This is a genomic window from Leisingera sp. ABM4_103 (genome assembly GCF_056158685.1).
Window position 1 is genome coordinate 1685240 of sequence record NZ_JBSWTU010000005.1, and the last position, 649761, is coordinate 2335000.

The window sequence follows — 649761 nt, forward strand, 5'->3', positions numbered from 1 at the left end:
AGCACGGCGCCAGGCCCACCCCCGGAAGGGTATTCCAAGAATGCGCAATAGGGGGGCGGGAGGGCCGCCGGTTAGTTAGCCTGAATAACCGCCGCCACTTTGCGGCCGATCTCGCCGCTGGCCTTGACAGACGGGTGGATCATGTCGAGCGAGTGATAGGAGCGGTCGCCATAGGGCACCATGTCCTTGTTGGACACGAAATGGATACCCTCGTCCAAAGCAGCCATCCGCCCAATGCGGGTTTCCAGTTCGTTGCCTTCGTCGCGGCAATGCTCGATCAGCGAGCCGACACCGGGGCTGCGCAGGTATCCAACGTAAATCACCTGGGCACCGGTTGCGCGCAATTCGGACAGCATACTGGGGATGGCGCCCTGGCGCCCATCGTCCGAGATAAGCTTGTCCATCTTGCGGTCGCAAGCGAAGCAGCCGCAGCCGAGCCACAGGTCATTGCCGCCGCCATTCACGATCACCCAGTCCCAATTGCCGGGCTTGTACTGCTTACGGATATTCATCCCGGCCGCGCCAGAAATCGGCAGCTTGTAGATGACCCGCGCCGCTGAGACTGAGCGGTCCACCACCGGCTCCTGCAGTTCGCGGGCTACAGTGTCAGCCACAGATTTGCCGGACAGGCTGTGCCAGGCCAAAAGAGAATCCCCCATCGCTAGAATACGGGACGGGTTCTCTGGCTGCACCGAAGCTGTGCAGGCGGAGAGCAGCAGAAAAACAGGTAAAAGGAGGCAGCGGAAGAGTGTCATGGACACTTGTTAACCACAAATTGTTAAGGATCGAATAACCTAGATTGGAAACAGTCCTATTCCTCTCATTGGTTGCGGCGATAACGCATCCAACGCGGCTTCAGTACCGCAGGACGAGAGCCCGGCGCGAACGCCGGGCTTGAGCGGGAGTGCTCCCGGATTACGCTGCTATCAAGCCGTCAGCCCAGCAGCCGGCGGGCAATGACTTGGGCCTGAATTTCTGCGGCACCTTCGAAGATGTTCAAAATCCGGGCATCACACAGCACGCGGGAGATCTTGTATTCCATCGCAAAGCCGTTGCCGCCGTGAATCTGCAGGCCGTTGTCGGCCGCGGCCCAGGCCACCCGTGCGCCCAAAAGCTTGGCCATGCCGGCCTCCAGGTCGCAGCGGTGGCCGTGATCCTTTTCCCAGGCCGAGAAATAGGTGAGCTGGCGGGCGATCATGATCTCCACCGCCATCATCGCCAGCTTGCCGGAGACGCGCGGGAAATTGATCAAAGATTTGCCGAACTGCTTGCGCTCCTGCGCGTATTGCATGGCAATGTCCAGCGCCGACTGCGCCACGCCGACGGCGCGGGCTGCAGTCTGGATGCGGGCCGATTCAAAGGTCTCCATCAGCTGTTTGAAGCCCTTGTTCTCCTCACCGCCCAGCAGGTTCTCCTGCTTTACATGGAAGTTGTCGAAGCCCAGCTCGTATTCCTTCATGCCGCGGTAGCCCAGAACCTCGATCTCGCCGCCGGTCATGCCTTCGGTCGGGAAGGGGTGCTCATCCGTACCGGGCGTCTTCTCTGCCAGGAACATCGACAGCCCGCGGTGGTCAGTGGTGTTGGGATCGGTGCGCGCCAGCAGCGTCATGACATGGGTGCGGGCGGCGTGTGTGATCCACGTTTTGTTGCCGGTGATCTTGTAATCACCGTTCTCGTCCTTCACCGCACGGGTGCGCAAGGAGCCGAGGTCGGAACCGGTGTTCGGCTCGGTGAACACGGCGGTGGGCAGGATCTCGGCGCTGGCCAGCTTGGGCAGCCAGTTGGCCTTCTGCTCGTCGGTGCCGCCGCACAGGATCAGCTCCGCGGCAATCTCCGACCGGGTGCCCAGCGAGCCGACACCGATATAGCCGCGCGACAGTTCTTCAGAGACCACCACCATCGAGGCCTTGGACAGGCCGAACCCGCCGTACTCCTCGGGTATGGTCAGGCCAAAGACTCCCATCTCGGCCAGTTCCTCGATCACCTCCATCGGGATCAGCTCATCCTTCAGGTGCCAGTCGTGGGCATTCGGCTCGACCTTCTCCACCGCATAGCGGCGGAACTGGTCGCGGATCATTTCCAGCTCTTCTTCCAGGCCGGAGCTGCCGAACATGGTGGCGCCGGCCTGTTCTTCCATCAGCTCAACCAGCCGGGAGCGGGCGGCCTGGCTGTTGCCCTGTTCGCACAGCGTCATCACTGCAGGCACCATCAGAGACCGCTGGGCGTCCTGCGACAGGCCCAGATCCTGCAGGCGGACGATCTCGCCCTGGTTCATCTGGATGCCGCCGTAGACCTGCCACAGGTACTCGCCAAAGCCGATTTGGTGGAGCAGCTGCTCCATCTCGCCGAACTTGCCCTCAGCCTGCAGCTTCTCAGCCCATTTCTGCATCTGGCGCAGGGAGTAGACATAGGTTGCCAGCCACGACAGCCCGTGGGCGGCCACCTGGTTTTCCTCGATCAGCTTGCCGGAGACGCGGCCTTCGCTGCTCACCATTTCCTTCACAGAGGCTCGCGCGGCCTCAAGCAGCTGGTCCAGTGGTTCCAGCGCTGCGCCGGTCAGCGCCAGCAGGTCGGGAATGAGAAGTCGGTTTCATATGCAAGTCCTGTCCGTCGTGGGCCATGAATCAGATCCTTCTTCGGTCGCCTGGTGGTAAATCATTTTGCAAGTGCAGCGCAACAAAAATACCCGCATGTGCGTCATTTGGATCAAATATTGCGTCTCCATTTTGCCGGTGCAGCGCCACCTGTTTGTGGTAGAGCGGAGGGATGACGGCATTGTTTTCATTTCTTTCCCCAGCTGAACTGGCAGCGGCTTTTGGCATCGCGCTGCTGGCGGGCACGGTTAAAGGCCTGGTTGGCTTTGCCATGCCGATGATTCTGATCTCGGGCCTCAGCATGTTCCTGGCGCCAGACCTGGCGCTGGCGGGACTGATCCTGCCCACATTGGTCACCAACGGGATGCAAGCTCTGAGGCAGGGGCCGGGCGCAGCTATGGCCTCGATCCGCAAGTTCCGTGTGTTCCTTCTGATCGGCTTGGTCTGCCTGCTTCTAAGCGCCCAAATGGTACGTCTCCTGCCGCAGCAGGTACTGCTGTTGGTGATCGGAGTGCCGGTCACGGTCTTTGCCTGTATCCAGTTAATGGGAAAGGTGTTCTCCATTACAAACCCCACCCGCCGCACTGAGGCGGTTGTCGGTGGCGTGGCCGGGCTGATCGGTGGCGTCTCAGGTGTTTGGGGGCCGCCAACCGTGGCCTATCTCACCGCGTTAAACACGGAAAAGACAGAGCAGATCCGGGTGCAGGGGGTAATCTATGGTCTCGGCGCCATAGCTCTTTTGGTCGCTCATGTCGGCTCTGGCGTGATGCGGGCCGAAACCGCTCCGTTCTCGCTGGCGCTGATTGTACCTGCGGTGGCGGGAATGTGGATCGGCGGGCGGTTGCATGACAGGATCGACCAGATGCTGTTCCGGCGGGTAACGCTGGTGGTGCTGCTGATTGCAGGACTGAACCTGCTGCGCCGCGGGTTGTTGATGTAGGCAAGGCGCAGGCGGGAGGGATAATGTCACAGACATTCAGTGCCCAGCAACTGGCAACGGGCTCCATCCTGATTGCGCTGGCGGTCATGGGGCTGAAAACTGCGGCCTGGATGATGACCGGCTCGGTAGCGCTCTTGTCGGATGCCTTGGAGTCGCTGGTGAACATCGGCGGCGCGGTTATGGCTTGGTTCGCCGTGCGCTATGCCCAGCGGCCGCCGGATGCAGGACACCCCTATGGACATCACAAGGCCGAGTATTTCTCGGCTGTGGCGGAGGGTATCCTGATCGTGATCGCCGCACTTGTGATCGTGCATGAGGCCGTGAACGCCTTGTCCCGCCCTGAGATGGCGGATTGGAGCCCCGCGGGCCTGCTGGTCAATGCGCTGGCGATGGCCGTGAACCTGCTGTGGGCGCAGGTGCTGCTGCGGGCAGGCGCAAGGCTGAGCTCTCCGGCGCTGTCGGCAGGTGGGCGGCACCTGATGAGCGATGTCTGGACCTCTGCCGGGGTGCTGGCGGGGCTGGGGCTGGCGTTGGCGAGCGGCTGGGCAATTCTCGATCCGCTGCTGGCGCTTCTGGTGGCCGTTAATATCCTGCGGGAGGGGTGGCGGGTGATCGCGTCGTCCGTCAACGGGCTGATGGACATGGCCGCGCCTGAAGGTGAACGCGCCCGGATCGAGGAGATCATCCACCGAAGCGCCAATGGCGCGATGCAGGTCCATGGGCTCAAGACCCGCCGCGCCGGCCGCGCCCTGTTCGTAGAGTTTCATATGGTGGTTGATGGTGCCATGTCCGTGCAGGCTGCGCATGACATCTGTGACCGGGTGGAGGCTGCCTTGAAGGGCGCGCTCCCGGATGCGGATGTGGTGATTCACGTGGAGCCGGAGCACAAGCTGGAGCCCGCCGGGATCAAGCCGCGCTGAAGCGTTTGCAATTCCACGCGGCCTCCCGTTTAAGCACTGCCAGACAGGCAAAGGAGCAGGCACATGGCGATGGAGTGGAACAGGCTGCTGAGCCCCGGGCGGCTGTGTCGGCCGGAGTATGGCGAGAAAGCAGGCCGTCCGGCCTATCTGCAGGATTACGACCGGATCCTGTTCTCTGAGCCATTCCGCCGTTTGGCTCAGAAAACCCAGGTGCACCCGCTGCATGACCATGACCACGTGCACCACCGGATGATCCACAGCATGGAAACGGCCAGTGTGGGCCGTTCTTTGGGGGCAGGCGTGGGGGCTGCGCTGGTGGAACGCGGCAGCCTGCAGGCGGAGCAGGTCGCACGGCTGGCAGGCCACGTCGAGGCCGCTTGCCTGGTGCATGATATCGGCAATCCGCCGTTTGGCCATTCAGGCGAGGACAGCATCGGCGACTGGTTCGCAGCCCAGTTCCGGTCCGGCCGCGGTATCGCAGCACAAGTGCCGCAGCACCTGCGCGCCGAGTTCGAGCATTTCGAGGGCAACGCGCAAGGCTTCCGTATCGTCGGGCGCTTGGAATACGCTCAGCAGCAGGGCGGGCTGCGGCTCAGCTATGCGACACTGGGCGCTTTCATGAAGTATCCCTGCACCCGTCTGGTGCGGGATGAAGCTGTGGGAGCCGGCAAGGCGCCCTATGTCGGCCTCAAGAAATTCGGGGTATTCAACTCCGACGCAGAGCTGTTCGAAGAAACCGCCGATGCGCTGGGCCTGCCCGCTGAGTCCGGAGGCTGGAGGCGGCGGCACCCGCTGGCCTTTCTGGTCGAGGCGGCAGATGACATCTGCTATCGCATACTTGATATCGAGGACGCTGCCAGCGTTGGCGACTTGGACCGCGCCGAGGTTGCCGAGGCCCTTGAGGGGATTGTCGGGAAACCGAATGAGGACCGCCGCCTGCCGATGCGCGACCGTATCGGGTTGCTGCGTGCCTTCGCAATTGGCCAGTCCATTGACGCCGCCGTAGAGGCATTTATCGAAAACTATGACGCCATCATGATGGGCGAGTTCAACGAAGGGCTGATGGAAGTGTCCTCCAAGGCGCAGGCCTTTGCCCGGCTGAAAGAGCTTTCGGAGCAGCGGATATTTGTCGCCCGCCGCAAGACTGAACTGGAGATTACCGGGCGCCAAGTACTGCACTCGGTGCTGGACCATTTCCAGGGCCTATATGAGGACCTGTGTGCGTGCGGCTGGGACGCAGAAGAACTGAAAGCCCGTCATGGTTACTGGGCCAAGCTGATCCGCGCTGTGGATCTGGACCTGCGCGGGGTGGAGGACGCCTACACCGCGATGCACTCGCTGGCCGATTTCGTCTCTGGCATGACCGACCGCTATGCGCTCAAGGTGCGGGACATGATCACGGGGGCGGTGGCCCGCTAACCGGCCTCTGCCTCGCTGGCCGCCTCCCGTGCCTCATCGCGCTTGCGCTGGGCCATCGTGTCGGTGATGCGGCTGGCCCAGCGGTTGTTCTCATCCGCTAGCGCCTTGATCTCCCGGGCGAGGTAGGCAAAGCCCAAGCCTGCCTTGCCTGCCCGTGCGGCCTCGATCCCGGCGTTGATCGCCAGGATGGACAGCTTCTGAACGGACCGTAGAATGTTCTCAGCCAAGTTAATGATCTCGGCGTTGGCCTCCTCAGTCCGGTTCAGTGTCTCCTGCAGTTCCATGCGCAGGTTGACCTCAGCTGATGCATCTACCACCAGCCCTTCGAGATAGACCATCTCACCGCTGTCGTCGTAGACCGCGTTGCCGCGCTCGCGCACCCAGGCGTCCGAGCCGTCGGGACGGCTCAGGCGGTAGGCGACATCCCAGTTCTCCTTTGCTTCGATGGCAGCGTCCACATCGGCAAAGACACGGTCGATGTCTTCGGCATGAGTCAAATCAACGTAGGACACCTTGGCATTTCCAAGAATGTCCGATTTAGGGCAGCCGCAAAGTTTTTCGACCTGCCCGGCCATGAACTTCATCGTGAAGGTCTCGTCATTGGCACAGCGGTACACAAAGGCGCTGCCGGTGCTGAAAATGCTGTTGAAAACCTTCAAGGCCTCTTTATCCATCTCGCCCTCCCCGATGTGGCGCAAAAATCAGTAAAACAGCCGCAAAGTCGCGCTTGCGGAAGGTTTGCGCTGGAAGGGTTAAAGAATGGTTTATTGGAAAATAAATTTCCTGAAATGAAAAACCCCGGCGAAAAGGCCGGGGTTTTCTTTACTCAGAGGAATTCGGACGGCATCAGCCGATGGCAGCCGCTTTCACGTCCTCGTCAATGAACGGCAGATACTGCTCGAAATTGTCGGAGAACATCTGCACCAGCTTGGCGGCCTGACGGTCATAGGCTTCCTGGTCGTCCCAGGTGCGGCGCGGATCCAGCAGCACCTCCGGCACACCCGGCACGGTGACCGGCACGTCAAAGCCGAAGTTGCCGTCCTTACGGAATTCGGCCTCGGCCAGCGAGCCGTCGAGAGCTGCGGTCAGCAGCGCGCGGGTCGCTTTGATCGGCATCCGCGAGCCAACGCCATAGGCACCGCCGGTCCAGCCGGTGTTCACCAGCCAGCAGGTCGCGCCGTGCTGGGCGATCTTTTCGCGCAGCAGGTTGCCGTAGACCTCAGGACGGCGCGGCATGAAGGGGGCGCCGAAGCAGGTGGAGAAAGTCGGTTCCGGCTCGGTCACGCCGCGCTCGGTTCCGGCCACCTTGGAGGTGAAACCCGACAGGAAGTGGTACATCGCCTGGGCCGGGGTCAGCCGCGAGATCGGAGGCAGAACGCCGAACGCATCACAGGTCAGCATGATGATGTTCTTGGGGTGGCCGCCGCGTGCGCTGGCCGATGCATTGGAGATGTAATGCAGCGGGTAGGCGCAGCGCATGTTGGCGGTCAGGCTGTCGTCGTTGAAATCCAGCTCTTTGGTTTCCTCGTCGAACACCATGTTCTCGATCACGGTGCCGAACTTGGAGGTGGTGGCATAGATTTCCGGCTCTGCCTCTGGGTTCAGATTGATGGTCTTGGCATAGCAGCCGCCTTCAAAGTTGAAGGTGCCGTTGTCGGCCCAGCCATGTTCGTCGTCGCCGATCAGCACACGGTCCGGGTCAGCAGACAGGGTGGTCTTGCCAGTGCCAGAGAGGCCAAAGAACACGGCAGTGTCGACTGGGTTGCCCTTGGCGTGGTTGGCAGAGCAGTGCATCGGCATGATGCCTTTTTCCGGCAGCAGGTAGTTCAGCAGGGTGAACACCGATTTCTTGTTCTCGCCCGCATATTCGGTGCCGCCGATCAGGATCATCTTCTTGTCGAAGTTCATCGCGATGATTGTTTCGGAACGGCAGTCGTGCCGCTTGGGGTCAGCTTTGAAGCTCGGGCAGTTGATGACGGTGAAGTCTGCGATGAAATCATCCAGGTCTTCGCGGTCCGGACGGCGCAGCATGGTGCGGATGAACAGGTTGTGCCAGGCCAGCTCAGTGACCATGCGGACGTTGATCGCATGCGCCGGGTCGGCACCGCCCACCAGGTCCTGGACGTAGTAGTCCTTGCCTTTCATGTGCTCCAGCATGTCGGCGTACAGCGCGTCAAAGCCTTCGGCGCTCATCGCGGCATTGTTATCCCACCAGATGGTGTCGCGCACGCTGTCGGTTTTCACGACATGTTTATCTTTGGGCGACCGGCCGGTGAATTTGCCGGTGGTGACCAGGAAGGCGCCGCCATTGCCCAGCGTGCCTTCGCCGCGCTTCAGCGCGGCTTCGATCAGCGCCGGCTCCATGAAGTTGTAATAGACATTTCCCAGGCCCTCGATGCCCTGATCTTCGAGGCGGAATTGCGGGTTAACCCGTCCAGATGTCATGCGTTTTTTCTCCTGTGGCGGCGCGGGCGGCACGCAGGCTGCGCGGCTGCGCCATTGGGGCAATAGAAAACGGCATCGCTGCCGGTGGCGCGGTCTTAACATGGCGTTTCAGGCGGTGAACAGACCGGCATCCCCTAGTTAGCGCCACCAAGGCAATGTTTAGCGCAACCATTATTTGCAAAGGGGAAAACCGCCCGCTTGTTCAGCAGACGCTAAGGTATTTTTGCCCCAATGGAACCCAAAGATCGCCGCGATTCTTCAATTGGGATTGATTCGGCGGATCATAACGGCGATGAAAGTGGTAAAAACATAACAGAGAACAGAGCAGATTAGGGGCAATTCCAATGTCAAAGATTGCTTTGGTGGACGATGACAGGAATATCCTGACATCGGTTTCCATGACGCTTGAGGCCGAGGGCTTTGAGGTCGAAACCTATAATGACGGCCAGGCGGCACTGGACGCGTTCAACAAAAAGCTGCCCGATATGGCGGTGCTGGACATCAAGATGCCGCGCATGGATGGTATGGACCTGCTGCAGCGGCTGCGACAGAAAACCCAGATGCCGGTGATCTTCCTCACGTCCAAGGACGATGAGATCGATGAGGTGCTGGGATTGCGGATGGGCGCTGACGACTATGTGAAGAAGCCGTTTTCGCAACGTCTGCTGGTCGAACGGATCCGCGCTCTGCTGCGTCGGCAGGAGGCGATCAGCAGTGATGCTGCCGGCAGCAGCAGTCCTGAGACAAAGGTCATGGAGCGGGGTAATCTGCGGATGGACCCGCTGCGGCATGCAGTCAGCTGGAAAGGCAAGGATGTGTCGCTGACGGTGACCGAATTCCTGTTGCTGCAGGCGCTGGCCCAGCGTCCGGGCTTTGTCAAAAGCCGCGACCAGCTGATGGATGTGGCCTATGATGACCAGGTTTATGTGGACGACCGCACCATCGACAGCCATATCAAGCGCCTGCGGAAGAAAATGCGCAGCGCGGACTCGGAATTTGCGGCAATCGAAACTCTTTATGGAATCGGTTACCGTTATAATGAAGAATAAGCGGCACGTTTGAGAGGGGCGGTTTGCCCCCGGCCGGAGGAGTGGGCGCGTATGCGCGATACCAGCATAGTGCAACGTCAGCAGGACGGCGATGTTGTTCTGGGGGAGGATTGGGTCACCCCGGAGCAATCAGTCACGCGTGAAATGCAGGTCAGCCGCGCGCGCCGCAGCTTGCTGTCGCTTAAGGGTTCACCGCTGACCCGCAAGATCATCACATTCAACCTGATTGCGCTGATCATTCTGGTCACTGGCATCTTGTACCTCAATTCCTCGCGTCAAAGCCTTGTACAGCAGCGCGCGGGCACCCTGGTTTCTGAAGCAATGCTTGCGGCGGATGTGTTCGAGGCGGAAATGCCGGCCGCAGGGGCGGTCAGCTTTGCCGCCGGTGATGGCATCCAGGCCGGGGACACGCTGGCCCGGCTCAGCCTTCGCGGCGGGGTCGAAGCATTTGTTTTCGACACCACCGGCAATCTTATTTCCAGCATCAAGGGGGTCGACCGCAGTGACGCCCTGAATGTGTTGAATGACAGTGGCACGAACAGAACGCTGATCAGCGATGCGCTGTCTGCACTCTGGGGTCTCGCTGATGGCGACGGCACGCCTGCCGCCGCAGCGGGCGGTCACAGCCCGTCGCTTGAAACGCGGCTGGGTGGTCTGGTCGACCGGGCCATGAATGGCGGCACGGGTGTCGAAACCGTGGTGGATACAGGCGGCAGCCGGGTAATCTCCGCCGCTACGCCCATCATGCATAACGGCAAGGCTGTCGGCGTGATTGCCTTGACGTCTCCCACCGGCGAAGTGGACGCGCTGGTGCGCGGAGAGCAGGAGCGGGTGCTGCAGATGTTTGTTGTTGCGCTGCTCGTTTCGGTCGGTCTCAGCCTGGTGCTGGCCTCTACGATCGCCAATCCGCTGGCCGATTTGGCCGAGGCGGCTGAGCTGGGCCGCGAACGCGGCAGCCGCAAGTCCAGTCCGGGAAGGATTCGTATTCCCGACCTCTCCGCCCGCCCGGATGAGATTGGCCGCCTCAGCCGCGCTTTGCGCGGCATGGTCAAGGCGCTCTATTCCCGCATCGACAGCAATGAACAGTTCGCTGCTGATGTAGCGCATGAGATTAAGAACCCCCTTGCCAGCCTGCAGTCAGCCGTCGGCACGCTGCGCATGGTCAAACGCGACGATCAGCGCGAGAAGCTGATGGATGTGATCGAGCATGACGTGCGCCGGCTTGACCGGCTGGTCAGCGACATCTCCAACGCTTCGCGACTGGATGCCGAACTGGTCAAGGAAGAGGAAGAGGATTTCGACCTGCTGGCCATGCTGGGCAACCTGAACCAGTATCTGGGCGAAGACGCGCGTGCCAAAGGGATCGACTACATTACGGACTTGCCCGCCCAGCCCATCCAGCTGCAGGGGCTGGAGGCGCGGCTGGCGCAGGTTTTTGTAAACCTGATTACCAATGCGATTTCCTTCTGCGAGGAAGGCGATGCCATTCGCGTGTGGGCCCGCCGCCGCGCCAACCGGGTGCTGGTGGTGGTCGAGGATACCGGACCCGGCATCCCGGACCAGGCGCTCTCCAAGATCTTCAAACGGTTTTACTCGCAGCGCCCGGTGGAGCATTTCGGCAACAACTCCGGGCTGGGCCTGGCCATCTCCAAGCAGATTGTCGAGGCGCACGGCGGCGTGATCTGGGCCGAGAACATCCGTCCGACTGAGGCCGATGTCACCTCTGAACCACTGGGCGCGCGTTTTGTGGTTGGTCTGCCGGTGTAACCATGTCTGATACGGAAAGCCTTATCCTGCATGCCTCCTGCGTCGCGCTGGAGGGGCGGGGGCTTTTGATTACCGGTACGTCCGGCCAGGGCAAGTCGGCCCTGGCGTTGCAGCTGATGGCTTATGGTGCTCAGTTGGTCGCCGATGACCGGGTACTGCTGCAACCGCTGCACGGACAGGTGGTCGCCAGCGCGCCGGAGCCGATCCGCGGCTTGGTAGAGGCCCGCTGCATGGGCCTCCTTCACGCGCAAATCCGCAGCCCTGTCCCTGTCGTGGCACTGGTGGACCTGGACGAAAAGGAAACCGAACGGTTGCCGGTACGCCAGACCACGCGGCTCCTGGAGCAGGAGGTGGTCCGCCTGAAGCGCGTCGATGCCCCACATTTCGCCCCGGCGCTGATGCAATTCCTCAGATGCGGAGCCTTGGATCCCGATGCCTGATCCCGACAAAAAGGCGGTGCCGGCTGTCTTGGTGACCGGTCCTTCGGGCGCGGGCCGGACCACTGCGATCAACGTTCTGGAGGATCTCGGTTTCGAGGCTATCGACAACCTGCCGCTGCGGCTGCTGCCCGGCTTGATTGATGCTGCTGCGGAGCCGCGGCCGGTGGCGCTGGGACTGGATAGCCGCAACCGGGATTTCTCGCCGCGGGCGCTCCTGGATGTGATCGACATGCTGGCCGGGCGCCGGGAGGTCGAGCTGACCGTGCTCTATCTCGATTCGCAGCCCGACGTGCTGCTGCGCCGCTTTTCCGAGACCCGCCGCCGCCACCCTCTGGCTCCGGCAGAATCACCGGGAGAGGGTGTGCGCCGGGAGCTCGACCTGATGGCGCCGATCCGCGACCGCGCCGACATCCTGCTCGACACTTCAGAGATGAATGTCCACCAGCTGAAGGCGGAGATCGAACGCTGGTTCGCACCGGAGGGCAGGGCACTGGCGCTGTCCGTGCAAAGCTTCTCGTACAAACGCGGGGTGCCGCACGGAATCGACATGGTGTTCGACTGCAGGTTTCTGACGAACCCTTATTGGGAGCCGTCGCTGCGGCAGCTGAGTGGCCAGGACCCGGCCGTTCAGGACTACGTCAGGGAAGACCCATTGTACGAGCCGTTCTTTACCCGGGTGCTGGACCTTACGCGCCTGTTGCTGCCGGCCTACCGGCAAGAGGGAAAATCGCATTTCTCCATCGCCTTCGGCTGCACGGGAGGCCAGCATAGATCGGTCACAATGGCGGAAACCCTGGCCAAGGCCCTTGCAGAAGACGGCCAGCAAGTGTCAATTAGACACCGCGAGCTGCAAGGCCAGCAAAAGAATTGAGAGGCCGGGTTGATCGGGATCGTGATCGTAGCACATGGCGGGCTGGCAAGGGAGTACCTGGCCGCAGTGGAACATGTAGTTGGGCCGCAGCCCAGCCTGGTGGCCATCGCCATCGGCCCTGATGACGACCGGGCGGCCAAGCAGGACGAGATCTGCGCTGCCGCGAATGAGGTCGACACCGGAGGCGGTGTTGTCGTCGTGACAGACCTGTTCGGCGGTTCCCCCTCCAATCTCAGTCTCAAGGCATGCGCACCGCCTGACCGCCGGATTCTCTACGGCGCCAACCTGCCAATGCTCATCAAACTGGCAAAATCCCGCCACTTGCCGGTGGCCGACGCGGTCCGGCAAGCCATGGAGGCCGGGCGCAAGTATATCAACGCGCAAAACGTAAACCCTGACGGGGAGCAGGCATACTAAATGGCTCTGAAGACGCTGAAAATCATCAATGAAAAAGGGCTGCACGCCCGGGCCTCGGCCAAGCTGGTGGAGGTGGTCGAAGGGTTTGACGCCTCGGCTGAGGTGATAAAGGACGGGCTGTCCGCCTCCGGTGACAGCATTATGGGCCTTTTAATGTTGGCAGCTTCGAAAGGAACGACTATTGACGTCGAGACTTCGGGGCCCGATGCTGATGCGCTGGCGCATGCGCTGGAGGCCCTGGTGGCCGATAAGTTCGGCGAGGGCTACTAGGCCCGCGCCGGCAGCGGAACGGGAAGAACACATTGGCGGATACCGCACACGACAGGAACACCGGCATCGCATCGGATACCGCTAATCAGACGGGCGAGGTCTATGACCGCCGCACGCTGACCTATGCCAACTCCTTTGATGACCGCTGGACCTCCTTGGCGATCAAGACCATCGAATGGCTTACCGGCAAGCTGACGATCCTGCGCATGGTCAGCAAGTTCGAGAAGAACAACGCCGAATACCGCGGCCAGAAGTTCTGGCGCGGAGCGCTCAATACCATGGGCATCGACCTGGAGACGCCGCAGGAGCAGATCGATAACATCCCTGCCGACGGGCCGGTGGTGATCGTCGCCAACCACCCGCATGGGATGGTCGACGGCATGATTTTCGCTGACCTGATCGGCCGCCGCCGCCTGGACTACCGGATCCTGACCCGCTCGGTGCTGACAGGACTGGACGAGGCCGCGACCTCCTTCATGATTCCGGTGCCCTTCCCGCATGACCCCGAAGCGCAGCGCAAGATGGTCGATATGCGGGCCAAGACCATGGCCTTCCTCAAGGAGGGAGGCGCCGTTGCCCTGTTTCCGTCCGGCGTGGTGATGTCGTCCGACAGCTGGTTCGGCCCTGCCGTTGAGCGGGAATGGAACGTCTTCACCGCCCAGCTGATCCGCCGCTCTGGCGCACGGGTGGTGCCGATCTATTTCCCGGGATCGAACTCGCGCTGGTACCAGATCGCCTGCCAGATCTCTCCCATCCTGCGCCAGGGCCTCCTGCTGCATGAAATCGTGCGCTCCTGCAACAAACCGCAGGCGCCGGTCGTCGGCAAGCCGCTGACCGATGAGCAGATGGAGAAACTGCACAGCGACCCGCGCGGCTTCATGGCCTGGCTGCGCGAGCACACGCTCAATCTGGGCAAGCAAAGCTGAGTCCGATCCGTCTCTTGATCTGGCTGAAAATATCCCGGGGGTGAATTGGCCGCCAGGCCAAGAGGGGGCTGGCCCCCTCCTGCCGTTCAAGGTCAGCGCGTCGGCACCGGTGTTTCGCCGCGGTAATCATAAAACCCGCGCTGGGTCTTGCGGCCCAGCCAGCCTGCCTCGACGTATTTGGTCAGCAGCGGGCAGGGGCGGTACTTGGTATCTGCCAGCCCGTCATGCAGAACATTCATGATCGCCAGGCAGGTATCCAGGCCGATGAAGTCCGCCAGCTCAAGCGGACCCATCGGGTGGTTGGCACCAAGCTTCATCGATTCGTCGATCGACTTCACCGACCCCACCCCCTCATACAGCGTGTAGACCGCTTCGTTGATCATTGGCATCAGGATGCGGTTGACGATGAAAGCCGGGAAATCCTCGGCGCTGGCCGAGGTCTTGCCCAGCCGGGCAACCACTTCCTGGCAGGCGTTGAACGTCGGCTCGTCGGTGGCGATCCCGCGGATCAGCTCCACCAGCTGCATCACCGGCACCGGGTTCATGAAGTGGAACCCCATGAAACGCTCGGGGCGGTCGGTGCGGCTGGCCAAACGTGTGATCGAGATGGACGAGGTGTTGGAGGTCAGGATCGTGTGCGGCTTCAGATGCGGCTGCAGATCCTCGAAAATCGCCTGCTTGACGGTTTCCCGCTCGGTGGCAGCCTCGATCACCAGATCGGTTGCCCCGACTTCTGCCAGGGTCAGCGACGGCACGATCCGCGCCAGCGCCGCCTTCACGTCGTTCTCGGCGATCTTCCCCTTGCTGGCCTGGCGGGCCATGTTCCTTTGGATCAGGCTCAGCGCGCTGTCGAGCGCCTGCTGGCTGACGTCATTCAGAACGACATCATACCCTGCCAGCGCCATAACATGGGCAATGCCATTGCCCATCTGCCCGGCGCCGATCACACCAACCTTCTGAATTTCCATGCCTCAGGCTCCTGAAATATCTGCCGCAACCTTACTGGCCCGGGAAGGGCAGGCACAAGAGCAGCTTGGGTGGATTTGAGGCAAATTCTCGCTTTAGGGAAATTGCAATGGTTCGCCTCCAGAGTGAGTCTCGGGTGAAAAATTGGTGGTGAAATGAGCTATGAACTCAAAAGCGCGGGGGCGCTTTCGGGGGAACCATGCAGATATGGGAAATCCCGGCTGCTGGTGCGGGGGCCGCACCGGTCCTTGGACGAGCCTTATGTTGCTTTCCTCGGTGGAACCGAAGTTTACGGGCGATTCGTTGAATTTCCCTTTGTCGACTCCTTGCAGGGGCGGCTTGGTGTGAATTGCGTCAATCTGGGCAGTGTGAACGCCGGGCTGGACAGTTTCGTGCAGGATGACACCATGATCGGACTTGCCAGGGACGCGCGGGTCACGGTGTTGCAGATGCTGGGGGCGCAGAACATCTCGAACCCGTATTACCGGGTGCATCCGCGCCGCAATGACCGCTTCCTGCAAGCGCAGCCGGCGCTTAAGACGCTTTATCCGGAAGTGGATTTTACCGAATTCCATTTCAACAAGCACCTTCTTTGCACGCTCCGGGATATCTCTGGACAGCGGTTCGAACAGGTGCGTGAACAACTGCAGCGCAGCTGGGTGGAGCGGATGAGCGGCCTGATCAAGGCGCTGGATGGCCAGGTGCTGTTGCTGTGGCTGCGCTATCATCTGGATGCGGATGCCGGTTTCCCGGAAGAGCCCGTGCTCGTGGACCGTTCGATGGCCGATGCTCTGCGTCCCAAGGTGCAGGGAATCGTGGAGTTCCGGGCGCAATCGGCAGCCGCTGCCAGGGATATCGCCGGTATGGTGTTCGGCCAGATGGAGCTGCCGGCAGCGCGTCACATGATAGGCCCCAACGAGCATCTGCGCATTGCCGAGGCGCTTGCCGCCTATCTGCAGCCAATGCTGCAGGAAGAATAACACCAGTCCCCGGAACGGAAAAAGGCCCGCCGGCTGGCGGGCCTTCCTGTTTAGTCAGCTGTCCAGCCGGGCTTAGCCCAGCTTTTCGGTCAGGGCCGGGACGGCTTCGAACAGATCGGCAACCAGGCCGAAGTCAGCAACCTGGAAGATCGGTGCTTCTTCGTCTTTGTTGATCGCCACGATGACCTTGGAGTCCTTCATGCCGGCCAGGTGCTGGATCGCGCCGGAGATGCCGATGGCGACATACAGGTCTGGGGCAACAACCTTGCCGGTCTGGCCAACCTGCCAGTCGTTCGGGGCGTAGCCCGAGTCGACGGCGGCGCGGGATGCGCCAACAGCGGCGCCCAGCTTGTCGGCCAGGGTCTCGATCAGTTTGAAGTCTTCTTCGGAGCCAACACCGCGGCCGCCGGAGACAACGATGCCGGCAGAGGTCAGCTCGGGACGGTCGCTTGCGGCAACCTTGTCTTCGACCCACTCGGACAGGCCCGGGTTGTCGGCGGCAGAGATGGTCTCAACCGAAGCCGAGCCGCCTTCGCCGGCCGCGTCGAAGGACGCGGTGCGGAAGGAGACGACTTTCTTGGCGTCGCTGGACTTTACGGTCTGGATCGCGTTGCCGGCATAGATCGGGCGCTCGAAGGTGTTGCCGTCGACAACGCTGGAAACGTCCGAGATCACCATCACGTCCAGCAGCGCAGCAACGCGCGGCAGAACGTTTTTGGCGTCAGTGGTGGCCGGAGCAACAATGTGCTCATAGTCGGAGGCCAGGCCAGCGATCAGCGCCGCGGTCGGCTCCGCCAGGCGGTGGCCCAGCGATGCGTCCTCGGCGACCAGCACCTTGGTTACACCAGCGATCTTGGCAGCTTCTTCGCCAGCCGCAGCAGCGGAGGCGCCGGCGGCCAGAACGGTCACGTCGCCCAGCTTGGAGGCTGCAGCCACGGCTTTGGCGGTTGCGTCCAGCGCCAGCGCGCCGTCGGTCACTTCAGCAAGGAGAAGAACAGCCATTACACAGCCCCCGCTTCTTTGAGTTTCTCAACCAGCTCGTCAACCGAACCGACCACGATGCCTGCGGCGCGTGCCGGCGGCTCTTCGGTCTTGACGATTTCCAGGCGCGGGGAGACGTCGACGCCGTAGTCGGCGGCGGTTTTCTCGTCCAGCGGCTTTTTCTTCGCCTTCATGATGTTCGGCAGCGACGCATAGCGCGGCTCGTTCAGGCGCAGGTCCACGGTGATGATGGCGGGCATCTTCACGGAAATGGTCTGCAGGCCGCCGTCGACTTCGCGGGTAACCTTTGCGGTCTCGCCTTCGATGTCCAGTTCAGAGGCGAAGGTGCCCTGGGACCAGCCCAGCAGCGCCGACAGCATCTGGCCGGTTGCGTTCATGTCGTTGTCAATCGCCTGCTTGCCGCAGAGCACGATGCCGGGCTGCTCTTCCTCGACCACTTTGGCCAGGATCTTGGCAACCGCCAGCGGCTCGATGTCGGTGTGCACGTCGTCGGCTGCAACCACCAGGATGGCGCGGTCTGCGCCCATGGCCAGCGCGGTGCGCAGCGTTTCCTGGGCCTGCTTCACGCCGATCGAAACCGCAACGACCTCGTCCGCCTTGCCGGCTTCCTTCAGGCGGATGGCTTCTTCGACGGCGATTTCGTCGAAGGGGTTCATCGACATTTTAACGTTGGCGAGATCGACACCGCTGCCGTCCGCTTTGACGCGGACTTTCACGTTGTAGTCAATCACGCGTTTGACAGGCACAAGTACCTTCATTTTGCGTTCTCTCCTTAACAAACGGCAAGCCGCCTCAGGGCGACTCCCCCTCTATGCTCTCGCAGCGTTGATACCGGCTGGTGTGCGCCTGCAACAGGGCAAAATCGTCACGTTAGCGCACGCCGACGTCGCGTTTGCTCATTTGGAACATCATTTTTGCAAGAATGTTTCCGGTGGGAAATCCGCCTGCCGCGACGGCAAGGTGCCGTTGCCGCGGATGACGCGTTTAGCGCCGGATTCGCAAAAATCCGGCGCTAAACGGCGAATCAGAGCGGGGCAGGGGGCTCAGCGGTTGGCGCCGGGCACCCACAAAACGTCGTCCTTGCCGCCGTTATTGGCGGTGCGGGCGGCCACAAAGAACCAGTCGGACAGGCGGTTCAGGTATTTCACCGCTGCCGGGTTCACGTCCTCGGTTGTGCTCAGGTCCGTGGCCAGCCGCTCAGCGCGGCGGGCGACGGTGCGGCAGACATGCAAATGCGCCGCCAGCTTGGACCCGCCCGGCAGGATGAAGCTGCGCAGCGCCTCAAGATCCTTGTTCATGCCGTCGATCTCGGCCTCCAGCCGCTCGACCTGCGCGGCCGCAACCCGCAGCGGCGGGTATTCTGCCTCGGCGTCCTTCTCCATTTCCGGCCGGCACAGATCGGCTCCCAGATCGAACAAATCGTTCTGAATGCGCGCCAGTGCTGCGTCCATCTCGCCTTCGGCTTCCAACCGGGCAACACCGACAAAGGAGTTCAGCTCATCCGAAGTGCCATATGCATTCACACGGGCCGAGTGTTTGGCCACGCGCTCGCCGTTGCCCAGGGCGGTTTCGCCCTTGTCGCCGGTGCGGGTGTAGATTTTGTTCAGAACGACCATCGTCAATTATCCTCCCTGGCTGCGCAGGTAGACGTAGGACAGCAAGAGCACCACTGCAATGAATTGAAACAGGATGCGCAGGCGCATCATCTTGTTTGCGTTCCGGCGGTTAAACTCGCCGCCTTTGCCAAAGCCGCCAATGCCGATGACCAGTGCCACAACCACAGCCGCCACGGCTGCCAGTGCCAGATAATACAGCGGATCGCTCATTCTGTCCCCCAAGCGTATCAATTCTGTTGGACCCATCTACCCCGCGTGCAAGGCGAAGGCGACCGCGAATCCGCTATCCGAGCCGCACCAGGATGCGGTCAATTGCCCTTGTGCTGAGGATGCGGCGCAGGACCCCGGCGATATGGGTTGGGGTGGTGACATAGTAGCGGGCGCGCGGGCGGCGGGATTTGCAGGCGTGTGCCAGTTTCGCGGTCACGGCGGAGGCCGGCAGCTCAAACCGGTCCGGGCCGCTGTTCTCATACAGCCGCTTCAACAGGCGCGTCTCGTAAAGCTCGCGCAGCGGCGAGGCCTTCCAGTCGATAAAACGCTCAAAATAGGGAATTGACTTTTCCCGGATCTTTGACGTCACCGGCCCCGGCTCGATCAGCACCATGTGGATGCCCGACCCCTTCAGTTCGACCCGCAGCGTGTCAGTCAGACCTTCCAGCGCGTATTTCGTCGCCACATAGGCGCCACGCCACGGAAAGGAGACAAAGCCCAGGATCGAGGAATTCTGCACGATCCGCCCGTGCCCCTGTTTGCGCATCACGGGAATCACTTGCCGGGTCAGCTCGTGCCAGCCGAAGAAATTGGCCTCGAAAATTGTGCGCAGCGCTTCGGTGGGCAGATCCTCGACCGCGCCGGGCAGCCCGTGCGCGCCGTTGTTGAACAGCGCGTCCAGGGTGCCGCCGGTGGCCTCCAGCACCTCTTCCAGGCCGGATTCGATGCTGGCCGGGTCGGTGTAATCAATCCGCGGGCTTTCAAATCCTTCAGCGCGCATCCGGTCGCAATCACGCTGCTGGCGGCAGGAGGCAAACACCCGCCATCCCCGCTCCCGCATTCCCCGCGCCGCATCCAGGCCGATTCCTGAGGAACAGCCGGTAATCAGGATGGTTTTTTTCATGTGGAACGCCTCTTGACCCGGTTTGCCCGGGGCCAGTTATGGGCGTTTCTTGCTCACCAGGGAAGCGGCAATCCAGCCGACGCGGCCCTTCTCTGGCGCGCGCAGGTGCAGCCAGCCAGTGCCGGAATCCTCGATCACGATGACTTCGTCACCTGCCAGAAGCCGGGTGATCACCGGATAGTTAGTGCCTGGCCCCTGCCGCATGTTCACCCGTGATGCGCGGATACTGCGGCGGTCGATAACCGGTTCCGGAGCAGGCTCTGCCGCGGCGGCGGAGGCCGCCTCTGACGTGGAGGCGGGCGTCGCAGTGATCGAGGCTAGGCCGCCATCCAGGGATGCGAGCTGCAAAGTGCCGCCTCCGGAGCCGACCGAGAATGCAGCTTGGGTGGAGGTCAGAACACTGGATGCACTGGCAAGCTGAGCGGCCGCCACGCGCTGACGCAGCGCCGGATCAGCCTTGGGCCGCACCGGCGTTTCTGCCTGTGACCGGCGCGTCAGAACAGGCTGAGCCGTCAGGGAAGCGGCGGTGATTCTGACAGGTTCAGATTTACGGGCATCGGGTTTGGCGGCAGCCACGGGCTCGGGCCGTTGCGGCGGTTCAAAGTCCGCCCCTCCGCTCAGCTCATAAAATCCCCATCCCAGAAAAGCGAAGGACAACATAACAAATCGCGACATAACCCGGTCCCCCCAGACCAAAAATAGACAGGCAAATTCAATGACCCGCAAAAGGCCGCTGCCCTGGTTGCAAGAGTTTGGAAAGTAACGCGCGGCGCGGCTGCCTGGTTCCATTTTATCTAGGGCAAGTTGACGGACAGGAAACAGGGGAGACTCTTCTGTCTTCTCCCCGCGCCTGGCTGGCAGCGGGCGAAGCTGTGCGAAATTCGTGCGCGCCCGCTTTACCAATTCCGGCGCCGGCAGTATCACGATTTCATGACCGACCTGGTAGAAGATCCCGACATGCCCTCCGCCCCCGAACAAGGCGAAATCCTGGAACCGCTGCGCCGCGCCATTGGCGAGCGCTATCTGACCTATGCGCTCAGCACCATCATGCACCGGGCGCTGCCCGATGCCCGCGACGGCCTGAAACCTGTGCACAGGCGGATCCTTTACGCGATGAACCGCCTGCGGCTCAGCTCCAGCGGCGGCTTTCTGAAGTCGGCCAAGATTTCCGGCGACACCATGGGCGACTTCCACCCCCACGGCGATGCCGCGATCTATGACGCGATGGCGCGCCTGGCGCAGGACTTCAACGTCCGCTACCCGCTGGTCGACGGCCAGGGCAACTTCGGCAACATCGACGGCGACAACCCTGCGGCCTCCCGCTACACCGAAGCGCGGATGACCTTCGTCGCCGAGGCGATGCTGGAAGGCCTCAATGAGGATTCGGTCGATTTCCGCGACAACTACGACGGCCGCCTGACCGAACCGGCGGTGCTGCCCGCCACCTTCCCGAACATCCTGGCAAACGGCGCGGCCGGCATTGCGGTGGGCATGGCCACCAACATCCCGCCCCACAACATTGCTGAGCTGATCGACGCCTGCCTGCATCTGATCAAAACCCCGGATGCTCGCGACGACACCCTGCTGAACTATGTGCCGGGGCCCGATTTCCCCACCGGCGGTATCATCGTCGAGCCCAAGGAAAACATCGCCAAGGCTTACAGCACTGGCCGCGGCTCCTTCCGCCTGCGCTGCACGCACGAGGTTGAGGACCTGGGCCGCGGCCAGTGGCAGATCGTCGTCACGGAGATTCCCTACCAGGTTCAGAAATCCAAGCTGATCGAAAAGATCGCCGAGCTGATCCAGACCAAGAAGGTGCCGATCCTCGCCGACGTGCGCGACGAATCGGCGGACGACATCCGTATCATCCTGGAACCCAAGTCCAAGAACGTGGACCCCGAGGTTCTGATGAACATGATGTTCCGCAACTCGGACCTGGAAATCCGCTTCAGCCTCAACATGAACGTGCTGATCGACGGCGTAACCCCCAAGGTCTGCTCGATGAAGGAGGTGCTGCGCGCCTTCCTCGACCACCGCCGCGACGTGCTGCAGCGCCGCTCCCGCCACCGGATGGAAAAGATCGACCACCGGCTGGAGGTCTTGGAGGGCTTTATCATCGCCTTCCTGAACCTCGACCGGGTGATCGACATCATCCGTTATGACGAGGACCCCAAGGCCGCCCTGATCCGCGAGGACTGGAGCAAGGACCACCCGCGCGCCTTCACCGAGGCAGACTACATCACCCCGGCGCAAGGCGCGGGCGAGCTGACAGAGGTGCAGGCCGAGGCGATCCTGAACATGCGCCTGCGGTCTTTGCGTAAGCTCGAGGAAATCGAACTGGTCCGCGAACGTGATGCCCTTCGCGAGGAACGCGCCGGGCTGGTCGAACTATTGGCCTCTGAAGACCTGCAATGGTCCCGCATTTCCGAGCAGCTGAAAGAAACCAAGAAGCAGTTCGGTAAGGACTATGCAGGCGGCGCCCGCCGCACCCGCTTTGCCGAGGCGGGCGAGGTCGAAGACGTGCCGCTGGAGGCCATGATCGACAAGGAACCGATCACCGTGGTCTGCTCGCAGATGGGCTGGATCCGCGCCATGACCGGCCACATCGACCTGAACCGCGAGCTGAAGTTCAAGGATGGCGATGGGCCGCGCTTCATCTTCCACGCGGAAACCACCGACCGGCTGCTGGTGTTCGGCTCCAACGGCCGTTTCTATACCCTGTCTGCGGCGAACCTGCCCGGCGGCCGCGGTATGGGTGAACCCGTCCGCCTGATGGTTGACCTGCCCAATGAGGTGGAAATCGTCGACCTGCTGATCCACAACCCGGAGGGTAAGCTGCTGGTCGCCTCCGACGCGGGCAACGGTTTCATTTGCGCCGAAAAGGACATCGTCGCCCAGACCCGCAGCGGCAAGCAGGTGCTGAACGTCAAGGACGACGAGCGCGCCAAGATATGTATCCCGGTGGAGGGCGATCACGTCGCCGTGGTCTCGGAAAACGGCAAGTTCCTGGTTTTCTCGGTCGAGGAAATGCCCGAGCTGACCCGCGGCAAGGGCGTGCGCCTGCAAAAATACAACATGGCCCGCGGCAAGCAGGGCTCGCTGGAGCTGGACGGCGGCCTCAGCGACATCACCACGTTCAACTGGGACGACGGCCTCAAGTGGGAGATGGGAGGCGGAAAGACCCGACACGCAGCCGACCTCACCGAATGGCTGGGCAAGCGCGCCAGCGTGGGCAAGCGCCCACCGCACGGTTTCCCGCGGAGCTACAAGTTCAAATAAGCGGCATCTTTCTGCGAATTGCCTGTGCCCCCCGCGCCACCCGCGCGGGGGTTGCTGTTTGCGGGTCTTTACCCCCTGCGCCCGGCAGGGCTATCAGGGCAGGACCGAATTCTTACGGGGGACTCCCATGACCCGCATTCTCGCCCTGTTTTCCGCGCTGGTGCTGCTCGCAGCCTGCGGCGAAACCCGCCTCGACGAAGCGCCCGAGGATCTGGGTGCCTTCCAGGCCCGCGTGACGCATGTCTATACGGAAAAGGCGCTGCAATGGCCGCTCTCGCGCGATGCCGACCACAGTGAATGGACCGCCCCGATCGAGAATGCGCTGAACACGCGGCTGCGCCGCTATGCGGGCGCCCAGCAATACGACGTTGCCGTGACGCTCGAGGGCTTCATGCTGGCGCCGCCCGGCGTGCCGGTGCTGTTTTCGCCAAAGAGTGCTGTGGTGGTGAACGTGTTTGTCTACGACGTGGCAAACAAGAAATTCCTCGCCAAAAAGCACCAGATGGAGATCTTCGAAAGCACCACCGGCGAAAGCGCGCTGCTGGGGTCCGGCCATGCGCGCACCAAAGAGCAGCAGATCCAGGGGCTGGCCGTCAATATCGCCGACAAGGTCGAGGAGTGGATGGCAGAAAACCACAAGGAGCAGGGGTGGTTCGCGCCCCGTCCTGGCACGGCCGCTGAAGGTACGGCTGCACCGGATGCTGCGGAGCCGGCGCCGGCCGGCTGAGCCCGGCGATTTCCGCTTCTGTCAAGCAGGAACGGGTTGATTTTTCCGCGCAAACCAAATAATCCGCCCGCGCAGAGGAAACCGGGTCAACGCTGACCCCTCATTTCAAAAGGCGTCCAAGGCATGGCTAAGGAAAAGTTTGAACGTAATAAACCGCACGTCAACATCGGCACCGTCGGCCACGTTGACCACGGCAAAACCACGCTGACCGCAGCGATCACCAAGTACTTCGGCGACTTCAAAGCCTACGACCAGATCGACGGCGCGCCGGAAGAAAAAGCCCGCGGCATCACCATCTCCACCGCCCACGTGGAATATGAAACCGACGCGCGCCACTACGCCCACGTCGACTGCCCCGGCCACGCCGACTACGTCAAGAACATGATCACCGGTGCCGCTCAGATGGACGGCGCGATCCTGGTGGTGAACGCTGCTGACGGCCCGATGCCGCAGACCCGCGAGCACATCCTGCTGGCGCGTCAGGTTGGCGTTCCGGCGCTGGTCGTGTTCATGAACAAAGTGGACCAGGTCGACGACGAAGAGCTGCTGGAGCTGGTGGAAATGGAAATCCGCGAGCTGCTGTCCTCCTACGAGTTCCCGGGCGACGATATTCCGATCATCGCAGGTTCCGCGCTGGCGGCGATGGAAGGCCGTGACCCGGAAATCGGCGAAAACAAGATCAAAGAGCTGATGGCGGCCGTGGACGAATACATCCCGACCCCCGAGCGTGCGGTTGACCAGCCGTTCCTGATGCCGATCGAAGACGTGTTCTCGATCTCCGGCCGCGGCACCGTTGTGACCGGCCGTGTCGAGCGCGGTGTGATCAATGTTGGCGACGAAATCGAAATCGTCGGCATCAAAGACACTTCGAAAACCACCTGCACCGGTGTGGAAATGTTCCGCAAGCTGCTGGACCGCGGTGAAGCCGGCGACAACATCGGCGCCCTGCTGCGCGGTGTGGACCGTGAATCCGTTGAGCGCGGCCAGGTGCTGTGCAAGCCGGGTTCCGTGACCCCGCACACCAAGTTCGAAGCCGAAGCCTACATCCTGACCAAGGAAGAAGGCGGCCGCCACACCCCGTTCTTCGCGAACTACCGTCCGCAGTTCTACTTCCGCACCACCGACGTGACCGGCACCGTGACCCTGCCGGAAGGCACCGAGATGGTGATGCCGGGCGACAACCTGAAGTTCGCGGTTGAGCTGATCGCCCCGATCGCGATGGAAGACGGCCTGCGCTTCGCCATCCGCGAAGGCGGCCGCACCGTCGGCGCCGGCGTTGTGTCCAAAATCATCGAGTAATCAGGTCTCCTGATTGATCGACGGAAAGGCCGCCTCCGGGCGGCCTTTTTGCTGTGCCGCCGCCGGAAACCGGCGCGGTTTCCGGCCATGAAAAACCGGTTTCTCATGACCGCCTTTCGAGAAAAAAACGGTGGGTCAGGTCTGAGGCGTCTTCGGATCTTAGCTGCTGCGCCCGGCAGCCGCGTCCGCTGCATCCGTGACAGCATCTAGCGAGGCTTCCAGGCTCTGCCGTAAGACCTCCACCTCAGCGTCACTCGGTTTTTTCGGCACCTCATCCGTCCATTCCCGGCACATCAGCACCCCGCGGGAAAACGGCAGCGGCAGCATCTGCTGGTCCCAGGTTGGCAGCTTGATCACTTTTCGCTCTGCAAAGGCGACGGTGAACACCCGGCAGCCGGTCATCCGCGCCCAGACCACCGGCACGGTGGAGGACACGCGGGCAGGGCCGCGCGGGCCGTCGGCGGCGATGCCGATGGAACAGCCTTCCCGGGTGCGCCGCAGCACTTCGCGCGACAGCGCCACATGGCGTTTGTGGCTCGACATTGGAATGGTCTCAAACCCCAGCCGCACCAGGATCTGTCCCGCCAGACGCCCGGCGCGGGCGGCGGAGGTCAGCGCGCAGATTCGTCCCAGCGAGGTGTCGAACAGATAGGGCGCCATGATCAGCCGCTGGTGCCAGAGCACAAAGATCACCGGCTCGCCGCGCCGCACGCAATCGTCCATCTCCTCAAAACCGTTGCGGCTCCAGCGGGAGGTGCGGAAGGCGAATCGCACATAGGTGGCAAACAGCCCCTCGATAGCGCGGTTCACCCGGGGGCTGTCGGCGAATTTCTTTCTCAGGCTCACGGTTTCAGGCTCATTTCCAAGGGATTGGCCGGGCGCGCGGCCCGCTTTCCGGCCCCTCTTACCGCATGGGTGGGAGCGGGCAAAGCCCGCGGCCCGCAAACCGCCGCGCGGCGCGCAGAAAATCGGTTTTCCCTCTTGCCACCGCCGCACGGCTGCCGTAGGACATGCCGCACTACAGGGGTATAGCTCAGTTGGTAGAGCGACGGTCTCCAAAACCGTAGGTCGCGGGTTCGAACCCTGCTGCCCCTGCCAGTCTCCAAAAAGTCCGTAGATCATGGCCGCCCACACAGGGTGGCCGGCGGTTCTGTATCAGCCCTGCGGCGTCTCCTTGCCGGAGATGGTCAGATGACCAGCAGGCAATCCTTGCAAAAACCGGTCATAGGCCGCGTCATAGGCGCTCTCAATCTGCCTGCTAAGCTGCGCGGCTGAGAACAGCGGGGCGACCTGGTGCTGCTGGCGCAGCTTACGCTTCAGCACGGCGCACGCCTCCGGATCTGCGGCAACTGCGGCGCCCTTTGCCTCATACGCTTCCGCGCTGTCAGCGATCAGTTCAGGCAGTCCGGCCGCTTGCAGCAGGCTTGCTCCCGTGCGGGCGGCAAGCTGCTGACCGGGCAGGGTGATCATTGGCACTCCCGCGGCCAGTGCATCGCGGGCAGCGGTGGCGGCGTTGACCGTGAAGGTGTCAAGGAACACGCCGGCAAGGGGCAGCCGGGCAAGATGCTCCGCGCGGTCCGCAGGCAGAGCAAAGATCAGCCGGTCCGGGTCGATGCCGCGGGCGGCCGCGGCGCGGCGCAGGTTCGAGACGGCGTGTGCGCCATGATCCAGAAGCCAAAGCACGCTGTCAGGGGCGCCATCCAGCAAGCGCATCCAGATATCGAACTCCTGCGGAGTGATCTGGCTGGCCGCGGCAAAGCTGCAAAAGACAAAACCCTCGTCCGGCAGTCCGCAGTCGGCCCGGACCGGGGCGCTGACAGTGCTGGCGGGCGGCATCGCCAGACAACTGTTCGGCAGGCGCAGCAGGTGTTCGTTGTGATACCGCTCGCTGCCGGGCGGGCAGGTGGTGCCGTCGCTGATCAGGTAGTCGAAAGCAGCGGTTCCCATGGTTCCAGGGTATCCGGGCCAGGCAATGTGCAGGGGCGCCAGCCGGGTGTTGAGCAGGCCGGTCCGGTTGCCGTTGGAATAGCCTGACAGGTCCACCGCAATGTCCAGTTCATCGGCCTTAGCTGCCGCGGCCGCGCCGTCGGTTGAGGTCCCGTCCAGCATCCGCAAACAGGACACAGGGAACGCTGAGGCGGCTTCTTCGCTAAAACCCGGACCCGTGGCATAGGCAAAGACTTCAAACCGGTTGCGGTCGTGAGCGGCAAAAAATGCAGTGTATTGGCTCAGCAGCGCCGAGGCGTCGCAGGCGGAGAAGAAATAGCCGATCCTAAGCCGCTCCGGGCGCTGTTGGGCGGGCGGGGCGGTCTGCGGTTCCACTTCGGGGAAATGCTCGCTGGCGTAGGCTTGCGCGCGCACCCTGAGCAGGTCCGGATTGTCCTCCATCAGCATCAGCGCGCTGGGATCGCAGCCGCTGCCGCGCAGGCCCAGCAGGCGGCGGTATTGTTCGTACTCCTGTATCCAGCGCCAATCGTTGAGCTCTGCCAGCACGTGCAGGCGCTGGGTGCGGGCCCGGTCATCGGATGGGGAGATCTGGAGGATCTTGTCGAAACAGGGGAGTGCATCGGCATGGCGCCCTTCGGCCTTGAGAAGCAGGCCCAGCTGGTACTGCGCCTCGTTCAGACCCGGCCGCAAGCTGACAGCGCGCTTGTAGTGGTCCTTAGCCTCTGCCACCGCGCCGAGATTGTGCAGCAGGCCCGCCAGGCTGAAATGCAGCAGCGCATCATCTGGTGCCAGCGCAACCGCCCGGCGCAGGGCCGACGCGGCCTCTGCGCTGCGGCCCTCAAGCGGCAGCGCCTCGGCCAGGCTGCGCAGCGCAAGCAGGCAATCGGCATCCAGCGCCAGTGACTTGCGGTAGAGCGCCACGGCATTGTCCGCCTGTCCGCGCGCCATGTGAACGCGGCCCATGGCGGCATAGGTTCCGGCTTCTTTGGGGTTGATCCCGCACGCCTTGTTCAGGCAGGTGGCCGCGTTGTCCAGATGGCCGGCAGCGAGGTGGCAGCGGCCCAGGAAATCCCACAGGAAATGCAACTCCCGGAAGGTCTTGAGCAAGGCGCCGCAGCTGTCCGCCGCTTCAAAGGGGCGTCCGGCGGCAAGTGCCGCCTCCAGCTCCCCCTTTGTGTCATCGGAGGGCTCACGCTGCTCCCTCAGACGGCCGCGCAGCGAGTCCAAGGCCTGCAGAGCGCGTGCGTTCTTGGGGTTGCGCGCCAGAATTCCGGAGTAAGCAAGCACTGCATCTTCGAACTTGGCGTCGCGTTCGAGCTGCTCGGCCTGGGAAAGGGTTTGTGCGGGTGTCATGGCATCCTGTCTCACTGAAACACACGGGGGTGCGCCAACACGGCGCGCGTCCTGCGCCGGGGCTGCTGGATTCAGTTTTGCGGGAAGTGGATTAAAATTGGATTGACCGCGGCCGGGAACACCGGCTGTTGCGGGCGCAGGGCTTGAATTCAGCTGCCGCACCGGTTACATCGCCTGCACTGCTAGCAGAGAGACTCCCCCACCATGGCGACTATCAACCCAGTTCAGTTTATCCAGCAGGTTCGTGCCGAAGTGTCCAAGGTCGTTTGGCCGACCCGGCGCGAGGTGCTGCTGACCACGGTCATGGTGTTTATCATGGCGGCTCTGACGGCGCTGTTCTTTGCGCTGGTCGATCTGTTGATCCGCTATGGCCTGCAGGGCCTTCTGGGGATGTTCGGCTGAGCCTGCAGCGGTATGACGGCTCCGGGGCCGCGGTTGCTGCGCAGCACTTGATTCTGGCGGCGATGGGCGGTACCTGAGCAGGAACATTGAGGCGGGCGTGCAGCAATTCGGTTTGCACGCCGCTTTTTGTTGGAGAGCGCAGCTTAAGAGCTGCAACGGAATGATTACGCAGCGGCGCGGCACCGGCCCGCCCTGCAGAACAAGGACAACGGTTCATGGCGAAACGGTGGTACTCGGTCAGCGTTCTTTCGAACTTCGAAAAGAAAATCGCAGAGCAGATCCGCACCGCGGTCGCCGAGCAGGGGCTCGAGGACGAAATTGACGAGGTGCTGGTCCCGACCGAAGAGGTGATCGAGATCCGCCGCGGCAAGAAGGTCTCGACCGAGCGCCGCTTCATGCCCGGTTACGTTCTGGTCCACATGGAAATGTCCGACCGCGGCTATCACCTGATCTCCTCGATCAACCGCGTGACTGGCTTCCTGGGCCCGCAGGGCCGCCCGATGCCGATGCGTGACGCCGAGGTGCAGGGCATCCTGGGCCGCGTCGAGGAAGGCGTCGAGGCGCCGCGCACCCTGATCAACTTCGAGGTGGGCGAGAAGGTCAAGGTCAACGACGGACCGTTCGAGGATTTCGACGGCATGGTCGAAGAGGTCGACGACGACAACCAGAAGCTCAAGGTCACCGTGTCGATCTTCGGCCGCGAAACCCCGGTGGAACTGGACTTTACCCAGGTCACCAAGCAAGGCTGACCGGTCCTGCAATGAAAATCATAGCGCCGCGTTGCACGATGCACCGCGGCGTTTCTTGTTTGTGATCGCCATTCTGAAAGGAGCGGCCATACTCCCCCTTGCCCGTATGCCTCGCCTGATGCAAACTTGTATCGGGAGGAGGGATGTCTGTCTCACCGCTGGGTCTAATCGCAAAAGGACCTGCGCGGTGCCATGCTTTGGGAGGAGTGTGTCTTGGCATCCAAAACCGCAGGTTCCACACCGCCGGACAACCTGACACCGCAGCATCAGGCCGTGCCCGCGGTCAATAAGGTGACGGCGGGTGATATCACCGCGTCTCTGAAGGCAGGGTTCTCCGACTTTCTGGCGCGCCCTTTCCTGAGTGGCTTCTTCGGCCTGTTCTATGCGGTTTTCGGCATCCTGTTCGTCTGGTGCCTGGTCTGGCTCGGCGCGATCTGGATGATCATTCCTGCCGCTGTAGGTTTTCCGCTGGTCGCGCCTTTTGCTGCTGCCGGGCTATATGAAATGTCCCGCCGGATGCAGAAGGGAGAAAGTTTCACCTGGTCCGAGATCCTCACTGTCATGGCCAGCCAGCGTAAGCGCGAAATGGGCTGGATGGCCTTTGTCACACTGTTTATTTTCTGGGTGTGGATCTACCAGGTCCGGCTATGGCTGGCGATAACCCTCAAGAATGCATCCTTCTCGGATTTTGACGGGTTCCTGAACATCGTCTTCTTCACGCCGCAGGGCTGGACCTTCCTGGCAATCGGCACCTGTGTCGGCGCATTTCTGTCGGCAGTCCTGTTCGCGGTGACCGTCGTCGCCATGCCTATGCTGCTCGACCGGGAGACCAATTTCGTTTCTGCCATGCTGACGTCCATTCGCGTCGTTACGGAAAGCCCCATGGTCATGCTCGCCTGGGCGGCGATCATTTCGCTCACCATGCTGGTGTCGCTGGTTCCGGCGTTTCTGGGGTTGATTGTCACCCTGCCTGTCCTTGGCCACACCACATGGCATCTCTACCGGCGGGCCGTGCCGCCAGCGGAGGTGTAACCCGCCTGGCCCTGCCCTTGACCCGCGGCGCGCAGCGTCTGCTTCCGTCGCGGCCCAGCCGCTGCCGATTGAACGGCTGGGCCACTTGCCAACTCCGGCATTCCCCTGTACATGCCGCCTCTATCGTCTTCGGGCGAGATTCTCTCGTGGGAGATGGACGGGTCGCGACCCTGAAATCCGACCACGCAACTTGAATTGGATGGGACGCGTCCCGTCTGTGTTGAAAGGAAAACCAAATGGCTAAGAAGCTTGTTGGTTCGATGAAGCTGCAGGTTCCTGCAGGTCAGGCAAACCCCTCTCCGCCCGTCGGCCCGGCCCTGGGTCAGCGCGGCATCAACATCATGGAATTCTGCAAGGCGTTCAACGCCAAGACCGCAGACATGGAGCCCGGCGCGCCGTGCCCGACCGTGATCACCTACTATCAGGACAAGTCCTTCACCATGGACATCAAGACGCCGCCCGCGTCTTACTACCTGAAGAAGGCGGCCAAGGTGAAATCCGGCGCGAACAACCCGTCGCGTGAAACCGTCGGCACCGTGACTGTGGCCCAGGTGAAAGAGATCGCCGAAGCCAAGATGAAAGATCTGAACGCCAACGACATCGACGCTGCAATGCAGATCATCCTGGGCTCCGCCCGCTCCATGGGCATCGAGGTGAAGTAAGATGGCAAAGCTCGGTAAACGTACCCGCGCCGCGCGCGAAGCTTTCGCTGGCAAAGAAAACCTGTCCGTGGAAGAAGCAGTTGCCCTGGTGAAAGCCAACGCAACCTCGAAGTTCGACGAGACCGTCGAAATCGCCATGAACCTGGGCGTTGACACCCGCCACGCAGACCAGATGGTCCGCGGCGTGGTCGGCCTGCCGAACGGCACCGGCAAAGACATGCGCGTTGCAGTCTTCGCCCGCGGCCCGAAAGCAGACGAAGCCAAGGAAGCCGGCGCAGACATCGTTGGCGCCGAAGACCTGATGGAATCCATCCAGGCCGGCAACATCGACTTTGACCGCTGCATCGCGACCCCGGACATGATGCCCGTCGTCGGCCGCCTGGGTAAGATCCTCGGCCCGCGCAACCTGATGCCGAACCCGAAAGTCGGCACCGTGACCATGGACGTGAAAGCGGCCGTGGAAGCAGCCAAGGGTGGCGAAGTGCAGTTCAAGGCGGAAAAAGGCGGCGTTGTGCACGCAGGCGTCGGCAAAGCGTCCTTCGACGAAGCCAAGCTGGTCGAAAACATCCGCGCCTTCGTGTCGGCCGTGGCCAAAGCCAAGCCGACCGGCGCCAAGGGTGCTTACATGAAAAAGATCAACCTGTCCTCGACCATGGGCCCGGGCATCACGGTTGACGTGGACAACGCTGTCACCGAGTAATCGGGCGCACAGCTGATGTCAGAAGGGGCGGCACCGCAAGGGCCGCCCTTTTTCTGTCCTGGCGGAACCCAGCGAGCAGGTGTATTTTCCAATTTCGCTCTTGGAAATCCCTTCAAATGGGAATAACTACGGCCTTGAGATAAAGCGTGCGATTCGTCGTGCGCTTTATTTCATTTCGTCCAAGATGGTGGGTGGTCTCCGATCGGACCTTAATTTCCCTCCTGAGACGGGTACAGACCAAGAAGATCGGGGGTTTTCAATCCCTCGGGCGGATTTGGCTCATCCCGTAAAACGGACCTGAACGCCGGGCCATCTGGTTCGGCAAATATGAGCCGGGATGCGTAAGCATCCCTAACTTGGAGAGAACTGTGGATAGAGCCCAGAAAGAGAAAGTGGTCGAGGAACTCGGCCAGATCTTCGAAAGCTCTGGCGTCGTGGTGGTTGCTCACTACGCCGGTCTGACAGTTGCTGAGATGCAGGATCTGCGCGCACGTGCCCGTGACGCGAACAGCTCCGTGCGTGTTGCCAAGAACAGGCTCGCCAAAATCGCCCTCGAGGGAAAGCCGTGTGAAAGCATGGCCGACCTGCTGACAGGGATGACCGTTCTGACCTACTCCGAAGATCCCGTGTCCGCTGCAAAAGTGGCTGAGGATTTTGCCAAGGAAAACAAAAAGTTTGAGATCCTTGGCGGTGCAATGGGTGAGAACGCTCTGGACCGTGCCGGTGTCGAAACCGTGTCGAAAATGCCGTCCCGCGACGAGCTCATCGCTCAGATCGCAAGCTGCATTGGCGCACCTGCTTCGAACATCGCCGGCGCGATTGGCGCACCTGCAAGCAACATCGCAAGCATCCTTTCGACCATCGAAGAGAAGGCGGAAGCTGCGTAAGCGGTTGGCACTGAACGGCTGGCGTGGGGCACAAGCCCGCACGTTGGAACACACATACTGTAAACGGAAAGAGCTGATACAATGGCTGATCTGAAAGCACTCGCAGAAAGCATCGTGGGTCTGACCCTGCTGGAAGCACAAGAACTGAAAACCATCCTGAAAGACGAATACGGCATCGAGCCCGCAGCTGGCGGCGCAGTTGTCATGGCAGCTGGCGGCGACGCCGGCGGTGCAGCTGAAGAAGAAAAGACCGAATTCGACGTCGTTCTGAAGAACGCCGGCGCTTCCAAGATCAACGTGATCAAAGAAGTTCGCGGCATCACCGGCCTGGGCCTGAAAGAAGCCAAAGAGCTGGTTGAAGCAGGCGGCAAAATCAAAGAAGGCATCGACAAAGCCGAAGCAGAAGACATCAAAGCCAAGCTGGAAGCAGCTGGCGCCGAAGTCGAGCTGGCCTAAGTCCTGCCTCTGGTGCATCTCCGATGCATCGGAAATTTGGCTGGGTCCGGAGTTCTCCGGGCCCAGCCGAACCTGTCTTAAAAAGGGCCTCACGCAAGAGGCGCTTTTTCAGGCGAGGTTCAAGGGATCGGGAGGCCGCCTTCGGGACGGTGGCCATGAATTGATCCGAACGCGCTGTCTCGTATGGGCAAGGTGCCGGGGCCCGGCGGCAACCTTGACCGGTGAGAACTCGGAAAGGTGACATCTGACATGGCTCAATCGTTCCTTGGCCAGAAACGTCTACGTAAATACTACGGCAAAATCCGCGAAGTGCTGGAAATGCCGAACCTCATCGAGGTGCAGAAATCTTCCTATGATCTGTTCCTGCGCTCCGGCGATGCGAGCGAGCCGCTTGACGGCGAAGGCATCAAAGGTGTGTTCCAGTCGGTCTTCCCGATCAAGGACTTCAACGAAACCTCCGTTCTGGAGTTCGTGAAGTATTCCTTTGAGAAGCCGAAGTACGACGTCGAAGAGTGCATGCAGCGCGACATGACCTATTCGGCGCCGCTGAAGGTCACCCTGCGCCTGATCGTCTTTGATGTCGATGAGGACACCGGTGCGAAGTCCGTCAAGGACATCAAAGAGCAGGACGTCTTCATGGGCGACATGCCCCTGATGACCCCGAACGGCACCTTCATCGTGAACGGCACCGAGCGTGTGATCGTGTCCCAGATGCACCGCTCGCCGGGCGTGTTCTTCGACCACGACAAGGGCAAGACCCACTCCTCGGGCAAGCTGCTGTTCGCCTGCCGCATCATCCCGTACCGCGGCTCTTGGCTGGACTTCGAGTTCGACGCCAAGGACATCGTCTTTGCCCGTATCGACCGCCGCCGCAAGCTGCCGGTGACCACCCTGCTGTATGCCCTGGGCCTGGACCAGGAAGGCATCATGGATGCCTACTACAACACCGTCAACTTCAAGCTTGAGAAGTCCCGCGGCTGGGTCACCCCCTTCTTCCCCGAGCGCGTGCGCGGCACCCGCCCGACCTATGACCTGGTGGACGCCGGCACCGGCGAGATCATCTGCGAGGCGGGCAAGAAAGTCACCCCGCGCGCCGTCAAGAAGATGATCGAGGAAGGCACCATCACCGAGCTGCTGGTTCCCTTCGAGCATATCGTCGGCAAGTTCGTCGCCAAGGACATCATCAACGAAGACAACGGCGCGATCTATGTCGAAGCCGGTGATGAGCTGACCCTGGAATACGACAAGGACGGCGAACTGATCGGCGGCTCCCTGAAAGAGCTGCTGGATGCCGGTATCACCGACATCCCGGTGCTGGACATCGACAACGTCAACGTCGGCCCCTACATGCGCAACACCATGGCGCAGGACAAGAACCGGACCCGCGAAAGCGCGCTCATGGACATCTACCGTGTGATGCGCCCGGGCGAGCCGCCCACCGTCGAGGCCGCGTCGGCTCTGTTCGACACCCTGTTCTTCGATTCCGAGCGTTACGACCTCTCGGCTGTTGGCCGCGTGAAGATGAACATGCGCCTGGCGCTCGACGCCGAAGACACCCAGCGCACCCTGCGCAAGGAAGACATCGTCGCCTGTATCAAGGCGCTGGTCGACCTGCGTGACGGCCGCGGCGATGTCGACGACATCGACCACCTGGGCAACCGCCGCGTGCGGTCCGTCGGCGAACTGATGGAAAACCAGTACCGCGTCGGCCTGCTGCGCATGGAACGTGCGATCAAGGAACGGATGTCCTCCGTCGAGATCGACACGGTGATGCCGCAGGACCTGATCAACGCGAAACCGGCCGCAGCTGCCGTGCGCGAATTCTTCGGCTCCTCGCAGCTGTCGCAGTTCATGGACCAGACCAACCCGCTGTCGGAAGTCACCCACAAACGCCGCCTGTCGGCGCTTGGCCCGGGCGGCCTGACCCGCGAGCGTGCCGGCTTTGAGGTCCGCGACGTGCACCCGACCCACTATGGCCGGATGTGCCCGATTGAGACCCCGGAAGGCCCGAACATCGGTCTGATCAACTCGCTGGCGACCTTTGCGCGCGTCAACAAGTACGGCTTCATTGAGACGCCCTACCGCGTGGTGAAAGAAGGACAGGTGACCGATGAGGTTCACTACATGTCCGCCACCGAGGAAATGCGCCACACCGTGGCGCAGGCGAACGCGACCCTGGACGAGAACGGCAAGTTCATCAACGACCTGGTGTCCACCCGCCAGTCGGGTGACTACACCCTGGCGCCGAATGAAAGCGTCGACCTGATCGACGTGTCGCCGAAACAGCTGGTCTCGGTTGCGGCCTCGCTGATCCCGTTCCTGGAAAACGACGACGCCAACCGCGCTCTGATGGGCTCGAACATGCAGCGTCAGGCGGTTCCGCTGCTGCGCGCAGAGGCGCCGCTGGTCGGCACCGGCATCGAGGAAAAGGTTGCGATCGACTCCGGCGCGGCCATCCAGGCCAAGCGTGCGGGCATCATCGACCAGGTCGATGCGCAGCGTATCGTGATCCGGGCCACCGAAGACCTGGAACTGGGCGACGCGGGTGTGGACATCTACCGCATGCGCAAGTTCCAGCGTTCGAACCAGAACACCTGTATCAACCAGCGTCCGCTGGTGAAAGTGGGCGACACCGTGACCAAGGGCGAAGTCATCGCCGACGGTCCGTCGACCGACATGGGCGAACTGGCTCTGGGCAAGAACGTGGTCGTCGCGTTTATGCCGTGGAACGGCTATAACTATGAAGACTCCATCCTGATCTCTGAGCGCATCGCGCGTGACGACGTCTTCACCTCGGTCCACATCGAGGAATTCGAAGTCGCCGCCCGTGACACCAAGCTTGGGCCGGAAGAAATCACCCGCGACATCCCCAACGTCGGCGAGGAAGCCCTGCGCAACCTCGACGAGGCGGGCATCGTCTACATCGGCGCCGATGTGGAGCCGGGCGACATTCTGGTCGGCAAGATCACTCCGAAGGGCGAAAGCCCGATGACCCCGGAAGAGAAGCTGCTGCGCGCCATCTTCGGTGAAAAGGCATCTGACGTGCGCGACACCTCGCTGCGCGTGAAGCCGGGCGATTACGGTACTGTCGTGGAAGTGCGTGTCTTCAACCGCCACGGTGTGGAAAAAGACGAGCGTGCGCTGCAGATCGAGCGTGAGGAAGTCGAGCGTCTGGCCCGTGACCGGGACGACGAGCTGGCGATCCTGGACCGCAACATCTACGCCCGCCTGCGCGGCATGCTGCTGGGCAAAGTGGCTGTCAAAGGCCCCAAAGGCGTGCGTGCCGGCACCGAAATCACCGAGGATCTGCTGGACTCGCTGTCCCGCGGCCAGTGGTGGATGCTGGCGCTGGAAGACGAGCAGGACGCACAGGTGGTCGAGGCCCTGAACGAGCAGTACGAGGCGCAGAAGCGCGCCCTGGATGCCCGTTTCGAGGACAAGGTCGAGAAGGTCCGCCGCGGCGACGACCTGCCGCCGGGCGTGATGAAGATGGTCAAGGTCTTCATCGCGGTGAAGCGCAAGCTGCAGCCGGGCGACAAGATGGCCGGCCGTCACGGCAACAAAGGTGTGATTTCGAAAGTGGTGCCGATGGAGGACATGCCGTTCCTCGCCGACGGTACCCCGGTCGACTTCTGCCTTAACCCGCTGGGCGTGCCGTCGCGTATGAACGTCGGTCAGATCCTCGAAACCCACATGGGCTGGGCCGCACGCGGCCTCGGCATCAAGGTGGACGAGGCGCTGCAGGAATACCGCCGTTCCGGCGACCTGACCCCAGTGCGTGAAGCGATGCACGGCGCCTATGGCGATGATGTCTACGACGAAGGCATCGCGGGTATGTCCGAGGAGCAGCTGATCGAAGCCGCAGGCAATGTGACCCGCGGTGTGCCGATCGCAACCCCGGTCTTTGATGGCGCCAAGGAAGATGACGTCAACAACGCCCTGGTGCGTGCGGGCTTTGACCAGTCCGGCCAGTCGATCCTGTTCGACGGCCGCACCGGCGAGCAGTTCGCGCGTCCGGTCACCGTTGGCATCAAGTACCTGCTGAAGCTGCACCACCTGGTGGACGACAAGATCCACGCGCGTTCCACCGGCCCGTACTCGCTGGTCACCCAGCAGCCGCTGGGCGGTAAGGCGCAGTTCGGCGGTCAGCGCTTTGGTGAGATGGAAGTCTGGGCTCTGGAAGCCTATGGCGCCGCCTACACCCTGCAGGAGATGCTCACCGTCAAGTCGGATGACGTCGCCGGCCGGACCAAGGTCTACGAGTCGATCGTCAAGGGCGAGGACAACTTTGAAGCGGGTGTTCCGGAATCGTTCAACGTTCTGGTTAAAGAAGTCCGCGGCCTCGGCCTGAATATGGAACTCCTGGATGCGGAGGTTGAGGAGTAAGGGCCCTGCGCCCTTCTCCCGCTCCCCCCTTCCGCAAGATTTGAGGTATCAAAATGAACCAGGAAATCACCAACAACCCGTTCAACCCGCTGACCCCGCCGAAGGTCTTTGATGAAATCAAAGTCTCGCTGGCCAGCCCGGAACGGATCCTGTCTTGGTCCTATGGCGAAATCAAAAAGCCCGAGACCATCAACTACCGGACCTTCAAGCCGGAGCGCGACGGCCTGTTCTGCGCCCGGATCTTTGGACCGATCAAAGACTACGAATGCCTGTGCGGCAAATATAAGCGGATGAAGTACCGCGGCGTCGTCTGTGAAAAATGCGGCGTCGAGGTCACCCTGCAGAAAGTGCGCCGCGAGCGCATGGGCCACATTGAGCTGGCCGCACCGGTTGCGCACATCTGGTTCCTGAAGTCGCTGCCGTCCCGCATCGGCCTGATGCTGGACATGACCCTGCGCGACTTGGAGCGGGTTCTGTACTTCGAAAACTATGTTGTCATCGAGCCGGGCCTGACCGACCTGACCTATGGTCAGATGATGACCGAAGAAGAGTACATGGACGCCCAGGATGCCTATGGCATGGACGCCTTCACCGCCAACATTGGCGCTGAAGCGATCCGGGACATGCTGGCCCAGATCGACCTGGAATTGGAAGCCGAAACGCTGCGCGCCGAACTGGCCGAAGCAACCGGCGAACTGAAGCCCAAGAAGATCATCAAGCGTCTGAAAGTCGTGGAATCCTTCCTGGAGTCGGGCAACCGTCCGGAATGGATGATCATGACCGTGATCCCGGTCATCCCGCCGGAACTGCGTCCGCTGGTTCCGCTGGACGGCGGCCGCTTTGCGACTTCCGACCTGAACGACCTGTACCGCCGCGTCATCAACCGGAACAACCGCCTGAAGCGCCTGATCGAACTGCGTGCGCCGGACATCATCGTCCGCAACGAAAAGCGGATGCTGCAGGAATCCGTGGACGCGCTGTTCGACAACGGCCGCCGCGGCCGCGTCATCACCGGCGCCAACAAGCGCCCGCTGAAGTCGCTGTCCGACATGCTGAAAGGCAAGCAGGGCCGCTTCCGTCAGAACCTTCTGGGTAAGCGCGTCGACTTCTCCGGCCGTTCGGTGATTGTGACCGGTCCGGAACTCAAGCTGCACCAGTGCGGCCTGCCCAAGAAGATGGCGCTGGAGCTGTTCAAGCCCTTCATCTACTCGCGTCTGGAGGCCAAGGGCCTGTCTTCGACCGTGAAGCAGGCGAAGAAGCTGGTCGAAAAAGAGCGTCCCGAAGTGTGGGATATCCTGGACGAGGTGATCCGCGAGCACCCGGTGATGCTGAACCGCGCACCGACGCTGCACCGTCTCGGCATCCAGGCGTTTGAACCCACGCTGATCGAAGGCAAGGCGATCCAGCTGCACCCGCTGGTCTGCTCGGCGTTCAACGCGGACTTCGACGGCGACCAGATGGCTGTGCACGTCCCGCTGAGCCTTGAGGCCCAGCTGGAAGCGCGCGTTCTGATGATGTCCACGAACAACGTTCTGTCGCCCGCCAACGGCGCACCGATCATCGTTCCCTCGCAGGATATGATTCTGGGTCTCTACTACCTGACCCTGGAGCGCGAAGGCATGCCGGGTGAAGGCAAGGTGTTTGGCACCATCGACGAAGTTCAGCACGCGCTGGACGCCGGCGAGGTGCATCTGCACTCCAAGATCACCGCGCGGATCACCCAGATCGACGAAGAAGGCAACGAGGTTCTCCAGCGTTTCGAGACCACCCCGGGCCGTGTCCGTCTGGGCGCGCTGCTGCCGAAAAACGCCAAGGCACCGTTTGAACTGGTCAACCGCCTGCTGCGCAAGAAAGAGGTGCAGCAGGTCATCGACACCGTCTACCGCTATTGCGGCCAGAAGGAGTCGGTCATCTTCTGTGACCAGATCATGACCATGGGCTTCCGCGAAGCGTTCAAGGCCGGCATCTCCTTCGGCAAGGACGACATGGTGATCCCGGACAGCAAGTGGACCATCGTCGACGACACCCGCGAGCAGGTGAAAGACTTCGAACAGCAGTACATGGACGGCCTGATCACTCAGGGCGAAAAGTACAACAAGGTTGTCGATGCCTGGTCGAAGTGTAACGACAAGGTCACCGAAGCGATGATGGGCACCATCTCCGCTGACCGCCGGGACGAGAACGGCGCCGTGATGGAGCCGAACTCGGTCTACATGATGGCCCACTCCGGTGCGCGTGGCTCGGTCACCCAGATGAAGCAGCTGGGCGGGATGCGCGGCCTGATGGCCAAGCCGAACGGCGACATCATCGAAACCCCGATCATCTCGAACTTTAAAGAAGGCCTGACCGTTCTCGAGTACTTCAACTCGACCCACGGTGCCCGTAAGGGTCTGTCCGACACCGCGCTTAAGACGGCGAACTCGGGTTACCTGACCCGCCGTCTGGTCGACGTGGCTCAGGACTGCATCGTGCGTGAGCATGACTGCGGCACCGAGCGCGCGATCACTGCGGAAGCGGCGATCAACGACGGTGAAGTGGTGGCCTCGCTGGGCGAACGCATCCTGGGCCGTGTGGCTGCGGATGACATCAAGCGTCCCGGCACCGATGAGATCATCATCGCGGCTGGCCAGCTGATCGACGAACGCATGGCAGATGCAGTGGAAGAGGCCGGCGTTCAGTCGACCCGCATCCGCTCGCCGCTGACCTGTGAGTTGGAAGAGGGCGTCTGCGCCATGTGCTACGGCCGTGACCTGGCCCGCGGTACTCAGGTGAACACCGGCGAAGCTGTCGGCATCATCGCGGCACAGTCGATCGGTGAACCCGGCACCCAGCTGACCATGCGGACCTTCCACATCGGCGGCGTTGCCCAGGGCGGCCAGCAGTCGTTCCTGGAAGCGTCTCAGGAAGGCAAGATCGTGTTCGAGATGCCGCAGACCCTGGAGAACGCCAACGGCGAGACCCTGGTTGTCGGCCGCAACATGAAGCTGATCATCCAGGACGAGCACGGCGAAGAGCGCGCCAGCCACAAGCTGGGCTACGGCTCCAAGCTGTTCGTCAAGGAAGGCCAGCAGGTCAACCGCGGCGACAAGCTGTTCGAATGGGACCCCTATACCCTGCCGATCATCGCCGAGAAGCCGGGTACCGCCAAGTATGTCGACCTGGTCTCGGGCCTGGCCGTCCGCGACGAGACCGACGAAGCCACCGGCATGACCCAGAAGATCGTGATCGACTGGCGTGCGGCTCCGAAGGGCTCCGACCTGAAGCCGGAAATCATCCTGGTCGATGGCAACGGCGAACCGGTGCGCAACGACAACGGCAACCCGCTGACCTACCCGATGTCCGTGGACGCCATTCTGTCGGTCGAAGACGGCCAGCAGATCATGGCAGGTGACGTTGTCGCGCGTATCCCGCGTGAAGGCGCCAAGACCAAGGACATTACCGGTGGTCTGCCGCGCGTTGCGGAACTGTTCGAAGCCCGCCGTCCGAAAGATCACGCGATCATCGCCGAAATCGATGGTTACGTGCGCTTCGGCCGCGACTACAAGAACAAGCGCCGTATCGCGATCGAGCCGTCGGACGAGTCGATGGAAGCCGTCGAATACATGGTGCCCAAGGGCAAGCACATTCCGGTTCAGGAAGGTGATTTTGTCCAGAAGGGCGACTACATCATGGACGGCAACCCGGCGCCGCATGACATCCTGTCCATCATGGGTGTCGAGGCACTGGCGAACTACATGATCGACGAGGTCCAGGACGTCTACCGTCTGCAGGGTGTGAAGATCAACGACAAGCACATCGAGGTGATCGTTCGCCAGATGCTGCAGAAGTGGGAGATCTCCGACTCCGGCGACACGACGCTGCTGAAAGGCGAGCACGTGGACAAGCAGGAATTCGACGCCGCCAACGAAAAGGCGCTGGCCCGCGGCAAGCGTCCTGCTCAGGGCGAACCGATCCTGCTGGGTATCACCAAGGCATCGCTGCAGACCCGCTCCTTCATCTCGGCGGCCTCCTTCCAGGAGACCACCCGGGTCCTCACCGAGGCTTCGGTGCAGGGCAAGAAGGACAAGCTGGTCGGCCTCAAGGAGAACGTCATCGTGGGCCGCCTGATCCCGGCCGGCACCGGCGGCGCGACCCAGCGGGTGCGCCAGATTGCCCAGGGCCGCGACAACGTGGTGCTGGAAGCCCGCCGCGAGGAAGCCGAAGCCGCTGCAGCCCTGGCCGCACCGGTGATGGACGAGGACGTGATGGGCGGCGACGACGCGGATATTCTGGTCGAAACCCCGGAAAGCCGCGACTAAGCTGCGGCAGCAAGCAAACAGAAAAGCCCCCGCATCTCCGGTGCGGGGGCTTTTTCATTTCTGCGGCTGCGGCTATCTGTTGCCGGACAGGGAGGGCGCAGGGATGAATGCCAGGCTGCAATTGACCACAGCGGGGCAGCGATGACCCCGAACCAGACCGGGGCGCTGCTGATGACGGCGGCGATGGCGGCCTATACCTTCAACGACGCGCTGGTAAAGCTGATCGGCGGGGCGCTGCCGCTGCCGCAGATCCTGACTGTCCGCGGCATTGCCGCCAGTTTCCTGATCTATCTTCTGGCCCTGCGGCTAGGCGGCCTCCGCCTGCGGCTGCCGGGCCGGGCTTGGGGTATGATCGCATTGCGCTGTGCCGCGGAGGTGGCGGCCACCTATCTGTTCCTGACCGCGCTGTTGCTGATGCCGATCGCCAACGTCACCGCGGTGCTTCAGGTGCTGCCGCTGGCGGTGACGCTCAGTGCGGCGCTGTTCCTGCGCGAACCCGTGGGCTGGCGCCGGATGGCGGCGATTGCCGCAGGTTTTGCGGGAATGCTTCTGATTGTGCGGCCGGGGCCGGAGGGCTTCAGCGACGGCGCGCTTTATGCGCTGGCGGCAGTGGCCTGCATCACCGCCCGCGACCTGGTCACCCGCCGGATGCCGCCAGAGGTGCCGTCGATGACCGTGACCCTGATGTCTTCCCTCGCCGTGACGGCGTTCGGGATAGCCACCTCCGCCGCAGTGGACTGGCAGCCGATGCACAGCAGCGGCTATCTGATCCTGACCGGCGCGGCACTGTTCATTTTCGCGGGCTACCTGTGTTCGGTCATGACCATGCGGGTGGGAGAGATCGCCGTGATCGCGCCCTTGCGCTACAGCGGCTTGATCTGGGCGCTGATCCTGGGCTGGCTGGTGTTCGGCGAGTGGCCGGACCTGCTGACGATTGCCGGGGCGGCAATCGTCGCCGGTGCAGGGATGTTCACCTTCTACCGGGAACGCAGGCAGGCCCGAAAGCTGCGGGTCTGAATTTCTCAGCCCCTGCCGAACACTTCCTTCACATGAGCGGACCGGATCGCAAACCGGGCTTCGAACTCGCCTTCCCTTTCCGGTGTCAGCGGCGTCAGGTCAGGCTGCCATCCGCCCTCGGCCCTGGAATTGTTGAACTGGTTATGAGTGCGCACGAACATCGGGTAGTCAGTCAGCGTCACCGTCGGCATGAAGCGGTTGATCTTGTGGTGGCCGAAATTCATGATCGTCTGCTCACAGCCGCGGCGCACGTGCATGCCCAGGGCGGCCACGAAATAGGGGTGAACGCCCTCCGCCGCCGCGATCCCCTTCGGTCCCGCCTGCGCGATGAAGCCCCGGTTGAAATCAATGGCCACGGTCCTGTTCTTCCGCATCAGCGGCCGGCAGTCCTCGGTGACCGCGCGCAGCCGTTCGACAAATTCGACCGACACGGCGTCGTCATCATCATGGCGGAACTGCAGGCAGGGCTGGTCGTGATCCCGGCGGGCCTGGTTGATGATCTCCTTCATAACCTCCCGGTGGCGGCGCGGCGGTTCTGCACGAATCTGCACCTGAGGCATTCCGGCGGTCAGGTCGCGCAGCCGGTCCAGATGCACCCGGGGCAGGCTGTCGCCGGTCACAAGGATCAGGTCGAAATCCTGATCGGTCTGCTCTTTCAGGCAGGGCAGGGAGATGGTCTCGAACAGGCGGAACCGCTCCTCCATCCGCGCTTCGGCATAAAGGTAGGCGATGCGCTCTTTGATCGTCTCATGCTCGACCTGGAACCCGCCAAGCGCCGGATAGGAAAACCGGCACAAACCGATGACTTGCATTCTGAAATCCGTTTCGTGACAAAGGCGGTTGCGCCGACTATGCCGGGCGCGCCAATGTCTGGCAAGCGCCGGCACGGGGCCGGGCAGGGGCCCCGCGCCCGCCCGCTGTTGACAACCAGCGCGACTCCCCATATACGCGCGGCTATCCGGCACCCGGAGTGTATTCTTCGTAAGCCGAATTCAAAATTGCAGTGGCTCAAGGCCTGGGCACTTTTACCACCCGGGCCCTCTGTAAACTCACCGCGTCGTCTCACCTCGGAATGGGAGCGATTGCGGTTTTTGCGCTTGTGGACGCATGAGTGCAGCGAAATCACCCGCACGCGCCGGCGTGCATGACAGTGTTGCAAAACGGGGAATAAACCGGAATGCCAACGATCCAGCAGCTGATCCGCAAGCCGCGGCAGCCGAAAGTTAAACGCTCGAAGTCCATGCACCTGGAACAGTGCCCGCAAAAGCGCGGCGTCTGCACCCGCGTGTACACCACCACCCCGAAGAAGCCGAACTCCGCTATGCGGAAAGTTGCGAAGGTCCGCCTGACCAACGGTTTCGAAGTGATCTCCTACATCCCCGGTGAAAGCCACAACCTTCAGGAGCACTCTGTGGTTCTGATCCGTGGCGGCCGTGTAAAAGACCTTCCGGGTGTCCGTTACCACATCCTGCGCGGTGTTCTGGATACCCAGGGCGTTAAAGACCGTAAGCAGCGCCGCTCGAAGTACGGCGCGAAGCGTCCTAAGTAAGAAGGAGAGAGCGAGATGTCCCGTCGTCACGCCGCAGAGAAGCGCGAAGTCCTGCCCGACGCCAAGTTCGGCGACCGCGTTCTGACCAAATTCATGAACAACCTGATGATCGACGGCAAGAAGTCGGTCGCAGAGCGTATCGTGTACAACGCGCTTGACCGCGTTGAAACCAAGATCAAGCGCGCCCCGGTGGAAGTCTTCCACGAAGCGCTGGACAACGTGAAGCCGTCCGTTGAGGTCCGCTCCCGCCGTGTTGGCGGTGCAACCTACCAGGTTCCGGTCGAAGTCCGTCCCGAGCGCCGCGAAGCTCTGGCAATCCGCTGGCTGATCACCGCCGCACGCAACCGCAACGAAAACACCATGGAAGAGCGCCTCGCCGGCGAGCTGCTGGACGCTGTTCAGTCCCGTGGCACCGCGGTCAAGAAGCGCGAAGACACCCACAAGATGGCCGAGGCGAACAAAGCCTTCAGCCACTATCGCTGGTAAGCTAGAGGACCTAGACCTATGGCACGCGAATATCCCCTCGAACTGTACCGTAACTTCGGTATCATGGCGCACATCGACGCAGGTAAAACCACCTGCTCCGAGCGCATCCTGTATTACACCGGCAAATCCCACAACATCGGTGAGGTGCACGACGGTGCAGCCACCATGGACTGGATGGAGCAGGAACAGGAACGCGGCATCACCATCACCTCGGCTGCGACCACCACCTTCTGGGAACGCACCGAAGACGGCAAGACCGCTGACTCTCCGAAGCACCGCCTGAACATCATCGACACCCCCGGCCACGTTGACTTCACCATTGAAGTTGAGCGTTCGCTGGCGGTTCTCGACGGTGCTGTCTGTGTTCTGGACGCCAACGCCGGTGTTGAGCCGCAGACCGAAACCGTGTGGCGTCAGGCTGACCGCTACAAGGTTCCGCGCATGGTGTTCGTCAACAAGATGGACAAGATCGGCGCCGACTTCTTCAACTGCGTCAACATGATCGAAGACCGTACCGGCGCCCGCGCGGTTCCGGTTGGTGTGCCGATCGGCGCCGAGAACGAGCTGGAAGGCCTGGTTGACCTGGTCAACATGGAAGAATGGCTGTGGCAGGGCGAAGACCTGGGCGCATCCTGGGTCAAAGCTCCGATCCGCGACAGCCTGAAAGACATGGCTGACGAATGGCGCGGCAAGATGATCGAAGCGGCCGTCGAAATGGACGACGACGCGATGGAAGCATACCTGGAAGGCGAAGAGCCCGACGTTCCGACCCTGCGCAAACTGCTGCGCAAGGGCACCCTGGAGCTGGCCTTCGTTCCGGTCTTGGGCGGTTCCGCGTTCAAGAACAAAGGCGTTCAGCCGCTGCTCAACGCTGTGATCGACTACCTGCCCAGCCCGCTGGACGTTGTCGACTACATGGGCTTCAAACCCGGTGACGAAGAAGAAGTCCGTAACATTGCCCGCCGCGCGGACGATGACATGGCGTTCTCCGGCCTGGCGTTCAAGATCATGAACGACCCGTTCGTCGGCTCCCTGACCTTCACCCGGATCTACTCCGGCGTGCTGAACAAGGGCGACACCCTGCTGAACTCGACCAAGGGCAAGAAAGAGCGCGTTGGCCGGATGATGATGATGCACTCGAACAACCGTGAGGAAATCACGGAAGCGTTCGCAGGCGACATCATCGCGCTGGCAGGCCTGAAGGACACCACCACCGGTGACACCCTCTGCGCCGTCAACGACCCGGTCGTTCTGGAAACCATGACCTTCCCCGATCCGGTGATCGAGATCGCGGTCGAGCCGAAAACCAAGGCCGACCAGGAGAAGATGTCCCAGGGTCTGGCCCGTCTGGCCGCCGAAGACCCGTCCTTCCGCGTCGAGACCGACCTCGAGTCCGGTCAGACCATCATGAAGGGCATGGGCGAACTTCACCTGGACATCCTGGTGGACCGCCTCAAGCGCGAGTTCAAGGTTGAGGCGAACATCGGTGCGCCGCAGGTGGCCTACCGCGAGACCATCTCCAAAGAGGTCGAGCACTCCTACACCCACAAGAAACAGTCGGGTGGTTCGGGCCAGTTCGCCGAGGTGAAACTGATCATCTCGCCGACAGAGCCGGGCGAAGGCTACTCCTTCGAATCCCGTATCGTCGGCGGTGCGGTTCCGAAGGAATACATCCCGGGCGTCGAAAAAGGCATCCAGTCCGTCATGGACAGCGGCCCGCTGGCCGGCTTCCCCGTGATCGACTTCAAGGTTGCCCTGATCGACGGTAAGTTCCACGACGTGGACTCCTCGGTTCTGGCCTTTGAAATCGCTGCCCGCATGGGCATGCGTGAAGGCATGCGCAAAGCTGGTGCGAAACTGCTCGAGCCGGTGATGAAGGTTGAGGTGATCACCCCGGAAGAATACACCGGCGGCATCATCGGCGACCTGACATCCCGCCGCGGCCAGGTGTCCGGCCAGGAGAACCGCGGCAACGCAATCGCCATCGACGCGTTTGTGCCGCTGGCGAACATGTTCGGCTACATCAACACCCTGCGTTCGATGAGCTCGGGCCGCGCCCAGTTCACCATGCAGTTCGACCACTACGAGCCGGTGCCGCAGAACATCTCGGAAGAGATCCAGGCGAAATACGCGTAAGCGTCAAGAAATTGAGGGGTTCGCAATCCGCGCGGGCCCCTCTCGAAACAAAAGGAGGCCATCATGGCTAAGGAAAAGTTTGAACGTAATAAACCGCACGTCAACATCGGCACCGTCGGCCACGTTGACCACGGCAAAACCACGCTGACCGCAGCGATCACCAAGTACTTCGGCGACTTCAAAGCCTACGACCAGATCGACGGCGCGCCGGAAGAAAAAGCCCGCGGCATCACCATCTCCACCGCCCACGTGGAATATGAAACCGACGCGCGCCACTACGCCCACGTCGACTGCCCCGGCCACGCCGACTACGTCAAGAACATGATCACCGGTGCCGCTCAGATGGACGGCGCGATCCTGGTGGTGAACGCTGCTGACGGCCCGATGCCGCAGACCCGCGAGCACATCCTGCTGGCGCGTCAGGTTGGCGTTCCGGCGCTGGTCGTGTTCATGAACAAAGTGGACCAGGTCGACGACGAAGAGCTGCTGGAGCTGGTGGAAATGGAAATCCGCGAGCTGCTGTCCTCCTACGAGTTCCCGGGCGACGATATTCCGATCATCGCAGGTTCCGCGCTGGCGGCGATGGAAGGCCGTGACCCGGAAATCGGCGAAAACAAGATCAAAGAGCTGATGGCGGCCGTGGACGAATACATCCCGACCCCCGAGCGTGCGGTTGACCAGCCGTTCCTGATGCCGATCGAAGACGTGTTCTCGATCTCCGGCCGCGGCACCGTTGTGACCGGCCGTGTCGAGCGCGGTGTGATCAATGTTGGCGACGAAATCGAAATCGTCGGCATCAAAGACACTTCGAAAACCACCTGCACCGGTGTGGAAATGTTCCGCAAGCTGCTGGACCGCGGTGAAGCCGGCGACAACATCGGCGCCCTGCTGCGCGGTGTGGACCGTGAATCCGTTGAGCGCGGCCAGGTGCTGTGCAAGCCGGGTTCCGTGACCCCGCACACCAAGTTCGAAGCCGAAGCCTACATCCTGACCAAGGAAGAAGGCGGCCGCCACACCCCGTTCTTCGCGAACTACCGTCCGCAGTTCTACTTCCGCACCACCGACGTGACCGGCACCGTGACCCTGCCGGAAGGCACCGAGATGGTGATGCCGGGCGACAACCTGAAGTTCGCGGTTGAGCTGATCGCGCCGATCGCGATGGAAGACGGCCTGCGCTTCGCCATCCGCGAAGGCGGCCGCACCGTCGGCGCCGGCGTTGTTTCCAAAATCATCGAGTGATTTTGGAAGCAGTGGGCGGCAGGCGGTTTTCCGCAGGAAAATCGCTGAGAGCCACACGGTTCTGATTACAGAAAGGGCCGCTCGATTGAGCGGCCCTTTTTCTATGTGGCGCACGGCCTCCGTAGGGTGGGCAATTTGCCCACCATTTTGGAACACTGGACACGCCCACCTCCCTGCCTCTTCCCGCAACCTCTGAACAGGGCAGGGACCGGCCTGGGGCCGGAGGCCGTCTTGCAAAAGCTCCAGTGGAGCATTTGAGGCCGCAGGGAGCGCCAGCTCCGGGTGCGATGCAATCGCGCCCGCCCGTTTTGCCGGAGGCAAACCTTAGGTCCGGCGCAGGCCGGGCGCGGCCCGAACGCGCTCAGCGCAGAAGAAGTCTTACGGGACAAGCGTGAACTTTAGCGCTTCGATATGTGGGAATACACTGTCAGAAGACAGCCGCACCAGGTTTGGACCTGGTTCTAGCGTAACTTGGCCAGCTTCTTGGTAGCGTTGGTACTCCAAACCCCACCCGCCCGTTGGCTCGCCTGCAACGTTCTCCAGAACCAGTTCACGGTCGTTTACTGAAACATTTACAGGCCGCGAACTGGCAGCAGCCAACCTAATCTGTAAACTATATATCCCCCCAGTCGTTGACGTCACCTTGAATGTAGCGGCATTAGCCTTTTCTTGAAAAGGTGGGGAGTTCATCACGATAAAACGTCCGTAAATTTCAGGAAGTGGACCGACCGCTGTGCCTTCGAGGCCAACTATGTTTCCAACTGTAGCGATGATTTCGGCGTCGGGCTGAACACCTACTTCCTCCTCGGCTTCCTGCTTTGGCAAGAAAACATCTTCGTCTGATTGTCGGTGTAACGAATTCGTGGTGCTGAGAACTGTTGCAACCGCGATGCCCGAGAAGAAGACAGTGGTAGTTACAAAAGCTACCAACCTTATACGGTGAAGGGGCGTATTCCAAAATAAGATTATAGCAAGTGAGCTTAGCAGCACGCACAAAAAGGAGAAAACCAAAAGGTTTTCAGTCACAATTCCTTGTGCTATTTGTTTTGCTATGTCGAGTAGTACCGATATTGGCACGTCTTTGATCGAAATTTCGGACGTTCCCATGTTCCCCACCCATTTCTATATTGAGCGTGTGCAAGCTCGGGTTTGGTCATGAGAGTGTAACACACTTTCTTCCAAAAGCTGCGGTCTGCGTATAAAGAAAACCTAGTTATCGTCGCAGTCGAAACTGCAATCGGTCTGTGTGTCGAAGTTCTTAACGCCCCCCCCCAAACAAACCTCAAACGCACCGTCCTCCGCAAACGCAACTGTTTCGCGGCGAAACCCCTTGCCACAGGGGCCCGCAGGGCGTATAGGGCGCGAGTTCGCTGATGCGAATGGAGGCGGGATGATTCCCGCCTTTTGGGTTCGATGAGGGATTGCGGTGAGCGCAGGCCCTCCTCTCAACCCCAACGCCTAGAATAAGGCTATACGATGCAAAGCCAAAACATCCGTATCCGGCTGAAGGCATTTGACTACCGCGTGCTGGATGCCAGCACCCAGGAAATCGTCAACACTGCCAAGCGGACCGGCGCGCAAGTGCGCGGCCCGATCCCGATGCCGAACAAGATCGAGAAATTCACTGTTCTGCGTGGCCCCCACGTTGACAAGAAATCCCGCGATCAGTTCGAGATCCGCACTCACAAGCGTCTTCTCGACATCGTCGACCCGACCCCGCAGACCGTGGACGCGCTGATGAAGCTCGACCTGGCCGCCGGCGTTGACGTCGAAATCAAGCTGCAGTCGTAAGATCGGAGGGTATAGATTATGCGTTCCGGTATTATCGCAAAGAAAGTCGGCATGACCCGGCTGTTCATGGAAGACGGCAAGCAGATCCCTGTGACCGTTCTGTCGCTGGACGGCCTGCAGGTCGTTGCACAGCGCACCGAGGAAAAAGACGGCTACACCGCCGTTCAGCTGGGTGCAGGCGCGGCCAAGGCAAAGCGTACTTCGCAAGCCATGCGCGGTGTCTTCGCAGCAGCCAAGGTTGAGCCCAAGCGCAAGCTGGTCGAATTCCGCGTTCCCGCGGACGGCCTGATCGAAGTCGGCGCCGAAATCTCGGCCGAACACTTCCTGGCTGGCCAGAAAGTGGACGTGACCGGCACCTCGATCGGTAAAGGCTTCGCCGGTGCCATGAAGCGGCACAACTTCGGCGGCCTGCGCGCCTCGCATGGTGTGTCGATCTCGCACCGTTCGCACGGTTCGACCGGTCAGTGTCAGGACCCGGGCAAGGTCTTCAAAGGCAAGAAGATGGCCGGCCACATGGGCGCAGCCCGCGTGACCACCCAGAACCTGGAAGTGGTGAAAACCGACGCCGAGCGCGGCCTGGTCTTCATCAAGGGCGCCGTTCCGGGCCCGAAATCCGGCTGGGTTACCGTCAAGGATGCCGTGAAGAAGAAAGCTCCCGAGGGTCTGCCGTTCCCGGCCGCTCTGAAAACTGCGGAAGCATCCGCGGAAGGTGGTGAAGCATGAAACTTGACGTGATCAAACTCGACGGCGGCAAGGCTGGCGACATCGAGCTGTCCGAAGACCTGTTCGGCCTGGAGCCGCGTGCGGACATCCTGCACCGCGTGGTCCGCTGGCAGCGCAACAATGCGCAGCAGGGCACCCACAAGGTGAAGACCCGCTCGGAGACCTCCTACTCGACCAAGAAGATCTACCGCCAGAAGGGCACCGGCGGCGCACGCCACGGTGACCGCAACGCGCCGATCTTCCGCAAGGGTGGTATCTACAAGGGTCCCGTTGTCCGGTCGCACGGCCACGAGCTGACCAAGAAGTTCCGCAAGCTGGGCCTGCGCCACGCGCTGTCCGCAAAAGCGAAAGCGGGCGAGCTGGTCATCATCGAGGACGCAGCAGCTGAGGGCAAGACCGCCGCTCTGGCCAAGCAGGTGAAGAACCTGGGCTGGAAACGCGCTCTGGTCATCGACGGCGCTTCGGTCAACGAAGGCTTCCTGCAAGCGTCGCGCAACATCGAAGGTCTGGACATCCTGCCGACCATCGGTGCCAACGTCTATGACATCCTGAAGCGTGACACCCTGGTGATCACCAAGGCAGGTGTCGAAGCACTGGAGGCTCGCCTGAAATGAGCGCGAAAGCAGAACACTACGACGTGATCCGCAAGCCGATCATCACCGAGAAATCCACCATGGCGTCCGAAAACGGCGCAGTGGTGTTCGAAGTGGCAATCGACTCCAACAAGCCGATGATCAAAGAAGCTGTCGAAGCGCTCTTTGGTGTGAAGGTGAAAGCGGTCAACACCACCGTCACCAAGGGTAAGGTGAAGCGTTTCCGCGGCCAGATGGGCCGCCGCAAGGACGTTAAAAAAGCCTATGTGACCCTGGAAGAAGGCAACACCATCGACGTGTCCACTGGACTCTGAGATTTGTGTCTTTGACAAGATTGAGAGGCCCTCGCGCAAGCGGGGGCCTTTTTCGTATGCGCAGGGGGCTTAAGGGGCATGGCGGGGTCCTAAGGGCAGCTTTGCCTCAAGGTATAGCCGCTGCTGGTTAAGATCCGCGAAGCCCTGCGTGCGCACCTCACGCAACAGCCTTCAACGCGCTGAGCTGCGATCTTGCTCCCAGGCGCGGAATCAAGGCCGCAGGCCGCCGCGCCAGCGCCGTCCCGCTCCCATGGGGCGGCGCTTTGGCTGGTGTTCTGCGTGTCGGCGAGGTCGTACGGACTTGGCTGGGATAAACTACCAAACGCCACGTTGAGAGCGCCACCCCGCGGGACGGCGCTGGCTCGGCTTTCCGTTTGCGATCAGCTCAAAGTTGACTAGTGTTTCGTTTGTTGAGGAATTCCAGGTGCAGGTTGGATGGGCAAGAAATATCAGGTCTTTATCAGCTCTACTTACACGGACTTAAAAGAAGAGCGGAAAGCCGTTGAAGAAACAATCATTCGAGCTGGGGACATTCCAGTCGGGATGGAAGCGTTTCCAGCGGCTGATGATGAGCAGTTTGAGTTCATTAAGAGTGTGATTGATCTCTGCGACTACTACGTTCTCATTATTGCTGGCCGCTACGGCTCTATTGCTACGGATGGGCTAAGCTACACAGAGAAGGAATATCACTATGCTGTAGAGCAAGGAATTCCCGTTCTGGTCATGTTGCACGACAACAGGGGGGCGTTACCGCAGGAGAATTGTGAAGCAGACGTAGAAGGACGAAAGCTGCTGGAGGCATTCATTGAAAAAGTTTCCAACGGACGGCTTAGGAAGGGGTGGCGAACTAAAGATGGCTTGAAGCTGGCTGTAAGGGAAGCCTTGGATCACGCGAAAGCTACTAAGTCGCGACCCGGATGGGTGAGGGGCGGTGAGGCGGTACCCGTCGAAGCACTGTCCAAACTCGTAAAACTTCAAGAGGAAAATGTAGCACTTAGAGCTCAGCTTGAAGAATTGAGCGGGTGGCCGCAGCCGTTAGAAGGGCTGGCTGGCCTGGATGCCGAGCTTATCTTGTCTGGTTCGTACACGGTTCCTAACCCTGAGCCCTACGCTATTGGAAGGTTGCCTCAAAATTCCTCTATCGCAACCTCTTACGGTGAGGTTTTCGAACTTCTAGGCCCACACCTTTTAATGCCGGCGACTGACCGTGAAGTGAACGTGTTGGCGTTCAGGAACTTGTGGAAGCGACGTCATGGGGAAGGTGGCAGGGAACGTGATTTTTCCACAAGCGACGAAGTCTTTCAAACTTTGAAAGTACAGCTTATCGCTCTTGGATTAGTAAACGTAGAAGTTGACACAAGCGATAAGGGGCGAGCGTTTTTGACGTGGGCACTGACCGATGCCGGTAAGCAAGAAATGTTGAAAAGGCGTGTTGTTTTGGTTGAAGGCTAACACCCCCTAAACTCCCTCCAGCACCTCTGCTATTGCGCACCAATCCTGCAGACCCCGGATTCGTTCCGGGGTCGTTACGTTTGTCAGGATGTTCGAACCTGGGGACCTTCGGGGCCCTATAACTCAGGCACCTACGGGGGCCTTAAACATAGCGGGTCCAAAGACAAGAACCTAAGGGCCTGCACGCTAAACGGAAGACAGAAAGCATGGCACTCAAGTCGTATAAACCGACGACGCCGGGCCAGCGTGGGCTGGTTCTGATCGACCGTTCGGAGCTTTGGAAAGGGCGTCCGGTCAAATCCCTCACTGAGGGCCTGACCAAATCGGGCGGCCGGAACAACACCGGACGGATCACTGCACGCCGCCGTGGCGGCGGCGCAAAGCGCCTCTACCGGATCGTTGACTTCAAACGGAACAAATTTGATGTAGCGGCCACCGTTGAGCGGATCGAATACGACCCGAACCGGACCGCATTCATCGCGCTGATCAAATACGAAGACGGCGAGCAAGCCTACATCCTGGCGCCGCAGCGTCTGGCAGTCGGCGACAAGGTCATCGCCTCCGCGAAGGCCGACATCAAGCCGGGCAACGCAATGCCGTTCTCGGGCATGCCGATCGGTACCATCGTTCACAACATCGAAATGAAGCCCGGCAAAGGCGGCCAGATCGCCCGTGCAGCCGGTACCTATGCTCAGTTCGTTGGCCGTGACGGCGGTTACGCTCAGATCCGCCTGTCCTCGGGCGAACTGCGCCTGGTCCGTCAGGAATGCATGGCCACCGTCGGTGCCGTGTCGAACCCGGACAACTCGAACCAGAACTTCGGTAAAGCCGGCCGTATGCGCCACAAGGGCAAGCGTCCCTCCGTGCGTGGTGTCGTGATGAACCCGATCGACCACCCCCACGGCGGTGGTGAAGGCCGGACCTCCGGTGGCCGCCACCCGGTGACCCCCTGGGGCAAGCCGACCAAGGGCAAACGGACCCGCAACAAAAACAAGGCGTCGCAGAAGCTTATCGTCCGCTCGCGCCACGCCAAGAAGAAAGGCCGCTAATCCATGGCACGTTCCGTATGGAAGGGCCCCTTCGTTGATGCTTACGTCCTGAAGAAGGCCGAAGCAGCGCGTGAATCGGGCCGCAATGAAGTGATCAAGATCTGGTCGCGCCGTTCCACCATCCTGCCGCAGTTCGTCGGCCTGACCTTTGGTGTGTACAACGGCCAGAAGCATATCCCCGTCAACGTCTCGGAAGACATGATCGGTCAGAAGTTCGGTGAATACTCGCCGACCCGCACCTATTATGGCCACGCCGCAGACAAAAAAGCGAAGCGGAAGTAAGTCATGGGCAAGGAAAAGAACCCCCGCCGCGTGGCAGACAACGAAGCAATGGCAAAACTGCGCATGCTCCGTACCTCCCCGCAGAAACTGAACCTGGTGGCTCAGATGATCCGCGGCAAGAAAGTCGAGAAGGCGCTGACCGACCTGACTTTCTCCAACAAGCGGATTGCGCAGGACGTGAAGAAATGCCTTCAGTCCGCCATCGCGAATGCTGAAAACAACCACAACCTGGATGTCGATGAACTGATCGTCGCCGAGGCATGGGTTGGCAAGAACCTGACCATGAAGCGCGGCCGTCCGCGTGCCCGTGGCCGGTTCGGCAAAATCCTGAAGCCGTTCGCGGAGATCACCATCAAGGTGCGTCAAGTTGAGGAGCAAGCCTAATGGGTCAGAAAGTCAATCCGATCGGCATGCGCCTTCAGGTGAACCGCACCTGGGACAGCCGCTGGTACGCCGACACCAAAGACTATGGTGATCTGCTGCTCGAGGACATCAAAATCCGCGAGTTCATCAAGGAAGAGTGCAAGCAGGCAGGCGTTGCGCGCGTGATCATCGAGCGCCCGCACAAGAAATGCCGCGTCACCATCCACACCGCACGTCCGGGCGTCATCATCGGCAAGAAAGGCGCGGACATCGAAGTCCTGCGCAAGAAGCTGGCCAAGATGACCGACTCCGAGCTGCACCTCAACATCGTTGAAGTGCGCAAGCCGGAACTGGACGCTCAGCTGGTCGGCGAGTCGATCGCTCAGCAGCTGGAGCGCCGTGTGTCCTTCCGCCGCGCCATGAAGCGGGCCGTGCAGAACGCCATGCGCATGGGCGCCCTGGGTATCCGGGTGAACGTCGCTGGCCGTCTGGGCGGTGCGGAAATCGCGCGTACCGAATGGTACCGTGAAGGCCGCGTGCCGCTGCACACCCTGCGTGCCGACATCGATTACGCACACTCCGAAGCGATGACCCCCTACGGGATCATCGGGATCAAGGTCTGGATCTTCAAAGGCGAGATCATGGAGCACGATCCTTCGGCGCGTGACCGTAAAGCACAAGAAATCCAGGACGGCCCTGCACCCCGTGGTGCTGGTGGCGGCCGTCGCTAAGGAGGATTTGAGATGCTTCAGCCAAAGCGCACTAAATTCCGCAAGATGCACAAGGGCCGGATCCACGGCCTGGCAAAAGGCGGCTCGGACCTGAACTTCGGCACCTATGGCCTGAAGGCAACCACCCCTGAGCGTGTGACTGCACGCCAGATCGAGGCTGCCCGCCGTGCCATGACCCGCCACATGAAGCGTCAGGGCCGTGTCTGGATCCGTATCTTCCCGGACACTCCGGTGACCTCGAAGCCGACCGAAGTCCGTATGGGTAAAGGTAAAGGCTCCGTGGACTACTGGGCAGCCAAGGTTAAGCCTGGCCGCGTGATGTTCGAGATCGACGGCGTCAGCGATGAGATCGCCCGCGAGGCCCTGCGCCTGGCGGCGATGAAGCTGCCGGTCAAGACCCGCGTCGTGGTCCGCGAAGACTGGTAAGCCCTGCTGCTTCCGCGAAATGCAAGCCCCCGCCGGGAGACCGGCGGGGGCTTTTCCGTTTGCTGAATGCCGGCCTCTGCACCGGCAGCATGCCGCGGCCGTGCCGCCGGGAGAAGTAGGTCGCATTTTACGAGGTTTTGATTTCTTAAGGACCTGTTCACCAATTGCTTCAATCCTGAGCCCAGAGGTTGTGCTGTCCGGTGCCTGCTCCTTGGAGGAGGGCCGCGGGTCGGAAACCCGCCAGGACAGCGTGTTTGTTTAGTAATGAATGGAGTGCCCAGCGATGCGAATGATGTTTCCTGCCGCCCTGCTTGTTTCTCTGTCCGCTTGCGCAGCGGTAGAGACAGACCCTAACGATCTTTCCAATATGTTCGGCCCCGCAACCAACTACCGCAACCCGGTAGCGCAGCGGGAGATGGTGCAAAGCTTCCTGCCGCAGGAAACCGTGTCGCGCAGCGGCCATTCCGCGCATTGGACCTCGCCGAACGGCTGCACCTATTCACGCACCCAGGCGCCCGGGCGTGCACCGGTCTGGTATCTGGTTCAGAACCCGCATCACGTCGGGATGCCGAATGCGCACCGGGACTGCGCAATTACCGTGGTGGACGGCTACTAAGAAAGCCCGGCACGAGAGCCTGCCTGCCTGGCCTGCGCAGCAGTCCGTCAGGCGCGGCACCCGGGGGCAGGCTCAAAGGCTCCGGTACTGGCCGCGCCCTGAAGGTACTGGCCGCGCCCTGAAGGCGGGCCCTGTGCCATCCCCGACAGGCCAAAATCCCCGATAGGACAAAGCCCCTGCAAGTTTCCTTGCAGGGGCTTTTTCAGTTGGCTTGCCGGATAGGGGGAGGGCGGCATTGCTGCACCGGCCCGTTGCGGCCGGTGCAGGGGCAGCGTTCACGCCGCCTGTGCGGCGTCCGCCCAGCCAGGTTCCGCGGCTGGCGCTGCGGGCGCGGCAGGCTCAAGGCGGAAGCCGGCAATGGCGCGCGCCAGGCTTGCCGCCTCGTCCCGCAGCATCTGGCCGGCCGCCGCGGTTTCCTCAAGCATTGCAGCGCTGCGCTGGGAATCCTTGTCCAGCGCCTCCAGCGCCACATTCACCTCGGATATGCCGTTGGCCTGTTCGGTCGTGTTCTCGGCGATCTCGTTCACCTTCTCCGCAGCCTGGGTAACGGTCTGAAGGATGGCAACCAGCGCCTCGCCGGCCTCATCCACCAGTTCCACCCCGCCGGTGACTTCGCTCTGGCTGCTGCTGATCAGCGTGCTGATCTCCTTGGCCGCGTCCGAAGACCGCTGCGCCAGCGCCCGCACTTCCGAGGCGACAACCGCAAACCCGCGCCCGGCTTCGCCCGCACGGGCGGCCTCCACCCCGGCGTTGAGCGCCAGCAGGTTGGTCTGGAAGGCCACGTCGTCGATCAGGCCGGTGATCTTGGAGATCGCGTCCGAGGATTCCTTGATGCGCTGCATGGCGGAGACGGTCTTGTCGGCAACCTCCCGGGTGGCTTCCGCCTTGGTCTGGGCATCGTTGACGAACTGGCGGGCGTCCTGCGCGCTGCTGGCGGTATCGTGGACCGTGTCGCGGACGATCTGCAACGCGGCGGAGGTCTCCTCCAGCGCTGCGGCGGAGGATTCGCCGCGTTGCGACGCGTCGGCGACGGCAGAGGAAATCTCCTGCGAGGTGTTGTTCAGCATATCGCCGCTGCCTGCCAGCTGCCGGACCACGGTTTCCAGACTGCCGGCCAGGTTGTCGATCGCCCCGGCGATGTCCTTGAAAACGCCCTTCTGGCCCGCAGGCATCCGCTGGGTCAGGTCGCCCTCGGCGATGGCGTCCAGCACCCGCAGCACATCGCCCAGGCCTTTCTCGGCCACTTCGCCGATGGTGTTCACGCCCTGGCCCAGGCCGCTGTCGCTGCCGCCGCCACTGGTTGCGATGCGGCGCGAGAAGTCCCCTTCGCCGCAGGCTGCGATGACTTCGGAAATCTCCCCGTTCAGCTGCTGTTTGGCGGCCTCCGCCTTGCGGAACTCACCGGCTGCATTGGCAATAGCAGCGATTTCACGGATGCTCGTTTTCGGGATTTCCGGGCTGAAGTCGTTCTGCATCATCTTCTTCAGAACGGTGTCGGTCTGTTTGAGCGGCCGGGCGATGCTGCGCGCCAGCAGCAGGGCCACCGCCACAAAGAGGATGGAGCCGCCGATACCGGCCCGCAGCGCATTGGTCTGAGCCTCTGCGCTGACGGTCTTGCCCCGGGTGCGCACCTGGTCAAGCAGGCCGCGAACGTCCGTGTGGACGGCAGCCAGCAGCGGCTCGGCGTTGGCGTAGTGGCCGGAGACCTCTTTGCGCAGCTGTTTTTCCTTCAGCGATTCCTCCACATAGGCGGCAAAGGACTTCTGATAGACATCCATCAGCCCCAGGATCTCTTTCTGCTGGGCCCCGCTGTCGTAGAAGCTGGCCGGGAAGGCGCGGAACTCTTCCACCCGGGCGTTCAGGCGGTCCAGGTACTTTGGCGCCTGCCGCATGATAAAGTCTTTCTCGTGCCGCCGCATCATCAGCATCTTCACCTGCATGACCGGCTGATCCAGTTCCTTGAGCGTTCCTTCGGCATTCTTGACGGCCTTGCGCAGCTGCCCTTCCAGGCCGCTGTTTTCATCCAGCCCCAGCCGCTTGTTGCTGCCGGCCAGCGCGATGAAGCTGGCGTCGTAGGCCTCAATCGAAGCGCCGATCTCTTTCAGCTGCCGTACGGACCCCGACAGTTCCGCGACCTCCGGCATCTGCCGGCTGAGGGCCGCATAGGCCTCCTTGATCCGATCCATCGTTTCCGCGTGGCGGATGGTGTATTTCTCGTCGCGGCGCAGCAGGAAATCCTTTTCTGCGCGGCGGGCCATGAGGAACTCGAGCTCGATTTCATCGAGGCTCAGGTAGATCTCTTCAATTCCGGCGACGCGCTGTTGCATGTCGTCGCGCACACCGTGCGAATAGAGCAGGAGGCTGACCAGGGCGGCCATTAAGCCGCCGGCCAAAACGATGATCGAGAGGATAGCAGTACTGACGGTAAATCTTGGTTTCATGTGACCTGGACCATTTCACTGAGACATCATTCTGGAGTTTTTTGATCCACGATGACGGCCAATCGTTAAATCAGCGTGATATTCGGCGTTCCAATTTTCATTATTCGAACAAATTCGCGGTCCCGGGCTGCGCCAAGGGGGCGCTGCACAACCGGATCCGGACCCGCGGCAGGGTCTCGCGCTTGCCGGCGGTCTGCGGTATGACGCGGACATGGCCCAGATTGAATCGCTCTTTGTGACCCGTCTCTACCGCGCGCAGCTGTCCGAATTCGGACCCAAGGTTGATGCGCAGGAACTGGAAAACTCCTGCCTTGTCATCGCTGGCGATGACGATGCCGGACAGGACTGGTGCGAGGAGAACGGCTATCCCGGTTATACCTCCTATGCCTCGCTGACGGATCTGCCCTGGCGGTTCCCGATCTTTGCCGACCTGGTGAAGTCGCTGGATCAGCACGTCGCTGCCTTTGCCAAGGATCTGGAGTTTAACCTGGACGGGCGCGAGCTGAAGCTGGAGGATCTGTGGATCAACATTCTGCCTGAGGGCGGGACCCACTCCAGCCACTTGCACCCGCATTCGGTGATATCCGGCACCACCTATGTGTCGATGCCGGACGGTGCCAGCGCGCTCAAGCTGGAGGATCCGCGTTCTGCCCGGATGATGGCGGCGCCCACCCGCACCAAGGACGCGCGGCGCGAATTGCAGCCCTTCATCTACATGAAGCCGGACGTGGGCGATGTGCTGCTGTGGGAAAGCTGGCTGCGCCACGAAGTGCCGATGAACATGGCCGAGGACGAGCGGATCTCGGTCAGCTTCAATTACAAGTGGGAGTGAACCCCGTTCGCCGCTTCTGGCAAGGCGATTGTCTGACACCAACTGACTGGAACCCCAAATGCATCCCAAGATCCGACGCGCGCTTCATGCAATCGGCCTCCACGTAAGCAGTGCGTCCAAGTACAAGGCGTTGCAGAACGCGCTGGAGGAAAGCCGCCGCAAGGCTGCTGAGGGCAAAGCCTTCCGGGATTTCCTGCTGGCCAATCTCAACGGCACAAGCGCCGGCTGGGAGTCTCAGGCCAGCCAGGATGTCTTCGCTCTGGTTGCCAACGGGTTCAAGCGGGGCGGGTATTTCGTCGAGTTCGGGGCCACCAACGGCAAATCCATCAGCAACACGTACACGCTGGAAAAGGAGTTCGGCTGGACCGGTATCGTGGCTGAGCCCGCGAAGTGCTGGCACGAGGATCTGCGCCGGAACCGGTCCTGCGAGGTCGAGTTCGACTGCGTCTGGAAGGAAACCGGGGCCGAGCTGGAGTTCAAGGAAACCGGCGCGGCGGAGCTGTCGACGATTTCAGACTTCAGCGAAGCCGACCTGCACTCCCGAAGCCGCCGCAAGGCCATAAGCTATCCGGTCAAGACCGTCTCGCTGCTGGATATGCTCGACCGCCACGGCGCCCCGCGGGAGATTGATTTCATGTCGGTTGATACCGAGGGCAGCGAACTGGACATTCTGCAGGCGTTCGATTTCAGCAAGTACCGGTTCAATGCCATCACGGTGGAGCATAATTACACTGAGCAGAGGGCCGCGATCCGTGCGCTGCTGGAGCAGAACGGCTACAGGAACGTGGCCGCCGGGGCGTCCGGCTATGACGACTGGTTTGTGCAGGCCGGCAGCCCGCTGAAAACCGGCTGAGGGGCCGGGGCCGCAGCCGCCGGCGGGGCGGCCAATCTTTCGCTTGCCCCCGCACCCTGTCTCCTTTATAGGGACCCATCGCTTGTCCCCAATCCGTCTCGGATCCGGGCCAAGTGATTCTTTTTCCGCGCTTTGCGGCGCGGTTTGACATAACCCACCAGGTTGCAAGGTGACCCGTCAGGGGCCTTCTGGTGCTTTGGACAAGGAACAAAGGCGATGAACGCCAATGATCTGCGCGAGAAGACCGTGGATGAACTCCGCGATATGCTCGCATCCCTGAAAAAAGAGAGCTTCAACCTGCGCTTTCAGCAGGCAACCGGTCAGCTGGAAAACACTGCCGGCATCAAAGCGGCCCGCCGCAACGCTGCCAAAGTGAAGACCATCCTGAACGAAAAAGCTGCAGCAGCAGCCGAATAAGGAGCGACACAATGCCCAAACGTATCCTGCAAGGCGTTGTGACCAGCGACGCAAACGCCCAGACCGTCACCGTCTCGGTTGAACGCCGCTTCACGCACCCGGTTCTGAAGAAAACCGTCCGTAAGTCCAAGAAATACCGGGCTCACGACGAAAAGAACGCTTTCAAGGTCGGCGACACTGTCCGCATCATCGAATGCGCGCCGAAATCGAAAACGAAACGCTGGGAAGTTCTGGAAGCCTAAGAGTCTCATCCGAGACTCCTGGCGGCTAGACTTAACAGTCAGTCGAAACCCTGGGGGATACCAGCACGCATCGCTGCCCCATAGGTCGGGAGAAACCACATGATCCAGATGCAAACAAATCTGGATGTTGCTGACAACTCCGGCGCACGCCGAGTTCAGTGCATCAAGGTTCTGGGTGGCTCCAAGCGTAAATACGCATCCGTAGGCGACATCATCGTCGTCTCGGTCAAGGAAGCCATCCCGCGCGGCCGCGTGAAAAAAGGCGACGTCCGTAAGGCCGTTGTCGTGCGCACCGCCAAAGAAGTCCGCCGCGAAGACGGCACCGCGATCCGTTTTGACCGGAACGCAGCCGTTATCCTGAACAACAACAACGAGCCGGTCGGTACCCGTATCTTTGGCCCGGTTGTTCGTGAACTGCGCGCGAAGAACTTCATGAAGATCATCTCGCTTGCTCCGGAGGTGCTGTAATCATGGCTGCTAAACTCCGCAAAGGCGACAAGGTCGTCGTGCTGGCCGGCAAGGACAAGGGCAAGGAAGGCACCATCGCCTCCGTTGACCCGAAAGCCGGCAAAGCCGTTGTCGAAGGCGTGAACATGGCGATCCGCCACACCCGCCAGACCCAGAACAGCCAGGGCGGCCGTCTGCCCAAGGCACTGCCGATCGACCTGTCGAACCTGGCACTGCTGGACAGCAACGGCAAAGCAACCCGCGTCGGCTTCCGCGAGGAAGACGGCAAGAAGGTGCGCTTCGCCAAGACCACCGGGGAGACTGTCTGATGCTTGACGCTGCAACCTACACCCCGCGCCTGAAGACCCTCTACAAAGAGACCATCCGTGGCGCTCTGAAAGAGGAATTCGGCTACAAGAACGACATGATGCTCCCCAAGCTGGAGAAAATCGTTCTGAACATCGGCTGTGGCCGCGCTGCTGTCAAAGACAGCAAGAAAGCCAAATCCGCTCAGGCCGACCTGACCCTCATCGCGGGCCAGAAAGCTCTGACCACCGTGGCCAAGAACTCCATCGCCGGCTTCCGCGTTCGCGAAGGCATGCCGATGGGCGCCAAGGTGACCCTTCGCGGCGACCGGATGTACGAATTCCTGGATCGTCTGATCACCATCGCGATGCCCCGTATCCGCGACTTCCGCGGCGTTTCGGGCACCTCGTTTGACGGCCGCGGCAACTATGCCATGGGCCTGAAAGAGCACATCGTGTTCCCGGAAATCGATTTCGACAAGATCGATGAGCCCTGGGGCATGGACATCGTGATCGCCACCACCGCGAAAACCGACGCGGAAGCAAAGGCGCTGTTGAAAGCTTTCAACATGCCCTTCAACAGCTAAGCGCGGGAAGGAAGAGACCATGGCTAAGAAAAGCATGATCGAACGCGAGAAGAAGCGCGAGCGCCTGGTGGCAAAATACGCCGCAAAGCGTGCCGAGCTGAAAGAAATCGCAAACGACGAATCCCGCCCGATGGAAGAGCGCTTCAAGGCGCGTCTGAAACTGGCGAAACTGCCGCGCAACTCGGCTCCGAGCCGTTTGCACAACCGCTGCCAGCTGACCGGCCGTCCGCACGCTTACTACCGTAAGCTGAAGATCAGCCGTATCGCGCTGCGCGAGCTGGGGTCTGCTGGCCAGATCCCCGGCCTGGTGAAATCGAGCTGGTAAGGGAGAGAGTGGTATGAACGATCCTATCGGCGATATGCTCACCCGTATCCGTAACTCTCAGATGCGCGGCAAATCCACCGTCATGACCCCGGCTTCCAAGCTGCGGGCATGGGTGCTGGACGTGCTGGCGGACGAGGGCTACATCCGCGGTTATGAGAAAACCACTGGTGAAAATGGCCACCCGGCCATCGAAATCAGCCTGAAATACTTCGACGGCGAACCTGTCATTCGCGAGCTCAAGCGGGTCTCCAAGCCCGGCCGCCGCGTTTACATGGGCGTCAATGACATCCCGTCGGTCCGTCAGGGCCTGGGCGTGTCGATTGTCTCCACCCCCAAGGGTGTGATGTCGGACGCAAACGCACGCGCAGCCAACGTTGGCGGCGAAGTGCTTTGCACCGTCTTCTAAGGAGGCCTCGCAATGTCCCGTATTGGTAAGAAACCGGTCGAACTGCCCAGCGGCGTATCCGCCTCTGTGTCCGGCCAGACCATCGAAGTGAAAGGCCCGAAAGGCGCCCGCACCTTCACCGCGACTGACGACGTCACCCTGTCGGTCAACGACAATGTTGTCACCATCGAGCCGCGCGGCAAGTCCAAGCGTGCCCGTCAGCAGTGGGGCATGTCCCGCACTCAGGTGGCCAACCTCGTGACCGGCGTGACCCAGGGCTTCAAGAAAGAACTGGAGATCCAGGGTGTGGGTTACCGGGCTCAGATGCAGGGCAACACCCTGAAGCTGAACCTGGGCTACAGCCACGATGTCGACTTCGTTGCTCCGGAAGGTATCACCATTACCGCGCCGAAGCAGACCGAAATCGTTGTGGAAGGTATCGACCAGCAGCAGGTGGGCGAAGTGGCGGCGAAAATCCGCGACTGGCGCCGTCCGGAGCCCTACAAGGGCAAAGGCATCCGCTACAAGGGCGAGTTCATCTTCCGCAAGGAAGGCAAGAAGAAGTAAGGACCAGCAAAATGGCAAACAGCAAACGTACCCTGTTTCTGAAGCGCCGGCTGCGCGTCCGGAACAAGCTTCGCAAAGTGAACGCAGGCCGTCCGCGTCTGTCCGTGCACCGTTCGAACAAGAACATCTCTGTTCAGCTGATCGACGACCTGCGCGGCGTGACCGTGGCGTCCGCTTCGACCCTGGAAAAAGATCTGGGCGTTGTCGGCAAGAACAACGTCGAAGCAGCGGCCAAGGTTGGTGCAGCGATCGCCGAGCGCGCAAAAGCGGCTGGCGTGACCGAAGCCTACTTCGACCGCGGCGGCTTCCTGTTCCACGGCAAGGTGAAGGCTCTGGCCGACGCTGCGCGTGAAGGCGGCCTGAAGATCTAATCTCATGCGGGCGGCCTCTCGGGGCCGCCCCGATGATCCGGGAACCCGGACCTGTGCCGGGTTCACCAAGGATTGAGAACAAAAGGCGCCTGGCGCCCTATGAAAGGAATGCCTGATGGCAGAACGTGAAAACCGCCGCGGCCCCCGCCGCGACCGTGAAGAAACTCCGGAGTTCGCAGATCGTCTGGTCGCGATCAACCGCGTGTCGAAAACCGTAAAAGGCGGCAAGCGCTTTGGCTTCGCAGCCCTGGTTGTCGTTGGCGACCAGAAAGGCCGCGTGGGCTTTGGCAAGGGCAAGGCGAAAGAAGTGCCTGAGGCGATCCGCAAGGCGACTGAGCAAGCGAAGCGCCAGATGATCCGCGTGCCGCTGAAAGAGGGCCGCACCCTGCACCACGACATGGCCGGCCGTCACGGCGCAGGCAAAGTTGTGATGCGCACCGCGCCTGAAGGTACCGGTATCATCGCAGGTGGTCCGATGCGTGCCGTGTTCGAGATGCTGGGCATCAAGGACGTGGTCTCCAAGTCGATCGGCTCGCAGAACCCCTACAACATGATCCGCGCCACCCTGAACGGCCTGCAGAAAGAGCAGAGCCCGCGTTCGGTGGCTCAGCGCCGCGGCAAAAAGGTTGCTGACATCCTGCCCAAGCGGGACGACGCACCGGCAGCTGCCGAAGCTGAAGCGTAAGGAGTAGAGAGACATGGCAAAAACCATCGTCGTCAAGCAGATCGGCTCGCCGATCCGCCGCCCCGCCAAACAGCGCGCAACCCTGGTTGGCCTGGGCCTGAACAAGATGCACAAGACCCGCGAGCTGGAGGACACCCCCTCCGTGCGCGGCATGGTCAACTCGATCCCGCACCTGGTTCAGATCATCGAAGAGCGCGGCTAAGCCCTTTTCGGTATCAGACTTTGGAAAACGCCCCCGGTTCTGCCGGGGGCGTTTTTCGTTTCGCGGGCGCCGCTTCAGGTCCCGATTGTCCGGACTGAGGAGACGCGGACGTGTTGTGCCGCCGCCTTTGCATGGTATGCCTTTGCAGATGCGTTCTGGCAAAGGCAGCGAACCCGCAATGACCGACCCGACCCGCGATGCCCCGAGGACACCCGCCCGCACCGTCTTTGCCCTGATGGCGGGCCTGCTGTTTCTGCTCATCGGTGTCCTTGGCCTGTCCGGGCGCAGCGATTGGAACCCGCTTACCACTGTCTCAGAGCAGACAGCGGAGACCATCGCGGCCTCAGCGGTGACAGTTTACGTTTCGCTCCGGGCGATCAACGCGGCGCTGTCCACGGCGCAGGAGATCGAGGTGGGCGCATCGGTTGTCGGGCAGGCGAGCCTGCAGCCGCTGAAGGTGCTGGAACCCGTTGATGACACGGTGGAGCGCGTGGCCGATGCCGTGTTCCTCGTTGCGGCCGGCGCCGCGCTTGCCGCCGTTGGTCTGGCGCCGGTGGTGTCGGTTGGCCTCGTCGTTCTCGGCGCCGCGCTGCTGGGCCGGATCGCCCTCGGCCGCAGTCCGGCGTTCGCCCGAACAGTGAAACCGCTTTGCGATAAGGGGATCACCCTTGGCATCGCGGTGGGCTTTGCCATCCCTGCAGTGTTCGTGCTGGCTGTGCGGGTCGGGGAGCAAGCCACTGCAGCGCAGATGAGCACTGCCATTGCAGAACTTGATGCCGTCGCGCAGAAGGCGAATTTCCTCATCGGCGCGGAGGCGGATGAGGCGGCGGCGGTGTCTCCGGCAGAGGAGGGGGATGCAGGGGTGTTTGGCTGGCTGAGCAGCCGGATCAGCGAAGCCGGCGACAGCGTAAGCGGTGTTTTTGAGCAGAGCGGCCGGTATCTGGAGGCCGCCCAGGTCTTCGTGGAGGAAGCCGATACAATTCTTCGCTCCTCCCAGACAATAATCGGTATCTTTACGCTCCGGATGCTCGTGCTGCCGGTCTTCCTGCTTTGGGGGGCGTTGTCGCTGCTGAAGGCCGTCCTGCGTCCCGCGGCCGGCGGGTGACGCCCTCAATGCCTCTCGCGTGACCGGTGCCAGGCCTGCATCCCAGGCCGGCACAGGCTGCGGATACTCCCATCAATGACCAAGGTTTGCGCCGGGGCAGGGCGGCTATCCGGCCCTAACGATCCCTTGCAGCGCGTGCATATCGGCTTGCCGGTTGCGTCAGTTGTTGGAATCGGGCGGTGCGCCTATCTCGGGCCTGTCACAGAAAAGACCAAACAACGGACCGCCGGGAATAGGCCCGGCCCAAGAGACAAGGAACATCAAGATGGCACATGTTATCACCGCCGCCCCGTCGCTCAGCCTGACCGCCCGCATCCGCCGCACTGTCGACGGCGTACTGGAAGCCTGGGCGCTGCACCGCGAATACCAGCGCACCTACAACGAGCTGGACGGCCTGAGCGATCACGAGCTGGCAGATATCGGCGTGCGCCGCAGCGATATCGCCGACATCGTGCAGCAGCACGTATACGGCAAGTAATTCTCCCGCTCCGGGCTTCTCTCCTCCTCCTCCTCCTCCTTCAAGCCCGGGCCAAAGCGCTCCTGCCCTCGCGGGCGGGGGCGTTTTCTTTTGCCGGGTCTTCAAATTCCCTCACGCGATTGTGCTATGCGGGCGCTGCATAGCCGCCAGACCAAAGCAGCCGTTGCGCCGGTTCCGGGCCATCCCTATTTCCCGTCCACCTCAGACGAACAGATAAAGCTACGCGCCGGGAACACGTTCCGGCACCGCAGCGAAGGAACAAGAACAATGGCTTATTCAACTCTCACCGCGCCTGCGTCTGCAGGCATTCCCGCCCGTCTGCGCGGCATCGCCGCTGGCCTGATCCAGAACTGGAAGCTGCGCCGCGAGTACCAGCGCACCGTGCGTGAGCTGCGCGCGCTGTCCAGCCGTGATCTGGCGGACATCGGCCTCAGCCGCTGCGCCATCCCCGGCGCCGCCCGCGAGCACGTCTACGGCAAGTGATCTCCCTGGCCGGCTGCGGATCCTCCTCCCTCTCCAAAACCCGGCCCCAAAGCGCCCCTGCCGACCCGGCGGGGGCGTTTTTGTTTTTCAGGTTCAGCGCCCCGCCCGGCCGCAAGGCCGGTGTGTGCTGGCCGTTGCGCATCCGCCGTACGCACCGCGCACCGGAATTAAACCCGGGTCTGGCAGGATCATCCCCGGTCATGATCACCCGCCGGGCCTGACACCCCCGGCACCTGGAACTGGGCTCCGGCGTGGCACCCGGAGCGCGCAGACGCGTTTTCGCATGGGGGCAACCCCATCCCATCTCCACCCCGGCGGCGCCGCCACCCTTTAACGGACGGCCAGCAGCGGAACGGAAACAGAGACAGACGGCAGGAGCAGCAACCGGCAGGGCAGGGGCCTTGGGGGGGTGCGCACATGCCAATTGCAGTGGCGTTCAAGCAGAGCGATGGCACCGCTAGGCCACCCAGTGCATTGCTCTTCGCATTTTTTCTCCAAACTTCTTGTCCTGAAGCTCTGCCCAATCCTGAATCAGGATCTGCTCGGGCGTTATGTGGCGTTGGTAAGTTGCAGAGTAAGTGATTGTCCTATCCTGCCTGACCGGTGCATGCCTGTGGACACCAGCGTAGCTGAAGCGCAAATAAAGCAGCACGAACCCATATGCTTGCTCGATACCGGCATCGCGCAGCTTGGCTCTGCAATTGCAGGCGTCCCTCGTAACTCTGTCAAAGTCAGACGCTGCCCTGCTTCTTTCTAGTCTGACAAAGCTGAGGAACAGGCGTTTGTCTTGAAGAATTTTTTGCCCTTCGACAGTCTTGGCTGCGCTATGCCGCTTCAGCTTTTCGCGTGTGAACTCATAGATCGAAAGATCGTCGTGCTCAGTTCCTGTAATATCCATAAATCTTTTTCTCATTAACAATGGGGTGATCAAACTGCGCGCTGAAGTGAACGTCAACACTGGCTGCCTCGCCCCCTTGATCCCTTCCCCCAACCCGTCTATAGGCACCCGGTGGCGTTCTGCGCCACGGAATCACCAATCAAGAAACGCCGCGGTCGGGCCATCACGCTTCGGGGCCCGCATCCGGCAAGGAGAAGCGACATGAAACTTCACGAACTGCGCGACAATCCCGGCGCCGCCAAGAAACGCACCCGTGTGGCCCGTGGCCCGGGTTCCGGCAAAGGCAAAATGGGCGGCCGTGGTATCAAAGGCCAGAAATCCCGTTCGGGCGTCTCGATCAATGGCTACGAAGGCGGCCAGATGCCGCTGTACCAGCGTCTGCCCAAGCGCGGCTTCAACAAGCCGAACCGCAAGGCATACGCCGTTGTGAACCTGGGCCTGATCCAGAAGTTCATCGACGCAGGCAAACTGGACGCAGCCTCCATCGACGAGGATTCGCTGGTTGCATCCGGCCTGGTGCGCCGCAAGCTGGACGGCATCCGCGTCCTGGCCAAAGGCGAACTGACCGCCAAAGCCACCATCTCGGTCACCGGCGCGTCGAAGGCCGCTGTTGAGGCCGTTGAAAAAGCTGGCGGCGCTCTGACTGTGGCAACTGCAGCCGCCGCAGAGTAACGGCTTGTGAGCGGCGCCAATGCCGCTTACATAGTCCTAAGTTTTCCTAGAACGCCGCCCGAGCCGGAAAACGGTTCCGGGCGGCGTTTCGCTAAAGAAGAGACCTTTTCATGGTATCAGCAGCAGAACAAATGGCGGCGAACACCAGCTGGGCTGCCCTTGGCAAGGCCACGGATCTGCGCAACCGCATCCTGTTCACCATCGGCCTTTTGATTGTCTACCGCCTGGGCACCTTCATTCCGGTTCCGGGAATCGACGCAGCCGCCCTGCGCCAGTTCATGGAGCAGGCAGGCCAGGGCATCGGCGGCATGGTGTCGATGTTCACCGGCGGCGCGCTTGGCCGGATGGGGATTTTTGCCCTTGGCATCATGCCCTATATCTCCGCCTCCATTATCGTTCAGCTTCTGACCTCGATGGTGCCCTCGCTTGAGCAGCTCAAGAAAGAGGGCGAGCAGGGCCGCAAGAAGATCAACCAGTACACCCGCTATGGCACCGTGGCGCTGGCGACTGCGCAGGCCTATGGCCTGGCCGTGTCGCTGGAGCAGGGCGACCTGGCGACCGATCCGGGCATGTATTTCCGCATGGCCTGCATGATCACCCTGGTCGGCGGCACCATGTTCCTGATGTGGCTGGGCGAGCAGATCACCCAGCGCGGCATCGGCAACGGCATCTCGCTGATCATCTTCGTCGGCATTATTGCCGAGGTTCCGGCTGCGATTGCCCAGTTCTTCGCCTCCGGCCGCTCCGGCGCGATCAGCCCGGCCGTGATCATCGGCGTGATCCTGATGGTCGTCGCGGTGATCATGTTCGTGGTGTTCATGGAACGCGCGCTGCGCAAGATCCACATCCAGTACCCGCGCCGCCAGGTCGGCATGAAGGTCTATGACGGCGGTTCCTCGCATCTGCCGGTCAAGGTGAACCCGGCGGGTGTGATCCCGGCGATCTTCGCCTCCTCGCTGCTGCTGCTGCCGACCACCATCTCGGCGTTCTCCTCGGGTGCGGCGACCGGTCCGGTGATGTCCTGGCTGCTGGCCAACTTCGGCCCCGGCCAGCCGCTGTACCTGCTGTTCTTCGTCGTGATGATCGTGTTCTTCGCCTACTTCTACACCTTCAACGTCTCCTTCAAACCGGAGGACGTGGCGAACAACCTGAAGAACCAGAACGGCTTTGTCCCCGGCATCCGCCCCGGCAAGAAGACCGCTGAATACATCGAGTATGTGGTCAACCGCGTGCTGGTTCTGGGCTCGGCCTATCTGGCGCTGGTCTGCCTCCTGCCGGAGGTCCTCCGCGGCCAATTCGCCATCCCGGTTTATTTTGGCGGCACGTCCGTTCTGATTGTGGTATCCGTCACCATGGACACAATCCAGCAGGTGCAAAGCCACCTCCTCGCGCATCAGTATGAGGGCCTTATCGAGAAGAGCCAGCTGCGCGGGCGCAACAAGAAACGGACAAAACGGGGACCCTCTCGCCGATGACCAACATTATTCTCCTTGGCCCGCCGGGGGCGGGCAAAGGTACGCAGGCGCGCTACCTTGTGGAAAGCCGCGGCATGGTGCAGCTCAGCACTGGTGACATGCTGCGCGAGGCCCAGACCTCGGGCACCGAGATGGGCAAGAAGGTTGCCGCCATCATGGCCGAAGGCAAGCTGGTCACCGACCAGATCGTGATCGGCCTGATCCGCGAGAAGCTGCAGGGCGGCGCCGAGGGCGGTTTCATCTTCGACGGCTTCCCGCGCACCCTGGCCCAGGCTGATGCGCTGGCCAAGCTGCTGGAGGAGATGGATCTCAAGCTCGACGCGGTGATCGAGATGCAGGTCGATGACGAGGCGCTGGTCGCCCGCATCACCGGCCGCTCTACCTGCGGCGGCTGCGGCGAGGTCTACCACGACCAGACCAAGCCCTGGCCCGCCGACGGCAAATGCGCCAACTGCGGCTCCACCGAGGTCAAGCGCCGGGCGGATGACAATGAGGACAGCCTCAAGACCCGCTTGATGGAATACTACAAGAAGACCTCGCCGCTGATCGGCTACTACTATGCCAAGGGCAACCTGCAGCGCATCGACGGCCTCGCCTCGATCGACGAAGTGCGCCAGAACATGGCGTGGATCATGGGCGAGTGAGCCGCCGTCTACCGGATTGAAATGCCCCGTGCCCCGATGGCACGGGGCATTTTCTTTTTTAAAGGCCGAAGGGCCAGGGGCCAGGGGGGGGAGGGCGTTTTCGCGGAACACGGGGTTGACCCCCGCGGCAATTCCACATAGGCAACCCCATCCCTTCTGGGAATGATTCCCGGCGGGCGGATTCGTCTGTCTGCCTTACCACCTCGAAATGCTGGACCCTCTGGCCACACTGCCACGGTCAAGTGTTGTGAAAAAAGGTTCCGGAACTACGGAACCGCAACGAAAAGGAAAGTGACACGTGGCACGTATTGCCGGCGTTAACATCCCGACTGCAAAGCGGGTTCCCATCGCCCTCACCTATATCACCGGTATCGGCAACACCTCGGCGAAAGCGATCTGCGACGCCGTGGGCATCGACCCGACCCGCCGTGTGAACGAACTCTCCGACGCTGAAGTCCTGGCCGTGCGCGAGCACATCGACGCCAACTACACCGTCGAAGGCGACCTGCGCCGTGAAGTTCAGATGAACATCAAGCGCCTGATGGACCTCGGCTGCTACCGTGGCCTGCGCCACCGCCGCAACCTGCCGGTCCGCGGTCAGCGTACCCATACCAACGCCCGCACCCGCAAGGGCCCGGCGAAGCCGATCGCCGGCAAGAAGAAGTAAGGGAGGCTTGATCAATGGCACGCGATAAATCCCGCATTAAGCGTAAAGAGCGCAAGAACATCGCCTCCGGCGTTGCTCACGTGAACTCTTCGTTCAACAACACCAAGATCCTGATCTCCGACGTGCAGGGCAACGCGATCTCCTGGTCGTCCGCCGGCACCATGGGCTTCAAAGGCTCGCGGAAATCGACCCCCTATGCCGCTCAGATGGCTGCAGAAGATGCAGGCAAGAAGGCACAGGAACACGGTGTTAAGACTCTGGAAGTCGAAGTTCAGGGCCCCGGTTCGGGCCGTGAATCGGCACTGCGCGCACTGGCCGCCGTCGGTTTCAACATCACCTCGATCCGTGATGTGACCCCGATCGCGCACAACGGCTGCCGCCCGCCGAAGCGCCGCCGCGTCTAATCGCAAAATTCTGCTGGGGCCCCGCTTGATTCGCAGGGCCCCAGTGCGTCATTTAAACCTCGGGCGTCCTTGGCCTTCCGGACATGGGGCAGGGACAGGAATGGAGGGAACGCATGATCCACAAAAACTGGGCAGAGCTGATCAAGCCGGCACAGCTGGAAGTGAAGCCGGGCAACGATCCTGCACGCCAGGCAACCGTTGTTGCAGAGCCGCTGGAACGCGGTTTCGGCCTGACCCTGGGCAACGCGCTGCGCCGCGTGCTGATGAGCTCGCTGCAAGGCGCCGCCATCACCAGCGTGCAGATCGACAACGTCCTGCACGAGTTTTCCAGCGTCGCCGGTGTGCGTGAAGACGTCACCGACATCATCCTGAACCTCAAGCAGGTTTCCCTGCGCATGGAAGTCGAAGGCCCCAAGCGCCTGTCGATCAATGCCAAGGGCCCGGCAGTCGTCACCGCAGGCGACATTGCTGAGACCGCCGGCATCGAGGTTCTGAACCGCGATCACGTGATCTGCCACCTGGACGATGGCGCCGACCTGTTCATGGAACTGACCGTGAACACCGGCAAAGGCTACGTCTCGGCAGAGAAGAACAAGCCGGAAGACGCACCGATCGGCCTGATCCCGATCGACGCGATCTATTCGCCGGTCAAGAAGGTCTCCTATGACGTTCAGCCGACCCGTGAGGGCCAGGTTCTGGACTACGACAAGCTGACCATGAAGGTGGAAACCGACGGCTCCATCACCCCCGATGACGCCGTGGCCTTTGCCGCCCGCATCCTGCAGGACCAGCTGTCGATCTTCGTCAACTTCGACGAGCCGGAATCGGCCGGCCGCCAGGACGAGGACGACGGTCTCGAGTTCAACCCGCTTCTGCTCAAGAAAGTGGACGAGCTGGAACTGTCGGTGCGTTCGGCAAACTGCCTGAAGAACGACAACATCGTCTATATCGGCGACCTGATCCAGAAGACCGAGGCGGAGATGCTGCGCACCCCGAACTTCGGCCGCAAGTCGCTGAACGAGATCAAAGAAGTGCTGTCGGGCATGGGCCTGCACCTTGGCATGGATGTCGAGGACTGGCCGCCGGACAACATCGAAGATCTGGCCAAGAAGTTCGAAGACAGCTTCTAAGGTTTTCGAGGAGGGCTCCGGCCCTCCTCTTCAATGCCCGGGCCTGCCGGGGACGACATGGGCACCTGCCCCAAGGAGAGCAGCTGACACGCATCAGCCGCCTGACAAAGCAAAACGCAAGATAAGGAACTGAAAAATGCGTCACGCACGTGGTTACCGCCGCCTGAACCGTACTCATGAGCACCGCAAGGCCCTGTTCTCCAACATGGCCGGCTCGCTGATCGAGCACGAGCAGATCAAGACCACCCTGCCCAAGGCAAAAGAACTGCGCCCGATCGTTGAAAAACTGATCACCCTGGCGAAACGCGGCGACCTGCACGCCCGCCGTCAGGCCGCAGCCAAGCTGAAAGAGGACAAGGACGTCGCGAAGCTGTTCGAGGTTCTGGGCCCGCGCTACAAGGACCGTCAGGGCGGCTATGTCCGTGTCCTGAAGGCCGGCTTCCGCTATGGCGACATGGCTCCGATGGCCATCATCGAGTTCGTCGACCGCGACGTTTCCGCCAAGGGTGCTGCCGACAAGGCCCGCCTGGAAGCAGAAGAAGCAGCTGCTGAAGCAGACGAATAAGACGCGCTGACCCTTTAGGGTTCGGCTATCTGGCCCCCGCTCCGCCCGGAGCGGGGGTTTTTCGTTACGCGACGACAATCTCTGGATGTTTAGAATTCACATTCTAATTGAAAGAGTATGGTAATTTTATTCTGATTTCACTGCCGCATCTCTTTAGAACCGGATCGGATGTGATGAAAAAGAATAAGACCTCCGCGGCCAGGCGGTTCTCACTGGCAAATCTCAGTACCAAAGCGAAAATTGTTTCGGTGGCCCTGTTTCCCTTGCTGCTGGTGCTTGGCGTCGGCGTCTTGGCTGTTGTGGACCTGGGCCGCATGGAAAAGACCTCCAAGGCGGTGGACCACACCGGCAAGATCCTGAGCGAGGCGCAGTCGCTGGCCGTGGCCGCCCTGGATATGGAAGCCGGGCTGCGCGGCTACCTGCTGGCCGGACGGGAGGAGTTTCTGGAACCCTATGAGGCTGGCCAGACCGACCTGGCACGTGCGCTGACGGCGCTGAAATCTCTGGCGGCTGATGATCCCCAAATGATGGCGGACCTGCAGGAGGCGGAGCAGATCCTGACCGGCTGGCAGGAGAACGTGGCCGCTGGCGCCATCGAACTGCGCCGGGAAATCGGCGACGCCATGAGCATGAACGACATGGCGGATGCGGTGAAGGAATCCAAGGGCCGGATCCTGTTTGATGAGTTCCGCGCCGAAGTCGGCAAGATCATCGCGGACGAGGAAGTGGAGCTGGCCAACCGCCGCAACATTTTCTCCTCGCTGGTCAATGCGGGGATTGCCGATCCGGACTATCTGAGCGCCTCCCTGGAGGAAGTGGAGAAGGCCCATGAGGTGATCAGCACCGCCAAGGACCTGCTGGCCGCCGCCGTTGACATGGAAACCGGCGTGCGCGGCTTCCTTCTGGCAGGCGACCGGGCGTTTCTGGACCCCTATATGGAAGGCAACGAGCGCTTCAACGAGATCATGGCCGATCTGCGCGTGGCCTTCACGGACAAGCTGATGCAGACCAACCGGCTGAACACGGTGGCAGAGATCATCGGCAACTGGCGCAATGACGTGGTGGTGCCGATGCTGCAGCTGCGCCGGGTGATCGGCAGCGCGGCCACCATGGACGACATGGCCGACCGGGTCGCCGAGGGGCAGGGCAAGGCGTATTTCGACCGGTTCCGCGAAAGCCTGGCCTCGCTGCAGGCCCGCGGCGCTGAGACCATGGCCGCCCGCCGCGCCGCCAGCGATGACATCGCAGCCCAGACCCGGATGATGATTCCCGCCGCTATCGGCGCGGCTATTCTGATTGGCGCGGTTATGGCGCTGGTCACCAGCTCCGGCATCGCCTCCGGCATCCGCCGTATCGTGGTGTCGATGCGCGGCCTGGCCGAGGGCAACAACGCGGTGGAGATCCACGGCCAGCACCGCGGCGACGAAGTTGGCGACATGGCCCGCGCGCTGGAGAAGTTCCGCGACGAGCTGGTGCGGATGCAAGAAGCGGAGAAGCAGAAGGCGGAAAGCAAGGACGCTGAACTGGCGGGCGTGGTGCAGCAGCTGAGCGAGCGCCTGTCGCGCCTGTCGCACGGCGACCTGACCATCCGTATCGAGGAGGCGTTCCCGGAGGAATACGAGCAGCTGCGGGCGGACTTCAACGGCTCCATCGACAACCTCACCGCCACCGTGCAGGAGGTGATCGGCGCTTCGGCCAGCATCCGCAACGGCGCGGCTGAGATCAGCCAGGCCTCCGACGACCTGTCGCACCGCACCGAAAGCCAGGCGGCGACCCTGGAGGAAACGGCCGCCGCAATCGACGAGCTGACCGCCAGCGTGCGCTCGGCAGCCGAAGGCGCGCGCAACGTGGAGACCACCGTGCGGGAGGCCCGCCAGGAGGCCGAAAGCAGCGGCGAGGTGGTGCAGGACGCGGTGACCGCGATGAGCGGTATCGAGGACAGCTCCAACAAGATCTCGCAGATCATCTCGGTGATCGACGACATCGCCTTCCAGACCAACCTGCTGGCGCTGAATGCCGGTGTCGAGGCTGCCCGCGCGGGCGAGGCAGGCCGCGGTTTTGCGGTGGTCGCATCGGAAGTGCGCGCCCTGGCGCAGCGGTCCTCGGATGCGGCGATGGAGATCAAGACCCTGATCGGCGACAGTTCGCGACAGGTGGCGGAAGGTGTCGATCTGGTCGGCCGCGCCGGCCAGGCGCTGCAGTCCATCGTGGGCCAGGTCAGCCATATCTCCAGCCTGGTGTCGGAGATCGCCGAAGGAGCGGAGGAGCAGTCCACCGGCCTGCATGAGATCAACACTGGCGTCACCCAGCTCGATCAGGTGACTCAGCAGAACGCGGCCATGGTCGAAGAGGCGACCGCGGCAGGCCACATGCTGAATACCGACGCCATGAAGCTTGCCGAACTGGTGGCGCGTTTTCAGGTGGACGGCAGCACCGCCGCGCCTGCGGCTCCTGCGGCTCCGGCATCGCCGGCGCCAACCGCCCACGGCGGGGACGACTGGGACATCGAGGTCAGCCCGGCCCCGGCCGCGGTCCCGGCGGGGGAGGGCAACGCTGCCCGCGACCTCTGGCAGGACTTCTGATCCGCTTGCGCTGCCATGCACTGGCCCTCCCGCGCGGAGGGCCATTTGCCATTTCCAGGGGTGACAGGGGGGCGAATCTCCGCTAGCGTCCGGCCCATGACCCGTACCTATGCCGCATTCTGGTATTTCTTTTATCCGCGCCACATGGCGGACGGAGGGGTCAGCGCATTCTGAGTTAGGACATCGGAACGCACCAGGATACCACCAACCGCCCGCAGCCCGCAGGCGGTTTTTTTGTATCCGCCGCAGCGCCCAGGGCCCCCGCCAAGGAAGCTGAAACATGACACCCCAGACCGAAAACCTCCGCATCACCGGCATGCAGGAACTGATCTCGCCCGAGGACCTCGCCGCACAGCTGCCCAGCACGTCAGCAGCCACCGAGACCGTGCTGGCCAGCCGCACCGCGATCCAGGACGTGCTGCACGGCCGCGATGACCGTGTGATTGCCGTTGTCGGCCCCTGCTCCGTTCACGACCCCAAGGCAGCGATGGACTACGCCCGCCGCCTGGCCCCCCTGCGCGACCGGCTGGCCGGAGAGCTGGAAATCGTGATGCGTGTCTACTTCGAGAAACCCCGCACCATCTCGGGCTGGAAAGGGCTGATCAACGACCCCGGCCTCGACGGCTCCTTCCGCATTAACGAGGGCCTGGGGCTGGCCCGCCGCCTGTGCCTGGACATCAACGCCCTGGGCCTGCCGGTCGGGACCGAGTTCCTGGATACAGCGGTGCCGCAGTACATCTCTGATCTGGTGGCCTGGGCCGCCATCGGCGCCCGCACCACCGAAAGCCAGATCCACCGCGAGATGGCGTCGGGCCTCAGCTGCCCGGTGGGGTTCAAGAACGGCACCCGCGGCAATGTGCAGATTGCGGTGGACGCGGTGCGCTCGGCCGCGCATCCGCATCATTTCATGGCGCTGGCCAAATCGGGCCGCGCGGCGATTGCCGCCACCAGCGGTAACCCGGACGGCCACCTGATCCTGCGCGGCGGCGGCGGCACCAACTTTGACGCGGCCTCTGTCGATGCGGCCTGCAAACTGGCGGAGAAGGACGGCATCCGCGGCCATGTGATGATCGACGCCAGCCACGCCAACAGCGGCAAAGACCCGATGCGCCAGCCTGCCGTGCTGCGCGATGTAGCGGGCCAGATTGCCGCGGGCGACGGCCGCATCACCGGCGTGATGGTGGAAAGCCACCTGGTGGCGGGCCGCCAGGATCTGGGCAAGGGGGAGCTGACCTACGGCCAGTCGGTCACCGACGGCTGCCTCGGCTGGGAGGACACCGTGGCAGAGCTGGAGCATCTGGCCGCAGCCGTGGCCAAGCGCCGCGCCGTTGCCGCGCAAGGGGAGCTGGCCGAGGCCTGAGACCTGCCGCAAGGAAACGCGCCTTGCGGCGCGTGCCTCCGGCGGGGAGTATTTGGGGAAAGATGAAAGGCCGGAGCCTTTTTGGCCGCCTGCTTCATCTGGCCCTGAATATCCCGGGGTGAATTGGCCGTCAGGCCAAGAGGGGCAGCGCCCCTGCGCCCCCGCAGCGGCCTGGGGCCTCTCCCGTCTTGCAATCCGCGCGCGCACTCCGCATATCCTTCGGGCAACATCTGCTGGAGCCCCCATGATCCGTCCCGCGCTGACCGCCCTTGCCATCGTTCTTGCCCTGCCTGCCGCCGCCGAAACCCGGGTGCCGCAGAGCCAGGCGGAGATTGCGCTGGGGTTCGCGCCGCTGGTCAAGGAGGCAGCGCCTGCGGTGGTGAACATCTACGCCAAGGTGGTGCGCCAGGTGCAGCAGCGCCGCCGGTCGCCGTTCATGAACGACCCGTTCTTCGATGATTTCTTCCGCGGCTTTGCCGAGCCGCAGCCGCGGGTGGAGAACTCGCTGGGGTCGGGTGTGATCCTGTCCGCGGACGGCATCGTGGTGTCGAACTTCCACGTTGTCGGCAGCGCCACCGAAATCCGCGTGGTGACCGCGGACCGGCGCGAATACAATGCGCGGGTGATCCTGGGCGACAAGGCCAGCGACCTGGCGATCCTGCAGCTGGAAGAGGCCGAGGACCTGCCGTATCTGGAACTGCGCGACAGCGATCAGGTCGAAGTGGGCGAGCTGGCACTGGCGATCGGCAACCCGTTCGGGGTGGGGCAGACCGTCAGCAGCGGCATCATCTCAGGGCTCGCGCGCACCGGCATGGGGGCGGGCGACGGCTTTGGCTACTACATCCAGACCGACGCGCCGATCAACCCGGGCAACTCCGGCGGCGCGCTGATCGACGTCAATGGCGATCTCATTGGCATCAACACCCGCATCCTGTCCCGTTCCGGCGGCTCCAACGGCATCGGCTTTGCCATTCCCGCCAACCTGGTGGCGGAGTTTGTCAACCAGGCCCGCAATGGCGCGGAGGAATTCCAGCGCCCCTGGGCCGGCATGGCCGGGCAGCCGGTGGATGCGGATCTGGCAGCTTCGCTGGGGATGGAGCTGCCGGAGGGCATGGTGGTCTCCGACCTGCACCGCGACAGCCCCTTTGCCAAGGCCGGTTTCCGGGTCGGCGACGTGATCACTCATGTCGATGGCGAGGTGGTGAACTCTCCGTCCGAGATGGTGTTCCGCATGTCGGTTGCGGGGCTTGGGGATATGTCCGTCATCACCCGCCTGCGCGGCGGTGAACGGCAGGAGATCGAGGTGCCGATGATTGTGGCGCCAGACCAGCCGCCCGCCAACCCGGTGCAGCTGGATGAAAAGACTGCGCTGCCCGGGCTGACCGTGGCGCGGATCAATCCGCAGGTTATCGCCCGCCTCGGCCTGCCGTTGTCGGCGGAGGGCGTGGTGGTCACCGATCCCGGCCCCTATGCCGGGCGCGGCGGGGTGCAGACGGGGGACCAGCTGCTCGCCGTGAATGGCCAGCAGGTGGCCAGCACCGACGATGTTTATGCAATCCTTGCGGACAGCGGCCGCTGGATCCAGCTGGATCTGAACCGGCGCGGCCGCCATATGGCGCTGAGGTTCCGGCTCTGATGGCAGATCTATTCGGCAGCCCCGCATCCGCGGACAGCGATCCGCAGCAGCCCGCACCGAACCGGCCGCTGGCCGACCGGCTGCGGCCGCAGTCGCTGGGCGATGTGATCGGCCAGGCCCAAGTGCTGGGGCCGGAGGCGCCCCTGGGCGTGATGCTGGCCTCGGGCTCCTTGTCGTCGCTGATCTTCTGGGGGCCGCCGGGGGTGGGCAAGACCACCATCGCGCGGCTGCTGGCCAAGGAGACCGACCTGCATTTCGTGCAGATCTCGGCGATCTTCACCGGGGTGCCGGAGCTGCGCAAGGTGTTTGAGGCCGCCAGGATCCGCCGCCAGAACGGGCAGGGCACGCTGCTGTTCGTGGATGAGATCCACCGGTTCAACAAGGCCCAGCAGGACGGCTTCCTGCCGCATATGGAGGATGGCACCATCCTCCTGGTCGGGGCGACGACCGAGAACCCTTCGTTTGAGCTCAATGCCGCTGTGCTCAGCCGCAGCCAGGTGCTGGTGCTGGAGCGGCTGTCGCTTGCTGATCTCGAACGCCTGACCCAGCGCGCCGAGAAGGAGCTGGGCCGCGCCCTGCCGCTGAATGGCGATGCCCGCGATGCGCTGCATGAGATGGCGGATGGAGACGGAAGGGCACTGCTCAATCTGATCGAGCAGGTGGCCGCCTGGAAGGTGGAGGCGCCCTTGGGGCGCGAGGCGCTGTCGGCCCGGCTGATGCGCCGGGCGGCCAAGTTCGACAAGTCCGGCGACGAGCATTACAACCTGATCTCCGCCCTGCACAAATCCATCCGCGGATCCGACCCGGATGCGGCGCTTTATTGGCTGGCGCGGATGCTGGAGGGCGGCGAGGACCCGCGGTTTCTGGCCCGGCGGCTGACAATGATGTCGACCGAGGACATCGGCATGGCTGACCCGCAGGCCAACACGGTTTGCCTCAATGCCTGGCAAACCTATGAGCGGCTCGGCAGCCCCGAGGGCGAGCTGGCGCTGGCCAATGCCGCGGTCTATCTGGCGCTGGCACCGAAATCCAACGCAGTTTACGTGGGCATCAAGGCGGCGCGGCGGCTGGCCAAACAGACCGGCAGCGCACCGCCGCCCAAGCATATCCTGAACGCGCCGACCAAGCTGATGGCGGAGCAGGGTTACGGAGACGGCTATGCCTATGACCATGACGCGGAGGACGGCTTCTCCGGCCAGAACTACTTCCCGGACGGGGTGAAGCGGCCGGTGCTGTACCAGCCGGTGGAGCGGGGGTTCGAGCGCGAGCTGAAACGGCGCACGGACTACTTCGCGAACCTCAGGATGAAGCGGAACAAGTAAAGCGGCTTTCCCGCCGGAAAGCCGCTGCCTCCGGCGGGAGTATTTGGAGAAAGATGAAGGGGCTGGCGGCTAGCGCCTCAGATTCGGCAGGACGTGTTCGGTAAGCACCGCGACCGGCACCTGCCAGGCGTCTGGCTGGTTGTAATTGCCCGCCTGGATCACCACCACGGCGCCTGTTTGCCGCCCGATGGTCAGCCGCTGGCCGCCGTTGCCAAAACCCGAAGCCCAGACCGGCGGGTTGCCTTCCGGGGCCAGCCACCACTGGTAGCCATAGCGCAGATCACCGGTATCGGCTTGCGGGGTGAAGCTTTGCTCCAGCCAGGCAGCGGGCACGATTTGCCTGTCCCCGTAGCGGCCGCCGTCAGCGATCATCCCGCCGATCCGGGCCAGGCCCGGGGCCGTCAGCCGCAGGCCGGAGGCGGCGGCGGGTTTGCCGTCCAGCCCGTTTGCCCAGTCCGCCCGGTCAATACCCAGCGGGGCGAACAGGTATTCGGCTGCAAATTCATCCAGCGCCATGCCGCTGCCGCGGGTGATCAGCTCGCCCAGCAGCGCGGTGGCGCCGCCGGAATAGACCCATTGGGTGCCGGGCGCGGCTGCAACCGGGCGCGACAGCACATAGCGGATCCGGTCGCCGGACCGTTCCATCGCAATCTCGGAGTTCCTGGGGTCGCTGTAGGGCAGGCTTTCGTCCCATGCCAGCCCCAGCTGCATGGTCAGCGCATCCTCAACCGTGATCGCATCGCGTTCCGGGCTGGCGAGACCGGCATGTTCCGGGAACTGCGCCAGCAGCGGGGCCTCGGGCGGCGGCACCAGCCCTTGCGCCAGCGCGATGCCGTAGAGCAGGCTGACAATGCTCTTGCTGACCGAACGCAGGTCGTGCAGCTCCTCCGGGCCGAACTGGCGGTTGCCCAGAGGGGTGCCCCAGCGCTCATCCCGGCCAGTGAAATAGATCTCTGCCAGGGTTTCGCCCTGCCGCTGCACCAGGACGCCGTGCAGGCCGGGCAGTTTGCCCGCGTCAAAGGCGGATTGCAGCGAGTCTTCGATGTCTCCGCCGGAGGCGGCGGTGGCAGCCATGGCAGCAGCCAGGGCCAGCGGGCGCAGCAGGGGCATTATAAAATCCTTTCCGAAAATCCCTTTGATGTTCCAAGTGGGGCAGGGGGCGGAGCCTTGCAAGCGCTGCAATACGGGGAAAACTTGACATCCCGGCGCACCCGCGCGACAGGACGGGGATGATTTCTTCGGTTTCCATGGTGGCCCTTGGCGGCGCAATCGGGGCGGTGTGCCGCTATCTGGCCGGACTGGGCATCATCCGGGTCCTGGGGCACCATGACTTTCCGGTGGCGATCCTGACGGTGAACATCCTCGGCTCCTTCCTGATGGGGATGTTCGTGGTGGCGGCGGCCTTGCGGGACCTGACGTGGGCAAGCCCCCTGGTGATGACCGGGCTGATGGGCGGGTTCACCACCTTCTCGGCGTTCTCGCTGGAGACCGCCAACCTGATCGAGCGCGGCGCCTTCGGGCAGGCGGCGCTGTACGTATGTTTGTCCGTGGGCCTGTCGGTCGGCGGTCTGTTTCTGGGCCTGATGGCTGCAAGAGGAGTGTTCGCATGAGCGGCGTTCAGATGATTACCGTCAGCGAAGACGACGGCGGCCAGCGTATTGACCGCTGGCTGCGGCGGCTGTTTCCGCATGTGAACCAGAGCCGCATCGAGAAGATGTGCCGCAAGGGCGAACTGCGGCTGGATGGCGGCCGCGTGAAGGCCAATACCCGCGTCGAGGCGGGGCAGGTGGTGCGGGTGCCGCCGCTTGCGGACAGCGACCTGAAACCGGCCGAGCCGCGCCAGATGCGGGTTTCGGATGCGGACGCCAGGATGATCCAGTCTTGCGTCATCTACCGCGACGATGATGTGATCGTTTTGAACAAGCCCGCCGGGCTGGCGGTGCAGGGCGGCTCCGGCACCACCAAACATGTGGACGGGCTGGCCGAGGCGCTGAAGTTCGGGCTGGAGGAAAAGCCCAAGCTGGTGCACCGGATCGACAAGGACACTTCCGGCGTGCTGGTGCTGGCACGCAACCGAAAGGCGGCGCAGGCGCTGACCGCCGCCTTCCGCCACAAGAACACCCGCAAGATTTACTGGGCCTTGGTGGCCGGTGTGCCGACGCCCTATCTGGGCGAGATCAAGAACGGGCTGGTGAAGGCGCCGGGCCACGGCAAGTCCGGCGAGGGCGAGAAGATGATCAACGTGCATCCGCGCGACATCGACGACACGCCCGGTGCCAAGCGGGCGCATACGCTTTATGCCACGCTCTACCGCGTTGCCAGCCGCGCCGCCTGGGTGGCGATGGAGCCGATCACCGGCCGCACCCACCAGCTGCGCGCGCATATGTCGGGCATGGGCCATCCGATTGCGGGCGACGGCAAATACGGCGGGTCGGGCCAGGAGAACCTGGGCGACGGCTGGGGCGCGCAGATCGGCGGGGTGATCTCCAAGAAGCTGCACCTGCATGCGCGCCGGATGGTGTTTGAGCACCCGGTCACGCATAAGCAGATCTCAGTGGTGGCGCCGCTGCCGGAGCATATGAAGGAAAGCTGGGACACATTCGGCTGGACCGAGGACCTGGCAGCCGACGACCCGTTCGAGGATCTGAAGTGAGCTCACCGCTGCGGCTGATCCTGTTTGACGTTGATGGCACCCTGGCGGATAGCCAGGGGGCGATCACCGGCGCGATGGCTGAGGCGTTTCAGGGCGCCGGCCTGGAGGTGCCGCAGCGCGAGGCGATTCTGTCGATCGTCGGGCTGTCGCTGCCGCTGGCAATGCAGGAACTGGCACCGGAGCAGGACGCCGCCACCGTTGACACGCTGGTGGAGGGCTACAAGTCCTCCTACATGGCCTCCCGCCTGGCGGCAGGCGCGGCGCATTCGCCGCTTTATCCCGGCGCGCGGGAGGCGCTAATGGAGCTGCACGCGGTGCCGGAGTACCTGCTGGGCGTCGCCACCGGCAAATCCCAGCGCGGGGTGGAGGCGCTGATCGCGGCGCACGGGCTTGACTGTTTCGTGACCCGGCAGGTGGCCGATCACCACCCGTCCAAGCCGCACCCCTCGATGGTGCTGACGGCGATGGCGGAAACCGGGGTGGACCGGGCAAGCACCGTGATGATCGGCGACACGCGGTTTGACATTGAGATGGGGCGCGCAGCGGGGGTAACCACCATCGCCGTGCCCTGGGGATACCATCCGGCAGAGACATTGGGCGCCGATTACCTGATCCGCGACTTCGCGGAGCTGCGCCCGCTGCTGGCAGAGATCTGGAAAGGCTAAGAGATGAGCGGCTGGGCGCAGAAACGGTTCTGGAAAGAGGTTTCGGTTGCAGAGACCGGTGACGGGTTCGCGGTGGAGCTGGACGGCCGCCGGGTCAAGACACCGGCCAAGGCACCGCTGGCGGTGCCCACGCGGGAGATGGCCGAGGCCATCGCCGCCGAGTGGGATGCGCAGACCGAATCAGTTGACCCGTCTGCCATGCCCTGCACCCGCTCTGCGAACGCCGCGATTGACAAGGTGACACATCAGCACAGCGAAGTTGCCGCCATGCTGGCCGAATACGGCGATTCCGATCTGCTGTGCTACCGCGCTGACACTCCGGTTGAGTTGACGTCGCGTCAAGCGCAGGAATGGGACCCGGCGCTGGACTGGGCGGCAGAGGCGCTGGGGGTGCGGCTGCAGCCGCGCACCGGCGTGCTGCACCAGCCGCAGGACGCCGCGGCGCTGGCAGCGCTGGCGGACAAGGTTCTTGCCATGAACCCGTTCCAGCTGGCTGCATTCCACGATTTGGTAGGGATTTCCGGCTCTTTGATCCTGGGATTTGCCGCCGCGCACGGCTGGCGCAGCGCCGATGAGATCTGGCTGCTGTCGCGGCTGGACGAGCGCTGGCAGGAAGAGCAGTGGGGCGAGGACGAGGAGGCCGCGGCGGCCGCCGAAGTCAAACGGCAGGAATTTCTGCACGCCAAACGGTTCTTTGATTTTTCCTGAGAGAACAGAAAATTACCATTTCGCCCCGCGAGGAGTAAAATTTTTTACTCCCGGGGCATTTGTGCGCATTGCGCCCATCGAAATTCCTGATCCCGCACTTGACGTTTGTTGATGAATGCGCCCACACTTGGGCGCGAAAAAGGGGTAAACCCTTCTTCGGTCTCATTTCCGGCGGGGGATCGCCGGGTAATAAGAACCGCCGTACAGGCGGACTATCAGGAAGAGGTAAAAATGAAAAAAACCGTATTTTTGGGCGCTCTGACCGTTGCTGGTCTGGCGGCTGGCGCAGCTGCTGCCGGCACGCTGGATGACGTGAAGGCCCGCGGCAAGCTGAACTGCGGCGTCACCACCGGCCTGGTCGGATTTGCGGCCCCGAATGCGAATGGCGAATGGGAAGGTTTTGACGTTGCCGTCTGCCGTGCTGTGGCTGCAGCCGTGCTGGGCGACTCGACCGCTGTTGAATTCGTGCCGACCACCGGCAAGACCCGCTTCACCGCGCTGGCCTCCGGCGAGATCGACATGCTGGCACGCAACACCACCTGGACCTTCTCGCGCGACGTCGACCTGAAGTTCGAATTCGTGGGCGTGAACTACTACGACGGCCAGGGCTTCATGGTCCCGAAAGATCTGGGCGTGTCCTCGGCCAAGGAACTGGACGGCGCCACCGTCTGCATCCAGACCGGCACCACCACCGAGCTGAACCTGGCGGACTTCTTCCGCTCCAACAACATCTCGTATGAGCCGGTTCCGATCGAGACCAACGCCGAAGCGCAGCAGCAGTACCTGGCGGGCGCCTGTGACGTCTACACCACCGACGCGTCGGGCCTGGCCGCAACCCGCGCCACCTTCGACGATCCGTCGGGCCACGTGATCCTGCCGGAAATCATCTCCAAGGAGCCGCTGGGCCCGCTGGTCCGCCATGGCGACCACGAGTGGGGCGACGTTGTCCGCTGGACCCTGATGTCGCTGATCGCAGCTGAAGAGCTGGGCATCACCTCGGCCAACATCAGCGAAATGGCAGCCGGCACCGACAACCCGGAAATCAACCGCCTGCTGGGCAGCGAAGGCACCCTGGGCGAGATGCTGGGCCTGGATGCCACCTGGGCGCAAAAAGCCGTCGCAGCCAACGGCAACTACGGTGAAATCTTTGCCAAGACCATCGGCGAAGACACTCCGGTCGGCCTGGCCCGCGGCCTGAACGCACAGTGGACCGAAGGCGGCCTGCTGTACGCTCCGCCGTTCCGCTAAACATACCACCGGGAGGGGCGCAGGAATTTCCTGCGCCCTTTTCCTATCTGAAAAAAGCTCCGGTCCACTGCGGAGCGGCGATAAACGCCGCCAGGACAAAAAACCGGAGCCAGGGGATCACAATACATGTCAACGCTTACTGACCCGCCGAACGAAGGTTTTCGGCTGTCTATGCTCATTAACGATACGCGCTACCGGTCACTGACCTTCCAGGTGATTGCGGCGATCGTTCTGGCCCTGTGTATCTGGTATCTGGGCAACAACCTGATCCAGAACCTGCGGGCTGCCGGGCTCAATATTTCCTACACCTTCCTTGGCGACTCGGCCGGATACGACATCAACCAGACCCTGGTTGAATACGACAGCCAGTCCAGCCACGCGCGCGCCGCGCTGGTCGGGTTGCTGAACACGCTGCTCGTCGCCTTCCTGGCCTGTATCACTGCAACCGTCTTCGGGGTGATCGCAGGGGTTCTGAGGCTCTCCAACAACTGGCTCGTCTCCAAGCTGATGGCGGTCTACGTGGAGATTTTCCGGAATATCCCGGTGCTGATCTGGATCATCATCATCTTCACCATCATGACGGCAGTGCTGCCGGGGCCGCGGGCTTTCCGGGGCGACGACCCGGCCGCAAGCATGCTGTTCGATGCGTTCGCCTTCACCAACCGCGGGATCTACACGCCGCTGCCCTGGTTCCAGAACGGGATCTTTGCCAGCACCGCGATGAACTGGCTGCTGATCCTGGCCGGTTTTGGCCTGTCCTGGGTGGTGGCGCATCAGATCAACGTCCGGGCCAACCACAAGCAGGAAGCCACCGGTGTCCGCCCCAAGACCCTGCTGCCGATCCTCGCAGCCTGGCTGGTGCCGTTCCTGGCGCTGACACTGATCATGGGGCTGACCTGGGAATACCCTGAGCTGAAGGGCTTCAACTTCAGCGGCGGCATCAAGATTGGCGGCCCGCTGATCGCGCTGTGGTTCGCGCTGTCGATCTACACCGGCGCCTTCATCGCGGAAAACGTCCGCGCGGGCATCCAGGCGGTGTCCAAGGGCCAGACCGAGGCCGCGGCCGCGCTGGGCCTGCGCCCGCGCCGGGTGATGAACCTGGTGGTTCTGCCGCAGGCGCTGCGGGTCATCATCCCGCCGCTGATCTCGCAGTTCCTCAACATCACCAAGAACTCCTCGCTCGCCATCGCCGTGGGCTATGCGGATATCACCGCGACCCTTGGCGGGATCACCCTGAACCAGACCGGCCGCGCCATTGAGTGCGTGCTGCTCCTGATGCTGTTCTACCTGACGGCTTCGCTGGTGATCTCGATGGTGATGAACGTCTACAACGCATCTGTGAAGCTGAAGGAGCGCTGAGACATGAGCGATACACACGCACAAACCGTCGCCTTTGTCCGCGAAACCCAGATCCCGCCGGCCCCGCCGCCGGCGTCGGAAACCGGCGTGGTGAAATGGCTGCGCGAGAACCTGTTCTCCAATGCTGCGAACTCCGCGCTTACCATCGTGGCGCTGGCAGTGATCTACATGGTGCTGCAAAACACCCTGCCGTGGATTCTGAACGGGGTTTGGACCACAAACTCGCTGGCCGAATGCCGTGAAGTTCTGCAAGGCAAGGCCGGGGCCTGTTTTTCGGTGCTGACCGAGCGCTGGAACCAGCTGCTGTACGGCTTCAAGTATCCCACTGACGCATATTGGCGTCCCAACCTCGCCCTGGTTCTGCTGCTGGTCGCGGCGGCGCCGGTGCTGTTTTTCGACCTGCCGCGCAAACTGCTGATCTTTACCGCTGTCTACCCGTTCCTGGCATTCTGGCTGATCTGGGGCGGCACGCTGATGGTGCCGGTGGTGGCGCTGCTGGGCTTTGCCGCGGCCGCGGCCGTGTTCCAGAAGTTCGGCAAGAGCAGCTTTGCAATCGGTTTCTTCGGGGCCATCGCAGCGGCGTTTGCGGTCTGGATCATCGGCGGAATGCTGATCCCGGAAGGCGCCTCGGAGAACGCCTGGCTGTCGCCGGTGCCCTCGCGCGATCTGGGCGGCTTCATGCTGAACCTGATGCTGGGCGTGACCTGTGTGTCGCTGTCGCTGCCGCTGGGCATCGCGCTGGCGCTGGGCCGCCAGTCGGACATGCCGCTGATCAAGTGGATGTGCGTCATCTTCATCGAGTTCGTGCGCGGTGTGCCGCTGATCACCCTGCTGTTCGTGGCATCGGTGATGCTGGCCTACTTCTTCCCGCCGGAAAGCACGGTCGACCTGTTCCTGCGCGTGGTGATCATGATCACCATGTTCTCCGCGGCCTATATCGCCGAGGTGATCCGCGGCGGTCTCGCTGCGCTTCCCAAGGGGCAGTATGAGGCGGCTGACAGCCTTGGCCTGGATTACCCCCAGGCGATGCGGCTGATCATCCTGCCGCAGGCGCTGAAGATCTCCATCCCGGGCATCGTGAACGTGGCCGTGGGCCTGTTCAAGGACACCACCCTGGTCTCGGTCATCTCGATGTTCGACCTGGTCGGCATGATCCGCGGCCCGATCCTCGCCTCCACCGAGTGGAACGGGGTGTACTGGGAGCTTCTGGGCTTTGCCGCGCTTCTCTTCTTTGTCGTCTGCTACGGCATCTCTCAATATTCACAGTGGCTCGAGCGCCGTCTCGCCACCGATCACCGTTAAGGAGTTCAACACATGTCTGAACTTATGTCCGACCGCGCAATCGACCGCTCCAAAATGCAGGTGAGCGACGAGGTCGCCATCGAAATCTCCGGCATGAACAAGTGGTACGGTTCGTTCCACGTGCTGCGCGACATCAATCTGACCGTCAACCAGGGCGAGAGGATCGTCATCGCGGGCCCGTCGGGCTCCGGCAAGTCCACCCTGATCCGTTGCCTGAACGCGCTGGAAGAGCACCAGCAGGGCAAGATCGTGGTGGATGGCACCGAGCTGTCCAATGACCTCAAGAACATCGACAAGATCCGTTCCGAGGTCGGCATGGTGTTCCAGCACTTCAACCTGTTCCCGCATCTGACGATCCTGGAGAACTGCACCCTGGCGCCGATCTGGGTCCGCAAGACCCCCAAGAAAGAGGCAATCGACCGGGCGATGCATTTCCTGGAGAAGGTCAAGATCCCGGATCAGGCCCACAAGTATCCCGGCCAGCTGTCGGGCGGCCAGCAGCAGCGTGTGGCCATCGCGCGCTCGCTTTGCATGATGCCGCGCATCATGCTGTTCGATGAACCGACATCGGCGCTCGACCCGGAGATGATCAAGGAGGTCCTGGACACCATGATCGAGCTCGCGGAAGAAGGCATGACCATGCTCTGCGTGACCCACGAGATGGGCTTTGCCCGTCAGGTGGCGAACCGGGTGATCTTCATGGATGCGGGCCAGATCGTCGAACAGAACGAGCCGGAGGAGTTCTTCAACAACCCGAAGAGCGACCGCACCAAGCTGTTCCTCAGCCAGATCCTGGGTCACTGACAGCCGTACCCGCGGTGGGCGGAATTGCCCGCCCTGCGGGGCTTGGGAAGACAAAAAAGGCCGGGCGCAATGCCCGGCCTTTTTTTGTTCAGGAATGGCTTGCGAAGACTTCGGTGGTGCCGTCCGCCAGGATCAGCAGGGTATCGAACGCCTCGCGCTCATCCCCCATCTCCATCCCGGGCGAGCCGATCGGCATCCCCGGAACGGTCAGCCCGATGGCGGCGGGCTGCTCTGCCAGCAGACGCTTGATATCCCCGGCCGGAACATGGCCCTCAATCACGTAGCCGCCGGCCATGGCGGTGTGGCAGGAGGACAAGTCGCTGGTGATCCCCAGCCGTTCCTTTATGGCCCACAGCTCCTCATCTGCCACATTGCGCACCTCAGTCTGAAAACCGGCGGCGGCCAGGCGGTCGGCCCAAGCAGTGCAGCAGCCGCAGGTTGGCGACTTCATGATGCGGACGGTCTCCGCCGGCGCGGCAAAGCCGGGAAGGGCGGCGAAGGGCAGGGCGGCTGCGGCCAGCAGCAGGGTACGGCGGTGCATGGGTCTTCTCCAGTCCTCGCAAGGCGTGTCTCCGGCCGAAAATATAGGCCTGCCTGCGCAGCTGTGCCAGGGGACTCCCGCGCGGGATGCGCCAGCGTGCCGCAGCCGCTAGTCGCCCAGAAGCTCCCGCGGGACGGCGAAATCTATCGGTTTGCCGGTGCTCCAGCTCAGGTCCTTCCAGCTGCCGATATCGAACTCCGCCACCAGCGTCGCGCCGGTCGGGTAATCGTCAAAGCGGGCATGGTCCGGCGGGGTGGCCACGATGGAATGGGCAAAGGCGGCAATGCCGGGGTTATGGCCGATCAGCATCACGCGGGGATGCTCGGCCTGACTGAGCACCTTGAACAGGATCTCCGAATTGGCGTGGTACAGGCGCTCGGTAAAGGCCGCGGGCACCCCCAGCTCCATCAGCTCATACGTCTCGCGGTTGCGCTGCGCAGAGGAAGCGATCACCTGATCCGGGACGTAGCCGTTGCCGCGCAGCCAGTCGGCAATGGCCGGGGCCGAGCGGCGGCCCCGCTTGTTCAGCGGGCGGGCATGGTCGCTGGGCACATTGGTGTCCCAGGCGGATTTGGCGTGGCGGGTCAGGATCAAAGTGCAGGTCATTGCGGATGAAAATGCCTCATGTGATGTGCGGTTTGGGCGGGATCCCGGCCGGCGGTGCGGCTCAGCGGGCAGGCCCGGCGGGCAAGGCAGCCGCCGGTCATGCAGCCGGCGCCTGCGCTGGTATCGAGATAGTCATGGCAGGCCGCCAGATCGTAGGGTCCCCCGTCCGCCAGTGCGGCGGCCGGGCATGCGGCCAGGCAGGGACGGGAGCGGCAGCTGTGGCAGGGTGACTTTGCCAAAGGCGGAGGGGGGATGTCAAATTCCTGTTCAAAGTGAAGGGCCCCCCGCAAGGAGATCAGCATGCCAGCCTGATCATGCACCATCATCTGTGACGGCGATGTGAAAAACCGCCCCGAAGCCAGCGCCCAGTTGATGAAAGGCGTGTAGGGCGGCCCGCCAAAAGGGTAATACGCGCAGCCGCCCAGGGCGTCTGCCAAGGCGCCGATCACCCGCTGCGACCAGCGGTCCACCGGGTCCGGGGCGCCGTCTCTGTACTCCTGGCTGGCAGTGAAGCGGGGCCAGAACGCCGGGGCCGTGCCGAGCAGCACCAGGGTGCCGCCCTCCAGCGCTTTGACGGGCCGGCGCCGCGGATGCAGCGCGCCCTGAACCATGAGGCCGGAGTGCGCGGCTGCCGCGTCTATCTGCGCGTAATCAGGCCCGCCCCGGGCGGGAGCATCTGGCAAGTCGGTCAGGGTCATCTGCGGCATCCGGTCCGGTGGCATGAGGCGAGCCTAGCAGCGTGCAGCGCCCTTCCAGAGTGCAAAATCGTCCCGTAACCGCCTGCCGGCGTCTTCCTGCCTGTGTTTCAGCGGCGGCGGAACGGCAGCAAGAGGCTCCAGCCCAGCCGCGCGGGCCGCCCGTCCTGCCATTGCAGCCCTATGGTCATGCCATCATGCCCCTGGCCGGGCTGCGCCGTATAGGTGCCAAAGATCCGGTCCCAGACCGACAGGGCAAAGCCGTAGTTGCTGTCATGCTCGTGGCGATGGATCGAGTGATGCACCCGGTGCATGTCCGGCGTCACCAGCAGCAGCCGCAGCAGCCGGTCTGCCCTGGGGGGCAGCCGCAGGTTGGCATGATTGAACAGCGCGGTGCCGTTCAGCAGGATTTCAAACAGCACCACCGCCAGGGCCGAGGGCCCCAACAGATAGACCAGCCCAATCTTCAGCAGCATCGACAGGGCAATCTCTACCGGGTGAAACCGCACTGCGGTGGTCACATCCATGTCGCGGTCGGCGTGATGCACCCGGTGCAGCCGCCACAGCAGCGGCACCTTGTGGGTGATCAGATGCTGCAGCCAGATCGCAAAATCCAGCACCAGCACCGCCAGCAGCACTTCCAGCCAGCCGGGCCAGCGGACCGCATTCAGCAGCCCCCAGCCGTGCTCTGCCGCATCCAGCGCTGCCCCGGCCGCCAGCAGCGGCATCCCGAGCGCCAGCGCCCGCAGCGTCAGGACGTTCAGAACGGATATGGTCAGGTTGGCGGGCCAGCGCCGCTGCCGCGGCAGGCACCGGGCGCGCCGCGGCGCCCAGGCCTCTGCCGCTGCAAACAGCGCAAACAGCCCCAGGAAGGCCGCAAGGCGGATCAGGACTTCATGCTCCATGCCTTCAGCGATGCGCATGCAGCCGCAAAAAGCAACTCCGAACACCGCAGCCCACCGCCTGAACCAGGGATCCCCTGTTCATCTGGCCGAAAATATCCCGGGGGAGCCGCCGCAGGCGGCGGGGGCAGCGCCCCTCAGCCCCCTTGCGGCAGCCGCGTCAGGCGCGGATCATCGAGCCCGCGCCGTGGTCGGTATAAAGCTCCAGCAGCACCGCGTTCTGCACCCGCCCGTCGACGATGGTGCAGGCGCGCACGCCGTTGCGCACCGCATCCAGCGCGGTTTCTGTCTTGGGGATCATTCCGCCCGCGATCACGCCGCTGGCGGTCATGTCTTCGACATCCGCCGCCTTCAGCTCAGTCACCACGTCGCCCTCGGCGTTCTTGACGCCCGCCACATCGGTCAGCAGCAGCAGCCGGTCGGCGGTCAGCGCCTTGGCGATGGCGCCGGCGGCGGTGTCGCCGTTGATGTTGAAGGTCTCGCCATTGCGGCCGCCGCCGATCGGGGCGATCACCGGGATCATGTTCTTCTCAAACAGGCCATAGAGCACCTTGGGGTCCATCTCGGCCGGCGCGCCGACAAAGCCCAGGTCCGGGTCGGCCTGATCACAGGTGATCAGGTTCGCATCCTTGCCCGACAGCCCCACCGCGCGGCCGCCCTGGCGGTTGATCGCCTGCACGATGCGCTTGTTGACGACACCGGACAGCACCATCTCCACCACTTCCATGGTGGCGGCATCGGTGACCCGCTTGCCGTTCACGAAATCGGACTTGATCTGCAGCTTTTCCAGCATCGCGTTGATCATCGGCCCGCCGCCATGCACGATCACCGGGTTCACACCCACCTGCCGCATCAGCACGATGTCGCGGGCGAAGGTGTCCATCGCCTCGTCGCTGCCCATGGCGTGGCCGCCCAGCTTGATGACGACAATCGCCCCGGCAAAGCGCTGGAAATACGGCAGCGCGCTGGAGAGGGTTTCGGCGGTGGCAATCCAATCGCGGTTCATATCTTGTTTCTTCATTGCTGCATCATCCCTTGGCAGAGATGTGTTAAGGGGTTCCGCCGCCGCTGCCAAGGGTTGCGTTTGGCGCACCCCGTTGCGGATGGCTGTGCGGGTGCTAGGCTCAGGCCAGATTCTCACACAAGGAGTGCGCCATGCGCCAGAAGACTTTGCTGCTGACCGGCGCCAGCCGCGGCATCGGCCACGCCACCGTGCGCCGCTTCAATGCCGAGGGCTGGCGGGTGATCACCTGCTCGCGCCAGCCATTCCCGCAGGAATGCCCCTGGGGCGGCGGCCAGGAAAACCATGTGCAGCTGGACCTGTCGGACCCGTCGGACACGATCAACGCGGTGGGGCAGATCCAGGAGCTGCTGGACGGCCGGCTGGACGCCTTGGTCAACAATGCGGGGATTTCGCCCAAGGGCCCGGACGGGGAGCGGCTCAATACCCTGAACACCGACCTGATGGACTGGGGCAAGGTGTTCCACGTGAACTTCTTTGCCTCGGTGGTGCTGGCCCGGGGCCTCAAGGAGGAACTGGCGGCGGCGCAGGGCTCCGTGGTCAATGTGACCTCGATCGCGGGCAGCCGGGTACATCCCTTTGCAGGTGCTGCCTATGCCACCTCCAAGGCGGCGCTGGCGGCGCTGACGCGGGAGATGGCGCATGACTTCGGGCCGATGGGGGTGCGCGTGAACGCGATTGCGCCGGGGGAGGTGGAAACCTCGATCCTGTCGCCCGGCACTGAAAAGATCGTCGCCAAGCTGCCGATGCAGCGGCTCGGCCAGCCCGAGGAAGTGGCGGCGGCGATCTATTTCCTGTGTTCGGAGGGCAGCTCCTACATCTCCGGCGCGGAGATCGAGGTGAACGGCGCACAGCACGTTTAAGAAAGTGATCCCAGCCCGGAATCAAGCGCGTAGCGCGCCGGGCAACGCCCGTCCGCCCCCTCGGGCGGGCGTTTTGGGACGGTTCGGGCTTACGCTGCCGAGGATGTGGTTTGAGGAATAAACTGCCACACGAAAGTTTGGGACGCCCACCCGGCGGACGGGCGTTACCCTTCTCAGAGGTTGCGCCTCAGCACGGTCAAGAGACCGCCCGTTTTAGCACCGGCAGGTTGCCCAGCAGCAGCACGTCGAAAGCCAGCACCGCCAGCAGTGCGAGGCCGGTGAGCGGGAAGGCCAGCGACACCAGCACGGCAATCAGCGCAGCACCCTTCCAAAACGGCATCTCTGCCGGTTCCGGCGGGGCGGCCAGGCGGGCGGCGCCTGCGGGGCGGCGCATGACCCACATCACCAGGCCGGAGACGCAGACAAAGATCACCGCCAGGCAGAACACCACGTTCAGGACAAAGCTCCAGGTACCCATCAGGCCCATGTGGAACGGCACGCTGACCGCCATCGCCTTGCCCGCCCAGGAGTAGTCCTCGTATTTCACATCCGCCAGGATCTTGCCGCTGTACTGGTCCACATGCACCGTGCGGTCGATGAAGGGGCTGTCGCCGTCGCCGCTCATGCTGTCGCGGTTGATGGTCCAAACACCCGTCTCTCCGCCGGGGTAGGCGAGGCGGAAGCGGCCCTCCATCCCCAGGCTCCGGCCCAAAGCGATCAGGCTGGCGGCATCCAAGGGCGCACCTTCGGCCACACCGGTGATCCCTGCGTCAGAGCCGGAGGCGGGCATCGGGGTCTGCTCCAGCGCCCAGGGCACGTCGTTGGTGGACCCGTGGTTCATGCTGGCGTGAATGTCGTCCGACAGGGGCACGTTGTCCCATTTCGCTGCCGGGAAGGTGCTCCAGGCCTGCACCAGCCGGCCGCCCCAGATGCCGGTCCACGACAGGCCGGAGATCAGGAAGATGACCAAGAGCGCCGACATCCAGAAGCCAGTGACCGCGTGCAGGCTCTTCCACAGGGCGCGGCCCTTGGCGCGGAAATTCGGGACAAAGGCGCTGGCGGCATTGCCGCGCGGCCACCACAGGTAGAGACCGGTCAGCACCAGAACGAGGCCCAGGCCCGCGGCGATCTCGATCAGCCGGTCGCCGGTGTCGCCGATCAGCAGGGTGGAGTGGATGTTGTCGGCCAGATCGTACCAGCCCGCGCGGCGGTCCCAGACCTCGATCACCTCGCCGCTGTACTGGTCCAGCGCTACCAAGCGCTGGCCCTCATCGGTTTTCACGCGGAACACGGCGGCCAGATCGGGGGCCTTGGGGCCGATCCATTCGGCGATGGTGCCGGGCTGGGCGGCCAGAACGGCGGCCTCCTGCGCAGGGATGCTCAGCTCGGCAGCGCCTTGGGTGACGGTGACCTTCTCGCCGTCGCGGCCGTCCACCTGGGTGATGAACATCATCATCAGCCCGGTCACTGCAAGCATGATCAGAAAGGGGATCACAAACAGGCCGGCATAGAAGTGCCAGCGCCAGACGGCGAAGTAGAATTTCTCAGAAAGCGGGCGCGATTGGCCCGCGAAATGCGGTTGGCTGGTCGCCATTGGGTCTCTCCATATCGGAACAGGGCCGGGCGCGCGGGGCGCCGGCGTAAATGTCAGGTGTGTTCAGAAAATCAGGAGAGTGCGGGCGGGCCGCGGGCGTCATAACGCCAGTGGAAGCCGGCGGTATGGTGGGTGAAGGCCTCGCGCGACCAGCGGTCACTGAGAGGCGTGTCCAGGTTCAGGTCGATCAGAGTGCCGGGGAGCAGTGCAACCGCGCCAAGACCGGCAAAGGGGCAGCTGCGGTCCTCCATCTGCTCAGCGGGCGCATGGGGTTCGCCGTCATCCAGGTCGACCCAGGTTTCCACCGGGCCATGGCCGGTACAGATCACCAGCAGCACCTTGCCGTCCTGCGCCGTGCCCGGCATCCAGCCGGTCGGAATCAGCCCGGCCACGGCCAGGGCAATCACAACCAGCAGGGAGGGCAGGCGGCTGAGCACGTCGGTTACAGCCCGGCGATGATGGAGCGCAGAGTGGCGATGCCATCGCCCTTCTCGGACGAGGTCAGCACGATCTCGGGGTAGGCGGCGGGGTGTTTGGCCAGCGCGCCCTTGACCTGCTCCAGCACTTTGGCGCGGTCCTTCTCCTTTACCTTGTCGGCCTTGGTCATCACGCATTGGAAGGTGACGGCAGAGCTGTCCAGGAGCTTCATGATCTCGTCATCCACCGCCTTCACGCCGTGGCGGCTGTCGATCAGCACAAAGGCGCGGCGCAGGTTCTGGCGGCCTGACAGATAGCGTTTCAGCAGCTTCTGCCATTGCTCCACCACCTTCAGCGGCGCGTTGGCATAGCCGTAGCCGGGCAGGTCGACCAGATAGAGGTCGGGGCCTTGGGTGAAGAAGTTGATCTCCTGCGTGCGGCCGGGCGTGTTGGAGGCGCGCGCGATGCCTTTGGTGCCCGTGAGCGCGTTAATCAGGCTCGACTTGCCGACGTTGGACCGGCCGGCAAAGCAGACCTCTACCCGGTCGGCATCCGGCAGGCCGTTCATCGCCACCACGCCCTTGAGGAACTCGGTCTCGCCCGCAAACAGCTTGCGGCCCTTCTCGGCGGAAATGTCGTCCGGCGCTTCGGCCAGGGAAAATTGCATTTGCATCACAGCACCTTTACCGCGTCGCCCAGGCGGATTTCTCCGCCGCGCACCACCTCGGCGTAGACTGAGAAATCCTGGTGGCCCCAATTGTCCTTGAGGGTCTTGAGCGTATCGGCGTCGCGTTCGCCGGTTTCGGGATTGGCAGTGGTCGCCAGGCAGCGCACCACGCGCTCGCGCACCGCAAAGACCGCCGCGCCGATCTGTACCTCGCGGCCCAGCCAGTCGTTTTCGGCCCAGGCCTCTCCCAGGTCGAACCAGATGTTGCCGCGCCAGCGCAGCGGCGACAGTTCGTGGCCGATGGCCTGCTCCACCGCGTGGTGGGAGGCCCGGTTGCACAGGGTGATCGACGGGAAATCGCTGTCGGTCAGGCCGCGGCCCGGCACCCGGACGATATGGGAGAAGCAGGCCCGGTTCGCGGGCAGCAGCGGCTTTTCCCAGTCCAGGAAACACGGCAGGTCCTCAGGGTCCTCCGGGTCAAAGGTCAGATCGGGGCGGTCCGGGTGGCTCAGCGTCAGTTGTCCGTTGGCATCGTCCAGCTTTGCGTTGATGGCCATCAGCTGCGGCGCCTTGGAGCCGCGGGTAAAGTTCTGGCACGGCACCCATTCGGAGCCATCTGCCTTGGATGCCTCATGCGCGACCGCCCAAACGCGGTCGCCGGGCATGGTCTGCCCGGCGCTCACGGTTACTGCCTCTAGTGCCTCCCGCCCGTGGGATTTGAGCGGGTGGCGCCAGATTTCTGTGACCTCAAAGGTCATTCCTTCTCAGCCTTCGGCTTCTTCTTGAAGCTCGACTTGATGTTGCCGAACACATCCGGCGAATAGCCGTGGCTGCGCATGATCAGATACTGCTGGGTGAAGGTGATCGTGTTGTTGGCAATCCAGTAGACCACCAGGCCGGAGGCAAAGCCGCCGAGCATGAACATGAACACCCAGGGCATCCAGGCAAAGATCATCTGCTGGGTCGGGTCGGTGGGCGCCGGGTTCAGCTTTTGCTGCAGCCACATCGATACACCCAGCAGGATCGGCAGGATGCCGATGAAGATCAGCGCCAGGATGCTTTCCGGGGCCGGTGCCGCAAACGGCAGCAGGCCGAACAGGTTCATGATCGAGGTCGGATCCGGCGCGCTGAGGTCCTGGAACGGGCCGAAGAACGGTGCGTGGCGCAGTTCCAGGGTGACGAAAATCACCTTGTAGAGCGAGAAGAAGATCGGGATCTGGATCAGGATCGGCAGGCAGCCCGCGGCGGGGTTCACCTTCTCCCGCTTGTAGAGCTCCATCATCTCCTTTTGCATCTTCTGGCGGTCGTCGCCAGCGCGCTCTTTGAGCTTCTCCATCTCCGGCTGAAGCTCTTTCATCTTCGCCATAGAGGCATAGGACTTATAGGCCAGCGGGAATACCAGGACCTTGATCACCACGGTCAGGCCGATGATCGCCCAGCCCATGTTGCCGATCAGGACGTTCAGATTGTGCAGCAGCCAGAACATCGGCTTGGTCAGGAAGAAGAACCAGCCCCAGTCGATCACGTCCAGGAAGCCTTCGATGCCTTCCGACTGGTAGCCGCGGATGGCGTCCCATTCCTTGGCGCCGGCGAACAGCTGGGTGGTCACTTCGGACGACTGGCCGTCGGCGACGGTCACGGTCGGCAGCACGATGTCGGTCTGGTAGATCTCGCGGCGCTCGTCGAATTTGGCGATCGAGCGGAAGGCCTGGCCCGGCTCGGGGATCAGGGTCGACATCCAGTAGTGGTCGGTGAAGCCGATCCATCCGTTCTCCGCGACCTGGCGGACTTCAGCCTTGGAGCCGTCGCGCGGATCGGCCTCGAAATCGGCCATGTCGTCATAGTCGATCTCGGCCAGCTCGCCGTCGGACATGCCGACCAGGCCCTCGTGCAGGATGAAGAAGTTCTTCAGATCCGCAGGCTGGCCGTGACGGGCCAGGGTGCCGTAGGGCGCCAGCGAGACGGTGCCGCCGGAGGCGTTGGCAACCGACTGGGTGACCGAGAACATGTAATCCTCGTCGACCGAGATGGTGCGGCTGAAGGTCAGGCCCTTGCCGTTGTCCCAGGTCAGGGTGACGGGGCTGTCCGGGGTCAGGGTGGCATCTGCCTCGGCGCTCCAGATGGTGTTCGCGCCCGGCACCTCATCCAGCGACAGGCCAGCGCCCGGGGCCCAGCCATAGAGCGCATAATAGGCCTGCTGTTCGCCGACGGGCTTCAGCAGTTTGACGATCGGGGAATTCTCGTCCAGCGTCTCGCGGTAGTCCTTCAGCGACAGATCGTCGATCCGGCCGCCCTGCAGCGAGATGCTGCCGGTCACCCGCGGCGTGTCGATGGCCAGGCGCGCGGCCTGGGGGGCTTCGGCCTGTTCCGGGGCGCTGCCGTCCACGGCTTCAGCCGCGGCGCTGGGCGCCAGTGCGGTATCGCCTGCGGGGGCGGTTTCGCTGATCGCGGTTTCCGGCGCCTGCTCCGGCTCCGGGGGCGGGAAGAACGTGTACCACCCGAGGATCACCAGAAAGCTGAGTACGGTTGCGAGAATTAGATTTTTGTTCTGATCGTCCATTGGGGACTGCCACCTCGAATTGGGAAGGACAGGAGGGGTTCAACAGAGGTGGACCCCAAAGGTCAAGCAGAATCAGGCCGCGCCGGGGCGGCAGAGCGTCCCGGCGCGGCATAAACTGCGAGGAATGCAGCGGGTCAGGGGGTCTGACGGCCGATCACGGGGGTATCCTGCAATTTGGCCTCGTGGGCGGTGATCCAGTCCAGGGTCTGGTCGAACGGCATCGGGCGGCCGATACCAAAGCCCTGCACATGGCCGCAGCCCAGCTGCGCCAGCAGCGCGTGCTCGCCCGCGGTTTCCACCCCCTCCGCCAGGGTTTCCAGATCCAGCCGTTCTGCCATCGTGAGGATGGCCGAGATCAGTTTCTGCTGTTCCGGGTCCTGATCCGCCTTCATCACAAAGGACCGGTCGATCTTGATGCGGGAGATGTTGAACCGGCGCACCGCGGCAATGGAGGCATGGCCGGTGCCGAAGTCATCGAGGTCGATGTGGCAGCCCAGTGCGCTGAGGGCGAGGATGTTGCGGGTGACCACGTCATCGGGCTGATCGGTCATCACGGTTTCCAGGATCTCGACGCACAGGCGGTCGGCGGGCAGTTCAAACCGCTCCAGCTCCCATTTGATGCGGCCGGCTAGCCCGGGGTTGCGCAGCTCCTGGGTGGCGAAGTTGACGCCGACGCAGGGCACATCCACACCGGCCGCGTCCCAGGCCTTGACCGCCACCAGAGCGTTATAGAGCATAACCTGGCTGAGCCGGTCCATCAGCCCGGCCTCCTCCAGCGCAGGCAGGAAGGTGGACGGCGGGATCAGCCCCTGTACCGGGTGCGACCAGCGCGCCAGCGCCTCAAACCCCGAAACCCGGCCGGTGTCGGTGCAGATCTGCGGCTGGAACCATGCCTGGATCTGGCCGGATTCCAGCGCCGCCGCGGCTTCGTCGCGCAGGCTGGTGCGGGACTTGCCGCGGCCCGACATATCCGCCGAAAACGCGCGGACGCCGCCGGGGCCGTTGCTTTGCGCCTCCGCCAGGGCGGCGATGGCGGCACCGGTCCATTCGGTGCTGGTCGTGCCGGGGGCACGGTTGCGCTGGCAGAAGCCGATGGACGAGGTCATGTAGACCGTGGTGCCGTCCAGCGGCACCGGCTCTTCCGTGGCGGATTGCATCCGGCCCGCCAGCTGTATGCACAGTTCCAGGTCCAGCTGCAGGGTCGGCGCCAGGCAGACGGCAAACCGGCTGTCGCCGATCCGGGCGACGGTGTCGTTCTGGCGCAGGGCCGAGGCGATCTGCGCGCCGCAGTGCTGCATGATCCGGTCGCCGGCTTCCTGGCCGTGCCGGTCGGCAAGTTCTTTATAGTCGTCCAGTTCCACGATGAAGACGGCTGAGCGCAAATCGGATTCGGCGCATTCGCCGTAAACCCGGTCAGTCTCGGCTTCGAACCCATCGCGCAGCAGCATGCCGGTGATGCTGTCGCGGGGGAGGCCGCGGCCGCCCAGCTTGCTGAAGCCGCCGGTTGCTGCGATCAGCACCGGCAGGCCAAGCGCCACAGACAGCAGCGCCGCCTCGCCGCCGAGCCAGTAGGTGGCCAGCGTCAGCGCGGGCAGGAAAGCGAGCACGGGCGGCCCGAAAAGTGCGGGGGCAAGGGTTTGCCGGAGCCGTGCCAGGAGACCTGAACCCGTATTTGTCATTCTCAGACCCTTCGTCTGCAGCCAGTCGTTCCGGCCTGAGACTAAGGTGCTGTTCTAACCCGGGAGTTAACGCAGCTTGGGAATTCCAGGTTTTTCCTCGTCAGCACCGGAATTCTTCAGCTCCAGACCGGCGAAATCGAACAGTTTCGGGTCCAGAAGGTGCGACGGGCGCGCATTCATCAGCGCCCGGAACATCACCTGGCGCCGTCCTGGCGAGTTTGATTCCCATTGATCGAGAATCTGTTTCACCTGCTGGCGCTGCAGCCCGTCTTGGCTGCCGCAGAGATCGCAGGGGATGATCGGGTAGTTCATGGACCGGGCGAATTTCTCGCAATCAGCCTCTGCCACATGGGCCAGCGGGCGGAACACGAACAGGTCGCCCTCCTCGTTCACCAGCTTGGGCGGCATTGTCGCAAGGCGGCCGCCGTGGAACAGGTTCATGAAGAAGGTTTCCAGGATGTCGTCGCGGTGGTGGCCCAGCACCACTGCTGAGCAGCCTTCCTCGCGCGCGATGCGGTAGAGGTTGCCGCGGCGCAGGCGCGAACACAGCGCACAATATGTGCGCCCCTGCGGCACCTTGTCGACCACGATGCTGTAGGTGTCCTGATATTCGATCCGGTGCGGCACGCCCATCTTTTCCAGGAATTCCGGCAGCACCGTGGCCGGGAAGCCGGGCTGGCCCTGGTCCAGGTTGCAGGCCAAGAGATCCACCGGCAAGAGGCCGCGCCATTTCAGCTCATACAGAACCGCCAGCAGGGTATAGCTGTCCTTGCCGCCCGACAGGCAGACCAGCCATTTCGGCGTGCTGCCGTCTTCGCGGCGCTCCACCATGCCGTATTGGTCGATGGCTTCACGCGCATAGCGCACGATGCGCTTCCTGAGCTTCTTGAACTCAGTGGTCGCAGGCGCGCCGGCAAACAGCGGATGGATTTCGTCCAGATCATCATCAAGCATGCGCGCGCCCTAGCCGAGGCGGGCGCTTTTGCCAAGGAAAAAAGCTGTGCAGCGCTAGGGGCCGGCGGCAAGGCGCGCTAAGCTGGAGCGGTAAAGCGATTTGATCAGTGAGGGCATTTGATGAGCGAAGACAGCAAGGAGGCACGGATTGTCCGCAAGGCCGTGGGCGAGGCGGAGACCGGCCTGAAAGGGCTGGAGAAAGAGCTGCGCGGTGTGGTCAAGCAGTTCGAGAAGGGGGCAATGACGCCCGCCAAGGGCAAGGCTGCGGCGCAGAAGGTCACTGCCTTCATGAAGAAACAGTCGCAGGTCACCAAGCTTCAGAACGCGCCGTTCTTTGGCGATTTGCCTTTGGACGTGCAGGACGGCGTGACCTGGCTCGACAGCGTGGTGAATGAGCTGAACAACGTGCTGGGGCGGCTCGCCGGTGCGCTGAAGCTGATGCAGAAGAAGCCGGACAAGGATTACGGCATTCTGGTCAAGGCTTCACGCGAGCTGGAGAGCTATATCAGCCAGCCGCCCAAGGGTGTCGGCACCCTGCTGAAGGCGGCCAAGGCCGGGAAGGCGGCGGGCGATCCGATGATGGCCTTCCTGCCGTTCATCATCCTGATGTGGATGATCATCGACACCATCGCGCGCGGGCTGAACCGGAAGAAGTGAGCCTAGTCTTTCCTGTCCGGCACCGGGTCATAGCCGTCGCCGCCAAAGGGGTGGCAGCGGCCGATGCGGCGGATGGTGAGCCAGGCGCCCCTGATGGCGCCGTGTTTTTCCAGCGATTCCAGTGCGTAGGCGGAACAGGTGGGCTGGTAGCGGCAGTTGAAGCCGACCCAGGGGCTGAACAGCAGCCGGTAGGCACGCACGGGCAGGGCGAAGAGATGGGCCAGCGGGGTCATTGCGGATAGATAGGGGTAGTCAGGCAGTAAGGCAATGATGACAGCGCCCGAGCCTGGGAGGGGGCGGAAGCGCCCTCCCGTGGGGAGGGCCGGGCGCTGTCCGGCCTGGCGGCCGGACAAGAATGGCTCAGCAAGGCGAGGGGCCTGCGTGCGTTACTGGCCGTGGATCTTCTTCAGTGCGTAGATCAGATCCTGCTTCAGCTCCTCGAACGGGCGCTGGGCGGTCTCATTCGCGCGGCCGATCAGCACGTAATCCCAGCCGGGGCGGCCGTACGCGGGCAGAATCATCCGCGCGGCCTCGCGCAGGCGGCGCTTGGCGCGGTTGCGGGCGACTGCGTTGCCGACTTTCTTGGAGCAGGTGAAGCCCATGCGGATGCCGCCGTCATCCTGGCGGTTGCGGCCCTGCACCATCATGCCCTTGGTGCCCTGCTTGCGGGCAGGGGGGCGGGCGCAGGCGAGGAAATCACGGCGCTTGGCCATGACCTCAAGCTTGGGCGCATCCGATGCGCAAACGGACACCGCCGGAGGCGAGTCCCCGCGGGCAGCGTTGCCGTCCTTGGGGGCCTCCGGCGGTGTCATGTCCGTCAGAACGTGAACTGAGCTTATGCGCTCAGTTCTTTGCGGCCGCGGGCGCGGCGTGCGTTCAGGATCTTGCGGCCTGCTTTGGTGGCCATGCGCGCACGGAAGCCGTGGCGGCGTTTGCGAACCAGGTTCGAAGGCTGATAGGTGCGTTTCATCGCTCCGGTCTCCACATTATGTCTACGGGTACGGCGCGGAATTGCCCGCCCGGGGTCTATCTCGAAGCCCGGTCTTTAGGAGGGAATGACGGCCAAGTCAAACCCCGCAGGCCGCCTTTTCCGGGCAATATGCAACATTTCTGCCAAAAACTGCCCCGGAACGGCCGGTCCGGACAGGGCGGCTGTAACATGGGGCCGGTGATTCTGCCACAAAGCTCACGGAATCGGGGGGGCGTGTTCAAGCACCTGTGAAGCGGGGCTGCTTACCCTCGCACCGGGGCCATTTAACACGTAGCAACAAACCCTGCAGCAAACACGGACCGATGAGCGATATGACCGAGACCCCGAATACCGAGCCGCAAGCTGGTTCCAAGCCCGGCCTGGCCCGCCATCTGCCGCTGATCGCGGTGGTGGCTGTGGCCCTGATCGGGGCGGTGACGCTGAGGGATTACCTGACGTTCGACACGCTGCGCGACAACCGCGAGGCGCTGATGGCGTTCCGGGATCAGAATTACCTGGGGCTCGCCGCACTGTTCATTGGCATCTACATTCTGATGGTGGTGTTTTCGCTGCCCGGTGCGGCGGTGGCCTCGGTCACCGGCGGGTTCCTGTTCGGGCTGGCCACCGGGACCGCGTTCAACGTGATCGCGGCGACCATCGGCGCGGCGGGCATCTTTCTGGCGGCGCGCTGGGGGCTGGGGACCTGGCTGACCGCCAAGATGGAAGCGGCTGAGGGCCGGGTGCAGATGCTGAAACAGGCCCTGCGGGAGAACGAGATCGAGGTTTTGCTGCTGTTGCGGCTGGTGCCGGCGGTGCCGTTTTTTGTCGCCAACCTGCTGCCCGCGCTGGTGGGTGTGAAGTTTGGCAACTTCCTGTGGACCACCGCGGTGGGCATCATCCCCGGCGCCATCGTCTTTACCTGGATCGGGGTCGGGGTCGGTTCCGTCTTTGACCGCGGCGAGGACCCGGACTTGAGCCTGCTGTGGGAGCCGCATGTGATCGGGCCGATCCTGGGGCTGTGTGTGCTGGCGGCGATGCCGATCCTGGTCAAAGCCGTCCGCGGCAATATCCGCGGCCGCAGAAACAAGGATAGCTGAACATGACCCGTATCGAATGCGACCTGCTGGTGATCGGCGCTGGCTCGGGGGGCTTGTCGGTGGCGGCAGGCGCCAGCCAGATGGGCGCCGATGTGGTGCTGCTGGAAGGCCACAAGATGGGTGGCGACTGCCTGAACTATGGCTGTGTGCCCTCCAAGGCGCTGCTGGCCAGTGCCAAGGCCGCCTATGGCCAGGCGCATACCGCGGATTTCGGCGTGGCGGATCAGCGCCCGCAGCCGGACTATGCCGCTGCCAAGGATCATGTGCATCAGGTCATCGGAACCATCGCGCCGGTGGACAGCCAGGAGCGGTTCGAGGGTCTGGGCGTGCGGGTGATCCGCGAATTCGGCCATTTCGTCTCCCCCTCGGAGGTGGTGGCCGGGCCGTATCGCATCACGGCGCGGCGGATCGTGATCGCCACCGGGTCCTCGCCTCTGGTGCCGCCCATTCCCGGGCTGGACAAGGTGCCTTATGAGACCAATGAGACGCTGTTCGATCTGCGCGAAAAACCGGAGCATCTGCTGATCATCGGCGGCGGGCCGATCGGCATGGAAATGGCGCAGGCGCATGTGCGGCTGGGCTGCAAGGTCACGGTGATTGAAGGGTTCAAGGCGCTGGGCAAGGATGACCCGGAAGCTGCCGCGCTGGTGCTGGACAGCTTGCGCGCCGAGGGGGTGGAGATTGCCGAAGGCGCCATGGTCTCCCGCATCGGCGGCCAGGCGGGTGCGATCGAGGTCGAGACCAGGGACGGCAGCCGCTTCAAGGGCACACATCTGCTGATGGCGGTGGGGCGCAAGGCCAACACCGAGCGGCTGAACCTGGAGGCCGCCGGGATCGAGACCCGGGGCAACGGCATCAAGGTGGACGAGAGCCTGCTGACCACCAACAAGAAGGTTTATGCCATTGGTGACGTGGCCGGAGGGATGCAGTTCACCCATGTGGCGGGCTACCACGCCAGCGTCATCATCCGCTCGGCGCTGTTCGGGCTGCCGTCGAAAGTGAAGACCGGCCATATCCCGTGGGCGACCTATACTGACCCGGAACTGGCACAGGTCGGGCTGACCGAAACCCAGGCGCGCGAGCGCTATGGTGTGAAGCTGGAGGTGGTGCGTTTCGACTATGAGCACAACGACCGCGCCATCGCCGAACGCAAGACCAAGGGCTTTATCAAGGTGATGGTCTTCGGCGGGCGCCCGGTTGGTGCCACCATCGCCGGTCATCAGGCCGGGGAGCTGATCAGCCTGTGGTCCCTGGCACTGGCCAACCGCCTGAAAATGAGCCAAATTGCAGCAATGGTCGCGCCTTATCCCTCCTTTGGCGAGATCAATAAACGGGCGGCGGGTGCGTATTTTTCACCGCGGCTTTTTGAAAGCAATTTGGTGAAACGCGCGGTGCGCCTGGTTCAGCGCTGGATTCCATGAGGTAAGGGCGGCGGGATGCTCAACACGCTTTCGGGCAGATTTCTGGTCCTGACCACGGTCTTCGTGATGCTGGCCGAGGTGCTGATCTTTGTCCCGTCGATCGCCCGGTTCCGCCTGGATTACCTGTCGGACCGGCTGGAGCGGGCGCAGATCGCCTCGCTTGCGCTACTGGCGGATGACATGCTGGAGACCGAGCTGGAAGCGGAACTCTTGGAGAACGCGGGCGTCTACAACGTGGTGCTGCGCCGCGATGAGATCCGCCAGCTGATGCTGGCTTCGCCGATCCCGCAGCAGATCACCGGCACTTATGACCTGCGCATGGCGGGCGCGCTGACGCTGATCAAGGACGCGGTGCTGCGGCTGGCCCGGCCGGAGAATGAGATTATCCGGGTGATCGGCGCGCCGGTGCGCGACGCGGGCCTGCTGATCGAGGTCACCATGGAAACCGCGCCCTTGCGCCAGGCGATGCTGGATTACGGGGTGCGGATCCTGATTCTGTCGGCGGTGATCTCCATTTTCACCGCGCTGCTGCTGTTTGTTGCGGTGCGGATCGTGCTGGTGAAGCCGATCAAGAGCGTGGTGGGCTATATGCAGCGCTATGCGGCAGCGCCTGAAGATGTGCGCGGCATCATCCATCCCAGCTCCGGCGTGGTGGAGCTGCGCGAGGCGGAGGAGGCGCTGATGCAGCTGCAGACCGAGCTGACCCACGCGCTGAAGCAGCGGGAGCGGCTGGCGCAGCTGGGCGGCGCGGTGGCCAAGGTGAGCCATGATCTGCGCAATATCCTGACCTCCGCGCAGCTGTTCACCGACCGGATCGAGCGCAGCGAGGACCCGCTGGTGCGCCGCCTGGCGCCGAAGCTGGTGAATTCGATCACCCGCGCAGTGTCGCTGTGCGAGGGCACACTGGCCTTTGGCCGGGCAGAAGAGCCGTCGCCCACCTTTGCGGTCGTTTGCCTGCATGAAATCGTGGGGGACATCGCCGAAAGCGAGCTGTTGGCGGCCGACAGCGCCAAGGTCGAGATCATCAACACCGTGCCCGCCCCGATGATGCTGCGCGCGGATCCGGAGCAGCTGTTCCGCATTATCATGAACCTGGTGCGCAACGCCCGGCAGGCGATCGCCGCAACCGGGCAGGCGGGCACGATATCGGTGGCCGCCCGCGAGACCGAAGGTGCCTGGTACATCACGGTCGCGGATACCGGCCCCGGCCTGCCGAAGAAGGCGCAGGACAACCTGTTCACCCCGTTCCAGGGCGGCACCCGCAAGGGCGGCACCGGGCTGGGGCTGGCCATCGCCGGCGAGCTGACCCGCGGCCACGGCGGCACTGTGGTGCTCAAGGAAACCGGCCCCGATGGCACAGTCTTTGAGATCTGCCTGCCCAAGGGCGACGGCACGATCTGACGTGCTGCCGGGGGCGGGCGGAAATATGACAGGCGGATGAAACTATTTTTGTTTTGGGGGTTGCGACTCCCCGGTGCTAGGATTAAACCCCGCCGCAGTGGACCGATAGCTCAGCTGGATAGAGTACTTGACTACGAATTAAGGGGTCGGGGGTTCGAATCCTCCTCGGTCCGCCACTTCCTCACCTGCCCGATGAAAATGTTCTGCCATTTGAGGCAGACCCTTTCTTTTTTCCTCTGTCCAGCATTTCCGCTCGCGCCTCCGTTCGGCCAGTGGCAAAGCAGGGTGAGCTCTACCGCATTGAGACTCCGGTTTTTACCTCGTCGGGCTTTGACCTGGCTCTGGAAATCCTTCGCCGGGATCACGGATCGGCCGTCGCGTTTCAGGTGGCGCAGGAACTGGTGGTGTACCTCAAGCGCAGCGGCGGGCAAAACCAGTTTGCCGACATTCCTAAGGCGCAGTTCGCCGAAGACAAAGAACTGTCGCGTCTGATCTCGGCGCTGAACAGCAATCCGGGCAGCGATTGTACGCTTGACCGCCTGGCCGTTGTTTCGGGCAAGCGGAACAGCCCGAATGCCGCGCCGCCCGCTTGACAACCCGCCCCGGATGCGCAGTCAAACCAGCAGCGCGTTATCCGGCAGCGGGGCTGAGACCGCTCCCCAGCTATCGGCCGCCGCGAACCAGTCAAAACCGCCAAGCTCCGCAGCAATGCTGCCGCGGCCGTCAATGGCGCGGATAAACTCGACACCGAAAACGGCGATGCCGAGGCCGGCCAGAACACCGTCCGTATCACCGGACGCGAAGGCCGCATAGTTTGCTTCATCCAGCACAAGGTAGAGCGTGTCCGATCCCGATCCGCCCCGGAAAGTGCCGGCCGAAGGGCCGCCGTCGGCCAGTGCGGCTTCGGTGAAAACGAAGGTGTCGTCGCCCCTGCCGCCAAAGACCAGATCGATGCCCCTGCCGTCCGCGATCACATCATCGCCTGCACCGCCGCGCAGCTCGTCATTGCCGTCTCCGCCGCTGATGATGTCGTCGTCGCGGTTGCCTTTCACGGTGTCGTCGCCGCTGCCGCCAAGAAGAACGTCGCTGCCCCTGTTGCCCTGGATGACATCGTTTCCGGTGCCGCCGATCACGGCATCGCTGCCGCCGCCGGCCTTGATGGTGTCATCACCGCCGAGCGCAAAGATTGCGTTGGCCTTGGCTCCCCACCACTTGTCTGTTGCGCCGCCGTCCAGCAGCGCGGTCCTGCCGCCGCCCATGACAAATTCGCTGTAGGCGCCCCAGAGCTGATGCGCGGTCTCAGCCGGGTGGATCCCGTCCCACGCCAGTACCTGATCGCTGTCAAAGGCGCTGCCGTCGATCAGGAAATCCGTCCGCTCCGCAAGAATCCCGAAGCCTGCCGGGTCCTCGGTAAGGGCCTCCGAGACCGCAAAGAGGTCAACCGCCCGGGCGTCGGTCCCTGCATCGCGCAGATCGGAAATACTGGCGGCAATCATGCCGTTGTAGGTGTCGATGAGGAGATCGGCAAAGCCGGTGTACAGAGGGGAGAGCGTGTCGAATTCCGGGTAAAAACCTGCCCGCGGCTGGGTTGCCAGGAACACTGTCCCGACTCCCGTGGCGCTGAGGGTGTTTGCCGCGGCGGTTATCTGTGCGATCAGGCCTTCCATCACCGGCGTCGCCAAGGCCAGAAATTCGGCCTGGGTGGTGATCTGCTGATCCTGGACCGTGCCCAGCAGGCTGATGAAATCATTTCCCCCGATCAGCAGGAACGCAGCCGATTCCGCCGGCACGCCACCGGAGGCATCTTCCGCGAAATCCGATATCTGGGCTTCGAGGTCTATCATGTCTGCAAGGAAACCGTCACCCAATGCCGTGGCCGTTGCGAAGGCGTAATTCACAGCCTCAAACCCGCCCAGAGCGGCGGCATAGCTGGCATGGGTCAGCGCATTGGTCACGGCGCCCTCGGGGCCGATTTCGTCATAGCTGCCGATCACAGTCTGCCTGGCCTCGATCTTGGCCTGGGCGCGCAGGGCGTCCAGTTCCTCCGGCGACGGGAAACCGCCAAAGTCAAGGATCAGACCGGCCAGAATGACCGGCTCGATCACCGAGGCCAGAAGGTCCACTGCATTGCCTTCGTCAGTCAGACTGTCGCCGAAGTAGTAGACACGTGAAAACGGGGTCATAACCATGCACTCCCGGCGCCGCCGGGGCTGCGCCCGCTATCGTTAACCTGAAACAAGGAAGAGGCGCGGCCGTCCCTGTGACGTGCGAATCCGGTTTCGCTGTCCACGCGCGTTCCGTTTTTTATGCTGCCATTGCGGGCCATTCAAAGCAAGTTTTTCGGATTGGAGAGGCCCGCAGGACCGGCGCGGGCTTAACGTAAAGCACCTTGGCCAAGATGGCAGGCGGCGGCCGTCAGCCAGCCGGGGCTTGGGTGCGCACCGCCTCCCGCACCGTTTGCAGGATACCTTCCAGGTCCGACTTGGACACGCCGCCGAAGGCCAGCCGCAGGGCCTGCGGTGCCGCTGCGGCGGTTGCAAACGGTTCGGCGCCGGAGACGGAGATTTGCTGTTCCTTCAGCCGTGTCACGATGGGCTGGGCGCGCGCGCCCTTTTCAAGCGGCAGCCAGGCAAAGCCCGCGTTGCGGTGCGAAACAAGGGGCAGGTCTGCGAAGACGCGCCGGCAAATGGCTTGGCGCTCTGCCCCGTCGCGCCTGCGGTTTTCTTCGGACTGCTTCAGCGTGCCATCTTCGATCCAGCCGGTCACCAGTGCGGAAATCAGCGCCGGGGCGTTCCAGGTCGTGGCGCGTATCACCTCCAGCAGCGGTGCGGTGTGTGCGGGCGGTGCGATCACATACCCCAGCCGCAGCCCCGTCGCGAGGTTTTTGGAAAACCCGCCGATGTACACGGTCCTGTCCGGTGCAAGCGCCAGAAAGCTTGGCGGCGGGTCAGGCTCCAGAAACGCATAGGCGGCATCTTCGATGATGAGGAGATTGTGGCGCTGGGCAACGGCGAGCAGGCGGTGGCGGGTTGGCTCATCCATGACCGCCCCGAGCGGGCTTTGGACCGTCGGCATCAGATAGACTGCGCGGATCTTGCGCAGGCCGCATTGCCGGTCCAGGTCCTCCGGGTCCATGACACCCTGCGGCGCGCTGACCGGCACCAGCTCAAGGCTGCGAAGGGCTGCGGCGGATTTGAAACCGGGGTAGGTGAGGGCATCGGCGGCAATGGCGTCGCCGTGCCCGAACAGCCCCAGGCAGACGGCGGCCAGGCCGTGCTGGCTGCCTGACGTGACCAGCAGTTGTTCCGGGCTGATTGGGCCGTGAAGCGGAGAAAGATGTCCGGCAATGATACGCCGCTCATGCATCCGTCCGCCGTGGGGCTGGTAGCGCAGCATCGCTTCCAGATCACCCGCCGCTGCCAGACGCCGCAGCCCGGTGCGCAGCATGGCGGCGTCGGCAGCCTCCCCCGGCATGTTGAACACGAGGTCTGTGACGCCTTCGGCCGCGGTCTGGTGAACGCCAAGCGTCATTGGCAGGCCGGGGTCCCGCACAAATGTCCCGCGTCCTGCCTCGCCGGTGACCAGCCCCCTGTGCTCAAGCTCCTTGTAGACGCGCGTCGCGGTGGCCAGGGCGACCCCGGATGCCTCGGCAAAGGCCCGGTGCGTCGGCAGCCTGGAGCCGGGCGCCAGTTTGCCTTCCCGGATAGCTTTGGAAAGCAGGTCGGCAAGCTGCGTGTACCTGGATTTGCTCATCGGATCGCTGTCATTAGTACAATAGAAAAATTGTCATGGGTTGAGCCTCGTGGCATCCCGGTCTCAAGTCAACCTTGAGGTTTGTTCCATGCCCCGTGTCCTCTCCGCGCCCTTACTGGCCCTGTGCCTGTTCACGGTGACCTTTGCCGTCAACCTTCAGGCCCCGCTGTATGAGGTCTACGCGGCCGGCAGTGCGTTCGGAGCGACGGCGGTGACGGTTGCGTTTGCGGCTTACGTTGCAGGGCTGATGCCGGCCTTGCTGCTGCTCGGCGGGCTGTCGGACCGGATCGGGCGCCGTGTTCCCGTGGCGCTGGCGCTGCTTTTCGGATTTACGGCCACTGCGCTGCTGGTCGTGGCCCCGGGCTGGAGCAGCCTGATTGCCGCACGGTTCCTGCTGGGCGCAGGGACCGCCCTGGCGACGACCGCCGGGACCGCCTGGATGACAGAGATCCTTGGCACAGACCGGGCCCGGACTGCGGCTCTGATAGTAACCTCGGCCACGTCACTGGGCTTTGGCGGCGGCGCGCTTGCCACCGGTGTCAGCCTGGCGGTTCAAGGGGCGGTGCTTGTCCCGGTCAGCTATGTTCTCCTGCTGGCCGCCGCGCCGGTCCTGGCCGCGCTGATTGTCGCGCTGCCGCAAGCGGACCGGAAGCAAGCGGTCACTGTGCTGCGCTTGCCGGTGTTTCCGTCCGGCACCTGGGTCTATGGGGCCGCAATGGCGCTGGCGTGGTCCGCGACCGGCATGACCATTGCAGTGGTGCCGCTGCAACTGGCGGCGCATGGGCTGGGAGGCTGGACCGGGCTGGTGATCTTCCTGGCGATTTTCGCGGGTTTCCTGTGCCAGCCCATTGCCCGGCGCATGACCAACAGCCAGGCGCTTGGCGCCGGATTTCTCCTGGTGCCGCTTGGGTTCCTGGTGCTGCTGGCGGGGGTGTGGCTTCAGGCGCTTATCCTTGTGCTGGCCGGAACCTGCATCACGAGCGCGGCAAGCTACGGGTTCACCTACCTGGCGTCCCTGGCAGAGGTGCCGGCGCGCGCGCCGGAGGACCGCGCCCGCGCCACGGCGGGCCTTTTCGTCTACGCCTATTGCGGGTTCTCGCTGCCGGTCATCGCCAGCGGAGCCTTGGCGGACATGCTGGGGCTTTTGCCTGCGCTGGCTATCTTCGCCGCTGCGCTGGTGGCGGCAGCGGTGATGATCGCTGGCGTCTGGAGGCGGCGGTCCGGACCGCGCCACGGCAGCTTGGGCGTTTTCCGATTGAGCCGTATTTTCACTGGTTCCTGAACGGGAACAGGCCGGAATTGCAGAAAGAGGCATTCAGGAGCCGCCGGAGCCTTCGAACAGGACCTCGCGCAGCGGTTCATACGCTGGCGAGCGGGTGAACGCCGGTGTGAACCGGGCGGCGATCCTAGCCTCCAGTTCAAGGGTTGCAGGAAACGGGCGCGCCAGTTCGCCACTGGCAAGCAGCGGCTGCACCAGCGCCTCGTGGGCGATCAGAACGCCGCCGCCGTGGCGGGCTTCTTCGAGGGCGACCGAGAACAGGGAATGCACAACACCGGTCCGGCTGATTGAGCCGCCGCCGGGCTGGGCATTCAGCCACATATTCCAGTCGTTGGCCCAGGCGCCGTCATGCAGAAGCGTCTCATGGTTCAAGTCCGAAAGCGACGTGAGCCGGGCGGCAATCTCCGGCGCGCAGACCGGAAAGATCCGGTCTTTGCAGACTTCGCTTTCGTCATCGCCCAACGGTGCTGAGCTGTAGAACAGGGTCAGATCAAAAGGTTCGCGCGCCAGGTTCGGCGGGGCTTCCATCGCCACCACAGAAACCGAGATTTCAGGCGCTGACTTGCGCAGCTGCCGCAGCCGCGGCGGCAGCCAGAGCTGGGCGATGGAGGGCAGGGCGGCAACCTTGACCTTGCCCGGCGCTGCTTTGGTCCGCAGCGCCTGCACCGCCAGCCCGAGCTGGTCGAACGCCCGCGTGAAGCCGGGCGCCAGCTCCTCCGCCAGCGGTGTCAGCGCCACGCCGCGGGCATGGCGGCGGAACAGCGGCGCCCCGGCCCATTCCTCCAAAGACTTGATGTGCTGGGTGACTGCGCCCGGTGTCACCGACAATTCCTCAGCGGCCGCGGTGAAGCTGCCCAGCCGGGCGGCGGCCTCAAACGCGCGCAGCGCGTTCAGATGCGGGCCCTTGGGGCGGAGCGGGGCAATGGCCATGCGTTTGAGCCTTAGTTTTTCTACGCGAAAATAATAGCAATACTGATTTGCTGTGAACAGGGTCGGCCCCGCATTGTGAAGCCAGTTGAACAGCAGATGCGGAGGAGCCACGATGCTGCAGCATTTCACCCGAACCGTCACCGCTGCGGACCCGCTGGTGGCCGAAGCGCTGGCTGGCGAGAAAGCGCGCCAGCAGGACCAGATCGAGCTGATCGCGTCGGAAAACATCGTCAGCCGGGCAGTGCTGGACGCGCTGGGCCACGAAATGACAAACAAGACGCTGGAAGGCTACCCCGGCAACCGCTTTCACGGCGGCGGGCGTTTTGTCGATGTGGTGGAAGAGGCCGCCATCGAGCGTGCCAAACAACTGTTCAATTGCGGCTACGCTAATGTGCAGCCGCATTCCGGCAGCCAGGCCAATCTGGCGGTGTTCTTCCTGCTGCTCAAACCCGGTGACAAGGTGCTGTCGCTGGATCTCGCTGCAGGCGGCCATCTGAGCCACGGGCTGAAGGCGAACCTGTCGGGACGCTGGTTCGAGCCGCATCACTATGGCGTCGATGCGGAGAGCGAGGTCATCGACTATGACGCGCTTGAGAAACAGGCCGAACAGCTCCGCCCTCGGCTGATCATCGCCGGCGGTTCGGCCTACCCGCGGGTGATTGATTTCGAGCGCATGGGGACAATCGCCAAGAAGGCCGGTGCATGGCTACACGTCGATATGGCGCATATCGCGGGGCTGGTGGCCGCGGGCGGGCACCCGTCGCCCTTTCCCCATGCGGACATCGTGACCTGCACCACGACCAAGACCTTGCGCGGCCCGCGCGGCGGGCTGATCCTGACCAACAACCAGGATTGGTTCCACAAGCTGCAATCTACGGTGTTTCCGGGCGTCCAGGGCTCGATCCACAGCCAAGTGCTGGCGGCCAAGGCGGTGTGCCTGGGCGAGGCACTGACGGATGAGTTCAAAGCCTACGCACGGCAGGTGAAGGCGAACGCAGCCACGCTGGCGGCGGTGCTGCAAACACGCGGGCTGCGGATCGTCTCTGGCGGGACCGATACCCATCTGGTTCTGGTGGACCTCAGCCCCAAGGGGATCACCGGTAAGCGGGCGGAGGCGGTTCTGGAGCAGGCCGGCATCACCGCCAATAAGAACGCCATCCCGAACGACAGCCCGCGGCCGCCGGAATGGGTTGGCCTGCGGCTGGGCTCCGGGGCTGCCACCACGCGCGGCATGAAGGAAGCCGAGTTCGAGGCGCTGGGGCACATGATCGCGGACCTGGTGGACGCGGAAGCGGCCGGGGATGCACAGGCCGCCGTGGGGCGCTGCAAGACCAAGGCGGCCGCGCTTTGCGCCGCGTTCCCGGCAGGCTGCGGCTAAACTTGATGCTCAGAACGGCAGGTCTGGTGATGGCCTGCCGACCCCGGTCTGCGGCGGTTTTGCCCGCGTCAAAGACTTGTGCCAATGGCGGCGCGCCGCGGAAGCTGCGCTGTCCGCCGGCTGGCACGCCGCAGGTAAGCCGTTGCAAAGGTGCGGCTATTCCCTGAGCGCATAGCCCTGATGTGACTCCTGCATACCCTATGCGATATCGGCATTTCACAGCGCCCGCGCCGCAGGTTAGCGTTTGCGCCATAATCACAGGGGAGTATGCCTAATGACGAAATTTGTCAGAAGCCTGGCGGCTGCTGCGGTGGTGGCGATGGCACCGGTTGCCTATGCCGAAACCACCGTGCGCGTAGCCTATGACGCTGACCCGGTCTCGCTGGACCCGCACGAGCAGCTGTCCGGCGGCACGCTGCAGCTGTCGCACATGGTCTTTGATCCGCTGGTGCGCTGGACCCAGGACCTGCAGTTCGAGCCGCGCCTGGCCGAAAGCTGGGAGCAGATCGACGGCACCACCATGCGCTTCAAGCTGCGCAGCGGCGTGACCTTCCACAGCGGCAACCCGCTGACCGCCAAGGACGTCGACTGGACCTTCGACCGTTTGAAGCAGAGTGACGATTTCAAGGGCATCTTTGCTCCCTTCACCGATGTCGAAGTCGTTGACGACATGACCTTCGACCTCAAGACCTCGGAGCCCTATCCGCTGGTTCTGCACACCGCGACCTACATCTTCCCGATGGACAGCGCCTTCTATTCCGGCACCACAGCTGACGGCAAAGACAAGGCCGAAGTGGTCAAGCACGGCGACAGCTTTGCCTCCCGCAATGTCTCCGGCACCGGCCCGTTCATCGTCTCCGAGCGTGAGCAGGGCGTGCGCGTCGTGTTCGACCGCTATGCTGATTACTGGGACAGCGAAAGCGGCGGCAACGTCGACAAGATCGTGCTGACCCCGATCAAGGAAGACCCGACCCGCGTCGCGGCGCTGCTGTCCGGCGACGTGGATTTCATCGCGCCGGTTCCGCCGACCGATCTGAAGCGCGTGGAAGAGGCTGAGGGCGTTGACCTGATCACCATGCCCGGCACCCGGATCATTACCTTCCAGATGAACCAGAACCGCGTCGAAGCGTTCAAGGACGCCCGCGTCCGCCAGGCGATCGACTATGCCGTGAACAACGCAGGCATCGTTGACCGCATCATGCGCGGCTTCGGCACCGTTGGCGCACAGGCCAGCCCGGCAGGCTACCTCGGCTATGACGAGGCGCTGGCACCGCGTTTCGACGTGGAAAAAGCCAAGGCGCTGATGGCTGAAGCAGGCTATGCCGATGGTTTCTCGATCACCATGATGGCGCCGAACAACCGCTATGTGAACGACGACAAGATCGCCCAGGCGGTGGCTTCGATGCTGTCCAAGATCAACATCAAGGTTGACCTGCAGACCATGCCCAAGGCGCAGTACTGGCCGGCGTTCGACGAGCGCGCAGCGGACATGATGATGATCGGCTGGCACGCGGACACCGAAGACTCCGCCAACTTCCATCAGTTCCTGACCGCCTGCCCGGATGAAGCAACCGGCAACGGCCAGTACAACTCCGGCAACTACTGCAACGAAGAAGCCGACAAGCTGATGAACCAGGCCAACGCGGAAACCGATCCGGACAAGCGTGCGGAGCTGCTGCAGAAGCTGGAAGGCATCCTGTACGAAGAAGCGGCGTTCATTCCGCTGCACTGGCAGAACCTGGCATGGGGCGCCAAGTCCGGCATGAACGCGGCAGAGATCGTGAACGCGCTGAACTTCCCCTACTTCGGTGACCTGGTTGTCGAAACCGGCAGCTAAGCCACTGAACAGACCCGGGCCGGTCTCCCCCGGCCGGCCCGGGACACCCCCATAACAAGCGGCTGCCAAGGCCGCGATTGCAGGCGCTGCGGAACCCTTGGGACCTGCGTCCTGTGCTGTAACCGAACTCTACAAAGGTCAGGAAGATGTTTGCCTATCTCGCAAAGCGAGTGATTCAGGCGATTGCGGTGATGTTCGTCATCTCGCTGATTGCTTTTGCCATCCAGGGCAACCTGGGCGACCCGCTGCGCGAGCTGGTCGGCCAGTCGGTCTCAGAAGAAGTGCGCCAGCAGCTGCGCGATGAGCTGGGGCTGAACGACAGCTTCGTGACCCAGTACCTGCGGTTTGCGGGCAATGCCCTGCAGGGCGACCTGGGCACCTCCTATTTCTTCAAGGAGCCGGCGCTGGACGTGATCCTGAAGAAACTGCCCGCGACGCTGGAGCTGGTGTTCGGCGCGACGCTGATCATCGTCGGCTTTTCGGTACCGCTGGGCGTCTATACCGCGATCAAGCCCGACAGTATCCTGAGCCGCATCATTATGGGCCTGTCGATTGTCGGAATCTCGATCCCGGTGTTCCTGACCGCCATCCTGATGATCTTTGTGTTCTCGGTGGAATACGGCTGGTTCCCCTCCTACGGGCGCGGCGACACCGTGCATGTCTGGGGCTACTGGGAGACCAACTTTGCCACCGCCGACGGCTGGATGCACATCATTCTGCCCTCCTTTGCGCTGGCGTCGATCATGCTGCCGCTGTTTGTCCGCCTGATCCGGGCCGAGATGATGGAAGTGCTGCAGTCGGAATACGTGAAATACGCCAAGGCCAAGGGCATCAACCCGTGGCGCATCTACTTTGTCCACGCGCTTAAGAACACTCTGCTGCCGGTGATCACAGTGGGCGGCGTGCAGATCGGCACCATGGTGGCCTATACCATCCTGACCGAGACGGTGTTCCAGTGGCCGGGCATGGGCTTCATGTTCCTTGAGGCGGTGAACCGCGTCGATACCCCGTTGATCGTGGCCTACCTGATCGTCGTCGGCTTCATCTTTGTGGTCACCAACACCATCGTGGACCTGATCTACGGCCTGGTGAACCCGACCGTGAATATTGCGAGGATGGGCGCATGAGCACCGAAACGCTAAATCCTAAATCCGAACCTTCGCGCTGGTCCAAGGCCTGGAACTCCAACATGGGCTACAGCTTCCGCCGCAATCCGGTGGCGGTGGTCAGCATGATCGTCTTCCTGCTGATTGCGGCTGCGTCTTTCCTGGCGCCGGTGATCGCGCCCTATGATCCCTATGACCCGGGGTCCATTGATATCATGAACTCGGAATACCCGCCGGTCTGGATCGACGGCGCGCTGCCGGAATTCATGCTGGGCACCGACGACCAGGGCCGCGACCTGTGGTCCACCATCCTGTACGGCACCCGCCTGTCGCTGCTGATCGGCATCTGTGCCGTGGCGCTGCAGGCGTTCCTGGGCATCTCGATCGGGCTGCTGGCCGGCTATGTCGGCGGCCGTCTGGACAGCCTGCTGATGCGGCTGGCCGATATCCAGCTGTCGTTCTCGACCCTGATGGTGGCGATCATCTTTCTGGCGGTCACGCAGGCGATGTTCGGCTCTGACACCTTTAACCGGTATGCCGTTGTCTTTCTGATTGCGGTGATCGGGGTGGCGGAATGGCCGCAATACGCCCGCACCGTGCGCGCCACCGTGCTGGCCGAGAAGAAGAAGGAATATGTCGACAGCGCCCGCGTTCTGGGCTTTGGCCCGATGCGGATCATGGTGCGGCACATCCTGCCGAACTCGCTGTCGCCGATCTTCGTGATCTCCACCGTGCAGGTCGCCAATGCGATCATCTCGGAGGCCTCGCTCAGCTTCCTGGGGCTGGGCATGCCGCCGAGCCAGCCGTCGCTGGGCTCGCTGATCTCTTCCGGCTTCGACTACATCTTTTCCGGCAGCTGGTGGATCACCGCCATTCCGGGCGTGGTGCTGGTGGTGCTGGTCCTTGTCATCAACCTGCTGGGCGACTGGATGCGCGACGTCCTGAACCCGAAACTCTACAAGGGGTAACGCGATGAGCCTTCTTTCCGTTCGCGACCTCACCGTCAAATTCGCCATGCGCGACCAGACGGTCACCGCCCTCGACGGCATTTCTTTCGACCTCGCCAAGGGCGAGCGTCTGGGCATCGTCGGCGAAAGCGGCGCCGGCAAGTCGATCACCGGCTTTTCGCTGATGAACCTGCTGAGCCGCCCTGGCTACATCGACAGCGGCCAGATCCTGTTTGACGGCGAGGATGTCGTTCAAATGAACGACAAGCGCCTGCGCAACCTGCGCGGCAACCGGATGGCGATGATCTTTCAGGATCCGATGGTGACGCTAAATCCGGTGCTGACCATCGGCCAGCAGATGATCGAGACGCTGATGGCGCACCGCAAGCTGAGCCGCGAGGAAGCGCGCCAGATCGCCATCGTCAAGCTGCGCGAGGTCTATATCCCGTCGCCGGAAGAGCGGCTGGAGCAATACCCGCACGAGCTGTCGGGCGGTATGCGGCAGCGGATCATCATCGCGATTGCACTGCTGCTGGATCCGCAGCTGATCATCGCGGATGAACCCACGACGGCGCTGGACGTGACCATTCAGGCCGACATCATGGAGCTGATGCTGGAGCTGTGCCAGTCCAATCAGGTTGGGCTGATCCTGATCACCCACGATCTGGGCGTGGTCAGCCAGATGACCGAGCGCACGCTTGTGATGTATGCGGGCCGCATCATCGAAGCAGGGCGCACCCGGGAAATCATCAATGATCCGCAGCACCCCTATACCCAAGGTCTGATCAACGCGCTGCCGCAGCAGACGGTGCCAGGCCAGCGGTTGAAGCAGATCCCCGGCAACATGCCGGGACTGGCCAGCATCCCCCAGGGCTGCGCCTTCAATCCGCGCTGCAAATATGCCACCGACCTGTGCCGCAGCCGGGTTCCGGAAGTCGTGCAATACGGCGAGGTTGCGGTGGCCTGCCACGAAGTGCAGCGCCTGCACAGCGATGAAGACCGTCAGGAGGCACGGGCATGAAGGACGTAAACACTGACCGCCCGCTGCTGGAGATCAAGAACCTGGAAAAGCGGTTCGATCTCGATCATGGCTTCCTGGAGACGCTGAAGTTCAAGAAGGGCAAGATCGTGCGGGAGACCCGCTCGGTCCACGCGGTGAACAACATCTCGCTGGAGGTGGGCCGCGGCGAAGCGCTGTGCGTGGTGGGCGAGTCGGGCTGCGGCAAGTCCACCGTCGCGCGCCTGGTTGCGGGCCTGCTGACCCCCACTTCTGGGGAGATTCACTATGACGGGCAGCGTATCGACGATCTGTCGCGCGGCGGTATGCAGCCCTTGCGCAAGAAGATCCAGATGATCTTCCAGAACCCCTATGCCTCGCTCAACCCGCGCATGACCATCCGGCAGGCGCTGGAAGAACCCGTGCGCCACCACAACCCCGGTGCCTCGGCGGCGGAGGTGCGGGACAAGGTGACCGAGGTGATGCTGTCGGTGGGTGTCGACCCCAGCTGGGCCAAGCGCTACCCGCATGAATTCTCCGGCGGCCAGCGCCAGCGGATCGCCATTGCCCGCGCCCTGACCGTCGATCCGGAGTTCATCATCGCGGACGAGCCGATCAGCGCGCTGGACGTGTCGATCCAGGCGCAGGTGCTGAACCTGATGCTGGAGGCCAAGGAAAGCCGCGGTCTCACCTATCTGTTCATCACGCACGATCTGAGTGTTGTGGAGCATTTCGGCACCCGCGTCGCGGTTCTTTACCTCGGGTCGGTCTGCGAAGTTGCGGACACCGCGACATTGTTCTCCAACCCGAAACACCCTTATACTCGGGCCTTGCTGTCCGCGGTGCCGCAGCTGAAGGACGACCGGCCGAACCATATCCGCCTCAAGGGCGAGATCCCGACGCCGATCAACCTGCCGACAGGCTGCCCGTTCCAAAGCCGCTGCGCCTTTGCGGATGCACGATGCAAGAGTGAAAAGCCCAAAGCCATTCACCAGCCCGATGGCAGCGTAGTTGCTTGCCACGCCGTCGAGGAAGACAGGCTGGATGCGGTGGCCGCCGGCTGAGGACGGGACGCTAGTTGGACATTATCTGGCTCAAGGATTTTGAGGCATTGGTCGCGTGCAAGAATTTCTCGCGCGCGGCCGAAGAGCGTAATGTCAGCCAGCCCGCTTTCTCCCGCCGTATCCGGGCGCTGGAGAATGAGATCGGGGTTCGGCTGATCAACCGCGAGACACTGCCGCTGACCCTGACGCCGGCGGGGGAGGTGTTCCTGTCCCAGTCCCGCATCATGCTGCGCACTTACGAGGAAACCATCGAGCGCTGCCAGACCATCGACGCGGCGGGCGAGAACGTGATCCGTTTTGCCGCTTCGCAGTCGCTCTACATGACCCATTACAAAACTCTGATTGCGCCCTTGGCGAGCGAAGGCGGGGTGGATACCGACCTCAACTCCACTTCCTGGGCCGCTGACCAATTCGTCAGCGCGCTGCAGCAGGGCTATTGCGACGTGATCCTGACCTATTGGCATCCGTCGATGGATTTCCTCGGCCCGCTGGAGGTCGCCAATTTCGAATACCTGACACTGTCAACGGACCGCTATGTGCCGGTCTCCCGCAGCACCCCGGACGGGGCGCCGGAGTTCGGTTTTGCGGCGGGCAGCAAGGACGCGGTGCCGCTGCTGTCCTATGGCGCGGTGTCCGCCCTGCGGTCGGTGCAGGAATTCGCCTTGACGCAGCTTTTGCCGACGCAGAAGGTCTTTGTCGTGAACCAGAACGCGCTGGCCAACAGCGTCAAGGCGATGATCCAGGAGGGGTTCGGCATGGGCTGGCTGCCGCTGAGCCTGTGCCGGGAGGAGATCAAGCAGGGACGGTTCGCGGTGGTGGATGAGCGTCTCGCCACCGATCTGGAAATCCGCCTCTACCGCGATCCCCGCAGCACCAAGCAGACACTGGATGTGCTCTGGAAGCAGCTGAAACGCACTGCGACGAAGGCCGCCTGAGCGTCGCTTGTTCGCCAAGCCGGTTAGACGTCTGCCCAAAAAGTACGGTCCCGGCCAATAAAAAAGACGCCCTGAGGCGCCTTGTTTTATTGGTCGGAGTGAGAGGATTCGAACCTCCGACCCCTGCCTCCCGAAGACAGTGCTCTACCAGGCTGAGCTACACTCCGACCGTGGGGGGCGAAATAGCCCAGGGCGCGGGGTTTGACAAGGGCGATTCCACAGAAAGATGCGGTTTTTGAGAATTCTTTTTAGCGGCTCGCGGCGAGGTGCAGGCGGCCATGAAAAAGCCCCGCGCGGACAACCGGGCGGGGCTTTAAGGGTTCCGGAGAATGCTCAGAAAATCAGAGGCTTGCGTCCAGCGCGGCAACAACAGCGTCGCCCATCTGGCTGGTGGAAACCGGCTCCACACCTTCGCTGGCCAGCAGGTCGGCAGTGCGCACGCCGTCGGCCAGCACCTTCTCGACTGCGGCTTCCAGCCGGTCGGCTTCGGCGCCCTGATCAAAGCTGTAGCGCAGCGCCATGGCAAAGCTCAGGATGCAGGCGATCGGGTTGGCCTTGCCCTGGCCCGCGATGTCCGGTGCAGAGCCGTGCACGGGCTCATAGAGCGCCTTGGGGCGGCCGTTTTCCATCGGCGCGCCGAGCGATGCGGAGGGCAGCATGCCCAAGCTGCCGGTCAGCATCGCCGCACAGTCGGACAGGATGTCGCCGAACAGGTTGTCGGTCAGAATGACGTCGAACTGCTTGGGCGCGCGCACCAGCTGCATCGCGCCGTTGTCGGCGTACATGTGGCTGAGCTCGACCTCGGGGTAATCGGCGGCAACGCGGGTCACCACCTCGCGCCACAGGATGCCGGATTCCATCACGTTGGCCTTCTCCATCGAGCAGACCTTTTTGTTGCGGCGCATTGCCAGCTCGAACGCGGAACGGGCGGCGCGCTCGATCTCACTCTCGGTGTAGCGCTGGGTGTTGATGCCAACGCGCTCGTTGCCCTCTTCGAAGATGCCGCGCGGCTCGCCGAAGTAGACGCCGGAGGTCAGCTCGCGCACGATCATGATGTCGAGACCGGCGACGATGTCCTTCTTCAGCGAGGAGAAATCCGCCAGCGCGTCAAAGCACTGTGCCGGGCGCAGGTTGGAATAGAGGTCCATCTCCTTGCGCAGGCGCAGCAGGCCGCGCTCGGGCTTCACGGAGAAGTCCAGGTCGTCATAGGCCGGGCCGCCAACAGCGCCGAGCAGCACCGCGTCGACGTCCTGCGCCTTGGCCATGGTTTCATCCGCCAGCGGTTTGCCGTGCTTGTCATAGGCCGCACCGCCGACCAGATCCTCGCTCACATCGAACTGCAGGCCGCGCTTGTCGCCGAACCAGGTGATGATCTTGCGCACCTCGGTCATGACTTCGGGGCCGATCCCGTCGCCGGGCAGAATCAGAATCGATGGGTTGGGCATGGGGATCCTCCAAAAAAACAGCTGGCATGGGCGTAGCGGGACAGCCGGGCAGGGTCAATAACGGCCCTTGGAAATAAAGGGGTCTGATGAGGATTTGGCCGCGCAATGAAGGGAAGGTCGGCCGGGTCAGTCCAGCAACAAATCCACCCACACCAGGCGGTGGCGGCTGGCGACGGCTGACGCATCCTCCGGGCTGTCCGGCCAGGCAACGCCGCTGCCGGTGACAGCCAGCCCGGCCGAGGGCAGCACATAATCGACCCGCATCTGTCCGACGCCCTGCCAATCCACCGTGGCGGTTCCGCCCCTGGTGCTTTGCGGCTGCGGATCCTGCAGGCGCGGGTCTGCCAGAAGGCTGCGGATCGCCTGTTTGCGGCCCTCGCCTTGCTCAGGGTCGAGATTTGCGTCGCCGGCAATGACAAAGGGGGCTTCGGGCACCGGCCCAAGCTGACCGTCCAGCAGCAGCTGCCACAGGCGGATTTCGTCGTGGTTGCGCCGCCCGTTGCGGTCTTCCGGCCCATCAAAGACTGGCGGGGTGGCATGAAAAGTCATCACGTTCAGCCAGCGTCCATCCGGCAGCTGCACCGGAACCAGCCAATGCGCTGTTGAAGACAGGCGCTGAACCGCTTGCGCCTCAGCTGAGGGGAAGGGCCGTCCGTCCGGGTGCTGCGGCAGCAGCGGTTCCGGCAGGTCGCGCCACAGCAGGGCTGAGAAATCGCGGACCCCTTGGCGGCCAACGGGCAGCCGCGACAGCAGCGCAATCCCGCCCTGGCCGCGGAACCGGCCATAGCCCTGGTTGTCGCGCGGCCCGCCGGTCCTGCTATCGCCATCCAGATCCAGCGGGGCAGGGGGCGGCAGTCCTGCGTTGGGCTGCAAGTGGACGCGGTGCGGGTAGCTCAGGCCCTGGTCCGCCAGCTGTCCGGCCAAGGCCGCGAGCGCCCGGCCTTCGTAATCCCAATCAATTCCCTGCAGCGCCAGAACATCCGGTTGCGCGGCGGTTATGACGGCCGCAACGGCGGCAACCTGAGGGTCTTTACCGCGCTCTATATCGCGCAGCAGCAATCCCGGCCCGTCGCGCGACAGCTCAGTGTTGAAAGTAGCGATGCGGAGCGTTTCTGCCCGGCCCGTCCCGGCGGCAAGGATCAGAAGAAGACCCGCCGCCAGCCGCCTCATGCGGTCTGCATCGCCTCATCTGCGTTGCTGCAGGCGGCGCGGCGCTTTTGTGCAATCAGGCCGGAAATGCGCAGCATCGCCATGCCGCGCATGATCATCGAGGCCGGCACCAGCGCCCACGCGCTGATCACCCAGATCAGCATATGCGGTGCCGCCAGCATTCCCGGATCCACCAGGCCCGACATCATCTTGACCATGGCAGGAAGGGCAAAGGGCAGCAGCACGCCGCCGACGATATTGATCCGCCCGTCCCGCTGCAGCCGCTGCACCACATCGCCGCCGGCTGTCGGATCGAACAGGGGCAGGTTGATCCAGACGTTGAATGCGCCGCTGCCGACCGGCCAATGGCCCACCCGGATCACCAGCGCAAAAACGGCGATTGCCAAGGCTGCGACCGTGCCGGCCAGCCCGGCGGCATCGCGCACCATCAGCACCGTGGCCTCCGGCACCTGCGGCGGCATCATCAGCACCGTCAGCTGCACCGGAGAGTAGGCAAAATCCAGCTGTCCGCCCAGCCAGGAGCCCAGCCGCTGGACCAGCGCTGTCAGCCCGGTCGGGGCCAGCGGATGGGCCGCCAGCAGGCTCAGCGCGCCGAGCGAGGCGGCGCAGGCGCCAAAACGCATACGGTTGATTGGCGGTGCATTGCGGAACTCGATGAAGCTGGGGAAATGGGTGTAATACTCGGTGAAAGCCAGGGCAGAGCCCAGAAGGGCAATGAACAGGACGACCTCCGGCAAATCGGTAGAGGCTGCTGGCAGGATCAGCGTCGGCATTGCGAACAGCATAGCCACCAGTAAGCCGCGGAAAGCCGCGCCTGTTATTCGTGCTAACACGTCTCCGTATCCCTTCAAACCGGACCGGGTGTTTTTGTCCCTGGTTCCGGAATTGAAGCCCCCCGGGACAGCCCGGGGTGCTCTGCCTCATTTTTGATTTACTGTTGCCGGCAGGCGGTATTCCGCTCAAGGCCCGGCAGCAGGGAAAGGGGCACATTGACTGCGAGAGTGGTGCGGTATTGCATCATCGTGGGGGCGAAAAAGACACGTTTTTAGGGCGTTCTACCAGATGCTGTGGTGGCGGGGAGAGCGCGCACAACGCAGCCGCGCCCGATAATGCGCTGCTTAAACGGTGCATAGGCACAGTGCGATTCTCTTGAAGCCGCAAAAGAAAGAGCCGCCCGGGCGGGCGGCTCTGGAAAGCTTCGGCTGATTCAGCCGGGATCAGACCCAGGGGCGCTCCTGCGCGGCCTTGGTCTCGAAGGTCTTGATCGAGCCGGCTTTTTCCAGGGTCAGGCCGATATCGTCCAGCCCGTTCAGCAGGCAGTGCTTCTTGAAGGGATCAACGTCGAACTTGATGACTTCGCCGTCCGAGGTGGTGATCTCCTGTGCTTCCAGATCGACGGTCATGCGGGCGTTTTCGCCCTTCTCCGCGTCGGCCATCAGGATATCAACCTGCTCCTGCGGCAGCACGATCGGCAGGATGCCGTTCTTGAAGCTGTTGTTGTAGAAGATGTCCGCGAACGAGGTCGACACGATGCACTTGATGCCGAAATCGGCAATCGCCCAGGGCGCGTGCTCACGACTGGAGCCGCAGCCGAAGTTGTCGCCCGCCACCAGGATCTCGGCGTTGCGGTACTGCGGCTTGTTCAGCACGAAATCCTCGATCTCGGTGCCGTCGCGGTTGTAACGCATCTCGTCGAACAGGTTCTTGCCGAAACCGGTGCGCTGAATGGACTTCAGGAACACCTTCGGAATGATCATGTCGGTGTCGATGTTAACCAGCGGCATCGGTGCGGCAACGCCTTGGATCTTTGTGAACTTTTCCATGCTTCTGGCTCCTTACATCAGCTCGCGCACGTCGGTCAGCTTGCCGGTCAGGGCAGCGGCGGCAGCCATGGCAGGCGACACCAGGTGGGTGCGGCCCTTATAGCCCTGGCGGCCTTCGAAGTTCCGGTTGGAGGTTGCGGCGCAACGCTCGCCCGGGGCCAGCTGGTCGGGGTTCATCGCCAGGCACATGGAGCAGCCCGCAAGGCGCCACTCGAAACCGGCGGACTCAAAGATCTCTGCCAGGCCTTCTTCCTCGGCCTGCGCCCGCACCAGGCCGGAGCCGGGAACGATCATGGCGCGCATGCCGTCCTTGATCTTCTTGCCCTTCACGACCTCTGCGACGGCGCGCAGGTCTTCGATGCGGCCATTGGTGCAGGAGCCGATGAACACGGTGTCGATCTCGATGTCGGTCAGCTTCTGGCCGGGGGTCAGCCCCATGTACTCGATCGAGCGGCGTGCCGCCTCGACCTTGCCGCCGGTGAAGTCCTCGGGGTTCGGCACAACGCCGGTGATCGGCAGCACGTCCTCGGGCGAGGTGCCCCAGGTCACGACCGGCTGGATGTCCTCACCCTTCAGGGTGATCACCTTGTCGAAATGCGCGCCTTCGTCGGTGTACAGGGTCTTCCACCAGTTCAGCGCCGCTTCCCACTGGGCGCCTTTCGGGGCGTGCGGGCGGCCTTTCACGTATTCAAAGGTGGTCTCGTCCGGCGCGATCAGGCCGGCGCGGGCGCCGCCTTCGATTGCCATGTTGCAGACGGTCATCCGGCCTTCCATCGACAGGTCGCGGATCGCTTCGCCGCAGTATTCGATGACATAGCCGGTGCCGCCGGCGGTGCCGGTCTCGCCGATCACGGCCAGAGTGATATCCTTGGCGGTCACACCCGGCTTCAGCTTGCCGGTGATCTCCACCTTCATGTTCTTGGACTTCTTCTGGATCAGCGTCTGGGTGGCCAGCACGTGCTCCACCTCGGAGGTGCCGATGCCATGCGCCAGCGCGCCGAAGGCACCGTGGGTGGCGGTGTGGCTGTCGCCGCAGACCACGGTCATGCCGGGCAGGGTCCAGCCCTGTTCCGGGCCGACGATGTGCACGATGCCCTGGCGGACGTCATCCACCGGGTAGTAATGCACCCCGAATTCCTTGGCGTTCTTGTCGAGCGCCTCGACCTGGATGCGGCTTTCCTCGTTCTCGATGCCTTTGGCACGGTCCAGCGTGGTGGGCACGTTGTGGTCCGGCACAGCGATGGTCTTTTCAGGCGCGTGCACCTTGCGGCCGGCCATGCGCAGGCCTTCAAACGCCTGCGGGCTGGTCACTTCGTGGACCAGGTGGCGGTCGATATAGAGCAGGCAGGTGCCGTCCTCTGCTTCATGCGCAACATGCGCATCCCAGATCTTGTCATAGAGTGTCTTGGGGGACATGGGTCCTCTCCCGTGATGTATTGGGTATGCTGGCTTTGGGCTGGGCAGGCACCTTATAGGCGCGCCAGGACCGTGCGGGCGGCGCCAAAGAACCGCTCGCGCAGGCGGGCGCGGTCTTGCAGTTCGATCTTTTGGGCCAATACGAGGGTCATGGCTGTCAGATACATCCGCACGGGCCGGCAATCAAAATTCGTTCTCTGCTGCGCGGCTTCCAGGCCCGAAGCTGGGAGATAACCCGGTCACTGCGCCGGCTATCCGTCCAGCGTCTGTTCTTGATCAAATCCCGTCCGGACGGCAGACTGCCTAAAAAAGGGGGCGTGATGGAGCCGGAGGAGCAGACCCAACCCAAGGACGCACTGGCCGAAAGCGCCGCGGAAGCGATTGAGCTCGGCCAGCAGCTGTGGGAATTCGCCGCCGGCGGCATTGAGCTGCTGCTGAGGCCCTGGAACGCCTATCAGGTGGGGATCGCGGCAGCGCTCTTCGTGCTGGCGACCCTGATTGCCCGGCCGGTGGCCCAGGCATTTCACAATTGGCTGCGCGGGCGCGAGGGCTGGCCGCGCTGGCGGATGCGTTTGGGGCTGGTGGTGCACAAGCGGATCCGCGGGGTTCTGTTCGTGGTGCTGATCTGGACGGTTGTCCTGATCATGCAAGAGACCACCTGGCCCAGCCGCTCGCGCCTGCTGGCGGTGATTGCCAACCTGTCGCTGGCCTGGCTGATCGTCTCCTTCGCCACCCGCCTGGTCGGCAACCCGCTGCTGCGAAACCTGGTGAAATACGGCGCCTGGACCTGGATCACCCTGCGTATCCTGGGGATCACACAGGAGGCCACAGCGCTGCTGGACAGCATCGCGATTGATTTCGGCGACCTCAGAATCTCGCTGTTTCTGGTGGTTCAGGCGGCTGTCATCCTCGGGGTGATGCTCACGCTGGCACGGGTGATTTCGCAGGTTGCCGCAAACCGGATCCGTGCCAACTCCGAGATTTCCCCGTCAATGCAGGTGCTGGCAGCCAAGCTGGCGCAGATCCTGCTGTTCGGCGGTGCCTTCTTTATCGGGCTGAGGGCCATCGGTATCGACCTGACCGGCCTTGCGGTGCTGTCGGGCGCCATCGGCGTGGGCCTCGGCTTTGGCTTGCAGAAGGTGGTGTCGAACCTTGTGTCCGGTCTGATCATCCTGCTCGACAAGTCGATCAAGCCGGGCGACGTGATCTCTTTGGGTAACACCTTCGGCTGGATCAACGCGCTGGGCGCGCGCTATGTCTCCGTCGTCACCCGCGACGGGCGCGAATACCTGATCCCGAACGAGGACCTGATCACCACCCAGGTTGTGAACTGGTCGCATTCGGACAAGTTCGTCCGCCTGGATCTGAACTTCGGCACCGCCTATGAGGATGATCCCCACAAGGTCCGCAAGATCGCGATTGAGGCGGCCTCCGGCGTCAGCCGTGTCCTGCAGTACGGCAGCAAGAAACCGGTCTGCCACATCACCGGTTTCGGCGACAGCAGCGTTGATTACGTGCTGCGGTTCTGGATCGACGACCCCACCGGCGGGCTGACCAATATCCGCGGCAACGTCTTTCTGGCGCTGTGGGATGCGTTTCAGGCTCAGGGCATCTCCATCCCCTTCCCGCAGCGCGAGGTGCGGATGCTGAACGACCCGCTGCCGGTCAGGGTTGCACCCGGCGAAGATGACGGATAAAGCACATGGCTTGCATCGTGGAGAGGGGCTTTCATTGAAAGTTTACCCACTGGTTGCTACATTATTAACAGGCCCGGCGCCGGGGCTTGACGGCGCGTTGTAAGGAGGACCATGTCCTGTCACCCGTACCTCAAGCGGCGGATGCCGCTGTTAATGGGGCAGCCGTGATGGCCGCCCAGTCCCAGCCCACCAGCGAACAGCTGCTGGAGCGGATTCTCTCCTCACTCAGCGATGACAAGGCCGAAGATGTTGTGCAGATCGACCTGCGCGGCAAAACGTCGATTGGCGATTACATGGTGATGGCCTCCGGCCGCTCCACCCGCCAGGTCGCGGCAATGTCGGAAAAACTGATGGACCGGCTCAAACAGGAGTTCCGGATCAGCTGCAAGGTCGAAGGCAAGGATACAGGCGACTGGGTTCTGATCGACACCGGTGATGTGATTGTCCATATCTTCCGCCCGGAAGTGCGCGAGTTCTACCAGCTCGAGAAGATGTGGATGCCCGCAGCCACCGCGGCAGACTCCGCCGCCGAGAGCTGAGCCAACGGCTGATTTGATGCAGGCCCGCGCCTGGGTGCGGGCCGGATTGCTTCAGGCCCGGTATTTTCAGGCCGGGTATTTTCAGGACTGTCATGCGTCTGCATATCTGTGCGGCCGGCCGTTTGCGGGCTGGCCCGGAAAAATCCCTCATCGACGACTACCTCACCCGGTTCGACCGGACCGGCCGCGCGCTGGGCCTGGGGCCTGCGCGGGTGGTGGAGATTGAGGACAAGAAGAACGCAGGCATGGCGGCTGAGGCCGCACTCTTGCGCAAAGCGCTGCCCAAGGGCGCGGTGATCTGCACCCTGGACGAGCGCGGCAAGGTGATATCCTCCCCGGATTTCGCGGACAAGCTGGCCGGCTGGCGCGACAGCGGCCGCCAGGATCTTGCGCTGATCATCGGCGGCGCGGACGGGATTGATCCCAGCCTGCGGGCTGAGGCCGATTTCTCGATCTCCTTCGGCAAGATGGTCTGGCCGCACATGCTGGTGCGGGTGATGCTGGCCGAGCAGATCTACCGCGCTGCAACCATTCTGGCGGGCAGCCCGTATCACCGGGTGTGAATGCGCCTTGCGGCGCATGCCTGCGGCGCGAGTATTTTTGGAAAGATGAAAGTCAGGGCAGGGTGAGGACGTATGTTTCTTCGCCCCAGCCATCCGTCAGGCAGCGGGCCTGAATCCGCACCTGATTTGTGCCGTCCGGCACCTGCACGCCGCTTAAGGACCGGGTAAAGGGCTGTTCCTGCTCATGCGGATGCGCCAGCACGCGCAAGCCCAGCTCATTGCCTTCCATGTCCAGCACCCGCCAGCCGTCGGCGTAATGCTCCCATCCGGTGTCGGGGTGGGAGAGGGTGACGCTGAAGGTCCAGCCGCCGCCGGAGTGGCGGGCGGCGGCGTTCTCAATCACCGGTTCATCCGCAAAAGCAGGCGGGCCGGCGGCAGAAAGAATAAGCGGCAGAAGCAGGTGTCTCATGCCAGGACCATATCTTTGCTGGCAGAGGCGTGCAGTCACGAAACCGTGTCCCCGTCGCTTTCCGGCGGGATGCGCATCAGGATAGTGCGCGAGTGCGAGACGAACTCGCGCCGGTAGAGGACGGCGAAGGTGATCACCGCTGCACCGGCCAGCGGCAGCGCACCCGCCAGCCAGGCCACTGCGGCGAGGGCGAAATAGGTTGCCCGCATGCCGCGATTAAAGCTGCGCGCGGCTGTGATGCTGATCTCGGCGGCCTGCGCGGCGCGCGGATAGGCCAGCGGGTCCTCCCGGTCATTAGGCACAGCCGCCATCACCACCGCGCAATAGCCGAACAGCCGGTGGGACCAGACGAATTTCAGAAACGCGTTCGACAGAAACAGCAGCACCACCAGGATCTTGACCTCCCAGACAAAGGCCGGGGCGCTGTCCTGGATGAGGTCCTCGGCAACGCCTGCCAGCTGCTCTGTATTGCCGATCAGCGCCAGCCCGCCGCCAATGGCGATCATCGCGGCGGAGGCAAAGAACGCCGTCGCCTGGCGCAGGTTCCCCGCCAGCTGGGCGTCAAAGATCCGCGGATCGCGCTCCACCATCCGCTTCATCCAGTCGCGCCGGAAATCGGCCATCAGCCAGGACACCGACGGCCGCCCTATTGGCGGGTTCTCGATGCGCCAGCCGATCCACAGCCAGCTGGCGATCAGCAGGGTCAGGGCGGCAAGGTCGAACAGGGAAAACTGCGCAAGGCGGGTGGTCCAGATCATGGCCCGACCCTAGCGCGGCAATCCGCCCCTTGCCAGATGCGATAAATTGGTAATATTATTTTACCAAAGAGGAGAGCCCCATGGAGATGCCATCCCCGAACCCCGCCATTCTGGCCCGCAAGGCGCGGCTTGCCGAGCGGCTCCTGGCCGTGCTGCCGTCCGATGCGGTTATCCAGGATGAGATGGAGACCCGCGCCTATGAGTGCGATGCGCTGACCGCCTACAAGTGCCCGCCCTTGATGGCAGTGCTGCCGCGCACCACGCAGGAGGTCTCAGACATTCTGCGCATCTGCCACGAGGAAGGCGTCCCGGTGGTGCCGCGCGGGGCGGGCACGTCGCTGGCGGGCGGGGCGCTGCCGACCGCAGATTGCGTGATCCTGGGCGTGGCCCGGATGAACGAGGTGCTGGAGACCGATTACGAAAACCGAATCATCCGGGTGCAGACCGGGCGCACCAACCTCAGCGTCTCCGGCGCGGTGGAGGAGGAAGAGTTCTTTTACGCGCCCGACCCGTCCTCGCAGCTGGCCTGTGCGATTGCCGGCAATATTGCGATGAACTCCGGCGGGGCGCATTGCCTGAAATACGGCGTCACCACCAACAACCTGCTTGGCGTGACCATGGTGATGATGGATGGCACCGTGGTGGAGATCGGCGGTGCCCATCTGGATCCGGGCGGGCTGGACCTGCTGGGCGTGATCTGCGGCAGCGAGGGCCAGCTGGGTGTGGTGACCGAAGCCACCCTGCGCATCCTGCGCAAGCCGGAGGGCGCCCGGCCGGTTCTGATCGGCTATGACAGCAACGAGGTGGCCGGCGCCTGTGTGTCGGACATCATCAAGGCAGGCGTGCTGCCGGTGGCCATCGAATTCATGGACCGCCCCTGCATCGAGGCCTGCGAGGCCTTTGCCAAGGCGGGCTACCCGATGTGCGAGGCCCTTCTGATCATCGAGGTTGAGGGCAGCCCGGCGGAAATCGACCACCAGCTTGGACTGATCGTGGAGATTGCCCGTTCCCACAACCCGGTGGAACTGCGCGAGGCCAGCGACGCGGATGAGGCGGCCCGCATCTGGCTGGGCCGCAAATCGGCCTTTGGCGCCATGGGGCAGATCAACGATTACATGTGCCTGGACGGCACCATCCCGGTGTCCTCGCTGCCCTTCGTGCTGCGCCGGATCGGCGAGATGAGCAAGGAATTCGGTCTGGACGTGGCCAACGTCTTTCACGCGGGCGACGGCAACATGCACCCGCTAATCCTGTTCGACGCCAACAAACCGGGCGACCTGGAGACCTGCGAGGCCTTCGGCGCCGAGATCCTGAAGCTGTGTGTCGAGGCAGGCGGCTGCCTGACCGGCGAGCATGGCGTGGGGATCGAGAAGCGCGATCTGATGCTGCATCAGTACACTGAGGCGGACCTGGAGGCGCAGCTGAAGGTCAAGGACGTGTTTGACCCCAAATGGCTGCTCAATCCGGCCAAGGTGTTTCCGCTCTCGGTGACCGAAGGCCGCCGGGCCGTGGCGCTGGCTGCCGAGTAATGGGGGCTTTGCCCCCAAACCCCCAGAGTATTTCCGGAAAGATGAAAATGATGACACCAGGGAGCGAGGCGGAACTGGCCGAAGCCATTGCAGGCGCAAGCGGGCCATTGTGTATCCAGGGCGGCGGCACCCGCGGGCTTGCAGTTGAGGGTGAGGTCCTGAGCATCCGCGGTTTGTCGGGAGTGGAACTCTACGAGCCCGGCGCCCTGACGCTGGTGGTCAAGGCGGGCACGCCGGTTGCCGAAGTGGAGGCGCTATTGGCCACGGAGAACCAGCAGCTGGCGTTTGAGCCGATGGACCACCGCGGGCTGCTGGGAACGGATGGCGAGCCCACCATAGGCGGGGTGATTGCGGCGGGTCTTTCCGGCCCCCGGCGCATCCAGACGGGGGCGGCGCGCGATCACCTGCTGGGGGTGCGGTTCGTGGATGGCAGCGGCCAGGCGGTCAAGAATGGCGGCCGGGTGATGAAGAACGTGACCGGATATGACCTGGTGAAGCTGATGTGCGGTGCCCATGGCACCCTGGGAGTGCTGACTGAGGTGTCTCTCAAGGTGCTGCCGCGGGCCGAGGCCAGTGCCACGGTGACCGTGGCCGGCGTGGATCTGCCCGTTGCGGTGCGGGCGATGTCGGCGGCTTTGGGCTCCCCCTATGATGTTACTGGCGCGGCCTATGATGCGCAGAGCAAACAGGCGCATATCCGGGTGGAGGGGTTCCAGGACTCCGCCGCCTACCGCAGCGGCAGGCTGGCGGAGCTGCTGTCGGCCTGCGGTTCAACCGAAGTGCAAGAGGATGCCCAAGGCCTGTGGCAGAGGATCCGCGATGTGTCTGCCTTTCACGGGCGGGACGGAGACGTCTGGCGGATATCGGTGAAACCGTCAGATGCCGTCGATCTGGCCCCGCGGCTGGAGGCGGAGGCGCTGCAGTTCGACTGGGGCGGCGGGCTGATCTGGGCGCTTGTCCCCGCGGGGACAGAGCTGCGAAACCGGATCAGCGTGCCGGGCCATGCCACGCTCGTTCGTGCCTCGCAGGACACCCGCGCCCGGCTGGGCGTGTTCCAGCCGCAGCCCGCACCGCTGGCGGCCATTTCCGAAGGGCTGCGGCGCCAGTTTGATCCGCGCGGCATCCTCAACCCGGGCCTGATGGGGTAAGACATGCAGACCACTTTCACTGAAGAACAACTGCAGGACCCCGGCACCAAGCGCGCTAATGAAATCCTGCGGACCTGCGTGCATTGCGGTTTCTGCACCGCCACCTGCCCCACCTATCAGGTGCTGGGCGACGAGCTGGACAGCCCGCGCGGCCGGATCTATCTGATCAAGGACATGCTGGAGAACGAGCGGGTGCCGGACGCAAAGACCGTCAAGCATATCGACCGCTGCCTCAGCTGCCTGGCCTGCATGACCACCTGCCCCTCGGGCGTGCACTACATGCACCTGGTGGATCATGCACGCGCCTACATCGAAAAGCACTACGACCGCCCGTGGAGCGACCGCGCCTTGCGCTGGCTTCTGGCACGGATCCTGCCGTATCCGGGCCGGTTCCGGCTGGCGCTGCTGGGGGCCAAGCTGGCGAAACCCTTCAAGGGGCTGCTGCCGGATCCCCGGCTGCGCGCGATGCTGGATATGGCGCCGAAAACCATTCCGCCGGTCAGCCGCAATGACGATCCGCAGAGCTTTGCGCCCGAGGTTCCGCGCAAGAAGCGCGTGGCGCTGATGACCGGCTGCGCGCAGAAGGCGCTGAACACCGATATCAACGACGCCACCATCCGCCTGCTGACCCGGCTGGGCTGCGAGGTGGTGGTAGCCAAGGGCGCGGGCTGCTGCGGCGCGCTGACCCACCACATGGGGCGCGAGGACGAGAGCCACGCCACTGCGGCCAGGAATATCCGCGCCTGGGCGGCGGAGATGGACGAACAAGGGCTGGACGCCATTGTCATCAACACCTCCGGCTGCGGCACCACGGTCAAGGACTACGGCCATATGTTCCGCAACGAACCGCTGGCGGCGGATGCGGCGCGGGTTTCCGCCATCGCGATGGATATCTCGGAACTGCTGATGCAGCTGGAGCTGCCCGAGGGCGCAGACAAAGGGCTGACCGTGGCCTATCACGCCGCTTGCTCGCTGCAGCACGGCCAGCAGATCAAGACCCACCCCAAGACATTGCTGAAACGCGCGGGCTTCACCGTGGTGGAGCCCGCCGACAGCCACCTGTGCTGCGGATCGGCCGGCACCTACAACCTGATGCAGCCGGAAATCTCCGCCGAGCTGAAGGCGCGCAAAGTGAAGACGCTGGAGGCGAAGTCACCCGATCTGATTGCCGCCGGCAATATCGGCTGCATGATGCAGATCGGCTCCGGCACGGAGGTGCCCATCGTGCACACGGTGGAGCTCTTGGACTGGGCCACCGGCGGCCCGCAGCCGCCTGCTATGACTGCGCCGGGCAAACGCGCGCCGGAGGTGCCGATCCTGCGCTGAGGCTGCCGTCAAAAGAATTGGGCTGCATTCACCGCAGGCTTGCCGTAATTTTGCCTGAACAGACAGGTAATCTCCCAGCCGGTGGATAAGAGGAGACGCAGGTGAGGCAGTGGATTCTTGCGGTTGCAGCTTTGTTGCTGCCGGCCGCGGCAATGGCGCAGGACAGCCGGTTGCAGCGGATGGATACGCTGGATGCAGGCCGCAAGTGGGAGGCCGTTGGCCGCCTCGACGTGAATGGCGAGGGGTTCTGCACCGGTGCCTTGATCGCCCCCGACCTGGTGCTGACCGCTGCTCACTGCCTCTATGACAGCCGCACCAAGGCGCCGATTGATCCCGCCACCATCGAATTCCTGGCCGGCTGGCGCAACGGGCGCGCCTCGGCCTACCGCAGCGTGCGCCGGGCGGTGCAGCATCCCTCCTATGTGTATGACGGTGAGCTGTCGACGGACCGGGTGCGCAACGACATTGCCCTGCTGCAATTGCAGCGTCCGATCCGCAACACCACGGTAACGCCGTTTGAAACCGAAGAGCGCCCGCGCAAGGGCGCGAAAATCGGTGTGGTCTCTTATGCCCATGACCGCTCCGAGGCGCCGTCCTTGCAGGAAGTCTGCGCGGTGATGGCGCGCCAGCAAGGGGTGCTGGTGATGTCCTGCGACGTGGATTTCGGCTCCTCCGGGGCGCCGGTGTTTTCCTTTGAAGGCGGCACCCCGCGGATCGTCTCGGTCATTTCCGCCAAGGCCGAGGTGAGCGGCGAGCAAGTCTCGCTCGGTTCTGCCCTGGCCGAAGAGCTGACGCTGTTGGAGGCGCAGCTGACCGGGGTGGCGACAGGCGGCCGTTTGCCGCCCGGAGTCGGGCGTGTGCGGGTTGGCGAGGGGCGCAGCTCTTCCGGCGCCAAGTTCATCAGGCAATGATCTGGCGGGCTTTGATAGCAGCTGTTGCCATGCTGGCGTACGCTGGCAGCGCAACGGCGCAGGGGACTGGCCTGCGGCGCCTGACTGATCGCGATGACCTGCTGGGCTGGGAGGCCGTGGGGCGGCTGGAGCTGAACGGCCAGGGGTTCTGCACCGGCACATTGATCGCACCGGATCTGGTGCTGACCGCGGCGCATTGCGTCTATGGCCGGGACAAGGGCCTGCGTCCGGCGGAGCAGATCACCTTCCGCGCCGGCCTGCGCGACGGGGTGGCAATTGCCGAGCGCCGGGCGCTGCAGATCGCCGCGCATCCGGGCTTTGACCCGCGTACCCCGCTGAGCCTGGAAAACATCCGTCACGACGTGGCGCTGATCCGGCTGGCAGAGCCGGTCCTCAGCGGTCAGGCGGATGCTTTTGCCCTGCATTCGGGCCGTGAGTACGGCAGTGATATCTCGGTCACGTCTTATGGCCAGGGCCGTGCAGAGGCGCTGTCGCGGCAGCGCCAGTGCAACCTGATGGGAGAGCATCAGGACGTGCTGATGATCGACTGCAACGTCACCTTCGGCTCTTCCGGGGCGCCGGTGTTCTCGCAGGTGGGCGGGCGCGGGCGCATTTTGGCGCTGGTCTCCGGCGGTGGCAACTACCGGGGCAAGCAGGTGGCCTTTGGCATGAAACTGCCGCAGCGGGTGGCGGAGCTGAAGGCCCAGCTGCGCCGCAATCCGGCGGCGGCGCCGGACCGGCGGATCAAGCGGATCCGGGTCGGCGGCGGCAGCTCCGCAGGCGGTGCGAAATTTGTGCGCCCGGGCGGCTGACAGCCCCCTTGAAGCCGTATTTTCCCCTTCCTATCTCTGGATCATCCGGGCAGCCGCTGATTGGGGCCCGGAAAATTCCAGCCTGTCCCCGCGGGGAAGGCACCCAGAAATCGCTCATGAATGAGGATGGAAAATGCGTACTTTTGATTTCACACCGCTGCACCGTGCAACCATCGGCTTTGACCAGATCGCCAACCTGATGGACCGCGCCCTGAGCGCCGATGCCGCCCAGTCCAGCTACCCGCCCTACAACATCGAAAAGACCGACGCCGACAGCTATCGCATCTCGATTGCCGTCGCCGGTTTTGCCGAAGAAGACCTGAGCGTCGAAGTGAAGGAAAATGCCCTGGTTGTCGCCGCCAAGAAGGCCGAAGACAGCGAAGAGCGCACCTTCCTGCACCGCGGCATCGCGACCCGCGCCTTTGAACGCCGCTTCACCCTGGCCGACCATGTCCGCGTGACCGGCGCCAGCCTGGAAAACGGCATGCTGCATATCGATCTGCACCGCGAGGTGCCGGAGGCGCTGAAACCGCGCCGGATCGAAATCTCCTCCTCCCGCTCGAGCCGTCCCGAGATCGAGGCCAAAACGGTCAACTGATCCCGCGGATTATCGAGTGTTCCAGCCCCCCGCATTGCGGGGGGCTTTTTTGCGCTCTTTGAAGGGCTTGGCTAGGGGGCCGGTTCCGCGTCGGGGCGCAGGTTGCCCCGGGCCTCAAGGTGCGCATGTCGTTTTTGGACTGTAAGATGCCGCAAACGGCCATATCAAATTCAATCATTGAGATGTAATTTTTTGGTGATTTAATCTTGAAACTTTCAAGTTCAGGGTAGGTGGGTGGAGCCGCGGCATATAGAAATCGTCACCGGAAGCTTTGGCCGTATCTACTCGCAAAAAGCTGTTCTAGCCGAACATTTCTACAGGCACTTGCTTGCAGAGCTTCCCCACGTAAAACCCTACTTCACCGGCGAGGCGCCGAAGCAGAAAGAGATGTTTTCGATTATGCTTGCCGCGGCGGTAGGCGGGCTTACTGACGAGCGTGATCTCTGCGAACTGTGCGAAGGGTTGAAAGTATCCCACTCCGCCTATGGTCTGGGAAGCTATGAAGTTGAGAAGACAGTGGAGTCCCTGCTCAAGGCCCTTCGGCAGGTTCTGGGCAGCGAGTTCGACACAGAGATGGAACAAGCTTGGGGGCAGGCCATCGCCCGGCTGGTCCGGGCGATGGTATAGAGGTCTGATCAGACCGACATGCAGATGTACTTCATCTCCAGGTAATCTTCGATACCGTGGTGGCTGCCTTCGCGGCCCAGGCCGGACTGCTTGACGCCGCCGAACGGGGCGACCTCAGTGGAGATAATGCCGGTGTTCACCCCGACGATCCCGTATTCCAGCGCCTCGGCCACCTTGTACACGCGGCTCAGATCCTTGGCGTAGAAATAGGACGCCAGGCCAAAGATGGTGTCATTGGCCATTGCGATCACTTCGTCCTCGTCCTCGAACTTGAACAGCGGGGCGAGGGGGCCAAAGGTCTCGTCGGTGGCAAAGGCCATGTCCTGGGTCGCGCCCTTGACGATGGTCGGCTGGAAGAAGCTGCCGCCCAGCTCCGACGGGTTGCCGCCCAGGATCACTTCGCCGCCCTTGGAGGTGGCGTCGGAAATATGCTCCTGCACCTTGTCGAGGGCGTCCTTGTTGATCAGCGGGCCGAAGTGGGTGTCTTCCTTGAGGCCATCACCCACGTTCATCTTCTCGACCGCGGCTTTCAGCTTCTCCGCAAAGGCATCGTAGACGCCGGCCTGCACATAGATCCGGTTGGCGCAGACGCAGGTCTGGCCGTTGTTGCGGAATTTGCACATGATGGCACCTTCGACGGCGGCATCCAGATCGGCGTCGTCGAACACGATGAAGGGCGCGTTGCCGCCCAGTTCCATCGAGCATTTCATCACCTGCTCGGAGGCCTGCTTCAGCAGGATGCGGCCCACTTCGGTGGAGCCGGTAAAGGTCAGCTTGCGTACCGCGGGGTTTTCGCAGAACTCCTTGCCCACATCCGAAGAACGCGATGACGTAACCACGTTGAACACGCCCGCAGGGATCCCGGCGCGTTCTGCCAGAACCGCCAGCACGATCGCCGACAGCGGCGTCTCAGCCGCGGGGCGCGCAACGAAGGAGCAGCCCGCCGCCAGCGCCGGGCCGGCCTTGCGGGTGATCATAGCGTTGGGGAAGTTCCACGGCGTGATCGAGGCGGCGACGCCAATGGGCTGCTTGATCACGGTGATGCGCTTGTCGCGCTGGTGGCCGGGGATGGTCTCGCCGTAGACCCGCTTGGCCTCTTCGGCAAAGAACTCGATGAAGGAGGCGCCATAGGCGATCTCGCCGCGCGACTCGCTGAGCGGCTTGCCCATTTCGGCGGTCAGGATCACCGCCAGATCCTCCTGGTTCTCCATCATCAGGTCGAACCACTTGCGCAGCACGTTGGCGCGCTCCTTGCCGGTCCACTTGGCCCAGTCTTTTTGCGCGGCTTCAGCCTGGGCAATGGCTCCGGCCACCTGGGCACGGCTGACATCGGCCACTTGGGCGATCACGTCGCCGCGGGCGGGGTTGGTCACGTCAAAGGTGCCGTCGCCGTCGGCAAACTTGCCGCCGATATAGGCGCGGGTCTCCAGCAGGCTGGGGTCTTTGAGCAGGGATTTCAGGTCAGTGGTTGCGTCAAGCATTGCGTGCCTCCCGGGTGTTCTGTCGCTGAAATGCAAATCAGCTGTGCCTTGATATGTCCAGAAGGATTGATGAGTCCAGAATTTGATCAAATTTTTCGGCAGGGATTGCGGGAGGCGGGATTTTCAGCCGGGCAATTTGACATGTCCTGTGCGAGACTGTCAGGTAGCCGCAAAGAATAATTTCAAGGGGAGATCAGGCATGGAATTGGATGATGCCTATGCCAACGGGGCCTATATTGAGAACGCAGAGGCATACCCGCCGCGCTGGGCGGCCTCGGCCGAGGATTTCCGCAACAGCCTGCATGAGCGCGCCCGCCTGGACATCCCCTATGGCGAAGGCAGCCGGCACCGGTTTGACCTGTTCCTTCCGGAAGGCGCGCCGAAGGGCGTGTTTGTCTTTGTGCACGGCGGCTACTGGCTGGCGTTCGACAAAAGCTCCTGGTCGCATCTGGCGCGCGGGGCGATAGCGCATGGCTGGGCGGTGGCGATGCCGTCCTACGACCTTTGCCCGGACGTGCGGATCGCCGATATCACCCGGCAGATCACCGCGGCGGTGACCCGGATCGCGGCAGAGGTCGAGGGCCCGATTGCGCTGGCGGGCCATTCGGCGGGCGGTCATCTGGTGGCGCGGATGCTGGACAAGGCGCTGCTGCCGGAAGAGGTGGGGGAGCGGATCAAGACGGTGATCCCGATCTCGCCGCTGGCGGATCTGCGGCCGCTTCTGCGGACGTCGATGAACCAGAAGTTCAGGATGGACTTGGCTGCGGCCATTGCCGAAAGCCCGGTGGACATGACGGACCGCTACCCGGCTGAGGTCACGGTCTGGGTCGGCGGCGAGGAGCGCCCGGCGTTTCTGGACCAGGCGATCTGGCTGGTGGAGGCCTGGGAGGCGGATCATGTGATCGCTTTTGGCAAACATCATTTCAACGTGATCGACCCGCTGGCGGATCCCGAAAGTGACATGGTGGCGCTGATTGTGAACTGATCGCGGAGCGGTGGGCGGAATTGCCCACCCTACAGATTCACTGGCCGCAAAAACTTCTTGCCAGAATCCGGTTTCCGCAGCATCTTCCGCGCAAGGGCCAGGCGATGGCGTCGCCGCATGGGATACATGGTGCCCCCACATTCCAAAACTGTCCTGAACGCCGGGACCTTTCTTGTAAGAAGGAAGGGTCTGATATGACTGCACGTCCTGAAATGTACCGTTTTCACAATGGTGAGAAGGCGCCGCTGCAATTTGCTGTCTCCGAGTATGAGGTGCGGATTGCGGGCCTGCGCAAGATCATGGCGGAGACCGGGGTGAGCGCCGCCGTCTTCACCTCAATGCACAACATCTCCTACTACTCGGGCTTCACCTATTGCGCCTTTGGCCGCCCCTACGGGCTGGTGGTGACCGCGACCGAGGCCGTGACCATCTCGGCCGGCATCGACGCAGGCCAGCCCTGGCGCCGCTCGTTCTGCGACAACATCACCTATACCGACTGGCAGCGCGACAATTTCTGGCGTGCAATCAAGTCTGTAAGCGGCGAGGGCGCGGTTGTCGGCTATGAAAGCGACCACCTGACCCTGCTGCAGAAGGGCAAGCTGGAGGCGTTCCTGGCGCCGTCCAAGCTGGTTGATCTTTATGAGCCGACCATGCGCCAGCGGATGGGCAAGTCGGCGGCCGAGATCGAAATGATCCGGGCCGGCGCCGCGGTGGCCGACGTGGGCGGCTTTGCGATCCGCGATGCGGTCAAGGAAGGCGTGCGCGAGATCGACGTGGCGATGGCCGGGCGCGATGCGATGGAGCTGGAGATTGCCAAGCGTTTCCCCGACGCCGAATACCGCGATACTTGGGTGTGGTTCCAGTCCGGCATCAACACGGATGGCGCCCATAACCCCGTGACGGGGCGCACCCTGCAGCGCGGCGATATCCTGTCGCTGAACACTTTCCCGATGATCTCCGGCTATTACACCGCGCTGGAGCGGACCATGTTCGTGAAGGAAGTGGATACCGAGAGCCTGAAGGTCTGGGAGGCCAATGTGGCGGCCCATGAATACGGCATCTCGCTCCTGCAGCCGGGGGCGAGCTGTGCGGAAATCACACATAAGATCAATGCCTTCTTTGAGGAGCGCGATCTGCTGCAGTACCGCACCTTCGGCTATGGGCATTCGTTCGGCGTGCTGTCGCACTACTATGGCCGCGAGGCCGGGCTGGAGCTGCGCGAAGATATCGACACAGTGCTGGAGCCGGGCATGGTGATCTCAATGGAGCCGATGCTGACCATTGCCGAGGGCAATCCCGGCGCGGGCGGCTACCGCGAGCACGACATCCTGGTGATCCACGAGGATGGCAACGAGAACATCACCAAGTACCCCTACGGCCCGGAGTTCAACGTGGTCGGATGAGCCGCGGAGCAGGCGGGGCGCTCCCGCCTGCTCATGGCCTCCCGGAGGGCGGCCTGCGCAGTTGGGCGTGGCACCGTGCGATGCACGGTGCCCTCTCATTTCAGGCGGCACCGCCTGTACACCTTGCGTACACCCCCTGTGCACCCTCTTGGCATCCCCTTTGCACTGGGGCGGCTGCCGGGGCCGCAAATATTGCGCCGCGGCGGCTCTTGGGGCATACGGGCGCAACGGTTACAATAGCCCCCAAGTTTACCCCAAGGTTTGCCTCTGCGCCGCGGCCTCTCCAGCGCCCCGCGAGGAAGAAAGTGCCACCGCCATGTATGACGCCCCGGAAAAGAAGAAATCCGAATTCGCGCTGATCCAGCTGATGCCGAACATGATGACCATCGGCGCCATCTGTGCGGGCCTGTCGGCGATCCGCGCTGCGGTTTACGGCAATTACACGCTGGCGGTGATGCTGATCCTGCTGGCTGCGGTGCTGGACGGTCTTGACGGGCGGCTGGCGCGGGCCTTGCACAGCGAGAGCAAGATGGGCGCGGAACTGGATTCGCTGGCCGATTTCCTGAACTTCGGCGTGGCGACGCCGATGGTGATCTATCTCTGGGCCTTGCAGGATGTGCGCGGCGTGGGCTGGATTTCGGTGCTGGTGTTCTCAGTCTGCTGCGTGGTGCGGCTGGCGCGGTTCAATGTCGGCAGCAAGTCGGAGGAGGAGCCGAAGGGGCGCAGCGGTTACTTCGAAGGCATCCCGTCGCCTGCCGGGGCGTTTCTGGCGATGCTGCCGATGTTTGTCTCCTTTGCCTTTGACGGGGCGATGGTGCTGCCGGAGCTGCTGATCTGTCTGCATATGGTGGTGGTCGGCCTGCTGATGATCAGCCACATCCAGACCTGGTCGCCCAAGGCGATGAAAATCTCCCGCGAGTATGTTAAATACCTGCTGGTGGGCTTTGCCTTCATGGCTGCGGCACTGTTGACCTATGCATGGACGGTGCTGGTTGTGCTATGCGTTGGCTACGTTGCTATGGTTATTTGGGGGCTGGTTTCCAAGCCGAAGGGCTAGCCCAAGACGTCCAAGGGGAGGGACGAATTGGATATCAAGGCAGTAGAGGAATCTTACGCGCGCTGGGCGCCGGTATATGACAGGACCTTCGGAGCGGTGACGCGCTCGGGCCGCCGCCGCGCAACCCGCTTTATCAATTCCCGCCAGGGCAAAGTGCTGGAGGTTGGCGTCGGCACCGGGCTGTCGCTTCAGCATTATGCGCCGCACCTGCAGGTGACCGGCATTGATTTCAGCCATGACATGCTGAAGAAGGCGCAAGCCAAGGTGCGGGAGATGGGGCTGACCCAAGTCGAGGCGCTGCGGCAGATGGATGCGCGGCAGCTGGATTTCCCGGACAATTCTTTTGACACCGTTGCGGCCATGCATGTGCTGTCCGTCGTGCCCGATCCTGAGCAGGTGATGCGCGAGATCGCGCGGGTTCTGAAACCCGGCGGCAAGGTGGTGATCACCAACCACTTCAAGAGCGGCAAGGGGGTCCGTGCCTCGCTGGAGAAGCTCTCGGCGCCCCTTGCCAACGTGATTGGCTGGCACTCCGATTTCGCGCTGGAAACGGTGCTGCAGGAGGACGGGCTGTGCGTGGAGCAGCAGGAGAATATCCCGCCGTTCGGAATGATGACATTCTTGGTGCTGGGCAAGCGGCAGACCATGTGACGCCGCCCCTTTTGCGCGAAACAGCCCCCGGGTTCCCCCGGGGGTTTTCTTTGTGCGGCCTCTCTGCAACAGTGACCTGTAAACGGGCGGAATTGCGCCGTCCGAGGGGATGTAAATTCATTTTACATCCCCATATCCAGATCAGTTATTTGAGCGGGAGGAACGGATACTATGAGTGTTTCCCAATTTGACAGGATGGTGGAGGAGAGCCAGGAGAAGGTCCGGGACTCTCAGGCCAGGATTGAGGCGCTGACCTCGCGCATCGAGACCGCGCGCAGCAAGATCGAGGCGGGCGAGGATGCCAGCATCGACATCGAAAACGCCACCCTGGAGGATGTCCACGCGCACACCGAGGTGATGAATGCCAATATCGCCGAGCTGATCATGGGGCTGGACGATGTGACGGCGGCTTTCTCCAAGGATTTTGACGAGATGCGCTCCAAGACCGGCTGGGAGAGCTTTGTCGGCTTCTTCTCCAAGGGCAAATCGGACTCGATGCGCCAGGAGCGGATGCGCACCGCCAATATCGACGACAAGCTGCAGGACCTGATCGCCAAGTCCGACGTGATCGTGAAGCTGCTGGAGGGCCAGCTGGCCACGCTGGAAGAGCAGCGCGAGAAGGTGCAGGTGAACCTGACCGCCACGCTGGACGACCGTGAATTCACCGTGCAGGAGCTGGAGAGTGTGCGGGCTGAGATTGTGGCGCTGGACCCGCAGATCATCGAGCTGGAGAACAAGATCTCGGTCGAGCAGGACGCCGCCGCGCGCACCAAGCTGGAAACTGAGCTGGCGGAGCTGAACACCAAGTACAATGCGCTGGTGCAGGAGGAGCAGGTGAAGCTTGCCAAGTCCCAGACGCTGGAGCGCTATATCGAGAAGGGCAAGACCTGGGTCGACAGCCTGCAGAACCAGGCGGCGACGCAGATGGTGCTGATCAACAAGCTGCAGACGGACACCCAGCAGCGGGTGGTGCTGTATGATGCGCTGACCAAATCGCTGAAGACGGCGCAGCAGCAGGATGTGGCGCACCGGATCAACGAGATCGGCGTGCAGACCGACAAGGAAGCCCAGACCGCAATGGCGGCGATCGGCACCGCGACCAACCAGAAGATGGCCGACATGCTGGAAGCGCATGAGGGCAACATGGTGTTCGCCCGCGACGTGCTGGAGAAGAAGGCCAAGGCGGATGAACGCTTTGCCCGCCGGTTCGCCGCGATTGTCGAGAAGCACGACAAGAACCTGTATGGTGGGTGATGTTTCGTAACCCCATCACTAGGTTCTTGGTTGTGGCAGCCGCTCTGGCGCTGATTGGGTACCTTGTATTTTGGGCTAGAGAGCAGCCTGCGCTCCGAGGGGAAGGCTTGGTTGAATACCTTTGGTACTTGCCACTGGCCGTGTGGACGGTTGGTTTCGGCTATCTGTTCGTACAGGTCATTTTGGCTGTCGGCTGGATCTATAGAACGGTTGAAACCGGGCTTTCCAAGGCTGCTGCAGGCTGGCCCAAACCTGTTCGTGATCTCATCGGAATACCTGACTACAGGCCCAGAAAATGACAGACCGAATTCTAGAATTCGCAGGTTCCTTTGTCACACACCAGTGGCTGGCTTTGCAAAACAAAGGACGGCTCCCGGCCGCGGGTGGGGACGTGGCGCTCGCCGTTTTGCCGGAGGCAAACCTTCGGTTTGACGCGGGCGGCCGGGCGCTGTCCGCGCCGCAAGCGGCACGTCCGGAAAGGGGAGGGGCATGACCGATCCTTCCCGCGACCACGCAGGCCTCAGCGATACTTTCGCCTCGCGCCGGTATTTCCGGAAGTTCGAGACCATCATCCGGCATTTGACCCGGGTTGCGGCGGCGATGCAGGCGGAGGGGCGGCTGTCGAAATCCGACGTGAAGGTGCTGACCGCCTATCTGATGCGGCTGAACTTCACCTTCCGTGCGCTGTCGATGAAATACCTGATGGCGGGGCGCGATACCGGGCGGTTTTTCGGCAGCCTGGCGATGGACAAGCGCGACAGCGGCTTTCCGGTGGCGGCGGAGCTGATGACCATGGCGAATGACGCCCAGCAGGCGGAGCGGCATCTGGCAAATATGGCCAGCGAGACGCAGCTGAAGGACGATATGGTGCGCACCATCATCTCCGACCGTACGGTGCCCTCGAAACTGCAATTCGCCCTGTCGCAGCGGCTGTATTATCAGGAGCTGCTGAAGGGGCAGCTGTTCTGGACCCAGAACGACCCGGAATGCGAATGGCTGGAAAACATCGGTGAGCGGCGGCGGCGGTTTCTGCTGCATTGGGCGGCCTACGACAGCCAGGTGAACCTGCCGGTGATCTACCTGATGGAGCTGGAGGACAGCGGCAAGGTGGCGCTGCCGAAGGACGAACGCCGCTGGCCCGAGGTTCAGGCGCATCTGATGGCGCAGGCCTTGGCCGGGCTGAAGCTGGTGACCATTGCCAAGGGGTTCGACGAGGATTTCGACGACCTCCACCCCAAGCATTTGCGCCGCTACCACGTCGGGCCGATGTATTCCTCCGCCTATACCGAGCAGTCCGGGCCGCTGCACCGGGTGCTGGAGGAGGCCGAAGCGCCCGAGGGCCAGGACTGGGCCTTAGCCTGGACGCTGGAGGAGCTGGAAAGCGAGGAGGTGCGCGAGGAGCGCGCGGGCTGGTTCGGCACCGTGCAGCGGGAGATCTTTGCGCTCGACCCCTTTGGCGGGCGCGGGGCGGATACCGGGGCGACCCGGACCCGGCGCGCTATCATCCTGCCGCAGCGCCCGTTCCAGGTGCTGGCAGAGCTGGATCCGCCGGGGTTTGCGGACGTGCAGAAGTTTGTGGTGAGCGAGGCGGGGCAGGTTCTGCGCTATTGAGCGGCGTACCTTCCGAGAGCGCGGGAGCCTCCGGCGGGGATATTTTGAGCCAGAAGAAGTGCGGGTGGATTTTTTGCCCGCAAGGTGCGGATTGAGAGGGTGAGATGAGCATTTCAGGCAACCAGATGGAGCTGCGGGAAGAGGACATCCGCAAGCATTACGCCGCTGCGGCGGCGATGCTGGAGGGGTTTGACCACACCCCGCGCATTGCCAAGCCGCAGGCCGTCGCACAGGCGCCGGAACGCTCCCCGGGGATTGCCCGCAGCCGCCGCTTCCGCTCGACCACGCCGGGGCTGGTGACACGCTCCACCGCGCGGCCCGAAGGGGTGCATTTGATTGCCCGGATCGAGGCGGCGGATGGGGAGGATCCGCTGACCTCTCCGTTGCAGGCGACCTTGCAGCACGCCTTGCGCCGGGCGCTGGCGGTCTCCTTGGCGATGGCGGAGGCTTATGCGGATGTCTCCGGCCTCGCGGATCTGAAGCGGGCCAATCTGGCAGGCTCTTTGGACGCGGCGCGCAAGGGGGAGTTCACCGAATTGCTGGCCGCCGAGGCGCTGATTGCGGTGCATGTGTTTGCCAATGCCACCGCCTATCTGCTGGCGCCGCACGGGTCCGAGACGCAGGCCGAGGTGGGCGAGGCGGAGGAGCTGCTGACCGACAACGCGCCGCTGGGGCTGCACGGGGCGCTGTGGGAGCTGGACCAGAAGCTGGCGCTGCATGCGCCAGACGATGCGCATCTGATTGCGGCTGCGGCGGCCTATGCGGAGCAGCTGATGGAGAAGGCCGCTTTGCGGGCGCAAAATGTGCCGCGGCTGGAGGCCTTCACCGCGGCTTCCTGGCGGGTGGAGGCGGATGACCTGACCATCAATGGCTTTGAGCCCGCGGCCAAGGCGAAATCCACCACCCTGACGATGGCGTTCAAGAAGCCGCATGAGGTGGTGGGCAACCATATCGCCAAGTACCAGGCGATGCGGCTGGCCAAGATGCTGATGGCCTATGATTTCGACCGCCGCCTGAACCCGTTTGCCGAGATGGGTGGCTTTATTTTCACTTTCATGGGCGACGGCAAGCCAGGGACCGGCAAGACGACGCTGATCCAGATGATGGCCGGGCTGATCCACGACTATTGCCAGAACGCGGGCTATGCCTTCCGCTATCAGAACTTTGGTATCGACAATATCGACAGTTACCAGGGCAAGTCGGGGCAGAACGCCAAATCCTTCATCCAGAACGTGATCGACCCGGGTGTCATCGGCTTTGGCACCATCGACGACATCGACCAGATCGCAGGGAAACGCGGCGACCGGCAGTCCAGCGCCGGTCAGCAGGAGGTGACGGCGGTGTTCATGGAGGCCTTTGCCGGCGCCAACACCGTGGTGCGCGGCAATTGCACCTTTGGCATGTTCTCCAACTACCCGGAGAATGTGGACGACGCGCTGCGCCAGCGGGCGGGGGCGCGGTTCCTGGTGGACGGGCCGCAGACGCGGGAGGATTACATCGACATCCTGACGCTGCTGATGGGCAAGAACCATGCGATCCCGCTAGGCGAGCACGATCTGTACGGTGCGCAGGAGATCAAGAAGGCCGTCGCGCGGTCATTCGAGGCGCACAACCGGCCGCAGGAGCCGGGGCTGGCAGAGGTCTTTGGCCGGGTGCACGACCAGATCGGCGAACTGGATGATCTGGCCAAGCTCGGCACCTATCTCAAGGCGATCCAGCAGGCGGATGAGCGGTTCACCGGCCGTGCCATCAAGAACATCACCGATGCGGTTAAAGTCCGGGCGATGGATTTCGAGCTGCCGGATGAATGGATGGAGAACCCGGAGCTGTTCCTGTTCAAGGATTACGAGACCAAATCCGCGATGATTGCCGAGCTGCGGGTGCCGATTACGGTCGACATGGTGATCCAGGAGATCAACCGCTACGCCGATAGCGAGTTCCGCTATGCCGACAAGTCGGATGAGGTGGCGATTGAGAACATGGTGCGCGATTTCGGGCGGCAGGAAGAGGCCAAGCGGCGGTATCTGGAGGGGAAGGGGTGAGCAACGAGGAAGTTGTTGTCGAGCTCCCCATTTCTTGGGCGGAGCTATCCAGCCTATCGGACGATGAAAAAGCAGTTGTTGGTGTTCTTAGTTATGCAACAACCGAATCCAACGCACTCCGAAGGATGTTCATTTTTGCCTCTCACGAAATGACAGGTGAAGATGCAATCGACACCGCAATCTCGATACAACGCTTTGTTTTGCTGCGGACTGCTTCTTCAAGGCTGTTCGAAGTTAAGGAATTCTTGGAGTTCGGAGGAAAAAAGAAAATTCTGAAAGACAGGAGCATACTTGCATTCGCCGCTGAGGCTTTAGATGATTTCGAAAAGCTTAGGGGGAGAAATGGGTATGAAATTGCTCGCAATATGCGGCATGAAGCTACCCATCATTATTCGCTTTCAGCTGCGCGAAAAAACCTGCGGCATGTTCCAGATAATGCAAATTGCGGCCTATACCTTCATCAAATGACGGGTAACTCGTACTACCCAATGGGCGAAGAAGTTATGTTCGTTGGTGGTATGAACCGGGTGGGTGCTAATTTCAGTTCAAAGGAAGAAAAACAAGAGCTGATCAACGAGTGGTACGAGTGGAACTTGGCCGCGAGTCAGTGGTTGGAAGGTACTTTTACTAGCTGCCTGAAGCGCTTTCTTCTGCCAAGGTTCTCGCAGAAGAAGGCGCTAAAGAAATCATTCAAGCTTGGTCCGGAGTTAGTCGGCACTCCTGAGGAACGCAAAGTTCCGATATTTCTCGGGGATGAATGTAATGCCACAAACTAAAGTATTTCCCGCGGCAAAGCCGCGACGCGCCCGACCCGCCCCCCAGGGCGGGCGCGTTCCGCACCCACCCTCGGGCCGGGCGCATCGCTTCCATGATGCGGAAAGGAGGACAACATGAAACGCCTCATCCAGCATGGCCTGATGTTCGGCAATCTCTTCCATGTGGCCTCGCCTGCGCTGGTGGAGCGGTATAACCGCGCGCTGAAGCATCTGACCGGCAAGACCACGGCTCTGACGGATTTCCACGTCGATATCTCGGGCTTTTCGCCCGAAATCGGAGATGAGCTGGGGGATGATCACTATCTGAACCATGCGGGCGTGAACCGGCAGTTCATTCTGCTGTCGACCGAGCAGAAGCGCTGCCCGCTGCTTCACGTGAAATTCTCCACCAGCCGGGACATTCTGCGCCGGTTCATCGAGGTGAACGAACGCCAGCTGTTTGCGCTGACGGCGACGGATGCGGTGGCGGGGGAGCTGGTGAATTCGGTGTTTGAGGTGTCCTCGCCCGCGAAGCTGTTCGATATCCGGCAGGTGCGGATCGAGGTGGATACCACCCGCGGCACGCTGCGCCATGCGGACCACCTGGCGGAGCTGGTGGGGCGGTTCAAGACCGGGGAGGATGCCTGGTTTGATGATGCGCTGATCGGGGAGATGATTGCGACGGCGGAGCAGACCGGCGATGTGACCCGCAATCCGGTGCATCTGGAGCATGAGGTCTTTGAGCAGTCGAACTTCTGGACTGCGCATTTCGGCGGGCTGTACCTGTTTCAGGACGTCGAGCATCCGGCGGTGATTGCCAGCGGGGCGAAGCCCGAAGGCGTGCCGCTGCGCCATGTGTTTAGCTTAAGCGAGCGCAATGCGATTGCCCGGTTCCTGGAGCTGAACGGGCTGGCGGAGCCGGTGATCCGGGCACGCGGCGTTGATGGGGCGGCGATCCTGCGGCAGAAGATGGGGTTCCTTGCCGTATCGGTGCTGACGGAGAAGGGCAATGACCTGTCGGGCCTGTCGCGGTCCGACCTGCGGCGGATGGCGGCGCGTCATGCGGATGAGCTGCCGGCGGAGTTCGAGGGGCTGGCGGCGCTGGTGCGCTGGGCCGAGGGGGGCGGCAAGTGGCCGCGGATCCGCTCGGACCATCCGGCCTATTTCTATTCCCTGCGGGCCTCGGACGCGGCCGACCGGGATCTGGTCAACATGCTGCTGGCGGAGCTGTGCCCGCATGACTTCCGGCAGCTGTTCATCTGCCACAAGGAGGAGTTTTACCGCCAGTACCGCGGCTGGCCGGAGACGAAAAAGGCCTATGCGGCGGAATTCCTGGCGCGGGAATATGCAGTGGACAAGGCCGGCGCGCGGGAGGCGCTGTTCGGCCATGAGCCGGATATGGAGGGGCGGATGCCGAAGCTGCCGCGCAACCGGCGCCAGGGGCTGGTAGAGCGGGTTGGCCCTTGGGGTGCGGTGAACCGGGGGAGGGGGCGCTAGAGATGTTCGGCTTTATCCGCCTGCTCTTGATCCTGATGGTGGTGCTGACCGTGGCCTATGGCGCGGTTTCGCTCTATTCGCGCGAGGTACGGCGGGCGAAGCTGAAACGACGCTGGAAAGACAAGGGGTTGACCGGCGACCGTGCGGCCTTCATCCAGCGGGGGCTGAGGCAGTATGACCGCTCGTTCCGGCGCAAGCTGATCCTCCTGGTCTATATCGTTCCGCTGGGAGCCATCGCGCTTCTGGTCTATGTCATTAACTTCATGTGAGGAGCTGCCCCGTGCGTTTCATCAAATGGGCCTTCCTGATCACCTTCTGGGTGCTGTTCGGCGCCTTCCTGCATTACACGCTGCCGCAGTACGATGTGGTGCGCATCGTCAACACCTATGAGGAGCGGCAGGAGCTGAACGACTGGACCCGGATCTTCTGGTCCAAGCCTGACGACCAGTCGGTGCAGCTGATCAACCGGGATGTGCAGTTTATCCAAGGGGTGCGCCCCAGCGGCCGGGCCATCGTCTATCGCAACGAAGACACCGGCTGGAGCTGGCCGCCCTATTTCAAGTTCGACACGGCCAATCTGTACACGGACGCCAATGACAGTATCTCGACCAGGGCCAATCCGGAGTGGGTGGCAGTCATGCATTATGGCTGGCGCAACGAGTTCCTGTCGATCTTCCCGAACGCGGTGTCGATCAAGCCGGTGGCGGGGCCGGAGGACAAGCCGACCAACTGGTTCTCGATCATCTTCCTGGTGTTGCTGGCCGCGGTCATGTGGGCCATCTATGTGCGCTGGCGCCGGTTCCGGCGGGCGCGAATCGACCCGATGATCGAAAGCGCCGAGGACAGTCTTTATGCCGCGGGCGATGCGATTTCCGAGCGGCAGGGCCGGTTCCGCCGCTGGCTGGACAGCTGGAAATCGAAGTGAGGAGAGGCCGCCGTCCGGGCGGCCTTTTCATTGGTCTTGAAGGCCTGCCGGCCGTCAGGCCTGCGGCGGCACCAGAACGAAGTTGCCGAAATGGGTTTTCTCCAGGAACTCATGCTGGGCCCTGGCGATGTCCTTGAGCGGGAAGACCTTGGCGAGCAGCGGCCGGATCTCGCCGCGCTCGATATATGAGATCAGGTTTGGAAATACCGGCTCGTCCCAGGCGGTGCAGCCGATCAGGGTGATGTCCTTGAGGTACATGTCCCGCATGTCCAAGTCGACAACCGGCCCGGCGATGGCGCCGCTGGACACCAGGCGGCCGCCGCGTTTCAGCAGCTTGAGCATCTGCGGGAAGCCGGTCCCCGCGACGTTGTCGACGACCACGTCCACGCTTTCCCCGCCCAGCTCCGCCAGCAGATCGCTGCCGCGGTCCAGAACGATATCCGCACCCAGGCCACGCAGCTGATCCATCTTGCTCTGGCTAGTGACCGCCGCCACCCGGGCGCCGCGGCGTTTGGCCAGCTGCACGGTGGCGGAGCCGACACCGCCGGAGGCGCCGGTCACAAGCACCAATTCGCCTGCGCGGACGTTTGCGCGGTGCAGCATGTTCTCGGACGTGCCGTAGGCGCAGGGGATCGTTGCCAGTTCCTCGTCCGACCAGGGGCAGTCAACGGCGAATACTTCGGAGGCCGGGACTTTGACGTACTGGGCAAAGGCGCCGTCGAAGTCCGAGGCCATCCAGACGTTGTCCATCACATCGTAGCCCTTGGGGCGCATGCAGGGCCGCACCAGAACCCGCTTGCCGGTCAGGGTCTGGCTGGCGCCTGGGCCGGCGGCGACAACCTCGCCGCAGCAGTCGGTGCCCTGGATCAGGGGGAAGGGGGTTGCCTTGTTCCAGCCGCCGTCGGCCTTTTGCTCGGCATGGGTCTCCTGATGGCCGGCGGCCGCGGCGGTGTCCGTTGTCACGCTGGAGGAATACCACCCGAGCCGGGTGTTGATTTCGGTGTTGTTCACCCCAGCTGCGAGGACCCGCAGCAAAAGCTCCCCCTCTGCGGGCTCCGGGATCGGTACGGCTTTGTATTCAAGCTTGTCATAGCCGCCGTTTCCGGTGGTCACGACGGCCATCATGGTTTTAACGCTGCTGTGTGTTTCGGGTCCGGGCATGGGCGGCCTTTTCTGATCACGCGGGGTTGGTGAAAGGTCTTTGAACTTGGCGCAATTATTGCCCGCAGGGCGGGGGCGGCGGCAAGGGCGGAATCCGGCGGCGCAGCCCGGCCTGCCTGCTGGCCACCACCCCGCGAATTGGTCCTTGTGTCTGGTTCGAGGGGAAATACACCAAAGATCAGCGCCTTGCCGCAAACAGGCTGGCGGATGCCGGTTTGAGATTTTGGACATCCCTGTCCCGCCGGCCCCCCCCAAACATGCATGTCTTTTTCCGGTTTCGGCGGGTCGGATTTGTCTCCGCTTGCGGGCCGGGATTAGGGCAATTTCCGCCTCAGCAAGGTGCCGCCCTTTCGGGGCGGAGAATTGGGAAGCTGGTGAAACTCCGGCACTGCCCCCGCAACGGTGACCCCGGGCAAGGCATGGAAAAAAACCACTGAAGCCAATGGCTTCGGGAAGGTGCCAGGCCCCGCCGCCGAATGGCCCCGGGACAGTCCGGAAACCAGCCTTGCCCCAAAAAACGTCAACCGCGGGCGGCGGCGGGGCGGTTGCAGGCGCGTGGCCTGCGATCTCTCCATCCATGCCCGCAGCCAAGCCAACCTGCCGCGGGGATGCGGCAAAGGAGAGAAGCAGATGCTTCAGGACAGCGAGATTCTGGCCAAACTGGTGGCCCGTCAGAAAAACTATTCCCTGGAACAGGCGTTCTATACCGATCCGGGCGTTCTGGATCTGGACATGCGGCAGATCTTCTATCGCGAGTGGCTGTTTGCCATTCCCGCCTGCGAGATCCCGAAGGCGGGCAATTTCGTGACCCATCAGGTCGGCGCCTACAACGTGATCATCGTGCGCGGCACCGATGGCCAGGTGCGCGCCTTCCACAATGCCTGCCGCCACCGCGGCTCGGTCGTCTGCAAGGCGAAGAAAGGCAATTCGCCCAAACTGGTCTGCCCCTACCACCAGTGGACCTATGAGCTGGACGGCTCGCTGTTGTGGGCGCGCGACATGGGGCCGGATTTCGATGCCTCCAAGCACGGGCTGAAGCCGGTGCACTGCCGCGATCTGGCGGGTTTGATTTACATCTGCCTGGCGGATGAAGCGCCGGATTTCGATGCATTTGCCGAGGTGGCGCGTCCCTATCTGGAGCCGCACGACCTGGGCAATGCCAAGGTGGCCTATGAAAGCTCGATCATCGAGAAGGGCAACTGGAAGCTGGTCTGGGAGAACAACCGCGAGTGCTATCACTGCGGCGGCAACCACCCGTCGCTGTGCCGGACCTTCCCGGAGGATCCGTCCGTCACCGGCATCGAAGGCGGCGAGACGCCGGCGCACCTGCAGAAGCATTTCGACCGCATCGAAGGCGCGGGCATCCCGGCACAGTTCAGGATCGACGCGCGCGGCCAGTACCGGGTGGCGCGGATGCCGCTGAACGAGGGCGCCGAGAGCTATACCATGGACGGCAAGGCGGCAGTAGCCAAGAAGCTGGGCCGGGTGCCCTTTGCCGATGCGGGCACGCTCCTGAAATTCCACTATCCGACCACCTGGAACCACTTCCTGCCGGATCATTCCATCGTGTTCCGCGTCACCCCGATCAGCCCGACCGAGACCGAAGTCACCACCAAATGGCTGGTGCACAAGGATGCCGTCGAAGGCCAGGACTATGACCTGAAGCGGCTGACCGAGGTCTGGGTTGCCACCAACGACGAGGACCGCATCGTGGTCGAAGACAACCAGCAGGGCATCAACTCGCCCGCTTATGAGCCCGGCCCGTACTCGGAAGTGCAGGAAAGCGGCGTGATCCAGTTCTCCAACTGGTATGCCGGGCACCTGACCCGCGCGCTGACCGGCCGCCACCTGATCGCGGCGGAGTAAGCGCATGGGACTGCAGGCCAATTTCGAGACGCTGGACGAGACCCTGGCGTGGAAGGACGACGAGATGCTGGAATGCGTCTCCGTGGTGCCGGAGGCGCCGAACACCGCCACCTTCAGCTTCCGCGCGCCGTCCGGCGCGTGGTTCAAATACCAGCCGGGCCAGTTCCTGACGCTGGAGCTGCCGGTGCCGGGCGGAACCGTTTGGCGGACCTATACCATCAGTTCGTCGCCGTCGCGGCCGCTGTCGATCTCGGTGACGGTGAAGGCGCAGGCGGACAGCATCGGCACCCGCTGGATGCTGGACAACCTGCGCCCGGGCATGTTCCTCAAGGCCTCTGGCCCTGCGGGCGTGTTCACCCTGCCCAAGCGTCCGAACGGCAAGTTCCTGTTCATCTCCGCAGGCTCCGGCATCACGCCCAGCCTGTCGATGACACAGTACCTGTTCGACCGCGGCCAGTCGCCCGACGTCTGCTTCATCAACTGCGCCAAGCGCCCCAGCGAGATCATCGCGCGGCGCCAGCTTGAGGGCATGGCGGCGCGGGTGCCCGGCATCAAGCTGCACTTCGTGGTGGAAGAGGACGATCCCTATCAGGTCTGGACCGGCTACCGCGGCCAGCTGAACCAGATCATGCTGGGCCTGATTGCCGGCGACTACCTGGAGCGCGAGGTCTACTGCTGCGGGCCGGATCCGTTCATGCAGGCCGTGCGCGACATGCTGAACGGCCTGGGCTTCGACATGGAGAACTACAACCAGGAAAGCTTTGGCGCGCCGGTGGAGACCGAGGCAGACGCGCCGGAGCTGGACGATGTGGTTCCCGAGGAAACCGCCGCCGCCGAGATCACCTTTGCCGCGTCGGGCGTGACCGCAAACTGCACCGAGACCGACACTGTGCTGGCGGTGGCCAAGGCGTCGGGGCTCAACATCCCGTCGGGCTGCACCTTCGGCATCTGCGGCACTTGCAAGGTCAAGAAGACCGCAGGCGATGTGCATATGGTCCACAACGGCGGCATCTCGGAAGAGGATGTGGAGGCGGGGTACATCCTGGCCTGCTGCTCCAACCCGATTGGCCGGGTTGAGGTCGCGATCTGACCATAAAGAAGGGCGCGCGCCGGCATGGCGCGCGCCCTTTTCCTTTCCAAGCGCCTGATCAGGCTTCCAGTGCCAGCTTGTGCACGTGGATTTCGTTGATCGGGTGGCTTTCGGCGCCGATGATGCCGGGCCGGGCGTGGCGGTAAAGCGAGCGCCAGTAGGGCTGGATGATGGTGCCGTCCTCGCGCATGAATTTTTCGATGCCTTCCATGTGCCCGCGGCGGGTGTCGGCGTCGGCAATGGCTGAGGCGGTTTCCAGCATGGAGTCGAACTCAGCGCTGGCCAGCCCGGTTTCATTCCAGGCAACGCCGGTTTTGTAGGCCAGCGTCAGCACCTGCACCCCCAGCGGGCGGTGGCCCCAGTCGGTGGAGCTGAACGGGTACTTGTCCCAGTCGTTCCAGAAGGTGTTGCCGGGCAGCACGGTGCGTTTGACCTTCAGCCCCGCATCGCGCATCTGCGCCGCCAGCGCGTCCGTGGTGTTGCGGCGCCAGTCGTCGTCGATGGAAATCAGCTCATGCTCGAAGTCGAGCATCCCGGCCTCCTCCATCAGCTGGCGCGCGGCCTCTGCATCGCGCACCGGCGCGCCGATATCGGCGTATTCCGGATGGATCGGGCAGACATGGTGGTTTTCCGCCAGGGTGCCGCGGCCGTCATAGCCGAGCTCCAGCAGCACCGCGTTGTCGCAGGCCAGCGCCAGGGCGCGGCGGACGCGGGCGTCGGCATAAGGTTGCATCCCGTCCACCTCGGCGTCGCGGTTGGTGCGCAGGACCAGGGTGTTGGCCGAGACCGACTCGCTGACGTTCCAGCCGATGGAGGTGAAGATGTCGACATACTCGCCCACGGTCTCGTAGGTCATGTCGATTTCTTCGGATTCTGCTGCCGACAGGTGGGTGGCGCCGTCGGTGCCGAAGTCAATGAACTCGATCCGGTCGAGATGGGCGCCTTCGCCCCACCACTGGTGGTCCGGGTCCTTTTCCAGCACCGCCTTAACACCGACCTCGTATTCGACCAGCCTGTAGGGGCCGGTGCCGATGGGGTCGGCGCCCGGATCGCCGGACCAGCCGTCCGGCACGATGGCGGCGGGGTATTCGGTCACCGCCGGGATGATGGTGATATCGGGGCGGGTGAGCTTCACCTTGAGGGTCAGCTCGTCCACCACCTCCAGCGCGCCTTCGGCGGGGCCGTCGCCGGCCTCGTTCTGCAGCGATCCCATGCGGGCGGCCATCGAGTTGCCTTCCCATTTGCCGTCGCACCAGCGGGCAAAGTTGTAGGCCACGTCCTTGGCCGTCAGGGTGCCGCGGCCATCGTTCCAGTGCACCCCGGGGCGGATGTGCAGCAGGTATTCGGTGGCGTCCTCGTTGACCTCCCAGCTTTCCAGCAGGCGGGGTTCAAAGGTGCCGTCGGCGTTGTACTGCACCAGGTATTCCATGTAGCCGCGCACCAGGTTGCCCAGCTGCGGCCAGTTGAACAGCGGCGGGTCGAGCAGCGCGCGCACCACCTGCTGGATGCGGATGGTGCCGCCTTCCTGGGCATTGGCCGCCGCTTGCACCGGCTGGCTGAGGCCGATCATCCCGTAGGCGGCAGAGGCGGTCACCCCCAGCGCGGTTGCGCGGCTCAGGAACTCGCGCCGGTCCAGCTTGTGTTGCGCAACTTCCTCCGCATGCATCCGCACCGCGGGGTGGAGAGATTCCCTGTTGTAGTATTTGGTCATTTTTATGGTCCTTTGGTTGAAGGCGTCCGCCCCTAGCATGAAGGAGCGGCGGAGCTTGTAAAGTGGCGAATGGCTGCGCTGCCCGTCCGCAGCCATCCGCCTGGGGAGATCCTTATTCCGCCGGCTCCTGGGTGACGGTGGTGGCCAGGCCTGCCTGTTCGCGGCGGCCGTCGTTGTAAATCGCCTTCACCAGGGCGGCGCATTGCAGCACCATCACCAGTGAAAACGGCAGGGCGCCGATCACCATCGCGGTCTGGATCGCCTTGAGGCCGCCGACCAGTAAGAGCGCCGTCACCACCGCGCCAAGCGCCACGCCCCAAAAGACGATGTGGGGGCGGGCCTTGGGGCCTTCGTCGCCTGCGGCGTTGATGGTGTTGACGATCAGCACCGCGCTGTCCGCCGTGGTCACCAGGTAGGTCATCAGCAGGATCACGATCATCACCGACATCGCCCAGCCCAGCCAGGGCGACAGCATGTACTGCACCATGGCAAAGATCTTGTCGCCATCGGGGGCTGAGCTGATCTGGCCGCCTGCGCCGCCGTGCAGCTCCAGGTCGATGGCGGTGCCGCCCGCCCAGGTGAACCAGACAAAGCACATCAGCGACGGCACGATCATCGCGCCCAGCACGAACTCGCGGATGGTGCGGCCCTTGGAGATGCGGGCGAGGAACAGGCCGACGAAGGGCGCAAAGGCAATCCACCAGGCCCAGTAGAACACCGACCAGCCGCCCTGCCAGCCTTCGAGCTTGGAGGCGACGCTGTCCGGGTTGCCGTCGCCGGTCCAAACCCGGAACAGCATGTCGGGCATTGCGATCAGGTAGTCCCACAGGCCGACCAGCAGCGCCTGCAGGCCAAAGAAGGTGGAGCCGAACAGCAGGAAGAAACTCAAAAGCGCAATGCTGAGCACCATGTTGATGTTGGAGAGCCACTTGATGCCCTTGCCCACACCGGACAGTGCCGACGCGGTAGAGGCCGCCATGATTACCAGAATCGCGACGATGACGCCGGTGGTGTTGGCGGTGCCGCCCTCGTTGGTCAGCCCGCCGATACCGATGCGGGTTAGGCCGGAGACAAACTGTTCAACCCCGAACCCCAGCGTTTGTGCGACGCCGAGGATGGTGGCGACCACCGCGACGATGTCGACGGTATGGCCGATGGAGCCGGAGAGGCGGGCGCCGAACAGCGGCGTCAGCGAGGAACGCATGGTCAGCGGCAGGCCGCGGCGGTAGCTGAAGAAGCCAAGCGCCAGCCCGGCAATCGCATAACAGGCCCAGGCGCCCAGTCCCCAGTGCAGGAAGGACCATTTGTAGGCCATGCGGATGTTGTCCACAGTGCCGCCGTTGGTGAGGCCCTGGATGACTTCGGGGTTGTTGTTCCAGTGGTAGATCGGCTCGGCCACGGCCCAGGTCAGCATGCCGACCCCGATGCCTGCGCCGAACATCATCGAAAACCAGGAGAAGTTGGAGAATTCGGGCTGGTCGCCATGCTGCCCCAGCTTGAGCCGCCCGGCAGTGGGCCAGATCGCAAGTGCTGCGCAGCACAGCACAAACAGCGCCACGGTCCAGATGTACCAGGCCCCGAAGGAGGCGAGGATGAAGCCGTTGATCGAATTCAGCACCGCGCCCGACTGTTCCGGGAAGGCGATGGCCCAGACCACCAGCCCGCCGATCATCAGCTTGGAGGAGATGGTGACGATCTGGCTGAAGCCCCGGTAAAAGCCGCGGTCGGATGTGCCGATCGGCAGATCCGTCAAAGGAGGTTTGATTGACATAGAGTATCCCTGTTTCCCTTGCTCTGCCGGTTGACGCCGCCGGGGCTGCGGCTTTAGCAGAACTTACGCAGGGCATTTTCTGTTATAAAAATTTCGCCTTTTGCAGTAGGCAATTATTTATGGATGACATTAGCAGCATTAATAGGAAGCTGAGCTACAACCTGGTCGCGCTGCACACCTTCGACCTAGTGGCGCGGCATGGAAACTTCACCGGCGCGGCAGAGGCGCTGGGGCTGACGCAGTCGGCGGTTTCGCAGAAAATCAAGGGGCTTGAGACTGAATTGGGCATTGCCCTGTTCCGGCGCGGGCACCGCGGGGTATCGCTGACCAACGAGGGGGTGCGGCTGCTCAATGTGGTGCGCCCTGCGATGACGCAAATGGGCAATTCCGTGTCATCGCTGCTGGAACGCAAGTCGCGGCCCAGGGTGCGGATTTCAGCGGATTTTGCGTTTTCCAGCTTCTGGCTCTTGCCGCGGCTGTCGCATCTGCGGGCGGAGCTGGGGGATGAGATCGAGATCCAGATCCTGGCCAGCCAGGTGCCGCCGGATGACTATGGCGAGGATTGCGATATCAAGATCCACGTCGGCCCGCGCAGCAGTATGGGCGATGGCGACGTTATGCTGCTGCAGGAGCGGGTCGGTGCGGTGTGCAGCCCGGCCTATCTGGAGAAGCATGGCCCGGTGCCCTCGGCCGCCGGCCTGCTGGACTGCCAGCTGCTGAGCCTGTCGAAACCGGCCTCGGCCGAGTGGCAGACCTGGCAGGGGTGGTTTGACCGGCTGGGCATCGCGGGGGAGCGGTCGAAGCACTACATCAGCTTCAACAACTACGACATGGTGGTGCAGTCGGCGGTGTCCGGCGACGGCATTGCGCTGGGCTGGCTGGGGCTGATCGACCGGCTGCTGCAGAGCGGCGCGCTGGTGCAGGCGGTGCCCGATGTGGTGGTGAGCGACGCGGGCTATGTGATGTCGCGCGACTACTCCAGCCGCCTGCAGGGGCCGAGTTTGGTGTTCGACTGGATTGCCGAACACTTGGCGGGGCAGGTCAGGCGGTAAAGGCTCTACCAGCCGCGGCGGCCCAGCAGGGCATGCAGCCGGTTCTGCGGCGCAAAAGCATCGACCGGAGCGGGCTGGGTGAGGTCCTGCAGCACCCGGTGCACCAAGAGCGCGCCGAGTGCGGCAAAGATCATCCCGCCGGCGGCCTGGCCCAGCAGCACCCCCGGCGCGCCGGCCAGATAGCCGCCCAGCACCGCCAGCGGCCAGGTGCCCAGGGTGTGGCGGCCCCAGTTGATCCAGGTGGAATAGACCGGACGGCCCAGGTTGTTGAAGCTGGCGTTCTCGACAAAGATTACGCCATTGAAAAAGTAGGCCAGCGCCAGCGGCCCGCAGAACAGGTAGATCAGCGTGCGGGTCTCACCGGTGGCGGAGAACAGATCGGCAATCGGCACCCTGAGGGCAAACAGCACCGCCGCCATCAGCAGCACGTAGACCGCGGTGAAGGTAATGCCGGCCATAAAGGCCTGGCGGACGCGGGCGAACTGCCCGGCGCCGAAGTTCTGCCCGATAATCGGGCCGATGGCGCCCGACAGTGCGAAGATCACCGAGAAGGCCACCGGCATCAGGCGGCCGATTACCGCCATGCCGGCCACAGCCTCAGTGCCGAACTGGGCAATCTCGCGTAAAACAATGGCGTTGCCGACCGGGGTGGCGACGTTGGTCAGAACCGCCGGCAAAGCAATCGCCCGGATCGCCCGCAGATCGCCTGCAACCTGCGCCGGCGCTGGCCGCATAAAGCCCTGGTGCACCCGGATCGCAGGCCAGAACGCGGCCGCGAACATACAGGCGCGTGCCAGCACCGAGGCGATGGCCGCCCCGTTCAGCCCCAGTCCCAGGCCAAAGATCAGCAGCGGATCCAGCACCGCGTTAAGCCCGCCGCCATAGAGCGTCGCGACCATAGAGCGGCGGGCATCGCCATGGGCGCGCAGCACGGCCATGCCGGTCATCGCCAGCGCCATCACCCACATCGTCGGCAGGATGATCCAGACATAGCGCATCGCCAGCCGCAGCACCTCGCCACCCGCGCCTAGCAGCGTCAGGATCTGCTCCAGATAGGCGAGCACAACAACGGGCATCAGCAGCCCGGTCAGGACGCCGATGGCGGCGACGCTGGTGGCGTAATGGCGGGCTTGGTCCGGCCGGCCCGCGCCCAGCTCCCGCGCCACCAGCGAGCCTGCGGCAATCGACAGGCCGATATTGATCGAGTTGGTGAAGAACAGCAGGGTGCCCGCATAGCCCACGGCGGCGGCAAGTGCGTCATTGCCCAGCATGGCGATAAAGGCCATGTCGACAAAATCGACCGCGAACATCGCCATCAGCCCGATGCTGGCTGTCAGCGACATGCGCGTCACATGCCGCATCAGGCTGCCGGTGAGGAAGACCGCCTTGGGTTCCGCCTGGTCTGCCATCCATTGCCCCTTTCAGCGTTCGAGCACCTGCGCCCGTGACGGGCAAACGCCAGGCTGTCCCGGACAGTTCCGCGCATCTGCATATGACGAAGCCACCGGTACCGGGTTGTTAACCTGCGCCGCGGCGTGTCTGGCAGCCGGCTCAGTCAGCAAACAGGTGGCGGGTTGCGGCAAGCTCCATCGCCTTGTCGCCTGACAGAGACAGGAAGCCGCTGAGCTGGCCCGCGTTTTCCTCGGCGCTTGCGCCCTCGCGCACGTGGAACAGCTGGTTGAACCCGGCATCGCGGATGCGGTCGCCTTCGTGCAGGATATCGTTCCGGATTGTCGGCAGCAGCCGGTCCAGGGCGAGCTGCGGTGTGCGCTCGCCCGCGAGGCCGACCCGGTGGGCGTGGCCGACCAGGTAATCATCGCTGAACTCGCATTCGATGTGCAGGAAGCGGGTCGAGGAGCGGTCGGAATGGAAATCATTCATCAGGTCGATGGCGCCGGGGTCCAGGCAGATGATCAGCTGATCCGTCTCGTAGTATTCGAACAGCATCCGCATCAGCGCCCGGCGGTGGCGGGTGCGCTTCATCAGGGCCGTCTGGATGCCGCCCAGGTCCGGCAGCGGGGTGTTTTCCTCGTTGAACAGGTACTCAATGGCGGGGATGTTGGTCACCTGGCGGATCTGCTCCAGCAGCCGCTTGGCCACGTGCCATTTCTTGCAGACCACGATCAGCAGCTCGCGCTCGCGCCCCAGGGTGCTTTCGGTTTCCCAGAACCGCGGCGCAAAGCGGCGCCCGATGCGGCCGCGCTGGGCCAGGAATTGGTACAGGCTTCGCCCCTCGTTGGAGATCTGGAAATCCACGCCCTGCGCCGCATAGAGCCGCCCCAGGCGGGATTTCAGCTCCTTGGCCTCAGGGCTGATCTTGCGGGCAAACAGGAAATCCTGGCTGAGCAGCAGATCATAGTGATCATTGTGGAAGCTCACCGGCATGCCGTAGTCGGTAAACATCAGGAAGGTGAGGGTACGGCTTTCGATCTCCTGTTCGGGAATCAGGTGGCGCACCAGGGTCTGAAAGAAGGTTTCATCCGGGATCCAGGTGGAGCGGAAGAACCGCATCACATCGCGGCGTTCGCGGATGAAGTCCAGGATCCACTCCACCGTGCGCCGCCGCAGGCACCACCACTGACTGCCGATCTGCACCTGAATATCTGACGGTATTTCGCGCTGCAGCCCCAGCCGTTTCTGCAGCTCGTGGCTCCAGTAGAACAGCTGCTTGTGCTTGCGCTCGTTGAAGAAGTGCCGGTAGATCAGCCGGCCTTCCTTCATGCCGGTCTTGATCCAGTCGCTTTCAAAGAAGTCGAAGCTCTCGATAAAGTCCTTGTCGTGCGCGTCCAGGAACCGGTGGGCATATTCCGCCGTCTTCACCGCCATGCAGTCGCCGGACAGCATGTAGAAATGGGTTGCGCGCGGAAACTCCTCCACCGCGCTGTTCAGCGCGTGCAGGGTGGCCTGCACCAGCGACCACTCCCCCCAGCCGCATTTGATCCGCTTTCCCGCGAAGGCCACATTCGGGTTGTCCGCCAGCGCCGTCCGGATCATCCGGTAGTCTTCCGGCGCCGCCCGCCCGTCGAAGTGGATGGACATGTAATCGCCAGCCGCAGTCAGCCGCTCAGCCTGCTGGATGATCGCCTCGGGGTCTTTATGGCAGAGCAGGATATATGCGATTTTCGCCATAGGGTGGACGGAGCGCCTCGACTTGCCTGATTGTTTCCCTTGATAGGCGGGCTGAAGGCACGAATAAACCAGATAGTTTCCGTTTCGGTAAACATATGCGATGAAGCTGGGAATGGCGTGAACAAGATGAGGGCAGCGGATGGGGTTCCCCGGCACCTGGATGACGGAAAGTGAAAGTGTGGTCTACCGGGTGGTGCCGAAATGCGCTTGCTCGACGATCGGGCAGATCCTCTACTACTCCGATCACGGCACATTCTTCGACGGCGACATTCACGACGCCAAGGAGGGGCTGCACAAATGGGCACAGGAGCACAGCCAGGGGCCGATCACCCGCAATGTGCAGGGGCAGCGGTCCTATGCTTTCACATGTGTGAGAAACCCCTATACCCGCATCCTCAGCTCCTTCTTCGACAAGATCTGCGGCATCCAGCGCAACGGCCGCCGCTACCGCGGCAACCTGGTGCCCAAGCTGGCCTATGAGTACGGGATCGAAGTCGGCGGTGAGGACGGCAAGCAGGAGTTCGACCAGATCGCCAGCTTCCGCCGGTTCCTGCTGTTTGCCCGCGACACCATCCGCTGGCGCCGCCCGATGGACCCGGACATCCACTGGTCGGCAATGTCGGGGCATGTCTCGACCTTCATCCTGAACGGCGGGCGTTACAACCAGATCTTCTGGACCGAGGCCTTCAACGACGGCATGCAGCAGGTGCTGGACGCGATCGAGACGCCGCATCCGGTGGACCTGACCGCAATCCCGCGCTTCAACGAAAGCGAAGGCCACGGCCCCAAGCGCGCGCACGCCGTAGAGGATTACTTCGACGATCTGTCGATGCATCTCGTCTACGAGATCTACAAGCGCGATTTCGAGCTGTTCAAATACGATTTCGAGAACCCGGCCAACAAGATGCCGGTGGGCGAGATCGACCTGGACGAGGTGCACGCCAAACTGGGGGAGTAGGCGGACAGGGCCGCAAGCGGGAGCTCCCGCGCCTTTGCCGCTGCATCAAAGATGCAGTTCAAAGCCTTGGGCCCGGCGCCGCTGACGCGGCGCGGGCGGGTGGTGCAATCGGCCATACGGCTTCACCTTTGCCCAAATACTCCCGCCGGAGGCGCGCCGTGCGCCAGCACGGCGCTTGGCCCAACGCGGCTTGGCGTGCTGGCGGCAGCCAGCGGGCCATAGCGGCGGCGGGAGAGCTTTGCGGATGAAAGAAATCTGCTGAGAAGCGGTTCAGGGGCAGGTCTGCCCTGAACGCGCCTGGCCCATTGTTTTGCGCCTGAAACCGCCTCAAGGGCAAGCAGCTGCGCCGCCGCGCCTTGCGCGGCCCCTTGACCCGGCCCCCGGCGCGGAGAGCAGAAGAAAACCCGCCGTTTTGAGGCGGCGGGTTTTGCTTTGCTTCGATATTGAATGGCCTCAATCCTCGTCAGGCAGCGCGCGCACAGCGCCTTTGGCGGCGGAGGTGGCCAGCAGCGCATAGGCCTTCAGTGCCTTGGAGACCTTGCGCTTGCGCGGCTCGGCGGGTTTCCAGCCCTTGGCGTCCTGTTCCTCGCGCCGCACCGCCAGTTCCTCGTCGGATACCGCGAGGTGGATGGTGCGGTTGGGGATGTCGATCTCGATCTTGTCGCCTTGGCGCACCAGGCCGATGGTGCCGCCTTCGGCTGCCTCGGGCGAGACATGGCCGATCGACAGGCCGGAGGTGCCGCCGGAGAAGCGGCCGTCGGTCAGGAGCGCGCAGGCTTTGCCGAGCCCCTTCGACTTGAGGTAGGAGGTGGGGTAGAGCATTTCCTGCATCCCCGGACCGCCGCGCGGGCCCTCGTAGCGGATCACCACCACGTCGCCCTCCTTGACCTTGCCGGTCAGGATGTCGTTCACAGCTGCGTCCTGGCTTTCGCAGACATAGGCCGAGCCGGTGAATTTCAGGATGTGCTCATCGACGCCGGCGGTTTTCACGATGCAGCCGTCCCGCGCGATATTGCCGAACAGCACCGCAAGGCCGCCGTCCTGGCTGAAGGCGTGCTCCTTGGCGCGGATCACGCCGTTTTCGCGGTCGGTGTCCAGCTCCTTGTAGCGGTTGGCCTGGGAGAACGCCTGCGTCGTGCGGACGCCGCCCGGTGCCGCCTTGAACAGCGCCTCAGCCTCAGGGTTGTTGGCAACCTTGATGTCCCACTTGGCAATCGCCTCGCCCATGGTGGCGGTATGCACGGTGTGGCAGTCCTCGTGCAGCAGCCCTGCGCGGCTCAGCTCGCCCAGGATCGAGAAGATGCCGCCGGCGCGGTGCACGTCCTCCATGTGGACGTTGTGGATGTTGGGGGCCACCTTGCAGAGGCAGGGCACCCGGCGGCTGAGGCGGTCCATGTCGGACATGGTGAAGTCCACCTCGCCCTCGTTGGCAATGGCCAGCAGGTGCAGCACGGTGTTGGTCGAGCCGCCCATGGCGATGTCCAGGCTCATCGCGTTTTCAAAGGCTTCAAAGGTCGCGATTTCGCGCGGTAGCAGGCCCTTCTCTTCGTCCTGGTAGTGGCGCTTGGTGATCTCGACGATCTTGCGGCCGGCTTCCAGGAACAGCTCCTTGCGGTCGGCATGGGTGGCGAGCGTCGAGCCGTTGCCCGGCAGCGCCAGACCCAGCGCCTCGGCCAGGCAGTTCATCGAGTTGGCGGTGAACATGCCCGAGCACGACCCGCAGGTCGGGCAGGCGTTTTCCTCGATGTGCTTCACCTGCTCGTCGGTGAACTTGTCATCCGCGGCGGCGACCATGGCGTCCACCAGGTCGATTTTTTTCATGTCGAGATCGGCAATGTCGATCTTGCCCGCTTCCATCGGCCCGCCAGAGACGAAGATTGCCGGGATGTTGAGGCGCATGGCGGCCATCAGCATGCCGGGTGTGATCTTGTCGCAGTTGGAGATGCAGACCATCGCGTCGGCGCAATGGGCATTGACCATGTATTCGACGCTGTCGGCGATCACCTCACGCGAGGGCAGCGAGTAGAGCATGCCGTCATGGCCCATGGCGATGCCATCATCCACCGCGATGGTGTTGAACTCCTTGGCGACGCCGCCTGCCGCCTCGACCTCGCGGGCGACCATCTGGCCCAGGTCCTTGAGGTGCACGTGACCGGGCACGAACTGGGTGAAGGAGTTGACGATGGCGATGATCGGCTTGCCGAAATCATCGTCCTTCATGCCGGTGGCGCGCCACAAACCGCGCGCGCCCGCCATGTTGCGGCCATGGGTGGAGGTTCTGGATCGGTACTTTGGCATCAGGCTGGTTCCCTTAGTCTTTGCCCTCAGGGACACGATTTGCGCAATAAAGGCAACCGGGCGGGGCTCTCTTCGGTAATATTGGCGCAGATTGCGCCGGATTTCAGTGGCGAAATGTCTCTGGTGGTGGTTCTCAGGCGCGTACCGGGGCGGGGTCGGGCGGCTTCAGCCAGTGATTTACCGCCAGCCCCAGCACCAGCGCCCAGAACGGTGCGCCGATTCCCAGGAAACTGATGCCGGAGACCGTAGTCATGAAGGTGATCAGCGCCGCCTCGCGCCCCTGCGGTTCTGCCAGCGCGGCTGACAGGCTGTTGCCGATGGTCGCCAGCAGCGCCAGGCCCGCCACGGTGGCGACCAGCGCCTTGGGTGCGATCAGGAACAGGCTGATGACAGTGGCGCCGCCAAGCCCCACCAGGATGTAGACAAGGCCCGTCATCACGCCCGCCAGATAGCGGGTGTCCGGGTTCTCGTCCGCCTCCGGGCCCGCGCAGATGGCGGCGGTGATGGCGGCGAGGTTGAAGGCAAAGCCGCCGAAGGGGGCAAGCAGCAGCGACGCCAGGCCAGTGACGGTGAGGCTGGCAGACACCGGCGGTTCATAGCCGCAGGCCTTCAGCGCCACCACGCCGGGCATGTTCTGCGAGGACATGGTGACGATATACAAGGGCAGGCCAATGCCGATCAGCACCGGCAGCGAGAAGGCGGGGATGACGAACTCCGGCCGCGCCAGGGTCAGGTCCAGCGCCTCCAGGCTGCCGAATGCGCCGGTGCCTGCGCACCAGGCCACGCCCGCTGCCAGCACCGCGGGGATAGTATAGCGTGGAAACAGCTTGCGGCCCGCGAGGAAGGTGAGGCCCATAACGGCGACCAGCGCGGTGTCGGTCTGCAGCGAGGTGAAGGCGGAAAGCCCGAACTGGAACAGGATGCCCGCCAGCATGGCGCTGGCCAGGCTCTCCGGGATCAGGCGCGAGAGGGCGGCGAACCAGCCGGTAACGCCGGTGAGGGTCAGCAGGACTGCGCACAGGAGGAAGGCGCCCACCGCCTCTGCCAGCGGAACGCCATTGAGGCTGACCGCAAGCAGCGCCGCGCCCGGCGTCGACCAGGCGGCCAGGACCGGCATCCGGTAGATTAGCGACAGCAGCAGGCTGGTGAGCCCCATGCCGAGGCCCAGCACCAGCATCCAACTGTTGGCCTGGGACTGGGTGGCCCCGACGGCCTCGATCGCCTGAAAGATGATGGCGACCGAGCCTGTATAGCCGACCAGCACGGCAACCGCGCCAGAGACGATATGCGACAGCTTCAGATCCTTGAGCATGCGGGTTTTCCTCTGGCGCCGGATCGGGTAGGGGTTTTGTGCGTTATAGCGCACACTACATCCCGTGCGTTATAGCGCACAAGGCTTTTTTGACGGGCGGAGACAATGAGCGACGACGGCATCACCTTGAACCTGCGGGAAATCCGGGCAGCGGCGGGACTTAGCCTGTCAAAGGCGGCAGAGGCCACCGGGGTTAGCAAGGCGATGCTGGGGCAGATCGAGCGCGGCGAATCAAGCCCGACGATTGCGACGCTGTGGAAGATCGCCAAGGGATTCCACCTGCCGCTGACCGCCCTGATCGGCGAAGCAACCCGGCCGGTGGGGGAGGCCGCCGGGGTATATGAGACCGTGCAGTTCCCCGGCAGCATCGGGGTCAAGATCGTGTTTCCCTTTGACCCGCTGTTGGGCGCCGAGACCTTTCAGGTGACGCTGAAGCCGGGCCAAAGCCACCAGTCGCAGCCGCATGACACCGGGGTGACCGAGGAGGTCTATGTGCTGCATGGCTCCATGGAGGTGCTGAAAGACGGGGAATGGGTGCCGCTGGAGGCCGGCCAGGGCCTGCGCTTTGCTGCCGATCAGCCGCACGGCTACCGCAGCCTGGAGACCGGCGCAGCCTTTCTCAACATGCATCACTACCGGCAGGCGGTTCTGACGCAGCGGGATTAAGGTGCTTCACTTGTGTATTTTCCCCGGGGTGCCTACCAATTGCGCAAGTGATTGATGTTGCAGGTATTGGAGCCAGGGATGGACACGCTGCGCGGAAGCCTCCTGATGGTGCTGGCCATGGCGGCCTTTGCGCTGGAGGACATGTTCGTCAAATCCGCGGCCGCCAGCCTGCCGGTGGGGCAGATCCTGATCCTGTTCGGTCTCGGCGGCATGGCGGTTTTTGCAGGCCTGGCGCGTGCGCAAGGTCACGCCCCCTGGCACCCGGGTTTTGGCACGCGCCCGATGCTGTTGCGGTCCGTGTCTGAAGTCGCGGGGCGCTTGTGTTATACCTTGGCGATTGCGCTGACACCGCTGTCTTCGGCCTCGGCCATTCTGCAAGCGACGCCCTTGGTGGTTGCCGCGGGCGCGGTGGTATTCTTTGGAGAGACCGTCGGCTGGCGGCGCTGGCTGGCGATCGGACTGGGCTTTGCCGGGGTGCTGCTGATCCTGCGGCCGGGGCTTAGCGGGTTTGAGCCTGCCTCGCTGTTTGCGGTGGCTGGCACGCTGGGCTTTGCAGGCCGTGACCTGGCCACCCGCGCGGCACCCAAGGACATGAGCAACAACCAGCTGGGGTTCCTGGGCTTTGCGATGCTGGTGGTGGCCGGCGCACTTGCGCTGGGCTGGACCGGCGGCGCGGTCTGGCCGGCTCCGCGCAACTGGCTGGATATCGCGGCAGCCACGGTGATCGGGGTGATTGCCTATAACGCCTTGTCCGGCGCCATGCGGGCGGGCGAGATCTCTGTCATTGCGCCGTTCCGCTATACCCGCCTGGTATTTGCCATGGTGCTGGGGGTGCTGGTCTTTGGCGAACGCCCCGATGCGCTGACCCTGATCGGCAGCGCCGTCATCGTCGGCAGTGGTGTTTTCACGCTGCTGCGCAGCCGCAAGGTGTGAGCGCCATCTTGCGCCCGCCGCCGCGCGGCCTTACATCTGCCGCCCATGGCCAAGAAGAAGCAGACATCAGACCCGAACTACAAGGTGATCGCCGAGAACCGGCGGGCCCGTTTCGATTACGCGATCGAAAGCGATATCGAGTGCGGCATCGTGCTGGAAGGGTCCGAGGTCAAGGCGCTGCGCGGCAACGGCACCAATATTGCCGATTCCTACGCCGCAGTGGAAAACGGCGAGCTGTGGCTGGTGAACTCCTATATCCCGCCCTACGAGCAGGCCAAGGTGTTCAAGCATGAAGAGCGCCGCCGCCGCAAGCTCTTGGTGTCGCGCAAGGAGCTGGCCGACCTTTGGAACCTGACCCAGCGCAAGGGGATGACTCTGGTGCCGCTGGTGATCTATTTCAACCACAAGGGCCGCGCCAAGATCAAACTGGGCATCGCCAAGGGCAAGAAGCTGCATGACAAGCGCGAAACCCAGGCCAAGCGCGACTGGGGCCGCCAGAAGCAGCGGCTGCTGAAGGACGCCCGCTAAGGCCCTTGGCGAGAGCGCGCCGCTCCCTTTCATCTTTCTGAAAATACTTGCGCCGCAGGCCGGCGCCGCAAGGCGCTGTTCTGCAGCCGTCTGCTGTTGCAATATCCGACAAAATAAGTCAGACATGTGGTTCCCAGCAAATCCGCCTAAGGATCCAGCCCGGACGAAGAGGACAGCGCGCCTGCTGTCGGGACCATCGTAAGGGACAAGCGAATGAGTAGAGTTTCGCATGAGGCCGCGCTGGCGGCGCATGGATTTGACGAATTCGAGACCGGGCTGCTGCCGGTGCTGCGGCATTTTCTGATGAGCTATGAGACGCCGGACAGCCAAGCTTGGCAGCGGGCCTATATGGTGGCGGCGGAACGCTGGGGCGAGGCTATCGGGCTGCCCGCGGCGCAGGCGCTGATGAAACTGCTGCGGGCGGTGATGGACTGCCGGGACGGGCAGTTTGCCTACATTGATCCTTTTGACCTGGAACTGCGCGGGACCGTGACGCCGGAAGAGGCCGCGCTGCTGCGGATGCTGCATCACATGCGCCGGGACCAGACGCCGGGCGCGCGTGAAGCCGTCGCCGATGTCACCGGCGGGCAGATGGATCCGCATGTGATCCGGGCCGGCCTTGCCTTTGCGCACCGGTTTTCCGCGGGCCACGCAGCAGCCCGGCCGGAAGCTCCGCGATTGCGGGTGGTGGCCTGAAACCCCTGGGAAGGCAGGCGCGTCCATTTGATACTGACGCAAGCGCAGTGCCGGCAGGCAAGAGCCGCCAGCCTTATTGCACGCTGGTGATGTATTCCGTGATCTTCTCCCGGCCCAGCAGACGCTTGTGGGACTTCAGGGCGGGGCCGGCAAAGACGATCCGCAGGCTGTCGATCTCCAGAAGCGGTTGCAGCGCCGCGGCGGGCACGCCGATCACCCGCAGGATGGAAAGCTTCTTCAATCCGCTGAGCGGCGTCAGGTCGCGAATGCCGGTCCCCGAAATGCTGAGCTCCCAAAGCTCTCCCATCCCCTGAACCCCCTCCAGGTCCGCAACGGCAGTGTTGGTCACCGAGAGCTCCCGCAGGTTCTTGCCTGCGAGCGGTTTCAGGCTGCTAACCGCGGTGCCTTTCAGGGTCAGCTTGCGCAACGCGTTCAGCCCGGCCAGCGGAGAAATATCACTGACATTCGTGCCGTCCAGCGCCAGTTCATTCAGGTTTGCCGCATCCGCAATCGGGGCCAGCTCCGCCACCTGCGTGTCCGACAGGATCAGGGTCTGAAGCGCCGGTTTGTTCTGCAGCCCCTCAAGGCTTAGCAGCCGGGTGCCATCCGCCCGCAGCATCTCCAGCCGGTCCGAGGCGGCCAGCGCGGCAACGCTTTCCACCGGGCAGTTGGAAATCCAGGCCACCCGCAGATTTGCAGCGGCCAGCGGGCTCAGATCGGAAACCTGCGTGTTGAAGGCCAGAAAGACCTCCAGTTCCTTAAGGCCCTCGAGCGGGCTCAGGTCGGTAACGCCGGAATCTGCGATATTCAGGCTCTGCAGCCGGGTCAGGCGGCGCACAAAGGACAGGTCGGTGACGTCCTTGATGCCCCAGACCGACAGGTGCTCAAGCGCGGTCACGCCGGCCAGCGGAGTGAAGTCCGGCGCGCGGACAGAATCAAGGCTCAGCCGCTTCAGTTCCGGCAGGCGGGTGAGGGGGGTTATGTCGGGTGCGGTGATGCCGACCAGCGCCAGCCGTTCCAGCCCCGGCAACGCCGCCAGCGGCGAGAGGTCGACTGGCGCGTCAAAGCGCAAGTCAGCCATCAGTGTCAGTTCTTTCAGATCGCTGAACCGTTCCAGTCCCTGCAAGTCCGGAGTGTGGCGTCCTATCCGGATCTGCGCCTTCAAGTCATTGTCATTAATGCAAGTTTTTCCGATCTCCACGCAGCTTGCACGCAGCGCCTGGGGGCTGGCCAGACAAAGAAAAACGAGGAGGACTGGAATGATGCGTCGAAAAACGGGCATGGCAATAGACCTCTGCAATAATAAGCTCAAATTGTGTCTGCGGTTATTACCGGCACGTTAAAGCGCCGCAAGAAATTTGTAACCGCAGGCAGACGGCCGGGATAGCTTGCGCCGCTGTGCTGCCGGATGTACCCATGGCGCTAAGTGCAGACAGGGAGACGCTTTGATGCAGGACGATCCGAAGACGCTGGTTTCCACGGACTGGCTGGCCGCCCATCTTAAGGACCCGGATCTGCGGGTGCTGGACGCCTCCTGGTATCTGCCGCAGCAGGGACGCGACGCCAAGGCGGAGTATGAGGCCGCCCACATTCCTGGCGCGCGGTTCTTCGATATCGACGATATTTCCGACAACCGGTCTGACCTGCCGCATATGGTGCCGCCGGTCGAGAAATTCATGTCCAAGCTGCGCGCCATGGGCGTCGGCGACGGCCATCAGGTGGTGGTCTATGACGGCGCCGGCCTGTTCTCCGCCGCCCGTGTCTGGTGGCTGTTCCGGCTGATGGGCCAGACCAATGTTGCGGTTCTCGACGGCGGTTTCCCCAAGTGGCAGGCCGAGGGCCATCCGGTCGAGGATCTGCCGCCGGTGATCCGCGACCGCCATATGACCGTGCGGGTGCAGAACCACATGGTGCGCGACGTGACCCAGGTGTCTGCCGCCGCCAAGCTGGGAGACCATGAAATCATCGACGCCCGCTCTGCCGAGCGCTTCCGCGGCGACGCGCCGGAGCCGCGCGAGGGACTTCGTGCGGGCCATATACCGGGCTCCAAAAATGTCCCCTTCGGCCAGGTGCTGAATGACGACGGCACCATGAAGGATGCCGAAGGGCTGCGTGCCGCCTTTGAAGCTGCCGGCGTCGATCTGAGCAAACCTGCGATTACTTCCTGCGGATCGGGCGTCACCGCCGCCATCCTCAGCCTCGCCCTGGAGCGGACCGGCAAAACCGATCACGCGCTTTATGACGGGTCCTGGGTGGAATGGGGTGCCTTCCCGACCCTTCCCGTTGCTACCGGAGAGAACTGATGTTCGAGACCCTGAAACCCCAGCCCGCCGACAAGATCCTGGCGCTGATGCAGATGTACCGCGACGACCCGCGCGCGGATAAAATCGACCTTGGCGTCGGCGTCTACAAGAACCCCGAGGGCGTCACCCCGGTGATGCGCGCTATCAAGGCGGCGGAGCATAAGCTGTGGGAAGAGCAGACCACCAAGGCTTATGTCGGCCTGGCGGGCGATCCGGCCTACTCAGACGCGATGATCAAGCTGATCCTGGGCGATGCCGTTGCCCGCGAAAACATCGCTGCCGCAGCCACACCCGGCGGCACCGGCGCGGTGCGCCAGGCGTTTGAGCTGATCCAGATGGCCAACCCCAAGGCCCGCGTTTTCGTGTCGGATCCGACCTGGCCGAACCACGTGTCGATCCTGAACTACGTCGGCATCGAAACCGTCGTCTACCGCTACTTTGACCGCGACACCCGTGGCGTGAACTTCGACGGGATGATGGAAGACCTGAAGGGCGCTGAGAAGGGCGACGTGGTGCTGCTGCACGGCTGCTGCCACAACCCGACCGGCGCCAACCTGAACGAGGTGCAGTGGAAAGAGGTCATCGCGCTGCTGAACGAACGCGGCCTGATCCCGATGATCGACATCGCCTATCAGGGCTTTGGCGACGGCCTGGAAGAGGATGCGCTGGGCGTGCGCCTGGTCGCCTCCAGCTGCCCCGAGACGCTGATCGCCGCCAGCTGCTCCAAGAACTTCGGCATCTACCGCGAGCGCACCGGCCTGCTGATGGCGGTTTCCAACGATGCCTCTGCGCAGGCGCTGAACCAAGGCACCCTGGCGTTCCTGAACCGGCAGAACTACTCCTTCCCGCCGGATCATGGCGCGCGGCTGGTGACAATGATCCTGAACGACGATGCCCTGCGTGCCGATTGGGCGGCAGAGCTGGAAGAGGTGCGCCTCGGTATGCTGGGCCTGCGTCAGAGCCTCGCGGATGAACTGCAGCGGCTGACCGGCTCTGACCGGTTCAGCTTCATCGCCCAGCACCGCGGCATGTTCTCTCTCCTGGGCACCACGCCGGAGCTGGTCGAGAAGATGCGGGTGGACAATGGCATCTACATGGTGGGCGACAGCCGCCTGAACATCGCGGGCCTCAATGCGCAGACCGTGCCGGTTCTGGCCAAGGCGATCGTCGACGCAGGCGTCTGAGCGTCATTCGTGTTAAGGTGAAAACGCGCCCGCGAAACGGGCGCGTTTTTCTATTGGCTCGAGGCCGCGCAAGACTTGTTGTGAAAGGTCTTGTCAAAAGTTTTCCAAAAACTGTTGCCCGTTTCAATTCTGGTAACGGGCTTGACAAGGGCGGGGCTCCCGCGCCTGTCAGCGTGCCTTGGCTGCGCCAAGACCCTTGCAGGCTTGGGCGTGGCACCGCTGGCGCGGTGCAGAGGAGGAACGAATCCGGGTCCCTCCGGCTGCGCCGAGGCAGCGGCGCTTGGCCCAACAGGGGGGATCATCTGTGATGATCCCGCGCCTGGCGGGAGTGCCCCGCCCAAATCGAAACGCGGCGCCTGAAGCAGGCGCCGCGCATTTCTTTCAAGGGCTGTAATGTCAGCTCGGCGAGAACTCCGGATAGGCCTCCATGCCCAGCTCCGCCATGTCGAGCCCGTTGACCTCGTCCTCTTCCTCGACCCGGATGCCCATGGTGGCACGCAGGATGATCCAGACCACGGCAGAGGCTGCGACAGTGAAGACACCCACCACGGCGATGCCGGTCAGCTGGGTCAGCAGGTTGGCTTCGGGGTTCGACAGAACCACGGCCACGGTGCCCCAGATGCCGCAGATCAGGTGCACCGGAATGGCGCCGACCACGTCGTCGATCTGCAGCTTGTCCAGGAACGGAACCGCAAAGACCACGATCACGCCGCCGATGGCACCGATCAGGGTGGCCAGGCCCAGGCCCGGGGTCAGCGGCTCTGCAGTGATTGCCACCAGGCCCGCCAGCGCGCCGTTCAGGATCATGGTCAGGTCAGGCTTGCGGAACAAAAGCTGGGTCAGCACCAGCGCCGCCACGGCGCCGCCTGCGGCAGCAGCGTTGGTGTTGGCGAAGATGCGCGAGATATCAGCCACGTCGCCAATCGAGCCCATTGCCAGCTGCGAGCCGCCGTTGAAGCCGAACCAGCCCATCCACAGGATGAAGCAGCCAAGAGTTGCCAGCGCCAGGTTGGAGCCGGGCATCGGGATGGTCTTGCCGTCCTTGTACTTGCCGATGCGCGGGCCCAGGATCAGCGCGCCGGTCAGTGCGGCCCAGCCGCCAACAGAGTGCACAACGGTCGAGCCTGCGAAGTCCAGGAAGCCCATCTCTTCCAGGAAACCGCCGCCCCACTTCCAGCTGGCCTGGAACGGGTAGATCACCGAGGTCAGCACGATGGTGAAGATCAGGAAGGGCCACAGCTTGATGCGCTCGGCCAGGGTGCCCGACACGATCGAAGCGGTGGCGGCGCAGAACATCAGCTGGAAGAAGAAGTCGGAGCCGGTGGAGGCATAGGAGTAATCATCCGCGCCTTCTGCGGTGATCCCCACGGCTTCCAGAACGCCGGGGCCAAAGACGCCGGACAGCACACCGTCGACGGCCCAATTGCCCAGCGGATACATAAGGTTATAGCCGATCAGCCAGTAGAACACCGCTGCCAGAGAGAACAGGGCCATGTTCTTGGTCAGCTGCATAGTGACGTTCTTGGAGCGCACCAGGCCCGCTTCCAGCATGGCAAAGCCCGCCGCCATCCAGAACACCAGGCAGCCGCCGATCAGGAACAGGAGCGAGTTCAGGATGAACACGGTGTCGGTTGCAGGGTTCACACCCGGGGCCGGGCCGTCCTGGGCCAGGGCCAGGCCCGGCAGCGCCGTCAGCGCCAGCGCGGCCAAGGGGAGTTTCAATTGCTTCATATGTCTTTCCTCCATGCCGGGCGCGCTCAGAGCGCCTCGAGATTGGTTTCGCCGGTGCGCACCCGCACGGCCTGTTCCACATCCAGAACAAAAATCTTGCCGTCACCGATCTTGCCGGTGCGGGCGGTCTCAGAGATGGCGCTGACGGCGGCCTCGGCCTGATCGGCGGGCACCACCAGCTCCAGTTTCAGCTTCGGCACGAAGTTCACTTCGTACTCGGCGCCCCGGTAGATTTCCGTGTGCCCGGCCTGCGCGCCGAAGCCCTTGATTTCGGTGACCATCAGCCCGCTGACACCCAGCGAGGTCAGCGCTTCGCGGACCTCGTCCAGCTTGAAGGGCTTGATGGCAGCTATGATCAGTTTCATCTCAGCATCCCCTGCATTTGCTTACGCCGGCCCCATGCCGATGCATTTCGCACTTGCAGCAAAACGGGCCGCCCGAGTCGTGCAAAGAAACGGCCAGCAAGTTTCCGCGCGTCTTTCTGCGAGCGCACAATAATTTTGCGCCTTTTGCCCGGTTCGCTTAAAAACCGGCCATCTGGCAAAAGGGGAAAGGTCCGGATTCTGCCCCTCTACAAACCGCGGCAGGCAGAGTATTGTCGCGGCAAACGGGCAAACCGGGCAGGAAATGACGATGGCTCAAGGATCCGGGCGCAAGCCTCTGGTGGCAGAAAAACGCTATTCCGCAGGCGGCAAGGGCAGGGCCTCTGCCGCGAAAAAGCCCGTGCGCAGGAAGCCCGCGCGCAAGGCAAAGAAGGCCGGGTTCTTCGGTCTGTTGTTCCGCAAGAAGACGCGCGCAAGGCCCGCACCGAAGAAGCGCGGCCTTATCGGCCTTTTGCTGGCGCCCTTTGCCTGGGCGTTCCGGCTGGTCTGGGGATTCACCTGGCGTATCGGCATGGTGGTCTGCGGGCTGATCGGCCTGGCGGTGGCTTTCCAGTATGCAAGGCTGCCGGAAGTCTCTGCCTACCTCGACGGACGCGCGCGCGGTTCGGTCACTTTGCTGGACCGCGAGGGCGAGGTCTTTGCCTGGCGTGGCGACCAGTTCGGCGGCGTGGTGACGGCGGATACCGTCTCGCCGCATCTGAAGAATGCGATCGTCGCGACTGAGGACAAGCGGTTCTACCGCCATTTCGGCATCTCGCCGCGCGGCATCGCCAGTGCCGTGCGCATCAACCTCAGCGAGGGCCGCGGGCCGTTGTCGGGCCATGGCGGCTCTACCATTACCCAGCAGACTGCCAAGCTCTTGTGCCTGGGGCGCGTCTATGACCCTGCTGAGTGGAAGAGCGAAAGCGCCTATGAGGCTGACTGCCGCAAGAGCTCGCTGTGGCGCAAGGCGACCGAGGCGGTATTTGCCCTGGCGATGGAGACCAAATACACCAAGGACGAGATCCTCTCGATCTACATGAACCGCGCCTATATGGGCGGAGGCGCCTATGGCGCCGAGGCGGCTGCGCAGCGGTATTTCGGCAAATCCGCCAACCAGCTGTCTCCGGCGGAAGGCGCAATGCTGGCCGGTCTGCTGACTGCGCCGTCCACGCTGGCGCCGACCAACAGCCTGAAGCGTTCGCAGGACCGCGCCGCGACCGTGCTGCGGCTGATGCAGGAACAGGGTTATCTCACCACCGCGGAGATGAAGCGCAACCAGGATAACCCTGCCCTGCTGAGCGAGGCCGCCGCGGCGCGGGCTGGCGGTTATTTTGCCGACTGGGTTATGGATACCATCCCGGACTTCCTGGGCGACCAGACCACCGAGGATGTGGTAATCCGCTCGACCTTGGATCAGCGCCTGCAGACGGCGGCTGAAGAAGCGCTGAAATACGTGTTCGAGAACAAGGTCCGTGAAGGCTCCAAGGCGCAGGCGGCGATTGTGGTGATGAGCGCCGACGGAGCCGTGCGCGCCATGGTCGGCGGCCGCAAGACGAAGGTGTCGGGTGTGTTCAACCGCGCCACACAGGCCAAGCGGCAGACTGGCTCGGCTTTCAAGCCGTTTGTCTACGCCACCGCGCTGGAGCTTGGCTATTCGCCGTATGACCGGGTGCTGGACGCGAAATACTGCCTGAACATTCCCGGTTCCGGCCAATGGTGCCCGGACAACTATACCCGCAAGTTCTATGGCGAGGTGACACTGGCGCGGGCGCTGCGGGATTCGCTCAACGTGCCGGCGGTGAAGATCTCCGAGGCCGTGGGCCGCGACAAGGTGAGCCGGGTGGCCCGGGACTTCGGCATCGACAGCGACCTGGCGGCAGGGCCCGCGCTGGCCTTGGGCGCCTCCGAAAGCAGCCTGCTGGAAATGACCGGGGCCTACGCTGGCATCCTCAACGGCGGCTCCTCAGTGACGCCTTACGGGGTGACCGAGCTGAAGCTGGTCGAGGACAGCAACGCGCTGATGGGCGCCAGCGGCGGTATCGGCGAACGGGTGATCCGCACTGAGGCGGCGCAGCAGCTGGTCTGGATGATGGAGAAGGTGATTGCCGGCGGCACCGGCCAGCGGGCGCAGATCCCGGGCTGGCAGGCGGCGGGCAAGTCCGGCACCACTTCGGCGGCCAAGGATGCCTGGTTCATCGGCTTCACTGCCGATTACGTGGCGGGCGTCTGGATGGGCTATGACGACAACACGCCGCTGTCCGGTGTGACTGGCGGCGGCCTGCCGGCCGAGATCTGGAAGGAAACCATGGTGCGGGTGCATGAAGGGCTGGAGCCCAAGCCGCTGCCGATGCTGGAACCAGCGCCGATAGCGCCGCCGCCGCAGGAACCGCGCCGCGAGCGCCGCCGCCGTCAGGGGCCGAACCTTGGCCAGGAGCTGGGCCGCGCGGTCGACAACATCCTGCGCGATATCCTGGGCAACTGACCGGCGTCGGGGCTGGCGGGAGCTCTCCCGCCTGTCTCAGGCCGCCTTGCGGAGGCCTTCGGCAGTTGGGCCCGGCGCCGCACCCAGAGGGTGCGGCGTGCGCTCTGCCCGCGGGGCAGGGCGCCAGACCCAACGGGAGCAAGGCATCACTGATGCTGCAGCGACGGGCAGGAGTGCACCTCTGAATGCGGGCAAATACCGTCAGCAGAACAAAAAAGGCTCCCCGCGGGGAGCCTATTTCTAGTCCAGTGACGGGGTGCTTCAGCTCAGCCGCTTCAGCTCTGCGATCAGCGCGTCAATGTCGCCCCGCTTGCTGTCCAGGATCGCGCCGATCTCGGTGCGTTCGGTCAGGAGGAGATTGACGCCTTCAATGAACATGTTGAAGAACAGATCCCGGCCGGAGCGGTCCGACACAAGGAACGTCACCTCGAAGGGGGACTGGCCCTTGAGGTAGGCTATGGTGCTCACCTCATACCACTTTTTCACCTTCTTGACGCCGGTCACCTCCAGCTTGCCGCCGATGAACTCGCGGAAGCGCTTGCCATACTTGCGCGAGATATAGCCCTGGAAGGCTTGGGAGAACGCCTGCTTCTGTGCGGAGGACGCCCGGCGTCCGTCAGAACCCAGCGCATAGGCGGCGATATAGGAGGTGTCGCTGTAGCGCTGGAAGATCCGCTCGAAGTCGCGGTACATCGCGCTCTCGCCCTTGCCGGAGGCGATCACACGGTTTACGTCGGTGACCAGGCTGTTGATCAGCGTGCTGGCGCTGGCTTCGTTCAGCGCCCACAGGGCTTGCGGCGCGGTGGCCAGCACGGCGCCGGCACCTATCAGAAATTTGCGGCGGTCCATCGTCAGAATCCTTCGGTGTCCAGTTCGAACGGGTCGATTTCCTTGATCTCTTCGCCATCGCCCAGCTCGAACCGGCGGTTCTGCAGATAGATCAGGCGCGATTGCGCGTAGCTGTCGGCGCTCTCGTAGAGAATCGAATCGATCGTGTCGGAATAGTTGCCACGATCGCCCATGCGGCGCACGATTTCCGCATAGATGCTGATGTTGTCGGCAGTATTCTGCTCGACATATCCCAGCGGGTTGGTGAAGAAATCCACCGCAATCCCCGCGGCATCGCGGGAGGTGGAGGGGCCAAAAAACGGCAGCTCGACGTAGGCGCCTTCGCCAACGCCCCAAACGTGCAGCGTCTCGCCGAAGTCGGTATCGACTGGCGGCACGTTGAACTCGCTGGCGGGGTCAGCCAGGCCCGCAAAGCCCACTGTGGAGTTGATCACGAAGCGCGAAAACGCGTTGCCGGCCATCTTCAGATCGCCCTGCAGCAGCGCGTTGATCATTTGCCCCGGCATCGACAGGTTCTCGGCAAAGTGGGAGAAGCTGGTCACCATCGGCGGGGGAACAATTGCCACATAACCCTTGGAAGCAGGCCGGAACGCCAGCCGGTCGACCCCGCGGTTGAAGGCGTGAACTGTGCGGTTGGTCTTCTCGTAGGGGTCGAACACCTCGCCGGAGGCCCGCGCGACAGGATCCTGGGTGGCACAGCCAGCAGCGAAGGCGGCGAAAATCAGCGCAAACAGAAATTTATGCGGTCGCAACATATAGGGCATTCGGTTAAGTGTCCAAATTGATACTGGCGCCGGCGCGTCGGAGGGCAAATAAGGATTCTCCCGCCGTTTTCCAGTCTGATTGCATTTTTTTACCTGCTTGTGTCACAACTGATACAACCCAGACCATGATGCAACCCAGCCCTGACCCGAAGCCAAGGAACCACTAGTGCAGTCTGCCCATGAATAAAAGTGTTTATAAAAATGGCTATGAGGAACTGCGTGCCGTGCGGCGGCAGAGCCGTGGCCTTTACTGGTTTACCGGGATCTTCAGCTTCTTCGTGAATCTTCTGATGCTGACCGGGCCTTTGTACATGATGCAGGTCTACGACCGGGTGCTGGGCAGCCGCTCTGAGGCGACGCTGCTGGCGTTGTCGCTGCTGGTTGTGTTCCTCTATGGCATGATGGGGCTTTTGGACTATGCCCGCGGCCGGATCATGGCGCGGGTGGGGGCAAGGTTCCAGGCGGCGCTGGACAAACGGGTGTTCGACGCGATGATCCGCCGCTCGGCGGTCGCGCAGGACCCGGCTGCGCAGACCGGCCTCAGCGACCTGGAATCGGTTCAGCGGCTGATCTCCTCGCCGGTACTGACCGCCGCTTTCGACTTGCCGTGGACGCCGGTATTCCTGGCGGGCATCGCCCTGTTCCACCCCTGGCTCGGCCTGCTGGCGCTGGCGGGCGGGGCGGTGCTGGTGGTTATTGCTGTCTTCAACCAGTTGTTCACCCGGCTGCCGATGCAGAAGGCGAACATGACCGGCCACAAGGCCAATCTGATGTCCGAGGAGATCCGCAACGAAGCGGAGATGATCCAGTCCATGGGTATGCGCGGCGCCTCCTTCGAGCGCTGGAAGCAGGCCCGTGACGCGGCGCTGGCCGACAGCGTCACCGCCAATGACACTGGCGGCGGCTTCACCACGCTGACCAAGACGCTGCGGCTGTTCCTGCAGTCGGCGATGCTGGGCCTGGGCGCCTATCTGGTGCTGCAGGGCGAGGTGACACCGGGCGCGATGATTGCAGGCTCCATCCTGATGGGCCGGGCGCTGGCGCCCATTGAACTGGGCCTGGGCCAATGGCCGATGGTGCAGCGGGCGCTGAAGGGCTGGCACAGCCTGGCGGAGCTGCTGGACAAGGTGCCGGAGGAGGCCGCGCGCACCGCGCTGCCCAAGCCCAAGGCGCTTTTGGAGGTGCAGGGGCTGGCGGTGGTGCCGCCGGGCAGCAGCGCGCCGCTGCTGCGCAACGTGAATTTCCGTGTGCAGCCGGGTCAGGCGATCGGGGTGATCGGACCCTCCGGTTCCGGCAAGTCCACCCTTGCGCGGTCGCTCACTGGAGTCTGGCGGCCTGCTGCCGGATCGGTGCGGCTGGATGGCGCCTCGCTGGATCAGTACGCGCCGGACGTGCTGGGCGGGCACATCGGCTATCTGCCGCAGCGGGTGCAGGTGTTTGATGGCACTATCGCCCAGAACATTGCCCGCCTGAACCAGCAGCCCGATGCCGAGAAGGTGGTGGAAGCCGCCCGCAAGGCCGCTGCGCATGAGATGATTCTCAAGCTGCCCGAAGGCTATGACACGCGGGTGACGGCTTCCGGGGGGCGGCTGTCGGGCGGCCAGATGCAGCGGGTCGGCCTGGCCCGGGCGCTGTTCGACGATCCGGTGATCGTGATCCTGGACGAGCCGAACTCAAACCTCGACAACGAAGGCTCGATCGCGCTGAACCAGGCGATCAAGCAGATCAAGGCGGAAGGGCGCTCGGTGCTGATCATGGCGCATCGCCCGGCGGCGATCCAGGAGTGTGATATGCTCCTGGTGATCGACAAGGGAACCCAGACGGCCTTCGGGCCCAAGGACAAGGTGCTGCAGGAAATGGTCGCGAACCATCAGAACATCCGCCAGGCCACAGGCGCAGGAGGCGTGCGATGAGCGGGGATGGCAACTGGTCCGCGCGGCGGCCGCTGGTTATCGGGCTGATCGCGCTTCTGGTGCTGGTGGGCGGCTTCGGCTCCTGGTCGGTGCTGTCGTCGATCTCCGGCGCGGTGGTGGCAACAGGCCGGATCGAGGTCGACCGCAACCGGCAGGTTGTGCAGCATCTGGACGGCGGCATTGTCGCGGAAATCCTGGTGGATGAAGGCGACACCGTGCAAGAGGGCGACACGCTGATCCGGCTGGACGCAAATGAGCTGACGTCACAGCTTGTGATCACCGAAGGCCAGCTGTTCGAGCTGATGGCGCGCCGCGGCCGGCTGGAGGCGGAGCGGGACGAGGCCGAGGAAATCACCTTTGACCCGGAGCTGTTGAAAGCCGCCGAAAGCCAGCCGGAGGTCAAGGATCTGGTGGATGGCCAGCAGCGCCTGTTCCAGGCCCGCAGGGCCACCACCGCCCGCGAGATCGAGCAGCTGGAGAAACGCCGGGTGCAGATCGAGGAGCAGATCCGCGGCGTCCAGGCACAGCAGCAGTCGATGAAAGTTCAGCTGGAGCTGATCAACGAAGAGCTCAGCAACCAGCAATCGCTGCTGGACCGCGGCCTGGCGCAGGCGGCGACGGTGCTGAACCTGCGCCGCACCCAGGCCAACCTGGAAGGGCAGCTGGGTGAGCTGGTCGCCTCAGAGGCACAGGCCGAGGGGCGGATCACCGAGATCGACATCGAGATCCTGAAACTGGCCACCGGCCAGCGCGAGGAGGCGATCACCCGCCTGCGCGACCTGCGCTCGCAGGAGCTGGAGCTGGCCGAAACCCGCCGCTCGCTGCGGCAGCGGCTGGAGCGGCTGGATATTACTGCGCCGGTGTCTGGGATCGTCTACGGGCTGCAGGTGCAGACGCCGCGCTCGGTGATCCGCCCGGCTGACCCGGTGCTGTATCTTGTGCCGCAGGACCGGCCGCTGGTGATTGCGGCGCAGGTGGCGCCGACCGATATCGACCAGCTTTATACAGGGCAGGAGGTGACCCTGCGCTTCTCCGCCTTGGATCAGCGCAGCACCCCGGAGCTGTTCGGCCATGTGACCCAGGTTTCAGCGGATGCGTTTGAGGATCAGGGCAGCGGGGTGTCCTACTACCGTGCCGAGATCGAGCTCAATCCCGGCGAGCGCGAGCGGCTGCCTGAGGGTACCGTGCTGATTCCGGGGATGCCGGTGGAAAGCTACATCCGCACCGCCGACCGCTCGCCCATGGCTTACCTGGTCAAACCGCTGTCCGATTATTTCGTGAAAGCCTTCCGCGAAAGCTGACGGCAGCCGGAAACCGGCGCGGTTTCCGGCCATGAAAAGTCGAATTTTTCATGGCCGGTTTAATTGCATGAAACCGGCGCCGTTCACCTGCCGGACCAACGGGGCGGAAAGGCGCGAAGGGGCTTCGCATTTGCTCTTTCCGAAAGCCGCCGCGGCGGGTAGCGTCCCGGCCAGCAAAGACTCGGAGGAACTCGGCCATGAGCATCGAAGCGAAACTGAAAGAGCTGGGGGTGACCCTGCCCGACGCGCCGGCACCGGCAGCAAACTATGTGCCATATGTCGTCGCGGGCGACATGGTGTATATCTCCGGCCAGATTTCGGCCGATGACAATGGGCTGATAACCGGAACTCTGGGCGAAGACATGGATGTCGAGGCCGGGCAGGCCGCGGCCAAGCGCTGCGCAATCGCTCTGCTGGCGCAGCTCAAGGCGGCTTGCGGCGGCGATCTGGACCGGCTCGTGCGGGTGGTCAAGCTGGGCGCCTTTGTCAACTCGACCGCTGATTTCACCCAGCAGCCGCAGGTCGTGAACGGCGCCTCCGACTTCCTGGTCGAAGCACTCGGCGACATTGGCCGCCACGCGCGCTCCGCCGTCAGCTCGCCCTCTCTGCCGCTGGGCGTTGCAGTTGAAATCGACGGAGTCTTCCAGATCAAATGAGACCTGCCCTGCCTGCTGCCTTCCTGAACGTCCCGCTGGCCCACCGTGCCCTGCACGATGCGGCGGACGGGCGCCCGGAGAACAGCCGCGCTGCGGTGCGGGCAGCGCTGGCCGCAGGCTATGGCATCGAGATCGACCTGCAGCTGTCCGGCGACGGCTGCGCGATGGTGTTTCACGACTATGCGCTGGACCGGCTGGCAGAAGCTGCCGGTCCGGTCCGTGCGCGAAGCCGCGAGGAACTGGCTGCCATCCCGCTGAAGGGCGGCGATGGTGAAGGCATTCCGGATCTGGCCAAAGTGCTGGAGCTGGTGGCCGGCCGGGTGCCGCTGCTGATCGAGCTGAAGGACCAGCACGGCCAGATGGGGGTCACCAATGGGGCGCTGGAACGGGCTGCGGCCAAGGCGCTGGAGGGCTATCGCGGCCCGGTGGCGCTGATGTCCTTCAACCCGCATTCGGTGGCGGAACTGTCCCGCCTGGCACCCGAACTTCCGCGCGGCCTCACCACCAGCGCCTATGATCCGGCGGACTGGCCGGAGCTGTCCCGCGCCATGTGCGATGATCTGCGCGCGATCCCGGATTTTGAGCGTACCGGATCCAGCTTTATCAGCCACGAGGCCGGCGACCTGGCCCGGCCGCGGGTGCAGGCGCTGCGCAACGAAGGCGTGCCGGTTCTGTGCTGGACCGTGACGTCGCCGGCAGAGGAGGCCGCGGCCCGTGCCTTTGCCGACAATGTGACCTTTGAACAGTACCTGTCTCCGCTAACATCTTGATCAGGCTAAGCCGCACCCCACATCTGTGAAGTGGTGCGGAGGAAAGGCATGTCCCAGGCGCAAATCGAAATCCGGGTGCTGTCGTCGCTGTCGCAGGTCGCGGCGGCGGAGTGGGACGCCTGCGCCTGTCCCGAAGCGGCGGACGGAGGCCGTCCGCTCGACCCTTTTACAACCCACCGGTTTCTGAGCGCGCTGGAAGACAGCGGCTCTGTCGGGCCGGGCACCGGCTGGCAGCCGCAGTATCTGACCGCCTATCAGGACGGCCGCCTGATCGCCTGCGCGCCGCTTTATGCCAAGGGGCACAGCCAGGGCGAGTACATCTTTGACCACAACTGGGCACATGCCTATGAACAGGCCGGCGGGCATTATTACCCCAAGCTGCAGATCGCTGTGCCCTTTACGCCGGCCACCGGGCGGCGGTTCCTGGTGCGGCCCGGATTCGACGGCATAGGCCACTCCGCACTGCTGCAGGGCGCAGTGCAGCTGGCGGCGGACAACAACCTGTCGTCGCTGCACGTGACCTTCTGCACCGCGGATGAGGCCCGGCTGGGCGAGGAAATGGGGCTGATGCTCCGCACCACCCAGCAGTTCCACTGGCAGAACCAGGGATATGGCGACTTCGAGGCTTTCATGCGGGCGCTGTCGTCGCGCAAGCGCAAGAACATCCGCAAGGAGCGGATGCAGGCGCAGTGCTTTGGCGGCGAGATCCAGGTCTTCCAGGGCAGCAGCCTGCGGCCCGAACATTGGGATGCGTTCTGGGAATTCTATCAGGATACCGGCGCGCGGAAATGGGGCTCGCCTTATCTGACCCGGCAATTCTTCGATATTGCGCACCGGACGCTGGCGCAGGACTTGGCGCTGATTCTGGCGTGGCGCAACGGGCGCTATGTGGCCGGAGCGCTGAATTTCATAGGCCGGAATACGCTTTATGGCCGCTACTGGGGCTGCGTCGAGCACCATCCGTGCCTGCATTTCGAACTGTGCTATTATCAGGCCATAGAATTGGCCATCGCCCTGGGGCTTGACCGGATCGAAGCCGGCGCGCAGGGTGAGCACAAGCTGGCGCGCGGCTATTTGCCGTGCCAGACCTATAGCTTGCACTGGATCGGCGATCCCGGGTTTGCCGGGGCCGTCGGACGCTACCTCGAGGCTGAGCGGGCCGCCACTGAGGAAGAGATCGAAATCCTGACCGATTACGGCCCGTTCCGCAAAGCGCATGTGGAGGAGCAAGAATGACGGAAAAACTGTCCGACGCCACCCGCGGCCCGCTGCTGGAGCCGCTGTTTGCCACCGGCTGGGAAATGGTGGAAGGCCGCGATGCCATCACCAAGACTTTCAAGTTCAGCAATTTCGCCGATGCCTTCGGCTGGATGACCCGCGCCGCGATCTGGGCTGAAAAGTGGAACCACCATCCGGAATGGAGCAACGTCTACAACAAGGTGACGGTGGTGCTGACCACCCATGACGTGGATGGCATCAGCGCCCAGGATGCCAAGCTGGCGCGCAAGATGGACGGCCTTTACGGCGAGCCGCAGAACTGAGCTGCAGAGACTGCCGTAAAAGGTCAGCAGTCCTGTCCGAATGTTTCGCGCGCGAAACATTGCGGCAGAGCTTTTGACCTGATTTTTCATGTTTTGTTAAGGGTTTGCGCCTGCGGCCGCCCGTACTGGCAGCCGCAGAAAGCCAGGCCTCAGCCCATCGAGTCCAGCAGCCCTTCGCCGGCCGACAGCTCGCACTGGCCGGGGTTTTCTTCCTTGTTCAGGATCTTCACTTCTCCGTCCTCCACCAGCATCGCATAACGCAGCGAGCGGCCGATCAAACCGGCGGGAGGCGCATCGAAACGCATGCCGATCGCCTCGGTAAAGGTGCATTCGGCATCCGACAGCATGGTGATCCCGGCGTCGGTCGCGCCGGTATTGTCGCCCCAGATGGACATGACGAACGGGTCATTGCCGGCCAGGCAAATGATTTCATCCACACCTTTGGCGGCGAACTGATCCTTGGTGCGGATGAAGCTGGGCACATGGGCCGAATGGCAGGTGCTGGTAAAAGCGCCAGGAACCGCAAATATCACCACTTTCCGCCCCTTCAGCTTGCTTGACAGCTGAACTTGCTCCGGCCCGTCGTCTCCGATCCGCGTCAGCACGGCGTCGGGCAGCTGGTCTCCAACAGAAATCATTGCACGTTCCTCTTTCTCGTGATTGCGTTTTGGGGCCCTCGGTATATAGGGTCCGTTGGAAGCGTGACGGGAACTATTGCGGGAGGCAAGCAGAGATGTCCCACATCGTCGTGATTGGAGCGGGGCAGGCGGGGTCCTCGCTGGTGGCAAAGCTGCGCAGAGACGGGTTTGAGGGGGAGATTACCCTGATCGGCGCAGAGACAGCGCTGCCCTATCAGCGCCCGCCGCTGTCCAAGGCTTATCTGCTGGGCGAGATGGAAGTGGAGCGGCTGTTCCTGCGGCCCGAGAGCTTTTATGCTGAAAACAACATCACCCTGAAGCTGGGCCAGCGGGTAACCGCGATCGACCCGGCGGCCAAGACGGTCTCGCTGGACGATGAGGTGATTTCCTACGACCAGCTGGCGCTGACCACCGGCTCCGACCCGCGCCGCCTGCCGGCTGCGATCGGCGGTGATCTGGAGGGCGTCTATGTTGTGCGCGGGCTGACCGACGTCGATGCGATGGCACCGCATGTGACGGAAGGCAAGCGCGCGCTGATCGTCGGCGGCGGTTATATCGGTCTGGAGGCAGCGGCAGTCTGCGCCAAGCGCGGCGTGCAAGTGACTCTGGTCGAAATGGCAGACCGCATTCTGCAGCGTGTCGCGGCGCCGGAAACATCGGATTTCTTCCGCAACCTTCATACTTCCCACGGCGTGGACATCCGCGAAGGCGTCGGCCTGGAGCGGCTCGAAGGCGAGGGCGGCAAGGTGACCCGCGCGGTGCTGAGCGGCGGTGAGGTGCTGGACGTGGATTTTGTCGTGGTGGGTGTTGGCATCACCCCGGCCACGCAGCTGGCGGAGATGGCGGGGCTGGAGCTGGACAACGGCATCAAGACGGATGCTCAGGGCCGCACCTCGGATGCGTCCATCTGGGCCGCGGGCGATTGCGCCTCCTTCCCGTTCCAGGGCAGCCGCATCCGCCTGGAAAGCGTGCCCAATGCAATCGACCAGGCGGAGGTCGTTGCGCAAAACATGCTGGGCGCGGCCAAGGACTATATCGCGACGCCCTGGTTCTGGTCGGATCAGTATGACGTCAAGCTGCAGATCGCGGGTCTCAACACCGGCTATGACGACGTGGTCACCCGTCAGGGCGAAGGCCAGCAAGTCTCGTTCTGGTACTACGCCGGTGATCAGCTGGTGGCAGTTGACGCGATGAACGACCCGCGCGCCTACATGGTGGCCAAGCGGCTGATCGACATGGGCAAGACCGCGGACAAGACCGTGGTTTCCGACCCTTCCGCTGACCTGAAGCCGCTTCTGAAGGCGTGAGGATCATCGCAGGAGAGTTCCGCGGCCGGGCTCTGGCCGCGGTGGGCAAGGGGGATGCGGGCGCCCATCTGCGCCCCACCACCGACCGGGTGCGCGAAAGCCTGTTCAATGTGCTGATGCACACCGGCGCCATCCCCGGCGCCCGGGTGCTGGACCTGTTTGCGGGCACCGGCGCCTTGGGGCTGGAGGCCCTGTCGCGCGGCGCGGCGGAGGTGGTGTTTGTCGATGACGGCCGGGTTTCCACCGGTCTGATCCGAAAAAACATTGGCATCTGCCGGGCCGGGGACCGCTGCACCCTGACACGCCGCGATGCGCTGAAGCTGGGGCAGAACCCGGGCGCGCCCTTTGACCTGATCTTCCTCGATCCGCCTTACGGCAAGGCGCTGGGAGAGAAAGCCTTGGCCGCCGCGATGGCAGGCGGCTGGGTGGCGGATGACGCTCTGGTGGTCTGGGAGGAAAACGCGCCGATGGCCGTGCCGGAAGGGTTCGAACTGCACGACAGCCGCAAGTACGGCGACACCCATATCTCTTTGATGTGGCGGCAGTAAAACAGGTGCCTGCGCGAATGGGCGTTTTCGCCAAATAATTGATTTTCTATTTGCAAATACATCTCAGCATAGGTAACAACCCAGTGATTTTAATCAAATGTCCGTCAATTCAGACGGTTTAAAAAGGTTTCACATGAAAACTGCAAAAATCCTTGGCCTGCTGGCCGCTGGTTCGCTTTTCCTGGCTGGCTGCGTGTCTCCTGACGTTGTCACCACCAACAACATCGACGACAGCTCGCTGACCTGCGAAGAGATCAAGACACAGATGGGCCAGCTGGACGAGATCCGCGCCGAGGCCAAGAAAGGCAAGACCGCATCGGGCGCAAATGTGGCGGCGGCGATCCTGTTCTGGCCGGCGGTCATCGGCAATTACTCCAACGCAAACGAGGCCATGAACGCGGCAAACAAGCGCCATGAAGTGCTGGTCGCACTGGCCAAGAAAAAGCGCTGCAAGTTCTGAGCTTAGCTAGACCGGTGAAAGATATGAAATGCAGGGGCTTCCCCTGCATTTTTTGTTTCGGGCTGTTTCAGGAAAGGGTCTGAATGTGAAGGCTCAGGCGGAAACCCGCAGCGCCGAGTTTGCCGGGGTCCTGATTGCCGAATAGACCTGTGGTTCAAAACAAGTTTTTCAGCAAAGGCGCTTTTTCATGCCCAAGACATATCCGACCCCGAAACTGGTGATTTTCGATTGCGACGGCGTGCTGGTCGACAGCGAGCCAGCCTCCAATCAGGCGCTGACCGGCAACCTGGCCCGGCACGGGCTGGAGCTGACCATGGAGCAGTCGATGGCGTATTTCGTCGGCAGCACCATGGCCGGGGTCATGGACAAGGCCCGCGGCCTGGGGGCAGACCTGCCGGAGGACTGGATCAGCGAAGTCTATGCCGAGACCTATGCCCTTCTGGAACAGGGCGTTCCGCTGTCTCCGGGCATTCCGGATCTTCTGGCGCGGCTTGATGAAAATGGCATCCCGGTCTGCGTCGCCTCCAACGGCAGCGAGGACAAGATGCGCATCACCCTGGGCCAGAACGGGCTGTGGGAGCGGTTCCACCCGCAGGCGATGTTTTCTGCCCATTCCTTAGGAGTGGCTAAGCCGGAACCGGGCCTGTTCCTGGCGGCCGCCAGCCATTTCGGGGTACAGGCGCGCGACTGCCTGGTGATCGAGGACAGCGGCAGCGGTGTCACCGCCGCGGTGCGCGCGGGAATGCGCTGCCTCGGCTATGCGCCCCAGGGCGGCGGCCAAAAGCTTGCGGCGCTGGGGGCGGAGGTCTTCAGCGATATGGCAGAGGTGCCCGCGCTTTTGTCGATCTGAGCCGGGCGTGCTATTGTTCGGGGCATGGAACAGACACTGCGTACGCCGTTCCTGCCGCCTGTGACCAAGGCCGAAGCCGGGACAAAACCCAAACCGAAACCAGCGCGGTCTCCGCTGTTTATCCAGGATGCGGTGACACCTTGGGCGGACGGCACCTTGCTTCTGGCCCTTTGGCGGATACAGGAAGCCGAGGGGCAGGACGACGCCGGTTCCTGACGGGATCCGGCCTTCATCTGGCTGAAAATATCCCGGGGGTGCGGGGGCTGGCCCCCGCTGCGGCAGTAGCGGCTCAGCCGTAGGTCGGATGGAATTTTCCGGCCGACGACAGGGTGAAAATCTCTGCCCCGTCAGCAGTTACCCCGATCGAGTGCTCGAACTGCGCCGACAGCGACTTGTCGCGGGTGACGGCGGTCCACTCATCCGCCAGGATCTTGGTTTCCGGGCGGCCCAGGTTGATCATCGGCTCGATGGTGAAGAACATGCCCTCTTCCAGCACCGGGCCGGTGCCGGGGCGGCCGTAGTGCAGGACGTTGGGCGGCGCGTGAAACACCTGACCCAGCCCGTGGCCGCAGAAATCGCGCACAACGCTCATCCGCTGGCTCTCGGCATAGGTCTGGATCGCGTGGCCGATGTCGCCGAAGGTATTGCCGGGCTTCACCGCCTCAATCCCCATCATCAGCGAATCGTGCGTAACCTGAATCAGCCGCTCTGCCTTGCGGCTGAGCTTGCCCGCCACGAACATCCGCGAGGTGTCGCCGAACCAGCCGTCGACAATCACCGTCACGTCAATGTTCAGGATATCGCCGTCCTTCAGCTTCTTGTCGCCGGGAATGCCGTGGCAAACCACGTGGTTCACCGAGATGCAGCTGGCGTGCTGATAGCCCTTGTAGCCGATGGTGGCGGAGGTGGCGCCTGCATCCTCGACCATCCGGGTAATCAGGCGGTCGAGCTCCCCGGTGGTCTGGCCCGGGACCACATGGGCTGCGATATCGTCCAGAATGCGCGCGGCAAGCGCCCCCGCCTTGTGCATGCCCGCAAAATCGCCGGGCTCATGAATGCGGATGCCGTCCTTGGTCGTGCGGCCGTCTTTCGATCTCATCGGGCGGAGCTCCATCGGGTGTCTTTGCGTAGCTATGTAAGGGGTTCCCTGCAAAAGGGCCAGAGGGGGCAGGGGCGGCACCCGGGAACTTTTTCCGCCGCGCCGCGTTACCAGTCGTGAGGGAACCTGCGGCGAAACGGAGAGAGGCAGCGGCATGAACAGCTTCAACGATCTGATGCAGACTGAAATTTATGGCGGGAAATCACTTTCCGACCTGGTGACCCTGGAGTTCCTGGCCGAGATGCTGGGCAGCGTTGTGGCTGCAGTGGTGATCCTGCTGGCTGGCTTTATCGTTGCGAGCTGGGTCAAGCGGCGGGTCGTCACGCTGGGCGATACGCATGCCAATCTGGACGTTACTCTCTTTCACTTCCTCGGCAATCTGGCGCGCTATGTTGTGCTCGCCTTCGCGGTTCTGTTTGTTCTGAACACTTTTGGCGTCAAGACCACCTCGATCATCGCGGCCATCGGTGCTGCGGGGCTGGCGATCGGCCTGGCGATGCAGGGGGCGCTGTCCAATGTTGCTGCGGGTGTGATGATCATCCTGTTCCGTCCTTTCAAGCTGGGCGATTTCATTGAAGTGGACGGTGAGATGGGCACTGTGATGGACATCAACCTGAACAACACCGTCCTTGCGGGCCTCAGCAATCTGAAGGTGATCATTCCCAACTCTGAGGTTTGGGGTAACACCATCACCAACTACTCATCTTTCGATACCCGCCGGGCCGAGTGGACGTTTGGCGTCGGCTACGGTGCCAACCTGGCGGTGGCCGAACGGGTGATCCGCGAGACCATCATGAGCGACAGCCGCTCGCACAGCGAGCCGGAGCCGTTCGTCCAGGTCAATGAGCTGAACAGCAGCTCGGTTGATTTCCTGGTGCGGGTTTGGGTCGATGCGGAGGAGTACTTCCAGTATCAGGCCGACATGAAGCGCAAGGTGAAAGAAGCGCTGGATGCGGCCGGGGTCGATATTCCCTTCCCGACGCGCACCATCGTGCAGGCCGAACCGGACGCGCAGGAGGGCGAGGCCAGCAAGGCCGCCTGAGCAGGCGCGCCAGCCCCCTCGCCGTTACTCCCCGGCGGCGATGGGGGCGCCGGCCTCAAGCCCTTGGGGTGAGATTCTGGTGCCCAGCACCAGCCGCTCTACCCCTGCAGCATGAGCGCTGGCGAAGGCGCCGGCGTAGGCGGGGTCAATATCCGCTGCCAGCTGGAACCGGCCGCAGTCGGTGCGCTGCACCAGATACAGCATGACCGCCCTGTGGCCCTGAGCCACCATGCTGGCGAGTTCGCCCAGGTGCTTGGTGCCGCGCGCGGTGACGCTGTCGGGAAACTCCGCCAGACCGGGCTGGCGCGAGAGCGTCACGCTTTTCACCTCGACATAGCAATCGGGCAGGCCGTCCTGGCTCAGCAGAAAGTCGATGCGGCTCTTCTCTCCGTATTTCACCTCTGCCCGCACGGTCTTGTAGGCGGCAAGCTCTGCGATCTCCCCGGCCTCAAGCGCGGCGCGAAGGGCGCGGTTCGGCACCGAGGTGTCGACCCCGGTGAAATGGCCGCCCTCATGCTCGACCAGACGCCAGCCGTACTTCAGCTTTATCCGGTTCTTTGGAAGCAAAAACTGACTGACCGAGCTAGGACCATGTTTTTGCACCTGAAATCTGATTTGGAATGTCAGAACCAGGAGGAGGTTAAATTTTTGACATTCTAGCGCCTCCAATTTTGGTTCGGAATGTCAGCCTTTTTTGTTGTCAGATACGATAGGGAAACCTGTACCCAGTCCGGTTGCCAGTTCCATCGTCAAACTTTGCACGAACGCTATGAAAAGATTAGTTAATACTAGGGATCCTGATCTAGCACAGCGCCGTGAGCGACAAGTAAGTTCGCATAGTCTTGAGCAGAATCAGCGCTGGCCTTGCTGCCAGACAGCGGGCTCTTGTCACGTCTGACAACGAAAGTGTGTTCGATTACTATAGTGCCCTGTCGTACAACTACGCATTTGCGTCGCAAATTTTTTAGCGAAAGGGCAGAGCCGCCTGTAGCTCGCGGTCTTGAAGCCCAATAAGTAGTCAAGAACGTTCAATTCTAGGCTATGGGTGACAGCGGTCGAGTATTTGAGGCAACAGGTCAAGTTCCTCAATTCAAGCGGCCGATTGGAGTGTCTTCGTCAAGTCTGTTCGTATTTTTCATGAAGAGCTCTAAGGTGCGCAAAGAGCTTTCCGTTTTGCACATCATACACCTGCGCGGTATCCATAAACCATTCTTTGTCTTCTTGAGATACCTTTAGATGAAGTTGGGTCTGATACTTTGAGCGTGTCCGCCCTCTTTTGGTTTCCTTAACTGTGTCCGTCGGCAACTCCTTCTTCAGCAAAGGAAGGAGCTTGTGACTTTGCGCAAGCTTATCGAGAACTCGAGCTTCAATCATGTCAGCTATTTGATCCAGTTGGCCTTCTAGCAACCCTTGGTCTGCACCCATGTGATCAGCCTTGTCCTTTCTAGTGTCGAGAGCTTCTTCAGACGATACAGAAAATAGTCCGAGATTCATAGAGTACTTCGTAGACGGGCGATTGGGTTGGATGAATGTTCGCCGCATGGCAGAACTCGAAAAAGATCGCCTTTTGTGGGCTTTTGCTAAGGCGTTGAAGTCAGAACGAACTGCCCAGAAGCTTTCTCAAGAAGAGCTTGCACGGCGGAGCCAAGTGAGTCCTAGGTACATTTCGTATTTGGAAACGAAGCATCACCAGCCTAAGTTGGAAACGATTGGCCAAATTTGTGACGGTTTAGGGTTGGGTCTGTCTGAGTTCTTTCTGAAGATCGAAAAAGCTTATAGATCTAGAGAGTAACGATCTCAGAAGGCCTTAGGGTCTGGAAACATTGAGTTTCAGAGCCAGTAGATGACCGTTGCAGCCTAGAGCGGTGGCGGAGAAGAACGCCTTTGGGCATCGGTCGTAACGTGTTGCGACGCGCCGCCAGTCTTTCAGCCTGCCGAACATGATCTCGATACGGTTGCGGCGTTTGTCGTATCTGACCTGCTTCTTGCGCTTCCTTCGACCAAGGATGCATGCGCGTATCCCTTTGTCTTTCAATGCTTCTCTGAACCAGTCGGCGTCGTAGCCTCTATCGCCAAGGAGCCAATCCACCTTGGGCAAGGCCCGGCATTCTTTAGCTGTTCCGACAACTACCTGATCGACACAGACCATGGCGTCATAGTCGTTGTCGAAGCGACCCGGTTGATCAGGCAAGCCGAGGTTGGATCGGCCAGGACCATGCTGGAGCGGGTGAAGGCCAGGTTTGATATGCATCCCGAACGCCCGATCGCGGACACGGCCTACGGCATCGCCCCGATGCTGGGCTGGCTGGTCGGCCGCAAGATCGCCCCGCATATTCTCGTCTTCGACAAGTCAGGGCGCAACGATGGCACCTGGACCCGGGCTGATTTCGAATGGGACGCCGCTAATGATCAATACATCTACCCTGAAGGCCACGAACTGAAGCAATTCCGCCGCAACTACTCCGACCCTAACCGGGGACCGACCGGAAAAGGCACTGCCCGGTATCGCGCGCTGAAAGAACTCTGCAAGGCCTGCCCGTCCAAAGCCAAATGCTGCCCGAATGCCGACGCGCGCAAGATCGCCCGCGAAGAGCATGAAGACGTCCGCCAAGTTGCTCGCGACATTGCCAAGACCGAGCAATCCGCGATCTCAATGAAGCTGAGGAAGAAGGTCGAAATGCTCTTCGCGGACCTCAAGCGCATCCTGGGTCTGGGAAGGCACCGATTACGCGGCCCATGCGGTGCAAATGACGAATTCCTGCTCGCCGCCACCGCTCAGAATCTCCGGAAACTCGCCAAAATCCTTCCCGCACCGCAGCAGATGCGGAACGCCTGACACGGAAGGCGCGCGGGCCCTTCTTAAGCCCCGGGTTTCTGCGCTCGCGAACGGTTGTTTTCCACGAAATCGGCGGGAAGCGGCAATTCGCTGCAAGCGCGAAACCTGGTTGAGAGAATTTGGAAAGCTGCCATTCACAGCAGACTTGCTCCACTCGAATTATTGGTTGTGGGCTTGAAAATCCCAGTGCCGGTGGTTCGATTCCGTCCCAGAGCACCATTTTACAGTTTCCGCAAAGATCGGATAAAAACCTAAATATTACATAGGCTTGTGGTGTTTGATGCTTCATTTTTTGTCATAGGGAATTCGAGCCGAAATGACCATTATCAGCAACAACCTACGCATGCTCTGGACGCCTAGATCCCATATTTTGCAAGTGTTTGATAGGAAACTCAAAGCGAGCTCGATCTTTTCTGAAAGCTGTCCATTGAACTCTTCAAATCTGCAAGTGTTTGCAGCGCAAGAAGTTTGTCCTTTTCCAGTTTGTCGATCTTACTTTCATAAGCGCGAGCGGCACGGTAGTACTCAGGGTTGTGTGGTGAGACTTCTCAAAACGCAAAAGATATGCGGTAATAAAGTAATTTTTCGACATAGGAGAATTGCACCATGCCGCTTGATACCGCAAAAAATTACTTCATCGCACAACCTGATGTGGTTCTCAAAAAGTCTGCGACCAGCAGATCCGCGGTCAATCATCTCATACTTGGAGACTGGTTAAGATATCTGGGCGAAGAAAGCGCCGGATGCCGCCTATGAACTGGGTATGAGTGAAGCCACTTTGCGCCGAACCCTGAGTAAGGAAGGCACTGGCTTTACAGAGATACTGCGCGATGTTCGGCTGTCCTATGCTTTGACGCGGATTCAGACCACACATCATTCGCTTGCGGAGATTGCTTTTGAATGCGGCTTCAGCTCTCAATCCCGGTTGAGCGAGGCCTTCAAGTCCCGCTTCAACATAACGCCCGGGAAATTGCGAGCGACGGATGCATTCGCTTCACAGCATTGAAGCCCGTGCGGTTTGCTTTGGCACTACGCGAGTTGGTCTGAATTGCCGGTCGGCGAAGAACTCGTTGGTCATTGCTGTCCAAAATTCTGCGTTTCGGTAGAGAAATATCGAATTCAGCCCTGAAAAAAGATCAACTTGAGCGAATAGCGTAAAACGTTGATCGGATCCGGAGATAAATCGCGAAATCGGAATGGCACATAAGGTTCATCTGAAACACTTCTGATGGAGACTCAAATGAAGCATCTGATCTCAACTGTTGCAGTTTTTGCCTCCCTGGTTACACCCGCTTTCGCCGATGAACCTTCAGCCAAGTAGTGTTTCTGCTGCGGAGCAATCAAGTAGAACACCACGATGGGCAGGATTACACTTAAGAAGCTGCTGGTGCAGTGCTGCTCCTGCCATCGCTTATGAAGTCTCCATCATCGTTAAATAAAAACGACAGCTGGTTCTCTTTGAGTAGTTTCACTGCTTCCTCACGAGTCTTGCCCTCAATCTGATCAAGTACGTGATTGAACAATGTACTCTTAATGGACCCAACCGTGTTCGGATCCTTGTCCAGAAAGCGAGGTCCAGCAGGGTCTAATGTCGTGTTCATTTGAAGATCAGCGCCATCTGTGTCGGCCACGACTGTTCTGAAGAGCGGTCGATTTATGAGATGGAGATTGGCGGCGGCAAGCTCAGCTGCCAACTCACGCGACTGCATTGCATTTAGTGGACCATTGATGCGGTCAAGGATTGGTTTGATTGCTTGGGTGCAAGCTTGGCCATCATTAAAAACGGCATAGAGTGCGACGTCGCCAGCACGAAGAAACAATGTCGAAGCATCAGTCAAAGACGTAATGTCGAAAGGCTCTTCCTCAGGGTCCGGAACTAGCTGAACAACCAAAAATGAACCCAGCACGAAGTCGTTGAGTCGTTCACCCGTGTAATGCGCGCGGGCTAAGCAATGTATGTGGTGAAAGGTCTGCCAATCATAGTTTTCAGAGATGGCTTGCATGCCAAGCCGCCGGTCAAGATACTTCTTAAGTAACCGATCTTTAAGGTGAAACTTGAGGTATATGAGTGCCATCCACAGGAATAGCCGCTCTATCCCCTCTCGGACGACCATTGCTTCCACACCTACGAAACCGAGCTTAAAGGCCTCGCTAATCGGCGCTTCAAAGATTTCGCTCAACTCTTGGTTGCAATTCATACAGCACGGAAGCGTGTATGTTCCGTATCTATGTTGCTCACCATTGGGCAGCGTTATGGTCTGGCCGTGAAGACTGAATTGATGGAGCAGCCAGTTTGGCAGGATATGCTCTCGGTTGAAGGGAGTTTCTGTCTCGCTGCGACCGCATATTAGGCAATTGTCGCCGTGGCAGATGTCTCGAACAAAGCGATCAGCACTACAGAACAAAAGGCGGCCAGCGGAGTCAAATACAGAATTGTCGGTTGAAATTGGCATTACAGAGTTATGGTCGGTTTGTCCCACTTGATCAAGACACGACAGCAGGTCTCCACATGAGGGGGATCATTGCGGACCTAACTTTCTAACCCACGGTTTTCCACACGAAACCGGCGAGCCAAATTTCCGCCTCCACGCATAGTTCGCCCGCGCCGAGATCAATCCACCTATTGGTGCTACCGAGATCCAAAATGCAAAGACTACTGAAGGGGGAACGTCATTCACAGGTCGGTTTGCGCGCTTAGCAGCTGTCAGAGCTTACCGCAGCATTGGTCACCTTGGGCTTAGTCTGAGCCCACACCGGACCTGTCAGAATTGTGCTTCATGTGCAAAGTGGAAGAATTTTTCTGCGCTGGCATGGAAAACCGGCCTGCGGTGCAGCGGAGATCTCGGCCATTCACACCGGGTGCAGCGAAGTTGAAACCGTGAAACTGCACAATGCGGGACGGAGCAGACTTTCGCCGCAAACGCAGCATAGGCGAATTCGAACGGCAGCAATGCGCAGCAAAGCGGATGCGCATCTCCAGTGGACTTAGTCCTCCTCCCAACTATCAGGATAGGTGAGGCCTGGTGGCAACTTGGTTTCGCTCTTGCTGCCATCGGCAGAGTCAACCTGTTCCTGTGTCAAGTTTTGCGTTGTTCTAAGATCTGCCCCGTACAGGTTCGCCTCGGTCAGGTCCGCTTTTGTGATGTCCGCTTCGGCCAGGTTCACTTCGATCAATTGTGCCCTTGTCAGGTCCGCCTCGGTTAGGTTTGCCCTTGTAAGATCCACCCTTGTCAGGTCCGCCTCGGTTAGGTTCGCTCTCGTGAGATCCACTCCGTGCAAGTTCGCCCCAGTTAAGTCTGCCTCAGTAAGGTTGGCCTCAGTTAGATTCGCGTCGGTCAGAGTCGCCTCGGTCAGGTCTGCACTACTCAAATCTGCCTCTGACATGTTCGCTTGAGCAATGTGTGCATCACCTAAAGACGCGCAGATTAGGCTCGCCCTAGTCAAATCAGCGCGAGCGAAATTCGACAGAACTAAGTGTGAGCCACTCAAGTTTGATCTACTCAAATCCGCATCAATTAACCAAAGATCACTCAGCCATGAATCTGTCATTACTAGACCGCCAAGTGATCGACGAATTGCTGGCTCCCAAGCATCACCCAGTCGCGTTAGCATTCTGCGAGGTGCAGTCGAACCCATAGTAGAGGCACTGCCACGCTCGGTCAAAACTCGAGGCCAGTCAACATTGATGCTCCAAGGCGGAGCATCAACGGCTTGGAATTCGGCGCCATTGTCGCCCGTCTTCCGACAGGCACGCGCTAAAGCACTTAACACGGTCAATAGCGCGGTTTCGGCACAGCGTTGAGCAGTTTCGATTTCGCGATATGTCCCACTTGCCCCTTCGTGTACCGGCATACCGTGATGCTGCACCCAAGAAAATAGTTGCGTCAGTGTGTCTTTGATTGGCAGAATGTCTCTTCGCTCTGCCAGTAAGCGGGCCTCATTCAAAACAAAGTTTACAACGAAATCGGTCATCTCGGCGCTTGCGACCAGAGTGCACCATCTCCGCGCGGCCTCTTTTGGTGATTCCGGTTCTTCCTCGTCCCGCATCCGCCGTGCGGTGACCTGCGCAATGGAAAGTAAAGCACGGGCCGTTAGGTATTCGCCGAAGCTCTTGTGCAGAAATTCGTATCCGTCGCCAAAGCCTTGCCGTGTGTGAAACTGCACTGCAATGTAGTGCTGGGAAAGCAAGTCGTTGCCACTATGAGTGCGGTACAAACGCGGTGAATAGCGTTCCAATAGTTCGCGGAAGGCGTCGTTCCCGCCGGTACGTCCGCCACCGCGCCATGCTGCCAACCCCATGCATTCAAGCGCAATCATGGCATCACTTGTAGCGAGTGCCTTGCCGTTCAACCGCGTTTTGTCTGCGTTTCGCGTCAGAACCCGGTCGAAGATTTCCCAATAGACGCGGTTCCGGTTGTCCGCCGCCTTTTCCCAGTTGTCCCCAGTGTACCCCGATTGGATCAGCAAGTGCAGCAACAGCGGCTCGACATTCAATTCCTCAAGCACGTCGGTAGTTACAGCTTCTGGTACCGCCACCATCGCAGCGCCTGTCAGTGCCGCCCAACGTTTCCAGTATTCCTGACGCTGGTCAAATTTACGCACTGTGTGTGGGTCAAGAATCTGAACGCGCTCCTCATCGTGATTCTCAGGTAGACCCACGTCAGTGTGTTTTTCCAGAGGTTTCAGCGCAGCAACATGGATCATGGTGCCCAGTGGCAAATTGGCTGCCCGCACTCCTAGCTCACACGCTGTGTTGCGCCCCAATATGATCGCGCGGATAGGCGCAATCCCTGTATTCGAGTTAGCCCTGACAAGGTAGTTATTCACCTCCAAAACGAAGGCGCGGGACAGCTCGGCGGAGGTCTCGTCCGATGCACTGAGCTCATCCAGACCGTCGAAAATCAGCAAGACTGGGTCGCTCGCCTCTACTCTCCATGACAACGGGTTTTGGGGAAAGCCCGCTGTACCGGCGGGGTCTATGGCTGAATAGACAGCAGCAGAAGTCAGATACTCCCCGATCCGGCGTTCTAGTTCACCTTTGTCGAACGCGAGGTTCTGAAGCTCGATGAAGATCACTCGCCATTCGGTTTGATCCGACACCTCAACTGCGAAAGCCTTGGCAAAAGACGACTTACCACTGCCGGGGCCGCCTGCGACAATTCGCAAGGGTGGGGCGGTGCTTTTGCCAAGCCAAGCATGCATTACCACGTGCAGGCGATCCACATGGGCGCGCAAGCGCATCTTATGCTGCCGCTCGGGGCGATGATGGTCGAGTTCGTTTTTAGCGTCTTCGTCGCGAACTTCGTCGTGCCAATACGCGCGAAGGCGTTGGTATACATCGCGCAGCGCGATACGTTTGTCTGGGTCAATTGAGAAGATCGGCTTGCGTTCAAAAAGGCCGCGTATCCATGTAGCATGACGCTGCCATGCCCTATCGCGCTGTACCCCTTCATTCATCGGAGTGTTCAGAATTTCGTGCAACGGAGCGTAGTATTCCGGGTCCAGCGCTAGAACGCGCGCGGAGGCGGCGCGGAGCGCAGAACGAAACTGCTTCTGGTCCGCACCCTCATTGCCTTTGTCAGCAGAAAGGTCTTGAAGGGTCGACGCCACTGCTTGCATTAGTGGGCGAAAGGCTGCTGCATCGGCGGGATTTACAAGGTCACTTGGATACAGTTCTGAGCCTTCAACTTTTGCCATCACCGTTTTCGCGAACTTTTTTACCATTGCTCGGCAGCTTGTTTCACTAATTCGATGTGATGACGGCAGCGAACGGTGGTGAGTATAAAGCGCGGTTGCCAGCGAAGTGTACATCCAGGTCCAGGCGACTTCGTCCGGGCTGTGGTTCTCAAAGGTGTCTGAGACAGCGCTATCAGCTTCGCGGATCACATTTGGGATGTTGAGGGTGAGCCCCTCTAGCGCCGCCAAGCTGATATGTTCCACAACTTTGGACCAATTGCGTTTTGCGGTCGGTTTGCGAATGTAAATGCTCAATGTTTTCCCGCAGAAATTGCTCTACTATAAGTCCAGCGAGGCTACCCATCATTCACTTTACAGTAAAGCGGTGGATTTCACCCTCCGGAAGACTGGCGTTGTTGAAGAAGATGCCCAGCGTCGACTCCATATAGAAATGAGAAACAAAAATTTTGCTGGCTGCCAGATACTTTGTGGATGTCCGCTTTGGACTACGGATCGATATGCTGCACAAGCATAGCTCAGAAGCCTGTTGAAGGTCCTGTATGGGCTCAGAGCAACCCAATGCACCCGTAACGTTTCCCGAAGAACAAGCAATCGGACAACGGTCATTCAAACCAACAGTAAAATTCAAGTGTCAGCGCGGTGCTGATGTCTGGGCTTGGCGGGAGGATTGGAGGGGCCAATATGCCAAGAGTCCAACTTCCCGCAGTCACCCCGAAACGAAAAGCCTGGAACAAGGGCCGGGTCGTCGGCCAGAAAAGGCCGCTGTTGCCGAAACAAGTGTGGGCAATCCGCGCGCGGCTCGAATTGGCCAGGAATCTGCGTGATCTCACGCTGTTAAACGTGGCGATTGATAGCAAGCTTCGCGGATGCGATTTGGTGAAACTGTCCGTCAGCGATTTGGTCAGAGATGACCGCGTTCGCGAGAGGGTGTCTGTGATCCAGAGCAAAACCCGGCGACCCGTTCAGTTCGAACTCTCTGAAAACACGCGGGATACCATTACCGCATGGATCAAGTCGCCGGAAATGATCGGCTGCCGTTTCATGTTTCCTAGCCGGTTTCATGACCGCCTACATATCTCAACCCGCCAATATGGCCGACTTGTGCGGGATTGGGTGGCTGCGATTGGGTTGGAACCCAGCGGCTACGGCACCCATTCGCTGCGCCGGACCAAGGCGGCGGAGATCTACCGCAAAACCGGAAATCTCAGAGCGGTTCAACTGTTGCTCGGACACACTAAGGTTGACAGCACTGTCAGATATCTTGGTGTCGAACTTGAAGATGCGTTGAGCATCGCCGAGCAAATCGACATTTGAACCACCTTGGCGGGCGGCACTTGCCGTTCGCCAATCCAGACCAGACCTACGGTCGCACCGCTGCAGTGGTACGGTTTGAGCCCACTGCCGCCGTTGCCCAGGTCAGCTACTTTGCTGCCGCAGCATGGCGGTCACAATCAAAAACTGCCGTTGACCATCGGCTTAGTTTTCTGCACTAAGGTCGTGCATGAAGCCATTAGACGGCTAAAGAAATGTAGTCAGTCAAATTGCTGTCAGGCTTTGCATATTCCTTTGTACAAAATCCGTTAGAACCTGCAACCGCAGTCGCCAACTCCTCCGCCAGATCCTGATGTTTGAAGTCTTTCCTGCCGATATGCAGGATCATTCGCACAATTTGATATTTAAAGAAAAATGCCCTCACCATTCGAGGCGTTATTGTTGTATTATACCTGCTGCAATACGAGCTCAGTGCAGCTTGAATCGAGTTAACCTCAGCAATAGACAGCACAAGCTCAACAGTATCTGACTGTTCTCTTAAAGATGAAGGTGGAGAGGAAGTATGCTTAGGAAGGGGAGGCCTCTGAAACGGGCCTCCAGTGTGGTCTTTCTCTTGTTCCGCTCCAAATTCTTTGGCGTACATGAGCACTAGATCGTTTACATCACTTTCAGTAGTTTTCGGAACGTGAACGTGGCACAAGAACACCTTCTCAATGTGTTCAACAATCCTAAGTTCAAGATCATTCAACTTTTTCAAATGATCTAAGTTTTCGCTTGAATTGGCTTCTCCATTTTCTGGTGGGCGCAAACTTTTCTCTAAACGGTTTCTAACCGCCTCGCGTAGAATTGAGTTATCAACCAGTATCAGAGGTTGAACAAAGTTGCCGATCTGACCATCGTCAACCATCAGCTTGATGCCATCAATTAGCTCTAGGATTTCCTCTTGAGGGCACCGATCAAGATCATCCACAACTAACAGAATTCGATCAATACGATCGGAGCTGGACACCGTTGACCAGCAAAAGGTTGCTGCGATTAGGGTCCAAATTAACCAAGCCACTAACGAAGGAAGGGCAGATTGAAAATCACTGCTATTGAAGCAGGTTATTAGAAACCAAAGCAATGAGACGATCGCGGTTGCCAAGATTAGGGCGGCTTGCTCCCATTGCTTAAATTGTTTTTCAGTTACTTGAGAGGAAATGAGCGTCTTCAGATCTTCACCTATAACAGATTGCATTCCAAGGTGCTCTTGATGTGAAGTTACAATTCCATACCGATCGTATAGTTTTCGAAGTGACGCATTCCAATTGTAAGCCAATAACGCCAGCCCGATAATGCCCGTGACACCAAAAACGGCTTTCGCATATGGGAATATACTTGTTATCCACATAAGGGGGAAAGTCGAGAGCGCAAGGAGTACTAGGCCGAACGAAGACGGAATGACACCGTGCTTATGTATGGCGACACGAATAGTTCTCAAAACCCTCGCAACATACCCCACCTTCAAAAAGGTTTCCAAGAAGCTCTCGTATAGATAAACCCAGATCTCTGGTTTTTGTCGGTATTTCCACGCATTGAAGTTTACGATGGCGTATTCCAGTTTCTGCTCATCCTTTACATCAGGGCCGTAAGCTTTTTGGAGTTCTTTCTCGTATTCTGTTGGGTTTAGTAGAAATTCGGACACCAAGCCTGAAATTGTAGTTTTCCCACTCCCCCAACGACCAAAAAGCGCAAACGAAAACTCTCCCCTGGCAGTTTTAAAAAGATGCGCCAACCCAAGTGCGAAACTTCGGCTGTTTAAAATAATTTCTTTTGCCTCCCTGGAAACATTGAATCCAGATCCTTTGCGGCGCTCGAATCTGTCTTGCTCTTGCAATTGCTCTTCGTATTCACGAGCCGTTGCAATTTGGTCTGGATGACGATTTGAGGGAGCCCATTCAAATGTCCCTTCCTTTTCGATTTCCGTGACGGCTTTCTCAATTTCCGCGTGATCCACCTTGCTTCCGAATTCACTCTGAAGCACTTCGGACGCATCGTACGGTCCGCCATAAGGGAAAAAATACTTCCCCTTTTCGCTATCGTAGGGGGTCTCGTTCTGAGGGTCTTCATGAAACCGGTGGAACCACTCCACCATTTTTTCGGAAGTTATCGAATTATTGAATGCAGCATCTTGATCGCCCCAATTGTCAGGTTCATTCTCCAACCCGTAATCAAAATCTGAAACTATTCGATGTGCGCCGACATCTGTATCAGAGAAATTCTCGACCCCCAAAGGATATTCAGAAATTGACCAACGTAATTCACCCAGATCATCATGGTCCACAACAGCTTCGTAGATATTTTCCTGGCCCATACCTCGGTCGCTTCCGCCAACAGCTTTCCAATCCAATTCGTCTTCGTAGATTTCGAATACTTCTTTACTTTCGAAATGTTCAATTTTGGCAGAACCGCGAGTATAAATGTTCATTATGAAGTTGGCTCTTCTGTAACCTCGACTATCGCCAAACGAGTACTGCGAAACTGACCTATACCGCTACCCCTTTCTGCATGGCCCGGCCATATTCCTAGTCTTCGCCAACCACACCCTATAAGTTCCAACATCGCCAAATCTCGAAGTCGCAGCGAATGGCAGAAAAAATTTGGGCCTCTCCGCATCATCGGAATCACTAACCATCGATCGGGATTGAGCTGTCCGTGAGACTTTGCAAGGTACACTTACTGCGCATTGTGACCGTGCCTGACGGCCAAAGCTGCGTCCGCAGCGAACGGCCGCATAGTCCCGATAGCGGCTGCTCGTTCCGGCGGTTTCTGGACGCCTGGCCTCGCCAGTCAGCGAAGGGCAGCAAGGAGCCCAACCCGGAAGTTCCAAAACCTTGCGGCGCACGCTCGCCGCTCGAAGGCCCGCTGCGCCGCCGAAAACTACTCGCTGCATTGCAGAAGGAATTGCGGGCCTTCAGGCACGGAACGGCGATACCTCGATTGGCAGTGTCCGATGCGCGAGACAAAACCGGCATATCTGGATGATAATACGCAATAGCGCCTGCAAGGAAGAGACCTCACAGGCGCCGGGAATCTGTCAATGTCGCTATTTAAACCGTGTGCTCACTCTCCAGCCCCGACAAGAGCTTTACCGCCCCGGTAGGCCAGTTTCCCTGCACCGACTGCGCCTTTGGCAACGACTTTGCCTGTCCCAGCGGCGATGCCGACTGTGTTGTCGATCGCCTGATCAGTCGAACAGGCGGACAAAACGGCACCCGCGGAGATCAGAGCTGCGATGGTCATCTTGCGAACAGCGTCAAGTTTCATTTTTGTCTCCTTTTCCCAACAAGAGGGTTTGCTGCATGTGAAAGCGCATCTTGGGGCCAGTGCGTTGGGGCATCGTCCCCGTCATGCTATTCAGCGGCACTTCAGTAGCTTTGGTCCGCCTGCACGGCTTTTAATTAGAGGGTTTCTTGAGAGCAGAAAAACGAATAAGAAATATGCTTATCGCAAGTTTAGCTTATGGGTACTGTGATGGACATCAGCCTGGTCCGAACCTTTCTCGAAGTTGCTGCTACCGGATCTTTCGTAAACGCCAGCGAACGGCTGTTTGTCACACAGTCCGCGGTCAGCTTGCGGGTGCAGCGTTTGGAGGACGCATTGGGCAAACCGCTTTTCACCCGCTCCAAGGCGGGTGCAGAGCTGACCTCTGCAGGCCGGGAATTCGAGCGCTATGCACTATCTCTGATCAAGATCTGGGAAGAGGCACGCCAGCAAGTGGGCGTGCCGGAAGGCTATACCAAATCCCTGACTGTCGGCGCCCAGTATTCGCTGTGGCCCCGGCTGGGATTCCGCTGGATCGATATCATGCAGCAGGAAATGCCAACTTTGAACATCCGGGCGGAGCTTGGCATGCCCGACCGGATCATGCGGTTTCTCATCGAGGGCGTTGTGCAGATCGGGCTGATGTACAATCCGCAGCTGCGTCCCGGCCTGTCAGCGCACAAGGTGATTGAAGAGGACCTGGTTCTTGCCGCCTCTTGGCCCGCGGCATTTGACGATATCGTTCCGCACTATGTTTTTGTTGATTGGGGCCCGGAATTTGTCCATGCCCACGCGCTTGAGCTGCCGGATTTGACAAACCCCGGCCTTACGTTGTCGCTTGGCGCTATGGCGGCCGATTATATCGTTTCGAGACAGGCCGCCGCCTACCTGCCTGCACGCTATATCAAGAAATACTTGGATGACGGCAGGCTGCATCTGGTTCCTGACGCTCCGATGTTTCCGTACCCGGTTTGGTCGATCTGGCGCGACGACCTTGATCAGGAAGTCCGCGCAACCGCGGAGGCCACTCTTGTTGCAATCCAGTCACAGATCGACGCCGATCAAAACGCCGTCCTCGCCGAGCTTTGCGATATCAGCGCCGGGCACACTGTCGAAGTGCTTGGAAATATTGAAGACGAGCTTTTGCGTGAGTAAAAATCGTTTTATCATCAATTATTTCGAATTTCACTAATCTTATCGGGTTTCCTATCTCCAGTCTTGGCAGAGATGCCCCCGCTCTTTCGGGACGGGTCACATTGTTGGGAAAGGATAGACCCATGAAAAAACGCAATACTCTGGCCGCGTCGGTCCTGGCTCTTCTGGTGGCTGCTCCTGTTTTCGCGCAGGGCGCAATCGTCGGGATCGAGGATCTGGACGACCGCATCGACGATATTCAGGAAGATGTTGGTGATGAACTGGCGGAAGGCAGCGACAAGGACCGCTTTGGCACCAACCAGTACGCTCAGGGCTGGACCGGCAGCGCCTCGCTTGGTTTCTCCGGCACTTCAGGCAACACAGACACTGCCGACCTCGATTTCGCAGGGCGCCTCCGTTATGGCAACGGCCCCTGGAACCACACCTTTGGCTTCGCGGGTGAATTCTCCGAAGACAATGACGTGCGCAACAAGGAAGAGATCTTCGTCACCTATGACGTGAACCGCTATCTGACCGAGCAGTTCTACCTCTTCGGTCTGGGATCGGTGCGCTACGACGATTTCGACTCCAACCGTCTAGACGGCTTCATTGGCTTCGGCCCCGGCTACCGGGTGATCAACACTCAGGACCAGACCTGGCGGATCCAGGCGGGCCCGGGCGTGCGCTACATCGAGGACCAGCTGGGCAATGACAGCACCGAATTCGCAGGCATTGCAGCGTCGCGCTACTATTTGGCCATCAACGAGACCGTGAACCTGACCATGGACACCGATGTGCTGTTCTCGGACGAAGACACCGTTGTGACCAATGACCTGGGCGTGAACTTCAAGATGACGGACCGCCTCTCGACCCGCGTCTCCTACCGCACCGAGTGGGACAGCGACCCGCTGCCGGGCCTGAAGAGCACCGACAACAAGCTTGGTGTGTCCCTGGTCTACGGCTTCTGAACGAAGCCATTTTGCCCTCGAAAACTTGGGGCGGAGCAATCCGCCCCCTTTTCTAAACATCCAATGCGGAAGGGCTTTCCCATGTCGAATTGGAAGAAGCTGGCGCAAGCAGATTTCGGCTACATCGAGGCCTTGACTGCAACGGCGAAAGGCACGGTCATTGGCTACCGCCTTGTTGGCGCTTCAGCCGGCCCGCAATTGGTCGTCGCGGGGATCTGCCCGTCCTCTGAGCACGTATTTGACCGGCTGCTGTCGATCCCGACGTTGCCTTGGATGCGGGGAAGCCTTGTGCTGATCCGAACCAGCGCCTTGGACAATTTGCTGAGCGATCTGCCTTCGGTGTCGGTTCTTGGAGAAATCGACCGGACGATGGTGCTGCCGTTCTCAGACACAGAGAAAGCAGATGAGACGATCATCAGGCGCAGCTACCACCAGGTGCTCCGCGCCTGTGCAAGCCTTGGCATGATCTCCGGGCGCGGTGTGCCCTATTGCCGGGACAGCTGATCCTCCACCCGCCTTTCTGAAATTGCCCTCATAGTAACAACAAGGAGTCCCCGAAATGAAAATCGCTATGCTGGCGCGCAACTCCAAACTCTACTCGCATCAGCGGCTGAAAGAGGCCGCTGAAGTGCGCGGTCACACGCTCGACATCATCGACACTCTGCGCTGCTATATGAACATCGCCTCGCGCAAGCCTGAGATTTACCACAACGGCGAAAAGCTCACCGGGTATGACGCAGTCATCCCGCGGATCGGAGCGTCCGTAACATTTTATGGTACAGCAGTTTTACGCCAGTTTGAGATGATGGGTGTTTATCCTCTGAATGAAAGCGTCGCTATCGGCAGATCGCGGGACAAGCTCCGCTCGATGCAATTGATGGCCCGTGACGGGATCGGCCTCCCGGTCACCACCTTCGCCCATGACCCGAAGCAGACCGAAGAGGTGCTTGCACTGGCGGGCGGGGCACCTATCGTTATCAAACTCCTTGAAGGGACTCAGGGGATCGGCGTGGTTCTGGCCGATACAAACCGGTCCGCCAAATCGGTGGTGGAAGCGTTCCGCGGCGCAGGTGTGAACATCCTGATGCAGGAATTCATCAAGGAAGCTGGCGGCACAGACATCCGCGCAATCGTCGTGGGCGGGAAAGTTGTCGCAGCTATGAAGCGTACGGGCGCCGAGGGCGAATTCCGGTCGAACCTGCACCGCGGCGGCTCTGCGCAACTGGTGAAGCTTTCGGCCGAAGAACGCGCAACAGCGGTCCGCGCCGCCAAGACCATGGGGCTGAATGCCTGCGGCGTCGACATGCTCCGGGCTAATCACGGCCCTGTCATCATGGAAGTGAACTCATCGCCGGGTCTTGAGGGCGTGGAGAAGGCCACTGGCCTGGATATCGCGGGCATGATGATTGAGTACCTTGAAAAGAATGCCAGAAAGGGCGCTACCAAGACGAAAGGCAAGGGATAATGCCGCGCGCTGATTTCTGCATCGGAGATTACCGGATCGCCGCGGGCACCCGTCAAACGGTCGATCTTCCTGTCAGCGTGCTGTCCGACCATACCCCGGTAACTATGTCGGTGCATGTTCTGCACGGCAGACGCCTTGGGCCAACCCTGTTCGTGAGCGGTGGAATTCATGGTGACGAGGTGATCGGAGTGGAAATCATCCGGCGTGTTTTGAACACGCCGGGCCTGTCCAAGCTCAAAGGCACCCTTCTGGCAGTGCCGATTGTGAATACTTTCGGCTTTATCAACCACTCCCGTTATTTACCTGACCGCCGGGACCTGAACAGAGTCTTCCCGGGAAGCGCTGGCGGTTCGCTTGCCTCGCGGCTGGCCCACAAGTTCATGTCTGAAATCCTGGAGAAGTCGGATCTGGGCATTGATCTCCATTCAGCGGCCATACACCGCACAAACTACCCGCAAGTGCGTATCTCGCCTGACGACACAAAAATGGAAAACCTCGCCCAGGTGTTTGGTGCGCCGATTGTTATGCGGTCTGCCCTGAGGGACGGATCGCTCCGGCAGGCGGCGAAAGACGCTGGAAAAGATATTTTGCTGTTTGAAGCAGGAGAAGGCCTGAGATTCGATGAATTCTCGGTCCGGGCTGGCGTTGCTGGAATTCTTCGGGTCATGCGCCACTTGGCAATGATCCCGGCCAAGGGGGTATCCAAACCCAAGGCCGCCGCGCAATTCTGCCCCTCAAGCAAGTGGCTGTGCGCGCCGATGGGCGGCCTTATCCGAAGCTACAAAGCTGATGGGGAACTGGTTCGTGCAGGCGATTTGCTAGCCACGATTTCAGACCCCTTTGGCGAAGAAGAGCAGCATATCGAGGCACCATTCTCCGGCATCATTGTCGGCCGTGCCGTGATGCCGATTGTCAACGAAGGGGATGCAGTTTTTCACCTCGGCCGGGTCAGATCTTTGGTTCAAGCGGAAGATGCCGTCGAGGATCTAAATTCTCAGCTTACGGATGATCCGATGTTTTATGAAGATGAAATCATTTGACGCGCCCGTGCAGCGCTGAACGTGCACGTATCAATGATTGGCGTCTATTGGCCGAGAAAAAGAGCCTAACTTTCATAGTGGGATAGCAACCAGATCGGAGGGACGGAGCGATGGACGGGAAAACAGAGATTCTGCTGGAAGACGGCAACCTCTCGCAGCGCATCCGGGATGCCGTCGGGCAGTCCAGTGCGTCGGAGCTGGAGGACCTTCTGGATCCGCTGAGCAGCAGCGAAGCCCTCCGCGAGCTCCTGCTGCTGTCCCCGGCTGAGCGGGACACCGTTCTGGAGATCGTGCCGGTTGGTCTGGCGGCGGGTCTGGTCGAAGAAGCACCAAACGAGATGGCGGTCGAGCTGGTCGAGCGGCTCGAGCCGGAACGTGCCGCCGAAATCCTGGAACAGCTCGATTCCGACATCCAGGCAGATGTCATCGGCGAGCTGGATGAAACCGACGCCGAGGCAATCCTATCCGAAATGGACGAGGAAGAAGCCGCGGACGTTCGCCTTCTCAGCACCTATGAGGACGACACCGCGGGCGGCCTGATGATGACAGAGGTGTTCCGGTTCAGCGACACCCAGACCGTGGGCAATGTCCTGCGTTATCTGGCGTCGGACGACGACGATTTTGAGCGCTACCGCGGACAGCACCCATATATTGTCGACCAGGACAACCGGGCGGTGGGCGTGGTCTCGCTGCGCAGCCTGCTGACCGCCAAGCGCAGCGAAAAGCTGACCGCCATCATGGTGCCGCCGCTGACGGTGCCGCTGGATATGCGGCTGGAAGAGCTTGAGGATGTGTTCGGCGAGCATCCCTTCCTCGGGGTGCCGGTTGTCGATGCCGATGGCACGTTGGCCGGCGTTGTCTCCCGCTCGGCCGTGGCCGAAGCCACCCTGGAACGGTCGGAAAGCGAAAGCCTGAAACGCCAGGGTGTTGTTGGCGATGAACTGCGCTCGATGCCGCTGATGCTGCGGTCGCGGCGGCGGCTCGCGTGGCTGGCAGCAAACATCGTCCTGAACATCATCGCGGCCAGCGTGATTTCCGCCTATGAGGAGACGCTTGCGGCGGTGATCGCTCTGGCCATTTTCCTGCCGATGGTCTCCGACATGAGCGGCTGCTCCGGCAACCAGGCCGTCGGCGTTACCATGCGCGAACTAAGTCTTGGCCTGGTGCGGCCGATGGATGCTGCCCGGGTCTGGCTCAAGGAGATCTCGGTCGGGGTTATCAACGGAATTGCGCTTGGCATCCTGATCGGCCTTGTCGCCTGGCTATGGAAGGGTAATCCGGCCTTGGGTATCGTAATCGGCGTCGCGCTGGCCCTGAACACCATGCTGGCAGTGTCCATAGGCGGGGTGGTGCCGCTGTTTCTGAAACGGCTGGGCCAGGACCCCGCCGCGGCAAGCGGCCCGCTTTTAACCACGATCACCGACATGGCCGGCTTCTTCTTTGTTCTCAGCCTCGCTACGCTGCTGATGCCCTGGCTGATCTGAGTAACCTGACTGCAGCAAATGAGCGGTCGAGCTCTGCCGAAATTCGCGGACCCGAATGACAGCAAGCGAAAAACTTGCAGCGCTGTCGAAAATTCAGCGCTGCGGGGGAGATGATTTTCTGCGTCAGCAATAGCTGCAAGAGCGAAAAAGCGGCTCCGTCCGACTCCTTGGTGATCGACCCTGGATGCAACGAAAGGACGGTTTGAGATTTGGGCATCTATGTGACTTTGAATGACTGGTCTGGTGACATCGCCTGCAACGAAGCGGTGAACGTGCCCCGTCTGCGAGTAGATGCTGCGTCAGCAAACACCCGGAAAGGCAACGGCGGCAAAGTCCGGCCCACTGCTAGTTCACGGGACACGCAGCGAAAGTCGATCCACCCCAGACCGGCCCTTGGTGCAGATCGCAGCGAAGGTGTCAGGAGAGCCCAAACTTCAAAATGCCGCGCTTCGGAAGAACGTCGGCTTCTTCGGACAAGTTGAAATACATGCCGAAATGAAGCGGAGTTTTGCCAAGGGTTGGTGGCATAGGATTTGTCACCGACGACGGTCACTGCAGTGTCAAACCCGAAAACGACCGTAAGTGGCGCATTGGTTTTTCTATGTGGTGTTGGTCAAGCGACCTTCTCGATCAGCTCATGCTGGGCCTTTTCCTTTCTCGGGTTTACTAGGGTACCCTACCTTGCTGGAAGACCAGTCGTATCATGAATTCACCGAAATCACTGTACGGTCAACACCACAGATAGGTGGTCCGAGGATTTCAGGTCTCTGGCGGACGGCGCAGGTTCCGCATATATTTCCTTGCTGCAACGTCTCGCTCCCGCTGCTCTTGCGTCGGGTCGCCTACCACTTTCGACACAAAGTTAAGAACGTCCGGCCCGACGTGGCGGCGGCGCTGGACGCGAGCTACTAGCTTGTTGGCGACAGTGTTCAAGACAGTCGCCGTTCCGGCCGAGTATAGTAGATTCGCGCCGACATTCGAATTCATGTACTGGTTCAACCAGTCAAGTCCGACATAGGAGGCTGCGGAAATTGAAAGCCAAGTCGCCGCCGATCCTGCATAATTTTGCGCAAAGTCGGTAGACAGACTGATATGAGCCGGTGGCGGCGTCCTTTGATTGGCTGACAGTTCGTGCATTCCGTCCTGAATATGCTGGATGTAGTCGCCGCGACTGGACGCAGCCGCTGCATCGCGCATGATCTCGCGGACCCGGCCCCAATACTCGTCGTCGATCAAGCCGACCAAAATCTCGGCGGCCTCGCGCTTGGTCCGGGGCTCCTGCTCTGGGATAAACTGGAACAGAAATTTCGGGGGAAGGACGAGTTCAGCGAACACGTCACGCGGATTTCCTGCGAAAGCCGCCTCGGCAAGGTAGTCAAAGGCGAGCGCGACCTTCCGAAAATCGTCCTCTACAAACATCGGATCAAGGTCATGCGCCTCGGCAAGCGCCAGATTGCCGTGTATCCAGGGTATCCCCGCTGCCGCCCGACGATCATCCTCTGACAGCGTACCATCCATCGTGCGGTTCAGAACATCTTGCTCGATGAACTCGCTTTTCCAAGGATTTTGATGCGGATAAGGTGGTTGCACCGCGCCAAATGCTGTGCGCTCGGACATCACAGCCATCTGGCCGGTGCCGAAAAGCGGCGAATAGTCGATGAGCAGATCGACAAATTCAAGGAAATGGGCTCTGCTGTGATGATGTTGCAGTTCTTCCTTGGTTAGGGATTTGCAGATTTCGCTCGGAACGGCGACTGCATCGGTGAAGACAATACCGGGATAGAACAGGGGGCCGAAGAAGGCGAAACGGGCATCGAGGCCACCTTGGCCGCTGCTGGGGCCCGCTGTGCCGAGCTGGTTCCAAACAAATGGTCGGCGCGGAGTCGCGCGCCCAGACTCTGCAGGCCGGCTCCGCTCGCCGCTGAGATCGGGAATAGCAAACCCTGCGTAATTCTCGTGGAAATCATGCCATGCGCTCCAAAGTTCGCCGAACCAGTCGGGACCACGGCTTGCAAAATAGCCGCGCAATTTTTCCCGGTCGCCTGCATTTAAGTCTTGTCCAGAAATGCGGGAGAACCACTGAAAGAACGTCTCGTCCGATCGTTTCCCGCGATCCAGCGCATCTTCCGGAGATGGTTTCATGGCAACATAAAAAACTGTTAACAACGCCAGCTAGCTTAATGCTAATATCAAAACAATTCAAGCGGGAAGCGCTGCGCTCACAGCAAAGTGGAGCATGGCGCTCGTGTGACTGTTTGCCGAAGCCGATTGGTTTCGGTCATCTGCGAAAACCACCGTTTTGACGTGCACCCAAAAGTAGCCATTGGCCAAGCCGCAGCGAAAGTTCATTTTGTCCGGCATAGCGGCTGCTCGTTCCGGCGGTTTCTGGACGCCTGGCCTCGCCAGTCAGCGAAGGGCAGCAAGGAGCCCTAATCACTGCGGTTTGCCACGCTAAGTTCGCGCGTGCAGCAAGGTTCCTCCCGTCGCTAACGGCCCAAAGCGGCCGCTCATATCAGCCTCTTTGCCGCAGGGCAGCTTGCCGGAAGCGGACATTGAATGCTACCTGTAGTGAAGCAAACAACGATGGTTAACGTCCAGCAGGAGGCGACGATTTTGGCGGGTGTTGAGGTGAACTATTCGAAGACCGATGAACACCCGGCAGGAGCCGACCTGCTCTTCAAAGTCATGATGCGCCTTGAATTTGGCCTCAAAGAAATCGGCTATTGTAAAACCGAAAGAAACCAGAACGCTGAGGTTGATTGGGACAGGTTTGCCAATAAAAGTCTTGGCGCACCGTTTTTTGATGCGATGAAGGCGGCGGGTAACGTGAACGTTCTGCTCCAGACGCCGCCAAAGCGGCAAATCGTCGACGGGCAAGGCTACCTGAATTGGGAGCAGGTAGGCGCAGTTTCAAACGTCCAGGAGTTAATAGGCTCTCTTCGACGAGTCAGAAACAACCTCTTCCACGGAGGCAAGAGCGGTGACCCAGATAAAGATCGAAACGACGAATTGGTCGGAAACGCGCTCTCTTTGATAGATGCCATTTTGCAGCATGACCATGATTTACGGATGATGTTCGAAGGAAACTATTGAGCTGCGTCCGAGGCCGGCCCATTGCGGACATTCATGAAAAGCTCCCTACGGGCCAGATCTAACAACAGGCCGATAGCGGTGGCCGGACCAGCATCGCCGAGAAGCAAAATATAGCGGCGAGGAGTAGATAAAGCGCACAGAAATGATGCGACGCAACTCGGTCAGCGTTAGAGGAAGCGGGAAAGCGCAGCTCACACATTGAAGAAGGAACAAGGCATATCGGGACACAAAAATGTCAGAGGGTCATCTGGCGCGAGAACGTATTCCGGCCATTGTGTGGCTATGGACTTCACATCGCCCGCCGCTGGATATCTTCCCACTGCGTTTCGAGCCCATCTCTCCGTTTCTGTGATCAACTCAATAGCCTTATCAGCCCCCTCTACACACGGAAGAACAATCCGCACTGCGGAGCAATTTGCATCACATTCAATTGTAACGAAGTGTCTATGTAGGCGCTTAGTGCTTTGCAACAGTCGTTGGAAGTCGAATTTCCGATCAAAAGACATTAGAGTCACATCATAGAGCACCCCACTCCCCTCTTTGACTTCAGAGTTTTTATCGAACCACGGGCGGTAACTCTTGTTGACTTGAACTCCGACCACCATCGTCTTGTCCACTATTCCGATGCGAGCCCACTCTTTCGGGTTGACCTCACCCCACGGAAGTGGGTCCAAGTGGAGAAAATGCTTCGTTACGGCATCGGAATCTGGAGGCAAAGCCGGTTGAATATCATTGAAGCTGGTGCAGAAACTCCAAAATCCCTTATCTATATCTCGCAGAAAGCTCTCGATACGCTGCAGATCATCAGAGTGAGTGGATCTAAAGTGAGCGATCCTGTTTCGAATTTGATATATCTCGCTCGCCTTCGCCTTCCACACCTTTTTGGGTGGAAAATACTTTTCAAATAGCCTCCAGTTTTGATCGATCAGTTCCAACAACTGCCATAGTTGAGCGTAGCTCAGATCATTGGTTTCGGGTGTTTCCATGTGGGTAAAGGCTTTGTCTTCGCTCTGAATATCAGATGTTGACTTTAGACCAACAGACCAAGCATCACCTTCTTGCGCACGTCTCTCAACGTATACCATACGCCGCAGCCATGTTTCGAATTGCCAAAGACGAGCATATATTTTTAGCGTGTTGTCATCGAAGTCGATAATTTTTTTGACGTAACTTGATGCTTTCATCTCTTAAAATTCCATGCTCAATTAGTGTTCGTTATAGCCATACGAGGCCCGGTTGGGAGCGGCTGCACTGCCCGCGTGGTTCTTTCTGTCATTGACGACATAGGAAAGGATGTTATGTTTGACGGAGAGCGGCATCTAACGAATATTCCCAATATGAAAATGATGAAAATTCTGCCGGACAATAAAATCTGAATTTTCCTTGTTGTTCATGTGTTTGCAAGCTCTATAGTTGCAACAATTTTAGAGACCTGCACGTTCGCCGTATTGCGGTCTTCGAGAGCATAGATCATCTTCATTTCTGAAACTGGGCTGTCCGGAAATTCGTGAATTTCATCCCCTTTCTCCATAAGCTCGACCTCCAGCCACCGCCCATCATCGGAGATCTTCTTTATCTGGTGAATGGGCAGGACTGTGTTGTTGTCCATCAAAAGCCCGAAATACCAGAAATCGGTAGCCATCCTCTCGACAAACCAAGCAGGAAGGACTTCCGCCATTTTCCCTGGTTCGTCAATCATTGCCACCTTTTTTGTAAGAATATCGAGTTGGCTTTGCGCGACCGCAGCAGAACGCTCAGACGCCTTTGCTGCTCGGTGGGCTGACCACCAGCTAAATGCTGCAACTGCCAAGGCACTAAGTGCTATTCCGTCATCGATCCCGACACTCAGTAGCAGCTCTTTGATCAAGCTCATCGGAGAGTCCCCATGTATAACTTACTGCTCACGTTGAAATAGTCATGTTGGCACCCCCTGGTCCCAGTAGAATTCATCCCAGCAGGGTGTCAAGAACGCTACTGGACGGAGAAATATTGCAGTTCACGAGCGAAGCAGCGAATGACCGCTTTCCGCCCTTCTTTCAGGTCGCCTTCGCTACTGCAGCGACGATTGAGCACTTGCGGCGAACGGCGGGAAGGTCCCGCAGACTGGGAGTTCGATCATCTCCAGATTTTGCTCGCGCAGGCGACGATCGGTTTTGTTTGACTGCGTGTGCCGCCAACCAAGACCTGTCTTCCAGATCCCCGAAGAACTATGGCAGCCCAATACTGTCGTGAAGGGCCCCAAACCGCTCATCCGGCGAAAGTATTCAGATGACCGCGCTGTCCCGCTTCCCCAATTATTTAATGCCAGATTAACCCAGTGTTGCGATGGTAGGCGAGTATTAACTTTAAGGATTGGATATGGAAAAAATTGCCGCCATCGAGCTGCCTGCTGAAAGTACAAATGCTTTCGAGATTTTGGCGATCTGTCGAAACGCAGCTGAAAAAGCCAGCGTAGAGGAACCCAGAATTGATAGCTTCTTGAAGAAGGCGGTTTCTGGGGATTTCGAGCACTTGCTCCGCTCAGTCAAAGCCCATTTCTACATTGCGCATGCTGTCAGATAGATTTTGAGCAGCTCCCCTTAGATGGATGCTGTAAGTTCTTTAAACAGTGGTTGAACGGTCTTTTCGGGGACCCAACAACTCAGTAAAAAGCCAGGCGGCGGTCAGCCGCCTGTGCTCAGGAATGTGGGAACTGATCGGGAAGAAGAGTACCTCTCCCGTCATCCAATGCTTCAGATTTCGATGTCCTCTAGAGACTTGCCAGCTTCCAAGGCCTCATGAACCCAGCCAGGTTTGCGACCACGTCCGCTCCAAGTCTGCGAGGGGTCATTGGGGTTGGCGTACTTCGCGGCTGCTTTCGAACCTGACTTACGGCCTTTGCCGCTGTGCAGAGCAACAACTTCTTCAAAGCTAACGCCGTGCTTTTCAGCGATGGCGAGCATCTCATTGTAAGCATTCTGCTTGGCCTTTTCAGCAACTTGGGCCTTGCGAGCCTCAATTTCTTGAGAGAGTGCTTCAAGTTCAGAAACGTTGAGGCCGGTAATATCAATTTCCATAGTTCACCTTTTTCAGTTTTGCACGGTCAAATCAGAAAAGTGACATCGGGGCAAGCTTAAGAGGTGTAGAGTGCAGGTTTCTTACGGCAAGAAAAGACCAGTGATGCATGATGTAGCCCATTCGGCGTCAGCTCTCAATTAAAGGATCTCCAGAACAGCATGCCTCAGTCAAAGTGGCGCCTCTCAAGGAGAAAGGTGCTTAGCTGGATTTCGTGCCCATCGCTAAAAGTAAGATAGGCACCTAATATGGTTCTTGTGGCTGTTCCTCATCGGTTACGAAGGTGCCATTAGGGGGGCAACAATGCCACGCCTCGTACCATCAAGGATTTCGGAGACGTGCCTGATTTTTCCTTTTTTCGGTCTGGCAAGCATCCAGGGAACTTCTTCATGAATAAACGCTGGACCGTAAGCGCCCGATTTTTACCGCAGCGGTTGATTGTTGACGCGGGCGATGATGCCGGGCTCAGCGACGAAGTCTTCGAGGAAGCTGTGCCAAGCCTCAACGGACACTCGTGCTGATGCCAGCATGTCGCGCAATTCGTCGATGCCCTCGTCGGTCAGCGCCGTAATGTAGTCGTCCCGTCCGATGTGGACGCTGACGATGTTGCCGTAGGAGAGGTTGTCGTCGTTGCTGACGATGGCCTCGAGAAGTCCAGGATCCTCGCCCAGCAGGCTGGCGACATGGGCGATGGAGCAGACGTAGGTCGTCGCTGCCATCACGCAGCCTCGCTGCGGCTCTGATCTGCCGGCTTCCAGTTCCAAGGGAGCAATTCGGCCAGCCGGTTGACCATGTGATCGTGGATACGGTCCAAGACATCTGCGAGGTAGGCCTGCGGATCGAGGCCGTTCATCTTTGCCGTCTCGATGACGGTCATGGCGCGGGCGAGCGTTTCACCGCCGGTATCCGAACCCGCGAATAGCCAGTTCCGCCTGCCAACGCCAATGGGCCGCAGCGCGCGCTCGGCGGGATTGTTGTCGATGGCCACGCGCCCGTCCTCCAGAAACAGCGTGAATGAAGCCCAACGGCTCAGCCCGTAGCGGAACGCCTTGGCCAGATCACTCTTACCGGGAATACGGGTGAGCTGCCTTTCGGCCCAGTCCCGGAACGCATCAACCTTGGGCTTGCTTTCCTTTTGGCGCACGGCCAGCCGCAGTTCGGCAGGCTTGCCGCTGATTTCTCGTTCGATGTCGTAGAGCTTGCCGATACGGTCGAGCGCCTCGCGCGCGATTGCGGATTTCGTCGCGGTCCAGACATCGTGAAAGTCGCGGCGAAGATGCGCCCAGCACGCGGCCTCCCGGAACTGGCTCTTGCCGTCCAGGTCCGCGGCATAGAGCTTGGCATACCCCTTGTAGCCATCAGCCTGGAGAATGCCGCTGGTCTCGCCAAGATGGGCGAGGACATGCTCTTCCTTCCAGTCCGGGGCAAAGTGATAGACCGCACCGGGCGGGGCCGTGCCCGCCCATGGGCGCTGATCCCGGACATAGGCCCAGATCCGGCCTTTCTTGACGCCCTTTCCGAGCCCCTTGTCGCGGCGGCCGCGATCGAGAACCCGGATGGGCGTGTCATCTGCGTGCAGAAGATTGCTGGCCATGATCTCGGCCTCGATCTTCTCGATCAGCGGCGCCAGCGCCTTCATTGCCCCGCCGCACCAGTCGACCAGGGTCGTGTCCGGGATGTCTGCCCCCATGCGGGCGAAGATCTCGTTCTGACGATACAACGGCACGTGGTCGTCGAACTTCGAGGTCAGCACATAAGCCAGAAGGTTCGGGCCCGCCATGCTCCGTGGGATCGGACGGCTGGGTGCCGGGCTTTGAACCATACGCTCGCAGCGCCGGCAGGATTTCTTGATACGCGCGATCTCGATGACCTTCAGCTGGGCTGCAATCATGTCGATCAGCTCGCTGACATCCTCCCCGACCACACGCAGATCGCCCCCGCAATCCGGGCAACTGTCGCCGGGGTCAAGCTCGCGGCGTTCGCGCGGCGTGTCCTGCGACACCTTCGGACGGCGGCGCCTCGACTCCCGCGGTTCGGCTGGTTCCGGGGTCTGGTTGTCCGTCTCCGGCTCATCGTCGCCCTCCGGCGGCAGTTCATCCGCCTCGGCGAGCGCAACCTGCAGGTCCTCCAGCGCCAGTTCCAGTTGCTCGATCTCCCGCTCGATCTTTTCCGAACTGGAGCCGAATTTCTGCTTCTGCAATCTGGCAATCCGGACGCGCAGCGCCTGAACCAGCAGATCATGCGCCCGCAAACTGGCGGACATCTTCTGGTTTTCCGCCTGCAACGCGGCGATCATCGCCTTCAGAACGGCGGGATCATTGGGGAGAGGCGTGGCTTCTACGGACATGGTGGTGGATACCATTCTCCAAGGTCGGACGCCATAAAAACAAACGATTCCAGGGAGATAAATCAGCCCGTCCGGGCTGGTGGCGCGCCCCAATCCGGCCTGCGCCAGTCGATCCCCTCCCAGAGCATGGCCAATTGAGCGGCGGTCAGACGCACGCTGCCATCCGTCGCCGCAGGCCATGGGAAACGACCCTTCTCCAGGACTTTGTAATACAGGCAAAAGCCCTGGCCATCCCAATACAGAAGCTTCACCCTGTCGCCGCGGCGCCCTCGAAACGCGAACACGGCACCGTTCGATGGCCGCTGCCTCAAGACATCCTGCGCGATCGCTGAAAGCCCCGCGATACCTTTGCGCATATCAGTGTGACCGCAGGCCAGGTAAACGCGAATGCCGGTTCCCGGGCCGATCATGCCGCCTCCACCGCCTGGATCAAACGGGTCAGCACCGCCGCATCCACATGGGCATCGACCCGCAAGCTGCGACCATTGCGTAGAACCACCTCAATCAACGCCAAGCTCGCTTCAGGGGCGCACGCTTCCTGCGGTTCCGGCGGCGACGTAATATCGACGGGCAGGAATAGCGTCGCGTCGTCTGGCGTCAGAAGCCCCTTCCTCCTCAGCTCGTATCGCCAGGCATAGATCTGCTGCCGCCTGATCTCGTGGCGCTGTGCGACCTGCGACACGGTCGCGCCGTTCACCCCGACCGAAAGCACAATCGCCAACTTCTCGTCGTCACTCCAGCGGCGCCGACGCTCCAAGCCAAGAATTTCGCCCCGCACAGCTGCCTCCCTCCCTGTAGGAGACGTCATTAAAGACGTCTTTATGGACGTTTCTTACCAATCTCCAGGACACACGAGCAGGCGGTTCAAATCGGGCGGTTACGCTGGACCCCGTTGCGTGGGGTGAAAAATAGCAGCCCTGACTGAACCAGCATCGGCTGAAGTAAGCGGTATCGCGACGTCATAGTATTCCTTGTTAGCCTTGATGGCCTGGCTGTGCGCTGAGGTCGAGCAGCTTGCCACAATTCCATTCCATGCCTGCAGTGTTAAGGATTCCAAGCTTAGTTCGCCGAAAGAGCGGTCATGACCGAAACTTGCCAAATGCACCATTGGCGGGCTGTCAAAGTAAGGGAAATGCGAAAACCAAGCCCCAAAGCCGCCCGGAACGTCATCTGCAGGGCCGAGAATGCAAAGCAGTTGGGAGCTACCGTTCTGCATCTCACTAGCTTGTAGTTCAAACTTGGCACGTGGGTCGACTTGGTATCCGGAAGACTTTGCATCTCTCAGAGCCTGATGGAGACTCCATTCCAGTTTCATAGCGGCCGCGAGGTTGTCTTCCAGAGTTTCGAAGCTGCCTGGTATGACAGTTGCGCGGGCAACTGGTACGGTCTCCATTTCCTCGTGCCCAACGAAATAGACCCGCGCTGGATAATCATATACGCCGCGTCTTTCGACGCTGATCCAAACGTGAAGAGTATCATCACCCCATTTATTGTGTCTGGTTTGGGGTTTTCCAAAGAGGTTTGGGTCAGGTTCGATCTTGCTCCAGTCGAGAATATGAGAAAGATAGCGACGTTCTAGTACTCCAACTTCTTTCCGTGATGGCGGGGAGGTCAATGTCCGCTTCGCCGGATCAAAACTCCAGGCCAGGGCTGCGAGGTCACGCCACGAAGCTTGCTCCAGAAGCTCTTCCTCGAAAGGTCCGCCAAAGCCGCTATGAGGGACAAGTTTCTTCCGCCGCATTCGACAAAACTCTTCTTGGGCGATTTGGTCGAGTGCCCTGGTGAAAGGCAGCTTTCTGTCGTTTTGACGTTGGCGCGCGGCTTTCTTCAAGACGTCGAGGGCTGTCCCTGTGGGCGAGACGAGGTGAACCATGAGTGAATCTCCATTGGTGCGGAGCTGCCAGGAGAGCCCTCGCACCGAGATACAGTGCTAGGTTCAAAGTTGTTCATCCGCAGGCAAATGCCCTTCGATTGGTTCCTGGCCTTTGGTTCGGGGCAGCGGAGGCGCCCAGTGCCTGTAGTCAAGCACGAGTGACATCAATGAGCAAGCTGGCTGTCAATGCGTAGCAATGGAGCAAGCTCGGACTGTTGGTGGTGCAGAATTCGTTCACTTCTCGGACAAATCGTTTGCCCAAACTAATGGTAAACGCCCGTTGCTTCTCGAGTTGGATGCATGGCCTGGCCAAGAATTCCAGGTAGGGCGATCATGAACACCAGAAGCTTAGCAAGCTGAAGCGGCCGGTGCTCAGTCAGCCGCCTCAGTAAAATGAAACTCGCAGCTATTGAATAAGTGGTGGATCAACGGAAACAAGCCACTCGTGCACCGGCTCAATTACATGTTTAGCGAATTGGGTTTTGTTCCGCGGCCCTCAAAAAGTGCATCTTCAGAAACCCGAACAGAGGCTTTCGGTAACCTAGAGTGAAAGACATCAGCAACCGAGTTCACGCACCCCCACTTCCCATGCTCAGTGGCCCATGCTCCGGTGACAACGACTTCATCCGAGGTTAAGTAACTGGAAATGTACTCCGCTGCTTCCTCCTGGCCCGAAAACTCCATCGGCTGGGTGTAGCTCCCAAAACCATGCCAGCCTTCGAATGGCCTTTCCCCTCCGTCACAGCCCCATACACGCAAAGCTGTGAAAGTCCCCAACTGCCCCATTCTAGTTGCGAAAGTGATTGCGTTAGATAAACCTGTTTGGATGACGTCTTCGAATTCTTCGCTAATTTCATCGGAAAGAAAACCATCTATCACAATGAGGTTCCCCTGGTGCCCCGAGATCTCTTCCATTATCCGGTTTCGGCATTCCCAGGCTGCACGCTTTCCAACGGAAAAGTCGGCGCTCCCAAACAGGCTCCCCGGGTGCACAACAACAAGTGTCTTCATATCAGTTCCTTCGTTTTTATTTCCTTCTCTTGATAAATTGGTAACGTTTCGCTGGGTTTAAAAATGGGGCAGTTCCGTGATGTAGGGGTTGTTTTGCGCTTGGGTTGTTGAACTCAAGAGAAGGCAGCTAGGGAAGTTATTCTCTAGACTGCTTCGGAAGGGCAGAAGTCACTCTCACCGTTCTCGTTGCCTTCCATTGGGACGTTTTCGAAACTGGCAACGAGAGCTGGCGCTTCAATAACCGGGGATAGTCGAGCCGACGCTAGCCCGACATGGCTTCGCTTTGTGGAGGCTACACCGCATCGGGCCAGCTAATCGCGCGTCAAATAGGGGGCTAATTTTGGATACCTATACCGTGGTCGACTTTCGCACCGCCGTTCTCAGCAGCTTTTGATCGTCTGGTCAGGGTGGGCTGGAACGTGCTCTTCCGTGGCAATTGACCGAACAGACCAACTCGACTTACGATGCGACCATGACCTTCGCCTTCTATACGCCGCAACGAATATCCGCCTGATCAGAGATCAGACAGCGGAAGCGGCGTAGTGCGGGACGGGCCTTATACCCCCAGTAGCTCCAGATCAGAGTGTACCCCCGGGTGCAAATCCCGGCGTTTCCACCAAGATTTATTGGAGGAAAGAGGTATGTCACGAGATGATTTGAGATGCGCGACCGCTCGCGAGCTCTTGCAGGAGATCAGTTCCCGATTGAGGGAAACACACTCAGATCCCGTCGGCTTCATCTGGTCAAGATTGTTTCCGGACATTCAGTATGAGCCGTCCAACCAGGAACACCGCAGGCTGGTGGAAACAGCAACAGACTGGCTCGAAGCTGAGCTGGCCTTTCTTCATCGCTCGTTGAATGCAGATCGCCCATTTGGTGTCGATGACGCGATCTCCGTGCTGCATGACCGCGTGAATTACATCGAGAAATCAATGGCACTTCCAAAGCGTAGAGACACTGGGAGCGGACGTTATGACGGCTGAAGAGCGTGTAATCGTCAAGATGCTTGTGGCATGGTCTGAAAGCCCCAAGTACGCCCGAAGCTGGCTGAAAAGGAAGCACCACGCATTCAGCGGGAGACGGCCGATTGACCTTTGTAACAGTGGTGAGGTGTTTCGCGTAGCTCGTTACATTCGAGACTTGAAACGCGAAGCTTGGAAAATGTGAACAGTGCCGCTGCCATGGGCTAAGATATTTCCGCCTGCCAAGAGGCAATCAGTCCTGGCCGACAAGCGTCCCCATGTGAGGTAAGGTTCGGCCTCAACCGGCGGTGCCGTGCTTGGCGTAGACGAGGTTGCCCTCAGCATCGAGGCCAACTCCGCGGCCGAGTGATTGGCGCCGGCGAAAGAAATTCTCTTCAGCTTCCGTCGGATGCCCCATCTTTTTGGTGAATGTATCCAGCCACGCGTCTTCCTCATCATCATGCGGTCGCGTGGAGGCATGATCGTTTTCAAGCGCGGCGGTGATGCGGGCGTAGTCGAAACTGCCGGAGCGCTCGATGGCCCGGCCAATTTTCAGCCAGTGGGTGACCTGACCAGTCAATGAGCGGCCATTCAATCGTGCCTCGCGGCGGACCAAGGCCATGATCTCATCAGCAAGTTTCACAGTTTGGGCCATATTCGGTACCTGAACTGATTAATGGGTAGCGACAGGTCATCTTAGCCCCAAAATTTGATCGTCGTCACCCGGCGGGAAGCAAAGGCGTGGGCTTGTTCTCTCCTGTTGCTCTGCTAACTCCCAACCATGGGCCTTGGTCAGATTTCCAGCCCGGTGAGGGCCATCAGGCGCTCTTTGATGCCACCATCAATTATGTTGGTAGCCTGGTGTAACGCCTCTGACCACATCGGTCCCCTTAGAAAAGCCTCGTTCCAAACACGCTGAAGTTCATATGGCCGATCTTCGAGCAGCACTTCGATGAGCACTTGGGCTTGAGCCAAGTCTTTGCGGGTCTTGGCCTGGCTCTGGGCTAAGCCCTTGTGCATGCGAGACACGATAAGCTTATGCACGGCGTAGCGCTCTGGCGCAGGCACGTTAATCGGAATACCGATGCCGTGAAGGGCAACTGCGTTGATTGCCCCTTTGATGAGGAAACCATGACAAAGGTGGATCTCGTCACCGCCCTGGATCGCATTTCTCTCTGCGCTACGGCCGCGGCGTTCAGAGCCCGCAAGGGAGTGCAGGACATGGACAGAGAACTCTTCCTGAGTTTCAGGGGCGAGCACATATTTCAGGGATTTCGTGCTGTCGAACGCTTGAGGTGCAAGCCGAAATCTCTCGTCTACACGGTGCAAGAGGGACAGCAGATCACCCTTGATCTGTTTGTCGACGTAGATAGAGACTGAGTGGAGTTGGGTGGGATCGGAAGTCTGGGCAATCCTCTTTTTGAAACGAACGCCCAGCATCGCACCGTAGGTCTGGAACGCGATGGTGCCAACGACGACGGTCTGCAGACGGGATACGCCCGCTTCACAGAGAGCCGAAAGAACTTTGCCGCTCATGGCATCTGGTGCCGGCAGCCCTGCCGCTCTCAGCGCGCGGATCATTGAAATGCGGTCCCTGCGGATGCGCTTGAGGTCGCGCAACTCATCCACTCGCTGACGCACAGCGCTGGTGTTGGGGCCAAGATAGAGGTCCTTACGTGAACCGGTTCCAACAGGAGAAGTCTTGAAATACCAGTAATCACGACCTTTCAGGGACCGCTTGTAAGGCGTGCCGCCAGCTTCGAGCAACTCTGCGTACGAGCCGCCCCAACTTCGGTCGACCACTTCAGCATAGAGCGTCTGAAGTGACACGGGCAGCCATTCGACCAAGGTTTTGATCCCTTAAGCAACAAGAGGTTCCAGACAAAAATTAGGTAGTGTCTGTAACACACATTTCAACGAGATTCGAATGTAAGCACCAAAGGGAGTGCAACCTTCTTGCGACACCGACAAATCCTCATTACCCCGGTTGAAGTGCTACGGCGTTTGAACCGGGGAAGTGATATGAGTGACGAAACGGTGCTGCAGTCTTGGCAAAAACTGCATGATTGCATCCTGGCAGCGCTGATTGCGCACGGATCTGATCGCGACGTCAAAGATTTTGAGAGTTGGTTTGCTCAGGAAGCGAAGACGGCTCCTGCGCCTGCAATTCTTCACGCCTCCGTTGGCCTGGACGGGCTTAAAGTTGGCTATCAAGGCGCTGACGATGTTGTCGATAGATTGTTTTGCGCAATGATGAATGTCAGTCGTGATGACTGACTGACTGTGTGCGGGGGACCGATCTGAGGGATCTGATCTGGTTAATCGTGCAAGACTGGCCTTAGAAGCTCTTTCCCTTGCCTCATTGATGTTTGGACGCTCACCAATAACCCCAGCCGCAGCAGATAGCATCAGTAAAACTTTGGGTTGTCCAGTGTGGAGTCTGATGCGCTATATGTAGAGCTGGGATGTGCTTGAGTTGATTTTCTGACGGCCCTTGCAACTTCATTGCGAGGTAGGCGCAGCGAACGCGCAAACCTATGGGCAAAATGAGCAAAACTATGCGCGATCCTACAGGTGTGACCCATGCCTGTTCACACAGAAAGATCGCGACTTTCAGGTCGCTCTATTCAGGGTTCGGTTTTCTCTTGACCTCTGGTGTAGCTCCTTCATCGTGCCTATGATCTGCTCTTCACTGAAACGGGGCGGATTGAGGGTGCTTTGCAGTCGACGCGAGTTGCCAAAAAAAATGATCGAAACAGAATTAGGCAGAATGTAAGGGGCGATCTGAGTGGTCTTCTTCGAGTAACCAAAACCACGCCCGCAAGGCTTATCAGCCCTACGATATTTGAAGTCTCCGTGCCGATAAGCCTTGCTAGTGTTAGTGCTGTATGGCGCTGTCTTGGAAAAATAGCGCATCGGCATTTCAATCCCATACATAGATGTCAGTCGGAGATATCCTGTTGGGGAACTTTCTCTATGCTGCTGGGCGAAGGACTAGGTAGGGCGCTGTGATGTCCGATTGGGGCCATAGGAGAGAAGATCTGAATTCGTTGCCGATGGCGTGCAAAATTTGAGACTACTGAGGATGTACTCAATCCTGCGATAGGGTTTGATATACAGTGGGGGTGAGATAGGTAGGAAAAATGAAATTTACCACGTCTCTCATCCCCGCCACTTTGGTTCGCCGCTACAAACGCTTCTTAGCCGATTGCTTGCTGTCAGACGGACAGGAAGTCACTGCGCACTGCCCCAATCCTGGTTCGATGATGGGGCTGGCTGAACCAGGGATGCGGGTCTGGCTGGAACCCAATGATGGCAAAAAAAAGCTGAACTATGGCTGGCGCCTGGTGGATCACGAGAATGGTCATTTCACCGGTGTCGATACTTCGGTTCCTAACCGGGCGCTGAGGGCAGCGCTTGAAGAACAAAAAATCCCTGAACTGGCCGAATACGAAACAATTTGGCCAGAGGTGAAATATGGTGAAAACAGCCGCATTGATTTTCTGCTGAGCCGAGACGGTCTGCCTGACTGCTATGTCGAGGTGAAAAGCGTCACTTTGATGCGCCAACCGGGGCTCGCAGAGTTCCCTGATAGTGTGACCAAACGTGGAACAAAACACCTCGGAGAATTGGCGAAAATATCGCAACAAGGCCATCGGGCGGTGATGCTCTATCTTGTTCAGCGTACAGATTGCCACCGTTTTCAGTTGGCGGCGGACATCGACCCAACTTATGCGATGGCGTTTGCAAGCGCCAAAGCCAAAGGGGTGGAGCAGTTGATTTATACCACCCAGATCAGCCCGGATGAAATCACCATTGCTGCGCCTATTCTCGCGGCTTGACCGGCTAAGGTCGACAACCACAGACAGGTACACGAGCCTCGACGGGGTCACGTCATGACCAACGATCAAGAGAAAGCCAAACCCTGAACAGGGCGAACTAATAGCCGCGGACTCTACGCGGAGCACGTCAGTGACAACCAAGTTGGTAAGCCAACCTGACGCCGAAGCGCAGCTGGCGTTGTCTCAACTGCTTCGACAAGTGCACCATAGTCACCAACAAGTATGACTTGTTCCTGAGCGCGCGTGATCGCGGTGTAGATCATGCTACGATCCTGCAAACGGTTCTTGAAGACTGGAACAATGATGACCGGCCATTGCGAGCCTTGGCTCTTGTGGACTGTGATAGCGTAAGCCAGCTCGGTCATATTTTTTGCAATGCCTGCGTCTAGCTCTACACCTTGCCCGTCAATGACAGCACTGACAACACTACCTTCAATGCCTGTCACACGACCCATAGAACCGTTTGTGAAACCAGTGTATCTATCGTTTTTTGTCCAGATCATTGGCTCCCCAGCAGCGATGTGCTTGGCCTCCGGCCAGAGGTCTGCGCCATCTTTCACAACCTCGTCGTGGAAGTGGGCGTTGATAGCAGTAACACCAGCTTCACCGCTCTTGATTGACCCGATGATTTGAACGTCATCCTGATCAATACCAGCGCTTCCAAGGTCACGAATAATGCGAGTGATAAGGGAAATCGCATCGGTATCTGAACATGCGTTGAAGGTAATGCCAGGTTTTGCACCACTGTACTGTTTCAACTTTGGCAGGCGCCCAAAACGAATGGCCTCAGCAACGGCAGGAATGCCACTGTCTTTGCGCTGACGCATAATTCGATCCAGTGTTACAGATGGCATCGAAGCCGAATTCGCAAGAACATGGAAGACCAGTCCAAATGAGATTGGTGGCAGCTGAGCTGGGTCACCACAAAGGATGAGTTGAGCCTCACCCAGGCGTTTTAAGATGCGCCAGATATCAGGCAGTGAACACATCGACGCTTCGTCGACTGTCAATGAGCGTTCAAAACTGACCCGGTTTCAGCGTTTGAATTTGACCCACCCCTTGTGGCGCAAAGGCCCCAGGCGGGCCGCCCTCATATAGCGAGTCCGACTGGGGGCTTTGCTTGCGCGACGTTTATGTTTTTCTGCGTCGCTTGCTCTGTGCGAACCGGTATGACGTGTTGCCTGTCTCGATGATTGCGCAGTGATGGGTTACGCGATCCAGAAGCGCGGTTGTCATCTTGGCGTCACCGAAGACCGAGACCCATTCGCCGAACTCCAGGTTCGTCGTGATGATGACACTGGTCTTCTCATAGAGCTTGCTGATCAGATGGAACAGCAACGCGCCGCCGGACTTGGGGAACGGGATGTAGCCCAGCTCGTCGATGATGACGCAGTCCAGGGCCGAGAGCTGCCGGATGATCTTCCCGGCATTGCCCTCGGCCTGTTCCTTGATCAGGGCGTTGATCAGGTCGACGGCGTTGAAGAAGCGCGCCTTCTTGCCGTTGCTGATCAGGGTGGTTCCAAGCGCGATGGCGATGTGGGTTTTGCCGGTGCCGGTTCCGCCCACCAGGATGAGATTATGTGCCTCTTCTGTGAATTGGCCTGAGCAGAACGGCTCGATTTGGGGCTGGGTGACGGCGGCCGCGCTGTAATCGAAGGTGGCGAAGTCCTTGTGGTGGGGGAACTTCGCAATCCTCATTTGATACTGGATGGAGCGCACCCGCCGCTCTACAGTCTCAGCGTCGATCAGTTGCTTTATCGCTGTGGTCAGACTTGGTGGCTTGCGCGCGGACAGCAAATCATGGGCGCAAGCTGCCATCCCGTGCAGCCTCAGGGCGGTCAGTTGGTCGATGAGGGCGTTCATGCGGCAGCCTCCTCAGCCGAGCACAGCGTCTCATAGCGCTTGCAATCGGCCTCGGGCCGCAAGGTCAGCTGCGGATAGGTATAGGCGTCGCTGAGCGGCGTGATGACCGGCTCCACCAACTGGTTAATCAGGTTGATGATGGCGGGCAGGCGCAGGGTGTTTTGTTCCACCGCCAGTTCGCAAGCCGTCTCGACCACCTCGACCCCGTGATCCTGGGCCAGCAGAAGCAGATCGACGAACTCCCGATCCCCGCCTTTGCCGGCCATGTAGTGCTCCCTGATCTGATGCATGGCCTCAGGCAGTTGCCAGTCCACAAAGGGGGCGCCGTCGCGCAGGGCGCCGGGCTTGCGATCCAGCAGCGGCACGTAGTGCCAAGGTTCAAAATAGCTGACATTGCGGGTGAAGCGACGCTTGTGCTCGGCGATGACATCCTGGCCCGACACCAGCACGATCCGGCCTGCATAGGCGCGCAGCGACACATGTTGCCCCGCGAACCGGGACGGCACGCTGTAGCGATTGCTGGCATATTGAACCAGGCAGGTGGAGCGAACACGAACGGTCTTTTCCACGTATCCGTCAAATGCTCGCCCCAGAGGGCGCAGTTCGGCGCGTTCGTCTTCGAACAGCTCTGCAATCGTGCGATCCGATTGCTCGGGATGGGGCCGGTTTGCCAGCTCTTCACAGCGCAGGCGCAGCCAATCGTTCAGCGCATCGAGATCATCAAAGGCAGGTTTGGGCACAAACAACCGGCCGCGCAAAAACTGGACCTGGTTCTCGACCTGTCCCTTCTCCCAGCCCGCAGCCGGGGTGCAGGCCACCGGCTCCATAACGTAATGGTTCATCAAGGCAAGGAACCGGGGATGGAATATCCGGTCCTTGGAGCGGGAGACATAGGTCACCATGGTCTTGGGGTTGTCGATGATCACCCGGCGTGGAACCCCGCCATAGAAAGACAGCGCCTGCGCAAAGGCATCCAGCACCATCTCCTGGGCTTCGCCGGGATAGGCGACGACAAAGGGCTTGCGGCTGTGGCACAGGCGGAAATGGGCAACCTTCACCTTCTGCTCGATACCGCCCAGGACAACCCGTTCTTCGCTCCAGTCAAATTGCAGCGCATCGCCTGCCGCAAAATGCAGCGGGATAAAGGCCTCGCCCGAACCGGCACCGGCCCGCCTCAGATCGCGGACAAATCGCTGAACTGGCGAATAGGAACCGGTGTAGCCTTCCACCACGAGCTGCTCATAGAGCTTCTGGGCCGTCCGCCGCTCCCGGCGTGGTCGCTTCTGGTCCTGATCGAACAGCTCCTGAAGCCGAAGATCAAACCCGTTGCACAGTTTGTGCCGAACCGGCGGGGCCTGGCGCTGGTAGCTCGGCGGGCTCTCATCCTTCAGATACTTCTTGATCGTGTTCCGCGATAATCCCGTCGCCCGCGCAACAGACCGGATGCTGCGTCCCTCAACCAATACCCATCGTCGGATCTTCGACACGCTTTCCATCAGTAACACCTGCTCTTTCCTCCGCACTTTTTGTGCGGATGTTAACGAAAACAGGTGGGTCAATTTTACTCGCTCATAACCCACCCAAGTGGGTCAATTTTGCACGCCGATTTACAGAGAAGGAGTTGCTTAGGATGAACTCAAGTACCCCAAGTGCCACCTCTCCGTTTTCGCGGGTCGGAATGATTGATTTCTGACGGACGGTTAATCGGAGCATGAATGTCACCCTTGGCTTAGGGCAGGGTGACGTGAGTTTGCAGAAAAATCAATTAAAAACAGTAAGTTGCAAGGTGCGCATTGCAACTTGCTAACTTATTGAACTGAAATGCGCTTTCCGGCACGTCGAGGTCTCGCAAGGGCGTGGTTCCGATGACGCCGAGGTCTGGACCGTCGCTGACTGCTGTCAAACACGCCAATGAGATGGATGCATCGGAACCGGATCGAACCAGCATCATGCTGGTAGTCGGCGCGCTGACCACAGACCGAAGCATGTATCCGTGGGACCTCAATCGAAAGCCAAGACAGACAGCACGACGGGCCAGAAAATAACTGGTGAAACCGCCTCGGCGGATCAATTTGCCTGCTTAAAACCGATTGATTGGAAAGCCCCCTTTACCGAAGTCCTGACTCTAGGTGACCTTAATGGTTCTCGACTTAGAAAGACCCACACTGGTTTTCGTGGGCTCAGTGGAGAAGGAGTGGCTAGGGATGAACTCAAGCGCTCCAAGCGCCACTTCTCCGATATAGCGGTTTGGATGGGGCGTCTTTAGGTGAGCAACTGAGAGGGGCGTAAATGTCATTCGTTGTTTAGGGTAAAATGACGCAAATGTCGTATTGTGTCACATTCTGGTTAGGTGCGCGTGAATTTTCGGCGTAACTAATTGGTGTTTATGTGGGAATTTTTCCCGTTGCGTCACTTTTGATTTGGCTTCCGGAGAATTCTTCGGATCGTCGTTCGGCTCCAGCCAGATTTTCATGCCTGGTTCTGCCAGCCCCATCATGCTGCCGGGGTTGGCACAATGGGCGGTGATCTCCTGTCCGTCCTCCAGCCGGCAATCGGCGAGAAAGCGTTTGTAGCGGCGGATCAGCACGGCGGGGATCAGAGGGGTTTCAAAGCGCATGACAACGGGCCTATACCTGCGGGAACGAGGTATCAAGGGAGGAAGATCATGGCCAACCCGACGGCTGCCATGCTGGTGATCGGAGACGAAATCCTGTCGGGACGCACCCGCGATGCCAACATGCATTACCTGGCCGGTGAGCTGGCCAAGCATGGCATCGACCTGAAGGAAGTCCGCATCGTCAGCGACGATGAGGCGGCGATCATCACCGCGGTCAAGGCACTGGCCGGAGCCTATGACCATGTCTTCACCAGCGGCGGCATCGGGCCGACCCATGATGACATCACCGCCGATTGCATCGCGAAGGCCTTCGGCGCGCATCTGGACGTGCGTGACGACGCGCGGGCGATCCTGCAGGCGCATTACGATACGCAAGGGCTGGAATTGAACGAGGCCAGGCTGCGGATGGCGCGGATCCCGGACGGTGCCGATCTGATCGACAATCCGGTCTCGGCGGCGCCGGGGTTCACCCTTGGCAATGTGCATGTGATGGCCGGGGTGCCGATGATCTTTCAGGCGATGGTGGCCAGCGTGATGCCGACGCTTACCGGCGGCCAGCCGATGCTGTCGCAGACCCTGCGGGTGCTGCGCGGCGAGGGCGAGATTGCCGGGCCGCTGCGCCTGCTGGCAGAGGCTTATGAGGACTTGTCGGTGGGTTGCTATCCGTTTCAGAAGGATGGTGTGTTCGGCGCCAACGTGGTGATCCGCGGCACCGATGGCGCACGGATCGACGCAGCGATGACGGAGCTGGCAAAGGAGCTGGAGCAGTGACCACCGATCCCCGTTACTACGCCGTGACCGAGGCGACCTGGCCGCCCGCGTCGGTGCGCGAGGTTGGTCCCGTAACTCTGCGCGAGGGGCAGGGCGGCGGCAGCCGGGTGTCGGCGGCGACGGTGTCCGGCCCGGTCACAGACGCCCAGATCGCAGCGGCGGAAGAGGCGATGCGCGCCATGGGGCAGGACTGCCTGTTCATGATCCGCGACGGCGAGGCGGAGCTGGATGCGCAGCTGGAGGCGCGCGGCTACGTGGTGAAGGATCCGGTCAACCTGTGGACTTGCCCGGCGGAGCGGCTGACGGACATTCCGGTGCCGCGTGTCACCGCCTTTTGCGTCTGGGAGCCGCTGGCGATCCAGCGCGAGATCTGGGAACAGGCCGGTATCGGGCCAGAGCGCCTGGCGGTAATGCGGCGGGTGCAGGGGCCGATGACGGGGCTGCTTGGGCGCCATAGGGATAAACCGGCCGGTGCCGGATTTGTGGCCATTCATGACGGCGTCGCGATGGTGCATGCGCTTGAGATCCTGCCGCATCAGCGCCGGGCCGGTATGGGCGGCTGGATGATGCGCCAGGCCGCGTTCTGGGCGCTGGAAAACGGCGCCAGCGAACTGGCGGTGCTCTGTACGAAACGTAACGAGGGCGCAAACGGGCTTTACGCTTCTCTCGGGATGGATTGCACCGGACAGTACCACTACCGGATTTTTAAGGAAGGCGATTGACCGCGATGACTGATCAGACCCAGCCCACAGCCCTTGACCTGCCGATGGTGGACCCGCTGCCGCCGGAAACACAGAAGTATTTCGACATCTGCGTCGAGAAGCTGGGATTTGTGCCCAATGTCCTGAAGGCCAATGCCTTTGACATTGATAAGCTCAACGCATTCACAGGCATGTATAACGACCTGATGCTCGCGGACAGCGGCCTCAGCAAGCTGGAGCGGGAGATGATCGCGGTGGTGGTCTCCTCGATCAACCGCTGCTTCTACTGCCTGGTGGCGCATGGCGCCGCGGTGCGGCAGCTGTCGGGGGACCCGCAGCTGGGCGAGATGCTGGTAATGAACTACCGGGTGGCGCCGCTGGACGCGCGGCAGCGGGCGATGCTGGATTTTGCCGCCAAGATGACCACGGCCAGCGCGGAGATCGAAGAAGCGGACCGGCAAGCGCTGCGGGTCGCGGGCTTTAGCGACCGGGACATCTGGGACATCGCTAATGTCGCCGGCTTCTTCAACATGTCCAACCGGGTGGCCAGCGCAACCGCCATGGTGCCCAACCCGGAATATCACAGCCAGTGCCGCTAAGACGCCTGGCGGCCTTGGCTGGCCTCACAGCGGCGGTGCTGCTGCCCGGCATCGCCGGAGCTGTGGAGATGACTCTGCCGGCCGGTGCGGCTGCTGTGTCCGAACGCGTCACAGTGCTGGGTGTCTATCAGCTTCCAGTGGGGCCGGAGGCGGCGGACGAGGTGCCGTCGCAGCGGTTTGAGGGCCGGATTTTGCGCCGCACCTGGCGTCTGGAGGGCGGCGGCACGGTGCTGGAGATCCTGGCGCCGATGCGGGAGCAGCTGCTGGCGCAGGGGTATGAGGTGCTGCTCGACTGCGCGGCGCGCGATTGCGGCGGCTTTGGCTTCCGCTTCGGAATCGAAGTGGTGCCGGCACCGGATATGATGGTCGATATCTCCCGCTATCACTTCCTGTCGGCAGCCAAGGACGGGCAAGCGGTCTCGATCCTGGTGTCGCGGGCAGGCGGCACGGCTTATGTGCAGATGATCACCGTGCAGCCGGGCGGTGCGGAGGCGCCGGAGGTCAAGCCCGCCGCAAAGGCACCCGCCCCTGTGCGGCCGGTTGAGCTGGCCAAGGTGCTGGAGGTCCGCGGTCACGCGGTGCTGAGCGATCTGGTGTTCGAGAGCGGCTCCACCCGGTTGCGGGAGGGGCGCTATGACAGCCTGAAGCAGCTTGCAGATTACCTGGCCGCCAACCCCGGATACCGGCTGCTGCTGGTGGGCCATACCGACACGGTCGGATCGCAGCAGCAGAATACCGGTATTTCCCAGCGCCGGGCGCAGTCGGTGAAGGAGCGGCTGGTCGAAGCCTATGAGGCCGATGAGGCGCGCATAGATGTTGCCGGTGCCGGGTTCATGGCTCCGATTGCCAGCAACCTTATCCCGGAGGGGCGCGAAGCCAACCGGCGTGTGGAAGCGGTGCTGCTCGGCGGTTAGCCGCGAATGGCATGAGAATAACAAGGGGCTCCCGTCCCCGCAGGTGCCTTGGCTTTGCCAAGACCCCTTGGCGAGCCTGGCCCAACGGACGCGGTAGCATGGCACATACTCCTGCGCCGGGCGGGAGTGCTGCCGGAGCACCAAACCGTTCCGGCTGCATTCGGCGGTGCATGGCCCGCTGGCGGCGCTGGCAGCTGGCCTTCAACAGGCTTTAACCGGGGAGCGGACCAAACCCGGTTGCCGGGGCCCGTTGAGTGACTGGCGTGCCGGTGCCTGGAAGTGGCGCGCGCGCTTCAGGCAGGTCTGTAGATAAGCCACTTGTGGCTTCAATCCTGGTCTGCATTTGCAATGCAGCCGCTGGACCCAAAAGAGCCAGTCCATCGCCTTGCCGGCAAACGCCGTGGGTAGAGGTAAAAAAAAGCCCCCGCGAGGGCGCGGGGGCAGGTCTTCGAGGGATGTCTTGGTCCGGGCCTTAAGGGGAACCGGTTCAGGTTTTCCATTCGGACGGGTCGCGGTCGGCAAAGGCTGCGACCAGGAAGTCGATGAAGGCCCGCACCTTGGGCTGGGTGAACTTGCCGGGCGGGTAGACCGCGTAGATGCCTTGGGTTTCGACCGGCAGGCTGGGCATCACGTCCTCGACCAGCCCTTCCTCCATCGCCTCCGCGTAGAGGTAGCTGGGCAGATAGGCGATGCCGAGGCCGGAGATCGCCGCGGTCAGCAGCGACTGGCCGTCGTTCACCGACAGCCAGCCGGAAGTGCGCACCTGGCGCTTTTCTCCCGACGGGGCGGTGATCTTCCAGACGTTGCCGCTGGACTGGCTGGAGTAATGCAGCAGCTTGTGGTTGTTCAGCTCGTCGATCTTCTGAGGGCGGCCGAATTTCTCCAGATAAGCGGGGGAGGCGATCATCCGCTTGGAGGTCTCGGTCAGCTTGCGGGCGCGCAGGGAGCTGTCCTCCAGCTCGCCGATCCGCACCGCCATGTCGAAGCCTTCGGAGATCAGCTCCACATAGCGGTTGTTCAGCACCATGTTGACGGTGATGTCAGGGAAGTCACGCAGGAAGTCCGACAGCACCGGCGACAGGTGGTTCACGCCGAAGTCGGTGGCGACCGAAATCCGCAGCAGGCCTGAAGGTGCCGATTGCATCGAGGTGACCAGCGCATCCGCCTCGCCCGCATCGTTCAGCACCCGGCGGGCGCGGTCGTAGTAGGCAAGACCGATCTCGGTCGGCGACACCCGGCGGGTGGTTCGGTTCAAAAGGCGCGCGCCCAGGCGGGCCTCCAGGCTGGAGACGTGCTTGGAAACCGCCGACTTAGAAATCCCCATCTTGCGTGCTGCATCGGTGAAGCCGCCCTGGTCCACCACATTGGCAAAGGCCTCCATCTCGGTCAGTCGGTCCATGTTCACCCATCCTCGTGTATCCGTGTTGGCCTCAGTGTTGCCGGGGAAATCGGGCAAGATCGGGGCGGGGGTGGGATAATTGCAGGGTTTTGCGCGGATCGTTTGCGCGGTGGAAACGGCCTGCCGGCCGGATTTGCCAGCGCGGACGGGCATTTACGCAACCTCAAAGCACGAGTTTGATGATCAGGATCCACAGAGGCAGGGAAATCGCGCTGAGCAATGTGGATTGCGCGATAAGCGTGGCTGCGAGCGTGCGGTCGGCGCCAAAGGCGGAGGCCAGAACATGTGCGGCCGAGGCGGTGGGCAGGGCGGCAAACAACACCAGAACCGCGGAAAAGCCGGGGTCCGTTTGCAGCAGCAGGCAGGCGGCGAGGGTTGCAGCCGGCACCAGCACCAGCCGCACCAGGCACAGGTAGCCGTTGAACAGGTCGAGCCGCGCAAGCGCCCGCCAGTTCATGGTGGCGCCGATGGAGAGCAGCGCGATGGGAATCGCTGCGTGCGCCAGCATCTCCGCCGGGGCCAGGACCGGCGCGGGGATATTGTAGCCCGATAGTCCCACCGCAACGCCTGCGACCGAGGCCAGCAGGAAGGGGTTCAGCGCTACCTTCAGCGCGGTCTGCCGCAACGACAGGCTGCCGCCGCGCGACAGGGCGCTTACCGCCAGAACATTGGCCACCGGCACCGCCATTCCGATTGCAACGGCCATCTGCCCTGTCAGCTCTGTGCCGACCGAGGGCAGGGCGACAAAGGCAATGGCGGTGTTGAAGCGCCAGGCGGCCTGCCAGGCACCAGCGAAATCGAGGAATTTCTCAGGGCCAAAGCGGCGTGCCAGAAGGCCCAGCCCCAAAGCCAGGGCGAGGATGCTCCAAACCGCCGGGCCGATGCGGCCCAGATCCGCCACCGCTATGGGCCGGCCGCTGGCGGCAAAGAACAGCAGGGCCGGGAACAGCACCTCGAAATTCAGCTTGTCGAGGCCCTGCCAAGCCTGCGGCGCCAGCCGGTTGCGGACCATCCCGCCCAGCCCGACCATCAGGAAGCTGGGGGTGAGGCCCATCAGAATGACTGCAAATACCATGACCGGCTCCCGCTCCGCTGCCGCGCGGTGACACTGCCGCTGGCAGGGGCAGCAGGCAAGCGGAAGGATGAAAGATGCGGCGGTACTCCGGACGGCTGCCGCATTTTTGCGCATTCGTTGCGAGCGGCAGGATTGCCAGACCCGGGTGAGCCGCTAGCTTTGTCCTGTTGGTTGAGCAAATTTCTGGAGGACCGGATATGAAACTGCTGATTGCGGCTGCCTTGTCAGTTTGCCTGGCGGCTCCGCTGTGGGCTGGCGGGGAGACGGCTTCGAACCCGGAGGCCGAGGTCTATTTTGCGAATATCCAGGACGGGGACACGGTCACATCGCCCGTGACGCTGGTCTTTGGCCTGTCGGGAATGGGGGTGGCGCCGTCGGGGGTAGAGAAGGAAAACACAGGCCACCATCATCTGCTGATCGACCGCCCGCCGCTGGGCGAGGGGGAGGATGGCGCTGATGAGCTGGCCTTTGGCCTGCCGTCGGATGATAACCACCTGCATTTCGGCGGCGGTCAGACCGAAGTGACACTGGAGCTGTCCCCGGGCCGTCACACGCTGCAGCTAGTGCTGGGCGATGCGGGGCATGTGCCGCACTCAACCCCGATTGTCTCGGAGCAAATTACCATCACGGTGGAGTGACGGTTCGGTCTGCACCGAAGCATCCGGTTGGTGGGGCAGGTTAGGGAGGTGGTCCTGAACAACCAGAGGACCCATCATGCTGACCTGCATCATCCGCTACCATATCGACCCCGCTAAAAAGGCGCAGTTCGAACAATACGCCCGCAACTGGGGTCAGGCAATTCCGCGCTGCGGGGGGGATCTGGTGGGGTACTACGCGCCGCATGAAGGCTCCTCGACGCTGGCCTATGGGATTTATAATGTGGAGAGCCTTGCGGAGTATGAGGCTTACCGCGCGCGGCTGGCGGCTGATCCGCTAGGGCGCGAGAACTACGAATTTGCCCGGAAGGAGCGGTTTTTGCTGCGTGAGGACCGGACCTGGCTCAAGAAGGCCTCGGCACCGCATGGGCAGGCCCGGTAGAGGAGGCACAGATGATTGCCGTGATTTTCGAGGTGGAGATCGCCCGCGGGAAGAAAGAAAGCTATCTGGAGATTGCCGCGGAGCTGCGGCCGCTGCTGGAGCAGGTGGACGGGTTTCTGTCGGTGGAACGGTTCCAGAGCTTGAGCAGCCCGGACAAACTGCTGTCGCTGTCCTTCTGGCGGAATGAGGCGGCAGTGCAGCGCTGGCGGCAGCTGCCGGAACACCGGGCCGCCCAGGACAAGGGGCGGGCCGGGATCTTTGCAGGCTACCGGCTGCGGGTGGCCGGGGTGATCCGCGACTACGGGATGAACATTCGGGGCGCAGCCCCGGCAGACAGCCGTGCCGCACACGGCTGATCCCGGCGGCACCACGACAGCACCCCGCGCGGAAAGCGCGGGGCGGGACGGATACCGGTCAGGCCGCTGGGCGCGCGTGCGTGCCTTCTTCGATTTCTTCGGTGATTTTTGATACGAACGCCTTCAGATCCTCGGGCTGGCGGCTGGTTACGATGCCCTGATCTGCCACGACCTCTGCGTCCTTCCAGTTGGCACCGGCGTTGGAAATGTCGGTCTTGATCGAATGGAAGGACGTCATGTCACGGCCCTTGGCAACACCGGCCTCGGCCAGCACCCAAGGGGCGTGGCACACAGCGGCGATCACCTTGCCGTTGTCATGAAAGGCTTTGACCAGATTGATGACATCGTCTTCCACCCGCAGCAGATCCGGGTTGATCTGGCCGCCCGGGATCACCAAGGCGTCATATCCATCAGACGTGGCATCAGCGATCTTCAGATCGGCATCGGCCTCGCGCCCCCAATCGCTGCCTTCCCAGCCTTTCGCCGGCTTGCCATCGAGCGTTGCGACATGGACCTCCGCACCCTTTACCCGCAGCTGGTCGCGCGGGAATTCCAGTTCCGACTGCTCGAACCCATGGGTGGCAATAATCAGGATCTTTGCATCTGCGATTTTGGGCATAACGGGCTCCTTTCTGTTCTGAAATGCCAAGCCGCCCGTCCGGACGGTGCTGCAGAACAAACGCGCCCCCGCCCGGAGGTGTTCCGGACGGGGGCGCAGAACCAGCGGTTTGCGGCGTTGCGCCGCATTTCAGAGCCCGGCGGCCAGCCGGGTGCCCTGGTTGATCGCGCGTTTGGCGTCCAGCTCTGCCGCGATGTCGGCGCCGCCGATCACATGGGCGGTGATGCCGCGTTCAGCCAGCTGATCCGCCAGCGACCGCTCGGAGACCTGACCTGCGCAGAGCACGATGGTATCTGCCGGCACAAGCGTGGGGTTCTCGCGGGCCTCGCCGAAGCTCACGTGCAGGCCCTCGTCGTCGATCTTCTCGTAGTTCACGCCGCCGAGGAATTCGACGTCCTTCATCTTGAGCGTTGCCCGGTGGATCCAGCCAGTGGTCTTGCCAAGCCGTTTGCCGTGCCGTTCCGCCTTGCGCTGCAGAAGCGTCACGCGGCGGGCAGGAGCGGCGGGCTGCGGCCCTTCGGGGGCAAGGCCTGCGCGGTGCTCGGCCGGGTCGGAAACGCCCCACTCCTGCATCCACAGCGGCAGGTCGGTGGCAGGGCTGTGGCCCTCTTCCAGCAGGAATTCGGAGACGTCAAAGCCGATGCCGCCGGCGCCGATCACGGCGACGCGTTTGCCCACTGGTTTCTTGTGGCGCAGCACGTCGATGTAGCTCAGCACATTGTCGCGGTCCTGGCCCGGGATAGCCGGATCGCGCGGCAGGACGCCGGTGGCAATCACCACCTCGTCGAAACCGGTCAGATCATCCGCCGAAACCTCGCGGCCCAGCTCCAGCGTGATGCCTGCATCGGCCAGCATCACCCGGTACCAGTCCACCAGGCCCCAGAATTCCTCCTTGCCCGGCACCTGCTTGGCCATATTGAGCTGGCCGCCGATTTCGTCGGCGCGGTCGAACAGCGTGACCTTGTGGCCCCGCTGCGCCGCCGTCAGCGCGGTGGACAGACCGGCAGGGCCGGCGCCGACGATGGCCACGGTCCTGGCGGTTGCTGCCGGTTCGATCACCAGCTCGGTCTCGTGGCAGGCGCGCGGGTTAACCAGGCAGGAGGTAAGCTTGCCGCTGAAGGTATGGTCGAGGCAGGCCTGATTGCAGGCGATGCAGGGGGCGATCTGGTCCGCCTGGCCCGCTTCGGCCTTGGCGACGAAATCCGCATCCGCCAGCATCGGGCGCGCCATGGAGACCATGTCGGCGCAGCCGTCTGCCAGCACCTCCTCCGCGACCTCCGGCGTATTGATGCGGTTGGAGGTGATCACAGGAATACTGACTTTGCCCATAAGCTTCTTGGTGACCCAGGCAAAGGCCGCGCGCGGAACGCTGGTGGCGATGGTCGGGATGCGGGCCTCGTGCCAGCCGATGCCGGTGTTGAGGATCGTCGCGCCCGCCTTTTCGATCTCCTGCGCCAGCTGCACGACTTCCTCGTGAGTCGAGCCTTCCGGCACCAGGTCGATCATCGACAGGCGGTATATGATGATGAAGTCAGTCCCCACCGCCTCGCGGGTGCGGCGCACGACCTCGATCGGCAGGCGCATCCGGTTTTCATAGGAGCCGCCCCAGCGGTCGGTGCGCTTGTTGGTGCGGGTGACCAGGAACTGATTGAGGAAGTAACCTTCGCTCCCCATGATCTCGACCCCGTCATAGCCGGCTTCCTGCGCCAGCCGGGCGGCATTCACGATGTCCGCGATCTGCTTTTCGATGCCTTCTTCGTCCAGCTCATTCGGCGGGAACGGGGAAATCGGCGACTTCACCGGGCTGGGGCCGACGCATTTCGGCCCATAGGCATAGCGGCCTGCATGCAGGATCTGCATGGCGATCCGGCCGCCCGCCTCATGCACCCGGTCCGTCACCACGCGGTGGTTTTCGACGTCCTTGGCCGAGGTCATCATCGAGGCGCCCGGCAGCACCGAGCCTTCCAGGTTCGGGCCGATCCCGCCGGTCACCATCAGGGCCACACCGCCGCGGGCGCGGGCGGCATAGAATTCGGCCACCCGGTTCCAGTCGCCGGTCTCCTCCAGCCCGGTGTGCATGGAGCCCATCAGCACCCGGTTCTTCAGCGTGGTAAAGCCCAGATCCAGCGGGGCAAGAAGGTTGGGGTACGCAGTCATCTCGAAACTCTCCCTGGCAGTTGCCCCTAGGATCACGAGGCGGGGGCGGCTTGTCACGGGCAAACGCCGCGTCACCCTCTTGCGTGCCCCGGCGGCAAGCGGTCTAAGGTTGTTCCAGCGTATACTGAGGAGAGCCGGATGACGCCGGAAGATATTGCCAAGCTGCCCTACCGCCCGAATGTCGGGGTGATGCTGATCAATGCCGAGGGCGCGGTGTTCGTTGGCCAGCGCAAGGACCGCTACAAGGACGCCTGGCAGATGCCGCAGGGCGGGATCGATGCCGGAGAGGACCCGCGGATTGCGGCCCTGCGTGAGCTGGAGGAAGAAACCGGCGTCGCGCCGGAGCTGGTGGAGATCATTGCGGAAAGCAATGGCTGGCTGCCTTATGACCTGCCGCACGATGTTGTGCCCAGTTTCTGGGGCGGCAAGTACCGCGGGCAGGAGCAGAAGTGGTATCTGATGCGGTTCCTGGGCACCGATGATCAGGTCAATATCGAAACGGATGATCCGGAGTTCTCCGCCTGGTGCTGGCAGCCGGTCGAAAGCCTGGTGGGGAAGATCGTGCCCTTCAAGCGCGAGGTCTATGCGCGGGTGGTGGCTGAGTTCCGGGAGTACTTGTGAGATGGGATTGCCGGGGTTTCTTGCCGGATGTTTCGCCCGGCGGGCAGGCCGGGCAGCGTCTGACCTTCCCCCTGGGAAGGCGCTTCGCACCTTCCCAAGGCTAGGCGCTGCCCTGGGAGTTTTGGCCGCGGCGTTCGTTTCGGCAATGTCTGCAAGCCCCGCCGCGGCTCTTAGCTGTCTTCCGTGGGGACCTGCCGACGCCTATCTGCACGCCGCACAGTCGGACAGCGTCTACAACGTTATCGCGGGCGAACTGCGGTTCGACGAAAGCCTGCTGCCTCAATCCCATTCGGACGATCCGAACGACACTCCGCCGCTGACCCGCATTCCGGCACAGCTCTCAGGCAAGATGCTGGAAGGCAAGTATTTCTCCGGGCGGGTCAATGTTCCGGCGGTGCTGGAGGTGGAATGCCTCGGCCCCTGGTGCGGCGGCATGACGTCTGGTGCGGATTATGTTTTGTTTGCCGAGCAGCGCGGGCAGGAGCTGATGGTCCGCGCGGCTGCCTGCGGCGGGTCTGTTTTTGCTGACACTGCCGAAGTCCGGCGGCAGGTGCTGGAGTGCCACCGCGGCGGCGCCTGTGAGCCCGCAATGCCGCGGTGACGGGGGTTACTCTGCCGGGGCTGCGGGGCGTTTCGCGCGCAGCCGCAGCCGGGATTGGCCAAGCCACAGGCTGAACAGCGCCAGCAGCGCACCCAGCATCTGGTTGGGCGTCAGCGTTTCCCCTAGCAGCAGCCAGCCGAGGAACACCGCGGAAAGCGGGCTGAGCACACCCAGAAGCGAAACCTGCGATGGGTCGATCCGGGCCAGTCCGCGGAACCACAGGATATAGGTCAGCGCACCGCCGATCAGGCTCATATATGCGAGACCGAAGATGTTCGCGGCGGTGAAGACGGGCAGCTCCGGCACCGCCCACAGCGCAACGGGGACCAGCAGCAACCCGCCCGCGGTCAGCTGCCAGGCGGTGAAGGTGAGGGGCGGCACCGGCGGTTGCCACTTGCGGGTCAGCACCACGCCGGCGGCCATCGAAGCTGCGCCGCCAAGCCCCGCCAAAACGCCCAGCGTGTCGAGCTTGGCCGCTGGTGTGAGAACCAGCAGTGCGACGCCTGCCATGCTCAGAAGGGCGGCAGCAACGGCGGCGGCGCGGATCTGCGTCTGCAGCAACAGCGCCGACAGGAATACCACGATCAATGGCTGCACCGCGCCCAAGGTCGCGGCAACACCACCGGGCAGGCGGTAAGCCGACAGGAACAGCAGCACCCAGAACAGCGAGAAATTCAGCGCGCCCAGAACCAACAGCCGCGGCAGCCAGTTGAGCGGCGGCAGCTGGCGCACCAGCAGTAACAGCAAAAGCCCCGCAGGCAGTGCCCGCAGAAGGGCCACCACCAGCGGCGAGTGGCCGGGCAGGAGGGTCGTCGTCACGATATAGCTGCTGCCCCAAATGGCAGGGGCCAGCGCCGTCAGCAAAAGGGTCCGGATGGGCATGTGTCTCTCCTTGTCTTGATGTCGAGATAATGCATTTTATCTTGACGTCAAGATGTAAAGGCCTAAACCAGTTGCATGGACCATGTGGATTTTATCACCCAGCAATGGGGACGAGAGCGGCCGGACCTGGATGTCACGGCCATGGGGGTTATCGGCCGGGTGGCGCGGCTGTACCTGGCTTATCAGCGGGGGATGCATAAGACCTTCGCGGAATTCGGGCTGAACGCGGCCAAGTTCGATGTGCTGGCCACCTTGCGCCGCTCCGGAGCCCCCTTCACGTTGTCACCGGGGGAACTGCTGAAGGCGACGATGGTGGCCTCCGGCACCATGACCAACCGGATTGACCGGCTGGAAGCGGACGGGCTGGTCAAGCGTGAGGTGAACCCGGAAGACAGCCGCAGTTTCCTGGTCGGACTGACGGAGGAGGGGTTTGCGCTGATCGATCGGGCGGTGACTGCGCATGTGCAGACCCAGACACGGCTGCTCGCAGGGCTGAGTGCTGAGGAAGTGGAGGCCTTGACCGGGCTTCTGAGCAAGGCTCAGGCGGCAGCCGATCAATCTGAAACGGATCACCCGGGTTGAGCCTGTGATCCTGCGCGGGCTGACGCCCTTGCGTCCTGCGGACGGCGGGCGGGGCGTGGCGCGGAGCGGCAGAGCCGCTCCGCGCCACGCCCAACGGGAGAAATTGCACCGTCAGGTGCGGTTTCGACGGGCGGGAGCCGCTGGCTGCCCTTAAACCAGCCCGGCCTCTTCCAGCAGGTGCAGCACTTGGGTTTCCGGGCGCGGGCCGATGTGGCGGATCACCTCGCCCGCGCAGATGCAGCCCATCCGCGCGCAGATTTCCATGCTGCGGCCAGTGGCCATGCCAAACAGGAACCCGGCGGCAAACTGGTCGCCCGCCCCGGTGGCATCCACCGGCACGATCGTCTCGACCGGAACGTCGACCCGCACACCTTCGTTCAGAACTGTGACCCCGTCGCCGGAGCGGGTGCAGACCACCAGCGGGCAGATCGCAGCAGTCTTTGCCATCGCGTCTTCCAGATCGCTGGTTTCGAACAGGGCGCAGATCTCGTTCTGGTTGCCGATCACGAAATCCAGCTCGTTGGCGATCAGATTCAGGAAATCGGCCCGGTGGCGTTCGACGCAGAACGGATCGGAGATCGAGATGCCGACCTTGCCGCCGCCCTCGCGGCAGTCGCGTGCGGCCTCAAGGAAGGCTGTTTTGCCCTTGTCCTTGTCAAACAGGTAGCCCTCCAGGAACATGATCTGAGCATTGCCGGCCACCTCTTGCGGCACATCTGCCGAACTCACCTCCGAGGAAATGCCCAGGTAGGTGTTCATCGAACGCTCACCGTCCGGCGACACAAAAATCATCGACCGCGAAGTTGGCAGCTCGCCGTCGGCAACCGGCGGGTTCACGAAAGCCACGCCCTCGTTGTTCATGGCATCGGCATAGAAACTTCCCAGTGCATCGTCGCGGACCCGGCCGATGAAGGCGGCCTCCAGCCCCAGCGCGCCGGCGCCGGCAATGGTGTTCGCCACAGAGCCGCCGGGGGTCAGCACCCGGTTTCCCATCGCCGCATAAAGATCCTCGCAGCGGTCGCGTTCGATCAGCTGCATGATGCCTTTTTCGATGCCCTGTTCGGCCAGGAAACTGTCCTCGCACTGTGCGATCACATCGACGACGGCGTTGCCGATACCGACGAGCTGATAGGTTTTGGTCATAGGCTGCCCTCCTCGGGGAGTGTTGCGCCGGGTCCGGGTCCGGCGGGCTTGTCTTGAGAAACGGAAAAGCCGGCTTCAGTCAGGTGGCTGGCCGGCAGGGTCGCGGCTGAATATCTGCGCCTGCGGCTCACAAATTCTTGTCCTCATACATGCAGAGGTCGCGGATCAGGCAGCTGCCGCACATCGGCTTGCGCGCCTTGCAGTGGTAGCGGCCATGCAGGATCAGCCAGTGATGGGCGTGCTGCTGAAAATCGGCGGGGATATTGTCCTCTATCGCGCGTTCGACCGCATCCACGTCCTTGCCCGGCGCGATGCCGGAGCGGTTGCCGACGCGGAAGATATGGGTATCCACCGCCTGCGCGGGCTGTTTCCACCACATGTTCAGGACCACATTGGCGGTCTTGCGCCCGACACCCGGCAGGGACTGCAGTGCGGCGCGGGAATTGGGCACCTCGCCGCCGTAGTCCTCCACCAGGATCTTTGACAGCTTGATCACATTCTTGGCCTTGTTGCGGTAAAGGCCGATGGTCTTGATATGCTCGATCAGGCGCTCCTCGCCCAGGTCCAGCATCTTTTGCGGAGTGTCCGCGATTTTGAACAATTCGCGGGTTGCCTTGTTCACGCCGGCGTCTGTGGCCTGTGCCGACAGCGCCACCGCCACCACCAGCGTGTAGGCGTTGACATGCTCCAGCTCGCCCTTGGGTTCGGGCTCAGCTGCCTGGAACCGCGTGAAGATCTCGCGGAGCGTATGATAATCGAGTTGCTTGGCCATCGCGCGCCATATGTACAGGTCAGACCTTAAAGCGCAATTTATTTTGTCCCGGGCAAACAGATTTCAGGGCGTTTCAAGAGGGCGGCCCGGCAACCTCCAGCGCAGCCCGCACAGCGGCGAATTCGGCGGGTGTTTCGTCGCCGCCTTCGGCAAAGACCGCTGCGATCGGCCGCCCGGGTAGATCCGGGAACTGCGCCACCAGATTGGCACAGAAAGGGCCGCAGCCGGTGTGGCCGATGACGCGGCCCGCGCCCTCTGCCGTGCCGTTCATGATGCCAAGACCGTAGCCGGTCTCGAGCCACACCCGGCCGGGAATCGGGCCCGCCCGCATCTGCTGGTCCAGCATGGCCGCGCGAGCAGCGGGGCTGAGCAATTTGCCGTTCAAAAGCCCATGCAGCAGCAGAGCGGCATCCGAGGCCGTCCCGGCCAGGCAGCCGTGATAGACCCAGCCGGGGTGGTATCCGTCTGCCTCCCAGTGCAGGACTTCGAAATCCGCGGCTGTTTGGGCCAGCCAGGCGCTGAGGCCCAGGGGGCGGAGGATGTGCTGCTGCAGGATGTCCGCCAGTCCGCAGCCGTGCAGCTCTTCCAGCTGAAGGCGCAGCAGCAGATAGCCGAGGTTCGAGTACAGCCAGCCTTCACCAGGAGGATAAGCAAGCTCTGTGGCGCGGGCCTCGGCCAGAAGGCGGCTATCGGGCCAAGGAGGCTGGCGGCCCGCGACTGCGGCCTTGTAGGCGGGCAGGGGGCCATAGTCACGCAGGCCCGCGCGGTGTTGCAGCAACTGGCGCGTGGTGAAGGGCCAGCCGGGCAGAAGTGCATCCAGATGCACCAGCCCGCCTTCGGCTGCTTGCAGGACCAGCGCTGCAATGGCCGGCTTGGTGAAGCTCCACCAGGGAAAGACGGCTTCTGGCGCGTCATCGCGAAACAGCCTTCCCGCATCGTCCAGCACTGCAATGATCATGGCCCGGCCTCCCTTTGCGAAGCTAGCACGCGGGGCGGGGGATTTCGCAAGTTCCGGGTCGAATGCCGGCCGCGCGCGCGGTACCTTGGCACTCAAGAGAGCCGAAGGACACAGCGATGAATATCGAAGCGCGGGAAAACACCTATCACTACGGCGTCATGCGGCGGGCGATTGAGCTGATCGACGATGGCGGCGAGGATCTGACGCTGGAGCAGCTGGCCACTCGTATGGACATGAGCCCGGCGCATTTCCAGCGGCTGTTCTCGGCCTGGGTTGGCGTCTCTCCCAAGCGCTACCAGCAGTACCTGCGGCTGGGTCATGCCAAAGCGCTGCTGCGCGACCGGTTCACCACGCTGGAGGCCTCGCACGCGGTGGGGCTGTCCGGGTCCGGGCGGCTGCACGACCTGTTCCTGCGCTGGGAGGCGATGAGCCCCGGCGAGTATGCGCGCAAAGGTGGTGGCCTGCGGATCTTCTGGGGCTGGTTCGACAGTCCTTTTGGCCTGGCCCTGGTGATGGGAACCGAAAAGGGCATCTGCGGGCTGGCCTTCGCAGCCGAAACCGGGGCAGAGCCAGCGATGGCCGATATGCGCGCCCGCTGGCCGCAGGCGGAGTTTGTTGAGGATCCAGTATATCTGCGCCCGCTGGCGGAGGCAGCCTTTGCCCAGAAGGGTGAGACCGCGCTGCACATGATCGGAGCGCCGTTGCAGATCAAGGTCTGGGAGGCGCTGCTGCGCATCCCCTCCGGCCATGTCACGACCTACTCTGAGCTGGCCCAGGCGATCGGCTCTCCCAAGGCGGTTCGGGCCGTTGGCACGGCGGTGGGGCGCAACCCGGTCAGCTGGCTGATCCCCTGCCACCGTGCCTTGCGCAAGTCCGGGGCGCTGGGCGGCTACCACTGGGGCCTGCCGGTCAAACGCGCGATGCTTGCTTACGAGGCCGCGCGGGACGAGGACAGCGCGGCGCAGGAAGTGCGCGCCGCCGGCTGAAAAGGCGCTCCAGGAATCCTGGGCGGGCGGGCCTGGCCGCCTGTTGCGTCTCGTGGCGCCTGCGCGCCACCTCAAGCTCAATTTCATGCGGGGCCAATGGGCGGCGCTGGGATTCCCAGCGGTCCAGTCCCAGGGTGATCAGCACGATCCAGTCGTAACTCAGCATGGGGTTTCTCCTTCTTGAGGAGGCCAGAAAACCAGAGCACTGCTGACAGGCTGTTGTCAGTGGCATGTGCTAGAGTGTCAGCAGACTGTCACTGGAGCCTGCCCCATGCCCCGCACCGGCCGCTTGTTTGAAATCATCCAGATCCTGCGCACCGCCACGGCACCGGTGCGGGCGGAGGACCTTGCGGAGGCCCTGGAGGTCAGCAAACGCACGATCTACCGCGATATTTCAGCGCTGCAAGCGATGCGCACGCCAGTGGAGGGCGAGGCGGGGATCGGCTACATGCTGCGCAACGGCTACGACTTGCCGCCGCTGAATTTCGACGAGGAAGAGCTGGAGGCGCTGCACGTCGGCCTGGCGATGCTGATGCGCACCGGGGACGGCGCCTTGCAGAAGGCGGCACAGCGGGTGAGCCACAAGATCAAGGATGTCCATGCAACTGCCGACTGGCTGCAGGTCGCGCCCTGGGGCGCGCCGTTGGACGACCCTGAGCAGGGCTGCGTCTCCAAGGCGCTGCTGCGCCAGGCGGTGCGGGAAAGCCGCAAGCTGCAGCTCACCTACCTCAGCCCGGAGAGCGGCGAGAGCTGCCGCACCCTGCGGCCTCTGGCACTGATCTATCATATCGACTGCACCATGCTGGCGGCCTGGTGCGAACTGCGCGGCGGTTTCCGCCACTTCCGCACCGACCGGATGCTCGCGGCGGGCATACTGGAGGACGGCTTTGCCCCCGAAGCCGGTGCCTTGCGCAAACTGTGGATGGAACAGGAGGGCTGGGACTTTGCCTTTGCACCCTAAAATGCGGTGTTTACGCGGATTTTGCGCGGTATTTCGCCGAAACAGCGAGACCCTGTCTTGAGTAGGCGCGGTGCCGGCACGATATTCGTCCCGACCGCCGGGCACCGCCCGGATCTTAGAAAGCAGAAGGCAATTTGATGATGCAGATGAAACTCACCACGGCTGGTATTGTCGCCGCAGCACTGGGCCTGAGCGCCTGTACGGATCCCGCAACCGTCGGCACGCCGGGCAGCAACACCCAGAAGGGCGCAGTCCTGGGCGGCCTCATCGGTGCGGGTGTCGGTGCGATCGCCAATGATTCCGACCGTGGTCTCGGCGCGGCAACCGGTGCCCTGGTCGGTGCCGCCGCCGGCAGCGTGATCGGCAACCAGCTGGACGCGCAGGAGCGCGAGCTGCGCCAGACGCTCGCCAATGACTCGATCACCATCGTCAACACCGGCGACCGGCTGATCCTGTCGTTCCCTAATGACCTGACCTTTGCCACCGACAGCGCTGCGGTGGCCCCGGCGGTGCAGGGTGATTTGCGCCGGGTGGCCGACAGCCTCGTGCGCTACCCCAACAGCACCATCCAGGTGATCGGCCATACCGACAGCGATGGTGATGCCGGCTACAACCAGGGCCTCTCGGAGCGCCGCGCCAACGCAGTGGCCAGCCACATCCAGGCCGGCGGCGTGCCCTACCACCGCATGCGCATCATCGGCCGGGGCGAGGAGCAGCCCGTGGCCTCCAACCTGACGCCGGAGGGCAAGGCCCGTAACCGCCGCGTCGAGGTGGTGGTGATCCCGCAGGCGGCCTGATCCGGCACCTGACGGCAGTATTCGCAGCCCGTCCCCCAGTGGGGCGGGCTGTTTTTTTGCGCTCCCGGCCCGATTGCCGTAACGCTGCACATAGCCTGCGCGCCGATAGCTGTTTCGTACCGGGGGCTGTCTCTTGCATGATGGGTGCAACAGAGACGCGAACAGAAGGAATCTCCTATGGCTGACCCTGTATTGCTCACCATTTCCGGCTCGCTGCGCCGCGAGGCGACCAACCGCAAGCTGCTGGCGGAGGCGGTACGGGTGTTCGGGCCCGCGTCGGTGGCAGAGGCGGATCTGAATTTGCCGCTGTATGACGGCGACGCCGAGGCGGCAGATGGTATCCCGCCCGCAGTGCAGAAGCTGGCGGATCAGATAGCAGCCGCGGATGCAGTGGTGATCTCCACCCCGGAATACAACAAGGGGCCGTCCGGTGTGCTGAAAAATGCGCTCGACTGGGTCAGCCGCACCGAGGGAAACCCCTGGGCGGACAAGCCGGTCGCGGTGATGTCGGCGGCAGCAGGCCGGGCTGGCGGCGAGCAGGCACAGGCGCTGCTGCGCGGCTTCCTGGTGCCGTTCCAGCCGCGGGTTCTGTCCGGTCCCGGGGTGCATCTGGCAGGCTCCAGCAAGGAGTTCGATGAGACCGGCAGGCTGACCAGCGAGCAGTATGAGGCGACGCTGACCAAGCTGATGCAGAAACTGCGCGCCGAACTCGACCGCTGAGGTTGCCTCGTCGCGGGGCGCGGCTAAGGTGGCGGCATGACCAGTGATACCGCCGCCGCCCCCGCGCAGCATCTGACCGATATGATGGACCCGGCCCGGGCCGCTGCGTTTCAGGCGGCGCTGGGGCGGGCGCCGGACATTACCGCCGGCAGCGAGCTGCCGCCGTTCTTTCACCAGCTCTATTTCTGGACCCCGCTGCCGCCGGAGAGGCTGGGCCGCGACGGCCATCCCAAGGTGGGCGGTGCCGGGCTGATCCCGGACATGGGCCTGCCGCGCCGGATGTGGGCCGGGGGGCGGCTGCGGTTCGAGGCGCCCTTGCGGGCCGGGATTGCGGCAGAGAAGTCCTCGGTGCTGGAAAAGGCGGAACGGAAGACAGGCAGGACCGGCCCCCTCGGGCTGGTGACGCTGCGCCATGAGATCCGCCAGGAAGGGAGGCTCTGCCTCACCGAATGGCATGATCTGGTTTACCGCGAAGACCCGAACCCCGCCGCGCCGAAACCGGTGCCGCCGGTGGCGCGGGCTGATGAGACGGAAACGCGGGAGGTGTCGTTCAGTTCGACCCTGCTTTTTCGCTACTCGGCGCTGACCTTCAACGGGCATCGGATCCATTATGATCTGGACTATGCCCGCGATGTTGAGGGCTACGATGGGCTGGTGGTGCATGGCCCCTTGCTGGCGCAGCATCTGATGCTGCTGGCGGAGGAACTGATGGGACCGCTGGCGGAGTTCTCTTTCCGGGCATCCTCGCCGCTGATGCATTTTGAAAGCGCAACGCTGTGCCACAAGGGCCGGGACCTGTGGGTGCGCGGACCGGACGGGCGGCAGTGCATGAGTGCCGTGGCGGTCCCCAAGGAGTGAAGCGGGGGGCTCCCGCGCCCCAAGCTGCCCTTGACCCGTCAAGGGGCCGAAGGGGGCGGAGTCAGAGGTTGTCTTCGACCCGGAAGCCCTCGGGAATGCTGTCCTTACCCTCCAGCAGAAGATCCGCCATCACAAGGGCCGCCTTGGGGGCCATGCCGAAGCCGATCTTGAAACCGCCGTTGGCGATAAAGTGTCCGTCGCGGCCGGGCCAGGCGCCCAGCATCGGCGCGCGGGACTTGGCGCGCGGGCGCACGCCGGCCCAGCGTTCGATCACCTCGGCGCCGTGCAGCACCGGCACCGCGGCACGGGCGCGCTCGATCACATCGTCGAGCTGGGCATCGGTTGTTTTGCCATCCTCGAACTCGCGCTCGGATGTGGAGCCTATGGCGAGGGTGCCGTCCGCATGCGGGATGATGTGCAGGCCATCGGCATATAGCTGCGGCACCTCGCCTTCGTGGAAGCGCAGCAGTGCGGCCTGGCCCTTAACGCCGCCGCCGATGGTCTTGCCGAAACGCTCGTTCAGCTCCAGCAAACCTGCATAGCCCTTGGCGTGCACCACCTTGCCCTGGTCGGACGCCTCCGGCTGCACCTCGACCCCCATCACCGCCAGGGCAGAGACCAGCGCAGCGCAGGCGCGGCGGGGGTGCATGCGGGCGCTGAGGGTGTCGTGGATGATATAGCCGGTGGCACTGGGCGGCACCCAGGGGCCCAAGGATGCGGCCTCGCAGACGCGCCATTCGGCCGCGTCCTTCCAGAACTCGTGTGCGGTCTGTTCGCGCTGGCGGGCAAGCTCCAGCGTGCGATCGTCGTTGATCGGCTGCAACCGTCCGGTGCGGCCATAGCCGGGGGAGACGCCGCCGGTGGCCTCGACCTTATCCCAGAAGCTTGCTGCCATCAGCAGGCTTTCCAGCTGGAATTGTTTCTTGGCATTCCAGTTCTCCGGCACATGCGGCGCCAGCGCACCGACCAGCCCGCCGCTGGAGCCAGCCCCTGCGCCGAACGGGTCCACCACTTGCACCTTTGCACCGTGCCGGGCACAGAGCCAGGCGATTGACAGGCCGAAGATGCCCGCCCCGCGCACCGTTACATCTGCCATTGCCATTTGGTATTCCTTTCGCCAGTGTCGCGCCGTTCCGGACAATCACTTAGGGGATTATAGCATGGCAGACCAGCAGGCCCGCCTCAGCTGGCGTGATGGCACCGTTCCAGTGTCGGATCAGTTCGATGATCCCTATTTCTCGATCCAGGACGGGCTGGCGGAAACGGAGCATGTGTTCCTGGCGGGCAACGGCCTGCCGGACCGGTTTTCGCCGGGGTTCCGGATTGCCGAACTGGGCTTTGGCACTGGTCTCAATATGCTGGCGGCCTGGCGCGCCTGGGAGGCGGCAGGGCAGGCGGCGCCGCTGCGCTTTACCAGTTTCGAGGCCTTTCCGATGGCGCCCGCCGACATGGCCAAGGCGCTGGAGGCGTTTCCGGCGGTCGCTCCGTGGGCAGAGCGGTTTCTGGCCAAGTGGCAAGGCACCGGGGCTTGCGATCTGGGCAGCCTGCAACTGGAGGTGATCCAGGGCGACGCCCGGATGTCGCTGCCGGAGTGGACAGGGCAGGCAGATGCCTGGTTTCTGGACGGGTTTTCGCCGGCCAAGAACCCCGAACTGTGGGAGGAGGCCCTGATGGCCCAGGTGGCCGCGCACACCGCGCCGGGCGGAACGGCTGCGACCTATACCGCGGCGGGGTTCGTGCGCCGCGGGCTGGAGGCGGCAGGATTCGAAGTGGCCCGCATTCCCGGCTACGGGCGCAAGCGGCATATGACAAAGGCGGTACTGCGATGAGCATGGTTCCACAGGCCAAAAGCCTGCCCCAGCCCCGGGTGCAGCAGAACAACGTGCCGCTGGGCATCCTGCTGATGATCGGCGCGACCATTGTCTTTGCCCTGCAGGACGGTATCTCGCGCCATCTGGCGGGCACCTACAACACCTATATGGTCGTCATGGTGCGCTACTGGTTCTTTGCCGCCTTTGTGGTGTTTCTGGCAGCACGTGCGCAGGGCGGCATCAAGGAAGCTGCGCGCACGGATCAGCTATGGCTGCAGATCTTCCGGGGTGTGCTTCTGGTCGGCGAAATCTGCGTGGCGGTCTACGGCTTCACCATTCTCGGCCTGATCGAAAGCCAAGCCGTTTTCATTTGCTATCCGCTGCTGGTGGCTGCACTCAGCGGCCCTGTGCTGGGCGAGAGCGTCGGCTGGCGGCGGTGGGCGGCGATCGGGGTCGGCCTGATCGGCGTGCTGATAATCCTGCAGCCGGGCATGGGCGTGTTCAACCCGGCGGCGGTGATCCCTTTCATCTCGGCACTGATGTTCGCCGTCTACGGTCTGGTGACCCGCTATGCCGCCCGCAAGGACAGCACCGCCACCAGCTTCTTCTGGACCGGGGTCGCCGGCATGGTCTTCATGACCGCCATCGGCATCTGGTTCTGGGAGCCGATGAGCCAGCGGGACTGGTTCTGGATGGCCCTTCTGTGCGTCTCCGGCGTGACCGGCCACTGGCTGCTGATCAAATGCTACGAGATGGCCGAGGCCAGCGCGGTGCAGCCGTTTGCCTATTTCCACCTGATCTGGGCGGCGATCCTGGGCATGGCGGTGTTCGGCGAGGTGATCCGTACCAATGTGGCCATCGGCGCGGGGGTCATCATCGCGGCGGGGCTGTTCACCCTATGGCGCGAACGCGTGAAGCGTTGAGCCGCGCAGTTCTTGCGAAAACGGCACCGGCAGCGGCGTCTTGCCCAGCCGCGCCCGGTAGACCGGCAGGCTTTCGGTGACCCGCATCACGTAGTTGCGGGTCTCGTTGAACGGGATGTGCTCGATCCAGTCGACAATGTCCGGGCCGCCGCCGCGCGGATCGCCATAGCGTTCCATCCAGGACGCGGGGCGGTGCGGCCCGGCGTTATAGCCTGCCGCCATCATCACAACGTTGCCGCGGAACTTGCCGGCCAGCCCGGCCAGGTAGTTCGCCCCCAGCTTGGCGTTGTAGTCCCACTCCGCCGTCAGGCGGGAGGTTTTGTGGCCCGCCAGGATGCCCAGCTCGGTCGCCACCAGTTTCGCGGTGGCAGGCATCACTTGCATCAGCCCGCGCGCGCCGGCATGGCTGACCACCGCCGGGTCGAACTCGCTTTCGCGCCGGGCAATCGCCAAGGTCATTTCTTCGGCCATCGGCAGCTGCCGCCTGGCAACGGGGTGCAGCGGGTAATAAGCGCCCTCCAGCTCCACTCCGCCACGGGCGGCACGTTTGGCAATCATTACCGCCAGGTGCGGCTGGTTCAGCTCCACCGCCATCTGCCCCAGCTGGCGCGCCTGCACCGGCGGCAGGTCCTCGACCAGATGAGTAAAGAAGCGTTCGGCCAGCGCCAAATCATCCGCCTTGAGCAGCAGCAAACCGGCCTCGGCCACTGAGGACTTCATGAAGCCCGCGGACCGCCAATCCGGCAGCGGTGCAGGTTTCACCAGCGCCGGGTCAAAGGGCAGGCCCAGTTTCTCAGCCGCCAGCAGCCCGTAGAAAGACGTCTGGTACTCCGCCCCCTTGGCATAGGCTTCATGCGCCTTGTCGGCCTCACCCATCGCCGCATATGCGCGGCCCAGCCAGTAACCGCCGCGACCGATCGAGATCGGAGTTTCGACCGAGGCAAGGAAACGCTCAAAATGCATTGCGGCGAGTTCCGGGTCGCGCAGCTTTTGCAGGGCGATGTAGCCGGCCAGCCATTCGCAATCGGAATAGCCATAGCCGTCTGCGGGGGTAGAGAAGTGATAGGCCGCCAGCTGATAGGCCCGCTCATGATCGCCGTCCCGCATCACCTGCCGCGCCAGATCGCGGCGGCGGCGCAGCCATTTGCCGGGTTCGCCCAGGCTTTCGGCGCTGGTGCTGCGGTCCATCATCATGGCAATGGCACTGTCCTGCAGCCGCTTGCGGTCGCGCCAGGCAAACCGGTCATAGGCGAGGCCTGCCGATCCCTGCAGCCGGTCTGGAATGGCCTCGATTTTTGCATCAACGCCGGGCGCGCGCTCCTGCAGGGCGATGCGCGCCTCCGCCAGCTTGCGCTCGCCCTCGGGTACTAGCGGCAGCATCCGCTTGGAGCTGACAAGGTGATCCTCCCACAACAGCCGGTCCAGCCGCGCGGTGTGATGCGGCTTCAGCAGCTTGGCGAAGTCGCGCAGATACAGATCCTGAATGGCGCTGCCCATGGCCATGGTGCGCCAGGCCAGCACGATCTCCGCCTCACCATCGCCGCGCCGCCCATCGTCAATCAGCGCCTTGCCCAGGCTCAGCGCGCCCTCGGCGGTTTGCGGACGCTCATTCGCATAAAACGCCAGGATGGTCTCGCGGCCGGTGGCGGCAATCACATCCTCGTTCTGGCGCCGCAGATAAGCCAGCCCCGGCCAGTCCGGGCGCCGCTGCAAAAACGCCATCACATCGCCCGCCGACCCCAGCCCGGCGCGCAGCCGGTGCCATTCGATGACATCGCGGGCAACGCTCCGCTGTGCCCCGGCCTCGCGGGCGGCCCTGTCCCATTTCTCGGACCGCATCAGCTCCAGCGCGGTGCCAAGATCGCGCGCCTGCGCGGGGAGGCCGGGCAGAGCCGCGGATATCAGCAGAATAAGGGCCAGGATGCGTGTCATCTCTTGCATTTTCCAGCGGTCCGGGGATAGAGGCTTGAACGTTACTCATTGGCGTGCCGGTATCAACTCAAATCACTGGCATTCCGTATCTTGACGGCGGCGGATTGCCGCCTGCACCTGCAGCAAAGGGAGCGTGCCCATGTTCAAAGGCTCTATGCCAGCACTCGTCACCCCGTTTTCGAACGGCGAGCTGGATCTGGATGCGCTCAAACGCTTGGTGGAATGGCAGATTGCCGAGGGCTCCAGCGCCCTGGTGCCGGTCGGCACGACCGGTGAAAGCCCGACCCTGACCCACGAGGAGCATGAAACTGTCATCGCCGAAGTGGTCAAGGCCGCAGCAGGCCGGGTGCCGGTTATTGCCGGTGCGGGCTCCAACAACACCGTCGAGATGATTCGCTTTGTGGAATTCGCGGAGAAGGTCGGCGCCGATGCGGCCCTGGTTGTGACGCCCTACTACAACAAGCCGACCCAGCGCGGCATGGTGCAGCATTTCACCGCGGCCCACGATTGTGCCGGAATTCCGATCATCATCTACAACATCCCCGGCCGCTCGGTCGTCGATATGACGCCTGCGACCATGGGTGAGCTGGCCAGGCTGCCGCGCATCGCGGGTGTGAAGGACGCAACCGGCGATCTGGCCCGCGTCAGCCAGCAGCGTGCCTCTTGCGGTGCGGATTTCATCCAGCTTTCCGGCGAGGATGCCACTGCACTGGGCTTCAACGCCCACGGTGGCGTCGGCTGTATCTCGGTGACCGCAAACGTGGCGCCCAAGCTCTGCGCTGAGTTCCAGGCCGCGACCTTGGCAGGCGACTATGCCAAGGCGCTGGAGTATCAGGACAAGCTGATGCCGCTGCATGAGGCGATCTTCATCGAGCCCGGCCTGGCCGGTGCAAAATACGGCCTGTCGAAACTCGGCATGTGCAGCGAAGAGGTCCGTTCGCCGCTGACCACTCTGGAAGACAGCACCAAGGCGGCCATTGACGCTGCCATGGTCCACGCCGGCCTGCTATGACCACAGGCGAATTCAGAAATTGCCGGGCGGCCTCCTCACGGAGCGCCGCCCGCTTTCTTTCCGGGATCCTCTGTTCATCTGGCTGAAAATATCCCGGGGTGAATTGCCCCTGCAGGGGCAAGAGGGGCTGGCCCCTCCTGCCTAATTCAGCGTGTCCGCCAGATGCCGCATCTTGTCCGGGTTGCGCGTTACATAAATGCGGACGATCCGCCCGTTCCGGACTTCCAGCGCTATCGCCTGAAGAATTCCGTCCGGTTCGCGGCTGAGAATGGCAGGCAGGCCGTTCAGCTGGCACAGCCGCCAGCGGTCCGGCAGGTTGCGCCCTGCTTTGCGGGCCAGCCCCTCGCACAGCCGCAGCACCCGTTCCAGCCCGTAAATCGGGTTCAGCGTGGCCATCGCCTTGCCGCCGCCATCCGAGATCAGCTGCACATCCTGCGCCAAAAGCTGCGTCAGCGCCGCGGTGTCTCCGGTTTTGGACGCGCGAAAAAAGGCTTCGGCCAAGTCCCGCCCCTGATCCGGGTCGGCAGGCGCCTGCGGCCGGAGCTGCTGGACTTTGCGCCGTGCCCGGGCGGCCAGCTGCCGGCAAGCATCGGGGCTGCGGTTCAGCGCGGCACCGATTTCGCCGTAGGCGCTGTCAAAAATGTCATGCAGCAGAAAGGCGGCGCGCTCCAGCGGTGAGAGGGTTTCCAGCGCCAGAAGCAGCGCAACCGAGACGTCGTGATCGAGCTGCTCAGTCGCGTCTTCGGTCAGCAGCGGCTCGGGCAGCCATTCGCCGGGATAAGTCTCGCGCCGGGCGCGGGCGGACTTCAGCTGGTCGAGACACAGCCGTGTGGTTATCCGCATCAAATAGCCTGTGGCGTCCTTCACCTCTGCCTGCGGTGCCGTCTGCCAGCGCAGGTAGGCGTCCTGCAGGATGTCCTCGGCGTCGCTGACGGTGCCCAGCATGCGGTAGGCGGCCGCGAATAGTCGCGGCCGCGCGGTCAGGAACGCATCGGTTCCGTCATTTAGTGCAGGTGCAGTCACGCGGCATTGGCCTCCTGCGCGGCAGGATGCGGGGTGCGGAAGCCGATTGCAATCCGGTTCCAGGCGTTGATCGCGCTGACCAGCAGCGTCAGAACCACCTGCTCTCGCGGGGAGAACAGCTGCGCTACAGCCTCGTAATCCGCGTCCGGTGCGCCGCTGGTTTCCACCCGGGTCAGCGCCTCAGTCCAGGCGAGCGCCGCCCGCTCGCGGTCCGAATAGAGAGAGGACTCGCGCCACGCGTTCAAGAGCTGCATCCGGTCTTCGCTTTCGCCATGGGCGCGCAGGTCGTGGCTGTGCATGTGGATGCAGAAAGCGCAGCCGTTGATCTGCGAGGCGCGCAGTTTCACCAGCTCCACCAGGCTGTGCTCCAGGCCGCTGTCCTTGAACAGGTTTTCCTGCTCCAGCATCGGTTTAAACAGGTCGGGGGCGACGGCGAAAGTGTCGAGGCGCGGGGTCATCAATCTGTTCCTTTCTGATGGCTTCAGGAACAGGACGAGGCAGCGGGGCGGTTTGTGACATGCTGCCTGAAAAAATGCCGAAAAAAGTTCCGGGGCACCTGAGACTGGCGCCCCGGATCGTGTCAGCGTTTGCCGTAGTAGAAGCCGACCACATGTTCGGCCTGGGCAAAGAACAGCCAGCGCGACACCGCAACGCCTGCGAGGTGGGAGAGCACTGCAAGGGCTGCAAAAAGATGTTTGACCGCAAAACCCTGCACCGGCGTCAGGATCAGCAGCAGCGGCAGCGCAAAGCCGAGGGCAAAGGCAATGATCCGCAGCTTCTGCGCGTGCTTGCGGCCCACCACATGCACAAACTCGCGCAAGAGGTAGTTGGAACCGGTATGCGGCGGCTCAAAGGCCCGCACCGCGCCGCGGTCCCCCAGGCCGGTGGCCGTGCCGAGATTGGTTCTGGAGTTTTCCAGCGCCCGGTCGCCCTTGGCCCAGTAGGCCAGCTGCACCGCGCCTGCGATGGCCAGCAGCCAGGGTGCCAAGTCTTCTGCCCCGGCCAGCAGCGCACCGCCCGCCAGGCTGAAGGAGAGGAACACCGCGGGCGTCAGCTCCATGTTCCACCGTGGGATGGTCTTGAGCTGGGTGTAGATCATCGAGGTGGTGAAGACGGTGGCGAGGCTCAGGCCTGCACCGATCCAGCCGAGAAGTGTCCAATGGCTGTTCAGGAAGACCGCGCCGAGCGCGTAGAGGCCCATGACAATCAGCGCCGCAACAGCACAAATGCCCTCGCGGGACAGCCAGCTGGTCCTCCACTGGGTGAGCGCCCGCCAGGCCCGCTCCGGGCGGCCCAGGTGGAAGGTAGAGGCCAGCAGCCCGCCCACGGCCAGCGCGTAGGCGATGGCGTAGAATACAAAGGCCACTGCGCCGGTCACTGCGGGCTGGCCAAGGCCGAGAAAGAACAGCAGGCCAAAACCCAGGCCGGAGAGGGTGGTGAACAGGATGACGGATGGTGCGGGATGCATCAGTTCGCTCCTCCCGAAGATTGCCCCGGAAGCTTGTCGAGCGCCTTGTCCAGCCAGCCCAGAAACCCCTGCGGCTCTTCGGCAACCGGTGCCAGCAGCGGGGCGAGGATGTCGATCTGATCCTCGATCCTGTCCTTGGGCCGGGGCGGCAGGTATTTGTTCACCGGCTTGGTGCCCATCTCCGGCATCAGGTCCATGCCGCCGCGCTCTGCCACCAGTTTGGAGACCTCGCTGTCCGGGTCGCCCAGATCGCCAAAGTGGCGCGCACCCGCAGGGCAGGTCCGCACGCAGGAGGGAGTGCGGTCCACCTCCGGCAGGTTCTCGTTATAGATCCGGTCAACGCAGAGGGTGCATTTCTTCATCACACCTTCGGCCAAGTCCAGTTCCCGCGCGCCATAGGGGCAGGACCAGGCGCACAGGCCGCAGCCTATGCAGTGATCCTCGTTCACCAGCACGATGCCGTCCTCGACACGCTTGTAGCTGGCGCCGGTGGGGCAGACGGTGACACAGGGCGCGTCTTCACAGTGCAGGCAGGACTTGGGGAAGTGGATCAGCTGGGCATGGCCCTGCTCCGGCTGGACCTCATAGGAATGGACCCGGTTCAGGAACGTGCCCGAGGGATCGCCGCCATAGGGGTCCTGATCGCTCAGCGGCGCACCGTAGTTTTCGGTGTTCCAGCCTTTGCAGGAGATCACGCAAGCATGGCAGCCAACGCAGGTGTCCAGGTCGATGACCAGGCCCATCTTGCGGTCTGTCTTGGCGGGAAGCTCAGTCATTGCGTACCCCCAGTGCAGAGTGCGGAGCCAAGAAAATTCCAATTTTCTTGGCAATTTTCTTCGAAGAAAATTGCTCCCATCATTTGCCGACCTTCCATTTCAGTTCCTCAGGGCCGGTGCCGACCGGCGACTTCTGCGCCGGGAAGGCTGGCTGGCTTTCCTGCAGGCTGTCCGGGGCGGCGGCCTTTTCGATTCTGACTTTGAGGTCGAACCAGGCCGCCTGGCCGGTGATCGGGTCCGAGTTGGCCCACCGCATACCGTCGCCCTTGGGCGGCAGCAGCTCGTGTATCAGATGATTTAGCAAGAAACCCTTGGTGGCCTCCGGCGCGTCTTCTTCCAGCGCCCAGGCACCCTTGCGCTTGCCGATGGCGTTCCAGGTCCAGACGGTGTTTTCGTTGAGCGCCGCCATCTCCATCACCGGCACAGTGATCTCGCCGTGCGGTGAGGTGACCTTGGCCCAGTCGCCGTCCTGCAGCCCATGTTCCCGCATCAGCTTGGTCGGCACATATAGCGGATTGCGGCCATGCAGCTGGCGCAGCCAGGCGTTCTGGGTGCCCCAGGAGTGGTACATTGCCATCGGCCGCTGGGTCAGCGCGTTGACGGTGAAGCCCTCGTTGCCCTGCTGGTCGGTCTCGTACCAGATCGGCAATGGGTCCATCACGTCCTTGACCCGCTGGCGCAGGTGCTCCGGCGGCTGCCGCTCGCCGTGGCCTTCGGCGGCGAGCTGGAACTTGCGCATCGGCTCGGCGTAAAGCTGGAACAGATAGGGCTGCGGGCTGTCAAAGAGCCCCATGCCCACCGCCCAGTCCTGATAGGCGGCATTCCAGGGCTTGTAGTAGTCCGCGCCTTCCGGGATATGCGCCACGTAGAAACCGCCGTTTTTGATATAGCGGTTCAGCTGGTCCGGGTTCACCTCGCCACGGCCTTCCTTGTCGCCGTTTTCCCCGCGGAAGCCTGCCAGTGGGCCGATGCCAGGCTTGCGCTCGTGGTTGACGATGTAGTCGGCGTAATCCTTCCACTTGGGGCTGCCGTCATCGTTGGTGAAGCCCGGCAGGCTCATCCGGTTGGCCAGCTCGATCAGCACCGACTGGAAACCGCGCACGTCCCGGTCGGGCTCGATCACAGGCCAGCGGATCGCATCGGCGGCCGCATCCGCCTCGCAGATCGGACGGTCCAGCAGCGAAATGCAATCGTGGCGTTCCAGATAGGTGGTGTCAGGCAGGATCAGATCGGCATAGGCCACCATCTCCGACGAATAGGCGTCGGAATAGATGATGTGCGGGATCATGTAACCGCCGTCGTCGTTGCGAGCGCTGAGCATCTCCATCACGCCCTTGGTGTTCATCGAGGAGTTCCACGACATGTTGGCCATGTACATGAACAGCGTGTCGATCTTGTACGGATCGCCCGCATGGGCGTTGGAGATCACCATGTGCATCAGCCCGTGCGCCGACATTGGGTTTTCCCAGGTGAACGCCTTGTCGATACGCTGGGGCTTGCCGTTTTCGTCCAGCAGCAGATCCTCGGGGCCGCGCGGGAAGCCCAGATGCGGGCCATCCAGCGGGCGGCCGGGTCGGCGGTCGCCGTGCGGGGTGGGGTGGGCCTCAACCGGTTTGGGGTAGGGCGGTTTAAAGCGGAAGCCCCCGGGCACCTCAACGGTGCCCAGAAGGATCTGCAGCACATGCAGCGCGCGGCAGGTCTGGAAGCCGTTGGCGTGCGCCGACACCCCGCGCATCGCGTGCATCGACACCGGGCGGCCGGTCATCTTGCTGTGTTTCTCGCCGCGGAAGTCGGTCCATTCGACGTCCAGCTCAAACGACTCGTCAAAGGCGACGCGGGCCAGTTCGCCGGCGATGGCGCGGATGCGCTTGGCGGGGATGCCGCATTTGCCGGCAATAGCCTCGGGCGCGTATTCCGGCGACAGATACCGCTCTGCCATCAGGTGGAAGACCGGGCGGTGGGTGACGCCGTCCTTCTCGTAAACCGCGGTCAGGTCCGGGCGCACGCCGGGCTGGTCAAAGGGCGTGAGCTCGCCGGTGTTGCGGTCGATCACCAGCATCTTGCCGTCACCGTCGCGCAGGAACAGGCCCTTGTCCGGGCCTTCGGAGGCGTTGATCAGCACCGGCGCGTTGGTGTAGCGGCTGAGGTAGTCGAGGTCGATCTTCCCCGCCTTCATCAGCACGTGGATCAGCGACAGGATGAACAGCCCGTCGGTGCCCGGGGTGATGCCGACCCAGTCATCCGCCACCGCATTATAGCCGGAGCGGATCGGATTGACGCCGATCACCCGCGCGCCGCGCTTCTTGATCTTGCCGATGCCCATCTTGATCGGGTTGGAGTCATGATCCTCGGCCACGCCGAACAGCATGAACAGTTTGGTGTGCTCCCAGTCGGGCTGGCCGAATTCCCAGAACGCGCCGCCCATGGTGTAGATCCCGGCGGTCGCCATGTTAACCGAGCAGAAGCCGCCGTGCGCAGCGTAGTTCGGAGTGCCGAAGTTCTGCGCCCAGAAGCTGGTGAAGCTCTGGCTCTGGTCGCGCCCGGTGAAGAAGGCCAGTTTTTGCGGCGCGGTTTCGTGCAGCTCATTCAGCCAGCCGACGGCGGTGCTGATCGCCTCATCCCAGGAAATCTCCCGGAACTCGCCGGATCCGCGCGGCCCCACCCGCTTGAGCGGGGCGCGCAGCCGCGACGGTGCGTTCACCTGCATGATCCCCGCAGACCCCTTGGCGCACAGGACACCCTTGTTCACCGGGTGGTCGCGGTTGCCCTCGATATAGGCGACCTTTCCATCCTTCATGTGCACGTTAATGCCGCAACGGCAGGCGCACATGTAGCAGGTGGTTTTCCGCACCTCATCGGATACAGGGGGGGACGTGTCCACCCGGGGTTGCTGGAATGTCATCTGGCCTCCCTTCTGGTCTCCCCGATCAGGTCAACAGCTCAATCCCCGCCAGGATCAGCCCGGCAATGAACAGAGTTTCGACGATGATCAGGGCAATGGCCGCGCCTCCTACGGCCAGGACCTGTTTCAGATTTGTTTTCATTCCCACCGCGGCAATCGCGGTGAGCAGCAGCCAGCGCGAGGCCTGGCTGAGGAATTCGGTAACGGCCGACGGGATCAGCCCAAAGGAGTTGAGCCCGGCCAGCACCAGAAATGCGATCACAAAGCCCGGCAGGACCGGCGGGCGCTTGCCGTCGCTGGGCAGCTCGGCAAAGGAGCGGATCATCAGCGAGGCCGCCAGCACGATGGGGGCCAGCATCGCCACCCGCATCAGCTTGACCAGGGTGGCCGTGTCGCCCGTCTGCTCGGAAATCGAAAAGCCCGCGCCGACCACCTGTGCCACGTCATGGATGGTGCCGCCCAGGAACACACCGGCCTGGATCGAGTTCAGCTCCAGCAGGTTCACCAGGATCGGATAGGCGATCATCGCCACGGTCGACAGCACCGTCACGCCCATCACGGTAAAGATCAGCCGCTCCTCGGAGCGCTCATCTCGGGGCAGGATGGCACTGATCGCCATCGCAGCCGACGCGCCGCAAATTGCAACGGAGCCCGCCGTCAGAAAGGCAAAGCGCCACTTGTGGCCAAAGAACCGGGCCACGGCGAGGCCGAAGGCGATGGTGGCGATCACGCCGCCAACGACCAGCGCGATCAGGTCCCAGCCAAGCCCCATCATCAGCACCATCGACACCCGCACCCCCAGGAGCGCCACCCCTAGCCGCAGCAGCGAGCGGGCGGAAAAGGCAATGCCGGGCACTGTCTTGCCCTCTTCTCCCAGGAAGCTGACGGCAATCCCCAGCAGCAGCGCCAGCAGCATGGCCGGTGTTGCGTAATGCTCCGCAAGGAATTGCGCGGTGACGGCCACAAGCGCCGAAACCGCCACCCCTGGCAGCAGTTGGCGGAGTTTGTTTTGCAATTCACCCGATTGCAGAGATGTTATCTGTGCCAGAACGGACATGGCGGGAAACTTTCCTGATTGACCCATGGGGTGCACATTCTGGCCTCTGGTCAAGAGTGTGCTGCGCCCGAAGGGTAGATTTACGGGTTCGCCTGCAGAATGGTGACGGCGATAATCTGGGTGACATCCTCGGCACTGCAGCCGCGGGACAGGTCGTTGGCCGGTTTGGCCAGCCCCTGCAGGACCGGGCCGATGGCGGAATAGCCGCCCAGCCGCTGGGTGATCTTGTAGCCGATGTTGCCCGCATCCAGATTGGGGAAGATCATCACGTTGGCCTGGCCCGCGACGCTGGACCCGGGCGACTTGCGCTCCCCGACCGCGGGCACAAAGGCCGCGTCGAATTGCAGCTCGCCGTCCGCCGGCAGGTCAGGATGCGCGGCCCGGAAGAGGCCCAGGGCCTCGGTCACCTTGTCCACCGCGGGGTGCTTGGCGCTTCCGGTGGTGGAGAAGCTGAGGAAGGCGAGCTTCGGGTCCACCCGCAGCAGGGCGCGGGCCGATTGAGCGGAGGCGGCGGCGATCGAGACCATCTCGGCAGGGCTGGGGTCAATGACCAGCCCGCAATCGGAATAGAGCATGGCCCGGGCGCCCTCCGGCGCGCCTTCGGGCGGGTACATCAGGAAGAAGGAGGAGACCATGCCCGCATCCGGCGCCATGCCGATCACCTGAATGGCGCTGCGCACCACGTCGCCGGTGGTATGCACGGCTCCGCCGACGGTGCCGGCAGCATGGCCCAGGCGCACCAGCATGGCGGCATAAACCAGCGGGGTTTCGGCGGCGGCGCGGGCCTTGGCCGCATCAACGCCCTTGTGTTTACGAAGCTCAAAATACTCGGCCGCGAAGGCCTCAGTCAGCTCCGAGGTTGCCGGGTCATGAATTGCCACGCCCTCGCCGGCGCTGGCACCTTCGGCCTGCAGGGCAGCCTCTACCTCAGCCTGCGGACCGACCAGGATCACATCGGCGATACCAGCCCGGTGCGCCGCCAGGGCACCCGCAACGACGCGGGGATCGGTGCCTTCGCTCAGCGCGACGACGGGACGTGATGCGGGGGCTTCAGCCTGCAGCAGTTCGAGCGGGGACGAGGTCTGGGTCACGGGCGTGCGTCCTGTAACAGCGGTTTCGGGGCAGGGCGGGCGGTCAGAGCGCCAGCCGAGCGATATTGATCAGTGAAAGCGCGGTCAGCATCAGCACCACCGCGCGGCGGAACAGCCTTTGGGAGACCGCCTGGAAGCCATGAGACCCGGCCCAGATGCCGAGACCCAGAATAGGAAAGGCCAGCAGGATGCCGGTCAGGGTTTCCGGCCCAACCAGCCCGTTTGCGGCCATAACCGGCAGCGCCATCACGTCGATGCCGGTCAGGAACACGATCATGGTGGCGCGGAACACCGCGGGCGGCACCGGCTGCGCGGTCAGAAAGGCCGCCACCGGCAGGCCGCCAACGCCGGCACTGTTGGCAATGCCTGCAATGGCGCCCACACCCACATTGCCGTTGCGCCCCACCGGGCGCGACAGCTGCCAGCCGCTCAGCAGCACCAGGCTCAGCACCAGGATCAGGCTGGAGATCGCCAGCCGCGCTTCCTGTTCGCCCAGCCGCGCCATGATCGCGATGGCGGGAACGGTGGCGATGGCAGCCCCGCCCAGCAGGGCTATGGCCCGGTGCCAGTCGATATGCGGGCGGATGCCTCTCGCCTGAAAGGCGGTCATGGCGATTTCGCAGGAAAACACCACCGGGATCAGCGGCAGCGGATTGGTGGTCAGCGCCGCCAGGATGATGAAGATCGCGGAGAACCCGAAGCCGGAAAATCCCCGGATCAGGGCCGCCGCGAACAACGCGGCGGCCAGATAGGCCCCCTGGCCCATTGAGAGGTCAAAGGGCAGGGGCACGGGCGTCAGACCTGCTGTTCGCGCATGTCCGCCTTGTCGATGCCTGCCACGCGGACCGGCTTCTTCATGGCGTCACGGCGGAACGGCTCGCCCAGCTCCTGGTTGATCATCGCTTCGATCAGGGTGGTGGTGCCGTTCTTCTGGTCTTCGATTGCCTGGGCCAGCGCCGAGGTCAGCTCGTCCATGGTGCGGGCAACCACGCCTTTCAGGCCGCAGGCCTGGGCGATGCCGGCATAGGAGACCTGCTGGTCCAGCTCGGTGCCGACGAAGTTGTCATCGAACCACAGGGTGGAGTTCCGCTTTTCCGCGCCCCACTGATAGTTGCGGAAGACGATCTGGGTCACGGCGGGCCACTCGCCGCGGCCGATGGCGGTCAGCTCGTTCACCGCGATGCCAAAGGCACCGTCGCCGGAGAAGCCGACAACCGGAGTGTCCGGATTGCCGATCTTGGCGCCGACAACGGCCGGCAGGCCATAACCGCAGGGGCCGAACAGGCCAGGGGCCAGGTATTTGCGGCCTTCCTCGAACGAGGGGTAGGCGTTGCCGATGGCGCAGTTGTTGCCGATGTCAGAGGAGATGATCGCCTCTTTCGGCAGCGCGGACTGGATTGCGCGCCACGCCATGCGGGGGCTCATCCAGTCCGGCTTGTCGGCACGGGCGCGCTCGTTCCAGGTGGTGCCCGGATCGTCGTCCTCGTGGGTCATCTCGGTCAGCTGCTGGGCCCAGCGGGATTTGGTTTCCGCGATACGGTTCTTGCGCTCGGCACGGCCCTCGTCGCCAGCGGTATCGCTGAGCTGGGCCAGGATGCCCTGCGCCACCTTGGCGGCGTCGCCGATGATGCCGACGGAGACTTTCTTGGTCAGGCCGATACGGTCCGGGTTGATGTCAACTTGGATGATCTTGGCGTTGGCCGGCCAGTACTCCATGCCGTAACCCGGCAGGGTGGAGAACGGGTTCAGGCGGGTGCCAAGACACAGCACCACGTCGGCGTCCTTGATCAGCTCCATGCCGGCCTTGGAGCCGTTGTAGCCCAGCGGGCCTGCAAACAGCGGGTGCGAGCCGGGGAAGGCGTCGTTGTGCTGGTAGCCAACGCAGACCGGAGCATCCAGGCGCTCGGCCAGATCCTTGGACGCTTCGATGCCGCCCTTGGACAGGACGACGCCGGCACCGTTCAGGATCACCGGGTTCTTCGCCTCAGAGAGCAGTTTCGCCGCTTCGGCCACGGCGGTCTCGCCGCCGGAGGGGCGCTCGAACTCGACGATGGCGGGCAGTTCGATGTCGATCACCTGGGTCCACATGTCACGCGGGATGTTCAGCTGCGCCGGCGCCGAGGCGCGCTTGGCGTTCATGATCACCCGGTTCAGCACTTCCGCCACGCGGGTCGGGTCGCGCACTTCCTCCTGGTAGCAGACGCAGTCGGCGAACATGCGCATCTGCTCCATCTCCTGGAAGCCGCCCTGGCCGATGGTCTTGTTGGCCGCCTGCGGGGTGACCAGCAGCAGCGGGGTGTGGTTCCAGTAGGCGGTTTTGACGGCGGTGACGAAGTTGGTGATGCCGGGGCCGTTCTGGGCGATCATCATCGACATCTTGCCGGTGGCGCGGGTATAGCCGTCCGCCATCATGCCGCCGGAGCCTTCGTGGGCGCAGTCCCAGAAGGTGATGCCTGCGGCAGGGAAGATGTCCGAAATCGGCATCATTGCGGAGCCGATGATGCCGAACGCGTGCTGGATGCCATGCATCTGCAGCGTTTTGACAAAGGCTTCTTCGGTGGTCATTTTCATGGCGGGGTTCTCCTGAGTGAGACGCGGAATTCCTCCGGGCGCGGAGGCCGGAATTGACTCTGGTTTAGGGGGCGGGGCAGGGCCGGGTTAGGGCCAGTTGACCCGGTGGGATAGGTCCAAATGCCCGCCCATAGAGCCAGTGAACCGGTATTTTCTAATATAGTTCAGCCAGTCACCCGATGGGGAGGCTATTCCCAATGGCGTTTAAAAAATGATACTGAGAGTATCATTTTTTCGCGATTTTCCCGAAATGCGGGGGTCAGCCTTGCTTCAGCGCCTGGGCAAGCAGGGCGAGACCGGGTTCGATCCGGGTGGCGGGGATCGAGGAGTAACCAAGCCGGTAGTGGTTTTGCTTGCGGTTCCCGGCGGCAAAGAACGGCGCGCCGGGTTCGATGATCACGCTTTTCTCCTTCAGCCGCTCCGCCACGGCCGAAGTGTCCACCCCGTCGGGTGCGCGCATCCACAGGGCGGAGCCGCCGTAACCGCCGACGCCTGCAATCTCCAGCCCGTGCTTGCGGATGGCGTCCTCGATCACCGCGCGCCGGTCATGCAGCACTTTTGCGGTACGGCGGATCTGCGCATCGTAGTGTCCCAGCGACAGGAAATAGGCGACCGTGCGCTGGACATGGCCAGGCGGATGCCGCAGCACGCTGGCGCGCAACGCCCTTGCCTGACGGATAAACGGCTCCGACCCCACCAGATACCCCAGACGCAGACCCGGAAACAGCGACTTGGAGAAGCTGCCTGCATAGATCACACGCCCCTCGGTATCGAGCGATTTCAGCGACGGCGAGGGGGCGCCGAGGAACGACATCTCGAATTCGTAGTCATCCTCGACAATCACCGCGTCGATATCGCCGGCCCGCCGCAGCAGCTCCTTGCGCCGCTCCATCGGCATGGTGAAGGTGGTCGGACTCTGGTGGCTGGGAGTGCAGAAGATCACATCGGTGCCGTCCGGGATCTCCTCCGGCGGCAGCCCGCCTTCGTCCACCGGAATACAGTCCACATGGCAGCGGGTCTGCACCACCTGGTCGCGCAGGGTGTAATAGGCCGGGTCCTCTACCGTGGCGCGGCGGTTGCGGTTCAGCAGCAGCTGGCATGTGATCCACAGCGCATTTTGAGCACCCAGCGTGATCAGGATTTCCTCCGGCCGCGCGGTGATCCCGCGCCGCGGCAGCGTGTGGCGGGCGATGTACTCGATCAGCAGCGGGTCATCCTGATCAAAGTAGTCGTTTGCCAGCGCCGCGAAATCCTTTTGCCCCAGCGCCCTGAGCGCGCACAGCCGCCAGTTTGCGTGGTCGAACAGCGACGCGTCCGCCTGCCCGTAAATGAACGGATAGCGATAGTCGCGCCAGTCCTGGGGCTTACGCGGCGTGTCGCCGCCGGAAAAGCTGCGCGCCAGCACCTTGTCCCAGTCCATCGCATCGCCGGCTTTCTGCTGCGGCGTGTACGAGGGCGGCACCGGGGCGTTTTCCGACACGAAATACCCCGAGCGCCCGCGTGAAGTGAGGTAATCGTTGGCCAGAAGTTCGGTATAGGCCAGCGTCACGGTGATCCGGCTGATGCCGAGATGCGCCGCCAGCTTGCGCGAGGACGGCAGCTTCTCCCCGACCCGGAACCGGCCGGACAGAATGCCCTCGGCAATCATTTCCTGGATCTGCGCCTGCAGGGTGCCCTGGGCGTCCGGGTTGAGGAAGAAGGTGTCAACGGAAATGGCCATGCGCGCCACCTTAGGGTGGACTTAAACGCGGTGCAATCTGGACTTAGGGCCAGTTTGGAGGAATCTGCGCCTTGCTGTGGCTTCGCGATCTGGTCTGCAATTCTCGGCCGGCAGGTCGTGTTACGGATAATATGCAGCGCTCTTGAATACCGATCAACAAAACCATAAAACTAGTTTAGTCGAATCAATCGGAGCTGACATCATGCAATGGGAAGAAGCCGCACAGGGCTTTGCCGCGATGGGATCGGAGGCGCGGCTGCAGGTGTTGCGCTGCCTCATCCGGGCGGGCGAGGCCGGGCTGACGGTCGGGGACATCCAGGAGCGCACAGGCATTGCGCCTTCGACCCTGGCGCATCATCTGAAATTCCTTACCGGAGCCGGTGTGGTGGCGCAGGAGCGCGTGGGGCGGTCGACCATCAGCCGCGCCGAATTCTCCCGGCTGGAAGCGTTGGCCGGTTTCATTCTCAGCGAATGCTGCGCAGACGCAGGCAAAAAGGCGGCAAACGATGGCTGAACTGACACAAAACCCCGGTAAGGCAAAATCACTGGGCAGCTGGCTGAAGACGCCCTGGGCGCTGAGCCTTGCCCTGCTGGCAGGCGCAGCCATCCTTGACCCGGGCAACTTCCGCTCCGTCGTGGAGTTTACCTTGGCAGCGCTGGGCAGCACCGCGCGCTATATCCTGTTTGCGGTCCTGCTGCTGGCCTATCTCAAGGCGACGGGGGCGGAGGCGATGGTGGCGCGTGCCTTTGAGGGGCGCGAGACGCGGATGATCCTGCTGGCGGCGCTGTTCGGCGGGCTGGCGCCGTTCTGCTCCTGCGAAGTGATCCCGTTCATTGCCGGCCTTCTGGCGCTGGGCGCGCCGCTGTCGGCGGTTATGGCGTTCTGGCTGTCCTCGCCGCTGATCGACCCGCCGACTCTGCTGATCACCGCAGGCGCATTGGGCTGGCCATTCGCCATTGGCAAGGCGGTGGCGGCAGTGGCGCTGGGGCTGTTCGGCGGCTTTGCCATCAAGCTGCTGCGGGGTCATGGGGTTTTTGCCAACCCGCTGCGCAAGCAGCAAAGCACAGGCTGCTGCGGCTGCGGCGGGCCGAAGCCGGACGCCAGGCCGAACTGGCGGTTCTGGACCGAGGCACAGCGCCGGGTGAAGTTCCGCGAAGAGTTTGTGTCCAACGGTCTGTTCCTGCTGAAATGGCTGGCTCTGGCCTATGTGCTGGAATCGCTCCTGGTCCATTATGTTCCGGCTGGGGTGATCGCCGGGCTGGTGGGCGGCGAAGGTGTGCTGCCGATTGCGACCGCGGCGCTGGTCGGGATGCCTGCCTATCTGAACTCCTATGTCGCGCCGCCGCTGCTGGCCGGGCTGATGGAGCAGGGGATGAGCGCAGGTGCCGCAATGGCCTTTATGGTGGCAGGCGCGGTCAGCTCGGTCCCGGCCATGGCCGCGGTCTGGTCGCTGGTCAAGCCCAAGGTCTTCGCGGCCTACCTGGGACTTGGGGTGAGCGGAGCGATCTTGTCTGGCATTCTGTTTCAGCTGATCTGAGAGGTGGCGGCGGAACGGGGCACTCCCGCCCGTCGCGACGCATCAAAGATTGCCCCGCTCCCGTTGGGCCCAGCGCCGCGCTGACGCGCGGCGCTGTCCGTTTTGCTGAGAAGGGTCTTAGGGAGAAGCCTGCCCCTAAGATGCCAAATCCGCTTTGTCTTGAGGAAGGCGCGCCAAGGATGAGCGGGCTTCCCGGAAATGTTCTCGGGGAACGTTTCGCTCGCGAACAGGCGAAGCCTGCCGCCTGCCGGCGGGGCTTACGGTCCCCTTGACCCGGACCGCCGCCAATTCCCCGCTTTGACCCGTTTCTTGCGGTAAAGGACCCGCCCCAAGCGGGAAGAGCAGGAAACGGGTCGAGCGGAGCCGCGCGCGGCGCTTAGGTCAGAGCCGCCCAACCAACGGAGGCTATGACGATGGAACTTCAGAACAAGACACTGATCATAACCGGGGCCAGCAGTGGCATTGGCGCCGCCGCGGCGCTGCTGTTTGCGGCAGAAGGGGCCAATGTCGTGCTGGGCGCCCGGCGGCAATCTGAACTGGAGACCCTTGCGGGGCAGATCAATCAAAGCGGCGGCCATGCAGCCTTTCTGGCTGGCGATGTCACCAGCGAGGCCTATTCTCAGGCGCTGGTGGCGCTTGCCACCGAAGAGTTCGGCGGGTTGGATGGTGCCTTTAACAACGCGGGTATGATGGGGGAGACCGGGCCGGTAGAGCACATGGAAGCCGCCAATTGGAACGCGGTGATAGCCGCCAACCTGACCGGCGCCTTTTATTGTGCCAAAGCGCAAGTTCCGGCCCTGAAAGAGCGGGGCGGCGGATCGCTGGTCTTCACCGGGTCCTTTGTCGGAGTCAGCAACGGCGGGATGCCGGGTATGGGGGCTTATGCCGCGTCCAAGGCCGGGCTGGCCGGGCTGGTCCAGTCACTCGCCTCGGATTTGGCGGCGGATGGCATCCGGGTGAATGCCGTGCTGCCGGGCGGGACCAAGACGGCAATGGCAGGCGATGATCCGGAAACCCACAGCTTTATCGCAGGGCTGCACCCGATGAAACGGATGGCCGCTCCGAACGAAATAGCGCAGGCGGCGCTGTTCCTGCTGTCGGACCGCGCCAGCTTTGTGACCGGGGCGCCCGTGGCAGTGGACGGCGGGGTTGCCGTGCGTCTTGTCTAAGCCGCGGTGTCCTGAACAAAAAAGCGCCCCGGATTTCCCGGGGCGCAGTTTGTTCGTCCAACAGGGAGAGGTGTCAGCCGAAAACTTTGGTCAGGGCCTTGTCGACCGCATCGCAGATCGCGTCGATGTCGTCTGCGGTGGCGATCAGCGCCGGGCTGAAGCACAGGGTGTTGTTGCGGCCCGGCAGCGAGCGGTTGGTGACGCCGATGATCACGCCCTGCGCGCCGCATTCCGCGACCACCTGCTGCGCCAGCTTCTCGTCCACCGGCTCTTTGGTTTCGCGGTCCTGCACCAGTTCGGCGCCCAGGAACAGGCCCTTGCCGCGCACATCGCCGATCACGGCGTGCTTTTCCTGCAGCGCGCGCAGGTTGGTCAGCATCCGCTCACCCATGGCCACGGTGTTTTCCAGCAGGTTCTCGTCCTCGATGATGCGCATGTTTTCCAGCGCCGCCGCGGGGCCCGCGGTGCAGCCTCCGAAGGTGGAGATGTCGCGGAAGTAGTTCATCGGATCGCCCGCGTCGTCTTTGAACATCTCAAAGACTTCCTCGGTGGTCACCATGCAGGCAATCGCCGCATAGCCGGAGGCCACGCCCTTGGCCATGGTCACGAAATCGGGCTTGATGCCGTACTGCTGGTAGCCGAACCATTTGCCGGTGCGCCCGACGCCGCAGACCACTTCGTCGATGTGCAGCAGCACGTCGTGCTTCTTGCAGATCTCCTGCACGCGCTCCCAGTAACCTTCGGGGGCCTCAATGACACCGCCGCCGGCGGTCACCGGCTCCAGGCACAGCGCGCCAACGGTTTCCGGGCCTTCACGCAGGATGACTTCTTCAATGGCGTCCGCAGCGGCAATACCGAACTCGCGGCCGGACAGGTGCTCCAGGCCCAGCTCATGCTTGCGGTATTCCATGCAGTGCGGCACGCGGACAAAGTCCGGCGCAAAGGGACCGTACTGCGCGTTGCGCTCGTCCTGGCCGCCCGCCGACATGGTCGCCAGGGTGGAGCCGTGATAGTCACGGTCGCGGTACAGGATCTTGGTTTTCTTGCCGCCGTACTTCTTGTGGGCGATCTGGCGGATCATCTTGAAGGCCTTCTCGTTGGCCTCCGATCCGGAGTTGGTGTAGTAAACGCGGGTCATGCCCGGCATCTTCTCGATCAGCTTCTCGGCAAACAGCGCGCCGGGAATGGAACCCGCGGAGTTGGCGAAATAGCAGACCTTCATCAGCTGGTCGTAGACGGCCTTGCAGACGCTTTCGCGGCCATAGCCGACGTTGACGGTCCAGACGCCGCCGGAAACCGCATCCAGGAACTCCTTGCCGTTCTGATCCCAGACGCGCATGCCCTTGCCCTCGACAATGATGCGCGGGTCGGCGCTTTCCAGCGCCTTGTGCTGGAACAGGTGGTGCCACATGTGGGCCTTGTCGGCCTCCACCACGCGGGAGAGATCGTTTTCGTTGAACGTGCCGTCCATGACATGTCCTTTCGGCATTGGAAGTGAATCGGGCTGCCCGGCACCCTACACGGGCTTTAAGGCGTATTATGTACCAGAAACGTCAGTTTCGCGGAATTCGTTAGGGCCAGAGCATGTGCTTGCTTAGGTCCAGAGGCGGCCGGTTGACGTCATGGGCCAGCGGCCCGCCGGTGCGGGTAAGAAAACAAATGTTCTGATATTCCCGCCTTGAGAGCTTCTGTGCTGCTGGTCAAGCTGCGGGCAGCCCGGACGCGAGTCGCTGCGGGTCAGTCGGCAAAGGAGGAAACCGGTGGCGGAATACAGTTTGATGGTGGCGCCCAACGGGGCCCGGCGGGGACGCGGGGATCATCCGCAGCTGCCGGTCACGCCGCAGCAAACCGCTGAGACCGCAGCGGCCTGTTTTGCCGCTGGGGCCCATGCGCTGCACCTGCATGTGCGCGATGATGAGGGGCGGCATTCGCTGGATGCGGGCCGCTACCGCGAAGCCCTTGATGCGGTGCGGGAAAGCGCTCCGGCGATGGCGGTGCAGATCACCACGGAAAGCGCGGGCCTCTACGACGTGGCCGCCCAGTTCACCTGTCTAGAGGCGCTGCGACCGGCGGCGGCCTCTGTCTCGGTGCGGGAAATGGCGCGGGATGCGGGGCTGGCCGCGCGCGCCTATGCCCTGTGCGCCGAAGCAGGCACGCAGGTGCAGCATATCCTGTACGGTCCGGACTGCATCGCCCAACTGCGCGCCTGGTATCAGGACGGCACCGTTCCGGGCGCCATGCGCGATGCGATCTTTGTTCTGGGCAAGTACAATCCGCCGGTTCTGGCCCGGCCCGAGGGGCTCACCGTCTTCCGGGACGCCGCGGCGGATCTGCACCTCAACTGGGCCGTCTGCGCTTTCGGGCGGCATGAACAGGCCTGTCTGCTGGCGGCGGTTGCCGCCGGAGGGGATGCGCGAATTGGATTTGAGAATAACATCGAAACACCGGAGGGCGGGCTGCTGGCGGATAACGCAGCCTCGGTTGCCGCCTTCGTTCAGGCCGCAAAGGCCCAGGGCCATACCCTCAAGGAGTGCTGATCATGAGTCATGTCTTTCCCCGCCACACCAAAGCCAGCCTGCCTACTGCCGTTGCCGGTGACGGCTGCTATCTGATCGACGCGGACGGCAAGCGCTATTTCGACGGCTCCGGCGGCGCGGCGGTCTCCTGCCTGGGCCATTCCGACGCCGATGTGATCAAGGCGGTGCAGGAGCAGGTCGGCAAGCTGGCCTTTGCCCATACCGGTTTCCTCACCTCGGAACCGGCGGAAGAGCTGGCGGACTTGCTGGTGGCCAACGCGCCGGGGGATATTGACCGGGTCTATTTCGTTTCCGGCGGGTCGGAGGCGACCGAGGCGGCGATCAAGCTCGCCCGCCAGTACCACCTGGAACGCGGCGAGCCGCAGCGCCGCCATATCATCGCCCGCAAGCAAAGCTACCACGGCAACACCCTTGGCGCGCTGGCGGCAGGCGGCAATGAATGGCGCCGTACCCAATTCGCGCCGCTGCTGATCGATATCTCCCATATCTCGCCCTGCTATGAGTATGTGGGCCGGGCTGAGGGCGAGAGCACCTATGACTACGGCCAGCGGGTGGCGAATGAGCTGGAGGCGGAAATCCTCCGCCTCGGCCCCGAGACCGTGATAGCCTTCATGGCGGAGCCTGTAGTCGGTGCCACCTCCGGCGCGGTGCCGGCGGTTGAGGGGTATTTCAAGCGCATCCGCGAGATCTGCGACCAATACGGCGTGCTGCTGATCCTGGACGAAGTGATGTGCGGCATGGGCCGCACCGGGCATTTGTTCGCCTGCGAGGCGGACGGCGTGGCACCCGATATTCTCTGCATCGCCAAGGGCTTGGGCGCCGGCTACCAGCCGATCGGCGCGATGCTCTGCACCCGCCAGATCTATGAGGCGATCGAGCATGGGTCCGGCTTCTTCCAGCACGGCCACACCTATATCGGCCACCCGGTGGCGACCGCTGCGGGCCTAGCCGTGGTCAAGGCGATGCTGGAGCGCGGGCTGGTGCAGCGCTGCGCTCAGATGGGAGAGAAGCTGCAGGCGGCGCTCGAGGACCGTTTCGGCCAGCATCCCAACGTGGGCGACATCCGCGGCCGCGGGCTGTTCCGCGGGGTGGAGCTGGTCGCCGACCGGGACACCAAGGAACCGTTTGATCCGGCGCTGGGGCTTGCCGGGCGGATTAAGAAGGCAGCCTTTCAGGCCGGGCTGATCTGCTACCCGATGTCGGGCACCCGCGACGGCCAGAACGGCGACCATATCCTGCTGGCACCGCCCTTCATCATTACCGATGAGCAGATCACCGAGGTGGTGGATAAGCTGGAATCCGCCATCACCCAGTGCTTGCCGCAGGGGTAGACCTGACTGGTCTAGTGTCCTTTCGCCTGTCGCGCCAGCGGCAGGCACGCGTCCGCCCGCCCCAAGGCGGGCGCGTTCCGCACCCGCCCGGGCGAACGCTCAGCGTATTGATTTGCACCTAAACGTTTTTCGAAATCCCGGCAGTCAAAACGCTTTGGCTGTCAGACCCAAATGCTCCAGGATGCTGGCGTAATTCCCCACCCCTTGCGCGCCGGTCACCAGGTGACGGCCATTGAACACCATCGCAGGCACGCCGCGGATGCCTTGCTGCATCCAGAACGCCTCGCGCTGGCGTACGCTCTCCGCGTGTTTGCCGCTCTCCAGGGCCGCACACGCACCGGCGCCGTCCAGGCTGAGGCTTTCGGCGGTTGCTACCAGCACCTCCGGATCGGATACATCCTTGCCATCAGTGAAATACGCGCTCAGCAGCGCCTGTTTCATCTCGTGGCCCTTGCCGTGCTCTTCCGCCCACTCGATCAGCTGATGCGCCTGAAAGGTGTTGTAGATCCGCATCCCGTCAAAGAAGCGGAAGGTGAACCCAAGGGCCTCGCCAATCTCCGTCAACTGCGCCCGCACCTGGGCGGACTGCTCCGCCGTGCTGCCGTATTTCGCGGCCAGATGCTCGCGCAGGTCCTCGCCTTCGGGCGCCATATCCGGGTTCAGCTCAAACGGCTGCCAGTGGATGTCCAGAGCCACCCCGGCCCGGCGGGCGGCAAAGGCCAGCTGGTTGTAGCCGACCGCGCACCAGGGGCAGACCACGTCGGAGATGATATCGACCCGCAGGGCGGGGCTGTGGGCGGTCTCTGTCATGGCGCGTATCCTTGGATTTCCGGTGCTTCGCAGGGACATGGGGGCGCAGCGCCTGAAAAGCAACCGCTGGCCTTCGAGGCCTTGCCCGGTTGCACATACTGCTGCAACGTGGTGCGGCCCAGTCAGGCTGGCGCCGTTGCCCGATCAGAAAGAAAGAGACCGCAATGTTCAGGACCGACACGCTCCTTTCCGCGTTCCCGCGCGCCAAGCTGCTGTCCCAGCCAACACCGCTGGAGCGGCTGGACCGACTGTCGGAAGAGCTGGGACTGGATCTTTGGATCAAGCGCGACGACCTGACCGGCCTCAGCTTTGGCGGCAACAAGACCAGGCAGCTGGAGTTCTACATCGGCGCGGCGCGGGCGGCCGGGGCGGACACCATCCTGATCACCGGCGCGGTGCAGTCGAACTTTACCCGCACGGCCGCCGCCGCGGCTTCGAAATACGGGATGCAGGCGATACTGCAGCGCGAGGAGCGGGTGCCGGGCATGGACCCGCTTTACTACAGCTCTGGCAACGTTTTCCTGTCGGAAATCCTGGGGGCAGAGAGCATGAGTTACCCGGAGGGAGAGGATGAAGCCGGCGCGGATGCCGCCTTGGAAGCGCGGGCAGAGGAGCTGCGCGCGGCAGGCCGCACACCTTACATCATTCCCCTCGGCCTCGGCCATCCGCCGCTGGGCGCGCTGGGCTATGTGCAGGGCGGAGCGGAGCTGGCGGCGCAGATCGGCGGATTTGATGCCGCCGTGGTGCCCTCGGGCAGCGGGGCCACCCATGGCGGGTTCCTGACCGGCGTGCGGCTGGCCGGCATCACCGCGCCGGTCTTTGGCATCTGCGTGCGCCGCAATGCGCAAGCACAGAAGGCGCGGCTGGAGCAGGTGACCGCAGAGCTGGCCGGATTGATGAACATCCCGCAGCCATTTCCCGGCGGTGACATCCTTACCTCGGACGGTGCCTTGGCGCCCGGCTATGGCCGCGCAGGACCCGCGACACGCAAAGCTTTGCAGCGCATGGCCGCCGCGGAGGGGATCCTGCTGGACCCGGTCTATTCCGCCAAGACTTTTGCCGGGCTGCTGGGGCTGCTGGAGGAGGGTGCCATCCGCAAAGGGCAGAAAGTGCTGCTGCTGCACACCGGCGGGCTGCCCGCGCTGTTTGCCTACCAGAACGCGCTTGGTTCCGGCAGCGGCGGGGCTGCGCCATGATCCTCTGCTGCGGCGAGGCGCTGATCGATATGATCCCCGGCAAGACCGCTGCGGGGCAGGCGGCATATGTCCCGCATGGCGGCGGCGCGTCGTTCAACACCGCGCTGGCGCTGGGACGGCTCGGGGTGCGTGCGGGGCTGTTCACCGGAATGTCCTCGGATGTGTTCGGGCAGCAGTTGGCAGCAAGGCTGGCGGAGGCCGGGGTGGACGCCTCCCTTACGGTGACCAGCCCGCGGCCCTGCACCCTGGCCTTTGTCCATCTGACGGATGGGGACGCCAGCTACAGCTTCTATGACACCGGCTCGGCCGGGTCGTCGCTCACGCCGCAGGATGTGCCGGACCTGCCGGACAGCGTGGAAGCGCTGCTGCTTGGCGGCATCAGCCTGTGCAACCCGCCCGCGGCCGACGCTTACTTGGCGCTGGCGCAGCGCGAAGCAGGCCGCCGGCCCTTGATGCTCGATCCGAATGTACGCGCCGGATTTGCCAAGGATGAGGCGGCCTATCGCGTACGGCTGGAGAAATTGGTCGCGCTGGCGGATATCGTGAAGGTCTCGGAAGAGGACCTTTCCTGGCTCTGTCCCCGCGGGGACACGGGCACGAAACTGGGAAGCCTCTTCGCGGCTGGGCCCAAATTGGTGCTGCTGACCCACGGCGCACGGGGGGCTGAGGCCCATCTGCCGGACGGACGGATTGTGACGGCAGATGCCGTGCCCGTCGCGGTCGCTGATACGGTCGGCGCAGGGGATACCTTCAATGCGGGCTTTCTGGCCAAGGCGCAGGAGTGGGGCCTGCTGAGGGCCGCGGCGTCAGGCGAAATTACCGTGCAGGATCTGGAAGCGTGCCTGCAGTTTGCGGTGCGGGCGGCGGCGGTTTCGGTTTCGCGTGCCGGAGCAAATCCGCCCTGGCGAGCGGAAATACCAGGATGATTTTGCGGTAGCTTAACCTTTGCCCAGCTTGCTGGCGTCGCGCGCCAGTGCTTCGATGGCGCTCCAGTTGCCGGCCTTGACCAGGTCGGCGGGGGCCACCCAGCTGCCGCCGGCGCAGACCACGTTGGGCAGGCTCAGGTAGGTTTCGGCATTGGCGGGGCTGATGCCGCCGGTCGGGCAGAAGGAGATCTGCGGCAGCGGCGCGCCAATGGCTTTCAGCGCCGGGGCGCCGCCGGAGGCCTCAGCCGGAAAGAACTTGAGCATGCCATAGCCGCGAGCCAGCAGGCGCATCGCCTCGGTCGCCGTGGCGGCCCCGGGCAAAAGCGGCAGGCCGATGGATTCGCAAGCATCCAGAAGATAGTCCGTGGCGCCGGGCGAGACGCCGAAGTGGGCGCCGGCCTCCTTGGCGGCCTCGGCGTCCTTGGGGGTGATGAGGGTTCCGGCCCCAACCACACCGCCCTTCACCTGCGCCATCTCGCGGATCACGTCCAGCGCGGCGCCGGTGCGCAGGGTGACTTCCAGTGCAGGCAGGCCACCCGCAACCAGTGCCTCGGCCAAGGGGCGGGCGTGGGCCGCGTCCTCTACCACCAGCACCGGCATCACCGGTGCCAGGGCGCAAATCTCGCAGGTGCGCAGGCTGGCGTCCTGAGGGGTTATCCGCATGAGTTACACTCCAAAAACGCTGGCGCCTTCGTCGGCCGAAGCGACCGAGCGGCGGAAAAGGGAAAACAGCTCGCGGCCGGTGCCGTGCTGATAGGCGCTGAGGTCGGCGGTGGCGGGCTCGCGCTCCAGCGCGCCTTCGGTGAGGACTTCCAGCGTGCCTTTCACCGCATCCAGCCGCACCAGGTCGCCGTTCTGGATCCGGGAAATCGGCCCGCCATCCAGGGCCTCTGGCACCACGTGGATCGCGGCGGGCACTTTGCCGGATGCGCCGGACATCCGTCCGTCGGTGACCAGCGCCACCTTCTGGCCGCGGCCCTGCATGATGCCAAGGAATGGAGTGAGGCTGTGCAGTTCGGGCATGCCGTTGGCCTTGGGGCCCTGGAAGCGCACCACCACGATCACGTCGCCGGTCAGCTCGCCCGCTTTGAAGGCGGCCTTGGCCTCCTCCTGGTCGTGGAATACGCGGGCAGGAGCTTCGACTATGTGGTGTTCTTTCGCCACTGCCGAGACCTTGATCACGGCGGTGCCCAGGTTGCCGGTCAGCCGCTTCAGGCCGCCGGTCTTCTGAAACGGCACGTCCGCCGGGCGCAGCACCGCGTCGTTCAGGCTCTGCCCCGGGCCGGGGCGGAAGGTGAGGCCGTCCTCCGACAGGAAAGGTTCCTGCGTGTAATGCTCCAGCCCTTCGCCCGCCACGGTCCTTGTGTCCGGGTGCAGGAGGCCGGTTTTCAGCAGTTCACCGATCATGTAGCCGAGGCCGCCGGCCGCGTGGAAATGGTTCACGTCGGCCAGCCCGTTGGGGTAGACGCGGGCCAGGAGCGGCACCACGTCGGAGAGGTCAGCGAAGTCCTGCCAGTCCAGCAGGATGCCGCCCGCCCGCGCCATGGCGATCAGGTGGATCAGCAGGTTGGTCGAGCCGCCGGTGGCCATCAGCCCGGCAATGCCGTTGGCATAGGCTTTCTCGTCCAGCACGTCGCAGACCGGCGTGTAGTTGTTGCCAAGCGCGCTGAGCGACAGGGCGCGCTTGGCGCCCTCCACCGTCAGCGCCTCGCGCAGGGGGGTGCCGGGGTTCACGAAGGAGGACCCGGGCAGGTGCAGCCCCATGAACTCCATCAGCATCTGGTTGGTGTTGGCAGTGCCGTAAAAGGTGCAGGTGCCAGGGCCGTGGTAGGCGGCCATCTCGGCCTTCAGCAGTTCCTCGCGGCTGATTTCGCCCGCGGCGAATTTCTGGCGGATATGGGCCTTTTCGTCATTGGCTAGGCCGCTGGTCATCGGGCCTGCCGGCAGGAACACTGCCGGGATATGGCCAAAGGCCTGCGCCCCGATCACCAGTCCAGGCACGATCTTGTCGCAGACGCCAAGGTAGACGGCGGCGTCAAAGACGTTGTGGCTCATCGCGACGCCGGTGGCCATGGCGATGGTATCGCGGGAAAACAGGCTGAGCTCCATGCCGGCCTCGCCCTGGGTGACCCCGTCGCACATCGCGGGCACGCCGCCAGCCACCTGCGCGGTGCCGCCGGCCTTGCGGACCGCATCGCGGATCAGCGCAGGGTAGGTTTCAAACGGCTGGTGCGCGGACAGCATGTCGTTATAGGCAGTGACTATGCCGAGGTGGCCCTGGCTGCCTGCGGCCAGTGTCTGCTGGTCCGGCCCGGTGGCCGCATAGGCATGGGCCTGGCCGGAGCAGGACAGATGCGCCCGCGCAGGCCCTTTGCCGCTGGCCGCGCGCATCCGTTCCAGATAGGCCGCGCGGGTGGTCTCGCTGCGGGCGATGATGCGGTCGGTGACGGCGGCCAGTGTGGAATTCAAGCTCATGGGGTGCCTTTGTAGCAAACTGCGGGGGCAAGGGGGAGGGCGGCTGTCTTAGGCTCCGATACTGCGCCAGCGGCGGCCGTCGCGGTGGATCAGCAGGAGTGAGTTGTCGGGGCCGGCGCTGCCGCTGTCATAGGGCTGCGGGGCTTCTCCGGTGTCTTCCCAGCCGGCGATGATCGGGTCGGCCCAGGCCCAGGCGGCCTCGACCTCGTCGCCGCGCATGAACAGGGTCTGGTTGCCGCGGATCACATCCATGATCAGCCGTTCATAGGCGTCCTGCGGGCGGCCCGACTCCGGCAGCTCATCGGCGAAGGTCATGTCCAGGTTGGCGCCTGTGAGGCGCATGCCGCCAGGGCCGGGGTCCTTGATGGTGGTTTTCAGCGTAATGCCCTCGTCAGGCTGAAGCCGGATCACCAGCACGTTGCCGTGCACCGGGCCGGAGCCTTCGAAGATGTTGTGCGGCGGGTCGCGGAAATAGACCGCGATCTCGCTCACCCGGTCACGCAGGCATTTCCCGGTGCGCAGGTAGAACGGCGTGCCGGCCCAGCGCCAGTTCGCCACTTCGACCTTGAGCGCGATATAGCTTTCGGTGCGGCTGGCGGGGTTGCCCGCGTGATCGCGGTAGCCCTCTCCGCTTTTGCCCCGGTACTGGCCGCGGGCGATGCTGGATTGCGCCACCGGGCGCAGAGCCTCGATCACCTTGACCTTCTCGTCCCGAACCGCATTGGGCGCGAAATGGGCGGGCGGCTCCATCGCGGTCAGGCACAGAAGCTGCATCAGGTGGTTTTGCACCATGTCCCGCATGGCGCCGGACTTGTCGTAATATTCCTCGCGCCCCTCGATGCCGATGCTTTCGGCGACGGTGATCTGCACATGGTCGATATGGGAGGAGTTCCACAACGGCTCGAACAGCGAGTTGGCAAAACGCAGCGCCATCAGGTTCTGCACCGTCTCTTTGCCCAGGTAATGGTCAATCCGGTAGATCTGGCGTTCTTCGAAATGCTCCCGCAGCGCCGCGTTCAGCGCCTGGGCCGACGCCAGGTCATGGCCGAAGGGCTTTTCCAGAACGATGCGGCTGTCGGGCGTGGCGATGCCGGTTTCGCTGAGGCGGCGGGCAATATCGGTGAACAGGCCAGGCCCCACCGATAGATAGAAAGCGCGGGCCGCATCGTCGCGCAGTTTCCCGTGAATCACATCCCATCCGCTCTCACCGCGGGCGTCCACCGCGGCATAGTCCAACAACGCGGTGAATCCGGCGATTTCCTCGGCCGTGGTTTCCACATCCTGGCCGAATTCGCGGATGGCGTCTGCTGTCTGGCTGCGGAACTCTTCCGCGGTCAGCTCGCTGCGCGAGCTGCCGATGATCCGGCATTCCGTGTTGAACTGGCCGATCTGGAACCGGTGGAACAGCGCCGGAAGGATCTTGCGGCGGGCCAGGTCGCCGGTCGCGCCAAACAGCACGAGGTCAAAGGGCTGGACGGGGATGACGCGGGAAACCATTGATTTTACATCGCTGTTCCATTGAGGGCCGAAGGCCGGGCCATTGTGCCGCCTGGGGCGGGGCAATTCAATTGCCTCTGCTGGCACAGGGCCGGTTAAAGTTGAGTTATCGCTAACATATTGTCCTGCGGCATTCCATCAGGAATTTGCCGGCTGAAACTGGCTCTGGATACGCAGTCTGACTTGCGCGGAGATGTCTGGATGCCGTGACAATGGAAATCCCGTTTCCCGGCGCGGGAAACGGCTCGGAAAACACGTGTTTTCCGGTTTGCAGCCTGAGGGGCGTTTTCGCCGGGCCGGGATTTGATCAAATCTTGCAGGAGGGCAGTGCAGCGGCTAAGCATGCTAGCAAAGACGACGGCACCAACAGGGAGGAGTGCCCATGACCCCGCTTGCAGGCCTCAAGGTGGTTGAACTTGCCCGTATCCTGGCCGGGCCCTGGATCGGCCAGTCGCTGGCGGATCTGGGCGCCGATGTGGTGAAGGTGGAAAGCCCGGATGGTGACGATACCCGCAAGTGGGGGCCTCCGTTCATCGAGCGCGAAGGTGACAAAACGGCCGCTTATTACTATGCCGCCAACCGTGGCAAGGACTGCGTGACCGCCGACTTCCGCACTGAAGAGGGCAAGCAGGCAGTCCTTGAGCTGATCAAGGATGCCGACATCCTGATCGAGAACTTCAAGGTCGGCGGGCTGAAGAAATACGGGCTGGATTATGAGTGCCTCAGCAAGGTCAATCCGCGGTTGATCTACTGCTCTGTGACCGGATTTGGCCAGGATGGGCCTTATGCCAAGCGGGCGGGGTATGACTTTTTGCTGCAGGGCATGTCGGGGCTGATGTCGATCACCGGTGCGCAGGACGGCCAGCCGCAGAAGGTCGGTGTGGCGATAACCGATATTGTCACCGGCCTGTACGCCGCCATCGGCATTCTGGCGGCGGTGGAGCAGCGCCACAGGACGGGCCGCGGCCAGCATCTGGACATGTCACTGCTGGATTGCGCAACGGCCCTGCTGGCAAACCAGGCGATGAACTATCTGGCGACCGGCGACAGCCCCACCCGGCTGGGCAATGACCACCCGAATATTGCGCCCTACCAGGTGATGGCGGTGAAGGATGGCCATGTGATTCTGGCGGTGGGCAATGACGGGCAGTTCCAGCGGTTGTGCGATGTGCTGGAGCTGGCTGAGGCCAAGGCGGATGACCGCTTCCAGACCAACCAGCTGCGGGTCGCCAACCGCAGGGCGCTGACGGCGATCCTGGAGGAGGTGCTGGCGGCGTGGGCACAAGCGGACCTGCTGGCAGCGCTGGAAGCGGCGACAGTTCCGGCTGGGCCGATCAACACCATTGGCCAGGCGTTTGAGGATCCGCAGATAAAGCACCGGGAGATGCAGATCTCACCGGAGGGCGTGCCGGGGGTCCGGGGACCGTGGAAGTTCTCGGACGCCGAACTGGCGCTGGATAAGTCGGCGCCGAAACTGCCGGGATAACCGCGCTGCTGCCATCTGCGGCGGTACTCCGTCTCCGCCTTGCGGTGCGTTGCGGTGCTGTTTGGGTGCGGCTGGGGCGGGCAAGTGAACGCCGGTAAACGCGTGGAATGCTCGGGCTGGCCGTGGCGATTTGCGCCTATCCCGCGTCAGTTCGCTTACATCCGCGCATAAACGCACCCTTTTCTTCGGCAGGTGATCTGGTGAATTTGCTGAGTGCGGCCGTAGCCAAAACAACCACAGGAACATACTTATGCCCGGCGCTTACAGCATTATTGAGAACACCTGGATCCCTCTGCCGGACGGCCGCAGGCTGTCGGCGCGGATGTGGATGCCGGAGGGCGCGGGGCCGCATCCCGCGATCCTGGAATACCTCCCGTACCGCAAGCGTGACGGCACCGCGCCCCGGGATGAGACCACACATCCGGTTTTTGCTGCCGAAGGTTATGCAAGCATCCGCGTGGACATAGCGGGCACGGGTGACAGCGAGGGGGTGTTTGACGACGAATACTCCGAACAGGAACTGAGCGACGGTGAGGCGGTGCTGGCCTGGATCGCCGCGCAGCCCTGGTGCGACGGCAACATCGGCATGATCGGCATCAGTTGGGGCGGGTTCAACGGGCTGCAGCTGGCGTTCCGCCGGCCTGAGGCGTTGAAGGCGGTGGTGTCTGTGGCCTCGACCGTCGACCGCTATGCTGACGATATTCATTACATGGGCGGCTGCCTGCTGAGCGACAACGCAAATTGGGGCAGCCAGATGTTTGCCTATCAGTCGCGTCCAGCGGACCCGGAGCACCGGGCGGACTGGCGCGAGGACTGGATCAAGCGGATTGAGGGGATGCCCTTCATGGCTGCCGAGTGGCTGCGGCGCCAGACCCGGGGGAGCTTCTGGAAGCACGGCTCGGTCTGCGAGGACTGGTCTGCGATCCAGGCGCCGGTGCTGGCGATCACCGGCTGGGCGGACGCCTATGTGAACGCGCCGCCTGCCTTGGCGGCCAATCTGACTGTGCCCGCCAAGGCGATGATCGGACCGTGGGAGCACCGCTATGCCCATATCGCCAAGCTGGATCCGGCGGATTTTCACGGCGAGGTGCTGCGCTGGTTCGGCCAATGGCTGAAGGGCGAGGAGACCGGCGCCAAAGACTTGCCGGACTACCGCGTCTTTATGCAGGAGCATTTTAACCCCGCCATGCAGAACAAACCGCGCCAGGGCCGCTGGGTGGCGGAGGCTGAATGGCCCTCGCCCAACGTGCAGGACCGGGTGATGCACTTGGGGCAGGGTGTGCTGGCGGAGACACCGGGGCAAGGTGCCATAGCAGTCAGCAATCCGGCGACGGTCGGGCAGGCGTCCGGCTATTTCTGCCCGGGGATGCGGTTTGACAATGAGCTGGCCGGGGACCAGGCGGTTGACGATGCGCTGTCGGCCTGTTTCGACACCGCGCCGCTGACGGAGCCGCTGGAATTGCTGGGCAGGCCGCGGCTCAAGGTGGCCTTCAGCACCGACAAGCCGGTGGCGCAGCTGGTGGCGCGGCTGTGCGATGTGTCGCCTGAAGGCGTGTCGCAGCGGATCACCTTCCGGCCGCTGAACCTGACGTGCCGCAATGGGTTTGAGGCGCCGGAGACCCTTGTGCCGGGGGAGCGCTATGAGGCGGAGATCGAGCTGAACGAATGCGCGCACCGCCTGAAACCGGGGCATGTGCTGCGGCTGGCGCTGTCGGCGTCATACTGGCCGGTTGTCTGGCCTGCGCCTGAGGCGGCGGAAGTCACCCTGCATTTGGAAGGCTGCGCGCTGGTGCTGCCGGAGCGGCGGGTTGCTGAAGAGATTGCCCCGCAGAACCCTGGCGCGCCGCGCGGCTACCCGGTGCTGCAGGCCGAGCAGTTGCGCCCCGCGGGCGGCACATCGAAAACCTGGACCCGCGAGGATGGTGCGCTGGTGCTGGATACCTTTGATGACTACGGCAAGGCGGTGGACCCTTATCACGGCATGTGCGCAGGCAGCCATGTGAGCATGCACTATGAGGTGCATCCGGACGATCCTGCCACGGCGGCTTTTGCCAGCGACTGGACCTTCGAGTTCGAGCGCGGCGGCTGGCAGGTCGCGATTGAGACCGGGAACAAAGTGACCTGCGACCGGGAGAATTTCTATCTCTGGCGCAAGGTGACCGCCTTTGAGGGCGCGGACAGGGAGGTTGTCCTGACCAAGGAGTGGCAGGAAACGATTCCCCGCGGCGTGCTGTAGACCGGGGCGGGATGCGGGCGAATTTTCGGCAATTCGTCCGCATTTGCCTTGGTTTCGCCATAGTGCGTTACCCAAAGCACACAGGCTCTTAACCATTTAATTGCAAATTCAGCTCTCATCGGGCTGCCGTTGCCCTTCCTGCGCCGGATCGGTCAGTATCGTGGTTAACGAGCGGTTAACAAACAGATTTGAGGGCGAGAAAGTGCAGCTTTCCGTTGTTGTGCCCTGCTACAACGAAGAAGAGTCGGTCCCCCTTCTGGTGGAGCGGCTGGTGCAGGCCATTGAACCATGGGCGCAGGACGCCGAGATCATCCTGGCGGATGACGGCTCCAGCGACGGCACCTGGGCGGCGATCGAGGCGGCCCATGCCAGGCACCCGGTGGTGCGGGGGATACGGCTGTCTGCCAACCGCGGTCACCAGGTGGCGCTGACGGCCGGTCTTGAGGCCGCGCGCGGCGACCGCGTTTTCATGCTGGACGCCGACCTGCAGGACCCTCCGGAAATCCTGCCCGACATGATGATGATGATGGACCGCGGCTATGACGTGGTCTATGGGCGCCGGGCCGAACGGCAGGGGGAGACCCTGTTCAAGAAGGCAACCGCCTATCTGTTCTACCGTTTCCTGAACACGCTGTCGGATGTGGACATCCCCAAGGACACCGGCGATTTCCGCCTGGTCAGCCGCCGCGCGCTGGATGCGGTTCTGGCGATGCCGGAGCGGGCCCGCTTCATCCGCGGCATGTTCGCCTGGGCGGGCTTCAAGCAGATCGGTCTGGAATACGTCCGGGATGCCCGGGTTGCCGGCGTCACAAAATACCCGTTCCGGGCAATGCTGCGCTTTGCCACGGACGCGCTGACCGGCTTTTCCACCAAACCGCTGAAAATGGCGACGCGGCTGGCGTTCCTGAGCCTTTATGTGACCTTCCTGATGGCGGTCTATGTGTTCCTGTCGCTGATCCTCTACAACACTGCCCCCGGCTGGGCGTCGATGCTGCTGGCGATTTCCTTCTTCTCAGGGATCCAACTGCTGACGCTGGGGATAATGGGAGAGTACATCGGGCGGCTTTACATGGAGAGCAAACAGCGCCCGATGTATTTCCTGTCAGAGGAAACCGGCGGTAGCGCGCCTGCGGAGGCGGCGAATGCCGAGCCCGCACCGCTGCGCAAGGAAGCGTCGTGAGCATGGGAGGCGCGGGGCAAATCCTGCGCTTTTCTGTCGTCGGCGCCACGGTCGCGGGCCTGTATGTGCTGGGCTATACCGCACTGCTGGCCGCAGGGATGGCGCAGGCGCCTGCCAATGCGCTGGCCTTTGCGGCTGCGGTAGCGGTGCAATACGTGCTGCAAACCTGGTGGACCTTCCGCCGCCCGCTGGGCCTGCCCGACCAGATGGCACGCTTTACCTGCGCCATTGCCGCGGGTTTTGCCGTCTCGGCGCTGATCACCGGTGTGATAGGCCCGGCGCTGGGCTGGGCGGACTGGCTGTCCGCCGCCGCCGTCACGGTGATCCTGCCGGTTCAGAATTTCATCATTTTCCGCCTCTGGGTGTATGCCGCGGCTGGCGAGTAAAGTTCGGAGCAATCATGTCCCATATCTATTCCAACGAGTTCTACGACTATATCGACCAGGGCGCGCGCTCCTCGGCGCAGGCGATGATTTCGGTGGTCCAGCCGCAGCTGCAAGCGGGCAGCGTTCTGGACTTGGGCAGCGGCCGCGGCGTGTGGCTGAGCGAGTGGATCAAGGCGGGGGTGACCGATGTGGCTGGCGTTGACGGCGATTATGTCGATCGCGACCGTCTGGCGATCCCGCGCCAGCAGTTCCATGCTGCCGACCTGACCAAACCCTTTGATCTCGGACGCAAATTCGATCTGGCGCAGAGTCTGGAGGTGGGCGAGCACCTGCCAGAGGCAGCCTCGGAAAAGCTGGTCGACAGCCTGACCCGCCACGCTGACCGGGTGCTGTTCTCCGCCGCTGTGCCGGGGCAGGGGGGCGAGTTCCATATCAACGAGAAGCCGCTGTCGTTCTGGCAGGAGATGTTTGCGGCGCGCGGGTTCACTGCCTTTGACTTTGCCCGCCCCCGGCTGAAACACATGTCGGGTGTCGAGCCCTGGTACCGCTACAACACCGTGCTTTATGCCAACGCCGCGGGCCGCCAAGAGCTGCCGCAGGAGGTGCTGGCAACAGAAATTCCGGCCGGGCAGAAGGTGCCGCTGGCGGGCAGCCTGGGCTGGCGGATGCGGCGCGGCATTGTCTCACTGATGCCTCAGCCGATGGTGACCAGAATCGCACAGGGCCGTGCCGCCGTGCTGGCCCGCCGCGCCCGGCGCCTGCAGGAGGCCGCGGGATGACACTGGCCACCGCCGGCAGCAGTGTTGCGCAGCGGCGCGCCTTGCCGCAACTGCCGGTCACGGTGGCTGCGGTTTTTGCTGTGCTGCTGCTGACGGCGCTGTTCCAGCTGCCGGATCCGATGATCCGGCACGATGACTACCCGGCGCTGCTGGCGGATCCTGCGCTGTTCTACGCGAAGACCCTGACCGAAGGGCGCTGGGTCAACTACCTGTGGCATCTGCGTGGTGTTGTAACTCCGGCCTGGCTGAATTTTCTGGTCTATCAGCTGTTGTGGGCGGTCTATCTTGGCTGCCTGGTGCACAACGCCTTTGGCCGGGACGCGGAGATTTGGCAACGTGTGATGGTGGCGCTGATTGCGGGTCTCGGCCTGCCCTGGGTGCTGATCTCGATGTGGTTCAATACGCTGATCCTGGGGTTGGCGGTTGTGGCGTTTTATGCCTGGCTGGCCACGCGGCTGAGCGAGCGGGCCTGCCGCTGGCTGATGCTGGTCTTTGTGCCGGTCTCGCTGATGGCCTACACCACCTATCCGTTTCTGATCCTGGGGCTGAGCCTGACCCGCGCCGGTGTTGCGCGTTCTGCGAGAGATCTGGCGGGCCTGCTGGCGCTGTTCATCGCCAGTTTCGCGCTGGGCATGCTGGCGATCTATTCGCTGAACTATACGGTGCATGGGGTATTCGGCGTGCCGATGGCGGAATGGCGCAACCCCAGTCCGGCGCATGATCTGGCCTCGGCGCTGGAGAACTCCAAGCTCGCCTGGCAGTTCCTGGTCAGCCTGGCGCAGAAGGGCGGGTATAACAACGCGGTTCTGGCGCTCTTGCAGGCGGCGCTGCTGGCCTGTGCGGTCTGGGTTGTGCTGCGGCGGGACAAGTGGCGGGCGCTTTATTTGCTGTCCGGGGCGGCCCTGGGCCTGGCGCTGATCTGCCTGCAGGTGGTCCGCAGCGGCATCGACATGCCGGTGCGCTCCGGCGGGTTCCTGTGGATCTTCGGGGCCGTCTTCATTGGGCTGTTCGTGATTGCACTGCGCGACAGCGGGCGGGCGCGGCTGAGCCGGAACCTGCTGTTTACCGTGACCGCGGTCTACGTGATCTTCGGCGGGCTGACCCACCAGTTTCTGTCGGAGTGGCATAAGGTAAGCCGGGCGATGGCGGCAGAGCTTGTTGAGGGGCAGGGTCCGGTCTATGTCACCGGAACCTACCTGTCGCTGGAGGCCGCCCGGAAATCGGATCTGCAAAAGGACCAGTCGGTTACGTTCCGCCTGCACCATCTGACCGGGCGCGAGATCGTGATGTGCGAGAGCCGTCCCGAAGATTGCGCGGCGCTGCCGGATGAGCTGCGCGGCGGCTTGCAAGGCCGGAGAGGGTTCGAGGTGCGCCAGATTGAAGGCGGCTCAGTGCTGATGCTGTCGCCCGTGGCACTGCGGGAAGGGAAGCTGGAGGCGGCCCGCCAGCAGCGTCACACAGACTAGCAGGCAGGCTTGGGGGCCTGCTGCCTGCGGCTTTGATATTTGGGTAAGTTCAGAAGTCGAGACCCAAATCCAGGGTGCGTGCCGAGTGGGTGAGCGCGCCCGACGAGATGTAGTCGACCCCGGTTGCCGCCACTTCGGCAATGCGCTCCAGCCGCATGCTGCCGGAAGCCTCAGTGACGACATGGCCCTTGGCCATCTCCACTGCCTTGGCCAGTGTGGGGGTGTCCATATTGTCGAGCAGCACCACGTCGGCACCGCCGGTGGCGATCACTTCAGCAAGCTGGTCCAGAGTGTCGACCTCGATTTCCACCTTCATCATATGGCTGACGCTGGCCTTTGCGGCTTCCAGCACCGCTTTGACCCCGCCGGCGGCCGCGATGTGGTTGTCCTTGATCAGGATCGCCTCCGACAGGCCGAAGCGGTGGTTGTAGCCGCCGCCGTGCAGCACGGCTTGCTTCTCTGCGATGCGCAGCCCCGGGGTGGTTTTGCGGGTGCAGGTGATGCGGGTGGCGGTGCCCCTGGTTTCGGCGGCAAAGGCGGCGGTCAGCGTGGCGATGCCGGTCAGCAGGCCGGCAAAGTTCAGTGCGACGCGCTCACCCGACAGGATCGAAGCGGCGGAGCCTTCGATGGTCATCAGCGTGTCGCCCTTCTTGCAAGGGCTGCCGTCGGGGAGCAGGGTCTCGACTTTCAGCCCGGCGTCCACCAGGTGAAAGGCGATACGGGCGATCTGCATGCCGGAAACCACACCGTCCTCGCGGGCGTTCAGGCGGGCGGAGTAGGTAGCGGCGGCCGGGATTACCGCGCGGGTCGTGATGTCGCCGTTCTGGCCCAGATCCTCCATCAATGCGGCACGCACCATCGGTTCAAGGATCAGGTCGGGCAGGGTGGCGAATTGGGTGCTCATGTCAGTTCCTTTTGAACCTCGGCGCGGATGGCCAAGGCCTCGTCCAGAGTGATGCGGGTGCGATGGGCCTGCGCCGGGTCGGCTTCGGGGAAGTCGTCGCGGAAGTGGCCGCCGCGGCTTTCTTCGCGCCTCAGCGCAGCGGCGGCAATTAGCGTGGCGGTGGCGCACATGTTGAGAAAATTCTCGTCTGCGGACTGTTCACCCTCGAGCCGGGCAATGGCGGCGAGCGCCTGTTTCAGGCCTGCGCCAGTCCGGCGGACGCCGGCGTGGGCGGTCATGGTTTCGCGCAAGGTCTTCAGCGCGGCCGGGTCCAGGTCCTGCCCGCCCTTGGGAAAGCTGGGGTGGACCTCTTCGGCGTCTGATGGGGTGTCCAATGACGCCATGTCCTGTGCGGCGTTGCGGGCATAGACCAGCGCTTCCAGAAGGCCGTTGGAGGCGAGCCGGTTGGCGCCGTGCAGACCGGTAGAGGATGCCTCGCCGCAGACCCAGAGATTTGCCAGGCTGGTGCGGCCATTCATGTCCGCCTCCACTCCGCCCATGTGGTAATGGGCAGCGACGGCAACGGGGATCGGCTCCTGTACGGGGTCGATGCCGGCACGGGCGCAGGTTTCGGCCACGGTGGGGAAGCGGGTCAGCACCTCTGCGCCCAATGCTTCACGTGTGTCGAGCATCGGGCGGCGGCCGGCTTGTGTTTCGGCAAAGATTGCGCGGGCGACAATGTCGCGGGGGGCAAGCTCGGCGTCGGGGTGGGCGGCCAGCATAAAGCGCTCACCGTCTGCATTGATCAGCACCGCACCCTCGCCGCGCAGGGCTTCGGTTGCCAGCGGTGCCGGGTCTTCGCCGATGTCAAAGGCGGTGGGGTGGAATTGCACAAATTCCGGGTCGGCGATACAGGCGCCGGCGCGGGCGGCAAAACCGATCACCTGTCCGCGGATGCGGGGCGGGTTGGTGGTGTGGGCATAAAGCCCGCCGGAGCCTCCGCCCGCCAGCAGCACGCCGGGCGCCTTGATCAGCACCGGGGCAGAAGGCGCATCGGCGCGGGTGATCCAGATGCCGGTGACGGAACTGCCCTCGGTCTCCAGCCGCACGGCCTGGGTGTTTTCCAGAACCTGAACAGAGGGAGCTGCGCGCACGGCGGCAATCAGTGTCCGCATGATCTGATCACCGGCCTGATCGCCCTTTACCCGCACCACGCGGGCGGCGGAATGGGCGGCCTCGCGGCTCATCACGTAGTTCCCGTCCGCGTCGCGGTCGAAGGGGGTGCCGAGCTCGGTGAGATCAATGATGTGTTCACGCGCCACCCGGGTGACCATGGCGGCGACCTCGGGGTCGACCGTGCCGGCACCCGCCTGCAGGGTATCGGCGGCGTGGGCCTCAGGCGTGTCATGGTTGGCCATGGCGGCAGCCACGCCGCCCTGCGCCCAGGCCGAACTTGCGCCCTCGCCCAAGGTCTCGGGGGAGATCACCAGAACCGGCCGGGGTGCCAGCTCAAGCGCGGCGTAAAGCGCGCCCAGACCTGCGCCGGCAATGACGATACGGCCGGTTTCGATCACGGATCAGATGCCCAGTTTTTGGCTGAGGTCGATCATCCGCTGCACTGCCACGCGGGCCTTGTCGGCCACTTCGGGATCCACCTCGACCGGCTCGGTCATGGTGTGCAGCGACCACAGCACTTTCTCCAGCGTGATCTTCTTCATGTAGGGGCACATGTTGCAGGGGCCGACAAACTCCACCTCGGGCAGCTGATCGGCGATGTTCGAGGCCATCGAGCATTCGGTGATCAGCAGCGCCTTTTCCGGCTTTTCGTCGGTCACGTATTTCACGATGCCGCTGGTCGAGCCGGAGAAGTCAGCCTCGGCCACCACGTCGGGCGGGCATTCCGGGTGGGCGATCAGCCGGGTGCCCGGGTTCCATTCGCGGAAGTCGCGCAGGTCCTTGGCGGTGTACTGCTCATGCACGATGCAGGAGCCCTCCCACCAGACGATGTTCTTTTCCGGAACCTGCTGGGCGATGTTCTGCGCCAGATACTGGTCCGGCGTCATGATGATGGTGTCTTCTTCCATCGCTGCAACGATCTGCGCCGCGTTGGAGGAGGTGCAGCAGATGTCCGACGCGGCTTTCACCTCAGCGGTGGTGTTGACATAGGTGACCACCGGCGCGCCCGGGTAGCGGCGGCGCATTTCGGCGACGCCTTCGGCGGTGATGCTTTCGGCCAGCGAGCAGCCTGCCTCCATGTCGGGGATCAGCACGGTTTTCTCCGGGCTCAGGATCTTGGAGGTTTCGGCCATGAAATGCACGCCGCACTGGACGATCACGTCTGCCTCGACCCGGGTGGCCTCGATCGCCAGCTGCAAGCTGTCGCCGACCACATCCGAGATGCCGTGATAGATTTCGGGCGTCATGTAATTATGCGCCAGAATCACCGCGTTGCGCTGCTTCTTCAGCTCCAGGATGGCCGCAACATAAGGCGCATGGGTGGCCCATTCGATGGGGTTCACCACGCGGTTCATGCGGGCGTAGACATCTGCCATCTGTTCGGCCAGGGCCGGGTTAGGGGCCAGATCATAGTGGGCGGCGAGCTGATCCCGCATGGATTGCAGGTCGAACATGGCGGTTCCTCAAGGTTGCGTCCGGGGTGACACTTTGGGCGGGGGTTGTTTCACGTTCAAAACGCGCACGCAAGCACGCGTGTCGGGTTTTGCACGCAAATGCGGTGATTTGGCGCTAACAGGCGGCATCTTCAGGACGCTTGTGTTTCAAAGATGGGGATCAAGGGCATAAATTTCCAGCCGGAGTGCCGTTTTTGGCTGTCCCGGCGTCCTGTCCTGTGATTTTGAGCCGTGCAAAGCCATGTTAAACCGGGCTGAATTGGGGCCCCTTGGGAGAGCGACCGGACGCGATGAATGATCTGTGGGCAGGACTGTGCCAGGCCTTTTGGCTGCTGGTGACGCTGGACGCGGATCTGGTGGAGATCACCCTGCGCTCCTTGCGGGTGACGCTGACCGCTCTGGCCATCGCCTGTGCCATTGCGCTGCCGCTGGCGGCCTTTCTGGCGGTGCGCCGGTTCCGGCTGCGCCGCGCCACGATTGCGGTGCTGAATGCGCTGATGGGGCTGCCGCCGGTGGTTGTAGGGCTGGTGGTTTACGTGTTCCTGTCCCGGGCCGGACCGTTCGGTGTCTTTGGCCTGCTGTTCACACCCACGGCGATGATCATCGCGCAGGTGATCATCGTGGTGCCGCTGGTGGCCTCGGTCGCGCATCAGTCGCTTCGGGAGCTGTGGAGCGATTACCACGATCTGCTGATCTCGATGAATGCCACCCAATTCCAGCGCATCCAGACGCTGTTATGGGATGGCCGCCGGGCACTGCTGACCGCCGCGCTGGCGGGTTTTGGCCGCGCGATCGGCGAGGTGGGCGCGATCATGGTGGTGGGCGGCAACATCGACCATGCCACCCGGGTGCTGACCACTGCGATTGCGCTGGAGACCGGCAAAGGGGAGTTCGCCATGGCGCTGGGGCTTGGGTTTGTGCTGATTGCCCTGGCGATTGCGGTCAACCTGGCGATCCACTGGCTGGGCCGCACCGAGAGTGAGGGGCGCTGGTGATGCAGATGTTCCCGCTGGTGGCCCAGGGCGCCCAGGTGCGCCGCCGCGGCAAGGTGCTGGTCGGGCCGGTCGATCTGACGCTTGGCGGGCAGGGAACCTCTATCGTCATCGGCCCTAACGGGGCGGGCAAAACCACGCTGCTGAAAATGCTGCATGGCATTGTACGGATGAACGGCGGCAGCCTCGACTGGGCCTGCCCGCTGGAAGAAGCGCAGAAGCGGCAGGCGTTTGTGTTCCAGACCCCGGTGATGATGCGCCGTACGGTGATCGATAACATTGCCTATCCGTTGCGGCTGACGGGCACCGGCCGCCGCGAGGCGCGCACGCGGGCGGCGGACTGGGCGGCCCGTGTCGGCCTGGGGAGGATCCTGCAGCGTCAGGCCACGATGCTGTCGGGTGGTGAGCGGCAGAAGCTGGCGCTGGCCCGGGCCCTGGTGCGCGAGCCGGATGTCCTCTTCCTGGACGAGCCCTGCGCCGCATTGGACGGGCGCGCCACCCGCGAGATCGAGGAGATCCTGGCCCATGCCGCCGGAAGCGGCACGCGGCTCATCATGTCCACCCACAACATGGGGCAGGCGCGGCGGCTGGCGGATGAGGTGATCTTTGTCCTGGGCGGCCGCATCCACGAATTCAGCCCGGCGGAGGATTTCTTTGCCGGGCCCCAAACGCCGCAGGGGCGTGCCTTTCTGAACGGAGATATTGTCGAATGAAACGTTTGATTTTTGGTGCCATTGCATCCATGGCCTTTGCCTCTGCCGTGCTGGCTGAAGAGATGAAGATGGCGGTGACGACCTCCTTCCACAATTCCGGGCTGGCGGAGATCCTGCTGCCGGAGATCAAGAAGGATCTGGGTCTGGATGTGCAGCTGCTGGTGGTTGGCACCGGCCAGGCGATCCGTCTTGGCGAGGCGGGCGACGTGGACGCGATCCTGGTGCACTCCAAGACGGCCGAGGAGAAGTTTCTGGCGGGCGGCAACGGCACCCACCGGCGAGAGATCATGTACAATGACTTTGTCTTCATCGGCCCCAAAGGCGATGCCGCCGGGGTAGCCGGTTCTGAGGACGCGGCGGCTGCGCTGCAGAAGATTGCCGGGGCGGACGCCTCCTTCGTTAGCCGCGGCGATGACAGCGGCACCCACAAGAAAGAGCTGTCACTGTGGAAGGCTGCGGGGCTGGAGCCCGAGGGGTTTGGCGAGTGGTACCGGGCGGTTGGCTCTGGCATGGGTGCTGCGTTGAACACGGCGGCGGGCATGGACGCCTACATCATGTCGGACCGGGCCAGCTGGCTGAACTTTGGCAACAAGGCCGGACTGGCGCTGCTGTTTTCGGGCGACCCGGTGCTGTTTAACCAATACGCTTACATCCCGGTGAACCCGGAAAAGCATGGCCACGTGAAGAACGGGCTGGCGATGCAGCTGGAAAGCTGGCTGGTCTCGGACAAGGCAAGGGACCTGATCAACGGTTACCGGATCAACGGCGAGACGCTATTTATTTTTAACGCCGAACAGTAAGGCAGCGCAGGCACTCCCGCCCATTCCGGACATCACAGATGCCCTGAATGGTTGGGCGCAGCACCGCGCTGCGCGCGGTGCGGTCCCGTGCTTCGGTGAGGTGTGTGCCCCGAAGCGCTGTGCCGAATCCGATCCGCCCCCCCACCGCGTGAAGGGTGAACTGGCCTGGTGTACGGCTGCTGGTACAGCATTTGACTCGGCTTTTGGGAGAACTGCCGCGCCGCGCGTCAGCGCGGCGCTATGCCAACTGTGAGTGGCAATTTCAATTGCACCGGAGCAGGCGGGAGCATTCCGCGTCAGGTTTCGCCGCCAACCGTCAGCGTCACCCGGTCGCCCGCAAACCATGTGCGGCCGAACTCGATCGGGATTCCGGCTGTGTCCACGCTGACAGACGTGGTGCGCAGGATGGGGGCCCCTTCGCTGATGTGCAGATGCAGCGCCTGGGTGGCGGTGGCGAGCTTGGCAGCGATGCGGGTTTCCAGGCGGGTATAGTCCTCGATCCCGCAGCGCTTCAGGGCCTCGGTGATTGAGCTGTCCGCCTCCAGCGCGTCGCGCAGCCCTGGCAGCCGCGCGGCGGGAAACACCGCCTGGGCCAGGGCGATGGGCTGGCCGTCGGCCAGCGAGAGGCCGTCATAGACATGCACCGGATCTCCCGCCTCCAGCCCCAGCGCTTCCGCCTCGCGCAGCCCGGCGGCGCGGGTTTCCAGCATCAGCATTTTCTTGGCCGGAGTCCGCCCCTCGCGTGTCAGGTTTTGATGGAACCGCACCCGCTTGCCGATCGGGTAGTCGGTTGGCCTGGCGGCCACGAACACCCCTGCACCGCGGCGGGAATGCACCAGGCCCTGCTCTGCCATCTCCGCCAGTGCGCGGCGCACGGTGTGGCGGTTGACACCGAACCGGGCCGCCAGCTGCGCCTCTGCCGGCAGCTTGCCGCCGGTCGCGTACCGGCCCTGTGCAATATCGTCTGTCAGGGCGATGGCGATGGATTTCCAAACGGGTGTGCGGGCCATGTCACGGAACTTTCACAAGTCTGGGATTGCGCCGGCCGAGGCGACTCGGCTAACATTTGTCTAGTTGTATAGTAAAAATAGACAACCCGGCCAAGAGGCATAGACAGATGAAACCCACTTTTCCCGCAGAGGACCGCAAAGGCTGGATGAGCCTTCTGGCCACTGCTGATGAGGCCCGGCTTGCTGAGCTGTGGCAAACCTACGGGACCGATCCCGCTTGTGAATGGCTGCGCGTGCCTGAGGCCGGCGGTGTCATGGTGAGGGGCCGCATGGGCGGTTCCGGTGCACCCTTCAACCTCGGTGAGATGACCGTAACGCGGTGTGCGCTGTCGCTGGAGGATGGCACCATTGGCCACGGTTACGTGCAGGGCCGCAGCAAGGCCAAGGCAACGATTGCCGCCAAGGTCGATGCGCTGATGCAAACCAGTGCTGCGGCAGGCCTGCGCGCGGCGGTGCTGGCGCCTCTGGCCGCAGCGCGGCAAGCGCAAAAGGACGGGCGCGCAGCCAAGGCGGCAGCGACCAAGGTCGAGTTTTTCACTATGGTGCGGGGAGAGGATTGATGAGCTTGCAACCCCGGAATGCCGTATATGCGGGCGGCTTCAGCAATCCCCCGGTGGCTGCAGCACATGCCTTCCGTGCGGCGATGAATGCGATGGCCCGGCCCGGCCAAGTCCAGGACATCACCGGAGCTGTACCGCCAGATGGGATCTCGATCGCGGCGGGCAGCCTGCTGCTGGCCTTGTGTGACCCGGAAACCGGTGTCTACCTGGCGCCGGATGTGGACAGCGAGGCCTTGCAAGGCTGGCTGGCATTCCACACCGGCGCGCCGATTGTGCCGGCGGAGCAAGCGGATTTCGCGCTCGGCGGCTGGGCAGCGCTGGCGCCGCTCGACCGCTTCCGCATCGGTAGCCCGGAATACCCCGACCGCTCGGCCACCCTGATTGTCGAAACACCCGGCTTTGCTTCACCCAACGCGGTGCTGCGCGGCCCCGGCATCAAGGACACCGCCCGGATGCAACTGCCGGAGCTGGCTGCGTTTCAGAACAACGCGGCTCTCTACCCGCTGGGCGTGGACGTCTTCTTCACAGCGGGATCGCAGGTGGCTGCGCTGCCGCGTTCAACGCAAGTAACCGCGGAGGCCTGAGCTTATGTATGTTGCAGTCAAGGGCGGCGAGCGCGCCATTGAAAACGCTCATGCCTGGCTGGCTGAGGAGCGCCGCGGCGACAAGGATGTGGGGGAACTCTCCCTCGCTCAGATCCGCGAGCAGCTCAGCCTGGCGGTGAACCGGGTGATGGCGGAAGGCTCGCTCTACGATCCGGACCTTGCGGCGCTAGCGATCAAGCAGTCCCGCGGGGATCTGATCGAGGCGGTCTTTCTGATCCGGGCCTACCGCACGACCCTGCCGCGGTTTGGCTATTCGCAGCCAGTGGAGACCGGGGAGATGGCATGCGACCGCAGGATCTCGGCAACCTTCAAGGACGCGCCGGGAGGGCAGGTGCTGGGACCGACGTTTGACTACACCCACCGCCTTCTGGACTTTAAACTGGCCGCCGAAGGTGAGGTGCCCGAGGCACCGGCCGCGGAGCCGCGCAAGGCGGCCACGCCGCATATTGCTGAGTTTTTGCAAGGAGAGGACATCATCGAGCGGGAGCCGGCCTCGGACGCGGTTCCGGGCGATCTGACGCGTGAGCCGATGTCCTTCCCGGCGGGCCGCGCGGTGCGGCTGCAATCGCTCACCCGCGGCGACGAGGGGTTCATCCTGGGCATGGCTTATTCCACCCAGCGCGGCTATGCGCGCAACCATGCCTTTGTCGGTGAACTGCGGATCGGAAAGGTGCCGGTGGAAATGGAAATCCCGGAGCTGGGCTTTGCGATCGAAATCGGCGAGGTGGAACTGACCGAATGCGAGACGGTGAACCAGTTCAAGGGTTCCAAGACAGTGCCGCCGCAGTTCACCCGCGGCTACGGGCTGGTTTTCGGCCAGTCAGAGCGCAAGTCCATCGCCATGGCGCTGGTCGACCGCGCGCTGCGCTGGGAGGAACTGGGCGAGGACAATGTCGGTGCCGCCGCGCAAGACGAGGAGTTTGTCCTGAGCCACGCCGACAACATCCAGGCCACCGGCTTTTTGGAGCACATCAAGCTGCCGCATTACGTGGATTTCCAGTCCGAGCTGGAATTGGTCCGCAAACTGCGCCGGGAAGCGGCGGAATTGGCAGAGACGCTGGCGGCACGGGAGGCTGCGGAATGACCGACTACAACTTTGCATACCTTGACGAACAGACCAAGCGGATGATCCGCCGGGCGATCCTCAAAGGGCTGGCGGTGCCGGGCTATCAGGTGCCCTTCGCCAGCCGGGAGATGCCGATGCCTTACGGCTGGGGCACCGGCGGGGTGCAGGTCTCGGCTGCCACGCTGACACCGGACGACACGCTGAAAGTGATCGACCAAGGCGCCGATGACACCACCAACGCGGTCTCGATCCGCAAGTTCTTTGAAAAAACAGCGGGGGTTGCGACCACTGAGGAAACCGAAAGGGCCAGCGTCATCCAGACCCGCCACCGGATTCCCGAGGCGGAGCTGACCGAAGATCAGATCCTGGTCTACCAAGTGCCGATCCCGGAGCCGCTGCGCTTTCTGGAGCCGCGGGAGACCGAAACCCGCAAGATGCATGCTTTGCAGGAATACGGGCTGATGCACGTGAAACTCTATGAAGACATCTCGCAGCATGGCGCGATTGCCACTGCCTATGCCTATCCGGTGAAGGTGGAGGGGCGTTATGTGATGGACCCGTCGCCGATCCCGAAGTTCGACAACCCTAAGATGGAGATGGCGGCGATCCAGCTGTTCGGCGCGGGCCGGGAGCAGCGTATCTATGCAGTGCCGCCCTACACCAAAGTCGTGTCGCTGGATTTCGAGGATTACCCGTTCGAGGCCAGCAAGGCGGATCATGCCTGCGACCTGTGCGGGGCGCAGGACAGTTATCTGGATGAAGTGATCCTGGACGACGCGGGCAACCGGATGTTCGTCTGCTCAGATACCGATTACTGCCGTTCCCGGCGCGACGCAGGCCACAGCGGCCGTCTGGGTAAGGAGGCCGCGTGATGACGCCTTTGCTGCAAGTGAAAAACGTTGCCAAGCTTTATGGCGCACGGATCGGCTGCACTGGTGTGAGCTTCGATCTCTACCCAGGCGAGGTGATGGGGGTTGTGGGTGAAAGCGGTTCGGGCAAATCGACCCTGCTGAACAGCCTGGCAGGCCATCTGACGCCGGACCGGGGGGAGGTCATCTTTGACACCCGTGCGGACGGACCTGTGGACACAGTCACCATGTCTGAGCCGGAACGGCGGATGCTGGGCCGGACCGACTGGGCCTTTGTGCATCAGCACGCCCGCGACGGGCTGCGAATGTCTGTCTCGGCCGGCGGCAATATCGGTGAGCGGCTGATGGCCGTGGGCGACCGGCACTATGGTTCGATCCGTGAGCGGGCAGTCGACTGGCTGGGCCGGGTCGAGATCTCCGAAAGCCGTATTGACGACCGGCCTTCGGCCTTTTCCGGGGGCATGCAGCAGCGGTTGCAGATTGCCCGCAACCTGGTGACCGGCCCGCGGCTGGTGTTTATGGACGAACCGACCGGAGGCCTGGATGTGTCCGTGCAGGCGCGGCTTCTGGACCTGTTGCGCGGGCTGGTGCGCGAGATGGGGCTGAGCGCGATTATCGTGACCCATGATCTGGCCGTTGTGCGCCTGCTGGCGGACCGGCTGATGGTGATGAAGGACGGCCAGGTGGTTGAAACCGGGCTGACCGATCAGGTGCTGGACGATCCCCAGCACGCCTATACCCAACTGCTGGTCTCCAGTGTGCTGCAAGTCTGAGGACGGGGCGATGATTGAACTGAACAACGTGAGCAAGAGCTTCACCCTGCACAATCAGGGCAGCGCGGTGATCCCGGTGATGGAAAACGCCAGCCTGACCGTGAAACCGGGCGAATGCGTGGGGCTGACCGGTGCCTCTGGGGCGGGCAAGTCCACCTTGATGCGGGTGATCTACGGCAACTATCTGGCAGCTTCCGGCAGTGTCATGGTCGGCGGCGTCGATGTTGCCAAGGCCGAGCCGCGTGAAATCCTGAAACTGCGCCGCGAGACTTTGGGCTATGTCAGCCAGTTTCTGCGGGTGGTGCCGCGGGTGCCGGCACTGGATGTGGTGGCCGAGCCGCTGCTGGCCGTCGGTACGCCGCTGGAGCAGGCGCGCGACAAGGCGGCTTCGCTGCTCGCGCAGCTCAACATCCCCGAACGCCTATGGAGCCTCAGCCCCACGACCTTCTCCGGGGGGGAGCAGCAGCGGGTGAACATTGCCCGCGGTTTTGCCTATGGCTACCCGGCGCTGCTGCTGGATGAACCCACGGCCAGCCTGGATGCGCAGAACCGCGCTACCGTTCTGGGCTTGATCGAAGGCGCCAAGGCGCGCGGGGCGGCGATCATTGGTATCTTCCACGACGAGGCGGCGCGCCAGCAGGTTTGCGACCGGTTCGTGGATGTGTCGGGCTATGCGCCCCAGGCCGCGGCATGAGCGGGCCCGCTGAAAAGGGGCCCGTCATCGCGGTGGTCGGGCCATCGGGGGTGGGCAAGGACAGTTTGATGTCTGCCCTGGCGGTGTCCGGCCCTCAGTTGCGGCTGATGCGGCGGGTGATCACCCGCGCGCCGGAGGCCGGCGGGGAGGACTACCACGCGGTCACGGAGGCCGAGTTTTCCGCCCTCGCGGAGAATGATGTCTTTGCCTTGCACTGGCAGGCGCATGGCCTGCACTACGGCATCCCGCGTGACATCGAATTGGTGCGGGAAGGTGCGGGCGGAGTGCTGGTGAACCTCTCCCGCGCTGTGCTGCTGGAGGCGCAGGAGGTGTTCGGCAATTTCATCGTGCTGTCGGTGACTGCGCGGCCAGAGGTGCTGGCCGAGAGGCTGTCTGCCCGCGGGCGGGAAGGTGCCGAAGAGGTTCAGCGCCGTCTGGCCCGGGCCGTCAAGCCCTTGCCGGACGGGCTGCGCAGGGTGCATGAGGTCGACAACAGCGGCGCGCTCAGCGCGGCCGTCACGGCCGCTCTGGCAGGCCTTCAGCCGGAAAGGGCGTAGCGGTGGATCAGGTGAAACCTTCCGTCAGGTCCTTCGCCCGCCAGTACGATGTCGCGGATTATCAGCGGTGCCGGGAGCAGCGGGATCAGACGCTCTTCAAGAGCCGCCTCGACCGCCGGCAGATCCGGTTTGGGCAGCTTGCCTGTGAGCGTGATGTGAAACCGGAACTGCTCCAGAACAAATGGGTAGCCCCAGAGGTTCAGGTTTTCGTCCTGTTCCGGGCTCAGGCCTGCGCCTCGGCGGCGGTCCAGTTCGGCTTGGGCCGGCGGCGCACGGAAACGGTCCAGCTCCGTCACGCAAGCGGCGGCCAGGGAGTTCAGCGCCGCCTCATCGCCTGTGGGGCGCAGGGCCAGGAAGCGGCCAAGCCGGGCAAGATGCAGCCCGTCCAGCGAGACCGGTGTTTGCGTCGCGGCCAGTTCTGCGCAGGCAGCCTCAAGACCGGACTGGGTTTGTCCTTCGGCAAGGCGCATTGGCGGCTTCAGGGTGGCGTGCAGCCCGTATTTGCGCGGAACCTCCGTGATCGCGGACAGCTCCAGCCCGGTTCCCTCCGGTTGGGGCAGGCTGCGGCCCGCCGCCATGTCCCAGCCCAGCCAGCTGGCGCCAAACCGGCTCCATTCCGCTTCGGCGGGCGGGGCGTAATAGATCGCGTATCGCGTGAATGTCACATTGGCCTCCTAAACGTGGCCTTCCATAGCTCGAAAGATGTGAAGTTCAGATGACAGAAGAGTTGATCCTTGCCAATGCCACGCTGGTCCTCCCGGGGGAAACACGAACCGGCAGCGTGAAGATTGCCGGCGGCGAGATAGCGGATATCGCGGAAGGCACCGCGGTTCCGGAAGGCGCCATCGACTGCGCAGGCGATTTCGTCTGCCCGGGGCTGGTGGAGCTGCACACCGACAATCTGGAGCGTCATATCCAGCCGCGTCCTAAAGTGGACTGGCCGCACGCCAGCGCGATCATTGCACATGATGCGGAACTGGCGGGCACTGGCATCACCACGGTGTTTGATGCAATGCGCGTTGGCTCGATCACCCGCAAGGAAAGCCGCTATGGCGCCTATGCCCGCAGGCTGGCCAGCGAGCTGCTGGAGCTTCGGGCGGCGGACGCGCTGAAGATCTCCCATTTCCTGCATCTGCGGGCAGAGGTTTGCTCGGACTCGCTGGTTGCGGAGCTGGAGGCTTTTGGCGCGGCAGACAGGGTCGGGCTGGTCTCGCTGATGGACCACACCCCGGGCCAGCGGCAGTTCCGCGACCTCTCCAAGCTGGAGCAGTATGTGAAGGGCAAGCACGGGTTCGACGATGCGGGCTTCCAGGCGCATGTCGCCCATCTGAGGGAGCTGCGCGAGACCTACGGCGATCTGCACGAGGCGGAGGCGGTGAAGGCGGCCAAGCGGTTCGGCGCGGTGCTGGCAAGCCATGACGATACAACGGCAGGGCAGGTGGCCGTTTCGGCGGGCCATGGCATTCAGCTGGCGGAGTTTCCGACCACAGTGGAGGCCGCGCAGGCCTGCCACGCCCATGGTATCAAGGTGATGATGGGCGCGCCGAACCTGATCCGCGGCGGCTCGCACTCCGGCAATGTTGCAGCGCATGAGCTGGCGGAGCTGGAACTGCTGGACATACTGTCGTCGGACTATGTGCCGGCCGCTCTGTTAATGGCGGCTGTGCGGCTGGGCGACCTGTGGGGCGACACGGCGCGCGGCCTGGGCACGGTCACGCATGCGCCGGCCGATGCGGTGGGGCTGCACGACCGCGGGCGGCTGCAGACCGGCAAGCGTGCCGATCTGATCCGGTTCCGTGTGACAGCAGGTGCGCCTGCAGTTCGCGGGGTCTGGTCGCGCGGATTGCGGGTGGCCTGACCGCGCAGCCGCGAATGCGGGCGAAGCGCCCGCCCTCTCGGGGCGGGAGCTGGATCAGCCGGCCCGGTAGAACATGTAGCGGCCCGCCGGGATGCCTTCGGGACCGTCAAGCTCCTCGAAACCGGCCAGCGGCTGGCCGGAGACGATGATGCCGCCCGGCGCCATCACCTCCGCAATCACAGGGGACAGGGCAGCCGCTTCGGCCACGTCCTTTTCCTTGACCCCGAAGCCGAAGTCATAGTGCGCCAAGGCAATCCGGCGGTCTTCGGCGGCAAGCCGCTCCAGCATCGGCCTTGCCTCGCCTTGCAAAAAGTCTTGTTCCGGCGGGATGCAGGAGGGGTGGCATTGCAGTACCCGGTCGATCACCCAGATGCGGCGGCCGGAGAGGATTTCGCGCAGATGGTCGTAAGTGCGCCCGTTGCCGAGCCCCATGTCGAGCACATCGCCCTCCATCGCGCTGATCTGCTCTGCGGCCCAGTTCAGCCCATCGCGCTGGGCAGTCAGGCGGCGCAGCATGGAGTCGAGACGGCTCATTCAGGACATCCTTTCATCATAGATCCAGGCCTCGGCCGGCCCTGCCAGCAATCGCTTTGCAAGCGCGGCAGTGAACTCCCAGACCGCTTCGTCATGCACAAGGTGGTGAGTGAGAAGGCCGTAGGGTTCTGTATTGTCCGCATCACCCTGGCGGCGGTCGCGCAGCTGACGCGTGACTTGCGAAATCAGCTGCTGCTGCGGAAGCAGGCTGCGGGAGCCCTTCCAGTCGATCGGATCCAGGTGTGTGTTAACCCGCAACAGGCCGGAGGCGGGTTTGGCGCTGCTGCGCGGACCGAAGGTGGAGACGGCTGTGAAACCGGCGCCGGCCAGCCAGGTCAGCATTTCCGGCGAGACCCTGTTCCACGGCGGCACGAACATAGGGCGCAGGCTGGCGCCAAACAGCTCCCGCAGGCGGGTCAGGCCGCGCTCGGCGTCGTCCAGCAGTTCGTCCAGCGGCCGGTGAGCCCCGAACTCCGCCTTCTTCTCGCCTGCAGGGGCGTTGTTCTGGTGCGCCCAGCCGTGCACCACCGGGATCAGCTGCGTATGGTCTGCAACAAAGCGGGCGAGGTCTGCCGTGGTGCCCTGCGGGATCACGGCCAGGTGCACCGGCAGATCAAGCTCCGCGGAGAGGTCCGCCAACCGGTCCAGTTCCGCCGACTGGGACATCGCGTCATCGTCCCGCCACCACAAGGGCAGCGTCAGGCCCGCCTCCTGCCAGTGCTCCAGTTCCCGGTCCAGACCGCTCCAATCCGGTTTCATCCGCGCCCTCCCGCAAGTTCTGCGGCAATCTCCACACTCCGGGCGGCTCCGTCAAACCTGAAACCGCCTGCCAGCCGCGGCGGAGCCTGCATTGCCGCCTTGACCGCAGCGCATAGCGTTTCAGGAGTGAGGTCCGCTGTTTTGACCACCTCAATGCCGTTCAGGGGTGCAAGGCTGGCGGCACGCAGGCCCTGTTCGGTCTCGTTACCCGCATCAAAGGGGATCAGGACCGCGGGCGTCCCGGCCTGCAAAAGATCGAGCGCGGTGTTGTAGCCGCACATGCTGACAGAGGCGGCGGCATGAGAGAGCATCTGCCGGAAGTCCCTGCGCGCCGGCTCCAGCAGGGCAGGGGAGCCTGCCTTGGCAAACTCCGCGATCCGCGCGCCGGCGTCCGCGCCGCCGACCAGCAGGCGCCAAGGGATGTCCGGCATCTGCTTGGCGGCTTCCAGGGCTGCCCGGTAAAGAGGCGTGCCGACGCTGCCGCCGCCGGCGCTGACCAGCACCTCGCCGCAGCCCGCCTGCTGTGGATGAGGACCCGCGGCTGGCGGCGCCACATAGCCAGTGTAGCGCAGCTTGCCGGCCAGCATCGGCGAGACCGGCCAGCTGGCCTCCAGCCTGGTGGCCGCGGGGTCGGAGTGGACCAGCACCGCATCGTAATACTTGGCGATGACCTCATCGGCCTTATCCGCCTTCTCCGGTTTGGAGGGCGGGGCGAGGATGTCGCGGATTGAGGACAAGATCAACGGCGGCCGTGGCAGCGCATGAGCAGCTTCCAGCAGCGCCAGAAATTCACGGCGCAAGGAGCGGCGGCCAAACGGGTAAAGCTCGGTAATCAGCACGTCGGGCTGCAGCTCGTGCAGGGCTGCGCAAAGGGCGTCTTGGCGGCGGGCCAGATAAGTTTCCTCTGCCAATGACCCATCCGCGGCCAGCAGCCGGGTGAAATCCACTCCGTCCGAGCGCAGCGGCAGCAGCTGGATCACCTCGATCCCTTCGGCGTTAAGCTGCGGGGCGGGGAAACCGCCGGAGGCCACTTGAACCTGGTGCCCGGCCGCGGTGAAGGCACGCGCCAGCGTCAGTGCCCGCGAAAGGTGGCCGGTGCCGAGGAGGTGGGTGACGGCAATCAGGACTTTCATGAGGTCCACTCTTGGATCAGCCGGACAGGTTCGGCCCAAGGGGTGAGAGAGACCCCCTCCATTTCCACCACAAACAGCCGGTTGCGTTTGATGCGGAACGGGGCGGGGCCGTCGAAATCCCAACCGTATGCGCGGGCCAGGATCATCCGCATGATGCCGATGTGGCAAACCGCGACCGCGTCACGTGTCAGGCCGTGCAGCCAAGGGGCAATGCGGGTCCAGACCTCTGCTGGGCTCTCGCCGACGGGCGGGCGGTAGTGCCAGCCCCAGTCCTCGATATCGCGAAATCCGCTGTTTGGATCCGCCTTCAGGTCCAGCCCGTGCAGGCCTTCCCAGTCACCCCAGTTCATCTCAATCAGCTCTGGCGCGGTGCGGGGCGGGCGGCCTGCAGCCAGTTCAGCGGTCTCCACCGCGCGCATCAGCGGGCTGGACCAGAGTTCCGCCTGGTCCCACGGCGCAGGCAAGGTGTAACCGCGCAGTTCCTCGCGGGCCTGATCGTCGAGCGGGATGTCACTGCGCCCCTGGATGCGCCCGGCGCGGTTCCAGGCGGTATGGCCGTGGCGCAGAAGGGCGAGGCGGATCATGCGGGTGTCTCCATCAGCGGGGCGGTAATGTCCCAAAACTGGCGGGCCGCGGCGGGGGCGAGGTGGTTTCGGGCGATGTGGTCACGTCCTTCCCGGCCAATGCGAGAGCGCAGTGCGGGGTCTGCCAGCAGGCTGGCCGTGAAAGCGGCCAAAGCTTCCGGGCCGTCTTCGGGCTCCGGGTAGGTTTGGGGAAGCAGTATATCACGCACGCCGGGGCGGTTCTGAGCGGCCACCGGCAGCCCATGGGCCTGAGCCTCCAGATAGACCATGCCGAAGGCTTCGTTCACACCGGGCCACAGGAACAGGGAGGCGTGGGCGTAGGCTGCTGACAACTCCTCGCGGGTGAGCTGGCCGAGGAAGCGGACTTTTCCGCCAAAGGCACCCATCAGCGCCTCAACTTCGGAACGGGCCGGGCCTTCGCCAGCAATGTCCAGCTGCCATTCCCCCGGCAGGAGCGCAAGAGTTTCCGCGATGATCCGGTAGGAACCGAGCTTGTCGCCCGCGCGCATCATGCCTGCGGTCAGCATTGGGCCGTCTAAAGATGAGGCAGCGGGCAGATCCTCAAACGGAAGGAAAGGCGGAAGGGGAGCAATGACCTGGTTGCCGCATCGGTCGCGCTCCAGCGCAAAGCGGTCCTGTGCGGTGAAATAGAAGATCGCCGCAGCGGCATCGGCAGCAGTGTGAGCGGCCTCGGCAAATCCCGCCCATGGCCCGGTCAGGCGCTTCTTGGCGCGGGTGGATTCGATCTGCACATAGGGTATTCCGCGGGCGCGGGCCACGGCAGGTCCGATCAGGTCCGGTGCCTTGTAATAGTTGTGATAGGTGACCCAGAGGTCAGCTGCCGACAGGTCATGGATCAGCCGTTCGGCCTCGGCCTTTGCCGCCTTGCGCAGATCTGCCTGCAGCGCCGCATCGCCGTGTTTGTCGTAGATCCTGAGGTCCGAGGCCAGTTGCACTTCTGCGCCACTGGCGGTGAGAAGGCCCATCAGGTTGCGGGCAATCTCGCGGTCGCCGGAGGGCACCGGGTGGTGCGGCGGCTTCATCGGCGCGTAAAAGGCGACCCGCTTTCCGGCTCCCGGCGGCATGACCTGTCAGCCGCCCTGCAGCATCGCCGTAAGCCGTTTGGAAAGCTGGGCGATACCGGGTTCCATGCCGAAGTCGGAGCGCAGCCTCTCCAGCGCTGCCCCGGCCATCTCTGCCAGCTTTTGCGGATGGCGGGCTGCGTAGAGCAGCGTTTCGGCCAGCGCCTCGGGGCTGTCTTCGCTCAGCAGACCGTGCGTGCCGTGCGTGATGAATTCCGGAATAGCGGAGACCGGGGTCGACAGGATCGGCAGGGTTTGCGAGGCAGCTTCCATCAGCACGTTTGGCAGCCCGTCGCGGTCGCCGTCCGCAGCGACCCGGCTCGGCAGCACAAACAGGTCGGAGCTGCGCATCGCCTCGATCACCTCGGGCTGGTCGCAGGCCCCGCGCCAGGTGACGCGGTGGTCGATACCTGCATCCTCCGCCATCCCTTGCAGAAGGTCGCCCAAGCCACCGCCGCCGATGTGGGTCCAGTGCCAGTCAAGGCCTGCAGGCAGCAGCGCCAGCGCGGCGATCAGGCGGTCGAACCCCTTCTTTTCTACCAGGCGGCCAACCGACATGAAGCGGATCGGATCCTGCGGCTGCCGGGCCTTGCGCTCCGGCGGGGCGGGGAAGCGCGACAGGTCGAGCCCGTGATAGACCAGATCAACCCGGTCCGGTGTATCGGCCAGCTCTTGAAGGTGCTTGGCGCCGAAGCCGGTGCAGGTGGCGCCGAAGGTTGCGCCGTGGTGGGCGGCAGAGAGTTTTTCCTGAAGCTCCCAGTCCGGCGAGGTCCAGATGTCCTTTGCGTGCGCCGAAAAGCTCCACGGCAGCCCGCGCATTATCGCGGCATAGCGCGCGACGGAGGAGGGCGTGTGCAGGAAATGCGCGTAGAGGCCTAGTACCTCGTCCGGCATTTCGGCGGCCAGCACGCAGGCCTGGCCAAAGCGGCGGATGCGGTTGGGGGTCAGGTCGCGGCGCAGATCGGCGCGCCAGATGCGGTAGGCCTCACCGTAGCCGGGCAGGGCCTGCGCAGCGGTCCGGGCGCGCCAGACACGTTCCGGCTCCTGGTACAGGTATTCGGGCAGGTAGTTCACGCGGGCCTGCAGCCGCGCGTGCAGCGGGTGGCGCTTTATGTCGGTCGGGTGACGCAGGGACCAGATCTCGAACGTGTGGCCGACCGCTTCCAGGGCGACGAGTTCCTGGGCGATGAAGGTCTCGGACAGCCGCGGCCAGCCTTTGACCACCACCGCGAGGGGCGGGCGGGACGTGCTCATTCGGCAGCCTCCCGGCGCGTGTCCTGCAACAGGGCAGAGACGCGGCGTGTCACGTAGTCCAGCCCGTCCAAAAGACCCTCGGACCCCGCGGCCGAAGGCGGCGGCTGGGTCGCCAGCGCACGGATCGCCTTGGCCAGCGCCGGGGCCGTCCACCCGTCGCGTGTCTCGTCCAGCATTGTGGTGAGACCGATTTCTTCTGCGCGGCTGGCGCGGATCCATTGCTCCAGACGCGGGGTGGTCCGCGGCACGATCACCGCAGGTTTGTCAAAGGACAGCACCTCGCAGAAGGTGTTGTAACCGCCCATGCAAACCACACCCTGGGCGCCGGCAAACAGCGTTTCGATCTGAGATTCAAAGCCGACAGCGGTGACGCGGCCATCCAGCCGGGCAACGCGCTCCTCGAAATCCTCGCGGGTTTCGCCGGAAAGGAAAGGACCGTAGACAAGCACTGCGCGAGGGGACAATTCCGGGTCGGCTTCATAGGCCGACAGCACCAGATCCACCATCATTTCGCCATCGCCGCCGCCGCCGGGGGTGACCAGCAGATAGGGCTGCTCTGGCGGCTCCCCCACCTGGCCAAGGTCGCGGCGCAGGTAGCCGGTCCAATGCATCCGTCCCTGCATCTCCGGCGTGAAGGGCAGCCCGGCGGTCGGGTCATAGACAGACCGCGGCCCGTAGACCCAGATTTCGTCATAGAAATCACGGGTCGCCTCAACGGCGTGCTTGCGCTCCCATTCGGCGGCCAGCACCTCCGGCTCGTCCAGAACATCGCGCAGGCCCAGCACCATCTTGCAGCGGCCCTTGGACTTCAGCAGCTCCAGCGCCGGCATCAGCTCGCCGCGGAATCCGGTCGGCTCCTTGTCAGCCACCAGCACATCCGGTTCGTACTGTTCCACAGTGGAGCGGATCAGGGCGGCGCGCAGATCAGCCGTTTCCTCGATGCTCATGCCCATGGTGCGCGAGGCATAGGAGCCATCGGCGCGTTTGATCACACCGGGCAGGCGCACATGGTCGACCCGGGTCGGGAAGGAAAACCGCCCCGCCACTGGCGAGCCAGTGAGGATCAGCGCCGAGGCGTCCGGGTTCGCCGCGGTGATCGCCCCAGCAAGCGCCCGCGAGCGGCGCAGATGCCCCAGCCCGAAGGTGTCATGGCTGTAGAACATGATCCGCGGTCCGCGTGCGCCGGCTTCCGCTGCTGTCTCATGAGTGCCTGTTGCCATCATAGGATTGCCTGATAGGGGGTCCGGGCCGCGCCGGGCAAGGAGGTGGTTCCGGCGGTGCCACAGGCACGCCGGCCAATGCTGCCGCTCGTCCCCGGGCGCATGCTGTTGTGCTCCGCCATCGTCCGCCTCAGATTGCGCGCACCGCAACCGGATAGGGCGGGGGCGCGGTCAGTATTTGCCTTTGCAGCTGCTTGTCCTGGCAGGGTTTTGCAGGGGCCGGACACAGCTGACCGCCCTGTGGGCGGATATCCGGTTTTGTATAGCCCGGACACCTAGCGCATGCAATCATGCGCCACGGTTGGATAATGCACAGCAAATTGCGCGCGCGCCATTTGCGCAACGCTCTTGCGCGTGGTTAGTTTGATACAAGTTTCCAAAAGGATAGGCGGCCATGCTGCAAATGTTTTTCCGGTTCCTTCTGTGCCTGCTGCTCAGTTTCAGTCTGGCGCCTCACGCTGGCGCGCAGGAAAGTGAAACGGCACCGGCGGATGCGCTCTCCAAAGCGATCGAACAGGCGGCCGAAAGCGGTGTCAGCGTGGTTGTGGTCGACAGCAGCGGGCAGCTGCTGAATGCGCCGCCGGCGGCAGAGCGGGACGCCGGTCATCCGGCTGCTGACGTGATGGAACAGCCTTCGGCACTGATGAAGGCGCAATCCAGGGTCGCCGCCTTCCGGGCGGAGCTGAACAGCCGGCTTGAGGCATTGCCTTACTCGATCTTCGAAATGCAATACATCCTGCGTCAGACCAGCCCCGACGGGCGCATCTTTACCTATGTCGAGGTAATGGGCTGGAGCGTGCTGTTCCTGCTGATCGGCCGCTGGCTGTCGACGGAGATTTACGGCAAGCGGTTTGCCAAACGGTTCGTGGTCGCGCGGATTTAGGACCAGCCCAAAGGCTATCAGGAAAAGATGCCCTTCCTGGTCTTCCGGTTTCTGATGGGGATTGGCGCTACGCTTTTTGCGATGGTATTCGCGGCGCTGATTTCCTACCTGATTTTCGGAGCTTCCGGCGATCCGTCCATCGAATTCACCGTAACGGCTGTTTATACCGCCTTTTTCCTGGCGCGCACGGTGTCTGACTTGTGGCGGATGGTATTGTCGCCGTTTCTGGCCCAGTACCGGATCCCCGTGTTTTCCGACCGGGATGCAAAGCGGCTCTATATCTGGGCGTCGGTGCTGGCGACCTATGACATTTCCTCGACACTGTTTGCCACTTGGGTCGGGGACTTCGGCCTTAACTACAATGTCTATGCGCTGGTCTACGGGGTTCTGGCCCTGGTCGGGACGCTGGGCAACCTGCTGATGGTTCTGGTCAACCGCCGGGCAATTTCAAACGCCATTCGCGCAGGGCGGGCGCCCGAAGAGTGTTCCTGGCTGGTGCGTGTCCTCGCCGTCGCCTGGGCGCCGGTGCTGATGGTCTACATGGCGTTCGGCTGGCTCAAGCTGGCCTTTGACCTGGTTCTGGAACAAGACATTTCGATCCCGCTGATGGCGGGCAGCTATTTCGTTCTCACCACGATCCTGGTGGTCTACGGCGCGATCAATTACGGCATTGAGCGCTATTTCAGCCGTGCCCGTCTGGTGCAGGCCGAGGCGGTGGAGACGGAGGAAATTGCAGCGGAAGCCGGGGACGCGGAACTCGTCCCACCGGCTGCCGAGGCGCCTGACACGGCTGAGAGCATTCCTGAGGACTCCGGGCCGCCAGCTGCCGGGGTGTTGAATGCACGAGCTGCAGACGTCCCGCTGGACGCCGAATTTCCGGAGCCGGAAGACGAAGGCGACGAAGAGGAAATCGCGCCGCGGTCCAAGCACCCGATCGCCACTTATGAGGACCTTTCCCGCCGGGTTGCAGGCATCCTCGCCTTTGTGGTCGGGGCCTATTCGCTGGTGATCGTCTGGAACCCCGACGCCAGCTGGATCGATTCCACCGCCGCCGAACGGGCGGTTGATGTCACGGTGATCCTGTTCATCGGTTATATCGTCTATCACCTGTTCCGGATCTGGATCGACAGCAAGATCGACGAGGAGGCCGGGGACGTTGTCGAGGCAGAGCTGGGCGACGAAGGCGGCGCGGGTGGCGCCAGCCGGCTGGCAACGCTGCTGCCGCTGTTCCGTGGGGCGATCCTCGCGGTGGTTCTGGTGTCGATCGTGCTGATTGTTCTGCTGGAGCTGGGCATCAACGTCAGCCCGCTGTTCGCCGGTGCCGGTGTGGTTGGCCTGGCGGTGGGCTTCGGCTCGCAGGCGCTGGTCAGGGACATCTTTTCCGGCGCCTTTTTCCTGATCGACGATGCCTTCCGGAAAGGCGAATATATTGACATAGGCGATGTGAAGGGAACGGTGGAAAAAATCTCGGTCCGCTCCTTCCAGTTGCGCCACCACTTGGGCGCGCTGCACACCATTCCCTTTGGCGAGATCAAGGTTCTGACCAATTATTCCCGCGACTGGGTGATGATGAAGCTGCCGCTGCGCGTGACCTACGACACCGATGTGGAAAAGGTCCGCAAGCTGATCAAGAAACTCGGCCAAAGCCTGATGGATGACCCGGTGGTCGGCCATACGTTCATTCAGCCGCTGAAGTCCCAGGGCGTGATCGAGATGCAGGACTCGGCAATGATCATCCGGGTGAAATTCATGACCAAGCCGGGAGATCAGTGGATCGTCCGCAAGCGGGTGTATCAGGAAATCCGCGAGCTGTTTGCGCGCGAGGGCATCAAGTTCGCGCACCGCGAGGTCACCGTCCGGCTGGCACCCGACCAGGAGGAGGAAATGACGCCCAAGCAAAAGGAGGCCGCGGTAGGCGCGGTGCAGGCGGCCATCGACGAAGATATGCTCGATGAAATGGGCGGACCCGGCGGCGACGACCGCTGAGGCCGCGGCCGGGGCTCTCCCGCCCCCGCGCCGGACCGCTGGCGCGCTCCGCTTGGGGTTGGGCGTGGCGCCGCGCTGCCGCGCGGCGCAGCGCGCGCCGTTGCATCCGGTTATTCGGGCCAGCAGGCCGCATCGCTGCCGCACCGGGCAGCGGGCAGGGTCCAGCGGATCGGGGCCGCGCCAACCCGGAGCGGCGGTTCCAGACGGCGGCCAGGCCCCCAGCCGCTGCGCTCGGTCTCCGTGGCATAATCACTGTCCGCCGGGGCGGTCAGGTCCGGGCCTTCAGCAGATTTTGGCAGTCCGGCAAGAAGCTCAGCCGTGCGCGCGAGAGAAAGATGCGCTGAGGGAACCTCCGCTCCCCGGGCCGCTGCGGTGAGTGCTGAAAGCACCGAGGCAGCCACCAGATAGCCGGTGGCGTGGTCCAGTGCTTGTACCGGAAGCGGGGTCGGCTTGTCCGATCCGGCCCAAGCACGGCCGGCATCCGCTATACCGGCGCTCATCTGCACCAGACTGTCGAAGCCGCGGCGGCCCGCCCAGGGACCGGTCCACCCGTAGGCATCCAGCGTTACCTCCACCGCGTTGGGAGCAATTTCGCGGCGGATGTCCGCACTGTAGCCCAGCGCATCCAGTGCGCCGGGGCGGTAGCCGTGCACCAGCACGTCCGCCTGCGCCAGAAGAGTCTCGAAAACCAGCCGGTCTTCACCTTTGGTGAGATCCAGCGCGGCCATGCGCTTGCCAAGGGAAATGTCGGTGATCACCCCTGGCTCATCCCAGCCGGGCGGGTCGATGCGCAGCACATCGGCGCCGAATCCGGCCAGCGTGCGGGTGGAGACCGGCCCGGCAAGAACCCGCGTGAGGTCGAGCACACGCAGCCCCGCCAGCGGGCGCGTGGCCGTTGCCTGCGGCCTGTCCCGCAAGCGGACGGCGCAGGGAGAAGTCCAATGGACCAGCGGTTCCGCCGCGACGGCGCGGCCTTGCGGATGCGCCAGCCACTCCGCGCGGCCACGCATGGCCGCAGCCACACCGCCTTCGGCCACGATTTCACTCTCCAGCCTGTCCGCCTGCCAAGCGCGCACCGCGGCGGCGACGGCGCTGCGCTCACCCTTACAGCCAAGCACCCGCAGCGCGGCCTGCCGGTGGTGCGGCAGGTTGGTGTGCAGGCGGATCCAGCCGTCCTGCGTTTCATACACGCCAGCGATTGCATCCCAGAGGCTGGGGAGCTTCCAGCCCTCGGGGCGGAAGCTGTAGCTGAACCAGAGCGACGCCAGCCGCTGATCTACAGTGACCTCCGGGGTTGAGGGCGCGAGGTTCAGCGCCTCGATCAGCCGGGCAAGCTCCAGGCCCACGGCGGCAATCGTGGTTTTGGCCAGCTCCGTCACCGCAAAGGCGCTGCGCCATTGGCCTGTGCCGGTGAGGCGGTAGGCGCCCGCAGCAGGCAGGGCGGCAAGCAGCGTCATTGCTGATAGGGATCCAGGCTGTCGCGCAGACCGTCGCCGAGGAAGTTGAAGGCGAGCACGACAATCACAATCGGCAGCATCGGAACGGCCAGCCAGGGATAGATCTCGACCGCGGTCAGGTTCTGCGCGTCATTCAGCATCACCCCCCAGCTGACCGCAGGCGCGCGCAGGCCCAGGCCAAGGAATGAGAGCGCGGTTTCGCCCAGGATCATCGCCGGGATAGACAGGGTGGCCGAGGCAATCAGGTGCGACATGAAGTTCGGCAGCAGGTGTTTGCGGATCACCCGCCCGGACGAGGCGCCCATCATCTCGGCTGCGCGGACGTATTCCTCTTCCCGCAGGGACAGGAACTTGGAGCGCACCGAACGGGCCAGCCCGGGCCAGTCAAGAATGCCGAGGATAATCGAGATAATGAAGAACACCGCAACAGGCGACCAGTTCGACGGCACCGCGGCAGACAGCGCCAGCCACAGGGGCAGCTCCGGCAGTGACCGCAGAATCTCGATCACCCGGTTCACCATCCAGTCGATCCGGCCGCCGAAATAGCCGGCAACGCTGCCAAAGAAGATGCCGAGCACAAAGGAGACCGTGATCCCGATCAGGCCCACCGTCAGAGACAGTTGCGCCCCGTAGGAGACGCGGCTGAAGATGTCGCGGCCCAGGCGGTCGGACCCCAGGATGAAGATCGTCGCGTCCTCGCTGGCACAGAACAGGTGGCGGTTGCTTTCGATGAAACCAGCCAGATTATAGGTGCTGCCTTCGCAGAAAAACGACAGTTTGAGGGGACGCGAGGTATCTGGCTTGAACTCCCATTGAAAGGTTTCGAGGTTTGCCTCGGATGTCATTGGATAAACGAACGGTCCGACGAATTCACCCTCGTGAAACAGCTTGATGGATTGCGGCGGCGAATAAAGATGCTCTGAAAACCGCTGATTGGGGCCGTAAGGCGCAATGAAGCCGGCAAACGGGATCAGGCCGTAGGCTATCAGGAGGAAGATGCCTGAGATCAGTCCCAGCTTGTGTGTCTTGAACTTGCGCCAGACCAGCAGCCAGTTGGGGGCGTCCAGGTCCTTGCGCTCCAGCTCCAGCAAAGAGGCCTGCGGGTCGAAGGGTTCGTCGTCGACGTAACGTCCGTCAGGCAGCTGGGTCATGCGTCGCGCCCCTCGTAGCGGATTCTGGGATCAAGCAGCACCAGCAGCACGTCGGAGATCATGGTGCCGATCAGGGTGAGCAGGGCGACGAACATCAGCACGAAGCCCGAGAGGAACATGTCCTGGGTCTTGAGTGCAGTCAGCAGGGTCGGGCCGATTGTTTGCAGCCCCAGCACCACCGACACCAGCACCGAGCCGGAAATCATCGCGGGCAGCAGGTTGCCGATATCGGCGACAAAGGGGTTGAACGCGACCCGCAGCGGGTATTTCGCCAGCATGCGGGAGGGCGCCATGCCCTTGGCGATGGCGGTTTCCACATATGGCTTGCCCAGTTCATCCAGCATGTTGGCGCGCAGCCGCTGCATCATTGCGGAGGCGCCGGCGGTGCCGATCACAAAGGTCGGCACGATCAGGTGGACAAGGATGGACTTCACCTTCTCCCAGTTCATCGGCGCGCCTTCGAATTCGGGCGCCATCAGTCCGCCGATCGGCAGGTCGAACCAGCGGTGGCCGTAGTAGAACAGGATCAGCGCCAGCAGGAAGTTCGGCGTCGCCAGCCCCAGGTAGCCGACAAAAGCGGTGGTGTAGTCGACCCAAGTACGGGCGCGGGCGGCGGCCAGAACCCCCAGCGGCAGCGCCACGGCGTAGACAAACACCACCGCAGCCAGGTTCACCAGGACGGTCAGCCACAGGCTGTCGCCGACGATATCAGCCACCGGGCTGTCGAACTCGAAGGACCAGCCGAAGTTGCCCTGGATCATGCCGGAAAACCCGTGCGGTCCGGGCATGAAGCCCATCCAGATCATGTATTGCTGCCACAACGGCTTATCGAGCGCATATTCCTTGCGCAGGAACTCCGCCTTGGCGACACCCGCGGACTGGCCGGTGGCTTGCAGCTCTGCGATCTGGTTCGACAGATAGTCGCCGGGCGGCAGGTTGATGATGGCAAAGATCAGCACCGACACCACCAGCAGCGTGAGCAGCATGGTGCCAAAGCGGTAAATGGCGTATCGCAGGATTTCCATCAGCCCTCGCCATCCACGAAAAAGAACTCATCCGGATGGTAGACCCCGAAATGCGCCCCCGGATCCCAGGCCCAGATCGCCTTTTCCGGCACATTGCGCAGGCGGTTGCTGACCACGACGGGCTGCGGGGCGGCGGCCACCACGCCGATGGCGTAGACCTGGTCCGCGTGAATCTTCAGCATCTCGCGCCAGGCTGCTGCGCGTTCCTGCTCGGTGGTGGCCATATTCCAGTCCTGCAGCAGTTCCATCAGCCGCTGGGCAGGGGCCATGTCCGGCGGCTCACCTGCGTCGCCGCCGGTCTGGTAGTACTGGCCCCACTTCGGCCAGGACAGGAACACCTGATCGGTAGGTGCCAGATAGGCGGGCGAGGTATAGGCCTGCGGCAGCCCGTTGTCCCAGCCGAACCAGGCGGAGGACATAGTTGTACCGGAAAACACCCGGTTGCGCAGGATGTCGCGGTCCAGCGGCCGCATCACCAGTTTCACACCGACATCGCGCCAGTCGTCGGTGATGATCTGCAGCGCGTTCTCCACCTCTTCACGCTCGCCCGCGGTTTCCACCACCAGCTCCATCCGCCGCCCGTCAGGCAGGTAACGAATGCCGTAGCCGTCCTTGACGGTAAGGCCCGCCTCGTCCAGCAGCTGGTTGGCCAGTTCCGGGTCGAAGTCCGCCCAGGCTTCGCGCAGGGCGGGATCGAAGAATTCGCTTTGCTCCAGTACGGTCATGGCGCCGGGCTTGGCCAAATTGAAATAGAGCGCCCGGTTGATGGCGCGCCGGTTGATGGCCAGCGACAGCGCCCTGCGAACACGCACATCGCGCAGGATTTCGCGCCAGACCGGGTCATTCACGTTGAGATTCGGATAGATGGCAATCTGCGACGCAGCGCCCGAGCCCCAAAGATAGGTCTTGTAGTTGCGGCCGTCCTTTTCGCCCTTGCGCAGGATCGGAATGTCGCGGAAGCCGAGGCCGCGGGCCTGAAGGTCCGTCTCGCCCGCATTCGACTTGGCCGCCACCAGCCCGGCAGTGACGATCTCCATTTCCACCGTGTCGATATAGGGCAGCTGCACACCGCGGCTGTCGATCCGGTGATAGTAGGGGTTGCGCACGAACTGGTGGCGGATCTTCTTGCCGGGCGAAGCGTTGATCCAGGGCTGCAATGTCGGAAGCTCGTGGTTATCGAACTTGTACATATTGTCGTATTTGTTGTGCAGCGCCGCCCAGCTTTTGACGCGGGCATAATCGACTTCCTCCGCCAGAACCTCCGGGTCGGCATAATCGGCATGGAATTGCTTCAGGTAGTTTGCCGGCCGGTAGATGAAGGGCGGGCGGGCCTGCGCCAGCAGGTGCAGGAAGCCCGGATTAGGCGCGTCCCACTCGTAAATGACGGTGCTCTCGTCCGGAAAGCTCACCCGAGGCAGCTTGCCCAGCACCCGCATGAAATCTGGCGGCCCGGCCGGGCTCAGCAATTCGTTGTTTGCGACGTCTTCCCACCAGTACCGGAAATCGGCCGAGGTAAAAGGTTCGCCGCTGGACCAGCGGTGCCCGGGGCGCAGTTTCAGAGTGAAACGGCGGTTGTTCTCATTCTCGAAGCTCAGCAGGATGTCCGGCTGCAGCTGGTAATTCTCGTCATACCCGGCCAGCCGCGCGTAGCCGTAGACTACCATCTGGCGGATGTCCTTGGAGCGGGTGACCATGGTGTTCAGGGTGCCGCCCTGCACGCCGAATTGACGGCCCTTGGCCGCCAGGTCCACAACAAGCGGCACCTCGGGGATGCGTTTGTCGGCAGGCGGCATGTAACCGGCTTTGACTTCCGAACTCCAGAAGGCGCTCTCCTGCACCTCGGGGCCGGCCAGTGCGCTGAGCGGTGCCAGGCAGAGCGCGGCGGCGAGGAGGGGTTTCAGGGCATCAAACATGGCAGCGTACCTTGTGGCCGTGTTCCAGATGGAGCATGTTCACCAGCGGCGGCGCTTCGGCGCCGTCGAAGCGGAACTCCTCTGGCCAGCATTCCGGTGCTCCCGCGCCCTGGGCCACCAGTTTCAGGTCGATAGGCCGGTCGATATCAGGCTCCGGCTGGGCGGCGATCAGCGCCTTGGTGTAAGGGTGCTGGGGATTATAGAACAGGGTTTCAGGCGGCGCCTGCTCAACGATCAGTCCCCGCCGCATCACAGCGACTTCATCTGCAATCCGGGCGACCACCGCCAGGTCATGGCTGATGAACAGGTAAGACAGTTTTTGCCGTTCCCGGATCTCTTCCAGCAGCCGAAGGATCTGTTCCTGCACCGAGACATCCAGCGCCGAGGTCGGCTCGTCGCAGACGATCAGCGCCGGGTCCAGCATCAGCGCGCGGGCGATGGACAGGCGCTGGCGCTGGCCGCCGGAAAATGCGTGCGGGTAACGCTTCAGCATGTCCGGCGACAGGCCGACCAGGCGCAGCATTTCCGCCGCCTTGTCGCGGCGCTCGGCGCGGCTGCCGATGCGGTGGATGTCCAGCGGCTCCACCAGCGTGTCCTGAATGCGCATGCGCGGCGACAGCGAGGAATAGGGGTCCTGAAACACCATCTGCGCCTGCCGCTGAAAGGCAGTTCGCGCTGCGCGGTCCATGTTGTGAACGGTCACCGGCGGTTCTCCGGCCGCCGGGCGGAACAGTACCTCGCCGCCCGGATCGGGCAGTTCTGCCCCCAGCGCAATCCGCGCCGCGGTGGTCTTGCCGGAGCCGCTTTCTCCGACGATCGCCAGTGTTTCGCCGCGGCTCACCCGCAGATCGATTTCGCGGCAGGCATGGATCAGAGTTGGCGCCTGCCAGCCTTTACCAGCCCTCAGCGTGTAGGTCTTGGAGACCGATCTCATCTCCATGATCAAGTCTTCGCGCGAGGGCGGGATGGCGACAACGGCTTCATCCGGGATGCCGGGTGCGGCTTTGAACAACGCCTGAGTATAGGGATGGGCAGGCGCGCGGAGCATCGGCTCGGCCCCGCCGGATTCCATTACCCGGCCCTTGTGCATCACCACCACTTGCTCGGCCATGTTGGCGACCACGCCCAAGTCATGAGTCACCAGGATCATCGCCATGCCGGTTTCGCGCTGCAGATCCTTCATCAGCCCCAGCACCTGCGCCTGGGTGGTCACATCCAGCGCAGTTGTCGGTTCGTCGGCGATCAGAAGCTGCGGTTTTGCCACCATCGCCATTGCGATCATCGCCCGCTGACGCATACCCCCGGACAGTTCAAACGGATAGGAGCGGTAGGTCCGTTCGGGTTCCGGGAAGCCGACCCGTTCAAAGCACTCCAGTACAATTTCGCGGGCTTCCCGCTCGCTTTTACGGCCATGCAGCCACAGAACCTCGGACACCTGATTGCCGATCCGGTGCAAAGGGGACAGGGATCGCATGGGCTCCTGAAAGATCATTGACACAGTGTTGCCGCGCACGTCGCGCATCCGGCGTTCTTCCAGCGTGGCCAAATCCAGCTGGTCCTTTCCGGTATCCAGCATGATACGCCCGGAGCGCAGCTGCGCCACTTTCGGCAGGATGCGCAGAACCGCACGGCAGGAGATCGTCTTGCCCGACCCGCTTTCCCCGACCAGGGCCAGCGTTTCGCCTGGCCTGACAGCAAAGCTCACGTCCTTGACGACGGAATTGTCCTTGTTGAAGCCGATGCTGAGGTTTTCGACGGATAGCAGCGGGCGCATTCAAATGTGTCCGCCCGGCTGGTTCAAGGCGTGCATGAGATCGTGTGTTCCCCTGTTTTTTGGCCTCACCTTCGCGCGCCGGGGGCGGTTTAGTCAAACCCCATTTGGCCAGAGGCCCGCGATGAAAGGGAAATTTTACCGGCAATGGCACAGCACAGCCTGGTGCCGCGGGGGCTATCCGCCCAAATTTGTGCCGGTTTCGTGACAGTTCCGCGTACTGGAAGCCGGGCGATAACGTTTGTCTGCCAGCACCTTCAGGTGCGATACGGGCCGGAAGTGCAGGGCCTGTGGCCTGCAAGCCACTTGGCCTCCGCATCTGTCGCCGGCTTGTGGCATTGCCATGTTGGCGCTCGCAGCCCGCCCGGCCTAAGATGATCAGGATGCGAATGATCCAAAGGGCCGCACATGGCGCAGAAACCTGTTCTTCACCGCGACGATCCCAAGGCGGAGCCGCTGATCGGCAATATCAAGGTCACCCGCAATGACTGGCTGAATGTGGCGATGGATGTGCTGATCTCGGACGGGGTGGAGCAGGTCAAGGTGCTGGCGCTGGCAGAGCGGATGCAGGTCTCCCGGTCATCGTTTTACTGGTACTTCAAGTCGCGCCAGGATCTGCTGGATGCGCTGCTCAAGACATGGGAGCAGACCAACACCGCGGGTATGGTGCGTCAGGCAGAAGCGCCGGCCAAAACAATCACCGGGGCGGTGCTGAACGTGTTCCACTGCATCACCAACCCCACCCTGTTCAACACGGCGCTGGATTTCGCCGTACGCGACTGGTCGCGCCGCTCCGGCAAGGTGCGCAGCCTGCTGGACCGCTCGGACCGCCGTCGCGTCGAAGCCTTGACCGGCATGTTCGAGCGCTACGGCTACCCGGAGCGAGAGGCGGTGACCCGCGCCAAGGTGCTTTATTATATGCAGCTTGGCTATGACATGGCTGATCCCAACGAAAGCCACGCTCACCGGCTGGAGGTGACGCCGGAATACCTCAAGGTGTTCACCGGGCGCGAACCGCTGCCGGAGGAAATGGAGGCTTTTACCGAGTTCACCCGCCAGCACTGGGACGTGTAACGCGCCGGCCCGGCACGGCTGGCGGCGAAGGTTACAGGCTGCTGAGCGTTTCCTCGGCCTGTGCGCGGACGTCCTTGGCAGCTTGCAGGCGGACCGGGCCGTAGCCGCGGATTTCCATCGGTGCTTTCAGCAGTTTCAGGCTGGCTTCGCGCTTGTCCGCAGCATAGCGGCTGGCGACAGCGTCCAGCACGCCTTCATACCACGCCAGCAGATCGCGGTGCAGCCGGGCTTCCTCGTGATAGCCGAAGATGTTGAAGGCCGAGCCGCGTAGCGTCTTGCCCTTGGCCAAGAGGTTCATCGCCGGACGCAGCCAGGCGCCGAAGGCCCGTTTCACCGGACGCCCCCGCGCATCCCGCTTCCAGTTCATCAGCGGCGGGGCAAGGTGGTATTTGACAGAGAAATCGCCCTCGAATTCCTCCTCCAGCTGATGCCGGAATCCGTCGCTGGTCAGCAGCCGGGCGACCTCATACTCGTCCTTATAAGCCATCAGTTTGAACAACGACCGGGCGGCGGCGGCGGTCAGCTCTTCCTGCGCGTCGCGGGGCAGGGCGTCGCGGAACCGGTTCAGGGCCGCGGTATAGCGGCTGGCATAGGCCATGTTCTGATAGCCGGTGAGGAAGGTGGCGCGGCGTTCGATCAGCTCGTCCAGCGTCTCCTCTTTCTCCGGTGCCTCCTCATAGTGGCTGGCAACCAGGTCCGGGTCCACCGCCATTGCGCGGCCGATTGCGAAGGCGAGGCGGTTCTTGTCGATCGCGACGCCGTTTAGTTCAATCGCCTGGTCCAGCGCGCCGGCGCTGACCGGCACCAGTCCCTTTTGCCAGGCAAAGCCCAGCATCATGACGTTGGCCAGCACCGCATCGCCCAGCATCTTCTCCGCCGCCTCGTTGGCGTTGAAGCCAGAAAGGTTTTGCGGGCCGACAGCCTCGGCGATGGTCTTCTCGCGAACGCCTGCCATCAGGTCGGCATCGCGGCGCAGTACCAAGTCGCCGGTGGGCATCTCTGCCCGGTTCAGCACCACCTTGGTGCCGGCCCGGTAATGGACCGAGGCCTTGGGTGCCGAGCTGACCACCACATCGCAGCCGATCACGGCATCCGCGCCGGCCTGATCAATCCGCACCTGGTTCAAGGTCTCCGGAGCGGTGGACAGCCGGATGTAGCTCAGCACCGTGCCGAACTTTTGGGCAAAGCCGGTGAAATCCAGCACGCTCGCACCCTTGCCCTCCAAATGCGCCGCCATGGTGATCAGCGCGCCCACGGTTACAACTCCGGTGCCGCCAACCCCGGTGACCAGCAGGTCGAACGGTTCCGCGAGCGATGGCAGTTCGGGCGCGGGCAGCTTCGCCGTCAGCGCGGCCGTATCCAGCCCGGCGATCTTCTTTTTGCGACGGGTTGCGCCCTCCACAGTAACGAAGGACGGGCAGAAGCCGTTCAGGCAGGAAAAGTCCTTGTTGCAGGTCGACAAATTGATCTTGCGCTTGCGGCCAAAGGGCGTCTCCTTCGGCTCAACGCTCAGGCAGTTGGATTCCACCGAGCAATCGCCGCAGCCCTCGCAGACCAGATCGTTAATGAAGGCAAAGCGTTTCGGGTCCTCCATCTTGCCGCGCTTGCGGCGGCGGCGCTTCTCGGTGGCGCAGGTTTGTTCGTAGATCAGCACGGTCACGCCGGGGATCTCCCGCAGCTCCCGCTGAACCGTGTCCAGCGCGCTGCGGTCGTGGAACGTGGTTCCCGCCGGGAAATCGCCGTGTCTGAACTTGCCGATATTGTCCGACACCAGGGCAATCCGCTCCACTCCTTCGGCGCGGCAGGTCTGGGCGATGCCATGCACCGACACGGGCCCGTCCACGGGCTGGCCGCCAGTCATCGCCACCGCGTCATTGTAAAGGATCTTGTAGGTGATGTTGGTGCCGGCCGCGACCGCTTGACGGATCGCGAGGCTGCCGGAGTGGTACCAGGTGCCCTCGCCCAGGTTCTGGAACACATGCTTGTTGCCATTGAACTGCGACGCCACGGTCCAGGGCACACCTTCGCCGCCCATCTGGGCATAACCGGCGGTTTCACGGTCCATCCAGCTGGCCATAACGTGGCAGCCGATGCCGGAAAACGCCTTGGACCCCTCGGGCAGCTTGGTCGAGGTGTTGTGCGGGCAGCCGGAGCAGAAATAGGGGGTGCGGGTAGCGCCGGGCACGTTCAGCACCTTCGGCGGCTCCGCAGTCAGCGCCGCCGCCTTGGCGGGCAGGTTTTCCTCCGGGAAGAACTTGTCCAGCCGCGCCGCGACGATGGGCGCCAGCAGAAGCGGGCTCAGCTCGCCGGTCCAGGGGATCAGCGGGTTGCCTTCGCTGTCGTATTTGCCGACCATCTTCTCCGGCTTGTTGCCGGGCCAGTCATAGAAGTTTTCCTTGAACTGGCTCTCGATGATGCCGCGTTTCTCTTCGACAACCAAGACTTCCTGCTTGCCCTTCACGAACTTCAGCGCATCGGTCCGGTCCAATGGCCAGACCATGCCAACCTTGTAGATGTCGATTTTCAGGCGGCGGCAGGCGGTCTCATCCAGCCCCAGAAGCCGCAGCGCTTCCATCAGGTCCAGATGCCCCTTGCCGGTGGAAACAAAGCCGAAGCGGGGGTCCTTGATGTCATAGATCCGCTTGTCGATCGGGTTTGCCTCGGCAAAGGCCCGCACGGCGTCCAGCTTGGCGTGAATGCGGGTCTCGATTTCAGGCGAGGGCAGGTCGGCGCGGCGGATATGCAGCCCGCCGGGGTAGTCCGGCAGCTCAGGGTAGAAGAACTCGCGGTCCGGCCGCAGTTCGACCGAGCGCGCGCTTTCCACTGTTTCCGACACTGCCTTAAAGCCGACCCAGGTGCCAGAGTACCGGGACAGTGCAAACCCGTATTCGCCAAAGGTCAGGTATTCCGAAACATCTGCCGGGTTCAGCACCGGCATGAACCAGGACATGAAGGCCACATCGGACTGATGCGGCATCGAGGAGCTGACACAGCCGTGGTCGTCGCCGGCCACGACCAGCACACCGCCCTTGGGCGACGACCCGTATGCGTTCCCATGCTTCAGCGCGTCGCCGGAACGGTCGACACCCGGCCCCTTGCCGTACCACATCGAAAACACGCCTTCGACCTCGCAGTGCGGATCGAGCACCGCCTGCTGCGCCCCCAGAACTGCGGTGGCACCCAGGTCCTCGTTCACGGCGGGCATGAACTTGATCCGGTTCTCCTGCATTCGCGTCTTGGCGCGCCAGAATTCCAGGTCCACCCCGCCCAGCGGCGATCCGCGGTAACCCGACACAAAGCCGGCGGTGTTCAGTCCCGCTTCGCGGTCGCGGCGGGCCTGGTCCAGCATTACCCGGGCCAGCGCCTGGGTGCCGGTCAGGAACACCCGGCCCTTGGTCATGTCATATCGGTCGTCCAGCTTGTAGCTGCGGAAATCGTGGCTCAGCTTGGTCATCGCAGGGGAAGTCCTTGCACGGATTCTATGGATCGCGGAAAGATAATCCCCTCAGGCTGGAAAAAATTGCCAGACTTGCTGGTTTTGCGCAGATTTATGGGTATATTGACCTATAGTGGGCATAGTCACGGAAAATCTCACCGGAAAATGAAGCTTGATCGACGCGACCGCCGCATCCTGACCCTGCTGCAGGAGGATTCCCGCATTTCCAATGCCGACCTGGCAGAGGCTGTGGGCATGTCGCCGTCTGCCCTCTGGCGCCGGGTCCGGGTTCTGGAAGAGGCAGGCATTATCGAGCGCTACGGCGCGGTGGTGAATGCGCCTGCCATGGGGCTGGGGTTTCAGGCCATTGTGCATGTCCATCTGACGCGTCATGACCCGGACAAGCTGGTGGAATTCATCCGCGCGGTGGAAACCAGCCCGCTGGTTCAGGAATGCTACGCCACCACCGGCCAGGCGGACTACCATCTGCGGGTGCTGGCCCCGGATCTGGACGCCTACAACCGGTTTCTCGAGGATTTCCTGTTCCGCCTGCCAGCGGTTGCCAGCGCCCAGACCAACGTGGTGCTGCGCACAATCAAGCGGGACAAGCCGGTGGTGCCCTGAACACCACCCCAGCCGGGGCGGGACCGGCGTATCTGGAAAAAAACTGAAACCGCGAGTCGGGCCTTTCATCTTTCCGGAAAATACTCCGGGGGTCTGGGGGTCGGCCCCCAGCGGTCCGCCGCAGTCACATCGCGGCGTATTTCACCCAGGCCCAGGCCATCGCAATATAGGTTAGCTGATGCAGCGCCTGGTCCGAGCCCATCGCCTGCCAGAACATCGCCTGCTGCGGGTTCAGCTTGCGCCGCTCGGAGAACCGGGCCTTGCCGAAGTCGATGTGGAAGTGCACCACCCATTCCAGCACTCCCAGCACCAGAATGAACATCACCGGCGCACCGGACAGTAAGAAGACGATGGCCGAGCCGATCACATGAACTCCGGCATGCTGGGCGCGCCCCATGTGCACATAGGCGCAGCGGCCGGACAACATCTTCGGTGTTTGCAGAAAGAAGTCGGCAAACAGGTGTTTGACCTGCAAAGCGCAGAGCAGCAGCAGAACAGATCCGACATAATCCGGCAAACCGAATGACCTCCAGCATGTGTACCTCGCTGGAACCTTACGGATTTTTTGCCGCCTGGCAAATGCCGCGCCCGCAAGGTGCCGCAACGGGACGAAGCGGGTTTCTGCCCATTGCCTGTGCCCGGTAAACCGCGCTACCCATAAGAAAGTCTAATTCCGAAGCCGCCATTGATGGAGCTTTCCCATCGAACGCTCTCTGTTCCGTTTCATCTGGAAATACTCGAAACGCGATCAGCTGGTGCTGCTGGTTGTCACCGCCTGCCTGTTCCCGCTGCTGTATCTGACGCTGGAGCTGCCCAAGCGGATCATCAACGATGCGATCGGCTCGGAAACCTCCACCGTCAACGTGCTGGGTTATAGTTTCGACCAGCTGACCTTCCTGTGGATCCTTTGCGGCGCGTTCCTGGTGTCGGTGCTCTGCCACGGGCTGCTGAAGATGCGGATCAATACCATGAAGGGCGTGCTGGCCGAGCGTATGCTGCGCCGCTTCCGCTACCAGCTGATCGCCCGGGTGCTGCGTTTTCCGCAGCCCTACTTCGAACGCGTCAGCCAGGGTGAGCTGGTGTCGATGGTGACCTCAGAGTCGGAGCCGATGGGCGGGCTGATGGGTGATGCGGTCAGCCAGCCGGTCCTGCAAGCGGGCCAGATGCTTACCATCCTGTTCTTCCTGTTTCTGCAGAACTTCTGGTTCGGGATGGCGGCCATCGCGTTGATCCCGCTGCAGGGCTGGCTGATCCCGATGCTTCAGCGGCAGATCAATCAGCTCAACAAAAAGCGGATCAAGCAGGTCCGTGCTCTTGCGACCGAAATCGGGGAAAGCGCCGCGGGTGCTGCGACGCTCAGGATCAACGGCGGCTGGCGCTACCGGATGGCAGTGATCACCGACCGGCTGGGGCGGCTGTACGACATCCGTTTCCAGATCTACCAGAAGAAATTCTTTATGAAGTTTCTCAACAACTTCATAACCCAGCTGACACCTTTTTTCTTTTATGCCGTCGGCGGCTACCTGGTGCTGCAGGGTAAGGTATCGCTGGGGGCGCTTGTGGCAGCGCTAGCGGCCTACAAGGACCTCGCCGCGCCGTGGAAGGAGCTGCTGGCCTATTACAACCAGACCCAGGATATGAGCCTGCGCTGGGACGTGGTTCTGGAACGCTTTGCGCCTCAGGGCATGGTCGGCGAAAAGCTGATGACCGGGGAACCGGAAGAACTGGCGCATCTCAACGGGGATATCGTGCTGGACTCCGTCACCGTTCGGGACGCCGATGGAAATCTTGTGCTGGAGGAACTGAGCGCGGCTTTCCCGGCCGGGCAGGTGATCGGCATTGCCGCCCCCTCGGAGGAAGACAGGCGGGCCCTGGCCGAACTGCTGACCCGGGAGATTCTGCCGTCTTCCGGCACGGTGACGGTGGCGGATCAGAACCTCAGCGGCATGCATCAGGCCACGCTGGCGGCGCGGATCGGCTATGCGACGTCGCGGCCTGTCCTGTTCCAAGGGTCCTTTGGCGACAACGTGATGATGCCGATGCGGCTGCGCCCGCTGGGCAAGGGTCAGGACCTGGAGCGGCTGGAAACCGCAGTGCGTGCGGGCAACAGCCCGGATCCCTTTGACGCGGCCTGGCTGGACCCTGAGCTGGCGGGGTTCTCCAGCGAGGAGGAGCTGCGGGACTGGTGGCTGAAACTGGTGGAGGGGATCGGCTCAGATACAGCCCTGTTCCGCCGCGGCATCGACCAGTATTTCGAGTCCGCGGCTCATAGAGAGCTGGCAGACCGGCTGGTTAAGCTGCGCCCGGCTGTGCGCAAGGAAATCGAGGCCGCGGGACTGGACGTCCATGTGCATTTTCTGGATGCCGGCAGCTACAACCCGGCGCTGCCGGTTGCGGAGAACCTGCTGTTTGCGGCGTCTCAGGAAACGATGACGGTTGAAACACTGCAACGGCATGCGGAGTTTCTCGCCCAGCTCAAGCAGCTTGGGCTGGATGAAGGGCTGGTGTCGCTGACCCGTGACGTGGTGGAGATGCTGCGGCAGATCTTTGGCATGGATGGCACCGGCCACCCGCTGTTCCGCAAGCTGGGGCTGGATGTCGAGGCCTATGAAGCAGCGATTGCACTGGTAGACCGGCAGGGGCCCGGCGATATTGCGGGTCTCAGCCGTGAGGAACTGGCGCAGCTGCTGATCGTGCCTTTCACCATTTCCGCAGAGCAGATTGGCCCGGCCTTTGAGGACGGGATGAAGGACCGAATCCTGAGCTTCCGAAGCAGTCACGGTGAGAGTCTGCTGAAATCGCTGGGCACAAGCTTTGTGCCGTTCTCCGGCGACAGTTTTGCACCCACTTTGACGGTTCTGGAAAACGCGCTGTTCGGCAAGATCTCCGATGCGGCCGGCGGCAAAGCGGATGAGGTGCGCAAGCTGGTGTCGGATCTGATGGTGCGCGAAGGGCTGCGTGACCAGGTGGTGGAACTGATCTTTGACATGCCGATTGCCGTCGGCGGGCAGGGGCTGGCGGCCAGCTTTGCCGAGCCGCTGGCGTTCTGCCGGGCCACTATCAAACGGCCGGATATCCTGATCCTCGATTCTGCCATGGCGAGCTATGATCTCGAAACACGGGTGGCGGTGCACAAGAACCTGCGCAAACTGCTGCCGGATACAACGCTGATCTACCTGGCGTCCGGTTTCCAGAACCCGGACGTGTTCGACGTCTTCTATGAACTGCGCCAGGGGCGGCTGGTCAGCGACGAAGCGCAGGCGGTGGCGGCAAGCGAGGGGGCAGCCAGCCAGGACCTGGCCCGCAAGCTGCGGGCGCTGGAACAGACAGAGCTGTTCTCCGGCCTGAACCGCCGCCAGCTGCGCCTGCTGGCCTTTGGTGCGCGCTGGTATGAGGCCAAGGACGGCGAGGTGGTCTTTCTCAAGGATGATGTGGCCTCGGACGGCGCATACATGATCCTCGAAGGCGAAGCGGGTCTTTATCTGCCGCAAGAGGGTGAGAAGGACCGGCTGATTGCCAAGGTCGGCCCGGGACGGCTGGTCGGGGAGTTGGGCCTGATCCGCCAGGAGCCGCGGGCGCTGAGCATGATCGCGGAGAGCGACCTGCGCTGCCTGCGCATCGGCGAAGAGGAATTCCTGGCGGTTGTAGAAAACGATGCCTCGACCGCCTTCAAGCTGCTGCAGGTGGTGGCGGGCTACGTCTCCAACTGAACTGGAATCCACAGAAAACAGGGAAGACACTCATGAAACTGCTGCGATACCGCACTGGCGCAGATGTGCGGCCGGGACTGCTGGACAGCGCTGGCGCGGTCCGGGACCTGTCGGGGCATGTGCCGGATATCACCGGGGCTGTTCTCGATGACGGGACCTTGGCCCGGCTGGCCGCGCTGGATGCGGAGACACTGCCGCTGGTGCCGGGCCAGCCTGACCTGGCGCCGTGTGTCGGGCAGGCGGGCAAATTCCTGGGGATCGGCCTCAACTACACCGATCACGCCGAGGAAATGGATATGGCGCTGCCAGAGCACCCGATCCTGTTCCTCAAGGCTACGTCTTCGATGGTTGGAGCAAACGACGACGTAGTCCTGCCGCGCGGGTCGGTCGCATCGGATTGGGAGGTGGAGCTGGGCGTGGTGATCGGCACCGCCGCCAAATACGTGGCCGAAGAAGACGCACTGGACCACGTGGCGGGCTATTGCGTGATCAACGACGTGTCGGAGCGCGACTATCAGACCAAGCTGACGGGACAATGGACCAAGGGCAAGAGCTGCGACACCTTCGGACCCGTGGGCCCCTGGCTGGTGACCCGCGACGAGGTGCCCGATCCGCAGGCCCTGTGGCTGACCTGCGACGTGAACGGTGAACGCCGGCAAACCGGCAGCACTCAGACGATGGTGTTCACGGTGGCGCAGATCATCGCGCATCTAAGCCAGCTGATGACCCTGCACCCGGGCGACGTGATCGCCACCGGCACGCCGCCGGGTGTGGGCATGGGGATCAAGCCCGCGCCGGTCTACTTGAAACCAGGCGATGTGATGCGGCTGGAGATCGAAGGCCTGGGCGTCCAGACCCAGACCGTCCGCGCGGACGTCTGAGGCACAGCGGGGCGCTCCCGCCCGTCCTGGCGCATTCGCAGAATGCACCGGACAGTTGGGCGTGGCGCTGCGCAAAGCGCAGCGCGGGTTCCGCTGCGGGGCCAGCTGGCTCTTACACCCCTCGGGGCCTGAGATGCCCGCCGGTCAGTTACCGCCGCAGAAATGCTTATAAAGCAGCGCAATGGTCTCTTCAGTTTTCCGGTCCTGCAGCGAGTAGTACACCGTTTTGCCTTCGCGCCGGGTCGCAACCAGGCCTTCCTCGCGCAACCGGGCCAGCATCTGGCTCACCGCGGCCTGGCGCATGTCCAGCAGGCCCTCCAGTTCTCCGACCGACCGCTCGCCCGCGCCTAAGTGGCACAGAATCATCAGCCGCCCCTCATGGGCCAGCGCCTTGAGGAAGGCAGCCGCGGCAGCGGCGCTTTCCTGCATGTTCTGCGGGGTTTCCGGGGGAAGGGCGTCTTGGGGCGAAGGGGGCAATGCTCAGGTCCTGCGGTCGTCTTTTCCCGGCAACATGACCCTTTCCGGCGGCCGAGTCACCCCGCAGTTGCATTTCACTTCACAATAGGCGGAGAGCCACCGGCGAAGGCATTTCCATTGGCATAATCGCAGGGGGCTTCCTGCATGTTGAGGTGCAGATCGCTGCCGGTGAAGGGATGCGCGCGCGCCAAATCCTCGTCCACCTCTATGCCCAGCCCGGGCGCTTCCGGCGGCGTCACAAAGCCGTTTTCCACACGGATCGCCCCCTTGATCAGCTGGTCGTGGAACGGGGTTTCGATGGTTTCCAGCAGCATGATGTTGGGGATTGAGGCGGCGAGGTGGATGTTGGCGGCCCATTCCACCGGCCCGGCATAGAGATGCGGCGCCATTTGGGCGTTGAAAACCTCGGCAATCGCGGAGACCTTTTTCATTTCCCAGATGCCGCCGGCCCGGCCCAGAGCGGGCTGCAGGATCTCCGCAGCGCCTGCACGCAGCACGGCGGCGAATTCGGACTTGGTGGTCATCCGCTCGCCCGTGGCCACCGGAATACGCACGTTGCGGGCGACGCGGGCCATGTCTTCAATGTTGTCGGGCGGCGTGGGCTCCTCGAACCAGAGCGGGGAATAGGGCTCCAGCGCCTGGCCAAGGCGGATGGCGCCTGCAGTCGTGAACTGCCCGTGCGTGCCGAACAGCAGATCCGCCTTGTCGCCAACCGCCTCGCGGATTGCCTCGCAGAAAGCCACCGACATCGAGATGTCGGACATTGCCGGCATGTGGCCGCCGCGCATGGTGTAGGGGCCTGCCGGGTCGAATTTCACTGCGGTGTAGCCTTCGCTCACCTTCTGCGCCGCCGCTTCCGCCGCCATCGCGGGCGAGGTCCAGAACGCGGTCATGTCATGCTGCGGCAGCGGGTAGAGGTAGGTGTAGGCGCGGATGCGCTCGTTCATCCGCCCGCCGAGGAGCGCATGGACCGGACGGCCGCGGTCCTTGCCCAGAATGTCCCAGCAGGCAATCTCCAGCCCCGAGAACGCGCCCATCACCGTCAGATCAGGGCGCTGGGTGAAGCCGGAGGAATAGGCACGGCGGAACATCAGCTCGATGTTTTCAGGGTTTTCCCCCGCCATGTGGCGGCCGAAAACGTCGCGGATCACATGGGTCATCGCATCGGGGCCAACCGAGGAGGCGTAACACTCGCCCCAGCCGGTGATGCCGGTGTCGGTGGTGACCTTCACCAGGATCCAGTAGCGCCCGCCCCAGCCGGGCGCAGGAGGGGCGGTTACAATGACGTCCAGATCCTGCAGTTTCATGGCCTAGCGCTCCGCTGCCGCATCGAAGGCGGCCAGTTCCCGGTTGATCTCTTCGATGGCATTTTGCGGGGCAAGGAAAGTGACGTCCGCCTCGCCGCCGCGCTCCATCATCACCTCGATTTCGAAATGCGCAGGCGTGCCGTCAAAGTCGCCGTCAATGCGCCAGCGGCACTTCTGCTGTTCGGCGAGCTCTGGCAGCGCCGCGGCGGCCTCGGCCGCGAGTCCGCCGGGAAGGCCGAAGCGGGAGTTATTGGCAAGGCGGGTAAGGAAGGGGGAAATCTCTTCCACTGCAAATAGCATAGACGTGTCAGAGGTGGCCGGGGCGGGTTTCACCGCTTCAGGCTTGAACAGGCTGGTCAGGAATTTCAGCACGTGCTGCGCTCCGGTTTGCGGGTGTCAGCCAAACACAATCACATTGCGCTTGGCGGAGCCAGTCTTGGTGTCGGCAATGGCCTCGTTGATCTGCTCCAGGGACCAGCGGCCCGAGATCAGCTCATCCAGTTTCAGGCGTCCCTGCTGATACAGGTCGACCATCCACGGAATGTCGCGCTGGATCACCACATCGCCCATTTTGGAGCCGATCAGCCCCTGGCCCACGGCGGCCAGAACCACCGGCTCATAGCTGGCCTTGGCGCCGGAATGCGGCATGCCGATCAGCACCGCCTTGCCGCCACGGGCCAGATAGCGCGGGGCCTGCTCATAGGCGGGAATGGCGCCGACAGTGACCAGCACCGCGTCCGCGCCACGGCCGCCAAGCGCCTTGTATGCTGCTTTCCAGGGTTTTTCTTCCGTCGCCAGAACCCCGTGAGTGGCGCCGAATTCCTTGGCGATCTCCAGTTTCTCCGGGCTCATGTCCACCGCGACGATGCGCCGGGCGCCGGCGATGCGGGCCCCCTGGATAGCGTTGAGCCCGACACCGCCGGCACCGATCACTACTACGTCCTGGCCCGCCCGCAACTGCGCGGCGTTCACTGCCGCCCCGACACCGGTGATCACCCCGCAGGAGATCAGCGCCGCCACGTCCTTTCCTATCTCAGCAGGAATCTTGACGATCTGCCGCTGGTCGACCACCACCTTTTCGGCAAAGGCGCCGCAGGCCATGGCCTGATCCAGGGGCTTGCCATCGGCGGTCTTCAGCGGCCCGTGCACACCGTCATAAGGCGTTTCGCAGATCACCGGCCTGCCGCCTGCGCAGGACGGGCAAGTACCGCAACTGCGGATCAGGGTGACCACGACCGAGTCGCCCTCAGTGAATCCCTGCACGCCCCCGCCGACGCCGGTTATCACCCCGGCGGCCTCATGCCCGTAGACCGCAGGCAGATGCCCGCCCCAAGCGCCTTCGGCATAGGAGATGTCGCTGTGGCAGATGGCAACCGCGTCCAGCGTGACCTCGACCTCGCCCATCCCGGGCGGCGCCAGCAGGACCTCTTCAATCACCAGCGGGGCACCGAATTCATGGCAGACGGCGGCTTTGATGGTTTGCATGGTCTTCCTCCCCGTTTTCAGGCAGGGTGGCGCGGCGGGTGCCCTGCAAGCAAGCCGGAATGCGGCAGCAGTGCGGCGGTGTTACGTTACGGAAGATTGGCTGCGCAGGAAAACCGCGCAGCCGATGGCCAAGAGGAACAGAGCAGCCACGCCAACTCTCATCAACGCCCTTTACGCGTTGTCCAGCTCCCCGGTTCTCTTGGCAAACTGCAAGGCATCCCACGGTGCCCGGCCCATCTGATGTGACGGGTCGAACAGCGCCGCCGCGTCCAGATCCGGATAGTCGCGGGCTACCAGCTCCCGCAACGGCGTGAGTGTGCTATGCGCCTCCCGGCACAGTGCCTTGACCGCTGCCTGTGCGTCGGGACGCGGGATCTGCTCTGCCAAGGCAAAGCTCAGCGCCTCGGCGTGGATCATGTCCAGCCCGCCGGACAGGGCGGCGGCCATGGCCTCGGGGTTGGGGGCCAGGCTCGCGTACAGCTCCCTGCCCGTTTTCGCAGCGCTGGCCGCACCCAGCACGATCTGCGGCAGGCACATCCATTCGGTGAACCAGGCCGCGCCGTCGCGCTGGTGCTGCTGTACTGAGGCCCCCTGCAGAACCGAAAACAACCCGCTGCCTTGCCGCGCCAGCGCTGCCAGCACCGAAGGCGCAACCGGGTTCTGCTTCTGCGGCATCGTGGAGGAGGCGCCAGCGCCGCCCAGCGAAATCTCTGAGATGCCGCTTTGGGCCAGTGCGATGCAGTCCTCGCCGATCTTGCCGAAGGCCAGCGTCACCCGCTGCAGCCAGTCCGCAATCCGCAGGACGGGCGTGCGGTCGGTGTGCCAGCTGCGCCCCGGATCCTGCAACGCCAGCCCCTTGGCCATTGCAGCGCGCACCTCTGCGGCCTTCGGCCCCAGCGCACCGGACGTTCCCGCCGCACCCGACAAGGAGACCATCAGGCAAGACTGGCGCAGCGCGGGCAGCTCCTCCAACAGGTTCAAAAGCGGTGTGCCCCAGCCCGCCGCCACCGCCCCGAAACTGGTGGGGGTGGCGTGCTGGCCATAGGTGCGGGCCGCCATCGGCAGCTCCGCATGGGTTTTGGCCAGATTGCCAAGCTTTTTTGCTGCGGCCTTCACGTCTGCTTCCACCAGCCCCAGAACCTGGCGCAACCGCAGCATCAGCGCGCTGTCCATGATGTCCTGCGAGGTGGCGCCCCAATGCACATACTGCGCGTGTTCCGGCGCTTTCATCTCCTCGCGGAAGGCGGCGACCAGCCCCGGCACCGGCACGCCGTTCTGCGCCGTGGGCTGTTTCAGCACGCCGGGGTCAACGGCGATTTCAACCACCGCACGGGCAATTGCCGCGGCGCTTTCCTGCGGGATCACGCCCGCTTCGCCTTGTGCCTTGGCCAGCGCACCCTCGACCAGCAGCATGGCACGCACCTCTGCACTGTCTGAAAACAGGCGACTGGCCTCGCCGCAGCCGAAAAGGCCGCCATGCACCTGGCTGTCAAAAACCGAACCTGCCATCAGAAGTCCTTTGCGATGTGCCCGATCAGATCCGCGAGCCCCTCGGGATCCGCAAAGAAGGGCGAATGGGAAGTGTTCATGTCAAAGACCCGCTGCGGCGGCAGCTGCGCCGCCATCTGCGCCTGGTATTCCGGCGGAATCACCCGGTCGCCTGTGCAGCGGATATAGGCCTTGGGCACGCCTTTGAACCGATCGCTCAGTTGGATCGGCGTGTCCTGCGGCGGGATCGGCTGCGGGCAGAGGTGTTCCAGCGCGAACTCCACCGTTTCAGCCGGGCAGTCATGATAGAACAGCTCCGGCGCAGTCTCTGCCACGAAACTGTAGCTGGTGCCGGCCGCATTCTTGGCGGTCGCACCGGTCAGTGTCTGCCGCGGCCCGGCCTTGCGCATATCGATCAGGGACAGGCCGCTGACCGGAATATAGCTGCACAGGTAGATCAGCCCGCGCAGCTTGTCAGGCCCGGCCTCTGCCGCGGCGGAAATGGGAAACCCGGCCCAGGAATGGCCCAGCACGATGGTGTCCGGAGTCGAGGCCGCCAGCACTGCCTTAGCAGTTTCCGCCAGTGTGACATCAGCCGGATCGCGCCCGTCGCCGTGGCCGGGCAAAGTGATTGTGCGGGCAGTGTGGCCGCGCGCCTCCAGCGCCGGAACAACATCGCGCCAGCACCAGGCGCCGTGGCAGGAGCCGTGAACCAGGAGAATGTCAGCCAATGTGCCCAGTCTCCCTCAGGAAGGCGGTTAGCCGCGCCGCGTATTCGTCAGGCTGCTCGACGCAAGGAATGTGGCCCGCACGGCGGATCAAGTGGAACTGGCTGCCGGGGATCAGGTCCACAGTCTCGCGCACCAGATCGGGCGGGGTGGAGCCGTCCTCAGTGCCGGCGATGCCAAGGCAGGGCAGCCGCAAGCCGCTGGTGGGGGTATAGAAATCAGTGCCCGCAATCGCCGCGCAGCAGCCGGCATAGCCGTCGCGGGATTGCTGCACCAGCATGTTGCGCCACAGTTGCAGCTCCGGCGTGGCGCGGAAGCCGCGGGCAAACCAGCGCTCCATCACCGCATCGGCCAGTGCCTCGATGCCGTCGCGCTGCACCGTCTGGACCCGCTCTTTCCACATCTCTGCGGTGCCGATCTTGGCGGCGGTGTTCGACAGCACCAGCGCCCGGATCTGATCCAGCCGCTTCACCGCCAGCCCTTGCGCGATCATGCCGCCGATCGACAGCCCCACGAACATGCAGTCGCGCACCTGCAGGTGATCCAGCAGCCTTTCCGCGTCCCGCACCAGCGCCCCCATGGAATAGGGCGCGGGCGGGCAGGAGGACAGCCCGTGCCCGCGCTTGTCATAGCGGATGATGCGCAGGCCCGCAGGCAGCCGGCCGACCACCGCGTCCCAGACCCTGAGGTCGGTGCCAAGCGAGTTGGCAAAAACGATGGGGGCGCCGTCCGGGTCCCCGTCAACGCGGTAGTGAAGCTGGACATCGCCCAGGTCTGCAATCTGCATAAAGCGCCTCTTTGCTGTTCCGCCGCACTCTACCTGCGCCGGGGCAGAGAGGTAAACCAGCCGCCTGCCACAGGCGGCGGAATTTTCTTGAGAAAGAAAATTAGCCGGAACTATTGCATTTTCCCGGCTTGCCTCAGCCGCGCAGCTCCATGTGGGCCATGATTTGCCCGTGGTCGGAGGCCAGCTTGTTATATGGCGCCTCCGGGTGGCTGCCGTCAGTGAGATGATCGTTGAAAACGCTGTAATACTGCATTTCCCCTATGGCACCGGGCCAGGCCGGATCGAAATGGCGCGACATGTAAATCTGGTCGACGCTTTCATGCACGCCGCCAAAGGCGGTTGTGAAAACCACGTCGCGCAGGGATTTCTTCAAGAACATCTTCTCGGCCGAGCGCAGCCGCACCCGGTCGATGGCCTCGCGGATAAGCGCGTCCTCTTCTTCGCTGTAGCGGTCGCCGGGGTGCTTGGCATCATGGCGCAGCATCCAGGTGTAGTTCTTGAACGGAACCTCGCCGGAGATGATTTCGCTGCTGACCGCGTGTTCGCCGTCGTTGAAATCCCCCAGCACCATCACCGGGCGTCCGCGGTCCAGCTCGTCCAGCACCGCGCGGCGCAGCACCCAGGCCTCGCCCATCCGCCTCAGCGCTGCCCTTAGCGATCCCATCGCCCGGCCCGCCGCATCATAAGCGGTCAGCACCGTTTCGGGCGGGTAGAGGGCGCCTTGCGGCTTGATGTATTCCCCCAGTTTCGATTTCAGGTGGCAGTTGAACACCGTGATCACCTGATCCCCGGCCGGTACCCGAACCTTGAGGATCGGGCGCGACAGGCGGCGCAGGGTGTAGAAACCGGCGTCTTCTTCCTCGCCCAGGCAGGCCATCGGGATGTCCAGCGGCTGCTCCAGATCCTGGATCACCTCCGGCTCTTCCGCAAAACCGAAGCGCGACAGCACCGCTAGCCCGGGCCGCCGCTTGCCCGGTTCGCCAGTGTCGTTGGCGTTGGGGGCAAAAGCCAGCTCGGCTTCCGCATAGGAGGCATAGGCCAGCTTCTGGAAAATCGCCTTGCGGTGATAGCGCTTCGAGGGGTCGGGGATGCTGGCGGCGTTGGCCTCCGCACCGCGCCGGTCGGTTTCGGCAATGACCTGGCGCAGCGGCGCTTCGTCAAAGATCTCCTGAAACCCCACGATGTCGGCGTTCAATGTCAGCAGCTGGTCGGCCATCCAATCCGCCTTCCAGGCGTATTCCTCCGGCGTGTAGCTTTGGAAGCGGTAGTATTCCCGCTCCGGTCCGATCAGATTCTTGACGTTGAACGAGGCGATGGTGAAGCGTGTCATGAATGCCCCCCTGACTGCCGCGCCATGAAACGCGCGGCCAGGGGTCAAGCATAGCGCGAGAGCGCCTCCCGGAACAGCTCTGCATCCACATTGCCGCCGGTCGCAACCGCGATCACTGCCTCGCCAGTGATCCGGTCCGGATGGAACAGCGCGGCGGCCAGCGATGCCGCGCCGCCAGGTTCCAGCACGATCTTCAGCCGCAGAAAAGCAAGCGCCATCGCCCGCATCGCCTCCTCCTCGGTGATCACCAGCCCCGGCCCGCACAAGCGGCTGAGAATCGGGAAGGTTATCTCGCCCGGTTGCGGTGTCAGGATCGCATCGCAGATCGAGCCGGACTGGCTGGGGTTGGCGTGGATTTCGCCCGCCGCCAGCGACCGGGTCACATCGTCGAACCCCTCGGGCTCCACCGGCCGCACCCGCAGGCCCGGCGCGCGGGCCTCCAGCGCCAGCGCAATGCCCGAGGACAGCCCGCCGCCGCCGCAGTTGACCAGCACATCCGCTTGCGTGACGCCTTCGGCGGCGGCCTGTTCCGCGATCTCCAGCCCCGTCGTGCCCTGGCCCGCGATCACCTGCGGCTCATCATAGGGCTTGATCAGCGTTAGTCCGCGCGCTTCCGTGTATTGCGCGCCCACAGCCTCTCGGCTCTCGCCGCCTGCGCGGTCATACAGCACCACCTCGGCGCCCAGATCGCGGGTGTTCTGGATCTTCAGCCGGGGCGCGTCGGCGGGCATCACGATCACCGCAGGCACCCCATGCGCCTTGGCTGCCGCTGCTACGCCTTGCGCATGGTTGCCGCTGGAATAGGCGATGACACCGCGTTTGCGCGTCTCTTCCTGCAGGGCCGAAACCGCCGACCAGCCGCCGCGGAACTTGAACGACCCGGTGTGCTGCAGGCATTCCGCCTTCACGAACAGGCGGCGCCCGGCGATCTCGTCCAGAAACGGCGAGGACAGGAGCGGGGTGACGCGGGCATGGCCCTTCAGCCGCTCCGCCGCGGCGTCGATCATAGCAATTGAGGTCATTTGACGTTGTCCAGAACTGAATGGATGAGGGCGAGCGCTTCGGGTTCGTCCAGAAACGGCACATGGCCGCGGTTGGCAATTTCCGCCGTGTGCAGGCCGGGCAGGCGGCGCTGCATCTCTGCGAAGGTTTCCGCGCTCAGAATGTCCGAGTTCGCGCCGCGGATCACGCCACTGGGCAGCCCTTCCAGCGCCAGGAACAGCGGCCACAGGTCCGGGGCCGGGCCTGCTTCGGCCTGCGCCAGAAGCGCGTCGCGCAGGCGAGGGTCATAGCGTAGGCTAAGCCCCTCCGGACCCTGGTCATAAAACGCTTCCGCTTCCTCGCGCCAGCGCGCCGCGGGCACATCCGGGAAGGCCGGCGCCATCAGCGCCGCCAGCGTTTGCGCGGCTTGTGCATGGGTTTTGGCGGCCGGGCGGCGGCCCACATATTCCATGATCCGGGCAATACCGCCCGGAGGAATTTCCGGGCCCACATCATTCAGGATCACCGCCGCCAGCCGGTCCTTGGCCATTGCGGCCAGCGTCATCGCCACCAGCCCTCCGCGCGAGGTACCAAGCACCGCCGCGCGCTGTAGCCCCAGATGATCCAGCAGCTCCAGCACATCCTGCGCTTCGCGCAGCACGTTGTAGTTCGCGAACTCAGGGTCACGCGCCGACTGCCCCCGGCCACGCGCGTCCAGAGTGATCATCCGGTATTGCCCGGCATGAGGGGCGAAATAGCGAAAGTCCCGGCTGTCGCGGGTGAGGCCCGCGAGGCAAAGAAGCGGCAAGCCCGCGCCGCTATCGGTGTAATACAGCCGCAGCCCGTCTGTGGTTTCAAAGAACGCCATTGCTGCGTCTAACTCCTGGCAAGGTCTGGAATTGAGGTCAGATCCGGCAGGATATGCGCGGGCTTCCAGGGCAGCCGGTCCACCGGCTCTGCCGCCCGGTTCACCCAGGCGGTAACAAAACCGCAGCCTGCAGCCCCTGCCGCATCCCAGCCGTTGGAGGAGACAAACAGCACTTCGTCCTTGGCGCAGCCAAAGCGCTTGCCGACCAGATCGTACACGCGGCTATCAGGTTTGAAGACGCCAACGCTTTCCACCGACAGCACATCATCCAGCACGCCGCCAAGCCCCGCCGATTGCACCGCACCGTCCAGCATCGCAGGCGAGCCGTTCGACAGGATCGCGGTGTTCATTCCAGCATCTTTCAGCGTCTTCAGCATCGCAGGCACCTCCGGGTAGGCCTGCAGTTCCCAGTAGAGATCCAACAGGCGCTGGCGCAGGGCGGCGTCACCGTCCAGCCCCGCGGCTTCCATCGCCCAGTCGAGCCCGTCCTGGGTCACATCCCAGAAATCCGCGTGCGCTCCGGTGATGGCGCGCAGCCAGGTGTATTGCAGCTGTTTCAGCCGCCAGTGGCCGGCCAGCTCCGCCCAGGTGTCCTGCAGATGCGGAAACTGCGGCTCGCCGGCGGCCTGGCGGGCGGCGGCTGCCACATCGAACAGGGTTCCGTAGGCGTCGAAGATACAGGTGGTGATCGGCATGGTTCCCTCCCTTGCGGCGAGACTTGCACGAAGGCGCCAGGCGGGCAAAGCCGGAAATTGTACCCATACGGGTTTACATCACGTCTGCGGGCGCTAGGCTGCGCCCCTTTATGAACCCGCAACCGATTGGAGGTCTCATGACCGGGGTAAAGAACGGCGACACCGTGCGCATCCATTACACAGGCAAGCTGACGGATGGTACCGTTTTCGACAGTTCCGAAGGACGCGACCCGCTGGAGTTCACCGTCGGCGCAGGCCAGGTGATTGCCGGAATGGATGCCGGTCTGGAAGGCATGGAACCCGGCGGCAAGAAGACGCTGGAAATCGCGTGTGCCGATGGTTACGGCCCGATCAATCCCGAGGCGCGCCAGCAAATCCCGCGCGAAGGCATCCCTGCCGACATCCCGCTGGACCTGGGCACGCAGCTGCAAATGCAAAGCCCCGAAGGCCATGTGCTGCCGGTCACTGTGGTCGAGGTGACCGAAGAGACCGTGACGCTCGATGCCAACCATTTCCTGGCGGGCAAGGATCTGGTTTTCGACATCGAGCTGGTGTCCATCAACTGATGCTGCGCCTGCAGGGCAGGGAGGTTCTCCCGCGCCCGCAGGTCCCCCGGCTGCCACGCCCAACGAGAGCGGGCTTCGCCAGAAGTCCGGCGACGGGCGGGAGTGCACCGCAGCCCCGAAGCTGAGCACTTCAGGCCCGCACGGCCCTACGGCTCAAAGAAAAAGGCGCCCTGGGGGCGCCTTTATTATCATGGCTGTCTGAGCCTGCTTACAGGTGATCCTGCTGCGGCATCCCCAGCACGTGGAAACCGCCATCGACCCGGATGATCTCGCCGGAGGTGCAGGCGCCTGCGTCCGACGCCAGGTAGACTGCGGTGCCGCCCACGGCCTCCAGCGTCGCGTTGTCGCGCAGCGGCGCGTTCTGAGCCGTGTGCTTGAAGGTCTTGCGCGCGCCGCCGATGGCCGCCCCGGCAAGGGTTTTCATCGGCCCGGGCGAGATCGCGTTCACCCGGATGCCCTCCGGGCCCAGATCGTTGGCCAGATAGCGGGTCGCCGATTCCAGCGCCGCCTTGGCCACGCCCATCACGTTGTAGTTCGGCACCACCCGGTTCGACCCCTGATAGGTCAGGGTCAAGAGGGTGCCGCCGTTGTCCTTCATCAGCGGGTAGGCGCGGCGCGCCACCTCGATGAAGGAATAGGCGGAAATATCCATAGAGTTCTTGAAGTTGGCGCGGGTGGTGTTCAGGAACCGCCCGGTCAGCTCCGACTTGTCGGAATAGGCAATCGCGTGGACCACAAAGTCGATCGTGGGCCAGCGCGCTGCCAGTTGCTCGAACGCGGTGTCCAGCGAGGCATCGTCGGTCACATCCACGTCGACCATGAAATCCGAGCCGACGCTCTGGGCCAGCGGCTCCAGCCGCTTGCCAAAGGCTTCGCCCTGATAGGTAAAGGCCAGCTCGGCCCCGGCGTCCGCCATGGCCTTGGCGATGCCCCAGGCGATGGAGCGGTCGTTGGCCACGCCCATGATAAGGCCGCGCTTGCCGGTCAGAAGTCCCGTCATCGCCATTTATCCCTTGTACTTGCTCAGAACCATCGAGCCGTTGGTGCCGCCAAAGCCGAAGCTGTTGGTCATCACCGAGTTGAGCCCGGCGTTTTCCACCAGATCAGTGGCAATCTCACCTGGCAGGATGCCTTCGGCGAGGGTGTCGACGTTGATCGACGGGGTGATGAAATCGTTGTCCAGCATGAGGAGGCAGAAGATCGCCTCCAGCGCGCCGGCAGCGCCCTGGGCGTGGCCGGTCATCGACTTGGTCGAGGAGATCGGCGGCACGCTGCCCTCGCCGAACACCCGGCGGGCGGCTTCAACCTCGCCGACATCGCCAACCGGGGTCGAGGTGCCATGCGCGTTGATGTAGCCGACCTTGCGGCCTTCGGGCAGGGTGGCCAGCGCCAGCCGCATCGCCCGCTCGCCGCCTTCACCGGACGGCGCCACCATGTCGTGGCCGTCGGAGGTTGCGGCAAAGCCGGTCACCTCGGCATAGATTTTTGCGCCGCGGGCCTTGGCGTGCTCCAGCTCTTCCAGCACCACGATGCCGCCGCCGCCGGAGATCACGAAACCGTCGCGGTCCTGGTCGAAGGCGCGGGAGGCTTTCTCCGGCTCGTCGTTCTTTTTGGAGGACATCGCGCCCATGGCGTCGAACAGGCAGCTGAGGGTCCAGTCCAGCTCTTCGCCGCCGCCGGCAAACATCACGTCCTGCTTGCCCATCATGATCTGTTCGGCGGCATTGCCGATGCAGTGCAGCGAAGTGGAGCAGGCCGAGGTGATCGAGTAGTTGATGCCTTTGATCTTGAACGCGGTCGCCAGGTTGGCCGAGATCGTCGAGGACATGCATTTCGGCACTGCAAACGGGCCAATGCGTTTGGTGGCGCCGGTTTTCAGCACCGTTTGATGCGCCGTCAGCATGGCCGAAGTCGACGGGCCGCCGGAACCGGCCACCAGGCCGGTACGCTCGTTCACCACGTGATCTTCAGACAATCCGGCATCGGCAATGGCCTGGCTCATGGCGATATGGGCATAGGCCGCACCCGGACCCATGAAGCGCAGGGTGCGCTTGTCCACGTGCTCAGCCACATCGATTTTCAGGGTGCCGGCCACCTGGCTGCGGAAACCGTGCTCGGCCATTTCCGGGCTGGCGACGATGCCGGATTTACCGGCTTTCAGCGAGGCGGTGACTTCTTCGGCATTGTTCCCGATGGAGGAGACAATCCCCAGACCGGTGACGACGACGCGGCGCATGTGCGTACTCCTGTTTCTGTGACTTTTGTCTTGCCGGAAAGCGTATCAGCTTTCGGACAGGGCCACTTTCATATCCTTGACCTGATAGATCACGTCCCCGTCAGCCTCGACGATGCCGTCGGCGACGCCCATGGTCAGGCGGCGGGTCTGCACCGCCTTGGTGAAGTTGACGCGGTAGGTCAGCATCTTGCGGTCCGGGCGCACCATGCCGGTGAGCTTCACCTCACCCACACCCAGCGCATAGCCGCGGCCCTTCCAGCCGCGCCAGCCCAGGTTGAAGCCGGTCAGCTGCCACAGGCCGTCCAGGCCCAGGCAGCCGGGCATGATCGGGTTGCCCGGGAAATGGCAGTCAAAGAACCACAGGTCCGGGGTGATGTCGAATTCTGCAATCACATGGCCCTTGCCATGCTCGCCGCCGTCACCGGAGATCTCGGTGATACGGTCCATCATCAGCATCGGCGGCGCCGGCAGCTGGGCGTTGCCCGGCCCAAACAGCTCGCCCCGCGCGCATTTCAGCAAATCGTCCTTGTCAAAGCTGCTGGGGTAATCGGCCATTCGGGCGCATCTCCTGCCTGGGGTTCGGGTCTATATATCTGGCGCTCTGTAGCATCGGGCCAAAGGGTCCTGCAAGGGGACCCCGCGTCACTTCCTGCGTTGAATGTGCCACAGGCGCACCGGAAAGGGGAGTTCAGCTGCGAATGAATTTCATTTGAAAAACCTTGGGTGTTGCTCCTATATATACGGTCAGCAACGCGATGCAGGACCTGCTCATGACGCCAAACAGCGAAGAAGTGGCCACACGCTGGCTGACAGAGGCCGGGCTGAGACCCACCCGGCAGCGGGTGGCGCTCGCCGAATTGCTGGTGGGCGACGGCAAGCACCGCCACATCACCGCCGAAAGCCTGTTCGAGTCGGCCAAGAAAAAAGGGGCCGCAGTGTCGCTGGCCACCGTCTACAACACCCTGCGCGCGTTTTGCGATGCGGGGGTGCTGCAGGAAATCCCGCTCGACGGCTCCAAGAGTTATTTCGACACCAACACCCACGACCACCCCCACTTCTTCTGGGAGGACGAGGGCAGGGTCAGCGACGCGCCCTCGCAGGATCTGGTGATTCACAAGCTGCCGGAAGCGCCCGAGGGGATGGAAATCGCCTCAGTCGATGTGGTGATCCGCCTGCGCAAGGTCTGACCGGCGGGCGCTCAGCGTCTCTCGGAGAATTTGATGCGCTTTGAATGCCGGGGACGCCTCCGGCATTTCTGTTTGGGCTGCCAGAATCACCGGCTCCTGCGCCTCCGTGTCGGTGACCGGCACCGCGCATAAGGCTTTGCCGTCATAGCTGATCCCGCCAGGCGGCTGGCTGTAGCTGATGCCCACCCCCTCGCCATTGGCCGCCAGACTGCGAAGCAGCTCCAAGGAACCCGCCCTGTGTGCAATCCGCGGCACCAGCCCCTGTGTCTTGAACAGACCCAGCATGTGCTGCACCGACAGCCCTTCCTGCGACAGTACCAGCGGGTGCTGCGCCAGTTCTGCCAGGGTTACGCCGGCTCGGTCCGCCAGCGGGTGCCCGGGCTGCACCAGCGCATGAGGGATTATTCTGTCCAGCTCCGCGCGGCTGAACGCCGCATCCAGGCCCAGATCATAGGTGATGGCGAGATCCGCCTCGCCATTGCTGAGCGCGGAAATCAGCGGCTCGAATCCGCAGGCGCGATGGCGGATATCCACGCCCGGCAAAGCCAGGCGCAGTGCTTGCAGAGCAGGAGCCAGCAGAAAAGGGGCCAGGTCGGAGAAACAAATCAGCGCCAGTTTCTGCGCGGCACCGGCTTCTTTCGGGTTTTCCAGCCGCGCCGCCTGATCCAGCAGCGCTTGCGCTTGTTCGGCAAACCGCCGCCCCTGCGGCGTCAGCGCCAGCGCCGTGCCGCGTCTGCGCAGGAACAGCGCGTGGCCCAGATGCTCCTCAATCCGGCTGAGCGCGGCGGAGAGCGCCGGCTGGCTCACATGCACGGCGTCCGCCGCTGCCGACAGGCTGCCGTGGCGGGCCACGGCGCAGACATATTCGTAGTGGCGCAATGTAAGATATAACATGAAGTGATGGGTAGCTTAGAAAGATGCGAATTGAAACTATATATCTGCCGCGGCAGGAATGGCGCATCGGATTTGCATCATTCAGCAGCGGAGGCAGCAATGGTCCACCCCCTTATTACCCCAGAACACGTCGAGCAGTACCAGCGCGACGGCGTGGTCCTGATCCGTGGTCTGTTCGCGGACCAGGTGGAGCTGCTGCGCGCTGGCGTCGCGGCCAATATGGAGAACCCCGGCCCTTATGCGTCGAACAACGAAAAGGCTGGCCAGACCGGCCGTTTCTTTGACGACTATTGCAACTGGACGCGCATTCCCGAATTCCAGCAGGCGATCAAAGACTCTCCGGTCGCCGAAGTCGCCGCCGACCTGATGCGATCCCAGTCGGTACAGATGTTCCATGACCATGTGCTGGTCAAGGAACCGGGCACCTCGATGGCGACCCCCTGGCACCAGGACGGCCCCTATTACTTCGTCGAGGGCGAGCAGACCATCAGCTTCTGGTCGCCGCTGGACGAGGTGAAAGAGGCCACCCTGCGCTGCGTGGCCGGCTCGCACAAATGGGAGAAGGAGGTGCTGCCGACCCGCTGGGTGTCGGAGGAGGATTTCTTCCCGGACGAGGGCCAGTACATGCCGGTCCCGGACCCGGATGCCGAAGGCATGACCGTGCTGGAGTACCCGATGCAGCCGGGCGATGCGGTGGCCTTCAACTACAAGACGCTGCATGGCGCCCGAGGCAATACCTCCGACTCGCGCCGCCGCGCCTTTTCGCTGCGGCTGGTGGGCGATGATGCCCGCTATGTCGAACGCCCCGGCCGCACCTCGCCGCCGTTCCCGGGCCATGATATGCAGCCGGGCCAGCGCCTGCGCGAGGATTGGTTCCCCATCCTGCTGCAGCGGTAAAAGGGAGGGGGCTTTGCCCCCTCGGCCTTGCGGCCTTCACCCCCAGAGTATTTTGGGAAAGATGAAAGCCGCAGGGGCTATTTCTTGAGGTCGCGCCGTATGCCCATGTTCTCGGCGTTGGAGAAAGAGCAGGTCTTGCAGATACCGAACTGCTTGAGGAAGCCGCGCTTGCGGGCGCGGGCCGCCTCGTCGGAGCGGTAGGCGGCCAGGAAGCCGTCCCGCTCCACATTGGGCAGCTGGATCACCTGATCGTAGTCGATGCAGCACAGCCCCAGATCGCCGTTCCAGAACACCACCGACTGGAACAGCGGCACCGTGCACAGCGCGTGGCTGGTGTGGCGCGGGTGGCGGCGCAGTTCCTTTTGGCGCGGCAGGAAATGGGCGAACTCGCGCTTCTGGTCGGCCGAGGTGTAGGAGCCGATCGAGAAGGTCTTGAACCGCACCCGGTCAAAGCCCGCCTCGCGCGCCCAGGCCTCCATCTCATCCATCTGCGGTTCGGAATAACTGGTCAGCAGAGTCTGCAGCACCGTGACCGGGGTCTTCATGCCCAGGTCTTTCTTGATCCTGAGGAATTCCTCGATGCTCGCCTTGACGTTATCGAAGTCGGAATTGACGCGGTAGACCTCCTGCGCCTCCTTTGAGAACCCGTCCATGCACAGGTTCACACGTGCCAGGCCCGAACGGATCAGCCGCTCGCTCATGTCCGGCGTCAGGCGGGTGGCGTTGGTCGACAGATAGGTGTCGTGGCCGTTTTCATGGGCATAGGCGATGAAATCCGGCAGATCCTTGTGCAGCGTCGGTTCTCCGGAGAAGCTGAAGTAGATCGCGGGCTTTTCCGGCTGGTCCTTGAAGTCGTCGATGATCTTGCGGAACACATGGGGCTTCATCATGCCGCGCTTGCGGCTCATCGCAAAGGTGACGGGGCAGACCGGGCAGCGCAGGTTGCAGCTGTTGGTGGCGTCGATGATGATGATCTTTGGCGGTCGGCGGAAAAAGGACAGCGGCAGCAGCCGGGCCATCAGATGCAGCGCCCGCTCATGCAGCCCGGGCGGCTTTGCGGGAAGGTCTGGCTGCGCGGTCGCCGGACTGAGGTCCGGCGCGGGGGCTTGATCTTTCATGCGAGGATCTCCGCAGGGGGCTGACGAACTCTACCTTAAAGGTCCGTGGGTGGCAGGCAACCATTTGTCGCGTCACGGTTTGTGAGCTTTACGTGAGCCTGCGGAGCGGGAATTCAAGTGCGTCGGCGGTTGCCGGCGCCAGATCCGCAAAACCGCTCTGCAGGAGCATCCTGCCGCAGCAGCGAATACCCGGGCCGGGCTTTGTCAACCGGTCCTCTGTAACGGCGGGTGTTGCTTCCGTCACGGTAGCTCAAAAATACTACGCAAATGCTTTGGGCCTGACCTGCGAACACTTCGCCGTTGGCATCTGCAGAACCTGCGTCATTCGCCGCGTGCAGGTTCGTTCGGATCGTTGGAGAACAATGCGATTTTATTGCCTTGAGGGTCGCGAAGGTAGCCGACATAAAACTGCCGGCTGTACGTGTCACGGAAACCCGGCTGCCCCTCGTCAAAGCCGCCAGCGGCAAGCGCTGCGGTGTGAAGCTCGCGCACCTGCTTTTGACTGCCCGCCTTAAATGCGATCATAACACCGTTCCCGGACGATGCGGGACGTCTGTCAATGAGCGTTCAAAACTGACCCGGTTTCAGCGTTTGAATTTGACCCACCCCTTGTGGCGCAAAGGCCCCAGGCGGGCCGCCCTCATATAGCGAGTCCGACTGGGGGCTTTGCTTGCGCGACGTTTATGTTTTTCTGCGTCGCTTGCTCTGTGCGAACCGGTATGACGTGTTGCCTGTCTCGATGATTGCGCAGTGATGGGTTACGCGATCCAGAAGCGCGGTTGTCATCTTGGCGTCACCGAAGACCGAGACCCATTCGCCGAACTCCAGGTTCGTCGTGATGATGACACTGGTCTTCTCATAGAGCTTGCTGATCAGATGGAACAGCAACGCGCCGCCGGACTTGGGGAACGGGATGTAGCCCAGCTCGTCGATGATGACGCAGTCCAGGGCCGAGAGCTGCCGGATGATCTTCCCGGCATTGCCCTCGGCCTGTTCCTTGATCAGGGCGTTGATCAGGTCGACGGCGTTGAAGAAGCGCGCCTTCTTGCCGTTGCTGATCAGGGTGGTTCCAAGCGCGATGGCGATGTGGGTTTTGCCGGTGCCGGTTCCGCCCACCAGGATGAGATTATGTGCCTCTTCTGTGAATTGGCCTGAGCAGAACGGCTCGATTTGGGGCTGGGTGACGGCGGCCGCGCTGTAATCGAAGGTGGCGAAGTCCTTGTGGTGGGGGAACTTCGCAATCCTCATTTGATACTGGATGGAGCGCACCCGCCGCTCTACAGTCTCAGCGTCGATCAGTTGCTTTATCGCTGTGGTCAGACTTGGTGGCTTGCGCGCGGACAGCAAATCATGGGCGCAAGCTGCCATCCCGTGCAGCCTCAGGGCGGTCAGTTGGTCGATGAGGGCGTTCATGCGGCAGCCTCCTCAGCCGAGCACAGCGTCTCATAGCGCTTGCAATCGGCCTCGGGCCGCAAGGTCAGCTGCGGATAGGTATAGGCGTCGCTGAGCGGCGTGATGACCGGCTCCACCAACTGGTTAATCAGGTTGATGATGGCGGGCAGGCGCAGGGTGTTTTGTTCCACCGCCAGTTCGCAAGCCGTCTCGACCACCTCGACCCCGTGATCCTGGGCCAGCAGAAGCAGATCGACGAACTCCCGATCCCCGCCTTTGCCGGCCATGTAGTGCTCCCTGATCTGATGCATGGCCTCAGGCAGTTGCCAGTCCACAAAGGGGGCGCCGTCGCGCAGGGCGCCGGGCTTGCGATCCAGCAGCGGCACGTAGTGCCAAGGTTCAAAATAGCTGACATTGCGGGTGAAGCGACGCTTGTGCTCGGCGATGACATCCTGGCCCGACACCAGCACGATCCGGCCTGCATAGGCGCGCAGCGACACATGTTGCCCCGCGAACCGGGACGGCACGCTGTAGCGATTGCTGGCATATTGAACCAGGCAGGTGGAGCGAACACGAACGGTCTTTTCCACGTATCCGTCAAATGCTCGCCCCAGAGGGCGCAGTTCGGCGCGTTCGTCTTCGAACAGCTCTGCAATCGTGCGATCCGATTGCTCGGGATGGGGCCGGTTTGCCAGCTCTTCACAGCGCAGGCGCAGCCAATCGTTCAGCGCATCGAGATCATCAAAGGCAGGTTTGGGCACAAACAACCGGCCGCGCAAAAACTGGACCTGGTTCTCGACCTGTCCCTTCTCCCAGCCCGCAGCCGGGGTGCAGGCCACCGGCTCCATAACGTAATGGTTCATCAAGGCAAGGAACCGGGGATGGAATATCCGGTCCTTGGAGCGGGAGACATAGGTCACCATGGTCTTGGGGTTGTCGATGATCACCCGGCGTGGAACCCCGCCATAGAAAGACAGCGCCTGCGCAAAGGCATCCAGCACCATCTCCTGGGCTTCGCCGGGATAGGCGACGACAAAGGGCTTGCGGCTGTGGCACAGGCGGAAATGGGCAACCTTCACCTTCTGCTCGATACCGCCCAGGACAACCCGTTCTTCGCTCCAGTCAAATTGCAGCGCATCGCCTGCCGCAAAATGCAGCGGGATAAAGGCCTCGCCCGAACCGGCACCGGCCCGCCTCAGATCGCGGACAAATCGCTGAACTGGCGAATAGGAACCGGTGTAGCCTTCCACCACGAGCTGCTCATAGAGCTTCTGGGCCGTCCGCCGCTCCCGGCGTGGTCGCTTCTGGTCCTGATCGAACAGCTCCTGAAGCCGAAGATCAAACCCGTTGCACAGTTTGTGCCGAACCGGCGGGGCCTGGCGCTGGTAGCTCGGCGGGCTCTCATCCTTCAGATACTTCTTGATCGTGTTCCGCGATAATCCCGTCGCCCGCGCAACAGACCGGATGCTGCGTCCCTCAACCAATACCCATCGTCGGATCTTCGACACGCTTTCCATCAGTAACACCTGCTCTTTCCTCCGCACTTTTTGTGCGGATGTTAACGAAAACAGGTGGGTCAATTTTACTCGCTCATAACCCACCCAAGTGGGTCAATTTTGCACGCCGATTCACAGTCCGGAGGACGTCAAACGGTTCCCGAGCCGGTAGCAACCGCCTGGATCCACATAGCAGAATCTGCTCAGGTTAAGTCGCTAATCTGAATGCTTCGGTATGCGCACGCATGGCGACAGCATGTTTGGGCGGATTGCGGACCTTCGCTACGATTGCAGTGCTGCTGCGTACCAGGCGGCAAAACGGCCGACCACGGCTGCCAGCTCAAATTTCTTTCCGCCCATAAACACAATGGTGAGCTCAGCCACCGATTTGTGCAACCAGGCCCTTCAACGGCTATTTCATGTTTGATGGCGTTTTCAACATACCTGGAACTCGAAAAACAACGAGATGCCGTACGAGCTCACTGCCCTCCGGAACATAGGAATTTGTCCAAATGCACTCTTCCAAACTCGGGGGAGGTCCTGGTCGATCGACCAATTCGAGGATGCCGAGCAGTCCGAGCTTAGGCCCTGTTGCCTGATAAGCGACGGCCTGTGCACGATACTTGCGAGCGACGGCATCATCAACTACCCCCTCGTGTTTTTTGAGTTCGATTACGAACTGCACCTCGCCGAAATCAACATAGAGATCTGACCGCCCAATCGCTACGCCTGGTACTTCGGGAAGAATGCTGACGGCTGGCATTGTCGCTCGCAGCCAAACCCTAAGATCGCGTTGCAGATCGTTCTCAACCGCGTCAGCTCTCCTTAAATACGCCCCATGGTCACCAATTTGTGCGAAATCAGCATTCTGGCGGTCCTCGCAAAAAATCACGATCTTCTGAACTAGTTCATCGAACGCTAAACGCTCGGCTCCCTGATAGTCTGCTGCATCAGACAAGTCTTTAGATATCGCCTGGCAAATTTTCTGAACAAATGGCCGTTTCTTTCCTTGTCCTCCGCTCACTTTGTCCGCCAGCGCATTCTCCAACGCTCGGGCCATTTCTCTAGGTACCTGCCTCAGATAGCTGCTGTCTTGGAGGACAGCGCTGAGCGCAGGAAATGCGACGTCCTCCTCGTCTAGTCGCGCCGAGAAACTCTCCTCAGTCTGCTTTGCGATCCTATCTTGCAATGCCTGTGCAACCGGACGCTCAACCGGCGTCCACTCTTCGTCTTCCAGGAAATCGTGAAGGTGCGCGGCAAGCCCCTTCCTACGTATGAACGCTGCCTCTATCCGTGGAGAAAAAAGCACATGAAGGGCACCTCCAATGATAACCGTCTGCTCCGCGTCGTATATGGCGAGGACCTGTTCCAGTATTTTGCCCGCATAGCGCCAGCTTTCGCGATTGATATCGTCATTGACAGATCTGAGTAGACGGAGCAACGACCACCACTCGACTTCACGATCCATTCGGGGTTTGAGCCAGTTAGGTGCCTGGCCTAACCCCAATTGGTCGTGCCGTTCAGCCAATAGACGCCCGAGCTTTTCGATCCGCTCTGAAAGCCCCTCATCTACGCCAGTGGAGAAGGAAAGGACGATATCGATCACAGCGAGCTGCACTTCGGCATCGAGTCGGCTCGCATCTCGGCGTAGGATACTCTTGAAAAGGGCTCGCGCTTCGCGCATCCCCGCTTCAATCTTAGCCATTTCGGCGGCGTTAAGTGCATTGGCGAAAGCGATCATCGCAAGTTCGAACGATGCCTCGTCTGCCGCTTCGTCGTTTGCCTGAAGTCGAACTAAGATGTCCCGAAGTTCGGTGTCCCCCCACTGATGATAGGCTACGCCGACTATTCGCGCGGCATGCTGCGCGAATAGGCCATCGTCGTCACTCTTCAATCCGTCAAACAGGAGTAAAGTCCGCAGTTTTGTTCGTCGATCCTCCAGTCCTAGGCGGAACAGAGCTTCGAGAGCATATGCTGCAGTCAGTGCATCATTCCCAGACTGCCGCCCTTCGGCCCGGAAGACCAAGGCCTCTATGAGCTTTGGGCACGCCACCGCCCTCAGTTCTGGGTTAGCCAAGAACGCATTCGCAGCGTCTCGAAAGACTGTTGGACTGTTGGCCTTGAGGAAACCATCCGCGACAAGTTCAAGCAGTACGGACTGCTCCTGCACCGACCCACCTCGGAGACTTTCCACAAATACGTCCAGAAATGGACTGGCGATGATAGCGTCCCGATCCTGGAGAATCGCGTCGATCCCCCCTAGTTCGACGATTGAAGGGATCGTGCCATTCGCAACGCTCGCCTCAAGTGCAGCGCTCACGCTCATCCCGGCCGCCATAGCCGGGCCTTACCAGACATAGTTTTCGCCTCGGGCGATGCGGCATCGCCCCTTTCCTAACACTCCGACGATTTCGTCCACGTTGGTACCGGCTACGATAACTTGCAACCCGTCCATCTCCTCCGCGATCTTTCTCAGCTCAGCGAGAAGCGCTTCGAGATTCACCTTGGCCACCTCTTCCTTACCGGGAGAGTCAATAATCAAAAGTCCCGGATGTCGGCCGATACCCAGCTGTGGCCCAACCCGCAAGAGCGCGATTACGGTTGCCAAGCGGAGCCTCAATCGCTCGCCAGGTGTCACTTTTGAGAAACTCGTAGCTGCTCCACCCTTTTTGATCGACATAGACGCGTTGCTACTCAGGCTCACCAATTCTAGTGCCTCTATGCCCAACTGTTGTCCAAGCGGTAGGATTTCGTCGTCAAGGGCCTTTAGAATATCCACCCGCCCCTTATTATAGGCTTTCTCCGTTTCCTTCACTGCAATCGAAATTAAGTCCTCGTCCGGGTCCACCTCGACCTTTGCTGGCGAAGTGCTGCGTTCTTTCAGAGCCCCTTCCAATCGTGCCAATTCAAGTTCAGCGTTTCGCTTCGCGGCAAAGTCCGCCCCCTTTGACATTTCATTCAATTCTGATTGCGCTTCGGAAAGTTTGGCAGAAGCAGCGTTGGCCGCCGCTGTAGCTGCTTTGCTATCAGCTGTGGCGCGTTCTGTAGCAGCTTTCGATGCGGCGGCCCTCGCTTCTGCGGCTTCCAGGGTCTCGCTCACATCTTCGAAACGGTCTTTCGGGATAGTTTCCGCGCAAAGCGAGCACGCCAGATCAGATGCTTCGGCCTTGACCCGAGCTGCGGCAACCTTGGTCTCGCACCGTGGGCAGCATTCGGGGTTCAAGCCATTGAAGAACTCCGTAGCGACAATCGTCTCTCGAAGGTTTCGAACTGAACGTTCATCCTGCAGTGCAGCCTCTCGCACTTGGCTGGCTTCAGCTTGTGCTTTGGAGGCCTGAGCTTGCAACTCGGCGAGCTTTCGCGTTGCCAAGGCGACCGCTTTTCCTGCCTGCGTTAACTCTTCTGCAGTGGTAGCCTCGGTAGGCAACTCTGCGATGTGTTTGCGCTTAGCTTCGATCTCGGCTTCTAAGCGCTTGATTGCGGCTTCAGTATCGGCCTTAGAGCTCTGTATCGCCCGATCCCTTTTTTTGCGCTTCTGTTCAAGCTCCTTTTTCGCCGTCGTGGCGAAGATCTTGGTACTCGCCCAGGGGAAACCGACATACATCTGCAGCATGCGTGCTGGGAGACCGCCCATCTGAGTATCCGCTAGAAGGAAATTATGTTCGCCCCCGAGATAGAACACGTTCGATTGTGCGAGCCACCCGTGCTCAACGACACCCTTTTCACTTTCATCTCCCTGCATTGCGGGCAGAACTTCTAGTTCGAGCGCACTCATCATGAACCGGGCCATCACGAGAGCGAACCCCTCGTCGGAGGTAAAGCTCTCTAGCGGGTGGTACGTGTTGTCCGGAGCACGGCGCTCGAGACGGCCGTTTGGATCACCGTTGACCAGATCGAAAGCAATCCTATACCGCTCATCGTCCACAGAGAATTCCAACGTTACATGCGAGAGCCAACTACGTACATCATCCTGGAGATTCTTCGTCGCACCGCGCAGGCACCACAAGACGACTTCCAAGACGGTAGATTTCCCGCGAAGGTTGACTTCGCTGGTCACGGCCCAGACTCCAGAACCTAACCCAGCCCACTCGAAGTCGATCGTACCCGTTGTCTTGCCTTTCTTCTCGCCTGCGAATGCAATTCGTTCGATCACGAAGGATCGAGCTGGGCGTGCCGCGCGATCAGGCGCGATCCCCCAGCGGCGAAGTCTATTGCTTGCTTGTTCTGGAGACAGGTTCGCTTTGTTTGCAATCGTCTCAAGCCAGTTTTGGCTCATGCCGGCCCCCGCTTTCAAGATTTTTTATCCGATCGAGCACGCGGTCCGATATCGATCTAATGGGCTGCGATAAATCGGTTTCGGCGTATTCTTTCTGAAGGTACTGGCGATCCTTGAGTGCCGTGCCGCCTTGTCCACCCGCAACATCGGCAACCAGTTGGGCGCGATCCCTGTACCATGCCAATTCCGGCGCTGCATTTGCGAGCGTCTCCATCGCTTCTAACCCCCGTTGGGTAAGGAGATATAGGTGACGTTGGATGTGGCCGGGCTGGCCAATTCTTTTAACTCGGATAAGGTCCGCGGCTCGAAGAATTGCCAAAGCATTGTCTAGTGGCTCAAATGCTCCGAAATGGTAACGGATCATAGGCAAATGGCGAAGATCCGGCTCACGGTCGTCGAAGATACGTTTTGCTGTATCAAAGAGTTCTTCGGCGCCGTCGTTTTCGTAGGCATTTAACAACTCATTCGCCAGATAATCGGGATACCGCATCCAGAAGTCTAGAGCTTGTAACCGTGCTTGCCCGTCCAGGATCGCAACGATGTCTTCGTTCCACTTGCCGGGTTCCGGATCTCTGCCGCCAGCGGCGATGCAGGCCAAGAGCCGTACGGCGCTTTGTCGATCAGATGACTTTTCCATTTTCTGGTTGGCTGCTGCAAGTGCACTTAGGATTCGGCCAGGAAAAGATGACAACTAGGCAATGGCTTACTCCTGAAGTGTCTTAATAATTTTGCCTAACTGTTCGCCTTTAAGGAGTAATTGTCAACGATTGAACTCAATGCAGCTGCGGCGAATGGCAGGAACGGCGGGCCGTGATGCGGCATACCAACGCGGGGCCAATGTCCGGAAGGCACCGAGAGTGTCAGGCAGCGGGAGGCCGGAGGGACCATGCGGTTCGTCTGCTTCAGCAGTTTCGCCATGGCATCGAGAGATGACGGTCAATTTGCCAGTTGCTTACAGACAAAGTCGGCGCGTGTTACAATATCGGCGCGCAGCAGCTCCGTGATCTCGTATCCGAGTTCAGTGTAGGTCTCGCGCATGACGGCGCAGGTCGCTTCGGCCTCGGCGCGGGTCTGCTTGCGCTCGGCGTCCTGCGTGAAGATCTCGTCCCAGAACGGTGCCAGGAAGACCCGTGCGTTGTAGCGGACTGCCTTGGCTGCTGCGGCGACGTGGGGCGGCACGGGGAGGCCGCAGAGCTTAAGGTAGCCCATGATGTCGGGAAAGCCGCGGCGGGCGAGCTCAGTGATCAGGCTGGTCTTGCCCGCACCGGGGCCGCCCGTCACGACGAAGAAGTGGTCGCTCATGGGCCATTTTCGGGTTTGACAGGGGGAAGGGGCTGCGAAGCAATCAACACGTCGAAAGGCGCGGATCAAAGCAACATGAATTTTCGTAGGGGAAACAGCACCCGTCCGCGTGGCAGAGGCAACTTCTCTGACGAAAAAGGCAGAGCTATCTGGTGCTTTTCAGCCTTGTTCCGCAGATATGCGGCTCGCGAGATGGCAGTGCTGCCGGTTGCACATGTGAGCGCAGCACTTAATCGGCGTATCGTTTTCGGAGATTTTTTGAAGATTTGGTGGAGCCTAGGGGAGTCGAACCCCTGACCTCTTGCATGCCATGCAAGCGCTCTCCCAACTGAGCTAAGGCCCCAAACCTGTCCGCTTTTCGGTGTCCGTTCCGTCGCCGGTGCGGCCCGTCTTGCGGTGTGAGCGTCGTTTACGGGACGGCGGCGCGGGCTGCAAGCGGAAAATGCGCCGGGGTCCAAATTTTTTCCGGGCCAGGCCGGAGCGCGGTCCGGGGAAGGCCATGCGCTTCCCCGAACAGCTTGAATGGCCTCAGGAATTGTCCTCAGGCGACGACATGTCGGCGATGTCGTCCAGCGAGACGTTGTCGTCATCGTCGTCATCATCCAGGACATCATCGCCCAGATCGACATCGACGTCGTCGTCATCATCCAGGACCACGTCATCCGCGTCCATGTTCTCTTTGGCCTTCAGGGTGGCCGCGTCTTCGGCATCCGCCTCGATCATCCGGGTCTTGCCGGTGTCCAGCTCGACAACCTCGCCGGTATAGGGGCTGACGATCGGGTTCTTGTTCAGGTCATAAAAGCGCTTTCCAGTGGTAGGGCAGACGCGCTTTACACCCCATTCTTCCTTGGGCATGTGGATCCCCTTGATTTACTGGTGAGTCGTATCGACAATTCCGGTGCCTTGCCATATGAGGGGGGCACTGTCAAAGCCTTTGCCTGGAAGGGGGCGCGCATGGCCGACTATCATCTGCCCGGAGATCCGCCGGTGCCGCTGACCTTGCGCCGGTCAGCCCGGGCGCGGCGGATCAGCCTGCGGATCTCCTCGCTCGATGGGCGGGTGACGCTGACCCTGCCCAAAAGCCTGCCGGAGGACACCGCGCTGGCCTTTGCCGAGGAAAAGGCGGACTGGATCCGCGGCCATTTGCAAAAGCACCCCGAAGCAGTGCAGGCGGGGTTTGGAACAGTGCTGCCGGTTGACGGCCAGAACCGCGTGGTAGAGCGCGCCCAGGGGCGGCGGATCCAGCTGGAGGCGGGCCGGATCGCGGTGCCGGGGAACAACCCGGCACGGCCGCTGCAACGCTACCTGAAGGAGCTGGCACGCGACCGGCTGGCCGAGGCGTCAGACTACTATGCCGACCGGCTCGGCAAGGGCTACAGCCGCCTGACCTTGCGCGACACCCGCTCACGCTGGGGCTCCTGCACCGCGGACGGCGGGCTGATGTATTCCTGGCGGCTGATCCTGGCGCCGCCTGCGGTGCTGCGCTATGTGGCTGCCCACGAGGTCGCGCATCTGCAGGAAATGAACCACTCGCAGGCCTTCTGGGACACGGTGGAACGTATCCACGGCCGCTGGCAGGCCCCCCGCGCCTGGCTGCGGGAAAACGGCGCCAGCCTGCACCGCTACCGGTTCGACGAATAAACTCAGTGCTTTGCGGGCCGGGCTGCGCGGGCTAAGCTCGCGTCACGTTTCCGTTTCCAGTTGCCCCGGTTCCAGAGGCCAGCCCGTGCCAGACAAACCGCAAAGACGCCTTGCTGCCATCTTCGTGCTGGATGTCTCCGGATTCAGCCGCCTGATGGCCGAGGACGAAGCCGGCACGCTCAATCAGGTCCTGGCGCAGCAGCAAAGCCTCATCGCACCCGCGATCCGCAACCACGAGGGCCGCATCGTCAAGCTTATGGGCGACGGGGTGCTCGCCATCTTTCCCAGCGTGATTTCAGCGGTTCAGGCCGCGGCAGAGGTTCAGGCAGGTGCCGCCCGCAACCGGCATCTGCAGCTTCGGATCGGCATCACCCTGGGTGAGGTGATGATTGCCCGGGGCGATGTCTACGGTGACGACGTGAATATCGCCGCTAGGCTGGAAGCGCTGGCGCCGTTGGGCGGTGTGGCGCTGTCGGCTGCTGCCTACGGGCAGGTGCAGGGCCGTATCCCCTATGCGTTCGAGGATCTGGGCCTGCATGAGGTCAAGAACATTCCCGAACCGGTGCATGTCTATGTTCTGGGCCAGGAACTGACCTCGCTGCCCAGCCTGCGCCGCAGCCCTCCGCCGCCCAAGCCTGAACGGGCCAAACCGCGCCAGGGCCTGCGGCCTGCGGTGCTGCTTCTGGCCGGGGTGCTTGGGGCCGCAGCCGCCGCGGCGGGCCTTTGGGGCTGGCAACAGACGGCCCGGCAGAACAGCGTTGCCACGGCGGCACCGGGCAAGCCGGCCGCGGCCTCGTTCGAGGGCCGCCCGGTCATCGCCGTGCTGCCCTTCACCTCCGAAAATCTGCAGCCCGCTTTTGCCCAAATGCTGTCGGAGGAGGTGATCCGCAGCCTGGCACCGGCCGAAGGGATACGCATCATCGCCCCCGCCAGCGCCCGCGCAGCCGAGGGCCTGCTGCCCGCCGAAGCAGCCGCGCTGCTGGAGGCGGATTTTGTGGTCACGGGTCATCTGCCGGGGCCGCTGCAGGACGGGGTGTCTCTGGAAATTCTACAGGCTGGCGCCGGGGCAGAGCCTCTCAGCATCCTTCCGCCCCAGCCTCAGCCGGCGGTCTCCGCCCTCGCACCGGAGCTGGCGGCCAGCATCGTCCGCTATTTCGGCAAACCGCTGCCTGATTTCGAACGTTCTGAGATCGGCGGCGCTGCTGTTCAGAAGTTGTTCACCGCGCGTCTCTTGATGCAGCAGGGCGACAGCAGCGGCGCGAAGCAGTCCTTGCAGCGGGCACTGCAAATGGTACCGGACTGGCCGGAGGCACAGGCGCTTGCCGCTATGTGGCATCTGGATCCTCTGACCGGCCCGGTGGCCCGCCTGCCGCAGCGCGCCGCTGAGGCTGGGCGGATGACCGCGGGTCTGCCGCCGCAGGCCGAGGTGCTGGGCCTGCGGGCGCTGGCGGCGCAGTTTGCCGGTCAATCCGCTGAAGCGCTGCAGCACGCTGAAACCCTGGCCGAAGACTTTCCCAATGATGCCTCGGGCCAGCTGACCCGCGCCTGGCTGCTGCATCTGGCGGGGCAGGGCGGTGCGGCGCAAAAGGTCCTGGACCAGGTGCGACGCCTCAACCCGGTGCCGCAGCCGGCCGTTCTGACGGTGCAGTCCGCCATCCGCCTCGCCGCCGGGCAGGAGGCTGAGGCTGCCGCCGCCGCCGCCGAGGCCCTGGCGCTGGAACCCGGGGCCCAGCATGCACTGGTTCTGCACTGCGCCAGCCTTGCCGCCCTCGGCAGCTTTGAGGAGGCGGCAGCGGCCTGCGGCAAACTCTCAGGCGCGCCGCTGACGGTGGATCAGGCAGCGGCCGGCTTTCCGTATTCCGCTCAGGCGCCGCTGCGGCGGCTGCGCACCGGCCTCAGCCTGGCCGGGCTGTCCGGCCGCCCTTGACCGGTTCCGCGGCTGGCCGCCGCCGGTACGCGTGCGGATCTGCCCGCTTGACCGGGGCGTGTTTTGTGATCACATGAGCGCATGAACCTGACCGCCCGCTCTTCCCAGGACGCCGCCACAGCCTCCGCCCCGGCCCATGACCGCGTCTACCGCGCCTTGCGCACCCGCATCATGCATGGCGAGATCACGCCCGGCGCCGCACTCACCCTTCGCGGTATCGGCCGCGAGTTTAACGTCTCGATGACCCCCGCGCGCGAAGCGGTGCGGCGGCTGGCCGCCGAAGGCGCGCTGTTCCTGTCCTCCTCGGGCCGGGTGTCGACGCCGGAGCTGTCCAATGAACGGATCGAGGAATTGGCCGCCCTGCGCGCGCTTCTGGAGGTGGAACTGGCCAGCCGCGCCCTGCCGCGGGCCCATATCGCCCTGATCGACCGTCTGCAGATGATCAACACGACGGTGGCCGAGATGGTCTCCAAACGCGATGCAGTCGGCTACATCCGCACCAATCTGGAGTTTCACCGAACCCTCTACCTGCGCGCCCAGGCGCCGGCGATGCTGGCAATGGCTGAAACCGTCTGGCTGCAGCTCGGCCCCACCATGCGGGCGCTTTACGGCCGCCTGCGCCGCACCGACCCGCCGCAAAACCACCGCCTGATCATCGCCGCGCTCAAGGCGGGGGATGAGCCGGGCCTGCGGCTGGCAGTGCGTTCCGATGTCACTCAGGGGCTGCGGCTGCTGGCGGGTTAGGGGGGGGCAGGTCTCAGCTCTTCTCCAGCGCCGCCCGCAATGTATCGGTGGCGCTGTCTGAGGCTTTCGGAACGATCCGGTACAGCGCGTTGACCAGGCAGAACAGGGCGAACCCCAGCAGGCCAACGCAGAGGGCCGTCACCAGAATTCGGCCGTATACCTTGTCATGCAGCCAATCGAATGCACTGCCGATGCCGCCCGCAGGCGCACTTGAGGCGGAGAGTGCCGCCTGCAGGATCAGCAAGCCGATGATGGCTATGACCACGCCGTTCGCGGCCACACCAGCCTTCAGTGCTGTATTCATGTGAAGGGTTGCCGGGTTGGCGCGCAGGTGGTCGCGGTAGCTTTCCCGCCATGCCTTGCGGATGTAATACCCGCCGGCCCCAATGGTCAGGAGTCCCGCCACCGCCAGCGCGGTCTGCCCGGCAGCGCTGTTGAAATAGCCGCTCAGGCCGCCGCCGCCCTCGGACGCCTCGCCGGATCCGGTCAGCACCGACAGCGCCAGAATGCCAAGGCCCAGGTGGATCAGTCCGGTCACGATCATCCCGGCGCGCGCGATCAGCCCCTTGGCGCCGCTGCCATAGGCCTCCAAATCCCAGAAGCTGTCCACCATGCGCCAGACCGCATAGGCAAACAGCCCGATCGTGATGAGGATGATGACCGCCGTGCCCCAGCCGCCTTGCAGCCATTCCAGCGCCGCGGCCGTGCCCTTGGCCTCGCCGCCCTGCCAGATCGACCACAGCGACACACCGGCAATGGCCAGATAAACCAGGGCCCGGCCCGCATACCCGGTCCGCATGATCGGCACTGCCCAGGCAAAATCCGAAGGGTCCACATCCTGCAGGCGCTTGCGGCGGGCGTCGTTAAAAAAGCTGTCGGTTGTCATGGCATCAAATTCCGGCTGGGCAAAGGGAGAGCTCTCCCTACCTCAATGCGCCAAACCCGGATTTGTTCCCGCAGGCCACCCGCGGCGGCGGTCAGGCCTTGCAACAGCAAAGCCCGGCGCAAAGGCCGGGCTTTGAGTTTCACCAAACTGTCCGGGCGGTTACGCCGCCAGCCCCTTAGAGCCGATGTCCAGGAATTTCTGGCGCCGGTCCTTGACCAGTTCGGCTGCGTCCTTGTCCTTCAGCTCGTTCAGCATCTCCTGGATAGCTCCGCCCACGGCCTGAATCGCCGCCTTGGGATCGCGGTGCGCGCCGCCCAGCGGTTCCGGGATGATGCGGTCGTTGACGCCCAGCTTGTTCAGATCCTGCGCCGTCAGCCGCAGCGCTTCCGCCGCTTCGCGCATCTTCTCCGCATCCTTCCACAGGATCGAGGCGCAGCCTTCGGGGCTGATCACGGAGTAGATCGAATGCTCCAGCATCGCCACCCGGTTGGCGGTGGCAAAGGCCACCGCGCCGCCGGAGCCGCCTTCGCCGATGATTACTGAGATCAGCGGCACGCCGATCTTCAGGCACATCTCGGTCGAGCGCGCAATCGCTTCCGACTGGCCGCGCTCTTCGGCTCCCTTGCCGGGGTAGGCGCCGGCGGTGTCCACAAGGGTAATCACCGGAAGGTTGAAGCGGCTGGCCATCTCCATCAGCCGGATCGCCTTGCGGTAACCCTCAGGCCGCGCCATGCCGAAGTTGCGCTCGATCCGCGATTTGGTGTCGCTGCCCTTCTCATGGCCGATCACCATTACCGGCTGGTCGTTGAAACGCGCCAGGCCGCCCATCACCGCCAGATCATCGGCAAAGTTCCGGTCGCCCGCCAGCGGCGTGTACTCGGTGAACAGCGCCTCGATGTAGTCCTTGCAGTGCGGCCGCTCGGGATGGCGCGCCACCTGGCATTTGCGCCAGGGCGTCAGATCTTTATAGAGGTCCTTCAGCAGCTGCGCCGCCTTGGCGTCCAGCGCTTTGGCCTCGTCCGCCACATCCATTTCCTCATTCGCGCGCGCCAGCGCCCGCAGCTCTTCCGCCTTGCCCTCGATTTCGGCCAGCGGTTTTTCGAATTCCAGATACTGGGTCATGTTGCCTCTGCTCTGCAGGTTTGCAGCTATATGGCCTCCTGCGCCGCAAGATGCAACTCAGCAAGATTTGTGATCTGCTGCCGTGGCATCAGATGAGGGCAGAGAATGAGAGGGGAGGCGCCGCCGATGGCAGCCAGCTACGAAGACCGGATCCTGCGGGTCCTGGCCTATATCCACGACAACACCGACGGCGACCTGTCGCTGGACCGGCTCGCGGATGTGGCGGCGATGTCGCGGTTTCACTGGCACCGGGTGTTCCGCGCCCTGACCGGCGAGACCTGCGCCCAGGCCGTGCGCCGCATCCGCCTGCACCGGGCAGCCAGCTGGCTGGTGATGTCGGACATGCCGATTGCCCGGGTGGCCGCCAGGGCAGGCTATCCGAACCAGGGCAGCTTCTCCCGCGCATTCTCCGACTCCTACGGCAGCAGCCCGGCGGCCTTCCGCCGCGACGGCCAGGTGCGGCTGCCGAACCCAACCCTCAGAACAGGAAGCTATCCGATGCATGATGTGATCACCCGCACCGACCCCGCCCGCCGCCTCGCTGGCCTGCCGCACAAAGGCGCCTACCATGAAATCGGCAAGAGCTTTGAGGCCCTCGGCGCGATCTGCGAAAGCCGCCAGCTCTGGCCGCAGCTGGGCGCCGTGCTGGGCGTCTATTTCGACAGCCCCGACGACGTCCCCGAGGCGGATTTGCGCAGTTTTGCCGGGGCGGAGTTCACCGGCGATGCTCTGCCCGATGGCATGGAAGAGGTGACCCTGCCCGGCGGCCGCGCCGCCGTTCTCACGTACAAGGGACCCTATTCCGGCCTTGCCGCCGCCTATCACAGCCTGTTCGGCAACTGGCTGCCCGGGTCCGGAGAGGAACCCGCCGACCAGCCTTGTTACGAGGTCTACCTCAACGATCCCCGCGACACCGCGCCAGAGGATCTGCTGACTGAGATCTGCCTGCCCTTGAAGTGAGGACACCGCCCGCCCTCTCCCCGAGGGCGGGCCGCTCGCCTTACTGCGGCCAGATCACCGGATAAAGTGAAGCCACCAGCAGCAGCGCCATGGTCCAGTTGAACAGCACCAGCCGCCGCGGGCTGGTCAGGAACCGCGCCATCTGCTGGCCCAGCACCGTCCAGGAGCCGACCGAGGGCAGGTTGATGGCGCCGAATATCACCCCCACCAGCAGGATCGCCATCAGGGTCTGATCCGGCGTGTAGGCGCTGATCGCGGTCAGCGCCATCGCCCAGGCCTTGGGGTTCACCCACTGAAACGCTGCCGCCTGCAGAAACGTCATCGGGTGGCCTTCCGCCCCCTTCGCCTCCACCGGCGCTGCGTTGGCGATCTTCCACGCCAGCCACAGCAGATAGATGACCGACACCACTTTCAGCACCGTGTAGCTCACCGGGAAGGCGTCAAACACCTGCACCAGCCCGGCGCCCACCAGCAGCACCATGAACACGAACCCCAGCGCCACCCCCAGCATATGCGGGATGGTGCGGCGGAAGCCGAAATTGGCGCCGGAGGCCATCAGCATCAGGTTGTTCGGCCCAGGCGTGATCGAGGAGACAAAGGCGAAAAGCGCCAGCGCGGTGAGGAGTTCATAAGTCATGCGCAGAATGCTTGCGTGAAAACTGCCAAATGTAATTGCGTTTTGCAGCGCCCTGTCTCTATTTTCGCAACTAATGGCGAAAAGTGATCGAATAAACCAGCATATATTGCAAGAGCTCTCCCGCGATGGCCGGATCAGCAACCTGGAGCTGGCCGAGCGTGTGGGGCTGTCACCCTCCGCCTGCCTGCGCCGGGTGCAGGAGCTGGAGCGCGCAGGCGTCATCACCGGCTACCGCGCGGTGCTGGACCGGCAGAAGATGGGGGTCGGCTTTGTCACCTACATCGGTGTCGGCCTGGGCGAGCACACCAAGGAGGCGCAGGAAGCCTTTGAACGCGCCATGCAGGCGGCCCCGGAAGTGGTGGAATGCCATAATATCACCGGCACCATTGAGTACCTTTTGCGGGTCGAATGCGCAGACCTGCCCAGTTACAAGAAATTCCACACCGATATCCTCGGCACCTCGCCGTATGTGACCGGGATAACGACCTATGTGGTGATGGGCTCGCCCAAGGACATGCGGGCGTGACCCTTGGCAGCTTCGGGATTTGAGTATTTAGGGAAAGATGAAGCGCAACTGCCTTTCATCTTTCCCTAAATACTCACTGCGCTGCAGCCGCGGCAAGCGCGACGAAGGTGTTGCGTACCCGCCGTACGCTGCTTGCACCACATCTTAAGCGACCTCAGGCAGTCTTGCCCGTGATCGCGATCACCCGCCGGGGCTTGGCTCCCCGGCACCCTTGGAACAGGGCTCCCGCCTGGCAGCGGGGCCGTGCAGAGACAACGTTTAGCATGGGGGCGGATACGCCCGTCCATCTCCGCCATATTGGCGGCGCCGCCAATCCTTACCGCCATCGCTCAACTGGAACATGGCAACAGGCAAATACAAACCAGACACACCGGCAGGTCAGCGGCCTTGGCCGGGCTAAGGTGCGTGCACCTAAAGGCGGGCGCTTCCGTCCCCCCTAAAGAAGCGCTTTGACCGCAATCTCCGGCGAGGCCAGAACCGGCACCGTAACCCGCTGCCGCAGCAGCTCCGCCGCCCCGGCCATCGAAGCCTGTGCCAGCACCATGCAGGCAAAATCCATCGCTCCCATTGCCTTGACGGTATCCGCCGCGATGGCCGCAGCGAAGCCGGCGTCATCCCCGGCTTCAAACAGCGGCCAGTGATGGCCCAGCTCCAGGCAGGTCAGCTGCGGATCGCGCGGCCCGAACGCCCGCCGCAGCAGCGCCTGCGAAGGGTCCGCGGTGCTTTCCAGGCAATAGGCCATCAGCACCGGCCCGCCAATGCGCTCGGCCTCTTGCATCATCGGCCAGTCGATGCGGGTGGCGCCGGCTTCCTCCGCCGCCGGACCCAGGGTGGTGCAGGTGCACAGCACCGGCCCATCAGCCGCCGCAACGGCCGCGGCAATCTCGGCCCGCAGTTCGGCATCAATTCCGCCCTGCGCCCGTGTCAGCCAGCCGGCGCGCACCTGCTGGTCCAGATCCGCCCCCGGCGCCAATGCCCGAAAGGTCTCCACATGCACCTCCGCCGTATGCAGCAATGTCAAATCCGGCATCAATCTCTCCAACCAGAAAGGGCGCCCCGCCGGGACGCCCTTGGAATCTTTAGCCGCGGACCGGCGTCAGCTGCCCGCGATCAGCTCGGCCTGCGCCACAATCACTTCAGCCTGCTTGATCGAGGCGATGTCGACAAGACGGCCCTTGTAAACGGTTGCGCCGGCGCCGGAGGCCTTGGCCTCTTCCATTGCTGCCAGGATTTCGCGGGCTTCCGCCACCGCCTCATCCGACGGGGTGAAGACCTGGTTCGCCAGCGCGATTTGGCTGGGGTGGATGGCCCATTTGCCGACCATGCCCAGCGTCGCAGAGCGCTTGGCCTGCGCGATATAGCCGTCCTCGTCGGAGAAATCGCCGAACGGGCCGTCCACAGGCAGGATGCCATGGGTGCGGCAAGCGGCGACGATGGCGGCCTGCGCCCAGTGCCAGGGGTCGGACCAATGCTTCTGGCCTTCGCGGATCATATAGTAATTCTCCTGCGTGCCGCCGATACCGGTGGTCTGCATCCCCATCGAGGCAGCAAAATCCGCAGCGCCCAGGCTCATCGCCTGCAGCCGCGGGGAGGACTTGGCGATCTCCTCCACATGGGCAATGCCCGCCGCGGATTCGATGATCACCTCAAAGGACACCGGCTTGGTGCGGCCCTTGGCGCGTTCGATGGCAGTGACCAGCGCGTCCACCGCATAGACATCCTCGGCGCAGCCCACCTTGGGGATCATGATCTGGTCGAGCCGGTCGCCCGCCTGTTCCAGAATATCCACCACGTCGCGGTACCAATAGGGGGTGTCGAGCCCGTTGATCCGCACCGACAGGTACTTGCTGCCCCAATCCACATTGTTGATCGCCTCGATCACATTGGCGCGGGCCTGGTCCTTGTCATCCGGGGCCACCGAATCCTCCAGATCGAGGTTGATGACATCCGCCGCCGAGGCCGCCATCTTCTCGAACAGCTTCACTTTGGAGCCGGGGCCGAACAGCTGGCAGCGGTTGGGGCGCGCCGGAGCGGCGGGCTGGATGCGGAAGCTCATGGGGCAATCCTCCGGGTAATGACGTTTCAATTCTGCTGGGTTGAAGTGTTAGAAAGTTGCGCAGCCTCATGCAAGGGAATTTTGCACGTGCAGAAAGTGCCGCTGCGATGCGGCGCCGGAAACATTGCCGCAAACAGGCGCGAAAGAGCAGGGTGCCCGTGCGAGCAATCAGGCATGAGACGTGCATTCATTGAAAACTGGGCCCTGTTTCTGGGCATGCTGATGCTAATGGTGGCCAACGGGCTTCTGGTCACCCTGCTGACAATCCGGGGCGCGGGGCTTGGCTTCTCCGGCCTTACCATTTCGATCATGCAGGCGGCCTATCCGGCCGGCGCGCTGCTGGGCACCGTGATGGCGCCGGGGATGGTGGCCAAGGTGGGCCACATCCGGGCCTTTTCGGCGCTGGCGTCGCTGGTGTCGATCTCGGCGATCCTGCACCTGCTGACCTCGGACCCCTATTCCTGGTCGGCGATGCGGTTCCTGGCTGGCTTCTGCTATCCCGGCATGTATGTGATCACCGAAAGCTGGCTGCAGGCGAAATCGGAAAACAGCAACCGGGCGCAGATCCTGTCGATTTATTTCATGATCTGGATGGCAGGTCCCGCCATAGGCACCGCGCTGGTGGCGCTGCCCGATCCCGGCGGCAACCTGCTGTTCGGCGTGGTGTCGATCCTGATTTCGCTGTCGATCGTGCCGCTGCTGCTGTCGGGCAACAAGGCGCCGGAATACCAGGTGCCGGACCGGATGCCGGTGCGCAAGCTCTACCGGGTTTCGCCGATGGCGGTGCTCGGCAATCTGGTCAGCGCTGCGGCAGTGGCGGGCTGGTTCATCGCGCTGCCGCTTTATGCGCTGTCGCGCGGCATGAGCGCGGCCGAGGCCTCCGGCGTGCTGGTGGTGGCGATGATCGTGGGCGCAGTGGTGCAGTATCCCGTCGGCTGGATCAGCGACAAGACCGACCGGCGGCTGGTGCTGGTGGGGCTGGGCGTGGTCGGTGGCGCAGCCTGCCTGTGGATGCTGGCGACGCCCGCGCCGCAGGCGCTGGTCATCGGATTTGCGGTGCTCGCGGGGGCCAGCCTGCCGATGTACGCGGTCTGCTCTGCCCATGCCAACGACCAGTTGAAACCGGCGCAGATCGTGCCCGCGAGCGGTGCGATGGTGTTCCTTTTGAACGTCGGCCAGTTCGGCGGCACGCTGGCAGCCCCGAATATGGTCAGCATTGCTGACGGAAATGGATTGCTGATCCTGCTCGCAGCCTTGTGTTTTATGGTCGCGGGCGTTGCCGCACTGCGGCGCAGTCAGGCCGAAGCGCCGGAGGAAACCGGCTCTCAGCAGGCGATTGCCGTGCTTGGCGCGCCCCAAACCGGGGTGCTTCAGGCCAAATCCTGGCTGGAGGAGGAAAATAATGTCAGCAATGATGACATAACGCAGGAATCTGCTGCTGAATGAAAGAAATGCCGGAGGATCTTGCGTCGTGACGGCGGCGTGCAGCGGAAAAGGTATGAACTTGTGCGGGAATCTCCGCAAACTCACCGGCAAGAGTGAAGAGGAAACCCGCCATGATCGAAACCCCTTATCTGCTGTTCCTGGGCGACGCGCCCGACATGCTGGCTGCCAAGGTTGCCATCGGCATCCGTGACTGGCGCCCTGATCACGCCGTCGGCCAGATCTCTCTGCCGGGCTGCGGCGCGGACCTGGGCCTGAAGGAGCTGACCCTGGCCGAAGCCAAAGAAGCCGGTGCCAAGACCCTGGTGATCGGTGTGGCCAACCGCGGCGGCGTGATCTCTCCCGCGTGGAAAGAAGTCCTGATCGAAGCGCTGGAAATGGGCTATGACATTGCCTCCGGCCTGCACAACCTGCTGCGCGACGAGGGCGACCTGGTGGCGGCGGCCCAGACCCACGGCGGCACCCTGCACGACGTGCGCGTGCCCACCGTCGGCTACCCGATCGCCAACGGCAAGAACCGCACCGGCAAGCGCTGCCTGGCGGTTGGCACCGACTGTTCAGTCGGCAAGATGTACACCGCCATGGCGATGGACGCAGAGATGCAGAAGCGCGGCATGAAGTCGACCTTCCGCGCCACCGGCCAGACCGGCATCCTGATCACCGGCCACGGCGTGCCGCTGGATGCGGTTGTGGCGGACTTCATGGCGGGCTCGATCGAGTATCTGACCCCGGACAATGACGACGACCACTGGGACCTGATCGAGGGCCAGGGCTCGCTGTTCCACATCTCCTATTCCGGCGTCACCATGGCGCTGGTGCACGGCGGCCAGCCGGATGCGCTGATCCTGTGCCACGAGCCGACCCGCACCCATATGCGCGGCCTGCCGGAGTATGACGTTCCGACGCTGGAAGAGCTGCGCGAAGTGGCGCTGCCGCTGGCGCAGCGGTCCAACCCGGACTGCCAGATCGTCGGCATTTCGGTCAACACCCAGCACCTGTCCGAGGATGAGGCGGTGAAATACCTGGCCGAGGTCGAAGAGCGCATGGGCCTGCCCGCCGTTGACCCGTACCGCCACGGCGCCGGCCGCCTGGTGGACGCGCTGGCCGCGGTCTGATCTAACAGCCCCGCCGGAGGTGTGCAGGCACAGCCTGGGATGCCTCCGGCGGGAGTATTTTTGGAAAGATGAAAAGGCAGGTGCCAGGGTTGCCGGGCATCATGCCAAGGCCCGCCGCGGCTCGCGCGCAGGGCCGCAGGAAAGGGCAGTTTCATGACCATCACCGTCACCCCGGACGTCTTCAAACTGGCGCAGGTCTTCACCATCTCGCGCGGCTCTCGCACCGAGGCCAAGGTGCTGACTGTGCGGGTGGAGAAGGACGGCGTTACCGGCTGGGGCGAATGCGTGCCCTATGCCCGCTATAATGAGACGCTGGACAGCGTGACCGCCGAGATCGAAGGGCTGCCCGCCGATTTCACGCGTGAAGAGCTGCAATCGCTGCTGCCCGCCGGCGCCGCCCGCAATGCGGTCGACTGCGCGCTGTGGGATCTGGAGGCGAAACAGGCCGGCAAGCGGGTTTGGGAACTCGCCGGGCTGCCGGAGCCGAAACCGGAGATCACTGCCTATACCCTGTCGCTCGACACCCCTGAAAACATGCAAAAGCAGGCGGCTCAGAATGCGCACCGGCCGCTCTTGAAGATCAAGCTCGGCACCCCTGACGACATGCCCCGCCTGGAAGCGGTGCGCGCGGGCGCGCCCGATGCCAAGATCATCATCGACGCCAATGAGGGCTGGTCGGCTGAGGTTTACGCCGAACTGGCGCCGCATCTGGTGCGCCTGGGCGTGGAACTGGTGGAGCAGCCGCTGCCCGCGGGTGAGGATGAAGCGCTGATCGGTATGGAGCGCCCGGTCCCTGTCTGTGCCGACGAGAGCTGCCATGACCGCGAGAGCCTGCCGAAGCTCAAGGGCAAGTATGACGTCGTCAACATCAAGCTGGACAAGACCGGCGGCCTGACGGAAGCGCTGAAGCTGCGCGAGCAGGCGCTGGCCGAGGGCTACCAGGTGATGGTCGGCTGCATGGTCGGATCTTCGCTGGCGATGGCGCCTGCGACGCTTGTGGCGCAGGGTGCGGCGGTTACGGATCTTGACGGTCCGCTGCTTCTGGCCGAAGACCGCGAGGAACCTTTGACATTTGACGCCGCCGGGGTGCATCCGCCGAAGGCAGAACTCTGGGGCTGAGGAGACTACCATGACCCGTACCGTATATGTGAATGGCGAATACCTGCCCGAAGGTGAAGCCAAGGTTTCAATCTTTGACCGCGGCTTTCTGTTTGCCGATGCGGTTTATGAGGTGACTTCGGTCCTCGACGGCAAGCTGATTGATTTTGACGGCCACGCCGTGCGCCTGGACCGCTCGCTGAAGGAGCTGGACATGGCGTCCCCCTGCTCCAAGGAGGAGCTGCTGGAAATCCACCGCAAGCTGGTGGAGCTCAATGGCATCGAAGAGGGCCTGGTCTATCTGCAGGTCTCCCGCGGCTCCGATGGCGACCGGGATTTTGTGTTCCCCTCTGCTGACACCCCGCCGAGCCTGGTGCTGTTCACCCAAAACAAGCCGGGCCTGGCCGACAGCCCTGCCGCGCAGAAGGGTGCCAAGATCATCTCGATCGAGGACATCCGCTGGGGCCGCCGCGACATCAAGACGGTGCAGCTGCTGTACCCGTCGATGGGCAAGATGATGGCCAAGAAGGCCGGTGCCGATGACGCCTGGCTGATCGAGGACGGCTATGTGACCGAAGGCACCTCGAACAACGCCTATTACGTCAAGAATGGCAAGATCGTGACCCGGCCGCTCAGCAACGACATCCTGCACGGCATCACCCGCGCCGCGGTGCTGCGTCTGGCCGCCGAGGCTCAGATGGAGATCGAGGAGCGCCTGTTCACCATCGAGGAAGCCAAAGAGGCGGATGAGGCCTTCACCACTTCCGCCAGCGCCTTTGTGATGCCGGTGGTGGAGATCGACGGTGTGCAGCTGGGCGACGGCGCCCCGGGCCCGATCGCCAAGCGCCTGCGCGAGATCTATCTGGAAGAAAGCCGCAAGAAAGCCGTCTGAGGCTGATCGCCGGATCCGGGATCGAAAGCCGCCCCTGTGTGGGCGGCTTTCTGCGTTTCAGGGGAATCGTTCGGGGTGCTTCCGGACGGTAATACCGCGTGAAAAGCGCGTCTTCCGGTGCCTCAGCCGGGGGTATTCTCCAAGGCCCGTCAACAATTGCCGCCGCTGTTGCGGTACTGTCGCCGAAACCCTGCGTTTCAGCTCGGGATTTTAACTAATTTTACACAAAATGGGCACGTCAACGGCGAATTAGGATAGTCTGGATCGCAGATGAGAGGGCGCCGGAATACAGGCCGCCTGTACAAGCAAACAGCCGCGGAGGTGCCAGATGGAACAGTGTTTTCAGCCGGAAATGGGTCAGATGACGGCAGCTCAGGCCGCAGAGCCGAGCGATGCCGAAATTCTTGCGGCTGTCCGCCGGGTTCTGACTGCCGAAGTGGTGGAGCATCCTGATTACGCGCAGGCACCTGCTGGCGGGGGCTGGTTTGCGGGCTCGCTGGCGGCACGGCTGGTTGGCAGGTTCCGCGGCTAGGCGCGCACCCGGGGGGGAACGCGCCCGGCGGCGGAGCCGCAGCCGGTCATTTTTTGAAGTTATTGTTGTGCAGGCCGCCCGAAACGGGCGGCCTGTTTTTTCCTTAGCAGTGCGGATTGCGGCGTGCGCGGCTTGGTGTGGTACTCTGGGCGCCGAACCAGGCGGAAAGGGGCGCGGATGCTGAACCGGATACGGAGGCTGCTGGCGGCGGGGCTGATTGCTGCCTGCGCTGAGGTGCCCGCGGGGGCGGCGGAAAACACGGCGGACTGCGGTGGCGAAACCCCCTGCCGGATCGCGGGCGGCGAATACCACATGGCCCTGCCGGACGGCTGGCAAGGCGGGCCTGCGGTGATGTTTTTGCACGGCTATGGCAGCAGCGGCGCCAAGGTGATCGCAAACAAGGGGCTGGTAACGGCCTTTACCGCGCGGGGCTATGCTGTGATTGCCCCCAGCGGGCTGCCTTGGAAGGAAGGCAAGCCCGCGGACTGGTCTGTGCGAGACGGCTGGAACACTTACCCGCGCAATGATGCGGCGTTCCTGCGCGGTGTGCTGGCGGATGCCGCCGCCCGCACCGGTGCCGATCCGGACCGGCTGCTGCTGAGCGGCTTTTCCCGCGGCGGCTCAATGGTCTGGGAGATGGCTTGCCTGCAACCGGAGTTCGCGGCGGCTTATGCGGCGGTGTCCGGCGGCTTCTGGCTGCCGATGACGCAGCAATGCAGAGGCCCGGTGCAGCTGCTGCATATCCATGGCTTTGCGGACAAGGTTGTGCCGCTGGAGGGCCGGGCGATCCCGGGTTCTGAAGCCGGTGTCGTGCAGGCCGATGTCTGGGAGGGGCTGCAACTGTGGCGGCGGGAGAATGCCTGTCCCAGCAACGCCGCGGACCATCAGGCAACAGACGGGGTCTGGCGCAAGCGCTGGCAGTGCGGGGCAGGCGGGCTGGAGCTGATCCTGCACAAGGGCGGCCATGGCCTGCCGAAGGGCTGGAGCGGCATGGCGCTGGACTGGTTCGAAAGCCTGGAGCGCTGAGCAGGGCAGGGCAGAGATGCCCCGCCGGCTGCGTGATCAGCCGTCTTCCGTCAATCGTTGTCTGAAGAACTCCAGAATGCCGTCCCGCGCCTGCAGGGTCGGCTGGCCTGCCTCATCCACCAGATGGGCCGTCACCACGCTGTGCGGGGTAGGGACATGTTTGGCAAAGAAGGGCGGAACCTCGGTGGCGGCGGCGCTGTCCGGCAGGGTGCGGGCGTCGAACCGGTCTCCCAGCGCCTCGGCATAGGCCGCAAAGCGCTGGGCCTGGCAAAAGGTATCGCCCTCGAACCGGTAGGCTAGCACCGTAAGGTCCTCGCGCTCCAGCCGTTGGCGCACCGCGGCTAGCTCATCGGGGGGACTCTCCAGTCCAGCGGGATCGTCGAGCGGCAGCGAGGGCTGCGCCAGCACCGGCGCCAGCATCGCCGGTTCCAGCATCATCGACAGGGCAAAGTTCCCGGTGAAGCACATGCCGATGGCACCGGTGCCGGGGCCGCCGCATTCCTCATGCGCCAGCCGCGCCAGCGCTCGGAGCCATTGGGTGACAGGGCTGGCGCCATTGCCCGCAAAGGCGCGGAACTCGGCGCTGACGCAGGCGCGGCGGAACACCTCCGCGCCGTCTTCCGCTGTCGCCACGGCACCGTCACGGCCGAACAGCGAAGGCATGTAAACGGTGAAACCTGCATCACGCACCCAGCGGGCAAAGCGGGCCACATGCGGGCTGATCCCTGGCATCTCTGCCAACACGATCACTGCGGGGCCCTGGCCGGACACATGCACGGTTTTCTCCGCACCGTTGAGCGTGATCCGGCGTGGCTCGAAGTCTTCGAGCGCGTCATCCTGGTCCATTGGGTGTTGGGTCATCGGGTGTTCTTCCTGTCTGCGAGTCTGAGTCTTGATTTTGAACTCAGGTAAAAATTCCCTATCTGGGTCCGTATGTCAAACCCAGCATCTGATTCCCGTGAAACCCTGCCCGCCGTCCGCCGCCGCGCCCTGGTACCCAAGGACCTCTGCCCCATGGCGCTGGCCGCAGAAGTCCTGGGCGACCGCTGGACGCTGCTGATCCTGCGGGAGGCGTTTTACGGAGTATGCCGCTATGACGATATGCGCGAGGATCTGAAGGCGCCGCGCTCTACCCTGACCGACCGGCTGAACAGGCTGGTGGCGCAGGGGATCCTAAAGAAACAGCCCTATCAGGAGGCGGGCGACCGGGTGCGTCAGGCCTATGTGCTGACAGAGGCGGGGCGCGGGCTGGCGCTGACATTTCTGGCGCTGGCGCAATGGGGCGAGGCGCATGTCACCGGCGGCGCCGCGCCGGTCGGGGTTGCGGACCGGGAGACCGGCGCACCGTTGCAGGTCGCCCTTGTTGATGCGCAGGGCGCGCCGGTTGATCCCGCACGCGCCGCCTTGCGGCTAAGAGACTGAGGCTGCGGCCAGCCCGGCTTTTTCACCTTTGGGCAAATACTCCGGGGTGAATTGGCCGCAAGGCCAAGAGGGGCAGCGCCCCATTTTCAAGCGTCAGCGGGGCAGTGCCCCTGCGGCATTGTCACTGCTTGTCGGTGACGTTTTCCTTGAACGCGACCTCAAAGGCTGCCTGTTTTTCGGCGCTGGCCTCGGTCTGATAGTTGGCTTTCCATTCATCCATGGTCATGCCGTAGTAGATCTCGCGGGCCTCGTTTTTATCCATCCCGATGCCGCGCTCGTTGGCGGCCTCCTGATACCAGCGGGCCAGGCAGTTGCGGCAGAAGCCCGCCATGTTCATCAGGTCGATGTTCTGCACATCGGTGCGGTCTTCCATCAGGTGCTTCTGCAGGCGGCGGAAGGCGGCGGCCTGGATTTCGATCTCGGTTTGCTTGTCCATGGCGGTGGCTCCGGAGTTTTCTGGTGTCCCCGCAGGCCTAGCAGCCGGGGCAGGGGCGGGCAATGGCAAGGCGCGGCAGGGTCAGATCAGCTGCAATGCGATCCAGGGTCCCAGCGCGGTGGCGAAGATCACGATCTTGTAGGTTCCAAGCCAGCGGTAGGCAGTCAGGCTGACATCGGCAGGCGCCAGACCGAACATGCGGGCGTGCAGACTGGCCACCCAATCGTGCATCAGCATCAGCAGGATGGCGGAGAGGGTGAACAGGCCGATGTGCAGCACGGACAGCCAGCCGAAAAAGGCAGAGAGGGTGTCCTGGGTCATGGCGGCTCCTTTCCCGGAAAATCCCGCGTTCCCGTTACAGATATGGGTGTGCGCCGCCGGTTCTGCAACGCGGGGAGCCGTTTTCCTGCGAGGAAAACGGCCAGGAAAAATCGATTTTTCCGGGCCGGAATTCGCGTCGAGTTCCGGTTCAGAGACCGGAGGCGTCCAGCGCCCGCGGCAGGATGCGGGCCAGGCGTTCGGCCCAGGCGTGCTGGCCCTTGTGTTCGGCAATCAGGTCGTTCCTCAGCTCGACCAGCGTGTTGGGGCGGCCTGCATGGGTGGCGTGGGTCTCGATCGCATCGCCGGGCAGATAGCCGGTATAGGGTTCGTTGACGCCGACGCACAGGCCGTCCTCGCGGTTCAGCTCATTGACGACAAAGGGCGAAAACCGCTCGCCCTGCGGGAACAGGATGCCGATCTCCCAGGGCCGCGGCGGGCGGCCGCGCAGCTGGCGGGTGAAGCTGTGCATGGACACGATCACCGTTCCGGGGCGTTCCGCCAGCCGCGCCAGCGCCCGGTGATAGGGGCGGTAGCAGTTCTCAAGCCGTTCTTTCAGCTCGGCCTCGCCGGCGTGGCGGTTGGCGGGGATGATGGTGCCGTCGTAGAGCTTCATCAGCAGTGTCGGGTCATCCTCGCCGCGGTTGGGGTCGATCACCAGGCGGGAGAAGTTTGACGCCACCACCGGCGCGTTCAGCATTTCGCCCAGCAGTTTCGACACCTCATAGGCGCCGACGTCATAGGCGATGTGGCGCTCCATGTCCTCGCGCGGGAGGCCCAGGTCGCCGCCGCCGGCAAAGGGGGGCACAACATTGGTCGCATGATCGCAGGTGATCAGCCAGCGGGCGGGGCGGTCGGCGCCGTGCACGAAATAGGGTGTATATGTCATGGACCTGTCATCTTTTGTTGACGGCTGTTTAGGGGAGTTGCGGGAAAATGGGAATTAGGGGATAAGCAGCTCAACGCTGTTTGCGATAACATATTTCAGGTCCGGAGGAGTAGACCCCTATGAAACGCTCGCGCAATGTGAAGATTGTCGCCACCCTGGGGCCGGCTTCGGAGACCTATGACACCATCCGCGCGCTGCATGAGGCCGGCGCCGATGTGTTCCGGCTGAACATGTCGCACGGCAGCCACCCGGAGATTGCCGAAAAGCACAAGATTATCCGCCAGGTGGAAAAGGATCTGGACAGCCCGATTGCGATCCTGGCGGACCTGCAGGGGCCGAAGCTGCGTGTCGGCGTCTTTGCCAATGGCGCCGAAGAGCTGGAGGAGGGCGCCAGGTTCCGCCTCGATCTGGATGAGGCGGAGGGCGACGCGAACCGCGTGTGCCTGCCGCATCCGGAAATCTTTCAGGCGCTGGAGCCGGGCGCGCATCTCTTGGTCAATGACGGCAAGATCCGCCTGGTGGTGGACGCCTGCGGCCCGGATTTTGCCGATTGCACGGTGGAAACCGGCGGCACGATTTCGAACCGCAAGGGCGTGAACGTGCCGGACGTGGTGCTGCCGCTGGCGGCGCTGTCGGAAAAGGACCGCGCAGATCTGGAGTTTGTCTGTTCTTTGGGCGTTGACTGGCTGGCGCTGTCTTTCGTGCAGCGGGCCAAGGATGTCTATGAGGCACGGTCGCTGGCGGACGGCCGTGCGGCGGTGCTGTCGAAGATTGAAAAGCCGCAGGCGGTGGAGGATTTCGAGGCCATTCTGGACGCCTCCGACGGCATCATGGTGGCGCGCGGCGACCTGGGGGTGGAGCTGCCGGTGGCGGCGGTGCCGCCGATCCAGAAGCGGCTGGTGCGCAAGTGCCGGGCCGCGGCCAAGCCGGTGATCGTGGCAACCCAGATGCTGGAAAGCATGATCGAAAGCCCGATGCCGACCCGCGCCGAGGTGTCTGACGTGGCCACCGCCATCTATGAAGGTGCCGACGCGGTGATGCTGAGCGCAGAGAGCGCGGCAGGCCAGTACCCGGTTCAAGCCGTCAAGACCATGGACAAGGTGGCCATCGAGGTTGAGGCCGACCCGACCTATACCCAGATCATCGCCGCCTCGCGCTCTGCCAAGGGCACGACCGTTGCCGATGGCATCGTGGCCGCGGCGCGTGAGATTGCGGAGAAGACCGAGATCAAGGCGATTTGCTGTTTCACCCAATCGGGCACAACCGCGCTGCTGACCGCGCGCGAGCGCCCCGGCGTGCCGATCATCGCGATGACCCCGGTCAGCGCCACGGCGCGGCGGCTGTGCCTGAGCTGGGGGTGCAAATGCGTGATGACGCCGGAGCTGGACCGCTTCAAGGGCGCGGTGGTGAATGCGGCGCGCGCGGCGCGCGCGGGCGGCTATGCGGGCGAAAGCGACCAGATCGTGGTCACTGCGGGCGTGCCGTTCAATGTGCCGGGCACCACCAACATCCTGCGCATCGCCCCTTGTGACGAGCGGTTGATCTACAGTACCGACCCGGAATAACCGGTCCTTGGCTACGGGCCTGCCGCGCCGCTGCCGGCAGGCCCTTGCGTGAGCTGAGGCAGCATGAAAACCGGCCTTGCGCGGAGTGCGGGGCCGCGGATTGCCGGGACGTGGCGCCCCGGTCCTGCCGCGCTCAGCGGGCGGCGTCCGCCGGCCGCCTGTGCTGTGGCGGCGAAACCCGGCTGATATGCGGGGAATGATGGGGCGGATGCGTTTTTTGCAGGGTCCTGGGCGCTTAATCCAGAGAATCCGCTTGCCCCCAGGGTGAGGTTTGCTTAAAGGGCAGCTCTGTTCCGCGCGGCCGGCCGTCGAGGCATGCCGAGTTGCGCGTCTAGCGAACCTGCATTGAAGGAGACGGAAATGCCCAAGATGAAGACGAAATCGAGCGCCAAGAAGCGCTTCAAGGTGACCGCCACTGGCAAGGTCATCGCAGGTCAGGCCGGCAAGCGCCACGGCATGATCAAACGCACCAAGAAATTCATCCGTGATGCCCGCGGCACCACCACCCTGTCCGCACCGGACGCAAAGATCGTCAAGGGCTTCATGCCCTACGACCGCTAAGAGGAGATTTGAGAGATGTCCCGCGTAAAAGGTGGTACCACGACTCACGCCCGTCACAAGAAGGTCATCAAGGCAGCCAAAGGTTACTACGGCCGCCGCAAGAACACCTTCAAGGTTGCCCGTCAGGCCGTCGACAAGGCGAACCAGTACGCAACCCGCGACCGTAAGAACCGCAAGCGCAACTTCCGCGCGCTGTGGATCCAGCGGATCAACGCTGCTGTGCGTTCGCACGACGAAGCGCTGACCTACTCCCGCTTCATCAACGGCCTGACCCTGGCCGGCATCGAAGTGGACCGCAAGGTTCTGGCCGACCTGGCCGTGCACGAGCCCGAAGCCTTCGGTGCGATCGTGCGCCAGGCACAGGACGCGCTGGCAGCCTAAGGCTCCGGACGGATCTGAATTCGCAGAAAGGCCGCTCCAGCTGGAGCGGCCTTTTTTCGCGCCCGGTTGCCGCCTCCGCGGTTCGCAGGTTGCTATCGGCGCCCAGCCGGCCAATAGTCAACCGGCTGCTGACCTGGCTGGAGGCCTGAAATGAGAGCGAGCCCGCACCCGCAACAGGAAGACCGCCTTCGCGCTTTGTACTCCTTCAACGTTCTGGACACGGAACGGGAAAAGGATTTCGACGACATCGCGGATCTCGCCGCGGAACTGTGCGGCACTGCTATTTCCGTGGTGAACCTGATTGACGCAGACCGGCAGTGGTTCAAGGCCGAGACCGGGCTGGGTGTCCGCGAGACCCCGCTGGAAACCTCGCTGTGTTCGCATGTAATCTTGGAGGAGGATTTTGTCGAAATCAGGGATACCCTGAATGATCCCAGGATGTGCGACAACCCGCTGTGTCTTGCCGAACCGGGCCTGCGCTTCTATGCCGGCGCGCTGCTGAAGACCGGCAACGGGCTGCCCCTGGGCACGTTGTGTGTGCTGGACTACGAGCCGAAGGAGCTGACCAGCCTTCAGCGCCGCTCGCTGAAGGTGCTGGCACGCCAGGTTATGGCGCAGCTCGAATTGCGAAAGTCGCTGCGCGCTGAGGCCGTTCTGCGCAAGGAGGCGGACCACCGGGTCAAGAACTCGCTTGCGTCGCTGTCCGCCTTCGCGCGCCTCCAGCAGCGCAAATACGAGCAGCCTGAGGCCAAGTCCGCGCTGGAAGGCATCATGGCACGGGTTGATGCCATGAGCCGTGTTCATGAATTGCTGTACCAGCAGCCGGAGGGCCGCAGCATCTGCCTCAAAGGGTTTCTTGATCTGGTTTGCGGCTACACGGCGGGCCTGGCGCCGCCGGGCGTGGAGCTGCGGCTTGAAGCCTGCGCCCAGGAGGTCAGCCCCACTCAGGCGGTGGCGGTGGGCACCTTTGTGAACGAATTCATTGCCAACTCCTTCAAGCACGCCTTCCCGGGAAACCGCCCCGGCAGTGTCGCCATCAGGCTGGAGCAGGCCGGCGGGGGCAGCTTGCGGCTGGTGTGCTCGGATGATGGCGTTGGCTTGCCCGGAGACTCCGGCGAAGCGGCGCCGGGGCTGGGTGTGAAGATTGCCGATGTCGCGCGGATGGAACTGGAGGGCGAGCTGGAGCTGGTAACCGACGGCCCGGGTTTCACCACTGTGTTGCTGTTCCCGGCGTGAGGCCGTCTGTCTTCAGCTCTGGCGCGGAATCCGCAGGGTAAACACGGTCTGCTGCTCGTCCGACTGCACCGACAGCAGGCCGCCGTGGCCCTTGGCGATTTGCTGAGCGATGAACAGCCCCAGCCCCAGCCCGTTCTGCGACTCCCGTGTTTCGGCACGGGTGAAGGGTTCGAACAGCAGCTCTATGGTATCCGGCGGGATCGGCTCGCCCGCATTGGCGATGGACAGGCTGAAGTCGCCGCCGTCGTCGCCGGCGGTCACCGTCACCGGTTTGCCGGGGGTGCCGTGCGTCACAGCATTGGACAGCAGGTTTGAAACCAGCTGGGCGATGCGTTCCGGATCGCAGCCGATCGGGTCCTCGAAACTGTACTCTTCGCGCAGCGCGGTGTCCGGGTTTGCCAGCCGGATCTCCTCCACCGTCTGGCTTAGAACCGGCCGCAGCTCAATTTTCCGGCTGCGGTTCATCTCGATGCCATTACCCAGGCGGGCGCGGGCAAAATCGAGAATGTCGTTGATCAGCGATGACATTCGGGTGACCGACTGCCTGCCGTTCGCCAGAAGCTCCAGCGCCTTGGCGGATTGCGGCTCGTTCCCAAGAAGCCGCAGCACGGCGCCGATCGCGGTCAGCGGGTTGCGCAGATCGTGGCCCAGCACCGCAATGAACTGCTCGCGGAAGCGGGCCTCTTGCTCGCGGGTGGCGAGGTGGGCCTCGTTTTCCTTGGCCTTGGTGACGTCACGGGCGCTGCAGACGAACCGGTCCCCTTCCGGCACCGCATTCCAGGACAGCCAGCGGTAAGAGCCGTCCTTGTGCCGGTAGCGGTTCTCGAACTGCAGAACCGGACTGCCTTGCTTGACCAGTTCAAATGCCGCTTCTGTCCGGGACATATCGTCGGGATGCAGAAAGTGAAAAAACTGACGGCTTTCGATTTCCTCGGGCAGCAGGCCCAGAGTCTTGAACCAGGCCGGATTGGTGTCTGTAAAAATGCCGGAGGAGTTGATGACACCGAGCAAGTCAGGTGTGATCTTCCAGGTCAGGGTTGTGCGGTCCAAATGCGTAGGCATGGTGTCACATCCATTTTCGCAAGCTGCCGGTCAACGTGCGCATGAAAACGGCGGGCTGGCAAGCGGTTAATGCCGATTGGCAAGATCGGCTGCGCCGGTGGCGCGCGGCCTGAGCGGGGCGGCGGGCCGCGCTGCCCCGCTCAGGCCGGAACTTTCAATGGCGCGGGCTCGTTAAGCTATTGATCCGGCACCGGCACAGGAGGAGGCGATGACCGCCGCAGACACCGCGCATACAAAGTCAGAAGGCAGGACCGCCAAGCTCTACCGGATGGACATGCCGGACCACCTGTGCCCCTACGGGCTCAAGTCCAGGGCCCTGCTGCGCTGGAAGGGGCATGAGGTGGAGGATCACCGGCTGACCACGCGCGCGGAGGTTGACAGCTTCCGGGAGCAGGCGGGGGTTGAAACCACGCCGCAGACCTACATCGGCAGCGAGCGGATTGGCGGCTACGAGGATCTGCGCGCCTATTTCGGAATACCTGTGCGCGCGGAGGGGGAAACCACCTATGTGCCGGTAATTGCGCTGTTTGCCATGGCGCTGGGGATTGCGCTGGCGGCGCAGTGGGCCGCCTTCGGCGCGCTTGGCATGGGGCGGACGCTGATGTGGTTCGTCGCCGTTTCGATGTGCCTGCTGGCGCTGCAAAAGCTTCGCGATGTGGAAAGCTTCTCCAGCATGTTCCTGAACTATGACCTGCTGGCCCGCCGGTTTGTTACTTATGCCTATGTCTATCCTTTTGCCGAAGGACTGGCGGGCCTATTCATGCTGGCGGGCGTTCTGATCTGGCTGGCCGCGCCGCTGGCACTGGTGATTGGCACCGTGGGTGCAGTGTCGGTATTCAAGGCGGTCTATATCGACAAGCGGGAGCTGAAATGCGCCTGCATGGGCGGCAGCAGCGAGGTGCCGCTGGGCTTTGTGTCGCTCACCGAGAACCTGATGATGGCGGGCATGGGCGCCTGGATGCTGCTGGGCTAAGGCCGCTCAGGCCGCAATACCGTGCGGGCCGTGCCGGATGATGGCCCATTGGCCGTAACTGTCATCCAAGTCCAGCTTGATCGCCGCATTGGATTTGGTGGAGGCGCTGCCGATCTCGGCCAGGGTGAACTCGATACCGCCGGGGATATCTATACGGACCCGGTGCGCGCCGCCGCCATGCGGGGCCTGAATCGGGCGGCCGGTGGAGGTGACCAGCCCTTCGATGTCGAGCTTAGCGGTGCGGTTTTCGATGTCGGCCTCGTAGTCGATCCTTTTGACCAGTGTCTCATGCACTGTGTCGCACATGGCGCGGAACACCCACCAGTGGGTGGCTTCCTCATCCGTCTCGCCGCCCAGGAGCACGGTTTCCAGCGCCGCGCGCTGGGCGTCAGAGGCGCGGTCGTCGATGATCGCCTGCAGCGCGCCCTTGCCCTCGAAGATCGGGCCAGGCCATGCATAGAGCAGGGCGGCGCGGGTGCCGGTCAGGTCGGTTTCGCCGAAATGCCCTTGGTCGATATGGAGCACCTCGAAGCCGGTGCAGTTGCCGTGCGTGGGCAGATCCTCAAACTGGCAGGGGCAGCCGTAGTTGCAGTTGCAGTTCCCGAAGCTGCGGCCTTCGATATACCAATCCACATGTGCCATGGTTCTGTCCTCCCGACCCGCTGAAATGATCTGCGCGAAGAATACCACAAAACGGGCGTGATTTCAGGTCCGGGCACCGGCGCAACACGTAGCGGTGACACACCCTCGCGGCTTCCACCGCCGCCCTCTTGCTTTCGGCGGCCCTTGTGGTAGCAGGGCACAAGCAGAATTCGAGGGGCCGTGATGGACGATCTTAAAGCCAAATACCTGGGTCAGATTGCTGAGGCCGCCGACGAGGCCGCACTGGAGGCGATCCGCCTTGCCGCCGTCGGCAAGAAGGGCGAAGTGGCGCTGAAAATGCGCGAGCTGGGCAAAATGACCCCGGAAGAGCGCCAGGTGGCCGGCCCGGCGCTGAACGCGCTGAAGGATGAGATCAACTCGGCCCTGGCAGCCAAGAAGGCGGGTCTGGAAGATGCCGCACTGGATGAGCGCCTGCGCACCGAGTGGCTGGACGTGACCCTGCCGTCGCGTCCCCAGCGCCAGGGCAGCCTGCATCCGATCAGCCAGGTGCAGGAAGAGATCACCGCGATCTTTGCCGAACTCGGCTTCTCGGTCGCTGAGGGTCCGCGGATCGACACCGACTGGTACAACTTCGATGCGCTGAATATCCCCGGCCACCACCCGGCACGCGCTGAAATGGACACGTTCTATATGCACCGCGCCGAGGGCGACAACCGCCCGCCGCATGTGCTGCGCACCCATACCTCGCCGGTGCAGATCCGCTCGATGGAGAAGATGGGCGCGCCGCTGCGCATCATCTGCCCGGGCGGCGTCTACCGTGCCGACTATGACCAGACCCACACGCCGATGTTCCACCAGGTCGAAGGCCTGGCGCTGGACAAGGACATCTCGATGGCGAACCTCAAGTGGGTGCTGGAGGAATTCGTGAAGTCCTTCTTCGAGGTGGACGACGTCGAGCTGCGCTTCCGCGCCTCGCATTTCCCCTTCACCGAGCCGTCTGCCGAGGTGGACATCCGCTGCTCCTGGGAGGGTGGTGCGCTGAAGATCGGCGAGGGCGACGACTGGATGGAGATCCTCGGCTCCGGCATGGTGCACCCCAAGGTGATTGCCGCGGGCGGCATCGACCCGGAGATCTATCAGGGCTTTGCCTTCGGCATCGGCATCGACCGCCTGGCGATGCTGAAATACGGCATTCCGGACCTGCGCGCCTTCTTCGACAGCGACCTGCGCTGGCTGCGCCACTACGGCTTCCAGAGCCTGGATATGCCGGCGCTGCATGGCGGTTTGAGCCGGTAAGTGTACCTTATTGGCGTATACCTGTCGCGCTATGTGAACTGGTGTAATGCGATTTCTGAAAGCACGCCCCGCTGGAAAATTAATCTGGCGGGGCTGTTGTTTTTTACGGTGGCCGGTTCATTGATTTCTCTCGCGCCTGCAGAGATTTCTTTGCCGGTTGTATTCTTGGGGGGTGCCCCGGCCAGTCTGTTCTTTAACTTGGATCGGCGTTCGAGAAGGAAACAGGCGCGCGAGATGCGGGCCGCCACAGCACAATTGCGCAAGACGCAAAGTTTGCTCAAAGGCTTCAAACGCTAGACATTTTGTCTTCCGCCCCGACGGCGGCCCTGGGGCGGGCGCTGCCTTGCAAGTTCAGTCATTGGCGCGGCTCGGCACCCGGTCCCACAATTTTGTGACGTGACAGCCGCCGCCCAGCGGCTAGGCTCGGACAGATGTTCCGAGCTGTTCTTTCCCTTTCCGCTGCCCTGATTTGGGCTTCTGCCGCTGCCGCCATGGGGCCATCGAAGCCTGCTGAATGCCACGGCGAAACGCCCTGCGAACTGGGCGACCGCTCCTATCATGTGATGGAGCCGGAGGGCTGGGACGGGGTTACGCCCCTGCCGGTCCTACTGCATTTCCATGGCTGGTCCCGCACCGGGCGACATGCGCAGGGAAGTGACCGGGTCGGGGTCTCGGCCAAGCGCCGGGGCGTGCTGCTGGTGACGCCGAATGGACGCCGCAAGACCTGGGATTTCTGGTCGGCGGAGACGGAGGACGTGGATTTTGCCGATGCGGTGCTGAAAGACGTCGCTGAGAACTATCCTGTTGATGCGGAGCGGATCTATGTCTCCGGCTATTCCTATGGCGCGGCCATGGCGTGGCGCTATGTCTGCCACAGCGGCAATGACGTGGCGGCGCTCTTGGCGGTGGCCGGCACCCTCCAGCAGAGTGAGAATTGCCCCGAAGCCCCGCGCGAGGTGCGACATGTGCATGGGCTGAAGGACACTGTGATGGACTTTCCCTATGGCCCCGGCGGCGAGCGGACTTATCCGGTAGCGCTGTGGCGGGCGCGGCTGGGCTGCGGCGCGGCACGCGCACTGGGGCAATGGCAGGTGGTGGAGTTCCTGGAGCTTGAGCGCACGGTCTGGCCGGGCTGTGCCGGCGGACAGGTGGTGCTGGACACCCATCCCGGCGGCCATTTCATCCCGCACGGCTGGATCGGGCGGCAATTGGATGAGCTTTTGAACCTCACTCCCAGCTATCCTTGAGGGCAGGGCGCCCCGACCCTTGAACCTTGGCGCAATCTTTGCCATTGCCTGTGGCCAACACGCATGTCTGCCAAGGGGTCCCCGACCGATGAAATTCACGCTTTCCTGGCTGAAAGACCACCTCGACACCGACGCCTCGGTGGAAGAGATCACTGATGCCCTGACCGACCTGGGCCTTGAGGTCGAAGGGGTCGTCAATCCGGCGGACGCGCTGAAGGACTTCACCCTTGGCTATGTGAAATACGCCGAGAAACACCCGGATGCCGACAAGTTGCGGGTCTGCAAGGTGGACACCGATGAAGGCGAGATGCAGATCATCTGCGGCGCGCCGAACGCGCGCGAGGGCATCACCGTGGTGGTGTGCAAACCGGGCATGTATATCCCGGGTCTCGACATCACCATCGGCGTTGGCAAGATCCGCGGTGTCGAAAGCTTTGGCATGATGGCGTCGGAGCGCGAGCTGGAGCTGTCGGAAGAGCATGACGGCATCATCGAGCTGCCCTCGGGCAATGTCGGTGACAAGTTCGTGGACTGGCTGGCGGAAAACGATCCGGCCAAGGTCGACCCGGTCATCGAGATTGCGATCACCCCGAACCGCCCCGATGCGCTGGGCGTCTATGGCATTGCCCGCGATCTGGCGGCGCGCGGCCTGGGCACCCTGAAGACCCGTGCGTTTGAGGCGATCCCGGGCGACTTCGCAAGCCCGATCAAGGTCACCATCGACGAGGACACCCTCGACGGCTGCCCGCTTTTTGCCGGCCGCCTGATCAAGGGCGTGAAGAACGGCCCCAGCCCGCAATGGCTGCAGGACCGGCTGACGGCGATCGGCCTGCGCCCGATTTCGGCGCTGGTGGATGTGACCAACTTCTTCACCTTCGACCAGAACCGGCCGCTGCATGTGTTCGATGCGGCCAAGGTGCAGGGCAGCCTGCGGGTGCACCGCGCCCAGGGCGGCGAGACGCTGGTGGCGCTGGATGAGAAGGAATACACCCTGGGCGCGGGCCACATGGTGATCTCAGACGAAAAGGGTGTGGAGAGCATCGGCGGCATCATGGGCGGCGAGGAAACCGGCTGCACCGAGGAAACCGTGGATGTGTTCCTGGAGAGCGCCTTCTGGGATCACGTGCAGATCGCGATGGCAGGCCGGGCGCTCAAGATCAACTCGGACGCGCGCTACCGCTTCGAGCGCGGCGTGGACCCGGAATACACCATCGAAGGGCTGCACCGCGCCACCCAGATGATCCTGGATATCTGCGGCGGCGAGCCGTCGGAGGTGGTGATTGCGGGCGACGTGCCGGATCACTCGCGCGCCTACAAGCTGGACTCCAACCGGGTGCAGTCGCTGGTGGGGATGGAAATCCCGGAAAGCGATCAGCGCCAGACCCTGACCCGCCTTGGCTTCCGCCTGGAGGGCAACATGGCGCATGTGCCCAGCTGGCGCCCTGATGTGCAGGGTGAGGCCGACCTAGTCGAGGAGGTCGCGCGGATCGCCTCGCTGACCAAGCTGCAGGGCAAGCCGCTGCCGCGCCTGACCGATGGCATCCCGAAGCCGGTGATGACGCCGCAGCAGCGCCGCCAGCAGATGGCGCGCCGCACCTGCGCCAGCCTCGGCTATAATGAAGTCGTCAGCTACAGCTTCATCGACAAAGCCTCTGCCGCGCTGTTCGGCGGCGGTGACGATGCCACTATGCTCGCCAACCCGATCTCGTCCGAGATGTCGCATATGCGTCCGGACCTGCTGGCGGGCCTGCTGCAGGCCGCGGCCCGCAACCAGGCACGCGGCTTTATGGATCTGGCGCTGTTCGAGGCAGGCCCTGCTTTCACCGGCGGCGAGCCGGGCGAGCAGGTGACCCAGATCGCGGGGCTGCTGGTGGGCCGCACCGGGCCCAAGGATGTGCATGGCGCCTCGCGCGCGGTGGACCTCTATGACGCCAAGGCGGATGCCGAGGCGGTGCTGGCCGCCATCGGCGCGCCGGCCAAGGTGCAGATCCTGCGCGGCGGCGATGCCTGGTGGCACCCGGGCCGCCATGGCCGCATTTGCTTGGGCCCGAAAAAGACCCTCGGTGTCTTTGGCGAGCTGCATCCGAAGGTTCTGAAGCAGATGGGCATCAAGGGCGCTGCCGTGGCCTTCACCATCTTCCCGGATGAGGTGCCGCTGCCGCGCAAAAGCGGCGCCACCCGCCCGGCGCTGGCGATCAGCGACCTGCAGGCGGTGGAGCGTGACTTTGCCTTTGTGGTTGATGCGGATGTCGAGGCGCTGACCCTGGTCAATGCCGCCGCTGGTGCCGACAAGGCGCTGATCGAGGATGTGCGCGTCTTTGACGAGTTCATCGGCGGCTCCCTGGGCGAGGGCAAGAAGTCGCTGGCGATCACCGTGCGGCTGCAGCCCAGCGACAAAACGCTGAAGGAAAAGGACATCGAGGCGGTGAGCGAGAAGATCATCGCCAAGATCACCAAGGCAACCGGCGGCACCCTGCGGGGGTGACGCGGCACCAAGACTTTTTTGAAAAGTCTTGGCAAAAGTTTTGAGGAAAACTTTTGGGCAGCGCACCCGTTGGGGCGCTGCCTTTTCCGTGTCACCTGGCGGCGAAAAACTCTGCCAGAAGGTCAAACACCAGCCGGATGCGGCGGCTGGTGTGCAGCTCGCGGTGCGTGGTGAGCCAGACCGGGAAGGTGATCGGCTCGATCCCCGGCAGCAGCCGCTCCACTCCCGGCGTGACGGCGGCCACATCGTCCATCATCGGGCAAACGCCAAAGCCCTGTTTGACCAGCTCCCAGGATGCCAGGCCGCTGGTGGATCTGATGCGGAAGTTGTCCGCTGTCAGGTGAATGCCCAGCGGCGCCATGAACGCGATGGAACGGTCCACGTCCGCAAAGCCCACGAAGTCATGATCCGCCATATCCGCTGGCGACGCGGGCCGCCCGCGGCGCGCCAGATAGCTGGGGGCGGCATAGAAATGGGCGGTGGCCTCCTGCACCAGGCGGGCGATCAGCTCGGGCTGCTCGGGGCGGACGTGGCGGATGGCGATATCGGCCTCGCGCCGCATCAGGTCGCGGATGTCATTGGCGGCCACCACGTCGATGGTCAGCCGCGGCGCCCGCTGGCGCAGCTGGTGCAATACCGGCGGCAGCACATGCGCCGACATCACATCAGATGCGGTGATCCGCACCGTGCCCTCGATGGACTGCGTCTGGCCGGTGGCGGCCAGGCGCAAACCATTTGCGGCCTCGCCCATCTTGCGGCTGTGGATCAGCAGCTCGTGCCCCGCGTTAGTCAGCGCCAAGGCGCGGCCGAGGCGTTCAAACAGCAACACGCCCAGCTCCGCCTCCAGCGCCGCCACCTGGCGCGACAGCGTCGGCTGGGTCAGGCTAAGGCGGCGGGCGGCGGCTGAAAGCGAGCCGGTTTCCGCGGTGGCCAGAAAGGCGCGGATGTGGTTCCAGTCAGGGTTTTCCATACAGATATGTATAACAACCTTGCGGATTTCAGCAATTTATCTGCGGTTCCTGCATGGATAGGCTTTATGCAAGCAAGGAGAGCCGCCATGACAGCCGATGCCCGCTTCTGGGACAGGATTGCCCCTAAATACGCCGAGTCCCCGATCCGGGACATGGACGCCTACCGCTACACGCTGGAGCGCACCCGGTCTTACCTGAGTGACAGCGACAGGGTGCTGGAGCTGGGCTGCGGCACGGGGACCACTGCCATCGCATTGGCGCGCAATGCGGCGCAGATCACCGCTACCGACTTGTCGGAGGGGATGCTGAAAGTGGGGCAGGAGCGGGCCTGGAACGCGGCAGCTTCCAATGTCGAATTCCAGTGCTGCGGCGTGCAGGATGCGCCGGAGGGGCCGTTTGACGCGGTGATGGCCTTCAACCTGCTGCATCTGCTGCCGGATCTGGAGGCGGCGCTGGACGCGATCGCGGCCAGGCTGCCAAAGGGCGGGCTGTTTATCTCCAAGACACCTTGCCTGGGCGAGGCGCGGGGATCCTGGAAATACTGGATGTACACCGTGGCCATCCCGCTGATGCGGCTGGCTGGCAAGGCGCCCGGCTTTGTGGATTTCATGGATATCCGCACACTGGAGGCCGCGGTGCAGCGCGCAGGCTTTGACATCATCGAAACCGGCAATTACCCGGCAGATACCCCCGGGCGCTATCTGGTGGCCCGGCGCAGCTGAGGCTTTGCCTTTCGCCCCGGCGCGCTAGGTTACCGGGTGGAGGCCCCTATGTTCGAGGACCGGATTTCTGCCGGGCTTCAGCTGGCCGGGAAACTGGCTGAACTGCCGATGACGGACCCCGTGGTGCTGGCGCTGCCGCGGGGCGGGGTTCCTGTCGCGCTGCCCATTGCGCAGAAACTGAACGCCCCGCTGGACCTGATTCTGATCCGCAAGATCGGCATGCCCTCCAACCCGGAGCTGGCCGCGGGTGCGCTGGCGGAGGGCAGCAACCCCATATTCAACGGCGCCCTGCTTCAGGCCACCGGCATGAAGCCGGAGGACTTTGCGTCCCAGGTTGCCCAGGCACGGGAGGAGAATGCCGCCCGCCGCGCCAGCTATTTGCAAGGGCGCGATCCGGTGGACGTGGAGGGGCGGACCGTCATCGTTGTCGATGACGGCATCGCCACCGGCGCGACCTTCATGGCGGCGCATTTCTGGCTCAAAGAGCGTAAGCCTGCTGAGGTGATTCTGGCGGTGCCGGTGGCGCCCCCGGAAGCGGTGGACGAACTGCGCCCGCTGGTTGATACTGTGATCTGCCTGCTGAGCCCCAGGGAATTCTGGGCGGTCGGCGCGCATTACAGGGATTTTACGCAAACCAGCGATGACGAGGTTACGGCCGCCCTGGCCGCGGCCCCGCAGGCTGGCGCAGGAAAGGACAAGACGTGGCATTGAACGTTTATCTCTCGGGCGAGATTCACACCGATTGGCGGGAACAGATCATTGACGGCGCGCAGGGGCTGCAGGTGAGTTTCAACGCGCCGGTCACCGACCACGACGCCAGCGACGATTGCGGCGTGGCCATCCTCGGGTCTGAGGAGAACAAGTACTGGCATGACCACAAGGGCGCGATGGTGAATGCGATCCGCACCCGCAAGGGGATCTCGGACGCCGATGTGGTCGTTGTGCGCTTTGGCGACAAGTACAAGCAGTGGAATGCGGCGTTCGACGCAGGCTATGCCGCAGCACTTGGCAAATCGGTGATCGTGCTGAGCCCGCCGGAGCATCAGCACGCGCTGAAAGAGGTGCATGCGGCGGCACTGGCAGTGGCAGAGGAGCCGCGTCAGGTGGTCGAGATCCTGCGCTATGTGCTGACCGGCAAGCTGCCTGGATGATTCCTCCGGTTCTGGAGACGGACCGGCTGGTCCTGCGCCCGCATCGGGTGCAGGATTTCGCCGGCGTCGCGGCGCTGTGGGCAGAGCCGGAGGTGGTGCAGTTCATCTCCGGCAAGCCCTCGACGCCTTCGGAAAGCTGGACGCGGCTGTTGCGCTACATCGGTCACTGGCAGGCGCTGGGCTATGGCTATTGGGCGGTGACCCTGCGCGGCGGCGGCAAATTCATCGGCGAAGTGGGCTTTGCCGACTACCGGCGGGAGATGCAGCCGCCGCTGGATGGCATCCCCGAGGCGGGCTGGGTGCTGGCGCCCGAGGTGCATGGCCAGGGCCTGGCGACTGAGGCGGTGCACCGCATTCACCGATGGGCGGCGGAGGCGACGGACTGGGCGGAAACCGCCTGCATCTTTGATCCCGCGCATGCGGTGTCGCAGAAGGTGGCGCGCAAGCTGGGGTATGAGCCCGCAGGCGAAGCGCTGTACAAGGGTAATCCAACGCTGGTCATGAAACGGCCAGTGTCCCGGAGCTGAGCTGGGGCTCCCGCCCGTGAAGGCGCTTCCAGGGGGAGCGCATCGCAGCGTTGGGCGCGGCGCGGCGGTGGCATAGCCCGCCACTCTGCGCCGAGATTTCGTGCCTGTCTTGCTTTTTGTGATCGTTCAACGCTTCGTTAAGCGCGGCGGCCTAGGCTGGGGTGAAGACACGAAACAGCTGACAAGGCAGCTGTCCGCTTTTGCGGGCAGTGCCGGGAATTGCCATGAAGAACCGTCGCAGACCTCTTTCCCAAATCACCCCGCAGATCGAGGACGCGGGCCTGTTCAAGCGCGAAGTGCGCGATGTTCCGGTGGAACTGGTGCCGGTGTTCAGCCGCAATAACCGGCGCGACCTGGTGGTGAAGGGGATCGTCAGGCCGGATACCGAGATAGAGGTGATCTTTGCCGGGCGCCGGATGCGTGAAGCGGCACCGCTGGTGGAGCGGATGAAGAGGCTGCGCGCACAGGGGGTGCGATCGGCGGAGACCGGGCACGAGGCCATGCTGCAGATCCGGCGGCTGCGGCTGCCGGTACAGGTGCGCGGCGCCTGGCGCCTGCGGTTTGAACCCGATGCCTCCGGCTGGGAGGTGAAAAGCTACCAGCTGCTGGCCGCGCAATGGGCCTTTACCGATCTCGACGGCAGCTCCGTCGTCTGCGGCTGGCCGCCCGAGGAGCCGCAGGACAGGGTGCTGGAGCGGGCCCGTGCGGTGCGCGCCCGCCAGGCTGCGGCCTGTGCCGCCCAGGCTGCGCGGGCACGCTGAGCTAGCCGCGGCCGCAACGCAAAACGCCCCGCCGCAGGCGGGGCGCCGGGCCCAACGGGATGAGGCCCGCAGGGGCCGAAGACGGGCGGGAGTTCCTCAGCCTTCCCTTTTGACTTCCACCGTATGCGGGTAGGGGATTGAGATGCCCTTGGCGTCAAATGCTTCCTTCACCCCTTGCATCAGGGCGAACTTCAGCTCCCAGTAATCCTCGGCTTTGCACCAGACCCGCGCGGTCAGGTCGACCGAGCTGTCGCCAAGGTTGGTGACCCGCACCCAGGGAGCAGGGTCCTGCAGCACCCGCGAATTGGCATTTGCCTGCTCCAGGATGATCGCCTTGGCCTCTTCGGCGCTGTCGGCGTAGTCGATGCCGAACACCAGGTCGGCGCGGCGGGTGGGGTGATGCGAGAAGTTGGTGATAATCGCGCCCCAGGCCTGGCCGTTGGGCACGATGATCTGCACGTTGTCCGGTGTGGCCAGCTCGGTCACGAACAGGTTCAGGTCCTTCACCGTGCCAGAGGTGCCGCCGATGTCGACATACTGGCCGATCTTGTAGGGGCGGAACAGGATCAGCATAAAGCCCGCGGCCAGGTCGCTGAGCGTGCCCTGCAGCGCCAGTCCGATTGCCAGGGTGGCGGCGCCCAGCATGGCGACCAGGCTGGTGGCCTCGATGCCGAAGATGTTGAGGATGGCGACCAGCACCACCAGGAGCAGCACCCAGCGCACTGCGCTGGCGGCAAAATTGCCAAGCGTCGGGTCGATCCGCGGCGTGCTGTTGATCCGCCGCCGCACTACACTGCTGATCCAGCCGGTGGCGATCCAGCCGAGGATCAGCACCGCCAGCGCTTTCGCGCCATTCACCATCAGAGGCCAATAGGCGCCTGCCTGTTCCATCATCTGTTCCATGTCCGCTGTCCCTTAGCGCTGTCATTGCTTGCCCCGGACTGTCGTGGAAGAGTGCAGCTGTGGCAATAGGGCGCAGCGGGGAAAGTTCCGGCGTCAAAGCCTCAACCTGTGCGGGCGGACTGGGGCCGCCGCAGGCACCGGGCCGGCATGTGCCGTGAAACGGAAAAGGCTGTAAGCGGGAGCCGCGGGCTGTGCCGCAGCTCTCGTTCGCAATCAGAACAGGAACAAATCGGCGGTAACGTCCTCTGCATCGAAACCGCTGAGGGTGATGGAGACGTTGGCAAAACTGACTTCGGCGCCGCTTTCCGTCTGCGAGACCGTGAGATCGGAGAAGCCGGAGGCGCCGCGTTTGATCTGGATCAGGTCCTCGCTGGCGTCGAAATTCAGGATTGTGTCGACGCCGTCTCCGCGTTTGAACACGAAGAGGTCAGCGCCATCGCCGCCATCCAGGGTGTCCTTGCCCCGGTTGCCGCGCAGGATATCCTTGCCGTCGCCGCCGTTCAGGCTGTCGTTGCCCTTTCCGCCCAGCAGCTTGTCCGCACCGGACCCGCCCTCAATGGTATCCTTGCCGTTTCGGCCCTTAAGAACATCTTTGCCGCTGCCGCCGGAAATGAAATCGGCACCAGCTCCGGCGGAAACGGTATCCGCCCCGCGCCCTGCCTCGATAGTCTCGCTACCGGCCAGTTTGTAGTACTGGCCGGGCCGTATGATATCGTCTTCGGTTGAGCCGTTGATGGTCCAGTCTTCGCCCTGCACGAAAGATACAAACCGGTCGAGATCGAACCGGCCCGTGGCGGTCGTGGCGGTGCGGCTGGTCAGGTCGAAAAGGCCGCCCGCGCTGACATCGAAGCCGTCCAGAACCAGTTTTTTGATAGTGTGGAACGACGGGGTCAGGGAGATTTCAGCATAGTTGAATTCGGTGATGTTGCCGGTGATGAAGTAGCTGCCGGAGCCGGGAACCCGCAAATCTTCGCCGTATAGGCTCACGGAATAGGGGTAATTGTAGATCAGCAGGAAGGTGCCAGTGTCGTATTTGTTGCTCAGTTGTGCGCCGTTGAAGGTAGCAACAAGCCCGGCCATCTGGGCTTCCAGAGAACCGGTCACAGTCATTGTCGGCATGAATTCAACCCTTGATAAGTTTTACAGTCGTTAAAAGTGCTGGCAAAAAGGGGCTATACCAAGGGTTGCGGCGTTTTCAAGGATCAACCGTGCCGATTGCCCATGGCTTTCCGTAAGGTCAAGAATTTGGAGGTCCTTGGGCGGCTGAGTGCCTGCATCCGGAACAGAAAAAGCCCCGCCGGTCCGGCGGGGCTTTTCCCTTTATTCGCTTTACCTGATGGCTTGGGCCTTACTGCTTCAGCGCCAGTTTCGGCGACAGAACGTCGATGCCCAGGGCCTCGCCGACCGCGTAGTAGGTCAGCTGGCCTGCGTGCACGTTCAGGCCGTTCAGCAGGTGCGGGTCGTCCTCGCAGGCCTGGCGCCAGCCCTTGTTGGCCAGGTTCAGCATGAAGGGCATGGTGGCGTTGCCCAGGGCCTGGGTCGAGGTGCGCGCCACGGCGCCCGGCATGTTGGCCACGCAGTAGTGCATGATGCCGTCGACCTCATAGATCGGGTCGGCGTGGGTGGTCGCCTTGGAGGTCTCGAAGCAGCCGCCCTGGTCGATGGCAACGTCCACCAGCACCGCGCCCGGCTTCATTTCCGAGAGCTGCGCGCGAGACACCAGTTTCGGGGCTGCGGCACCCGGGACCAGAACCGCGCCGATCACCATGTCGGCCTCGCGCACCAGCTCAGCCGTTGCGCCGGCGGTGGAGTACTGGTTCTTGAAAGTGCGGCCGAAGACGTCGTCCAGGTACTTCAGGCGGGTCAGCGAGCGGTCGAGGATGGTGACATCCGCGCCCATGCCGGCCGCGATCTTGGCTGCGTGGGTGCCGACGACGCCGCCGCCGATCACGACAACCTTGGCCGGGGCCACGCCGGGCACGCCGCCCATCAGCACGCCGCGGCCGCCGTTGGCCTTCTGCAGTGTCCAGCTGCCGACCTGCGGGGCCAGGCGGCCGGCCACTTCCGACATCGGCGCCAGCAGCGGCAGGCCGCCGCGGTCGTCGGTGACGGTCTCGTAAGCGATTGCGGTGCAACCGGATTCCAGCAGGTCCTTGGTCTGCTCCGGATCGGGCGCCAGGTGCAGGTAGGTGAACAGCAGCTGGCCTTCGCGCAGCATCTTGCGCTCAACAGCCTGGGGTTCCTTCACCTTGACGATCATGTCGGCGGTGGCAAAGATTTCCTCGGCAGTGTCGAGGATCACGGCACCGGCGGAGACATAGTCCTCGTCGGTGAAGCCGGCGCCCATGCCGGCGCCTTGCTGAATGACAACCTCATGGCCGCGGATGACGGCCTCGCGGGCGGCGTCGGGGGTCATGCCGACGCGGAATTCCTGCGGTTTGATCTCGGTGGGGCAGCCGATTTTCATGTGAGTATCTCCTCAAAACTCTCTGCGGTCATTTTGCCGCAGGCAGCAGAAAAGGTGCTGCTTTTTTGGGCATAATAAAAACATGCCTTTCGAAGAATCTTCGTCTATACAGGCGAAAGTCAGCAAGGATCTTCGCAAAATGTCTTTGGACGAAACAGATCGTCGCATTCTCTCGGTGCTGCAAAAACAGGGGCGCATCTCCAACGCGGACCTGTCGGAGCGGGTGAACCTGTCGGCCTCGGCTTGCCACCGCCGCGTGCAGCGGCTGGAGGCGGAGGGCTATATCCGGGATTATGTCGCGCTGTTGGATGCGCGCAAGATGAACGTGCCGACCACGGTTTTTGTGGAGATCACCCTGTCCGGCCAGGCGGATGAGGTGCTGGACGCGTTTGAAAAGGCGGTGTCGCGGATTCCGGATGTGCTGGAGTGCCATCTGATGGCGGGGACGGCGGACTACATCCTCAAGGTGGTGGCGGAGAACACCGAGGATTTCGCCCGCATTCACCGCCAGCATCTGGCGCGGCTGCCGGGGGTGGCACAGATGCAGTCGAGCTTTGCGCTGCGCACCGTGTTCAAGACGACGGCGCTGCCGGTTTGAGCTATCGGAGGGGGTGACATGCGTGCACCCCCTGTACACCCCCTGTGCACCGGCGCGGCGTAAGTTCACGCTGGGGCGGGGTAGGTGAACAGCAGAAGGTGGGTGAGGTTGAAGGCGAAGTGCATCAGCACCGGGACCCGGAAGGTGCCGCTTCCCCAGTACCCGAGCCCGCAGGCCAGACCCAGCAGTGTGGCGAAACCGGTGACTGCCGGGCCTGCGCCCAGGTGGGCGAGGCCGAACAGCAGGCTTGCCGAAGCGATACCGGCTGCGGGCCCGAAGCGGCGGCTGAGGCCCTGCTGCAGGTAGCCGCGGAAGAAGGCTTCCTCTGCCAGGCAGGTGAGCAGCAGGTTCGACGCCATCCACAGGAGCGCCCATTCCGGAAAGCCGGGTTCCAGCCGCAACGCGCCGGTCAGCAGGGCCAGCGGAAGCAGCGCGGCGAGGAGAAGGAGACCGGACAGCAAGGCCGGGCGCCCCGCCGGATCATTGCGCCGCAGCAGGACGGGCCACGCCAGCAGCAGGGCGAAGACGACCAGCGGTTTGTCGAGGTTCAGATGCAGCGAGTACGGCGCGCTGGCGGGGCCGGACTGCACATTGTCTAGAATCAGGAGGTTCTGCACGCCCGGAAGCAGATGCGCGCCCAGGGCCAGCGACCAGAGGATCAGCACCGCATGGCCGATCAAGCGGACCGGGCCGCGGGTGCGGGGGATGAATGAGGCAAACAGCAGGCCGGTTGCCATTGCCACCAGAGCGAGCGGCGCTAGGTGGCCGGCAGCAACGGCGGCCGCAGCAAAGACAGCGAGCAGGGCAAAGGCCCGCCCGCGCTGCCCGCTCCAGCCCGCGGCCAGCGCCGCCATCAGGATCAGCCAAGGCCAGGTCTGGGGCAGGGTTGTCACAAGAAAGCTCATGGCTTGCACTTAATCCGGTCAGCTGCCGGCTTTCCAGCCGGCTCGGCGTGCAGGCCTGGGCTTTTGCGCTTGAACCCGGGCGGGTTTTCCGGTTGCCTTAAAGGTACCTGCCGGCCCGCGGTTTTCTGTCCGGAGGCGCTCCGTCAGGCGGTTTCCCGTTAGGCGCAGCCATGATTTCGGCGGCTGACCCTGCGGGGTGACATCAAACATTCACATGCCGCCGGTACAAGGCGGCTTTTTCAGCACCTGACAAGGAAGGAACCCTGCCCGTGACCCGCGAATATGAGACCGCATCCCTGGACTGGCTGGAAGCGGAGCTGCAGGACACGCTGGACGAGGATATCGAGATCGAGTTCTCCGAGCCGATGCTGAGTCAGGAGATCCGCAAGATCTACCGCGAGCAGCATCCGGAGATGCTGGACCGGCAGGTCTATTTCCGTAACCTGCTGCGGCTTCAGGCGGAACTTATCAAGGTGCAAGACTGGGTGCAGCATAGCGGCGCCAAGGTCTGCATCCTGTTCGAAGGCCGCGATGCGGCGGGCAAGGGCGGGGTGATCAAGCGGATCACTCAGCGGCTGGACCCGCGGGTGGCGCGGGTGGTGGCGCTGCCGGCGCCGAACCGGCGCGAGCAGAGCCAGTGGTTCTTCCAGCGCTATGTGCCGCATCTGCCGGCGGGCGGCGAGATCGTGCTGTTCGACCGCTCCTGGTACAACCGTGCCGGCGTCGAGCGGGTGATGGGCTTTGCCAGCGACGACCAGGTTGAGCAGTTCTTTCAGGACGTTCCGGAATTTGAGCGGATGCTGGTGCGGTCGGGAATCATCCTGCTGAAATACTGGTTCTCGATCACTGACGAAGAACAGCAGCTGCGGTTCATGATGCGCATCCATGACCCGATGAAGCAGTGGAAACTGTCGCCGATGGACCTGGAGAGCCGGATCCGCTGGGAGCAGTACACCAAGGCCAAGGAGGCGATGTTCAAGCGCACCAACATTCCTGAGGCGCCCTGGTACATTGTCGAGGGCAACGACAAGAAGCGCGAGCGGCTGAACTGCATCGAGCACCTGCTGACCAAGATCCCTTATGAGGAGGTGCAGCATGAGAAGGTCGAGCTGCCGGACCGCAAGTACAATCCGGACTATGAGCGCCAGGTGCTGCCGGATGAGCTGTATGTGCCGAAGATCTATTGAGGTTTGAGACCCCAAGGGGGAGGGGCCTGAACATGCTTAAGGGCGCGCGGCCGCGCGCCCTTATCAGATTTGCCCGGTGGGGATATCAGAACAGGAAGTCGCCCGCGCCGAGGTCCTGAGCGGTGATGCCGCTGAGCAGCATGCTGTCGCCATCGTTGTCGGTGATCAGCAGGCCGTTGGAGGTCTGGCGGGTGTGGTTGTTCATCAGATCGCTGAAACCGCCGATGCCGTCCGCTGCGCCCAGGTCGATACGCTCGCCGCTGGCATTCGGGTTGAAGTCGGTGACGGTATCGTTGCCGTTGCTGAACACAAAGATGTCAGCGCCGCTTTTGCCTGTCAGCCGGTCATTGCCGTTGCCGCCATCCAGGGTGTCGCTGCCGCTGCCGCCGTACAGCTTGTCTTTGCCGCTTCCGCCGTTGAGGTCATCGGCACCGCGGCTTCCGCGCAGGACATCGTTGCCCGAACCGCCGTTCAGGCCGTCGCTGCCGCCTTTACCCAGCAGTTTGTCGCGGCCGTCATTGCCGCTGAGGCTGTCGCCGCCGCTGCTGCCGGTCAGGGTGTCGTTGCCTGCCAGCCCGTCCAGGCTGCCTGCGCTGCTAAGGGTCAGGCTGTCATCGCCGGCGGTGGCGCCATTGCCGGTGCTGCCGCCTTCGTTGCCGCCCGAACCGCCGTCCGATCCGCCGCCCGAACCGCCGTTGTCGAGCTGCAGGCCGGCGCTGGTCCTGGCGAAGTTCTGGGTGACCATGACAGCGTCCCAGCCGTTGAAGTTGCCCTGCTCAACGCCGATGCCGATCACTTCGACATTTGCGTTCAGGATATTCGCGCGGTGGCCGGGGCTGTCCATCAGCGAGTTGTGCAAGTCGACGACGTCGTCAGAGAGGCCGGCGGCGCCGCGCTCGCTCTGCCAGGCGATGTTTTCGGCCCAGGTCCAGCTGCCGGAGAACTGAAAGCCCGCGTCTTCCATCCGGTCGCCGGCGCTGGAGCCGCCTGCGCCGGTGTGGGAGAACACATTCTGCTGCAGCATCCACTCGCTGTGGTCTTCTGCCGAATCGTTGAGACGCAGCTCCAGCTGCACTGGATTAAGCCCGCGTGAAGTGCGCTCGGCGTTGATCAGGTCGAGCATCTGGCGCTCGAGTTCGCTTGCCTGTGACATCGTTTACTGCTCCGTGAGTGTGCCGGCTGTGCGGCGGTGCGCTATCCCGTTAACGGAAATTCCCGGCGCTGAAAGGGCAGCACTGTGGCGGGGCGGGATTGCGGCAAAGCTCTGCCCGAAGCGCGGGGCGCGATACGCGGATTCCTGCGCGCAGCGCGGGTACGGGCAGGCCGGTTCTTCCGCCGGCGCTATCCCGCCGCCTGGCGCAGGCGTGGACGGCGCGGGATTCGCTCTGATCTGCGGGGCAGGCGGCCGGGGATGGATTTTCATGCTGCGGAAACGGGCGGGCCGGGCGCCGGCGGGGGGAAGCTGGCGGCGCCCGGCATCAATTGAAAACCCGGAGAGGCGTGCCTTGTTTGCAGGGACCAAGACAGGCGCCGGTATTAAAGGGGGGGGGACGCAGCCAGCCCCGGGTTTCAGTGTTCCGGGTGTTCCAGGCCCGGACGGCAGGGACAAGGTAAGGGAAACGCATCAGCTTTGCCCTGCCGTGCCACCTTTATAGCAGGCAGAAATCAAAAAATACACCCTAAAGATGTAATCCTAAAGATTTCACGATTTTTGCGTGTGCTGCAAAAAAGCTCGGCGATGTTTGCGGTCCGTTAAAAATGACGAACCCCCGGGCGGGGCCGCGGGGGTTGTCTGAACTTATTTTCCGGCAGGTCCGGGGACCGCCGTAGTGCTGTCCAAAGCTGGAGAGCAAGGTTTGCTTACAGCAGACCTTCGCGCTGGGCTTTCTTGCGTGCCAGTTTACGGGCACGGCGGATCGCTTCAGCTTTCTCGCGCGCTTTTTTCTCGGACGGCTTTTCGAAATGTTGCTTGAGCTTCATTTCGCGGAAGACGCCTTCACGCTGCAGCTTTTTCTTCAGGGCACGAAGCGCCTGATCGACGTTGTTGTCGCGAACACTAACCTGCATGTGGTTTTCACCACCTTTCTAAGTTGAGTTGCAAGGATTTGCAGGAAGTGGCCGTATAGCAAAGCGCCGCTAATTTGTCTAGTAGGGTGTCAGGACACTGCCAGCTGGAGGGTGAGATGACCGAAGACCAGGATCACGCGCAGGACGATATCAGGGAAAAACTGCTGGATGCGGCGCTGTTGCATGTACCGTTTGACGGCTGGTCGGAGGTGACGTTCCGCGCCGCTTGCCACGACGCCGAGGTGCCGGAGGTGCTGGCCCATGCGGTGTGCCCGCGCGGCGGGGTCGACCTGGCGCTGGCCTATCATGCGCGCGGCGATTCGCTGATGCTGGAGCGGCTGGCGGCCGAGGATCTGTCGGGGATGCGCTTCCGCGACAAGGTGGCGGCGGCGGTGCGGTTCCGGCTGGAAGCGGTCGACGACAAGGAGGCGGTGCGCCGCGGCACAACGCTGCTGACGCTGCCGCAGTATGCGGGCGACGGGGTCAAGGCGATCTGGGGCACCTGCGACCTGATCTGGGAGGCGCTGGGCGACGGCTCCGACGATCTGAACTGGTACACCAAGCGCGCCTCGCTGGCGGGCGTCTATTCCGCCACAGTGCTGTACTGGCTGGGTGACGACAGCCTGAACCATCAGGCGACCTGGGACTTCCTGGACCGGCGCATTGATAACGTGATGGATTTCGAGAAGCTGAAAGCGGGGCTGCAGAAGAACCCTCTGCTGAAGCCATTCCTGGTGGGGCCGAACTGGCTGGCCGAGCAGATCAAGCCGCCGAAGGGCCGCGATGATCTGCCAGGGTCGGTTGGCCCGCGGCGGTAGGGGCGCAGGTGGGCGGAAGCCTGTCTGCGGTAGGCGCGATCCATACCGTCAGCCAAAGCGCACAATCGCGCATCTTGCAGCGGACGGGGCAGAGAGCCTACATCTGCCCTTGCTTGCTGACTATATTCCGACCGGGACGCCACCCGTAACCGGCAAGTTGATACCAGTGACATAGTTTGCCTGCGGTCCCGCAAGATAGGCCACCGCATTCGCCACATCCTTTGGCAAACCCGCATCCCGCAGTGCAACATTGGCGTAGCGCTGTGTCTTTATTTCGTCGAGGGAAGCACCGCTCTCAGCGGCGAGCCGAACGTTGGCAGCCGTATGCATATCCGTTGCAATGTAGCCCGGACAAACTGTATTGCAGAGAATGCCATCAACACCAAACTCTGCGGCCAACGTCTTGGTAAGTCCGACGAGCCCATGCTTCATTGCAGTGTAAGCACCGAACCCCGGTTCCGCGCCAAGGCTTCCTGTAGAGCCTATGTTGATGATCCGTCCACCACCAATCTTTCGCATTTCGGGGATCACCGCCTGGGCCATCATCATCGGACCCAACATGTTGACGCGAAAGCTATTTTCCCACTGATTGGGTGTTGTCGAAAGGAAATTGTCTGAGCCGGCAAGCGATCCCGCGTTGTTGACCAGAATATCTATTCGGGCGAACGCCGAATTGGTCTGGATGATGCACGCCTTCACATCCTCCTCGCGCGTCACGTCCAGTCTCACGGCAATCGCCCGGCTTTGGCCTTGGTTGATCTCCGCAACAAGGTCGGCAAGCAAGTTCGCTCTGGAGCGGGGCTCTCCCTGCACTTCTACCGTGCCGTCAACATCTGCGGCAACGATGTCAGCCCCGTCCATCGCCAGCCTTAATGCTATCGCTCGACCGATCCCCTGAGGAGCCGACGCGCCCGTGACTATGGCCGTTTTCCCTGAAAGAATTCCCAATTGACCGTCCCGTTATTGGCTCATTGTAACTCAACAGCGCTACATGGATATTCAGAGATATCAAGTATTTCGCGAACGGCAGCAAAGTCCCGCATTGTTTCCCCAAAACGGGCCAGATTTCTGCGCCAACTTTGTGATGCCGCTCTGGCAGTTGATTTCCGCCGGTGCGCACTCCGCAAACCGCCCCAGCTGCGGCGCCTTTGCTGTTTGCGCTTGACCGGACGGGTGCTAGGCAGGGGCAAGGATCAGGAGGACATTTTCCGATGACAGAGATGATGCGCGCGGTGGAGATCAGCAAACCCGGCGGGCCGGAGGTGCTGCAGCTGACGCAGCGCCCGGTGCCGCAGCCGGGTCATGGCGAGGTGGTGATCAAGGTGGCCTATGCCGGTGTGAACCGCCCCGACGCGCTGCAGCGTGCGGGCGCCTATGATCCGCCCAAGGGCGCCAGCGACCTGCCGGGGCTGGAAGCCTCGGGCGAGGTGGTGGCCGTAGGTGCGGGCGTCAGCGGCATCGCGGCAGGCGATCAGGTCTGCGCGTTGCTGCCCGGCGGCGGTTATGCAGAATATGTGGCGACGCCTGCGGCGCATTGTTTGCCGGTGCCGGAAAGGATGGACCTGAAACAGGCGGCATGTTTGCCGGAGACCTTCTTTACCGTCTGGTCCAATGTCTTCACCCGCGGCGGGCTGAAGGCGGGCGAGCGGTTCCTGGTGCATGGCGGCTCTTCGGGCATTGGCACAACCGCGATCCAGCTGGCCCGGGAATTCGGGGCGCGGGTGTTTGCCACCGCAGGCTCGGACGAGAAGTGCCAGGCCTGTCTGGATCTGGGCGCCGAGCGGGCGATCAACTACCGCGACGAGGATTTCGTCAAGGTGATGCGGGAGGAAGGCGGCGCCGATTTGGTGCTGGACATGGTGGGCGGCGATTATATCCCGCGCAACGTCAAGGCGATGGCCGAGGACGGTCGGCTGGTGCAGATCGCCTTTCTGCAGGGGCCGAAGGTAGAGCTGAACTTTGCCCTGATGATGGTGAAGCGGCTGACGCTGACCGGCTCCACCCTGCGTCCGCAAAGCGATCTGGCCAAGGCGCAGATTGCTCAGGACCTGCGCGAGGCGGTCTGGCCCTTGATTGCGGCGGGCAAGGTGGCGCCGGTGATGGACAGCGAGTTTGCGCTGGAGGACGCGGCCGCGGCGCACGCCCGGATGGAAAGCTCCGGCCATATCGGCAAGATCGTTTTGAAGGTCGGGTGACGCCTCAGGAGGTCCACGCAAAAAGGCCGGCGGATCCGCCGGCCTTTTTTGATTGCATGGGTGCTACTGCACGGCGCGCCGGTAGAGGTGCCAGGTGGCATGGCCCAGCACCGGCACCACGATGATCAGCCCGGCCAGGAACGGGATTGCGCCGATCACCAGCGCCGCGCCGACAAGCGCGCCCCAGGTCATGCAGACCACCGGGTTCCTGCGCAGCACCTTGATCGAGGTGGCCACTGCCACCGGCAGGCCCACGTGACGGTCCAGCAGCAGCGGGAAGGACACCAGGCTCATCGCCAGTGCGGCAAAGGCAAAGACCGCGCCCACCGCGCCGCCGGCAATTGCCATGATCCAGCCGGCGCGGGTGGTGAGCACGTCGCTGGCGAAGCTTGCGATCGAGGCCGGCGGCTCCGGGCCCAGGGTGCGGCTGTAGATCATATCGGCCGCCACCAGCCAGATAATGAACAGCGCCGCCAGATACAGGCCCAGCACCAGGATGGCGCCAAAGGCGGGCGAGCGGATGACATCGAAGGCATCGACCCAGCGCGGCTCAAAACCTTCTTCGCGGCGCTTGGACATTTCATAAAGGCCGATTGCTGCGACTGGCCCGAGAATTGCGAAGCCCATGATCATGGGCACGATCAGCGGCAGCAAATTCATCGACAGGCTCATCACGATCAGCGCGATGCCGATGAGCGGATAGAACAGCACCAGGAACATCGCGTCGCTGCGGCAGGCGGCAAAGTCCTCAAGACCCGCGGCCAAAGAATGGATGATGTCATCCATGCTCAGGTCGCGCGCCTTGGGCATCTCTCTGACACCGTCGCTGCCCATTTCGCTGACGGTTTCGCTGATATGGTGCCCGGTGGTTTCTGCACCCTGCAGAAGCCAGCTGAGCGGATTACCGATTGTTTTTGCCATGCGCTTCCTCCTCCTCGCTGACCAAAACGGAAGTGCCGTTCAGGCAGGGCCGGGCGCGGCACATAATCTAATACTAGCACAAATCTCGGCAAAGTGTGCTTCACAGGCCATTTATTGCCGCGCGAGGAGAGGGGCGCCTGGCGGCGCCGGCCTCCGGCGGGAGTATTTGCAGAAAAATGAAGAGGCGGCGGCTTCGGCCGCGCCGCTTGGAAAGCGTGTGGCGGCAGTTTCATCTTTCCCGAAATACTCCGGGGTGAATTGGCCGAAAGGCCAAGAGGGGCAGCGCCCTTGCTTGGCCTTCGGGCAGGTTCAGCGCACCGGCGCGAAGCGCGCGTCCTTTAGTGTGCAGTCCTTGATCACATCGCGTCCGCAGGGCACCGGGTCAAGCGCCTTGGTCAGGCAGATGCGGGCCTCCTGGATGGCGCCGTCGCGGCAGGTGATGGTCAGGCTGTCTCTCGTGAGCTGCGGATTTTCCTTGAGAAACGCCTCCTCCACCACCGATGCGGGCAGGGTGACGGGTTTGTCCAGCTTGCGGAAGACGGCGGGGCGGGTGACGCGGGCGTAGGCCTCGCGCATCAGGGTGTAATACTGGCGGGCGCTGAGGCCCGCGCAGGTGCCGTGTTTCTTCCACTGGTGCCAGGCGAGGCCCGCGCTGCCCATGATGTCCGCCATGTCCCGGCTCATCGCCCGGCTGGGAGGCGCCTCGGCGGTGCGGCAGTAACTGGGCCAGCTGCGGTGGTATTGCGGCCAGAGCCCGTGCAGGGTCCAGCCATAGTCATGCCGGGCATCGCATTGCTCCGCATCGCGGGCATCGCCCTCCTGTTCGCACCAGTTCGGCGACCAGCTGAGCGCCAGCACGTAGTAGTCGAACTCTCCGGCCGGCTCGCCTTCTGCCGCCGCAAGCGTGGCAAAACCGGTCAAAACAGCCGCCAAACCCAGCAATAACTTGCGCATTGGCCTCTTTCCTTATGAAATCAAGCTGACTATATAGGGCAGAAGTTCCCCGACAACGGAAACCTGCCCCGCACGCCGGGGACGCCCTTTCAGGCGGCGGGAGAGATGTATCCGGGGATCAAGGTGTTTTAAGGAGATGAGCACATGGCAAAACCGTTGATGGCCAAGGCAACCGCCGTGTGGCTGGTGGACAATACCACGATCAGCTTCAAGCAGATCGCAGATTTCGTGGGAATGCACGAATTGGAAATCCAGGGCATCGCCGACGGCGAAGTGGCGGTGGGCGTCAAGGGCTTTGACCCGGTGGCCAACAACCAGCTGACTCAGGACGAGATTGACAAGGCGCAGGGCAACCCGCTGCACAAGCTGAAGCTCAAGTTCAACCCGGCAGCCGCTGGCGAGGAAAAGCGCCGCGGCCCGCGCTACACCCCGCTGTCCAAGCGCCAGGACCGGCCGAACTCGATCCTGTGGCTGGTCAAGTTCCACCCGGAACTGAGCGACGGCCAGATCGCCAAGCTGGTGGGCACCACCAAGCCGACCATCCAGTCGATCCGCGAGCGCACCCACTGGAACATCGCCAACATGCAGCCGATCGATCCGGTGGCGCTGGGGCTGTGCAAACAGTCCGAGCTGGACTCGGCCGTGCAGAAGGCGGCGGCCAAGAAGGCAGCCGAGGGCGGCGTGATGAGCGACGACGAGCGCCGCAAGCTGGTGTCCACCGAGCAATCGCTGGAGATGGAAGCCGAACCGAAGATCCCGAGCGCCATCGAAGGCCTGGAGACCTTTACCCTGGGCGGCGGCTCCAGCAGCGAGGAGGAGAAGAAGGAAGAGGAAATCCTCGACGCCGACAGCTTCTTCAACCTGCCGTCTGGCGGTGACGACGAGGACGACGACGAGGATTCCCGTATCTGATCCAGGCGGGCCTGCCCGGGCCGGATTTGGGGAAGTCATTAAAAAGCCGCAAATCCGGTGCTCCGGATTTGCGGCTTTTTCTGTTAGAATTGAGTCTCAAGATTACAATATGTTGACTACGCACCAATGATTTGCGCAGCATGATGTTGCGGGCGGCTGTGTTCCAGGTTGCTCGCAGTCATTGGGAAACGGGAAAGGCCTCCGAAAAGAGGGGCGGCTTCCCGCTGTGTCAGGGACAAAGTTTAATGAGTGTTGCCAGCGGGCCGGTGCAGGAAGCCGGTCTTTGCAGGGATGGCAGGAGTACAAGACATGGACGCATCGGCGACGCCGGGGCTGGGGGACGGCCGCGGCCTGGATCTGGGGGCGTTGGCGGAACTGCACGGGCTGGAGTTCTGTCAGGAATTTGCGGAACAGCTTTCACATTGCACTGGGGCGGATCTGGTCGCCGTCGGCGAACTGGGGGCCGCGGAACCCGGACGCATCAGGGTTCTGGCCAGCAGTTTCGACGGGCTGCCGCTGGGGGATTTCGAATATGACGCGCACGGGGCGCCATGCCTTGACGTGGTCCGGAGCGGAAAGCCGCAGGTCGTCCCCTGCGGGGTGCAGGAGCTGTATCCCGAGGATGGGATGCTCATTGAGGAAGGCATCCGCAGTTATGCAGGCGTTGCCCTGAAGGGCTCCGGCGGCGGCACGGCAGGCTTGGTGCAGGCGGCCTGGCGCCGCGACATCGGGGACCGGCGGGCGCAGCGGGCTGTGGATCTGATGGAGCGGTTTGCACCGCGGCTTGGCGCAGCGATTTCAAACCGGCGGCGGCTGGCGGCTTTGGCGGCCCTGGCAGAGGGGCCGCGCAGCCTGTCTGCGGGCGCGGCCTTCCGGCAGCTGGCACAGGAACTGCAGGCTGCGCTTGGGGTGCGTGCTGCCTTCATTGCCGAAAGCGCCGGCGGCAGGCTGGACCGCTGCCGTGTGCTGGCGTGCTGTCTCGACGGTCAGCTGGTGGATGCGGCGGAAGACCGGATTGCGGTCTTTGACGGAACCGGCGCCTCCCTGCCTGACGGATGGCAGGCGTTCCGGCTGCCGGACGGGTTGCGCCAGGTGCTTCCGGAGCAGGCGGAGCGTTTGAATATCTGCCTCGGCTACCCGCTGCGGGATGCAGGCGGTGCGGCTACCGGCTGGCTCGTGGTGCTGCATGACCGGGAGATCGGGGCGGGCAGTCTGGACGCGGATCTGGTGGCGCTGGTTGCGGCCCGCACCGGACTGGAGATGCGCCGCCGGGCTGCCGAAAAGCGCCGCCACCAGGCAGAGGCGGCGCAGCTGATCCGGCACAAGGCCGAGAGCCTGGGGCGGCTGGCGGGCGCCATCGCGCATGAGTACAACAATCTGCTGGCTTCGATGCAGGGCAGAGCCGAGCTGGCGCTGGCGCATCTGGAAGCTTCCCATCCGGCTGAGCAGCATGTGCAGGAGGTCGGGCAGGGGCTGCACTCCCTGGCTGGGCTGGTGCGGCAGCTGCAAGGCTTTGCCAGGGGCGGCAGCGGCCAGGTGCCTGCGTCCTGCGACCTCAATGCCATTGTGCATGAGGCGATGGCGCTGGTGCCGCTGGCGTGCAGGCGGGGCAAGGCGGTGGTGCTGGATCTGGCCGAAGGCGCACAAGCCGCACAGTTGGCCCCGGAAGAGGTGCGCCAGCTGGTGCTGAACCTGGTGCTCAACGCTGCAGAGGCGATTGGCCCGGGCGCGGGCACCATCACGGTGAGGACCCGGCGGACCCGCCTGGGCGCAGCAGAGCGGCGCCAGCTTCTCAAGGGGCGCAGGATGGCGGCGGACGACTGTCTGCTGCTGGAAGTCAGCGACACCGGCGGCGGCATGGGTCAGGACATGGTCACCCGGATCTTTGATCCGTTCTACACCACCAAGCCCGGCGGGCGCGGCCTGGGCATGGCGGCGGCGCTGGGGGTCATCAGCCGCCACCAGGGCGGGCTGGCGGTGGAGAGCCGTGAGGGCAAGGGCAGTGTTTTCCGCTGTTATTTCCCTGCCTCCGCGGTGGCGGCACCAGCGGTGCGGGCGTCTGCAGATGCGCGCGGCGCAGGGGGGCGGCGGATCCTGGTGGTGGATGACGAAGACACGGTGCGCCGGGCGGTGTCGGGTCTGCTGCAGCTGCGCGGCTGTGAGGTCGCGCAGGCGGATGGGTATGACGCGGCGCTGGACTTGCTGGCATCGGAGGGGCCGTTTGACGGCGCGGTGATCGACATGAGCATGCCCGGGCGCGGCGGCTGGGAGACGCTGGCAGGCCTGCGGGCGGCGCAGCCGGGCCTGAATGCGGTGATGATGAGCGGTTTCGCCATCAGCGCGGCGGACGCTGGCTTTCCGGAGCTGGCGGATGTGCGGGTGCTGGACAAGCCCTTTACCAAGGAAAAGCTGTACAAGGCGCTGTTCCGCTGAGGGCGGTGCGGGCAGGGGAAGGGCTCCCGCGCCTGCGGCTGCCCCTGGCGGGGCCGCCTGGCAGCCTTGGGCCCGGCGCCGCGCAGGCGCGCGGCGCGGCTGCGCCTAACCGGCGGCGGTGCGCTCCAGCAGCCAGCTGCGGACCCGTTCGATCCGGCTAGTGCCGGCCTTGGCCTGCGGCGTCAGCAGGTAATAGGCGCTGGCAGGCGTGCAACGGTGCGGATGGGCCTGGATCAGCGTGCCTTCGCCCAGTTCGCGGCGCACCAGCAGCTCTGGCAGGATCGCCACGCCGTGGCCGTATTTCACGGCGTCAATCAGCATCTCGAACTGGCTGAACAGCGGACCGGTGGGCTGCGCGGGCAGCGCTTGGCCCAGGTCATCGAACCAGATCTGCCAGCTGAGCGGCCGGGTGGTGTGCTGCAGGGCCGGGTGGTCGAGCAGAGCGCTTGCGGTTTGCACCGGGCCGTCGAGAAGGCCGGGCGCCGCAACGGCGATCAGCGTCTCCGGCATCAAGAGGTCGGCGCGGAAGCTGGGCCAGGGCGGGTCCCCCTGCACAATGGCGAGATCGACCAGGCTGGCATCCACCTGAGCGTTGTCCAGATAGGTGATGGTGTTGACCGTAAGCCGCGGCTGCTCCCGGGCGAGCTGCGCCAGATGCGGCATCAGCCAGCGGCTGCCGAGCGTCGGATAGGTGCCGATATTGAGCGCGCCATAGGGGTTATCCCGGGTGCGCAGGCGGTAGAAGGTGGCCTCCAGCGCCTCCAGCTGCGGCGCGAGCTCCTGCAGCAGCATCTCACCCGCGCCGGTCAGCTGCACCCGCTGGCGTTCGCGTTTGAACAGGGTCTGGCCGGTCTGCGCCTCCAAACTCTGAATCTGGCGGCTGAAGGCGCTTTGGGACAGGTTCATGGCGCGGGCGCCCTGGGCAAAGCTGCCGGCGCGGGCGGCGGCCTCGAAACAGAGGAGGGCAGCGGTGGGCGGGATCTTGCGGCGCATGCGGTCACCCTGCCATGTGTTGCGATTTTTGCAATAGAGGGTGCGGAATACCGGCTGTTTTTGCGGGTCGGAGGCTGACACACTGGCGCCGAATGCATCACCCAACGCGATCAGCACGACACTCGGGAGCGCACGATATGAGTTTTGAACCGCAGATCAACGACGCCGATGTGCAGGCTGTCACCCAAGCCATGAAGACCATGCCCGATTCCGCCTCGGTGGCGGAGTTTGTGCCCGGGCCCGGCATCCAGCGGCTGGAGTTAAAATTCGACATCCAGCTGCTGCAGGAGGCGCTGGAGGAGTGCCTGCGGCGCGAGGAGTTCATGGGCGGCATGCAGGATCAGGGCTTTGCTGCGCTGCCGCTGACCCAGCGTCCGGGGCAGTCTGAGTGGACCGCCAATGACCTGTCGGGCCGCTACTGGCTGCGGGCCGACAGCCGCTATGTCGAGGAGCCGCGCGAGGATCTGGTGCCGGAGGTGGAGTTTTCCGAGTTCAATCCGAAATTTGCGGGCACCTATTTCGAGCATGTGCATAGCGAGCTGGCCAAGCGCTTCCCGATCGGCCGGACGCGGGTGCTGTCCAAGGGGCTGTACAACTGTAATTCCTGGCACCGCGACCCGGAGCCGCGGCTGCATATCCCGGTGCTCTCCAATCCCGGCTCGATGTTCATCGTGAACCATCACGTCACCCACTTACCAGCGGACGGGTCGGTGTATTTCACTGACACCCGCGGCTACCACACCGCGCTGAACGGAGGCGAAACCCGGCGCGTCCATATCGTGGCGGCGCTGGCCTATGACCAGGTGACGGAATGAGCCAATACGCAGGGCTTGCGGGTGCGGGGGGCAATGCTGCCCTTTGCGATCTGCGCAGCGATACGGTGACGCGCCCCGATGCGGGTATGATGCAGGCGATCCGGGCGGCGGAGCTGGGCGATGACGTCTATGGCGAAGACCCGTCCGTGAACCGGCTGGAGGCCACGCTGGCGGAACGGCTGGGCAAGGAGGCGGCGCTGTTTCTGCCGACCGGCACCATGAGCAACCTGGCGGGTCTGCTGGCCCATTGCCAGCGCGGCGAGGAGATCATCACCGGTGCAGGCTACCACGTTCACGCCTATGAGGCCGCCGGCGCCTCGGTTCTGGGCGGCATTGCGCTGTGCCCGGTGCCGGTGCGTGCGGACGGATCGCTGGATCCGGGCGTGGTTGCCGGGGCGGTCAAGGCGGACGACAGCCATCTGGCCATCAGCCGGCTGCTATCGCTGGAGAACACGCACAACGGGCTGGCGGTGCCCTTGCAGGACATGGCAGCTGCGGCGGAGGCCGGGCGCCAGGCGGGGCTGTCCGTGCATCTGGACGGGGCGCGGTTCTTTAATGCGGTGACCGCGCTGAGGTGCTCTGAGACAGATTTGGCCGGGCTGGCGGATACGGTCTCGATCTGCCTGTCCAAGGGGCTGGGCACACCTGCGGGCTCGGTTCTTGTTGGGCCTGCGGATGTGATCGCGCGGGCAAGGCGCTGGCGCAAGATGCTGGGCGGCGGCATGCGGCAGGCGGGCGTGCTGGCGGCGGCCGGGCATTATGCGCTGGAGCATAACGTGGAACGGCTGGCGGAGGATCATGGCCGTGCCGAAGAACTGGCGCGTGTGCTTCGGCGCTTGGGAGCGGGAGAGGTGGCACAAGCCACCAACATGGTGTTTTTCACGCCCGGCGACGGGCGCAATGATGCGCTGCGGGCGCATCTGGCGGCTGAGGGTGTGGTGATCGGCGGCGGCAGTGCCGGTGCGATCCGCATGGTTCTGCACAAGGATGCGGATGACGCTGCGCTGGCGCGGGCGGTGCAGGGGCTGCGGAGGTTCTACGGCTGACAGGCTGAGGGAGGCCGCGAAGTCAGATTTCCTTGCGCGCCTTGAGGGCTGCGGAAATGGTGCCGTCATCGAGGTAATCCAGCTCGCCGCCGATCGGCACGCCTTGGGCCAGAGAGGTGAGCTTGACCTGGCCCTGCAGCTGGTCGGCGATATAATGGGCGGTGGTCTGGCCGTCGATGGTGGCGTTCAGTGCGAGGATCACCTCGCTGATGCCTTCGGTCGCCACCCGGTCCGCCAGCCGGGGAATACGCAGATCCTCCGGGCCCACCGCATCCAGCGCCGACAGGGTGCCGCCCAGCACGTGGTAGCGGCCCTTGAACACTGCTGCGCGCTCCATCGCCCAGAGGTCGGCCACATCCTCGACCACGCAGAGTTCGCCGTTGGCGCGCCGCTCATCGGTGCAGATCGGGCAGATCTCGCTGGTGCCGACGTTGCCGCAGTTGAGGCATTCGCGGGCTGTGGCGGCGACCTCGCTCATCACATCGGCCAAGGGTGTCAGCAACAGCGCCCGCTTGCGGATCAGATGCAGCACCGCGCGCCGGGCCGAGCGCGGCCCCAGTCCGGGCAGTTTGGCCATCAGGGCAATCAGGTCTTCGATGTCGCTGGTGGAGTTCTTGATCATGCCTTGGGCCCTTTTCTTCCCAGCCATATAGGCTGATCGGGGCAGGGGAGCGCAAGGGCGGGGCGGTAAAATGTTCAGGGTTTGTTTTGCCGCTGCCCGGAGGTATGCCTTTGTAGAGCTGGGTGAGGATTTTGAATGAGACGTGCCGCGGAGGAAATGGACGACGGTGCCCGGAAGCTGCGGTTTGCCCGGCTGACGGAGGTTGCGCCGCAGCAGATTGCCCGCCACATGTCCGATCCGCGGATGGCTGAGCATATGCCGCTGCTGACAGGAGCTTGGGATGAGAAGGCGGCCAAAGCCTTCGTTGCGGCCAAGGAGGCTTGCTGGAAACGCGACGGGCTGGGCCATTGGGCGTTTCTGCGCGGCGGCACTTACTTCGGCTGGGGCGGGTTCCAGAAAGAGGGCAGTGAATGGGATTTCGGGCTGGTGCTGCGGCCGGATTGCTTTGGCCTCGGCCCCTCCATTGCCCGCAAGGCGCTGAATTTTGCCCGGCGGGATGCGCGCATCCCCTTTGTCACCTTTCTACTGCCGCCGACGCGTCGGCATTTGCGTCCGCTGGCCCGGCTGGGGGCTGTCCAGACCGGGGAGGTGCAATACGAGGGGCGGCGTTTCCTGAAATTCCGGCTCGAGACCGGCTGAGGCGGGCAAGCAAAAAGGCGGCTCCGAACGGGCCGCCTTTCAAACATAGGAGCGTGCAGCCGCTTAGAACGGCAGCTTGATGTCCTTGGGCAGGCCCATGCTTTCGGTCAGCTTGGTCATCTCTTCCTGCGCCTTCTCCGCGGCCTTGGCCTGGGCGTCCTTGATCGCGGCCAGGATCAGATCCTCGACCACTTCCTTGTCGTCGCCGTTGAAGATCGAGGGGTCGATGTCCAGTGCCTTGAGGTCGCCCTTGGCAGAGGCAGTCGCCTTGACCAGGCCGGCGCCGGCCTCGCCGGTTACCATGACGTTGTGCAGGTCTTCCTGCATCTGCGCCATCTTGGTCTGCAGTTCCTGTGCCGATTTCATCATCTTGGCCATGTCGCCAAGACCGCCGAGGCCTTTGAGCATCTGTGTTCTCCTGAGATTTTCGGTTTGGAGGACAGATACGGGCCGCGGGGCTGTGAAACAAGGGGCAGGTTTGTCTTGCTGCCGGACTTTAGCGCCCTTTCGCCCGGCTGGCAGGCCGGGCAGCGCCTGACCTTTGCCCTGGGAAAGCGCTATCGCGCCCACCCAAGGTCAGGCGCCGTCCTACGTGAATTTGTCACCCGTCTTCGAACGGGTCCCATTCGTCCTCGACCTCGGGCAGAGCCTCGGCGGCGACTTCGGCAGCCAGCTCCTCGGGGGTGCGGATGCGCTTGATCCTGGCCTTGGGGAAGCTTTCCAGCACCGCCTGCACCAGCGGGTGCGCGGTGGCTTTCTCGCGCAAGGCGTTCTCAGCCGCGTCGCGGACCTCGGCAATGGTGGGGGCGTCGCCATCGGGTGCGATCGAGACCACCCAGCGGGCGCCGGTCCAGTTCTGCAGCGCCGAACCGAGCCGCGCGGCGAGGTCCTTGGGCGCCTGGGCGGCGGGGGTGAATTCGATCCGGCCCGGCTGGTAGGAGACCAGGCGCACACCGCCTTCGACCTCGACCAGCAGTTTCACGTCGCGGTTGGTGCGGATCAGTTCGACGACATGTTCGAAAGTCGGGTAGCGCGCCAGCGCGGAGCTGACCTGCGGCGCCAGCGCGGTTACGGTGCCGCCACCGCCATGGGCCACAGGTGCACCGCCGGCGGGGCCGCCTGGGCCGCCATAGCCGCCCTGGGCATTGCCGCCGCCCGATCCGCCGAGGGCCGGGGCGCCCATGCCCTGCATCGGCACACCGCTGCCGGGACCCGGAGGCGGCGGGGGCGGGGTGTCCTGCAGCTTGCGGATCAGTTCCTCGGGCGAGGGCAGGTCGGCCACATGGGTGATGCGGATCACCGCCATCTCGGCGGCCATCATCGCGTTTGGCGCGGCAGCGACTTCCTCCAGCGCCTTCAGCAGCATCTGCCACATGCGGGTGAGGACACGCATCGCCAGGTTTTCCGCCATCGCTTGCCCGCGGGCGCGCTCATCCGGGCTGACGGTGGGGTCTTCCGCCGCGTCGGGGGTGATCTTCACCACCGAGACCCAATGGGTGATCTCCGCCAGGTCGCGCAGCACCGCCAGCGGGTCGGCGCCCTCGGCATATTGCGCGCTGAGTTCGGTAAGGGCAGCGGCCGCGTCGCCGCGCAGGATCATGTCCATGAGGTCCAGAACCCGGCCGCGGTCAGCAAGGCCCAGCATGGCGCGGACCTGATCGGCGGTGGTCTCTCCGGCGCCGTGGGAAATCGCCTGGTCCAGCAGCGAGGTGGCGTCGCGGGCGGAGCCTTCGGCGGCGCGGGTGATGAGGGCGAGCGCGTCGTCTGCAATCTCCGCGCCTTCGGCGGTGGCGATCTTGCGCAGGAGGGCGATCATCACCTCCGGCTCGATCCGGCGCAGATCGAAGCGCTGGCAGCGCGACAGCACCGTCACCGGCACTTTGCGGATTTCGGTGGTGGCGAAGATGAACTTCACATGCGCGGGCGGCTCTTCCAGCGTCTTGAGCAGCGCGTTAAACGCGCTGGTCGACAGCATGTGGACCTCGTCGATGATGTAGATCTTGTAGCGCGCGGAGGCGGCGCGGTACTGCACCGAGTCGATGATCTCGCGGATGTCGTTGACGCCCGTGCGCGAGGCGGCGTCCATCTCCATCACGTCGACATGGCGGCCTTCCATGATCGCCACGCAATGCTCGCATTTACCGCAAGGATCGGTGGTGGGGCCGCCGGTGCCGTCCTCGCCGACGCAGTTCATGCCCTTGGCGATGATCCGTGCGGTGGTGGTTTTGCCGGTGCCGCGGATGCCGGTCATGATGAAGGCCTGGGCGATGCGGTCGGCGGCAAAGGCGTTCTTCAGCGTCCGAACCATCGCGTCCTGGCCCACCAGATCGGCAAAGGTCTCGGGCCGGTATTTGCGGGCCAGAACCTGATATTGGGATTGGCCGGTGCCGCCGGTGGTGCCGCTGGGGGTATCGTTCATGGTGTCTCGTGCCGGATTCGGTGTGCGGGGTGGTCCGCGTTGCGCGCAGGGTATTGAAGCGCAGCCCGTTCGTCCACCGCAGAACGGGGCAATCCTCTGGCTGCAAAAGCACTTTGGGAATGTCCGCTGACCGGTTAGGCTGGGGCCGAGGGGGCAATGCGGGGAGGCAGGAACGCAGCGGCTAGGAGGCGGTATGCGATCTGAAGATACCTCTGATCCAGCAGCGCAGGATGAGGCGGCGCAAGCTGGGCTGACAATCCACGCGCTGTCCGCGGGCGGCGGCATTCTGGCGCTGTGCCGGCTGCCCGGTGCCGAGGGGGATTACCGCGGCGACCTGATCCAGATTTACCAATGGAAGCCGGGGCTGGTGTTCTCGATGACCACGGAGGCCGAGCACGTGGCCGCCGGGGCGCCGCGGCTGGGGGTGGACCTCCAGAGCATGGCCTGCCGCTGGCTGCACCTGCCGGTGCCGGATTTCGGCACGCCGCCGCCGGAGGTGGCGGCGAAATGGCCTGCCGCCAGCCGGTCGGCGCGGCAGGCGCTGGGCGGCGGCGGCCGGGTGCTGGTGCATTGCCGGGGCGGCTGCGGGCGCTCCGGGATGGCGGTGCTGCGGCTGATGGTGGAATGCGGCGAGGATCCGGCGCAGGCACTGGCGCGGCTGCGGTCGGTCAGGCCCTGCGCAGTGGAAACGGACGCGCAGCTCGACTGGGCCTGTGCACCGTAGAGCGGTAACCACAGGCGCATGAAAGAGTATATACGGCACCGCCCGGCCGAGAAGCCGGGCAGGTTGAATTTCAGGTCAAAGCGCCATCATATGTTCTGCTTGCCGCGCCTCTGCAGTTTTCGGCAGGGCCTCCATCAGCGCGCAGGGGCGGGCGTCCAGGCGGGAGGCGGCAAAGCCCGTGCCGTCGCGGCTGAGGATCGCATCGGCAAAGCGGTCGAGGCCCTCGCGCGGGGCACCCTCGCCGACGCCGCAGAACAGCCGGATCCGGTCATGGCTGGCGGCAAACTGCGCCGGGCAGGTGCGCGGGCAGCCGTCCAGCGCGGTGGTGCCGGTGATTTCAAAATCCTCTTGCGTCAGCGGCTTGGCCTTGGTCATCGCCTCGGCCAGCTTGGCGATCATCCGCTCTGCCGCTGGGCAAGGCTTCCCGAGGTATTTGCAATCCGTTGCCGCATAAAAATGCGTCTGGTCCGTCCACATCATATCTGCGCCCTCCGCGCGTGGTGCGGGGGTTTGGGTGACAAGAGACCGGATGAGAAAGCGGGAGTCCCGCGGTGCCATCAGACCCTGTCCGGACACCCCGCCCGGGTTCGAGTTACACGTTCGATGGCAGGTCTCCTGACTTGCGGGTCGCAGCTTTCCCGATCCTTCCCGGCCTCGTATCAGACCAGTGGCTCTATCGGGGTCGCTCGCCGCTTACAGTTGCGGGGGCAGTCGCGGACTTGGCCTTGCCTGGGGCGGGGCCGCACCGTGTTCCCTTTTCATCCCGGACACAAGATTCTGTGGCACGGGAACCATCACCACAAGCGGTAGCGGCTGGTTCCCTGAGTCGTCAATCGGTTTTCTGCAGCTGCATCTGGGTGTGCAGGGCGCGGATCACATCCGAATCGCGCCGCACCCGCGCCAGCTGCCAGCCGCCCTGCAGCAGGATATAGAAATTTTCCGCCGCCGCGCGCGCCTCATCCTGCGGGAGGCCTAGGCGCTGGGCGTGGCGGGCGGTGGCCGCGATCCAGCTCTCGAACAGGTCTGCGGCGTGCTGACGGAAGGCGTCGTTTTCCGGCCCGGCGAACAGGGTTGCAGAGACCGGGCAGCCGCTCCACTTGCCCTGCTTGTCAAAGAGTTTCGCCAGCTTGTAGCAGACCGTCTTGGCCCCGGCCTCGAAACTTGGGGCCGGGTCGAAGGCGGCGTCAATCAGGGCCAGCATCTGGTCCGAGGCCCAAGTGGACGCCGCCAGCGCGAGGTCGGACTTGCCGTTGGGGAAATGGTGGTAGAGCGAGCCCTTTGGCGCTTCGGCGGCGGCCAGCAATTCAGCCAGGCCAGTGCCGTTATAGCCCTTGTTCCGGAACAGGCCGGCGGCCGCCCGGATCAGCCGGTCCCGGGTCGGGGCCGAGCTGCCGGAAGGCGGGCTGGTTGTCGTCACGTCAGTCATAGCGGCAGCTTGACAGCATTAGACCAAATGGTCCAGTCAGGAATTGGACCGATTGGTCTAGGAGGCTGCCATGCTCGACGGACACGCAGAACTTACCGCCGGTTTCCGGGAGGAAGAGGTGCGCTTTGCCTCGCGAACGGGGGCGCTGGCGGGACGGTTGTACCACCCGGATGGCGCAGTGAAGGCAGCGGTGGTGCTGAACGGCGCAACCGGTGTGCCGCAGCGCTTTTACCGGCATTTCGCGCGCTGGCTGGCAACAGAGCGGCAGATCGCCTGCCTGACCTATGATTACACGGATTTCGGAGACTCGGCGCTGGACCATCCGCGCCGGTCTAAAGTGACAATGGCCGATTGGGCGCTGGCGGATCAGCCCGCTGCCCGGGCCGAAATGCGGCGGCACTATGCGGGCGTGCCGTTGTGGGTGATCGGCCATTCGCTGGGCGCGATGCTGATGCCCCTGCAGGACGATCTTGAGGACGTCGCCCGCATGATCGTGGTTGCGGGCGGCTTGGTGCATCACCACGATCATCCCTGGCCCTACCGCGCGCTGGCGCTGGCTTTCTGGTTCGGCCATGTGCCGCTGGCGGCCCGTGTCCTGGGCTATCTGCCCGGGCGTGCGGTGGGGTTCGGGGCCGATTTGCCGGCAGGAGTTTACTGGCAATGGCGGCGCTGGTGCACCACCCGTGGCAGCTATCTGCCGGAGGCGGGGCGCGGATTGCCGCAGCCGCGCTGGGCAGAGACCGGCATCCCGGTGGATCTGTTTGCGATGGCGGATGATGGCGTTGTGCCGCCGGAGGCGGTCTGGCGGCTGGGTGAGGTGTTCGGCGGTGCTGCGCAGAGCCGGGCAGTTCTGGCCCCGCGGGAGCTGGGGCTGAAGTCAATTGGCCACCTGGGGGCGTTTGCCCGCGAAAACGCTGCCTTGTGGCCGCGCCTGCTGCCACAGGCCTGACCCGGGGCCGGGCGCCTGGCAGCGGCTCAGGCGGTGCGGTTCAGCCGTTCTTCGGTGAGTTTTGCGAATTCGGCGAGGCGCAGTTTGAAGCGGCGGGTCAGGTTGCTGCGCGCCAGCTTCAGGGATTGCACCAGCAGGCGGCCGGTCAGGTTGGAGGGGGTCAGCTTCAGCTCTACAGACATCCGGGTCCGCTGCGGCGACAGCGCCAGCAGCTCCACTTCCATCCGGCCGTCAACGCCGCTGCCGCTGCCGGACAGAGTCAGGCCCGTCACCGGTGCGTAGGACGACAAAGTCAGCCGGATGTCGCGCGGCTTGCCGCGGAAGCTGAATTTCAGGTCCCAGGCCAGGCCGTTCTCCGGATGGGCAAGGTCGCCTGTCCGCTGCAGCTCCACGCCGCGACGCAGGGCGGAGCGCTCCAGCAGCTCAAAATCGGAAATCGCACCGAAGACCTCGGCAATAGGGGACTCGATGTCTTCTTTGCTTTGAAATTTCATATCTGCCTGCCTCTTCTGCGCCGCCTGGCTGTGGCGCGGTTTGCGGCAATATGCGCCTTAGTCCAGCGTGTCCGCAAGCCAGTTCTTCAGCAGAAAATGGGCAATTGCCCCCTCCCGTGCAGGCTTTAGAACCGGGTGATCGCCTGCAAAGACCGTCATCATATCCTGGCGGCTGATCCACAGCGCGTCCTCGATTTCCTCCGGATCGACGGTGATTTCACGGCTGAGCGCCTCGCCTGCGCAGCCGAACATCAGAGACATGGGAAAGGCCCAGGGCTGGCTTGACAGGTAGCTGACAGGGCCGACCCTGACGCCTGTTTCCTCCAGCACCTCGCGGCGCACCGCGGCCTCCAGCGTCTCGCCGGGTTCGACAAACCCTGCGAGCAGCGAATACATCCCCTCGGGCCAGCCGGGCGAGCGGCCCATCAGCACTGAATCTCCATGGGTGATCAGCATTATCACAACCGGGTCGGTGCGCGGAAAATGCGGCGCCTTGCACGATGGGCAGACCCGCTGCCAGCCCGCCTGCGCCATGTCGCTGGGCGCGCCGCAGCAGGCGCAGAACCGGTGGCTGCGATGCCAGGACAGCATGGCCTTGGCAGTGGTGGCCAGTTCGGCCTCCAGCGGCGTGAGGCGGGTCATTACCCGGCGCAGCTCGGCAAAGACATGGGCCTTCGGCAGATCCGGGTGCTGCTGCTCGCTGGCGTCGGCAAAGCTGTTGAGCGCCTCCTGGTCCAGGCCTTCGGGCTGCCAGCCGCTGATATCGCAGGCGAAGCAGGGCGCGCCGCCGGGCTCCAGCCCGAGGAACAGAGCTGTGTCCCGGCCGCTGGCGGCCAGCGGGTGGTCCGGCGCGGTCCAGGCCAGGCTGCAGGGCAGATCCGCCTCTGTTTCACGCAGTGTCAGCGGCTTGCCGCGCCACATCAAGAGCACCCGGGCCTTGGCGCTGTGCCAGGCCGTTTTCAACGCTCCTGCGTCGGTGCGCAGATGCGCAGCCCGATCCAGCCCGCCGCCGCCGAAGGTCACTTGTTCTGCGCGTTTCATGGCGGCTCCCCTTTGACTGGCGGCTGTTGACCCGGCATCCCGGACCGGCTGCGGCAATCCATGACAGTGTGCCGCAGGCGTTGCCAGTATTTCACCGCGATACGCGCTTGCCTGTCGCTGCGCCGCCACACCTTTCGGGCTGCCGCGGGGGCTTTTTTCAGTAAACCATGGTGCAACCATGCCGCAGGGGGTGAGGCGGCCGCAAAAAGTTAACAAACCGCCGAAAGGAGTTATTGCAAATCCTTAGAACGCTGACTCAAATAGCCGTCAATCAAGAATGGCGCCGAATGGTGCGAGAGGAGCGGCGGGCAGGCGGTGTCAGCAGAGATTCGGACATGACGAGCGGGGCAGGGGCTCCGAAGGCCCGGCCCGCTGGGGTGCTGCGCGTCCTGGCGACCACGGACCTGCACTGCAACCTTCTGAGCCATGACTATTATTCCGACCGCCCCGACCCGGCCATCGGCCTGTCCCGGGTGGCCAGCCTGATCGCCCGCGAGCGTGCCGCGGCGGTTGAGCAGGGCGCAGCCTGTTTATTGGTCGACAACGGTGACGGCTTTCAGGGCTCGCCGCTGGGCGATATCGTTCCCGGTGCCAAAGGGCCGCATCCGCTGGCGCGCGCCTTTCAGGTGCTGGAGTATGATGCGGCCGGCCTGGGCAATCACGATTTTGATTACGGTCTCACAGCGCTGGCGGGTGTGCTTGCGGACGTGCCTTGCCCGGTGCTGTGCTCCAGCCTGACGGCGGTGCAGCCCGGGTATGAACTGCCTTTCGCAAAGAACGCGGTACTGGAGCGGCAAATCCCGGGCTGCCCCGGCCTGCCGCCGGTGCGGATCGGCCTGCTGTCGGTGCTGCCGCCCCAGACACTGATCTGGAGCGGCCACGCGCTGGAAGTGGAGCTGGAGGCCGCGGGTATCGTGGAAGCCGCCGAAGCCCAGGCCCGGCGGCTGAGGGATGAAGGCTGCGATGTAGTGCTGGCACTGGCGCACACCGGCATCGCGGCCAGGACCGGGGCGGACCACAGCGAGAACGCGCTGGAACAGCTGGCGTCGCTGCCCGGGATTGATGCGGTGGTGGGCGGACATACCCATTTAACGCTGCCCGACCCGGAGTATCCTTTCGCCAAGCCGGTGGTGATGCCAGGCGCGCACGGGTCGCACTTGGGCGTCATAAGCCTGGAGCTGGAGCATACCGGCGCGGGCTGGCAGCTTGCTGGCGGCACCGCCAGCCTTCAGCCGGTGGCGCAGACAGGGCCTTCCGGTGCTGCTGAGCCACTGGTGGATGAGGAGGCCGGCTTCACCCGGGCGATGGCGGCAGACCACGCCCGGACCCTGGAGCGGATGCGGCAGCCTGCGGGCTACAGTCCGGTGGCGATGCATTCCTATTTCACTTTTTTCGCGCCCGACCGGGGCCTGGCGCTGGTTGCCTGTGCCCAGGCGGCTGCGGTGCGGCCGCTGCTGCGGGGCACCGCCGCGGAACACCTGCCGCTGCTGTCTGCCGCGGCGCCGTGCAAATTCGGCGGCCGCTCCGGCCCGCATTCCTATACCGACATCCCGGCCGGGGAACTGTGCGCGCGCAACATTGCCGATCTGCAGGTGTTTCCCAATGAACTGCGGGTGGTCACGGTCACCGGTGCGCAGCTGCGGGAATGGCTGGAGATGTCGGCGGGACTGTTCAACCGGATCGAGCCGGGCAGTTCCGGCAGCCTGCTGGCCGATCCGCAACGGGCAGGGCATCATTTCGACGTGGTCTTCGGGCTGACCTATCAGATCGATCTGTCGCAGCCGCCGCGGTTTTCCGCCACAGGGGAGTGCATAAATCCCTCGGCGCGCCGGATCGCGGATCTGAGCTGGAACGGGCGGCCAGTGGCGCCGGAGCAGCGTTTCGCGGTGGCTGCAAACAGCTACCGGGTCAGCGGCGGCGGCAGCTTCCGGATGCTGCGAGAGGCCGAAGAGCTGCCGCTGGCGCCAATGCGGATCCGCCAGGCGGTGCGCGACTGCATCGCCGGACGGCTGCCTGCCGTTCCGCTGGCCGGGGTGCCGTACCCCTGGCGGCTGGCGCCGATGCCCGGCACCAGCGCGGTGGCTGTGACCGGGCCGGGCGCGGCCGCACATCTGGACGAGCTGCCTGCCGGGCTGGTGACGCCCTGCGGGTTCAGCAGCAGCGGCTTCTGGCAGCTCGAACTGCAGTTGTGAGCCATTGAAACCAGGCCAGGTGCGGCCCTTGCCAATCCCGGCGGCGGCGCTTATATCGGGATTCGAGAGGTTGGCGCGGGCAAGCGCCTCGCCAACCTGGTCAGGTCCGGAAGGAAGCAGCCACAACGAGCCCCGCTTGGGTCGATGTCCAGCCTCTCACTTAATTCCCGAACAGCTTGATGCAGGGTGCCGTTTTCATACGATGAAAACGGCCAGGAAAAATCAATTTTTCCTGGCCGGAATTCGCGCCGAATTCCGGCGGGCCTAGAACCGGCCGTTGTCTGCCGGGTAGACGCCGAGGATTTCCACGTTGGTGGTGAAATAGCTCAGCTCATCCATTGCCAGCTGCACATTGGCATCGTCCGGGTGGCCCTCGATATCGGCATAGAACTGGGTGGCTGTGAACGATCCGTCCACCATGTAGCTTTCCAGCTTGGTCATGTTGATGCCATTGGTGGCAAAGCCGCCCATCGCCTTATACAGAGCGGCCGGGATGTTGCGCACCTGAAACACGAAGCTGGTGATCATGTTGTGGGCGCCGCGGCGGGTGTAATCCGGCTCTTGCGCCATGATCAGGAAGCGGGTGGTGTTGTCGCCGTTATCCTCGATGTGGCGGGCCAGCACCTCCAGCCCGTAAATCTCGCCCGCCAGTTCGCTGGCCAGCGCGGCGGAGTGGATGTCGCCGGCCTCGGCCACGTCACGGGCGGCGCGGGCGTTGTCGGGGCTGACGCGGCCGCGGATGCCATGCTCGCGCAGGAAGGTTCCGCACTGCGGCAGCAGCACCAGATGCGAATGCGCCTCGCGGATGTCTTCCAGTTTTGCCCCCGGCACCGCCAGCAGGTTGATATGCACCCGCACAAACGCCTCGTCGATGATATGCAGCCCGCTGTGCGGCAGCAGCCGGTGGCTGTCGGCCACCCGCCCGTAGGTGGAGTTCTCCACCGGCAGCATTGCCTGCTCTGCCTCGCCGGTGCGCACCGCCTCCAGAATGTCCTCGAAGGTGCGGCAGGCCAGCACCTCCATGCCGGGGCGGGCGATGCGGCAGGCCTCGTGGCTGTAGGAGCCCAGCTCCCCCTGAATGGCGATTTTGCGGCTCATGGGTGTGTTCCCCGTGCAAAACTTCAATATTTGGGCGTTTCGTCGCGCTGTCTATACCTTGCCACTTGGGAGGGGAAGCCTTAGACACCCCGTCAGACAGCTAAATGGACTCGCGATCATGTTTGACACGATGACCCTCACCAAAGCGACCGCAGGCGTCTGCGGCGCGTTCCTGGTATTCCTTCTGGGCAAATGGGGCGCAGAAGTACTGTATCACATGGACAGCCACGGTGAGGCTTCCTATGTGATCGAAGTTGCCACCGCCGAGGACGCCGGCAGCGACGAGCCGGAAGTCAGCTTCGAAGAGCTGATGGCTTCCGCCGATGCCGCCAAAGGCGCCAAGGTATTCAAGAAATGCTCTGCCTGCCACAAGCTGGAAGATGGCGCCAACGCCACCGGCCCGTACCTGTATGGTGTTGTCGGCCGCGAAATCGCCGCCGCGCCGGGCTTTGGCTACTCCGGTGCCCTGTCCGCACTGCCGGGCGCCTGGACCCCGGAAGAGCTGGACGCCTTCCTGGCCAAGCCGTCTGCCTATGCCTCTGGCACCACCATGTCGTTCGCCGGCCTGAAGAAGCAGGCCGACCGGGTGAACCTCATCGCCTATCTGGACAGCCTGGACAACTGATCCGGACCGCTGTCCCAGCTATCCAAACAAAGAAGCCGCTGCAGACCGCAGCGGCTTTTTTTGATGCCCTCGCAAGTGGCGCCGGCTTAGGCCGGATTGTTCTCCCGGTAATAGGCCAGCGCATCGCGCTCTGTGCCGTCGGGCAGGATGCAGACGCCGATGGTGCCGGCCTTGCCGCTGCGCAGCACGTAACTGCCGCCGGTCTGCACGCAATATGCCTCTTCCGGGCTGCTGTAGACCACTTCTTCTTCCTGCTGGGCGCAGGCGCTGAGCGCGGCGGCTCCGGCAACCGCAAGCGCGGCAAATTTCATTGATTTCAGCATCGGCAGACTCCCTCATTCCATAACGCAATTGTGATGTGAGGCTGGCAGGCAATTTTATTTCGCGCAAGCGCGGTTGCGCGCAGGTCCTTGTTTCGGCTGCTTTATGCCCAGATCACGCTCCTAATCACCCAATCTCAACTTGAATGTTACCGCCCGCGGACATTAGCTTGGGGGCGAAAAATCCGGGCCGAAGTTCCGGGCATAGGAGGTCTTGGCAGATGAAAACCGCTCGAGCTGCGGCACGCGTGCGCGTGAAAGACAGGGTGAACCCGCTGCAGGCCGCGGCGGCGCTGGCCTTGGGTCTGATTCTGGCACTTGCGGCGGCCAAGCTGGCCAAGGCGGAAGAGACCATCATCAAGAGCCACGGCTTTGCCGAGTTCGGCGAGCTGAAATACCCGGAAGGCTTCGCCCATTTCGACTATGTGAACCCGGAGGCGCCCAAGGGCGGCGAGCTGTCGATCTCTGCTGTCGGCACCTTTGACAGCATGAACCCCTTCACCCGCAAGGGAAGGGCAGGGGCGCTGTCGTCGGACCATTTCGAAAGCCTGCTGGTGGAATCCTATGATGAGCCCGGCTCCTACTACGGGCTGATCGCGGAGAGCCTGGAATACCCCGAAAGCCAGGATTGGGTGATTTTTAACCTGCGCCCCGAGGCGACGTTTTCCGACGGCTCCCCGGTTACTGCTGACGACGTGGTGTTCTCCCATAATATCCTGCTGGACCAGGGCTTGAAATCCTATGCCGAGGCGGTGCGCAAACGCATCCCCAAGGCCGAGGCACTGGGGCCGCACCGGGTGAAGTTCCATTTCAGCCCGGACTTCCCGCGCCGGGCGATGATCACCCAGGTGGGCGGCACGCCGGTGTTCTCCAAGGCCTGGTTCGAGGCCGACCCGGAGAACCGCCGCTTGGATGAGCCGCGGCTGGATCCGGGCATCGGCTCCGGCCCCTACATGCTGGAAAGCGCCGAGGTGAACCAGCGCATCACCTACAAGCGCAACCCCAACTATTGGGGCGCAGACCTGAATGTGAACGTGGGCCGCCACAACTATGACCGCATCCGGGTGGAGTATTTCGGCGACGCGATTGCTGCGATGGAAGGGTTCAAGGCAGGGGTCTATACCTTGCGGCCGGAGAACAATTCCAAAAGCTGGGCCACCGCTTATGACTTTGCCGCGGTGGAAAAGGGCCAAGTGATCAAGGGCGAAATCCCGGACGGCAACGTGCCTGCCGCCAATGGCTTTGTGATGAACCTCTTGAAGCCCAAGTTCCAGGACATCCGGGTGCGCGAGGCGCTGCAGCTGGCGTTCAATTTCGAATGGACGAACGAAAGCCTGCAGTACGGGCTGTTCCGCCACCGCTCGTCTTTCTGGCAGGATTCTCCGCTTGCGGCGAAGGGCCTGCCGGAGGGCCGCGAGAAAGAGGTGCTGGAAGCGCTCGGCGATCAGATCGACCCGTCAATCCTGACCTCGGAGCCGGTGATGGCGCATAGCTCCAAGGCGTCTCGCCCCAGCGACCGCAAGAACCTGCGCCGGGCGATGAAGCTGCTGGAAGAGGCCGGCTGGACCGTTGGCGATGACGGGGTGCGCCGCAACGCCGAAGGCAAGGTGCTGAAGGTCGAATTCCTCGCCGACAGCCCGACCATCGAACGCATCGTGCAGCCCTATATCAGCAACTTGCGCACCATGGGGGTAGATGCGGTGCTGAACCGGGTGGATTACGCCCAGTACACCAGCCGCCGCCGGGAAAAGGAGTTCGACATGATCTCCCATGCCTATCCGATGTCGCTGGAACCCTCGACCGGGCTCTACCAGTATTTCGGCTCCGAAGCGCATGAGTATTCGGTGTTCAACCCGGCAGGCCTGGCCGATCCGGCGGTGGATGCGCTGATCGGCAATATCGTCAATGCCAACACCCAGGAGGAGCTGCGCGCCAATGCCCGCGCGTTGGACCGGGTGCTGCGCGCCAAGCGGTTCATGGTGCCGGCCTGGTATCTGGACGTGAACTGGATTGCCTATTGGGACATGTACCGCCACCCGGAAAACCTGCCGCCGTATAACACGGGGATGCTGGATCTGTGGTGGATCGACGCCGCCCGCGAGGCGGAGCTCAAGGCCGCTGGCGCCCTGCGGTAAGACACGGACATGGCAGCCTATATCCTCCGACGCCTGCTTCTGGTGATCCCGACGCTGTTCGGCATCCTGCTGGTGAACTTTGCGCTGGTGCAGTTTGTGCCCGGCGGCCCTGTGGAACAGATCATCGCCCAGCTGGAAGGCGGCGGCGACGTGTTCGAGGGCTTTGCCGGCGGCGGCGGTGACGCGGGCACCGAGGCGATCAGCGCCAATGAAAACTATGCCGGCCGCCAAGGCCTGCCGCCGGAGCTGATCAAGGAGCTGGAGGAGCAATTCGGCCTCGACAAGCCGCCGCTGGAGCGGTTCCTGACGATGCTGTGGAACTATGTGCAGTTCGATTTCGGCGAAAGCTATTTCCGCAAGATCGACGTGACAGACCTGGTGCTGGAGAAGATGCCGGTGTCGATCTCGCTCGGCCTGTGGTCGACGGTGATCGCCTACATGATCTCGATCCCGATGGGCATCCGCAAGGCGCTGGGCGACGGGTCGCGCTTTGACACCTGGACCAGCGGCGTGATCATCGCGGCCTATGCAATCCCGTCCTTCCTGTTTGCCATCATGCTGCTGGTGCTGTTTGCCGGCGGCTCCTACTGGCAGATCTTCCCGCTGCGCGGGCTGACCTCGGACAATTGGGATCAGCTGAGCCTGCTGGGCAAGATCGGCGATTACTTCTGGCACATCGCGCTGCCGGTTCTGGCCTCGACCATCGGCGCCTTTGCAACGCTGACGCTGCTGACCAAGAACTCCTTCCTCGACGAGATCAAGAAGCATTACGTGATGACCGCCCGCGCCAAGGGGCTCAGCGAGAACCGGGTGCTCTATGGCCATGTGTTCCGCAACGCGATGCTGATCGTGATCGCGGGGTTCCCGTCGGTGTTCATCGGTATCTTCTTCTCCGGCTCGCTGATCATCGAGACGATCTTCTCGCTCGACGGGCTGGGGCGGCTCGGCTTTGAGGCGGCAGTGGCGCGGGATTACCCGGTGATCTTCGGCACGCTGTTCATCTTCGGCCTGATGAGCCTGGTGGTCGGCATCATCTCCGACCTGATGTACGTGCTGGTCGATCCGCGTATCGACTTTGAAAAGCGGGAGGGCTGAGCCATGGCACTCTCCCCCCTGAACCAGCGCCGCTGGAACAATTTCCGCAAGAACAAGCGCGCCTTCTGGTCGCTGATCATCTTCACCGTGCTGTTCACGATGTCGCTGTTTGCCGAGTTCATCGCCAACGACAAGCCGATCCTGGTGAGCTACCGCGGAGAGATCTACACTCCAGTGTTCAAGTTCTACCCGGAGACCCAATTCGGCGGCGACTTCCGGACCGAGGCGATTTACAGCGACCCGGAGGTGGAATGCCTGATCCGCTCCGGCGGGATCGAGGACTGTTTTGATGAACCCGAGACGATCCTGGAGGATATCTCCGCGGGCACCTATGCCGCGGAGGGGTTCGAGGAGGGCTGGACCCTTTGGCCGCCGATCCCCTACAGCTACAACACCACCGTCGACCGCCCGGGCGCGGCGCCGCTGCCGCCCAACGGCCAGAACCTCTTGGGCACCGATGACACCAAGCGCGATGTGCTGGCGCGGGTGATCCACGGCTTCCGCCTGTCGATCCTGTTCACCTTGATCGTGACCGGCGCCGCCACGGTGCTGGGCATCCTGGCGGGGGCGGTGCAGGGCTATTTCGGCGGCTGGCTGGACCTGGTGTTCCAGCGCATCATCGAGATCTGGAGCTCCACGCCGACGCTTTACGTGATCATCATCATGTTTGCGATCCTGGGGCGCAGTTTCTGGCTCTTGGTGTTCCTGATGGTGCTGTTCGGCTGGACCGCGCTGGTGGGGGTGGTCCGGGCCGAGTTCCTGCGCGCCCGCAACCTGGAATACGTCCGCGCCGCCAAGGCGCTGGGGGTCGGCAATATGACCATCATGTTCCGCCACATGCTGCCCAATGCGATGGTGGCGACGCTGACCATGCTGCCGTTCATCGTGACCGGCACCATCTCGGCGCTGGCGGGGCTGGATTTTCTCGGCTTCGGCCTGCCCTCCTCGGCGCCGTCTCTGGGCGAGCTGACCTTGCAAGCCAAGCAAAACCTGGAGGCGCCCTGGCTGGCCTTCACCGCCTTCTTCACCTTCGCCATCATGCTGTCGCTGCTGGTGTTCATCTTTGAAGGCGTGCGCGATGCATTCGATCCGAGGAAGACGTTTTCATGAGTGGGGCAGGCGAAATTGATCTGCTCCGCCCGGTGGTACGCCGGGCAGTGCCTGTCCGCCCCCATGGGCGGGCACTTCGTTTCCGCCCGCGGACGGGCATTGCCCTCATCGTGGTGCCGCAAGGGGAAGAACAATGACCGAAATGAATACGCCCCTCCTCAACGTCCAGAACCTTCGCGTCTCCTTCCGCCAGGACGGCAAGATCACCCAGGCTGTGCGCGGCGTGTCCTTTTCGGTGGGCCGCGGCGAGACCGTGGCGCTGGTCGGCGAGAGCGGCTCCGGCAAATCTGTCTCGGCGCTCTCTACCGTGTCGCTGCTGGGCGACAGCGCCATCGTCGAGGGCTCCGTCACCTATGACGGCACCGAAATGGTCGGCGCCGAAGAGAAGCACCTGATGCAGGTGCGCGGCAATGACATCAGCTTCATCTTCCAGGAGCCGATGACCTCGCTCAACCCGCTGCACACCATCGAACGCCAGCTGGAGGAGTCGCTGGCGCTGCACCAGGGTCTGACCGGAAAGGCGGCGCGGGCGCGCATACTGGAGCTGATGGAGAAGGTCGGCATCCGCGAAGCGGAAAACCGGCTCAGCGCCTATCCGCACCAGCTGTCGGGCGGGCAGCGGCAGCGGGTGATGATCGCCATGGCGCTGGCCAACAAGCCGGACATCCTGATTGCCGACGAGCCGACCACCGCGCTCGATGTGACCATCCAGGCGCAGATCCTCGACCTCCTGGCGGAGCTAAAGGAAAGCGAGGGCATGGGGCTGTTGTTCATCACCCATGACCTCGCCATCGTGCGCCGGATTTCTGACCGGGTTTGCGTGATGAAGGACGGCGAAATTGTCGAGGAAGGCCCGGCGGCCGAGATCTTTGCCAACCCTCAGCATCCCTACACGCAGAAACTGCTGGCGGCGGAGCCCTCCGGCACCCCGCCGCCGGTGCCTCAAGGCGCACAGGAACTGGTTGCCACCCGCGATCTCAAGGTCTGGTTCCCGATTCAGCGCGGGCTGCTGAAACGCACCGTGGGGCACGTCAAGGCGGTGAATCCGGTGACGGTCTCGGTCAAGGCAGGCGAAACGCTGGGCATCGTCGGCGAGAGCGGCTCCGGCAAGACCACGCTGGCGCTGGCCATCATGCGGCTGATCGCGTCGGAAGGCGCGGTGACCTTCCAAGGCCAGGACCTGCGCAAATGGTCGACACGTGACCTGCGGCGCTTGCGAAAGGACATGCAGATTGTGTTCCAGGACCCGTTCGGCTCGCTCAGCCCGCGGATGACTTGCGCCCAGATCATCGCGGAGGGGCTGTCGATCCACAAGGTGGACCAGCACCGCGATACCCGCGAACTGGTGGCCGAGGTGATGCGCGAGGTGGGGCTGGACCCGGCCGCAATGGACCGCTACCCGCATGAGTTCTCCGGCGGTCAGCGCCAGCGTATCGCCATTGCCCGCGCCATGGTGCTGCGGCCCAAACTGGTGGTGCTGGACGAGCCGACCTCGGCGCTGGACATGACCGTGCAGGTGCAGATCGTCGAGCTTCTGCGCGACCTGCAGGCGCGCTACGGGCTGGCGTATCTGTTCATCAGCCACGACCTGAATGTGGTGCGGGCGATGTCGCACAATGTGCTGGTGATGAACCAGGGCGATGTGGTCGAAGCCGGGCCGGCCGATGCCCTGTTCCGCAATCCGCAGCAGGACTACACCAGAAGGCTTTTGGCAGCTGCTGGATAAACCCTTGAGGTTGCAGATGTTTCCGCTGTTTTTAGTGCGCGCATAGAGTGCATAATTTTTATTCAGTTCAAAATACCGTAAAATTATGCAAAAATATCCGAATGCAGATTGGGGGAATGGATCTTTACGAAAGATTCATGTCGGCACAGACCAGCGCTGACCGGTGGCGTATTGCAAACGAGGTCATGGCCTCGCTTGGAGCCGCCGCGCTGAACGTGGCTGAGGTTGAAATTAAAACCCGCAGGCTTCTTTGGATGAGAAGCAGCATGAGCAGCGAATTCCTGACCGAGTATGCAAGCCAAAAGTTTTACGAGGTGGATCAGTTTGTTTGTGAAATTGCCCAGCCTTTCTACCCGTCCCTGCATATAACCGGCACATTGGAACGCGCTGCGGCGCCAAGCCAGCGGCATTTGGACTTCAATTGGACAACCTGGGATATGGGGTACACGCTGGGGTATGCCATGCGGTTTGCCGGGGCCAGCCCGGACACCAGCAAGACAGTTGTATTTTGCGCCCGCGAGAAGGCCTCGGAATTCACCCCGGATCAGTTCGAGAAGATCCGGCAGGCGGGAACAGCCGTCGCCGCATTTATCAGCGCGCCAGGCAAAGGTGAGGAGTGTCTCGATCTTTATGACCTGGGGGCCGGGAAGACACTTTCAGGCCGGGAAAAGCAGGTTCTGGCTTTGCTTGCTGCAGGGTATCTGAATACCCGGATAGCGCACGAGCTGGGCATCGCCGAAGTCACCGTGCGCAAAACCCTGTTGTCCGCGCGTCAGAAGCTGGGCGCGAAAACACGGGAGGAAGCGCTCGCCATTGCTGTCAAGGCGGGTCTGCTGGAGTTCTGAAACAGGCCGGGATAGAGATCCCGGCCTTCGCTTAATTGCTACGGCACTGCTAAGCCAGCGCCGCCCTGTCCCCCAGAGCCAGGCGGGCATAAATCACCCGTTGCGGAGGGCCGCAGCTCAAATGAAGCAGCAGCCCTATTGGTGCTTCGGGAGGAACAAAGCCCGCAAACGTGGAAAGCTCTTCGAAAGCGCAGCGATGGGGAATCCCGAAGCACAGTGCCAGTGTGCAGGCGGCGTAAAGGCCGTGCCAGCTATCGATTCCGATATCCCGCTGCCGCTGCGGGATCAGATCGCAGGACTGTGCCCGGTTTTGCTCAGCTCATAGGCGTCCAGGCTGCGGGCAATCATCCGGGTCAGAGGCCGGGCCTCCTGCTTGATCTCCAGACCGGCGGGCGACAGTTGCAGCATCCCGGGAAACGCCGCTGCCGTTGCGCGCAGCAGGGTGTCGAGCCGGGCCGGGGAGACATCAAAGCGGGCCAGGATCTCCTGGCGGCAGACCCGGAAATCGCACATCAGCGCTTCGATCAGCCGCGCCCGCAGCAGATCCTCGCCCTGGAACGCATGGCCGCGGGCGGTGGCGAACCGGCCTGCGCGGATGGCGCGGATGTAGTCCGACGTGCCGGGGGCATTCTGGGCATAGCCTTGCGGGAAGCGCGAAATGGCGGAGGCACCGATGCCGATCAGCACGTCTGCCGGATCGTCGGTGTAGCCCTGGAAGTTGCGCCTCAGGCGGCCGCTGCGCTGGGCAATAGCCAGCCCGTCTTCGGGCCGCGAGAAATGATCGATGCCGATCTCCCGGTATCCGTCCCACAAGAACAGTTGGCGCGCGGTCTCAAACAGTTCCAGCCGGGCCTCCGGCGTCGGCAGTGTGTCCGACCGGATCATACTTTGCCGCCCGGCCATCCAGGGAACATGGGCATAGCCATAGACCGCCACCCGGTCGGGGGTGAGCGACAAAAGCTTCTGCACGCTTTCGGTCATCCGCTCCGGGGTCTGATGCGGCAGCCCGAACAGAATATCGGCATTGAGGCTGCTGATTCCGTGCGACCGCAGCATGTCGATGGCCTGCTTAGTAGTCTCGAAACTCTGGATCCGGCCGATTGCCTGCTGAATGGTGCTGTCGAAATCCTGCACCCCGACAGACGCGCGGTTCATACCCGACTCGGCCAGCGCATCCAGGCGCCGGTCGCCGACCTCATTCGGGTCGATCTCCACCGAAAACTCAGCATAAGGCGCCAGCGGAAACGCGCCGGTGACCGCTGCCGCCAGATCCCGGATCTGCTCTACGTTCAGCAGGGTCGGGGTGCCGCCGCCCCAATGCAGGCGCGATAGCGTGATGCCCTCGGGCAGCTGCTGGCGGAGCAGGGCGATTTCCGCTTTGAGGACCTCCACATAGGCCGCCACAGGCGCGTCCGATTGGGTGCCCTGCGTGCGGCAGGCGCAAAACCAGCATAATCTGCGGCAGAAAGGCACATGAACATACAATGAGATGCTGCTGCCCGGTGCAATGTTCGACATCCAACTGGAAAACCGTGCGGAATCGGTCGATCTGCCAAAGTGCGGCGCCGTCGGATAACTGGTATAGCGCGGCACTTTGGCGTCAAACAAACCGAGTTTGGCCAATTGAGCTTTCTGATCCATTCCATTACCGTTAAGGGAGCGCGCGAGCTCAAGCCTTGACCCAGATCAACCGGACCCCCAAATGAACGCTCCTATCCTGTCACAGTCCAGATGCGGGGACTGCCCGATCCGCCACCGTGCCGTCTGTGCACGCTGCAATGCGGATGAGCTGGAGGAGCTGGACGCCATCAAATACTACCGCACCTATGAGGCGGGGCAGCCGATCATCTGGTCGGGCGACGTGATGAATTTTGTCGGCTCGGTTGTGTCGGGCATTGCTTCTCTGACCCAGACGATGGAGGACGGGCGCACCCAGATGGTGGGGCTCTTGCTGCCCAGCGATTTTGTCGGCCGCCCGGGCCGCGAAGGCGCGGCCTATGATGTGGCGGCGACCACCGATGTGGTGATGTGCTGCTTCCGCAAGAAGCCGTTCGAGGAGCTGATGGAGCGCACCCCGCATATCGCGCACCGGCTGCTGGAGATGACGCTGGACGAGCTGGACGCGGCGCGGGAGTGGATGCTGGTCCTGGGCCGCAAGACCGCACGCGAGAAAATCGCCAGCCTCCTGGCCATCATCGCCCGCCGCGATGCGACGCTGACGCCGGGCGGGGCCACCAACCGGATGGTGTTCGACCTGCCGCTGACCCGCGAGGCGATGGCCGACTACCTGGGCCTGACGCTGGAAACCGTGAGCCGCCAGATCTCCGCCCTCAAGAAGGACGGCATTATCGAGCTGGAAGGCAAGCGGCATGTGACCGTGCCCGACATGCGCCGCCTGATGGAAGAGGCCGGCGACGACAGCGACGGCGGCTTCCTGGGCTGACCTGGCGGGCGGCGTTTTCCTTTTTTACCGAACTATTTGCTGGCGGTTGCGGACGGCCCGCCAGCGCGGGCTTGCGCGGCGGCCGAGTGGGTTGATCAAAGCAGCTTACCGCTTAAGCGGCGGGAAGCTCCCGCGCCCGCGCGTGCCCGGCTGCGCCGGACCCGCTGGCGGCCTTGGGCATGGCACCGCGCAGCGGTGCCATGCCCAACGGGAGGAAGCCCTTCTGCCAAGAAGGGCCGACGACGGGCAGGAGAGCTACGGGGGATTGGCAGCGGCCCGTTCGCCGGGCGCCCTCAACCTTGAGCGTGACCCGGCATAGGGACTGTGGTCTACTGGCCGCATCACAAAAGCGGAGGCGGCAATGCATTTTGGAAGCGTGATCGGGATGCTGATCATCGGAGCCCTGGCCGGGTGGCTGTCGGGCAAGATCATGCAGGGGCGCGGATTTGGCCTGTTGGGCAATATCATCGTCGGCGTGGTCGGCGCCTTTCTGGCCGGGACGATCTTTCCGGCGCTGGGCTTTGCCGCAGGGGGAGGGTTTTTCTGGTCGCTGATCCACGCCACGATCGGCGCGGTGATCCTGCTGTTCCTGATCGGGCTGATCCGCAAGGCCAGCTAGGCCGCTCGAGGCCCCGAAACAGAAAAGGCGCCCCGCGGGGCGCCTTTCTTGTCTGTATCAGTATCAGCTTGCGGCGCGTATCAATGCGCCATCAGCACCGGGACCGCCGCCTGTTCCAGCATATTGCGGGTGGCGCCGCCGAGGATGGCCTCGCGGAAACGGGAATGGCCGTAGGCGCCCATCACGATCAGGTCGGCGGCAGTATCCGCCGCATGGCGGTTCAGGATGTCCGACACCCGGGTCAGCGTCTTGCTGAGCACGTCGATTTCGCAGGTGACGCCGTGGCGGGACAGCATCTGCGCCAGCATGCCGCCTGGATCCGAACGCTCTGGCCCATGCTGCGGCGGGTCGATGACCGCAATGCGCACGAGGTCGGCGCCAACCAGGAACGGCAGAGATTTGCGGATTGCGGTCATCGCCTCAAGGCTTTCGTTCCAGGCCACCAGCACGGTTTTGGGCCTGCGCAGCGGTTCGCCTTTGTCCGGCACCACCAGCACTGGCGCGCGGCCTTCGAACAGCGCCGATTCGACGATCGGCTCGGCCTCGGCGCGTTTCTCCTTGCCATAGGGCTTGCCCAGCACCACCAGATCGGAGAACCGCGCGTGGCGCGCCACGTGGCGGCCAAGATCGGCGATCTGGGCCACGCCGCTGTCGGTGGCAAAGGGCACGCCCGCCCGTTGCAGCGCCTCCTCGGCGCCGGCTTGGACCGCTTCGGCCTCTTCCTGGGCGCGGGCCAGGGTTTCCTGCAGCACCATGGCATTGGCGCCAGCGTAGTAATAGCCCGTCTGGGTGCGGTCGACACCGAGGCAGAGCGCATCGGCATGGGCGCCGAACTCTTCTGTCAGGGCCGCAATTTGCGCCAGGGGCGCCGCTGCGGTTTCCGCAGCCGTCAGAACGGTAAGCAAGGACTTGTAGGACATGACACCTCCCGGCGGGGTCTCAGCGCCGCGGGCCCCCATGGCCCCGGCGCGGGGGTTTTCACTGCACGGGAAGAAGTGTCACATGTTGCCAGGAATTGTCTTGATGCAGATCAAGGCAGGAGGGAGGCGCGTTTTGCAAGAAGAGCGCGGTCTATTAACGTCCCCGTATCCGCAGGATTCGCGGGGGCACGGCAAAGGGACGCAAGATGTCTAACTATATCAAGCTGATAGCGCTTGGTTTGGTCACGCTGTTTGCGATGATCGGTACCAATTACGCGCGGGATCTGGCTTACCAGGTGCATGCGGTCATCGTGATGATCGTGGCCGGTGGCCTGTTCCTCTATACTTTGCGCCACACCAACGAGCCGAAAAAGGCAGTTGTTGGTCTGGAAAATGAGTATTTCGACAGCGTTGTGCGCGCTGGTACAATTGCAACCGCCTTTTGGGGCGTGGTCGGGTTTCTGGCAGGGACCTTCATTGCGTTCCAGCTGGCCTTTCCGGCGCTGAATTTCGATTGGGCGCAAGGGTTTGCCAATTTCGGCCGCCTGCGCCCGCTGCACACTTCTGCAGTGATTTTTGCATTTGGCGGCAACGCGCTGATCGCAACCTCCTTCTACGTGGTGCAGCGGACTTCCGCGGCGCGCCTCTGGGGCGGCAACTTGGCCTGGTTCGTGTTCTGGGGCTACCAGCTGTTCATCGTGCTGGCGGCAACCGGCTACTTGCTGGGCGGCACCCAGTCCAAGGAATACGCGGAGCCGGAATGGTACGTTGACCTGTGGCTGACCATCGTCTGGGTCGCCTATCTGGCCGTGTTCCTGGGCACCATCATCAAACGCAAGGAACCGCACATCTACGTGGCGAACTGGTTCTTCCTGTCGTTCATCGTCACCGTGGCCATGCTGCACCTGGTCAACAACGCGACCATTCCGGTGTCGATCTGGGGTTCCAAGTCCGTGATCGTCTGGCCGGGCGTGCAGGATGCGATGGTGCAATGGTGGTACGGGCACAACGCCGTGGGCTTCTTCCTGACCGCAGGCTTCCTGGGCATGATGTACTACTTCATCCCGAAGCAGGCCGAACGTCCCGTGTTCTCCTACAAGCTGTCGATCATCCACTTCTGGGCGCTGATCTTCCTGTACATCTGGGCCGGTCCGCACCACCTGCACTACACCGCGCTGCCTGACTGGGCCTCGACCCTGGGCATGGTGTTCTCGGTGATCCTGTGGATGCCCAGCTGGGGCGGCATGATCAACGGCCTGATGACCCTTTCGGGTGCCTGGGACAAGCTGCGCACCGACCCGGTGATCCGGATGATGGTGATCTCCGTCGGCTTCTACGGCATGTCCACCTTTGAGGGCCCGATGATGTCGATCCGCGCAGTGAACTCGCTGAGCCACTACACTGACTGGACCATTGGCCACGTGCACTCCGGCGCGCTCGGCTGGAACGGCATGATCACCTTCGGCGCGCTGTACTACCTGGTGCCTGTGCTGTGGAAGCGTGAGCGCCTGTACAGCCTCAGCCTCGTGTCCTGGCACTTCTGGCTCGCCACCATCGGTATCGTGCTCTACGCCGCTTCGATGTGGGTGACCGGTATCATGGAAGGCCTGATGTGGCGCGAAGTGGACGCCAACGGCTTCCTGGTGAACTCCTTTGCCGACACCGTGGCAGCGAAGTTCCCGATGTATGTGGTGCGCGGTCTGGGCGGGGCCATGTTCCTCGCGGGCTCCATCATCATGTGCTACAACCTGTGGATGACCGTCCGCCGGGCACCGGCCAAAGAGGCCAGCCTGTCGGTTCAGGTCCCGGCTGAATAAGGAGGGCCGGAGCAATGGCTATTCTCGACAAACATAAGATCCTCGAGACCAACGCGACCCTCCTGCTGATTTGCAGCTTCCTGGTCGTGACCATCGGCGGACTGGTGCAGATCACACCGCTGTTCTACCTGGAAAACACCATCGAGGAGGTGGAGGGCATGCGTCCCTACACCCCGCTCGAACTGGCGGGCCGCGAGGTCTACATCCGGGAAGGCTGCTATGTCTGCCACAGCCAGATGATCCGCCCGATGCGCGACGAGGTCGAACGCTACGGCCACTACTCGCTGGCGGCGGAGTCGATGTACGACCGCCCGTTCCAGTGGGGCTCCAAGCGGACCGGGCCGGACCTGGCCCGGGTGGGCGGCCGCTACTCGGATGAGTGGCACGTCGACCACCTGCGCGACCCGCAGGCCGTTGTGCCGGAATCGGTGATGCCGAAATACGGCTTCCTCGAAGAGAAGAAGATCGACGGCAAATACATCGGCGACATCATGGCCACCAACGCCATGCTGGGCACGCCCTACAGCGAGGAGATGATCGAGACCGCACAGGCCGACTTCCGCGCCCAGGCGGATCCGGACAGCGACTATGACGGGCTGCTGGAGCGCTATGGCGACAAGGTCAACGTGCGCAACTTCGATGGTCAGCCAGGTGTCTCCGAGGCCGATGCGCTGATCGCCTATCTGCAGATGCTGGGCACGCTGGTCGACTTCACGACCTTCACCCCGGATGCAAGCCGGTAAGGGAGGATAGGATGGAACTCTATACACTCCTGCGGGAATTTGCAGACAGCTGGATGCTGCTGTTCCTGTTCATCGTCTTCATCGGCATCATTGTCTGGGCGTTCCGCCCAGGCAGCACCAAGGCCTACGAGGATACCGCAAACATCCCGTTCCGCCACGTTGATGCACCGGCGCCCCGCCGGGGAGCCGATGCAGCAGCGCCCCGCAAGGGCGACGACAAACCCGCCGCGACTAAGGAGGCGAGGGCATGAGCAAGAAATCGAAAAAGTTCGAGGGCGATCCGAACACCACCGGCCATGAGTGGGACGGGATCGAGGAATTCGACAACCCGATGCCGCGCTGGTGGCTGTGGACCTTCTACGCCACCATCATCTGGGGCGTCCTCTACACCATCGCCTATCCGGCCTGGCCGCTGGTCAACTCGGCCACCGCAGGCATCCTGGGCTGGTCGACCCGCGGCGACGTGGCGGCGGAGATCACCGCGGTGGAAGAAGCCAACGCGCCGGTCAATGCCAAGCTGGAAGCGGCTGAGCTGACTGCTATCGCGGGTGACACGGAACTGAACACATACGCAGTGTCTGCAGGCTCCGCCGTGTTCAAGACCTGGTGCGCCCAGTGCCACGGCTCCGGCGCGGCCGGTGCCAAGGGCTACCCGAACCTCCTGGACGACGACTGGCTCTGGGGCGGCTCGGTGGAGGACATCCATGCCACCATCGCGCACGGCATCCGCAACGAGGACAGCGACGACGCGCGCTACTCCGAGATGCCTGCCTTCGGCCGCGATGAGCTTCTTGAAAAAGAAGAGATCAGCCAGGTGGTCAACTACGTGATGTCCCTGTCGGGTGAGCCGCAGGATGCGTCCAAGGTCGAGGCCGGTTCGGTAGTCTTTGCCGATAACTGCGCCTCCTGCCACATGGAAGACGGCACCGGCGACCGCTCGCAGGGCGCGCCGAACCTGGCCGATGCGATCTGGCTCTATGGCGGCGACTACGCCACTCTGACCGAGACCGTGAGCAACTCGCGTTATGGCGTGATGCCGGCCTGGAATACCCGCCTGACCGAAGCGCAAATCCGCGCCGTCTCGGCCTATGTCCACCAGCTGGGCGGCGGCGAATAAGCCGGACCGGGTTTTAGAAGAAGATCGAAGGGGCTGCCTGCGGGCGGCCCTTTTTTCGTCTGGCCGCCACCGGCACCTGCCCGGCCGTAAGGCCGCGAAGGCCTGGAATAGCCAGTTTCCGCCCTGCCGCCCTTGCACATGCGACATCTCTGATAGGTTGTGGTATCCTTGCGCTTGGAGGCCAGCTATGACCGCATCCGCACGCATTCTTCTCGGCACGACCAAAGGCGCCTTTATTCTGACCCCGCGGGGCAAGGACTGGTCCGTTTCAGGCCCCCACTGCGATGGCTGGAGCATTAACCACGTTATCGGTGACCCGGACAGCGGCACACTTTGGGCGGGCGGGGGCGGCGAGTGGCAAGGGGCAGGGGTTTGGCGCTCCGAGGATGGCGTGGCCTGGGAGCTGTCCAAGCTTTCAAACGGCCAGATCGACGAATGGGCCGCCTCGGACCCGGAAACGGCGGCTTTCTTCAATTGGGAGCCCACCGAGGTTCCCTTTGAAAACCTCAAGGCTGTCTGGTCGCTGCACAGGGCGCATGGGGTGCTCTACGCGGGCACCAATCCCGCCGAACTTTTGTCCAGCGCGGATGGCGGCAGGACATGGCAGAAGAATACCGCGCTCGAAAACCATCCGTCCCGCGACAGCTGGAACCCCGGCGCGGCCGGGCTGGTGCTGCACACAATGCTCAGCGACCCAGGCAGCGCCGGCAAGATGTGGCTGGGTATATCTGCGGCAGGGGTTTTCGCCACGGAGGACGGCGGCAAGACCTGGGAACGCCGCAATCGCCTGTCTAACGACACGGTCTGCACCGGGCACCATCACCCCGCCGCGCCGCAGAACGGCGAAACCGGCCATTGCGTGCACAACATGCAGCGCGGCCCCGGCGATTTGCTCTATCAGCAGAACCACCACGGCACCTACCGCAGCACGGATGGCGGGCGCACATGGAGCGATATCACTGCCGGGCTGCCGTCCACCTTCGGCTTCCCGGTTGCGATCCACCCGCACTACCCGGATACAATCTGGGTGCTGCCGCTGAACGGCGACGCGGACGGCCGTTTCCCGCCTGATGCATCGGCCGCGGTTTGGAAATCCACCGACGGCGGTGAAACGTGGGCGGCCAAACGGGACGGGCTGCCGCAAGGCAGCTGCTTCTTCACGGTGCTGCGTCAGTCTATGGCCACAGATGCAGACGCGGGCCTCTATTTCGGAACCAACTCAGGCTCGGTCTTTGCCAGCTCTGACGAGGGCGAAAACTGGATCGAAATCGCCCGGCACCTGCCAACAATCCTGTCGGTGGAGACCCTGAGCCAGTGACCTTGCGGCGGCGCTGCGGCCTGCGCCTGGGATACCGCGAAGAAATGACCGCTGCGGCCTCTTGAAAACCGGAAGGCGAAATCTCACTTCCGCGCTGGACGCTTGCTGGCCAATCTGCTCTGCTTAGGAAGATGAGGGGCGCAGCAGGGGCGTCAGCTGCGCGGCGCTTGGCAAGGGCAAGGGGCGCATTCCCGGAGAGATTAAACGTGTTCGATATCTGGCTGCCGCTTCTGGGCGGGCTTCTTCTGCTGATCCTGGGCGGCGAGTTCCTCGTCCGAGGGGCAGTGCGCGTTGCGGAGCGCTTCGGAGTGTCGCCGCTGGTCATCGGCCTCACCCTTGTCGGCTTCGGCACCTCGGCGCCAGAGCTGGTGACGTCGGTGCGCGCCGCGCTTTCGGGCGCACCCGGCATTGCCTATGGCAATATCGTCGGCTCCAACATCGCCAACATCCTGCTGATCGCCGGGGTCTCGGCCCTGATTGCACCGATGGCGGTGCAGTCGGCGGCGCTGAAGCGTGACGGGGCAGTGATGCTGGCGGCCGCAGTGGTGTTTGCGGCGTTGGCGGCGGTGATGCCGGTCACCCGCACCGCGGGTATACTCTTCGTGCTGGCGCTTGCCGGCTATATTTTCCTTGCCTTCCGCCAGGAGCGCGCCGGGGCAGCCGTGGCTGTGCCTGCGGCCGGCCCGGCTAACGCGGCAACCGGCGGCGCAGCTGAGCCGGATGAGGGGCATGGTGCGCTGCATGAGAAGGCGGCGGCGCTGGAGGCGCTGGACCCGGCGCTCACGCCTGCGGACCCGGCACCTGCGCCAGCCGACCGGCCAGGCTTGTGGTCCTCGCTGGCTATAGCATTGGCAGGGCTTGGTCTGGTTGTGGCAGGCGGCGGCTTGCTGGTGGACGGCGCAGTGCAGCTGGCCCGTTCGCTGGCAGTTTCGGAAACTGTGATTGGCCTCACCATCGTTGCCATCGGCACCTCGGCGCCGGAACTCGCGACCTCGGTGATGGCGGCGCTGCGGCGTCAGGGTGACATGGCGTTTGGCAATATCGTCGGCTCCAACATCTACAACATCCTTGGCATCGGCGGCGTCACCGCGGCGATCGCGCCTTCGCCGGTGCCCGCGCAGATCGTGGGGTTCGACAACCCGTTGATGGTGCTGGTGTCGCTTGCGCTGCTCATGCTGGCCTGGACCGGCCTGCGGGTGTCCCGGCGCGAGGGCGCGGTGCTGCTGGCAGGCTACTGCGCCTATCTCTGGTGGCTTTGGCCCGCGGCCTGAGCCGCCGCCGAGTCGGCCAGGGTCTTGGGCTTGCGCCCCGCCGCCGGCGGGCGGATGCCCAGACCCTGCTGATCATAGAGGCTGCTCCAGACGGCAATGCAGCTCCAGCTCACCACATAAAGAACGCCGAACACGATCACCACGCCGCCCGGCAGCGGCCCGATCTCCGCCCGTTCCAGCGCCTGGTCGAATGACTCGATCGGGCGCGGGTGCACCGCGATCTTGCCGGCATAGGCCAGCGACTGGATCAGCAGCACCCACAGGTAGTTGCGCTTGATCCGCCGCCCGATCGATTGCAGCAGGTTGATGTGATAGTCCGGCCGGTTGTAGTCATGCGCCAGAACCTTCTGCCAGTTTTCCTCCAGATGCAGGTCGCCGTCATGCAGCATGGGCGCGTAGAAATGCTTCTCCAGCCAGCGGGCCCGGGCGCGGAAGACGTTGTAGAACCGGTAGCGCCGCGCCTCCAGCATCAGGAAGAAGATGATTAGGATGCCGACCAGGATCAGCGGCAGCGGCGAGGCCTCGGGTGAGGAATAGGAAATCGACAGCGCAACGCCCAGCGTCACCACCGCCCAGTTGGTGGTGATGTCCAGCCGGGTGCGCCACATAACGCTGCGATAAACCTCGCCGCGGTACAAATGCGCCAAAGCGCCGACCTCGGCCGCCGACAGCGGAGCGCGTTTCCCGGCGTCTGCCTGTCCGTTCTCTCCCTTGGCCATGAAATGAGAGTAGTTTTTTGCGGGAGACGGGCAAATTTTTGCGTCTGTTTGATCCGTGTCAAACAGCCCCGCGGCGAACCGCGCTAAACACACAGGTGAAAGAGATTGCTGCCCAGCCAACATCCCCCTCCCGGGCAGCATGAGATCCCGCAAGGCCGACGTGCAGGCCAAACGGGCTATGCGCCGGTTTTCCGATCTGTTCGCGCGTTTCCTGGAAAACCGGCGCTTTTTCTTTCTCTCCTCAAGGTCAAACCCTCAGATGTTCTGCGGATGGATGCAGCGCGTCCTGGCCGGGCGGCGGCGCAGCCAAAGCGCCAGCCGTTTCAGCAGCCCCGCGCGGCGGCGCGGTGCCTCATAAGCGCGCGGCAGCGGTTTGGCGGCGGGCATATCGCGAAGTTTCACGCAGTCTTGGCGTGCCGCGGTCAGCATCGAGCGGGCGTAGATATCGGTCAGCATGGGTCAGCCTCCTATCCTGCTGTCTGTTCCTGATCCTTGCGCGAGCGGGTGATTCCTGCGAGTTAAGAAAAATCGCAACGTGTAAGGTGAAATTACATATGGACTGGTTGCACATGCCGCCGCTTGCATCTCTGCGTGCTTTTGCTGCCTTCGCAGAAGCCGGAAACGTGGTGCAGGCAGGCGTCGCACTGAATGTCAGCCACGCTGCCATCAGCCAGCAGCTGAGGGCACTGGAGGCGCATCTGGGCGTGGCGCTGCTGGACCGCAGCGGCCGGGCGCTGGAGCTAACCTCTGAAGGGGCGCATCTGGCCCGGGCGCTGCAGCTGGGCTTTGGCGCAATCCAGACGGCTGTGCGGGAACTGTCCCGCTCCAGCGCCGCCCGCCCGCTGCATGTCACTTGCACACCGATGTTTGCCGCCCACTGGCTGATGCCGCGGCTGCCGGGGTTCCAGGCAGAACATCCCGGCATCGACCTGGTCCTGGACCCCTCCGGCGGCCTTGTCGAAATGAAGCCCGGCGGCATCGACATCGCGCTGCGCTATGGCGACGGTAACTGGCCGGGGCTGGAAACGGAGCTGCTGTTGGCCTCGCCGATGGTGGTGATTGCCGCGCCGGGGCTGCTGGACGGGCGGAGCGTAACGGCGCCGGAGGATCTGCTGGACCTGCCGTGGCTGGAAGAGCTGGGCACCTCCGAGGCCAGCCACTGGCTGCAGTCGCGCGGCGTCAGCGAAGGCCTGCGCGGCCCCCGCACCCGGCTGCCGGGCAACCTGCTGATGCAGGCAGTGAAGGCGGGGCAGGGTGTCGCGGTCAGTGTGCGCGCCTTTGTCGAGGAAGACTTGGCAGAGGGCAGACTGCTGGCGCTGTTCACCGAGGGCGAAGGCCGAGGCTACCACATCGCCGCCCGCCCCGGCGTGCTGCGGGCAGAGGCGCGCAAGTTCATCGCCTGGCTCAGGCGGCAGCAGCAGGCGCACTGAAACGTCTGTTTCCGCAACGGAAAGCGGCCGCGCCCCGCGGCAGCCGCTGCGCTGCGGCAACTTGCCTCTGGCGGCCTGGGGCACCCAGGCATAGGTGGCATTTTGCCTTCACAAGGTGCTTTGCCGGGCGTGAAAACATGATTGTGTGATACGCTTTTTGATCCACGTCAAAGTTCCGGCACTTTGCATCTGTGACAAGGGCGCCAGACAGCCACAAGACGGAGAGAGTCCGTGAGCGATTCCAACCCAGCCCCGAGCCTGTACGCCGCGAGGGAACCGATTTTCCCCCGGCGCGTCTCCGGACCCTTCCGGAACCTGAAATGGTACATCATGGCGGTGACGCTGGGGATTTACTATCTGACCCCTTGGATCCGCTGGGACCGCGGGCCGTCGCTGCCGGATCAGGCGGTGCTGCTGGATCTGGCGAACCGCCGGTTCTATTTCTTCTGGATCGAGATCTGGCCGCACGAATTCTATTTCGTTGCGGGGCTCCTGATCATGGCGGGGCTGGGGCTGTTTCTGTTCACCTCTGCCCTGGGCCGGGTTTGGTGCGGCTATGCCTGCCCGCAGACCGTCTGGACCGACCTGTTCATCCTGGTGGAACGATGGATCGAGGGCGACCGGAACGCCCGCCTGCGCCTGCACCGGCAAAAGAAAATGGATTTCCGCAAGGCCCGCCTGCGGGTGACCAAATGGGTGGCCTGGTTCCTGATCGGGCTGGCCACCGGCGGCGCCTGGGTGTTCTATTTCGCTGATGCGCCGACGCTTGCCTATGATCTGGTGACGCTGAACGCGCATCCCATTGCCTACACCACCATGCTGGTGCTGACCGCGACCACCTTCCTGTTCGGCGGCTTCGCGCGCGAACAGATCTGCATCTATGCCTGCCCCTGGCCGCGCATCCAGGCGGCGATGATGGATGAGGATACGCTGACCGTCGGCTACCGCGAATGGCGGGGCGAGCCGCGCGGCAAGGGCAACGTCCGCCGCCGCAGCAAGGCCGAAGCAGAGGCGGCCGAACAGGCAGCTCAGGCGGCGGGTCCCGGCCAGGCGGCTTATGCCGGCACGCCTTACCCGGGCCTCTCTCCGGAAGCCGGCCCCACTGCCGCGACCGGTACAGCCGAAGCCGCAGGGCCCGGTGACTGCATCGACTGCATGGCCTGCGTGAACGTCTGCCCGATGGGGATCGACATCCGCGACGGCCAGCAGATGGAATGCATTACCTGCGCGCTGTGCATCGACGCCTGCGACGACGTGATGGCCAAGATCGGCAAGCCGCGGGGCCTGATCGACTATATGGCGCTGTCGGATGAGGCGCAGGAGCGTGAGGGTAAACCGCCCAAGAACATCTGGAAGCACATCCTGCGGCCGCGCACCATTATGTACACCACCCTGTGGTCGCTGGTGGGCTTGGGGCTGCTGTTTGCGCTGTTCATCCGCTCCGACATCGAGCTGACGGTGGCGCCGGAACGCAACCCGACCTATGTGACGCTGTCCGACGGCTCGATCCGTAACACCTATGACGTGCGCCTGCGCAACAAGCATGGCGAAGACCGTGTGTTCAAACTCTCGATCAAGGGCGATCCGGCGATGCGTTTGCAGCTGGAAGGCACGGTCTATCATTCGGTGAACGTGCCGGCCGACACCGCGCTGCTGCAACGGGTCTACATCGTCGCTCCCAAGGGCTCCGTTCCTGCGCAGACAGACACCAGCCCGGTTCGCATCTGGGTCGAGGATCTGATAAACGGGGAACGCGCCCACAAGGACACCAGCTTTAACGGCAAGGGGAACTGAACCATGGCCAAGCGCGAGCGGGAATTTACCGGCAAGCACGCATTGATGCTGTTCGGCGGCGCCTTTGCGGTGATCATCGGGGTGAACATCGCCCTGGCCGTGAACGCGGTGAAGACCTTTCCTGGGCTGGAGGTGAAGAACTCCTATGTCGCCAGCCAGGAATTCGACAAGCGCCGTTCTGCCCAGGAGGCACTGGGCTGGTCGGTCTATGCGTCCTCGCAGGGCGATCAGGTCAAGCTGGAGATCACCGATGCCGATGGCAATCCGGTGGAGGTGGCCAAGCTGAGCGCCACCCTGGGCCGGGCAACCCATGTGCAGGACGACCAGCAGCCGGAATTCACCTTTGACGGCCAGGCCTATGTGGCGCCAGCCGATCTGGGTCCGGGCAACTGGAACATCCGCATGGTGGCCCGGGCCAAGAACGGCACCGAGTTCACCCAGCGTGTGATCCTGCATGTGAAAGGCTGACCGCCATGACCGCCCAGCTCCGTCCCTCGCTTGCAGCCTGTCCGGCCTGCGTTGCCGCCCCGCATGACAGTGCAGAGCAGGCCCCAACCGAGGCGCGGCTGGCGCTGTCGCTGCCAGGCATCCATTGCCAGGCCTGCATCTCAGCGGTGGAGCGGACGCTGAATGCCCATCCCGGCATCCATTCGGCGCGGGTGAACCTGACCCTCAAGCGCGCCCTGATCGAAGCTGACCCGGAAATCCGCGCAGCTGAATTGATTCCGGTGCTGGAAAGCATCGGCTACGAGGCGCATGAGCTTGACCTGGCGGCGCTGGCAGCCACGCAGAGCGACAAGGCGGGCCGCGACCTGCTGATGCGGCTGGCGGTAGCGGGCTTTGCCTCGATGAACGTCATGCTGCTGTCGGTGTCGGTCTGGTCCGGCGCCTCGGACGCGACCCGGGACATGTTCCACTGGATTTCCGCCGCGATCACCTTCCCGGCGATCATCTTCTCCGCCCAGCCGTTCTTTGCCAATGCCTGGAGCGCGCTGCGGGTCAGGCGGCTCAACATGGACGTGCCGATCGTGCTGGCGCTGGTGCTGGCGCTGGCGACCTCGCTGTGGGAAACTTTCCTGTCCGGCGAGCACGCCTATTTCGACGCTGCCCTGACACTGACATTCTTCCTGCTGGCGGGCCGTTACCTGGATTACCGCACCCGCGCCGTGGCGCGTTCCGCGGCAGAGGAACTGGCGGCGCTGGAGGTGCCACGAGCGATCCGGCTGCTGGATGGGGATGAATACGAGGTGCCGGTGGCGGATCTCGCCATCGGCGACCTTATCCTGGTGCGCCCGGGCGGGCGGATGCCGGTGGATGGCGAAATCGTTGCGGGTCAGTCGGAACTGGACCGCTCGCTGCTGACGGGCGAGACGCTGCCGGTCTTTGCCGCCCCGGGCCTGGCGGTTTCCGCTGGTGAAGTGAATCTGACCGGCCCGCTGACCATCCGCGCGACCGCCGTGGGCGAGGATACCTCGCTGCACCGGATGACCGATCTGGTGGCCATCGCGGAATCGGGCCGCTCCCGCTACACCTCGCTCGCCGACAGCGCGGCCAAGCTCTATGCACCGGGGGTCCACATCCTGTCGGCGCTCGCCTTTGCTGGCTGGTATCTCTACACCTTCGACATCCGCACGGCGCTGAACATCGCCGCCGCGGTGCTGATCATCACCTGCCCCTGCGCGCTGGGCCTTGCGGTTCCGGCAGTAACCACCGCCGCCTCGGGCCGGCTGTTCAAGAAGGGCATGCTGATCAAGCACGCCACCGCGCTGGAGCGGCTGGCGGAGGTGGACACCGTTGTGTTCGACAAGACCGGCACGCTGACCGCAGGCACGCCGGAAGTCACCAACCTTGGCGATCACGCCCGCGCCGATCTGGAAATTGCGCTGGCGCTGGCCGAAGGCTCCTCGCACCCCCTGTCGCTGGCGCTCACCCGCGCCGCGCGGGAGGCCGGGATCAAACCGGCCAGCGTGCAGGAGATCACCGAGGTCCCTGGCTATGGCGCCGAAGGCGTCTTCCGCGGCGCCCGTGTCCGCCTGGGCCGCGCGGCCTGGGTCGGCGCTGAGCAGGGCAGCCAGACGGCGGCCTGGCTCGATAGCGGGGCAGGGGCGGCCAAACCCTTCCTGTTCACCGATGCCCTGCGCCCAGGAGCCGCGGAGGCCGTGCGCGCGCTGCAGGAGGCGGGCAAAGACGTGCTGCTGATCTCCGGCGACACCACCGGCGCGGTCGAGGATCTGGCCGGGCGGCTGGGCATCGCCAAATGGGTGGCCGAGGCGCTGCCCGCGGACAAATCCGCCCGGGTGCAGATTCTGTCGGATCAGGGCAAGAAGGTGCTGATGGTCGGTGACGGCCTCAACGACACCGCAGCCCTGGCGGCGGCGCATGTGTCGGTCTCCCCGGCCTCGGCGCTGGATGCGGCGCGGGTGGCCTCCGACATCGTGCTCTTGGGCCAGGACCTTGAGCCCTTAGCCGAGGCCTGCGGCGTGGCGCAGAAGGCCACCCGCCGGATCCGCGAGAACTTCCGAATTGCCACGCTCTATAACGTGATCGCGGTGCCGCTGGCGGTGGCCGGGCTGGCCACGCCCTTGATTGCGGCGCTGGCGATGTCTACCTCTTCCATTACCGTCTCCCTCAACGCGCTCCGGCTGCGTTGAGGGCGGGCCTGCAATCACGGAACCGACCCCATGAGCGTCCTCACCTACCTGATCCCGATTTCCCTGATCCTCGGCGCGGTGGGTCTGGCGGCTTTCATCTACACGGTGCGCAGCAACCAGTACGATGACCCCGAAGGCGACGCCCGCCGCATTCTCAGCGACGAGTGGGACGACAAGCCCAAGCCCTGATCGGCTATTCCCCCAAAAACTCCCGCCCCTGCAGGGGCCCTGGCCGCGCCCAACGGGAGGAGGGGTTTTCGCCAGAAAAGCCTGACGACGGGCGGGAGCCGCCGGCTGATGCTGGATGCAAGACATGAAAAAAGGCGCCGCAAGGGCGCCTCTTTGCTGCTGGTCTCAGGTTAAGCCGGTTACGACGGGCCGATCGGGTTGCAGGTCACGTTGCGGGCGTTCAGGCGGCGGCAGGCCAGTTCCGCCTGCTCCTGGCTCATGCCGAGGAAATTCGCCTCAAACCCGCGGCGGGTCTTGGCCACCTTGCGCAAGGACCCGTCCAGCGTTTCCAGCTCCGAAAGCGCGGTGCGCAGCAGCACCTTCTCAGCCTGGTAGCGGCTGGTGTACAGGCCAACATTGATCCCCCAGTAACGCCCGCCGGAGGTGGACAGGCGGGTCACCACAACCGGTTCCGGCTCCGGAGAGGCCTCTGCCAGCGCCAGGCTCACCGGGCGGGCAACGGGCCGAAGGCCGGTAAAGGGCACCTGCTGCACAGCTGCGATGACCGTGGCGGCCGCAGGAGTGTCCAGGGGCGCTGGCTCTGCCTTCGCTTCGGCCAGCGCAACGGCAATGCTGTCGCGCACGGCATCCCGCTGCAAGGCGCCTTCCGCGCTGACGGTCTGCACATTCTCGATCTGCTCCCCGGCGGCCTCCGTCTCCGCCGCCGCCAGGTCTTCCGCCGGCGGCGTCTGCAGCGCTTCTTCAAGGGCTGCCACCAGCACCGGCGACTGGCTGGCGCCCGGCCGCAGTTTCGGACGCAGGCTCGCCTCCACCTGGCCGCTCACCCGGATGGTCTTGCCGGCAACCCCGTGCGCAGGACCGTCATCGGCATCGGCAACCACTACATTGCCAGCCCCCTGATAGGCAGGCCGCTGCGGCTTGCGCAGCGCCGCGCGCGAGGGGGCCCGGCGGAAGCCGAGGTCCAGCAGCTCCGCCACCTTGGCATTGCGCGAGGTGGTGGATTTGCCGCCGAACACGGTGGCGATGATCCGCTCGTTGCCGCGCTTGGCCGAAGCCACGAGGTTGAAGCCTGCCGCCCGGGTATAGCCAGTTTTAATCCCGTCCGCGCCGCGGTAGGCGGCCAGCAGGCGGCGGTTGGTATTGGGGACCTCGCGGATGCCCGCATGGGTCGAGCGGCGCGAAAACAGGTTGTAATACTCCGGGTAGTCATACAGCAGGTGCCGCCCCAGCGTGGTCATGTCGCTGGCGGTCGACAGATGCCCGCTGGCGGTCAGGCCATGCGCGTTCTTAAAGGTGGTGCGGGTCATCCCCAGCGCCTTGGCGGTGCGGTTCATCCGGCGGGAAAAGGCGGCCTCGGAGCCCGACAGCGTCTCGCCGATGGCGGTGGCCGCATCATTGGCGGATTTCACCGCCGCGGCGCGGATCAGGTAGCGGAAGGCAATCCGCTGGCCGGACCTCAGCCCGAGTTTCGAGGGCGGTTCTGCAGCGGCGTTGCGGGAAATCTTCACCTTGGTGTCCAGGGTGATTTCACCGTTCCGTACCGCCTCAAACGCGATGTAGAGCGTCATCATCTTGGTCAGCGAGGCCGGGTGCAGCCGGGTGTCGGCATTGCGCGAATGCAGCACCTCGCCGGTCCGGGCGTCAATCACCATTGCCGCATAGGGCGCGGCCTCTGCCCGCTGCGGCGCCAGTCCCAGCGCCAGAATTGCCAGAAGAAAACCCGTCGCTGCCCAAAGTATTCGGGTGCGGAAATACCGGCCAGGCGCCGGATTGACCTGCGTGATCACTGCCATGTTTGCCTCATGCCGCCGGTTTTCCGGCTGACGTTTCTGCCTGTAAGCAAAAGCGTAACACAGGGTTTATGAGGAATAAACAGCAGCGAAACGGGCAAGTCGGGAGCAGCTGTTAAGCACTGCCGGCATTTAGTGGGCTTCGTTTGCAGGGCCGCTAGATGCAGCATGTCCTAACAAAAGGTTACTAAAAAAACTTGCAATCACACAGTTAAAAACGCCCCGGAACAGGTCATAAGGCGGGCGGGAATGGCTCCTGAGCCCCTATCCAGCGTGAAAATTGGTCACATAGAAGGGGGTGGAATAGCTGAGGCCAAGCGAGAACTCGCAGGGCTGGTGCAGCTGCTCCTTGATACGGGCCTCGAGATCCGCCAGCAGCGCTCTGGAAAACGACTCGCCCCGGTGCGGCTTGCTCAGCAGCGCGACGCTGATCGCGATATGGGTGTGGTGGTACTGATCTGCGGGATAGGCCCGGCCCTTGCAGGCACCGGCACCGCTGTCGTGCTCCAGAATAACGGCCTCGATCGCGGCGAGGATAGACGGCGCGTCGATCTCCAGATCGCTGGAGTATTTCAGCTCGGCGTGCGGCATGTCCCGGTGTCTCCCTTGCGTTTTGGCAAAGGGATAGCGGCCCTGGGCGGGGACGTCCAGCACCCGCACGGGCAGGGCGGTCAGCCGAGGCTCTCGACCAGATCCGCCAGCCCGCCGAGGTCTTCAATCTCAGTATAACGCGGGCTGTGGTCCGGGGCGTCGGCGTGCTCCACCTCCCAGACAAGCCCGTGCGGCACATAGGTGCCCCAGCCGCCGGCCTCGATCACCGGCACCACGTCCGAGCGCATCGAGTTGCCGACCATCATCGCGCGCGAAGCACCGTCGCCGTGGCGGGCGAAGATGCCCAGGTAGACCTCAGGCGTCTTTTCCGAGACCACCTCAACCCCGTCGAACAGCTCGCCCAGGCCGGATTGCGCCAGCTTGCGCTCCTGGTCCAACAGGTCGCCCTTGGTGATCAGCACCACCTTATAGCGCCCGGCCACGGCCTCCACCGCCTCGCGCGCATGGGGCAGCAGCTCGATCGGGTAGGACAGCATCATTTGGCCTGCGGTTATCAGCTCCTTGATTACGGCGCCCGGCACCCGCTCCTCGGTGACGTCAATTGCGGTTTCGATCATCGACAGGGTAAAGCCCTTCACCCCGTAGCCGTAGCGTCCCAGGTTGCGCTTCTCTGCGTCCAGCAGCCGCCGCTCCAGCTGCTCCGGGCCGATGTCATCCGGTGTGTGATCCATCAGCAATTCGGCGAATTTTTCCTGCGTCACGCGGAAGAACCGTTCGTTGTGCCAAAGGGTATCGTCGGCATCAAAGCCGATTGTTGTCAAATTACGTGTCAATCTGCGCGTCTCAGTCTCTTTTCCTGAACAGCTAAGAGGCTATATAAGCGGCACAGGAAATTCCATGCATCACTGGATCAAATTGCTTATGCCGCTGCAGCCCATCATGATGACGGATCATTCAGACGACGATACCGAAGCTGGTGTCCTGACCAAGACGCGCCCCAAGACCAAACGCCCGCCGCGCTACAAGGTCCTGCTGCTGAATGATGATTACACCCCGATGGAATTCGTGGTGATGGTGCTGGAGCGGTTCTTTGGCATGACCCACGCGCAGGCGTTTGAGATCATGCTGACGGTGCACAAGAAGGGCGTTGCCGTGGTTGGCGTGTTCAGCCATGAGGTGGCTGAGACCAAGGTGGGCCAGGTGATGGATTTCGCCCGCCGCCACCAGCACCCGCTGCAGTGCACCATGGAAAAAGAAGAATAAAGAGGCCCTTAGATGTCCGTTCGCTTGTCCCTGGCCGCCCAATCGGGCGGCTTTGCTGTGCCGTCCGAAGGCCGCATCGCCGTATTTCACCCGCGCGCAGAGCATGACCTGTCGGCGCTGCCCAAGGCGCAGCTGCTGATCGTGCAGCCGTTCCGCCCCGACCACGACCATTTCGCTGCGCAGGGCTATGACTGCGTTGCGGTGCCGGAGGCAGGCGCCGAATACGCTGCCGCCGTCGTCTTCCTGCCGCGGGCCAAGGCGCTGGCCCGGATGCTGGTGGCACAGGCTGCCGCTGCCACCAGGGGCCAGGTGCTGATCGACGGTGCCAAGACGGAAGGCATCGATTCGCTCCTGAAGGACCTGCGCAAGCGCTGCGAGCCCTCCGCGCCGGTTTCTAAGGCACATGGCAAGGTGTTCTGGATCGAGGGCGGAACCGATCTGTCCGAGTGGCTGCCGGAAGGCCCGCATCAGGTTGAGGGCTTTATCACTGCGCCGGGCGTGTTTTCCGCGGATGGAATCGACCCGGCCTCCCAATTGCTGGCGGCAGCGTTGCCGCAGAAACTGGGCCGCTGCGTGGCCGACCTGGGCGCGGGCTGGGGCTATCTCTCGGCGCAGGTGCTGAAGCATGAGGGCGTCGAAGAACTGCACCTGGTTGAGGCAGACCATGCCGCGCTGGCCTGTGCCCGTCTCAATGCCGCGGACCCACGAACGCAGTTCCACTGGGCCGATGCCCGCAGCTGGAAAGCGCCGGGCCCGGTCAACACCGCGGTGATGAACCCGCCGTTCCACACCGGCCGCGCGGCAGAGCCGTCGCTGGGTCAGGCCTTCATCGGCGCGGCCGCCGCGATGCTGGCACCCAATGGCAGCCTGTGGATGGTGGCCAACCGGCACCTGCCGTATGAGACCGCGCTGGCAGAACGCTTTGCCCAGGTGCGCGAGGAGGGCGGCGACAACCGCTTCAAGATCCTGCACGCCGCCAGGCCGAAACGCGGCCGCAAGTAACCGCGCGCCGGGGTGAATGCCGGTTTCCAAACCGGCAGGCGCGGTCTAACGTGCGGCCCAAATTGCCTCAGGGAGTGCCCAAATGTCCTTTTCCATCTCCGGCAAGACCGCGATTGTGACCGGTGCCTCCAGCGGTATCGGCCTGGCCATCGGCAAGCAGTTCGCCGATGCCGGCGCCAATGTGATGTTCGCCGACACGCAAGAAGCGCAGCTGGTGGCGGAGCTGGGCGAGCAGGCGGACGAAAGCAACATCCGCTATTTCGCCGGCGACCTGCGCGAGCGGCTGACAATTGCCAACCTGCTGTCGGCCACCATCGACGCCTTTGACGGGGTGGATATCCTGGTGAACGGCGCCCGCCAGATGGTCGCCACCGACCCGCTGGACCCGGCGGACGAAACCCTGGACCAGCTGATGACCCAAAGCCTGCTGCCCACCATCCGCCTGTCGCAGCAGGTCGCCAAGCGGATGATCAAGCAGGGCGAGGAAAACGAGGATGATGACGGCCCGCTCGGCAGCATCATCAACCTCTCCTCCATCGCTGCGCGCCGCACGCACCCCGACCTGATGGCCTATTCGATCGCCTCCGCCGCGCTGGACCAGGCAACCCGCTCCTTGTCGGTGGCGCTGGCGCCGCACCGGATCCGGGTGAACTCGATCGCCTTCGGCTCGGTGATGAGCGCCTCAATGCAGACCACGCTCAAGGACAACCGCAGCTACCGCCAAGATATCGAGGCGCACACGCCGCTGGGCCGCATCGCCTCCCCCACCGAACTGACCGAGACGGCGCAGTACCTCGCATCCGACGCCTCCAGCTTCATGACCGGCCAGGTGCTGACGCTGGACGGCGGCCGCACGCTGCTGGATCCGGTGGCAGCGCCGGTCCACTGACCGGCCGGCACACTAAAGGAAAGACTTCTCATGACAGCTGAGATGAAAGAAGAAAAAGCCCGGGCCGCTGCCTGGTTCCGGGAGTTGCGCGACCAGATCGTCGCCGCCTTCGAGGCGCTGGAGGACAGCCACAGCGAAGGCCCGTTCTCTGACATGGCACCGGGCCGGTTCGAGGTGACGGAAACCAAGCGCACCTCGGAGGACGGCTCCGACGCGGGCGGCGGGCTGATGAGCGTGATGCGCGGCGGCCGCGTGTTCGAGAAGGTCGGCGTCAACATCTCCGAGGTCTACGGCACCCTGGGTGAGCGCGCGCAAGCCGCGATGGCCGCGCGCAAGGGCATTCCGGGGATGAAGGATGATCCGCGCTTCTGGGCCTCCGGCATCTCGCTGGTCGCCCATATGCGCAACCCGCATGTGCCGGCCGTGCACATGAACACCCGCATGTTCTGGACCCCGCACGCCTGGTGGTTCGGCGGCGGCTCGGACCTCAACCCTTGCATCGAATACGACGAGGACACCGCGCATTTCCACGCGACGCAGAAACGGCACCTGGATCCCCATGGGGAAGACCAATACCCGCGGCTCAAGGCCTGGGCGGATGAATATTTCTACATCCCCCACCGCAAGCGCGCCCGCGGCGTCGGCGGCATCTTCATGGACGACCAGAACTCGGGCGATTGGGCGGCCGATTTCGCCCTGACCCAGGATATCGGCCGCGCCTTCCTGCCGGCCTTCGTGCCGCTGGTCGAAAAGCGCCGGGTGCAGGACTTCGATGAGGCCGAAAAGGACGCCCAGCTGATCCATCGCGGCCTCTATGCCGAATACAACCTGGTCTATGACCGCGGCACCAAGTTCGGGCTGGAAACCGGCCATGACGCCAACGCGGTGCTGATGAGCCTGCCGCCGCTCGCCAAATGGGTCTGACCCCGCCCGGCTTTTGACACTGCCAGCGCGCCGCCCCCAAAGCGGCGCGTTATTCTTTGGCGGATTTCTGCTGACAGCCTGTCCCGCCGCGCGACTTTGCGCCTGCCTGCGCTAGAGTGAGACCGAGCAGGCAAAGATAACAGCAGCTTTTTTTTTACAAGTCGAGGCAGGGAGCACATCACATGCGCAGACTGGTTCTTGGGGCATTGGCACTGGCATTGGCAGCAGGATGCGGCAGGCCGCCGGACAGGGCGGTGAGCGCCCCTCAGGTCACCCGCACCGAGCCCGCAAATGCGCGGCTGGCGGGCCTGTCCACCTATCCCCGCTTCGGCGACCGCGACCCGCACGACTGGGAAGGCCGCAAGCCCTGGTCCTACCCGGTCCACGGCATCGACGTCTCCCGCTACCAGGGCGATATTAACTGGCACAAGGTGCGCCGTTCCGGCGTGTCCTTCGCCTATATCAAGGCAACCGAGGGCGGCGACCACACCGATGCCAAGTTCCGCGACAACTGGCGCGGTGCGCGCGCAGCGGGCATGAAACGCGGCGCCTACCATTATTACCACTTCTGCCGCCCGGCGGCGGAGCAGGCGCGCTGGTTCATCCGCAACGTGCCCAAGGACGCAAACGCGCTGCCGCCGGTGCTGGACATGGAATGGAACCACCGCTCCCGCACCTGCCGCACACGGCCTGACGGCGCCACGGTGCGAGCCGAGGCGCGCAAATTCCTCAACATTCTGGAACGCCACTACGGCAAGCGCCCGGTGGTCTACACAACGGTGGATTTCTACCGCGACACCGGCATCGGCCGCCTCAGCGGCACCGAGTTCTGGCTGCGCTCCGTCGCGGGCCACCCGCAAAAGGTCTACCCGGGCAAAAGCTGGAGCTTCTGGCAATATTCCGGCACCGGCCAGGTTCCTGGCGTCGCGGGCGACGTGGATCTGAACACCTTCCGCGGCAGCCCGGAAAGCTGGCTCAGGTGGTCCGGGCAGATCTAGCGGAGTTTGAAAGGGGGCTTTGCCCCCTCGCGCCACCGGCGCTCACCCCAAGGATATTTTCAGCCAGATGAAGACCGGATCCTTCATTCATCTGGCCCCAAATATCCCGGAGCGCGAGGCAGAGCCTCGCTCAAGCCCTCCAGTCAAAGAACCCCTTGCCGGCCTTCTCCAAGAGCTTCGCCGCCATTTCACGGCCCAGCTCCGCACCGTCTTCAATGGGGCAGGTCTGATCATCACTGATTGATTCCGCGCCATCCGGCCGCAGCACCTCGCCGCGCAGGCGCAGGGTGGTGCCGTCGAGCTCCGCCAGGCCGGCAATCGGCGTCTCGCAGGAGCCGTCGAGCGCCGCCAGGAACGCCCGTTCCGCTGCCAGCCGCTTGCCGGTTTCACCGTCATGGATTGCCGCCAGCATGTCGCCTACGCGGCTGTCATCTGTCCGCCGCTCGATGCCGATCGCTCCCTGAGCCACCGCGGGCAGCATGTCGCTGGTCTCAATCGCAGTCGCGGGCACATCGTCCATGGCCAGCCGGTTCAACCCTGCCATCGCCAGGAATGTGCACTCCGCCACGCCCTCGGACAGCTTGCGCAGCCGGGTCTGCACATTGCCGCGGAACTCCACCACCTTCAGGTCCGGGCGGCGGTTGAGCAGCTGCGCCCGGCGCCGCAGCGAGGAGGTGCCGACCACCGCGCCCTCGGCCAGATCATGCAGCGACTTCAGCGACGGCGAGATAAAGGCATCGCGCACATCTTCCCGAGGCAGATAGGTGCCCAGCAGCAGCCCCTCCGGCTGGGCAACCGGCATGTCCTTCATCGAATGCACCGCGATGTCGATGGCGCCCGACAGGAGGTCCTCTTCGATCTCCTTGGTGAACAGCCCCTTGCCACCCAGCTCTTTCAGCGGCTTGTCCGCCGCAATCAGCGCCTGATTGTCGCCGGTGGTCTTGATCACCACGATCTCGAACGCCTCCTGCGGCAGGTCGAAAGCGGTAGCCAGACGGCTGCGGGTCTCATAGGCCTGGGCCAGCGCCAGCGGCGATCCGCGGGTGCCGATCTTCAGGGGCGAAGCGGGGGAGGGCAGGGTCAGTGTCATGAAAGAAGCCATAAATCAGTTTGCGGCCCGGAGGAAACCGGTTTTTGCGCATCTTCCACGGGGGCCGCGCGCGGACTTTGACATAGGACAAGGCGCGTGTGCCCGGGGCGCGGCAGATCGCCCCTGCTCTTGACATTCGCCCTCGCAGGCGTGACCTCAAGGGGCGAATGATAGCGAGGATGACCATGGCCGGACAAAAGAAGCTGCTGCGCGCATTGGCGGGTGAGAAACAGGATGTGCCGCCGATCTGGATGATGCGCCAGGCGGGCCGCTACCTGCCGGAATACCGCGCGACGCGGGCCGAGGCCGGGGATTTCCTGTCGCTCTGCTACAATTCCGATCTGGCCGCCGAGGTGACCCTGCAGCCGATCCGCCGCTACGGCTTTGATGCCGCAATCCTGTTTGCCGATATCCTGCTGGTGCCGCAGGCGCTGGGCGCCGACCTGTGGTTCGTGACCGGTGAAGGACCGCGGCTCTCGACCATCACCACCGAGGCGGATTTTGCCAAGCTGGGCCCGGTAAGCGACATTCACGAGACGCTGAACCCGATCTATGAAACCGTCCGCATCCTGTCGCGCGAGCTGCCGCCGGAGACCACACTGATCGGCTTTGCCGGCGCGCCCTGGACCGTGGCAACCTATATGATCGCAGGCCGCGGCACCCCGGACCAGGGGCCTGCGCACGCCCTTCGCGAAGAAAACACCGCCCTGTTCGAGGCGCTGCTGGCGCGGATCACCGAGGCGACCATCGACTACCTCTCAAAGCAGATCGAGGCCGGCGCCGAAGTCGTCAAGATCTTCGACAGCTGGGCGGGCTCTTTGAAGGGCGAGGCGTTTCAGAAATACGCGCTGGAACCCTGCCGCCAGATCACCCAGGCGCTGAAGGAACGCCATCCGGGCATCCCCGTCATCGGCTTCCCGCGCGAAGCGGGCGAGAATTACGTGGGCTTTGCCAAGGCAACCGGGGTCGATTGCGTGGCGCTCGACAACTCGGTTGATCCGGTCTGGGCCGCGGCCAATGTGCAGGTGGACGGCTGCGTGCAGGGCAACCTGGCCTCCCGCCACATGGTGACCGGCGGGCAGGATCTGGTCGATGACACCCGCCGCATCGTCGAGGCATTCAAGAACGGCCCGCATATTTTCAATCTGGGCCACGGCATCACCCCGGATGCGGACCCGGACAATGTGCAGCTGATGATCGACACCGTCCGCAACGGCTGATCTTGTGTTATCCATGTAGATGCGGCAATAGCCGCATCTTCGGATACATCCAGAGGTCTCACGATGGACTACAGCAGAATGGGCGGCGCCCGCATGGGCAGCAACAAACCCCGTCATTCGGAACACAATGCCAAGGGCACCAAGAAAAACCCGTTTGGCAAGCAGGCGGACAAGGCTGAGCTGCTCAAGCGGATGAAGGCCGCTGCCGAAAAGGCCAAGAAAGAGAACTGACCCTACGTCTGGTTCAGTTCTGCCAGGATGTCCTCCGTGTGCTGGCCGCGCCGGGGGATCTCCGGCGGCGTCCATTCAGGCTGGCCGGAAAACCGCGGGGCGGGGGCGGCTTGCAGCATGCCCTGCTCTTCAACCCACGTGCCGCGGGCGTTCATCCCATGCGCCTTGGCTTCCTCCGGGTTCAGCACCGGGGCGACGCAGGCATCGCTCCCCTCGAACAGCGCCGCCCAGTGGTTGCGCGGGTGGCTGGCAAAGATCCCGGCGAGGCGGCCGGTCAGCGCGGGCCATTTGGTCTTGTCGAACTGCTGCTGGAATTCCGCGTCCTCTGACAGCCCCAGTTTCTCCAGAAACAGCGCATAGAACTTCGGCTCCAGGCATTGCACCGAAACATAGCCGCCGTCCGCGCAGGCGTATGTGCGGCTCCAATGCGGCCCGTCGAGCAGGTTTGCTCCACGTGTAACGCCAAAGTTCCCGGCCTGGCGGATGCTCATCAAGAGGTTCATCATATGGGCCGAGCCGTCATAGATCGCGGCATCCACCACGCAGCCCGCGCCGGAGGACTGGGCCTTGAGGATTCCCGCCAGCATCCCCGCGACCAGATACATCGCGCCGCCGCCGATATCGCCGACCAGCGTGGCGGGCGTGAGCGGCACATCGCCGGGGGCGGAGGCGTACCACAGTGCGCCTGACAGCGAGATGTAATTGAGGTCATGCCCGGCCGCATGGGCCAGCGGGCTGTCCTGCCCCCAGCCGGTCATCCGGCCGTAGACCAGGCCCGGGTTCACCGCGTGGCACTCTGCCGGCCCCAGCCCCAGCCGCTCCATCACGCCGGGGCGGAAGCCCTCGATCAGGCCATGTGCGTTTTTGGCAAGTTTCAGGAAGGTGTCCGCATCGGCGGGGTCCTTCAGGTCCAGCGTGATCGACCGCTTGCCCCGGTCCAAAAGCGAGCTTTCCGGCATCCCCGGTGTACGGGGGGTGTACGGGCGGTGCACGCAGATCACCTCCGCCCCGAGGTCGGCCAGTGTCATCGCGGCAAAGGGTCCAGGCCCCAGGCCCTCGACCTCCAGAATGCGGATCCCTTGCAGCATTTTGCGCTCCCTTTACGATGGCCTGCAAGGACCAGTCTGCTCCGGCTCAGCCGCTTCCGGCAAGTTGCTGGCGGAATTTCCGTGGCGGCATTCCGGTGCCGCTGGCAAACATCCGGCTGAAATGCGCGGGATCGTTGAAGCCCAGTTCATAGGCGACCTGCGCCGCGGTCAGGTTGGTATAGATCAGCAGCCGCCGCGCCTCCCGCAGCACCCGGGCGCTGACCAGCGCCGAGGCCGGCTGGCCGGTGGCCTGATGGGTGATCCGGTTCAGGTGGGTCGGCGATACTGCCAGCTCACCCGCGTATTCCGCCAGCGGGCGGCGCAGGCGGAAGTCGCGCTCGACCAGCGCCTCGAAGCGGGCGAATAGCGTGCTATGCTGCGCCTGCGCCGAAGTTTCCTGACTGGCGGCGATGGCACGCGCAGCCGCTGCGGTTAGCGAAAGCGCCAGCCCGCGCAGCATCTGCGCGCGGCCAAAGTCCCGGCGGCCATATTCGCTGAAAAGCTGCTCTGCCAGATCTTGAAGCCCGTCGGGCAGCGGCAGGACCACAGGCAGGTCCAGCTGCGCTCGCACCCCTTCGCCGGGTGTCAGGTTCTGGTCCAGAAGATCGGAGGTCAGAGTGATAACCCAGCCGCCGGTACCGCTGCCAAACCGGAACCCATGCACCACGCCGCGGGGCACATTGATCAGGCAGGGCGGAGCCAGCCCATGTCTGTTTCCGTCAAGATCAGCCTCTCCCTCCCCGCTGATCAGAACCAGCAGCTGATGCAGTCTTGCGTGCCGATGCGGCCGTAATTCCCAGTCATGCAGCTCAGATCGGGCGCGAATTGTCTCAATATGCAGCACATCCGCCAATTCGGCGGTTTCGCCAAACAGGTTGTAGCTGTCGATGCGGGTTGAAGGATTCATGTGTGAAATGTACAAGAAGTGGCGCGCTTGGTCCATTCGCAAAAGCCGGTGGCAAGCGCATAATTCCCCTCACACGAATGCACCAAACGATCATGGGGAACGCGCATGTTTACGCATCAGACGCAGGTTGTCATCATCGGCGGCGGCCCTTCGGGGCTGCTGCTGTCGCAGCTTTTGCACCGCAAGGGGATCAGCTCGATCGTGCTGGAGAAGCACACGCGGGCGCACGTGCTGGGCCGGATCCGGGCAGGCGTGCTGGAGCATGGTTTCGTCAATCTGATGCGCGAAGCGGGCTGCGGCGAGCGCATGGACCGCGAGGGCGAGATCCACGAGGGCTTTCATATTGCCCATCAGGGGCAGCTGGACCGGATTGATCTGGCCAAGCACACCGGCGGCGAGACGGTGATGGTTTATGGCCAGACCGAAGTGACCCGCGATCTCTATGAGGCGCGCGACGCCATGGGCGGGGCGGTGATCCACGAGGCGCAGAATGTGCAGCCGCATGCGCTGACCGACACGCGTCCCTTTGTGACCTGGGAGCAGAACGGCGAGGCGCAGCGGGCCGAGTGCGACTTCATCGTCGGCGCCGATGGCTTTCACGGGGTCAGCCGCAAGTCGATCCCGGCGGATGTGCTGAAAGAATATGAGAAGGTCTATCCCTTTGGCTGGCTTGGGGTTCTGTCGGAAACGCCGCCGGTGGCGGAGGAGCTGATCTATGCCCGCCATGAACGCGGCTTTGCCCTGTGCTCGCTGCGCAGCCGGGTGCTGAGCCGCTATTACATCCAGGTGCCGCTGACGGACCGGGTGGAGGATTGGAGTGATGCGGCGTTCTGGCAAGAGCTGAAGCGCCGTTTGCCGGACGCGGTCGCGGCCGGCCTGCAGACCGGCCCGTCGATCGAGAAGTCCATCGCGCCCTTGCGCAGCTTCGTGGCGGAGCCGATGCGCTATGGCAACCTGTTCCTAGCAGGCGACGCCGCCCATATCGTGCCGCCCACCGGTGCCAAGGGGCTGAACCTGGCGGCGTCGGATATCCATTACCTCTATCATGGATTCATGGATCACTATCTGAAAGGCGAAAGCGCGGGGCTTGATGCCTATTCGGAAAAAGCGCTGGCGCGGGTCTGGAAGGCGGAGCGGTTCAGCTGGTGGATGACCAATCTGCTGCACCGGGCTCCGGAGGGCAGCGAAACGGATCTGCGGCTGCAGCGGGCGGATCTGGACTACCTGTTCTCCTCGGATGCGGCGCAGGCGTCGCTGGCGGAGAATTACGTCGGGTTGCCATACTGACAGGCAGCCGCCTGGCTGGTTGACGCTGCGTCGGCCCGGCTATGCGGGGCGTGCGGCCTGTGGTCTCCTTTGCGCAGCAGAGGAGGAAACCCATGCAGACAGTCCTGTATGAGAAAGACGGCCGAATTGCGCGCATCACGCTGAACCGGCCCGGGGTGATGAATGCCATCAATGACGAGATGCCGCGGGAGCTGGCCGCGGCGGTGGCGCAGGCGGATGCGGACCCGCAAGTGCATGTGATGGTGCTGTCCGGCGCGGGCAAGGGGTTCTGCGCGGGCTATGACCTCACCTATTACGCCGAGGGCAACGGCAGCGGCGAGGTGACCCAGCCGATGCCCTGGGACCCCATCAAGGACTACCGTTTCATGTGGGAGAACACCCAGGCGTTCATGTCCCTGTGGCGGGCGGCCAAGCCGATGATCTGCAAGGTGCACGGCTTTGCGGTGGCGGGCGGGTCTGACATTGCCTTGTGTGCGGACCTCACGTTCATGGCGGAAGATGCGGAGATCGGCTACATGCCCGCGCGCGTTTGGGGCTGTCCGACGACGGCGATGTGGGTCTACCGGCTGGGCGCGGAGCGTGCCAAGCGGATGCTGTTCACCGGCGACCGGATCAGCGGCAAGGAGGCGGCGGAGATGGGGCTGGTGCTGAAGGCGGTTCCGGCGGATCAACTGGACGATGCGGTCGAGGAAATGGCGGCGCGGATGGCCACGGTGCCGGTCAATCAGCTGGCGATGCAGAAGCTGGTGATCAACCAGGCGATCGAGCAGACCGGACTGATGCAGACCCAGCGGCTGGCCACGATCTTTGACGGCATCACCCGGCACTCGCCGGAAGGGCTGAATTTCAAGGCGCGGGCGGAAGAGGCAGGCTGGAAGCAGGCGGTGCAGGAGCGGGATCACGGCACGTACGACTGGACCGCCAACGAGGAACTCCCAAGACGCAATCGCTGACCGGAGCAGGGTGGTACTCCCGCGCCTCTGCCATGCATCGCGGAAGCAAGGCAAAGCCTTGGGCCCGGCGCCGTGCTGACGCACGGCGCGGTGCCTCTCTGGAGCGGGCTTTCTCTCAGCCCCGGGAGGCGGATTGTTCCAGCGCGACCGCAGCGCGCGGAGCGCGCTGCCCGACCCAACGCCGCCCAAGGCCCGGCGTCAGCCGGCCGCCAGGGCGGGGGCGGGAGTGCCCCAGGCCACTGTCAGTCTCTGGAGGCCGCCGCGCGGGTTTTCGGCCAGGTCCAGCAATGCCGCGCCGAAATCGGCAAAGGAGATCTGAGAGACGCCCGCATCGTCGGTCAGCAGCGTGTCGGTGCCAAAAATGTACTGGCCGGTTTGCGGCCCCTCTGTCAGCAGTGCAGGCGGGCGCAGGCAGGTCCATTCCGTTCCGGTCTCTGCTTCCAGCAGCGCGTCCTGCTCCGCGCAGGCCTCCGCAATAAGGCGTGAACTCTCCGGCAGGAAACCCGGCGCGCTCAGTACCGTGTGGCCGCTGTCATCCGCCAGCTTCAGCAGCGCGGCACCGCCAGTGACCAGGACGGGAATGCTCGCGGTCCGTGCCGCCTGCACCGCGGCGCGGGTCAGCGGTATCAGGTCGGACTCACGGCCGGCGGGCGGCCGCAGGGCGCTAATGACGAGATCGTGACCCTCTGCGGCGCCGGCCGCGGCTTTTGGGTTCGCCAGCAGATCCAGCGGCAGCGGAGTGACCAGAGGGCTGGTTGCCGTGAGGGCCGATGGGTTCCGGGATACGGCAGTGACTTGGTGGCCGCGGTGTGTTGCGGCTTTGACTGCTGCGCTGCCCACATCGCCGGTGGCGCCGAAAATGATGATCTTCATTGGAGTGCTCCTTTTTATCTTGATGTCGAGATAGATATTATAAATCTTGATATCAAGATAAAATTGCTCGGGTTGACGTAACGGCAGCGCCGGCGGGCGCAGGGCTCCGGTGCTGCCGCGCCTGGCCTGCGGCCTTTGTGGCTTGGCAGGCGGAGGCTGGACGGCTAGGTCTGAAGGCAACAGCAACGCCGTATCAGGGAGGCCCAGCCTATGCAGATGAGTGACCAGAAGGAAATCGCCGCCGATCCGGCAACTGTCTATGCGGCGCTGCTGACCCCTGAAGTGCTGCAGGCCTGCGTGCCTGGCGCACAGGAGGTGAAAGGCACGCCGGAAGAGGGCTTCGAGGCCGCCGTCACTCAGAAGGTCGGCCCGGTCAAAGCAACCTTCAAGGGGCAGGTCACCCTGTCGGATATGGTGGAGAACGAGAAGCTGACCATCAGCGGCGAAGGCAAGGGCGGGGCGGCAGGCTTTGCCAAGGGCGGTGCCACAGTAACTTTGGCGCCTTCGGAGACCGGAACGCTGTTGTCCTATGACGTCGAAGCCAAGGTCGGCGGCAAGCTGGCGCAGCTGGGCAGCCGCATCATCGACGGTTTTGCCAAGAAGATGGCGGACCAGTTTTTTGCCAACCTGCAGGCGCATCTGGCTCCGGAAGAAACGGGCGAGGGCGGCGATGCTCCGGACGAGGGCGAGAAGAAAGGCTGGCTCAGCAAGGTGACGGGCCGCGGCTGAAAACAGCCGCTCTCTGCACTGGCGCACAGGCCGTTCTGCGGCCCAATTTGCGCCGCGGGGCTGGCAGATGCGGCACGCCGCCGCTAGGGTGGCCGGGATTTGAGACCATCCCGGAGGCACCATGCCGGCCATCCTGTCCATCCGCGATCTGCGCAAAGTTTACGACGGCGGTTTCGAGGCGCTGAAAGGCGTCTCGCTCGATATCGAGGAGGGCGAGATCCTGGCACTGCTCGGCCCCAATGGCGCCGGGAAGACGACCTTGATTTCAACTGTTTGCGGCATCACCACCGCATCCTCAGGCCGCGTCAGCGTGGGCGGTTTCGACAATGTCTCCCAGTTCCGTGCGGCACGGGCGCTGATCGGGCTGGTGCCGCAGGAGATCACCCTGGAGCCCTTTACCAAGGTGCTGGACACGGTCACTTTCTCCCGCGGTCTGTTCGGCAAGGCGGCCGATCCGTACCTAGTCGAGGAAACCTTGCGAAAGTTGTCGCTGTGGGACAAGCGGGACAGCCGCATCATGGATCTTTCGGGCGGCATGAAGCGGCGGGTGCTGATCGCCAAGGCGCTGGCGCACGAGCCGCGCGTCCTGTTTTTGGACGAACCCACAGCGGGTGTCGACGTGGAGCTGCGCAAGGATATGTGGGAGATCGTCCGCGAGCTGAAGGCGGACGGGGTCACCATCATCCTTACAACGCACTACATCGAAGAGGCCGAGGCGATTGCCGACCGGATCGGCGTCATCACTGGCGGCGAGCTGCTGCTGGTCGAGGAGAAAGACCGGCTGATGGCCCGGATGGGGCAGAAGCAACTGGAAGTGCAGCTGAGCGAGCCGGTCAGGGAGATCCCGGAGGTGCTGTCGCAGCACAATCTGCAGCTGGTCAACGGCGGCGGCGGGCTGCTTTACACCTATGACACGCGGGCGGAACGGACCGGGATCACAACGCTGCTGAACGATGTGGCGCAGGCCGGGCTAGTACTGGCGGATGTGCAGACGCGGGAGTCCAGTCTGGAAGACATCTTTGTCGGCCTTGTCTCCGGCGGGCCGGCGGCAAAGGCCTCAGCATCGGGAGGCGCATCATGAACTGGACTGCGGTAGCCACCATCTACAAGGCCGAAATGGCGCGCTTTTGGCGCACCTTTCTGCAAAGCTTCATCTCGCCGGTGCTGTCCACCTCGCTCTATTTTGTGGTCTTCGGCAGCGCCATCGGCAGCCGGATCCAGGAGGTCGACGGGGTCGAATACGGCGCCTTCATCGTGCCGGGGCTGGTGATGCTGTCAGTGATCACGCAGAGCATCTCCAACGCCTCCTTCGGGATCTATTTCCCGAAATTCATCGGCAACATCTATGAAATCCTGTCAGCGCCCATCAACTTCCTGGAAGTCGTCGCGGGCTTCGTCGGGGCGGCGGCCACCAAGTCGCTGTTCATCGGTGTGGTGATCCTGTGTACCGCCTCGCTGTTCGTGGACCTCTCGGTCCAGCATCCGGTTGCGATGGTAGCGTTTCTGGTTCTGACCTGCCTCAGTTTCTCGCTGATGGGATTCATCATCGGCATCTGGGCGGGGAATTTCGAGCAGCTCCAGCTGGTGCCGCTCTTGGTGGTGACGCCGCTCGTGTTCCTGGGCGGCTCGTTCTACTCGATTTCGATGCTGCCGCCGGTGTGGCAGACCATCACCCTGTTCAACCCGGTGGTCTATCTGGTGTCGGGCTTCCGCTGGGCGTTCTTCGGCCAGGCCGATGTGCCGGTGCTGCTGAGCCTCTGTGCCATTGGCGGATTTACCCTCGCCTGTATGGCGGTGATCTGGTGGATCTTCAAAACCGGCTGGCGCATCCGGGCCTGATCCGGCGCGCAGCGCAGCAGGGGAGGGCTCCCGCCCGCTCAGGACGCCCGGAGGGCGCCCCTCCCGGTTGGGCCCGGCAGGCTGCGCGTGCCCGGTGTTGCGCTCGTAGCTGGTGTCAAGCGCCGCGCCAGCGCGGCGCCCGGCCCAACGGGAAGGCTGCAGCTGCAAGCTGCTGACCTGACGGGCGGGAGTGCTGCTGGCGGTGTTAACCCGATGTAAACCAGCGTTGCATTTATGCCCGCGGAAGTGCGGTTTTTGCGTTTCACCGTAAATCCCCGGGCAGCGCACCTTGTTTCACCCCGGGCGGCCCTCTACATCGGCGCCATGAGATTTCGCCTGCCTTTCCTGAAAAGACAGCCGCTGGTGGCGGTAGTGCGCCTGAATGGTGCCATCGGAATGCCCGGCCGCGGATCGCTCAGCGACGCCGCTCTGGCCCCGATCCTGGAGCGTGCCTTCCGCAAGGGCAAGCCCGCCGCCGTCGCGCTGGAGATCAATTCCCCCGGCGGCTCGCCGGTGCAAAGCTCGCTGATCGGTGCCCGCATCCGCCGCCTGGCGGAAGAGCTGGACATCCCGGTTTATGCCTTTGTCGAGGATGTCGCGGCCTCCGGCGGCTACTGGCTGGCGGCTGCTGCGGATGAGATCTGGGCCGATGCCAGCTCGGTGCTCGGCTCGGTCGGAGTGATCTCTGCCGGTTTTGGCGCCCACGTGCTGCTGGCGCGACAGGGCGTGGAGCGCCGCGTCTATACCGCTGGCGAAAGCAAATCCATGCTGGATCCGTTCCGGCCGGAAAACCCTGAAGACGTGCAGCGTCTCAAGGTGATCCTGAACGACATCCACGCCAATTTCATCGACCATGTCACCGAAAGGCGCGGCACCAAGCTGAAAACGGACGAGAACCTGTTCACTGGCGAAATCTGGCTGGCGCGGCGTGCTGAAGAGCTGGGGCTGATCGACGGTATCGGACACCTGAAGCCGAAGATGCAACAGCGCTATGGAGAGAAGGTCCGCTTCCGCCGCTACGGCCTCAAGAAGCCGTTCTGGAGCCGGTTCGGCATGCAGGTTGCCCAGGACGCGCTGGCCGGGATCGAGGAGCGTGCCGAGTTCGCGCGTTTCGGTCTCTGACGTGCTGTTCAAGATCGTTGCCCTCTTTCTGGTGGTGATGGCCGTGCTTGCGATGTTCGGCAAGCTGCGGTTTCCCGGCCAGAAGCACATCAATTCCAGGCGCTGCCCGTCCTGCGGCCGTTTCAAGATCGGCAAGGGGCCTTGCGCCTGCAAAAAAGGAGATCGTGGCAAATGATGCCATGGCTGTATTCGGCGCTTGGTTTGGTGATCCTGCTGCTGGCGGGCGACGCACTGGTGCGCGGTGCGGTGAACCTCAGCCTGCGGCTGGGGGTGCCTGCGCTGATCGTCAGCCTGACCATTGTCGCCTTTGGCACTTCCGCGCCGGAACTCCTGATTGCGATCAATGCGGTCCACGAGGGGGCCGACGGTATTGCGATGGGCAATGTGGTCGGCTCCAACACTGCAAACATCCTGCTGGTGCTTGGCATCCCTGCACTTTTGCGGGCGCTGCACACCAGCGAATGCAGCACCCGCAGGAATTATGTCTTCATGCTGGGGGCCTCGGTCCTGTTCATCGGCCTCGCCTTCAGCGGCACCTTCACCTACTGGTCGGGCCTGATCCTGCTGACCGCGCTGGCCGGTGTGCTGGGCGTGGCGTTCCGCGACGCCCGCAACCATCGCCGCAACGGCAATGGTAATGGCAACAGCTGCGCTGGGGATCCGGACCTGGAGGAGATTGAAGAGGCCGACCCGGACATGCCCTATTGGCGCGTCGGCACCTATCTGCTGCTGGGCCTGGTCGGCCTGCCGCTGGGCGCTGATCTTCTGGTCGACAACGCCTCTATCATCGCCCGCCTGTACGGCATCAGCGAAACCGTGATCGGCCTGACATTGGTGGCGATAGGCACCTCGCTGCCGGAGCTGGCCACCACCGTGATGGCCGCGCTGCGCCGCCAGGCGGATGTGGCGCTGGGCAACGTGATCGGCTCCAACATGTTCAACCTTTTGGCCATCATCGGCATTGCGACCTTTGTCGGCCCGATCAGTGTCGATCCGGAGTTCCTGCAATTCGACCTCTGGGTGATGCTCTCGGCCTCGCTGCTGCTGATCCCCTTCGTCTTCTTCAAGCAGGACATCACCAGGATCTGGGGCGTCATTCTCAGCGCGCTTTATCTGGCTTATATGTCCGTCCTGTTCTAACTCTATGCCGGCAACGGCAGCAGGGAGGTGCAGATGCGGGCATTGGTGACCGGAGCGGGCAGGCGGCTGGGCCGGGCAATGGCCTTGGAACTGGCGGCCCGAGGCCATGACGTTGCCGTTCACTACGCAACCTCTGCGCAGGAGGCCGAAGATACTGCCGGTGAAATCCGCGCTATTGGCCGCCAGGCGGTGTTGCTGCAAGCGGACCTCCTGGATGATGGCCAGGCCCAGGCGCTGCTTCCGCGCGCGGCAGAGGCGCTGGGCGGGCCTGTCACATGTCTGGTCAACAATGCTTCGGTGTTCGAGCATGACACGCTGGCCAGTGCCACACGGGACAGCTGGGACCGGCATCTGAACAGTAACCTGCGGGCCCCCTTCGTGCTGCTTCAGGCGATGGCGGCGCAGGGCGTGCCGCTGGAGCGGGACGCCCGCGGCGAGCCGCGCGCCTGGGGACTGGCGGTCAACATGATCGATCAGCGGGTGCGCAAGCTGACGCCTGACTTCATGAGCTACACCCTGGCAAAGTCGGCGCTCTGGACGCTGACCCGCACCGCGGCACAGGCGCTGGCTCCGCAGATCCGCGTCAACGCTATCGGCCCGGGCCCGACCCTTCAGGGGCCGCGGCAGAGCGCCGGCCAGTTTGCCCGCCAGCGTCAGGCCACAATCCTGCAGCGCGGCGCTGATGCGGAAGATGTCACGGCGGCGCTGGCCTATTTGCTGCAGGCAAGAGCAGTGACCGGCCAGATGATCTGCGTGGATGGCGGCCAGCACCTGGCCTGGCAGACCCCGGACAGCGATGGGTTGGAGTGACGCATACCGGTCTAAAACTGTTGCTTCCCATGCAAGTTTTGCACCGGCGCACATGCCGTCGCGGAAACGTTACAAAAGTGCCTTTATTTTCAGAACCTTGACAGGGGCGTTGAAAAATAACGCACCAAATCAGAGCCTTAACAATGTGCCTAATTATTAAGCATTCGTCCAAAACCAGTCTGAAATAAGGAAAAACGCGGGATAGCCCAAAGATATCTCCGTAGTTATCCACAGCTTCCGTGGATTTTCCCGCTCTTGATCCGGACAGGCAAACATTGCAGCCGGAGGCGGGGAATCATATGTCTGAGCGCATGAACGACCAGCCTGCCGAAACATCCCCGGATTCGACCGCCAGCAAGCCTAGAACCGGCTATGCCGTGATCCAGGATTATGTGAAGACTTTGGACGCTTCTCCCGGGGTCTACCGGATGCTGGATGCCGACAGCCGGGTGCTTTATGTGGGCAAGGCGCGCAACCTCAAGGCGCGGGTTTCGAACTATACCCGTCCCGGCAACAGCCCGCGGATCGAGCGGATGATCGCGCTCACCGCCTCGATGATGTTCCTGACCACCCGGACCGAGACCGAGGCGCTGCTTCTGGAACAGAACCTGATCAAGCAGCTGAAGCCCAAGTACAACGTGCTGCTGCGCGACGACAAAAGCTTCCCCAATATCCTGGTGGCCAAGAATCACGATTTTCCGCAGATCAAGAAGCACCGCGGCGCCCGCAAGCAGAAGGGCAGCTATTTCGGCCCCTTCGCCAGCGCCGGCGCAGTGAACCGTACGCTGAACCAGCTTCAAAAGGCGTTCCTGCTGCGCAACTGCTCGGATTCGATGTTCGAGACCCGCACGCGCCCGTGCCTGCAGTACCAGATCAAGCGCTGCTCGGCGCCCTGTACCGGGCTGATCTCCGAAGCGGACTATGCCGCCAGCGTGCGTGATGCCGAACGCTTCCTGTCCGGCCGCTCGACAAAAGTTCAGGAAGAGCTGGCAGAACAGATGATGGCCGCCTCCGAGGCGATGGAGTTCGAGCGCGCCGCCGCCTTGCGCGACCGGATCAAGGCGCTGACCCAGGTGCAGACGTCCCAAGGGATCAACCCGCGCGGCGTCGCTGAGGCGGATGTGATCGGCCTGCATATGGAGGGCGGCCAGGCCTGCGTACAGGTGTTCTTCATCCGCGCCAACCAGAACTGGGGCAACCAGGATTTCTATCCGCGGGTGGACGCCGACAACAGCCCGGCAGAAATCATGGAGGCGTTCCTCGGCCAGTTCTACGGCAACAAGGAGCCGCCACGGCAGCTGATCCTGTCCGACGGTATTGAAAACGCGGATCTGATGGAGCGGGCGCTGAGCGAGAAGGCAGACCGCAAGGTTGAGCTGCTGGTGCCCCAGCGCGGCGAAAAGACCGAACTGGTGGCTTTTGCCGTGCGCAACGCCCGCGAAAGCCTGGCCCGCCGCATGGCCGAAAGCGCAACCCAGGCCAAGCTCTTGCGCGGGCTGGCGGAGGCATTCGGGCTGGAAGGTCCGCCGCAGCGGATCGAGGTCTACGACAACTCCCATATCCAGGGCACCAATGCAGTGGGCGGCATGATTGTGATGGGGCCGGAGGGCTTCATGAAAAACGCCTACCGCAAGTTCAACATCAAGGGCGACGACCTGGTGCCGGGCGATGACTTTGGGATGATGAAAGAGGTTCTGAACCGCCGCTTCTCGCGTCTCTTGAAAGAGGACCCGGACCGGGACAAGGGCCTGTGGCCGGATCTCTTGCTGATCGACGGCGGTGCCGGTCAGGTTTCGGCCGTGGCAGAGATCATGGCGGAGCACGGCGTGCAGGACATCCCGATGGTGGGAGTGGCCAAGGGCGTCGACCGCGACCACGGCAAGGAGGAGTTCTACCGCCCCGGAGCGCCTGTCTTTGCCCTGCAGCGCAATGATCCGGTGCTCTATTTCATCCAGCGGATGCGCGACGAGGCGCACCGGTTCGCCATCGGCACCCACCGTGCCAAACGCGCCAAGGCCGTAAGCGCCACGCCGCTTGATGAGGTGCCCGGCGTCGGTGCCTCCCGCAAGCGTGCGCTGCTGGCCCATTTCGGCAGCGCCAAGGCAGTAAGCCGCGCCAACCTGGCCGATCTCAAGGCGGTGGACGGCATCTCCGAGGCGCTGGCAGAACGTATCTACGATCATTTCCACGGCAGCAGTTGAGATAACCCCTTGAAAACCGGCGCACTCCCTTGCTCATCTGGCCCAAAATATCCCCGCCGGAGGCCTCCGCCCCCGCGGGGCGGATTTTTGTCTGCCATCTGCTTCCCACGCGCCAGCCAGCCGGATAATGTGCCCGCATGAAATGGACCCTGCCGAATATCCTCACCCTGCTGCGGCTCGTCGCTGCGCCCGGCCTTGCGGTGATGTTCCTCTACTTCTCGCGCCCCTATGCGGACTGGTTCGCGCTGCTCCTCTTTATCACCGCCGCGGTGACGGACTGGTTTGACGGCTATCTGGCCCGGGCCTGGAAACAGGAGACCAAGATGGGCGCGATGCTGGATCCGATCGCCGACAAGGCGATGGTGGTGATCGCGCTGATGATCCTGGTGGGCTACTCGGCTGAGCACTGGACCCCCTGGCTGGTGCTGCCCGCTACCGTGATCCTGTTCCGCGAGGTATTCGTCTCAGGCCTGCGCGAATATCTTGGTGACACCGCCGGCACGCTCAAGGTCACCAAACTGGCCAAGTGGAAAACCACCGCACAGATGCTCGCCATCGCCACGCTGTTTTCACAAGGCATCTTTGAGCATTACCTGGTGATGTCCGCTTTTGGCATGGATGATCAGATCTACACCCAGATCATCGCCGGCGAGCTGGAGGACTTGTTCGGGCTGCGCTGGAAGGAGGCCGGGGTGTTCTGGACCGGCCGCATCGGCCTGTGGCTGCTTTGGATCGCCGCAGGGCTGACCGCGCTCACCGGGCTGGATTACCTGCGCAAGGCGATGCCGCATCTGAAGGAGGCACATTGATGGACATTCTCTATTTCGCTTGGGTGCGCGAACGCATCGGCCTGCCGCGCGAACAGGTGGAAACCTCCGCCGCCACGGTGTCGGATCTGGTCGAAGAACTGCGCGCGCGGGAAGAGCGTTATGCTGCCGCCTTTGCGGACCTGTCCGCCTTGCGGGTGGCGCTGGACCAGGAGCTGTCGGAGTTCGACGCTCCGCTTGCCGGGGTGCGAGAGGTGGCGTTCTTCCCGCCGATGACAGGGGGCTGAGGCGATGCGGATTGCCGTTCAGGAAGCACCGTTTGAGCTGGGCGCCGAAAGCGATGCCTTCGCCGCTGGCGTTGCGGGCGCGGGCGCGGTGGTGACCTTCACCGGCGTGGTCCGCGATGCCGATCAGGGCGGGCTGGCCGCGATGGAGATCGAGCATTATCACGGCATGACCGAAAAGGCGCTGGCTTCCATCGCTGAGGAGGCTGTGAAACGCTGGTCGCTGGCCGATGCGCTGGTGATCCACCGGCATGGCCGTCTGGCCCCGGGTGAGCGCATCATGATGGTCGCCACCGCCGCCCGCCACCGCAAGGATGCGTTTGAGGCGGCGGAGTACCTGATGGACTACCTGAAATCCCGCGCACCGTTCTGGAAGAAGGAACTCCTGGCCGACGGTGGCTCGGACTGGGTGGCCGCCAAGGAAGCCGACGAAGACGCTTTGAAGCGCTGGTAGTCTCCGAAACAGGGGGGGCTCCCGCCAGGTGTTCAATCATCAAAGATGATCTCCGCCTGTTGGGCCTGGCGCCGCGCTGGGGCGCGGCGGTTTCAGTTTGCTGAGAAGGCCTGAAGGGGCAGGTCTGCCCCTTCAGGCCGTGTTCGATTGTGTTTGAAGACTGGCGCGTCAAGGACAAGCCGCTGCGCGGGGCCTGCGGCCTCCTTGACCCGCCGGTGGATCCAAGCGTTTTCGCCGCGCGTCAGCGCGGCGCCAGGCCCAAGGCTGGTCAGGCTGTGCTGGCGCAGCCAGCGCGGCCTGCAGGCGCGGGAGTGCGCCGCAGCGAAAGAGTCAGTGCGGGATCTGGCTGCGAAGCTCTTCGGCCTCGCGGCGGGCTTCGCGCAGGCCATCCATCGCGGCGCGCAATTCAGCCTCGGTCTGGGTCAGCTGATTGGTCAGCTCCGCCTCGCGCTGCTGCAGATAGGTAATCGCCTGGTCGCGGGTCTCCTCCGCCTCGTGCAGCTCCTGGCTCATCCGGTCGAGGTCAGCCACGTCGCTCTGGCGTACCCGGGTGAATCGGTGCACCAGCCAATTGGCGAACCAGCCCATGGCGAAGGCCGCAAACAGGATGATCGCGGTGGTGATGATGAACTCAGTCCTGTTCATTACTCTGTGGTCTCCTGTGCGCCCTCTGCGCCTTCGTCGGGTTCTTCTCCAGCAGGCTCGTCACCGGTGCTGTCTTCCGCAGATTCCGCCGTGGCTGCCGGACGGATCAGCTTGAATTCGATGCGGCGGTTGGCCTCGCGGCCGTCCTCGGTGCCATTGTCGGCAATCGGCGTGCTCTCGCCATAGCCCTTGGCGGCAAAAGTTGAGGTCACCACCCGGCGTGCGCGCAGCTCGTTCAGAACCGACTGCGCCCGCGCCTGGCTGAGGTTCTGGTTCATCTCCTCCCGGCCCTGGCTGTCGGTGTGGCCCTGGATTTCCATCCGCACCGGGCCGCAGCGGCCCAGGATGCCGGCGATCCGGTCCATGGTTCCAGCGCTGTCCGCCGCAACGGTGGCTGAGCCCGGCTCGAAGGTGATCTTGCCCTCGCTCTGAGCGCTGGCCAGCTGTGCCTCGCACAGTTCCGGCGGCAGCGGCTTGTCCTTGGGTTCCGGCGGCTTCTCATAGGTGATGTCGAGGCCATAGGTTTCGGCCTCACCCAGCTTGGCCGACAGGAAGCGGGCAATCTCTGCCGGCGCGTCCTTGCGGTAGCTCATGCCACGCAGTTCCACGTTGCCCGGTGTCACCGTGACCGCGCCGCGCTGAAGATAGGAGAGCGCCTCCAGCCCCGCCAGCACCCGCACCGGCCAGTCCGCGGGCAAGTTGGCGGCCACCCGGGCCGCGGTATGCACGTTGCCGGAGCCGAACCGTGCCTTGGCATAGCTGTCCGCGACCTTGCGCAGGGCGGCATCGGACAGGCGGCCGCGCAGCTGAACCTGGCCCTCGGGGCTGAGGGTGGCGGTGAATTCCGGCACGCCGCCGGCATCCTGCGCCTCCGGCACCGGCAGCACTGCGTGCAGGGCAAAGACCCGGGGCAGGGCGCTTTCCAGCTCGCCCACCACGTGATCGAAACGTTCTTCCGGCGTATCTTCCGGGGCCACCAGAGTGATATCCGCGTTGGCGATGGTGACCGATCCGCCGCCCAGCTCTGCCAGCCCGGCAATGCTCAGCTCTGCGGCGCGGGACCAGTTCGGCGAGGGCACGCCCATGCCGATCACGCAATCCGCTTCGCCCTGCAGACCGGCTTTTCGGGCGGCGGCCAGAATGCGGTCGCGGCTTTCCTCGCTTTCGGCGGAGCAGGCGTCAAACTCCGCGCCGTCGCCGTCCAGCAGGAAGCGCAGGGTGAACGGCGTGATCACGGGCCGCGGCGCGGCGATGTCCAGCGCCAGCCGCAATCCCGGCGGCGCGCTGCGGCCCAGCCGTTCTTCCAGCTGCGCCTTGGCTTCCTCGCTGCCGGAGATGGCGGTCACCGAGACCTCTCCCGCCGCAACCGAGATCTTGGCGCGCGGCAGCAATTTCAGCGCCTCCACCGCAAAGCCCATCGCCTCAGGCCAGCCTTCGGGAATGCCGTATTTTGCGGTTTCCAGGAAATCGGCCACGTTTTCCGCGCCGGCCAGATCCTCCAGATCCTCGACCAGTGCTTTGCGGCCGGAACCCGCTGGGATCAGACCGATAATGGAAATACCGCCATCGTTGCGCAGGATTTCCGCCGAGAACCGCGGTGGCGCCAGGCCATCGGCAGGAGGCACTTCCATCCCGTCCACGATCCGGGCCGCATCGACGACCGTGCCGACCAGGGATTTAACCGAGAACCGGGTGGCTTCATCAGGCGCGGTGCCTTCCAGCAGCACCTGCAGCCCGTCCGCCGTCACCTCGGCCCAGGTATAGCCGCCGCCGTCCAGCGCCTGGCGCACCCCGCGCTCGGTGTTCCGCTCCACGGCAGTGACGGCAAATCCGGCGGCAACAAGACTCAGCCCCGCTGCGGCGGCGAAGGCCAGGCCCGGGATCATCAGCTTAGACAAGCGCATACGGCGGTACATTCCCAGTTTGCGTTACAGGCTCTTACCCTGCACGGCGCCGCGGTTCAATCACACGAACATGGCCAGGACAAAGAAGATCAGCGGAATCAGGCCGGTATCGCGGTTGAGGCGGAACAGCTGCAAAAGCCGCTGGCTGTTGTCCGCGTCAAAGGCGCGCAGTTGCCAGGTCATATGCCAGCCCATCGCCCAAGGGGCGGCCAGCGCCAGCACCAGCGCCAGCACAGAGGCGCTGTCCAGCATCGCGCCGATCACCGCCATCGCCATAAGGCATACAAAGGCGACGATGAAGCGGCGCAGCCACATCGGCGTCTGCGTCCCGAACAGCCGGGCAGTGGACTTCACTCCGATCAGCGCATCGTCCTCGGTGTCCTGATGGGCATAGATGGTGTCATAGAACAGCGTCCAGGCGATACCGGCCAGATACAGCAGCACCGGCGGCCAGCTGAGGGAGCCGGTATGCGCCACCCAGGCCAGCATGGCGCCCCAGTTGAAGGCAAGGCCCAGGAACACCTGCGGCCACCAGGTGAACCGCTTGGCAAAGGGGTAGATCGCCACCGGCAGCAGCGACAGGATGCCCATGGCGATGGCCGCTTGGTCGAAGGTCAGAAGGATCGCAAGGCCAGCCAGGCATTGCAGCCCCATCCAGGCCAGCGCGCCCTTGACCGTCACCTGGCCAGAGGGGATCGGGCGCGAGCGGGTGCGCTCCACCTGGCCGTCGAACTTGCGGTCGGTGATGTCGTTCCAGGTGCAGCCCGCCCCGCGCATCAGCCAGGCACCGGCGGCGCAGCCGATGGCGATCCACAGGTCGCTCCAGCGCGGTGTCTGATCCGCCAAGATTGCCAGCGCCAGCCCCCACCAGCAGGGGATCAGCAGCAGCCAGGTGCCGATCGGCCGGTCAGCGCGGCTCAGCCGCAGGTAGGGGCGCGTCCATTCCGGGGCATGTGTGTCGACCCAGTTTCCGGTGACCGCATCCGCGACCTGACCCTCTGGCGCTGGCTTCTGGCCTTGCATATGTAGGACCCCATGAGTGCAAAAATCAGACTGTATGTAGAGCACCCCTTGGGGGCAGGGCAAACGGTTCCTTTGGACCGGGATCAGGCGCATTACCTGTTCGGGGTGATGCGCCTGTCTGCCGGCGCCCCTGTGGCGCTGTTTAACGGCAAGGACGGCGAGTGGCTGGCTGAAGTGGCGGAGGCCGGCAAGCGCGGCGGCACACTGGTGTGCCAGAAGCAGAGCAAACCTCTGCAGCTGCCGCCGGATCTGTGGCTGATGTTTGCCCCGATCAAGAAAGCGCGTACCGATTTCATCGTTGAAAAGGCGGCGGAGATGGGCGCCGCCCGCATCCTGCCGGTGCAGACCGAATTCACCAATTCCGAACGCATCCGCCAAGACCGGCTGCAGGCGCATGCCGTTGAAGCAGCGGAACAATGCGGCGGCACCTATGTGCCGGAGGTGGCGGAGCTTCAAAAGCTCCCGCGCCTGCTGGATGCCTGGCCGCAGGACCGTCAGCTGATGTTCTGTGACGAGGCCGAAGTGGGCAATGCTCTGCAACTGGCGGCGCAGACCCAGCAGGACGCGCCCTGGGCCATCCTGATCGGTCCCGAGGGCGGCTTTTCCGAGTTTGAGCGCAAACGCCTGCACGCGCTGCCGCAGTCCCATGTGGTCAGCCTTGGCCCCCGCATCCTGCGCGCAGACACTGCGGCGGTGGCGGCCATGACTCTCTGGCAGCAGGCGCTCGGCGACTGGTAGTGCCCGGAAATCCGCGCTCGGATCAGAGTCTGGAAATCCCTTCCTGTTAAATTGGCCGCAACCCGGAGTTGCCACTGCCCCCGCCGGCAGGAGATGCTCGGCGCGGGCCTGCCTCCGGGGGCAGTGCAGGAGTGGAAACCGGACATGGAGGGCAAATTGATTCGCAAAGCATCGCAGGGGGATTTGCAGGCTATCGAAGGTTTTTTGGCGCCGCGGGCGGCGACCGCCATGTTCCTGGCGGGCAACATCCGCGACCACGGGCTGAACGCCACCGGCGATCCCAAAGCCACCACTGTCTGGCTTAGCGAGGCCGGGGGGCAGGTGAAAGGGGTCTTTGGCCTGACCGAGGCTGGCTATTTCATGTTCGAGGCACCGGAGTTTACTCCTGCGATGGCCCCGGATTTGCGCCACGCGCTGGCAGGACGGCAAATCGCGTCGCTGACGGGTGAGGCGGGGCAGGCGGAGACCCTGCTGAACGCGCTGGAGCTGGACCGGAACGCGATCGGCTTTTCCGGGGAGGAGCCTCATTTCCGTCTGCTGCTGAAGGACCTTCAAATCCCCTTCGGCGGCAGCAGCCTTCGGCCGATGCATCCTGAGGACGTGCCATTGATCACGGAATGGCGCCATGCCTATGACAAGGAGATCTTCGGCTCTCAGAACCTGCCGGAAATCCGCCAGCGCTCCACCGCGCGGGCGGAGGCGCTGGTGCACAGCGGCCGCGGGCGGATCCTGGAACTGGGCGGGCTGCCGGTAGCAATGACTGCCTTCAACGCGGTGCTGCCTCAGGTGGTGCAGGTCGGCGGAGTCTACACGCCGCCGGGCCAGCGAAGCCGCGGCTTTGCCCGCCGCGCCGTGGCGCTGCACCTGGCAGAGGCGCATGGGTGCGGCGTGCAGGAGGCGATTCTGTTTGCCGCGGGAACCGCCGCCGTCCGGGCTTACCGGAAACTGGGTTTCGAGCGCATCGGCGACTACCGGATTGTCGAGTTTTCCGGGCCTGTAACCGTCGATGGCGGCTAGGGCGGGGCAGCAGTTGCAGCATTGCCCATTGCATCCGCAAGCCGGGCCGCACACATAAGGGTCAAGACAGGCCGCAGCGCCTGCCAGACGTTTTTACGAGGCAAGTATATGAGTTTCATCCGCCCTGAAGCCCGCGCCGCCCTGTGGCAATGGCGCGAAGTCCTGGCCGCAGCGATGATGTTTCTGCTGGGGCTGAAATGGGCGTTTTCCTCAGTCGGGTTCACCGCCATCACCGGCTGGGCCTTTGTGGCCACCGGCCTGGTGACTGCGGTCATCGGCGCCCAGCGGATGCGCTTCCGGCGCGGTACAGGCGGGCCCGGCGTGGTGCAGGTGGATGAAGGGCAGATTGCCTATTTCGGGCCGCTGACCGGCGGTGCAGTGGCGGCCTCAGAACTGGAACGCCTGGCGCTTGATCACTCCTCCAAACCGCCGCACTGGCTGCTGGAGCAGCCGGGCCAGCCACCGCTGGCGATCCCGGTAAATGCCGAAGGCTATGAGGCGCTGTTTGACGTCTTTGCCGCGCTGCCCGGGCTCAAAACCGAACGCATGCTGACGGAACTGCGGCGCAAAGGCGCTCACCAGGTCGTGATCTGGGAGCGCAATTCCAGCCGGCCGGAACATCTGCGCCTGCATTGACACCGGCGGCGATTCCGCCCACGACTGACCCTTCAACACTGACCTAACAGGACGGAGTGCCAGGCATGTCCATTCCCCAGTCCGGCGGCGGGCCGATCGAACACCACGAGCAGCTTGCCCAGTATCTTGCCGACGGCTGCAAGCCCAAGGAAGACTGGCGCATCGGCACCGAACATGAGAAATTCGGGTTCTGCAAGGACACGCTGAAGCCGCTGCCCTATGCCGGTGAGCGTTCCATCCAAGCGGTGCTGGAAGGCCTGCGCGACGGTCACGGCTGGGCGCCGCTGGTTGAGGGCGGCAACCTGATCGGCCTGACCAAGGACGGCGCCAACATCAGCCTGGAGCCGGGCGGCCAGCTGGAACTCTCGGGCGCGCCGCTGGAAACCATCCACGAGACCTGCGACGAGGTGAACGCCCACCTGCGCGACGTCAAGGACATCGCCGACAAGATCGGCGTCGGCTTCATCGGCCTGGGCGCGGCCCCCGTTTGGCACCATGAAGATATGCCGCTGATGCCCAAGGGCCGTTACAAACTGATGGACGGCTACATGCAGGACGTCGGCACCATGGGCACCACCATGATGCGCCGCACCTGCACCGTGCAGGTGAACCTCGATTTCTCGTCCGAGGCCGACATGGTGCAAAAGCTGCGGGTGGCGCTGGCGCTGCAGCCCGTCGCCACGGCGCTGTTTGCCAATTCCCCGTTCCTGGACGGCAAGCCGAACGGCCACAAATCCTGGCGCTCCCGCGTCTGGCGCTCGCTGGATGCCGACCGCACCGGCATGCTGCCGTTTGTGTTCGAGGAGGGCTTCGGATTCGAGGCCTGGGTGCAATATGCGCTCGACGTGCCGATGTACTTTGTCTACCGCAATGGCGAGTATATCAATGCGCTGGGCATGTCGTTCCGCGACTTCCTGAAGGGCGAGCTGCCCGCTCTGCCGGGCGAAACCCCGACGCTGAGCGACTGGGCGGACCACCTGACCACTATATTCCCCGAAGCCCGTATCAAGAAATTCATCGAGATGCGCGGCGCCGATGGTGGCCCCTGGCGCCGCCTGTGCGCGCTGCCAGCCTTTTGGGTCGGCCTCACCTATGACCAGAGCGCGCTGGACGCGGCCTGGGATCTGGTCAAGGGTTGGGACGCCGACACCCGTGAGGGTCTGCGCGTGGCGGCCTCTGAGCACGGGCTGCAGGCCAAGGTGAACGGCATCAGCATGCACGAACTGGCGCGTGAGGTGGTGGCAATTTCGGAAAGCGGTCTCAAGGCCCGGCACAAGCCCGGCGCGGGCGGCCTGGTGCCGGATGAGACTCATTTCCTCAATGCGCTGAAGGACAGCCTCGAAAGCGGCAAGGTCCCGGCAGATGAGCTCCTGGAGCGATACAACGGCGCCTGGGGCGGGGACCTCAGCCGCATCTACAGCGAGTTTGCTTACTAAGACAACTTCGCTGACTGAGACTGCAAAGGCCGCGTTGAGAACGCGGCCTTTTTTGTTTCAGTGCCGCGCTCAGCTGCCCGGCTTGCCCAGCACCCGGCGCTGATACAGCTCCCGGACCTGCGCCTTGCGGGCGGCCTGCAGCTGCCTCTCCTCTTGATCCGTGCGCTTCGTCAGATAGGCATAGCCCGCGTAGGCATTCTCCTGGCCGCCGCGGGACCTGCGCGCGCGGGATGTCAGCGCGTTGGTGCCGTGGGCGTACTCGCCGCGCTGCGAGGGCAGCAGCATGAAATAGAGATGCAGCAGAAGGGCGATGAACGGCCCGAGCGCGATCAGCGTAAATTGGAACAGATACTGAAAACCGAGCAGCGGGTCATGCGCCGCAATGGCTCCGGTCTCGTCGAGAACTGCCCCCGGATCGGCCTGAGCCGCAACGCCCATCAGCGTGGCCAGAATGGCGTCCCAGTCCAGTGCATCGGCGAAGGCTGCCAGATTGAACAGCGCCTCCCAGAAGCTACCGGACAGGGAGGCCGTCAGCGATCCGGCAATCATCAGACCGGGGCCAAGGCCGCTTGGATCACTCATCGGAATTGCTGTCAGAAGGCCAGCGCTCAACACCAGCCCCAGCGAAACTGCAGTGAATGGCAGCTTGGCCCATTTACCGCTGCGCCCGGCATCATGCAGCCTGCGGACGGTCAGCGACAGCCGCGGGGCAAAGGTGAACAGGAACAACCCGAGCGAGCCATAATGGAAGGGGTTCAGCGGCGGTACCTCACGCCGCAGGAGATGCCTCCATACCTCAGTGGCATCACCCGGCAGCATCAGGAAAATAAACAGCCAGACCAATGGGATAACGCACCAGTACTCCAGTCGGGTAGCGCGGCCGTCAAAGTCGAGGAACTTGAAAGCAAAGCTTTCAAGCGCGGAAAGAATGCGGGAGATCATCTGAAACCTGTTTAAAAATAATCTCCTCTGGGTTGCGCTGGGACTGCGGCGGAATTTGGACCAGGGCAAGGCGGAGGCGCGGTATGAGCAACGGCCAGCAAAACAAAAAAAACCGGCGGCAGGGTATCCTGCCGCCGGCTACTCGCATGTGAGTGGTGGCTAATGCCTTACTGGGCCTGCAGTTCCGCCGGGTCTTTGTCGGCGATGTCGGTCCAGTTGGCGTTTGCGTTCTGGATGAAGTTCGGGATATCGCCTTCCCACCGGTCCTGAATGTCCTGCGACAGGTTCAGGTACAGCGTGTTGTCGACGATTTTCCAGTGGTTCGGGTCACCGTCGAACTTGAAGCCCATTGCGGTGCCAAAAGCGCAGTAGCCGCCATAGGCCGGCACATAGGCCTCGGGGTTCTTCTCAAAGGCCGCCTTGTGCTCTTCCGAGGCAAAGCGGTAGGTTGCGTCATTGTAAATGGAAGTGATTTTGTAGCTGCCCTTGGTGGGGGCGCCGTCCGTGAAATATGCGACCGGGTCGTAGCCCTGCATGGCCAGACCGGTGGAGGATGCGTTGATATCAACGCCCGCCGCCAGGGCCGAGGTTGCCATCGCAACCGACAGTGCCACACCGCTGATGAGTGCTTTTACTTTGTTCATGGTCCCGTCCTTTCAAATCCCGGCCGCGGCGTTCCCAATTGTTTGCCCGGCCGGCGTTTCACCATGTGTGCCGCGGTATGCTGCGGGTCACGGCACCGATGTGGAGAGCCGGGCGATCACGTTCAAAACAACTCAATTTGACTGTGCGCCCGGCGGCAGCGGGCTGTGCATTCCTGCGCAGAACAGGTGACAGGCTGCGATGCGGCGGGCAGAGTGGGGACAGGCAAACTGGAGGTCAGCATGACACACCCATCCCCCACCCGCCGCGCATTGTTCTGCGGGCTGGCCGCGGTCTTGATGGCGGCGGCAATGCCGGTCATCGCGCAAGACATCGGCGGCAGCTACCGCGCGGAGGGCCGGAACCCGGACGGCAGCAGTTACTCCGGCACCGTGCAGATCAGTCAGAACGGCGGGGCGATAGAGATGCAGTGGCAGATTGGCAGCCGAAGCTTTGCCGGCAGCGGCACCCGTAATGGCGACGTGGTTCTGGTGAATTGGGGCGACACCTATCCGGTGGTCTATGTGCGAATGCCCAGCGGCGAGCTGCACGGCACTTGGTCCAACGGCCGGGCGCTGGAGCGTCTCATCCCGTGACTTCCAGTGCGACGACGAAGCGGATCACTTTCTCCGCGGGCATCTCGCAGGGCTTCAGCCGCGCGCCGGATGCCAGCCGGTAGAGGTTGAGGCTGATGTAATCGGTGCCGCCCAGCTCCCGCGCTACCAGCTTCTGTGCCTTGCCTGCTGCCAGATCCTGCCGGGTGACAGTGTATTTTCTCCCATCGGCAATACCGGTGAAGGCCCCGAGCGGCAGCGCGTCGAAAGCTGCAAGAAAGGCTTGCAGCTCTGCGGCGGTCACTTTTGCCCGATCCTGGGTTCGGTGCCGGCCCGCAGCCGGGCGATATTCGCCGAATGGCGGACAAGGACAATCGCCGCCAGCAGCACCGACAGGGCAATCACCGGCTGATAGCCGAGCACAAATGCCCACACCGGCGCCGTCAGGGCCGACACCAGTGCCCCCATCGAGGAGATCCGGCTGACCGCCGCCGCCGCCAGCCACGTCAGGCAACTGGCGATGCCGACCGGCCAGGCCAGCGCCAGCAGCAGGCCCAGGAATGTGGCCACGCCCTTGCCGCCCTTGAAGCCCAGCCAGACCGGGAAGCAATGGCCGAGGAAGGACATAAGGCCGGCCACTTGCGCTGCATCCTCGCCGGCCAGGGAGCGGGCCAGCAGCACCGCCGCCGCGCCCTTGCCGCCATCCAAAAGCAGTGTCAGTGCCGCGGCGGCCTTGCTGCCGGTTCTGAGCACGTTGGTAGTGCCGATATTGCCAGACCCGATCTGGCGCAGGTTGCCGAGCCCTAGCAAACGGGTCACAACCACCCCGAACGGCACGGAGCCAAGGCCGTAGCCAATCACTGCCCAGAGGATCAGAACAGCAGCAGAGCTTTCAATAACTGGCATCAGTCCCTCCGGTAGACGGGCTCACCGGCCACATAAGTGGCTTCGACGCGGCCTTGCATCCGCTGGCCGTCGTAAGGGGTGTTCTGCGACTTCGAGCGCAGTTTGAAGCGGTCCAATACAAAGGGCACATCCGGGTCGAACAGCACCAGATCCGCGGACGCGCCTTCCGCAAGCCGTCCGCTTTCCAGCCCCAGCCGTTTGGCCGGGTTCAGCGACATGGCGCGGAACAGGGTTGGCAGGTCCAGCAATTCCGCATGGTACAGGCGCAGCGCCGCGGGCAGCAGCGTTTCCAGCGCCACCGCGCCGGCTGCGGCCTCTTCGAACGGCAGGCGCTTGCTTTCCTCATCCTGCGGCGTGTGCATGGAGCTGATGATGTCGATCAGCCCCGAACGCACCGCCTCGACCACTGCCAGGCGGTCCCCCTCGGAGCGCAGTGGCGGCTTCACCTTGAAGAAGCTGCGGTAGCCTGCCACGTCCAGCTCATTGAGCGTCAGATGGTGCACCGAGGTGCCCGCGGTGATGTCCAGCCCGTTGTTCTTGGCGCGCTCCAGCGCGGGCAGCGCGCGGGCGGTGGTGATCTGGTCGGCATGGTATTTGGCGCCGGTCATCTCCAGCAGAGCAATGTCGCGGTCCAGCCCCATCCGCTCTGCCATCGGCGAGACGGAGGGCAGGCCATAAAGCGCTGCGAACTTGCCGCTGGTGGCGGCCGCGCCTTTGCTCAGGCCCGGCTCCTGCGGGTGGGCGATAACCAGGGCGCCGCAGGAGCGGGCATAGGTCAGCGCGCGCTGAAACACCTTGGTGTTCTGAACCACGTGGTCGCAATCGGAAAAAGCCACGGCGCCGGCATCCATCAGGAAGCCGATCTCGGTCATCTCGCGTCCCTCGCGCCCCTTTGTCAGCGCCGCCATCGGCAGCACGTTCACCGGCGTATCCGCCTGGGCACGGCGGGTGACGAATTCCAGTGTCTCCGGGCTGTCGATTGCCGGGGTGGTATCCGGGCGGGTCACGATGGTGGTGACGCCGCCAGCGGCTGCCGCCAGCCCCGCGGTCTTATAGCTTTCCTTGTGCCGCTCGCCCGGCTCGCAGACCTTGACACCAATGTCGACGATCCCCGGCGCCAGGCATTTGCCGCCGCAATCCACAAGGGTCACATCTTCCGGCCTGATGCTCCGCGCGCGAAGCAACTGGTCAGGATCGGTGACGTTTTTTTCAACCGCCGCGATCCGCCCGTTCTGGACCAGCACCATGCCTGGTGTGTCGCTGCCACCCTCCGGGTCGATCAGGCGGGCGTTGGTGAAGAGAGTGCTCATGCCTTGGCTCTTTCGATTGCGTTGAGGGTCGCGGCCGGGTCGGCCTGGTATTTGATCAGATGCTTGCCGCCGTCCTTGGTGACCACCTGCACATAGCTGCCCATGGTTTTGACAGCTTCGATTTGCGTGACCGGAACTGAACGCCCGGCGGGGCCGGAGAGAGCCTCCCGGGTCAACGTCCAGACCACCGCCAGTTCCTCGCTGGCCATGTACCAGCCGCGCAGGGCGATGGCCGCCAGGCCGCCGATGGCACCGGTCCAGATGTGCGGGCTGCCCATGATCCACAGCACCGCCATGGCGCCGCCCATGCCAAGCGCTGCCATCCAGGCGTGGGCGCGGACATAGGCGCCGCGGTCCGGTCTGAATTCTTGCGCCGCCATCAGGTCACGAGCACCCAGATCAGCAGTGCAATCAGCAGCATCACCACGGCAAACAGCCCCGCACCGATGCGGCGGGCCTGCGACCGCGCCGCGCGCGGCGGCAGTTTCGGGGCGGAATAGGGCTTGGCGCTCTCGGCGGTTTCGGGCGGCGCGCTCCAGTTGGTCCGGCGCTCGCCATAGGTGCCGGTCAGCTTGATCTGATCCGCCGGGGTCAGCCGCGTTTCCTTGCCCTCAAAAGCGCGCGAGCGGATCAGCAGCACATGGCCTTCCTGCGCTTCCAGCATCGCGCGGTCTTCCTCCACCTGCGCCCGCGGCACGCCGCAGCCTTCGGTGAGGTAGCCTGTCAGGCCGATATCCTCCAGGTCGGAGACCGGGAAGACCTCCACCTGATCCATGTCGAGCGCCTCGATCCCCAGCACCTGCGCCAGCGCGCCGGGCTCCTTCAGGAAGGCTGCCTGCTCGGGCCGCATGTCGAGCGCAAACAGCCGGATCACACCGCGCTCGCCCGCCGGAATATGGATCACGCCATCCACGCCGTTCACCCAGCCTCAGCCAGGCGTTCGGCGCGCAGGTTGCGGGCCAGCAGGTCCATTGCCGCCATCCGAACCGCGACACCCATTTCCACCTGCTCCTGAATGACCGAGCGGTTGATGTCGTCGGCAAGCGTCCCGTCGATTTCCACCCCGCGGTTCATCGGGCCGGGGTGCATGACGATGGCGTCGGGTTTGGCTTGGCTGAGTTTGTCCGCGTCCAGCCCGTAGCGGTGGTAGTATTCGCGCTCCGAAGGGATAAAACCGCCGTCCATGCGTTCCTTCTGCAGGCGCAGCATCATCACCACGTCCACATCCTTAAGCCCCTCGCGCATGTCGTCATAGATTTCGGCGCCGAATTCTGCGAACTGGGCGGGCACCAAGGTTGGCGGGCCAATGAGGCGGATGCGGTTTTCCATCTTGCCCAAGAGGATCAGGTTGGAGCGCGCAACGCGGCTGTGGGCGATATCGCCGCAGATCGCGATGTTCAGCCGGTGCAGCCTGCCCTTGGAGCGGCGGATAGTGAGCGCATCCAGGAGCGCCTGGGTCGGGTGTTCGTGCTTGCCGTCGCCCGCGTTCAGCACCGCGCAGTTCACCTTTTGCGCCAGCAGGTCCACCGCGCCGGAATGCGGGTGGCGCACCACCAGCAGATCCGGGTGCATCGCATTGAGCGTCATCGCGGTGTCGATCAGGGTCTCCCCCTTTTTGATCGAGGACGCCTGCATTGCCATGTTCATCACATCGGCGCCCAGCCGCTTGCCCGCCAGCTCGAACGAGGCCTGGGTGCGGGTGGAGTTCTCGAAGAACATGTTGATCTGGGTAAGCCCCGCCAGCACGTCGGAGTGCTTCTCGGGGCGGCGGTTCAGCGCCACATAATCGTCGGCCAGATCAAGGATCGCGGTGATCTCATGCGGCTTCAGCGGTTCGATGCCAAGCAGGTGGCGGTGTTCGAAGGACATATGGGCGGCTCCGCTTGATTTGCCGGTTCTTATAGGCGGGGCGGGCGGATGCGGCAAGGCAGAGCAGGCGAGGGGCCGGCCCCTCGCGCTCCCCGGAGTATTTTCCGAAAGATGAAAGGCTTGAATCTGCGGCATCGCGGCGGAGGGGTGTTCCGCTTGCCGGCTGGGCGGAGTAGCTTGGGCGCATGGAATCGGCATTGGATTACTGGAGCGCCCGGGCGCTGTTGGAGTGGCAGGCGGAGCTGGGCGCGACCGAAGCGCTGTGCGACGCGCCGGTCGACCGCTATGCGCTGGAACAGGCCGCGCCGAAGCCGAAGCCGGGGGCAGCGCCGGCTCCGCCCCCCAAGCCCAAGGAGGTGAACCCCGCAGAGGTGGCTCAAAAGGCCGCCAAGGGGGCAGCGTCGCTGCCCGCCTTGCGTGATGCGCTGGCAGCCTTCGACCATTGCGACCTGAAACGCGGGGCGCGCAACCTGGTGTTCTCGGACGGCCAGCCTGGCGCGCGGGTGATGATCATCGGCGAGGCGCCGGGCAGGGACGAGGATCTGCAGGGCAAGCCGTTTGTGGGCCGGGCTGGGCAGCTCTTGGACAAGATGCTGGAGGCGATCGGGCTTAGCCGCGCCGAAAGCGTCTATATCACCAATGTGCTGCCCTGGCGGCCGCCGCAGAACCGCGATCCGCTGCCGGCGGAGATTGCCATGCTGACGCCTTTCCTGGAGCGGCATGTGGCGCTGGCGGAGCCGGATATCCTGGTGCTGATGGGCAATATCAGCTGCCAGGCGGTGCTGGGCAAGCGCGGTATCACCCGGCTGCGCGGCAAGTGGGACCAGGCCTGGAACAAGCCGGTGATCCCGATGTTCCACCCCGCCTACCTGCTGCGCCAGCCGTCGCAGAAGCGGCTGGCCTGGGCAGATCTGCTGGAACTGAAGGCGCGGCTGGGCAGCTTGTCCTGAGGAAATGCGATGAAAATCCTGGCGTTCTCCGACCTGCATCTCTCGGCCTCCCATGCGGCGGATATAGTGGCGGCCAGCGCCGGAGCGGATCTGGTGATCGCAGCGGGTGACTTCTGCAATTGCCGGCACGGTATGGACCGGGCAGTGGCGATGCTGGCCGGGCTGAAGGCTCCGATGGTGGCGGTGCCAGGCAACGGCGAAAGCGCCGATGAGCTGCGTGCCGCGGGTTTCCCGAATACCACGGTTCTGCATGGCAATGGTGTGGCGTTTGAAGGCCTGCGTCTGTTCGGGCTGGGGTATGGCGTGCCGGAAACGCCCTTTGGCAGCTGGTCCTGCGACCTGAGCGAGGTGCAGGCGGCGGCGATGCTGGCGGCCTGTGATCACGCGGATATCCTGATTTCCCATTCCCCGCCCAAGGGGCTGGGGGATGTGACCTCTGGCGGGCAGTCGGTTGGCTCCACCGCCGTCAGGGCCGCGGCGAAGCGGATCAGGTCGCAGCTCTTGCTCTGCGGCCATGTGCATGATTGCTGGGGCTTCCGCGGCACACTAGGCAGGACACAGGTGGCCAACCTGGGCCCCGCGGTTAGCTGGTTCGACGTGGAGCCTTGAGCGCTGATGCGGCCTGGCCCGTTTGCGCCCCGGCGGAAATATTTGCAGCGTTGGCCTTGCGGCTGGCGAGTACAGAGAGGACCTGACAGGCAATGTCCCGTATCGACGAAAACATGGAGTTCATCCCGGTCCGCATCGCGGTGCTGACGGTCTCGGATACCCGCAAGCTGGAGGATGACCGCTCCGGCCAGGTGCTGGTGGACCGGCTGGGTGAGGCGGGCCATGTGCTGGCCGCCCGCAAGATCATCCCCGATGAGCGGGCAGAGATTGCCGAGCAGCTGCGCGCCTGGGTGGCGGATCCGGAGGTGGATGTGGTGATCTCGACCGGCGGCACCGGCCTGACGGGCCGGGACGTGACGGTGGAGGCGCACCGCGATGTCTATGAAAAAGAGATCGAGGCCTTTGGCACCGTCTTTACCTGGGTCTCGATGCAGAAGATCGGCACCAGCGCGGTGCAGTCGCGCGCCACTGGCGGGGTCGCGGGCGGCACCTATCTGTTTGCGCTGCCCGGCAGTACCGGCGCCTGCAAGGACGGCTGGGATGAAATTCTTTCAAAACAGCTCGATTACCGCCACCGGCCCTGCAATTTCGTGGAAATCATGCCCAGATTGGAAGAACATCTGCGCCGGAAGTGACCGGCTGCGGCGTGTAACCTCGCAAACCCGTGCGGAAAATCATATATTTCCAACCGGGCACAAGGCATTTTGCGCTTTGGCAGGCCGCGCCCGCGGTCCCGGCAGCAGCCGCCACCGGAAGGGAGAAACATGCGCTTTTTGCGTCAGAGTGTGACAGGTGTATTCCTGGCGGCGGTCACGGCGGCACTGCTGCTTTATGCCGGGCAGCTGATTTTCAGTGCAATCGAGGCGCAGCTGAACGCGGAGAAGAAAGCTCCCCCGGCGCGGGAGCGGATTTTTGCGGTCAACGTGGTGACGGCGGAGCTGCAGACGGTGGCGCCGGAGCTGACCGCCTTTGGCCGGGTCGAGAGCCGCCGCACGCTGGAATTGCGCACGGCGGTTGGCGGCCGTGTGGTTCAGCTTTCTGAGGACTTTGAGGAAGGCGGCACCGTGCGCGCGGGCGAGGTGCTGGTGCAGATCGACCCGGCGGATGCTCAGGCGGCGCTGGACCGGGCCGAGGCGGACATGATGGATGCCCGCGCCGAGGAGCGCGATGCTGGCCGGGCGCTGGTTCTGGCGCAGGATGAGCTGCAGGCCACCCAGGATCAGGCGCAGCTGCGCGAGCGCGCGTTTCAGCGGCAGGTGGATTTGGCCGACCGGGGCGTCGGCACCGCAGCGGCGGTGGAAACCGCGGAGCTGGCGGCGGTGCAGGCGCGCCAGGCGGTGATCTCGCGCCGTCAGGCGGTGAGCCAGGCGGAGGCGCGGGCGGATCAGGCCGCCACCCGCGTGGCGCGTGCGCAGATTGCGCTGGACGAGGCGCAGCGGGATCTCGACGACACCACGATCAAGGCACGTTTCGACGGCACCCTGCAGGCGGTGAGCCTGGTGCAGGGGCGGCTGGTCTCGGCCAATGAAAAACTCGCGGATCTGGTTGATCCGGACCTGCTGGAAGTGGCCTTCAGGGTCTCGACTGCGCAATACGCCCGGCTGCTGGACACCGAAGGGCATTTGCTGCGGGCGCCTGTACGGGTGACGCTGGACGCCGACGGGGCGGGGCTGAGCGCCGCCGGGCAGATCTCCCGCGCCAGCGGTGCGGCGGGTGACGGGCAGACCGGGCGGCTGGTCTATGCGCGCCTGAACGCTGCACCGGGGTTTGAGCCCGGCGATTTCGTCACTGTCAAGGTGACAGAGCCTGAGGTTGCGGCAGTGGCCCGGGTTCCCGCCTCGGCGCTGGGGGCCGATGGCTCGGTGCTGATCCTGGGCGAGGAAGACCGGCTGGAGGCGCTGCCGGTCGAGCTGGTGCGCCGCCAAGGCGATGACGTGCTGATCCGCGGCGCCGGGCTGGAGGGCCGCGAGGTTGTCACCGGCCGCACGCCGCTCTTGGGCGCTGGCATCAAGGTGCGCCCCTTGCGCCAGGGCGCAGAGGTGCAGGCGCTTCCGGAACTTATCGAGCTGAGCGACGAGCGCCGTGCCCGGCTGGTGGCCTTTGTCGAGGGCAGCAGCGCGATGCCGTCTGAGATGAAGGCCAAGATGCTGCAACAGCTGGCTGAGGCGCGGGTGCCGGCGCAGCTGGTCACGCGCATTGAATCCCGGATGGGAGGCTGAGGGCCATGGTCCGCAAGCTCCCCCGGCCGGCCCGCGGGCTGTTCAGCTACTTCACCCGCCACCGCACTGCGGCCAATCTGCTCTTGGTGATCATGCTGGTGCTGGGGGCCGCTGCGATGCCCAACATGCGGGCGCAGTTCTTTCCGGATGTGATCGTTGAGCGGGTTACCGTTTCCGTCGAATGGGAAGGCGCCGGGCCGGAGGACGTGGACAACGCCATCGTCCAGGTGCTGGAGCCGGTGCTGCTGGCGGTGGATGGGGTGGAAGAAACCTACTCTACATCGCGGGAGGGGCTAGCAACGCTGACGCTGGAGTTTGAGCCGGGCTCCGACATGGGCCAGGCCGCCGATGACGTGCAAAGCGCCGTCGACGGGATTACTACCTTGCCGGAAGAAGCGGAGGAGCCGGATGTGCGCCGCGGTGCCTGGCGCGACCGGGTGACCGACGTGGTGATCACCGGGCCGGTGGGGGCCGGGCAGCTGGGGCTGTTCGCAGATGAGCTGATCACCCGCCTGTTCGAGGCCGGTGTCACCCGCACCACCATCCGCGGGGTTGCGGCGCCGGAAACCATCGTCGAAGTGCCGACTGCCAAGCTGATCACCCATGACATCACCATGCGCGAGATTGCCGAGGCCATCGCGGCGGAGGTTGATGCGGATCCTGCAGGCGACGTGACCGGCGCCAATGCCCGGGTGCGCACCGGCAGCGAGAAGCGCCAGCCGGATGAGCTGGAAGCCATCGTGCTGCGGACCAACGCAGACGGGTCCGTTCTGACTATCGAGGATGTGGCGGCCGTGCGGGTCGAGGGGGTGGACCGCAACCGCTCTTATTTCGTGGGCGAGCATCCGGCAATGTCGATCCGGGTCGACCGCTCTGACCAGGGCAATGCCATCCGCCTGCAGCGCCAGGTGCAGGAGGTGGTCGCGGACATGCAGGCGAGTTTGCCGCAGGGGGTAACGGCCCAACTGATCCGCACCCGCGCCGAACACATCACCGACCGTCTGAACCTGCTGGTCGATAATGGACTTATGGGGCTCGCTCTGGTGCTTTGCCTTCTGTTCCTGTTCCTCAACACCCGTATTGCGTTCTGGGTGGCGGTCGGCATACCGGCGTCGATGTTTGCCGCTGTGGCGCTGATGTATGCCGCCGGGATCACGCTCAACATGGTCAGCCTGTTCGGACTGATCATCACCCTGGGCATCGTGGTGGATGACGCCATCGTGGTGGGCGAACACGCCGATTTCCGGGTGCGGCGGCTGGGGGAAAACCCGGTGCAGGCCGCCGAGAATGCCGCCCGGCGCATGGCGATGCCGGTCTTTGCCGCAACCCTCACCACCATCATTGCGTTCTTTGGGCTGACCCTCGTGGGCGGGCGGTTCGGCGAGCTGATCCGCGACATTCCGTTCACCGTGATTGCGGTGCTGGCGGCCTCGCTGGTGGAATGCTTCCTGATCCTGCCCAACCACCTGGCCCATGCGTTGACCCATGCGCAGGCGCGGCACTGGTACGACTGGCCGAACCGGATGGTGAACCGCGGCTTCCGCTGGCTGCGCGATCATGCGTTCCGGCCGCTGATGGGGCTGATCGTTACTGCGCGCTACGCAGTGCTGGCTGGCGCGCTGGCGATCCTCGCCAGCCAGGCAGCGCTGTTCATCAACGGCGACGTGCAATGGCGCTTTTTCAACGCGCCGGAGCGCGGCTCGGTCACCGGCAATTTCGCCATGGTGGAGGGCGCTACCCGCGCTGATACAATGGAGATGATGCGGGAGATGCAGCGCGCGACAGAGGCGCTGGGGGCGGAGTATGCCGAACGCTACGGGCGTAACCCGCTGGACTTCGTGATGGCCGAGACCGGCGGCAATGCGGGCCGCGGCCTGTCAGGGGTTGAGGGCAAGGACACGGATCTGCTGGGCGGGATCTCGATCGAACTGATCGACGCCGACCTGCGGCCCTATTCCAGTTTTGCCTTCGTGGCGGAGCTGCAGGAGAAGGTGGCGCGCCACCCCATGGTGGAGACGATTTCCTTCCGCAGCTGGCGGTCCGGCCCGGGCGGCGATGCGCTGGACGTGCAATTCGCAGGCGCCAGCGTGCAGACGCTCAAGGCTGCTGCCGAGGATTTGAAGACCGCGCTGCTGCGCTTTCCTGAGGTCTCGGCCGTCGAGGACAACCTGGCCTATGACAAGGAGGAGGTGATCCTGGACCTCACCCCGCATGGGCAGGCGCTGAACTTCACCATCGGCAGCCTGGGCCAGGCGCTCCGGGCGCGGCTCAACGGGATTGAAGCAGCCACCTATCCCGACGGGCCGCGCAGCGCGTCGATCCGGGTGGAGCTTCCGCAGAATGAACTGACCGCCGACTTCCTGGAGCGCACCCTGATGCGGGCGCCCAGCGGGATCTACGTGCCTCTGGCCGATATTGTCTCGGTCACCCAGCGCACCGGGTTTTCCACCGTCCGGCGCGAGAACGGCATCCGGGTGATCAGCGTGACCGGCGACATCTCCGAGGACGACCCGGCCCGCGCCGAGGCGGTTATGCAGGCGCTGCAGGAGGAGATCCTGCCGGCTATCGCCAGCGAGCGGCAGGTGGAATGGCGCCTGTCTGGGCTGGCGGAGCAGGAACAGACGTTTTTGCAGGAGGCGGGCACGGGTCTGATCCTCTGCCTCACCGGCATCTACCTGGTTCTGGCCTGGATTTTTGCCAGCTGGACCCGCCCCCTGGTAGTCATGGCGATCATTCCCTTTGGCCTGGTTGGCACCATTTGGGGGCATTACATGTGGGAAGTGCCGCTCAGCATGTTCACGGTGGTTGGCCTGCTGGGGATGACCGGGATCATCATCAACGATTCCATCGTGCTGGTGACCACCATCGACCAATACGCCGAGGACCGCGGACTGGTGCCCTCAATCATCGACGCGGCGGCGGACCGGCTGCGGCCGGTGATGCTGACCACGATGACCACGGTGCTGGGGCTGGCGCCTCTGTTGTTTGAACGCGCGCAGCAGGCGCAATTCCTCAAACCGACGGTGATCACCCTGGTCTATGGGCTTGGCTTCGGCATGTTCCTGGTGCTCTTGGTGGTGCCGGCCCTGGTGGCGATGCAGCGCGACCTGTCGCGGCCGATGACGGCGCTGCGCCGGGCCATGCGGCGCGGGGCAGGGCACCTGCGCTGGCTGGTGCTGGGGACAGCGCTGGCGCAGCTGGTTTGGCTGGTGCTGACCCTGGGCTGGGCGATGGCCACGGGAGCACTGCATCCGCTGCTGCGGGCGGCGCCTGTGCTGGCGGCAATGGAGCCCGTGCGGGCCGGGCTGCTGGCCTGTGTGCTCGGGGCGCTGGCGTTGGCGTTGCTGGCCTATCTGGCCGGGGGTGCCGTCTACCGGTTCAGCGCCCGCCAGCGGGCCTGAGCCAGCCGGGCGACTTCGCCCACCTGATCCAGCAGCTGCAGGCCGCGGCTTTCGATCTCTGCGATGGGAATCCATTCCGCCTGTTCGGCATCGTCATCCGGCACCGGTTCGCCGCTGGTGTGCTCGCACAGGACAACGGTCAGCAGGTACTGGCGCTGCACCGCGCCCGGCTCGGCGCGGACAATCACATCCACATTGGTGAGATATTCAACCGGCCGGGCAGACACGCCGGTTTCCTCCATCAGCTCGCGCGCGGCGGCCTGCAGGGCAGTCTCGCCCATTTCCACATGGCCGCCGGGAAATCCCCACCAGCCCGCGTTCGGCTCCTTGCCGCGCTGCACCAGGATCACGTGGTCCTGGCCGTAAAATTGGCGGCAGACCACGGCAATGGTGCCGACCACCGGGCGCTGCGAGCTGTCAGGAGGGCTCATCCGGCGCTGCAGCCCTGAATGTCGACTGCATGATTGCGGCCCAGCACGGTGATCCGCAGCTGCGAGCGGTCAATGGCATAGGCGCTGCCATCGGCGGGCAGGAACTCGGTCTCCGCTACCAGCAGCCCGCCCTCGCGGCGTGTGGTGGTCTCCCCGGCATAAAGGTTGGGCGAGCCTGGCTCGATCACCGCAACCTCCTCGCCGCCAGCCGGGGGCATCGAGATGCGGGCGGTGACTTTCATGCCGTACTCAGACGGGCGCAGGCTGCAGGCGGCGTGGCGCACGCCGGCTTCCTTGGCTGACCAGGGGCGGCTCGCGAGCGCTGCGGCAATCGCCGGGTTGCGGCCTGCATCGCTATCCAGCTGGTGGTCAAAACTCAGCTCGGCAGGCACGCAGACATCCTTGCAGACACCCAGCTGCATCCGCCCTTTGAGGCGCACCGGCTTGCCAGCGGTCTTGGGGGTGATCTCCACCGGCAGCACCAGCTGGTCATGATAGCCGATGGTGCGGTAGCCGGAGGTCAGGAACACTTCCGGCGCGGGCCAGGTGATCGACAGCGCGCCGACGTTGCGCGCACCCCGCCAGGAGAAGCTGGGCGGGATGCCGGCGTCGCCCGGCGCGCGCCAGTAGGTCTTCCAGCCAGGCTGCAGCTTGACCCGCAGCGCGCCCATATAGGTGCCGCGCGGCGTCATGCCGCCGTCCAGCACTTCGATCTCCACAATGTCGCCGTCCACGGCGCCGGAGATGGCCGGAGTGCCTGCCGCCAGAGCCAGCAGAGACGCCGCGCAGGCAGCCGCTTTGGTCAGTATCTTACTCATGCACAGATAAATGCGCCCAGCAGCGCGGTTTGCCAAGTCACGATCCGGTCATTGGCTGCCCATCGCCCTGTGTTTGCGGCAAATTTGCCGGAGGCTTCACCGCCCGGCGCATTTGCGCCCCTTGCGTGCGGGGCGGCTGCGCGTCATGGTGGGGGGAGGCAGCAGAAAGACGGAAATTCATGGATCTGACTGGCAAGCTCTTGATTGCAATGCCTGGAATTGGCGACCCCCGGTTCGAGCACGCGGTGGTTTTCCTATGCTCGCACGGCGAGGAGGGGGCGATGGGGCTTATCGTCAACAAGCCCGCCGACGGCGTGGCGCTGGGCGATCTGCTGGAGCAGCTGGACATGGGCGGCGAAGGCAGTGCCGCGGCCGCTTTGCCGGTGCGCTTTGGCGGTCCGGTGGAAACTCAGCGCGGCTTTGTGCTGCACACCCCGGATTACGAATTGGATGTGAGCTCGCTGAAGGTGCCGGGCGGCTTTTCGATGACCGCGACACTGGACATCCTGGAGGATATCGCAGGCGGCAAGGGGCCCAAGGACCTGCTGGTGCTCTTGGGCTATGCCGGCTGGGGTCCGGGGCAGCTGGAGTCGGAGATTGCGATGAACGGCTGGCTGACGGCGGAGGCGAGCCCCGAGCTGGTCTTTGGCCTGGCCGATGACAGCAAATGGGAAGCTGCGCTGAAAACGCTGGGTGTGGATCCTCTGACCCTCTCGGCCAGTGCGGGCCACGCCTGAAGCAGGCGGCAGCAGGGGGCCACAGTGTCCCAAGTCAAGGGAGTACTCCCGCCCTTTGTTCCGATCATCGAGGATGACCGGAGAAAGGTTGGGCCGGGCGCCGTGCTGGCGCACGGCGCGGGAGCGCATGGCAGCAGGCGTCCCGGACTGCAAAACGTGATTTCCAATTGCTGCAAAGCCTTCCAACCCGTGATGCAATGATTGGAAATGCCGCCAACCTCGCCGCGCTTGCGCGGCGCCTGGCCCAACGCTTTGCGGCCCATATGTGATGGGTCTTAAAGGGGCGGGAGCATCTGGACTAGCTGCCGGCTCGCGGCTCACTCCCGTGGCGCGGCGGCGCGGCGGAGGCGGTCGTTGATGGCTTCGCCCAGCCCGTGCTCCGGAATTGGCGCCACGGCGATCGGCTTGCCGAGCGCGTCCAGCCGGTGCAGGTGGCCAAAGAGATTGGCCGCCGCCTCAGCCAGGTCGCCGCGCTCCGACAGGTTCAGGTCGCAGGCGCCGGGGCCGAAGCCGAGATAGAGTTCTCCGACGGCCGGGGCGTCGGCGTTCAGCCGTACAGGAGCGCCCGGCGCGTAGTGCGACAGCAGCTGGCCGGGTGCTGTCAGCGGGTCGTGCACATCGCGCACCGCCAGCTTGCGGCCCAGCACCGCCTCGATCTCCTCCGCCGCCAATCCGCCGGGGCGCAGCAGCACCGGTTCCGGCCCGGCCAAGCCAATAATTGTCGACTCCAGCCCGACGCCGCAGGGGCCATCATCCAGAATGGCGGCGATGCGGCCGTCCAGACCGGCCTTCACATGCGCTGCCGTGGTTGGGCTGATCTTCCCGGAGGGGTTGGCAGAGGGCGCCGCAACCGGGCCGTCCAGGGCCCGCAGCAGCGCCTGGCCCGCAGGATGGGCGGGCACCCGCACGCCCAAGGTGTCCAGCCCGGCAGTGACCAGCGGCGAAATCCCGTGGCCCTCGCGCAGCGGCAGCACCAGCGTCAGCGGGCCGGGCCAGAAGGCCTCTGCCAGCGTCTCTGCCGTTTCGGTCCACTCCACATAGCGCTGCGCCGCCTCAGCCGAGTGCACATGCGCGATCAGCGGGTTGAAGGAGGGCCGCCCCTTGGCCTCATAGATCGCCGCCACCGCTTCGCCCTGGCGGGCATCAGCGCCGAGCCCATAGACCGTTTCGGTGGGGAAGGAGACCAGCTTGCCCTCCCGCAAAAGCTGCGCGGCACGGGCAATGCCCGCTTCCGTTGCGGCAAGAATTTCGGTGCTTTGCAGGGGCATTCCGGGTGACGCGGCGTTTTGGTTGATTGAAACAGGCGTCCGATTAGGTAATCGGTCAAGCCCCTGACCATAATAGGCCCGTGCCGGGAAGCCAAGACTGCCCGCGCCAGGACGCCCCCGAAAGACCGCTAAAGGACGCCCATGACCTTCCGTGCCCCCGTTTCCGAGTACGAGTTTCTGCTGAACCATGTTGTCAGCTATGGAGATGTTTCCGCCACAGACCGCTTTGCCGAGGCCCCCTCGGACGTCGTGAGCGCCATCCTCAATGAGGCGGGCAAGATGTGCGATGAGGTGCTGGCCCCGCTGCAGCGCAACGGCGATCTGACGCCTGCCTATCTGGAGAACGGCGTGCTGCGGTCCTCGCCCGGGTTTGCTGACGGGTTCAAAGCCATCTCCGAGGGCGGCTGGATCGGCATGAGCGCGCCGGAGGAGCATGGCGGCATGGGGCTGCCGCTGACGGTCGCCACCGCAGTAAACGAGATGATGGCCGGCGCCTGCCTGTCGCTGCAGCTGGCCCCGCTGATGAGCCAGGGCCAGATCGAGGCGCTGGAACATCACGCCTCGGATGCGATCAAGGAACTGTATCTGCCCAAGCTGATTTCCGGCGAATGGTCCGGCACCATGAACCTGACCGAGCCGCAGGCGGGCTCTGACGTGGGTGCGCTCAGCTCCAAGGCGGAGCCGAACGGCGATGGCACCTATGCCGTCACCGGCCAGAAGATCTATATCTCCTGGGGCGATAACGACTTCTGCGAAAACGTCTGCCATCTGGTGCTGGCACGGCTGCCGGACGGGGCGCCGGGCACCAAGGGGATCTCGCTGTTCCTGGTTCCGAAATACCTGCCGGACGCCGACGGCAACCCGGGTAAGGCCAACGACCTGAAGGTCGTCAGCCTGGAACACAAGATGGGCCTGCATGGCTCGCCCACCTGCGTGATGCAGTATGACGGCGCCACCGGCTGGCTGGTCGGCGCAGAGCACGGCGGCATGGCGGCAATGTTCACCATGATGAACAACGCGCGCCTCGGCGTCGGCGGCCAGGGCGTTGGCGCAGGTGAAGGCGCCTACCAGCACGCGCTGGCCTATGCGCTGGAGCGCAAGCAGGGCCGCACTGCCAGCGGCACCATAGTGGATCACGCAGACGTGCGCCGGATGCTGATGGAGATGAAGGCGGATCTCTTTGCCTCCCGCGCGATCCTGCTGGCCTGTGCCCAGGCGATCGACATGCAGACCGCGACCGGCGAAAAGGACTGGGCCGCCCGCGCGGCCTTCCTGACCCCGATTGCCAAGGCCTTTGGCACCGACACCGGCATCCGGGTCTCGGAAACCGGGGTGCAGGTGCATGGCGGCATGGGCTTCATCGAGGAAACCGGCGCCGCACAGTATTACCGCGACGTGCGGGTGACGGCGATCTACGAAGGCACCAACGGCATCCAGTCGATGGACCTGGTGGCGCGCAAGATGATGGACGGCGGCGAGACCGCCTTTGCCCTCATCGACGAGATCGAGGAGCGCGCCGAGCGCGCCCGCGCAACCCATCCGAACATGGCGGAATCCGTCTGGCAGGCCTGTGAATCCCTGCGCGAGGCCACCGAGTGGCTGGTGGCGCAAGACGACATGCAGGACCGCTTTGCCGGCTCAGTGCCGTATCTGCGGGCCTTTGCCCGGGTGCTGGGCGGCCACTATCACCTGGCCGCGGCGATGGCGGATCAGGGCGGCCCGCGCGAGAAGCTGGCGCGGTTCTACATCACCCGGATGCTGCCGGAACATGCCTCGCTCCTGGCGCACGCTCAGGCCGGCGCTGCGGGCACCTTTGCCCTCAGTCTCGACGAGCTGGCAGGCTGACGCCGTGACCGATATCCCCGACGTTTCGCCCCGCACCCCGTGGCAGGAGCCGCCCGCGCAGGGCGAAGCGATCGAGGTGGCCGAGGGCGTCCTGTGGATGCGCCAGCCGCTGCCGATGAAGCTGGACCACGTCAACATCTACGCACTGGATGACGGCGACGGCTGGACCGTGATCGACACCGGCTTCAACACCCGAAAGAGCCGCGCGATCTGGGACAGCCTGATGGCCGGCCCCTTGCAGGGCAAGCCGGTGCGGCGCGTCGTCGGCACCCACCACCACCCCGATCACATCGGGTTGGCGGGCTGGTTCCAGAGCCGGCATGGCGCTGAGCTGGTCACCACCCGTACCGCCTGGCTGTTTGCCCGGATGCTGACGCTGGACGTGCAGGAGGTCTGGCCGGAGGAGACCCTGGCCTATTACCGCAGCGCGGGGATGGCGCCTGAGTTCTATGAAAAGCGGGTCAATGACCGGCCCTTCAACTTTGCCGACACGGTGCACCCGATGCCGCTGGGCTTCACCCGGATCAAGCAGGACGACGTGATCCGAATGGGCGGGCGCGACTGGGATGTGCACATCGGCAACGGCCACGCGCCAGAGCATGCAACCTTCTGGAGCCGCGATGACAATCTGGTGATCACTGGCGACCAGATCCTGTCGACCATCAGCCCCAACATCGGCGTCTACGCGACCGAGCCCATGGCGGACCCGCTGGGCGAATGGCTGGAGGCCTGCGAGCGGCTGTCGGGGCTGGCGCGCCCCGATCACCTTGCGCTGGGCGGCCACAAGCTGCCGTTCACCCGCCTGCCGCTGCGGATGCAGCAGCTGATCGGCAACCACCACGGCGCGCTGGAACGGCTGATGGACCACCTGTCGGAGCCGCGCACGGCCGCTGATTGCTTTGCCCCCCTGTTCAAGCGCACAATCGGCGAAGGCGAGTACGGGCTTGCACTGGTCGAAGCGGTGGCCCATGTAAATCATCTGTACCATACCGGTCAGGTGACGCGCTGGGAGCGCGAAGACGGTGCCTGGCTCTATCAGCGCAAGGGGTGATGCACCCCGGCAGAAGGGGGAAGCATGAACGACGAGATTTCAACCAGCGCCGAGGCAGCAGAAGCGGCGGTTCTGCCTTGTGTGCACGAAGTCCACTCCGACCCCGATGCCTGCACCGGGCTGACCGAGGTGCCGGAAAAGCTGCAAAGACCCGACGCCGCCAAAAGCCCCGCCCGCTGGGCCTATGAGCGCCTGATACTTTATATTCAGAACTTCGAGAAACAGCTGGATGCCGAACACGAGGTCGCGATGGGCTTTGCCGGCGGCAATGCCGGGGTGCTGCGGATCGAGGGCATGGGCTATTTCGATCCCGACATCATCACCTTCTACGGCAGCGAGGGCGGCGGCTCCCGGACCCAGCTGGTGCAGCACGTCAGCCAGCTGAACGTGATGCTGCGCGCGGTGCCCAAGGCGCGTCAGGAAGAGCCTGCCAACCGCATCGGCTTCCGCCTGGCTTCCGACCTGCAGCAGGACTGAGGCCGGCGCCCCGGGGCCGATTCGGCGCCGGGGCCGGACGCCGCGCCACGGCAGCCCCGGATTGCCGCTGCGGCAGCAGGTTTTGCACCCCATTTCTGTCAGATGCGCCCGATTGACGTGGTGACAGAGCGGTGCAAATCCAGTAATCACCGGAAAAATGCACGTGAATTGAGGGAAAACTCACATGGCTGAACATCAGCACGGCACCATGGACACCACCGTTCAGGAAAAGACCTATTCCGGCTTCCTGACCTTTGTGACCCGCTTCAGCATCGCGCTGGTCCTTTTTGCCATCTTCCTGGCAATCTTCGCCTCCTGATCTTCCGGCCGGAGACCATCTTTATGCGCAATCTGCTGTGCCTTGGCGCGGTCCTGACCGCGCTTGCGGGTTGCGCTGCGCCTCAGCAGCCCAATGCGGATGCGGAGACCCTGGCCCGGGCGGCTTACCGCCACTCCGGACCGCCCGCGCTCACCCTGTATACGATGATCAACAACCGCACCGGGCGGGGCGGCCACGCGTCGCTGATGATCAACGCCTCGGAACGGGTGATCTTCGATCCCGCAGGCTCCTTTTACGCTTCGGTCGTGCCGGAGCGGAACGATGTGCTCTTCGGCATCACGCCCGCGGTGGAAAAGGCCTACCGCGGCGCCCACGCGCGCAGCACTTTCCACGTGGTTGTGCAGCGGGTCGAGGTGACGCCGGAACAGGCCCAAAAGGCCTATCAGCTGGCAGTGACCAATGGCCGGGTGCCGGGTGCCTACTGTGCCCAGGCGACCATCGGCATCCTGCAGCAGATCCCGGGCTTTGAGAGCATTGACCGCACCTTTTATCCGGAAAAACTGGCGGAACAGTTCGGCCAGCTGCCGGGTGTGCGGACCGAACGCTACTATGAGAATGACAGCGGCGATCTGCAGGCGGGCATTTCCGGGGCCAACGTAGCCCTTACCTCCTCCGCAGATTAACTTATCTCCGGCGCGTTGCGTCAGGCGGCGAGATACAGCAGCAGCAGCGACAGCCCGCCTGTACCCAGGCCAAACAGCACGTTCCTGGTCAGATATCCTGCAGCAAATGTCGCCGCCGCGGCGGCGAAATGCATCAGGCTGGGGTCGCCTCCCGTCGGCGCGGGCCAGAGCACGAGCGGCGCCACCAGCGCCGGAATGATCGCCACCGCCGTGTAGCGCAGATGCCGCATCAGCCATTCCGGGATGGGGCGCCCGCCCATAAAGCCGATGAAGACGAACCGCAGGGCATAGCTGCCAAGCGCCAGCCCGATGATCACGGTCCACAGGATGGGGGCGGGGATACTGCTCATTTCGCGGCCTCCGATTTTGCCTTTTGCCGCTCCAGCCACAGCTCCGCCTGCGCCCCGGCCACCATGCCTGCAATACCCGCAACGATCAGCCCCAGATTATAGGGCAGCGCAGCCGCGGGCAGCGAGGCCGCAACGGCCACGAAACAGGCGGCGATATGGGCCGGCGTGCGCAGCATCGGTCCGATCATCGCCAGAAAAGCCAGCGGCAGCACGAAATCCACGCCCCAGCTCTCCGGAATCCGGGTGCCGACCAGCGCGCCAAGCGCCGTGGCAATCACCCAGGCCGGCGCCACGATGCCATTGGTGCCAAAGAAATAGGCCACCCGCTGCGCCAGCGGCATCTCCGGCTCGGTCTCGAATTGCACGATCGACAGCGCATAGGACTGGTCCACCACGAAATATGCGGCCAGTGCCCGCTGCCACATCGGCGCATCGCCCAGATACGGCGTCAGCGACGCTGAATACATCGCCATCCGCAGGTTCACCGCCAGGGCCGAAATCAGGATGATGATCAGCGGCGCGTTCTCCTGCATCAGCTGCAGCGCGGTGAACTGAGCGGCCCCGGCAAAGACCGCGAGGGAGAAGGCGAACGCCTCCGGCACGATCAGCCCGGCCTCTGCCGCCAGCACCCCGAACAGGAAGCCGAAGGGAGAGGCCATGAAGATGAAGGGTGCGCTGTCGCGAAACCCCTTCCAGAAGGCCGATTTGGTGGTGGTGATTGCCATCTGCGCGTCCTAGATTGCGTGAATACCGCCTACGGCGGACGCAGAAGGAATGCAATTGGTGAGTATGGATATCGCATCAGAATATCTGATCGCCCCCGGTGTCGCCGACCCGCGGCTGACCCGTGCCGTAAGCGGTGTGGATCAGAACGGCGAAGTAAGCGAGATCGCCGTGGTCGAGGAGCGCCCGCTGACCATCTTCCTGAATTCGCAGGAAATCGTCACCGCCATGACCATCGGCGACTACCCCGAATACCTGGCGCTCGGCTTCCTGCGCAATCAGCGGATGCTGCAGGATGAGGACGAGGTGACCCGCGTCGAATATGACGAGGACCTGGAAACCGTCGTGGTCCGCACCGCGGTGGAAACCAGCCACGAAGAGAAGCTGAAGAAAAAGACCCGCACCTCCGGCTGCGCGGTCGGCACCGTCTTCGGCGACATGATGGAGGGGCTGGAGGACGTGCGCCTGCCCGAGGCGGAGGTCCGCACCTCCTGGCTTTATGCGCTGGCGCACAAGATCAACCGCACGCCCTCTCTGTACCTTGAGGCCGGCGCCATCCATGGCACCGTGCTGTGCCAGCAGGACCGCCCGCTGGTCTATATGGAGGACGTCGGCCGCCACAACGCGGTGGACAAGATCGCAGGCTGGATGCTGTCGGAGCAGGCAGAGGCCGCGGACAAGATCCTTTACACCACCGGGCGGCTGACTTCGGAGATGGTGATCAAGACCGCGATGATGGGCATCCCGGTGCTGGCCTCGCGCTCAGGTTTCACCGCCTGGGGAGTTGAGATCGCCCGCGAGGTCGGCCTCACTCTGATCGGCCGGATGCGCGGCCAGCGGTTTATTTGCCTGTCGGGCGAGGAACGGCTGGTGCGCGACATGGATCCCAAGGACGCACCGGTGGAAGACAAGAAGCACCGTAGGAAGAGTGCGGAGGGGTAACCGGATTTCACGTGAAATCCGGCTCGGAAAACACCTGTTTTCCGCCGCAGGAGGAGAAGTCATGACAGAACAGAAGCCATTGGGCGTGATCCTCGCAGGCGGCCTCGCCACCCGGATGGGCGGCGGCGACAAGGGGCGGCTGAAGGTCGGCGGCCAGAGCCTCTTGTCCCGTGTGGTGGACCGGCTCTCGCCGCAGGTTGCCGGCCTCGCGCTCAACGCCAATGGCGACCCGGGGCGGCTCGCCGATCTGGGCCTGCCGGTGATTGCCGACTCGATCGAGGGCTTCGCCGGCCCGCTTGCAGGCGTCCTGGCAGGTCTCGACTGGGCGGCAGAGCAGGGGGCGGACACCATTGTAACCGCCGCTGCCGACACGCCGTTCTTCCCGCTGGACCTGGTGGCGCGGCTGACCGCAGCGGCGGAGGGTATGGATCAGCCGCTGGTCCTTGCCACCACCCCCCGTACTGGCGATGAGACGCTGAAATCCGGCGGGCGGAGCAAAGTGAACCGGCACCCGGCCTTTGGCCTTTGGCCCGTCGCCCTGCGCGATGACCTGCGGGCGGCGTTGAATGACGGCTTGCGCAAGGTCGTGCTCTGGACCGATCAGCACGGCGGCCGCGAGGCGCTATTTGAGGCAGACCCTTTCGACCCCTTCTTCAACATCAACACGCCAGAGGACCTGGCCAGGGCAGAGGCGCTCTTGAAATGAAGATCTACGGCGTCACCGGCTGGAAGAACAACGGCAAGACCGGCCTGATGGAGCGGCTGGTGGCGGAGTTCTGCGCCCGCGGCCTCACGGTCTCCACCATCAAGCACGCCCATCACGCGACGGACGTGGACCAGCCCGGCACCGACAGCCACCGCCACCGCCAGGCGGGGGCGTCGGAAGTGGTGCTGGCCTCCGCGGGCCGTATCGCCATCATGCAGGAGCTGCGCGGCGCACCCGAGCCGCCGCTGGCAGAGCTGCTGGCCCGCCTCAGCCCCGCCGACCTGGTGCTGGTGGAAGGCTACAAGCGCGAATCCCACCCCAAGATCGAAGCCTTCCGGCAGGCTGCAGGCACTGACCTGATCGCCCCGCAGGATCCAAGCATCCGGGCCGTCGCCAGCGATACCCCGCTGGCTCTGGACCGCCCGGTGTTCGACCTGAACGATACAGCGGCAATTGCGGATTTCATCGAGACGGAACTGGGGCTGTGATCCCTTTCGATACCGTTCTGGCCGTCGACTGGTCCGCCGCCAAGCGCAAGCCGCCGCGCGCCAGCAAGGACGCGATCTGGCTCGGTGTGGCGCGCAGCGGAACCGCAGAACAGCAAATCTACTGCCGCAGCCGGCAGGAAGCTGAGGTTTGGATCAGCCGCTTCCTCGACGCGGAAAAGTCCGCGGGGCGGCGGGTGCTCGCGGCCTTTGACTTTCCCTTCGGCTATCCGCGCGGGTTCGCGCGCCGGGTCACCGGATCGGATGACCCCTTCGCCCTGTGGCAATGGCTGGAAGAGCGGATCGAAGACGATGAAGACGGCAGCAACAACCGGTTCGATGTCGCCTCTGAAATAAACCGTCTGTTTTCCGGCGCCGGCCCGTTCTGGGGCAAGCCGGATGCGGCACGCTGGCCGGATATCCCTTACCGCAAAGCCGGGGTAACCTACGAGGACGTGGCAGAGCGGCGCAGCGCGGATCTGGCGGCTAAGGCGGCCTCCTCCTGCTTCCAGCTGTTCTTCAACCCGACCGTCGGCAGCCAGGTCCTCATGGGGCTGCCGGTTCTGCAGCGGCTGCGGCTCCGGCACGGTGCTGCTGTCTGGCCATTAGAAAAGGTTGAGACAGCGCAAATTGTGTTTGCAGGAGTTTGGCCAGGGTTGATCGAACCCGCTGTCAAGGCCGCCATGGCTGTTGCCGGCCCGGAAGAAATCCGCGACCGGGTGCAGATGCGGCTCCTGTCGCAAGCGCTCAGCCGCCTGCCGGCTGAGGAGCTCGCCGGAATGCTGGCTGCCGCCCCTGAGGACGCACAAGAGGAAGCTTGGATATTGGGCACCGGATACGAAGACCGCTTGAATACGCTGGCCGCAGAAGAGCCGGAGAGGCTGACACCGCCGCCGCTCAGCAATGATTGCTTTGCCCTGCCTGCGGGTGTCGACTGGACCCCGGTTGATGACGCGCTGGCTCTGCTGCGGAACCGGTTGGGGCCGGTCACCGGTGCCGAACCCGTGCCGCTGGCAGACGCGCTCGGCCGGGTGCTGGCTGAGGACGCGGTGGCCAAGCGCTCCAATCCGCCGCTGCCGAACACGGCGGTGGATGGCTACGGTTTTGCAGGCGGGCGGGCCGAGGGGCCGCATGTGCTGCCGCTGGTGCAGGGCCGGGCCGCCGCCGGGGTGCCTTATGGCGGAACCGTGCCCGAAGGCAGCGCCATCCGGGTGCTGACCGGCGCCGCGCTGCCTGATGGCGTGGACACGGTGATCCTGGAGGAAGACGTCAACACCGACGGCACGCAGATCGCCTTCAACGGCCCACTGAAACAGGGGGCAAACACCCGGGAAGCGGGCGAGGATGTCTCCGCAGGCGAGGTCATCCTGCCGGCAGGCCGGGTTGTCACCCCTGCCGATCTGGCCCTGGCCTCGGCCACCGGATTGGCGGAGCTCACGGTGCGGCTGCCGCTGCGCGCCGGGGTGCTTTCCACCGGCGACGAACTGGTCGAGGCCGGGGAGGCCGCGGGCAAGGGCCAGATCTTCGACGCCAACCGCCCGATGCTGCTGGCGCTGATCCGGCAGTTGGGTTTCGTGCCGGTGGACCTTGGCAAGGCCGCCGATGACCGCGAAGCCCTGCGCGCGCATCTCGACGGTGCCGCGGCGCAGACGGATGTGATCCTGACCTCCGGCGGCGCCTCTGCCGGGGACGAGGATCACATGTCGGCGCTGCTGCGCGAGGCGGGTGCGATGCAGGAATGGCGCATTGCGCTTAAACCCGGGCGTCCGCTGGCGCTGGGCATGTGGCAGGGCACGCCGGTCTTCGGGCTGCCGGGCAACCCGGTGGCGGCTCTGGTTTGCACGCTGATCTTTGCGCGCCCCGCGATGGGGCTGATGGCGGGCGCAGGCTGGCGGGAGCCGCAGGCGTTTGAGGTGCCTGCTGCCTTTGAAAAACGCAAGAAACCGGGCCGCCGCGAATACCTTCGGGCGCGGGTGCGGGATGGCCGGGTGGAAGTGTTCAAATCCGAAGGCTCCGGCCGCATCAGTGGCCTCAGCTGGGCCGAAGGGCTGGTGGAGCTCGGCGACGGCGCCGCGGAGATCAAGCCCGGCGACCCGGTGCGTTTCATCCCCTACGGCAGTTTTGCGATGTAGGCGGACCTCTCCCGCCCGCGGCGCGGCGCATCCAAGATGCTTGCCCGCCGTTGGGCCGGGCGCCGCCCGGCTATTTCATCTTTCCAAAAATACTCGCGCCGCAGGCAGCGCCTGAAAGGCGCTTCACGTCATCAATCAAACGTCCCGGCCACCCGGCCCAGCAGCATGAAAGCGCGGGCGGTGCGGGTGTTGCCGAGCGCCGAAATCTCGCCGTCGGTGGCCTCGGTTTCGAACTCCGCGAACATCTGGTCGAAGCGGCGCAGGAAGTGGTGCGCCGCATCGCGGAAGATCGGGTCCTGCTTCATCCGCGCCGCGGTCAGCGCCAGCGAGGTGCGGTCACGCACGCCGCCAAGCGCAGCGACCGCGCGGCCGCGGGCGCCCTGGCCGAACTGGCGCCAGACCTCGGGCCGGGCCATGTCGGGGCGCAGGTCGTCCATGTAGATGCCGTCCTGGCTCAGGAGCGTCAGCACATCCTGCGCGGCCTGGATCACCTGCGCCGCCTTGCGGTCGCGCAGAGCCGCGCGCAGGGCGGCAAAGCCTTCCTCGTCCTCGGCGGTCTCCGGGAAGTTCAGGGCGCGGATGAACTGTTCCGCAGGCAGCGGCGGCGCGGTGTCCTCGGCCTGGGTGCCAAGCGCCAGCGAGCCCTGACCGGCGGCGGTCATCTCGGCGGCCTCGGCCGGGATGGCCGGGCGCACCGGATTGGCCCGGCGGCTGGTGTGGAAGGTGGCCAGCGCGGTTTCGGTCTTGCGGGTTGCCTCGGCGATCTCCTCCAGCCGTTTGGCCATCGTAGGTTCCGCCACCGCGGCATGCTGCTGGGCCTGGGTCAGATAGGTCTGGCGCAGCCCGTCGATGGCGGCCTGCAGCTGTTCGCTCTCCTCCCGCATCACCCGCGCCGAGCGCGCGGCAGAGGCCGCAACCCAGAGCATCGCCGGCGGCAGCACCACCGCCAGCACGCCGGTGATCAGGTCGGTCCATTGCGACAGGCCCGCGCTTTCCGGGGCAAAGACGTAAAAGGCAACTGCCGCCAGCAGCCACAGCGCCCCCAGCCCGATGGCCACCAGCTCGGCGCCGCCCAGACCGTTGCCGGCAGGCGCGTCAAGGCCGCGCAGCGGGCGTCCGCTTGCGGGGTTCGGGCTGGCGCCCGGGCTGCTGCTGGAGCCTGTCATGACCACTCAGCCCTCACCGGTCAGGAATAGACGATCTTGAGGATTTCATAGGCGCGCTCGCCGCCGGGGGTGCGCACTTCGACGCTGTCGCCTTCGTCCTTGCCGATCAAGGCGCGCGCGATGGGGGATTTGATGTTCAGCAGGCCCGCTTCAATGTTGGCTTCATGCTCGCCGACGATCTGCCAGGTCTTCTCCTCGTCGGTGTCCTCGTCCACCACGGTCACCTTGGCGCCGAACTTGATGGCGCCGTTCAGCTTGGCCGGGTTGATCACATCGGCCAGCGACAGGATGCCTTCCAGTTCCTTGATGCGGCCCTCGATGAAGGACTGCTTTTCGCGGGCGGAGTGGTATTCGGCGTTTTCCGACAGGTCGCCCAGCTCACGCGCTTCGGCGATCGCCTGGATGATGGCCGGGCGTTCAACGGATTTCAGGTTTTTCAGTTCGCTTTCCAAGGCGGCAAAGCCCGCCGGGGTCATCGGGATCTTTTCCATGTGATTGGTCCAGGTCGCTTTTTGTTTTGTTCTTGTCAGTACGAAAGCCGGAGCCCCGCAGCGTGGGCTGCGGGGCGTCCGGTCCGGTTGACATTTACCTGACCCAATCCTGCGCCTGATTTCAAGTGGGCGCGGGGGCTGCTGGCGTGCAAATCCGCCTAACTGCGTGGTTTGGCCGGCTTTTCCACAGGAATGCGCAAGAAAATGCCGTGCGCGGGTATCCGGGGAAGACCCGCTTGCCAGAGGATATCAATCATATTGCACCGCCTCGTATTCGATGCCGTTTTCATCGTGGAAGTAGAAGCGGCGGCCCGGCTCATAGTCGCCGTGGTTCATTGGCGTGAAACCGGCGGCCTTTACCGCGGCTTCGGTGGCGTCCAGATCGTCGACGATCACCGCCAGGTGGTTCAGCCCGCCGACGATGCCATAGCTTTCCGGCGCCTTTCCGGCCGGGGTTCGCGGTGTGTAAAGCGCGAGATAGCTGTTCTGCTCGCCCACATGCACGCTGTAGCCGCCATTCTTGGCCTCGCCCTCCCAGCGCACATGCCAGCCGAACACCTTCTGCATCCAGGCGGCGGTGGCATGGGGGTCGGCAACGGTGACATTTGCATGTTCCAGTACTGCGCTCATCGGAAATCTCCTTCTTGCCTGAGCAAACCTGTTGATGCGACTCACCGTAATTCCTAAACCTAACTTTAGCTCAAGAAGTTTTTGCAGGAGAGTGCCATGCCCGCATCCGCCGGAATTTCCATCGGCTATCTGGCCGAACGCACCGGTCTCGCGGTGTCCGCCATCCGCTACTACGAGGCGCAAGGATTGGTGGAGCCCTGGCGCAACGCAGGCGGCCAGCGGCGGTTCCACCGTGCCGACATCCGGCGGCTCAGCTTCGTGATGATCGCGCAGCAATTCGGCTTTTCCCTGCCGGAAATCCGCGGCTTCCTCAAAAGCCTGCCGGGCAGACGGACCCCCACGAAAGAGGACTGGGCGCGCATTTCGGAGAACTTCCGCAGCCACCTGGACCAGCGAATCGAAACCCTGGTGCGGCTGCGCGACAATCTGGACGGCTGCATAGGCTGCGGCTGCCTGTCGCTTCCGAATTGCAAACTTTACAACCCCGAGGACCGGGCGGCACAGAAGGGGCAGGGACCCAGATATCTCATGGGAGACCGGCCCGAGTCAGAGGCTGAGCCGGAAAATGGTGCTTGAGTGACGAAAATGGACGCACTTATTGTCGCGATAGCCTGTTTTACAGGGGCCTGACGCAGAGTTTGGATTGACCAGCAGGGCTGGCAAACGCTAAGCAGCCGCGACACAAAATTGCGCCCGGTGGGGCCGGTAGCGAACAGAAAGCCAAGGAGCGCCGCAGATGGCCGAGATTGAACGCGAAGCGATGGAATACGACGTGGTGATCGTCGGGGCCGGCCCTGCCGGTCTGTCCGCGGCCATCCGCCTGAAACAGCTGGACGCCGACCTGCAGGTCGTGGTCCTGGAAAAGGGCTCCGAGGTGGGCGCGCACATCCTGTCCGGCGCGGTGCTGGACCCTTGCGGCCTGAACGCGCTGATCCCCGATTGGAAGGAAAAAGGCGCGCCGCTGAACGTGGAAGTCAAGGAAGACAACTTCTACATGCTCGGCGAAGCCGGCCACGTCCGCATCCCCAACTTCCCGATGCCGCCGCTGATGAACAACCACGGCAACTACATCGTCTCCATGGGTAACGTCTGCCGCTGGATGGCGGAGCAGGCCGAGGAACTGGGTGTCGAGATCTTCCCGGGCATGGCGTGCTCCGAACTGGTCTATGGCGACAATGGCGAAGTGAAGGGCGTGGTTGCTGGTGAATTCGGCAAGAACCCCGACGGCACCCCCGGCCCGGCCTATGAGCCCGGCATGGAGCTGCACGGCAAATATGTCTTCCTCGGCGAAGGTGTGCGCGGCTCGCTCTCCAAGGAAGTGATCGCCAAATACGGCCTCTCCGACGGCAAGGAGCCGCAGAAATACGGCGTCGGCATGAAAGAGATCTGGGAGATCGACCCGGCCAAGCACAAGGAAGGCACCGTCACCCACACCATGGGCTGGCCGCTGGGCTCCAACGCGGGCGGCGGGTCGTTCATCTACCACCTGGACAACAACCAGGTTTACGTGGGCTTCGTGGTGCACCTGAACTACAAGAACCCGCACCTGTTCCCCTACATGGAATTCCAGCGCTTCAAGCACCACCCGGTGGTGGCCGAGCTGCTGAAGGGCGGCAAGCGCGTGGCCTACGGCGCCCGCGCGATCACCGAAGGCGGCTGGCAGTCGATGCCGAAACTGGTGGCGCCCGGCGTGGCGCTGCTGGGCTGCTCCGCGGGCATGGTCAACGTGCCGCGCATCAAGGGCAACCACAACGCGATGCTGTCGGGCAAGGCCGCGGCCGAAGCCGCCTATGACGCGATCAAGGCAGAGCGGTCCGGCGACGAGCTGGCCGCTTATGAAACCGACGTGCGCGAAGGCGCCATTGGCAAGGACCTCAAGATGGTCCGCAACGTCAAGCCGATGTGGTCCAAGTGGGGTCTCACTGCGTCGCTGGCGCTGGGCGGCCTGGACATGTGGACCAACAACCTTTTGGGCTTCTCCTTCTTCGGCACCCTGGGCCACGGCAAGAACGACGCCGAAGCGACCGAGGAAGCCTCCAAGCACAAGCCGATCGACTATCCCAAGCCCGATGGCGTGCTGTCGTTCGACCGGCTGACCAACGTCAGCTTCTCGATGACCAACCACGAGGAAAGCCAGCCCTGCCACCTGCGCCTGGGCAACGAGGACACCCCGGTCCGGGTCAACCTGCCGAAATTCGCGGAACCGGCGCAGCGCTACTGCCCGGCCGGTGTTTACGAAGTGGTGGAAAAGGACGGCCAGCCGGAGTTCGTGATCAACTTCCAGAACTGCGTCCACTGCAAGACCTGCGACATCAAGGATCCGTCCCAGAACATCACCTGGACTACGCCGCAGGGCGGCGACGGGCCGAACTACCCGAACATGTAACGGGAAGTTTAAATTTTCGGCGCGCTTTCGCCGGATTTTAAGGGGCGGTCCTTGGGCCGCCCCATTGCGTGTTGACGGACGGCGCACTACGCTTTCTTAGAAGAGCTAGAGCAGTAAATCGTAAGGGGGTCCCGCGTGCCCGTATCCATTTTTCGCACCCTGACAAGTGCGGCCCTGGTGGCCGTGTCCGCACCTGCTGTGCAGGCCGAAGGGCTGGCAGGGTCCTACCTGGCCGGGCGCGCCGCGACCTATGACAGCGATTTTGCCGCGGCGGCGCTTTATTACACCCAGGCGCTGGCGCGCGATCCGCAGAATCCGCTCCTGATGGAAAACGTGGTGTTCGCGCAGCTCGCAATGGGCAAGGCAGAGCTGGCGGTGCCGGTGGCGCAGCGGCTGCTGCAGACCGGCGCGCGCAGCCAGGTCGCCAATGTGGTGATTGCGGGCGGCCATGCGGCGGCCGGGGAATACCAGGCGATTCTTGACCGTGATCTTGAACGCGAAGCGATCCACCCGCTGGTCGACGGCCTGCTGGAAGGCTGGGCGCATATCGGCACCGGCTCGGTGTCCAGCGCGCTCAAAACCTTCGACCGGCTGGCCAAGGACGGCAGCCTGAAACCTTTCGTGCTCTACCACCGGGCGCTTGCATTGGCGTCTGCCGGGGACTACGGCGGTGCCGAGGCGCTGTTTGCCGCCGAGGACGGCCGCCTGGCCAGCCTCAGCCGCCGCGCCGCGGTGGCGCGTGTGCAGATCCTGTCGCAGCTGGGCCGCAACGATGAGGCGCGTGAGACGCTGCAAGCAGCCTTCGGCAGCCGCCTCGACCCCGGGCTGGAAGCGCTGGATGCGCAGTTGCAGAACGGCGAAACGCTTGCCTATACCATCGCCCCCGGCCCGCGTGAGGGGATTGCCGAGGTCTTCTTTACCCTAGGGGCGGCGCTCAATGGCGATACTGCCAATGACTACGTGCTGATGTATGTCCGCATGGCCGCCTCGCTGCGCCCCGACCATGTGGATGCGATCCTGCTGAGCGCCAGCCTGCTGGATCAGCTGGGCCGGTATGAGCTGTCGGTGGCGACCTACAAGCAGGTGCCGCGCAGCCATCCCGACTACCACGCCGCCGAACTGGGCCGGGCCGAGGCCCTGCGCCGCGCGGCCAAGCCGGATGCGGCGATCGAAGTGCTGGAGCAGCTGGCGCGGCAATTCCCGGACCAGCCGGGCGTCTACGTCAGCCTGGGCGATCTCTTGCGCCAGCAGGAGGACTATGCCGCCGCAGCCCGGGCCTACGACAAGGCGCTTGCCAACTCGCCGGAAGACTCCGGCAGCCGCTGGTTCCTGCTCTATGCCCGCGGTATCTGCCACGAGCGTCTGGACCAGTGGGAGCAGGCCGAGGCGGACTTCCGCGCCTCCCTGGCGCTGGAGCCGGACCGGCCGCAGGTGCTGAACTACCTGGGCTATTCGCTGGTCGAAAAGCGCAGCAAGCTGGATGAGGCGCTGAACATGATCGAGCGCGCCGTCGCGGCGCGGCCCGACTCCGGCTACATCGTCGACTCCCTGGGCTGGGTGCTCTACCGCCTGGGCCGCTTTGACGAGGCGGTAGCGCATATGGAACGCGCGGTGGAGCTGATGCCGGTGGACCCGGTGGTCAACGACCATCTGGGCGACGTCTACTGGGCCGTGGGCCGCGCGCGCGAGGCGGAGTTCCAGTGGAAGCGGGCGCTCTCCTTTATCGACCCGGAAGACACCGATGGCGAGGCCGACCCCGAGCGCATCCGCCGCAAGCTGGACATCGGCCTGGATGCGGTGCTGGCCGAGGAGGGCGCTGCGCCCCTGAAGGTGGCCAATGGCGGCTGAGGTCTTTGCACCCGCCAAGATCAATCTGACCCTGCATGTGACCGGCCGCCGCGAGGACGGCTATCATCTGCTGGATTCCCTGGTGGTCTTTGCGGACACCGGCGACCGCCTGCGGCTGGACCCGGGTCCGGAGCTGGCGCTGGAAGTTACCGGCCCCTTCGCGGAAGGCGTGCCCGCGGATCAGCGGAATCTGGTGTGGAAGGCCGCCGCGGGGGCGGGCTGGACCGGGCGGATCAGCCTCGACAAGCAGCTGCCCCACGGGGCGGGCATCGGCGGCGGCTCCTCTGATGCTGCCGCAGTTCTGCGCGCGCTTGCCGGGCAGGGGGGCGGCATTCCCGAAGGGCTGGCCCTGTCGCTGGGCGCCGACGTGCCGGTCTGCATGACCGCCCGGGCGGTGCGGATGCAGGGTATCGGTGAAGAGGTCGCACCGGTCGAGCTGCCGGAACTGCACGCGCTGCTGGTCAATCCGGGTGTGCATGTGACTACGGGACCGGTGTTTTCCGCGCTTGCCTCCCGTGACAACCCGCCGATGCCCGGACACATACCGTCCTTTGCTTCCGCTGAGGATTGCGCCGCCTGGCTCGGCGAACAGCGCAACGACCTGGAAGCCCCGGCGCGCAGTCTCGCCCCGCAAATCGACCGGACCCTGTCCGACCTGCGCAGCTCCCGCCAGGCGCTTCTGGCCCGCATGTCCGGCTCCGGCGCCACTTGTTTTGCGCTCTACCCCACGAAGAAGGCCGCCCATATGGCGGCCTATGAGATCGGGGCGGAGCATCCGGACTGGTGGTGCAGCGCGGTCACGTTGACCTGAAACGCCCGGCTTTGACCGGGGATCTCCCGCCCGCGGGACGGCGCATCAAAGATGCTCGCCCGCCGTTGGGCCAGGCGCCGCGCTGACGCACGGCGCGCCGCCGGCTTGCCCATTCACCTTTGCAAAAATACTCCGGGGGTGAGGCCGCAAGGCCGAGGGGGCAGCGCCCCCTCTGACCGGTCAATTCAGGCGTGACACCACGTAATCGGCCAAATCGCTCAGCATGGTGCGGATCTCGTGATCGGGCAGCACCTCCAGCGCATCCCGCGCCTTGGCCGCCCAGCCTAGGGCATCCTCGCGGGTGGCCTCCAGCGTGCCGTATTTCGCCATCAGCGCCAGCGCCTGCTCCAGGTCGCCGTCCTGCTGCTTGCCCTTCTCGATGGTGCGGGTCCAGAAGGCGCGCTCCTCATCCGTCGCCTGCGCCACCGCCTTAATCACCGGCAGGGTCAGCTTGCGCTCGCGGAAGTCGTCGCCGACGTTCTTGCCGGTCGCCTTGCTGTCGCCCTGGTAATCCAGCAGATCATCGGCAATCTGGAATGCAATTCCGAGCGCATCGCCATACTCAAACAGCGCCTTCACTTGCGCCTCCGGCGCGCCGGCGATCACCCCGCCCACCTCTGTCGCAGCGGAGAACAGCGCCGCGGTCTTGCCGCGCACCACCTGCAGGTAAATGTTTTCATCGGTCTTCAGGTTCGACGCCGCGGTCATTTGCAGCACTTCGCCCTCAGCGATGGTGGCAGAGGCATTGGCGAGGATGTCCAGCACCCGCAAGGACTCCGTCTCAACCATCAGCTGGAAACTGCGGGCAAACAGGTAGTCGCCGACCAGCACCGAGCTCTTGTTGTCCCACAACAGGTTCGCGGTCGGCCGGCCGCGCCGCTGGGCGCTTTCGTCGACCACATCGTCATGCAGCAGGGTGGCGGTGTGGATGAACTCCACTGTGGCGGCCAGTTTCAGGTGATGATCACCTTCGTAGCCGCACAGCCGCGCCGCCGCCAGCGTCAGCATCGGCCGCAGCCGCTTGCCGCCCGCCTCAACCAGATGCGCAGTAACCTCGGGAATGCGCGGCGCGTGTTCGGAGGCCATCCGGGTGCGGATCAGCGTATTCACCGCCTCCAGCTCCTGGCTCAGCGTGGCGGCCAGCATTTCGTGCGGCTTCCGGGTCATCACTTGGTCCATCACTTTCCCGCTTGCAAGGCTCGACAAGGCGCGCGCCTTGCCCTTAGATCCAATTCCATGAAAGAGCTTTTGCGCAGCACCGATCCGACGATCATCGCCTTTGCCTCCGCCCTTCTTGAGGGTGAGGATATAGACTGCTTTCAAATGGACGTAAATATGAGCGTCCTGGAAGGCAGCATCGGAATTTTCCCGCGCCGGCTGATGGTTCGCGCCGATGATTACGAGGACGCGCTGGTGGTGATGCGCGACAATGAAATCCCGCTGGGACGATGAAAACCTTCACTGAGGACGAGTTGAGCCGCAACGCCTTCCTGGGCGGCAGGGTGCAGCTGTGGCAACCGCACAAGGGCTACCGCGCCGGGGTGGATCCGGTGCTGCTGGCGGCAGCGGCCCCCGCGCGGGCGGGGGAAGCGGTGCTGGAGCTGGGCTGCGGTGCCGGTCAGGCGCTGCTGTGCCTTGCGGCACGGGTGCCGGGTCTTTCTCTTGCAGGGATCGAATTGCAGGCTGCTTATGCGGAGCTGGCCCGGCGCAACGCCGCTGCCAACCGGCAGGAGATGGAGGTGTTCGAGGCTGACCTCGCCGCCTTGCCGGAGGCGCTGAAGCAGCGGCAGTTCCAGCATGTGATCGCCAACCCGCCCTATTACAAAGCCGGCGCTCACAGCCAGGCGCGCGATGCCGGGCGGCAGGTGGCGCTGGGGGAGCAGACCCCGCTGGCGGACTGGATCAGCACGGCGGCCCGGCGGCTGGCGCCCAAGGGCTATCTGCACATGATCCAGCGGGCGGACCGCCTGCCGGATATGCTGACCGCCTGCGGCGGCGTCCTGGGATCGGTTGAGGTGCTGCCGCTGGCCCCGCGCGCCGGCCGCGCGGCAGAGCTGGTGATCCTGCGCGCGCGCAAGGGCGGCCGGGCGGACTTCCGTCTCCATGCGCCGCTGATTCTGCACGAAGGCGACCGGCACGAGCGCGACGGAGAGAGCTATACGCCGCATATCCGTGCGGTCCTGCGCGACGGCGCGGCCTTGCCTTGGCCCGCCTGAGACGGATTTCTCCGGCGGCGCAAACTTAGGGGCGCCCCACGCAGGTTTCAACCTTTGGCGAATCCAATTCCACCTGTTTCTGCTGGAATGCGCCACCGCCTGCGGCAAAATGCGCGGCGCATAGCCGATATGAAAATTTCATGACAAAAATACTGCGGCTGCAGCGTGACAGACGCCGAAACTTGTGGTCCACTCTTTCTGTCAAACACATCTAGCTCAAAGAAGGAGGGTTGCCATGAGCCTCAGCTCGCATCTGACCGAACTTAAGAAGAAGCACGAGCATCTGAGCATGGAAGTGGAACAGGCCCAACGATCGCCCAGTAGCGACGATCTGGAAATCGCAGCAATGAAAAAGCAAAAGCTAAAGCTGAAGGAAGAGATTACGCGCCTGACAGCTGAAGCAGTCTGAAGAGTTCCCGCCGGGGCGGAGAACCCGGCACAGTAGTAGACGGAGGGCCTGCCCGTGCGGCGGCCCTCTTTTTATTCGGGTTGCTTTGCTGTGCCGGCGCTGGCCCGCGCCGCAATCAGCGCCCCGCCGGTGATCAGTGCCGCCGCCAGCGCCAGCCCCCAGGAAGCCGCGGCGATCCCCGCCAGCACCAGGATCAGCGTCGACAGCAAAGGCGCGGCGTATGAGCTGGTTCCCAGCATCTGGATGTCCCCCTGCTTGACGCCGATGTCCCAGACGTAAAACGCCAGCCCCACCGGGCCGAGGCCCAGCAGCAGGGTGGAGACCCAGCCCAGCGTGCCCGCGGGCCACACCGTTTCCTCCAGCGCGAAATGCAGCCCCCAGGAGGCCGCGGCGGTGGCCAGGCAGAACACCGCAACCGAACTGGTCGGCGCCCCGCCCAGCAGCCGCGACAGCACCGAATAGCCGGACCATGTCAGCGCACAGAGCAGCGCCAGCCCGTAGCCCGGCAGGTATTGCGCCTCAAACCCGCCGCCGCCGCCGGAAATGATGGTGGCCGCCCCGGCAAAGCCCAGGCCGGCCCCGATCAGGTGCCCCGCCTTCAGCTTCTCGCCGGGCAGCAGGCCGGAAAACAGCACGATCAGCAGCGGCCACAGGTAGGCGATCAGCCCGGCCTCGGCCGCTGGAGCCAGCCGCAGGGCCGAGAAATAGAGCGCGTGATAGCCGAACAGCCCCAGCGTGCCGAAGATGTAAACCCGGACCGGCACATGTCGCAGTTGCTTCAGCTTGCCCGCCGCAGCGGTCCAGATCATCCCCAGCGTGCCGCCGATGGTGAAACACAGCGCATTCAGCAGGAGCGGGGGCGTTGGCTCCGACCCCACCGTCAGCAGCGCCAGCAGCGACCACAACAGAACAGCGATAAAGCCGATGGCGGTCGCGCGGGTCTTGGTCATGGCGGCGGGATGTCCTCAACTGGAATGATCTCGAAAGCCTCCGAGACGTAGGCGGTTTTTTCGATCTCGGCAACAAACCAGTCGCGGAAGGCTGCAATTTGCGGCCGGTTTTCCGTTCCGGGCGCGCACAGAAACCGGAAATGCGCCTTGGTCTCGATGGCGGTCTTGAACGGCGCCACCAGGCGGCCCGCGTGCAGATCGGTGATTGCCATGCCGCGCCGCCCCAGCGCCACGCCGGCGCCCGCAACCGCGGCGTCGATCGCATGGTCGGCTTGCGAGAAATGCGAACCGTGGGTGGGGGTGAAATCGATCCCTTGGGTGCGGAACCAGGCCGGCCAGTCGCACGGCGGATCCAGAAAGTTGATGGATTTGTCAAAGATCAGCGGCGCCTCCATCAGGCTTTCCGGCGTCGTGTAACGCTCGGCCAGCTCCGGCGACATAACCGGCGTCACCCATTCCGGCGGCACCGGCAGCACATACAGCCCCTCATCCGGGCCATAGCCGAACCGGATCGCCACATCGACGTCATCGCGGACAAAATCCAGCATCCGCAGGGTGGCGGAGAACCGCAGGTCGATCTCCGGATGGGCGCGGGCAAATTCATAGAGCCTCGGCGCCAGCCATTTCGCCGTCAATCCCGGCCCCGCGGTCACCGTCAGCGTGGTGTTGTCCTGCAGCCGCCGCACTGAGCGCCAGGCAGCGGTCAGCGCTTCGAACCCTTCCGCAGCGCCGGGCGCCAGCGTCTTGCCTGCCTCGGTCAGCTCCACCGCGCGGTTCAGGCGGCGGAACAGCGGCTGGCCCAGATGCTCCTCCAGCGACTTGATCTGAAAGGACAGCGCGGCAGGGGTGACGTTCAGCTCCTCCGCCGCTTTGGCAAAGGACATGTGGCGGGCAGCAGCGTCAAAGGCGCGCAAAGCGGTGAGGGGCGGCAGGCGATCAGACATACTCACATAAGTATACCTTAACTGAACGCCGGGAAAGTCTCGTTTGTGCGATTGACGGAACGTCCTCATATTGGGTGCAGGTAAAGGATACTGATCCGAAAGGAGGCCTGAAATGCTGGAATATTCTGCTGATGCCGCCGTGAAGTCTGCCATGGCACGTGCCCACGCTGAGCGCGGCCAGGTGCTGAAACGGGCCTGGACCTGGCTGTTTAGCAGCAAACCGGTGCCAGCCCTCCGCCCCAGGGTTTCCCGCTGGGCCTGAGCGCGCAAGGTTTTTACGGGATAGGAAAAGGGCCGGCCCCCGGGGCTGGCCCTTGCCGTTTCCGCATTCAGCCGCTTCAGCGGGAGGTCTGGTGGCGGATCAGCGGCTCAACCCTAAGGTAGCGGCCCAGCTGCGCGTCCAGATGGCGCAAGGCGTCCGGACTGGCGGAGACCAGCACCCGCTCCGGGGCAGGCGGGCTGAGCAGCGTGAGCCCGTCAATGGCTTCCAGCTGGCTCTGCCAGTTCTGCGGCAGTTCCTCCCGCATGGTGCGCTTCACTGCAATCACATAATCGGCCATAGGCCCGGCCTCTGCTTCAGCTTCGGGGCATTCCGTGCCCTTCATGTATGGCAGAAAGTCCGATCGTCCTGCAAATTTCCCGCAGCCGGTGGCGGGCGAGGTCGCTGCGGAAGATGTTGCGCGGCATCGCAAGGTAAGACGCATCCTCCGCCAGCACCCGCGCCAGCACGCCGCAGGCCACCGGTGTCGCCATGGAGGTGCCGTCCAGAGCCGCATAAGGCGCGGCCAGCCCGTGCCGGGCTGGAACCGGCGCGATGATGCCGACCCCCGGCGCGATGGCGTCGATCTCCGGGCCGAAGCAGGAGAAGCGGGCGAAGTAGAACCCGTCGAGGCCGAACAGCTCCGGCTGATCCGGCAGCTGGCCGCCCGAAACGGAGTCCTCCGGCGCCGTGCCCAGCTTGCCCGCGGCGGAAACCGCGACGGTTTCCGGCAGGGCGGCCGGGAAATGCACGAACTCGAACGAATTGGCGGCGGCGCACAGGCACAAGGTGCCGCGCTCGGCAGCGTCCTGGACCGCGTCCTGGACCACCTCCGATTTGACCGGTGCGCCCAGCGACAGGTTGATGAGATCCGCGCCCGCTCGGCTGAGGCGGTCGATCGCATCGGCGATGTCGATATTCGCAGCGCCTTCGCCGGGCGGAAAGACGCGGGCGGAGTGCAGCTCAACCCCCGGCGCGATGCCGCCATGCACCAGAATCTCCCCCGGGCGCCCGGCAATGGTGCCGGCCACATGGGTGCCATGCACATCCGCATCCGCACCGCCTTCGGGGTCGTGGATGCCGAGGATAAAGGCGCCGTGGTCGGTGCCCTGAAGATGGGGGTGCGGCCCCAGCCCGGTGTCGATGACGCCGACCCTGATGCCCGCGCCTGCGTCCGGCGCGAAACTGCTGACGCCGCTGGCGTGATGCCACCAGTCCAGCCGCCGGTTGCCCGGCAGCTTGCTGCAGACCACCGTGGTCTTCTGCCCCGAGACTTGCGCCCATCGCGCCCAGAAACCTGCATAGGGTTTGACGATGGCGGCCAGGGGCTGAAAGGCCGGGTTGCCGGGGAAGGCGGCGATCCCGTCTGCCCCGGTGCGGGCCTCCTCCCGCATCACCTCGCCATCCAGGCGCCGCAGGAACAGAATGACGGTGGCCTGCGCCAGCGGCGCGCCGCCGCCGCGCACGTGGAACTCCAGCGGCGCAGCCCCTGCGGACGCGACGTGCATCAGCCCCGCCAAGGGCGCCCGGGCCTGTTTGAACATGGAGAGCGCACCCTCGCGCTCGTGCAGGATCAGCGGCTCGACGATCACGTCGCTGGGGGTCGCCGTATCCAGCGCCAGCATCTCAGCCGGGGTGCCTTCGAGCACAACACTGTGCCGGGCCAGATCATCGTCCGGGCGGGTCTGCGACTGGATATGAGTGGCCGGGGGCAGCGCCGTCAGTGCCGCGGACAGGGCCGCGCGTGAGGCGATCTTTTCGGTTTCCTGGAACTTTCCGGCACGCCGGTTGGACATCACGAATTGCATGATCTGCACTCCCTCTCTGCTGCACGTATAAGGGTAGTGCTTCGCGTGCCCGCAACCAGTTGCGGCTCAAGGCGGCTGCCGCCGCCTGCACGGGTCCCGCGCCCCGGCATTGCGGGGCGCGGGCTGTCAGAGGTTCAGCGTGTCAGACGAAGAACTGCGCGCCGTTGGCGGAGATGGTCGAGCCGTTGATGAAGCCCGAGTTGTCGGAAGCCAGGAAGGCCACGCAGCGGGCGATCTCTTCCGGCTCGCCCAGGCGGCCGGCCGGGATCTGGCCGATGATCGATTCACGCACCTTCTCCGGCACCGCCATCACCATCTCGGTGGCGATATAGCCGGGGCAGACCGCGTTGGCGGTGATGCCGGCGCGGGCGCCTTCCTGGGCCAGCGACTTGATGATGCCCAGATCGCCGGCCTTGGTGGCGGCATAGTTCACCTGCGCGAACTGGCCCTTCTGGCCGTTGATCGAGGAAATCACGATGACGCGGCCGAACTTGCGCTCGCGCATGCCGGGCCAGACCGGGTGCACGGTGTTGAACACGCCGGTCAGGTTGGTGTCGATCACTTCCTGCCACTGCTGCGGCGTCATCTTGTGGAAGGGCGCGTCGCGGGTGATGCCGGCGTTGGCCACCACGATGTCGATCGGGCCCATTTCCTCTTCGACCTTGGCGATGCCGGCGGCGCTTTCCTCGTAGCTGCCAACATTCCACTTATAGGTCTTGATGCCGGTTTCGTCGGTGAATTTCGCCGCGGCTTCGTCATTGCCGGCATAGGTCGCGGCCACATTGCAGCCCTGCGCCTTCAGCGCCTGGGAAATTGCTGCGCCGATGCCGCGGGAACCGCCGGTGACGAGTGCAGTACGTGCCATTCAGAGAATCCTCCAGATGAGTTTTTGCTTTGGTAATCTTGCTACAGTTTTGGTTGTCTGAGCGCAACAATATTGCGTCGTGAAATTTCTGCATTGCCGCAAAAAATTGTCGCACCCGCGGAATACCGCTGAATTGTAAAAGAAAAAGGGCGCCCCAATAGGGCGCCCTTGGATATCAGCGGTTCTGCGCCACTTACGGGCGCTCCACGCACATTGCGACGCCCATGCCGCCGCCGATGCACAGCGTGGCCAGGCCTTTCTTGGCGCCGCGGCGCTTCATTTCGAACAGAAGCGTGTTCAGAACCCGGCAGCCCGAAGCGCCGATCGGGTGGCCGATGGCGATGGCGCCGCCGTTCACGTTCACGATCGACGGATCCCAGCCCATGTCCTTGTTCACCGCGCAGGCCTGGGCGGCAAAGGCTTCGTTGGCTTCGACCAGATCCAGGTCGTTGACCGACCAGCCGGCCTTCTCCAGCGCCTTGCGCGAAGCATAGACCGGACCGACGCCCATGATCGACGGGTCAAGACCGGCAGTGGCGTAGGAGGCGATGCGGGCGAGCGGCTCGATGCCGCGGCGCTCGGCTTCATCGGCGCTCATCAGCAGGGTGGCGGCGGCGCCGTCGTTCAGGCCGGAGGCGTTGGCCGCAGTGACCGAGCCGTCCTTGGTGAAGGCCGGGCGCAGCTTTTGCATCGCTTCCATGGTGGCGCCGTGGCGGATGTATTCGTCGCTGTCCACCACGGTCTCGCCTTTGCGGTGCTTGACGGTGAAGGCCGCGATCTCATCGGCGAACTTGCCCGCCTTCTGTGCCGCTTCCGCCTTGTTCTGCGAGGCAACCGCAAACTCGTCCTGCATGTCGCGGGAGATCTGCCACTGCTCGGCCACGTTTTCGGCGGTCTGGCCCATGTGGTAGCCGTTAAAGGCATCCCACAGACCGTCGCGGATCATCGTGTCGATGTATTTCATGTCGCCCATCTTGTGGCCCGCGCGCAGATGCGCGGCATGGGGCGAAAGGGTCATGTTTTCCTGGCCGCCTGCAGCGACGATGGAGGCGTCACCCAGCTGGATGTGCTGCGCGCCCAGTGCAACGGCACGCAGACCGGAGCCGCAAACCTGGTTGATGCCCCAGGCGGCGCTTTCCTTGGGCAGGCCCGCATTGATATGCGCCTGACGGGCCGGGTTCTGGCCCTGGGCGGCGGTCAGCACCTGGCCCAGAATGGTTTCCGAAACTTCGGATTTGTCCACACCGGCCCGCTCCACCACGGCTTCGAGCACCGCGGCGCCCAGATCATGGGCAGGGGTATTGGCGAACGCGCCGCCAAAGGAGCCGACGGCGGTGCGCGCGGCCGATGCGATTACAACATTGGTCATTGATTTGGGTCCTCTGCCTTCATTTTGGTCTCCCGGAAAAGCGCCGCGCACACGTTCGAGCCGCGTTTGCGCAACAATATTTCCCGTATCCTCCCGGTATCGGCATAATCTATTGCTGCACGTGCAGCAATTGACAGGGTGTCTCAGGCGGAGCGGAAGAGTCAACCGCCAGAAACGTCCTCCGCCATAGGATTTCCGTCAGCACAGGGAGGGGATGCCGCAGAGCAGCGGACCCGGGCGGCAGGCGGCGGCCGGGGGGGCGGCTGGGAAAGGCGCTGGAAAGACAAAGCTGTAGACGCTTGCACACGCGAGGTGCCGGGTTGCAGCCCGCAGCTGCACCGCCGGGGACACGCGCCGGCCATTACAGCGCGGCCATTGCGCGGGGCAGGGCGCCGCAGACCATGTGCCGGGCATCAAGGCGCCTCCGGCTGGCTGCGCCAATGCCGGCGGGAATTGCGCGGGGGCTGTCTTCACCCGGCTTGCTGGCGCTGTTTCAGGTCTTCGATCCAGGGCGGCGACACCGACGGCGCGCCATAGAGATAGCCCTGCAGGCAATCCACCCCGTTTTCCACCAGGAAGGCCGCGTCTTCCTGGCTTTCCACCGACTCGGCGACGGTGAACATGTCAAACTGCTTGGCAATGCCGATCAGGGCCCGTACCACCGACTGATTGTCATGGCTGGCGTGAATGCCGCGCACGAACTGGCCGTCGATCTTGACCGCATCGAAGAAGAACTGGCGGAAATGGCCGATCGCCGTTGTGCCTGCGCCGAAGTTGTCGAGCGCGAAGGAAATGCCGTGCTGCTGCATCCGCCCCATGAAATCCAGTACCAGCTCCGGCGCGGCCATGACCGATGCCTCGGTGATCTCCAGAACCAGCCGTTCGCCCAGCGTGGCGTCGCTTTTCAGAAACCGCTGGAGCACCTGGGTCCAGCGCTGATAGCCGATGGAGCGCGCCGACATGTTGACGGAGAGGCGGATCTGCGGGAATTTCGACAGCGTCCGCAAGCCATGCTGCAGCGCCAGGCAGTCCATCTCGCGGCCGACTTCCTTGTCCTCGACCACATGCATGAACTCCCGCGCGGGAATCACCCGGCCGGTCGGATCCAGCACCCGGATGTACCCCTCGTAAAAGGCGACACCATGCGGCGCCATTGCTTGCATGACCGGCTGATAGGCCAGGACGGTCTGATCGTGCTTTACCGCATCGGCAACCATCTCCAGCGTGGTCCGGTCGCGGCCGGCCACGGCCGCGCTCAGCGGGTTTTCGGAGCCTTCGGGCAGGTCTGCCATGGCGTTTCGTCTGTTCATGTGCTGCTGGGGCCCTGTTCCGGCATTGGTTTGACACAATATGATGCTCCGGGCAGCGTCGCGCAAAAGGGTTGAGGCGGGATTAAAGTTCAAATTTGACCGATCCGCCTGGCGCCCCGGCGGCTTCAGCCGCCAAAGCCCGGGGTACCGGCATCTTCGGGATGGCGGGCGAGGTGCCCGGCCTTGATCCCGGCAGAGGTCTCGCGGCTGCCGTCGTGGCTGTAGCCGGGCGGCGCAAAGGCATAGAGCAGCCGCTGTTTCCAGGTTAGCCCCGGCTGGGTCATGTCCTTGAAAATGCCTGCCCATTCGTGGAAGGCCACGCGCAGCGGATTGAAGGTGGCGATGTTGTGCACCAGGCCGAAATCGGGGCGGTCGTGGTCCTGCTCCGGAACAAAGGTGCCGAACATCTTGTCCCAGATGATGAATACGCCGGCATAGTTGCAGTCCAGGTAGCGGGCATTGCGGCCATGGTGGGCGCGGTGGTGGCTGGGGGTGTTCATCACTGCTTCGAACCAGCGCGGCAGGCGGTCTATCGCTTCGGTATGGATCCAGAACTGATAGATCAGGTTCAGCCCGCCGCAGAACAGCACCAGCGCCGGGTGGAAGCCCAGCAGCACCATCGGCGCCTTCACCACCATCATAAAGGTGAAGGTCCCGGTCCAGGTCTGCCGCAGCGCGGTGGTCAGGTTGTAGTGCTGGCTGGAGTGGTGATTCACGTGCGACGCCCAGACCCAGCGCACCCGGTGGCCCAGGCGATGCACCCAGTAATAACGCAGGTCATCCAGCACAAAGCAGGCCAGCACCGCCCAGAGCGAGGTGCCCATGTCCAGCGGCGTGATCTGCCACAGCATCATGAGGAAGCCCCAAGCGATGAACCCCAAAAGCAGCCCCTCGGCAACGCTGCCCGCGCCCATGACCAGCGAAGTGACGGCGTCGCGTGTTTCATACCGGCCGCCGCGCTTTTTCAGGGCGATCCACAGGAGTTCCGCCAGGATGGCGGCGATGAAGAAGGGCACTGCCAGCTGAGTGGCATCGGGATAGGTCAGGTCTCCGCTCATGCTGTTCCTCCGCCGCCTGCAATTACTCTCTGCCAGCGGGTACGCTCGGCCCCGGACAAGCCCACGGACACGCCCGGGGCGCTGAAGTCGTTGAAACGGATATGCAAACCGCCGGAGCGTTCGGAGATCGCGGCGCCGTGCAGGTGCCGTGCCGCTGTGTCTGCGCCAAAGGCCCAGACCAGGCCCGCGCCGCTGTGCGCGGAAATCAGCACGGCTTGGCCGGTGGCGGCGGGCAGAACGTGATGGACGGTGTCGCCGGGACAATGCCGCAGCCAGGCGCGCTTGGCGCTCTCTGCCGTCAGCACGGTTCCGGCGGAGCGCCCGGTCAGATGCAGGATCGCGGCAATGGCGGCTATCCCGCCCGCGACCAGAACCAGCAGCAGTTCAAGCGGCATGTCTTCCTCCCGCCGGGAAGACTGGCGGGCAGGCAGGCCGCTGTCAAAGGTGGCGTGGGGTCAAGCGGATGCTCCTCCCGCCGCAAGCAGAAAGGGCCGCCGTAGCCGGATAGCCGCTGCGGTTCAGACCGCGGGCACCGTGCTTTGGGGATGGTTCAGCACCTGCATCTGCACCACGCGCTCGACAAAGGGCACCAGACCTTCGGGGCCTGAGCTGCGGTCCTTGAGGTGGATGCAGACATCCGGCCTGAGCGCGGCAATGATGCCGATCAGGTCGCCGCGGGTCTGGTCGTCCAGACCCGCCCCCATGATCACGCATTCGATGCGCGGCTCGGTCTCCAGCTGGCGCACCACCTCGGGCTGGTCATGCGCGCCCAGCCATTGGATCGGCAGATGGTCCAGCTGCTCGGCGACGTTGCCGATCACATGCGGCAGCTTGCCGATCAGTAACACAACAGGTTTCATTTCACGCTCCACCCTAAACCACGGCGCCGGATCGCGACGCCCCCTTAGGAGTGAAATAGTGCGAAATTCAGCCGGGTCAGGCGGCGGCTGCGGGGTCAGAAGGAATAGGTGATTGACCTGCCCTTGCCCTTGTCGCGGGTGAAGGTGACTGTGTTTCCCTCGGTCGTGACCGTGAGGCAATTCTGCGGCAGCTGCTTTTTCCCGATATAGACATTGCGGCAGTAGAAGCGCTTGTGCCAGGCCCAGGCGCCGACGATCTTTTCGCCCTTCGGCGAGACGCCCTGCAATTTGCCGTCAGCGGTGGCAAGAACCCAGTGATCGCTGGCCACCAGCTTCTTGCCGGCGATTTTGGCCAGGAAGTCCTTTTCGCTCTTGATGGGGCCCGCGCCGGCCGGTGCGGCGGCTGCGATGCTGAGCGCCAGGGCGCAGGCTGCCAAATGCAGAAATTTCATGGGGGTCCCTCCCGGTATACTTGTTAACAGAACACCGGGAGAGTGTGTCAGATCAGTCCGGGTTATTCAATTCCCGGCTGAGGCAGTGGCGGCGTCTTCGCCTATCATTGCCGCGATGATCTGCTTGGCGCTGTCCGAGTTCCATTCGGCATCGCCCAGCAGCCGCGCCACCTCCTTGCCGTCGCGGTCCAGCAGCACCGTGATCGGCAGGCCGATCACCGCCATTTCGCGGGCCAGCGCCTGCTTCGGGTCCTGGTGGCGGGGAAGGCTGTCGATGCCGTTCTCATCAAAGAACTTCTGGATGCCCGCGGGTGAATTGCGGCCCGTGGCGATGGTCAGCACCTGGAAATCCTCGCCGCCGAACTCCTGCTGCAGCTCCTCCAGCTGCGGCATTTCCTTGCGGCAGGGGGCGCACCAGGTGGCCCAGAAGTTCAAGAGCACAATCTTGCCCTGATAGTCGGCCAGGGTCGCGGTGCCCGCGCCATCAGCCAGGTCAAACGCGGCGGCGGACACATCGCGCGGCTCGGCGTGCACGACCAGCTTCTTCATCGAGCCGTCGCGCAGGGCCTCAAGCTGCGCCTGATCTGCCGCAGTCGCGGCATTTGCACCCAAGGCGAGGGCCATATAAAGGGAAAGCTGACGAAACAGACGCATATTATCTCCGGGGTTCCACACCATGACAGATCAATCCTCGAACCAGATGTGGGGCGGCCGCTTTGCCGCTGGCCCGGACGCGATCATGGAGGCGATCAACGCCTCGATCGGGTTCGACAAGCGGATGGCGGCGCAGGACATTGCCGGCTCCAGGGCCCATGCGGCGATGCTCGCTGCCACAGGCGTCATTACGGATAATGATGCCGAGGCCATTCGGGAAGGGCTGCTCACCGTTTTGTCAGAGATCGAGGGCGGAACCTTCCAGTTTTCCACCGCGCTGGAAGACATCCACATGAATGTGGAAGCGCGCCTGAAAGAGATCATCGGCGAGCCCGCGGGCCGTCTGCACACCGGCCGCTCGCGCAACGACCAGGTGGCGACCGATTTCAAACTCTGGGTGCGCGACCAGCTGGACGCAGCCGAAAGCGGCCTCCTGGCGCTGATCCGCGCGCTTCTGTCGCAGGCCGAGGCGGGCGCCGATTGGGTGATGCCGGGCTTCACCCACCTGCAGACCGCGCAGCCGGTGACCTGGGGCCACCACATGATGGCCTATGTGGAAATGTTCGGCCGCGACCTCAGCCGCGTGCGCGATGCCCGCGCACGGATGAACGAATCGCCGCTGGGCGCCGCAGCGCTGGCCGGCACCTCCTTCCCGATCGACCGGGAGATGACAGCGAAGGCGCTGGGCTTTGACCGCCCGGCGGCCAACTCGCTGGATGCGGTATCCGACCGCGACTTCGCGCTGGAGTTCCTGTCCTGCGCCTCGATCAGCGCGGTGCATCTGTCGCGCTTTGCCGAGGAGCTGGTGATCTGGTCCTCCGCCCAGTTCCGTTTCGTGACGCTCTCCGACCGTTTCTCCACCGGCTCGTCGATCATGCCGCAGAAAAAGAACCCGGATGCGGCTGAGCTGATCCGCGCCAAGGTGGGCCGGATCTTCGGCGCCAATACAGCGCTGATGATGGTGATGAAGGGGCTGCCGCTGGCCTATTCCAAGGACATGCAGGAAGACAAGGAACAGGTCTTTGACGCCGCCGACAACTGGATGCTGGCGCTGGCGGCGATGGAAGGCATGGTCAAGGACATGACCGGCAACCGCGAGTCGCTGGCCGCCGCGGCAGGCTCCGGCTTCTCCACCGCCACCGACCTGGCCGACTGGCTGGTGCGGGTGCTGAAAGTACCGTTCCGCGATGCCCACCACGTGACCGGGACGCTGGTCGCGATGGCCGAAAGCCGCGGCTGCGACCTGCCGGATCTTTCGCTGGCGGATATGCAGGGCGTGCACGAAGGGATCACCGACGACATCTTCACTGTGCTTGGCGTTGAGAATTCGGTAAACTCGCGCATGTCTTATGGCGGCACCGCTCCCGCCCAGGTGCGCGCCCAGATCGCCCGCTGGAGAGAGATTCTGGGCGGCTGAGGCCGTCCGGGCCGGGCTGCTGCAAGGAGGCAGACAATGCGTAATGCGATCTTTGCCCTGATCGGGCTGGCGGCGCTGGCCGCCTGCGGCGTCGACGGCGAGCCGGTGCAGCCGACGCTGAACGCCGGCGTTGGCGTCGGCGACAGCGGTGTCCACGTCGGCGGCGCGGTCGGGCTGCACAAGGGGCCGGTCAGCGTCTACCTGGGGTTCTAGCGGCCTCGCGCTCTTGATGCGCAGCCGTTCAGCCGCCATCTGTTAACCGCCCCGCCGCTATGCCGGGGCGGTTTTTGCTTGGAGATTTTGCGATGAAAGCTTTGGTTATCGTTCTGGCCCTGATCGGCGTTGCGGCCTGTGCTACCGGAGCGCCGGCGGCCAAGGCGCCGCAAAAGCACCCGCCTGCTGAAACCGGGGTGAAGATCTCCGGCTCGGCCCGGGTCGGGGTGTCCCATACGTTCTAGAAGCACGAGTAACGTCCGTCCGGGCTTGCCGCCTGGCCGGTTGCTGGCTGCTGCCGTCTGCAGCGGAGCGTTCCATATCTGATATGCTGAACTTCAGCGGTTAGGAGTGGCGGCGCCGCCAAAGGGCGGAGGCGGGACGGGAGGTTTCTCCCGCACGCTGAACGTCGTCTTTGCGTGCCCGTGCCAAAGGGCCCTGTTCCATGGTGCCGGGGGTGTCAGGCCCGGCGGTGACCGCGATCAGGAAGGATCATGCCAGACCGGGCTTAAGATGCGGTGAGGCAGGCGTGCGCCGGGGGGGCAACACATTGACGATGTGCGTTCGGCAGCAGTTGTTAAATGAGTATTTTTGGAAAGATGAAGGCGCAGGCCGGTGTTTTCATCTTTCCCCAAATACTCAAAACCCGCCGCAGGCCCGGAGCGGAACGCTGGCGGCGCCGGGTGCATCGGGAGCAGGGGGCATCTGTAATGCGCTTCGCGGCGGGCGGGCGTTTCCGGCTGCTGCTGGGCTCGGGCCCGGGGCGGAATCATTTGATCCATCTGCCCCTTTTGCCCTAAACGCGGGGCTATGGACCATTTTCTCTACCGCGACGGCGCGCTTTTCGCCGAAGACGTTCCCATCTCCGAGATCGCCGCGGCGGTGGGCACTCCGTTCTATGTCTATTCCACCGCGACTCTCCTGCGGCATTTCCGGCTGTTCGACGAAGCGCTGGAGGGCACTGATCACCTGGTCTGTTTTGCGATGAAAGCGGCCTCGAACCAGGCGATCCTCAAGACCCTGGCGCAGGCCGGTGCGGGGATGGATGTGGTCAGCCAGGGCGAATACCTGCGCGCCAAGGCAGCGGGCGTGCCGGGGGACAGGATCGTCTTCTCCGGCGTCGGCAAGACGGCTGAGGAAATCCGCCTGGCGCTGAGCGGCGGCATCCGCCAGTTCAACGTGGAATCCGAACCGGAGATGGAAGTGATCAGCGCCGTGGCTGAGGAGCTGGGCACCAAGGCTCCGGTCACCATCCGGGTGAACCCGGATGTGGATGCCAAGACTTACGCCAAGATCGCCACCGGCAAATCCGAGAACAAGTTCGGCATCCCGATCGCCCGCGCTAAGGAAGTCTATGCCCGCGCCGCCGCGCTGCCGGGGCTGGAGGTGGTGGGGATCGACGTTCACATCGGCTCGCAGCTGACCGATCTGGAGCCGTTCCGGCTGGCCTATCAGAAGGTGGCCGAGCTTACGGAAACCCTGCGCGCTGAGGGCCACAACATCCGCCGCTTGGACCTGGGCGGCGGCCTTGGCATTCCTTACGAGCGGTCCAACTCCGCACCGCCCCTGCCGGTGGAATACGGCCAGATGGTCAAGGAGACGCTCGGCCACCTCGGCTGTGAGCTTGAGATCGAGCCGGGCCGCCTGATCGCGGGCAACGCGGGCCAGCTGGTCTCCAAGGTGATTTATGTGAAATCGGGCGAAGGGCGCGATTTCCTGATCCTGGATGCGGCGATGAATGACCTGATCCGTCCGGCGATGTATGAGGCGCATCACGATATCATCCCGGTCGAGGAGCCCGCGGCGGGGACCGAAAGCCAGCCTTATGACATCGTGGGCCCGGTCTGCGAGACCGGCGACACATTCGCCAAGCAGCGGGATCTGCCGCCGCTTGCCGCCGGTGATCTGGTCGCCTTCCGCAGCGCCGGCGCCTATGGGGCGGTGATGGCGAGCGAGTATAATTCCCGCCCCCTGATCCCCGAAGTGCTGGTGCATGGGGATCAATTCGCGGTTATCCGCCGCCGCCCGGACTATGAAGAGATGATAAACCGCGATACCATCCCGGAGTGGCTCTGAAGCGATCCGGGCGCGATCCGGCGCGGGCCATCAGATCATGAGGCCCGAATGCCCTTTGACAGACGTGCCGATCCGGTCCTGAAACGCCTGCGCTGGCCTGTGGCTCTGACGCGGGCGGGACTCGTGGCCGAACGCGCCATGCGGGCCTTCTGGCCGCTGGCCTCGGTTCTGATGGCGGCGCTGGCGGCGCTGATGCTGGGGCTGCACCAGCTGTTGCCGGAAACCGTGGTCTGGACCGGCGCGACTGCGGCTGTTCTGGCTGCCGCAACTGCCGTTGCCTGGGGCGCATGGCGGTTCCGCTGGCCGTCCCGGGAGGCGGCGCTGGAGCGGCTCGACCAAACCTTGCCCGGCCGTCCCGTCAGCGCCTTGCTGGACACCCAGGCCATCGGTGCTGAGGATGCCGCCTCCATCGCTTTGTGGCAGGCGCATCAGCGCCGGATGGCCGAGGCCGCGGCCCGGGCCCGCGCACCTGCGCCTGATCTGAACGTCGCCTCCGCCGACCCCTATGCGCTGCGCTATGTTGCGGGGCTGTTCCTGGCGGTTGCGCTGCTGTTCGGCTCGATCTGGCAGGTGGCGTCGGTCCGGGATCTGGGCACGGGCGGCCCGGCAGCCCTGAACGGTCCCGCCTGGGAGGGCTGGGCTGAGCCGCCTGCCTATACACGCCTGCCGGTGCTCTATCTCAATGACCAGCCCGAAGGCGCGCTGAAACTGCCGGAGGGCAGCCGTGTCACCCTGCGCTTCTATGGCGAGGTGGGGGCGCTCACACTGTCGGAAACCGTCTCGGGCTCTGCCGCCGGTCAGCCGTCGGCGCCGGAGGGCGCAATGGCCTTTGATGTCACCCGCAACGGCGGGTTCGCCATCGAAGGCAGCGGCGGGCGCAGCTGGCAGGTCGAGGTGATCCCGGATCATCCGCCCGGGATTGCTGTCGCGGGCCAGCCGGAGCTGGAGAACGACGGTTACACCTCGCTCGCCTTCAGCGCCCGGGATGATTACGGCGTGGCCGGCGGGCAGGTGCGGATCACCCTGGATCTGGCCGCGGTGGAGCGGCAGCACGGTCTGGCCGCTGATCCCGACCCGCGCGAGGCGCTGGTGCTGGACCTGCCGCTGCCGCTGTCCGGATCCCGCGAGGAGTTCACCGAAAAGCTGATCGAGGATTTCGCTCAGCACCCCTGGGCCAATATGCCGGTGGTCTTCACCTTTTCCGCAATGGATGAGGCCGGTCAATCGGCTGCGGCGGCGGGCTTTGGCGCGGATATGGTCACCCGCCGCTTCTTTGACCCGCTGGCGGCGGCGGTGATCGAACAGCGCCGCGATCTGCTGTGGGCGCGCTCCAATGCGCCGCGGGTGGCGCAGATCCTGCGCACCCTGTCGCACCGGCCTGACGGCCTCTACCGTGATTACGGCGACTACCTGCGGCTGCGCACCATCCTGCGGCGGCTGGAAGGCTATACCGTGCAAGCCGCCATCCCTGAACCGCGCCAGGAGGAGATTGCCGCCGCGCTGTGGGATCTGGCGATCCAGCTGGAAGAGGGCGACGTGGGGGATGCGTTGGAGCGGATGCAGCGGGCGCAGGAGCGGCTGAGCCAGGCGATGCGCGACGGCGCCAGCGAGCAGGAGATCGCCCGGCTGATGCAGGAGCTGCGGGAGGCGACCCAGGACTATCTCCGCCAGCTCAGCCGCCAGGCTGAGGCGGATGGTGAAATGATGGATCCTGGCGACATGCCGGACAACATGATGACGCTCAGCCAGGATGACCTGCAGGCGATGATGGACCGCATCCAGGAGCTGATGGAGCAGGGCCGCATGGCCGAGGCCGAGCAGGCGCTGCGCGAGTTCCAGCAGATGATGGAAAACATGCGGATGACCCGCTCGCAGCAGGGCCAGGGCCAGGGCAACGAGGGCCGCGAGGCGATGGAGGGGCTGGCGGAAACCCTGCGCGAGCAGCAGGGACTGTCGGACCAGGCTTTCCGCGACCTGCAGGAACAGTTCAACCCCGGCGCCCGCAGCGGCGAGAGCCAGGGCAATGAGGGCCGCGACGGCGGTCTGGGCCGCGGCCAGAGCCACCAGGGCGGCGACCGCGGCGACGGCCAGGGCGGTGAAGGGGCCGAAAGCCGCAATCCCGATGGCCAGGGCGGCAACGGCCGCGAACAGCCGGGGCAGGGCGGCTCGCTGGCCGACCGGCAGCAGGCCCTGCGCCAGCAATTGCAGCAGCAGCGCGACGGGCTGCCCTATCTGGGCGGTGAGGCCGGCGAGGCCGCGCGCGAGGCGCTGGACCGGGCCGGCCGCGCCATGGAAGGGGCCGAAGATGCGCTGCGCGGCGGTGACAATGCCGAAGCCATCGACCGTCAGTCGGACGCCATGGAGGCGCTGCGCGAAGGGATGCGCAGCCTGGGCGAGGCGCTGGCGCAGCAGCAGCAGCCGGGGCAGCAGAACGGGCAGCAGCCCTCTGCCACAGCGCAGGGCGAACGGCTGGACCCGCTGGGCCGCAGCAACGGTTCAGTGAACGACGGCGGCAAGGTCGGCGAGGGCAATGCCTACCGCCGCGCCTGGGACCTGCTGGAGGACATCCGCCGCCGGGCTGGCGAACGGCAGCGCAGCGAGCGCGAACGCAGCTACCTGCAGCGGCTGCTGGACAGGTTCTGAGAACCGGCTGCCAGCAGCGCCGGGTGACTTGTTCCGTCTTAGAAGGAAGGGCTTGGACTTGCCCCGTTACTCTGCGCTGGCCTGGGGCTTTACCAGTGCATCCAGCCAAAGGCGTATCTGATCCACCCATCTGACATAGCTGCTGAGTGCGGAGTCCGCTTGCGGCACCTTCTCAGCTATCAGGCTGGCGTTGTCATAGACCATCACCATCACCAGCGCCGCAATCAGCGACAGCGAGAAGCCGCGGGCAAAACTGCTCTTGCGCCGCGCCGGCGGCGCGTCGTGGATAGCAAGCGGGACAGGGGCCGCGCTGCCGGCAGTACGCAGGGTGGAGTTGATCTCTTCGATGTCCGGCAGCAGCTCCTTGCGGGAACCGGTTTCGGCAGCGGCCAGCTGGCGCGGATCCTCGCCGCGCATCCGGGCCATCCGGTCGCGGGCCTGGCGGCTGCGGCGGGCGGCCTCGTCTTCGGGTGCGGTGGCTTCCTCCAGCCCCAGGTCGGGCTGCGTCTCCAGACTCTGGGTTTCCGCGGCCCGCAGCGAAGCTTCGCGCTCGGCTTCCTCGCGCAGGATGTCCGTCAGGGCAGGATCCAGCCCGCGCGAGCGTTGCGGCTGCGGTTCGGCCTGCTCAGCCGGAGTGTCTTCGGAACGCGCTGCCGGAACGTCCTCCTCGGCCTCAGCAAAAACGTCTTCGGAAGCTTCTTCGATGTCATCTTCCGCGCCGTGGCCCGCGGCATCGGTTTCCGGCATCGGCTGCCGGGCATGATCTGCGGCAGCATCAGGGGCGCTTGGCGGGCTGTCCGGCTCCGGGACTTCCGCCGCCGCCGCGGCTTCCTCTGGTGCCTGAGGCGCGCTGTCCTCCGGGAAATCATGCGCCGGTGTTTCTGCCGCCGCGCTGCCGGCGGCTGTCTGGAACCAGGTCTGGCCGCAGTTGGAACATTGCACATCCCGCCCTTCGGCTGGGATCACATCCTCCGGCACTTCATATTCGGCTGCGCAATTCGGGCAGGTCAGGCGCATCATGCTCTCCTCGGCACCATCCTGCCGTGCATCTTCCGGCAGGTTGTTTTTTAAGGGATTATATGCATCCCCCGCTGCTGGCGAAAGTGGCAATTGCCGCTGCCGGCCGGACCTTGAGGCGGCGGCGGCTTCCGGGCAACAGAGCCCCCATTGAAACTGCGGCCCCCTTGGGGCAAAACACCGGAGCAAAATACCGGGGCGCAAGTTTGAGGCGCATTCAGGGGGCGGCAGTGATCGAGCTGGAAAATGTGGGCTACAACTACGGCGGCGGCGAGCTGCTGGATGCCGTGTCGGTGCAGCTGGCGCCGGGCTCCTTCCATTTTCTGACCGGGCCGTCCGGAGCGGGCAAGACCACGCTGCTGAAACTCTGCTACGGCGCGCTGACCCCGACATCAGGGCGGGTGCGCGCGTTCAACATGGATGTGCACGGTCTGGACCGCGACCAGATGGCCTATCTGCGCCGCCGTGTCGGCGTGGTGCATCAGGACTGCCGGTTTCTGGACCACCTGCCTGTGATCGAGAACATCGCCCTGCCGCTGCTGGTCTCGGGCCGCGAGCTGAACCACGAGGAGGCCAACCTGAGCGAGCTTCTGAGTTGGGTCGGCCTGTCGGAACGCGCCCATGCGCTGCCGCCGGAGCTGTCGGGCGGTGAACGCCAGCGGGCGGCGCTGGCGCGGTCGGTGATCCTGTCGCCGGATGTGATCATCGCCGATGAGCCCACCGGCAACGTCGACTGGGAAATGTCGCAGCGGCTGCTGCAGCTCCTGGTCGAGCTGAACCGGATGGGCAAGACGATCCTGGTCGCCACCCACGACCTGTCGCTGATCCGTGCCGCCAAGAACCAGGTGCAGGCGCGGGTGCTGCGGATCTCCAACCGGCAATTGCAGCTGGCGGGGGCGGATCTATGACCGACAGTAAGCTGAGCAAGCTGATCCTGGGCGACACCCAGGCCAACCGAGTGGTGCCGCCGACCGGTTTTACCGCGCAGCTGACGGTGTTCGTCGCAGGTGCTATGGCGTTCCTGGCGGTGTTTGCGCTGGCCCTGTCAATGGCCTCGGGCCGCCTGGCCGACCGCTGGGCCTCGGAGCTGGCGCGCGCGGCCACGCTGCGCATCAACGCGCCGGCAGAGCAGCGCGCGGCACAGACCGAGGCGGCGCTGGAAATCCTGCGCCAGACGCCGGGGGTGGCCACCGCCCGCGCCCTGAGCGGTGAGGAGCAGGCGGCGCTGCTGGCGCCCTGGTTCGGCTCCAGCCTGCCAGCGGGCAGCCTGCCGCTGCCGCAGCTGATCGAGGTGACCGCGGATGATCCCGGTTATGACGCCCAGGGGCTTCGGCTGCGGCTGCAGGCCGAGGTGCCCGGCGCGGTGCTGGACGATCACACCCGCTGGCGCGAGCCGCTGGTGGATGCGGCGCGCTCGCTGCGCCGGCTGGCCTGGGTGTCGATCCTGCTGATCGGCGGCGCAACGGCGGCGATGATCACCCTCGCCGCCAATGCGGCACTGGCCGCCAATGCGCAGGTTATCGAAGTGCTGCGCCTGGTCGGGGCGCTGGACAGCTATATCGCCCAGGCCTTCATCCGCCGCTTTACCCTGCGGGCGCTGACCGGCGCCGCAGCGGGGGTGGCATTGGGCATGATCGGGGTCTGGCTGATGCCGGAAGCCTCGGATGAGGGCGGCTTCCTCACCGGCCTTGGCTTTCAGGGCTGGGGCTGGCTGGTGCCGCTCCTTATCCCGCCGCTGGGCGCGCTGGTGGCCTTTGCCGCCACCACCCGTGCCGCCACCAAACGTTTGGGAGAACTGTCTTGAAGAACCCGGTCCAATGGTTGCGCTCCTTTGTGTTCATCGTGCAGATGTATCTGGCGATGCTGGTGCTGGGCGTCGTGTTCGCACCTTGGGCGATGGCTTCGCCGAGGGGGGCCCGCACGGCCTGCAAGAGCTTTGCCCGCTGGGCGCTGTGGACTGCCCGCTGGATGGTTGGCATCCGCACCGAGGTGCGCGGCCAGGTGCCAACCGGCGAGGTGATCGTCGCGGCCAAGCACCAGAGCTTTCTGGACATCCTGATCATCTTCAATGCGGTGCCGTCCGCCCGTTTTATCATGAAGCGCGAACTGATGTGGACGCCTGTAATTGGCGTCTATGCCAAGCGTCTGGGCTGCGTGCCGGTGAACCGCGGCAAACGCGGCGCAGCGATTGCCAAGATGGTCAAGGACGTGGCGCTGCAAAGCCACGTGCCGGGCCAGCTGATCATCTATTCCCAGGGCACCCGTGTGGCGCCCGGTGCCCGCAAACCCTACAAGATCGGCACCGCGGTGCTGTACGAGGGCCTGGACCAGCCCTGCGTCCCGGCTGCCACCAATGTCGGCGTGTTCTGGCCGCGTACCGGGATTTACCGCAAGCCGGGCCTGGCAGTGGTGGAGTTCCTCGACCCGATGCAGCCGGGAATGGACCGGGAAGACTTCATGGCGCAGCTGGAAAACCGGGTGGAGCAGCGCTCGGACGAATTGATGAGAGAAGCGGGATTTGAACCGGATGCAATACCTCAGCAGCATTGAAGATCTGGAGGCGCTTTACGGGGAACCGGGAGCGCCTTCTTTACGTAAGGTGGCGCGGCAGCTGACACCGCTTTACCGCAAATGGATCATGGCGTCGAAACTGTGCATGCTGGCGACCGTCGGCCCGGAAGGAACCGACGACAGCCCGCGCGGCGATGACGGCCCGGTGGTGCAGGAGCTGGATCCGGGCACCCTCGCGCTGCCTGACTGGCGCGGCAACAACCGGCTGGACAGCTTGCGCAACATCGTGCGCGACGGGCGCGTTTCGCTGATGTTCCTGGTGCCGGGATCGAACAACGTGGTGCGCGTCAATGGCACTGCCCGGCTGACCGCCGACCCGGATCTGCGCGCGCGTTTCGGGAAGAACGGCAAGCTGCCCGCCACGGTGATCGTGATCTCGATCGGTGAGATTTATTCTCAATGCGCCCGTGCCCTGCTGCGGGCGGGCACCTGGAGCGGCACCGACGAAAGCGCCGGCCTGCCGACCATGGGCGAGATCCTGGCCGAACAGACGGCTGGCGAGGAAGGCGGGGCTGAGTACGATCAAAGCTGGAGCGCCCGGGCCGCCAAAACCATGTGGTGAGCCGACGGCGGGGCGCTCAAGGACGTTCGAACATCCTTTGGCAAAATTCTTTGAAGAATTTTGCAGCCAGTGAGGCTGCGCCCCCTGGCTGCCTGTTGCGCTGCCGGTGAGCGGCCTGTCAGCTGATGACCTCGCCAATCAGCATCTGGGGCTTCACATCGGTGAAGTTCGGGATGTCCTCCAGCGCGGGGCCTGCGGCCTTCATCGCGGCGTCCATGGCGGCCTGGTCGGCAAAGGTCATCGTGGCAATGGCATAAAACGGTGCCGGCTTGTCCGGCCCCCCCGCCAGCCCTTTGGTGACCACAAGCGTCTGGATGCGCGCGCCCATAGTCTCTTCTACGATCTTCAAATGGGTGTCCGCATAATAGGCGTGGTCGAAGTTGGTGCCCTCTGTGACGGGGTAGATGACTTGCAGTGAAACGGCCATGGCAGTGCCTCCGGCGGGTTGAAATCCAGGAGCAGTAAAGAGGCAAAGGCGCAGCTTGCCAAATGAAAAAGGGCAGCTGCGGCGAGCTGCCCTCCGGTGTTTTCAATCCTGCCCGGCTCAGCTGTGGATCGGCCCGTCGCCGCAGGCCAGCGCGGCCTCGCGCACGGCTTCCGAGTAGGTCGGATGCGCGTGGCAGGTCAGCGCCACATCCTCAGCCGAAGCGCCGAATTCCATCGCCACGCACAGCTCGTGGATCAGGTCGCCCGCCGCCGGGCCGATGATCGCTGCGCCCAGGATGCGGTCGGTTTCCTTGTCGGCGATGATCTTGACGAAACCGCCCTCGGCCTGGTGCACCGCCTTGGCGCGGGCGTTGCCCATGAACATGAACTTGCCGACCTTGATCTTCTTCCCCTCGGCTTTCAGCGCGTCCTCGGTCGCGCCCACGGTGGCCACTTCCGGCGTGGTGTAGACGACGCCCGGAATGACGCCATAGTTCACGTGGCCGTGCTTGCCCGCGATCACCTCGGCCACGGCCATGCCCTCATCCTCGGCCTTGTGGGCCAGCATCGGGCCTTCGATCACATCGCCGATGGCATAGATGCCCTTGATGTTGGTGGCCCAATGGCCGTCAGTAGCGATCTGGCCGCGTTCGGTCATCTTGATGCCCAGATCGTCCAGCCCCAGGCCTTCGCTATAGGGTTTGCGGCCCGTGGCGACCAGCACCACATCGGCGTCCAGCGTGACCTCGTCGCCGCCCTTCTTGGGCTGGTATTTCACCTTGGCCTTGGTTTTGGAGGTTTCCACCCCCTGAACGGCAGCCCCCAGGATGATGTTGAGGCCCTGTTTCTCCAGGATCCGCTTGAAGGAGCGCTGCACGTCCTTGTCCATGCCGGGGCAGACCGCGTCCATGTATTCCACCACGGTCACCTCGGAGCCGAGGCGGGCATAGACCGAGCCCAGCTCCAGTCCGATCACGCCGGCGCCGATCACCGCCAGTTTCTTGGGGATCTTCGGCAGTTCCAGCGCGCCGGTGGAGGAGACCACGATCTTCTCGTCGATCTCCACGCCCGGAATGGAGGCGGGGACCGAGCCGGAAGCGATCACGATGTTCTTGGCCTCATGCACGTCGTCGCCGACCTGCACCTTGCCCGCCGCGGGGATCGAGGCCCAGCCCTTGATCCAGTCGATCTTGTTCTTCTTGAACAGGAATTCGATGCCGCCGGTGTTCTGGCCGATCACCTCGTCCTTGTAGGCCTTCATCTGGTCCCAATCGACCGACGGCGATTTGCCCTTGAGGCCCATATGGGCAAAGTTGTGCTCTGCCTCATGCAGCAGGTGGGTCGAGTGCAGCAGCGCCTTGGAGGGGATGCAGCCCACGTTCAGGCAGGTGCCGCCCAAGGTCTCGCGGCCTTCGACCACCGCTGTTTTCAGGCCCAGCTGGGCACAGCGGATGGCGCAGACATAGCCGCCGGGGCCGGCGCCGATTACGATGACGTCATATTGGGACATAAGTCGGTTTCCTCTTTTGGCCCCGGCTCCGTTCTTTGTCGGAATGCGTGCTTGGGGATAGTTAATGTGTGATCAAACTGGGGTCAGCATTTTGATCGAGATATTGGTGACCCCGTCGCGTTCAAGGTGCATTGCCAATTCTTCCGAGCCGAAGAAGGCGCGGGCCTTTTCCAGGTCGGTGATCGCGAACAGCGCCACGGCGTGGTTCTTGCGGTCCGGATCGCTCCAGACATTCATGTCGGTGATGCCCGAGGCCTGACGGTTGCGCTTGTCCTGCCGGAACACGGTGAGCCAGGCGTCGAAATCGGCCACATCGGCCTGCCAGAGTACATGGGTTGCCATAGGTGTTACTCCTTTATCCTTGATGGAGGCAGGATGCCCCGGATTGGCTGGAGAGCGCTTTGATACCACTCAATAAAGGTGGAGCCAGCGGCAAGGTTTGCGGACTGGGGGCGCTGCCCCCGGCCCTGGCGGGCCTCCCCCGGAGTATTTGGGCAAAGGTGAAAGCTCATGCGAGGAGCACCCCCGCGAGCATCGCGGCAAGGCCGCTGGTGGCGATGAGCCAGATTGCGGTGCGCAGGTAGGGCACTCCGCTGAGGTAGGCGGGCAGGTAGAAGGCGCGGCCGGCGAGGTAAGTGTAGATGCCGCCGGTGATTAGCGCGCTGTGCAGGCCAGCCAGTTTCGCGACCAGCGCCAGGCAGATGAAGACCGGGGCGGTTTCCAGGAAATTGGTGAAGGCGCGCCGGGCCCGGCCCGCCAGCGCGCTGCGGCTGACAGCGGTGTCGCGCGGGCCAGAGGTCCAGGCGTTGCCCACCGAAAGCTTCAAGAGGAAGCTGTCGCAGCTCACGTGGATCAGGGCGAGGATCGAGAGGCAGACAAGGCCCCAGAGCGGGAGGGTCATGGGAATTGGCCATCTTCAAGTTTGACGCTCTTGACCTCTTCCCGGCGACCGTTGATGGCACTTATCACGCTGAAAATCGTTATCATCATCAAAGGCAAGGCACCGAAAGTTGGTGCACCTTTTTTCGGGCCTTCAGTTGTCACCCAGCCCAACCAGCTAAATGCGATTGAGATGAGCACCATTACAGAGAAAAAAATGGGCACGACTACTAGGAAGAAACGCCAATGGCGGGATTTTCCGGTCAGATAGAGGTGTGTGCCGCAGGTTCCGCAAAGGTGAAAATCGGTCTTATTCACACCCCTCCAAGGGTTTGTCCGCATCATAGCCAGTGTTGATTGAATGCGTCCACAATCGGGGCATTTAATACCGCACCAGCGCGCCCAAAAGCTGGGTCTTTCACCAATCTTGGGCGCGCTGATTTTGTAGGGCTGGCTAGGCTTTCCCCTCAAAGGTTTACAGGTCCATCAGCAAACGCCGCGGATCCTCCAGCGCTTCCTTGACGCGGACCAGGAAGGTCACGGCGCCCTTGCCGTCGACGATGCGGTGGTCGTAGCTCAGCGCCAGGTACATCATCGGGCGGATCTTGATCTCGCCGTTCACAACCATCGGGCGGTCCTGGATCTTGTGCATGCCGAGGATGCCGGACTGCGGCGGGTTCAGGATCGGCGAGGACATCAGCGAGCCGTAGACGCCGCCGTTGGAGATGGTGAAGGTGCCGCCCTGCATTTCCGCCATGCTGAGCTTGCCGTCACGGGCGCGCTTGCCCTTCTCGGAGATCGCCTTTTCGATCTCGGCAAAGGACATCCGGTCGGCATCGCGGATCACCGGCACCACCAGGCCCTGCGGGGTGCCTGCGGCGACGCCCATGTGCACGAAGTTCTTGTAGACGATGTCGGTGCCGTCGATCTCGGCGTTGACTTCCGGCACTTCCTTCAGCGCGTGGCAGCAGGCCTTGGTGAAGAAGGACATGAAGCCGAGACGCACGCCGTGCTTCTTCTCGAACTGATCCTTGTACTGGTTGCGCAGCGCCATCACCTCGGTCATGTCCACCTCGTTGTAGGTGGTCAGGATCGCGGCGGTGTTCTGGGCGTCCTTCAGGCGCTTGGCGATGGTCTGGCGCAGGCGGGTCATCTTGACCCGCTCCTCGCGCGCGGCGTCGTCTGCAGTGACCGGGCCGCGCACCTGGGCCGGTGCCGGGGCAGACGCCGGTGCGGACTTGGCGGCGGCGAGGGCGGCCGCGACGTCTTCCTTCATGATGCGCCCGTCGCGCCCGGTTCCCTTGACCTGGCTGGCGTCGATGCCGGCTTCTGCCATCGCCTTTTCCGCCGAGGGGGCGTTTTTGACGCCTGCGCCAGGGCCGGTATAGGTGCCGCTGGCAGCTTCTGCGGCGGGTCCGGCATCCGTGCCGCCTGCTGCCGCAGCTTCACCCGCCGACATGACGGCCAGCTTGCCGCCGGCGTTCACGGTCGCGCCTTCCTCGGCCAGGATTTCGGTCAGCACGCCGGCTGCAGGCGCGGGCACCTCGACGGACACCTTGTCGGTTTCCAGCTCGCACAGCATCTCGTCCTGCGCGACGCTGTCGCCCACCTTCTTGAACCAGGAGGAGACGGTGGCCTCGGAAACGGACTCGCCAAGCGCGGGAACCATGACCGGCACCGGGGCGCTGCCGCCGCCGGAGGACGCATCGGCCTGGGCCGGTGCCTCCGACGGTTTGCTTGCAGGCGCGGCCGGGGCCGCGGCGGCGCCGTTGGCCTCGGTCAGGGTGGCCAGCAGGGCATCAACGCCGACGGTCTCGCCCTCACCGGCGACGATCTCGCCCAGGGTGCCGGCCGCAGGGGAGGGCACCTCAACGGTCACCTTGTCGGTTTCCAGCTCGCAGAGCATTTCATCGGCGGAAACGGCGTCGCCGGGTTTTTTGAACCAGGTGGCCACGGTGGCCTCGGTCACGGATTTGCCCAGGGTGGGTACGCGGACTTCGGTTGTCATGTCTCTTTATCCTCAGATGCTCAGCGCTTCGTTCACGAGGGCTGCTTGTTGGGCTTTGTGTTCGCTGGCCAGGCCGGTTGCGGGCGAGGCCGAGGTGGCGCGGCCGGCATAGAGCGGCCGGGTGTGCTTGGCGCCGATGCGGGTCAGCACCCATTCGATGTTGGGTTCGATGAAGGTCCAGGCGCCCTGGTTCTTGGGCTCTTCCTGGCACCAGACCATTTCCGCCTGCTTGAAGCGTTCCAGCTCCTTCACCATCGAGATCGCCGGGAACGGATAGAACTGCTCCACCCGCATCAGGTAGACATCGTCGATGCCGCGGGCGTCGCGTTCCTCCAGCAGGTCGTAGTAGACCTTGCCCGAGCACATGACGACGCGCTTGATCTTGTCGTCGGCGACCAGCTGGGTGTCGGAGTTGCCTTTCTGGGCGTCATCCCACAGCACCCGGTGGAAGCTGGAACCGGTGGTGAAATCCTCGGCGCTGCTGACCGCCAGCTTGTGGCGCAGCAGCGATTTCGGCGTCATCAGAACCAACGGCTTGCGGAAGGTGCGGTGCAGCTGGCGGCGCAGGATGTGGAAGTAGTTCGCAGGCGTGGTGCAGTTGGCCACGATCCAGTTGTCCTGGCCGCACATCTGCAGGAACCGCTCCAGGCGGGCGGAGGAGTGCTCCGGCCCCTGGCCCTCGAACCCGTGGGGCAGCAGGCAGACCAGGCCGGACATCCGCAGCCATTTGCTCTCGCCGGAGGAGATGAACTGGTCGAACATGATCTGGGCGCCGTTGGCGAAGTCGCCGAACTGGGCTTCCCAGAGCGTCAGCGCGTTGGGTTCCGCCAGCGAGTAGCCGTATTCAAAGCCCAGCACCGCGTATTCGCTGAGCGCCGAGTTGATCACCTCATACTGGGCCTGGCCCGCGCGGATGTTGTTGAGCGGGTAGTAGCGCTCCTCGGTCTCCTGGTTGACGATGCCGGAATGGCGCTGCGAGAAGGTGCCGCGGGTGGCGTCCTGGCCTGCCAGCCGCACCGGGTAGCCTTCCAGCATCAGTGAACCAAACGCGAGCGCCTCACCGGTGGCCCAGTCAAAGCCTTCGCCGTTCGCGAACATTTTGCCGCGCGCGTCCAGGAAGCGGCCAACGGTGCGGTGCTGCGGGAAGCCCTCCGGCACCTGGCTCAGCGCTTTGCCGATTTCGGACAGTGTCTCAGGCTCGATCGCGGTGCGGCCGCGCTGGTAGTCGGCGTCCTTCTTGTCGAGATGCGACCAGCGCCCGTCCAGCCAGTCGGCCTTGTTGGGCTTGTAGTCCTTGCCGGCTTCGAACTCCTCGTTCAGATGCGCCTGGAAGGCGGCCTTCATGTCCTCGATCTCGCCCTCGGGGATCAGACCGTCCTTGACCAGCCGGTCGGTGTAGAGGGTGAGGGTGGTCTTGTGGCCCTTGATCTTCTTGTACATCAAGGGGTTGGTGAACATCGGCTCGTCGCCTTCGTTGTGACCGAAGCGGCGGTAGCAGAAGATGTCGATGACCACGTCCTTGTGGAATTTCTGGCGGAATTCGGTCGCCACCTTCGCGGCATGCACCACCGCTTCCGGGTCGTCGCCGTTCACGTGGAAGATCGGCGCCTCAACCACCAGCGCGTTGTCGGTGGGGTAGGGGGAGGAGCGCGAGAAATGCGGCGCGGTGGTGAAGCCGATCTGGTTGTTTACCACGATATGCATGGTGCCGCCGGTGCGGTGGCCGCGCAGGCCCGACAGCGCAAAGCATTCCGCCACCACGCCTTGGCCGGCAAAGGCCGCGTCGCCGTGCAGCAGGATCGGCAGCACCTGGGTGCGCTCGCCGTCGCCCAGCTGGTCCTGCTTGGCGCGGACCTTGCCCAGAACCACCGGGTTCACCGCCTCAAGGTGCGAGGGGTTGGCGGTCAGCGAAAGGTGCACACTGTTGCCGTCGAACTCGCGGTCGGAGGAGGCGCCGAGGTGGTATTTCACGTCGCCGGAGCCGTCCACGTCTTCGGGTTTGAAGCTGCCGCCCTGGAATTCGTTGAAGATCGCCCGGTAGGGCTTCTGCATCACGTTGGCGAGGATGTTCAGGCGGCCGCGGTGCGGCATGCCGATCACGATGTCCTTCACACCCAGCGCGCCGCCGCGCTTGATGATCTGTTCCATCGCCGGGATCAGGCTTTCACCGCCATCAAGGCCGAAACGCTTGGTGCCGGTGTATTTGACGTGCAGGAATTTCTCGAAGCCCTCGGCCTCGACCATCTTGTTGAGGATCGCCTTGCGGCCCTCGCGGGTGAAGGTGATTTCCTTGTCATAGCCCTCGATCCGCTCTTTCAGCCAGGCGGATTGCTCAGGGTCGGAAATGTGCATGTACTGCAGCGCAAAGGTGCCGCAATAGGTGCGCTTCACGATGTCGACGATCTGGCGCATGGTCGCGACCTGCAGGCCGAGCACATTGTCAATGAAGATCGGCCGGTCCATGTCGCCGCCGGTGAAGCCGTAGCTCTTGGGGTCCAGCTCAGGGTGCGGGGTGGCGGCACGCATGCCCAGCGGGTCGAGATCCGCCGCCAGGTGGCCGCGGATCCGGTAGGCGCGGATCAGCATCAGGGCGCGGATCGAGTCCAGCACCGCGCGCTGCACCTGATCGTCGGTCAGCTCAACGCCCTTGGCGGCGGCCTTTTCCTTGATCTTCTTGCCTGCCGCCTTGGCCTCAGCCGGGGCGGGCCAGTCGCCGGTCAGCGCGCCTGTCAGGTCATCGGCGGGCATCGGCGGCCAGTCATTGCGCGCCCAGGAAGGGCCAGAGGCCTCGGCCTTCACGTCGAGCTCGGCATCGCCCATCTGGCGGAAGAACTCCGCCCAGGCGGCATCCACCGCGTTCGGGTCATTGGCGTACTGGGCATAGAGTTGCTCCAGGTACTCCGCATTGTGCCCCTGCATGAAGGAGGAGGCGCGGAAGAGGTCGTTGGGGCTTTGTTCGGTCATTTTGGTGCCTCTTGCGGGTTGGGACCGTATTTGTTCTGGCCTTAGGCCACTCCCGGCAGGGTGGTGCGCAGGAGTTTCAATTGGATGAATGTGCCGCAGAACCTTGCGGCCAATCCGGTGGGGCGCACCGGATTGGCGGCGAGGTCCTTAATTATATGTGCTGCCCTGGCAGGAGGGGATGCCCGGCGGAGGCCGCCGGGCATTGTCCGCTTTGTGGTATGCAAAGCGGAAAGAGGCATTACTTGCCGATCGCTTTCAGAACCGCTTCGCCAAGGCCGGCCGGGCTTTCGGCGACCACGATGCCTGCGGATTTCATCGCTTCGATCTTGTCCTCGGCGCCGCCCTTGCCGCCGGCGACAATCGCGCCCGCGTGGCCCATGCGGCGGCCCGGAGGGGCGGTGCGCCCGGCGATGAAGCCTGCAACCGGCTTCTTGCGGCCCTTCTTGGCCTCATCGGCCAGGAACTGCGCGGCCTCTTCTTCGGCAGAGCCGCCGATTTCGCCGATCATGATGATGCTCTCGGTCTCGTCATCGGCCAGGAACCATTCCAGCACGTCGATATGCTCGGTGCCCTTGATCGGGTCGCCGCCGATACCGACACAGGTGGACTGGCCCAGGCCAACGTCGGTTGTCTGTTTCACGGCCTCGTAGGTAAGCGTGCCGGAGCGCGATACAACCCCGACGGTGCCGCGCTTGTGGATGTGGCCGGGCATGATGCCGATCTTGCAGGCGTCGGGCGTAATCACGCCGGGGCAGTTGGGGCCGATCAGCACCGACTTGGAGTTCTCCAGCGCCCGCTTCACCTTCATCATGTCGAGAACCGGGATGCCCTCGGTGATCGCCACGATCACTTCCATCTCGGCGTCGATGGCTTCCAGGATCGAATCCGCGGCGAACGGCGGCGGCACGTAGATGACAGAGGCGTTGGCCTCGGTTTTGGCCTTGGCTTCATGCACGGAGTTGAAGACCGGCAGGTTCAGGTGTGTCTGGCCGCCTTTGCCGGGGGTCACGCCGCCGACCATCTTGGTGCCGTAGGCGATGGCCTGTTCGGAGTGGAAAGTGCCCTGCGAGCCGGTGAAGCCCTGACAGATGACCTTGGTGTTTTCGTCGATGAGGACTGCCATGTTTTTGGTTCCTTCAAGCGGTATGTGTGTGTTGGGTCTGCGGGGTGGCCAGAGAACGGCCGTCGAAGCGGATTTTTTCGAGAGTGGCCCGCCCCAAGACCACACTGGGAAGTATTCGGAAGCCGCCGCGGAACTCGTAAATCCCGCGCCGGAATTTCTGGCGGACCAGCGGCCAGCCCTTGGGCCGGTGGCGCGCCGGGCCGATGGCGTGCTCGTCCGGGGCCTCGTTGCCCTGTTCGGCAAGCGCCGGCTGGACCTGATAAACCTTGATGCCGCGCGCAGGCAGCGAGGCGTCAAAGTTGAACAGGAGGTTGTCCAGCGTGATTTCGAACGGGCGGCTGTCCAGCAGGTGCTGCGCCGCCCGGCGGGAGATCACATAGGCCGCACCGCCTGCGTGGCGGGACAGCAGCTGGCGCACCTCGCGGCCCAGATGGGTGAAGCCGTCCCTGCCAAGCGCCACCTGCAGCTTGCGGCTGCGCCAGCGTTCGAACTTGACGATGCCGGCATCCTGCGGCCACCAGGAGAGATCCGCCAGCCAGGCGCCGGTGTCGGGCGACAGGAAGACGTCATCCTCCAGGATCAGCGCCACATCGGCGTCTGACGCCAGGAACGCCTCCCAGGCCTTGGCATGGCTCAGGGTGCAGGCCATGTCCTTGGTCTGGAAGTAGCCCCAGTTGCCCTCAGGCCGGCACTGCTGCAGCATCTCTTCGCGGCTGACTTGGGTGCTGTCCACCGCGTCAATGCGCACAGCCGAGAGCCCGGCCTGATCCAGCTCGCGCTGCATCAGCTCCGCCCGGCCCGTCGCCTGCTGCAAGCCTATGAGGTAGACAGCCGCCTTCACCGGATCTGGCCCTTAGCCCTTAACCGCCTTCACGATCTTCTCGGCGCCGTCCTTGAGGTCGTCGGCGGCGATCACGTCGAGGCCGGAGGTGTTGATGATCTCCTTGCCTTTCTCGACGTTGGTGCCTTCAAGGCGGACCACCAGCGGCACCTTCAGGCCGACTTCCTTGACCGCGGCAACCACGCCCTCGGCGATCACATCGCAGCGCATGATGCCGCCGAAGATGTTGACCAGGATGCCTTTGACGTTTTCGTCGGAGGTGATGATCTTGAACGCTTCGGTCACCTTTTCCTTGGTGGCGCCGCCGCCCACGTCGAGGAAGTTGGCAGGCTCGGCACCATACAGCTTGATGATGTCCATGGTGGCCATCGCCAGGCCCGCACCGTTCACCATGCAGCCGATCTCACCGTCCAGCGCGATGTAGTTCAGGTCGTATTTGGAGGCTTCCAGCTCTTTCGGGTCTTCTTCGGTGGTGTCGCGCAGCTCGGCGACGTCGGCATGGCGGTAGACCGCGTTGCCGTCAAAGCCGACCTTTGCGTCCAGCACCTTGAGGTTGCCGTCGTCGCTGACGATCAGCGGGTTGATCTCCAGCATCTCCATGTCCTTCTCGACGAAGGCTTTGTAGAGCTGGCCCATCAGCTTGACGCACTGCTTGACCTGCTGGCCTTCGAGACCCAGCGAGAACGCGATGCGGCGGCCGTGGTAGGCCTGGTAGCCGGTGGCCGGATCAACGGAGAAGGACAGGATCTTTTCCGGGGTGGCGGCGGCCACTTCCTCGATGTCCATGCCGCCCTCGGTGGAGCAGACAAAGGAGATGCGCGAGGTCTGGCGGTCGACCAGCAGCGCCAGGTACAGTTCACGCTCGATGCCGGAGCCGGCCTTGATGTAGATGCGGTTCACCTGCTTGCCCGCCGGGCCGGTCTGATGCGTGACCAGGGTGCGGCCCAGCATCTTCTTGGCTTCTTCGGCAGCTTCCTCCACCGATTTGGTCAGGCGCACGCCGCCTTTTTCGCCGGCATCGGCTTCCTTGAAGGAGCCTTTGCCGCGGCCGCCTGCGTGGATCTGTGCCTTCACGACCCACAGCGGTCCGTCGAGCTCACCGGCGGCGGTTTTGGCTTCCTCGGCCCGCAGCACCACGCGTCCGTCGGACACCGGTGCGCCGTAGTTGCGAAGAAGGGCTTTGGCCTGATATTCGTGGATGTTCATCTGAAACTGTCCCGTCTGGCTGCAATTGTCTGCTGTTCAATAGGCCGTGTTAAAGCCAAGTGTTAAAGGCTTATTTGACGGGAGGCGGGGAAATGGTGAAGATTTTCAGGTTTTGTGATCACAGGTTTTGGGGGTGTGATCACAATTTACCGGAGGCTTAACGGCGGTGATTCGAGCCTTGGCCGGAAGGCCGCCGCCGCCGCATCATAGGCCAAAAGCGTCAGCCGCCGGACCGGGACGCTGCGGCAAAAGAAAAGGGCCCGCCAGATGCGGGCCCTTTGAGCTGTCGCTCGATGCTGTGCTTAGGCCAGGGAGCTGTCGATGCCCTTGCAGGCCTCGACCAGGCCTTTCACCGCGTTGACCGAGTTGTCGAACATGGTCTGCTCTTCTTCGGTCAGCTGGATGTCGACGATCTTCTCGATGCCGCCGGCGCCGATCACGGTGGGTACGCCCACATACATGTCGCTGACGCCGATCTCACCGGTGCAATAGGCGGCGCAGGGCAGCACGCGCTTCTGGTCTTTCAGGTAGGCTTCGGCCATTTCGATCGCCGAGGTCGCCGGCGCATAGAAGGCGGAGCCGGTTTTCAGCAGGCCGACGATTTCGGCGCCGCCGTCACGGGTGCGTTGCACGATGGCGTCGAGTTTGTCCTGGGTGGTCCAGCCCATCTTGACCAGGTCGGGCAGCGGGATGCCGGCCACGGTGGAGTAGCGCACCGACGGCACCATGGTGTCGCCGTGGCCGCCCAGCACGAATGCGGTGACGTCTTTCATGGAGACGCCGAATTCCTCGGCCAGGAAGTGGCGGAAGCGGGCGGAGTCCAGCACGCCGGCCATGCCGCAAACCTTGTTGTGGGGCAGGCCGGAGAACTCGCGCAGGGCCCAGACCATCGCGTCCAGCGGGTTGGTGATGCAGATCACGAAAGCGTCCGGCGCGTGGTCGCGGATGCCTTCACCCACGGATTTCATCACCTTGAGGTTGATGCCCAGCAGGTCGTCGCGGCTCATGCCCGGCTTGCGCGGCACGCCGGCGGTCACGATGCAGACGTCGGCGCCTGCGATGTCCTCATAGGACTGGGTGCCCTTCAGCGAGGCGTCGAAGCCCTCGGACGGACCGGATTCCGCGATGTCCAGCGCTTTGCCTTCGGGGGTGCCTTCGGCGATGTCGAAAAGAACAACGTCGCCCAGTTCCTTGAGGGCTGCGAGGTGCGCGAGGGTGCCGCCGATCTGACCTGCGCCGATGAGGGCGATTTTGGGTCGTGCCATTGGTAAATGTCTCCGGTCCGGTTGAAATTTCCTGATGCCTACGGCGTAAACCCGGGCCGTGCAAGGGTTCTGCGCTGCGGCATAGGGTGCGGTATACTTGCGTATGCCGAGGTGATACCGCTAAACGGTCTTTAATTCAGGGCTTTCAGGGGCGGGCTATGGCGGCATTTGATGCGATGTTTTTCGTTTTTGCCATTCCTGCGGTCGTTTTTGCGGGCGTCTCCAAGGGCGGTTTCGGTTCCGGCGCGGCCTTTGCTTCGGCGGCGATTCTGGCGCTGGTGCTGGAGCCGGGAATGGCGCTGGCGCTGATGCTTCCGCTGTTGATGCTGATCGACGTGGCGACGCTGAAACCCTATTGGGGGCGCTGGAATCTGGGCGCCGCACTGCTGCTGATAGCGGGCGGGCTGCCGGGGGTGGCGCTGGGGGCGTGGCTTTACACCTCGGTCGATGCCGATGCGATGCGGGTGCTGATCGGCGCGGTGGCGGTGGGGTTCGTGCTGTGGCAGCTGCGCGCCCGGCTTGGGTTGCGGGCCGTGGCGGCGCGGCCGCTTTCGCGCCTTGCAGGTCTCGCTGCCGGTCTGGCAGTGGGGTTTACCAGTTTTGTCAGCCATGCCGGCGGGCCGCCGGCGGCGGTCTATCTCCTCAGCCTGAGGTTACGGAAGACTGAGTATCAGGCCAGCACGGTGCTGATTTTCTGGGCGATCAACATTGCCAAGGCGGTGCCCTATGCCGCGCTGGGGCTGTTCACACGTGAAACGCTGATGCTGGATCTGATGCTGGCGCCCTTTGCGCTGCTCGGGGCCTGGCTGGGGGTGAAGATGCATCACAGCATCCCGGAGCGCTGGTTCTTTGCGCTGACCTATGTGCTGCTGATGGTGACCGGCAGCAAGCTGATCTGGGACGGGCTGGCCTGAAGCCCCCTTCAGGCGCAGCCCGCCGTGGCGTCCCCGGCCACTGTAACCGCGGCCTGGAAACCTGCCTCAATAACTGCTCAGACGTCGCTGTCTGCTTTTGGCAGTGCTTCTGCAAGCACCTCATAAGACTGGCCGGAGGCGACCAGGCAGGTCATCCCGTTGGGAGTGGTCACGGTGATGGTCCAACTGCCGGTTTCGTCCGACGCAAAGGTTTCCATCACCATGCCTTGCTGGCCCATGCCGATGCTTTGGCGGCTTTCGCCGTATTTCTCGGCCAGGCGTTTCACCACCGCATCGCGGGGGGCGCAATTGCGGCTTTGCGCGGCGGCGGGGGCCGCGGCCAGAGTGACGGCGGCCAGGACGGCCGGCAGTGCAAATTTTGTCCTTTTCATCTCGTTTTACCCTTTCCGGAACGGCCGGACAGGGCAGGGTGCCGGACGGCAGCCCCCGTATCCCTGAGCGGGCCGGTGTGTGACGCAATTCGTGTCGCAGGCCCCATGCCTGCGGGCAGCAGGGGCGGCCCTGATTGGGCGGCGGAGATCCTGTGCCGTGGTACCCTTAACTTTGCCTGTCAGGTGCTGATAAGTGGTTAACCCTGAGGGCGCCGGAAAAGCACGCGTGTTATCAGAGACTTGCTGCAATTGCGGGGAAAGTTACGCTGCGCTGCGGCGGAATTGTACTTGAAAGTATACAATCGAATCTGTACCGCTTTACGCAATAAAATAACTTTTGGAGAGCTTGCATGGACCCGCGCGCGCGCCCTTACCGTTCGGTTTTGTATATTCCCGGTTCCAAGCCGCGCGCGCTGGAAAAGGCCAAAACCCTGCCGGTGGACGCGGTGATCTTTGACCTGGAAGACGCGGTGTCGGTGGATGAAAAGCCCAATGCCCGCGCAACCTTGGCGCAGGCCCTGGAGGCGGGCGGCTATGGTGCGCGGATGAAAATCGTGCGGATTAACGGGCTGGACACCGAATGGGGCCGCGAGGACGCCATCGCGGCGGCCAAAATGGATTGCGACGCGATTCTGCTTCCCAAGGTGAACGCGCCGGAAGATCTGGACGCGCTGGCAGAGATCACTGGTGACATCCCGCTGTGGGCGATGATGGAAACCCCGCGCGGCATGCTGAATGCCGCCGCCATCGCGGCGCACCCCAAGCTGCAGGGCATGGTAATGGGCACCAATGACCTCGCCAAGGAGCTGCAGACCCGCTACCGCCCCGACCGGATGCCGATGATGGCAGGGCTGGGCCTGTGCCTGCTGGCGGCCAAGGCCGAGGGGCTGGTGATCGTCGATGGTGTTTACAACGCCTTCAAGGATGCCGAAGGGCTGGCCGCGGAATGCGCGCAGGGCCGCGACATGGGCTTTGACGGCAAGACCCTGATCCACCCGGCGCAGGTGGAGGTGGCCAATGCCGCCTTTGCCCCGACCGAGCGCGAGATCGACACCTCCCGCCGCCAGATTGCCGCATTCGACGAGGCGCAGGCCGCAGGGCAGGGTGTTGCCGTGGTCGATGGCAAGATAGTCGAGAACCTGCATGTGGCGACCGCGCGCGAGATCCTGGCAAAAGCGGATGCAATCGCCGCGCTTTCCGCATAGGTGTTAACAAGCTTAACATCTAAGAGGGGCTGATATGGCGCTTTTGATCCTGGGACTTCTGCTGTGGTGGGGCGGCCACCTGTTCAAACGGCTGGCGCCGGATATGCGCGCCTCTATGGGCAATGCCGGGCGCGGCGTAGTGGCGCTGGTGCTGGTTGCCGGTATTGTGCTGATGGTGCTGGGCTACCGCGGCATGGAATTCATCCATGTGTGGGCGCCGCCGTCCTTCATGGTGCATATCAACAACCTGCTGGTGCTGATCGCCATCTGGATGATGAGCCCGGCGCCCAAGAAAGGCGCGCTGCTGAATGGCATGCGGCATCCGATGCTGGCAGGATTTAAGCTGTGGGCGGTGGCGCATTTGCTGGTCAATGGCGATCTGGCCTCGATCATCCTGTTCGGCGGGCTGCTGGCCTGGGCGGTGGCTGAGGTCATCGTGATCAACCGGTCCGAGCCGGAGTGGCAGCCGGGGCCCAAGGGCACGCTGGCCAAGGACGGGATGTTCTTCCTGGCCTCGATTGTGCTGCTGGCGGTGATTGGCTACGTCCACGGGCTGATCGGGCCGTCGCCGTTTCCGGGATAGGCCCTGAGCAGGAGAGGAAGCCATGAAACTGTACCGATTTTTGTCCGAGGACGACACCTCTGCCTTTTGCCACAAGGTGACTGATGCGCTGAACAAGGGCTGGGAACTGCACGGCAGCCCGACCCAGGCCTTTGATTCCGTCAAAGGGATCATGCGCTGCGGCCAGGCGGTGGTGAAAGAGGTGGACGGAACCTACACCCCTGAGACCAAACTGGGAGAACACTGATGGCCAAGACCAATCCGGGCCGGTTTTTCGAAGACTATACCGTCGGCGAAGTGATCCGCCATGCAGTGCCCCGCACTGTATCGGGCGGAGAGCGGGCGCTGTATCACGCGCTCTACCCGGCGCGCCATGCGCTGTATTCTTCGGATGAATTTGCCCGGGCCTCTGGTCTACCCTTGGCGCCGCTGGACGATCTGGCGGCCTTCCATGTGGTGTTCGGCAAGACAGTGCCGGACATCTCCCTCAATGCGCTGGCGAACCTCGGCTATGCCGAGGGGCGCTGGCTGCTGCCGGTCTACCCGGGCGACACGCTGCGCTCTGAGTCCGAGGTGATCGGGCTCAAGCAGAACTCAAACGGCAAGTCGGGCGTGGTCTATGTGCGTACCCGCGGGCTGAACCAGCGCGATGAATGCGTGATGGAATACGTGCGCTGGGTGATGGTGCGCAAACGCGACCTGGATGCGCCGGCGCCGGAAACCGTGATCCCCGAGCTGAACAAGGTGATCCCGGCGGAGCAGCTGGTGGTCCCGGCCGGGCTGGATTTCAGTAATTACGATTTCACCCTGGCGGGCGAGCCGCACCGCTGGGGCGATTACGAGGTGGGTGAGACCATCGACCATGTGGACGGCGTCACCATCGAGGAAGCCGAGCACATGATGGCGACCCGCCTGTGGCAGAATACCGCCAAGGTGCATTTCGACACGACGGCGCGCCCCGATGGCACCCGGCTGATTTACGGCGGTCATGTAATCTCGATGGCGCGCACGCTGAGCTTCAACGGGCTGGCCAACGCGCAGATGATCGTGGGCCTGAATGGCGGCGCGCATGCCAATCCCTGCCTGTCGGGCACGACCGTGCGGGCCTGGTCGGAGGTGCTGGACACGGCCGATACAGACGCGCCGGGTGTTGGCGCGATCCGCCTGCGGCTGGTGGCGACCAAGGGCAGTGCGCCTTTTGAGTTGAAGGGCGAAGACGGCAAGTACCTGCCGGATGTGCTGCTGGATCTCGACTACTGGGCCTTGATGCCGAAGTAACCGGGCAGGGGGCTTTGCCCCCTCGCAGGCTGCGCCTGCTCACCCCCAGGATATTTTCAGCCAGAAGAACAGGGGCTGGCAGAAATGTGATGACCCTTGGTGCAATTGCCGCTTAAGCTGGCGGCATGCGGGTTTTGCAGCTTCTGGTTTTCTCCATGCTCTCCCTCTGGCCGCTGCGCACGGCGGCCTGCGATCTGGCATTGGTGCTGGCGGTGGATGTCTCCGGTTCCGTTGATGCCGATGAATACCGCATTCAGATGGACGGTTTGGCGGCGGGGTTGCGCGACGGGGTGGTCTCTGAGGCGCTGGTCAAAGCGCGTGCCCAGGTTCTGCTGCTGCAGTGGTCGGGCGAGTCGCGCCAAGAGGTGACGCTGCCTTGGGCGCAGGTGCGCAGCTTTGCCGATGTTGAGGGGCTGGCGCGGCGGATCGAACAGGCGCCGCGGCCCTGGCGTAATTACTCCACCGCGGTCGGCGAGGCGCTGTTTCTGGCGGTGGAGCAGTTCGCCGCTGTGCCGGAGTGCACGCGCAAGGTGATCGACATTTCCGGCGACGGGTTCTCCAACGAAGGGGTCGAGCCGCGCGAGGCGCATGGCGCGCTGTCGGCGCTGGGGGTGACCGTGAACGCCATCGCCATCGAGCAGAGCGAGCCTGACCTGACCGCCTATTTCTTTGAGAACGTGATCCGCGGCGAGGGGGCGTTTGTGGTCACAGCCGCGAGCTTTGCCGACTACCCGTCACGCATCCGCAAGAAGCTGGTGCGGGAGGTGGCGCGGCAGACGGCAGCGGCCCGGCAGCAGGGCGGCAAGACCGTGGCGGCTTTGCAGTGATTTGCAGAAGGGGCTGTGATTCTGCAAAAGATTTCCAATGAGGCGTTTTGTGATCACTAAATATTTGCTGTGATCACAACACGTGACGTTTTAGCGCCAACAGCGCGGAAACCTGCTGTTTTTAACCGTTCGGTCGGGTGACACGCCGTAAAAATCGGCTAAAACGTCGTCAGCCAACCTGAAAAGGAGCCAACATGGCCGATGTCAATCGGGGCAACCGCCCGCTTTCGCCGCATTTGCAGGTCTACCGCCCGCAGCTGACCTCCGTGACGTCGATCCTCACGCGGATCACCGGCAACGCGCTGATCGTCTCGGCGCTGCTGATCGCCTGGTGGTTCCTGGCCGCCGCAACCTCGCCCGAATACTTCGCCATCGCCAACGGCCTGCTGACCAGTTGGTTCGGCGATCTGGTGATGACCCTGTCGGTGCTGGGCCTGTGGTATCACACGCTGGCCGGCATCCGTCACCTGATCTGGGACAACGGCTATATGCTGGATCTGGAGCAGGCCGAGAAACTGGGCTGGATTGTCGTGATCGGCTCGGCGGTTCTGACCGTACTCACCATTATCATCGTCTAAGCTGGGGACACACGCGATGCGATATCTGACTGACCGCAAACGCGCCGTTGGCATGGGCGCTGCAAAATCCGGAACCAGCCACCACTGGTCGATGCAGGTGAGCTCCATCGCTCTGCTGATCCTGGTGCCGCTGTTTGTTTTCACCTTCGGCTCTGCGCTGGGCGGCTCCTATGAGGAGATCACCGCCTATTACTCCCGCCCATTCCCGGCACTGGTGGCCGTGCTGACCATCTGGGTTGGCATGATGCACTTCAAATCCGGCGCCCAGATCATGATCGAGGACTATGTCCACGGCTTTAAAGGCCGTCTGGCGATCATTCTGGTCAAATGCCTGTCCTATGCCGTCGCCGCGACCAGCGCCTATGCGCTGATCCGCCTGGCCCTGTAACTCCCCGAGGTCTTTTTCAATGGCTGCTTACGAATACGAAACACATGAATATGACGTGGTCGTGGTTGGCGCCGGCGGGGCTGGCCTCCGCGCGACGCTGGGCATGGCTGAGCAGGGGCTGCGCACCGCTTGCGTGACCAAGGTGTTCCCGACCCGCTCCCACACCGTGGCGGCGCAGGGCGGCATTGCCGCGTCCCTGGGCAACATGGGCCCGGACAGCTGGCAGTGGCACATGTATGACACCGTTAAGGGCTCCGACTGGCTGGGCGACACCGACGCCATGGAATACCTGGCGCGTGAGGCGCCCAAGGCGGTCTACGAGCTGGAGCATTACGGCGTGCCGTTCTCGCGCACCGAGGAAGGCAAGATCTATCAGCGCCCGTTCGGCGGCCACACCACCGAGTTTGGCGAAGGCCCCGCGGTGCAGCGCACCTGCGCCGCCGCAGACCGGACCGGCCACGCGATCCTGCACACGCTGTATGGCCAGTCGCTCAAGAACAATGCGGAATTCTACATCGAGTATTTCGCAATCGACCTGATCATGTCCGAAGACGGGCAGTGCCAGGGCGTGGTGTGCTGGAAGCTCGACGACGGCACTATGCATGTCTTCAACGCCAAGATGGTGGTGCTGGCGACCGGCGGTTACGGCCGCGCCTATTTCTCGGCCACTTCGGCGCATACCTGCACCGGCGACGGTGGCGGCATGGTGGCGCGCGCAGGGCTGGCGCTGCAGGACATGGAGTTCGTGCAGTTCCACCCGACCGGCATCTACGGCTCCGGCTGCCTGATCACCGAGGGCGCGCGCGGCGAGGGCGGCTATCTGACCAACTCCGAAGGCGAACGCTTCATGGAGCGCTATGCGCCCCAGTACAAGGATCTGGCGCCGCGCGACTATGTCTCGAGGTCCATGACCATGGAAATCCGCGAGGGCCGCGGCGTGGGCGCCGAGGGCGACCATATCCACCTGAACCTCTCCCACCTGCCGGCCGAGGCGCTGGCGGAGCGGCTGCCGGGCATTTCGGAGTCGGCCAAGATCTTTGCCGGCGTGGATGTGACCAAGGAGCCGATCCCGGTTCTGCCCACCGTGCATTACAACATGGGCGGCATCCCGACCAACTACTGGGGCGAGGTGCTGAACCCGACCGCGGACGATCCGACCGCTGTGGTGCCGGGCCTGATGGCCGTGGGCGAGGCGGGCTGCGCCTCGGTGCATGGCGCCAACCGCCTTGGCTCCAACTCGCTTATCGACCTGGTGGTCTTTGGCCGTGCCTCCGCCATTCGCGCGGGCAAGGTTGTGGACGCGGATGCGGCAAACCCGGTGCTGAACCAGGCCTCCGTCGACAAGGCGTTCGACCGCTTCGACGCCCTGCGCAACGCCAATGGCGGCATCCCGACCGCGGACCTGCGGCTGGAGATGCAGAAGTGCATGCAGGCGGACGCAGCGGTGTTCCGCACCTCCAAGACCATGGCGGAAGGCGTCGAGAAGATGACCGCGATCGCGGCCAAGCTCGATGACCTGAAGGTGACCGACCGCTCGCTGGTCTGGAACTCCGACCTGATGGAGACGCTGGAGCTGACCAACCTGATGCCGAACGCGCTGGCCACCATCGTTGGCGCCGAAGCGCGCAAGGAAAGCCGCGGCGCCCATGCGCATGAGGACTTCACCAACCGCGACGACGACAACTGGCGCGTCCACACCGTCTCCCGCGTGGAGGGCAACAAGGTTGATCTGTCCTACCGCCCGGTGGTGGTCGACCCGCTGACCACCGAGGATGAAGGCGGCATCAGCCTCAAGAAAATCGCGCCCAAGGCGCGGACGTTCTAAGGAGACAGACCATGGTTCAATTCAGCCTCCCGAAGAACTCCAAGATCACCACCGGCAAGACCTGGCCCAAGCCGGAAGGCGCCAGCAATGTGCGTAAGTTCAAGATCTACCGCTGGAACCCGGATGACGGAAAAAACCCGCAGGTCGACACCTATTTCGTCGATATGGACAGCTGCGGCCCGATGGTCCTGGACGCGCTGATCAAGATCAAGAACGAGATCGACCCTACGCTGACCTTCCGCCGCTCCTGCCGCGAGGGGATCTGCGGGTCCTGCGCGATGAACATCGACGGCATCAACACGCTGGCCTGTATCTACGGCATGGACGAGATCAAGGGCGACGTGGCGATCTACCCGCTGCCGCATATGCCGGTGGTCAAGGACCTGATCCCGGACCTCACGCATTTCTATGCCCAGCATGCTTCGATCATGCCGTGGCTGGAGACCAAGACCAACCGCCCGGCCAAGGAGTGGAAGCAGTCGATCGAGGACCGCAAGAAGCTGGACGGGCTTTATGAGTGCGTGATGTGCGCCAGCTGCTCGACCTCCTGCCCGAGCTACTGGTGGAACGGCGACCGTTACCTGGGGCCGGCTGCCCTTCTGCATGCCTACCGCTGGATCATCGACAGCCGCGACGAGGCAACGGGCGAGCGTCTGGATCAGCTGGAAGATCCGTTCAAGCTCTACCGCTGCCACACCATCATGAACTGCGCCAAGACCTGCCCCAAGGGCCTGAACCCGGCCAAGGCGATTGCGCATATCAAGAAGATGATGGTCGAACGCACCGTTTGATTTCCAGAAGGGCTGATCCGCAAGGTTCCGCCGCACCGGAATCATGAAAATTGCATGGCCCCCGGTTTCCTGCGAAACCGGGGGTGTGTTTTTGGCAGGCATTGGATTTCGGGCATGAAACGACTTGGATGTGCAGCGGCCGCGCTGGCCTTTATGGCGGGCTGCATGACGGCAACGGATCACGACCGGATTGGCGCCCAATTGGCAGCGACCGATGCCAAGATCCCCGGCTGCATCGCGGCTGCGGGCATTACCGGGCAATACCGGGTGCGCACGGAGTTTCTGGGCCATGGGGCAGGGGCGACAGTGCTGAGAACGGTCCAGCCGGGGGTTAACGTGACCGAGGCGCAGGCGGCACAGGCGACGTCCTGCATCAATACCTGACGCGAAGCGGTTGAGCAGCAGCGGCTGCCACCCTAAGGTGCCGGAATGCAACCGCATTTCTATGCAATTCTTCTGGCTGGCCTTGCCGGCCTTTCGATGCCGCTGGGCGGGTTTCTTGCCTGGTGCGAGCATATCCGCAACCCGACGCTGCGGGACGAGGTGCTGCACGCTATCGCGGCCTTTGGCGGCGGCGCGCTCACTTCGGCAGTGGCGCTGGTGCTGGTGCCGGAGGGGGCTCAAGCTTTGCCAGCCGTGCTGGCTGTGCTGCTGTTTGCGGCGGGCGGCGGCGTATTCTATCTGGCCGATACCGTGCTGCAAAAACGCGGCGGCAGCGGCGCGCTTTTGCTGGCGATGCTGCTGGACTACGTGCCCGAGGCGATGGCGCTGGGGGCGATGCTGGTGGCGGATGCCGCCACCGCCTGGCTGCTGGCGCTAATGATCTTTCTGCAAAACCTGCCGGAGGGCTTTGCCGCCTTCCGCGAGGTCTGGAGCGGTGACAGCCCGGCCTGGCACGTGCTGCTGGCCTTTGTGGGGCTGGCGGCGCTGGGGCCGGTCTGCGCGCTGGCGGGGCTGGTCTGGCTGGCAGAGGCCCACGCGGTGCTGGGGGGCATCATGGTTTTTGCGGCGGGCGGCATCCTCTACCTGCTGTTTCAGGACATCGCCCCCAAAGCGCATTCGAACCGCAGCAGCGTGCCGGCACTGGGCGCGGTTGCAGGCTTTGCGCTGGGGCTGGCGGGGCATTTGCTGACAGTTTGATACCCCTCTGGGTTGCTGCAATGCAGCAACTGCATGCCGCCTTTGCAAAATGGCTGGCTGCATCTGAGACAGCCAGCGGGTAGTCTGGGTCGCAAGGGAGGATCGTGCCAGACTATGGAGGCAACCCGATGAACCCGATGAACTTGCAGCAGGACCCGAAAGACAAGGCCCGTCAGGCCGCGCTGGAGGCCTTGGAGCAGGCCTATGCCTATTACACCCCGGAACCGCTGCCCGCAGCGGCAGAAGCCGAAGCGGTTGAGGGCGTGGTCGAGTATTACAAGGCTGCCTGATGGCTGCCTGATGGCTGCCTCATGGGCGCGCGGCAATCCGGTTGAGCCGGGGGCAGCTGCGGCGTAGACAGGTGTATGCCTGTTTTGCTTCTTCTTCTTCTGGCGGGTGTGTTCGCCTATTTCCTGTGGCGCCACCATTCCACCAGCCTGACCCGCAACTGCCGCTGGCGCCAGCAGCGCGCCCAGGGCCAGTGGCGCTGCAGCTATTGCGGCGCCGCGGAACCGGGGGAGGCCGCCCCGCGCATCTGCCGCGATCCGCAGCGCAAGACTTAACGGTGCACTCCCGCGCCCGCAGGCGCCCCGGCTGCGCCGGAACGCCTTCCGTGCGGCCTTGGGCCCGGCACCGCGCCGGGGCGCGGTGCCGGGCCCAACTGCGAGACGCCTTTCCAAAGGCGCCGCAGCAGGCGGGAGCCTTTCGCTCCGCGCATGGCAGATCCGCAAAAAATAATGCTTGAAAAACTCACCTCTTTGCCCGATATGGGCGGGCAAGACGCCAACGCACGCGCCTCTGTCGAAAGGGGTTACTCCCCTAAGGTTACGTAGCGACGGTAACGTCTCTGACTGAACTGAGCGGTCATATATGGCCGGGTCTTTTGGAGATGACCATGAACGTACACGTAGCCGGGCAGACCGCTCGCGATTCCGTATCTGTATCCCGTCACCTGCAGCACATTGCGCAAAGCCGCTTTGACCGGCCGACTCTGGTCATCGACAGCCAGGCGGTGGCCCGTCAGTACCAGGCGCTGGACCGCGGTCTGGGCCGGGCGCGCATCCACTATGCCGTCAAGGCCAACCCGGCGCCGGAAGTGCTGGAAACCCTGGTCCGTCTGGGCTCCAACTTCGATGCCGCCAGCCGCGCCGAGATCGAGATTTGCCTGGCGGCCGGCGCACGGGCTGAGCAGATCACCTTCGGCAACACCATCAAACGGCCCTCCGATATTGCCTTTGCCCATGGCATCGGCATCACCCATTTTGCCGCCGACGCACAGGAAGAGCTTGAAAAGCTGGCGGAATTCGCGCCGGGTGCGCATGTCTGCCTGCGGGTGATCGTCGAGGCGTCGGGCGCCGACTGGCCGCTCAGCCGCAAGTTCGGATCGTCGGCGTCGATGGCGCTGAGCCTGATGGATGCCGCCGCCGCACTGGGCCTCACCGTGCATGGCCTGTCGTTCCACGTCGGCTCGCAAACCCGCGACCCGCTGATGTGGGCGCCGGTGCTGGATCAGGTGGCAGAGGTTTGGGATGCTGGCCGCGCTGCCGGACACGACCTAAAGCTGGTGAACATCGGCGGCGGCTTCCCGGCCTCCTATAAAACCGAGGTGATGGGCGCCGAGGACTATGCCCGCGCGGTGATGGAGCAGGTGAACGCGCGCTTCCCCGATGCTGCCGAAGTGATGGCAGAGCCGGGCCGCGGCCTGGTGGCTGAAGCCGGCGCGATCGCGGCGGAGGTGCTGCTGGTGTCCCGTAAGCATGCCGATGACATGTTCCGCTGGGTCTATCTGGACATCGGCAAGTTCTCCGGCCTGGCCGAGACCATGGACGAGGCGATCCGCTACCAGATCAGCACCAGCCGCGACCATGAGCCGACCGGCCCTTGTGTGCTGGCAGGCCCGTCCTGCGACAGCGCTGATGTGCTGTATGAAAAGCAGCTGGTGCAGCTGCCGCTGGGTCTGAAGGCAGGCGACCGCGTGGTGATCCATTCCTGCGGCGCCTACACCTCGACCTACGCCTCGGTCGGCTTCAACGGCTTCCCGCCGCTGGACGTGGTGGTGATCTGACCTCCGCCTTCCGGCGCTTGTGATCTTTACCGGCCGCCGCAGGGCTTGAAACCCTGCGGCGTTGCCGTCTTGATAGGGCAAACGCACAAGAAGGTTTGCCCCATGACGATCCTCCCCGAAGCCCCCGCCGACGCGGACGCCCGCCGCGCGGTCAAGCCGGTGATCTGCTACCCCAACGACACTCTGCCTGTTCCGGATCTGCCGCTGTACCGGAAAGCGCGGCAGGGGGCCGTGAAAACCGGCGAGGTGCTGGTGCAGCCCCGCGATGCCGCCTGTTTCGAGGTGCCTGCCGGGCATTTCTTCCGGATCACTTCGGTGGAGGGGCCGCAGGTGGGCGATTTGAACCTGTGGAACAAGGCAGACCTCAGCGAGCGGTTCTATTCCGGCAAAACCCGCGCCCTGCACGGCACCCATATCACCACGGGCGAGCGGATGTGGACCAGCTTTCCGCACATGCGCCCGATGGCGACCATCACCGACGACACGCTGGGCTGGTACGGCATCGACCAGTACGGCGGCTCGGTGCATGACGTGATCGGCACCCGCTGCGACCCCTACACCGGCAACCTTCTGGCAGGCAGCCAGTATCATCACTGCTGCCATTCCAACCTGACCCGGGCGCTGGCGGATCATCTGGGGGTGCCGCTGACAGAAGCGGAGCCGCACGTGCATGATGTGCTCAATGTCTTCATGTGCACCGGCTTTACCCGTGATACGGGCCAGTACTTCATGAAGGCCAGCCCAGTCCGGCCCGGCGATTATCTGGAGTTCTTTGCCGAGATCGGCCTGCTGGGTGCGCTCAGCGCCTGCCCGGGCGGGGATTGCTCTGCGGAACATTCCAGCGATACGGCGGCCTGCTATCCGCTGCTGGTCGAAATCTTTGCCCCGGCCAAAGGGGCCCTTGGGGATTGGAAAAGCCCGCAGCGCAATGGTTATGACCGCAGCCACGGCCTTGGCTGAGCGGGCAATAATGCTTGGATTTCCGGCCAGAGGACAAAATTGGCGCAATATCTTCATGGAAGCAGTCAGGCCAATTAATTGACCCGACCGCAAACACCATTAGGCCCGTGTTTTCCACGTGCAGAAAATGAAGCCAGATCTTTCAGGCAGCAAAAAAGGGCAGGGCGAAAGCCGCTGCCCTTACTAATTATCAAAATGAAAACTTTCAGCCGAATGCGGCTTCCAGCGCAATTTCCACCATATCGCCAAAGCTTCGCTCGCGCTGATCGGAGGGCAGCGCCTCGCCGGTGCCCAGATGATCGGACACGGTCAGCACTGCCAGCGCGCGGCATCCGTGGCGGGCTGCCAGCGTATACAGCTCTGCCGCTTCCATCTCCACGCCAAGAATGCCGTGGCGCACCATCTGCTCGTTCAGGTCGGGGCGTTCGTCATAGAACACATCCGAGGAGTAGATGCCGCCGATATGAGTATCTGCATCGCGCTTGGCAGCTGCCTGGGCCGCCGCCTGCAACAAATCCCAATCGGCGCAGGGGGCAAAGTTCAGCTCCCGGAAGATGCCGCTGGAAGGGCTGTTGAGGGTGGTGGCAGTCATCGCCAGGATCACATCCCGGACCTTGACCTTGTCCTGCATACCGCCGCAAGAGCCGATGCGGATCAGCGTCTTGGCGCCAAATTCGCGGATCAGCTCATTGGCATAGATCGACAGCGAGGGCATCCCCATGCCGCTGCCCTGGATGCTCACCCGGTGCCCGTTCCAGGTGCCGGTGTAGCCCAGCATGCCGCGCACCTCGTTGACCAGCTTGGCGTTCTCGAGAAAGGTTTCAGCCGCCCATTTGGCCCGGTAGGGGTCGCCGGGCATCAGAACGGTTTCCGCGATATCGCCTTTGGCGGCGCCGATGTGAATGGTCATCGCTCAGCTCCAGCCAGATCAGATTTCCAGATCGGAAATATCCTTGCCGGCGGTCAGCGCGGCATGCACCCAATGCGGTTTGCGGCCGCGTCCGGTCCAGGTTTCTTCCGGGTTCTCCGGGTTGCGGTATTTCGGAGCGGCCTTGTTTTTCTTTGCGCCTTGGCGCGACGCGGCGGCGATTTCATCCAGCGAGAAACCGTATTTCGCGGCGGCCTCCTCGGCGGCTTTCAGGGCTTCTTGGCGTTCGCGCAGTTCTGCTTCCTGCAGTGCTTTTTCAACATCGCTTTGAAGCTGCAGAAGCTCTTTTCTGCTCATTGCCGAAAGGTCGAAGGTCATTCTGAACTCCATATAAAAAATGACATACCGGAAAAACCGGTATGTCATTCTTTATGGACTGAGTACCAGACGCGTTTCAGCATCTTTTTTATCGGTATGCAGAAAATTGCCGGTAAAAAGTCAATTCACTGCAATTTCCGGTGGCTTTGCCAGGTCGACAATGTCGCTCATAATTGAATTGAGCTCGAAATCCTTGGGAGTATAGACGCGAGCAACGCCCATGGATCTCAGCTTTTGCGCGTCCTCGTCAGGGATGATGCCGCCGACAATCACGGGAATATGGCCGAGCCCGGCGTCGCGCATCCGGGTCATCATTTCTTCGACCAGCGGCAGGTGGCTGCCAGACAGGATCGACAGGCCGACCACATGGGCGTCGTCCTTTTGCGCGGCCTCCACCAGTTCGGCAGGGGTCATGCGGATGCCGTCATAGGTGATGTCCATGCCGCAATCGCGGGCGCGGAAGGCGATCTGCTCAGCGCCGTTGGAATGGCCGTCCAGGCCTGGTTTGCCGACAACGAACTTGATCCGGCGGCCCAGCACGTCGCTGACGGCATTCACTGCATCGCGCAGGTCGTCCAGCCCTTCGGTCTTGTTTGACACCGAGGCCGACACGCCGGTCGGGCCGCGGTAGGTGCCATAGACCTTGCGCATTTCTTCGGCCCATTCGCCGGTGGTGACACCTGCCTTGGCGGCGGCGATCGACGGCTCCATGACGTTGGCGCCGCTTTGCGCCGCGGCGCGCAGGGCTGCCAGCGCCGATTGCACCGCGTCATTGTCGCGTTCGCCGCGCCAGGCGTTCAGCCGTTCGATCTGCTCCTGCTCCACCGCCGGGTCGACCACCATGATGCCGCCGTCCTCGGTTTGCAGCGGCGAGGGCTCGCCCTCGGTCCACTTGTTGACCCCCACCACCACGGTCTCGTTCTTCTCGATCCGGTTCAGGCGTTCGGCATTGGAATCCACCAGGCGGCCCTTCATGTATTCAATGGAGGCGACGGCGCCGCCCATTGATTCCAGGTTTGCCAATTCCGCGCGGGCGCCTTCCTTCAGCTCCTCCACCTTGGCATCGACCGCCGGGTTGCCGTCAAACAGGTCGCCGTATTCCAGCAGGTCTGTTTCATAGGCCAGGATCTGCTGCATCCGCATTGACCACTGCTGGTCCCAGGGGCGGGGCAGGCCAAGCGCCTCGTTCCAGGCGGGCAGCTGCACCGCGCGGGCGCGGGCCTTCTTGGACAGAGTCACCGCCAGCATCTCGATCAGAATGCGGTAGACGTTGTTTTCCGGCTGCTGCTCTGTCAGGCCCAGCGAGTTCACCTGCACACCGTAGCGGAAGCGGCGGAACTTGGGGTCCTCAACGCCATAGCGGTCGCGGCAGATCTCGTCCCACAGATCGACGAAGGCGCGCATCTTGCACATCTCGGTCACAAACCGGATGCCTGCATTCACGAAGAAGGAGATGCGGCCGACCATCGCCGGGAAATCCTCCGGGGCGATGCGCGGCTTCAGCTCATCCAGCACCGCCTGGGCAGTCGCCAGCGCAAAAGCCAGCTCCTGCTCCGGCGTCGCGCCGGCCTCCTGCAAGTGGTAGGAGCACACGTTCATCGGGTTCCACTTGGGCACGTTGGTGTAGCAGTATTCGGCCACATCGGCGATCATCTTGAGGCTGGGTTTGGGCGGGCACACATAAGTGCCGCGGCTCAGGTACTCCTTGATCAGATCGTTCTGAACGGTGCCTTGCAGCTTGGACACATCTGCGCCCTGTTCCTCCGCCACCGCGATGTACAGCGCCAGCAGCCAGGGGGCGGTGGCGTTGATGGTCATCGAGGTATTCATCTGCTCCAGCGGGATCTGGTCGAACAGGCTTCGCATGTCGCCCAGGTGACAGACAGGCACGCCCACCTTGCCCACTTCGCCGCGCGCCAGCACGTGGTCGCTGTCATAGCCGGTCTGGGTCGGCAGGTCGAAGGCGACCGAAAGGCCGGTCTGGCCTTTTGCCAGGTTGGCGCGGTAAAGCGCGTTGGACGCCTTGGCCGTGGAGTGGCCGGCGTAGGTGCGGATCAGCCAGGGGCGGTCTTTTTGCATCTGCGGCATGTCGGGCCTCGCGAGTCAGTGTGTAGGTAATTTTATTTCGTCACGCTGATGTAAACTGCAATTTTCAACCCATGTCAATTCGCTGCGTTGCGGCATTCGCAGGGCTGCCGGCCGGGTGCGCAGTTGTAAGGCGGCCAGGGGGTGAGGTTGAGATGTTGCAAGAGGGGGGTTAGGGTTCTTGGATTAATCTACCTCAAAGAAGAGTGTCCTTTTGAAAAACACTTTGATCGGGCGGCGCATTCCTGAAATTGACGGGTTGCGCGGCGCCGCGGTGCTGGCGGTTGTGCTGTACCACTACTTTCAGGCTTATCCTCGGCACTACCCTTATGGCGACGGGCTGTTTCCCTTGGCCAAATATGGCGACCTTGGGGTCGAGCTGTTTTTCGTGATTTCCGGCTTCGTCATCACCCTGTCCCTGGCGCATCAAACCGGCCCCTTGCGTTTTGCGGTGAAGCGCGTGGCGCGGCTTTGGCCGGCAATGGCGGTTTGTTCCGTCATCACGTTTGCATTCGTGCACATCGCTGACAGCAGTTTCAGCCGGGAGGTGCAGGGCGGGCTGAGCGGCTTTGTGGCCTCCTGGACCTTTACATCGCAGCGCTTCTGGCACAGCGCCTTTGGCTTTGATGGCTATGTTGATGTCGTCTACTGGACCCTCGCCATCGAGATCCGCTTTTACCTGGTGGCGGCGGCCATCTTCTGGCTGGTTCCGGCCGGCCGCTTTGCCATGGCGGCCCCTTTGGTGCTTTTGCTGATGCAATTTCTCGCCGCAGTCGCTCAGTCTGCGGTGCCGGGGCTGGTGCCGCAGGTGCTGATCGAAGGATTATTTCTCGCTTATGCGCACCTGTTCGCGGCGGGCATAACCTTTGCCGCGGTCTATGCCGGTGCCCGCAGCAAGCGGGAAGCGGCGCTTCTGTTCTGGAGTTTTGCGGTCGCTTTCGTCCGCGCTGAAGACAGCTGGGAGGTTGTCTTCCTGGCCCTGATCTATTTGGCGGTTGCTGCCTGCGCCTTGCGCCTGCGGGCGGCCAGTCTGCTGGCGTGGCGGCCGCTGGCGGGGCTGGGGCTGGTCAGCTACCCGGTTTATCTGCTGCACAATTACATCGGCGTGACCCTGCTGTCTCTGCTGCCCGCGGGGCTGGCGGGGGAGGCCTATGTGTTTGCCGCAGCCCTTGTCCTGGGCGGTATAGTGGTCCTGTCGATGGCCGTGTTCCGGCTGGTTGAGCTGCCTGCCCAAGCAGCCGTCCGATCCCTGCTTGCACGCAGCTCCGAGCGCGGCAAGGATGTGCAGCCTGCGGCGGGGGGCTGAGGCGGCAAAGGCTTGTAAACCGGGCAGGTTTGGGCAAGGCTTTGCGGGATGACGCAAACCGTGGAACTGCCGCTGTGGCTCTTTGTGCTGATCGTCGGCTTTGCCGCGGTGACCTTTGCGTCGCATTTCCTGTTCCCGTCGGTGCGGTGGTTCTTCAGGCGGCGGCTGGAGCGCGCCGTGGCGCGCCTGAACAAGCGGCTTGAACGCCCGATTGAGCCGTTCAAACTGACCCGCCGCTATGACATGATCCAGCGGCTGATCCACGACCCGCAGGTGGCACAAGCTGCGGCGGACCACGCGGCGGCGGAAGGCATCCCGGAAAATGTGGCCTCTGAGCAGGTGCGCCGCTATGCGCGCGAGATCGTGCCGGGTTTCTCGGCCTTCGCCTACTTCAGCTTTGCCATCCGCGCGGCCCGGTTCCTGTCCAACGCGGTGTACCGGGTGCGGCTGGGCCATCAGGACGAGGAAGCGCTGCGCGCCATCGACCCCAAGTCCACCGTGGTTTTCGTGATGAACCACCGCTCCAACATGGACTACGTGCTGGTCACCTATCTGGCGGCGGAACGCTCTGCGCTGTCCTATGCGGTGGGGGAATGGGCGCGGGTCTGGCCGCTCAGCCGCCTGATTCGGGCGATGGGCGCCTATTTCATCCGCCGCCGCTCGCGCAATGATCTCTACCGCAAGGTGCTTGCCGCCTATGTGCGGCTGGCCACCCGCGGCGGCTCCACCCAGGCGATGTTCCCCGAAGGCGGCCTAAGCCTGGACGGAGCCCTTGCGGCACCGAGGCTGGGGCTCTTGAAATACATCGTCGAGGGCTATGATCCGGACGGGCGCGATGTGGTTTTTGTGCCAGTGGCGCTGAACTATGACCGGGTGCTGGAGGACAAGATCCTGACCTCTGCCGCCCGGGCGGGCGAGCGGCGGTTCCGCGCCCGGATCGGGCTGGTGGCGCTGCGGCTGTTGCGGCAGCTGTGGCTGTGGATGACCGGGCGCTATCACCGTTCCGGTTATGCCGGGGTCAATTTCGGCAGGCCGCTCAGCCTGGCCGGGTTCGGTGCCGGGCGGGACGGGGACATCACCAAGCCGCTGGCGCGCGAGCTGATGGAGCGCATCAGCGCCATTGTCCCGGTGCTGCCGGTGCCGCTGATCGCCGCCATCCTGCAGCGGTACGGGCCGCTCAGCCGCGCCGCCATCGAACACCGGATGGACAGGCTGATTGCCGAGATGCCGCTGGCGCATGTCCACATGCCGCGGGACAACCTGGGCTATGCCGCTGAGACCGGCCTGCGGCAACTCCTGCGGCGCGGACTGGTGACCGAGGCCAATGGTCAGTTTTCCCCGGTGGAGGATCGTCGCGACATACTGGCGTTCTATGCCAATTCGATCCGCCACCTGCTGCCCGGGGACGGCGCGGAGGCGGACGGAAAACGTGGTTTTTCTGCACCTGCTAAGGGGAATGCTGCATCCGCAGGGTCATAAAATTACCCAGATGCGCCAAAAGAGGTTGCAATATTACTCTGCCAATCCTATCCCTCAGATAACCGCTGCGATTCTGCACCGCGGCAAAGGACAGGATACAAAGGAGGCCATCATGGCATTGGATACCCAGACTGACGTCATGTCGTACGAGGCGCCGGAGAAAGATCTCTATGAAATGGGGGAAATCCCCCCGATGGGCTTTGTGCCCAAGAAGATGTATGCATGGGCGATCCGCCGGGAGCGTCACGGCAACCCCGACACCGCGATGGTGCAGGAAGTTGTCGACGTGCCGGAGCTGGACAGCCACGAGGTGCTGGTTCTGGTGATGGCAGCGGGCGTGAACTACAACGGCGTCTGGGCCTCTCTGGGCAAGCCGATCTCGCCGTTTGACGGCCACGGCAAGCCGTTCCACATCGCCGGCTCCGATGCCTCGGGCATTGTCTGGGCGGTGGGCTCCAAGGTGACCCGCTGGAAGGTCGGCGACGAGGTTGTCATCCACTGCAACCAGGACGATGGCGACGACGAGGAATGCAACGGCGGCGACCCGATGTACTCCCCCAGCCAGCGGATCTGGGGCTACGAGACCCCGGACGGGTCCTTCGCCCAGTTCACCAACGTGCAGGCCCAGCAGCTTATGCCGCGCCCCAAGCACCTGACCTGGGAAGAAAGCGCCTGCTACACGCTGACGCTGGCAACCGCCTACCGGATGCTGTTCGGCCATGAGCCGCATGACCTGAAGCCGGGTCAGAACGTGCTGGTCTGGGGTGCCTCGGGCGGCCTCGGCTCCTACGCGATCCAGCTGATCAACACCGCCGGCGCCAACGCCATCGGCGTGATCTCCGACGAAAGCAAGCGCGACTTTGTCATGGGTCTGGGCGCCAAGGGCGTTCTGAACCGCAAGGACTTTAACTGCTGGGGCCAGCTGCCCACGGTCAACACCCCGGAATATGCCGAGTGGTTCAAGGAAGCCCGCAAGTTCGGCAAGGCGATCTGGGACATCACCGGCAAGGGCAACAACGTCGATATGGTGTTCGAACACCCCGGCGAAAGCACCTTCCCGGTCTCGACCTTCGTGGTCAAGAAAGGCGGCATGGTCGTGATTTGCGCCGGCACCACCGGCTATAACCTGACCTTTGACGTGCGTTACATGTGGATGCACCAGAAGCGCCTGCAGGGCTCGCACTTTGCCCACCTCAAGCAAGCCGCTGCTGCCAACAAGCTGATGGTTGAGCGCCGCTTGGACCCCTGCATGTCGGAGGTGTTCACCTGGAACGACCTGCCGGAGGCGCACATGAAGATGCTGCGCAACGAGCACCTGCCGGGCAACATGTCGGTGCTGGTGCAGGCGCCGAAGACCGGTCTGCGCACTCTGCAGGACGTTCTGGACGCTTGATCCCGCTCCGGCATTAATGCCGGTTCGATTCTGCAAAACGCCGCGAATCACCCGGGTGGTTCGCGGTTTTTTGCTGGAATTGCGGAATTATGCCGAAGGAATTCAGCCTATTGCGGGCTGTGGCCTCGCTATTCCTGGGGAGGTCGCGGCGGATTGCCGAAAAAGATGAATCTCTATTACGCGGTTTTTGCGCAGTTTTTTCGCGGCCAGCCGGATCTGTTCACTCAAAATAAACGAATGCGGAACCTTCGCATTGACCTCCGGGAGGTCCTCGCTGCAAAACAACAGGAAACACCGGCCCGTCCGCTGCAGAACATCTTGCCGCGGCAAACGATCAGAACCGGGGCCGGACCGAAGAGGCAACAGCAAACAACTTCATGGCATACAAAGCAGAACTCGACCGCATTTTGGAGGCGCTTGACGCCACTGAGACCTTGGAAGGCCTGCAGCTGATCGTCGAGCAGGTCTGCGAGGTGTTTGCTGTCGACCACGCGATGTACCTCTGGGTGGAGACCGCCGGAAACCACTATTACTTCGGCACCTACTCTAAGGAGTGGACCGACCGCTATCTGGACAAAGCTTATTCGCGGGTCGATCCGGTTGTCGTGGGCTGCTACCAGCGTTTTCATCCGGTCGATTGGAAACGGCTAGACTGGAACCCCAAACCGGCGCGTGAGTTTCTCAAAGACGCGCTGGTGCATGGTGTGGGCAATCAAGGCTATGCGATCCCGATCAGAGGGCCAAACGGCCAGTTCGCGCTGTTCACGCTCAGCCACAACTGCGACGACGCAGCCTGGGAAAAACTTATCGGCAAGTATGGCCGGGATTTCATTCTGGTGGCGCATTACTTCAACCGCAAGGTGCTGGAGCTGGAACCGACAAGGGCGGCCGAACAAGCCCAGCCGCTGTCGCCGCGGGAAGTCGATGCCCTGACCCTGCTGGCGATCGGCTACAGCCGTGCGCAGGTCTCACAGACCCTTTCGATCTCGGAACACACCTTGCGCGTCTACATCGAAAGCGCCCGGTTCAAACTCGGCGCAATCAATACCACACACGCCATCGCCCGGGCTCTGAGCCTTGGTTTGATTGTGATTTAACGGTAGCACTACACCTTTAGGTGTAAATCCTCTCCGGCATTAACCTTAAAGAGCGTATCATTCCCCTGTTTTTCTACTAAAAGGGGATTTTGCAATGCTGCGCTATGTTTATGGCCACGACCTTCACAACCATGCCGCCTTGGCCCATTCGATGTTCCGGGACAGGGCGGATCAGTTCAAGACACGGCTCGGCTGGGATGTGCAGGTGGACGTCAACGGCGAGGAGAGAGACCAGTACGACGAGCTGGATCCGCTCTACATGATCTGGGAGATGCCTGATGGCAGCCATGGCGGCTCCATGCGGTTTCTGCCCACGACCGGCCGTGTGATGGTGAATGAAATTTTCCTGGATCTCTGCGGCGGTGTGCCCATCTGCAGCCCGCTGATCTGGGAGTGCACCCGCTTCTGCCTGTCCCGAAACGTGCATGGCAGGATCGGAGCCGGGCTGATGCTAGGCAGCCTCGAGATCATGCGGAACTTTGACATCCCCCACTACACGGCTGTCTTCTACCGGCACACGGCCAGGGCTTTCCGCAATCTGGGCTTCGCGCCAGAGATTGCCAGCACGCAACGCGAGGGGCGCAACCCCATCTGCATGGGCTATTGGGAGTATGCCGAGGAGACCTACCTCAGCGTGTCGCGCAAGGCGGGCATCCCGCCGGAGCTGTCGCAGCTTTGGTTCGACCGCTCCTTCGGCGGCGCCGGCGCTTCAGGTCCGGTGGCGCTGAGCGCGTGATCAAAACGTAAACCGGGGCCGGATCCTCTGGCGGACCTGGTCCCGCGGCTGTAGGGTCGCGCCATGACAGCTCTGCCCGTACAGTTTTCCGATGACCAGGCCACGGCTTTTGACAGCGTGACCGAACTCCTGCGCCAGGCGGGGGTCGACCTTGATGACGGGCTTTTGCACCCGCCCCGCGGCGATGCAGGGGTGATGGCGGTGATCGGCAAGGCGGGATCGGGCAAGACCCTGCTGCTCGCGGAGCTGTACAAGGCGCTGGAACAGGCCGGGGTTGAAGTCGTCTCGGGCGACTACGAGAGCCGTAAGAAGGGCGAAGACCGCCGCACCCTGGCAATCCTGGCGCCCACCAACAAGGCTGCGAGCGTCCTGCGCCTGCGCGGGGTTCCTGCAACCACCATCCACCGCATCCTTTACACCCCGGTCTATGACCCGGAATACGAGCGCATTGCCGAATGGCTGGCCGGGCAGGGGGATCAGCCTGACATCGAAGGCCTGACCGAGGAGGCGCTGGCCCGCGCCGCGGCATTTTTTGAGAAGAACAAGTCAATCCCCGGCGCGCTGGCAGCCGCGGGCCTGCGCGGTTCCGATTTCATCACCGGCTGGAAACGGCGTGAAGAGCCGCTGGACATCGGCTTTGTCGACGAAGCCTCGATGCTGGACGACCGCCAGTTCGAGGATTTGAAGGAGATCTTCCCCAATCTGATCCTGTTCGGCGACCCGGCGCAGCTGGCGCCGGTCAACCAGTCGGGCTCGATGGTGTTCGACGCGCTGCCTGAGCCGCGCCGCCTGATCCTGAACCGCATACACCGGCAGGAAGCTGGCAACCCGATCCTCGACCTCGCTCACGCGCTGGCCGACCCGCAAGTGGGTTTCGAGGATTTCGAGCGCATGGTGGAGGACACAGCCCGCCGCGACGACCGGGTGGTCTGGGGCCAGCGGGTGGAGGTCGACCTGATGGCGCGCTCGCCGGTGCTGGTCTGGCGCAACAACACCCGCATCCGGCTGATCAACGCCTTCCGCGCCGTGCATGGCGCGCCGGAGGATGAGCTGATCGCAGGCGAGCCGCTGATTTGCGACGGTATCGAGCTGCCGATGAAGCACCGCAAGAAACGCCTGGACCTGGAGGCCCGCGGCCTGATCAAAGGCGCGCAGGTGATCTTTCTCGGCCCCGGCCGCAAACCCGGCTTTTCCCGCCTGCACGTGATGGGGGCGGAAGATCCGCAGGTCTCAGCCGCCTCGATTGTGAAGATCGAGAAGCCGGACGAGGAAGAGCCTTTTATCCCCTATGCCGCCCGCATGGGCGCAACCTTTCTGCATGGCGCGGCGGTGACCATCCACAAGGCGCAGGGCTCGCAATGGGATACCGCGCAGGTCTTTGCCCCGGACATCTACGCCGCCGCGCGTATGGGCCGGGTAGAGGCAGGCCAGCCCCTGTGGAAACGGCTGGCCTATGTCGCCATCACCCGGGCGCAGGAGCGGCTGATCTGGGTGGTCCGCAACCGCCTCGCCAAGCCCACTGGCCCGCTGCCGGTGGATGATCTCAAAGCCATGCCCGCCGCCGCGCTCACCCTTGAAGCACAGGAGGATACCCCCGCATGAGCCATTCGATCCTGATCACCGGCGCAAGCTCCGGCATCGGCCGCGCCGTGGCGGAGCTGTTTTTGTCCGAAGGCTGGCAGGTGGGCCTTGTGGCCCGCCGGGCGGGTAAGCTGGAGGAGGTGGCGCAGGGCTTTGCAAACGCCCAGGTGCTGCCTGCGGATGTCACGGACCCGGCAGCGGTGGATCATGCGGTTAACAGCTTTGCCATGGCGGCCGGGCGGCTGGATGTGCTGTTCAACAACGCCGGCATCTTCACCCCGCCGGGCACCATCGACGAAATCCCGCTGGAAGACTGGTTTGCCTCGGTGAACGTGAACCTCACCGGGATGTACCTGACCGCCCGCGCTGCCTTCCGCCAGATGCGGCAGCAGGCGCCGCAGGGCGGGCGGATCATCAACAACGGCTCCATCGCCGCTTATGTGCCGCGACCCCATTCAGCGCCATACGCAGCCACCAAGGCAGCCATCACCGGCCTCACTAAAAGCCTGTCGCTTGACGGCCGCCCCTTTGACATCGCCTGCGGCCAGATCGACATCGGCAACACCCGCACGCCGATGGTGGAGGATTTGAGCCAGCGCCACGCAGAGGCCAACCCCGGTGCCGAACCGATGCACACCTTCGCGGTGGAGGATGCGGCAAAGTCGGTGCTGCACATGGCCAATCTGCCGCTGGAAGCCAACGTGCAGTTCATGACGGTGATGGCCACCAAGATGCCCTACATCGGCCGCGGCTGAGCGCTCCCGCCCGTCGCTGGCGCATCCCGGATGCGCCGCTCCCGTTGGGCCGGGCGCTGCGCTGGCGCGCAGCGGGCCGCCGGCAGGCGTACAAATCAGAAAGCCGCACGGCGCTTCATCTTTCCCGCAATACTCCGGGGTGAATTGGCCGCAAGGCCAAGAGGGGCTGCGCCCCTCCCACCTGTCTTCGGTGGGTTGGGTCCTCGTTACCGGTTCCTGAGCAGGCTGAAAGCTGCGGACGCGCCCCAGCCGGCCGCAATGGCAATCGCCAGCGACATCAGGCCATAGAGGAACGGCTGCTCGCGCGAGAGCGAGTACAGGAACCGTTCCAGCCCCACCTTGCGCACGTCGATGGTGGTCTCGTAGCTCGACACCACTTCGCCCCCGCGGGTCAGGAAAATCCTGGTCTGGTATTCCCCCTCGGTGAGGTCGGCGGGCATCGTGATGGCAGTGCGGAACAGCGTTTGCTCATCCACCGCAACGGTGTTTTCGCGCAGGGAGTAAAGCCCGTTCTTCTCGCGGATCCGCACTACCGCATCGGCAAAGGCCTGGGCGCCGCGGATATGCATGGCAGCGCCGACCGAGCGGATCGCGCGCTTGATCGAAATCCTGTAGCGCAGGTCCTCGGTGTCCGTCAGCACCTCCTTGAACGGGGCGCTGGTGGCCACGGCGTAGAACGCCGGCGCCGAGTCGACCAGAACGCTGTCGACATTGACCCAGATCCCCAGCTTCTTTTCCTTGCGCCGCACCATGACGGAGGGGGCCGGGCCGGAGACGGTGACCACCACTTCCAGCGGGTCGTCCTGCGGGATCGGGGTTTCGCGTTTCACCGCACCGAAGACCAGGATTTCCGAACCGTCGAAGGTGGCAGTGATAGCCACCCGGTCCTGGCTGAGGCCGAGCACAACCTCTTCCTTGCCGGCCTGAGCGGCGGATTGCGGCAACAGGGCCAGGCTGGCGGCCGTCAGGGCGGACAGGAGCAGCTTGCGCATGATCAATGCCCTCCCGGCTCGCCCAGGGAGAAGATCTCGGAGGGCTGCAGCAGCAGGTCGAGGCCCAGCTTGACGCAGACCGCGATGACCATCAGCGCCAGCAGGATACGCAGCTGTTCGGCTTTGAGATAAACGCCGATGCGGGTGCCGATCTGGGCGCCAATAACACCGCCGATCAGCAGGAGAACCGCCAGCACGATATCCACCGTGTAGTTGGTGGTGGCGTGCAGCATGGTGGTAAAGCCGGTGACCAGGATGATCTGGAACAGCGAGGTGCCGACAACCACCTTGGTCGGCATGCCGAGGATGTAGATCATCGCGGGCACCATGATGAAGCCGCCGCCGACACCCATGATTGCTGCCAGAATACCCACGGCCACACCAACCAGAATGGGCGGGATCACCGAAATATAGAGCCCGGAGGTGCGGAAGCGCATCTTGAAGGGCAGCGCATGCACCCAGCCGCGCTGGCGCCGGGCCGCAGGGGCGCTGCCGCCCGCCTTCTTTGCCTTGCGGATGGCGTTCAGGCTTTCGATGAACATCAGCCCGCCGACAACACCCAGGAAGACGACGTAGCAGAGCTTGACCAGCAAATCGACCTGGCCAAGCGCCTTGAGGTAGTTGAACACCACCACCCCGAGCGCGGCCCCAATCAGGCCGCCAGCCTGCAACACAAGCCCCATCTTGATATCGACCGTGCGCCTTCGGAAATGCGCCAGCACGCCGGAGAAGGAGGAGGCGACAATCTGGTTCGCTTCCGTGGCCACCGCAACCGCCGGCGGGATGCCGATGAAGAACAGCAGCGGCGTCATCAGGAAGCCGCCGCCAACTCCGAACATGCCCGAGAGAATTCCGACCATTCCTCCGAGGCCCAGAAGAAGGAAGGCATTCACCGAGACCTCAGCTATGGGAAGGTATATCTGCATGATCTTTGTTAGACCGCAGACCGTTCAAAAATCAATGATCTATGCCGCTATGCAGCGTGCAGGACTGATTTGACGCGGTAAACTGGACTTAACTGTGGCCGCCGTGCACTGGTGGGGCAGGGCTGCCCCTTAGTGCCCTGTTCGAGTGTAATTGCGTCGTTGCCGCGGCAAGAGTGAACGGCGCTTTGCGCTGCCGCTGCCGCGGCCCTTATCCCGGAAAAGACGCAGGCCGGGAGCAGGCAGGAAAAAGAAACGCCCGGCGCAAGGCCGGGCGTTCCGGTGTTTCCGTTACGGCGCTCAGCGCTCCTTGACGTATGGCTGGCCGCCGGCACGGGGCGGGATCGCCTTGCCGACGAAGCCGGCCAGGATCACCACCGTCAGCACATAAGGCAGCGCGTCCATGGCCTGAACCGGGATCACGATGCCGCCAAGCTCGATGTTCTGGAACCGCAGGGCGACCGCCTGCAGCAGACCGAACAACAGGCAGGCACCCATCGCGTGCCACGGTCGCCACTTGGCAAAGATCAGCGCGGCGAGCGCGATGAACCCGCGGCCGGCGGTCATGTCCTTGACGAAGCCCGCCTGCAGCGCGGTGGCCAGATAGGCGCCTGCGATGCCGCACAGCAGGCCGCAGATCATCACCGCGCCGTAGCGCAGGCCGACAACCGAGACTCCCGCGGTGTCCACTGCCGCCGGGTTTTCACCCACTGCGCGCAGGCGCAGGCCAAAGCGGGTGCGGAACAGGATCCACCAGGTGGCCGGCACCGCCAGGAAGGCGAGGTAGACCAGCACCGAATGGCCTGACAGCAGCTCGGAGTAAATCGGGCCCAGAACAGGCACGCCAGAGAGGCTGTCGGCAAAGGGCAAGGTGATCGGGGTGAACCGGCCGCCGCTGAACAGCGACGGCGTGCGGCCGCCCTGCTGGAACCAGTCCTGGGCGATCAGCACCGTCATGCCCGCGGCCAAAAAGTTGATCGCAACGCCGGAAATCAGCTGGTTGCCGCGGAAGGTGATCGACGCCACCCCGTGCAGAAGTGCCAGGAGCAGCGAGGAGCCGATGCCCGCCAGCAGCCCCAGCCAGACGTTGCCGGTCACTGCAGCGACGGCGGCGGAGAAGAAGGCGGCCATCAGCATCTTGCCTTCCAGGCCGATGTCAAAGATGCCTGCACGCTCGGAGTAGAGGCCGGCGAGGCAGGCCAGCAGCAGCGGCGTGGCCAGGCGGACGGTGGAATCCAGAATCTGGATGATCGTCAGGAAATCCATCAGTTCTGCCCCTTCCGCACCGCCAGGAAGATCTTCTCAAGCGGCATCCGCACCATGTTGTCGAGCGCGCCGGTGAACAGGATCACCAGGGCCTGGATCACCACGATCAGCTCGCGCGGGATCGAGGTCCACAGCGCCAGCTCCGCGCCGCCCTGGTAGAGGAAGCCGAAGAGGATCGCTGCCAGGAACACTCCAAACGGATGGTTGCGCCCCATCAGCGCCACCGCGATGCCGATGAAGCCGGCGCCTTCGGTGGCGTTCAGCACCAGGCGTTCCGCTTCGCCCATCACGTTGTTCACGGCCATCATGCCGGCCAGCGCGCCGGAGATCAGCATCGCGATCATGATCGTGCGGACCGAGGAGATGCCGGCATAGCGGGCGCCGGGCTCCGATTTGCCCAGGGAGCGGATCTCATAACCCAGCGGCGTGCGCCAGATCAGCAGCCAGACGAACAGGCAGGCGCCCATGGCAACCAGCAGGCTGACGTTGGCGGGGGCCGACTTGGAGAAGTTGATGCCGATCGGGGCCAGCAGCTCATGCAGGGAGGGCAGGTGCACCGCCTCGGGGAAGCGTTCGGTGGCCGGGTCCATCGAGCCTTCGGGGCGCAGCACGTTGACCAGCACATAGTTCAGCACCGCCGCGGCGATGAAGTTGAACATGATGGTGGTGATCACGATATGGCTGCCGCGCTTGGCCTGCAGATAGGCCGGGATTGCGGCCCAGGCAGCCCCAAAGATCCCGGCGCCAAGGGCAGCAAAGACCAGCGCCAGCGTCCAATGCGGCCAAGGGATCAGCAGGCAGACCAGCGCCACGCCCAGGCCGCCCAGCATCGCCTGGCCCTCGCCGCCGATGTTGAACAGGCCGGCATGGGCGGCAACCGCCACCGCCAGGCCGGTGAACATGAAGTTGGTGGCGTAATAGAGCGTGTAGCCCCAGCCATAGGTGGAGCCCAGGGCGCCGTCGACCATCAGCTTGACCGCGGCCACCGGGTCCTCGCCGATCCCGAGGATCACCAGCGCCGACAGCAGTGCAGCCAGGATCAGGCTGATCAGCGGGATCAGGACCACATCGGCCCATTTCGGCATCTTGTCCATTTACGCGGCCTCCCCCGCGACACCGGCCATCAGCAGGCCGAGCTCTTTCTCATCGGTCTGATCCGCCGGGCGTTCGCCCATGATCATGCCGTCAAACATCACAGCGACGCGGTCGGAGAGCGACAGGATCTCTTCCAGTTCGACCGAGACCAGCAGGATCGCCTTGCCCTGATCGCGCAGCGCGACAATCTGCTTGTGAATGAATTCGATGGCGCCGATATCGACGCCGCGGGTCGGCTGGCCGACCAGCAGCAGGTCCGGGTTGCGCTCGATCTCGCGCGCAACAACGATCTTCTGCTGGTTGCCGCCGGAGAAATTCTTGGCCGCCAGCCAGGGATCCGGCGGGCGCACGTCAAACTTCTCCATCTTGGCTTCGGTATCGGCCTGCAGGGAGGCGTTGTTCATCAGCACACCCTTCTGATAGGCCGCATCGCGGTGATAGCCGAAAGCCACGTTCTCCCAAGCGTGGAAGTCCATGATCAGGCCCTCGCGCTGGCGGTCCTCCGGCACATGGCCGATGTGGGCGTCCCGGCGCGCCTTGGCATCCGAGCCCGGCCCGCGCAGGGGCAGGGGGGTGCCGTGCAGCTTGATGCTGCCGGTGCCCGGACGCATGCCGCCCAGAACCTCCAGCAGTTCCGACTGGCCGTTGCCCGCCACGCCGGCAATGCCGACGATCTCGCCCGCGCGCACGGTCAGGTCGATGCCCTTGACGCGCTCGACGCCGGCTTCGTCCACTACCCGCAGGTTCTCGATCTCCAGGATCGGGGCGCCAGGCTGGGCGGGCACCTTATCGACGCGCAGCAGCACCTTGCGGCCCACCATCAGCTCCGCCAGATGCTCGGGGCTGGTCTCGGCGGTCTTGACGGTCGCGGTCATCTGGCCGCGCCGCATCACCGAAACGGTGTCGGTGTACTCCATCACCTCCCGCAGCTTGTGGGTGATCAGGATGATGGTCTTCCCCTCGGCGCGCAGCCGGTCGAGGATGCGGAACAGCTGGTCGGCCTCCGACGGTGTCAGCACGCCGGTCGGCTCGTCGAGGATCAGGATCTCCGCCTTGCGGTACAGCGCCTTGAGGATTTCCACCCGCTGCTGCGCGCCGACGCCGATTTCGTCGATGCGCGCATCGGGGTCCACGAACAGTTCGTATTCCTCTTCCAGCGCCTTCAGCTCCTTGCGGGCGCGGCGCAGCGAGGGCATCAGCATGCCGCTGTCCTCGGCGCCCAGCACGATGTTTTCCAGCACGGTGAAATTCTCCACCAGTTTGAAATGCTGGAACACCATGCCGATGCCCGCGGCAATCGCCGCCTGGCTGTCCGGAATCTCGGTCTTCTTGCCGTTGATGAAGACTTCCCCTTTGTCGGCCTTGTAAAAGCCGTAGAGGATCGACATCAGCGTCGACTTGCCCGCACCGTTTTCACCGATGATACCGTGAATGGTGCCGGGGGCGACGCGGATGGAAATGTCCTTGTTTGCCTGGACCGGGCCAAAGGCCTTGGAGATGCCTTTGAGTTCGATGGCGGGGGCAGTCAAGAGGGCTCTCCCATGCCTGTAAATCCGATCAGCCGCACCACTTTGCCATCTTGCAGATCAGCAAAATACTGGCCGCGCACCATGCGGGTGCCGTCCTTCAGAAAATCCACCGTGGCACGCGCGTGGCCATGGTGTTCCGAGACGGCCACGACTTTGGCCTCGGCGCCCGGCATTTTCGCGCTGAACTGCGCGATATAGTCCAGATAGGCGTCGCGGCCCTCGATAGGGGCGGGGGTGTTGGGATCGGAATAATAGAATTCGGGCCCGATCGCCGCGTCGGTTTTTGCAACACGGCCTTCGGGGGTTGGGTCGCCCCAGGCCGCAAACAGAATATGAATAAACTCCGTCATGGCCTGGGGCTTTCTCTTTAGAAGCTCAGTGCCGGGCAGCTGTCATCGGACATGTAGTCATGCACCTTGAGCTCGCCCGAGGCGATCTTGGCAGCAGCGTCGTCCACCGCGGCCTTCATCTCGCCGGTCACCAGATCGGCGTTGTGCTCATCCATTGCATAGCCGACGCCGCCATTGGCCAGGCCCATGACAGAGAAGCCGGTCTCCATCTCGGCACCGTCCGAGAACGCCTCGAACACGGCGTTGCCGACGTTCTTGGTCATCGAGGTCAGCACCTTGCCCGGGTGCAGGTGGTTCTGGTTGCTGTCCACGCCGATCGACAGGATGCCCTCGTCGGCCGCGGTTTGCAGAACGCCCACACCGGTGCCGCCGGCCGCGGCATAGACCACGTCAGCGCCCTGGGAGATCTGCGCCTTGGTCAGCTCCGATCCCTTCACCGGGTCGTTCCAAGCTGCCGGGGTGGTGCCGGTCATGTTGGAAATCACCTTGGCGTCCGGGTTGGCGGCCTTGACGCCTTCGGCATAGCCGCAGGCGAACTTGCGGATCAGCGGGATGTCCATGCCGCCGATAAAGCCTACGGTGTTCGACTTGGACGCCATCGCCGCCAGCATGCCGACCAGATAGGAGCCTTCGTGCTCGTTGAAGACAACCGAACGCACGTTGTCGCCTTCAACCACCATGTCGATGATGGTGAACTTGGTGTCCGGATAGTCGGCTGCCACCTGGCCCAGGGCGTCGGCAAAGGCAAAGCCCACCATCACGATCGGGTTGGCGCCGGCCTCGGCGAAGCGGCGCAGCGCCTGCTCGCGCTGGGCTTCGGACTGCAGCTCGATCTCGCGGTAGCTGCCGCCGGTCTCCTCGACCCAGCGCTGGGCGCCGTTATGCGCGGCTTCGTTAAAGCTCTTGTCGAACTTGCCGCCCAGGTCGAAGATCAGCGCGGGCTCGGCCAGCGCGGCACCTGCTGTCAGGGCCAGCGACGCGGCTGCGCCCATCAGCGGTTTCATCAGGGTCATCAGGTTAACTCCCACTGTCATTTTTGTTGGATGCAGCGGGGAATTTCCGCTGCCCGGCCACGTTCAGGCCATAGAGGGTGCGGCAATTTAGCCTGCAGGGCAGGGAGAGGGTCAACCGCTTTTTGACCATTTGGTGCGAAATCCGCGCAACTGGCCTAGCGTAAACCTTTTCTCATCAGGATTGCATCCGCCGGTTTTGCCCCTTCCCGGCGGTAATATCCGGCCCGGCGCCCGCATTCCGCGAATCCGCAGGCGCGGTACAGCGCTTGTGCCGGGGCGTTGTCGGCGGCGACTTCCAGGAACACCTCAGCCGCGCCGCGTGCGCGGGCAGCTGATTCCCAATCCGCCATGCAGGCGCGGGCCAGGCCCTGGCGCTGATGGCCGGGGGCGGTGGCAATGGTCAGCAGCTCTGCCTCATCCGCGATCACCCGCACCAGTGCAAAGCAGCGGTTGTCGCCCGCGGCAAAGGTCAGCGGGCTGTCCAGCAGGGAGGCAAACTCCGCCGCCGACCAGGGCCGCGACTGGGTGAAGGCCGCGGCATGGGTGGCGGCCATCGCTTCAGGTGTCAGCGGGTCAGCCATCAATCAGTGCCGGCGGCACATCGCTGGACGGTGCGGCATCGGCGGAGCGCAGGTACAAGGGGGCAGGCGGCTCGGTTACAGTCTGAAACCGCGCGGCTGCGATCCGGGCGATGGCTTCGGCCATCCCCGCGGGGCTCGCCTCAGGCGCAAACGCCAGTCCGGCGCCGCGGGCGGCATCCTCTGCCTCCTGGCGCGGCATCAGACGCGGCGCCTCGCCCGGCAATGCGGCATAGACCTGATCGCGCGGCGCCGGCACCGCGGGCAGGGTGCCTTCGGCCGCGCGGGCCTCAAACCCGTCAACGCCTACGGCCGGAATCTCCAGCCCAAGCGCCAGGCCGCGGGCGGCGGATACCGCGATGCGGATGCCGGTGAAATTGCCGGGACCGACACCGACGCCGATGGCATCAAGGTCGGCCCACGCGGCGCCGCCTTCTGCCAGAACTTCTTCCAGCAGCGGCATCAGCCGTTCGGCCTGGCCGCGGGTCATTTCTTCCAGCCGGGAGGCCAGCAGCTGATCCCCGCGCAGCAAAGCGGCCGCGCAATGCGCGGCCGATGTGTCAAAGCCCAGAACCAGCGGTTCGGAGGTCATGTGTTGTCCTTTCGCAGCCGGTCAGACGGCAACCGGGCGCACTTCGGTGACTTCCGGGATGTAGTGGCGCAGCAGGTTCTCGATCCCCATCTTCAGGGTCAGGGTCGAGGACGGGCAGCCCGCGCAGGCGCCTTGCATGTGCAGGTAGACAACGCCGCGGTCAAAGCCGTGGAAGGTGATGTCGCCGCCGTCCTGAGCCACTGCCGGGCGCACGCGGCTGTCCAGCAGCTCCTTGATCTGGTTGACGATTTCGGCGTCCTCGCCGGAATGCTCGGCGTGGCCGGAGGCCGGATCGGCAGAGCCGTCCGCCATCACCGGCTGGCCGGACTGGTAATGCTCCATCACCGCGCCCAGGATGGCGGGTTTGATGTGGTCCCAATCAACACCGTCGGCCTTGGTCACGGTCACGAAATCATTGCCGAAGAACACGCCGGTCACGCCTTCAACCGCAAAGATGCGGGAGGCCAGCGGGGATTTACCTGCAGCGTCTGCACTGGGGAAGTCGGCGGTGCCGACCTCCAGAACGGTTTGGCCCGGCAGGAATTTCAGCGTCGCCGGGTTGGGCGTGGATTCGGTCTGAATGAACATGTCGGGTCTCCGTTAAGCGTGCCCCCGATATGCGCCTTGCGGCCTGCCAAGTCAAGATTTGGAACTATTCTAAATTCGGGCGGCCTGCGGCGTGCTCCAGCGCTTGCTCCAGACGGTCGTCGCCCCAGAACAGCTCCGGGCCACAGGTAAAGCTGGGCGCGCCGAAAATGCCGGCTGTAATCGCCTCTTCGGTCTGTGACCGCAGCGCCGATTTGATATCGGCGGATTGTGCGCGTGAAATCAAACCTGCATCAAGGCCGGATTTGCGGAGGCATTCTTGAAGCACCGCGTCGCTGGAAATATCCGAGCCGTCTCCGAACTGCGCTTGGAACACCGCCATTGTGAAAGCTTCAAGGCAGTCCTGCTCGGCGGCGGCCAAAGCCAGCCGGGCTGCCTTCAGTCCGTTTTGCGGAAACGGATCCGGGCGGCGGAAGGGCAGCCCGCGGGCCGCGCAGATCCGCTCCATGTCGCGCCACATGTAGCGGCCTTTGGCGGGGTAGATATTGAACGGGGAGGTATCCCAGCCCTGGGCGGCGAACACCGGCCCCAGCAAGAACGGTTTCCAGGTAACGGATATTCCGCGGCCGGCAGCCAGCTCGCCAATCCGCATCACGCTGAGATAAGAATAGGTGGAGGCGAACTCGAACCAGAATGAGATCCTGCCACTCATCGCCGCTGCCGTGCCTTCTGCTCAGGTAATTGCTTCCAGTTTCTCTTTGCTGAGGTCGCCCGGCACGATGGTGATCGGCACCGGCAGGGTGCCGGAATTCTTGGTCAGCTGGGTGACCAGCGGGCCCGGTCCCTTGCGCCCGGTGCCGGCCCCCAGCACCAGCACGCCGATTTCCGGATCGCCCTCGATGTAGTCAAGGATTTCCGGCACCGGCTCGCCCTCGCGGATCACCAGTTCCGGGTCGACGTTCTGGCGGTCGCGCATCCATTTGGCAAAGACTTCGAAATGCGCATGGATCCGCTCGCGGGCTTCCTCCCGCATCACTTCGCCAACACCGATCCAGTGGTTGAACTCGTCCGGCGGGATCACCGACAGGATGGTGACGCCGGCACCGGTATGCGCCGCGCGCATCGCGGCGAACCGCATGGCGTTCAGGCATTCGCGGCTGTCATCCAGTACCACAAGGAATTTGCGCATTTTCGCTCTCTCGTTGTTCCTCGGCGGATCATGACGCAAGCGGGCGCATCAGGCAATAGAGCCAAACCCATTGAGCCGTTTCAGGAAACTGGCGCTAGGTCCGGGCGGGGAGGCGCTCCCGCGCCCGCAGGATCTTCCGGCTGCGCCGGAAGCCCCTTTGCGGCCTTGGGCCTGGCGCCGCGCAAGGAGCGGCGCGGCACTGTGCGCAGGCACGGTGCCATGCCCAACTGTGCAAGGGCCTTTGAAAAAGGCCCCGGAACGGGCGGGAGCCTCCGCTTGCGGCGCAGCGCATCGTGTCAGGTCTGGCTGCGGGCCCAGTCCCAATACATCTCACGGACCCGCTTGGCGACGGGGCCGGTTTGATACTGGCACTCGTCGAAAGCGGTGACCGGTGTCACTTTGCTCATGTTGCCGGAGAGGAAGATCTCATCAGCTTCTTCGAAATCCTGATACCCCAGCACGCATTCATGCACGGTGATGCCACCGGCGCGCATGTTCACGATGTGCCGGGCGCGGGTGATGCCGGCCAGGAAGGTGCCGTTGGGGATCGGAGTGAAGACCTCGCCATCGCGGACCATGAAAACATTGGTGGTGGCGGTCTCCGCGACATTGCCCATGGCGTCCTGCACCAGCGCATTGGTGAAGCCCTTGCTGCGGGCTTCGCGCAGCATCCGCGCGTTGTTGGGATAGAGGCAGCCGGCCTTGGCGTTCACCACCGCGTTCTCCAGCACCGGGCGACGGAAGCGGGTGCGGGTGAGAGTTGCGGCGGCCGTGTCCGGCGCCATCGGGATCTCCTCCAGGCTGACGGCAAAGCGGGTGCTGTCCGGGTCCGGGGCAATCAGGGTCCCGTCGCCATCGGCGGCCCAGTACATCGGCCGGATATAGACGGCCGAACCGGGGACAAACCCCTCCAGACCCTCGCGGATCAGCTCCACCATTTGCTCAACAGTGTGCGTGGGCGTCATCAGCAGCGCCTTCGCCGAGGCATTGGTGCGGGCGCAGTGGAGGTCCAGATCCGGGGTCACCCCGTCAAAGAACCGTGCGCCGTCGAACACTGAGGACCCCAGCCACATTGCATGATCCGCCGCCCGCATCACCGGCAGGTCACCGTCATGCCAGCTGCCATTGAAATAGGTCCGGATTGTACCGCTTACAGCCATATTTCACCTCCCTCCGCTTGCCGTTAGGGTAGGCAGGGAAAGGTCAGAGGTCCAGACCTAACATGCTCCGCGCGGGTCCAGGAAAAGCAGCGGTTTTGCTGCTTTTATTTTGCGTTACAGCGTGTTGCCGGGAACATGGACGCATTCTGACGCTGCGTCTTTTGGGTCAGCCTTTCTGACCAATTGTTTCGCGCGCGAAACATTCCGGCAGCAAGCCTGACCTACTCAACCTCTGCGAGCAATGCCTCCAAATCCAGGGCCTCTGTCCCCATAGCGAGGCTGCCGTCGCGCCCGCGCGGCCACTCCGTCTCAGGCCGGTCGCGGTAAAGTTCCACCCCGTTGCCGTCGGGATCGCGCAGATAGAGCGCTTCGGACACCCCGTGATCGGCGGCGCCGTCCAGCGCGATGCCTGCGTCCAGCACCCGCCGCAGCACCGCAGCCAGGCTCGGGCGGTCCGGCAGCAGGATGGCGGTATGATATAGTCCGGTCATATTGGGCGCCGGGGCAGGACCCCCGCGCGACTGCCATGTGTTGAGGCCGATGTGGTGGTGATAGCCGCCTGCCGACAGGAAGGCAGCGGAGGAGCCCAGCCGCTGGGTCACCTCAAAGCCGAGGACACCGCTGTAGAAGCCGATTGCCCGCTCCAGGTCCGAGACCTTCAGGTGGACATGGCCAATGCCGGTGCCTGCGGGAAGTTTTGCCGTGCCGGTGCTCATTGCAGCCTCCATTTGTCTGGTGGTGCAGATATGGCTGCTGAGCGCCTTGGGTTCCATTCCGCAGCGCCGCACCATGTGCCTGTGGATTTGCACAGCACCGCCAGCGGCGGCGCAGGCCCGCGCGCCGTCAGGCGCGCCGGGCCCAACCGGGCCTGCGCATCTTTGATGCGCTGCAGCCCGGGCGGGAGTTTGCAGGTCAGGATCAGGCGGCCGGTTTCAGGCCGGCCTTGTCCAGAATGGCCGCGGCGTCCTGCTGCCAACGGGCCTTCAGCTCTGCATTCGGGGTGCGGCGCAGGCCCATGGCCTTCAGGCCTTCGAATTTATCCGAGGCCTCCTGACCAAAGCTCGCCGCGACCCGCGGCCACCAGTAGTCTGCCAGTTCCTGCAGGCCATCGGTGCCCTGGGCCTCGACCAGCACCATCAGCCCTTCTTCAGCCAGCTCGGCGTGGCGGGTCTCCAGCGGCAGGATGGCGCGGAAGGCTTCGGCCAGCGGCTGGTAGGAGACTTGGCTCAGCTCCTCCAGCTGCAGCACCACTGCGCGGCCCATCAGCAGGTTCATCATCACCGCGTCGGCCCAGCCTTCCAGCGGGTAGTTGAACACCGCCAGCCGCATGTCGTGCTTGGTCCGGCTCTGCCCGATGTCGGCATCCCGCTCCAGCCGCGCGGTCCAGGGGTGGTGGTCGGCATAACGCTCGGTGTCGGCGCCGAAGTCGCCCATGATCCGCAAGACCTTCTCCGCGTGATCGGTCTTTTCCAGCACGATCCGCGCCGCGGCGATGCGGGCCTTGATGCCGGGGCCTTCGTTGATGATGTCGGCAAAGCCCGCGGCGCCGGCCAGTTCGCTGTCGACGAAGGTCGCCATCAGCTTCATCAGCTCGGCGCGGTAGCGCGGCGGCACATTGGACGGGTTGGTCAACACCCCGCCCTGGGCCAGATAGCTTGTGATGCTCATCTCTTCGGACATGAAACGTCCTCCCTGAAAACTCCGGCTAACCGGTTATTTGAAATTCCCTTACTGATCGTAGTCGACAACCACGCTGTCGGTCACCGGATAGGCCTGGCAGGACAGCACATAGCCTTTTTCGACCTCGTAATCCTCCAGCGCGTGGTTTGCGACCATTTCGACTTCGCCTTCCAGCACCTTGCAGCGGCAGGTGGAGCAAACGCCGGCCTTGCATGCGTAAGGCGCGTCCATCGCGTTTTCCAGCGCCGCATCCAGCAGGGTTATGTCCTTGCCCATCTCGATGGTCTGGGTGGCACCGTCCAGGGTGATGGCGGCCTTGGTCTGGTTGGCGCTGCTGGCTGCGTCTTTTGCGGTGGCTTTGCGCTTGGCGCGGCCCGGCTGGGCCGAGGCGAACAATTCGAACTTGATCTGGCTGTCATCAAGGCCGGCAGTGCGCAGTGCGGCAGCGATGCCCAGCATCATTGGTTCCGGGCCGCAGATAAAGGCGGTGTCGACCGACTTGATGTCGATCCAGTGCTCGAACAGCTGGGCGCATTTCTCCTCGGTCACCAGGCCGGTGAACAGGTCGATTTCCTGTGCGTCGGATTCCAGCACGTGGATCACGTTGAACCGGCCCATGTAGAGGTTCTTCAGATCCTCCAGCTCCTCGCGGAACATGATCGTGTTCACGCCCTTGTTGGCGTAGACCAGCGTGAAGGACGAGTTGGGCTCCGCCGCCAGCGTGGTCTTGAGGATCGACAGGACGGGTGTGATGCCGGAGCCGCCGGCAAAACCCAGATAGTTCTTCTCTGCGCCTGCATCCAGCGGGGTGAAGAAGGTGCCCATCGGCGCCATCGCTTGCAGGGTGTCGCCGGCCTTCAGCTCGGTATTGGCCCAGGTCGAGAACGCACCGCCGTCGACGCGCTTGATGCCGACCTGCAGGATGCCCTCGTCCTTGCCTGCGCAGATCGAGTAGCTGCGGCGCAGCTCCTCGCCGTCGAAGTCGCGGCGGAAGGTCAGGTACTGGCCTTGCGTGAAATCGAATTCCCCAGCCGCGCCATTTGCGGGCTTCAGGGTGACAACCACCGCATCGCGGATAGTCTTGCGGACGTCGGTGACTTCAAGGTCGTGAAAGCGCGCCATCAGGGTCTCCTCAGATGCACTTGAAATAATCAAAAGGTTCGAGGCAGTCCTGGCAGCGCCAGTGGGCCTTGCAGGGGGTCGAGCCGAACTGGCTGACCTTGGTGACATTCTTGCTGCCGCAGTGCGGGCATTTTTCGGGGCCGCCGGCGGGCTGGGGCGGGGCGATGCCGTAGTCCTCCAGCTTGGCGCGGCCCTTCTCGGACAGCCAGTCGGTGGTCCAGGCGGGGGAGATCCGGGTCTCGATCTTCAGGTGCTCGATTCCCTTGCTGCGCAACGCAGTCTCGATGTCGAGGCTGATGATCGAGGTCGCCGGGCAGCCTGAGTAGGTCGGGGTGACGGAAACGACCAGGGTTTCGCCCTGCCATTCCACGCCGCGGACGATGCCTAGGTCGACGACCGAGATGACCGGGATTTCCGGATCCGGCACGGCGTCGAGCCACTCCCAGATCTGGTCAGTGCTTGGCTGAGTTGTCACTTGGCTCATGCGGTTACCCTCATTGGCTGTTCCGCCCGGCAGTGCGCCGGGCAACGCCCGTCCTGCCCCCGCGGGGCAGGAGTTCAACGCCCGCCGCTCGTGACGGGCGTTGCCTTCAGTTCTTTGACCGTGGCCTTACCACTTGGCGCCGGGATAGGCGCGCTGCAGCCATTGCATCTGGGTCAGCAGGTGGCCCAGGTGCTCGGTGTGCATCGCACCGGTGCGCCCGCCCTTGTGGGCAAAGCGGCTCTCCGGAATGGTCAGCGTCGCGTCGCCCAGGATGCGGGAGATCAGGGCGTCGTATTCCTCGCGCAGGGACGCCGGGTCGGGGGCGATACCAGCCTTCACCATTTCGGCGTCGGTCTCGTCCGACTGGAACATCTCGCCCACATAGGGCCACAGGTAGTCCAGCGCCTCCTGCATCCGGCGGTGGCTTTCCTCGGTGCCGTCGCCCAGGCCCACCACCGTATCGGCGGAGCGCTCCAGGTGGTATGCCACCTCTTTCGAGGCCTTCTCGGCAATTGCGGCGACCCGTTCGTCCGAGGATTTCAACAGGCGGCCCAGCTGGATCGAATGCCAGGCGTCAAACAGGAACTGGCGCATCAGGGTGCGGCCGAAGTCGCCGTTCGGCACCTCGCACAGCAGCACGTTGCGGAAATCCCAGGCGTCGCGCAGGAAGGCGAGGTCGTCGGCGGACTTGCCTTCGCCCTGCACCTCAGCGGCGAGGCCAAGCCACATCTGGGTCTGGCCGATCAGGTCCAGCGCTGTGTTGGCCAGCGCGATGTCCTCTTCCAGCACCGGCGCGTGGCCGCACCATTCACTGACCCGGTGGCCGAGGATCAGGGTGTTGTCCCCCATCCGCAGCAGAAACTGGGTAAAAGCTTTCTCGCGGTTCATTACATTGCCCCCACTTCTTCGGGGATGTCGAAGAAGGTCGGGTGGCGGTAGACCTTCGACTCGGACGGCTCATAGAGCGGGCCTTTGTCGCTGGGCGAGGAGGCGGAGATGTGGTTCGCCTCAACCACCCAGATCGACACGCCTTCGTTGCGGCGGGTGTAGACGTCACGGGCGTTCTTGATTGCCATCTCGGCGTCCGGCGCGTGCAGGGAGCCGACGTGGCGGTGGCTCATGCCGTGCTGGCCGCGGATGAAGATTTCCCAGAGGGGCCATTCGTTTTTCATGTCTCAAATCCTCCTGGCTGAGGGGGTGCTGCGCCGGGTCCCGATAGGGGGCGGAGCGCCGGAATGCTTGGGGTTACTCGGCGGCGTGCTGGCGCGCGGCCTTCTTCTTGGCGTGGGCGAGCAGGCCGTCGCGGACCCAGGCGCCGTCGTCCCAGGCCTTGTTGCGGTCGGCGAGGCGGTCCACGTTGCAGGGGCCGTTGCCCTGGATCACGTCAAAGAATTCGCTCCAGTCCGGGTCGGTGTAGTCGTAGTGGCCGCGCTCCTCGTTCCATTTCAGGTCCGGATCGGGGATGGTGAGGCCCAGGTATTCGGCCTGCGGCACGGTCTGGTCGACGAACTTCTGGCGCAGCTCGTCGTTGGTGTTCATCTTGATCTTCCACTTCATCGACTGGGCAGAGTGGACCGAGTCCTTGTCGGAGGGGCCGAACATCATCAGCGACGGGTACCAGAGGCGGTTCAGCGCATCCTGTGCCATCTTCTTCTGCTCCGGCGTGCCCTCAGCCATCTTGCGGATGGCGTCATAGCCCTGGCGCTGGTGGAAGCTTTCTTCCTTGCAGATGCGGATCATCGCGCGGGAGTAGGGGCCGAAGGAGGTCCGCTGCAGCGGCACCTGGTTCATGATCGCGGCGCCGTCCACCAGCCAGCCGACCGCGCCGATGTCGGCCCAGTTCAGCGTCGGGTAGTTGAAGATCGACGAATACTTCATGCGGCCGTCCAGCAGCATCTCGGTGATCTCGTCGCGGGAGACACCCAGCGTTTCCGCCGCGCAGTAGAGATACAGGCCGTGACCCGCCTCATCCTGCACCTTGGCGAGCAGGATTGCCTTGCGCTCCAGCGTCGGCGCGCGGGTGATCCAGTTGCCCTCCGGCAGCTGGCCGACGATTTCCGAATGGGCGTGCTGGCCGATCTGGCGGATCAGCGTCTTGCGGTAGCCTTCGGGCATCCAGTCCTTGGGCTCGATCTTCTCGCCCGCGTCGATGCGCGCCTGGAAGGCCGCCAGCTTTTCCGGATCGTCCTGGGTCGCTTCGGATTTGATCATCTGAGCATACATGTCTGGGACCTCCTCAGGGTTTCGTTACACGCGTTCGAGGATCAGGGCGGTGCCCTGTCCAACGCCGACGCACATGGTGCAGAGCGCATACCGCCCGCCAGTGCGCTGCAATTGGTAGGCGGCGGTCAGCACCAGCCGCGCGCCGGACATGCCGAGCGGGTGGCCCAGTGCTATCGCACCGCCGTTAGGATTAACATGGGGCGCATCGTCCGCGACGCCAAGTTCGCGCAGTGTCGCAAGGCCTTGGCTTGCAAAAGCCTCGTTCAGTTCGATCACGTCCATCTGTTCGATGGTCAGGCCGGTGCGGGCCAGCACCTTGCGGGTGGCGGGCACCGGGCCGATACCCATGATGCGCGGCTCGACACCCGCAGCGGCCATGCCGACGATGCGGGCCATCGGTTTCAGGCCGTTCTTGGCAGCAGCGGCCTCATTCGCCATCAGGATCGCCGCGGCGCCATCGTTGACGCCGGACGCGTTGCCGGCGGTCACGGTCTTGTCCGGGCCGTTGACGCCCTTGAGGCCCGCCAGCTTCTCCGCCGAGGTGCCGGGGCGGGGGTGTTCGTCGGTATCCACCACCAGATCATCGCCCTTGCGCTGGGGGATGGTGACCGGAGTGATCTCGTCCTTGAAGATGCCGGCCTCATGCGCGGCGGCCCAGCGGGCCTGGCTGCGGGCGGCGAATGCATCCTGATCCTCGCGGGAGACGCCGTAATCCTCGGCCACGTTGTCGGCGGTCTGCGGCATCGAGTCGGTGCCGTACATCTCGTGCATTTTCTTATTCACGAAGCGCCAGCCGATGGTGGTGTCATAGACCGCATTGGCGCGGGTGAAGGCGGATGTGGCCTTGGGCATCACGAAGGGCGCGCGGCTCATGCTTTCGACGCCGCCTGCGATGGCCATGTCATAATCGCCGGCCTTGATGCCGCGCGAGGCCATGCCCACCGCATCCATGCCGGAGGCGCAGAGGCGGTTGATGGTGGTGCCGGGCACTGTGGTGGGCAGGCCCGCCAGCAGCGCTGCCATGCGGGCCACGTTGCGGTTGCTTTCACCGGCCTGGTTGGCGTCGCCAAAGATCACGTCATCGAGGGCGCCCCAGTCCACGTCCGGGTTGCGCGCGGCAAGCGCGGCAATCGGCAGGGCGGCAAGATCATCGGTACGCACCTGGCTCAGCGCGCCGCCGTAGCGGCCGATCGGGGTGCGGGTGGCATCGCAGATGAAAGCATCCATGGGTGTTCGCGTCTCCTGTGGCGGCGGCAGGAAAAGCCGACCGTTGGGTCGGTATTACGCTGGAAGATGATTCGCAGCAAGTGAAATGTAACCTGAAACTTTCACCTTTGGAAATTCTGTAACGTGTCGCTGTGGCGGAGCGCGGTCTTCGCCGCAGCGAACGCGGGGTTATTGTTGCGAAGCCAAGGTCTTGGCGGCCAGGCTGGCGGCAAGGGGCCGCCGTTTGCGGGCAAATCCGTGTATGCTGTGCACCGGATGGCGGCCATCGGGAGGAGCAATGCCAGAGATACTGCGCATCGGCGGCGCTGCCGGGTTCTGGGGGGAGGCCGCCCTGGCCACCCCGCAATTGCTGGCGGCCGGGGGCTTGGATTTCCTTGTCTATGACTACCTGGCCGAGATAACCATGGCGCTGCTGGCGCGCGCGCGTGCAAAAGATCCGGCGGCGGGATATGCGACTGATTTCGTGACCGCGGCGATGGCGCCCAGCCTGGCAGAGATCGCGCGGCAAGGGGTGCGGGTCGTTTCCAATGCGGGCGGGGTGAACCCGGAGGCCTGTGCCGCGGCCCTGCGGCGGGAGATCGCCGCTCAGCGGCTGGATCTGCAGGTGGCGATGGTTGAAGGCGACGATCTGCTCGGACGCGCGGCGGAGCTGGCGGAGGCCGCGCCCAGAGATATGTTCACCGGCGCGCCGTTTCCGCCGCTGGAGAAGATTGCCAGCATCAACGCTTACCTCGGAGCCTTCCCGATTGCCGCAGCCCTGGACCGGGGCGCGGATATCGTCGTGACCGGGCGCTGCGTGGACAGCGCGGTGACGCTGGGGGCCTGCATCCATCATTTCGGCTGGGCGGCGGCGGATCTGGACCAGCTGGCGGGCGGCAGCCTGGCGGGCCATATCCTGGAATGCGGGCCGCAGGCGACAGGCGGCAATTTCACCGACTGGCAGGCGGTCGCGGAGGGCATGGCCGGGATCGGCTACCCCATTGCGGAAGTCCGTGAGGATGGCACATTTGACGTAACCAAACCTGCGGGCACCGGCGGGTTGGTCTCCCGTGCGACAGTGGCGGAGCAGCTGCTGTATGAGACCGGCGACCCGCAAGCCTATGTGCTGCCGGATGTGGTATGCGATTTCTCCGGCGTTACGGTGACGGAGGCCGGGCCGGACCGGGTGCGGGTGGCTGGCGCCAGGGGGCGCGGGGTACCGGAAAAATACAAGACTTGCATCACATGGCAGGACGGATTTCGCAGCGGCCATTACTTTACCTTCTACGGCCTTGATGCCGAAGCCAAGGCACAGGCCTTTGCCAAGGCGGCGCTGACCCGCGCGCGGGATGTGTTGCAGGGGGGGATGCTGCCGGACTTCAGCGATGTGAGTATTGAGCTGATCGGCAGCGAAAGCCAGTTCGGCGGGCTGCGGCAGAGCGGTGCTGCGCGGGAGGTGGCCGCCAAGATCGCGGTGCGCCACCCGGAGGCCCGAGGGGTGGGCGTATTCCTGAAGGAGGCGGTGGGGCTGGGCCTGTCGGCGCCGCCGGGCTTGAGCGGTTTTGCAGGCGCCCGGCCCAAGCCCTCGCCGGTGCTGGCGCTGTTTTCCTGCCTGCTGCCCAAGGCGCAGGTGCCGGTGGCGGTGCGGGATGCGGCGGGCCGCAATGCGGTGCCGGCGGCTGCGGCTATCCCGCTGCAGGTGCTGGAACGGCCTGCGCCGCCGCCGGGTCCGGCCTCGAAAAGAGTGGCAGAGGTGCCGCTGATCCGCCTTGCCTGGGCGCGCAGCGGCGACAAGGGCGACATCGCCAATATCGGCGTCATCGCGCGCAGGCCGGACCTGATGCCCTGGATCTGGGCGGCGCTGGACGAAACCCATCTGCGCCGGGTGTTCGGGCACTTCTGGGATGGCCGGATGGAGCGGTTTTTCCTGCCGGGAAGCCTGTCGATGAACATCCTGCTGCACGGCGCGCTGGGCGGCGGCGGAACGTCATCCTTGCGCAACGACCCGCAGGCTAAGGGTTATGCGCAGTTGCTGCTGGCGGCACCCGTGCAGGTGGATGCGGACTTGCTGGAGGAGTTTTGAAAATGCCGAAATGCTGCAGCATGACGCAGAGGGCGGTGCCCGGCCGCGGGCGGAAACGAAGTGCCCGCCCATGGGGGCGGCCGGGCACTGCCCGGCTTCGCCGGGCGAAAGGCGGGGGATTGCAATGACAGCCTTCGAAACCAAAATCAGCCCCGGCAGCGAAACCTTCGCCCAGAACCGCGAGGACATGCTGGCCCTGGTCAAGCGGATGCGTGATTTGGAGGCTCGTGCGGCGGCAAAATCCGAAGAGCGCCGCCCGGTCTTCGACAAGCGCGGTCAGCTGTCGCCGCGGGAGCGGGTCTCAGCATTGCTGGATCCGGGGCTGCCGTTCCTGGAACTCTACAACATGGCCTCCTACCTGGTGGATGATCCGGACCCGGAGACCTCGATCCCCGGCGCCTCGATCATCCTGGGGATCGGCTTTGTCGAGGGGGTGCGGACGATGGTCTTTGCCGATGATGCCGGGATCAACGCGGGTGCGATGACGCAGAAATCGGTGGACAAGGCGCTGGGCGCAATCGCCATTGCCGAGCGGCAGAAACTGCCCTTTATCCACCTGGTGGAAAGTGCCGGCGCCGACCTGATGCGTTACACGGTGGAGCTGTGGGCGCATGGCGGCGGCATGTTTGCAGGGCTGGCGCGGCTGTCGGCGGCGGGCATCCCGGTGATCACGGTGCTGCATGGCGCCTCCACCGCCGGCGGGGCCTATCAGCCGGGCCTGTCGGACTATGTGATCGGGGTCAAGGGCAACGGCATGGCGATGCTGGCGGGTGCGGCGCTGGTGCAGGCCGCGACTGGCGAGGTGGCGCAGGACGCGGATCTTGGCGGCGCAGAGATGCATGCTTCAACCACCGGGCTGGTGGAGTATCTGGCAGAGGATGACGCCCACGGGATCGAAATCGCCCGCGAGGTGGTAGCCGGGCTGGTCTGGACGCCCTGCGCGCCCGCACTGCCGGATTATGCCGAGCCGGTGCTGCGGCCTGACGAGATCGCCGGTGTGGTGCCGGCGGATTACCGCAAGCCGTACGATATGCGCGAAGTGGCGGCTCGGATCGCCGACGGATCTGACCTGCGTGAATTCAAGCCGGGCTTCGGTCCGGCCACGCTTTGCCTGCAGGCACGGATCATGGGGCAGCCGGTCGGCCTCCTGGGCAACAACGGCCCGCTGGATCCGGACGGGGCGGCCAAGGCCACGCATTTCCTGCAGGCGATGGATCAGGCCGGTACCCCGGTGGTTTTTCTGAACAACACCACCGGTTACATGGTCGGCACCGCATCAGAGCGCGCAGGCATGATCAAGCACGGCGCCAAGATGATCCAGGCGGTCACCAACCTGCGGGTGCCCAAGATAGCTCTCTATACCGGGGCCAGCTTTGGGGCAGGGAACTACGGCATGTGCGGCTATGCCTTCGGTGCCGATTTCCTGTTCACCTGGCCCAATGCGATGACCGGTGTGATGGGCGGCGAGCAGGCGGCGCTGACGATGGAGCAGGTTGCCAGGCGCACGGCGGCGCGCAAGGGAGTGGAACCGGACGAAAAGCGGCTCGCAGCGCAGCGCGCCAGGATCACTGCGCATTTCGACGGGCAGTCGGACGCCTTCTATACCTCCGGGCGGGTGCTGGACATGGGGATGATCGATCCGCGCGACACCCGCCGGGTGATCGGCTTCTGTTTGCAAACCTGCCAGGAGGCTCGGGCGCGGGAACTTAACCCGAACAGCTTTGGCGTAGCGCGGATATGACGGGGGCGGGATGAGCAGTTTTGACACGATCCTAGTGGCCAACCGCGGCGAGATCGCGCTGCGGGTGATGCGCACGGCGCGGGCAATGGGGCTGAAAAGCGTTGCGGTTTACACCGATGCGGATGCTGCCAGCCCGCATGCGGATTTTGCCGATGTCTCCATCCGCATCGGCGCAGGCCCGGCGGCGGACAGCTATCTGTCGATAGACAAGGTCATCGCGGCCGCCAGGGAGGCGGGTGCCGGGGCGGTGCATCCGGGTTACGGTTTCCTGTCGGAGAACGCAGATTTGGCCCGTGCTTGTGCGGCCGCCGGGCTGGTCTTCATTGGCCCGTCTCCCGAAGCGATTGCCCTGATGGGAAACAAGGCTGCGGCCAAGCGGAAGATGATTACGGCAGGTGTTCCTTGCATACCCGGCTACGAGGGCGCGGATCAGGCGGCAGATGTGCTGGCGGCGGAAGCCGCCCGGATCGGCTTTCCGGTGATGATCAAGGCAGCCGCGGGCGGCGGCGGCAAGGGGATGCGGCTGGTGCAGCAGGCGGCGGAGTTCAGCGCTGCGTTGGAGCTGGCCCGCAGCGAGGCGCTGGCGGCTTTCGGCTCCGATGAGATGATCCTGGAAAAAGCGCTGAAGCGTCCGCGGCATGTGGAGGTGCAGGTGTTTGGAGACACCCAGGGCCATGTGATCCATTTGGGCGAGCGCGATTGCTCAGTCCAGCGCCGCCATCAGAAGGTGGTGGAGGAGGCGCCAAGCCCGGCCGTGGACGGTGCCTTGCGCGCCCGGATGGGAGCCGCGGCGGTCAAGGCCGCGCAGGCGATTGGCTATCAAGGGGCAGGCACGGTTGAGTTCCTGCTGGATCAGGGCGGCGATTTCTATTTTCTGGAGATGAACACCCGGCTGCAGGTGGAGCACCCGGTGACCGAGATGATCACTGGGCTGGATCTGGTGGAAATGCAGATCCGGGCGGCCTGGGGCGAGCCCTTGGGGCTAGCGCAGGAGGATGTGCGGATGGAGGGCCACGCCATCGAGGTGCGGCTCTATGCGGAGGACCCGGCGCAAGGCTTTCTGCCGCAGGCCGGGCGGATCGCGCAGTGGCAGCCCCCCAGCGGCGATGCCATCCGGGTTGATGAGGGGATCGCTGCGGGGCAGGAGGTTTCCGCTTTCTATGACCCGCTGCTTGCCAAGCTGATTGCGCATGGCCGGACGCGGGAAGAGGCACGGCAGCGGCTGATGGCTGCGCTGCGGGATTGCGTGCTGTTCGGGCCCGCGTGCAACCGGGACTTCCTGCTGGAGGTTCTGGCTCATCCGGAGTTCGCGGCAGGGGAGGCCGCTACTGATTTCATCGCCAACCATTTCCCGGACGGGCTGGAGGCGCCTTTCACCGCCAGTGACATGGCTTTGGCGGCAGCGCTGGTCTTCCGCGCGCAACAGCAGCGGTGCGCCGCAGCTGGCGGCGTGGCACCGGAAATGCTAGGCTGGTCGAGCCAGGGCGGCTTGCGGTCCTCTATGCGCCTGGAGTGCGACGGGGAAACCCATAAACTTCAAATCCTTGAAGAACCGGGGCAGCTGACTGTGGCCGGCGGGGACTGGCAATGTCGCGTTACGGGGCAAGGCAGCGGCCTGCGGGTTGACGGCAGGCGGGCGGACCTCAGGTCCTGGGTGATGGACGGCGGCACGCTGCAGGTGGCAACCGGCAAGCGGATATTCGCAATCACCCGCCTGCGGGCGGCAGCTGGTGCAGGTACTGGCAGTCAGGCAGGGCAAGTCGTTGCGCCCATGCACGGGCTGCTCCGGGAGGTTTGTGTTGCCCAAGGCGACAGGATTGCCGCGGGCAGCCGCCTTGCAGTGTTGGAGGCAATGAAGATGCAGCATGAAATCCTGGCGGAAGCGCCGGGCACTGTCGCGGCTGTTACGGGGCGCGCGGGCTTGCAGGTTCAAGCCGGGCAGCTGCTGCTTGAAGTCATCCCGCAGGACGAGGACGCCACGTGACAGGGCAGCAGTAACCTCCCGCCCGTCGCTGGTGCATTGAAAATGCCCCGCTCCCGTTGGGCCCGGCGGGCTTCAGGTTTCCGCAGGGGGCCAGCGCCCGCAATACTGCAAAACATCGTTCGGGTACCGGTTGTCCTGGATCTGGAAGTGGGTCAGGCCCGCCAGTTCAAAACCGTGCCGGAGATAAAAGGCAATGGCGCGATTGTTCTGCGGGTTGGCCGCAAGCCACGGTGCGTCCCATACGTTTGAAAGGCAAGTTTGCAGTCCGGCGTCAAGAAGACACCACCCGATGTTTCGCCCCTGATGCCGGGGCTGAACATAGAGTGTCGAAATCTCGGTGCGGGAGGGGCCGCCGGCCGGGCTCGGCCTGCCGTGGGTGATCCGGATGTAACCGTCGATACCTTCCTGGTTTTGCGAAACAATCAGGTGTTCTGCCGGATCTTGCAGGGCTTCGATAAAATGCCCCGGCGTGTAAGTGCCTAGCACCTACTCTGAAAAGCCCCTGTTGATCCCGTTGCGCAAATATGTGCCCAGCCAGACCTCGATGGAGAGGGCGGCCAGGCTGGCGCAGTCGTCCTCGGTGGCGGGCCGTAGGGAAGCAGCGGGGAGGGCCGGGGTCATGCTGGCGTTCAATATTTCGTTTTCAAAACTGGTTTCGCAATGTCCGCCACTGTTGCGCGTCCTCTGCACGGCGGTCAATGAAATACCCTCGTCAAGGTTGCTTCACGTGTTTAATAATGCCGCAGCACTGTGCGGGAGGCACCGATGAACATTCTCTACATCATGTTCGACCAGTTGCGGTTCGACTACCTGAGCTGCGCAGGCCATCCGCATCTGCACACCCCGCATATCGATGGCCTTGCGGCCAAGGGGGTGCGCTTTAGCCGCGCTTATGTTCAGTCGCCCACCTGCGGTTCGTCCCGGATGTCGAGCTATACCGGGCGCTACCCCTCCAGCCACGGGGTGCAGTTCAATAGCTACCCTTTGCGGGTGGGCGAGTGGACCATGGGCGATCATCTTCGCAAGGCAGGCATGGGCTGCCACCTGATTGGCAAGACACACATGGTGGCGGACGCCGAAGGAATGCAGCGGCTGGGACTGGCGCCGGACAGCGTGATCGGCGTGCGCCAGTCGGAATGCGGGTTCGACCCCTGGGTCCGCGATGACGGGCTGTGGGCGGAAGGGCCGGACGGGTTCTATGACAGTAAGCGCAGTCCCTACAATGAATACCTGAAGGAGAAGGGCTACCCGGGAGAAAACCCGTGGAACGACTTTGCCAATGCCGGCATGGAGGGCAATGACATCGCCTCCGGCTGGTTCATGGTTAATGCAGACAAGCCGGCCAATATCGCCGAGGAAGACAGCGAAACCCCCTGGCTGACCACCCAAGCGATGGAGTTCATCGCCCAGGCGGAAGGCCCCTGGTGTGCGCATCTGAGCTATATCAAGCCGCATTGGCCCTACATCGTGCCCGCGCCTTACCACGATATGTACGGGCCGCAGCATGTGCTGCCGGCGGTGCGTTCGGAGGCAGAGCGCGAAGGCGCGCATCCGGTCTTCGAAGGCATGATGAGCAGCCAGATCGGTAAGACCTTCAGCCGGGACGAGGTGCGGCAGAAGGTGATCCCCGCGTACATGGGACTGATCAAGCAGGCTGACGACCAGATGGGGCGGCTGTTCGCCTGGTTGGAGGAAACCGGCCGGATGCAGGACACGATGATCGTGGTGACCTCGGACCATGGCGATTACCTGGGCGATCATTGGCTGGGGGAAAAGAACCTGTTCCACGAGCCGTCGATCAAGGTGCCGCTGATCGTCTATGACCCGCGCGCGGAGGCTGATCCCACCCGCGGCACCGCCTGCGATGAACTGGTGGAGGCGATCGACCTCCTGCCGACTTTCCTGGAGGCGGCGGGCGGGGAACCGGCGCCGCATATCCTGGAAGGGCGCTCTCTGATGCCGTTCCTGCGCGGGGAAAGCCCGGACTGGCGGGACTTTGCGATTGCAGAGTTCGACTATTCCACCATGCCGCTGTGTGAGAAACTGGGTCTGGAACCCGCGGACGCGCGCCTGTTCATGGTAACCGACAAGCGCTGGAAGTTCATGCATGCGGAGGGCGGGCTCCGGCCGATGCTGTTCGATATGGAAAATGACCCTGAAGAGCTGGTGGACCTGGCCAAGGACGGCAAACATCAGGAGATCATCGGTCTGATGTATGACCGCTTGCTGGAGTGGGGGCTGCGGATGTCCCAGCGGATCACCCTGTCCGATACGCAGATCAAGGCGCGCCGCGGCAAGTCGGGGCGCAAGGGCATTCTGCTGGGGGTCTATGAGCCGGATGAGTTGGCGCCTGAATTGACGGAAAAATACCGGGGCCCGGTACCGCAGTAGCCGCCCTGCCTATTCACCTTTGCAGAAATACTCCGGGGGAGCCCGCAGGGCGGGGGCAGCGCCCATCTGCCTGCGTTGCCATGCGGCGGGCGGGCTCTTAGGGTGTCCGGACGGGTAATGCAGGCGGAACAATGGCAGGTCAGACAGAACAGGTTCTGAACGCGATCCTTGAGGATATCGAGGCGGGCCGCCTGGTGCCGGGCGCGCCGCTGGAGGAAAGCGAACTGGTGGAGCGTCATGGCGTTTCCCGCACGCCGGTCCGGGAGGCCTTTATCCAGCTGGAGGCGATCGGGCTGATCAAGCGGCTGCCGCGCAAGGGGGCGGTGCTGTTCAAACCGACGCTGGAAGAGTTTCTGGCGATCCTGGAAGTGCATGCGCGGCTGGAAGGTCAGGCGGCAGAGCTGGCGGCGCGGCGCTTGTCTCCGGCGCAGGCCAGAGCGCTGGAGGCGGCAGTGGCCGCTTGTGAGAAGCATGCTTCGGAAAAGGGCGATGGCGATCCGGCGGGGTACTACCAGCTGAACCTGCGCTTTCATGCCTGTGTGGCTGAAGGCTCGGGCAATCCGTTCCTGGTCGAGATGATCAAGACCAACGCGCGCAAGCTGATGGCCTATTACCGGGCGCGCTACCGGTATCCCGGTGTGATCGCGCAGTCCGCCAGGGAGCACCGCGAGATTGCCGCGCTGATCCTTGCACATGACCGGAAAGGCGCAGAGACGGCGATGATCGCGCATGTTCAGTTTGACCAGGTCACGGTGATGGATCTGCTGGCAGCGCTGGGCTGAAATTGCGGTGAACGGAGCCTGACGGCTCCGTGCCTGCGGCGCGAGTATTTGGGCAAAGGTGAAGCCTTAGCGGGCCGCCTGCTCAAAGAATTGCGCGAGGCTTTCCGCAAACACCTGTTGGTCAGCGTGCTGCCTGAGGCTGTCTATGGCGGCAGCATAAGTCTCCGGGCCCAGTTGGTCCCGCATTTCTTCAGTCAGCGCGAGGATAAAGCTGCGGGTCATTTCCGGGTGGTGCTGAGTGGTGAAGATGTGGCGGTCCAAGGTGAAGCCCGTGTTAATGCCGTCTCTTTCACTAAAAGGGGTTGCGCCGTCAGGCAGGGTTCTGACGCACTCGCAGTGGGAGCCGTAAAGCTTCACTTCCTCCGGCAGGGCTGCGGCCCAGTGCGGGCGGTGCAGCAGCCGGTTGCGAGTGAGCCCATGAACCCAGCCATCAGGGTTGCGGTCCAGGCCGCCGCCGAGGGCCTGCGCGATGGCCTGATGGCCAAAGCAGGCGCCGAACAGCGGGAAATGGCGGGCATGCACCTCACGGATCAGCGCCAGAAGCCGGGTCACCCAAGCCGCGCCGGAGCGGACCGAGGCGGGGCTGCCGGTGATCATTGCACCGTCGTGCTCAAGCAGGTCCCGTGGAAACTCTCCGTCCTTTACGGCGAATACCGTGGTGCGCCAGTCCGGCCGCGCCATTTGGATCAGGCTGGTGAATTTCTCACCGTCCTTCGGGTGCCTATGAGCAAATTCGCTTTCGTCGGTGTTGGTCATCAATATGGCCAAATGCATGAGACGGCTCGCAAGATTTCATTTTACATATTTATGATGGTTATTAATATACATTGAGCCAGCAGGATAGGAAAGCCCGCGATGACAGTTTGGACCCCGACGGATGACGGCTATGCGGATCTGAGCAGCCATGACGCGTTTGCAGATGGCGCGCCGCACAACACCTTTGCCCGGCTCCGGCGCGAGGATCCGCTGCATTGGACAGAATATGCGGGCGGCGAGAACTTCTGGTCGGTGACCCGCTATGAGGACATCACGGTGATGAACAAGAACACCGAAGTGTTCTCTTCGGCGCGTGGGATCCGGATGGAGGATCAGTCCTACGAGGAATACCTGGCGCGGCGCACCTTTCAGGAGACCGACCCGCCGGAGCATTCCAAGGTGCGGATGAAACTGCTGAAGGCATTCTCCAAGACCACAATGGCGCAGTATGAGCAGGATATCCGCGACTTGTGCGCGGATATTCTGGACCAAGCGCTGGCCAAGGGAGAGTTTGACGCCACAAAGGAGATCGCCCGCCAGCTGCCGATGCGGATGCTGGGCCGCGTTGTGGGCCTGCCGGAGGCGGACCTGCCCTGGCTGGTGGAGAAAGGTGATGCGCTGATTGCCAACACGGACCCGGATTTCACCTCCCATGTGCTCGACAAGATGCAGACGGATGAGTTCCGGATGATGCCCTTCAACTCGCCCGCCGGGGCGGAGCTGTATGTCTATGCCAAGGAGCTGATGGAAGAGAAGGCGCGCAAGGGCGATACCTCGGGCGTGCTGAACCTGATCCTGGAGCCGGCCAAGGACGGCTCGGTCATTACCGAGACCGAGTTCCGCAATTTCTTTTGCCTGCTGGTGGCGGCAGGTAACGACACCACGCGGTATTCGATTGCCGCGGGCATACAGGCGATGTGCCACCAGCCGGAGCTGCTGGCGCAGATGCAGGCGGGCGGTGCGGTCTGGGACACTGCGGCGGATGAGATCATCCGCTGGGCGACGCCCGCGCTTTACTTCCGGCGCACCGCGACGCGGGATCATGAAATGCACGGCAAGACCATCCGCGCGGGCGACAAGGTTCTGTACTGGTTCGTCTCGGCCAACCGGGACGAGGCGCAGTTCGGCGATCCATTTCACGTGAATCTGCACCGCAGCCCGAACCGGCATTTGTCTTTCGGGCAGTTCGGCCCGCATGTCTGCCTGGGCATGTGGCTGGCACGGCTGGAGGTCACGGTGCTGTTTCAAGAACTCGCCAAGCGCATTAGGCGTATCGAGGCCGCCGGGCCGCATAAGTTCCTGCGCTCGAACTTCGTCGGCGGCATCAAGGAGTTGCCGGTCAGGGTGGAGACGGCGTAGCGGCCGGGCCTCCCCGCAGGAAAGACTCTGCGAAAACCGCTAAATATGTTAAGCAATAGAGCACGGGAAGCCGCTGCCGAAGACTGTCCAGCAGGGAAGGACCTTGAGCCATGAAGACCCGCTTGCGTGCGATGTTCTGTGACCACCTCAGCATCATGCGGGGGAAGTATCTGCCCAATTCCAAGATCGGTGACGGCAGCACGCGGTTCTGCCGGTCGGTCTTTGGCACCCATTACGACAAGGACCTGCTGGATGCGCCGGGCGCGATGGTGAAACAGGGGCTGCCGGATATGGAGCTGAAGTGGCTGCATGACGATATCCGCGACAGCTGGCATGCCTCGACCAAGGTGGTGCTGGGTGACCTTTTTGACGACGAGGGCGAGCCGCTGGCGCTGTGCCCGCGCCGGGCGCTGAAGCGGGCCGTCGCGGATTGGCAGCAGCACGGGCTGACCCCGAAGGTCGGGATTGAACTGGAGGCTTTCGCTCTGCAGGCGGACGACCGGGGGCGGCTGATGCCCTACGATGCGCCTGGTGGTGTTGTGTACGGCACCGGACCTTTTGCCGATCCCTTGCGCTTCAACGACCGGATCTGGGCGATGGCGGATGACATGGGCTTCTCGCTCGACATGATCACCGCAGAATTCGACAGCCCGCAGTTCGAATACACGCTGACCTTCGATGACGCGGTGAAGGCAGTGGATGACATCGTTCTGTTCCGCCTGATGGCGCGTGAGGTGGCGCTGGAATACGGCATCGTGCTGACGTTTATGCCGAAACCGGTGGCTGAGGCCGGAGGATCGGGGATGCATATCAACTTCTCCTTCCTGGACGAGGCGGGCGGCAATGCGCTGTCTGCGGGACCGCGGGGCGGGCCGGAGCATATGAACGATCTGGCGCGCGGCTGCCTGGCAGGGCTTTTGCATCACCACAAGGGGCTGGCGGGGCTGATTGCGCCCACCGCCAACAGCTATATGCGGCTGCAGCCGGGGTCGCTGTCGGGCTACTGGCGCAACTGGGGCGGCGACCACCGCAATGTGACGACGCGGATCAGTTCCGAAGGCGGTGCCAAGGCGCGGCTGGAGCACCGGACGGCGGATGCTTCGGCCAATCCCTACACGGCGGTGGCGTCGGTGCTGCAGGCCGCGCGGCTGGGGGTGGAGAACGGCCACCAGCTGCCGCCGATGGAGACCGGCGACGGGTTCGACCGCACCGATGCGCGCGAGGGCACGGCGGTGGACCTGAAGGGCGCAATGAATGATCTGGAACGGGACACCGCATTGGCAGAGGCCGTTGGCGCGGAACTGGTCGCCAACCACGTCTTCATGAAACGCAAGGAAGTGCGCAAGACCCGCGACCTGGAAGGCGAGGGAATGCGCGATTTCTACGTGCATTTCATTTGACGCACTCAACGCTGTCTATGTGAGGCCCGCGCGGGCAGGGAAATCCGGTTCGGTGCAAGGGGTCCGAAGTGCCCTGCCGGATCTGGCGGAAAGCGGCGGAGGACAAGCTGCCTCGATTGCGGCCCGAAAATCGCCCGCCCCCGGACGGTCTGTCTGCGGAGGCCTCTGAAGCAAAGATCTCAGTGGCTTCCGAAGGTTATGCAGCACGCGCCGCTGCGGCAGCTGCGCCTGTTTCCGTATCGCGCCACCGCGCCGCGTCAGCGGCGCCGCCGGAGGCGCGGGCCCGAAGCATGTGCTTCGGGCCCGCCATGGCATCTGGTGGCGCCCGGACCTGCCGGCCCGGGCGCGGGCGGTGTTTGCAGCTGCCGTCAGCTCACCGCCGCAAAGCCTGCATCCAGGGCAGAGAGGATGGTGTCCGCCTCTGCCTCGTTCAGCACCAGCGGCGGCGACAGGATGATGTTGGGGCCGGAGACCCGCACCATGGCACCGGCCTCATAAGCTGTTTCCTGCAGCTTGCCGATGGTCTTCTTGTCCACCGCGGCCTTTGTGGTGCGGTCGGACACCAGTTCCATCGCGCACATCAGGCCGTGGCCGCCGCGCACGTCACCGATGAGATCGTACTTCTGCTGCAGCGCCAGCAGGCCCTGGTGGATTTGGGTGCCGCGGGCGGCGGCGTTTTCCGGAACGTTCAGGCGCAGGGTTTCCGCAAGGCAGGCGAGGGCTGCAGCCGCGCCGACAGGGTGGCCGGAGTAAGTATAGCCATGTCCGATGGCCGCCTTGCCGGTGGCATCCTTCTCGAAGGTCTCTGTCATATGGTCCGCGATCATCACAGCGCCAAACGGGAAGTACCCGTTGGTGATCGCCTTGGCGGTTGCCATCATGTCGGGCTGCACGCCCCAGTGGCGCGAGCCGCTCCATGAGCCGGTGCGGCCGAAGGCGGTGATCACCTCATCCGCAATCAGCAGGATGCCGTGCTTCGAGCAGATCTCACGCACGCCGGGCATGAAGCTCTTGTGCGGCGGGATCACCCCGCCTGCGCCCAGGATGGGTTCCATGATGAAGGCGGCAATGGTGCCCGCGCCCTGAAAGGCTATCTCATCCTCCAGCGCCTGCAGGCAGAGTTGGGCCAGCCGCTCCGGATCGGTCTCGTTGAACGGGTTGCGGTAGGTGTAGGGGGCCGGGATGTGGTGGCAGCCGGGCAGCAGCGGCTCATACTGGGTTCGGAAATTGGCGTTGCCGTTCACCGAGGCGCCGCCCATGTGGGTGCCATGGTAGCCTTTCTTGAGGCTCAGGAACTTGGTGCGGCCCTCTTGGCCGCGGATCTTGTGGAATTGGCGGGCCAGGCGCAGGGCGGTTTCCACTGAATCTGAGCCGCCTGAAGTGAAGAAGGCACGGGTGAGACCGTCGGGCGCGAAGAACTTGCGCAGCTCCTCGGCCAGCTGGATCACCTGATCGTTCGTGGTGCCGCGGAAGGTGGAGTAGTAGGGCAGCACATCCAGCTGAGCGGCGATTGCGTCCTTTACCGGCTGGCAGGAGAAGCCGAGGTTCACGTTCCACAAGCCGCCGACCGCATCGATCACCTCGTGCCCGTCGATGTCGGTGATCTTCACCCCCTGGGCGGAGGTGATGATCGCGGGCGGGTTGGCCAGGCTGTCGCCGGGATGGGCCATCGGGTGCCAGAGGGATTTGGCGTTGTGTTCTTTCAAAAAATTGGAGTCTTTCATGGGGGCAGCTCCTGGATGCGGCCCATTCAGGGCCGGTAAAAGTTCAAGCGGTTTCTTCCTGCGGGTAGTCCGCGGGGGCAGAACCGCCGATGCGATGGGTGAGGGTGGCACCCGCGCGGCGCAAGGCCGCCGGGATCAGCTGTTTCTGCTCCGCCGTCATGCGCGAAACAGGCGCGGCCACGGCCAGCGCGCCGATCACCTGGCGGTCCGAGCCAAAGACCGGAACCGCGTGGGAGTGCACGTCGGCCTCAAACCCGCCGATCGACTGGGCCAGGCCGGTGGCCCGCACCTCCGTCAGCTGGGCGCGGATTTCCTGCGGGTCGGTGATGGTCTCGGGTGTGTGGATCTTCAGCGGTTGTGCCAGCGCGTCCTCAACGAAGCCGGGATCTGCGTAGGCCAGCACGGCCAACCCGGAACTGGTGCCGTGGAAAGTCAGCACCTCGGCGTCCTCCATCATAACCTTGGTGGCGTGGCGCGGGGAATAGGCGTGCGACAGCGAGTTCAGCTGACTGCCTTGCAGCAGCGACAGGTGGGTCGTTTCACCAGTCTCGTCGCTCAGGTCGCGCAGCACACGGCGCGAGACCGACAGGATCGGGACCGCCGCCTCGCGCAAGGCGGCCAGCCGCAGAACCTGCGGGCCGAGCCGGTACATGCGGTCGCCGTCGGTTTGCTCAACAAAGCCCGATTCCTGCAGCTCGCTCATCAGCCGGTAGACGGTTGCCTTGTTCATGCCCGACAGGCGTGTGAGGTCGCTGAGCCCGATTCCGGTCCGGCCGTGGTTGAAATGCGTCAGTAATGACAAGGCTTTGGATACCGTTCCCATGCGCTTGCCCAATCTCCCTGTTTGGTCTTGGCGGGCGGTGCCTTCTGAAAAAGTCGCACCCGTGATGCAATTTTGTTGACAGATAAGCGGGCGGCCTGTCAATCTAAATTCAAACCAACGGTTCGCATAATGAACCATGCAAGGTGATTGGTGACAAACTGGGAGGAAAGACATGAAACTCAAGACCCTCATGAAAGGGGCGGCCGCAGCGGCGGCGCTGGGGCTGAGCGCGGTTGCAGCGCAGGCCGAGTATCCGGAGAAGCCGGTGAACTTTATCGTGCCCTGGCCACCGGGTGATTTGGAGGACGTGCTGACCCGGATGATCGCCGAGGATTTTCAGAACGAATACGGCGTTGCGGCAGCGGTTGTGAATAAGCCGGGCGGCGGCGGCGGGCCGTTTCCTGGAGCAATCGAAGTCGCCAATGCGCCGGCGGATGGCTACACCATCGGCTCCTTCGTGATCGGGGTGCCGGTGATGGGCCACCAGATCGACATTCCACCGCTGACACCTGAGAAATTCGACCCGCTCGGGATCTTTCTGACATATCCCTTTGTAATCGCCGCCTCAGGCGAGGCGCCTTACAGCTCGATGGAAGAGCTGGCGGCCTATGCCAAGGAAAACGACGTGGCATTGGGCCACTTTGGCGACGTGCTGACCCCGACCCAAGTGACCAAGGCCTATGCCAAGAACGCGGGCTTTGAGTGGGGGTCGGACGCTGCATTTGACGCGCTGGACTGCAATACGCTGGCCTCTGGCGATGCGGATGTGATCAACACCACGCTGCAGCTGGTGCTGCCCTGCCTGGATCAGATCAAGGTGCTGGTCTCGATCACCGACGAACGCATCCCGCTGGCCCCCGACGCTCCGACTATCGGCGAGCTGGACGAGAGCCTGAACATCGCCCTGTGGAACGGTCTGTTCGTGACCAAGGACACCCCGCAGGATGTGCGCGATAAGATCATCGCGGTCGCCGAGAAAACGGTGATGAGCGAGCGCGCTCAGAATGTCGCCAAGGAAACCGGCGCGCTGGTCTATTGGCAGGGCGCCGACGACAGTGCGGCGCGGGTTGCAAACGACATCGACACGATGGCCCGCATCGGCGGCCTGCTGTCGGAATAATCCTCCCCCTGCACCGGGGCCCTGATCGGCCCTGGTGCCCTCATCCCCGTACGGACAAAGTACTCCTCTGATGCCTTCGGAACGAGAACGCCGCTTTGCTGGACCCAGGCGCGGACAGCTTGTCTTTGCCTTGGCTATGGTCGGCGCTGCACTGCTGCTGCTGGTCCTGATCACGGATCAGACCGCCTGGGTCAAGAAGACCAAACTGTTTGCCCAGCCCCGCTTCTGGCCTGCCGTAGCCATTGGCGGCATGGTGCTGCTCGGCGGCTTGCATCTCTACAAACTGCCCTGGCGGCGGGTCAGCCGCTATGACCTGTGGGAGGTCAAGCGCTGGGGGCAGGTGTTTGAATTTGCCGGCTGGTTCATGGGCTACGTCATGCTGGTGCCGGTCATCGGCTATCTGCCCGTGACGCTGGTGTTTGTGCCGCTGCTGAGCTGGCGGATGGGCTACCGCAGCCCCTTCATGCTGTGGACAAGCGCGGTGTTTGCGGTGGTGGTGGTGGTGCTGTTCAAGGCCTTCCTGTCGGTGAAAATCCCGGGCGCGCTGATCTATGAGTATCTGCCGGGATCGTTGCGCAGTTTCTTTATTCTCTATCTCTGAGCCCCGTCATGGACCTGATCCTCTCTGCAATAGACATCCTGATGCGCTGGGACGTGGCGCTGGCGCTGCTGGCGGGTTCGGTGGGCGGCGTTCTGATCGGCGCCATTCCCGGCGTTGGCCCTGCGGTGGCAATTGCGATCCTGCTGCCCGCGACCTTCTCAATGGATCCGATTGTCGGCTTGACCGTGCTGCTGGGCATCTACGGCTCCTCAATGTACGGCGGTGCGATCCCGGCGATCCTGATAAACACGCCCGGCACCGCGGTTAATGCGCTGACCACCTATGACGGCTATCCGATGACCGCGCGGGGAGAGCCCAGGCGCGCGCTTAGCCTGGCCTATTCCGCCAGCTTCTTTGGCGGCATCTTCTCGGTGATCTGCCTGATCCTGTTCGCGCCGGTCCTGGCCAAGATCGCGCCGATGTTCGGCTCCCGCGAGATCTTCATGGCGGCGTTGCTGGGCCTCATTCTGGTGGTGGTCGCCCACCGCGGGCAGGCGCTGATTGCAGGCACCTTGGCCTGTTTCGGCATTTTCCTGCAGACCATCGGGCTGGAGCCTGTGAAATATACCCAGCGCTACACCTTCGGGCAGGATTTCCTGGGTGGCGGCATCAACCTGATTGTCGTCGTGCTGGGCCTGTTTGCGATCTCGCAGGCCTTCGTGCTGCTGACGGACGAAGACGAGAAGGTGCGCATGACCCGCCTGCGCGGCGGCATGTTCCAGGGCCTGCGCGAGCTGGCGCGCCATCCGCGGGTGGCCGGGGTCTCTGCCACCTTCGGCGTGCTGATGGGAATGATCCCCGGCGTGGGCGAGTTTACCGCGCAGTTCATGTCCTACACCTATGCCCAGAAAACCTCGAAACGGCCGCAGGACTTCGGCAACGGCTCTTCCGAGGGGCTGATCGCGGCGGAGACCGCCAACAATGCGGTGCCCGCCGCTGCCATGGTGCCTTTGCTGGCGCTGGGTATCCCGGGCGAGGCGCTGACGGCGATGATGCTGTCGGTGTTTTACGTTCACAACGTGGTGCCGGGGCCGGGGCTGTTTCAGAACGACATGGATTTCGTCGTCGCGCTCTACCTGGCGCTGCTGGTGCTGAATGTCCTGGTCCTTGCTTTCCTGCTCTTTGCTACCAAGTCGCTGATCCAGGTGGTGCGCATCCCAAACCGGTTCCTTGGCGTCTGTATCCTGACGCTCAGCTTCGTCGGGGTTTACTCCCTGCGCAACTCCGCCACCGACTGCGTGATGGCGGCGGGCTTTGGCATCCTCGGCTTTATCCTTAAGCGCCTGTCGCTGCCCTCGGTGCCGATCATCCTGGGCATGGTCCTGGGCGGCATCATGGAGGTGAAACTGCGCGCGGGCATGGCAAGGGTGAAGGAACCCCTCGATTTCATTGACCGCCCGGTGGCGTTTATCCTGTTTCTACTCATCATCATCGTTCTGGCGGTCCACACCCTGCGGGTGCTGAAGGACCGGAAGGAACTGAAGGAGGCCGAATGGCAGACCAATCGCGCATCGACAAGCTTCGGCAGCTTGATGTGGCGCCGCAGAAACTCTTTCTTGAAGGATCATGGCAAGAAGGTACGGGCCAGACACTCGAAGTTGCTTCGCCGGTTGACGGATCTGTTCTGACGACGCTGGCAGGCGCTTCTGCCACGGACGTCGAAAACGCTGTCGCTTCGGCGCGGCGGGCATTTGAGGACCGCCGCTGGGCGGGACAGAGTCCCGCCGCCCGCAAGCAGGTGCTGCATCGGATCGCCGACCGGATCGCGGCCGAGGCGGTGGAGCTGGCCGTGCTGGGCGTGCGCGACAACGGCACAGAGTTCAATATGGCGCTGAAGGCCGAGCCGGGATCGGCTGCTGGCACCTTCCGTTACTACGCCGAGGCGCTGGACAAGGTGGCGGGCGAGGTCGCGCCGACCGCGCCGGACGTGCTGGGGCTGGTGCACCGGATGCCGGTGGGTGTGGTGGGGGCCATCGTGCCCTGGAACTTCCCGCTGATGATCGGCGCCTGGAAGCTGGCGCCGGCCTTGGCGATGGGCAATTCGGTGGTGCTGAAACCGGCGGAAACCGCCTCCTTATCTTTGCTTAGGCTGGCGGAGATCTGCTCCGAATGCGGTCTGCCGGACGGGGTGCTGAACGTGGTAACCGGCTCCGGCGTCGAGACCGGCGCGGCGCTGGCGGCGTCAAGCGGCGTGGATGTGCTGGCCTTCACCGGCTCCGGCGCGACGGGCCGGAAGCTCCTCGAAGCTTCGGCGCGGTCGAACCTCAAGCGGTGTTATCTGGAGCTGGGCGGCAAGTCCCCCAACATCGTTTTTGCGGATGCACCGAACCTCGCGAAGGCGGCGAAAGTCTCTGCCGCGGGTATCTTCCGCAACTCCGGACAGGTCTGCATCGCCGGCTCCCGGCTGCTGGTGGAGGCGTCGATCCACGATGAGTTCGTCGCAATGCTGAAGGCCGAGGCGGAGGCGCTGCGGGTGGGCGATCCGCTGGATCTGGACACCCAGATCGGGGCAGTGAACTCCGAGGATCAGCTGCGCCGCAACCTGTCCTTCATGGACATGGCGCGGGCCGAGGGCGGGCAGGTGGTGACTGGCGGCCAGCGCATATTGGAGGACACCGGCGGCACCTATATGGCGCCGGCCATCGTCACCCGCGTCGCGCGCGACCACGCGCTGTTCCAGCGGGAGGTGTTCGGTCCGGTGCTGGCAGTCACCAAATTCGAAACCGAAGAGGAGGCGCTGAGCCTGGCCAATGCTACCGCTTACGGCCTGGCGGCCGGGGTCTGGACGGAAAACCTGTCCCGGGCGCACCGGATGGTCGCAGGTATCCGTGCCGGGGTGGTGCATGTGAACACCTATGGCGGCTCGGACAACACTGTGCCGCTTGGCGGTGTCGGCCAGTCCGGCAACGGACATGACAAGTCGATGCACGCGCTGGACAAATACACCGATCTGAAGACCGCATGGATTCAGCTGTGATGCAGGTTTTGCCGGGGCAACACCTGCAGCCTCCGGCGGGAGTATTTGGGGAAAGATGAAGGGGCGGCCTCGCTGCACAGAGCAGGCCGGAGGGAGGACGGAATATGACGGTCAAAACGATCTTGGTTGCCGGGACATATGACACCAAGGACGATGAACTGGGATATCTGGCGGAGGTCATCCGCGGGCAGGGCGGCAAGGTATTGACGATGGATGTGAGCGTGCTGGGTGACCCCGCCCGCCCCGCGGATGTCAGCAAGCATGCAGTGGCAGAGGCCGGCGGCAGCTCGATCAAGGCGGCGATTGCGTCCGGTGATGAAAATACCGCCATGCAGATCATGGGCGCGGGGGCGGCGGCCAAGGCGCTGGAACTGTACCAGGCTGGGCGCATCGACGGGGTGATCGTGCTGGGCGGTACCATGGGCACCGATCTGGCGCTGGACTTGTGTGCGGCGCTGCCTGTTGGGGTGCCGAAGTACATCGTTTCCACCGTTGCCTTTTCGCCGCTGATGCCGCCGGAGCGGATCCCGGCGGACGTGCAGATGATCCTGTGGGCAGGCGGGCTTTATGGGCTGAATTCGATCTGCAAGGCGTCGCTCAGCCAGGCGGCTGGTGCAGTGCTGGGGGCGGCCCGGGCGGTGGAGCCGCCCAAGCGGGACAGGCCCCTGATCGGCATGACCTCATTCGGCAAAACGGTGTTGCGGTACATGGTGACGCTGAAACCGGCGCTGGAGGCGCGGGGGTTTGAGGTCGCCGTGTTTCACGCCACCGGAATGGGCGGGCGCGCGTTTGAGAGCCTGGCGGCTGAGGGCGCCTTTGCCGCGGTGATGGATTTCGCGCCGCAGGAGATCTCGAACCACCTGTTCGGCGGGTTGTCGGCAGGAGCGGACCGGATGACCAATGCAGGCCGCGCCGGCACACCGCAGCTGGTCGCGCCGGGCTGCTATGATCTGGTGGATTTCGTCGGCTGGCAGGCAACGCCCGCGCCGCTGAAGGGGCGGGAGACCCATGCTCATAATCGATTGCTGACCTCCGCAATGCTGGAAGCGGGCGAGCGGCGGCAGGTGGCGCAGGCTGTCTGCGGCAAGCTGGCGGCGGCCCAGGCGCCGGTGGCGGTGCTGCTGCCTGCCGGCGGCTGCAACGAATGGGACCGCCCCGGCGCGCCGCTGCACGACGCGGCGGGGCTGGCGGCCTTTTGTGATGAGATGCGGCGCAGCTGCCCGGAAAACGCCAGCCTGCATGAACTGGATTGCCATATCAACGACGCAGCGTTTGCGGACAAAGCACTGGAGATCCTCAACTCTTGGATCGCCAGCGGCATTGTGAAAGGCGGCTGAGCCGTCAGCCGCACTGTCCGGAGGCGCAGTCTCTGGCTGACGTGTTTCAAGAAGTTTGATTTTTACCTGCATTCTGTTACGTAACTCCGGCAGCGCAGCGGCTGCGGCCCGGTGCATTGTGACGCGGGGTCCGTTGGCGCGCGGCGGATTTTGGGGCTTGGCGCGAAGACGGCCGCCGTGCCTAATCAGTTGGGGCGCGGGTCTGCATCATCGGCCCCCGCAGGAGAGAGGAAGACCGGATGAGTGAAGCCATTGCATATGAGCGCGTGGGCGATATCGCCGTTCTGAAGGCGCAGAACCCGCCGGTGAACGCGCTGGGCGTGGATGTGCGCAAGGGGCTGCTGGCCGGGATCGAACGCGCCGAAAGCGAAGGTGCCAAGGCGGTTCTGATCTATGGCGAGGGCAAGACCTATTTTGCCGGCGCCGACATCCGGGAATTCGGCAAGCCGCCGCAGGAGCCCTGGCTGCCCGGGCTGTGCAGCCGGATCGAGGCCACGCCGCTGATCGTGGTCTCTGCCATGCATGGCACCGCGCTGGGCGGTGGGCTGGAAGTGGCCTTGTCCTCGCATTACCGGATCGCGGTGCCCTCGGCCAAGATGGGGCTGCCAGAGGTGAATCTGGGCATTCTGCCCGGCGCCGGCGGCACCCAGCGGCTGCCGCGGGTTGCAGGAACGGAAGCGGCGCTGGAGATGATCACCACCGGCCGCCACGTCAGCGCGGCGGAGGCGCTGGAGAAGGGCATCATCGACCGGATCGAAGAGGGCGGGCCGCGCGATATCGGCCTTGCATATGCGCAGGAGCTGCTGGAACAGGACGCACCGCGCCGGGCCGTGGGTGAAATGCCCGCGCCTGAGCCGGTTGATTTCGATGCCGTCTATGACGCCACGCTGAAGAAAGGCCGCGGCCAGCTGTCGCCTGCGGTGGCGGTTCGCGCGGTGCAGGCAGCGGCTGAAGCGGAGAGCTTTGATGCCGGGCTGAAGCGGGAGCGCGAGCTGTTCATGGAGCTGATGGACTCCGATCAGCGGCAGGGTCTGATCCACGCTTTCTTCTCGGAACGCGCGGTCAGCAAGCTGCTGGAACTGGAAGGCGTTGCGCCGCGAGAAGTCGCCTCGATGGGGGTGATCGGCGGAGGCACCATGGGCGCGGGCATCGCCACCGCGGCCCTGCTGGCGGGGCTGCCGGTGGTGCTGATCGAAATGACGGATGAGGCGGTGACGGCGGCGCGCGGCCGGATCGAGGGCAACCTGAAAGGCGCCCTTAAACGCGGTAAGATCAGCCAGGCGCAGTACGATCAGTTGACTGGCGAGGCGCTGACAGTGGCGACGGATTACGCCGCGCTGTCCGAGGTAGACCTGGTGGTCGAAGCGGTGTTCGAGGACATGGGCGTCAAGCGCGAGGTTTTCGGCAAGCTCGACGCCCATTGCAAGGCCGGCGCGGTGCTGGCGACGAACACCTCCTACTTGGACGTGGACGAGATTGCCGCGGCGACGTCCCGCCCGCAGGATGTGATCGGCCTGCATTTCTTCTCGCCCGCGCATGTAATGAAGCTGCTGGAAGTCGTCGTGGCGGAGAAAACCGCGCCAGAGGTTCTGGCCACCGGGTTCGCGCTGGGCAAACGGTTGAAGAAAGTCGCGGTCCGCTCCGGCATCTGTGACGGGTTCATCGGCAACCGGATCATGAATGCCTACCGCAAGGCGGCGGAATACGTGGTGCTGGACGGCGCCTCGCCCTATCAAGTGGACAATGTGGTGACCGGTTTCGGCTTCCCGATGGGGCCGTTTGCCATGGGCGATCTGGCGGGACTCGACATCAACTGGGCCGCCCGCAAGCGCCGCGCGCCCACCCGCGACCCGCGCGAACGGGTGCCGCGGTTCTACGAGATGCTGTGCGAAGGCGGTGATTTCGGTCAGAAGACCGGCAAGGGCTTTTATGTCTACGAAGAGGGCCGGCGCGGCGGCGTGCCGAATCCGGAGGTGGCGGAGCTGATTACCAAGGATCAGGAGCAGCAGGGCGTCACTCCGCGGGAGTTCTCTGATGCAGAGGTGCTGCGCCGCTACATGTGCGCCATGGTCAATGAGGCGGCCAAGGTGGTGGGCGAGGGCATCGCCCGGCGCCCGCTGGACGTGGATATGGTGATGCTGTTCGGCTATGGCTTCCCGCGGTTCTGGGGCGGACCGCTGAAATGGGCGGATCTGCAGGGGCTGGATGGTATCCTGGCCGACATCAGGTCCTATGCGGCAGAGGATGATTTCTTCTGGCAGCCCGCGCCGCTGCTGGAGCAGCTGGTGGCTGAGGGAAAAACCTTCGACTCACTGAACAAAGGCAGCTGAGCAGGCGGGCGGGCGCACTTCCGGCCCGTCGAGGGCCATCAGGGCGCGGCCCGGCTTTGCCGGGCGGGGCGCGCAAACGCTGGCCGTATCACGAAAAAGCGCCGCGCGGAACGCGCGGCGCCTGGCCCAACAAGAGCGGCGCATATTTGATGCGCTTGGCGATTAGCGGGAGTGCCCCGTGCTTTAGACCCACGTGCCTTTTGTGGCGGCACGGATCTTGCTGATGTTCTCGCCATAGACCTCAGGGGTGTTGACCGAGCCGCCCTTGAAGACGGCGGAACCTGCGACCAGCACGTCAGCGCCGGCTTCGGCCACCAGCGGCGCGGTGGCCGGGTCGACGCCGCCGTCGATCTCAATATGCACCGGGCGGTCGCCGATCATCGCGCGCAGACGGCGGATCTTGGCGGTCATGTCGATGAACTTCTGGCCGCCGAAGCCCGGGTTCACGGTCATCACGCAGACCAGATCAGTGAGGTCCAGGAGGTGCTCCACCGCCTCGGCCGGGGTGCCGGGGTTCAGCGCAACACCGGCCTTCATGCCAGCGCCGCGGATCGCTTGCAGGGTGCGGTGGATGTGGGGGCCCGCCTCGAAATGCGCGGTCAGCACATCGGCGCCGGCATCTGCGTAGGCGTCGATGTAGGGATCCACCGGCGCGATCATCAGGTGCACGTCCATCACCGTCTTCACATGCGGGCGGAACGCTTTCACCGCCTGCGGGCCAAAGGTGAGGTTCGGCACGAAATGCCCGTCCATCACATCCACATGCACCCAGTCGGCGCCCTGCGCTTCGATGGCCCGGATCTCCTGGCCGAAGTTGGCGAAATCAGCAGACAGGATGGAGGGCGCGATCTTGATGTTGCGGTCAAAGGACATCTGGCAGCTTCCTTTTGCAAAGGGAATTGAGGAGTCGAAGGGCATATAGCCTCTGCAGCCCCGCCTGGACAGGGGCAGAATGCCGGCAAGGCCGGTTTCACGATGCGCAACGCCCGCGGGTTGCGCCGGGCCGCGTTACAAAACTTTCACGGCAGTGACACATGAGGTTTGAGCGGAGGCACTAGGCAATCCCCGAACGACAAGGGAGCGCCACCCGTGCTGCGCATAGAGAAACTGACCAAGAAATTCGGCGACAAGACCGCAGTGGACGCGGCCTCGCTGGACATCGACAAACCGTGCATGATCGGCATCATCGGCCGCTCCGGCGCGGGCAAATCGACGCTGCTGCGGATGCTGAACCGGCTGGAAAACGCCAGCGAAGGCCGCATTCTGTTTGAGGGCCGCGAAATCACCGGGCTGAAGGGCCGGGACAAGCGCGCCTGGCAGTCCGACTGCGCGATGATCTTTCAGCAGTTCAACCTGGTGCCGCGGATGGACGTGGTGTCGAACGTCCTGCATGGCACGCTGAACCGCCGCAATGCGATGGCGACGCTGTTCAACCTCTATCCGATGGATGACATTCACCAGGCGATCGACATCCTGGACCGTCTGGGCATCGCTGAACATGCTGCCAAGCGGGCCGAAGCGCTGTCAGGCGGGCAGCAGCAGCGGGTGGCGATCGCCCGCGCGCTGATGCAGGACCCCAGGATCATCCTGGCGGATGAGCCGATTGCATCGCTCGATCCGATGAACGCCCAGACCGTGATGGAGGCGCTGCGCCGCATTCACGAAGAAGACGGGCGCACCGTCATTGCCAACCTGCACACGCTGGACACCGCGCGCCGCTATTGCGACCGGGTGGTTGGCATGCGCGACGGGCGCATTGTGTTCGACGGGCTGCCGGAACAACTAACCACGGGCGTGGCCCGCGAAATTTATGGCGCCGGAGCGGATTTCTCCGAGGCCGCCACTTCGACCGAGATCGAGACGCTGGAAAAGACGGACGCCATGCGCGCCGCCATTCCCGCCGAGTAACCCCGAACCGTTTTCATCGACCCGGGGCTGCTCCTCCGGGAACAGACCAACCGGAGAGACAAAAGATGAAAAAGCTGATTGCTGCCGTACTGGCAACCACCGCGCTGACCGCCCCCGTAGCGGCAGAGGAAATCAAGGAATTCCGCATCGGCATCCTGGGCGGCGAGAACGCTCAGGACCGCCTGAACAACAACGAGTGCTTGCGTGAATACACCGAGAAAGAACTCGGCGTCGAAACCAAGCTGTTTGCCCCTGCCGACTATAACGGCGTGATCCAGGGCCTGCTGGGCGGCACCATCGACATGGCCTGGCTGGGCGCCTCCGGCTATGCCAAGACCTACCTGTCCGATCCCGAAGCGGTTGAGCCGGTTCTGGTCAAGGTGAACACCGACGGCGGCTACGGCTACTACTCGGTCGGCTTTGCCCGCAAAGACAGCGGCATCACCTCGCTGGAAGACCTGAAAGGCAAGACCTTCGGCTTTGGCGATCCGAACTCCACCTCCGGCTACCTGATCCCGTCGATCGAGATCCCGAACAAGATCAATGCCAGCATGGACTCCGGCGACTACTTTGGCGAAGTGAAATTCACCGGCGGCCATGAACAGACCATCGTCGCGGTTGCCAATGGCGACGTGGACGGCGGTGTGACCTGGGCCGACGGCCTGGGCGAATGGGAAGACGGCTACCAGTCGGGCGCGCTGCGCCGTGCGGTTGACGCTGGCCTGGTCGATATGAACGACATGGTGGAAATCTGGAAATCCGCCCCGATCCCGGAAGGCCCGGTGGTTTTGCGCAAGGCCCTGCCGGCGGACGTCAAAGCCAAGATGACCGCGCTGATGGACAACCTCAGCGAAATCGACCGCGACTGCTTCTACGGCGTGGCGGCCGGCGAGGCCAAGAGCTTCGACCCGATCACCCATGATGCGTATGAGGTGATCATCGAAGCCCGCAAGCTGAAGTCCCAGTAATTTCAGTCCGCGCTCTGCGGGGTTCCGGCTTGCCCGGGCCCCGCAATTTCCTTGATGGCCGCTGGATTGGCCATCCATTGAAGACCAGGATCCCTAAATGGCAGATTTGACAGCCGCCCGGCCGGGCATCGAGGATATCCGGCAGCAATACACCGCCCATACTCAGCGCAAGAGACTGTATGGCGGCATTCTTCTCGCGGTTTTTGTGGCGCTGATGGCAGCGGGGTTCCGCACTGCAGACAGCCGCAATGCAGGTTCTTTTGCCGACGGGTTCACACGCATTTTCGACTACCCGACCGAAGTTCTGGCCGAGGCAACAGAGAAGGCCGCGCAGCTGCCCGGCCATCTGGTGCATTTCTTTCCCGCGCTGGTGGAGACGCTGAACATTGCCGCCGCCTCGACCCTGGTGGGGACCGTGTTCGGCACCCTGCTGTCACTGCTGGCAACCCGTGGCATGTCGCCTTGGCCTGCGCTGATCCCGCTGTTCCGGCGTATCAGCGACATCTGCCGGGCGATCCCGGAAATTGTCATCGCGCTGGTGCTGATCTTTGTGCTGGGCGGCGGGCCGGTGCCTGCAATGATCGCTATTGCCATCCACACTGCCGGCGCGCTGGGCAAGCTGTTTTCCGAAGTGAATGAAAACGCCTCTCTTAAACCGGTTGAGGGCCTCACGTCGGTTGGTGCCACCTGGGCGCAACGGATGACGCTGGGGGTGATCCCGCAGGTGGGTCCGAACTACGTCAGCTACGCGCTCTTGCGGTTTGAGATCAACATCCGCGCCTCGGCCATCCTCGGCTTTGTCGGCGCTGGCGGCATTGGCTATGAACTCAAGAACGCCATGTCCTGGGGCCAGGGGCGCTACGACGAGGCCGCCGCGATCTTCCTTCTCCTTTTTGTCACTATCGTGGCCGTTGACCAGCTGTCCGGCCTGCTGCGTGACCGCCTGACCCATGGAGCGAAGGCATGACCACTTTTGACACCACCCTGACGCCGGCAGGCCTGAAGCCGGACATCACGCGGCTGTTCCTGAAGAAGCGGCTGATGAGTTTCGCCCTGCCTGCCGCGGTGCTGGCCTATCTGGCCTATGTGTTTTTTGCCTTCGACATGCCGGGCCTGTGGGAGCGTGCCAGTCTGGACAACGCCAAGACCCTGGTCAGCGACAGCTACAGCTACAAGACCCATGTCACCCGCGACAACCGCAGCGGCGATGTTTCGGTCGCGATCGAAGGCGAGCGCAAGGGGAGATATCCGGAAGGAACCGCACCGGATTGGGTGGCCTTTGGCGAGACCACGATCATTGATCTGGAGGACGGCCATACGGTCGCCTTCGGCCCTGAAACAATCGAATATGCAATCCCCGGCTACGGCACGGTGCGGGCCACACCATCCCGCAGCGCGGGCGTGCAGGCAGAGCTGCCGCCGGGGGCGGTGCCGGAATGGATCAGTGTCTCCAAGAACCGCCTGGCCGTTACCACCGAAGCAGGCCGCCTGACCGTGACCCGCAACAGGGCCGAGGTGTTCCGCTACTTCGCCGGATGGGAGCTGTTCTTCTTCACACTCGACAGCCCCTATTACGGCATGGGGGCAGGGGAGCTGCTGCAGCGTGCTGCCACAGGCGAGGCGGGCGCGATCTTCCAGGACTTCTGGACCAACAAGATGTGGCGCCATCAGGATGTCGCGTGGGCGATTGCTGAAACCCTCCTGATGGCCTTCCTCGGCACCATCGGCGCGGGGCTGGTCGCGCTGCCGCTGGCCTTTGCCGCGACCCGAAACTTCATGCCCCTGCGCAGCATCCGCTTTGCCATGCGCCGCCTGTTCGATTTTGTTCGCGGCGTGGACTCGCTGATCTGGACGGTGGTTCTGGCCCGCGCCTTTGGCCCCGGCCCGCTGATTGGCGCGCTGGCGATCCTGGTGACGGACACCGGCACCTTCGGCAAGATCTTCTCGGAGGCGCTGGAAAACGTCGACCAGAAGCAGATCGAGGGCGTTGCCTCCACCGGCGCCAAACCTGTGCAGCGCTACCGGTTCGGGGTGATCCCGCAGATCACGCCGGTGCTGCTGAGCCAGCTCTTGTACTTCCTGGAATCCAACACGCGTTCGGCGACCATCATCGGCGCGATTACCGGCGGCGGTATCGGTCTCTTGCTGACCCAGGCGATCATCACGCAGAAGGACTGGGAGGAAGTGGCCTATTACATCACCCTGATCATCCTGATGGTGATGCTGATGGACTGGTTCTCCGGCTGGCTGCGGCGCCGCCTGATCAAGGGGGAGGGTGGTCAGGCCACGCGTAAGGAGCGCAAGGGCAAGGCCTTCCTGCTGCCTTGAGCAGTATGCCGCGATCAATAAGGAGAGAAGACATGGCCCGTTTGCAGGCGCAGATGCCCTTCATCCACCCGGAATGCCAGATCACCGGCAGCTCCTTTGGCGCCTACGTTGAAATCGGCGCCGGCAGCCGGGTGGCAAATTCGGTGTTCGGGGCTTACAGCTATTGCGACCGCAGCTGCGACATCGCCAACGCAGAGATCGGCAAGTTCGCCAATATCGCCAGCTGTGTGCGGATCGGTGCCACCGACCACCCGATGGAGAAAGCCTCGCTGCATCATTTCCTCTACCGGTCGGCAAGCTATTGGGATGATGCGGAGGACGACGGGGATTGGTTCGCCCGCCGCGCCAGCCGCCTGGCCCGGATCGGCCATGACACCTGGATCGGCCACGGCGCGATGATCAAGCCTGAGGTGACTGTCGGCGCTGGCGCGGTTGTGGCGTCGGGGGCGATTGTGACCAAGGATGTGGCGCCCTACACGATCGTCGGCGGCAACACGGCCAGGGTGATCCGCCGCCGTTATCCTGAAGCGGTGGCCGAGCAGATGATGGACCTTGCCTGGTGGGACTGGAACCACGAGGCCCTGCGCGCGGCGCTGCCGGACTTCCGGAACCTGCGGGCGGAGGAATTCCTGGAGAAATATGCCTGATCCGGCGGGTGGGGGCTCCCGCCTGTTCCCGCGCATTCAAAGATTGCCCGTCACAGTTGGGCGTGGCGCCGCTGTGCGGCGCTGAAGGGCTGCACCCGTTCGAACCTCAAATGATCGCCCGGATCACTTTGTATCCGGCTATCACTGCTGAGAAGCGTGTCAGGTGCAAGTATGCCACTGACACGCCTTCGCGGTTGTTTGGCCTGCAATCCCGCCGCAAAGGTGAAAGGTGCCGCGCACCGCCGCCTCGCGGCCCTGGATCGGGGGTCGGCAGGGTTACGCGGCGCCTGCGTCGACCAGCTGGGTGGCGATGTCGAGGAAGGCCTTGGCCTGGGCGCTCTCGGGCTGCGCGGCCACGATTGGCGTGCCGTTGTCTCCCGCCAGTCGCACGTCCAGATGCAGCGGCACTTCGGCCAGCAGCGGCACGCCCAGCTTTTCCGCTTCCTGCGCCACGCCGCCGTGGCCAAAGACATGCTCCTCATGCCCGCAGCTGGAGCAAATGTGCGTGGACATGTTCTCGATCATGCCAAGCACCGGCACGTTCATCTTGCGGAACATGTCGATGCCCTTGCGGGCGTCGATCAGCGCCACGTCCTGCGGGGTGGAAACGACGATGGCACCGTCCACGCGGGTCTTCTGCGCCAGTGTCATCTGCACGTCGCCAGTCCCGGGCGGCAGATCGACGACCAGCACGTCCAGCTCGCCCCATTGCACCTGCAAGAGCATCTGCTGCAGCGCCCCCATCAGCATCGGCCCGCGCCAGATCACCGCCTGGTCCTCGCCAGTCATCAGCCCCATCGACATCATGGTTACGCCGTGGTTGCGCAGGGGCAGGATAGTTTTGCCGTCGGGGCTGGCGGGCCGCCCGCTGACCCCAAGCATCCTGGGCTGGGAGGGGCCGTAAACATCCGCATCAAGCAATCCCACCTTGCGACCCTGCATTGCCAGCGCACAGGCGAGATTGGCCGAAACGGTGGACTTGCCGACGCCGCCTTTCCCCGAGGCAACAGCCAGGATCCGTGCCACACCCGGCACCTTCTGCGGCGCTTGCTGCTGCGGCTGGGCGGCTTTCTTCGGTTTCAGATCCGGCGGTGCTTTCTCGGAATGGGCGGTCAGCATGGCGGAGACTTTTTCCACCCCCGGCAGCGCCGCCACAGCCGCATCGGCCTGGTCCCGTACCGGGCCATAGGCCTCTGACTTGCCGGGATCGATCTCCAGCACAAAGCGGACGGTGCTGCCTTCAACGGTGACCGCGCGGGCGACACCCGCGCTGACGAGATCACTGCCGCTGACGGGATCGGTGATGGTTCTGAGCGCCTCGAGGACGGTTTCACGGGTGACGGTCACGCCAGTCTCCTGTAGCTGTTCATGCCTTGCGCCCGTTGTGGCGCAATTCAACGCGTCATACCAGCCGCGCTCTGCCAGGAGTTTGTTTTGACGCATCCTGGAGTCAGCTTTTTTGTCTCGCACCGTTCACAAGAGACAAAAGAGGCCCGCACCAAATTGCAACAGCGCCGCGCGTTAGCGCGGCGCCGGGCCCAACGGGAGGAGGCCCCTTGGGGGCCGGACGACGGGCGGGAGAACCCCGTCAGCTGGCCAATGCAACCCCGGAGGAGTTCATAACCGCGCCGATGCGGCGGCCGGTGTCCACCATGCGGTTTGAGAACCCCCACTCATTGTCATACCAGCTGACCACACGCACCAGTCCTTCGGCGGTGACTGCGGTCTGCGCGGCGGCAAAGCAGCTTGAATGCGGATCGTGGTTGAAGTCGACTGAGACCAGCGGGTCTTCTTCATATGACAGGATGCCCTCCAGTCCGTTTCCGGCAGCCGCCTTCACCGCAGCATTGACCGCCTCAACGGTGGCAGGGCGTTCCGGCACAAAGCTCAGGTCCACCACAGAGACATTGGCCGTGGGCACCCGGATGGCGGACCCTTCCAGCCGGCCCTTCAGATGCGGAAGCACCTCAGAGATCGCCCGCGCGGCGCCGGTAGAGGTGGGGATCATCGACAGCGCAGCGGCGCGGGCCCGGTACAAATCCTTGTGGCTGGTGTCATGGGTCGGCTGGTCGCCGGTATAGGCGTGGATCGTGGTCATGTAGCCGGTTTTGATGCCAAAGGCCTCGTCCAGCACCTTTGCCAGCGGCGCCAGGCAGTTGGTGGTGCAGGAGGCATTGGAGACGATGACGTCGTCTGCAGTCAGGTCCATGTGGTTTACGCCGTAAACCACCGTGCGGTCGGCGTCCTTGCCCGGCGCCGAGATCAGCACCCGCTTGGATCCGTTTTTCAGAAGCCGCGCTGCCTGGTCCCTTGCAGTGAACAGGCCGGTGCATTCATAGGCGATGTCCACGTCCTGCCAGGGCAGCTCTTCGGGGTTGCGGATGGCGCTCAGCCGGATGCTGTGACGGCCGACGCGGATCAGGTCATCGGCCAGGAATACCGGCGTTTTCAGGCGCCCGTGCACACTGTCGTATTTCAGCAGGTGCTCCAGTGTTTCCGGCGGCGATAGGTCGTTGATGGCCACCACCTCGATATCATCTGCACCGCTTTCCAGCAGCGCCCGCAGCACCCCGCGGCCAATGCGCCCGAATCCGTTGATTGCAATCTTCAGTGTCATCTCTGATCTCCGGCTAGTTGCACCGGGCAAGCGCCGGTAGCGGTAACGGTTTCGGTACCGATAACGATAACGGTTCCCAAAATCAACCCCCGTTACCAGTGAGCTGCCCTTGCAGCGGCCTGCGATCTGCAGGAGCATGGAGCCATGACGAAGAAACTGCTCCTGAAAGACGTGGCCCGGCTCGCCGGAGTCAGTGAGATGACCGCCTCCCGCGCGCTGCGCGGCGCGCCTGATGTGTCCGCTAAGACCAAGGCGAAGATTGAGGAAATCGCACGCACCCATGGCTATGTGCCGAACCGCATCGCCGGCTCGCTGTCCTCGCAATCGGTTAATCTGGTGGCGGTGGTGGTGCCCTCGCTCAACAGCTTTGTGTTTCCTGAAGTATTGTCGGGCGTTTCCGCGATACTGAAGGACAGCCCGCTGAAACCGGTGGTGGGGGTCTCCGGCTATGATCTGGAGGAAGAGGAAAGCGTCATCCGCGAAATGCTGAGCTGGCGGCCGTCGGGACTGATCGTGGCGGGGCTGGAGCATACCGAAGCCACCCGGCGGATGCTGCAGCAGGCCGATTGCCCGGTGGTCGAGGTGATGGATGTGGACGGCGACCCGGTTCGCCACTGCGTCGGCATTTCCCACCTGCAGGCCGGACGCGACATGGCGGCGCAGATCCTGGCCCGCGGCTATCGCCGGATCGGCTTCATCGGCACCAAGATGCCGCAGGACTTCCGCGCCCGTAAACGCTTCGACGGCTTCACCGACGGGCTCGCGGCAGAAGGTGTGACCCTTGCCGACCTGGAGCATTATTCCGGCGAAAGCTCGATCCAGACCGGCCGCCAGATGACCGCCCAGATGCTGGCGCGCAGCCCGGAGCTCGACTGCCTCTATTTCTCCAGCGACGTGATGAGCGTCGGCGGTCTGATGCATTGCCTGGCCGCCGGGCTGACGGTGCCGGGGGATATTGCGCTTGCCGGTTTCAACAACCTGCAGATCCTGCAGGGGCTGCCGCAGCAGCTGGCCACGACAGACGCCTGCCGCCGGGAAATCGGCGAGCGTGCGGCGGGCATCATCCTGCAATCGCGCGAAGCTGGCGGCACGGAGGGGCTGGTGTTTGACCGGCTGTGCCCGGCGATCAGCCTGGGCGAGACGCTCTGACAGTCTGAGCGCCGCTGAAACCGGGGGCAGTTCGCGCCGAAAGGGCAGGGTGGCTGCATTTGCGGCGCTTTTCGATGGCTTTGCGGCGCGCCTTGGGGCAGCCTGTAGTCAGCCCGTTCAGACAAGCCAACCGGCGAAGGAGCCCCGATGCCCCAGTACAACGACATGTTCGAACTGTCCGTCGCGGACATGGAACTGATCGAAACTGCCCTGCAGACCACCCGTGACACCTTGTCAGAGGCGCTTCCCGCGGCGGGCAGCAGTGAGGAAGACACACTGCGCCGCGTTCATGAGCTTTTGGGCCGGCTGCACAACCAGAAGATCTTCTATTACCCCAAGGACAAGGTCTATGTGAGCGGCTGACATTGTGCCGGAATGACAAAGCGCTCCCCGCGTGGCGGGGAGCGCTGAAGCCTGGCAAAAGGCGTTTTCTTACATTGCAGCCTGGAACAGCTGGGCGAGGTTGTCCTCGGTCAGCTCAATCGGGTTGCCGCCGCAGGACGGGTCGATGATCGCACCCTTGACCAGCTCCGGGATTGCACCCTCGGTCACACCCAGGTCCGACAGCCCGCGCGGGATGCCCAGCGAGTCGTTCAGTTCCTGCACAAAGCTGCGGAACCCGTCGAAGCCGCCCTCAATACCCAGATACGCCGCTGCCATGTCGAAACGATCCGAAATCGCGGAGGCGTTGAACTCCAGCACGGCGGGCATGCAGACTGCGTTGGTTGTTCCGTGGTGGGTGTTAAAATGGGCGCCGATCGGGTGGCTCATGGCGTGGATTGCGCCAAGGCCCTTCTGGAAGGCGGTGGCGCCCATTGCGGCTGCCGACATCATCTGCGAACGGGCTTCGATATCGGTGCCATCAGCATAGGCACGCGGCAGGTAGTCCTTGACCAAACGCATGCCTTCCAGCGCGATACCTTGGGACATCGGGTGGTAATGCGGCGAGGAGTACGCCTCGACGCAATGGGCAAAGGCGTCCAAACCGGTGCCCGCGGTGATGAACTTGGGCATGCCGACGGTCAGCTCGGGATCGCAGATCACCACTGCGGGCAGCACTTTGGGGTGGAAGATGATTTTCTTTTGATGGGTGACAGAGTTGGTGATCACCGAGGCGCGGCCCACTTCTGAGCCGGTGCCTGCAGTGGTCGGCACGGCGATGATCGGCGCGATGGCGTCGGCATCGGCGCGGGTCCACCAGTCGCCGATGTCCTCGAAGTCCCACACAGGCCGGGTCTGGCCCGCCATGAAGGCGACCATCTTGCCCAGGTCCAGGCCGGAGCCGCCACCGAAGGCGATCACCCCGTCATGGCCGCCCGCCTTATAAGCGGCAACACCGGCGTCCAGGTTCTTCTCATTCGGGTTCGGGTCGACCTCGGAGAAGATCCCGCGGCCCAGTCCGGCGGCTTCCATAATATCGAGCGTGCCCTGCGTGACCGGCAGATCGGCCAGCCCCTTGTCGGTGACCAGCAGCGGTTTCTTGATGCCGGCTGCCGCACAAGCATCGGCCAGTTCCTTGATCCGGCCAGCGCCGAATTTGATTGCGGTCGGGTAGGACCAGTTTCCAACGAGAGACATTTCGTTTTCCTTTGATGCAAGTGGCCCGCCCCGGGGAGGAGACGCCGGGGCGGGCGGGGCCGCCCTTAGCCGGTCACTTTCTTCAGGTGATAAGACTTCGGACGGGTCAGATTATGATAACCGATGACCGACAGGCCGCCGCCGCGGCCGGTGTCTTTGCAGCCGGTCCAGCACAGGCCCGGATCCAAGTAGTCGGCGCGGTTCATGAAGACGGTGCCGGTTTCGATTTGATCGCCCACGGCTTGCGCCCGCTCCACGTCAGCAGTCCAGAGCGAGGCGGTGAGGCCGAAGTCGCTGTCGTTCATCAGAGCGATGGCCTCCTCATCGGAGGACACCTTCATGATGCCAACGACGGGGCCAAAGCTTTCCTCGCGCATCACCCGCATATCGTGGGTGACATTGGTCAGGATCTGCGGCGTCAGATAGGCACCGCCGTCATCCTCGGCAAAGGTACCGATATGGGCCACTGCACCGGCCTCAACCGCCTCGGCAATCTGGCCGCGCACCTCATTGGCAAAGCGCACATTGGCCATCGGCCCGATGGTGGTCTCCGCATCCAGCGGATTGCCCAGCTTGTAGCCCTTCACGATGGCAACGGCCTTCTCCAGGAAGGCGTCATAGAGGCTCTCATGCACGTAAATCCGCTCGATCCCGCAGCAGCACTGGCCAGAGTTGAACATGGCACCGTCGATCAGCGTGTCCACCGCCGCGTCCAGATCGGCGTCTTCCATCACATAACCAGGATCCTTGCCGCCCAGTTCGGTGCCGACGCCGGTGAAGGTACCCGCTGCGGCGCGCTCCATCGCCTGGCCGCCGCCAACCGAGCCGGTGAAGTTGACGAAGTCGAATGCGCGGTTTGCGATCAGTTCCGAGGTGGTATCGTGATCCAGGAAGACATTCTGGAACACGTCCTCCGGCACGCCCGCGGAATGGAAGGCTTGCGCCATGCGCTCGCCAACCAGAAGCGTCTGGGTTGCATGCTTCAGCACCACGGTGTTGCCGGCAATCAGCGCAGGCGCGACGGTGTTGACCGCGGTCATATAGGGGTAGTTCCAGGGCGCCACGACAAAGACCACACCATGCGGAATGCGCTTGATGTAGCGCTTGAAGGTGGCGTCGTCGCCCACTTCGATATCCGCCAGCGACTCCGCTGCGATCTTCGCCATGTGGCTGGCGCGCTCGTTAAAGCCGCCGAATTCACCGCCATAGCGCACCGGGCGGCCCATCATATGGGCTAGCTCCGGCACGATCTCGTCATTCATCGCGCCAACAGCGGCCACGCCCGCCATTACCAGATCAATGCGCTCCTGCAACGGCCGTGCCGCCCAGGCGGGCTGCGCCGCCCGGGCGCGTTCCGCTGCTGCAAAGGCGTCCTCGCGCGACAGCACTTCGCGCTCTGCAAAGACCGATCCGTCGACCGGCGAGATACACTTCAGGGTCTGGCCCATCGCCATTCACTCCATTCAGGAAAGGGCAAAGCCCTTTTCATCTTTCAAAAAAATACTCCGGGGTCCGGGGGCAGGCCCCCGGCGCTTCCGGATCACGCCCGCTCGAACCCGCGGGCGATCTCGTAATCGGTGACCACCCGGTCGAAATCCTCGATCTCCACTTCCGCGGCGCGCGCGTAGTGGTCCACCACGTCATCGCCCATCGCCTTGCGCAGCATCTCCGAACCTTTCAGCGCCGCTGCCGCATCGCGCAAAGTCGAGGGGATCATGCCGGTGTCGCCCTGGTAGACATCGCCCTTGGCGGGCGCTTGAAGCTCCAGGCCTTCCTCAATGCCGGCAATACCCGACGCCAGCATGCCCGCCATCGCCAGATAGGGGTTCATGTCGGAGCCCGGAATGCGGCACTCCACACGGATTGCCTTTGTCCCGTCGCCGCACAGCCGGTAGCCCGCGGTGCGGTTGTCCACCGACCAGATGATGCGCGTGGGCGCGAAGGTGCCCTTCATGAAGCGCTTGTAGCTGTTGATATAGGGCGCCATGAAAGCGGTGTAGTCGGGCGCGTATTTAAGCAGGCCGGCCATGTAGTTCTTCATCAGGGGCGACATGCCCAGCTCGTCGCTCTCGTCAAAGAACGCGGGCTTGCCGTCCTGCCACAGCGACTGATGCACATGGGAGGAGGAGCCGACCTTGTCGTGGCTCCACTTCGGCAGGAAGGTCACCGCGTGGCCCTGTTGTTCGGCGATTTCCTTCACCGCGTGCTTGGCGATGGTGTGGTACTCCGCCGTGTCCATCGCCGCGGCGTATTTGATGTTCAGCTCCTCCTGGCCGGTCTCCGCCTCGCCCTTGGAGTTCTCGATCGGCAGGCCCGCATCCCACAGGTGATTGCGGATAGGGCGCATCACGTGTTCCTCGCGGGTGGTCTGCAGGATGCTGTAATCCTCATTGTAGCCGGAGATCGGCGCCAGGTCGCGGAAGCCCGATTTGCGGATCTCGTCAAAGCTCTGCTCGAACAGGAAAAATTCCAGTTCAGTGGCGCACATGGCGTCATAGCCCATCGCCTTGAGACGGTTCACCTGCTTCTTCAGGATCGCCCGGGGGGAGTGGGAGACTTCCTCGTGGGTATGATGATCCAGCACATCGCACAGCACCATCACAGTGCCCTCAAGCCAGGGCACCGGGCGCAGGGTCGAAAGGTCGGGCTTCATCACATAATCGCCATAGCCCCGTTCCCAGCTGGTCGAGGCGTAGCCGTCCGGCGTCGCCATCGCCAGGTCGGTGGCCAGCAGGTAGTTGCAGCAATGGGTTTCCTCCCAGGCGCCATTCACGAAATGCTTGGCGTGGAAGCGCTTGCCCATCAGGCGGCCCTGCATGTCCACAAGGCAGACCAGAACGGTGTCAACGGTGCCATCGGCAACCTGGTCCTTAAGAGTGTCGAAGGAGAGCATGAGCGGCCCTTTGTCTGTTGCGCGCAAAACTTTTCCTCAAAAGTTTTGGCAAATTCCTTGAGTAAGGAATTTGGCCCGCTGCGGCGCAGGCCAAATCCCGTGTTTCAGCCGAAGCCTCAGCCGTAGCGGTAGGGGCGGCCGGCCTTCTGCATGTCAGCGTTATACTTCTTGAAGATCTCCACAACCTTCGCCTTGGTCTCGGACTCGGCGGCGATTTCATCCCAGAACTTCACGGCTGCGTCTTCGACCTGCTGCCATTCGTTGTCGGGAATGGTGGTCAGCTTCATCTTGTCGCCGTTCACGCGAAGGGACGCTTCGCCGCCCCAGTACCACCACTGGCGGTAATAATGCGACTGGTCGCAGCAGACGCGGAACAGGGTCTGCAGGTCTTCCGGCAGTTCGTTCCAGCGGCCCTGGTTGGCAAAGAACGAGCCCGCCCAGGCGCCAGAGATGTTGTTGGTCAAGAAGTAGTCGGTCACATCGGCCCAGCCGACGGTGTAGTCTTCGGTGATGCCCGACCATGCGATGCCGTCCAGCTCGCCGGTCTGCACCGCGACCTCGATGTCTTCCCAGGGCAGGGTGACCGGCACCACGCCGAACTGCGCCAGGAAACGGCCCGCGGTGGGGAAGGTGAAGACGCGCTTGCCCTTCAGGTCAGCCAGCGAGTTGATCGGGTCCTTGGTGGCAAAGTGGCAGGGGTCCCAGGCACCGGCCGAGATGTGCTTGACGCCGACCTTGGAGTATTCCGCGTCCCAGATCTCGTTCAGGCCGTACTGGTTGAACAGCACCGGCACATCCAGCGAATAGCGCGAGGCAAACGGGAAGTAGCCGCCGAACACGGTGACCTCGGTGGGCGAGGCCATCGAGTCATCGTCGGACTGCACCGCGTCGATGGTGCCGCGCTGCATGGCGCGGAACAGCTCGCCGGTAGGCACCAGCTGGTCGGCATAGTAAAGCTCGATCTGCATCCGGTCGCCGGCGATCTTGTTGAACATGTCGATGGCGGGTTTCACCACGTGTTCGGCCAGCGCAGCACCTGCATAGGTCTGCATCCGCCACTTGATGGTGGACTGGGCCAGCGCCGGGGTAGCCAGCGGTGCCGCCATGGCACCGACACCGGCGCTTTGCAAAAACTTGCGTCTTGTTGTCATATCTTCCTCTCCTCTGTTGAACTTAAATCAATGCCTGTGCCCGCAGGGCGCCAGGTTCCTGAAGCCTTCGCGGAGCCGTTGCGGTGCATTCTCACGAAGGATGTCGCCGTGCGCGAGCACGACGGTTTCGGGTTTCCATTCCAGCATCCGGGCAAGCGCTTTGCGCAGCTTGTCCCGATTGCCTGCGAAGGAAAACCAGATGTCGATGGGCATCTTGCCATTGGGGGCCAGGATGCCTGCCGCCCAGGCCAGGGGCCGCACCCAGAACGGCAACGTCTTGCTGGGCATGTTCTCGATCAGGTCCGTCAGCACCAGCACCTTGGAGCGTTTGTGGAAAAAGACGACTTCGGTATGCGCCCTGCTTCCATGCACAATCATCTGGTCCAGCTCCGCCGCCCAGTCCTGCGGCGCGCTGTCCTCCAGGTCGCGGTCGAACTGAACCTCCACGCCCTGGCTTTTGGCCCGCTCGCGCACGTTGGGCGAAGCCCAGGCGATGGCCTCCGGATAGGCTGCAGCCCACTCTGCGATATAGGCGTAGTGAATCCAGTTGGGGGACACCAGATGGCGGATGCGCCCCAGCGCCTCCAGTTCTGCGGCCAGTTCCTTGCTGTACCGGATCGGGGAGTGCAGGAACAGGTCGCCGTTCTCCAGGCGGATGACGGTCATCCGGGTCTGGAAGGGGATCTTGTAGAACTGGATTTCTGGTCCGTCCACGATCCAGATGTCCGGCCCCAGCGCCTGCAGCATGGTCTTATTTTCCATAGACATACTCCGGCAGCCACAGGGCGATTTGCGGGAACATCATGATCAGGGCCAGCGCCAGCACCATCACCGCGGCAAAGGGGATGATCGAGACATAGATGTCCTTCAGCCCGATCTCCGGCGGCGCCATCGCGCGCATCAGGAACAGGTTGTAGCCGAACGGCGGCGTCATATAGGCGATCTGGGTGGTGATGGTGTACAGAACCCCGTACCAGATCAGGTCAAAGCCAAGCGCCCCCACCAGCGGCACATAAAGCGGCGCCACGATCACCAGCATCGCGGTGTCATCCAGGAAGGTGCCCATCACGATAAAGCTCAGCTGCATCAGGATCAGGATCATCCACGGGCTGAGGCCCAGCTTGGTGGTGAACAGGTCCTCGATCGCCTTGACCGCGCCCAGCCCGTCAAAGATCGCACCAAAGGCCAGCGCCGCCAGGATGATCCACATGAACATGCAGGAGATGCCGAGGGTCGAGCGCACCGAGGTTTCGAATACCTCCTTGTTCATCCGCCCCTTCAGCACCGCGGCGAGGAAGGCGGTCATGGCGCCGATCGCGGAACTTTCCACCAGCGAGGTCCAGCCGTTCACAAAGGGCACCATCATTGCAGCGAAGATCGCCAGCGGCAGCACGCCGGAGAACAGCAGGCGGTACTTCTCCTTCATGAACACATCTTTGTAGAACAGCGCATTCTTGCGGGTCAGGAAGGACAGTGCGCCCAGGGCCAGCGCCACGCCAAGCGCGGGCTTGGTCTCCATCGCGCCGGTCAGGATCAGAAGCGGCACCAGAACCAGCGCGCCTAGCACGATGTAGTTCAGACGCAGCGGGTGGTCGGTGATCTGCTCGTATTCCGCCAGATCCTCGTCGTGCATGGCAGGGCCAAGATGCGGCTGCATGCGGGCGCGGACGTAGATGTAGATGATGAACATGGTGGCCATCAGCAGACCGGGGATAACGCCGGCAAGCCAAAGCTGCCCGACCGGCTGGCGCGCGATCATCGCGTAAAGCACCAGCACAACGGAAGGCGGCACCAGAATGCCCAGCGAGGAGCCCGCCTGAATGGTGCCGGTCACCAGGATCTTGTCATAGCCGCGGCGCAAGAGTTCCGGCAGCGCAATTGTGGCGCCAATGGCCATGCCCGCGACTGACAGTCCGTTCATCGCCGAAATCAGAACCATCAGGCCGATGGTGCCGATCGCCAAGCCGCCCTTCACAGGACCCATCCACACGTGGAACATCCTGTAAAGGTCATCGGCAATCTTCGATTCCGACAGCACATAACCCATGAAGATGAACATCGGCAGGGTCAGCAGCGGATACCACTTCATCAGCTTCATTGCGGCAGAGAACGGGATCTCCACCCCGCCGGTGCCCCACAGCAGCATGCCCGCAACCGCTCCGACAAAGCCGATGGCGCCAAACACCCGCTGGCCGGTCATCAGCATCAGCATCATGCCGGCAAACATGACGATCGCAATCCATTCGTAGGACATCAGATTTCAACTCCGCGCAGGCGTCCGATATCCCGGAACAGTTCGGCAAGGCATTGCAGCAGCATCAGGAAGACGCCGAAGCAGAGGATGGTTTTGACGGGCCACAGGAACGGCCGCCAGGCGGTGGAGCTGCGCTCCAGATAGCCGATCTTCTCACCGGCGGCGGCGGGACCTTCGGTCACCAGAGTTGTCAGGAGGTCCCAGAAGAACTCCAGCGGCTCCAGCCCGAAATAGCCAAGTGAGTAGGCCGTGGAGCTGAGCGCCCCATACATCAGGATCACCAGATAGGTGATCAGGAACAGCACCGTGAAGGCATCGACCATTGCCTTGGTTTTCGTCGACCAGGCGCCGTAAAACAGGTCCATCCGGACGTTTGACCCCAGCTGGATCGAATAGGGGCCGCCCAGAACGTAATAGGCGACCATCACAAACTGCGCGGTCTCCAGCGTCCAGAGCGACGGGTTAAAGAAGGTCTTTGAGACCGACGACCAAAGCAGCACCCCGATGAGGGCAAAGATCAGGTACATGGCAAAGCGTCCGATGAAGCGGTTCATCGCGTCGATGCCGCGGACATAGGCCCGGATTATTCTAGGCATCAGGCCCTCCCTCAGCCGTCAGCGCGGCCAGGGCCGGGCGCAGCAATGTCAGCATTTCTTCTGCCATGGCCTCTTCTTGTTCCGGCGTCGCCACCAGGTCGTTACGGATTTCGATCATCACATTGGCCAGCCCGTGCGACAGCCCGTGCAGCTTCAGCGAATGGGTGACGCCGTCTGCCGGTCCATAGGGCTCATTGCGCTCCACCCGGCGGTGCGGCAGGGCAGAGGCCTGTTCCAGCATCGCGTCCGCCAGCCGGCTGTCGTCATCGTGCAGGATGCCGATTTCGACATCCCGCGGCTTGCCGAAATAGACGGGAGTGAAACTGTGCATGGTGACCAGAAAGGTCCTCAGCCCGGCATTTTTCCGCGCCTTGATCACGTCCGTTACGGTTTCGCAAAACGGCACATAGACCGTGTCCACGCGTTCCTGGCGCTCTTCATCACTCAGCCCGAAATTGCCCGGCACCGCGACCAGCTCGGATTTCTCCGGCATGGCGCTGGCCGCCTCGGGCGGGCGGTTGCAGTCGTAGACCAGCCGCGACACCCGGCTGGCCACCAGCGTTGCATCCAGCGCCTTGGACATGTGCAAGGCCACCGCCCGCGCGCCTGGGTCCCACGCTGCATGGCTCAGCCGGTCCTCATCGCGCAGCCCCAGCCCGTTATAGCGGCCGGGAATGTTGCTGGAGGCATGTTCGCACAGCAGCAGGACCGGGCTGGTGCCCTCACGGTTCACCACCTCGACTGTTTCTCCCAAAGCGTGAGAATCGCTCTCTCGCATCTGCTGTCTCCCTGCGATTTGGAAAAATGTTTCCATGAAGAGATATTTGTGTCAATATCTTTTCATGACCGGTTTCGGACAGGAATTCCTGAAACTTTCTTTTCAGGCCGGATCCGGGTAGGAAAGTGTCCGTTCAAACGCAGGGAAGCGCCGTTGTCCAAACCGCCCGCCACAGTTCGCGAGTTGATCCGCGAGAATTATTCCTCGCTTACCCAGTCCGAGCGCAAATTCGCGAACCTTCTGCTGGAGAACTATCCTGCGGCAGGTCTAGCATCGATCACCATCGTGGCCGGAAATGCCGAGGTCTCCACGCCGACGGTGGCCCGGATGGTGCAGAAATTGGGTTTCAAGGGCTATCCGCAGTTCCATCAGGCGCTGCTGAAAGAACTGGAGGCCAAGGTCTCCGGCCCCACCAAGCGGCGCGACAACTGGGCGACCGAGGCGCCCGAGGGCCATCTGCTGAACAGATTTGCACAGGCGGTCACTGACAACCTGCAGCAGACGTTTTCCAACATCGACTCGGCACAGTTCGACGCCGCCGTGCATCAGCTCGCCAATACCGAGGGGCGGCTTTATGTCGTCGGCGGCCGCATCACCCGGGCGCTGGCGGATTATGCCTTCACCCACTTCCAGGCGATCCGGCAGCGGGTCACCCATATGACCTCCTCCTCCGCCACATGGCCGCATTACGTGCTGGACATGGTCGAAGGCGACACGCTCCTGATGTTCGACGTGCGCCGCTATGAGACCAACCTGCAGCGGCTGGCAGAGCTGGCCTCGGAACGCGGGGTGAAGATTGTCCTGATCACCGACCAATGGGCCAGCCCCATCGCCTCGGTCGCCGAACACACCTTCAACTGCTGGGTCGAAATCCCCTCCGCCTGGGACTCCAACATCTCCACCATGATGCTCCTGGAGGCGATGATCGCCGCCACCCAAGAGGAGAGCTGGGACAAGACCAAGGACCGTTATGACAGGCTGGACGAGCTGTTCGACATGACCCGGCTGTTCCGCAAGTTCTCCTGATCCGGCCTGAACTGACCTGCCGCATGGACTTTGACGGCGGCTTGCGCCTTACTGGTCTGGGTGCGGCCCGCCGCAGGGCAGCGCGCCGGGCCGGTTCCTTTCAGGCAGGAGTACTCAAATGCGATTTTCCCGAATTCTGACCGCCGCCGCAGTTGCAGCGCTTGTTGCAGCGCCCGCCGCGGCCAACCCGCTCAGCCGTATTCTGGCCAAGTCCGGGCTGACGCCGCAGGACACCAACCTCATGCGCAAAGCTGAGCAGGCACTGCTGGCTGAGGGCGGCAGCGGCCAGAGGGCCAAGTGGAGCAACCCGGACAGCGGCGCGAATGGAGAGGTCCGCGTGGCCGGCAAGGAAGGCGATTGCCTTCTGCTCCAGCATCAGGCCTACCTCAAGGACAGCCAGGATGCCAAACAGGTGCGCCGCAAGTTCTGCCCCTCCGGCGGGGACTGGCTTCTGTCGCAATGATCTGCTGCAACCGCGTCCTTGCCGCGGCACAGAGGCAGAGCTAAGCAAGGCGCAGGATTTTCTGACATTTCAAGAGCGAGGCACCCATGTCCGAGATCACCCGCAAACACACCGGCCAGCGCATGAGCCAGATCGTCACCCATGGCGATACCATCTATCTGGCCGGCCAGGTCGGCACCGCCGGTGCCAGTGTGGAGCAGCAGACCAAGGATTGCCTGGACAAGATCGAGGCGCTGCTGGCCGAGGCAGGCAGCGACAAGACCCGCATCCTGCAAACAGTAATCTGGCTCGCTGACATGAAGGACTTTGCCGAGATGAATGCGGTCTGGGACGCCTGGGTGCCCGAAGGCCAGGCCCCTGCGCGTGCCTGCGGCGAGGCCAAGCTGGCCCGCGAGGATCTGCTGGTCGAATTCATTGTCACCGCTGCCAAAGGCTGATCCCGGCAGCAGGAGCAAAAAGGCGGGCCATTGGCCCGCCTTTTCTTTGCCAGCTCCACCGCAGCGCCGGTTCAGGACTTCAGCGGCGCGTGCTTTCAGTCCAGCGCCATGGCAGCCTTGCGGATTGCCGCTTCGGTCTGCTGCAGGTCCTCTTCCGTCAGCGCCAGGCTCGGGTAGGTCTTGCCCGGCGATTTGAAGATGCCTTCCTCGCGCAGCACCGCGTTATAGCGCCTGGTGCGTTCCGCATCGCCTGCCTGCGTATCGCGGTAGTCCCGCACCTTGGCACCGGTAAACACCACCTCGAACAGCGACGGCTCACCGACGATCTGGAACGGCACCCCGGCTTCTTCCAGCGCAGCACTGGTCGCCTGCATCAGCCGCTTGCCGGTGCCGTTCAACTGGTCATAAGCCCCGTCGCGGCGCAGCACCTCCATGGTCTTGAGGCCCGCAACAGCGGCCACCGGATTGCCCGACAGTGTGCCTAGCTGCATCAGCCAGCCCTCAGCCCCGACCTGCGCCTTGTCGAAATGCCGCATGATATCGGCGCGCCCCGCGATGGCCGCCAGGGGGAAGCCGCCGCCGATCACCTTGCCCAGGGTCGCCAGGTCCGGGGTCACGCCGTACAGTTCCTGCGCGCCGCCATAGGCAAAACGGAATCCGGTCACCACCTCGTCAAAGATCAGCAGGCTGCCGTGCTTCTGTGTCTCTTCGCGCAACAGCTCCAGGAAGCCCGGCAGCGGCGGCACGATGCGCTGCAGCGGCTCGGCAATGATGGCGGCAATCTCGTGCCCATGCTCCGCCATCAGCTGCTTGATGTATTCAAAGTCGTTGAACGGCGCGACCAGCACCTCGGCCGCCACCGACGGCGGAATGCCCGCACTGTCAGGCACCGCCTGCGGGAAGTTCACACGGACTGAGGGCGCCAGGCTCATCTGCGCCTCAGCCGACATGCCGTGATAGCCGCCCTCGAACTTCACGATCTTGGTGCGCCCGGTAAAGGCGCGGGCCAGGCGGATCGCATACATATCCGCTTCGCCGCCAGTGGAGACGTAGCGCAGCTGCTCGCCGCAAGGCACCGCGCGGCAGATCTCCTCGGCCAGCTCGATCCCGCGGGCGTTGTTGGCAAAGAATGTCATGCCCTTGGGCAGCTGCTCCAGCACCGCCTCCATCACCTCCGGATGCCCGTGGCCCAGCATCATCGGGCCGGAGCCGATGAGGTAGTCGATGTATTCCTTGCCGTCTTCGTCCCACACGCGGGAGCCCTTGCCCTCGCGGATGACGATCCCGGGATCAAAGTTGCCGAAGCCGCCCGCGGGCAGCACCGCGCGGGCGCGGTCAATCCATTCAGCCTGGGTGAGGATCTTTTCCATGTCTCTTGTCCTGTTGCGGGCGGGTTGCCCATTGTAGGGAGTATTTTGACCAGAAAGTCAAAAATCAGCCGATCACAGCTGCGGGAGCACCCAAGGCCTCCCGGTCAGGCCGCACGCCAAGCCCGGGGCCTTCGGGCGGCGCGATGCGGCCATTGCGGCGTTCCGGTCCTTCCGGCGCCAGCCGAGGGCTGACGTAATGGGACAGATCGCAGACGTTCAAAACGCGCAGCGGATCGGTGGATGCGCCCAGGTGCAGCAGCGCCGCGGTGGTGATGTCAGAGCCCCAGGTGTCCTCGATGCACATCCTGGCGCCCAGATGCAGGCACAGGTCGCGCGCCCGGCGCGACGCCGACAGGCCGCCGAATTTCGACAGCTTGATGGCCACGGCATCCATCACCCCGGCAGCGTGGCCCGCCAGCAGAGATGCCGTGTCATGCGCGTTCTCATCCAGTTTCATCGGCAGCCCGCAGGCAGCCCGCACCCGCGCGCAATCCTCGATGGTGGCGCAGGGCTGCTCCAGCATGATGTCCAGATCCGCCACGGCCCGGCCCACCCGTGACGCATCCAGCGAGGTCGCGCCGCAGTTCCAGTCGCCATAGACCAGCGGACCGTCCCCGACCGCCTCCCGCACCCGCCGCAGCCGCGCCGCGTCCGCCTGCCAGTCGCGGTCCGCACCCAGCTTGACCTGAAACTGGGCAATCCCCGTCTCCTGCGCCTCGCGGGCAATGCGCGCCATCTCCTCCGGCGCGACGCAGGTGATCGAATGATAAAGCGGCAAATCCGCCTGCCTCTGCCCGCCCAGCAGCGCATGCAGCGGCAGGTTCGCCGCCTGTGCGGTCAGATCCCACAGCGCAATGTCGATGGCGGACTTGGCATATGGGTGCCCTTGCAGCCAGTGGTCGAGCTTGGCCATCACCGCCTCCGGCCCTACCGGATCAATCCCCAGCAGCACTGGTGCCAATTCCTCCACCGCCGGCACCACGCCGCGGGCATAGGCGGGCAGGTAATGCGGTATCGGGCAGACCTCGCCCCAGCCGGTGAGCCCGGTATCGGTGTCCAGCGCCAGCACAACGCTTTCGACCGTGCCGCAGGTCTTGCCCTCGGCCATGTGATAGGCGGTGTGGCTGGTCAGCGGCACATGCCACAATGAAATCCGCGTGATCTTCATGATACCTCTCCCGTCATTGCCGCTATCACTGCCAAACCGCGACTGGCTCCCCGAGCGCGCCGTCTTCAGGAGACACACCAAGGCCGGGCAGGGAGGGCGGCACCGCAATGCCCCGGTCATTCCGCGCGCCCTGACCGGGAACCGGATCTGCATCCAGATGATAGTGGCACAGCCAGCTCGCCAGCCGGTTTGCCTCAGGCGTTGAGGCCGCCAGATGGATCGCCGCGGTATCCGCCAGCGCCGAGCCGCCCACATCCTCGATATGCATCTGCCAGCCCACGGAAACGCCAAAGTCGCGGATCTGCCGGGCCTTGGTCAGCCCGCCAACGCGGTTGGGCTTCACCTTCACGCCCTCGCAGGCGCCGCTTTTCCAAGCCTGCAGATGGTCGCCGAAGGTATGCAGGCACTCGTCCAGCATGATCGGGTTGGACACGCGCGCTGCCACATGGGCGCATTGGTCCAGCGTCTCGCAGGGCTGCTCCACCCAATCGCGCGCCTTGACCGAGTTCAAGACCTCAACCGCCACTGCCGGTTGCCAGGCCCGGTTCACGTCAAAGGTCACCTTGTGCCCCTTGGGCAACCCGCCGGAGATCGCCTCGATCCGCTCGATGTCGAGGCCGGTGTCGGTGCCGCCGACCTTGGCCGAATGCACGGTGTAGCCTTTCTGCGCTGCACGGGAGATCAGCGCCAGCATCTCCTCCGGAGTTCCGGTTGAGATGGAGGAGTTCACCAGCACCGGCGTCGCTTCGGCCCCGCCCAGCAGCTGCCACAGGGGCAGACCGGAGGCTTTGCCCAGAATGTCCCAGCAGGCCATGTCGATGGGTGATTTCACATAAGGGTGCCCCGGCAGCTGCACATCCATCACCCGGTTCACATGATCCAGGCTGCGCGGGTCCAGCCCGATCAGGGCGGGCGCCAGCGTCTCGATACCGGCTCGGATCCCCGGCCCATGCGCGGGCAAGTATGTATGCCCCCAGGGACAGCCTTCACCCCAGCCGGAGAGGCCCTCATCCGTGTCGATGCGCACAAATGTGCTTTCGAGCTTCTCGAACTTCAGCCGCCCGCCCGACAGGCAGTAGGGCTCGGTCAGCGGCATATCGAGCTGGTAGACGGTGATGCGGGTGATTTTCATGCGGTGCCTCCAAACTCGGCGACAGGTGCACCAAGGCTTTCGAAATCCGGGGTAACGCCCAGCCCTGGTGTGTCCGGCGCGTAGAGCTTGCCGTTCTCGGCCCAGGCGCCGCCGATGCCGGTGGAGCGGGTGTTGTAGTTCATCAGGTCGGTGGTGTTGTGCAGGTATTCCGCCGGAGTGGTGGCCGCGAAATGCGCCAGCGTCGCGCTGGCGATCTCGCCGCCCCAGGTGTCCTCGGCCACCACAGGCAAGCGGTTCCCGACCAGATAGTCCCGCACCCGGCGCGCCTTGGAGATACCGCCGAGGTTGGAGATCTTGAGGCAGACCAGATCGGCGCCGTGATCGGCAACGATGCGCTGGGCGGCGTGCATGCCGGTCACGCATTCATCCAGTTTCATCGGCAGGTCGGTGCGCATCCGCACCTGCTGGCATTCCTCGTAGGTCCTGCAGGGCTGTTCCAGAGTGTAGTCAAGGTCCCTGGTCGCCCGCGCCACCCGCAGCGCATTGTCGACCCGCCAGCCCTGATTGGCATCAGCCATTGCCTTCTCACCAGGCTTCAGCAGCGGCACGGTGGCGCGGATGCGCTCGATATCCGAGGCCCAGTCGCCGCCCACCTTGACCTGGAACTGGCGGTAGCCTTGCGCCCGGTAACGGTCCATCTCGGCGATGGTTTCCTCGGTGCCCTTCTGCGGCGCCACCCGGTACATCGGCGCGCCATCGGTCAGCTTGCCGCCCCAGAGCCGCCATAGCGGAGCATCCAGCGACTGGCCCAGAATGTCCCAGCAGGCAGCATCAAACGGGCCCTTGGCGTAACCATGACCCTGCACGAGGTGGTCCATGATCTGTTCGATCCGGGCGACGTCCCGCGGGTCCTCGCTGATCAGCACAGGCGCCACCAGACGCGCCAGCGCCGGCACACCTTCGGAATGCGCCACTATGTAGTTCTCGCCGCAGGGGGTGAACTCACCGCAGCCTTGCAGGCCGGCATCGGTGTCGATCACCACAACCGAGGCTGTAGCAGTTTCAATGGTGTTGCCTGCTCCCCAGACGTAGGCTCCGCCGACATACGGCAGACCGGTCTGGAACACACGGATACGGGTGATCTTCATGAGTGGCGCTCCTGGTCTTCAGCCCGGGGACATCGCCGGATCATCGGCAAGCCCCGCGCCGCGCCAGAAGACAAAGCAGAGGATCGGATGCTCGTTGGTAATCATGGCATGGGGCTGGTTTGGCCCGTGCATCTTGGTATCGCCCGGCACCAGGCGGCGCACTTCTTCGCCCTTGGCCATGAAATCGGCACTGCCGGAGAGGATGGTATAGAGCTCCTCCGGCCCGTGCTGGTGCCAGGGGTAGTCGAGCCCCGGTCCCCAGTAGCCGATGGTCATCCGGCACTGCAGCGAGTGGAAATGGCCGGTGGGTCCCACCAGCTCAAACCAGCCGTACCTCTGCAGGAAGTTGTGGCCGACCTCCTCCTCAGTATAGGTAAGGCGCCACTCCGCATGCGGCGCCAGCGCCATGATCGCCTGCTGCAGGGCGCGGACCTCGGCTTCGGCCGGGATGCCCTCGGCAGCAAAACCCGGATCGGATTGCGCCAGTGCTGCACCGGGTACTTGATGCCCCTCGCGTCCGGCCCAGGTGATGTCATCCGGCCAGGGCTGGAAGTCCGCCACTGCGGGCAGGGCGGTATGGAATGCCTTGGCGGCCTCCAGCGCCTGATCGAACAGGTGTTTGCTCATGGGATCACCACAATGTTTCCGGTGTGCTTCTTGGCGATGAAGGCAGCCTGCGCTTCCTTCAGCTGCTCCAGCGGGTAAGCCGCCGCCAGCACCGGCCTGATCTCGCCCTTCTCGATACAGGAGACCACATCCGTGAAGTTATGATGCGGTGTCACGGTGGAGCCGGTAAAGGTCAGATCGCGCAGATAGAAGGTGCGAAGATCCAGCTCCACCATCGGCCCGGCAATCGCGCCCGAGCAGGTGTAGCGGCCGCCGCGCTCCAGCACGTCGATCAGCTTGGGCCATTGCGCGCCGCCGACCACATCGGCGACCACGGTAACTTTCTCGTTGCCAAGGGCGGCCCGCAGGTTCTCCGGCGCGCGCGGCAGGATCAGGTCGGGACCAAGCTCCGCCACTTCTGCGTGTTTGGCCTCAGACGCCATCGCGATCACCCGCGCGCCGCGCCGTTTTGCCAGTTGGATCAGCGCGCCGCCGACCCCGCCGGAGGCGCCGGGGATCAGCACCGTGTCACCAGCACCTGCGTGCGCGCGGCTCAGCATCCCCTCGGCAGTGACATAAGAGCAGGAGAAGGTCGCCAGCTCCGCATCGCTGAGGGGGCTTTCGACAACTGCCACGCCGCGCACGTCTGCCTTGGTGTATTCGGCAAAGCCGCCATCGCACTCGGAGCCGAAATAGCCGGCCTTGTCCTTGTTCTCCGGATCGTCCCAGTCGCGCACCCAGCCGCCGGCCATGACGCGCTTGCCGATCAGGGCGGGGTCAGCGCCATCCCCCACGGCTACTACTACGCCAACCGCATCCGCGCCCTGAATGCGCGGGAAGGTGAGGGGGCGGCCGCCCCAGGTCGGGTCTTCCTTCCCGACCTCATCAAAGGCGCCGCCGGTGGTGGCGTCCTCGACTGTCTTGGAATACCAGCCGGAGCGGGTGTTCACATCGGTGTTGTTCAGCCCGCAGGCGCCGACCTTGATCAGCGCCTCCATCGGGCCGGGCCGCGGCACCGGCCAATCCTGATGCCACTCGTATTTGTCCAGATCGCCGTGGCCGGTCAGCACCATCGCCTTCATGGTCTCGGGCAGGGTCATTGTTCGCGTTTCCCTTTTCGCTATGGGGGAGGGGGCGCTGCCCCCGCCTTCGGCTCCCCCGGAGTATTTCTGGAAAGATGAAAGGGAGAGCCGGGTTTTGTTTATTCCGCCGGGGCGAGTGCGGCGTCGGTGCGGGGCAGCAGGCTTTCGGGGTCATAGGCGGGGGCGCCCAGGATCCGGCCTTGGCGCGGCTTGCCTGCGATCACCACCTCGATCTCCGTGCCCGGCACATTGGCGTGCGGCTTGACATAGGCAAAGGCCAGGATCTTGCCGACGGTATGGCCATAAGCGACCGAGGCGGTGGAGCCCACAACCTTGCCCTCCAGCATGACAGCCTCGCCGCCGTGGCCGTCCTCAATGCTGTCCGGTTCGATCTCCAGATAAGCGCAGACCCAAGGCTTATCCGCGTCGTTCAGCGTCTTATCCTTTCCGAGGTAGTCCTTGTCCATGCGGGCAAAGCGCAGCACGTCCGCTTCGGCCAGCGTCACTTCGTTGGTGAGTTCGCCTGCGCCCTTGAAGCCTTTTTCCATCCGCATCGCGTTCATGGCGAAGGAGCCGTAGTCGGCAATGCCATGCGCCTCGCCCGCCGACCAAAGCGCGTCATAGACCGCCAGGGCGCTGCCGCGCGGGATGTGCAGTTCCCAGCCGAGTTCCCCGGCGTAGGACATCCGGAAGGCCCAGAGCTTGTGGCCCGCGACCTCGATCTGCTGCGCCGTCAGCCATTTGAAGCCGGCGTTTGTCAGATCCGCATCGGTGCAGGCGCCCAGGACCTCGCGGGCTTTCGGGCCGTTGAGAGCAAGGGCGGCCCAATCGGTGGAGAGGGTTGTGATCTCCACCTCTTCGCCCGCGAGCTTCTGGTTCAGGTGGTCCAGCAGCCGCTGTTCAAAGAAGGCAGCGCAGACCAGGTAGTAGCTGTCCTCTGCCAGTTTCACCACGGTGGTTTCCAGCTCGATCCGGCCGCGGCGGTTCAGCATGTGGGTGAGGGCAATGCCGCCCGCTTTCTGCGGCAGGCGGTTGGCGGTTAGCCGGTCCAGCAGCGCCGCGGCGCCGGGGCCGGAGACCTCGACCTTGGTAAAGGCGGAGATGTCCATGATGCCCACGCCCTCGCGCACGGCCTTCACCTCAGTGCCGACCATGTCATGCACCACATTGCGCTTGAAGGAGTAGTGGTCGCGCTGCTCCACACCGTTTTTGGCAAACCAGCGGGGGCGCTCGTGGCCGTAAACCTCCTCATAAACCGCGCCTTTCTCCTTCAGCCGCTTATAAAGCGGCGACGGCTTGATCGGGCGGCCTGCCAGCCGGTTGAAATGCGGGAAGGGGATCTCGTGGCGCAGCTTGTAATCCTCATGCGCCTTGGTCACCTGCCAGTCCTTGGTGGCATAAGAGCCGAAACGGCGCGGGTCGTACTCGCGCATCGAAATGTCCGCGGCGCCATGCACCATCCAGCGCGCCAGCTCGCGGGTCAGGCCCGGGCCCCAGCCGATGCCGATCTGTGTGCCGCAGCAGCACCAGTAGTTCTTGACGCCCGGCGCCGGGCCGATCAGCGGGTTGCCGTCCGGCGGATGCGAGATCGCGCCATGCACTTCGCGCTGGATCCCCAGCTCGGCAAAGATCGGCATCCGGTTCAGGCTTTCCTCCAGCCACGGCATCACCCGGTCATAGTCGGCATCGAACAGCCAGTTCTCGTATTCCCAGGGGCAGTGGTCGTGCCAGACCGAGTTGCTGCCTTCCTTCTCGTAGATCCCGATCAGGCCGCGCTTCTGCTCCATGCGGATGTAGCCCGAGACCTTCTTGTCGTCGCGGATCACCGGCAATTCCTTGTCCAGTGCCTCGAACTCAGGCACCGGCTCAGTCACGAAATAGTGGTGGGTCATCGAGGTCATCGGCAGCTGCAAACCCGACCATTCGCCCATCTGGCGGGCATAGGTGCCGCCGGCGTTCACGACATGCTCGCAGCGGATGGTGCCCTTTTCCGACTCGACGATCCATTCGCCGTTTTCGGCCTGGGTGATGTTTGTGGCGCGGCAGTGGCGGATGATGCGCGCGCCCAGCTGACGGGCGCCTGCGGCCATCGCCATGGTCACGTTGGTCGGGTCGACGTGGCCGTCATCGGGTGTGTAGAGCGCGCCCAGAACCCCTTCGAGGTTATAAAACGGGTGCAGTTCGGCAACCTTCTCCGGGCCGACCAGCTCGATATTGAACCCCAGACTGCGGCCAACTGAGAGGGTGTGGCGGAGCCAGTCCATCTCATCCTCTGTATAGGCCAACCGGAACGAGCCGCAGCCGTGCCAGGTCACCGCCTGGCCGGTCTCTTCCTCCAGCTTCCCGGAATAGAGGCCGATGTTGTAGTCCACGCATTTGCCCAGCCCGAACGAGCTGGTGGAATGGGTGATCTGCCCGGCCGCGTGCCAGGTCGAGCCGGAAGTCAGCTCGGCCTTCTCCAAGAGAACCACTTCTGGGCCCCAGCCCTCATGCGCCAGGTGATAGGCCAGGCCCACCCCCATCACGCCGCCGCCCACGATGACCACACGGGCCTGTGCCGGGAATTCCTTCTGAGCCATTTCGCCGTTCCTGATTGCAGAGTTGCTTTTCTGCTCGACAGGCTAATTCCATATTTGTACCATCGTCAATCATGAATGGCACAAATGTATCAACAACCGTTTTGGAGCGCCTCACCGACGAGTGGGATGCGCTGACCCCCGAGGCCCAGAAGGCGGCCCGCTATGTACTGGAAAACCCTGCGGATGTCGGGGTCTCCACCGTGCGCGAGATTGCCGAGGCGGCGAATGTGAAGCCCAATACCTTTGTCCGCATGGCGCGGCAGGTGGGCTTTGAAGGGTATGAGGATTTCCGCGCCCCCTTCCGGGAAGCGATTTGCCGGGGCGGGGTGTCCTTCCCTGACCGGGCGCGCTGGCTGCAGGATATCGGCAAGTCCGGCGAGCTGGGCGGGCTTTATGCCGATATGGTGGGGGCAGCGATCCGCAATATCGAGGAGACCTTTGCGGGTATCGACGCGGACGGGCTGGAGGCCGCAGCGCAAGCGATCTGGCAGTCCCGGCAGGTCTTTACCCTTGGGGTCGGCGTCAACAATGCCAACGCCCGCAACTTCACCTATCTCGCCTCCACCGGCATGAAGCAGTTCCACGCCATCCCGCGGCCAGGGTCCACCGCCGTGGATGACCTTGCCTGGGCCGACAGCCAGGATGTGCTGATCGCCATGACCTGCAAGCCCTACCGCACCGAAGTGATCGAGGCGATCCGCATCGCGCGCGAACAGGGCGTCACCATTGTCGGCATCTCCGACAGCCCCGCCAGCCCCGTGGTCCTGAACGCGGATCACGGTTTTGTCGTCGCGGCGGACACGCCGCAATTCTTCCCGTCATCCGTCTCGACCATCGCCCTGCTGGAAACACTGCTCTCCTTTGTGATCGCGGTCTCCAGCGAGGAAATCGTCGAGCGGGTGGAGAAATTTCACAAACGCAGGCACCAGCTGGGCCTTTATGCGGAGGAACCTGAATGAACGCCCCTCTGACCCATTCCCTGGAGGCGCGGTATTATACCGACCCGGCCATCTTCGAAGCTGAGCGCAAGGGTCTGCTGGCCCGCACCTGGCAGTTTGCCGGCCACGCCAGCCAGCTGGAAAACCCCGGCGACTATTTCGCTTTCGAGATGGCGGGGGAAAGCCTGTTCAGCATCAAGGGGCGCGATGGAGAGATCCGCACCTTCTATAATGTCTGCCAGCACCGCGCCCACCAGCTGGTCTCGGGCGAGGGCACCACGCGGGTGGTGGTCTGCCCCTACCACGCATGGACCTATGAGCTGACCGGCCAGCTGCGCGCCGGGCCGAACCTGAAATCGGTGCAGGGGTTCGACAAGTCCAAGGTCTGCCTGACCGAGGTCCGCACCGAGGTCTTCCTGGGCTTCATTTTCGTGAACCTCGACCCCGAAGCCAAACCGATGGACGACTGGTTTCCGGGCGTGCGCGGCGAGCTGGAAAGCTTTGTCCCCAACTGGGGTGACCTGAAGCCACTGGAATGGGTGGAGATCCCAGAAGACTGCAACTGGAAGGTCTCGGTCGAGAACTACTCCGAATGCTACCATTGCAGCCTCAACCACCCGACCTTCTCCACCGGGGTGATCAAGCCGGAAACCTACGACATCCAGCCCCAGGGCTTCTGCCTGCGCCACACCACCGAGTGCAATTCGCTGGACCAGATGACCTATGACATCAACTCCGGCTTCGAGAACAACGAGAAATACTCCAGCTGGTTCCTGTGGCCGATGTTCTCGTTCCAGGTCTATCCCGGCAACCTCTTGAACACCTACCACTGGCGCGCTGTGGATGCCGATCACGTGGTGGTCTGGCGCGGATGGTACTCGATCCGCGGCGAGGACAATGAAACCGTGCGCCGGATGGCGGTGCAAGACCGGGCCACCACGGTGGAGGAAGATATTCACCTGGTGGAGTCGGTTCAGCGCGGCCTGAAAAGCCGCGGTTATGTTCCCGGGCCCCTGGTGGTTGATCCCTCTTGCGGAGTGAACTCGGAACATTCCATCCTGCATCTTCAGAAATGGATGCGCGAAGCGGCAGACCGCGACCTACAGGAAGCAGGGAACTAACGGACTATGACACAGCTTGATGCCGAATGGCTGAACTATATCGACGGCGCCTGGGTGCCCGGCGGGGCAGGGTGGATCGATGTCACCGACCCGGCCAATGGCGAGCTTCTGGCCCGCCACGCGCTGGCTGATGCCGCCGACGTGGACCGCGCTGTGCAGGCCGCCCGCCGTGTGCACCTGTCCGGCGAGCTTTCAGCCCTGCGCCCGATTGCGCGGGGCCGCATGGTGCAGGCGATGGGCCGCTACCTGCTCGACAATATCGACGAAATCGCCCGTGTCCTGACCCTGGAGCAGGGCAAGCCTCTCTGGGAATCCCGGATCGAGATCGAGGGTGCCGCGCTCTATTTCGAATACTACGGCAACCAGGCCAGCACGGTGGAGGGCCGCTCGATTCCGCTGGGCGGCGGCTATTTCGACTGGACGGAAAACGAGCCGATGGGCGTCTCCGCCCAGATCATCCCCTGGAACTACCCGGTGGAGATGACCGCGCGTTCGCTGTCGGCGGCGCTCGCCACCGGCAACGCCTGCGTGATCAAGACGCCAGAGCTTACGCCGCTCACCAACGCCTGGCTCGCCCGCGCGGCGGAGGCCGCGGGTTTCCCGGCCGGTGCGGTCAACGTGCTCTGCGGTTACGGGCATGAAGCCGGCGCGGCGCTGGCAGGCCATCCGCAGGTGAACCAGATCGTCTTCACCGGCTCCGTCCCCACCGGCATCCGCATCGCCACCGCGGCGGCGCAGAATGTGGTGCCTTGCGTGCTCGAGCTCGGCGGCAAATCCGCCGCCATCGTGCATGAGGACGCCGACCTCGACGCATTCGAGAACGACATCCGCTGGGGCATCTACTTCAATGCGGGTCAGGTCTGCAGCGCCATGAGCCGGGTGATCGTGCACGAAAGCCGCCATGACGAGCTGGTCGAGCGCGCGGTGAACGTGGCCCAAAGCCTGAGCGTTGGCCCCGGCATCGACCGGTCCGGGTTCGGCGCCAACATGGGGGCCATGGTCTCCATGCCCCAGCGCGACCGTGCCTTGGGCAATGTCCAGCAGGCCCAGGCCGACGGCGCCACCATCGCCACCGGCGGCGCGCCCGTCGGCAACGCGGGCGCCTTCCTGGCTCCGACCGTGGTCTCCGGCATCACCCCGTCGGACAGCATCGCCAGCGAGGAAATTTTCGGCCCCGTCCTCTCGGTCCTCAAGTTCCGCTCCGACGCCGAGGCCATCGGGATCGCCAACAGCACTGAATACGGTCTGGTCGGCGGCGTCTTCACCCGCGACCTGGACCGCGCCACCCGCTGCGCCCGCCAGATCCGCGCGGGCCAGGTCTTCGTGAACGAATGGTACGCAGGCGGCGTCGAAACGCCCTTTGGCGGCTACGGCAAATCCGGTTATGGCCGCGAAAAGGGCCGCGAGGCGCTGTGGAACTATGTTCAGACCAAGAACATCGCCATGAAACTGAAAGGCTGAGGCTATGGCAGCGCGCTACCAGCTCTACTACTGGCCGATCCCCTTCCGGGGCCACTTCATCCGCTACGTGCTGGCCTATTCCGGCCAGAAATGGGAAGAGCCCGGCTTCGACGCGGTGGCAGAGCTGAAAAGCCGGGATGTGGCGAACCAGCCGCACCCCTTCATGGCGCCGCCCCTCCTGGCCGACACCCGGACCGGCACCCACCTCAGCCAAATGCCCGCGATCCTGATGTCTCTGGGCCGCGAACACGGCCTGCTGACAGAGCCTGACCAGACCTTGCGCCTGATCTGTGATGCCTCGGATATCCTGTTCGAGATCACCCGCTATCACGGCGC

643 protein-coding genes, 4 tRNA genes, 1 other RNA gene, 6 pseudogenes and 2 riboswitches (1 of these 656 running past the window's edge) are annotated in these 649761 nt (G+C 63.5%); of the genes and pseudogenes, 367 read left to right on the plus strand and 287 right to left on the minus strand.

The features are described from left to right. Positions 1–71: 71 nt before the first annotated feature. The 3 genes and pseudogenes from ACXAED_RS09770 to ACXAED_RS09780 all read right to left on the minus strand — a co-directional run bounded on the left by ACXAED_RS09770 (position 72) and on the right by ACXAED_RS09780 (position 2867). Positions 72–755, minus strand: a complete 684-nt coding sequence (locus ACXAED_RS09770) for an SGNH/GDSL hydrolase family protein (protein WP_475049227.1) — start codon at positions 753–755, stop codon at positions 72–74. 179 nt (positions 756–934) lie between these two features. Beyond that, positions 935–2621 (minus strand): annotated as a pseudogene (locus ACXAED_RS09775) (acyl-CoA dehydrogenase family protein). Positions 2622–2624: 3 nt separating this feature from the next. Then, entirely contained in the window at positions 2625–2867 is a 243-nt protein-coding gene (locus ACXAED_RS09780; RefSeq protein ID WP_475053171.1) for a hypothetical protein, read from the minus strand. Here ACXAED_RS09780 and ACXAED_RS09785 point away from each other — a divergent pair. The 3 genes from ACXAED_RS09785 to dgt all read left to right on the plus strand — a co-directional run bounded on the left by ACXAED_RS09785 (position 2767) and on the right by dgt (position 5873). After that, positions 2767–3534, plus strand: coding sequence for a sulfite exporter TauE/SafE family protein (locus tag ACXAED_RS09785; protein ID WP_475049228.1), 768 nt, complete (start codon positions 2767–2769; stop codon positions 3532–3534). The two genes, ACXAED_RS09780 and ACXAED_RS09785, sit on opposite strands and share 101 nt — an antisense overlap. A 23-nt stretch (positions 3535–3557) precedes the next feature. Beyond that, entirely contained in the window at positions 3558–4454 is an 897-nt protein-coding gene (locus tag ACXAED_RS09790; protein ID WP_475049230.1) for a cation diffusion facilitator family transporter, read from the plus strand. 63 nt (positions 4455–4517) lie between these two features. Then, positions 4518–5873: a dGTP triphosphohydrolase gene (gene dgt, locus ACXAED_RS09795; protein ID WP_475049232.1), complete on the plus strand. Its 1356-nt coding sequence runs from the start codon at positions 4518–4520 to the stop codon at positions 5871–5873. Here dgt and ACXAED_RS09800 read toward each other — a convergent pair. Further along, entirely contained in the window at positions 5870–6457 is a 588-nt protein-coding gene (locus ACXAED_RS09800; RefSeq protein ID WP_475053082.1) for a methyl-accepting chemotaxis protein, read from the minus strand. The two genes, dgt and ACXAED_RS09800, sit on opposite strands and share 4 nt — an antisense overlap. Between ACXAED_RS09800 and ACXAED_RS09805 the strand changes: the two genes are divergently transcribed. Then, positions 6362–6757, plus strand: a complete 396-nt coding sequence (locus ACXAED_RS09805) for a hypothetical protein (protein ID WP_475053172.1) — start codon at positions 6362–6364, stop codon at positions 6755–6757. The genes ACXAED_RS09800 and ACXAED_RS09805 overlap by 96 nt on opposite strands. Here ACXAED_RS09805 and ACXAED_RS09810 read toward each other — a convergent pair. Further along, the gene (locus ACXAED_RS09810) at positions 6720–8318 is read right to left on the minus strand and encodes a phosphoenolpyruvate carboxykinase (protein WP_475049233.1); all 1599 of its coding nucleotides are present in this window, start codon (positions 8316–8318) and stop codon (positions 6720–6722) included. The genes ACXAED_RS09805 and ACXAED_RS09810 overlap by 38 nt on opposite strands. Before the next feature lie 344 nt (positions 8319–8662). Here ACXAED_RS09810 and ACXAED_RS09815 point away from each other — a divergent pair, with 344 nt between their 5' ends. The 7 genes from ACXAED_RS09815 to ACXAED_RS09845 are packed head-to-tail and all read left to right on the plus strand — an operon-like array spanning position 8663 to position 14058. After that, on the plus strand, positions 8663–9367 hold the full coding sequence (locus ACXAED_RS09815) for a response regulator transcription factor (protein ID WP_475049234.1): 705 nt from the start codon (positions 8663–8665) through the stop codon (positions 9365–9367). 51 nt (positions 9368–9418) lie between these two features. Then, positions 9419–11134: a sensor histidine kinase gene (locus ACXAED_RS09820; RefSeq protein WP_475049235.1), complete on the plus strand. Its 1716-nt coding sequence runs from the start codon at positions 9419–9421 to the stop codon at positions 11132–11134. Between the two features lie 2 nt (positions 11135–11136). Then, positions 11137–11574 (plus strand): HPr kinase/phosphorylase, encoded by a 438-nt coding sequence (locus tag ACXAED_RS09825; RefSeq protein WP_475049237.1) that lies wholly within the window; start codon positions 11137–11139, stop codon positions 11572–11574. Continuing rightward, positions 11567–12445 carry an RNase adapter RapZ gene (rapZ, locus tag ACXAED_RS09830; protein WP_475049239.1) on the plus strand — a complete coding sequence of 293 codons (879 nt, stop codon included), beginning with the start codon at positions 11567–11569 and terminating at the stop codon, positions 12443–12445. The genes ACXAED_RS09825 and rapZ overlap by 8 nt, the downstream gene beginning before the upstream one ends. A 9-nt stretch (positions 12446–12454) precedes the next feature. Continuing rightward, positions 12455–12862 carry a PTS sugar transporter subunit IIA gene (locus ACXAED_RS09835; RefSeq protein ID WP_475049241.1) on the plus strand — a complete coding sequence of 136 codons (408 nt, stop codon included), beginning with the start codon at positions 12455–12457 and terminating at the stop codon, positions 12860–12862. Beyond that, positions 12863–13132, plus strand: coding sequence for an HPr family phosphocarrier protein (locus tag ACXAED_RS09840; RefSeq protein WP_027235562.1), 270 nt, complete (start codon positions 12863–12865; stop codon positions 13130–13132). A gap of 32 nt (positions 13133–13164) precedes the next feature. Next, positions 13165–14058 (plus strand): lysophospholipid acyltransferase family protein, encoded by an 894-nt coding sequence (locus ACXAED_RS09845; protein ID WP_475049243.1) that lies wholly within the window; start codon positions 13165–13167, stop codon positions 14056–14058. Positions 14059–14150: 92 nt separating this feature from the next. Here ACXAED_RS09845 and ACXAED_RS09850 read toward each other — a convergent pair whose 3' ends face one another. Next, positions 14151–15026 carry a 3-hydroxybutyryl-CoA dehydrogenase gene (locus tag ACXAED_RS09850; RefSeq protein ID WP_475049244.1) on the minus strand — a complete coding sequence of 292 codons (876 nt, stop codon included), beginning with the start codon at positions 15024–15026 and terminating at the stop codon, positions 14151–14153. Between the two features lie 153 nt (positions 15027–15179). On the opposite strand from ACXAED_RS09850, the gene ACXAED_RS09855 reads away from it, so the two are divergent. Then, positions 15180–16004 carry a DUF6473 family protein gene (locus tag ACXAED_RS09855; RefSeq protein ID WP_475049246.1) on the plus strand — a complete coding sequence of 275 codons (825 nt, stop codon included), beginning with the start codon at positions 15180–15182 and terminating at the stop codon, positions 16002–16004. A 72-nt stretch (positions 16005–16076) separates the two neighbouring features. Here the strand turns inward: ACXAED_RS09855 and ACXAED_RS09860 are convergent, their stop codons facing one another. The 6 genes from ACXAED_RS09860 to ACXAED_RS09885 all read right to left on the minus strand — a co-directional run bounded on the left by ACXAED_RS09860 (position 16077) and on the right by ACXAED_RS09885 (position 20714). After that, complete coding sequence (locus ACXAED_RS09860) at positions 16077–17006, minus strand: electron transfer flavoprotein subunit alpha/FixB family protein (RefSeq protein WP_475049248.1); 930 nt, start codon at positions 17004–17006, stop codon at positions 16077–16079. Then, positions 17006–17764 carry an electron transfer flavoprotein subunit beta/FixA family protein gene (locus tag ACXAED_RS09865; protein ID WP_475049250.1) on the minus strand — a complete coding sequence of 253 codons (759 nt, stop codon included), beginning with the start codon at positions 17762–17764 and terminating at the stop codon, positions 17006–17008. The genes ACXAED_RS09860 and ACXAED_RS09865 overlap by 1 nt, the downstream gene beginning before the upstream one ends. A gap of 285 nt (positions 17765–18049) precedes the next feature. Next, positions 18050–18622 (minus strand): cob(I)yrinic acid a,c-diamide adenosyltransferase, encoded by a 573-nt coding sequence (locus ACXAED_RS09870; RefSeq protein ID WP_475049251.1) that lies wholly within the window; start codon positions 18620–18622, stop codon positions 18050–18052. 6 nt (positions 18623–18628) lie between these two features. After that, on the minus strand, positions 18629–18832 hold the full coding sequence (locus tag ACXAED_RS09875; RefSeq protein ID WP_421056242.1) for a twin transmembrane helix small protein: 204 nt from the start codon (positions 18830–18832) through the stop codon (positions 18629–18631). 73 nt (positions 18833–18905) lie between these two features. Next, complete coding sequence (locus tag ACXAED_RS09880) at positions 18906–19736, minus strand: SDR family NAD(P)-dependent oxidoreductase (protein ID WP_475049253.1); 831 nt, start codon at positions 19734–19736, stop codon at positions 18906–18908. A gap of 36 nt (positions 19737–19772) precedes the next feature. Beyond that, the gene (locus tag ACXAED_RS09885; RefSeq protein ID WP_475049254.1) at positions 19773–20714 is read right to left on the minus strand and encodes an SH3 domain-containing protein; all 942 of its coding nucleotides are present in this window, start codon (positions 20712–20714) and stop codon (positions 19773–19775) included. On the opposite strand from ACXAED_RS09885, the gene ACXAED_RS09890 reads away from it, so the two are divergent. The 3 genes from ACXAED_RS09890 (at position 20667) to tuf (ACXAED_RS09900) (ending at position 25041) form a co-directional block, all read left to right on the plus strand. Beyond that, positions 20667–23015: a DNA topoisomerase IV subunit A gene (locus ACXAED_RS09890; protein ID WP_475049256.1), complete on the plus strand. Its 2349-nt coding sequence runs from the start codon at positions 20667–20669 to the stop codon at positions 23013–23015. The genes ACXAED_RS09885 and ACXAED_RS09890 overlap by 48 nt on opposite strands. Before the next feature lie 127 nt (positions 23016–23142). Beyond that, positions 23143–23742: a hypothetical protein gene (locus ACXAED_RS09895; RefSeq protein WP_475049257.1), complete on the plus strand. Its 600-nt coding sequence runs from the start codon at positions 23143–23145 to the stop codon at positions 23740–23742. Between the two features lie 123 nt (positions 23743–23865). Beyond that, positions 23866–25041, plus strand: a complete 1176-nt coding sequence (gene tuf, locus ACXAED_RS09900; RefSeq protein ID WP_475049259.1) for an elongation factor Tu — start codon at positions 23866–23868, stop codon at positions 25039–25041. A gap of 159 nt (positions 25042–25200) precedes the next feature. Here the strand turns inward: tuf (ACXAED_RS09900) and ACXAED_RS09905 are convergent, their stop codons facing one another. Further along, complete coding sequence (locus ACXAED_RS09905) at positions 25201–25887, minus strand: lysophospholipid acyltransferase family protein (RefSeq protein WP_475049262.1); 687 nt, start codon at positions 25885–25887, stop codon at positions 25201–25203. Between the two features lie 176 nt (positions 25888–26063). Between ACXAED_RS09905 and ACXAED_RS09910 the strand changes: the two genes are divergently transcribed. Further along, a tRNA-Trp gene (locus tag ACXAED_RS09910) sits at positions 26064–26139 on the plus strand. Between the two features lie 57 nt (positions 26140–26196). Here the strand turns inward: ACXAED_RS09910 and ACXAED_RS09915 are convergent. After that, complete coding sequence (locus tag ACXAED_RS09915; protein WP_475049264.1) at positions 26197–28341, minus strand: O-linked N-acetylglucosamine transferase, SPINDLY family protein; 2145 nt, start codon at positions 28339–28341, stop codon at positions 26197–26199. Positions 28342–28545: 204 nt separating this feature from the next. Between ACXAED_RS09915 and secE the strand changes: the two genes are divergently transcribed. From secE to ACXAED_RS09965, 10 genes are all read left to right on the plus strand, one after another. After that, positions 28546–28743: a preprotein translocase subunit SecE gene (secE, locus tag ACXAED_RS09920; protein WP_008554326.1), complete on the plus strand. Its 198-nt coding sequence runs from the start codon at positions 28546–28548 to the stop codon at positions 28741–28743. Positions 28744–28958: 215 nt separating this feature from the next. After that, positions 28959–29492 carry a transcription termination/antitermination protein NusG gene (gene nusG / locus ACXAED_RS09925; RefSeq protein ID WP_475049266.1) on the plus strand — a complete coding sequence of 178 codons (534 nt, stop codon included), beginning with the start codon at positions 28959–28961 and terminating at the stop codon, positions 29490–29492. Positions 29493–29705: 213 nt separating this feature from the next. Beyond that, positions 29706–30524, plus strand: a complete 819-nt coding sequence (locus ACXAED_RS09930) for a DUF2189 domain-containing protein (RefSeq protein WP_475049268.1) — start codon at positions 29706–29708, stop codon at positions 30522–30524. A 236-nt stretch (positions 30525–30760) separates the two neighbouring features. Next, entirely contained in the window at positions 30761–31186 is a 426-nt protein-coding gene (rplK, locus tag ACXAED_RS09935) for a 50S ribosomal protein L11 (protein ID WP_019298608.1), read from the plus strand. A 1-nt stretch (position 31187) separates the two neighbouring features. After that, positions 31188–31886, plus strand: coding sequence for a 50S ribosomal protein L1 (gene rplA, locus ACXAED_RS09940; protein WP_475049270.1), 699 nt, complete (start codon positions 31188–31190; stop codon positions 31884–31886). 368 nt (positions 31887–32254) lie between these two features. Beyond that, positions 32255–32773, plus strand: coding sequence for a 50S ribosomal protein L10 (gene rplJ, locus ACXAED_RS09945; protein ID WP_039165542.1), 519 nt, complete (start codon positions 32255–32257; stop codon positions 32771–32773). An 81-nt stretch (positions 32774–32854) separates the two neighbouring features. Continuing rightward, entirely contained in the window at positions 32855–33229 is a 375-nt protein-coding gene (gene rplL / locus ACXAED_RS09950) for a 50S ribosomal protein L7/L12 (protein WP_027236232.1), read from the plus strand. A gap of 249 nt (positions 33230–33478) precedes the next feature. Next, complete coding sequence (gene rpoB, locus ACXAED_RS09955) at positions 33479–37615, plus strand: DNA-directed RNA polymerase subunit beta (protein WP_475049273.1); 4137 nt, start codon at positions 33479–33481, stop codon at positions 37613–37615. Between the two features lie 53 nt (positions 37616–37668). Further along, positions 37669–41913 carry a DNA-directed RNA polymerase subunit beta' gene (gene rpoC / locus ACXAED_RS09960; protein ID WP_475049274.1) on the plus strand — a complete coding sequence of 1415 codons (4245 nt, stop codon included), beginning with the start codon at positions 37669–37671 and terminating at the stop codon, positions 41911–41913. Between the two features lie 141 nt (positions 41914–42054). Continuing rightward, the gene (locus tag ACXAED_RS09965; protein WP_475049277.1) at positions 42055–42930 is read left to right on the plus strand and encodes a DMT family transporter; all 876 of its coding nucleotides are present in this window, start codon (positions 42055–42057) and stop codon (positions 42928–42930) included. 5 nt (positions 42931–42935) lie between these two features. Here ACXAED_RS09965 and ACXAED_RS09970 read toward each other — a convergent pair whose 3' ends face one another. Then, positions 42936–43742 (minus strand): putative rhamnosyl transferase, encoded by an 807-nt coding sequence (locus tag ACXAED_RS09970; RefSeq protein ID WP_475049279.1) that lies wholly within the window; start codon positions 43740–43742, stop codon positions 42936–42938. A 365-nt stretch (positions 43743–44107) separates the two neighbouring features. Here ACXAED_RS09970 and rpsL point away from each other — a divergent pair, with 365 nt between their 5' ends. The 4 genes from rpsL to tuf (ACXAED_RS09990) all read left to right on the plus strand — a co-directional run bounded on the left by rpsL (position 44108) and on the right by tuf (ACXAED_RS09990) (position 48340). Continuing rightward, complete coding sequence (gene rpsL, locus ACXAED_RS09975; RefSeq protein ID WP_005621086.1) at positions 44108–44479, plus strand: 30S ribosomal protein S12; 372 nt, start codon at positions 44108–44110, stop codon at positions 44477–44479. Positions 44480–44494: 15 nt separating this feature from the next. Then, a complete protein-coding gene (rpsG, locus tag ACXAED_RS09980; protein WP_421056997.1) occupies positions 44495–44965 on the plus strand; it encodes a 30S ribosomal protein S7 in 471 nt (156 codons plus the stop codon). Between the two features lie 18 nt (positions 44966–44983). Continuing rightward, positions 44984–47101 carry an elongation factor G gene (gene fusA, locus ACXAED_RS09985; protein WP_475049282.1) on the plus strand — a complete coding sequence of 706 codons (2118 nt, stop codon included), beginning with the start codon at positions 44984–44986 and terminating at the stop codon, positions 47099–47101. Between the two features lie 63 nt (positions 47102–47164). Beyond that, a complete protein-coding gene (gene tuf, locus ACXAED_RS09990; RefSeq protein WP_475049259.1) occupies positions 47165–48340 on the plus strand; it encodes an elongation factor Tu in 1176 nt (391 codons plus the stop codon). Positions 48341–48718: 378 nt separating this feature from the next. Here the strand turns inward: tuf (ACXAED_RS09990) and ACXAED_RS09995 are convergent, their stop codons facing one another. Then, on the minus strand, positions 48719–49447 hold the full coding sequence (locus ACXAED_RS09995) for a carbohydrate-binding protein (protein ID WP_475049285.1): 729 nt from the start codon (positions 49445–49447) through the stop codon (positions 48719–48721). Between the two features lie 369 nt (positions 49448–49816). On the opposite strand from ACXAED_RS09995, the gene rpsJ reads away from it, so the two are divergent. From rpsJ to ACXAED_RS10050, 11 genes are all read left to right on the plus strand, one after another. Beyond that, positions 49817–50131 carry a 30S ribosomal protein S10 gene (gene rpsJ / locus ACXAED_RS10000; RefSeq protein WP_019298501.1) on the plus strand — a complete coding sequence of 105 codons (315 nt, stop codon included), beginning with the start codon at positions 49817–49819 and terminating at the stop codon, positions 50129–50131. Positions 50132–50149: 18 nt separating this feature from the next. Next, on the plus strand, positions 50150–50854 hold the full coding sequence (gene rplC, locus ACXAED_RS10005) for a 50S ribosomal protein L3 (protein ID WP_475049287.1): 705 nt from the start codon (positions 50150–50152) through the stop codon (positions 50852–50854). Next, entirely contained in the window at positions 50851–51468 is a 618-nt protein-coding gene (gene rplD / locus ACXAED_RS10010) for a 50S ribosomal protein L4 (RefSeq protein WP_475049289.1), read from the plus strand. The genes rplC and rplD overlap by 4 nt, the downstream gene beginning before the upstream one ends. Then, positions 51465–51761 carry a 50S ribosomal protein L23 gene (locus ACXAED_RS10015; protein WP_420676236.1) on the plus strand — a complete coding sequence of 99 codons (297 nt, stop codon included), beginning with the start codon at positions 51465–51467 and terminating at the stop codon, positions 51759–51761. Before rplD ends, ACXAED_RS10015 begins: the two co-directional genes overlap by 4 nt. A gap of 435 nt (positions 51762–52196) precedes the next feature. Beyond that, a complete protein-coding gene (locus ACXAED_RS10020; protein WP_475049292.1) occupies positions 52197–53213 on the plus strand; it encodes a DUF4062 domain-containing protein in 1017 nt (338 codons plus the stop codon). Between the two features lie 206 nt (positions 53214–53419). Continuing rightward, positions 53420–54262 (plus strand): 50S ribosomal protein L2, encoded by an 843-nt coding sequence (gene rplB, locus ACXAED_RS10025; protein WP_024088538.1) that lies wholly within the window; start codon positions 53420–53422, stop codon positions 54260–54262. Between the two features lie 3 nt (positions 54263–54265). Further along, positions 54266–54544 (plus strand): 30S ribosomal protein S19, encoded by a 279-nt coding sequence (gene rpsS / locus ACXAED_RS10030; RefSeq protein WP_008554066.1) that lies wholly within the window; start codon positions 54266–54268, stop codon positions 54542–54544. 3 nt (positions 54545–54547) lie between these two features. After that, complete coding sequence (gene rplV, locus ACXAED_RS10035) at positions 54548–54928, plus strand: 50S ribosomal protein L22 (RefSeq protein ID WP_008557868.1); 381 nt, start codon at positions 54548–54550, stop codon at positions 54926–54928. Next, positions 54928–55638 carry a 30S ribosomal protein S3 gene (gene rpsC / locus ACXAED_RS10040; protein ID WP_058285585.1) on the plus strand — a complete coding sequence of 237 codons (711 nt, stop codon included), beginning with the start codon at positions 54928–54930 and terminating at the stop codon, positions 55636–55638. Before rplV ends, rpsC begins: the two co-directional genes overlap by 1 nt. A gap of 12 nt (positions 55639–55650) precedes the next feature. After that, positions 55651–56064: a 50S ribosomal protein L16 gene (gene rplP, locus ACXAED_RS10045; protein ID WP_039125980.1), complete on the plus strand. Its 414-nt coding sequence runs from the start codon at positions 55651–55653 to the stop codon at positions 56062–56064. 283 nt (positions 56065–56347) lie between these two features. Continuing rightward, complete coding sequence (locus tag ACXAED_RS10050; RefSeq protein ID WP_475049295.1) at positions 56348–56680, plus strand: hypothetical protein; 333 nt, start codon at positions 56348–56350, stop codon at positions 56678–56680. Between the two features lie 275 nt (positions 56681–56955). Here ACXAED_RS10050 and ACXAED_RS10055 read toward each other — a convergent pair whose 3' ends face one another. Further along, positions 56956–59121: a methyl-accepting chemotaxis protein gene (locus ACXAED_RS10055; RefSeq protein WP_475049296.1), complete on the minus strand. Its 2166-nt coding sequence runs from the start codon at positions 59119–59121 to the stop codon at positions 56956–56958. A 211-nt stretch (positions 59122–59332) separates the two neighbouring features. On the opposite strand from ACXAED_RS10055, the gene ACXAED_RS10060 reads away from it, so the two are divergent. From ACXAED_RS10060 to ACXAED_RS10135, 16 genes are all read left to right on the plus strand, one after another. Further along, positions 59333–59953, plus strand: coding sequence for a 2OG-Fe(II) oxygenase family protein (locus tag ACXAED_RS10060; protein WP_475049298.1), 621 nt, complete (start codon positions 59333–59335; stop codon positions 59951–59953). Between the two features lie 58 nt (positions 59954–60011). Continuing rightward, positions 60012–60806: an FkbM family methyltransferase gene (locus ACXAED_RS10065; protein WP_475049300.1), complete on the plus strand. Its 795-nt coding sequence runs from the start codon at positions 60012–60014 to the stop codon at positions 60804–60806. Positions 60807–61022: 216 nt separating this feature from the next. Further along, positions 61023–61223 (plus strand): 50S ribosomal protein L29, encoded by a 201-nt coding sequence (rpmC, locus tag ACXAED_RS10070; RefSeq protein ID WP_008554543.1) that lies wholly within the window; start codon positions 61023–61025, stop codon positions 61221–61223. A gap of 11 nt (positions 61224–61234) precedes the next feature. Further along, positions 61235–61465, plus strand: a complete 231-nt coding sequence (rpsQ, locus tag ACXAED_RS10075) for a 30S ribosomal protein S17 (protein WP_475049303.1) — start codon at positions 61235–61237, stop codon at positions 61463–61465. Between the two features lie 99 nt (positions 61466–61564). Further along, positions 61565–61933 (plus strand): 50S ribosomal protein L14, encoded by a 369-nt coding sequence (rplN, locus tag ACXAED_RS10080; RefSeq protein ID WP_005621870.1) that lies wholly within the window; start codon positions 61565–61567, stop codon positions 61931–61933. A gap of 2 nt (positions 61934–61935) precedes the next feature. Beyond that, positions 61936–62241 carry a 50S ribosomal protein L24 gene (rplX, locus tag ACXAED_RS10085; protein WP_027235538.1) on the plus strand — a complete coding sequence of 102 codons (306 nt, stop codon included), beginning with the start codon at positions 61936–61938 and terminating at the stop codon, positions 62239–62241. After that, a complete protein-coding gene (gene rplE, locus ACXAED_RS10090) occupies positions 62241–62804 on the plus strand; it encodes a 50S ribosomal protein L5 (protein ID WP_036797266.1) in 564 nt (187 codons plus the stop codon). The genes rplX and rplE overlap by 1 nt, the downstream gene beginning before the upstream one ends. Before the next feature lie 19 nt (positions 62805–62823). Continuing rightward, positions 62824–63129, plus strand: a complete 306-nt coding sequence (gene rpsN, locus ACXAED_RS10095) for a 30S ribosomal protein S14 (protein ID WP_027235536.1) — start codon at positions 62824–62826, stop codon at positions 63127–63129. Between the two features lie 13 nt (positions 63130–63142). After that, entirely contained in the window at positions 63143–63535 is a 393-nt protein-coding gene (gene rpsH / locus ACXAED_RS10100) for a 30S ribosomal protein S8 (RefSeq protein WP_008554600.1), read from the plus strand. A gap of 12 nt (positions 63536–63547) precedes the next feature. Then, positions 63548–64081 carry a 50S ribosomal protein L6 gene (gene rplF / locus ACXAED_RS10105; protein ID WP_475049305.1) on the plus strand — a complete coding sequence of 178 codons (534 nt, stop codon included), beginning with the start codon at positions 63548–63550 and terminating at the stop codon, positions 64079–64081. A gap of 11 nt (positions 64082–64092) precedes the next feature. Further along, positions 64093–64452: a 50S ribosomal protein L18 gene (rplR, locus tag ACXAED_RS10110; protein ID WP_027235533.1), complete on the plus strand. Its 360-nt coding sequence runs from the start codon at positions 64093–64095 to the stop codon at positions 64450–64452. 115 nt (positions 64453–64567) lie between these two features. After that, positions 64568–65137 carry a 30S ribosomal protein S5 gene (gene rpsE / locus ACXAED_RS10115; RefSeq protein ID WP_027235532.1) on the plus strand — a complete coding sequence of 190 codons (570 nt, stop codon included), beginning with the start codon at positions 64568–64570 and terminating at the stop codon, positions 65135–65137. Positions 65138–65150: 13 nt separating this feature from the next. Then, positions 65151–65339 carry a 50S ribosomal protein L30 gene (gene rpmD / locus ACXAED_RS10120; protein WP_019298002.1) on the plus strand — a complete coding sequence of 63 codons (189 nt, stop codon included), beginning with the start codon at positions 65151–65153 and terminating at the stop codon, positions 65337–65339. A 178-nt stretch (positions 65340–65517) separates the two neighbouring features. Further along, positions 65518–66444 carry a hypothetical protein gene (locus ACXAED_RS10125; RefSeq protein ID WP_475049308.1) on the plus strand — a complete coding sequence of 309 codons (927 nt, stop codon included), beginning with the start codon at positions 65518–65520 and terminating at the stop codon, positions 66442–66444. 265 nt (positions 66445–66709) lie between these two features. After that, complete coding sequence (locus tag ACXAED_RS10130; RefSeq protein ID WP_475049310.1) at positions 66710–66922, plus strand: DUF1127 domain-containing protein; 213 nt, start codon at positions 66710–66712, stop codon at positions 66920–66922. A gap of 267 nt (positions 66923–67189) precedes the next feature. Further along, positions 67190–67405 carry a DUF1127 domain-containing protein gene (locus ACXAED_RS10135; RefSeq protein WP_475049311.1) on the plus strand — a complete coding sequence of 72 codons (216 nt, stop codon included), beginning with the start codon at positions 67190–67192 and terminating at the stop codon, positions 67403–67405. A gap of 457 nt (positions 67406–67862) precedes the next feature. Here the strand turns inward: ACXAED_RS10135 and ACXAED_RS10140 are convergent, their stop codons facing one another. Next, entirely contained in the window at positions 67863–68303 is a 441-nt protein-coding gene (locus ACXAED_RS10140) for a hypothetical protein (protein WP_475049314.1), read from the minus strand. Between the two features lie 201 nt (positions 68304–68504). Here ACXAED_RS10140 and rplO point away from each other — a divergent pair, with 201 nt between their 5' ends. The 11 genes from rplO to ACXAED_RS10195 all read left to right on the plus strand — a co-directional run bounded on the left by rplO (position 68505) and on the right by ACXAED_RS10195 (position 80760). Continuing rightward, positions 68505–68975, plus strand: coding sequence for a 50S ribosomal protein L15 (rplO, locus tag ACXAED_RS10145; RefSeq protein ID WP_475049316.1), 471 nt, complete (start codon positions 68505–68507; stop codon positions 68973–68975). A gap of 110 nt (positions 68976–69085) precedes the next feature. Then, complete coding sequence (gene secY, locus ACXAED_RS10150) at positions 69086–70450, plus strand: preprotein translocase subunit SecY (RefSeq protein WP_475049318.1); 1365 nt, start codon at positions 69086–69088, stop codon at positions 70448–70450. Continuing rightward, on the plus strand, positions 70447–71094 hold the full coding sequence (locus ACXAED_RS10155) for an adenylate kinase (protein ID WP_421056217.1): 648 nt from the start codon (positions 70447–70449) through the stop codon (positions 71092–71094). Before secY ends, ACXAED_RS10155 begins: the two co-directional genes overlap by 4 nt. Before the next feature lie 298 nt (positions 71095–71392). Further along, positions 71393–71761, plus strand: a complete 369-nt coding sequence (rpsM, locus tag ACXAED_RS10160; protein ID WP_008557298.1) for a 30S ribosomal protein S13 — start codon at positions 71393–71395, stop codon at positions 71759–71761. A gap of 14 nt (positions 71762–71775) precedes the next feature. Further along, positions 71776–72165: a 30S ribosomal protein S11 gene (gene rpsK / locus ACXAED_RS10165; protein ID WP_027235523.1), complete on the plus strand. Its 390-nt coding sequence runs from the start codon at positions 71776–71778 to the stop codon at positions 72163–72165. A gap of 113 nt (positions 72166–72278) precedes the next feature. After that, the gene (locus tag ACXAED_RS10170; protein ID WP_475049322.1) at positions 72279–73295 is read left to right on the plus strand and encodes a DNA-directed RNA polymerase subunit alpha; all 1017 of its coding nucleotides are present in this window, start codon (positions 72279–72281) and stop codon (positions 73293–73295) included. 136 nt (positions 73296–73431) lie between these two features. Further along, entirely contained in the window at positions 73432–73860 is a 429-nt protein-coding gene (gene rplQ / locus ACXAED_RS10175; RefSeq protein ID WP_065268162.1) for a 50S ribosomal protein L17, read from the plus strand. Positions 73861–74033: 173 nt separating this feature from the next. Beyond that, the gene (locus ACXAED_RS10180; protein WP_475049324.1) at positions 74034–76442 is read left to right on the plus strand and encodes a CHASE3 domain-containing protein; all 2409 of its coding nucleotides are present in this window, start codon (positions 74034–74036) and stop codon (positions 76440–76442) included. A gap of 280 nt (positions 76443–76722) precedes the next feature. Beyond that, complete coding sequence (locus tag ACXAED_RS10185; RefSeq protein WP_475049326.1) at positions 76723–77802, plus strand: 3-deoxy-7-phosphoheptulonate synthase; 1080 nt, start codon at positions 76723–76725, stop codon at positions 77800–77802. Between the two features lie 244 nt (positions 77803–78046). Continuing rightward, positions 78047–79438 (plus strand): trypsin-like peptidase domain-containing protein, encoded by a 1392-nt coding sequence (locus tag ACXAED_RS10190; protein ID WP_475049328.1) that lies wholly within the window; start codon positions 78047–78049, stop codon positions 79436–79438. Continuing rightward, positions 79438–80760, plus strand: coding sequence for a replication-associated recombination protein A (locus ACXAED_RS10195; RefSeq protein ID WP_475049330.1), 1323 nt, complete (start codon positions 79438–79440; stop codon positions 80758–80760). The genes ACXAED_RS10190 and ACXAED_RS10195 overlap by 1 nt, the downstream gene beginning before the upstream one ends. A 69-nt stretch (positions 80761–80829) precedes the next feature. On the opposite strand, the gene ACXAED_RS10200 is transcribed toward ACXAED_RS10195, so the two are convergent. Further along, positions 80830–81870: a serine hydrolase domain-containing protein gene (locus ACXAED_RS10200; protein ID WP_475049331.1), complete on the minus strand. Its 1041-nt coding sequence runs from the start codon at positions 81868–81870 to the stop codon at positions 80830–80832. 119 nt (positions 81871–81989) lie between these two features. Here ACXAED_RS10200 and crcB point away from each other — a divergent pair, with 119 nt between their 5' ends. The 8 genes from crcB to ACXAED_RS10240 all read left to right on the plus strand — a co-directional run bounded on the left by crcB (position 81990) and on the right by ACXAED_RS10240 (position 89499). Beyond that, positions 81990–82370: a fluoride efflux transporter CrcB gene (gene crcB, locus ACXAED_RS10205; RefSeq protein ID WP_475049334.1), complete on the plus strand. Its 381-nt coding sequence runs from the start codon at positions 81990–81992 to the stop codon at positions 82368–82370. Next, positions 82367–83413, plus strand: coding sequence for an RluA family pseudouridine synthase (locus ACXAED_RS10210; protein WP_475049335.1), 1047 nt, complete (start codon positions 82367–82369; stop codon positions 83411–83413). The genes crcB and ACXAED_RS10210 overlap by 4 nt, the downstream gene beginning before the upstream one ends. Then, complete coding sequence (locus tag ACXAED_RS10215; RefSeq protein WP_475049336.1) at positions 83410–84078, plus strand: HAD-IA family hydrolase; 669 nt, start codon at positions 83410–83412, stop codon at positions 84076–84078. Before ACXAED_RS10210 ends, ACXAED_RS10215 begins: the two co-directional genes overlap by 4 nt. A gap of 3 nt (positions 84079–84081) precedes the next feature. After that, positions 84082–84786 carry an ATP12 family chaperone protein gene (locus tag ACXAED_RS10220; RefSeq protein ID WP_475049339.1) on the plus strand — a complete coding sequence of 235 codons (705 nt, stop codon included), beginning with the start codon at positions 84082–84084 and terminating at the stop codon, positions 84784–84786. Positions 84787–85017: 231 nt separating this feature from the next. Continuing rightward, on the plus strand, positions 85018–86034 hold the full coding sequence (locus tag ACXAED_RS10225) for an amino acid ABC transporter substrate-binding protein (protein ID WP_475049341.1): 1017 nt from the start codon (positions 85018–85020) through the stop codon (positions 86032–86034). Between the two features lie 126 nt (positions 86035–86160). Further along, positions 86161–87393 carry an amino acid ABC transporter permease gene (locus tag ACXAED_RS10230; RefSeq protein ID WP_475049344.1) on the plus strand — a complete coding sequence of 411 codons (1233 nt, stop codon included), beginning with the start codon at positions 86161–86163 and terminating at the stop codon, positions 87391–87393. Between the two features lie 3 nt (positions 87394–87396). Continuing rightward, positions 87397–88695, plus strand: a complete 1299-nt coding sequence (locus tag ACXAED_RS10235) for an amino acid ABC transporter permease (RefSeq protein WP_475049346.1) — start codon at positions 87397–87399, stop codon at positions 88693–88695. Between the two features lie 12 nt (positions 88696–88707). Beyond that, the gene (locus ACXAED_RS10240; protein WP_475049347.1) at positions 88708–89499 is read left to right on the plus strand and encodes an amino acid ABC transporter ATP-binding protein; all 792 of its coding nucleotides are present in this window, start codon (positions 88708–88710) and stop codon (positions 89497–89499) included. Between the two features lie 88 nt (positions 89500–89587). Here ACXAED_RS10240 and ACXAED_RS10245 read toward each other — a convergent pair whose 3' ends face one another. The 5 genes from ACXAED_RS10245 to argB form a co-directional block, all read right to left on the minus strand. Then, complete coding sequence (locus ACXAED_RS10245; protein WP_475049350.1) at positions 89588–90040, minus strand: DUF411 domain-containing protein; 453 nt, start codon at positions 90038–90040, stop codon at positions 89588–89590. 108 nt (positions 90041–90148) lie between these two features. Further along, complete coding sequence (locus ACXAED_RS10250; RefSeq protein WP_475049351.1) at positions 90149–90646, minus strand: SixA phosphatase family protein; 498 nt, start codon at positions 90644–90646, stop codon at positions 90149–90151. Then, positions 90643–91344, minus strand: a complete 702-nt coding sequence (locus tag ACXAED_RS10255) for a ferredoxin (protein WP_475049353.1) — start codon at positions 91342–91344, stop codon at positions 90643–90645. The genes ACXAED_RS10250 and ACXAED_RS10255 overlap by 4 nt, the downstream gene beginning before the upstream one ends. 107 nt (positions 91345–91451) lie before the next feature. Then, positions 91452–92246, minus strand: coding sequence for a sterol desaturase family protein (locus ACXAED_RS10260; protein WP_475053084.1), 795 nt, complete (start codon positions 92244–92246; stop codon positions 91452–91454). Positions 92247–92403: 157 nt separating this feature from the next. After that, the gene (gene argB, locus ACXAED_RS10265) at positions 92404–93264 is read right to left on the minus strand and encodes an acetylglutamate kinase (protein ID WP_475049355.1); all 861 of its coding nucleotides are present in this window, start codon (positions 93262–93264) and stop codon (positions 92404–92406) included. Between the two features lie 134 nt (positions 93265–93398). On the opposite strand from argB, the gene ACXAED_RS10270 reads away from it, so the two are divergent. Next, positions 93399–94127 carry an SDR family NAD(P)-dependent oxidoreductase gene (locus ACXAED_RS10270; RefSeq protein ID WP_027235503.1) on the plus strand — a complete coding sequence of 243 codons (729 nt, stop codon included), beginning with the start codon at positions 93399–93401 and terminating at the stop codon, positions 94125–94127. A 196-nt stretch (positions 94128–94323) separates the two neighbouring features. Here ACXAED_RS10270 and ACXAED_RS10275 read toward each other — a convergent pair whose 3' ends face one another. The 7 genes from ACXAED_RS10275 to ttcA all read right to left on the minus strand — a co-directional run bounded on the left by ACXAED_RS10275 (position 94324) and on the right by ttcA (position 101998). Then, entirely contained in the window at positions 94324–95721 is a 1398-nt protein-coding gene (locus ACXAED_RS10275) for a PepSY-associated TM helix domain-containing protein (protein WP_475049358.1), read from the minus strand. Between the two features lie 71 nt (positions 95722–95792). After that, on the minus strand, positions 95793–96158 hold the full coding sequence (locus ACXAED_RS10280; RefSeq protein ID WP_475049360.1) for a DUF2946 family protein: 366 nt from the start codon (positions 96156–96158) through the stop codon (positions 95793–95795). A gap of 5 nt (positions 96159–96163) precedes the next feature. Further along, a complete protein-coding gene (gene yihA / locus ACXAED_RS10285; protein ID WP_039151083.1) occupies positions 96164–96811 on the minus strand; it encodes a ribosome biogenesis GTP-binding protein YihA/YsxC in 648 nt (215 codons plus the stop codon). Next, positions 96811–97563 (minus strand): MOSC domain-containing protein, encoded by a 753-nt coding sequence (locus tag ACXAED_RS10290; RefSeq protein WP_475049364.1) that lies wholly within the window; start codon positions 97561–97563, stop codon positions 96811–96813. The genes yihA and ACXAED_RS10290 overlap by 1 nt, the downstream gene beginning before the upstream one ends. Then, complete coding sequence (gene yidC, locus ACXAED_RS10295) at positions 97560–99365, minus strand: membrane protein insertase YidC (protein ID WP_475049366.1); 1806 nt, start codon at positions 99363–99365, stop codon at positions 97560–97562. The genes ACXAED_RS10290 and yidC overlap by 4 nt, the downstream gene beginning before the upstream one ends. 134 nt (positions 99366–99499) lie before the next feature. Continuing rightward, complete coding sequence (locus ACXAED_RS10300; RefSeq protein WP_475049368.1) at positions 99500–101044, minus strand: putative bifunctional diguanylate cyclase/phosphodiesterase; 1545 nt, start codon at positions 101042–101044, stop codon at positions 99500–99502. Positions 101045–101110: 66 nt separating this feature from the next. Continuing rightward, the gene (gene ttcA / locus ACXAED_RS10305; protein WP_475049369.1) at positions 101111–101998 is read right to left on the minus strand and encodes a tRNA 2-thiocytidine(32) synthetase TtcA; all 888 of its coding nucleotides are present in this window, start codon (positions 101996–101998) and stop codon (positions 101111–101113) included. Positions 101999–102118: 120 nt separating this feature from the next. On the opposite strand from ttcA, the gene ACXAED_RS10310 reads away from it, so the two are divergent. Further along, positions 102119–102655 carry a hypothetical protein gene (locus ACXAED_RS10310; protein WP_475049372.1) on the plus strand — a complete coding sequence of 179 codons (537 nt, stop codon included), beginning with the start codon at positions 102119–102121 and terminating at the stop codon, positions 102653–102655. Between the two features lie 2 nt (positions 102656–102657). Here the strand turns inward: ACXAED_RS10310 and yidD are convergent, their stop codons facing one another. The 3 genes from yidD to rpmH all read right to left on the minus strand — a co-directional run bounded on the left by yidD (position 102658) and on the right by rpmH (position 103625). After that, complete coding sequence (yidD, locus tag ACXAED_RS10315) at positions 102658–102888, minus strand: membrane protein insertion efficiency factor YidD (protein ID WP_475049373.1); 231 nt, start codon at positions 102886–102888, stop codon at positions 102658–102660. A 153-nt stretch (positions 102889–103041) separates the two neighbouring features. Beyond that, entirely contained in the window at positions 103042–103467 is a 426-nt protein-coding gene (rnpA, locus tag ACXAED_RS10320; protein ID WP_475049374.1) for a ribonuclease P protein component, read from the minus strand. A gap of 23 nt (positions 103468–103490) precedes the next feature. Further along, entirely contained in the window at positions 103491–103625 is a 135-nt protein-coding gene (gene rpmH / locus ACXAED_RS10325) for a 50S ribosomal protein L34 (protein WP_008554144.1), read from the minus strand. A 323-nt stretch (positions 103626–103948) separates the two neighbouring features. Here rpmH and ACXAED_RS10330 point away from each other — a divergent pair, with 323 nt between their 5' ends. The 5 genes from ACXAED_RS10330 (at position 103949) to ACXAED_RS10350 (ending at position 108137) form a co-directional block, all read left to right on the plus strand. Further along, a complete protein-coding gene (locus tag ACXAED_RS10330) occupies positions 103949–104722 on the plus strand; it encodes a TVP38/TMEM64 family protein (protein WP_475049375.1) in 774 nt (257 codons plus the stop codon). A gap of 2 nt (positions 104723–104724) precedes the next feature. Then, positions 104725–106143, plus strand: coding sequence for a dihydrolipoyl dehydrogenase family protein (locus tag ACXAED_RS10335; protein WP_475049377.1), 1419 nt, complete (start codon positions 104725–104727; stop codon positions 106141–106143). A 15-nt stretch (positions 106144–106158) separates the two neighbouring features. Further along, entirely contained in the window at positions 106159–107544 is a 1386-nt protein-coding gene (locus tag ACXAED_RS10340; RefSeq protein ID WP_475049379.1) for a sensor histidine kinase, read from the plus strand. Positions 107545–107643: 99 nt separating this feature from the next. Then, positions 107644–107720, plus strand: a tRNA-Arg gene (locus ACXAED_RS10345). Positions 107721–107948: 228 nt separating this feature from the next. Next, the gene (locus ACXAED_RS10350; RefSeq protein ID WP_475049380.1) at positions 107949–108137 is read left to right on the plus strand and encodes a hypothetical protein; all 189 of its coding nucleotides are present in this window, start codon (positions 107949–107951) and stop codon (positions 108135–108137) included. A gap of 21 nt (positions 108138–108158) precedes the next feature. Here ACXAED_RS10350 and ACXAED_RS10355 read toward each other — a convergent pair whose 3' ends face one another. Together ACXAED_RS10355 and ACXAED_RS10360 are read right to left on the minus strand one after the other, a co-directional pair. Continuing rightward, positions 108159–109727 (minus strand): SGNH/GDSL hydrolase family protein, encoded by a 1569-nt coding sequence (locus ACXAED_RS10355; RefSeq protein ID WP_475049381.1) that lies wholly within the window; start codon positions 109725–109727, stop codon positions 108159–108161. Positions 109728–109959: 232 nt separating this feature from the next. Further along, positions 109960–111297 carry an aminotransferase-like domain-containing protein gene (locus ACXAED_RS10360; RefSeq protein WP_475049384.1) on the minus strand — a complete coding sequence of 446 codons (1338 nt, stop codon included), beginning with the start codon at positions 111295–111297 and terminating at the stop codon, positions 109960–109962. A gap of 88 nt (positions 111298–111385) precedes the next feature. On the opposite strand from ACXAED_RS10360, the gene ACXAED_RS10365 reads away from it, so the two are divergent. Continuing rightward, positions 111386–112579, plus strand: a complete 1194-nt coding sequence (locus ACXAED_RS10365) for an MFS transporter (protein ID WP_475049385.1) — start codon at positions 111386–111388, stop codon at positions 112577–112579. A gap of 33 nt (positions 112580–112612) precedes the next feature. Here ACXAED_RS10365 and ACXAED_RS10370 read toward each other — a convergent pair whose 3' ends face one another. Further along, entirely contained in the window at positions 112613–113506 is an 894-nt protein-coding gene (locus tag ACXAED_RS10370) for a LysR substrate-binding domain-containing protein (protein WP_475049387.1), read from the minus strand. 112 nt (positions 113507–113618) lie between these two features. Here ACXAED_RS10370 and ACXAED_RS10375 point away from each other — a divergent pair, with 112 nt between their 5' ends. From ACXAED_RS10375 to ACXAED_RS10405, 7 genes are all read left to right on the plus strand, one after another. Continuing rightward, on the plus strand, positions 113619–114884 hold the full coding sequence (locus ACXAED_RS10375) for a serine hydroxymethyltransferase (RefSeq protein ID WP_475049388.1): 1266 nt from the start codon (positions 113619–113621) through the stop codon (positions 114882–114884). Positions 114885–115158: 274 nt separating this feature from the next. After that, the gene (locus ACXAED_RS10380) at positions 115159–116721 is read left to right on the plus strand and encodes an ABC transporter substrate-binding protein (RefSeq protein ID WP_475049390.1); all 1563 of its coding nucleotides are present in this window, start codon (positions 115159–115161) and stop codon (positions 116719–116721) included. A gap of 146 nt (positions 116722–116867) precedes the next feature. After that, entirely contained in the window at positions 116868–117848 is a 981-nt protein-coding gene (locus ACXAED_RS10385) for an ABC transporter permease (RefSeq protein ID WP_475049392.1), read from the plus strand. After that, on the plus strand, positions 117845–118795 hold the full coding sequence (locus tag ACXAED_RS10390) for an ABC transporter permease (protein WP_475049394.1): 951 nt from the start codon (positions 117845–117847) through the stop codon (positions 118793–118795). The genes ACXAED_RS10385 and ACXAED_RS10390 overlap by 4 nt, the downstream gene beginning before the upstream one ends. Positions 118796–118799: 4 nt before the next feature. Further along, on the plus strand, positions 118800–119795 hold the full coding sequence (locus ACXAED_RS10395; protein ID WP_475049395.1) for an ABC transporter ATP-binding protein: 996 nt from the start codon (positions 118800–118802) through the stop codon (positions 119793–119795). Continuing rightward, a complete protein-coding gene (locus ACXAED_RS10400) occupies positions 119792–120835 on the plus strand; it encodes an ABC transporter ATP-binding protein (RefSeq protein ID WP_475049396.1) in 1044 nt (347 codons plus the stop codon). Before ACXAED_RS10395 ends, ACXAED_RS10400 begins: the two co-directional genes overlap by 4 nt. Positions 120836–120849: 14 nt before the next feature. Next, positions 120850–121770 carry a LysR family transcriptional regulator gene (locus tag ACXAED_RS10405; protein WP_475049398.1) on the plus strand — a complete coding sequence of 307 codons (921 nt, stop codon included), beginning with the start codon at positions 120850–120852 and terminating at the stop codon, positions 121768–121770. Between the two features lie 90 nt (positions 121771–121860). Here the strand turns inward: ACXAED_RS10405 and ACXAED_RS10410 are convergent. The 7 genes from ACXAED_RS10410 to ACXAED_RS10440 all read right to left on the minus strand — a co-directional run bounded on the left by ACXAED_RS10410 (position 121861) and on the right by ACXAED_RS10440 (position 127776). Continuing rightward, positions 121861–121937 (minus strand) — tRNA-Pro (locus ACXAED_RS10410). A gap of 174 nt (positions 121938–122111) precedes the next feature. After that, entirely contained in the window at positions 122112–123215 is a 1104-nt protein-coding gene (gene leuB, locus ACXAED_RS10415; RefSeq protein WP_260029386.1) for a 3-isopropylmalate dehydrogenase, read from the minus strand. A gap of 126 nt (positions 123216–123341) precedes the next feature. Continuing rightward, positions 123342–124385: an endonuclease/exonuclease/phosphatase family protein gene (locus tag ACXAED_RS10420; protein WP_475049400.1), complete on the minus strand. Its 1044-nt coding sequence runs from the start codon at positions 124383–124385 to the stop codon at positions 123342–123344. Continuing rightward, positions 124382–125218: a hypothetical protein gene (locus ACXAED_RS10425; protein WP_475049402.1), complete on the minus strand. Its 837-nt coding sequence runs from the start codon at positions 125216–125218 to the stop codon at positions 124382–124384. Before ACXAED_RS10425 ends, ACXAED_RS10420 begins: the two co-directional genes overlap by 4 nt. 384 nt (positions 125219–125602) lie before the next feature. Further along, a complete protein-coding gene (gene leuD, locus ACXAED_RS10430) occupies positions 125603–126208 on the minus strand; it encodes a 3-isopropylmalate dehydratase small subunit (RefSeq protein ID WP_475049403.1) in 606 nt (201 codons plus the stop codon). Between the two features lie 12 nt (positions 126209–126220). Then, a complete protein-coding gene (gene leuC, locus ACXAED_RS10435; RefSeq protein ID WP_475049405.1) occupies positions 126221–127624 on the minus strand; it encodes a 3-isopropylmalate dehydratase large subunit in 1404 nt (467 codons plus the stop codon). A gap of 53 nt (positions 127625–127677) precedes the next feature. Next, the gene (locus ACXAED_RS10440; RefSeq protein WP_226429013.1) at positions 127678–127776 is read right to left on the minus strand and encodes an isopropylmalate isomerase; all 99 of its coding nucleotides are present in this window, start codon (positions 127774–127776) and stop codon (positions 127678–127680) included. A gap of 168 nt (positions 127777–127944) precedes the next feature. On the opposite strand from ACXAED_RS10440, the gene ACXAED_RS10445 reads away from it, so the two are divergent. The 3 genes from ACXAED_RS10445 (at position 127945) to rlmH (ending at position 130423) form a co-directional block, all read left to right on the plus strand. Continuing rightward, complete coding sequence (locus tag ACXAED_RS10445; protein WP_475049407.1) at positions 127945–129321, plus strand: mechanosensitive ion channel family protein; 1377 nt, start codon at positions 127945–127947, stop codon at positions 129319–129321. A gap of 167 nt (positions 129322–129488) precedes the next feature. Continuing rightward, positions 129489–129860, plus strand: a complete 372-nt coding sequence (gene rsfS, locus ACXAED_RS10450) for a ribosome silencing factor (protein WP_475049409.1) — start codon at positions 129489–129491, stop codon at positions 129858–129860. Between the two features lie 92 nt (positions 129861–129952). Further along, positions 129953–130423 (plus strand): 23S rRNA (pseudouridine(1915)-N(3))-methyltransferase RlmH, encoded by a 471-nt coding sequence (rlmH, locus tag ACXAED_RS10455; protein WP_421055848.1) that lies wholly within the window; start codon positions 129953–129955, stop codon positions 130421–130423. A gap of 52 nt (positions 130424–130475) precedes the next feature. Here the strand turns inward: rlmH and ACXAED_RS10460 are convergent, their stop codons facing one another. After that, the gene (locus ACXAED_RS10460) at positions 130476–130832 is read right to left on the minus strand and encodes a hypothetical protein (protein ID WP_475049412.1); all 357 of its coding nucleotides are present in this window, start codon (positions 130830–130832) and stop codon (positions 130476–130478) included. A gap of 35 nt (positions 130833–130867) precedes the next feature. Beyond that, complete coding sequence (locus tag ACXAED_RS10465; RefSeq protein ID WP_475049414.1) at positions 130868–131590, minus strand: DUF599 domain-containing protein; 723 nt, start codon at positions 131588–131590, stop codon at positions 130868–130870. Positions 131591–131670: 80 nt separating this feature from the next. On the opposite strand from ACXAED_RS10465, the gene ACXAED_RS10470 reads away from it, so the two are divergent. From ACXAED_RS10470 to ACXAED_RS10500, 7 genes are all read left to right on the plus strand, one after another. Then, the gene (locus ACXAED_RS10470) at positions 131671–133119 is read left to right on the plus strand and encodes an FAD-linked oxidase C-terminal domain-containing protein (protein WP_475049416.1); all 1449 of its coding nucleotides are present in this window, start codon (positions 131671–131673) and stop codon (positions 133117–133119) included. A 50-nt stretch (positions 133120–133169) separates the two neighbouring features. Then, a complete protein-coding gene (locus ACXAED_RS10475; protein WP_475053087.1) occupies positions 133170–134267 on the plus strand; it encodes an FAD-binding protein in 1098 nt (365 codons plus the stop codon). Positions 134268–134270: 3 nt separating this feature from the next. Next, a complete protein-coding gene (gene glcF, locus ACXAED_RS10480) occupies positions 134271–135593 on the plus strand; it encodes a glycolate oxidase subunit GlcF (protein WP_475049419.1) in 1323 nt (440 codons plus the stop codon). Between the two features lie 152 nt (positions 135594–135745). Beyond that, the gene (locus tag ACXAED_RS10485; RefSeq protein WP_475053089.1) at positions 135746–136504 is read left to right on the plus strand and encodes a trypsin-like serine peptidase; all 759 of its coding nucleotides are present in this window, start codon (positions 135746–135748) and stop codon (positions 136502–136504) included. Next, on the plus strand, positions 136501–137316 hold the full coding sequence (locus tag ACXAED_RS10490; RefSeq protein WP_475049420.1) for a trypsin-like serine peptidase: 816 nt from the start codon (positions 136501–136503) through the stop codon (positions 137314–137316). Before ACXAED_RS10485 ends, ACXAED_RS10490 begins: the two co-directional genes overlap by 4 nt. Before the next feature lie 133 nt (positions 137317–137449). Beyond that, a complete protein-coding gene (locus ACXAED_RS10495) occupies positions 137450–137914 on the plus strand; it encodes an Hsp20 family protein (protein WP_475049422.1) in 465 nt (154 codons plus the stop codon). A gap of 234 nt (positions 137915–138148) precedes the next feature. Next, the gene (locus tag ACXAED_RS10500) at positions 138149–138541 is read left to right on the plus strand and encodes a globin domain-containing protein (RefSeq protein WP_475049423.1); all 393 of its coding nucleotides are present in this window, start codon (positions 138149–138151) and stop codon (positions 138539–138541) included. An 8-nt stretch (positions 138542–138549) separates the two neighbouring features. Here ACXAED_RS10500 and ACXAED_RS10505 read toward each other — a convergent pair whose 3' ends face one another. Beyond that, positions 138550–140022, minus strand: coding sequence for an NAD-dependent succinate-semialdehyde dehydrogenase (locus ACXAED_RS10505; protein WP_475049425.1), 1473 nt, complete (start codon positions 140020–140022; stop codon positions 138550–138552). A 199-nt stretch (positions 140023–140221) separates the two neighbouring features. On the opposite strand from ACXAED_RS10505, the gene ACXAED_RS10510 reads away from it, so the two are divergent. The 12 genes from ACXAED_RS10510 (at position 140222) to ACXAED_RS10565 (ending at position 152202) form a co-directional block, all read left to right on the plus strand. Further along, positions 140222–141007, plus strand: coding sequence for an alpha/beta hydrolase (locus tag ACXAED_RS10510; protein ID WP_475049427.1), 786 nt, complete (start codon positions 140222–140224; stop codon positions 141005–141007). A gap of 194 nt (positions 141008–141201) precedes the next feature. Next, positions 141202–142410 carry an aminopeptidase P family protein gene (locus tag ACXAED_RS10515; protein ID WP_475049429.1) on the plus strand — a complete coding sequence of 403 codons (1209 nt, stop codon included), beginning with the start codon at positions 141202–141204 and terminating at the stop codon, positions 142408–142410. Between the two features lie 316 nt (positions 142411–142726). Further along, positions 142727–143467: a CDP-diacylglycerol--serine O-phosphatidyltransferase gene (gene pssA / locus ACXAED_RS10520; RefSeq protein WP_475049431.1), complete on the plus strand. Its 741-nt coding sequence runs from the start codon at positions 142727–142729 to the stop codon at positions 143465–143467. A 27-nt stretch (positions 143468–143494) separates the two neighbouring features. Beyond that, the gene (locus ACXAED_RS10525) at positions 143495–144118 is read left to right on the plus strand and encodes a methyltransferase domain-containing protein (RefSeq protein ID WP_475049433.1); all 624 of its coding nucleotides are present in this window, start codon (positions 143495–143497) and stop codon (positions 144116–144118) included. 171 nt (positions 144119–144289) lie between these two features. Then, on the plus strand, positions 144290–145372 hold the full coding sequence (locus tag ACXAED_RS10530; protein ID WP_475049435.1) for a hypothetical protein: 1083 nt from the start codon (positions 144290–144292) through the stop codon (positions 145370–145372). Positions 145373–145479: 107 nt separating this feature from the next. After that, positions 145480–145671 carry a hypothetical protein gene (locus ACXAED_RS10535; protein WP_475049438.1) on the plus strand — a complete coding sequence of 64 codons (192 nt, stop codon included), beginning with the start codon at positions 145480–145482 and terminating at the stop codon, positions 145669–145671. A 190-nt stretch (positions 145672–145861) separates the two neighbouring features. After that, positions 145862–146983, plus strand: a complete 1122-nt coding sequence (locus tag ACXAED_RS10540; protein ID WP_475049440.1) for a hypothetical protein — start codon at positions 145862–145864, stop codon at positions 146981–146983. A 104-nt stretch (positions 146984–147087) separates the two neighbouring features. Then, positions 147088–149025, plus strand: coding sequence for an AAA family ATPase (locus tag ACXAED_RS10545; RefSeq protein WP_475049442.1), 1938 nt, complete (start codon positions 147088–147090; stop codon positions 149023–149025). Next, positions 149022–149801, plus strand: a complete 780-nt coding sequence (locus tag ACXAED_RS10550; protein ID WP_475049443.1) for a hypothetical protein — start codon at positions 149022–149024, stop codon at positions 149799–149801. The genes ACXAED_RS10545 and ACXAED_RS10550 overlap by 4 nt, the downstream gene beginning before the upstream one ends. Before the next feature lie 114 nt (positions 149802–149915). Next, a complete protein-coding gene (locus ACXAED_RS10555; RefSeq protein ID WP_475049444.1) occupies positions 149916–151277 on the plus strand; it encodes a DUF6638 family protein in 1362 nt (453 codons plus the stop codon). Between the two features lie 2 nt (positions 151278–151279). Next, complete coding sequence (locus ACXAED_RS10560; RefSeq protein ID WP_027235450.1) at positions 151280–151546, plus strand: hypothetical protein; 267 nt, start codon at positions 151280–151282, stop codon at positions 151544–151546. 11 nt (positions 151547–151557) lie between these two features. Further along, a complete protein-coding gene (locus tag ACXAED_RS10565; protein WP_475049447.1) occupies positions 151558–152202 on the plus strand; it encodes a DUF1523 family protein in 645 nt (214 codons plus the stop codon). Between the two features lie 54 nt (positions 152203–152256). Here the strand turns inward: ACXAED_RS10565 and ACXAED_RS10570 are convergent, their stop codons facing one another. Continuing rightward, complete coding sequence (locus ACXAED_RS10570; protein WP_475049450.1) at positions 152257–153363, minus strand: alcohol dehydrogenase family protein; 1107 nt, start codon at positions 153361–153363, stop codon at positions 152257–152259. 320 nt (positions 153364–153683) lie between these two features. Next, positions 153684–153885, plus strand: a riboswitch (cobalamin riboswitch). A 108-nt stretch (positions 153886–153993) separates the two neighbouring features. Here ACXAED_RS10570 and ACXAED_RS10575 point away from each other — a divergent pair. Both ACXAED_RS10575 and ACXAED_RS10580 read left to right on the plus strand, forming a co-directional pair. Next, positions 153994–155229 (plus strand): aromatic ring-hydroxylating oxygenase subunit alpha, encoded by a 1236-nt coding sequence (locus ACXAED_RS10575; protein WP_475049452.1) that lies wholly within the window; start codon positions 153994–153996, stop codon positions 155227–155229. Between the two features lie 4 nt (positions 155230–155233). Then, positions 155234–156319, plus strand: coding sequence for an FAD-binding oxidoreductase (locus ACXAED_RS10580; RefSeq protein ID WP_475049455.1), 1086 nt, complete (start codon positions 155234–155236; stop codon positions 156317–156319). A gap of 58 nt (positions 156320–156377) precedes the next feature. Here the strand turns inward: ACXAED_RS10580 and ACXAED_RS10585 are convergent, their stop codons facing one another. Together ACXAED_RS10585 and ACXAED_RS10590 are read right to left on the minus strand one after the other, a co-directional pair. Next, a complete protein-coding gene (locus ACXAED_RS10585; RefSeq protein ID WP_475049457.1) occupies positions 156378–158030 on the minus strand; it encodes an ABC transporter substrate-binding protein in 1653 nt (550 codons plus the stop codon). Between the two features lie 112 nt (positions 158031–158142). Continuing rightward, positions 158143–159801 carry a BCCT family transporter gene (locus ACXAED_RS10590; RefSeq protein WP_475049459.1) on the minus strand — a complete coding sequence of 553 codons (1659 nt, stop codon included), beginning with the start codon at positions 159799–159801 and terminating at the stop codon, positions 158143–158145. A gap of 119 nt (positions 159802–159920) precedes the next feature. Between ACXAED_RS10590 and ACXAED_RS10595 the strand changes: the two genes are divergently transcribed. Further along, a complete protein-coding gene (locus tag ACXAED_RS10595; protein WP_475049460.1) occupies positions 159921–160853 on the plus strand; it encodes a LysR family transcriptional regulator in 933 nt (310 codons plus the stop codon). A 5-nt stretch (positions 160854–160858) separates the two neighbouring features. Here ACXAED_RS10595 and ACXAED_RS10600 read toward each other — a convergent pair whose 3' ends face one another. Then, a complete protein-coding gene (locus ACXAED_RS10600) occupies positions 160859–162262 on the minus strand; it encodes an MATE family efflux transporter (RefSeq protein ID WP_475049463.1) in 1404 nt (467 codons plus the stop codon). 142 nt (positions 162263–162404) lie between these two features. Then, positions 162405–163982 (minus strand): DUF5928 domain-containing protein, encoded by a 1578-nt coding sequence (locus tag ACXAED_RS10605; RefSeq protein ID WP_475049466.1) that lies wholly within the window; start codon positions 163980–163982, stop codon positions 162405–162407. 139 nt (positions 163983–164121) lie between these two features. Here ACXAED_RS10605 and ACXAED_RS10610 point away from each other — a divergent pair, with 139 nt between their 5' ends. Beyond that, the gene (locus ACXAED_RS10610) at positions 164122–164940 is read left to right on the plus strand and encodes a sulfotransferase family protein (protein WP_475049469.1); all 819 of its coding nucleotides are present in this window, start codon (positions 164122–164124) and stop codon (positions 164938–164940) included. 453 nt (positions 164941–165393) lie between these two features. Here the strand turns inward: ACXAED_RS10610 and ilvD are convergent, their stop codons facing one another. Both ilvD and ACXAED_RS10620 read right to left on the minus strand, forming a co-directional pair. Beyond that, the gene (gene ilvD, locus ACXAED_RS10615) at positions 165394–167238 is read right to left on the minus strand and encodes a dihydroxy-acid dehydratase (RefSeq protein WP_475049472.1); all 1845 of its coding nucleotides are present in this window, start codon (positions 167236–167238) and stop codon (positions 165394–165396) included. Between the two features lie 133 nt (positions 167239–167371). Then, positions 167372–168550 carry a benzoate/H(+) symporter BenE family transporter gene (locus tag ACXAED_RS10620; protein ID WP_475049473.1) on the minus strand — a complete coding sequence of 393 codons (1179 nt, stop codon included), beginning with the start codon at positions 168548–168550 and terminating at the stop codon, positions 167372–167374. 105 nt (positions 168551–168655) lie between these two features. Between ACXAED_RS10620 and ACXAED_RS10625 the strand changes: the two genes are divergently transcribed. The 4 genes from ACXAED_RS10625 (at position 168656) to ACXAED_RS10640 (ending at position 171373) form a co-directional block, all read left to right on the plus strand. Next, positions 168656–169216, plus strand: a complete 561-nt coding sequence (locus tag ACXAED_RS10625) for a helix-turn-helix domain-containing protein (RefSeq protein WP_475049476.1) — start codon at positions 168656–168658, stop codon at positions 169214–169216. A gap of 78 nt (positions 169217–169294) precedes the next feature. Further along, the gene (locus ACXAED_RS10630; protein WP_475049477.1) at positions 169295–170149 is read left to right on the plus strand and encodes a DMT family transporter; all 855 of its coding nucleotides are present in this window, start codon (positions 169295–169297) and stop codon (positions 170147–170149) included. A gap of 45 nt (positions 170150–170194) precedes the next feature. Continuing rightward, complete coding sequence (gene smpB, locus ACXAED_RS10635; RefSeq protein ID WP_475049480.1) at positions 170195–170677, plus strand: SsrA-binding protein SmpB; 483 nt, start codon at positions 170195–170197, stop codon at positions 170675–170677. Between the two features lie 213 nt (positions 170678–170890). After that, positions 170891–171373: a hypothetical protein gene (locus ACXAED_RS10640; RefSeq protein ID WP_475049483.1), complete on the plus strand. Its 483-nt coding sequence runs from the start codon at positions 170891–170893 to the stop codon at positions 171371–171373. 73 nt (positions 171374–171446) lie between these two features. Here ACXAED_RS10640 and ACXAED_RS10645 read toward each other — a convergent pair whose 3' ends face one another. Then, complete coding sequence (locus tag ACXAED_RS10645) at positions 171447–172538, minus strand: leucine-rich repeat domain-containing protein (RefSeq protein WP_475049484.1); 1092 nt, start codon at positions 172536–172538, stop codon at positions 171447–171449. Between the two features lie 283 nt (positions 172539–172821). On the opposite strand from ACXAED_RS10645, the gene sseA reads away from it, so the two are divergent. Together sseA and ACXAED_RS10655 are read left to right on the plus strand one after the other, a co-directional pair. After that, on the plus strand, positions 172822–173676 hold the full coding sequence (gene sseA, locus ACXAED_RS10650; protein ID WP_475049487.1) for a 3-mercaptopyruvate sulfurtransferase: 855 nt from the start codon (positions 172822–172824) through the stop codon (positions 173674–173676). Beyond that, positions 173676–174860 carry an amino acid aminotransferase gene (locus ACXAED_RS10655; protein ID WP_475049490.1) on the plus strand — a complete coding sequence of 395 codons (1185 nt, stop codon included), beginning with the start codon at positions 173676–173678 and terminating at the stop codon, positions 174858–174860. The genes sseA and ACXAED_RS10655 overlap by 1 nt, the downstream gene beginning before the upstream one ends. Positions 174861–175256: 396 nt before the next feature. Here ACXAED_RS10655 and ACXAED_RS10660 read toward each other — a convergent pair whose 3' ends face one another. Together ACXAED_RS10660 and ACXAED_RS10665 are read right to left on the minus strand one after the other, a co-directional pair. Further along, positions 175257–176591, minus strand: a complete 1335-nt coding sequence (locus ACXAED_RS10660; protein WP_475049492.1) for an ammonium transporter — start codon at positions 176589–176591, stop codon at positions 175257–175259. 26 nt (positions 176592–176617) lie between these two features. Then, positions 176618–176956: a P-II family nitrogen regulator gene (locus tag ACXAED_RS10665; protein ID WP_475049495.1), complete on the minus strand. Its 339-nt coding sequence runs from the start codon at positions 176954–176956 to the stop codon at positions 176618–176620. A gap of 268 nt (positions 176957–177224) precedes the next feature. On the opposite strand from ACXAED_RS10665, the gene ACXAED_RS10670 reads away from it, so the two are divergent. Beyond that, positions 177225–179438: a transglycosylase domain-containing protein gene (locus ACXAED_RS10670; RefSeq protein WP_475049496.1), complete on the plus strand. Its 2214-nt coding sequence runs from the start codon at positions 177225–177227 to the stop codon at positions 179436–179438. A 261-nt stretch (positions 179439–179699) separates the two neighbouring features. Here ACXAED_RS10670 and ACXAED_RS10675 read toward each other — a convergent pair whose 3' ends face one another. Next, complete coding sequence (locus ACXAED_RS10675; protein WP_475049498.1) at positions 179700–180287, minus strand: MlaC/ttg2D family ABC transporter substrate-binding protein; 588 nt, start codon at positions 180285–180287, stop codon at positions 179700–179702. Between the two features lie 2 nt (positions 180288–180289). Continuing rightward, positions 180290–181051 (minus strand): MlaA family lipoprotein, encoded by a 762-nt coding sequence (locus ACXAED_RS10680; RefSeq protein ID WP_475049500.1) that lies wholly within the window; start codon positions 181049–181051, stop codon positions 180290–180292. 179 nt (positions 181052–181230) lie between these two features. Between ACXAED_RS10680 and ACXAED_RS10685 the strand changes: the two genes are divergently transcribed. The 6 genes from ACXAED_RS10685 (at position 181231) to ACXAED_RS10710 (ending at position 187232) form a co-directional block, all read left to right on the plus strand. Then, entirely contained in the window at positions 181231–182964 is a 1734-nt protein-coding gene (locus ACXAED_RS10685) for a type I secretion system permease/ATPase (RefSeq protein ID WP_475049502.1), read from the plus strand. Beyond that, a complete protein-coding gene (locus ACXAED_RS10690) occupies positions 182961–184265 on the plus strand; it encodes an HlyD family type I secretion periplasmic adaptor subunit (protein ID WP_475049505.1) in 1305 nt (434 codons plus the stop codon). The genes ACXAED_RS10685 and ACXAED_RS10690 overlap by 4 nt, the downstream gene beginning before the upstream one ends. 197 nt (positions 184266–184462) lie before the next feature. Continuing rightward, positions 184463–184921: a RidA family protein gene (locus ACXAED_RS10695; protein WP_475049507.1), complete on the plus strand. Its 459-nt coding sequence runs from the start codon at positions 184463–184465 to the stop codon at positions 184919–184921. Continuing rightward, entirely contained in the window at positions 184918–185691 is a 774-nt protein-coding gene (locus ACXAED_RS10700) for a glycerophosphodiester phosphodiesterase family protein (RefSeq protein WP_475049509.1), read from the plus strand. The genes ACXAED_RS10695 and ACXAED_RS10700 overlap by 4 nt, the downstream gene beginning before the upstream one ends. A 48-nt stretch (positions 185692–185739) precedes the next feature. Continuing rightward, on the plus strand, positions 185740–186927 hold the full coding sequence (locus tag ACXAED_RS10705; protein ID WP_475049512.1) for a GNAT family N-acetyltransferase: 1188 nt from the start codon (positions 185740–185742) through the stop codon (positions 186925–186927). Next, positions 186924–187232, plus strand: a complete 309-nt coding sequence (locus ACXAED_RS10710; protein WP_475049514.1) for a 4a-hydroxytetrahydrobiopterin dehydratase — start codon at positions 186924–186926, stop codon at positions 187230–187232. The genes ACXAED_RS10705 and ACXAED_RS10710 overlap by 4 nt, the downstream gene beginning before the upstream one ends. 149 nt (positions 187233–187381) lie before the next feature. On the opposite strand, the gene ACXAED_RS10715 is transcribed toward ACXAED_RS10710, so the two are convergent. Continuing rightward, positions 187382–187870, minus strand: coding sequence for a redoxin family protein (locus ACXAED_RS10715; protein ID WP_475049516.1), 489 nt, complete (start codon positions 187868–187870; stop codon positions 187382–187384). Between the two features lie 95 nt (positions 187871–187965). Here ACXAED_RS10715 and ACXAED_RS10720 point away from each other — a divergent pair, with 95 nt between their 5' ends. The 5 genes from ACXAED_RS10720 (at position 187966) to ACXAED_RS10740 (ending at position 191251) form a co-directional block, all read left to right on the plus strand. Continuing rightward, entirely contained in the window at positions 187966–189177 is a 1212-nt protein-coding gene (locus ACXAED_RS10720) for an NAD(P)/FAD-dependent oxidoreductase (protein ID WP_475049519.1), read from the plus strand. After that, on the plus strand, positions 189174–189725 hold the full coding sequence (gene rsmD, locus ACXAED_RS10725) for a 16S rRNA (guanine(966)-N(2))-methyltransferase RsmD (RefSeq protein WP_475049521.1): 552 nt from the start codon (positions 189174–189176) through the stop codon (positions 189723–189725). Before ACXAED_RS10720 ends, rsmD begins: the two co-directional genes overlap by 4 nt. A 133-nt stretch (positions 189726–189858) precedes the next feature. Then, positions 189859–190185, plus strand: a complete 327-nt coding sequence (locus ACXAED_RS10730) for a YgdI/YgdR family lipoprotein (protein ID WP_475049522.1) — start codon at positions 189859–189861, stop codon at positions 190183–190185. 187 nt (positions 190186–190372) lie between these two features. Further along, entirely contained in the window at positions 190373–191035 is a 663-nt protein-coding gene (locus ACXAED_RS10735; protein WP_475049524.1) for an HAD family hydrolase, read from the plus strand. A gap of 24 nt (positions 191036–191059) precedes the next feature. Then, on the plus strand, positions 191060–191251 hold the full coding sequence (locus tag ACXAED_RS10740) for a hypothetical protein (protein ID WP_475049527.1): 192 nt from the start codon (positions 191060–191062) through the stop codon (positions 191249–191251). Between the two features lie 73 nt (positions 191252–191324). Here the strand turns inward: ACXAED_RS10740 and map are convergent, their stop codons facing one another. Further along, positions 191325–192134 (minus strand): type I methionyl aminopeptidase, encoded by an 810-nt coding sequence (map, locus tag ACXAED_RS10745; protein ID WP_475049530.1) that lies wholly within the window; start codon positions 192132–192134, stop codon positions 191325–191327. Positions 192135–192288: 154 nt separating this feature from the next. On the opposite strand from map, the gene ACXAED_RS10750 reads away from it, so the two are divergent. Then, positions 192289–193176, plus strand: coding sequence for a mechanosensitive ion channel family protein (locus ACXAED_RS10750; protein WP_475049532.1), 888 nt, complete (start codon positions 192289–192291; stop codon positions 193174–193176). 24 nt (positions 193177–193200) lie between these two features. Here the strand turns inward: ACXAED_RS10750 and sfsA (ACXAED_RS10755) are convergent, their stop codons facing one another. Both sfsA (ACXAED_RS10755) and ACXAED_RS10760 read right to left on the minus strand, forming a co-directional pair. Further along, positions 193201–193743, minus strand: coding sequence for a DNA/RNA nuclease SfsA (gene sfsA / locus ACXAED_RS10755; RefSeq protein WP_475049534.1), 543 nt, complete (start codon positions 193741–193743; stop codon positions 193201–193203). 549 nt (positions 193744–194292) lie between these two features. Continuing rightward, complete coding sequence (locus ACXAED_RS10760; protein ID WP_475049536.1) at positions 194293–194670, minus strand: hypothetical protein; 378 nt, start codon at positions 194668–194670, stop codon at positions 194293–194295. Between the two features lie 46 nt (positions 194671–194716). Between ACXAED_RS10760 and ACXAED_RS10765 the strand changes: the two genes are divergently transcribed. Next, entirely contained in the window at positions 194717–194968 is a 252-nt protein-coding gene (locus ACXAED_RS10765) for a helix-turn-helix domain-containing protein (RefSeq protein WP_475049538.1), read from the plus strand. Between the two features lie 38 nt (positions 194969–195006). Here the strand turns inward: ACXAED_RS10765 and ACXAED_RS10770 are convergent. Beyond that, a pseudogene (locus ACXAED_RS10770) lies at positions 195007–195277 on the minus strand (transposase); the annotation flags it as partial. On the opposite strand from ACXAED_RS10770, the pseudogene ACXAED_RS10775 reads away from it, so the two are divergent. After that, positions 195272–196012, plus strand: a pseudogene (locus ACXAED_RS10775) (transposase); the annotation flags it as partial. The pseudogenes ACXAED_RS10770 and ACXAED_RS10775 sit on opposite strands and share 6 nt — an antisense overlap. A gap of 757 nt (positions 196013–196769) precedes the next feature. Continuing rightward, positions 196770–197018, plus strand: coding sequence for a helix-turn-helix transcriptional regulator (locus ACXAED_RS10780; protein WP_475053091.1), 249 nt, complete (start codon positions 196770–196772; stop codon positions 197016–197018). Between the two features lie 367 nt (positions 197019–197385). Here ACXAED_RS10780 and ACXAED_RS10785 read toward each other — a convergent pair whose 3' ends face one another. Together ACXAED_RS10785 and ACXAED_RS10790 are read right to left on the minus strand one after the other, a co-directional pair. After that, positions 197386–198192 carry a hypothetical protein gene (locus ACXAED_RS10785; protein ID WP_475049540.1) on the minus strand — a complete coding sequence of 269 codons (807 nt, stop codon included), beginning with the start codon at positions 198190–198192 and terminating at the stop codon, positions 197386–197388. An 805-nt stretch (positions 198193–198997) separates the two neighbouring features. Beyond that, the gene (locus tag ACXAED_RS10790) at positions 198998–202003 is read right to left on the minus strand and encodes a pentapeptide repeat-containing protein (RefSeq protein WP_475049542.1); all 3006 of its coding nucleotides are present in this window, start codon (positions 202001–202003) and stop codon (positions 198998–199000) included. A gap of 387 nt (positions 202004–202390) precedes the next feature. Between ACXAED_RS10790 and ACXAED_RS10795 the strand changes: the two genes are divergently transcribed. Continuing rightward, positions 202391–203023: a tyrosine-type recombinase/integrase gene (locus ACXAED_RS10795; protein WP_475049544.1), complete on the plus strand. Its 633-nt coding sequence runs from the start codon at positions 202391–202393 to the stop codon at positions 203021–203023. A gap of 196 nt (positions 203024–203219) precedes the next feature. On the opposite strand, the gene ACXAED_RS10800 is transcribed toward ACXAED_RS10795, so the two are convergent. After that, positions 203220–205448, minus strand: coding sequence for a P-loop NTPase fold protein (locus tag ACXAED_RS10800; protein WP_475049545.1), 2229 nt, complete (start codon positions 205446–205448; stop codon positions 203220–203222). 635 nt (positions 205449–206083) lie between these two features. Further along, positions 206084–206287, minus strand: coding sequence for a hypothetical protein (locus tag ACXAED_RS10805; protein WP_475049547.1), 204 nt, complete (start codon positions 206285–206287; stop codon positions 206084–206086). Between the two features lie 207 nt (positions 206288–206494). On the opposite strand from ACXAED_RS10805, the gene ACXAED_RS10810 reads away from it, so the two are divergent. The 6 genes from ACXAED_RS10810 to mgtE all read left to right on the plus strand — a co-directional run bounded on the left by ACXAED_RS10810 (position 206495) and on the right by mgtE (position 212375). Next, entirely contained in the window at positions 206495–207439 is a 945-nt protein-coding gene (locus ACXAED_RS10810; protein WP_475049549.1) for a LysR family transcriptional regulator, read from the plus strand. A 122-nt stretch (positions 207440–207561) separates the two neighbouring features. Next, positions 207562–208386, plus strand: a complete 825-nt coding sequence (locus ACXAED_RS10815) for a DUF481 domain-containing protein (RefSeq protein WP_475049551.1) — start codon at positions 207562–207564, stop codon at positions 208384–208386. 81 nt (positions 208387–208467) lie between these two features. Further along, positions 208468–208890: a hypothetical protein gene (locus tag ACXAED_RS10820; RefSeq protein WP_475049554.1), complete on the plus strand. Its 423-nt coding sequence runs from the start codon at positions 208468–208470 to the stop codon at positions 208888–208890. 55 nt (positions 208891–208945) lie between these two features. Further along, positions 208946–209851, plus strand: coding sequence for a 30S ribosomal protein S6--L-glutamate ligase (gene rimK, locus ACXAED_RS10825; protein ID WP_475049555.1), 906 nt, complete (start codon positions 208946–208948; stop codon positions 209849–209851). Next, positions 209851–210891, plus strand: coding sequence for a succinylglutamate desuccinylase/aspartoacylase family protein (locus tag ACXAED_RS10830; RefSeq protein WP_475049556.1), 1041 nt, complete (start codon positions 209851–209853; stop codon positions 210889–210891). Before rimK ends, ACXAED_RS10830 begins: the two co-directional genes overlap by 1 nt. Before the next feature lie 110 nt (positions 210892–211001). Further along, on the plus strand, positions 211002–212375 hold the full coding sequence (mgtE, locus tag ACXAED_RS10835) for a magnesium transporter (protein ID WP_475049558.1): 1374 nt from the start codon (positions 211002–211004) through the stop codon (positions 212373–212375). 759 nt (positions 212376–213134) lie between these two features. Here the strand turns inward: mgtE and ACXAED_RS10840 are convergent. Then, positions 213135–214517, minus strand: coding sequence for a hypothetical protein (locus tag ACXAED_RS10840; protein WP_475049560.1), 1383 nt, complete (start codon positions 214515–214517; stop codon positions 213135–213137). Positions 214518–214958: 441 nt separating this feature from the next. On the opposite strand from ACXAED_RS10840, the gene ACXAED_RS10845 reads away from it, so the two are divergent. Then, positions 214959–215468 carry a hypothetical protein gene (locus ACXAED_RS10845; protein WP_475049562.1) on the plus strand — a complete coding sequence of 170 codons (510 nt, stop codon included), beginning with the start codon at positions 214959–214961 and terminating at the stop codon, positions 215466–215468. Between the two features lie 191 nt (positions 215469–215659). Here ACXAED_RS10845 and ACXAED_RS10850 read toward each other — a convergent pair whose 3' ends face one another. Further along, entirely contained in the window at positions 215660–216652 is a 993-nt protein-coding gene (locus ACXAED_RS10850; protein ID WP_475049565.1) for a Swt1 family HEPN domain-containing protein, read from the minus strand. Between the two features lie 206 nt (positions 216653–216858). Then, positions 216859–217341, minus strand: coding sequence for a hypothetical protein (locus tag ACXAED_RS10855; protein WP_475049567.1), 483 nt, complete (start codon positions 217339–217341; stop codon positions 216859–216861). A gap of 485 nt (positions 217342–217826) precedes the next feature. Between ACXAED_RS10855 and ACXAED_RS10860 the strand changes: the two genes are divergently transcribed. Next, positions 217827–218030, plus strand: a complete 204-nt coding sequence (locus ACXAED_RS10860) for a hypothetical protein (protein WP_475049569.1) — start codon at positions 217827–217829, stop codon at positions 218028–218030. A gap of 170 nt (positions 218031–218200) precedes the next feature. Here the strand turns inward: ACXAED_RS10860 and ACXAED_RS10865 are convergent, their stop codons facing one another. The 7 genes from ACXAED_RS10865 to ACXAED_RS10895 form a co-directional block, all read right to left on the minus strand. Further along, entirely contained in the window at positions 218201–218524 is a 324-nt protein-coding gene (locus ACXAED_RS10865) for an H-NS histone family protein (RefSeq protein WP_475049571.1), read from the minus strand. 420 nt (positions 218525–218944) lie between these two features. After that, positions 218945–219241, minus strand: coding sequence for a hypothetical protein (locus ACXAED_RS10870; RefSeq protein ID WP_141889230.1), 297 nt, complete (start codon positions 219239–219241; stop codon positions 218945–218947). Beyond that, entirely contained in the window at positions 219241–220869 is a 1629-nt protein-coding gene (tnpC, locus tag ACXAED_RS10875) for an IS66 family transposase (RefSeq protein ID WP_141889295.1), read from the minus strand. Before tnpC ends, ACXAED_RS10870 begins: the two co-directional genes overlap by 1 nt. A 62-nt stretch (positions 220870–220931) precedes the next feature. Beyond that, a complete protein-coding gene (tnpB, locus tag ACXAED_RS10880) occupies positions 220932–221279 on the minus strand; it encodes an IS66 family insertion sequence element accessory protein TnpB (RefSeq protein ID WP_141889229.1) in 348 nt (115 codons plus the stop codon). Beyond that, a complete protein-coding gene (gene tnpA, locus ACXAED_RS10885) occupies positions 221276–221677 on the minus strand; it encodes an IS66-like element accessory protein TnpA (RefSeq protein WP_167510219.1) in 402 nt (133 codons plus the stop codon). Before tnpA ends, tnpB begins: the two co-directional genes overlap by 4 nt. Positions 221678–221746: 69 nt before the next feature. Beyond that, positions 221747–222742 carry a hypothetical protein gene (locus ACXAED_RS10890; protein WP_475049574.1) on the minus strand — a complete coding sequence of 332 codons (996 nt, stop codon included), beginning with the start codon at positions 222740–222742 and terminating at the stop codon, positions 221747–221749. Positions 222743–223201: 459 nt separating this feature from the next. Next, positions 223202–223753, minus strand: a complete 552-nt coding sequence (locus ACXAED_RS10895; RefSeq protein WP_475049577.1) for a hypothetical protein — start codon at positions 223751–223753, stop codon at positions 223202–223204. A 641-nt stretch (positions 223754–224394) separates the two neighbouring features. Between ACXAED_RS10895 and ACXAED_RS10900 the strand changes: the two genes are divergently transcribed. Beyond that, a complete protein-coding gene (locus ACXAED_RS10900; RefSeq protein WP_475049578.1) occupies positions 224395–224736 on the plus strand; it encodes a hypothetical protein in 342 nt (113 codons plus the stop codon). Between the two features lie 19 nt (positions 224737–224755). After that, entirely contained in the window at positions 224756–224920 is a 165-nt protein-coding gene (locus ACXAED_RS10905) for an antitoxin Xre/MbcA/ParS toxin-binding domain-containing protein (protein WP_475053093.1), read from the plus strand. A gap of 93 nt (positions 224921–225013) precedes the next feature. Here the strand turns inward: ACXAED_RS10905 and ACXAED_RS10910 are convergent, their stop codons facing one another. Both ACXAED_RS10910 and ACXAED_RS10915 read right to left on the minus strand, forming a co-directional pair. Then, positions 225014–225370 carry a TA system antitoxin ParD family protein gene (locus ACXAED_RS10910; RefSeq protein ID WP_475049579.1) on the minus strand — a complete coding sequence of 119 codons (357 nt, stop codon included), beginning with the start codon at positions 225368–225370 and terminating at the stop codon, positions 225014–225016. A 137-nt stretch (positions 225371–225507) separates the two neighbouring features. Continuing rightward, a complete protein-coding gene (locus ACXAED_RS10915; RefSeq protein ID WP_475049581.1) occupies positions 225508–226563 on the minus strand; it encodes a GSU2403 family nucleotidyltransferase fold protein in 1056 nt (351 codons plus the stop codon). A gap of 174 nt (positions 226564–226737) precedes the next feature. Between ACXAED_RS10915 and ACXAED_RS10920 the strand changes: the two genes are divergently transcribed. Together ACXAED_RS10920 and sfsA (ACXAED_RS10925) are read left to right on the plus strand one after the other, a co-directional pair. Then, complete coding sequence (locus ACXAED_RS10920) at positions 226738–226992, plus strand: hypothetical protein (RefSeq protein WP_475049583.1); 255 nt, start codon at positions 226738–226740, stop codon at positions 226990–226992. A gap of 866 nt (positions 226993–227858) precedes the next feature. Beyond that, on the plus strand, positions 227859–228557 hold the full coding sequence (sfsA, locus tag ACXAED_RS10925; RefSeq protein ID WP_475049585.1) for a DNA/RNA nuclease SfsA: 699 nt from the start codon (positions 227859–227861) through the stop codon (positions 228555–228557). A gap of 113 nt (positions 228558–228670) precedes the next feature. Here the strand turns inward: sfsA (ACXAED_RS10925) and ACXAED_RS10930 are convergent, their stop codons facing one another. The 4 genes and pseudogenes from ACXAED_RS10930 to ACXAED_RS10945 all read right to left on the minus strand — a co-directional run. Continuing rightward, positions 228671–229567, minus strand: coding sequence for an ATP-dependent DNA helicase (locus tag ACXAED_RS10930; protein WP_475049586.1), 897 nt, complete (start codon positions 229565–229567; stop codon positions 228671–228673). A gap of 121 nt (positions 229568–229688) precedes the next feature. Continuing rightward, positions 229689–230420: an IS21-like element helper ATPase IstB gene (istB, locus tag ACXAED_RS10935; RefSeq protein WP_027234437.1), complete on the minus strand. Its 732-nt coding sequence runs from the start codon at positions 230418–230420 to the stop codon at positions 229689–229691. After that, entirely contained in the window at positions 230417–231916 is a 1500-nt protein-coding gene (gene istA, locus ACXAED_RS10940) for an IS21 family transposase (RefSeq protein ID WP_475046390.1), read from the minus strand. Before istA (ACXAED_RS10940) ends, istB (ACXAED_RS10935) begins: the two co-directional genes overlap by 4 nt. Positions 231917–232857: 941 nt before the next feature. Next, positions 232858–233037, minus strand: a pseudogene (locus ACXAED_RS10945) (DNA/RNA nuclease SfsA); the annotation flags it as partial. A gap of 48 nt (positions 233038–233085) precedes the next feature. Here ACXAED_RS10945 and ACXAED_RS10950 point away from each other — a divergent pair. The 4 genes from ACXAED_RS10950 to ACXAED_RS10965 are packed head-to-tail and all read left to right on the plus strand — an operon-like array spanning position 233086 to position 236022. Further along, entirely contained in the window at positions 233086–233808 is a 723-nt protein-coding gene (locus tag ACXAED_RS10950; RefSeq protein ID WP_475049588.1) for a competence/damage-inducible protein A, read from the plus strand. Continuing rightward, entirely contained in the window at positions 233805–234530 is a 726-nt protein-coding gene (locus ACXAED_RS10955; RefSeq protein ID WP_475049589.1) for a GNAT family N-acetyltransferase, read from the plus strand. Before ACXAED_RS10950 ends, ACXAED_RS10955 begins: the two co-directional genes overlap by 4 nt. A 5-nt stretch (positions 234531–234535) precedes the next feature. Next, the gene (locus ACXAED_RS10960) at positions 234536–235108 is read left to right on the plus strand and encodes a peroxidase-related enzyme (RefSeq protein ID WP_475049591.1); all 573 of its coding nucleotides are present in this window, start codon (positions 234536–234538) and stop codon (positions 235106–235108) included. Beyond that, a complete protein-coding gene (locus ACXAED_RS10965) occupies positions 235099–236022 on the plus strand; it encodes an OmpA family protein (protein WP_475049594.1) in 924 nt (307 codons plus the stop codon). Before ACXAED_RS10960 ends, ACXAED_RS10965 begins: the two co-directional genes overlap by 10 nt. A 487-nt stretch (positions 236023–236509) precedes the next feature. Here the strand turns inward: ACXAED_RS10965 and ACXAED_RS10970 are convergent, their stop codons facing one another. Continuing rightward, the gene (locus ACXAED_RS10970; RefSeq protein WP_475049597.1) at positions 236510–237421 is read right to left on the minus strand and encodes a LysR family transcriptional regulator; all 912 of its coding nucleotides are present in this window, start codon (positions 237419–237421) and stop codon (positions 236510–236512) included. 163 nt (positions 237422–237584) lie between these two features. Continuing rightward, positions 237585–238496: an AEC family transporter gene (locus tag ACXAED_RS10975; RefSeq protein WP_475049599.1), complete on the minus strand. Its 912-nt coding sequence runs from the start codon at positions 238494–238496 to the stop codon at positions 237585–237587. Positions 238497–238693: 197 nt separating this feature from the next. Between ACXAED_RS10975 and ACXAED_RS10980 the strand changes: the two genes are divergently transcribed. From ACXAED_RS10980 to ACXAED_RS10990, 3 genes are all read left to right on the plus strand, one after another. Next, positions 238694–239134: a DUF4399 domain-containing protein gene (locus tag ACXAED_RS10980; protein WP_475049602.1), complete on the plus strand. Its 441-nt coding sequence runs from the start codon at positions 238694–238696 to the stop codon at positions 239132–239134. Positions 239135–239210: 76 nt separating this feature from the next. Beyond that, positions 239211–239534: an NIPSNAP family protein gene (locus ACXAED_RS10985; protein WP_475049603.1), complete on the plus strand. Its 324-nt coding sequence runs from the start codon at positions 239211–239213 to the stop codon at positions 239532–239534. Between the two features lie 11 nt (positions 239535–239545). Beyond that, a complete protein-coding gene (locus ACXAED_RS10990) occupies positions 239546–239890 on the plus strand; it encodes an antibiotic biosynthesis monooxygenase family protein (protein WP_475049606.1) in 345 nt (114 codons plus the stop codon). Positions 239891–239948: 58 nt separating this feature from the next. On the opposite strand, the gene ACXAED_RS10995 is transcribed toward ACXAED_RS10990, so the two are convergent. Together ACXAED_RS10995 and ACXAED_RS11000 are read right to left on the minus strand one after the other, a co-directional pair. Then, entirely contained in the window at positions 239949–240509 is a 561-nt protein-coding gene (locus ACXAED_RS10995) for a type 1 glutamine amidotransferase domain-containing protein (RefSeq protein ID WP_475049608.1), read from the minus strand. 129 nt (positions 240510–240638) lie between these two features. Beyond that, a complete protein-coding gene (locus tag ACXAED_RS11000; RefSeq protein ID WP_475049611.1) occupies positions 240639–242666 on the minus strand; it encodes an FAD-dependent oxidoreductase in 2028 nt (675 codons plus the stop codon). A 138-nt stretch (positions 242667–242804) separates the two neighbouring features. Between ACXAED_RS11000 and ACXAED_RS11005 the strand changes: the two genes are divergently transcribed. Together ACXAED_RS11005 and ACXAED_RS11010 are read left to right on the plus strand one after the other, a co-directional pair. Further along, on the plus strand, positions 242805–243287 hold the full coding sequence (locus ACXAED_RS11005; protein WP_475049612.1) for an RNA pyrophosphohydrolase: 483 nt from the start codon (positions 242805–242807) through the stop codon (positions 243285–243287). 145 nt (positions 243288–243432) lie between these two features. After that, on the plus strand, positions 243433–243888 hold the full coding sequence (locus tag ACXAED_RS11010; RefSeq protein WP_475049613.1) for a hypothetical protein: 456 nt from the start codon (positions 243433–243435) through the stop codon (positions 243886–243888). A 6-nt stretch (positions 243889–243894) separates the two neighbouring features. Here the strand turns inward: ACXAED_RS11010 and ACXAED_RS11015 are convergent, their stop codons facing one another. Then, positions 243895–244770, minus strand: a complete 876-nt coding sequence (locus ACXAED_RS11015; RefSeq protein WP_475049616.1) for an EamA family transporter — start codon at positions 244768–244770, stop codon at positions 243895–243897. 75 nt (positions 244771–244845) lie between these two features. On the opposite strand from ACXAED_RS11015, the gene ACXAED_RS11020 reads away from it, so the two are divergent. Then, positions 244846–245352 (plus strand): MarR family winged helix-turn-helix transcriptional regulator, encoded by a 507-nt coding sequence (locus ACXAED_RS11020; protein WP_475049618.1) that lies wholly within the window; start codon positions 244846–244848, stop codon positions 245350–245352. Positions 245353–245502: 150 nt separating this feature from the next. On the opposite strand, the gene ACXAED_RS11025 is transcribed toward ACXAED_RS11020, so the two are convergent. From ACXAED_RS11025 to ACXAED_RS11035, 3 genes are all read right to left on the minus strand, one after another. Continuing rightward, positions 245503–246495 carry an adenosine kinase gene (locus tag ACXAED_RS11025; protein ID WP_475049619.1) on the minus strand — a complete coding sequence of 331 codons (993 nt, stop codon included), beginning with the start codon at positions 246493–246495 and terminating at the stop codon, positions 245503–245505. A 127-nt stretch (positions 246496–246622) separates the two neighbouring features. Beyond that, positions 246623–247267, minus strand: coding sequence for an endonuclease III (nth, locus tag ACXAED_RS11030; RefSeq protein ID WP_475049621.1), 645 nt, complete (start codon positions 247265–247267; stop codon positions 246623–246625). Between the two features lie 73 nt (positions 247268–247340). Further along, on the minus strand, positions 247341–248225 hold the full coding sequence (locus ACXAED_RS11035) for a serine hydrolase domain-containing protein (RefSeq protein WP_475049622.1): 885 nt from the start codon (positions 248223–248225) through the stop codon (positions 247341–247343). A 116-nt stretch (positions 248226–248341) separates the two neighbouring features. Here ACXAED_RS11035 and ACXAED_RS11040 point away from each other — a divergent pair, with 116 nt between their 5' ends. From ACXAED_RS11040 to ACXAED_RS11060, 5 genes are all read left to right on the plus strand, one after another. Then, on the plus strand, positions 248342–249211 hold the full coding sequence (locus ACXAED_RS11040; RefSeq protein WP_475049625.1) for a methylated-DNA--[protein]-cysteine S-methyltransferase: 870 nt from the start codon (positions 248342–248344) through the stop codon (positions 249209–249211). 271 nt (positions 249212–249482) lie between these two features. Continuing rightward, positions 249483–250172: a helix-turn-helix transcriptional regulator gene (locus tag ACXAED_RS11045; protein ID WP_475049626.1), complete on the plus strand. Its 690-nt coding sequence runs from the start codon at positions 249483–249485 to the stop codon at positions 250170–250172. 137 nt (positions 250173–250309) lie between these two features. Next, a complete protein-coding gene (locus tag ACXAED_RS11050) occupies positions 250310–250969 on the plus strand; it encodes a YiaD family glycine zipper/OmpA-like lipoprotein (RefSeq protein WP_475049629.1) in 660 nt (219 codons plus the stop codon). Positions 250970–251146: 177 nt separating this feature from the next. Continuing rightward, the gene (locus tag ACXAED_RS11055; protein WP_475049631.1) at positions 251147–251689 is read left to right on the plus strand and encodes an NADPH-dependent FMN reductase; all 543 of its coding nucleotides are present in this window, start codon (positions 251147–251149) and stop codon (positions 251687–251689) included. A 36-nt stretch (positions 251690–251725) separates the two neighbouring features. Further along, positions 251726–252547: an HTD2 family dehydratase gene (locus ACXAED_RS11060; RefSeq protein ID WP_475049633.1), complete on the plus strand. Its 822-nt coding sequence runs from the start codon at positions 251726–251728 to the stop codon at positions 252545–252547. A 61-nt stretch (positions 252548–252608) separates the two neighbouring features. On the opposite strand, the gene ACXAED_RS11065 is transcribed toward ACXAED_RS11060, so the two are convergent. After that, the gene (locus tag ACXAED_RS11065; RefSeq protein WP_475049636.1) at positions 252609–253649 is read right to left on the minus strand and encodes an NAD(P)/FAD-dependent oxidoreductase; all 1041 of its coding nucleotides are present in this window, start codon (positions 253647–253649) and stop codon (positions 252609–252611) included. Positions 253650–253707: 58 nt separating this feature from the next. On the opposite strand from ACXAED_RS11065, the gene mnmC2 reads away from it, so the two are divergent. Together mnmC2 and ACXAED_RS11075 are read left to right on the plus strand one after the other, a co-directional pair. After that, the gene (gene mnmC2 / locus ACXAED_RS11070) at positions 253708–254376 is read left to right on the plus strand and encodes a tRNA (5-methylaminomethyl-2-thiouridine)(34)-methyltransferase MnmC2 (RefSeq protein ID WP_475049639.1); all 669 of its coding nucleotides are present in this window, start codon (positions 253708–253710) and stop codon (positions 254374–254376) included. Further along, positions 254373–255281, plus strand: coding sequence for a DMT family transporter (locus ACXAED_RS11075; protein ID WP_475049641.1), 909 nt, complete (start codon positions 254373–254375; stop codon positions 255279–255281). The genes mnmC2 and ACXAED_RS11075 overlap by 4 nt, the downstream gene beginning before the upstream one ends. On the opposite strand, the gene ACXAED_RS11080 is transcribed toward ACXAED_RS11075, so the two are convergent. After that, a complete protein-coding gene (locus ACXAED_RS11080; protein ID WP_475049643.1) occupies positions 255255–257213 on the minus strand; it encodes a lytic transglycosylase domain-containing protein in 1959 nt (652 codons plus the stop codon). The genes ACXAED_RS11075 and ACXAED_RS11080 overlap by 27 nt on opposite strands. A 139-nt stretch (positions 257214–257352) precedes the next feature. Between ACXAED_RS11080 and dapA the strand changes: the two genes are divergently transcribed. After that, on the plus strand, positions 257353–258225 hold the full coding sequence (dapA, locus tag ACXAED_RS11085) for a 4-hydroxy-tetrahydrodipicolinate synthase (RefSeq protein WP_475049646.1): 873 nt from the start codon (positions 257353–257355) through the stop codon (positions 258223–258225). Positions 258226–258366: 141 nt separating this feature from the next. Here dapA and ACXAED_RS11090 read toward each other — a convergent pair whose 3' ends face one another. The 10 genes from ACXAED_RS11090 to pdxR form a co-directional block, all read right to left on the minus strand. Then, positions 258367–259248 (minus strand): sigma-70 family RNA polymerase sigma factor, encoded by an 882-nt coding sequence (locus ACXAED_RS11090; RefSeq protein WP_475049647.1) that lies wholly within the window; start codon positions 259246–259248, stop codon positions 258367–258369. Further along, positions 259245–259706 carry a carboxymuconolactone decarboxylase family protein gene (locus tag ACXAED_RS11095; RefSeq protein ID WP_475049648.1) on the minus strand — a complete coding sequence of 154 codons (462 nt, stop codon included), beginning with the start codon at positions 259704–259706 and terminating at the stop codon, positions 259245–259247. The genes ACXAED_RS11090 and ACXAED_RS11095 overlap by 4 nt, the downstream gene beginning before the upstream one ends. A 122-nt stretch (positions 259707–259828) precedes the next feature. Further along, a complete protein-coding gene (locus tag ACXAED_RS11100; protein ID WP_475049650.1) occupies positions 259829–260716 on the minus strand; it encodes a dimethyl sulfoxide reductase anchor subunit family protein in 888 nt (295 codons plus the stop codon). Further along, positions 260716–261492: a 4Fe-4S dicluster domain-containing protein gene (locus tag ACXAED_RS11105; RefSeq protein ID WP_475049652.1), complete on the minus strand. Its 777-nt coding sequence runs from the start codon at positions 261490–261492 to the stop codon at positions 260716–260718. Before ACXAED_RS11105 ends, ACXAED_RS11100 begins: the two co-directional genes overlap by 1 nt. A gap of 79 nt (positions 261493–261571) precedes the next feature. Further along, positions 261572–264394, minus strand: a complete 2823-nt coding sequence (locus tag ACXAED_RS11110) for a molybdopterin oxidoreductase family protein (RefSeq protein ID WP_475049654.1) — start codon at positions 264392–264394, stop codon at positions 261572–261574. Positions 264395–264419: 25 nt separating this feature from the next. Continuing rightward, entirely contained in the window at positions 264420–265451 is a 1032-nt protein-coding gene (locus ACXAED_RS11115; RefSeq protein ID WP_475049657.1) for a YeiH family protein, read from the minus strand. Positions 265452–265531: 80 nt separating this feature from the next. Continuing rightward, a complete protein-coding gene (gene pta, locus ACXAED_RS11120) occupies positions 265532–266542 on the minus strand; it encodes a phosphate acetyltransferase (protein WP_475049659.1) in 1011 nt (336 codons plus the stop codon). 43 nt (positions 266543–266585) lie between these two features. Continuing rightward, on the minus strand, positions 266586–267332 hold the full coding sequence (locus ACXAED_RS11125) for a sulfite exporter TauE/SafE family protein (RefSeq protein WP_475049661.1): 747 nt from the start codon (positions 267330–267332) through the stop codon (positions 266586–266588). A 5-nt stretch (positions 267333–267337) separates the two neighbouring features. Next, positions 267338–269113: a sulfoacetaldehyde acetyltransferase gene (gene xsc / locus ACXAED_RS11130; protein ID WP_475049662.1), complete on the minus strand. Its 1776-nt coding sequence runs from the start codon at positions 269111–269113 to the stop codon at positions 267338–267340. A gap of 259 nt (positions 269114–269372) precedes the next feature. After that, positions 269373–270833 carry a MocR-like pyridoxine biosynthesis transcription factor PdxR gene (gene pdxR, locus ACXAED_RS11135; RefSeq protein WP_475049664.1) on the minus strand — a complete coding sequence of 487 codons (1461 nt, stop codon included), beginning with the start codon at positions 270831–270833 and terminating at the stop codon, positions 269373–269375. A 202-nt stretch (positions 270834–271035) separates the two neighbouring features. On the opposite strand from pdxR, the gene ACXAED_RS11140 reads away from it, so the two are divergent. From ACXAED_RS11140 to ACXAED_RS11150, 3 genes are all read left to right on the plus strand, one after another. Continuing rightward, complete coding sequence (locus ACXAED_RS11140; RefSeq protein ID WP_475049665.1) at positions 271036–271347, plus strand: ArsR/SmtB family transcription factor; 312 nt, start codon at positions 271036–271038, stop codon at positions 271345–271347. After that, positions 271340–272371: a permease gene (locus ACXAED_RS11145; protein ID WP_475049667.1), complete on the plus strand. Its 1032-nt coding sequence runs from the start codon at positions 271340–271342 to the stop codon at positions 272369–272371. The genes ACXAED_RS11140 and ACXAED_RS11145 overlap by 8 nt, the downstream gene beginning before the upstream one ends. 413 nt (positions 272372–272784) lie before the next feature. Then, a complete protein-coding gene (locus ACXAED_RS11150) occupies positions 272785–273540 on the plus strand; it encodes an SDR family oxidoreductase (RefSeq protein ID WP_475049670.1) in 756 nt (251 codons plus the stop codon). 73 nt (positions 273541–273613) lie between these two features. On the opposite strand, the gene ACXAED_RS11155 is transcribed toward ACXAED_RS11150, so the two are convergent. Further along, positions 273614–275011 carry an aminotransferase family protein gene (locus tag ACXAED_RS11155; RefSeq protein ID WP_475049672.1) on the minus strand — a complete coding sequence of 466 codons (1398 nt, stop codon included), beginning with the start codon at positions 275009–275011 and terminating at the stop codon, positions 273614–273616. Positions 275012–275300: 289 nt separating this feature from the next. Between ACXAED_RS11155 and ACXAED_RS11160 the strand changes: the two genes are divergently transcribed. Together ACXAED_RS11160 and ACXAED_RS11165 are read left to right on the plus strand one after the other, a co-directional pair. Next, positions 275301–276077, plus strand: coding sequence for a beta-keto acid cleavage family enzyme (locus tag ACXAED_RS11160; protein ID WP_475049673.1), 777 nt, complete (start codon positions 275301–275303; stop codon positions 276075–276077). 2 nt (positions 276078–276079) lie between these two features. After that, positions 276080–277408 carry an aspartate aminotransferase family protein gene (locus ACXAED_RS11165; protein WP_475049676.1) on the plus strand — a complete coding sequence of 443 codons (1329 nt, stop codon included), beginning with the start codon at positions 276080–276082 and terminating at the stop codon, positions 277406–277408. Positions 277409–277552: 144 nt separating this feature from the next. Here the strand turns inward: ACXAED_RS11165 and ACXAED_RS11170 are convergent, their stop codons facing one another. Continuing rightward, positions 277553–278218, minus strand: a complete 666-nt coding sequence (locus tag ACXAED_RS11170) for a DsbA family oxidoreductase (protein WP_475049677.1) — start codon at positions 278216–278218, stop codon at positions 277553–277555. Positions 278219–278382: 164 nt separating this feature from the next. Here ACXAED_RS11170 and ACXAED_RS11175 point away from each other — a divergent pair, with 164 nt between their 5' ends. Then, positions 278383–279414 carry a D-cysteine desulfhydrase family protein gene (locus ACXAED_RS11175; protein WP_475049679.1) on the plus strand — a complete coding sequence of 344 codons (1032 nt, stop codon included), beginning with the start codon at positions 278383–278385 and terminating at the stop codon, positions 279412–279414. Continuing rightward, on the plus strand, positions 279411–280340 hold the full coding sequence (locus ACXAED_RS11180; protein WP_475049682.1) for a carbohydrate kinase family protein: 930 nt from the start codon (positions 279411–279413) through the stop codon (positions 280338–280340). The genes ACXAED_RS11175 and ACXAED_RS11180 overlap by 4 nt, the downstream gene beginning before the upstream one ends. A 12-nt stretch (positions 280341–280352) precedes the next feature. Here the strand turns inward: ACXAED_RS11180 and eda are convergent, their stop codons facing one another. Genes eda through zwf form a run of 3 tightly spaced genes read right to left on the minus strand, consistent with a single transcriptional unit; the run spans position 280353 to position 284312 of the window. Further along, positions 280353–281003, minus strand: coding sequence for a bifunctional 4-hydroxy-2-oxoglutarate aldolase/2-dehydro-3-deoxy-phosphogluconate aldolase (eda, locus tag ACXAED_RS11185; RefSeq protein ID WP_475049684.1), 651 nt, complete (start codon positions 281001–281003; stop codon positions 280353–280355). A 3-nt stretch (positions 281004–281006) separates the two neighbouring features. Further along, positions 281007–282815, minus strand: coding sequence for a phosphogluconate dehydratase (gene edd / locus ACXAED_RS11190; protein WP_475049687.1), 1809 nt, complete (start codon positions 282813–282815; stop codon positions 281007–281009). A gap of 48 nt (positions 282816–282863) precedes the next feature. Further along, on the minus strand, positions 282864–284312 hold the full coding sequence (gene zwf, locus ACXAED_RS11195) for a glucose-6-phosphate dehydrogenase (RefSeq protein ID WP_475049689.1): 1449 nt from the start codon (positions 284310–284312) through the stop codon (positions 282864–282866). 382 nt (positions 284313–284694) lie between these two features. Here zwf and ACXAED_RS11200 point away from each other — a divergent pair, with 382 nt between their 5' ends. The 6 genes from ACXAED_RS11200 to ACXAED_RS11225 all read left to right on the plus strand — a co-directional run bounded on the left by ACXAED_RS11200 (position 284695) and on the right by ACXAED_RS11225 (position 291845). Beyond that, positions 284695–285798 carry a CaiB/BaiF CoA transferase family protein gene (locus tag ACXAED_RS11200; RefSeq protein WP_475049692.1) on the plus strand — a complete coding sequence of 368 codons (1104 nt, stop codon included), beginning with the start codon at positions 284695–284697 and terminating at the stop codon, positions 285796–285798. A 250-nt stretch (positions 285799–286048) separates the two neighbouring features. Continuing rightward, entirely contained in the window at positions 286049–288034 is a 1986-nt protein-coding gene (locus ACXAED_RS11205) for a CocE/NonD family hydrolase (protein ID WP_475049694.1), read from the plus strand. A gap of 202 nt (positions 288035–288236) precedes the next feature. Then, complete coding sequence (locus ACXAED_RS11210; RefSeq protein WP_475049697.1) at positions 288237–289214, plus strand: glycosyltransferase family 2 protein; 978 nt, start codon at positions 288237–288239, stop codon at positions 289212–289214. Between the two features lie 2 nt (positions 289215–289216). Further along, on the plus strand, positions 289217–289600 hold the full coding sequence (locus tag ACXAED_RS11215; protein ID WP_475053094.1) for a GtrA family protein: 384 nt from the start codon (positions 289217–289219) through the stop codon (positions 289598–289600). Between the two features lie 14 nt (positions 289601–289614). After that, a complete protein-coding gene (locus ACXAED_RS11220) occupies positions 289615–290379 on the plus strand; it encodes a class I SAM-dependent methyltransferase (protein ID WP_475049699.1) in 765 nt (254 codons plus the stop codon). Next, complete coding sequence (locus ACXAED_RS11225) at positions 290376–291845, plus strand: hypothetical protein (protein WP_475049702.1); 1470 nt, start codon at positions 290376–290378, stop codon at positions 291843–291845. Before ACXAED_RS11220 ends, ACXAED_RS11225 begins: the two co-directional genes overlap by 4 nt. A 49-nt stretch (positions 291846–291894) precedes the next feature. Here ACXAED_RS11225 and nadC read toward each other — a convergent pair whose 3' ends face one another. Genes nadC through nadA form a run of 3 tightly spaced genes read right to left on the minus strand, consistent with a single transcriptional unit; the run spans position 291895 to position 295358 of the window. Then, positions 291895–292749, minus strand: coding sequence for a carboxylating nicotinate-nucleotide diphosphorylase (gene nadC / locus ACXAED_RS11230; protein WP_475049704.1), 855 nt, complete (start codon positions 292747–292749; stop codon positions 291895–291897). Further along, the gene (locus ACXAED_RS11235) at positions 292746–294302 is read right to left on the minus strand and encodes an L-aspartate oxidase (RefSeq protein WP_475049705.1); all 1557 of its coding nucleotides are present in this window, start codon (positions 294300–294302) and stop codon (positions 292746–292748) included. Before ACXAED_RS11235 ends, nadC begins: the two co-directional genes overlap by 4 nt. Before the next feature lie 3 nt (positions 294303–294305). Further along, the gene (gene nadA / locus ACXAED_RS11240) at positions 294306–295358 is read right to left on the minus strand and encodes a quinolinate synthase NadA (RefSeq protein WP_475049707.1); all 1053 of its coding nucleotides are present in this window, start codon (positions 295356–295358) and stop codon (positions 294306–294308) included. Between the two features lie 290 nt (positions 295359–295648). Here nadA and ACXAED_RS11245 point away from each other — a divergent pair, with 290 nt between their 5' ends. From ACXAED_RS11245 to ACXAED_RS11255, 3 genes are read left to right on the plus strand one after another with little or no spacing between them, the layout of a single operon-like run. Further along, entirely contained in the window at positions 295649–296353 is a 705-nt protein-coding gene (locus tag ACXAED_RS11245) for an ABC transporter permease (protein WP_475049709.1), read from the plus strand. Further along, a complete protein-coding gene (locus ACXAED_RS11250) occupies positions 296353–297063 on the plus strand; it encodes an ATP-binding cassette domain-containing protein (protein ID WP_475049710.1) in 711 nt (236 codons plus the stop codon). The genes ACXAED_RS11245 and ACXAED_RS11250 overlap by 1 nt, the downstream gene beginning before the upstream one ends. Further along, a complete protein-coding gene (locus ACXAED_RS11255; RefSeq protein WP_475049712.1) occupies positions 297060–297863 on the plus strand; it encodes an ABC transporter substrate-binding protein in 804 nt (267 codons plus the stop codon). Before ACXAED_RS11250 ends, ACXAED_RS11255 begins: the two co-directional genes overlap by 4 nt. A 296-nt stretch (positions 297864–298159) precedes the next feature. Here ACXAED_RS11255 and phnF read toward each other — a convergent pair whose 3' ends face one another. Further along, a complete protein-coding gene (phnF, locus tag ACXAED_RS11260) occupies positions 298160–298873 on the minus strand; it encodes a phosphonate metabolism transcriptional regulator PhnF (protein WP_475049714.1) in 714 nt (237 codons plus the stop codon). 107 nt (positions 298874–298980) lie between these two features. Here phnF and phnG point away from each other — a divergent pair, with 107 nt between their 5' ends. The 7 genes from phnG to phnN are packed head-to-tail and all read left to right on the plus strand — an operon-like array spanning position 298981 to position 303997. Further along, complete coding sequence (gene phnG, locus ACXAED_RS11265) at positions 298981–299433, plus strand: phosphonate C-P lyase system protein PhnG (RefSeq protein WP_475049717.1); 453 nt, start codon at positions 298981–298983, stop codon at positions 299431–299433. Further along, positions 299433–300017, plus strand: coding sequence for a phosphonate C-P lyase system protein PhnH (gene phnH, locus ACXAED_RS11270; RefSeq protein WP_475049718.1), 585 nt, complete (start codon positions 299433–299435; stop codon positions 300015–300017). Before phnG ends, phnH begins: the two co-directional genes overlap by 1 nt. 4 nt (positions 300018–300021) lie before the next feature. After that, positions 300022–301122, plus strand: a complete 1101-nt coding sequence (locus ACXAED_RS11275) for a carbon-phosphorus lyase complex subunit (RefSeq protein WP_475049719.1) — start codon at positions 300022–300024, stop codon at positions 301120–301122. After that, positions 301119–301976: an alpha-D-ribose 1-methylphosphonate 5-phosphate C-P-lyase PhnJ gene (locus ACXAED_RS11280; protein ID WP_475049721.1), complete on the plus strand. Its 858-nt coding sequence runs from the start codon at positions 301119–301121 to the stop codon at positions 301974–301976. The genes ACXAED_RS11275 and ACXAED_RS11280 overlap by 4 nt, the downstream gene beginning before the upstream one ends. Continuing rightward, a complete protein-coding gene (phnK, locus tag ACXAED_RS11285) occupies positions 301976–302746 on the plus strand; it encodes a phosphonate C-P lyase system protein PhnK (RefSeq protein WP_475049724.1) in 771 nt (256 codons plus the stop codon). Before ACXAED_RS11280 ends, phnK begins: the two co-directional genes overlap by 1 nt. 10 nt (positions 302747–302756) lie before the next feature. Then, positions 302757–303440 carry a phosphonate C-P lyase system protein PhnL gene (gene phnL, locus ACXAED_RS11290; RefSeq protein ID WP_475049727.1) on the plus strand — a complete coding sequence of 228 codons (684 nt, stop codon included), beginning with the start codon at positions 302757–302759 and terminating at the stop codon, positions 303438–303440. Then, positions 303437–303997: a phosphonate metabolism protein/1,5-bisphosphokinase (PRPP-forming) PhnN gene (phnN, locus tag ACXAED_RS11295; protein WP_475049730.1), complete on the plus strand. Its 561-nt coding sequence runs from the start codon at positions 303437–303439 to the stop codon at positions 303995–303997. The genes phnL and phnN overlap by 4 nt, the downstream gene beginning before the upstream one ends. On the opposite strand, the gene ACXAED_RS11300 is transcribed toward phnN, so the two are convergent. Continuing rightward, a complete protein-coding gene (locus ACXAED_RS11300) occupies positions 303979–304662 on the minus strand; it encodes a DUF1045 domain-containing protein (RefSeq protein ID WP_475049732.1) in 684 nt (227 codons plus the stop codon). The two genes, phnN and ACXAED_RS11300, sit on opposite strands and share 19 nt — an antisense overlap. 50 nt (positions 304663–304712) lie before the next feature. On the opposite strand from ACXAED_RS11300, the gene ACXAED_RS11305 reads away from it, so the two are divergent. Continuing rightward, positions 304713–305855 carry an alpha-D-ribose 1-methylphosphonate 5-triphosphate diphosphatase gene (locus ACXAED_RS11305; protein ID WP_475049735.1) on the plus strand — a complete coding sequence of 381 codons (1143 nt, stop codon included), beginning with the start codon at positions 304713–304715 and terminating at the stop codon, positions 305853–305855. A gap of 54 nt (positions 305856–305909) precedes the next feature. On the opposite strand, the gene ACXAED_RS11310 is transcribed toward ACXAED_RS11305, so the two are convergent. The 7 genes from ACXAED_RS11310 to ACXAED_RS11340 are packed head-to-tail and all read right to left on the minus strand — an operon-like array spanning position 305910 to position 312421. Next, the gene (locus ACXAED_RS11310) at positions 305910–306389 is read right to left on the minus strand and encodes a class I SAM-dependent methyltransferase (protein ID WP_475049738.1); all 480 of its coding nucleotides are present in this window, start codon (positions 306387–306389) and stop codon (positions 305910–305912) included. Beyond that, positions 306390–307148, minus strand: coding sequence for a polysaccharide deacetylase family protein (locus ACXAED_RS11315; RefSeq protein ID WP_475049741.1), 759 nt, complete (start codon positions 307146–307148; stop codon positions 306390–306392). Beyond that, on the minus strand, positions 307145–308281 hold the full coding sequence (locus tag ACXAED_RS11320; protein ID WP_475049743.1) for a glycosyltransferase family protein: 1137 nt from the start codon (positions 308279–308281) through the stop codon (positions 307145–307147). Before ACXAED_RS11320 ends, ACXAED_RS11315 begins: the two co-directional genes overlap by 4 nt. Next, on the minus strand, positions 308278–308865 hold the full coding sequence (locus ACXAED_RS11325; protein ID WP_475049746.1) for a histidine phosphatase family protein: 588 nt from the start codon (positions 308863–308865) through the stop codon (positions 308278–308280). Before ACXAED_RS11325 ends, ACXAED_RS11320 begins: the two co-directional genes overlap by 4 nt. Then, a complete protein-coding gene (locus tag ACXAED_RS11330; protein WP_475049748.1) occupies positions 308862–309950 on the minus strand; it encodes a glycosyltransferase family 4 protein in 1089 nt (362 codons plus the stop codon). The genes ACXAED_RS11325 and ACXAED_RS11330 overlap by 4 nt, the downstream gene beginning before the upstream one ends. Positions 309951–309956: 6 nt before the next feature. Beyond that, the gene (locus ACXAED_RS11335; protein WP_475049751.1) at positions 309957–311201 is read right to left on the minus strand and encodes a glycosyltransferase; all 1245 of its coding nucleotides are present in this window, start codon (positions 311199–311201) and stop codon (positions 309957–309959) included. Then, a complete protein-coding gene (locus ACXAED_RS11340) occupies positions 311198–312421 on the minus strand; it encodes a glycosyltransferase family protein (protein WP_475049753.1) in 1224 nt (407 codons plus the stop codon). The genes ACXAED_RS11335 and ACXAED_RS11340 overlap by 4 nt, the downstream gene beginning before the upstream one ends. A 394-nt stretch (positions 312422–312815) precedes the next feature. Here ACXAED_RS11340 and ACXAED_RS11345 point away from each other — a divergent pair. Beyond that, positions 312816–315290: pseudogene (locus tag ACXAED_RS11345) on the plus strand (mechanosensitive ion channel family protein). A 110-nt stretch (positions 315291–315400) separates the two neighbouring features. Here the strand turns inward: ACXAED_RS11345 and ACXAED_RS11350 are convergent. Genes ACXAED_RS11350 through ACXAED_RS11370 form a run of 5 tightly spaced genes read right to left on the minus strand, consistent with a single transcriptional unit; the run spans position 315401 to position 322610 of the window. After that, the gene (locus ACXAED_RS11350) at positions 315401–316747 is read right to left on the minus strand and encodes a CoA transferase (protein ID WP_475049754.1); all 1347 of its coding nucleotides are present in this window, start codon (positions 316745–316747) and stop codon (positions 315401–315403) included. Then, on the minus strand, positions 316744–317898 hold the full coding sequence (locus ACXAED_RS11355; protein WP_475049755.1) for an ABC transporter permease: 1155 nt from the start codon (positions 317896–317898) through the stop codon (positions 316744–316746). Before ACXAED_RS11355 ends, ACXAED_RS11350 begins: the two co-directional genes overlap by 4 nt. Continuing rightward, the gene (locus tag ACXAED_RS11360) at positions 317895–318923 is read right to left on the minus strand and encodes an ABC transporter permease (RefSeq protein ID WP_475049756.1); all 1029 of its coding nucleotides are present in this window, start codon (positions 318921–318923) and stop codon (positions 317895–317897) included. The genes ACXAED_RS11355 and ACXAED_RS11360 overlap by 4 nt, the downstream gene beginning before the upstream one ends. Continuing rightward, complete coding sequence (locus ACXAED_RS11365) at positions 318923–320836, minus strand: ABC transporter substrate-binding protein (RefSeq protein ID WP_475049757.1); 1914 nt, start codon at positions 320834–320836, stop codon at positions 318923–318925. Before ACXAED_RS11365 ends, ACXAED_RS11360 begins: the two co-directional genes overlap by 1 nt. Continuing rightward, positions 320829–322610, minus strand: a complete 1782-nt coding sequence (locus tag ACXAED_RS11370) for an ABC transporter ATP-binding protein (RefSeq protein WP_475049758.1) — start codon at positions 322608–322610, stop codon at positions 320829–320831. Before ACXAED_RS11370 ends, ACXAED_RS11365 begins: the two co-directional genes overlap by 8 nt. 405 nt (positions 322611–323015) lie before the next feature. Here ACXAED_RS11370 and ACXAED_RS11375 point away from each other — a divergent pair, with 405 nt between their 5' ends. Next, positions 323016–323681: a TetR/AcrR family transcriptional regulator gene (locus tag ACXAED_RS11375; protein WP_475049759.1), complete on the plus strand. Its 666-nt coding sequence runs from the start codon at positions 323016–323018 to the stop codon at positions 323679–323681. Between the two features lie 31 nt (positions 323682–323712). Here ACXAED_RS11375 and ACXAED_RS11380 read toward each other — a convergent pair whose 3' ends face one another. Beyond that, a complete protein-coding gene (locus tag ACXAED_RS11380) occupies positions 323713–327135 on the minus strand; it encodes an indolepyruvate ferredoxin oxidoreductase family protein (protein ID WP_475049761.1) in 3423 nt (1140 codons plus the stop codon). 147 nt (positions 327136–327282) lie between these two features. Between ACXAED_RS11380 and ACXAED_RS11385 the strand changes: the two genes are divergently transcribed. Further along, positions 327283–327741 carry an Lrp/AsnC family transcriptional regulator gene (locus tag ACXAED_RS11385; protein ID WP_475049763.1) on the plus strand — a complete coding sequence of 153 codons (459 nt, stop codon included), beginning with the start codon at positions 327283–327285 and terminating at the stop codon, positions 327739–327741. A 124-nt stretch (positions 327742–327865) separates the two neighbouring features. On the opposite strand, the gene ACXAED_RS11390 is transcribed toward ACXAED_RS11385, so the two are convergent. Continuing rightward, the gene (locus ACXAED_RS11390) at positions 327866–328258 is read right to left on the minus strand and encodes a DUF3307 domain-containing protein (RefSeq protein WP_475049764.1); all 393 of its coding nucleotides are present in this window, start codon (positions 328256–328258) and stop codon (positions 327866–327868) included. A gap of 235 nt (positions 328259–328493) precedes the next feature. On the opposite strand from ACXAED_RS11390, the gene ACXAED_RS11395 reads away from it, so the two are divergent. Together ACXAED_RS11395 and ACXAED_RS11400 are read left to right on the plus strand one after the other, a co-directional pair. Then, positions 328494–331451 (plus strand): ABC transporter transmembrane domain-containing protein, encoded by a 2958-nt coding sequence (locus tag ACXAED_RS11395; RefSeq protein ID WP_475053095.1) that lies wholly within the window; start codon positions 328494–328496, stop codon positions 331449–331451. A 32-nt stretch (positions 331452–331483) separates the two neighbouring features. Beyond that, positions 331484–332332 (plus strand): fumarylacetoacetate hydrolase family protein, encoded by an 849-nt coding sequence (locus ACXAED_RS11400; protein ID WP_475049766.1) that lies wholly within the window; start codon positions 331484–331486, stop codon positions 332330–332332. A gap of 144 nt (positions 332333–332476) precedes the next feature. Here the strand turns inward: ACXAED_RS11400 and ACXAED_RS11405 are convergent, their stop codons facing one another. The 11 genes from ACXAED_RS11405 to ACXAED_RS11455 all read right to left on the minus strand — a co-directional run bounded on the left by ACXAED_RS11405 (position 332477) and on the right by ACXAED_RS11455 (position 342478). Next, a complete protein-coding gene (locus ACXAED_RS11405) occupies positions 332477–332761 on the minus strand; it encodes an ArsR/SmtB family transcription factor (protein ID WP_475053098.1) in 285 nt (94 codons plus the stop codon). A 122-nt stretch (positions 332762–332883) separates the two neighbouring features. Beyond that, positions 332884–334116, minus strand: a complete 1233-nt coding sequence (locus ACXAED_RS11410; protein WP_475049767.1) for a mandelate racemase/muconate lactonizing enzyme family protein — start codon at positions 334114–334116, stop codon at positions 332884–332886. A gap of 3 nt (positions 334117–334119) precedes the next feature. Next, entirely contained in the window at positions 334120–334488 is a 369-nt protein-coding gene (locus tag ACXAED_RS11415; RefSeq protein ID WP_475049768.1) for a hypothetical protein, read from the minus strand. 24 nt (positions 334489–334512) lie between these two features. Continuing rightward, positions 334513–335601: a zinc-binding dehydrogenase gene (locus ACXAED_RS11420; RefSeq protein ID WP_475049770.1), complete on the minus strand. Its 1089-nt coding sequence runs from the start codon at positions 335599–335601 to the stop codon at positions 334513–334515. A 171-nt stretch (positions 335602–335772) separates the two neighbouring features. Beyond that, positions 335773–337110: a class-II fumarase/aspartase family protein gene (locus ACXAED_RS11425; protein ID WP_475049772.1), complete on the minus strand. Its 1338-nt coding sequence runs from the start codon at positions 337108–337110 to the stop codon at positions 335773–335775. Beyond that, positions 337110–337820, minus strand: coding sequence for an alpha/beta fold hydrolase (locus ACXAED_RS11430; protein WP_475049773.1), 711 nt, complete (start codon positions 337818–337820; stop codon positions 337110–337112). The genes ACXAED_RS11425 and ACXAED_RS11430 overlap by 1 nt, the downstream gene beginning before the upstream one ends. Next, entirely contained in the window at positions 337813–338604 is a 792-nt protein-coding gene (gene pcaD, locus ACXAED_RS11435; RefSeq protein ID WP_475049775.1) for a 3-oxoadipate enol-lactonase, read from the minus strand. The genes ACXAED_RS11430 and pcaD overlap by 8 nt, the downstream gene beginning before the upstream one ends. 133 nt (positions 338605–338737) lie before the next feature. Next, positions 338738–339934, minus strand: a complete 1197-nt coding sequence (locus tag ACXAED_RS11440) for an endonuclease/exonuclease/phosphatase family protein (RefSeq protein ID WP_475049777.1) — start codon at positions 339932–339934, stop codon at positions 338738–338740. Between the two features lie 44 nt (positions 339935–339978). After that, positions 339979–340956: a threonine ammonia-lyase gene (locus ACXAED_RS11445; RefSeq protein WP_475049779.1), complete on the minus strand. Its 978-nt coding sequence runs from the start codon at positions 340954–340956 to the stop codon at positions 339979–339981. Further along, complete coding sequence (locus ACXAED_RS11450; RefSeq protein WP_475049781.1) at positions 340953–341783, minus strand: alpha/beta fold hydrolase; 831 nt, start codon at positions 341781–341783, stop codon at positions 340953–340955. Before ACXAED_RS11450 ends, ACXAED_RS11445 begins: the two co-directional genes overlap by 4 nt. Before the next feature lie 8 nt (positions 341784–341791). Continuing rightward, entirely contained in the window at positions 341792–342478 is a 687-nt protein-coding gene (locus ACXAED_RS11455) for a haloacid dehalogenase type II (RefSeq protein ID WP_475049782.1), read from the minus strand. Positions 342479–342615: 137 nt separating this feature from the next. On the opposite strand from ACXAED_RS11455, the gene ACXAED_RS11460 reads away from it, so the two are divergent. Continuing rightward, on the plus strand, positions 342616–343044 hold the full coding sequence (locus ACXAED_RS11460; RefSeq protein ID WP_475049784.1) for an FKBP-type peptidyl-prolyl cis-trans isomerase: 429 nt from the start codon (positions 342616–342618) through the stop codon (positions 343042–343044). Positions 343045–343252: 208 nt separating this feature from the next. On the opposite strand, the gene ACXAED_RS11465 is transcribed toward ACXAED_RS11460, so the two are convergent. The 3 genes from ACXAED_RS11465 to fabA are packed head-to-tail and all read right to left on the minus strand — an operon-like array spanning position 343253 to position 345835. After that, complete coding sequence (locus tag ACXAED_RS11465) at positions 343253–344044, minus strand: enoyl-ACP reductase FabI (RefSeq protein WP_475049785.1); 792 nt, start codon at positions 344042–344044, stop codon at positions 343253–343255. A 6-nt stretch (positions 344045–344050) separates the two neighbouring features. Beyond that, complete coding sequence (gene fabB / locus ACXAED_RS11470) at positions 344051–345280, minus strand: beta-ketoacyl-ACP synthase I (protein ID WP_475049787.1); 1230 nt, start codon at positions 345278–345280, stop codon at positions 344051–344053. A 45-nt stretch (positions 345281–345325) separates the two neighbouring features. Beyond that, positions 345326–345835 (minus strand): bifunctional 3-hydroxydecanoyl-ACP dehydratase/trans-2-decenoyl-ACP isomerase, encoded by a 510-nt coding sequence (fabA, locus tag ACXAED_RS11475; protein WP_027235306.1) that lies wholly within the window; start codon positions 345833–345835, stop codon positions 345326–345328. A 215-nt stretch (positions 345836–346050) separates the two neighbouring features. Between fabA and irrA the strand changes: the two genes are divergently transcribed. Next, on the plus strand, positions 346051–346467 hold the full coding sequence (gene irrA / locus ACXAED_RS11480) for an iron response transcriptional regulator IrrA (RefSeq protein ID WP_027235305.1): 417 nt from the start codon (positions 346051–346053) through the stop codon (positions 346465–346467). Here irrA and ACXAED_RS11485 read toward each other — a convergent pair. After that, positions 346432–347361: a LysR family transcriptional regulator gene (locus ACXAED_RS11485; RefSeq protein WP_475049789.1), complete on the minus strand. Its 930-nt coding sequence runs from the start codon at positions 347359–347361 to the stop codon at positions 346432–346434. The genes irrA and ACXAED_RS11485 overlap by 36 nt on opposite strands. Positions 347362–347460: 99 nt before the next feature. On the opposite strand from ACXAED_RS11485, the gene ACXAED_RS11490 reads away from it, so the two are divergent. Then, the gene (locus ACXAED_RS11490) at positions 347461–348258 is read left to right on the plus strand and encodes a phytanoyl-CoA dioxygenase family protein (protein WP_475049791.1); all 798 of its coding nucleotides are present in this window, start codon (positions 347461–347463) and stop codon (positions 348256–348258) included. 77 nt (positions 348259–348335) lie between these two features. Here the strand turns inward: ACXAED_RS11490 and ACXAED_RS11495 are convergent, their stop codons facing one another. The 10 genes and pseudogenes from ACXAED_RS11495 to ACXAED_RS11540 all read right to left on the minus strand — a co-directional run bounded on the left by ACXAED_RS11495 (position 348336) and on the right by ACXAED_RS11540 (position 358697). Further along, positions 348336–349376 carry a radical SAM/SPASM domain-containing protein gene (locus tag ACXAED_RS11495; protein WP_475049792.1) on the minus strand — a complete coding sequence of 347 codons (1041 nt, stop codon included), beginning with the start codon at positions 349374–349376 and terminating at the stop codon, positions 348336–348338. A 321-nt stretch (positions 349377–349697) separates the two neighbouring features. Continuing rightward, positions 349698–349934 (minus strand): annotated as a pseudogene (locus ACXAED_RS11500) (VOC family protein); the annotation flags it as partial. A gap of 123 nt (positions 349935–350057) precedes the next feature. Beyond that, complete coding sequence (gene istB, locus ACXAED_RS11505) at positions 350058–350789, minus strand: IS21-like element helper ATPase IstB (RefSeq protein WP_027234437.1); 732 nt, start codon at positions 350787–350789, stop codon at positions 350058–350060. Then, positions 350786–352285: an IS21 family transposase gene (gene istA, locus ACXAED_RS11510; protein ID WP_475046390.1), complete on the minus strand. Its 1500-nt coding sequence runs from the start codon at positions 352283–352285 to the stop codon at positions 350786–350788. Before istA (ACXAED_RS11510) ends, istB (ACXAED_RS11505) begins: the two co-directional genes overlap by 4 nt. Before the next feature lie 391 nt (positions 352286–352676). Continuing rightward, entirely contained in the window at positions 352677–354590 is a 1914-nt protein-coding gene (locus tag ACXAED_RS11515; protein ID WP_475049794.1) for a hypothetical protein, read from the minus strand. Between the two features lie 21 nt (positions 354591–354611). Then, a complete protein-coding gene (locus ACXAED_RS11520) occupies positions 354612–356540 on the minus strand; it encodes a hypothetical protein (protein WP_475049795.1) in 1929 nt (642 codons plus the stop codon). Then, positions 356521–357177 (minus strand): hypothetical protein, encoded by a 657-nt coding sequence (locus ACXAED_RS11525; RefSeq protein WP_475049796.1) that lies wholly within the window; start codon positions 357175–357177, stop codon positions 356521–356523. The genes ACXAED_RS11520 and ACXAED_RS11525 overlap by 20 nt, the downstream gene beginning before the upstream one ends. A 299-nt stretch (positions 357178–357476) precedes the next feature. Continuing rightward, positions 357477–357842 carry an AAA family ATPase gene (locus tag ACXAED_RS11530; protein ID WP_475049797.1) on the minus strand — a complete coding sequence of 122 codons (366 nt, stop codon included), beginning with the start codon at positions 357840–357842 and terminating at the stop codon, positions 357477–357479. Between the two features lie 267 nt (positions 357843–358109). Beyond that, positions 358110–358185, minus strand: a tRNA-Ala gene (locus ACXAED_RS11535). Between the two features lie 185 nt (positions 358186–358370). Further along, positions 358371–358697: a TIGR02300 family protein gene (locus ACXAED_RS11540; protein WP_475049798.1), complete on the minus strand. Its 327-nt coding sequence runs from the start codon at positions 358695–358697 to the stop codon at positions 358371–358373. 99 nt (positions 358698–358796) lie between these two features. Between ACXAED_RS11540 and ACXAED_RS11545 the strand changes: the two genes are divergently transcribed. The 3 genes from ACXAED_RS11545 to ACXAED_RS11555 all read left to right on the plus strand — a co-directional run bounded on the left by ACXAED_RS11545 (position 358797) and on the right by ACXAED_RS11555 (position 362154). After that, on the plus strand, positions 358797–359483 hold the full coding sequence (locus tag ACXAED_RS11545; protein WP_475049799.1) for a M48 family metallopeptidase: 687 nt from the start codon (positions 358797–358799) through the stop codon (positions 359481–359483). 85 nt (positions 359484–359568) lie between these two features. After that, positions 359569–361410, plus strand: coding sequence for an adenylate/guanylate cyclase domain-containing protein (locus ACXAED_RS11550; RefSeq protein WP_475049801.1), 1842 nt, complete (start codon positions 359569–359571; stop codon positions 361408–361410). Positions 361411–361491: 81 nt separating this feature from the next. Continuing rightward, entirely contained in the window at positions 361492–362154 is a 663-nt protein-coding gene (locus ACXAED_RS11555; RefSeq protein WP_475049802.1) for a GntR family transcriptional regulator, read from the plus strand. Positions 362155–362167: 13 nt separating this feature from the next. Here the strand turns inward: ACXAED_RS11555 and ACXAED_RS11560 are convergent, their stop codons facing one another. Both ACXAED_RS11560 and ACXAED_RS11565 read right to left on the minus strand, forming a co-directional pair. Beyond that, a complete protein-coding gene (locus ACXAED_RS11560) occupies positions 362168–363040 on the minus strand; it encodes a DUF1206 domain-containing protein (RefSeq protein ID WP_475049803.1) in 873 nt (290 codons plus the stop codon). A gap of 159 nt (positions 363041–363199) precedes the next feature. Continuing rightward, positions 363200–364162: an acetyl-CoA carboxylase carboxyltransferase subunit alpha gene (locus tag ACXAED_RS11565; RefSeq protein ID WP_475049804.1), complete on the minus strand. Its 963-nt coding sequence runs from the start codon at positions 364160–364162 to the stop codon at positions 363200–363202. A gap of 126 nt (positions 364163–364288) precedes the next feature. Here ACXAED_RS11565 and ACXAED_RS11570 point away from each other — a divergent pair, with 126 nt between their 5' ends. Next, positions 364289–365122: an AraC family transcriptional regulator gene (locus tag ACXAED_RS11570; protein ID WP_475049805.1), complete on the plus strand. Its 834-nt coding sequence runs from the start codon at positions 364289–364291 to the stop codon at positions 365120–365122. 40 nt (positions 365123–365162) lie between these two features. Here ACXAED_RS11570 and ACXAED_RS11575 read toward each other — a convergent pair whose 3' ends face one another. Then, the gene (locus tag ACXAED_RS11575) at positions 365163–365759 is read right to left on the minus strand and encodes a LysE family translocator (protein ID WP_475049806.1); all 597 of its coding nucleotides are present in this window, start codon (positions 365757–365759) and stop codon (positions 365163–365165) included. Positions 365760–365832: 73 nt separating this feature from the next. Here ACXAED_RS11575 and ACXAED_RS11580 point away from each other — a divergent pair, with 73 nt between their 5' ends. Further along, positions 365833–366285, plus strand: coding sequence for an Lrp/AsnC family transcriptional regulator (locus ACXAED_RS11580; RefSeq protein ID WP_475049808.1), 453 nt, complete (start codon positions 365833–365835; stop codon positions 366283–366285). 436 nt (positions 366286–366721) lie between these two features. On the opposite strand, the gene ACXAED_RS11585 is transcribed toward ACXAED_RS11580, so the two are convergent. Both ACXAED_RS11585 and ACXAED_RS11590 read right to left on the minus strand, forming a co-directional pair. Beyond that, complete coding sequence (locus ACXAED_RS11585; RefSeq protein WP_475049809.1) at positions 366722–367315, minus strand: hypothetical protein; 594 nt, start codon at positions 367313–367315, stop codon at positions 366722–366724. A gap of 66 nt (positions 367316–367381) precedes the next feature. Further along, entirely contained in the window at positions 367382–368341 is a 960-nt protein-coding gene (locus tag ACXAED_RS11590; protein WP_475049811.1) for an L-malyl-CoA/beta-methylmalyl-CoA lyase, read from the minus strand. 174 nt (positions 368342–368515) lie between these two features. Between ACXAED_RS11590 and ACXAED_RS11595 the strand changes: the two genes are divergently transcribed. The 6 genes from ACXAED_RS11595 to ACXAED_RS11620 all read left to right on the plus strand — a co-directional run bounded on the left by ACXAED_RS11595 (position 368516) and on the right by ACXAED_RS11620 (position 374447). Beyond that, positions 368516–369787, plus strand: coding sequence for an MFS transporter (locus ACXAED_RS11595; RefSeq protein WP_475049813.1), 1272 nt, complete (start codon positions 368516–368518; stop codon positions 369785–369787). A gap of 110 nt (positions 369788–369897) precedes the next feature. Continuing rightward, the gene (dgcN, locus tag ACXAED_RS11600) at positions 369898–370899 is read left to right on the plus strand and encodes an N-acetyltransferase DgcN (protein WP_475049816.1); all 1002 of its coding nucleotides are present in this window, start codon (positions 369898–369900) and stop codon (positions 370897–370899) included. 153 nt (positions 370900–371052) lie between these two features. After that, entirely contained in the window at positions 371053–372018 is a 966-nt protein-coding gene (gene dgcA, locus ACXAED_RS11605; protein WP_475049818.1) for an N-acetyl-D-Glu racemase DgcA, read from the plus strand. Between the two features lie 10 nt (positions 372019–372028). After that, on the plus strand, positions 372029–372889 hold the full coding sequence (locus tag ACXAED_RS11610) for a D-amino-acid transaminase (protein WP_475049820.1): 861 nt from the start codon (positions 372029–372031) through the stop codon (positions 372887–372889). 328 nt (positions 372890–373217) lie between these two features. Beyond that, complete coding sequence (locus ACXAED_RS11615) at positions 373218–373421, plus strand: hypothetical protein (RefSeq protein ID WP_475049822.1); 204 nt, start codon at positions 373218–373220, stop codon at positions 373419–373421. 177 nt (positions 373422–373598) lie between these two features. Beyond that, on the plus strand, positions 373599–374447 hold the full coding sequence (locus ACXAED_RS11620) for a CE1 family esterase (protein ID WP_475049824.1): 849 nt from the start codon (positions 373599–373601) through the stop codon (positions 374445–374447). A 36-nt stretch (positions 374448–374483) separates the two neighbouring features. On the opposite strand, the gene ACXAED_RS11625 is transcribed toward ACXAED_RS11620, so the two are convergent. Further along, complete coding sequence (locus ACXAED_RS11625; RefSeq protein WP_475049826.1) at positions 374484–375308, minus strand: dienelactone hydrolase family protein; 825 nt, start codon at positions 375306–375308, stop codon at positions 374484–374486. 153 nt (positions 375309–375461) lie between these two features. Between ACXAED_RS11625 and ACXAED_RS11630 the strand changes: the two genes are divergently transcribed. After that, positions 375462–375869, plus strand: a complete 408-nt coding sequence (locus tag ACXAED_RS11630; protein ID WP_475049829.1) for a winged helix-turn-helix transcriptional regulator — start codon at positions 375462–375464, stop codon at positions 375867–375869. A 121-nt stretch (positions 375870–375990) separates the two neighbouring features. Here the strand turns inward: ACXAED_RS11630 and ACXAED_RS11635 are convergent, their stop codons facing one another. The 3 genes from ACXAED_RS11635 to ACXAED_RS11645 all read right to left on the minus strand — a co-directional run bounded on the left by ACXAED_RS11635 (position 375991) and on the right by ACXAED_RS11645 (position 377512). Next, the gene (locus ACXAED_RS11635; protein ID WP_475049830.1) at positions 375991–376305 is read right to left on the minus strand and encodes a DUF1244 domain-containing protein; all 315 of its coding nucleotides are present in this window, start codon (positions 376303–376305) and stop codon (positions 375991–375993) included. A gap of 81 nt (positions 376306–376386) precedes the next feature. Beyond that, positions 376387–376626 (minus strand): DUF6868 family protein, encoded by a 240-nt coding sequence (locus tag ACXAED_RS11640; RefSeq protein ID WP_475049832.1) that lies wholly within the window; start codon positions 376624–376626, stop codon positions 376387–376389. Between the two features lie 148 nt (positions 376627–376774). Beyond that, positions 376775–377512: an N-formylglutamate amidohydrolase gene (locus ACXAED_RS11645; RefSeq protein WP_475049833.1), complete on the minus strand. Its 738-nt coding sequence runs from the start codon at positions 377510–377512 to the stop codon at positions 376775–376777. A gap of 119 nt (positions 377513–377631) precedes the next feature. Here ACXAED_RS11645 and pyk point away from each other — a divergent pair, with 119 nt between their 5' ends. From pyk to ACXAED_RS11665, 4 genes are all read left to right on the plus strand, one after another. Then, complete coding sequence (pyk, locus tag ACXAED_RS11650) at positions 377632–379077, plus strand: pyruvate kinase (protein WP_475049836.1); 1446 nt, start codon at positions 377632–377634, stop codon at positions 379075–379077. 360 nt (positions 379078–379437) lie between these two features. Then, a complete protein-coding gene (gene rpmI / locus ACXAED_RS11655; protein ID WP_475049837.1) occupies positions 379438–379638 on the plus strand; it encodes a 50S ribosomal protein L35 in 201 nt (66 codons plus the stop codon). Positions 379639–379653: 15 nt separating this feature from the next. Further along, positions 379654–380019 carry a 50S ribosomal protein L20 gene (gene rplT / locus ACXAED_RS11660; RefSeq protein WP_008557989.1) on the plus strand — a complete coding sequence of 122 codons (366 nt, stop codon included), beginning with the start codon at positions 379654–379656 and terminating at the stop codon, positions 380017–380019. Positions 380020–380169: 150 nt separating this feature from the next. Then, positions 380170–381255, plus strand: a complete 1086-nt coding sequence (locus ACXAED_RS11665) for a histidine kinase dimerization/phosphoacceptor domain -containing protein (protein WP_475049839.1) — start codon at positions 380170–380172, stop codon at positions 381253–381255. A 12-nt stretch (positions 381256–381267) separates the two neighbouring features. Here ACXAED_RS11665 and ACXAED_RS11670 read toward each other — a convergent pair whose 3' ends face one another. Next, entirely contained in the window at positions 381268–382317 is a 1050-nt protein-coding gene (locus ACXAED_RS11670; RefSeq protein ID WP_475049842.1) for a PAS domain-containing sensor histidine kinase, read from the minus strand. A gap of 208 nt (positions 382318–382525) precedes the next feature. Here ACXAED_RS11670 and ACXAED_RS11675 point away from each other — a divergent pair, with 208 nt between their 5' ends. Next, positions 382526–383290 carry a MauE/DoxX family redox-associated membrane protein gene (locus ACXAED_RS11675; RefSeq protein WP_475049844.1) on the plus strand — a complete coding sequence of 255 codons (765 nt, stop codon included), beginning with the start codon at positions 382526–382528 and terminating at the stop codon, positions 383288–383290. Positions 383291–383296: 6 nt separating this feature from the next. Here ACXAED_RS11675 and ACXAED_RS11680 read toward each other — a convergent pair whose 3' ends face one another. Next, positions 383297–383932, minus strand: a complete 636-nt coding sequence (locus ACXAED_RS11680) for a DUF1326 domain-containing protein (RefSeq protein WP_475049846.1) — start codon at positions 383930–383932, stop codon at positions 383297–383299. 183 nt (positions 383933–384115) lie between these two features. Between ACXAED_RS11680 and pheS the strand changes: the two genes are divergently transcribed. The 4 genes from pheS to pheT all read left to right on the plus strand — a co-directional run bounded on the left by pheS (position 384116) and on the right by pheT (position 388921). Beyond that, complete coding sequence (gene pheS, locus ACXAED_RS11685) at positions 384116–385189, plus strand: phenylalanine--tRNA ligase subunit alpha (protein ID WP_475049849.1); 1074 nt, start codon at positions 384116–384118, stop codon at positions 385187–385189. Further along, positions 385190–385486, plus strand: coding sequence for a hypothetical protein (locus tag ACXAED_RS11690; protein WP_475049850.1), 297 nt, complete (start codon positions 385190–385192; stop codon positions 385484–385486). A 134-nt stretch (positions 385487–385620) separates the two neighbouring features. Next, positions 385621–386436, plus strand: coding sequence for a CE1 family esterase (locus ACXAED_RS11695; protein ID WP_475049853.1), 816 nt, complete (start codon positions 385621–385623; stop codon positions 386434–386436). Between the two features lie 88 nt (positions 386437–386524). Further along, entirely contained in the window at positions 386525–388921 is a 2397-nt protein-coding gene (pheT, locus tag ACXAED_RS11700) for a phenylalanine--tRNA ligase subunit beta (RefSeq protein WP_475049855.1), read from the plus strand. Positions 388922–389012: 91 nt separating this feature from the next. On the opposite strand, the gene ACXAED_RS11705 is transcribed toward pheT, so the two are convergent. Next, positions 389013–389891, minus strand: a complete 879-nt coding sequence (locus ACXAED_RS11705; RefSeq protein WP_475049857.1) for a LysR family transcriptional regulator — start codon at positions 389889–389891, stop codon at positions 389013–389015. A gap of 87 nt (positions 389892–389978) precedes the next feature. Between ACXAED_RS11705 and ACXAED_RS11710 the strand changes: the two genes are divergently transcribed. The 5 genes from ACXAED_RS11710 to ACXAED_RS11730 all read left to right on the plus strand — a co-directional run bounded on the left by ACXAED_RS11710 (position 389979) and on the right by ACXAED_RS11730 (position 393053). Continuing rightward, the gene (locus ACXAED_RS11710) at positions 389979–390614 is read left to right on the plus strand and encodes a class I SAM-dependent methyltransferase (RefSeq protein WP_475049859.1); all 636 of its coding nucleotides are present in this window, start codon (positions 389979–389981) and stop codon (positions 390612–390614) included. Positions 390615–390662: 48 nt separating this feature from the next. Continuing rightward, a complete protein-coding gene (locus ACXAED_RS11715) occupies positions 390663–391325 on the plus strand; it encodes a phosphoribosyltransferase (RefSeq protein WP_475049861.1) in 663 nt (220 codons plus the stop codon). Further along, positions 391316–391765, plus strand: a complete 450-nt coding sequence (locus tag ACXAED_RS11720; RefSeq protein WP_475049862.1) for a YtoQ family protein — start codon at positions 391316–391318, stop codon at positions 391763–391765. Before ACXAED_RS11715 ends, ACXAED_RS11720 begins: the two co-directional genes overlap by 10 nt. Further along, positions 391762–392292, plus strand: coding sequence for a GNAT family N-acetyltransferase (locus tag ACXAED_RS11725; RefSeq protein ID WP_475049863.1), 531 nt, complete (start codon positions 391762–391764; stop codon positions 392290–392292). The genes ACXAED_RS11720 and ACXAED_RS11725 overlap by 4 nt, the downstream gene beginning before the upstream one ends. Positions 392293–392516: 224 nt before the next feature. Continuing rightward, positions 392517–393053, plus strand: a complete 537-nt coding sequence (locus ACXAED_RS11730) for a hypothetical protein (RefSeq protein ID WP_475049866.1) — start codon at positions 392517–392519, stop codon at positions 393051–393053. A gap of 96 nt (positions 393054–393149) precedes the next feature. Here the strand turns inward: ACXAED_RS11730 and ACXAED_RS11735 are convergent, their stop codons facing one another. From ACXAED_RS11735 to ald, 3 genes are all read right to left on the minus strand, one after another. After that, positions 393150–393956: a mechanosensitive ion channel family protein gene (locus tag ACXAED_RS11735; RefSeq protein WP_475049867.1), complete on the minus strand. Its 807-nt coding sequence runs from the start codon at positions 393954–393956 to the stop codon at positions 393150–393152. A gap of 213 nt (positions 393957–394169) precedes the next feature. Continuing rightward, a complete protein-coding gene (locus ACXAED_RS11740; RefSeq protein ID WP_475049869.1) occupies positions 394170–395075 on the minus strand; it encodes a calcium-binding protein in 906 nt (301 codons plus the stop codon). A 229-nt stretch (positions 395076–395304) separates the two neighbouring features. Beyond that, positions 395305–396423, minus strand: a complete 1119-nt coding sequence (gene ald, locus ACXAED_RS11745) for an alanine dehydrogenase (RefSeq protein ID WP_475049872.1) — start codon at positions 396421–396423, stop codon at positions 395305–395307. Between the two features lie 139 nt (positions 396424–396562). Here ald and ACXAED_RS11750 point away from each other — a divergent pair, with 139 nt between their 5' ends. Beyond that, positions 396563–397021 carry an Lrp/AsnC family transcriptional regulator gene (locus ACXAED_RS11750; RefSeq protein WP_475049874.1) on the plus strand — a complete coding sequence of 153 codons (459 nt, stop codon included), beginning with the start codon at positions 396563–396565 and terminating at the stop codon, positions 397019–397021. Between the two features lie 65 nt (positions 397022–397086). Here ACXAED_RS11750 and ACXAED_RS11755 read toward each other — a convergent pair whose 3' ends face one another. After that, complete coding sequence (locus tag ACXAED_RS11755) at positions 397087–397926, minus strand: lysostaphin resistance A-like protein (protein WP_475049876.1); 840 nt, start codon at positions 397924–397926, stop codon at positions 397087–397089. 269 nt (positions 397927–398195) lie between these two features. On the opposite strand from ACXAED_RS11755, the gene ppk2 reads away from it, so the two are divergent. Beyond that, positions 398196–399113, plus strand: coding sequence for a polyphosphate kinase 2 (ppk2, locus tag ACXAED_RS11760; protein WP_421053206.1), 918 nt, complete (start codon positions 398196–398198; stop codon positions 399111–399113). A gap of 85 nt (positions 399114–399198) precedes the next feature. On the opposite strand, the gene ACXAED_RS11765 is transcribed toward ppk2, so the two are convergent. Together ACXAED_RS11765 and rpsU are read right to left on the minus strand one after the other, a co-directional pair. Next, positions 399199–400266: a CAP domain-containing protein gene (locus ACXAED_RS11765; RefSeq protein ID WP_475049879.1), complete on the minus strand. Its 1068-nt coding sequence runs from the start codon at positions 400264–400266 to the stop codon at positions 399199–399201. A gap of 707 nt (positions 400267–400973) precedes the next feature. Beyond that, positions 400974–401180 (minus strand): 30S ribosomal protein S21, encoded by a 207-nt coding sequence (gene rpsU, locus ACXAED_RS11770; RefSeq protein WP_005614280.1) that lies wholly within the window; start codon positions 401178–401180, stop codon positions 400974–400976. 116 nt (positions 401181–401296) lie between these two features. On the opposite strand from rpsU, the gene ACXAED_RS11775 reads away from it, so the two are divergent. After that, positions 401297–401998 carry a COQ9 family protein gene (locus ACXAED_RS11775; RefSeq protein WP_475049881.1) on the plus strand — a complete coding sequence of 234 codons (702 nt, stop codon included), beginning with the start codon at positions 401297–401299 and terminating at the stop codon, positions 401996–401998. A gap of 120 nt (positions 401999–402118) precedes the next feature. Here ACXAED_RS11775 and ACXAED_RS11780 read toward each other — a convergent pair whose 3' ends face one another. Next, entirely contained in the window at positions 402119–402946 is an 828-nt protein-coding gene (locus ACXAED_RS11780; protein ID WP_475049883.1) for an SDR family NAD(P)-dependent oxidoreductase, read from the minus strand. 263 nt (positions 402947–403209) lie between these two features. On the opposite strand from ACXAED_RS11780, the gene ACXAED_RS11785 reads away from it, so the two are divergent. Then, the gene (locus ACXAED_RS11785) at positions 403210–404193 is read left to right on the plus strand and encodes an NAD(P)H-quinone oxidoreductase (protein ID WP_475049885.1); all 984 of its coding nucleotides are present in this window, start codon (positions 403210–403212) and stop codon (positions 404191–404193) included. Between the two features lie 63 nt (positions 404194–404256). On the opposite strand, the gene ACXAED_RS11790 is transcribed toward ACXAED_RS11785, so the two are convergent. Both ACXAED_RS11790 and ACXAED_RS11795 read right to left on the minus strand, forming a co-directional pair. Continuing rightward, complete coding sequence (locus tag ACXAED_RS11790) at positions 404257–405114, minus strand: DUF2189 domain-containing protein (protein ID WP_475049886.1); 858 nt, start codon at positions 405112–405114, stop codon at positions 404257–404259. A 309-nt stretch (positions 405115–405423) separates the two neighbouring features. Then, positions 405424–406068 carry a ribonuclease T2 family protein gene (locus tag ACXAED_RS11795; protein ID WP_475049889.1) on the minus strand — a complete coding sequence of 215 codons (645 nt, stop codon included), beginning with the start codon at positions 406066–406068 and terminating at the stop codon, positions 405424–405426. Between the two features lie 144 nt (positions 406069–406212). Here ACXAED_RS11795 and ACXAED_RS11800 point away from each other — a divergent pair, with 144 nt between their 5' ends. Beyond that, positions 406213–406980: a DUF1013 domain-containing protein gene (locus ACXAED_RS11800; RefSeq protein WP_475049890.1), complete on the plus strand. Its 768-nt coding sequence runs from the start codon at positions 406213–406215 to the stop codon at positions 406978–406980. 309 nt (positions 406981–407289) lie between these two features. Continuing rightward, a complete protein-coding gene (locus ACXAED_RS11805) occupies positions 407290–409413 on the plus strand; it encodes an ATP-binding protein (RefSeq protein ID WP_475049892.1) in 2124 nt (707 codons plus the stop codon). A gap of 105 nt (positions 409414–409518) precedes the next feature. Here the strand turns inward: ACXAED_RS11805 and ACXAED_RS11810 are convergent, their stop codons facing one another. Then, positions 409519–410406: a LysR substrate-binding domain-containing protein gene (locus tag ACXAED_RS11810; RefSeq protein ID WP_475049894.1), complete on the minus strand. Its 888-nt coding sequence runs from the start codon at positions 410404–410406 to the stop codon at positions 409519–409521. Positions 410407–410543: 137 nt separating this feature from the next. On the opposite strand from ACXAED_RS11810, the gene ACXAED_RS11815 reads away from it, so the two are divergent. Both ACXAED_RS11815 and ltaE read left to right on the plus strand, forming a co-directional pair. Beyond that, positions 410544–411221 (plus strand): hypothetical protein, encoded by a 678-nt coding sequence (locus tag ACXAED_RS11815; RefSeq protein ID WP_475049895.1) that lies wholly within the window; start codon positions 410544–410546, stop codon positions 411219–411221. Next, positions 411218–412267, plus strand: a complete 1050-nt coding sequence (gene ltaE, locus ACXAED_RS11820) for a low-specificity L-threonine aldolase (RefSeq protein ID WP_475049896.1) — start codon at positions 411218–411220, stop codon at positions 412265–412267. Before ACXAED_RS11815 ends, ltaE begins: the two co-directional genes overlap by 4 nt. Positions 412268–412289: 22 nt before the next feature. On the opposite strand, the gene recR is transcribed toward ltaE, so the two are convergent. Further along, entirely contained in the window at positions 412290–412889 is a 600-nt protein-coding gene (recR, locus tag ACXAED_RS11825; protein WP_475049898.1) for a recombination mediator RecR, read from the minus strand. 135 nt (positions 412890–413024) lie between these two features. Between recR and ACXAED_RS11830 the strand changes: the two genes are divergently transcribed. Next, positions 413025–413528 (plus strand): GNAT family N-acetyltransferase, encoded by a 504-nt coding sequence (locus ACXAED_RS11830; RefSeq protein ID WP_475049900.1) that lies wholly within the window; start codon positions 413025–413027, stop codon positions 413526–413528. A gap of 63 nt (positions 413529–413591) precedes the next feature. Here the strand turns inward: ACXAED_RS11830 and ACXAED_RS11835 are convergent, their stop codons facing one another. Together ACXAED_RS11835 and ACXAED_RS11840 are read right to left on the minus strand one after the other, a co-directional pair. Next, complete coding sequence (locus tag ACXAED_RS11835; protein WP_421053220.1) at positions 413592–413936, minus strand: YbaB/EbfC family nucleoid-associated protein; 345 nt, start codon at positions 413934–413936, stop codon at positions 413592–413594. 193 nt (positions 413937–414129) lie between these two features. Next, the gene (locus ACXAED_RS11840; RefSeq protein WP_475049903.1) at positions 414130–415947 is read right to left on the minus strand and encodes a DNA polymerase III subunit gamma/tau; all 1818 of its coding nucleotides are present in this window, start codon (positions 415945–415947) and stop codon (positions 414130–414132) included. A gap of 193 nt (positions 415948–416140) precedes the next feature. On the opposite strand from ACXAED_RS11840, the gene ACXAED_RS11845 reads away from it, so the two are divergent. Beyond that, on the plus strand, positions 416141–416671 hold the full coding sequence (locus tag ACXAED_RS11845; protein ID WP_475049905.1) for a protein-tyrosine phosphatase family protein: 531 nt from the start codon (positions 416141–416143) through the stop codon (positions 416669–416671). Positions 416672–416746: 75 nt separating this feature from the next. Here the strand turns inward: ACXAED_RS11845 and ACXAED_RS11850 are convergent, their stop codons facing one another. Then, the gene (locus tag ACXAED_RS11850; protein ID WP_475049908.1) at positions 416747–417151 is read right to left on the minus strand and encodes a hypothetical protein; all 405 of its coding nucleotides are present in this window, start codon (positions 417149–417151) and stop codon (positions 416747–416749) included. Between the two features lie 108 nt (positions 417152–417259). Continuing rightward, positions 417260–417482: riboswitch (cobalamin riboswitch) on the minus strand. Positions 417483–417500: 18 nt separating this feature from the next. Then, entirely contained in the window at positions 417501–418097 is a 597-nt protein-coding gene (locus ACXAED_RS11855) for a TetR/AcrR family transcriptional regulator (RefSeq protein ID WP_475049910.1), read from the minus strand. 70 nt (positions 418098–418167) lie between these two features. Here ACXAED_RS11855 and ACXAED_RS11860 point away from each other — a divergent pair, with 70 nt between their 5' ends. After that, complete coding sequence (locus tag ACXAED_RS11860) at positions 418168–419046, plus strand: alpha/beta hydrolase family protein (RefSeq protein ID WP_475049913.1); 879 nt, start codon at positions 418168–418170, stop codon at positions 419044–419046. 26 nt (positions 419047–419072) lie between these two features. Here ACXAED_RS11860 and ACXAED_RS11865 read toward each other — a convergent pair whose 3' ends face one another. Together ACXAED_RS11865 and nudC are read right to left on the minus strand one after the other, a co-directional pair. Then, entirely contained in the window at positions 419073–419540 is a 468-nt protein-coding gene (locus tag ACXAED_RS11865) for an SRPBCC family protein (RefSeq protein WP_475049916.1), read from the minus strand. A 57-nt stretch (positions 419541–419597) separates the two neighbouring features. Continuing rightward, complete coding sequence (nudC, locus tag ACXAED_RS11870; protein ID WP_475049918.1) at positions 419598–420581, minus strand: NAD(+) diphosphatase; 984 nt, start codon at positions 420579–420581, stop codon at positions 419598–419600. 335 nt (positions 420582–420916) lie between these two features. On the opposite strand from nudC, the gene ACXAED_RS11875 reads away from it, so the two are divergent. Beyond that, a complete protein-coding gene (locus ACXAED_RS11875) occupies positions 420917–422773 on the plus strand; it encodes a 5'-nucleotidase C-terminal domain-containing protein (RefSeq protein WP_475049920.1) in 1857 nt (618 codons plus the stop codon). 63 nt (positions 422774–422836) lie between these two features. Continuing rightward, positions 422837–422935, plus strand: an RNA gene (gene ffs, locus ACXAED_RS11880) — signal recognition particle sRNA small type. A 102-nt stretch (positions 422936–423037) separates the two neighbouring features. Here ffs and ACXAED_RS11885 read toward each other — a convergent pair. After that, entirely contained in the window at positions 423038–423871 is an 834-nt protein-coding gene (locus ACXAED_RS11885; RefSeq protein WP_475049923.1) for a prephenate dehydratase, read from the minus strand. 118 nt (positions 423872–423989) lie between these two features. On the opposite strand from ACXAED_RS11885, the gene ACXAED_RS11890 reads away from it, so the two are divergent. Continuing rightward, a complete protein-coding gene (locus ACXAED_RS11890; protein WP_475049926.1) occupies positions 423990–424496 on the plus strand; it encodes a c-type cytochrome in 507 nt (168 codons plus the stop codon). Positions 424497–424582: 86 nt separating this feature from the next. Here ACXAED_RS11890 and ACXAED_RS11895 read toward each other — a convergent pair whose 3' ends face one another. Further along, positions 424583–424819, minus strand: coding sequence for a putative hemolysin (locus ACXAED_RS11895; RefSeq protein WP_475049929.1), 237 nt, complete (start codon positions 424817–424819; stop codon positions 424583–424585). Between the two features lie 218 nt (positions 424820–425037). Here ACXAED_RS11895 and ACXAED_RS11900 point away from each other — a divergent pair, with 218 nt between their 5' ends. From ACXAED_RS11900 to ACXAED_RS11920, 5 genes are all read left to right on the plus strand, one after another. Next, positions 425038–426951, plus strand: a complete 1914-nt coding sequence (locus tag ACXAED_RS11900; RefSeq protein ID WP_475049931.1) for an extracellular solute-binding protein — start codon at positions 425038–425040, stop codon at positions 426949–426951. A 9-nt stretch (positions 426952–426960) separates the two neighbouring features. Then, on the plus strand, positions 426961–428046 hold the full coding sequence (locus tag ACXAED_RS11905) for a microcin C ABC transporter permease YejB (protein WP_475049934.1): 1086 nt from the start codon (positions 426961–426963) through the stop codon (positions 428044–428046). Between the two features lie 3 nt (positions 428047–428049). After that, the gene (locus tag ACXAED_RS11910) at positions 428050–429156 is read left to right on the plus strand and encodes an ABC transporter permease (RefSeq protein ID WP_475049937.1); all 1107 of its coding nucleotides are present in this window, start codon (positions 428050–428052) and stop codon (positions 429154–429156) included. 142 nt (positions 429157–429298) lie between these two features. After that, positions 429299–430882: an ABC transporter ATP-binding protein gene (locus tag ACXAED_RS11915; protein WP_475053100.1), complete on the plus strand. Its 1584-nt coding sequence runs from the start codon at positions 429299–429301 to the stop codon at positions 430880–430882. A 116-nt stretch (positions 430883–430998) separates the two neighbouring features. Continuing rightward, on the plus strand, positions 430999–431727 hold the full coding sequence (locus ACXAED_RS11920; protein ID WP_475049940.1) for a helix-turn-helix transcriptional regulator: 729 nt from the start codon (positions 430999–431001) through the stop codon (positions 431725–431727). Positions 431728–432012: 285 nt separating this feature from the next. Here the strand turns inward: ACXAED_RS11920 and hemN are convergent, their stop codons facing one another. Further along, positions 432013–433368 (minus strand): oxygen-independent coproporphyrinogen III oxidase, encoded by a 1356-nt coding sequence (gene hemN / locus ACXAED_RS11925; protein WP_475049943.1) that lies wholly within the window; start codon positions 433366–433368, stop codon positions 432013–432015. Between the two features lie 61 nt (positions 433369–433429). Between hemN and fnrL the strand changes: the two genes are divergently transcribed. Both fnrL and ACXAED_RS11935 read left to right on the plus strand, forming a co-directional pair. After that, entirely contained in the window at positions 433430–434170 is a 741-nt protein-coding gene (fnrL, locus tag ACXAED_RS11930; protein ID WP_058285088.1) for a transcriptional regulator FnrL, read from the plus strand. Between the two features lie 361 nt (positions 434171–434531). After that, positions 434532–434789 (plus strand): GlsB/YeaQ/YmgE family stress response membrane protein, encoded by a 258-nt coding sequence (locus tag ACXAED_RS11935; protein ID WP_475049946.1) that lies wholly within the window; start codon positions 434532–434534, stop codon positions 434787–434789. Between the two features lie 80 nt (positions 434790–434869). Here ACXAED_RS11935 and ACXAED_RS11940 read toward each other — a convergent pair whose 3' ends face one another. After that, on the minus strand, positions 434870–435709 hold the full coding sequence (locus ACXAED_RS11940; protein WP_475049949.1) for a universal stress protein: 840 nt from the start codon (positions 435707–435709) through the stop codon (positions 434870–434872). A 206-nt stretch (positions 435710–435915) separates the two neighbouring features. Here ACXAED_RS11940 and ccoN point away from each other — a divergent pair, with 206 nt between their 5' ends. From ccoN to ACXAED_RS11970, 6 genes are all read left to right on the plus strand, one after another. Continuing rightward, positions 435916–437526: a cytochrome-c oxidase, cbb3-type subunit I gene (gene ccoN / locus ACXAED_RS11945; protein ID WP_475049952.1), complete on the plus strand. Its 1611-nt coding sequence runs from the start codon at positions 435916–435918 to the stop codon at positions 437524–437526. A 14-nt stretch (positions 437527–437540) separates the two neighbouring features. Beyond that, entirely contained in the window at positions 437541–438269 is a 729-nt protein-coding gene (ccoO, locus tag ACXAED_RS11950) for a cytochrome-c oxidase, cbb3-type subunit II (protein WP_475049955.1), read from the plus strand. An 11-nt stretch (positions 438270–438280) separates the two neighbouring features. Then, positions 438281–438520, plus strand: coding sequence for a cbb3-type cytochrome c oxidase subunit 3 (locus ACXAED_RS11955; RefSeq protein ID WP_475049958.1), 240 nt, complete (start codon positions 438281–438283; stop codon positions 438518–438520). Then, entirely contained in the window at positions 438517–439386 is an 870-nt protein-coding gene (gene ccoP / locus ACXAED_RS11960; RefSeq protein WP_475049960.1) for a cytochrome-c oxidase, cbb3-type subunit III, read from the plus strand. The genes ACXAED_RS11955 and ccoP overlap by 4 nt, the downstream gene beginning before the upstream one ends. A gap of 187 nt (positions 439387–439573) precedes the next feature. After that, positions 439574–440704 (plus strand): WD40/YVTN/BNR-like repeat-containing protein, encoded by a 1131-nt coding sequence (locus tag ACXAED_RS11965; protein WP_475049962.1) that lies wholly within the window; start codon positions 439574–439576, stop codon positions 440702–440704. A 206-nt stretch (positions 440705–440910) separates the two neighbouring features. Next, positions 440911–441975, plus strand: coding sequence for a calcium/sodium antiporter (locus ACXAED_RS11970; RefSeq protein ID WP_475049965.1), 1065 nt, complete (start codon positions 440911–440913; stop codon positions 441973–441975). On the opposite strand, the gene ACXAED_RS11975 is transcribed toward ACXAED_RS11970, so the two are convergent. Together ACXAED_RS11975 and ACXAED_RS11980 are read right to left on the minus strand one after the other, a co-directional pair. Further along, the gene (locus tag ACXAED_RS11975) at positions 441945–442694 is read right to left on the minus strand and encodes a DUF2270 domain-containing protein (protein WP_475049967.1); all 750 of its coding nucleotides are present in this window, start codon (positions 442692–442694) and stop codon (positions 441945–441947) included. The genes ACXAED_RS11970 and ACXAED_RS11975 overlap by 31 nt on opposite strands. Positions 442695–442949: 255 nt before the next feature. After that, positions 442950–443150, minus strand: coding sequence for a hypothetical protein (locus tag ACXAED_RS11980; RefSeq protein WP_475049968.1), 201 nt, complete (start codon positions 443148–443150; stop codon positions 442950–442952). Between the two features lie 98 nt (positions 443151–443248). On the opposite strand from ACXAED_RS11980, the gene ACXAED_RS11985 reads away from it, so the two are divergent. The 5 genes from ACXAED_RS11985 to ccoS all read left to right on the plus strand — a co-directional run bounded on the left by ACXAED_RS11985 (position 443249) and on the right by ccoS (position 448758). Continuing rightward, complete coding sequence (locus ACXAED_RS11985; RefSeq protein ID WP_475049969.1) at positions 443249–444124, plus strand: LysR family transcriptional regulator; 876 nt, start codon at positions 443249–443251, stop codon at positions 444122–444124. 231 nt (positions 444125–444355) lie between these two features. Next, complete coding sequence (ccoG, locus tag ACXAED_RS11990; RefSeq protein ID WP_475049972.1) at positions 444356–445918, plus strand: cytochrome c oxidase accessory protein CcoG; 1563 nt, start codon at positions 444356–444358, stop codon at positions 445916–445918. Positions 445919–445921: 3 nt separating this feature from the next. Beyond that, entirely contained in the window at positions 445922–446386 is a 465-nt protein-coding gene (locus ACXAED_RS11995; RefSeq protein WP_475049975.1) for a FixH family protein, read from the plus strand. Positions 446387–446391: 5 nt separating this feature from the next. Then, positions 446392–448569 carry a heavy metal translocating P-type ATPase gene (locus ACXAED_RS12000; protein ID WP_475049978.1) on the plus strand — a complete coding sequence of 726 codons (2178 nt, stop codon included), beginning with the start codon at positions 446392–446394 and terminating at the stop codon, positions 448567–448569. A 30-nt stretch (positions 448570–448599) separates the two neighbouring features. After that, positions 448600–448758, plus strand: a complete 159-nt coding sequence (gene ccoS / locus ACXAED_RS12005; protein ID WP_027235212.1) for a cbb3-type cytochrome oxidase assembly protein CcoS — start codon at positions 448600–448602, stop codon at positions 448756–448758. Positions 448759–448937: 179 nt separating this feature from the next. Here ccoS and ACXAED_RS12010 read toward each other — a convergent pair whose 3' ends face one another. The 3 genes from ACXAED_RS12010 to ACXAED_RS12020 form a co-directional block, all read right to left on the minus strand. Continuing rightward, positions 448938–450551, minus strand: coding sequence for a D-alanyl-D-alanine carboxypeptidase family protein (locus ACXAED_RS12010; protein ID WP_475049981.1), 1614 nt, complete (start codon positions 450549–450551; stop codon positions 448938–448940). A 261-nt stretch (positions 450552–450812) separates the two neighbouring features. After that, a complete protein-coding gene (locus tag ACXAED_RS12015) occupies positions 450813–451139 on the minus strand; it encodes a hypothetical protein (RefSeq protein ID WP_475049984.1) in 327 nt (108 codons plus the stop codon). An 80-nt stretch (positions 451140–451219) separates the two neighbouring features. Further along, positions 451220–451933, minus strand: a complete 714-nt coding sequence (locus ACXAED_RS12020; protein ID WP_475049987.1) for an HAD family hydrolase — start codon at positions 451931–451933, stop codon at positions 451220–451222. Positions 451934–451997: 64 nt separating this feature from the next. On the opposite strand from ACXAED_RS12020, the gene clpS reads away from it, so the two are divergent. From clpS to ACXAED_RS12045, 5 genes are all read left to right on the plus strand, one after another. After that, complete coding sequence (clpS, locus tag ACXAED_RS12025; protein WP_475049990.1) at positions 451998–452363, plus strand: ATP-dependent Clp protease adapter ClpS; 366 nt, start codon at positions 451998–452000, stop codon at positions 452361–452363. Positions 452364–452375: 12 nt separating this feature from the next. Then, a complete protein-coding gene (locus tag ACXAED_RS12030; protein WP_475049993.1) occupies positions 452376–453365 on the plus strand; it encodes a class I SAM-dependent methyltransferase in 990 nt (329 codons plus the stop codon). Positions 453366–453447: 82 nt separating this feature from the next. Then, the gene (locus tag ACXAED_RS12035) at positions 453448–454254 is read left to right on the plus strand and encodes an SDR family NAD(P)-dependent oxidoreductase (RefSeq protein WP_475049996.1); all 807 of its coding nucleotides are present in this window, start codon (positions 453448–453450) and stop codon (positions 454252–454254) included. 30 nt (positions 454255–454284) lie between these two features. Then, positions 454285–455178 (plus strand): oxygen-dependent coproporphyrinogen oxidase, encoded by an 894-nt coding sequence (gene hemF, locus ACXAED_RS12040; RefSeq protein WP_475049999.1) that lies wholly within the window; start codon positions 454285–454287, stop codon positions 455176–455178. Positions 455179–455360: 182 nt separating this feature from the next. Then, the gene (locus ACXAED_RS12045; protein WP_475050002.1) at positions 455361–456176 is read left to right on the plus strand and encodes a glycoside hydrolase family 25 protein; all 816 of its coding nucleotides are present in this window, start codon (positions 455361–455363) and stop codon (positions 456174–456176) included. A gap of 130 nt (positions 456177–456306) precedes the next feature. Here ACXAED_RS12045 and hemC read toward each other — a convergent pair whose 3' ends face one another. Further along, positions 456307–457266, minus strand: coding sequence for a hydroxymethylbilane synthase (hemC, locus tag ACXAED_RS12050; RefSeq protein WP_475050003.1), 960 nt, complete (start codon positions 457264–457266; stop codon positions 456307–456309). Between the two features lie 185 nt (positions 457267–457451). Here hemC and hemE point away from each other — a divergent pair, with 185 nt between their 5' ends. Then, positions 457452–458486, plus strand: a complete 1035-nt coding sequence (hemE, locus tag ACXAED_RS12055; protein ID WP_475053102.1) for a uroporphyrinogen decarboxylase — start codon at positions 457452–457454, stop codon at positions 458484–458486. 63 nt (positions 458487–458549) lie between these two features. Then, positions 458550–458717, plus strand: coding sequence for a hypothetical protein (locus ACXAED_RS12060; RefSeq protein ID WP_475050005.1), 168 nt, complete (start codon positions 458550–458552; stop codon positions 458715–458717). A 2-nt stretch (positions 458718–458719) separates the two neighbouring features. On the opposite strand, the gene ACXAED_RS12065 is transcribed toward ACXAED_RS12060, so the two are convergent. Both ACXAED_RS12065 and ACXAED_RS12070 read right to left on the minus strand, forming a co-directional pair. Further along, positions 458720–459805 (minus strand): CaiB/BaiF CoA transferase family protein, encoded by a 1086-nt coding sequence (locus ACXAED_RS12065; protein ID WP_475050007.1) that lies wholly within the window; start codon positions 459803–459805, stop codon positions 458720–458722. A 46-nt stretch (positions 459806–459851) separates the two neighbouring features. Continuing rightward, positions 459852–460712, minus strand: coding sequence for a helix-turn-helix domain-containing protein (locus ACXAED_RS12070; protein WP_475050010.1), 861 nt, complete (start codon positions 460710–460712; stop codon positions 459852–459854). Positions 460713–460817: 105 nt separating this feature from the next. On the opposite strand from ACXAED_RS12070, the gene pobA reads away from it, so the two are divergent. After that, on the plus strand, positions 460818–461999 hold the full coding sequence (pobA, locus tag ACXAED_RS12075) for a 4-hydroxybenzoate 3-monooxygenase (RefSeq protein WP_475050012.1): 1182 nt from the start codon (positions 460818–460820) through the stop codon (positions 461997–461999). A 41-nt stretch (positions 462000–462040) separates the two neighbouring features. Then, complete coding sequence (locus ACXAED_RS12080; RefSeq protein WP_475050014.1) at positions 462041–462952, plus strand: crotonase/enoyl-CoA hydratase family protein; 912 nt, start codon at positions 462041–462043, stop codon at positions 462950–462952. 198 nt (positions 462953–463150) lie between these two features. Here the strand turns inward: ACXAED_RS12080 and ACXAED_RS12085 are convergent, their stop codons facing one another. Beyond that, the gene (locus tag ACXAED_RS12085) at positions 463151–463825 is read right to left on the minus strand and encodes an NAD(P)-dependent oxidoreductase (RefSeq protein ID WP_475050016.1); all 675 of its coding nucleotides are present in this window, start codon (positions 463823–463825) and stop codon (positions 463151–463153) included. Positions 463826–464035: 210 nt separating this feature from the next. Here ACXAED_RS12085 and ACXAED_RS12090 point away from each other — a divergent pair, with 210 nt between their 5' ends. From ACXAED_RS12090 to ACXAED_RS12140, 11 genes are all read left to right on the plus strand, one after another. Continuing rightward, positions 464036–464554 (plus strand): CoxG family protein, encoded by a 519-nt coding sequence (locus tag ACXAED_RS12090; protein WP_475050019.1) that lies wholly within the window; start codon positions 464036–464038, stop codon positions 464552–464554. A gap of 121 nt (positions 464555–464675) precedes the next feature. Further along, positions 464676–465635 carry an ABC transporter ATP-binding protein gene (locus ACXAED_RS12095; RefSeq protein WP_475050022.1) on the plus strand — a complete coding sequence of 320 codons (960 nt, stop codon included), beginning with the start codon at positions 464676–464678 and terminating at the stop codon, positions 465633–465635. Continuing rightward, the gene (locus ACXAED_RS12100) at positions 465632–466393 is read left to right on the plus strand and encodes an ABC transporter permease (RefSeq protein ID WP_475050025.1); all 762 of its coding nucleotides are present in this window, start codon (positions 465632–465634) and stop codon (positions 466391–466393) included. The genes ACXAED_RS12095 and ACXAED_RS12100 overlap by 4 nt, the downstream gene beginning before the upstream one ends. A 324-nt stretch (positions 466394–466717) precedes the next feature. Then, positions 466718–467515: a S49 family peptidase gene (locus tag ACXAED_RS12105; protein WP_475050028.1), complete on the plus strand. Its 798-nt coding sequence runs from the start codon at positions 466718–466720 to the stop codon at positions 467513–467515. Between the two features lies 1 nt (position 467516). Continuing rightward, positions 467517–467690, plus strand: coding sequence for a hypothetical protein (locus ACXAED_RS12110; protein ID WP_008553295.1), 174 nt, complete (start codon positions 467517–467519; stop codon positions 467688–467690). Beyond that, positions 467687–468655 carry a calcium/sodium antiporter gene (locus ACXAED_RS12115; RefSeq protein ID WP_475050031.1) on the plus strand — a complete coding sequence of 323 codons (969 nt, stop codon included), beginning with the start codon at positions 467687–467689 and terminating at the stop codon, positions 468653–468655. Before ACXAED_RS12110 ends, ACXAED_RS12115 begins: the two co-directional genes overlap by 4 nt. Positions 468656–468688: 33 nt before the next feature. Further along, positions 468689–469465, plus strand: a complete 777-nt coding sequence (locus ACXAED_RS12120; RefSeq protein WP_475050034.1) for an SDR family oxidoreductase — start codon at positions 468689–468691, stop codon at positions 469463–469465. Between the two features lie 299 nt (positions 469466–469764). Continuing rightward, positions 469765–471666 carry an excinuclease ABC subunit UvrC gene (gene uvrC / locus ACXAED_RS12125; RefSeq protein WP_475050037.1) on the plus strand — a complete coding sequence of 634 codons (1902 nt, stop codon included), beginning with the start codon at positions 469765–469767 and terminating at the stop codon, positions 471664–471666. 137 nt (positions 471667–471803) lie between these two features. Beyond that, on the plus strand, positions 471804–472475 hold the full coding sequence (gene pgsA, locus ACXAED_RS12130; RefSeq protein WP_475050040.1) for a CDP-diacylglycerol--glycerol-3-phosphate 3-phosphatidyltransferase: 672 nt from the start codon (positions 471804–471806) through the stop codon (positions 472473–472475). Next, positions 472475–472720 carry a molybdopterin converting factor subunit 1 gene (gene moaD / locus ACXAED_RS12135; RefSeq protein ID WP_475050043.1) on the plus strand — a complete coding sequence of 82 codons (246 nt, stop codon included), beginning with the start codon at positions 472475–472477 and terminating at the stop codon, positions 472718–472720. The genes pgsA and moaD overlap by 1 nt, the downstream gene beginning before the upstream one ends. 4 nt (positions 472721–472724) lie before the next feature. Next, positions 472725–473171, plus strand: a complete 447-nt coding sequence (locus ACXAED_RS12140; protein ID WP_475050046.1) for a molybdenum cofactor biosynthesis protein MoaE — start codon at positions 472725–472727, stop codon at positions 473169–473171. A 330-nt stretch (positions 473172–473501) separates the two neighbouring features. Here the strand turns inward: ACXAED_RS12140 and ACXAED_RS12145 are convergent, their stop codons facing one another. Genes ACXAED_RS12145 through ubiA form a run of 3 tightly spaced genes read right to left on the minus strand, consistent with a single transcriptional unit; the run spans position 473502 to position 476743 of the window. After that, on the minus strand, positions 473502–473816 hold the full coding sequence (locus ACXAED_RS12145; RefSeq protein WP_222479373.1) for a hypothetical protein: 315 nt from the start codon (positions 473814–473816) through the stop codon (positions 473502–473504). Next, complete coding sequence (locus tag ACXAED_RS12150) at positions 473816–475720, minus strand: OmpA family protein (RefSeq protein ID WP_475050049.1); 1905 nt, start codon at positions 475718–475720, stop codon at positions 473816–473818. The genes ACXAED_RS12145 and ACXAED_RS12150 overlap by 1 nt, the downstream gene beginning before the upstream one ends. Positions 475721–475780: 60 nt before the next feature. After that, the gene (gene ubiA / locus ACXAED_RS12155) at positions 475781–476743 is read right to left on the minus strand and encodes a 4-hydroxybenzoate octaprenyltransferase (protein ID WP_475050051.1); all 963 of its coding nucleotides are present in this window, start codon (positions 476741–476743) and stop codon (positions 475781–475783) included. 12 nt (positions 476744–476755) lie between these two features. Here ubiA and ACXAED_RS12160 point away from each other — a divergent pair, with 12 nt between their 5' ends. From ACXAED_RS12160 to ACXAED_RS12175, 4 genes are all read left to right on the plus strand, one after another. Continuing rightward, positions 476756–477481, plus strand: coding sequence for a 16S rRNA (uracil(1498)-N(3))-methyltransferase (locus ACXAED_RS12160; protein WP_475050053.1), 726 nt, complete (start codon positions 476756–476758; stop codon positions 477479–477481). Between the two features lie 156 nt (positions 477482–477637). Then, on the plus strand, positions 477638–478498 hold the full coding sequence (locus ACXAED_RS12165; RefSeq protein ID WP_475050056.1) for a GNAT family N-acetyltransferase: 861 nt from the start codon (positions 477638–477640) through the stop codon (positions 478496–478498). Between the two features lie 108 nt (positions 478499–478606). Continuing rightward, a complete protein-coding gene (locus ACXAED_RS12170; protein WP_475050059.1) occupies positions 478607–479134 on the plus strand; it encodes a hypothetical protein in 528 nt (175 codons plus the stop codon). A gap of 65 nt (positions 479135–479199) precedes the next feature. Continuing rightward, complete coding sequence (locus tag ACXAED_RS12175; RefSeq protein ID WP_475050061.1) at positions 479200–480570, plus strand: glutamate--cysteine ligase; 1371 nt, start codon at positions 479200–479202, stop codon at positions 480568–480570. A 69-nt stretch (positions 480571–480639) separates the two neighbouring features. On the opposite strand, the gene ACXAED_RS12180 is transcribed toward ACXAED_RS12175, so the two are convergent. Continuing rightward, on the minus strand, positions 480640–481512 hold the full coding sequence (locus ACXAED_RS12180) for a DUF805 domain-containing protein (RefSeq protein WP_475050063.1): 873 nt from the start codon (positions 481510–481512) through the stop codon (positions 480640–480642). A 167-nt stretch (positions 481513–481679) separates the two neighbouring features. Beyond that, positions 481680–482156, minus strand: a complete 477-nt coding sequence (locus ACXAED_RS12185; RefSeq protein ID WP_475050065.1) for a YHS domain-containing (seleno)protein — start codon at positions 482154–482156, stop codon at positions 481680–481682. 240 nt (positions 482157–482396) lie between these two features. Between ACXAED_RS12185 and lfb1 the strand changes: the two genes are divergently transcribed. Then, positions 482397–482750: an LIC10280 family protein gene (gene lfb1 / locus ACXAED_RS12190; protein WP_475050068.1), complete on the plus strand. Its 354-nt coding sequence runs from the start codon at positions 482397–482399 to the stop codon at positions 482748–482750. Here lfb1 and ACXAED_RS12195 read toward each other — a convergent pair. The 6 genes from ACXAED_RS12195 to ACXAED_RS12220 are packed head-to-tail and all read right to left on the minus strand — an operon-like array spanning position 482740 to position 486793. Further along, positions 482740–483012 (minus strand): hypothetical protein, encoded by a 273-nt coding sequence (locus ACXAED_RS12195; RefSeq protein ID WP_475050071.1) that lies wholly within the window; start codon positions 483010–483012, stop codon positions 482740–482742. The two genes, lfb1 and ACXAED_RS12195, sit on opposite strands and share 11 nt — an antisense overlap. Beyond that, positions 483009–483614, minus strand: coding sequence for a glycerol-3-phosphate 1-O-acyltransferase PlsY (plsY, locus tag ACXAED_RS12200; RefSeq protein ID WP_475050074.1), 606 nt, complete (start codon positions 483612–483614; stop codon positions 483009–483011). Before plsY ends, ACXAED_RS12195 begins: the two co-directional genes overlap by 4 nt. After that, entirely contained in the window at positions 483614–484924 is a 1311-nt protein-coding gene (gene pyrC, locus ACXAED_RS12205; RefSeq protein WP_475050076.1) for a dihydroorotase, read from the minus strand. Before pyrC ends, plsY begins: the two co-directional genes overlap by 1 nt. Continuing rightward, entirely contained in the window at positions 484921–485304 is a 384-nt protein-coding gene (locus tag ACXAED_RS12210; RefSeq protein ID WP_475050078.1) for a hypothetical protein, read from the minus strand. The genes pyrC and ACXAED_RS12210 overlap by 4 nt, the downstream gene beginning before the upstream one ends. After that, positions 485304–485837, minus strand: a complete 534-nt coding sequence (locus ACXAED_RS12215) for a hypothetical protein (RefSeq protein ID WP_475053104.1) — start codon at positions 485835–485837, stop codon at positions 485304–485306. Before ACXAED_RS12215 ends, ACXAED_RS12210 begins: the two co-directional genes overlap by 1 nt. Before the next feature lie 5 nt (positions 485838–485842). After that, positions 485843–486793, minus strand: a complete 951-nt coding sequence (locus tag ACXAED_RS12220; protein ID WP_475050080.1) for an aspartate carbamoyltransferase catalytic subunit — start codon at positions 486791–486793, stop codon at positions 485843–485845. 185 nt (positions 486794–486978) lie between these two features. On the opposite strand from ACXAED_RS12220, the gene ACXAED_RS12225 reads away from it, so the two are divergent. From ACXAED_RS12225 to ACXAED_RS12245, 5 genes are all read left to right on the plus strand, one after another. Then, on the plus strand, positions 486979–487743 hold the full coding sequence (locus ACXAED_RS12225) for a uracil-DNA glycosylase (protein ID WP_475050082.1): 765 nt from the start codon (positions 486979–486981) through the stop codon (positions 487741–487743). A 9-nt stretch (positions 487744–487752) separates the two neighbouring features. Further along, positions 487753–488352: a metallophosphoesterase family protein gene (locus ACXAED_RS12230; RefSeq protein ID WP_475050083.1), complete on the plus strand. Its 600-nt coding sequence runs from the start codon at positions 487753–487755 to the stop codon at positions 488350–488352. 92 nt (positions 488353–488444) lie between these two features. After that, on the plus strand, positions 488445–488987 hold the full coding sequence (moaB, locus tag ACXAED_RS12235; protein WP_475050086.1) for a molybdenum cofactor biosynthesis protein B: 543 nt from the start codon (positions 488445–488447) through the stop codon (positions 488985–488987). Positions 488988–489116: 129 nt separating this feature from the next. Then, positions 489117–490571: an efflux RND transporter periplasmic adaptor subunit gene (locus tag ACXAED_RS12240; protein WP_475050089.1), complete on the plus strand. Its 1455-nt coding sequence runs from the start codon at positions 489117–489119 to the stop codon at positions 490569–490571. A 5-nt stretch (positions 490572–490576) separates the two neighbouring features. Next, complete coding sequence (locus ACXAED_RS12245; RefSeq protein ID WP_475050090.1) at positions 490577–493972, plus strand: efflux RND transporter permease subunit; 3396 nt, start codon at positions 490577–490579, stop codon at positions 493970–493972. Here ACXAED_RS12245 and ACXAED_RS12250 read toward each other — a convergent pair. Further along, positions 493942–494403: an NUDIX hydrolase gene (locus ACXAED_RS12250; RefSeq protein ID WP_475050092.1), complete on the minus strand. Its 462-nt coding sequence runs from the start codon at positions 494401–494403 to the stop codon at positions 493942–493944. The two genes, ACXAED_RS12245 and ACXAED_RS12250, sit on opposite strands and share 31 nt — an antisense overlap. Next, positions 494400–495221, minus strand: coding sequence for a protein-disulfide reductase DsbD domain-containing protein (locus tag ACXAED_RS12255; protein WP_475050094.1), 822 nt, complete (start codon positions 495219–495221; stop codon positions 494400–494402). The genes ACXAED_RS12250 and ACXAED_RS12255 overlap by 4 nt, the downstream gene beginning before the upstream one ends. 179 nt (positions 495222–495400) lie before the next feature. Between ACXAED_RS12255 and ACXAED_RS12260 the strand changes: the two genes are divergently transcribed. Beyond that, complete coding sequence (locus tag ACXAED_RS12260; protein WP_475050096.1) at positions 495401–495958, plus strand: YqgE/AlgH family protein; 558 nt, start codon at positions 495401–495403, stop codon at positions 495956–495958. A 317-nt stretch (positions 495959–496275) separates the two neighbouring features. Here ACXAED_RS12260 and ACXAED_RS12265 read toward each other — a convergent pair whose 3' ends face one another. Next, on the minus strand, positions 496276–497226 hold the full coding sequence (locus tag ACXAED_RS12265) for an L-threonylcarbamoyladenylate synthase (RefSeq protein WP_475050098.1): 951 nt from the start codon (positions 497224–497226) through the stop codon (positions 496276–496278). 141 nt (positions 497227–497367) lie between these two features. Here ACXAED_RS12265 and ACXAED_RS12270 point away from each other — a divergent pair, with 141 nt between their 5' ends. The 5 genes from ACXAED_RS12270 to ACXAED_RS12290 all read left to right on the plus strand — a co-directional run bounded on the left by ACXAED_RS12270 (position 497368) and on the right by ACXAED_RS12290 (position 501562). Next, the gene (locus tag ACXAED_RS12270) at positions 497368–499071 is read left to right on the plus strand and encodes an acyl-CoA dehydrogenase (protein WP_475050099.1); all 1704 of its coding nucleotides are present in this window, start codon (positions 497368–497370) and stop codon (positions 499069–499071) included. Between the two features lie 4 nt (positions 499072–499075). Further along, positions 499076–500122, plus strand: a complete 1047-nt coding sequence (locus tag ACXAED_RS12275; protein WP_475050101.1) for an MBL fold metallo-hydrolase — start codon at positions 499076–499078, stop codon at positions 500120–500122. A gap of 24 nt (positions 500123–500146) precedes the next feature. Next, a complete protein-coding gene (locus ACXAED_RS12280; protein WP_475050104.1) occupies positions 500147–500599 on the plus strand; it encodes a DUF6173 family protein in 453 nt (150 codons plus the stop codon). 184 nt (positions 500600–500783) lie between these two features. Further along, positions 500784–500918, plus strand: coding sequence for an aa3-type cytochrome c oxidase subunit IV (locus ACXAED_RS12285; protein ID WP_475050107.1), 135 nt, complete (start codon positions 500784–500786; stop codon positions 500916–500918). A 23-nt stretch (positions 500919–500941) separates the two neighbouring features. Then, positions 500942–501562 carry a hypothetical protein gene (locus tag ACXAED_RS12290; RefSeq protein ID WP_475050108.1) on the plus strand — a complete coding sequence of 207 codons (621 nt, stop codon included), beginning with the start codon at positions 500942–500944 and terminating at the stop codon, positions 501560–501562. Positions 501563–501582: 20 nt separating this feature from the next. Here the strand turns inward: ACXAED_RS12290 and ACXAED_RS12295 are convergent, their stop codons facing one another. Beyond that, a complete protein-coding gene (locus tag ACXAED_RS12295) occupies positions 501583–501912 on the minus strand; it encodes an AzlD domain-containing protein (RefSeq protein ID WP_475050109.1) in 330 nt (109 codons plus the stop codon). Then, on the minus strand, positions 501909–502637 hold the full coding sequence (locus tag ACXAED_RS12300) for an AzlC family ABC transporter permease (RefSeq protein ID WP_260011790.1): 729 nt from the start codon (positions 502635–502637) through the stop codon (positions 501909–501911). The genes ACXAED_RS12295 and ACXAED_RS12300 overlap by 4 nt, the downstream gene beginning before the upstream one ends. Positions 502638–502701: 64 nt before the next feature. Between ACXAED_RS12300 and ACXAED_RS12305 the strand changes: the two genes are divergently transcribed. The 4 genes from ACXAED_RS12305 to ACXAED_RS12320 all read left to right on the plus strand — a co-directional run bounded on the left by ACXAED_RS12305 (position 502702) and on the right by ACXAED_RS12320 (position 506900). Further along, on the plus strand, positions 502702–503577 hold the full coding sequence (locus ACXAED_RS12305; protein WP_475053106.1) for a formate dehydrogenase accessory sulfurtransferase FdhD: 876 nt from the start codon (positions 502702–502704) through the stop codon (positions 503575–503577). A gap of 61 nt (positions 503578–503638) precedes the next feature. Further along, positions 503639–504283, plus strand: coding sequence for a molybdenum cofactor guanylyltransferase MobA (mobA, locus tag ACXAED_RS12310; RefSeq protein WP_475050111.1), 645 nt, complete (start codon positions 503639–503641; stop codon positions 504281–504283). Continuing rightward, positions 504280–504771, plus strand: coding sequence for a molybdopterin-guanine dinucleotide biosynthesis protein B (gene mobB, locus ACXAED_RS12315; protein WP_475050113.1), 492 nt, complete (start codon positions 504280–504282; stop codon positions 504769–504771). Before mobA ends, mobB begins: the two co-directional genes overlap by 4 nt. Further along, on the plus strand, positions 504768–506900 hold the full coding sequence (locus ACXAED_RS12320; RefSeq protein ID WP_475050116.1) for a molybdopterin-binding protein: 2133 nt from the start codon (positions 504768–504770) through the stop codon (positions 506898–506900). The genes mobB and ACXAED_RS12320 overlap by 4 nt, the downstream gene beginning before the upstream one ends. Before the next feature lie 131 nt (positions 506901–507031). On the opposite strand, the gene ACXAED_RS12325 is transcribed toward ACXAED_RS12320, so the two are convergent. The 3 genes from ACXAED_RS12325 to ACXAED_RS12335 form a co-directional block, all read right to left on the minus strand. Beyond that, on the minus strand, positions 507032–508066 hold the full coding sequence (locus ACXAED_RS12325) for a hypothetical protein (protein ID WP_475050118.1): 1035 nt from the start codon (positions 508064–508066) through the stop codon (positions 507032–507034). 20 nt (positions 508067–508086) lie between these two features. Next, on the minus strand, positions 508087–508557 hold the full coding sequence (gene greA, locus ACXAED_RS12330) for a transcription elongation factor GreA (protein ID WP_421053312.1): 471 nt from the start codon (positions 508555–508557) through the stop codon (positions 508087–508089). 249 nt (positions 508558–508806) lie between these two features. After that, complete coding sequence (locus ACXAED_RS12335) at positions 508807–509187, minus strand: VOC family protein (RefSeq protein WP_475050121.1); 381 nt, start codon at positions 509185–509187, stop codon at positions 508807–508809. A gap of 96 nt (positions 509188–509283) precedes the next feature. Between ACXAED_RS12335 and soxR the strand changes: the two genes are divergently transcribed. From soxR to ACXAED_RS12355, 4 genes are all read left to right on the plus strand, one after another. Further along, complete coding sequence (gene soxR, locus ACXAED_RS12340) at positions 509284–509763, plus strand: redox-sensitive transcriptional activator SoxR (RefSeq protein ID WP_475050124.1); 480 nt, start codon at positions 509284–509286, stop codon at positions 509761–509763. Positions 509764–509923: 160 nt separating this feature from the next. Then, a complete protein-coding gene (locus ACXAED_RS12345; RefSeq protein ID WP_475050126.1) occupies positions 509924–511573 on the plus strand; it encodes an electron transfer flavoprotein-ubiquinone oxidoreductase in 1650 nt (549 codons plus the stop codon). A 135-nt stretch (positions 511574–511708) separates the two neighbouring features. Further along, positions 511709–513421 carry a tetratricopeptide repeat protein gene (locus tag ACXAED_RS12350; RefSeq protein WP_475050128.1) on the plus strand — a complete coding sequence of 571 codons (1713 nt, stop codon included), beginning with the start codon at positions 511709–511711 and terminating at the stop codon, positions 513419–513421. Beyond that, positions 513411–514232: a 4-(cytidine 5'-diphospho)-2-C-methyl-D-erythritol kinase gene (locus ACXAED_RS12355; protein ID WP_475050131.1), complete on the plus strand. Its 822-nt coding sequence runs from the start codon at positions 513411–513413 to the stop codon at positions 514230–514232. The genes ACXAED_RS12350 and ACXAED_RS12355 overlap by 11 nt, the downstream gene beginning before the upstream one ends. Positions 514233–514412: 180 nt before the next feature. Here ACXAED_RS12355 and ACXAED_RS12360 read toward each other — a convergent pair whose 3' ends face one another. Beyond that, positions 514413–515411, minus strand: coding sequence for a polyprenyl synthetase family protein (locus ACXAED_RS12360; protein ID WP_475050133.1), 999 nt, complete (start codon positions 515409–515411; stop codon positions 514413–514415). A gap of 57 nt (positions 515412–515468) precedes the next feature. On the opposite strand from ACXAED_RS12360, the gene ACXAED_RS12365 reads away from it, so the two are divergent. The 3 genes from ACXAED_RS12365 (at position 515469) to ACXAED_RS12375 (ending at position 516857) form a co-directional block, all read left to right on the plus strand. Continuing rightward, positions 515469–515684: a putative signal transducing protein gene (locus ACXAED_RS12365; protein WP_475050135.1), complete on the plus strand. Its 216-nt coding sequence runs from the start codon at positions 515469–515471 to the stop codon at positions 515682–515684. Continuing rightward, the gene (locus tag ACXAED_RS12370) at positions 515681–516448 is read left to right on the plus strand and encodes a tRNA1(Val) (adenine(37)-N6)-methyltransferase (protein ID WP_475050138.1); all 768 of its coding nucleotides are present in this window, start codon (positions 515681–515683) and stop codon (positions 516446–516448) included. Before ACXAED_RS12365 ends, ACXAED_RS12370 begins: the two co-directional genes overlap by 4 nt. 235 nt (positions 516449–516683) lie before the next feature. Next, positions 516684–516857, plus strand: coding sequence for a YdcH family protein (locus ACXAED_RS12375; protein ID WP_222479456.1), 174 nt, complete (start codon positions 516684–516686; stop codon positions 516855–516857). A 71-nt stretch (positions 516858–516928) separates the two neighbouring features. Here the strand turns inward: ACXAED_RS12375 and yddG are convergent, their stop codons facing one another. Both yddG and ACXAED_RS12385 read right to left on the minus strand, forming a co-directional pair. Next, positions 516929–517807: an aromatic amino acid exporter YddG gene (yddG, locus tag ACXAED_RS12380; RefSeq protein ID WP_475050141.1), complete on the minus strand. Its 879-nt coding sequence runs from the start codon at positions 517805–517807 to the stop codon at positions 516929–516931. Further along, complete coding sequence (locus ACXAED_RS12385) at positions 517804–518751, minus strand: transcriptional regulator GcvA (RefSeq protein WP_475053108.1); 948 nt, start codon at positions 518749–518751, stop codon at positions 517804–517806. The genes yddG and ACXAED_RS12385 overlap by 4 nt, the downstream gene beginning before the upstream one ends. A 112-nt stretch (positions 518752–518863) precedes the next feature. On the opposite strand from ACXAED_RS12385, the gene ACXAED_RS12390 reads away from it, so the two are divergent. Further along, positions 518864–519013: a hypothetical protein gene (locus ACXAED_RS12390; protein ID WP_475050142.1), complete on the plus strand. Its 150-nt coding sequence runs from the start codon at positions 518864–518866 to the stop codon at positions 519011–519013. 76 nt (positions 519014–519089) lie between these two features. Here the strand turns inward: ACXAED_RS12390 and ACXAED_RS12395 are convergent, their stop codons facing one another. The 10 genes from ACXAED_RS12395 to ACXAED_RS12440 all read right to left on the minus strand — a co-directional run bounded on the left by ACXAED_RS12395 (position 519090) and on the right by ACXAED_RS12440 (position 527386). After that, positions 519090–519311, minus strand: coding sequence for a hypothetical protein (locus ACXAED_RS12395; RefSeq protein ID WP_475050145.1), 222 nt, complete (start codon positions 519309–519311; stop codon positions 519090–519092). Between the two features lie 16 nt (positions 519312–519327). Next, positions 519328–520818 (minus strand): S8 family peptidase, encoded by a 1491-nt coding sequence (locus ACXAED_RS12400; RefSeq protein WP_475050147.1) that lies wholly within the window; start codon positions 520816–520818, stop codon positions 519328–519330. 142 nt (positions 520819–520960) lie between these two features. Then, on the minus strand, positions 520961–521683 hold the full coding sequence (gene phbB / locus ACXAED_RS12405) for an acetoacetyl-CoA reductase (protein WP_475050148.1): 723 nt from the start codon (positions 521681–521683) through the stop codon (positions 520961–520963). A gap of 193 nt (positions 521684–521876) precedes the next feature. Beyond that, positions 521877–523052: an acetyl-CoA C-acetyltransferase gene (locus ACXAED_RS12410; RefSeq protein WP_475050151.1), complete on the minus strand. Its 1176-nt coding sequence runs from the start codon at positions 523050–523052 to the stop codon at positions 521877–521879. Between the two features lie 470 nt (positions 523053–523522). Further along, positions 523523–524362 carry an EAL domain-containing protein gene (locus ACXAED_RS12415; protein WP_475050154.1) on the minus strand — a complete coding sequence of 280 codons (840 nt, stop codon included), beginning with the start codon at positions 524360–524362 and terminating at the stop codon, positions 523523–523525. A 125-nt stretch (positions 524363–524487) separates the two neighbouring features. Further along, entirely contained in the window at positions 524488–525420 is a 933-nt protein-coding gene (locus tag ACXAED_RS12420) for a sterol desaturase family protein (RefSeq protein WP_475050157.1), read from the minus strand. Then, entirely contained in the window at positions 525417–525815 is a 399-nt protein-coding gene (locus tag ACXAED_RS12425; RefSeq protein WP_475050160.1) for a hypothetical protein, read from the minus strand. The genes ACXAED_RS12420 and ACXAED_RS12425 overlap by 4 nt, the downstream gene beginning before the upstream one ends. Positions 525816–525938: 123 nt before the next feature. Then, complete coding sequence (locus tag ACXAED_RS12430; protein ID WP_475050161.1) at positions 525939–526280, minus strand: hypothetical protein; 342 nt, start codon at positions 526278–526280, stop codon at positions 525939–525941. Between the two features lie 95 nt (positions 526281–526375). Beyond that, a complete protein-coding gene (locus ACXAED_RS12435; protein ID WP_475050163.1) occupies positions 526376–526732 on the minus strand; it encodes a hypothetical protein in 357 nt (118 codons plus the stop codon). A gap of 66 nt (positions 526733–526798) precedes the next feature. Beyond that, positions 526799–527386: a TlpA disulfide reductase family protein gene (locus ACXAED_RS12440; RefSeq protein ID WP_475050166.1), complete on the minus strand. Its 588-nt coding sequence runs from the start codon at positions 527384–527386 to the stop codon at positions 526799–526801. A 22-nt stretch (positions 527387–527408) separates the two neighbouring features. Between ACXAED_RS12440 and argH the strand changes: the two genes are divergently transcribed. From argH to ACXAED_RS12465, 5 genes are all read left to right on the plus strand, one after another. Then, complete coding sequence (gene argH, locus ACXAED_RS12445) at positions 527409–528803, plus strand: argininosuccinate lyase (RefSeq protein WP_208856265.1); 1395 nt, start codon at positions 527409–527411, stop codon at positions 528801–528803. A gap of 36 nt (positions 528804–528839) precedes the next feature. Then, entirely contained in the window at positions 528840–529016 is a 177-nt protein-coding gene (locus tag ACXAED_RS12450; RefSeq protein ID WP_475050170.1) for a hypothetical protein, read from the plus strand. Between the two features lie 92 nt (positions 529017–529108). Next, entirely contained in the window at positions 529109–529261 is a 153-nt protein-coding gene (locus ACXAED_RS12455; RefSeq protein WP_475050173.1) for a hypothetical protein, read from the plus strand. Positions 529262–529826: 565 nt separating this feature from the next. Continuing rightward, positions 529827–531092 carry a diaminopimelate decarboxylase gene (lysA, locus tag ACXAED_RS12460; RefSeq protein WP_475050176.1) on the plus strand — a complete coding sequence of 422 codons (1266 nt, stop codon included), beginning with the start codon at positions 529827–529829 and terminating at the stop codon, positions 531090–531092. A 48-nt stretch (positions 531093–531140) separates the two neighbouring features. Next, positions 531141–533735: a TIGR02302 family protein gene (locus ACXAED_RS12465; RefSeq protein ID WP_475050179.1), complete on the plus strand. Its 2595-nt coding sequence runs from the start codon at positions 531141–531143 to the stop codon at positions 533733–533735. A gap of 66 nt (positions 533736–533801) precedes the next feature. Here the strand turns inward: ACXAED_RS12465 and ACXAED_RS12470 are convergent, their stop codons facing one another. Continuing rightward, a complete protein-coding gene (locus ACXAED_RS12470) occupies positions 533802–534752 on the minus strand; it encodes a zinc-ribbon domain-containing protein (RefSeq protein ID WP_475050181.1) in 951 nt (316 codons plus the stop codon). Positions 534753–534982: 230 nt separating this feature from the next. On the opposite strand from ACXAED_RS12470, the gene ACXAED_RS12475 reads away from it, so the two are divergent. Genes ACXAED_RS12475 through ACXAED_RS12490 form a run of 4 tightly spaced genes read left to right on the plus strand, consistent with a single transcriptional unit; the run spans position 534983 to position 537885 of the window. Beyond that, complete coding sequence (locus ACXAED_RS12475; protein ID WP_475050183.1) at positions 534983–535660, plus strand: cell division ATP-binding protein FtsE; 678 nt, start codon at positions 534983–534985, stop codon at positions 535658–535660. Further along, positions 535657–536556, plus strand: a complete 900-nt coding sequence (locus ACXAED_RS12480; RefSeq protein WP_475050186.1) for a cell division protein FtsX — start codon at positions 535657–535659, stop codon at positions 536554–536556. Before ACXAED_RS12475 ends, ACXAED_RS12480 begins: the two co-directional genes overlap by 4 nt. Further along, positions 536553–537302, plus strand: a complete 750-nt coding sequence (locus ACXAED_RS12485; protein ID WP_475050188.1) for a lysophospholipid acyltransferase family protein — start codon at positions 536553–536555, stop codon at positions 537300–537302. Before ACXAED_RS12480 ends, ACXAED_RS12485 begins: the two co-directional genes overlap by 4 nt. Beyond that, positions 537280–537885 carry a pyridoxamine 5'-phosphate oxidase family protein gene (locus ACXAED_RS12490; RefSeq protein ID WP_475050190.1) on the plus strand — a complete coding sequence of 202 codons (606 nt, stop codon included), beginning with the start codon at positions 537280–537282 and terminating at the stop codon, positions 537883–537885. The genes ACXAED_RS12485 and ACXAED_RS12490 overlap by 23 nt, the downstream gene beginning before the upstream one ends. Positions 537886–538003: 118 nt before the next feature. Here the strand turns inward: ACXAED_RS12490 and ACXAED_RS12495 are convergent, their stop codons facing one another. The 11 genes from ACXAED_RS12495 to mdh form a co-directional block, all read right to left on the minus strand. Beyond that, positions 538004–538312: an EthD family reductase gene (locus ACXAED_RS12495; protein ID WP_475050193.1), complete on the minus strand. Its 309-nt coding sequence runs from the start codon at positions 538310–538312 to the stop codon at positions 538004–538006. Positions 538313–538429: 117 nt separating this feature from the next. Then, positions 538430–539821, minus strand: a complete 1392-nt coding sequence (gene lpdA / locus ACXAED_RS12500; protein ID WP_475050196.1) for a dihydrolipoyl dehydrogenase — start codon at positions 539819–539821, stop codon at positions 538430–538432. A gap of 72 nt (positions 539822–539893) precedes the next feature. Continuing rightward, the gene (locus tag ACXAED_RS12505) at positions 539894–540163 is read right to left on the minus strand and encodes a hypothetical protein (protein WP_259968614.1); all 270 of its coding nucleotides are present in this window, start codon (positions 540161–540163) and stop codon (positions 539894–539896) included. Positions 540164–540329: 166 nt separating this feature from the next. Then, positions 540330–540722 carry an MAPEG family protein gene (locus ACXAED_RS12510; protein WP_475050199.1) on the minus strand — a complete coding sequence of 131 codons (393 nt, stop codon included), beginning with the start codon at positions 540720–540722 and terminating at the stop codon, positions 540330–540332. Further along, positions 540719–541018: a hypothetical protein gene (locus ACXAED_RS12515; protein WP_475050202.1), complete on the minus strand. Its 300-nt coding sequence runs from the start codon at positions 541016–541018 to the stop codon at positions 540719–540721. The genes ACXAED_RS12510 and ACXAED_RS12515 overlap by 4 nt, the downstream gene beginning before the upstream one ends. Before the next feature lie 157 nt (positions 541019–541175). Beyond that, entirely contained in the window at positions 541176–542708 is a 1533-nt protein-coding gene (gene odhB, locus ACXAED_RS12520) for a 2-oxoglutarate dehydrogenase complex dihydrolipoyllysine-residue succinyltransferase (protein ID WP_475050204.1), read from the minus strand. Positions 542709–542720: 12 nt separating this feature from the next. Continuing rightward, a complete protein-coding gene (locus tag ACXAED_RS12525; protein ID WP_475050207.1) occupies positions 542721–545672 on the minus strand; it encodes a 2-oxoglutarate dehydrogenase E1 component in 2952 nt (983 codons plus the stop codon). A gap of 238 nt (positions 545673–545910) precedes the next feature. Then, positions 545911–546795 (minus strand): succinate--CoA ligase subunit alpha, encoded by an 885-nt coding sequence (sucD, locus tag ACXAED_RS12530; protein ID WP_027235115.1) that lies wholly within the window; start codon positions 546793–546795, stop codon positions 545911–545913. 13 nt (positions 546796–546808) lie between these two features. Then, on the minus strand, positions 546809–547636 hold the full coding sequence (locus tag ACXAED_RS12535) for a glycosyltransferase family 25 protein (protein ID WP_475050211.1): 828 nt from the start codon (positions 547634–547636) through the stop codon (positions 546809–546811). Positions 547637–547648: 12 nt separating this feature from the next. After that, on the minus strand, positions 547649–548842 hold the full coding sequence (sucC, locus tag ACXAED_RS12540) for an ADP-forming succinate--CoA ligase subunit beta (protein WP_475050213.1): 1194 nt from the start codon (positions 548840–548842) through the stop codon (positions 547649–547651). Between the two features lie 302 nt (positions 548843–549144). Next, positions 549145–550107 carry a malate dehydrogenase gene (gene mdh / locus ACXAED_RS12545; RefSeq protein ID WP_259968620.1) on the minus strand — a complete coding sequence of 321 codons (963 nt, stop codon included), beginning with the start codon at positions 550105–550107 and terminating at the stop codon, positions 549145–549147. Between the two features lie 158 nt (positions 550108–550265). Between mdh and ACXAED_RS12550 the strand changes: the two genes are divergently transcribed. Continuing rightward, positions 550266–551021 carry a sulfite exporter TauE/SafE family protein gene (locus tag ACXAED_RS12550; protein ID WP_475050215.1) on the plus strand — a complete coding sequence of 252 codons (756 nt, stop codon included), beginning with the start codon at positions 550266–550268 and terminating at the stop codon, positions 551019–551021. A gap of 77 nt (positions 551022–551098) precedes the next feature. On the opposite strand, the gene ACXAED_RS12555 is transcribed toward ACXAED_RS12550, so the two are convergent. Beyond that, the gene (locus ACXAED_RS12555) at positions 551099–551413 is read right to left on the minus strand and encodes a hypothetical protein (protein ID WP_475050217.1); all 315 of its coding nucleotides are present in this window, start codon (positions 551411–551413) and stop codon (positions 551099–551101) included. A gap of 350 nt (positions 551414–551763) precedes the next feature. Between ACXAED_RS12555 and ACXAED_RS12560 the strand changes: the two genes are divergently transcribed. The 15 genes from ACXAED_RS12560 (at position 551764) to ACXAED_RS12630 (ending at position 563032) form a co-directional block, all read left to right on the plus strand. After that, positions 551764–552618, plus strand: coding sequence for an HpcH/HpaI aldolase/citrate lyase family protein (locus ACXAED_RS12560; RefSeq protein WP_475050218.1), 855 nt, complete (start codon positions 551764–551766; stop codon positions 552616–552618). Positions 552619–552652: 34 nt separating this feature from the next. Further along, on the plus strand, positions 552653–553201 hold the full coding sequence (locus ACXAED_RS12565) for an NnrU family protein (RefSeq protein ID WP_475050219.1): 549 nt from the start codon (positions 552653–552655) through the stop codon (positions 553199–553201). 22 nt (positions 553202–553223) lie between these two features. Further along, entirely contained in the window at positions 553224–553427 is a 204-nt protein-coding gene (locus tag ACXAED_RS12570) for a DUF1737 domain-containing protein (RefSeq protein ID WP_475050222.1), read from the plus strand. Next, positions 553427–554458 (plus strand): MaoC family dehydratase, encoded by a 1032-nt coding sequence (locus tag ACXAED_RS12575; protein ID WP_475050225.1) that lies wholly within the window; start codon positions 553427–553429, stop codon positions 554456–554458. Before ACXAED_RS12570 ends, ACXAED_RS12575 begins: the two co-directional genes overlap by 1 nt. A gap of 125 nt (positions 554459–554583) precedes the next feature. Next, positions 554584–555285, plus strand: coding sequence for a DUF1194 domain-containing protein (locus ACXAED_RS12580; protein ID WP_475050226.1), 702 nt, complete (start codon positions 554584–554586; stop codon positions 555283–555285). Positions 555286–555479: 194 nt separating this feature from the next. Beyond that, the gene (gene sdhC / locus ACXAED_RS12585; RefSeq protein ID WP_366661391.1) at positions 555480–555863 is read left to right on the plus strand and encodes a succinate dehydrogenase, cytochrome b556 subunit; all 384 of its coding nucleotides are present in this window, start codon (positions 555480–555482) and stop codon (positions 555861–555863) included. A 16-nt stretch (positions 555864–555879) separates the two neighbouring features. Then, positions 555880–556251 carry a succinate dehydrogenase, hydrophobic membrane anchor protein gene (gene sdhD, locus ACXAED_RS12590; RefSeq protein ID WP_475050228.1) on the plus strand — a complete coding sequence of 124 codons (372 nt, stop codon included), beginning with the start codon at positions 555880–555882 and terminating at the stop codon, positions 556249–556251. A gap of 19 nt (positions 556252–556270) precedes the next feature. Beyond that, a complete protein-coding gene (sdhA, locus tag ACXAED_RS12595; protein WP_475050230.1) occupies positions 556271–558076 on the plus strand; it encodes a succinate dehydrogenase flavoprotein subunit in 1806 nt (601 codons plus the stop codon). An 11-nt stretch (positions 558077–558087) separates the two neighbouring features. Then, positions 558088–558867 (plus strand): succinate dehydrogenase iron-sulfur subunit, encoded by a 780-nt coding sequence (locus ACXAED_RS12600; RefSeq protein WP_421053361.1) that lies wholly within the window; start codon positions 558088–558090, stop codon positions 558865–558867. Positions 558868–558981: 114 nt separating this feature from the next. Further along, the gene (locus ACXAED_RS12605) at positions 558982–559251 is read left to right on the plus strand and encodes a hypothetical protein (protein WP_475050233.1); all 270 of its coding nucleotides are present in this window, start codon (positions 558982–558984) and stop codon (positions 559249–559251) included. 45 nt (positions 559252–559296) lie between these two features. Further along, positions 559297–560007, plus strand: coding sequence for a ZIP family metal transporter (locus ACXAED_RS12610; protein ID WP_475050236.1), 711 nt, complete (start codon positions 559297–559299; stop codon positions 560005–560007). Positions 560008–560111: 104 nt separating this feature from the next. Continuing rightward, positions 560112–560297, plus strand: a complete 186-nt coding sequence (locus ACXAED_RS12615) for a hypothetical protein (protein WP_475050238.1) — start codon at positions 560112–560114, stop codon at positions 560295–560297. 75 nt (positions 560298–560372) lie between these two features. Then, positions 560373–560570 (plus strand): hypothetical protein, encoded by a 198-nt coding sequence (locus ACXAED_RS12620; protein ID WP_475050241.1) that lies wholly within the window; start codon positions 560373–560375, stop codon positions 560568–560570. A 332-nt stretch (positions 560571–560902) separates the two neighbouring features. After that, positions 560903–562072 carry a type III PLP-dependent enzyme gene (locus ACXAED_RS12625; protein ID WP_475050243.1) on the plus strand — a complete coding sequence of 390 codons (1170 nt, stop codon included), beginning with the start codon at positions 560903–560905 and terminating at the stop codon, positions 562070–562072. Between the two features lie 102 nt (positions 562073–562174). Continuing rightward, complete coding sequence (locus ACXAED_RS12630) at positions 562175–563032, plus strand: urea carboxylase-associated family protein (protein WP_475050246.1); 858 nt, start codon at positions 562175–562177, stop codon at positions 563030–563032. A gap of 205 nt (positions 563033–563237) precedes the next feature. Here the strand turns inward: ACXAED_RS12630 and deoD are convergent, their stop codons facing one another. The 3 genes from deoD to ACXAED_RS12645 form a co-directional block, all read right to left on the minus strand. Further along, positions 563238–563942 carry a purine-nucleoside phosphorylase gene (deoD, locus tag ACXAED_RS12635; RefSeq protein ID WP_475050248.1) on the minus strand — a complete coding sequence of 235 codons (705 nt, stop codon included), beginning with the start codon at positions 563940–563942 and terminating at the stop codon, positions 563238–563240. Between the two features lie 18 nt (positions 563943–563960). Continuing rightward, a complete protein-coding gene (locus ACXAED_RS12640; RefSeq protein WP_475050250.1) occupies positions 563961–564278 on the minus strand; it encodes an H-NS histone family protein in 318 nt (105 codons plus the stop codon). 120 nt (positions 564279–564398) lie between these two features. After that, the gene (locus ACXAED_RS12645; protein ID WP_475050252.1) at positions 564399–566366 is read right to left on the minus strand and encodes a methylmalonyl-CoA mutase family protein; all 1968 of its coding nucleotides are present in this window, start codon (positions 566364–566366) and stop codon (positions 564399–564401) included. 211 nt (positions 566367–566577) lie between these two features. Between ACXAED_RS12645 and ACXAED_RS12650 the strand changes: the two genes are divergently transcribed. The 7 genes from ACXAED_RS12650 (at position 566578) to ACXAED_RS12680 (ending at position 574710) form a co-directional block, all read left to right on the plus strand. After that, entirely contained in the window at positions 566578–567669 is a 1092-nt protein-coding gene (locus tag ACXAED_RS12650) for an acyltransferase family protein (RefSeq protein ID WP_475050254.1), read from the plus strand. 48 nt (positions 567670–567717) lie between these two features. After that, positions 567718–569148, plus strand: a complete 1431-nt coding sequence (locus ACXAED_RS12655; protein ID WP_475050255.1) for a 1-acyl-sn-glycerol-3-phosphate acyltransferase — start codon at positions 567718–567720, stop codon at positions 569146–569148. Between the two features lie 112 nt (positions 569149–569260). Then, entirely contained in the window at positions 569261–570541 is a 1281-nt protein-coding gene (ccrA, locus tag ACXAED_RS12660) for a crotonyl-CoA carboxylase/reductase (protein ID WP_475050258.1), read from the plus strand. 377 nt (positions 570542–570918) lie between these two features. Further along, positions 570919–571638: a helix-turn-helix transcriptional regulator gene (locus ACXAED_RS12665; protein WP_475050260.1), complete on the plus strand. Its 720-nt coding sequence runs from the start codon at positions 570919–570921 to the stop codon at positions 571636–571638. A 94-nt stretch (positions 571639–571732) separates the two neighbouring features. Beyond that, positions 571733–572374, plus strand: a complete 642-nt coding sequence (locus ACXAED_RS12670; protein ID WP_475050262.1) for an acyl-homoserine-lactone synthase — start codon at positions 571733–571735, stop codon at positions 572372–572374. 63 nt (positions 572375–572437) lie between these two features. After that, entirely contained in the window at positions 572438–573976 is a 1539-nt protein-coding gene (locus tag ACXAED_RS12675) for an ATP-dependent DNA helicase (protein WP_475050264.1), read from the plus strand. Beyond that, positions 573973–574710, plus strand: coding sequence for an SDR family oxidoreductase (locus tag ACXAED_RS12680; RefSeq protein WP_475050266.1), 738 nt, complete (start codon positions 573973–573975; stop codon positions 574708–574710). Before ACXAED_RS12675 ends, ACXAED_RS12680 begins: the two co-directional genes overlap by 4 nt. Positions 574711–574916: 206 nt before the next feature. Here ACXAED_RS12680 and ACXAED_RS12685 read toward each other — a convergent pair whose 3' ends face one another. The 21 genes from ACXAED_RS12685 to pcaF form a co-directional block, all read right to left on the minus strand. Beyond that, positions 574917–575702, minus strand: a complete 786-nt coding sequence (locus ACXAED_RS12685) for a TIGR02186 family protein (protein ID WP_475050268.1) — start codon at positions 575700–575702, stop codon at positions 574917–574919. Between the two features lie 2 nt (positions 575703–575704). Further along, positions 575705–576628, minus strand: coding sequence for a sulfite exporter TauE/SafE family protein (locus ACXAED_RS12690; RefSeq protein ID WP_475050270.1), 924 nt, complete (start codon positions 576626–576628; stop codon positions 575705–575707). A 297-nt stretch (positions 576629–576925) separates the two neighbouring features. Continuing rightward, the gene (locus tag ACXAED_RS12695) at positions 576926–577891 is read right to left on the minus strand and encodes an ABC transporter permease (protein WP_475050271.1); all 966 of its coding nucleotides are present in this window, start codon (positions 577889–577891) and stop codon (positions 576926–576928) included. Next, entirely contained in the window at positions 577891–578985 is a 1095-nt protein-coding gene (locus tag ACXAED_RS12700; protein ID WP_475050273.1) for an ABC transporter permease, read from the minus strand. The genes ACXAED_RS12695 and ACXAED_RS12700 overlap by 1 nt, the downstream gene beginning before the upstream one ends. Next, complete coding sequence (locus ACXAED_RS12705; RefSeq protein WP_475050275.1) at positions 578986–580515, minus strand: ABC transporter ATP-binding protein; 1530 nt, start codon at positions 580513–580515, stop codon at positions 578986–578988. Beyond that, positions 580512–580865 carry a nuclear transport factor 2 family protein gene (locus ACXAED_RS12710; RefSeq protein WP_475050278.1) on the minus strand — a complete coding sequence of 118 codons (354 nt, stop codon included), beginning with the start codon at positions 580863–580865 and terminating at the stop codon, positions 580512–580514. The genes ACXAED_RS12705 and ACXAED_RS12710 overlap by 4 nt, the downstream gene beginning before the upstream one ends. Before the next feature lie 17 nt (positions 580866–580882). Then, the gene (locus tag ACXAED_RS12715; RefSeq protein ID WP_475050280.1) at positions 580883–581878 is read right to left on the minus strand and encodes a BMP family lipoprotein; all 996 of its coding nucleotides are present in this window, start codon (positions 581876–581878) and stop codon (positions 580883–580885) included. Positions 581879–582033: 155 nt separating this feature from the next. After that, complete coding sequence (locus ACXAED_RS12720; RefSeq protein ID WP_475050283.1) at positions 582034–582459, minus strand: GNAT family N-acetyltransferase; 426 nt, start codon at positions 582457–582459, stop codon at positions 582034–582036. Next, positions 582452–583048 (minus strand): tRNA (adenosine(37)-N6)-threonylcarbamoyltransferase complex dimerization subunit type 1 TsaB, encoded by a 597-nt coding sequence (tsaB, locus tag ACXAED_RS12725; protein WP_475050285.1) that lies wholly within the window; start codon positions 583046–583048, stop codon positions 582452–582454. The genes ACXAED_RS12720 and tsaB overlap by 8 nt, the downstream gene beginning before the upstream one ends. 21 nt (positions 583049–583069) lie before the next feature. Beyond that, the gene (locus ACXAED_RS12730) at positions 583070–583636 is read right to left on the minus strand and encodes a NifU family protein (protein WP_475050286.1); all 567 of its coding nucleotides are present in this window, start codon (positions 583634–583636) and stop codon (positions 583070–583072) included. A gap of 64 nt (positions 583637–583700) precedes the next feature. Beyond that, on the minus strand, positions 583701–584306 hold the full coding sequence (locus ACXAED_RS12735) for a DsbA family protein (protein WP_475050289.1): 606 nt from the start codon (positions 584304–584306) through the stop codon (positions 583701–583703). A gap of 21 nt (positions 584307–584327) precedes the next feature. Further along, entirely contained in the window at positions 584328–584783 is a 456-nt protein-coding gene (locus tag ACXAED_RS12740) for a universal stress protein (protein ID WP_027235076.1), read from the minus strand. Between the two features lie 296 nt (positions 584784–585079). Next, on the minus strand, positions 585080–585943 hold the full coding sequence (locus tag ACXAED_RS12745) for a branched-chain amino acid aminotransferase (RefSeq protein WP_475050292.1): 864 nt from the start codon (positions 585941–585943) through the stop codon (positions 585080–585082). 221 nt (positions 585944–586164) lie between these two features. After that, positions 586165–586659, minus strand: coding sequence for a VOC family protein (locus ACXAED_RS12750; protein WP_475050294.1), 495 nt, complete (start codon positions 586657–586659; stop codon positions 586165–586167). A gap of 202 nt (positions 586660–586861) precedes the next feature. Continuing rightward, on the minus strand, positions 586862–587623 hold the full coding sequence (locus tag ACXAED_RS12755; RefSeq protein WP_475050296.1) for a Phenylacetic acid catabolic protein: 762 nt from the start codon (positions 587621–587623) through the stop codon (positions 586862–586864). Positions 587624–587671: 48 nt separating this feature from the next. Then, entirely contained in the window at positions 587672–588745 is a 1074-nt protein-coding gene (gene paaE, locus ACXAED_RS12760; RefSeq protein ID WP_475050299.1) for a 1,2-phenylacetyl-CoA epoxidase subunit PaaE, read from the minus strand. A gap of 10 nt (positions 588746–588755) precedes the next feature. Beyond that, positions 588756–589229: a 1,2-phenylacetyl-CoA epoxidase subunit PaaD gene (gene paaD, locus ACXAED_RS12765; protein WP_475050300.1), complete on the minus strand. Its 474-nt coding sequence runs from the start codon at positions 589227–589229 to the stop codon at positions 588756–588758. Between the two features lie 126 nt (positions 589230–589355). Next, on the minus strand, positions 589356–590117 hold the full coding sequence (paaC, locus tag ACXAED_RS12770; RefSeq protein WP_475050301.1) for a 1,2-phenylacetyl-CoA epoxidase subunit PaaC: 762 nt from the start codon (positions 590115–590117) through the stop codon (positions 589356–589358). Further along, the gene (gene paaB / locus ACXAED_RS12775; RefSeq protein WP_008562338.1) at positions 590117–590401 is read right to left on the minus strand and encodes a 1,2-phenylacetyl-CoA epoxidase subunit PaaB; all 285 of its coding nucleotides are present in this window, start codon (positions 590399–590401) and stop codon (positions 590117–590119) included. The genes paaC and paaB overlap by 1 nt, the downstream gene beginning before the upstream one ends. Before the next feature lie 73 nt (positions 590402–590474). Then, positions 590475–591452 carry a 1,2-phenylacetyl-CoA epoxidase subunit PaaA gene (gene paaA / locus ACXAED_RS12780; protein ID WP_475050303.1) on the minus strand — a complete coding sequence of 326 codons (978 nt, stop codon included), beginning with the start codon at positions 591450–591452 and terminating at the stop codon, positions 590475–590477. Positions 591453–591476: 24 nt separating this feature from the next. Further along, positions 591477–592679: a 3-oxoadipyl-CoA thiolase gene (gene pcaF, locus ACXAED_RS12785; RefSeq protein WP_473788515.1), complete on the minus strand. Its 1203-nt coding sequence runs from the start codon at positions 592677–592679 to the stop codon at positions 591477–591479. Between the two features lie 277 nt (positions 592680–592956). On the opposite strand from pcaF, the gene ACXAED_RS12790 reads away from it, so the two are divergent. The 3 genes from ACXAED_RS12790 (at position 592957) to ACXAED_RS12800 (ending at position 598466) form a co-directional block, all read left to right on the plus strand. Then, positions 592957–594741 (plus strand): acyclic terpene utilization AtuA family protein, encoded by a 1785-nt coding sequence (locus tag ACXAED_RS12790; RefSeq protein ID WP_475050304.1) that lies wholly within the window; start codon positions 592957–592959, stop codon positions 594739–594741. A 124-nt stretch (positions 594742–594865) separates the two neighbouring features. Continuing rightward, on the plus strand, positions 594866–596482 hold the full coding sequence (locus ACXAED_RS12795) for an acyl-CoA carboxylase subunit beta (RefSeq protein WP_475050305.1): 1617 nt from the start codon (positions 594866–594868) through the stop codon (positions 596480–596482). A gap of 10 nt (positions 596483–596492) precedes the next feature. Beyond that, positions 596493–598466, plus strand: coding sequence for an acetyl/propionyl/methylcrotonyl-CoA carboxylase subunit alpha (locus tag ACXAED_RS12800; RefSeq protein WP_475050308.1), 1974 nt, complete (start codon positions 596493–596495; stop codon positions 598464–598466). A gap of 72 nt (positions 598467–598538) precedes the next feature. On the opposite strand, the gene ACXAED_RS12805 is transcribed toward ACXAED_RS12800, so the two are convergent. Then, positions 598539–598952 (minus strand): GNAT family N-acetyltransferase, encoded by a 414-nt coding sequence (locus ACXAED_RS12805; RefSeq protein ID WP_475050310.1) that lies wholly within the window; start codon positions 598950–598952, stop codon positions 598539–598541. Beyond that, positions 598953–599087 carry a hypothetical protein gene (locus ACXAED_RS12810; RefSeq protein WP_475050312.1) on the minus strand — a complete coding sequence of 45 codons (135 nt, stop codon included), beginning with the start codon at positions 599085–599087 and terminating at the stop codon, positions 598953–598955. It lies immediately after the preceding gene. Between the two features lie 144 nt (positions 599088–599231). On the opposite strand from ACXAED_RS12810, the gene ACXAED_RS12815 reads away from it, so the two are divergent. Beyond that, positions 599232–600857: a sulfatase-like hydrolase/transferase gene (locus ACXAED_RS12815; protein ID WP_475050315.1), complete on the plus strand. Its 1626-nt coding sequence runs from the start codon at positions 599232–599234 to the stop codon at positions 600855–600857. A 131-nt stretch (positions 600858–600988) separates the two neighbouring features. Next, positions 600989–601639 (plus strand): GntR family transcriptional regulator, encoded by a 651-nt coding sequence (locus tag ACXAED_RS12820; RefSeq protein ID WP_475050317.1) that lies wholly within the window; start codon positions 600989–600991, stop codon positions 601637–601639. Between the two features lie 66 nt (positions 601640–601705). Here the strand turns inward: ACXAED_RS12820 and ACXAED_RS12825 are convergent, their stop codons facing one another. Next, positions 601706–602413: a type 1 glutamine amidotransferase gene (locus ACXAED_RS12825; protein ID WP_475050319.1), complete on the minus strand. Its 708-nt coding sequence runs from the start codon at positions 602411–602413 to the stop codon at positions 601706–601708. 81 nt (positions 602414–602494) lie between these two features. Between ACXAED_RS12825 and ACXAED_RS12830 the strand changes: the two genes are divergently transcribed. Continuing rightward, positions 602495–603754, plus strand: coding sequence for a cytochrome P450 (locus ACXAED_RS12830; protein WP_475050321.1), 1260 nt, complete (start codon positions 602495–602497; stop codon positions 603752–603754). Between the two features lie 110 nt (positions 603755–603864). Further along, positions 603865–605154, plus strand: coding sequence for a type I glutamate--ammonia ligase (locus ACXAED_RS12835; protein ID WP_475050323.1), 1290 nt, complete (start codon positions 603865–603867; stop codon positions 605152–605154). A 368-nt stretch (positions 605155–605522) separates the two neighbouring features. On the opposite strand, the gene ACXAED_RS12840 is transcribed toward ACXAED_RS12835, so the two are convergent. Together ACXAED_RS12840 and ACXAED_RS12845 are read right to left on the minus strand one after the other, a co-directional pair. After that, on the minus strand, positions 605523–606878 hold the full coding sequence (locus ACXAED_RS12840) for an aminotransferase class III-fold pyridoxal phosphate-dependent enzyme (protein ID WP_475050325.1): 1356 nt from the start codon (positions 606876–606878) through the stop codon (positions 605523–605525). 43 nt (positions 606879–606921) lie between these two features. Further along, positions 606922–607701, minus strand: coding sequence for an IclR family transcriptional regulator (locus tag ACXAED_RS12845; protein WP_475050327.1), 780 nt, complete (start codon positions 607699–607701; stop codon positions 606922–606924). Positions 607702–607873: 172 nt separating this feature from the next. On the opposite strand from ACXAED_RS12845, the gene ACXAED_RS12850 reads away from it, so the two are divergent. From ACXAED_RS12850 to ACXAED_RS12875, 6 genes are all read left to right on the plus strand, one after another. Beyond that, entirely contained in the window at positions 607874–608821 is a 948-nt protein-coding gene (locus ACXAED_RS12850) for a tripartite tricarboxylate transporter substrate binding protein (RefSeq protein WP_475050330.1), read from the plus strand. Positions 608822–608891: 70 nt separating this feature from the next. Next, positions 608892–609422: a tripartite tricarboxylate transporter TctB family protein gene (locus tag ACXAED_RS12855; protein ID WP_475050333.1), complete on the plus strand. Its 531-nt coding sequence runs from the start codon at positions 608892–608894 to the stop codon at positions 609420–609422. A gap of 8 nt (positions 609423–609430) precedes the next feature. Beyond that, positions 609431–611050 carry a tripartite tricarboxylate transporter permease gene (locus ACXAED_RS12860; RefSeq protein WP_475050336.1) on the plus strand — a complete coding sequence of 540 codons (1620 nt, stop codon included), beginning with the start codon at positions 609431–609433 and terminating at the stop codon, positions 611048–611050. Next, positions 610957–612399 (plus strand): aldehyde dehydrogenase, encoded by a 1443-nt coding sequence (locus ACXAED_RS12865; protein ID WP_475053109.1) that lies wholly within the window; start codon positions 610957–610959, stop codon positions 612397–612399. Before ACXAED_RS12860 ends, ACXAED_RS12865 begins: the two co-directional genes overlap by 94 nt. 104 nt (positions 612400–612503) lie before the next feature. Beyond that, the gene (locus ACXAED_RS12870; protein WP_475050339.1) at positions 612504–613736 is read left to right on the plus strand and encodes a Tm-1-like ATP-binding domain-containing protein; all 1233 of its coding nucleotides are present in this window, start codon (positions 612504–612506) and stop codon (positions 613734–613736) included. A 239-nt stretch (positions 613737–613975) separates the two neighbouring features. Continuing rightward, positions 613976–616066 carry a 3-hydroxyacyl-CoA dehydrogenase NAD-binding domain-containing protein gene (locus tag ACXAED_RS12875; protein ID WP_475050341.1) on the plus strand — a complete coding sequence of 697 codons (2091 nt, stop codon included), beginning with the start codon at positions 613976–613978 and terminating at the stop codon, positions 616064–616066. A 183-nt stretch (positions 616067–616249) separates the two neighbouring features. Here the strand turns inward: ACXAED_RS12875 and rpe are convergent, their stop codons facing one another. Beyond that, positions 616250–616939, minus strand: a complete 690-nt coding sequence (gene rpe, locus ACXAED_RS12880) for a ribulose-phosphate 3-epimerase (protein ID WP_475050343.1) — start codon at positions 616937–616939, stop codon at positions 616250–616252. 216 nt (positions 616940–617155) lie between these two features. Here rpe and phnC point away from each other — a divergent pair, with 216 nt between their 5' ends. The 5 genes from phnC (at position 617156) to ACXAED_RS12905 (ending at position 621917) form a co-directional block, all read left to right on the plus strand. After that, a complete protein-coding gene (gene phnC / locus ACXAED_RS12885) occupies positions 617156–617974 on the plus strand; it encodes a phosphonate ABC transporter ATP-binding protein (protein WP_475050346.1) in 819 nt (272 codons plus the stop codon). A gap of 65 nt (positions 617975–618039) precedes the next feature. Further along, positions 618040–618942 carry a phosphonate ABC transporter substrate-binding protein gene (gene phnD, locus ACXAED_RS12890; protein ID WP_475050348.1) on the plus strand — a complete coding sequence of 301 codons (903 nt, stop codon included), beginning with the start codon at positions 618040–618042 and terminating at the stop codon, positions 618940–618942. A 97-nt stretch (positions 618943–619039) separates the two neighbouring features. Then, positions 619040–619909, plus strand: a complete 870-nt coding sequence (phnE, locus tag ACXAED_RS12895) for a phosphonate ABC transporter, permease protein PhnE (RefSeq protein WP_475050351.1) — start codon at positions 619040–619042, stop codon at positions 619907–619909. Further along, positions 619906–621270 (plus strand): phosphonate ABC transporter, permease protein PhnE, encoded by a 1365-nt coding sequence (gene phnE / locus ACXAED_RS12900; protein ID WP_475050353.1) that lies wholly within the window; start codon positions 619906–619908, stop codon positions 621268–621270. Before phnE (ACXAED_RS12895) ends, phnE (ACXAED_RS12900) begins: the two co-directional genes overlap by 4 nt. A 32-nt stretch (positions 621271–621302) precedes the next feature. Then, positions 621303–621917 (plus strand): LbetaH domain-containing protein, encoded by a 615-nt coding sequence (locus ACXAED_RS12905; RefSeq protein ID WP_475050355.1) that lies wholly within the window; start codon positions 621303–621305, stop codon positions 621915–621917. Between the two features lie 276 nt (positions 621918–622193). On the opposite strand, the gene apbC is transcribed toward ACXAED_RS12905, so the two are convergent. Then, positions 622194–623360: an iron-sulfur cluster carrier protein ApbC gene (apbC, locus tag ACXAED_RS12910; protein ID WP_475050358.1), complete on the minus strand. Its 1167-nt coding sequence runs from the start codon at positions 623358–623360 to the stop codon at positions 622194–622196. Positions 623361–623505: 145 nt separating this feature from the next. Further along, positions 623506–624534 (minus strand): type I glyceraldehyde-3-phosphate dehydrogenase, encoded by a 1029-nt coding sequence (gap, locus tag ACXAED_RS12915; RefSeq protein ID WP_475050360.1) that lies wholly within the window; start codon positions 624532–624534, stop codon positions 623506–623508. Between the two features lie 144 nt (positions 624535–624678). Between gap and ACXAED_RS12920 the strand changes: the two genes are divergently transcribed. Next, a complete protein-coding gene (locus tag ACXAED_RS12920; protein ID WP_475050363.1) occupies positions 624679–625683 on the plus strand; it encodes a LacI family DNA-binding transcriptional regulator in 1005 nt (334 codons plus the stop codon). 147 nt (positions 625684–625830) lie between these two features. Then, positions 625831–626046: a hypothetical protein gene (locus ACXAED_RS12925; protein ID WP_475050365.1), complete on the plus strand. Its 216-nt coding sequence runs from the start codon at positions 625831–625833 to the stop codon at positions 626044–626046. 69 nt (positions 626047–626115) lie between these two features. Here the strand turns inward: ACXAED_RS12925 and ACXAED_RS12930 are convergent, their stop codons facing one another. The 8 genes from ACXAED_RS12930 to ACXAED_RS12965 form a co-directional block, all read right to left on the minus strand. After that, positions 626116–627261 (minus strand): iron-containing alcohol dehydrogenase, encoded by a 1146-nt coding sequence (locus ACXAED_RS12930; protein WP_475050368.1) that lies wholly within the window; start codon positions 627259–627261, stop codon positions 626116–626118. 65 nt (positions 627262–627326) lie between these two features. Continuing rightward, positions 627327–628709: an aldehyde dehydrogenase family protein gene (locus tag ACXAED_RS12935; RefSeq protein WP_475050370.1), complete on the minus strand. Its 1383-nt coding sequence runs from the start codon at positions 628707–628709 to the stop codon at positions 627327–627329. 92 nt (positions 628710–628801) lie between these two features. Beyond that, complete coding sequence (locus tag ACXAED_RS12940; RefSeq protein ID WP_475050373.1) at positions 628802–630154, minus strand: glutamine synthetase family protein; 1353 nt, start codon at positions 630152–630154, stop codon at positions 628802–628804. 116 nt (positions 630155–630270) lie between these two features. Continuing rightward, on the minus strand, positions 630271–631305 hold the full coding sequence (locus tag ACXAED_RS12945; protein ID WP_039181977.1) for a TRAP transporter substrate-binding protein: 1035 nt from the start codon (positions 631303–631305) through the stop codon (positions 630271–630273). A 27-nt stretch (positions 631306–631332) separates the two neighbouring features. Beyond that, positions 631333–632067, minus strand: coding sequence for a DUF4336 domain-containing protein (locus tag ACXAED_RS12950; protein ID WP_475050376.1), 735 nt, complete (start codon positions 632065–632067; stop codon positions 631333–631335). Then, positions 632057–633559 (minus strand): TRAP transporter large permease, encoded by a 1503-nt coding sequence (locus tag ACXAED_RS12955; protein WP_475050377.1) that lies wholly within the window; start codon positions 633557–633559, stop codon positions 632057–632059. The genes ACXAED_RS12950 and ACXAED_RS12955 overlap by 11 nt, the downstream gene beginning before the upstream one ends. Beyond that, entirely contained in the window at positions 633559–634155 is a 597-nt protein-coding gene (locus ACXAED_RS12960; RefSeq protein WP_475050378.1) for a TRAP transporter small permease subunit, read from the minus strand. Before ACXAED_RS12960 ends, ACXAED_RS12955 begins: the two co-directional genes overlap by 1 nt. After that, positions 634148–634933: an N-formylglutamate amidohydrolase gene (locus ACXAED_RS12965; protein WP_475050380.1), complete on the minus strand. Its 786-nt coding sequence runs from the start codon at positions 634931–634933 to the stop codon at positions 634148–634150. Before ACXAED_RS12965 ends, ACXAED_RS12960 begins: the two co-directional genes overlap by 8 nt. 153 nt (positions 634934–635086) lie before the next feature. Between ACXAED_RS12965 and ACXAED_RS12970 the strand changes: the two genes are divergently transcribed. The 3 genes from ACXAED_RS12970 (at position 635087) to ACXAED_RS12980 (ending at position 636859) form a co-directional block, all read left to right on the plus strand. Further along, positions 635087–635959: a MurR/RpiR family transcriptional regulator gene (locus ACXAED_RS12970; RefSeq protein ID WP_475050381.1), complete on the plus strand. Its 873-nt coding sequence runs from the start codon at positions 635087–635089 to the stop codon at positions 635957–635959. A gap of 118 nt (positions 635960–636077) precedes the next feature. Next, positions 636078–636422 (plus strand): hypothetical protein, encoded by a 345-nt coding sequence (locus ACXAED_RS12975; protein WP_475050384.1) that lies wholly within the window; start codon positions 636078–636080, stop codon positions 636420–636422. Positions 636423–636508: 86 nt separating this feature from the next. Continuing rightward, complete coding sequence (locus tag ACXAED_RS12980) at positions 636509–636859, plus strand: RidA family protein (protein ID WP_475050385.1); 351 nt, start codon at positions 636509–636511, stop codon at positions 636857–636859. A gap of 95 nt (positions 636860–636954) precedes the next feature. Here ACXAED_RS12980 and ACXAED_RS12985 read toward each other — a convergent pair whose 3' ends face one another. From ACXAED_RS12985 to ACXAED_RS13015, 7 genes are all read right to left on the minus strand, one after another. Next, positions 636955–638229 carry an aspartate aminotransferase family protein gene (locus tag ACXAED_RS12985; protein WP_475050388.1) on the minus strand — a complete coding sequence of 425 codons (1275 nt, stop codon included), beginning with the start codon at positions 638227–638229 and terminating at the stop codon, positions 636955–636957. 64 nt (positions 638230–638293) lie between these two features. After that, positions 638294–639397, minus strand: coding sequence for a mandelate racemase/muconate lactonizing enzyme family protein (locus ACXAED_RS12990; RefSeq protein ID WP_475050390.1), 1104 nt, complete (start codon positions 639395–639397; stop codon positions 638294–638296). A gap of 25 nt (positions 639398–639422) precedes the next feature. Then, positions 639423–640529: a mandelate racemase/muconate lactonizing enzyme family protein gene (locus tag ACXAED_RS12995; RefSeq protein ID WP_475050393.1), complete on the minus strand. Its 1107-nt coding sequence runs from the start codon at positions 640527–640529 to the stop codon at positions 639423–639425. Beyond that, positions 640526–641638 (minus strand): mandelate racemase/muconate lactonizing enzyme family protein, encoded by a 1113-nt coding sequence (locus tag ACXAED_RS13000; protein WP_475050395.1) that lies wholly within the window; start codon positions 641636–641638, stop codon positions 640526–640528. The genes ACXAED_RS12995 and ACXAED_RS13000 overlap by 4 nt, the downstream gene beginning before the upstream one ends. An 18-nt stretch (positions 641639–641656) precedes the next feature. Continuing rightward, complete coding sequence (locus ACXAED_RS13005) at positions 641657–642265, minus strand: dimethylsulfonioproprionate lyase family protein (protein WP_475050397.1); 609 nt, start codon at positions 642263–642265, stop codon at positions 641657–641659. Then, the gene (locus ACXAED_RS13010; RefSeq protein WP_475050399.1) at positions 642262–643344 is read right to left on the minus strand and encodes a zinc-binding dehydrogenase; all 1083 of its coding nucleotides are present in this window, start codon (positions 643342–643344) and stop codon (positions 642262–642264) included. The genes ACXAED_RS13005 and ACXAED_RS13010 overlap by 4 nt, the downstream gene beginning before the upstream one ends. Before the next feature lie 101 nt (positions 643345–643445). After that, the gene (locus ACXAED_RS13015; protein ID WP_475050401.1) at positions 643446–645905 is read right to left on the minus strand and encodes an FAD-dependent oxidoreductase; all 2460 of its coding nucleotides are present in this window, start codon (positions 645903–645905) and stop codon (positions 643446–643448) included. Positions 645906–645976: 71 nt separating this feature from the next. On the opposite strand from ACXAED_RS13015, the gene ACXAED_RS13020 reads away from it, so the two are divergent. The 4 genes in view from ACXAED_RS13020 to ACXAED_RS13035 are tightly spaced (at most 6 nt apart) and all read left to right on the plus strand, a layout consistent with a single transcriptional unit that may run on beyond the window. Next, positions 645977–646864 (plus strand): MurR/RpiR family transcriptional regulator, encoded by an 888-nt coding sequence (locus tag ACXAED_RS13020; protein WP_475050403.1) that lies wholly within the window; start codon positions 645977–645979, stop codon positions 646862–646864. Continuing rightward, positions 646861–647964 (plus strand): aromatic ring-hydroxylating oxygenase subunit alpha, encoded by a 1104-nt coding sequence (locus ACXAED_RS13025; protein ID WP_475050406.1) that lies wholly within the window; start codon positions 646861–646863, stop codon positions 647962–647964. Before ACXAED_RS13020 ends, ACXAED_RS13025 begins: the two co-directional genes overlap by 4 nt. Before the next feature lie 6 nt (positions 647965–647970). Then, positions 647971–649425 (plus strand): aldehyde dehydrogenase family protein, encoded by a 1455-nt coding sequence (locus ACXAED_RS13030; protein ID WP_475050407.1) that lies wholly within the window; start codon positions 647971–647973, stop codon positions 649423–649425. A gap of 4 nt (positions 649426–649429) precedes the next feature. Continuing rightward, positions 649430–649761, plus strand: the 5' portion of a protein-coding gene (locus tag ACXAED_RS13035; protein ID WP_475050410.1) for a glutathione S-transferase. The gene runs 373 nt beyond the window's last position; 332 of the gene's 705 nt are visible here — the first part of the coding sequence; the start codon lies at positions 649430–649432; its stop codon lies beyond the right edge, outside the window.

Excerpts from the sequence above, each read along its gene's own strand:
- ACXAED_RS09770 (WP_475049227.1), bottom strand. The coding sequence starts at position 755 with ATGACACTCTTCCGCTGCCTCCTTTTACCTGTTTTTCTGCTGCTCTCC.
- ACXAED_RS09785 (WP_475049228.1), top strand. The coding sequence starts at position 2,767 with ATGACGGCATTGTTTTCATTTCTTTCCCCAGCTGAACTGGCAGCGGCT.
- ACXAED_RS09780 (WP_475053171.1), bottom strand. The coding sequence starts at position 2,867 with ATGGCAAAGCCAACCAGGCCTTTAACCGTGCCCGCCAGCAGCGCGATG.
- ACXAED_RS09790 (WP_475049230.1), top strand. The coding sequence starts at position 3,558 with ATGTCACAGACATTCAGTGCCCAGCAACTGGCAACGGGCTCCATCCTG.
- dgt (WP_475049232.1), top strand. The coding sequence starts at position 4,518 with ATGGCGATGGAGTGGAACAGGCTGCTGAGCCCCGGGCGGCTGTGTCGG.
- ACXAED_RS09805 (WP_475053172.1), top strand. The coding sequence starts at position 6,362 with ATGAGTCAAATCAACGTAGGACACCTTGGCATTTCCAAGAATGTCCGA.
- ACXAED_RS09800 (WP_475053082.1), bottom strand. The coding sequence starts at position 6,457 with ATGAAGTTCATGGCCGGGCAGGTCGAAAAACTTTGCGGCTGCCCTAAA.
- ACXAED_RS09810 (WP_475049233.1), bottom strand. The coding sequence starts at position 8,318 with ATGACATCTGGACGGGTTAACCCGCAATTCCGCCTCGAAGATCAGGGC.
- ACXAED_RS09815 (WP_475049234.1), top strand. The coding sequence starts at position 8,663 with ATGTCAAAGATTGCTTTGGTGGACGATGACAGGAATATCCTGACATCG.
- ACXAED_RS09820 (WP_475049235.1), top strand. The coding sequence starts at position 9,419 with ATGCGCGATACCAGCATAGTGCAACGTCAGCAGGACGGCGATGTTGTT.
- ACXAED_RS09825 (WP_475049237.1), top strand. The coding sequence starts at position 11,137 with ATGTCTGATACGGAAAGCCTTATCCTGCATGCCTCCTGCGTCGCGCTG.
- rapZ (WP_475049239.1), top strand. The coding sequence starts at position 11,567 with ATGCCTGATCCCGACAAAAAGGCGGTGCCGGCTGTCTTGGTGACCGGT.
- ACXAED_RS09840 (WP_027235562.1), top strand. The coding sequence starts at position 12,863 with ATGGCTCTGAAGACGCTGAAAATCATCAATGAAAAAGGGCTGCACGCC.
- ACXAED_RS09850 (WP_475049244.1), bottom strand. The coding sequence starts at position 15,026 with ATGGAAATTCAGAAGGTTGGTGTGATCGGCGCCGGGCAGATGGGCAAT.
- ACXAED_RS09855 (WP_475049246.1), top strand. The coding sequence starts at position 15,180 with ATGAGCTATGAACTCAAAAGCGCGGGGGCGCTTTCGGGGGAACCATGC.
- ACXAED_RS09860 (WP_475049248.1), bottom strand. The coding sequence starts at position 17,006 with ATGGCTGTTCTTCTCCTTGCTGAAGTGACCGACGGCGCGCTGGCGCTG.
- ACXAED_RS09865 (WP_475049250.1), bottom strand. The coding sequence starts at position 17,764 with ATGAAGGTACTTGTGCCTGTCAAACGCGTGATTGACTACAACGTGAAA.
- ACXAED_RS09870 (WP_475049251.1), bottom strand. The coding sequence starts at position 18,622 with ATGGTCGTTCTGAACAAAATCTACACCCGCACCGGCGACAAGGGCGAA.
- ACXAED_RS09875 (WP_421056242.1), bottom strand. The coding sequence starts at position 18,832 with ATGAGCGATCCGCTGTATTATCTGGCACTGGCAGCCGTGGCGGCTGTG.
- ACXAED_RS09880 (WP_475049253.1), bottom strand. The coding sequence starts at position 19,736 with ATGAAAAAAACCATCCTGATTACCGGCTGTTCCTCAGGAATCGGCCTG.
- ACXAED_RS09890 (WP_475049256.1), top strand. The coding sequence starts at position 20,667 with ATGACCGACCTGGTAGAAGATCCCGACATGCCCTCCGCCCCCGAACAA.
- ACXAED_RS09895 (WP_475049257.1), top strand. The coding sequence starts at position 23,143 with ATGACCCGCATTCTCGCCCTGTTTTCCGCGCTGGTGCTGCTCGCAGCC.
- tuf (WP_475049259.1), top strand. The coding sequence starts at position 23,866 with ATGGCTAAGGAAAAGTTTGAACGTAATAAACCGCACGTCAACATCGGC.
- ACXAED_RS09915 (WP_475049264.1), bottom strand. The coding sequence starts at position 28,341 with ATGACACCCGCACAAACCCTTTCCCAGGCCGAGCAGCTCGAACGCGAC.
- secE (WP_008554326.1), top strand. The coding sequence starts at position 28,546 with ATGGCGACTATCAACCCAGTTCAGTTTATCCAGCAGGTTCGTGCCGAA.
- nusG (WP_475049266.1), top strand. The coding sequence starts at position 28,959 with ATGGCGAAACGGTGGTACTCGGTCAGCGTTCTTTCGAACTTCGAAAAG.
- rplK (WP_019298608.1), top strand. The coding sequence starts at position 30,761 with ATGGCTAAGAAGCTTGTTGGTTCGATGAAGCTGCAGGTTCCTGCAGGT.
- rplA (WP_475049270.1), top strand. The coding sequence starts at position 31,188 with ATGGCAAAGCTCGGTAAACGTACCCGCGCCGCGCGCGAAGCTTTCGCT.
- rplL (WP_027236232.1), top strand. The coding sequence starts at position 32,855 with ATGGCTGATCTGAAAGCACTCGCAGAAAGCATCGTGGGTCTGACCCTG.
- rpoB (WP_475049273.1), top strand. The coding sequence starts at position 33,479 with ATGGCTCAATCGTTCCTTGGCCAGAAACGTCTACGTAAATACTACGGC.
- rpoC (WP_475049274.1), top strand. The coding sequence starts at position 37,669 with ATGAACCAGGAAATCACCAACAACCCGTTCAACCCGCTGACCCCGCCG.
- ACXAED_RS09965 (WP_475049277.1), top strand. The coding sequence starts at position 42,055 with ATGACCCCGAACCAGACCGGGGCGCTGCTGATGACGGCGGCGATGGCG.
- ACXAED_RS09970 (WP_475049279.1), bottom strand. The coding sequence starts at position 43,742 with ATGCAAGTCATCGGTTTGTGCCGGTTTTCCTATCCGGCGCTTGGCGGG.
- rpsL (WP_005621086.1), top strand. The coding sequence starts at position 44,108 with ATGCCAACGATCCAGCAGCTGATCCGCAAGCCGCGGCAGCCGAAAGTT.
- rpsG (WP_421056997.1), top strand. The coding sequence starts at position 44,495 with ATGTCCCGTCGTCACGCCGCAGAGAAGCGCGAAGTCCTGCCCGACGCC.
- fusA (WP_475049282.1), top strand. The coding sequence starts at position 44,984 with ATGGCACGCGAATATCCCCTCGAACTGTACCGTAACTTCGGTATCATG.
- tuf (WP_475049259.1), top strand. The coding sequence starts at position 47,165 with ATGGCTAAGGAAAAGTTTGAACGTAATAAACCGCACGTCAACATCGGC.
- ACXAED_RS09995 (WP_475049285.1), bottom strand. The coding sequence starts at position 49,447 with ATGGGAACGTCCGAAATTTCGATCAAAGACGTGCCAATATCGGTACTA.
- rpsJ (WP_019298501.1), top strand. The coding sequence starts at position 49,817 with ATGCAAAGCCAAAACATCCGTATCCGGCTGAAGGCATTTGACTACCGC.
- rplC (WP_475049287.1), top strand. The coding sequence starts at position 50,150 with ATGCGTTCCGGTATTATCGCAAAGAAAGTCGGCATGACCCGGCTGTTC.
- rplD (WP_475049289.1), top strand. The coding sequence starts at position 50,851 with ATGAAACTTGACGTGATCAAACTCGACGGCGGCAAGGCTGGCGACATC.
- ACXAED_RS10015 (WP_420676236.1), top strand. The coding sequence starts at position 51,465 with ATGAGCGCGAAAGCAGAACACTACGACGTGATCCGCAAGCCGATCATC.
- ACXAED_RS10020 (WP_475049292.1), top strand. The coding sequence starts at position 52,197 with ATGGGCAAGAAATATCAGGTCTTTATCAGCTCTACTTACACGGACTTA.
- rplB (WP_024088538.1), top strand. The coding sequence starts at position 53,420 with ATGGCACTCAAGTCGTATAAACCGACGACGCCGGGCCAGCGTGGGCTG.
- rpsS (WP_008554066.1), top strand. The coding sequence starts at position 54,266 with ATGGCACGTTCCGTATGGAAGGGCCCCTTCGTTGATGCTTACGTCCTG.
- rplV (WP_008557868.1), top strand. The coding sequence starts at position 54,548 with ATGGGCAAGGAAAAGAACCCCCGCCGCGTGGCAGACAACGAAGCAATG.
- rpsC (WP_058285585.1), top strand. The coding sequence starts at position 54,928 with ATGGGTCAGAAAGTCAATCCGATCGGCATGCGCCTTCAGGTGAACCGC.
- rplP (WP_039125980.1), top strand. The coding sequence starts at position 55,651 with ATGCTTCAGCCAAAGCGCACTAAATTCCGCAAGATGCACAAGGGCCGG.
- ACXAED_RS10050 (WP_475049295.1), top strand. The coding sequence starts at position 56,348 with ATGCGAATGATGTTTCCTGCCGCCCTGCTTGTTTCTCTGTCCGCTTGC.
- ACXAED_RS10055 (WP_475049296.1), bottom strand. The coding sequence starts at position 59,121 with ATGAAACCAAGATTTACCGTCAGTACTGCTATCCTCTCGATCATCGTT.
- ACXAED_RS10060 (WP_475049298.1), top strand. The coding sequence starts at position 59,333 with ATGGCCCAGATTGAATCGCTCTTTGTGACCCGTCTCTACCGCGCGCAG.
- ACXAED_RS10065 (WP_475049300.1), top strand. The coding sequence starts at position 60,012 with ATGCATCCCAAGATCCGACGCGCGCTTCATGCAATCGGCCTCCACGTA.
- rpmC (WP_008554543.1), top strand. The coding sequence starts at position 61,023 with ATGAACGCCAATGATCTGCGCGAGAAGACCGTGGATGAACTCCGCGAT.
- rpsQ (WP_475049303.1), top strand. The coding sequence starts at position 61,235 with ATGCCCAAACGTATCCTGCAAGGCGTTGTGACCAGCGACGCAAACGCC.
- rplN (WP_005621870.1), top strand. The coding sequence starts at position 61,565 with ATGATCCAGATGCAAACAAATCTGGATGTTGCTGACAACTCCGGCGCA.
- rplX (WP_027235538.1), top strand. The coding sequence starts at position 61,936 with ATGGCTGCTAAACTCCGCAAAGGCGACAAGGTCGTCGTGCTGGCCGGC.
- rplE (WP_036797266.1), top strand. The coding sequence starts at position 62,241 with ATGCTTGACGCTGCAACCTACACCCCGCGCCTGAAGACCCTCTACAAA.
- rpsN (WP_027235536.1), top strand. The coding sequence starts at position 62,824 with ATGGCTAAGAAAAGCATGATCGAACGCGAGAAGAAGCGCGAGCGCCTG.
- rpsH (WP_008554600.1), top strand. The coding sequence starts at position 63,143 with ATGAACGATCCTATCGGCGATATGCTCACCCGTATCCGTAACTCTCAG.
- rplF (WP_475049305.1), top strand. The coding sequence starts at position 63,548 with ATGTCCCGTATTGGTAAGAAACCGGTCGAACTGCCCAGCGGCGTATCC.
- rplR (WP_027235533.1), top strand. The coding sequence starts at position 64,093 with ATGGCAAACAGCAAACGTACCCTGTTTCTGAAGCGCCGGCTGCGCGTC.
- rpsE (WP_027235532.1), top strand. The coding sequence starts at position 64,568 with ATGGCAGAACGTGAAAACCGCCGCGGCCCCCGCCGCGACCGTGAAGAA.
- rpmD (WP_019298002.1), top strand. The coding sequence starts at position 65,151 with ATGGCAAAAACCATCGTCGTCAAGCAGATCGGCTCGCCGATCCGCCGC.
- ACXAED_RS10125 (WP_475049308.1), top strand. The coding sequence starts at position 65,518 with ATGACCGACCCGACCCGCGATGCCCCGAGGACACCCGCCCGCACCGTC.
- ACXAED_RS10130 (WP_475049310.1), top strand. The coding sequence starts at position 66,710 with ATGGCACATGTTATCACCGCCGCCCCGTCGCTCAGCCTGACCGCCCGC.
- ACXAED_RS10135 (WP_475049311.1), top strand. The coding sequence starts at position 67,190 with ATGGCTTATTCAACTCTCACCGCGCCTGCGTCTGCAGGCATTCCCGCC.
- ACXAED_RS10140 (WP_475049314.1), bottom strand. The coding sequence starts at position 68,303 with ATGGATATTACAGGAACTGAGCACGACGATCTTTCGATCTATGAGTTC.
- rplO (WP_475049316.1), top strand. The coding sequence starts at position 68,505 with ATGAAACTTCACGAACTGCGCGACAATCCCGGCGCCGCCAAGAAACGC.
- secY (WP_475049318.1), top strand. The coding sequence starts at position 69,086 with ATGGTATCAGCAGCAGAACAAATGGCGGCGAACACCAGCTGGGCTGCC.
- ACXAED_RS10155 (WP_421056217.1), top strand. The coding sequence starts at position 70,447 with ATGACCAACATTATTCTCCTTGGCCCGCCGGGGGCGGGCAAAGGTACG.
- rpsK (WP_027235523.1), top strand. The coding sequence starts at position 71,776 with ATGGCACGCGATAAATCCCGCATTAAGCGTAAAGAGCGCAAGAACATC.
- ACXAED_RS10170 (WP_475049322.1), top strand. The coding sequence starts at position 72,279 with ATGATCCACAAAAACTGGGCAGAGCTGATCAAGCCGGCACAGCTGGAA.
- rplQ (WP_065268162.1), top strand. The coding sequence starts at position 73,432 with ATGCGTCACGCACGTGGTTACCGCCGCCTGAACCGTACTCATGAGCAC.
- ACXAED_RS10180 (WP_475049324.1), top strand. The coding sequence starts at position 74,034 with ATGAAAAAGAATAAGACCTCCGCGGCCAGGCGGTTCTCACTGGCAAAT.
- ACXAED_RS10185 (WP_475049326.1), top strand. The coding sequence starts at position 76,723 with ATGACACCCCAGACCGAAAACCTCCGCATCACCGGCATGCAGGAACTG.
- ACXAED_RS10190 (WP_475049328.1), top strand. The coding sequence starts at position 78,047 with ATGATCCGTCCCGCGCTGACCGCCCTTGCCATCGTTCTTGCCCTGCCT.
- ACXAED_RS10195 (WP_475049330.1), top strand. The coding sequence starts at position 79,438 with ATGGCAGATCTATTCGGCAGCCCCGCATCCGCGGACAGCGATCCGCAG.
- ACXAED_RS10200 (WP_475049331.1), bottom strand. The coding sequence starts at position 81,870 with ATGCCCCTGCTGCGCCCGCTGGCCCTGGCTGCTGCCATGGCTGCCACC.
- crcB (WP_475049334.1), top strand. The coding sequence starts at position 81,990 with ATGATTTCTTCGGTTTCCATGGTGGCCCTTGGCGGCGCAATCGGGGCG.
- ACXAED_RS10210 (WP_475049335.1), top strand. The coding sequence starts at position 82,367 with ATGAGCGGCGTTCAGATGATTACCGTCAGCGAAGACGACGGCGGCCAG.
- ACXAED_RS10220 (WP_475049339.1), top strand. The coding sequence starts at position 84,082 with ATGAGCGGCTGGGCGCAGAAACGGTTCTGGAAAGAGGTTTCGGTTGCA.
- ACXAED_RS10225 (WP_475049341.1), top strand. The coding sequence starts at position 85,018 with ATGAAAAAAACCGTATTTTTGGGCGCTCTGACCGTTGCTGGTCTGGCG.
- ACXAED_RS10230 (WP_475049344.1), top strand. The coding sequence starts at position 86,161 with ATGTCAACGCTTACTGACCCGCCGAACGAAGGTTTTCGGCTGTCTATG.
- ACXAED_RS10235 (WP_475049346.1), top strand. The coding sequence starts at position 87,397 with ATGAGCGATACACACGCACAAACCGTCGCCTTTGTCCGCGAAACCCAG.
- ACXAED_RS10240 (WP_475049347.1), top strand. The coding sequence starts at position 88,708 with ATGTCTGAACTTATGTCCGACCGCGCAATCGACCGCTCCAAAATGCAG.
- ACXAED_RS10245 (WP_475049350.1), bottom strand. The coding sequence starts at position 90,040 with ATGCACCGCCGTACCCTGCTGCTGGCCGCAGCCGCCCTGCCCTTCGCC.
- ACXAED_RS10250 (WP_475049351.1), bottom strand. The coding sequence starts at position 90,646 with ATGACCTGCACTTTGATCCTGACCCGCCACGCCAAATCCGCCTGGGAC.
- ACXAED_RS10255 (WP_475049353.1), bottom strand. The coding sequence starts at position 91,344 with ATGACCCTGACCGACTTGCCAGATGCTCCCGCCCGGGGCGGGCCTGAT.
- ACXAED_RS10260 (WP_475053084.1), bottom strand. The coding sequence starts at position 92,246 with ATGGAGCATGAAGTCCTGATCCGCCTTGCGGCCTTCCTGGGGCTGTTT.
- argB (WP_475049355.1), bottom strand. The coding sequence starts at position 93,264 with ATGAAGAAACAAGATATGAACCGCGATTGGATTGCCACCGCCGAAACC.
- ACXAED_RS10270 (WP_027235503.1), top strand. The coding sequence starts at position 93,399 with ATGCGCCAGAAGACTTTGCTGCTGACCGGCGCCAGCCGCGGCATCGGC.
- ACXAED_RS10275 (WP_475049358.1), bottom strand. The coding sequence starts at position 95,721 with ATGGCGACCAGCCAACCGCATTTCGCGGGCCAATCGCGCCCGCTTTCT.
- yihA (WP_039151083.1), bottom strand. The coding sequence starts at position 96,811 with ATGCAAATGCAATTTTCCCTGGCCGAAGCGCCGGACGACATTTCCGCC.
- ACXAED_RS10290 (WP_475049364.1), bottom strand. The coding sequence starts at position 97,563 with ATGACCTTTGAGGTCACAGAAATCTGGCGCCACCCGCTCAAATCCCAC.
- yidC (WP_475049366.1), bottom strand. The coding sequence starts at position 99,365 with ATGGACGATCAGAACAAAAATCTAATTCTCGCAACCGTACTCAGCTTT.
- ACXAED_RS10300 (WP_475049368.1), bottom strand. The coding sequence starts at position 101,044 with ATGACAAATACGGGTTCAGGTCTCCTGGCACGGCTCCGGCAAACCCTT.
- ttcA (WP_475049369.1), bottom strand. The coding sequence starts at position 101,998 with ATGCTTGATGATGATCTGGACGAAATCCATCCGCTGTTTGCCGGCGCG.
- ACXAED_RS10310 (WP_475049372.1), top strand. The coding sequence starts at position 102,119 with ATGAGCGAAGACAGCAAGGAGGCACGGATTGTCCGCAAGGCCGTGGGC.
- yidD (WP_475049373.1), bottom strand. The coding sequence starts at position 102,888 with ATGACCCCGCTGGCCCATCTCTTCGCCCTGCCCGTGCGTGCCTACCGG.
- rnpA (WP_475049374.1), bottom strand. The coding sequence starts at position 103,467 with ATGACACCGCCGGAGGCCCCCAAGGACGGCAACGCTGCCCGCGGGGAC.
- rpmH (WP_008554144.1), bottom strand. The coding sequence starts at position 103,625 with ATGAAACGCACCTATCAGCCTTCGAACCTGGTTCGCAAACGCCGCCAC.
- ACXAED_RS10330 (WP_475049375.1), top strand. The coding sequence starts at position 103,949 with ATGAGCGATATGACCGAGACCCCGAATACCGAGCCGCAAGCTGGTTCC.
- ACXAED_RS10335 (WP_475049377.1), top strand. The coding sequence starts at position 104,725 with ATGACCCGTATCGAATGCGACCTGCTGGTGATCGGCGCTGGCTCGGGG.
- ACXAED_RS10340 (WP_475049379.1), top strand. The coding sequence starts at position 106,159 with ATGCTCAACACGCTTTCGGGCAGATTTCTGGTCCTGACCACGGTCTTC.
- ACXAED_RS10355 (WP_475049381.1), bottom strand. The coding sequence starts at position 109,727 with ATGACCCCGTTTTCACGTGTCTACTACTTCGGCGACAGTCTGACTGAC.
- ACXAED_RS10360 (WP_475049384.1), bottom strand. The coding sequence starts at position 111,297 with ATGAGCAAATCCAGGTACACGCAGCTTGCCGACCTGCTTTCCAAAGCT.
- ACXAED_RS10365 (WP_475049385.1), top strand. The coding sequence starts at position 111,386 with ATGCCCCGTGTCCTCTCCGCGCCCTTACTGGCCCTGTGCCTGTTCACG.
- ACXAED_RS10370 (WP_475049387.1), bottom strand. The coding sequence starts at position 113,506 with ATGGCCATTGCCCCGCTCCGCCCCAAGGGCCCGCATCTGAACGCGCTG.
- ACXAED_RS10375 (WP_475049388.1), top strand. The coding sequence starts at position 113,619 with ATGCTGCAGCATTTCACCCGAACCGTCACCGCTGCGGACCCGCTGGTG.
- ACXAED_RS10380 (WP_475049390.1), top strand. The coding sequence starts at position 115,159 with ATGACGAAATTTGTCAGAAGCCTGGCGGCTGCTGCGGTGGTGGCGATG.
- ACXAED_RS10385 (WP_475049392.1), top strand. The coding sequence starts at position 116,868 with ATGTTTGCCTATCTCGCAAAGCGAGTGATTCAGGCGATTGCGGTGATG.
- ACXAED_RS10390 (WP_475049394.1), top strand. The coding sequence starts at position 117,845 with ATGAGCACCGAAACGCTAAATCCTAAATCCGAACCTTCGCGCTGGTCC.
- ACXAED_RS10395 (WP_475049395.1), top strand. The coding sequence starts at position 118,800 with ATGAGCCTTCTTTCCGTTCGCGACCTCACCGTCAAATTCGCCATGCGC.
- ACXAED_RS10400 (WP_475049396.1), top strand. The coding sequence starts at position 119,792 with ATGAAGGACGTAAACACTGACCGCCCGCTGCTGGAGATCAAGAACCTG.
- leuB (WP_260029386.1), bottom strand. The coding sequence starts at position 123,215 with ATGCCCAACCCATCGATTCTGATTCTGCCCGGCGACGGGATCGGCCCC.
- ACXAED_RS10420 (WP_475049400.1), bottom strand. The coding sequence starts at position 124,385 with ATGAGGCGGCTGGCGGCGGGTCTTCTTCTGATCCTTGCCGCCGGGACG.
- leuD (WP_475049403.1), bottom strand. The coding sequence starts at position 126,208 with ATGGAAAAGTTCACAAAGATCCAAGGCGTTGCCGCACCGATGCCGCTG.
- leuC (WP_475049405.1), bottom strand. The coding sequence starts at position 127,624 with ATGTCCCCCAAGACACTCTATGACAAGATCTGGGATGCGCATGTTGCG.
- ACXAED_RS10440 (WP_226429013.1), bottom strand. The coding sequence starts at position 127,776 with ATGACCCTCGTATTGGCCCAAAAGATCGAACTGCAAGACCGCGCCCGC.
- ACXAED_RS10445 (WP_475049407.1), top strand. The coding sequence starts at position 127,945 with ATGGAGCCGGAGGAGCAGACCCAACCCAAGGACGCACTGGCCGAAAGC.
- rsfS (WP_475049409.1), top strand. The coding sequence starts at position 129,489 with ATGGCCGCCCAGTCCCAGCCCACCAGCGAACAGCTGCTGGAGCGGATT.
- rlmH (WP_421055848.1), top strand. The coding sequence starts at position 129,953 with ATGCGTCTGCATATCTGTGCGGCCGGCCGTTTGCGGGCTGGCCCGGAA.
- ACXAED_RS10460 (WP_475049412.1), bottom strand. The coding sequence starts at position 130,832 with ATGAGACACCTGCTTCTGCCGCTTATTCTTTCTGCCGCCGGCCCGCCT.
- ACXAED_RS10465 (WP_475049414.1), bottom strand. The coding sequence starts at position 131,590 with ATGATCTGGACCACCCGCCTTGCGCAGTTTTCCCTGTTCGACCTTGCC.
- ACXAED_RS10470 (WP_475049416.1), top strand. The coding sequence starts at position 131,671 with ATGGAGATGCCATCCCCGAACCCCGCCATTCTGGCCCGCAAGGCGCGG.
- ACXAED_RS10475 (WP_475053087.1), top strand. The coding sequence starts at position 133,170 with ATGACACCAGGGAGCGAGGCGGAACTGGCCGAAGCCATTGCAGGCGCA.
- glcF (WP_475049419.1), top strand. The coding sequence starts at position 134,271 with ATGCAGACCACTTTCACTGAAGAACAACTGCAGGACCCCGGCACCAAG.
- ACXAED_RS10485 (WP_475053089.1), top strand. The coding sequence starts at position 135,746 with ATGGCGCAGGACAGCCGGTTGCAGCGGATGGATACGCTGGATGCAGGC.
- ACXAED_RS10490 (WP_475049420.1), top strand. The coding sequence starts at position 136,501 with ATGATCTGGCGGGCTTTGATAGCAGCTGTTGCCATGCTGGCGTACGCT.
- ACXAED_RS10495 (WP_475049422.1), top strand. The coding sequence starts at position 137,450 with ATGCGTACTTTTGATTTCACACCGCTGCACCGTGCAACCATCGGCTTT.
- ACXAED_RS10505 (WP_475049425.1), bottom strand. The coding sequence starts at position 140,022 with ATGCTTGACGCAACCACTGACCTGAAATCCCTGCTCAAAGACCCCAGC.
- ACXAED_RS10510 (WP_475049427.1), top strand. The coding sequence starts at position 140,222 with ATGGAATTGGATGATGCCTATGCCAACGGGGCCTATATTGAGAACGCA.
- ACXAED_RS10515 (WP_475049429.1), top strand. The coding sequence starts at position 141,202 with ATGACTGCACGTCCTGAAATGTACCGTTTTCACAATGGTGAGAAGGCG.
- pssA (WP_475049431.1), top strand. The coding sequence starts at position 142,727 with ATGTATGACGCCCCGGAAAAGAAGAAATCCGAATTCGCGCTGATCCAG.
- ACXAED_RS10530 (WP_475049435.1), top strand. The coding sequence starts at position 144,290 with ATGAGTGTTTCCCAATTTGACAGGATGGTGGAGGAGAGCCAGGAGAAG.
- ACXAED_RS10540 (WP_475049440.1), top strand. The coding sequence starts at position 145,862 with ATGACCGATCCTTCCCGCGACCACGCAGGCCTCAGCGATACTTTCGCC.
- ACXAED_RS10545 (WP_475049442.1), top strand. The coding sequence starts at position 147,088 with ATGAGCATTTCAGGCAACCAGATGGAGCTGCGGGAAGAGGACATCCGC.
- ACXAED_RS10555 (WP_475049444.1), top strand. The coding sequence starts at position 149,916 with ATGAAACGCCTCATCCAGCATGGCCTGATGTTCGGCAATCTCTTCCAT.
- ACXAED_RS10560 (WP_027235450.1), top strand. The coding sequence starts at position 151,280 with ATGTTCGGCTTTATCCGCCTGCTCTTGATCCTGATGGTGGTGCTGACC.
- ACXAED_RS10570 (WP_475049450.1), bottom strand. The coding sequence starts at position 153,363 with ATGCCCGGACCCGAAACACACAGCAGCGTTAAAACCATGATGGCCGTC.
- ACXAED_RS10575 (WP_475049452.1), top strand. The coding sequence starts at position 153,994 with ATGCTTCAGGACAGCGAGATTCTGGCCAAACTGGTGGCCCGTCAGAAA.
- ACXAED_RS10580 (WP_475049455.1), top strand. The coding sequence starts at position 155,234 with ATGGGACTGCAGGCCAATTTCGAGACGCTGGACGAGACCCTGGCGTGG.
- ACXAED_RS10585 (WP_475049457.1), bottom strand. The coding sequence starts at position 158,030 with ATGACCAAATACTACAACAGGGAATCTCTCCACCCCGCGGTGCGGATG.
- ACXAED_RS10590 (WP_475049459.1), bottom strand. The coding sequence starts at position 159,801 with ATGTCAATCAAACCTCCTTTGACGGATCTGCCGATCGGCACATCCGAC.
- ACXAED_RS10595 (WP_475049460.1), top strand. The coding sequence starts at position 159,921 with ATGGATGACATTAGCAGCATTAATAGGAAGCTGAGCTACAACCTGGTC.
- ACXAED_RS10600 (WP_475049463.1), bottom strand. The coding sequence starts at position 162,262 with ATGGCAGACCAGGCGGAACCCAAGGCGGTCTTCCTCACCGGCAGCCTG.
- ACXAED_RS10605 (WP_475049466.1), bottom strand. The coding sequence starts at position 163,982 with ATGGCGAAAATCGCATATATCCTGCTCTGCCATAAAGACCCCGAGGCG.
- ACXAED_RS10610 (WP_475049469.1), top strand. The coding sequence starts at position 164,122 with ATGGGGTTCCCCGGCACCTGGATGACGGAAAGTGAAAGTGTGGTCTAC.
- ilvD (WP_475049472.1), bottom strand. The coding sequence starts at position 167,238 with ATGCCAAAGTACCGATCCAGAACCTCCACCCATGGCCGCAACATGGCG.
- ACXAED_RS10620 (WP_475049473.1), bottom strand. The coding sequence starts at position 168,550 with ATGCTCAAGGATCTGAAGCTGTCGCATATCGTCTCTGGCGCGGTTGCC.
- ACXAED_RS10625 (WP_475049476.1), top strand. The coding sequence starts at position 168,656 with ATGAGCGACGACGGCATCACCTTGAACCTGCGGGAAATCCGGGCAGCG.
- ACXAED_RS10630 (WP_475049477.1), top strand. The coding sequence starts at position 169,295 with ATGGACACGCTGCGCGGAAGCCTCCTGATGGTGCTGGCCATGGCGGCC.
- smpB (WP_475049480.1), top strand. The coding sequence starts at position 170,195 with ATGGCCAAGAAGAAGCAGACATCAGACCCGAACTACAAGGTGATCGCC.
- ACXAED_RS10640 (WP_475049483.1), top strand. The coding sequence starts at position 170,891 with ATGAGTAGAGTTTCGCATGAGGCCGCGCTGGCGGCGCATGGATTTGAC.
- sseA (WP_475049487.1), top strand. The coding sequence starts at position 172,822 with ATGCAGGACGATCCGAAGACGCTGGTTTCCACGGACTGGCTGGCCGCC.
- ACXAED_RS10655 (WP_475049490.1), top strand. The coding sequence starts at position 173,676 with ATGTTCGAGACCCTGAAACCCCAGCCCGCCGACAAGATCCTGGCGCTG.
- ACXAED_RS10660 (WP_475049492.1), bottom strand. The coding sequence starts at position 176,591 with ATGAAGCAATTGAAACTCCCCTTGGCCGCGCTGGCGCTGACGGCGCTG.
- ACXAED_RS10665 (WP_475049495.1), bottom strand. The coding sequence starts at position 176,956 with ATGAAACTGATCATAGCTGCCATCAAGCCCTTCAAGCTGGACGAGGTC.
- ACXAED_RS10670 (WP_475049496.1), top strand. The coding sequence starts at position 177,225 with ATGGCTCAAGGATCCGGGCGCAAGCCTCTGGTGGCAGAAAAACGCTAT.
- ACXAED_RS10675 (WP_475049498.1), bottom strand. The coding sequence starts at position 180,287 with ATGGACCGCCGCAAATTTCTGATAGGTGCCGGCGCCGTGCTGGCCACC.
- ACXAED_RS10680 (WP_475049500.1), bottom strand. The coding sequence starts at position 181,051 with ATGCCCTATATGTTGCGACCGCATAAATTTCTGTTTGCGCTGATTTTC.
- ACXAED_RS10685 (WP_475049502.1), top strand. The coding sequence starts at position 181,231 with ATGAATAAAAGTGTTTATAAAAATGGCTATGAGGAACTGCGTGCCGTG.
- ACXAED_RS10690 (WP_475049505.1), top strand. The coding sequence starts at position 182,961 with ATGAGCGGGGATGGCAACTGGTCCGCGCGGCGGCCGCTGGTTATCGGG.
- ACXAED_RS10695 (WP_475049507.1), top strand. The coding sequence starts at position 184,463 with ATGAGCATCGAAGCGAAACTGAAAGAGCTGGGGGTGACCCTGCCCGAC.
- ACXAED_RS10700 (WP_475049509.1), top strand. The coding sequence starts at position 184,918 with ATGAGACCTGCCCTGCCTGCTGCCTTCCTGAACGTCCCGCTGGCCCAC.
- ACXAED_RS10705 (WP_475049512.1), top strand. The coding sequence starts at position 185,740 with ATGTCCCAGGCGCAAATCGAAATCCGGGTGCTGTCGTCGCTGTCGCAG.
- ACXAED_RS10710 (WP_475049514.1), top strand. The coding sequence starts at position 186,924 with ATGACGGAAAAACTGTCCGACGCCACCCGCGGCCCGCTGCTGGAGCCG.
- ACXAED_RS10715 (WP_475049516.1), bottom strand. The coding sequence starts at position 187,870 with ATGATTTCTGTTGGAGACCAGCTGCCCGACGCCGTGCTGACGCGGATC.
- ACXAED_RS10720 (WP_475049519.1), top strand. The coding sequence starts at position 187,966 with ATGTCCCACATCGTCGTGATTGGAGCGGGGCAGGCGGGGTCCTCGCTG.
- ACXAED_RS10730 (WP_475049522.1), top strand. The coding sequence starts at position 189,859 with ATGAAAACTGCAAAAATCCTTGGCCTGCTGGCCGCTGGTTCGCTTTTC.
- ACXAED_RS10735 (WP_475049524.1), top strand. The coding sequence starts at position 190,373 with ATGCCCAAGACATATCCGACCCCGAAACTGGTGATTTTCGATTGCGAC.
- ACXAED_RS10740 (WP_475049527.1), top strand. The coding sequence starts at position 191,060 with ATGGAACAGACACTGCGTACGCCGTTCCTGCCGCCTGTGACCAAGGCC.
- map (WP_475049530.1), bottom strand. The coding sequence starts at position 192,134 with ATGAGATCGAAAGACGGCCGCACGACCAAGGACGGCATCCGCATTCAT.
- ACXAED_RS10750 (WP_475049532.1), top strand. The coding sequence starts at position 192,289 with ATGAACAGCTTCAACGATCTGATGCAGACTGAAATTTATGGCGGGAAA.
- ACXAED_RS10760 (WP_475049536.1), bottom strand. The coding sequence starts at position 194,670 with ATGAATCTCGGACTATTTTCTGTATCGTCTGAAGAAGCTCTCGACACT.
- ACXAED_RS10765 (WP_475049538.1), top strand. The coding sequence starts at position 194,717 with ATGGCAGAACTCGAAAAAGATCGCCTTTTGTGGGCTTTTGCTAAGGCG.
- ACXAED_RS10795 (WP_475049544.1), top strand. The coding sequence starts at position 202,391 with ATGCCAAGAGTCCAACTTCCCGCAGTCACCCCGAAACGAAAAGCCTGG.
- ACXAED_RS10800 (WP_475049545.1), bottom strand. The coding sequence starts at position 205,448 with ATGAACATTTATACTCGCGGTTCTGCCAAAATTGAACATTTCGAAAGT.
- ACXAED_RS10805 (WP_475049547.1), bottom strand. The coding sequence starts at position 206,287 with ATGAAACTTGACGCTGTTCGCAAGATGACCATCGCAGCTCTGATCTCC.
- ACXAED_RS10810 (WP_475049549.1), top strand. The coding sequence starts at position 206,495 with ATGGACATCAGCCTGGTCCGAACCTTTCTCGAAGTTGCTGCTACCGGA.
- ACXAED_RS10815 (WP_475049551.1), top strand. The coding sequence starts at position 207,562 with ATGAAAAAACGCAATACTCTGGCCGCGTCGGTCCTGGCTCTTCTGGTG.
- ACXAED_RS10820 (WP_475049554.1), top strand. The coding sequence starts at position 208,468 with ATGTCGAATTGGAAGAAGCTGGCGCAAGCAGATTTCGGCTACATCGAG.
- rimK (WP_475049555.1), top strand. The coding sequence starts at position 208,946 with ATGAAAATCGCTATGCTGGCGCGCAACTCCAAACTCTACTCGCATCAG.
- ACXAED_RS10830 (WP_475049556.1), top strand. The coding sequence starts at position 209,851 with ATGCCGCGCGCTGATTTCTGCATCGGAGATTACCGGATCGCCGCGGGC.
- mgtE (WP_475049558.1), top strand. The coding sequence starts at position 211,002 with ATGGACGGGAAAACAGAGATTCTGCTGGAAGACGGCAACCTCTCGCAG.
- ACXAED_RS10840 (WP_475049560.1), bottom strand. The coding sequence starts at position 214,517 with ATGAAACCATCTCCGGAAGATGCGCTGGATCGCGGGAAACGATCGGAC.
- ACXAED_RS10845 (WP_475049562.1), top strand. The coding sequence starts at position 214,959 with ATGGTTAACGTCCAGCAGGAGGCGACGATTTTGGCGGGTGTTGAGGTG.
- ACXAED_RS10850 (WP_475049565.1), bottom strand. The coding sequence starts at position 216,652 with ATGAAAGCATCAAGTTACGTCAAAAAAATTATCGACTTCGATGACAAC.
- ACXAED_RS10855 (WP_475049567.1), bottom strand. The coding sequence starts at position 217,341 with ATGAGCTTGATCAAAGAGCTGCTACTGAGTGTCGGGATCGATGACGGA.
- ACXAED_RS10860 (WP_475049569.1), top strand. The coding sequence starts at position 217,827 with ATGGAAAAAATTGCCGCCATCGAGCTGCCTGCTGAAAGTACAAATGCT.
- ACXAED_RS10865 (WP_475049571.1), bottom strand. The coding sequence starts at position 218,524 with ATGGAAATTGATATTACCGGCCTCAACGTTTCTGAACTTGAAGCACTC.
- ACXAED_RS10870 (WP_141889230.1), bottom strand. The coding sequence starts at position 219,241 with ATGGCAGCGACGACCTACGTCTGCTCCATCGCCCATGTCGCCAGCCTG.
- tnpC (WP_141889295.1), bottom strand. The coding sequence starts at position 220,869 with ATGTCCGTAGAAGCCACGCCTCTCCCCAATGATCCCGCCGTTCTGAAG.
- tnpB (WP_141889229.1), bottom strand. The coding sequence starts at position 221,279 with ATGATCGGCCCGGGAACCGGCATTCGCGTTTACCTGGCCTGCGGTCAC.
- tnpA (WP_167510219.1), bottom strand. The coding sequence starts at position 221,677 with ATGACGTCTCCTACAGGGAGGGAGGCAGCTGTGCGGGGCGAAATTCTT.
- ACXAED_RS10890 (WP_475049574.1), bottom strand. The coding sequence starts at position 222,742 with ATGGTTCACCTCGTCTCGCCCACAGGGACAGCCCTCGACGTCTTGAAG.
- ACXAED_RS10895 (WP_475049577.1), bottom strand. The coding sequence starts at position 223,753 with ATGAAGACACTTGTTGTTGTGCACCCGGGGAGCCTGTTTGGGAGCGCC.
- ACXAED_RS10900 (WP_475049578.1), top strand. The coding sequence starts at position 224,395 with ATGTCACGAGATGATTTGAGATGCGCGACCGCTCGCGAGCTCTTGCAG.
- ACXAED_RS10905 (WP_475053093.1), top strand. The coding sequence starts at position 224,756 with ATGCTTGTGGCATGGTCTGAAAGCCCCAAGTACGCCCGAAGCTGGCTG.
- ACXAED_RS10910 (WP_475049579.1), bottom strand. The coding sequence starts at position 225,370 with ATGGCCCAAACTGTGAAACTTGCTGATGAGATCATGGCCTTGGTCCGC.
- ACXAED_RS10920 (WP_475049583.1), top strand. The coding sequence starts at position 226,738 with ATGAGTGACGAAACGGTGCTGCAGTCTTGGCAAAAACTGCATGATTGC.
- sfsA (WP_475049585.1), top strand. The coding sequence starts at position 227,859 with ATGAAATTTACCACGTCTCTCATCCCCGCCACTTTGGTTCGCCGCTAC.
- istB (WP_027234437.1), bottom strand. The coding sequence starts at position 230,420 with ATGAACGCCCTCATCGACCAACTGACCGCCCTGAGGCTGCACGGGATG.
- istA (WP_475046390.1), bottom strand. The coding sequence starts at position 231,916 with ATGGAAAGCGTGTCGAAGATCCGACGATGGGTATTGGTTGAGGGACGC.
- ACXAED_RS10950 (WP_475049588.1), top strand. The coding sequence starts at position 233,086 with ATGGCCAACCCGACGGCTGCCATGCTGGTGATCGGAGACGAAATCCTG.
- ACXAED_RS10960 (WP_475049591.1), top strand. The coding sequence starts at position 234,536 with ATGACTGATCAGACCCAGCCCACAGCCCTTGACCTGCCGATGGTGGAC.
- ACXAED_RS10970 (WP_475049597.1), bottom strand. The coding sequence starts at position 237,421 with ATGGACCGACTGACCGAGATGGAGGCCTTTGCCAATGTGGTGGACCAG.
- ACXAED_RS10975 (WP_475049599.1), bottom strand. The coding sequence starts at position 238,496 with ATGGTATTTGCAGTCATTCTGATGGGCCTCACCCCCAGCTTCCTGATG.
- ACXAED_RS10980 (WP_475049602.1), top strand. The coding sequence starts at position 238,694 with ATGAAACTGCTGATTGCGGCTGCCTTGTCAGTTTGCCTGGCGGCTCCG.
- ACXAED_RS10985 (WP_475049603.1), top strand. The coding sequence starts at position 239,211 with ATGCTGACCTGCATCATCCGCTACCATATCGACCCCGCTAAAAAGGCG.
- ACXAED_RS10990 (WP_475049606.1), top strand. The coding sequence starts at position 239,546 with ATGATTGCCGTGATTTTCGAGGTGGAGATCGCCCGCGGGAAGAAAGAA.
- ACXAED_RS10995 (WP_475049608.1), bottom strand. The coding sequence starts at position 240,509 with ATGCCCAAAATCGCAGATGCAAAGATCCTGATTATTGCCACCCATGGG.
- ACXAED_RS11000 (WP_475049611.1), bottom strand. The coding sequence starts at position 242,666 with ATGACTGCGTACCCCAACCTTCTTGCCCCGCTGGATCTGGGCTTTACC.
- ACXAED_RS11005 (WP_475049612.1), top strand. The coding sequence starts at position 242,805 with ATGACGCCGGAAGATATTGCCAAGCTGCCCTACCGCCCGAATGTCGGG.
- ACXAED_RS11010 (WP_475049613.1), top strand. The coding sequence starts at position 243,433 with ATGTCTGCAAGCCCCGCCGCGGCTCTTAGCTGTCTTCCGTGGGGACCT.
- ACXAED_RS11015 (WP_475049616.1), bottom strand. The coding sequence starts at position 244,770 with ATGCCCATCCGGACCCTTTTGCTGACGGCGCTGGCCCCTGCCATTTGG.
- ACXAED_RS11020 (WP_475049618.1), top strand. The coding sequence starts at position 244,846 with ATGGACCATGTGGATTTTATCACCCAGCAATGGGGACGAGAGCGGCCG.
- ACXAED_RS11025 (WP_475049619.1), bottom strand. The coding sequence starts at position 246,495 with ATGACCAAAACCTATCAGCTCGTCGGTATCGGCAACGCCGTCGTCGAT.
- nth (WP_475049621.1), bottom strand. The coding sequence starts at position 247,267 with ATGGCCAAGCAACTCGATTATCATACGCTCCGCGAGATCTTCACGCGG.
- ACXAED_RS11035 (WP_475049622.1), bottom strand. The coding sequence starts at position 248,225 with ATGATCATTGCAGTGCTGGACGATGCGGGAAGGCTGTTTCGCGATGAC.
- ACXAED_RS11040 (WP_475049625.1), top strand. The coding sequence starts at position 248,342 with ATGAATATCGAAGCGCGGGAAAACACCTATCACTACGGCGTCATGCGG.
- ACXAED_RS11045 (WP_475049626.1), top strand. The coding sequence starts at position 249,483 with ATGCCCCGCACCGGCCGCTTGTTTGAAATCATCCAGATCCTGCGCACC.
- ACXAED_RS11050 (WP_475049629.1), top strand. The coding sequence starts at position 250,310 with ATGATGCAGATGAAACTCACCACGGCTGGTATTGTCGCCGCAGCACTG.
- ACXAED_RS11055 (WP_475049631.1), top strand. The coding sequence starts at position 251,147 with ATGGCTGACCCTGTATTGCTCACCATTTCCGGCTCGCTGCGCCGCGAG.
- ACXAED_RS11060 (WP_475049633.1), top strand. The coding sequence starts at position 251,726 with ATGACCAGTGATACCGCCGCCGCCCCCGCGCAGCATCTGACCGATATG.
- ACXAED_RS11065 (WP_475049636.1), bottom strand. The coding sequence starts at position 253,649 with ATGGCAATGGCAGATGTAACGGTGCGCGGGGCGGGCATCTTCGGCCTG.
- mnmC2 (WP_475049639.1), top strand. The coding sequence starts at position 253,708 with ATGGCAGACCAGCAGGCCCGCCTCAGCTGGCGTGATGGCACCGTTCCA.
- ACXAED_RS11075 (WP_475049641.1), top strand. The coding sequence starts at position 254,373 with ATGAGCATGGTTCCACAGGCCAAAAGCCTGCCCCAGCCCCGGGTGCAG.
- ACXAED_RS11080 (WP_475049643.1), bottom strand. The coding sequence starts at position 257,213 with ATGACACGCATCCTGGCCCTTATTCTGCTGATATCCGCGGCTCTGCCC.
- dapA (WP_475049646.1), top strand. The coding sequence starts at position 257,353 with ATGTTCAAAGGCTCTATGCCAGCACTCGTCACCCCGTTTTCGAACGGC.
- ACXAED_RS11095 (WP_475049648.1), bottom strand. The coding sequence starts at position 259,706 with ATGACCCCGCGCCTCGACACTTTCGCCGTCGCCCCCGACCTGTTTAAA.
- ACXAED_RS11100 (WP_475049650.1), bottom strand. The coding sequence starts at position 260,716 with ATGCATCCCGCACCATCCGTCATCCTGTTCACCACCCTCTCCGGCCTG.
- ACXAED_RS11105 (WP_475049652.1), bottom strand. The coding sequence starts at position 261,492 with ATGACTGAGCTTCCCGCCAAGACAGACCGCAAGATGGGCCTGGTCATC.
- ACXAED_RS11110 (WP_475049654.1), bottom strand. The coding sequence starts at position 264,394 with ATGACATTCCAGCAACCCCGGGTGGACACGTCCCCCCCTGTATCCGAT.
- ACXAED_RS11115 (WP_475049657.1), bottom strand. The coding sequence starts at position 265,451 with ATGTCCGTTCTGGCACAGATAACATCTCTGCAATCGGGTGAATTGCAA.
- xsc (WP_475049662.1), bottom strand. The coding sequence starts at position 269,113 with ATGAAAATGACCACCGAAGAAGCCTTTGTCAAAACGCTGCAGATGCAT.
- pdxR (WP_475049664.1), bottom strand. The coding sequence starts at position 270,833 with ATGGCCATTTCCGTTGACACCTTCTTCCTCAACCCGGACGCCCAGGGC.
- ACXAED_RS11140 (WP_475049665.1), top strand. The coding sequence starts at position 271,036 with ATGCAATGGGAAGAAGCCGCACAGGGCTTTGCCGCGATGGGATCGGAG.
- ACXAED_RS11145 (WP_475049667.1), top strand. The coding sequence starts at position 271,340 with ATGGCTGAACTGACACAAAACCCCGGTAAGGCAAAATCACTGGGCAGC.
- ACXAED_RS11150 (WP_475049670.1), top strand. The coding sequence starts at position 272,785 with ATGGAACTTCAGAACAAGACACTGATCATAACCGGGGCCAGCAGTGGC.
- ACXAED_RS11155 (WP_475049672.1), bottom strand. The coding sequence starts at position 275,011 with ATGGACGGCACGTTCAACGAAAACGATCTCTCCCGCGTGGTGGAGGCC.
- ACXAED_RS11165 (WP_475049676.1), top strand. The coding sequence starts at position 276,080 with ATGAGTCATGTCTTTCCCCGCCACACCAAAGCCAGCCTGCCTACTGCC.
- ACXAED_RS11170 (WP_475049677.1), bottom strand. The coding sequence starts at position 278,218 with ATGACAGAGACCGCCCACAGCCCCGCCCTGCGGGTCGATATCATCTCC.
- ACXAED_RS11175 (WP_475049679.1), top strand. The coding sequence starts at position 278,383 with ATGTTCAGGACCGACACGCTCCTTTCCGCGTTCCCGCGCGCCAAGCTG.
- ACXAED_RS11180 (WP_475049682.1), top strand. The coding sequence starts at position 279,411 with ATGATCCTCTGCTGCGGCGAGGCGCTGATCGATATGATCCCCGGCAAG.
- eda (WP_475049684.1), bottom strand. The coding sequence starts at position 281,003 with ATGCGGATAACCCCTCAGGACGCCAGCCTGCGCACCTGCGAGATTTGC.
- edd (WP_475049687.1), bottom strand. The coding sequence starts at position 282,815 with ATGAGCTTGAATTCCACACTGGCCGCCGTCACCGACCGCATCATCGCC.
- zwf (WP_475049689.1), bottom strand. The coding sequence starts at position 284,312 with ATGGTTTCCCGCGTCATCCCCGTCCAGCCCTTTGACCTCGTGCTGTTT.
- ACXAED_RS11200 (WP_475049692.1), top strand. The coding sequence starts at position 284,695 with ATGACCCCGCTTGCAGGCCTCAAGGTGGTTGAACTTGCCCGTATCCTG.
- ACXAED_RS11205 (WP_475049694.1), top strand. The coding sequence starts at position 286,049 with ATGCCCGGCGCTTACAGCATTATTGAGAACACCTGGATCCCTCTGCCG.
- ACXAED_RS11215 (WP_475053094.1), top strand. The coding sequence starts at position 289,217 with ATGGGAGGCGCGGGGCAAATCCTGCGCTTTTCTGTCGTCGGCGCCACG.
- ACXAED_RS11220 (WP_475049699.1), top strand. The coding sequence starts at position 289,615 with ATGTCCCATATCTATTCCAACGAGTTCTACGACTATATCGACCAGGGC.
- ACXAED_RS11225 (WP_475049702.1), top strand. The coding sequence starts at position 290,376 with ATGACACTGGCCACCGCCGGCAGCAGTGTTGCGCAGCGGCGCGCCTTG.
- nadC (WP_475049704.1), bottom strand. The coding sequence starts at position 292,749 with ATGAGCACCCAATTCGCCACCCTGCCCGACCTGATCCTTGAACCGATG.
- nadA (WP_475049707.1), bottom strand. The coding sequence starts at position 295,358 with ATGTTCGACCTGCAATCCATGCGGGATCAGCTCGCCGCCCACTATGAT.
- ACXAED_RS11245 (WP_475049709.1), top strand. The coding sequence starts at position 295,649 with ATGAATGATCTGTGGGCAGGACTGTGCCAGGCCTTTTGGCTGCTGGTG.
- ACXAED_RS11250 (WP_475049710.1), top strand. The coding sequence starts at position 296,353 with ATGCAGATGTTCCCGCTGGTGGCCCAGGGCGCCCAGGTGCGCCGCCGC.
- ACXAED_RS11255 (WP_475049712.1), top strand. The coding sequence starts at position 297,060 with ATGAAACGTTTGATTTTTGGTGCCATTGCATCCATGGCCTTTGCCTCT.
- phnF (WP_475049714.1), bottom strand. The coding sequence starts at position 298,873 with ATGGCCCGCACACCCGTTTGGAAATCCATCGCCATCGCCCTGACAGAC.
- phnG (WP_475049717.1), top strand. The coding sequence starts at position 298,981 with ATGAAACCCACTTTTCCCGCAGAGGACCGCAAAGGCTGGATGAGCCTT.
- phnH (WP_475049718.1), top strand. The coding sequence starts at position 299,433 with ATGAGCTTGCAACCCCGGAATGCCGTATATGCGGGCGGCTTCAGCAAT.
- ACXAED_RS11275 (WP_475049719.1), top strand. The coding sequence starts at position 300,022 with ATGTATGTTGCAGTCAAGGGCGGCGAGCGCGCCATTGAAAACGCTCAT.
- ACXAED_RS11280 (WP_475049721.1), top strand. The coding sequence starts at position 301,119 with ATGACCGACTACAACTTTGCATACCTTGACGAACAGACCAAGCGGATG.
- phnK (WP_475049724.1), top strand. The coding sequence starts at position 301,976 with ATGACGCCTTTGCTGCAAGTGAAAAACGTTGCCAAGCTTTATGGCGCA.
- phnL (WP_475049727.1), top strand. The coding sequence starts at position 302,757 with ATGATTGAACTGAACAACGTGAGCAAGAGCTTCACCCTGCACAATCAG.
- phnN (WP_475049730.1), top strand. The coding sequence starts at position 303,437 with ATGAGCGGGCCCGCTGAAAAGGGGCCCGTCATCGCGGTGGTCGGGCCA.
- ACXAED_RS11305 (WP_475049735.1), top strand. The coding sequence starts at position 304,713 with ATGACAGAAGAGTTGATCCTTGCCAATGCCACGCTGGTCCTCCCGGGG.
- ACXAED_RS11310 (WP_475049738.1), bottom strand. The coding sequence starts at position 306,389 with ATGAGCCGTCTCGACTCCATGCTGCGCCGCCTGACTGCCCAGCGCGAT.
- ACXAED_RS11315 (WP_475049741.1), bottom strand. The coding sequence starts at position 307,148 with ATGAAACCGGATTGGAGCGGTCTGGACCGGGAACTGGAGCACTGGCAG.
- ACXAED_RS11320 (WP_475049743.1), bottom strand. The coding sequence starts at position 308,281 with ATGAAAGTCCTGATTGCCGTCACCCACCTCCTCGGCACCGGCCACCTT.
- ACXAED_RS11325 (WP_475049746.1), bottom strand. The coding sequence starts at position 308,865 with ATGATCCGCCTCGCCCTTCTGCGCCACGGCCATACCGCCTGGAACCGC.
- ACXAED_RS11330 (WP_475049748.1), bottom strand. The coding sequence starts at position 309,950 with ATGCCGCCGGGAGCCGGAAAGCGGGTCGCCTTTTACGCGCCGATGAAG.
- ACXAED_RS11335 (WP_475049751.1), bottom strand. The coding sequence starts at position 311,201 with ATGAGCACGTCCCGCCCGCCCCTCGCGGTGGTGGTCAAAGGCTGGCCG.
- ACXAED_RS11340 (WP_475049753.1), bottom strand. The coding sequence starts at position 312,421 with ATGGCAACAGGCACTCATGAGACAGCAGCGGAAGCCGGCGCACGCGGA.
- ACXAED_RS11350 (WP_475049754.1), bottom strand. The coding sequence starts at position 316,747 with ATGACGCTGCTTGCCGCCCTGCCTGCTGCGGGCGCCTACCGCCTCACC.
- ACXAED_RS11355 (WP_475049755.1), bottom strand. The coding sequence starts at position 317,898 with ATGACCCAGCTGCCTGACGGACGTTACGTCGACGACGAACCCTTCGAC.
- ACXAED_RS11360 (WP_475049756.1), bottom strand. The coding sequence starts at position 318,923 with ATGGAAATCCTGCGATACGCCATTTACCGCTTTGGCACCATGCTGCTC.
- ACXAED_RS11365 (WP_475049757.1), bottom strand. The coding sequence starts at position 320,836 with ATGTTTGATGCCCTGAAACCCCTCCTCGCCGCCGCGCTCTGCCTGGCA.
- ACXAED_RS11370 (WP_475049758.1), bottom strand. The coding sequence starts at position 322,610 with ATGCGCCCGCTGCTATCCGTCGAAAACCTCAGCATCGGCTTCAACAAG.
- ACXAED_RS11375 (WP_475049759.1), top strand. The coding sequence starts at position 323,016 with ATGGCGCAGAAACCTGTTCTTCACCGCGACGATCCCAAGGCGGAGCCG.
- ACXAED_RS11380 (WP_475049761.1), bottom strand. The coding sequence starts at position 327,135 with ATGACCAAGCTGAGCCACGATTTCCGCAGCTACAAGCTGGACGACCGA.
- ACXAED_RS11385 (WP_475049763.1), top strand. The coding sequence starts at position 327,283 with ATGAAGCTTGATCGACGCGACCGCCGCATCCTGACCCTGCTGCAGGAG.
- ACXAED_RS11400 (WP_475049766.1), top strand. The coding sequence starts at position 331,484 with ATGAAACTGCTGCGATACCGCACTGGCGCAGATGTGCGGCCGGGACTG.
- ACXAED_RS11405 (WP_475053098.1), bottom strand. The coding sequence starts at position 332,761 with ATGCAGGAAAGCGCCGCTGCCGCGGCTGCCTTCCTCAAGGCGCTGGCC.
- ACXAED_RS11410 (WP_475049767.1), bottom strand. The coding sequence starts at position 334,116 with ATGAAACTGCAGGATCTGGACGTCATTGTAACCGCCCCTCCTGCGCCC.
- ACXAED_RS11420 (WP_475049770.1), bottom strand. The coding sequence starts at position 335,601 with ATGCAAACCATCAAAGCCGCCGTCTGCCATGAATTCGGTGCCCCGCTG.
- ACXAED_RS11425 (WP_475049772.1), bottom strand. The coding sequence starts at position 337,110 with ATGGCAGGTTCGGTTTTTGACAGCCAGGTGCATGGCGGCCTTTTCGGC.
- pcaD (WP_475049775.1), bottom strand. The coding sequence starts at position 338,604 with ATGCAGATTGCAGACCTGGGCGATGTCCAGCTTCACTACCGCGTTGAC.
- ACXAED_RS11440 (WP_475049777.1), bottom strand. The coding sequence starts at position 339,934 with ATGACACGCTTCACCATCGCCTCGTTCAACGTCAAGAATCTGATCGGA.
- ACXAED_RS11445 (WP_475049779.1), bottom strand. The coding sequence starts at position 340,956 with ATGACCTCAATTGCTATGATCGACGCCGCGGCGGAGCGGCTGAAGGGC.
- ACXAED_RS11450 (WP_475049781.1), bottom strand. The coding sequence starts at position 341,783 with ATGGCGTTCTTTGAAACCACAGACGGGCTGCGGCTGTATTACACCGAT.
- ACXAED_RS11455 (WP_475049782.1), bottom strand. The coding sequence starts at position 342,478 with ATGCCGATCACCACCTGTATCTTCGACGCCTACGGAACCCTGTTCGAT.
- ACXAED_RS11460 (WP_475049784.1), top strand. The coding sequence starts at position 342,616 with ATGACCGGGGTAAAGAACGGCGACACCGTGCGCATCCATTACACAGGC.
- ACXAED_RS11465 (WP_475049785.1), bottom strand. The coding sequence starts at position 344,044 with ATGACGGGACTTCTGACCGGCAAGCGCGGCCTTATCATGGGCGTGGCC.
- fabB (WP_475049787.1), bottom strand. The coding sequence starts at position 345,280 with ATGCGCCGCGTCGTCGTCACCGGTCTGGGGATTGTCTCCTCCATCGGG.
- fabA (WP_027235306.1), bottom strand. The coding sequence starts at position 345,835 with ATGGCCGATTACCCCAGCAGCTTTGACAAGGACGATTTGCTGAAATGC.
- irrA (WP_027235305.1), top strand. The coding sequence starts at position 346,051 with ATGACGCCAAACAGCGAAGAAGTGGCCACACGCTGGCTGACAGAGGCC.
- ACXAED_RS11485 (WP_475049789.1), bottom strand. The coding sequence starts at position 347,361 with ATGTTATATCTTACATTGCGCCACTACGAATATGTCTGCGCCGTGGCC.
- ACXAED_RS11490 (WP_475049791.1), top strand. The coding sequence starts at position 347,461 with ATGGTCCACCCCCTTATTACCCCAGAACACGTCGAGCAGTACCAGCGC.
- ACXAED_RS11495 (WP_475049792.1), bottom strand. The coding sequence starts at position 349,376 with ATGAAAGATCAAGCCCCCGCGCCGGACCTCAGTCCGGCGACCGCGCAG.
- istB (WP_027234437.1), bottom strand. The coding sequence starts at position 350,789 with ATGAACGCCCTCATCGACCAACTGACCGCCCTGAGGCTGCACGGGATG.
- istA (WP_475046390.1), bottom strand. The coding sequence starts at position 352,285 with ATGGAAAGCGTGTCGAAGATCCGACGATGGGTATTGGTTGAGGGACGC.
- ACXAED_RS11515 (WP_475049794.1), bottom strand. The coding sequence starts at position 354,590 with ATGAGCGTGAGCGCTGCACTTGAGGCGAGCGTTGCGAATGGCACGATC.
- ACXAED_RS11520 (WP_475049795.1), bottom strand. The coding sequence starts at position 356,540 with ATGAGCCAAAACTGGCTTGAGACGATTGCAAACAAAGCGAACCTGTCT.
- ACXAED_RS11525 (WP_475049796.1), bottom strand. The coding sequence starts at position 357,177 with ATGGAAAAGTCATCTGATCGACAAAGCGCCGTACGGCTCTTGGCCTGC.
- ACXAED_RS11530 (WP_475049797.1), bottom strand. The coding sequence starts at position 357,842 with ATGAGCGACCACTTCTTCGTCGTGACGGGCGGCCCCGGTGCGGGCAAG.
- ACXAED_RS11540 (WP_475049798.1), bottom strand. The coding sequence starts at position 358,697 with ATGCCCAAGGAAGAATGGGGTGTAAAGCGCGTCTGCCCTACCACTGGA.
- ACXAED_RS11545 (WP_475049799.1), top strand. The coding sequence starts at position 358,797 with ATGGCCGACTATCATCTGCCCGGAGATCCGCCGGTGCCGCTGACCTTG.
- ACXAED_RS11555 (WP_475049802.1), top strand. The coding sequence starts at position 361,492 with ATGAACCTGACCGCCCGCTCTTCCCAGGACGCCGCCACAGCCTCCGCC.
- ACXAED_RS11560 (WP_475049803.1), bottom strand. The coding sequence starts at position 363,040 with ATGACAACCGACAGCTTTTTTAACGACGCCCGCCGCAAGCGCCTGCAG.
- ACXAED_RS11565 (WP_475049804.1), bottom strand. The coding sequence starts at position 364,162 with ATGACCCAGTATCTGGAATTCGAAAAACCGCTGGCCGAAATCGAGGGC.
- ACXAED_RS11570 (WP_475049805.1), top strand. The coding sequence starts at position 364,289 with ATGGCAGCCAGCTACGAAGACCGGATCCTGCGGGTCCTGGCCTATATC.
- ACXAED_RS11575 (WP_475049806.1), bottom strand. The coding sequence starts at position 365,759 with ATGACTTATGAACTCCTCACCGCGCTGGCGCTTTTCGCCTTTGTCTCC.
- ACXAED_RS11580 (WP_475049808.1), top strand. The coding sequence starts at position 365,833 with ATGGCGAAAAGTGATCGAATAAACCAGCATATATTGCAAGAGCTCTCC.
- ACXAED_RS11585 (WP_475049809.1), bottom strand. The coding sequence starts at position 367,315 with ATGCCGGATTTGACATTGCTGCATACGGCGGAGGTGCATGTGGAGACC.
- ACXAED_RS11590 (WP_475049811.1), bottom strand. The coding sequence starts at position 368,341 with ATGAGCTTCCGCATCCAGCCCGCCGCTCCGGCGCGCCCCAACCGCTGC.
- ACXAED_RS11595 (WP_475049813.1), top strand. The coding sequence starts at position 368,516 with ATGAGACGTGCATTCATTGAAAACTGGGCCCTGTTTCTGGGCATGCTG.
- dgcN (WP_475049816.1), top strand. The coding sequence starts at position 369,898 with ATGATCGAAACCCCTTATCTGCTGTTCCTGGGCGACGCGCCCGACATG.
- dgcA (WP_475049818.1), top strand. The coding sequence starts at position 371,053 with ATGACCATCACCGTCACCCCGGACGTCTTCAAACTGGCGCAGGTCTTC.
- ACXAED_RS11610 (WP_475049820.1), top strand. The coding sequence starts at position 372,029 with ATGACCCGTACCGTATATGTGAATGGCGAATACCTGCCCGAAGGTGAA.
- ACXAED_RS11615 (WP_475049822.1), top strand. The coding sequence starts at position 373,218 with ATGGAACAGTGTTTTCAGCCGGAAATGGGTCAGATGACGGCAGCTCAG.
- ACXAED_RS11620 (WP_475049824.1), top strand. The coding sequence starts at position 373,599 with ATGCTGAACCGGATACGGAGGCTGCTGGCGGCGGGGCTGATTGCTGCC.
- ACXAED_RS11625 (WP_475049826.1), bottom strand. The coding sequence starts at position 375,308 with ATGACCCAACACCCAATGGACCAGGATGACGCGCTCGAAGACTTCGAG.
- ACXAED_RS11630 (WP_475049829.1), top strand. The coding sequence starts at position 375,462 with ATGGCGCTGGCCGCAGAAGTCCTGGGCGACCGCTGGACGCTGCTGATC.
- ACXAED_RS11635 (WP_475049830.1), bottom strand. The coding sequence starts at position 376,305 with ATGGACAAGCAAACCGAGATCGAAATCCAGGCCGCCGCCTTCCGCCGC.
- ACXAED_RS11640 (WP_475049832.1), bottom strand. The coding sequence starts at position 376,626 with ATGACCCAGGACACCCTCTCTGCCTTTTTCGGCTGGCTGTCCGTGCTG.
- ACXAED_RS11645 (WP_475049833.1), bottom strand. The coding sequence starts at position 377,512 with ATGACATATACACCCTATTTCGTGCACGGCGCCGACCGCCCCGCCCGC.
- pyk (WP_475049836.1), top strand. The coding sequence starts at position 377,632 with ATGAAACGCTCGCGCAATGTGAAGATTGTCGCCACCCTGGGGCCGGCT.
- rpmI (WP_475049837.1), top strand. The coding sequence starts at position 379,438 with ATGCCCAAGATGAAGACGAAATCGAGCGCCAAGAAGCGCTTCAAGGTG.
- rplT (WP_008557989.1), top strand. The coding sequence starts at position 379,654 with ATGTCCCGCGTAAAAGGTGGTACCACGACTCACGCCCGTCACAAGAAG.
- ACXAED_RS11665 (WP_475049839.1), top strand. The coding sequence starts at position 380,170 with ATGAGAGCGAGCCCGCACCCGCAACAGGAAGACCGCCTTCGCGCTTTG.
- ACXAED_RS11670 (WP_475049842.1), bottom strand. The coding sequence starts at position 382,317 with ATGCCTACGCATTTGGACCGCACAACCCTGACCTGGAAGATCACACCT.
- ACXAED_RS11675 (WP_475049844.1), top strand. The coding sequence starts at position 382,526 with ATGACCGCCGCAGACACCGCGCATACAAAGTCAGAAGGCAGGACCGCC.
- ACXAED_RS11680 (WP_475049846.1), bottom strand. The coding sequence starts at position 383,932 with ATGGCACATGTGGATTGGTATATCGAAGGCCGCAGCTTCGGGAACTGC.
- pheS (WP_475049849.1), top strand. The coding sequence starts at position 384,116 with ATGGACGATCTTAAAGCCAAATACCTGGGTCAGATTGCTGAGGCCGCC.
- ACXAED_RS11695 (WP_475049853.1), top strand. The coding sequence starts at position 385,621 with ATGTTCCGAGCTGTTCTTTCCCTTTCCGCTGCCCTGATTTGGGCTTCT.
- pheT (WP_475049855.1), top strand. The coding sequence starts at position 386,525 with ATGAAATTCACGCTTTCCTGGCTGAAAGACCACCTCGACACCGACGCC.
- ACXAED_RS11705 (WP_475049857.1), bottom strand. The coding sequence starts at position 389,891 with ATGGAAAACCCTGACTGGAACCACATCCGCGCCTTTCTGGCCACCGCG.
- ACXAED_RS11710 (WP_475049859.1), top strand. The coding sequence starts at position 389,979 with ATGACAGCCGATGCCCGCTTCTGGGACAGGATTGCCCCTAAATACGCC.
- ACXAED_RS11715 (WP_475049861.1), top strand. The coding sequence starts at position 390,663 with ATGTTCGAGGACCGGATTTCTGCCGGGCTTCAGCTGGCCGGGAAACTG.
- ACXAED_RS11725 (WP_475049863.1), top strand. The coding sequence starts at position 391,762 with ATGATTCCTCCGGTTCTGGAGACGGACCGGCTGGTCCTGCGCCCGCAT.
- ACXAED_RS11730 (WP_475049866.1), top strand. The coding sequence starts at position 392,517 with ATGAAGAACCGTCGCAGACCTCTTTCCCAAATCACCCCGCAGATCGAG.
- ACXAED_RS11735 (WP_475049867.1), bottom strand. The coding sequence starts at position 393,956 with ATGGAACAGATGATGGAACAGGCAGGCGCCTATTGGCCTCTGATGGTG.
- ACXAED_RS11740 (WP_475049869.1), bottom strand. The coding sequence starts at position 395,075 with ATGCCGACAATGACTGTGACCGGTTCTCTGGAAGCCCAGATGGCCGGG.
- ald (WP_475049872.1), bottom strand. The coding sequence starts at position 396,423 with ATGAAAATCGGCTGCCCCACCGAGATCAAACCGCAGGAATTCCGCGTC.
- ACXAED_RS11750 (WP_475049874.1), top strand. The coding sequence starts at position 396,563 with ATGTCTTTGGACGAAACAGATCGTCGCATTCTCTCGGTGCTGCAAAAA.
- ACXAED_RS11755 (WP_475049876.1), bottom strand. The coding sequence starts at position 397,926 with ATGAGCTTTCTTGTGACAACCCTGCCCCAGACCTGGCCTTGGCTGATC.
- ACXAED_RS11765 (WP_475049879.1), bottom strand. The coding sequence starts at position 400,266 with ATGTCACAGGCAAGCGAACTCGAGCGCCAGATGCTCGACCTGATCAAC.
- rpsU (WP_005614280.1), bottom strand. The coding sequence starts at position 401,180 with ATGCAGGTTAGTGTTCGCGACAACAACGTCGATCAGGCGCTTCGTGCC.
- ACXAED_RS11775 (WP_475049881.1), top strand. The coding sequence starts at position 401,297 with ATGACCGAAGACCAGGATCACGCGCAGGACGATATCAGGGAAAAACTG.
- ACXAED_RS11785 (WP_475049885.1), top strand. The coding sequence starts at position 403,210 with ATGACAGAGATGATGCGCGCGGTGGAGATCAGCAAACCCGGCGGGCCG.
- ACXAED_RS11790 (WP_475049886.1), bottom strand. The coding sequence starts at position 405,114 with ATGGCAAAAACAATCGGTAATCCGCTCAGCTGGCTTCTGCAGGGTGCA.
- ACXAED_RS11795 (WP_475049889.1), bottom strand. The coding sequence starts at position 406,068 with ATGCGCAAGTTATTGCTGGGTTTGGCGGCTGTTTTGACCGGTTTTGCC.
- ACXAED_RS11800 (WP_475049890.1), top strand. The coding sequence starts at position 406,213 with ATGGCAAAACCGTTGATGGCCAAGGCAACCGCCGTGTGGCTGGTGGAC.
- ACXAED_RS11805 (WP_475049892.1), top strand. The coding sequence starts at position 407,290 with ATGGACGCATCGGCGACGCCGGGGCTGGGGGACGGCCGCGGCCTGGAT.
- ACXAED_RS11810 (WP_475049894.1), bottom strand. The coding sequence starts at position 410,406 with ATGCGCCGCAAGATCCCGCCCACCGCTGCCCTCCTCTGTTTCGAGGCC.
- ACXAED_RS11815 (WP_475049895.1), top strand. The coding sequence starts at position 410,544 with ATGAGTTTTGAACCGCAGATCAACGACGCCGATGTGCAGGCTGTCACC.
- ltaE (WP_475049896.1), top strand. The coding sequence starts at position 411,218 with ATGAGCCAATACGCAGGGCTTGCGGGTGCGGGGGGCAATGCTGCCCTT.
- recR (WP_475049898.1), bottom strand. The coding sequence starts at position 412,889 with ATGATCAAGAACTCCACCAGCGACATCGAAGACCTGATTGCCCTGATG.
- ACXAED_RS11830 (WP_475049900.1), top strand. The coding sequence starts at position 413,025 with ATGAGACGTGCCGCGGAGGAAATGGACGACGGTGCCCGGAAGCTGCGG.
- ACXAED_RS11835 (WP_421053220.1), bottom strand. The coding sequence starts at position 413,936 with ATGCTCAAAGGCCTCGGCGGTCTTGGCGACATGGCCAAGATGATGAAA.
- ACXAED_RS11840 (WP_475049903.1), bottom strand. The coding sequence starts at position 415,947 with ATGAACGATACCCCCAGCGGCACCACCGGCGGCACCGGCCAATCCCAA.
- ACXAED_RS11845 (WP_475049905.1), top strand. The coding sequence starts at position 416,141 with ATGCGATCTGAAGATACCTCTGATCCAGCAGCGCAGGATGAGGCGGCG.
- ACXAED_RS11850 (WP_475049908.1), bottom strand. The coding sequence starts at position 417,151 with ATGATGTGGACGGACCAGACGCATTTTTATGCGGCAACGGATTGCAAA.
- ACXAED_RS11855 (WP_475049910.1), bottom strand. The coding sequence starts at position 418,097 with ATGACTGACGTGACGACAACCAGCCCGCCTTCCGGCAGCTCGGCCCCG.
- ACXAED_RS11860 (WP_475049913.1), top strand. The coding sequence starts at position 418,168 with ATGCTCGACGGACACGCAGAACTTACCGCCGGTTTCCGGGAGGAAGAG.
- ACXAED_RS11865 (WP_475049916.1), bottom strand. The coding sequence starts at position 419,540 with ATGAAATTTCAAAGCAAAGAAGACATCGAGTCCCCTATTGCCGAGGTC.
- nudC (WP_475049918.1), bottom strand. The coding sequence starts at position 420,581 with ATGAAACGCGCAGAACAAGTGACCTTCGGCGGCGGCGGGCTGGATCGG.
- ACXAED_RS11875 (WP_475049920.1), top strand. The coding sequence starts at position 420,917 with ATGACGAGCGGGGCAGGGGCTCCGAAGGCCCGGCCCGCTGGGGTGCTG.
- ACXAED_RS11885 (WP_475049923.1), bottom strand. The coding sequence starts at position 423,871 with ATGAGCCGCAAAATCGCCATTCAGGGGGAGCTGGGCTCCTACAGCCAC.
- ACXAED_RS11890 (WP_475049926.1), top strand. The coding sequence starts at position 423,990 with ATGTTTGACACGATGACCCTCACCAAAGCGACCGCAGGCGTCTGCGGC.
- ACXAED_RS11895 (WP_475049929.1), bottom strand. The coding sequence starts at position 424,819 with ATGCTGAAATCAATGAAATTTGCCGCGCTTGCGGTTGCCGGAGCCGCC.
- ACXAED_RS11900 (WP_475049931.1), top strand. The coding sequence starts at position 425,038 with ATGAAAACCGCTCGAGCTGCGGCACGCGTGCGCGTGAAAGACAGGGTG.
- ACXAED_RS11905 (WP_475049934.1), top strand. The coding sequence starts at position 426,961 with ATGGCAGCCTATATCCTCCGACGCCTGCTTCTGGTGATCCCGACGCTG.
- ACXAED_RS11910 (WP_475049937.1), top strand. The coding sequence starts at position 428,050 with ATGGCACTCTCCCCCCTGAACCAGCGCCGCTGGAACAATTTCCGCAAG.
- ACXAED_RS11915 (WP_475053100.1), top strand. The coding sequence starts at position 429,299 with ATGAATACGCCCCTCCTCAACGTCCAGAACCTTCGCGTCTCCTTCCGC.
- ACXAED_RS11920 (WP_475049940.1), top strand. The coding sequence starts at position 430,999 with ATGGATCTTTACGAAAGATTCATGTCGGCACAGACCAGCGCTGACCGG.
- hemN (WP_475049943.1), bottom strand. The coding sequence starts at position 433,368 with ATGGATCAGAAAGCTCAATTGGCCAAACTCGGTTTGTTTGACGCCAAA.
- fnrL (WP_058285088.1), top strand. The coding sequence starts at position 433,430 with ATGAACGCTCCTATCCTGTCACAGTCCAGATGCGGGGACTGCCCGATC.
- ACXAED_RS11935 (WP_475049946.1), top strand. The coding sequence starts at position 434,532 with ATGCATTTTGGAAGCGTGATCGGGATGCTGATCATCGGAGCCCTGGCC.
- ACXAED_RS11940 (WP_475049949.1), bottom strand. The coding sequence starts at position 435,709 with ATGTCCTACAAGTCCTTGCTTACCGTTCTGACGGCTGCGGAAACCGCA.
- ccoN (WP_475049952.1), top strand. The coding sequence starts at position 435,916 with ATGTCTAACTATATCAAGCTGATAGCGCTTGGTTTGGTCACGCTGTTT.
- ccoO (WP_475049955.1), top strand. The coding sequence starts at position 437,541 with ATGGCTATTCTCGACAAACATAAGATCCTCGAGACCAACGCGACCCTC.
- ACXAED_RS11955 (WP_475049958.1), top strand. The coding sequence starts at position 438,281 with ATGGAACTCTATACACTCCTGCGGGAATTTGCAGACAGCTGGATGCTG.
- ccoP (WP_475049960.1), top strand. The coding sequence starts at position 438,517 with ATGAGCAAGAAATCGAAAAAGTTCGAGGGCGATCCGAACACCACCGGC.
- ACXAED_RS11965 (WP_475049962.1), top strand. The coding sequence starts at position 439,574 with ATGACCGCATCCGCACGCATTCTTCTCGGCACGACCAAAGGCGCCTTT.
- ACXAED_RS11975 (WP_475049967.1), bottom strand. The coding sequence starts at position 442,694 with ATGGCCAAGGGAGAGAACGGACAGGCAGACGCCGGGAAACGCGCTCCG.
- ACXAED_RS11980 (WP_475049968.1), bottom strand. The coding sequence starts at position 443,150 with ATGCTGACCGATATCTACGCCCGCTCGATGCTGACCGCGGCACGCCAA.
- ACXAED_RS11985 (WP_475049969.1), top strand. The coding sequence starts at position 443,249 with ATGGACTGGTTGCACATGCCGCCGCTTGCATCTCTGCGTGCTTTTGCT.
- ACXAED_RS11995 (WP_475049975.1), top strand. The coding sequence starts at position 445,922 with ATGGCCAAGCGCGAGCGGGAATTTACCGGCAAGCACGCATTGATGCTG.
- ACXAED_RS12000 (WP_475049978.1), top strand. The coding sequence starts at position 446,392 with ATGACCGCCCAGCTCCGTCCCTCGCTTGCAGCCTGTCCGGCCTGCGTT.
- ccoS (WP_027235212.1), top strand. The coding sequence starts at position 448,600 with ATGAGCGTCCTCACCTACCTGATCCCGATTTCCCTGATCCTCGGCGCG.
- ACXAED_RS12010 (WP_475049981.1), bottom strand. The coding sequence starts at position 450,551 with ATGGCAGTGATCACGCAGGTCAATCCGGCGCCTGGCCGGTATTTCCGC.
- ACXAED_RS12015 (WP_475049984.1), bottom strand. The coding sequence starts at position 451,139 with ATGCCGCACGCCGAGCTGAAATACTCCAGCGATCTGGAGATCGACGCG.
- clpS (WP_475049990.1), top strand. The coding sequence starts at position 451,998 with ATGCATCACTGGATCAAATTGCTTATGCCGCTGCAGCCCATCATGATG.
- ACXAED_RS12030 (WP_475049993.1), top strand. The coding sequence starts at position 452,376 with ATGTCCGTTCGCTTGTCCCTGGCCGCCCAATCGGGCGGCTTTGCTGTG.
- ACXAED_RS12035 (WP_475049996.1), top strand. The coding sequence starts at position 453,448 with ATGTCCTTTTCCATCTCCGGCAAGACCGCGATTGTGACCGGTGCCTCC.
- hemF (WP_475049999.1), top strand. The coding sequence starts at position 454,285 with ATGACAGCTGAGATGAAAGAAGAAAAAGCCCGGGCCGCTGCCTGGTTC.
- ACXAED_RS12045 (WP_475050002.1), top strand. The coding sequence starts at position 455,361 with ATGCGCAGACTGGTTCTTGGGGCATTGGCACTGGCATTGGCAGCAGGA.
- hemC (WP_475050003.1), bottom strand. The coding sequence starts at position 457,266 with ATGACACTGACCCTGCCCTCCCCCGCTTCGCCCCTGAAGATCGGCACC.
- hemE (WP_475053102.1), top strand. The coding sequence starts at position 457,452 with ATGGCCGGACAAAAGAAGCTGCTGCGCGCATTGGCGGGTGAGAAACAG.
- ACXAED_RS12060 (WP_475050005.1), top strand. The coding sequence starts at position 458,550 with ATGGACTACAGCAGAATGGGCGGCGCCCGCATGGGCAGCAACAAACCC.
- ACXAED_RS12065 (WP_475050007.1), bottom strand. The coding sequence starts at position 459,805 with ATGCTGCAAGGGATCCGCATTCTGGAGGTCGAGGGCCTGGGGCCTGGA.
- ACXAED_RS12070 (WP_475050010.1), bottom strand. The coding sequence starts at position 460,712 with ATGAATCCTTCAACCCGCATCGACAGCTACAACCTGTTTGGCGAAACC.
- pobA (WP_475050012.1), top strand. The coding sequence starts at position 460,818 with ATGTTTACGCATCAGACGCAGGTTGTCATCATCGGCGGCGGCCCTTCG.
- ACXAED_RS12080 (WP_475050014.1), top strand. The coding sequence starts at position 462,041 with ATGCGGGGCGTGCGGCCTGTGGTCTCCTTTGCGCAGCAGAGGAGGAAA.
- ACXAED_RS12085 (WP_475050016.1), bottom strand. The coding sequence starts at position 463,825 with ATGAAGATCATCATTTTCGGCGCCACCGGCGATGTGGGCAGCGCAGCA.
- ACXAED_RS12090 (WP_475050019.1), top strand. The coding sequence starts at position 464,036 with ATGCAGATGAGTGACCAGAAGGAAATCGCCGCCGATCCGGCAACTGTC.
- ACXAED_RS12095 (WP_475050022.1), top strand. The coding sequence starts at position 464,676 with ATGCCGGCCATCCTGTCCATCCGCGATCTGCGCAAAGTTTACGACGGC.
- ACXAED_RS12100 (WP_475050025.1), top strand. The coding sequence starts at position 465,632 with ATGAACTGGACTGCGGTAGCCACCATCTACAAGGCCGAAATGGCGCGC.
- ACXAED_RS12105 (WP_475050028.1), top strand. The coding sequence starts at position 466,718 with ATGAGATTTCGCCTGCCTTTCCTGAAAAGACAGCCGCTGGTGGCGGTA.
- ACXAED_RS12115 (WP_475050031.1), top strand. The coding sequence starts at position 467,687 with ATGATGCCATGGCTGTATTCGGCGCTTGGTTTGGTGATCCTGCTGCTG.
- ACXAED_RS12120 (WP_475050034.1), top strand. The coding sequence starts at position 468,689 with ATGCGGGCATTGGTGACCGGAGCGGGCAGGCGGCTGGGCCGGGCAATG.
- uvrC (WP_475050037.1), top strand. The coding sequence starts at position 469,765 with ATGTCTGAGCGCATGAACGACCAGCCTGCCGAAACATCCCCGGATTCG.
- pgsA (WP_475050040.1), top strand. The coding sequence starts at position 471,804 with ATGAAATGGACCCTGCCGAATATCCTCACCCTGCTGCGGCTCGTCGCT.
- moaD (WP_475050043.1), top strand. The coding sequence starts at position 472,475 with ATGGACATTCTCTATTTCGCTTGGGTGCGCGAACGCATCGGCCTGCCG.
- ACXAED_RS12140 (WP_475050046.1), top strand. The coding sequence starts at position 472,725 with ATGCGGATTGCCGTTCAGGAAGCACCGTTTGAGCTGGGCGCCGAAAGC.
- ACXAED_RS12145 (WP_222479373.1), bottom strand. The coding sequence starts at position 473,816 with ATGAACAGGACTGAGTTCATCATCACCACCGCGATCATCCTGTTTGCG.
- ACXAED_RS12150 (WP_475050049.1), bottom strand. The coding sequence starts at position 475,720 with ATGCGCTTGTCTAAGCTGATGATCCCGGGCCTGGCCTTCGCCGCCGCA.
- ubiA (WP_475050051.1), bottom strand. The coding sequence starts at position 476,743 with ATGCAAGGCCAGAAGCCAGCGCCAGAGGGTCAGGTCGCGGATGCGGTC.
- ACXAED_RS12160 (WP_475050053.1), top strand. The coding sequence starts at position 476,756 with ATGAGTGCAAAAATCAGACTGTATGTAGAGCACCCCTTGGGGGCAGGG.
- ACXAED_RS12170 (WP_475050059.1), top strand. The coding sequence starts at position 478,607 with ATGAGTTTCATCCGCCCTGAAGCCCGCGCCGCCCTGTGGCAATGGCGC.
- ACXAED_RS12175 (WP_475050061.1), top strand. The coding sequence starts at position 479,200 with ATGTCCATTCCCCAGTCCGGCGGCGGGCCGATCGAACACCACGAGCAG.
- ACXAED_RS12180 (WP_475050063.1), bottom strand. The coding sequence starts at position 481,512 with ATGATCTCCCGCATTCTTTCCGCGCTTGAAAGCTTTGCTTTCAAGTTC.
- ACXAED_RS12185 (WP_475050065.1), bottom strand. The coding sequence starts at position 482,156 with ATGAACAAAGTAAAAGCACTCATCAGCGGTGTGGCACTGTCGGTTGCG.
- lfb1 (WP_475050068.1), top strand. The coding sequence starts at position 482,397 with ATGACACACCCATCCCCCACCCGCCGCGCATTGTTCTGCGGGCTGGCC.
- plsY (WP_475050074.1), bottom strand. The coding sequence starts at position 483,614 with ATGCCAGTTATTGAAAGCTCTGCTGCTGTTCTGATCCTCTGGGCAGTG.
- pyrC (WP_475050076.1), bottom strand. The coding sequence starts at position 484,924 with ATGAGCACTCTCTTCACCAACGCCCGCCTGATCGACCCGGAGGGTGGC.
- ACXAED_RS12210 (WP_475050078.1), bottom strand. The coding sequence starts at position 485,304 with ATGGCGGCGCAAGAATTCAGACCGGACCGCGGCGCCTATGTCCGCGCC.
- ACXAED_RS12220 (WP_475050080.1), bottom strand. The coding sequence starts at position 486,793 with ATGTCCTTCGAACACCGCCACCTGCTTGGCATCGAACCGCTGAAGCCG.
- ACXAED_RS12225 (WP_475050082.1), top strand. The coding sequence starts at position 486,979 with ATGGAATCGGCATTGGATTACTGGAGCGCCCGGGCGCTGTTGGAGTGG.
- ACXAED_RS12230 (WP_475050083.1), top strand. The coding sequence starts at position 487,753 with ATGAAAATCCTGGCGTTCTCCGACCTGCATCTCTCGGCCTCCCATGCG.
- moaB (WP_475050086.1), top strand. The coding sequence starts at position 488,445 with ATGTCCCGTATCGACGAAAACATGGAGTTCATCCCGGTCCGCATCGCG.
- ACXAED_RS12240 (WP_475050089.1), top strand. The coding sequence starts at position 489,117 with ATGCGCTTTTTGCGTCAGAGTGTGACAGGTGTATTCCTGGCGGCGGTC.
- ACXAED_RS12245 (WP_475050090.1), top strand. The coding sequence starts at position 490,577 with ATGGTCCGCAAGCTCCCCCGGCCGGCCCGCGGGCTGTTCAGCTACTTC.
- ACXAED_RS12250 (WP_475050092.1), bottom strand. The coding sequence starts at position 494,403 with ATGAGCCCTCCTGACAGCTCGCAGCGCCCGGTGGTCGGCACCATTGCC.
- ACXAED_RS12255 (WP_475050094.1), bottom strand. The coding sequence starts at position 495,221 with ATGAGTAAGATACTGACCAAAGCGGCTGCCTGCGCGGCGTCTCTGCTG.
- ACXAED_RS12260 (WP_475050096.1), top strand. The coding sequence starts at position 495,401 with ATGGATCTGACTGGCAAGCTCTTGATTGCAATGCCTGGAATTGGCGAC.
- ACXAED_RS12265 (WP_475050098.1), bottom strand. The coding sequence starts at position 497,226 with ATGCCCCTGCAAAGCACCGAAATTCTTGCCGCAACGGAAGCGGGCATT.
- ACXAED_RS12270 (WP_475050099.1), top strand. The coding sequence starts at position 497,368 with ATGACCTTCCGTGCCCCCGTTTCCGAGTACGAGTTTCTGCTGAACCAT.
- ACXAED_RS12280 (WP_475050104.1), top strand. The coding sequence starts at position 500,147 with ATGAACGACGAGATTTCAACCAGCGCCGAGGCAGCAGAAGCGGCGGTT.
- ACXAED_RS12285 (WP_475050107.1), top strand. The coding sequence starts at position 500,784 with ATGGCTGAACATCAGCACGGCACCATGGACACCACCGTTCAGGAAAAG.
- ACXAED_RS12290 (WP_475050108.1), top strand. The coding sequence starts at position 500,942 with ATGCGCAATCTGCTGTGCCTTGGCGCGGTCCTGACCGCGCTTGCGGGT.
- ACXAED_RS12295 (WP_475050109.1), bottom strand. The coding sequence starts at position 501,912 with ATGAGCAGTATCCCCGCCCCCATCCTGTGGACCGTGATCATCGGGCTG.
- ACXAED_RS12300 (WP_260011790.1), bottom strand. The coding sequence starts at position 502,637 with ATGGCAATCACCACCACCAAATCGGCCTTCTGGAAGGGGTTTCGCGAC.
- ACXAED_RS12305 (WP_475053106.1), top strand. The coding sequence starts at position 502,702 with ATGGATATCGCATCAGAATATCTGATCGCCCCCGGTGTCGCCGACCCG.
- mobA (WP_475050111.1), top strand. The coding sequence starts at position 503,639 with ATGACAGAACAGAAGCCATTGGGCGTGATCCTCGCAGGCGGCCTCGCC.
- mobB (WP_475050113.1), top strand. The coding sequence starts at position 504,280 with ATGAAGATCTACGGCGTCACCGGCTGGAAGAACAACGGCAAGACCGGC.
- ACXAED_RS12325 (WP_475050118.1), bottom strand. The coding sequence starts at position 508,066 with ATGACAGGCTCCAGCAGCAGCCCGGGCGCCAGCCCGAACCCCGCAAGC.
- greA (WP_421053312.1), bottom strand. The coding sequence starts at position 508,557 with ATGGAAAAGATCCCGATGACCCCGGCGGGCTTTGCCGCCTTGGAAAGC.
- ACXAED_RS12335 (WP_475050121.1), bottom strand. The coding sequence starts at position 509,187 with ATGAGCGCAGTACTGGAACATGCAAATGTCACCGTTGCCGACCCCCAT.
- soxR (WP_475050124.1), top strand. The coding sequence starts at position 509,284 with ATGCCCGCATCCGCCGGAATTTCCATCGGCTATCTGGCCGAACGCACC.
- ACXAED_RS12345 (WP_475050126.1), top strand. The coding sequence starts at position 509,924 with ATGGCCGAGATTGAACGCGAAGCGATGGAATACGACGTGGTGATCGTC.
- ACXAED_RS12355 (WP_475050131.1), top strand. The coding sequence starts at position 513,411 with ATGGCGGCTGAGGTCTTTGCACCCGCCAAGATCAATCTGACCCTGCAT.
- ACXAED_RS12360 (WP_475050133.1), bottom strand. The coding sequence starts at position 515,411 with ATGGACCAAGTGATGACCCGGAAGCCGCACGAAATGCTGGCCGCCACG.
- ACXAED_RS12365 (WP_475050135.1), top strand. The coding sequence starts at position 515,469 with ATGAAAGAGCTTTTGCGCAGCACCGATCCGACGATCATCGCCTTTGCC.
- ACXAED_RS12370 (WP_475050138.1), top strand. The coding sequence starts at position 515,681 with ATGAAAACCTTCACTGAGGACGAGTTGAGCCGCAACGCCTTCCTGGGC.
- ACXAED_RS12375 (WP_222479456.1), top strand. The coding sequence starts at position 516,684 with ATGAGCCTCAGCTCGCATCTGACCGAACTTAAGAAGAAGCACGAGCAT.
- yddG (WP_475050141.1), bottom strand. The coding sequence starts at position 517,807 with ATGACCAAGACCCGCGCGACCGCCATCGGCTTTATCGCTGTTCTGTTG.
- ACXAED_RS12385 (WP_475053108.1), bottom strand. The coding sequence starts at position 518,751 with ATGTCTGATCGCCTGCCGCCCCTCACCGCTTTGCGCGCCTTTGACGCT.
- ACXAED_RS12390 (WP_475050142.1), top strand. The coding sequence starts at position 518,864 with ATGCTGGAATATTCTGCTGATGCCGCCGTGAAGTCTGCCATGGCACGT.
- ACXAED_RS12395 (WP_475050145.1), bottom strand. The coding sequence starts at position 519,311 with ATGGCCGATTATGTGATTGCAGTGAAGCGCACCATGCGGGAGGAACTG.
- ACXAED_RS12400 (WP_475050147.1), bottom strand. The coding sequence starts at position 520,818 with ATGCAATTCGTGATGTCCAACCGGCGTGCCGGAAAGTTCCAGGAAACC.
- phbB (WP_475050148.1), bottom strand. The coding sequence starts at position 521,683 with ATGGCACGTACTGCACTCGTCACCGGCGGTTCCCGCGGCATCGGCGCA.
- ACXAED_RS12410 (WP_475050151.1), bottom strand. The coding sequence starts at position 523,052 with ATGACCAATGTTGTAATCGCATCGGCCGCGCGCACCGCCGTCGGCTCC.
- ACXAED_RS12415 (WP_475050154.1), bottom strand. The coding sequence starts at position 524,362 with ATGAACAGACGAAACGCCATGGCAGACCTGCCCGAAGGCTCCGAAAAC.
- ACXAED_RS12420 (WP_475050157.1), bottom strand. The coding sequence starts at position 525,420 with ATGAGCGGAGACCTGACCTATCCCGATGCCACTCAGCTGGCAGTGCCC.
- ACXAED_RS12425 (WP_475050160.1), bottom strand. The coding sequence starts at position 525,815 with ATGCCGCTTGAACTGCTGCTGGTTCTGGTCGCGGGCGGGATAGCCGCC.
- ACXAED_RS12430 (WP_475050161.1), bottom strand. The coding sequence starts at position 526,280 with ATGAAACCTGTTGTGTTACTGATCGGCAAGCTGCCGCATGTGATCGGC.
- ACXAED_RS12435 (WP_475050163.1), bottom strand. The coding sequence starts at position 526,732 with ATGAAATTTCTGCATTTGGCAGCCTGCGCCCTGGCGCTCAGCATCGCA.
- ACXAED_RS12440 (WP_475050166.1), bottom strand. The coding sequence starts at position 527,386 with ATGCGTCTGTTTCGTCAGCTTTCCCTTTATATGGCCCTCGCCTTGGGT.
- argH (WP_208856265.1), top strand. The coding sequence starts at position 527,409 with ATGACAGATCAATCCTCGAACCAGATGTGGGGCGGCCGCTTTGCCGCT.
- ACXAED_RS12450 (WP_475050170.1), top strand. The coding sequence starts at position 528,840 with ATGCGTAATGCGATCTTTGCCCTGATCGGGCTGGCGGCGCTGGCCGCC.
- ACXAED_RS12455 (WP_475050173.1), top strand. The coding sequence starts at position 529,109 with ATGAAAGCTTTGGTTATCGTTCTGGCCCTGATCGGCGTTGCGGCCTGT.
- lysA (WP_475050176.1), top strand. The coding sequence starts at position 529,827 with ATGGACCATTTTCTCTACCGCGACGGCGCGCTTTTCGCCGAAGACGTT.
- ACXAED_RS12465 (WP_475050179.1), top strand. The coding sequence starts at position 531,141 with ATGCCCTTTGACAGACGTGCCGATCCGGTCCTGAAACGCCTGCGCTGG.
- ACXAED_RS12470 (WP_475050181.1), bottom strand. The coding sequence starts at position 534,752 with ATGCGCCTGACCTGCCCGAATTGCGCAGCCGAATATGAAGTGCCGGAG.
- ACXAED_RS12480 (WP_475050186.1), top strand. The coding sequence starts at position 535,657 with ATGACCGACAGTAAGCTGAGCAAGCTGATCCTGGGCGACACCCAGGCC.
- ACXAED_RS12490 (WP_475050190.1), top strand. The coding sequence starts at position 537,280 with ATGCAATACCTCAGCAGCATTGAAGATCTGGAGGCGCTTTACGGGGAA.
- ACXAED_RS12495 (WP_475050193.1), bottom strand. The coding sequence starts at position 538,312 with ATGGCCGTTTCACTGCAAGTCATCTACCCCGTCACAGAGGGCACCAAC.
- lpdA (WP_475050196.1), bottom strand. The coding sequence starts at position 539,821 with ATGTCCCAATATGACGTCATCGTAATCGGCGCCGGCCCCGGCGGCTAT.
- ACXAED_RS12505 (WP_259968614.1), bottom strand. The coding sequence starts at position 540,163 with ATGGCAACCCATGTACTCTGGCAGGCCGATGTGGCCGATTTCGACGCC.
- ACXAED_RS12510 (WP_475050199.1), bottom strand. The coding sequence starts at position 540,722 with ATGACCCTCCCGCTCTGGGGCCTTGTCTGCCTCTCGATCCTCGCCCTG.
- odhB (WP_475050204.1), bottom strand. The coding sequence starts at position 542,708 with ATGACAACCGAAGTCCGCGTACCCACCCTGGGCAAATCCGTGACCGAG.
- ACXAED_RS12525 (WP_475050207.1), bottom strand. The coding sequence starts at position 545,672 with ATGACCGAACAAAGCCCCAACGACCTCTTCCGCGCCTCCTCCTTCATG.
- sucD (WP_027235115.1), bottom strand. The coding sequence starts at position 546,795 with ATGGCAGTCCTCATCGACGAAAACACCAAGGTCATCTGTCAGGGCTTC.
- sucC (WP_475050213.1), bottom strand. The coding sequence starts at position 548,842 with ATGAACATCCACGAATATCAGGCCAAAGCCCTTCTTCGCAACTACGGC.
- mdh (WP_259968620.1), bottom strand. The coding sequence starts at position 550,107 with ATGGCACGACCCAAAATCGCCCTCATCGGCGCAGGTCAGATCGGCGGC.
- ACXAED_RS12550 (WP_475050215.1), top strand. The coding sequence starts at position 550,266 with ATGGCGGCATTTGATGCGATGTTTTTCGTTTTTGCCATTCCTGCGGTC.
- ACXAED_RS12555 (WP_475050217.1), bottom strand. The coding sequence starts at position 551,413 with ATGAAAAGGACAAAATTTGCACTGCCGGCCGTCCTGGCCGCCGTCACT.
- ACXAED_RS12560 (WP_475050218.1), top strand. The coding sequence starts at position 551,764 with ATGGACCCGCGCGCGCGCCCTTACCGTTCGGTTTTGTATATTCCCGGT.
- ACXAED_RS12565 (WP_475050219.1), top strand. The coding sequence starts at position 552,653 with ATGGCGCTTTTGATCCTGGGACTTCTGCTGTGGTGGGGCGGCCACCTG.
- ACXAED_RS12570 (WP_475050222.1), top strand. The coding sequence starts at position 553,224 with ATGAAACTGTACCGATTTTTGTCCGAGGACGACACCTCTGCCTTTTGC.
- ACXAED_RS12575 (WP_475050225.1), top strand. The coding sequence starts at position 553,427 with ATGGCCAAGACCAATCCGGGCCGGTTTTTCGAAGACTATACCGTCGGC.
- ACXAED_RS12580 (WP_475050226.1), top strand. The coding sequence starts at position 554,584 with ATGCGGGTTTTGCAGCTTCTGGTTTTCTCCATGCTCTCCCTCTGGCCG.
- sdhC (WP_366661391.1), top strand. The coding sequence starts at position 555,480 with ATGGCCGATGTCAATCGGGGCAACCGCCCGCTTTCGCCGCATTTGCAG.
- sdhD (WP_475050228.1), top strand. The coding sequence starts at position 555,880 with ATGCGATATCTGACTGACCGCAAACGCGCCGTTGGCATGGGCGCTGCA.
- sdhA (WP_475050230.1), top strand. The coding sequence starts at position 556,271 with ATGGCTGCTTACGAATACGAAACACATGAATATGACGTGGTCGTGGTT.
- ACXAED_RS12600 (WP_421053361.1), top strand. The coding sequence starts at position 558,088 with ATGGTTCAATTCAGCCTCCCGAAGAACTCCAAGATCACCACCGGCAAG.
- ACXAED_RS12605 (WP_475050233.1), top strand. The coding sequence starts at position 558,982 with ATGAAACGACTTGGATGTGCAGCGGCCGCGCTGGCCTTTATGGCGGGC.
- ACXAED_RS12610 (WP_475050236.1), top strand. The coding sequence starts at position 559,297 with ATGCAACCGCATTTCTATGCAATTCTTCTGGCTGGCCTTGCCGGCCTT.
- ACXAED_RS12620 (WP_475050241.1), top strand. The coding sequence starts at position 560,373 with ATGCCTGTTTTGCTTCTTCTTCTTCTGGCGGGTGTGTTCGCCTATTTC.
- ACXAED_RS12625 (WP_475050243.1), top strand. The coding sequence starts at position 560,903 with ATGAACGTACACGTAGCCGGGCAGACCGCTCGCGATTCCGTATCTGTA.
- ACXAED_RS12630 (WP_475050246.1), top strand. The coding sequence starts at position 562,175 with ATGACGATCCTCCCCGAAGCCCCCGCCGACGCGGACGCCCGCCGCGCG.
- deoD (WP_475050248.1), bottom strand. The coding sequence starts at position 563,942 with ATGACCATTCACATCGGCGCCGCCAAAGGCGATATCGCGGAAACCGTT.
- ACXAED_RS12640 (WP_475050250.1), bottom strand. The coding sequence starts at position 564,278 with ATGACCTTCGACCTTTCGGCAATGAGCAGAAAAGAGCTTCTGCAGCTT.
- ACXAED_RS12645 (WP_475050252.1), bottom strand. The coding sequence starts at position 566,366 with ATGCCGCAGATGCAAAAAGACCGCCCCTGGCTGATCCGCACCTACGCC.
- ACXAED_RS12655 (WP_475050255.1), top strand. The coding sequence starts at position 567,718 with ATGACGCAAACCGTGGAACTGCCGCTGTGGCTCTTTGTGCTGATCGTC.
- ccrA (WP_475050258.1), top strand. The coding sequence starts at position 569,261 with ATGGCATTGGATACCCAGACTGACGTCATGTCGTACGAGGCGCCGGAG.
- ACXAED_RS12665 (WP_475050260.1), top strand. The coding sequence starts at position 570,919 with ATGGCATACAAAGCAGAACTCGACCGCATTTTGGAGGCGCTTGACGCC.
- ACXAED_RS12670 (WP_475050262.1), top strand. The coding sequence starts at position 571,733 with ATGCTGCGCTATGTTTATGGCCACGACCTTCACAACCATGCCGCCTTG.
- ACXAED_RS12675 (WP_475050264.1), top strand. The coding sequence starts at position 572,438 with ATGACAGCTCTGCCCGTACAGTTTTCCGATGACCAGGCCACGGCTTTT.
- ACXAED_RS12680 (WP_475050266.1), top strand. The coding sequence starts at position 573,973 with ATGAGCCATTCGATCCTGATCACCGGCGCAAGCTCCGGCATCGGCCGC.
- ACXAED_RS12685 (WP_475050268.1), bottom strand. The coding sequence starts at position 575,702 with ATGCGCAAGCTGCTCCTGTCCGCCCTGACGGCCGCCAGCCTGGCCCTG.
- ACXAED_RS12690 (WP_475050270.1), bottom strand. The coding sequence starts at position 576,628 with ATGCAGATATACCTTCCCATAGCTGAGGTCTCGGTGAATGCCTTCCTT.
- ACXAED_RS12695 (WP_475050271.1), bottom strand. The coding sequence starts at position 577,891 with ATGGATTTCCTGACGATCATCCAGATTCTGGATTCCACCGTCCGCCTG.
- ACXAED_RS12700 (WP_475050273.1), bottom strand. The coding sequence starts at position 578,985 with ATGGACAAGATGCCGAAATGGGCCGATGTGGTCCTGATCCCGCTGATC.
- ACXAED_RS12710 (WP_475050278.1), bottom strand. The coding sequence starts at position 580,865 with ATGACGGAGTTTATTCATATTCTGTTTGCGGCCTGGGGCGACCCAACC.
- ACXAED_RS12715 (WP_475050280.1), bottom strand. The coding sequence starts at position 581,878 with ATGACCCTGATGAAACCGCTGATGGGCGCAGCCGCGTCGCTGGCCCTG.
- ACXAED_RS12720 (WP_475050283.1), bottom strand. The coding sequence starts at position 582,459 with ATGGCTGACCCGCTGACACCTGAAGCGATGGCCGCCACCCATGCCGCG.
- tsaB (WP_475050285.1), bottom strand. The coding sequence starts at position 583,048 with ATGACCTCCGAACCGCTGGTTCTGGGCTTTGACACATCGGCCGCGCAT.
- ACXAED_RS12730 (WP_475050286.1), bottom strand. The coding sequence starts at position 583,636 with ATGTTCATTCAGACCGAATCCACGCCCAACCCGGCGACGCTGAAATTC.
- ACXAED_RS12735 (WP_475050289.1), bottom strand. The coding sequence starts at position 584,306 with ATGAGTGGCAGGATCTCATTCTGGTTCGAGTTCGCCTCCACCTATTCT.
- ACXAED_RS12740 (WP_027235076.1), bottom strand. The coding sequence starts at position 584,783 with ATGCGCAAATTCCTTGTGGTACTGGATGACAGCCGCGAATGCCTGAAC.
- ACXAED_RS12745 (WP_475050292.1), bottom strand. The coding sequence starts at position 585,943 with ATGGCTGTAAGCGGTACAATCCGGACCTATTTCAATGGCAGCTGGCAT.
- ACXAED_RS12750 (WP_475050294.1), bottom strand. The coding sequence starts at position 586,659 with ATGAGCACCGGCACGGCAAAACTTCCCGCAGGCACCGGCATTGGCCAT.
- ACXAED_RS12755 (WP_475050296.1), bottom strand. The coding sequence starts at position 587,623 with ATGTCCGAAGAGATGAGCATCACAAGCTATCTGGCCCAGGGCGGGGTG.
- paaE (WP_475050299.1), bottom strand. The coding sequence starts at position 588,745 with ATGGCGCGCTTTCACGACCTTGAAGTCACCGACGTCCGCAAGACTATC.
- paaD (WP_475050300.1), bottom strand. The coding sequence starts at position 589,229 with ATGAGCCAAGTGACAACTCAGCCAAGCACTGACCAGATCTGGGAGTGG.
- paaC (WP_475050301.1), bottom strand. The coding sequence starts at position 590,117 with ATGAACCGCGAGAAAGCTTTTACCCAGTTTCTGCTGCGGATGGGGGAC.
- paaB (WP_008562338.1), bottom strand. The coding sequence starts at position 590,401 with ATGAAAAACGAATGGCCCCTCTGGGAAATCTTCATCCGCGGCCAGCAC.
- paaA (WP_475050303.1), bottom strand. The coding sequence starts at position 591,452 with ATGTATGCTCAGATGATCAAATCCGAAGCGACCCAGGACGATCCGGAA.
- pcaF (WP_473788515.1), bottom strand. The coding sequence starts at position 592,679 with ATGGATGCTTTCATCTGCGATGCCACCCGCACCCCGATCGGCCGCTAC.
- ACXAED_RS12790 (WP_475050304.1), top strand. The coding sequence starts at position 592,957 with ATGCCAGAGATACTGCGCATCGGCGGCGCTGCCGGGTTCTGGGGGGAG.
- ACXAED_RS12795 (WP_475050305.1), top strand. The coding sequence starts at position 594,866 with ATGACAGCCTTCGAAACCAAAATCAGCCCCGGCAGCGAAACCTTCGCC.
- ACXAED_RS12800 (WP_475050308.1), top strand. The coding sequence starts at position 596,493 with ATGAGCAGTTTTGACACGATCCTAGTGGCCAACCGCGGCGAGATCGCG.
- ACXAED_RS12810 (WP_475050312.1), bottom strand. The coding sequence starts at position 599,087 with ATGACCCCGGCCCTCCCCGCTGCTTCCCTACGGCCCGCCACCGAGGAC.
- ACXAED_RS12815 (WP_475050315.1), top strand. The coding sequence starts at position 599,232 with ATGAACATTCTCTACATCATGTTCGACCAGTTGCGGTTCGACTACCTG.
- ACXAED_RS12820 (WP_475050317.1), top strand. The coding sequence starts at position 600,989 with ATGGCAGGTCAGACAGAACAGGTTCTGAACGCGATCCTTGAGGATATC.
- ACXAED_RS12825 (WP_475050319.1), bottom strand. The coding sequence starts at position 602,413 with ATGCATTTGGCCATATTGATGACCAACACCGACGAAAGCGAATTTGCT.
- ACXAED_RS12830 (WP_475050321.1), top strand. The coding sequence starts at position 602,495 with ATGACAGTTTGGACCCCGACGGATGACGGCTATGCGGATCTGAGCAGC.
- ACXAED_RS12835 (WP_475050323.1), top strand. The coding sequence starts at position 603,865 with ATGAAGACCCGCTTGCGTGCGATGTTCTGTGACCACCTCAGCATCATG.
- ACXAED_RS12840 (WP_475050325.1), bottom strand. The coding sequence starts at position 606,878 with ATGAAAGACTCCAATTTTTTGAAAGAACACAACGCCAAATCCCTCTGG.
- ACXAED_RS12845 (WP_475050327.1), bottom strand. The coding sequence starts at position 607,701 with ATGGGAACGGTATCCAAAGCCTTGTCATTACTGACGCATTTCAACCAC.
- ACXAED_RS12850 (WP_475050330.1), top strand. The coding sequence starts at position 607,874 with ATGAAACTCAAGACCCTCATGAAAGGGGCGGCCGCAGCGGCGGCGCTG.
- ACXAED_RS12855 (WP_475050333.1), top strand. The coding sequence starts at position 608,892 with ATGCCTTCGGAACGAGAACGCCGCTTTGCTGGACCCAGGCGCGGACAG.
- ACXAED_RS12860 (WP_475050336.1), top strand. The coding sequence starts at position 609,431 with ATGGACCTGATCCTCTCTGCAATAGACATCCTGATGCGCTGGGACGTG.
- ACXAED_RS12870 (WP_475050339.1), top strand. The coding sequence starts at position 612,504 with ATGACGGTCAAAACGATCTTGGTTGCCGGGACATATGACACCAAGGAC.
- ACXAED_RS12875 (WP_475050341.1), top strand. The coding sequence starts at position 613,976 with ATGAGTGAAGCCATTGCATATGAGCGCGTGGGCGATATCGCCGTTCTG.
- rpe (WP_475050343.1), bottom strand. The coding sequence starts at position 616,939 with ATGTCCTTTGACCGCAACATCAAGATCGCGCCCTCCATCCTGTCTGCT.
- phnD (WP_475050348.1), top strand. The coding sequence starts at position 618,040 with ATGAAAAAGCTGATTGCTGCCGTACTGGCAACCACCGCGCTGACCGCC.
- phnE (WP_475050351.1), top strand. The coding sequence starts at position 619,040 with ATGGCAGATTTGACAGCCGCCCGGCCGGGCATCGAGGATATCCGGCAG.
- phnE (WP_475050353.1), top strand. The coding sequence starts at position 619,906 with ATGACCACTTTTGACACCACCCTGACGCCGGCAGGCCTGAAGCCGGAC.
- ACXAED_RS12905 (WP_475050355.1), top strand. The coding sequence starts at position 621,303 with ATGGCCCGTTTGCAGGCGCAGATGCCCTTCATCCACCCGGAATGCCAG.
- apbC (WP_475050358.1), bottom strand. The coding sequence starts at position 623,360 with ATGCGTCAAAACAAACTCCTGGCAGAGCGCGGCTGGTATGACGCGTTG.
- gap (WP_475050360.1), bottom strand. The coding sequence starts at position 624,534 with ATGACACTGAAGATTGCAATCAACGGATTCGGGCGCATTGGCCGCGGG.
- ACXAED_RS12920 (WP_475050363.1), top strand. The coding sequence starts at position 624,679 with ATGACGAAGAAACTGCTCCTGAAAGACGTGGCCCGGCTCGCCGGAGTC.
- ACXAED_RS12925 (WP_475050365.1), top strand. The coding sequence starts at position 625,831 with ATGCCCCAGTACAACGACATGTTCGAACTGTCCGTCGCGGACATGGAA.
- ACXAED_RS12930 (WP_475050368.1), bottom strand. The coding sequence starts at position 627,261 with ATGTCTCTCGTTGGAAACTGGTCCTACCCGACCGCAATCAAATTCGGC.
- ACXAED_RS12935 (WP_475050370.1), bottom strand. The coding sequence starts at position 628,709 with ATGGGCCAGACCCTGAAGTGTATCTCGCCGGTCGACGGATCGGTCTTT.
- ACXAED_RS12940 (WP_475050373.1), bottom strand. The coding sequence starts at position 630,154 with ATGCTCTCCTTCGACACTCTTAAGGACCAGGTTGCCGATGGCACCGTT.
- ACXAED_RS12945 (WP_039181977.1), bottom strand. The coding sequence starts at position 631,305 with ATGACAACAAGACGCAAGTTTTTGCAAAGCGCCGGTGTCGGTGCCATG.
- ACXAED_RS12950 (WP_475050376.1), bottom strand. The coding sequence starts at position 632,067 with ATGGAAAATAAGACCATGCTGCAGGCGCTGGGGCCGGACATCTGGATC.
- ACXAED_RS12955 (WP_475050377.1), bottom strand. The coding sequence starts at position 633,559 with ATGTCCTACGAATGGATTGCGATCGTCATGTTTGCCGGCATGATGCTG.
- ACXAED_RS12960 (WP_475050378.1), bottom strand. The coding sequence starts at position 634,155 with ATGCCTAGAATAATCCGGGCCTATGTCCGCGGCATCGACGCGATGAAC.
- ACXAED_RS12965 (WP_475050380.1), bottom strand. The coding sequence starts at position 634,933 with ATGCGAGAGAGCGATTCTCACGCTTTGGGAGAAACAGTCGAGGTGGTG.
- ACXAED_RS12975 (WP_475050384.1), top strand. The coding sequence starts at position 636,078 with ATGCGATTTTCCCGAATTCTGACCGCCGCCGCAGTTGCAGCGCTTGTT.
- ACXAED_RS12980 (WP_475050385.1), top strand. The coding sequence starts at position 636,509 with ATGTCCGAGATCACCCGCAAACACACCGGCCAGCGCATGAGCCAGATC.
- ACXAED_RS12985 (WP_475050388.1), bottom strand. The coding sequence starts at position 638,229 with ATGGAAAAGATCCTCACCCAGGCTGAATGGATTGACCGCGCCCGCGCG.
- ACXAED_RS12990 (WP_475050390.1), bottom strand. The coding sequence starts at position 639,397 with ATGAAGATCACGCGGATTTCATTGTGGCATGTGCCGCTGACCAGCCAC.
- ACXAED_RS12995 (WP_475050393.1), bottom strand. The coding sequence starts at position 640,529 with ATGAAAATCACCCGCATCACCGTCTACCAGCTCGATATGCCGCTGACC.
- ACXAED_RS13000 (WP_475050395.1), bottom strand. The coding sequence starts at position 641,638 with ATGAAGATCACCCGTATCCGTGTGTTCCAGACCGGTCTGCCGTATGTC.
- ACXAED_RS13005 (WP_475050397.1), bottom strand. The coding sequence starts at position 642,265 with ATGAGCAAACACCTGTTCGATCAGGCGCTGGAGGCCGCCAAGGCATTC.
- ACXAED_RS13010 (WP_475050399.1), bottom strand. The coding sequence starts at position 643,344 with ATGACCCTGCCCGAGACCATGAAGGCGATGGTGCTGACCGGCCACGGC.
- ACXAED_RS13015 (WP_475050401.1), bottom strand. The coding sequence starts at position 645,905 with ATGGCTCAGAAGGAATTCCCGGCACAGGCCCGTGTGGTCATCGTGGGC.
- ACXAED_RS13020 (WP_475050403.1), top strand. The coding sequence starts at position 645,977 with ATGAATGGCACAAATGTATCAACAACCGTTTTGGAGCGCCTCACCGAC.
- ACXAED_RS13025 (WP_475050406.1), top strand. The coding sequence starts at position 646,861 with ATGAACGCCCCTCTGACCCATTCCCTGGAGGCGCGGTATTATACCGAC.
- ACXAED_RS13030 (WP_475050407.1), top strand. The coding sequence starts at position 647,971 with ATGACACAGCTTGATGCCGAATGGCTGAACTATATCGACGGCGCCTGG.